The sequence below is a fragment of the Bacteroides sp. MSK.18.37 genome (assembly GCF_019129155.2).
In the GTDB taxonomy this organism is placed as follows: domain Bacteria; phylum Bacteroidota; class Bacteroidia; order Bacteroidales; family Bacteroidaceae; genus Bacteroides; species Bacteroides ovatus.
In genome coordinates this window covers 1,557,130-2,479,875 of sequence record NZ_JAHOIB020000001.1, presented here as the reverse complement: position 1 = coordinate 2,479,875, position 922,746 = coordinate 1,557,130, and the positions used below count along the sequence as shown (strand labels likewise).

Below are 922,746 nucleotides of genomic sequence, written 5' to 3'. Positions count from 1 at the left end.
CGTGAGACCATGCTTATATTATATAAATTCTCTCTCTTTAACATTAATGCAGCTATATCGTAAAAAGTTACGGTGTAGCTGCAACTTTTTTAGAGACTTCCTCCGTCTAATAGAATAGTTGTAACCATTGAAACAGCTGTTGCGATTGAAGATGAATTGAATATTATTGTATGTAAAAAGAAAGGGGAAACGCTGATAACAGCGAATCCCCCTTTTTTATCGATTATTTCCTTCCTTTTTATTCAGCAGTCAGCTCAATTACGCGGCTGAAAGCCTGATTTGTTGTGAAAGCATTGATTCCCACTTTCATCAGATAATCTCCTGAATAAGTTTTCTCATTGGCAGCCAGATTCGATTTGGAATTCGGCATCAGGTTGATTTCTTTCACCTTATACATTTTCTTCGCATCCAGTCCCTGAAGTTTTACCGGGAGCAGTTTCTCACCGAAACGTGGGTGGATATCGTAGGTATAAAGCACAGCTTTGTTCTTATCCGGTGAGGCATACATGAGAGACATGTGATTGCCATCGTAGGGAGAAACCAATCTGTATTGATCGCCGTCCAGAATCACTTTTTTCAGACGCGTCCAGTTGGCAACTGCATTCTGGCAGTAAGTCTGTTCGTCTGCATTCAGTTCCTTCAGTCCAAGGTCAAAGCCCAGTTTGCACATACTTGCCACATCCGTACGGAACTTCACGCTTGTGTTCTTGTTCCAGCTGGTTACGTGTGCACACATGGCTTTTGCCGGGAAGATTTGTGAGAATCCCCACTGGATAAACAGACGTTCTATCGGGTCTGTGTTGTCGCTGCACCAGAATTCTGTGTAATATTTCAGAGCTTCGTAGTCGCAACGGGCGCCACCGCCGGAGCAGAGCATCATTGGCACGTTTGGATATTTGTCTTTGATACGTTTCAATACATTGTATATACCACGTACATGGTCGATATAAAGCTGTCCCTGTTTATTTTTTAAATATGGAGAATAAACATTTGTAATTGGAGAGTTACAGTCCCATTTAAAGAAAGCCACTTCCGGATTCTCTGTCAGGATCTTATCCACTACACCATATACAAAGTCCTGTACTTTCGGATTGCTAAGATCGAGTACCAGCTGATTACGGTAATAATATGTTTCGCGGTTAGGCAGTTGGATAGCCCAGTCGGGATGTTTTTCGAACAACTCACTTTTAGGGTTAACCATTTCCGGTTCAATCCAGATACCAAATTTCACTCCGGCTTCTTTGGCAGACTGTACAAGGGCAGGAATACCGCCCGGCAGTTTGGATCTCATCACTTCCCAGTCACCCAGTCCGGCATTGTCACTGTTGCGTGGGTGCTTGTTGCCAAACCAGCCGTCATCCAGCAGGAACATATCTACACCAAGATGTTTAGCTTCCTTCATCAGTTCGGCAAGCAGTTCCTCATTGAATTTGAAGTAAGTATTTTCCCAGTTGTTTAATAAAGTCATACGGTCGCCTTGTCCGTCTTTCAGCTGATAGTTGCGTGCCCATGCGTGAAGGTTGCGGCTGGCTTCGCCCGTACCGTTGTTGCTGAAAGTAAAGATGAATTCAGGAGTTGTAAACACTTCATTCGGCTTCAGTTCATAATCAGATGCATAAGGATTGATGGCGGGGATTACACGGAGGTTACCTACGTTGTCCACTTCGAAAGTGAACTGGAAGTTTCCTGTCCATCCGATAGTACCTAGCATGGCACGTCCCTGCGCTTCCTGTGCCGGTTGTTCAAAACCAAGCTCAAAGAACGGGTGGGTGTGCATGGCAGCACGGCTTCCCAGTTTGGTGTCGATCACCTTTTTACCGAACAACAGAGGTTGTGTGCTCATTTGTGCTTCTTTTGCCCAATCGCTACTGAATTCTGTCAGGTAATATTCGTTTCCGGAGAAATAAAGCATGGTGGAAGCATAACGCCATAAGGTCACAGGCTTCTTTTCAGCATGTTTGATTTCGCTCCACGTCTTGATGACGTTTTCTTTCGGATAAGCGATGTAATGTAGTGTGACTTCTACCGGATACTGATTATCTTTTAGTTGAATGATCGTTTCCGTTCCGCCCGCCACTGCCTTCTGCTCGGAGGATATATAGCGGAGAATCGTACTTGGGTTTCCATCATTGTGCGTGATAGCTACAGCCGGTTCAAAATAATCTTCGGCGCCGGAGCCCGGATATACTTCCCATCCTCGGGTGGATACGCTACCGTCACTTCCTCCTTTTACGTAAGGAGAAAAGTTGTTGATGTCTTTCTCGTTCAGTAACTTATCGCCCAGATAAGCCTGATAGAGTCGTCCGTTAGGAGCTACTTGGAGAATTAAGTCTGTGTTGTCCGTTGCGATGCGGATAACGTTCTTTTCCTGGGCGTCCACTTGCGCCAGGGTAAACAATGCCATAAGTAATACGAGAAGTTTCTTCATGGTTTTTTAATAATTAATTAGGTATTAGTTAGTTTGTGGGCATAGAATGCCGCAAAGATAATTATAATTCGTCAGGAATGAACTAGAATTTAATGCTTGCGCTAAATTCTACGGTAAATGGGCGTAAATAATTTCCACTCATATAGTTGCCTGCATACTGGGCAGCTTCTTCTTTGGTAATCAGTTCCGAACCGTTGATGGTTCCGCTGGCCCCCTTCTGATTCAGGAAGTTGATGACTGTTGCCCCTAAAGAAAGATGCTTGTTTACATTCCAGTTGATCCCCCCGAAAGTTTCCCAGCGACCGTTGAAATAGAGGGCTTCCTGGAGATTGGCGTAAGTCTTGCCGAAATAGCGGAAACTAAGCCAAAGGCGTAAGTCCTTCGTGATATTATAGCTTGGGTCGAGTTCGACAAGAATCTGCGGAATCTCTTTTACAATCATCCCATTGGCGTTGACAGACATTTCCGAACCATCGTTGAATGTGACGCTTGCGTTATAGTTCTTGTAAACAGGTTTCTGATACGTGAACAGAGCGTGCAGGTGAAAACCTTTGAACGGGTCGATTTCGGCAGATGTGGTCCATCCCAGTGTTTTGATATTATAAATAAGCAATACGGTCTTTCCTTCTTCCGTTCCCGGTTTCGTCAGGTTTTGCTGGTCAATATTATTAGATTTAGAGATATAGGTAACCATAGAGGTGAGGTTGATCCACTTGTTCTTGTAGAACAAACCGCCACGGATTAACGGTATGGTGACACGTTTGTATTGCTCTTCCGTAGGACCTGTTCCGGCATATTCGTTGATACGTGGGAAGCGGGTGGCTACTGTTCCGTCGGCAGTCAGGCCGAATTGCCCGGTTACGTTGTAAGTGGCGCGGAGCGTGGCGGCATAGTTCAGTTTATCCTTTACCACTTTGGCGGGATGAATGCTGCGTTGTGTGGCAATGATATTTCCTGTTTCTTCCTCTTTGCTATAAGTGGTAAAGTCGCCGATGCGGAAACCCGGGAAACGGGAAGCGGATATTTGATCGGCACTCATCCGGTAATATTCCAGGCGTCCGCCATAATAGATATTGAATTGGGGAGTTACTTGCCAGTTGTCTGTAAAGTAAAGGGCGAGTTTGTTCTCATATCCCTTTGTATATTCGGGACTAAGTTCGTTGTACCCGTATGTCTGTACGCGCTGACCGGTCAGAGTAGGGTCCAGGGAACTTGTAGTTGTGGAAGTCAGCAACTGTGGATAGTTCTGTACGGTGGCCATCCATTGCAGAGAAGAGGAATAATAATCAAGATGGTAATACCATTCGTTCACTCCCAGACGCAGATCATGGTTGCCAAAGGTCTTGTTTAGCTCGGAAGTGATTAGGAAGTTTTTCACTTTGCCTACGTGCAACCAGGTGCGGCGACCTTCTGCCAGTCCCTCATACGGATCACCGTTTGATAGCGTAAAACCATCGTTGGCGGTTACTTCGCTGATGGTGCTGCCTCCGAAGTCGACATAGTTGGCACGTGGAGCATCCATATATTTCAGATTGAATTTCCATAGCAGATCGTTCCTGAAACGATAATCGGAGATCAATGCAATCTCATTGGCACGGTTTTCAGAACCATCGCCCAAATTCCATGTTTTCATCTTTCCGTCTCTTACGTCCATGTATGGAAAAGAACCGTTCTGCGGAACATAAGAATTTGTTCCCAGTTTGAAACCGTCTATCTCTTTGACCGAGCCGTCGCCGACATAGATAAAAGGAGCTGCATTGGCATAGCTGGCCGGATTTTCACTGCGGGAGTGTTTGTAGAGCAAAGATATTTTGCCGCGTCCGTTGTTGAAGAGACGGGTCAGGCCGGCATGATAAATCTCTGTGCGGTCTGCATAGTTCGTAAATTCCAGGTCGAAACTTCCCGGGTCGAAGTTCTGGTAAATGCTTGCCGTGTAAAGCCATTGGTTATTGATGGCTCCTGAAACATTGAAGTCGAAGTTCTGCATACCGAAATGATTGGTGCGGTAGTTTAATATACCTTGGAAATCCTTTTGTCCCAGTTTGCTGAATGAGTTGACGGAGTAAGCAATATTACCGGTCGTGATGGCCGATTCGGAAGGAGATAAAAGTCCTACTTCTCCCAGGCTGCTGTCGCTACGCCAATGAGCGGCAAGTTTGTGAACGGTAGAGGAATATACGGCAGGAAGTCCATTCTCATAGACATTAACGTCCTCGCTGGGAAGGCCGATTTGAATTTCGCGGGGTTTGTTGGCGTCAGAAGCATTCAGCATCACATTGCGTTCGCCTTCTTCTGATTCTTTTTTAGTAGAGTTGGCAGGAATCGTATCCTGCTTCATTTCGGTTCGGTTCGTCTTTTTCTTGTTCACCTGAATGTTCGCTGCATTCCCGTTGGAAGGAATCAGTTGCAACAGGGTTGCTAGAGTAAGGCAACTAAAGGTTACTTTTTTCATCACTTGTATTCATTTAAAGATTTGGAAGTTCACATCGGTTGTGTCATTTTGACGAAGGCAAAGATAGGAGGAGGAGAAACAAGTGGCTATACTCTTTTTTGTCAAGATGTGCAAGAGATGTTTCAAGTGTGCGATAGCCCTTTGCAGTGCGACATTTATTGCCATCCGTGCAACAAATGTTTCATCCTTCCTATGCATTTAGCGTAAAAAAAACTATATTTGTCGCTATCTAATATCTGTGTATGAAAAGGAAATTGCTGCTTTTTCTCCTTTCTATTTGTTTTTTCCTTCCGGATTTTGCCGCGACGGGACAGTATAACTTTATCCGTGTAGATGGAGGAAGCGGTCTTTCGAACAGTCATGTCAAGTCCATTATTCAAGATAGTTACGGTTTTATCTGGCTGGGTACGCGCAACGGTCTTAATCGTTATGACGGCGTGTCGATGAAGCTTTATAACTGCTATGACGAAACTTTGCAGCATGGCAATCAGGTCATATCCGCTCTTTTTGAGGATAATCACCGTCAATTATGGGTAGGTACGGATGATGGTGTTTATATTCAAGAGCTTGCTACCGGGAAGTTTTCGTTCTTTGATGCCCGCACAGAGAGCGGAGAGCAAATCAGATACAACTGGATTGAAGATATTCTGGCAGATCATTCAGGAAATATCTGGGTGAATGCACCGAATCAGGGAGTTTTCCGCTATCAGGTGGAGACGGGTAAACTGTTCCGCTATATTCCCTGTCCCAGTAAGGATAAAAGCAAGGACTTTCCGCAGTCTATCTGTGTAGATAAAGAAGGTACGGTCTGGGTGGGTACGTATGGAGCGGGAATTTACCGTTACAGTCCGGAGCAGGATAAGTTTGTGCCCTATGCAACAGAAGCCCTTAAAGGGGATTTCATCTTTACTCTGTGCGATTATGGCGATGAACTGATTGTCGGAGTGCATGAAGAGGAACTGAAACGGTTCAATAAAAAGACTGGAGAAGTGAGTATATTCCCTGCGCCCGAAGTACATCGAAAAATTATTCGCTACGCTGTTTGCTTCGGAGACGAGCTGTGGGTGGGTACGCAGAATGGCGTTTATGTGATTAATGAGAAACACAACAGTGTGCAACATATTCCTGCCGATGCCGGAGGGAAGTATGGGCTTGGAGATGCTATCGTCGATAAGATTTATCGTGATCGTGAAGGGGGAACCTGGATCTGTACGCAATTTGGAGGAGCCAGCTATCTGCCTGTACGTACGCTCGATTTTTCGGTTTATCTTCCGGGAGCGCCCGGTACAGTCAGCGGACGACGCATCAGTGAATTGGCGGAAGGAAAAGACGGAGTGGTGTGGGTTAGTACACAGGATGGCGGTGTTTGCTACTGGAATCCGGGAACACAGACTTTCACTAAAATTCCCCAGTCGCCTGACCGTCAGAATGTATTAAGCCTGTTCGCTTCGGATGATTTGGTTGGCGCAGGTTACTTTAAAGGGGGCATTGACCTGATTGTTCCTCAAGATCAGGTTCAGACGTTCTATCCCGCACAACTTGGTATCAGTGAAGGTTCCGTGTTTGCCCTTTACCGCGATCGTGGGGGAGCAATCTGGTTGGGTGATGGCTGGAACATCTTCCGTTCGGCCGACAAAGGACAGACTTTTGAGAAAATGGAGCAATTCGGGTATGCTTATATGCGTGATATTCTCGAAGATAAATCCGGCAATATATGGGTGGCAACGATGGGCAGTGGAATATTCCGGTATCATCCGCAGACAGATCAGATGGTCAGCTATAAATGTATACCGGAGGATAGCACTTCTATCGGAACAAATGAAGTGACAGGTATTTCGGAGGATAGTAAAGGCTTTATCTGGTTTTCTACAGACCGGGGTGGATTGTTGCGTTTTAACCCCGAAACCGGAAGATTCCGGACATACACCAAAGCGGACGGGCTTCCGGACAACGTAACATATAAAGTCGTGGAAGACCGGCAACATCGTATCTGGTTCGGAACAGACCGTGGGCTGGTTTGTCTTCATCCGGAAACAGACAGCCTGCAAGTTTTCAACCGAAATGACGGGTTACCTGATAACCAGTTTAACTATAAGTCGGCCTTGGCTGCCTCTGATGGTACTATTTGGATGGGAACTATCAATGGATTGGTCTCTTTTAATCCACAAATTGTCCACCCGAATACTTTTGTGCCTCCAGTCTATATCACCGGAATGTACGTGCAGGGACGTGAAACTCCTTTCACGGCGGATGGTGTGCAACTGCCTTACCGTTCTAACGTCAGCTTTGATTTTGTTGCTTTAAGTTATACCTCACCGGGTGCAAATCGCTATGCCTACAAAATGGAAGGGATAGATAATGACTGGAATTATACATCTGATGTGCATACAGCGTCTTATGCCCAGCTCCCGCCGGGAGACTACCTGTTCCGTGTGCGGGGCAGTAATAATAATGGTGTCTGGAATCAGGAAGAAGCTACTTTATCAGTGCGTATTCTTCCACCTTGGTGGCGTACAGTGTGGGCTTACCTTATCTATATCATTGTAGTGTCCGGCAGCTTTGTCTTGACTCTTCGCGCCTATCGCCGCCGGGAAGTACAAAAGATCCGTGAGCAGCAATTATTGGCAGAACTGGCGCGTGAGCGTGAATCCCATCGTACGCATGAGATGTTTATTAATCAGATCACTTACGGAGCTTGTACTCCGCAAGGGGGTGCGATGTCACGGGCTGATGAACAACTGATGTCCCAACTGATAGCCAAAGTGCGTGAGAATCTTTCCGACGCCAATTATAATGTGGAAGCATTGGCTGCAGCCATGAATATGTCCCGCTCCAGCCTGCATCGTAAGATTAAGGCGCTGACCGATCTTTCTTCACTCGACTTTATCCGTATCATCCGATTAAAACGTGCGGCAGAACTATTGCAGGAGGGAGAATTGCGCATCAACGAAATCTCTGACAGAGTAGGTTTCCAGTCGCCTTCTTACTTCGCAAAGATATTTCAGAAGCAATTCGGAGTTACTCCTACAGAGTTTGCCCAACAAAATAAGCAGAGAATGGCAGAGGATTAGTAACTATGGGCTATTATTCGTTATTTTATCATGGGGTGGTGAACAGGTTTTAGCTCCTTTCGGTACTGGAATGAACTAATCTTAGTTCTTCTAAGATTTAATTGGTAATATGCGATGATTTAATATTCATCATATATAGATTTATTCGTCTGACAGTTGTTGAACTTTCGTCTGGCAATTGTTGTTCTTTCGTCTGACAATTGTCAGACGAAAAAGAAACAGCTGTCAGACGAATAAATTCATGTATCATTAGCCATAACCCCATTAGGTATCAAAAATAAATCTGCACAAGCTCGAAATTAGTTCATTTCCGTATAGAAATGAGGGAATGAAGTAAATAACTACAGTGTGCCCATTTTGTTTAAAGAGATTAAAAGATAGAATAATTCAGCTTTATAAATTCTTTCTTTTTTACTTGCTTATTTCATTTGATTTCCATACTTTTAGCCTCCGTAAACCCTTTAAAAATTGCTCCTATGGACAACATTCTTTTCTGGCTGGTTCCAGTCGCTTCCGTGTTAGCCCTCTGCTTTGCTTATTACTTTCATAAGCAAATGATGAAAGAGAGCGAAGGTACACCCCAAATGATAAAGATAGCTGCTGCTGTGCGCAAAGGAGCTATGTCTTATCTGAAACAGCAATACAAAATAGTAGGCTGGGTATTCTTGGGATTGGTTATTTTGTTTTCAATTATGGCCTATGGCTTTCATGTACAGAACGCATGGGTTCCCGTTGCTTTTCTTACAGGCGGATTTTTCTCCGGGCTTTCCGGATTTTTAGGGATGAAGACGGCGACTTATGCGTCGGCTCGTACCGCTAATGCCGCCCGTAATTCTCTGAATGCAGGGTTGAGGATTGCTTTCCGAAGCGGCGCGGTGATGGGATTAGTTGTAGTTGGCCTGGGATTGCTCGATATATCTTTCTGGTATCTGTTGTTGAATGCAGTGATTCCTGCTGATGCGCTGACACCTACTCATAAACTCTGTGTGATTACTACTACCATGCTGACTTTCGGTATGGGTGCTTCTACGCAAGCACTCTTTGCCCGTGTAGGTGGTGGTATCTATACGAAGGCAGCCGATGTTGGAGCCGACTTGGTAGGTAAAGTAGAAGCCGGAATTCCGGAAGATGACCCTCGTAATCCTGCTACTATTGCCGATAATGTAGGTGACAATGTAGGTGACGTGGCCGGTATGGGAGCCGATTTATATGAATCTTACTGTGGCTCGATTCTGGCAACAGCTGCACTGGGTGCTGCTGCTTTTATCCATTCGGCAGATACAGTGATGCAATTCAAGGCAGTTATTGCTCCGATGTTGATTGCAGCTGTTGGTATTATCCTTTCTATTATAGGGATATTCGCTGTCCGTACTAAAGAGAATGCGACCATGAAAGACTTGCTCGGTTCATTGGCTTTCGGTACGAACCTTAGTTCCGTGCTTATTGTTGCAGCTACATTCTTAATCCTGTGGCTCTTGCAACTAGATAACTGGATTTGGATTTCTTGTGCCGTAGTAGTCGGACTGGTAGTAGGTATTATCATCGGACGTTCTACGGAATATTATACTTCTCAATCTTATCGTCCTACCCAGAAACTAAGTGAAAGCGGTAAGACTGGTCCTGCTACCGTCATTATTTCCGGTATTGGTTTGGGTATGCTTTCTACAGCTATTCCTGTAGTTGCAGTAGTGATTGGTATCATTGCCTCCTATCTGTTGGCTTCCGCAGGTGATTTCGGTAATGTAGGCATGGGATTGTATGGCATCGGTATTGCAGCTGTTGGTATGCTTTCTACCTTAGGTATCACATTGGCAACGGATGCTTACGGTCCGATTGCGGATAATGCGGGAGGTAATGCGGAAATGTCCGGTCTGGGTGCTGAAGTTCGCAAACGTACTGATGCGCTCGATTCATTGGGTAACACAACTGCCGCCACGGGAAAAGGTTTTGCAATCGGTTCCGCTGCGCTGACAGGTCTGGCTTTGCTGGCTTCTTATATTGAAGAAATCCGAATCGGTCTGACACGTCTTGGTAATGTAGACCTGACTTTTGCAGATGGAAGTTCTATCAGCATAGCAAATGCCACTTTTATCGACTTCATGGATTATTACGAAGTACACTTGATGAATCCAAAAGTACTTTCGGGCATGTTCCTCGGTTCAATGATGGCTTTCCTGTTTTGTGGTTTGACAATGAATGCAGTAGGACGTGCGGCAGGTCACATGGTTGACGAAGTGCGTCGCCAGTTCCGTGACATAAAGGGTATTCTGACTGGAGAAGCCGAGCCGGATTACGAACGTTGTGTTGAAATATCGACAAAGGGTGCGCAGCGTGAGATGGTTATTCCTTCCTTGATTGCTATTATTGCTCCGATTCTTACAGGATTTATCTTTGGCGTTCCCGGCGTACTCGGCCTACTGATTGGTGGTTTGAGCAGTGGTTTCGTATTAGCTATCTTTATGGCTAACGCCGGAGGTGCATGGGATAACGCAAAGAAATATGTGGAAGAAGGTAACTTTGGTGGAAAAGGCGGTGAAGTGCATAAAGCAACCGTAGTAGGAGATACAGTAGGTGATCCGTTTAAAGATACCTCCGGTCCGAGTTTGAATATTTTGATAAAACTTATGAGTATGGTGGCCATTGTGATGGCAGGACTTACTGTGGCCTGGAGTTTATTCTAAAAAAAGCAGAAGGGAAAGTAAGAAAAAGGAGACAATACAAGTCTCCTTTTTTAATTTGAATTACCTTTGTATCAAAATAGAAGCGATAAATATGTTATTACCTTATTTGAACGAGAATCTGATTGAAGCCGGATGTGATGAGGCCGGTCGTGGATGTTTGGCGGGAGCGGTATATGCTGCTGCGGTTATTCTTCCGAAGGATTTTAAGAATGAACTGTTGAATGACTCCAAACAACTGACCGAAAAGCAACGTTATGCATTGCGTGAGGTAATAGAGAAAGAAGCGATAGCTTGGGCAGTTGGCATTGTGTCACCGGAAGAAATTGATGAAATAAATATCCTGCGGGCTTCTTTTCTGGCGATGCATCGTGCAGTGGATCAGTTGACCACCCGTCCCCAACATTTACTGATCGACGGTAATCGTTTCACTAAATACCCCGGTGTTCCCCATACTACAGTAGTGAAAGGAGACGGGAAATATCTTTCGATAGCAGCAGCTTCAATTTTAGCTAAAACATATCGAGACGATTATATGAACCGTCTTCACGAAGAATTTCCATATTATGACTGGGACCACAATAAAGGTTATCCAACTAAAAAACATCGTGCCGCCATTGCCGAACGTGGCACTACTCCTTACCATCGCATGACGTTCAATCTGTTGGGAGATGGCCAGTTGACTTTGAGCTTCTAAAGTCGCTTTGTTTCATTTTACACACATTTTCTACATTTTTTTGCAGAATAAGCACGATTTTGTTACGGATAACCGTGAAATTGTTCCGTTTAGGCTAAAAAAGTGTTGCTTAGTGCTTTTATTTGTTATTAAAATGCTATATCTTTGCGAACAATAATAAGAATTAAAAAGTTTAAAATCATGGCAACGAACAAGCTATTATGGTCTTCTAAGCTCATTGGGGTATTTTTTATTATGTTGGTTTGCACTCTTTCTGCAAATGCACAGTTTTTACGTACTTCCTATTTCATGGAAGGTACTCACTATCGTCAACAACTGAATCCGGCTTTAACACCGACTAAAGGTTACTTCAATCTTCCGGTGATCGGTGCTGTTAATGCAACGGTTGGTTCTACTTCGTTAGGCTATCAGGATATCATTGATATTATTGATGATGGCGATGATTTCTACACCAAACCGGATTTCATGAATCGTCTGAAAGATAATAATAAATTGAATGTGAACTTCAGTACAGAAATTCTTTCTGCAGGATGGTATAAAGGAAAAAACTTTTGGTCATTCAATATCGGTCTTCGTACAGATATCGGTGCTAACCTGACAAAGAATATGTTTACCTTCTTGAATGAGATGGAAACAGTTGAAGAAAACTGGAGAAATAGTAACTATGATATTAGTGGTCAGCAATTGAACATTAATGCTTATACTGAAATTGGTTTAGGACTTTCACGTCAGATTAATAGCCGTTTGACAGTTGGTGCTAGAGTGAAAGCTTTATTGGGTATTGGTAACATGGAGTTGAAACTTAATAGAGTTGCAATGAGCGCTAATTTACCTAGTGATCAACAAATAAATCAGTGGTCAAGTGAGAGCTATTGGAATTCTATGACCCCTTCACAGGCAGCACAGGCAGCACAAGAATTAAAGGATAAGTTTAATAACTATCATGCAAACTTGACTGTTGGTGCCGAACTGAAAAGTTCTTTCAAAGGCTTGGAATTGCAAGAAGAAGAGGGTAAAGATTATGTAACTGACTTTGATTTCGATAGCGGTAAATTGGGTATAGCTGGGTACGGTTTTGGTATCGATTTAGGAGCTTCTTATAAAATATTGGATAATCTGACTGTATCTGCTTCTGTTCTTGACTTAGGTTTTATCTCTTGGTCAAAATCAAGTACAAAGATTGCATCTGCTAATCCGGATCCGATTGATATTAAAGGAAGTACCTATGCAAATATGGTTGATCCGAATAATCCGAATACTGTTATGAACGCTGTAAATCAGTTGCAGAATGACGCTCAAGGATATATGGACCGTGTAACAAATGGTGATGTACTTGACTATGACATGTTGCAACTCGAAGTAAGCGATGCTAAAGAATCTCGTAAATCTCGTCTTGCTTCTATCCTAGTATTAGGTGCAGAATATGGATTCTTCAATAACAAATTAGCAGTGGGTGTATTGTCAACCACTCGTTTTGTACAGCCTGATGCTCTTACAGAATTAACATTCTCTGCAAACTACCGTCCGAAAAGCTGGTTCAATGTAGCACTTAGTTACTCAGCTATCCAGTCAGCCGGTAAATCTTTCGGTCTGGGTCTGAAATTAGGTCCTCTGTTTGTCGGAACTGACTATATGTTCTTAGGCAAGAACTCTAACTCTGTGAATGGATTCGTTGGAGTTTCTATTCCGTTGGGCGGAAGAAAAGCAAGTAAAGAAGGATAAGATATTTTAATTTCTCTCTCTAAACATTCTCTTTTAATTAATTCTCTATAGAATAAAAAACGTATAATTTACAGCTTACCGTCTTAGAATCCTCTAAAGGATCACAGATGGTAAGCTGTTTTTTGTATTAGAACCATTTTATCTTCCGGAATATCACAAACGCAAGAGTTGACAATCCGATGGAAAATAGTACGATCAAAGAGAAAGCAAAGGGTACCTCTTCCAGATGAATATCCACATTCATACCATAGAAACTGGCAATCAATGTCGGGAGCATCAGGACGATGGACAGACTTGTCATGCGTTTCATGATTGTATTCACGTTATTGGAGATAATGGAGGCAAAAGCATCCATCGTTCCCGTGAGAATGTCACTGTAAATATTCACCGTGTTAAGTGCCTGTTTCAATTCGATAATCACATCTTCCACTAGTTCAGTGTCCAGATAATCCGTATCCTGGAAAATAGTCCTTAATTTTCCTATCATTACTTCATTTCCACGGATGGAAGTATTGAAGTAGACCAATGTTTTCTGCAGTCTCATCAGCCGGAGCAGGTCCTCGTTGCGGATGCTTCGTTCCAGTTCCTTTTCTGCGGCGCTGATGTCTATGTTTATCTGCTTTAGGTATTTCAGGAACCATACGGCAGAAGAATAGATGATCCGAAAAATCAGATCCAGCTTGTTGCGTACAACAATCCCTTTTCGACGGGTATGCTCTATGAAATCCGGTAGCAAATCGGTGTTGTGATAACAGACGGACACAATAATCTCGTTATTGGTGATTATTCCAATCGGTACAGTGTCGAAGGGCAGGCTGCCGTTCTGCTTGTTCTGCACAGGGATACGAAGAATGGTCAATAACCAGTTACCTTCCGTATCCGTACGCGGACGTTCGTCCGTATCGGCTATGTCATTAAGAAATGATTCGGGTACGTTGAGAGTTTGAGTTAGAAATTCAAAGTCATCATTATTTGGGCATACTACATTTACCCAGCTGTTAGGAAGCCATTGAGCTTTTTCCACAAAGCCGGCTTCACAATAAAGATACGTTCTCATCTTATTGCCTCCTTTCGTTTGTTTTACACGAGCAGAGGCATCAGGTTTCAATGACTCTGTTCGCTTTAATTAATACTAGTTGTGCACGTTCGCGGGTTTGAATCGTCCATATTTCTATGATTTTAATTTAAAAGCGATGCAAAGGTACGGAAAAATGAAGAGGGTTCCGCCCTTTGTATCGCTTTTTTTGATATTCTTTTATTTGTGCCCTTTATTTAGAGGCTCCGATCCTATTCTGCTTTTCCTTCGAAATGATTATCCAGATATTTCCTGATATTGTAACTGCTTAAACGCTCTTTGGATATGCTGCCATCTTTTTCAACAAGTTCATAGTGTGGAATACCATTGAACTGGAATAGTTGACGCAGATAATTGAACTCTGCCTCCGAAACATAATAACAGGCTTCTCCTTTTAGATTCTTCCCTATATATTTTTTGTAGTCTTTCTCGGGCGAATCTTTCTGACTTGTGATATAGATGAATTGAAACTCCGGATGATCTTTATATTTTTTGCGTAAATCGGCAGTTGCCTCTATTCCTGCACGACAAGGGCCACAAGTCGTTGCCCAGAAATCGACAAACAGAACCTTACCTGAATGATTCTTTATGATGTTGCGGAATACTTCAGTCGCTTTTCCATCAGGCAACTGATAAGATCTTGCCCTATCTTTCGGGTGTGTCTTTTCCAGCACTCGTTCAGCTTCTGATGCGAGAAACGGTTCGGTGAATATTTGTTTGATGCTATCCACATATTCATGAGCTATTTGGCTGTCTTTGATATTTCCTAAATTAAAATTAAGGCTCCGCACTTTGGCTATTTGCCAGAGCAAAGGGTTGGGAGTAGGATATAATTGTGCAATGATGGAATCTTTCTTGAAATCATATTTCTGGTTCATTTTTATAAAGATTCTATCCTTATCCTGCTGGGATTCTTCCTTTTTCTCGGAATATAATGCCACATATTCTTGTATGAGTTTTTGTTCTTTTTCATAGAGCGATGCCATCTTCTCGTTCTCTGCAATTAGCTGCCTCATTATAATTTTGGCAGTAGTTCCGGCCAACTTCTCCTGTCTAAGTCTTATTGCTTCCTGCTCCTTATTTAGTTTCACACCTTTTTCTTTAAGGAAAGTCAATAGAGGTTTCTTCGGATAAGTATAATCAATGCTGTCTGATGGAGAAAAAGACTGGTCGGAATATGCTTTCCGGAACAGGTCCATATATTCGAAACGGTTGATAAATGTACTTGCGTTTGTGTTTGCAAGTACGGTTACATCATTGAGTGGCATATTTTTCAAGAAACTGTAATAGGAATCGTCTTCCTTTACTTTCAGCGCCTGATTGGTGCTATCTTGCTTTGCGTAATAATCTCTGCTCATCAAGAAATCAAAAAGCATACTTCCGGCTTGCAAATCTACCTTGTTCTTTATCAGATGAACTGCCTTGAGAGAGGGCTGATAGATTTGGCTTACAGAGTCTGCAACCTGTTTCCATTGTGCAATGATAGGCTTCATGTGCTCCTTGTATTGGTCGGGAGTTAATGTCTTTTGTGATTTCGATAAGTCCTCATAGCGATAGGTTATCAGGTTATCAAAGTCTTTCAGCAGGTAGGAGAGAGAGGCGGATGGACCCATATATGCTGTGTTCCTGATAGGGAAGTAATGATCGCGTGCACGGCTGCGTGCCATTACAGCTTCCCAGTCGATATACATGGTGAGAGTTTGTCCGGGTTCAATATAGAATGGAATCCAGTTGTGTCCTAGTACTACCGATGATTCTATCGGATGATTAATGATAAATCGACAGCTAAAACTACCGTTCGGGGCTATCTGGATGACGGTCGGATAATCTTCACGGGTCAGTTCATTTGACAGATAAATAAGACCGGTGTCAAATCCTAAACGAGGATCGTATCCGTTTATATACCCTTGCAGATAAGTTGAATCCTGGCGGAAGAATTGCTTAAAATCAGGTTCTGCAGCAACCTGTGTAATCGGAGTTCTCTCCTTGCTGTACACTAATTCTTCCGCTCCTTTCTGCTGAATCTTACACGTGCCGTCTTTTTGCGGGGTGAATGATAAAGTCATTTCCTCCTGACTCTCTCTATCTTTTAAAGTCATTTCAATCCGCTTTCCCTTTTTTCGGATATTTGCATTGGTGTATATCCGGTTATTCAGAATGCTGATGGAGTCGTAAACTCCATATTCCCATGAACCGGAACCGTCTGTCTTGAACCAATTGCCTTTGATGGTGGCTAGTGGAGAAGAATCTTTCCTCTTTTGCGGGACCAGCGATATGTCATAAATATTGCCTTCGGGGTCAGTAGGATTGAGAAAATGAATGGTCTGTGTTTCTGACGGTAACGGCTCGAAAACCAGCACATAATCCATCGTTCCTGAATCCGGCATATAGACTTCTTTTTTGAGTTCGATACCTTCAGCACTTTTGAACAGATATTTCTTGCCGGTTGCGGCATCTTCCAGATAGGTATCTCCATCCTCCATGATCCACCAGTGCGGGCGGAAGATAGCATGAATATATACTCTTGTGTTCTCGGGAGTGCGCTCTATGCGGGTGATGTTAGAAATACTTCCTGATCGGGCTTTGAAAGGAGGATGGTCGATTGTTTGTGCGGATACTATACCCGATAACAAAAGTAAGATACAAAATAAAGTTGTTTTCATAATAATAGTTTTTCGATCAACATATTGAAAGTAATTTTACAAAGTAAGAAAAATATCCATAGCCTGGTGCACTTCTGCCCTGTAACTTAACATAGATTAAACGTTTACGTAACCATCTTTTTTGTACCTTTGCGCCCGAAAATCAGAGTGATAATTTAAATATTGAAATATTATGAGTAAGAAAGCCCTTTTAATGATCCTCGATGGTTGGGGATTAGGTGACCAAAAGAAAGATGACGTAATCTTCAACACTCCCACTCCTTACTGGGATTATCTGATGACTACTTATCCTCACTCTCAACTTCAGGCAAGCGGTGAAAACGTAGGTTTGCCCGACGGGCAGATGGGTAACTCGGAAGTAGGTCACTTGAATATCGGTGCCGGACGCGTAGTTTATCAGGATTTGGTAAAAATCAATCGTGCATGTGCTGACAATAGCATCCTGAAAAATCCTGAAGTCGTTTCAGCTTTCTCTTATGCAAAAGAAAACGGGAAGAGTGTTCACTTTATGGGGCTGACTTCTAACGGTGGCGTACACAGCTCACTCGTTCATCTCTTCAAACTTTGCGATATCGCTAAAGAATATAACATCGACAATACATTTATCCACTGCTTCATGGATGGTCGTGACACTGACCCGAAGAGCGGTAAAGGCTTTATCGAAGAACTTTCTGCACACTGTGAGAAATCAGCAGGAAAGATTGCTTCTATCATTGGCCGTTATTACGCTATGGACCGTGACAAACGTTGGGAACGTGTAAAAGAAGCTTATGACCTGCTTGTAAACGGTGTAGGTAAGAAAGCTACTGATATGGTTCAGGCAATGCAGGAATCTTACGACGAAGGTGTTACAGATGAATTCATCAAACCGATTGTGAATGCCAACTGCGACGGAACAATCAAAGAAGGTGATGTAGTTATCTTCTTCAACTACCGTAACGACCGTGCCAAAGAGTTGACTGTTGTATTGACTCAACAAGATATGCCGGAAGCTGGCATGCATACCATTCCGGGGCTGCAATATTACTGTATGACTCCGTATGATGCATCTTTCAAGGGCGTTCATATCCTGTTCGACAAAGAAAACGTATCCAACACATTGGGCGAATATCTTGCTTCCAAAGGCTTGAGCCAACTTCATATCGCCGAAACAGAAAAATATGCGCACGTAACATTCTTCTTCAACGGTGGACGTGAAACTCCGTTCGACAAAGAAGATCGTATCCTTGTTCCTTCTCCCAAAGTGGCTACTTACGACTTGAAGCCGGAAATGAGTGCTTTCGAAGTAAAAGACAAATTGGTGGCTGCCATCAATGAGAACAAATATGATTTCATCGTAGTGAACTTTGCTAATGGTGACATGGTAGGTCATACCGGTATTTATGAAGCAATCGAGAAAGCTGTTATTGCTGTAGATGCTTGCGTGAAAGATGTAATCGAAGCTGCCAAAGCACAGGATTACGAAGCAATTATCATTGCCGATCATGGTAATGCTGACCACGCTCTGAACGAAGACGGTACTCCGAACACTGCTCACTCTTTGAACCCTGTTCCTTGTGTTTATGTAACAGAGAACAAAGCTGCGAAAGTAGAAAACGGTCGTCTGGCAGATGTTGCTCCGACTATTCTCAAGATTATGGGTCTGGCTGCTCCGGCTGAAATGGACGGAAACGTTTTGATTAAGTAATTTAAATTTCTATAATTGGGAGGGCGGAGTAGAACTCCGCCCTTTTTGTCTCACATAAGGTTTAAAATGATACAAATAGGTGATGTAGTAGTGTCTCTTGATGTATTTCAGGAGAAGTTTCTTTGCGATCTGGGTGCCTGCAAGGGCGCTTGTTGCATTGAAGGTGATGCCGGTGCTCCGGTAGAGCTGGATGAGGTGATGGAGCTGGAAGAGGTTTTGCCGGTTATCTGGGACGAACTGGCTTCGGAAGCACGTGCGGTGATTGAAAAGCAAGGGGTGGTATATACGGATCAGGAAGGTGATTTGGTGACTTCTATTGTCAATAATAAGGACTGTGTGTTTACTTGTTATGATGAGAATGGTTGCTGCTATTGCGCGATCGAAAAGGCCTATCGAGAGGGAAAGACTGCCTTCTATAAACCGGTGTCCTGCCATCTTTATCCTATCCGGATTGGAGATTACGGACCTTATAAAGCGGTGAATTATAATCGTTGGGACGTATGCAAAGCAGCGGTTTTGCTGGGAAAAAAAGAGAATCTTCCCGTATATCAGTTTTTGAAAGAGCCTTTAATCCGTAAGTTCGGTGAAGAATGGTACAAAGAATTGGTTACTGTTGCCGAAGAACTGAAAAAGCAACAGTACATTTAAATTCTCTTCCGGTTCTTGCGTATGCAATATACCTGATATAGTAAAATACACAATGCGATAATAATTCCGCATGCCGGTATCATCCATACTTCCGGATGAATAATAATCAAGAAAATACAAGTGGCGATTACGCAGGAAGTCAATACAATAAGAAACAACCTGATCTTTGCAAATAACGGATTAGGAGCAGTAGTTTTCATTTTCATAGTTATGTTTTCTTTGCTTTTTATGCAAGATAGTGATTTTGTATGGAAAACGTTTCTGCTGTTAGGTTTTATTAAGAGATGGATGGTTGATCGATTTGAATATGAAAGCCCCTTTGGGCAAAAGAAAAACGCCGATCGAAGGATGTTCCTTCGCCATCGGCGTTTCCTCGTTGTAAGATGTGAGGTTGGTTTATAAAACGTAATTATTTAATTATGTATCGATATTTGCATACGTTGCATTCTCTTCAATAAACTCGCGGCGTGGCCCTACATCTTCACCCATCAACATAGAGAAGATATAATCAGCTTCTGCGGCGTTGTCAATATTTACTTGTTTCAGCATACGGTTTTCGGGGTCCATGGTTGTTTCCCACAATTGCTGGGCGTTCATTTCACCCAAACCTTTGTAGCGCTGTGTATGAATTGCATTTTCCGAACCGCCACCGTAAGTGTCAATAAACTTCTGGCGCTGTGCATCTGTCCAGCAATACTCTTCTACTTTACCTTTTTTGCAGAGGTAGAGCGGGGGAGTAGCGATGTACAAATAGCCATTCTGGATAATCTGTGGCATATAGCGGAAGAAGAATGTCATAATCAGTGTGTCGATGTGAGAACCATCGACGTCGGCATCGGTCATGATGATAATCTTATGATAGCGCAGCTTCTGTATGTTGGCTTCCTTGCTGTCTTCGTCAGTTCCGATAGTTACACCGAGAGCTGTGTAGATATTGCGGATTTCATCACTTTCCAAAGCCTTGTGATACATGGCTTTTTCCACATTCAGAATCTTACCGCGTAATGGGAGGATAGCCTGGAACATACGGTTACGTCCCTGCTTGGCAGTACCACCTGCCGAATCTCCCTCGACAAGGAATAATTCACATTTTGAAGGATCCTTATCCGAACAGTCGGCTAATTTACCCGGCAGACCACCACCCGACATCGGCGATTTGCGTTGTACCATTTCACGGGCTTTTCTTGCTGCGTGACGTGCGGTAGCCGCGAGAATCACCTTGTCTACAATCGTTTTTGCTTCCTTCGGATGTTCTTCCAGATAATATGCCAATACTTCACCCACTGCTTGGTCAACAGCACCCATCACTTCGTTGTTACCCAACTTCGTTTTAGTCTGTCCTTCAAACTGTGGTTCAGCTACTTTTACAGAAATAACGGCAGTCAAACCTTCACGGAAGTCATCTCCCGAGATTTCAACCTTCACCTTTTCCAGCATCTTGCTGTCTTCGGCGTATTTCTTCAACGTACGGGTCAGCGCACGGCGGAAACCTGCCAAGTGTGTACCACCTTCGATAGTGTTGATATTGTTAACGTATGAGTGAACGTTTTCGGAGAATCCGGTATTGTACATGATAGCCACTTCAATAGGAATTCCCTGTTTTTCCGAGTTCAGATAGATAACGTCGTTAATCAAGTGCTCGCGTGAAGACTCGATAAAACGTACAAACTCTCTCAAACCTTCTTCTGAATAAAACTGCTCACCCTTGAAGCTTCCGTCCTCGTTCACAACCCGACGGTCCGTCAGGGTGATGCGGAGACCAGCGTTCAGATAAGCCAATTCGCGCAGACGTGAAGCCAGAATCTTGTAATCGTATACCGTTTCTGTAAAGATGGTATTATCCGGCCAGAATTGTTGGCGGGTTCCAGTGATGTCGGCTGTACCGACTTCTTTTACAGAGTAAAGCGGTTTACCGATCTCATACTCCTGCTGATAGATTTTACCATCGCGGAATACTTGCGTAGTCATGTGGGTAGACAGCGCGTTTACGCAAGACATACCTACACCGTGCAAACCTCCGGATACCTTGTAAGAACCCTTGTCGAATTTACCTCCGGCATGCAGTACGGTCATGGCAACTTCCAGTGCCGACTTCTTTTCTTTCTCGTGATAGTCCACCGGAATACCGCGTCCGTTGTCCTGTACTGTGATTGAATTGTCTTCGTTGATTGTTACTTCGATATGGTCGCAATAACCGGCCAATGCTTCGTCGATAGAGTTGTCAACGATTTCGTATACCAAATGGTGAAGTCCCTTGACGCTGATGTCACCAATGTACATCGCAGGGCGTTTTCTTACTGCTTCAAGACCTTCCAATACCTGGATGCTATCCGCAGAATAAGACCCGTTATTGGGAGTGATTTGTTCTTCGCTCATAATTGCCTTTCTAACTTTAATAACAGAGCAAATATAGTGAAAATTGTCGACTTGGCGAAGAATAATCAGTGAAAAATAAAGAATGCGGGTTGATTCTCCGCTTTCTTGATAAGTTTGATATTCAGTTGGTTATAAACAAGAAAGGCCGAACTTAAAAGTTCAGCCTGGATGCTATATAGAATTGTTAAATTCTTATTATTAAGCGAGCTTGTTGATGTAAAGAGCCAACTTAGATTTCAGATTGCTAGCTTTGTTTTTGTGAATGATGTTCACTTTAGCCAACTTATCCAACATCTTTGTAATGCCTGGGTACATTGCAACTGCTTCTGCTTTATCAGTAGTTGCACGAAGCTTTCTAACAGCATTTCTCATGGTTTTGCCATAATATCTGTTGTGAAGTCTTCTTGTCTCTTCTTGTCTGATTCTTTTCAGTGATGATTTATGATTTGCCATCTCGACTAATCTATTTTTTTAGTTCTTTATTCTTTTAACTTGTAGCCCGTGGGGGAATCGAACCCCCCTTTCAAGAATGAAAATCTTGCGTCCTAACCGATAGACGAACGGGCCATCCTTTGTTGCATTTCTGCATTTTGCTTTCTCGAATCTGTGTTTGTTTCTCGATTGCGGATGCAAAGGTAGGAACTTTTTTGAAACTGGCAAATGATTTATAGGAATTTTTTCATTGAATATGTGTTTTTTTTCAAAGTGACCATTCTTTTATGTTGATATTCAATAAAATAGACGGTTTCAGTTTTTATAAAAAAATCTTATCAGTGAAAAAAAACTGGAAGGTGTTCTCTTCCATATACCTTATTATATTGTAGTGGAATAAAAAGGCTGCTTATTTTTGTGATTTCTCTTGTAACAAAAAAAGTGCATTCTCTCCTCGCTTGGACAGAATGCACTAAACACAAACAAAACAAACAATTTTAATAAAACGATATTTTCTTTGAAAAACCGTTTTATTAAGACGCTACATGTAGTGGGAAACATTACATGAGCAGAGGGCAAAAGAGCCCACTAGGGTACTTCGCAGTAGCCTTTGTAAATACATCTCACCTAAATATTGTTCACATACTATTTCGTCACACGTTTTTAAGACTCCAGTTCGGAGTTGTTCAGGCGTATAATCCATCCGTTAACTTGCATTCTTGGGCATATATGCGGAATTCCGGTATCTGATGGCTGGATAAAGAACAAAAGCGTATATGAGTCCTGACGGTCGAGATACTCCTGGTCACTCATTTCACCTATATCATTGTAGATCTTGGATAACAACAGATATTGAGTGAGTGGGAGACGAAGAATGTTCTGGCCGCTTGGTATATGTTTGATCGATAAGGTTGTCTGATCTCCTTTCATGATACGTAATGTATTTAATCTCGCATGGATGACCGGAGTTTGCTCGGACATTACAGCCACTTCCTTCTGGTATGGAAGATAGTAGACTGGAGTTGTACCGACCGGTGTGTTTGTGTAGTCTATTATTCCGTTGGCAGATTCCAGAGTAAAGGAAAAGTCCTCTTGGCTTAGAGGGGCATTTGCTTCATCTTGAAGAATGCATGAGAAATAATTAGTATCTTTCACTAAATTGGCGGTAATAACCTGATATTTTTGACTAATAGTAATATTTTCAAGGCTACTGTAAAAGAGTGCATTCAGTTTCTTGTTCGACTGATTCTTATTATCGCATGCCAATGATATATTCAGGGACCTTCGTTCCGTTTGTCCAGCTTTGAGATTAGGGAGCTGGTACATGTGGTTGGATGTCCCTCCCCATATAAGCAAACGATAAGTTCCTTCGGGAAACGGTACTCTTACCATACAGTAGCCTTGATGTAATGTAATGCTGTCTACGTCCACTCGATCCACATATTTATCATCCTTGTCGAAAGCAAGGATGGTAATGTCGCTTACTTGTGTGGAGGCAGCGTCCACATCTAGTATATTATAGGTATACGAGATTTTCAGCCAAGTCCCGGAAGGGCAGTCTGACAAGTCGTCGTTCACCCAGTTGCAGGATGAGAACAAGGCGATGGCACTGATAATATAGAGTAAAAATGGACGCATTTATAATAAATTTAGTTCGGGTGGCCAATACTTATTCAAGTTCTACATCTTGATTACGTACGGCCCACGGAAAAACATTGAAATTGATGTCTAGTTCGGCTTTATATTCATCCGGCTGATCCGGGTCGATGAAAGGTTCGCCGCTACCGAGTCCTGCAATTTTGTTGACTGACAATCTGTATATATTGTTGCGTACGATACCGAATTCCATGACACCCATTTCCGGAGAATTATTATCAAGGTGTTTGATCCAGTAATTGTAATAACAAGAGTAGTTTTCCGTTTTCTTGAAACGTTTGATACTATATCGAGCTAGCTCTTCTGTTGTCGAGTTGTCAGTGACATCGTCCGGCAAATTATTAAGGACTAGTTTACGGATTGCATCTACGCTGGTATAAAAGTTGTAATTGAAGTAGAACATATTAGTCGGCCAGTTGGACTGATTGCTAACTACATCGCCATTTTCATTGAAAACGCGGTCGGGGGCAATATCCATGTTGGCTTTGAACATAACTCCCGTGCTGTATGCATTCAGTTGGGCGTCAAGGAACATACAGTTTTCCAGGCAGTAGATATGTGACCAGCTGTTAGCTTGAGCCATGCCTGCCCAGTTGCCGTCGTTGATATCCAACTGTACTAGAGCTTGTGCAAAGAAACCGTCGGCGTTTGTAAAGTCCCCGGCGTTCTCCACTGTTTTCTTGAAGAAATAAGGATCGATAACATAACCATTGTTGTCGTTGATATCACCGAAGTTTTCATCAGTATATGAGTCTGGTTCCTGAAAACTGTTCAGTACTGCTGTATGGCGGAAAGTATAAAACTGGGTTGCCAAGTTCAACATTCTAAAATTGTTCAGTTTGATTGTACAGTAGGTCTTTCCGGATGGGTCTGTTAGTGGGAAAGTTTCTTGTGTTTGAGTCAGTTCAACTTTGGCAACCACGCGTTCAAGACCGATGGATACACTAGTCACTTTATCGGAGTCTGTAGGTTTTTTCACTTCAACGTTCAGATTGGCAGCTCCACGATTGGTCATAACGAAACCGTTTTCGGGTACGCTTGGAATTTTTCCTGCACTGTAAGTTACGGCATCAACTGCATTCAGAAAAGCCTCTTGTGTGCTGATATTTCCTGTGATTGCTTTTCCGTTAGCTATGGCAAAGATGTTATAAGTTCCCGGATTTACAGTGATTTTGTCGGCGGTGTACTGTATGTTTTGACCGCTCGTAACTGTCCGGTTGATGTTCTTCAGTTCCTGCTGATCTTTGAGCGTTTTTGTGGTCGAGTCAAATAGATAAACAGTGAGACTCTTTACTGCATATTCTTCTTTAGAACCTTCGGTGGTAACGCCGGACGATTCGGCACTTCGACTGGTAGCAACGTTTGGAATCTCGAAGAACAAGGCGAGATTGCCATTTGACTCTGAATGAGTATCATCGGCGATGACAACATCTGCATCATTGATGCAACTGTACTGTGTGACTGCTGCGAATAAAAGCAGTGACATTAATTTACTGAATCTTTTCATTTTACATTTGGTTTTAATGAGTGTTTATTTTAGTGCACGGACTAATTGCAGATTATTATCCGCTTGTGATAGTCCTGCTTTTTGAGCTTGTCTGAATAAGTACTCTGCTTCTTCATAGTTGTTTTTAAGAAAGCATAGAACTCCTTTTGCTAATATTGTTTCCGGTACTTTCGGAGCTTTTTCCAAATAAGTGGCAGCTGTTTGGACGTCTCTTTGCATCAAGGCTATGCAGGCGGCATTCAGGTTGGCTGTGGGATTATCGGGAAATAGTTGTGCGGCAGTCATGAAAATCTGATTATAAGTTTCGCTTCCAGATGTACTGGCAAGTGCGAGACGAAACATTTCTTCAAGACTCAAATTTTTAGGGTTTGTAGTAAAGACTTTCCGGGATTCTGCAAGAGTAAACGGGCGTACACGATACTCAATAGTGTAGTCGGAATGTCTAAGTAGAGTAAACCAATGCTTCAGGACAAAATCGTAGAATGCAGGGAAGTGCTTTTTTAGCTTTCTCTCCTTGCTATCGGGGTGAATGTCGCTTGTTATGGTTTTTATTATCGCTTCTTTCTCTTGAAAAGTCGTATCACAGAGAAGAGCTTCAAATCCTTCCCAATCTTCAGGAGTATAGTCTGTCTGGATATGCGCTCCGTCGAATGCATATAGCTGATTTACATACTCTTTCACAGATTGAGTACGTTCACGGGCCAACTTCTCATTGAGTCGGTAAGGTCCGTCGGGTGAAGCGTAGCCGTGAATGCTGATGTGTGTGATGGTAACGTTGGTGTCATTTTTAATGGTGTTGATTGTTTCAATAATTTTATTCAGTTCTACTGTATTGTTGCTGTACGTTTCGTATATAGCAGTCACATTGACAGGAAAATCAATAAACGCGCACCCTTTTTCTTCTCTGATTTTCGAGGTTTCCACTTGGGGAGTCAAGAATACGAGTTGTGGAATAGGGGTTGGCTGTGGGTGTAAACGGGCGATACAAGTGAGATTTTCTTCACCCGGAATCCCACAGCCACAGCTTTTCTCAACGAGTGAGAGAGTGGCATGATTCATCCAACTTTCGAAAAGTACAGATTGCAGATAATGCATTGTCTGCCGACTTCCGTTTTTTCTTTGCAATGCTTCGGCTTCTTTTTCCTTCTTGCCGGCTTCGCGCAAAAATATGATGTGTTGTTTTCGGCTGTTGATATAGATAGCTGGTAATTCCAACCGGTGTTCCAAACTGTCACTGACAACAGGTACCAATGTCATTGATTCATTGGGCAGGAAGTCACGGGTGATTTCTATTTCAATAGAAACCAGTAATTCTTTCCCGGCCTTGTGCAGGCTGGAGGAAGTGGCTCGAACAGTGCCATCATCTCCTGTTACAGGTGTCTGTGCCTGAAGAGAAAGAAATAAGATGGCTGCAATGATAAAAGTTCCTCCTGTTTTCATAATTTTATAACTAAATGACTTCTTATCTGTAACAAAAGCAATCATAACTCACCATGGATAAATTCGTGAGATGATTCCTTGCTGTTGCAATGCTTTCAATATCTTTATGTCCTTTATTGATCTGCTGATGCCTCCATGCCCTAGATAATATACTCTCCATGGGGTAGAATGGCATTGACGTGCTATTCGTATGTAGATACTTCTTCTTCTGGAGAACCAGACTTTCCATAAACTTTTCATCCTGTTTTATTTTAGAATAGATAAACTAAACTTATTGAAGCCTTACTAGGCCCTATGTAATGATAATCACCTTTGTCTCGTAATCCGGCGCATTCCTTGACGCAGTTGTACTGCTTGTAGCGGATAAAATCGTATCCTACTCCCAGACTTGTTTCTATATTCCAATGATTATCCAGCATCCAGTGATATCCGGCACTGATACCTCCACCTGCCAGCCATCCTTCATATCTGTATTTTTTCAACCCGGCGAATATACCGAAAGGCAGTTTTTTCCCTCCGATATTGAATTGTGCCCCATTGAGGTAAGCACCCCAGAAAAAGCCGTTAAACTTCTGGCAAGTCCAATATTTATATTCTGGCTGTATCAGCCAATAGCGGTTCACATATTTCTCTTCCCGTTTCCATGGTCGCAGACTGCCGGTCAGTTCAACTGTACTTTTATTTCTTATGGCATAGGAGACTCCGGCTTCGAAAGCCCCATCTATTGCCGGAAGCGCATTCACGCTGACTGCTACTCTCTGTGAGCGACAGTGGAGCCAACCAACTGATAAGAATAGGAATAAGAGTAAGAAATATTTCATTGTGTCTGTTTGTTAAGGACGTTTATTATTTTCAAAAAATACATTCAGATTGTAAGAAGCTTCTTCGGAACCTTCTGTCTTAGCAGCCTTTAACATGCGAATACCTTCGTATGTGTTTCCAGTCATCAGCTCATATACACCCCGACAATTCTTGTAAGCAAGGCTGTCATGAGGAGCCATCGATAAAAACTTGCTTATTGATTGAGTGTCTCCTTGTTCGATGGCAGCAGCGGCAGCGTTTAGGTTGGCGATGGGGTGTACAGGATACAGTTTGACACTGATGTTAATAATTTGGTAAAACTTAGCTTTGTTATCTGCATACGACAGAGCTACGGTATAGAGTTCGCGGAGCGACAACATTTGTGGATTGACATCAGCCATAATCTTAGCTTCTTCAAGATTAAAATTCAACTCTTTCTGGTTTCGTATATCTACATCATCCGTAGCCGGGGAAACATACGAACCTTTATATTTCATTTTTGTGGTTGTCATATCAGCTGGAGACGTGTTTTCTGCTGTTGACGTAACCTCGTCCGGATTCTTTTGGGAGGATGGGAGTGCAGCAGGTTGAGATGTAATGAGTAAAGTATCTTTCAACGCTTGTTCACCTTCAGGACGGATGATTGTTCTCCGAAGGAGGAGAGTTGCGTGGTTCATCCAATCTTCTGCGGGCAACGAAGTTCGGTAAGCGATGGTGCGGGAATGACTTTCGTCGATACCGGCAACGAGGTAGGTTGCGTTCTCTTCCTTATGCTCGCTTTTTTTTCGTAATATCTGGTTACGCAGATATAATTTTTGTTTTTGTTTGCCGTTTAATAAGATGGAAGGTAGTAAGATTTTTCTTTCCTGTCCGGTTAAGACGGGCGTTAGTCTGACGGCATTTTTAGACTCCATATTTTCTATCTCTACCGATACATCCATGGAGAGAAGTAATCTGCCTGTTCTCAATACCCAGCATTTTCCCATTGTTGAATCCCCAGGGGAGCATTCCTCCAAAATTGAACAAAGCATAGTGTAGCTGAAAGCCGATAAAACTTCCTGTGAATACTTCATTAAACCATTTACGGTATTCTGGCTGCAACAGGAAATGCTTCATCTTTTTGTTCCCTCCGAAGTTCCAGGGGTTGTAATTGAGGGAAAGGCTGATGGTATGCGTATCGTCACATCGCACTTCTCCTCCCATATTGAGAGTAGTGGTTAGATCGTAAAGCAGATTGCTTTTAATGGCTATATTTTGTCCGCAAAGGTTCGAAGCAGGCAGAATACATGCAACAAAGGCAATGATGGCTAGCCCATGTTTAATGTTTGCTGCATGTCTCCACCTGTTGCTGGCAGCAGACCTTTCATTTTTGCTGATATTGGGTTTGTGTGTCATAATTATTTGTTTATGTGTATCTGTTACTTTTTAGGTAACGGAACTCCTGTTTAATGACAGGAACACATGGGGGAAAAGTAAAAAAGACGGTGGTCTTTTATTGATATATGTCTCTGGAAGCTTTCGGACAGAAAAAAGTGGTCCGATGATTGGCAATAGATAGTTGGAACATGAACTAAAAGTGATTCGTGTTCTCATATCTTATTTTATTCTTCGAAAGAAGTTGAATAAAATAATGTATAATTAATTTGGAATGTAATACTCTTTTTATATATCTTTGTGCAGTATTTATATCCGTTACCTAAGAAGTAATGGATAAGGCAGATTGCTGATAGATAGTTGTTTATGTGTTATTGATGACTTGTGTTGTAAGATTCTACGTAAAAACAATTCAATTGATTGGCTTCTGTTCTTTTCTTCAAACCAAAACCTTTCAGATAAGTTTGTGTGGTTTTTATAGATTTATGTCCTAGTGATTCGCTGATCATTTCAATAGGGATTCCCTGGTATTTGGCATTTGTTGCCCAAGAATGCCGGATGGTATATGAACTGACAGGTGATTTTAGGTTTAGTTCTCTTGACAGGCTTTTTAATTGATTGTTGAATCGGCGGAGGGCTGACTGATATTCCTTATATATGCCTTCTTCTTTTCGTCTCTTATCTCCTCTCATTATATTAAATAGGTAGTCTGGGCAATCTTCTCTCGGTGGATTGCTGTTACGCAGCTTGTTTATCTCTTTCTTGGAGGTGTCCAGGATTTCAAGACTTATTGGTGTGCCTGTTTTTATACGATTGTATCTAAGGATTCCGTCTTCCAATGCCGATTTCTCTAAATGTGCGAAATCAGAGAACGGCATACCGCAGAATTGGAACATCAACCGTGCGATAGCTTGCGTACGGATTAAGTGTTGGGATTGAGGGGTTTTGTAGAGAAGTGTATGCAGTTCGCTGACCGGGAGCACCTTTTTCTGTCGTACATCTACGCCAGTGTATACGTCACGAAACAGCCGGGGGATAAAGCGGGCTACCCCTGCTTCTACACCACGATTATAGATGCTGCGCAACATACGCATATAGGTTGAAACTGTGTTTGGCTTCAACCCATGTTCGTGTAGGTGCTGCCCGTATCGTCTCAAACTATCGCGAGTGATCTGCCCGAAAGTTATGCTGGGAGTACCACAGAACCTTGTGAATGACAGAATTGCATTCTTATACACATGTGCTGTCGAATAACGACCTTCTTCCTGTAAATTCCGGATGTATGCTTTGGCGCATCCGGTAAATCCGTTTTTATTACTTTTTCGTTTCATAAGCTTGTTTATCTTTACTTGTTATTCAGGGACTATAACAAAAGTAGTTATCTTTTTTGTTGTTAATGCCTTTAAAATCTCTCCGATTACCTTGTATTTTTTGTAGCTTTGCTTCGGATTTGGAAATGAGGTTATTCAGTTATGCTGCAGAAAACGAAAGGAATAGTTCTTCATACGTTGAAATACAATGATACTTCTATCATTGTAGATATGTATACGGAGTTGTCCGGCAGAGCTTCTTTCCTTGTAACAGTGCCTCGTTCGCGAAAAGCGGCTGTGAAATCCGTACTTTTCCAACCGTTATCTTTTATTGAGTTCGAGGCTGACTATCGGCCTAATGCAACACTTTATCGTGTGAAGGAAGCGAAATCTTTTTATCCATTTTCTTCCATACCTTATGATCCGTATAAGTCTTCGATGGCACTTTTCCTGTCGGAGTTTCTTTACAGGGCTATCCGGGAGGAGGCAGAGAACCGTCCGTTGTTTGCCTATCTGCAACATTCTATCATTTGGCTGGACGAGTGTGGAGAGGGATTTGCCAATTTTCATCTGGTTTTTCTGATGCGTCTTTCGCGTTTTCTGGGGCTTTACCCGAACCTGGAAGATTATCATACCGGCGATTACTTCGATTTATTGAATGCCTGTTTCACTTCCATTCGTCCCCAATTACATTCTTCTTATATCAATCCTGAAGAGGCCGTCCGTCTCCGTCAGTTGATGCGCATGAACTATGAGACCATGCATCTTTTTGGTATGAGCCGTGCGGAGCGTACTCGTTGCCTGACGATTATGAATGATTATTATCGTTTGCATCTGCCTGACTTCCCGGCATTGAAATCACTGGAGGTATTGAAAGAACTGTTTGATTAATTAGTAACTTTTCTCCATTCAACTGTTCTAGCTAGTTTTCATTCTTGAAACACGAGTGCGGTGCTTTTCAATTCTGTCGTTCCCTTGTCGTGTCGAGTCCATTTACTTGCCATATATTGTTTTAGCAGTGTTTTAGCGTCCGCCACTGTATGCGGCAATTAATCAGGTGATAATAACACTTCTTAATGCGGGTTTGTATGCTGTTCCTGAAAATATATGTTACTTTTGTCCGTAGAGAACAAAAGAGAATGAACAAGAGAGAAAACAATATGAAAAGATTCCTATACCTGACGGTCTGTCTTCTCATCCTGGGGGAGTTTTATGGTTGTAACGGAGACGTATTTGTCGACGACTTCCGTCCTTCCGATTCCGAACTGGCGCTGGACGGGAACGGGGATGTTGCCACTATTCAATTTGCAGCTGCCAATTGGGATTGGTTAGCAATGTATACAGCTTCTAGTCTTCCCGTTCAATATAAAGTATATGATGCGGACAATCGCTTGGTAACAAATGACCAAGGTCCATCGCTGAACGGATTGGGAAAGATTGTGTGCACCGGAGAGATGATTGATTTCACCATCGAACGTGTTCATCCCGAAGAAGTGAAGATAACGGTGGGCGAGAATGCCCTTTCCGCTCCTTTTCAATTCCTGCTCACGGCAAGCAACGAATATGAGTGGCAGGAGATACACGTCGAGATTTCTCCGGGAGACAGATATGTGATGGATAGTATCATTTATTCTTTGAATGCATATTCTTACGATCCGGAAAACAAGATAGAGAAAAAAGAAGGCGTCTCCTTTCATAACTTAACAGATGTTTCGTCTACATACACGTTTTTTCCTTTCGAGTCTTTTTACCATTTTATGAGGTTCAAAAGCGATGTGCCCGAAGCTTTTCAATTACTGGGCGAAGCCGGTCTGACAGTGGAAATACCAAGTATGAAAGACGGATATTTAGTGATGAACGGCAAACGGGCGCCATTCATTTCTGAGCAACAAATGTTGCCTTGCCCTAGTACGGAACAGAACAAAGACATAATTCCTCCTCGGACTTCTCGATACTACACCTTATCGATGATGTATGATTGGTTGGAAACGAGATATACCCTCTATGTTTCTCACTCCAAAACCAAGAAACAACGAATCGTAACCGGCACGTTGCATAGCGAAATGCCTGTAAAATATTATATAACACACAAGGATATACCTTTCAACAACTAGCATATCAATGATTAGAAATAGGAACGCCATACGGTTGCTGTGCCTCTTTTGCCTTCTGGTATATCCGGCAATCAACGCAAATCTGGAAGCCCAGACAATCATCGGACAACGGAACGACAGCGTCAGCCATTCCCTGATCCGCCATCAGCTTGGCTTTGACATTCGTCCGGGCTATATCGTCTCCACCCATAGTTTTCTGCAAGGAGACAATATGCAGCAAAAGAAAATCGACCAATCGCTTTCTTTCCATCTCAAGTACGCTTTCAGATTTAGCAAAGAATCCAATCTCGGCAGGCTCTTTCCTCATACCTATCAGGGCATTGGCGTTTCCTACCAGACCTTCTTTAGTCCCGTTGAATTGGGAAATCCGGTGTCGGTATACGCTTTTCAAGGGTCACGTATCGCGCAACTGTCGCCCCGTCTGTCGCTCGATTACGAATGGAACTTCGGAGCTTCTTTTGGCTGGAGGAAATATGACGAACTATCCAATCCGCAAAACGTGTTGATTGGCTCCAAGATCAATGCGTACATCAATCTCGGCTTTTTGCTGAACTGGCAAGTTCACAAGTACTGGAAATTGGCGGCAGGTGTAGATCTCACCCATTTTTCCAATGGAAACACGCATTATCCTAATGGCGGTCTTAATGTTATTGGAGGAAGAATCGGCATCGTACGCACTTTGGACGCGGATGAGGCACCCGGTTCCATCACTCCTAGACGGCTCTTTATAAAGCCTCACGTCAGCTATGACTTGGTGATCTACGGAGCCACCCGCAAAAGAGGACTGATTGGAGACGATGTGTCGAGTATGATTCCTGGTTCGTTCGGTGTGGCGGGCATCAATTTCGCCCCGATGTATAATTTCAACAACTATTTTCGGGCAGGGCTTTCTGCGGATGCGCAATATGATGAGAGTGCCAATCTTAAGGAGTATAGAGTGGGCGAGTTTTACTCAAGCGATTTGAAGTTTCATCGTCCTCCTTTCCGTAAGCAATTTGCCATGGGGTTATCTCTTCGGGCAGAACTGGTGATGCCTGTTTTTTCTATCAATGTCGGTGTCGGTCGGAACCTGATATACAGCGGTGGTGATATGAAAGGGTTCTACCAAATTCTGGCTCTCAAGACTTACATTACACGCCATTTGTTTCTGCATGTAGGGTATCAGTTGAGCAAGTTTAAAGACCCCAACAATTTGATGCTGGGGCTTGGATATAGATTTCATGATAAACGATGAAAGGGTAATCTGTATTTGTATACATTTGTTTCTTATCTATTTGTTTCTTATGTTGGCGATTATCCCAAGATTTACATCTTTATATTTTAATCCATTAAGTTCAAATGTAATTCCTCCGTCATTATTAACTAAGAAATATCCATCAAAATTTGTATTTTTACTAAAGTTGCAATGGAGGTAAGTTGAATTATCTTCATTAATTGCATAACCGTCTACTAGAAAAGCCAGTCTATTTCGATCTCCTACTAAAACAGGATATAGAGAAAGTAACGACTTTTTTACTATATCTAAATTCCAACTCTGATCTTTATCACAAACCAGCCCACATTGAGAAGAATTCAAGGCTGCAGATATTTTATCTGTTGGAGTTTCCATGGCAACAACGGCATTTACAATAGAAGATTGTGGCCATTTGTCATCATAGGCTTTGCCCCATACTGGATATGTTCCAATAGTGTCATATATGTATTTGGATAAAATTCCTGCTAACTCCCACCATTCGGGTACTGTGTCGTTTTTCTCCATAATTAATGTTTCCCAATTAATATACACTCCGTTAATGCTTATATATGGTTGTAGGTAAGCCATTGCTTGAGCAATGCTTATAACCGCTTCTCCTGTATAATAGTTATCATACCATGCTGATCCCGGTCTACTTCCGACTCCTTCAGCATATTGTACCCATGCTTTGGGTAATAAACGATTGTGTGGTGCACTTTGTGACCATTGGGTGCTACAGAAAGGCACAATCATCACACTTACTTCTCCTGGTATAGGGTCAACAGGGTAAGAACGTGTAGACAATGCGTTTTTATAGTTTTGGATTTTATCCAATAAAGTATTCTTCGCCATTTGCATCATAATATTCGGCCCTAAGGAGACTTGATAAAGCGAATCATTGAATGAAGGCATATATGCGAGTACTTCTTGAAATCTTTTATCTCCAGAAACAATAATTCTTCCATTTTCCAGACCATTATTTATCTCTATTTCATAAACCAAGGGGAGTTCTTCACTTGATAAAGCTCTTGTTTTTTCAGAAGCGTGTAGTCTGTATGTGCTTTTTACACCAAATGCGGTATTATTATCCCTAGTTTGTGGTTCGGATGTTACAGATTCGTGAAATGTTTTGGCAATTGTAAGTGCCTCACTTTCTGACAAATCATAAAGACTACTATTAGTTTCTATATTAATCTCTTTGTCTAGTTCCTCTGTACATGCTGAAATTGATACAGCAAAAATGATACATATAAATATGTTTTTTCTCATAATGTTTTTGTTTACTTAATTATTCAATTGCTGATAGAAAACATTGGATTTTTGCACCTCTTACAGATGCATTCGGATATTTTGATTTATACTTTTCAGTAAAGTCTAATACAATGATAATTGCATGGTCGTTCACTACGGCAAATCCGTGTTTAGATATGCTGTTGTTAAAGTTTAAGGTAAGGCTGTCTTTATCCCACTCGTAGGTTCCGGCCTTTTTATTATTGTCATAGTCGGATGAAGAATAATCAATTTCCACAGCTTTAGTATCTTTATCAAAAGAGTATAGTATTCCCGTTTGGTTCTTGGCAATTTCTTTTAATTCGCTCTCTATTATTTCTTGAATGTGCAGGTCACCACCATTTATCCAAGTGCTGGAGGAATCTCCTTTTTCTATGAACTTTCCGGAAAGGTAGTCGGAAACAACTTCAATCTCTACAAAATTATCAGGATTTCTTAAATCACGCAGATATATGGAGGTGTTTCCTACACTGTTTCCTGTGATTAGGATTGCCTTCCTGTCATTTTGCGGTTCAACTGTTGCTATTCGGGGATTCTCTGACTGTAATCCAAACCCCATTGGGAATTTTTCTAAATCAGACAATATATATACAATTCTTTTTTCTCCTGCTAAAATATGTATGGAGTTGCTACTTAATTCAATGGATTCACAATTTAGTTTGTCTTCGTTTGAGCAGCTAATTATAAATACACAGAATATCAGAAATAACAGTTTCACTTGTCTATCTACTTTTTTATCGATCAAAATGTAAGCCCTCCTAATTGAATTATTCCATTATCCTTCCAGATATAATTAACTTTTACTTCTGTGATACCAGCATCAGGATATCGTTGCTGATATTCTGATGTTTTGTCACTCTGTAGGATATATCCGTATCCCACCAATGATATTCCTGTAGCAAATTTAAAACCGAATTTCTCTGTTTTATCGTCATACATTAGGGTTAAAGAGGTAATATTCCATTCGTATGTTCCTTCTCTGAATATTCCCGAATCAGTTTCCATTGTAAACTTTTTGGTTTCCTGATTGAATGTATAAGTAGCACCAATGAATGGTTTCTCTTTTTCTCGTAACTCAACTTCTATCTCTGGGGGAATTCTTAGATCCACTGCTTTTATTATTACTCCCGGATAATCAGGGTTACCTTTTAGCGGAATTCCCCAATTGACAATTTCCGGACTGTTGAAGTATTTGACATATACGGAGATTTCACATGCTATCTTATTATTGTCAGTATCGATAAGTCGTATCATGGTGCTTCCACTTTTGTAGGTAGTGATGCATACGCTCATTTCGTCAAGAATAGCAGTCGCAATTTCTTGATTTTCTGATTCTAACCTATAGTTGTGCTCTGTTAAGTCTGTTTCTATAATGACATGCCATGTGTCTCCTTCCCATATAGAAACTGATTTCTTTTCAACTTCGTATGGTTCCTCTTCAGAGCAACCATACGAAGATGCCAGTAATAATACAATTAGTAAAACTCTACTGATTCTCATAGTCCGGTTATTTTCTAGTTATATTATATAGCATAGTCATTTCCTGCGTGTAATATGCAATATTATTATTATCGTCGTCTGGAAATACAACATCGCAATCCTGCAGGTCATTACTTGTTCTAAAGTAAACTCTAGATCTTTTCCCCCATCCCATATTTACTGACCAGTAATGGTCATATCCGGCTTGGTGCTGACGCTTCGTAATAACAACCCCATCGATTAGCCATGCGTGTCCTCCCCCATTACCTAGAATCTTACCATTGTCGTCTACAATATGTCCGGGACCACAAAGAAAAACAGGTTTTCTTTCAAATAAAGATTGTTTTGCTAGATTGCCATTAAACTTGTTATTTTGGTTCCCGTAGAAATTAACCATACTCTTTAAATAATTTATGGTATTGATTGTAGGAGTTTCTGTTTGAGTAATCACTGATTTTTTATATGTTTTTCCTGTATTGACATCTAATAAGTCCTTTTCTTCATAAGAGGGGTGTGAATCTGTTGCTGTGGCAATCTGTGCAAATAATCCTGTAATCATATTTACCAGATCTTCAGGTGAACTAGCTTCTGGATATCCTTGGGTAAATTTGATGAATTCGACTGATGTTGCATAATCCCAGTCAACCTTTTGACTATTAGCTAAATACATGTCTGGTTTCACTATGCTGAACAATATTCCGATTGCTACATTGGCACATCCTACAGCAAGATGCCCTTCACGCTCACCTCCATATCCGTCGTAGATCATCATTATAGGCCTGCCGTAGTTGTATGGATCATTCTGAGTCCATGAAACTTTAGATAAAGGATTGACAAAACCTACTACATTGGATTGAGGTCTGCTTACGCCTCCAGACTGATTTCCAGGATTATTATTTCTAGTTGATATCTCATCCGTTGTTATAATTCGGTCTTTAAAGTCAGAATAGGAAACATTTTTCTGCGGGATGTTTAATTGTTGGGCTATTTTATGTAAAGTGGAATCCCTTTTTGTAGATCTCATACATTCTATTTGCTGGATATCTAAAAAGACATTTTTTTTAGATAGTTCCAATAGATAACGTGCTTCCGTGGCAATTTCGGAATGCGAAGTATAATTGTCCACATAGTAAAGAACTTCCGGCACTCTCTCGTCTCCACATATGACAGCTAGACTTTTATTTCCCTCATTATTGGATAATTCAACCTCGAATATTGGAACTGTGGGCCCTTTGGATGTTGTCGAGCGGGTATCGGCTATATTTTTAATGATGTTGTTTTCCTCGGCAACATAATACTTCTTTCTTATAGATATTTTTGTTGTTTCAGAGTTTCGTGTAGCTATTTTATCTCCAACTTCTATATTATTTTGGAAATTAGCAACAATATTGCTGATTTCTTCTATAGTCAGTTCTTGCGGATTGTCATACGCAATGCTAGCGAACTCTTCTGGAGTTAAAACTATCTGGTCATTTTCAGCTTTTTCATTATCAAACTTATTGGCAATGTTGCTATCTGTACATGATGAAAAAAGAAAGGAAATGATGAATAGATATATTAAGTATCTGTTATTTAGCATATTGTGTCTATTTAGCATAAATATTATTTAAGTAATCCATCTTATGAGCCCATTCTTGAACGGCATTTGCCTGAAAATATGTGTTGGCATTGCTGTCCAATTGGTAGAATCCAGTACATTCATCTGCCCATCCTAAATTAGCGTGCCAATAAACATCGTTTCTTTTCACTAGTTCGCGAGTCGAAATGGCTTTTTCTGTAACCAGTATACCGGATATGATGAAGGCGTGATCAGAAGTTAACATTAGAACCAAATGCTTATCTCGTAATGCTGCCCACGCCATGTCACCATTAAAAGCTGCCTTAGCTTGGTATTTAAAGTATTTGTTCATTGTCTTTAGCATATTCTGTTCTGAAACTTCACTCGAGATAACAGCATTATCCCAGTCTTTTTTAGATGTGGTTTTGTTTTCGATATAGAGGTCTAGAATTAGGCGCTGGGCATCAATTATGCCTCCTGCGCCTGGGTCATCTAATTTAGGGGTCTTTGTCATTTGATCCCAATTGGGAATGAAAGTCATACCTGTTTGTACTTCATACTTTCCTGTAGGGATTAGAAATGCAACTGGAGGCCTTTTATTACAGTGAGTATATGTCATCATCTGCGCCATAGCAATATTCACACATCCAGCAGGAACTGATGTGAAATTCTTTCCTCCATCTTGTGTTCTTACCCAGTCTCGTAAACCATCTCTATCTATATTAGAGAACCATCCATTATAAGGATCCTCTTGTCCCCAATTTGTTTTTACTAGAGGAAATATAGATTTGTCATGATAGATTTGCATTTCTATATCTCCTATTTGTACAGCAGTTGATCTGGTTGTAGGTTCTGCATCAGTAATAGTTATATAGTTTTTGACTGCCTCATAAGAAACCTCATTTATAGGTATTTCCAGTTCTTTACTAATCTTTTCAAGTGTTGGAAGTCGTAAAGAGTCTACAGCTTCTTTCATCTTTATTGTATTATAGAGATAGCTTGCTTTTGAAGCATGTAATAGTTTACTAGCTCCTGTTTGCTCCATCATTTTTTCACTACTACATTTAGGAATGAAGGCAATGAGGGCAGGAAAATTTGCATTCGCTGAAACTATAGCACGACCGATAGAAGAGCCATTACTAAATTCGATTTCGCAAATTTTCGATGTGATATCGTCATTGTTAATGGCTCTTGTTGCTTGCTCTTGTTTTTTGAATTCTCCCTCTTTATTAATAAAACTCTCTTTTACAATCTTAAAGGAAGTTGCATTGCTTCTTGTCGTTGTTCCGTTTTGCAGATTAGCAAAGGCACTTACCATGTTGAAAAGAGTTTTCTCTTCCAAATCTTTTGTTTCATCATAGGAGATGCTAAAGACTTCATCTTGTGTTAGTTTGACTTTCTTTTGAGAGATAAAATCTTCTGAAACATCATTCGTACACGAATAGATGGTGAATAGGCTGGCTATTGCACATAAAAAATAGAAATGTTTTTTCATATTTTTAATTATTAAGTTGCGTAATGATTGTATGTTTGTTACTTTTATGGCATTGAGTGTTCAATTTCAAACTCTCCAACTAAAGTCATGTCTTCTTCTATATAAAGAAGCTCATAATGACCGGTTTTGTAGCCTGTTAAATTAATTTTATAAGTCTCTTGCCCATTAGGGGGGATTATCACACCTTGGAACATGATGTTTCCTTGCTGATCTTTTACTTGGAAGATGACTTGTTTGTCTACGTTTTCTAAAAAACGAACTTCAATAGTATTTTCGTAGAGAATAGCTTCTATAGGAATAGGAACTGGTACTCCTCTGTGCTGATGCCATCTTTTGATAACTAAACGCTTAGCTCTATGCTCTGATAGAGTATTGGCTTCTATCGTTATAAATGAAATGCCAATTAATAATAGTACAATACTTAGCTTTCTCATATTTTTAATTGTTTTCTGCAAAGTTATAGAGAAATGAAGGGGTGCACAAGCAAAAGATGTTTTTCGGCGTGGACAAAAGACTGTTGATAATCAGTGGCTTATGCAATTTTGCGTGGACAACTTCTTAAACTGTAGTTTATTTCCTACTAAAATGAAGGTATTAGTGCATATTCTCAATCAAGTACTCATATAATGTAGTATTGTCATTCAGCAATGCAATGTTCAGTTTTTCTCTAAGTCTAAACCGTTTCTTTCTTACTGAATCACTTGCAATATTTAGCAACTTTGCTTCTGTGTTAGTATCAAATCCGCACATACATAAACAACAATACAAAAAATCTTGTTCTGGTAAGTTGGGACATAGACTATATAAGTATTTAGATAAATTTGGATAGATATATGTTATTTCATCTGCAATGAGTTCCCATTGCTTATCTGTTATTAATGGCTTATCATTTCTTGGCTTATTTTGTTTGGCTAACCGTACCAACTCTTTAAATGTTGGTGAATTTTCTAGAGACTTATGTTGTAGTTCCTTATAATTGCTAGTTAAAAGAGCTATTTCTTTCTCTATTTTATTATAGTTGTCATCTTTTTCTTTAAATGTGTCTAATAACTTTTTTTTCTCTTCCAATTCTAATGAAACATAGGTTAAATCTGTTTTTATCCGGTTTAATTCATCTTGTTGTCTGTGTATTTTTTCTTTTGCTTGTTTTCTATATAGTAAATACACTATCATTATTAATAATAAGCATGAAATGCAGATAACTGAAAATATAATGTAGCTTTGTTGTTTAATCTTTAATCTATCTACTTCTTGACTGATTTTTAAATGATTATATTTAGATTCTATGTTTAATATCTTAGATTGGCTGTCAGCGTATACGATAGAATCTACCATGTCAACATATTCTTCCAGGTAGGCAAGCGCTTCTTTATAGTCTCTCTCTGCATTATGGATTTGATAATATAAATAATTGATGCTACACGTATATTGGGGGTCATCTTGTGGAATTTTAGATAATAGTTCTTTAGCTTTATCTATAGAATCAGTTGTGGTATATAAGTCAATCAGTGCTACATAATCAGGCATTTTTTCTTTTCCCGTCGATAATGCTTTAAGAAAGTACTTTTCGGCTTTATCATATTCTTCTCGCATTACATAGATATTTCCTAAAGCATTATTTATTGAAGCGGTAACTTCTATATCTTTAGTATTAGCTGCTACGGAATCGGCAATAGTCAGTATTTCTATAGCACATGATAATGAGTCTATACATGCATATTCACGTCCTATGTTTTTTAATGCGCAGGCATAACTATCGGTGTTATTTTCTTTTTTAAAGCATTCGGCAGCAGTCTCGTATTTTTTGATAGCTTCTGTGAACATGAATTTTTCTCGATATAGATCGCCTATATAGTCATAGGTATATCCAATGAGGTTATTGAGCTTGTTTTTTCCTGCAATGTCCAGCGCATTAGTATAAATAGACATTGCTTTATCATAATCTCCATCAGCAAAATAGGAACGACCTAAATAAATCAAAATTTGCACTTGCTCGTCAGGGCTACCATGTGAGGAATACCAGTCATAAGCTCTTTCTAATTGGTAAGTTGGTAGGATACTATTAAAAATTTCGTCTGTAATCTTACCTGATAACATACACCAGCGTGCAAAAGCTTTGTCGTCTAGTTTTTCAGGAGATGATATACTTTTTAGTAGGTTGGATGCGCTGTCAGGATTTATGGCAATGGCTTTTTCTACTTCATTTAGCAGTCTGTCAGATACGGATTGTTGTTTGTTGCATCCTGATAGCACTAATATAGATGTTATAATTATAGCAATACTCTTTCTCATTTGTCTGTCGTGGTTTAGTTTCGTTGTAAAAGTAATCTTTATTTTCTATATTATGCTCTTTTATAGGGAGATTCTTTTAGTTCGGGAAATAATATTAGTACTGTCTATATCATACATCATATTAATTTCAAATGTGCTTTTATTTTATTAAGTTCATGTGATCTAATTTGATTATTTCCCAGCTATTAATAGACTCTTTCTTATTTATAGTGAGAAAAGTTCCTTTCTATTAATACCTAAATTACTTTACTATAATTCTAAACTTGTTTTTCATTAATCGTAATCTATAATTGCAAGTTGTAATTATATAAATGAAGCTTTTGATTTTATAAATGAAAGCTTTGTTTATAAAAACAAAAGCTTCATTTATAGATTACCTTTAATGTAAGTAATCTTTTCTATTAGTGAAAAGGAAGTTTGGCATTAATAGAGAATAAGTTTATATCTAATAGATTGGAATCAGTCTATTAATCAAAATTCGGCAGAAAGGTATAGTGAATCGGGTGAAACCTATGTGAAAGGCAGCTCTTCACCCGAAATCCCTTTATTCATCGATGTTTCAGAGTGGTGAAGGAGGTGAACGTCATGTTTAAAGAAAAGTTGCAGATGTGTGTAAGATAAAACATCTTGCACGCATCTGCAACGGTATCTTGCACAGGTTTATACTGCTATTAATCAAATAGATAAACTCTGGTTAGTGTAGGGTGCAAGATAAAATCAAAATAATAAAATCTTCTGTGGAAGTCGCAGAGGTTATCCCAAAAGCTCTTTCACTTTTGCAGAAATGGCACGTCCTTCTGCAAGACCTGCTAGCTTCTTGGAGGCAACTCCCATTACTTTACCCATATCTTTACCGCTTGTAGCACCTGTTTCAGCGATAATTTCCTTCAATGCAGCTTCCAGTTCTTCGGCAGTCATTTGTTTCGGCAGGTATTTCTCCATAACGGCTACCTGGCCTAATTCTACGTCAGCCAAATCCTGACGACCCTGTCCGATATAGATTTCAGCAGAATCTTTTCCTTGTTTCACAAGTTTCTGGATAATCTTCAGAGCAGCATCATCTGTCAATATATCGTTAGCTCCCGGGGCAGTCTTAGCTTCCAGGAAGAACTTCTTTATATTTCTCAAAGTTTCAAGGGCTACTTTGTCTTTCGCCTTCATTGCGGTTTTAATGTCTTCGCTGACTTGATCGAATAAATCCATACTATTATAATTAAAAATTAAAGATTAAAAATTAGATCTGAAGCCTGATTTTGCGAGTTTATAATTTTCGTTCTTAGTTCTTTGTTTAGAACGTAATCACACAGTTGTCATCTGTAGCTTCTTCCGTGGCTACTTCCTCTTCCAGAGCGGCTTTCGTCCGGATTTTGGTAAGAGTAGTCTTATCACGCATATAAGTGGGAGAATCTTCTACCATGGCGATGATGTCGTCGTTGTCCAGATCTTCCGTATTGAAAAGATAGATGTGTCGGCGTTTGCGGAGGCTCTTGCTTCCGATGTTGCTGGCACTTTCGCCGTATGCCTTGCGGATACGTTCTTTGTTCTTCTCTTTCTCTTCTTCCAGTTGCAGTTGACGTTCTTCCTCTTCCTGGCTGCGTGCAGCATGCAAGCTGTCCATTCCGGGAACGTCTTCCACACCGAATCCGGTTGCCAATACGGTGATTTTTACTCTTGTTTCCAGTGAGTTGTCGATGGCAACACCCCAAATCACTTCCACCCCTTCGCGGAATTTGCTCATGAACTCGTGTATCTCGTTCATTTCCTCCATCATCAGTTCCGACGACGGGCAGAAAGATACGTTCAACATTACTTTCTTGGCATTGAAGATATCATTGTTGTTGAGCAACGGAGAATGCAGGGCATCGTCGATTGCTTTCGTCACACGATTTTCTCCTTCGCCGAATCCGGTACTCATGATTGCTACTCCACCATCTTTCAGGATGGTTTTCACATCGGCAAAGTCAAGATTGACTGTACCCCGCATGGTAATAATCTCGGCAATGCTCTTGGCAGCAATGGAAAGAGTATCATCGGCTTTGCCGAAGGCGTTCATAAAAGTAAGGTCGGCGTATATTTCGCGCAGGCGTTCGTTGTTGATAACCAGCAAGGCATCAACATGCTGGGCGATACGCTCTACGCCGTCCAGTGCCTGGATAATTTTCTTTTCTCCTTCGAAGATAAAGGGGATGGTGACGATACCGACAGTCAGAATATCCATTTCCTTCGCAATGCGGGCGATGACCGGTGCAGCTCCTGTTCCGGTTCCTCCTCCCATTCCGGCGGTGATGAATACCATCTTGGTGCCGTCGTTCAGCTGGTTTCTGATATCTTCTATACTTTCTTCGGCGGCGTCGCGTGCCCGTTCGGGACGGTTGCCGGCTCCAAGCCCTTGCGTGATGCTACGGCCCAGTTGCAGTTTCACCGGGACAGGTGATTCGGCTAATGCCTGGTTGTCCGTGTTACAAAGAACGAACGTTACATCATGGATGCCTTCCCGGTACATGTGGTTTACAGCGTTACCACCACCACCACCTACACCAATCACTTTGATGATCTTCGGTGAATCTGTCGGGAAATCGAATTGTACTATCTCGTCCATATCTTGATTGAATTATGAATTACGAATTATGAATATTGATTAACAAGCTGCTGAAGGTTACTTCATATCGTCGTCGGAAAAGATTTCTTTCGTCAACGAATCGATCTTGCGTTGAATCCAACTCGGACCTGCTTCTCTTTTCCGTCTTTCTTTCTCTTCCTTTTCCTTTTGCTTGCGAAGTTTTTCCGCTTCTTTGGCGGCTAGCTTGGCTTCCCGCTCTTCTTCTTCTTTCTTGAGACGGGCGATGCGGGCCTGTTCTTTCAGTTCCTGATCGTCCTCAAACATATCCACTGTCTTATGCACTTCCGGCTCCGGTTTGGAGACTGATGGTGCAGGAGCAGCTTGCGGAGCAGTTTCCGTCAGGCAGCAGTTCTGGTTACCTTCAAACAGGAGCCCGAACAAAGTGTTCTGCGAACCGTCTTTCTTCAGTATGTTGTTGGGCGCATGAACCGTATTGCGTGGGAGTTTCGCCATCCGTATCTTTTCTATCTTGCTGCGTTTGCGCAAGGTTTCGTCCAGATTCTTCAGGTTGGCGGCCCCTCCTGTCAAGATGATTCCTGCCAGCAATTTGTCCTCGTAGCTCGATAGTTGTATCTGGTTCCATACGTTGGCAACGATTTCCTCGGCACGGGCTTCGATGATATTGTTAAGATCCGCCACTTTGATGATACGGTTGTCATCATCCAGTTTGCAGGTTGCTTCTTCCTGTTCGGGGTCCTCTTCATAGAGGGCGTCACCGTAGGCTTTTTTCAGGCGTTCGGCTTCTTCCTCCTCCATTTGCAGGGTGGTGATGTCATGCGTGATGCTGTTGCCTCCCAAAGGCAATACAGTCAGGAAACGGAGAATGTTATTCTTATATACAGAGATGGTAGTTGTGTCTGCTCCGAAGTCGATCAGTGCACAACCCGAACGGCGTTCGCTTTCTGTCAGTACGGCATTTGCGGTTACTAACGGAGCGATCAGTTGGTCGGCAATATCAATTTTAGCCTGTTGGAAACAGTGCTCCAAGTTCTTACGTACGGAAGCACGGGCAACGATATTGAGGAAACGTCCTTCGATGTGGCTTCCTACCAGACCTACCGGATTGGCTTGCAGGTTATTACCTACCTTATATTCTTGTGGAGCTACGTCCAATATATCCATATCGACCACCGGGATGGCAATGTTCTCATCACCGATAGCGCTTACAAGCTCTTCGGATATGATAGCTTCTTCCTCCAGGTCGCGGCTTACTACATTGCGGACGGTGCGGAGTGATTGTCCGCCGATGCCTACATATACCTTGGCAATTGAGTTTTTCAACTCACCTTCCAGTCTGTTGATGATTGAAGTCAGGCTTTGCGCTGTCTTGTCCAGGTTAAAGATCACTCCTTTACGAATGAACGTAGAAGAGTCTTCCTGGGCATACGCTAATACCTGCATGCTTCCGTCACTGTTCTTTTTTCCGGCCACACCGGTTATCTTCGATGAACCAAGTTCAATAGCGGCGATAAATTCTGTTGTTGCCATAGGGTTATTTTATTTACTATTTTACTATTTACAATTTACTATATAGAGAGACTGTTTACTTATCATCTATCACTTATCAACTACTCTCGTTTTGTACAGATAATCTGGTTGCTGAATTCGAGATTGATACGTGAATATTTGTTCCAGCCTACCCGGTTGAGTCCTTTTTTGTAGAACTCCTTCAAACGTGCCAGTTTATCTTCAAAGTTCTCCAGTTTTCCGAGATAGACCAGATGGTCTCCCACACGCGGCACCAATTCGATGTTCTGGTCGGGCAGCACATGGATCTGCTCTATCTGGGCGTCCCAGAATTTATTATTATGCAAAAATACACCAAACTTATATAAATCCTTCATTGCAAACGACTTTTCTACGTTTCCGGTGACAATTACCCGGTGAGCGACGCATTTTGCTTCCGGTGGCATGATAGTTCCTTTGTTGTCAAGGTAGTAGTTTTGGCCGTTGGCGCTCATGACCCGGAGGATAGGAATACGTTGTGTCACTTCCACGCACACTTTGCCGCTGGGTGTTTTGTAGCATTCGGCTTCGTCAATCAACGGATGTTTGCTTAGTTCCCGTTCCAGTGACTTGGTGGAGATGCGTTCCATTTTCTTCCCGATGGGGTAGATCCCTTTCTGCTGAAGGATACCTTTCAGCTCTTCTTTGGTGATGAAGCCGGCGTATGCGGTATCCTTGATAACCAATTCCATGTCACGGCAGGTCTGGTCGGCAGGCTTGCGGTTGAAAGCGGTGATAGCTACGGCAAGGTAAGCTATGAGCACCAGCATGACGATGGATAGAAGGATTCTTTTAATCATAATCAAAAATTAAAGATTAAAAATTAAAATGCTTGCGCTGTTTCGGACAGGCTGCCGGATGATTATTCATTTATCTTTTTTCTAATAGTTCCTTTATTTCGGGGACATAGTTATCGATGTCTCCGGCTCCTAAAGTAATTAATACTTCAATGTTTTTATCTTTCAGAATGTTCAGTATCTCTTCCTTTTTGCACATACTTTTTTCGATACCCGGACGGAGATTATCATAAATCAGTTTGCTGGTGACGCCCGGAATTGGTGCTTCACGTGCCGGGTAGATGTCTACCAGAATCACTTCGTCGAGTAGCGACAGGCTATCGGCAAAATCCTGATAGAAGTCGCGGGTGCGGGTATAGAGATGAGGCTGGAAGATGGCTGTGATCTTCTTGTCTTTGTAAAGTTCGCGCATAGACAACACGCTCTGTTTGATTTCAGAGGGGTGGTGTGCGTAGTCACTTAGAAAGACAATCCGGTCGTTCTTGAGTTTGAAGTCGAACCGGCGGTCTACTCCTCGGAAACTTGCCATACCTCTTTTAATTTCTTCATCGGTCACCCCGTTGAGGTGTGCCAAGGCCATGGCGGCTACGCCGTTCTCTATGTTGATGCTTACCGGAATTCCCAGTTGGATGTCGTTGATACGGGTGCCCGGAGCAACAAAGTCGATGAATATCTCTCCGTTTCCGATACGGATGTTTTCTGCATGGAAGTCGCCTTCGTCACGTGAGTAAGTGTAGACACGAACGCCCGGCTGCACTTTGGGTTGCAGAGAGATGCCTTTGCGGATAATCAGTGCGCCACCCGGTTGGATTAGCGTGGTGTAATGTTCGAAACTTTCCAGGTAGGCTTGCTCTGTTCCGTAGATGTCCAGATGATCGGGGTCGGTAGACGTGATTACGGTCATATAGGGTGACAGCCAGTGGAAAGAACGGTCAAATTCATCCGCTTCAATCACTGTGTAAGGGCTTGCTTGAGAAAGCAGCAGGTTGGTGCCGTAATTCTTTGAGATTCCTCCGAGAAAAGCGGTACATTCCACGTGCGACTGGTGGAACAGATGAGCTGTCATAGTCGATGTGGTTGTTTTCCCGTGGGTACCTGCCACACACAGACCTTTGCTTGAGTGGGTAATCGTTCCCAATACTTGGGCGCGTTTCTGTATTTCGAATCCGTTGTTATGGAAATAAACGAGTTCTTCGTGTTCCTGCGGAACGGCCGGAGTGTATATGACTAACGTACTTTCCTTGTCTTTGCAGGCTGCGGGAATCAGGTCGACGTTTTCTTCATAATGTATTTGTGCGCCTTCGGAGATTAGCGTTTCAGTCAATGGAGTAGGAGTACGGTCATATCCTGCCACTACCTTTCCTTTGAAAAGGAAGTAGCGTACAAGTGCGCTCATACCGATGCCGCCGGCACCTACGAAATAGACTGATTTTATCGTTTCTATATTCATTTCTTCTGTCTTTTTATTTTAGTGCAGATTACGTTGTTTGATACGGGCATTGTGCCGTTACTTCAATCTGCGTAATCCGATCGTCCATTTATCTGTTCTTTGCTTCCGCCAGCTTAATGACCTCTTGTGCGATGATTCTCGCTGAATCGGGTAAAGCCAGTTTGGCGATATTCTCTGTTAGTTCTTTCAGTTTCTGCTCGTCGTTGACAGTGGACAGGGCTACGTCCATCAAAGTGGTTTCCGCTTCACTGTCTTTGACGTAGATAGCTGCCTGTTTGTTCACCAACGCTAAGGCGTTCTTCGTCTGGTGATCTTCTGCCACGTTGGGCGAGGGCACTAAGATAACAGGTTTGTGCAGCAGGCAGAATTCAGAAATGGAACCTGCTCCCGCACGGGAGATAACCAGATCGGCTGCTGCATAAGCGGCTGCCATATCTTTGATGAAATCCGTTACATATAAATTCGGAAGTGCTCCTGCCGCTTTTACGGCTTCTGTTACTTGCGGGTAATAGTATTTGCCCGTTTGCCAGATAAACTGCACGTCCGTGTTTTCCTTGATGGTTGTCAGACTGGCTGTCAGCGTGTTGTTGATGGTGCGTGCACCCAAGCTGCCACCTACAATCAGGATTGTCTTTTTGCCGGGCTGTAAGTGGAAAGAACCTAGCGCTTCTTCTTTTGACGGCATATCCTTTGTCAGGTTCTGGCGGACGGGATTACCCGTCATGATGATCTTGTCGGCGGGGAAGAACTTTTCCATTCCGTCATAAGCTACACAAATCTTACGAGCTTTCTGTGCCAGGAGTTTATTGGTAACTCCGGCATACGAGTTTTGTTCCTGGATTAATGTGGGGACTCCCATCATTCCGGCAGTCTTTAGTGTCGGCCCGCTTGCATATCCGCCTACACCTACCGCCACTTGCGGGCGGAAGTTTTTGATTACTTTGCGCGCTTTCCATTGGCTGCGCATCAGTTTAATCAATACGGATACATTTTTCCATAAATGTTTGCGGTCGAATCCGGCTATCGGAAGTCCGATAATCCGGTAGCCTGCATCGGGAACCCGTTGCATTTCCATACGTCCTTCAGCGCCTACAAAGAGAATTTCTGCGTCGGGGCGTAGCTCTATTATAGCGTTTGCGATAGAGACGGCAGGAAAGATATGTCCTCCTGTTCCTCCACCGCTGATGATAATTCTAAGTTCTTTTTCCATCATTCTGTTTTCTTCTGTCCTTTCTCAACATTTACCGTTCATTGTTTCTGCTATCATGCTCATCTTCAAATTTGGCGTCGCTGTTCAGAATCTGCGCTGTCGGTTCGGCTGCGGCCTGTGCTTCCGAATTGGCTGCGGCATCCGCCTCTATTTGCAGTTGGATCTGTGCATCGTGCGCTTTCTGTTCTTCCAGATGAGCGGTATATCGGCTTACGCTTAATATCATTCCGATATAAGCGCAGTTGATTAACGTACTTGTACCTCCTTTGCTGACCAGAGGCAGGGGTTGTCCGGTGACGGGGAATAACCCGACGGCAACCATCATATTCAGTATTGCCTGTGATACCAACAACAGCGCAATACCCATGACGAGAAAGGCGGGGAAGGTTCGCTCGCACTTTTGGGCGATTCGTCCGGCTCGCATCAGCAACCATAAATAGAGGAACACCACAAATATTCCTCCTACCAGTCCCATTTCTTCAATCACAATCGCGAAGATAAAATCGGAGAATGCCTGGCTAAGGAAGTCGCGTTGTATCGAGTTTCCCGGACCTTTGCCTACTACATGGCTGGTAGCAATAGCGATTCGCGCGTGTGCAATCTGTGCGTCTTTGTCAATATCAAATTTGGCTGCCGGCACTTCTTCTTTCTCAAAGAAACCGGAAACACGATTCTGCCACGTTTCGAAACGGTGAAGTCCCGGAGTGTTGTGCAGTGTTTTGGCGGGAATAGCCATCAGTATGCCTACGGCAACACCGCCTACAAGCCCCAATATCCCCAACATCCCGAACAGTTTCTTGGAAGATACCCGTCCGATGAACATCATCATACATACCACTCCGAACAGCAGCATTGCTGTCGAAAGGTTTTCCGGTGCGATGAGCAGGAATACCAGTCCGGTGAGGATCATGATATATTTAAAGGCATTCGGATTGGCCCCATATTCGTCCTGCCTTTTGGACAGGATGAATGAGACGGCAATGATTACCGCCATCTTTGCCAATTCCGATGGCTGGAATTGCAATCCCATAAAGGTCATCCAACGGGCGGCCCCGTTGACACGGTCGCCTGTGATGATGCCCATCAGCGTGACAAATGCCAGTAGAACCAGAGATACCGGATATAGAAAGACCGGAAATACCTGGAACCATTTGTAGGGAACATTATGCAGAAATACGACTACCACAGCTCCCACCATCAGGATGATGGAGTGTTGCGTAATCGGCCCCCAATGGTCGCCACTTTTGTAAGTCAGCGTCGACGCTGCCGAAAACACCTCGATGATCGAGATGAGGCAGAGACAGAGGAAGATAATCCAGATTACCTTGTCACCTTTGAATATGTTCTTTAATAAATCCAATCTTGCAGAATTTAAAAATTAATAATTAGAAATTAAAGGGCACGGACACATTCTTTAAATTGGTCGCCACGGTCTTCGTAACTCTTGAAGAGGTCGAAAGAAGCGCAGCAAGGACTTAATAATACCGTTTCACCTTTCTTTGCCAGTTTATAGGCTGCTTCTACGGCATCTTTCATGCCGGTTTGCACATCGGCTACCGGCAGACCGAAACGGTCGAAGAATTCGTGAAGCTTTTCGTTATGAAGTCCCAGATATACCAGTGCTGAACACTTTTCGCGTACCAGGTCTTCAATTTCAGTATAGTCGTTTCCTTTATCTTTACCACCGAGAATCAATACCGTTTTGGTAGTCATGCTTTGCAGGGCATACCAGCAGGAGTTGACATTCGTGGCTTTAGAGTCGTTAATAAAATCAATTCCGCGCACACGTGCCACCTTTTCCAACCGATGTTCCACTCCCTTGAAATCGGAGAGGGCTTTCCGGATGTTTTCTTTGGCGATGCCGGCAAGGTTTGCCGAGATACCGGCGGCTAAAGAGTTGTACAGGTTGTGTTGTCCTGTCAGGGCCAGTTCCTCTTGCTCCATGTTGAAGGCAATCGGTTCGGTGATTTTCACTTCGTGATCTTCTACGTATGCAATCGCTCCATCCTCTTTTACAGCGGCAAAAGGATACAAGTGAGCTTTCAGACCATGTTTTGCCAGTTCCTGTCTGATGATAGGGTCATCGTTCCAGAAGATGAAAGCATCGTCCGGTGTTTGGTTTTGGGTGATGCGGAATTTAGCGTCGATGTAATTCTGCATACAATGGTCGTAGCGATCAAGATGGTCCGGAGTGATGTTCATCAATACGGCGATGTTCGCACGGAAGTTATACATATTATCCAGCTGGAAAGAGCTAAGTTCGATAATATAGTAATCGTGGTAATCTTCGGCTACCTGCAAAGCAAGGCTTTTGCCGATGTTGCCTGCCAAACCTACGTTCAGACCTGCGCTTTTGAAAATATGGTAGATCAGGGAAGTCGTTGTGGTCTTCCCGTTAGAACCTGTAATACAGATCATTTTGGCATCAGTATAGCGTCCGGCAAACTCTATCTCGGAGATCACCGGTGTGCCTTGAGCTTTCAGTTTCAGGATGATCGGGGCATCATTCGGGATACCGGGGCTTTTGATTACCTCGTCGGCATTCAGAATGAGTTCTTCGGTATGGTGTCCTTCTTCCCAGGCAATCTGATGGCTGTCGAGAAGTTCCTTATACTTGTCCTTGATAGCGGACATGTCCGAAACAAACGTCTCAAATCCTTTGACTTTAGCGAGTACGGCTGCACCTGCGCCGCTTTCGCCAGCTCCTAAAATTACTATTCTTTTCATCTACAATAATGTGCCCTTATTTTCTAATTGATTGATTTATCTATTAGCTGTGCACATCTTTAAAAGTTAATAATCGGGTTAATACTCTCTATCTATAAAACTTGTTTCCCGTATGGAAACTTGGCTCCGGCACCTTGCCGGTTATCTTATTTTAAGCGTTATAATCGTTATTGCTGCCAATACAATCGTTACAATCCAGAACCGGACGGTAATCTTTGATTCATGAAACAGTTGGTCGGGTTTGGTGAATTTCACCGTGCATCCCGGTTCAATCAGGCTCATCGAAGTGCGGAAGTGATCGTGAATCGGTGTACGCTTGAACAATCGCTGTTTCACACCTTTTCGTTTTCCCGCCTTATAATAAGCCCGTTGCAGGATTACCGACAGGTTTTCTACCAGGAATACACCGCAAAGAATCGGTATCAGCAACTCTTTGTGGATGATGATGGCAAACACTGCGATAATACCGCCAATAGTAAGACTGCCTGTATCTCCCATAAATACTTGTGCCGGATAGGCGTTGTACCATAAGAAACCTATCAGTGCACCGATAAAGGCGCAGATATAGATTACGAGTTCTTCCGAGCCCGGAATATACATGATGTTCAGGTAGCCTGCAAATTCGATATGCGATGATACATAGGCCAGTACCCCCAACGTTGCACCGATAATTGCCGAGTTCCCGGCTGCCATTCCGTCCATACCGTCATTCAGATTGGCGCCGTTTGATACGGCGGTAACCACAATGATTGTGACAATGACGAACAATATCCATCCGGCTGTTTGCGCATGTTCTCCCATGAACGAAACCAGATCAGCATAATCAAGGTTGTTGCTCTTGAAAAAAGGAATCGTTGTCTGGGTAGATTTCAGATCATTCGTTCCGTGTATCACTTCCATCTCCCGTCCCGGATTATGAACTTCGATATTCTCACGGATCACTACGTCCGGACTTAAATACAAGGTCATTCCGACAATTAAACCTAAACCGACCTGACCGATAATCTTGAACTTGCCATGCAAACCCTCTTTGTCTCTTTTGAAGATTTTGATATAGTCGTCTGCGAATCCGAGCGATCCCAACCATACGGTAGTGATCAGCATCAGTATCATGTATATGTTATGCAGTTTACCTAACAATAAACAAGGGATCAGGATGGCTACAATGATGATGACACCTCCCATGCTCGGCACGCCTACTTTATTGACGCCAAACGGGTCGGTTTTAGCATCACGCTGCGTTTCTGTGATTTGTTTCCTTTTGAGTAGGTTGATGAACTTATCTCCCCAGATACTTGAAATAAGTAATGCGAGGATAACCGCCATCAAAGCACGGAATGAAGTATATCCGAACATTCCCGCTCCTGGAAAATTGAGCTTATGTAGCCATTCAAATAGATAGTATAACATAAATAATTTGCCAATTTATTGATGTGTTGTTATGCCGGTTGCTGTCGGATAGATAACGAAGCCGGTCGGCATATTAGCACAGTCTATTCGTTATTTAAAAATTTCTTTGAGTACTTCTTTGTCATCAAAATGATGTTTCACTCCTTTTATCTCCTGGTAATTCTCATGTCCTTTTCCGGCAACGAGAATTACATCTCCTTTCTCCGCCAGCATGCAAGCCGTGCGAATCGCTTCTTTACGGTCGGCAATGCTTAGTGTTTTCTTCATATCTTCCGCATCCAGTCCGGCAAGCATGTCATTGATGATGTCTTGCGGCTCTTCAAAGCGCGGATTGTCGGAAGTGATGATGACGCGGTCACTCGCTTTGGCAGCTTCCTTTGCCATGATGGGGCGTTTGCCCTTGTCGCGGTTACCGCCGGCGCCTACCACGGTAATCACTTTTCCTTTTCCTTCAAGCACTCCATGAATAGCGTTCAGTACATTAATGAGAGCATCCGGGGTATGTGCATAATCAACAATCGCCGTAATTCCCTGCGGTGAGCGGACCGCATCGAAGCGTCCGGCTACCGGATGAAGTGTGCTAAGAGCTACAAGCACCTCTTCCTCTTTCTTGCCTAACAGAACTGCCGCCCCGAATACCGCCAACAAATTGGAAGCATTGAACTTTCCGATAAACTGAACTGCCAGTTCATGATTGTTGAAGTCGAGCAGCATCCCTTCGAAATGAGACTCTAATACCCGTCCTTTAAAGTCGCTAAGACTTCTCAATGAATAAGTATAGACCTTCGAACGTGTATTCTGCGTCATTACCAGTCCGTTTTTATCGTCCAGATTGGTCAGGCTGAATGCATTTTTCGGCAGATCGTCAAAGAATTTCTTCTTCGCTTTCAGATAGTTCTCTACTGTTTTATGATAGTCGAGATGGTCGCGGGTCAAATTGGTAAAGATCCCTCCTGCAAACTTTAATCCACTGATACGTTTCTGTGCAATCGAGTGGGAGCTGACTTCCATGAACACATATTTGCATCCTTCATCTGCCATCCGTCCCAACAAACAGTTCAACGTGATTGGATCAGGAGTAGTATGTTCTGTCGGAATCGGTTCATCATCGATGTAATTGCAAACGGTAGAAATCAATCCCACCTTATAGCCGAAATAACGGAATGTATTATATAATAAGGTAGCGATCGTTGTTTTTCCGTTCGTTCCGGTAACGCCGACCAGTTCCAACTTGGAAGTCGGGTCTCCGTAGAAGGTAGTGGCAATTTTTCCTACCGCATCTTCGCTGTCTTTTACTCGTACATAGGTGATCCCCGCTACAGGTTCTTCCGGCATATCCTCGCAAAGGATGGCGATTGCTCCTTTTGCGATGGCAGCAGGTATATAAGCATGGCCGTCGGCTTGTGTGCCACGCATTGCCATGAATAGCTGTCCGGCTTCCACTAGACGGGAGTCTATGTTGACACCGGTGATTTCTATGTTTGAATCTCCGGCTACCTCTACCGGTTGGATTGCTTTCAGTAACTCATTTAATAACATCACTCTATTCAATTTTTAATCTTTAATTTTTAATTAAGCGTAAGCGTCACTGTCTGTCCCTTCTTAACAATCGTTCCGTTGGCTATCGACTGGCTTTTTACTTTGCCTACGCCGACCAGATTGACTTTCAATCCTTTGCTTTCCAACAAGTACACAGCGTCTTTCGCTCCCATACCTATCACACTCGGTACAAAATTCTGCATATTGCTCCGGCTCTCAAGAACCACAGCTTGTGGGGCAGAATGGGTATTTCCCCAAACCTCTTTGCCCGAATCAGCGATTTTGCCTTGTACGTTAATCTGCAGCTCTTCCAATACTCGTTGCGCTTCGCGCATCTCTCCGGCTTTTACATTCGGAATGACTACGGAATTAGTATCAATCGCATTGGTCAGCGGTAACCGCAAGTCTTTGGCATACACCCTTTCTGCAATCTTGCTGAACACACTACCTGCCATTAAACCTCCCGAAGCCGGTAATCCCGGTTTCTGGATAGAGACAATCATGCTATATTTAGGTGCTTCTGACGGGAAATACCCGCAGAAACTAACCAGATAATTTGTTCTTCCCGTTTTGTATCCGGCTGCTCCCTGTGAAATCTGCGCCGTTCCTGTTTTTCCTGAAACGTGGAACTGCTTGCTTCCCGCAGGTTTGGCAAGTCCTTCACCAACCACTTTTCGGAGAATCTCACGGATCTGTGCCAAAGTCTTATCCGAACAAATCTTGGGATTGATTACCTCTGTCGGATATTCTTTCACTACTTCCCCGTCCTTCATGGCAGCTTTGACAAACTTCGGACGCACGGTGACTCCGTTGTTGGCTATCCCATTATAGAATGTGAGAATATTGATCGGTGGAACCTGTGTCTCGTAGCCGATACTCATCCACGGCAATGTTGTCTTTGCAAAATAACGTTCTTTCGGGCCGCGTATATTCGGTTTTCCTTCTCCCGCAATCTGCAGGTGTAACGGCTGGTCGATGCTCATCCGTTTCAACCCGTCTACAAATTTCTGCGGGTTGCTGCCGTAGAAATGGTCTATAATATAAGAGGTACCCACATTGGACGAAACCCCTAGAATTTCCGTAACAGTCAGCTTTCCATATCCTCCGCGATGCCAGTTATGGTCTTTCATGACACGTCCATACATCGGCATCTGGCCGTTGCCGGTATCTACCACATAGTCCGGCGTGATCTTTCCGTCTTCAAGAGCTACCATGATAGAGGCCGTTTTGAAAGTAGACCCCGGCTCGAGCATATCACTAATAGCATTGTTGCGCATTTCGTAGTACTCACCGTCTTTGCCTTGCATCATGTTGACGATGGCTTTCACTTCTCCGGTACTTACCTCCATCAATACCACCACACCCACGCTCGCATTCAGCTCTTTCAGCTTATCCACCAACGCCTTCTCGCAAATATCCTGCATACCTACATCGATAGTACTAATCAGATCGCAACCATCAACTGGTGGCACATCGACAATGTTCAGGTATTTGTTCATCACCTTCTGACGGTGTGTCAATCCGTCCCGCCCTTTCAGGATGGTGTCGAAAGCAAGTTCGATACCATTTCTCGCTCCTTTGGCTGTGTCTGCATACACATCTCCCAGTGTACGGGCAGCCAGTGAACCGAACGGTTTCTTACGCTGATTGTAAGCTTGTTCCTTGAATCCGCCTTTATACCGGTTCAAGCAGAATACAGGCAGTCTCTTTACCTCTTTATATTGTATATAGGAGATACGTTTCGGATAAATCAGATAATTGCGGCTTTTTGCCTGGCGTCCTTTCTTGAGGTGTGCCTTGAATTGAGCCGCACTCTTGTCCGGGAATATCTTGTGAAGTCCGATACAGATTGAATCCATATTGGCATTGAGGATGGAATCCCGGCGTGCCTGATCTTTCTGCCTGCGTTTTTCATCCTTTTCACCGGACATAAAGTCCATATATATTCTGTACTCGGGCAGAGAGCTGGCCATCAGTTTACCGTCAGAAGAAATAATGTTTCCACGATTAGGTTTTACCGTCACATTCTCTTTTACGAAACGGTCAGCCACATCCTGCCAGTATTGTCGTTCGGCAAACATGGTGATGCCTGCTTTTACAACAATAGCTACTCCTATCAACGCCATCAACAGGATGACGAAGAAGTAACGGGTCATTATGTTCTTTTTATTAACTGCCACAGTATTTGTCTTTTAAACGCTTAACTATCATTTATCAACTATCCACTATCATCTATTTAATAAGGTAAGGAGGATTGGTTGATGTTTGCAAATCGCTTTCCTTACTCGATATATAATCTTCAATGCGTGACTGGCGGCTCTTTTCCATCAGCTCTGAGCTGCGAGTCAGTGCATCGTATTTAATGTCTGTCAATTCCTTTTTCAGCCGGTCTATTTCGATCTGTTGCTGTTGACTGGCATAACGATTGTGAATGTAGAAGATGATGAATACCATGATAAGTACCAGCAACTTCGTTTGACGGCGGAAAAAATCGGTAGCCAGAATGTCTCCACCCAGAATACTCTTCAGAGAGGTGCGTTTTTTCTTCTTGTCCTCTTCTGCTTTCTTGTTTACTACTTCTTCTTCCATATCTTTTTATTTCTTTTCTGCAATTCGTAATTTGGCGCTTCTCGACCGCGGGTTTCGTTCTATTTCTGCCTCGTCGGGAACGATTACCTTATTGTTGACAAGGCGGAAAGGCGTTTGCAGATTGCCGAAGAAGTCGGTTTCCGCTTTTCCTTCTACATTGCCTGTCTTCATGATGTTTTTCACCATTCGGTCTTCCAGCGAATGATAGGTGATAACTACCAGTCTGCCGCCCGGCTTTAATGCCTCCGTAGCAGCCAGCAACATCTCCTTCAACGCCTCCATCTCTTGGTTTACTTCAATTCGTAGTGCCTGGAACACCTTTGCCAGCTCTTTCTTTTCGCGTTCACGACCGAAAAGCGGTTTGATGACTTCCAAAAACTCACCGATGGTCCGGATATTCTGTCCGCTTCTGGCTTTAACGATGACAGAAGCCAGTTTGCGGCTATTCTTTAGTTCCCCGTACAGGTAGAGGATGTTTGCAAGACGTTCTTCATCATAAGTATTCACGATATCTGCTGCTGTCATACCGGCACGCTTGTTCATACGCATATCCAGTGCCCCGTCAAAACGGAAGGAGAAGCCACGTTCGCTATCATCGAAATGATGGGAAGATACGCCGAGGTCGGCCAGGATCGCGTCTACCTGTTCGATGTTGTGATAACGCAGGAAGTTGTGCAGATAGCGGAAGTTACTGCGCACGAAGATGAAATGAGTATCGTTGACAATGTTCCGTTCAGCATCCTCGTCTTGGTCGAATCCCAGCAGACGTCCGCCTTCTCCGAGCCGTGAAAGGATCTCGCGCGAATGTCCCGCTCCTCCGAATGTAACGTCTACATACGTTCCATCCGGTTGGATATTCATACCGTCAACGCTTTCTTTCAGCAATACAGGTACGTGATATGTCAATTCATCTTTCTCCATCTTGTCTATTATCATCGTTCATAATTTCTTCTAATGCTGCACCGAACTCTTCGGGTGACATGAAAGGCTGTTCTGCCCGTTCTTTCGCCCAGATCTCTATCTTGTTATCGATGCCGATAAAGCGAATATCCCCATGGATACTGCAAATCTGTAAATACCGTTTCGGAATTAATATGCGCCCGTTGCTATCAGGTGTCACTATTTCAACGTCGCTCACGAATTGCCTGAAAATAAGTTGGTGTTTGCTATTCCATTTGTTAAGTCTACTACGTAGCTCGTTCAACTCCTCGTTCCACACGCTCTCGGGGTACAGGGTTAAACAGTCCTGAAATACGTCTTTACGCATAATAAGCCTCTCTTCGGAAGCGGCTTGTAATTGCTTCCTGAAGGTGGCGGGTATGAACACCCTTCCTTTGGCGTCCGCCCTGGCTTCAATATTTCCTAAAAAACGTATCATTACCTTATTATAATAAGCGACCGTAAAAGTATGAAATTCCCCACAATTCCCCACAACTTTCCATAAAAAACTTTCAGAGAAGTTTTCAACAGAATGTTAAATGTCTATTTGCTTGAAAATGATGTGCCTTCGAGAATGCTTTACTGGTGGGGAGCCCGTGGGCGTAGAACGGAAAAAATGTCTGTATAGGTAAAATTTAAATAATGTGGTGGGGGAGATTCTTTTTCATGCAATAGAGGTTTATCTGACACCTGGGTCTCAGTGCACCCGACACCCGGGTGTCGGACAACTAATCTTCGCAATAAAAGAAAAGGCAGAATATACCGGAGTATTTCTGCCTTTTAATCATTATCAAAACTAAAAATCTGCATTAAAGAAATATGTGATTCAAAATCACTAAGTTTTATATAGTTAAGGTTTAGCGGAAGTCTTTCAACTCTTCCTGTAATTTCTGGCGCGTGAAGAAAATACGGCTTTTCACTGTACCCAACGGGAGGTTCAGTTTTTCCGCAATTTCACGGTATTTGAATCCTGAAACGTGCATCGCAAACGGAACTCTGTATTCTTTGGGGAGTTTGTTAACTACACGGTGCATCTCTTTCAGGTCGTATGCTCTTTCTGTATTTTCAGAACTTCCATCCTGTGGCAAATTCAGATGATAAAGATTATCAGTCTGGTCGATGAATGTCTGGTCGCGGACTACCTTGCGGTAGTTGTTTATGAATATATTGCGCATGATGGTATACATCCATCCTTTGAAATTTGTATCAGGGGTATATTTATCTTCATTATCTAATGCTTTTAATGATGTCTCCTGCAACAAATCGTTTGCTTCTTCACGGTCAGTTGTCAGTTTATAAGCGAAGCGTAGTAATTCATCTTGTACTCCTACTAAGTCTTTTCTGAAGCTTAAACTTTTCATAATGTGTTGCTTTTTAAAGGTGAATATTCGTTTGTTATTTTCGATGTTGCAAGTTTACATGAATTTTTGAAACCCGGTAGGGGAAAAACTGACGTTTTTTTATCCGAAAACTATCCGCGGATAGTTTTTAGGTCATTTTTGATAGTTTTTGGGTGGTGTTTTTTTGTGTTCTGAACTTAAATCCTGCATTTTCTACCAAATTATTGCGATTAATAAAAAAGAACCGTTAATTTTGTGCCATCATTTTTATTTGAAAAGAATGACTGATGACTCTTTATTTTTGATCGATGTCGATAAGATACTTCGGACGAAGGCTCCGAAGCATTACAAGTACATCCCTAAGTTCGTGATTTCTTATCTGAAGAAAATTGTTCATCAGGATGAAATTAATGTATTCCTGAATGAGTCGAAGGATAAACTGGGAGTGGACTTTCTGGAGGCATGTATGGGCTTTTTGGATGCGAAAGTGGACGTAAAAGGCATTGAGAATTTGCCAAAGGATGGTCTGTACACTTTTGTTTCCAATCATCCGTTAGGCGGACAGGATGGTGTTGCGCTTGGTTATGTGTTAGGAAAGCACTATGAGGGGAAGGTGAAATACCTGGTGAATGATCTATTGATGAATCTACGCGGGTTGGCTCCCCTTTGCATACCTATTAATAAAACCGGCAAGCAGGCAAAGGACTTTCCGAAGATGGTGGAAGCCGGATTCCAGTCCGACGATCAGCTGATTATGTTTCCTGCCGGACTGTGCTCGCGCCGTCAGAATGGAGTGATTCGCGACCTGGAATGGAAAAAGACATTTGTAGTAAAGAGCATACAAGCAAAACGTGATGTAATACCCGTGCATTTTGGGGGCAGGAATTCTGATTTCTTTTACAACCTGGCAAATATTTGCAAGGCATTGGGTATCAAGTTTAACATTGCTATGTTGTATCTTGCGGATGAAATGTTTAAGAATCGCCACAAAACTTTTACTGTCACTTTTGGCAAACCCATACCCTGGCAGACTTTTGATAAATCGAAAACCCCTGCGCAGTGGGCTGAATACGTAAAGGATATTGTTTATAAACTGTAACTGATAGAACAACTATAACAAGGAATATGGAAGAGATTATTAAACCGGTAAGCAAAGAACTGCTGAAGGCAGAATTGACGGAAGACAAACGCTTACGAATGACGAATAAGAGTAATAATCAGATTTATATTATTACTCATCAGAATGCTCCTAATGTAATGAGAGAGATTGGTCGTTTGCGTGAAATAGCTTTCCGTGCTGCTGGTGGAGGTACAGGCCTGTCAATGGATATTGATGAATACGACACGATGGAACACCCCTACAAGCAGTTGATCGTATGGAATCCGGAAGCGGAAGAAATTCTGGGTGGTTACCGGTATCTGCTTGGTACGGACGTGCGTTTTGATGAAAAAGGCGCGCCAATTCTGGCTACTTCCCACATGTTTCATTTTTCTGATGCTTTTATTAGAGAATACCTGCCGCAGACAATTGAACTGGGGCGTTCGTTTGTTACGCTTGAATATCAGTCTACCCGTGCCGGAAGCAAAGGATTGTTCGCTTTGGATAATCTGTGGGACGGGTTGGGAGCGTTGACCGTGGTTATGCCGAATGTGAAGTATTTCTTTGGCAAGGTGACCATGTATCCTAGCTACCATCGTCGTGGCCGTGATATGATTCTTCATTTCCTCAAGAAACATTTTTATGATAAAGAGAAACTTGTTACTCCGATTGAGCCTCTGCAACTTGAGACTTCCGAAGAAGAGTTGAACGCATTGTTCTGCAAGAGTACTTTTAAAGAGGACTATAAGATATTGAATTGTGAAATCCGTAAATTGGGCTATAATATTCCTCCGTTGGTAAATGCGTATATGAGCTTAAGCCCTACGATGCGTATGTTCGGAACAGCTGTCAATTACGAGTTCGGTGATGTGGAAGAAACCGGTATCCTGATTGCTGTAGACGAAATTCTTGAAGATAAACGAATTCGACACATCCAGACGTTTATTGAAAGCCATCCGGATGCGTTGAGATTGTCTTCTTGTGAAGGGGAAGAGGTTTTTACTCCTAAAGTGGTTACACCGCAGGCAGACTGTTCCCGTTAATTTTACGATAAAGATCAAGAGCAAAGACATCGGTCATTCCCGATATATAGTCAAGTACCGCCTGTATTCTTTCATAGAGTACGGGCGAATTTATATTGTATTGGCTGGATACCCGGTCGATCAGGAGTTTGGAATAAGCCTTCTCGGGTGAGGTTACGGCGTCTATCATCAATTCGAGTAAGGTACTGATGATGCGGAATCCCGCTAGCTCGATATCCAGCACGTCCCGTGAACGGTAGATTTTATTGATAGATACTTCGACGCTGTGTTTGTAGGCTGCTGCCGGACGTTCGGCTATGCGCTTGATTAGTGATCCTTCGAACGTGCCGGACAGTATTTCTTGTTCATGATCTAAAAAGACACGGGTACACTCCCGGATCAATAAACCGATGACGGAAGAGCGCAGGTAGGCGATTTGCTCGTTGACATCATTGACAATCAGGAATGTTTTCCGGAGATGTTCCTGCCGCTCTTCGCTGAAATAGGTCATTAATAGTTCTTTGGTTTCTTCAGTGGTGAGAATCTTCAGTTTATATGCATCCTCAATATCCATCATTTGATAGCAAATATCGTCTGCCGCTTCCACTAAATAGACTAGTGGGTGGCGTGCATACTTCAAAGGATGCTCGTTGAGCAAGGTCAGTCCTAATTCAGTTGCTATTTTTTGGAAACTTTCTTCTTCGCTGATGAAGAATCCAAACTTCGATTTGGTTCCTGCAAGGCTTGATGAAAAGGGATATTTCACGATAGAAGCCAGAGTGGTATATGTCAGGACAAATCCGCCTTTGCGACGTCCTTCAAACTGATGTGTCAGTATTCGGAACGCATTTGCATTTCCTTCAAAATGTGTCAAATCTTCCCATTCCATCGGAGAAAGTTGCTCGCCGTTCGGCTGCTTTTCTTTCAGGCGAACTCCTTTTCCTTCAGAGAAAAAAGTAGAAATAGCCTTTTCACCTGAATGACCGAAGGGCGGATTCCCCAAATCGTGTGCCAGGCAAGCGGCCGAGACGATAGAACCAATCTCCGGCAGGAAAGAATCCTGAAGTTCCGGATGACGTTCCAGAAGTGCTTTGGCAACATCGTCCCCGAGTGAACGGCCAACGCTGGCGACTTCGAGACTGTGCGTAAGTCGGTTGTGTACAAAAACGCTGCCCGGTAGAGGGAATACTTGCGTTTTGTTCTGTAATCTGCGGAAAGGAGCCGAAAAAATAAGACGGTCATAGTCCCGTTGGAATTCGGATCGGTTTTCCTGTCGTTCCTCATGGAATTCTTCCATTCCGAAACGTTTCGCTGATATTAATTGGTTCCAATTCATCATTTTATCTATAATTTTAGTGTTTACCATTCGCAAATTGGCTACAGGTACATTATTTAACTGCAAACTTAACTATTTTTCAGTTCAAAATGTGTATTTTCGCCCGTTAAATAGTAAACATGCATTTATGAATATTCAAGTTATCAATAAATCGAAGCATCCGCTTCCGGCTTATGCCACTGAATTGTCCGCAGGAATGGATATCCGTGCTAATCTTTCTGAACCTATCACATTGGAACCGTTGCAACGTTGTCTGGTGCCGACAGGACTGTATATCGCCTTGCCGAAGGGATTTGAGGCACAGGTTCGTCCACGTAGCGGACTGGCGATCAAGAAAGGGATTACGGTGCTCAATTCTCCGGGTACGATTGATGCGGATTATCGTGGGGAAGTTTGTATCATTTTAGTCAATCTCTCCTCTGAAACGTTTGTGATTGAAGACGGTGAACGTATCGCGCAGATGGTGATAGCGAAGCACGAACAGCCTGCATGGCAGGAAGTAGAGGTGCTGGATGAAACAGAACGGGGAGCCGGTGGTTTCGGACATACCGGAGTATGATGAATGCTTAATGGAGAAAATAGAATGAAGATAAAAATAGGATGGCTGTTCGTGACGGTATTGATGCTCACTTCATGTGGGGGAATCCGGTCTGTGCGTACAGCAAAAACAACAGCGAAAGCAGATGGAGCTTCTTTGATGAAGGAAACATTGCTTTCTGCTGAACAACAGCGTAAATATGACTACTTCTTTTTAGAAGCCATGCGGATGAAAGGAAAGAATGAGTATGATGCGGCATTTGGATTGCTACAGCATTGTCTGGATATCAACCCCACTGCTTCTTCTGCGCTTTATGAAATATCGCAATATTATATGTTCCTTCGCCAGGTGCCGCAAGGTCAGGTTGCTTTGGAGCAGGCAGTGGCTTTTGCGCCTGATAACTATTGGTATAGTCAGGGATTGGTCAGTTTGTACCAGCAACAAAATGAATTGGATAAGGCTGCGGCTTTGCTTGAGAAGATGGTGACCCGTTTCCCGTCGAAACAGGACCCTTTGTTCAGCCTTCTTGATATTTACAGTCGCCAGGAGAAGTATAATGATGTCATTTCTACATTGAATCGTTTAGAGAAACGCTTGGGTAAGAATGAGCAGCTTTCTATGGAGAAATTCCGTATTTATCTTCAGATGAAAGATGATAAGAAGGCATTTCAGGAAATAGAAAGTCTGGTACAGGAATATCCGATGGATATGCGTTATCAGGTGATACTGGGAGATGTATATCTTCAGAACGGGAAAAAGCAGGAAGCTTATGATGCATACCAGAAGGTACTGGCTGTAGAGCCTGATAATCCGATGGCTCTCTTCTCGATGGCTTCTTACTATGAACAGACCGGGCAGAAAGAATTGTATCAACAGCAACTGGATACGTTGTTATTGAACAAAAAGGTGACTTCTGATACTAAAATCAGTGTCATGAGACAGGTGATTGTGGAAAATGAACAGTCGTCTGCCAAAGATAGCACTCAAGTGATTGCCTTGTTCGACCGGATGATGAAGCAGGATATGGATGATCCGCAGATTCCGATGCTTTATTCTCAATACCTGTTGTCGAAGAATATGGAACAAGAGGCTGTGCCGGTATTGGAGCAGGTGGTTGATCTGGATCCTACCAATAAAGCGGCCCGTTTGATGCTGGTTAGTGCGGCGGTGAAGAAGGAAGATTACAAGCAAATTATCAAGGTCTGTGAACCGGGTATTGAAGCCACTCCCGATGCGTTGGAACTTTATTATTATCTGGCTATTGCTTATCATCAGGCAGAACAGACGGATAGTGTATTGAGTGTTTGCAGCAGAGCATTGGAACATGTAACTGCCGATACCAGAAAAGAAGTCATTTCGGATTTCTATTCAATTATGGGAGACATTTATCATACCAAGAAACAGATGGCGGAGGCTTACGCTGCTTACGATTCGTCTTTGGTGTACAATCCTTCCAATATTGGCGCATTGAACAATTATGCTTATTATCTGTCTGTGGAACGTCGTGACTTGGACAAGGCGGAGGAGATGAGTTATAAAACGGTGAAAGCCGAACCTAATAATTCGACCTATCTCGATACTTATGCATGGATTCTTTTTGAAAAGGGAAACTATGCCGAAGCCCGTATCTATATTGACAATGCAATGAAGAACGACGGCGAGAAGAGCGATGTGATTGTGGAGCATTGCGGAGATATTTATTTTATGACCGGTGATGTGGAAGGTGCGTTGAAATATTGGAAGAAGGCACTGGAAATGGGTAGCGAGTCGAAAACGTTGAAACAGAAAATAGAGAAGAAGAAATATATTGCGGAATGAAAAGAATCATTTATCTACTGTTGTTGGTGGTAGTGGTGTTGGCCGGCTGTAAGAGTTCGAAGCACTTGGCAACTTCGGAAACTAAGACTTCAACAAAGGCTCCGACATCCAGTTACCTGGCTTCCAGGCTTCAGTTGACCATTCCCGGCAAGAAGGGAAGTATGTCTGTAGGGGGAACCATGAAGATGAAAACTCATGAGCGGGTACAAATCTCCTTATTGATGCCTATTCTGCGTACGGAAGTGGCACGTATAGAAGTTACTCCCGACGAAGTTTTATTGGTAGACAGGATGAATAAACGCTTTGTTCGTGCCACTAAAGCTGAATTGAAAAATGTATTGTCGAAGAATGTGGAGTTTTCCCGTTTGGAAAAGATATTGATGGATGCCTCTCTTCCTGGTGGAAAGACAGAGCTGACAGGAAAAGATATAGGAATTCCTTCATTAGAAAAGGCTAAAGTCCAACTTTATGAGTTTTCTACACAAGAGTTTTCGATGACTCCGACGGAACTGACGTCCAAATACAACCAGATTCCCTTGGAAGAATTAGTAAAAATGCTGGTAGCTTTATTATGATGAAACGTTTCTTTGTTATTCTAATCAGTTGCCTGTGGTTGGCAGTTCCTCTTTTCGCTCAATCGAACAAGTTGATTCGTGAGCTGGAAAGTAAACGCGGTGCGCTGCAAAAACAGATTGCCGAATCGGAATCTATATTGAAGGATACAAAGAAAGATGTGGGAAGCCAGTTGAATAGTCTGGCTGTGTTGACCGGACAGATTGAAGAGCGGAAACGCTATATCATGGCTATCAACAATGATGTGGAGGCTATCCAGCGTGAGTTGGCTTCATTGGAGCGCCAGTTGCACGGGTTGGAGAAGGATTTGAAAGATAAAAAGAAGAAATATGAAGCTTCTGTCCAGTACTTGTATAAGAATAAGTCGATAGAGGAGAAGCTCATGTTTATTTTTTCGGCAAAGAATCTGGGGCAGACTTATCGGCGTATGCGATATGTCCGTGAATATGCCACTTATCAACGTCTGCAAGGGGAAGAAATCCTAAAGAAACAGGAACAGATACGCAAGAAGAAAGCGGAACGTCAGCAAGTGAAAGCCGCCAAAGAGAACCTGCTGCAAGAACGTGAGAGCGAAAAGGTGAAGTTGGAAGAGCAGGAAAAAGAGAAGCGTACGTTGGTGACTAATCTGCAAAAGAAGCAGAAAGGATTGCAGAATGAGATAAATAAAAAACGCAGGGAAGCCAATCAGCTGAATGCCCGCATCGATAAATTAATTGCGGAAGAAATAGAGCGTGCCCGTAAGCGTGCGCAGGAAGAGGCTCGTCGTGAAGCGGCTGCCCGTAAGAAAGAAGAAAGCAAGGAGGGAAAATCTGTTGCAACGGAAACGACCGCTAAATCGAAACCTCTTGAGGCTTATACCATGAGTAAGGCGGATCGGGAATTGTCGGGTAACTTTGCCGCGAATCGCGGGAAATTGCCAATGCCTATATCCGGCGCTTATATTATCACCAGCCGTTACGGACAATATGCCGTAGAGGGTTTGCGCAACGTGAAATTGGATAACAAGGGTATTGATATTCAGGGAAAACCGGGTGCACAGGCGCGTGCTATTTTTGATGGGAAGGTGGCGGCTGTGTTCCAATTGAACGGATTATTTAATGTCCTCATTCGTCATGGCAATTATATTTCTGTTTATTGCAATCTTTCTTCTGCATCCGTCAAAGCCGGTGATACGGTGAAGACGAAGCAATCCATCGGTCAGGTCTTTTCTGACGGTACGGATAATGGACGGACGGTATTGCACTTCCAGTTGCGTAGGGAGAAAGAAAAGTTGAATCCTGAACCTTGGCTGAACCGATAATTGAATAAAAAACACGTAGAATGAAGTTAACTAAAATACTAATATGCTTGCTGGTCTTCTGGACCGGAACACTATCCGCGTCTCCTTATTTTTCGTTCAAGAAATATCAGGTAGAAGATGGATTGTCTCATAATACCGTGTGGTGCGCCCTTCAAGATAGTTATGGCTTTATCTGGTTGGGTACCAGTGACGGACTGAATCGTTATGACGGGCGGGGCAATAAAGTGTATCGGAATGTTCTCAACGAAAAGTTCTCATTAGAAAACAATTTTGTAGAAGCCTTGATAGAGGTGGACAAGAATCTCTGGGTTGGAACAAACTCCGGACTTTATATTTATGACCGGGATACCGATCGTTTCTCTTACTTTGATAAAACGACACAGTATAATGTGTATATCAGCAGTGAGATTAAAAAGATTATCAAGACGGAAAATGGTCTTATCTGGATTGCGACTTTGGGACAGGGATTTTTTATTTATGATCCGAAAACAGAGGTGTTGACTCAAAATAGTGTTCAGACATCTTTTGTATGGGACCTCTGTCAGAGTGCTGATCGGAAGAGGGTCTATATATCTTCCTTACAGGAAGGACTTTTGTGCTTTGACGAAAACGGCAAGTTTCTCCGGACGTATGAAATCTCATTAGATATAAATGCTTCCGATAGTTATAAAGTGAACTGTATTCAGAATATCGATGGAGATATTTGGATTGGTGCGGGAAGTAATCTATTGAGCCGTTTGGATGAACGAACCGAAGCTATAGACAATTACAGTGGTTCGGCGTTTAATTTCGGAGCTGTTCATTGTTTGTTGAAGTATACGGATAAAGAGCTGTTGGTAGGAACGGATAACGGGCTTTATCTGTTCGATCAAAATACAAACACATTTCAGCGGGCGGATAATCCCGCCGATCCGAGAAGTTTGAGCGACCAGACTATCAATGGAATGATGTGGGATGCCGAAGGGGCTCTTTGGGTGTTGACCAATTTGGGTGGGATTAACTATATGTCCAAGCAGACTAAACGTTTTGATTATTATTCGCCTGCCTATCTGTCCGGAGTGCCGGGAGCGGGGGAGGTCGTTGCTCCTTTCTGTGAGGATAAGGATGGGAATATCTGGATTGGAACTCAAAGCGGTTTGTATTTTTTCAATGCTGCTACTCGGGAGCTTTCTCCTTATGCAATAGGAGGAACTAAAAATCAAAAGTATGACATTCGTTCTCTAATGCTGGATGGCGACTATTTGTGGATCGGTACTTATGCCGGAGGAATACGGGTTATCAATTTACGCACAGGGGCAGTGAAAGCCTATACTCATTCTCGTGGAATCCCCAATACGATTTGTAGCAACGATGTGTTGTGTATTTATAAAGGACGAAAAGGAGAAATTTATGTAGGAACGAGTTGGGGATTGTGTCGTTATGACGCTGCTCGAGATAACTTTATGACCATCACAAGTGTCGGTTCAATGGTTTCTGTTGTCGATATCTATGAGGATATGTACAATCATCTCTGGATTGCGACTTCCAATAGTGGTGTGTTTTCTTACAATACAATGAATGCTCATTGGAAACATTATCAGCATGAACGGGAAGATTCGACTACGATCACCAGTAATTCGGTCATTACTTTATTTGAAGATACGAAAGGAACCATGTGGTTTGGAACGAATGGGGGAGGACTGTGTTCTTTTGATGCTAAAGAGAAAAGATTCATTGAGTTTGACCCGCATAATACTTTATTACCTAACAAGGTTATTTATGCGATTGAGCAAGATCAGGGAGGTGATTTCTGGGTATCCAGCAATGCCGGAATTTTTAAGATTAATCCTGTTACCAAAGATCATTTCCGCCAGTTCACGATTAATGACGGCTTGCAAGGGAATCAATTTATAGCCCGGTCTTCATTGAAATCATCCGAAGGAAAATTGTATTTTGGTGGGATCAATGGCTTTAATGTATTCCAGCCGGAACAGTTTGTAGATAACAAATATATTCCTCCGGTTTATGTGACCGATATTCGGTTACCTTATCAAACCGATGAGCAGGAGGTGAAGAAACTGCTTCAGTTGGATAAACCGCTTTATATGGCTGATAAGGTGACTTTATCTTATGAAAACAATAGCTTCTCTATTCGTTTTGTCGCTCTTAGTTTTGAAGACCCGGGGAAGAACCGGTATTCTTACATACTTCGGGGAGTGGACAAGGAGTGGATTCTGAATACCGATAACAATATGGCTTCTTACACCAATTTGCCTCCCGGTGAGTATTTGTTCGAAGTCAGAGGCTCTAATAATGATCGTCAGTGGAACGAGAATACTACCACTTTAAAGGTGGTGATTACTCCTCCCTGGTGGCGTAGTACCTTTGCTTACTTCGTTTATGTGCTCATGCTGTTGGGATGGATCGGCTGGATGGCTTGGCGATGGAACCTCCGTGTTAAACGCAAATATAAACGGCGGATGGAAAAATACCAGACTGCCAAGGAACAGGAAGTTTATAAGTCGAAGATTAGCTTTTTCATCAATCTGGTACATGAGATACGTACTCCGCTTAGTTTGATACGGCTTCCTTTGGAGAAATTATTAGAGAAAGAGCATGAAGGAAAAGATCTCAAGTATTTGTCTGTGATAGATAAGAATGTAAATTATCTGTTGGGGATTACTAATGAATTGCTTGATTTTCAGAAAATGGAGAGTGGTACGCTACATCTGAATCTGAAAAAGAGTGATATTAAAGAACTTGTCAGTGACGTTTATAATCAGTTTACAAGCCCTGCTGAATTAAAAGGTATTGATTTGCAACTGATCGTGCCCGAACAAGAGCTGGTGTCTACGGTGGATAAGGACAAATTAAGTAAGATTCTTGTCAATCTGATGGGAAATGCCATCAAATACGCGCATGCGCGTATTGACTTGAAGCTGCTTGTCACTGATGGGGGATATGAGATACAAGTGAACGATGATGGTCCCGGAATACCAAATGAACAGAAACAAAAGATATTTGAGGCTTTCTATCAACTGCCTGACGATAAGGTGGCCACAGCAGTAGGCACTGGCATCGGATTGGCTTTTGCGAAATCTTTGGCAGAAGCTCATCAGGGAGATTTGCGTCTGGAAGATAATGTTGGAGGTGGTTCTTCGTTTATACTGTCTCTTCCGTTCAAAGAGTGGGAGACGGAAAAAATGGGCGATATTGTAGAAATATCCCCGGAGCATGCAGATGCTTCTGAAACGATCTCTTCGGAGTATGCTGGAAAGAAGTTCACAGTTCTGTTGGTTGAGGATAATGTTGATTTGCTGAATCTGACTCGTGAGTCATTGGCGGCATGGTTCCGTGTGTTGAGGGCTTCCAACGGTCGTGAAGCACTTGAAGTGCTTGCGAAGGAAAATGTGGATGTGATAGTGAGTGACGTAATGATGCCGGAGATGGATGGGCTGGAACTTTGCAGCAAGGTGAAGTCTGAAATCTCTTATTCACATATTCCGGTTATTTTGTTGACGGCGAAAACCACTTTGGAGTCTAAAGTCGAAGGACTTGAATGTGGAGCGGATGTATATGTTGAGAAACCATTCTCTGTTAAACAGCTCCATATGCAGATCGAGAATCTGTTGAAGTTGAGGCAGTCTTTCCATAAATTGATGGTGAGCTTGGCAGGAGATACGGTTGCTGTTTCGACAACGGATTTTGCGATGTCTCAAAAGGATTGTGAGTTTATAGCTAAGATACAGGGAGTAATAGCCGAACAGTTGGCGGATGAGAACTTCTCGATAGATACTTTGGCGGAACAAATGAATATGAGCCGTTCTAATTTCTATCGGAAGATAAAGGCTTTGTCCGGAATGTCTCCTAATGATTATTTGAAGACACTTCGTATGAATAGAGCTGCTGAACTGATTGTGAGCGGTACCCGGATTTCTGAAGTGGCAGCGCAGGTAGGATTTACTTCTTCTTCTTATTTTGCGAAATGTTTTAAAGCGCAATATGGTGTACTGCCTAAGGAATATACAGGTCAGCCTCCGATTTCAGGTGAGGCCTGATAAAGAATGGATAAAAGCATATAAAAAAACTCCTGTCGTGCAATATCATTGGATATTTTCCGATAGGAGTCAAATATAAAATAATTAATCGAGTGCTCTTTCTAATTAATTGAGTAGGCTTTATTTCTTTTTTTGTCCCGGGTAAGGTTCTACCATGCAACGTTTAGCCCATGCTTCGTAAGCCTTTGTCATTTCAGCTACTTTTTCAGGGTATTGTGCTGCCAGATTATGCATTTCGCTCCGGTCCTCATTCAGGTTGTATAATTCCCATTTAGCGTTTTCTCCCGGACGAACCAGTTTCCAACCGTCATTAGAGAGGAATGCACGTTCATTGTAATGTTCGAATCCAAGGTAGTCATGTCCTTCACGATGTCCGGTCTTGAAGATAGGAACCAGACTCTTGCCTTCCAATGGAATGATGTCATTTCCTTTGTATTTGGTAGGATAAGTGGCGCCTGCCATATCGATACAGGTAGCCATGATGTCCATCACATGTCCGATTTCAGGAGTCGTTTTGCCGACATTCTTCTTGATACCTTTCGGCCAGTGAGCAATCATCGGAGTACAGATACCTCCTTCATAAGATTTGGCTTTCCAAAAACGGAACGGTGTGTTGGCTACGTTTGCCCAGCGTGCTCCCAGTGAAGCATAAGTTGTTTCCGGTCCAGGCAGCACTTCTTTGTTATGAGGATAAACCATTTTCTCCCCTTTACGTGTCATATCAGGACGGTCATTTTCTCCTGGAGAGTAGTTCTGACAATCTTCATTGCTGCATCCATTGTCGGAAAGGAATAAAATCAGTGTATTTTCAAGTTGTCCTGTCTTTTCCAAAGCATCGATTACTTGTCCTATTCCCTGGTCCATACGGTCGATCATGGCAGCATGAACAGCCATGGCACGAGCATCCCATTCAGCATGTGGGTTATCTTCCCATTTATCTTTGAACTGTCTATCAGACAGGAAATTATCCATGTTAGGGAATATACCAAGCTGTTTCTGACGTTCGTAACGTGCATTACGAATGGCTTCCCAACCTACTTTATAGGTATCCTTGTATTTTTCAATATCTTCCGGCAGTGCATGCAACGGCCAGTGTGGTGCTGTGTAAGCCAGGTACATAAAGAATGGTTTATCGTCTTTGGCATACTCTTTCACTTCTTTCACTGCACGGTCTGAAAGCGCCTGTGTGATGTAATATCCGTCGGGTACTTCTTTCACGGGTACTTCACCTTCTACCAGACTGAATGGGTCAAAATAGTCTACTACTCCGTAGATAGTACCATAGTGGGTATCAAATCCGCGATTCACCGGATAATGACAAAGATCAGAATAGGTTTCGTGGTATACGTGATGTGCGAGCCATTCGCGTTGGTCTTTGCGTAGTGGAGTTTCTGCGATGTGCCATTTACCTACCATGCTGGTAGCATATCCTGATTCTTTCAATACCTCTGCGATGGTAACGGCATTGCGTGAGAGTGTTCCCCGGTAACCCGGCAGGTGGTCATCGAAGGTCATACGTCCGATTCCTGCCTGATGTTGATAAAGTCCTGTCAACAGGGAAGCACGCGTCGGACAACTCCGGCCGGTGTTATAGAAATGATTGAAACGTACTCCTTGTTTTGCCAGTTTGTCCAGATTAGGTGTGTGGATTTCACTACCGTAGCATCCCAGGTCGGAATAGCCTAGGTCATCTGCAAGAATTACCAGGATATTGGGTCTTTGATCGGACTTTTTTCCTTTGGCCTCTGCTGCAGAATGTCCAGCAACCATCAAGGCGGTTGGTAATAGTAAAAATTTAGAATTCATAAGTTTAATGTTGGTTTATAATTTGTTTTTCACTGTATTACTCTTTTCCTTTGTCTTTGTTTTCCTCATACCATTTACATACTTTCTTGCTCAACTTGGCAACCAAATCAGGATGCTCATTTGCGATATTATTCTTTTCGAACTTATCCTTTTCCATATCATATAATTGCGCATCGCTTCCGTCACCGTTCACTAATAATTTCCATTTTCCACTGCGTATAGCTAAATGGGGGCTTCTGTCATAAGGGTTCCCTGGAAAGCCAAAATGTTTGTTTCGTCCGAAGTCCCACATTAAATCGGTTTTGCGTTTGGCTTCCGATTTACCGAGAAGAACTTTTGAATAGTTCTGTCCATCGCCTTTGTAACCTTTTTCTGTTTTGATTCCGGCTATAGAACACAAAGTCGGATATAAATCTACTGCGCATAATACAGACTCGTTATTTACCTGTCCGGCTTTAATTTTCTTTGGATATCTAACGATGAACGGCATACGGATCCCACCTTCATAAAGACTATTTTTAGTTCCTCTCAAATAAGCGGAACGTACAGATTTAAAGCTGGGTGCAGGACCATTGTCGCTAGTGAAAATAATGATTGTATTTTCTCCCACTCCCAACTCATCCAGGGTTTTGATGAAACGTCCGAGTTGTTTGTCCATCTCCGCTAGTACAGGAGCAAATGCTTCTTGTGTTTCCCAGCTTTTTCTTTCCTTTTGTTTGAATTCCGGTACCCAAGGGGTATGCATATCATCCGGCCATAGATTCAGGAAAAAAGGTTCGCCTTTATGCTTTTTTACAAACTCAATACTTTTATCTACAAAGTATTCGGTACGTCTCCAGCGTTTCACGCTGTCTTTATCCGACCAGATCCATTTGGTAGCAGTGATTGCTGGTTCCGGATCCGGACTTTCGTAGGTTGATATATATTCGTCAAAACCGTAATTTTTAATAGAAGGAGCGTTATGTACGTCACGTCCGCCTCCCATGTGCCATTTTCCGATGTGTCCTGTTGAGTAACCTGCATTTTGGAAAGCACGCGCCATTGAAGGCAACTTATCATCCAGGAAATTACGTTGTTCGCATCTCTTATTAGCAGCTTTGTCGTTCAGGAAAGTGTTGATTCCCACTTCAAGAGGAAAGAGACCTGTGGTTAATCCACAGCGGGATGGAGAGCTAACCGGCGCAGAAGAGTAATATTGGTTGAATAATAGTCCGTCCTGTGCTAACTTGTCAATATTAGGAGTAGGAACGAATTTACCTCCATAACAACCTATGTCACCGATACCCATATCATCGATATAGATAATTACTACATTAGGTTTGGTTTCTGCTTGTGTGTTAGCAATGGGGAGTAGGGCTCCCAGCCAGGGTAAATGTTTTTTCAGATTCATAATTATTGTGATTTAATTAACTTCAGTTTTTCATGATGACTTTTCGCAAAAGTAGGGAAGATATCAGAGAAGGAAGGAAAAATACTAATCAATAAAGGAAAAAAAATGGTAGAATGATAGATTTCTTCTTTCTTCTAATTGAGAAAACAGGAATAGAGAAGCTCGTAGAAACCAAGAACTTCTCTATTCTTCTAATTATTCTATGATACGATCATTGGAGAAAGTATCTTGAATGGGAGCTTTACTTCGCCACGGTTTTAGTCAGTAATTGTACCCATGAGTATTTAGTGTTTTCTACCCAATTATCCGGTGAGACTTCGATAGTACCAGTTTTTGCTGTTATTTTTTGTATGCAAATCAATCCTTTCTTTCCATTGGCTGTTTTGAACAGGTAAACTTTATTTGCCTGAATAGCTAAGACTTCGGAGGTTGGATCTGCCAGATTTTCTATCGGAGTTGCATCTACTTGGGAGATTGCATTAAATTCTGATTGTGATAAAGAGGTTTCAGCAAATAATGTGTGTTGTAAACCATTAATTGTCATCAAGCCATAATCACTTCTTTTAGCAGGTGAAACAAGAACTGGTACATTTTCGCTTCCTGAAGGCAAGATAATATCTCCGAGTGAGAAATCGACTTCGTTTGTATATTTCATGGCATCAGCGGCCATATAGGTGCGTTCAAGAAGCCATTTTATTGGTATATTTATAGACAAGATCAGAGATTTTTCTTTTCATTTCTTATATACCTTTTTACTTATATTGTTATCATTTTGAGACATGAGAAACCAATATAGTTCCCCATGTCTCAAGTTTTTAGATTACTTCCATGATTCTACTCGTAAATCATTCACAGGATCGCGACGTAACACTAATTGTTCTTTCACTTTATAGCGTTTGCCTGCCAATTCATAGGTGTAATTCAGGTTGACTTCCGGACAAGGTTTGTCTCCACTGTTGAAGGTGTAAGTCGGACTTTGGGCAATGTAGCTGCCATTTCCTTCAATGATTGTAACTCCTCCTTCTATACCTTCTATTTGAACATTGTAGTCTGAACCAGATTCGCCGTTGTTGTCGATTGTCAACTGGAAACGATTGATGTTGCTTTTTGCTAAGTTTGCTACTCCGGGTCTTAACAATTTATTTTTTGCGAGAGTACTTAGTTCCAATGTATTATTATTTATCAAGTCTTTTTCTTTATACACCACAGTGGTACCTTCTATTATATTCCCATTATCATCTACTTCGCTTACTTCACCTTGAAGGTAGTAAACTCCGGAAAAGGAACTGACATACTTTATTGCTACAATAGAATAATCCGCTCCCTCGCGAATAGTGTTCATGGAACTTTCTGTGACTTTGAAAGGGAGGGCATAATGCGTAGTCAGACTTAGTGGATCTCTATAAAAAGCATCTGTAAACTTGATTTCAACATCTGCTACAGGTAAATTAGATTTCCGTACTTTAAATATCTCCGGATCTTCCAATATGTAATATTCTTCGGGGAGAAGTGTAAGAGGAGTACCCTCTAATAAAGAAGCATCCAAGGTGAATTTAGCCCAATCATTCATGTCAACTTCTCGTTTACCTCCTAATGATACTCCTACATATATAGGCATATCACGGTCTGATATTACTGTACGCAATGGGTTTTGTAAAGCAAAACCAACATTTGTTGTTTCATAATCATGCGTATAATCTTCATAGCAAGACGTTAAACAAGTCGTCAAAGCGAGCAATATTATTTTTGCAATTTTCATAATCGTATTTAATATTAGTTATTATTCCACCCCATATTATTTTTGAGGTTTGGGTTCTTTAATAATTCGTCGTTAGGTAACGGCAAATAGTAATAGCGAAGTGCATCCAACGGACGTTGTTCTATTTCTTTTATTTCATAAGAAAGACCGTTATCTGTTCTTGTCACTTGTATTCCTTCAATAGTGGTATCTAGGCGAAGTAAACAGCGGCGTAAATCCCAAAAACGCTGATCTTCGAAAGCAAATTCTATACGACGTTCATTTTGGATTAATTTCCGGAATGCGTCTTTACCTTCAGAAGCTATTTCTGACAAATAGGTAGCATCTGTGATACCACCTGATTTTTCACGTATGATTTTTAAGACATCAAAAGCACTATATTTACAGTCGTCACCTTTACCTTCAGGTCCCCATGCTTCATTAGCGGCTTCTGCATAATTCAGCCAAACTTCTGTTTTACGTAATAATGGGTTAAAGTGCCGAGAATTCAATGTTTGAATCGGATCCAGCATATTTTTTTGTGTAGTAGACAAGAACTTAGATAAATAATATCCCGAACGACTGGCATAAATGTGAAAGCTCTCTGAATCTTTTCCACCTTCGGATACATCAATGTTTGAGTTATAAGCTCCAAATTTTTTTCCTTGATAATATAGATTCATATTGAATCGGTTATCTCTAGCTATTAGATACGGATCTTGCTCGTCATATAATGAACGTGAATCTGTTATTGGATAACCATTTTTGGCAGGAAAGGCGGCAGCTAAATTATGGGAAGGAATTGTTTGTGCATTTCCCAAATAAAAAGGAGGATAGTGTCGGCTTTCCATACCATGTACAAGTCCCATGTAGGTGCGGAAAATAAAATCGGCCGGGGTATCACTGCCAGCGTCAGCCAAATCTTTAGCAGCCATCGCTGTAAAGGTATAGTTTATCCCTGCGTCTTTGAGCACTTCATTGGCAAAAAGAGCAGCACGTTCCCAACCAGCTTGATAAGTAGCTTCATTCAATACAGTAAAATTACCCATGCCATTTATTTGAATTACATCCTTGTCTTGATAAGCTGGACTTGCTGCATAGAGCAAAGTTCTTGCTTTAAGAGCATTTGCCGCTAATCCGCAAGCTCTACCAATTTTAGATTTTCCGACAACTACATCATCTCCTGTGTAAGTTACAGGCAAACGTCTGGCAGCTTCTTCACAGTCGGAAACAATCTGGCTGACGCAATCTTTATACGAGTTACGTTTAAACAGGCTCGGCTTCGCAGATTCCTTATCACCAATGAAATGGTTGGTGATCGTATATCCCAATGCTTCTCCTTCGTCTGTTCGTCCTCCATAAGTTTGTAACAATTTGAAGCTGCACCATGCTCTTAAAAAATAGGCTTCGCCAAGTAAACGAGTCTTTATTGCCTGATCAGTTTCTTTACTTACACGATTGTATATTACATCATCTGTAACTCCTTTTTCCATGAATAGATTGATGCTTTGTATCTTATCATACATATTGTCCCAATTTCCAAGTGGATTTGTTGATCGGCTGAATGCTCCCATGCTAGCCCGGTATACACTCGAACCATAATTTCGGGTTAGTGCATTGTCTGTTGCAGCATCTAAGAAATTATCATCATAATGATCCGGAACAACCATTAAATCTGCATATACTTGCGTCAAAACGGCTTGTGCCATATCGGGATTAGTCCATACGGTCTCACTGGACCATTCATTTGTCAATTTAGGGTCAAGCAGATCTTCACAAGAAACAATACTTCCCCAAACACAGGCTAACAGTATTAATTTGCTTATTTTCATATTTGCATATTTTTTAAGTTTAGAAAGAGACGGATAAACCGCCGGTTACAGTCATATAGGCCGGATAATTTGTGATTCCGGCATTTAATCTTTCCGGGTCCAGATCCTTTATTTTAGAGAAGGTAAGCAAATTTGTACCACGTACGAATAGTTTACATTTGTTTGCAAAGAATCTACCTGCCTTATTTTCAAATGTATAACTAAGTTCTACATTTTTCAAACGGAAAAATGAGCCATTCTCTGTCCAGAAACTGGAATCACGAAAGTTATTGCTTTCTGTCGTTGTTGTTAATCGGGGCATTGTACCTGAAGGATTATTAACCTCATGGTAGCGATTTAATGCTAATTCAGAGTATCCATTCAGACCATTATTCCAATAATAAGCGTTTGTACATAATTGAGTAATACCTGTATGAAGAGTTCCTAACATATAAAGTCCAAACCCTTTGTATTTGAGGTCTACATTGATTCCCCAAGTGGTTACAGGAAAACTTTGCCCTAGGCTCATACGGTCATTATCATCTACAATCCCATTGTTGTTTAAGTCAGCGTATGCAATATCGCCGTTTTGATATATACCGTATGATTGTAATGAGTGACCTTCTAATGGAATGTCTTTTCCAAATAATCCTAGTGCCTGTAAGCCAAAAATAGTACTAGTAGGCCGTCCAATGGCTTTACGATAGCTTTCCACTCCTTCTATTTCGTTCCATTTATCTAATTTATTTTTTGAATAAGTCATATTGGCTCCGACTGTGTATAAAAAGTCCCGTCCGATATTCCCTTTCCAGTTGATTGCAATATCTATACCTTGATTAGTCACCTGACCGATATTTTCATACATGGTATAATTCCCTGCTGTAGCAGCATATTGGGCGTTATTCACTCCGATGATGTCTTTTCTACATTCATGGAAATAATTGAGTTCTGTGCTTAGGCGATTATTAAAGAATAATCCTTCGATACCAATATTAAACTCTTGAGAGTATTCCCATGTTAAATCAGGATTTCCCCAGCGAGCTAAACTAACTTTATGATCTGTTTGATCCTGGAAGAAATTATAGTTGCCATTATTATTCCAACCAGTTTGATACAAGAAGAATCCAGTATTACCTGTATAGCCTAATACACCGAAACTTGCTTTTAGCTTCAGAAAGTTAACAGCCTTTGCTTCTTTCATGAAACTTTCGTTAGAAATTATCCATGAAGCTCCTACAGCCGGAGAAAAGAAAAAACGATCGTTTTTATCAAATTTGTTGGACCCCATAACAGCCAGAGTCAGCTCGGCTAGATAGCGTTTGTCATAACTATAGTTTAAACGCAGAGAGATGTTGGCATCTTTAAAATCTTGTGTCATTCCTGTCATCTCATTCTTTGTATACCGGAATGCGCCAATTGCTGAAAAGTCATGCACTCCTAATGTGCGTTCATATCCTATATCTGCACGCATACCAAAATAGCGGTAGGTATTATTGGAGGCTATCTTTTGCGTTTTGGGCAAATCCAGCTTTTTCATCTGTGTATATCGGGTGATAGTTTCACCGTCTAAATCACTGTAAGTGTCAATGGCATAAGTTGGATAAGTATTCCTTAATTCTTGACGTAAATAACTATAATTGTCAAAAGTTACATAAGCATTAAATGTCAATCCCTTAACGTATTTATTGAAGTCAAAATTTGCTCCAAGGTTTGTCTGGCTATTTACATACCTTTCGGAAGTGTCACCTCCATAAACCATATCTGCATATAAATTGTCTACTATCCGTGTGCTGGCTCCGAAGAATGGCGTGCCATCTTCATTGGGGGTAAACTGTCCCGATAATGTTTCATTAGGAATAATGAAAGGGTACTCATTGGGACGATTAGAAGATAATGTACTGAATATGCCTGCACCATCTTTTGCTCCCCAGTTTTTCAGTTCCACACGAGCTGCAACATCTGCTGTTACTGTAAGAAAATCGGTGATTTTAATATCCAGATTACCACGTGCATTCATACGGTGTAAAGCCGAACGTTCTCCTACTTTTTCTAATCCGGAACCGCCAGTATATCCACCAACTAATGCGTATTTCACACCTTCATTACCTCCATTAAACTCAATTGTACCTTTTCGGTAGATATTTTGGTTCAATAAGAACTCATTGTAATAATCAATATTTGGATACAATACATCATTGACTCCACTACTATTTCTGTATCCTTCTAATTGTTTGTTAGTATAATAAGGATTCATCCCATCGTTTATACGAGCTTCATTAAACAATTTTGAATAGTTGTAGGAATCCAGATATTTAGGTACACGTGTAGAGGGCTGTACACCGTATTCTACCCCGACACGAACAATTCGTTTATGAGCTTCTCCTCTTTTAGTACGTACCAAGACCACTCCGTTTGTGGCAGCTGCTCCATACAGGATTTTGGCTGTAGCATCTTTTAAAACTTCGATGGATTCTATTTCTTCCGGTAGGATATCATCTATCGGACGTTCTATTCCGTCAATAATAACCAAGGCCGTATTTGTTCCATTATTGTGTTGTCCGCGTACATATAATGTTGATGTGTTATAGCCCAAGCCGCCATCACCGGAAATAGCAATTAGTCCGGCAGCCTGTCCTTGTAAGGCATTGGATAATTGTAAATCAGGGTATTTTAATACATTTTCCATAGATAACTTGGATACTGTACCTACCAGGTCCCGCTGATACGTTTTTCCACCGTCTGCACGTTCGTGTATGTTTCTTTCTGAAGCATATAGATCTTCATTTTGTAATTTGATGACAGTGGGCTGTTCTTTTGCGAGGTTTATTACAACATCTTTATAACCGAACGCTTCAATTAATAAGGTTCCATCAGCTTTTGTTTTGAGTGCAAATTTTCCATTTGCATCTGTATAGTTTATAATAGAACCTTCACCGCTCAATACTGTTACTCCGCTTAGCGGTTTACCTGTGTTGTCTGTCACCAGCCCTTTCACTTCAATAAGGGCTGTTTTTTTCTTTTTAGGTTTATTCTGTGCTTCTAGCGAAGTGGCTATGCCGGATAATATAGCAGTGACAAACAGAATAAATATGAATTTATTATATCTTTTCATTTGATTAAGCCATTTTAATTACCAATATGGGTTTTGTTGCAAATTATTCAATGCGTCTACGTCATGTTGAGGCAAAGGATACCAGTAATTCTTCTTTGTAAAAGAACGCACTTCCGGAGTTATATCAATTTGTTCATAATCATAAGTCAATGTAGATTTGTCCGTGATACTTCCATGGTTAGATTCTCGTGGTGTGAATAATGCTCCCTTAATAGGATAAGTATCCTTGAATGTTTCTTCCAAGATCATCCAACGGCGGATATCCCACCAACGATGATTTTCAAACATTAATTCTACGGCACGCTCACGGCGATAAGCTGCACGGAATTTATCAGGATCGGCTACAATATCTGATGGCAGATCTGTTAAGCCAATTCGTCTGCGAAGAATATTAATAGCTTCTGCAGCTGATATAGGACATCCCTCAATAGTTGCCGTAGCACTTCCACAACCCTCAAATAGGGCTTCTGCATAATCTAAATAAATTTGCGAAGCACGGATATATATGGTGAGGAAGCGATAGTCCCACCAACAGTTTGGATTGTTCTTTTCAAGATACTGATTGCATTCCGGCCACATGAACTTTTTACACATAAATCCTGTGAACATTCGTTTATTGCAGTCTTTTTGAGTTAACATGTGCTGATAGGCTGCTCCTCCTTTGTAGGTTGTAATGTAATAGGTACGTCCATCAGCGTAATGTCCCCAAGTTGTTCCAGGTAAAAGGATGTTGTTATAGAAACGGGGATCACGATCCTCAAATGGCTTATGGGCATAGTCAAGTGCATAGCCGCTTCGTGGGTCATCAATCGGGTAATAAATACCGTCTGCTCCCTTCTTGTCAAACATGTTGACGATATTCAAACTTGGGCAGCACATGGAATTTCCATCTGGTCCCGAACCGAATGCAAGATCCTCATATTGCCAGAATGTGCGGATAGTGCGTTTTTGGTTTTGATTAGCAGCATTAGGAAATTGCCGCTTGACCCAAATGTACTCCGGTTGATGTACAGGTGGATATTTAAAATAGAAAACATTCGTATATTCTTCTTTACTAGCCAAACCATAGGGATAAGGGGCAGACTTACTTCCATCCATATAACGTATTACTTCATAAGCGGATTTTGCTGCGGATTTTGCGCGTTCCGTGTCATAGCCTTTGTTTTCTGTAGAATTTAAATCATTCTGCATCAATGGACTTGCATCAAACAACTGTGCCCATTCTTTAAGTGCCATTGCTGCAATTTTTGTGGGTCTTCCATAGTTTGGATCATCCCAACTATCAGGTAACATATAGATTGCTTTTTGTATATCTTCCATCATCCAGTCGTGTGATTCATGGTAGGTCACACGGGGAATATCATCATCCCCACCTTCAAAGACTTTGTCAATAATAGGCATCCCCCCATATCTTTTAATTATCTGAAAGTAGAACCAAGAACGATAGAAATAAGCTTGTCCCAAGATTTCATTTTTTTGTTCAGGTGTCAGGAGCCTTGTCGATATCATTAATTATGCGATTATTGATGCGTAATGCCTTATATGAACGAGATATGGCTGTACTTCCGCCGTTACCAATCTCAAAGGTTGTATTTGACTTGGCATTACTTAACCAGTTTCCGGAATGTAAAGTAAAAACGGCAGATGAATTATCTGTAGTTGCCATTTCGTCTGCAAAGAGACCGACAAATGCGCGTCCATTTTCCCAATTATCCATCACCATAACATTTTCCAATTGGTTGAAAGATTGATCTAAGAAACCTCGTAAGGAATAGTAATCCCTAAAGATATCATCTTCTGTCAATCCTACATCTTCCCTTTTATCTAAGAAGTCTTCACAGCTTGTCATCCCGCCAAGAATGAAAACTGAACAGATATATAATAATACTTTTCTCATCTTTATTTCTTTTGAATATGATTAAAATGAAACTCTTAGTCCTAAAGTGTAAGTACGGACAATCGGATAGCTGCCTACACCTCCTGTTTCAGGGTCCACGCGTTTGTCCCCTTTCCAGAAGGTTAGTAAATTATTCCCGTTCATGTAAACCTGAAGATTAGAGATATGTGCTTCACTCAACCATTTTTTAGGGAATGTATATCCTATCTCCATGTTCTTTAATCGTATATACGAATAGTCGGAATAGCGATAAGTACTTTCCACTTTGTTGTATGTATTGTTCAAGTGTGTAGCAGGTCGCATAACACCCGATGAATTAGCTGTTTCCGGCGTCCATCGTTCCATGGATTTTGGTTGAACACGTATGTTTGAAGCTGGAAAATCCCACAGATATTGATCGAACTGTAACTTATATATATTGCGTGGCGAATAGAGCATTGCACTGAAGTTAAGTCCTTTCCAATTGAACCCGAAAGAAAATCCGATGGTAGTCAATGGGTAATTCAATTCGTCTACAACTACCTTGTCGTTTGAGTTGATTATTCCGTCTCCATTGAAGTCTATATAGATAAGGTCTCCAGGAATTACTTGCGATGCTGTAGTACCATTTATAGCTGTTTGTGCGTAATTGAACACATCGTCTATCGAACCATAATTACCGATCGCAATAAAACGGTTTTGATAATCAATCGGTTTACCTGCAGCTTTCAAGTGCTCATCCGCATTTCTAGGATCATCTTTATAGACAATCCGGTTTTCGCTGGCTGCAAAAGTTAAAGCTCCCCAGTAATTAAAATTACGTCCGATTTTGTCATTCCAGCGTAACTCTAATTCTAAACCATGATTTTTCGTTTCTCCTCGGTTGATAGCGTTAAAAGTAGCTCCTACAATAGAAGACGTAGTTTGTGGGGTCATTAGAATATCTTTACGATTCTCTTTAAATAAATCCAAAGTTAAATCTAACTTATTCCATAAGCCAATTTCTATTCCAAAGTTATGTTTAGTCGCTTTTTCCCATGTTGAAGTCAAGTTAGCAATATCTCCTTCTGTATAGAGCGGGCTATGTGTGACTCCTTGTGTATTTCCTAATTCAATACTTCCTAAAGAATTAAATAATTGGATGTAATTCCAACGTGCAGCAGCTGCATCACTACCGACTTTTCCGTATGAATATCTAAATTTTAGGTTAGTCAGCACATCTCCAACATGTTTTTTTATAAAAGGTTCTTCTGAAGCACGCCATCCCAAAGAATAGGAAGGGAACAGGCCGAAGCGTTGTCCTCGGGCAAATTTTTCCGAACCTGTATAAGAGATATTCATCTCTGCCAAATAACGTTCTTTCCAGTTATAAGTAACACGTCCCACCCATTCTTCACGATAACTTGGGAATTTGATAACTTTATCATCTTTTGAATCAGATACTTGACGGTTCATCAGAGCTAACGCTGTTACATTATGACTCCCGAATGAACGATTATATTCCACAGAGAATTCGTAATATAACTTACGATTATAACCGTCCAAATTGTCATAAGAAACGTTGGGAGGTAGTTCAATATCCTCATCATTTGGCCATCGTTTTTCCAAAATCATGGGGTAAGTGAGAGAACCATCTGCATTGACTGTCGGATTAGAATAATCATATTCGCGATGGTATTTAATAATACTGTTTCTGGATTCAAAATCATTGTTACCCCAAATTTCACCAGTCTTTATACTAGAACGAGTAGTGGAAGCAGAGGTGTATGAAACTTTAGCGGCAGCTTTTAGTCCTTTAGTTAGAAAGTCCAGTTTTTGTTCCAAACGAACATCATACCATCCCTGAAAGGTTTTATACAGTTGTGATCCATTCGTATTCATATTACAAACAGGATTATAGCCGGCAGTAGATCCATCTCCCCAATAGCCATCACTATACTTTATCGGGAAAGAATTGGTTGGTGCCGCAATGATTCTAGTGTACACATCATCAGCAAAGTTGTCATTGCGGTATCCCATTTTCCCTGCAATATTTACTGATAAGGAAGTCGTTTTAGTTAAATTAAAATCTAAATTTGAACGCCAGTTATAACGGCGATAGTAGTTTCTTGGATCAAAATTCTCCTGTTTCTGTAAATCATAAATATCACCGTCATTTTGATAACCGATGGAGGCGAAGTAACGCATGAAATTGGTTCCTCCGCTGATATTCACATTATATTGTTGGGAAAAAACAGGTTTAACCAACTCATCCCACCAGTCTACTTGTGGAAAGACATCATTATAAGGGCCGTAGTTGCCTGTATCAAAAGCATTTGACCAAGCATTGATGACAGATTGTTTAATTTGTTGATTCCAGTTGTTGTCATTAGCTACAGCTTCATTATACATTTTCATAGATGTAACATAATCTGCCCATTCCATATTTGCAGTAGTCTGTTTAATACCAAAGCTTGTAGAAAAATTGATGTTTGGTTTCTTATCTTGTCCGCGTTTGGTTGTTAACAATATTACACCATTTGCACCTCGAACCCCATATACGGCTGTAGCAGAGGCGTCTTTTAGAATAGATATAGACTCGATTTCATTCATGTCAACATCGTTCATATCCCTTTCTATACCATCCACTAATACTAAAGGGTCAGAGTTTTGCCAGGAAGCCTTACCACGAATGTACATTTTGGTATCACTTGCTCCAGGCTTGCCTGACGTATTGATAGCTACCAAACCATTTAGTTTGCCTTGTAAAGCCTCTGATACAGAAGTAATATTACCTCCTTTCAACAATTCTTCTCCTTTAGTTTGGGTAATAGCGCCTACACTTGATACCTTTTTCTGAATACCATAACCTACTACCACTACTTCTTCTAGTTGTTTGCTGTCTTCTTCCAGAGAAATGATAGGCTCTTTTTTCAGATCATCCACTTTGATTTTCTTTTCTTGATAGCCGATATAAGAGATTTTGAGTACAGCATTAGCAGCTACAGATAGCGTAAACCGACCATCTATGTCAGAAATGGTACCATTCGAAGTGCCTTCAACAGTAATATTTACTCCTATTAAAGGTTCATTACTTTTTGCATCTACAATTTGTCCTTTAATGCTATGATTCTGCCCCCAAAGTAGAGGAGGAGAGAGTAGCAGAGCTAGAAAGAGTAGACACATCCACTTAAATTCCAAGTTTTGATGTTTCATAGTAATAACGTTAAAAAGTTGTGTGTATAAAAAACATTCTTATTTCTTTTTTTCTGTTTTGGGTAAGGTTCTACTATACAGCGTTTAGCCCATATTTGGTAAGCCTTTGTCATTTCAACTACTTTTTGCCATAGCATTATTGATGAACAATAATGCTATTGGCAAAATGAGATAATTTGATTTTATAGTAATATTCTTTAAAGATCTCATATGTATAAATTTGAAGTAAACGTCGTGCTAACTTTATTGATTATTCTGAACTTTATCCATTAATACCTTCATCCAGTATCCTCCGATCACCGAACGGGCTCTGAAGCCTACCCATCTACCGCTGTCTGTATGGTGCCAGTCGCTGATAGGTACACGAGATACTGTTTCATTGATATATTTATAGACAGGGTCAGAGAATTTCTGGAAGGTTTCCTTATCTAAAGACATAGCTGCCGTCCACATGATCCAGTCGGATTTTGTGTATTCTTTACGAGAGTCCAGAGGGAGCCCATAAGGATTCTGTTTTGTCAAATAATAGTTAATCTCTTTTCTGATAACATTATTAGGAAATAAATTCAGGTTCCACAACTTATCCCAAACCATGTTATATTTTTGACTCCAAGTGTTCTTTCTGTCAAAAGCCAAACGGTAATGATCACCCTCATTCGCCATTTTTCCCATTTCACTGCCATTTTCTTAGCTATAACAGCATATTTTTCAGCTACATCATTCAATCCGAGCATCCGAGCCATTTCACTGTATCCGGCCACTCCCATGATCGCTTTCACGGAAAGATTGGCATTATGAGCCCAATGTCCGGCGAAGTCATCCGTGCAAAGTTGGTTTTCCGGGTCCTGTCCATACTAATAAACACTACTGTATCTATTTGATTATCTGGATATTATAAATTAGCGTATTGTTACTGTGTTGTGCTTTACATCTTTTTCAAGTAAAATTAAAGTGATTTTTCTCTCAATAAAGTCACTTATTTTCATTATTTTATTATTCTATTTTCTTTCGGATGAACTCTAAAAATGGCGAAAACATCAATAATTAAGTATTGCAAAATTGGCTGTTCTTAATTTATTTCATATTTTTGCAACGACGGTTGACTCAACAGCCGTTGAGAAAAACTTATTGATTATGAAGTTTTATAATAGAGAGAAAGAAATTGCAGAATTGAAGCGTGTACAAGAGCTTGCATTTGGTCAAAATTCCAGAATGATTGTGGTAACAGGCCGTAGGCGTATTGGAAAAACCAGTCTTATAAAACAAGCTCTGAAGGGAACACCTACTGTATATTTTTTCATTGGAAGAAAAGCAGAGAGTATATTAGTCGCAGATTTTATAAAAATAGTACGCGAGACATTATCTATTTTTATTCCGGATGGCATATCTAACTTTACTACTTTGATACAATATCTTTTCGAAATAGGAAAAACACGTTCTTTTAATATTGTTATTGATGAATTTCAGGAGTTTTATAATATCAGACCCGATGTTTTTAGTGATATGCAAAATCTTTGGGATGAATATCGGCAAGAAACTAAAATAAATCTTGTAATTAGCGGCTCTGTATATTCATTGATGCAAAAGATATTCACGGATCATGGAGAACCATTATTCGGACGTGCTGACAATATTTTATGTCTTCGGTCCTTCAATACAAAAGTGCTAAAACAAATTATGGAGGATTTTGCGCCCGGATATAGTAATGATGACCTGTTAGCTTTGTATACACTGACTGGAGGAATCCCTAAATATGTAGAGTTATTCTGTGACAACCAAGCACTTTCTGTTGACCGGATATATGACTTCGTTTTTTCAGAAAATTCCTTGTTTATAGATGAAGGACGTAATTTGTTGATTACTGAATTTGGAAAAAATTATGGCATTTACTTTTCCATCTTATTAGAAATAGCAAATGGGCATTATACACAAGGGGAAATAGAGTCAGTACTAGGGGGGATATCTATCGGAGGTCATTTAAGTAAATTAGAAAATGTGTATAATTTGATAACTCGCGAACGGCCTATTTTTGCGAAACCAGGTACTAAGAAAAATGTACGATATATTATTGGAGATAATTTTCTAAATTTCTGGTTTAAATACATCGAACGGAATCGTTCATATATTGAACTACAGAATTTTGAAGACCTGCGTCAACTAGCAAAGGCTGATTATCAGACTTATTCAGGCAAAGTGTTAGAAAACTATTTTAAACAGAAATTAGCAGAAGAAGGTGGGTTTAAAGAAATTGGTTCCTGGTGGGAAACTAAAAGTTCTACAAACAAAGAACGATTAAACTCTTATGAAATTGATATTGTAGCTCTTAAATCAAGTGGAAAAAAAGCCCTTATAGCAGAAGTTAAACGGATGCCAGAAAATAATTATGTTCATTCAACGTTCATGGAAAAAGTGGAACATTTAAGGCACAAAGAGATGGCAAAATACGATATTGAAACACGAGTCTTAGGATTAGAAGACATGTAACTTTATGTAAATAAGATGACGCGACTATCCCTAAAAATCCCCAGTTACAGCAATTCAATTAGCTTGGATCCCAATACTCGTTCTATCGTCACTGTTTCTACTTTTTTGTTATTTGTAAATTTAATCTTAAAGAATGAATTAATAAGAGATACTCATTCTTCTTAACTTAAAGCCTTTTATTTATATCAAATTCTTTATTATCATATCCGCAGCATACTGTAAGCAATTTAAACAGCCTGTCATTGAACTCGATTTAGACAATGACAGGCTACTTAATTATTTATCTTATATTGAATATTAAATTATTGTCGTGATTCAATCACGTAAGTCGTTTACAGAATCACGCCTAACTTATTCTCTTATTTTATGGTATTTATCTGCTAATCCATAAAATATAATTAGATCATCAGGCTGGTTCTTAATTTTTCATTATTTACCATTCAATCTGCTGATCTTCGTCTGGAATCTGAGTATTGAGATTTCGTTCCAGTAGCATTGTTCCTTTAACTTTATAAAGAACTTCTTGATTCCGAGAAGTTACATCTTTAAAATCATATTCAATAGTAAATGAAACATAGCGATGTTTTAGATAAGGTCGTGTAGCATCCATAGTTTCCGTTACACTGTAAGCAGGAGTACCGTATAGCTTAAATCCAATCTTTTCTTCGTTATCTGCCCACATACTCAATGATTTGTCTTCATTGAAGCGTATATATATTTTATAAAGTTCCCGTTCATCTCTTGATAAATCTTCGCTCATTAAACCGGCATAAAAGAAAATAGTATTATTATCTACCACATATGCTGTACGATTATTGGTTACCATCGGTTTATTATCAGTACTTCCATTTGCATTTCGAATATACACTTCCATTGTACTTGTACTATATGAACCGGAATAATCGTTAAAAGGAATTACACGCAATAATGCTTTTGCATAGTTTTTACGTGGATGACCTTGATAATTATAAGAAGCATCATCAACGATAGTTAGAGGCAACACCCATTTATCTGTCATATTGATTCCTCTCAAATCAAAATCAATATTTAGTTGTTCCACACATGTTCCTGCAGGAATATGAACTATTTCCGGGAATTCATATTTATCTTCCTCCAATAGCGTATACCATAAATCTGTACGCCCGCTGAAACGTTCTCTATTTAATATTTCCAAGGTATCCTCATATAGTGCTACATGGACATCTATATCTTGTTCGTTCGTAGTTGACCCACTAACTATAACCGGTAACTGATAGCGTACTTTTCCATCAGGGTTGTATCTCACATATATTGGAGTTACCCCATTATCTTTATCTTTTATAGGTGCTTTAAAAGAAATATATTGCCGATACTGCTCATCTTTCCACTCATCATTACAAGAAGTGATCAAGAGCAACATACATAATGCAAACCAACAATTATATATAATTTTCATACTTATATCATTTTAAAATTAATCATTGTATGTCCAACCCGGATTTTGTGTCAACAGCTTATTGCGTTTCAACTCCTCATGACTGATAGGCCAGAAATATAATTTGCGAGAAAAAGCAGTTGGAAGTTCATTGACTACAATTGGTGAATGAAACGCTGCTCTATTTTCTTCAGTCATAAGAGCATCACAACCATATATTTCCATTGACTCTTCAATCGGAGCGTCTTTCCATCTGCGGAGATCAAAATAACGATGTCCTTCTCCCATGAGCTCTATCTGTCGCTCATGCTTCAATTTCTTACGGAATACATTCCGGTCTTGATACTCTGGCAATGTATAATCGGGAACCCCTGCACGGCAACGAACAGGACGAATACCTTTTTTCATTTCATTTATGTCACGTTTGACAGAATAACTGGCAGAGCCATCCCAAGATGGAATGTCGTATGAAGAGCCATCTTCCAACTCATTCAAAGCTTCAGCGTAAATCAATAAGATTTCAGCAAAACGAATAGCAGGTTCCGTTTTTAGTTTGACATAGTCCTTATTACCTTTTGCCGCAGAGGTATCGTCCGGATGAACAAATTTCATGATTCCAATACCAGTGCGAAGCCAAAAATTGGAGTTAGTATATCCATTACCATTACCACGATAATAAAATACCTGTTGCTCTACGGGTTTAGGATCTTTAAGCGTTGAATTATTCAATAGAGGCCATACACAACCATTAAAAGCAACTGAAGCATAGAAGCGTGGTTCACGCCATGCATACTCTTTCCATACTCCTTTCTTTAAATAAGGATATGTTCCTGCCTTCCCTTCCTTTTCAGACACAAAACGGTTCTCAACTTGGCAAGTGTCCAAAAATGTCTGTCTGTTAAACTCAGAGCCATTATACATATAGTAAGCATCACACATCTTTTGTGTCATACCATGTGTATTCCAGCCATTGGCACTGGTAGGCAATTGATGTAATACCATATCTGCAAGATTGCGGTCACCCTGATTTTGTCCACGACTAAAAATAAGTTCAGGATTATCAAACATAGACAGGGCTCCATTAAAAACTTGTCGATAGGATTCAAAGGGGTCAATATCCCGATATCCATTTGGCCAATCAGCATTTTCAAAATCATTATCAGAATAAGGAGGAAGTGTCTTCGGATAACCTGCAGCGGCTTCATCTCTTTTCTTCACAGTGTGTAACACATAACGGTGTCCATAATTGCTTCCCGGGAGTTCCATAACGTCTCTTGCTGCTGCAGCGGCTTTGGCCCATTTGTATTCATTATATTCCTGTGCTAACAAACATCTTCCGTCATGATCTACCAAATCTGTAAATCTTTCGGTATCTTCAGGACGAGGGTTATTAATAGGACTTGCCGCGTATAATAGAACTTTTGCGCGTGCTGCTAATGCGGCCCCTCTAGTAGGACGAGAGGTATGATTCGCTCCCCTGTCCAAAGGTAAGTCCTTAGCCGCCAAGCGCATTTCTGATTCGATATATTCTACGCATTCATCATAGGAATTACGTTGACAAGCCAAATCATCATAGCTGGCTGTATAATCGAGTCCTTCCTCCGGCAATAAAGGAACAGGGCCATATTTACGGAGTAATAACCAATAATAGTAAGCGCGTACAAAACGGGCTTGTGCTTTCAGGTCAGCTCTTTCAGCTTCTGTAAACTCCATATTCATGTCGATATTTTGAATGAAAATGGATGCCTGACGAATGCCTTTATAACTGGCTCCCCATGATTGTCGGTCTCCTTCACTATAAGTCCCTGTTTTAAAGGTGTTATAAATATCACGGTCACCAAAATAAATATCATCGGCAAAACACCACAGTATATTATCTTTGATTCCAACATCCATATTCTCTCCTTTAAGATAGGAATAAGCATGAGCTAACCATTCTTCCGAGTATTTTTCATTAGTAAATACATCTTCCAGCGTCATACGGTCTTTAAAATTTTTATCCGAATCCAGCTGGTCTACACACGAAACGGTGATTGTCCCTAACAGGGCACCTATACAAAACTTATATATCTTTTTCATTTCACACATATTGATTAGATATTAACAGTCAATCCTAAAGTCATTACCCTAGACAGTGGGTATTCCGCCCCTGTGGAACTTCCTAATTCCGGATCCCATTCTTTAAATTTAGCGAATGTCAATAAATTGGTACCAATAAAGAATACACGTATATTATTGAACTTAATCTTATTTACAATTGATTTAGGCAATGTATACCCTACTTCTAAAGTCTTCAAACGTAAATATGAACCATTTTTTAGCCAGAAAGTGGACTTTTGTTGATTATTATCATTTCCACCATAGCTAAGACGTGGATAAGAAGCATTCGGATCTTCATTAGCAGGAATTCCAAGTTTAGCTGCTGTGTCTGCATCAACCCAACGATTAGCTACTAAATTTCCCAAAACATTTCCCCACTGACTATCCTTGAAGGCAAATACCGTAGAACCATTAATGAAGAATGAAGACTTTCCTGCTCCTTGAAAATGGACATTGAAATCAAATCCTTTCCATTGTGCAGAGATACCAAATCCGTAAATCAGATTCGGTTTGGTAGTCGCACCGATAGCTACTTTGTCACCATCATTGATTACACCATCTCCATTAACATCTTTATATTTAATATCACCCGGTTGTACTTTTCCCCATGCTGTCTGTTGAGGACTGTTACGAATATCATCATAATCTTTAAAAAGACCTAATGCAATCAAACCTTTAGCTTGGTTTACACGGTAACCCGCTTCTGTCTGGTAAGGATAAACAGTATTTTCTTCATCCTTCTCCAATATCTCATTTTTACTATAAGTAAAATTACCACGAACCGTGAGGTTCACTCTGTTTATTTTCTGTTTATAGGCAAAATGGCCATCAAAACCTTGCGAACGTACACTACCCACATTTGCTTTAGGATTACTTCTCACAATTCCTACTATACCAGGTAGATATTTACGTTCCATATAAATACCATCGCGTTGTTCATGGAAATAGTCTACAGTGGCTGTAAACTTATCATTAAACAAAGAAAGGTCTACACCTATATCGTGCTTTGTTGCAATTTCCCAAGTAACGTTTTCAGAAGCTAATTGAGTATATGCCATACCATCATAAGAATTGCCATAACCATAATCACCCCAATTCCAACCAGGAAAGGTTACGTCCTTATCATTTTCTTTATATGACTTAGCAATTGTATATAGATAAGGAAAACGTTCACCCAATTTATCATTACCTACTTTACCATAAGAGTAACGCAGCTTGAACATATTCATCCATTCCAGATGTTTCTTAATGAATTTCTCTTCTGCAATGTTCCAAGCCAGAGAAAAAGCAGGGAAGAATCCGAATCGATGTCCATCGGCAAAGTTTTCTGATCCGTTATAACCGAAGTTAAAATCTATGAAGTAACGATAATTCCAGTTATAACTAGCACGTCCTGCCAAGCCCATATGACGTTTAGCAATGCCATTCTTTATATCTGTACCAATATCTACAGTAGTCCGATAAGCATCTTGGCTATATTTTAAAGTACCACCTACGTGATGCGCTTTGAATGCACGATTGTAGTGTAAAATTGCTTCTAAAAATTCAGTCCGGTTACCTGTTGAAATAGAGCTTTGAGTCATTTTTTCTTCGGTTCGCTGTTCTTTAAAAGTAATTTCCCCATCAGTATTTCGAAAACGTTCTGCGCGCCATGTTTGAGGCATTTTTTTACGGCTAATTTCGTTTGTGTTGTTAGTGTCGAAACCAAAACGACCTTCAAAACGCAATCCTTTAGTAATAAAATCCAGCTTCTGTTCTAAAGAAATATTAGTCTGAACCTTATTTTCCCAGATTTCAAAATATCCAGTTTGTGTTGCCAATACCCATGGATTGGAACGATCATCTTCTTTTCCAAATGCTGGTACATAACCATTGGAATACATTACTGGAATACTAATCGGACTTTGATTTATTAACGATGCCCATACATTTCCACCTTGTCCAGGAGCATTACGTTTCTTTAAAGAACCGGAAACACCGACTTTCACAAGAGTTGTTTTTGTGATGTCAATATCGGTATTCAAACGATAATTCCATCGTTGACTACCGGGATTGGTATTATAATCTTTACGAACTGCTTCATCTGTCTTATACATACCTTCTTCACTAATATAGCTAAGCGAAACAAAATAACGTGCTGTACTACCACCACCGTTCATATTTACATTAGCACGATAAGTCATTGCTCCATCTTTCAATAATACATCTTTCCAGTCTACATTCGGATATAAATCCGGGTCAAGTCCTAAACGTAGAATTTCCAATTCGTCATTCTGATAGATCGGTTCTTGATTACGAGTAATACGTGCTTCATTCATCATTCTAGCATGAGTGTACCCATCTACAAATTCCGGTGTGATAGTCCGTGTGTTATAAGATGTTTCCACTTTAGCACTGATATTGATTTTACCAGCTTTACCATGTTTTGTTGTAATCAATACTACACCATTAGCACCACGAGGACCGTAAATTGCTGTAGTAGAAGCATCCTTTAAAACAGTAAACGATTCAACATCCTCAATATTAATTTCATCGAGGCTACGCTCAAATCCATCTACTAACACTAAAGCCGAGTTATCAGCTCCGAAAGTAGAAATACCACGAATCCAGAATTCCGAAGTATTTTTTCCAGGCTGACCGGATGTCTGCATAGCTAGAACACCTGCCACATTACCAGCCAAAGCATTTGAAAGATTTGCTGTCGGATTTGCTTTCAGATCATTTACATTAACGGTAGTCACCGCTCCAGTCACAGTTAACTTCTTTTGTGCACCGGTTCCTGTAATAACGACTTCATCAAGCTCACTTGCTTCAGATTCCTTCATAATTACATTGACTACCTGCTGCCTTTTCACTAATACTTCCTGTTTATCAAAACCTATGTACGAGAATACTAGTCTTGAAAACTCTTCAATACTAATTTTATAACGTCCGTTAATATCCGTAATTGCTCCTAAGCCAGCCTGATCTTTTACTGTTACATTGACACCGACCAGTGGCTCTTTATTCGTATCCGTCACTACTCCCGTTACTTCAATTTTTTTCTGCGCAAAAGTGGCAACAGAAACCAGTAACAAACAAATGGTGATAAAATTCTTTATTTTCATGTGTTTTTTCTTTTATTCGGTTATTGTTCTCCCTCTTCCGGTTGACTCTCTTCCGGATGTTCTTCTGTCGCTTCAGGAATCTTTTCTAATGCTATCTTCCGGATACGATGATTGTTCACATCACCCACATAAAAAGTTTCTGTATCTTCATCATAAGCTAAAGCATAAGGATAATTAAAACGTGCTTCATCACGTAAATGGCCATCCACATATCCATTAGCATGTACATTCATTCCTGTGCTTCCTCTTCCAGCAAAAGTAGAGACTACTCCATCCGGAGTCAATTTACGTATACAGTGATTATTACGATCCGTAAAATAGAAGTCATAACAATCCTCTTTATTCGCATCCTCATACTCTTTGTTAAATACGAAGACTCCCTGTCCGGGTTTATTCAAGCGTGCTTTTGTTCCTGCCAAATCTTTATAATCTGCTTGTCCGGGTTGTCCACAAACGATATACGGAGTTGTAAGCCGCTTGTTAACTCTGTCATAATTTGAACGGAGAATATAGTGCTGATTCTGTACCATCATATAAACATAATCACCAGATGGATGAACGATAAAGTTAAATTCCCAGTTGGCATCCTGAATCGTAAACAGTTCTTCTGCATGAGCTTTATTATCATTTGCCCCCCATTGGTAAAAATCATATCTGAGCACAGCCCCTGAACCAAAGAAATTATAGTATAATTCACCATTTTCCGGGTGTATCATTGAGTTCTGACACCCTCTACTTGTGGTCAGACGTTTTACTACAGGATTCTGGAAATCTGTAACATCAACCATATCATTATCTTGGTTACGGATTAACATTATATTACTTGCGGCATTATCAGCTCCTTTTGAGCATGCTATAATCATAGTATCTTTACTTAAAGTCCATGACATGCTACGCAAGCGGTCAGCTCCTTCCGAACTACCGGTTATTCCAGTGTATATTCTTTCATTTTTCAAATCCAATATACGCATCGGCTTACCATTACCATTATTTTCTGCATCCTGAGTTAAATACAGGATATCGTGGTTTTTCGGGTCAAATTCGAACCATGCAGGAAAATCTATTTTACCACAGTCACTAAAAGGACCTTCCTTTATAATTTCTCCATTACCCTTCTCATCTACATATCCACATAAAGTTGATACGACCTTTTGTGGAACATATTTATATTTTGATGATACTATAACATCCTGTTCACCGACTTTTACTTCAATAGTTCCTTCGTAACATTGTTGCGGGGTAATACAGTACAAACTATTACCTTTCGCATTAATTACTTTTGCTTCTTTCCCGCCTATTTTTACAAAGACAATAGAGGAATCAGTACCGAAATTACTACCGTAAATAATCATTCGAGTGTTTGCTCCTCCTGCTTTGGGAGCAAAATCCGTCACAGTCACCGGTTGGCTGGGATCATAAGGTTCCGCAGACGCATCTTTATCATCTTTACAGCTACTGAAGCAAATCGTAAAGAGTAATAATAGAGCCATCCATTGAAATTCAATGATCTCATGTCTCATAGTTTTACATTTCATAATACACTAGATTTAAATTATTGATTATTCTGAACTTTATCTATTAATACCTTCATCCAGTATCCTCCGATTACTGAACGTGCTCTGAATCCTACCCATTTACCGCTGTCTGTATGATGCCAGTCACTGATAGGTACACGTGATACTGTTTCATTGATATATTTATAGACAGGATCAGAGAATTTCTGGAAGGTTTCCTTATCTGATGACATAGCTGCCGTCCACATGATCCAGTCGGATTTTGTGTATTCTTTACGAGAATCCAAAGGGAGTCCATAAGGATTCTGTTTTGTTAGATAATAATTGAGCTCTTTTCCAATTACATTATTAGGAAATAAATTCAGGTTCCACAATTTGTCCCAAACCATATTATACTTCTGGCTCCAGGTATTCTTACGGTCGAAAGCCAAGCGATAGTGGTCGCCCTCATTTGCCATTTCCTCCCATTTCACCGCCATTTTCTTAGCTATTGCTGCATATTTTTCGGCTACATCACTCATTCCAAGCATACGAGCCATCTCGCTGTACCCAGCTACTCCCATGATAGCTTTTACAGAAAGATTGGCATTATGGGCCCAATGGCCTGCAAAATCATCTGTACAAAGTTGGTTCTCTGGGTCCTGTCCAGACTAAACTGCCATTTATCAATTGTTTGAAATACAGATGATTATCTTTGCTCTGTATTGTCTTTGTGTTGTTATGGCTATTAAATAAAGTACAAAATTCTAACTTATGAGCAGACTTTTAATAAATAAAAAGTTAATGGATAAATGTAGTGGTAGTCTAAGATGAGAAATGGACTAATCTGAAAAAATGAATATTTTTCCTCTCTCTCTTTTCATTTATCCATGTAATTTCTTTTATGACATAAAAACTAGCAACATTTTAAGATATTAAAAATCAAATAGATTGAATAATTACTCTTGTTGAATGAATTCGACGTAAATAAAACTTTCTGGAATGATTTATCTATCTTTTTATGCTATTTTGCAGAGAAATGTTATTGTGTGATAGCTTAAGGTAATAAGGAAAGTAGATGTTAGAACCCCATTCAGGAGTCCATAGTGTGGTTTATTTTAAACCAATAAGTAGTTTCTTTTAAAGGTAGGAAATGTTCCTTTTAAACCAACGACTTGTTTCATTATATCAAAACTTGTTTTCGATAGTAGGAAAAAATACATGTTTATAAAGAATTATGCTATATATATTCAATAAAAGGAATATATATAATGTAAATGTGACTTTCTTTTTTCTATTTAGCAATTCAATAGAATCTTAATTCTTCTGCATATATGAAAAATAGAACATGATTTGAAATAACTAAGATGAAATATTTCAATCTTTACCTGGCAAGTTTAGCTCGAAGTTCTTTTAGTCTTTTTGCAGCCTGTAGATTATCAACCTTTATATATCTCATGAATGCAGATGGACTCTTATGCCCGGATATGCGCATAAGTTCTCCGGCAGGAAAGCCGGATAAATACATATTTGTGCAAAACGATCGTCGGCAAGTATGAGAAGAGATCATCTCCCATTTTTCATAGACTCTCTTTTCCCGTTCTTTCCCTTTCTTGCGAACGACTTCGATCTTCTGTTTTAGTTTTGCTCTTCGCCCTAATTCTTTAACCCTTTCGTTGAATATATATCTAGGAATTTTAGGTAAATCATAGTTGTACTTCTTGAGTATTTCCGGTACATAATCGATCATAGGGATTATGACAGCTTTATGCACTTTTCTCTGTTTGAGATTTATAATCTCATTATCTAAGTCAATATGTTCGGGACTTAATGTTGAGAGATCACTATATCGTAGTCCTGTAAAACACCCAGTAATAAAAACATCTCTAATCTCTTCCAATTGCTTATCATCTGACAAGTCTAACTCGTGTATTGTTGAAAGTTCCTTTTCACTTAAATAAATAGCATCAGTTTCTTCTTCTACGACCTTAAAATGCTTCAAGTCAATTGGAGGAATAACTCCTTTATCTATTTGATAATTAACAAATCCCTTTAACAAACGTATAATTTTTCCTGCAGAATTAGTGAGCAAGCCAACACTCCCATCGGGCTTTATAACCTTATAAAATAAATAGTCCATGAATTCATTGTAAAATATAAGATTCAGGTTATGAAAAGTAATTGGCTGCGATGAATGTTCTTTGAAAGCGATCAGATGTTTACGAAGTGTTCGGTAGTCTTTTATTTGGTCTGCAGAAACAACAAGAGCTTTTTCTGTAATATATCTTTCTAATGCGTCAAATATATCTACCCGATTAGGACGTAATTCATATTCTCTATTTTTTTTTAATTCAAGTAAAACAAAATCTACGGTTGGACTTATTCCGTTTATCTTAGCATATGTAAGAATTTCTCCAAGCTTGGACGTTATTCTAATCAGGCAGGCATCAATTTCATCATAGTTTGGACAAGCGCGCTTAATCCATCTCTTTTTAGAATCCCAGTGTTCCGGTTTAATACTGTATCCAGTAGAGATGAGCGTACGCTTAGTTCGATTGTAGTTATATCGAACATAGAGGACAGTAGTCCCCTCTCGAGTGACGTACTTTGGTTTAATATATGGAGTATATTTTGCGATAGTAAATCTGTATTGCTTTCGTATTGCAAAATTACAAAAGCTATTCGATATGAGCAATATCTCATCGTTAAAAGCTAGAACCTCCAAAAACATTGTACTATCTTAATAAAAGTGGATAAATATTGCTCAAAAAGGAAAAAAACTACTCAAAGCACACTGTAAGAGACTTATTTTGCACTTTAAAAACACTCAAAATATGAAAAAAGAATAGATTTTGTCCTTTCTTGAACACAGATTTTCCTAATATTTAGCATTAATTCCATTATTTTGTAGCGTTACAAATAAAATGCTATGGAAAAACAAATGGATTTGTATGAATCCTGGGTCCTACCTGAAACACACAATTCTATATAAACTTTTCCTCTAGCATTTATAAATATTCGACAGTACTGATTTTAATATATTATTTAGGTATAGCGATAAGAAAGGTAAGATTGCATTTAAAAGGTAATAGTAAGAAGGTAAAAAGAGAAATAAAAGAAAACGTAGGGTTTGTTTTTCTTTATAGGTAAACAAGATTGTAGATGGGTAACCTTAAAATTGTAGATTAATTAGAAAATATTTATGAAGAAACTACTAACAGTAATGGCCTTTTCGGTCGGTTTATTCGCAAATGCTCAAACCGGCAACTTATTTAAACCAGTAAAAGAGGTAGCGCTACGTACTCCATCGGTACCTATCGTTGTTTCAGATCCTCACTTCTCTATCTGGTCTCCTTATGATAAATTAATGGAAGGAAGTACAGAACACTGGACTACAGCTAAGAAGCCATTAGTAGGGGCTTTACGCGTAGATGGTAAAGTGTATCGTTTCCTGGGTAAAGATCAAGTAGCTCTAATACCTATTGCTCCCATGACAAATGTGGAACGTTGGGAGGCTGCATATACTAATAGTCAACCAGCAAATGGATGGCAAGAATTCCAGTTTGATGATAGTAGTTGGAAAAAAGGTAAAGCAGCTTTCGGTAGCCGTGATATGCCACGTGTTCGCACAGAATGGAAAGGAGATAATACAGATATTTATATCCGACGTACATTTGAAATAAATGATTTGGATTTAACAGAGAATATTTTTCTTATTTATTCTCATGACGATGTATTCGAATTATATTTAAATGGAGAAAAACTGGTTGCTACAGATCTCGTATGGAAGAATAATGTAAATCTAAAACTTTCAGACGAAGCCAAGAAGAAGCTTCGTAATGGTAAAAATGTGATTGCAGCACATTGTCATAACACGACAGGAGGATCTTATGTGGATTTTGGTTTATATCGTGAAAAGAAAAATGCAGTAACATTTGAAAATGAGGCTGTACAGAAATCGGTAGATGTACTAGCCACTTCCAGTTACTATACATTCACTTGCGGACCAGTCGAATTAGATGTCGTATTTACAGCACCTCAATTGATAGATGACTTGGATTTGTTGTCAACTCCGATTAACTACATCTCCTATCGTGTGCGTCCTCTTGATAAAAAAGAGCATGATGTACAATTCTATATAGAAACGACTCCGGTATTAGCAGTGAATGAGACTACTCAACCTACTATTGCACGTACATTATCGAAAAATGGTATTAGTTATGTAGAAGCTGGCACCATCAACCAGCCGATATGTGATCGTAAAGGTGATTTGATTTGTGCTGACTGGGGATATGTATATCTTGGTAGTGTAAATGGAGCAGGAAAATCTATAAGTTTGGGTGACTATAGCGGAATGAAGGAAGCTTTTGTTAAAAATGGAACTTTAGCTTCAAGTAAAAGCAAATGGATTACTCGTCGGGAAGAAAATACTCCTGCAATGGCTTATGTACATAATTTTGGAACTGTTACCAAAGATGGTAAAGATGGTTTCTTGATGATCGGTTATGATGACATTTATTCCATTGAATATATGTATGAGAAACGTATGGGATATTGGAAGCATGATGGTAAAGTAACGATTTTTGATGCTTTCGAAAAACTAAGAGATAACTATCAATCCATCATGGAGCGTTGTCGTGCACTTGATGAGCTTATTTATAGCGATGCAGAAAAAGCTGGTGGTAAAAAATATGCAGAAATCTGTTCTGCAGCCTATCGTCAAGTTATTTCTGCTCACAAACTATTTACAGACAAAGAAGGCAATCTGATGTGGTTCTCTAAAGAGAATAACAGTAATGGTTGTATCAATACAGTCGACCTGACCTATCCGTCTGCTCCCCTGTTTTTGGTCTATAATCCTGATTTACAAAAGGCAATGATGACTAGTATCTTTGAATATAGTGCTAGCGGTCGCTGGGATAAACCTTTCGCAGCACATGACCTTGGCACTTATCCAATAGCTAATGGACAAGTTTATGGTGGTGACATGCCGATTGAAGAAAGTGGTAATATGGTGATTCTAACTGCAGCTATTTCGAAAATTGAAGGTAATGCAGATTATGCTAAGAAATATTGGGACATTCTAACGACATGGACCAATTATTTAGTAGAGTATGGACAGGACCCGGAAAACCAACTTTGCACGGATGACTTCGCCGGACATTGGGCTCATAATGCCAATCTTTCCGTGAAAGCGATCATGGGAGTGGCCGGATACAGTGAAATGGCTCGGATGCTCGGATTGAATGATGTAGCTGAAAAATATGCTGTTATAGCTAAGAAAATGGCAGTGAAATGGGAAGAAATGGCGAATGAGGGCGACCACTATCGCTTGGCTTTCGACCGTAAGAATACCTGGAGCCAGAAGTATAATATGGTTTGGGACAAATTGTGGAACCTGAATTTATTTCCTAATAATGTAATTGGAAAAGAGCTCAATTATTATCTAACAAAACAGAATCCTTATGGACTCCCTTTGGATTCTCGTAAAGAATACACAAAATCCGACTGGATCATGTGGACGGCAGCTATGTCATCAGATAAGGAAACCTTCCAGAAATTCTCTGATCCTGTCTATAAATATATCAATGAAACAGTATCTCGTGTACCTATCAGTGACTGGCACCACACAGACAGTGGAAAATGGGTGGGCTTCAGAGCCCGTTCGGTGATCGGAGGATACTGGATGAAGGTATTAATGGATAAAGTTCAAAACAATCAATAATTTAAATCTAGTGTATTATGAAATGTAAAACTATGAAACATGGGAACATAGGGCTACAATGCATGATGTTGGTATTCATTTTGGCAGTCTGTTTTAGTAGCTGCAAAGATAGCAAAGACGATACATCAGCGCCTTATGATCCGAATCTGCCAGTAGAAGTGACGGATTTCACACCTAAATCGGGAGGTGGAAAGAAGAAAATGATAATCTATGGTAGCAACTTTGGAATAGATTGTTCTATTATTTCTGCTAAGGTAGGTGGTAAAGAAGCCATTGTCATTAGTTCTAAAGGTACCAGTATCTACTGCTCCACGCCGGAGAGCTGTTTCGAAGGAACTGTAGAAATAAAGATAGGTGAACAAACTGTGATAGCATCTGAAAAATATCAGTACGAACCACAAATGGTAGTAACAGACTTATGTGGTGATGTAGATGAACTGGGAGAGGGAAATATTGTAGACACTGGTCCGTTTGACGATTGTGGAAAGATAGACTATCCTTTTTGGTTTTCTTTTGATCCCCAACATTCTAATATTCTTTATTTGTCTCAAAATAAAGGAAATCTGAGAGTGTTAGATTTGGAAAAGGAAATGATCTATACTAAGGAACTAAATAATATCAACCGTGCAACTACTATTACATGGACTAATGATGGTGATATGATATTGGCTGCTCCCCAGAATGGTGGTGCTAAGAATAGAAACAATATTATTTTAAAGCGTGGAAGCAGTACAGACGGACAAGATTTCAAAGAGTCTAGTTGGGTCGCTTTGGCGCGTGGTAATGCTTGTAACGGGTCTATGGTGCTTCCACAAACGGGAGAACTTTACTTCAATCATCGTGCAACAGGCAATGTGTACAGATATAATTTTGAAGAAAACGGCTATAATAACAATCCGGAAGTTCCTGGTGGAGCAGGGTTGAATGACTTTTTGGCATTTAGTGTACCTAATCAGACGGTTGACTTTAGTATGGTTCCTCATCCAACAGGTAAATATGTTTATATCATCATGCATGAATCGCATTATATACTTCGTTCCAATTATGATGAGGAGACTAAAAAACTGGTAACTCCATATATTGTGTGCGGACAATCCGGTCAGGCTGATTATAAGGATCTTGTAGGTATCAATGCACGCATCAATAAACCAGGTCAAGGTGTTTTCGTATTTAACGAGGAGTATAAGGCTGCTAATAAGGATGATTGGTATGACTTCTATTTCGCAGATAAAGAGAATCATTGTATTCGAATATTGACTCCGGATGGGGTGGTTTCTACGTTTGCCGGACGCGGTTCTGCCTCTGCAAGTAGCTATAAATGGGGTAAGCAAAATGGAGAAGTACGTGAGAGAGCTCGCTTTAATCAACCGGTAGCTTTGGCTTACGATGAGGTAACAAAGACTTTCTATGTGGGTGATTCGGGAAATTATAAGATCCGGAAGATTGCTAAAGAACAGGCATCTGACGATTTAGTTGGAGAAGAATCTAATGACAATCAGGACCAAGAAAATCAATAAAAAGAAGAACACATGAGAATAAAAGAATTTATTACGATTTGTCTGTTATTAGTCTCTGTTTCCCTTTTTGCTCAAGAGAAGACTATTGAGGTAACGGGAGTTGTGACAGATATGAATAAAGAACCATTGGTTGGTGTCAATGTAACAGTGAAAGACAAACCTGGTTTAGGAGCGATAACAGATATCAACGGACGTTACAAGATAAACATAGAGGAATTTTCTCGTTTGGTATTTTCGTATATTGGTTTTGATACACAAGAAATATTGGTGAAGCACCAAAATCTGGTCAATGTGTCAATGAAAGAATCGGAGGCTAGAGAAATTGATGAAGTAGTAATTACGGGAACGGGTGCGCAGAAGAAATTGACTGTGACTGGTGCAGTGACGAATGTAGATGTAGAGGTGCTGAAATCAAATCCTACGGCGAATCTTTCTAATGCATTGGCCGGAAATGTATCAGGTGTCCTTGCCATGCAAACTTCCGGACAACCGGGTGTGAATACTTCTGAATTCTGGATTCGAGGTATATCCACTTTTGGTGCTAATAGCTCCGCATTAGTATTAGTTGATGGTTTTGAACGCGATTTAGATGAAATCAATATTGAGTCTTTTACTGTATTGAAGGATGCTTCTACAACCGCGATTTATGGTTCTCGTGGCGCAAATGGTGTAGTGTTGATTACTACCAAGCATGGTAAAGAAGGTAAGATTAAGATTAATGCTAAAGTGGAGACTTCTTATAATGCGCGTACCATCACACCGGAATTTGCAGATGGTTACAGTTATGCCATGCTGATGAATGAAGCATGTATAACTCGTAATCAAGAGAGAATTTATCAGAATGACGAAATGGAAATTCTGCGATTGGGACTTGACCCGGATTTATATCCGAATGTAGACTGGATGGATGTCCTGTTGAAAGATGGAGCTATGACTTATCGTGCTAATCTGAATATGAGTGGCGGAGGTAGCACGGCGCGTTATTTTGTATCGCTTAGTTATGTGAATGAAGAAGGTATGTACAAAACGGATGATGCCATGCGTAAGGATTATAATACTAATCCTAGTAGTCAACGTTGGAATTACCGTTTGAATACGGATATTGATGTAACGAAGACTACTCTTGTAAAAGTAGGCGTATCCGGTTCATTAAAGAAGCGTAATGCACCGGGGCAGGGCTCTAACGTATGGACTTCATTGATGGGGCAGAGTCCAATCAGTATTCCTGTGATGTATTCTAATGGTTACATTCCTGCACACGGGAAAGAAGATAATCGCAATAATCCTTGGGTACTTGCTACACAGAGTGGTTATAAAGAAATCTGGAATAATAAAATTCAGACCAATATTTCTTTGGAACAAAAGTTGGATTTTATCACTAAAGGCCTGCGTTTTGAAGGACGTTTCGGGTTCGACACGAATAATCAGAGTGAAATAAACCGGATAAGAATGCCGGAAACATGGCGTGCCCAAAGAGATCGCAATGATGAGGGAAAGGTGATCTTCAACCAACAAAGTGCCGAAAAACCGATGGAGCAAACCAGTGCCTCTACTGGTGAACGCCGTGAATTCCTGGAAGCATTTTTACAATATAACCGTGCATTTCACGCGCATCATTTGAGTGGAACATTGAAATATAGTCAGGATGCTTATCGGACAACAGTTGATATTGGAACGGATGTAAAGAATGGGATTGCCAAACGTCACATGGGATTGGCCGGTCGGGTAAGTTACAACTGGAACTATCGCTATTTTGCTGACTTTAACTTTGGCTATAATGGTTCGGAAAATTTTGCTGATGGACATCGTTTCGGCTTTTTCCCTGCGTTTTCTCTCGCTTGGAATATAGCAGAAGAAACGTTTATAAAGAAACATCTGAAATGGATGAATATGTTCAAGTTACGTTATTCCTATGGCAAAGTGGGTAGCGATAAGCTTAAAATAGGTGATACAACATATCGTTTTCCCTATTTGTACACAATCAAGGATGATGGAAATGGCTGGACTTGGAGTGATTACGGTTCTCCGGACAATGTGTATACAGGAATGCAGTATACGCAGCTGGCCTCCAACAATGTCACTTGGGAAATTGCGACCAAGCACGATGCAGGTGTGGATTTATCCTTATTCAATGACAAGTTTACGGCTACTGTAGATTATTTCCATGAACAGCGTGATGGTATCTATATGGAACGTAATTATCTACCTGGCATTGTGGGTGTAAATACTTATCCAAAAGCGAATGTGGGAAGTGTGCGGTCGAAAGGTTTTGACGGTAATTTTGCTTACAAGCAGAAAATAGGTAAAGTCAATCTGACTGTACGTGGTAACTTTACTTACAGTAAGAATGAGATTCTGGAGAAAGACGAAGAAAATGCAGTTTATCCCTATCAAAAGGAGGCTGGTTACAGGGTTAATCAGGCGAAGGGATTAATTGCTTTGGGATTGTTTAAAGATTATGATGATATACGCAATAGCCCGCAGCAAACTAACTGGGGGAAGGTGCAACCGGGTGACATTAAATATAAAGATGTCAATGGAGACGGAATTATTAATGGCAGTGATGAGGTAGCTATTGGTGCAACAACGAAGCCTAACTTGATTTATGGTTTTGGTATTTCTGCACAGTGGAAAGGCTTCGACTTCAATGCACACTTCCAAGGAGCAGGCAAGTCTTCGTTCTTCATTAATGGCCCTACCGTATATGCCTTTAATGGTAGTCAGTGGGGAAATGTCCTGACGAATTTGGTGAAAGACCGCTATGTCGATGCGGAGACAGCTGCCACATTGGGTATTCCGGCTAATGAAAATCCTAATGCTTCGTATCCCCGGCTTAGTTATGGAGGGAACGATAATAACTATAGAGCTTCTACTTACTGGCTCAGGGATGGTTCTTATTTACGCTTGAAAACATTGGAAGTGGGTTATACATTACCGAAATCGATTGTGAACAAGATACGGTTTAACAAGATACGTGTCTTTTTCATTGGTACCAACATCTTGACGTTTGCTAAATTTAAAGAATGGGACCCGGAAATGGGAAGTTCTAACGGAGAAAAATATCCGCTTGCTAAGACATTTACTTTGGGATTAACTGTGAATATCTAATTAAATGCATGAAAAATGAGAAAGATATATAAACTGTATATTGGTATTATATTGAGTGTAATTGCCGTTGCTTGTTCGGATAACCTCGACTCAGATAAATATTTTAAAGACCGCCGGTCTTTGGAGGATGTTTTTACCGACAAGGAATCTACGGAAGAATGGTTAGCACATGCCTATTCCTTTTTAGGCGGATACAATTTGGAAGTGTCTAACATGCTTAATACAATCACTAACTTTGCCGATGACATTTACTTCGGTGGTAATAGTCTCGATGCGTATAAGACGTTCAAGACCGGTACTTATGATGAGAGTTACCGTCATTCGTGGGGCGATAGTTATAAAGGTATTCGTCAAGCATCTATCTTCATCCAAAATATTGATATGAATACGAAGTATACGGAAGAAGAGAGAGCTGATATGAAAGCGCAGGCACGTTTTGTTCGTGCTTACTATTATTGGTTGTTACTTCGCAAATATGGTCCTGTACCTTTATTACCAGATGAGGGGCTTGACTATACTTCCGATTATGATGATTTGGCAATTCAACGTAGTTCGTATGATGAATGTGTGGAATATATTGAATCGGAGATGCGTCTGGCAGCCAAGGATTTGCCTCTGCCCCGAGCCATTAATCAGGTGGCGCGTCCCACACGGGGAGCAGCATTGGCGGCTCGTGCCAGAGCATTGATATATTCAGCGAGTCCTATCAATAATCCCCGTCCGGGAGATCCGGATAAGTTCTCGGATTTGGTAGACTATGAAGGAAATTGTCTGATGTCCCAGGAATACAATGAATATAAGTGGGCAAGAGCAGCAGCTGCGGCAAGAGATGTGATGGAACTTCCCGGTGAGAACAACGGTCATCGTTATGAACTCTACCACAAAAAGGCAACTAACATTGCTGAACCCGGATATCCTGCTACCATTACCCCTTATCAGGATGGTGACTTCTCGACAAAGACATGGAACGAAGGTGGCTATAGCGATATAGATCCTTACGAATCCTACCGGGCAGTTTTCAATGGTTCGTTAGCGATGTATCAGAACCCGGAGTTGATTTTCAGCCGTGGGCGTAATCAAGGGGTCAATAGTATTGCTGAAATGGTGAAACTTCAAATGCCGAAAACTTTGGGTGGAGGAAATAATGCTTATGGTATGACACAAAAGATGTGTGATGCTTATTATATGGCAAACGGAGACGAATTCAGTAGAGAACATTTTAAAGAAGAATATCCTTCCGGTACACGTTTTGTTACCAAAAAGGAAGTTGAGGCAGGCACATATCCTCAAATAAAGGAAGGCGTATATAAGGAATATGCGGATAGAGAACCGCGTTTCTATGCATCCGTTTCGTTCAATGGCTGCGTATGGGCTTTGCTGAAAAATGCAGAGACAACAGATTATAAGAATGACGTTGAGAAACAAGTTAACTATTATTACGGTATCAATACTGACGGTTTCTCTGGTACCGGTGTCTATTTACGATCCGGGATCGGTATCATGAAATATGTGCATCCGGACGATACAAATCGTAAGGAAATCAAAGCGAAAGCAGAACCTGCCATCCGCTTTGCCGAGATTCTGTTGATTTATGCCGAAGCGTTGAATGAACTGGAAGATGGATCTTCGTACGACATTCCATCGTGGGATGGATCTACCAGTTATTCCGTCAAACGTGATGTTGATGAAATGAAAAAAGGCATCAGACAAGTACGTCGCCGTGCGGGTGTACCCGATTATACAATGCCAGAGTACCAGGATCGGGATGTATTCCGCAAGAAACTGAAACGTGAACGTCAGATTGAACTCATGGCCGAAGGGCAGCGTTATTTTGATTTGCGTAGATGGAAAGATGCAGAAGTGGAAGAATCCAAGAAAAATTACGGGTGTAATTTCTATATGTCGGATGTAGAAGAGCAGAGAGAACAATTCTATACTCCGATTGAAATTGCAGACTTACCTACTGCCTTCTCACGTAAACTCTATTTCTGGCCTATCAGCCACGATGAGTTGAAACGTAATAAACGGTTGACGCAGAACCCGGGATGGACATACAATGATTAATCTCCTAATAAGAATATGATATGAAGAATATATATATTTATTTAAGTTTATTGGCTGTCATCGTCTTGGGAACCGCTTGTAATAATGAGTGGGAAGATGAGCAGTATGAACAATACGTATCTTTCAAAGCGCCTATCGCTTCAGGAAGCGATGGTGTTACTACCATCTACGTTAGGTATAAGGACAATGGAAAAGTGACCTATCAGCTACCTATCATTGTCAGTGGCTCTACAGTGAATAGCCAAGACAGAGATATACATATAGCAGTAGATAAGGATACGCTGAAAACACTGAATATCGAACGTTTTAGTCTTTATCGTCCGGAATTATGGTATACGGAAATGGAGGAAGACAAATATGAATTTCCAGAAACAGTACATATTCCTGCCGGTTCGTGCGTAGAACTATTAAATATAGATTTCAATTTGCAAGACATTGATATGTTGGAAAAATGGGTTTTACCGTTGACCATTGTTGATGATGGATCCTATGCTTATCAAAGTCATCCGCGCAAGAACTATGCAAAAGCTTTGTTGAAGGTAGTACCTTTTAATAATTATTCCGGTTCGTACACGGCTTCTTCCATGAAAGTGTACACTTATATAAATGGTAAGCCTGATACGAATGCAAGAACGACGGACAAGCGTACAGGATATGTGGTAGATAACAATTCCATATTCTTTTATGCCGGTTTGATTAATGAGGATATGGATAAGGATATGCGTAAGAAATACAAAATTAATGTGCACTTCAAAGAAGATGGAACATTGGATATGAAGCAGGATGATCCAAGTAACGAAATGGAGTTTGAACTGATTGGGACGCCTACTTATAGTAGTACTTCGGTTATGGACGCGACACGCCCTTATTTGGAACGTCGTTATGTTCAAATTATGTTTGAATACGACTTCCAAGATTTTACTTATGGAGGTAGTGGTACAGAAGTAATTCCTATCAAGTATAGAGTAGCAGGAAGTATGACGCTTCTGCGGAATATCAATACGCAGATTCCGGATGAAGACCAGCAGATTGAATGGTAATAATATAGATAATGAAATAGGGAAGATATGGAAATTATATCTTCCCTATTTACTTGTAATAGATCCTGATTAGTTACTTCCATCTCTGTTTACCTGTTTTTTTCCTTTATTGATTTGTATTTTTCCCTTTCTCTTAAAAAACTTACTTACTTTTGTTCTGTAAGTCAGTCACACGAAACCGACAAAAAGCATAGTTAATTAAATCAGAATAATTATGAACATCAAAAAACATTTGCCTTGGTTGGGAGCTTTATTACCCGTGGCCAGTATGCAGGCAGAGACAAAACCCAATGTGGTCGTCATCTATGTAGATGATATGGGAATCGGAGATATCGGTTGTTATGGAGGTAAGTTTGTTCCTACTCCGAATATTGATAAGATAGCGCAGGACGGATTGTTATTCAATCAGTATTATTCATCCGCACCGGTCAGCTCACCTTCACGTTGCGGATTGACAACAGGCAAATTCCCGATTGAAGTAGGAATTAATACCTTTTTAAATAATAAAGCCAGCAACAAGAAGTGTGAACAGCGTAACTTTTTGAGTGACAAGAATCCTTCCATGGCACGTGCTTTCCAAAGTGCAGGTTATGCCACCGGACACATAGGTAAATGGCACATGGGAGGCGGGCGCGACGTGCACAATGCACCTTCTATTAAAAATTATGGTTTTGACGAATATATATCGACGTATGAAAGTCCGGACCCGGAACCGGCAATCACTGCTACGAACTGGATATGGTCGGCCAAAGACAGCGTAAAACGCTGGAGACGTACCGAGTACTTTGTAAACAAGAGCATCGACTTTGTCAAACGTCATAAAGACCAGCCTTTCTTTTTGAATCTCTGGCCGGATGATATGCATACTCCTTGGGTACCGGAATTTAAGCAAAAGGATAACAAAAGCTGGAATACGGAAGAAGCCTTCATCCCTGTTCTTGCTGAAATGGACAAACAGATCGGACGTTTTATCAAAGCATTGGATGAGTTGGGATTGTCGGAAAATACAATCGTGATTTTCACTAGTGATAATGGACCGGCGCCCAGTTTCCAATCCGCTCGTGCTGCTTATTTAAGAGGAACGAAGAACAGCCTTTATGAAGGTGGAATTCGTATGCCGTTCCTTATAAAATACCCCAAGAAAATAAAGGCTGGACAAGTGAATAATGAGAGTGTACTGTGTGCAGTCGATTTATATCCCTCTTTATGTGCGATAGCTGGAATTGAAACAGAGAAAGGTTATCAGGGAGACGGACAAAATTATGATAAAGTTCTTTTGGGCAAATCGAAAGCTAAACGTAAAACGGATTTGATGTGGGATTTCGGTAGAAACCAATTCTTTAAGAAACCGGGAAATGTAAACGACAGAAGTCCTCATCTGGCTATACGCAGTGGCAACTGGAAACTATTGATAAATAGTGATGGAAGCGATGCACAGCTGTACGATATTGAAAAAGACAAATTCGAGAAAAACGATGTGGCGCAGTCGCATCCGCAAGTCGTAGCTAAGTTGAGCAAAAAAGTATGTAAATGGTTTGCGGAAAACAAAGATAAAGGAAAAGAGTAATACAGTGAAAAACAAATTATAAACCAATATTAAACTTATGAATTCTAAATTATTACTATTACCGACCGCCTTGATGGTTGCTGGCCATTCTGCAGCAGAGGCGAAAGGCAAGAAATCGGACAAACGTCCTAATATCTTGGTAATTCTTGCAGATGACCTTGGCTATTCCGATCTGGGATGCTATGGTAGCGAGATTCATACTCCTAATTTGGATAAACTGGCACAAGAAGGAGTACGCTTTAATCATTTCTATAATGCAAGTCGTAGTTGCCCGACTCGTGCTTCCCTGTTGACGGGACTTTACCAGCACCAAGCCGGAATCGGACGAATGACCTTTGATGCTCACTTGCCGGGCTATCGCGGAACACTCTCACGCAATGCCGTTACCATTGCCGAGGTGTTGAAAGAAGCAGGATATACCACCAGTATGGTTGGAAAATGGCATGTTGCAGAGACTCCACTCCGTAAAGACCAACGCGAATGGTTGGCACACCGTGTCTTCCATGATACATTCTCTGATTTATGTCATTATCCCGTCAATCGTGGGTTTGATTCTCACTATGGAGTGATTTATGGAGTGGTGGATTACTTTGATCCGTTCAGTTTAGTAGAAGGTGAAGTGCCTATAAAGGAAGTACCCAAAGGATATTATATAACCCAAGCTCTTTCTGACCGCGCTGTGCAGGAAGTGGAAGAATATGCAAAGGATGATAAACCATTCTTTATGTACTTGGCTTATACAGCACCGCATTGGCCGCTGCATGCACTTCCTGAAGATATTGGGAAATATAAGGATACTTATAAAGTAGGTTGGGAAGCTATCCGTAATGCCCGTTATGAACGTCAGAAGCAGTTGGGTATTTTCCCGGGAATGGATAACTTCTTGTCCGAACGTCAGTTCCATGACAAATGGGAAGACAATCCACATGCAGAATGGGATGCCCGTGCGATGGCCGTTCACGCTGCAATGATCGACCGTGTAGATCAGGGTATTGGACAAATTATCGAGGCTTTGAAAAAGACCGGACAGCTTGATAATACATTGATTCTTTTCTTGTCTGATAATGGTTGCAGTAATGAAGACTGCCAGAACATGTCTGGTGGAGAGAACGACCGTCCGGATATGACTCGTGATGGAAAGAAAATCATTTACCCGCGTAATAAACAAGTATTGCCTGGACCACAGACTACATACGCTTCATTGGGAGCCCGTTGGTCTAATGTAGCGAATACTCCATTCCGCTTTTGGAAAGCTAAATCTTATGAGGGAGGAATCTGTACTCCGATGATTGCTCATTGGCCGAAAGGAATTAAAAAGAACGTGGGTGGCATGACATCTGAAATAGGGCATGTAATGGACATCATGGCTACTTGTGTCGATTTAGCGGATGCTGAATATCCGGCAACGTATAAAGGACATGATATTCTTCCAATGGAAGGAAAGAGCTTACTTCCTATCTTCAAGACCGGACATCGCAAGGGACACGACTATCTGGGTTTTGAACACTTCAACGAACGTGCTTTTCTTTCCAATGATGGCTGGAAACTGGTTCGCCCGAAAAATAACTCTCAATGGGAATTGTACAATCTGAATGAAGACCGGAGCGAGCAACATGATCTGGCTGCTAAATATCCGGAGAAGGTGGCAGAAATGTCAAAAGCATACGAAGCATGGGCGAAGCGTTGCATGGTAGAACCTTACCCAGGACAAAAAAAGAAATAACTGTCATTCCATTTAAAACGGAATGAATAGAAACATTGAAAGAATAATGGGGATGAAGGATTCCGGATCAGGAATAACTTCATCCCCATTAATAATATCTGCTATGAGGTTATCTACAACAAGAGCTATTGCTCCGCTTGCCCGATTGTAGAATACTTCATACTTCCTATTTGTCCATCCTTACTCATCGTTTCCGCCTGAATAATCACCGGAGTGGAATATTGGTTATTATAACATTCAATCACAGCTTTTCCATTTTCATCTGTCCGTACAGACGGATTCCAGTAGAGCGTCCGTCTTTTATCCACTTTATCCATATACAATTCTTTGGTCGGGTAGGCAGGTGAATAATATTCCAGTGCATGAGTATATCCCTGAATGACTGTTTGCCGGGTACCAAGTACGGCAGTCTGACTTTTGTTCAATACATCGCGTCTGGGTAGGGGAATCAGGTAGAAAACACTGTATTTATCCAGTTTGCTGATATCCACTCCCGTGCTATCGGTTACTTCAGACATTTTTGTATTTTGGATGATGTCGTCATCAATGCCTCCGGTTCCTTTGCTGATGATGATAGAAGCCAATCCATCCACTTCGGTCAACATCATTTGAGTTTCTGTCTCGGATAAAATGTGGTTATCCATAATATAGCAGATCGGTTTCTGCCGATAAGTAAGCTTGTCATTGCTACGATCCCAATCGAATTGCGGACTTAACTTTTCCATTAATTCCGGAATAGTTGTGACAATCTTCCCATTGTCACGTAATAAATCTACAGAGCGGCGTACGTCGTAATAAGCGTCGATGCTTTTCTCATTGATTTTAGTAGCCATATTACTTCCTTGCCGGCGTTTGCTTTTTATTTCCACTTCATCTAATACATAAAGCCCTTCTACTTTCCGGATAGAATCCATGTATAGAGAATCAAAATTCTCGGCTTTTTGTTGCCAGTGGGTCAAGTCCTTCCATTCAGGATGAAGCTCCTTGTAGCCGTAGGCTCGGGGAGCAGGTGAGAAATTACGGTCGATCAGGATGGATGCATCCTTGTTGCGTTCTTTACCGACTTTCCGGGTTTGGATCACCGCTTCCGTGGTTCCTTCAAAGTCTTCTACAGGAATGGTGAAACGACCGTTTTCATCGGTCACGGTTCCTCCGGTGATAAATTGGTCATCTTTCTTCACTATCACACTAAGCGCTATATCTTTCAGTTTATTTTTGAGGATCGTTGATTTAACCTGTCCGTTCAACACTAATTGAGCTTCCGGTAACTGCAACGGAGTGAAAGGAGCAGTAGAAATGGCTTGGCTCATGTCATATTTACGCCATCCATGCACCATTAATAATATATCCAGTTCCGTTTGCTTCCGGGGAGACGGCGATGCAAAATAATAACCGGGCTGATGGATATATCCTTTTAAATCAGATGTTAACAGCAAATCAGTGAAGATGTTGTTATCATACTCCAGATAATCTGACCGGACGGCATCCCGGATACTGACCGATACATCTCCCGATATCGGTTCTCCTTTGGCATTCTTTACCTGTAACTCACAACGAATAGGAGCGTAGGGAGTATACACCTCTTTCAGGCCCTCTGCGGATAGTTGTAGAGGAGCACGTGGATTGGAAAAGACAAAACGCTCGCATAACGTATTACCAGCCCGGTTGATGAGGCTGACTTGCAGTACGCCTGCCGGTAGTTTGCGGGTAGGCAGAATGAACTCTTGTGGAGCGTCCGCCCGGCAACTAATCAATTGATGAACATACGGCCGTCCCTGATGACTGATAAATACAGCCAATGTATCTTGAGGAGTGGCGGCATTGCAGGATACTTTCACCAAAAGGGCACCGGCATTGTTGACAGTACTCAATACATACCCGTTAGGCAACGCCTGTGGAAGGGTAAATTCATATTTCTTTCCTTGAAAATCGACTTTGGCAACAGCCGGTTGTGCAGAAGGTGTATATTCAAAATGCCCCATTCCATCGTGCAAAGTCTCGAAAGAAGTGATTTCTGCTCCTTCTTTGGTATAGATCATTCCTGATAATTCTATATTCCCTTCATCTTTACTCTCCGCCTTGAAAGCCACTTGCGAAGTCACTCCTTCCACTAATTGCCCTCCTTCGGGAAAAAAGCGCACACTTAACTTCTCCTTTGTTTCCGACGGACGGTTCTCCATTGACGAACTAAGTTCGTAAGTTGTGATACTACGTTCCAGCTTATCACTATTCGCAAGTTGATAAATCGGGAAAGTACGTGAGAAATACTGCGGTTCGTTGAAAGCAAGCATCCAGCGGGTATAGGCACGTACCTCATAATAGCCGGATAACATGGAACGGGGAAGAACGAATTGTCCGTTCCCTTCTCCCTGCGTCAGTTTGATGATTTGTTTATCTGCTATATGTCCTGTCTGATCCACCAGTTCTACATACAGAGGGCGGCTGATCTGACTGAAAATCTGTTGTTCGGCAAGAGTGACATAAGCCTTAAACCAGATCGTATCTCCAACATAATAACTGGTATTGTCAAAATGCAAATACGCTTTCTCTCGTGGAAAGTTGTTGGCAAATGTCTGTGCTTGGTTCATGTATTGTTGGAATATAACTTTGGCAGGAGGAATCTCTCCCCATGCTATTGCTAGTGATAAGCAAAAAGAAAGAAGAAAAAGAATTCGTTTGTTTTTCATTTCAATAGGTTTTTAACTAAAATGCAAAGTTAGAATATATTGACCTAAAAATAGAAAACTAATTGTTCAATAAAGGAAAAAAACTATTCAGAGTAGAAATAAAAGTTCATGGACGCAATGTATATCTGTTGGATAGCATATATACCTGATTTTGTTCTTTATTGATTAGCATTTTTCCTTCCTTTTGCATAAACTTCCCTATTTTTGTTTTCCAGATAATTGATAATACTATGGTAAAGAAGAATTTCTTAATGACTGCCCCCTTACTGATGGCATCGTTTTGTTCGGCACAGGAAAAGCCGAACGTCGTACTGATTATGGTAGATGATATGGGTTATTCCGATATCGGCTGCTACGGTGGAGAAATACTGACCCCTAATATTGATGCATTGGCATCCAAAGGAGTACGTTTCACGCAATTCTACAATACTTCACGTTCATGTCCCGCCCGGGCTAGTTTAATGACAGGACTATATCAACATCAGGCAGGTATCGGTCAGATGTCCGAAGACCCGTTTAAAAATCCCGGCCAGAAGAGTCCGAATGATTGGGGAGTGCCGGGATACAAAGGATTCCTCAACCGCAATTGTGTCACAATAGCCGAAGTTCTGAAAGAAGGCGGCTACCATACCTATATGGCAGGTAAATGGCATCTGGGAATGCATGGAGAAGAAAAGTGGCCCTTGCAACGGGGATTTGAACGCTTCTACGGAATTTTGGCAGGAGCTTGCAGTTATCTCCGTCCATCGGGAGGACGCGGCTTGACCCTTGACAATACAAAACTTCCGGAGCCGGAAGCACCCTATTATACAACAGATGCATTTACCGATTACGCAATCCGCTTTGTTGATGAACAGAAAGATGACAAACCTTTCTTCCTATATCTGGCATTCAACGCTCCTCACTGGCCGTTGCAGGCAAAAGAAGAAGATATTCAAAAATTCACGAAGATCTATCGTGAGAAAGGATGGGATGAAATTCGTGAAGCAAGACGCAAACGGATGACTAAGTTGGGAATCATTGATCCGAACACAGAGTTTGCCGAATGGGAAAATCGGAAATGGGACGAACTGACAGAGAAGGAAAAAGATGAAGTAGCCTACCGGATGGCCGTTTATGCAGCGCAGGTGCATTGTGTAGATTATAATGTAGGAAAACTGCTGGACTACCTGAAGAAGAATCATAAACTGGATAACACGCTTGTCATGTTCTTGTCCGACAACGGTGCTTGTGCCGAGCCATACGCTGAATTGGGAGGCGGGAAAGTGTCTGAAATCAACAATCCGGCTTGTAGTGTGTTCCCTTCTTACGGAAGAGCATGGGCACAGGTTTCCAATACTCCGTTCCGTAAATACAAATGCCGTTCTTATGAAGGAGGTATTTCTACCCCTCTCATCGTGTCGTGGAAAAGCAATCTGAAGAATAAGAAAGGTGAATGGTGCCGTGTTCCCGGTTATTTGCCGGACATTATGCCGACAATTCTGGAAGCAACAGGAGCCGCCTATCCGGAAACTTATCACGGCGGAAACAAAATATATCCATTGGTAGGCAGTAGCCTTTTCCCTGCTATTCAAAAGAAAGCAGACTCTATACACGAATATATGTATTGGGAACATCAGAACAATAGAGCGATCCGCTGGGGAAACTGGAAAGCAATCCGCGACGAAAAAGGAAAAGAATGGGAATTGTACGATGTGGTTAAAGACCGTACCGAACGTAACAATCTGGCAGAACAGCACCCTGAAGTGCTTACCAAGTTAGTTGCCGAATGGGAGAAATGGGCGAATGCAAACTTTGTATTACCTAAGCATCCAAAGAAATAAATAAAGGAGGAACACAAAATGAATAAATTACTAGTAAGTGCATCCGTAGCCTTGGGAGCTACTAGCCTGTCTTTTGCCCAGCAAACGGAAAAACCGAACTTTCTGTTGTTCATAGCTGACGACTGTTCTCATTATGATCTGGGCTGTTATGGCAGTGTTGATTCGAAGACTCCGAATATCGACCACTTTGCCACACAGGGAGTACGTTTCACACAAGCCTATCAGGCTGTTCCGATGTCATCGCCTACCCGCCATAATCTATATACAGGTGTATGGCCTGTACGCAGCGGAGCTTACCCTAATCACACTTGTGCCAATGAAGGAACATTGAGCGTTGTACATCATCTGCAACCGTTGGGTTATAAAGTCGCGTTGATCGGGAAATCGCATATTGCCCCGAAATCAGTATTTCCTTTCGACCTTTATGTACCTCCTTTGAAAGGTGGGGACTTGAATTTTGAAGCAATTCAGAAATTTATTTCCGATTGCAAGGCGAAAGGCGAACCTTTCTGTCTGTTTGTAGCCTCCAATCAACCGCATACTCCTTGGAATAAAGGCGATGCCTCTCAATTTAATGCGGACAAACTGACACTGCCTCCTATGTATGTAGATATTCCCCAGACACGTGAGTTGTTTACCCATTATCTGGCAGAGATCAATTATATGGATCAGGAATTCGGCAATGTCCTTTCTATTTTAGATAAGGAAAAGATGACGGATAAATCAGTTGTCGTATATTTGAGCGAACAAGGCAACAGCCTGCCTTTTGCCAAATGGACTTGTTATGATGCGGGGGTACACTCTGCCTGTATCGTTCGTTGGCCGGGAGTGGTTAAGCCGGGAAGCGTAAGTGACGCGTTGGTAGAATACGTAGATATTGTCCCTACTTTTGTCGATATAATAGGAGGAAAGCCGCAGGCGAAAGTGGATGGCGAAAGCTTTAAACCGGTATTGACAGGCAAGAAGAAAGCACACAAGAAATATTCTTTCTCCCTTCAGACCACGAGAGGCATCAATGCCGGATCGCCTTATTATGGCATCCGTTCGGCATACGACGGCCGATACAGATATATTGTCAATCTCACCCCGGAAGCTACTTTCCAGAATGTTGAAACAAAATCTCCTTTGTTTAAAGAGTGGCAAAGTCTGGCAGAAACGGATGCTCATGCAAAAGCGATGACCACTAAATACCAGCATCGCCCTGCTATCGAATTGTATGATGTGAAGAACGACCCGTATTGTATGAAGAATCTGGCGGAGGACGCGAAACAAGCTTCTACCATCAGCCGCTTGGATAAAGAGTTGAAACGCTGGATGAAGGATTGTGGAGACGAAGGACAACCTACCGAGATGCGTGCCTTCGAACACATGCCTGGAAAGAGAAAATAAGCCGTCACACATCAAAACGAATGAAACACAGAATGTAATTTATAAATCGTATATCATGAAAAAAGAATTTTTTGGTTTGCTTTGTGGATGTACTCTGCTTCCGGCATTTCTTCATGCGCAGACAGAGCGTCCTAATATTGTGATTGTATTGGCCGACGATTTGGGTTGGGGTGATGTAGGATTTCATGGTAGTGAAATCAAGACTCCCTGTTTGGATGCTCTGGTAGGCGAAGGAGTGGAACTCGAACGCTTTTACACTTCTCCCATCAGTACGCCTACCCGTGCGGGACTGATGACGGGACGTTACCCGAATCGGTTTGGTGTCCGTTCGGCTGTTATTCCGCCCTGGCGTGAGGACGGACTAGATGAGAATGAAGAAACGATGGCCGATATGCTGGCACGTAACGGATATAAGAACAGAGCTATTATTGGTAAATGGCATTTGGGGCATACCAAGAAAGTGCATTATCCGATGAATAGGGGCTTTTCGCATTTCTATGGTCATCTGAACGGTGCGATAGATTATTTCGACCTGACGCGTGAAGGTGAACTGGACTGGCACAACGACTGGGAAACCTGCCACGACAAAGGATATTCTACCGAATTGATAACCAAAGAAGCCATCCGCTGTATCGATGCATACGAGAAAGAAGGTCCGTTTATGTTGTATGTGGCCTATAATGCACCTCATACACCTTTGCAGGCACAGGAAAAAGATATAAAACTCTATACTAACAATTTCGACAGCCTGACACCGAAAGAACAGAAAAAAGCGACTTACAGTGCAATGGTTTCTTGTATGGACAGGGGAATCGGTGCTATTGTAGATGCCTTGAAGAAGAAAGGAATTATGGACAACACTTTCTTTATCTTCTTTAGTGATAACGGCACTGCCGGTGTTCCGGGATCTTCATCAGGACCTTTGCGTGGACATAAATTCGACGAGTGGGATGGAGGCGTACATGCACCTGCTGTTCTTTATTGGAAGAAGGCAGAGAAACAATATAAGAACTTGAGTTCACAGGTGACAGGTTTTGTTGATCTTGTTCCCACATTGAAAGATTTGGTAGGAGATCACAGCCGTCCGAAACGTGAATATGACGGCATCAGCATCCTCCCTGTATTAAACGGTAAAAAGACCTGTATCGACCGCGATTTTTATCTGGGACACGGAGCAGTAGTCAATAAAGACTATAAACTGATTAGAAAAGGTATGAAACCGAGACTGGATTTGAAACAGGACTTTCTGGTTGATTATAAAACAGATCCTTACGAAAAGAAAAATGCCAGCGCAGGAAACGAGAAAATTGTGAAAGCTTTGTATGAGGTTGCCCTGAAATATGACACGATCACTCCTTGTATACCGGAAGTACCTTACGGTAAAGGTCGTGACGGATTCAAAGCTCCTAAAGAATGGAAAGTAGTACGTTGAATCTGTTAACCCTATGAATTGAAAATAATACAAGATGGAAAAATCAATGATTAGTTTATGCCTCCTAGGCGGATTGGCGATAGGAAACGGGTTTGCCCAAACTCCTTCGAAGCCTAATATATTATTAATCATAGCCGATGACTGCTCCTATTACGATATAGGCTGTTTCGGAGCAGTCAACAACAAGACTCCCCATATAGATGCATTGGCTCGACAGGGGATAAAGTTCAACAGTGCGTATAATTCTGTTTCGATGAGTACGCCTACCCGGCATTGTGTTTATACAGGTATGTATCCGATGCATCATGGCGGTTACGCCAACCATAGCTCGGTCAATGCCGATGTAAAATCTCTTCCCACTTATCTGGGAAATCTGGGTTATCGGGTTGGATTGGCCGGGAAGTGGCATATCAAACCTTTGGCTAACTTCCCGTTCGAAGATGTACCGGGATTCCCCAAAGGATGTACAAGCCCAAACACTGATTATCATACCAAAGGTATCGAGAAGTTTATGGAACGTGATGCTTCCCAACCTTTCTGCCTTGTCTTGGCTTCTATTAATTCGCACGCTCCCTGGACAGGTGGTGACGCTTCCATCTTCGATCGGAAGAAACTTCAGTTGCCGCCACAGTTTATCGACACGGAAGTGACGCGTGAATACTATGCCAGATATTTGGCGGAAGTCGGCTTGCTCGATCAGCAGGTGGGTGACGCTATGCAGATTCTGAAAGAAAAGAATCTGCTGCAGAACACTCTTGTCATTTTCATATCCGAGCAGGGTACGCAATTTGCCGGAGCCAAATGGACCAATTGGAGTGCCGGTGTCAAGTCGGCGATGGTGGCTTCCTGGCCGGGTGTCATTAAACCCGGTACGGAGACTTCCGCTATTGTGCAATATGAAGACCTTCTTCCTACATTTATCGATGTTGCAGGCGGAAAGGTGCCTGACGTAATAGATGGAAAGAGTCTGGTAGATGTATTTCAAGGGAAAACAAAGACACACCATAAGTATGCTTATCATGTTCACAACAATGTTCCGGAAGGTCCGGCATATCCAATCCGTTCTATTTCAGACGGACGCTATCGTCTAATCTGGAACTTGACTCCGGAGGAAACATACGTAGAAAAGCATATTGAAAAGGCAGAATGGTATCTCTCGTGGAAAGCACAGGACACGGATCAGGCACATAAAATCATGAATCGCTATAAGAATCGTCCCGAGTTCGAACTATATGATATCAAGAAAGATCCGTTCGAAATGAATAATCTGGCGGATGTGAAGAAATATAGTAAGAAGAAGGCAGAACTGACGATGGAACTGCAAAAATGGATGAAACAGCAAAATGATACCGGAGCTGATAAAGACCGGCCGCGTGCTCCTAAGAATAAGCAGAAGAAAGCAGCCAATGTATAATATTCGTAATGCTACCGCTTGTTGCTCTCTGAAAGAGATTTATCTTTTTTATTTCTCATTTCTTATAAAATCTAGATAATTAGTTTATAATCAGTAATATATAGTATGAGAAATGCTTTCTATACAGGCATTTCTCATGCTTTTTACAGATATTTTAACGAAAAAACGGCTATTTCTCATTCGTTTTTCAATGATTTCTCATACATCTGCCCTGTATTCATCCTGCATTTCTCATACATTTCTCATGATGATTGCATAGACGATGGTTGCTGATCTTATTTACATTGAAAACAGATGAAAGGTACTTATCATTCAAACAACCCTATGCCGGCATGTTTTTCATTCGTTATCGTCCAGTTATTGATAGAGCATCTCCATCGTTCCACTAGAGTGACGAGGGCTGTTCACTAGGGTGCATAGATTCGTTCACTGGAGTGAAAGGACTTGTCTACTGGAGTGGAACGATTGAGATGTCAGTCAGATAATCCGGGCATGTCGGTTGGAAAACATGAAGAGATAGGTTATATCATACACAAACTATAGCTTTAATACATTCAATATATGAATAAACTAATCACAATCTCCTCTGCACTTCTTACAGTTGCTGCTGTAAAAGCGCAAACGCCCAATATCGTATTTATATTGGCGGATGATTTGGGTTATGGAGACATCTCGGCCTTCAATCCCGAATCTAAAATCCATACTCCTAACATTGACAAACTGGCCGAGCACGGGATTGCCTTTACGGATGCCCATGCTTCTTCCGCTTTATCCACTCCTTCCAGATATTCTCTTCTGACTGGAAGGTATCCGTGGCGAACCAAGCTGAAACGAGGTGGTCTTGATGGCGATTCGCCTGCAATGATTGATCCTGAACGTCGCACAATCGCGCAAATGTTTTCAGCGAATGGCTATAATACCGCTTGTATCGGTAAATGGCACTTAGGCTGGGACTGGGGATATACGAACAATGGCAGAAGCATGAAAGATATAGATTTCTCGCTTCCGATCAAGAACGGACCCACCGACAGGGGATTTGATTACTATTTCGGCATACCGGCGTCATTGGATATTTCTCCCTATGTTTATGTGGAAAATAACAAAGCAACCTCTATCCCCGATCATGTGATAGAACCCCAGAAAAAGAATCTGGCATTACTGATGCACGGAGGAATGGCAGGAGCCGATTTCAAGCCGGAAGAATGTTTTCCCAACATCATTCGTCATAGCCTGAACTATATCAATGAGCAGAAAGACAGCAAGAAACCATTCTTTTTATATTTGCCTATTACTGCTCCTCACACCCCTATATTGCCTTCGAAAGAGTTTCAGGGCAAAACCAGTATCGGTCCTTATGGCGATTTCGTAGTCATGATAGACGACATGGTGCGCCAAATCGTAAAAACATTGAAGAAGAACAAGCAACTGGATAATACCATCATTGTCTTTGCTTCGGATAATGGGTGTGCCAGTTATATCGGCGTGAAAGATATGGAAAAGAAAGGACATTTTCCTAGTTACATCTACAGAGGCTACAAAAGCGATATTTACGAAGGCGGACACAGAATTCCCCTTATTGTCTCCTGGAAAGGAAAATATGGGAAAGAGACAAACAACTCTTTAGTTTCATTGATAGACTTTTATGCCACTTTTGCTCAAATGCTTAACCACAATTTGGAGACAGAAGAAGCTGTTGACAGTTACAGTATGTGGCCGATATTGAGTAAGAAAGGTGCTTCTGCGCGTAAGGACTTGGTGCACGAAGCGGGAGAGGGGTATTTGTCTTTGCGTACTTCCCAACTGAAATTGGTATTCTACGGAGGTTCGGGTGGCTCTTCCTATCCTCTCAAACCTTCTGATGTGGCGAAGTTCCCTCCGATGCAATTGTTTGATATCGTGAAAGATCCTTCGGAAAAAGAAAACATTATCGGTGATAAGCGTTACGAAAATGAGGTGAAAGAAATGAAACGGGCTATGAAGCAATATGTAGAGAATGGCCGTTCTACTCCTGGTGAAAAAGTATCGAATGATACGAAGAATAGTTGGAATCAGGTAAAGATCTTCATGCAGGAAGAATAAGCATTTCTGAAAAAGAATATGAATATAAAAAAACAGCACCCTGAATAGACGTCAGAGGTGCTGTTTTAGTTTCAACAAGGAAAAGAGTTATTCTATTTATTATTTATTCAGAGAGTTACAAATCTGTTGGTTGATTTCTCTGACTTTAGCTTCATTCATCTTGATAACTTTACGGTCATAAGTCATCAGACCGTTGATTTCACCTTCTACGTCTGTTGTCTGGGTATATACGGCAGCAGAGAAGCCTTTCCGGATTAATTCCAACAGATGTCTGCCATATTTAATGTATTCGTTCGTTACTTCGTCCGATGTATTGAACTTCACATAACCCCAGTTTTTCTTGTCATTCACCCAAGTGTTTCCTTCTACTACCAAGCCGATACCTCCATATTCACCCAATACGGTAGCGCGTCTCGGATCGTAAAGGAACATGTTCGGACCCGGATAGTGGTGAAGGTCGAGAATATCGCCACAAGTATAGTGATTACCACCACTGGCAGGATTCACCAGGCGGCTAGGATCGTATTCTTTGGTCCATGCTACGATTTCCGGAGTCTTGAATTGTCCCCATGCTTCATTGAAAGGAACCCATACGGCGATACTCGGATAGGAATACAGACAGTCGATGATTTCTTTCCACTCTTTGCGGTAGTTAGCTTCCGAAGCAGCGGAACGAATCACTTCCGTACCGTTGAAATAATTGCGTGCCTGCCACTGTGGACTAGGACCACCGTTCGGCATATCCTGCCATACGATCAATCCTAATTGGTCGCAATGAGTGTACCAGCGTGCAGGTTCTACTTTGACGTGCTTACGTACCATGTTGTAGCCGAAGTCTTTCGTCTTCTTCAAGTCATAAACCAATGCTTCATCTGTTGGTGCAGTATACAAACCGTCAGGCCACCATCCCTGGTCGAGCGGACCGAACTGGAAATAGTCTTTGTTGTTCAATTGCAGGCGAGTGATGCCATTCTGACCCTTGCGGATAGAATATTTACGCATAGCCGTATAACTCTTTACCTGGTCTATTGCTTTTCCGTCTTTATACAGAGTCACTTCCATATTGTAGAGGAAAGGAGAGTCCGGAGACCACAGTTTAGCATTAGCAGGCATTGCCAGTTCAACGGGTACTCCGTTCAACGCTGCACCTTTGGCTACAAGATTCTTGCCATCGAATACTTTTACTTCCACTTTGTCTGCGGAGGTCGTATTGGCAGCAACTTCTACCTTAACAGAATTATTGTCAATATCAGGAGTCGTTTTCAGATTAGTGATGTATTGTGTTGCAACCGGTTCCAACCACACTGTTTGCCAGATACCTGTAACCGGTGTGTACCAAATGCCATGAGGGTTTGCTATTTGCTTTCCTCTGGGTTGTTCGCCACGATCTGAAGGGTCCCATACTTTTACCACCAGGTCATTATTTCCTTTATTAAGTACAGAAGTAATATCGAAATAGAAAGGAGTAAATCCGCCTGTGTGTTCGCCTACTTTTACATCATTCACCCAAACTTCTGCTTTCCAGTCTACTGCTCCGAAGTGCAACAGGATTTGTTTACCACGCCAGTTGGAAGGAACGTCGAAAGTGCGTTGGTACCACAGTTCTTCTTTTTCGTTTATCATTTTGCCTACGCCTGATAAAGACGATTCTACGGCAAAAGGAACAAGAATATCACCCTGGTAAGCGGCAGGTGCAGGAGTACCTTTGGGAGTGATTGCATATTTCCAAAGCCCGTTCAGGTTTTTCCAGTCGTTGCGCTCCATGATAGGACGCGGATATTCCGGCAATACGTTTTTAGGGTCAAGCTGTTCTCCCCACGATGTTTTGATTTTGTCACCGGCAGGTTTCCATTGAGCAAAAGTCGAACCGCATAAAGCCAATGCAAGCAGCATTGTTAGAAAATTCTTTTTCATGTTCATGGTATAAAAATATAGTTAGTTATTAGATATAAATTCTATTAAAAGGATATTGCAAAGAAAGGGGAATTAAAAGTGAATAAAGGAAAATTACCGTTCAAAAAACAGCAAATTCTCTTCTTTTTTATATAAAATCCCGTATAAAGCGGCTTCGGGTAATAGAGAATGGAAGTGATGGTCAGTTTTTGTCCTTTATGGGTTCATGTTAATTAGCGTTTGACTGCTGAATCGTATGAATCAATGTTTTTGTTATTTTTCAGCTATTTTTGTTCCTGATGGTTTGGGCAATATTGTTCCGGTTTTATCCGGTATTCCCAGTATAGGCATCCCATCTTTGTCCCACTCTATTTTTTGTAAACGGGGAGTACGTGAGTCCATTGCACCCGGAGCATCATTCGGTATCTGACGGGCATGATAAAGCATATAACATTCCTTTCCATCCGGTGAAGAGACGAAAGAACTGCCGCCGGGGCCAAAAACTTCATTCTCCGGTTCCTGCTGAAATACGGGTGTCGGATGTTTCTTCCAGGAAGCAGGGTCCAACAGGTTGGCATTGGCGTCTGCTGTTAGCAATCCTACACAATAATAGGGAGTCCAGCTACCGCTGGCGGAATAAAAAATGCATACTTTATCTTTATTCTTCGGCTGAAAGAAATGAGGGGCTTCGTTCACATGGATCGGATAGGCTGTTTTGCTGCCATCGGGATTCACCCATTGACACTCCCATTCATATTCAGGTTTGGAAATCAGAACTCTGTCGGAAGAAAGAGTCCACGGATTTTCCATCGAAGCGATGTAAATACATTGTGTCTCGCTGTCAATTCTTCGTTTTTGCCATCCGCACCAAATCATGTAACGCTGTCCGTTGTGTTCGAAAGTACTCGCATGAATTGCCCAGTTATTATCTTTGTCGGTCGGTATGCGCCCTTTCATGACAAACTTACCCTCTGTAGGAATATCAGCCTCGTTTTCAATCACATAAATCTGGTGATTGTCCATATTACCATCGTCTGCTGCGAAGTAAATATACCATTTGTTATTGATGCGATGCATTTCGGGGGCCCATAAGTGATGGGAATTGCTTGGATCGGTTGGTATCCATACCGGCTTTCTAAGACTGTCATTCAAATTTGTAATGTCACTGGTCTCCCAGAGCATGATTCTGCTTTCAGAGCCTTGCGTATAATAATATTTTCCTTCATAAAAAACAGCCCATGGCTCTGCTCCTCTTTCACGTAGCGGATTTGTATAAGTAGCTCCTGTTACGGCTTCCTTTTCCGGCTCTGTTTTCTTCTTGGGTTGACAGGATGCACAAATAATGATTAAAAGTACGGCTAGTAATAACAATTTGCTTTTCATGGTATTTTTCATTTAATAATGACACTGCAAAGAAAGCACAAAATCCTGATAAATCATCTTTTTTTTGCAGATTGGTTAGTATTTATCCTTAATTGGTTTGTATTTATTGAATTTCTAGTTGTTTTTTCTCATCTTTGTGGCACGAACTTTAAAATTGATATTGTATGAAACTGAAGCACCTTATTCTTCTTAGTGTTATTTGCTGTTCCCAGTCTGTATTTGGACAAAAAGCCAATCAACAACCGAAGACGAGTGGCAATCCTGTATTTCCGGGATGGTATGCCGATCCGGAAGGAATTGTATTTGGGGATGAATACTGGATTTATCCTACGTATTCGGCGCCTTATGACGAACAGACTTTCATGGATGCCTTCTCATCTAAAGACCTGGTGAACTGGACAAAGCACCCGAAAGTGTTATCAAAAGAGAATATTAGTTGGTTTAAACGTGCTTTGTGGGCACCTGCCGTGATTCATGCGAATGATAAATATTATATATTTTTCGGTGCGAATGATATCCAAAGCAATAATGAACTGGGCGGTATTGGTGTAGCTGTGGCCGACAATCCTGCCGGACCATTTAAAGATGCGTTAGGCAAACCTCTGATTGATAAATTTGTAAATGGTGCGCAACCGATCGATCAGTTTGTTTACAAAGACGATGACGGACAGTATTATATGTATTATGGTGGCTGGGGACATTGTAATATGGTGAAACTGGCCCCGGACTTGTTGAGTATCGTACCGTTTGAAGATGGTACCCTTTATAAGGAAGTAACCCCCGAAAAATATGTAGAGGGACCTTTTATGTTGAAACGTAACGGAAAATACTATTTTATGTGGTCAGAAGGCGGTTGGACCGGACCGGATTATTGTGTTGCTTATGCCATTGCCGACTCACCGTTCGGACCCTTCAAAAGAGAAGCAAAAATATTACAGAGAGATCCCAATATTGGAACAGGTGCCGGCCATCATTCAGTTGTAAAAGGGCCGGGAGAGGACGAATGGTACATCATTTATCATCGCCATCCTTTGGGTGAAACGGATGGAAACGCTCGTGTGACCTGCGTTGACCGTATGTACTTTGATAAAGATGGAAAAATAAAACCCATAAAGATGACTTTCGAGGGAGTAAAGGCAAGCCCATTGAAGTAAAATCTGAAAAGTTCAGCCCATCCGTAATTAATATTTTAATAAAGATGGGCTTTTTTTGATTTATTGTTTTATTTTTGTCCTTGTAAATCAAACATACTTATTATAATGAACCCAGATATACACACTCTTTCCGACTCACTTTTGTGGAAAAGGTTTCTCGAGGGAGATTCGAGTGCGTATACCCAAATCTATAATCGAACGGTGCAAGATCTGTTTCGATTCGGACTATTATATACTTCAGACAAAGAATTAATTAAAGATTGCATACATGATGTGTTTGTGAAAATCCACATGAATCGTGCAAAGTTAGCCCCAACAGATAATATTGCAGCTTATTTGACGGTAGCGTTGAAAAACACTCTTTTTAATGCGCTAAAAAAAACAACAGATTCTCTTTCGTTTGATGAAATAGGTGAGAGAGAAGAGACGGTTGACGAATCCCCTTCCACTCCGGAAACTATATATATTAATAATGAACAGGAAAAACAAGTTCAGGCAACCGTGCATACTATGATGTCTGTATTGACGGACAGACAGCGTGAAATTATTTATTATCGATATATCAAAGAGATGAGTATCGATGAAATCAGTAAGGTGACAGACATGAATAATCAATCTGTTTCTAACTCTATTCAACGGGCTTTGGGACGTATCCGGGACTTATTTAAGAGAAAATAAGAGAGAATAATCAGCCTATTTTTCCTATCAATCAAAAAAAAGTGGAAAAAACTTCGGAAAAGGTGAGTATAAAATGAAAGTACAACTGTTATTCATACGTAAAGACAATGAAAATGATGAACTCTGAACAAAAACATACAGATTTTTCCCTATATACTTTTGAAGAATTCCTTCAGAATGATTTCTTTATTTCTTCCATGAATTATCCTACGGAAGAAACACAGAAGTTCTGGGATGAATTTGAACAGATGAATCCTTCTAATATAGATGAATATATAGCAGCAAAAAGATATTTGGAGTTTTTTTCAAAAGAGAAAGAAGAAGTACTTTCAAACGAGGAAACGGATGATTTATGGACTCGTATTCAGGCAACCAATATAAATAAGGAGAAGGCGAAACGTAAGAACTATTTCTTAATAGGATTGAGCTCGGCGGCTAGTGTTGCTATTCTTGTGGGATGTTTCTTCTTATTAAAGAGTTATTCTTCGGTGCTGGATCCGGATATTGCCACTTTTGCAGTGAATACCAAAGCTGATTTGCCTCTGACGGAAGAAACACTGTTGATTTTGGCGGAAGATAACGTAGTGAGCCTGAAAGAAAAAGAAACGGAGATTACGTATGATTCCGTAGAAATCAAAACAAATCAGGAAAGTATACAAAAGGAAAAATCGGCTGCTTACAATCAATTGGTCATTCCGCGTGGAAAGCGATCGGTATTGACGTTTGCCGATGGATCTAAAGTCTGGGTGAATGCCGGCACGAGAGTGATTTATCCGGTAGAGTTTGAAAAAGATAAACGGGAAATCTATGTGGACGGAGAAATCTACATAGAAGTAGCCAGAGATGAAAACCGCCCTTTCTATGTGCGGACCAAAGATATGAATGTCAGGGTGCTTGGTACTAAATTTAATGTAACGGCGTATGAGTCGGAAGCAATTAGAAGTGTAGTGCTGGCGCAAGGATGTGTTCAGGTAGAGACAGCCCGGACTCCGAAAGCGATTTTGGCTCCTAATCAGATGTTCAGTTCCGCCGATGGAAAGGAAAATATATCACAAGTAGATGTAGAACAGGCAATATCGTGGATAAATGGACTCTATTGTTTCCAAAGTGCCGATTTGGGAATAGTCTTGCAACGCCTGTCTACCTATTATGGTGTGAATGTAGAATTTGACCCAGCGCTAAGTAAAATAAAATGTTCCGGAAAAATCGATTTGAAAGACAACTTTGAAACAGTTATTAATGGATTAACCTTTGTTGCACCAATTTCTTATGCCTATGATGAACAATATAAAACGTATCGAGTAGTAAAGAAATAGATATAAAAAAATAAGATAATAAACTAATCTAACTCCCGTATTTTATGGTAATTATTGAAGAGAGTGGATGATACGAACTATCATCCAGATGGGACTTGTGTGCCTATGAATGTTTATATACAGAAAATAATATTATGAGAAATTTTTAACATGTTTAATATGAAAAATGCAATTAGAGAACGAAAGAGTAAGGTTCTCGGGCTATTCCTGTGCTTTTTACTTCTCGGAATAGACTACTCTTTCGCAAGTTACAACAATTATTCTCAATTTAAGACTCTTTCGGTCAGCATGAGTAACTCGACGTTGAGAGAAGTGCTTAAAACAATAGAGAAAAGTAGTCAATTTGTTTTCTTCTATTTAGATGACGCTGTCAACTTAGAACGTAAGGTATCTATCGATAGTAAGAATAAGAATATAGAAGAAATTCTTTCTGAACTTTTCGAAGGTACTTCGTGTACTTATCGGATCTCTGACAGGCAAATATTTATTTCCGGAAAAGCCCCTGCTTCAACCGAACAGCAACAGAATAAGCGGAAAATATCCGGACGTGTCACTGATATAAAAGGAGAGCCGCTTATTGGGGTCAACGTTACTGTGGATGGAGATGCAAACGGTTCGATTACGAATATGGATGGTTTGTATGAGATATTCGTAACCAAGAAGAGTGTAGTGCTTAAATTTACCTATATCGGGTTTAAAACTTCTGAAATACGAACCAATGCCTCCACCAACATTTATGATGTCACCTTGGAAGAACAGGTCAACGAATTGGAAGAGACTGTTATTGTGGGGTATGGTACCCAGCGTAAAATAAGTAATATCGGTGCACAGTCTTCCATGAAGATGGAAGATATTAAGACGCCTTCTGCCAGTTTAACAACTACATTGGCAGGTCGTTTGGCGGGTGTTGTGGCTGTACAACGTACAGGAGAACCGGGAAAAGATGCTGCTGATATCTGGATTCGTGGAATTTCCACTCCCAACACTTCTTCTCCGCTGGTATTGGTGGATGGAGTGGAACGTTCGTTCAATGACATCGATCCGGAAGATATTGAATCGTTGACAACGTTGAAAGATGCATCAGCAACAGCTGTGTATGGTGTACGTGGTGCCAATGGCGTAATTTTGATTAAAACCAAACCGGGAAAGGTAGGAAAACCGACAGTGAGCGCGGATTATTATGAATCGTTTACCCGTTTCACGAAGATGGTCGATTTGGCAGACGGTATCACTTATATGAATGCAGCCAACGAGGCAATGCGTAATGACGGTATTGCTACGAAATATACAGAAGATCAGATACGTAACACGATTGCCGGTAAGGATCCTTATCTATATCCGAATGTGGATTGGTTGAAAGAAATCTTTAATGATTGGGGACATAATCGCCGTGTGAATGTAAATGTACGCGGTGGTAGCGAGAAAGTCGCTTATTATGCATCAGTCAGCTACTTTAATGAGACAGGTATGACGGTGACTGATAAGAATATCGACACCTATGATTCTAAAATGAAATATAGCCGTTACAACTTTACTACCAATTTGAATATCGACGTAACTCCTACTACTAAGGTCGAGATCGGTGCGCAAGGTTATCTGGGAGAAGGAAACTATCCGGCCATCTCTTCTGCCGATTTGTATAATGCGGCAATGTCTATCTCACCGGTTGAATATCCGAAGATGTTCTTTGTTAACGGAGAAGCCTTTGTGCCGGGAACTTCAACCAATAACAACTTTAATAACCCTTATTCACAGGCTACACGTCGTGGTTATGACAACCTGACGAAAAATCAGATTTACTCTAATTTGCGCGTCACACAGGATTTGGATATGCTCACGAAAGGACTGAAACTGACTGCTATGTATGCATTCGACGTATACAATGAGATACATGTACATCAGGACCGTGCGGAGTCTACCTACAACTTCCTGGACACTAGTGTTCCTTACGATATGAATGGACAACCTATTCTGCAACGTATTTATGAAGGAAGTAACGTGTTAAGTTATAAACAGGAAACGAGTGGTAACAAAAAGACTTATTTGGAGGCTTCCTTGAATTATGACCGGACATTCAACGACGATCATCGTGTTAGTGCGTTATTCCTGTTCAATCAGCAATCCAAACTATTATATCCAAAAGGGACATTGGAAGATGCGATTCCGTATCGTATGATGGGTATTGCCGGTCGTGCCACTTATTCATGGAAAGACCGTTACTTCGCAGAGTTCAACATCGGTTATAACGGTGCCGAGAACTTTTCGCCTAAACATCGTTTCGGAACTTTCCCTGCATTTGGTGTAGGATGGGTTGTTTCAAATGAGAAATTCTGGCAACCTTTGTCGAAGGCAGTTTCTTTCTTGAAGATACGTTATACAGATGGTAAAGTGGGTAATAGCGAAGTTTCCGACCGTCGTTTCATGTATCTGGATCAGATGAAAGAAAATGGAGACTATGGTTATAAATTCGGACCGAATGGAACTAAGTGGTCCGGTTATGAAACAGTGAATATGGCTGTTGACCTGATTTGGGAAGAATCTCGCAAACAAGACCTGGGTATTGACCTGAAGCTATTTAATGACGATCTGTCTATTGTATTCGACTTGTTTAAAGAACGTCGTGAAAACATCTTGTTGAAGCGTGAACATTCTATACCTTCATTCTTGGGATACAACACATCTGCTCCTTACGGAAACATCGGTATCATAGAAAATAAGGGATTTGACGGAACGATCGAGTATAACAAGCGTATCAATAAAGACTGGGTAATTGCGCTTCGTGGTAATGTCACCTTTAATAAGGATAAATGGATTCAGGGAGAATTGCCGGAACAGAAATACGAATGGATGAACCAATATGGGCACAACATCAATGGAGTGAAAGGATATGTTGCCGAGGGACTGTTCACTCAAGCTGAAATAGATGATATGGCACGCTGGGAATCTTTGTCGGATGCCAATAAAGCCATTACTCCCAAACCGTTTGCATCACAGTTTGGAACAGTAAAAGCCGGAGATATCAAATACAAGGATTTAAACAATGACGGTCAGATAGACGCATACGACCAGACTTACATTTCTCGTGGTGATGTGCCGACAACTGTCTATGGTTTCGGATTTACAGTAGGCTGGAAAGACTTGTCTGTGGGGATGATGTTCCAGGGCGTAGCAGGAGCCGAACGTGTTTTGAACGGTAGCAGCGTTAATCCGTTTAATGGCGGTGGTGGTAGTGGTAACCTTTACTCTAACATTGGTGACCGTTGGACAGAGGAAAATCCGGATCAGAATGCCTTTTATCCGCGTTTGTCTTATGGAAGTGAAACAACCAGTAATATTAATAACTTCCAGAAAAGTACCTGGTGGGTGCGTAACATGAACTTCCTGCGTTTGAAGACATTGCAGATCTCTTATAATCTGCCTAAACCCTGGGTGAATAAAGTTCATCTGAAGAATGCGGCTGTATATGTAATGGGAACTAACCTGTTCACTTTGAGTCGTTTCAAATTGTGGGATCCGGAGTTGAATACCGATAATGGTGCTTCTTATCCGAATACGACTTCTTATTCAGTTGGTATTAATTTCACATTCTAAACAAAAAGATAATGAAAAAATATAATTATATAATCGTTAGTTTGCTGGCGTGTTTCTTGACGACATCTTGTAATGACTATTTTGACCAGGTGCCTGATGACCGTTTATCACTCAAGGAGATTTTCACAACCAGAGATGGAGCCTTGCGGTATCTTTCGAACGTATACACATTCTTACCGGATGAATTTAACCAACGTCAGGTGCACGAAACAAGTCTGTACCGTACTCCCGGTCCCTGGACAGGCTCCAGCGACGAAGCAGAGTGGACAAATGACAATAAAGGGAAATTGATAAATAACAATTCAATCGATGCTACCGAAGGAACGATGGTATTGTATCGCTGGAAGAGCTGGTTTTCAGGTATTCATGAAGCGGCAGTATTTACAGAAAATGTAGATCAGGCACCGCTGACTGTTACAGAAAGAAATCAATGGAAAGCGGAAGCAAGAGCTTTGCGGGCGATCTACTATTTTTATTTAGTACGTACTTATGGTCCGGTTCCTTTGCTTGAAAAGGACTTCCCGATGGATACTCCGAGCGATGAGTTGCAACTCCCGCGTAATACGGTAGACGAGTGTTTCGATTTTATCGTATCAGAACTGAAAGGTGCGCAAAACGATGGTTTACTGGATGATGCTTCTACCGACAAAGTGTCCGGATATGGCCGTATTGATAAGGCGATTGCACAGGCGTTTATCATCGAGGCATTGACTTATCGTGCCAGCTGGTTGTTTAATGGAGAGTGCAATTACTATTCAGACTTGGCTAATACGGACGGAACAAAACTGTTCCCTAACAAACCGGACGAAGCTACCAAACGTGCCAATTGGCAGAAAGTGATTAATGAATGTAACACTTTCTTCTCTAATTACGGAAGTCGTTATCATTTGATGTATACCAATAAGGACGGTGTTTCTGTTTCCGGTCCGGACTCGGAAGGCTTCAGCCCGACGGAATCTTATCGCCGTGCAGTAAGAACCCTGTTTTCTGAAATGGGTAACAATAAAGAAATGATTTTCTATCGTTTGGATAATGCTGCCGGAACCATGCAGTACGACCGTATGCCGAATAGATCCGGTAATACGACCAACTATAGAGGTGGTAGCTTGTTGGGAGCAACCCAAGAAATGGTAGATGCCTATTTCATGTCAAACGGAGAATCTCCTATTTCCGGTTATAGTGCTGACGGAGTCACTCCGATTATCAACGAAAAATCCGATTATGTAGAAGAGGGAGTTTCTACAACAGAATACAAAGGAACAGACGGTACCTTATATGCACCGACAGGAACCAGAATGATGTATGTTAATCGTGAACCTCGTTTTTATGTAGACATTACCTTTAGTAATTCAAAATGGTTTGATGGAACAGAAGGCGATTATATAGTAGATTTCACTTATAGCGGAAGTTGTGGTAAAGAACAAGGTAGCAATGACTATACAAGTACAGGTTATTTGGTGCGCAAAGGAATGGATTCCGGCGACCGTAACCAGAACTTGGTTTGTGTGCTCTTGCGTCTGACTAATATTTATTTTGACTATATCGAAGCGCTTGCGCATGTCAGCCCGACTCATGAAGACATCTGGACGTATATGAACATGATCCGTAAGCGTGCGGGTATTCCGGGATACGGTGAAACAGTCAATCTGCCTAAACCGACTACAACGGAAGAAGTCATGGAGCTGATTCGTAAGGAGAAACGCATTGAATTGAGTTTCGAAAACTGCCGTTATTTTGATGTACGTCGCTGGGGATTGGTAAATGAGTATTTCAACAAGGCAATTCACGGTATGAATGTCAATTATGACGGAAATGAATTCTTCAAACGTACGGAGATTGTGAAGCGTATTTTTGACCGTCAGTACTTCTTCCCCATACCACAGGGCGAAATTGATATTGATAAAAACTTGGTTCAGAATACAGGATTCTAAATACTGATTATAAAATAGAAATTATGATGAAACAATATATTTTCTCTGCAGTTTGTCTCATGTCCGGTGTCCTTTGTATGTCCTCTTGCAATGAGGATAAACAGGCAAAGCCATATACTCCGGATTACGAGATTGTACCGGAGTATACCAATGCGGATACCTGGACTGCCTATGAAGCATTTAATGATAACTTGCTGGACCCCGATAAGAACATTTATAAAACAAGTACCGCTTATACTGCTGCTACCGACCGTAATAACGGAGCTGCCGCTATCTGGTGCCAGCCGATCTATTGGGATATGGCCATGAACGCATATAAACGTGCAAAAGCGGAAGGAGATACGGAAAGAGAAAACAAATACAAGCAGTTGTGTGATGATTTGTTTGCCGGAAATAAAGCACATTATGTAAACTTTGATTTCGACGATAATAATGAGAATACCGGCTGGTTTATCTATGATGATATACAGTGGTGGACCATTACTTTGGCACGTGCTTACGAATTATTTAAAGTGGAAGAGTATCGCAGTCTGGCAGAAGCAAGTTTTGCACGTGTATGGTACGGTTCTCCCCGCGTAGGTGATACGGGTTCTTATGCAGATCCTGAAAAGAATTTGGGTGGAGGTATGTTCTGGCAATGGCAGCCTATCGGCAATCCGAATGAAAATGCTGCCGGTGATGGTAAGATGGCTTGTATCAATTTCCCGACTGTGGTAGCTGCATTGACCCTTTATAACAATGTTCCTACCGATCGTGTGGCTGATCCGAATCCGGAAAGCTGGAGTAATAAGTACGGTGATTTTACCCGTCCGCATTATGAAACGAAGGAAGCTTATCTGGCAAAAGGAAAAGAAATCTATGAATGGGCTGTGAAGAATCTGGTAGACAGCAATACCGGAGAGGTTGCCGACAGCAAGCATGGTGAAGGCAATCCGGCATGGTCGGACCATGTATACAATCAGGCCACTTTTATCGGAGCTTCATTATTGCTTTATAAAGCTACCGGTGAGAAAACATATTTGGACAATGCAATTTTAGGAGCTGACTATACAATGAATACCATGTCCGAAACGTACGATTTACTGCCGTTCGAGAGTGGCGTGGAACAGGGTATTTATACCGCTATCTTTGCGGAATACATGGCCATGCTGGTAAATGATTGTGGCCAGACCCAGTACGTACCGTTCTTGAAACGTAACATTAATTACGGCTGGGCTAATCGCGACCAGACACGTAATTTGTGTGGTGGCGAATATCATAAGGCACAGATAGAAGGTGCTACTATTGACAGCTATAGTGCATCCGGAATACCGGCATTGATGTTGTTGTTTCCGGCAGATAAATAATTGTAACCCATAAAAAAGAAGAATAATGAATACGAAATATTCAAATTGGAAAATGTGGTATTATGTGTTATGCATGGTACTGACACTTCAATTGGCGGCTTGTTCTGAAGAAACGCATGACGAGTATACTGCGGCTCCTGAAATAGAAGATACCTATATCGACCAACTGGATGCATTGATTGCTGAAATGACCGATTTGCAGCAAAATTCAGACTACGGAGATAAGAAAGGACAGTACCCCACCGAAAGCCGGGCAATTCTGACAGATGCGATAGATGATGCCAATCGTGCGGTACTTTTAATCAAATATCAGCAACCCTCTCCGTCGGAAAGTGAGAAACAACGCTATGTGGCAGAAGCCAAGGCGTCTATGGAACAGTTCAAGAGTACGATCCGTACAGAAGACGCTGAAACAACACCGGCTGAACTGTTTGTGGACGGACGTGGTGATGGTGGTTCTTATATCGATTTCGGACGTAGCGAAGAATATGTCAATTTCGGAACCGAAGGAAATCAAGCCTTTACTGTTGAGTTTTGGGTGAAAGTAACCAAAGGTGGTGGAAAAGACCAGAATGTGTTCCTGTCAACTTACATGGGCGGTGACGGATGGCGTAACGGCTGGATGATGTACTGGCGTAATGCGGACGGTGGTATTTATCGTGCAACTTGGGGCGAAACAGGAGGAAATATCTGTGAACCGTCACTAAAGGCACCGGAAGATGGAGAATGGCAACATTTCTTGTTTGTGTACAGTGATAAAGGCTTGCCGGGCAGTCCGGAGCTTCGTGCGAAATTGTATGTGAACGGAGAAGTGAAAACAACCGAGGGAAGCGTGGGTAACAGGTTCTATAATTCGAGCAACTATGCCAACTATAATGCACCGATGACCGCTTTCGGACGTTATATGCGTACTAGTGATAATCTGTTTGAAGAAGGCTTTGCCGGTTATATGAAAAAAATCCGTATCTGGAAGAGCGCAAAGGATAACGAATATGTTCAGAATTCTTATAACGGAACGGCTGAAGTGACGGGTAAAGAAGCAGATTTGGCGGCAGCATGGGATTTCATGACCAAACCTTCCGGTTCGGGTAATGAAGTAATAGACCTGACAGGTCGTCATACTGCTAAGATTATCGGTACTTACGAGTGGCAACGTATTGTTGAATAATAATGTAAAAACGATGAAAAACATGAAATGTTTAACTAATAAATGGAGAGAGGGAGCAATGCTCCTCTCTTTCCTCCTGATTTCTAGTCTGGCAGGGATATTTACCGCTTGTGACGATATTGAAGACGAGTATATGACAGATACACAATTAAGTATCTTACAGGAAAGCCGTGCGTCATTGAGCTATTTATTGAAGAATTCAACCTACGGAACTGCTCCCGGGACATATCCTGAAACCGGAAAGGATATATTAAATGCTGCTATTACCGAGTTGGATGCACTGATAACACGGGTAGAAGCTGGTGAGGAACTGGATGAAACAACTTTGGAAACTGCTGTAGCAAAGGTAAATCAAGCGATTGACGAGTTTAAAAATTCAAAATATTACAATCTGTCTCCGGAAGCACAGCAATATATCAATAATTTACTGGCTAAGGCGGATGAAATACTTGCAATCGTTAATGATGAAACGAAGTGGGGAAATCATCAGGGACAATATCCGGTAGAAAATAAGTCGGTTTTGGAGAGTGCAGCTAAAGATTTGGAAAGTCTGGCTGAAAGAATCAAATCCGGTTCCATCACAGATATGACGCAGGAGATTTATGATGAGACTATTGCTGCTGCCGATAAGAAAGTAGAAGAAGTTGAAGATTCTGCATGGCCGGATAACAGTCAGATTACCTGGAATCTGTTTGTAGATGGAAATGCCGGTTCCTATATAGACTTTGGTTATAGTGAGGATTATGTGAAGTTTGGAGAGGATGACAATCAGGCATTTACGATTGAACTTTGGGTGAATATCAAAGAATATTGCAATAAACAGGGAGAAGACAACTGTACTTTCCTTTCTACCATGACCAACGATCCTTATTGGAGCGGATGGCGTGCTCAGGATCGTACAAAGGGATTGTTGAGAACAATGGTTGCTCACTGGCAAGATAATAATCACACAAATCCACAAGAATGGGAACCGGGATGGAAAAAGTCGGACAACTGGACCAAAGATCGTTGGACGCATTATGCATTCCTCTTCAGGGATAAGGGATTGCCGGGATTTGATACTCCGACAGATGTGAAGTGTTATTCCATGATTGACGGTACGAGACAGGGTGAAATCATTCGTGTGGGTGAGTCCTGGAGAACGTATATCAATGAACAATCTATAGCTAATAAGGTCCACATGACCGGATTCTGTATGATGGACAATAATGGAAATCGTAACGAATGGTTCTCCGGTTACATAAAGAAGATCCGTATCTGGAAAACAAATCGGACAGAAAATCAGGTATATGCTTCTTATATGGGTAATGAAGAAGGTGTAAGTGCTGATAATCCGAATTTGGTAGAAGCCTGGGATTTTGAAGTGAAAGGTGATCAGCCTACTCAAAGTGCTACCAGCACAATAACAGGTTTGAAAGGCCATACGGCAACATTAGTTGGTGATAACTGGCAATGGATTGAATCCACAGACATTACAGATAACAAATAATTGTTTACCGGAATGAGTTTTCAATAGGTAGATTAAATATTCCCCTTATCTCTGTCATAAGGACAGAGTGAGGGGGAATTATTCTCCAATAACCCTTTATTAATCCTTTATTTTTATTGTAGAAAAGTGTTTTGGTCTGTATTTGTTCTTTATTGAATAAATATTATCGTTTTTTTTCAGCTATTTCTGCAATCTTTGTAACAGGAAAAATACTATAAACTTATAAACTATCATGAAAGGCAAAATTCTTTTAGCTCTGACACTACTATTGGGAGCATCAACTACTATATGGGCAGTCGGCAATTCAGGAAAAGCAAACCAGAAGAAGCACGCATATACGAACGAAGATGTATGGGCAGCTTATGAAGGATTTAATAATACACTACTAGACTCCAATAAATATATTTACAAGACAAATTCGTCCTATCCAAGTGCTGTTGACCGTGGCAATGGAGCAGCGGCTATCTGGTGTCAACCTATTTATTGGGATATGGCAATGAATGCTTATAAACTGGCAAAGGCACAGAAAGACAAAAAGAAAACGAATTACTATAAAACACTCTGCGAGAAAATATTCGCAGGGAACAAAGCGCAATATTGTCAGTTTGATTTTGATGATAACAATGAAAATACCGGCTGGTTCATCTACGATGACATCATGTGGTGGACTATCAGCCTGGCACGCGGCTACGAACTTTTTGGAGTGGATGAATATCTGAAACTCTCGGAAGCTAGTTTCAAACGGGTATGGTATGGCTCGGAAAAAGTCGGTGATACCGGCTCGTATGACAAAGAAAACGGAGGTATGTTTTGGCAATGGCAACCCATTCAAAATCCGAAACCGAATAAATTCGGTGATGGAAAGATGGCATGTATCAACTTTCCGACAGTTGTTGCAGCATTAACCCTCTACAATAACGTGCCTGAAAATAGAAAAGAATCGACCGACAAACGGCCGGATTATCAGACGAAAGCTCAATATCTTGCCAAAGGTAAAGAAATCTATGAATGGGGAGTGGAAAATCTCTTGGATAAAGCAACAGGAAAGATTGCCGATAGCCGTCATGGAAATGGCAATCCCGCATGGAAAGCACATGTATACAACCAGGCAACCTTTATCGGAGCGTCCATACTGCTTTATAAGGCGACCGGAGAGAAACGTTATCTGGACAATGCTATTCTGGCAGCAGACTATACAGTGAAAGATATGTCTGCAGAACATAAAGTGCTACCTTTCGAAGGTGGTATTGAACAGGGTATCTATACTGCCATCTTTGCGGAATATATGGCATGGTTGGTGTATGATTGCGGACAAACCCAATATCTCCCGTTCCTGAAACGTACCATCAAAACAGGTTGGGCAAACAGAGATAAGACACGGAACGTATGTGGAGGCGAATACTATAAAAAGTTGCCGGAAGGTGCGGAAATCGACAGTTATTCTGCTTCCGGTATACCGGCATTGATGCTTTTGTTTCCGGCTAAGAAATAAATAGAAAACGACGGAATTTGCGTAAAATAGATTAAATAAACAGGTGATTTAAATTATGAAACAACAACTGATGATGCTGTTACTGGGAACAGCTTCTGTATTTTGTAGCTGTGAGACCCAGGTAGAACAGCACGAGAAGAATGAATTACGTGCTCCGGCATATCCGCTGGTGACAATTGATCCTTATACTAGTGCATGGTCTACTACGGACAATCTATACGACAGTCCTGTAAAACATTGGACAGGCAAGGATTTTTCTTTACTTGGTGTTGCAAAAGTAGACGGACAAACCTACCGTTTCATGGGAACGGAAGAACTGGAACTACGTCCTTTGGTAAAGACATCCGAACAAGGTAGCTGGACAGGAAAGTATACCACTCAACAGCCTGCTGACGGATGGCAGAATGCCGGATTCAATGATAAAGCCTGGAAAGAAGGCGAAGCTGCCTTCGGAACCATGGAGAATGAACATACAGCAAAGACTCAATGGGGTGAAGAATTTATCTGGGTACGCCGGGTAGCTGATATTCAGGAAGACTTGACAGGAAAGAATGTATATCTTGAATTCTCTCATGACGATGATGCTATTATTTATATCAACGGCATCAAGGTAGTGGATACAGGCAATGCTTGTAAAAAGAACGAACGGGTGAAACTGTCGGAAGAAGTAGTAGCTTCTTTGAAACCGGGTGAAAATCTGATTGCAGGTTATTGTCATAACCGGGTAGGAAACGGACTGTTGGATTTCGGATTGCTGGTAGAACTGGACGGTTACCGTTCTTTCCATCAAACAGCGCAACAAACTTCTGTAGATGTACAACCCATGCAGACTTATTATACATTTACTTGCGGTCCGGTAGATTTGAAACTGACATTTACTGCTCCTATGTTTATGGATAATCTGGATTTGTTGTCACGTCCGGTCAACTACATTTCTTATGAAGTAGCTTCCAATGACGGTCAGAAACATCAGGTAGAGTTGTATTTCGAAGCATCTCCGCAATGGGCAATCGACCAACCTCACCAGGAATCTGTTGCCGACAGCTTTACTGACGGCGATTTGTTATTCCTTCGTACCGGAAGCCGCAATCAGGATATTCTGAAGAAAAAGGGTGATGATGTTCGTATCGACTGGGGACATTTCTATCTGGCAGCTGAAAAGGAAAACAGTACTTATGCAATCGGTGACGGCAGAGAGCTGCGCAAGAATTTCGTAGCCAATAAACTGGAAGCTCCTACCACAAACGGTTATGATAAACTGGCTTTGGTACGTTCATTGGGCGAAACACAAAAAGCTGATGGCCATCTGCTGATCGGATATGATGATATTTATTCTATCCAATACTTTGGTGATAACCTGCGTCCTTACTGGAACCGTGAGGGTAATGAAACGATTGTTTCCCAATTCCAGAAAGCGGAGAAAGAATACAAGACACAAATGAAGAACAGTGCTGCTTTCGACAAGAAACTGATGGAAGAAGCTACTGCTGCCGGTGGACGTAAATATGCCGAACTTTGTGCATTGGCTTATCGTCAGGCATTGGCTGCACATAAACTGGTACAGGCTCCGAACGGTGACTTGGTATTCCTTTCTAAGGAGAACTTCAGTAATGGTTCCATCGGAACAGTCGACCTGACTTATCCGGGAGCCCCGCTGCTTTTATACTACAATCCGGAATTGGTGAAAGCTACCATGAACCATATCTTCTATTATAGCGAAAGCGGAAAATGGGCGAAACCATTTGCTGCACATGATGTCGGTACTTATCCATTGGCTAACGGCCAGACTTATGGCGGTGATATGCCGGTAGAAGAATCGGGTAATATGGTAGTGTTGGCTGCTGCCATTGCAAAAGTAGAAGGTAATGCAGATTACGCACAGAAACATTGGGAAACCCTGACTACGTGGACAGACTATCTGGTAGAGAACGGACTTGATCCGGCCAACCAACTTTGTACCGATGACTTTGCAGGTCACTTTGCACACAATGCCAACCTTTCTATCAAAGCAATCATGGGTGTTGCTTCATACGGTTATCTGGCAGATATGCTGGGCAAGAAAGACGTGGCTGAAAAGTACACACAGAAAGCGAAAGAAATGGCTGCCGAATGGGTGAAAATGGCGGATGATGGTGACCACTATCGTCTCACATTTGACAAACCGGGAACATGGAGCCAGAAGTATAACTTGGTGTGGGATAAACTGTTGGATCTGCAAATCTTCCCTAAAAATGTTGCAGAAACGGAAATAGCTTACTATCTTTCGAAGCAAAATAAATATGGTCTTCCGTTGGATAACCGTGAAACATACACAAAGACCGACTGGATCATGTGGACAGCTACATTGGCAAATGACAAAGCTACCTTTGAAAAATTTATCGAACCCGTATATCTGTTTATGAACGTGACACCTAACCGTGTTCCGATGTCCGACTGGGTATTTACAGACGAACCGAATCAAAGAGGCTTCCAGGCACGTTCCGTTGTAGGTGGATATTATATCAAAATGCTTGAAGGAAAACTGATTAAATAAAACAAAATACCATGAAGAAACTAGCTCTATTCGCTTTTACGTTACTTAGTGCATGGGCTATGACTGCAAAAACAATTACCGGACCGGTGGACTATGTTAGTCCGCTGGTTGGTACGCAGTCAAAGCACGCATTATCTACCGGAAATACTTACCCTGCCATTGCGCTGCCTTGGGGAATGAACTTTTGGGTTCCGCAGACTGGTAAAATGGGTGATGGATGGGCCTATACGTATGACGCTGACAAGATCAGAGGATTCAAACAAACCCATCAGCCAAGTCCCTGGATCAATGATTACGGTCAATTTGCCATCATGCCGGTAACCGGTAAGGCAGTATTTAATCAGGATGAGCGTGCCAGTTGGTTCTCTCATAAAGCTGAAACGGCTACTCCTTATTATTATAAAGTATATCTTGCCGATCATGATGTAGTGACCGAAATTGCTCCGACAGAGAGAGCAGCTGCTTTCCGTTTCACTTTCCCCGAAAATGACCACTCTTATGTAGTGGTAGACGCCTTTGATAAAGGTTCGTTTGTGAAAGTAATCCCTTCGGAGAACAAGATTATCGGTTATACCACTAAAAACAGCGGTGGTGTTCCTGCCAACTTTAAAAACTACTTTGTACTGGTATTTGACAAACCGTTTACTTATACGGCTGCCGTAGCCAGTGGTGTGATTGACACCAACAAACTGGAAGCGACAGACAATCATGCCGGTGCACTGATCGGTTTCAAAACCCGCAAGGGCGAACAGGTAAATGTGCGTGTAGCTTCCTCTTTTATCAGCCCTGAACAGGCGGAACTGAACCTGAAAGAGCTGGGTACGGACAATGTTGAACAGATTGCAGCGAAAGGCCGCAAGATATGGAACGATGTACTGGGACGTATCGAAGTGAAAGACGATGATATCGACCATTTGCGTACATTCTACTCCTGCCTGTATCGTTCGGTATTGTTCCCCAGAAGTTTCTATGAGATAGATGCCAAAGGAGACGTGATGCACTACAGTCCTTATAATGGCGAAGTGCTTCCGGGCTATATGTTTACCGATACCGGTTTCTGGGATACGTTCCGTTGTCTTTTCCCATTCCTTAACCTGATGTATCCATCCATGAATACGAAGATGCAGGAAGGATTGGTAAACACTTATAAAGAAAGCGGATTCCTGCCGGAATGGGCAAGTCCGGGACACAGAGGTTGTATGGTTGGAAACAACTCCGCTTCCGTAGTTGCCGATGCTTACCTGAAAGGATTGAAAGGATACGATATTGAGACATTGTGGGAAGCCGTGAAACACGGAGCGAATGCAGTGCATCCGAATGTTCGTTCTACCGGACGATTAGGATATGAGTATTATAATAAGTTGGGATATGTGCCTTATAATGTGGGTATTAACGAGAATGCAGCCCGTACACTGGAATATGCATACGATGACTGGTGTATCTATCAATTGGGTAAAGCCTTGAAGAAACCGAAAAAAGAGATTGAAATCTTTGCAAAGCGTGCAATGAATTATAAGAATCTCTACGATCCCGAATACAAACTGATGCGTGGCAAGAATGAAGACGGTACATTCCAGTCTCCGTTCAATCCGTTGAAGTGGGGGGATGCCTTTACGGAAGGTAATAGTTGGCATTATACCTGGTCGGTATTCCATGATCCTCAAGGTCTGATTGACCTGATGGGCGGTAAAGACGGATTCAACCAGATGATGGACTCTGTATTTATTCTTCCTCCGATTTTCGATGAAAGTTATTATAGAGCCGTTATTCATGAAATCCGTGAAATGCAGATTATGAACATGGGCAACTATGCACATGGTAACCAACCGATTCAGCACATGCTTTATATGTACAACTATTCCGGCCAACCCTGGAAAGCGCAACATTGGATTCGTGAAGTGATGGACAAACTTTATACCCCTGCTCCCGACGGTTATTGCGGTGATGAGGACAACGGCCAGACTTCTGCCTGGTATGTATTCTCGGCAATGGGATTCTATCCGGTATGTCCGGGTACGGATGAATATGTTTTGGGTACTCCCTACTTCAAGGAGATGAAGCTGCATCTGGAAAACGGAAAGACGGTGACTATCTCTGCTCCGAATAACGGAGACGATAAACGTTACATTTCGTCGATGAAATTGAACGGTAAAGAATATACCAAAAACTATCTGACTCATCAGGATTTGTTGAATGGCGCTAGCATTTCTTTCAAGATGGATGCGAAACCCAATCAGCAACGTGGTACCAAAGAGACCGATTTCCCTTATTCTTTCTCTAACGAATTTAAAAAGAAGAAGTAATCATGAAGAAACAGATCAAATATATCAGCGCAGGTATGCTGGCAGGTATGCTTCTCTGTGGCGGGGAGCTACAAGCCTTCAACCGTATGACGGAAATGCATGTATGTCTGGCGGATGCTATTCAGAAAGATAACCGCCCGGAAATATCCAATCGTTTGTTCCGTTCCAATGCGGTAGAGAAGGAGATTCTCCGTGTACAGAAACTTTTGAAGAATGCGAAGTTGGCATGGATGTTTACCAACTGTTTCCCGAATACGCTGGACACCACTGTACATTTCCGTAAAGGAAGCGATGGCAAACCGGATACGTTCGTATATACGGGCGATATTCACGCCATGTGGCTACGCGACTCCGGTGCGCAGGTATGGCCTTATGTGCAATTAGCTAATGCAGATCCTGAACTGAAAGAAATGCTGGCAGGTGTTATTCTCCGTCAGTTTAAATGTATCAATATCGATCCGTACGCGAATGCTTTTAATGACGGCGCTATTCCTGACGGTCATTGGATGAGTGACCTTACAGACATGAAACCGGAATTGCACGAACGTAAATGGGAAATAGATTCCTTGTGTTATCCGTTGCGTTTGGCTTATCATTACTGGAAGACTACCGGAGATGCGAGCATATTCGACGAAGAATGGATTCAGGCAATCACTAATGTACTGAAAACATTCAAAGAGCAACAACGCAAAGACGGAGTAGGTCCTTATAAATTCCAACGTAAGACGGAACGTGCACTGGATACTGTGAGCAATGACGGTCTGGGAGCACCGGTGAAACCAGTCGGTTTGATTGTTTCCAGTTTCCGTCCTTCGGACGATGCTACTACGCTTCAATTCCTGATTCCTTCCAATTTCTTTGCCGTATCTTCTTTGCGTAAGGCAGCCGAGATTTTGGAGAAGGTAAACAAGAAGACAGCTTTGTCTAAAGAATGTAAGGACTTGGCGCAGGAGGTGGAAACAGCTTTAAAGAAATATGCGGTGTATAACCATCCTAAATATGGTAAAATCTATGCATTCGAGGTAGATGGTTTTGGAAATCATCATCTGATGGACGATGCCAATGTGCCGAGTTTGCTTGCGATGCCTTATCTGGGTGATGTGAATGTGAACGATCCGATTTATCAGAATACCCGCCGTTTTGTGTGGAGTGAGGACAATCCTTATTTCTTTAAAGGCAAGGCAGGCGAAGGAATCGGCGGACCGCATATCGGTTACGATATGGTGTGGCCTATGAGTATTATGATGAAAGCCTTCACAAGTCAGAATGATGCTGAAATCAAGACTTGCATTAAGATGTTGATGGACACGGATGCTGACACCGGCTTTATGCACGAATCTTTCCATAAGGATAATCCGAAGAAATTTACCCGTGCATGGTTTGCCTGGCAGAATACTCTTTTCGGTGAGTTGATTTTGAAGCTGGTTAATGAAGGAAAGGTAGATTTATTGAATAGTATACAGTAATATGCTGACATAGTAAATTGAACGCGGATAACGCGGATGATGCGGCTCTTTTTCTGATGCAAAATTAGAAAAAACGCGTTATCCGCGTCGTCTGCATCTAAATATGAATAGCTGAAAACTAATATTAAAAAAAAACAATTGTATCATGAAAAAGTTATGTGTATGGGCAGTTGCCGCCCTTTTAATGGCAGCTTGTACTCCGAAAGCTGAAAAGGCTACAGATTCCGGTTTATTGCAGAGTAAATTCCAGACAGAAGTGGATGGAAAGAAGACTGATTTGTTCACTCTGCGTAACAAGAACAACATGGAAGTTTGTATCACGAACTTCGGTGGACGTATTGTTTCAGTGATGGTTCCCGACAAAGACGGACAGATGCGTGACGTTGTTCTCGGTTTCGATTCTATTCAGGACTATATCAGCAAGCCTTCGGATTTCGGTGCGACTATCGGACGTTATGCCAATCGTATCAATCAGGGACAGTTCACCTTGGATGGTGTAGAATATCAGCTTCCCCGCAATAACTACGGTCATTGTTTGCACGGCGGACCGCAAGGATTCCAATACCGGGTGTTTGATGCAGAATTGTTGAATCCGCAGGAATTGCAGTTGACTTACCGTGCAGAAGACGGTGAAGAAGGTTTTCCGGGAAACATCACTTGTAAGGTAGTGATGAAACTGACGGACGATAATGCCATCGATATTCAATACGAAGCGGAAACAGACAAACCGACGATTGTAAATATGACCAACCACTCTTATTTTAACCTTGAAGGCGATGCAGGCAACAATTCCGGTCATCTGTTGATGGTGGATGCGGACTATTATACTCCGGTGGATAGTACTTTCATGACAACTGGCGAGATCGTTCCGGTAGAAGGAACTCCGATGGATTTCCGCACCCCGACTCCGGTAGGCGAACGTATCAACGACTATGATTTCGTACAGCTGAAAAATGGCAATGGCTACGACCACAACTGGGTATTGAACACAAAAGGCGACGTAACCCGTAAATGCGCTTCTTTGAAATCACCGAAGACTGGCATCGTACTCGACGTTTATACTAACGAACCGGGTATTCAGGTATATGCAGGTAATTTCCTCGATGGTTCACTGACAGGAAAGAAAGGCATTACTTACAACCAACGTGCTTCCGTATGTCTCGAAACACAGAAATATCCGGATACTCCGAACAAACCGGAATGGCCGTCGGCTGTACTTCGCCCGGGCGAAAAGTATACAAGCCAATGTATCTTCAAATTCTCTGTTGATAAATAATGGATTTATGAATGAGCTCCCTGCTTTCGGTTGCGAGAGTAGCGGAGCTTGATAAGTCTGTTATCAGACTGCTCTTGTCAGAAGGTGAAAATAGAAATAAATTATGAGATATTGGAAAACATGTTATATCACCTGTTTTATTTTTGTACTAATTCCACTTACATTGTATGGGCAGGAGGATATTGAACAGTTGCAGAAACTGGACAAGTTAATGTTTAGCGGAAGATATTTTGAATCAAAAGAATTGTATAAAAAAATATCAGAGACAACGACGATCCCTTCTGATTTAGAGTTATACTATAAATTTCGAATGGCGCAATTTTTAAACAAGACAGACAGTGTCGCCTACTATTTAGAGCAGTTTATACCTCACCATTATGAAACTTTTGGGGAGGAAACACTTGTTTTTTATTCTAATTTGTTTGATGCGTACATCGAACTAGGGGATACGGATAAGGCATTGGATACTTATCTGCAGATGAAACGAATTTGGAATGAAAGTTTTACAAAGACAACTACAGGCGGAAAAGAATATGAAGAATGGCGAACTGCTACAGAGAATTTCTTATCTTATGCTGAATATGCAGTGACCTTGCCTCCTATAAAAATGAAACGGAACGATACACTTTCTTTTGTTGACATAGAAGAAGGCGACAGACTTGTTTTTCAAGCAAAATATAATGGAATATTACAGCGCACTATCTTTGATACAGGGATAGGACCCTACTGTGTCCTAAGTAGAAAGTTGGCGGATGGGATGGGGGTTAGATATGACAGCATTGACGAGAATAAAGTAACGATCAATGAGGACTTGATTTCTGTCCGGAGTATCATTGATTCTATTGAAGTTGGAAATATAACTTTTTACAATATTCCAGCCTTCATTTACTTGGACACCGCGAGTGTTCCGTTTGTATCCGGTTCATCAATTAAGAGAAGAAAGAAGAGGAAGAAAGCGCAGACTGTTGTAGATTCGGTGCGTACATTGTTTACGGATTGTGTGTCTCTTGGACTGCCGGTAATGAAATTGATAGGGAAAATACAGACAGATTACGAACATAACAAAATGTGTTTCCCCGTCTCTGTGGCCAATGCTCACCTTCCTAAAGCCCCCAATATTTATGCATACAAATACGATTTGTATATGCGTATAAAACTCAATGGAGTTGCTTTTACAGCTAATCTGGATACGGGTTCTAATGAATATGTTACAGTTGATTCTGCATTTTATGAGAAACATCAGAAAGAACTGCCGATTGCTTCTACCTGTAAAAAGAATACATTCGGGGTAGTTATGCTGCATCAGGCCCGGGCGATCACATATAAAACTTTAAAAGATCCTGCAATAATATTTGATGATAAATTAATGCAGCCTCTTGGACCGGAAGCTGTAAAGACATATCCTCTTGGCCAAATCGTTCCCGGTATATTCTTTGATGGAGTTATAGGCAATGGCTTTTATCGGAGAATAGGAAAGAAAGTGCTGCTGGACCTTGATAATATGCGTCTTGAAGCAGTGCAATGAGAGTTGAAATAATCTAAATGAGAATAGAATAGACGAAATGAAAAAAAATAAAACTAAAGGACTTTTTGCATCGATAGTGCTTGGAGTGGCGGTTACAGCTTGTGCGCCTGCTTCTTCTAGTGGTACGGTGACAGTAGTGGACCGACCGGACATACAGTCCGTCAATACCAATTACATCGGGTATCGCGCTCCGCTTCGACCGTTGAATTTTATAAAGTTGCCGGTAGGCAGTATTCAGCCCGAAGGCTGGGTGAAGAAGTATCTCGAATTGCAGCGCGACGGTCTGACCGGACATTTGGGAGAGATCAGCGCTTGGCTGGAAAAGGATAATAATGCCTGGTTGACAACTGGTGGCGATCACGGTTGGGAGGAAGTTCCTTACTGGCTCAAAGGGTATGGCAATTTGGCATATATCCTGAATGACCCGAAGATGATTGAAGAAACCAAATATTGGATTGAAGGTGTATTTGCCAGTCGCCAGCCGGATGGCTATTTCGGTCCGGTCAATGAACGTAACGGCAAACGCGAACTTTGGGCACAGATGATTATGCTCTGGTGTCTGCAATCTTATTATGAGTATTCTCAAGATCAGCGTGTCATTGACCTGATGACGAATTACTTCAAGTGGCAGATGACTGTTCCCGACGACCAGCTTCTGGAAGATTACTGGGAGAACAGCCGTGGAGGTGATAACATCATCAGTATCTACTGGCTTTACAATCATACCGGGGATGCTTTCCTACTCGAATTAGCCGAGAAGATTCACCGTAACACAGCCGACTGGACGAAATCCACCTCCTTACCTAACTGGCACAATGTCAATATCGCCCAATGTTTCCGTGAACCGGCTACTTATTATATGCAGACGGGAGATTCAGCGATGCTGAAAGCCTCTTATAATGTCCATCATCTGATACGGCGTACTTTTGGTCAGGTTCCCGGTGGTATGTTCGGTGCGGACGAAAATGCCCGTCTGGGATATATTGATCCCCGTCAGGGAGTGGAAACCTGCGGACTGGTTGAACAAATGGCTTCTGATGAAATCATGCTTTGCATGACAGGAGATCCCATGTGGGCGGAACACTGTGAAGAAGTAGCGTTCAACTCTTATCCGGCTGCCGTGATGCCGGACTTCAAGGCATTGCGTTATATCACTTGTCCGAACCATGCCATCAGTGATTCGAAGAATCATCATCCGGGCATTGACAATCGTGGACCGTTCCTTTCGATGAATCCTTTCAGCAGTCGTTGCTGCCAACACAACCATGCACAAGGCTGGCCTTACTTCACCGAACATCTGGTATTGGCAACTCCCGACAACGGAGTGGCAACAGCTATTTATGCAGCTTGCAAAGCTACAGTGAAAGTGGGTGACGGCAAGGAAATCACTCTTCACGAAGAGACAAATTATCCTTTTGAAGAAGCTATTGCCTTTACTGTTTCTACCGGTGAAAAGGTCGCTTTTCCGTTCTATCTCCGTATTCCTTCATGGACTCAAAAGGCGGAAGTGCGGGTGAATGGCAAGAAAGTAAGTGCAGCTCCTGTAGCGGGAAAATATCTTTGCATCAATCGTGAGTGGGCGAATGGTGATCGTGTGGAATTGACTCTTCCGATGTCTTTGTCTATGCGTACCTGGCAGGTTAATAAAAACAGTGTAAGCGTAGATTACGGACCTTTGACTTTGTCTCTTAAGATTGCAGAGAAATATGTAGAGAAAGACAGTCGAGAAACAGCTATCGGTGATTCAAAATGGCAGAAAGGTGCTGATTCGAAGAAATGGCCTACTACTGAAATCTATCCGGATAGCCCCTGGAATTATTCATTGGTATTGGATAAGAAAGAACCTTTGAAGAATTTCAAGGTAATCCGTAAATCCTGGCCGGCTGACAACTATCCTTTCACAGCAACCAGTGTACCTTTAGAAGTAAAAGCTATCGGTCGTCCGGTACCTGAATGGAAGATAGACGAAACAGGACTGTGTGGCGTATTGCCGGAAGAAGATGCGGTGAAAGGTGATAAAGAAGAAATAACATTGATCCCCATGGGTGCGGCACGGTTGAGAATCTCTGCGTTCCCGAACACAAAAGAATAAATTAATAACTAGAAAACTTAGAATAAATGAAACGTATTGTTTTTTTAGATTACATCCGTGTGTTTGCATGCTTTCTCGTCATCCTTGTTCATGCCAGTGAAAACTTCTACTGTGCTCCCGGAGCCACTGATATGGCAGGTCCGCAGTCTTTTTTGGCAAATGAAGTAGACCGGTTATGGGTATCAGTGTACGACGGTTTTTCACGTATGGCAGTACCCCTGTTCATGATAGTCTCTGCCTTCCTGCTTGCACCGATGAAGGAAGAGCAGTCTATGTGGCAATTCTATCGCCAGCGCTGTCTTCGCATCCTTCCACCGTTTTTCATATTCATGATACTGTACAGCACTCTACCTATGTTGTGGGGACAGATAGACGGAGAAACATCTATGAAGGACTTGTCGCGGATATTCCTGAATTTCCCGACGCTAGCCGGACACTTGTGGTTTATGTATCCTCTGATAAGTCTTTATTTGTTTATCCCAATTATATCCCCATGGTTGAGAAAAGCCACGGCTAAAGAAGAGCGTTTCTTTATAGGGCTGTTCGTGTTGTCAACCTGTATGCCTTATCTCAATCGTTGGTGCGGTGAAGTGTGGGGACAATGTTTCTGGAATGAATACCACATGTTGTGGTACTTCTCCGGTTATCTGGGCTATCTTGTTCTGGCGCATTACATTCGTGTACACCTTACGTGGAACCGTTCCAAACGTTTCACTATAGGAACTATTTTAATGGTGATCGGTGCTGTATGGACTATTTATTCATTCTATGTGCAGGCTATACCCGGCGAACTCCATTCCACACCTGTAATAGAAATAGGATGGGCTTTCTGTACGATTAACTGTGTGCTTCTCACAACGGGTACATTCCTTATGTTTACATGTATCAAACGTCCGCAAGCTCCCAAGTTGGTGACAGAAACATCGAAACTTAGCTATGGTATGTATCTTATGCACATATTCTGGCTCGGACTGTGGGTGACTGTGTTCAAAGATACATTGGCGCTTCCCACTGTTGCCGCTATACCATGTATCGCAGTGGTTACGTTTATCTGTTGTTTTGTAACAACTAAGATCATTTCGTTTATACCGGGCAGTAAATGGATAGTAGGATAAATATCCGGAAACAATAAGATTTTGAATAGATAATCAAGTTTTTCCTGATTTTCTATTCAAAATCTTATTGTTTATAGCTTATTTCCCTCTTAATATCCTCTTTCTCTTTTCACCTCTTTCACCCCTTTGTAAACAGTTCTTTCCCAGCTTCTTACGGGTGAACCCTCCCTCTGTTTGGAGCTTTATGCCGCTTTCATCGGTTTCACCAAATATATATTCCCATATTTGGTATGTTTACGGGTGACCCCTGCCGCAAGCAAAACTTGCGCGAACGTAGCCGGATTACTTCCACGCATGGCAGCGGGGTTATACATCTTCAGTCTCCTGAATATGTCCGAAGCTGAGAGCCGTTCGCTTCCCTCTTCGTCGTTTTCAGCTATCCGGAAGCAGGCATGAAAGACTTCCTCTGCCGGACACGGATGATAAAAAGCAGCATTGTGGCGTTGCAGTTCCCGTTCCTCTTCTTTTGTGAACCAATAGCGGATGCCGGAGAGCAGTTCAGCTTTCAGTTGGGCATAGATCTGATCGTGCATGATACCTTCGCAGTCGATCAGATGTTCTGCTTCAATGCAGATGAATCGCCGGCTACCGGTGGGATCGGTGAGCAAGTCAAAACGGTTGCTTGTACCGATGAAAGAAGCGATGCGCGGCAAGTTGCGGAAATTCTTTTGATAAGCTTTGCAGATATTCAGGTTTGCCATTTGCATCAGATTCTTCAATAATGGCATTTGCTGCGTTCCGTATTTGTCAAATTCATCCATGTTCAGGAGTCCCATTTCGGCAAGTAACCTTTCCGGTTTTCCTTGTGCAGACAGTTTCAGGTTGTCCATGTAATAACGTGACAGTGCCGGCGGCATCAGTGCCTTGCAAAATGTGGATTTTTGTCGTCCCTGCTCGCTGCTGACAAGTATGGGGGCTACGCTGTTGGCATGTATTCCCGTCATGCCTAACCATTGGGCGGTGAGTCCCAGCATCCAGGTATGGAAGCTTTTTATCCAGAGCTGATTGTCAGAGACACGCTGCGCCAAAGCTTCCAGTCTGTCTGTCCCATCCCAGCCGGGCAGTTCTTCCATGTAAAGCCGGAAAGGATGGTATTCAGGAATACAAGTGGAATAAATGTAACGGCTCAAGTCTTTATCCCAGCAGGATATGCCCTGGTCGTGTGCTTCCATGCAGAAAGTGTTCAGTTCCCGCTTACTTACAGGTTCGAAAGGAACGGCACGTTTGTTGGCAGGACGATATTCCGTTTCTTCCGTCAATAGGTTGTAACGAAAATCATACTGTTTTTGCAGGAATGTACGTACCTCTTGGGTTAATCGGACCGGTTGTTTTCGTTCTGTCTCTTTCTTTTTTCCAGTAGGCGGTGCAGTGTCCGGCAGGGGAGCAGTATATATATCTTCATGACCTTCTGATTCTGGCGTTTTCAGTTGCTCTTCCTCGGTTTTCTCTGCTGCATCTTCTTTGTTCTTCTTCATTTGGAACAATTTTAGTTCCTTCAATACCTGTCTCCATATCAATGTTATTGCATTCATTATTTTTTCTGTTTTAAAGTGATTAAAATCGGTTTATTGTTCAGCGCTGATACTGCGAATGTACTATAGGATGAGGTCGGTTTGCAAGTATTTCTCCGGAAAAAATATTAATTTCTACGTATCTGAAGAAGTCGGCTTCTTATCATCCTTTTCTCTATTTTTTATCGTATCTTTGACGAAGAGTTATTGATGATTCACTTTCGTGGTCCAATCAAATGACAAGAGTGATCTAATTGGATAACGACTGTGATTTGAATGAACTACGATAGTGGTTTAATAATAAACTTAAAGTTTTTACATGAAATATATTCACTATCAAAACGTTAACTACTAATGGCTATACTTTACGATTGGTATGAGAATCCCGGTGAGTCCGATGATTCGGAAGAGAAAGGTTTGCATCCCCGCATTTTTTTGAATGGTAAGGTGGGAACGGATAAACTGTGCCGGATGATTCACGGACGCAGTTCGCTTTCCGTAGGTGATGTAAAAAATGCGTTCGAGATGCTTGCCCAAATTTGTGGTGAAGAACTACGTGAAGGACGCGAGGTACATATCGAGGGGCTAGGCTATTTTGCCCCTATTTTGAGGAGCACGCAAAAGGTGACCCGCAGTACTAAAAACAAATGGTCGAAGATGGAACTGAAAACGATCGGTTTCCGTCCGGATGCTCGCCTGCGGGGTGAATTGGTAGGTGTCAAAGCCAGCCGGAGTAAGTATGCGCGCCATTCGGAGTCTTTGTCGGAGGTGGAGATAGATATGCGGCTGAAGGAATATTTCGCCGATCATGACGTAATGCTTCGTTATGATTTTCAGGAAGTATGCTGTATGACACGGACTACGGCGAATCGTCATCTCCGGCGATTGCTGGAAGAAGGTAAATTGCGAAATATCGGCAAACGTATGCAGCCGATTTATGTGGCTGCAGCGGGTTATTACGGGGTGTCTCGTGATGTGCTTCGGCGGTAAATGGAAACGATTTGAGTAAGCGTCGATTTGAAGTGTGTCGGTGAAAGCGTGATAGAATGGCTTTTGCATGGTCGCTTTCACCCGCTTTCCTGCTCTGGACAGAGGTTTCGGGAAGAAAGTGGAAGCGGTGAAGGCTGTAATCATTTCGTATGATAATATAGGGCTTTTTTGTTTTTCGGTAAAAATATAGAGGTCGATTAATGATGTAAAGATACTTTTTTCTTATATTTGTGATTCAAGAGCACAAGATAAAGAGAATGATGAAACAGTCTATTTATTCTTTTAAACAATTACTGTCGGGAGGCTTGCTTTGTTGCGCGATTCTGTTGGCTGCTTATATATTTCAGGCATTTTTCCCTGAAATGTATGTTGATGCGTTTTCATCTTCCATACATCTTTCAATGTGGCTGACACTCTTTGTGGGAGCATTATTGTGGACATTCCGTGAGAGGGAGGCACATGGTATACCTTCCGAAATAACGGACTGGCAGTGTATCGCTGCTTTTCTTTTAATTACAGCAGATCAGATATATGTCGTTATGCCAAAAGAAATACATCAGGAGGTGGCACCGGCATTGTCTACCTATACAATTCCTACTTTAGTGGTTGTTGGCATATTGATAGCCGGTATAATTAAGTATTCGATTTCGTTATATCAAAAATTGCAGAATGAACGGCAACAATCTATTATTCAATCTCAAAAGTTACAGCAATTGCTAGCTTCTCCTTTATCTACCCAAAGAGGTATTTCTTTAGTTCGTAAATTGATAGAGAATAAATCTATTGCTCAATTGTCTGCCCAAGACTATCTATCATTGGTAGAAGGGTGTAGAACGATAGATCCTGACTTTTTTTGTTGGTTGAAGTCGCAAAACTTTCAGCTTCCTCCACGAGATATTGTGTTATGCGTATTGATCCGAATGTATAAAACAAAAGAAGAGATTTTGTCAGTTCTATGTGTAAGCGACGGATCTTATCGTACTATGCGATCACGTGCCCGGAAACGTTTAGGGATTGTAGATAAAGAATTGGAGGCTTTTTTACTGGAGATTAATTAACTCTTCTCTTATCTTTATGTGTCTAATATTTCTATTAGTTTGACGAAAGACTTAATTGCTGCAAGCATTCCTGACATCGCTGCACAATAAAACCATACTCGTTTATTAGAATATGCTTTTTCTGGCATACATTTGATTGCGCCTATTGTTAGTATGATCCATGAAAGAAAATCGAAGAAATGGATGAGAAACAGTTGAAGAATAGAATTGATGTTATCTATAAAAAGATCTAGATAACACATGGTAATGCAGACAGCGCATGTACTGCAATAAAGTATAATATAGCGAATCATTGTTATTGATTATTTATACAATTCTCATAATCTTTATTTGCTATTCTTATATTTGCTTTATATACTGCTGTTTCTTTCAAGTAACATGGTGAGAGAGGACCCATGCCCTTACAGTTTGTAGCTATGGCATTATCATACTCCGTTTCAGCTTGTTCGTATGCTGCTTGTCTCAATTCTTCACATTTACTGTTTCCATTTCCTTCTTTGCGTGTTTTTAATATCTTTCTTTTTGCTAGCCCACGACTTTTGGCATATTGCCTGAATAATAACAACCGTTCCTCTTCACTCAATCTTAAGAATACCGTACGTTCAAGCAAGCCTTTTTTAGCTTCATCCATTTGTCGGAGTTCTTCTTCCAGATTCGCTTTTTTGATGAAATCTTCCATATACTCATCATCATTCAGACTTTCCATGAGTTTGTCATATTCTTCATTATTTAGTTTGGATGTATAAGCACTAAACTTGTCCGCTAATTGTTCGCTACATCTTTCAAATTCATAAAACTCGTCTGAATTGGCAACGGAATCTATCAATACATTTCCTGTATTCCAAGTTTGAGAGACCAAGCTGCGTGTTTTGGCAATTGAGTTTACTTCTGTTGCTGTCTCATTTGTATAGTTGTATTCATCGGTGCTACAACTATAAATAAGGAATGTGGTCAATAATATTCCAAACAGTGTAATTATGTATATACTACTCTGTTTTTTGTTCTTGCTTTTCATGTCTTGTTTATAATTTAAATTAGGAAAAACAAAGAAAGGGATTTTACAGCAATTAGATGGAATGTTTTGTTCAAAAAATGAAATAATTTGTTCAAATAGCTGTTTGATGACTATAATAACTCATATATTAATGTTACAATTTAGATATAAAATGACTTTTTTAGGGCTCTATATGCCCGATAAATGCCTATATGACAGGGATAGGAGTGTAACGCTCTCTTGAATGGCATTTGTTATGCTCGTATCTTTGTGTAAAAATAATATTATGAAAGCAATGACAAAGCTGATTCCTATTATTTGCCTTTTTGTTATTATAGGCGGTTCTCTTTTATATTCTTGTTCACAAGAGAAGAAAAAGGAGACTGCTATTGTACTTCCGTTGGAGGCAGCTTTGTCACAGGCTGGAGAAAATCGTGTTGAACTTGAGAAGGTTTTACATCGTTATCAATCCAATCCATCGGATAGCTTGAAATATAGGGCAGCTTGTTTTCTGATAGAGAATATGCCATCTTATACCTATTATAAAGGTAAGCTGCTGGAACAATACCTCACTTTCTTTACTCTCTTGCAAGAAGCGCGGAGTAAAAAGGTATATCCACAAGCAATGGTGGATTCTATCAGAAGGATGTATGGACCGTTTTCTTTAGATTCTTTGCAGTATTGCAAAGACGTTTTGACAGTCGATTCTGCTTATTTATGTAGTAACATCGACTGGGCATTTAAAGTTTGGCAGGATCAGCCTTGGGGGAAGAATGTCTTTTTTGCCGATTTTTGCGAGTATATTCTTCCTTATCGTATTGGTGATGAAATATTAAGCTATTGGCGTGAGGATATTTATCGAAAGTATAATCCTTTGCTTGATTCGCTGCGTGCTTCCACAGTTCTTGATATAGAAGATCCGCTTGTTGCCGCCCGTTGTTTGTGCGATTCTCTTCGTAAACGTAGCCGCTTCTTTACAACTACGGTTCCGCAAGGACTTCCTCATGTAGGGCCGGAGATTGCTCAAAGCGTTTCGGGCAGTTGTCGTGAACTTTCCGATTATGTCGTTTATGTTTGTCGTGCGTTGGGAATTCCTTGTGCCATAGATTTTATGCCTCTTCATGGAGGTGGAAATGATGGGCATCAGTGGGTGTCGTTCACAGATAAATATGGTACGCTTTATTTTCAGGAGTATCCGGATAAGATAAAAGAAGTCCGTAAGGATAAGATGTGTGGAGCTTCGAAAATAAAGGTTTATCGGAATACGTTCAGTCTTAATCGTATTATGCAGGCAGAAATGCAACGCTTGGATACGACTGTTGTACCTTTCTTCCGAGATCCGCACATCGTTGACGTAACAGCCGATTACGCAAAGACATACAAAAAGAAACTGGAGATTCCTGCATCTATGCTTTATTCGGGAAAGCCCCGTTCGCGTATCGCTTATCTTTGTGGCAGTAGCCGCATGGATTGGGAGCCTGTGGCATGGGCGGAATTTGATGGTAAACATCTTGCTTTCAGCGATGTCCAGATAGAACCCGTCATGCGGATAGCAACTTATGAACGGGGAAGGCTTCGTTTTTGGACTGATCCTTTTGAAATGACTGTTTCCGGTGAATTTCATGTTTTTACTCCGTCAGATAGTGTTCAGGATGTAACGCTGTTTGCTAAATATCCTTTGTGGCAAGATGAGAAGTATCAGAAACGTATGATAGGAGGTGTTTTTGAAGGAAGTAATGATCCGGATTTTCGTCAGAAAGAGGTGCTTTTCCTGATAGAAAAGCAACCCGAACGGTTGCGGACGATGGCGTATTCCCGTTCTTTGACGCCTTTTCGGTATGTCCGCTATATAGGACCGGAAAAGGGACATTGCAATGTGGCGGAAATAGAGTTTTATGAAGCAGGTGGACTGTTGCCATTAAGCGGTAGAGTTATAGGCACTCCCGGTTGCTATCAACAGGATGGTTCGCACGAATATACAAATGCATTTGACGGTAATACAGAAACGTCTTTTGATTACACGGAACCCTATGGCGGCTGGACAGGGTTAGACCTAGGCACGTCGAAGGTGATAGATAAGATAATTTATACGCCTGCCAACCGGGATAATTATGTTCGGTCGTTGGATGACTATGAGTTGTCATATTGTACAAAGAGAGGGTGGAGGACCTTAGGACAGCAAACGGCGATGTTGGATTCGTTGGTTTACAGGGGTGTTCCTAAAGGGGCGTTGCTGTTGTTGCAGAATCATACACGAGGGAAGCAGGAACGGATTTTGGTGTATGAGGAGGGAAAGCAGGTGTGGAAGTAGTAAGTTGCTTTACATATTTGTTAATTTTAAAAGTACATTGTTATGAAAAAAGTATTGTTAGTTTTAGGTTTTATTTCTTTTATCCTTGTTGGATGTAGTTATGAAGTTGATAGTTTAGAGACTTCGGATTCTGTGAATTCAAATATCATCGGAGAGTATATAGATGTTTCTCCTGATTTAATAGATTTCAGTAATGTACAGAGGTGTAAGGCTGAAATAAATCATTATATGAAAGCTTTTGCAAGATACCATGCTTATGTGGATTCTGATGGAGACAAATTAATATATAAAGGACCAAATTCTACTGATTTGAATATTTCACAGCGATTGTTTACTCATCTAGAACAGGGCTTAAGGCAAACAAATGATGATATTGCGAAAGGAGTTATTTGTTTGATTAAAGAAAACGGACAATATAAATTGGTATCTCCAAAATCGTTAGGTAAGAGAAAGAAAATATCTCGTGTGATGTTGAAAACACGTGGGGTAGAAGCTGATGGAACACCTTTTAAGCCTGGAGATTTAAGTGGTTCGGAGGAGGAAATCGGAGAATCTGTTGTAAATGGATTGAAACAGTTCTTTACCAATGTTAATAGTGAAGAAAGTTATTATGGCTATATAGGAGATTACGTGGATCTAACATCGCGTGATTGGTCGCAAGATGGTTCAATGATTGATGGCTATTTTAGATTTAATGAACAGCCCTGTTATTATTCAGTAGTAAATTTGAATGCTGGAATGAATGATAATATAGGGTATAATGAATTATGTACATCTGAAATTGTCGAAGATAATATAAATAACGTATATCAGATTAAAGCTATAGCTTGTTATCAACAGACTTCTGCTATTGTGATTACAGTTTATGATTATGATACTTTTCAGGCAATGAGGAAGTATTTAGGTTGCTAATTTATTGTTACTAAAATGAAACAAAAGATTTGTTTATTCCTCTTGGGAGTCATATTGTTTGTTTGTCAGACAAAAGCATCTACAATAAACGATGTGTCTGCTATAGAGACAGAAATGATTAACTTTTTCCGTTCTACATTGCAACGTAACTACGGCAGTTCTGACGGAAAAGCAGTAAAGTTGATGATGGATGCTCTTCTGCATTATAAATTTCATTATATTATTGATGTGGATAAAGAGGCTTTGAAAGCTATTAATGACAAACTTTATCCGGATATGTTTGGTAGCTATTTTGTAGAGACTAAAGAGCATCCGATTGATTCACTTCATACGAATTGGAAACGGTACGATCCTTATCATATTATTTGTGGCTATGAATTCAAGAAACAAGTGAATGGAGAAACTTATTATCAGAAGGAACTGTCACAGGCTACATCTCCTTTATTTAAGGAAATATGCAATGCGTATGAAGCAACCGGCAGTTTACCTTTTACTGTCGTTTTGGGAAAGTTCCGAGCCAACAACCATCAATGTTTGGATGCTTTTGAAACGGATAGGGATGTTCAGATGCTTTTCACTTTTTTCTTTTGGCGTTATTTATGTTATTGCGTGAATATTGATTTTATGACAGGGAAGGATAAAACGGAATTGTATATAGATATGAGAAGATAAGAAGCATAAATTTAATTTCATCAATAGACGGTGATAAATCATTTTTTATAATATGAACAGACAGAAGATTTATTTGGCATTAGTCTTGGCATTAATATTCATGTCAAGTTGTGGCTCTTCTGCTAAGTTAGCAAAGAATCATGATGAAATGAAGAGTGATCCAAGAATATGGGATTATCTTAACGTCAGTGATAGAGAACGTACATTGGTTGATTCTATTGTAGCATTGGATGAATATGCTGTATTTCTTGATTCATACAAAAAGTATCGGACAAAGAAAAATGCTATGCGTGAGGGCGAAGATGTGGAACAAACGAAAGAGTTTGCGGAATATGTGGCAGCGTGTTCTAAAATATTCAGGATTATTGATAAGTTGAAATTAAGTAAAGATGCGTCTATCGCTGTGTTTGAGAATCTATATAGAGTTGCTAATAATAAATTGAATTGAATCACTATGGCATCTGTATAAGAGTAGATAGAACAAGTGAGACAATAAAGAATATGATTCAGGAAGATAAAACGTCAACTAAAAAGATGTTGTCGACTAAGAATAACATTTATATAGGACTATGTATCTTATATATATTGTTATCAATGATAAACAGGAAATATCCGATAGGAGATGTAACGCTGCATATCGTTTATCTTTCAACTTGGTTTTTTCTTTTATTATGGGAAATTGTAGATGTACTTATAAATAAAAAGAAAGATTTTGGGTGCATAATTATAATTTCGATGGTGCTGGTTACGTCCATTGCAAATATGTTGAGGTAGATAGAAACAAGATGATAAAAGATATAAATTTAATATATGCGAAAATGAAATATACACGGACATTATTAATTATTGTATTTGCTTCTGTTGTCCAGCTATTTTACGGGCAAGAAAGATACACAATCAGCGGTGAGTTTCCAGATCGTTCTTTGGATGGTGAGTATGTGTTTCTATATGAACATTCGGCTCTTGTTGAAGAACCTGAACGTATGAAGCAAGCATTCAAAGATACCATATTGGTAGTTGGTAATACATTCCATTACGAAGGAACGCTCAACCGGAAACCTTTTTTGGTTTCTCTCTCTTGCAGTAAAGGTAGACAGTTTCGTTATAATACCTCTTTCGTTATAGAACCGGGGGATATTCAACTTCGCATTGTTGATTGGGGAAGTGAGGGGAATGTTTCCGGTGCTCCTATTAATAATGATTATAATGCGTACATTATCGAATGTAAAAAGCAAGTAGACAAGATGCTCTATTTGATGAGAACCAAGCGGGAAGAGGAAGTGATGAAAAGTGATGCACGTCTAAATGCGTCGTTTCGAGATGCGTATATACGTTCCACAGAAGGTTGTTTGCTTTTTGGAGAAAAATATACCCAATATCCCGATGTTATCCGATCTTGGTTGGCTATGTATATAGACCCTATTAATCAAACTGCGGGAGATGAGGCTATTTTATCGCGATTCTTGCATGTTGTCGATTTAATGCCTGAGGCAGAACGCGATATTCTTTTAGCTTGGCGGGAGTATAGAACCGAGTTGCAAGAACATATGGCAAAGGCTAGGGCCTTGAAAGACAGTCTGGATGCTAAAAGGCCTCGCTTTATTGAGGTTGTTCCTAATCATTCATCATCAACAACGGAAAATGAATAGAACTAATATACATTTGAATATGAGAAAAAAACTTAGAAAATCATTTTTCTGTTTGTTGTCTACTATAATTATTTGTTTATGGTTGTTTAGTTGTGACGAGCATATATGTAAAATATACAGTAATCGATCATTTGAAGATATTCGCTCAATTGCATATAACACTAAAGAAGCTTTTTGTATAGTCTTGGTAGATTCCACTCAGGAGTTGTCTCGAGAGTATTGTTTGAAGAATAAAAAAAATATAGATGTCAATAAAACTATTTATAATATTGTAGATATTAATATCTCTTCAAATGAATGGTATATGAAGTGGCTTTGTCCTTTGTCGTTACCTTTGACCTGCGTGTTTTCAGAAGAAGGCACACTCATTGATTTGATTCCAGGTGCAACAAAAGAGACTTTTTTATATACAGCCAAAGCTATTTCTGATAAAAAAATAACTAATTATCATTATCCTAACCGCTTTAAACTTTCTAAATGTACCGCCATCTCTTTATTAAACCAAGTCTTGGAATGTAAGATGGATTTAGATCAGGGAATATATGTTCCAACGGTTCTAAGTAATCCAATTGATTCATTAAAGTATCCATACTCCTTTTATTGGGGAATTGTAGGAGAACTAATGGAAAATGATACTGTTGAATCCAAAATATTGGCAAGGTCAATGCTGGAATTGGAAACCCCTTATTATTTGCAATTGTTTAAAAATGAATTTATTACAGCGAAAAAGGTCCTGAATCCGGATTTTGAAATAAATGATGAACCTAGCATTAGAATAGACAATGATATAGTATCTCTTTCTGATTGTAAAGTTGGTGAGAATGTATCTTTTGTGATTCCCATTTATAATGACGGAAAATATCCTTTAAAGATCTCGAAGATTTTTACAAGTTGTTCTTGTTTGAGTCTAATAGACCATACGAAGGAGTTTGTTGTTTCTCCGAAGGATTCTGTAATGGTTAGATTTAACTTTAGATCAGAAGAATCAGGAGAAGTCACTAGGGACGTTTTTATAACTTCCAATTCGATAAATAGACCTATTCTATATGTGAAAATATTGGCTGATATATATTGATTATTAATTTAAAAACAAAAATGATGAGAAAATTATTATTTGTCGTAATTGGTGTTACTTTTCTTGTACAAGGTTGTTCGCTGAATGATGGTTTTATAGACGAACAAATAGCTTCTGAAAAAGAGATTGTGAGAGAAGATATTGATTTTCCAAAACAGGTTGAGGCTTTCGGGAAAGGAGTGGCCAAAGAAATTGAAGTTACAGTAGGAAAATTGAATGATCTGAATGTGGACTATTCGGAAATTGCAGGCTCTAAGAATTTTCGTGAGAAGTTTTATGATGATTGGTATAATGCGAACCCTACAATAGCCAAAAGCCGTACTGTAGGAACAACTCACCCGCTTGATATGATGAGTGCAATTGAACTAATAGAAAGATACAATTCTTTGACAAATAAGCAGTTGGATTTTATTCGAGAAATCATTAGTGAATGCAAAAAAAGTAAATCCGATCAAGATTTATTGGATAGGTTGATAGACTTGAATGAAGAAATTCATTCGCAAGTTCCGGAAATAGAACAAGAAAGATTGTTGAATATTATTGCAGTTCTATATTATGGACTACAAAAAGTGTCTTATCTTGAAAACCAAGGTCTGATGTTGAAGACTCCATATAATAGTATTAAAATTACAAAGGTTAAAACGAGATCGGGCGATGTGAATGTAGGAAGTATATTGGGATATTGTCGCGATTTGACTGGAACAGTTTGGGGAATTGCTCTTGCTGAACCGACGCCATACGGTGAAGTTGGAGCTACTATTGGAACCGCTTTAATTTATATTGGAGCCGCTGCTACAATAATATATGAAGTAGTTTCATGTGATGAATATGAAGAGGGAGGGACCATAACGGGTACTAACACTCAGTATAATATAGGTGAATGTATAGAATTTTATGATCAATGTCAACGAATGGGTGGGTGGCAGTCGACTATATGGAATGGTTCTTCAGAATGCAAACATTGCTTAGACGATTGTAGGTCAAATGGAACATGGAATTGTCAAGGAAATTAACTAATGTTGTATATGAAAGGCTTTAAAATTATTATTAATGAAGCAGAAGTTGTACTTGCTGCAATTCCTGACGGAATTCTCAATTTCATTCTTGCATTAGATAATTCTGGTGTGCTATTGTTTGTAGGCGGAATCGATCCTGCGACAGAATCGCATGTCTATTGGTATTATGACCGTTGTCTCAACGTCAATGATAACCTGACTCTACAAATAGAGGATTTTGATCAGTGTTCTCCTATTGTACATATCAAACCAAGAAGTAAAGCTTCGCTTATGGCAGAATACAATACACTTAAAGAACAACTTAGTAAACAAGGATTAATATGAAAGGGATACTATTAAAATATAATGATTACACCTATAAAATAAGTGTTGCTTCTGCTGCCTCCATTGTGGTTGGCCTAAATGGAATAAGAAACTTTGAATGTCATTTACAAGCAGGTGCTTTCGACCCGCAAAGAAACAGCTTCATTCAGTGGGTAGGAGAATTTGTACCATTGGATGTTAAATTGTCCATAACGGTTGGTAATATAGATGCCGTTTCGGAACCTATTAGAGTGGATGAACGCACGGAAGATCGTTGCTGTGTCGCTGATGATAAGATTAATGATTCCGAGGACTGGGAAAATAAGTTACGCCGTTTCAGACATCTTGAAGCCATTTTAAAAGAGAAATAGATTATGATAGGATTTAAAATATATATTAATGATGAGAAACCTATAATAATGGCTTCAGATAGCATTATATCTGTGATACTTAGGTATGGTTATCCTTCGGAGGCCATTATTAGTTTGATTGGGAGGGATTGTTCTAACGATCTTACTTGGCTTAAAGGTAAGCCGGAGATTGGTGATAAGATAATAATAAAAGTCGTTGAGACAGATGAGGTATCGCCATGTAAAAAAACGAAAAGTGACAGGGAACGGATGATACGACAGTATGAACGACTCAAAGTTAAACTTCAAGAGAAAGGACTTATATAGGATGAAGGGGCTTATTGTAAAATACAAAGATAAGGTATGTAAGGCTAGTGTTCCTCTCGGTGGAGCACTTCTTACTGCTGATGTTACTTGGCATAGTGGTGCATATTGGAGCGTTGGAGGTTTGAAAATGCCTGAAGAGGTACACTTTATATGGAATAGTGGTATGTTAGAGGTAGGAGATGTAATAGAAGTGGAAGTTGCAGAATTTGATGAAGCCTCAATGCCTGTTGCAGATGAAAAGCACAGTTCTTTGATGAAAAAGATGTCGGAGAGGGTAGAGGATTATTCAAAAGATTTGGAATTTTACTACCGGTTGAAAAAGGTATTGGAGGATGAGAACTTGATTTAATACTAAGATAAAAATGATAAGACTCTTTCATATTTTGTTTGCCGCAGCATGTATAGGCAGTATGTTTGTATATTCCCACCAATTTACAGACGCATATATTGTGCCTAAATGGTGCTGCGTTTTGTTTGTGCTGTTATGGATGCTGGTGTATGCTGCATTTCTGGCATTGCAGCGTAAATCCATAGTGGCGGATATGGCGATATGGGGGAGTATTATAGTTTTCAGTTGTTGGTTGCAGGCTGTTTATGGAATATTGCAATACGTAGGTTTATTTTCTTCTCATGTAACTTTTCGTGTGACCGGTAGTTTTGATAATCCGGCAGGATTTGCAGCTTGCCTTTGTGCCGGATTGCCTTTTGTCGTTTTTTTGATCATACATAGAAATAAGTACATTCGATATGCCGGATGGATTGCAGGGGGAGTGATGGTGTTGGCGATATTTTTATCTCATTCGCGATCCGGTATGGTAAGTGTCATTGCGGTATGTGTCATGTATTTGTGTGGAAGATTCGTTCATGGGAGATTGTGGAGATATTTATTATCGGTATCTATGATAGGATTGTTAATAATCGGCTCCTATTGGTTGAAAAAAGATTCGGCAGATGGTCGGTTGTTGATTTGGCGGTGTGGCTTGGAAATGGTGAAAGATGCTCCTTGGACGGGGCATGGCATCGGAAGTTTCGAGGCTAAATATATGGACTATCAGGCGGACTACTTCAAAGAATATGGTTCGCAAAATCGCTATGCAATGTTAGCGGATAATGTAAAGCAGCCTTTTAATGAATATTTGGGAGTTCTGATTAATTTCGGTATTGTCGGATTGGCTTTGCTTTTGGGTATTGTGGGGGCGCTTGTGTATTGTTATAGGCAAAATCCTACACAGGAAAAGAAAATAGCTCTTTATGCTTTGCTATCAATAGGCGTATTCTCTTTCTTTTCCTATCCGTTTACGTATCCTTTCACGTGGATGGTGACATCTCTTGCCGTTCTCATGTTGACTGCTGATTATTTGAAGCGGATAAAGATAGGTACATGGGGCAGGAATATAATGTATTCCGCAGTGTTGATGGGCTTCTTTTTGGGACAGGTTAGGCTGGGCGCACGTACACAGTCGGAACGCAGTTGGCAGGAGGCTTCAGTGTTAGCTCTTTGTCATTCGTATGATGAGGCTCTTCCGTACTATGTAAGTCTGAAACACCGATTCGAAGATAATCCTTATTTCTTGTATAATTATGCTGCTGTTTTCACGGAAGCCAAAGAATACGAGAAGGCTTTGAAGGTAGCATTGGAGTGTCGCAAGTATTGGGCAGATTATGATCTTGAATTATTATTGGGTGATATCTATAGAGAAAAAAAGGATTATAAACAGGCTGAAGAATACTATATGAGTGCTTCGTATATGTGCCCTAGTCGTTTTTTGCCTCTTTATCAATTGTATGAACTGTATAAATGCATAGGTAACACAGAGAAGGCTTCGGAATTGGCAAAGATACTTTTGGAAAAGCCTGCAAAAGTAAATTCGGCGTTGATAAAGAGAATACGATATATGGTGAAAAAAGATGGTTTAATTAATAGTGTACGAAGATGAAAAAGAATTATAAGATCATACTTCTTTTCTGCTTATTGCTAGGCGGAATGCTCTCTGATGCTTCTGCAAAGAGAAAAAACTCCTTCGTAAGAAAGGATGAAATATTTTCTTATTATTCGAAGTTTGTTTCCGAGGTTTGGGACATCTCGTGGAAGAAACCGAAAGGCTTTACGGATTTGATGAAGAGCGAGACGTGGGCGTTCGGCAAGAAAGACCCTTATTCTTTATTTTATCGGCTGACCGTTGAGTCAGTCGATAAGGATTGTCTCATCATGTATCCCGAACTGAAGATGGTGACGCCTTTCCCTGATATTGCATGGACGGAAAAATGTGGAAAACCGGAATTTCTGAGAAATTATGTTATGATGGAGGTCGGTGATTCTTTGATTGAAGAACGACTGACGGTGTTTTCCGGAACTGAGGCTCCGATGAATGCAGATACGGTGTTCGTGTTCCGCACTGCATTGAAGAACGTTTATAAAGGATATTCATATTGTACAAGCATCTATGCCTACAAGGAAGGTCGACCGCCTATGATATTCCGTTGCTTCTTTACAGAAAAGGGAAAGGCAAAAGAAAAGCGATATCTTTCAAAGTTCTGCAAGTCGGTCAACTACGGAAACAACAAGGAATGGAAAATGGATGCTGATAAAATGCGTGAGGCTTCTTCCCGGATATTCTATTCGTTTACGAACGCAGAGCGGAAGGGGCTTTTTAGTGAGTATCAGGTGGAGTGTGAACGAGACTTTCATATAAAATTGAGTATGCCGGCAGGATTTGAGACTATTGATAAAATGGTCTCATTCAGAGTAAATGAAGGAAGAAACATTGGTGTATTTTATAGTTTGTTGTTGGAATCAAGAGATAAGGACTGCCTGATGCTATATCCGCTTTTTATTGAAAATCAATCTCATGGCATTGCTAAAAATATGACTTATGGTGAAGTAAAGGCTGCATTGAATTTAGCACCGGAAGAGAATGAATGTATGAGAATGAATTTGGTGAATGGCAAGTTTACGCTTGGTAAGAGTAAAGTACCCGACCGTTCAAAGGAAACGGTACAGTTCGACACTGCCCGCTATATGAGAGTGATCGCAGAGGAGAATATGGAGAATTATTGCAATGCCGATACGGTATATGTGTATGAAGTTCCGTTATTGAAACCTTATAAAGGAGTTTATACGAAGTGTATCGGGATAAATATGGTGAAAGAGGGGCATCCGTATGGAATGGCAAAAATCCTTCTGATGGAAGGAGACAATGCGAAAGATAAATACATGAAACAGTTTCTCGAAAGTATACGTTACAGTGATAGTATATTGGGAGAAAATAGTGAAAAAGCTTGCAAAGATAAATTCAATGTTAATCAAGCGGATAAAATATCAACTCAAAAAGGAGTGTGAACCTTTAATATTATGAATATAGTATGTAATTATGCGGCATTCATAATGTTTTTCCTTAATGTATACCTTTATATTTGGAATCCTTTGGGGAAACATTATGATTTAATTAAAATAGTGTTTGGTTGGGTAATTGCTTTGTTTGTATTTAATTATTTGTTTCGGCATAGCAAAATAGAAAGGATAGGATATGTTATATCTATAACGCTTCTTGCCTTAGCTTATTTTGTGATTCCAACATAGGCTCTGTTTGGTTATAATAGTTCTCCTTATGGTTCGTTTAAGGTGCTTTAGTTACTATATGTCGAGATATTTTCTATCAAGAATGAGAAGAATTGAGCAGATATGTATCTCTCTGTATCCATAGCAGTCGTTATTAACTGCAAAACTGTAAATTGAAAGTTAGTTAGGACTAAGTGCCTGACAATATATTATTTGTAATAAAAAACAATTATGAGAAAGTATATCCTTTATTTGTTAGCTATCCTGTTGGCAGCCTGTTCGAAAAGTGTTCCTTATTCTGACGAAACTATTAAAAACGACTTGCGTGTACCTGCTTATCCGCTACTGATGCTCCACCCACATCTGCGTTTATGGTCGACAACAGATCAGCTGACAGAGAAGAATATGATTTTTACTAATGGGAAAAATCTTCCTTTTGTCGGTTTCCTGCGGGTGGACGGAACGATGTATCGCTTTATGGGTAGACGTGAACTACCTATGCAAGCCATTGCAACAATGGCATACGATTATGAAAGCTGGGAAGGAAAGTACACCTCTCTTAGACCGGATGAAGGCTGGGAGCAACCGGATTTTAATGATCAATATTGGCAGGTAAATGAAGGTGCATTCGGTACACGCGACAGACGTGAAACGAGAACGCAGTGGCTTTCAACTGATATATGGGTGCGGAGGGAAATCGTGGATATTGATCCATATTTGCTTGAGAACAAGAAGATTTATTTGCGTTATTCGTATGATGACATAGTTCAATTATATATTAACGGAAAACTAGTCGTAAGTGCGGACCGCGCAGCGGCAAATTTAAAAGTCGAGTTGCCGGATTCTATCTTGAATACAATGAAGGAAGGGAAAGCCCTTATTGCAGCTCATTGTGAGAATAAAAAAGGTAGTGCATTGATTGATTTCGGCTTATTTGCAGAGGAGCCGGGAATATTGGTAGAAGGCATAGCTCCTGTTTCTAATGAGAAGGAATGGATTGGGAAATATACAACAGAACAACCGGAAGAGGGTTGGGAAATGGCTGCTTTCAATGATAGCGCATGGGCACAAGGAAGCGCTGCTTTTGGCACGGAAGGCGGACCGAGTGTTGGTACTCCCTGGAATACCAATAGGCTATGGATTAGAAGGGAAGTCTCATTCGATCCTTCCTTAGTGAAAAACAGACAACTTTTTGTGCGTTATTCGTATAATGACGGTATGCAACTGCTTATTAATGGAAAGGAGCTTGTTCGTACGGGAACGAAGGCACGCAACGATGTGAAAGTGCAGATCCCGGATTCTATCTTAGAAACAATGAAAGATGGAAAAGCCTTGTTTGCGGCCCGTTGTGTGAATTGGGGAGGTACTTCCTTTGCAGATTTCGGGTTGTATGGTGAGCTGAAAGAAGCCGGGCAAAAATCAGTGGATGTGCAGGCTACCCAAACACATTATATTTTTGATTGTGGAGATGTGGAATTGAAACTGACATTTACGGCTCCTTATTTATTGGATGATTTGGAACTGTTAAGTCGTCCGGTTAATTATATTTCTTATCAGGCTAAGGCTTTGGATGGTAAGGAGCATGATGTCGCTATTTATTTTGAAATGGATCCTCATAAAGCCTTTCGTGCCGGACAGTCTACGGAGATGTATGAAAAAGACGGTTGGGTGATGATGAAGACCGGTCGGGAGAATCAGAAGTTATGGGTGGATAAGCTGAAGGATGCTCCGGCCTGGGGATATTTCTATTTAGGAGCGAAAGAGAATGTTACTTGTGCACAAGGGGACGCGGCAGAGATGCGGGCGCATTTTATGAAAGAAGGTGATTTGAAAGAAATGCGTCGGTCGAATGAAAAACGTTATGCGGCGATAGCACAGAAGCTGGAAATGAATAGTGAGTTTCCTCAACATCTGATTGCGGCTTTCGATGGATTGTATACAATGGCTTATTTCGGTGAGGACCTACGACCTTATTGGAATAAGGACGGAGATAAAACGATAGAAGGGTTATATGAAGACGCGGAAAAAGTATATAAAGAAACAATGGCAAGGTGCTATGCTTTTGACAGGCAATTGATGGAAAATGCTTGCCGTGTCGGTGGTAAAGAGTACGCAGAACTGTGTGCTTCGGCATATCGTCAGGCCGTTTCGTCTTTCCAGATGTCTAAGAATTCGAGTGATGAGTTGCTCTATTTTACCACGTTGGTGGGTTCGCTGGATATTTATTATGCTGCTTCACCGCTATTTCTTTGTTACAATCCCAATCTGCTGAAAGCAATGTTGAATCCTTTCTTTTATTATAGTGAGAGTGGTAAATGGAATAAGCCTTTCCCGGCTCATGATTTGGGCGGTTATCCGTTTGTAAACGGACAAGCGAAAGGGGGAGATTTACCAGTTGAACATGCCGGAAATATGCTGATTATGGTGGCTGCTATGGCTAAAGCGGAAAAAGATGCATCTTACGCAAAGGCTCATTGGGAGACTCTCTCCAAATGGGCGGGTTATTTGATGGAGAACGGGGTTGATACCGATAAACAGATTGATACTGACAGCTTTGCTGGCCGCTACTCTCATAATGCTAATTTGTCTGCCAAAGGAATTTTAGGTATTGCATCGTATGCTCTTCTGGCAAAAATGCTAGGTAAACAGGAAGATGCTGAAAAATATTTGGCAGCAGCAAAAAGAATGGCCGAGGAATGGGAGAAGCAGGCTTCTGACGGGGACCATTATCGTTTGGCTTTTGACCAGCCGGATAGCTGGGGGCAAAAGTATAACTTGATTTGGGATAAACTCCTTGACCTTCATGTTTTTCCGGATAGAGTAGTAGAATTGGAAACTGCTTTTTATAGGACTAAATTGAATACTTACGGTTGTCCGTTGCATAGTAAAACTGATTATGCGAAAGCTGATTGGACTGTATGGACGGCTGCATTGCAAAATGACCGGCTTATGTTTCGTGAGTTTATTCTTCCGCTTTACAATTATATGAATGAAAACAAATGGCGTGTACCAATGGCGGACACTTATAATGTTGTGAATCAGAAAACAAGAGTTACATCATGGGGAAGACCGGTAACAGGGGCCTATTTCATAAAGTTATTAGAGTAAAATGTAGGTTGGCTCTATTGTAAGTATAGAGTATTGGATAATTGTTTGAGACATTTTTAATAACTAGTTATTAATTGGCACTTTTATTTTAACATCGAAATTGATAAAGGAAGGGGGTTGTTAGCAAAAATAAAAATGATATTTAAGATTATAGTGGTTCTGTTGCCGTCGAAGTGATAGATGCGACTAAAAGTAGTTTTAATAATTTAATACCTAATTGAATATGAATAGTACTATATTAAAGAACGGAGTAACAATATTTAATATATTTATGGCTTCCACTTTTATTTTCTGGACGATTGGATGTCAGTCTGATGATGAATTGGAATCTGTAAACAATAGTTCCGTGGTGGCATGCACTTCAGAACTAGAAGATTTTATTATTGCTGCAACTGATTTACAGCAATCATTAATAGTTTTTGAAAAAGAACTTATAAAAGTGAATTTTGCAGATCTTGAAACTGAGATCAATGCGGATGGAAATAAGGTTACACATTTACCGGCTATTATTCGTTCGCTTAATATTGAGCAAAAAATATTGTTAATGAATCAGAAAAAGGATGCATTACGCAATAAATACCCACAGTTTGCTTCCATGGATTTCAATGAGATTGCTAAGAATATTGATTATTGTATTGATAACTCAATGAGGATTAGTGAGTTTTTTGATGATAAAAATATCAATATCCATTTGCAAACTACTAGATCATTTTTTAATGAATCATATAACAATATGAATGAATTAGTAGGGCATTTGTATAATTGGGCACTTTCATCCGATTATGTAGAGGTTCATATTCTTACATTTAGTGATGGTACATATACAGTAGTTGAAACTAGTGGAAATACTGCAAATAGTGCTAGCTTATATGGGCTAATGCTTGATACTACCAATAAAAAGTATTATTATAATGGAAATCAAGTTGTAGCTATTGCTCATACGCATCGTAATAGTTCTAATCCAAGTCAAACTGACCTTGATAATAGACTTCCTTATTGTGAAAATGCAATATATTATAATGGATCTTTTAATTCTTTTTAAAAGATAGATTCCTATGAATAAAAGTTTCATTGTATTTGTGTTAATAATGTTTCTTAATGAGAATATATTTTCTCAAGAAGCAGAGCATATAAATGGTGGATCTTTCTCTAAAAAGATTGAATATAACATAATTGTTGCAGGGAATGATCATTGCTATAATCTTGAAGGTAAATCAATATTAGACAGAATATTCTTCGGAATAACTAATTCACCTGTTGAGTTTGTTATCAAAAGCTCTTTTGATGGGGCTTCTGCTTTTCGTATTGTAGATAATTCTTCCGATAGTTCATCTTTGATAGAAATAATGTATTTGCCCGATAGTGAGAAATTGTTTGAGATGGAGCGAATATTATCTGCGCAAGTCAATCGAATACTTATTCCGGGGGAGTTACTGAATTCAACTTCATTAACTATTAGTGACATGGAAAAAATCAAGAAACATAATGATGTAGCTGAACTTTCATTGTATCGTGATGATTTGTATAAACCTTATCGTCCGCAATCTATATCATTCAAGATAAGCACTGATTTATCCCAAAAACTATATAGTAAAATGGTGATGTTGATTAATAATTTTAGGGCCGAAGGTATCCCTCCAATAATTTCTGATGGGCATGCAGTTACATTTCGTTGTGTGGTTAAGGATGAATTATGGACACTGAATATTAGGATCCCTCAGAATAAGGCTCTGCTTTTGTCGGAAATATGCGAGCAAATATTGGTTGACGTAAAAGCAAATGAGTTTAATGAAAGTAAGTATTTTAAATCTCTTGATCAATTAGATTTTTGAATTAATTCCTAGAATGAATATCTCCTGCTTGAAAGAAATACTCAAGTAGGGGATATTCATTATAACTTAAATGAAATCATCAGTTACTATATCATCTATGTGGAGCATGCTACAAAAACATTCTGTTTTAATAATAATGTTAATTGTAATGTTTGGGACTACATTTTGCAATTTCAGTGAGTTTATTGATTATGAATTGAAATCCAAATGGTATTGTCTATATTTGATGATATCCATATTTATACCGTTGTTTTTATTGGCTAGCTATAAAAATAAGATGGCACAACAGATTTGTGTATCTAAATCTTTATTGACGCTATTACTTTTATATTTTTTTATAAGGATTGTTTTTGGACAACTTTCTCTATCAAATGTTGCATTCTGTTTATTATTCATTCTTTTATATTATTTACTTGCTAGTATACAGGTTGGTTGGTCGTTTGTTTACATATCAAGTTCAGTTATTGTAGTTTCTTTGTTTATGTCTTTGTATGGTATAGCTCAATATATCGGTTTGATATCTTCTAGACATCTCTTCATGGTAGTCGGAAGCTTCGATAATCCAGCTGGTTATGCATCTATGTTGTCTATGAGTATTCCATTTGTATGTTATTATATTTATTCTGATAAATGTAATAAAAAAACTCCCCTATGGTTTATTTATTTTGTGATTGTTTTAGCGATTACTTTGTCTGCCTCTAGAACTGGAATATTAATATCAATTATTATAAGTGTTACATATATTATCAAAAGATATAAAATAAATTTTTCTAATGTCACTTTGTGGCTTAAATTTATAATGATGTTGTTGGTAATTGCAATTATATTAGGGTTCTATATATTTAAGAAAGATTCCACAAAAGGCCGTGTAATTATATGGAGATGTACATGGGAAATGATAAAAGAAAAACCTTGGTTTGGGCATGGATATAAAAGTTTTGAAGCAAAATACATGTTATATCAGGCTGATTATTTTGAACAAAATAAAAAAAGCGACTATATCTTATTGTCTGACAATGTAAAACATCCATTTAATGAGTTTATCCTCTTAATTGTAGAGTTTGGTTTCTTTGCTTTTTTTCTGTTCTTGTTGTTTGTGATACAATTAATATTGTTGTACCGAAAAAGGCAAACAGACGAATCGTTTTCTTTGATGTTGTCATTATTGGCTATTGCTATTTTTTCCTTTTTCTCTTACCCTTTTCAGTATCCACATACATGGCTCATATTTTTTATGTGTGTACAATTAATATTATTTGATAATAGAGAAAAACAATGTAAGATATATTGGCCATCAAAATTTATAGTTGTGTTTTCATCTATTTTATTATTTAGTATAACTGTTAAAGAGATGTATTTTGAGAACAAATGGTATTTAATAGAGCATAAAAGAAAATTTGGAAATATTCAGGAAGTTATAGCTACATATGAAACTCTCTATCCTCATTTGAAAAAAAATGCTTATTTCTTATATAATTATGCTGCGAAGCTTAATTATTTCGATTATTATGAAAGAAGTTGTTTCTTAGTTGACAAATGTAGGAATTATTTTAATGATTATGATGTTCAAATGCTTATTGCTGATAATTTATTCCATTTGGAGGAATGGAATAAAGCTAAGAATCATTATAGTAAGGCTTTTTATATGTGTCCCAATCGATTTGTCCCTTTAAACCAGTTACATAAAATAGCTATATTAGAGAATGATAGTAATATGGCACGAAAAATAGCTTGTTTAATCATTGATAAACCAACAAAAGTACCATCTGCTACAGTTTATAAAATAAAACAAAAAATGCAACAATATTTAGAAACTGATATAAACTGTATTGTTAAATAGACATCTTTAGTATATCGGATGCTTACGAATACTTACGGTTGTCCGTTACATAGTAAAACTGATTATGCGAAAGCTGATTGGACTGTATGGACGGCTGCATTGCAAAATGACCGACTTATGTTTCGTGAGTTTCTTCTTCCGCTTTACAATTATATGAATGAAAACAAATGGCGTGTACCAATGGCAGACACTTATAATGTTGTAAATCAGAAAACAAGAGTCACATCGTGGGGAAGACCGGTAACGGGTGCCTATTTCATAAAATTATTAGAGGCGGTTTTGGATGAAAAAGGTAATAATATCGTTTCAAAAGATGAAATGAATTGTTCAAAGTAGCCTTGATAAAATAGGTGCTTGAATGTTATAATTATAGATGAATAGGGGATATTTCGTTTGTCTGTATCTTACAGAGAGCGTGAATGGTAACCTTATGGATTGTAATATACTATTGAATGATGTTGATTTAATGTATATCTTTGTATAGCAATACAAGATGAAACATGGAATCAATATAAATCCCATAAATAAAATCAGATAATTATGAAAAACATTTTCCTTCCCAAAGTAACGATGTGTATAATTGCACTGCTTGCTTTAATTTTACCAGTTTCTGCACAAAATACAAATGTGACAGATGAGTACAAAGAAACGTTGAAGAAAATCATGGATTTTTCTGGTACTTCGACTACTACGGATGACTTTTTCCAGAAATTATCATCTATAATGAAATTAAATGCGCCGAAAAAGGATGAGGCTTATTGGAATGAGTTCTCTAAAAATTGGAAAGAGAAAGTAGAAAATAAGGTGTTTGAAATGTATATGCCTGTTTATGAAAAGCATTTAACATTGGCAGAATTAAAAGCTGTTGCTGCATTTTATGAATCTCCCGTAGGTAAGAAATATAAAGAGGCTTCATTGATGGTTATGCGTGAGACAATGCCGCTGCTAGTGGAGCAACTCCAGACAGAGATGTCCAAAGAGATAATGCCGGAGAAAAGTGAACGAGTAAAAAGAGGTGAACAGCGGTTGAAAGAATATGAGCAAAAGCAGAAGCGTGATAAAGAATTATATGCACAAGCCTATATGCTTCCAAGCGATAGTATAGTGATAGTTCCTGAAGAAGTGTATGAGAAAGCGTATGAGAATGGGAGGTCTACAAGGCCTTCTTTATATTCGATTGAAAGGAGAAAGAATGATACTAAAGTGACATTCATACAACCTATTTATTGGAATTGGCAATGGTTGTATTATAGTCCGGGGTTTAAGATTGTTGATAAGAAAAGTGGCGATGAATATAATGTGAGAGGATATGATGGTGGAGCTCCGATGGGTAGGCTGTTGGCTGTCAAAGGATTTAATCATAAATATATTTATATCAGTCTTTTATTCCCGAAACTGAAGAAGAGTGTGAAAGAAATAGATATTCTTGAGTTGCTACACAAAAAAGATAAAGAACAGTTGCCTTCTAATGATGATGGAAAGTCTAAATCATATTTTAATATAAAGGTGAAAGATTATCAGACCATTTCCGATAAGAAAAATAAGAAGATCTATTATTAGTTTAAATGATTATCAGAATTTGAAATGATAATAGCAGGTATTGAACATGAGTGTTTACTGTTTTTGATATAAATTTATTCTATATGAGAAATCGAATTATGATTTTATGCACGTTTTGTGCTATTGCTATATTTTCTTCTGCCCAAGAGAAATTCTCTATCCAAGGAATTGCTAATGAGGAATTGAATAATCAATTGTTGTATTTATGTCTGATGGGAGATAGAGAGAAAGCCAAAGAAGTCGTTTTGGACAGTACAACAGTGGAAAAAGGTAAGTTCTCTTTTTCTGGTGTACATCAGATGCCGGATATTGCAATCATCAAGGATATGGATGGAGAAACCTATCCGTTGATTTTCGAAAAAGGAGAAATATCAGTAAATATTGCTGCGAATAAGAGAGGGGGAACGCCTTTAAATGATTCATTGAATATAGCTTTAAATCGTATGCAGCTAATAATGGATAATATGTTGAAAACATCGAATGATATTTATAAGTTAATGCTTGGGATGAAACCGGAAGTATTTTCGGATAAGATGAGGAATGATACTGTATTTAAAGCGGAATTTGATCGGAATAATAAATTATTTCTTGCACAAATGGATTCAGTATCACATTGTATAAAGGATTATAAGAATAGTATAGTGGGTGTATATCTTTTCTCCGTTGGAGGTATGATGATGCCTTTTGATGATATGAAGATTCTGATGAAAGAAGCTTCGCCTCTGTTTTCACAAAATAATTTGGTGAGAAATATTGTGGAAAAGAAGAACCAAGCAGAGCTCCGAATGAAGGCGGAACTTGAAAATAAAATGACTCCGGAACAGCGTGAAGAACAAAAGAAACGGCAGGAAATGGATGCCAAGATAAAGATTGGCGAACGTTTCCCGGATGCTAAAGTGAAAGACAATGCTGGCAATATGAAGCTCTTGTCTGATTATGTGGGTAAAGGAAAATATGTCTTGATTGACTTTTGGGCTTCATGGTGTGGACCTTGTCGGCATGAAATGCCCAATGTGAAAGCTGCTTATGAAAAATATGCTTCTAAGGGATTTGAGGTGATTAGCATATCCACAGATCGGAAACTGAAACCTTGGAGGGCTGCTGTTGAAGAACTTGGAATGAATTGGGTACAATTGTTGGATGTGGATGCTTCTGATATATATGGTATCTATGCTATACCCAGAACTTTTCTTGTAGATCCTACGGGAATTGTTATAGACAAAAATTTAAGGGGTGAAAAACTGGAGGAAGCTTTATCGAAGTTGTTTGAATAATCGTTGCTTTGTTTTTATTGTATGGGTGAATTGATAGTTGAGAACTATATAATAGGATAACCACTATCAATTCACCAATGACTTTTATTAAATCAGAAGTCCGTCCAATAGCTCTAAATAAAGTCCGATCGCTTCTTCTATTTCTTTTAACATGATATATTCTTCTGCCGTGTGTGAACGTGACGAACGTCCCGGACCAATTTTTACCGATGGGAAGGACATTAAGGCCTGGTCGGACAATGTTGGAGAACCAAAAGGAACGCGTCCTAACTTCATAGCTTTCTGTACAAATGGGTGCTTTTCGTCAATTCGTGAAGAATTGAGACGGAATGAACGGGCTTGGGGTTCACAGGAAATATGCTTTTTGATTTCAGCAAACAGTTCTTCATTTGAGTAAAGCTCGTTACTCCGGACATCGACGATGAAAGTACATTTGTCGGGAATCACATTGTGTTGTGTACCGGCATTGATGACAGTGACACTCATCTTTACGGGACCCAACAAGGGTGACTCTTTCTCAAAACGATAGTCACGGAACCAGGCAATATCATCTAATACTTTGTAAATAGCATTGTCTCCTTCATTACGCGCTGCGTGTCCCGCCTTACCTGTGGCAGTAACATCCAATACCATTAATCCCTTTTCGGCAATGGCGGGTTGCATCTCTGTCGGTTCGCCCACTATGGCAAATGAGACTGGAGGAAGTCCCGGCAATACGCTCTCAATTCCGTCTTTTCCAGAAACTTCTTCTTCACAAGAGGCCAGATAAATCAGATTATACTTCTGCGAAGTGCGACATAGTTGCAGGAACACCTGTAATAACGAAACAACGCTGGCACCGGCATCGTTACTTCCTAATCCATATAACTTACCGTTTTCTTCACGTGGAGTGAACGGATCTTTCCGCCAACCGTTAACAGGTTTCACTGTGTCTATGTGGGAGTTAAGTAAAATAGTAGGCTTCTTCAAATCAAACATAGGACTAAAGCACCACACATTATTTCCTTTACGTCCCGTCTGCATACCTGCCATTTCAATATAGTTTTGCAGGAAATCAGCAGCTTGGGTTTCTTCCCGGCTGATTGAAGGAATACTAATCAGTGATTTAAGCAGGCTTACAGCCTCTGTTGTCATATACGGAATATCATATTTCATAGTGCAAATCTTTTATCTATACCTTAATATTTGCACAAAGATAGTCGTTTTGAGCAATAGTTTCAAATAAAACTAATACCTTTGTACCATATTTACTAATACAAAGAGTATGACTTATCATCATTTATCTGTCCTGGTCCATCGTCAGGCCGAAAAATATGGCGACAAGGTAGCCTTAAAATACCGTGACTATGAGACAGCTCAATGGATTCCTATTTCATGGAAGCAGTTCTCCGGAACAGTACGGCAAGCAGCTAATGCTTTCGTGGCATTGGGAGTGGAAGAACAAGAGAATATCGGTATATTTTCACAGAATAAACCCGAATGGTTCTATGTAGACTTTGGTGCATTTGCCAACCGGGCGGTTACCATTCCGTTTTATGCAACGAGTTCACCTGCGCAGGCGCAATATATCATTAATGATGCGCAGATTCGTTTTCTTTTTGTCGGTGAGCAATACCAGTATGATGCCGCTTTCAGCATCTTTGGTTTCTGTTCTTCTTTGCAACAACTGATAATCTTTGACCGTTCGGTGGTAAAAGACCCTCGTGACGTATCATCTATCTATTTTGATGAATTTATGGCGACGGGAGAGGGATTGCCTCATAATGATACGGTAGAAGAGCGTACCGAACGGGCTTCTTATGATGACTTGGCAAACATTCTCTATACATCCGGCACAACGGGTGAACCGAAGGGCGTCATGCTTCATCATTCCTGTTATCTGGAACAGTTTCATACACATGATGACCGTTTGACGACGATGTCGGATAAGGATGTATCGATGAACTTCCTTCCATTAACACACGTGTTTGAGAAAGCATGGTGTTATCTCTGTATTCATAAAGGAGTGCAGATTTGTATCAATCTCCGTCCGGCAGATATACAAACAACCATTAAGGAAATTCGCCCGACACTGATGTGCAGTGTTCCCCGTTTTTGGGAGAAGGTGTATGCAGGGGTACAGGAAAAAATAAACGAAACAACCGGGTTGAAGAAGGCACTGATGCTGGATGCTATCCGGGTAGGTAGAATCCATAATCTGGATTATCTGCGTCTGGGAAAGACTCCTCCGGTGATGAATCAACTGAAATATAAGTTTTACGAGAAGACTATCTATTCTTTGCTGAAAAAAACAATCGGTATTGAGAATGGTAACTTTTTCCCGACTGCCGGTGCTGCTGTTCCCGATGAGATTAATGAATTCGTTCATTCGGTAGGAATCAATATGGTGGTAGGATATGGACTGACGGAATCTACGGCTACTGTATCTTGTACACTGCCGGTTGGCTATGATATCGGTTCGGTAGGTGTTGTACTGCCGGGGATTGAAGTGAAAATCGGTGAAGACAATGAAATCCTGCTTCGGGGTAAGACGATCACAAAAGGCTATTACAAAAAAGCGGAAGCCACAGCTGCCGCTATTGAGCCGGATGGCTGGTTCCATACAGGTGATGCCGGTTACTTTAAAAATGGACAGCTTTTCCTGACGGAACGTATTAAAGATTTATTCAAAACATCAAACGGCAAATACGTCGCTCCGCAAGCTTTGGAAACGAAGTTGGTCATTGACCGTTATATCGACCAGATTGCCATTATCGCCGATCAACGTAAGTTTGTCTCGGCTCTGATTGTTCCTGTATATGGATTTGTGAAAGAGTATGCCAAAGAAAAGGGTATTGAATATAAGGATATGACGGAACTGTTGCAGCATCCGAAGATTGTAGGATTGTTCCGTGCGCGGATCGATACACTTCAGCAACAATTTGCGCACTATGAACAAATCAAACGTTTCACTTTACTGCCTGAGCCATTCAGCATGGAACGTGGAGAATTGACTAATACACTGAAACTGAAACGGGCGGTGGTTGCCAAGAATTATAGTGAGCAGATAGAGAAGATGTACGAAGAAAGTGAGAAATAGGCGATAAGCGGTTTATCGTTAAAAATGAAACGATAAACCGTAAATGATAAATCGGAAACAATAAAGAGTGTATTGGAGCTCTCTTTAAAAGTATTACCCCTGTTACAGTTCAATTTGTAACAGGGGTAAACTTTGTGTTTAGGGGGGCTTTTGACACCTGCTAATTATTTATGGCCGGCTCGTTTCTTTTTAGTATCCGAAAATCTGTTCTTGGGTCAATTCTTCAATAGGACCTACAGCTTTCAATTTATCCAGCTCCAAATCTTTCTTATCTCCCAGGATGCAATAAACATACGTACGTCCTTTTACCCATTGCTTTTGGAAATCGACAATATCTTTTAGCGACATGTTCTGTATGTCGTTGTAGAGCTTGATGCGCGGGTCTACGTTTTGCCCTAAATCTTGTGCATTGATATAACTCCAGATAATGTCACCTTTGATGATACGTTCGGTGCGCAGACGGTTGGTTAATCCGTCTTTAGCCAGTTTGAAAGCAGCTTCGGATTCCGGCATATTATTGATGATGTCATTAAATGTAGTGACGGCATCAATCATTTTGTCGTTTTGCGTGGCAATCTGTGTACGTAGTACATAGGGATACTTCAAGTAGCTCGGCGGCATTATGCTAGCCCAGGCGGAATAAGCCAATCCACGTGTTTCACGCATTTCCTGGAAGACGATAGAGTTCATGCCCCCTCCGAAGTATTCATCATATAATGCGCGGATAGGTTCAATGGCAGGATCATACTTCTTATCGAGATTGGATATCTGTGCCATGTATATTTGCTTGGCGTCATAAGGAGCTACTAGAACTTTAGTGACGGGAGTTTCGAGATAAGAATACTCGTTTCCGGCAGGAATATCCTTCAGGGCTGCCGGAACCTGATGATATTGGTTGATGGTAGCCAGTAAATCTTTGCTGCTGCTTGGGCCGTAGTATAAAATACGGTGCTTGTAGCTGTTCTGATTGTGAATCCGGTCTACCAGTTCCTGTGGATTCATATTTGTCAGTTCCGCCTCCGTCAGTAGATTGGTGGCAGGGGATTTGGGACCGTACATGGCAAAGCTCATCAAACGGGAGAAGTTCTGTCCCTGATTCAGTTTGGCGTCCGAACGGGCTTTCAGTATATCGCTGGTCATATTAGTATAGGCTTCCTTATTAACCTGCGCATCTGCCAGTAGCTTTTCGAATAATTGTACGGCAGCAGGCATATTCTCATTCAGTCCGGAAAGTACGACATACGTGCGTTCGTTACCCGGAGAAACATAGAAAGTACAAGCCAGGCGATAGAATTCACTTTTCAGTTCTTCCGGTGTCATGTCCGAAGTACCGAGATATTCGAGATAATCGAATGCTGTTCCCAAAGCTTTGTCATGGTTGTTTCCCATATCAAAGACATAAATCAATTGGAACAGGTCATTGGCTACATTCTGTTTGTAAAGAACCGGAATATCCGATTTTGCCTTTAATTGGCTCATATCCTTTTGATAATCGAGAAACACTGGTTCAATCGGTTTGACTGCGCTTTCCTGTACCTCCACAAGGAACGGGCTGGTTACATCACGATTGGTTATGATAGGAGTAATCTCCGGTTTCGTCATCTTCTTTTCGTTCGGGTCTTTTCCTTGCTTTTTGTAGATAACGGCATAATTATCTTCTTTCAGGTATTTGTTGGCGAACGCTACGATGTCTTCTTTGGTCAGTTTGGCCATGCGGTCGATGGCAGTAACTTCATTTTTCCAGTCTGTGCCGTTGATAAATGAGTTGACAAACATATCGGCACGTCCTTCGTTGCTTTCCATGTTTTGCAGTTCACCGAGCTTGAAATTGTTGATGTTCGCTTCCAGCATTTTCTCGTCGAACTCTCCGGCACGGAGCTTCTTGATTTCGCTGAGTAGCAAGTCTTTTACCTCTTCCAGTGTTTGTCCTTGTTTAGGAAGTCCTCCTAGCAGCAATGCAGAGTAATCTGCCAGTCCCATCGGGTAACCGTAACTATTCAAGACCTTCTGTTGCTGGTTCAGGTCAAGGTCGATAAGTCCTGCCTTTCCATTGTATAATACTTGCGAAACGACTTGCAGGATTTCAAAATCCTTGTCGGATACACCGGGGAATCTCCAAGCCAATGCGACGCTTTCGGCATCCGGACCTAACACCTCTTTTACAACAGGTTGCGTGATTGGCGCCTCTTTCGGAAGGTCCAGTTTCGGGAGTTCCGGATTGGGTTTCAATCCACCAAAATATTTATCGATTAATGCAATTGTTGCATCCGGGTCTAGATCGCCAGACATACAGATTGCCATATTGTTGGGCACATACCATTGTTTATAGTAGTTCTTGATATTCGTGATAGAAGGATTCTTTAAGTTCTCCTGTGTACCTAACACAGTCTGCGTTCCATAAGGATGCTTGGGAAAAAGAGAAGAAAAAATAGCTTCCTGTACTTTGCTGTTGTCACGGGTGAGTGACATATTTTTCTCTTCATATACAGCTTCCAATTCAGTATGGAAACCACGAATTACATTGTTTTCAAAACGATCTGCCTGAATCTTCGCCCAGTTTTCTATCTGGTTGGAAGGAATGTCTTCCTGATAGACCGTCTGGTCATACCAGGTATAAGCATTGCTGCCGGTAGATCCGATGGCTGCCATTAATTTGTCATATTCATTAGGGATAGCATACTTGGAAGCTTCGTAAGAAAGGCTGTCGATGGTGTGGTAGATCGCCTTACGTTCCGCTTCATCCGTAGTCTTACGATAAATCTCGAACTGTTGTTCGATTGCATCCAGTAGAGGCTTTTCGGTCGCGTAGTCTTGTGTGCCAAACTTGTCGGTGCCTTTAAACATCAGATGTTCGAAATAATGGGCAAGTCCCGTCGTTTCTGCCGGGTCATTCTTCCCGCCCACTCTTACTGCGATAAATGTTTGTATGCGCGGAGTTTCCTTGTTTACGGTGAGGTAAACCTTTAGTCCGTTGTCCAGTGTGTAAATGCGGGCTTTTAGCGGGTCATTGGGCACTGTTTCGTAGCTATACTTCTTTTGTGAGCTACAGCTGCAAATCACTAATGCCAGGAAGAGTGACAAGCAAGAAAGTTTCAATCGTTTGTTCATAATATGACAACATTTTAATAACAAAAACAAAGGTAGCAGAATTTTGCTTATCTTTGTCCCCGATATCTGAAATTTGTAAATAATAAAATTGTAAATCAAATGATTACTATTGAACAACTTAAAGACGTGAAAGAGCGCACTGATGCGCTGAGGAGGTATCTTTGACATCGACGGGAAGAAAATTCAAGTCGAAGAAGAGCAATTAAGAACACAAGCTCCGGGATTCTGGGATGACCAGAAGAGAGCCGAAGCTCAAATGAAACTGGTGAAAGACCTGCAAAAGTGGATTGAAGGCTACAACGAACTCAAGACATTGGCAGATGAACTAGAACTGGCATTTGATTTCTATAAAGAAGAACTGGTGACCGAGGAAGATGTGGACGCTGCTTACGCCAAAGCTAGTGAAGCGGTAGAGGCACTCGAACTCAAAAATATGCTTCGTGACGAAGCCGACCAGATGGATTGTGTGTTGAAAATCAATTCAGGTGCCGGTGGTACGGAAAGTCAGGACTGGGCTTCTATGCTGATGCGTATGTATCTGCGTTATGCCGAGACCAACGGTTATAAAGCTACCATTGCCAACCTTCAGGAAGGTGACGAAGCCGGAATCAAGACCTGTACTATCAATATCGAAGGTGACTTTGCTTATGGTTATTTGAAAGGAGAGAACGGTGTGCACCGTTTGGTTCGTGTTTCTCCCTACAATGCGCAGGGTAAACGTATGACCTCTTTTGCTTCTGTGTTTGTTACTCCGTTGGTAGATGACAGTATTGAAGTTAATATTTTGCCTGCCAATATCTCTTGGGATACGTTCCGAAGCGGTGGTGCCGGTGGACAGAATGTGAATAAGGTGGAGTCCGGTGTCCGTTTGCGTTATCAGTATAAAGACCCTTATACCGGTGAGGAAGAAGAAATCCTGATCGAGAATACCGAAACCCGTGACCAACCGAAGAATCGTGAGAATGCAATGCGTCAGTTACGTTCTATCTTATATGATAAGGAATTGCAGCACCGTATGGCAGAACAGGCGAAGGTGGAAGCCGGTAAGAAGAAAATCGAATGGGGTTCTCAAATCCGAAGCTACGTATTTGATGACCGTCGTGTGAAAGACCACCGTACCAACTATCAAACCTCGGATGTGAACGGCGTGATGGATGGCAAAATAGATGGTTTTATCAAAGCTTATTTGATGGAGTTTTCTTCACAAGAATCATAAAAAATAAAATTAGCAAGAATTATTTTTGGAAAGTTAATAGATTTGTACTTACTTTGTTAGCGTTGAACTTTAAAGCTAACTATTATGGGTAAGGTGAAGAAAAAAGTAGCAATTAGTAAGAAAGAAGAAGAACAAGCCCAGAAGGTTGTCAAAATAGTGTTCGTCTCATTAATTATTTTGGCATTGATTATGCTGATCGCATTTTCCTTTTTCGGCTGATAAGTTCGCCACAAATTATACGGTTAACCCAGATTGTTTGGTTATTGATAGGATAAATATCAAATCCGATCTGTGTTAATCTGCGTAATTTGTGGCGAACTCTTTGTTTTGTAATGCATTTGTGTTCTCTGTAATATAAATGTAACTTTTCTGTCATTTTCCCGTAGTTAATTTGTCATCTCCGTGTATCCTCACAGTTGTACTTTTGCCGTGAATTTAGTAGCAGACAACTGAAATGAGTAGAATCAGAACAACCGTCGTTATGCTTTTGCTGGCGACAATGGCCTTTGGACAGGCAAAAGAAGATGCAGGGGATGGTAAGATGCTGGATAAACAGACCATGGAGTTTAAGGATTATCTGCCGGAGATTCACGGAACAATCCGGGGAAAGTACGAATACCAGACAGAAACAAGTGAAAGCCGTTTTGAAGTACGTAATGCACGCTTCAGTGTTTCGGGAAATGTGCATCCGATAGTTGCTTATAAAGCGGAAATCGACCTTTCCGATGAAGGCTCTATCAAGATGCTTGATGCGTATGCACGTGTTTTTCCGGTGAAAGACCTGAATTTTACGATCGGTCAGATGCGCGTTCCTTTCACGATAGATGCTCACCGCTCACCACATCAGCAGTATTTTGCCAACCGTTCATTCATTGCCAAGCAAGTAGGAAATGTGCGTGATGTCGGTTTGACGGCTGGTTATACGAATAAAAAAGGTATCCCATTTATTCTTGAAGGGGGATTGTTTAACGGCTCCGGTCTGACAAATCAGAAAGAATGGCATAAAACGCTGAATTACTCCATAAAAGCGCAGTTATTGCCCAATAAGAACTGGAATCTGACACTTAGCACCCAAATGATAAAACCGGAAAATGTGCGGATTAATATGTACGATGCCGGTATCTATTATCAGAATGACCGTTTTCATATTGAGGCGGAATATTTATATAAAATGTACGGTCACGAAGCATTTAAAGATGTTCATGCAGTGAATAGTTTTATTAATTACGATTTACCATTAAAGAAAGTATTCAATAAAATCTCCTTCCTGGCTCGCTATGATATGATGACCGATCATAGTGATGGCAAGATGGATGAAACGACAAAAGCTCTGATTATAAATGATTATGCCCGACATCGTGTGACGGGTGGAATCACGCTAAGTCTTTCCAAAGCTTTCATTGCCGACCTCCGATTGAACTTCGAGAAATATTTCTATAAGAACTCCGGCGTTCCAAAAGAATCGGAACGGGACAAAATCGTGATTGAGTTTATGACGAGATTCTGAAATAAATTGAGACTTGAAAATTGAGAATTAAGAATTGTAGTTTTCTGATACATGATGTGAGATGTCAAACTATCATTTTTTAATTCTCAATTTTCAATTTTTAATTTATCTTTGTGCCATGGCACAGGAAATAGAACGTAAATTTTTAGTTATCGGTGAATTCAAGTCTTCGGCTTTTGCGCAAAGTCACATTGTGCAGGGGTATATCAGTAGTGCTCGCGGGCGTACTGTCCGGGTTCGTATTCGGGATGATAAAGGTTATCTGACAATAAAGGGAGCTTCTAATGCTTCCGGTACCAGTCGTTATGAATGGGAAAAGGAACTGGCCTTATCAGAAGCAGAAGAATTGATGAGGCTTTGCGAACCGGGGATTATTGACAAGATCCGTTATTTGGTACGTAGTGGCAAACATGTATTTGAAGTCGACGAGTTTTATGGTGAGAATGAAGGACTTATTGTGGCAGAAGTAGAGTTGGAATCGGAAGATGAGGCTTTTGTAAAGCCCGACTTTATCGGTGAGGAGGTAACGGGCGACATACGCTACTATAACTCACAGCTAATGAAAAAACCGTATAAAACGTGGTGAGCGTTAACAAATAAACCGTATATTTGTTCTTATATAAAAAAGAGAGCAGTATATGGATATGGAACAGTTGTACAGTTATGTGCCGCGTGAATTGGTTACTTTTGTTTTAGTAACCTTGTTTTCTTTATTAATCGGACTTTCGCAACGTCGAATCAGTCTGAAGCGTGAGGGGGAAACTACTCTTTTCGGAACCGACCGCACCTTTACCTTTATTGGTATACTGGGTTACTTGCTTTATATCTTAGACCCTACGGATATGCGTCTGTTTATGGGAGGTGGAGCGGTATTGGGATTGCTGTTGGGATTAAACTATTATGTAAAGCAATCACAATTTCATGTTTTTGGTGTAACTACCATCATTATTGCCCTGATTACTTATTGTATGGCTCCTATCGTAGCTACCCAACCTTCCTGGTTTTATGTTATGGTAGTTGTGACTGTGCTCCTGCTGACTGAACTCAAACATACTTTTACGGAGTTTGCGCAACGGATGAAGAATGATGAAATGATTACGTTAGCCAAGTTCTTGGCTATCAGCGGTATCATATTACCGATGCTTCCGCATAAGAATCTGATTCCGGATATTAATCTTACTCCTTATTCTATTTGGTTGGCAACGGTAGTAGTATCCGGCATTTCCTATCTCTCTTATCTATTAAAAAGGTATGTATTCCATGAATCCGGCACGTTAGTTTCTGGTATTATTGGTGGATTATACAGCAGTACGGCTACGATCTCGGTACTTGCCCGTAAAAGCCGAAAAGCATCAGAGCAGGAAGCGACTGATTATGTTGCTGCCATGTTGCTGGCTGTTAGCATGATGTTTCTGCGATTTATGATACTGATACTTATTTTCAGTAGAGAAATCTTCCTGTCTATTTATCCATATCTGTTGACTATGGCTGTAGTCGCGGCTATTGTTGCCTGGTTTATCCATTCCCGGCAAAAACGACCGGAAGACCAGTCTGCTGAAACAGAAGAGGATGATAGTAGCAACCCGTTGGAATTTAAAGTTGCTTTGATTTTTGCCGTACTCTTTGTGATATTCACTTTCTTAACTCACTATACGTTAGTGTATGCGGGCACAGGCGGATTAAATCTCTTGTCTTTTGTTTCCGGTTTTAGTGATATAACTCCTTTCATCTTAAACTTGTTGCAAAATACAGGTAGTGTGGCTGCATTGATAATTACTGCTTGTAGTATGCAGGCTATCATTAGCAATATAATGGTAAATATGTTCTATGCTCTATTCTTTGCAGGGAAGGGAAGTAAACTTCGTCCTTGGATTTTGGGAGGATTCGGTGTGGTAATTGCTTGTAATCTCGTTTTGTTGCTGTTCTTTTATATTTAAGAAATAGAGTAATAGGTTCTTTTTCATAGGCTCAAATTCTAGTAATTTATTATTTTGTCGAATATAATCGATAAAATAGAGATATTTTTATCGATTATATTCGATAAAAATAGTCTATATTTGTCGAATATAATCGATAATGTAAAATGGATAAGGAACTGATAAAAGGATTGATAGCTGAATATCAGCAGTTTGTAAAGAGCGTGTCATTCGTGAAACGTGCGGTGACTCTATCTGATAACTTCAATTATGTCTTTGTAGGTTTACGTCGGGTTGGGAAGTCTTATTTGATGTATCAGCAGATACATCATTTAATAGAGACAGGTATTTCACCGGAAGAGATTCTTTTCTTTAATTTTGAGGATGAGCGAATAGCTGGTATGGATACAGAACATCTTGATATGATAAAGAGATGTTATGAAGAGATGTATTCTCATCGTCCTATATTTTTTTTAGATGAAATACAGATTGTACCGCATTGGGAACAATTTGTCCGACGGCTTGCCGATCAGAAGTACAGGGTTTATGTAACAGGGAGCAATGCTAAGATGTTGAGTAAGGATATAGCTACTACTTTAGGGGGACGTTTTATGATTCAATACGTCTATCCTTTCTCGTTTCGTGAGTATTTGTCATCTAACGGTGTTCAATTAGATAAGCTTTGGATTTATAAGAACCGTTCGGAGGTAGTCCGACATTTCGATACTTACTTTCGTTTTGGTGGTTTACCCGAACTGTTAGTGGCCGAGGGACAAGAGAAACGACAATGGCTGAGTAGTCTTTTTAATAAGATATTCTTCGGTGATTTAGTGGCTCGTTATTCTATTCGAAATGATATGGCGTTAAAGGTACTCATTCGAAAACTGGCTGAAAGCGTGAAGCAGCCTTCTTCTTTCACTCGTCTGGCTAATTTAGTATCTTCCACAGGCAAGAAGATTACCACTGATACTATTATAGACTATTTGAATTATCTGGAAGATACCTGGATCATGTTTTCTTTAGAAAACTACGCTAGTAAGTTAGCCGATAAAGTGTCCAATAAAAAATATTATTTTATGGATAATGGAATACTTAGTCTGTTTTTAATGGATCCGGAAACTTCTTTATTGGAAAATCTCGTGGCAGTTACATTAAAAAAACGGTATGGCGATGATTTATATTTCTATCATCGGAATATAGAAGTAGACTTTTATCTGGATGAAGGGCATAAGGCCATACAAGTATCATATAGTTTAAAAGATCCGGAGACTCGAAAACGAGAAGTGAATGCCTTACTGAAACTTGCAGAAAATGTGGCAGTGGATGATCTGTGTATTATTACCAGAGACGAAGAGGAAATGATCGTAGAAGGAGAGAAGACGATTCGGGTTGTGCCGGTGTGGAGGTGGTTGCTGGATGATGAAGGATGAATAAGCTATTCCTGATTTGTAAAGATGCCTGGATAATAAAAATTCAGGACTAAATATTAAAAGAGGGTATGCCAGATTAATGTGCACCCCTCTTTTTTATTATATTTAAAAATCACATGAAATCTTTTATCTAATGATTGCTAGTAACGTGTCTTGTTTTTTACCACTGCCAATCATTTACATTATAAGTTGCTTCTACTGTATTTTCGATATTGTCGGGTAGATTATGGAAGAAATCTATGCCAGTTTCTTGTTCCAAAGCATCAATCGACATGAGATATTTCTTTGGGTCTTTTTTGTCAGGATCATCTTTAAGATTTTCGTGAGGCATATAAAATCCTATTGCTTTATAATTATCTCCGCTACGGAAAAGTACTGCCATAAAGAAATATTTTGGAATAGCTATCTCATTTTTTATATATCCTTTTATCATGCCTTCTCCAATAGTTCCTCCTTTTACAACATATAGTGTATCTGTTGATCTTGAAATGTTATATCCCCATGCTTGTACTTTGTCTTCTCCCGTATTCCAGGCACTTCCACTTTGATTGAATCCGTTACCAGATTGCGGGCTTATGTTTGACATATAGAATGTTTGTTGATTGGCCTCTTTGGAGTACTGTCTGTCTGATGATGCGCATAAATGCCCTCTAGTATATCCGGAATTTGTATAGTCGTTGTGCTTTGCCGCATATTGTGATGGTAATTCAGGATCGGGTTTGTATGCTTCATTACGTCCAACATTTCCGCCTGTTGTATTGTCGAAACGATAAGCTATCCAATAAGAATGTTTATACTTGTAACTGTATTCCAAACTATAAGTTGGGTAATCTTTGCCATTCCGTTTAGTTGTATGAGTGATAAATTGGTTCATACTTCCACCTTTTAACGCTGGAATCTCAAGCATGCTTGCATATCCCGAAGGTTTTTCCGGATCTGGAACAGGATTTGAACCATTGCCTGCTAATTGTTTGAGTGTGAATTTGGCCTCCTCTTTTCCGGCTGTGATTGTAATAATGACACTTCGTTCAGCTCCGGTATTTGCTTTCATATATCCACTGATAGAGCCATTTCCATTGCCGGATGTTCTACTCAATGTACACCAAGTCTCACTACTTGAAGCCTGCCATGTGCCATCAGCTTTTACACGAATGATAAATCCGCCTCCATTGGCATTGATTTGTGTTTGGTCAATAGAGGCAATTCCTTGATTGGTATTGCCTGAGTTGTCTGGAAGTTCAGGCGAATCCTGTTCACTACATGAGATTGCAGTGCTACAAGTTATGAACAGGATGAATAGTTTAAATAATGCTTTTGTCATTTCACTTCTTTAATTAGATAAATAATAGTAGGCAAGTGATCGCTATATCCGTTTAGCCATACACCACCTGCCTGTGTCCGTTTAGGATATCCTTTATATTTTCCTTCTTTTTGGAACATAAAATCACGGCTGAAGATTTCATGTTTATAGAATTTCAGTGTACTGCGGTCAGTGCCCAACAAATTTCCGGTGAATACAATTTGATCGAACAAATTCCATTTACCTTTGTACATCAGAGTTCCATATCCTTTCTTCAAAGTATCCCACCATGGATTGTACAAGTCTGTAGGACCTGCATCAACAGGTTTCCGTTTAGCTCCAAGTGCTACAGCCATACTTTTATCCATCGGGTCATCGTTCATATCCCCCATGATAACAATTTTGGCTGCGGAGTCTTCCCTTAACAGTGAATCTTTGATAGCTCTAACTTGTTCTCCTGCGCGTTCACGTGCTGGAGAAGCGGCAGCTCTCGAAGGCCAGTGATTGACGATAAAGTGCATTTTCTCATCTGCGATATTGCCGCTGGCAATCAGGAAACCACGTGTCTTATGCACTGTATCATTGATATATACATAAGGTACGAGTTTACTATTTGTCAGTTCAAACAATTTGGGATTATAGAAGAAAGCACAGTCCACACCACGTTGATCTTCTCCTTCGTAGTGAACATATCGGTACCCTCTGTCCGCTAAAGCTGGTTGCTTCAGTATGTCTTCCAATACTCTGTAATTTTCGATTTCAGAAACGCCGATAATGGCGGGACCCATTGGCAACTTGTCGGTACTTAACAGGCTTAATATTTCCGACATGTTTTTCAGCTTAGCCTTATACTTCATCGTATTCCACTGATTAGTACCGTTAGGAAGATACTCGTAGTCATTCTTACCTTCATCGTGAATGGTATCAAACAAATTCTCCATATTGTAGAACGCTACACTGTAGAGGGCAAATTTCTTTTCCTGTCCATAGGCCATGAGGACGAAAAGAGCGAGTACACCTAAAGTCATTAAGCTTTTTTTCATCTTTGAAATTGATTTTAAAAGTGGGTAATTTGTCATTTGTATGACAAATATCTAAAAAGAAAACGAAAAACCCACCCTTGCGAGTTACTTTTTTTGTAAAAAACATTGTTATTTATAAAATTCTTTGTTATTTTGCGTAACAGCTTATTTCATTTGTATTGCAAAGCGAAAGACCAATTAACATTAATATAAATTAAATTATGAAACAACGACTAGGGTTAGCGATCGTGCTATTTTGCTTAATGCCAGCACTTTTTGCTCAGCAAAAGGCAAAGCAAAACGCCCGTGAGGACAATGCTTCTTTCATGTTTACAGAATCACAATTGAATGAGGATGATGATGCAGCACAGAGCACATCTGCATTGGTCACTTCTAACAATGATGTTTATCTGTCAAATGTAGGTTATCTGTTTAGCCCAATGAGATTTCGTGTGAGGGGATATGATTCCCAGTATAGTGACATGTATATCAATGGGGTACAGTTTAATGATGCAGAAACAGGACGTTTCAGTTACGGATTAATAGGAGGATTGAACGATGCTACCCGTAATAAGGAGGGGATCGGTCCTTTTGAAATTAACAACTTTACTTTCGGAGCCATAGGGGGAGCTTCCAATATCAATTTACGTGCCAGCCAATATGCGGCCGGTTCAAAACTAACCTTATCAGGTAGTAACCGCAACTATATCTTGCGTGGAATGTATACTTATTCTACAGGTCTGATGAATAATGGATGGGCCTTTACCGGTTCATTGGGATATCGTTGGGGTAACGAGGGAAATATTGAAGGAATCAAGTACAACTCTTTTTCTTACTTCCTCGGTGCAGAGAAAGTATTCAATGATCGCCATAGTCTTTCTTTGGCAACTTGGGGAACACCTACAGAGAGAGGGCAGCAAATGGCGGCAACTGAAGAAGCCTATTATTTAGCAAACAGTCATTATTATAATCCGAACTGGGGATATCAGAATGGAGAAAAAAGAAATGCGCGTATTGTACGCCAGTTCGAGCCATCAGCCATCGCTTCATGGAATTTCACCATTGATGATAATAAGAAACTGGTGACGAGTGCCGGATTCAAATATTCCAATTATGGTAAAAGTGCTTTAGGCTGGAATGGTAATGCAGCCGATCCGCGTCCGGATTATTATAAAAAATTGCCTAGCTCTATCTTCGACGTGTGGGAATCCGTTCCTACTGCCGATGAACTGCAGCAGTTTAATGAGGTTACTGATAATTGGAAGAATAATAAAGCTTATCGCCAGTTGGATTGGGATGCTCTTTATTTTGCCAATAAACAAGCGAATGCATTAGGTAAAGAGACGCTTTATTATGTGGAAGAACGTCACGACGACCAGTTAGCTTTCAACTTGAGTTCTGTATTCAATCATCAATGGAATGAGCGCAATAGCTATGTTGCTGGAATTGCAGTGAATACAACCAAAGGTATGCATTATAAGAAAATGAAAGACTTGCTGGGTGGACAGCTTTATACGGATGTCGACAAGTTCGCAGTACGTGACCATGGCGCTAGTTCCAGCATGGTGCAGAATGACCTCGATAATCCTAACCGTCGTATTGGTGAAGGTGATAAATTTGGTTATGACTATAACATCTATGTGAATAAGCAGAGCGCATGGGTACGTTACCAGGGTAATAATGGTGGATCATTAAATTATTTTGCTTCCGGTAAAATCGGATCTACACAAATGTTCCGTGATGGCTTGATGAGAAACGGACGTGCGCCATTGAAATCACTAGGTAGTAGCGGTACGGCGAAGTTCCTGGAAGGCGGTATAAAAGCTGGTCTGAATTGGGCTATCAATGGCAATCATTCCTTTACGTTGAATGCCGGATATGAAGAACGTGCACCGCTGGCTTACAACTCTTTCATCGCTCCGCGTATTAAGAACGATTTTGTGAGAGATTTGAAAACAGAGCGTATCATTGGTGGTGATTTGACTTACAACTTCAATACTCCTTGGGTGATGGGACGTTTAACGGGTTATTACACTCGTTTCCAGAATCAAGTAGAAATGGATGCTTTCTATAACGATAGCGAAGCACGTTTCACTTATCTTTCTATGAACGGTATTGAAAAGGAACATTGGGGAATAGAAGCTGCTGCTACCTTTAAATTGACAAGTGAGCTGTCATTAACAGCTATCGGTACTTGGAGCGAAGCTAAGTATACCAATAATCCGGATGCTGTGTTGACGTATGAAAGTGAGAATGAGTCAAACCTCGACCGTGTTTATGCTAAAGGTATGCGTGCCAATGGCACTCCGCTTTCTGCTTATAGTCTTGCTTTGGATTATAACGTAAAAGGTTGGTTCTTCAATTTGACAGGAAATTATTATGATCGTGTATATATCGATTTCTCAAGCTATCGTCGTCTTGGCAGTGTATTGGATAAGAATGGTGCCGGTGTAGATGCTAACGGAAATCCGGTTCTCAATGTACCGGGTCAGGAGAAACTGGATGGCGGATTTATGTTGGATGCTTCTATTGGAAAATATATCCGTTTGCGCAATGGAAAGAGCATTAGTCTCAATTTAAGTTTGACTAATATCCTGAACAATACAGATTTGCGTACAGGTGGTTTCGAACAAAACCGTGATGATAATTACAAAGACGGTGACGCACGTGTTTACAAGTTTTCCAAGAATTCTAAGTATTTCTACGCATTCCCGTTCAATGCTTTCTTGAACATTGGTTATAGATTTTAAGAATGTGTAGTTATCAATCCAAAACAAAAAGAAAGGAAGAAACAATTATGAAGAAATTACTATCTATATTATGTATCGGATTACTGCTATGTGGCGCAGGTCTCACTTCCTGTGAGAACTATGATGATCCGGTGACGGGAAATGCTTATGGCAATAATTCGATCCCGGAAGGACGTACGATTTCAATAGCGGCATTGAAAGAGAAATATAATGATTTCATTGATACGAGCAAAGATACTTATACGACTATTGAAGATGAGACACGTATTGAAGGGGTAATTACCTGCGATGATGAAAGTGGAAACTTGTATAAGAAGCTCGTGGTGGCAGATGAAACAGGAGCGATCGTTATTGGTGTTAATGCAACCGGATTGTATGCATTCTGCCCGGTAGGTCAGAAAGTCGTGATTGACTGTAAGGGTTTGCAGATAGGTAGCTATCGTAAACAGGCACAGATCGGAACTGTTTATAATAATGCAGTAGGCCGTATGCCGGAATATGTATGGAAACAACATGTACGTCTGATTAATGAACCTAAATTATACTATCCAGAACTGACACCGATTGAAATTACTACTCCAGCTGATCTTGCTGCTATAGACTTGAAAGAAGCTCCGGTACTGGTTACTTTCAAAGATATAAAACTTTCCGAAGCAGATGGAACAGCGACTTATGCTCCAGGAGATGAAGGTTCAGTAAAACGTTATTTCACTTATGCTGACGGTACGCAGAGTGGAAGTAATCTATTCCTTTATACCAGTGCTTATGCAAACTTCTCAATGGAAGTAATGCCGCAAGGTAGTGTAAATATTACAGGTATTTTGTTGCGTTACAATAACCAGTGGGAGGTTGTTGTTCGTACTTTAAGCGATATCAAACGAAATAATTAATTCAATTAACACATATAATTATGAAAAAGATTCTAAATGCTTTATTCTTGACACTGCTTACAGTGTTCACATTTAGTTCATGTAGTGATGTACCGGCTCCTTATGATATATTGGGAGAAGGTGATGTTCCGGGACTGACGGGTGATGGTACGAAAGAGAATCCATATAATATAGAAGCTGCACAACAGAAACAAGACGGTTCCATAGCTTGGGTGCAAGGATATATTGTGGGTGCTATAGAAAATGTATATGATGATAAAGGGGAATTTGCAGGCAATAAGGCCAGCTTTACAGCTCCTTTTACTATAACATCTAATGTGCTGATTGCTGAAAGTCCAGATGAAACCAATGAAAGTAAATGCTTGCCGGTTAAAATAAAGAATGGAAGTGAACTGTCTACTGCTTTAAACTTGAAAGACCATCCTGAAAATAAAGGAGGAATCTTGTTGATTCAAGGTGAGTTAAGTGCTGGTTTTGGAAAAGCAGCATTGATAAATACAACAGCTGCAGTATTTAATAATAAAGAGATTGGCGAAGAACAAGGTGGAGAAGATTTAGATCCTGATAATCCTCTGGGATTAGATACTTCAGTAGCTCCATTAGTAGATTTATCTAATAATTTTGACGATGTTCAACATCAGGCAGATTATTCAAAAGCTGGTTGGATTAATAAGGCTGTTAAAGGAAATAGAATTTGGCAAGGTGCTATTTATGATCCTCAAAAATATTTGGCAGCTTCAACTTATGGGGTAAATAGTGGTGAGACAGCAGAATATTGGTTTGTGACTCCTTATTTTACAGTTAATGCCGATAAGCAATTTACTTTTAAAGCTACTGTAAATAAGTATTCTGAAACAATGTCTCTGAAGGTATTCTTCTTGCAGATGAAAGATGGTAAAATGGAACGCCATGAAATATCTGTTACTGGTATCCCTACTTCTGGTACATATCAATGGACAAGTGATTTAAAGGTAGATTTAAGTACTTATGCGGGGCAGAATGGTTTTGTTGGTTTCCAGTATATGGCAATGCGAGGTGAAGAGGTACAGACTTATGGAATTGATGATATTTTGTATGGTGAAGGAGGCGGAGAAGTTCCTGGACCGGGAGAAGGTACTGAATTGTTAACTAATGGAGGTTTTGAAAACTGGGCTGATGGATATCCGACGGGTTGGAAGTCTGTATCTACAGCAAGCAGTGCAACTCTAGAACAGTCTACTGATAAGCGGAGTGGTACATCGTCTGTTTTAGTAAAGGGAGACCCATCAAGCAATAAGCGACTAGGTAGCATAGAAATGACATTGAAGGCTGGTACTTATGTGTTTTCTGCTTATTTTAAGGCTGCTACAGCTGATAAGACTAGTGCTCGTTTGGGGTATGTTCCAATTGATGAAGCTGGTAAACCTGGAAGTTATGTATATGATGAATATGTAAATGAGATCACTAATGCGGATTGGGTTACAAAAAGTTACACATTTTCTTTGACAGAAGAAAAGAAGATATGTTTGGTTGTTATGAATCCTAAAAGTCCGGGAAAAGATTTGTTGATAGATGATGCAAGTTTGAAAACTGAAGATGGAGGTATTGTAGGAGGTGGAGGAGTAGACCCGGAGCCAGAACAAGGTAATTTGGTGATTAATCCAGGATTTGAAAATTGGACTGCGGCTTTACCTACGGCATGGGATAATGCAACTTACAATACAGGTATCACCAAAGAAGCATCAATAGTGCACGGAGGTAACTTTTCCGTGAAACAGGATGCAACAGCTACCAATAAACTTCAACAGGAAATAACAATTGAAGGAGGAAAAACTTATCGAATATCATATTGGTATTTGGATAATACTCCAAATGCAAGAACTCGTCCGTGGATATTCTGGGTAGATGGAACTACTACTTTGAATGATCATGTTAATGATTTACGTCCTAGTACTTATTCTGTTGATAATGTAGAGTGGCAACAGTATTCTAAAACATTGCTAGCACCAGCTACAGCAAATAAATTACGTTTTGAAGTGAGAACTTATAAAGAAGGCGATAATTCTGGATTTATTTATTTTGATGACTTTGAAGTTGTTGAAGTGAAGGAATGACATACATTTTATGACAATAAGTTAATTGCAATCTTTTAATCTAAGTTTAACATCTCTCTTGTTCTATTCTTATCCTGGAAAGAAGAATGAGAGAGATGCTAATTTTATGAGTTTCTCATATTTGTTCGTGAAGCTTGTATGGCTTATTTAAATGAATTTATTTGATAGATATAATTTCGTCCATTTTGTTTGATTATAATAATACAATATATGAATTATAGATTTTTATATTGGGGGTTGAGTCTGTTATGTATAAGTTTCTGTGCTTGTGATAAAGATGATAATAACGACTCCAATAATTTTGCCACTGGCATCGTAGAACTACCTGCACTTCGCAATGGTGCAAACGATGTGTTTGTAACACACTACACCACTTTCAATGGGCAGAAAGTAACCTCTTTCAGTATGGAATACGATAAGAGTAAGAAGCATTCCCGTTGGGTTGCTTTTCGATTCGATAATCAAACTAGACTGCAAGGGGCAACTCGTGGCGATAATTTTATTCCGGACCCTTCTCTTGATACGGAATATCAGCGTACTCAAGTAGATTTTGGGAAAAAAGGTTATGATAGAGGGCATCTTTGTGCTTCTGCCGACAGACTTTATCGACAAGAAGCTAACGACCAAACCTTTTATTACACGAATATGAGTCCGCAACGGAACAATTTTAATACAGGTGTTTGGTTGGCATTGGAAGGGCAAGTACAGTCATGGGGGCGTAGCTGTACAGCTTCAGATACCTTGTATGTAGTAAAAGGCGGAACGATTGATAAGGAAGAACAAGTCAAAGAATATATAGGTGGCGACCGTAGCAAGCCTGTTCCTAAATATTATTATATGGCTTTGTTGTTTAAAAAGGGAGATTCTTTCAAAGCAATTGCTTTCTGGATGGAACATACGGACAGCAAACCGTCAAAAACAATAAAACTTGTTGACTATGCATTATCAATAGATGAACTGGAAGAAAAGACAGGAATTGATTTCTTCCCAAATCTGAATGATAATCTGGAAAATGCACTTGAGGCTACGTATTCAACAAAAGCGTGGCCGGGATTGGAATAAGATCACCACGTTAATAATAACAGTCTCTTTTCAAGGCGGGGTATACTTCAGGATTCTACCACCCATTTTTCGATATTACGGGTTTTCTCACTGAAGTTAATTCCTATCTTGAATAGTTTCCGTCCATCCGCTTCGAAAGGTAGCGCATAGCGTTTGTCATTAATTTGCTGCAAAGCCTCTTCTGCTGTTCCGTTTAGCTTGAATTCCATTATATAAATGAACTTCTCTGTCTGTAGTACGAGATCTATACGCCCGTCATTAGTGTGGTATTCCACCTTGGTATAGAAGCCAACCAGCTTGAAAACGATGAAAAGTACGTTCTCATAATGTAGTTCCTGCTCCCGGATTACTTCGTAAGTCGTATCGGCAAAGAAACTCTGCAGGCGGTGGAAGAAAGAATCATAATCTCCCGTTTCTACTTCACGGACGAATTTTTGAACTTCAAATGGGGATTCCACCTTATTCACATTCGCGTAAAAAGGAAGCAGAAAGCGAATGAATCCTTCTTCTACTTCACGGTTGGGGAAACCTAAACGGTATATGCCAAAACGTTCGTCATATCCTTTAATGGTGAGGTATCCGCTTTGGTAAATCACTGGAATCGGGTTGGTTGATTCGGAGTCGATGCTATTCAGTACTTGTGCATCAGTTTCTTCGTGTGCCATCCGTTCCAGATCATAATGATGCTTTTTTAGTAACTTAACCAGATAGGTAGGTGTGCCCGTTTCAAACCAATAGCTACCGAACTCTTTATATTTGAAAGCATTGAGCAGACTAAACGGATTATATATGCCGATAGAATTATGCGTAAAGTGATAACCGTCATAACAGTCTTTTAATTCTGTACAGAGCCTATCATATGTTATTCCGCGTGCATCTGCGAATTCATGAAGTTCTGTTTCCAGATTTTCGTGAATTTCCTGGTCGCTGACACCGCAGATTTCAACATAATCCTTCCGCATTGATATGTCATCCAGATTATTCAAGTCGCTGAACACGCTGACTTTGCCGAACTTGGTGACACCGGTCAAGAACGCGAACTTTATGCACCCATCCATTGTTTTAAGTGCCCCATAAAAAGGTTTTAAAGTATCCCGGAATTTCTTTTGTAGCTCTTCGTTACCGATGGCTTGCAGCATAGGTTTATCATATTCATCTACCAGAATGACTACGCGCTGTCCTGCCTGCTTGCAGGCGCGTTCAATGATGCCGGCGAAACGCAGGGAAAATGACCGTTCGGATGGCTCGGCTCCATAGAGCTTTTCCCAAGCAGTCAGCGATTTTTCGAGTATATTATCCAGGCTCTCCAGAGTGTCATATTTCTCGATATTAAGGTCCAGATGTAGTATCGGATATTTAATCCAATCCTTTTCCAACCTTTCTACAGCCAGTCCTGCAAACAGTTCTTTTTTTCCTTGAAAATAGGCTTCAAGAGTAGAGATGAGCAGACTCTTTCCGAAGCGGCGCGGGCGGCTTAAGAAATAATAACTACCGGTTTTTACCATTTGATACATCAATGCCGTTTTATCAATATAGAAATAACCGTCATTACGAATCTTTTCGAAATTCTGTATACCAATGGGATAAATTTTAGTGCTCATATACTCCGGTTTTATAAATCAATTACACAAAGGTAATAAATTTCCGGGTACTTCATAGCTTTTAAAAAAAGGAAAGTATAAGTATAGTTGCTTTTAACTGAATGAGGTGTAGAAAACAGTACGTACTGTTTGTGCAGAAATGAGTTAAACGTTGCGCTAATGAATGGGTCAAGGGTGAGGGATGGTGAGGGTAGATTTATAACCTTTTATTTTATTATTTTCTATACTATCTCCTTTTTTATCTATAAAAAAAAATACGAAAGTTATAAATCTACCCTCACCATCCCTCACCTTTGACCCATATCTTATAATAAAAAGATAACGGGGAATCTTAAAAACTCAATCGTCTTTTTCAGATTTATCACAACGTTTTCAGAATACTCCATTATTTTATTCAAAACAGTCTGGAATGAATCAAATTTCAGGGATATGGCTGTCCTGAACCAAATCTCCCAGGAGTTACAATTGGGCCGGTTTGCTGAATATACATAACTTCCAGCATTTATTCCCATATTTCCACCACATAAAAAAAATATGTATATCTTTGTCGTACGCTTTCTGCTCATCAGCGTGATGAAACTAGTAGAAGGCGCTATATATTACTTAATTGAGTATATGTGTATTATCTCTCTCTTCCTAAAATTAGCAACTTTTGTACGGAGAGATGATTCGACAGATACTCCACGTTAACGACTGTATATCAACATATCCGGTAAAGATGTGTTATATATAAACGATTGACGTGGGTGTCTGTTGTTATCATTGTCTAGTACAAGGGTATTGCTAGCCTTAGGAGGTAGATAATGGTGCAACAGCATCCACGTCTTTTTTGTGTCCGGTCGGTTATGATTACCCCCAAAAGTCTAACCTAAACAATTTCCCGTCCGCCCGAAATACAGAAAACGTGAATGCCCGTTGCTCCACATAAACAAAATAATATTCAATCTTTATTGTGGAACACATTAAAACAAAAGCATTATGCCAAAATGGATTAGCGTAGAAGAAGCGGCGGCCAAGTATGGAATCAACAAAGAAGTAATCTGGCTTTGGGCGGATATGAAAAGATTCCCGATGTCGTATGAGAAAGGTATCACCACTGTCGATGAAGAAAGCCTTATCGGATTCCTGCATCAGAATAAGGATCGAGTTACAGCCGAGTATATCGACACATTAGAGGACCTGTGTATTGGAAAGACAAAGATTTGTATTTTATATGCTGAAATCATTGGTTATCAGGATAAAGAACTCCTGAATCAAAGGGAGCAAATCGCTCGAATGAAAGAGATACAAATAGTCATGAAAAGACAAAATAACCGGATTCGGGATTGCGAGAAACTTTTTGCAAAATATGAGAAAAACTTTAGTGTTTGTTGGATGGGAAGGTTGTGTGCTGGCTTGAGGCGCCTGATACGATGACAAAGAATGGAGGCAAGCATCTGATAAAAAGTATATCGGAGTTGTACCGGAAATTTCCAATAACTATTTTTCAGGTACGGATTACACAGTTTTAGCCAATCAAAAGACCGCATAATCCGTATCTGGTAAATGTTTCATGTTTATCTTACCCGGAACTTAAACCATCTGTACGTGGAAGATGATAAATATTATAGGTGTAACTTATCAGATGTTATTTTATTTTGCTTGGAAACTTTTTGTTTGTACATCACGGGAGTTCGGTCCTACCATAACATCAAATTCTCCGGGTTCGTAAACATAATGTAATTCGGAATTATAGAATTTCAAGTCATCTTCCGTAATAACAAACTTAACATCGCGACTTTCCCCGCTCTTCAGGAAGACGCGTTCAAAACCTTTCAGCTCCTTCACCGGACGGGCGATCTCCGCATAAATATCATGAAGATACAGTTGTACAGTTTCGTAACCATCGTAGTTCCCCTTGTTTGTTACAGTGACAGACACAGTCAACTCACCATTTTTAGGCAAGGTTTCCGAGCTAATCTGCAACTCACCATAAACAAAGTCCGTATAACTCAAACCATATCCGAACGGATACAGAGGCTCATTGCTCTCATCCAGATAATTGCTGGCATAGCGGTTGAATATATGACTGTCGGGATCAGGACGACCCGTATTCAAATGATTGTAGAATAACGGCAGCTGTCCCACCGAACGCGGGAAGGTAGTTGTCAGTTTGCCACTTGGAGTGATCTTGCCAAACAATACATCGGCAACCGCGTCCCCTGTTTCGCTACCGCCAAACCAGACATTCAATATGGAATGAACATTCGCATCCTCCCAGTTTAAGACTAAAGGACGTCCCGTGAACAGAAGAAGTACGACAGGTTTGCCCGTCTTCACTAAAGCCTTCAATAAATCCTGTTGTGCATCGGGTATCTCAAGACTGGTGCGTGAAGCCGATTCACCGCTCATTTCCGCACATTCACCCAAAGCGGCAACAATGATGTCTGAACGGGAAGCCATGCGTAAAGCCTCGTCCAACAGTTCCCGGTTGTCTCCACGTTCCAGCGGGCGAATGCCCGTAGCTGCTTTTTCTGTTTCCGCATCATAATATATGTTGCTGCCTTTCGCATATAGAATTTCAGCCTTGTCACCCGCTGCCGCACGAATTCCTTCCAACAATGTTCTGTGACGAGACGGCGTACATGTCATGCTCCACATACCGCACATATTATTACGTGCGTCTGCCATTGGACCGATCAGGGCAATCCTGCCTTTTTGTTCAAGTGGAAGCAGGTTGTTGTCATTCTTCAACAGAACAAATGTTTCAGCTGCAATCGCACGTGCAGCAGAACGGTGTTCAGGCGTATAAAGTTTCTCTTTGGCACGCAGGGCATCGCAATATTTATACGGATTGGAGAACAGTCCCAGTTTATATTTGGCTTCCAATACACGGCGACAAGCCATATTAATCTGCTCTTCCGTTACCTTCGCTTCTTTCAGGGATTCCTCCAATGTATTGAGGAACCCGCATGAAACCATATCCATATCCGTTCCTGCCTGTAAAGCGCGAATGGATGCTTCCTTCAGAGGGGCGACACCATGGGAGGACATTTCGGCTATCGAATTGTAATCTGTTACCAATAGTCCTCCGAAGCCCCATTCATTCCGGAGCAGGTCGGTCAGTAACCATTTGTTGGCTGTGGCTGGAATACCGTCAACGATATTAAACGAGCTCATGATGCTGCCTACACCAGCGTCAACGGCAGCTTTATAAGGAGCCAGATATTCGTTATACATACGTAGTCGGCTCATATCCACTGTATTGTAATCGCGTCCCGATTCGGACGCCCCATAAAGTGCGAAATGTTTCACGCAGGCAAGTATTTCATCGTTGCCTTGCATATTGTTTCCCTGATAACCACGCACATACGCTTTTGCCATTAAAGAACCCAGGTAAGGATCTTCTCCGTTCCCTTCTGCGATACGTCCCCAACGGGCATCACGACAAATATCGACCATCGGGCTGAATGTCCAGTTAATACCGTCTGCGCTGGCCTCAATGGCGGAGATGCGTGCCATACGTTCGACGGCCAGCGTATCCCAACTACAGGACAGTGCCAATGGGATTGGAAAAATAGTTTCGTAACCGTGGATAACGTCTGCACCTACAAGTAGAGGTATTTTCAACCGGCTTTCTTCTACCGCAAGGTGTTGCAGGGCATTAATTTTCTGGATCCCCTTGACATTGAAGAAGCCGCCTATTTCCTGTTTGCGAATCATATCGCTAAGTTCACCGTTTATCACCGAACCTGTCACGAGATCACCGCCCGAAGGCAGGTTTAATTGTCCGAGTTTCTCACGGAGAGTCATCCGGTCCATTAAGTCGGTAATGAAACGGTCCATTTCCCTATCTTTCCCTCCCCCGGATGGTGAGCAGGCAAAGAGAGTAAGCCCGCAAAGGGCGCAAGATATAAGATTTCTTATCTTCATTTTTCTTGTTATTGGGTTATTTATACTTGTTGTCCGATTTTTCTTTCCACACCACTACTCCCGCAGGTTCAAGGCGTGCACTGCCAATCAGTACTTCTGCCTCATCGGGAATGACTATTTCCTGAATGTCCGACGTATAATTCAAGGCGATGTAAAAACCGTCACGCCATTCCTTCACCACTCCGTACAGTAAATCTTCAGTTGGTACGCCGGCTTCCGTATATACACGACGTACTACTTCTTTCTCCAATTTGCCGTCATCGGTATCCGTTCCGATATAGGTGACCGTTCCTTTACCCAGCCTACGGTGTATCACGGAAGCAGCTCCCTTATAAAACTGGTCTGTATAGACAGCCCACACATCTGTTCCGGCAGCCGGGGTTAGTACGTCCGCCCAATTGTTCCAGGCGTATTCCTCACTGCCGAAATCTACTTTTCCGTAGAGACTGTGAGGCAGATGGTCATAGTACAAGCTGTTTATTCCGGCCAGTTGATGAATAGGAGCCGCTAAAGGAGCCTCCCACAATTTGGAGTCACGGTCTTTCTGACCGGTACGGCAGGTCAGAATCAGATGTCCCCCATTCTTCACGTATTCAGTCCAACGTTTTACCAAATTGTTATCAAGCAACTGATAAGCCGGCGCAATCAGGAAGGGATAATCTGAAAAATCCTCCTTCTCCGAGATCACATCGACGGGAGCGGCGAAGGACTTTAGCAGGTTGTAATACTTATGTATGTGCGGCATCGTCCGCCACTGGTCTGTCTGACGCTGGAACTCCATTTCCCAATAGTTGTTCATATCGAAAAGCAGTCCAATGCGTCGGGAAGCCAGCTGTTTGGGCATACGGCTTTTCTTATCGTAGGCGGCACGAAGCTTTTTCATCTCCTGCGTAATACGTACATATTCTTCACCGCCCGGAGAAAGAGTCACCCCATCGGTCATTATCATGCCGTAATGGTATTGCTCACTGCCTTTCAGAGGTTGACGGAAACGGTAATTGCACACAAACTTCCCACCACCTGCAAAAACGTGATACACCCACATACGCACAGCGCCGGGTAAGGGTTGAGGGTTATACACTCCCCAGTTTACTTGACCGGGCTGTAGTTCCATCACTCCGAATGTTTTGCCGACACGGTTACGAAACTGGTCATTTGAAAATCCGAGATCTTCGGGAATCCCCATCCGGAAACCTTGGCTACCTATTCCCTGATTATGTCCAGTCACCAGATAGCGGGTGTAGGTCAGGAAGTCCGTATGATCGATCCGTACCGGATCAACCGGATTGAAAACAGGAATCAGGTTGGTAGTGATCCATTGGTCTTTGTGGATATGCCGCCGGAGGATGTCTGCCTGCATATTAACAAAGCCCGCCAATTCGTCCGCCATAAAACGGTTCAGGTCGAGCATGGCATGAGGATTGGGCTTTTCAGGTACCTCCTGCTGGTTGGGAAGGCGAACCTGCTCGAAGTTCTGATAGGTTTCGCTCCAGAAAGAGGTGCCCCATGTATCATTCAGTTTGTCGATGGTGCCGTATTTCTTCTGTAACCAGACACGGAATTTTATTTGTGCATTTTCACTGTAATCCACTACTCCGTAATGTCCCGGCTCGTTGTCAATCTGCCAGCCGATAACAGCAGGGTGATTGCCATAACGCATTGCCAGACGGGAAACAATGTTTTCTACATAACGATGGTAACGGTCGCTACTCCAGGAAGCATGCTGACGCCGTCCGTGTTGAATAGAAACTCCATTATCCCGCTGAATCAGTATGTCGGGGTACTTTTTTGACAGCCAGACGGGAGGTGTGGGAGTAGGAGTACACATAATTACCTTCAGACCATATTTCTCTGCTAAAGAGACGGCACGATCCAGCCACTCAAAATCATACTTTCCTTCTTCCGGCTCCATCATGGCCCAGGCGAACTCCGCAAAATGGGTGAACTTGATTCCCATCTCCGACATTTTCTTCAAATCACGTTCCCATTGGGAGGAATCCCATTGCTCGGGGTAATAGTAAGATCCTAGAGCAAACAACTCTTCCGGAGGAAAAGATTTATCGGCCGGAGATTGAGCAAAGGATACCAATGAAAACAATAAAGCTAAGACTAATAAGGACTTTTTCATGGATATTATTTTAAGTTTCATCGCTATAATAAATAACAGGTTAGCGCAATGGTCTGGCTTTTATTCCGCCGGAGGTCATTTTTACAGGTTTGATAGTACCGTTTTTATTAAAATACATTCGGTCAATGCAAGTAATGCGGTAGTTCCCATCGGTTTCACCCAAAGGGCGGCGATGATAGACAATATACCATTCATCCTTTCCCGGACCTTTGATAATGGAATGATGTCCGGCACCATTAGCTATTTTAGTGTCCTGCTCCAGAATCTTTCCGACTCTTTTGAACGGACCAAAAGGCGAATCCGCAATGGCATACGCTACACAATAATCGGGTCCTGTCCAGTCGCCTTCTGACCACATGAAATAATATTTGCCATTGTGTTTAAGCATAAAAGGTCCTTCTATATAATTTTCCGGAGTCACTTCTTTATAAGTTGTTCCGTCTTCAAAAGGTACGATACTGATTAGATCAGATCCCATCTTCACCATATTGCAATGTCCCCAACCGCCGTAATACATATAATACTGACCGTCATCGTCCTTGAATACAAACTGGTCAATAGGTTGCGCTCCGTTCACGATCTTGCCAATCAGCGGCTTTCCGAGCGCATCCTTGAAAGGACCTTCCGGACGATCGGCTACAGCCACACCTATACCTCCCACTTCACTCTCATGATATATGTTGTTTGCTCCAAAATAGAAATAATATTTCCCATTTGCTTCTATCACGGCAGGTGCCCATAAAGCATTCCTTAACCAGCTGATATTTTCGACAGAAAGGACTTTCGGGTGTTTTCTCCAGTGTACCAAATCTGGGGAAGAAAAGGCATCCATGTACAATTGTTGTTCGAAAGGAGCTGAATAAGTCGGATAAATCCAGTATTTATCACCGAAAACGACTCCTTCGGGATCTGCATACCAACCGTCAAAAACCGGATTAGTACTTGTCTGTTTTTTGCCCGTATTTGTTTGAGCAAATAAGGTTACTGAACAGCAACACATAATCATGAAAAAGAATACTATTTTGGAATTCATGTCTATAAATATTAAAGTTATGCCACAAAAATGATGAAAAATCAATGAAATAAAGGTTGATTATTTGCCAATAAATAGCGAGAATCAACCAAATTGCCGGAAAAATAATTATTTCATATATTGCTGCTTGTAAAGGGCTGTTTTGATTTGTTTTTTCACTTTCTTTGTTTGCAGGTTCAACACTTTTGTTATATATTGCCGTCCCATTTTCGTTGTATCTGTCTTGAATTTCTTAATTGGTCATTTAACAGGCTATTATTTATATATATTATAAGTATTACTATGCGAATTTTATTGTATTTTCTCCTTATTCTTTTAGTGGGTTGCTCATCCGGTCAGAATAAAAAAACACATGAGCGGGTAGACCTCGATTCCGTACCTGTTTATACGAATCCGCTTTTGTCAAGAGGAGGAGACCCATGGGCGGTATTCCATAACGGAATATATTATTATACCCAAAGTATGAGCGACCGCATCACTTTATGGGCAACAGATGATATAACCCGGTTGGCGGAAGCATCCCAGAAAGATGTGTGGGTACCTCAAAATTCGTCAAACGCATTTCATCTTTGGGGACCTGAAATACATTACATTAATAATAAATGGTATATTTATTGTTGTGCGGATGATGGAAATATTGATAATCGTCAGATTTATGTGCTTGAGAATGAGTCTGCTGACCCGATGAAAGGGGAATTTGTCATGAAGGGAAGAATATCAACTGATGAAGATAATAATTGGGCAATTCATGCCAGTACTTTTGAACATGGAGGAAAGCGTTATTTAATCTGGTGTGGATGGCAGAAACGTAGAGTTTATCAGGAAAATCAATGTATTTATATTGCCGAAATGGAGAACCCATGGACACTGGCTTCTGACCGTATTTTGATTTCCGAACCAGAATATGAATGGGAATGCCAGTGGATCAGTATAGATGGTAATAAAACTGCCTATCCGATTCGTGTCAATGAAGCACCGCAATTCTTCTATTCTTTGAAGAAAGATAAGTTATTGATTTATTATTCGGCAAGTGGTAATTGGACTCCTTACTACTGTGTAGGACTGCTGACTGCCGATACTGACAGCGATCTGCTGAATCCGGCTTCTTGGAAAAAGGCACCGGAGCCTGTGTTTAAGCAAGCACCGGAAAATCATGTATATGGACCCGGTAGTATCTGTTTTATTCCTTCACCTGACGGTAAGGAATGGTATATGCTTTATCACGCCCGCAAGAGTTTGTATGATATGCTTGTTTTGGATAGCCGGACGCCGCGTATGCAGAAAATAGAGTGGGATAAGGAAGGAATCCCTGTTTTAGGAATTCCGCAGAAAGAAGGATTCCCGCTTCGCAAACCGTCAGGCACTCCTGAACGCAAATGAAAATAGGGGGCGTACTTTTTGCAATACGCCCGTTTTATTCAAAAAGAGCCCGTTTCTTTCTTTTCTTATTCAAATGGTCTTCTTTTTCACGAAAAGAAAAATTCTCATCTTTTATTGAATGTTTTTTTTCCTTTTTTTTAGTGCGTATTACTTATGTTTGCAACGTAATCTATTAAATAAATCAACTAATGTAAAACGCGCAATGAGAAATGAAAATCTATTGTCCTTTCTTCTTATAAAGAGAAGAATTTTAAAATTACTGGCTATAAAATATGCATACAGTTTAATTGTTTTATGCGGAATTAGTTTTATGGCATGTTCAGATGATGATCCCGTAAAAAAGAATCCTTATCTGCAAACGAGCACCCGTGCTATGCTGAAAGAGGTAGTGGAAGTGGTGTTTAACAATATCGACAGTAATACTGACGTTACTGTCGACTTTGGTGACGGAACAGTCAAGGAAGGGAAAGCAGCTACGCCTATCACTCATGCTTATACACAAAGTGGTGACTACACGATGTTAGTGACAGCGGGTGAGCATGCAGTACAGAAAAGGATCCGTATTTACGACTTATTGGCACTGACAGAAGCCATGAAGCAATTCAGGGATGCAGATAACAAAATGGTATGGGCTATGACGCATCGCTCTCATACAACAGACAAGACTATTCCCGAAAATTCGGTATCTGCTGTAGAAGCTGCCATCAATGCAGGAGCGGATGTGATTGAATGTGACACTCATCTCACAAGCGATGGAGTAGTTATGGTGTGCCATGACCAGACAATCAATGCTACGACTAACGGCACAGGGGATATTACGAAAATGACTTATGCTGAAATTCAGCAATATAATCTGTTGGACCGGAATGGAAGGGTGACCGATGAGAAGATGCCCACATTGGAAGAGTTTCTGAAAGCAGGGCGTGGAAAAATATATTTCAATCTGGATTATTCTCCACGTACAGCCTCTACCCAAGAAGTGATGAATGTTGTCAAGGAACTGGATATGATGGAACAAGTCTTTTTCTATTGTAACAGTAGCCAGAAAGCAGAAGAAGTGTTGTCTATTTCTAAAAAGGCACACGTGTACACATGGGCACAAAGCGCTTACAAACCTCTGGTTGGGCTTCCGGGCAATTACTTCGTGCAATATTCTTATGCTCCCGACGGGCAAAGTACTCCTATAGGAACTGCCGTCAGTGAGGGAATGATTCCTACAGTCAATATGCTTCATGTATTATCCGGATTGATACCTGAATATGATATAAATACGACTTATCTGGATGAGCTTCTTCAGATTTATCCTGAAGTACGTATGATACAGACAGATGCACCGGAAGTATTAATCTCCGCTTTACAAGCAAGAGGATTGCGTTAACTTTATCATCTAACATAAAATCATTTATTTATGAAGAATATTCATTTCAAAACGTGTACCTGTCTGTTAGGTATGCTGCTGATACTGTTTTCCGGTATACAGGTAAAGGGAGCTTCTTTGGAAGTTCAGCAGGAAAGTAAGATATCAGGTACGGTGACGGACGAAAAGGGCGAACCAGTTATTGGCGCTTCCGTAGTAGTCGTAGAATCGAAACAGGGTACTATTACAGATATAGACGGTAAATTTCTGGTGAACGTACCTAAGAATGGACACCTGAAAGTGTCTTATATCGGTTATGAAACACAAGAAGTGGCTGTTAAAAACCGCCAGTTATTGAAGATCGTATTGAAAGAAGAATCGACCGCTTTGAATGAAGTGGTAGTGGTGGGTTACGGTACGATGAAACGGAAAGAAATGACTTCGGCTATTTCGCATATAGGTGCGAAAGATCTGAATCAGATATCCAGCCTCGATGCCTCCATGCTTTTGCAGGGGAAAGTTTCCAGCGTTTCGGTTTCTAACACAGCTCTGGCCGATCCGAACAATCAAGGAAGTATTCAGATTCGTGGTGTCTCTTCCCGTAATGCAGGTTTAGGACCGTTAATTGTGGTAGACGGAGTGCCGGGAGGTGATATGACGAATATTAACCCTGCCGATATTGAATCGATTGATGTATTGAAAGACGGTGCTGCTTCTGCGATCTATGGTACGCGGGGTAGTAACGGGGTTATCCTGATTAATCTAAAGAAAGGGACCAAAGATGGACAGGTTCATACAACCTATAGTACTTCCGTTACTTTTAATAAAGCTAAAAAAGAACTCGACATAATGAATGCGGAAGAATACCGTGCTTATCGCACAGTGTCTAATCCGCTTTCCGATATGGGAGCTGATTCAGACTGGTTTGATGCCGTTACTCAATTGGGGGTGACTCACATGCATACATTGACATTTTCCGGCGGTAATGCGAGAACCAACTATCGGGTGACCGCCGACTATCGTAATGCCCGTGGTATTGATTTGCGTTCCGACCGTCGTGAATATGGAGCACGTGCCAATATTAACCATACAACCAAAGACGGGCTATTCACGTTCTCTGCTAATATAACTCCTCGTGTTATCGACCGGAACAAATCAGCCAATGTATATAGCAATGCTATTAAAAACAATCCGACAATGCCTATTTATGATTCGGAATCGGCTAATGGGTACTATCGTTTTCCCAGTGGAACGGAAGGTTCTAATATCGTAGAGCAATTGAATGAAGAAGAGAATGGTACGGAAATTAAGTTGCTGGAATGGAATGCTACGGCTGCCGTTAATCTGCTGCCTCTGTTTAATCCGAAGAATCCGGACATGGTATTGAAGTCGCAGGTCACTATTTCTCAATATCAAGTTGATAAATTTAACGGATGGTTTACACCGTCTACTTATGGTTCTAACGTAAATGATGGTGTCACCGGAAAAGCCAGCCGTGACTTCGACAAAAGTACGACTAACAATCTGGAATGGGTAACAAATTTCTCTACACGTATCAAGAATCATCAGATCCGTGCAATGGTGGGGTATAGCTATAATTATGGTGTAAATTCCGGAATGTCTGCTGAAAACTGGAATTTCTCTTCGGATGGATTGACGTATAATAATCTGGGTTCCGGGCTGGAAGCGGCAAAAGATGGAAAAACAATGATGGGCTCCTATAAGAATGACCATAAGTTAATCAGCTTCTTCGGACGTGTTAATTATGATTGGAAAGAGCGCTACCTGTTTACTTTTTCTTTACGCCACGAAGGGTCTTCCCGCTTTGGCGAGAATCATAAATGGGGCAATTTCCCGGCTGTATCTGTCGGTTGGCGTATCTCGGATGAGAAGTTTATGAAAGGACTTTCATGGATTGATGACTTGAAAGTACGTTATGACTATGGGGTGACAGGTAATCAGGAAATAGGAAATTATAATTCTCTGGCTACTTACCGGGCTTTCGGTTGGTATCAATACAATGGTAACCGTTTTCATGTATGGGGACCGAGCAAAAATACGAACTCGGAATTGCGCTGGGAGAAAGGACATAATCAGAATGTGGGTTTGGACTTCTCACTCTTCTCACACAAAGTGACCGGTTCATTTAACTATTTCCATCGTAAACAAAGTGATTTGCTCGGAGATTATTCTGTACCGGTACCACCTAACTTGTTCTCCACCATCTATACCAATGTAGGTACATTGCGTAATACCGGTTTCGAACTTGATGTTACAGTAAATGCTGTCCGGACAAAGGATTTCACTTATAGTTTCACATTAGTGGGGGCTACTAATAACAATAAGTTTGTCAGTTTTTCCAACGATATATATAAAGGACAAAAATATTACTCTACCTGTAGCATGGCGAATCCGAATAATCCGGGATATTTGCAGCGGATTGAAGAGGGGGAACGTATTGGTAACTACTTTACATATCGTTATGCAGGAGTGGATAAAAAAGGTGACTGGCTGATTTATGATAAAAAGGGGAATGTGATTCCTGTAGCCCAAGGTACGGAAGAGGATAAGTCTGTGACCGGAAACGGTTTGCCGAAATTCACCGGCTCTATGACGCATAACTTCACTTATAAGAACTTTGATTTGTCTGTTGCCCTCCGTGGTGCTGCCGGGTTTGACATATTCAACGTGCATGATTTCTATTTCGGATTGCAGAGCATGACTACCAACCAGTTGACGACCGCTTATTCGAAGAATGCACATATCACGACAGGTAAGAATGTGATTACCGACTACTTCATTGAACCGGGTGATTATCTGAAGATAGACAACGTCACTTTAGGATATACCATGAACCTGAATAAGAAATATATTGAAAAGATACGTTTGTTCGGTACGGCCAACAATCTTTATACGTTTACGAAGTTTACCGGTGTAGATCCTTCTACCTACGAAGTGAACGGACTGACACCGGGTACTTTCGGAGGAGGATATAACTATTATCCGTCTGCTTTTCAGTTTATTTTAGGATTACAAGTAAGTTTCTAATAAAAGACGATTATGAAAATAACAAAATATATCATTGGATTAGGGATAATGGCAGGTACAGTCATTAGTTTGCCATCCTGTACAGATCTGTCGGAAACGGTGTATGATCAGGTCATGTCTCAAAACTATTATAATACCAAACAGGATGTTATCAACGCCGTTTTTCGTCCGTTTGAGCATATCTATGAATCCATTGTCAGACGTCATGAACACGAAGAACTGACAGGGGATCAGTTGATAACGCCTACTCGGGGAACTTGGTGGTATGATGGCGGTAAATGGGAAAAATATCATTATCATCAATACGATGACATTAATCAGGAAGACTGGACAAACGAGTGGGAAGGCATGTATGGCGGTATCGGTCAATGCAATCTGGTGTTGGATGATTTGTCTCAATTGAATCCTTCTAAATTTAATTTAAGTGACAGTGAGTTTGATAGTTTTAAAGCGCAACTACGTTGTATGAGAGCTTACTGTTATCTTCGCCTGCTTAATAGTTACCGTAATTGTATCTTAACTACGACTTCTGACCAAGCGGTCAATGAACAGCCGGAAAACCGGAAGCAGGTATCTCCACAGGTTATGTTTGATTTTATCGAAAGTGAGTTGAGAGATGTCTGTCTGGTAGCTTTACCTTCCAAAATCGGACAATCTGGTAATGGCGGTCAACAAGGACAATTTACTAAAGCGGGGGCTGCTGCATTGCTGGTACGTCTTTATTTGAATGCGGAAAAGTGGATTGGACAGCCCAAATGGCAGGAATGTATCGATATGTGTGAGCGTATTACCGGAGGAGAATTCGGCTATTATGCAATCGCTGATAACTGGTACGAACCTTTTGACTGGAATAATGAAATGTGTAATGAAGTAATCCTCGGTTTTCCCGGTTCTTATGGACTGACTAGCTGGCATCTGCAAAATGACAAGAGAACTGTTTACGGACGGGCCCTTCCTTATGGTTGTGAGAAATACCTGAAAATTGAAGGAAATGGCAGCCGAAATCCCAAATATGCACTTTCGCCAAGTTATAATAACCAGCAACCACGTGCATTGTTTGATTATGAATTGGGCATGGTTACGCAGAAATTCGTCAAATATGCAGGCGATAAACGTTATAAACAATATGTAAATACGAGTAATAATACACGGGAAGGTATGTTCTTCATGGAAGGGAAAATAGCTAATTCCAGTATTAGTGGGGGATATGCCAAGAATCCGGATAATCAATATGTCCTTTACCTACTTGATCAAGTGGGACGTTTTGAAGGTAACGCAGAATCCGGTTATATTGCCAACCCGAATTATCAGGAGTCTAAACTGGGAAACGGAGATTTCAACTCGGGGCTTTACTGTGTGAAGTATCCTTTCTATCCGTTTGATGGAGGATATTTTATAGAGTCGGATTATACGGAAATCCGTTTGGCGGAGATTATTTATTCGCAGGCGGAATGCCTTCTTCGTCTCGGACAGGCAGGCGAGGCCGGCAAGCTGTTGAACAGCGTGCGTAAACGCAACTATGAAAACTTTACTGCAGATATCGCTTATCAGCCGGAAGGTAACGTGGTACTTGATCTAAAAGAAATGCTTGATGAATGGGGGCGGGAATTTCTTGCGGAGAGCCGTCGTCGTACGGATTTGATCCGCTTCGGAAGATTTCAGGATGCATGGTGGGACAAGAAACGGGATGCAGATACTCATTATGAATTGTTCCCGTTTTCACAGACCCAATTGGAGCAGAATGAATATCTGAAACAGAATCCCGGTTATCCGGATATTGCCCGTTAAGCGGTGAACTGTAATTATTTCAATTTAGTGTACAAGTTTAAAATGAAGAAAAATGAAAAATAAGTTGCTCACAATATCAAAGATTGGGCTTTTGGCCTTCACTATTTTAGTGAGCCAGGCGTGTCAGGAAGATTATGAGATGGTTGATCCTCCGATGATTACTGATTATGATGATGATCTGGATGAAGAAGTTGTCTTGCAAAAAGGACTGGAAAGTTATTTTGTAACTCAATTCGGTGAAGGGGACATGGATGGTACTTCATGGGATCAGGCAATGGATGTAGCTGGTTTTCGCAAATTATTGAGTGGATCTATCGATCTGTCCAAGAGTACTATTTACATGAGCCAGGGAAAATATGTGATGTCCGAGACCGGAGGACTCGGGGTGATTATCCGCAAAGACATTAAAGCGATCAAAGGAGGATATAGTTTGTTGAGCGAAGGGACAGATCTGACTAATCGTCGTATTGATACGTATAAGACAGTGATCAGCGGAGATGTAAACGGTAATAATCAGGCTGATTCCGGTGATTGCGGACTATTGTTGGTGAAAGGAGGGATTATTGGGATTGAAGGAGTTACTTTTCAATATGGGTACCTTTCTAATAATGATGCCAAGTCTAACGAGTGTGGTAGCGGAATTTATATCAATGGTAACGTCAATAGCACCTCTGTCGAATTAACGGATTGTATTATCAGGGATTGTAAAACGGAAGCTGTCAACGGGCAAGGAGGAGTAGCGGGAGGTACAGCTATTCTTATTGCTTCCGGGAGCTCGAAACTGAACAATGTGAAGTTTCTGGATAATGCGGCGGATAGCCGTGGCGGAGCAATACGGTGTAACAGCAATAAGGCTGTTGTGTTTATGAATAATTGCCTGATAACTGGCAATTCAGTAAGAGAACTTTTTGGGGTCGGTATTCAGATATCATCGGGACATATTTGTATGAATAACACAACCATTGTCGGAAATCCGGGAAAAGGTGCTGCTTTAAACGGGGGAGGTAGTTTCATGCTCGCTAATAGTACGATTGTAGGGCATGATATTGATCAGGAGTATGGCGCCTTTCGATGTGAAACCTCTATTGATGGTGATACTAAGTTTATTAATAACCTGTTGATTTCCGAGAATTCTACCGCTCCAAGCTTCATTTTGAATGGAGCGAATAAAGAAGCTTACTCCATGGGATATAACTTGTATCAGCGAGTTAATAATTTCACAATGGGCGTTTCTGATACTGCTTATCCTACCCTTGTGAATGGCAACCTGACGGAAGAGGGTGTTTATAAGTGGAATATTGACCAGATCGGACAGGTGGGTGGTTATGCTACCAAACAAGCTGTAATCAATGCTGTGAAAAGTTTCAATCCTGCTGCTTCTCCTATGGTTAATTTAGGTGAGGTATTCGTGGAATGGATGGGTGAAGATGCTTTCGGATTGGATCAGCGTGGCGTGACACGCAATCCTGATAAGATGCAAATGGGAGCTTATGATGCTGTATTGTCCAACTGAATCTTTAAAAAGTAATTGTGATATGAAAAACAAATTTTATATAATGACCGCTTTGGTCATTAGTCTGACAGGCTGTTCAAACATTGAAGACGGGACGCAGCCGACCGGCAACTTTCCCGAAGATCATATAATCCGTATTGTGACAGAAGTGAATGCGCCTGTGTCGCGTGCCGGATATGATGCAAGTAATCTGGAGAGTTTTGGACTGATCATTCATAACAGTGAAAACATTGCTTATGATTATAATTCGCAAATGGTAAAATCTAATAATGACTGGAATACGGCGGACGGGCAACAAATGCTTTGGGATAATGCAAGAACTCCGGTAACAGTAGTGGCGTATGCTCCTTACATTTCGGAAGCTAGTTTAGACACTCCGTTAGCTATCAACATACAAAGCAACCAAACTACTGAAGAAAATGTGATTGCTTCTGATTTCCTGTTGACTAAATCAATAGTTGATCCGAAACAGGATCTCACCGCAGATGGTAGATTGAAAGTTACTTTGGATCATGCCATGAGCAAGCTGATTATAAAAGTGACGGTAAATAATGGTATGGAAGATGCGGCGATCAGTAAACTGGGCGATATGGCTGTAAATGGTACAATAGCGGGTGGTATTTGTGATTTGTCAGTGCCGGAACCGGTAGTCATTCCACGGGAAGATGCTGTAGCTACAACTATCGCCCCCTATAAGGGTACGGATGGGTATGAATGCATTCTTCTCCCGCAAACAATAATAGAAGGCTTTTCTGTCAATTTCAGTTATGACGGAAAATTGTATATATGGACTGCCGAAGAGCCCATTGAGTTGCAAAAGGGAGTAGAGCATACGCTGACACTGAATGTAAATGAAACGGCACGGTTGGCTACCATGCAAATGAAATATCGGGCAACCGGTCAGATTATCTATCAGAAATAAAAAGGAGGAGATGAGTTATGAAAATTACTAAACATATATTGGCTGCATGTATATTAACGGGTATGGCAGCTTGTGATACGGATAAAGAGATAGCCGTGTTCAATGAAGACTCCGGTGCAATCAAGATCAATGCTGTTATTGATGCTGCATATACCCGTAGTAATCCTACAGGAACAAATGAACAGCAAATGCAATTTAATAATGGAGACCAGATTCTGTTGAGTTGCGAAGATGGTAGTGTGACTTATATGTTGTCTGGAGGGCAATGGGCTCCTACGGATAACTATTATCTTAGGTGGGGAAATGAACCTGTTACTTATTCTGCCTTTTATCCGGTGACTGAAGGAACAAGCGTAGCCAACTTCTCTCTTCCTATTAATCAGCAGAGTTTGGAAAATCTGGCGAGCGCAGACTACATGACTTGCACAGTAGAAGATGCTATAAATGAGGGATCAGGTGTCCTTCATCTGAATATGAACCGGAGAATGGCGAAAGTTATCATGACATTGGACGATATAGACTCACAAAGTAAAGCTCTAGGAGTTAAAATCGGTTCCTATCAGGGATATACGGACGGAAATGTTTCATCGGGAACTGCACTTGTTTCACCGTATGTCACCATTCCTGAAGGAGGGAAAGCCGGACAAAGCGGATGTAAATATACGGCGATCGTAGCTCCGGGAACTGCAAATCCTAATAGTACTTTCGTTTCTTTAAATTACAAGGGGGAAGATCTGGTATTGCCGGGCATTCCTGCAATAAAGGCCGGATTTTGTTATGAATTTACTTTGAAAGTAGAAGGTTCGGTCATTAGATTGAGTGAACCGATTGTCACTCCATGGGAGACTGGTACAATCAATGGGGGAGATGCAACGGAATTGCAATTGGACGCTTATTATGTGAAAGAGCATGCTACAGGGAATGCTACCGGTATGGATTGGGATAATGCAATGGGAGTAGACGGGTTACGCAATCTATTGAGAACTAACACTAACAGTGCGATCACGACTGCGAATGCTAAGAAATTGGATGGTAAGAATATCTATGTGGCAGGCGGTACCTATTTGATAGCAGATCAGGAAGCCGGTCTGAAAATAGAGTATAGCGGATATAGCAAACAAGTCGAAATAAAGGTTGTGTGTGGATATGATCCTCAAAGTACCCGGAAGGATTTAAGCAAGCGTGATCCTGTCCGGTATCTGACTACTTTCACAGGAGATGCAAATAATAACGGCATTGCGGATGCGGGTGATTATTCCTTGTTTACATTAGGAAACCAGATAGATATTACATTTGAAGGTTGTACGTTCTCTTGCGGTTATCATCCCAATGAGAAAATAAATGGCTATAGTGGTGGATTCCTGATTGCGAATGGTAGCAGTGGCAATGCAACATTACAGTTGAATCATTGTATCATTGAAAAGTGCTATAATGCGGGAGTAAATGGTTCAGGTGAGGCTGGTGGTTCCGGTATATTCATGTATAAGGGGACAGCCAAACTAAATCATGTGCAGTTGAGAAACAACAAGGCATCTTCGCGTGGAGGCGCAATTCGTGTCAATGACAGTGGGAGTATTCTTTTTATGAATAATTGCTCCATTACAGGCAATGAAGGCGGACAGTTCGGTTATGCTATTCAAATGTCAAACGGTCATTTATGTATGAATAATACAACTGTTACCAATAATAGTGGTAGAGATGGAACCATTAACGGCGCGGGGAGTATGTTGATTGTAAACTCTACCATTATCGAGGATGGTGCTCAAAATAGCGGGGCTGTTATTCGTTGTGAATCCTGGCCGGCCCGGCAATCATTCTTGATGAATAATATCATCCTGAATAAAAATGCAGCTAATCCGGTTGTTGAAATGTCCGGTGATGATACTCGCCATTTGACATCCAAAGGGTATAATCTGATGGGCGGTACGATCATGCCTGCATCAACCAACAAGTTTACAACATCAGAGTTTGATAAGTATAACAGTACGATTAGCTCTTTAAATGTCGTATGGGATGCCAATCGTTCTGTCTATACTTGGGACGGGAATGTGAATGAGTTTACCCGGACTGCTGCCGACGCTGTTAAGAATGCGATCACAACCGGCTTTAAACCGGATAGTTGTCCTTTCCAGAATTTAGGTGAGGAGTTTGGAAAATGGTTGGATGAGATGGATGCTTTTTCCACTGACCAGTTGGGGAATCCGCGTGATAAAAATGCGATGTGGCCGGGAGCTTATCAAGAATAATGATACAATTTATTTAAACGAATGACAATGAAAAACTACAAACTGATATGGTTAGGGATATTCTGTTGTTTGCAACCTCTTATATTGTTTGCGCAACGGGGAGAAATGATCCGTAAGGCATTTTTAGATCCGAAGTCCGATCAGGTGTTAGTCGTGGCACACCGGGGGAACTGGCGGAGTGCACCGGAAAATTCCGTAGCGGCAATTGATAGTGCCATACAAATGGGAGTGGATATTGTGGAGATTGATATTCACAAGACTAAAGACGGACAATTAATATTGATGCACGATGACCGTGTAGACCGGACAACCAATGGTAAAGGATTGATTAAGGATTATACATTGGCAGAAATCAAGAAGTTGAAACTGAAAGATAAGGATGGAAATCTGACAGAACATATTGTTCCAACATTGGAAGAGGCATTGCTGGCAGGCAAAGGTCAGATTATGTTTAACTTGGATAAGGCGTATTCTGTGTTTGACGAGGTATACGCTGTGCTCGAGAAAACCGGAACTGCCAGTTTGGTGATAATGAAAGGAGGCCAGCCGGTGGAAACTGTCAAAAGTGAGTTTGGAGATTATCTGGATAAAGTGATTTACATACCGGTGATAGGACTTGACGGAAAGGATGGCGAAAAGAAGGTCAGGGACTATATGACACAGCTGCATCCTGCTGCCTTCGAATTGGTTTATTCGGATTCTTCCAGTCCTTTGCCTCGAAAAGTGAAATCGATTATTCTGGGAAAGAGTCGGATTTGGTACAATACGTTGTGGGCTTCTCTTGCGGGAGGACATGAAGACGATCAGGCTTTAAAAGATCCGGATGGAAACTATGGATATCTGATTGAAGAGCTAGGGGCACGGATTCTCCAGACTGATCGTCCGGGATTCATGCTGGATTATTTGAGAAAAAAGGGATTGCATGATTAATCGTCTGAAGACAATGAGGTAAATGTATTGTTTGGCACACAGATAACGTCGATGAGATCAATAGACGTTATCTGTGTTGTTTTTATCTATTCTCCAAGTGAAAATAATTTTGAGATTTGGCTTGGGTTACTAAAATAGCTATATTTGACTCGCTGAATCGACATGGGTATATAATATGAAAAAAGCAATAATAGCATTTATCAGTCTTATTATTTTTTGTATTGAGCCATTAATGGCATCTGCAGAGTTTTCTTTTAAGAAATATCAAGTAGAAAACGGATTGCCTCATAACACAACCTGGTGTGCAATTCAAGATAGTTATGGCTTTTTATGGATAGGTACGAGTAATGGGTTGAACTGCTATTATGGTAGCGGAAATAAAATTTATCGGAATGTTCTAAATGACAAATATTCTTTAGGGAACAACTTTGTCGGTTCTTTGATGGAAGAGGGTGAAGACCTTTGGATAGGAACAAGTTCCGGGCTATACATTTATGATCGCTCTGACGATCATTTCTTGTATTTTGATAAGACAACCAAATATGGAGTATTCATTAGTTGCGAAGTCAAGAAAATCGTAAAAACTAAAAATGGTTTGATTTGGATAGCTACTTTGGGACAAGGCATCTTTATTTATGATCCGGTAAAAGACGTTCTGACTCAAAATAGTATCCGGACTTTTTTTGCCTGGGATATTTGCCAAGGTACGGATTCTCTTGTCTATGTCTCTTCTATGCAGGAGGGATTATTGTGCTTTGATGAACAAGGAACTTTTCTGCAAAGTTATCCGGTTTCATTCGAATTGAATATTGGCAATCAGAGGATTAACTGTCTCCATAGTATTGATCATGAAATTTGGTGCGGTGTGGGGACGAATTCGTTAGGGTGCTATCAGGAAGGAAGTCAGGAATTAAAAATATATAATACGTCTGCAGAGAGTTTCAGTTCTATTCTTTGTCTGATGGACTATAACGGGAAAGAAATGCTGGTTGGTACAGACAATGGCATTTATTTATTTGACCGTGAGCGTAAGACATTTCGTAGGGGAGACTCTCCGTTTGGTTTATGGGCTTTGAGCGATCCGACTGTACACGCGATGATGCGGGATAATGAAGGTACACTTTGGGTAATGACTAATTCCGGTGGAATAAATTACATGTCTAAACAGTCGAAGCGTTTTTCTACTTATTCTCTGTCTTTGACGGGGATGGAAAAAGCAGATAAGGAGATAGGACCTTTCTGTGAAGATCGGGAGAAGAATGTTTGGGTGGGAACCCGGAATGGATTGTGGTTTTTCAATTCACAAACTCATTCTTTTCATGAGTATTTTTTGAAGAAATCAAATATAAAATACGATATACGTAGTTTGTTGTTGGAGGGCGATAATCTTTGGGTAGGAACTTATGCTGAAGGATTGCATGTGTTAAATCTGAAGACAGGGAATATTAAAAGTTATACTTATTCCCGTGATATTCCGAATACACTTTGCAGTAATGATGTACTAAGCCTTTTTAAAGATCGTAAAGGAGAAATCTTTGTCGGAACAAGCTGGGGATTATGTCGTTATAATCCACAATCGGATAATTTTATAACTGTGATAAATGTCGGTGCTATGGCTTCTGTAACTGACATCTATGAGGATATGTACAATAATCTTTGGATTGCGACTTCAAATCGCGGCGTTTTCTGTTATAATACAGTTGGTGAAGAGTGGAAACATTTTGAACATATCCGGGAGGACCTGACTACTATTACGAGTAACTCCGTGATAACATTATTTGAAGATAGGAAAGGTACGATGTGGTTTGGGACCAATGGTGGAGGATTATGCTCTTTTTCCAAAGAAACAGAAACTTTTGTTGATTTTGATCCGGAAAATATATGGTTACCGGATAAGGTTATTTATTCGATAGAGCAGGATCTGGCCGGCAACTTTTGGATTTCCTGTAATTCCGGGTTATATCAGTTTAATCCTGCAGATAAGAATAAGAACTGTCTTTTTACTATAAATGACGGTTTGCAGGGGAATCAGTTCACAGCGCAATCTTCATTAGCTTCATCGACTGGAAAGATGTATTTTGGAGGAGTGAACGGATTTAATGTTTTTGAACCGAAAGAATTTACAGATAACACCTATCTTCCTCCTGTTTATGTTATAAATATCAGTTTCCCTAATTTGAATAATGAGCGGGAAGTGAGGCGGTTGCTCCGGTTGGATAAGCCTTTTTATACTGTTGATAAAATAAAATTACCTTATGAGAATAACAGTTTTACAATTCGTTTTGCGATACTTAGCTATGAAGATCCTCTTAGAAATCGTTATGCGTATATCTTGAACGGAGTAGATAAGGAATGGATTAACAACTCTTCTAATAATACAGCTTCCTATACCAACCTTCCTCCGGGAGAATATGAGTTTTTGGTTCGTGGTTCAAATAATGACCATTATTGGACTGAAAAGGCAATTTCTTTATGGATTGTGGTTACTCCTCCCTGGTGGCGGACTACTATTGCTTATGTGGTATATGCATTGTTGTTACTTGCTGCTATCGTATTTCTTGGTTGGCGTTGGAATTTGTATGTCAGGCGTAAGTATAAACGTCGGATGGAGGAGTATCAGACTACCAAAGAAAAAGAAATGTATAAATCGAAAATCAATTTCTTTATTAATCTGGTACATGAAATACGAACTCCGCTAAGTTTGATTCGTTTGCCGTTGGAGAAATTGAGAGAAGAGGAAATCAAAGGGAAAGAGAACAAGTATATTTCTGTAATAGAAAAGAATGTAGATTATCTATTGGGAATCATCAATCAGTTACTTGATTTTCAGAAGTTGGAAAGTAGTGCTTTGCAGTTGAATTTGAAGAAATGCAATGTTAATGCATTGGTCAGTGATATTTTTAATCAATTCTGCGGTTCTGCGGAGTTGAGAGGACTGACATTACATCTTTGTTTGCCTCATGAAGAGATTAACATGATGATTGATTCGGAAAAGATGAGTAAGATTCTGGTAAATTTGATAGGGAATGCGATGAAATATGCGAAATCCAGAATTGAATTGAAGGTATTATCAGTAGATGACGAGGTGAGGATAGAGGTCACTGATGATGGTCCCGGTATTCCGGAGGACCAACGCGATAAAATATTTCAAGCTTTTTATCAATTGCCTGATGATCCTGTGGCATCATCTAAGGGTACCGGAATTGGTTTGGCATTTGCAAGGTCTTTGGCAGAAGCCCATCATGGAAGTTTGTTTCTGGAAAATAGTTCCGAGGGCGGTGCTTCATTTGTATTATCTTTACCATTGGGAACTGTAGAAACAGAAGATGTATCTGATGAATTGACTGAAACGGATGCTGTAGATGTTGGAGAAGAGGTGACTTCTGTTTCTGAATTTGCTAATAGGAGATTCACTGTTTTATTGGTGGAGGATAATCTTGAATTGTTAAATCTAACTCGGGAAGCTTTAAGTACTTGGTTTAGGGTGATACGTGCCGGTAATGGAAAAGAAGCATTGGAAATACTCACACGCCAGAGTGTGGATGTTATTGTCAGTGATGTTATGATGCCTGAAATGGATGGACTTGAACTTTGTAATCATGTAAAATCCGATATGGCTTATTCTCATATTCCTGTTATTTTGCTGACTGCAAAAACGACATTGGAATCTAAAGTGGAAGGACTTGAAAGTGGTGCTGATGTATATCTTGAGAAACCGTTTTCTGTTAAGCAGCTCTATAAACAGATCGAGAATTTATTAAAACTGCGATTGGCGTTTCATAAACAGATGACGGACATCACAATTGGTTCATCTTCTTCACTTTCGGATTTTGCTATTTCTCAAAAAGATGTAGAATTTATAGACAAGATCAATGCAATTTTATCGGAGCAGGTTATTAATGAAAATTATTCAATTGATATATTGGCAGATCAAATGAATATGAGTCATTCTAATCTTTACCGGAAGATGAAAGGTTTGTTTGGTATGCCTCCTAATAACTATGTGAAGAACTTCCGCTTAAACAAAGCAGCTGAATTAATTGCAAATGGTGTTCGCATAGCTGAGGCAGCAGAACGGTTAGGCTTTGCTTCTTCTTCCCATTTTGCAAAATGTTTTAAAGAGAAGTTCGGAATGTTGCCAAAAGATTATAAATAACAAGTCTTTTCATGATGGGAAAAATGATGGGAGGGTAGATGAAGTTTAAAAATGCAAGAAGTATACCGTAGTAATATTTTTTATCCATTCGTTTTATATTCTTGACTCCGGGAAAATCGTAATTGCACATAAACCAGTCACTTTCGCCCCTCGAATTTGCAGCGTTTTTGAATCTCCCGCATCTAAACTAACGTGAGTTCGATATAATTTAGAACATTACAAATTGTCCATAGTTCTTTGTATATATTATAGAACAATGATTACTAAAAAGCGTTAAAGGATTCTTTATGATGTCATCTGGTTTATTGATCGTTTGCCCCTCTTGTGCTAAACGCAAGACTGAATCTTTGTCTTTGCTGAGAGCCAAACGCTCATACAGGCTTGAATTATATTGCCGCTGCAATTGACGTACACTCCAATTTTGTTTCTGAGACTCAATTTCGTAAAATCTGCGTTCTTCATCAGATTCAATGCGCATTAATATCAAATAGTGAGACCATGAAAGCGTAAACGGATATTCCCTAGTTGATTTTATGGGGCTTTCGGTGAGTTTTTGAATTTGGTCAACGCTGTTGTTCCAATCTCTTTTGTCGAGTATGTTGAGAAAAATTTGCGACATCTTTTCAATGTTTTGTGTATTGGGTCAAAAAGAAGTTGTATATTTGTTCATCAATATCTAGTCTCAATATAGGTAATCTATGGAATTCATCACATCAACACATTTGAAGCAATGGGCTGACACAAAAGAATGTCAGTCTCTCTTGCCAGAATTGATGAGACGGCTTATCTGTGCTTCCGTGAAGCAGTTGAATAGACTGTCTTTCCCCAGTGGGGATGCTGTGCATATGCCTGAATGGGCCGGAGCAGATACCTGGGTTCTGATTTAAAAAGACCGAACATATAAGAATACCCGATAACTGTTGTAAGAAGCTATCGGGTATTTTTTTATTGTCAGCCCGGTTTCTTGCTTTAGAATTAGAATACAGGCATCTGCCAGATAAATCCTACAGAAATACGGTTAGTACTATAATTCTCCTGTCCCAGCACCTTGGCGCGGGAAGTGAAATCATACGAACGTCCCACGTAGGTAACAAAGAAGTGCAGATTGGTTTCCATCGGGTAATATTCGATACCGCCCAGATATCCCCAGGAAGTACGGTAATTTCCCTTCTCTATTCCCTCGGACGCCTTGCCTACGGAAGCCGTCTCGTACATACCCTTCACAAAAACATTCCATTTCGGAAGAAAGCGGTAATTACATTTGGCAACAACCGAAAGATAGTTAGCATCAAAAGCGTTATGCCCGCCCGGACGGCCTACGATACTGGTAATAATACCTTTGCGGTCAATGTCCTCTTTTGAATACATGAAATCGACAAAAGCATTCCATTTGCCGAGATTCAATTCGTTACCTAAAGCATAATAATACATATTGTGACTTTTGGCCTCGTTCATGACAGAAGCCGACCAACGGGTCTTGAATACGTTATTGAAATTACCATTCCAGTTCAAAGTATAAACCAGCGGCATTTTGCCGGATTTCAGATCGGGAAGATTTCCTTCGGCATCTTCCGTGATTCCGTAAGTGCTGTCGAACGAACTGTTGCGGCTGTTCAGTATTTGCAGGTTAAGTTGCTGTTCGGGAGTAATGTTATAACCAACATTCAATCCGGTCATGAAATTACTCATGTAATCAATCATATCACTGTATTGATAGATGTCAATCGGATTCAGGTCGAACTCGATACCACCGTATGCGGCACATTGCTTTCCTGCAAAAAGACTAAACTGGTCATTCAGCTTGATACCGATTCCGGCATAGTCGATAGAAGTCGGGAGATTATCAATCATGCCGTTTGCATCGTTCGAACGGTTGAGGCGCTGACGATAGCGGTAAGACAGCCAGTTGTTGATATTTCCTTTGGCCTCGATACGAAGCTGGTGCATATTAAAGTCACCCTCCTGAAAACCATTCTGGAAATGAGCGTCAAAGCTCCCTTGCATATTCAGATAAAGATTGAATTTATCTGTTTTCTTTTTCACGTCTGTCAGCTCTTCAAACAGGGGAGTGTTCGGATTGAATTTCTCCTTTTTCTCTGTTTTTTGAGCATATACTCCCTGTATGCTGCCCGCCAGGAGCAGCATGAATATCCATTTTTTCATAAGTAAGTCAGGTTTTTAGTATTCGTTGAAATATTGCTGAATCTGTTTCCAGTCTGTAGTTTTTGTTAGTGCAAGCATTAACAAAACACGAGATTTCTGCGGGTTCAGTTCCTGCGAAGCCACAAACTGATATTTGGCGTCGTCCACCTCTGCATCCAGTGTGGTGGGTCCGGTCGGGACACGGGAAGAACGAACGACAAGAATACCTTTTTGGCGGGCATCCGTCAGTACCGGGAAGATGTTCTGGTGAATATTTCCGTTTCCTACTCCTGCGTGGATGATGCCTTTGTACCCGTTGCTAAGCATCGGAGTTACCATATCGGCCTCAATGTTGGAATAGCTGTACACGATACCCACTTTAGGAAGCGCGTTCAGATGAGTGACATCAAAAACGGACTGGGTAGTATGTTTTTTTAGCGTTACTTGGTTGTAGAACACTTTTCCGTTCAGTACATAACCCAGTGCGCCGGAGTTGGGAGCCTGGAAAGTTTGTACATCGACCGTATTCATTTTAACCGTGCTCTGCGCTCCGAGGATCAGGCCGTTCATGGCAACCAATACCCCTTTGTCTTTCGATTCTTTTGCGGCTGCGGTAACAACGGCATTGTAAAGGTTCAACGGGCCGTCGGCACTTAGAGCGGTAGACGGACGCATGGCGCCTACTAATACCACCGGTTTGTCACTCTTGACAGTCAGATTCAGGAAGTAAGCAGTTTCCTCCATGGTGTCTGTTCCGTGAGTAATCACGATGCCGTCAATGTCCGGGCGTTTCAGTAGTTCATTGATTTTCTTGGCAAGCGTCAACCAAACCTGGTCGTTCATGTCCTGCGAACCGATTTTGACAATCTGTTCTCCGGTTACGTTGGCGATGTCTTTAATTTCAGGCACAGCGTCGAGCAGTGCACCGATGGCAACTTGTCCTGCCGTATAACTGGTTCCGGTAGCCGAGCTTCCCGTACCCGCGATGGTTCCTCCCGTAGCAAGAATATGAATATTCGGTTTTGCGGCGAATGCCATAGTTACGGAAAACAGTAGTGTGACTACTACCAGTCCAAAGCTTTTGAATTGTTTCATAACTGAATGATGTTTAGGTTAATAATATGAATCTATTAGAATATTTGTATAAAAAGCAAACCTAGTGCAATAGCCACAACGGTCGATACCAGACCGGGCATCATGAACGAATGATTCAACACATATTTGCCGATTTTTGTTGTCCCGGTACGGTCGAAATTAATTGCAGCCACCACGGTAGGATAATTCGGAATAAAGAAATATCCGTTCACGGCCGGGAATAAAGCGATCAGCATATAAGGAGAAATCCCCAACGCAATGCCCAGAGGGACGAGTGCCCGTACAGTGGCAGCCTGGCTATATAGCAGGATAGACATCACAAACAGGGCGACACCGAACAACCACGGCATTTGTTGCACAATTCCCTGGATAGAGAGAGTCAACTGTCCCATATTTCCCTGAAGAAAGGTATCTCCCATCCAGGCAATACCGAAGATGGCAATCACCGCCTGCATACCTGCCGGAAATACAGAACCTTGCGTTGCCTTGATCCCGTCCGTCTTCGTTACTAACAGGATAATTGCGGCAGCCGACAACATCACGATTTCGATGATAGAAGACATTCCCAAGGTGACAATTTCCCCATCAATCAGGAAACTGGGGCGCATTCCTTCAAAAGAACCGAAAAGCACGATAAAAGCAGTTGCCAATATAAAGATGATAACGGAAATCATTGCCGAACGTTTGTTCTTGACATTTTTAATCTCCACCTTTTTATTGTTGAATAAACCTTCTTTCAATCTCTTCTGATATTCGGGATCTTCCACCAGTTCCTTACCGATTCTCATGGAAAACAAGGCGCCTACCAACACTCCGATGATGGTGGCGGGAATCGTAATTTTGAGAATGTCGAACAGGGTAATGTCGAATCCGGCTAAAAGTCCGAGAAGTGCCACGGTAGCGGCAGAGATCGGACTTGCTGTAATGGCCTGCTGGGAAGCGATGACGGCAATACCCAACGGACGTTCCGGACGGATTTTTGTTTCGGTGGCAACCTCTGCAATCACCGGCAGTACGGAATAAGCCACGTGTCCGGTTCCGGCTACAAAAGTAAAGAGGTAAGTCACCAGCGGACTAAGCAGAGTGACGTGTGAAGGATTTTTACGAAGCAAATGTTCTGCCAGTTTCACCATATAGTCCAAACCTCCGGCTGCCTGCATACAGGAAGCGGCAGAGATTACGGCGGCAATCATTAACATAACGTCGATGGGAGGCGCAGTGGGTTGTAAACCAAAAACGAACGTGAGTATTGCCAACCCTACGCCTCCCATTACGCCAAGTCCGATACCTCCCAGGCGTGCGCCAATAATAATGGCTGTCAGAACAAATGCTAATTGTAATATCATAGATTGCTGTTTTAAGTTCAAAAACAAAGATAAGTGATTCTTCTCTTTGTATTTTCTTTTTCTTCTATTTACAACAAAAAAGTCTTTGAATAGTTTTTGCATATTTATTAAAACAATAACATCGCTGGTTGGTTATTATAAGAACTAACGAAAACGTTATTACTATAAAACAACCGATATGGAACAAAATTTATCAAAAAAAACTCGTACAGAGAGTGACCTGATAGGTAGTCGTGAAGTGCCGGAAAGTGCACTCTATGGAGTACAGACACTCCGTGGCATTGAAAACTTTCGCATCAGCAAGTTTCATTTGAATGAATATCCTTTATTCATTCAGGCATTGGCCATTACGAAGATGGGAGCCACCATTGCCAACCGTGAACTGGACTTATTAACTGAAGAACAAGCGGATGCTATCTTGAGAGCCTGTAAAGAAATACTCGAAGGAAAGCATCACGAGCAGTTCCCCGTAGATATGATTCAGGGAGGAGCCGGTACGACCACTAACATGAATGCCAATGAAGTGATTGCCAACCGGGCATTGGAACTGATGGGGCATCAGCGGGGAGAATATCAATTCTGTTCGCCTAACGATCACGTCAACCGTTCACAATCTACCAACGATGCTTATCCTACAGCCATTCACATTGGACTGTATTATACTCATTTGAAATTGGTTAAGCATTTGGAGGTTCTGATCGAGTCTTTCCGGAAGAAAGCGAATGAGTTTGCACATGTCATCAAAATGGGGCGTACCCAATTGGAAGATGCCGTACCGATGACTCTTGGGCAAACCTTTAATGGCTTTGCAAGTATTTTGTCACATGAAATAAAGAACCTTGATTTTGCTGCACAGGATTTTCTGGCAGTCAATATGGGAGCAACAGCCATCGGAACAGGAATCACCGCCGAACCGGAATATGCGGAGAAGTGCATTGCCGCTTTGCGCAAGATTACGGGATTGGATATCAAACTGGCAGACGATTTGGTGGGAGCTACTTCGGACACTTCCTGCATGGTAGGTTATTCGGGAGTGATGAGGCGTATTGCTGTTAAAATGAATAAGATATGTAACGACTTGCGGTTGCTGGCTTCCGGTCCGCGTTGTGGATTGGGAGAAATCAATCTGCCGGCAATGCAGCCGGGCTCATCCATCATGCCCGGAAAAGTGAATCCGGTGATTCCTGAAGTGATGAACCAGGTGGCCTACAAGGTAATAGGAAATGACCTTTGTGTGGCCATGAGCGGTGAAGCAGCTCAAATGGAACTGAATGCAATGGAGCCGGTGATGGCACAATGCTGTTTCGAGTCCGCCGATTTACTGATGAATGGTTTTGACACTTTGCGCACCTTATGCATCGACGGCATTACGGCTAATGAAGAAAAATGCCGGAGAGATGTGCATAACAGCATTGGAGTAGTGACAGCCCTGAATCCGGTGATCGGATATAAGAACTCTACCAAAATAGCCAAAGAAGCATTGGAAACCGGGAAGGGAGTTTATGAACTTGTTTTGGAACATAACATTCTTTCCAAAGAAGACTTGGATACTATCTTAAAACCTGAAAATATGATAAAACCGGTGAAGTTGGACATTCACCCGAATCGTTGATTGATATATAGTAAGTGGAGATTGGTTTAAGATGAGAAATCGCCGGGCAGATCATTGATCTGTTCCGGCGATTTTTGATGATGTACTGCTTTTATTCGATATGGAAATAATTGCTAATCTTTTAGAATATTATATTGTCTCGTCCGGATTTAGGTTGACTGTTTTGACTTCTTAATCCTATTAATAAGTAACCTGATTTTTGGTTAACGGCAGTTTCAATTTGTTTCATACGCTTGAAACTCTTTGTTTATAGGTTTGAAACACTTTGTTTCAAAGCTTGAAACTATTGGTTTCACACCGAGAAACTTTTAGTTTCACTATATGAAACTAAAATTCGTACTATTGGACTGGAACTTTCGTATGGAGAAACCTGTTGCATGGTGAGGGTAAAAAGTTACCCTCACCATGCCCTTACCTTTACTCCCACACCTGTAATGCCGATGAATAAAGGGATTGAACCAATGGGCGAGAGTGTGAGAGTAAAAACTGCTATAACTTTTATTTGTGAGAGATATTTCAGTAATCAAGAATGAGAAGTAGAGTCGTCTTTTGTCAGATTCATTTTAATACATAACTTCCAGTATTTATTTCCATATTTCGACTGCGTTTCAAAAAAAACATATATCTTTGCCGTACGCTTTCAGCCCATCAGCGTGATGGAACAGGCAGGAAGCGGTTTTTATTTCCTATATGGAGTAAAAGCGTATTATCTCTCGATTTCAGAAATAGCTAATTCAAACAGAGGGAGATGATACGGTAGATACTCCACGTGAACGGTGTATATCAACATATTCGTAAGAGATGTGTTATATATAAACGATTGACGTGGGTGTCTGCTGTCATCATTGTTCTCTGGAGGGTGTAGCTAGCCTTGAAATCGGATAATGGTACAGCAGCATCTGCGTCTTTCTTGTATTCGGCCAGTAATAAATTGCCCCAATTTTAACCTAGCCAATCGGCGGACTGCAAAAAGCGTGGATGCCCGTTGTACTAATATACATGAATAAAATATTATTCATCCCTTATTTGTATCACACATGAAAAAACAAACGCTATGGCACAATGGATTAGTATAGAAGAGGCAGCTGCAAAGTACGGATTCGAGACAGAATATATCTGGGTCTTGATAGAGATGCGAGAAATCACTGTGGACTACGAAAGGCCGGGCATCGACATCATCAGTGATGACAGTGTTCAGGAGTTTATGAGTCGAAATGAAAGAGGGGCTACTTTGATGTATATCGAAAAACTGGAACGATATTGCATAGATAAATCAAAACTTTGTTCAATATACCTATCACTTTTAGGCAAACAAGACAAAGAAATCACAAGATATAAAGCAGCCGGAATCCTTTATGATACCTTACAAATCAAATGGTTGAAACAATGTGACCGATTGCGGAAGTTGGAAAAAGAACTCGTCTTGGGGCAGACTACTTGCTGTACCTGTTGGCTGAAAAGAATCTGTATGAAAATCAGGAAGTAAAATCGGATTATCTTTTTTCTACTCGTAGTATGTTACTGAATAACCGGGACCGGGAACATCAACAACCGGTGAAGCTACTGTATGGATCGTTGCAATTATACAAAAAATTGCAGGTACTATTATTTTTTTTGTAACTTCATAAAATATTTCTTCATCTCGATTGTCTATAAGAGTAGAGGGCTCTTTTAACTAATAAGAATGATGAATTAAAAAAATGAAGTATAATGGCAACAAAAAGTTTTAATAGAAGATTTCATGGAAGATGTGGCGGTAAGTTTTCTTTTTTCAGAAATCCATTTGTGTTTGTAATTCTTTGGCTGGTTGTAGCTGCGGGAATAGGAGCAATAGTCATGTTATTGTGGAATTGGCTGATGCCCGTGATTTTTGGTCTGCCTGCACTTAGTCTGTGGCAGGCATTGGGCTTGCTCGTCCTGATGCGTATTCTTTTCGGAAGTTTCGGTTTTGGCCGTAGAGGAGGGAGGCCCGGAGGAGGGATGCCTGGAATGCCCGGAAGAGGAATGAATCCGGTTCGTGAGAAATGGATGAAGATGACTCCGGAACAACGCAAGGAGTTTATTAATAAAAGGAAGAAAATGGGATTCGGTCCCTGGGGTAGAGACGACTTCTTTAACAGGGGTGACTTCGGGATGGATAAAGACTTCGAGATGGATGAAAATGTAGACTCTTCGAAAAAAGATGAATAAGCAAAAAGGGCACGAAGGCGATGTGGAGCGGCTGATCGAAGAACATCAGCCGCAACTGAAAGCCTTTATCCACCGGAGGGTTTCCAGTAAGGAAGATGCGGAAGATATTCTACAGGATGTATTTTATCAGTTGGTAAAAGCGGTCAGCAACACTTTGAATCCGATTGAGCAGGTGACGTCGTGGCTTTACAGAGTGACACGAAACACGATTATCAATAAGGGAAAAAAGAAAAGTGAAGAAGAATGGCCTGTTTCTGCCTACGCAGAGGAAGAAAGCGTCTTGAGTGAATTTTCGGAAGTGTTGTTTGCCAATGATGATCTGGCTCCTTCGCCTGAAACGGAATATATGCGTTCGCTGGTATGGCAGGAGTTGGAAGCAGCTCTTGGTGAATTGCCTGCCGAACAGCGGACGGTTTTCGAACTGATGGAGCTGGAAGGACTTTCTGTAAAAGAGGTAGCCGAAGCGACCGGTGCTTCTGCAAATACGGTGCTTTCGCGCAAACATTATGCCGTCAAGCATTTGCGCAAACGATTGGAAGGACTGTATAACGATATTCTTACTTACTGATGATTTCTATTAACTAATTACTTTCTCTTTCCTATCTGCCGTCCGGCGGATAGTTTGGAAAACTCCTGTCTATGCAAATAGTTATATCAATCTCCCTTGCGGGATATTGGTAAGGGGGATTCTATGCCCTACCGGGTACTTACTAATCACTTACATAAACGAAAAGAAAAAATGAAAACAAATTATATTTTACTGTTTGCGCTGATGTTGATGGTGTCTTTAAAATCTTCTGCACAGATATTTAGCGGTCGGGTTATTGGTGAAAATCAGCTTCCTGTGGAGTATGCCACGGTTGCACTATTGTCCGTGCCGGATTCTGCGCTTGTGGGCGGAGCTGTGACGGATAGCAAAGGTGTGTTTAAAATAACGGCACAGGATGCCGGGCCTTATTTGTTGTCTGTGTCTTTTGTGGGCTATAAGAAGTTCGTTCAGAGGGTTGCGTCTTCTGTGGAGGAAAATATCACGCTGATTCCTGATGATTTGATGTTGGATGAGGTGGTGATTACGCAGCGTCTTCCCCAGTTCCGGTTGGATAATGGAGGATTGACTACGAAAGTGGAGAATACAATATTAAGTAAGGCAGGTACTGCCATGAACGTAGTCGGGCTTTTGCCGGGAGTGCTGAAGAAGCAGGATGGCACGTTGGAGGTGTTGGGAAAAGGCGTTCCGCTTATCTATATCAATAACAGGAAAGTCCGCAACTTGGACGAACTCGACCGTTTGAACTCTGAAAATATCAAGCAGGTTGAACTGATAACCAATCCCGGAGCGGAATATGGAGCATCGGTAGGAGCTGTCCTGAAATTGAAAACAACCGGGAATAAAAACGATGGCTTTGGAGTGGGAGTGCGCTCGGTAGTGGATTATGCGCATAAGGTAGGAAACAACGATCAGATCAATATGGAATATCACCGGAAGGGACTGGATGTGTTCGGAGCTTTCCAATATCGTTTGGAGCATCTCAAGGAAACGGGAGAATCGGTACAAGATACGTATGTGGATGCTTCGTGGCAGCAGAAAGCTCAAACAACGGATTTAGGAAGAAATATCAGTTATTTCAGTCAGATAGGATTTAATTATGAAATAAATGAAAAACACTCTCTGGGCGCTACTTATGAATTGACTTCTGCCCCACGCAATAAAATGAACAATGACAACCGGACGGAGGTCTATGACGGGCAAGCATTATACGATGTGTGGAATACGTATACCTTTGCGATTGAGAAAGAATATCCCAGCCATCATTCCAATGTATATTATCATGGAGAGGTGAACAGTCTGGAAATGGATTTGAATGTAGATGTATTGGCTGGCAAGAATAAGGAAGAGGAGCATATTAGCGAATTGAGCCGCAATTATGATGATTTCTACATAACGACTCTTAGCAGAACCGATAATAAGTTGTATGCCGGAAAGTTAGTTTTATCTTATCCGCTGGCAGGTGGAAGAATTTCCGGAGGCAGTGAATATAGTTATACGCATCGCACCAGCGACTTTTCGGGGTTCGGTGATGAAATAGAGGGAACCAGTGATAAAATCAGAGAGAAGAATCTGGCTTTTTTTCTTGATTGTGTTTATCGTTTGGGTGGTGTAAATGCTTCGGCAGGACTTCGTTATGAAGATGTGTATTATGATTTCTATGAAAACAGTCTTTATCAGTCGGATGAGAGCAAACACTATCGCAACCTGTTTCCATCCTTGTCACTGGAAGGGGCGATGGGGCAGGTGCAGTGGGCATTGGGGTATCATATTCAGGTTGCCCGCCCTCATTATGAACAGTTGAAAAATGCCATTCATTACGGGAACCGGTTTACCTATCTGGGAGGAGCTCCTAATTTGCAACCTACCTATATTCATGCGGCAGAGATGCGGGCTATCTATCGGGATCTGCAACTCTCCGTCGGCTACAATCGGTATAATGATGATATCCTGTTTTCTATCGAACAGATCACTTCCGATCCGAAAATCTCTCTTATTAAGTTTCGCAATGTCGACCATCGGGATGAAATGACTGCTTCTCTGGTCTTTGCTCCAAGTATCGGATGCTGGAAACCGGAGTGGACGGCTTCCCTCAACTCTCAATGGTTCAAAATCGGTTATTTGAATGAAATGAAGAATATGAGCGGAACGACATTCGGGATCCGGTGGAATAATTCATTTCAATTGCCTGCCGGATATATATTTCGCTTGAATGGTGAATATACAGGCAAGGGAGTGTATCAGAACTGTTATACAAGGCCCGTTAGTTGCTTGAGCACAAGTATCTATAAATCGTTTTTCAACGGACGTGTGGACTGCTTGCTGGAGGGGAACGACTTGTTTCATTCGATGAGGGATGCTAATACTCAATATGACGACCGGGTTAAAATGTTCCGGGAGACAAAGCGGAATACGCAGGAAGTGAAACTGACTGTTCACTATAAGTTTAATTTGCAGAAAAGTAAATATAAAGGTACGGGAGCAGGATTGGGTGAACAACAACGACTTTGAGCGAACAAAAAACCAATAATTTGTGTTTATTTAATCTAAATATATATCTTTGTCCCGAATTATAAACACGTAAATTTATGAAAAAGATTTTTGGTGCTTTAATGATTGCTATATGTATAGCTATGGCAATGCCTGCTCAGGCGCAGATACACTTTGGTGTAAAGGGAGGTTTGAACTTGTCAAAGGCGAGTTTCTCTAATGTGAGCGAAAACTTTAAAAAGGATAATTTCACAGGTTTCTTTATCGGTCCGATGGCCGAGTTTAATATTCCAATCGTAGGGTTGGGAGTAGATGCATCTTTGCTTTTTGCTCAACGGGGTATCAAAGTTTCAGAAGGGAATGATGATATTACTGTTAAACAAAACGGTATTGATATTCCTGTAAACCTGAAATATACCATTGGCTTGGGAAGTCTGGCTGGTATTTATCTGGCTGCAGGTCCTGACTTTTATTTCGATTTTGAAAAGAAATCGGGAATTGATAAGAAGAAAGCTGAAGTAGGTATCAATGTGGGTGCCGGTTTGAAGTTGCTGAACCATTTGCAGGTGGGTGCTAATTACAATATCCCATTGGGTAATACTGCTGATATTGAAGGAACAAATGCTTCTTATAAGACTAAGACTTGGCAAGTATCTGTGGCCTATATTTTTTAAGTAGTCTATCACTTTACATAGTATATGAAAAAGAGTTTCCGATAACCGGAAACTCTTTTTTGTTTGGGATTGTCCTGTTGCGCTCTTGAATATATTTCTTCCAATTCTCGTATGAAGTAGAGTTTTCTTTTTAAGTGTTCTCTCTCCCTTCTTTTAAATCCCCATTTTTTTATTGTATTTTTGTAGCTGCAATGAAAAAGTATGTAGATGTCATATTACCGCTTCCGCTTCCGAAGAGTTTTACTTACTCTTTGCCGGATGAATGTGCGGAAGATGTGAAGATAGGCTGCCGTGTGGTAGTTCCTTTCGGGCGGAAGAAGTTTTATACGGCTATCGTCCTTAACGTTCATTATTGTGCTCCAACGGAGTACGAAGTGAAAGATATATCTGCATTGCTGGATGCTTCTCCCATTCTGTTACCCGCTCAATTCAAATTTTGGGAGTGGATAGCTGATTATTATCTCTGTACACAAGGCGATGTCTATAAAGCGGCACTTCCCTCCGGCCTGAAACTGGAGAGTGAAACGATCGTTGAATATAATCCTGATTTTGAAGCGGATGCGCCATTGCCGGAACGTGAGCAACGTATTTTGGATTTACTTGCCGTAGATTCGCAACAGTGCGTCACTAAACTGGAGAAGGACAGTGGTATCAAAAATATTCTTACGGTCATCAAGTCTTTGCTCGATAAAGAAGCGATTTTCGTAAAGGAGGAGTTGAGGCGTACTTATAAACCTAAAACAGAGGCACGGGTTCGGCTTGCGGGTACAGCGGATGAAAAGCGGCTTCATATCCTGTTTGATATTCTGTCTCGTGCTCCGAAGCAGTTGGCATTACTCATGAAGTATGTGGAGTGTTCCGGTGTTTTAGGAGCGGGAACTCCGAAAGAAGTCTCCAAGAAAGAACTGTTGCAGCGGACTAATGTGGCCCCTTCTGTATTGAATGGATTGGTAGATAAGAAGATTTTTGAAATCTACTACCATGAAATCGGCCGGTTGGATAAGCAGGAGAAGGAGATTGTCGAATTAAATCCTTTGAATGAGTTTCAACAGCGTGCATTTGATGAAGTCGTACAGTCTTTTCAAGAGAAAAATGTCTGTCTGCTTCATGGGGTAACGTCCAGTGGTAAGACTGAAATTTATATCCATCTGATAGAAGAAGCGATTCGTCAGGGAAAGCAGGTGTTATATTTGTTGCCGGAAATTGCATTGACCACTCAAATCACGGAGCGTTTGCAACGGGTCTTCGGTGCTCGTCTGGGTATCTATCATTCTAAGTTCCCCGATGCTGAACGGGTTGAAATATGGCGGAAGCAACTGGGAGAGAACGGGTATGATATTATTCTGGGTGTTCGTTCTTCTATTTTCCTGCCTTTCCGAAATCTGGGATTGGTGATTGTGGACGAAGAGCACGAAAATACGTATAAGCAACAAGATCCCGCTCCCCGCTATCATGCGCGTAGCGCGGCTATTGTACTGGCCGCCATGTACGGAGCTAAAACCCTGTTGGGTACGGCCACTCCCTCTATCGAGTCATGGCAGAATGCAAGAGAGGGAAAATATGGTTTCGTACAACTGAAAGAACGATATAAAGAAATCCAGTTGCCGGAGATTATTCCGGTGGATATCAAGGAACTGCATCGCAAAAAGCGGATGGTCGGACAATTCTCGCCACTTCTGATACAATATATGAAAGAGGCTTTGGAACAGAAAGAACAAGTGATTCTCTTTCAGAACCGTCGTGGGTTTGCTCCGATGGTGGAGTGTCGTACCTGCGGCTGGGTGCCTAAGTGTAAGAATTGCGACGTAAGCCTTACCTATCATAAAGGAATCAATCAATTAACCTGTCACTACTGCGGTTATACGTATCAACTGCCGAAATCCTGTCCTGCCTGCGAGGGAACAGAACTGGTGAACCGTGGTTTCGGTACGGAAAAGATTGAAGACGACATCAAAATCCTTTTCCCGGAAGCTGCCGTTGCCCGGATGGATTTGGATACTACACGTACCCGTTCCGCCTATGAGAAGATTATTGCAGACTTTGAGCAGGGAAAGACGGACATATTGATCGGTACCCAAATGGTATCAAAAGGGTTGGATTTCGATCATGTCAGTATAGTAGGTATATTGAATGCCGATACCATGTTGAATTATCCCGATTTCCGTTCCTATGAGCGTGCTTTTCAGTTGATGGCACAAGTAGCAGGACGTGCCGGGCGTAAGAATAAACGCGGACGGGTGGTATTGCAAACCAAGAGCATCGATCATCCTATCATTCATCAGGTCATTGCCAATGATTATGAAGATATGGTAGGCGGACAATTGGTGGAACGTCAGATGTTCCATTATCCTCCCTATTACCGGCTGGTATATGTTTATCTGAAAAATCATAATGAAGCGTTGCTGGATCAGATGGCGGCAGTGATGGCGGATAAGTTGCGGGCTGTATTTGGCAATCGGGTATTAGGTCCGGATAAACCTCCTGTTGCCCGTATCCAGACTTTGTTTATCAAGAAGATCGTTGTCAAGATTGAGCAGAATGCCCCAATGGGACGTGCACGGGAATTGTTGCTACGTATTCAGCGCGAGATGTTGGCGGACGAACGCTATAAATCTTTGATTGTCTATTATGATGTAGATCCTATGTGATTTAATAATTTTCCCCCATATAATAACCTTTAATCATTTAATTAACTAACCATGAAACGACTTACTATTTTTTCTCTGACTTGTCTCTTTAGCGTGGGTGCAGTTTTAGCCCAGCAGGGAGTAACTCAATGTGGTGTTCCGACAGGACAACCGAAGTTCCCTTTACTGACTTATCAGGAGTTGCCTGATCCTACTGCACCTTCTGATAAAGAGTGGGTAGCGGTGACTTCCACCCAAGTTTCTTGGGGTACAACAGATGTACGGTATGCAAAACATCAACTCCCGCAGTTGAAGAAACAACAGACTGTTTCCCTGAAAGGCTGGCGTGGCGAACGTGTGAACGCGCAAGCTGTTGTGTGGACAGGCGTAGAACTGAAAGACCTGAATTTCAGCTTTGGTGATTTTAAAGACAAAAAGGGAAATGTTCTTCCCAAAGATGCATTTACAGGTGGTTTTGTCCGTTATGTGATGACGGATGAATTGAATAAGGATGGGAGAGGTGCCTGTGGACATCGGAAGTCTATAGATTATGATTCATTATTGGTGGCCGATCCTATTGATACCAACCTGAAAACGATGGCTTTGCCCGCTCGTACTGTTCAACCGGTTTGGGTGCAGTGTTGGATTCCTCAATCGGCTACTCCCGGAACTTATCAAGGGGAGTTATTAATTAATGATGGCTCGCGTTTATTGCAACGCCTGAATCTCGAAATTACCGTTTCTTCCCGTGAACTTCCTCAACCTTCGGAATGGGCTTATCACTTGGATTTATGGCAAAGTCCTTATGCAGTGGCACGTTATTATCAGGTTCCTTTATGGAGTCAGGAGCATTTTGACGCCATGCGTCCTTTAATGAAAATGTTGGCAGATGCCGGACAGAAGATTATTACGGCTACTTTGACGCACAAGCCTTGGAATGGTCAGACAGAAGATTATTTTGATACAATGGTCACTTGGATAAAACGGGCAGATGGAACATGGGCTTTTGATTATACTATCTTCGACCGTTGGGTGGAATTTATGATGAGTGTAGGCATTGATAAACAGATTAATTGTTACTCAATGGTTCCATGGGAATTGTCATTCCAATACTACGATCAGGCAACCAACTCTCTGCAATTCGTGAAAACTGCACCGGGTGATGCGGCTTATGAAGAAATGTGGGGAGCGATGCTTGCCTCTTTCTCCAAGCATCTGAAAGAAAAAGGATGGTTTGATATTTGTGCTATTGCAATGGACGAACGTCCGATGGAAGTGATGCAGAAGACGTTGAAAGTGATTCGTAAAGCTGATCCGGATTTTAAAGTATCGTTGGCCGGGAACTATCATGAAGAGATTGAGCCCGATCTATATGATTATTGTATTGTTATCGGACAGAACTTCCCGGAAGAAGTGCGTCTGCGTCGTGTAGCCGAGAACAAGCGTACTAATTATTATACCTGCTGTACGGAAGCCCATCCCAACACGTTTACTTTCTCTGATCCTGCAGAAGCAGCCTGGATGAGTTATTATTCATCTAAGAAACATCTGGATGGTTATCTGCGTTGGGCATATAACAGCTGGCCATTGGAGCCGCTGCTTGATTCCCGTTTCCGCAGTTGGGCAGGCGGAGATACTTACCTTGTATATCCGGGTGCTCGTAGCTGTATTCGTTTCGAGCGTTTGATTGAAGGCATACAGGCGCATGAGAAGATCAATATCCTTCGTCAGGAATTTGAGAAAAAAGGAAATAAGGCCGGATTAAAGAAAATAGAAAAAATGCTTGCTCCGTTCAATTTGGGTAGTATGCCGGAAATCCCGGCCGCAATAACCGTGAACCGGGCCAATCAGATACTGAACTCATTTTGAGAAACAATCATGTATATATGAAGAAAATATTATTTGTCTGTTTAGGAAATATTTGCCGTAGCTCTACGGCTGAAGGCGTAATGCTTCATTTAATAGAAGAAGCGGGACTGGAAAAAGAATTTGTGATAGATTCTGCCGGAATCCTGTCTTATCATCAGGGGGAATTGCCGGATAGCCGGATGCGTGCTCATGCAGCCCGTCGCGGTTATCAATTGGTGCATCGTTCTCGCCCCGTCCGTACGGAAGATTTTTATAATTTTGATCTGATAATCGGTATGGACGACCGGAACATAGATGACTTGAAAGACAAAGCTCCTTCTCCCGAAGAATGGAAGAAGATTCATCGCATGACGGAGTATTGCACCCGTATTCCTGCAGATCATGTCCCCGACCCCTATTATGGAGGGGCCGAGGGGTTTGAATATGTACTTGATGTTCTTGAAGATGCTTGCGCAGGTTTGCTTACTTCTTTAACTCAGGATAACTGATCCGGGTGTGATAAGCAATCTTTAGTTTTTCTTTGAACACAGCTTTCACTGTTGCTATATCCTTGAAAGTGATAGGACATTCTTTAAAGTAACCTTCAGTGACCTGGGAATCGATAATCTTATCGACCAGGTTGCTGATTGTTTCTTCTGTATATTCCGGAAGACTGCGTGAGGCAGCTTCTACGGCATCCGCCATCATCAGGATAGCCTGTTCTTTGGTGAACGGATTCGGCCCGGGATAGGTGAACAGTTCTTCATTCGGTTCTTCGTCCGGATGCTCGTTCTTCCAGGAAATATAGAAATATTTTGTTTTTCCCCGTCCATGATGCGTGCTGATAAAGTCCTTGATGGCTTTAGGCAGATTGTGTTTATCGGCTAACTTCAATCCATCCGTCACATGACTGATGACGACCTGCGCACTTTGTTCGTAATTCAGGTTCTTATGCGGGTTAACTCCTCCTGACTGATTTTCTGTGAAAAAAGCAGGGTTTTCCATCTTACCAATATCATGATACAAAGCTCCTGTACGTACTAACTGGCTTTTGGCTCCAATGCGGATGGCTGCTTCTGCAGCAAGATTGGCCACTTGCATGGAATGTTGGAATGTTCCCGGAACCGTCTCGGACATTTGCCGCAAAAGGTCATTATTGATATTCGAAAGTTCTACCAACGTTACATTGGAAGTAAATCCGAAAGTTTTTTCCAATAAAAAGAGTAAAGGATAGGTGAATAATAACAGAATTCCATTGATGATGAAGTAAGTGTACATTCGTATGTTCAACTTTGAAAAGTCGGTGGAAAGACCGTTCTCTGTCATCAACTCGAAGGCGAAATAAATGGCTGCATAAGTCAGTATAACCAATAAAGCCGTTCGGAAAAGTTGGGACCTTTGCGATAGCTCTCTTAGACTGAATATCGCCACTAATCCTGCAGCCAACTGTGTCAGAATGAATTCATGCGGAAAGCGTAAGGATATGGAGCATATCAATATAGTGATGACATGCGTCAGGAAAGCAGTCCTCGAATCAAGAAAGACGCGAATGATAATGGGTAGCATCGCGTACGGGATGATATACACATTAAATAGATTATGTGTTACCATGAAAGCGGTTATGACACTGTAAAATACAATCAACGTGAATAGCAATGACAGACTGCCTTTCCGTTGATAGTAGTCTTTTCGGAACAGGTCGAGATAAAGCATAAAACAAAGCATCAGCATTCCTACAAACAGAATCTGTCCGCCGAGAATCAGGCGGTTTTGTCCCATGGACTCATTCCGTTTGATGGATTCTTTGCGTAATGACTCCAGGATATTATAGGTATGCGGGCTGACGATTTCCCCCCGGTCGATAATCTTTTGCCCGCTGACTACTAATCCGTTTGCCCAGGAATAGTTGTTCAGGATTTCTTCTTTGGCAGCCTGGGTACGTTCCTCGTCAAAGGTAAGGTTGGGGGTGATGTATTCGTTCAGGGAGCATTGCCTTAAAATTTCCCGGTTGAAATGAGTAGAGTCTGCTGACAGCAAGTGCTCATAGGCTTTTTTTACCGTGTAAAGATTCTCGGTAGCCTGTGGATTAGCCAGTTTGTCATCAATCACCATGACAGATGAAGTGCTGTCTTTGTGAAGCAGCTGTATATTCTCTGTCGAAACGATGCCTGCCTGATAGATTTCTTTTAAAGTGCGCTCAATGTACCGCAAATAATCGATGGAAGGGAGAATACCTTTCAGATTCGTATGGTAATTCTCTTTCAGCTTGGCGATTGCGTCTTTTTCTATATTTTTATCCAGTTGATAATAAGGTTGGAAGAAAGCCATCAGGCTATCTTGTTCCCTTTTTACCACTGCATCCTCTTTATAAATAGGAAAGTCGAAAGTAGCGATCAACTGTCCGTATTTCCAGGGCTTGTTGATGTCGAACTGGTAATTGAATTTTCCGTCACGTGGCAGGAAATAAACAATCAGCGCCACAGTGCCTACAAACAGCAGTGATTTATATAGTAAATCTCTCCATGAAAATCTTTTTTTCTTCTTCAAATGTTCCATATCCACTGAAATTTTTGCGAAAAGTACAAAAAAAAACAATAGTGTGGAAAAAAAGGTTTAATTTTGCCACGATTTACCTATACTAACCCAAATTATGGCAGAAAGAAAAGTAAGAGTTCGTTTTGCTCCAAGTCCTACGGGAGCATTGCACATCGGTGGTGTGCGTACAGCTTTGTATAATTATCTATTTGCACGTCAACACGGCGGAGACTTGATATTTCGTATTGAAGACACTGACTCTAACCGGTTCGTTCCGGGAGCGGAAGAGTATATACTCGAATCTTTTAAGTGGTTAGGTATCCACTTTGACGAGGGAGTGAGCTTCGGTGGTGAACAGGGTCCATACCGTCAGTCGGAGCGCCGCGAAATCTACAAGAAATATGTGCAGATTTTGCTGGAAAATGGAAAAGCTTACATCGCTTTTGATACTCCGGAGGAGCTGGACGCTAAGCGTGCTGAAATTGCTAACTTCCAATATGATGCATCTACCCGTGGTATGATGCGCAATTCATTAACTATGCCGAAAGAAGAAGTGGATGCACTGATTGCTGAAGGCAAACAATATGTTGTTCGTTTCAAAATCGAACCGAATGAAGATATACATGTAAATGACCTGATTCGTGGCGAAGTAGTAATCAACTCATCTATTCTGGATGACAAAGTGCTTTATAAATCGGCTGACGAACTGCCTACTTACCATTTGGCAAATATCGTGGATGACCATTTGATGGAAGTTTCCCACGTGATTCGTGGTGAAGAATGGTTGCCTTCCGCTCCTTTGCATGTGTTGTTGTACCGTGCTTTCGGTTGGGAAGATACGATGCCGGAATTTGCTCACCTGCCTTTGTTATTGAAACCGGAAGGTAATGGAAAATTAAGCAAGCGTGACGGTGACCGTCTCGGATTCCCTGTATTTCCATTGGAATGGCACGATCCGAAATCCGGAGAAATCTCTTCTGGTTATCGCGAATCCGGTTATTTACCCGAAGCTGTGATTAATTTCCTGGCTTTATTGGGATGGAATCCGGGCAATGATCAGGAAGTGATGTCGATGGACGAATTGATTAAATTGTTTGATCTTCACCGTTGCAGCAAGTCGGGAGCTAAGTTCGACTATAAAAAAGGAATATGGTTCAATCATCAATATATACAGCAGAAACCTAACGAAGAAATTGCGGAACTGTTCTTGCCTTTCTTGAAAGAACAAGGCGTAGAGGCTCCTTTCGAAAAGGTAGTGACTGTGGTTGGCATGATGAAAGACCGGGTAAGTTTCATTAAAGAACTGTGGGATGTTTGTAGCTTCTTCTTTGTGGCTCCTACCGAATATGATGAAAAGACGGTGAAGAAACGCTGGAAAGAAGATTCTGCAAAATGTATGACCGAATTGGCAGAAGTGATTGCCGGTATTGAAGATTTTAGCATTGAAGGACAGGAAAAAGTCGTTATGGACTGGATTGCAGAGAAAGGTTACCATACCGGTAATATCATGAATGCTTTCCGTCTGACATTGGTGGGTGAAGGAAAAGGCCCGCACATGTTCGATATTTCCTGGGTATTGGGCAAAGAGGAGACGATAGCTCGTATGAAACGAGCGGTAGAGGTTTTGAAGTAATCGATCAGTACTATGCTTTACGACCTGGCAATAGTCATTTATGACTTTATCGTCCATTTGGCTGCTCCGTTTAGCCGCAAGCCCCGGAAGATGATGAAGGGGCATTGGGTGGTGTATGAACTCTTACGCCAACAAGTGGAAAAAGGGGAACAGTATATTTGGTTTCACGCTGCTTCACTGGGGGAGTTTGAACAAGGACGCCCTCTGATAGAAATGATTCGTGAGAAATATCCTAACTATAAGATATTGCTGACATTTTTCTCTCCTTCCGGTTATGAAGTGCGCAAGCATTACCGGGGGGCGGATATTGTCTGCTATCTGCCGTTTGATAAGCCGAGGAATGTGAAGAAGTTCCTGGATATTGCAAATCCTTGCATGGCGTTCTTTATCAAATATGAGTTTTGGAAGAATTATCTGGATGAGCTTCACAAGCGCCGTATTCCGGTATATAGTGTGTCGTCCATCTTCCGTCGCGAACAAATATTCTTTAAATGGTACGGTGGCACTTATCGCAATGTCTTGAAAGATTTCGATCATCTGTTTGTTCAGAATGAGGCATCCAAACGTTATTTGTCGAAAATCGGCATCAGTCGTGTGACAGTGGTGGGGGATACCCGTTTTGACCGTGTACTGCAAATCCGCGAAGAGGCTAAAGAGCTCCCGTTGGTGGAGAAGTTTAAAGGAAACAATTCTTTTACTTTTGTTGCCGGAAGTTCATGGGGACCTGATGAGGATTTATTCCTCGAATATTTCAATAATCATCCGGAAATGAAACTGATTATTGCTCCGCATGTGATCGATGAGAATCACCTGGTTGAGATCATCGGTAAATTGAAACGTCCGTATGTGCGCTATACCCGTGCTGACGAAAGAAATGTATTGAAAGCGGATTGCCTTATAATAGACTGTTTCGGTCTGTTATCCTCTATTTACCGCTATGGTGAAATAGCTTATATCGGCGGTGGTTTCGGGGTCGGAATCCACAACACCTTGGAAGCGGCTGTATATGGTATTCCGGTGATTTTCGGACCGAAGTATCAGAAATTCATGGAGGCTGTTCAATTGCTGGAAGCAAAAGGTGCTTATTCTATCAAAGACTATGATGAACTGAAAACTTTGCTGGATCGTTTCCTGACAGATGAGGTGTTTTTGCGCGAAACCGGAACGAATGCCGGTTATTATGTGACTAGCAATGCCGGTGCGACGGAGAAGATTATGCACATGATTAATTTCTAAATATATATTGTAGATCAATGTGAATTCGATATAAGAGGGCAATACAAAACCTTAATAAACAAAGAATCACCTTTACCACAGATAATTGTGATAAAGGTGATTCTTTGTTTATTAAGGAGCTTTGGCACACTTCTCATTGCTTTCGGCTCTTTGTCAAATTGGGTGGTAAATCCTTTAGAAAAACAGGCATCTACTGAATTATATAAATGAATAGAGGACAACTTTTCACCAGATTTGACGAAGAACCTGTTTCCTGCATTTGTAGCTAGGTACCTTATCTGTTGACTTCTAACTCTAGCAACTTTTTCAACTCTTTGGCTGTTACGTGGGTGAATTGTTTTGCGATATTTCCTTTTTTATCTATTATCAGGTACATCGGTAATCCCGTCATCTGAAAATGATTCCAAAGATAACCCCACTGTTCTTTGTTCAGCCAGTAATGTTCTCCGGCAATGTCTTGTATTAGTATATCCCAAGTCTTTTTTATAGAACTGGGGCCTGTGAGGTAAATGAAAGCAACTTTGTCTTCACCTATTTTTTTCTTTAGTGGTTCATATTCCTTGATGATTTGCCGGCAGCCGCCGCACCAGGTAGCCCAAAAGTCGATAAACTGTACCTTCCCTTTGTGGCGGGCAATGAGAGCAGTCAACAGTTCCTTTTCCGGAACTTGTGGTGCTTCGCAAATAGTGAATTTCTTTGTTATCGTTTGCTGTCGGGGTTGCATCTGGCGGTTCATGTCTTGAATGATACCTAAGAAGATAGGATTGGTAATTTCCGAAGCCATGAGCTCTTGTCGGGGTGTCAGAGGTTGTAAATTGTAAAAACTGGAACGCATATAGATTGCTCGTATGTAGTCAACTATTAAACTTGTGCTGTCTTGTATGATATTACTAAGACGTTCTTTTGCTTTGGAGAATGACTCCCATCTGAATTGGTCATTTTCTTTGAAGTATTTTGCACTAAGTGCCATTAGCTCGCTTTCTTGCTGAAAGGAGATACCTGCTTTGAAAGCCGTTTCATATTGATGGATAAGTGTCTGTTCCTCTTTAGTGAGTGGTGCATTTTTCAATAGATTTTTTTCGTAAGCGAGTGGGTCTTTGTGGGTATCATATAAATCCATGACTACATTGCGGTAATTATAACAATAGAGTGCTAAAGGGTGATTGACTGGGAAATCCTTCAAATAATTGTGGAAATCATCGGGCAAATATACATCAAGAAAAGCAGCAAAAGCTTGTTCCCGCGTAATGTTTTCCTTCTTTTGATAAGCAGTTTGCAGGCAATAGTGGGTGGCCTGTAGATTTTCCAGGCAATCAAATGCGCATGAGAGATTGGCGAGTGTGCGAGTGTCTTCGCTGAATTGTAACTGTGCGCTGTTGTGCGTTACATATCGTTTGTATTGGTTGATACATCGTTTTTTGAATTCATTGGCACTAATGCCTACAATGGAATCCAATAGGTCGCCATCACTATAAACAGGTGGTATCTTTGTTATCAGTTCCGGCTGGCACCATTCATTGTTAATGGTAGCATATTGGCCGCTAAATACAAACTGTTTTCCTGGTGGATTACTTAGATTGATAGCTACATTTGTTTCTTTTTCGGGACTTAGCAGAATGACTAAATCAGCATTTCCTATCATCATCCGTACTTGTGTATGATGGTAGAGAGGAATATTAATAGTAAAGCTTCCGTCTGACTCAACAGTCGGATAAAGAGTTTCGGCTGTTCCCATCACGATATTGGGAGCTCCGATCTTGAATATCAGATTGTCATTCGGATGGTAATTGGCGATTGTACCACTTAAAATGGCCTTTCCTTTCTGATATTCGGGGATGGGTAATTGTGCTTGTACCAGGTTGAATAACAAGGACAAACAAAGACAAGTAAATAGTCTGTTCATGTTCATAGTAGTTCTTTTATTGCATTTATTATTTCTTTATCTGTATTCTCATTACTATAACCTCTGATTACTTTTCGTATGATTCGTTCTTGGTCTACTATGAAAAAGTAAGGTGCGGCACCACCGGTCTGATATTGTTTGATAACCTCATTTGTTGCATTCAGAATGGTATAATTCAATTCCTTTCGCTTTGCGTAATTTCGGATAGCAGATACTTTACGGCTCCAGGATTCTATTGCAATCAGCTCAAACTCTTCACTGGTGAATGAATCTTTTAGCTGTTTCAAGAAGGGGATGGCTGCCTGACAGGCGCCACAACCAATGCCTGTGAAGTTGATTAGTATGATTTTGCTTTTGTAGTCGGCTAATGATACCGGCTGTGCTTCTATATTTTCTAATATCCAGCCGGGAGCTTTTTTTCCTATAAGACTGGATGCTGTTGGTTCTGCTTTTTTCTTGTAGAGGTCGCTGTATTTTACTATCTCATAATCTTTGGGGAAATAATCTGACGCGTTAAAGTCGTAAATTGTGTGTCTATTGATTGCAAGATTTGAGCAAGTTGAAACGGAAATATCATGCGACATCTCTCTTCGTTTTTTATAAGGCAGGTCATTCGACTTGTTGATCCATAACTCATAAATAGAAGTTGTACTGCCGATATCGAATGGAGGAAGTGGCATGTGATAAGCTTTTCCAAAGAACTCAACCTGTTGATTCTCATCAATGACTAATTTAAAATAATAATTATCACCCTCATCTTTCAACTCTGTTACAATATGATCCTTAGTGGTAAGTGCATATCTGATGATATTCTTTGCGTGATTGAAGAATGGAGGACTTACTAGCCTGAAAGGAAGTGGTCTGAATGTGAAATCATCAATTGCTAATTTCTTATTTTCGTGATAAGGTAATGCTCTTATGTTGCCGTCATAACAAAATTCCAGTTTTGTTGTATCATTGGCATCTAGTGAAACATAACTTGCTCCTATGGTTGAGTCCATTGGATTATCGTACTCTTTAATGAAGCTGTGCAAGGTAGATAATGCGGTTGAATCACCAGGTTGCCAGCTTTCGTTGGTGACATAGTAGGTTGCAGATTCAATCTTTTCTAAATTGGTAAGTACTTTCTTTAAATATTCTTTTTCTGCGTTTTGTGCATTGGCGGTTATTGTTTCTGCCAATAAAAGAATTGTAAGTAGTAGTTTAATTTTCATAATGAATAAGTGTTTGTTGGTTCACTGGCCGGATTTAATGTCTTACAAATCTACGAATAATTCGTAATATATCTATTTCCAGATGGTTAAATAATATGAATATAGATTCTAGGAATCAATGATGATTAGTTTTAGTAGTATGAATCTTATGGTAAGTGTTTGTAAATGGTTTGTTTTATTAATGTGGCTATTGAAGTGTCAATGGAGATCTGAAAAAAAAACGTTCCCCCTTTTTCTTAAAAACATAAGAGAAAGGAGGAACGAAGTTTAGTTTTCGGTTTTACTTAATGTTATTCCTTATACCATTGTGAGTACATCAAATAATTGTGAGCAATCTTCTGATTCAGTTCTTTGGCTTGTTCAGGATCTACCTTTTTAATGAATTTCGCGGGTACCCCTCCCCAAATGCTTCCCGGCTCAATGATGGTATTGCTTAATACCAGCGAACCGGCGGCAACGATTGCTCCTTCGCCAACTACGACGTGATCCAGGACGGTTGACCCCATCCCTACCAATGCATAATCTTTGATGGTCGCCCCATGAATGGTAACATTATGCCCTACAGATACATGATCGCCAATTTCAATAGTCGATTTCTGATATAATGTATGCAAGACACTTCCATCTTGGATGTTGACGCTATTGCCAATTCGTATGGAGTTGACGTCACCTCTTAATACCGTATTAAACCAAATGCTACAATCATTTTCTATTTTTACATCTCCTATAATAGTTGCATTATCTGCAAGGAAGCAGTTTTCTCCGATTTCGGGAGTAAAACCCCGTACTGATTTAATTAAAGCCATATAATATTTGTTTCTAATAAAGTTTTTTATTTAATGCAGTTCTATGTTGTACGACACCCGGGTGTCGTGATGTATGAGACCCGGGTCTTGAGCAGTCTGACACCCGGGTCTCAGTATGCTTGACACCCGGGTGTCAGACAAGTTCTGTTTAAAGGGAAGCAGTTGCCTCTTGTAACCAAACTTTTTCTTCTTCGTTAAGATCCGGTGACAACTTCTCGTAGACAGTCTGATGGTAATTGTTTAACCATTCAATTTCTTCATTTGTCAGCATCTCCTTGATGATCCCTTTTTTGCAGATTGGGCATAAAGTGATAGTTTCAAACTTAAGATATTCTCCAAACATTCCCTCTCCATCTTTGCAAACCAACGTCAGGTTCTCCGTACGTATCCCGTGACTGCCTGCTTTATAAACACCAGGCTCATTGGAAGTAACCATGCCGGGCTGCAAAATGACAGGGCTCTCATTCATACGAATGCTTTGCGGCCCTTCGTGTACACTCAGGAAATGTCCGACGCCATGTCCTGTGCCATGAAGAAAATTCATTCTGTGGTTCCAGATAGGCATACGGGCTAGTACATCGAGCTGGGCTCCACGGGTTCCGGCAGGGAATTTGGCCATAGCCAACGCGATGTGTCCTTTTAATATAAGGGTATAATCCGTTTTTTCTTCTTCTGTAAGTTCGCCTAAGGCAATGGTTCGGGTGATGTCAGTGGTTCCGTCCAGATATTGGGCTCCTGAATCTAAGAGTAAGAACCCTCTGGGCTGAAGAGTCACCTCACTTTCCGGGGTAGCTGAATAATGTACGATTGCCCCATGTTCTTTATATCCTGCAATCGTGTCGAAACTTTCCCCCATGTAGAGAGGCTGTGCAGCCCTAAACTCATGCAACTTTTTATCTATACTTAATTCTGTCTCTTTTCCGGTAGATACGGATTCTTCCAGCCATTTGAGGAATTTGACGAGTGCTACTCCATCCCGTTGCATGGCAGCGTGGATGCCGGCGACCTCCTGCTCATTGCGAATCGCTTTCAATAATGCGACGGGCGACTCACCACGAAGAATAGAACATTGCGGATTAATAGATGAATAGATAGAATAATTCGTTTTCCCTGGGTCAATCAGAATGTTTTTTCCCGGAAAAGAATTCAGGAATGTCTCTACCTCATCATACTTCTGTATTCCAATCTGCCGTTCCTTTAGATAAGTCTCTACCTCTGCCGTCACTTTCTCCGGTGAAATAAAATAAGTCACTTCATCCTGTGTGATTAACAGGTAACTTACTATGACCGGATTGCAATGTACATCGTTTCCTCGCAAATTGAGAGTCCATGCGATCTCGTCGAGCGCGGATATGAATAAAGCATAGACACCTTTCTTTTTCAACTCCGTACGGATGGCGGATATTTTCTCTTCACAGCTTTTTCCTGCATATTTGATATCATAAATAAAGGCAGGAGAATCAGGCATGGCGGGCCGGTCTTTCCAAATGCTACTCAATGGATCTCCAAATATGTCGACCTGTAACTGATGTGCCGCCAGTTCTTCTTTCATCTGTTCGACCTGTTGCACAGAAAACATTTTCCCGTCGATACTTACAGATTCTCCAGGTTTTAAGTGTTGGCAGAGAAATTCTGTAATACTGGGAGTCTCCGGCAACATCTCTTTATATAAGGTAATGCCGCTGCCCTCCAATTCCTTCGTAGCTTGCAGAAAATAACGCGAGTCGGTCCATAATCCTGCTTTATCCATCAGGATAACCGCTGTTCCGGCAGAACCAGTAAAACCGGAAATCCACTCCCGTGACATCCAGTGGGGAGCCACATATTCACTAAGATGAGGGTCGGTGCTGGGAATAATGAACGCTTTGATAGAATTGGGATGAAAGGTCATGCGCAGTGCATGCACTCGCTCTTTTATGCTCTGTTTCATACTTTATTATATTATTATAGACATGTAAGTGTTTCAAAGGTACTAACTTTCTGCATTTAATAACTTGTTTATGAATAGTTTTTGAGAAATATTTGCCGAAAGTTTTGTGAATAAAGAAAGTATGTGTAATTTTGCGGCGCAATTTGACTGCAGAATTTTTTAATCATAACATATTAATAGTAACAAAATGATTGTAGTACCTGTAAAAGAAGGCGAAAACATTGAAAAAGCGCTGAAGAAGTTCAAAAGAAAATTTGAAAAGACTGGCATTGTAAAAGAGTTGAGAAGCAGACAACAGTTTGATAAACCGTCTGTAACTAAAAGACTTAAGAAAGAACGCGCAGTTTACGTACAACAACTTCAGCAAGTAGAAGATTAATAATTCGTAATTTCCTTTGAATTATTGAATTCTTTTCATACATTCGTTGCACGATTTTAGATGTAGCGATATTATGTTGATAGAATCTTTTCTTGATTATCTCCAGTATGAGCGGAACTATTCTGAAAAAACCGTTCTTGCGTACGGTGAAGATATAAAGCAACTGCAGGAGTTTGCTCAGGAAGAGTATGGAAAATTTAATCCGTTAGAGGTCGAGGCGGAACTGATTCGTGAATGGATTGTTTCATTGATGGATAAAGGGTATACCTCAACTTCTGTAAATCGTAAGCTAAGTTCGCTCCGAACGTTTTACAAGTATCTCTTGAGGCAGGGAGAAACGACTATAGATCCTTTGCGTAAAATAAAAGGACCTAAAAACAAAAAGCCGTTGCCTGTGTTCTTAAAAGAAAACGAAATGAATCGGTTATTGGATGAAACGGACTTTGGCGAAGGATTTAAAGGCTGTCGGGATCGGTTGATTATTGAAGTGTTTTATGCTACCGGCATGAGACTTTCGGAATTGATAGGTCTGGATAATAAGGATGTGGATTTTTCGGCTTCTCTTCTGAAAGTGACCGGGAAAAGAAACAAGCAACGGCTGATTCCGTTCGGTGACGAACTGCAGGAATTGATGCTTGAATATATTAATGTAAGAAACGAAACGATTCCGGAAAGGTCGGAAGCTTTCTTTATTAGAGAGAATGGTGAACGGCTTTATAAGAATCTAGTCTATAATTTAGTGAAACGGAACCTGTCAAAGGTGGCGACGTTGAAGAAAAAGAGCCCTCACGTGTTGAGGCATACTTTTGCTACCACAATGCTGAATAATGAAGCAGAGCTGGGCGTGGTAAAAGAACTTTTGGGTCACGAGAGCATTACGACTACCGAGATCTATACGCATGCCACATTTGAAGAACTTAAAAAAGTGTATAAACAAGCTCATCCAAGAGCTTAAAAAAAAAAGGAGGTAAGTATGGATGTTAGAATTCAATCAATTCACTTTGATGCGTCAGAGCAATTGCAGGCATTTATTCAGAAGAAAGTGTCCAAGTTGGAAAAATATTACGAAGATATAAAGAAAGTAGAGGTGTCATTAAAGGTAGTAAAACCAGAAGTTGCTGAAAATAAAGAAGCAGGCATTAAAATATTAATCCCCAATGGGGAGTTTTATGCAAGCAAAGTGTGTGATACATTTGAAGAGGCAATTGATTTAGATGTGGAAGCGCTCGTAAAACAACTGGTTAAATACAAGGAAAAGCAACGTAGCAAATAAAAAAATCCCAAATATTTTGCGGGAAAGAAATAAATAACTAAATTTGCAGCCGTTTCGCTCGCGTTAGAACGTGACGGTTGCATTTTTTAGTAAGTTTGCCTCTTTAGCTCAGTTGGCCAGAGCACGTGATTTGTAATCTCGGGGTCGTTGGTTCGAATCCGACAAGAGGCTCAAAAAGAAACCGAAGAACAAAGATAGAACATCTGTCTTTATCATATTGTTTGAAAATAGTTCTTTTATTTCTTGATTTTGAAAAGGGCAAATACCAGAGTGGCCAAATGGGGCAGACTGTAAATCTGCTGGCTTACGCCTTCGGTGGTTCGAATCCATCTTTGCCCACAATCAGAGTGACAACTTTGGCAAGAATGCGGAAGTAGCTCAGTTGATAGAGCATTAGCCTTCCAAGCTGAGGGTCGCGGGTTTGAGCCCCGTCTTCCGCTCTCTTTTCTTGCTGTTATAGCTCAGTGGTAGAGCACTTCCTTGGTAAGGAAGAGGTCCCGGGTTCAAGTCCCGGTAACAGCTCATAAAGGATGTAAATGCTGATTATTAATCAAATAAATAACAAGTAAAGCTATGGCTAAAGAGAAATTTGAACGTACCAAACCGCATGTAAACATTGGTACAATCGGTCACGTAGACCACGGTAAGACAACGTTGACAGCTGCTATCACTACAGTGTTGGCAAAAAAAGGTCTTTCAGAATTGCGTTCTTTCGATTCTATCGACAACGCTCCTGAAGAAAAAGAAAGAGGTATTACTATCAATACTTCTCACGTTGAATATCAAACAGCTAACCGTCACTATGCACACGTAGACTGCCCGGGTCACGCCGACTACGTAAAGAACATGGTTACTGGTGCTGCTCAGATGGACGGTGCTATCATCGTTTGTGCTGCAACTGATGGTCCGATGCCTCAAACTCGCGAACACATTCTGTTAGCTCGTCAGGTAAACGTACCTCGTCTGGTTGTATTCTTGAACAAATGCGATATGGTAGACGACGAAGAAATGTTGGAACTCGTTGAAATGGAAATGAGAGAACTCCTTTCATTCTATGATTTCGATGGTGACAATACTCCTATCATCCGTGGTTCTGCTCTTGGCGCATTGAACGGTGTTGAAAAATGGGAAGACAAAGTTATGGAACTGATGGATGCAGTTGATAACTGGATTCCACTGCCTCCGCGCGATGTTGATAAACCATTCTTGATGCCGGTTGAAGACGTGTTCTCTATCACAGGTCGTGGTACTGTAGCAACAGGTCGTATCGAAACAGGTGTCATCCACGTTGGTGATGAAGTCGAAATTCTTGGTTTAGGTGAAGATAAGAAATCAGTTGTAACTGGTGTTGAAATGTTCCGTAAACTGTTGGATCAAGGTGAAGCTGGTGACAACGTAGGTCTTTTGCTTCGTGGTATTGACAAGAACGAAATCAAACGTGGTATGGTTCTTTGTAAACCAGGTCAGATTAAACCGCACTCTAAATTCAAAGCTGAGGTTTATATCTTGAAGAAAGAAGAAGGTGGTCGTCACACTCCGTTCCACAACAAATACCGTCCTCAGTTCTACTTGCGTACTATGGACTGTACAGGTGAAATCACTTTGCCGGAAGGAACAGAAATGGTAATGCCGGGTGATAACGTAACTATTACAGTTGAGTTGATTTACCCAGTAGCATTGAACCCGGGCCTTCGTTTCGCTATCCGCGAAGGTGGACGCACGGTAGGTGCTGGTCAGATTACTGAAATTATCGACTAATACACAATAATTAATCAGTTCCCGGTTTTCATCGGGAACTGATTATGTACACACGGGAGTAGCTCAGTTGGTAGAGCACCGGTCTCCAAAACCGGGTGTCGGGAGTTCGAGCCTCTCCTCCCGTGCTAATATTATTGAAATGAAAAAGGTAATAGCTTATATTAAAGAATCTTACGACGAACTTGTACATAAAGTATCGTGGCCTACGTATTCTGAACTTGCTAACAGTGCAGTAGTTGTTTTATATGCTTCCCTGCTTATTGCATTGGTAGTATGGGGTATGGATGTCTGTTTCCAGAACTTCATGGAAAAAATCGTTTATCCACATTAAAAATTAGGAATTGAAAATGGCTGAGATTGAAAAGAAATGGTACGTTCTGCGTGCTATTAGTGGAAAAGAAGCTAAGGTAAAGGAATATCTTGAAGCTGATCTTAAGAACAGTGACCTTGGTGAATATGTATCTCAGGTATTGATTCCTACTGAAAAAGTTTACCAGGTTCGCAATGGTAAAAAAATTGTGAAGGAAAGAAGTTATCTTCCTGGTTACGTTTTGGTGGAGGCTGCTTTGGTTGGTGAGGTCGCTCATCACTTGCGCAACACTCCGAATGTGATAGGCTTTTTAGGTGGCTCCGAAAAACCGGTGCCTCTCAGACAATCAGAAGTGAATCGTATACTTGGTACAGTGGACGAACTGCAGGAAACGGGTGAAGAACTCAATATTCCGTACGTGGTGGGTGAAACTGTAAAAGTTACTTTTGGACCTTTTAGCGGATTCAGTGGTATCATTGAAGAAGTGAATAGCGAAAAAAAGAAACTAAAGGTCATGGTAAAGATATTCGGGCGCAAAACGCCGCTTGAATTGGGCTTTATGCAAGTGGAAAAGGAATAACACGGAATTGTTACGCTGTTGTTGTTCTTCGTTTAATGTTTATATATAAATCAATAAAAAAATGGCTAAAGAAGTTGCTGGACTAATCAAGTTACAGATTAAAGGAGGCGCTGCAAATCCATCACCTCCCGTTGGACCTGCTTTGGGTTCTAAGGGTATCAATATCATGGAATTTTGCAAGCAATTCAATGCCAGAACCCAAGACAAAGCAGGTAAAATTTTACCTGTTATCATTACTTACTACGCAGATAAGTCTTTCGATTTTGTAATCAAGACTCCTCCCGTTGCTATTCAATTACTTGAAGTAGCTAAGGTAAAGAGTGGTTCTGCTGAGCCTAACCGTAAGAAAGTTGCCGAGCTTACTTGGGAACAAGTTCGTACGATCGCTCAGGACAAAATGGTTGACTTGAACTGTTTTACTGTGGAAGCTGCCATGAGAATGGTTGCAGGTACAGCTAGAAGTATGGGTATCGCTGTAAAAGGGGAGTTCCCGGTTAATAACTAATAAACTTCAATTGTAATGGGTAAACTGACAAAAAATCAAAAGTTAGCTGCAGAAAAAATTGAAGCAGGGAAAGCATACTCACTGAAAGAAGCTGCATCTTTGGTAAAAGAAATCACTTTTTCCAAATTCGATGCTTCACTGGATATTGATGTACGTTTAGGGGTTGACCCGCGTAAAGCTAACCAGATGGTGAGAGGTGTTGTTTCACTTCCTCATGGTACTGGTAAAGAAGTGCGTGTGTTGGTACTTTGTACACCGGATGCTGAAGCTGCTGCAAAAGAAGCTGGTGCTGACTATGTTGGTCTTGACGAATATATTGAAAAGATCAAAGGTGGATGGACTGATATTGATGTAATCATCACTATGCCATCTATCATGGGTAAAATTGGTGCACTCGGTCGTGTACTCGGTCCTCGTGGATTGATGCCGAACCCTAAGAGTGGTACTGTAACTATGGATGTTGCTAAGGCTGTAAAAGAAGTAAAACAAGGTAAGATTGACTTTAAAGTTGATAAGAGCGGTATCGTTCACACTTCTATCGGTAAGGTATCATTCAGTCCTGATCAGATTCGCGACAACGCGAAAGAGTTCATCTCTACTCTGAACAAGCTGAAACCGACCGCAGCAAAGGGTACATATATTAAGAGTATTTATCTTTCTAGTACAATGAGTGCGGGTATTAAAATCGACCCGAAATCAGTGGATGAAATCTAATAAAACAGAGAAATAATGAGAAAGGAAGATAAAAGTACGATTATAGAGCAAATTGCTGCTACAGTAAAGGAATATGGTCACTTCTACTTGGTAGACGTTACAGCGATGAACGCTGCTGCTACCAGCGCATTGAGAAGAGATTGCTTTAAATCAGACATCAAATTGATGGTGGTTAAAAACACTCTGCTTCACAAAGCACTTGAAAGCCTGGAAGAAGACTTTTCACCTCTTTACGGTTCTTTGAAAGGTACTACTGCTGTTATGTTTACTAACACTGCAAACGTACCTGCTAAGTTAATCAAAGACAAAGCGAAAGACGGTATTCCCGGACTGAAAGCTGCGTATGCAGAAGAAAGCTTCTATGTTGGTGCAGACCAATTGGATGCTCTCGTTGCAATCAAGAGTAAGAATGAAGTTATCGCCGATATCGTTGCACTGTTGCAATCTCCGGCCAAGAATGTTATTTCTGCTCTTCAATCAGGTGGTAACACCCTTCACGGAGTTCTCAAGACTCTTGGTGAACGTACCGAAGCGTAAAAATGGAAAAAGGCGTCACAGCCTTGGGAATAACATCCCGAATAATTTTCAAAAATCAACAAGTATTTAAACATTAAAATCATACAAAAAATGGCAGATTTGAAAGCTTTTGCAGAACAATTAGTTAACTTGACAGTAAAAGAAGTTAATGAACTTGCAACTATCCTTAAAGAAGAATACGGTATTGAACCTGCTGCTGCAGCTGTAGCTGTTGCTGCTGGTCCTGCAGCTGGTGCTGCTGCCGCAGAAGAAAAAACTTCTTTCGACGTAGTATTGAAGAGCGCTGGTGCAGCTAAACTTCAGGTAGTTAAGGCCGTTAAGGAAGCTTGTGGTCTTGGTTTGAAAGAAGCTAAAGACTTGGTAGACGGTGCTCCTAGCACAGTAAAAGAAGGTTTGGCTAAAGACGAAGCAGAATCATTGAAGAAAACATTGGAAGAAGCTGGAGCTGAAGTTGAACTTAAATAACATTGGCCTGGTAATCAGGTAATTCGGTTAGGAATCCTTCACAAGAGGATTCTTAACCTTTTTGTGTATATATTTCAAATTAAGTTCTCCAAATTCATTGACAGATGTCTTCAAATACTGTAAATCAAAGAGTTAATTTTGCTTCGACTAAGAATCCGCTCGAATACCCGGATTTCCTGGAAGTACAATTGAAGTCATTCCAAGACTTTCTACAATTAGATACCCCACCTGAAAAGCGCAAGAATGAGGGATTGTATAAAGTATTTGCTGAAAACTTCCCTATTGCCGATACAAGAAACAATTTTGTTCTTGAGTTTCTGGACTATTATATTGATCCGCCGCGTTATACCATCGATGATTGTATAGAGCGTGGGCTTACTTATAGTGTTCCCTTAAAAGCGAAACTTAAGCTTTACTGTACGGACCCCGATCATGAGGATTTTGATACAGTGATTCAGGACGTATTCCTCGGCCCGATTCCTTATATGACTGATAAGGCTACTTTCGTCATTAACGGTGCCGAACGCGTAGTTGTGTCACAGCTTCACCGTTCTCCGGGTGTGTTCTTCGGTCAGAGTGTACATGCCAATGGTACGAAACTTTATTCGGCTCGTATTATTCCGTTTAAGGGTTCGTGGATTGAGTTTGCTACTGACATCAATAATGTGATGTACGCATACATCGACCGTAAGAAGAAATTGCCGGTAACGACTTTGTTGCGTGCAATTGGCTTCGAGAATGACAAAGATATTCTTGAGATTTTCAACCTTGCAGAAGATGTAAAGGTGAACAAGACAAATCTGAAGAAAGTGCTAGGTCGTAAATTGGCTGCACGTGTCTTGAAAACATGGATTGAAGATTTCGTTGATGAAGATACCGGTGAAGTGGTTTCTATCGAGCGTAACGAAGTTATTATCGATCGTGAAACCGTACTGGAAGAGGTGCATATTGATGAAATTTTGGAGTCGGGAGTTCAGAACATCCTTTTACATAAAGATGAACCGAACCAGTCCGATTTCTCTATCATATATAATACGTTGCAGAAGGACCCGAGTAACTCGGAAAAAGAAGCTGTGTTGTATATCTACCGTCAGTTGCGTAACGCCGATCCGGCTGATGACGCAAGTGCAAGGGAGGTTATCAACAACTTGTTCTTCTCTGAAAAACGATATGATCTTGGTGATGTAGGTCGTTACAGAATCAACAAAAAGTTGAATCTGACGACTGATATGGACGTGCGTGTCCTCACGAAGGAAGATATCATTGAAATCATCAAATATCTGATTGAGCTGATTAACTCAAAAGCAGATGTGGATGATATTGACCACTTGAGTAACCGTCGTGTACGTACAGTAGGTGAGCAGCTTTCTAATCAGTTTGCTGTTGGTCTGGCTCGTATGTCTCGTACGATTCGCGAACGTATGAACGTTCGTGACAATGAAGTGTTTACTCCGATTGATTTGATTAACGCGAAGACAATCTCTTCTGTAATCAACTCATTCTTCGGAACGAACGCATTGTCGCAGTTCATGGACCAGACAAACCCCTTGGCTGAAATCACGCACAAGCGTCGTATGTCTGCCCTTGGTCCTGGTGGTCTTTCCCGTGAACGTGCCGGATTTGAGGTTCGTGATGTTCACTACACACACTATGGTCGTCTTTGTCCGATTGAGACTCCTGAAGGTCCGAACATCGGTTTGATCTCTTCATTGTGTGTATTTGCTAAGATTAATGATCTGGGATTCATTGAAACTCCGTACCGTAAGGTGGAAAACGGAAAAGTGGATCTTTCTGATAACGGTCTGATTTATCTGACTGCTGAAGAAGAGGAAGAAAAGGTTATTGCACAGGGAAATGCTCCGTTGAATGATGACGGTACATTTGTGCGTAACAAAGTTAAATCTCGTCAGGATGCCGACTTCCCGGTTGTTGAACCGACAGAGGTTGATTTGATGGACGTTTCTCCTCAGCAGATTGCATCAATCGCGGCTTCATTGATTCCGTTCCTGGAACATGATGATGCTAACCGTGCATTGATGGGATCAAACATGATGCGCCAGGCGGTTCCTTTGTTGAGGAGTGAAGCGCCGATCGTAGGTACAGGTATCGAACGTCAGTTGGTAAGAGACTCTCGTACGCAGATTACTGCGGAAGGAGATGGTGTTGTTGACTACGTTGATGCTACTACTATCCGTATTTTGTATGACCGTACAGAAGACGAAGAGTTCGTGAGTTTTGAACCTGCTTTGAAAGAATATAGAATACCTAAGTTCCGTAAGACTAACCAGAACATGACGATTGACTTGCGTCCGATTTGCGACAGAGGCCAGCGTGTGAAGAAAGGTGACATCTTGACTGAAGGTTATTCTACTGAAAAGGGTGAATTGGCATTGGGTAAGAACCTGTTGGTAGCTTATATGCCTTGGAAAGGTTACAACTATGAGGATGCTATCGTATTGAACGAACGTGTGGTACGCGAAGACTTATTGACTTCGGTTCACGTAGAGGAATATTCTCTGGAAGTTCGTGAAACAAAACGTGGTATGGAAGAGTTGACTTCTGATATCCCGAATGTAAGTGAAGAAGCTACTAAAGACCTGGATGAAAATGGTATCGTAAGAATCGGTGCTCGTATCGAGCCGGGTGATATCATGATCGGTAAGATTACACCGAAGGGTGAATCTGATCCTTCTCCAGAAGAAAAATTGCTTCGTGCCATCTTTGGTGATAAGGCAGGTGATGTGAAAGATGCTTCATTGAAAGCTTCTCCTTCTTTGAAAGGTGTTGTGATCGATAAGAAACTTTTCTCACGTGTGATTAAGAATCGTAGCTCTAAACTGGCCGATAAAGCATTGTTGCCTAAGATCGATGATGAATTTGAATCTAAGGTAGCTGATCTGAAACGTATCCTGGTTAAGAAACTGATGACTTTGACTGAAGGTAAGGTTTCTCAAGGTGTGAAGGATTATCTGGGTGCGGAAGTAATTGCGAAAGGTTCTAAGTTCAGTGCTTCTGATTTTGATTCACTTGACTTTACTTCTATTCAGTTAAGCAACTGGACTAGTGATGACCATATTAATGGTATGATTCGTGATCTGGTGATGAATTTCATTAAGAAATACAAAGAGCTGGATGCTGAATTGAAACGTAAGAAGTTTGCTATTACAATTGGTGATGAACTTCCAGCTGGTATTATCCAGATGGCAAAAGTATATATTGCTAAGAAGCGTAAGATTGGTGTGGGTGATAAGATGGCAGGTCGCCACGGTAACAAGGGTATTGTATCCCGCGTTGTTCGTCAGGAAGATATGCCGTTCTTGGCTGATGGTACTCCGGTTGACATTGTGTTGAATCCGTTGGGTGTGCCTTCTCGTATGAACATTGGTCAGATTTTTGAAGCTGTACTCGGACGTGCCGGAAAAACGTTGGGCGTGAAATTCGCGACTCCTATTTTCGACGGTGCTACCATGGAAGATCTGGATCAGTGGACAGACAAGGCAGGATTGCCTCGCTACTGTAAGACTTATCTTTGTGATGGTGGCACAGGTGAGCAATTTGACCAGGCAGCTACTGTGGGTGTGACTTACATGTTGAAGTTGGGTCACATGGTTGAAGACAAGATGCATGCTCGTTCTATCGGTCCGTACTCATTGATTACTCAGCAACCTCTTGGTGGTAAAGCACAGTTCGGTGGTCAGCGTTTCGGAGAAATGGAGGTTTGGGCACTCGAAGGTTTTGGTGCTGCTCATATCCTGCAGGAAATCCTTACTATCAAGTCTGATGACGTGGTAGGACGTTCGAAAGCTTATGAAGCAATTGTGAAAGGTGAACCGATGCCGCAACCAGGTATTCCGGAATCCTTGAACGTATTGTTACACGAGTTGAGAGGATTAGGTTTGAGTATCAACCTAGAATAAAATAATAAAGAATACGTGGTGTCAACAAGCCGATGACGGTCTGTTGACATCCGTGTCTTTTCAATTTCCAATGATTCAATTATCAAATCTCAATTATATAGAGTATGGCTTTTAGAAAAGAAAATAAGACGAAAAGTAATTTCTCGAAGATCTCAATTGGTCTGGCTTCTCCGGAAGAAATCCTTGAGAATTCGAGTGGTGAAGTTTTGAAGCCTGAAACCATTAATTACCGTACGTACAAACCCGAACGTGATGGTTTGTTCTGCGAGCGCATTTTTGGTCCTATCAAGGATTATGAATGTCATTGCGGTAAATACAAGCGTATCCGTTATAAAGGTATCGTCTGCGACCGTTGTGGTGTGGAAGTTACTGAAAAGAAAGTACGCCGTGAACGTATGGGACATATCCAGCTGGTTGTGCCGGTGGCTCACATCTGGTATTTCCGTTCGCTCCCTAATAAAATCGGTTATTTGCTCGGACTGCCGACGAAGAAACTGGATTCGATTATATACTACGAACGTTATGTTGTTATTCAGCCGGGTGTAAAAGCTGAAGACGGTGTAGCTGAATATGATTTGCTTTCGGAAGAAGAATATCTGGATATCCTGGATACGCTTCCAAAAGATAATCAATATCTTGAAGATAATGATCCGAACAAGTTTGTTGCAAAGATGGGTGCTGAAGCTATCTATGATTTGCTGGCTCGTCTGGATCTGGATGCTTTGTCTTACGAATTGCGTCACCGTGCAGGTAACGATGCTTCACAGCAACGTAAGAATGAGGCTTTGAAACGTCTTCAGGTAGTAGAATCGTTCCGTGCATCACGTGGACGCAACAAACCGGAATGGATGATTGTACGTATCGTACCGGTTATCCCACCCGAACTTCGTCCGTTGGTTCCGTTGGATGGTGGTCGTTTTGCTACATCTGACTTGAACGACCTTTATCGTCGTGTGATTATCCGTAATAACCGTCTGAAACGACTGATTGAAATCAAGGCTCCGGAAGTGATTTTGCGTAATGAAAAACGTATGCTTCAGGAATCTGTCGATTCTTTGTTTGATAACTCACGTAAGTCAAGTGCTGTGAAGACAGATGCCAACCGCCCGTTGAAGTCATTGTCTGACAGCTTGAAAGGTAAACAAGGACGTTTCCGTCAGAACTTGCTGGGTAAACGTGTTGACTACTCTGCTCGTTCGGTAATCGTCGTAGGTCCGGAATTGAGAATGGGTGAATGCGGTATTCCTAAATTGATGGCTGCCGAATTGTACAAGCCGTTTATTATTCGTAAGCTCATCGAACGTGGTATCGTTAAGACTGTTAAGTCTGCCAAGAAGATCGTTGACCGCAAGGAACCGGTGATCTGGGATATTCTGGAACATGTAATGAAAGGACATCCGGTACTGTTGAACCGTGCTCCGACATTGCACCGTCTGGGTATTCAGGCTTTCCAGCCTAAGATGATCGAAGGTAAAGCTATTCAGTTGCACCCGTTGGCATGTACGGCATTCAATGCCGACTTTGACGGTGACCAGATGGCTGTTCACTTGCCTTTGAGTAATGAAGCAATTCTGGAAGCACAAATGTTGATGCTTCAATCACATAATATCTTGAACCCGGCAAACGGTGCGCCTATTACTGTGCCTGCACAGGATATGGTTCTTGGTTTGTACTATATTACTAAGTTGCGTGCTGGTGCGAAAGGTGAAGGTTTGACATTCTACGGACCGGAAGAGGCGTTGATCGCTTACAATGAAGGTAAGGTCGATATTCATGCTCCGGTGAAAGTTATCGTGAAAGACGTTGATGAAAATGGTAACATTGTAGACGTAATGCGCGAAACTTCGGTAGGACGTGTGATTGTTAATGAAATTGTTCCGCCTGAAGCAGGTTATATCAATACAATTATCTCTAAGAAATCTCTTCGTGATATTATTAGTGATGTAATTAAGGTATGTGGTGTGGCTAAGGCTGCCGACTTCCTGGACGGAATCAAGAACTTAGGTTATCAGATGGCGTTCAAGGGTGGTTTGTCATTCAACTTGGGTGATATTATCATTCCGAAGGAAAAAGAAACGTTGGTACAGAAAGGTTACGACGAAGTAGAACAAGTCGTAAACAACTATAACATGGGTTTCATTACCAACAACGAACGTTACAACCAGGTGATCGATATCTGGACACATGTAAACTCTGAGTTGTCTAATATCCTGATGAAGACAATTTCTTCGGATGATCAGGGATTCAACTCTGTATATATGATGCTTGACTCTGGTGCTCGTGGTTCTAAAGAACAGATTCGTCAGTTGTCAGGTATGCGTGGTTTGATGGCAAAACCGCAGAAAGCAGGTGCTGAAGGTGGTCAGATCATCGAGAACCCGATTTTGTCAAACTTTAAAGAAGGACTTTCGGTGTTGGAGTACTTTATCTCTACCCACGGTGCTCGTAAAGGTTTGGCGGATACCGCTTTGAAGACTGCCGATGCTGGTTATTTGACTCGTCGTCTGGTGGACGTATCACACGATGTGATTATTACAGAAGAAGACTGCGGTACACTCCGCGGATTGGTTTGTACGGACCTTAAGAATAACGATGAGGTTATTGCTACTCTGTACGAACGTATCTTAGGTCGTGTTTCCGTACATGATATTATTCATCCTACCACAGGTGAATTGCTTGTTGCCGGTGGTGAAGAAATCACAGAAGAAGTAGCCAAGAAGATTCAGGAGTCTCCGATCGAGAGTGTTGAAATCCGTTCGGTATTGACTTGTGAAGCTAAGAAGGGGGTTTGTGCTAAATGTTACGGACGTAACCTGGCAACGAGCCGCATGGTTCAGAAGGGTGAAGCTGTCGGTGTAATCGCCGCTCAGTCTATTGGTGAGCCGGGTACACAGTTGACATTGCGTACATTCCACGCCGGTGGTACTGCTGCAAATATTGCAGCTAACGCCAGTATCGTTGCTAAAAATAATGCACGTCTTGAATTTGAAGAGTTGCGTACAGTAGATATCGTTGACGAGATGGGTGAATCTGCAAAAGTGGTAGTAGGTCGTTTGGCCGAAGTACGTTTTGTGGATGTGAATACCGGTATCGTTCTTTCTACTCATAACGTACCTTATGGTTCAACATTGTATGTAAGCGACGGCGACTTGGTAGAAAAAGGCAAACTGATTGCTAAGTGGGACCCGTTCAATGCTGTTATTATCACAGAAGCAACCGGTAAGATCGAATTTGAGGGCGTGATTGAAAACGTTACTTATAAGGTTGAATCGGATGAAGCAACAGGTCTTCGTGAAATTATTATTATTGAATCCAAGGATAAAACCAAAGTTCCTACCGCTCATATCTTAACAGAGGACGGTGATTTGATCCGTACTTATAACTTACCGGTAGGTGGTCACGTTATCATCGAGAACGGTCAGAAGGTAAAAGCCGGTGAAGTAATCGTGAAGATTCCGCGTGCCGTAGGTAAGGCGGGTGATATCACGGGTGGTCTTCCTCGTGTTACTGAATTGTTTGAAGCTCGTAACCCGTCAAATCCGGCTGTCGTTTCTGAAATCGACGGTGAGGTGACAATGGGTAAGATCAAACGTGGTAACCGTGAAATCATCGTAACTTCCAAGACAGGTGAGGTTAAGAAATATCTGGTTGCACTGTCTAAGCAGATTCTGGTACAGGAAAATGACTATGTACGTGCTGGTACTCCGTTGTCTGACGGTGCTACTACTCCGGCAGATATCTTGGCAATCAAGGGTCCTACAGCCGTACAGGAATATATCGTGAATGAAGTTCAGGATGTATACCGCTTGCAGGGTGTGAAGATCAATGATAAGCACTTTGAGATTATCGTTCGTCAGATGATGCGCAAAGTACAAATTGATGAACCGGGAGATACTCGCTTCCTCGAACAGCAAGTCGTAGACAAACTGGAATTCATGGAAGAAAATGATCGTATCTGGGGCAAGAAAGTCGTAGTAGATGCTGGTGATTCTCAAAATATGCAAGCTGGACAGATTGTAACTGCCCGCAAGTTGCGTGATGAGAATAGTATGTTGAAACGTCGTGACTTGAAACCGGTTGAGGTTCGTGACGCTGTTGCTGCTACCTCTACTCAGATCCTTCAAGGTATCACGCGTGCTGCTTTGCAAACATCAAGCTTTATGTCGGCTGCTTCCTTCCAGGAAACAACGAAAGTATTGAATGAAGCTGCTATCAACGGTAAGATTGATAAGCTTGAAGGTATGAAGGAAAATGTGATCTGTGGTCACTTGATTCCTGCCGGTACCGGACAGCGCGAGTTCGAAAAGCTCATCGTTGGATCAAAAGAAGAGTATGACCGTATCTTGGCTAACAAGAAAACAGTACTTGACTACAATGAAGTAGAATAAATACAATTCAATTGGCTATATGAAAAGGAGCAGTTGCCTGATTGGGCAATTGCTCCTTTTTTTATTTCTTTTTTACTCGCGTGTATTACCATTAGTTTCAGGAAAAATGTGTTATTTTGCAGGATAACTTTTTAATCATATTAAATATGGAAGAACAAAATAACAACGGACAATTACAGATTGAATTGAGAGAAGAGGTTGCACAGGGAACTTATGCAAATCTTGCTATTATTACTCATTCGAGTTCTGAATTCATCCTTGACTTCGTGCGCGTAATGCCGGGCATACCGAAGGCTGGTGTGCAATCTCGTATTATTGTGGCTCCGGAGCACGCAAAACGTCTGCTGCGGGCATTAGAAGATAATATAGCAAAGTATGAGCGCGTATTCGGTCCGATTCGTACTTCGGATGAACCCCCTATTTCTCCTTTGACGGGTGTAAAAGGCGAAGCGTGAGGATGATATAAAAACATTAAAAAAGAAAAAAAAGTTGTAGCGCATTGAATATTCAAATATTATTCGTATTTTTGCAGCCCAAAATGTATAGTTACGAAATTAATATAACAATAATATAAATCAAAAAACAATTAAAATGCCTACAATTCAGCAATTAGTAAGAAAAGGACGCGAAGTGCTGGTGGAGAAAAGTAAATCTCCAGCCTTGGATTCATGTCCTCAAAGACGTGGCGTTTGCGTGAGAGTATACACTACTACTCCGAAGAAGCCGAACTCTGCAATGCGTAAAGTAGCTCGTGTACGTTTGACTAACCAAAAAGAGGTGAACTCATACATTCCGGGAGAAGGACACAACTTGCAGGAACACTCAATCGTTTTGGTACGTGGTGGTCGTGTGAAAGACCTTCCGGGTGTGCGTTATCACATTGTACGTGGTACACTTGATACAGCAGGTGTTGCTGGTCGTACTCAAAGACGTTCAAAGTATGGTGCTAAGCGTCCGAAACCAGGACAAGCTGCTGCTCCTGCTAAGGGTAAGAAAAAATAAGGATTAAGACCTAATTAAAATTAAAGTAATAACTTACGTTTTAGTTTGTTGGAAATGCTAAAGGTTGAGTAAATTCTCCGGAGGGAGAGTTGAAGAAGTCAAGAAGTAGACAACCAAGAACAAAAACATTATTTTTCAAACAAATGAGAAAAGCAAAACCAAAAAAACGCCTGATTCTTCCGGATCCCGTGTTTAATGACCAAAAGGTTTCCAAGTTTGTGAACCACTTGATGTATGATGGAAAGAAAAATACATCTTATGAAATCTTTTATGCCGCTTTGGAAACAGTGAAAGCAAAACTTCCTAACGAAGAAAAATCAGCTCTCGAAATCTGGAAAAAGGCTTTGGATAATGTAACTCCGCAAGTGGAAGTAAAGTCTCGCCGTGTAGGTGGTGCAACTTTCCAAGTTCCTACTGAAATCCGTCCGGATCGTAAAGAATCAATCTCTATGAAGAATCTGATTCTGTTTGCTCGCAAAAGAGGTGGTAAATCAATGGCTGACAAGTTGGCTGCTGAAATTATGGATGCCTTCAATGAACAAGGCGGTGCATACAAGCGTAAAGAAGATATGCACAGAATGGCAGAAGCTAACCGTGCATTTGCTCATTTTAGATTCTAATACTGTAAGAAACCAAATATAAACTTAAAGTAAAGGAATTAGAAGATGGCTAAACATGATTTACATTTAACTCGTAATATCGGTATCATGGCTCACATCGATGCCGGAAAAACAACTACTTCTGAACGTATCCTGTTCTACACTGGATTGACTCACAAAATAGGTGAAGTTCATGATGGTGCTGCTACTATGGACTGGATGGAACAGGAGCAAGAACGTGGTATCACTATTACATCTGCTGCTACAACAACAAGATGGAAATATGCTGGTGATACTTATAAAATTAACTTGATTGACACTCCGGGGCACGTTGATTTTACTGCAGAGGTAGAACGTTCATTGCGTATCCTTGATGGAGCTGTGGCTGCTTATTGTGCTGTTGGTGGTGTTGAGCCCCAATCAGAAACTGTATGGCGTCAAGCTGATAAATATAACGTTCCTCGTATTGCTTATGTTAATAAGATGGACCGTTCTGGTGCAGACTTCTTTGAAGTAGTTCGCCAGATGAAGGATGTGCTTGGAGCTAATCCGTGTCCGATTGTTGTTCCTATTGGTGCTGAAGAATCTTTTAAAGGTCTTGTTGATCTTATCAAAATGAAAGCTATTTATTGGCACGATGAAACAATGGGTGCTGACTACAGTGTTGAGGAAATTCCGGCAGAACTTGTCGATGAAGCTAACGAGTGGAGAGACAAGATGCTTGAAAAAGTAGCTGAATTTGATGATGCTTTGATGGAGAAATATTTCGATGATCCTTCTACTATTACTGAAGAAGAAGTGTTGAGAGCTCTTCGCAATGCAACAGTTCAGATGGCCGTAGTCCCCATGCTTTGTGGGTCTTCTTTCAAGAACAAAGGTGTTCAGACATTGCTTGACTATGTTTGTGCTTTTTTGCCTTCTCCGCTTGATACAGAGAATGTAATAGGTACAAATCCTAATACTGGAGCTGAAGAAGATCGTAAACCAAGTGATGATGAAAAAACATCAGCTTTAGCATTTAAGATCGCAACTGACCCATATGTAGGTCGTTTGACTTTCTTCCGTGTTTATTCAGGTAAAATTGAAGCAGGTTCTTATATCTACAACTCTCGCTCTGGTAAGAAAGAACGCGTTTCTCGTCTGTTCCAGATGCACTCTAACAAACAGAATCCGGTTGAAGTAATCGGTGCTGGTGATATCGGTGCAGGTGTAGGTTTTAAGGATATTCACACTGGTGATACTTTGTGTGATGAAAACGCTCCGATCGTACTTGAATCTATGGACTTCCCGGAACCAGTTATCGGTATCGCTGTAGAACCTAAGACGCAGAAGGATATGGATAAGCTGTCTAACGGTTTGGCTAAATTGGCTGAAGAAGATCCGACGTTTACTGTGAAGACAGACGAACAGACAGGTCAGACGGTTATTTCTGGTATGGGTGAGCTTCACTTGGATATCATTATTGATCGTTTGAAACGTGAGTTCAAGGTAGAATGTAACCAGGGTAAGCCGCAGGTTAACTACAAAGAAGCTATCACGAAGACAGTTAATTTGCGTGAAGTATATAAGAAGCAATCTGGTGGGCGTGGTAAGTTTGCTGATATCATCGTGAATATTGGTCCGGCTGATGCAGATTTCACTTTGGGTGGTTTGCAGTTTGTTGACGAAGTGAAAGGTGGTAACATTCCTAAGGAATTTATTCCTGCTGTTCAGAAAGGCTTTACGAATGCCATGAAGAGTGGCGTTTTGGCAGGTTATCCGCTGGATTCATTGAAAGTTACTTTGGTTGATGGTTCATTCCATCCGGTTGACTCTGATCAGTTGTCATTCGAAATCTGTGCAATGCAGGCTTATAAAAATGCATGTGCTAAGGCAGGTCCTGTTTTGATGGAACCTATCATGAAACTGGAAGTTGTAACTCCGGAAGAGAATATGGGTGATGTTATCGGTGACTTGAACAAACGTCGTGGACAGGTTGAAGGTATGGAATCTAGTCGTTCTGGTGCCCGTATCGTGAAGGCGATGGTTCCGCTGGCAGAAATGTTTGGTTATGTAACAGCTTTACGTACTATCACTTCTGGTCGTGCAACTTCATCAATGACTTACTCTCATCACGCTCAACTTTCTTCTTCTATTGCTAAGGCTGTATTGGAAGAAGTAAAAGGACGTGCTGATTTACTCTAAAATATCTAAAGCAGCAGGCTAGCGAATGACTCTTAGCCTGCCGCTTTATCTTATTATAAATGTATTAATTAAAAAAATAATGAGTCAGAAAATTAGAATTAAATTGAAATCTTACGACCACAACTTGGTTGATAAGTCAGCTGAGAAAATTGTAAGAACTGTAAAAGCTACAGGTGCTATTGTTAGCGGTCCGATACCTCTGCCTACGCACAAGCGTATCTTTACTGTGAACCGTTCGACTTTCGTAAACAAAAAGTCTCGTGAGCAATTTGAACTCTCTTCTTATAAGAGATTGATCGACATCTATAGCTCAACAGCTAAGACAGTAGATGCTCTGATGAAGTTGGAATTGCCAAGTGGTGTGGAAGTAGAAATTAAAGTTTGATAATTAAAAATTAGTGAAATGCCAGGATTATTAGGAAAAAAAATCGGAATGACATCCGTTTTCAGTGCCGATGGTAAAAATGTACCATGCACTGTTATCGAAGCAGGTCCTTGTGTTGTTACTCAAGTTAAAACTGTAGAAAAAGATGGCTATGCAGCTGTTCAGTTGGGTTTCCAGGACAAAAAGGAAAAACATACAACTAAACCGTTGATGGGACATTTTAAAAGAGCAGGAGTAACACCGAAGAGACACTTGGCTGAGTTCAAAGAATTTGGAACAGATTTGAATCTGGGTGATACTATTACCGTAGAGATGTTTAACGATGCTAACTTTGTTGACGTTGTTGGAACTTCTAAAGGTAAAGGTTTCCAGGGTGTAGTAAAAAGACATGGTTTTGGTGGTGTGGGTCAGGCTACTCACGGACAGCACAACCGCGCTCGTAAACCGGGTTCTATTGGTGCTTGTTCTTACCCTGCAAAAGTATTCAAGGGAATGCGCATGGGTGGACAACTTGGTGGTGACAGAGTCACTGTACAAAACTTGCAGGTATTAAAAGTAATCGCGGATCATAACCTTCTTTTGATTAAAGGTTCAATCCCGGGTTGCAAAGGTTCAATCGTATTAATTGAGAAATAATGGAAGTTAACGTATATAACATTAAAGGTGAAGACACTGGGAGAAAGGTTACGTTAAACGAATCTATCTTCGGAATTGAGCCCAACGACCACGCTATCTATTTGGACGTAAAACAGTTTATGGCCAATCAGCGTCAGGGTACTCATAAGTCAAAAGAAAGAAGTGAAATCAGTGGTTCAACTCGTAAGATCGGTCGCCAGAAAGGTGGTGGCGGAGCTCGTCGTGGTGATATGAACTCACCGGTTCTTGTAGGTGGTGCCCGCGTTTTCGGTCCGAAACCAAGAGACTACTTCTTCAAGTTGAATAAAAAAGTTAAGACATTGGCTCGTAAGTCAGCTTTGTCTTATAAAGCTCAAAACGATGCAATCGTTGTCGTTGAGGATTTCACATTTGAAGCTCCTAAGACAAAAGATTTCGTTGCAATGACAAAAAATCTTAAAGTTTCCGATAAAAAGCTACTTGTAATTTTACCGGAAGCAAATAAAAACGTATATTTGTCAGCTCGTAACATTGAGGGTGCTAATGTGCAGACTATCTCGGGATTAAATACTTACAGAGTATTGAATGCTGGGGTTGTTGTGCTTACTGAAAACTCTCTGAAGGCTATTGACAATATCTTAATTTAAAAAGGAGGCTTAAATAATGGGAATTATTATTAAACCGTTGGTAACAGAGAAAATGACTGCAATCACAGATAAGCTGAATCGTTTCGGCTTTGTTGTACGTCCTGAAGCTAACAAACTGGAAATTAAGAAGGAAATTGAAGCTCTTTATAATGTTACAGTAGTTGATGTGAATACTGTGAAGTATGCTGGCAAAAATAAGAGCCGTTATACCAAAGCAGGTATCATCAATGGTCGTACGAATGCTTTCAAAAAAGCAATCGTGACATTGAAAGAAGGAGATACTATTGATTTTTATAGCAATATTTAATAAAAATGGCAGTACGTAAATTTAAGCCCACAACACCGGGGCAAAGACATAAAATTATTGGTACTTTCGAAGAAATTACTGCATCAGTACCAGAAAAGTCTCTTGTATATGGTAAGAAATCATCTGGAGGTCGTAACAGCGAAGGTAAGATGACTATGCGCTACATTGGTGGCGGTCATAGAAAGGTGATTAGAATTGTTGATTTCAAGAGAAATAAGGACGGTGTTCCAGCAGTAGTTAAAACAATTGAATACGATCCGAATCGTTCGGCTCGTATCGCTCTGTTATTTTACGCTGATGGAGAAAAAAGATATATTATTGCTCCCAATGGATTGCAAGTTGGTGCGACTCTGATGTCAGGTGAAACAGCAGCGCCAGAGATTGGTAATGCTCTTCCTCTTCAAAACATTCCGGTGGGTACTGTGATTCACAATATCGAATTACGTCCGGGACAGGGTGCTGCTCTGGTTCGTTCAGCTGGTAACTTTGCTCAGTTGACTTCTCGTGAGGGTAAGTATTGTGTAATTAAGTTGCCTTCAGGTGAAGTTAGACAGATTCTTAGCACTTGTAAAGCTACTATCGGTAGTGTAGGTAACTCTGATCATGGATTGGAAAGTTCAGGTAAAGCTGGACGTTCTCGTTGGCAAGGACGTCGTCCTCGTAACCGTGGTGTTGTAATGAACCCGGTTGATCACCCGATGGGTGGTGGTGAAGGACGTGCTTCTGGAGGTCACCCAAGATCACGTAAGGGATTGTACGCTAAGGGACTTAAGACTAGAGCTCCTAAGAAACAGTCGTCTAAGTACATTATTGAGAGAAGAAAAAAGTAATCTGATTAATTGAGTAAACTATGAGTCGTTCATTAAAAAAAGGTCCATATATTAACGTTAAGCTTGAAAAGAGAATTCTTGCCATGAATGAATCAGGTAAGAAAGTCGTAGTAAAGACTTGGGCCAGAGCTTCAATGATTTCGCCTGATTTTGTAGGCCATACAGTTGCAGTTCACAATGGAAATAAATTTATTCCTGTTTATGTTACCGAGAATATGGTAGGACACAAGTTGGGCGAATTTGCTCCAACTCGTACATTCAGAGGACACGCTGGTAACAAGAAAAGATAACAGGATTTATTTGAAATAATAAAGTAATAAATAATAATGGGAGCAAGAAAAAAAATATCGGCTGAAAAGAGAAAAGAAGCCCTTAAGACCATGTATTTTGCAAAATTGCAAAATGTTCCTACTTCTCCGCGTAAGATGCGTCTGGTTGCAGACATGATCCGTGGTATGGAAGTGAACAGAGCACTTGGTGTTTTGAAATTTTCTTCAAAAGAAGCTGCTGCAAGAGTGGAAAAATTGCTTCGCTCTGCAATTGCTAACTGGGAACAGAAAAACGAACGTAAAGCGGAAAGTGGCGAGTTGTTCGTAACACAGATTTTTGTTGATGGTGGAGCTACACTCAAAAGAATGAGACCGGCACCACAGGGTAGAGGTTATAGAATTCGCAAACGTTCAAATCACGTAACATTGTTCGTTGGTGCTAAAAGTAATAACGAAGATCAAAATTAAGGTAGATGGGACAAAAAGTTAATCCAATAAGCAACCGTTTAGGAATTATCAGAGGATGGGATTCTAACTGGTATGGTGGAAATGATTACGGTGATTCTTTGCTGGAAGATAGCAAAATCCGTAAATATCTTAATGCAAGACTTGCAAAAGCAAGTGTATCAAGAATCGTAATTGAACGTACGCTGAAGCTCGTTACTATTACTGTTTGCACTGCTCGCCCGGGTATTATTATCGGTAAAGGTGGCCAAGAAGTTGATAAGTTAAAAGAGGAGTTGAAGAAGGTTACCGACAAAGATATTCAAATCAATATCTTTGAAGTGAAGAGACCGGAACTGGATGCTGTGATTGTTGCTAACAACATCGCTCGCCAGGTTGAAGGTAAAATTGCCTATCGCCGTGCCATCAAGATGGCTATCGCAAACACAATGCGTATGGGTGCTGAAGGTATCAAAATTCAGATTTCAGGACGTTTGAATGGAGCTGAAATGGCCCGTTCTGAAATGTATAAAGAAGGAAGAACTCCGTTGCACACTTTCAGAGCTGATATCGACTACTGTCATGCAGAAGCATTGACTAAAGTAGGTCTTTTAGGTATCAAAGTTTGGATTTGTAGAGGTGAAGTGTTTGGTAAGAAAGAATTGGCTCCGAACTTTACACAAAGCAAAGAAAGTGGTCGTGGAAACAATAGTGGAAACAACGGCGGAAAGAACTTCAAAAGAAAGAAAAATAATCGCTAAACGAATTTGAATTTTAGGAAACTATGTTACAACCGAAAAAGACAAAATTCAGAAGACAACAAAAAGGCCGTCAGAAAGGTAATGCCCAGAGAGGCAACCAGCTGGCCTTTGGTTCTTTTGGCATAAAGGCTTTGGAGACTAAGTGGATTACAGGCCGTCAGATCGAAGCTGCTCGTATTGCAGTAACAAGATATATGCAACGTCAAGGACAGATCTGGATCCGTATATTCCCGGATAAACCGATCACTAGAAAACCTGCCGATGTACGTATGGGTAAAGGTAAAGGTGCTCCAGAGGGATTTGTGGCTCCTGTGACTCCGGGTAGAATCATTATTGAAGCTGAAGGAGTATCTTACGAAATCGCGAAAGAAGCATTGCGCTTAGCTGCTCAAAAGCTTCCTATTACAACGAAGTTTGTCGTAAGACGTGATTATGATATTCAAAATCAAAATGCGTAAGTGTTATGAAAATTGCAGAAATAAAAGAAATGACTACTAATGATTTAGTAGAAAGAGTAGAGGCGGAAACAGCTAATTATAACCAAATGGTTATTAATCATTCTATTTCTCCTTTGGAAAATCCTGCTCAAATCAAACAATTACGCAGGACTATTGCGCGTATGAAAACAGAATTGCGCGAAAGAGAACTTAACAATAAATGATCAGCTTGATGGAAGCAAGAAATTTAAGAAAAGAAAGAACAGGGGTTGTGTTGAGCAATAAGATGGATAAGACCATCACAGTTGCTGCCAAATTTAAGGAAAAACACCCTATATATGGTAAGTTCGTTAGTAAAACGAAGAAGTACCATGCTCACGATGAAAAGAATGAATGCAATATCGGTGATACTGTAAGCATCATGGAAACTCGTCCTTTGAGCAAGACTAAAAGATGGAGATTAGTAGAAATAATTGAAAGAGCTAAGTAATTATGATACAAGTAGAATCCAGACTTACAGTATGTGATAACAGTGGAGCGAAAGAGGCGTTGTGTATCCGCGTTTTGGGTGGTACAGGTCGTCGTTATGCTTCAGTGGGGGATGTCATTGTAGTTTCAGTGAAGAGTGTTATCCCTTCTAGTGATGTTAAAAAAGGTGCAGTATCAAAGGCTTTGATTGTACGTACAAAGAAAGAAATCCGTCGTCCTGATGGTTCTTATATACGTTTTGATGATAATGCTTGCGTGTTGTTGAATAATGCAGGTGAAATTAGAGGTAGTCGTATTTTCGGTCCTGTAGCAAGAGAACTTCGTGCTACAAACATGAAAGTTGTGTCACTTGCGCCTGAGGTACTTTAATTTGTAAAAGATTTAAGTAATGAGTAAATTACATATTAAAAAAGGCGATACAGTTTACGTAAATGCTGGCGAAGATAAGGGCAAAACTGGTCGTGTATTGAAGGTTCTTGTTAAAGAAGGACGTGCATTTGTAGAAGGTATCAATATGGTATCTAAAAGCACAAAACCGAATGCTAAGAATCCGCAAGGTGGTATCGTGAAGCAGGAAGCTTCTATCCACATTTCAAACTTGAACCCGGTTGATCCAAAAACTGGTAAAGCAACGCGTATTGGGAGAAAAAAGAGTTCGGAAGGAACTTTAGTGCGTTATTCTAAAAAATCAGGAGAGGAGATTAAGTAATGAGTAATACTGCTAGTCTTAAGAAAGAATATGCAGAGCGTATAGCACCTGCATTGAAATCACAGTTCCAGTATTCTTCTACAATGCAGGTACCCGTACTTAAGAAGATTGTTATCAATCAAGGGTTAGGTATGGCTGTTGCTGATAAGAAGATTATCGAAGTTGCAATCAATGAAATGACAGCTATCACAGGTCAGAAAGCTGTAGCTACCATTTCTCGTAAAGATATCGCAAACTTTAAGTTGCGTAAAAAAATGCCGATTGGTGTTATGGTAACTTTACGTCGTGAAAGAATGTACGAATTCCTTGAAAAATTGGTTCGTGTAGCTCTTCCTCGTATTCGTGACTTCAAAGGTATCGAAAGTAAGTTTGATGGTAAAGGTAACTATACCCTTGGTATTCAGGAACAAATCATTTTCCCTGAAATAAATATCGATAGTATTACAAGAATTCTCGGAATGAATATTACCTTTGTAACCTCTGCGGAAACAGATGAAGAAGGTTATGCCTTGCTGAAGGAATTCGGTTTACCTTTTAAAAACGCTAAAAAAGACTAATAGATATGGCAAAGGAATCAATGAAAGCACGTGAAGTAAAACGTGCTAAATTAGTAGCCAAATACGCCGAAAGAAGAGCTGCTTTGAAGCAAATCGTAAGAACAGGTGATCCTGCTGATGCTTTTGAAGCTGCACAGAAGTTGCAAGAGTTGCCAAAGAATTCTAATCCGATTCGTATGCACAACCGTTGCAAACTGACTGGACGTCCTAAAGGTTATATTCGTCAATTCGGAATTTCGAGAATTCAATTCCGTGAGATGGCATCTAACGGACTGATCCCAGGCGTAAAAAAAGCAAGCTGGTAATTATTGTTTAAATATTGTCAGGGTAGTCCTGATTAATTTAATTTATTTTTATATGACTGATCCAATAGCAGATTATTTAACGAGGTTGCGGAACGCGATTGGTGCAAAGCACAGAGTTGTTGAAGTTCCCGCTTCGAACTTGAAAAAAGAAATCACTAAGATTCTTTTTGAAAAAGGCTACATTCTTAATTATAAGTTTGTAGAAGATGGTCCTCAAGGAACTATTAAGGTTGCCTTGAAGTATGATTCTGTTAACAAAGTTAACGCAATCAAAAAGTTAGAAAGAATATCTTCTCCGGGTATGCGTAAGTATACTGGTTACAAAGATATGCCGCGTGTTATTAATGGGTTGGGTATTGCTATAATATCTACTTCCAAAGGTGTAATGACTAACAAAGAGGCTGCAGAACTGAAGATCGGTGGTGAAGTCTTGTGTTATGTATATTAATTAGGAGGAATTAGAATGTCAAGAATAGGAAAATTACCCATTAGTATCCCTGCTGGAGTGACAGTCACTCTGAAGGATAATGTGGTTACCGTAAAGGGACCCAAAGGCGAAATGAGCCAATATGTGAATCCTGCTATCAATGTTGCCATTGAAGACGGACACGTAACTTTAACAGAAAACGATAAAGAAATGCTTGATAACCCAAAGCAAAAACATGCTTTCCACGGTTTGTATCGTTCTTTGGTTCACAACATGGTTGTGGGCGTATCTGAAGGATACAAGAAGGAACTGGAACTTGTTGGTGTAGGTTATCGTGCTTCTAACCAAGGTAACATCATTGAGCTTGCTTTAGGTTATACACACAATATTTTCATTCAATTACCTGCTGAGGTAAAAGTTGAAACTAAGTCTGAAAGAAATAAGAATCCTCTTATTATATTGGAATCGTGTGACAAACAATTGCTTGGTCAAGTTTGCTCTAAAATACGTTCTTTCCGTAAGCCTGAACCATACAAGGGTAAAGGTATTAAGTTTGTTGGCGAAGTAATTCGTAGAAAGTCTGGTAAATCAGCCGGCGCTAAGTAATTCATATAAAATTAGATTATTATGACAACAAAAATAGAAAGACGAGTTAAGATCAAATATAGAGTACGCAACAAAATTTCGGGTACTACTGAATGTCCGCGTATGAGTGTATTTAGAAGTAACAAGCAAATTTATGTCCAGATTATCGATGATCTTTCTGGTAAGACACTGGCTGCCGCTTCTTCTTTAGGTTTGACTGATAAAGTTGCTAAAAAAGAACAAGCTGCTAAAGTGGGTGAAATGATTGCTAAAAAGGCTCAGGAAGCAGGTATAACTACTGTTGTTTTCGACCGTAATGGTTACTTGTATCATGGGAGAGTAAAAGAAGTAGCTGATGCTGCTCGTAACGGTGGACTTAAATTTTAATCATTATGGCAGGAGTTAATAATAGAGTTAAGATTACTAACGATATAGAACTGAAAGATAGATTAGTTGCTATTAATCGTGTTACTAAAGTTACCAAAGGTGGTAGAACTTTTAGTTTCTCTGCAATCGTTGTTGTAGGTAACGAAGAAGGTATCATTGGTTGGGGACTTGGTAAAGCAGGTGAAGTAACAGCTGCTATCGCTAAAGGTGTTGAATCAGCTAAAAAGAACCTGGTGAAAGTGCCTATTTTGAAAGGTACTGTTCCTCATGAACAATCAGCTAGATTTGGTGGTGCTGAAGTATTCATCAAACCTGCATCTCACGGAACTGGTGTTGTAGCTGGTGGTGCTATGCGTGCTGTATTGGAAAGTGTTGGTGTTACTGACGTTTTGGCTAAATCTAAAGGTTCTTCAAATCCGCACAACCTTGTTAAAGCTACAATCGAAGCTTTAAGTGAAATGCGTGATGCAAGAATGGTTGCTCAGAACAGAGGTATTAGTGTTGAAAAAGTATTTAGAGGATAAGGAGGAGATATGTCAACTATAAAGATTAAACAAGTTAAAAGTAGAATTGGTGCTCCAGCTGATCAGAAAAGAACTCTCGATGCACTGGGACTTCGTAAACTGAACCGTGTGGTTGAACACGAAAGCACTCCTTCAATTCTTGGGATGGTAGATAAAGTAAAACACTTGGTTGCCATTGTTAAGTAATTATTTGTTGAATAATAAAACGAAATTACAATATGAACTTAAGTAATTTAAAACCTGCAGAGGGATCTACTAAGACAAGAAAAAGAATTGGACGTGGAACTGGTTCTGGCTTAGGCGGTACTTCTACAAGAGGTCATAAGGGAGCTAAATCAAGATCTGGATACTCTAAGAAGATCGGTTTTGAAGGTGGTCAGATGCCTCTTCAACGTCGAGTTCCTAAATTTGGTTTCAAGAATATCAATCGTGTAGAATATAAAGCCATCAATCTGGATACTATCCAGAAACTTGCTGAAGCTAAGAGCTTGGCAAAAATTGGTGTAAACGACTTTATCGAAGCAGGATTTATATCTTCAAATCAGTTGGTAAAAGTATTGGGTAACGGAACTCTGACTAACAAGCTGGAAGTAGAAGCTCATGCATTCTCTAAGACTGCAACTGCTGCTATTGAAGCTGCTGGTGGAACTGTAGTAAAACTCTGATTCAATGAGAAAAGCTATTGAAACATTAAAGAATATATGGAAGATTGAGGATCTGAGACAGCGGATCCTCATCACCATATTGTTTGTGGCAATTTACCGTTTCGGATCATATGTCGTATTACCGGGTATCAATCCGGCAATGCTGGCAAAATTGCACGAACAAACAAGTGAAGGCCTTTTAGCCTTGTTAAATATGTTCTCTGGAGGAGCATTTTCTAATGCCTCTATTTTTGCATTAGGAATCATGCCTTATATCTCTGCATCTATCGTAATCCAGTTGTTGGGAATCGCTGTGCCGTATTTCCAGAAGCTGCAACGCGAAGGTGAGAGCGGCAGAAGAAAAATGAATCAATATACTCGTTATTTGACGATTGCTATATTGTTAGTTCAGGCCCCTTCTTATTTGCTCAATCTTAAAATGCAGGCTGGCCCTTCCTTAAATGCTTCATTAGATTGGACTCTGTTTATGGTTACCTCTACCATTATTTTGGCAGCAGGTAGTATGTTTATTTTGTGGCTTGGTGAAAGAATTACTGATAAAGGTATTGGTAACGGTATTTCATTTATCATCTTGATTGGTATTATCGCTCGTTTCCCTGATGCTTTGTTGCAAGAAGTTGTATCCAGAGTAGCAAATAAGAGTGGTGGTTTGATCATGTTTATAATTGAAATCGTATTCTTGTTATTAGTGATTGGTGCTGCTATTCTTTTGGTACAAGGTACAAGAAAGATTCCTGTACAGTATGCAAAAAGAATTGTTGGTAACAAGCAATATGGTGGTGCTAGACAATACATTCCTTTGAAAGTGAATGCTGCTGGTGTTATGCCTATCATTTTTGCTCAGGCAATCATGTTTATTCCAATTACGTTTATCGGTTTTTCAAATGTAAATGATGCGGGCGGTTTCTTGCATGCGTTTACAGATCATACAAGTTTCTGGTATAATTTTGTTTTTGCGGTAATGATTATATTATTTACATATTTCTATACTGCAATTACAATTAATCCGACTCAGATGGCTGAGGATATGAAGAGAAATAATGGTTTCATCCCTGGTATTAAACCGGGAAAGAAAACAGCAGAGTATATTGATGATATAATGTCTCGTATTACTTTGCCGGGTTCTTTCTTCTTGGCTTTAGTTGCTATTATGCCTGCTTTTGCCGGTATATTCGGAGTGCAAGCAGGATTTGCTCAATTCTTCGGCGGTACATCTTTGTTAATTCTTGTAGGTGTTGTTCTTGATACACTGCAACAGGTTGAAAGTCATTTGTTGATGAGACACTATGATGGTTTGTTGAAGTCTGGTCGTATTAAAGGACGCGCTGGTGTAGCGGCATATTAATTCTTTAGATTAGAAATGATATTTCTTAAAACAGAAGATGAAATAGAATTGCTCCGTCAGAGTAACCTGCTTGTTGGTAAAACTCTTGCAGAGGTTGCCAAACTGGTGAAACCTGGTGTAACTACACGTGAGTTGGATAAGGTTGCTGAAGAGTTCATTAGAGATCATGGGGCAACTCCAACTTTCAAAGGATTTCCGAATCAATATGGAGAACCATTTCCCGCATCTCTTTGTACTTCTGTTAATGAGCAGGTTGTACATGGAATCCCAGGGGATATTGTACTGAAAGATGGCGATATCGTATCAGTGGATTGCGGAACTTACATGAATGGTTTTTGTGGTGATTCTGCTTATACTTTTTGTGTAGGAGAGGTGGACGAAGAAATTCGTAACTTGTTGAAGGTAACTAAAGAAGCGTTATATATTGGCATTCAGAACGCAGTGCAAGGCAAAAGAATCGGAGACATCGGGTATGCTATTCAGCAATATTGTGAGTCTCACTCTTATGGTGTAGTGCGTGAGTTTGTTGGTCATGGCATTGGTAAAGAGATGCACGAAGATCCTCAAGTGCCTAATTATGGTAAAAGAGGATATGGACCTTTGATGAAAAGAGGCCTTTGCATAGCGATAGAGCCGATGATAACATTGGGAGATCGACAAGTGATTATGGAACGTGATGGATGGACTGTGAGGACCAGAGATCGTAAATGTGCTGCACATTTTGAACATACGATAGCTGTTGGAGCTGGTGAAGCTGATATTTTGTCTTCATTCAAATTCATAGAAGAAGTTTTAGGAGATAAAGCAATATAATATGGCAAAGCAATCTGCAATAGAACAAGATGGAGTTATAGTTGAAGCATTGTCAAATGCAATGTTTCGTGTTGAATTAGAAAACGGACATGAGATTACTGCACATATTTCAGGTAAGATGCGGATGCATTACATCAAGATCTTGCCGGGAGATAAAGTGAGAGTCGAAATGTCTCCTTACGACTTATCGAAAGGAAGAATTGTGTTTAGATATAAATAAAATAAGATATGAAAGTAAGAGCATCATTAAAGAAACGCACGCCAGAATGTAAGATCGTTAGACGTAATGGCCGTTTGTATGTTATTAACAAGAAAAATCCTAAGTATAAACAACGTCAAGGATAATTTGTTATTTTTGCAAAAAAAATAATTAAGTATATGGCTATAAGAATAGTTGGTGTAGATTTACCTCAGAACAAAAGAGGTGAAATTGCGTTGACCTATGTATATGGAATAGGTCGCAGTAGTTCAGCAAAAATTTTAGATAAAGCTGGTGTAGATAAAGATCTGAAGGTTAAAGACTGGACAGATGATCAAGCTGCTAAGATTCGTGAGATTATCGGTGCAGAGTATAAAGTGGAAGGTGATCTTCGTTCTGAAATCCAATTGAATATTAAGCGATTAATGGATATTGGTTGCTATCGTGGTGTACGTCACCGTATTGGTCTACCTGTTAGAGGTCAGAGCACTAAGAACAATGCACGTACTCGTAAAGGTAGAAAGAAAACCGTTGCTAATAAGAAAAAAGCTACTAAATAATAATTGTTGATATGGCAAAAAAAACAGTTGCAGCTAAAAAGAGAAATGTGAAAGTAGACGCTAATGGACAGTTGCATGTTCATTCATCTTTCAACAATATTATTGTTTCTCTTGCAAACAGTGAAGGGCAGATTATCTCTTGGTCATCTGCTGGTAAAATGGGATTTAGAGGTTCTAAAAAGAATACTCCTTATGCAGCGCAGATGGCTGCCCAGGATTGTGCAAAGATTGCATTCGATCTTGGCCTGAGAAAGGTAAAAGCATATGTGAAGGGTCCAGGTAACGGACGTGAGTCTGCTATTAGAACTATCCACGGTGCTGGTATCGAAGTTACTGAAATCATTGACGTGACTCCGCTTCCACATAATGGTTGTCGTCCTCCGAAAAGACGTAGAGTTTAATTTACCTTTAACTTACACAATGATCTTGATTTTGTTTTTGGATTACATTTAATTTCTCTCTGTAATCGCGGCTGCAACAAATTAAGTTCATGAATAAACAATTAAATATTTAAAAGAAATGGCTAGATATACTGGACCAAAATCGAGAATCGCCCGTAAATTCGGTGAAGGAATCTTTGGAGCTGACAAAGTTTTGTCAAAGAAGAACTATCCTCCCGGACAACATGGTAATTCAAGAAAAAGAAAAACTTCTGAATATGGTGTGCAACTTCGTGAAAAGCAGAAAGCTAAATACACCTATGGAGTTTTAGAAAAACAATTCCGCAATTTGTTTGAAAAAGCAGCTACTGCTAAAGGTATTACCGGTGAGGTACTCCTTCAATTGTTGGAAGGCCGTCTTGACAACGTAGTATTCCGTTTGGGAATTGCTCCTACACGTGCTGCTGCTCGTCAGTTGGTTAGTCACAAGCACATTACTGTAGATGGTGAAGTGGTAAACATCCCTTCATTTGCAGTAAAACCAGGACAATTGATTGGTGTTCGTGAAAGATCTAAATCTTTGGAAGTAATTGCTAATTCTCTTGCAGGTTTCAATCATAGCAAGTATGCTTGGTTGGAATGGGACGAAGCTTCTAAGGTTGGTAAAATGTTGCACATACCTGAAAGAGCAGACATTCCTGAGAACATTAAAGAACATTTGATCGTTGAATTGTATTCTAAATAATAATTAATTTCATGGCGATATTAGCATTTCAAAAACCTGATAAAGTATTAATGTTGGAGGCGGACTCCAGATTCGGTAAATTCGAATTCCGTCCGTTGGAACCGGGTTTTGGTATTACTGTAGGTAATGCATTACGCCGAATCCTTCTTTCTTCATTAGAGGGTTTTGCTATCACTACTATCAGAATCGATGGTGTGGAGCATGAATTTTCTAGTGTACCTGGAGTAAAAGAGGATGTTACCAACATTATCTTGAATCTGAAACAAGTGAGATTCAAGCAAGTAGTTGAAGAGTTCGAGAGCGAAAAAGTGAGCATCACTGTCGAGAATTCCAGTGAATTTAAAGCAGGTGACATAGGTAAGTATTTGACTGGATTTGAAGTGTTAAATCCGGAATTAGTTATTTGTCATTTAGATTCTAAGTCAACTATGCAGATTGATATTACAATTAACAAAGGCCGTGGTTATGTACCTGCTGATGAGAATCGCGAGTATTGCACGGATGTTAATGTAATTCCAATTGACTCTATTTATACACCGATACGTAATGTCAAGTATGCTGTAGAAAACTTCCGTGTAGAACAGAAGACTGACTACGAAAAGCTAGTACTTGAAATTAGTACCGACGGTTCTATACATCCGAAAGAAGCGCTGAAAGAAGCTGCAAAAATTCTGATTTATCACTTCATGTTGTTCTCTGACGAGAAGATCACGCTTGAAAGTAATGATACTGATGGCAATGAAGAGTTTGATGAAGAAGTATTGCACATGCGTCAGCTGTTGAAAACTAAACTCGTTGATATGGACTTGTCAGTTCGTGCCCTCAATTGCTTGAAGGCTGCTGACGTAGAAACTCTCGGCGACTTGGTACAATTCAACAAAACTGACCTGCTGAAATTCAGAAACTTCGGAAAGAAATCGCTTACCGAGCTTGATGATTTGCTGGAAAGTCTGAATCTGTCGTTTGGAACCGACATTTCTAAATATAAATTAGATAAAGAATAAAAAATGAGACATAATAAAAAATTCAATCATTTAGGTCGTACTGCTTCTCATAGAAGCGCTATGTTATCTAACATGGCTTGCTCTTTGATCAAGCACAAAAGAATCACTACGACTGTTGCAAAGGCGAAAGCTTTGAAAAAGTTTGTTGAGCCTTTGATTACTAAGTCTAAAGAAGATACTACGAACTCTCGTCGTGTTGTATTTAGCAACTTGCAAGATAAGATTGCAGTAACAGAGCTGTTCAAAGAAATCTCTGTTAAGATTGCTGATCGTCCGGGTGGTTATACTCGTATTATCAAGACTGGTAACCGTTTGGGTGATAATGCAGAAATGTGCTTCATCGAGTTGGTTGACTACAATGAAAACATGGCTAAAGAAAAAGTTGCTAAGAAAGCTACTCGTACTCGTCGTTCGAAGAAAGCTGCTGAAGCTACTCCTACTGCTGTTGAAGCTCCTGCAACTGAAGCTCCTAAGGCTGAAGAACCAAAAGCTGAATCAGCTGAATAATTTTACAGTTATTCTTATAGATATAAAAAAGGCTACCCTCAAGGTAGCCTTTTTTGTTTGTCTGCCGTTTACTAATACTAAGATACATTAAAATATATCTTAATAGAACTTTTCATAGAGAGAATCTGTTATATTTGCAGGTGAATATGGCAAAATTTGTAAAGGTAATATTGTTTCTGTTGCTGACTGTTGCTTTTCATAGCATAGCAGGCAATGTTTCTACTGCGAAAGTGGTGGATGAACAGGAGCGTGCTATTACATATGCAATGAGACAGCATGGGGAAATCAGCGCACCGGATCTTCCTGGTAAGCCAGTGGCTGAACTGAACAACTTGCAAAGCCATCAGATATCTGTAACACGTATTCAACGTGTACAACTTGGAGAATATTTCTTTTCTTTAAAAAATGCGCTACAATGTTGTGCTGATCGTGATAACTCACTTTCACAACACTGGGGGCGGATTTATGGTACAACAACTTCCTATTATTGCCAGCCATCAAGTGAATACTATGTATATACTTTGAGGCGTATAATTATTTAGTAGTCTATTTATTGGTATTGTTTATTTTGTGGTTACTGGTATCTTCTGTAATACCGGTGACTATATCCTTTTTATCTTTATATTTTTACTAATAATTTAAACTTTAAATATTATGGCAACTACTCAAACGATTGATGCTACTATCTTCGCATCTTCACACCCCGATATCGCAAAACGTACAAGTGTTTCAGGAGTTTTAATTTCTTCTGTAATGTTATTGGTCGGTATTTTAGCTTTTGTTTCCACTTTCGAATTGGATGATAAGTCTTCTACGGTTAGTATGGCTTTGATGGTTCTGGGAACAGGTTTATTCCTTATGGGGATTTTCCGTCTCTTCTGGAAATCAAAAGAAGTTATTTATTTGCCAACCAAAAGTGTGGCTAAAGAGCATAGTATATTCTTTGATTTGAAACACATGGATGCTTTGAGGAATCTTGTGAATTCGGGTTCATTCTCAGCAGGTTCGCATATAAAGAGTGAGGCTAGTGGTAATATACGTATGGATGTAATACTTTCTGCTGATAAAAAGTTTGCAGCTGTACAGTTATTCCAGTTTATACCTTATACATATCAGCCAATAACGTCAGTGCAGTATTTCACTGATGAACAAGCTTCAGCGGTAATAGCGTTTCTGACAAAAAGTAAAATGCAGTAAAAGTATCTCTACAAAATCTGTTTGACTTAGTTTTTTCCGACACATTAAAACAGGTAGCTTGAAGTTTTATATTCAGTTTGCTGCTACTAAATAAAGCAGGTTTTGGATGTTACTACAATAGAAAACTTTGATTTTTATACAAGGAATGGGGATTAGTCGTTAATGACGGCGATCCCCATTTTCTTCATTAAGAAGCAGGCATTCATATTTTGCGCAACTCCGTTTCTCATTTGGTAAGAGAAGGTGAGTTCGTTGTTCGTAATGTCAGCTTCGAAACAGTAATTCCGGATATTTTGTGGGAAGGAGTCCACTAAAGTTCCTAGCAACAAGTCATGAGTGGCGATGATGCCATTGGTATTCATGTGCATGAATTGTTTGATGAGGGCGAAAGAACCTTTCTGTTTATCCATAGAGTTTGTACCTTTCAATATTTCATCAAGGATGATGAAAAGTTCTTCTCCTGCTTCAAGCTTATCTATGATTAATTTAAGTCGCTTGAGTTCGGCAAAAAAATAAGATTCGTTGTCGGTTAAGGAGTCACTGGTCCGAAGGCTGGTGACGAGGCGAGCCGGATATATTTCCATCCGCTTTGCCCAAACGGGAGCCCCTATACATGCTAGTAGATAGTTCACTCCTACAGTACGTAAATACGTGCTTTTTCCTGCCATATTGGCTCCTGTGATAATAATAAAGAAAGGACGTCTTTCAATGTCTATTCCGTTGCGTACACATTTGTTGCGATCCATTAAAGGATGCCCCAAAGCTTCAGCCTGCAGATGGAAAGATTGAGCAGCAATGGTAGGATAGATGTAATCCGGATGATTATATGCGAATGTTGCCAGAGAACAATAAGCGTCAATTTCTCCGATGGTTTCTATCCAGCGGGGAAGGTCAGATGCGTGGATTTCTTTCCACTTCTCGATTCGCATCACTTGGCGCAGCTCCCAGAATATCAGTCCATTGAGTATCGTGCTTATTAGCAGATTGCTTCGTTGATCGAGCGCGTTCATCAGTTTTGAAAGCTGGCGTACTGCTTGAGAAGCGGTTTGATTCTGACTTGTAAGTTCCGTTTTTAACTTTTGCAGTATATGACTTTGCATTTCTTTCTGTTCAGTGAGAAGAATCTGGTCAGCGTATGTCGAAAGAATTTGTAGCTTTTCTCCGTAGGTCGTTTGTAGTTTAGTGATTCCTTTAGAAAAAATAGTGCTGAATAATACAAAGCCAACAAACACTCCTCCTGCAATACTGGCCGAGATAATACCTAAAATGGCTAGACCTATACATAAGAAATTAATGATCGTTACCGCTGTCGGGAGGATGCGTAGAAGTGTACGCTTCCGATAATAACTTGGACTGTTTGCCCATTCTTTGATTTCGGTGGTATCGGCAGGTTTTCCTTTATAGAGTAAGCCGAGTAAGCGGATTTGTTGGCGATATTCTAAGTCTGTGGACAATTCATGTATAGCTTCCTGGCGATGTTCAATAGCTTCTTTGTTTTCCAGATGTGCATTGAACCAGTTTGCAAGATGCAGTTTGCCAATAGGCGTTGCAGTGCGGTTGATGTATTGGAAAAGAGAATGTTCGCCAAATACGTCTAAATCAAGAGTGTAGAGATGAGATGGATTAACAAATTCTTTTCCATCATCAAAATCAGAAAAGTCATATTGCATGGCACGTAGCTCCTGCTCATTGATTTCTATTTTCTTTTTCAGAAAGTCTTTTCGGTAGAACCAGAAATTATGGCGTTTTACCAGCCAGATGAATAAGATAAAAGGTAAGATAGCGAAAGCAGAGAGACATAGCCACCCATCAGACCAAAAGATAATGGCATTTGCTACAGCTCCTACGAATAAGATCAGGCGGAGAAGACTGATATAATAGATACGTTTCCGTGCATTCTGTAACTCCAGCTCTGTTTTCTGAATGATTTGCTGATATGTAGTAATGATCTGTTCTTGTTTTTCCATGACAAATTTAATTCTTTTCCACAAAGGTAATATAATTCATGACGGTCGGGATAAGAGCTTGTTTTTGTCGAGAGCAGATTTACTGTTTATTAACGGAAGATAGAAAGGAATAACAAGCTCATATTATGACTTGTCTGGATAATGCCTTTACTAGCTGTAAGGAATGGGGTATATAAGTTCTGTTTCCGTTTAATAAGAGTAGGGGGCATTTCCTGGTAGCAGCTTTTTTTCAATATTTCTTTCCTCATTCTTGCATTTATCCGCTAAAATTTATAACTTTCCACTCGAAAAGGCGTTAGACAGGAAAGGAGGATGCTTATGAAGAAAGGATGTATCTTATGTTTGCTGATAAGCGTGATTAGCCTTCCGTTAATTGCGCAGAATATTATTTATTCCAACCTGAAAGAGTTGCTGGCTCAACATGGTGATACAACAGCCGTGTTGCGTGTAGAAAAACGTTCCAGAAATCAGATTGTATTGACAGGAGGGGCTGATTACCGGATAACGGCCGGTGATGACGAGTCGATGTGTCGACGCTTGAAGAAGCGTTGTTTTGCCGTGCGTGACGAAAAAGGAGATTTATATTTGAATTGTCGTAAGTTGCGCTATAAAAAGTTACGCTTTGGAGCATGGTATGCCCCTGCCGTTCAATTGGGTAAAAATATCTATTTTTGTGCCATGCCTCTAGGTTCGGTTATCGGAGGAAACTTTGTAGAAGAGGATGACGTAAAACTGGGAGGGAATATTGGCGATGCTCTTGCCGCTTCAAGTTTGGTTACGAAACGCGTCTGTTATGAGCTAAATGGTGAAACAGGAAAAGTCGATTTTCTAGGAAAAGATAAAATGCTTCAATTATTGAAGAATTATCCGGAACTGAAACAGGCATATTTGAAAGATGATAGTCAGGAGGCGAAGCATACCTTTAAATATTTGTTGGAGTTGCGGAATAAACAAAAAAAGTAATTTTGTCGATCTCTGTTGGTATAGCAGAGAAAGAGTATGTTCATAATACAATTATGGTCATAGTGATATGATTAGGGTGCGGATTATGCAAATAACACAGAACTCATAGCTTTGATTTAATGGAAAAATCCGCTATCCATTTTAATAAAAGCCCTACTAGTCCGTTTGGATAAAAGACCTGCATTTGTATCTGTATAAAAGCATAAGAGACTCCTGACATTGCCTGTATCTTACCATTCTATTAAGCAGTAAATGTAATAATGCCTTTCTGATAATAAATCTGTTATTTCTCTTGTCTTTTATCTTCTTTTTTTCTATATTGCGAAGAGTTATAAGACTGTATTGCTTACAGTTTGTAATCCTTAATTCTGTTTATTATGAGAATAACTCTTGGCAACACGCTACCTCCTTATCCGGATTTTGTAGAAGGTATCCGGAGAGCTCCCGACCGTGGTTATACACTTACCCCGGCGCAGACCATCACAGCTTTAAAAAACGCTTTGCGTTATATTCCCTCCGAGTGGCACGAACAACTGGCTCCTGAATTTATGGAAGAACTACGCACTCGCGGGCGGATTTACGGATACCGTTTCCGTCCTGCCGGAGACTTGAAAGCAAAGCCGATTGATGAATATCAGGGGCAATGTATTGAAGGCAAAGCCTTTCAGGTAATGATTGACAATAACCTTTGCTTCGATATAGCCTTATATCCCTACGAACTTGTTACTTATGGTGAAACCGGGCAAGTTTGCCAAAATTGGATGCAATATCGACTGATTAAGCAATATCTGGAAGAACTTACCCAGGAACAGACACTGGTTATTGAATCCGGACATCCATTGGGGCTTTTCCGCTCCCGTCCCGATGCTCCCCGCGTTATAATTACCAATTCGATGATGATCGGACAATTCGACAATCAACATAATTGGCATATTGCCGCCCAGATGGGAGTTGCCAATTACGGACAGATGACAGCTGGTGGTTGGATGTATATCGGTCCTCAAGGCATTGTGCATGGCACTTTCAACACCCTCCTGAATGCCGGACGATTGAAACTCGGCATTCCACAAGACCAAGATTTGCGGGGACACTTATTTATTTCTTCCGGTTTGGGAGGAATGAGTGGTGCACAACCTAAAGCAGCCGAAATAGCAGGAGCAGTCTCCATCATAGCCGAAGTAGATCGTTCACGCATTGAAACACGTTACCGCCAGGGATGGGTGGGGCATGTGACTGCAGATATCATAGAAGCATACCGGATGGCAGCTGAAGCAATGCGACGCCGTGAACCTTGTTCCATTGCCTATCATGGGAATATAGTAGACCTGCTCGAGTATGCCGAGCGTGAAAAGATTTTGATCGAACTATTATCCGATCAAACCTCCTGTCACGCCGTTTACGAAGGTGGATACTGCCCAGCCGGACTGACTTTCGAGGAACGCACACGCCTTCTTCACGAATCGCCGGAGGAATTCCGTCACTTGGTAGACATATCTTTGCACCGTCATTTCGAGGTCATCAAGAAATTGGTAGCCCGCGGAACTTATTTTTTTGATTATGGAAACTCTTTCATGAAAGCCATATACGATGCCGGAGTAAAAGAAATCTCCTATAATGGTGTTGATGAAAAAGACGGATTTATCTGGCCGAGTTATGTCGAAGATATTATGGGACCCCAACTCTTTGATTACGGCTACGGTCCGTTCAGGTGGGTCTGCTTGAGTGGTAAACACGAAGATCTGATAAAAACAGACCATGCGGCTATGGAGTGTATTGACGTCAATCGGCGCGGTCAGGATCTGGACAACTATAATTGGATACGGGATGCAGAAAAGAATCAACTCGTGGTGGGTACACAGGCACGTATTCTTTATCAGGATGCGGTTGGAAGAATGAAGATAGCCCTCCATTTCAATGAGATGGTTCGCCGGGGTGAAGTAGGCCCTATTATGCTGGGACGAGATCACCACGATGTCAGCGGTACGGATTCTCCTTTCCGGGAGACGTCAAATATCAAAGACGGAAGTAATGTGATGGCAGATATGGCTGTGCAATGCTTTGCCGGAAATTGTGCCCGTGGGATGAGTCTGGTAGCCTTGCATAATGGAGGTGGAGTCGGTATCGGCAAAGCAATCAATGGCGGTTTTGGTATGGTATGCGACGGTAGCGAACGGGTAGATGAAATACTCCGTTCGGCAATGCTTTGGGACGTAATGGGAGGAGTAGCCCGCCGTTCGTGGGCGCGTAATCCGCATGCGATGGAAACGAGTGAAGCATTTAATGAGTCCCATGCTGGAGATTATCAGATAACAATGCCGTATGTGGCGGACGAAGAATTAATAAAGAAGATAGTTCCATCTATTGTGGGAAAGTAGTCTCACAATATAAGAGAAAGCGTTCCCATAATGTGAAGGAATAAATTCCCACAATATATGGAACAGTTTGAACATGCTGTTATTTTGGATAAACCATGTGGCTATTTGATGTAAAACATATAGTTATTCAGTAAAGTATAACCTCTATAATAATAGATATTTGATATGAGTTGGAATAAGATTATTGAATGTGTCCCCAATTTTAGCGAGGGACGTGATTTGGAGAAAGTAGATCAGATAGTAGCCCCTTTCCGTAGTAAAGCCGGAGTAAAACTGCTTGATTACAGTAATGATGAAGATCATAACCGTCTGGTTGTCACACTTGTGGGAGAGCCGGAAGCACTGTGTGAAGCAGTAGTTGAAGCCGTTGGTGTAGCTGTCCGTTTGATCGACCTGAATCAGCACACCGGGCAACATCCTCGTATGGGAGCGGTAGATGTAATTCCTTTCATCCCGATTAAGAACACCAGTATGGAAGAAGCCATCGAACTCTCTAAAAAAGTAGCGGCGAAAGTTGCGGAGCTATATAATCTTCCCGTCTTCCTGTATGAAAAGTCGGCTACTGCGCCACACCGGGAAAATCTCGCCTCCGTTCGTAAAGGCGAGTTTGAAGGAATGGCCGAAAAGATCAAACTACCCGAATGGCAACCTGACTTCGGACCTGCTGAACGACATCCGACCGCAGGTACCGTAGCAATCGGAGCCCGTATGCCACTCGTAGCTTACAATATTAATCTAAGTACAGATAATATGGAGATAGCCACTAAGATAGCGAAAAATATCCGCCATATCAATGGAGGACTTCGTTATGTAAAAGCAATGGGAGTGGAACTGAAAGAGCGAAACATTACCCAAGTATCCATTAACATGACCGACTATACCCGTACCGCACTCTACCGTACCTTCGAATTAGTACGTATCGAAGCCCGTCGTTACGGTGTTACAATTGTAGGTAGTGAAATAATCGGTCTTGTACCGATGGAAGCTCTGATTGATACCGCTTCCTACTATCTCGGACTCGAAAACTTTACCATGCAGCAAGTTCTCGAAGCTCGTATCATGGAATAGTCAATAAGAAAATAGAATGAATCACAATTGCTTTATGGCAAACATCATTCTAAAAGAACGTGCCATTCATATCTCCATTTATTATATGAACTAATTATGATGAACTATTTATGAGTGAAAACCTAATCATATTTAACGCCCGTATCGTAACCCCCATCGGCTTTTCCGCCCGTAAAGGAGAGGAAATGTCCCAACTGCAAATCATAGAAAACGGAACCGTGGAAGTGACCAAAGGAATCATTACCTACGTTGGTGAAAACCGTGGTGAAGATCGGGATGGTTACTACCAGCACTATTGGCATTATAACGCTCGCGGGCATTGCCTTTTACCCGGTTTCGTCGACTCCCATACCCATTTTGTATTTGGCGGAGAACGTTCCGAAGAATTATCCTGGCGTCTGAAAGGCGAAAGCTATATGTCAATCATGGAGCGGGGAGGGGGAATTGTAAGTACCGTCAAAGCCACCCGGCAAATGAACTACCTTAAACTTCGTTCAGCCGCCGAAAGCTTCCTGAAGAAGATGAGCACCATGGGAGTAACCACCGTAGAAGGTAAAAGTGGCTACGGCCTGGATCGGGACACAGAATTACTACAACTAAAAGTAATGCGCAGCCTGAATAACGCCGAGCATAAACGCGTCGATATAGTCTCCACTTTCCTCGGCGCCCACGCCCTTCCCGAAGAATATGCAGGGAGAAGCGACGAATACATCGATTTCCTGATTCGTGAAATGCTTCCCCTTATCCATTCCGGTAAGTGGGCAGAATGTTGTGATGTCTTTTGCGAACAAGGCGTTTTCTCTATCGAACAATCCCGTCGCCTGCTTCAGGCAGCCAAAGAGCACGGTTTCCTGTTGAAACTCCATGCCGACGAAATCGTCTCTCTCGGCGGTGCCGAACTGGCAGCCGAACTCGGAGCACTGTCTGCCGACCATCTCCTGCACGCTTCCGATGCCGGTATCCGTGCAATGGCCGATGCCGGAGTAGTAGCCACCCTGTTGCCTCTGACAGCTTTCGCCTTGAAAGAACCCTACGCGCGAGGTCGTGAAATGATTGACGTCGGTTGTGCTGTGGCACTTGCCACCGACCTGAATCCCGGCAGTTGTTTCTCCGGTTCCATCCCGCTGACCATTGCTCTGGCCTGCATCTATATGCAAATGAGCATCGAAGAAACCATCACTGCTCTCACCCTGAACGGAGCCGCCGCCCTTCAACGAGCCGACCGTATTGGAAGTATCGAAGTAGGTAAACAAGGCGATTTCGTCATTCTCAATTCCGACAACTATCATATTCTACCTTACTATATAGGCATGAATTGCGTAATCATGACTATTAAAGGCGGCATACTTTATCCCGTCGCTTAATAGTTGAAAAACTCTCATTCATTAATCACTTAAAAAACAGAATACCATGTTAGCAGATTTAACCGTAAAAGATTTCTTAGATAAAGTAGCTTGCAGTGACCCTGTGCCCGGTGGCGGTAGTATTGCCGCTTTGAATGGAGCGCTGGCTTCCTCCCTTTCTACGATGGTGGCACGGCTGACCGTAGGAAAAAAAGGATACGAAGTCAGTGAAGAAGTAATGCAGCACGCACAAACCATCACCCTCCGTTTGCTAGACGAATTTATGGCGCTTATTGACAAAGATTCAGCTGCCTACAACGAAGTATTTGCCTGCTTTAAACTACCTAAAACAACCGACGAAGAGAAAGCCGCCCGAAGTGCTGCTATCCAGAAGGCAACCAAACAAGCCGCCCTCGTTCCGTTGGAAGTAGCCCGCAAAGCACTGGATATGATGTCCGTTATAGCAGATGTTGCCCGTCTCGGTAACCGGAATGCTGTCACAGATGCCTGTGTAGCAATGATGTCCGCCCGTACCGCCGTATTGGGAGCCTTACTGAATGTCCGTATCAACCTCGGTTCGCTCAAAGACAGAGATTTTGTCCTCCAGCTGCAAACCGAAGCCGATGCCATCGAGCAAACCGCCTGTCAGAGAGAAAAAGAATTGTTGGATGCCGTAAATCAAGACCTGCGCGTATGAGTAAGAATGTATACCATATCGGTTCCGGAGCACTGACCTTCGAAATCATCGAACGAATTATAAACGAAAACCTGAAACTGGAACTAGCCCCCGAAGCCAAGTTACGCATCCAGAAATGCCGTGACTACCTCGACCAAAAAATAGCTTCTTCCGAAGAACCATTATACGGCATAACAACAGGTTTCGGCTCTCTATGCACTAAAAATATATCTCCCGATGAACTGGGAACCCTCCAGGAGAACTTGATAAAAAGCCATGCTTGCAGCGTAGGCGAAGAAATCCGCCCCGTCATCATCAAACTGATGATGCTTCTCAAAGCCCACGCCCTCTCATTGGGACATAGCGGCGTACAAGTTATCACCGTGCAACGCATCCTCGATTTTTTCAATAATGACGTCATGCCAATTGTCTACGACCGCGGTTCCCTTGGAGCCTCCGGCGACCTGGCACCGCTCGCCAATCTTTTCCTTCCTCTGATAGGTGTCGGTGATGTCTACTATAAAGGAAAAAAGTGCGAAGCCATCAGCGTACTCGACGAGTTTGGCTGGGAACCGGTCAAATTAATGAGCAAAGAAGGACTAGCCCTGCTGAACGGCACCCAATTTATGAGTGCCAACGGTGTGTTTGCTATGCTCAAAGCCTTTCGCCTCTCGAAAAAGGCCGACCTGATAGCCGCCCTTTCCCTCGAAGCCTTTGACGGCCGTATCGACCCGTTTATGGACTGCATCCAGCAAATCCGTCCCCATCAGGGACAGATTGAGACAGGCGAAGCCTTCCGCAAACTACTGGCAGGCAGCGAACTAATCGAACGCCACAAGGAACATGTGCAAGATCCCTATTCCTTCCGCTGCATCCCACAAGTACATGGCGCCACCAAAGATGCCATCCGCTACGTTGCCTCCGTACTGCTGACCGAAATCAATTCCGTCACGGACAACCCCACCATCTTCCCCGATGAAGACCGGATCATCTCCGGCGGAAACTTTCACGGGCAACCGCTTGCCATCTCTTATGACTTCCTCGCCATCGCCCTGGCCGAATTGGGAAATATCTCCGAACGCCGTGTCTCCCAACTGATTATGGGACTCCGTGGACTACCTGAATTTCTCGTAGCTAACCCCGGTCTGAACTCCGGATTCATGATTCCCCAGTATGCCGCCGCCTCCATGGTCAGCCAGAATAAAATGTACTGCTATGCAGCTTCTAGCGATTCCATAGTCTCCTCCAACGGACAGGAAGACCATGTAAGCATGGGTGCCAATGCCGCCACCAAACTCTATAAAGTGATGGACAACCTGGAACATATCCTTGCCATCGAACTGATGAACGCCGCACAAGGCATCGACTTCCGCCGCCCGCAGAAAACCTCTCCCGTTCTTGAGCGTTTCCTCCATGCCTATCGGAAAGAAGTGCCTTTTGTAAAAGATGACATTGTGATGTACAAGGAAATACATAAAACAGTCGCCTTCCTGAAGAGGACACAGATTGAATACTGACAATAAATTGACCCTTTTTCGCTTTTCGTTAATAATGGTGACTGTTATTGCCGGGTAAGTGTCGATTCTTATCGATATTTATCCGGCATTTATTGGCTCCCATCTCTTCTATTAGCGATAAAACTTTACTTCCTATATTCCCTCCTTTTACCTTTCTTTTGTGTTTGTTCCAAATTTCCTATTAACACTTGTTTTCATTTCACTCTATTGAATGATAATAAATCCCAAATGGACTATAAATAGCTGGAAACTTAATTTGTTAATTGAGTTTTCTATATATCTTTGTTCCGTTTTTCCTTTGGAAATGAAGAGAAAACGAAAACTGCATTTTAATAAAATAGAAAAACGGATGATGACAGAGCATGGAAAGGACGCTTCCCAACGGGTAGAGTTAAGAGAACGGATCATAACGGCGGCAACAGAAGCTTTTACTTCAAAAGGCATCAAGAGTATTACAATGGATGACATTGCAGCAGCATTAGGAATTTCCAAACGTACGCTCTACGAAGTCTTTTCGGATAAAGAATCGTTGTTGAAAGAATGCATACTGAAGGCACAGGCAGACAGAGACAAGTATTTGCAGAAAGTCTTTGAACAGTCGCACAATGTGTTGGAAGTGATACTTGCAGTCTTTCAGAAAAGCATTGAGATGTTTCATCAGACGAACAAACGCTTTTTTGAAGACATTAAGAAATATCCCAAAGTATATGAGATGATGAAGAATCGGCAGGACAGCGATTCGATGAAAACCATGTCCTTCTTCAAAACAGGAGTAGAGCAGGGCATCTTTCGTTCGGATGTAAACTTCGCTATTGTCAATTTGCTGGTACGTGAGCAATTTGATGTGCTTTTGAATACGGACATCTGTAATGAATACCCTTTCATTGAAGTGTACGAATCCATCATGTTTACTTATATACGCGGTATCTCCACCGAAAAAGGAGCAAGGGTACTGGAAGACTTTATACAAGAATATCGCAAGAACCGCATCGAAGACTAGAGTAAAAGTGAGGTTCTATTGACAAACAATTAAGATTAAATTAGAAATTCAGTTTATGAACAAGATGAAAAGATTGACAGGTCGGAAGATCCTTCTGGTAGCTGTGGCATTCTGTGCATTTGGTTTTGCAAAGGCGCAGGACACGCAGACGGAGAAGAATACCCTAACCTTAACCTTAGACAAAGCCTTGGAAATTGCATTGGATGAGAATCCGACAATGAAAGTGGCAGCGGAAGAAATCGCCTTAAAGAGAGTTGCCAGCAAGGAAGCCTGGCAAAGTCTGTTGCCGGAGGCCAGCATTGCCGGTTCCTTAGACCATACAATTAAAGCGGCTGAAATGAAATTGAACGATATGTCGTTCAAGATGGGGCAAGACGGTTCGAACACCGCCAATGCCGGGTTGAGTATTAACCTGCCACTCTTTGTGCCGGGTGTTTACCGTGCTATGTCGATGACAAAGACGGATATTGAACTGGCAGTAGAGAAGTCACGTGCTTCCAAACTGGATCTGGTGAATCAGGTAAGCAAGGCTTATTATCAGTTAATGCTTGCACAGGATAGCTATGAAGTGCTTCAAGGCAGCTATAAACTGGCAGAAGATAATTACAATGTAGTGAATGCCAAATATCAGCAGGGAACTGTGAGCGAATATGACAAGATCAGTGCGGAAGTACAGATGCGCAGCATTAAGCCGAACCTGATTGCGGCAGCCAATGCGGTGACTTTGGCTAAATTACAGTTAAAAGTTCTGATGGGCATCACTGCCGATGTGGAGATAAAGATTAATGATAATCTGACCAACTATGAGACGACCATGTTTGCCAATCAGTTGAAAGAAGAGAATGTGAATCTGAACAACAATACCACCATGAAGCAGTTGGACTTGAACATGAAGTTGCTCGAAAAGAATGTAAAGTCTTTAAAGACAAACTTTATGCCGACTCTTTCCATGAGCTTCTCCTATCAATATCAGTCATTGTATAATCCGAATATCAATTTCTTCGATTATAACTGGAGCAACAGTTCCAGCCTGATGTTCAATATCAGCATACCTTTATATAAGGCAAGCAATTTTACGAAAGTGAAATCTGCCCGTATCCAGATGCGCCAGCTCGATTGGAATCGTATCGATACGGAAAGACAGTTGAATATGCAGATTGTCAGTTGTCGCAATAATATGAGTGCCAGCACAGAGCAGGTAGTCAGCAACAAGGAAAATGTGATGCAGGCAAAGAAAGCGGTGGTGATTGCCGAAAAACGTTATGATGTAGGTAAGGGCACGGTGCTCGAACTGAACAGTTCCCAAGTGTCACTGACACAGGCGCAACTCACCTACAATCAGTCCATATACGATTACCTGGTTGCTAAGGCAGACCTCGATCAGGTTCTGGGAAAAGAATAAAGATAGACAACTAAAAAATTACAAGTAAGGAATATGAAAAGAAGTATCCAATTGGTAGCCCTGCTGTTAACTGTGTTTATGGGCTCATGTACAGGTGGAAAAGACAAAGCTGCTGCGGAACATGTGGACGCAAAGCCTATTGTGAAGCTGGCAGACGTAAAAGCCCGCCCCGTAGATCAAATACAGGATTACACAGCAACGGTGGAAGCCGAAGTAAAGAATAATATTGCGCCTTCGTCTCCCGTACGTATCGACCAGATTTTTGTGGAAGTGGGCGACCGCGTATCCAAAGGCCAGAAACTTGTGCAGATGGATGCAGCCAACCTGAAACAGACGAAGCTGCAACTAGATAATCAGGAAATAGAATTCAACCGTATCGACGAATTATATAAAGTGGGCGGTGCGTCCAAATCAGAGTGGGATGCTTCGAAGATGCAACTCGATGTGAAGAAAACCGCTTATAAGAATCTGCTGGAGAATACCTCTTTGCAAAGCCCTATCAATGGTGTAGTCACTGCGCGCAACTATGATAATGGCGATATGTACAGTGGTGGAGAACCGGTTCTGGTAGTAGAACAGATCACTCCCGTGAAACTCCTGATTAACGTGTCTGAAACCTACTTCACGAAAGTGAAAAAAGGTACTCCTGTCGACGTGAAACTCGATGTATATGGTGATGAAGTCTTTACAGGAACCATCAACCTGATTTACCCTACCATAGATGCTACTACCCGTACATTCCAGGTGGAGATCAGACTGGATAATAAAGACCAGCGTGTGCGTCCGGGAATGTTTGCCCGTGCGACATTGAACTTCGGTACAGCAGAAAACGTAGTTGTTCCTGATTTGGCTATCGTTAAGCAGGCAGGTTCCGGCGACCGTTATGTATTCGTTTATAAAGACGGTAAAGTATCTTATAATAAGGTTGAACTGGGTAGACGCATGGGTACGGAGTACGAGTTGAAATCCGGTGTGCCCGATAACTCACAGGTTGTAGTTGCCGGACAGTCACGTTTGGTGAACGGTATGGAAGTAGAGGTGGAAGCCTCTTCCCAACTTTCTTCCAAATGAGAGATGTACAGTACCTTTCTCCCAATGCTTTTATTAATTAACCTGATTTCAAAACGATCTTCCGGCTTCCTCTTCTTGGGAGAGGAGCGGGGAGAGGCTTTTAAATAAAACAACATGAGTTTATACGAAGGTGCGGTTAAGAAACCGATTATGACCTCCCTCTGCTTTCTGGCAGTGGTGATTTTTGGTCTTTTCTCTTTGTCCAAGTTACCTATCGACTTGTATCCGGACATTGACACGAATACAATCATGGTAATGACCGCTTATCCCGGAGCAAGTGCTTCGGATATAGAAAATAATGTGACTCGCCCGCTCGAAAATACGTTGAATGCGGTGAGCAACCTGAAACATATCACCTCCCGTTCTTCCGAGAATATGTCATTAATTACATTGGAGTTCGAGTTTGGTAACGATATTGACGTTCTCACCAATGATGTGCGCGATAAACTCGACATGGTAAGCTCACAGCTTCCCGATGATGTCGAGAATCCGATCATCTTCAAATTTAGTACGGACATGATTCCGATCGTGTTGCTTTCCGTACAGGCCAATGAGAGTCAGTCAGCGCTTTATAAGATATTGGACGACCGTGTGGTAAATCCGCTGGCACGTATTCCGGGAGTCGGAACCGTCTCCATCAGTGGTGCACCGCAACGTGAGATTCAGGTATATTGCGACCCTAACAAACTGGAAGCCTATCACCTGACTATTGAAACAATCAGCTCCATTATCGGAGCCGAGAATAAGAACATTCCCGGTGGTAACTTCGATATTGGTAGCGAAACCTATGCACTGCGTGTAGAAGGTGAGTTTGATGATTCCCGTCAGTTGGCAGATGTAGTGGTGGGTACACACAATGGGGCGAATGTCTTTTTGCGTGATGTAGCCCGTATTGTCGATACCGTGGAAGAACGTGCACAGGAAACCTATAATAATGGTGTGCAAGGTGCTATGATTGTAGTTCAGAAACAGTCGGGAGCCAATTCGGTAGAAATCTCCAAGAAAGTGGCCGACGCGCTGCCGAGGCTTCAAAAGAACCTGCCGAGCGACGTGAAGATTGGTGTCATTGTCGATACCTCGGACAACATTTTGAACACCATCGACAGTTTGACGGAAACCGTTGTTTATGCCTTGCTCTTTGTTGTCATCGTCGTGTTCCTCTTCCTGGGACGTTGGCGTGCGACGCTGATTATCTGTATCACTATTCCGCTTTCGTTGATTGCTTCGTTCATTTACTTGGCGATTAGTGGAAATACGATTAATATTATTTCGCTTTCGTCACTTTCTATTGCTATCGGTATGGTGGTGGATGATGCGATTGTGGTACTTGAAAACGTAACGACCCATATCGAGCGTGGCTCCGATCCGAAACAGGCAGCCGTGCACGGAACAAATGAGGTGGCAATCTCTGTAATTGCTTCTACGTTGACCATGATTGCCGTGTTCTTCCCGTTGACGATGGTAAGCGGTATGTCCGGTGTGCTTTTCAAACAGTTGGGTTGGATGATGTGTGCCATCATGTTTATTTCTACGGTCGCCGCACTATCTTTGACTCCGATGCTCTGTTCTCAGTTACTTCGCTTGCAGAAGAAACCATCGAAAATGTTCAAGCTCTTCTTTACTCCGATTGAGAAAGCGCTCGACGGACTTGATACTTGGTATGCGAAGATGTTGAACTGGGCTGTACGTCATCGTCCGATTGTGATTGTGGGATGTATTGCTTTCTTCGTTGTCAGTTTGCTGTGTGCAAAGGGCATCGGTACGGAGTTCTTCCCGGCACAGGATAATGCCCGTATTGCCGTACAGTTGGAACTTCCAATCGGTACACGAAAAGAGATAGCGCAGGAATTATCTCAGAAGTTAACCAACCAATGGCTGACGAAGTATAAAGACATAATGAAAGTCTGTAACTATACAGTCGGTCAGGCTGATTCTGACAACACTTGGGCATCCATGCAGGACAATGGCTCACATATAATCTCGTTCAACATCAGTTTGGTAGACCCGGGTGATCGTGACATCACTTTGGAAGCAGTCTGTGATGAGATGCGTGAAGATTTGAAAGCCTATCCGGAATTCAGTAAAGCACAGGTAATCCTCGGAGGTAGTAACACGGGTATGTCCGCGCAGGCAAGTGCCGACTTTGAGGTTTACGGATACGATATGACAGTAACCGATAGCGTAGCAGCCCGTCTGAAACGTGAATTATTGAAAGTAAAAGGCGTGACCGAGGTAAATATCAGCCGTAGTGACTACCAACCGGAATACCAGGTAGACTTCGACCGTGAAAAACTGGCGATGCATGGCTTGAATCTTTCAACTGCTGGTAACTATCTGCGTAACCGTGTCAATGGTGCGGTAGCATCTAAATATCGTGAGGACGGAGATGAATATGATATCAAAGTGCGTTACGCACCTGAATACCGTACAAGCCTGGAGAGTCTCGAAAATATCCTCATTTACAATGCACAGGGACAATCCGTTCGTGTGAAAGACGTCGGAAAGGTAGTCGAACGTTTTGCACCTCCTACCATCGAACGTAAAGACCGCGAACGTATCGTGACCGTTTCCGCTGTAATCTCCGGAGCTCCGCTGGGCGACGTAGTGGCTGCCGGAAATAAGGTGATAGATAAAATGGATCTTCCGGGAGAAGTCACCATCCAGATTTCCGGTTCGTACGAAGATCAGCAGGATTCATTCCGCGATTTGGGAACACTTGCCATCCTGATTGTTGTTCTGGTATTTATCGTGATGGCAGCGCAGTTCGAGTCACTGACTTATCCGTTTATCATCATGTTCTCCCTGCCGTTTGCGTTTAGTGGTGTCTTGATGGCACTATTCTTTACGAACAGCACATTGAGTGTCATGAGTTTATTGGGAGGTATCATGTTGATTGGTATTGTGGTGAAGAACGGTATTGTGCTTATTGACTACATTACCCTTTGTCGAGAACGTGGATTGGCTGTTTTGAACTCTGTGGTAACAGCAGGTAAGAGCCGTCTTCGTCCGGTACTGATGACCACCGCTACTACCGTTCTCGGTATGATTCCGATGGCTATCGGTGGCGGTCAAGGTTCGGAAATGTGGAGTCCGATGGCAATTGCCGTAATCGGTGGTTTGACGATATCTACTGTTTTGACATTGATTTTGATTCCTACTCTATATTGTGTATTCGCGGGAACTGGTATCAAGAACCGTCGTCGTAAACTCCGCCGTCAACGTGAATTGGACGTTTATTTCCAGGCGAATAAAGATAACATTATTAAGAAATAACAGAAAAGAAATATGAAATCAGTATTGATAACATTCGACCAGGCTTATTACGAACGAATCATGGCGTTGCTCGACCGTTTGGGTTGTCGTGGCTTTACATACCTTGAAAAAGTACAGGGACGTGGTTCGAAAACAGGCGATCCGCATTTCGGAAGCCATGCCTGGCCAAGTATGTGCTCGGCTATCCTGACAGTGGTAGAAGATAACAAAGTCGATTCATTGCTCGACACCTTGCATAAAATGGATTTGCAGACGGAACAATTAGGTTTGCGTGCATTTGTGTGGAACATTGAACGGACCATTTAAATGTGATCCGGTAGATAGATAAAAAGGAAAGGAGAATCTAATAAATAATGTAGATTCTCCTTTCTTTTTGTGGCTTTTGTCTATCTTTGCGGTCGTTTGGGATTTTAGAAACATTATGGAGATAATAAAGAATTATTTGAAATATTCGTTGTGGTTCGTACTGATTGTATTTGCAGCCTTACTCGGGCTTCATTGCCTTCCGGTACTGACCATTGACGGGCACACGATGAGGCGTGTAGACCTTTTGAGCGACCTTCGTTATCCGGAATCGGAGATTGCCACAGCTGATTCGGACAGTATCCCTTTGCCTCCAGTTGTAAAGCCGGTCTTTGTAGATACTTGTCGTGCAGGTATGACTTGCATTGAAGATTACAGTGATTCCACTCTCCGGGGGATGGCTCCTTTTTATGAAGCACTCAATCGTATCTCTTCCAGTGATTCAGATGACTCTGATGACAAACAGGTACGCATTGCCGTATTCGGAGACTCTTTTATCGAAGCGGATATATTTACAGCCGACTTGCGCGAAATGCTTCAGAAACAATTCGGCGGTTGTGGTGTAGGTTTTGTTACCATCACTTCCATGACAAGCGGTTACCGTCCTACGGTACGGCATACATTTGGCGGATGGTCCAGCCATGCAGTAACAGACAGTATCTATTTCGATAAGAAGAAACAAGGCATTTCCGGACACTATTTTGTCCCCCGGAACGGAGCTTATGTAGAACTACGCGGACAAAATAAATACGCCTCCCTGCTCGATACTTGCCAACGTGCTTCTATCTTCTTCTATAATAAAGATTCCGTTCTTCTTTCTGCCCGTGTGAACAAAGGAGAAAGCAAGAATTACTCTTTAGGCCCTTCTGATGGATTACAACAAGTTCAGGTGGACGGACGCATCGGTTCTATCCGTTGGACAGTAGATCGTGCGGACTCTGCCCTGTTCTATGGCTTGGCAATGGATGGAAAGAAAGGAATCATTCTCGATAACTTCTCGTTGCGTGGCAGTTCCGGTCTTTCCCTGCGCGGTATTCCGGTACAAACGTTGAAGCAGTTTAACCGCCAGCGTCCTTACGACCTGATTATCCTCGAATATGGATTGAATGTAGCTACCGAACGGGGACGCAATTATGATAATTACCAGAAAGGATTGATTACAGCTATCGAGCATCTGAAAGAATGTTTCCCACAAGCCGGAATTCTGTTATTGAGCGTTGGCGACCGTGATTATAAGAACGAAAACGGCGAACTCCGTACCATGCCCGGTGTTAAGAATCTGATTCGTTATCAGCAGAACATTGCTGCTGAAAGCGGTATTGCATTCTGGAATATGTTTGAAGCAATGGGCGGAGAAGGCAGTATGGCAAAACTCGTCCATGCCAAACCCTCTATGGCAAACTACGATTATACGCATATAAACTTCCGTGGCGGTAAGCATTTGGCTGGATTGCTTTATGAAACCATGATCTATGGTAAGGAACAATACGACAGGAGGCGTGCTTATGAGAAAGAGTAACCTGCTGTCCATCTTTATTCTCATTCTCGCCGGTATGTTGAGTGTCCCTTGTTTTCTTACAGAAACAATCGCGCAAGACCGTATGCCTGTATGCTCTCCATTGGGAAAGACTGCAAAGCGGATAAAGCCTTTACGGGAAATGAACTGGGCGAATGATACGATCAACGTACAAGTAGCCTTCCCTGCTGCTTTTCGCGAAACCGGACGGAATGAGATTATTGACAGCATTGCTCTGCTGGCTCCCGTCTTTGAACATCTCCGCCAGGTACGTGCCGGACTCTCCGAAGATACAGTCCGCATCGTTCATATTGGCGATAGCCACGTGCGTGGACATATCTATCCCCAAACCACCGGTGCCCGTTTGGCAGAAACCTTTGGTGCCATTTCTTATATTGATAAAGGCGTCAACGGAGCTACTTGCCTAACATTTACCCATCCGGATCGTATTACCGAAATCGCTGCCTTGAAACCCGAATTGCTGATTCTCTCTTTCGGAACCAATGAAAGCCATAACCGGCGTTATAATATAAATGTGCACTACAATCAGATGGATGAACTTGTGAAACTGTTGCGCGACAGTCTTCCTAACATCCCCATTCTTCTGACTACCCCTCCCGGTTCCTATGAAAGTTTCCGGCAACGGAGGCGTAGGCGCACGTATGCCATCAATCCCCGTACGGCAACAGCAGCGGAAACTATCCGCCGTTATGCCAAAGACCATCGCCTGCTCGTGTGGGATATGTATGATGTAGTCGGAGGGAAGCGTCGTGCCTGCACCAACTGGACGGAGGCAAACCTGATGCGTCCCGATCATGTACATTATTTACCTGAAGGATACATCCTGCAAGGAAATTTATTATACCAAGCACTTATACAAGCATATAATGACTATGTTTCCCATTGATATAGATTTCAGTAGACTAAAAGAGGTACTTACCTACGATCCGCAAGCCCCGATGATATTCAGCAGCGGTATCTTCCTTTGGCTGTTCGCTGCTTTCATGGTAGTGTATGTGTTGTTACAACGTAAATACACTGCCCGCATCTTGTTTGTCACCCTCTTTTCCTATTATTTCTACTACAAGAGTAGCGGCACATACTTCTTTCTGCTTGCTATAGTCACCGTTGCCGACTTCTTTCTTGCACAGCTAATGGATCGTGCAGAAGGGTATTGGAAACGTAAAGGATTAGTAGTTTTGAGTCTGAGTATCAATCTGGGACTTCTTGTCTATTTCAAATATACCAATTTCCTGGGTGGAGTGATAGCGTCATTGATGGGAGGAGAGTTTACCGCCCTTGATATATTCCTGCCGGTCGGTATCTCTTTCTTTACTTTCCAGTCGCTAAGCTACACCATCGACGTTTACCGGAGGGACATAAAGCCATTGACGAATCTTTTGGACTATGCTTTCTACGTATCTTTCTTCCCCCAGTTGGTGGCAGGACCTATCGTGCGTGCCCGCGATTTTATCCCGCAAATCCGGAAACCTCTCTTTGTTTCGCAGGAGATGTTCGGCCGCGGAATCTTCCTGATCGTATCCGGTCTTTTCAAGAAAGCCATTATCTCCGACTATATCAGCATCAACTTTGTAGAACGTATTTTTGATAATCCTACTCTCTATTCGGGTGTTGAGAATCTGATGGGAGTGTATGGTTATGCTTTACAGATTTACTGCGACTTTTCCGGATATAGTGACATGGCTATCGGTATCGCTTTATTGCTGGGCTTTCATTTTAATCTCAACTTTAATTCTCCTTATAAGTCTGCCTCCATTACCGAATTCTGGCGTCGTTGGCACATCTCTTTGTCCAGTTGGCTGCGGGATTATCTGTATATTTCTTTAGGAGGAAACCGAAAAGGTAAGTTCCGGCAATATCTGAATCTTATCATTACCATGTTTCTGGGTGGATTGTGGCATGGCGCATCTTGGAACTTCGTTCTTTGGGGAACCTTCCACGGAGTTGCTTTAGCATTGCATAAAATGTGGATGACCATCACCGGGCGTAAGAAAGGAGAACAAAGTCATGGTTGGCGGCGTGTATTCGGAGTGGTTATTACTTTCCATTTTGTCTGCTTCTGCTGGATTTTCTTCCGTAATGCCGATTTTCAGAACTCAATGGATATGCTGGGACAGATATTCACTACTTTCCGTCCGCAACTGTTCCCACAGTTACTTGAAGGATATTGGAAAGTATTCGCATTAATGTTGCTCGGCTTCCTGCTTCATTTTGCTCCCGATAGCTGGGAAAATGCAGCTTGCCGGGGAGTGATCCGTCTACCGTTCGTAGGAAAAGCAGTGTTGATGATAGCTTTGATTTACCTTGTTATTCAGATGAAGAGTTCGGAGATTCAGCCGTTTATCTATTTCCAGTTCTGATCCGCCTTCTTTTTAATATCCGGTTGAAGCCGTAATTGGAATATTTTTCCTTTCTTTGTGAAAGGAAAATATAAACATTCTGCTTTATGGAAAACTCTTTCAGTTATCAGCCGGCAGCCGATCGTTACGAACAGATGCCTTATACATATTGTGGCAAGAGTGGCTTGCAGTTACCTCTAATCTCTTTGGGATTGTGGCATAATTTCGGTAGTGTGGACAATTTCAATGTAGCAACCGACATGATTAAGTATGCTTTCGATCACGGTGTTACTCATTTTGACTTGGCAAATAATTACGGTCCTGCTCCCGGAAGTGCCGAAGTAAATTTCGGACGAATCTTGAAAGAGAACTTTCAAGGCTACCGGGATGAAATGATTATCTCTTCCAAGGCCGGTCATGACATGTGGGCAGGTCCTTATGGCGGAAATAGCTCTCGAAAAAATCTGATGGCGAGCATTGACCAAAGTCTCTGCCGGACAGGTTTGGAGTATTTTGATATCTTTTATAGTCATCGTTATGACGGAGTCACTCCAGTTGAAGAAACCATTCAGACATTGATTGATATTGTGAAGCAAGGTAAAGCATTGTATATCGGAATTTCTAAATATCCTCCCGAACAAGCCCGTGTTGCCTATGAGATGATGGCAAAAGCCGGTGTTCCCTGTCTTATCAGCCAATATCGATATAGTATGTTCGATCGTGCGGTTGAGGCTGAATCACTTCCTTTAGCAGCGGAGTACGGTTCCGGCTTCATAGCTTTCTCTCCTTTGGCACAAGGATTATTGACCGATAAATATCTGAACGGCATTCCGGAAGGTTCCCGTGCTGCCCGTTCTTCGGGTTTTCTTCAACAATCTCAAGTGACGCATGAAAAGGTAGAAGCTGCCCGTCAATTAAATGAAATAGCCCGCCGCCGTGGGCAAACGCTGGCTGAAATGGCTTTGGCATGGGTGCTGAAAGACGAAAGAATGACATCAGTGATTGTAGGTGCAAGTTCTGTGAATCAGTTAGCCGACAATTTGAAAGCGCTGGAACATTTGGAGTTCACGGCAGACGAGTTGAAAGAAATAGAGCAAATTTTACCCGGATAAATTCAGCCTGATTCATAAGGAGGTGTCGTATTTACAATTTGAATTCAGCAGTCTCCGCTGAATTCAGCTTCTGCAAATGTTTTTTCATATTCATTTCTCATGTTCTCATAAATGATATGATAATAGTTTGTAAATCAATGATATAATACTATGAGAAATGAACTGTGAAATGGCATTTCTCATAGTATTTCCATCATTTACCCCTAAAAAAGATGCATTTCTCATAGGTTTCAAATCATTTCTCATCTTATTCTCATACTCCTTCTTATTTGTTTTGCTCATTTCTCATATATGATGGCTGCAGCTTTTCCCGGACTCTCGCCGGACTTACGATTATTCCTTTCCCTATGTCGTTTATTAATCAACTTCCTATTGTTTACTGCTTTCCTGTGTATCATTCACCTTATATCTTACTGTTTTCCCTTACTCACTGCTATTTCTTCCTGCTACTATCTGTATCATTGCACTCGAGTGAACAGATCGTTCCACTCTAGTGGACGGTTCTTTCTACTCTAGTGCACAGGCCTGTCCACTGGAGTGGAACGATATAGATGCCGGTAGAAAAATATGCGGATACCTGCTCTATATACTTCCAATAAGCACTGATAATATATTGTAAATAGGTGCATGGTCTGGTATTCAACTTGGTCTTTAGCTTAGGATCTAGCTTGAGAATTTATAGGATAAATAGTCAAAATACTATGAGAAATACCTTGATAAGTTATGAGAAATAGGTTGTTTTATGTACAAAATGCGGGTCATACTATGAGAAATACCGTTTTATATTTTTATTCTCATTGTGCTATATTGTTGATTTACAGAAGATTATTGTGCATGTTATGAGAATATGAGAAATGAAAATGAGAAATTGTTTCTAGTAGGATATTGGGTTTGTGTTTTTTATGCGATATAGACTGAATTAATTGATCTATCATGTTTTTCCTGTCAAAATTGTTTGTTTAATAGATATTTATTTCTACTTTTGTGATAACTTACTTTCGAGCGAAGGAAGTAGTTTTTTAATAATTTTATTGAGAACGGTTATTTGTTACATTCATATATAAAATCCGCTAAATTTTAACTTTCGTGAATGGAATGAATGACAGGTCTCACGCACTATTGTCTGTATAACCTTGTTATATATCCAATTGGGCGTGGGGCTATCATTCATGTTCACGAAAGGGGTCTTAGCGGATACCTATATATGGCATGAATAGATAGTTTCCACGTATTCTATGCTAATATCCTAATCTCTTATTCCGTTTAACAATAAATTAACTTCTCGTTCTTTTTCCTTTCTATAACTTCTCGTTCTTCATAATATTTGTATGTATTTTGATCATATGGTACTTTCTTCCTGACTAATGCCACTATGATTCTTATGAGTTTGTTCTTGACATTATTTAAAGCCACTTGAGGCTTCTTTCCCTTACTAATCAGTCTTTGATAGTAATCTCTAATTTCGGGATTATATATTTTGGCTATATGAGCTGCTTGTCCTAATAATGATTTAATAAGTTTATTGGCGAAATGGCTTGTATGAGCAGGTGTATTTACACTCGTTCCGGATTGTTTACCAAAGGGGGCAACTCCATAATAGCATGCAATCTTTCTTGGGTCATATCCGAATTTTTTGAAGTTGTTTGTGTAGACCAACATACAGGTTGCGTTTTGCCTGGCTACGCCTTTTATTGAGGTTATAATAGCATAATTTTCTTTCAGTTCCTCATCCGCCTCTATTATGCTATCAATGGCCTTATCGCATTCGGCAATTGTTTTGTTTATCTCCGCAATAAGGTGTTTGCTCTTGCGGTTGATGAAGGATATTGCTTTTGACTTGTTTGATTGTGATTTGTCCTCTTTTCGTAATTCCATTGCCACTCTTTGCCCAACTAGCTTATGCCTATAGAGGAAAATCTCCCTTAGTTGCGCAAGGGATTCATTCAATGGTTCAAAGGGTACAACCTTGTCCTGTTGCCTCCATGCGTATTCAGCAATGATTGCTGAGTCCGCCTTATCGTTTTTCACACGCTGGATACCACTGCTATGTTTTATGGCGTAAGCGTTCTCAATCCATATGTCATAGCCTTTTCCGTAAAGCCATTTGCTCAGTCCTATACTACATGAACCTGTGTCTTCTCCACAGAATAGCCATTCCTCAGCAATTGTATTCCAAGCGTTTGTTTTAACCCAATTACATAACTTGCGGTAGCCCGTAGTGTTATTTGGGAAACACCCATACTCACGGGAGCCTATTTCGTTCATTCCACATGCGAGAATTATCGTCGCGTCAAGTTTCTCCTTTGAAAAATCAATTCCAATAAATAATTTTTTCATATTTTTGCTGTACTTTTCTAAGACTGGTAAAAGCTGTTTGAACTCTAAACTCTAAATAGGCTCGCAACCTTGATATTCTATCGGAGCTTTGCAGCTTGGCGGAGAGAGGCCGTTACGTGGGCTAGCCTCAAGTGCTTTCTCTTTTATGGTGTCCTCTTCCCGCCTATCAGTCTTTATCTTAATACAACAAAGATAATAAGACTGATATTTTCCTGATAAGATGCGGAGGTAATTATTCGTCTCGCTTGACTTTTTTAAAATAAATTTCCGACCTCTTATCTATTAACTGCAAACTTAGAGCTCTCTTTTTTTATAACCCTCGCACCACCGGGAACTGATGCGGTAATAAACGCAACCTATGTACGGAGACTTTAATCGAATTGTTGTTCAGCTGACTCAGCATCCTGTTATGTACAAACCCCTCTCGGATTTAACCTATACGGAATGTGAACTAGCCTATGCTTTGATACGGGAGTTGATTGATTTGTCAATCGAAGGGAATTATACTTTATTGGACTATATCCAAATGGCCCGGCTGGAATACTATCTGGGTGAACTGTCTTGTAAGATAAGCTGTAGTAGGGAGGAGACTGCCCTTCATTATGCGGGCGCCCTTCATCTGTTAGAAAAAGGCGGCTTTGATTTGGGCATAAAGAAGTGGGTTGAACTTGTCAGCCTGCGAATAGAGAACTCTAAAAAAGAATGACATTCTGATTTTATAGTTAGAATCTGATTAGTACCCACTCTGTATTTATCCGATCTATACCTATGGAATAGTCAACCGTTAGACCGCTTAGAAAAAGTATTCTGACGGTTGATTCTAAATCCTCTTGCTTTTTTCTAATATCTATTTTCTTGTAGTTTTCTTTTTCGTCTTTTTCTTTTCATTCTCTTTTCACGCCTTCACGCGCCCGCGTGTGATATAATAATGTGTATCCCTCTCGTCGTTTCCGCGCACAATTTCCCTATACATAAAAAATATGTTCTCCAACATCGTTATGCGTCAGCACTTTAGCAAATGTATTCAAAAATAATTAGAAAAAATAGTTTGATATATTTGGAGTGTATACCAAAAGGGCGTACTTTTGCACCCGCTTTCCAAGAGAAGAAAGCCTTGACAAATTGACTTAGTGAAAAAGTGGAATCCCACTTAAAGAAAAGAACAAAAAACTTCCGAAAAAGTTTGGATTATAATAAATAAAGTTCTTATCTTTGCAGTCCGATTCGCAAAGAAAATTGGCAAGAGTTATTCTTTCATACCTTCTTTCCCTTTCGCATAGAGAGCCAGAGAAATCGAGTAAAAAGAAAAACTAAAAAACTTCCGAAAAAGTTTGGTAGTTAAAAATAAAGCCCTTACCTTTGCACCCGCTTTTAAAACGAAAGCAACAAGTTCTTTGAAATATTGATAAACAATACAAGTAGTACAAGTAAAAAAATAGAACCGTCAATACTTGTCTTATGAAGTAGTGATACAATTAAGACTAATAGGTATTTGAATAAGGTCAATAAATTTACGGCGTCCTGAACAGAGCAAAAAAGTCATCCTAAGGGATGATAAAAAATACTTTTACAATGAAGAGTTTGATCCTGGCTCAGGATGAACGCTAGCTACAGGCTTAACACATGCAAGTCGAGGGGCAGCATTTTAGTTTGCTTGCAAACTGAAGATGGCGACCGGCGCACGGGTGAGTAACACGTATCCAACCTGCCGATAACTCCGGAATAGCCTTTCGAAAGAAAGATTAATACCGGATGGCATACGAATATCGCATGATATTTTTATTAAAGAATTTCGGTTATCGATGGGGATGCGTTCCATTAGTTTGTTGGCGGGGTAACGGCCCACCAAGACTACGATGGATAGGGGTTCTGAGAGGAAGGTCCCCCACATTGGAACTGAGACACGGTCCAAACTCCTACGGGAGGCAGCAGTGAGGAATATTGGTCAATGGGCGAGAGCCTGAACCAGCCAAGTAGCGTGAAGGATGAAGGCTCTATGGGTCGTAAACTTCTTTTATATGGGAATAAAGTTTTCCACGTGTGGAATTTTGTATGTACCATATGAATAAGGATCGGCTAACTCCGTGCCAGCAGCCGCGGTAATACGGAGGATCCGAGCGTTATCCGGATTTATTGGGTTTAAAGGGAGCGTAGGTGGATTGTTAAGTCAGTTGTGAAAGTTTGCGGCTCAACCGTAAAATTGCAGTTGAAACTGGGAGTCTTGAGTACAGTAGAGGTGGGCGGAATTCGTGGTGTAGCGGTGAAATGCTTAGATATCACGAAGAACTCCGATTGCGAAGGCAGCTCACTAGACTGTCACTGACACTGATGCTCGAAAGTGTGGGTATCAAACAGGATTAGATACCCTGGTAGTCCACACAGTAAACGATGAATACTCGCTGTTTGCGATATACAGTAAGCGGCCAAGCGAAAGCATTAAGTATTCCACCTGGGGAGTACGCCGGCAACGGTGAAACTCAAAGGAATTGACGGGGGCCCGCACAAGCGGAGGAACATGTGGTTTAATTCGATGATACGCGAGGAACCTTACCCGGGCTTAAATTGCAACAGAATATATTGGAAACAGTATAGCCGTAAGGCTGTTGTGAAGGTGCTGCATGGTTGTCGTCAGCTCGTGCCGTGAGGTGTCGGCTTAAGTGCCATAACGAGCGCAACCCTTATCTTTAGTTACTAACAGGTTATGCTGAGGACTCTAGAGAGACTGCCGTCGTAAGATGTGAGGAAGGTGGGGATGACGTCAAATCAGCACGGCCCTTACGTCCGGGGCTACACACGTGTTACAATGGGGGGTACAGAAGGCGGCTACCTGGTGACAGGATGCTAATCCCAAAAACCTCTCTCAGTTCGGATCGAAGTCTGCAACCCGACTTCGTGAAGCTGGATTCGCTAGTAATCGCGCATCAGCCATGGCGCGGTGAATACGTTCCCGGGCCTTGTACACACCGCCCGTCAAGCCATGAAAGCCGGGGGTACCTGAAGTACGTAACCGCAAGGAGCGTCCTAGGGTAAAACTGGTAATTGGGGCTAAGTCGTAACAAGGTAGCCGTACCGGAAGGTGCGGCTGGAACACCTCCTTTCTGGAGCGATGCCGTAACTGTCACAAAACGTGGCAGCCACTTAGAGACTTTAAAGGTTCTGTTTTTTGTACTACTGGTACTTGTTTATTTATAACATATAGATCAACCATCTATAGAAGTATAGATAGAGATAAACAAGAGAAAAAAGAAGCCGAGTCTAACATACAGGTAGACAAGGTTGAACTAGTCCTATAGCTCAGTTGGTTAGAGCGCTACACTGATAATGTAGAGGTCGGCAGTTCAACTCTGCCTGGGACTACCAAGCTCAAGAATGAGGAACAGGGAAAGCTAAAAGCTAAAAAACAAAATTCTTGAATAACCTCTTGGGGGATTAGCTCAGCTGGCTAGAGCATCTGCCTTGCACGCAGAGGGTCAACGGTTCGAATCCGTTATTCTCCACGATCTCTGAAAAAGAGAAACGATCTTTGACATGATGTACAAAAAGTAAAATTTTAGTAAGAGCTAAAAGTATATATCAAACCGTACGTGTTCGAGTACGCAATATTGATAGAAGGAAGCAATTCCACTACCAATACCAGTACGAGAATAAAACGTTTGAAAGAAAGTAAGCAAGGGCGCATGGCGGATGCCTTGGCTCTCGGAGGCGATGAAGGACGTGATAAGCTGCGATAAGCTTCGGGCAGGTGCAAATAACCTTTGATCCGAAGATTTCCGAATGGGACAACCCGTCATTCTGAAGGAATGACATCTTGCATAGCAAGAGGCTAACGCAGGGAACTGAAACATCTTAGTACCTGTAGGAAAAGAAAATAATAATGATTCCCCTAGTAGTGGCGAGCGAACGGGGATTAGCCCAAACCAATGTTGTTACGGCAATATTGGGGTTGTAGGACCACGATGTCGCAAGAAATTTAGTGAGAAGAACCCTTTGGAAAATGGGACCATAGACGGTGATAGTCCGGTATTCGAAGCTAAATGAAGCGTAGTGGTATCCTGAGTAGCGCGGGACACGAGGAATCTTGCGTGAATCTGCCGGGACCATCCGGTAAGGCTAAATACTCCCGAGAGACCGATAGCGAACCAGTACTGTGAAGGAAAGGTGAAAAGCACTTCGAATAGAAGAGTGAAATAGTCCCTGAAACCGTGCGCCTACAAGCGGTCGGAGCTGCTTCAGCAGTGACGGCGTGCCTTTTGCATAATGAACCTACGAGTTACTTTTTCCGGCAAGGTTAAGGATCTTGAGATCCGCAGCCGAAGCGAAAGCGAGTCTTAACAGGGCGATTAGTCGGAAGGAGTAGACGCGAAACCAAGTGATCTACCCTTGGTCAGGTTGAAGGTTAGGTAACACTAACTGGAGGACCGAACCGATAAGCGTTGAAAAGCTTCCGGATGAACTGAGGGTGGGGGTGAAAGGCTAATCAAACTTGGAGATAGCTCGTACTCCCCGAAATGCATTTAGGTGCAGCCTTGGGAATTACTACTGTGAGGTAGAGCGACTGATAAGATGCGAGGGCTTCACCGCCTATCAAGTCTTGATAAACTCCGAATGCGCAGTAGTTCGATCCCAGGAGTGAGGGCATGGGTGCTAAGGTCCATGTCCTAAAGGAGAAGAATCCGGACCATCAGCTAAGGTCCCGAAATAATTGCTAAGTTGAACTAACGAAGTCAGATTGCTAAGACAGCTAGGATGTTGGCTTGGAAGCAGCCATTCATTTAAAGAGTGCGTAACAGCTCACTAGTCGAGGAGTTTGGCGTGGATAATAATCGGGCATCAAGCAATTTACCGAAGCTATGGGATCAGTAATGATCGGTAGGGGAGCATTCCACTCTGCGTCGAAGGTGAAGCGTGAGCTTTGCTGGAGCGTGTGGAAAAGCAAATGTAGGTATAAGTAACGATAAAGGGGGTGAGAAACCCCCTCGCCGAAAGACTAAGGTTTCCTGATCAACGCTAATCGGATCAGGGTTAGTCGGGTCCTAAGGCTCAGCCGAACGGTGAGGCCGATGGCAGAACAGGTTAATATTCCTGTACTACCTTAAGGAGTGACGTGGAGACGGAGGAGTGACAGCGCCGCGGACTGACGGAATAGTCCGTTGAAGGGTGTAGATGTTGATTATCCCAGGCAAATCCGGGATAAGAGTCGAACCTGATAGTATACCAAATTCCTCGGAATAAGGTAATAGTGCGTGTAAGCATACTCCCAAGAAAATCCGCTAAACTTAATCTTTAAGGTACCCGTACCGCAAACGGACACACGTAGTCGGGTTGAATATACTAAGGCGCTTGAGTGATTCACGGTTAAGGAACTAGGCAAATTGACCCTGTAACTTCGGGATAAAGGGTCCCAACGAGAGTTGGGCGCAGAGAATAGGTCCAGGCAACTGTTTAACAAAAACACAGGGCTGTGCCAAATTGAAAGATTACGTATACAGCCTGACACCTGCCCGGTGCTGGAAGGTTAAGAGGAGATGTCATCGCAAGAGAAGCATTGAATTGAAGCCCCAGTAAACGGCGGCCGTAACTATAACGGTCCTAAGGTAGCGAAATTCCTTGTCGGGTAAGTTCCGACCTGCACGAATGGTGTAATGATCTGGACACTGTCTCAACCGTGAGCTCAGTGAAATTGTAGTATCGGTGAAGATGCCGATTACCCGCGATGGGACGAAAAGACCCCGTGAACCTTTACTATAGCTTAACATTGAATTTGGGTAATTGATGTGTAGGATAGGCCGGAGACTTTGAAGCAGGTACGCCAGTATTTGTGGAGTCGCTGTTGAAATACGGCCCTTTGATTATTTGAGTTCTAACTCGTAGATACGAGGACACTGTTTGGTGGGTAGTTTGACTGGGGTGGTCGCCTCCAAAAGTGTAACGGAGGCTTCTAAAGGTGCCCTCAGGACGATTGGTAACCGTCCGTAGAGTGTAATGGCATAAGGGCGCTTGACTGGGAGACAGACAAGTCGATCAGGTAGGAAACTAGAGCATAGTGATCCGGTGTTTCCGTATGGAAGGGACATCGCTCAAAGGATAAAAGGTACTCCGGGGATAACAGGCTGATCCCTCCCAAGAGCTCATATCGACGGAGGGGTTTGGCACCTCGATGTCGGCTCGTCACATCCTGGGGCTGGAGAAGGTCCCAAGGGTTGGGCTGTTCGCCCATTAAAGTGGCACGCGAGCTGGGTTCAGAACGTCGTGAGACAGTTCGGTCTCTATCTATCGTGGGCGTATGAAATTTGCGTGGCTCTGACACTAGTACGAGAGGACCGTGTTGGACTGACCGCTGGTTTACCAGTTGTGCCGCCAGGTGCATTGCTGGGTATCTAAGTCGGGATTGGATAAGTGCTGAAAGCATCTAAGTACGAAGCCAGCCACAAGATTAGATTTCTTAGGGTCGTCAAAGACGATGACGTTGATAGGATGCAGGTGTAAAGGTGGTAACATCAAAGCCGAGCATTACTAATTGCCCGTTCACTTTCTTTCGGACATGTACCGGTTGGGTATATACGTTTAGCTTGCTAGACACTGAAATTTTACTTTTCATCATGTCATAACCTTCTTCAGGTGGTTATAGCACGAGGGTTCCACCTCTTCCCATTCCGAACAGAGAAGTTAAGCCTCGTCACGCCGATGGTACTGCGTAACAGTGGGAGAGTAGGTAGCCGCCGTTTTTAAGAAAAGTCCCCTTCAGTAGGAATATTGGAGGGGATTTTTAATTTCTTAAAACTCTGGATATTCAGAGGAAATGTTTTTTTAACATATTAAGTCGCAAACTCATCGAACAAAACATATTGTAGCTTGTTTTTATAAAAGAGTTAAACTTAAATGTTTAAATGATGTGAACGACGATAAACATATACAATTAATTGCTACATTTGTGGCCGAATCTATTGTAATTGATTAAACAACTAAAAATACAATGAAACTTTCCCCGAAATTCATATTAGCTTTTCTTCTGCTGATGCTATCTTTTAGCGTAAGCGGAAATGCTATGAATTTCTCTACTTGTATTTTTAGTGACTCACCTTGTCAATTATCAGAATTATCTTCTGACAGCAATCAACGCTCTTCTGTGGATGGGCAGTCTGTTAGCTATGATAGCGTCCGTTCTTTGTCTGTTTCTGACGTAGAATTAGGACTTAAACTCGTAACAGAATCAAACTCTAATAATTATCGTCTGCGGAGAATCATTGAAATCAATGACTCCTTGAAAGACGTTATGCAAAAGTTTCTCGTGTTAAGAGAAAACTCTTTAGTATTGGATCAAAGTAAATCATTTTATTCCGATAAGGATCCACATTACTCCATTACGTGTAGCGACTACTACGTGTTCGCTTTAAGACGCATCCTTATTTAGTCTTTTCTCCATTTTTATTCGTTTTTTTTCGTACTCTGTATGAAACCGTGTGACTTTACCTATTAAAAGTTGCAGGGTCTGTAGCGCAGTGTGTCTAATTGAAAAATTTACTTCCTAAATAACTAAAATTAATTTCTTAACAAAAAAACTTATTATGGAAACTACTAAAAAAACTCAAGTTGTAGGTATAAAGAATGCCGGTATCGTAATCATCTGCTGTTTAGTAATAGCTGTATGTATCTTTCAATTCTTATTAGGTAACCCGTCCAACTTTATGAACAATGACCCTAACAATCACCCGTTGAACATGTTGGGTACTATTTACAAAGGTGGTATCATCGTACCTATTATCCAGACATTGTTGTTAACCGTACTTGCTTTGAGCATCGAGCGTTATTTTGCTCTTCGTTCTGCTTTCGGTAAAGGTTCATTGTCTAAGTTTGTAGCTAACATCAAAGACGCTTTAGCTGCAGGTGACATGAAGAAAGCACAGGAAATCTGTGACAAACAACGTGGTTCTGTTGCTAACGTAGTAACTTCTACTTTGCGTAAGTATGAAGAAATGGAAAAGAACACAGCTCTTCCTAAAGAACAGAAGCTGTTGGCTATCCAGAAAGAACTTGAAGAAGCTACTGCTTTGGAAATGCCTATGATGCAACAAAATCTTCCGATCATCGCTACTATCACTACTTTGGGTACATTGATGGGATTGCTTGGTACTGTAATCGGTATGATCCGTTCATTTGCTGCTTTGTCTGCTGGTGGTGGTGCTGACTCTATGGCTTTGTCACAAGGTATCTCTGAAGCTTTGATTAATACTGCTTTCGGTATCTTGACTGGTGCATTGGCTGTTATTTCTTACAACTATTACACTAACAAAATCGATAAATTGACTTACGGACTCGACGAAGTCGGATTCTCTATCGTGCAAACTTTTGCTGCTACTCACTAATTCTGCGAACCCTTATAAAATCTATTATTAATCATGGGTAGAGCGCAAATTAAAAAGAAAAGTACGTTCATAGATATGACAGCTATGAGTGACGTTACTGTATTGCTTCTGACTTTCTTTATGTTGACTTCAACATTTGTGAAGAAAGAACCAGTACAAGTTACCACTCCGGCTTCCGTATCGGAAATCAAGATTCCGGAGACGAATGTACTCCAGATTCTGGTTGATCCGGAAGGAAAAATATTTATGAGCCTCGACAAGCAGCAGGATATGCAGGCTGTATTGGAGAGCATGGGTGAAGAGTATGGCATTAAGTTTACTCCGGAACAGGAGAAGAGATTTATCTTGTCTTCTACTTTTGGAGTACCTATCAGAAGTATGCAGAAATATCTTGATCTCCCGGAAGATCAACGGGATAAGATCCTAAAGAATGAAGGTATTCCATGCGATAGTGTTGACAATCAGTTTAAATCGTGGGTACGTAATGCACGTGCCGCTAACGCTGATCTACGTATTGCTATCAAGGCAGACGCTACAACTCCATACTCAGTGATAAAGAACGTTATGAACTCACTTCAGGATTTGCGGGAAAATCGGTACAATCTGATTACTTCTCTCAAGGCAGAATCTGAAAATTAAAAAGGAGGAAATACAATGAGTGCTGAAGTACAAGAGAGCGGCGGAAAAAGAGGAAAGAGCAAGCAAAAGAAAATGACTGTCCGGGTGGACTTTACACCGATGGTGGACATGAACATGTTGCTGATTACTTTCTTTATGCTTTGTACCACACTGAGCAAACCTCAGACGATGGAGATAAGCATGCCGAGTAATGACAAAGATATAACTGAAAACCAAAAGAGTATGGTGAAGGCTTCACAAGCAATTACGTTATTGCTGGGAGCTGATAACAAACTCTATTATTACGAGGGGGAACCTAACTATAAGGATTATACCTCGTTGAAAGAAACTAGCTACGGTGCAGATGGACTGCGTGCCGTACTTCTTCAGAAGAATGCTGTTGCTGTCAATAAAGTAAGAGAATTGAAGCAGCAAAAACTTGATCTTAAGATCACGGATGACGAATTTAAGAAGCAGGTTTCCGAGATAAAGAGCGGAAAGGATACACCGACCGTAATTATCAAGGCTACGGATGATGCTTCTTATATGAATCTGATTGACGCGCTGGACGAAATGCAGATATGTAATATTGGTAAATATGTGATAACAGACATTGCAGAAGCTGATGAATTCTTGATGAAGAATTACGATGCGAAAGGTGAATTGTCACAGAACTTAGCCGATAATTGATGTAACACCTAAAAAAGAAAAGTAAAATGGCAAAATTAGATTTAGCTTCTTCGGAATGGTGTCAACTGATTTTTGAAGGCAAGAACCAAGCATACGGCGCATATAGAATGCGTGCCAATTCGACAAAGCGACACAATGTTGCAATGTTGATTGTGGTGATTATAGCAGCAGTTGGATTTAGTATCCCTACACTGCTTAAGTTGGCAACTCCGGAGCAGAAAGAAGTGATGACAGAAGTAACTACTCTGTCAAAATTGGAAGAACCTGAAATCAAACAGGAAGAGATGAAACGCGTAGAACCGGTTGCACCTCCTCCCCCTGCTTTGAAGAGTTCTATCAAGTTTACTGCTCCTGTCATCAAGAAAGATGAAGAGGTGCATGAGGATGACGAGATCAAGAGCCAGGAAGATTTGAATGCTACCAAAGTATCCATCTCTATTGCCGACGTAAAAGGTAATGACGAGGCTAATGGTAAAGATATCGCAGACCTTAAGCAGGTGGTAACACAGGCTGCACCGGAACCGGAAAAGGTTTTCGATATGGTAGAACAAATGCCGACTTTCCCTGGTGGACAGACTGAATTGATGGCTTACCTGGGTAAGAATATCAAATATCCGACTATTGCACAGGAGAATGGAACACAAGGTCGCGTTATCATACAGTTCGTTGTAGAACGTGATGGTTCTATTTCTGACGTACATGTGGCTCGTGGTGTAGACCCTTATCTGGATAAGGAAGCTGTTCGTGTGGTAAAAAGCATGCCGAAATGGCTCCCTGGTAAGCAGAATGGAAAAGCGGTACGTGTGAAGTTCACCGTTCCGGTAATGTTTAGATTACAATAAAAGATGATGAAGAGACAATTTAGGCTGATAGGACTCGTAGCGTTGGTGGTCTTGAGTGCTTGTAACTCAAAATCAAAAGGACCGACGGATACTTATTCTTCCGGTGTGGTATCTATCGCAGCGGATGAGAGTTTCGAACCTATCATACAAGAAGAGATAGAGGTGTTTGAGAGCCTGTACCCTTTGGCCGGGATTGTCCCTCGCTACACAACTGAAGTGGAAGCGATAAATTTACTTCTGAAAGACAGTGTCCGGTTGGCTATTGCAACCCGGACACTGACTAAGGAAGAAATGAATTCATTCCACAGCCGTAAGTTTTTCCCTCGCGAGATAAAATTGGCTACGGACGGTCTGGCATTGATTGTGAATCGTGCTAATCCGGATTCTTTGTTGAGTGTACGTGATTTCCGCCGCATCCTTACCGGTGAGGTGAAAAACTGGAAAGAGGTTAATCCGAATTCCCGCTTGAAAGGGATTCAGGTAGTGTTCGATAATAAGAACTCCAGTACCGTACGTTTTGCAATGGACTCAATCTGTGGTGGAAAAGAGTTGGCTGAAGGTAACGTCAGTGCCTTGAAAACCAACCAGCAGGTGATAGATTATGTAGCGAATAATCCCGACGCTATGGGAGTTGTTGGAGTAAACTGGTTGGGGAACCGCAGTGATACAACCAATCTTTCTTTTCGCGAAGAGATCAGAGTGATGTCAGTGAGTGCAGAGGATGTGGCAACTCCTGCTAACAGTTATAAACCTTATCAGGCTTACCTGTTCTATGGTAACTATCCGTTGGCACGATCTATTTATGCATTGCTGAATGATCCTCGCAGTGGGCTGCCTTGGGGATTTGCTTCTTTTATGACATCCGATAAAGGGCAGAGGATTATATTAAAATCCGGACTTGTTCCGGCTACTCAGCCGGTGCGTATTGTCCACGTGAAAGACGAATAATAACTAAAATTAGAGACTATAATGAAAAGAGTACAAATGTTTTTAGCTGGAGCGTTTATAGCAGTAGGGTCGCTCTATGCGCAATCATCTGACGCCGAATGGCAGGCTGGGGTTGCGAAATTGAAAGAAACTATTCAGACGAATCCGGCACAGGCTGCTGAAGAAGCTGAACATCTGATTAAAGGAAAAAATAAGAAAAATGTGGAATTGTTGGTGGCTATTGGAGACGCATATCTGAATGCTGACAAGATTCCCGAAGCGCAGGAGTATGCAGCTCTTGCCAGAAAAGCGAATGGTAAATCGGCTCTTGCTTCTGTATTGGAAGGAAATATTGCCGTAAAACAGAAAAATGCGGGTCTTGCTTCTCAAAAGTATGAGGAGGCAATTTATTTCGATCCGAAATGTACGGAAGCTTATCTGAAATATGCAGATATTTATAAATCAGCCAATGCAAGTCTTGCCATTGAGAAGCTGAACCAATTGAAGGACCTGGAACCGTCCAACACAGCTGTAGATAAAAAATTAGCCGAAATTTACTATTTAAAAAATGATTTTAATAAGGCAGTAGAAGCTTATGCGAATTTTGCAATGGGACCTACTGCTACGGAAGAAGATTTGGTGAAGTATGCTTTTGCTTTATTTTTGAACCATGATTTTGATAAATCACTCGAAGTAGCTAATATGGGATTGCAAAAGAATGCCCGTCATGCTGCGTTCAATCGTTTGGCAATGTATAATTATACTGACCTGAAACGTTTTGATGAAGCGTTGAAGGCTGCCGATGTCTTCTTCAAGGAATGTGATAAAGCCGATTATTCGTATTTGGATTATATGTATTATGGACATCTGTTGGAGAGTCTGAAAAAATATGATGATGCAGTAGTACAATATGAGAAAGCGGTAAAGATGGATCCGACGAAGACGGATTTATTTAAAAATATCTCTTCTGCTTACGAACAGAAGAACGATTATAAAAAAGCAATCAGTGCTTACCAGAAATATTATGCATCTCTTGATAAGGAAAAACAGACTCCGGACTTACAGTTCCAGTTTGGTAGACTTTATTACGGTGCTGGTACGCAACCTGATTCATTAGCAATCACTGTTGAAGAACGTAAGCAGGCGTTAATGTCCGCCGATTCTACTTTCCATGCAATTGCGGAAGCAGCGCCGGACAGCTATTTGGGTAACTTCTGGAGAGCACGTGCCAATTCTGCACTTGACCCTGAAACAACTCAAGGACTTGCGAAACCTTTCTATGAGGAAGTGGCCGCTTTATTGGAAAGCAAAAACGATCCTCATTACAATTCAGCTTTGGTTGAATGCTACAGTTATCTTGGATATTACTATTTGTTAGCTATCGAAAATCCGGCATTGAAAGCCGAAGCAAAGGCTAACAAAGATAAATCCATAGAATACTGGAGTAAAATTCTGGCTATAGACCCCGCTAATGCTACTGCTAAAAGGGCATTGGACGGCATCAAATAGTGAATAATTTTAGTTGTTTGTCGTGACAGGAGGAGTGGAGAGTGATCTTAGCTCCTCCTTTTTTTGCACTTTTTTCTCCTTTTCTATTGGAATATTCAAAAGATTACCTACTTTTGTGGTGTACTATTACACTAATACACCTAAAGATCATTATTCATTAAACAGAAATACTATGATTACAGTAGAAAATCTTTCATTTACTTATCGTAAATCGAAGCGTGCGGTACTACGTGATTTTTCGCTTTCGTTCGAATCCGGCAGGGTATATGGACTGTTGGGAAAGAATGGTGCGGGAAAATCTACTCTTCTCTATCTGATGTCCGGCTTGTTGACTCCTAAAAACGGCAAAGTGATGTTTCACGATACAGATGTACGCCGTCGGTTGCCGGTTACTTTGCAGGATATGTTTTTAGTTCCCGAAGAATTTGAGTTGCCTTCGGTTTCTTTGGTCAGCTATATTGAGTTAAACAGTCCTTTTTATCCTCGTTTCAGTAAGGAAGAGATGATTAAATATCTCCATTATTTTGAGATGGATATAGATATTGATCTCGGATCGCTTTCTATGGGGCAGAAAAAGAAAGTGTTCATGAGTTTTGCGCTTGCTACGAATACCTCTCTTTTGTTGATGGATGAACCGACCAACGGGCTGGATATTCCAGGCAAAAGTCAGTTCCGCAAGTTTATAGCATCGGGTATGTCGGATGATAAGACGATTGTGATTTCCACACATCAGGTTCGTGACATCGACAAAGTGCTCGATCATGTGTTGATAATGGATGACAGTCGTGTGTTGCTCGATGAATCGACAAGTAATATTTGCGACAAACTTTTCTTTGTGGAGAGTGATGATCGGGAATTGGCCAAAAGTGCGCTTTTTGCAATTCCTACTATTCAGGGTAACTACCTGATCCTTCCTAATGAAAAGCAGGACGAGTCGGAACTAAACCTGGAACTTCTTTTTAATGCTACACTGGCTACTCCTGAAGAGATAGCCCGATTGTTTCACACTCAAAAATAAAAGACGATGATAAAAGATACTTTTTTCAGTTTGCCTCGTTTTATGAATCTTTGCCGTAAGGAGATGGTGGAGAATTGGAAATCGAATGTGCTTCGTATGGTGTTGATGTATGGAGTGATGGCAGTGGTAATGGTTTGGAATGGATATTTTAGGTATAGAGGTACTTATAATTATCAGGAAGATCCGGCGTGGATATTTCTTCTTGTCACTTTTATCTGGGCTCTGTGGGGATTCGGTTGTTTGAGTGCTTCGTTTACAATGGAAAAGATGAAAACGAAAACGAGCCGTACTTCCATGTTAATGATTCCGGCAACTCCTTTTGAGAAGTTTTTCTCCAGATGGTTTGTATTTACAGTTGTGTATCTGGTTGTTTTCCTGATATGTTATAAGTTGGCGGATTATACGCGTTTTACTATTTATTCTTTGGCTTATCCGGAGAAGGATTTTATTGCTCCTGTCGACTTGTCGCATTTGGTTGGTGATGAAAAATATTATACTTTATGCAGGCGAGGCTTGGAATTTGGAGCGCTGATATCAGGTTATTTCTTTGTTCAATCCTTATTCGTATTGGGCAGTTCGATTTGGCCTAAAAATTCTTTCCTGAAAACATTTGCGTCGGGAACCATTATTGGTATGGTATATTTTGCTGTCGGTGCTTTGGTAAGCAAAGTGCTGTTGGAAAGCGGCAGGTATTATTCAGGAGGTGTGCTGGAGTCGAAAGAAACCACTCTGTGGATTGTAATTGTTGCCGGCATCTTTTTTGCGTTGGTGAATTGGGTACTGGCTTATTTCCGCTTTAAGGAGTCTGAAATTATTAATAGAATGTAATACCTTAGCCTATGAATTTTAAAGAAAGTAAAGCTATTTATTTACAGATTGCAGATAGAATCTGTGATGAGATATTGCTGGGGCAATATCCGGAAGAGGAGCGGATCCCTTCTGTCAGAGAGTATGCTGCCATTGTGGAGGTGAATGCTAATACGGTGATGCGTTCCTTTGACTATCTTCAGGTACAAAATGTTATTTATAATAAACGTGGCATAGGGTATTTTGTAGCTTCAGGAGCAAAAGAGCTGATTCATTCTCTCCGTAAGGATACCTTTCTGAAAGAAGAATTGGACTATTTCTTTCGTCAGCTGTATACGCTTGATATACCGATAAAAGAAATAGAGACAATGTATCATGAGTTTATAAAAAAGCAGAAATAGAATAAAGACGAAATATTATGAAACGTACTACTTATATATTTATAGGCCTTCTCGTTTCCGGATTGATTGTAATTGTGGCAACTATTATTTTCATATTTATGTCGGGGAAGCCTTACCAGGAAGATGGAGCCTTTTTGGGTAATGAACAGGTGAAAATGGATTTGAATGGCGTACATGTTATAAAGGTGTTTACCAGCCAGGATGGAGTATCTGAAGCGAGACGTGTGTTTATTAGCGGCGAAATGAAAATAGGATCTACTGCTGCTTCGTCAGGGAAAGAACAGGTTTCATATCCGAAAGGAGACTATTTGAATGTTACCCAGAAGAATGATACTTTGTTTATGAAGTTAGATCTTAATGTGAACAATATTCCGGAAAAGTATCGGGACAGAGATTATATCTTTGTGAGTGGTTTTGATGTGAGTTTGGCTGTGGATTCACTGACCGGTATAGTTACCGGTGAAGAAGGTTTGAAATTGAATCTGATAGGTATTGAAACAGATTCATTGTTTGTCCGTGGTAATCGTTATAACATATCATTGGATTCTTGTCGACTTGGTTCGTGTGATATTCAGGGAAATGGGCTGGACTTTCATGCAAAGGATAGTAAAATTGAAAACTTCTATCTGAATTTGGATGGTGTATGGAGATGGACATTTGAGAATACAGAAGTGGGGACGGAATATCTGAGTGGCAGCAATCAGCACTCTAATGATCTGCAGAAAGGAGAATGTAAGCGGGTGGTCTGGACACCTCTGACAGAAGATGCACGTTTGCAGGTGAATGTAAGAGAGAAAGCGGAAATTACGATAACACCGGAATAAACAGGAATAGGTATGAAGAGATAAAATATGATACGAATTACTAGACAGTATCTAAACTAAAAAGGAGCAATAATGGATTTTAAAATGCCTGAGGCATATTTATTCCGTTATTACTCCTTTTAATATATGAGGTTATATAGTCAAATTACAGCGCTTTCTTCAGAGTGAAGCAGTCGATGTCCGGTGCCCAGTTATAACTATTACCCATGCGAATAGTGTTGTATCCGGCTTTTAATTCAACGGGAACTGTGATTTGGTTATGACCGTTATCCTCTCCCAAAGAGTCGATTTTGGTAATGATACCGTTTACGTCCAGTTCTATTTGTCGTCCTTTGCCATATAAATAATGGATGGTCATATCATAGCGTCCGCCATTTTCGCTATATACTTCCCGCCATTCGGCATAGTTTTCAGGTTGTCCGCCAAGGAAACCTACTTTCATTTTGCCGGAGGCTTCCTTATCATGGGCATAAATAATACCTTTAGGATTTTTGCCAAGGTCATTGAAAAGAGGTAGGTAAGCCCATTCCGCTTCGTAGAGGGTCGGTTCCAGACGTGTTTCGCCTTCTATGCGGAGGAACATGGCACTGTGTGCAGGAAGCGTTTGTTCGAAGGTACCGGAGAAGTTTCCTAAATCGCTATGTTTTACCAGATCACGTACTTTTACGTTTCCTCCAAATTCCAGTGAAGAGAACGGCACGGAAAAACTACAGATGGTATCGGAAGGATTGTAAAGAGCTACTGCACGTACATTCCCACGTTTCTGTTCAATATCTTTTACGAGTACATAACCTTCATTTTCATGTTGAGCTACATAAGCCTGTAAGCCCAGCGGGTCTTGGTTGAGGGCGATCAGTTCTTTATTTGTCAGCAGTTCGAGCGAAGAATCCGGCATGTTTTCCAGATTGCATCCGATAAGCAAAGGAGAGCTCATGATACACCACAAACCGAAATGAGCTTCTTCTTCTGTCGGAGTAAGACCTTGTCCACCTACTTTACTGTCGTTGCGGAATCCGATGACCATCATATCCATGTCATTATAATGTCCGTTTCCGGCATAAGCCGACAGGTAGAGATTCTTTCCGACTACATATCTTAATGATCCCCAATGTGCATTAATATCTCCACTGATACGCCAGGAAGTTGCTGCATCTTTAGCCCAAGTGCCCGGGAAGGCCCATCGGCAAATATTGATGGAAACATCTTTGTTTACTTTGTCTATACTGTTCCGGATGGAAGTGTAGCGTTCCTTTTCATTAAGTCCCAGCACATCTCCTCCGCAGTAATCAATTTTGATAAAGTCGAAACCCCAGTCGCCAAAGTATAATTGGGCGTCTTGCGGTTCGTGTCCATAGATACCAGCTCCTACGCCTGCTGCATCATTGTCCCACATGGAGCCACATGTACTGTTGCCCGCATCGGTATAGAGACCGGCTTTCATTCCCAGGCCGTGAACGTAATCCGCAATTGGTTTCATCCCATTCGGGAAACGTTGTTCGTGGGTATGCATAATTCCGTTGTCATCGCGCTTTCCGAAATAGCCGTCATCAACATTGACATAATGATATCCGGCATCTTTCAGACCTTTTTTCACCATCAGGTCGGCTTGATGCTTGATGATGTCTTCGCTGATGTCTACGCGAAATGCATTCCATGAACTCCATCCCATGATGGGAGGATTGACTGTCTTTTCATTCTCGGAAAGGGTAGTTTGAGTTTTTGTGCAGCTGATGCACATAAAAGAAGCTACTGCTACTGTAAAGAGATAAATCCTGTTTTTCATGATATAATAGGTTGTGTTTTATTACATATCCGTCCTGAATTTGTTCAAGTGACTGAATAGAAATAAAGGGCAACTTACTGTACTCCAGAAAGTTACCCTTTATTTTGTCGGAATGAGGCGACTCGAACGCCCGACCCCTACGTCCCGAACGTAGTGCGCTACCAACTGCGCTACATTCCGATTGCTTAAGAAGTGGTGCCACCAGGAATCGAACCGGGGACACAAGGATTTTCAGTCCTTTGCTCTACCAACTGAGCTATGGCACCTTTCTCGTTTGCGGGTGCAAAGATAAGTATATTTTTTAATACCGCAATAACTTAAAGGGAAATTTTTACCAATTTCTGACTCGTGGAAATATAAATGCATTTTTGTTAGAATAAATATGTAGATAAACAGCTATTTATGCGACATATTTTATAAATTTACGCACTGAAACGATCAAAACAATATAAACACTCTATTACTATGTCATCACTGGCGATTATTGTTATAATAGTTTTGTTAGCTGCCTTCATCTATATGTGGGCAAAGTGCCAGTCACTCCAGAAAGAGGTGCATTCGAAGGAAAACAAAGAGAATGAACTTAAAAAGTTGGCTCTGGTTTTGCAGAACATCAATGCTTACTTCTTATTGATTGACAAGGATTTTGTGGTTTGTGACACCAATTATTATTCTTTAAACCGTCTTCCGATTCAGGTAGGTGGAGTTACCAAAAGAGTCGGGGATTTGCTGCATTGTAGAAATGCGATTGCAGCCGGTGAATGTGGCCAGCATGAACAATGCAAACTATGTTGTATCCGTGCGTCTATCGGAAAAGCTTTTTACAAGAAAGCAAGTTTTAAAAATCTGGAAGCTTCCATGAAGCTATTAAGTGAGGATGAAACGAAGGTGACTCCTTGCGATGTATCGGTATCGGGTACTTATTTGAATATTCATGGTGAAGATTATATGGTGTTGACTGTTTATGATGTGACGGAGCTGAAAAATGCGCAAAGGCTGCTGTCTATTGAAAGAGAACATTCCATTTCTGCTGATAAATTGAAATCTGCCTTTATTGCTAATATGAGTCACGAGGTACGTACACCGCTAAATGCAATTGTCGGATTTTCCGGTTTGATGGTATCGGCTTCCAGTGAAGAGGAACGAAAAATGTATGCTGATGTTATTGCAGAGAATAATGAACGCTTGTTGCGCCTGGTGAATGATATTTTCGATCTTTCTCAAATAGAATCGGGAACAGTAGATTTTGTTTATACGGAGTTTGATGCCAATGATTTGCTAAGAGAGTTGGAGGGAATTTTTAAGACGAAATTGAATAACTCGTCGGTGGAATTGGTTTGTGAGGCACACATACAACCTATAATGATGTATTCGGAACGGGAACGTATCATTCAGGTATTGTCTAACCTGTTACATAATGCAATGAAATTCACCGAATCGGGTGAAATTCGTTTGGGTTGCAGCCTGAAAGGAACGGAAGAGGTTTGCTTTGTTGTGTCCGATACAGGCATTGGCATACCGAAAGAGGAACAGAAAAAAATATTCTCACGTTTCATAAAACTTGATCGTGAAATGCAGGGGACAGGACTTGGACTGACTCTTTCGCAAACGATCATCCAAAATCTGGGTGGAAATCTTGAACTTGATTCGGAAATTAACCGGGGATCTACTTTCAGCTTTGTGTTGCCACGGGTGATAAAACCGGAACTAATAAAGTCACAGGCAATAAAGTAATCTCCAATCGCTAGGTATTGTATCTATTAAATGATGATTGGCATACTTCTAAATAAGAGGGCCTGCAAAAATCTCTAAAATAAATTACCCTCACTACAACCGTGAAGTGCATCCCAAAGGTTTTATAACCGACTAAAGGGGAGCACTTCACTGTAGTGAGGGTAATTTTATAAGTTCAAAGCTGTTTGAATAGCCTCTTACTTTTTTGTGAACAGGATGAACACTTATTCTTTACGACTTAGGTGCATCCTTATCTTTGTCTCCGGTTCCCGGAGATGCTTTGCCGGAAGTAGAATTTCCGCCGGATGTAGCAGAACTGCTGCTTGATGGAGTAGCACCGGAAGCGGTTGCACCAGAGGATGCCGCATCAGGAGCTGCTGCATTAGAAACGGTTGCACCAGGCTTAGCTGTATTTGCCCCGGTTGCTCCTCCTGTATGTGCAGAAGTTGCGGTAGGACGGGCAGCATTAGCGTTACTTGCACTGACATTGACAGTGGCAGGTTGAGCCTGAACTTCCCAGTGGAACGGTTCGAAATTGGAGTTTGGATCTACCCAAGACGGTTTCTTGGAAGCATAGATAATAAACGGAGCAATAACAACGATAATGGCACCGATAATCAGTACGGAGAACCAAACGGTGTTGCTACCTGTAGAGATCTGGCTGGGCGGGATGAAGCTGAGGATAAAGGCAAGCAATGATCCGCAGAAACCAAGACCGCCAACAAACCACATCAAACCGTTACCTGACTTACCGATACGGAACGGACGGTTGAGTTTCTTCATCTTATAACGCAATGCGATAGCTCCGGAGAACATCAACAAGTACATAATCAGATAAAGAATAACTGTCAGCTGTGACAGAATCTGATAGAAGCTCTGTACGGACGGCATAACGACGAACAACAGACTTAATACAGTAACAGCGATACCTTGTACGAACAGGATATTCTTCTGTACACCCAGTTTGTTTGTTTTCTGGAAGAACGGAGGCATATACCCCGCTTTACCTACGGCAAATATACCTTTTGACGGACCGGCAACCCATGTTAATACACCTGCCAGTACACCAAATGCAAGAGCGACAGCAATGATTGGTGACAACCAGGAAGCATGAATATATCTGAAATAGTTGTCGAAGCCGACGAGTAGACTTTGAGTCAGGTTGATATCTTTTGCAGGGATAATCACACCTAATGCAAAAGTACCCAAAACGAAGATCAACACTGTGATAAGTGCACCGATGAATACGGCTTTCGGATAGTTTTTGGAAGGGTTCTCTACGTCTTTTACGTGGATACCACCCATTTCCATACCGGCATAAAACAAGAAGATACTGGCAGCAAGAACAACATTATCAAAGTTGGTAAAGTCGGGGAAGAAGCTGCTGTTGAAATCCATATTGGAATGTCCGCCGCTTGCCAGATAAATGATTCCCAAGATAATCAACAGGGCAGCCGGGATAATTGTACCGACCATACCACCGATTTTAGCAACCTTACCTACCCAGCTCATACCTTTCAGGGAAATGAAAGTAGCCAGCCAGTAGATGATAAGCACTACGACGAGCGTATAATACTTATTGTTTGCCAGTGACATGTCATGTACGTCATTCATTCCGATGAAAGCGATAGATACGGCACCAAACGTTAACACTGTCGGATACCAGATCGTACTTTCGATCCATTGTACCCAAATGGCGAGGAATCCCAGTTTTTTGCCGTAGGCTTCGCCTACCCACCGGAACACACCACCCTGCTTATCCTGAAACATCGCCGCCAACTCTGCTGCAACGAGCGATGTAGGGATTAGAAAGACAATAGCTGCAAAAAGATAATAGAAGGCCGAACTCATTCCATATACGGCCTCGGCTGGTAGTCCACGCAAGGATACTACTGCCGTAACATTCATGATAGCCAGGGTAAACACACCCAGCTTCACTGCATTTTTAATATTCGCCATAAGTTAAGGTTTTAAGTGAAAAATATTTTAAAGTCAGTGTTATAACAACATTTTGCGTGAGATGTTTCCGCAATCTCTTTCAAAGTTCGTTAATTAACATCCCCGAAATGGGAGATTGTAACCCCGGATTTACTTCTTCCGAAACAATCGCTTTCTCCAATTGTTTTTAAGCAATCTAAATTATAAATGAATCATTTTATTATAAACTAAGTAGTTATGAAATCAGCGCTTTCAGATTTTATTTCCGGGAAAAAGGGAATCTATGGTATTCTTCACATTATTATATTAGTAATGTCCCTATTCCTGGTTATTAGTATCTCGGTAGATACTTTTAAGGGAATTCCTTTCTATACACAGTCTTCGTATATGAAAGTACAGCTATGTATCTGTCTTTGGTTTCTTTTTGATTTTGTATTGGAGTTCTTTCTGGCAAAACATAAGGGACGTTATTTGCGGACGCATTTTATCTTTTTATTGGTGGCGATTCCTTATCAGAATATTATCGCCTATTATGGGTGGACATTTTCGGATGAGATCACCTATCTTCTCCGTTTCATACCTTTATTGAGAGGAGGATATGCGCTTGCCATTGTGGTCGGCTGGTTGACCTACAATCGTGCTTCGAGTTTGTTTGTCTCTTATCTGACGATGTTGTTGGCAACGGTCTATTTTTCCAGTCTGGCATTTTTTGTGCTTGAGCATCGGGTGAATCCCTTGGTGAATGGTTATGGAGATGCTTTGTGGTGGGCTTTTATGGATGTCACTACCGTCGGTTCGAATATCATAGCGCAGACGGTGACCGGACGTGTACTTTCCGTTTTGTTGGCTGCCCTGGGTATGATGATGTTCCCTATCTTTACAGTTTATATCACAAATCTGATTCAGCAATCTAACAAACGTAGAAAACAATATTACGAAGAGGAGGAACTAGAGAAAAAGGCTTCCGAGAAAAAAGAATTGGCAGAAAAAGCAGCCGTACAGAAAGCAAGCACATCATAATGTGCTTGCGGATAAGATGAAAAAACAGATGAAGTGATGATGACGGTAAAGTGTTGAAAACCAAAGATGAATTACTTTTCTTAATACTATAATTACTTTTCTTTATAAGCGGCGAAGGAAAAGGGGTGGAAAAGAGGTATTACTTTCTATCTTTGTTGAGAAGAGATAAGACACGACGCTGTTATAACCGTAATTGAATGAATCAAACTTTACCTTATCCGGGTTAATAACAGCTATCTCATTTTAATAACTAGAGTTGTTCAGGGGTAAGTTCAATTTGTAGCATTTGAAAAATGATGCCGTTTGTATTGAAACATTGGCGGGAAATCAAGAGGGTAAGGGGAATAGAAAAAGGTTACTATCAATAGATAGTAACCTTTACCTTTCTTATAAAAGAGATTGAGAGAATTTTAGTCAACAACGGTGATATGGTTGTTGCTAAATACATTCAATTCCAGCTTGTTCATGATGTATTGAATAGCTAGCTGCGCTTTCACGGAGTTGCCCGAACCATCCAAAGGAGGAGCAAATGCGGCAATACCGAACTGTCCGGGCAGTACGCCCATCACACCGCCACCTACACCTGTTTTTGCAGGAATACCGGAAGTGTACATCCAGTCGCCGGTATGTTCGTAGAAACCTACGGCGGCAATCATGGCAGTGATTTTAGGAGCCAGGACGGCATCAAAAACTTCTTTTTTAGTCACAGGGTTCACACCACCGTTGGCGATTGTACCGGCTGCGATGGAAAGCTGCAATGCGGTAACTCCCAATGAACACTGGCGGGTGTAAAGGTCTAATGACATATCCGGGTCATCATAAATCCGGTTGTAATTCTTCAATAGCCATGCGATAGAACGGTTGTTGAAGTTGGTGTCCGATTCCGACTTGTACAATTCATCAATCAGTTGCGGGGCACTGCCGCATAGGTCTGTCACATTTCCTACGATGGCATCCCATTTCTTGGCAGAGTCACCAATGGGCTGCACCATACTGCAGGCAGAGATGGCTCCGGCATTTACCAGTGGGGTAGACGGATGATCGTTCTCCAACAAGATAGCGATGATTGAATTGAAGGGCAAGCCTGTTGCGTCGGCTCCAATCTTGTCCAGAATCTCTTTAGCACCGTATTGACGCAGTGCCAGGATAGCCGTATGTACTTTGGATACGGATTCTATACCGAAGCGATAGTCAGTATCTCCCACATGGATGGTCTGCCCGTTGAGCAGGCAGACACTGATTCCAAAGAGATCCTTGTTGACATTTGCCAGATAAGGAATATAGTCGGCATTCTTGCCGCCGGTATTGGCCTTTACCTGATCGTATGCCTCCTGTACCACTTCTTTCAATTGAGCGAGTGTTACTTTTTTATCCATAGATCATTTTATTTTTTTACGGTTTTACGACGACCACCGTGGTTGAACATCTTGGCTTCTACCGGAAGATTCTTTTCTTGAGCCATACGGGTAGGAGTTGGATATTCCAGTTTTTCCAGTTCGGCGATGGCATTGTTGATGTCGCCCAGAAGCATATCTGCCATGTCACGGCTGAATCCCTGACGAACAACGACACGCATCACTACATAATCTTCCAGTTTAGAAGGCAATGTATAAGCAGGAACCATCCAACCATGTTGAGACAGTTTGTCTTGCAAATCATACAAAGTCCATTTGGCGCTCTTTGCATATTCCGGTTTCAGATACCAGATGAATAGCGGGTTCACAACATCTTCTGAGTAGTTAACGAACGGAACCATCTTGGCTATTTCACTATGGATATATTTGGCAATTTGCAGGGAGTTGTACTGCACTTCTTTGTAACCCTGGAATCCTAAGCGGATGAATTGATAATATTGTCCCAGAATTTGTGCGGCCGGACGAGAGAAGTTCAAACCTACCTGTGTAATGTTGGCGCCCAGATAGTTGACGCTGAATGACATTTCTTCGGGCAGATATTCTTTGCCTTTCCAACAAACCCATCCGAGTCCCGGATATACCAAACCAAACTTGTGGCCGGATACGCTGATAGAAAGTACCCATTTCAAACGGAAGTCCCATTTCTTTTCCGGATACAGGAACGGAAGGATGAAACCACCACTGGCGGCATCTACGTGGATAGGAATGTCATAACCGGTCTTGGCATTGTAAGCATCCAGAGCTTTATCCAATGCTTCGACATCATCATTCAGTCCAGTCCATGTAACACCTTGAATCGGTACGATACAGATGGTGTTTTCATCACACATTTTCAAAGCTTCTTCGGGGTCAAGAGTGGTTTTTTCAAGCGTCAAAGGCACTTCACGCATTTCAATCTGCCACAACTGTGCAAACTTTTCCCAAACAACCTGGAAACCTGTAGAAATAACAAAGTTTGGTTTATCAAATGGTTTGCCCTGTGCTTGTCTTTTCTTACGCCAACGCAACCAGGCAGCTACACCACCCAACATACATGCTTCTGAAGAACCGATAGCCAAAGCACCTGTTTTCCAGGTATCTTTTTCAGGAGAGTTCCACAAGTTGGCAACGATGTTGATACATTTACCGTTCATCACAGCGATACGCGGATATTCTGTTTCATCAATGTAGTTGATGTTGATGGCCTCATTCATCAGCTTGGTTGCATATTCGTCCATATAAGTGGTAACGAAAGTAGCCAGATTCAAACGGGGCTGAGTTTGAGCAAATGTTTCATCTTTCACCATTTGATAGGCGACTTCAGGAGTAGTAGGTCCATCAGGTATTTTCTCTACCGGAGAGGGTTGTAACATTCTGTCTGAACCAAATACATCGGTTTTTGCATCACCTTTTCTGAAATTTAAATCTTCCATACTAATTTGTTTTTTTAAAGGTTTAGGGCGATGGGGATTTTCCCCGTCGAATTTCCCACAACAACAGCAGATAGGTTTGAAAGTTTCCCGGTTTTACATTATTTGGCGTTTATTAAGGAGGAGGACGCCCTTATTGAAGCGGAGCTTTTGTGATTTAGTGGAAAAGCTTATGATCGTACTAGTTTTGAACTAATTTCGAGCTTGTGCAGATTTATTTTTGATGCCTAATGGGTTTATGGCTAATGATACATAATTTTATTCGTCTGGCAGTTGTTTCTTTTTCGTCTGACAGTTGTCAGACGAAAGAATAACAGCTGTCAGACGAAAGTTCAACAACTGTCAGACGAATAAATTTATGTATGATGAATATTAAATCATCGCATATTACCAATTAAATTTTAGAAGAACTAAGATTAGTTCATTCCCACACGGTTATGAATCAATTGATATTTTAGCAAATAAGTATTGAAACGCAGATTAACGCAGATTTTCGCAAAGAATAAAAAAGTTCTCAAACATGGCGCAGCCTTCTAATAATCTGCGAAAATCTGCGTTAATCTGCGTTTCAATAAATGTTCATTTGGCTCATTTCGGTGCATATTTGAACTTTATAAAGCAACTATTGTTTTCTTCAAACCTAAACTTTTAACGAATAAGCATTATGAAGATACAGACGGGACGGGGAACAATTCCTCTTATTACTTTAATTGCCATCTGGTCTATTTCGGCATTGACTTCATTGCCGGGACTGGCTGTTTCACCTATATTGGGTGATCTTACGAAGATATTTCCAAAAGCTACGGATCTGGACATACAGATGTTGACTTCGCTGCCATCACTGCTCATTATTCCTTTTATATTGCTGGGTGGTAAACTGACAGAGAAAGTCGATTATGTCCGTGTATTAAAGGTCGGACTCTGGCTTTTTGCCGCGAGCGGTATTTTGTATCTGATTTCCAATCGAATGTGGCAATTAATTGTGGTAAGTGCTTTGCTCGGTATCGGTTCCGGTCTGATTATCCCTTTATCTACCGGGTTGGTTTCCAGATACTTTGTAGGAACCTATCGGGTGAAACAGTTCGGATTAAGCTCCGCTATTACTAATTTCACATTAGTGATAGCAACTGCCGTAACGGGCTATCTTGCAGAAGTCAGCTGGCATCTGCCTTTCCTGGTCTATCTCCTCCCATTGATTTCCATTCTGCTGGTAGGACATTTAAAAGAAGACCGGACGGGAGAAGTCGCTTTTACACCTTCTTCTTCTGCAGATACTACAAAAGACAACGAATCCTCCGAACAATCTACTTCCATAGATATAGGAGGCAGCAAGTACGGTATTCACATCAAACATCTGATAGAGTTGATGCTCTTCTATGGCGTGATAACATATATCGTGGTAGTGGTGATCTTCAATCTACCTTTCTTAATGGAAAAGCATCACTTCTCCAGTGGCAATTCCGGATTGATGATTTCGCTTTTCTTTCTGGCCATCACTGCTCCGGGTTTTTGCCTGGACAAGATTGTAGCCCTGCTGAAAGGACGTACAAAAGCATACAGCCTGCTGTCGATGGCATTGGGATTGTTATTAATCTGGATAGCTCCGATCGAATGGCTGATTATTCCCGGATGTATCCTGGTTGGTTTGGGATATGGCATTATTCAACCTATGCTTTATGATAAGACCACCCAGACCGCACTGCCGCAAAAGACCACATTGGCTTTGGCGTTTGTGATGATGATGAATTATCTGGCTATCTTGCTTTATCCCTTTATTGTCGATTTTTTCCAGTGGATATTCCATACCCAATCACAGGAGTTTCCTTTTATCTTTAATCTTCTGATAACTATTGTTACTCTTTTCTGGGCATATCGGCGCCGTAATACCTTTTTGTTTAACGACCAATTAAAATAGAAAATGAAGAATAAGAAACTGGAAGCCAATCTTAGTATGGCTGTCTCGAAAGTATTTAGCGGTTTAAATATGAATGCCTTAAAGTATCTTCTGCCTTTGTGGATGAGTCCATTGACAGGAGCCACGCTTCGTTGCACATTTGCAGCAGCTGCTTTTTGGGTGATCGGGTGGTTTATGCCTCCGGAGAAATCGTCAACCAGAGATAAATGGCTCCTCTTTCTGTTGGGGGCTTTGGGACTTTACGGTTTTATGTTTCTCTATCTGGCCGGATTGAGTAAAACAACTCCTGTCTCCAGTTCCATATTTACCAGTCTCCAGCCTATTTGGGTTTTTCTTATCATGATATTCTTTTATAAGGAGAAGGCGGGCGCTAAAAAAATAATAGGAATTTCTATCGGTCTGATAGGAGCGTTGGTTTGCATCCTAACCCAGCAAAGCGATGATTTGGCCTCTGATGCTTTTACGGGGAATATGCTTTGTCTTCTAAGTTCTGTGGTGTATGCTGTCTATCTGATTCTTAGTCAGCGCATCCTCACGGCCATTGGAGCGATAACGATGTTGCGATATACCTTTTCCGGTGCTGCCGTGTCTGCCATTATAGTCACGTTTATTACAGGATTTGATGCCCCGGTATTCTCCATGCCGTTCCATTGGACGCCTTTCCTTATTCTGATGTTCGTATTGATTTTCCCGACCACTATCAGTTATATGCTGCTGCCTGTCGGTTTGAAATATCTGAAGACGACGGTAGTCGCTATCTATGGTTATTTGATTCTGATTGTGGCGACCATTGCTTCCCTTGCTCTAGGACAAGATCGTTTTAGCTGGACGCAGACATTTGCAATCATTTTTATCTGTATTGGAGTTTACCTGGTTGAAGTGGCCGAAAGTAAAGAAAAGTAAAGAAAAAAGGCATTCCATCACGGAATGCCTTTCATTATTTCATCATCATGTTTTATAGAGAGGAGTTGATTGCTTGCGCTATGGACTTGAATTCTTCATCCGACAATTTCAGTTTCGGATTCGAAAACAACATATCCGATTCCTTTTGAATAGGAATTAAATGAATATGTGCATGGGGTACTTCCAGTCCGATAACAGCTTCGCCTACCTTTTGGCAAGGGAATGCTTTTTTAATGGCATAGGCTACTTGCTTTGCAAACACGTGCATAGCAGCCAGGTCTTCATCGCTCAAATCGAAAATATAGTCTACTTCCTGTTTGGGCACTACCAATGTATGTCCCTTTACCAATGGATTGATATCGAGAAAAGCAAAAAACTTTTCGTTTTCTGCCACCTTGTAGCAGGGGATTTCTCCTGCGATGATTCTACTGAATATTGTTGCCATAACTTTTATTGATAAATTAAGGCAAGCCTCACATGGAGACCTGCCTTTACGTTAAATTGATATGTTTACTACTTCCAGTGCAATTTTACCTTGTGGAACAGTAATTTCTGCTACATCACCCACCTTCTTGCCAAGCAGACCTTGTGCAATCGGGGTATTAACGGAAATCTTCCCTTCCTTCAGGTTAGCTTCACTTTCTGAAACGATGGTATAAATCATCTTCATGCCATTCTTTACATTCTTCAGTTCCACCTTATTTAAAATCTGTACGGAATCTGTTTTCAATTTAGATTCATCGATGATTTTGGCATCTGCAATGGTAGCTTTCAGTTTGTTGATACGCATTTCGAGCATACCTTGCGCTTCTTTTGCTGCATCGTATTCAGCGTTTTCAGACAAGTCTCCTTTATCTCTGGCTTCGGCTATTGCCGCAGAGATCTTCGGGCGTTCCACTGTTTCCAGTTCCTTCAGTTCCGCCATCAGTTTCTTGTAACCTTCTTCTGACATATAAGCCATGATGTTTTCCTCCTTTAATTGTTTTAAATGGTCATATAAACAAAAAAGAATTCCAACATGAGCCATGTTGGAACCCTCTTTTCATTATTTCTTTGCAAAGATAGCCTTTTAAGTGATACGTGTCAAGTGAAAAAAGATGCTATGTAACATATTTAAATGAAATATGCTAAATTATAACAACTTAGAGCAATGACTTGACAGCTGCTTCCAAATCCTTAATGTCTTCGCCACGAAGCTTCAATTCGTTGTTACGATTAATCAAAAAGATAGATGGAACCTGACGAACATTATATACGGCTACGTTGGTAGAGTAAACTCCGTTTCCATCGCGCACACAGACCCATGGAAGATTATCTGCCGCTGTTTTCCAGTAGTGTTCGTCCGCGTCGAGAGATACTTGGTATATTTCCAGTCCTTGTTTTGCGTATTCATTATATAGTTCGCGAAGCATCAGGTTGTGAGGAGCTCCGGCAGGCGACTGGAATACAGAGAAATCGAGCAAAACGACTTTGCCTTTCAGGTCGGTCAGCTTGCGCACATTTCCTTTCACATCACGCAAGGCAATGTCGATAATACCGGTTTCTACGATTTTGTCCTGTGGAATTTCCAGAGCTTTTGTTTGCGGCTGACGCGTGTTCTTCATTCCTTTGATTACAATATTATAAAGGTTCTTGGAACGTACCGCATGAGGAAACGCATTGTTGAGGCTCGTAGCAACAGCTGCGAAACATTTCACATCGTCTTTATTGTTCAACGGATCGAATATCAGATAATTATTGAGCTTCTGGAACAGGGCAAAGTAAGCTGCAGCCGTGTTGGGAGCAGCAAAAATATAGTTCACTTTGACATCTTCCTTATAGTTGTTGAGCAATGTTGCCAGGCTGTCTTCAAATACATCATGCCCTATTCCGTTGCTGCGCAGGGATGCCAGTAAATTGTCCACCTCTTTTTGAAGGCGAATCTGCTTCAACGTCAGTTCTTTTATCTTATTGCTGTTTTCCGAACCTTCCACCGTATAAGTAGTAGAGAAATCCACATACGGAGCTTTGATTTGAATTGTTTCGATAGAATCTACAGAAAAATTGATGATTTTGTCGTCAATCCGCAAACGGTAAAATTCGGGTGACTCGGGACGAGGCTGCTTGAAACTGAATGTACCTTCCCCTTTCAGCTTCACTGAATCGAGCGGAACAATACCTTCCAGACCGGAAGCTTCGAGATAAAGCATTTTACCGTCGGCTCCTGATACATCCCCGTTCACCTGGAATTTAGGGCCAGAACTACAAGCAGTAATAGTAAGTGCGGCGAGCGCTGCAAAAGTAACCTTTTTCATATAGTGTGTGTTATTAACGAGATGCAAATATACTTCTTTTCGAGATTAGTCAAAGCATTTTGCTGTGTTCTTCATCCTAATTTTGAAAAAAAATCAGTTCGCCACTAACTTTTTACCTCATTTCCACCTAATTACCACGATAAATGTATATCTTTGCAGGAATTTTGAAAGAAAAAGTATAGATAAAACAATTTTTATGATTAACCCAATTGTTAAGACAATCGAGTTACCTGATGGAAGAACCATCACGCTCGAGACGGGAAAGTTGGCAAAACAGGCAGACGGTTCTGTAATGCTCCGCATGGGAAACACCATGTTGTTAGCTACTGTTTGTGCCGCTAAAGATGCAGTTCCCGGAACAGATTTTATGCCTTTACAGGTAGAGTACAAAGAAAAATTTGCGGCATTCGGCCGTTTTCCCGGTGGTTTCACCAAGCGAGAAGGTAGAGCTTCTGATTATGAGATTCTGACTTGCCGTCTTGTCGACCGTGCTCTCCGTCCTTTATTCCCCGATAATTATCACGCAGAGGTATATGTGAACATCATCCTCTTTTCTGCTGATGGTGTGGATATGCCGGATGCATTGGCAGGACTTGCCGCTTCTGCAGCACTTGCCGTTTCAGATATTCCTTTCAACGGACCGATTTCTGAAGTACGTGTAGCACGTATCGATGGTCAGTTCGTTATCAATCCTACTTTTGAACAACTGGAAAAAGCTGATATGGATCTGATGGTGGCCGCTACTTATGAGAACATCATGATGGTAGAAGGTGAAATGCACGAAGTATCCGAAGCTGAATTGCTGGAAGCAATGAAAGTAGCTCATGAAGCTATCAAGGTTCATTGTAAAGCACAGATGGAGTTGACTGAAGAGGTTGGAAAAACAGTGAAACGTGAATACAACCATGAAGTGAACGACGAAGATTTGCGCAAGGCTGTTCGTGAAGCATGCTACGAAAAAGCTTACGCTGTTGCCGCTTCCGGAAACAATAACAAACACGAACGTTTTGCTGCTTTCGAAGCTATCCGTGAAGAATTCAAAGCTCAATTCTCTGAAGAAGAGTTGGACGAAAAGGGTGCGTTGATCGACCGTTACTACCACGATGTAGAAAAAGAAGCCATGCGCCGTTCTATCCTTGACGAAGGTAAGCGTTTGGATGGTCGTAAGACTACTGAAATCCGCCCGATCTGGTGTGAGGTTGGTCCTCTGCCTGGTCCTCACGGATCTGCTATCTTTACTCGTGGTGAAACACAATCACTGACTTCTGTTACTCTGGGTACCAAACTGGATGAGAAGATCATTGACGATGTTTTGGAACACGGAAAAGAACGTTTCTTATTGCATTATAATTTCCCTCCTTTCTCTACAGGTGAAGCAAAAGCACAACGTGGTGTAGGTCGTCGCGAAATCGGTCACGGTCACTTGGCTTGGCGTGCTTTGAAAGGACAGATTCCTGCTGACTATCCGTATGTAGTACGTGTGGTTTCAGATATTCTCGAATCTAACGGCTCTTCTTCTATGGCTACTGTATGTGCCGGAACATTGGCATTGATGGATGCTGGTGTGAAGATCAAGAAACCGGTATCAGGTATCGCTATGGGATTGATTAAGAATCCGGGCGAAGAAAAATATGCTGTATTGTCTGATATTCTGGGTGACGAAGACCACTTGGGTGATATGGACTTCAAAGTAACGGGAACAAAAGATGGTATTACGGCTACCCAGATGGATATCAAGGTAGACGGTCTGTCTTACGAAATTCTGGAACGTGCTTTGAATCAGGCAAAAGAAGGACGTATGCACATTCTGGGTAAGATTACTGAAACAATCGCTGAACCACGTGCTGACCTGAAAGAACATGCTCCACGCATTGAAACGATGACAATTCCTAAAGAATTTATCGGTGCTGTAATCGGCCCTGGTGGAAAAATCATCCAAGGTATGCAGGAAGAAACCGGTGCTGTGATTACTATCGAAGAAATTGATGGTATGGGACGCATCGAAGTTTCCGGAACAAACAAAAAATGTATTGATAATGCAATGCGCATGATTAAAGCAATCGTTGCTGTTCCTGAAGTGGGCGAAGTTTATAAAGGTAAAGTTCGTTCTATTATGCCTTACGGTGCATTCATCGAATTCTTGCCGGGCAAGGATGGTTTGCTGCACATCTCTGAAATTGATTGGAAGCGTCTGGAAACAGTAGAAGAAGCTGGAATTAAGGAAGGTGATGAAATCGAAGTAAAACTGATTGATGTTGACCAGAAAACTGGTAAATTCAAACTTTCAAGAAAAGTGTTGATGCCAAGACCAGAAAAGAAATAAGAACGCGATAGCGTCTATATATAAAGAAGGCTGTTTCAATTTTGAAACAGCCTTCTTTTTTTATTAGTATCATCCGGGGTTGAACTGTTTTATATATAGAGTTAGTATATATTAGATTTATTCAGTTTATTAAAACCTTTAAAAAGATGAAAGACACCTTGTTATATCCTCCCCAAAAAAAGAATCGGAAAGTACCCCCATACTTCCCGATTCGAAACAGTCAAAAATCGACCTTAATCAATTTATTAACTTAACACGTCGCAAAGATATGAGAAAAATTTCTTTGAAAGAGCTTTTTTATTTAAAAAGTTTATGATACAGGCAAATATACCTGTTAATAAGGTCGTTTTTCTTGCTTTAAAACCAAAGCTTCACTCCTTTTAAAGGAACGACCCCTTCCTTTAAAAGGAAGAGGTCGTTGGTTTTAAAGAAACCGGTGGGGTGTTTATATAGAGATTAGGATTAATGATTTTTCGATTATATAGATCCGTTTACAAGTTTGTTTTATACTCCTCTTTTATTCGTTTTATGTGTGCGAAGTTCTTTTCCAGTAATTCATTTAACTCATAATCTGAAAAACAAGCTCCTAAATAGATCGTGCTTTCTGCTTCAAAATCAAATGATTCGTTGTCTTCATTCACCACAATCTCAATTTTCCCTTGCGCATCTGTAGAGATCACCGCATTGTATTTAATCATCAATTCTTTGAGCCCTTTTATGAACCTGTATTCTTTATTTGTCAATATTCTTTTCATGTCCGTAAGCTCTTTTGTTTTGTTGCCCTTTCGTGCGGTAAAGTTCGTGATAATTTAACACATTATGCGCTGTTTGAAGTATTCATTTTATTCTATTTGTCAGGTTGTAATATTCCTTTTATCCATATTATCACATCTATTCGTTTTTTTCGTATATTTGCTTCGAGCGAAACTTTTCATTTGTATATTTGTTGGATTTTAAAAAGAAAGAAAATAAAAATGGAAACAGAAGAATTGACAATTGGGAGAGTCCATCACGGACGCAATATACGTCGTACCCGTATTGAAAAGGATATGAACCAGGAGGGTTTGAGTGAATTAGTACATCTCTCACAACCTGCTGTTTCTAAATATGAGAAGATGAAAGTGATTGATGATGAGATGTTGCAACGTTTTGCACGTGCATTGAATGTCCCTTTCGATTATCTCAAGACTTTGGAGGAGGATGCACAGACGGTGGTGTTTGAAAATAATACGGTGAATAATTCAGAACAAAGTGCAGGTGGGGCAAACATCAGCATGGGTATAGTTAAGTCTGATACCGAAGATAGTATTAATGATAGTCGAGTTAACAACTTCAATCCTATCGACAAAATCACTGAACTCTACGAGCGTCTTTTAAAAGAAAAGGATGAAAAGTATGCTGCGTTAGAACGCCGTTTGCAGAATATTGAAAAAAGTCTGCAGAAATAAGGGACAGATAAATTGAAAGGAATCGCAATATGATGAAACAAATACCTTACGGAATAACTGATTTTAGCCGAATTCAGAAAGAGAATTATTATTATGTAGATAAGACAATGTTCATTGAAAAAATAGAGATGCAACCGCCTTATCTGTTTCTGATACGTCCCCGTAGATTTGGGAAGAGTCTGACTTTGGCTATGTTAGAGGCCTATTATGACGTAAATCATGCTGAACAGTTTGACGAGTTGTTTGGTCAGCTATACATAGGTCAGCATCCGACGAAGCTCCACAATCAGTTTCTCATCATGCGATTTAATTTTTCGGAAGTGAGTTCCAATGTCAATGAAGTAGAACTATCGTTTAAGCTGCATTGTTGTAGCAAACTTAAAGATTTTGTCTTTAAGTATGAAGATTTGTTAGGAAAAGAAATTTGGGATGTTCTTGATGAGAAAATACAAGAAGAACCCGGTGCTTTTCTGTCTGCGATTAATTCCTATGCTACCCGTAAGAAAAATATTCGTATTTATTTACTCATTGATGAATATGATAATTTCACCAATACCATTCTTTCGACTTACGGTACGGAATTTTATAGGAAAGCAACGCATGGCGAAGGTTTTATTCGTGGCTTCTTTAACGTGATAAAATCCGCTACTACCGGAACCGGAGCTGCTCTTGAACGGTTGTTTATTACCGGAGTGAGTCCGGTGACGATGGATGATGTGACTAGTGGCTTTAACATCGGAACCAATATAACGACTGATCCTTGGTTTAATGATTTAGTTGGTTTTAGTGAGAAAGAATTGCGTGAAATGCTGACTTATTATAAAGAACAAGGAGTGTTGATACAATCTGTAGATGAAACTGTTGTCATGATGAAACCTAATTATGACAATTATTGCTTTAGTAGAAGTAGATTGGTGGACTGTATGTTTAACTCTGATATGGTACTTTATTTTATGAAGTCTTTTGTTTTACATGGGGAAAAGCCTGAAGAAATCGTAGATCCCAATATTCGCACTGACTTTAACAAGTTGGCATACTTGATAAAGCTAGATCACGGGTTGGGAGAGAATTTTTCCGTTATAAAGGAAATAGCCGAGCAAGGAGAAATCACTACTGACATCGTTACTCATTTCTCTGCATTGGAGATGACGGACCCCAGTAATTTCAAGTCTTTATTATTCTATTTCGGACTTCTTTCCATCAAAGGTGTGGACATGGTGGGAAGACCCATTTTACATGTACCGAATTTGGTTGTAAGAGAACAACTGTTTAATTTCTTGATACAAGGCTACATCAAGCATGATATCTTTAAAATTGACATGAACAGGATGAGTGCTTTATTTGAGAATATGGCTTTCAGGGGAGACTGGAAACCTTTGTTCGATTTTATCGCCAATGCTGTTCGTGAGCAAAGTCGTATCCGTGAATATATTGAAGGTGAAGCGCACATTAAAGGCTTCTTGCTTGCCTATTTAGGAATGTATCGTTATTATCAGCTCTATCCGGAATACGAATTGAATAAGGGTTTTGCAGATTTCTTCTTCAAACCTAGTCCGTCGGTTCCTGTACTGCCTCCTTTCACCTATCTGCTTGAGGTGAAATATGCAAAAGCCGGTGCTTCGGAAAAAGAAATACGTGCCCTTGCTGATGAGGCGCGCGAACAGTTACTTCGTTATAGTGAAGATGAACTGGTGGCAGAAGCCAGGGCGAAAGGTGAACTGAAGTTAATTACTATTGTTTGGCGTAGTTGGGAGCTTGCTTTATTGGAAGAAGTTACTCTTTCTTAAGAGAAGTAGCATACATGTTGCTATAAGGTGTGTGGCTCCTCTATCTTTTTCTGATTTTTGAAACGTTGATGAATAAGGAGATCACTTTTTCCTTTTAATGAATATCCCTAATAAGTCTTGAAGAATAAAATTTGCCTCTGCTATGGATTCCCATAATAGAGGCAAACTTATCAACATGAGACTTAGTTAAACAGTCTCTTGTTTTTTATGAATTTAACGAATCTTTTTTAGGACTTTAGAGAAGGAGTAAGGAAAGCTTTCCTCTTCCGTTCCTCTGTTTAAATTGGGCTGGCTTCCCATTTGGAAGTTAATGTTTCCTCCTTTTAATAAGTCTTCATGGCGTAGATAGTTCTTTTTATATTCTGTGCCGTTCAGATTCATTGTTTGAATATACATATTCTTCTTGTTGTTATCGGTTGCATGGATGATGAGGCTGTTACCGTTTTCAAGATGTAAGGTTGCTTTTTTAAAAAGAGGAGCTCCAACGACGTATTCGTCGGTTCCCGGACATACGGGGTAAAAACCTAATGCGGAGAAAACATACCATGCCGAAGTCTGCCCATTATCTTCATCTCCACAATATCCGTCAGGGCCCGGTGTGTACATTCTATCCATGACCTGGCGTAGCCAATACTGCGCTTTCCAGGGTTGACCGGCATAGTTGTATAGGTAGATCATGTGTTGGATTGGTTGATTGCCATGCGCGTAATTCCCCATATTCATGATTGTCATTTCACGAATCTCATGAATAACCTGCCCGTAATAACTCTCATCAAAGACAGGAGGTACGGAAAATACAGAATCCAGCATAGTGATAAACATATCTTTTCCTCCCATTAAGTCAATTAATCCTTGTGGATCGTGGAATACAGACCATGAGTAGTGCCAGCTGTTTCCTTCGGTAAATGCATCTCCCCATTTCAATGGTGAGAATGGAGATTGGAATGTTCCATCTTCATTTTTTCCTCGCATGAGCTTGGAGTCTTTATCGAATACATTCTTATAGTTCATCGCCCGTTTGGCAAAGAGCTGTATTTCTTTTTCCGGTCGCTTTAATTCTTTGGCTAATTGATAGATACACCAGTCATTGTAGGCATATTCCAAAGTTCTGGCTGTGTTTTCATTGATTTTTACGTCATAAGGGACATAGCCTAACTTATTATAATATTCGTATCCGCGTCTTCCTGTGGAAGATACGGTGGGATGTACGTTCTTTGTTCCGTGTATTAACCCTTCGTACAAAGTTTTCACATCTTCTACTTTAATACCTTTTAAATAAGCATCTGCCAGTACGGAAGCCGAATTATTTCCTATCATGCAGTCTCTGTGTCCGGGGCTGGCCCATTCGGGGAAGAATCCGCTTTCTTTGTAGGTATTGATGAGCCCTTCCTGCATTTCTTTATTCATCGACGGATACATCAGATTCAGTAATGGGAAAAGACACCGGAAGGTATCCCAAAATCCGGTGTCGGTAAACATATATCCCGGTAGAACTTGCCCGTTATAAGGGCTGTAATGAACAGGTTTTCCGGCTTCGTCCAGTTCGTAGAATTTTCGGGGGAAAAGTAACGAACGGTATAAGCAGGAGTAGAAAGTGCGGTATTGATCGAGGTTTCCTCCTTCCACTTCGATTTTTCCCAGTACTTGGTTCCATGCTTTCTGTCCCTTTTGTTTTATCTGCTCTAGATTGTCATTTCCTAATTCTTTCATATTTCTTGCAGCCTGTTCGAAGCTGATAAAGGAAGAGGCGATGCGTGCATGTACTTGTTCTCCACGTTGAGTTTTAAAACCTATAATGGCTCCTGCATGGTCAGTTGTCTGTTCGGTTGCATTTTCTTGAATATTTCCATTATTTACAGTGGCTTTATAGGTGAAAGGCTTATCGAATTGAATAATAAAATAGTTCTTGAAGTTTTCGGGAACTCCTCCGCTATTGCGTGTACTATAACCGATAATTTTGTTTTCTTCTGGGATAATCTGAATAAAAGAACCTTTGTCAAATGCATCGACTGCAATATACGAATGTGCGTTTTCCGGGAAAGTGAACCGGAAGAGAACAGCACGTTCGGTCGGAGACATCTCCGTGACAATATCGTATTCGGCCAGATACACCTTGTAGTAATAAGGAGTTGCTTCTTCTCCTTTGTGTCCGAACCAGCTAGCCCGCTTTTCTTCGTCGAATTCAGGTTTACCCACCATCGGCATAATGGAGAACTGTCCGTAATCGTTTATCCATGGGCTGGGCTGATGAGTTTGTTTGAATCCACGGATTTTATTGGCTGTATAGACATATTGCCATCCGTCTCCCATTTTTCCGGTCTGTGGGGTCCAGAAATTCATTCCCCAAGGGCGGGCAATGGTGGGGTAGGTGTTACCTGTTGATAATTCAAAAGATGATTGTGTTCCCATTAACGGATTAACGTATTGTGTCCAGTCTTTGGACTGGGCAAGAAGCGTGCAGCTAAGCACTAAAAATAATAACCAACATTTCTTCATAATTTTCTTTTTGAGTTTATAGCTTGCGAAGTAATCACAGCGTTTTCATGTGTTGCCAATGTTGAATGTTCCCACGGGTTGAGACATGGCAAAGGTATAGCTTCGTGGTTAAGGTCGTGGTTAAAATCGTGGTTAATGCGATGGCTAATAGGCGCTTTTTTTATTAACCCCGCTAAAGAAACTATCGCAAAAGTACTTTTTTACTATGTTATTCAACTATCTATGTGAAATAGACAAATATACCTTACTGTTATTATTTGTATTAGTGTTCTTTTTGGTCGAACCATTTATGTGCTCAAGACTTTATATTAGCAGGCATTGTGAATGATGCTGTACAGTTAGCCGTTTCCAATTAGAAACAGAAACTATCAGATTGCTTGGTGATTGGTAACTGAATAGCCTTTTTGTGCGCCCGCCTATTTATAGATTTGTATCGGCAATTCCCCCTTTAGTGCTCCTATGGCATTAAATGCTAGTGACTCCATTTCATTCTCTCCGGGATAAACGTAGATGGGGGCCAGGAAAGAGATTCTTTTTTTCAGTCTTGAAATCACATAGTCCGAATAGGCGATACCTCCTGTCAGAAGGATGGCATCTATCTTCCCGCAAAGTACGGTGGCACTGGCTCCTATCGCTTTTGCAACATTGTAAATCATGGCATCCAGTATCAGTTCCGCTTTCTTATCTCCTTCTTCGATAGATTGTATAATGGCGGGAATATCGGTTGTACCTAGATGGGCGGTCAGTCCAGCGCGTCCGGAGATACGTTTTTTCAATTCGTCTTTGGTGAGTTGACCGCTAAAACATAGGTCGATCAGTTGACCGGCGGGAAGTGTACCGGCACGTTCCGGTGAGAAAGGACCTTCACCGTCCAATGCATTGTTGGCGTCAATGGCTCGTCCGTGGTGATGGACTGCGACAGAGATGCCACCTCCCAGATGGCAGATAATTAAATCCAGATTTTCGTATTGGGTTCCCTGCTCTTTGGCAAAGCGGCGGGCGATTGCTTTCTGGTTTAATGCATGCCAGATGGTGATCTTCGACATTAAGGGAGAACCTGTAATGCGTGCTATATCTTCCAGTTCATCCACCACTCCCGGATCAGCAATGAAAGCCGGACAGTCGGGTAATGTGGAGGCCAGTTCGCTGGCAATCAATCCTCCTAAGTTACAAGCATGGGTACGCATAGCATGCACTGTATCACGTTTCATGGCCTCATTTACTTCATACACTCCGCCCGGTATCGGTTTCACTAAACCGCCGCGTCCGATGATTGCATCAAAAGAAAAAGGTATCTTATTGTTTTCCAATTCTTGTAACACCAGGTTTTTCCGGAATTCAAACTGGTCTATCACCTCGGGAAAAGCGGATAGTTCTTCTACAGAATGTTTTATATTACTGACAAACAGCGGAGTTTCATTTTCGTAAACTGCTATTTTAGTAGAAGTAGAACCGGGGTTGATAACCAGAATTTTCATGAATAGTAGGCTTTTAGTGGTGAATTTAGAATGATGAGCCGGTGACTTGGCTGACTTGTTTTCTGCATTTGCAATCTCCTGACACTTGTAAGCATGCCATTGCAATGCTGTAATATTTGGACAAGCCGGAATCACTACGCGATGGAAGTACTACAGGGCAAATAGGACCTTGCAGCAATCCTGCCATTTCTGCCTGTGCAAACAAAGAGACGGATTTGTAGAATGCATTACCCGATTCAATGTTCGGGAATATCAAGACATCTGCCTGTCCGTTGATAGGAGATACAATCCCTTTAATATCACCACTTGCTTGTTCGCAGGCAGTACGTACATCCAGCGGGCCGTCAATAATCACATTTCCGAATTCTCCCGCTTCGGCAAGTTCTACGATATTCACATAATCTAGTGAATGAGGGAACTTGGCACTCACTTTTTCTGTGCAGTGAATCAATGCGACACGCGGTTGTTCGATACCAAAGTGACGGCAGGTGCAGATAGCATACCAAATCATTTCTATACGTTGCTGTAAAGTAGGACGCGGAATGACGGCGGCATCCGAGAAGAAAAGCAGTTTATGGTAAGTAGGAATTTCCATTACTGCCAGATGCGTGAGGATTTTCCCTTTCGGTAACAAACCTTTTTCTTTGTCGAGTATGGCATGCAGTAAGTTGTCCGTATTGATAATCCCTTTCATCAAAATATCCGCTCCTCCTTCACGCACAATGCGGACAGCTTCGCGCGCCGCTTCATCCGGATTTTCTATGTGGATGGTTTTTACGTATTCAGGATATTGTTTGAGCGTGGGATATTTCTTCAGAATGGTAGAATCTCCAATCATCAGAAATTCTGCAATCCCTTCTTCCAAAGCACGGGAGATGGCATATTCAGTGTTAGGATCGTTCGCACAGACCACGGCAATTCGTTTTCTATGGTTTAGTTTTTTAAGATGAGCCGTTAACTGGGCAAAATTTAGAATAGGTTCCATAACGTTAGATTTTTAGCAAATATCAGAAAAATGATTGAAAAAATAATGATTATAACCCGAAAAATTACATCCATTATGTAACATTTTGCTATATTTTATTTGTTTTGGCTGTTGGATGTGCATGGAACCGTTTTTTCCTGTATTTTTGCAAATAAATCCCCCAATAAAATAAAAGCACCATGAAACAGTTTAAAAATCTATTATTTCTTAGCTTAATTCTCCTTTGTTGGACGCTTGTTTCCTGTAAAAGCAGCAAGACGTCTTCCGGTTGGTCTTTGATCTGGGAAGAGAACTTTAATCAGAAAAAGAGTTTCGATTCACAGGTCTGGAGCAAGATTCCACGAGGTAAGTCAGACTGGAATAACTATATGACAGACTTTGATTCCTGCTATGCCATGCGTAAAGGCAAACTGGTGTTGAGAGGTATTGTCAATCATACCCAACGCAATGACACTGCCCCTTATTTGACAGGCGGTGTGTATACAAAAGGCAAAAAGGCTTTTACGAACGGGCGTATTGAGATTTGTGCCAAGTTGAATGCGGCGGGAGGAGCATGGCCTGCCATCTGGATGTTGCCTGAAGGAGCGGCATGGCCATCCGGCGGTGAGATTGATATCATGGAACGTTTGAATAACGATTCTATTGCTTATCAGACAGTTCATTCCCATTACACTTATACGCTGGGGATCAAGGATCATCCGGTATCACATTCTACGGGAGTGATTCACCCTGACCGCTACAATATTTTTGCAGTCGAAATGTATCCGGATAGTCTTTCATTTTATGTCAATGATGTACATACGTTTACTTACCCCCGCATACAAACGAAAGAAGAAGGACAATTCCCTTTTAATCAGCCCTTTTATCTGCTGATTGATATGCAGTTGGGAGGTTCGTGGGTGGGAGCAGTCTCTCCCGAGGATCTTCCGGTAGAAATGGAAGTGGACTGGGTGCGTTTTTATCAACGAAAGTCAATAAAATAAGAACATATATGGATATTCAATTTCCTCCCTTTTTGCAGAAAGGTGATAAAGTGGTTATTGTATCACCTTCGAGTAAGATAGACCAACAATTCCTAAAAGGAGCCAAGAAACGGATGGAATCATGGGGCTTGAAAGTGGCTATAGGAAAGCATGCCGGAAGTTCATCCGGAAGATATGCCGGGACAATCAAGCAGCGGCTGAAAGATTTGCAGGATGCGATGGACGACCCTAAAGTGAAGGCTATTCTTTGCAGCCGTGGAGGGTACGGGGCGGTACATTTGATCGATAAAATTGATTTTACGGCCTTTTGTGAACATCCGAAATGGTTACTGGGCTTTAGCGATATAACCGCTTTGCACAATCTGTTTCAGAAAAATGGATATGCTTCCCTTCATTCATTGATGGCACGTCATCTTACGGTGGAACCGGAAGACGATCTTTGTGCGAACTATCTGAAGGATATTCTATTGGGAAATATTCCTTCTTACATGTGCGAGAAGCATAAACTGAACAAGCAGGGGACGGCACAAGGCGTTTTGCATGGCGGTAACATGGCGGTAGCCTACGGTTTGCGTGGCACTCCTTATGATATTCCGGCGGAAGGCACTATACTGTTTATTGAAGATGTTAGCGAACGTCCGCATGCCATCGAACGTATGATGTATAATTTGAAACTGGGGGGCGTGTTAGAAAAACTGTCCGGATTGATTATCGGTCAATTTACAGAATATGAAGAAGACTGTTCGTTGGGCAAGGAACTGTATGCTGCTTTGGCAGATTTAGTAAAAGAGTATGATTATCCCGTCTGTTTCAATTTCCCGGTGGGGCATGTGACTCATAATCTCCCGCTTATCAACGGTGCAAAAGTAGAGCTTGTGGTGGGAAAGAAAAATGTGGAACTAAAGTTTATATGTTAATAATCCATTCCATCTGAACGATGCTGTGGTGAAAATGACTAATTTTGAGGCTTTAATAGATAAAAGGACGATGAAAAAGAAAACTATGATAGTATTAATGAGTGCCTTTTTGTTATTATCAGCATTCTCTTGCGGTGGAGGTAACAAGGCAAATAGTACGAGTGAACAAGACGAAAAGACAGTTGTGAATGTACCTCAGTTTGATGCGGATAGTGCTTATTTGTATGTAAAGAATCAGGTAGATTTCGGACCTCGTGTTCCTAACACTAAAGAACATGTTGCCTGTGGCAATTACCTTGCCAGTCAATTAGAGGCTTTCGGTGCTCAAGTGACTAATCAATATGCTGATTTGATTGCTTATGACGGTACGTTGTTGAAAGCGAGAAACATTATCGGTTCTTATAAGCCGGAAAGTAAAAAGAGAATCGCTTTGTTTGCACATTGGGATACACGCCCATGGGCTGATAACGATCCTGACGAGAAGAACCATAAAACTCCGATTCTGGGTGCAAATGATGGTGCCAGTGGGGTAGGAGCTTTGCTCGAAATAGCTCGTCTGGTCAATCAGCAACAACCGGAATTGGGGATTGATATCATTCTGTTGGATGCAGAGGACTACGGTGCGCCACAGTTTTATACAGGAAAGCATAAGGAGGAATTCTGGTGTCTGGGATCGCAGTATTGGGCACGTAATCCTCATGTACAAGGATATAATGCACGTTTTGGTATCCTGCTCGATATGGTAGGAGGTGAAGGCAGTGTGTTTATGAAAGAAGGGTATTCGGAAGAATTTGCTCCGGACATAAATAAGAAGGTTTGGAAAGCGGCAAAGAAAGCGGGTTACGGAAAGACTTTCATGGATGGAAACGGAGGATTTGTAACAGACGACCATCTGTTCATAAATCGTCTGGCACGTATTAAAACGATCGATATCATTCCCTACAATCAGGAAGGTGATTTTACCCCGACATGGCATACTGTCAATGACAATATGGAACATATTGATAAGAATACGTTGAAAGCAGTCGGTCAGACGGTATTGGAAGTGATTTACAATGAGAAATAATAGAATTGAGAAATAATATAATAAGGTGTTGATAGATTGGTATGCCGGTTTTAAATACGGCATCTGCTATTCGCACATTGGTATATTGTCTAATTAAATAATTACTATAATGTCAATTAATGAACTACAAGATGAAGTGATTGCGGAATTCAGTGACTTCGACGATTGGATGGACCGTTATCAATTACTTATTGATCTGGGAAATGAACAGGAACCACTTGAAGAAAAATATAAGACGGAACAAAATCTGATTGAAGGATGCCAGAGCAGGGTATGGCTTCAAGCGGATGATGTGGATGGTAAAATCGTTTTTAAAGCAGAAAGCGATGCTTTGATTGTAAAGGGGATTATTGCCTTGTTGATTAAAGTCTTTTCCGGACATACTCCTGATGAAATCTTAAATGCAGATCTTTATTTTATAGACAAGATCGGACTGAAAGAGCATCTATCGCCAACGCGTAGCAACGGTTTGCTGTCGATGGTAAAACAAATACGAATGTATGCATTAGCATTCAAAGCGAAAGAGGGGAAGTAAAAACTTCCCTTTTTTATTGCTGCTTTTGGGAAGTCAGGTGGTTCATGGTCAGTATGATACCGATAAACAGGAGGATTGACCCGAATAGGACGATGAGATACGGGGTACCGTTAATCAGGTCGTCCATATTTTCTGCTTCGGGGTATTTGATGCTAAGATAGACTGACAATGAATTGTTTAGTACATGCATCAGTATACAAGGTATCAGACTGCCTGTTTTGTAATAAGTCCATGCCAGCAGGATACCGATCAGAAAAGCCGGAAGGATCTGGGCGGGATTTATATGAAAGACACCGAACAGAAGTGCGGAAATCAGAATTGCTTTAGTCGGATTGTATTGCTGAAGTAAAGCGTGGGTGATGGCTCCGCGAAACAATAACTCTTCAAGTACGGGACCTACGATGGCTATTGCAAGAATGCCGCCCCAACCGGATTGGAGAATGTTGAAAGATTGTTCCATGATATTGGGAATCCAATCCAGCAGGCTCATTAGTGAGGAAACTGCAAACCCGCAAGTTAGGATTGCAATGGCACTACAGACCAGATAAGGGGCTGACACAGGTAACCATGTTGCCTTCTTTTTACTGATATAACCGGCTTTCCATAGATAAATACCCATCATAATCTGACCGGCTAGTTGTGCCGGGATCATAATCATTTGCGTCAGAGTGACTTTATCCAGATTTCCCGTGGTGACGAACAAATAGATCGTACAGGGAATCATAATCAGGATTGGAGCAATAATCTGCGCAATGAGAAGGTCTATTAATACTAATTTGATAGCCGTTTTCATGTTTTTTTATTTAGTGGTAAAGAAACTATAGATAAACATAGCTAACATGGATATAGCTATTACCACCAAAGAGATGCTCATAAATGACTTTTGCATAAGAATCTATTTTTTAAGAATTGTTTCTGTCTCTTCAGCATCCTTATGGAGCTGTGTTATTAACTCGTCGATACTGGAGAATTTCAGTTCGGGACGTGTCCGTTTAACAAAAGTAAGCCGGATGAATTTATCATATATGTCAGAATGGAAGTGGAGGATATTCACCTCAATCGTCCGGTTCGGACCATTGTCAATCGTCGGGCGGACACCTATATTCAGCATCCCCATATACGTTTTCCCGTCAAATGTTACCCATACGGCATATACGCCATCGGCAGGAATTAGTTTATCGGGATCATCCACCCGTAAATTGGCCGTTGGGAAACCTATCTTTCTGCCTACCTGATAGCCGCCTACTACGATCCCGTCAAGGAAATATTCATATTTCAGACAATGGGCGGCCAGGCTAACTTCTCCTTCATGAAGAAGTTTGCGGATCAGGGAAGAGCTCACCGGAATGTTGGGTTCGTTCCCTATTTCTATATTGCTGGTATACGCTTTGGCGCGAATTACTTCTATGCCAATTTCTTTTCCATAACGTACATAATCCTCGAAACCTTCGCTGCGGTTATGTCCGAAACGATGGTCATAGCCGATAACCAGATATTTTACCTGATAACGCTCTTTTAGCAACTGTGTCATAAACTCCCGGGCAGTGAGCCGGGAAATTTCCGGAGTGAAATCAAGCATCAGGCAGTAGTCTACCCCGATGTCTGCAAGCAGACTTATTTTTTCTTCGGGGGTAGTCAGAAGTTCCGGACGATACTCCACATTCATCACTTTTCGGGGATGAACGGGAAAAGTAACCAATGCAGAGCGTAGACCTTTGGCGGCGGCTATCTCTTTCACTTGCTGAATCAGATAGCGATGTCCTGCATGTACTCCATCAAAGAAACCGATGGTAGCTACGCAGGGTTCTGGGGTAATTGCCGATGTGTCACGTATAATCTGCATATCTCTAAAATTATTTGAGGTTGAAAAGATGGCTCCAGTCTTCGCCTACTTTCGCTGTATAGGTAGAAATTCCTAAATTTTGGGCTGTCTTACAGTTCATTTCAGAGTCATCAATAAAAAGCGTTTCTTTCGGCTCGATACCGGCATCCTCTATGATTGCCTTGAATATCTCCGGTTCGGGCTTGGCCATTTTCATTTCAAAAGAGAGGTACGTTTTTTCAAAATAATCTTCCACCTTAAAGGTGCGGTAAGGAAACAAATGAGCACATGTCCATTCCCAATGAATTTGGTTGGTATTGCTCAATAAATAGACGACATATTTCTCACGTAATTTTAATAATAAATCCAGTTTCTGTGTGGGTATATCTACCAGAAAACTATTCCAGGCTGCATCTATTTGTTTGTCGCTAACTGCTTTGCCTATCATTTTACGAACTCCGTCACGGAATTCGGCAGGTGTAATCAATCCTTTTTCCTGTTGCATCAGGAGTCCGTCCTGGTTCTGGATATCCAGCAATGCATCTACGTTTTGGAGCCCTAACTTCTGAAAGTGCTCAATGCAACGTTGGCGGTCGAGATTGATAAGTACACCACCTAAATCAATAAGAAGGTTTTTTATTCCTTTACTTTTCATTTCTGTCTTTTTTGTGAATAATACGTTGAACAAGGCGAACAAGTTCTCCAACCCATAACACCGTGGACGAAACGCCTATAATAAGAAGCCAGGTTTGCCAGTCGAGCGGTTCCGTGCGGAATACGGCTCCACCGAATTGTACGATGAGGAATTGTCCGGCAAGAATAGCCAGTACAATAAGCTCCATCCCATACGATTTGGAAAGTCCCTTGAATGCCGAATTGGTAGTACCGAATACACGGGCATTGAACAGATTCCAGAATTGCAGCATGACAAAGAAGGTGAAGAAAATAGTCAGGTTGTGTACATTCATTCCTTGCGTACTGTGGTCGAAATAATAAATCATTCCGAGCAATACGATGAGGAAGATAGAGCCCACACCTATTATATTAGACCGCATTGCCTTACTGATAATAAAATCGGTACTGCGACGAGGTTTCTCAAGCATCACCGTTTCGCTGGGTGGAATAGAGGCAAGAGCCAAAGCGGCAAAAGTATCCATAATCAGGTTCACCCATAACATTTGTGTTACAGTCAGCGGAAGTTCCGTACCGATTACGGAGCCTAGCAGAACGATAAGCAATGCCACAAAGTTGATCGTTAGCTGGAAAACGATGAAACGCTGGATATTCTTATACAGTGAACGTCCCCACATAACAGCGGTTCCGATACTGTTGAAGGAGTCATCGAGCAATGTAATATCACTGGCTTCTTTAGCTACAGAAGTACCTGTACCCATTGACAAACCTACTTGAGCATGATTCAAAGCCGGGGCATCATTCGTTCCGTCTCCGGTTACCGCTACCACTGCTCCTTTTTGTTGAAGCAGTTGTACCAGACGTTGTTTGTCTGTCGGACGGGCGCGAGACATGATTTTTAAGTCCATCACTCTGTCTAGTGCTTCTTCATCGCTCAATTCGGCAAATGCAACACCGGTGATTCGATTTCGTTCCGTATCAGTTTCAGAGTTCCAAAGACCTATCTGGCGTGCGATTTCCGTGGCAGTTCCCGGAGTGTCACCGGTCACGATCTTGATACCGATACCTGCAGACTGGCATTTCGCAACCGCAGCAGGTACATCCGGACGAATCGGGTCGGAGATGGCAACCACTCCCAAGAAATTGAGGTCGTTGGCTGAAACAAGTTCTGTGCAATCGTTCGGCTCATTTTCTCCGACAATCTTGAATGCAAATCCAAGTGTACGCATAGCCATATTCTGATAGCTCAACAGTTGTGCTTCCACTGTAGAACGATACTCTACCGCATCCACTTGCCGTCCATCCAGAACAACTTCTTTACACTTACCCAAAACAATTTCAGGAGCTCCTTTTATATAAAGTATTTTTTTTCCGATCAATGGGGATTCAACAAGAGTCGCCATGAATTTCCGTTCGGTAGAGAAGGTGAGTTGATCGAGAACATGAGCTTGTTCGCGGAGTTGCAGGTAATCTCTTCCCTGTTTGTTAAGCCAGAGCAATAAAGCCACTTCGGTTGGATTTCCTACGCCTTTGGGTTTTTCTCCATTGGTTGATTCTTCAAGAAAAGCTGTTGAATTGGCGCTGATTCCTTCTGCGATAAGTGCGCTAATATCGTCATCAGACAAGTCACTGCCATTTTTTATACCATAGAAATTGGGTTCGTGCACTTGCATCAGATTTTGAGTCAGTGTACCGGTTTTATCCGTACAAATCACGGTGATGGCTCCCATTGTTTCGCAAGCATGCATTTTCCGCACCAGATTGTTGGTAGAAAGCATACGACGCATGTTCAATGCCAGACTAAGCGTAACACTCATTGGCAATCCTTCAGGTACAGCTACTACAATCAGCGTAACTGCCATCATAAAATATTTCAGTGTCCGTTCGAAAACCGGAAGCCACTCATGCCATCCGTTCAGCGAACCGAAATCAAAATATAGCACTACATCCTTCACGAAGAAAATAAGGAAAGCCAGACCGGCAACGGTGAAACCTATCTTTCCGATTAGATTTGCGAGTTTGGTGAGCTGTATGTTCAGCGGGGTGGGTTCGAGGTTATCCTCTGTACTCTGCCGGGCTACTTTTCCGATTTCAGTAGCATCTCCCACATGCAGCACGCGCATGGTACCATGTCCATCCACCACTGTAGTGCCACGCATCACCAGATTGGAGGCATAAGTCGCTTCTTCATCAAAATCAGCTTCTACAATAGTTTTATTAATAACAGGTTCTCCGGTCAGATTGGATTCGTTCACTTGCAGAGAAATAGCTTCCAGCAACTCTCCATCAGCGGGAATTTCTTCACCTGTTTCCAGAATGACGATATCACCTACCACTATGTCTTTACGAGGGATTTCCTGTACGCGTCCGTTTCGGACCACTTTTACCAGGGTTTCTTCATTGACTGCATTCAGCAGATCGAACTTCTTACTGGCATCATATTCGAAGAAGAAACCAATTCCGGTAGCCAATAAGATAGCGGCTATGATTCCGATTGTTTCGGCATATTCGTTTTCGATGATGGAGATAATTAATGAGAAAGCGGCTGCTACTAATAATACACGGACAACCGGGTCTTCAAATTTTTCCAGATAAAGTTTCCAGAGAGAAGGACGCTTGGGGGGCGTTAACAGGTTAATACCATTTTTCTCCCTGCTTTGTAGGACTTCGTCATCAGTAAGTCCTAAATGATAATAGTCATTTTTATTTGTACTCATGCAGATACATGCGTTTAGTTTGAACCGCAAAAATACAACATAAAATTGTGATAGAATGTTTAATTAAAACTTTTTATGAAGTCGAATTTGTTAGCGTGGTTTACCACATGACCGATAAGGAATTGTAAACCAGAATGTAGAGCCTTCACCTTCTACGGAATTCGCTCCGATTTGACCGCCAAGTTTGGCGACAATAGTTTGAGATATGGAGAGTCCCAGTCCGGCTCCTTTTTTATCTTTATTCAGTTTCACGAAGCGCTCGAATACATCCGGTAATTTCTCTGCTGGAATTCCGGTTCCGGTATCCTTGACATAAAAGTAAAGCTCGGTATCTCTAGCTTCATAGCCGAGGCGGATGCTACCTTTATGGGTGAACTTAATGGCGTTGCCGGCAAAGTTTGAAAGCACTTGCGCCACTCGGTTCCGATCTGTTTGAATCATGCAGGAAGAACGGGATGATTCCGCTATAATTTGTATATTTCCTCCGGCGTCATCGACTCTCATTTGAAAAAGTTGTTGTAAATCTGAAAGTAACTGATTGACGTCAACTGTTGTCTGCACAAATTCCAATGTTCCGGCTTCGATTTTTGACATATCGAGAATGTCGTTGACCAGTTGCATCAGGAGGTCGGCATTCATTTTTATGATTTCTTGATATTGGGCCTTTTCCTCTTCTGTAGTTGCACTGCCTAATACCTCTGCAAATCCGGTAATAGCATTGAGAGGGGTACGGATTTCATGGCTCATGTTGGCTAAAAAGGCAGATTTTGAAATATCGGCTTTTTCTGCTTTTTCTTTGGCTAGCCGTAACTCCTTTTCAGCTTGTTTTCGGCGGGTAACATCGTGTACGGTGATTACCATGTTCTCTTCTTCATTCAGAAGGAAGTAAGAACCGGATATTACTGCATCACATTCCACGGTAGTATTATCAGATGTAACTACGGATAAAGTGGCTTCAAGATCCGTGAAGTTTCGCCTCTGTTCGAAAGCTTGTCGTATGGCGGTACGTATCGGGCAAGAACCGCAGAAACTATGTGTGCCGCAACCTCCTTCGGCTGCCAATGCATTGCGACATTGCAACAAGTCGCCCACTCTTTTCTCTTCTGTTCCTTTTCTGGTTCCGGTTTTTTGGTAATAGTTAGTTTTCAGTACCTTGAAATCATTGTCTATTAATAGGATAAAGGCATGCACATTTTTCAAGATGGCGCCGGCAATATGGCTGGTGCGTTCCAACTTTCTGGATTCACGGAACAATCGTTGTTGCATCCGCAGACATTTCCTACGTTCCAATAAAAAACTGATTAGTAGGACTGCGCATAAAACTATTAAGGTAGACAATAGTGCTATAAGCATAGTATAATATTGTTGTTTTAGCTTGATAATATGACTACAAAGATAGTTTTTTTCTTTAGTTTAAAAATAGTGTTGAACAAATATCTTGCTATTTGTGTTATATTATTTAGAAAACCAATTAAAAATACGAACGTTATGAAAAAGTACATTTGCACGGTCTGTGAATATATTTACGACCCCGAACAAGGAGATCCGGAAAGTGGAATTGAACCAGGAACAGCATTTGAAGATATTCCTGATGATTGGACTTGTCCATTATGTGGAGTCGGAAAAGAAGACTTTGAACCGTACGAAGGATAAAACCAAGAGAGAGAATTATTAAGAGGAGAATGACTGGGTGTATAAATATATACCCGGTCATTTTTTATTTTTATGGTTGGAAATTATTCTGCTGATTATAAATGTGATATCTTTGATGCAAAAAACGGAAGTTATGTATAATAGAGCAACCGTCATAACCGATCTAAGGTATCTATCATACCCTGTAATCTTTGTATTATTGATATTCAGCCTTTTGATGGCTGGTTGTAGCGACGATGAGAATGAAGAGCAACCTCCTGCTCCGGATGTTCCGAATTATAGCACGCTTGTAGTAAAAGATATACAGAATATACCTGCGGACTTCACATTTGACCGGGTTGAGGTGAAAGTGACGGGTGTTGATTGGCAAGTGATTGAGACTCTTAGCTTTCCTTATGAGAACGGGCAAATAGTAATGACACTTCCCACTAGTTTTTCTTCGGAAAAGCTTCAGACAGTAGACCAGCGTAATGGTATGGGTGGTTACTGGACCGGAACCTCAGATGATGCGGACGCTCTTGTGGCGACGTTAGGAGATTTCTTTGTTTTTAATGGAGATAAAAGGGTGGGGCGAATTGCTATTTCCAACTGGTCAGGTAAAGGGTCTTCTGCCGGAAAAGCTACATTGGTGAGTTATCAGTATGCCGACCGTTCTTTTACATTGACAGGCAGTGACAAATCATACTATTATAGTAACTGCTCTTTTTATAAGGGATGGAATATTTTTGCCAATATAAATCCGGCCTCGGAAGGCGGGACTGCAAAAGTGCTTCGTACAACTACTGTTCCGGAATCTACATTGTTCTGGCGTTTGGCTGAATCATACGTATATAATTGATTTTATAAAAGATACTATTAGATATAAAAAGGAGAATCAGGTATGTATTGATACTACTGATTCTCCTTTTTTATTCTTTATTTTATCTGTTAAGAAGCTCTTTTCTCTTTCACATCACTGCTGGCTTCCACTACATTCACTACATAGTCACCAAGTTTCTCGCATTCGGCGATAATATCCATGTAGTAAACTCCCATCTGATAATCATATTCTTTGTTGTTCACATCCAGAATATTCTGATTCTTCAGTTGGTTACGATAATTATTAATTTCGTTTTCGATGTTGAAGGATTTGTTGATGTCAATGCTCTGATGCTCCGGTTTTTCTACTACCACAATCATTTGGGCAAGTGCATCGTTAGTCAACTTCATCATGAAATGAATATGCTCATATTGTTTCTCGGTAAAGTCTTGATTAGTCTGACGTTTCCGGTTGATGGTACGTGCCAGATTATAGCAGCTGTCGCCAATACTTTCAATTTCTGTCACTTCACGCAACATGGCGCGTATCTGTAACTTACTTTCAGAACTCAAACGGCCTTCGGACACCTGATTCAGGTAGTTGGCTATTTCAAGTTCCATATTGTCGCTGATATTTTCATATTTCTCTATCCGGCTGAACAGCTTATTGAAATCGTCATCCTTTTCCGTATGCAACAGATCCTGCACCATGCCGAACATCCGGTGGGTACGTTCTGCGAAAAGATGGATTTCCTTACGTGCCTGAAGGATAGAAAGTTCAGCGGTAGAAAGCATACCACCGGTGATAAACCGCAAACGGGGCTCTTCGTCCTCTTCTTTGGGGTGGATAAGAGCACATACGGTACGTTCAATCAGTTTAACTGCCCATATCAAGATACATACGTTACAGATATTGAAGATAGAGTGGAAAGCAGATAGCTTGTAGGAAATAGCAACCTCAGGATTACTGCTTTGAAAGAAGGTGTCTACTACCCAGTTTACTAGATCCATGAAAGGATGGAAGACAATCAATACCCAAATGACCCCAAACACGTTAAAAACAAAATGGGCCAATGCTGCCCGCTTAGCCTGTGTGTTGGCTGTAAGTGCGGCAAGATTGGCCGTGATAGTCGTTCCGATGTTTTCTCCCAATACGAGTGCTGCTCCCAGTTCCAGGCTGATCCAGCCGTTGGCACACATAATTAATGTGATTGCCATGGTAGCTGCAGAGGCTTGCACAATCATGGTCAATATTGTACCGATGAGCAAGAACAGAATAATGGAAAAGAATCCCATATCCGTGTAGTTCTGTACGAAGGCAAGCATTTCCGGATTGGCATTCAGGTCGGGGGCGTTTGCTTTCAGATAAGAGAGCCCCATGAAAAGGAAAGAAAAACCAAAAATGAATTCACCGATGGATTTGCGGTTGCTTTTTCCAGAAAAGATGAGCGGGAGGGCAATGGCTAAGAGGGGAAGAGCGAAAGCAGCCATATCGACCTTAAATCCGAAAATTGAAATGATCCAGGCAGTTACAGTAGTACCGATGTTGGCACCCATAATAACGCTGATGGATTCGGCAAGTGTAAGTAACCCGGCATTCACGAAACTAACGACCATCACCGTCGTTGCTGAAGAAGACTGGATAAGGGCTGTAATCAACACTCCTGTTAGAACTCCCGTTACCCGGTTGGTGGTCATTGCCGTTAGAATACTTCGCAATCTATCACCCGCGACCTTTTGTAAGCCCTCGCTCATGATTTTCATTCCGTAGAGGAAGAGTCCCAATGAGCCTATGAGCTTTAAAAAATCATAAAAAGAATATTCCATCTATAATATTTTTAATGGTTATTTGTTCTCAATCTGATTATAAGTATATTAGTCCCAAATTATTCACCTTTTAACGAACTCGATGAAACAGATGTTACAAATATGTTGCAAAAATAACAATAATTCCAAAGAATTCCCTATCGGAAGCTCACTTTTGGATATTTATTACGGTTTTAATCTTAATTTTCCTTATCAAGTAGTGAGTGCCAAGGTCAATAATCGCTCCGAGGGACTTAATTTCAGAGTATATAATAATAAGGATGTAGAGTTTCTGGATGTGAGAGATCAGTCCGGTATGCGTACTTATGTCCGTTCGCTTTGTTTTGTCTTGTTTAAGGCTGTCACGGAACTCTTTCCCGAGGGAAAATTGTTTGTGGAACATCCTGTTTCAAAAGGTTATTTCTGCAATTTGCGGATTGGACGCCCCATTGAACTCGAAGATGTGACGCGTATCAAGCAACGGATGCAGGAGATCATTGCAGAAAATATTCCTTATCACCGTATTGAATGTCATACGGCGGAAGCGGTACGGGTTTTCAGCGAGCGGGGGATGAATGATAAAGTGAGATTACTTGAAACTTCCGGTTCTCTTTATACCTATTATTATACATTGGGTGATACAATTGATTATTATTATGGTAATCTGCTTCCCAGCACCGGATATCTTAAATTGTTCGATATCGTGAAGTATTATGACGGGTTGCTACTCCGGATTCCGAGTCGTGAAAACCCAAGTATGCTCGAAGAAGTTGTGAAGCAGGAAAAAATGCTGGATGTCTTTAAAGAATATCTGAACTGGAGTTATATCATGGGGCTTAATAATGCCGGAGATTTTAATCTTGCCTGTGAAGAAGGACATGCCACTGACTTGATTAATGTGGCGGAAGCATTGCAGGAGAAAAAGATAGCGCAGATAGCCGATACTATCTTCCATCGTGGTGAAAACGGCAACCGGGTAAAACTGGTATTGATTGCCGGCCCGTCTTCTTCGGGAAAGACAACATTCAGCAAACGGCTTTCTATTCAGCTGATGACAAATGGCTTGAAGCCATTCCCGATCTCTTTGGATAATTATTTCGTAGACCGTGAAGAAACCCCTTTGGATGAAAACGGAAACTATGATTATGAATCACTTTATGCACTCGATCTGGAATTGTTTAATCAACAGCTGCAGGCGCTTCTTCGTGGCGAGGAGGTGGAATTGCCCCGTTTTAATTTCTCTCTTGGCAAAAAGGAATATAAAGGTGATAAACTGAAAATAGAAGATAATACAATTCTGATTCTGGAAGGTATTCATGCCTTGAATCCGGAACTGACACCGCATATACCAGCCGAACGGAAATTCAAGATTTACGTTTCAGCATTGACCACTATTTCGTTGGATGACCATAACTGGATTCCAACTACTGACAACCGTTTGTTGCGCCGCATCATCCGCGACTTTAATTATCGGGGATATTCTGCACGTGAAACCATATCACGCTGGCCTAGTGTACGTGCCGGTGAAGACAAATGGATATTCCCTTATCAGGAAAATGCTGATGTCATGTTTAATTCAGCGCTACTTTTTGAGTTTGCCGTACTTCGTTTGCACGCCGAGCCTATTCTGATGGGTGTTCCGCGTAACTGTCCTGAATATTGTGAAGCCTACCGATTGTTGAAGTTTATCAAATATTTTGTTCCGGTACAGGATAAAGAAATTCCGCCTACTTCTTTGTTGCGTGAATTTTTAGGAGGAAGCAGCTTTAAATATTAAGCAGAAAAATTAGGATATATTCGTGAATTGTGTTTCCTTTGCAGAAAATACAAATAAACCTTTTGTTGTAGTGAAGCAAGGGAACACAAAAATAAACAATATTTGAGTGATATTTAGGGAAAGAATGTTATGGTTGTTATGCAAAACTTTAAAATATTGAACCTTTAATTACTTTTGCTGTTAAGAAGGGACTACATGCAACAAAAAAAATGTGAATATGATTTTTTATAATAGTCTTTTAGCAAAGTGGTTCTTAGGAAAAGGGAAGAAGCACTATTTTATGTTAGGCTGGTTTTTCTTTACCCGCTATAAATATCTGGAAGTCTGGGAAGATATGGAACTCCGAATTCATGCCAGACAGTATTGGGAATGTTTTTCTTTAACCCTGATACCAGCACTTATTTTATCGTTACTGCTTTCATGGTGGTGGATGGTGTTACCATTCGTGACTTATCACATACTTTATTGGTTTGAAAAGATCATCTGTCACCATTCTATCTTTAATTGGGAGGCGATGAAACATTGTGGCGATACGCTTTATCTCAGGAAGAGGAAAGCGTATGCCTGGAAAAAAGGTTACGGGAAAAAAGAATTGCCCGCATCCAGATGGAATGATTAAAACTTCACTTTAAATGCTTCTTTATCCAAAGCAGATGTCCATACTCGGTATCGTTGGAAGTCCAATGCTCATTAATGGGAGTAATCAGTGCTTCTTTCGGACAGTTTAGTACATTGTATACGATGTAGCTGGTTGTCGGAGGACATACATCATCGTTGAATCCCCATGTCATGTAGGTATCTACTTTGATTAATTTCGCAAAGTTCACAACATCATAATAGGCCATTGTCTTTATTTTTTCAGGAGTATCCATATCTACCGAATTCCTGAAGAAATGAGGATATCCGCCGGCACGTCCGGCTTTATAGCCTGCCATATCGCTTAATGCAGGATGATTGGCGACACAAGCTGTCACCCGTTCATCCAGTCCGGCAGCGATTAATGCCAGGGCGCCTCCCTGACTACCTCCTTGTGCGATTACATTTTTGCCATCCCATTCCGGTAGGGAAGTTAGAAAGTCGATACCGCGTACACAGGCCAGATATACTCGTTTCATATAATAATTATCACGACTGTCGAGCCCGTTGGTCAGATAGCCGTTTTCTCTGCCATTGAAAGCGTTGCTGATTTCTTTAAATTCTTCATCAGTCATTTCCGGATTCAGGCCGTGTATCTCGAATTCAAAACGGATGCATCCTTGTTCCGCATAATATTTATGGCGTAGAGGTTCTTTGATGGTTTTGATTCCTGCTCCCGGAGGGCATAAGACAACCGGGAACTTTCCTTCTTTTTTCGGATAGAATAAATATCCGTAGACGCATTGTCTACGTTTGTTCAGTTGCAATTTTACGAGATAACAGTCTATTTTATCAGTGGAATATTTTTCGACATGTTCTTTGGTATACGTTAGGGGAAACTCCTTTTGTTCCGCTTTAGCCTTTTCCCAAAATTCCTTGAAATCGGAAGGCATGGTTGTATATGGGCGAAGTTTCTCCGGTGAAAATCCTACTTTGATATGATGTGAATAGGTCTTTCCATCTACGGTTGCTTTCAGGCGGCAGTCGCGGAATCCCGGCTCTTTCATTGTGCCCACAGGAATCACCCCCCTGCCATTCTTTAAAGTTATACTTCCTTTTGTATCGGCAACAGGCATCATATCACCGCCAATTTCATAAGTGACGGTTACATTATCCCTGGGGATGCCGTATTTATAGAATTGTACTTCTACAGTTACTTTTTCTCCGGTTTTATAAAGCCAGTCGGCATGATTGGGTACGGTGACCCAAAGCACATCGCTTTTATAAGGATAGTTTTCAGCTACGGCGGACAGTAAGGAAAGTGACAATAGCCATACAGATAAAAGTAGTCTCTTCATGGTGTTATTCATTGTTTTTATATCATTAAAAAGTGAATTATTTTAATTCTGTTGCAATATTACGCAAGATTCGGGAAAAGAAGGGTAGAAAAAATGTGATTTTAGATGGACTATTTGGTACTTTGACAAAAATAGCGGAAGTTTTTCATCCGGATGAAAAGCTTCCGCTATTGATTTTGAATAGAAGAAAGGTTCTTCTTTTATTTTGATGAGGCTTTTTATCTTAAAGCTTCCACCTCTTCCGGTGTCAAAGGAATCTTCTTGCCTAATCGGCGGGCACCGGTTTCTGTAATCAGATAATCTTCCTCATTGCGGATACCACCGAAGTCCTTATAAGTCTCCACTATCTCGTAGTTGATAAAATCGGTAAATTTCTTTTCTGCTTTCCACATGTCGATCAGTTCCGGAATAAAATAAATACCCGGTTCTACCGTGTGTACAAAACCCGGTTCCAATGGAATAGCAAGGCGTTGCGATTTGCGACCGAACTGTGTGCTCTTCGGTTGACCGTTGTAACCTACCCATATCTCTCCCAGATTCTCCATATCATGTACATCCAATCCCATCATGTGACCTAGTCCGTGCGGATAGAACAACGCATGGGCACCTTCGCGTACAGCATCCTCGGTATTTCCTTTCATCAATCCGAGCGTCTTCATACCGTCCACCATGACGCGGGCTGACAGTTCGTATACGTCCATATAAGGAATACCCGGACGGAGAGCCTTTACGGATTCCAGATGCATGGCGTTCTGAATCTCGTATACTTCACGCTGACGGGTGGTGAACTTCTTATCGGCAGGAATGGTAGACGACATATCACCCGCATAACCTGACTCTACTTCTGCACCGGCATCGATTAAGAACAAATCACCCGGCTTCACTTTATTTCCGTGATAATGATTGTGCAGAGTCTGCCCGTTGATAGTGGCAATTGTAGCGAATGATAGCTGGCAGTTATTAGATTCGGCCACCCGGTTCATTTCAGCTACCACTTCATATTCGTACATACCCGGACGAAGTACTTTCATAGCTGTAATATGCATATCGGCAGTTACATCGCAAGCCTTTTCTATTTCTACGATTTCTTCTGCAGATTTATAGTTGCGTTGAGCGATCACGGCACGGATGAATGGAACAGAACCTTCCTGATGTGCGGGAGGAATACCCAGCCAGTCCATCAGTTTCAGTTTATGTTCAGGGCGGTAAGGAGGCAGATAGTGAATTGCTTTCCCTTTCTGTACACACTGATGGAGGTAGCTTACAATGTCAGCAGACGGCATCAGATTTTTTACGCCTACACGTTCGCATTTTTCGTGCAACGTCGGCTGTGATCCCATCCATACGATTGCGTCGATAGACAACTCATCACCAAAGATAATTTCTTTGTCTTCATCTATATCGATAATAGCCGAAAGTCCGGCACATGAAAGTCCGAAATAATAAAGGAAAGTGGAATCCTGACGATAACGGAATGTGTTATCTTCGTAATTCAGTCCGCACTCGTCATTTCCGAGAAATAACAACACTCCGGAGCCTAAGTTCTTTTTTAGCAGGGCTCTCCGCTGCATATACGTTTCTTTGGCAAACATATTGTCCTAGTTTTTAAGTTCGTGCAACAAAGATAACGAATTTTGTGTTATAGGATTAAAAATTATCTCCCTAATCTGTGTAATCTCTCGTTAAAAAGTTACTTTTGTAGCGAGAAACAGTAGAAAGCAAAAACGAATATGGCACAAGGTTCCCGTCAAATACAATCTCAGGCGCAACAGCAGGTACAGACGCTCTCGCCCCAGCAGATTCTGGTCGTGAAACTGTTGGAGCTTCCCGCAGTAGAGTTGGAAGACCGTATCCATGCTGAACTGCTTGAAAATCCGGCACTTGAAGAAGGTAAAGAAGAGAATGCTACGGATAATGAATATTCCGATACCGAGAATGCAGAGGATGGCATGGATAGCGATGCCAATGACTATGATTCTTTGAGTGACTATCTGACAGAAGACGATATTCCCGATTATAAATTGCAAGAGAACAACCGTTCGAAAGATGAACAAGCGGAGGATATTCCATTTTCCGACTCCACCTCTTTTTATGAAATCCTGAAAGAACAGTTGCGTGAACGCAACCTGACAGAGCACCAGTGTGACTTGGTGGAATACCTGATCGGTTCATTGGATGATGACGGATTGCTTCGCAAATCTTTGGAAAGTATCTGCGACGAACTGGCGATTTATGCCGGTATCGAATCGACCGAAGAAGAACTGGAAGAAGCATTGAACATCTTACAGGACTTCGATCCGGCAGGTATCGGTGCGCGTAGTCTTCAGGAATGTCTGTTGATACAGATTCGCCGGAAAAAAGAAGAAGAGAAAACTCCCAGTCCTATCTTGAATCTGGAAGAAAGGATTATCAGAGAATGTTACGAAGAATTCACCCGTAAACATTGGGAGAAGATTATAAAGAAACTGGATATTGATGAAGAGACTTTCCAGGAAACCATTACTGAAATAACCAAACTGAATCCACGTCCGGGTGCTTCTTTAGGAGAAGCAATTGGCAGAAATCTCCAACAAATAGTTCCTGACTTTATTGTGGAAACGTATGATGACGGAACCATCAATGTAAGTCTCAATAACCGCAATGTTCCCGAACTCCGTATGAGTCGTGACTTCACGGAAATGGTGGAGGAGCATACAAAAAACAGGGCTAACCAGTCTAAGGAATCTAAAGAAGCGATGATGTTTCTGAAACAGAAAATGGATGCGGCACAAGGATTTATCGATGCTGTCCGTCAGCGTCAGAATACCTTGATGGTTACCATGCAGGCGATTATCGACCTGCAACGTCCTTTCTTCTTGGAAGGAGATGAATCGCTATTGAAACCGATGATTCTGAAAGACGTGGCGGAACGTACGGGATTGGATATTTCGACAATCTCCCGTGTGAGTAACAGTAAATATGTACAGACGAATTACGGTATCTATCCGCTCAAATACTTTTTCAGTGACGGATATACCACAGAAGATGGCGAAGAGATGTCTGTCCGTGAGATTCGTAAGATCCTGAAAGAGTGTATTGAAGGCGAGGACAAGAAGAAACCCCTGACCGATGATGAATTGGCGGATATATTAAAGGAGAAAGGTTATCCCATTGCCCGCAGGACAGTAGCCAAATACCGTCAACAACTGAATATTCCCGTGGCGAGACTGCGGAAATAATGGATAATTGACAATGAAGAATGAGAATTGTAATTTATAATTAGTAACTAGTAATCAAAGAAGAGTGGACAGAGAGAGAGAACATATCATAGCGGATAAGACGATGTTGCAGGTGGCGAGAGTCACTTCGATGGTCTTTACTCCATTTTCTATTCCGTTTTTATCGTTTCTGGTGTTATTCCTGTTTTCTTATCTTCGTATCATGCCGATACAATATAAGTTGATAGTGTTGGGAATCGTTTACTGCTTCACCATACTGACACCTACTATTACAATTTTCTTGTTTCGTAAAATCAATGGGTTTGCCCGTCAGGAGTTGAGTGAACGTAAGAAGCGTTATGTACCTATTCTACTGACCATTATCTCGTATGTGTTCTGCCTGCTGATGATGCGTAGGCTGAATATCCCGTGGTATATGACTGGTATCATTCTTGCTTCCCTGGTAGTGTCTATCATTTGCATTGCAGTAAACCTGAAATGGAAGTTGAGCGAACACATGGCAGGAATGGGCGGGGTGATCGGAGGCTTGATTTCTTTCAGTGCCTTGTTCGGTTACAATCCGGTCGGATGGCTATGCCTGTTTATTTTGATTGCCGGTATATTGGGTTCTGCACGCATTGTTCTGGGACATCACACACTGGGTGAGGTGCTTTCCGGTTTTGCTGTCGGTCTGATATGTGCCCTTTTGGTACTTCATCCGGTGAGTAACATCTTATTTCGAGTATTTTTATTTTAAAACAGTATAAATCCTAAAAACTAATCATTATGAACTTTCCACAGAATTTGAAGTACACGAACGAACACGAATGGATTCGCGTTGACGGAGACATTGCATACGTTGGTATCACCGATTATGCACAGGAACAATTGGGCGATATTGTGTTCGTAGATATCCCGACTGTTGGTGAAACGTTGGAAGCCGGTGAAACTTTCGGAACGATTGAAGTAGTGAAAACTATTTCCGATCTTTTCCTGCCGATAGCAGGTGAGGTGCTCGAACAAAATGAAGCATTGGAAGAAAACCCGGAACTGGTTAATAAAGATCCCTATGGCGAAGGTTGGTTGATTAAAGTGAAGCCGGCGGATGTAAAAGCGGTGGAAGATCTACTGGATGCCGAAGCGTATAAAGCCGTGGTAAACGGATAGTGCAAACAGAAATATAACTAATATAAGTTGAATGTAGCTGAACCCCCTCTCTTCGTGAAAGGGCTGTGAAGAGGCTTTTAATTTTTATTCTATGACTCCAATTGTAAGTATTATCATGGGCAGCACGTCCGACCTTCCTGTTATGGAGAAGGCTGCACAGCTACTGAATGATATGCATGTACCGTTCGAAATGAACGCTCTTTCTGCTCACCGCACGCCCGAAGCTGTGGAAGAGTTTGCGAAGAATGCCCGCAACCGTGGCATTAAAGTAATTATCGCTGCTGCCGGAATGGCTGCCGCCCTTCCCGGTGTAATTGCGGCTAACACTACATTGCCGGTGATCGGAGTACCTGTAAAAGGTTCCGTGCTCGATGGTGTGGACGCACTTTATTCTATCATTCAGATGCCTCCGGGCATTCCTGTAGCAACGGTTGCCATCAACGGAGCGATGAATGCCGCTATCCTTGCCATCCAGATGCTGGCATTGAGCGATGAGAAACTGGCAGAAGCTTTTGCTGCTTACAAGGAAGGACTGAAAAAGAAAATCGTAAAAGCAAACGAAGAACTGAAAGAAGTGAAGTTTGAATATAAAACGAACTAATGGATCTATTCAATTATTTTCGAAGAGAAACCACAGAAGTAAATATTGGGGCTGTGCCGTTGGGCGGCCCCAATTCTATTCGTGTCCAGTCGATGACAAACACGTCTACGCAGGATACACAGGCTTGTGTGGAACAGGCGAAACGTATTGTTGATGCAGGTGGAGAGTATGTACGCCTCACAACCCAGGGCATCAAAGAAGCCGAAAATCTGATGAACATTAATATCGGACTGCGTAGCCAGGGATATATGGTTCCGTTGGTTGCTGATGTGCATTTCAATCCGAAAGTGGCAGACGTGGCTGCTCAATATGCGGAAAAGGTGCGAATCAATCCGGGAAATTATGTAGATGCTGCTCGTACTTTTAAGAAACTGGAATATACAGACGAGGAGTATGCGCAGGAAATACAGAAAATCCATGACCGGTTTGTCCCGTTCCTGAATATCTGTAAAGAGAATCACACGGCTATCCGGATCGGAGTAAATCATGGCTCTCTGTCCGATCGTATCATGTCCCGTTATGGCGATACTCCCGAAGGAATGGTGGAATCCTGTATGGAATTCCTTCGTATCTGTGTAGCGGAGGACTTCACAGATGTAGTGATTTCCATCAAAGCCTCCAATACAGTGGTAATGGTGAAGACTGTTCGTCTGTTGGTGGACGTCATGGAAAAAGAGGGGATGACTTTCCCGCTCCACCTTGGGGTGACAGAAGCCGGAGATGGAGAAGACGGACGTATCAAGTCCGCCCTTGGCATCGGTGCGCTGTTGAGTGACGGATTGGGAGATACCATTCGGGTCTCTTTGAGCGAAGCTCCTGAAGCTGAAATCCCGGTGGCCCGTAAACTGGTGGATTATGTTCTGTTGAGGCAGGATCATCCTTATATCCCGGGATTGGAGGCACCGGAATTCAATTATCTGTCTCCCGAACGTCGCAAGACAAAAGCCGTCCGTAATATCGGAGGTGAACATGTACCTGTGGTTATTGCCGACCGTATGGATGGGAAGACAGAGGTAAACCTGCAATTCACACCGGACTATATTTATGCCGGAAGAACCTTGCCCGATCAACGGGAAGACGGAGTAGAATATATTCTTGATGCGGATGTATGGCAGGGAGAAGACGGAACCTGGCCTGCATTCAATCATGCACAGCTGCCGTTAATGGGAGAATGCAATGCAGAGGTTAAATTCCTGTTTATGCCCTACATGGCACAAACGGACGAAGTGATAGCCTGCCTGAAACATCATCCGGAAGTAGTGATTGTTTCCCAAAGCAATCATCCGAACCGTTTGGGTGAGCACCGTGCACTGGTACATCAACTAATGACGGAAGGTTTGCAAAATCCGGTTGTCTTCTTCCAGCATTATTCGGAAGATGATGCGGAGAATTTGCAGATAAAGTCCGCAGTCGATATGGGAGCCTTGATTTTTGACGGTCTTTGTGATGGCATCTTCCTGTTCAATCAGGGTAACTTGAGCCATGCCGTCGTTGATGCTACTGCTTTCGGAATCTTGCAGGCCGGACGTACCCGTACCTCCAAAACAGAATATATATCTTGTCCCGGTTGCGGCCGTACACTTTACGACTTGGAAAAGACTATTGCCCGTATTAAGGTAGCCACTTCACATTTGAAAGGGCTGAAGATCGGCATCATGGGGTGTATCGTGAATGGTCCCGGTGAGATGGCAGATGCAGACTACGGCTATGTAGGAGCAGGACGGGGGAAAATCAGTCTCTATAAAGGCAAGGTGTGTGTGGAGAAAAATATTCCTGAAGAAGAAGCGGTAGAACGACTTCTGAAGTTTATTCGGATAGACCGAGAAGAAAACCAACAATGATATTGATTAGATATGGATTACACGGATGAATACGGATTTAGTTAAAATCAGGAGTAGGAATCCGCATAGTCCATATCTAAATAAAAGCCATTTTAGAAGGTAATATTTATATCTTTCCCATTCTCTGTGTGATATGTTTTCACGGGCTTTCCATTACGTAGCACATAGGTCTTTATTTTATTTCCTTGTCGTTCAACGATTATATCAAACGGCGAAAATGCAAATGCCGAAACATTATTCAATCTCATCGAATTCCATTTATCAGGTAGTTGTGGACAGAGTGAGAATGAATTAAATCCTGTCGGACGAATACCAAAAATACCTTCGGTTACTATACGGCAATACAAAGCACTTTCGGCTGACAAATGCCGTTGGTTTCCTTCGGGCCAGGCCTCGATAGGATATGGAACATGTTCCCCAAGCAGGCGTTGCTGTGAGTAATATGCCATGTGTTCCATTGCCCTCTCCCTTGCTCCTGCGCTATACACTCCTCGTAGAGCGTAAAGAGTAGATCTGTCCCAGAAAGTATCTGTTCCGGCTTGTGTCAATAAGCCGTCTTTGCTCCACAAACGGGGAGAGAATAATGCTTCGACGGTTCCTGTCTTCTTTTCAAAGATCCCGACTGTCAGAGGGATAGCTATCCATGAACGTAAAATATCATTGCCTTCATAATAGCGGTAACTGTCGAACCCTTCTATACGGCTACCAAAATAATTGTTTATATTATTTTTTAATACTTTCGCCTGCCGGGCATATTCTTTTGAAACAGAAGACTGCTTGCCAAGTTCTTTGGCAAGATAGCTTGCCGATACCAGAGCGTCATAATACAAACTTGATGTACAAAGGTTTGCGTTACCTGCTGGAAAGCGTCCTTCAAGCTCATCAGCATCTGAAGTCACAATTCCGGAAGCATTTATTTTTCTTTTGCAGTATTCCAGACACCACTCAATCAAGGGCCATAACTCTTGTGCTTCCTTTTTATCTGCTTTGGCTAGTGCATAACGGGCGGCCCCATAAGCTATCATCGCTGCATCGCCACGATCGCCAGCCCCGTTCCAGGTATCCTTCCCCTCGGCAATGATAGAGCTGGGTATGGGTTTGTAATCAGAATTCATGAAGCGGGCAAAAAGCCTGAATGAGTTTAATGCGGACGCGTTTCCGATATCATAACCCAAAAAGGGAAAGAAAGGATTGGCATACTCCGCTTGGTCATTCGCCCAAACAGCTGCATAATATGATTCTCCTCCAGGACTGTGCATGAATCCTCCTCCGGTAGCAAAGATACTCTCTGCTGCTCTTACTTTAGCAAAAGCAAATGCTGTATTTACTACCGGATCAGGGGAGACAAAGCTAAGATTGTTCCATATCTTGTCGACAAAGGCCATTCGTTTATGTTCCTCGTCTGCTATATCGACTATCAATTCTTTCTCTCCTTTTTTATAAGCCTGAACAGAAGCGTCGAAAGTCAATGATTCTTTAGGAGCAATAGTGTATAAACAGTCTTCCTTATTTTGTATAGAGGTAACTATAGTGTATGATCCATCCACTCCTTTTACAGGATCGGTTTTGTAAACGGCTTTTTGAAAAGGTACAATAACAGAAATAGGTTTTGATGAGATATTCTTGACCGTATAACGTTCACAAAGCATCGGTTTGTCTGTTGAAGGAAAGAATGATCTCGTAAGTTCGACTACAGGTACTGGCTCTCTATTGCGTGCCGTACCTGTATTCTGGTATCCAATAGCAAAAAGGCTTACTACCGTGAGTCGTCCGTCGATACATATCGATTTCACTTTTTCATTGTTGAGAGCCATACCATTAACTAACAACAAAGAAGCGTAATCAATTGCAAATCGTTGCATCAGGCTTGCATGTGTATTGTTGGGTATCGTCCGCAACATAGGCCATATCATTGAACGTTCCATCACAAATTGCCCATCGCCGTTTACGCCATAACGTAATACCGCTGAAACCTTTAAACCGCTCATTTCAATATGGTCATAATGGGGGAGCCGACCGTCTATCTGCCATTCTATCGCTCCACTATCCAGGATACGCCAGCGAGGTGTAGCATTAGCATTATCTGCAAGGCAGAACAATACAAAAAGCAATAAAACGATTTTCATCTTTCTGGTAAACATACTATTAGTCTATTTCTATGTAATCGAGATAAAACTGTCCGTTATCACCAGCGTCCCGTTGAAAGGCTATTTGATTTATGCCGGCTGCCAACGATACCTGAACTACTTTTTCGCTCCAGTTGGATTGTTCCTGAAATCCAAGTTGCGATTGTTTTTGACCGTTGACATATAAGCTACACGTAGCTGTCCCTTTGGAATAGTTGTAGCCCATGACATGCAATGTATATGTACCGGCGGCATCAACCTCTACATCAAACTCAACACATGCATTTACGTTTTCAAGCCCTTTGACATAAAAGCCTTCGACTTTAACATGCTGGTTGTTATCGTCTTCTGTCTCACCCTCATTGCTACAACCTGTGCAAACCAGTAATAGGGCGAGAACTACAAACCATAAATATTGAGGGTATCCTTTCATAATCATTATCTATTTATAACTGCACCATTTCTGAGTGAGGCAACAGCCGCTTTGTATCTCTTTGAATTGGGTTTGATACGTAAAACCTTACATGAATGTGGTTCAAGTCGCACCGAGTATCGGCCCGACATTGCGCCTAAATCCTGATGCAGCCACAAATCACGTACATTCTTCACCTTTCCACCTTTAATTCCCAGTTCCTTTTCAAAATCAATACCATATTCAAGCACTGTCGATTCTCTATTGAACAGCCCGACAATCCAATCTCCATCAGGAAGTTGTCCTATCCATCTCGAACTGTTTTGTTTATCCCATATACTGGTACTAAGTGGCTTACCTACAAAACCGAGTTTATTCAATTCCAGCATCTCTGTGTTTTTGTAGAATTTGGCGCAATCACCAATCGTATTATATTGATCGGTGATACCAATTGGAGAACCGCTAACCAGCAACATTGAGATATGAAACTCTCTTTCGGCATCGCTTGCCAATGTGTTGAGTTGAACAAAATCGGGATCCATTATAGTTTGTCCTTTCACCCCGATAATATCAGCCCATCCGATTAATCCATCAAAAGCACTTCGGTATTTATCACCTTGTCCGCTTTCGTTAACCTGTCCGCGCTCTTTGTCGCTGATAAACCACCATCCGCCACCGTCACAGTCAGTACTTATGCGAATCATATCCGCATAAATAATCTCGTTGCGGGCATCGTTGCGACAATTAGGAACAGAGTAACTAAGCAACATTTCATCTCCGGCTTCTTCAGCCATCCATTTCAATGCCTTGATGTATCTATTGGTTCCGTAATCCCGTTCATAGTAACCAAGAAAGTCTATCTTCAGCAACTCTATTCCCTGATCTATCATTGTTCTGATACAGCCTTTCACCCACTGTTCCGCTCCTGGTTTGTCAGTATCTATCCAGTACAGGTGATCTTCAAACTTTGTAGTGCCTACCACGTCAGTTATCGGAATGGAAGTTCCTTTGATATTATTATTCTGCACATAGGCAGCTTTAGGTACCCATAATGGGTTGAAATAGAATCCGAATCTCATGCCTTTACTTTTGAGATAATCGCCCCAATACTTCAGTCCGTATGTCCACGAACTGTCATATTTGGTCAGATAACCATATTGATCTATAGAATTGAGGTTAAATAACCAACCGTCAGTAGCTGCCATATCATATCCATAAGGTAAAAACTCCTCGGCAAGCCAGTCGATATTCTTTTTCCAAACATCTTCAGGCATTGATGTTCCATACCGGAAATTGTATTGGTACATATTCCAAAACAATGGTCCGCTGCCTCGCTTTGTGAATTTGCTTTCTCTGGCAAAGATACCTGCTGGTATTGTAAACAATACCAGCAAAAGTGTTAAAAAATTAAATCTGTGTTTCATCTTATTGAATTATTTTTCCAATCATTGTAGAAAGTTGTTTTACTTGCAATTCGGCCATACCGACAACGATGTAATCCACACCATTGAGCCCATAGGGATCGTTGTATGCACTGGAAATTACAATTTTCAGGAATCGTCCCTTTTGTGGCGTTATCGTCTCACTGTCACCGAACCAGATGGTTTCATTCTGTCGTGGAGCGTTCTCTTTAGAAAAGAGAAGCGTCCAGTTATTTAGTGCCACAGCCGAGTAATCAGCAGATGTTCCTCCATCGGCAATCGTTTTGAATAAAAATAGAGGATCGTCCGAAACATAGAAATCTATCTTCTTAATGTTCGCGTTATCTCTTCGTTGAGTCAGTCCGATATCGCTTACTTCTATTGAATTCTTCATATCTATGACAATTGTGATAGGTGTTCTCATTCCATCAAAACAATGATAATCTGTGAAGCCATAGTGGTAGTCATCTTTATTATTGAATCCATTGACATCTTTTCCCCAATAACTCGAATGCTAGTGATTGTCGAAAATTCCATCTATGATGGCTCCGGCTCCGATATTATCCCCATCCGTTGATGAGGGATTCTCCATCTTCTGGTCGCTGTTGCATAGCAATATTTTCCATTCTCTGTTGTCGGGAATGACTTGTGGATCAGCAGGTACCACAACAGTCAGGTAATAAATCTCGTCCGATACCTCTATTTGTGGGGACGAGGGGGCTGCAAACTTCAACGGAAGAAGATAGTGCTTATCTTTTTGCAATGTTGAACTTGCTACTGTCAATGTCGTTGTAGCATCATCATTGCCATTTGCAAAAGAAAAATCATTCACATGGTAGGCTCCTGCGGGAAGCGCTTCATAATTGGTTGAATGAAAATCATTATATGCAGACACCAGTTGCGCGTTTTGTGAGAAATCGAGTCCGCAAGAGAAATTGGATATATTATCTGCAATTTCGGCTTTGAGTTTTACACTCATTGAACTATATGTCGCACTTTCAATCTGTATATCCTTTTTTCCCCATTCCACTTGCTGCCCGTTTATATCAAAAACATATAAGACCCGGTTCATTTCAACATTCACAATACCCTCTTCTGTACTTTCCAACTGGAGTGCCAAAACAAGTTTAGATCCAGGTGCCGATTTGATTAACTGATATATTTTAGCTACATCAAAATTCAGATAAAGATATTTCGACGTCTCGTTAGTTGCAAACGTTAGTTCGTGAACTCCGTCTTTAAATGAATATGCATCAGGCGTTATTGTCTTGTAACTTTGATTTTCGGGCTGGCTATAATTTTCATCGATTTCCTGTTGTGTCAATGCACGCACGTTAACCGTTGCAGTCAAAGACGGGTCACTTCCTGCCTTAATAACCAGAAGAGGCTCTTCGACCGTATTTTCAGAAGCCTGCCAACTAAATATATGCTTGCCCTCGTTCTTGAAATACAATATTTTGTGATATTCTTCAGGGAATAACTTATCATTCGAATATTCGTTGCTACATGAATATACAATCTGACATACACCAAGTATTAAAATTAATTTCAATAATATCGTTTTCATAATTCTGGTAATTCTAAATTAATATTCGGGCGATTGTACTAGTTGGGGATTGCTGTATATCTCCGAGTCATTGATCGGAAGAAGATACATTTTGTTGTTCCACATAAAAGGTTGGTCCACCTTTACTCTTTGGTTAAACTCACGGAACGATGGATCTTTTTTTGCGATGGCATTAAGACCTTCACGGACACCGGCTTTGAATACCTCCGGAGCAATTGTCCAACGCCGGGCATCAAAATAGCGGTGTCCTTCAAACCATAATTCAGCATAACGTTCACTGCGCACCCAATCCATTAAACTCATATCAGAGTTTATGTCAGATAATTCTAAATCGGGAATACCTGCACGATTACGAACAATGTTCAGGTTGTCCAAGACATCTTGTTTGCTGTTCAATGCAGCATGACATTCCGCCAGATTGAGGTATAATTCCGCCAAACGTATGACTGCCAGTGGAGTATGAGCATAATTATTGCCATTATCTTGAGAGCGCCATTGGAAGTTTGGTTGTATTCTCTTTTTGGAGAAATATCCGGTTGCATTATTATCTCTATTATATCTGTCAGGGTTGTACCCATGTTTTTGCGAGTTACGCGCTTCAAGTATCAGTGGTGAGCCATCGGCTATGAACGAACTATATTCACCTCCATCGTAACAAACCCATGCATAGAAACGCGGTTCACGATTGACATTCAGTTTTATGATATCCGGATTAGACAGACCTGCCGATTCAAACCAGTCCGATTTATCGGGAAAAGTATGATCGTATTGGGGCAATTTTCCATTCTTTGTATAAAATCTTTCAACAGAGTTCAAGAAAACAGCAATACCTCCCCATCCTCCTACAGGAGAGCCGTTGTAAGTGGTGACGCCATGAGGTATTTGTGAATAGATGCCATAGTTGTCACCGCTTCCGATGGCAAAGATTACTTCTTTATTGCCATCAGTCTCACGTGTCGTATTGAGGTAACGCATGAGCATTACCGACTCTTTAAACTGGTCATCAACCCCCTCTATATTAGGCAATGGAACTCCTTGGTTTATTCTGATACTGGTGGAAGTGGCAAGGTCGAACAGTTTGCGGTTACCTTGAGTCAGTGCCCAATCAAGAGCCTCGTTGCAAGCTGTCAGGGCGCGTTCCCATTTGTTTTCATCGTATGTTCTGCTGACTAACTCCTTTCCATATCCCGGAGTTTCAAAGTTAGTGTTCTTCCAGTTTGAATAAGGGAATGAGCCATTCCACAGGGGGGAGGCGGCATAAACCAACAATCGCGCTTTTAAGGCTTTGCAAGCTGTTGAAGTAGCACGTCCCAGTTCGCTGTTCTGTACTGTTGGCGGCAATTCGAAGGCAGCCCGGTCAAACCATTCAGCTATGGAGTCTACACATACATCGAAATGCGATCTGCCCGGAAAATCCTTTTTGTCAAGGTTTTGATTGTAATGTTCAGTCACTAATGGTATAGGTCCGTATGACTCTAGTAACATAAAATGATAGAGTGCCCGACAGAACAAAGCTTCGGCTTTCCAGCGTCTTTTATCGCTCTCGGTTACTCCCGTCGGATTGCTCTTGTCAAGCTGATCCATGAATAGATGGCATCGTCCTATTCCATCGTAACAACTATTCCACGGGGCGGTTTGACTGGAAGGAGAAAGCTGGTTCCATGCCGCTTTCTGTCCGTCGTCAGCCCATAGTAAGGGGCGGGCATATTCATCGGTCGAGTTGATGAATGAGTTTTCAACTGTGTAAAACCACTCGAAATAAGTATAACATGAATGAAGGAAACCCAATGTGGAAGCTCTGTCTTTCATTGCGTCGGGCAAGTCGGCTGTTTCATCCGGGACAACGTCCAGATAGTTGCAAGAAGCCATGCAACATGCGGCAGTCACACTTAGTATGAATCGTGATATGATCTTAATGGTTTTCATATTTTATATTTTGGTTATATAGAACTTAGAATTTTAGCTGCACTCCAATATTGATAGTCCGTTGAAGAGGATACGCATTCCATGACAATTCCGGATCCCACTCTTTAAAAGGACTCCACACAGCCAGATTATCCCCATTGATATAAACACGGCAGTACGGAAAACTATATCCGAGTTCAAGGGTTTTAAAGCGGATAAAACGTCCGTTGTGCATCCAGTAGGTGCTGTTGACAGAGTTGTTTGCCACTTGACTGTCAGTAATACCTAATCGTGGAAATTTCGCATCCGGATTCGGATTAGCTTCGCTCCAGTAGTCGTTGGCGATAAACTGCATCACGTTTCGATCACCGGTTGAAGCATCACCGCGAAATGGCATAATGCCTGATACCATGATTGTCCGTTGGGCAGAACCATTGAAAAACATTCCGAAATCGAAAGATTTATATGTCATGTCTAGCCCAATTCCATACTGAATGCGCGGCACATTGCCATATTGCGAAATCATAACCTGATCTTTTGAATTTATTTTGCCATCACCGTTTACATCGCGATATTTGATATCACCTGGCATTACCGTACTTCCCAATTCATCCTGCGAAGGGCTCATTTCTATATCCGCCTGGTCTTTGAATAACCCTTCGGCAATGTATCCTATCGTGTTACTCAAGGGTTTACCAGTTTCCGACTGCCACACGTAAGGGTAATCCGGTTCATCTTTGTAGATGTATTTATTCTTATTATATGTCAAATTGAAACGCAGGTCCATATTTAAATCATTGGTGATTTTCTTTCGCCAATTGACAGCCAGCTCGATACCTCGATTGTCTACTTTACCAATGTTACTCCATGGCACAGCATTAGCGTATCCTAATAGTCTAGGAAAAGAACCTCGTTTGAGAAGGATGCGATCTCGTTTGTCATGAAAATAGTCGAAAACAATATTGAGCTGGTTGAATAGATTCATGTCTATACCGATATCGAACTTTTTCACTCTTTCCCAATGTGCATTTCTGACAGCATAATATGAAACGCTGGGTCCTTTGGCGACAACACTTCCATCAGGTCCGGTTCCATAACCCAAATCGTCGAGCTTTATATCATTTATATAGAGAAAGTGGGCAGCTCCCGCACTTTTTCCCGTATCATCGCTGCCTACCAGTCCATAAGATCCCCGGAGCTTGAGGAAAGATACAATTGAACGCAGTGGAGTCCAGAAATCCTCGTTACTGATAACCCAGCCTAAAGATATGGCGGGAAATAACTCGAACCGTTCTCCTTCTACCAGACGTTCCGTTCCGTTATAACCGCAATTTATTTCGGCCAGATATTTCTGGTTGTAATCGTAGGTGATACGGGCAGATAATCCTTGGTTGCGGTTGGGTAATACGCTGGATCTGTATTCACGCATCATATACATCAACATTCCCGATACGGCATGTCGGCCGAACTGCCTGCTGTAATTGATGCGTCCGTCCATATAAAAGGTATTGTCCTGGTAGCGCTCTATATCCGACTGGGATATATATTCAGATCCCGAAGTCAGTTGCTCCAATGCATAAAGGTCGGGCGAATCGACATTCCAACTGCCATCCTGTACGCGATAGTAATAGGGGGCAAGTGATTTGGTATAAGATGAGTTTGAATAGTTTTTCCAGTTAACCAGAATAGAGGCGGAAAGTCCCTTTGTCACAAAATCAAAGTTCTGATTAATACGAACAGAGGTGTTGATGGTATTATGATTGGATCCTCTGAAATTATTTATCATATATGCATAAGGGTTGTTATACATCGAATTTCCACTAAGCATTGCCCCTCCGAAACGTATATGCTTGTCACCTTCTTCTGCCGGAAAAGATGCCGGAAATGCCACCGGATTGGTATTGTAGGTAAGATAGAACAGGTCGGAAGTTGAAAAAGACGGTCCTTTGGCATATCCTATCTGGTCGTTCATGCGTAGCTCGACAGTGGTTGTCGGAGTCATCTTATAGGATATGTTACTTTGGAAAATGTACTCCCATCTGTTGATGTTCGTGTCAAAAGAGTAACGCTTGGGGGAGTTGAGCATACCGCTATCATGATTTGCTTGCAAACTCATGTAATAGGTAACCTTCGAACTACCTCCCTGTACATTAATGTTTGCCCGTTGGTTCATGGTAGAATTTTTGAAAAGCAGGTCATACCAATCCACGTTCGGATAAACATACGGATTGATTCCGCTCCTTGTATATTCTATGACGTCATCCGAATATTTGGGTGTTGCGCTTGGAGTACGAGTCACCAAGGCTTCATTGTACATATTCATAAACGTAGGGCCATCGACGAACTTCAGCGTGTTTGCCGGTCTTAGAAATGAATTTTCGAACGTGATATTTATCTGTGCCCGCGTGTTTTCCATACCGTCTTTCGTTTTGATAAGCAGCACTCCATTAGCACCGCGAGCGCCATAAATAGCAGTTGCCGATGCATCCTTCAAGATTGAAAAGCTGGCGATCGATTCGGTAGGGATATTATTAAGGTCGCCACTCGAAATTTCGATATCGTCCATCAGAATTAAAGGTGTTGCACGTCCCCCGAATGTTCCGATTCCCCTGATATAGAAATCGGATACGGAACCCGGTTCTCCACTGGTTGTCATCGATACCACACCTGCCAGCTTTCCTGTAAGATTATTGGTCAGTGAAGAACTCGGTGCACGCAATTCTACACCTTTTACAGTGGAAATAGCACCGGTTACGGATACTTTTTTCTGTGTGCCGGCTCCTACCACCACCACTTCATCCAGCACCTCGTTGTCCGATTGCATTTTCACTTTCAAAACTCCCAAATCGCCTACACTCAATACCTGCTGTTTGTATCCGATATAAGAAAATGTTAACTCTGTATTATTTGAAACCTCTATTGAAAACTTACCATCTAAATCTGTAATTGTTCCTGTTCCCGGGGAGTTTTTTACAGAAATACTGACCCCCACCAAAGGATCGCTGGAAGAAGCATCCGTAACGGTTCCTACCAATTTGCGCTTTTGTTGTTTCGAATCCTGCGGACGTTGCTCTGTAGGCAACTCTTCTCTTTTCAGAGAAATCTGCCGGTCTTTAATTTCATACAGGACATCTGTATTCTTAAATAACTGATCGAGAATAACGGTTATCGGTTGGTCCTTTACAGACAAACTGACTATACGTTTCGTATCAATCGCTTTGCTATAATAGAAAAAGATAAATTCACTGTTTTTTTCTATATAATCAAGTACTTCCTTAACTGTTTTGTTCCGCATTTCAATTGTTAAGTTTTTCTGTTGAGCATACGCTCCTATGTTCGCCGCATAAGAGTGTAAAGAAAGAAAACAAACACTAAAAAGAAATAATATGCGAGCCATTCTCACCCTTGTAAGAAATGTGCTACTGGTATTTTTCATATATTTACAACGTTTTTAAGAAATTAAACAATTAAATGTTGTTTGATTTTTCGGCTGGATGATACTGCAATTATCATTCAGCCTTCTTTTTAAGGACTTTTGTTTCTCATAATATTACGTATAAAGGTTTAACAATAAATGATCTATACTTATTTCTTCCTCACATATATTTTATCACCCACTTCTTTATATTCTATGGGTGCAGAATAAGATATAGTATGTAAGACGTCTTCAAGTTTATCTTTTAAATCCAGCTTTCCGGAAACCTGCATTCTCTCCACCTCCGTATCCAATACGAATTCTTTGCCATAGTATAGATTTAATTTTCTAAAGACCTTATCCAAAGAATCGTCTGTGTACATTAGGATATTCTTTATCCAACAGATATAAGGCTCAACATCTACATTTTGAGGAGTGTCCAGTTGGTCGCTATGAATGTTAACCAGCTGTCCCGGAGCGAGTTTGACCTGTTGCTGATTGTGGCTTTTTATATTCACACTTCCTTCCACCAACACCACGGAAGACGTTTTCTCCGATGAATATGCCGATATATTGAATGAAGTACCTAATACCTGTACTTGAAAATCTTTAGTTCTTACTATGAAGGGGGCTTTTTCATTGCGGCGTACATCGAGGAACACTTCTCCTTCAACATAAATTTCACGCTGGTCTCTTTCAAAATGAGTTGGATAAATCACCCGTGTTCCTGAATTCACCCATAGATGAGTTCCGTCTGGTAAAGTCAATTGAGTTCTTTTCCCTTTAGGGGTTATCAGCTGGTTGAATTCGGGCTTCTTCTTTTGTGGCTGAATCTGATTGACTGTATCAGAGTTGACCACCACTAAACCATTCTGCGAATAAATGATATTTGCATCGGTATCACTCACTTCTATATTCTTTTCTCCCGGTATCAACAATAGAATATCTTCTTGTAATGGGGCTGCCTGCATTTTCAATGCGAAATCGACTAATGCGCTGTCATCTGCATGGTAATAAGAGATGAACTGTTTACCCAGCCAAAACATACATAGCAGGATTGCGGCAACTGATGAATAAGTTGCCGCATAAAGTAATCGTTGATGCAACTTTTTCTTTTTGGTTGCATGGATTTGTTTTTCGATAAGTCTCCATGATTCATCCAGTTCGGTCGTTGAGACATTTCTCTCCTGTTTCCGAACATGTAGAATTACTTTGCGTATCACCTGATGTATATTTGCTTTCTTGCCTTCCATTTTTTGCTTTTATATTTAAAACGGGAGAAAAGAAAAAGTCTACTCACTTTTCTTTCATTATTTTGCAGAAAAAGATTTCTTCAGCAAATTGGGTGAACCGGACAAAGGAAATAGTAGCATTTAAGAAAGAAAAAAAGGAAGGAAAAAGAGATATTCTTTCAAGGTCATTTTAGAGCGAAGGCTCGTCAGTGTGCGGGATACTAAATTCATGGCAGATTGAGGATTAATCTCCAGGACAGCTGCAACTTCTCTATAGGATAAGCCTTTAATGTAACGAAGATAAATCGCCATCCGTTGATTCTCGGACAGTTGTTTATAAGCCTCTTGCAGATTTTTAATCATTTGTATATCCTCATCATTATCCTTAAATAAGACTTCCAGTGAGGTGTCTTCTATCGTTAAGTCGAAGGGAAGCGCATTGATATCTTCGGTGGATTTTAAAGATGAAAGTTTATCGAATATAAGGTTTTTCAAAGAAGTCAGCAGATAGGAACGCACATAATCGGTGGGAGACAAACGGGTGCTGCTGCAAAGTTTCACGAAAAGATCCTGAATGCAATCTTTAACAAATTCTTCATCTGAAACATATTTGAGTCCAAAATTCAATAGAAGCTCGTAATGTCTCTTATACAATACCTCTAATGGCTTTGTGTCACCTTTCAACATGATGTTCCATAAGGTGATGTCTTTCATATTATAATAAGATTCCCGTTGCACTGAAATATATTAGTTTGCGGCAAAAGTAACAAAAAAACTTCTCGAAACAAGGTTTATCCGGAGATTTTCCCGTAACCTAACTCTATGATAGTAAAAGAATTGTAAAAGGCTTTTATTGCAGTATGTTTTCTTTGTTACGGTCATGTTTGTTCTGTGAAAAATGATAAAACTTAATCTTTTCTTTTTTATCCTGTCATTAAATTACTTTTATACGTTGCAGATTTATATTGTATATGAAAGATTATTTTGATATATTGTCTTGGGTGGAATATACTCTATTAATATAAATATTTGAATGTTAGATGAATATATGTATGTTGTAAGCTATAGGATGCTTTTGTGTTATTCGGTTCTTCGTTAAATTTGATGGAAAGAGCTTTAGATCGCTGGGTAAATATATTAGTGAGAGGAATAAAACTGTAAGGAGAAGGTCTTTTTTCATTTTAGCTCTTTCAGTTTTTTCAGTTCTTCCTCTCTATTATAAAACCTCATAGTCAGTGAATTATATTAGTAACTGAGGTTACTGTAACCACGGTTACAAAGATGTTTATTCTGAAGGGAACAGCAAACTTTTTCTTTCTTTTTATAAATTCTTTGCTTTTCCCAATTAAAAACTTTATGATCGTTTCTATTGATTTGTACCTGTTTTATTGTCAAACTGTCAGAATAGTATTTAAGTATATGAATATCAATGCTATATCACCTGACAATAGATGCTGATAATAGGCTGATAATAAAATATATCTACTTTTACTGTCAGCCTTATTTTTATCTCTTATGATCCTTTTAATAACCTGATAAACAATAGCTTTATGAACATGTTTCGAAGTAATGCCGCATTTTTATAACAGCTTTCCAAAGTGATATCTTTTCATTAATATACCTATATAGTTCCGTTAACACGCCAGTATAGTTCCTCTAGGGTATCAGTATTGTTCCACTAAAGATACCAGTGCTTTAGTGGAACAATACCTGCTTGGTAAGTGAAAGATACCGGTTATGTAGCATTCATTTAACAGGGGCATACTCATTTTATAAAGCGTATGTGTTTTTTATGTCGATGGTATTGTTACTGTAGACAATGATAGTCTTCAGTAGTTTATAACATGGATCAAGCTGGGAATTAAGTTAGAGTATATCGACATATTGGAATGAATCCCATAACCTTGCCCCAAAGGGATCAAAGAACAGGCTGACAATAAAAGTTCTAATTTTTTTATTGTCAGGCTATTGCCATGGCTTATTGTCAGCATGTAAACCGATGATAATCATTATATTATTTGGGAAAAGCTTTGGTTGACAATAAGAATCATCAAATTTATATGTAGACCTAATATCTGTCTTTCCAATAGTACACATCTTCACAAAAATAGAGGGGAACTCCTGGATGAATCCATTTGTTCCCCTTGCAGGTGTAGCTAGCCTCTGTCTCTTATATTTTCAAAGGCAAGTAGTAACATCTAAATGTTACGTTTTCGACTCTGTAGTCGTTCGGGTGCCGCTCCACCCGAATTGACTTGCCTTTGTGATTATTACTAATTTGTCGTTTGTATCTATTGCAAATTTATAGGCACAAAAAAAGCGGAGAGCATTTGCCTATCCGCCAGAGAGGGAGTCGAAGCCCTAAACACACAAACAGGAAACACTCCCCGCATATTGCAAGGAGCATCTATCTGCTTCTCTGTGTGTTTGGAATTTTCGACTTTTCTCTGGCACAGAAATCAGCTAAACGCTTTTTTTCTTAAAACAAACAATACAGTCGCGCTACGACTGATTGTGCAAAGATAACAATTAATTAAGTTATACAGTCTTTCATTCTTTGTTTTTTCTCTGTACAGAGTGTTTTTGTTCTATATCTCGTAAAATCGTTTGAAATAGTCCGGTTCTCTTGCTATGACTATACCTCATAAGATTCATATCGTTTATTTTTTATATTTTTACTAAATCTCTCGGAGTTATGCGAATTATTGTTATTTTTGCCTCACATAATTTCTAAACAATAATTAAATTATTTATTCGTATGAAAAAGGTCTTGTTATTGTTCGCTTTAGTAGCGATAAGCGTAGTGAGTATCAATGCTCAAGACAACCTGAAATGGGGTGTGATGGCAGGTATGAATGTTAGCAAATACACCATTACAGGGTTTGACAGCAGGATAGGTTTTCACGCAGGAGTTAAAGCAGAGGTCGGATTGTCGCAGGATGCGAATGGCAGTGGCGCATATATGGATTTCGCTGCATTGCTGACATTGAAAGGCGCTAAGATTGACGGAGGATCAGTGGCGAGTCTGACATTCAATCCGTATTATTTGGAAGTACCGGTGCGTGTTGGGTATAAATATGCAGTCAATGATGACTTTGCGCTATTTGGAAGTGTAGGACCTTATGTTGCTGTTGGTTTGTTTGGAAAGATGAAAGCGAAGGTGGATGGTGATATTGCGGATATAGCGGGCTTGGACGGTAATTCAGCCTCCGAAGATATATTTGGAGATGATGGTCTGAAACGGTTCGACTTTGGTCTTGGGTTGAAAGCAGGCGTTGAGTTCAGCAAGAAATATCAGGTGGCCATTAGTTATGATTTTGGACTCGTTGAAGTGGCAAAAGATCTCGGAATGAAGAACAGAAACCTGATGATCTCGTTGGGATATATGTTCTGAAACCGATTTTGCAACTTTGTTGCATGAATCATTTGCTACCTTTGCATCAACTAAATGATGAATGTTATGGGACATTGTAGTTGTGGCGCTCATTCATGCGCAGCAGAAAAAAAGGTTGATGCAAAGGTTTCGGTATTCCATGAATATGGGAAAGTGATATTCTCTCTCCTGCTTCTGACAAGTGGAATAATTATGAATGCTCTCGATTTAGCATTCTTCCGTGAAGGATCTGTTGCCTTGATATGGTATATCGTGGCCTATCTTCCGGTAGGAATTCCAGTGATGAAAGAAGCCTGGGAAAGTATCAGGGAAAAAGACTATTTCAGTGAGTTCACTCTAATGATTATAGCTACTTTGGGAGCTTTCTATATTGGTGAATATCCGGAAGGAGTAGCCGTGATGTTATTCTATACAGTAGGAGAACTGTTTCAGGATAAAGCGGTAGATAAAGCCAAACGTAATATTGGAGCCTTATTGGATGTAAGACCCGAGAAAGCATTAGTGCTCCGGGAAGGCAATCTTGTTATTGAAAGCCCTAAAAAGATAAAAGTCGGTGAAATCATAGAAATAAAGGCAGGCGAACGGGTGCCATTGGATGGAACTATGCAGAATGAAGTGGCTGCCTTCAATACAGCCGCATTAACAGGTGAAAGCGTTCCTCGTAATATTCGGAAAGGTGAAGAAGTACTTGCCGGAATGATTGTAACCGATAAGGTTATCCGGCTCGAGGTAACGAGACCTTTTGATAAGAGTGCACTTGCCCGAATATTGGAACTTGTTCAGAATGCTTCCGAACGTAAGGCTCCGGCTGAATTGTTTATTCGTAAGTTTGCGCGCATTTATACACCTATTGTTATAGCGCTTGCAGTGTTAATTGTTTTGTGTCCATTTGTTTATTCACTTATTAATCCTCCATTTGTATTTGCATTTAATGATTGGCTATACAGAGCTTTGGTCTTTCTGGTGATTTCGTGTCCCTGTGCGTTGGTGGTTAGTATTCCGTTGGGCTACTTTGGGGGAATTGGAGCGGCATCCCGGTTGGGAATTTTATTCAAGGGTGGTAATTATCTGGATGCTATCACTAAGATCAATACAGTGGTATTCGATAAAACTGGAACCCTGACAAAAGGAACCTTTGAAGTACAGGCCTGTAAAAGTGCAGGCGAGGTTTCGGAAGAAGAATTAGTGAAACTGGTTGCTTCGGTAGAAAGTGATAGTACTCATCCGATTGCCAAGGCTGTTGTGAATTATGCGAAAGAACAAAACATTGAATGTGTAGCTGTTACCGGTACAAAAGAATTTGCCGGCTATGGTTTGGAAGCAACGATAGACGGGGCTATGGTTCTGGTCGGTAATTGCCGGTTACTGTCTAAGTTTGATATATCCTATCCAAAAGAACTGCTGGAAATAACGGATACCATCGTGGTCTGTGCTGTTGGAAACCGTTATGCAGGTTATCTGCTGCTGGCTGATGCCCTGAAAGAGGACGCAAAGGTAGCTATTGACAATTTAAAAGCTTTAAATATTGAAAACATCCAGATACTATCCGGTGATAAACAGAGTATTGTTACTAACTTTGCAGAAAAGCTCGGTATATCGAAAGCTTATGGTGACCTGTTGCCGGAAGGAAAAGTGAATCATCTGGAAGAGCTGCGGCAGGATGAGGCAAACCGGATCGCATTTGTCGGTGATGGAATGAACGATGCACCGGTGCTCGCTCTAAGTCATGTTGGCATTGCTATGGGAGGACTGGGTAGTGATGCGGCTATTGAAACAGCCGATGTCGTGATACAGACAGACCAGCCGTCGAAGGTAGCCGAAGCTATCAAAGTAGGAAAACTGACACGAAGAATTATTTGGCAGAATGTATCACTGGCATTTGGAGTGAAATTACTTGTATTGATTTTGGGAGCCGGTGGAATTGCTACTCTTTGGGAAGCTGTCTTTGCAGATGTGGGTGTTGCGCTACTTGCCATTATGAATGCTGTCAGAATACAGAAAATGATAAAATAGGAGAAAGATGGAAGAAGATATTTATTTGGATAAGTTGGATAGAAGAGGTATCAAGCCAACTGCCATAAGGCTTCTGGTGATAAAAGCGATGATGCAGGCAGAGCGTGCGGTGTCATTGCTCGATTTGGAAACACTGCTCGATACAGTCGATAAATCGACTATATCCCGTACCATCGCTCTCTTCTTGTCTCATCACCTCATACATAGCATAGACGATGGGAGCGGCTCGTTGAAGTATGCCGTTTGCGACAACTCCTGCAATTGTGTGGTACAGGATTTACATTCGCATTTTTATTGTGAGAAATGTCATCGTACATTCTGCCTGGAAGGTACACATATCCCGGTGATTGATTTGCCTAAAGGATTTACTTTGCATAGTATAAACTATGTACTAAAAGGAGTTTGTTCCGAATGTACTTCTCAAAAATGACAGATATTTTATAAACTTCGATGCGCAGTTTTATTCCATTCACTAATTTGGATAGGATAATCACTATATTTCGCACTTTGAGTACCTGTAACTTCAGTTTAGGTACTTTCCCCATTTTGTCTATTTTTTTAATTGACGAATTATCCCCAACTTTGCATAGTCATTTGAATTGGAGTCTTGAAAGATTTATAGACTAAGTGGGGGGTATATGTGATATGTAAGTAATTGGAATAAAAGCCGAAAAAGAGATGTATTTTCTCTTTTTCGGCTTTTTGCTAATATTGTTTGATTAGTCAATATTGGGATTCAATGCGTGCCAGTCTTTAATAGCTGGGATGATCCCCATTTCAATCACTTCATCACGAAGTTTGCATAAATGCTCGTAGCTTTTTTCCAATTCTTCCTGTTCGGCAGGAGTTCCGGCTACTTCTTTATAAGTGACGCCGTCTTTAGTTATTGAAGTTTCCATCGCCATCATGATATGGTCGAACTTACTGTTAGAAACATACGTTCCGGCAGGCCAGCGGAAAGGTTGTCCACCCATAGCAGCGGCAATCATTTCGATAGAAAGATAAGCCGGGCTTTGGAAAGAAGAACGACCGCGCAGGTCGATAATATGCTTACCACCCTGGATGACACGTACTTTCAGTGCTTCCCAATCTGCCAATGGAAGACGGGTAGTGCCGATGAAATCGGTCAAAGGCTCTCCTTTTATTTTGGTTGTAGATGCGAATACAGCCATTTGTTCGCCATGACCACCATACGTACGGCAATTCTGAATGTCGGAAGCCGGGATATGGAAGAATTTCACCAGTTCGTTTTGCAGACGGGTGCTGTCCAAGGCAGCCAGTGTAGAAACTTGAGAGGGTTTCAAACCTGAATACAACAAAGTAATCAATCCGGTGATGTCTGCAGGATTAAAGATCACAACGATATGTTTTACGTTCGGGCAATATTGATGAACATCTTTACCGAATTGAGCGGCAATTTCTGCATTTCCCTTCAGCAAATCTTCGCGGGTCATACCTGCTTTACGGGCAGCTCCACCGGAAGAGACAATGTAAGAAGCTCCTGTCAGCGCTTCTTTGATATCGGAAGTAAATGTAAGGTTGACACCTTCAAAACCGCAGTGATACAATTCTTCAGCTACTCCTTCCAGAGCCGGGGCAAATGGATCATACAGGCAAATATTCGGAGTGAGTCTCATCATCATGGCTGTTTGTGCCATATTGGAGCCGATCATTCCGGCAGCTCCTACAATCGTAAGTTTCTCGTTGGTTAGAAATTCCATAAGTTTATATGTTTAAAGGTGAATAATTTACTTTTTCTTTTTGTCGCTACAAAGTTAACATATTAGAAAGCAGATTGTTCATTGCAAATAGTTTTGCCCGATAACGAAAAGTTATGGCTGACTGTTTGAGAGATCTATTCAAAATAGATTATCTTTGTGTCTTATTACAATAAATAGATAAGAATATGAGCATCGAATTAGGAAAGTTCAATCAGCTTGAAGTCGTGAAAGAAGTAGATTTCGGCGTATATCTCGATGGTGGGGAAGAAGGTGAGATTTTGTTGCCTACCCGCTATGTGCCCGAAGACTGTAAGATAGGAGATTTTTTGAACGTGTTTCTTTATCTGGATATGGATGAAAGACTGATTGCTACGACGCTGACTCCGTTGGTGCAGGTAGGTCAGTTCGCCTGTCTGGAAGTCTCCTGGGTGAATCAATACGGAGCTTTCCTGAACTGGGGATTGATGAAAGACCTGTTCGTTCCGTTCAGTGAGCAGAAGATGAAAATGCAGGTTGGGCGGAAATATGTGGTCCATGCGCATTTGGATGAAGAGAGTTATCGTATTGTGGCTTCAGCAAAGGTGGAACGTTATCTGTCGAAAGAAAAGCCGGAATATACTCCGGAAGCAGAAGTGAATATCCTTATCTGGCAGAAGACGGATTTGGGCTTTAAAGCGATTATAGATAATAAGTATAGCGGTTTGCTGTATGAAAATGAAATATTCTGTCCGTTGGAAACAGGAATGGAGATGAAAGCTTTTGTGAAACAGGTGCGTGAAGATGGTAAGGTAGACCTGATTCTTCAGAAACCCGGTTTTGAAAAGATTGACGATTTTTCGAAAACGCTGCTCGACTATATCAAAGCGCATGGAGGACGGATCAACTTGAATGATAAAAGTCCTGCGGAAGATATTTATGACACGTTTGGTGTTAGCAAGAAAACCTTTAAGAAAGGAGTGGGCGACTTGTATAAGAAACGTCTGATTACCTTGCATGAGGATGGCATTGCTTTGGCGGATTCCTAAACAGAATAGGGATTTCCCTACATACGAATAGAGAGAATCATTGGGGTGGGGAGTTTCCTCACCCTATTTTTGTGCTATCAGATTAAAGATATAAATAATTAAAAACTAGATAAGCTATGCGTAAGATTATAATAAGTTTCTGTATCCTGTTCGCTGCCCTCTCCTTACAAGCGCAGTCTGTTAACGGAATCCGTATCGATGGCGGGAATACTCCGATTCTTGTTTACCTGGGAGGGAACCAGATATGTTTACCTACTACTACCTGCTTTATAGCCAATTTAAATCCCGGACATTATACTGTTGAAGTGTTTGCCACCCGCTTTACCCGTGCGGGAGAGCGAGTATGGAAAGGAGAAAAATTATATAAAGATCTCGTTTATTTTGATGGGAGAGGAGTGACAGAAATATGGGTAGACGGACGTGATAACATGCGCCCGGAAAGACCCGGCCGTCCCGAACAGGGAGAACATCGTCCGGGATATGGTTACAACAGGGTGATGAACGATCAGCTCTTCCAAACGTTTTATAAAGAGATGAAGAATGAGCCTTTTAAAGATGACCGTATGAAGTTGCTCAATGCTGCATTGGCTGGTTCTGATTTCACATCTGCCCAATGTCTCCAACTGACCAAACTATATACATTCGATGATGACCGGATGGAGATTATGAAGATCATGTATCCCCGGATTGTAGATAAGGAAGCTTTCTTTACGGTGATTAATACCCTGACATTTAGCTCCAGCAAGGAAAAGATGAAGGATTTTATCATAGGGTACGGTAAACGTTGATACTATTAACTAAAAACGATACGGTTATGAAAAAGATACATATTATGCTGTGTTTGGCGTTGGGAATATTGGTCAGTGGCTGTTTTACCAGCTATGTATCTACCAAACAGATGATGGGTATATATCAGGGAATGACTCAATCTCAGGTAGAGTCCGTTTTAGGAAAACCTGATTTCCGGCGTTTTGACGGTGATATGGAAGAATGGGAATTCCATCGTGATAACGGTACGCCTGTACTTACTTCGGAACCTGTGACGATAATCGTTCAGTTTGTAAATAGAGAGGTGGTTAGTATGGATACGTTCAAAGGTTATGGCAGACCTGCACCAATGCATTCCGTTGTAGTACCGCCTGCTGTGAACACTACCGTTGAAGTCTTTCCTAATCATGAACAGGTGGAAGAAGCTCGTTTGATGACTGATCCGGAGTTTGATGAATTTATCAATAAGCTTAAAATAACGGTTATGAATGAAGACCAGAAGAAGCTTGTCGATCGGATGTTGAGAACGTATGATGTCACTTCAAATCAATGTGTGAAAATAGTGAAGGAGATTTCGTATACTCCTGACCAGGTGGAGATGATGAAGAAGCTGTATCCTTATGTAAGGGATAAAAGAAATTTTAATAAGGTGATCGATATTTTATTTTCTAATGCATATAAAGATGAGATGCGTAAGTTTATTGAGGAATATCATCAGAATAATAAATGATAGGAGATTGAATTATGAAACGAATACTGTTTTTACTCTTTGCTGTCGGTCTGACTGCCAATATGACCGTAATGGCTGGAATGAGCACTAGCAAGGTACGTAAGGAGACGCGTTTTCTTACCGATAAGATGGCATATGAATTGAGCTTGAGTACACAGCAATATAATGATGCGTATGAAATTAATTACGACTTTATTTATTCTGTCCGTAATATCATGGATTACGTAGCACGTGGTTACGAATGGGCATTGGATGATTATTATGAAGCGTTGGATATCCGTAATGACGATCTTCGCTGGATATTGAGTGATGCACAGTATCGCCGGTTCCTCGGTGCCGAGTATTTCTATCGGCCAATCTATGTAACCGGAGGGAAATGGAGTTTCAGGGTTTATGTTAATTACCCGAATCGCAGTTTGTTTTATTTTGGTGTGCCTTACCATTACCGTACTTATTGTGGAGCACATTATCGTCCACACTTTCACCATGTGAGTTATTATCGGGGCAGATATACTAATTTCAACCATTATTCTGCACCGCATCGGGTGAGAGATCAGCGAGTATTCCACTCTTATCGTCGTTCGGATTTCGGTTCTGTCCGGTTCCGTCCGAATACTTCCACTCGTCCGCATAATGCACCGACACGTCCGGGTAATTCTTCCCGTCCGGGTTCATCGACAACGCGTCCTGGTACGTCTCGCCCAAGTACCTCTACTCGTCCTGATACTTCTACTCGTCCCGGAACGACAACAAGACCTGGTACGTCAACACGTCCCCGTCCGGAATCTGGAGGAGATCGGCCTTCGACTTCTGTCAGACCATCTACACCGTCCGGAAGTGGGAGACCTGGTAACAATGTTGCTCCTGATAAAAATGGGAATACGAATAGAGTAGAAAGTGATCGTAATTCTGGTCGTCGTCCGGAAACAGGTTCCGGTTCTTCAAGCTCTAATCGCAGACCAACAAGCGGAAGTTCAACTGGTTCCAGTTCCTCCAATCGTGAAAGTGGAAAAACAAGTAGCAGTTCGAGAGAAAGTTCAAGTAAACGAAACGATAGTGGTTCCTATAATAGAAATAACAGTTCCGAGAGAAATAATAGCTCTTCCGGTTCCAGTCGCGGTAGTTCCAGTCGTAGTAGCTCCAGTCGCAGTAGCGGTAGTACTACTAGTCGTAGCAGCAGTACCACTTCTAACCGGAGTAGCGGTAGCTCGAGCTCTACTCGAAGCGGCGGTAGCTCTACCCGGAGCAATGTTTCTAGTGGACAAACAGAAAGACGCTCTTCTTCCGGAAGTACGAGAAGCAATAGCACTCAAAGTTCTTCCCGTTCCTCTGAAAGAAACAGCAGCAGTTCAAGAAGATAACCTATTCCTTTATTATTTATATCAATCTCATTACTCCTCAGCGGAAGGAGAACTAGACTCCGGGTTTTCACCGGCTAGACTATTCCGGGCAGCGCCCGTAACTTGGATATCGGGGCGGATACTATCCGCCTCGATTTCACTTATTACTCCTTTCTGTGCAAGCCGCTTGGCTATCAACTTATAATAGCCTTCCATATTCTCCTTTAACTGTCCGCCTTCAGCAAAAGAGCTGCGGAAATGCTTGGGCTTCGGGATAATGGAAGCCAGGAAAATACTTTCTTCCGTGTTCAGTTGTGAAGGGCGTTTATTGAAATAATAAGCAGAAGCTTCCTGAATACCATAAACGAGCGGTCCCCATTCAACAATGTTCAGATATACTTCGTACATGCGTTCTTTAGAAGTTAATCTTTCATTTTCTATTAGCCATACAATCAATGCCTCTTCCAATTTACGTGCAAAGTTCTTATTACGGTTCAGGAATACATTCTTTACGAGTTGCATGGTGATCGTGCTTCCTCCACGTGCAAAGCGTTTCACTTGCAGGTCGTAAATCAATGCTTCCCGTAGGGCGTCGGGCAGGAAACCGCGATGGTAAAAGAATGCTCCGTCTTCACTTTGCATAACGGACATTCTTAGGATGGGTGAAATGCTATCCAATGGTGTAAAGTGTTTGCACGAGGGACCAATAGGAAAAGTCCGCACCGGTATTCCATTCTCATAAGCTGTATAAATGAACTCGCCGGACATTTTGGAGAGTGAAGTGGCTCCATAGCTTGTGATGCGGAAGTCTTTCTCTTTCAGTTCGGATTCCAGTTTGAGACTATCTAGTTGTGCAAAATCAATATCTAATAGAAAATGATAGGTCAACTCGCCACTTGTCTTGATGCCTTCCAGATTGCTGAATAATCCTTTGGGGAGAGAGCTGAACAGATCATCTGCCGGAAACCAGGATTTGTTGACCGCAGCAGTGAAATGCCAGTTTCCTTTCTCTTTCTCGGCTCGCAAATAAGGATGAAACTGGAGTTTGTTGAAATCAACAATGGTCGTGCTATCCAGCTCGAGTGAGTGCCCGCTTATGTTCATCTCGTAACAGAGTTGTCCACGATTGAGATGAATTACTTCAGGAGAGAGAGCTTTATGAAATACGTCAAGTCCGTTCACTCTCGCTTTTCCTTTGAGGAGCAGTTGATTGGATGCACGCTTATCTTTAGTCATATTATAAGATAGGGTGTCGAAAGTGACTTCTGCTCCAAAACGGCGGGTAATATAAGGTAGTGAGATTTTTCTTTTTTCCGGGGCAAAGAGAGATGCTTTTAATGTATAGTCTCTTCTGTTTAGTTCGCCGGTCGCTTCCCATAGTTGTTGAGGAAGTGTATCTTCTTTTATCTGAATGGTTGATTGGAAATGATTGTTCTCAATAATAAAAGAAGGAATGTTGACTGCAACGAAATTACTATCTTTACGTTCGGTTATATTGATTTGCCTGAGTTGCCCGTTTTCAGGCAGGAAACCGTAAATGAGGTTTAATATCCGGTCAATACGGTTGGCATAGTCACTTTCTATGACAGGTTGGAGTTCTGCTTCTTGTTGCCGTTTAAAGAACAGGAAATCGTAGTTAGCTATGCTATCATGCTTGATGAAGTTGATTGCAAGGCCATTCATAAGCACATTCCGTACTTCGATTTCTCCTTTTAGCAATTCCCAAAAACTTAGTTTTACATTGACGGATTGTAATGTCAGGAGGGTATCCCGTTGGTTGGGAACAATAGAAAGTCCTTGTAAAGCCACTTCATTGTAGCCTTTCATTCGTAACTCCTGATAATGAATTTGTAGACCGTATGTTTGTTCGGCACGTGTAGCTCGTTTGTCAACGATATGGCATAAAATGACATTGCGGAATGCAAAGAGACAAATAAGGCTGGTAAGCAAGATACTGGTAGCCGATAGAATGATAATTCTTTTTTTGCTGGACGTTTCCATCTTCTTTTTCTTGATATGATAATCGCTGCAAAGGTAGATAATAATTCGGGCAACAAGCGGAGTATTTTCCCATTTTTAGAGTTATATTCATCAGTAGAAAGAAGAAAATGCGAAAAAAATGGTTAGTTGTTCGCTTTTAAGCGTACAACTGTTCGTTTTCGTACACCGTTCTGTTTTATGATTTCCTTGATTATTAGTTAGTTATCGTTTTGGCACGCTCGTTGCATCTCTATAGTCGCAAGCGGACAACGAAGAAAAATGAAAAAAACTTCAGAAGGTTGCAACCGTTTGAGACGCTTGATCCGTCTAATAAACAGAAGAATAAAAACAGAATGTTGAACAAATAAAAAATATACAATTATGAAGACTACAGTATTATTCAGAATGATCGTTTTAGTTGCTATGGTATTTGCAGGAATCGCTAATGCAACAGTGAAGGCACAGGGTAATAACTTCATTACTAATGAAGAAAAAGTAGATGATCTCGTAGTATCGAAAGTGATTTACAGACTCGATGGTTCTCTCTATCGCCACATGAAATATGATTTTACTTATGACGATCAGAAGAGAATATCCTCCAAAGAAGCTTTCAAATGGGATGCTTCTATTGAAAAATGGATACCGTACTTCAAGATTGATTATACTTATTCATCTAATGAAATCACTTTGGTATACGCACGTTGGAATGACTCTCACAGAGCTTACGACGCATCTGTTGAAAAGAGTGTTTATGAACTGAATGACGCTAATATGCCGGTTGCTTATATGAACTACAAATGGAATGATAAATGGATTGAAGAATCCGGTTCCAGCTGGGCTATGAATGTGTCTGTTCCGGCAACTAATGAAGCAACTCTGCTGACTGCCAGCAGATAAAAATAAATCGGAGTTGTGAAACTCCTTCTCTCTCTTTTAATTTAACTACATTAAAAACGGTGGATTTCCTTATGGGATAATCCACCGTTCTGTTTATCTGATGAACAGTTATGATTAGCTTTTGTAACTCTTCAATATTTATTTAACGAGTGGTAGATATTCTCCATAACCTTCCTCTTTCATTTTATCTTTCGGGATAAAACGAAGTGAAGCGCTATTGATGCAATAACGTAATCCACCTTTCTCTTTCGGCCCATCTGTGAATACGTGTCCCAAATGAGCATCTCCGGTTTTACTGCGTACTTCCGTACGTATCATGCCGTGTGAAGTATCTTTCTTTTCTGCGATCAGATCTTTTTGAATTGGTTGGGAAAAGCTTGGCCACCCGCAACCTGAATCGAACTTGTCAGTAGAAACAAACAGAGGTTCTCCGGTAGTAATATCTACATAAATGCCGGGACGATGCTCATTCCAGTATTCATTGTGGAAAGCTGGTTCGGTGGCATTCTTTTGGGTTACGGCATATTGTTCCGCCGAGAGTTTCTTACGAAGGGTTGCATCATCCGCTTTTTGATACACTTTAGCTTTCGGCGCATTCGCTTTGCGTGCCATTTCGAATAAAGCAGGATTGATATGGCAGTATCCACCCGGATTTTTATCCAGATAGTCCTGGTGGTAAGTCTCTGCCGGATAGAAATTAGTCAATGGCTTTACTTCTAGGACAATAGGAGTTTTATATTGTGCGGATAATAATTGAATTGCCTGCTTGATGACAGGGAGATCTTCTTTATCTACATAATAAATTCCGGTTCTATACTGTGTTCCCCGGTCATTACCTTGCCGGTTGAGGCTGGTAGGATCTATTGTCTTGAAATATAGATCGAGCAGTAAATTCAAATCTACCGTTTTCGGATCATAAACCACCTTTACTGTTTCGGCAGCATTGGTTTTTCCGGAACAGACCTGTTCATAACTCGGATTGGCAACATTACTGTTGGCATATCCTACCTGAGTACTTTCTACTCCTCGAATTTGTTTCAGGAAATGTTCTGTTCCCCAGAAACATCCTCCCGCAAAATAGATTTCTGCTTGATTCTTCATTGGTTTAGCAACTCCTAAAAATGTATTACTAATCATTATAATCACTAGGACGATAAAATACTTCATATCCGTTAGTTCTTTCTATAATAACGAATGAACCAACGGATATGTTTTAAGGAACTACTATACTAAACTCAATTTTATTTCTTTTTTATTCAATGACCTGTCCTTTGTAGAAATCCAGAATTTTAGTCCGGAACAGGTAGTCATATTTTGCCTGCAACTTATCCGAAAGAGCTTTCGTCAGATTAAGTTTGGCTTCATTGTATTCCACAAAGGTAGCTTTGCCGTTATTGAATTTCTCACTCATCAGGCGGAAAGATTCTTCGTTGGCTTTTACTGCCACTTCACTGGAGTTGTATTTACTTTCTGCTGCCAGAGCATTGTACCAGGCTTGCTGAATTTCTTTATAGAGTATTTTTTTACTGTTATCCAACTTCAAGGATAAATCTATTTGTTGCAAACGAGCGGTGCGTACCCGGTTTCTTGTGGCAAAACGGTTGAAGATTGGCACGCTCAAATTAAATCCTATATATTTATTCAGATTGTTTTTCATCTGACTGCCGAAGCTGCTCTCTGATCTTCCGCTAACCGTATAATAATTACTTCCCAGACCGGCACTGAAAGAGAGTTGTGGATAAAACGCACTTTGGGCAATACGAATACTATTAAGACTACCTTGTAAACGATATTCTGCAGCCTTAATGCTTGGTTTGTAAGTAAGCGCCTGTGTATATATGTCATCCGGCGGAGTGAGAGATTCGAACTCTAATTCTTCCTTAGGGCTTTCGAGTACAAATCCTTCAGGCGTGGGTAATTCCAAGAGTTGGGTGAGATCCAGTAAGGACAGTTTGTACGTATTGTCTGATTGTACAGCAGTCATTTCATCCTGTGCAACACGGGCTTGTGCTTCGGCCACTTCAGAAGAGGATGCCTTACCCACTCCCTGAAGACCTTGAATACGTTTTAACTGGTCTTTGCTTAAATCGACCTGATTATGAGCAATCTTACTTAATTCTTGATTGAATAAAACCTGTAAATAAGCCGAAGTGACATTGATTGCAATATCCTCTCTGGCTTTATTCAAATCTTCTATAGCAGCTTTTAAATCCAGTTTGGCAAGTGAATATTGGTTGGACAATTGCAAACCGGTAAATATAGGTACGTTTGTTCCCAAGCTGAAACTAGTATTGGCGCTGTTGATGTCACTATACGAGTTGTCTATCGGAGAAGCGGTACGACCCCAACTCCAGTTTTGGCTGGCACTACCGCTCAGATTCGGAAGGCGTGCCCATTTAGTAGTGTTTACACTCACTTTGCCTGCTTCGACATTATTGGCCGATTGACGGATTTCTATATTATGTTCAATGGCATAGTCGATACATTGCCGCAGCGTCCACGCTTGCGAAGAGTTGTTCTGTGCCTGAATGGAGGTGATTCCGACTCCGGCAAGCAGAAGGGCTGATATGGTTTTACGAATTATTTTCATCGGATTCAATTATTTATCTTTTTTCTCTGCACCACGTATTTTGTCCTGAACGGTTACCCCTTTCTTGATTTCTATCTTGATTCCATCACTCATACCGGCAGTCACCTGTGTACGCTGGAACTTTTGTTCGGGCACTGAATCTGTCATGATGTACACAAATGTAGAGTCACCACTAAATTCAACAGTGCTTTCGGGCACTGCCAATACCTGATTGGCTTTTTGTAATACGATTTCCGCATTAGCCGAATATCCGGAACGAATCTGAACAGAATCCGGAATGGTAATCGCAGCCTTGATTTCAAACTGGTTGGCTCCATTGGTTTCCACCCCTTTCGGAGAGATATATTCCAGAATGGCATTGAAAGTCAGATTTTGTAAAGCTCCGATGGTCAGCTTGATTGGCATTTGTTCGTGGATACGTCCCACTTCTGTTTCATCAATATTACCGCGGAAAATCATATCGTTCATGTTGGCTACCGTAGCAATCGTGGTTCCATCATTGAACGTATTACTCATAATCACCGAATTACCAGCTTTTACAGGTACGTCCAGGATTAACCCGTCAATGGTAGAGCGAATCATCGTGCTACTGAAAGAGGCACTGTTTTTGGTAATTCCTTCTTTTACGATTTCCAGATTGTCTTTGGCCGTCTGTCTCTCTTCGCGAGCCTGTTTCAAAGCCACTTCACTTTTCTCGTATTCCTCCCGGCTAATTAACTGACCGTCATACAACTTCTTCACACGGGCGAAATCCGTTTCTGCCTGGGTTGCATTAATTTCTGCCAGGCGCACACGGCTTTCTGCAGAATTCAGTTGTCCGAGTTCAGGGATTACTTTTACTTTGGCAATAACTTCCCCTTTTCTTACAGCTTGTCCGGCTTCTTTATATACTTCGTCGATAATACCCGAAATTTGCGGTTTGATTAAAATTTCGTCTCTCGGTTCCACCTTTCCGGTAGCTACTGTAGTTTTTTGGAGGTCAGTCATTTCCGGTCTAACTGTTTCGTAAGTGATTACCTTAGGCTTGGATTTCTGATAAAGGAATACGAATGTTCCGACAAGAATGATAGCAATGACTACCAATAATGTGATTTTCAGATACTTTTTCATGATTTTATTTATAATTTTATTATTTACGATTGATGATTGAAACTAAACTCCTCACATATCCAGATAACTGTTCCACTTCCTTATTCATCCCGAATCGCCTCAATCGGTTTGATAGCCATGGCCCGGTAAGCAGGTGCCAGACCTGCCAACATTCCCAGTGCGATTAGAAGGGCACAAGTACCGATTGCCAGTCCGAAAGTAACTTGAAAACGGGTGTCCCCTCCGTCAGCGTTGGCTCCCATCTCTACAAGTTGCAACACCATGACGGCAAAGGATATTCCACACATTCCTGCAATGGTGGTAAGTACCATACTCTCTGATAGAATTTGTTGCAGAATATCTTTCGGTCGTGCACCGATCGCCCGGCGGATACCGATTTCAGTGGTACGTTCTTTAACGGTCACCATCATAATATTGGATACTCCGATGGCACCTGCCAGCAAAGTTCCCAATCCTACCATCCAAACAAGTATGTTGATACCGGTAAACAGGTTATCGACCATAGAGAACATAGCTTCGGCATTCAGGCACATAACAGCCTGTTTGTCATCCGGGGAGATATAATGTGCGGCTTTAATGACCTGTTCCATTTTGGGTTGTATTTCAGACACTTTGACTCCATGCTTCGCAGTGAAACAGATCACATCAATTCGTCCTCCCAGATTATATGTTTGCTGCATCGTAGTGAAAGGAAGAGTGACGGCCTCCGAAGCCCGTCCCTGTATATTCATGTCCCCTTCGGAAGAAGACATGCCAATCACTTGATAATAAATGCCATCTACTCTTACATATTTGCCACACGGGTCTTCTCCCGGTTTGAAAAGACTTTCATAAATTCGTTTTCCGATGACACATACTTTGCGTGCTTCCTTTATATCCACCTCATTGATGAACCTGCCGTATGCCATTTCCTGTGATTCAATGTGGAGATAATCCGGATACAATCCTTTCACGCTACAATCATATTTCTTATCTTCGTATACGGCTTTGGAACCCCAACGGGCTACGGACGGAGTAATGATCTCCACCTCTTTCACTTGGGAGCGAAGACGGTCAATGTCGGTAGATTCCAGATTCCACCATCTCCCTTTGCGGAAGCCTTTGTAAGCCTCGCCCGTTCTTTGCGAGACAAGGAAACCAGAATTGGTGGCAAATCCTTCAAAGTTCTTTTTCATCATGTCCTCCAATCCTTGCCCGCCGCCGATAAGGGCTACGAGCATAAAGATTCCCCAGAAAACACCGAATGCAGTCAGCAGGCTTCTCGTTTTATTTCTTGTAATGGTAATGAGGATTTCCTCACAGGTATCCATGTCTATTCTCATAGTCTTAATCTGCTCTAAGTGCTTCGATCGGTCGGATGCTAACTGCTTTTCGGGCAGGGAATAATCCGGCTAACGTACCAGCTATTATTAATGTGAGTGTAGCCTGTATGGCGATTCTTATATCTACTGTCGGATTCAGGAAAACGGTTTCCGTCCACATTCCGGTGTCCATGGTCTGATTGCCGAAAGCGCTGTTCATCCATTCGGTCACTCCGATACCGGCTACCATGCCGATATATCCGAATATGGTGGTGATGGTGACGCTCTCTACGATAATCAACCAGAGAATGGAAAGCGGTTTGGCTCCCAAAGCCTTACGAATACCAAACTCGCGGGTACGTTCTTTGACGGTAATCAGCATGATGTTGGAAACTCCAACGATTCCGCTAAGTAACGTAAAGATGCCGATTACCCAGATGGCGATACGCAGCATGCCCGAACCTTTCTGCTGTTGCAGATAGTTGGTAAACCGGTTCCATATCCAGATAGCACTGTGGTCCGTTGGGTCAAACCGATGGTTGGCTCCCAATACTTTGCGGTAATGGGCTTCAAAAGCCTCATTGGCCTCTACTGTTTCCAGATTTTTGGTAGTCATGACCAGGTTATTCAGTTTGTCTCCTTTATTATAAATCGTTTGCAGAGTGGTAAAAGGAATGTAGGCATCGCTGTCTCCGCTATCTCCTTTATCATTATAAAGACCTACTACCTGATAAACCACATTTCCGGCGTTGACAAACTGTCCGATTGGCTCGGTATGAGTCTTGTTAAAAAGGATTTCTGCTGTTTTCTTATGAAGCACAATAACTTTCCGGCGTTTCTTGATATCGATTTCATTGATAAAACGTCCTTCGAAAAGCTTCACGACTTCTACCTCTGTATGATTGGGATATACGCCGGAAAGGTTCAGGCTGACGTATTCTTGTCCGAAACTAAGATTAACGCCTCCCTGCCACACGGTTGCTCCGGCCTTGATGACATGATTCGGGAAATAATGACTGGTAGCATCCATGTCTTTATTGTCCAGTTGCACCCGTCTTCCTTCTTTCAGTCCGTCGTATGATTTACTGGTCCATCCCGGAAAAATCTTGATGGAGTTCATGGCACGTTCGGAAGCCGATTGCTCGAATGCGTGGATCAGTCCGTTGCCTGCACCTAGTAGGACGATAAGCATAAAGATTCCCCATGCCACGGCAAATCCTGTGAGAAAAGTTCTTAGCTTGTTGCGTTTGATGGTACTATATATTTCTTGCCAGATGTCAATCATGATAATGTTTGTATAGTGGTGGATTTTAGATTATTTCATGATACCGTCTTTTCCGAAAGGAGAAGCGTCATGGTCGATATTATCTTCAATACGTTCGATGATTCCATCTTTGATATGTATAATCTTGTCTGTCTGGTTGGCGACTCCACTTTCGTGGGTGACAACGACAATCGTCATTCCCAGTTTATGAAGATCTTTCAGAATCTGCATCACTTCCACAGAAGTTTTGCTATCTAAAGCTCCTGTTGGTTCATCTGCCAGAATGATTTGTGGTTGGGTGATTAAAGCTCGTGCAATGGCTACACGTTGTTTCTGACCGCCACTCATTTCGTTCGGCATGTGATGTGCCCAGTCTTTTAAACCCAGGCGGTCGAGATATTCCAAGGCAAGCGCATTTCGTTTTTTGCGACTTATTCCCTGGTAAAATAAAGGAAGTGCTACATTCTCTACGGCATCTTTAAAGGAAATCAGATTGAATGACTGGAAGATAAATCCGATCATACGGTTCCGGTATTCGGCAGCTTTGGTTTCGCTCAAGTTCTTGATAAGTACGTTGTTCAGGTAATAATCTCCGGTATCGTAGTTGTCGAGGATTCCCAATATGTTGAGTAAAGTTGATTTCCCAGACCCGGATGCTCCCATGATAGAAACAAATTCTCCCTGTTCAATGTTGAGATTGATACCTTTAAGTACATGGAGAGGCGCTCCGTTGTTGTAGGTCTTGTTGATATTCGTTAGTTGTATCACAATTTTCTTTATTTAGTTTCTGTTTTCTGATAATTTTCTACTATTAGACGTGCGAAAGATACGAAAAGTTGCAAACAGGTTGAACTTTTTTCAAAAAACATTTTGTAGACTCAATCTTCTTTACGTAATTTGTGTGCAGTAAACTTAATGATTAACTAACCCTTTTAAATAAAAGTATCATGAATTCAAACATGGAAAAACCCTACGTAGTAGGTATTGACATAGGCGGAACGAATACCGTCTTTGGAATTGTAGACGCACGCGGAACTATTATTGCCAGCAGTTCAATCAAAACATCTGGTTACCCTACAGTAGAAGAATACGCTGATGAAGTGTGTAAAAGTCTGCTTCCATTGATTATTGCTAATGGTGGTGTTGATAAAATCAGAGGTATTGGTATCGGTGCTCCGAATGGCAACTACTACACGGGAACGATTGAATTTGCTCCGAACCTGCCTTGGAAGGGAATTCTTCCGTTGGCTGCCATGTTTGAAGAAAGACTGGGTATCCCCACTGCTTTGACAAACGACGCAAACGCTGCTGCTATCGGTGAAATGACTTACGGTGCTGCCCGTGGTATGAAAGACTTTATCATGATTACACTGGGTACTGGTGTGGGTAGCGGTATCGTTATCAACGGTCAGATGGTGTATGGTCATGACGGTTTTGCAGGTGAATTGGGACACGTTATCGCCCGTCGCGATGGTCGTCTTTGCGGTTGTGGCCGTAAGGGATGTCTGGAAACTTACTGTTCGGCTACCGGTGTAGCTCGCACAGCTCGCGAATTCCTTGCTGCCCGTACGGATGCTAGCTTGCTTCGTAACATTCCTGCAGAAAACATCACTTCAAAAGATGTGTATGATGCAGCTGTACAAGGTGATAAACTGGCACAGGAAATCTTTAACTTTACAGGTAACATCTTGGGTGAAGCACTGGCAGATGCTATTGCATTCTCCAGCCCTGAAGCAATTGTATTGTTTGGTGGTTTGGCTAAGTCCGGTGACTATATCATGAAACCAATTCAGAAATCAATTGATGATAATATCCTGAATATCTATAAAGGCAAGACTAAACTGCTCGTTTCCGAATTGAAGGATTCTGATGCTGCTGTACTGGGCGCCAGTGCATTGGCTTGGGAACTGAAAGATTTGAAAGAATAACATTTCATTATTATAATAAAGGTAATGAAGCCTCGGGAGTTTATGACTTTCGGGGCTTTGTTTTATTTAGTCCTTTCTGACGTGTACGGCTTATTCAGACAAAGGGTTATTCTCACCGGAGTGAGAAAATATTCTCATAGGCATGAGAATGTTTGAGAAAATATACAATAAAAAAGGGAACCTCATAATGAAGTTCCCTTTTTTATTTCGAATCGAAAAGTTCGGCTTATTAGTTAGCTCTTTTTTCTTTGATTCTAGCTTTCTTACCAGTAAGAGCGCGCAGGTAGTACAATTTAGCGCGACGAACTTTACCTACCTTGTTCACTTCGATGCTATCGATAGCCGGTGATTCGATTGGGAAAATTCTTTCTACGCCTATAGTTCCTGACATTTTACGTACAGTAAAACGTTTCTTGTCTCCGTGACCGGCGATTTTGATAACAACACCACGGTACAACTGTACACGTTCTTTGTTACCCTCGATAATACGATATGCTACTGTTACAGTGTCTCCTGCTTTGAAGCTCGGGTGCTGTTTTCCGGTAGCAAATGCTTCTTCTGCAATTTTAATTAAATCCATTGTTGTTATTATTAAATTGTTTCATCGTTACAACGCAACATACCAAGTATCTCTTCTCTTGACAGCGATTGCGCGAAAGCGGTGCAAAGTAACGAATTATTTGCCAGATAGCCAAATGTTTTTGTATATTTGTAGCATATCTAAAAATAGCGAACATGAAACAGACTTATGCAAAGTATCTGATGGTGGCAGCGTTGGCAGGAGGCTTCCTGTTTACTTCCTGCCGGACCGCACGCGAGACTACGGCTCAGTACGAAATAACTAAAGTAGAGGGCAGCATGATAACGATTGATTCTGTTTGGGACACCCATCCCAACGCGAAAGCTGCCGAAATCTTAAAGCCTTATAAGGAAAAGGTGGATGCGATGATGTATGAAGTCATCGGCACCAGTGCGATGAAAATGGACAAAGGAGGTCCCGAAAGTTTACTTTCCAACCTTGTTGCAGGTGTTTTGCAGCAAGCGGCTGTTCAGGTGTTGGGGAAACCTGCTGATATGGGATTGGTAAATATGGGCGGCTTGCGTAATATCTTGCCCGAAGGAGATATCACGGTAGGCGATGTGTTTGAAATTCTTCCTTTTGAGAATTCTCTTTGCGTACTGACTATGAAAGGAACAGACTTGAGACGTCTTTTTGAAGCGATTGCATCTCTGCACGGAGAAGGAGTGAGCGGTATCCGCCTTGAAATCACCAAAAATGGAAAGTTGCTGAACGCCTTTGTCGGTGAAAAACCACTAAAGGATGACCAGCTTTACACGGTGGCCACTATCGACTATCTGGCAGATGGAAATGGACGGATGGATGCTTTCCTGCAGGCAGAAAAGAGAGTATGCCCCGAAGACGCAACCTTACGCGGACTATTTCTTGATTATGTACGCAAACAGACTGCCGAAGGCAAAGCGATTACCTCCAAACTGGATGGACGTATTAGCATAAAATAAAAAGGAGAATCTAAAAATATTGAATATGAAAAGAATTCAGATATTATTCCTGTTATGTCTTGCATTGAGCTTTACTTTCTCAATTTTTGCGCAGGATAAGGATACCAAAGAAGTGATTATTTTACAAACAAGCGATGTGCATAGTCGTATCGAACCTGTCAATCAGAAGGGGGACGAATACTATAATAAAGGTGGTTTTCTTCGCCGGGCTGTTTTTCTCGAACAGTTCCGCAAGGAGCATAAGAATGTGCTGCTTTTCGACTGCGGAGATATTTCTCAGGGAACACCTTATTATAATATGTTCCGCGGAGAAGTGGAAGTTAAACTAATGAATGAAATGGGTTACGATGCTATGACTATCGGTAACCATGAGTTTGATTTCGATGTGGATAATATGGAACGTATTTTCAAGATGGCTAATTTCCCGGTTGTTTGTGCCAACTATAATCTGGATGCTACGGTATTGAAAGATATAGTTAAACCCTACGTCGTTCTTGAGAAATATGGTTTGAGAATTGGTGTGTTTGGCCTTGGAACCCAACCCGAAGGGATGATTCAGGCTAATAAATGCGAAGGAGTCGTTTATGAAGATCCTGTCCGCGTATCCAACGAAATAGCTGCTTTGTTGAAAGACGAAGAAGGTTGTGATTTGGTAGTATGCCTGTCTCATCTGGGCATTCAAATGGATGAACATCTGGTTGCCGGAACACGCAATATCGACGTGATTCTGGGCGGGCACTCTCATACATTTATGAAAGGGCCCAAAATATACTTGAATATGGACGGAAAAGAGGTGCCTGTTATGCACACGGGAAAAAATGGTGTTCGTGTAGGCCGTCTCGATTTGACTTTAAAACATAAATGAAGATAATCCCCTCAATAGCAACGCTTTTATTCCTTATTGCGGCCGGCACGGTTTCAAGTCCGGCGCAGAATGCTACAACCGTTGAACCTCTGCTGGTGTATAAAGCCCTTCAGGACAAAGACTGCCGGCACTGGGTTGATTCGGTTATGGATAAGCTTTCCTTTAAAGAAAAGGTAGGGCAGTTGTTCATCTATACCATTGCCCCGGTAGATACCAAACGAAACCTGGAACTGTTGCGCGAAGTAATCGACACCTATAAAGTGGGCGGACTTCTCTTTTCCGGTGGGAAGATGCAAAATCAGGTTGAACTGACAAACCGGGCGCAACGGCAGGCAAAAGTCCCTTTGATGATTACCTTTGATGGAGAATGGGGGCTGGCCATGCGTTTGCGTGGTATGCCTGTTTTTCCACGGAATATGGTATTGGGATGTATCCGTGACAACAAGCTGCTCTATGAATACGGGCGTGAAGTTGCTCGTCAATGCCGACAGATTGGAGTACAGGTCAACTTTGCTCCGGTGGCGGACGTGAATATAAATCCTGAAAATCCCGTAATCAATACCCGTTCTTTTGGAGAAGATCCGATACAGGTGGCTGATAAGGTTATCGCTTATGCTTCCGGTTTGGAAAGCGGAGGGGTTTTATCTGTGTGCAAACATTTTCCCGGACATGGAGATACCGATGTTGATTCGCATAAGGCGCTTCCGGTACTTCCTTTCACTCGTGAGCGTCTGGACAGTGTGGAACTTTATCCTTTTAAAGAAGCCATCCGTGCCGGATTGGGCGGTATGATGGTAGGACATTTGCAAGTTCCGGTGATAGAACCGATTGGTGGACTTCCGTCTTCCTTGTCCCGCAATGTCGTATATGATTTGCTGACAGATGAGTTGGCGTTCAAAGGACTCATATTTACGGATGCGCTTGCCATGAAAGGAGTGGCGGGAAATGGAAATGTCAGTTTGCAGGCTTTGAAAGCTGGTAATGACATGGTATTGTCTCCCCGAAACTTGAAGGAAGAGATACCGGCCGTACTGGAAGCCATTGAAAAAGGAGAGTTGACCCGCGAAGATATTGAAAGCAAATGTCGTAAGGTCTTGACTTATAAATATGTGTTGGGACTGAAGAAAAAGTCGTATGTACAATTATCCGGTCTGGAACAACGGATTAACAGTCCGCAAACGCGTGATTTGGTTCGCCGGTTGAATTTAGCGGCAATAACAGTTCTGAACAACAAGAATCATATTCTCCCTTTGCATACAGACAAAGAGCAGACGATTGCATTGCTCGAGGTAGGAGATCCCGGAGAAACTGATGCGTTGGCGAAACAACTTTCCCGCTATACGTCTTTGGCTCGTTTTTCCCTTCGTGCCAATCAGACGGAAGAGGAAAATCAGCGGTTGCGTGATTCTTTGTCTACCTATAAACGGATTATTGTAGCCGTCAGTGAACAGCGGCTGGCTCCTTATCAGCCTTTCTTTGCTAAGTTTGTTCCCGAAAGCCCGGCCATTTATCTGTTTTTTACTCCCGGGAAGATGATGTTGCAGATTCAGCGCGCGGTGGCTCATGCTTCGGCGGTGGTGCTGGGACATAGCTATAGTAGTGACGTGCAGCGCCAGGTGGCAGATGTGCTATTTGCCAAGGCATCTGCAGACGGACAGTTGTCGGCAAGTCTGGGAGAACTGTTCCCAACGGGAGCAGGAGTGACTATTACCCCTAAAACGCCGTTGCATTTCGTTCCGGAAGAATACGGGCTTTCCTCTGCTCATCTAAAACGGATTGATTCCATTGCATTGGATGGTATTCGTCAGGGAGCCTATCCTGGTTGCCAGGTGGTGGTACTGAAAAACGGTCATATTATGTTCGACAAGGCTTTCGGTACTTATACGGGTAAAGGAAGTCCTCGTGTCGAATCTACGAATATCTACGATCTGGCTTCCCTTTCAAAAACGACGGGTACCTTGCTTGCCATTATGAAACTCTACGATAAGGGACGTTTTAATCTGACAGATAAAATTTCGGATCATTTGCCGTTCTTGCAACGTACTGATAAGAAAGATATAACGATTCAGGAAATTCTGTATCATCAGTCCGGTTTACCTTCCTGGATTCCTTTTTATCAGGAAGCCATCGATAAGGATAGCTATGACGGAAGATTGTTCAGCGCACGTAAAGATGTCCACCATCCGGTACAGATTGGTACGACTACGTGGGCGAATCCGAAATTCAAATTCAAGAGTGAATATATTTCTCCGGTCAAGACCGGTGATTATACTGTTCAGATCTGTGACAGTTTGTGGTTAAACCGTTCTTTCCGAAAGGTGATAGAAGAGAAAATTGCAGAAGCTCCGTTAAAGCAGAAGCGCTATGTATATAGTGATGTCGGATTTATACTCTTGGGAATGTTGGTGGAACAACTGGCCGGTATGCCTATGGAAGCCTATTTGCAACGTGAGTTTTATGAGCCGATGGGGTTGGAACATACAGGTTACCTGCCTTTACGCCGCTTTGCCAAATCGGAAATTGTTCCTTCTAATAAAGACCGTTTCTTGCGTAAAGAGACTTTGCTGGGATTTGTACATGATGAGGCTTCCGCTTTCTTTGGCGGATTGGCTGGAAATGCCGGACTTTTCTCTACTGCCCGTGATGTAGCCCGCGTTTATCAGATGTTGCTGAATGGTGGAGAAATAGATAGACAACGTTATCTTAGCAAAGAAACTTGCCAGCTGTTTACTACTGAAACCTCGAAGATCAGCCGGCGTGGCTTAGGCTTTGACAAGCCGGATGCAGACGATTCGAAGAAAGGAAATTGTGCGCCTGCCGCACCTGCCGAAGTGTATGGCCATACCGGATTTACCGGTACATGTGCCTGGGTGGACCCGGTCAATGAACTGGTTTATGTATTCCTTAGCAACCGGATTTATCCGGACGTAACGAACCGCAAATTGAACCAGCTGCACATTCGTGAGCGAATACAGGGAGCTATTTATGATGCGATGAAGAAAAAATAAAAAAAGAAAGGTAAAAGGTATCTATATTAAAAGCTACCTTTTACCTTTTTTATTATTAACGTAATATTCTGATAGTTGCAGTTCTTTTTAGAACGATACACCCAGGCGGAAACCGAAGTTGCTCAATCCATCTACACTGTAATGCAGTACATCAGCTTTGTTGGTACCATAGCTGTAGTACAAAGCAAAGTGCAAGCCCGGTCCGTAAACCCATGGGAATACATTGATACCTACTTCAGGAGAAGCATAGAATCCCCAACTGTTTTCTCTTGCTTCCAACATGCTGAAATTAGAGCGGATTTTAGCATATTCAGCACCTAATTTAGCACTGACATAAGGTTGGAAAGATCCACCGCGATTCCATTGGTAACGTGCAGCGGCACCGAAAGGCAATTGGAAAATGGTATGTTGCTGATCGGTAGTCACTTCACCGGCACCCATCTGGAAGGTTTCGCGACCTACATATTCGTGGTTGCTGTGATAGTTGAGGAAAAGTCCCAAGCCAATGTTAGGAGTCACGAAATAACCACCTTCAAAGTTCATACCCCAACCGCTTGCTTTATCTGCAAAGTGATTACTTAGCGGAGCATTGAACTGCCAGTCGATATTCGCATATCCATTGTCTGATAGCTGTGCCTTAGCCGGCATGGCGAAGGCGATGGCAATAGCCGCCAAGGCTACTACCTTGAAGTATATATTTTTTCTTGTTTTCATAACAGTTGTAGTTGATTATTTGTTAGTAAGATAAGGTGACTGTGTAAATGATTGGTTGACAGCTTCTACTGCAAGAGTACGGTTGATAGCTTTGGAACCAGTTTCAAATCCGGTCAGATAACTTGTCCATACAACAGGTAGTTTTTTACTGTCTCCCTGTTCGGCTTTCAAGTTCACCATTTCTGTCAGGAAGGAGTTGGTGCTATAACTATAAGTTACAGCGTACGGGTAGTACCATCCACCACCCCAGTTGCCACCCCAGTAGCCAGGTCCCCAGTATCCGGGATAACCCCACCACCATTCAGGTTGTGTGTAGCTGGTGAAATAATAAGTACTTGCGATGTAGCTCACTTGGATACCAAGATCTGCACTTTCTTGGTCTGCTGCTGCTTCGTAGCCTCTGGCTACCATATTGTCTGTATAAGCAGCCAGAATTTGTTCTGCGCCTTCACCTTCGAGATATTCCGGTTCTTTACTGTCACTAATCACCAGAATCTGGGGTGCCAGATAGAATGTAGGAACTTTGAAATCGGCTTTCTTGTCATAGTTAGTGTATACCAGATAATTGTCATCCAGCTTACCCATGTCCGGGTCTTTTTCACATGAAGCGAGTGCAAAGACCGCCAATAAAATAGGAATTAATTTCTTCATATCTTTTATAATGTTTAGGTTATATAAAAATCGCGCCCAGGTACCTTGGGCTTTTGATAGAAACAACAAGAAAGGTGGAAAAAGGTTCAGATGGAAATTTCTTTTGCCGGAAAATTAACATATATCTTTTGCCCTGTTTAAAGAAAAACGGTGAGCACTCTGCCCCATTATCAGGGAGTTTGCTCACCGTTCATTATTTACAGATAATTGTTTGAAAATCCGTTTATTTAAACAGGGGTTTAAGTAGATCGGGTATCTCTACCTTATCAAGTTCCAGTTCATTTACTCGTTGCTTGCCCGTATGGGTCAGGTGGAAGTACATCTGTCTCCGGTCTTCACTTCCGAGCGACCGGACGATCAGCCCTTTTTCCTCCAGTATTCGCAGCATTTTGGATGTGTGTGAGGGGCTTAGCTCGGTTTGCTTGGACAGATTGGTAGCCGTCACTTTCTCCGATGCCTCTTTGAGGGCACACAATATCATTGCTTCATTTAGCGTTATCTGGTACATTTTTTCAAATGCTGTTTCAAAGTTTCCCATTGCTTTGAATACATCACGCATTGCACATATTGTTTTCATACCTTATTTGAATATTTTATTAGTTCATTTTTTAAATAAATAGATTAACGTTTGCGTTATCCGCCCGTTCCATATACGTTGCTACGCCGCCAATGGTCACCTCATCCAGAAGTTCTTCTTGTTTTACTCCCATCACATCCATTGACATCTGGCAAGCGATAAATTCCACACCGTTTTCCAAAGCTTGCCGGCGCAAAGATTCCAGTGAATCAATCCCTTTCTTGTTCATGATATACCGCATCATTTTTCCGCCCATTCCGCCCATGCTCATCTTAGAAAGTTTCAGTTTCTTGGAGCTGGAAGGCAGCATCATACCAAACATTTTTCCGAAAATATCCTTTTCGGTTTCCGGTTTGTGCAACTTCTTGATAACGTTCAGTCCCCAGAAAGTAAAGAAGATGGTGACTTTTTGTCCTGTAGCCGCTGCGCCGTTTGCCAGTACAAAAGTAGCCAAGGCTTTATCCAAATCATCACTGAACATGATGAAGGTTTTTCCTTTGCCCTCACATGAAGTAACAATATTGCACGATTTTGGTTCTCCTTTTTCTATGACAACAATAGATTTTCCTCCGGAGGTATCTTTCGAAATCAATTGATTACCCGTCGAACTGCACCATGCGGCGGCGTCGCGCGGAAAACCCGGATCGGTAGAGGTGATTTCCACCCGTTCGCCTGAAACCAGTGTATCCATTGTTTTCTTCATTTTCAGAATCGGACCGGGACACTGTAACCCGCAGGCATCCACCCGGACTGTTTTGGCAGAGGTAGCGGAAGCATCAGCTGCAGCAGTGATGGGAGCTGTAGAAACGTTGGGTTGACTGGTTTGGGAAGCGGTTTCCTTTTGTATGGGTGATTCGTCTATTTCGTTTCCATTTTCTTCCCGTATGATGATGGGAGTAGTGGCAGCCCGATAAGTCTTTAATCCTCCCGAGAGATTACGTACCTTGTCAAATCCGTGTTGTGTCAGTATACGGTAAGCAAGATACCCCCGTAACCCGACTGCACAAAATGTATAAATCATTTTATCTTTCGGTAATTCTGCCAACCGGTCGCGAAGTTCATCCAACGGAATATTCACGGCACCCGGTAAGCTACCCAATGAAAATTCATCCGGGGTGCGGACATCCAATAGGAACTTATTTTCCATTTCAATGTCTCGCAATTCTCTCCAATACACAGGATTGTTTTTGCCTGTGATGATATCTTCAGCTACATATCCTGCCAGTGCTACCGGATCTTTGGCCGAAGAGAACGGAGGAGCATACGCTTGTTCAACTTTCATCAGATCGTAGATTGTTCCCTCGTGCTTGATGACAAGTGCGAGTTCGTCAATCCGTTTGTCCACCCCATCGTAACCAACGATTTGTCCGCCATACAATCTTCCTGTCTTTTTATCGAAAGTGATTTTAATGCTCATCGGCATGGCATCCGGATAGTAACCGGCATGGGAAGCGGGATGAATGGTAGACGACATATAGTCTATCTCTTCCTGACGCAGACGCTTGCCGGGTAAGCCGGTTGAAGCAACGGTCATGTCGAAAACCTTTGCGATTGAAGTACCGATAGAGCCTTCGTAAGGAATCTTTGCTCCGAGGACATTGTCCGCAACGATGCGTCCCTGACGGTTGGCGGGTCCGGCGAGATAGTTGAGCCAGGGTTTGCCCGTGATCGGGTGGCGGAACTCGATCGCGTCACCGATGGCATAAATAGACTCGTCAGAGGTTTGCAGGTAATCGTTTACAGCGATACCTCCTGCAGGACCGATAGTCAGTTCGGCAGCCCGTGCCAGATTGGTTTCCGGACGTACGCCGATAGATAGAATAACGATGTCGGCAGAGATTGACTGGCCATTCTTGAAAGTAACTTTCAATCCTCTTCCATCCCGGCTAAAAGAGGCGACAGCTTGCTCCAAATAGAGGTTTACTCCTTTATCCATCAGATGTTGATGAACAAGTGATGCCATCGAAAAATCAATAGGGGCCATCACTTGATTGCCCATTTCCACAATCGATACTTTCGCTCCCTGTGCATGTAAGTTTTCCGCCATTTCAAGGCCGATAAATCCGGCTCCTACGACAACGGCTTTTCGTGGGGCGTGGCTCTTGATATATTCTTTGATCCGATCTGTGTCGGTGACATTTCTTAGTGTGAAAATTCCACTTAGGTCGATTCCGGGAAGAGGGGGGCGTACCGGAGAGGCTCCGGTAGATATGACTAACTTATCATAGCTCTCTTCATAAGTATCTTCACTGCTTTGCCGGATGGTCACTGTCTTTCTTTTCCGGTCAATGAAAATCGCTTCGTTTTCTGTACGTACATCTACGCGAAAGCGTGTAGAAAAGGCTTCGGGCGTTTGCACGAACAATTTATCCCGTTCCTCTATCACTCCCCCTATATAATAGGGTAGGCCACAATTGGCGTATGATATGTACTTTCCTTTTTCTAAAAGGACAATTTCAGCTGTTTCATCTACTCGTCTGATTCGGGCAGCAGTGGTGGCTCCTCCTGCAACTCCCCCAATAATAATTATTTTCATCTGTTTATAGCGTAAATAGTTTCCTGTGGAAAGAACAAACTGTATGGAAGAAATGTTCATGGATTCAGATAAAAAAACTATATTTGCGCACCCTGTTTTTCATTCTTCTATTTAATGTAGATAAATTGTATGAATAAAATTCTTATTATTGACGATGAAGTCCAGATTCGCAGCCTTTTAGCTCGTATGCTGGAACTTGAGGGCTATGAAGTGTGTCAGGCAGGTGATTGCAAAGCTGCCCTCAAACAACTGGAAATTCAATCGCCCGACGTAGCTTTATGCGATGTTTTTCTTCCTGATGGAAACGGAGTAGATCTGGTGTTGAACATCAAGAAAATAGCTCCCAATGTAGAGGTGATTCTTCTTACTGCTCACGGCAATATTCCCGACGGGGTGCAGGCTATTAAAAACGGTGCATTTGATTATATAACGAAAGGAGATGATAATAACAAGATTATTCCTTTAATCAGCCGTGCCGTGGAGAAAGCAAAGATGAATGTCCGTTTGGAAAAACTGGAAAAGAAAGTCGGGCAGATGTACTCGTTCGATTCTATTCTGGGTGAGTCAAAGGTGTTGAAAGAGGCTGTATCTCTGGCGCAGAAAGTGTCTGTGACAGATGTTCCCGTATTACTGACGGGGGAAACAGGAACAGGAAAGGAAGTCTTTGCGCAAGCTATACATTATAGTAGTAAACGGAGCAAACAGAATTTTGTGGCGGTCAACTGTTCGTCTTTCAGTAAAGAACTGCTCGAAAGCGAGATGTTCGGACATAAGGCTGGCTCGTTTACCGGTGCGCTGAAGGATAAGAAAGGACTTTTTGAAGAAGCTAATAACGGAACGATCTTTCTGGATGAAATCGGAGAGATGGCTTTCGAACTGCAGGCAAAGTTACTGCGTATCCTTGAAACGGGAGAATATATAAAGATCGGTGATACCAAGCCGACAAGAGTCAATGTGCGTATCATTGCTGCTACCAACCGCAACCTGCAGGAGGAGATCAAAGCAGGACATTTCCGTGAAGACTTGTTTTATCGTCTTTCGGTTTTTCAGGTGCATCTTCCTTCGCTTCGTGAACGTACCGGTGATATCAGAATTCTTGCAACTGCTTTTGCCAAAAGTTTCTCCGAAAAACTTTCGTATGCCATCAATGAGATGACTCCCGCTTTTCTGGAAGCGCTGGAACAACAGCCGTGGAAAGGGAACATCCGTGAATTGAGAAATGTGATTGAGCGTAGCCTGATTGTGTGTGAAGGGGGGCGACTGGATATTTGTGATCTTCCTTTGGAAATCCAAAACACTCATTATGAATGTTCGGATGATAGTGTAGGCAGTTTTGAGTTGGCCGCAATGGAACGCAGACATATTGCACGTGTGTTGGAATATACAAAGGGGAATAAAACGGAAGCTGCCCGTTTGTTGAAAATCGGACTTACCACCCTGTACCGGAAGATAGAGGAATATAAAATCTAAGCATATATTTTCTTAAGTCCTTTTATGCTGTCTTTGGGATATATAGCATTTCAAAATAGGCAAAAAGGACTTGAGAAACCATACCATAAGGACTACCGGAAGATTTTTACATCTTCTTCCTCTTTATCAATCAAAGTTGTGGCACTGCTTTTGATGGCTTGAATAATAGAAGAAGTGAAGCCTTTGTGCTCCAGTTCGTTCAATCCTTTTATAGTGGTTCCACCCGGAGTGGTTACTTTCTCTATTTCCAGCAATGGATGAGTGTTATGATTCAGAATCAGTTCTGTCGCTCCTTCCATGCTATACGCTGCCATTTGCATGGCATCCTTGCCGGGAATTCCTAGCTCAATCCCTGCCTGCATAACCGCTTGCATATATTTTAAGGCGAAAGCTATTCCGCTGGAGGTTAATGCGGAAGTGGTATCTAGTTGTTTCTCTTGCAGGAACAGGCATTTTCCTCCTTCTTCAAATATCTGTTTTATTAATTGCTGATATTCTTTATCGGTTCCGCGGGAAGCTATCAAAGTGAGGCTGGAACGTTCTGTAATGGCCATATTGGGAACTGCCCGAAAGATAGGCATCTCGGCTTCTGTCAAATGAGCCAGGTGGGAGATACATACTCCGGACACGAGAGATACGAGGATTTGTGTACGTGAGAAACGTAGAGGAGACAATACTTCATCTACTTTCCAGGGATTGATGGCGAGGACGATTACTTCGGCTTCCGATATGGCTTGTTGGTTATCGGTCGTTATGTGTATTGCAGGGAAATGTTCTTGCAGTCTCTCCAGTTTATCAATGTTTGGATTGGAGACAATAATGTCTTTCTCATTGTAAAGATGTCCTTGCGCCAGACAAGTGACGATTGCACTCCCTATGTGTCCGGCTCCTATAATAGCTATTTTCATCTCTTTATTTTTTTTATTTGGCTTTCAGATGTCTCTTTTTATCCGGCTTTGAATCAGGCTGCGCACTGCCTCTCAAAAAATTGTCTGGATAGCGAACTAATCAGTCTGTTTTTATCTGTGGTATGTACAGATAGTGTGAAACAATGATCGCTTCCTCCATAAGAAATGAGAGATACGGGGATATCTTTGATAGTATCCATAATATGACTTTCTACTTGTGTGCGTTCCCAATGAAGGGAGCCGATGATATGTATTACAGACATATTTTCGTCCATAACCATTTCGGCATATTTATGTAGTTCCCTTTGAATGATTCGCAGGGTGTCCCGGCTGGCTGTCAGCATCATCGAGATGGATACATTGGATGAGGCCATTGAGATGACATTGATTTGATATTTGTTGATAACTTCCAATATCTTACCCATAAACAAATATCCGGGCAATACATTCAATGAGGTAAAACGCACAAAAGTAGCCGAATCCTGTGAGAGGATGGCCTTGACACTGTTGCCTGTGTCATGGGAAGATATATAGAGTCGTTCTGTTGACAGATCGTGTGTATCGGTTAGGCGGATAACTATATTGGAGCGTGCCGCAAGGGTGATACAATCTGCGTAGAGCAGGTGTACTCCGCTGTTAATCAGTTGTTCGGCTTCTATGTAAGTTAGTGAATGTTGTTCTCGCAGGCAATTCCGGTTTGCGTAGATATGATTGATAGGGGTGGATAACAGTATTTCGTCCGCTTTGAATAGGGTGGCAAGCACTGTTGCATAGTAATCATTGCGTTGTTCGCTCATGAAGTCTATTTCACCATACACATTTCTGCAAATGGAAAGTGGGGCGATAAAAATATCTACATTCCGGTTCTCGTCAATGTATTGTTGGATAGATTCTTGAATATATGGGATGTCCGGCTTTCTTTCCAGGTTGATCTGTATAAGTTTGCCGGTATCTAATGTTTGGGCACGAAGACCCTGTTGACGTAAGCAATAAGTGAATAAATCGCTGGATAATCCGTATATTTCCGCTTTTATCATTTTATCAATCAGTAAATCTGCTTTGTCTTCTACAAGTATATGTATTTTCTTTATACACTCCAGAATCCGGTTTTTAATTTCCTGATTTAAGTGCGAATCTGTAATGAGATGATTGGCAAGGGTACAGCAATATGCTTCGATGGCATTGACTGTGGTATGAGAAACTTCATCTTCTTCGTGAAACCAACTGATGGAAATAGCCTGTAACCACTCCTGTAATTGTGCCAATATAGGGACTACAGCTACATAAGGATGTTCTTTCTGAATACAATTGATTACTTGCTTCATTTCATCCTCATCTTTAATTTTCTCGAATTTACAAACTTTCATTGTTATCTGGTTATTTATTGGTTACTACTCTTTTCAAAATGATATGCCTTTTTTCAAAAGAGAAAGATATTTAAGAATCATTCCTTAGCTTTAGAATATGGTATATCTGTATAAATCAATCTGTTAATGTTGCAATCAATGTTTTTAATACATTTCTTTACTATAAGTAATCTGCTAATACCATACCACATTGGGATATGAAAATAAGATTTCTTATCTTTGTTGCGTAATTGATTGATAAACCAGCAATATTCATCCATTTATGAAACTCTGCATATAGCTACGCTCAACGAATAGCATCATTTCTAACAGGGCTATTCAGCTATCCGACAGGCAACTACTCGCCTGCCAAAGAGTTTTATATCCATTTTTATAAATTTACGGAACTGTGTGCTGCTATGATGTGGTATACCGTATCGTGTTATTTTTAAGTTGAGCAATGAATTATACATATAAGCAAATATGGCTCATCAACTTTCCTGTGATGATGAGCATTCTGATGGAACAATTAATCAATATTACCGACGCTATTTTCCTGGGGCATGTGGGAGAAGTCGAACTGGGAGCTTCTGCGCTTGCCGGAATCTATTATTTAGCTGTTTATATGCTGGGCTTCGGATTCAGCATCGGGCTGCAGGTGATGATTGCCCGGAGAAATGGGGAACAACATTATAAAGAGACGGGACGTACATTTTTTCAGGGAGTATATTTCCTGTCGGGGATGGCAGTCATTCTTTGCCTATTGCTCCATTTGGCTTCTCCCTTGATCCTGTGCCGGTTGATAACTTCGGATGAAATTTATCAGGCAGTGATTCATTATCTGGATTGGCGTAGCTTCGGTTTGTTATTCTCATTTCCTTTTTTAGCTTTCCGGTCTTTTCTGGTAGGGATAACAACGACCAAAGCATTGTCCGTGGCAGCTATCATGGCTATCTGTATCAATATTCCTTTTAACTATCTGCTGATATTCAAACTGAATCTGGGTATATCCGGGGCGGCGATGGCTTCTTCTTTGGCAGAGTTCGGAGCTTTTATCGTACTCCTATTATATATGTGGGTGAGGGTAGATAAAGTGAAATATGGGCTGAAGGTCGTTTATGATGGGAAAGTGTTAATAAAGTTGTTGAGGATATCTATATGGAGTATGCTTCACTCTTTTGTCAGCGTTGCTCCCTGGTTTCTGTTCTTCGTTGCTATCGAGCATCTGGGAAGGACAGAGCTTGCTATTTCCAATATTACTCGTAGTGTTTCTACCGTCTTTTTTGTGATTGTCAACTCTTTTGCATCCACTACTGGTTCATTAGTCAGCAATCTAATTGGGGCGGGGCAGGGGAAGGAACTTTTTCCCGTTTGCCATAAAGTTCTTAGGTTGGGTTATGCCGTGGGGGGTCCATTGATAGTTATGGCTCTTTGGGGTAACCAATGGGTTATCGGATTTTATACGAATAACGATAATCTGGTGAGACTAGCTTTCTATCCTTTTATAGTTATGCTGTTGAATTATGCTTTTGCACTGCCCGGATATGTTTATATCAATGCTGTTACCGGTACAGGAAAGACGAAGCTCGCCTTTATCTTCCAGTTAATCACCATTCTTGTATATTTAATTTATCTGTATCTGTTAAGTGAATGTTTTCATGCTTCTCTGACTGTGTATATGACGGCAGAATATCTCTTTGTTATTTTATTAGGGATACAATCCGTCATTTACTTAAAGAGGAAATCCAACTAGAATATGTATTTTTGTACTTTCAATACTTGATACTTTCTCGAAATGACTGAAGATATAAAGAATAAACTTTTAATGTGTGCGGAGATGTATCATCGCGCAGACTTTATACAAAGCGATCCGGTGCAGTTTCCCCATCGTTATACGCTGAAACAGGATATCGAAGTCAGCGGTTTGCTGACGGCGATTATGAGTTTTGGCAATCGCAAACAGATCTTGAAGAAAGCGGACGAATTGCACGGGCTAATGGGAGATTCGCCTTATCAGTATGTATTGTCCTGCCAGTGGGAGAAGGATTTTCCTTCAGGAGCAACCAATAGCTTTTATCGGATGTTGTCGTATGCTGATTTTTATGGATACTTTCGGCGATTATATATAGCTTATACACAGTTTGAAAGTCTGGAGGAAGCTTTGATGTTATATCCCGGAATACCAATGGAAAAGTTATGTGCATTTCTTGAAGTTTCTGCCAAAAGTCCTCAAAAGAAACTGAATATGTTTTTGCGTTGGATGATTCGTCGGGATTCGGAGGTCGATTTGGGGATTTGGGAAAGTTTTGATCGCAGAGATTTGATTGTTCCTTTAGATACACATGTATGCCGGGTAGCACATTATTTCAAGTTGACGGATACGGAAACTTTTTCTTTGAAAAATGCCCGTCAGATAACGGCAGCATTGGCTACAGTCTTTCCGGATGATCCTTGTCTGGGCGATTTTGCTCTGTTCGGCTTGGGGGTGAATGGGGAGATTTAAATAGATAAACTAATAGTACTGATTTTTCCGGCTATTATCGAAAATATAGTGTTTTCTTAAGTTATTTCGATTATAACCGGAAAAGTCGATATTAAACCAACTTTATTCGATTATAATCGAAAAACTGGAGAACTGTTAGAACGTTGTTATCTTGTTTGTGAAATCCCTCCAACCATTTGCGTTCTTATATTTTTCCACAGATTCGGCAGGAACACGAATGACGGTAATATCATCCGGAAATCCGTACCATACTTTTTCAAATACCTGCGGAGGTGTTGTCCCTTCTACCTTTACTTCTTTAATACCTGTATTATTGAAAGCCGAAAAATTAATCTGTGTGACGTTTGCCGGAATGGTTAATTGGGTCACTTTCCTATTACCACCCAGTAATCCCTGTCCCAATATCCGAATACTTTCAGGTATTTCGAAGCGAGCCAATTTCGGACATCCTTCAAGACAATAGGGGTGGATCATAGCTTCGGGGTCATCATTGAAAGTACTCCCGTAGGTGGTCACTTCCGCCAATTCCGGGCAGTAATAAAAGGCTCTTTGCGCCATGGTTGTAACGCCGTTCGGTAACTTCACGGTTGTAACGCTACTTTCCCGGAATGTTTCCAATCCGATTGTTTTTACATTTTCCGGAATCTCAATCGTTTTCAGTTGAGATGTCTTAAGGAATGCCTGTGCTCCGATTTCTTTTAGTGTCGCAGGCAGCAGCACTTCTTCAACGCCCGCATATACAAAAGTGCTGGCGGGAAGTTTGGTGAGTTTCGTTTGGCTTAAATCTGCTTTTTTCAAATTCCGGCAATAGTAGAAAATGTTTTCCTCCATCTGTTCCAAGCTTGATGGAAATACTATTTCCTGAATGGCCGAATTGAAGAAAGCCATATCTCCAATCGATTTTAATCCTTCATTGAGTACTACCTTTGCTGTTTGGCTGTTGCTGAAGGCAGCTTTCGGGATTGATCTCACGCTATTGGGAAGTATGATTTCATTGTATCCTTTCAATATTTCCGTCAATACTCCGTTTTCTATACGGACGGGTGAAACCTGAACAGAAAAGCTTTTCTGTTTTCCTTCCAGTGTGATGGTTACTTCTTGTTTTTCGACAGGCGTGGATGAAGAGAAACCGCTGATCTGTTCCGGGGTAACTTTTACAGGCCGTTGTTTCCCGTCATCATATTTGCCTGTCACGTTAAGGCCGGTTAAGTCTATATTCTCTCCTAATGCATAAATTGTTTTTGAGGGTAGCTGTTCTATGAAGAAATCTTCAAGTGAAGCCTCTATGGGTTCAACAGGATTTGCTGCCGAAGGTGAATCTTTCCTGTATTCGTCATTTTCGGTGCTGCAACTTAGTAATATTGTTCCCAAAAACATTTGCAGGCAAAGTGCTGTAATTATATAAAGTCTAGTTTGCTTCATGTGATAAAGGCTTAGTTAGGGAATTGGGTTAAACGTATTTCTACTTTTACGGCTTTTCCGGCTTCTACGGTTTTGCCGGAAGACCATATCTGATAGTTGTTAGGGCCGCCCCCTTCTTGTACCACGAATGTCAGGAACCGTTGCGACTGCGTTGCAAACCATTCCTCTCGTGGCAGTACAAAGGTGGCCATACCACTTTCATTTGTCTGTATGATTGCAGTTGGCAAAGTTAAATTATCTTTTTCAAAAACCTTATAATCCTTTTCATTATACATTTTTACGGGAACGCCCGTTGCAATTTTTCCATTCTCATCATAAACGGATACCACTACTTTTGCTTCTTTCATTTCTTCGTTTCCTTTTTCGCATGCTACCATGAAAAGCATGGCGCTTAATAGAATAACAATCTTCTTCATAATCTTTTCTTTTTTCTAATTTTTCGAATGCAAAAGTAATAAGATTGCATCAAATTCGGGTCGTGATGCAATCTCGAAAATCTAACACTTTGATTTAAAGTATATTGATATTCAATGGATTATGAAGGATGTATTCTAAGATTTCTAACACAGGTCTAACACCTATCCGAAAAGTGCTAAAAACAACTCTTTATTGGCCGTTTCTGCCGATTTGATACGTGATTTGAGCCGTGACTTGCGAGCATATACATTAGCTACCGTATCTTTCATAAACAAACTGATTACTTGTGGAGAGAAACCTACAAAAATATAACAAAGCAGTCGTATGTCAGCTTTTTTCATTGATGGAAAATCATTCCGCAACTTCTCCATTGCATTATCATGGCAGGTATTTACGATAAGTTCCAGTTCTTGCAACATTGCATTGTTCTCTGCAAAATCGGTGATAATCTGTTTCACTTCGTGGAACATGGCCGCTTGTTGTGATGCGGTATTCTCACGTTCATAGTAAGTCTTTCCCAGTTTGTCAATGATGTCGAATCGTGAAGCTATCAAACCTTTTAAATGGCTTTCTGCATTGCGCTGTCCTTCCATGTGTTCTGTCAGGATTTTGTATTGGGTGTTGGCTTCTTCCGCCAATAGCAGGTAGCGGTCGGTACGTTCGCGTTGCAGGCGCAGACGTTGACGGATGATGTAGTATGCTACCCCTATTATTAGAAAAATTACGCTTGCTATGGTAATCTCCCAGGTAGTACGGTTCTTCATCCGGTATTCGGCAAATTTGGAGCGTTCCTTGAAATAGTCACGTTCCACCATACCGGCGGAGAATTGCATATTTGAACGTGTCAGCGAGTCAGTCAGATAGATATAATGGTGTATCTTCTCTGTCGCTTTCTCGAAGTTTCTGGCCTGCGCTTCAATCCGATAAGCGGTGTATTGCAGGTCTGCCATGTCACGTATATCGGTGGAATGTGTTTCTGCAAGTGCCAGATAGTAGCGTGCGCTGTCTATACGGTTTTTTAGTAGATTCACATCTACTAATGTATGGTATCCGTATAACGTATCTTGCCGGGCAGAGAGTTCGATGCGTTGCAGTAGGTCATGAGGAATTTGTTTCTTGCCTGACACCACATAGAGAGAAGTAAGATTGGTGAGACTGGCTTTGGCTAACTTATTGTACTTGTGCTCATCAGCCAAATCGAGTGCGGCAGAATAGAGTCGCATGGCTTTCTCCATATCTTTTGAATTGAAAGTTGCGGCTGCCATATCGAGAGTTGCCTCTGTTTCTTCACGAGTGTTATCAGTCTGCCGGAAGTTATTGCGAGCTTCACGAAAATAATGATAAGCCCGGCTATAGTTCATTTGGTCATAATACACTTCACCGATTTGACTGTATAAAAGTCCTGCATAATAAGGCTCATTGGTATCTTTCAGTTTCTCTTCAATTTCTAGGAAAAGACGTAACGCTCCCGGTTTGTCTCCTGCGCGCAGTTTAACCCGTCCCCAATAATAGAGAGTTTTGCATTGGCGGCGTAAATCTTTGGGATGATGTTTATAATGGCTCCAAGCCTGGCGAATGAGCGAATCATTGGTTACTTTGATGTGATTTTTGTCTAAAGCCTCTGAATAAAGCAACGCATACCTGGCTTGTTCAGCCTGGCCGCCTTCCGATTTGAGTTGTTGTAATATTGTTAAGGCACTATCCGGCTTATTTTGTAACAGTGCTTCCGCCTCATCAAGCCGGGAAATCTGTTCTCTGTTATAACATCCTGTAAAAAAGAGAATTGCTAATAGTTTGAGTATAATTCTGCATTTCATGCTGTGAATGTAGTGAAAATATCGCGAATTTAGTTAAAGGCGTCCATAAATATTTCGGTGCTTGTTTTGAGAGTATGGGGATTGAAGAGATAATGAGTGCATTCTTTGTGTTTAATATTATAATTCATGGATGATAATTTTTATCTTTGCATTAGGAATCATTTATCTTTTGCATTTAAATTTTATTGAGGTATGGTAGATGTTTTAACAAAAGAGCAACGGCGGAAGTGTATGTCGAATATTCGTAGTAAAAATACGAAGCCGGAGATTCTTGTGCGGAAATATCTATTTTCCCAAGGTATTCGTTTTCGTGTTAATGTGAAAAAGTTGCCAGGAACTCCTGATATTGTGTTAAGAAAGTATAGAACAGTGATCTTTGTAAATGGCTGTTTCTGGCATGGACATGAAGGGTGTAAATATTATGTTTTGCCGAAGACCAATACAGAATTCTGGAAAGAAAAAATAGAAAGGAATAAAGAACGAGATTTGAAAGAACGAATGCAACTCCGAAATATGGGATGGCATGTTATCTTGTTATGGGAATGTCAATTGAAAAGTAAAGTCCGGGAACAAAATTTGAAAGGGTTAGTATATACTTTGAATAAGATAGTATTAGAAAACTATAATGCAAATTATACTTGTCTAGAAACTTTTCTTTGAATGACTATTAGGGGAAGAAAAAGGATATAGTGAAGAGTAAATGCTCTGCGCGAATATAAACTCTTCATTGCAAATTCTTCTCATAGTTTTCTATTTAGGGATATTCCTAAAATAATAAAATTTAAGGCAACTAATTCATTGCGAGTTAGTTGCCTTTTTTGTATCTTTAAGCATTCCCCCCCAAAAACGGTTTGACGGCCAAAACGGGGGGAATTAAAAATAAAAACACATGGTAAAGATACAAAAAATCTCAGAAATCGAACCTTGTTTAGGTTTTACCGAGTTCGATATGCTTAAAAAATATCGTCAAAGTTTTGCAACGAGTGAATTAGGTCGACTCCATTCTCTGTTCCCTTTCTCGGAACTGGCCCGACAAATGCATTTGAAGTCCTCTCCTTTGGGGCGTAAAAGTTATTTTTCTCCCGAAGGTAAAATAGCCTTGATGGTCTTGAAGTCCTATACCAACTTTTCCGATGCACAACTGATTGAGCATTTAAACGGTAATATTCATTACCAGTTATTTTGTGGTATTCAGATTGATCCGCTTCATCCACTGACCAATCCTAAAATCGTCAGTGCAATTCGTCAGGAACTAGCGGATCGCCTTGATATTGAGTCCCTCCAGCTCATTCTTGCCGAGCATTGGAAACCTTATCTTGAGAACCTTCATGTCTGTATGACCGATGCCACCTGTTATGAAAGTCATCTGCGCTTTCCTACTGATACCAAACTCTTATGGGAAGGTATTGTATGGCTTCATCGTCATCTGTGCAAACATTGCCAGACCTTGCACATACAACGTCCCCGTAACAAGTATCTTGATGTACGCCGTGCCTATCTTGCTTATAGCAAACTGCGTAAACGCAAGAAATCACAGACTCGTATGATTACACGAAGGTTACTTCAGTTATTGGAAAAGTTACTTGACCAGCTGGAGCAGCTTCATTCATCCTACAGGAACAGGCTTACACTATCCTCTGATTACCAAAGACGTTTCTCGGTCATACAGACAGTCCTTGAGCAAGGGAAAAATTTATTTGCAGGCAAAAAAGTGTCCAACCGTATCGTGAGTATCGACCGGCATTACCTTCGTCCCATTATCAGAGGCAAGGAAACCAAATCCGTTGAATTCGGAGCCAAAGTCAACAATATACAGATAGACGGAATCTCCTTTATAGAACATATCTCCTTTAAGGCTTTTAACGAAGGAGTACGTTTGAAAGACTGTATTCATCTGCAACAACAACTGACCGGGGTCAGGGTTAAGGCGCTTGCGGCGGATTCAATCTATGCCAATAATGCCAACCGGAAATTTTGTACAAAATATCATATAAGTACTTCCTTTAAGCGTAAGGGCAGAGCTGCCAAAGATGAGCCGCTTCGGAAAATCTTACGGTCGGAACTCAGCCGTGAAAGAGCTACCCGCCTGGAAGGAAGTTTTGGAACGCAGAAACAACATTACTCACTGGCCAGGATAAAAGCTAGAAACAGGAAAACGGAAGTACTTTGGATTTTCTTTGGGATACATACAGCCAATGCGGTATGTATGATAGAAAAGGTCGAAAAGAAAAAAAGAAAGGCAGCATAATCTGACTAAAATAACAGGAAAAACAGGAGAGGTTTTAACTTCCCCTAAAAAAGACATGTACATAATGCAAGGGTGGGAAGGAAAAAACAAGAATATGTAAACAATATTGTACAAAAAAGATAGAAGACTGGGAGAGTTGAACGAAAAAATCAAGAGAAAAGCTCACGTAAAGCAAAGCTTTTCTCTTGATTTTTTAGAAAGAGGAACATTTACTGAATATCCCTATTTACACAAGATTGTGGACAGTGTCTGAAAAATTATTCTTCTGTGAAACCGTGTTGTTTTAATGTTTTGAGATTTTGTTTACATCCCCATGCTAGACGATCATTTAAAGTTTTTTTTCCTGAAATAATTTCATTCATAACATTCCATTGCCAATCTTTAAGAATACGGCGATGTTTATCCCAAGCAACCATTTTTTGTATTAACTCAATGGTTATTCCGTGGTCTGCACTTGTACTGTCTTTTACAGTTGTTGACAGGTCTGTTTTTTGCTCCTCTGTGAGTTCATCAGCTTCTGCAAGCAGCTCAATATTATTCGTACAAACAATTTCGTAAATAGTCATAGCTTTCTTACGATTATTATCTGTAATTTTTCTATTGAATTTTATAGTATTTGCCATATCAAAACCCGCGAAAGATTGTTGACTCGTGGTTAGATAGCCTGTATCTTTTCCCCATTCTTCAATTTTTTTCCAGAGAGCGTATGGAATTGAACGCAATAATGCAGTTTCATATTCTTTTTGAATTGAATCAATATCTAAATTGTCAGCGGCTGACTTACGTTTTTTTAGTTGTTCATCTGTTGCAAAATCAGCCTTAATACTATTAATATCAATATTCCATTGTTGTTGTTTTATAGTTTCCCAACAATCTTCTTTTTTTGCCCATTCAATATAATGGGAACTTGGTGAGTTATGCAAAATGAATTCATTAAGTTGTTTCATTAATGAATAGAGTGCTGCTGACAACTCATCAGAGATCTTTTGATTTTTCCATATTTTTTCTAAATTAAGCTTATAATCAGTGAGGTAACCAAACAGTGAAATAGCATATGGTACAACTGCATTACGCATTTCACCAATGTTATTGGGTTTGATGCCATACAGTTTCTCTGCTTCCCGAAATAATATAAATTTGGCAATGACATCTTCAAAATATATTCCTGTAACTTTTTTAGGCAAGTTGTAGTTTATGAATTGGGCATAATTCTTTTCATTTCCGCGAACAACAATATGTGGACCGATAGTTAGTTTTTTGCCTTCTTGAATTTCCCCATAAGAATTGACGAATTTTGCTAAATCTGTCTTTTTGAACATCTGCTTCTTGGGATATTTTAAATCAAATTGTTTAGCTCGGGAAGGGGTAAATCCATCACGTAAGCGCATGTTTTTATATTGTCCATTAGCTCGTTCAAAAAACCAGATTGTTGGAATATTACGTTGTGGAGTAATGGGCGAGAATGAACGGCGTGATATTTTTTCCAATTCAATAAGTATTGGATTATTGGCCGAAAAATCTGCATTATTAACTTTGTTTTGAGTATTGGCATATTGGGAAATACGCGATACAATCTCACTGTAAGAATCAGCTTTTTTGATGACAGATATTTTCATTTGTACGAAAATATTTGAAATGTCAGCTTTGTCTTTATCCCAAGTATGATAAATGGAGGCGGTTGTTTGCCCACCATTTACAATTTGTAAGTTGCTGATTCTTTTTACATAATGCCCAGTCTCGTCAAGTTCTATGTTGTCAGCTGTTGCAGAGATTCCATTATTATAAGCTAAGAACATATGTGATTCTTCGTTAATGGTTTTTCGTATTCCTCTGTTTATTTTTCCAGTGAATTGTAGAAAGGAACGTACATTTTGTTCTAATAATCGAGCACCAAATTGTTTGTATAGCATTGCTAATCCTTGTCCTGGCATTATAGCAATGTATGATTCATAATCACTATTATCAATAGGAGCTTTCAAACAAGGAATTTTGATTTGCTGTTCATCAAAATCCAGTTCAATAGATATATGAGATTTTTCAGATATCGCGTATAAGCGGTTAATATCAAAGATATTGTAATAAATGTCTTGTCCGGCAACCTTTTCTTGTTTAGGGATATCGCCGTTGTAGGTACCGTTGGTGAGAATTATTGCATTGACCCGTACAAGTGTTTCTCTTATTTCTGGAAGTTTAGCTAAATCATATGCAAATTGAAAAATAGGTGATGATTCATCAATATCTTTAGCATATTCATTGTAAAATGCTTTTCGGAAAAAGTTTGTAATGCGTTTGGCCGCTCTATCTATTTCTTCTTTTGTAATTTTTTGTGGTACTTCTGTATTCTGAAAAATAGAAATAAATAAATCTATCGTTTCATAATTGTCAGACATTGCATAACCATTAATTTTGTGTTGCCCTTTAGTTCCTAGTTCTTTCTCATCATATGCAAATGTGGCATTTTCGGTTTCACCAGCTTCTGCAAGCATTTCTAATGCAATCTGTGTAAATAGCTGCTCTTGGCTTGCTCCATTTTCAGCAGTGTCTTGCATTGTTCGAATCTCTTGTAATAAGGATAAGTAGTATTTATTTATTTCGCTCATAAGATACTTATTTTGTCAAATACAGTATTTTCAGAAATTAAATAATCCATGCATTGTGAAAGTATAATTGAATACTTGATATCACCTATGCCATTACGGATCTCTTGTTCTTTGATACGTGGAAAATCTCCGTCTATTTTGTAGTAGTTTTCATTGCGAATTTGATAACATTTTTCTTCATATAGGTACTTATGTCTATCAAAGTATCCTGCTTCTAGAAGTTTATTGTTAAATAAGTTTTGGGCAGAAATATTGTCTTGCAACACCTTTCTAATAGTATCGATTTTACTATTTAGACTTTCACCGTTCTTTTTGGCTACTTCAACTGATAAGTGAAATAGAAATAAATTTCTTAATAATGTCTCGTCTAATTGTCTTTCATTGCTAATATTAACTTTCTGATGATTGTTGCCAGATGTGGTTTTTACTTCAATCGCCCAGTCATTGTACTGAAAGTCGCGTATTTCCTTATCTGTTCCTACCCAAGCGTTGAGAGCTGCAATAGCGTTTTGCCTGATGATAATCTTTTGTAAAAAATGTAATTCACCATAAAGCCCTTGTTGCTCTGATGATGTTAAACCTTCACCTTTCAACTTTTCGAAAAGTGCTTGCCATTTTTCTAATTGATTAATGATCGTTTTTGCGATTTGTTTTTCAGAATGTAATGATAAAACTGATTGTATCATATTTTCACACATGACTGCGAAAATATCGCGGCTTTGGTAATGTAATAACTTTATGATAAGTAGCTTGTTGCATGGGAATGATTTATCATGCATTAAGACAATTTGTAGATCACGCAAATTAGAGAAAGAGGAAATATCAATATGTGTATGTTCATTGAATGATAAAGCAATTCCACAATGTCTTTCTGGATTTTGAAAAATAGCATAAATAAATAATTCAGAATCATTTGTATATAATCGCTTTAACAATCCGATTTCGTTGGATTGTTCAATATTCTCCCATATTTCCAATATATTATTCATTGTCTTCTAAGTTATCATTGTTATCATCAAAATCAATTTCAGATTGATAATATTCATTTGCTAAAGAGGTATTTATCGCAAATTCTACAGTATGCTGTGTATTACTTTTGGGAAAAACAATAGCAAAACCAATTATTACATCATCGTTTTCCTGAAAAATAGTTATACTATTTTCATCTTTTGGATTTGCACCTAAAGGATCAAGCGGATAGATAATCAATAATGGATTATTTACATCACGGGATAATTCTCGAACAAGTTTAGGTTTTGGATAGTTCTTTTTCCAGTCTTTGTCTTGTTTTGATGCGAGCCAGGCATCAGATAAATCGGCATTATCCAAATCAATGAATTCATCTGTTTGCTTTCCGATAATATGATTCTTCTTAATTATATAAGTCTCGGTGTCTCCTGCTGTGTTTCGAATAAAACAACCTGCACTGACTTTATTTGATACTGTAAAATGTTTTGATGCGTTGGCCTTGTTCATTAAAGCAACACTCCATGCTCCGAGTTCCCCAGCTTGATTGAGTTTGCGAATAAAATTGCTGATTAATGTTAAATCTACTTTAGTAAGTTGTGGGGGGACTGTAAACTCTGAAAAGAATTTTAGAACATCTATGGGAGAGACTTTTAACCAGAGATAGTCATTGCTGCCTTTTATAAGAGGAATTCCCAACTTTGAAAGGAAATCTTGTGTTGCGACTAGGTTCTTGTGGATTACCCCTTTGTCGGTTGGAAGTTGATAAGTTTCAACTAAACGGCCAGACCATGATACTTGTATTCTATCTACATTGCGCATTTTTGTGATTGCTGTAATTTGTAATTGGCCTGGATGAGTACGTACTTTCAAAGCATATTTTTCTGGTGTAGCTTTTGCATTCCACATTGCGTCAAATTCCTCTCGTAAATCTTCACTTGCCATTGTAATGTGTCTGAACCATTCGTTGAGCTCACTGCTTGTGAATAAACGGCATAAATCAACATATCCGGGACGATAGCCAAACCAACGTCCCATTTGCATGAGAGTGTCGTACATTTTTGAGGCGCGTAAAAAGTAGCTTACTGATAGTCCTTCCAAAGTTAATCCTCGAGAAAGTTTGTCACCACCAATGGCTATTACTGAAATTCCTGTTTTTTCATTTTCGTAATACTCCAAGGTGTCAGCAGATTGACCGTTGATTGACATTATTTTGATTTTCTGTACAGCTTTATACAAGTTAGGTTTTATATCTTCCCAACTATGTATTTTTATTTTGCTGTCAATGTCTTTAAACGAAGAGTTTAGTATATTCTGTGTTGTAGTACAATATGAAATATAGTTTTCCGTATCAACTTCAAAAATATCTCGAAATTGTTTTAGGACGCCTTTGTCTTCTTGTTCAATACCTCGTTTGTAGTATAGAAATAAATTATTAATAATTTCTTTAAGTGAATTTTGCCAATTTAAATAACGGGAAACATGAATGAGCATTGAATTGTGTTTGTCTGCTTGTCCTCGTGCAATGCGAATGGCGCAAGTTACAATAAAACACTTTATAGCTGTTTGTAATGATATAGGTAGTGATGTTGGTGGTTCATCATCTTTCTTATGACTATCGGGAAAAAAGCTTTGATAATCATTTATTTTACGAACAATAGGTAATAAATCGTCGTTTGTATCATTTACTTCTAATGAGGTTCCAAAAATCTTTTCAGCGCCTATATAATTACTTGGTGCAGGTAGATTTATAATAAAATCCCGCGGGAATAGGTCATCTTTGTCAAGTGGAATAAAGATGTTGGCAAATGGGGTGGCTGTGTAGCCAACATATCCAAAGCGATAGAAATGTCCGGCGATTTTTCGTATCCATCCATTGATTGCTGTTGGTGCTTCATCTGCTTTTTTGGTGTTGATTGAGGCGTTATCGGCCTCGTCATCGATTATAAGTAAAGATTTATTTGTGATTCTTTTTTCACCGTTAATTTCTTGCGTTTGTGAAAGCAACCAAGTATTAAGACGTTTTAGTACAGTTGTATTTTTCTTTACAACAAGTAACAATGGAGTTTGAATATCAAAACTAATTCCCAAACTGTCAGCCAATGACTTTTTAAAATCAGATTTTATTGTGGTTATGGAAATGGCTGTATTATTATTGTCTAATACACCAACACCAATTCTGTTTGTACCGTTTGTTTGCCATGCTCTTTCGTGTGCTGTATCAAATCCTAAAAAGTCTTCATCTAATCGGTGTTGTGTTTGGCTGCGTAGATTGTTGTGCATACCTGCTAAAACGATGATAAGATTAAAACCTGCATCAGCTGCTTTGCATATCAGTCCTGTGTAATTAGCAGTTTTGCCAGATTGTACTTGTCCGACTACAAGTCCTTTTTTGTCTATACCTTTTACATTATGAATCGTTGGATCGTAAAGCTTGTCCAAAATGTCATCGGTAAGACGATCTATTTCATTAATAACTTTAGGAGCAAAATTTTTACTATTTTGTAGATAGGTAATATATCTGTTCCAAAATTTCCAATCACTATTTTGATGATTTGCTTTAAAATCTAGTAGCCATGGGGTATTTCGTTCATTGTCAAAAAGCATTTTGTATTCTTCTTGTCTGACATTATACAACTTCAATAATTCAATATGCAGTTGCTTTTTATCTATTGTCGGATAACACATAGCACTTCTTTCTATGGCAATGTTAATTTCTTCATCAGTTGCACTTGACTTTTCGCCAATGTTAGCACGGGAGTTTTTAAATGCTTTTTCTTGGCAATATTGATACAAATACTCTTTTAATTGTTGTGTATTTGTTGAAGGGAATTCAATTAAGCACTGTTCGATAATTTTGTTTATTGTTTCTGCATGGATAATAATCTGTTTGCTTAAACAATTCTCACAATATTTTTTTGCACTTTCATTCATATGAGTCTACAATTTCTATGAGTTCAGGAAAATTATTAAATGGTTCCATGCTGGCAAGTATAAGTTTAACTTGCTCAACATTCTTGCCTGTGGCTATTTGAGTTTTATAAATTTGTTTAATCATGAGTTTTACGACTTCTAAATTTGTTTCCTCAAATGGCTCTGTATTTACGCCTTGTTCCGATTCACGAATGAAGACAGATTTGGTCGGTATGGTTTCTTCCACAAAACGTAAAAGATATTCTATAGCTTTATCTGGTTCTATTTTTGCTAATCGTTTGAATTCGGCAATCATTAGATGATCTCGATTGATAATGAATGAGTATTTCTTTCCTTGCTTTTTTTCGAGCCAAAGTGGTTGAAATTCTTGCTGTTTCCTTATTGTAAGAATTTTACCTCTATGCCGAAAAACTTCTACACCACGATTACGGACTTCAAGAGCGTATTTTTTTATTTGTTCTCGGCATGTAAATGGTGGACGCGCTGTCGATTTTTTTATGTCAATTTGCCAATCTGTGTCTAATTTGTTGGGCAGGTCAATTTGAATACGTACTAATTTGTAATGTTCTTCTTTACGGAAAAGTCCTAACCAATCCCCTGCTAATATGAGTCGCTTGCCACGATATACATAAAATCCTTGTTGGTTAGTCCATCCGTTTATACCTTCGGCTGTTTTGTATATTTCTTCTGTAAGGTGACATTTATGTGGTAGAACATATCCTTTCATTTTGGCTTCATTGAAATGCTCTTCAGGAAATGCTTGCGTAGCTTTTTCTGTTAATAGAAAAGGATTCCATGTTAATCTCATGCCCCCAACAAAAGAGTTTTATATTCTTTTCTTCTATGAATCTATGAAAAGTCATAGACAAGTGCTGTCTGACTTTTTCCATTTGCTCTAAAAACTTGCCTTTTGCAATTTCATTAGAATTTAATGTGTTTGTAGGAATGATACGGTCTAAATCTGTCCATATGACAAGGGTGCCGGATTTTAATTCATCAAGTGCGTGTAAAAATATGTCTGGAATTGGATAGCGAATAAGTTCCCATTTATTCGTTTGATTTACATAATTCAAATCCCAAATCCAATAAATAGGAGCAAAACCTGCTTTTTTGCTAAGAACAATTAATTTTTGGCATTGTGAAAATGAAGCTGTTTTCAATCCCAGACCGAAACGTCCTAAGTCTTTTTCTGATCGTTCATCCATTGGATTTTTTGCACCAGGCTTCATTGCTTGTACAAGTTCTTCATGATTCATTCCACAACCATCATCTAATATTGTAATGAAAGAATTACCACCTTGCCATTCGGAATTAAACCATATGTTTTGGGCATTTGCTGAAATGGAATTGTCTATAATATCAGCAACTGCTGCTTCCAAATTGTAGCCGATTGCCCGAAAGGTAAGTATCATTGAGGAGGCACATGGCTCTGCTACTGTAGTATCTGTAATATTATAGTTCATAAGTAAATTGCTCTTTAATTTTATTAGCAATTTTTTCTGCTAAAATTACTGGGACTGCATTGCCTATTTGTTTGAAAGCAGCTGTTCTACTCCCCTCAAAATAATAATCATCAGGAAACGATTGTATTCGTGCAGCTTCCCGAACAGTAATTGAACGTATTTGTTTTAGTGACGGATAAATGTAATAATGTCCGTCCATTGCAATATGTGCAACAACGGTATGACAACACCCCTCATGGTTAACTACTTGAAAGCGATTAAGAAAGGCTTGTTTATTATTATGCTTTTGTAATTCAGGAGGTAAATCAGCATAATTAAGTCGTGCTTTTTTTTCTAACCATAATTTTATTGCTCGTTTGTAAATTTCCAGATCAATAAGATTATGGGGCCTGGCAATATGCTGCGTAGTGAAATCTAAGCTATTACGGACTTTAGATTGTTGTAAATATCCTGTAGCCGGAGCTACATATTGAACGATATCTGTTAAACTACCTTCTCCTTGCTGTCTTTCGGGTAAATCAGAAAATAAATCGGGTAAAATCTTATATGGATTTTCTTCTTTTTCTAATTCTGGATATTTTAAATTTAATTCTTTTCTCCATCCTACAATAATAACTCTTTCACGATTCTGGAGAACTCCGTAATCGGATGCCTTCAATTTTTTCAGTTCTATTTTATATCCTGCTTTGTCTATACCTTTCAAGATGTTTTCTAAATGAATTCCATTTTGTGCAGATAAAATGCCTGGAACATTTTCGAATACAAACATTTTAGGTTCATATCGTTTTAGAAATTGTAAATAGTATTTATATAAGAAGTTTCGTGGATCTTTTTTCATGTTTTTAGGATCACGGGCGCGTCCAACAATTGAATAGGCTTGACAAGGAGGCCCACCAATGATAAAATCTACTTGCTTATTACCTTTTAATTTATCAACCTTTATGAAAATGTCGGCTAATGTTTCGTCCGATATTTCTTCATTGATAACCGAGTCGATAACCTCGTCGGGAACTTTTTCCCAGAGCTTTTGTCCGCTTTCTCCTTCTTGTTTTTCTTTTAGATACTTAATATATTCTTCAAGTCTGTTATGCTGTTTTAGGTAATGGTAAGCCATTCTTGAACGTAGAGTATCACAAGCATATTTATTCATTTCGATATGGGCAATAGGAGTAAACCCGGCCCGGATAAATCCTTCAGACAAGCCACCTGCGCCAGCAAACAAATCTATAAAATTAAAAGTATATGCCATATCTGTTTTTTCTAAGTATAATATTCTATATGCATTTATATTACCTTCTGTATCATATTATATTTGTAGTGATATATAAGGTTGATGATGCGATTCTATAGCATTAGTCATTTAATATTGCAAAGTTATAAGATAATCTTCAAACATGCGAATAAATTTGTCTAAAATGCATAGATGAATTGTTTACCTTAATGAGAGTGTTTTTTTATTATAGAGTTGATGATAGGTTTCGAGTATAGAAGCATGAATTCACTATATGAAGTCATTCATGATAAGGTGGGCTTACGATGATATGTAGTCTGGCTGTCATCTGATCTACGCAAATAATTCTTATAAGTAGCTCCTGTTCTGTTATAGCGCCATTCGTTCCTTGACAAGATTGGGTATATATCTATTTTTTTCATATATATCACCTAATCCGAGTTTGGGGTATATCATTCCACCAACTCCGGGTAATACACTTCCTTGCGCATCTTTGGATGTATCGATAGCAAATGTCAGAAATTCGAATTTATTGCTTATAGATTCAGGAAACTCTTTTTGCAAGTTCTTTTGAGCATCCTTATACATTACTGGAGATAATATATAAATATTAAGCGGGTTCATTTTTTCCACCAATCTGGTTAGTTGTGTTTTTACCACACAGGAACTGCTTATAATTGATTTTACAACAATTAGAGTTTGACACTCTTCAATCGGCTCTATATAAGATTTTACAATCGGACTATATTCCAATTTTGTTGTTTCATCCAAAGTGATTCTCTGATTCCAAAAAACGGCTAATGCAACATTTTTCTGTGAAATAGAGCTTAAAACACCTTGTGCCAACCAGTCAGCATCTTCTGATGCACATGCCAGCATGGTATTTCCATACCTGCTATGTTTCTTTTCATCCAGCAAAGCTCCTAGTGCTTTGCCTAGTTTGTAGAAGGTATTACGATAAATTTCAATTGAGGTATTGGGATTGGATAAGATATGCATCAATTGAATAATATCTCTGTTCTTTTCGTATGTTATATTGGTATAAGTTCTCATATTCATTCTATTTCAACTTAATAATTCCATTAAATCCCAAATATTTGCAGGATTGGCTTTCTGTAACTTTTGTTCAATTTCGCTTGTCCAGACAACCTCTCCATTCATGTTGTGATAGTTCCAGTATACAGTAGTCCCTTTTTCAAGAAAACTGATTCCAAACTGATTTAGGAGAATCTTGCATTCTTCTGATATTTCAACGTTTGGATATGTTTTTATGTTCACATACCCTTTACCTATTGAATGTACAATATCCAAAATCTGTTGTAGAGATACACTTTCTTGTTCAACAGAATTCCATGCTCCTAAAATAGCAGCTGCAATTCCAAATAATTCATCATTTTCTGCTTGTTGTGATACTGTTATTTGCTGGATTGCTTCCTTAAATATAGGATGTGATAGAATTAATTGGTTGATACTAGAACAAGAAGGAAAATATTCTGATGTTGTATACGAACTAATTTCAGAAGGAACAGTAGATACTGAACTATTAGGATTTGAATAAATTAGTTTCAGTTTGAACTTCTCGTTTCTTTCTGACGAAATCTCTGTTTGTCTTTTAAAATCATATTTTAACTTACTAGTTTCCCATGTTAAATCTTTCACATCTTTTAGTTGATGATAGGTTTTATGAGCATTAGGTTCTTCAATAAAAAGATCATCAACAAAGGCGTCATGTAGTTGTGTCGTTAGGTGGACGTTACTTAATTGGGTAATATATTGATTCATAAATGAAACAATTTGGTAAGTTGCGTAGTAGCTTTCATAGATAGCTCCTTTGCTATTATTTTTCCCACCTTTGTGTTTATTCTTCAGATATTTCTTTTCTTTCTGGGTAATAGGCATATATTTCTTTTTCTGTTATTTCTTTAAAACGATCTATTTTAATACCATTTCGTACTATCTTATCAAAAAACATAGTTTTAGGACGGACCCATATTTCATGCTTACCATATAATGCCTGATAAACAACCATCTCCTCAAGTGTCTCACTATGCTGGGCAATACCCAGCATTTTATATAGTCCACCTTTAAAATGAATGAAATATCGTTCTTTTTCCATAATACTACCATTGTTCTTATGCAGGTATAAAAGTAGTAAATTCTTAGATAATAAGAGCCGGTTGTTTCTGATATTTTTTTTTTTAACGTTGTATAACCTGTCGTTGTTAAATGATATCGCTATTAAATAAGGTATGATTTCTTCGTAGCGTCATTTTTTCATTTTCTTTCTCCACCTCTGAAACCCTCTCATCAAACTTTCCTCTTCCACCGACTCCGCCATATCATACTTTACCACAAACTCATGCATCGACTTTATATACATCACCCCATTTTTGAACTTATTCTCCAACAGGAATGAATAAAGCTCTGCTTTCATTTCCACCTCAATTTCCTTTTCAATAATAAAGATACTGTCCTGACTGAAATAATTGTAGATTTCCGGGTTCTTGCCCTGCCTTGGGCTAGGAAGAACAAAAGTGATATTTCCTGTCTCTTTCCAAGAGACGCCTTGCGGATGAGGAACGGATAATTGATGCAGGAAGTGATAAATGGGAGTGAGGTGGGAGAGGTGGATTGGAATGGGGAGCCTTGACGGTGGATTGTTATGCGATAGAAGTTCTAAACTTTGTCCGTACCGGACATACATATACCTCGCCAGATATGGCTTGATGGCAAACGTGACTGTAACCATGGGATTTGAATTTTGAATTGTTGAAATTTGTTGTATACTGATTGCCGCTTCGTGCGGCAGATTCCGTCGTGTTTGTTGGAAAAAATCCCATGGGTTACGGGGACGGAATTCTAATTCAGTAAGAAGTTGAAATTCAAATGGTTACAAATGCCGGTTTTTCCTTTAAAACCAACGGACCGTTCCTTTAAAAGGAACGACCCGTTGCACACCGAGGAATGACCTCTTCCTTTTAAAGGAACGGACGGCTCCCTAAAATCCATAGTGCAAAGCTATGCCTAATATTCTAATTTTTCAAAAGGAAGAATAGCGGTAATCTTTATATTATGTAATGAAATATCATAAATGGTATACATATCTAATTTATGCGTATGTATATTGGAAATATGTAATAAAAATATACTAATTGCTAGAACGTGTATTTTAACTATATTTATCAGATAACTATTCTTAAAGTGGAAAAACTTTTTATTCCATTTCTTGTTTCTTGCGTAACAGGCGGAAAAATAGTTCTGATAAGTAAGGTGAACTTCGTACTTTTACGTCTCAAACAAAAAAAGCAAGATATGATAACATCAGTGAAACTTATGCTGAATAAGAGCAGGATATTGAATAATGGCAGTTATCCTTTAGTATTTCAGGTGATCCACAATCGGAGAAAAAAGTTACTGTATACAGGCTACCGGGTGAAAGAGGAAGTGTTTGACGAGCTGGAAGGGAAGATTATGAATGGCGTAAGTTCTACTTTTACGGCTACAGAGGTCGTGAAAATGAACCGCGAGCTACGGAAGATGCGGAATCGGATTGATACACGGATCAGGCAGCTTGAGCGGACAAGGGAAGAATTTACAGTGGAGGATATTCTGGCTCAAAATGCTTTTGGTACAGGAAAACCACAGTTTTATTTATTGCGATATATCAATGCGCAGATTGAGCGTAAGCAGGAACTGAAGAAAGTGGGGATGGCTGCGGCCTACAAGAGCACCCGTTCGTCGTTGGCAAAATTTATAGGTCGCCCTGATGTGCGGATGTCAGAGGTTGATTTGGCGTTCGTTAGGAGATACGAGGATTTCCTGTATAGTAACGGCTCTTCTGGAAATACGGTAAGCTATTATCTGCGCAATTTGCGCTCTTTGTATAACCAGGCGGTAACGGACGGTTATCATCCTCGTGGCGAATATCCGTTTGCGAAGGCACAGACCCGCCCGGCGAAAACGATGAAACGTGCTTTGTCACGGACGGATATGCAGAATCTGGCGGACTTGAATTTGGAGAATGAACCTGAACTGGAGTTTGCCCGCGATTTGTATCTGTTCAGCTTTTATGCGCAGGGAATGGCTTTTGTTGATATTGTCCTTTTGAGGAAGAGCGATATTTGCAATGGTGTGCTGACTTATTCCCGTCATAAGTCGAAACAGTTGATTCGCATAGCGGTGACTCCCCAGATGCAGGGCTTGATCGATAAATATAAGACGGAGAATGAGTATCTCTTTCCGATCATCAGCGGTGAATATGCTTCGGGATACAAACAATACCGCCTGGCGTTAGGGCGTATCAACCGCCATTTGAAGAAAATCGCTGTTGCAGCTGATATAAAAGTTGCGTTGACGACGTACACCGCCCGCCATACCTGGGCTACCCTTGCCCGTGACTATGGAGCACCAATTTCTGTGATTAGTGCCGGACTAGGGCACACTTCGGAAGAAATGACACGTGTCTATTTGAAAGATTTCGATGTGTCCATGCTCAATCAGGTGAACAGCATAGTTACAAATTTATCCAAGTGAAATGAAAATTTGTAATTTAATCTGTTGAAAATTAGAAGATATAATATTTTTATTTATCTTTGCAGTATTGTAATCTATTCCGTAATAGAGATTATATTAAAATCTCTTTGTTGTTTTGAACTATTTTCACGCTGCAAAGTAAGCTTATTTTTTTATAATATGAATTGTCATAAAGTACATTTTTTTATTCATTTTGTACATGTTGCGTGGTTATCCTCATAAATAGGGTTGTTTTCGGTCTGGCAGCGTTCCATTAACTGTTTGGCGGTACATCCGAAATATAGTTTGCAGTGACGGTTGAAGTTACTCTGCGAATCAAATCCCAATTCTTCAACGGCGTCTTTTATACATACTCCCGGTTCGGTCATTTTTTCGAGTATCCTTTGGTTCTTTTGTTTCAGCATCCATTGTTTGGCAGTCATTCCGAACACCTCGTTGAATTTGGAAAAGAAGCGGCTTCTTCCCAGGTTCGATAGTGAGATGAGCTGTTCTATATTATCCACTTTGGTATGGTTGCGCATGACAAAATCCTTGAAGTTCATTTCTTTTCCGATGATAGGATGAAATAATACTGCAATCTCCTGCTTTTCATAAAATCCGCGCAGGAGAAAGAAAAATTCCCGTTGCATCAGGGTGTGCAGGTGAGCGCAATTCATTCCGTTCTTGATACAGTGGGTCAGCACTTCGAGGAATGGTGTCAGCGGGTAGTGTATTCTAATCGGTGAGAAGTCATATTCAATGTTGTCGCAAAGGTCTGATAAAGATTGCAATATGAGCTTGTCACAGTTTCCTTCGGGCATATCGAAAAACATGGAGAGCAGGCTTGAACCGTTTTCTCCAATTCCCTTCAGCCGGGAAGAACGTGGGATGAGTATCATCTCTCCGGCATGAAACAGTCTGTTGTGGAACTGGTTGCAAGTTATGGTGAAATCACCTTTCAGGAAGAATAGAAGATAATTCTTACTTGTAGTGTCTTCCTCAAATTCTGTGTTCTTATTGAACTCAAGATACTTGAATCCGGTTTCAATCGTTGTCATGTAGTTTTGGCATGACAGGTGTTCTTCGATGTACAGCAATTCGCTTTTCATAAGTTTTGTTTCCATGGCAATAACTGTTTTGATTGTTTGGTCTGTTACCTATCTGTTTGTTTCACAATTGTTTCAGTATCTGTATTTTTAATGAATTATATATCAGAATATTATTTTCTGTTTTGTTTGCTATGATTCATTTTATCATGATACTGAAACGTTATATGGGTGCTTTATGTGATATAAATCATTGGTAATTAGGTTTTTATTGTTTGTATTCTTTTGTTTCATCTCTATTACGGAATAGAGATGAAACAAAAGCAATAATAAATAATAAGACGACATGAAGAAATATCTATGTTTAATCGGAGTCTTGGGAATACTACTTTGTAATACGGGCAACTCTTACGCCCAAAAGGTTGCAGTAAAGACTAATTTGCTTTATGACGCTACTACTACAATGAACTTGGGGCTGGAAATAGGTTTGGGCAAGAAATGGTCTCTCGATTTATCCGGAAATTATAATCCCTGGAAGTTTGATGATGAAACGCGCCTGCGCCACTGGGGCGTACAGCCGGAACTTCGCTACTGGCTTTGTGAGAAATTCAACGGTCATTTTCTGGGTCTGCACGGACACTACGCCAAATACAATGTGGGCGGAATGTCATTTCTAAGTGATAATATGGAACGTCACCGCTATCAGGGGCATTTGTGGGGCGGCGGAATATCCTACGGTTATCAGTGGCTGCTCGGTAACCGCTGGAGCATGGAGGCTGTACTTGGAGTCGGATATGCCCGGTTGGATCACTCCAAATATCCTTGTGCCACATGTGGAACCATTCAGAAAAATGAGAAGAAAAACTACTTCGGCCCGACAAAAGCTGCAGTGAGTATCATATACATTATAAAATAGGTTAATGATGAAAAGAATCTGTATATACGTGACCTTGGGACTGCTAGGCGCAGTTTCCGCCCATGCCCAGGAGATAAATATCGGACAAGCCGTTGCCCGGAAAATAAGCGATGACAAAGTGGAAGTCTCATTTAATATGGATTGCAGCATACTGCGGCTTCCTTCACGCCGACAAATGATAATCACTCCCTTGATAATCAGCCGGTCGGAAAACGATACGCTCGCCCTGCCTTCAGTCTGCATTGCAGGCAGAAACCGTTATCGCATGAACAAGCGGAAAGAAAGTCTGTATGGCAAAGAACCGGCTGCGGGAGAGGGACAGGAAATGATTCGTTTTAACAGGAAACGGGATATGTTGTTAGAATATAACGAAACAGTTCCGGCACAGGAGTGGATGTCCGGAGCACGTGTCGAGATATTCCGTGAATTACAGGGATGCGCAGGTTGCGGAGAAGCACTGGGTAATGCCCCCGTTGCGGAACTTCCTTTATTCAAAGAGGTAGTGGAACGCCCGAATCTGGAAATAATGGTGGCACAGGCAGAGGAGAAACGTCGTTCTTTCACCCGCAGCGCATATCTTAATTTTAAAGTGAACCAGTCGGCATTGCTTGCCGATTATATGAATAATCCTACCGAACTGGCTAAAATCCATTCGTCCATTGATTCTATCCGTGAAGATGATAACTATCGTATTGCCCGGATTAAGATAGTGGGCTACTCATCGCCGGAAGGCAATTATGACGCCAATGCCCGCCTTTCCGAACAACGTGCGAAAGCGTTGGTACAAAACCTGAAACATGCCTATAAGCTGGACGACAGTATGATAGAATGCCGTTCGGTGCCGGAGAATTGGGAGGGACTAGCTGCATGGTTGCGCGAATACTGTCCTTCCTATATGCAGAAAGTGCTTGATATTATCGGGCAGACTCCCGAACCGGATGCACGCGACGCGAAGATAAAAGCTATCGACGGCGGAAAAATCTATAATGCCTTACTGCAAGAGGTATATCCGAAGCTGCGCCTGGTGGAATATACAGTCAGCTATACGGTGGTTCCGTTCTCCGTGGAGCAAGGGCGGGAAATAATCAAGACGCGCCCCGACAAAATGAACCATAACGAAATGTATCAGGTCGCAGTCAGCTACGGCAAAGGTTCGGACGAATACAACAGGATTATCCGGATGATTGCCGACCGCTTTCCGAGTGACAGGATGGCTAACAACAACGCCGCTATCGTAGCATGGGAAATGGGAGATTATGATGCGATGCGGATGTACCTGAAACGTTTGGAAGGTATAAAAACTGAATAATATAATCTGAAACTTATACTTAGTAATTAACATTTTAGTATTCATTAAATTTTAAAACAATGAAATTGGACAAATCTTTTTTAACGCTGTTTGTCGGACTGGCGATGGCAGCATGTAGTAATGATGAAGAGATGGCAACCGGCGGACAAGACCAGTTGCCGGTAGACGGCAGGGAGGCTTATATGTCCGTATCTGTGACAATGCCTAAAAGTACGGGAACACGTGCTCCGGGAAAAGACCATGGCAGTGCGGAAGAACAGAAAGTAAACGAAGTGCTTCTCGCATTGTTTGATGCGTCGAATGTTTGCTTGGAAACAAAGACATTGGGTACAACCGACTATATCTTGAATGTAGGTGGTGCTGATAAGTCAGGATATGCCGGAAAGGCATTCAAAGTACCTTCCGCTACCGCCAAAGTACTGGCAGTGGTCAATCCGAGCGGCAAGTTCAAGGCTGCCTGTGTAGCTTCCGCTCCCTGGTCTGTCATCAATGGTGCTGTGGAGCAGACACTTGATGAAGTGATTGGAGCGTCAAAGGACAACTTTATGATGATTAATGCCGGCGACAATACAAACCCTACTAACGGAGCATTGGCGGAAGCTAAAGTAAAAAAGGTTGGCGACGCGGGTATTTCTGACGTTGCTGACGCGATAGCCGCAGCCGAAACTGACCGTTCAAAGATTTTTGTAGACCGTATAGTTGCTAAAGTTTCTTTAGGAACAAATCCGGCCGGCGTCATAGTTCCTGCCGGAGTGACCTGTACATTCGGTAACTGGGCATTGAATGTAACCAACAAGAGCATGTTCCCATATTCTGAAATAGTAATGCCTGCCGGAGGTTCTGCTGATGCAGATTATAGAATTGACCCGAACTATGAAAAGGCAGGATTCAATGTGTCGCAGTTCAACTACCTGAAAGTATCTGATAAAGGTGTTTTGCCTGCTGACTTCTCTCCCATGACAGACAGCAAATACTGTCTTGAGAACACAATGGAACATGACGCGCAAACCCAGGCGCAGACTACGGCTGCCGTAGCAAGTGCGGTTTACACTCCTAATTCATTTACTGTGGGCGAAAGCTGGTTCCGCCTTTTGGGTGTCACTTACAAGACATTGGCTGATTTGCAGGCAGTATATAATGCTGCGGCTGCTGGTACACCGGATGCGGCACAACAACAGATAATCGATCTTTGTGACCAGTTCTATGCACGTATTGCCAAAGCCGCCACTGCACAAGAAAAGACTGTCGGTGCTGATTTTGCCTCTATTACTATTGCTGAACTGGACGGCCTTAAGAGTGGTGGCGAATACTCCAAACCTGATGCAACAGCCGGCGAAACAGTAGGTGTGGAATACTTCCAGAAAGGCGTATGCTACTATAACATCCTGATTCGTCATGATGACGAAATCACTGCATGGATGGCACATGGTAAATACGGTGTCGTGCGCAACAACTGGTACACATTGACTATCAACAGCGTGAAGCAACCGGGTACTCCCTGGATTCCTGACAAGACAGATCCTACTAAACCTACAAATCCGGGTGAAGACGATGATGACCAAGAAGCATATCTCTCTGTAAATATTACAGTTAACCCATGGACTACTTGGAGTCAGGGAGTGGATTTGTAATGACTGATATATCGGGCTAAAATAACAATTAAAATTATAAGAAGGCGTTATGATACGGCGCAGTTTGTCTTGTGACGCCTTCTTTTTTCTTTCTTTTCATTTTTTATTCAGCCGGCGGAGGCTTATTTCCGTGAATCAAGACCTTGATATGAAAAACTTGATAAAAACAGGTCTTGCCATACAGACAAGTTTTAAGACTTGTCCACTAAAACAGATTATTCCGAGAAAAGCACAAAGGCGCTTTTCCACACCATATATGAAATTAGAAAAATAATAGAACCATAGATGATTATGAGAAAGATAATGAATACAAAAGGTGCCGTCCGGCAGATAAGTTATGGAAGTTGCCTGTTATTACTGCTTGTACTCTTTTCTTGCACATCCATAGATGAGACACTACCGGAATGTCAGTTATATGTTAGTTTCCGGTATGACTATAACATGGAGTTCACCGATGCTTTTGCGGCTCAAGTGAATCGTGTCGATGTGTTTGTATTCGACAAGGATGGCACGTTTATCATGAAGAAGAGTGAACAAGGGAAAACTCTGGGCAGTGGCAGCTACCGTATGCAGTTACAACTGCCAATTGGGGAATACCGGATAGCTACGTGGGCGGGAATGAGCGATGCCTTTGAAATGCCGGAACTGGTTGCCGGAAAATCGACACTGAAAGATTTGACGGTAAAAATGAAACGGGAAGAATCCTTGATACATAATAAAGTTTTGGAGCCTCTCTGGTATGGCGGGATACAGACCGTAAACTTTACCGGCAAACAGGAACAGACGGAAACGGTCCGCCTGATAAAGAATACCAATAAATTCCGCTTTATTCTGCAAAAGTCTGGTCCGGGAGAAGAACTGGATATGAATGATTGCCTGTTCGAAATCCGGGCGGACAACGGATATTACGACTGGAATAATGACTTGCTGGATGACGACATGATTAGTTACCAGCCGTATCATCTGGAAAAAGTGGAAGATGTGGGCATTGTGGCAGAAATGAATACCATGCGCCTGCTCGAACATAAAAAGGTATACCTGACGCTTACACGCAAGTCGGATAGTAAGGAACTGATGAAGGTTGACCTGATACCTTACCTGCTGCTTACTAAAATGGAAGGGCACAATATCCCGGCACAGGAATACCTCGACCGTCAGAGTGAGTATGCGATTGTCTTTTTCTATAACCCGGAATTATTGAATTTCCTTTCTACTAAGATTATGATTAACGGCTGGACTATCTGGCTGAAAGGCGAAGATCTCTGATAAATAAACAAAGATTGATGAATATGAGATATAAAGGCTGTATATGGTGGGCGTGGTTGCTGTTGTTCTTGTTTTCCTGTACGGAAAGTGGACAGACAGTCGATCCGCTAAATCCCGGAGAAGTACGGATGAGCATGAATATCAGCACACGTGTCACGAGTGACCCGGTAGTGTTGAACGCGAATGAAACCCGCATCAGCCGGCTACGCATCTATGTTTTTGACGGCACGTCACTGGATAAGATGTATTACTGGCAAGGGCTTTCCGCTATCGACGGGACTTATACTACTCCGGTTTTTACGGTGAAAGCCGCCACCGGGAAAACATTGTATGCCATTGTAAACGAACCTGTTGACTTTGATACCCGCGCTATATTGGAGTCTGTGGATCATCCCAATGACTTGGTGGACGTACAGTATCAAATGGCGGACTACTTATCCACAAGAACCAATGTGGTGGAATACACTAAAGACTACTGTCTTCCCATGTATGGAGAACTGGCAGGAGTGGATGCGGCGGAGGGAACGACGCAGACAGTCAACATGCGTGTAGACCGTGCTGTGGCGCGTGTGGATGTTTATATGCGGAAGGAGGCAAAGAACTGGGAGGAGGTCTTGATGCCTACCACATTGGTTGTGACTGGAGTTTCCAAGACAGGATTCGTATCCCCAAAAAGAACAGGAAGTTATGCGTCTTCCGTTCTCAATCTGTTATCGAGAAAGAAAGTCAGTGAGATCCCTGAAGAAACTTCTCCTGAAGACAAGGGCGTGCTGGCTTACTCGTTTTATATTCCGGAAATGGAGTGTAAAAACAATAAATTGAATATCGGTTTTGATGATTACGATATGATAGAGTTGGGTGTGGATTCGGATAATTCCGGCAAAGCGCCTTTGGAAAAACTGGAGCGTAATCATGTTTATCAATTACTGTGCCGGTTCATGCAAAAAACAGTCTATTTGGATATAAACTTGACAGTGTGTCCGTGGATAGCGTTAGAACCCCAAGTAGAAGAAGTGAACGATATACGTATAACAAACTGTTATGTGGTATCGCCCGGCGGAAGGGTGCACATTCCCACTGACGGGGTGTACAAGGCATGGGCACAAATGGATGAATTTGAACGTACACCTATTCCCGATGGTGAGGTTACGGCCGAAGTACTTTGGGTAGATAGAATAGGGGTAGTGCCGGCTTCCGGAGTGAAGGTTATGAATGCGGAAAAACGTGATAAAGCTTATATCAGTGTGGAAACGGAAAATCAGTCTGGCAATGCAGTGATAGCGATGAAAGTGAATGGAAAGATTTACTGGAGCTGGCATATCTGGTGCACAGACTATGATCCGAATTTAGAAGAGGGACAACAAGAGTTTAATGGTTATACTTGGATGGATCGTAATTTGGGGGCAACATATAATAACTATGATGAGAAGCAGGGAGGAATTGAGTCTAAGGGATTTCTATATCAATGGGGGCGGAAAGATCCGTTTCCACCAGCTAAGGGTTGGCTTTATACGGAGCCTGAAGAAGAATTGTATAGCGTCACTGGCGAAATTAAGCCTATTACTAAAATTAGTGTATCTACGTCGGATATTAATAATATACCGGGTTCAGTGAATAATCCGATGGCATATTATACAGCACCCTCACAACTCCTCTGGTTTTCGTACTCTACCAAGTATCCTTATTTGTGGAATACGAAATCTGGAAAGAAAACGATTTTTGACCCTTGTCCGGATGGTTGGAGAGTTCCTGCCGGCAAAGATGGCATATCTACTCCATGGGAAGATTCTGGTCTGGAGCAGGTTTTCTATGAAGAAAGATATGGCGGCGGATTTGCTGGTAGGAGTGATATTTATTATCCTGCAGCAGGATATAGACACGGGGGGACTGGGGAGCTGTCAGGATCCTTGGGGCAGGTTGTTATGCTTCGTGCAGGAAACCTTGGTCGAGATATGAAGTGTCGGAACATGTGTCTGTATTGGACAGAGCGTATTCACGGTAAGGGTGAAAGTGTTATTTGGGATGAAGCGACTGCAGGTGCTGTACGTTGTGTGAAAGAGTAAAATGGAGGTTACATCTATGACGAATAAAATGGTAATAGGATATAAGTTTGCTTTTATACTGCTTTTATTATCTTCATGTGTGGAAGATATTAGAAATTGTGATATTGGCAATGTGGACAACATGATACCCGACGGCAAGGAACGGATGGAACTCCGTTTGGTAATACCCGGGGGAAAACAACCGGTTGTCCGAAGCATAGAGAATGGGATGGCCGGTGAGAACAAGGTTGAGCGGCTTTTCATGGATGTTATGAATAGCGGGACTGTGATAGCATCCCGTTCCACAGCAGACGGAGCATTGACATTGACCCCTACGGATGTTGATAGTGTCTATGCGGTTTCTACACTGTTTGATATAGGGACATTGGAGGCGGGTTACACCTTGCGGGTACGTGCCAATGAAGACACTCCCGCAATAATCTCCGGACAGCCGGTTTCCCCTTTCTACATGTCAGGTACGGGAGTGATTGAGGACGGCATAAATAGAAATTTCAAAGCTTCCGTGCATTTGTTACGGGGAGTCGCCAAACTACGGACTACTGTTCGGACAACCTCATTTACTGTTCCGCAGGAATTGATGATAGGAGATGTAAAAATACAGGTGATTCATGCTGCAGATAGGATTCGTAAGTATGCTCCGTTCTCTTCTCATGCCAATGAGGCTGTTGTTGAAAATCTGCCGGCATCTTCATTAAATTATCCGGATTATCCGGAAGTGAGCTTATATGATATACTTGCTCATGAACAAGTGGAGATTAACGGTGAAGCTATTACTTTTTATCCATTATTTGTTTATGAAAATTATCTGGAACAGGAAGAGGAGTATGACCCGGCTATTAACGTGACATCATTGAAACTGACTATTCCTGTGACGGACGGAATAGCTAGTCGGGTGATAGAACGTACGATACCTGTAAAAGCGGAAGATTCTTATCGGATGAAACGTAACCATATTTATTCGGTGGACGTACAAGTGCTAAGTCTTGATGAAGTGAAAGTATTCACAGATATGCTTGATTGGGAAGATGTAGGGGTTACGGGTGATATTGTAGGAGGCGTTGACTTTGATATAGACAGGACAAAAATAACTTTGATTAAAGATATTGTCGACCCGGTGAAACTGCTGAAAGTGGACTGTCATGCTCCGGGACGCTTACAAATCAGAGCTTTGAAGCCTAATAAGACAGATTTAATATCAACAACAGATTTACAGTTATATTGCAATGGAATAACGGAAACGGATAAACTGGCGGATAACAGTGGCATTTATGACCTCACTGCCGCACAAGTAATGAATTTCTATTGTACCACCGGTAGTGTTCCCGCCAATTATGAAGGTGGTTTTATAGAAATTTCTTCCGACAATGTGCATGTGGAATATATTCCTGTCAGTTCATTGGATACTTTTACTCCGTTAGACACGGAAGGGACTGCCAATAGTTATATAGCAGATAGAGGTGCAGGTTCTTATTCTTTCACTGCTACCATAATGGGAAACGGAGTGGACGGTATTATTGACGAAGGGAAGTTTGAAGACGCAAGTGGCAATATCTTGACAAAAGCCGGTGGTGCCAATATTCATCCTTTATCGGCCAAATTGCTTTGGCAGGACACGGATGAACTGGTGGAACAAGTTGCTTTAGTCAATGGCAGGGTTCAGGTGAAAATGGGACGAAGCCGGGGAAATGCAGTGATAGCTGTTTATGATAAGACTAATCCTAATGCGGAGGATGCGAAAGTGTTGTGGAGTTGGCACCTTTGGTGTACGGCTACCCCAAAGATACTGGAATTCGTCACTTCGATATACACGGGCAATAACTATAAAGTGATGGACCGTAATCTTGGTGCTACTGCTACTAAAGCGTATTTAGGCACTGTTCAAGGGCTGCATTATCAATGGGGACGTAAAGACCCGTTTTCGGGTTCATTGACTTATGATGGCATACGTACCATTTTATATGACGTAAGAAGTGGTCAGGGCGTATATAAATATTCCGATGAACGAGTGACTGCCGGTCAAGCTATAAGTACTCCGAGTTCCTTGTATAGTCCAAGGAGAGGATTGGGGGGTGAATCTTGGTGTACGAAAACAACAGAACTGAAATATCTGTGGGGAAATCCGGACGGGGAACAGGATGCTTTCCCTAAAGAAACATTAAAATCGTTGTATGACCCTTGTCCATATGGTTATAAAGTTGCGCCGCATGACGTTTTTAAAATCTTGAGTAAAGGTGAGATCGCCATATTCCCCCCAGCCGGAGCGTCACTTGGGGATATGTATTTCATAAAAAGTTATTTTGCGAATGGATCAACCTTTTATTATGATAATGCAGGGATTGATGAAACGAAGCTAATTTATTTGCCGGAGACTTATAGACCTAATGGTGATGGTATAAAGTTAGGAAAATGGGGAGTTTACTGGTGTTCTTCACCTCATCCTGCTGACAAAGAACATAGTGGGCTCATGTTTAACTTTCATCCATATACTGCTATGGACTTTGAATATAATATATATAATCCGGTGGTTACTTCAGTGCCTGCTTCGATACGCTGTGTAAAGGAATAATTCATTAGAAATCTAAAAAGTATGAATGAAATGAAAATAACAATACAACAATACTTGTTCGGGATATGTCTGTTGGTTTTCTTCGCTTTTAATATGTTGTTGTTAGGTGGTTGTAACGATGACACTGAAATGGAAATGATTGATTCCTCTCAAAAAAATGTCATCAGCTTGTCTATCCCGGATGCGGAATTGGTACAGGTACGTAGCGTGGCGAATGAATCGGAATGTAAGATTAGTGGCATACAGGTGTTTGTATATAATGATTCTCACGCCTCATCCCCTGTATATTATCAGGAGGGTAAAGCTGATTTGTCTTTTTTGTTCGGTAATGACACTGCATCGCCGACTGTGACATTGAAAGAATACATTCCCGCTGACAAAGAACGAATTTATGTAGTTTGTAACCTGACTAATCGTTCTTCTGCATCAGGAGCAGGTGATTTTCTTATAAATAAAATGGCTAGTGAAGAGCAGTTGAGGAATTATACTAGTCAAGGAATGATGAAGGGCTTTTCCGCTCTGCAAAGTGAAGGGCGGACTATTCCGATGTACGGTTGGATGGAATGGAATGAGAACGCTACCTCTAACATTTGTCTGTTGACCCGTTGTTTGGCAAAAGTTACGGTTGATGCAAAGGCGGATTTGTTTTCCGGTAAACAAGTCTATTGGGAATGGAGAAATCTTAATTATTCGGATTTTACATTAGATAGCGAGTATAAGGGGGAAATCTATCAGGGCAGTATTAACGAAAGCGGCGTTTCGGAAAAACATGATTTACTTTCCGCTACAGTTCCTTTGGATGTAACGAAAGGACTGGTGACAAGTTACTATCCTTTGGAATATGAACACTCCATTTACGCTTTAGGAAATAAGGTTGATAAGAAAACATTCTCCAAAGATCGTGCAATGTTGCTTCTTGTAGTCCGGAATCCGGACGGTTCGAATAAAGAGTATTATCGTTTGGATTTCCTGGATAAGGAAACCGGGCAGTATCTGGATATAATACGTAATCATTCTTATCGCTTTACTATTGCCGAGCTAAAGAATAAGGGATATGATACGGAACTGGAAGCCATTCAAAATCCGGGAAGTAATATCGAGTATACGGTGACGGTTTCGGATAATTGGTCGCGGGGATATGCTTCTAACGGCCAGTACTTGGTAAAAACGGATAGGGAAGACCTTAAGTTGATAGAGAATGGCATCACAGATCCGGTAACAATGGTAAAATTTGAATTGCAGGCTGATGATACGGGTAATGTCGATTTTAGTGGTGTTACCACTCGTAATGTTCGCGTTTTAAATTCGGATAAGAAAACTTTGGTACCCTCATCTGACTTATGCCTGTTTTATAGCATAGATAATAATAATTTGGTACAGGTGAAGGGAACAGGAGGACTTTCGGTGAATGAAGTGAACCTTCCGCAAGATAGCGATGTGTATTGGATTTATTGCACTGTACCCGAAAACTCTTCACTAAAGGAAGGATTTTTGGAAATATCCGTAGGTAACATAGTGAAGTATATCCCTTTCAGTATCATATCTCACACAGAAGCGATTGCTGTGGATGAAGACGGTCCGGCAAACTGCTTTATTACTCCGGTGACTTATGGTGTTTATTCGTTTGACGCTACGGTGATAGGAAACGGGGTTGATGGTATAGTGGCGGAAACGAGAGGCAGAGCTGCATGGCGGGAAGAATTAGGTGAAGATATAGAACAATATCATTTTAAAAATGCTTCAGGTGAAGATATATCAGTTTCTAAAAATGTTGAGATAGTTCCTTATTCTGCAAAACTAATTTGGCAGGACAAGCAAAATCTTATATCACAAGTTGCATTTAATTCTACTACTAATCGAGTTGAATTCTTGAGTAGTGGTACGGGAAATGGGGTTATTGCAGTTTATGATAAACAAGATCCAAATGCGGAGGATGCTACAGTACTATGGAGTTGGCATGTTTGGTGTACAGAGCACCCCACTATAATAGAATTAGGCTTACCAACCAATGGAGAAACTTATAGCGGGAAGAATTATAGAATAATGGATCGAGATTTAGGAGCAACAACTAATACTCCTGATGAGTTAACAACACGTGGTTTGGGTTACCAATGGGGGCGTAAAGATCCTTTTTGTATTTCAGCTTCCTTTGAAAGTACCGAAAATTTTATGCATAATGTACGTGGAAGTAAACTAAAGCACAAAGAGGAGGAAAAAAATGAAAGTATAGGAACAATTGAGTATGCGATAAATCATCCTGCCGTATTTATCATAAGTGATGATGCCTATAGTGTTCATGATTGGTTGTATTATACTTCTGAATCCGGTAATAATGATATGACTGGAAATCAATATTTATGGGGAAATAACCCTTATTCGCAATATAAAATGGTTAATGTAGAGACAATGAAGACCCTTTATGATCCATGTCCTGTTGGTTACAAAGTATCTCCGCCGGATGTATATGGTGCATTTTTAAAATATCCAATAATAGATTCCCCTATTGGCAAAAGCGGAACCGAATTTTTGGGACATATGGAGAAGGGAGATTTTTATACTCCTTTATTTACTAAGTATGGGGTATATTTCTATTGTGGTAGTGAAAATAGTACACGGAAAGTCTATTTTATTTCTACTTCGCTTCGCCATGGAAGAACTTATGATAAAGGGGTAGTAAATGGTCCTTTTTATAGTGCTCATCTTTGTGGGACAATGAGATATAATGATGGCAGTGGTATGAATGTGATAATGTCATTTGGATTTGATTTAAAAAATGGTGATGTTGGCTGTGGCTTCGGTGGGGGTAATAATTACTGGTTAGATCGTTCTACGGCAGCACCTGTCCGCTGTATCCGTGACGAATAAACATATATAATTCATTTTTAAATACAAACCTATGAACAAATCAGAACTAATCAAAGAAGTAGCCCTTAAAGGTCAGTTGAGCTTTAACGAAGCTACGAATGCTGTAGACGCAATCATGGAAACCATTGCGGAAACAATGCATAAAGGAGAGAGTGTCACCTTGGTCGGCTTCGGCAGTTTTGTCATTCAAGAACGGAAAGCGCGCAACGGGCATAATCCTGCCACAGGCGGCTCAATGCAGATTCCAGCCAAACGACAAGTGAAATTCCGTCCCGGAAGTAAAATGAAATTAGAGTAAAGAAACAGGTTAAACTAAATGTTGAACATAAAAATTGAAACATGAAAAAGAAAATTATTACAGTTGCATTGGTATTATCATCAGTCTGTGCCATGGCACAGCAAAAGGAAAATCGTGACACGGACGGAAGTATTCTCCGTGGCCCGTATGAAACGAATAGTTTCTGGAGTAACTGGTATATCGGTGTAGGCGGTGGAATCAATATCTATGAAGGTGAACTTGATAACAAGACATCGGTGGGCAACCGTATTGCTCCTGCACTGGATGTGTCGTTGGGCAAGTGGATTACTCCTTCTTACGGAGTCCGCCTACAATATTCGGGTCTGAAAGCCAAGGGGCTGACGGATGCAAGCGGGATGTATGCCAAAGGGGCGCATCGCAGTTATTATAAGGAAGAGTTTAATGTTTCCAATCTCCATGCGGACTTTATGTGGAACTGGTCGAACGGTTTCCTCGGATTCAATGAGAAACGTGTGTGGAATGTGATTCCGTTTGTCGGTTTCGGTTGGGCACGTTCGTGGGGAAACAGCACGCATGATAATGAAATTGCCGCCAACATCGGTATTTTGAATACGTTCCGTCTGGGCAAGCGTCTGGACTTGACTTTGGAAGGACGGCAGATGCTAGTGAAAGAGTGTTTTGACGGAACGGTAGGCGGCAGCAAAGGTGAAGGAATGAGTTCTGTGACACTGGGGCTAAGCGTGAAGTTGGGCAAGACCCGTTTCGACCGCGTCGAGAAAGTGGCTCCGGCAGATTATTCATCTTATAATGAACGTATCAACGCGCTTCGTGCCAAAAATCATGATTTGAGCACCGAAGCACAGCGCCTTGCCGCTGAACTGGAAGTTGCCAGAAATCGGAAACCGGAAGTGGTGAATGAATCGAAAGTGACTGCTTCGCCGGTAGCCCTGTTCTTCCCTATCGGCAAGGCTACTTTGGATAAGAAGGAACTTACCAATCTTGAGTTTTATGTGAACAACGCCATCAAGGCGGATAAGAACAAGACTTTCACGCTGATTGGTTCGGCGGACAGCGCTACGGGCAGCAGGGAACTGAACCAGCGTTTGAGTGAACAACGTATGGAGTATGTGTACAATTTATTAGTCGAAAAGTATAAAATTTCCCCTGAACGTCTCGTGAAGAAAGCGGAGGGCGATACGAACAACCGTTTTAGTGAACCTGAATTGAACCGCGTCGTAATCGTCGAATAATAGTTTTATTTCATTTCAAGGTATTTCAGGCAACATTGCGGGGCTGTCTCGTTTTCTTCTACGTCGGGACTGAAAGTGCTTTGTCGTTACAAGGTGGGCTTGTCGGCCGGTAGTTGGACGGCCCTTTGCAATGTTGCTTTTTTGAATGAAGAGGAGGATATGATAATATATAATAGTCTGTTGGCGAAAACTTTCCTGAACAGGAAGAAAAGGCATTATTTTATGATTTTCGGTTGTTGTTTCACCCGGTTCAAATATTTGGAAGGGTGGGAGGAGATGGAACTTCAGATTCATGCGCGACAGTATACAGAGTGTTTCTTCTTGGCATTATTGCCTGCATTGGTGCTATCCGTCTGGCTTTCGTGGTGGTGGATGTTGCTTGCGTTCATGAGTTATCATCTGCTTTACTGGCTGGAGAGGTGGTTCGGACATCATTCTTCATTTGACTGGGAAGCGTTGGAGCATTGTAGCGATGCGCTTTATTTGAGAAAGCGGAAATCTCGTGCTTGGATGAAATGGTATGGGAAGAAGTCGTTGCCGCCTTCAGAATGGGAGGATGATTAGAGAGAATAGTATATCTTATACGAGTAGAAAAAGTAGATTATGAAAACGAAATTTATAGCTGAAATGGTGGGCACTATGGTGCTTGTCTTAATGGGATGCGGTGCTGCTGTATTGAATGGCGGTGCGACATCGGTAGCCGCTGTGTTGACGATTGCTTTCGCGTTCGGTTTGTCGGTGGTGGCAATGGCGTACACAATCGGTCCTGTTTCGGGCTGTCATATCAATCCGGCCATCACCATCGGCGTTTGGCTGAATGGCGGACTGTCGGTAATGGAAGCCGGTGTGTATATCGTAGCGCAAGTGACGGGCGGAATACTTGGCTCTGCATTGTTGTGGTTGATTACCGACACAATGGGGATAGAAGGTACGGGAGCCAACGGTTTTGAAGAGCCGTATCTGCTGGCTGCATTTGTAGCCGAGGCGGTGTTTACGTTTATCTTCGTGCTGACTGTATTGGGCACTACCGACCGCGATAATGGCAGTCCTCATTTTGCCGGGCTGGCTATCGGATTGACTTTGGTTTTGGTGCATATTGTATGTATTCCCGTTACGGGGACATCGGTTAATCCTGCCCGTAGCATTGGTCCGGCATTGTTTGCCGGTATGGAGGCTATCAGCCAGCTTTGGTTGTTTATTGTGGCTCCGATTGTCGGTGCGGTGGTAGCAGTGCCAGTCTGGAAAACAATAAAAGGAAATTAATTGTTTCATTTCATGTTTTTGTGAGAATAGAAAAAGATGTAGGTTTTCCCCATATAGTATAATAAATGAGTTTAATGGCCTATATCCTTTATGTCGCTGTGAAGCGCCTCATTTCCCCAAGAGAATCCGTGCCCCTGCCATTTTTCTTTTTATAATAGTAGCATAGGAAAAATGGAATCATGGGTTCTACGCTGCCTGTGAAGGTCGCTCTATTGTTTGTTTTGTTTGTGTGGTGCACCTTTTTCCCGGTGGGGGAGAAGGTGCACTCTTTTTGTATAATGTATTAATGGTCGGAAGTATTACATACGTCCATAGGCTTCCCAATATGGCATTAAAGCCTCTTGCAGCCAATGTGCCACCTCGGAGAATGAAAGGCTATTTTTGATAGTTGCCTTTTTTAGAAATGCTGACCATCGTAACTGCATCTGCGGATGGTTGGGAAAGTCTTTCCTGAAGAACATCGTATCTGCATTATAAAGAGTATGACGATTCTCGAAAGTGCGGTTGATAGCCTCCTGCAATATGGTATTGTCATATTTGAATGATGTGAGCAGGTGGTAGATGTCATAATAGTCTTTCATCCGGCTGCTTTGGTCAGCTAAGTCTATGATGGCGTGCATCTTCTCCGCAATCACGGTTTCAGTGGAATAGGCAAGAATGTTTGCTTCTGGCAGTTCCTCTAATAACAATGGGTAATCTAATGATACAGGATGTGGTGTTACCACATCTCCAAAACCAATGTCCATTGTCATCACTTGGGCAATGGTGTCCATTGTCGCCGGAATACTTAGACGGATACCGTGGTAGTCTTTGAACTCGGTGATGTTCTGTGCTGCAATCTTGTCGGCAGCAAACCTTACTCCGTCTTCCTCACACTCTACGGCGCATATTTCACGGAACGCCTCGGCGATGCGTTCGCCATCATTGCTGATATGCGTGCCAAGAAAATCAATATCCAATGTCGGACGTGCAGCAAAGCGTTCGTATGCATACATCAGTGCTCCACCTTTCAGGTAGAAGTTCTCACGGTAATGAGTCTGTGAGATACGGTACAATAGGCGTTCCTGAAAATATCTGGTCAGAATGGTCTGGTAGAACACATCCTTCTGCTTGGCTACATTGAGTAGCTTTGTCCGGATGGACTTTCCAGGATTTTTGATTTCACTCATAGTTTTATTGCAATATACTGTTCAAGGATTCGTCTTACTCTTAGTTTGTCGGCATAATCCATCAGCAGGGATAGATTTCTGTCTGGCTGGGAAATGTAGTTATTCACCACTTCGGAACAAACATCCATGCCTATCTTGTTGCGGTACTTCACTGCATCGCACACGCATCGCTCTTTATTATATATATGTACGTGGTAACCGCTTACAACCAGTTCCTCGACACCTATGTCAAACATCGTGTCTGTGATATGATGGAGCTCTATCTTGGGAAATGTTGGAAGCGTGATTTTGCGACCTCTTTTTACCGCCACATGGTATGCCTGAGGCAATGAGGTGGTGAGCCCATGCACATTCCATGCGGAGAAAAGGCACAGCACACCGCCTGGAATGATGGCTTCCACATCTATCATCGTGTCCGCCAACTGCTCGGCTGTGGCATATACGCCCCGTTTGATGCGTACCGTGTCTCCGTCACGCACACTGTCCAGCAGCTTATAATAGGCTGTCCGACCTTCTTCTTTTACCATACTAGAGGAGGTAAAACTGTTATTATATCTCTTGCTTTTCATGCCTGTACTCTTTATTTTAGGACAAAGCTACTACATTTATTTGTGATTGTAGTGCGTTTGTACCGGGAAATGCTTATTTGCCATGAAATATTAACATATATCAGACAATCTTGCCCGAATCATCTCGCAACAATCTTGGCAATTCTTGGTTTTCATTGCTTTCAATATACTGGTATAATTGCAGTTTGCTCTCTTTCAATATGCGGTATCTGGCTATTGATAGCCTTGAGCACCTAAAACTTTCCATGCTTTTTAGTATGGTATTTATTGGTTTGAATATATTTGTTTGTTTATTATTCTCCCCCGGCTATCGGTTTTGTCGCTTTTTTCTGCTTTTCGTCGTTTTCTTGTCGTTTATTTAGTTCCTCTATGTCAGTTGTATATGTCTGAAATGCTTTTTAGTACTTTTCTGATGAGGTTATTAGGTGTCGTTTCATCTCCGTGGAAGATGCTGCATCTTTGCATCGTTAACGTTAGCGAAGTGATAATTAAAACAGTATTTATTTAAAAAAGAAAAGTAGTATGGCTATTAGATTTAGAAGGGTGTCTCGCCTGTGTGACCCTACAAATAAAGAAGCAGGAAAGAAAGTGTATCCGGTGATTTCTTATCAGTATGATACGAGTGCAACGTTGGATGAGTTTGCAAAGGAGATTGCGTCTGCTTCCGGTGTCAGCGAGGGTGAAACGATTAGTGTATTGAAGGATTTCCGTACGTTATTGAGAAAGACATTGCTGGGTGGCCGTTCGGTGAATATCGCCGGTCTGGGATATTTTTACCTTTCTGCCCAAAGCAAAGGGACGGAGAAGGCGGAAGATTTTACGATCGCTAATATTTCAGGGCTTCGTATCTGTTTTCGTGCTAACTCGGACATTCGTCTGTTTACCGGGACGACTACCCGTTCGGATGGATTGAAGTTCAAGGATTTGGATCATATTAATGATTTGGGTAGTGTTGGTGACGGTTCGGATGATGGGGGTGAAACTCCGGATCCGGATGGTGGTTCGGGTGGTAATGGTGAAGCACCGGATCCGGCTGCTTGATTCATGAGCCGTTGAGAACTGTCTGGTTTGTATGGAATGGGGCTTCGGCCTCATTCTTTCTTTATAACTACGTAAAAATGATTGAATATGCAAATAACTACAATCCTTGCTTTTATTACCGCTATGGGTGGTTTGGAAGCAGTGAAATGGTTAGTGAGGTATCTCACTTGTCGTAAGACGGATGCACGGAAAGAGGAAGCGTCCGTGAACAGTATGGAAGAAGAAAATCGCCGTAAGAAGGTGGACTGGCTGGAAGAACGGCTGACTCAACGTGACGAGAAGATAGACGGGCTTTATATTGAACTTCGCAAGGAGCAGGAAGAGAAGATTGACTGGATACATAAATGTCATGAAGTGGAGTTGATACAGAAGGAGTCGGAAGTGAAGAAGTGTGAGATTAGAGGGTGTGTGAAGCGTATGCCACCTTCGGATTATTAACTGGTGCGTTTGAACTAATAATGAATTATCATGAGAAATATAGATTCTATCATAGTACATTGTTCGGCTACGAAAGCCGGGCAGGATTTTACTGCCACAGATATTGACCGTTGGCACCGGGAACGTGGGTTCAACGGTATCGGGTATCACTATGTGATCCGTTTGGATGGGAAATTGGAAAAGGGGCGGGATGTCGCTTTGGCCGGTGCTCATTGTAAAGGTTGGAATGAGCAGAGTATCGGGATATGTTATATCGGCGGATTGGATGAGAACGGGCGTCCGGCAGATACCCGGACGAATGCTCAAAAACGGGTACTTTATCAGATTATTATCGATTTGCAGCGGGAATATAATATTCTCCAAGTGTTGGGACATCGGGATACTTCACCGGATTTGAATGGTGACGGAGTGATTGAACCTTATGAATATGTGAAGGCTTGTCCCTGTTTTGATGTGAAGGAGTTTTTGAGGAGTGGGAGGGAGTTACTGTTTGTATTGGTGGTGGCTTTGGTTGTGCCTGTATTGCTGTCGGGATGTAGGAGTAAGAAAGAGGTGATAAACAGGGAGAGTGAAGTTAGGGTTGATTCAAGTTTAAATAGTAGCTCCGGGAAAAGTCTTGTTAAAAATAAGGTTGCTTCAGAAAAGGATTCGGAGGTGGTGGGGGAGCATATCGAGCAGGTGTTGTTTGTGTTTCCTGTGGATACGCTTGGGTTGAAGGCTGGGATGGTGGTAAAGACTGTGGTGGATAGGAAAAACGTTAATGAGAAACAACTGCTTCAAGAAGTAGATTTACAGTCTGTGAGCTTGTCGGATATGAGTGCTAAGAAGGAGATTTCTAAAACGGGAGTTGAGAAAACTACTAATAGGACAACCGGAGGTTGGTATTGGTACGGAATTATTTTGCTGGTTCTGGTTATTGTGTGTTGGATTTGCAAAGTGAAGAGGAAGTGAGATGTTGTTTGTCTGGTACAAAGTTAGTTTTGATGAAAAATGGAGTCATGGTAGTGCTGTCTGTGAAACTGTGTACTTTTTTGTGGAGTTTGTATGTGTATTCCCATGGAAATGCGTATCTTTGAATAATCAAAATAGAGGAAAAATCATGGACGGGATATTACGTAAACTTCCTATTGGAATACAGACTTTTGAGAAACTTCGTGAAGGAGATTATCTTTATGTGGATAAGACTGCTCTTGTATGGAGAATTGCTTCAACGGAGACTCCTTATTTTTTGAGCCGCCCTCGCCGTTTCGGCAAGAGTCTTCTTCTTTCTACTTTTGAAGCTTATTTCGAAGGTAAGAAAGAATTATTTGAAGGGTTGGCCATAGCTGATATGGAAAAGGAATGGAAGACATATCCGGTATTTCATTTGGATTTAAACGCGGAAAAATATGATTCTCCCCAGGCTTTAGTTGAAATTCTTAGCAGGCAGTTGACGCAATGGGAACTGAAATATGGCAAAGGGGAGGATGAGGAAACTCTCTCCGGACGTTTTGCGGGTGTAATTCGCCGAGCCTGTGAACAGTCTGGTCGTGGAGTCGTAGTCTTGGTGGATGAATATGATAAACCTTTGTTGCAGGCATTGGGTGATGACGCTTTGCTTGATGACTATCGTAAGACATTGAAGGCCTTCTATGGTGTACTGAAAAGTTCTGACCGTTATCTTCGTTTTGTTTTCCTTACCGGTGTGACTAAGTTTGCGCAAGTCAGTGTGTTCAGTGATTTGAATCAACTGAATGATATCAGTATGAAGCCGCAGTATGCCACGATTTGTGGTATTACACGACAAGAATTGGAGGATACTTTTATTCCTGAACTGAATCGATTGGCAGAAACGAATGAACTGACTTATGAAGAAACATTGAACAAGATGACGGCTTTATATGACGGCTATCATTTTTGTGAGTTTGCGGAAGGAGTATTCAATCCATTCAGTGTGCTTAATGTTTTTGACGGGTATAAGTTTAGCAACTATTGGTTCCAAACCGGTACTCCTACTTTTTTAGTCGAACTGCTTAAAAAGAGTGAGTATGATTTGCGTACGTTGATTGATGGGGTAGAAGCCAATGCTTCTTCGTTTATGGAATACAGGGTAGATGCTAATAATCCGATTCCGTTGATTTATCAGAGTGGCTATTTGACTATAAAGGGGTATGACAAGCGTTTTGGAAACTACCTGCTGAAATTTCCCAATGATGAAGTACGATATGGATTTATGGATTTTTTGGTTCCTTATTACACATCAGTGGTAGATGATGAACGGGGTTTTTATCTTGGTAAATTTGTACGTGAATTGGAGAGTGGTGATGTTGATGCTTTTCTTACCCGCTTGCAGGCTTTCTTCGCAGATTTCCCTTATGAACTGAATGAAAAGACCGAACGACATTATCAGGTTGTATTTTATTTAGTTTTCAAACTGATGGGGCAATTTACCGGAGCAGAGGTTCGTAGTGCCCGCGGACGGGCGGATGCAGTGGTGAAAACTCCGAAGTATATTTATGTATTTGAATTTAAACTGAATGGTACTGCCGAACAGGCTTTGCAGCAGATTGATGAAAAAGGCTATCTGATACCTTATCAGGTAGACGGGCGTGAGTTGGTTAAAGTTGGAGTGGAGTTCAGTGCAGAAAAAAGGAATATAGACCGGTGGTTGTATTAGCTCGATAACCATGTTGTTAAAGGAGTTACGGAGCCGTTTGAGATTGTTCAAGCGGCTCTTGTTTTGCGGGTAGTTCTTTTAATTTTCGATGTTATATTCTATTACAGGAACCGACAACTGGGTGAAGAAACAGAATAAGTCAAAGTTAGCTTGTGCATAGCCCTTGTGGCTGCCACATAAAGCATACTTTTGTCAATATTGGAATGATAGTTCTTATCATCTGTTTGCGGAATGATTACTTCGTCAAATTCCAGTCCTTTCGCCATATGGGCGGAAGTGATGATAATCCCTTTTACATAAGCAGAACTTTGATTGGACAAAAGTGAGATGTCGTTTGCATATATCTGGAACTTTTGAACAAGTTCTTTTGCTTGGGATTCTGTTTTGCAGATAATCCCTAATGAGGTATAATGGGAGTTCCTGAAGGAGTTTACTAAATCCGCAATACCTTGGATCTCTTCTTCTGTATTTTTGAATGGAAGAATCTTGGGGTGTTCCCCATGTCTCATAATCGGTTCTAATTCATTGTTCGGTTGAATTTTTTGTGCAAAACTGGTGATCTCAAAAGTAGAACGATAGCTTTTGCAAAGTTTCATTATTTCTCCTGTTACAAATGCTTTATGAATCATATCGGCAGTGGAAGAACCATAAGGATTGACGGATTGGGAAGCGTCTCCAAGAATTGTTTTTCGACACGGATAAAGTTTTTGAATCACTTTGTATTGTATGGGAGAATAGTCTTGCATTTCGTCTATCAGAAGGTGTTTGACATAAGATTGAGCGTTGTTTCCATTTAATGCGATATGCAGATAAGCCAAAGGAGCTAAGTCCGCATACTCCAGTATGCGGTTTTTGCGTGTCTTGAACATCTCCGGTTTTCCGATCCACTCAAAAAAGTCTTTATAGATTTGGAGAACGTTATTTCCCGCGAACATCTTTTTTATCTCTTTTTTTAGTTGGTTTTTCTCCGGAGTGCTAACTGTGAGATTATATTGTAGTTGCATCATTTCCAGAATGTAATCTGTCATAGTCTCAAATCGTTGACGTATGGGATAGCGGTGGAATCGTTTGAACTGTTCGTTAATAAATTCGGCAGGAATGGTGATGTATTTGGTGAGTTTTACGTCTGTTGCTTTGAAATAGTTGTTTTCCATGTAAAGGATGAATTTGTCAAGTAGTGATATAAACTCGAAGGAGGCTTTGTATTGAATCCGTTCGATAAAGTCGGGTGTCGGGTTTTCTAATAGTTCCGTCACCTGTTCGAAGAAATTCTGGTGTTTATATTTGTTGTCAATTACATCCGACAGAATTTGCTCCATGCTGGTTTCGGGAACGGTTTCTTCGCCAAGTTCCGGAAGTACATTAGAAATGTAATCGGCAAATACTTTATTGGGGGAGATGATTAATATGTCTTTGGAAGAAATCTGTCCTTTCTGTGCATAAAGCAGGTAGGCAATACGATGGAGGGCGATAGAGGTTTTTCCTGAACCGGCAACACCTTGTATAATAAGTACAGAAGCGTTTTCATTACGGATGATCTGATTCTGTTCCCTCTGAATTGTCGTGACGATATTTTTCATTTTATTGTCGGCATTGGAACATAGTTCTTTTTGCAGAATATCGTCATGAACAGTTATGGAACTTTCAATCATGTACTCCATTTTTCCTTTGCGAATACGATATTGGCGTTTGAGTGAGATCGTCCCGTTAATTTTGCCTGCCGGGGAGGAGTAGAACGCCTCGCCTAATTCATGATCGTAGAACATGCTTGAAATAGGAGCTCGCCAATCGTAAATCAGATTCTTTTTTTGATTGAGGTCATAGAAAGTATGTATTCCTATATAGATCGGACTAACTTGGCTTTTGTCTTTCTTTTCCTGGAAGTCGATTCGTCCGAAATAGGGGATATCCAGTATTTTGCTTAGTCGCCTGCGTTTGTCAATTACATTTTCACCTAATGCAAAATGATTTAATATGCTTTCGCGCATGGAACGGATTTCGTGGGGATCAATATCTTTGTTCGACCATAGATAATCCTTGTACTCCTGCAGGGTGTCTATATGCTCTTTGACGGAAGTACTGGTAGTGTTAATCGTATCATGGATAGTGGTTATGACTTGCTGTAAATACTCTTTTTCCTGTTTCTCTGTTTGATTGAATATCATAGTCTCTTTTTAGTTGTATGGTGAAGAATTGAATTTGCGGACAAAGTTAGCTCAACCCATCAAGGGATTAAATAGTTATTTATAGCTATATATGTATCCTTTTTCCTATTTTTGCATACTTACTTAATAAGGAAAAAGATGAATATTCTTGAATTGGCAAAACGTAACCAGCAGAAAGCTTGGGAGATTATAGAGGATACCCGTATTGTTCGGATATGGGAGGGGATGGGTGCCAAAGTGAATCTGGTAGGTTCGTTGCGTACAGGATTATTGATGAAACATCGGGATATTGATTTTCATATTTATACTTCTCCTTTGGATTTGTCTGCCAGCTTTCGGGCGATGGCTGAATTGGCGGAAAATACGTCCGTAAAGAAGATTGAATATACGAATTTATTACATACAGCAGAAGCGTGTATAGAGTGGCATGCATGGTATCAGGATATGGAAGGAGAACTCTGGCAAATGGATATGATTCATATCCAAGAAGGCTCTCGTTATGATGGCTATTTTGAAAGGGTGGCCGAACGCATTTCTGCGGTATTGACAGATGAAATGAGACTGGCTATCCTGAAATTAAAATACGAAACGCCTGATACGGAAAAGATTATGGGAGTGGAGTATTATCAAGCTGTGATTCAGGATGGTGTACGTAGTTATCCGGAATTTGAGGAATGGAGAAGATTGCACCCGGTGGTGGGTGTGGTGGAATGGATGCCTTAGACAGACTGGTAGCTTCGGGAAAAGTGCGTATGGGTTAATTAACTTAGTAGTCCGGTTTCCTGTCCCAAACGAATGGCTTCGATGGAATTTTGCACACCTAATTTGCGTAACAGGTTCTGCCGGTGAATATTGACAGTGTGAATACTGATACATAGCTTGTCTGCAATCTCTTTACTTAACAACCCTTTTTGAATAAGCCGTAATATCTCTATTTCCCGATTAGTGAGGTTGAGCGAAGAAGGCATTAGCAAAGAGGAAGGAGAGAAGAATTCCCCGTTCTTCAGATTTAGGACAGTGCAGTCTACTGTTTCGGAATGTTTTTGGTCGGGTGAAATATCCATATTGCCTATTACGAGCCATGCTTTGCCGTTACGGTCTTGTTCCAAAACTTGATGTCGGCTAGTGACGCGTATATATTGCTGCTTGGCATTGAGTATACGGAAACTGTAAATGTTGGAATAGTCGTTTCGCTGTTCGAGAGGCAGACTGTAAATGAACTGGCTTAACGTGACCTGTAATGCTGCCAGTTGCGCACGGTCGTCCGGATGAATACGTGATTCTAAATAATCTCCCTGCTTTTCCAAAGTTTCTATCTTGTGACTGTCATACCCCAGCAAATCAACGAAATTCGAGGATGCATACGTGTAATTGCATTTGTAAACATCGACAACAAATGTGCAGTTGTGACAGATTTTTGAAAGTTGGTGAAGTATGGATTTATCCCGTTCCCACACGGCGTAATCAATATCGGTAGCAGACAAGCATTGCTTGGCCCACATTTCTTCTCGGGTGATATCGTTTGATTTATTCATGGCGAATGTTTCTGGGTACTGATAGTTTGTTTTGAGAAATCATTTATTTACCAGTCAATTTCTTCTATTCCCTTACTATGCAAGAAAGCATTGGCTTTGCTGAAGTGCTTGCAACCGAAGAAACCATATTCGGCAGAGCGGGGAGAGGGATGAACAGTGGTTAGTACCAGATGTTTGTTGCTATCTATCAAAGATAATTTCTCTTTCGCATAACTTCCCCAAAGCATAAATATCAAATTCTCCCGTTTTTCACTTAGTTTCCTGATAACTGCGTCTGTGAAGATTTCCCAGCCCATATTTCGGTGAGAACCGGTTTCGTGTGCACGTACAGTAAGAACTGAGTTTAGCGGGAATACACCTTGAGCTACCCAACGATCCAAATTACCGGAAGTTGGAACTGGCTTTCCCAAATCTTGGTGTATTTCTTTGAAGATGTTGCTTAGTGAACCAGGGATAGCTACTCCATCAGGTACAGAAAAACAGACTCCATAATATTGTCCGGGATTGGGATAGGGGTCTTGTCCAAGGATAACTACTTTTACTTTTTCGAAGGGACAGGAATTGAATATATGAAAAATCTGATGTCCAAGAGGGAGGACGTGTGCCCGTTTGTATTCATCTTTGACGAATGAAACCAACTTTTCGAAGTATGGTTTGTCAAATTCTTCTTGTAATTGTTGTTTCCAACTTGGTTCTATTCTGACATCCATAAAGTGGGACTTGATAATTTATGTAATGGCAAAAGTAGATATATTACAAGAGAATATCAAGAATGATAGGCAAAATTGTGTATCTCGCCGATTTAGGATGAATTGTGTGCTAATAAATGATAATTATCGTCTTTCTTCCGAAAAAGAACGGGTATAAATGTATTATTCTGATTTATTGTGTTACCTTTGTACCAAGAGTTTGAGTTACGAATCATTATCGTATAGTTCTTCTTTATAATATTTTATTAGCAAGCAGTCCTTGTCTTTAATTATCCTCCTCACTCCAAATTAGTATTTATTTTAATAAAATTTTAAATGAACATTTACATTTCAGGTTTAAGCTATGGCACTAATGATGCTGACTTAACAAATTTATTTGCAGAGTTTGGAGAAGTTTCTTCAGCTAAAGTAATTTTTGACAGAGAAACTGGTAGATCCAGAGGATTTGCTTTCGTAGAAATGCCGAATGATACAGAAGGACAAAAAGCAATTGACGAACTGAATGGAGTTGAATACGACCAGAAAGTTATTTCAGTAAGCGTGGCACGTCCTCGTACTGAAAGACCGTCTAACGGTGGTGGTCGTGGTGGTTATAATAACTCTAGAAGATATTAATATCCGAATAAAAGCAGAAGATAATATCTTCTGCTTTTATTTAATAAGTTATTTCCGTTTCATGATTCAACGGAGGAATCTTCTGATTGACACAGGGGAAGACAAAAAATCATATTACATTTAAGTTCTGCTAATTCTGGCTCTTTTTCTGTGCAATATCAGGAATATCTACTCCTGCACTTTCCATTCTGAAAATAGATTTATTAGACTTTTTTGTAATACACAATACTCTTGAAGAAGTCAGGAGTAAAGGTTTAATAAATTACACCCAACAAGGCAAATAGTCAATGACAGGGCCAATCTTGAGCGCTTGAATAAAGTGTGCTCACACTGTTTATCTTGTTCAATTGCTCTAAAGCAAAATAAAACATATGAAATCATTCTTTATAGGAAATATTGAGATAAAAACACCTGTAATACAAGGTGGAATGGGAGTAGGTATCTCGCTCTCGGGTTTGGCTTCGGCAGTAGCAAACGAAGGAGGAGTAGGCGTTATATCATGCGCAGGTTTAGGTTTGTTATACCCCAAAGGGAAAGGTACTTATCCTGAAAAATGTATTAACGGGCTGAAAGAGGAAATCCGGAAAGCACGTGCGAAAACAAAAGGTATTATTGGCGTAAACGTCATGGTTGCTTTATCGAATTATGCGGATATGGTGCGCACCGCAATCGAGGAAAAGATTGATGTGGTATTTTCCGGTGCCGGGCTTCCACTCGACCTGCCTTCATATCTGACTCCGGAGAGTACAACCAAGCTAGTGCCTATTGTATCTTCTTCACGAGCAGCCAAAATCATCTGCGATAAATGGCAGAAGAACTATAATTATCTGCCCGATGCAATCGTGGTGGAGGGGCCTAAAGCCGGTGGACATTTAGGATTCAAAAAAGAACAATTACAGGATCAGCATTATGCTTTGGAAGCTTTGATTCCGGAAGTGGTAATGATTGCATCCAGCTATAAAGAACAGAAACAGATTCCGGTGATTGCCGCCGGCGGCATTTCGACAGGTGAAGATATTGCACATTTTATGGAACTGGGAGCTGCAGGGGTACAAATGGGAAGTATATTTGTTACCACCCAGGAATGTGACGCGTCCGAGACGTTCAAGGAAGTATATATTCACTCCAAGTCCGAAGATGTTCTTATTATTGAAAGTCCTGTGGGAATGCCAGGACGAGCTATTGACGGGGAATTTATTCACAATGTGAATAGTGGACTGGAGAGGCCTAAGAGTTGCTCATTCCATTGTATCAAAACATGTGATTATACAAAAAGCCCTTATTGCATTATTAAGGCTTTATATAATGCAGCCAAAGGAAATATGAAAAAAGGCTATGCTTTTGCCGGTAGCAATGCTTTTCTCGCTGAAAAAATCAGTAGTGTAAAAGAAGTAATGAGTACACTGGAGCGCGAGTTTTTCTTGGCAACCCATAAACTGGCTTAACCTACGGGATTTTCATTCCCATGATGGAGTTTGTCAGTCCCTTTACAATATAAATTAATAGCTGTTTTGATACAGCAAAAATAACAATTATGACATTTAAAGAATTAAATATAACCGAACCGATTTTAAAAGCTATTGAAGAAAAAGGATATGCAGTGCCCACTCCCATTCAGGGAGAGGCAATTCCGGCTGCATTAGCAAAAAGAGATATATTAGGCTGTGCGCAAACGGGAACAGGTAAAACTGCTTCGTTTGCTATTCCCATTATACAACATTTGCAAATGAATAAAGAGGCAGCCAAGTGCCGGGGGATTAAAGCGTTGATTTTGACGCCCACCCGTGAACTTGCCTTGCAAATAAGTGAATGCATTAATGATTATGCCAAATATACCCAAGTGCGGCATGGGGTTATTTTTGGCGGAGTAAATCAACGTCCTCAAGTTGACATGTTACACAAAGGAATTGATATCCTGGTTGCTACACCGGGACGTTTGCTTGACTTGATGAATCAGGGACATATCCATCTGGATAAGATACAATATTTTGTACTTGATGAAGCAGACCGTATGCTTGATATGGGATTTATTCATGATATCAAGCGGATATTACCAAAACTTCCGAAAGAAAAACAGACTTTATTCTTCTCCGCTACAATGCCTGATACAATTATTTCTTTAACGAATTCTTTGTTGAAGAATCCTGTACGAATCAGCATAACTCCGAAATCATCGACTGTGGATGCTATTGAACAGATGGTTTATTTCGTAGAGAAAAAGGAAAAGAGTCTTTTACTGGTTTCGATTTTGCAAAAATCAGAAGATCAGTCGGTGTTGGTATTTTCACGTACGAAGCATAATGCTGATAAGATCGTAAAGATACTGGGCAAGGCGGGAATTGGTAGCCAGGCGATTCATGGAAATAAAAGTCAGGCAGCGCGGCAGTTGGCTTTGGGCAATTTCAAGTCGGGCAAAACACGTGTGATGGTGGCTACTGATATTGCAGCCAGAGGTATCGATATTAACGAACTTCCTTTAGTTATCAACTATGATCTTCCTGATGTGCCGGAAACGTATGTGCATCGTATCGGACGTACCGGAAGAGCCGGGAATACAGGGACAGCACTGACATTCTGCTCGCAGGAAGAGCGTAAACTCGTTAATGATATTCAGAAACTGACGGGTAAGAAGCTGAATAAAGCCAGTTATACTATTTGAAATCAACAAATAACAATCTCTTTAAAATTAATATAAAACTAAATATAAATTCTATGGCAAAATCCATGACAGTTGGTAAACGTGAAAATGAAAAGAAAAGACTCGCTAAACGAGAAGAAAAACTGAAAAAGAAAGAAAGCAAGAAATTATCGGGCAGCTCAAATAGCTTTGAGGATATGATTGCCTATGTAGATGAGAACGGAATGATAACTTCGACTCCTCCGACAGAGGATATAAAGAAGGAAGAAATTAATCCGGATGAAATAATTATAGCAACTCCTAAAAAGGAAGAAGAGGAGCCGACGATTTTGAGAGGACGGGTTGAGTTTTTTAATGAGTCAAGAGGATTTGGCTTTATTAAAGACCTTTCAGGTGTTGAGAAATACTTTTTTCATGTGAACAATGTCATTGGCAATATTGCAGAAAATAATATCGTAACATTTGACCTTGAGCGTGGAGTGAAAGGCATGAATGCGATCAATATCTCTTTGGAAAACAAATCTACATCGGAAGATTTAGCTCAATCTAAACCTGTATAGGGAAGTGTATATTCTGCTTGTGTGTAAAATAAAAAACAAAATAATTAGAGATATGAAAAAAGGTAATATAATGCGTGATGTTATTTCATCCAGTCAGTTTACTGAAAATGTTATTAAAGAGTATAAAAAGGGTTTGGGAGATATGGTATTGGTAGCAATAACTCCGCGGACTACCATTGAACTTCCTGCGCATTTGACTCAAGCAGAAATAGATGCTCGTGTGGAGATTTATAAAAAACTGCATAGTTCTAAAGTATAGGCGGTTGCAAATTGCAATACGAGGAATAAAAAAATCCCTTGAACTTCAAAAGTTCAAGGGATTTTTTATTACCGAATCATTAGTGGTGCCACCAGGAATCGAACCGGGGACACAAGGATTTTCAGTCCTTTGCTCTACCAACTGAGCTATGGCACCTCATGCTTGTTCGGTCCGGTAATATCTCTTTTGCGGTTGCAAAGGTAGTGAAACTTTTGGATTCTGCAAGTCTTATGGAAATAAAAAACACTGATAAAAAGTTAGTCGGCTAATTATCAGTGTTGTATAAGATGAAAAATATTTCAGGTATGTGATGAAATCTATTGCTTATCTTCTTTTAATGGATTCCATCCCTGTGCTTTTAGTTCGAATTCTTGTCCATCACGGGTAATCAATGCACAGCCAAGTTCGGGTTTGGTAATATGTCCGATGAGACGAACTCCTTCCATTTGTGAAATTTTCTCATGATCGGCGATGGAAACAGTAAAGAGTAGTTCATAATCTTCTCCACCATTCAAGGCACAAGTCGTAAGATTCATGTTAAACTCTTCAGCCATAACAGCAGTCTGATAATCGATTGGGATATGCTCCTCGTAAACGCGGCAACCAGCATTGCTTTGTTTGCAGATATGCATCAGTTCTGATGACAGGCCGTCGGAAATGTCCATCATAGAAGTAGGGACAATATTGGCGGCTGCCAATTTCTCAATGATATCTTTGCGCGCTTCCGGTTTCAATTGGCGTTCTAATAAATACTCTTTGCCGGAGAAATCCGGTTGGACATCTTTATCACCTTGCAATACGACTTTTTCACGTTCCAAGAGTTGTAAACCCATATAGGCTGCCCCCAAGTCGCCGCTGACGCAGATCAGGTCAGTGTCTTTGGCGCCATTACGGTAAACTACTTTATCCTTGTCGGCATCGCCAATACAGGTGATGCTGATAGCAAGGCCTGTCAAGGAAGAAGTGGTATCGCCTCCCACAATGTCGACATTATATTGCTGGCAAGCCAGACGGATACCGGAATAAAGTTCGTCCATATCTTCCACGCTGAAACGCTTGGAAAGACCAAGAGATACCGTAATCTGCCGGGGAGTACCGTTCATGGCATAAATATCGGAGAAATTAACTACTGCTGATTTATATCCCAAATGCTTCAAGGGAACATAAGTCAGGTCAAAATGCACACCTTCCATAAGCAGGTCGGTTGTTACCAGTACTTGCTTTTCTGAAGGGTAGGAGAGAACGGCGGCATCGTCGCCCACTCCATATTTGCTGGATTCGTTTTCCAGTTTGATTCCCTCGGTGAGGCGGTCAATCAGACCAAACTCACCGAGAGATGCTATTTCAGTTCTCATAAATCGGGATGATTGTTTAGGCACGGTTGATAAGTTCGCGCATGATCGTGGTCATTTTCGGTTGAGCAGCGTCAGCGGCTTTCTGAACTTCTTCGTGTGTTACTTCTACGATTTTTCCTTCTACTCCTAAGTCGGTAATGACGGAAATACCAAAAACTTTGATACCACAATGGTTGGCTACGATAACTTCCGGAACGGTAGACATACCAACTGCATCAGCACCAAGGATATGGAATAATTTATATTCGGCAGGAGTTTCGAAAGTAGGACCTTGCGTACCAATATACACTCCGTGTTGTACTTTAATTCCTTTTTCTTTGGCAATCTCGTCAGCCTTACTAATCAATTCCTTGCAGTATGCTTCGCTCATGTCCGGGAAGCGAGGTCCGTAAGGGATATTTTTTCCGCGAAGCGGATGTTCGGGGAAATAGTTGATATGGTCAGTGATAATCATCAGGTCACCGATTTCGAAATCTGCATTTGTACCGCCACTGGCATTGGATACAAACAAGGTTTTGATACCTAATTCACGCATGACACGTACAGGGAAAGTTACTTCTTTCATCGAATAACCCTCGTAATAGTGGAAGCGTCCCTGCATAGCCATGATATCCTTATTGCCTAGTTTGCCGAAAATCAGCTTACCGCTATGACCTTCGACGGTAGATACCGGGAAGTTGGGGATATCCGAATACTTTATTTCATACTTCTCGGTGATTTCGTTTGCCAAACTGCCAAGCCCGGTGCCTAGTATAATAGCAGTTTCCGGACTGGTATGCATCTTACCTTTCAGATAAGCTGCGGTTTCTTGTATTTTCTCTAACATAGTCAATAATATGTTGGTTAAATTTATCTTGTTGATTTTGTAATATTTCAATTTCAATAGGCAAGGCGTAGATAAATGGTTTCAATTCCTTGTCCAAAGCCGGATGGTTAATCAGGCGTGTTGCATCTTTCTCGGTGGTAATAATCAACCGGTGTTCTCCTTTCAGTTTATGAAACCGTTCTTTGATAAGCTGTATATCCCGATGAGTGAAATTGTGGTGATCGTCAAACGATAGTAAATCTATTTGTTTGGTACAACCTTCCAGTCTTTCGAGAATAGGGGCAGGTGAGGCAATTCCCGTCATCAATAATATATCAGTGTTTGTCAGTGAGGACAAAGCAACCTCATGGTTTGTCGAAATTGCATTTGTGTCCGGAGACATGGTAGGGAACACTGGTTGCAGGTTACCATACCGGAACGATGAGAAGAATAACTGTTGATATGGATAAAGGTTCAGCCGTTTCGTGATAATGTTATAATCAATAGGCTTGATGTCTTGCGGGCATTTGGTGACAATAACGATTTGCGCCCGATTCTTGCCGCTAATTGGTTCACGAAGCCGTCCTGCGGGGAGCAAAGTGTCATCACAGAATAATCGGTGATAATCCGTTAACAGAATACTCAATCCCGGTTTGACGTATCGGTGCTGGAAAGCATCGTCCAATAGGATAACATCTATTGAAGGCTTTTGCAGTGCAAGCAACTTTTCTATGCCATGACAACGCTTTTCATCGACAGCTACTGTGACAGACGGGAATTTTTGATGCATCTGGTAAGGTTCGTCGCCAATGCTTCTTGCCGTACTTTCCGGAGTTGCCAATACATAACCTTTCGTGTGCCGTTTATATCCCCGGCTTAATACAGCTACCTTATATTGATTACAAAGAAACTTTATCAGATATTCAGTGTGTGGAGTTTTTCCTGTCCCTCCTACAGCGAGATTACCCACGCTGATGATAGGTATATCAAAACTCTTTGATTGAAGAACTTCCCAGTCAAAGAGTTTATTTCTCATCATTACCACTGCTCCGTAGAGCCAGGAGGCAGGGTAGAGCCACTTATGTATCTTGATAAAGTGTTCGTCCATGTATTACGGTTTATTTTATATTCAGTTCGAACGGAATACGTGCCTGAATCATGGATTGTTCTTGCAGATTTTTCAGTAAGCCGAATTGCTGGTAGTACTCGCCTAATTTACTTTTCAGTAATTGTGATTCTACATAATTCGTCGGTTTCGTATCAAGCAGGGAAGACAGGAAATCTTGTTTCTCAGGATAAGACACAACGGTATAGCCTTCGATACCGGCTTTTGCAACAGCAATATCCAGTGCCTTGTCAATGCCACCTAATTCGTCTACTAATCCCAGTTCTTTAGCAGTTTCCCCAGTCCATACACGGCCTTCGGCAATCTTCTCGATAGCTTCCTTCGTCATGTGACGTCCTTCGGCACAACGAGTTACAAAGGTATCATATCCTTCAGTTATCATCATTTGAAGCAATGATTTCTCATCCTCGTTAAACGGACGCATGATATTTCCGAAATCAGCGTATTTATTCGTTTTTACGACATCATAACTTAAGCCGATTTTGTCAGTCAATCCTTTCACATTAGGAATCATACCGAAGATTCCGATAGAACCGGTCAGGGTAGTAGGCTCTGCAACAATCGTATCGGCAACGCAAGAGATGTAGTAACCTCCTGACGCAGCATAATCACCCATAGAGACAATGACCGGTTTCTTTGTTTTCAGCTCTTTTACAGCATGCCAGATTTGTTCCGAGGCGAAAGCGCTTCCACCTGGAGAGTTGACACGGAGTACAACAGCTTTCACATCATCATTATCTTTCAATTTGCGCAGGTCACGAATGACTTTCGAACCGACAATCCCGTCTTCGGAAGTTGCAGAGCTCGGATAGTCTGTAATCTCACCGGATGCATAATAAACAGCTACGATATTACCGCTTTTATCTTTCGGCACATTTTTCCTTACGTTCATCATGTCGCCCAATCCTAATATAGGAAGATTATCATCTTCATTGATCTCTACCAATTTCTTAAGATAATTGCGCACATCATTGCGATAAATCAGTGTATCAGCCAATCCGCATTTTATACTCTCTTCTGCCGGATAGAACATGAGCATGCGATCTGCATAAACATTCAGTGAGTCTACAGAAATATTGCGTGAAGTAGATACCCCTTCCGTAACCTGCCCCCAGATAGAAGTGATAAATGTGGTAACCTGTTCGCGGTTGGCAGGACTCATTTCCGTAGCAATAAACGGCTCTACGGCAGATTTGTAAGTTCCTACCTTGAACACCTGCATCTCAACTCCTATTTTTTGCAGCAAATCTTTGTAGAACAGGGGAGCAGAGGCGATACCCCGCCATTCAATCATTCCTTTGGGATTGAGCAACACCTTATCGGCTGCACTGGAAAGATAATAAAGTCCCTGCGTATAGGAGTCTGCATAAGCAATAACGAATTTTCCACTTTCTTTGAAGTCGAGCAGTGCGTTGCGGATTTCCTGCAAAGAAGCATAGGAGGTGCCTAATGAGTTTGCCTGTAGATAAATCCCTTTAATATTTTCGTTTTCTTTAGCCTTCTGGATAGAAGAAAGAATATCGTCCAGTCCGTACGTGTTAGATCCGTCACCCAACAACTGTGATAAAATACCCAGCGGATCTTCTTGCGTACGTTCAACCAACGTTCCGTTTAAGTCGAGCATCATTACAGAATTCTTTTTTACGATTGTTTCCGTGTCCGAAGCAGACATGATGCCAAACAACGTTACCATGCTGATTATAAATAATACAATACTTGACAAAATGATACCTGTCACCGTGGCAAGTGTAAATTTCAAGAAATCTTTCATTATACTTATTGTTTTTTGCGCCAGCTTGTTATTAAGCTAACAAAGATAAATAATTGAGTTGATATTTATTCAATAAGTCGTACGAATTTTTGTTTTATCACAGCGAATCCATATAAATAGGAACTTCCTTCATTTAAGATTTAAGTATATTTGTCTGTATCAAATCCTTTTAAATGAGAAGAAATCTCTAATTTTGTGGCACAACTATTAATACATTGAATAATACTATCATGAAAAAACTCACATCTATCTTTTTATTGCTCTTGTTTGTATGGACGGTACAAGCGCAAACTGCTCGTGAAGAGATCCGTGCAAACCGGTATTTATCCGCTAATAATTATTATGCATATCCCACGCCTACTGCCAAGCAGACAGCTGCTCCTAAGGGGTACGAACCTTTTTATATCAGTACATATATGCGTCATGGTTCACGGTATTTGATTGATCCGAATGATTATCGTTTCCCCAAGCAAACTTTATTAAAAGCCGATTCTTTAAACAAACTTACTGCAACAGGTAAAAACACACTGGATATTGTTTTGCGCATGGCTGATATGGCGGAAGGTCGTCTTGGTGAACTGACTTCGGTGGGAGCACGCCAACACAGAGGAATTGCAAAGCGTATGTATACTAATTTCCCACAAATATTTGCGGATGGAACAGAAGTGGATGCCCGTTCCACAGTTGTCATCCGGTGTATATTATCCATGACATCCGAGTGTCTCCAATTGCAGGCGATAAATCCTAATCTATGTATCAAGAATGATGCAAGTTACCATGATATGTATTACATGAATCCTCCTGCTAAGGATTTGAGTAAAATAGCTAGTTCCGATAAAGTGAAAAAGGTTCAGAAAGATTTTGAGGCTACCCATGTACGTCCGGAACGGTTGATGAAAACATTGTTTACAGACGAAGCGTATGTCAAAGCAAACGTTGATGAAGCGCGCCTGATGAGACGTCTTTTTGATTTGGCTTGTAATATGCAGAGTCATGATACAGATATGCAGCTATATTCTCTTTTCACGGATGAAGAGTGTTATGATCTATGGAGCTGTAACAACTTATATTGGTATCTGACACACGCTTGTTCTCCTGTAACGGATGGTTTGATGCCCTATCGGGAAGCCGACTTGTTACGTAATATTTTAGATAGGGCAGATGCTGCTTTGAAAGAAGGTAAAAAGCAGGCCACTTTAAGATTTGGCCATGAGTCTTGTCTGTTACCGTTGGTCGCTTTATTGGAACTGAATCATTATGGTGAATCTTACCCTGATGTAGAAAAGTTATCCGAACAATGGAGAGCGTATGATATTTTCCCGATGGCTAGTAACGTGCAATTCGTCTTTTTTCATAAAAAAGGAAGTAACGATGTATTGGTAAAAGTATTACTTAATGAAAAGGAAACTAAACTACCGGTGAAAACAGACGTAGCTCCTTATTACCACTGGAAAGATGTAGAAAGCTACTATCGTGAAAAATTAGATAAATATCAGCATATATAATGCGGCATTAACTTAACATTATTATATTTACCATGAGAAGAAAAACCCCTTTTATGGCTGCAACTCTGGCAGCAGGCTTGTTTTTTTATTCTTCTTGTACTCCGGCTGAAAAGACGGATACAAAAGATTATACTCAATACGTTAATACCTTTATCGGTGGCGCAGACAACGGGCATACATTTCCCGGCGCATGTTATCCTTTCGGTATGATACAGACCAGTCCTGTGACGGGAGCAGTTGGTTGGCGCTACTGTTCTGAATATGTTTATGAGGATTCTCTGATTTGGGGATTTACTCAAACACATCTGAATGGAACGGGATGTATGGACTTAGGTGATATTTTGGTGATGCCGGTCACTGGCACACGTGCCCGTGCGTGGGATGCTTATCGTAGTCATTTCCCTAAAGATAAAGAAGCGGCTACTCCGGGATATTACACCGCAGAGCTCTCTGATCCACAGGTAAAAGCGGAACTGACTGCCTCTATCCATGCTGCCCTTCACCGCTATACTTATCACAAGGCTGATTCTGCCTCTATATTGATTGACTTGCAACATGGTCCTGCATGGAGAGAAGAACAATATCATTCACAAGTTAATAGTTGTGAAGTGAACTGGGAAGATGCTCAAACACTGACAGGGCATGTCAATAACACGGTATGGGTCAATCAGGATTATTTCTTTGTGATGAAATTCAATCGTCCGGTAGTCGATTCACTTTATCTTCCGATGGGCGAAACAGAAAAAGGAAAACGCATCATAGCCTCTTTTGACATGCAGCCGGGAGACGAGCTGATGATGAAAGTGGCTCTTTCCACCACCAGCATAGACGGGGCTAAAAAGAATCTGGAAGCAGAAATTCCTGCCTGGGATTTTGAAGGAGTGAGAACTGCCGCCCACAATGAATGGAATAACTATTTGAGCCGTATTGAAATAGAGGGTACCGATGATGAAAAGACAAATTTCTATACTTGTTTCTACCACGCATTGATTCAGCCTAATCAAATTTCGGACGTAGACGGTATGTATCGTAATGCTGCCGACTCTATAGTAAAGGCTGGAACGGGTGCTTTCTATTCTACGTTCTCTTTGTGGGATACTTACCGTGCCGCTCATCCGTTTTATACATTAGTGATTCCCGAACGTGTGGACGGTTTTGTGAATTCTCTCATCGAACAGGGTGAAGTGCAAGGCTTCCTGCCTATTTGGGGATTGTGGGGAAAAGAGAATTTCTGTATGATTGGTAATCACGGCGTATCAGTCATTGCCGAGGCTTATCGCAAAGGATTCCGTGGCTTTGACGCTGAACGTGCTTTCAATATAATAAAGAAGACGCAGACTGTATCTCATCCGTTGAAGTCTGATTGGGAGGTTTATACGAAATATGGTTATTTCCCGACAGATCTGATAAAAGCAGAATCTGTATCTTCCACTTTAGAATCTGTATATGATGATTATGCTGCTGCCGATATGGCACGTCGTATGGGTAAAGAGGAAGATGCCGCTTACTTCGCGAAACGTGCTGACTATTATAAGAATCTTTTCGATCCGGAGACGAAGTTCATGCGTCCGCGCAAAGCTGACGGAACTTGGAAAGCTCCGTTTAACCCAAGTGCGTTGGCACATTCTGAAAGTGTCGGTGGAGATTATACGGAAGGAAATGCATGGCAATATACTTGGCATGTACAACATGATGTTCCAGGATTAATCCAGTTGTTTGGGGGAGAAAAACCTTTCTTGAATAAATTAGACTCATTGTTTACGGTTAAGCTAGAAGGTGAAAGTTTAGCAGATGTTACTGGATTAATCGGGCAATATGCTCATGGAAATGAGCCAAGCCATCATGTGACTTATTTGTATGCACTGGCTGGTCGTCCGGAACGTACACAGGAATTGGTTCGTGAAATATTTGATACTCAATACAAAAACAAACCCGACGGACTTTGCGGAAATGATGATTGCGGACAGATGTCTGCCTGGTATATGCTTAGTGCGATGGGATTTTATCCGGTAGATCCGGTAAGTGCGGAATATGTATTCGGTGCTCCACAGTTGCCGAAGATGACCTTGCATCTGGCCGATGGCAAGACTTTCACGATTATTGCGGAGAATTTGTCGAAAGAACATAAATATGTAGATAGTATTACATTGAATGGCGAACCATATACGAAGAAAACAATCTCGCATGAGGATATTGTAAAAGGAGGAACGCTGGTATACAAGATGAAGTAATAAATTCGTTTCTGTACTGTTATGGGACTAATGACTTTAATTAATAGTGGTTGGGATCATAACTTATAGTAGAGAAGAAAAAAAGATACTGCAAGAATAAATTGTACGACACCCGGGTCTCATGCTGCTTGACACCCGGGTGTCAGCATGTTCAACACCCGGGTGTCGGTGTGCATGAGACCCGGGTGTCGTACAACTTAATACTACCAAATGAAATTAATTTGAAGCCATACGATTAAGTTTGTACTAATACAAACTTATTTCCCTACAATCCTACTCACCTCTATACGCTGCTTTTCAAACTTCTCATTATTGCTGTTGCGGTTACTAACCTCTTTACAGCGAATAGGTGCACTCATTTCAAGCAAGCGCAAAATCTCATTTAAAGATTCACCTTCAAAAGTCGCTTTATAGGAATACTTTCCTAATTCGGCGTCTTTCAGAATAAATTCCACGTTATAAGTCTGTCCCAAACGTTTGAATACATATTCCAGCGGGTCATCTCTAAAAATGAGTATTCCATCTTTCCATGAGCACCATTTATAAGTGTTGGTCTTATTGACGTTATATAAAGAAGTGGCTAGATTATAGTCAATTTTCTCTCCCGGTGAAAGGGAAATCGTCTTTTTCTGGTCAAGAGTAACTGCGACCTTTCCTTTTACTAACGTCACTGCTGCTACATGATCCGGAGCGTATGCGTTCACATTGAATGCAGTGCCGGTAGCTTCTACAGTTAGTTGTTTTGTTTTTACGATGAAGGGATGCTCTTTATCGGATTCTACTTCAAAATAGGCTTCACCCTGCATTGAAACAACTCTTTGCTTATCATTGAATTGAGTCGGATACTTTAAAGAACTTCCGGCATTTAGCCAAACCTTAGAACCGTCAGGCAGATTAACTACCGACCAAGTGCCATAAGGAGTGAATAGCTCCTGATAAGTCTCTGCAATTTGAGAAGCGGGTTTAAAATAAAGATAAGCAGATAATATCAGTAAAGGAAGAAGTAAGATAGCTGCCACTTGCTGCCAATAGTGTAGGAAGGACAACTTAGGACGAACGGAAACCGGCTGGTTTGGATGGAGAATCTGCTCCATTACTTTTCTGTGCGCACTGTTCACATCTATCTCTTCCGGATTAAAAGCCGGGTGACTGACTTCCCACACATTCTTTTGTGATAGAAAATTCCTATAGTTTTCGGGAGTAGCCGATATCCAATCATCCAGTACCTTTATTTCTTCTGGTGTAGCCTCTTTCGAGAGATATCTGGAGATTATAATCTCTATGTCTGAATCTTTATTTATCATAATGCATTTTACCTTATATATAATAGACGTTTCAGAAAGAAAATCCCACATTCATTAGTGGAAAAGAAATAAAAAAAGTAGTAAATAAAAATCTTTTAATAAGATGCGGAGCTGCTTCAATGCTTTGCTGATACGTACTTCTACCGTTCTGACAGAGATATTCAGGCGATTGGCTATTTCCTGATATTTAATGTTTTCTAATCGGCTCATCTCGAACACTTCTCTTTCTTGAGGAGGTAATTGTTCCAATGCATTTTTAAGTTGTCGGCATAAATCAGAATACAGTATGTAGTTTTCTGTCGTATCTATATCTATAGAATCCGATTTAAGTTCGTAAGCAATGTGTTCATCTATAATCCTGCGATGGCGTAATTCGTCCAGACAGTAATTTCTGACCGCTTTCAGTAAATATGATTTTAGTGAGTTCTCAATTACCAATGATTTCCGGTCATTCCATAGTTTGAGAAAGATATTTTGCACAATATCTTCACAGGTAGATTTCTCCGGGATGTAAGTACCGCCAAACAATACCAAATCTTTATAATAAATATGGAATAGTCGGGTAAAAGCCTGTTTATCATCCTGTTTTAGTGCTATTACCAGAAAACGGTCGTCGGAAGTCTGTTGTTGGATATTCGGCATAGTATTGTAGTAAAGGTTCTATTGTCGGGGGTAAAAATAGAAAGATTATTTGGGATAAACGATAGTTTGAAGAAAAAATAATGCAGATGAAAAAATAATGCGATATCCAATGTGGCTTTTATTTTTAGAAACGTCTTATTGATAGAAACGAGAGAAAAACACATTTATTAACCTTTAAATAATACAAGCCATGAGAAAGACATAATCAGTGAATTCAGCTTCCGACAACTGATAAAAAAAAAGGAAGGTCTGACTCACCTTCCTTTCCAAAGATTCAGTTATTCGTTAATCAACTTATTTGTAGAACCAATAACCAAACATGTAAAGGTATGAAACTTATTTCAATTAGAAAAATGAAAAAGAGAATTAATGTACCTGCGAATGTAAAAATGGGGAGAATCTGTGCTATATGGTTGTTTTGTATAGCTTTGCAAGCTATCAGTATACCTATCCTGGCACAATCCGCCAAAATTACATTGCGACTGAAAAATGTGACTGTAGAGGAGGTCTTGACTAGTATCGAAAATCAGACAGAATATCGTTTCTTATACAACAAAGATATTGTTGATGTAAGCCGTATCGTAAGTATTTCTGTGAAAAATGAATTGATGACTCTGGTACTGGATAGACTTTTTAAAGGCGAAGGAGTATCTTATACGATTGAAAAACGTCAGATTGTATTAAACAAAGTTTCATCTCGGGCACAGGATAACAAACAGCCGGTCAAGGTGACAGGCAAAGTAGTGGATGAATCCGGCGAAGCTCTTCCGGGAGTGACTGTGATGATAGAAGGGGCTACTCAAGGAACGATTACCGGTATAGATGGCAATTACCAGTTGCAAGTTCCGGAAGGCTCGACACTGAAATTTACTTCAATAGGTTACACTACATATACGCAGAAAATTACCCGACCGATGACGTTGAATGTGACGATGAAAGAGGATTCAAAACAATTGGATGAAGTCGTTGTGGTAGGGTATGGAACGACCACCCGTAAGAATCTGACCACTTCCATTGCAACGGTAAAAACGGAAAAAATATCGCGAGCCGCAACAAGTAATATGTCACAGATGTTGCTTGGGCGGGCTGCCGGACTGGAAGCTACGTTGACAAGCCCGCAACCGGGTGGAGCAGTTGACCTTTCAATTCGTGGGGCAGGTACTCCTATCTTTATAGTGGATGGAGTAATGATGCCTTCCACTTCTTTAGAGGTTGGAAACGGAAATCAGGTTATGCCCAACTCTATCAATCGTTCGGGATTGGCCGGACTTAATCCTGCCGATATTGAATCTATCGAAGTGTTAAAGGATGCATCTGCCTCCATTTATGGAATTGGTGCAGCCAATGGGGTCGTATTGATCACTACAAAGAAAGGTACTGAAACTCGTCCCCAAATCACTTATGAAGGAAATTATTCTATCGTGAAAAACTATCCGTATCTGGAACCTTTGAGTGGGGAAGAATACATGAATGTTGCCAACATTTTCAATAAAGAAAACTATTTATTTACGAACGGTATGTATCCTTATGGTGATAAACCTTTTGATAATAAATGGGTACCTCAATTCTCACCTCAACAGATAGCTGCCGCTCAAACAACAGACTGGCTGGATTGTGTATTAAAGGATGGTAGCATCAATAATCATAATATCACAATTACGGGCGGTTCTAAACTGCTGAAATATTATCTGTCCGGAAATTACTACAAACAGGAAGGTACGGTAGAAAACTCCGCTATGGAACGTTATGCTCTTCGGACAAACATATCTTCACAATTGCTTCCATTTCTTAAGTTGACAGCAATTGTCAATGTAAATGAGAATGAATATACAAACTCAACTTCCGGTGGCGGTGGGGGTGGAAATGGGTATGATGCCATACAATCGGCTTTAACCTATCCTTCTTATTTACCGATCAGAGGTGAGGACGGAAAACCTACCTTATATTCAAATTACCCTAACCCGGCCGAAATGATAAAAGTTAGTGACCGGACTAAAACAAGCGGTTATTATCTAAATTTTGCTGCCGATGTGGATATAATCAAGGATATGTTGTCTTTCCGCTTGATGTATGGTATCAATAAGGAAAATGCTAACCGTAACTTGTATGTTCCTTCTGATATATATTTTATGGACATGTATAAATCAAGAGGGCATTTGGGATATGTTGAACGTAGAAACCAAACTATGGAAGGCACGTTGACTTTCAAAAAGCAGTTTGGAGATTTGTTACGTGTCGATGCCGTAGTCGGTATGGGAAGGTATACGAACGATTCAAATGGTCTTGAACTTGACTACGAACAGATTAACGATCACATTGCTGCTGATAAGGTGGAAGCTGCGGAAGGCGCTTTCTACCCGACTTCTTTCAGAGCAGCCGATGAACGTCGTTCTCAATTTGCCAGGGCAAGTGTGGATGTGCTCGACAGATATGTAGTTGCCGCTACTATTCGCCGCGATGGAACGGATAAGTTTTTCCCGGGAAAGAAATATGCCTATTTCCCTTCAGTATCATTGGCCTGGAAATTATCTAACGAGCCGTTTATGAAGCATATATCATGGATTGACCAGTTGAAGATTCGTGGTAGTTATGGACAGACAGGTAATGATAATCTGGGTAGTTCGCTTTATGGCATTTTCAGTCTGGCAGCCCAATATATCAAGTTTTCCAACAATTCAGTGACTTATGTACCCTATCTGCTTAGCGGTCCTGATTACCCGAATGTTACTTGGGAAAAGACTACCATGAAAAATATAGGTGTAGACTTTTCTGTTTTAAAAGATAGAATCTGGGGAAGTTTTGATATGTTCCGCAATGATGTAACCAACTTGCTGGGATATGACTCTGCCTCTCCGCTTAGTATGACATCTTCCGTCCCGATGAATTATGGACATTATGTACGTTACGGATGGGATGCGACTATTAACTCACTTAACTTTGAAATCCCCCGTGTGTTTAAGTGGACCTCACAATTGACCTTATCACATCATAATGCTGTTTGGAAAGAACGGATGCCCAATTATTATTATGAAGAATATCGAATCCGTAAGAACGAACCGGTGAATGCTTATTATTACTATGAAACGGAAGGCGTTATCAACATAGATAAAAGTAATATGCCCGAATCGCAAAAATCTTTGCCGGTAGATGCGCAACAGCCCGGTTATCCGATTATTAAGGATGCAAATGGGGATAATAAAATAACGATTGATGATGTAAAGATGCGGAATACACTTCCAAAAATTCACATAGGCTTTGGAAATACATTTGTATACAAAGATTTTGATCTGGATGTATTTATGTATGGACAATTCGGACGTACACGCTATAACTATGCATATCGTTGGGCACTTGTCGGAGATGTGTATTACACGAGTCCCAAGAATTCGAACAAATATGTATATACTATCTGGAATTCTCAAACCAATCAGAATGGAAACCGTCGTGGTATCGCTTCAACAAAGGCTGTCGCTTTGCCTGGTAACGTAGGTTTTGAGGAAGATTATCAGAATGCTTCGTTCGTACGTATCAGGAATATCACTTTAGGATACAACCTTTCAGGAAAGAAGCTGGGAAGAGTGGGTGATTATGTGAGTTCTATCAGAGTTTTTATCGACTGTCAGAATCCGTTTACTTTTACCAAGTTTGTAGGTGTCGATCCTGAAATAAAGACGGGGGGTGACGGCTCCAAAGCGGAGTATCCGATGACGAGAACATACTCCTTCGGAGCAAAAATATGTTTCTAAGAAAACCTGTAACGAAAGAAAAGATTGAAAATATGAATAAGAATAAATTATTTAAGGTGTTTGTCATGATTGCATTTATCATGTGCAGTTGTGAGGATAATTTTGATCCGAAGATGTATGGCACGTTGAATGTTTCTAATTATCCGGTGACTGAAGCCGAATACGAATCATTTATGATGACCTGCTATATGCCTTTTACGACAACATGGACCTATTGGATCGGTGCTGGAACAAGTGGTAATCAGCACGGTTGGTATATCCCTGCCGGAGGTGTACTGAAGTTCTTTGATTATCCGACAGATGAAATGGCTGTGTGGAATAATGGTTGGGGAGGCGGATACTACTTTCTTTCCAAAGCCGATTTCAGTCAGTGTGTCTATTATACGAGTGGTACGTTAAGTGATGAAAGGCCGAATCATTTTCCGAAAGTAAGTGAGATTTCCTACTTCACCAATGTGATTGGAACTTTGGAGAAGGCTTCTACCGAAGTGGTCTCCGAAGAGCGTAAAAGGGAGTTTATTGCCGAGGCCCGTCTTTGTCGGGGATTGATGATGTATTATTTATTGCATGTATATGGTCCTGTTCCTTTGATTGTCGATCCGGACGATCTGATTAATCCTTCAAAGCTGGAAAATCTGGTACGTCCGACATTACAGCAAATGACGGAGTGGATTATGGCTGATTTTGATTATGCTTATCAGTATATTGCAGATACACAGCCAGAACAGGGACGTTACAATAAAGACTATGCACGTGTATGCATCATGCGGCATTGCTTGAATGAAGGCTATTATATGTCTGGTTATTATCAGAAAGCAATTGATATGTATAATGAGTTGAAGGGGCGGTATAGTCTTTTCAAGAAAGGGGATAATCCTTATATTGAGCAATTTAAAAATGCCAATAACTTCAATTCGGAAGTGATTATGGCTGTCAGCTGTGATGAAACGGCGGACGGTACGAATAAGTCCGGTAACTTTAACCCGCTGATGATGCTCGCTACTCCCGATAATGCAGCCAGAGTGGACGATCAGGGAAATCCGACTCCTTTCTACTTGCAAGGGCAGGGATGGGGACAAACCTTCAACGTGTCTCCGAAATTTTGGGATACGTATGATCCTTTGGATAAACGTCGTGAAGTGATCCTTACCAAATATTATACGACTGCCGGAACTTGGATTGACCGGAATACAACCACATGGGACGGATTTATAATTAATAAATTCCCGGTTGAAACGGCCACGGCTTTTCAGGGGACTGATATACCGTTAGCCCGTTGGGCAGATGTATTGCTCATGTATGCGGAAGCCGAAGTACGTAAAAACAATGCAGCTCCGTCCGCTGATGCTATTGCTGTGGTCAATGAGGTGCGTAAGCGTGCCGGACTGGGAGATCTTCCGTCATCGGCAACAGCGAATGTTGAAGCCTTCCTAGATGCTTTACTTACGGAAAGAGGACATGAAATGTTGTATGAAGGGATGCGTAAAATAGATCTCATCCGTTTTAATCAGTATGCGCAACGTACAGCGAAGATCAAAGGAGTGGCTCCTACACATCAATATGTGCCTATTCCTAATTACGCGGTTCAACAAGCTTCGGAATCTTATGGAAAAGTGTTGGTACAGACATTTGAACGTGAGGGATGGAAAGCGGATCTTGCGGCAGCTCGCAATTAATGTCATCATTCATTATTGTTAAACTAGAGATCTTTAGAAAAATGAAAAAGATATATGTATTATTCATGTCGTCGTTATTGCTCCTTTCGTGTGCAAAAGATGATGTTAGTAAGCCAAGTGAATGGCCGGAGTGGCCTACACCTTCAAAACCTAAAATAGAAAATGCCGTATTGCGGGGCGTGAATGGTGAAACGGTTGTGGCGGCTGGTGATAAAGTGAAGTTCACCGCACAGATCAGTGATGAATATAATGATTTGGTTTCATTCCAATTATTAGTGACAATGGATGGGGCCGAAATCTTGAATTTGTCTAAAGGATTGAGTGGGCGTTCTACGGTTATTGAAGAGGAAGCTACTTTACCTTTTGTTGCCGGTTTCCAGAATGGACGTCCTGTGGTAACTATAAAGGCTGTAAACGATTTAGGTGGCAATGAATCGACCCTGACTTTGGATGAGGCCGCAAGTGTGGCGGTAACCCGTCCGGAAACACCTTCCAAATTATACCTTGTTGATGATTTGGGAAATGTGTATGAAATGGACAAGGAGAGTCAGAATGAAACGGATTATAGTTTCCGGACGAGTGCGGCGGATTTGGCAGGGATTGGCGACCATTTTAAAGTTGCCGAAAAGATAATAAACAATAAACCTGATTATTCCGGTTTGGTATGGGGATATTCAGACGATAAGATCGCGATTGTGACTGATGATGCAGCTACATCGATTCCGACTCCTAAGGTAGGGAGTTATACATTGGAGAATATCACTTTTGATATGTTGAGTTTTCTGACTGATAAGACTTTGACATACAGCATTGATATTGATAAGTCCCGCTTCTTTGATGTGGGAGGAGGATATGTCCAGTTGGATGTTCAGCTGGTGGAAAGTGCCAAGATTAATTTTATAGGTTTTGGTAGTGATGTCACTAACATGCTCCGGCCGGAATTCTTTAAAGATGTTTCAGGAAGCAAAGCAAAATTCGATGGTCCGTCGGTACTTTATAATTTGAAATATAATACATCAAACGGTTTTATGTATATGGAGCGGCCGCGGGATGTCTTTTATCCGGAAGTGATGTATATTGTTGGTACTGGAGTTGGATTCCCGCGTGAACCTTATGTGGCTACACTTGCTTGGGATTTCGCATATCCTCACCAATGGTTCTTCTTTAAGAAGGTAGGTGCAAGTGCTTTTGAAGCAGTTGTGTATATCGACCAGACTATGGGATTTAAGTTCTTTAGAGGATATGGTTGGGCACAAGAGGAGGACACGAAGAATCTGTATACGGTTGAACCTGCTAACCTGATTACGAGAAGTGCCCCTGGCGATCTGATTCCCGGTCCTGATTTTAAAGCCGGACTTTATACGATACATATTGATAAAGCCAAAGAAGTGATACGATTGACTCCTTATAATTAAGAGGGGGTCAAGATTAATAGTCTTTAATTTAATATTTAATAGAATTATGTATATATCAATGAAAACATATAGTAAGAAATTACTGGTCGCATTCTTTTTTTCAATGTTGCCAATGGTATTGATGTCCTGTTCGATGGACCCGGAGAAAGCCTCTTTTTCTATTTCCGGAAATTTGGAGAAGTTACAGATCGGTAATGACGGTTTTACGGAGGTTTATTCGATAAAGTCTAATACGGAATGGAAATTTGTAAACGAGACGGATCAGTCTTGGGTTACCATCTCACCGGCCAAAGGGAGTGGAAACGGAACTGTGACAATTACTGCAAATGCAAATACAGGAACCGGACGTACAGCTGTATTCCGTGTGGTGCCTAACGGAGTGAAGACACAGGAAATTGAGATCATGCAGGGTAATTCTTATATTCCTACAACTGATGGAGAGTTTCCGATTATAGCATGGACCGGAGTGGAAGCAGATAAGTCGCTGGAGAAATTCCCGGTGATGAAAGCATCCGGCATTAATATTTATCTGGGATGGTATGATGATTTGGAAACAACATTGAAGGTGCTTGACGCCGCACAGAAGACCGGAGTGAAAATGATAACTTCTTGTAAGGACCTCTTGTCTGTTGGTACTGCCGAAGAGGTCGTAAAAGCGATGATGAATCATCCGGCTTTGTATGCCTACCATTTGAAGGATGAACCGGAAGTGAATGATTTGCCGGGCTTGGGCGAATTGGTGAAGAAGATTAAAACCATCGACAGCCATCATCCTTGTTATATAAATTTATACCCCAATTGGGCATGGGGGAAAGAACTTTATTCTGAAAATATAAAGTCGTTTATAGAACAAGTTCCTGTTCCATTTATTTCGTTTGACAATTATCCTATTGTATCTATAAATGGTGCTCCCAGCATTGTCCGTCCGGACTGGTATCGGAATCTGGAAGAAATATCGGCTGCTGCTAAAGAGAATAATAAGCCGTTCTGGGCATTTGCACTTGCACTTTCCCACAAGCTTGATGAAACTCATTTTTATAAGATACCGACATTGCCCGAGTTGAGATTACAAGTCTTCAGTGATTTGGCTTATGGTGCGCAGGCAATCCAGTATTTTACCTATCGCGGACTTCAACATGACGAACCGACCGAAGTTTATAATTTGGTCAAGACTGTTAATCAGGAAGTACAACAACTTGCGGGTATATTCTTGGGAGCACAAGTAATTTCAGTATCTCATACCGGAAGTGAAATACCGGAAGGAACGACAGCTTTGGGAAGTCTGCCGACTCCTATAAAATCATTGACTACGAGTGATACCGGTGCTGTTGTCTCTTTCTTGGAGAAAGGTAGTAACCAATATCTTGTAGTTGTAAATAAAGACTTTCGTAATGTGATGAATCTGGCAATTGATGTGGATGGTTCTGTTAGCAGAGTGCTGAAGGATGGCTCAACTGTAAGTCCGGATGGTTCTACGATAGCGGTTGAACCGGGGGATATGGTTATATTTACATGGAGAAAATGAATAAAGGTTTCTAATTAGATAAAGTAAAATTCGATTATGAAAAAGATATTACTCTCATTTTTTATTAGCATTATGTTAATTGCCTGCAGTCAGAAAACAGTCTCTGTTCGTGAAGTCTGGACGAAAGAGCAGGCTAATGAATGGTATCAGCAATGGGGATGGCTTCGTGGGTGTGATTTTATTCCGAGCACGGCAATCAACCAATTGGAGATGTGGCAGGCTGATACTTTTGATCCGGTGACTATTGACCGTGAACTAGGCTGGGCAGAAGATATCGGAATGAACTGTATGCGTGTATATTTGCACCATCTAGTTTGGAAAACGGATAAGGAAGGTTTTAAGAAACGTATTAATGAATACCTTACTATTGCCGACAAGCATCATATCTCTACCATCTTCGTCTTCCTGGATGATTGCTGGAATCCTGTATATCAGGCTGGTAAACAGCCGGAACCACAGCCGGGAGTACACAATTCGGGATGGGCGCGTGATCCGGGAGATTTGTATTATAAAGGTGATCCGGCAGTGATACTTCCGGTCTTGGAGAATTATGTGAAAGACATTCTTACCACTTTTAAGGATGATAAGAGAATTGTGTTGTGGGATTTATATAATGAGCCCGGTGGTTCGGGCGGATATAGATACGGTGAAAGAAGTCTGCCGTTATTGCAGAATATATTTACGTGGGGACGAACAGTTAACCCGTCGCAACCCTTGTCGGCCGGAGTCTGGGATATGAGTTTGACTAATCTGAATAAGTTTCAGTTGGAAAACTCGGATGTGATAACCTATCATACGTATGAAGGTCTGGATTCGCATCAACGGCTCATTGACACATTGAAGCAATATGGCCGTCCGATGATTTGCACGGAATATATGGCACGTACTCAAAATAGTACTTTCCAAGATATTATGCCAATGCTAAAGAAAGAAAATATCGGTGCAATAAACTGGGGACTTGTAGCCGGAAAAACAAATACGATCTTTGCATGGGATACTCCGTTGCCTGATGTAACTGAACCTTCCTTGTGGTTTCATGATATTTTCCGTAGCGATGGGACACCTTATTCAACAGAAGAAGTGGAATGTATTCGTTCATTAACTAAATAATTCCCTTATGATAACTATGAGGAATATATGGATAATGATGTTGGGGATATGCTTGTTTGGTTGTGGGGCTGGTAAACAGCCCCTTTCCTCACAGCTCTCTTTAACATGGAAACTGGAAAAAGATAGTGTGGAAGCCAGATATTTTAAGAATACATTCTGTTTAACGAATAACGGGAATAAATCCTTGGCTGATAATTGGGTGATCTATTTTAATCAGACACCAATTTATTATCAGCAACCTATTAATGCCCCGTTGGAAATAGAATGTATTGGTTCGACTTATTATAAGATGTATCCTACTGAACACTATCAGGCATTGGCACCGGGTGAAACAATCACTTTTACCATATTGAGCGAAGGAAATGTGATTAATGTATCTTCGGTTCCTGAAGGGGCTTATATTGTAGCTACCGATGAAAATGGGAAAATGTTGCAGCCGCAAAATATTCCGATTGAGATCGGACTGTTTACGCCCAATGCTCAATGGGTTCGTTCGAAGAATAGTTTTCCCTATGCAGGTGGAAATTATTTCTATAAGCAGAATGATGATTTCAGTAAACCGGTAGATTGTGATATGCTTTCTCTTTTTCCTGCTCCTAAAAAAGTGGAAAAGACGGGCGGTGTTTCTTCTTTCTCTCAAAAGGTTTGTTTGAAGTTTGATGATACATTTAAAGAGGAAGCTCTTTTATTGAAAAGTCAATTGACTTCATTATTAAGATGCAGCGTTTCTGATGAGGATGAACAAACAATCATTGAATTGAAGAAAATGGAGGTTCCTGTTCCCAGTCAATATCCTGATGAGTATTACGAAATCGTGATAAAGAATAACCGGTTGACTCTGAAAGCTAATGATGCACATGGCATATTTAATGCTTGTCAAACATTGCTTGCCTTATTAGATAACATGGAACTAACTTCTGCTCCGCTTCCTAATCTTCATATTACCGATTATCCGGACATGGAGCATCGGGGAATTATGTTGGATGTAGCCCGTAACTTTACAAAGAAAGCGGATCTGCTGAAATTGATCGATATATTGTCATTCTATAAGATGAATGTACTACATTTGCATTTGAGTGACGATGAGGCTTGGCGTGTGGAAATACCCGGATTGGAGGAATTGACAGAAATCGCTTCTCGTAGAGGACATACTACAGATGAACAGACATGTCTTTATCCTGCGTATGCTTGGGGATGGAATGAGACAGATACTACTTCATTGGCCAATGGATATTATTCACGAAGTGACTTCATGGATATTCTGAAATATGCGAAAGAAAGACATATCAGAATTATTCCTGAAATAGACATTCCCGGACATTCCCGAGCAGCGATTAAAGCCATGAATGCCCGTTATCAAAAATACATAGATACGGATCGGCCGAAAGCGGAAGAATATCTTTTGATTGATTTTGCGGATACTTCCCAATATCTGTCGGCACAAAATTTCACTGATAATGTTATCAATGTTGCCATGCCTTCCACTTATCATTTTCTTGAAAAAGTGATTGATGAAATTGTACGGATGTATCAGGATGCAGGAGTAGAACTGACAGCTTTCCATGTGGGGGGAGATGAAGTACCGGAAGGTATTTGGGAAGGTTCTTCTATCTGCCGTACTTTTATGCAAGAGAACGAACTGACCAATATACGGGATTTGAAAGATTATTTTCTGGAACAAATATTGGAAATGTTGGACAAACGTAGCATACAGGCAGTCGGATGGCAAGACATAGTTATGAATCCGGATAATACCGTGAACGAACATTTCAGAAACAGTAAGGTGCTAAATTATTGCTGGAATACCATTCCGGAACAGGGTGGAGATGAAGTCCCGTATAAGTTAGCCAATGCGGGCTATCCGATTATACTTTGTAATGTGGGTAACTTTTATCTTGATATGGCATATTGCTATCATGTGGAAGAACCGGGATTACGTTGGGGCGGTTATGTAGATGAATATGTGACGTTTGATATGTTGCCTTTTGATATTTATAAGTCTTTGCGGCGGAATTTGAAAGGTGAATCTGTTGATGTGAAAACAGCCTCAAACGGTAAACAGCCCTTAACGAAGGAAGGCTATCAGAATATCAAAGGTCTGTCCGGGCAAATCTGGTCAGAGACAATCCGCAGTCTTGAACAGATAGAATATTATCTCTTCCCAAAAGTCTTCGGATTGGCAGAACGTGCTTGGAATGCTCAACCATCGTGGGCATTATCGCCGGATGGCAAAATATATATGGATGCTAAGCGTAAGTATAATGCTGGTATTGTAGATTATGAATTGCCACGTTTGGCAAAGCGAGGAATAAATTTCCGTGTGTCTCCTCCCGGTATTATGATAAGGGATGGATTATTACTGGCTAATACTGCCATTCCCAATGCGGTAATCCGGTACACAACCGATGGTAGTGAACCTACGGAAAGTTCTGTAGAATGGCAAACTCCGATAGCATGCAATGCTCCACTGATAAAAGCAAAGGCATTTTATTTAGGAAAGGAAAGTGTAACTACTGTATTGATAAACGAATCATATTAAATGATATGTTAAACCCTCCGGAGAAGAAACTCTTTGGAGGGTTTTCTTATTAATTTTGCTTTTAATTCGAATATTTCTCTAAATTTGTGCCATTAACTCGACTAATACATTCATGGAGCACACTGAAACTTTAATAGTAGAGCAGTTGAAGATAGGCAACGAAGACGCCTATCAATACATCTATGACCGTCACTATGCCCTACTGTGCCATATTGCCAATGGCTATGTAAAAGACCAGTTTCTGGCGGAAACCATTGTCGGAGATACCATTTTTCATTTATGGGAGATTCGTGAAACACTGGAGATTTCCGTTTCTATCCGTAGCTATTTGTTGAGAGCTGTCCGTAATCGTTGTATCAACTATCTTAATTCAGAATGGGAAAAGCGGGAGATCTCATTCTCATGTCTTATGCCCGATGAGATAACAGATGATAAAATCATGGTGTCCGATTCGCATCCGTTAGGTACATTGTTGGAGCGCGAACTGGAAGAAGAAATATATAAAGCCATAGATAAATTGCCGAACGAATGTCGTCGCGTATTCGATAAAAGTCGTTTTGAAGGAAAATCATACGAAGAAATTTCTCAAGAGTTAGGCATCTCTGTCAATACGGTTAAATATCATATAAAGAATGCATTAGCATCTTTACAAACGAATCTAAGTAAATACCTGATTACTCTGCTTTTATTTTTTTTCGGATAAAAACGAAAAAAAGTCATTTTCTGACTACCCTCAATTAAAAATCTACTGTCTCCTTTATAGAACGCAGAAATATGGAAGAAGAAAAGAAACATATGGATGAATTGATCGTCACCTATCTCACAGAAGGTTTGGACAAAAGTGCTTTAGCCGAGCTGAAAGCATGGATCGCTGCATCAACTGAAAATGAAAATTACTTTATTCAGCAGCGGGAAGTCTGGTTTTCTGCCGTGAGCCGTGAAGCTGCGTTGAAATACAATAAAGATAAGGCCTTCCATACATTTAAGAATCGTATCGAAAGTCAGAAAGAAGTGGAGAAAACTTCCCGTCGGGGATTCCGTCTGTCGGCTTTGTGGCGTTATGCAGCGATTGTCACAGTCATACTTGCAGTCGGCTGTTTCTCTTATTGGCAGGGAGGTGTGGATGTAAAAGACACATTTGCCGATATCTCCGTAGAAGCTCCTTTAGGGTCGAGGACGAAACTCTATTTGCCGGACGGTACATTGGTATGGCTGAATGCCGGTTCACGAATGACTTATTCACAAGGTTTCGGGGTAGATAACCGTATGATCGAACTGGAAGGTGAGGGATATTTTGAAGTCCGGAGAAATGAAAAGCTTCCTTTCTTTGTAAAGACTAAAGATTTGCAATTGCAAGTACTGGGAACTAAATTTAATTTCCGTGATTATCCGGAAGATCATGAAGTCGTAGTATCTTTATTGGAAGGAAAAGTAGAACTGAATAATTTACTGAAAAAAGAGAAAGAAGCAGTTCTTGCCCCTGACGAAAGAGCGATATTAAACAAAACGAACGGACTGATGACAGTAGAAACAGTCACAGCCTCCAATGCCTCACAATGGACAGGCGGCTATTTGTTTTTTGATGAAGAACTTTTGCCGGACATCGTGAAAGAATTGGAACGTAGCTACAATGTAACTATCCGCATAGCCAATGATTCTTTAAATACCTTCCGGTTCTACGGTAATTTTGTTCGCCGTGAACAAAGTATTCAGGAAGTACTGGAAGCATTGGCATCTACGGAGAAAATACAATATAAGATTGAAGAACGCAATATAACTATCTATTAACCGGTTACCAGAGATTTATAATACTATGATTGTTTAACCTTAGAAATTGAAGAATATGAAGGAGGAATATAATACAGAATAGCCTTTAGTTTATTAAGGAGAGAAAAAATAAAACCGGAAGATCTCGAACATCTTCCGGCTCCTGATCTCTTCTTTCAACAACCCTCAAGAGTGAACATGTTTTCAAAAGAGATATTGCAAAGTTAGCAAAATACATCTCTTTTAAAACGAGTTATTCAAGTTTTAATTAAATAATTTGTTTATTTTATGAATTACAGGAAGAAGGCCATATTAATGGTCGTGGCTCTCTTTTGCCTTAACATAGCAATGCTAGCCCAGGCCGTTTCATTGAAAATGAATAATGTTTCAGTGAAAGAAGCAATGACGCAACTGAAGAATAAAAGCGGATATTCCTTCGTATATAAAGTGGGAGATCTGGATACAAAGAAAATTGTCAGTGTAAAGGCAGAGCAGTTGAATGAGGCTATCGATCAGATTTTGTACGGACAAAACGTTGTTTATGAAGTGAAAGGAAAGAACATTATTGTTCAAAAAGGACAACCCCGTCCGAAAGTTGTGAAAGGCGATAAGAAGCGGAAAATCACAGGTGTGGTGAATGATCTGAATGGTGAGCCTATTATCGGTGCTACTGTAAAGGAAAAGGGAGATGTGAATGGAACTGCGACCGATTTGGATGCGAATTTTACTTTGGAAGTATCACCGGGAGCAATATTGGAAGTTTCCTATATCGGTTATCAGCCACAAGAAGTGAAAGTAGGCGACCGGACAACTTTAGCGATTACCTTAATCGAAGATCAGCAGGTGCTGGATGAAGTGGTAGTAGTTGGATACGGTACCACCTCCCGCAAAAACCTAACCACAGCTATTGCAACCGTAAAGACTGAAAAAATATCGAAAGCTGCCAATAGCAGTGTAGCCAGTATGTTATTGGGACGTGCGGCAGGATTACAGGCTACGGTAAATAGCACTCAACCCGGAGGTGAAATTAATATTTCTATTCGTGGTGGTGGAAATCCTATTTATGTTGTGGATGGAGTAGTGATGCCAAATTCTTCTTTAGAAGTCGGGAGTGGTGAAACCGGATTGCCGGATGGCGTTAAGCGTGCAGCTTTGGCAGGTCTGAATCCTAGCGATATAGAATCTATTGAAGTACTGAAAGATGCTTCTGCAGCTATTTATGGTATTGGTGCGGCTGATGGTGTTATCCTGATTACAACCAAAAAAGGTGTAGAAGGAAAGCCACGCATTACTTATGAAGGGAGCTATTCTGTTCAGAAGCGTTATTCTTACGGCATGAATCGCTTGAATTCACAAGAATACATGAATATGGTCAATTTATTCGGAAAAGAAAACTATCTGTTTATTAATGAGCAATATCCTTATGGAAATGTGGGATATGACGGTAAATGGACTCCGGTATTCACATCCGAGCAAATAGCGAATGCAACTACAACCGACTGGTTGAGTTATGTGTTGAAGACAGGACAAGTCAATAATCAGAACTTGACTATTAGTGGCGGTTCAAAAACACTCCGTTATTATTTAGGATTAAACTATTACGACGAAGATGGAGTGGTTCGTAATGCCGGGATGCAGCGATACTCTTTGCGGACTAATATTTCCGCACAGTTGTTCAGCTTCTTGAAGTTAACGACCATAGCGAATTTGAATCATAATAAATACAGTAATTCTACAGTAGGAGGAGATACCGGTAATCAAGGAAACTCGGCAGCGGGATCTCTTTATACAGCGATGAATTATGCTCCTTATCTCGCTATATATGATAATATGGGAGAATATACCATATTCGGCAGGGAACCGAACCCACTGGCTGCATTGCAAATCCGTGATGGATCTAAACAAAGTAGCTACTATGTGAACTTTGCTCTTGACATTGATATTATCAAAGATATGTTGTCGGCTAAGTTGTTATATGGCGTGAATAAAGAAAATGGTAAACGCTCTGCCTATATTCCTAAAGACGTTTATTGGGGACTTGTTCGTAAATCAAGAGGGAGTCTTGGATATAATGAACGGCAGTATGAAACAATGGAAGGCACTCTTTCTTTCCGCCATAAGTTCTGGAATATGATAGACGTAAATGCTGTGGCAGGTATGGGACGCTATTTAGACAAGGGAACCGGGATGACCGTCTCTTACCAAAATGCAAATGATATGATTAATGATAGCAATCTGGCTGCTGCGGATGGGCCTTTCTCTCCTACTTCATATAAATATGAAAATGAGAAACGTTCTCAATTCCTTCGTGCCTCTTTTGATGTGTTGGACCGTTATGTATTAACGGGCACTTTACGGCGGGATGGAACAGATAAGTTCTTCCCGGATAAAAAATATTCGCTTTTCCCTTCTGCCTCGGTAGCCTGGAAAATGTCTAATGAATCGTTTATGCAACACCTTTCCTGGTTGAATCTATTAAAAGTTCGTGCCAGTTATGGTGTGACGGGTAGCGACAATCTTGGAACATCCTTATATGGTATTATCGGTATCTCCCGTGAAGACGTTAAGTTCTCCAATAGTGGTGTTACTTATGTACCTTATGCATTGCAAAGTGCCAACTACTCGGATGTGACCTGGCAAAAGACAGCGATGAAAAACATAGGATTGGATTTTTCAATCTTGAAAGATAAAATATGGGGAAGCCTTGATTTCTTTCGGAATGATGTGACTAACCTGTTGGGCACAGCTCCTACCTCTTTATTGAATATGTACGGTTATCGCCCTATAAATGGCGGACATTATAAACGGACAGGTGTGGAATTATCCTTAAACACCTTGAATATCCAGACACCGAATTTTAAATGGACCTCTTCACTGGCATTGTCTCATTATAATGCATATTGGATCGAACGGATGCCGAATTTCGATTATAAGAAATACCAGAAACGGGAGAATGAGCCGATGAGTGCTTACTACTATTACAAGACGGTTGGTGTCATCAATGAGGATAGAAGCAACATGCCCGATTCTCAACGCTCATTGCCTCGTGAAGCACAACTGCCCGGATATCCTATTATTGATGACCGCAATGGAGATGGCAAAATAGATATCGATGATATTTATATGGACAATACGTTGCCTAAAGTCTATTATGGTTTTGGCAATACTTTTACTTATAAGAATTTCGATTTGGACATCTATATGTATGGACAGTTGGGCGTGAAGAAATTTAATTCAACCCACGCCAGTAATTGTTCCGCTGCCAATTTAGCAAGCGGTACATTGGCCAGCAATCCTACAGATTACGCCTATGCTATTTGGAACTCACAGACCAATCCGAATGGCACAGTCCCGGGAATTGCTTCCAGTAAATCCGTAGCACTGCCCGAAAACGCTCCTATCAATACATTTTGGGAAAAAGCCTCGTTTTTGAGAGTTAGAAACATAACGCTGGGATATAACTGGGATACAAGGAAACTAGCTTTCCTGAAGGGAAATGTGCAGACTATTCGTCTCTTTGTCGATTTCCAGAATCCATTCACATTGACCAAGTTCGAAGGCGACGATCCGGAAATTACAACAGCCGCTGGTAATCTTGGTCACGGACAATATCCTCAATTGAGAGTTTATTCTTTTGGTGCGAAAATTTCATTCTAATTGATATAAAATGTAGAAATATGATGAAAAAGAAAATATTATTTCCAATACTGTCTTCCTTATTTCTTCTGTTTGGAAGTTGTGAGAATAATTTCGATGCACATATCTATGGCGATCTCATACAGGGAAAATATCCGTCCACAGAAGATGAATATGTTTCTTATATGATGACTTGTTATATTCCGTTCACATCGGTATTTACCTATCAGATCAACAGTGGCACAGGACAGCATGGTTTCTATATCGCTACCGGGGGCAATATTCGTATGTTCGACTCTACGTCGGATATAATGGCACCGGCCGTAGTGAAATGTAGTGATGAATGGCTCCGCCTTTCTCAGGCTAATTATGAAAATTGTTATTATTATTGGAGAGGTTGGGTAGACGATGCCAATAACCTGAATCATTTTCCTAAAACGGCAGAGGTAACTCGTTTTACAGAGATTATTGGTACGTTGGAAAAAGCTTCTGAAGACGTACTGTCTAAAGAAAAAAAGAATAGTCTGTTGGGAGAAGCCCGTCTGTGCCGGGGGATGATGCTTTACTACTTAATGCATATTTATGGTCCGGTGCCGGTGATAATCAATCCGGAGGATGTGTTTAATGAAGAAGCATTGGGAAATACGGTTCGCCCCACATTGACCGAAATGTGCGAATGGATCACAGACGATTTGGATTTTGCTGCCAATAATGCTCCGGAAACTACGTTGGAGAAGGGACGGTATACTCGTGATTACGCTCGTTTCTGTCTGATGCGTCATTGCCTGAATGAAGGAGGATATATGGATGGTTACTATCAAAAAGCGTTGGATATGTATGAGGCTTTGAAAGGAAAATATTCCTTGTTTAAATCGGGAAGCAATCCATATACAGACCTGTTTAAAAATGCCAATAAATTTAATAACGAAATTATAATGGCAGTGAGTTGTGATCCAAATGCTGATGGAAATCCCAAGAACGGAAATGCGAATGTTCTTTCTTGGCTGGTGGTTCCTAATGAAGCATCTGCAATGGACCCGACAGGAAACCGTACTCCTTTCTATCCACAAAATGGCGGTTGGAATGCTTTTTACAATGTAGCTCCTAAGTTCTATAACACTTTTGAAAAGGACGACTTACGCAAAGAGGCCATCCTTACAGAATACTGGACAAAAGATGGAATAAAGGTGACAAAAAATGATATTGGGGTGAAATGGGATGGGTTTATCTGCAATAAATTTCCAGTGGAAACGCCTGGCACTTTTCAGGGAACGGATATTCCTTTGGCTCGGTGGGCGGATGTGTTGCTGATGTATGCCGAGGCGGAAGTTCGCCTATCGAAAGCAGCACCCACAGCAAGTGCGATATCAGCAGTGAATGAGGTACGTAATCGTGCCGGACTAGGTAATTTATCATCTGACGATATATCATCTGCAGATGCATTTCTGACTGCCATACTGAAAGAGCGTGGACACGAACTATTTTATGAAGGATGTCGTAAGATTGATTTGATTCGTTTCAATCGTTATGCACGTGAGACAGCCGGAATGAAAGGTACTGTACCTACTAAGCAGTATATGCCTCTACCCAATTATGCCGTAGACCAAGCAGCGGAGAATGGCAAGAATCTCGTCCAAAACTATGAAAGACCAGATTGGAAAACAGACAAAAATGCAGCTGGTGGAATCTAAGAAAATGATTTTTATTCAATTAAATAACAAATAACATGAAATATATGAATTGTCTAATATGTATGCTAATGATATTTGCCGGATGGGGATGTTCGGACGATACGATACAAGAAAATAAAGAACCGATGGTAGCTACTGATGGCGGATACTTGTTTGCTCATATGACTGATGAAAATTATGCCCGTTTATTTTATTCAGTGTCACGTGATGCGTTTCATTGGGAAACATTGAATAAAAAGCGAATCGTGTTGCCGGACTATTGCGGCCATCCGGATATTTGCCAGGGGAAAGACGGTGTCTTTTATATGATTGGTGTACAGCCTAACACGGGGATACCTATATTGTGGTCATCTTCTGATCTGGTAATCTGGAAGAGTGATAAATTGAAAAAGTCTATATTTAATAAAATATCAGATTTGGGGTATAAAAATGAAGAAACCTATTACGGAGCTCCAAAAATGTTTTATGACGAGACTAGTGGACAATATATCATTACCTGGCATGCCGGTAAAACAGGCAATGACGGGGAGCCATCAGAATGGAAGACGAAACGTACCTTTTATATTTTGACATCGGATTTCAAGACTTTCACCGACCCGAAACATTTGTTCAATTTTACGGGTAGTGACGAAGACATGGCAACCATTGATGTGATTATTCGTAAAGTGGGTGATGAGTATTGTGCTCTCATCAAAGATGAACGCTGGCCGGAAGATGCTCCAGAAGTAGCTAAAACGATTCGTATGGCAAAGTCGAAGACATTGACAGGACCATACACCAATCCGGGAGCTCCGATTACTTCATTAAGTGTGTGGCACGAGGCCCCTATACTCGTTCCTACAGTAGATGGTGAAGGATTTTTTCTCTATGCAGAGCGCTATCCGAAGCAATATGACATGTTTAAAGCTTCTTCGATAGACGGTCCTTGGACTGAATGTTATTTTCAAGGTCCCGATGCCCGTCACGGATGCATTGTTCGAGTGAATGAGAAGGTTTATCAAGCTATTTTAAAGGCTTACAAGAAATAAAAAGGACAAATATATTATGAAGAACTATTATATTGTAATATTATTACTTATTTCAGTCTTCGTTGTATCCTGTACGGACAGTGTGGAGAAATATGATAACTGGCCTGAATGGAAAACACAAGACCCGGTCACAGTGGCCGGAGAAAAAATGACCGAGACATATTATACTCATTATGTAGGGAAAAAACTTCATTTGACAAAGGCGGCGGAAGTCGATTTTACAGGATTCGACGCGTTAGAGTTTGCTTTACAACCCCAGTTCTGGGAATTTATGTCGGATACGAAAGCACGTTTTAAAGGCGAAACCGGGGAATATGATTTAATCTATGATGCGACTAATGAATTGCTTTATGTAGAACAACCGGAGAAAGAATATCCCGACGCTCTCTACCTGATAGGCGCTAATCTGGGACATCCCGGTGCTGGCAGAGTCATTTCTGCTACATGGAATCTGGATACACCCGATAATGGGATGACTTGCTGCCGTGTGTCAGACAATGTGTTTGAAATATCAATCTATCTGGCAGAGAATTTTGGTTTTAAACTTTTCAGACATCATGGCTGGGGCACTCATCCAGAGATTGAGATTTGGGCTCAAGACCTTACTTTAGATAAGCCGACATTGGTTCAGGGACTATCTTCCGGTGATTTTGTGGCGGGGCCGTTATTCCAATCAGGTATCTATCGTTTGACGATAGATATGGGTACTCGCACCTTCTCCATGCAACCGCAAAGTGGGCAGTCTTCTGACATGAACTTCATTGTTAATGGTCAGGAAATGGGTATTCTGCCCGGAGTCCCTTCTTTTCTGGGAGTGAAGCTGAATTTACAAAAAGGAAATGTACTGAGTTTTGAGAATTTCGGTGATATCAGCGCAATGATTCAACCTGATTTCTTTGAAAATGCTACTGAAGACCAAGCCGTTTTCCGGGGAATGAGTGGAGAATATAATCTATACTATGATCCGGGTAATAGATTGATTTATGTTGAAAATATCCAGTCGGAATTTCCCGATGCTCTGTGGACTTGTGGAAGCGGATACGGCCATCCGGCTGCTGAAAGCGTAACAGCTCATGGTTGGCAATTCAATACAGGTGACTCCTATCAGTGTGTGAAAGTGGGGGATGGTATTTTCGAAACAACCTTATTTCTGGATAATGATTTTCATCTGTTATTCTTTAAGAAGCGTGCGGACTGGGGTACAGGCATTGGAACCCAGATACTCGATCCGTTACCGGCTAATCTGCTGGATAAGCATTATCAGGTTTCAAATTTGAGTAGCATAGGCAATGGACATTTTACTGGTGACCTTATTCCTGGTAAGGATTTTACTCCCGGAGTGTATCGTCTTCGTATCGACATCAATAAAAAGGTTATTGCAGCAGTCAATAAGATGAACGAAGGCGACGTTAAATCACTTGAATTTAAAGTGAATGGTAAACTGATGCAGCCAAACGGAGCCTCTGATTTATTGGAAGTGGAACTCGCTTTGACACAGGGGCAAACAGTTACGTTTGAAGGATTCTCCTATTTGGGATATATGCTTCAGCCGGAGTTCTTCGAACGGGTCGACGGACAATATAAGTTTAGAGCTGTCAGTGGAACTTATCGCATCAGTTATCGCTCGGATAGAGAATTTATTTATGTAGAAAGAACAGACAAGACAAACTATCCGGATGCGATGTGGCTTACCGGAAATGGTTTCGGGCATCCCAAAACAGACGGTAGTATATGGAGTTATCTGAGTGTGGATGATACCGGATGGGGATTTGCTACTCCCGGGCAATATCTTTGTTGTGCTAAAACAGGTGACGGAATCTTTGAAACAACCTTCTATTTTCACGCTAATTGGGGATGTGTGGCTTTCTATCAGGGAAAACATGTGACTGGAGCCTGGTATTATGCTATCAAATCTTCCGAAGTAAATATTATTTCAACAGATGGCTCCTTTGGACGTGCATGGGGATATGATGCTGACGGAGGGAATGATGTTAATTTTGGAGCTACAATTAATAACATAGATAGCCAATATGGAGTATATCATCTGAAGTGGGATATGAATACAAATACGTGTACCGTTACAAAACTATAGAGTAGGAATTTTTATACAGAAATAGAAAGGTCGGAAATGTAGAAGTACCGGCCTTTCTTTATTAAAATGATAATCTTTGACTATTTTTTTATATATTGCGAAATGATTACAGTGAAAAAAGCCAGATTGTGTTATGTCTTGCTTGGCATATTATTAGGGTGCTCATGTTCGGATGTCAGCCGCGATGAGGCGGCAGAGATGGATCGTTTTGTGACGGAGCTTATGGGGAAAATGACTCTCCATGAGAAACTCGGTCAACTGAATCTACCTTCGGGCGGCGACATGGTAACAGGTACGGTAATGAATGGAGAGTTGAGCGATATGATCCGTAAGCAGGAGATCGGCGGCTTCTTCAATGTGAAAGGTGTCCGGAGAATCAACGCTCTGCAACGTCTTGCAGTGGAGGAAAGTCGGTTGAAAATACCTTTGCTTGTGGGTGCGGACGTCATTCACGGTTATGAAACGATTTTCCCGATCCCATTGGCGCTTTCCTGTAGTTGGGACACGCTGGCCATCGAACGCATGGCACGTATCTCTGCCATTGAAGCCAGTGCGGATGGCATCAACTGGACATTCAGTCCGATGGTTGATATCTGTCGGGATGCCCGTTGGGGACGTATTGCGGAAGGGAGTGGAGAAGATCCTTACTTGGGCTCCTTGATGGCCAGAGCATATGTGCGTGGTTATCAGGGAAACAGCCTGCAAGGAAATGATGAAATCCTTGCCTGTGTGAAACACTTCGCACTTTATGGAGCGTCCGAATCAGGACGTGATTACAATACGGTGGATATGAGCCGCCTGCGTATGTATAATGAATACCTGGCTCCTTACAAAGCTGCCGTTGATGCTGGTGTAGGCAGCGTCATGAGTTCTTTTAATATCATTGACGGTATTCCCGCCACAGCCAACAAATGGTTGCTGACCGATCTGCTCCGGGATGAATGGAGCTTCGGTGGATTACTCGTAACAGACTATAATTCAATAGCAGAAATGGCTTCTCATGGCATTGCTCCCTTGAAAGAAGCCTCCGTGCGAGCCTTAAAGGCCGGAACGGATATGGATATGGTTTCTTGTGGTTTCCTGAATACGTTGGAGGAATCGCTGAAAGAAGGGAAAATAATGGAAGATCAGATTAATACAGCCTGTCGCCGTGTGCTGGAAGCCAAATATAAATTGGGACTGTTCTCTAATCCGTATAAATATGGCGATACCTTGCGTGTCAAGGAGCAACTTTATACGGCCGAACATCGTTCTGCTGCACGTGCAATCGCATCTGAAACATTTGTTCTGCTAAAAAATGAAAATCATCTGCTTCCCTTAGGCTTAAAAGGCAAGATTGCCTTAGTCGGTCCGATGGCAGACGCCCGTAACAACATGTGCGGTATGTGGAGCATGGCGTGCACTGCTTCCCGTCACGGAACATTGTTGGAAGGAATCCGTTCGGCAGCGGGTGACAAAGCTGAAATACTATATGCAAAAGGCAGTAACGTGTATGAGGATGCGGAAATGGAAAAAGCGGCTGCGGGTATTCGCCCGCTTGAACACGAAGATAACCGGAAACTGTTGGATGAGGCTTTACGTGTGGCTTCACGTGCAGACGTTATTGTTGCCGCTTTGGGTGAATGTGCGGAAATGAGCGGTGAATCGGCTTCACGTACCAATCTTGAAATCCCCGATGCTCAACAGAATTTGTTGAAAGCTTTGCTAAAGACGGGTAAACCTGTCGTACTGCTTCTGTTCACAGGTCGTCCTCTGGTACTGAATTGGGAAGATGCAAATGTTCATTCCATATTGAATGTCTGGTTTGGCGGTAGTGAAACGGGAGATGCGGTTGCTGATGTATTATTCGGTAAAGTAACTCCAAGCGGCAAACTGACAACTACTTTCCCGCGTTCAGTAGGACAACTGCCGCTATTCTACAATCATCTGAACACAGGTCGTCCTGATCCCGACAATCGTGTATTCAATCGTTATGCCAGCAATTATCTGGACGAGAGTAATGAACCTCTTTATCCGTTCGGCTTCGGTTTGAGTTATACGGATTTTGTTTATGGAGATTTACAAATCAGTTCGGAAACACTGCCTAAGAATGGTGAACTGACGGCATCTGTCACTGTAACCAACAAAGGAAACTACGACGGCTACGAGACGGTTCAACTGTATCTTCGTGATATTTATGCGGAGGTTGCCCGTCCGGTGAAGGAACTGAAGGGGTTTGAACGCATCTTCCTGAAGAGTGGAGAAAGCTGTGATGTGAAGTTTGTCATCACGGAAGACGATCTGAAATTCTATAATTCAGAACTGCACTATATTTATGAACCGGGAGAATTTGAAATAATGATAGGTACAAATAGCCGGGATGTAAAGACGAAATGTTTTATTGCTAAATGATAAATAATTAAAACCATGAAAAAACTGAAGATTTTATTATTCTTATGTGTTGTCGCATGTACGCTTACGGTACAGGCACAAAAGCAGTTTACCTTAAACTCTCCGGATGGGAAACTTCAAACAACCATTACCGTTGGTGATAAGCTGACTTATGACATCTACTGTAGCGGACGGCAGATTCTTGCTCCTTCTCCGATTTCGATGACATTGGATAACGGAGAAGTCTGGGGAGAGAAAGCGAAGTTGTCCGGCACTTCCGGAAAAAAAGTAGATCAGGTGATTCCTTCTCCTTTCTATCGTGCCGGTGAATTAAGAGACCATTATAATGAGTTGACTCTCCGGTTTAAAAAAGACTGGAATGTAGAGTTTCGTGCATACGATGATGGCATTGCTTATCGTTTTGTCAGCCGTTCGAAGAAACCTTTCAACGTGGTGGATGAAACGGTGGATTATCATTTTCCATCCGATATGATAGCTTCTGTGCCATATGTAAAAACAGGAAAGGACGGTGATTATGACTCCCAATATTTCAATTCTTTCGAGAATACTTATACGACCGATCCATTGTCGAAACTGAATAAAAAACGTTTGATGTTTTTGCCATTAGTTGTGGATGCCGGCAAAGGTGTTAAAGTTTGTATCACAGAATCCAATTTGGAGAATTACCCCGGTCTTTATTTGTCTGCTGCTGAAGGAGAAAATCGGTTGACAGGTAGTTTTGCTCCCTATCCCAAGAAGATGGTGCAGGGCGGACACAATCAACTTCAGATGTTGGTGAAAGAGCATGAAGCCTACATTGCCAAAGTAGATAAACCCCGGGATTTCCCGTGGCGTATGAGCATTGTTACCACTTCCGATAAGGATTTGGCAGCAAGTAACTTGAGCTATTTGTTGGCTGCCCCTTCCCGTCTGACGGATCTTTCATGGATCAAACCCGGCAAAGTGGCATGGGATTGGTGGAACGACTGGAATCTGGATGGGGTTGATTTTGTGACCGGAGTAAATAATCCTACTTATAAAGCCTACATTGATTTCGCTTCGGCAAACGGTATAGAATATGTGATACTTGACGAAGGCTGGGCAGTGAACCTGCAAGCGGATTTGATGCAAGTGGTGAAAGAGATTAATCTGAAAGAATTGGTAGATTATGCAGCTTCCAAAAATGTGGGCATCATTCTTTGGGCCGGTTATTATGCTTTTGACCGTGATATGGAGAACGTTTGCCGTCATTATGCCGACATGGGTGTAAAAGGTTTCAAGGTCGATTTTATGGATCGTGACGATCAGCTTATGACTGCCTTCAATTATCGGGCTGCCGAAATGTGTGCTAAATACAAACTGATTCTCGACCTGCACGGAACGCACAAGCCGGCCGGTATGAATCGTACCTATCCGAATGTGTTGAATTTTGAAGGCGTCAATGGTCTGGAACAGATGAAATGGAGTCCGGCTTCAGTCGATCAGGTGAAGTATGACGTGATGCTTCCTTTCACACGTCAAGTATCCGGCCCGATGGATTACACGCAAGGGGCGATGCGCAATGCTTCGAAAGGTAACTATTACCCTTGCAATTCGGAACCGATGAGTCAGGGAACCCGTTGTCGTCAACTTGCTCTGTACGTTGTATTCGAATCTCCTTTTAATATGTTGTGTGATACGCCGAGCAACTATATGCGCGAACCGGAATCAACAGGATTTATTGCTGATGTTCCGACAGTGTGGGATGAAAGTATCGTGCTTGATGGTAAGATGGGAGAGTATATCGTAACAGCACGCCGGAGTGGAAATGTCTGGTATGTAGGTGGAATCACCGATTGGACGGCACGTGACATCGAAGTGGATTGCTCTTTCCTGGGTGGTAAGACGTATGATGCTACATTGTTTAAAGACGGAGCAAATGCTCACCGGATCGGGCGTGATTATAAATGTGAATCCATCCGGATAAAAAATGACAGTAAGTTGAAGATTCATTTGGCACCCGGAGGTGGGTTTGCTTTGAAGATTAAGTAAACAACCACTTTACACACTACATTGTCTATTAAATCTTGAAATAGATTTGATATATTTGCAATAGGTTAGATAAGGGTGCGTGCAAATCTTTATAAACGAAGAATAACCCTCGTTACAACTATCTGTAGCGAGGGCTATTACATTAAAAAGAGAGTTCTGGCACATTCCTGTCAGATTCTTATAAGCAAGTCGATTGGGAGGATCACCCTGTAATGACGATGATAGGCAGGGAGGTGTCAGGATAAAGCCGCAATACCTGTCCCTATCAAATTGGCATTATTCATGCTTTTGATATCAACCTCTACATCTTCCAAACCAAACAAACTGAAAAGCTCCCGTAATTTTTCCATGACAATCATGTTATAGTTCTTGTCTTTTCTGTTCTTGCTCCAAAAAAGGCTGCCTTCTGCAACCAGGCAAATTTTTCGTATATTCTTGTTGTATGACTTCAACAACATGATAAGCCCTGTCAGTGAAGCTGCAACTAACTGTGCTGATCTACTATATATCCACTGTGCTACTTCTACATACACCTCCTTATAAATATCGGGATAGTTCATAATAGAGGTGAGCTTTTGTGCATCAAACTTTTCTTCGAACTCCTCCAATGGGAAAGTTGCTTTTAGAATATCTCCCAGGTACATACCGGATACAGCTTTTTCGAAACGTTGTTTTCCCGGATTCCCGGAGATTCCATCCATTGTATTATCTACTGCAGTGAGGAACGGCGGATGAAAATTGCCGGATTCCAGATTGACGGGAATCAATCCATCTACTTTATGTGACGGATTTAATTTTTTAATTTTGTCAGCCGGAATAAAAGTTGCCATATTGGTGCCTGTTCCTACAATCAGACCTATATACGCATCGTAACTACTGTCGGTAAGTCCGGCAAATAAACTGGCAACAGTGTCATTGAGCACTTTTATGTTCGTAAACTTGATTTTATTTCTTTCATTCAGATAGTCGAGCAAAGGTTTTCCAACAACTTCTCCGATCATCTCTTTTATATCAACTCCTTTGGTCCAACGTAGCAGTTTGGCATCTCCACCTGGGACGGACTCTGTCGGATAAGAAAAACAATATCCAATTGGCATCTCTTTTTCCCGTTTTATTCCGGTTATCATATCTGCCATTTCTTTGAACAACTCCTCTCGGGTATAACCGGGAGTTTTCATAATCGACATGTCCTTTTTCCAACCATTGTTAGGATGAATGGTGGGAGGCATTTTGCTGAAGTCAACGATTGCTACCCGGTAATTCGTTCCTCCCAAGTCGAGTACTAATGATTTGCCATTGATACCACTTGCTTTCGGAGTGATGAAAGTGGGAATGCATTGTATCTCTGCATTTTCAGTGTTCAAACCTTCTTCTACTTTCGCTTTAAATGAGCGAGCAATTTCTTTGAGCTGCTCATTATTTAACTGAAAAATATTTTTCTCCATGATATTATTTTTATTGTATAGAATATGTTTATGTATGAATAACAACTGAAGAGGAATTTTGCTCGTTAGGTATACGGTATATGGATCCAATCGGATTCCTGGATTTATCTCTTTCTTTTTGCTCTTTTCCTTTTTGCTCTTTCTTAAAAAAATGCTGAATTCAGTTTACTTACGCACACTTTCTCCTGTCGCCTATTTTTCACTTGCATTTCTCATATTCTCATTGTTTTTCGATAAACGAAAGATAATCAAATAGATATATTATGAGAAATACTTTTCAAAACGGCATTTCTCATAATATTACCAGCTTTTTATGCTGAAAATAGTGTATTTCTCATAGACTTTTTTCTTATTCTCATATTCCTTTTATACATTTTCTCTATTTCTTGTTTTTTGTGGTCGTCATTCTGTTCCTCCCAGTCTTTTTCCGGACTGATTGTTATTCTTCCTTTTTTATATAAGTAGGGATATTCCTAAAATAATAAAATTTAAGGCAACTAATTCATTGCGAGTTAGTTGCCTTTTTTGTATCTTTAAGCATTCCCCCCCAAAAACGGTTTGACGGCCAAAACGGGGGGAATTAAAAATAAAAACACATGGTAAAGATACAAAAAATCTCAGAAATCGAACCTTGTTTAGGTTTTACCGAGTTCGATATGCTTAAAAAATATCGTCAAAGTTTTGCAACGAGTGAATTAGGTCGACTCCATTCTCTGTTCCCTTTCTCGGAACTGGCCCGACAAATGCATTTGAAGTCCTCTCCTTTGGGGCGTAAAAGTTATTTTTCTCCCGAAGGTAAAATAGCCTTGATGGTCTTGAAGTCCTATACCAACTTTTCCGATGCACAACTGATTGAGCATTTAAACGGTAATATTCATTACCAGTTATTTTGTGGTATTCAGATTGATCCGCTTCATCCACTGACCAATCCTAAAATCGTCAGTGCAATTCGTCAGGAACTAGCGGATCGCCTTGATATTGAGTCCCTCCAGCTCATTCTTGCCGAGCATTGGAAACCTTATCTTGAGAACCTTCATGTCTGTATGACCGATGCCACCTGTTATGAAAGTCATCTGCGCTTTCCTACTGATACCAAACTCTTATGGGAAGGTATTGTATGGCTTCATCGTCATCTGTGCAAACATTGCCAGACCTTGCACATACAACGTCCCCGTAACAAGTATCTTGATGTACGCCGTGCCTATCTTGCTTATAGCAAACTGCGTAAACGCAAGAAATCACAGACTCGTATGATTACACGAAGGTTACTTCAGTTATTGGAAAAGTTACTTGACCAGCTGGAGCAGCTTCATTCATCCTACAGGAACAGGCTTACACTATCCTCTGATTACCAAAGACGTTTCTCGGTCATACAGACAGTCCTTGAGCAAGGGAAAAATTTATTTGCAGGCAAAAAAGTGTCCAACCGTATCGTGAGTATCGACCGGCATTACCTTCGTCCCATTATCAGAGGCAAGGAAACCAAATCCGTTGAATTCGGAGCCAAAGTCAACAATATACAGATAGACGGAATCTCCTTTATAGAACATATCTCCTTTAAGGCTTTTAACGAAGGAGTACGTTTGAAAGACTGTATTCATCTGCAACAACAACTGACCGGGGTCAGGGTTAAGGCGCTTGCGGCGGATTCAATCTATGCCAATAATGCCAACCGGAAATTTTGTACAAAATATCATATAAGTACTTCCTTTAAGCGTAAGGGCAGAGCTGCCAAAGATGAGCCGCTTCGGAAAATCTTACGGTCGGAACTCAGCCGTGAAAGAGCTACCCGCCTGGAAGGAAGTTTTGGAACGCAGAAACAACATTACTCACTGGCCAGGATAAAAGCTAGAAACAGGAAAACGGAAGTACTTTGGATTTTCTTTGGGATACATACAGCCAATGCGGTATGTATGATAGAAAAGGTCGAAAAGAAAAAAAGAAAGGCAGCATAATCTGACTAAAATAACAGGAAAAACAGGAGAGGTTTTAACTTCCCCTAAAAAAGACATGTACATAATGCAAGGGGGGGAAGGAAAAACAAGAATATGTAAACAATATTATACAAAAAAGATAGAAGATTGGGAGAGTTGAACGAAAAAATCAAGAGAAAAGCTCACGTAAAGCAAAGCTTTTCTCTTGATTTTTTAGAAAGAGGAACATTTACTGAATATCCCTAAGTAACTTTTTATAAAGCAATTACCTTGCCTTACTTTACTGCTTTCCTGTATTAAGTTCTCCTTATCCCTTTATATTTTATCCTAATCATTGTTGTGTTTTGCTATAAGTATTTGTATCGTTTCACTGGAGTGGGCAGATCATTGCACTCTAGTGAACGGTACTGTCTACTCTAGTGCACAGACCTTTCCACTCTAGTGGAACGATATGGCTGCTTATACATAAATATGCTAATGTCTACTCTTTATACTCCGCATGTCCATTTTATAATCTATTATTTAAGTATTACCTGATTACATCTCTAGCTTGGCTTGACTTCATAATAGTCTGATGCTTCCTTTGCCTTGTAGTAGACTCTTTTTTTACTGCGTGTTTCGTTGCAGTCCATGCTAACTATTACGGTTTTGTCGAAGAATAACTTGAATACTCTGCAAAACAAGTAAAAAAGTATTTGGAATCGCTTGGAAAATCTATGAGAAATGTTTTTGAAAGTGATGAAAAGCTATGAGAAATACGTTGTTTTATGGGTAAAACGCTGGTAATACTATGAGAAATGCCGTTTTGAATAGTATTTCTCATAGTGTTATGCATTTGATTTATATATAGTTATTGTATTTACTATGAGAATATGAGAAATGAAAATTGAAAATCGTTTGCAGGAACCTGCCCTGAGCGTTTTTATTTTGATACAATCAGGGCAAACGTCCGCCTGAGTTTAATTCATCAATACATTGCTTTAAGTCGTAAGGACAAATTAGTGTGGATTTGAAAGTTGCCAATATATAGCTATAATAATTTTATGTCTCATACCTATTTCTTTGTCAAAATTGTTTGTTTGCTAAATATAAATTGCTACTTTTGTCGTAGTTTACTTTCGAGCGATGAAGGTAACTTTTTAATATTTTTATTGAGAACGGTTATTTGTTACATTCATATATAAAATCCGCTAAATTTTAACTTTCGTGAATGGAATGAGTGACAAGTCTCGCGCACTTTTGTCTGTATAACCTTGTTATATACTCAGTTGGGCGTGGGGCTATCATTCATGTTCACGAAAGGGGTCTTAGCGGATACCTATATATGGCATGAATAGATAGTTTCCACGTATTCTATGCTAATATCCTAATCTCTTATTCCGTTTAACAATAAATTAACTTCTCGTTCTTTTTCCTTTCTATAACTTCTCGTTCTTCATAATATTTGTATGTATTTTGATCATATGGTACTTTCTTCCTGACTAATGCCACTATGATTCTTATGAGTTTGTTCTTGACATTATTTAAAGCCACTTGAGGCTTCTTTCCCTTACTAATCAGTCTTTGATAGTAATCTCTAATTTCGGGATTATATATTTTGGCTATATGAGCTGCTTGTCCTAATAATGATTTAATAAGTTTATTGGCGAAATGGCTTGTATGAGCAGGTGTATTTACACTCGTTCCGGATTGTTTACCAAAGGGGGCAACTCCATAATAGCATGCAATCTTTCTTGGGTCATATCCGAATTTTTTGAAGTTGTTTGTGTAGACCAACATACAGGTTGCGTTTTGCCTGGCTACGCCTTTTATTGAGGTTATAATAGCATAATTTTCTTTCAGTTCCTCATCCGCCTCTATTATGCTATCAATGGCCTTATCGCATTCGGCAATTGTTTTGTTTATCTCCGCAATAAGGTGTTTGCTCTTGCGGTTGATGAAGGATATTGCTTTTGACTTGTTTGATTGTGATTTGTCCTCTTTTCGTAATTCCATTGCCACTCTTTGCCCAACTAGCTTATGCCTATAGAGGAAAATCTCCCTTAGTTGCGCAAGGGATTCATTCAATGGTTCAAAGGGTACAACCTTGTCCTGTTGCCTCCATGCGTATTCAGCAATGATTGCTGAGTCCGCCTTATCGTTTTTCACACGCTGGATACCACTGCTATGTTTTATGGCGTAAGCGTTCTCAATCCATATGTCATAGCCTTTTCCGTAAAGCCATTTGCTCAGTCCTATACTACATGAACCTGTGTCTTCTCCACAGAATAGCCATTCCTCAGCAATTGTATTCCAAGCGTTTGTTTTAACCCAATTACATAACTTGCGGTAGCCCGTAGTGTTATTTGGGAAACACCCATACTCACGGGAGCCTATTTCGTTCATTCCACATGCGAGAATTATCGTCGCGTCAAGTTTCTCCTTTGAAAAATCAATTCCAATAAATAATTTTTTCATATTTTTGCTGTACTTTTCTAAGACTGGTAAAAGCTGTTTGAACTCTAAACTCTAAATAGGCTCGCAACCTTGATATTCTATCGGAGCTTTGCAGCTTGGCGGAGAGAGGCCGTTACGTGGGCTAGCCTCAAGTGCTTTCTCTTTTATGGTGTCCTCTTCCCGCCTATCAGTCTTTATCTTAATACAACAAAGATAATAAGACTGATATTTTCCTGATAAGATGCGGAGGTAATTATTCGTCTCGCTTGACTTTTTTAAAATAAATTTCCGACCTCTTATCTATTAACTGCAAACTTAGAGCTCTTTCTTTTTTATAAACCCTCGCACCATCGGGAACTGATGCGGTAAATAACGCAACCTATGTACGGAGACTTTAATCGCATTGTTGTCCAGCTGGTTCAGCATCCTGTCATGCACAAACCTCTCTCGGATTTAACCTATACAGAATGTGAACTGGCCTATGCTTTGATAAGTGAATTGATTGATTTGTCAACTGAAGGTGATTATACTTTATTGGACTATATCCAAATGGCTCGCCTGGAGTATTATCTGGGTGAGTTGTCTTGTAAGATCAACTGTAGTAGGGAGGAAACTGCCCTTCATTATGCGGGCGCCCTTCATCTATTAGAAAAAGGCGGCTTTGATTTGGGCATAAAGAAGTGGGTTGAACTTGTCAGCCTGCGGATCGAGAATCCTAAAAAAGAATGATATTCTGATTTTGTATATAGAATCTGATCGGTATCCACTCAGTATTTATCCGGCATATCCATATGGAATAGTCAACCGTTAGACTACTTAGAACAAGTATTCTAGCGGTTGACAATAAATCCTCTTGCTTTTTTCTAATATCTTTTTTCTTGTAGCTTTCTTTTTCTTAGCTGTAATTCGACTGTAATTTCTGTTATTTCTTTCTTCTGCATCTTTTTCTCTCTTGCGTGCGCCTACGCGCCCGCGTGTGATATAATAATGTGTCCCATGTGTACCGTTTCCGCCCGCAATCCACTTATGATAAAAAAATATGTTCTACAACATCATTATCCTTCAGCGCTTTAGCAGATTCTTTCAAAAAAACTTCGAAAAAAGAGTTTAATATATTTGGATTGTATACCAAAAGGGTATACTTTTGCACCCGCTTTCCAAGAGAAGAAAGCCTTGCAGAATTGACATAGTGAAAAAGCGAGATTGCGCTTAAAGAAAAGAACAAAAAAACTTCCGAAAAGTTTTGGAGTATAATAAATAAAGTTCTTATCTTTGCAGTCCGATTCGCAAAGAAAACGGTCTTTGTTTTTTTTCTTTTATACATTCTTTCCCTTTCGCATAGAGAGCCAGAGAAATTGAGTAAAAAGAAAGACTGAAAAAAAACTTCCGAAAAAGTTTGGTAGTTAAAAATAAAGCCCTTACCTTTGCACCCGCTTTTAAAACGAAAGCAACAAGTTCTTTGAAATATTGATAAACAATACAAGTAGTACAAGTAAAAAAAATAGAACCGTCAATACTTGTCTTATTCAGTAGCGATACAGTTAAGACTAATAGGTATTTGAATAAGGTCAATAAATTTACGGCGTCCTGAACAGAGCAAAAAGATCATCTTAACTGATGATAAAAAATACTTTTACAATGAAGAGTTTGATCCTGGCTCAGGATGAACGCTAGCTACAGGCTTAACACATGCAAGTCGAGGGGCAGCATTTTAGTTTGCTTGCAAACTGAAGATGGCGACCGGCGCACGGGTGAGTAACACGTATCCAACCTGCCGATAACTCTGGAATAGCCTTTCGAAAGAAAGATTAATACCGGATAGTATACGAATATCGCATGATATTTTTATTAAAGAATTTCGGTTATCGATGGGGATGCGTTCCATTAGTTTGTTGGCGGGGTAACGGCCCACCAAGACTACGATGGATAGGGGTTCTGAGAGGAAGGTCCCCCACATTGGAACTGAGACACGGTCCAAACTCCTACGGGAGGCAGCAGTGAGGAATATTGGTCAATGGGCGAGAGCCTGAACCAGCCAAGTAGCGTGAAGGATGAAGGCTCTATGGGTCGTAAACTTCTTTTATATGGGAATAAAGTTTTCCACGTGTGGAATTTTGTATGTACCATATGAATAAGGATCGGCTAACTCCGTGCCAGCAGCCGCGGTAATACGGAGGATCCGAGCGTTATCCGGATTTATTGGGTTTAAAGGGAGCGTAGGTGGATTGTTAAGTCAGTTGTGAAAGTTTGCGGCTCAACCGTAAAATTGCAGTTGAAACTGGGAGTCTTGAGTACAGTAGAGGTGGGCGGAATTCGTGGTGTAGCGGTGAAATGCTTAGATATCACGAAGAACTCCGATTGCGAAGGCAGCTCACTAGACTGTCACTGACACTGATGCTCGAAAGTGTGGGTATCAAACAGGATTAGATACCCTGGTAGTCCACACAGTAAACGATGAATACTCGCTGTTTGCGATATACAGTAAGCGGCCAAGCGAAAGCATTAAGTATTCCACCTGGGGAGTACGCCGGCAACGGTGAAACTCAAAGGAATTGACGGGGGCCCGCACAAGCGGAGGAACATGTGGTTTAATTCGATGATACGCGAGGAACCTTACCCGGGCTTAAATTGCAACAGAATATATTGGAAACAGTATAGCCGTAAGGCTGTTGTGAAGGTGCTGCATGGTTGTCGTCAGCTCGTGCCGTGAGGTGTCGGCTTAAGTGCCATAACGAGCGCAACCCTTATCTTTAGTTACTAACAGGTTATGCTGAGGACTCTAGAGAGACTGCCGTCGTAAGATGTGAGGAAGGTGGGGATGACGTCAAATCAGCACGGCCCTTACGTCCGGGGCTACACACGTGTTACAATGGGGGGTACAGAAGGCGGCTACCTGGTGACAGGATGCTAATCCCAAAAACCTCTCTCAGTTCGGATCGAAGTCTGCAACCCGACTTCGTGAAGCTGGATTCGCTAGTAATCGCGCATCAGCCATGGCGCGGTGAATACGTTCCCGGGCCTTGTACACACCGCCCGTCAAGCCATGAAAGCCGGGGGTACCTGAAGTACGTAACCGCAAGGAGCGTCCTAGGGTAAAACTGGTAATTGGGGCTAAGTCGTAACAAGGTAGCCGTACCGGAAGGTGCGGCTGGAACACCTCCTTTCTGGAGCGATGCCGTAACTGTCACAAAACGTGGCAGCCACTTAGAGACTTTAAAGGTTCTGTTTTTTGTACTACTGGTACTTGTTTATTTATAACATATAGATCAACCATCTATAGAAGTATAGATAGAGATAAACAAGAGAAAAAAGAAGCCGAGTCTAACATACAGGTAGACAAGGTTGAACTAGTCCTATAGCTCAGTTGGTTAGAGCGCTACACTGATAATGTAGAGGTCGGCAGTTCAACTCTGCCTGGGACTACCAAGCTCAAGAATGAGGAACAGGGAAAGCTAAAAGCTAAAAAACAAAATTCTTGAATAACCTCTTGGGGGATTAGCTCAGCTGGCTAGAGCATCTGCCTTGCACGCAGAGGGTCAACGGTTCGAATCCGTTATTCTCCACGATCTCTGAAAAAGAGAAACGATCTTTGACATGATGTACAAAAAGTAAAATTTTAGTAAGAGCTAAAAGTATATATCAAACCGTACGTGTTCGAGTACGCAATATTGATAGAAGGAAGCAATTCCACTACCAATACCAGTACGAGAATAAAACGTTTGAAAGAAAGTAAGCAAGGGCGCATGGCGGATGCCTTGGCTCTCGGAGGCGATGAAGGACGTGATAAGCTGCGATAAGCTTCGGGCAGGTGCAAATAACCTTTGATCCGAAGATTTCCGAATGGGACAACCCGTCATTCTGAAGGAATGACATCTTGCATAGCAAGAGGCTAACGCAGGGAACTGAAACATCTTAGTACCTGTAGGAAAAGAAAATAATAATGATTCCCCTAGTAGTGGCGAGCGAACGGGGATTAGCCCAAACCAATGTTGTTACGGCAATATTGGGGTTGTAGGACCACGATGTCGCAAGAAATTTAGTGAGAAGAACCCTTTGGAAAATGGGACCATAGACGGTGATAGTCCGGTATTCGAAGCTAAATGAAGCGTAGTGGTATCCTGAGTAGCGCGGGACACGAGGAATCTTGCGTGAATCTGCCGGGACCATCCGGTAAGGCTAAATACTCCCGAGAGACCGATAGCGAACCAGTACTGTGAAGGAAAGGTGAAAAGCACTTCGAATAGAAGAGTGAAATAGTCCCTGAAACCGTGCGCCTACAAGCGGTCGGAGCTGCTTCAGCAGTGACGGCGTGCCTTTTGCATAATGAACCTACGAGTTACTTTTTCCGGCAAGGTTAAGGATCTTGAGATCCGCAGCCGAAGCGAAAGCGAGTCTTAACAGGGCGATTAGTCGGAAGGAGTAGACGCGAAACCAAGTGATCTACCCTTGGTCAGGTTGAAGGTTAGGTAACACTAACTGGAGGACCGAACCGATAAGCGTTGAAAAGCTTCCGGATGAACTGAGGGTGGGGGTGAAAGGCTAATCAAACTTGGAGATAGCTCGTACTCCCCGAAATGCATTTAGGTGCAGCCTTGGGAATTACTACTGTGAGGTAGAGCGACTGATAAGATGCGAGGGCTTCACCGCCTATCAAGTCTTGATAAACTCCGAATGCGCAGTAGTTCGATCCCAGGAGTGAGGGCATGGGTGCTAAGGTCCATGTCCTAAAGGAGAAGAATCCGGACCATCAGCTAAGGTCCCGAAATAATTGCTAAGTTGAACTAACGAAGTCAGATTGCTAAGACAGCTAGGATGTTGGCTTGGAAGCAGCCATTCATTTAAAGAGTGCGTAACAGCTCACTAGTCGAGGAGTTTGGCGTGGATAATAATCGGGCATCAAGCAATTTACCGAAGCTATGGGATCAGTAATGATCGGTAGGGGAGCATTCCACTCTGCGTCGAAGGTGAAGCGTGAGCTTTGCTGGAGCGTGTGGAAAAGCAAATGTAGGTATAAGTAACGATAAAGGGGGTGAGAAACCCCCTCGCCGAAAGACTAAGGTTTCCTGATCAACGCTAATCGGATCAGGGTTAGTCGGGTCCTAAGGCTCAGCCGAACGGTGAGGCCGATGGCAGAACAGGTTAATATTCCTGTACTACCTTAAGGAGTGACGTGGAGACGGAGGAGTGACAGCGCCGCGGACTGACGGAATAGTCCGTTGAAGGGTGTAGATGTTGATTATCCCAGGCAAATCCGGGATAAGAGTCGAACCTGATAGTATACCAAATTCCTCGGAATAAGGTAATAGTGCGTGTAAGCATACTCCCAAGAAAATCCGCTAAACTTAATCTTTAAGGTACCCGTACCGCAAACGGACACACGTAGTCGGGTTGAATATACTAAGGCGCTTGAGTGATTCACGGTTAAGGAACTAGGCAAATTGACCCTGTAACTTCGGGATAAAGGGTCCCAACGAGAGTTGGGCGCAGAGAATAGGTCCAGGCAACTGTTTAACAAAAACACAGGGCTGTGCCAAATTGAAAGATTACGTATACAGCCTGACACCTGCCCGGTGCTGGAAGGTTAAGAGGAGATGTCATCGCAAGAGAAGCATTGAATTGAAGCCCCAGTAAACGGCGGCCGTAACTATAACGGTCCTAAGGTAGCGAAATTCCTTGTCGGGTAAGTTCCGACCTGCACGAATGGTGTAATGATCTGGACACTGTCTCAACCGTGAGCTCAGTGAAATTGTAGTATCGGTGAAGATGCCGATTACCCGCGATGGGACGAAAAGACCCCGTGAACCTTTACTATAGCTTAACATTGAATTTGGGTAATTGATGTGTAGGATAGGCCGGAGACTTTGAAGCAGGTACGCCAGTATTTGTGGAGTCGCTGTTGAAATACGGCCCTTTGATTATTTGAGTTCTAACTCGTAGATACGAGGACACTGTTTGGTGGGTAGTTTGACTGGGGTGGTCGCCTCCAAAAGTGTAACGGAGGCTTCTAAAGGTGCCCTCAGGACGATTGGTAACCGTCCGTAGAGTGTAATGGCATAAGGGCGCTTGACTGGGAGACAGACAAGTCGATCAGGTAGGAAACTAGAGCATAGTGATCCGGTGTTTCCGTATGGAAGGGACATCGCTCAAAGGATAAAAGGTACTCCGGGGATAACAGGCTGATCCCTCCCAAGAGCTCATATCGACGGAGGGGTTTGGCACCTCGATGTCGGCTCGTCACATCCTGGGGCTGGAGAAGGTCCCAAGGGTTGGGCTGTTCGCCCATTAAAGTGGCACGCGAGCTGGGTTCAGAACGTCGTGAGACAGTTCGGTCTCTATCTATCGTGGGCGTATGAAATTTGCGTGGCTCTGACACTAGTACGAGAGGACCGTGTTGGACTGACCGCTGGTTTACCAGTTGTGCCGCCAGGTGCATTGCTGGGTATCTAAGTCGGGATTGGATAAGTGCTGAAAGCATCTAAGTACGAAGCCAGCCACAAGATTAGATTTCTTAGGGTCGTCAAAGACGATGACGTTGATAGGATGCAGGTGTAAAGGTGGTAACATCAAAGCCGAGCATTACTAATTGCCCGTTCACTTTCTTTCGGACATGTACCGGTTGGGTATATACGTTTAGCTTTCTAGACACTGAAATTTTACTTTTCATCATGTCATAACCTTCTTCAGGTGGTTATAGCACGAGGGTTCCACCTCTTCCCATTCCGAACAGAGAAGTTAAGCCTCGTCACGCTGATGGTACTGCGTAACAGTGGGAGAGTAGGTAGCCGCCGTTTTTAAGAAGCCCCTTGATTCATTTTGAGTCAAGGGGCTTTCTGTTTTTTTATCACTTCTGAATTAGGGCCTTCTCTAAGGTCGGATAAAAGATAACCTCTTCTCTTCTTCTGCAAATAAAATAGCTGTATTTACTAATGCCAGATGTGAATATGCCTGCGGGAAGTTGCCCAACTGTTCTTTGGTTTCGAAATCAATATCTTCACTAAACAATCCGAGGTGATTGGAATATTTCAGAACTTCGTCAAACAGGCAGCGTGCTTCTTCTTTATGGCCGGTTACAAACAATGCCCGTATAAGCCAGAATGTACAAATCGTAAAAGCAGAAGTAGGCAACCCAAAATCGTCTTTGCTGTTATAGCGATACATAAGTCCTTTATGGAAAAGGGCTTTCTTGACTGCTTCCACTGTTTTATGATAGCGTATATCATCTGCTTCTATAAATCCATAGGGTTCCATCAATAGTAATGAGGAATCCATTGCTTGATTATTATATGTCTGTGTGAAGCTTTGAAGTTCCTTATTCCAGCCATATTTCATCACATCTTTCTTTATTTTTTCGGCTTCCAGTTGCCAACGTTCGCTATAATTATATTTGTTAAGCATTTGAGCGATTTTAGCTCCGCGATCTAAAGCTACCCAACACATCACTTTGGAAGAAACAAAGTGTTGTCCTTCTCCCCGGATCTCCCAGATTCCCTTATCGGGCTTTCTCCAGTTTTCTACTACTTTTGCTAAAATGGTCTTTACCATTTCCCACATGTCTTCAATTTCATCCAGTGTGCCGGGCATGAGGCGATAATATTGGTAAATCAGGTCCATCAGGTAACCAAAAGAGTCGTTTTGTTTCTGATGGTATGCATCATTTCCTATTCGTACAGGTTTGGAGTTCTTATAACCGGATAGATGGTCGAGTATCACTTCGGTTAGTTGGTGCTCGCCCCGGATGCCATACATAATTTGATAATCATGTTTGGAAACGAATGTGGATTGGATAAATTTCATAAAGCGTTTGGCTGCACCGGTATGTCCGATTTGAAACATGGTTTCGATGGACATGGAAGCATCCCGAAGCCAGCAGAAACGATAATCCCAGTTGCGCACTTCTCCTACAGCTTCCGGAAGGCTTGTCGTTAGTGCTGCCAGCACAGCTCCGTTGTGGTAGGACATTAGTTTCAGAACCAATAAACTCCGTTCGATTACGTCATTATATAGAGTGTATTTCTTGCTTCTGTCTGTCCAGTTCAGCCAATATACCAGCGTACGGCAATATTCTATTTTCTCCCTTTCTATGTCGATTGGGATCACTTTCTCGTTATAGGAGAGCAGGAGAAATTCGTCTTTCTCAAGAATGATTTCTTTTTTCTCTTTGATGTCCTGAAGAGACAGGGAAGCATATAAATATTGTCTGTCCTTGTTGTCAAAGGAGCAGTAGGATTCGATATACTGTGGAGTGATATTAAGGATCACTTGTCCCTGCGCATAGTTCGGGGCCGGATGATAGTTGATCTTGAAACGCGGTTTCCCTTTTATCCAATGTATGTAGCGGTATAATTCGGCAGGTAAATAATGCCCTGTTTCGTCTTGTGAACGATAGCAGGGCATATAGTCGAGCACTACGAATTCTCCTTCATCGGAGGAGAATTGGGTAGAAAGAATATTGGTGTGGGGGACATAATTTTGTGTGATGCGATAGTCTCCGGAAACTTCGAATCCGAAAGCTCCTCCTTTCTCCCGGTCGAGCATACTGGCAAAAATAGAAGGAGAATCGAAATCGGGAAAACAGAGCCATTCGATATTTCCGTTCTGCGAAATGAGAGCTGCCGTTCGGCAGTTACCTATCACTCCATAATTTAAATTATTCATATTGATTGCTTTTTATTGAGTTTTTAATAGATCTTTGAGAAAGTCGAAAGCGAAAGTCAGGCGATTCTTAATACTTCCTTCTTTTGTGGCAGTTTTTTGTTTGCCTAGTAAAGACCGTAAGAAAGGAAGTACGTCAGATTGGGCAGACAGGTGATAGTTGGCGGCTTCGGATACGCTACCTATTTTAATGGCGATACGCTCATCGGCAATGCCTGAAACATATCTTCATCTGTAGTGTCGTCTCCCATCGCTATAACAAAATCATAACGTCTGTTGGCTAGCAGACGACCCACCTCGGAACCTTTATTGCAATCCGGTGATTTGATTTCGATCACTTTATTTCCTTGTAGAATTTGTAGTTTCTGCCGGGTACAGAGCGAAATCAGTGTGTTGACGAGTTGTTGGGCTCTTAATGTGCCGAGCCATGCGTCACTTTCACGATAATGCCATGCCAGGGCAGTTTCCTTCACTTCCAGATGGGAACGGGGAGTACGGTCTACAAACATTTGAAGAATAGAGAGAATACCTGCTCCCCATTCTTTCTTCTTTATGTTTTTATGCCAAACCCCGTTCTCTTTGTAGAAAGCCCCATGTTCGGCAGCCATAGACACAGGAAGGGAGCCAAGCCATTTTTCTAATGTAAAGTGATCCCGCCCGCTATTGATAACAATATGATTGGCGGGATCGCTAGCCAGTTGTTGTAGAATAGAAATGAGTTCCGGTGTAGGTTGTGCATCCTCGGGACGTGGTTTGAGAGCCGTCAGTGTACCATCATAGTCCAGCAGAATCAGGCGTTGTTTGGCTTGGTTATACTTGAGCTTGATTTGTGCGATGGTGGCAGCTACGATGCGTTTTTTCCGTAACATATCATTTTTCATACATGTCGCGTTCAGTTCATTGACAAAGTCGGCTGCCCATTTGTTGACTGTCTGTACGGACAGAATGCTTTGCATACGTTGCAGGCGTTGTTTTTGTTCCTCTTCGGGCATTTCAAGTGCCTGGCAAATAGCATTTTCTATTTGTTCTGTATCGTTCGGGTTGATTTGGATAGCGTCCGTCAATTCTACGGCGGCACCTGCCATTTCGCTAAGGATAAGTACACCGGGATTGTCGCATTTGGTAGCTACGTATTCTTTGGCTACCAGATTCATTCCGTCCCGAAGTGGAGTGACGAGGGCTATGTCGGCCACATAGTACATGGCAGTCAGTTCTTCCAGTGAAAAGCCATGATAGAAATAACAGACGGGAGTCCAGTTCATTGTGGAGTAACGTCCGTTGATAGAGCCGATTTCTTCGTCAATTTTTGTTTTTAGTTCCGCATAACTGCCTACATGGTCGCGTGAAGGGACAATGACCATTGCCAATGTAACTTTACCGTGATATTCAGCATGATGTTCGAGGAAGGTGGCAAAGCCACGAAGACGGTGCAATATGCCTTTGCTGTAATCCAGTCTGTCTACTGACAGGATCAGTTTATGCTCGCCGAAAAGTTTCCGGGTACGTTCAATAGCTTGGTGCACTTCTTTATTTTCCGAGGCCTTATGATAAGATTCATAGTTGATTCCCATTGGTAATGCCTCTACTCTGGTCACCCGGTTGTTGATCTGTACTTCATCCAATTTAAAATCGAGATGTAATACACGTTCTACAGCACTGATGAAATGACGCATATAGTCGTGGGTGTGGAAAGCAATGAAGTCGGCTCCTAATAAGCCTTTCAGTATCTCGGCGCGCTCCGGCAGAATACGAAAAAGTTCGTAGGAAGGGAACGGGATATGATGGAAATATCCGATACAGAGTTCCGGATATATTTTCCTCAACATTCCCGGAAGTAGCATCAACTGATAATCCTGTATCCATACTTTGTCGCCGGGACGTACCAGTCGGCAAATCTCCTCACAGAAAAGACGGTTGACTTGCTGGTAGGATTGCCAAAAACAGTTCTTATATAAGGTATAAGCATAAAAGTAATGGCATAAAGGCCAGATAGTACTGTTACTGTATCCTTCGTAGTAATTTTCAATTTGCTTTTCCGACAAGAAGACCGGATGAAAATTCATTTCCTGTAGTTTCTCGTTAATCTCCTGTTGGTCCTTTTCTTCATTGGCACATATTCCGGGCCAACCTATCCAGTGCTTCTCATAAGAAGTCTGAAGAGAATCCAAACCTGTTGCCAGTCCGCCTTCGCTACGCGAAAATGCGAATTTACCGTTTGTGCCGGCTACTTTGACAGGTAATCTGTTTGCAATAATATAAAGTTTCATATCTATCTCTTTGCAAAGCATATACCAATAGACCTATATTAGTTGTTAATCTCTTATTATCAGTGTATTATAAGTATTATGTTTCCTTCTCTTGCCTTTTCAAAATGAAAATCCCCCTTTCAAAGTGGTAATTTGCTTATTTTTTCTCTTCTGAAATTCCGGAAAAGTACAAAGCTTTTCAAAATAGAATCCTTTTTTCAAAATGGAAGGGTATGTTGGATGGATAGAAAGTTTCTTGTGATGTGTATTTTGTTGAATATTAGTCTGTTATCTGCTGTGTGTTTTTTGTGGCACGCATTTGGCATGAAGGGTGGCGAGTAAAAAAATAATAGTAATCATTTAAAAGGTAAAAACATGGGAATAACACTATCATTTATTTTCTGCCTGTTAAGCGGTTTCGCTTGTTTCTGGCTATTTTGGAAATGTGTAGACTGGTTTGAAAATATTTAAAGAAAAAGGAGAATTGATTATGTACACAGCATTATTCGTATTAGGTATTGCGATCTTCGGTTATTTGATGTACGTGCTCGTCAAACCCGAAAAGTTTTAAAGTAACACACACAGTTTAAGGTAAAAAGTATATGAATACAGAAATTTTAGGCGTGGTTGTTCAGATAGCCTTGATGGTGATTCTGGCTTATCCACTGGGAAAATACATTGCTAAGGTCTACAGAGGAGAAAAGACCTGGTCTGATTTTATGGCTCCTATCGAAAGAGTCATTTATAAAGTTTGTGGAATCGACCCCAATGAAGAAATGAACTGGAAACAATTCCTGAAAGCATTGTTGATTTTGAATGCTTTCTGGTTTTTCTGGGGAATGGTACTCTTGGTTTCACAAGGATGGTTGCCCTTAAATCCGGACGGCAACGGACCGCAGACTCCGGATCAGGCATTTAATACCTGTATTAGTTTTATGGTGAACTGTAACTTGCAGCACTATAGCGGTGAAAGCGGACTGACTTATTTTACTCAACTGTTCGTCATCATGCTATTCCAGTTTATTACCGCAGCAACAGGTATGGCTGCTATGGCAGGTATTATGAAGAGTATTGCTGCAAAAACAACCAAAACAATTGGTAACTTCTGGCAATTTCTGGTAATAAGCTGTACACGTATTTTATTGCCTCTTTCTCTGATTGTAGGTTTTATCTTGATTCTCCAGGGAACCCCGATGGGATTTGACGGTAAGATGAAGGTAACTACGATGGAAGGCCAGGAACAAATGGTTTCTCAAGGTCCTACGGCTGCGATTGTTCCTATCAAACAATTGGGTACAAATGGTGGTGGTTATTTTGGTGTAAACTCTTCTCATCCATTGGAAAATCCTACTTATCTTACTAACATGGCAGAATGCTGGTCTATTCTGATTATTCCGATGGCAATGGTATTTGCATTGGGATTCTATACCCGTAGGAAGAAATTGGCTTACAGTATTTATGGGGTAATGCTTTTCGCTTTTCTGGTCGGTGTGTGTATTAATGTCAATCAGGAAATGGGTGGTAATCCGCGCATCGATGAGCTGGGAATTGCACAGGATAATGGTGCGATGGAAGGTAAGGAAGTACGTCTGGGAGCTGGAGCAACCGCGTTGTGGAGTATTGTAACGACCGTAACTTCCAATGGTTCTGTGAATGGTATGCATGATTCTACTATGCCTCTGTCCGGTATGATGGAAATGCTGAATATGCAGATTAATACTTGGTTTGGCGGTGTAGGTGTAGGGTGGATGAACTACTATACATTCATTATCATTGCAGTGTTTATCAGCGGTTTGATGGTGGGACGTACACCGGAATTCCTCGGTAAGAAAGTGGAAGCCCGCGAAATGAAAATCGCGACGATTGTAGCTTTGCTTCATCCGTTTGTAATCTTGGTGTTTACGGCTATCTCAAGTTATATTTATGCACATCATCCGGATTTTGTGGAAAGTGAAGGCGGTTGGTTGAATAATTTAGGATTCCATGGCTTGAGCGAGCAACTTTATGAGTACACCTCTTGTGCGGCCAATAATGGTTCCGGTTTCGAAGGTTTGGGCGATAATACTTATTTCTGGAACTGGACATGTGGTATTGTTTTGATTCTTAGCCGTTTTATCCCTATTGTGGGACAGGTTGCCATTGCAGGACTATTAGCACAGAAAAAGTTTATACCGGAAAGTGCCGGAACATTGAAAACAGATACGGTCACTTTTGGAGTGATGACATTTGCTGTAATCTTTATTGTTGCCGCTCTGTCATTCTTCCCGGTACATGCGTTGAGTACAATTGCTGAACATTTGAGTTTGTAATACTGAATTAGAGAAGATATGAAAAATAATACGTCAGCTTCTTTGTTTCCTAAGGAGCAAGTAATAGAAAGTTTGAAACAGTCATTCGTGAAATTGAATCCTCGGATGATGATCAAGAATCCGATAATGTTTACGGTGGAAGTGGCGACAGCGGTTATGTTTCTCGTAACACTTTACTCTATTGTAAATTCTTCGCAGGGTTCGTTTGCTTACAATATTGCCGTGTTTATTATTCTGTTTATAACCTTGTTGTTTGCCAATTTTGCTGAAGCTATTGCGGAGGCACGTGGTAAAGCACAGGCTGATAGCTTACGTAAGACTCGTGAAGAGACACCGGCAAAGAAAGTAGAAGGTAATAAAATTGTTACTATCAGTTCTTCACAGTTGAAAAAAGGAGATGTATTTGTGTGTGATGCCGGAGATGTGATTCCGTCTGATGGTGAGATTATTGAAGGTCTGGCTTCTATTGATGAAAGTGCTATTACCGGTGAATCTGCTCCGGTGATTCGTGAAGCAGGTGGAGACAAGAGTTCGGTAACTGGTGGTACGAAAGTGTTGTCTGATCATATAAAGGTGATGGTGACTACCCAACCGGGAGAAAGTTTTCTTGATAAGATGATCGCATTGGTGGAAGGTGCTTCCCGTCAGAAAACCCCGAATGAGATTGCATTGACTATTTTGCTGGCAGGTTTTACGCTTGTTTTCGTCATTGTGTGTGTGACTTTGAAACCATTTGCCGATTATAGCAACACGGTTATCACCATTGCTTCATTAATTTCTTTGTTTGTGTGCCTGATTCCTACAACTATTGGCGGACTTCTTTCGGCTATTGGTATTGCTGGTATGGATCGTGCACTTCGTGCTAACGTAATTACTAAATCAGGTAAAGCAGTAGAAACTGCTGGTGATATTGATACGTTACTGTTGGATAAAACAGGTACTATTACCATTGGTAACCGTAAAGCAACTCACTTCCATACGGCTCCGGGCGTTGATTTACATGATTTTGTAGAAACTTGCCTGTTGTCTTCTTTGTCTGATGAAACTCCGGAAGGTAAATCAATTGTAGAGTTAGGACGTGAATCTGGTATTCGTATGCGTAGTTTGAATACGACTGGTGCTCATATGATAAAATTTACAGCTGAAACTAAATGTTCCGGTGTTAACTTGGCTGATGGTACACAGATTCGTAAAGGAGCTTTTGATGCTATCCGTAAAATTGTAGAAAGTGCCGGAAACAAATTTCCGAAAGAAGTGGAAGAGGTAATTTCTACTATTTCAAGTAATGGTGGTACTCCATTAGTAGTATGTGTAAACCAAAATGTTGTAGGAGTTATTGAATTGCAGGATATTATCAAACCGGGTATTCAGGAGCGTTTTGAACGTCTGCGTAAAATGGGTGTAAAAACGGTTATGGTAACAGGTGATAACCCGTTGACTGCTAAATATATTGCAGAAAAAGCCGGTGTGGATGATTTCATCGCTGAAGCTAAACCGGAGGATAAGATGGAATATATCAAGAAAGAGCAACAGGCTGGTAAGTTGGTTGCGATGATGGGTGATGGTACAAATGATGCTCCTGCTCTGGCGCAAGCGAATGTAGGTGTGGCTATGAATAGTGGTACACAGGCTGCAAAGGAAGCCGGTAATATGGTTGACTTGGATAATGATCCGACAAAATTGATTGAGATTGTGGAGATCGGTAAACAATTGCTGATGACTCGTGGTACACTGACTACTTTCTCTATCGCCAATGATGTTGCGAAATATTTCGCTATTGTCCCGGCATTGTTTATGGTTGCTATTCCTGAACTGGCCGCATTAAATATCATGCATCTGCATAGTCCTGAAAGTGCTATTCTTTCAGCGGTAATCTTTAATGCGATTATTATTCCGATTCTGATTCCGTTGGCTTTACGTGGTGTGCAATACAAACCGATAGGTGCAAGTGCTTTACTTCGTCGTAATTTGCTAATTTATGGTGTAGGTGGTGTGATTGTTCCTTTTGTCGGAATTAAGTTGATTGATTTATTAGTAGGTTTATTCTTTTAATTAAATAACAATAGCAATGAAAACTTTATTGAAATCATTAAAAATAACACTTGCTTTTTGTGTTTTTTTCTCTATATTCTATATCCTCATCCTGTGGTTATTTGCACAGGTTGCAGGACCTAATAAGGGAAATGCTGAAGTAGCTACACTGGACGGGAAGGTAGTGGGAGCAGCTAATATAGGGCAGATGTTTACAAAAGATATTTATTTCTGGGGACGTCCTTCTTCTGCTGGAGATGGATATGATGCAAGTAGTTCTTCCGGTAGCAACAAAGGCCCTACGAACCAGGAATATCTGGATGAGGTGAAAACTCGTATCGATACATTTCTTGTACATCATCCTTATTTGAGCCGTGCGGATGTACCTGCAGAGATGGTTACGGCCAGTGGTTCAGGACTTGATCCTAACATTACTCCTCAATGTGCCTATGTGCAAGTGAAAAGAGTGGCACAGGCACGCGGATTAACAGAAGAACAAGTTAGAGCAATCGTGGATAAAAGTATAGAAAAACCATTTTTGGGATTTCTGGGAACCGAAAAGGTAAACGTCTTGAAATTGAATATCGCTTTAGAGGAAAGCAATAAGTAGATGAAGATTGAGCAGCGTTCCTGTCCGGGCCGTTTGGGTTATACCACGGTTCAAATTAACAGGGTTGGATGGGGCGCTGCTTTTTTACGGAAACATAAAATAGAAAATAAGATAAGAAGTATGAAAAGTTTTTTTAGTAAAAAGAGTTTTTTAGGCACAATGGCTGTAGCAGCCGTTTGTATGTTAGGAACAACTAATGCACAAGCACAAGAGTTTACTATACAAGGTGATTTGGTAAGTTCGTATGTATGGCGTGGTATTTATCAGGGGGGAGCCGCTTCTTTTCAGCCGACTTTGGGATTTAGCGTAGGTAATTTCTCGCTTACTGCATGGGGATCAACTAGTTTGAGTGAGAGCAATAAAGAAATTGACCTGACTGCAGCTTATAAGTTCGGTGAAGCAGGACCGACACTTTCTGTAGCCACTCTTTGGTGGGACGGACAGGCTGATGTTGCTAATGGAGAATATACAAACAACTATTTCCATTTTAAGAGCGGAGAAACCGGACATCATTTTGAAGCAGGATTAGCTTATACACTTCCCATTGAGAAGTTTCCATTGTCTATTGCATGGTATACTATGTTTGCCGGAGCTGACAGAAAGATTAATGATAAAGGTGAAGATAAGCAGGCATATTCTTCCTATGTAGAACTGAACTATCCGTTCAGCGTGAAAGGGGTTGATCTGAATGCTACGTGTGGTATGGTTCCTTATGAGACACCACAGTACTATGTGAATGGTTTTGCCGTGACTAACCTCGCTTTGAAAGCAACGAAAGCAATAAATTTTAATGATAAGTTTTCATTGCCTATATTTGTACAGGCTATATGGAATCCACGTTTGGAGGATGCTCATTTAGTATTTGGCGTAACTTTAAGGCCATAAAATAAACTCATGAATTTTTGTGAAACCCGTAGTGATCGTGATGATTACTACGGGTTGGAATGTTTAAAATAACAGATAAAATATGGATGATAGAGAACAAAGTGTACAGCATTTTCTGGATCTGATAAAGAGATCCCAGCGGGGTAAATTTAAAGTTTACATTGGTATGATAGCCGGAGTGGGAAAATCATATCGTATGCTTCAGGAGGCGCATGAACTGCTGGAAAATGGTGTGGACGTGAAAATCGGCTATATCGAGACTCATGGACGCGCCGGGACGGAAGCGATGCTACAAGGACTTCCTGTCATTCCGCGACGTAAGATCTTCTACAAGGGAAAGGAGTTGGAAGAAATGGATTTGGATGCCATTATCCGTCTTCATCCCGAAATTGTGATAGTGGATGAACTAGCACACACCAATGTGGAAGGGAGTCTGAATGAGAAACGTTGGCAAGATGTAATGACATTGCTGGATGAAGGAATCAATGTGATTTCGGCAATTAATATTCAGCACATTGAAAGTGTGAATGAAGAAGTACAGGAGATTACGGGTATTGAAGTAAAAGAACGGGTCCCCGATAGTGTGATTCAGGAAGCGGATGAGGTGGTGAATATTGATTTGACAGCAGAAGAACTAATCACTCGGTTAAAAGCGGGAAAGATTTATCGTCCGGAAAAGATTCAGACTGCGCTCGATAATTTTTTCCGTGCAGAGAATATATTACAATTGCGTGAGTTGGCTCTGAAGGAAGTAGCTCTTAGGGTAGAGAAGAAGGTGGAGAATGAAGTGGTGATGGGAGTAGCTGTCGGGTTGAGGCATGAAAAATTTTTGGCATGTATCAGTAGTCATGAGAAAACACCGCGACGAATTATCCGAAAGGCAGCGCGATTGGCAACGCGATATAATACGACTTTCATTGCTTTGTATGTGCAAACTCCGAAAGAGAGTATGGATAGGATTGATTTGGCCAGGCAGCGTTATCTGTTGAACCATTTTAAATTGGTAACGGAATTGGGGGGAGAAGTGTTGCAGGTACAGTCTAGAGATATCTTGGAGAGTATTGTAAAGGCATGTAAAGACAAGCAGATTTCAACAGTTTGTATGGGATCACCTGACTTGAGATTACCGGGAGCCATCTGTTCCGTATTGAAATATAGAAGATTTTTAAATAATTTGTCGCAAGCTAATATAGATTTGATTATACTTGCATAATATTAATCCGTATGAAAGTTATGAATATTAAAACGAAACTGGTGCTAGGCATTGGGATGCTGGCAGGAATGATAATTTTGCTGGTAACACTTTCTGTAGTTAACCTTCAGATTTTGACAGCAACGGAACCTGATAGTCCTGCTGCTATGCCTGGGTTAGAGCGAGCTTTATTGTGGATTTCTATCACTGGGGGTATTTGTATATTTACTGGATTGGGTTTGTTGTACTGGCTACCACGTAGTATTAGCAAACCTGTGAAGGAATTGAAAGATGGTATTCTTGAAATAGCCAATCATAATTATGAGAAACGTCTCGACATGAGTGACAATGAAGAGTTCCGTGAAGTGGCTGACAGTTTCAACCGGATGGCGGAACGTTTGACAGAATATCGTGCAAGTACTTTGTCGGATATTCTTTCAGCTAAAAAGTTTATAGAGGCTATTGTTAATAGTATTGACGATCCGATTATCGGTCTGAATACGGAACGTGAGATTTTGTTTATCAATGATGAAGCATTAAGTATCCTGAATATGAAACGGGAAAATGTGATTCGTAAATCGGCAGAGGAACTTTCTTTGAAGAATGACTTGCTCCGCCGGCTAATTCGTGAGTTGGTGACGCCAAGTGATCAGAAAGAGCCTTTAAAGATTTATGCAGATAATAAGGAAAGTTATTTCAAGGCTTCCTACATTCCGATTAACAATACAGATGCGAAGAAGGATGAATCAAAAAAGTTAGGAGATGTGATTTTATTGAAGAATATAACCGAGTTTAAAGAGCTTGATTCGGCAAAAACTACTTTTATCTCTACGATTTCACATGAACTGAAAACTCCGATCGCTGCTATCATGATGAGTCTTAACCTATTGGAAGATAAACGGGTAGGAGCCTTGAATGATGAGCAGGAGCAACTGTCCAGAAGTATTAAAGAGAATAGTGAGCGTCTACTTAGCATTACGGGGGAACTGCTGAATATGACTCAGGTAGAAGCCGGTAAGCTCCAATTGATGCCAAAGATTACGAAACCGATTGAATTGATTGAATATGCAATTAAGGCTAATCAGGTGCAAGCTGACAAATTCAATATTCAAATTGAAGTGGAATATCCGGAAGAAAAAATCGGCAAACTGTTTGTTGACAGTGAAAAAATAGCATGGGTATTGACAAACTTATTGAGTAACGCCATACGTTATTCAAAAGAGAACGGTCGTGTGATTATCGGTGCCAGACAGGACGGAAATATAATCGAATTGTATGTGCAGGATTTTGGAAAAGGCATTGATCCGCGTTATCATCAAAGTATATTCGATCGTTACTTCCGTGTTCCGGGTACGAAAGTACAAGGTAGTGGTCTGGGATTATCTATTTCCAAGGATTTTGTGGAAGCTCATGGTGGTACGTTGACAGTAGAGAGTGAATTGGGTAAGGGTAGCCGGTTTGTGATGCGGTTGAAAGCGTAGATTTTAAAAGGTTGTATGGAAGAATCAGGTTATTGCTATCCGGCTGCGTACTATGTTGTTTCAGTTCTTTTTGGAATACTATAGTTGTAAGAAAAACGCTACTCTGTTCTGAAACTTTAGAGAATCAATGCATTATAGTCTCTCTAAAAATCTTTATATTTGCAGACCGTTTGGAAAATGATAGTGAATAATAACAATACAATAACTTAAAAACAACCAAAATCAGATGAAGCAGGATATGATTGTTATCCTTGACTTGGGTAGTCATGAGAATACGGTATTGGCTCGCGCCATCCGTGCATTAGGAGTTTATAGTGAGATTTATCCTCACGATATCACAGTAGAAGAACTGAAAGCATTGCCCAATGTAAAGGGTATTATTATCAATGGTGGCCCGAATAATGTAATCGATGGCGTTGCTATTGATATAAATCCGGCTATCTATACTTTGGGAATTCCTGTCATGGCTGCAGGGCATGATAAAGCAACTTGTGAAGTGAAGTTGGCAGAATTTACAGATGATATCGAGGCTATAAAGGCTGCAGTAAAGTCTTTTGTTTTCGATACTTGTAAAGCTGAAGCTAACTGGAACATGAAGAACTTTGTCAATGACCAGATAGAATTGATTAAGCGTCAGGTGGGCGATAAGAAAGTATTGTTGGCCCTGTCGGGTGGAGTTGATAGCTCTGTGGTAGCTGCTTTACTTCTGAAAGCTATTGGTAACAATCTGGTATGTGTACATGTTAATCATGGTTTGATGCGTAAGGGAGAGTCTGAAGATGTGGTTGAGGTATTCAGCAACCAGTTGAAGGCAAATCTTGTGTATGTAGATGTAACCGATCGTTTTCTGAATAAGTTGGCTGGTGTAGAAGATCCGGAGCAGAAACGTAAAATTATTGGTGGCGAGTTTATTCGTGTGTTCGAAGAAGAAGCGCGTAAGCTGAACGGTATTGATTTCTTAGGTCAAGGTACTATTTATCCGGATATTGTGGAAAGTGGAACGAAAACTGCTAAAATGGTGAAATCTCACCATAATGTAGGTGGTTTGCCCGAAGATTTAAAATTCCAACTTGTAGAACCATTGCGCCAATTATTTAAAGATGAAGTTCGTGCTTGTGGCTTGGAGTTAGGTTTACCTTATGAAATGGTTTACCGTCAACCGTTCCCTGGACCTGGTTTGGGTGTACGTTGTTTAGGTGCTATTACACGTGATCGTTTGGAGGCAGTGCGTGAATCCGATGCCATTCTGCGTGAGGAGTTCCAACTTGCCGGACTGGATAAAAAAGTATGGCAATACTTTACAGTAGTGCCTGATTTTAAATCTGTGGGTGTACGTGATAATGCTCGTTCTTTTGATTGGCCGGTTATTATTCGCGCTGTCAATACGGTGGATGCTATGACGGCTACTATTGAGCCGATTGATTGGCCTATCCTGATGAAGATAACAGACCGTATTCTGAAAGAAGTGAAGAATGTAAATCGCGTTTGTTATGATATGTCGCCGAAACCTAATGCGACTATAGAATGGGAATAGAAAAACTTTTTAAATGATATTTCGATAGCCTCAATTTTTTGTAAGTTGAGGCTATTTTTATTGTTCAACGTTGGCTTCTGGTAGAAATGTAATTGAAGATTTCACAATGATTTCGCGAAGAGATAAAAAGAAAAAGGCACCCAGAAGTGGAAGCCTCCCAAATGCCTTATTCTTATCAAGTAGCGGGACCCGCTACAAAACCCAATAAACAAAAGAAAATAAAAGATAGTATATAGCTGATAATCAATGTAAAATGTTTTTTTGAGTTTTCCTTTGTTGCCCTTATTTTTCATCTATTTTCGCTCTTTTGGCTACCCTTTGGCTACCCGGATAGAAAATAATATGTATCTTTGCAAATAAAGGAAACTAAAAGCAACTTGAATACTTATAAAACATGGCAGCAAAGAAAGTGGTAAGGTCTGATAATACTTATATGATAAGCACGGACGATACGGATAATCCGAAATTGGGGGCAAAGATACTCTCTGACGGTCGAGAAAGCTTGTTTCTTGATTATTATTTGGGATATATAATGGTATATGATGAGTCGAAAGATAAGACGGTAGCCAAGAAAGACAGAAAGAGAGAGGCTTTAAAACTTTATCTTTGGCAAGCTCCAAGAACCCCGCTTGAAAGACAGCAAAATAAAGAAACATTAGAACTGGCAAAAAAGATTCGGTTTGAACGCAGTCAAGAATTGTTAGAAAACATTACCGGATACAGGTTGAGGAAAGAGCGAAAGGTTAATTTTCTTGATTATTTTCAAGCATATAACGACCGATACACAAAGAAAGATGTTCGAATGATGAAAGGTGTATTAACCCGTTTTATTGACTTCCTGAAAATAGAATACCCACAATATAGTACATACATTAAGCCCGAACAAATTACAAAAGACATGGTGTCTCTTTTCGTAGAATACTTGCAGAGTAGGAGCAAGGGCGAGGGCGCATTAGATTATTATAGCAAGTTTAAAAAGGTTATCAATTACGCAGTAGATAACGATGTAATAGCAAAGAACCCGTGCAAAGGTGTTGTTTGTAAGTGCGATAAACAAGTCTTAAGAAAGGATGTTCTTTCATTAGAGGAAATGCAAGCTTTGATAAGTACGCATTATGATAACGAGAATCCCGAAATAAGGCGGGCGTTTATATTCTGTTTATATACGGGTATTCGTTTTTGTGATGTGCAGGATTTGAAATACTCGAATGTGGACTACTCAAATAAAATACTTAGTTTCGAGCAGAATAAAACAAAGGGACATAGTGCAAATAGTGGGGTTGTGATTCCTTTAAATGATGATTTGCTACAGTTGATCGGAGAACCTCATACGGAACAATACGAGCAAGAAACTATTTTCAGATTGCCAAGTGCTACAATGTGCCTTAAAGCGCTAAGGCGTTGGACTAAGCGGGCGGGGATAACCAAACATATAACTTGGCATTGTGCCCGCCATTCCTTTGCGGTGAATATCCTGAATAATGGGGCTAATATTAAAACCGTTGCAAGCTTGTTAGGGCATAGCGGATTAAAACACACGGAGAAATACACGCGCGCCGTTGACAGCTTGAAAGAAGCTGCTATAAATAGTTTACCGAAACTTAAATTGTAATGTTATGCTAGATTCCTATATTAAAATAGATGATATAAAGAAGCTGTTAGATGAAACTGTCTCTATAAACGGACTGATTAAGAAAAGCGACTTTCAAAAGGCTATAACTATGATTGAAGAATTTAGAAAGCCGGAAATTAAGCCTAAGAATAGAATAAAGAATAGGTTACATCTTATAAGTATGATCGATAGTTATAAAAAAAATATACTAGACAAAAAAGTAAAACCGGAGATAATTATATATATGGAACGCCTTACTAATATGAATTTTAGTAATAGAAGAATAGAATTATTTAAGACTGACCATTGGGGCGAAGGAGATGAAAATGAAAGAATAGACATTAGCGATATTGTGTTAGACGGAAAAGAAATAATGAAAATGCTTAATATATCAAAGCCGACCTATCTTAGATTTGAGAAATTAGGTTTATTCAAGAAATACAATTTTACGGTAAAACTTTATGTAAGCGGAACGGTTCGCCTATATCGTCATTCTCTTACTTTCTATAAATTAAGTGATATAGCCTCGAATTTATTATCTTTATAATAAGGAACTTACGAAAATAAAATCCCTCAAATCTTTACGGGAATCCCAGATTTGAGACGTTTTTAATGGTTATTGTCTCAAATTTGGGATCATAGTAAAGATTTACACGAAATACACAAAATAGTATCTAACACATTATTTCATTTGTTTTCCTTCCTCTATCTTTGTCATGTAATTACAGCCAAATATAAGGCGTGCACGCCTATTAATGAACCAAAATAAAACATTAGTAGGACATGACGACAGAAGAAAGATTATCAAAATTAGAACAGGCTATTTTATTAGCCGGATTAGGAACAAAGGAAATATTAACCTTTGATGAGGCATGCGTATTTATGGGCGTAACGCGTTCACATCTTTATAAATTAACGTCTGGCGGGAAAGTAATACACTATAAACCAAACGGGAAAATGATTTATTTCAAACGTGATGAGCTATCCGCGTGGCTTTTACAGAATCGCGTGTCTACATCGGAAGAAATCGCGATGAAGGCGACTACCTACACAATGAATCACCGGGCGAGAGTATAACAACCACACGTATTTTATTCAATGGTCGACGGCTTTAAAACAAGTAGTCTAGCCCTTGATGTGCACCAATTAGCCAATAAACTAGGTGTTGATATAAGCCCTAAAGCGGTTTATATCAACATTGAGGGGCTGATATTTGGTTTCACTGACAGAGTAGACGTAACTACGGGAGAAATCCGCAAATTATGTAATTTACACGGTAGCCTACATAAGTACGCTAACGGCGGTTTGCATAATGCCGATTCTTTCCGGCTGTCTGACTTGTGCCGTGTATTTACTGAATTGCAAAAAGTCTACGGGATTAATTCCGATATTACGCGGCTTTATAGCGTCGAATTTGGCATAAATTTAAAACTACCCTATGATCCGCAACGAATATTGAAAGCGATAAGAATGTACAAGGGTTATACATTTACTCCGATAGGAAAGATAGGGTTTATCTATGAAGCCGATTCGTATAAGCTAAAAATATACGATAAGGGAAAACAGTGCGGCGTATCGGGCTTTGATAGTATTCTACGTATTGAGATAAGCGCAACAAATACATATTTAAAGAAAAAGCACATCTATACGCCAATGTTGGGATACTTGCTTAGTGTCGATGTTTGGGAAAGGTTTGAGGCTCTTTTGCTCGATACGTTGGAAGATGTTGTAATTGTTGAGGCTGTACCATTGGAAGGATTAAGCAAGAAAGAACGAGATTTATTTGCGTTATTTCTTGGTGATGATTGGCAAGCACTTGACAAGGTTAAACGATGCAGGATGAAAAAGAAGTTTATTGCATTAGCCGAACGGATCGGAGCTACACAGATAAAAGAGAATTTAAAAAATCTCATTTCAATAGAATGTAAGTATCTGCGAGACATGGATAACGAAAAGTGCAACCAAAACGGAGTTTTTGCAAAGGAAAATTTCGATGATAAAGTAAATGAAAGCAACAATATCCAACAGGAACGAAATGCCAAAAGTGCAACCGAAACGGCGTTTTTGTATGCCTCATCAAATAGTGAAAAGTGCAACCAAAACGGAATTAAGATAAAGGGCGTTTTGGTTGCATTTTCATCACCGGAAAACGAACCACCGCCAAACGCCAACAACCCGCCGTTATTCAATGCGAAAAAGTACGACATCAATTCAAACACCGGAAAATGTAGAGGAAAACCGCCCGATCCGGAAGGATTCGATACAGGATGAGACAACCAAAGATTAATCAAAACGATATATTCACTCAATAAAACACGTTAAAACTATGGATGCAATAAAGAAAGCCGAACGGCGCAAAGCGATGGGAGAAACAAAGAAAGTTCCGGTACGTATCGACCCCAAGCAATGGGAACGACTCGACGAAATCCGCAAAAAGTTCAAGTTTAAAAGCAATTACGAAATCATGCAGTACATTTTATCCTGCTTTCTTCGTGTTGCCGATCCGGACAATGATACGGAGATTGAACCAGTGCCGGAAGAAATCGAAATGATGTTTAGTGATTTGTCCGACTCTGAAAGGCATTTCGAGTATGTGAAGCCGAAACGCTCCATGAATCACGATTCTTTAAACAGCAGTAAACACAATTTAAAATCAAATTAAGATGAACGAGATCACTATTTTCAAAAATGAGAGATTCGGAGAAGTAAGAACCGCAACAAGTGAAAGCGGAGAACCTTTATTTGCGGCTGTAGATGTGGCGCGAGCATTGGGATACGCAAATACTAGGGATGCGATTAGTAAGCATTGCAAGCGAGTGACAAAGCGCGACGGGGTCTCTCGCACAACCAATCAACACGGCGTAGTAACGAATCAGGTAGTAGAAATGTCATTTATCAATGAGGGCGATGTTATTAGATTAATAATGCGATCCAAATTACCGCAAGCGGAAGCCTTTCAAGATTGGGTATGTGAAGAGATATTGCCAAGTATTCGCAAACATGGCGCGTATATGACGCCCGAAACTGTTGTGCAGATGTTCCAGAATCCGGACGCCCTGATACAGTTACTCACCACCCTAAAGAGCGAGCAGGAACAAAACGCCTTGCTCCGTGCACAAAGAGAGGCTAACGCAAAAGCTATCGAAGCGATGCAGCCAAAAGCGGAGTATTTCGATACTGTGTTATCTTCGTCGTCTCTGATTACTACCAACACGATAGCCGCAAAGTTGGGAATAAGTGCCCAAAGGTTAAATAAATTCCTGTGTGAATCAGGAATACAGTATAAACAAAGCGGTTTGTATTTTCTATACTCCGACCTTCGCGGAAAGGGATTAGAAGGTTATCAAACATTTGCCCGCACCGATTCAAGAACAGGTGAAATTAAAACGATAGAGCACATGTATTGGACGGAAAAAGGCGTATATTTTATTATTAATTTATATCAGGAAACGACATCTAAACTACTGAATTAAAGATGAGTAATGATAAATTTCACTACCCCCAACGGTCACCCCCACCCGAAAAAAATATCCCGCGTGTAAAAAGATGGGGTGAAGTGGGTTTCACAGAGTCGCGTCAAAAAATAAAAATCATGCCCCCTTGCCATAACTCGAAGCATCCGCACCCGCTTTGTATCGTTCATCACCGAATACGAAGCCATGAGACAACCGAACGCCTCGCCATCTATCGAGTTATCACACAAAGAAAGATAATTCCGCTACGGGCTTGTATTTGCGTAGCAACATGAAGCGAACCGAACCAAACAAGCGAGACAAAGAAAAGTGTATCAGGTCGAAACGTTTTGTTATTTTCCGGCGTGCCCTGATTAAATCCAAAGCAAACCGGGACAAAGCGAGGGACAGCAAGCGGGACAGGTTGCAGCCGTTTTATCCTGCTATTTATCAACATGTTTCCGCTTTAAGATGGAACGTTCCGGGACAGGTCGAGGGACAGGATAAGAGACAGACAGACACGCAAATCAATCAACTAAGCAAGCAACGGGCGACCGGATAGCTTGCACCAAAGTAGCTTACTACGATTTTTTCGTACTTCGCTACTGACTACCGCAACAACTACCGTAAATTTTACGGTAGATAGTACGCCCGTAATAGTTGCAGCGTCTACTACTGTAAAATTTACAGCCAATCAGATAGCCAATCAGATAGCCAATGTGACAGCCAATCAGACAGCCCAAATTATCCCTTCTTCTTCAATGTTTCATTTATATTTTTGAGGTGATATACAACACTGTTTTTATAGTCATTAGGAGGACTTGAATAATTTTGAGCATCCATTTCCTTAAATGAAAGTTTAAACCTAGAGCGTATTTCTGTTCCTAATATATCCTCGCAGATTATATCAAATTCGACATAGGCATCTTCACGCGAAAAGTCAAAACTTCCGCAACTAGTTAAGATGTAATACTGCAATTTGTATTGTGGAGGAAACACATTTATTCCTGACTTAAAAATTCCCCTATTACAAAGTGGATCACCTTTAATCCATTCGAAATCTTTATATATTTCACACTTTACGTTTCTCGCCACTCCTTCACCTATATTAGTAATATAAAGAATTAGTGTTCCGCTTCCGTGAATTTCTGTTGTAGACAAATACGCCACAATATTAGGAGTTATTTTTTGCAATCGTGTAGCCTTGCTTTCTTTAAGCATTTTATAATTTATCACTGTATAGACCGCCGTACAAATCAACAACATTAAAGGAAGGATTATACTAGCTATGAATTGAGTGTGTGTAGTATCCATGGTATTATAAAAAATTATAGTTCTATTTTGATATTGATATTCTTTCCGCAGTGCGGGCACGTGATTCCGGTTGTGTTGTTCTTTGGTTGGTCGAATAACTCTGTAATGTTCACGCCTAAAGCGGTGGCAATCTTTTCGAGGGTTTCAAGAGTGGGGTTTCCATTAATAGCACGGCTTAAACTCTCCCTTTTCATTTCCATATTATCGGCAAGCTCTTGAATGGTAATTCCTTTCTCCTTGCAAATTTCTTTAACTCTTAGATTCATATTAATGTGATATTAAATGTTACTGGCACAAATATACAACAATGTGTCGTATGTTATCACGAATATCTATATTAAGTAACGTTAAATATCAATTGTTTTCTTTCCTATACTTTGTAGATGTGATATTAAACGTTACTTTTGCAATATCAAAGTAACATTAAATATCACACAACATGAAAGTCTACAATTTAAGCGAAATAATGAAATCAGCTCACACGATGAGAAAGTTTAGACCGGAAAAGTATCCGACCTTCTCGGAAGCATTGAAAAAGGCTTGGAAAGTTGCGAAGTTCAACAAAGAAATAGCAGACCGTAGAGCCGAAACAATCGCTTATCACGAAGCGAAGAAACAAGAAGCGCAGGAACTAGCCGCCCGTATCGCCCGTATCGAATCAGAGACAGCCGCCCGTATCGCAATGGAAGTAGAAGCTGCAAAGCGTGAACGTGAAGAACGTGCCGCAAAGGTCGAGGCTGAATGTCTAGCATACGGTTACGGTCGCGGCGAGCATTATTCATCTTTTAGCGGATGGGGAAATTATTGCGGTGATTGATTATTAACGAACTAAATACATATTCAAATGAAAGAACTAGAGATCAGTATTAAACAGGATTCGGGTATGTGGCGAATAACAGTTAGTTGCGAGGCGAATCTAGCAAATGCGGGAATTATAAAGAATCTATTCGGGTGCCTACGGGAAGATAACGGCGTAATTCGTTCCGGTCTGCTTACTCCCAATGTAATGAAGTTAATTAGTATACAAGCCGAACTATTAAGTTACTCAATATGAAAGCGATTTATTTACTCGGACTAATAGCGGGCGCGGTCCTGCTATTTGCCACGGAAGCGGAGACAGCCGCACCGAATATAACGGGGCTTACGTTGTGTGTAGCCTCATCTTATAAACTCGATTTATTCACATCTAACAAAATATAAAATCATGGAAGAAGTAGTAATTTTGGACGCGGACGGTCGCCCAGTGAAAGGTATGCAACTTGATAGAAACACAATTCATCTAGGCGAAGCAAACGGCGGCTATATGGGTTGTACTAAGGAGAGTGTAATCGAATTACAACAGGAGCGGTTAGAACGTTTCACGAAGAACCGGAAAGCACACCAAAAAGAGTGCATGAGTGCGGCGTGTGACATTACCCCTATTATGTTGGCGGGGTTTGATAATCCATACGACGAAATACACAATCTAATATTACAGGGATATAATAACGTTATAGAGGCGCAAGGTTTGTTTTATCGGGTGGTTAATCAAGATGCAGAGATGAGGCGTTTACGTAGGCGAGTAATCGAGGAAATGACAGCGAAGGAACTTGCGACAGAGTTTATTCTATCATCTGGGAATGTCGAAGCGTTTAGAAAGTTCTGTGAGGAAAGAACCGGAAATACGCCGGGTGATAGAGAGGAAGCGGGAAAGGTTCGGTTATTTGTTCGGTAATATAATAAGGTGGTATATCAAAGTAAGGATAAATTAGTAAGAGGCAACCGGATCGGTGAGCCTCTTTTTTTGCGTCTGTTGGTTGTTCTACAAATAAAAAACCGCCCAAGAGTGGAAGCCTCCCAAACGGTTATTCTTATATACCAAAAGTAGTAGTTATGTTGTTTTTGGCTACCCTTTGGCTACCTGTTTAAATGAAAAAACCTCTGTATCAGAGGCTTAACGGGTATCTTTGGTAGCGGGACCCGGGATTGAACCGGGGACCTCATGATTATGAATCATGCGCTCTAACCAGCTGAGCTATCCCGCCATCGTTTCTCGATTGCGGGTGCAAAGATAGATGATTTTTTATAATCTCCAAAACAATTCATAACTTTTTTGTGTTTTTTCTTTAATACGGGCCTTGATTTTCCCTATAAATAGGGAGTTTGATGCCCGATAATGAAAGAATAATTAATAAAGTGTCTGATTTATGCAGCGTATTTAGAAAAAAGTATTTATCTTGGCACACGTAAAAACAATTCGAAATTGCTATGAAAAAGGAAAAGATTCATTTGGAGTATTTGTTGAATGCAACATCTAAAAATATTCTTTGGGGAGCTATTAGTACACCGACCGGGTTGGAGGACTGGTTTGCAGACAAAGTTATTTCTGACGATAAAATAGTAGAGTTTCATTGGGGGAAGACAGAACAGAGGAAAGCAGAGATTATTGCTATTCGCTCTTTCTCTTTTATCCGCTTCCGTTGGCAGGATGATGAAAACGAACGCGATTATTTTGAAATCAAGATGACTTATAATGAGCTGACTAGTGACTATGTGCTGGAAATTACCGATTTCGCAGAGCCGGATGAAGTAGATGATATGAAAGAATTGTGGGAGTCGCAAGTAGCTAAATTAAGAAGAACTTGTGGTTTTTAGTTAACTTTCAACTAAAAATTTTCGATGCTCCTTTTTTTGTGCTAATTTTGCATCCTAATTGCACGAACCTATTAAGATGCTACGCATAAAGAAATTAGATATATTCATCGTAAAGAGTTTTTTGATGCTCTTTATTGGTACATTCTTCATCTGTCTGTTCATATTCATGATGCAGTTCCTGTGGAGATATGTAGACGAATTGGTCGGAAAAGGGTTGGAGATGAGCGTTATGGCTCAATTCTTCTTTTATTCCGCATTAACATTAGTGCCAGTATCGTTGCCATTGGCAGTGTTACTGGCTTCTTTGATTACTTTCGGTAACTTTGGCGAGCGTTATGAATTACTTGCAATGAAAGCTGCGGGTATTTCTCTACTTAAAATCATGCGTCCGCTCGCTTTCTTTGTTTGCGGACTTGTCGGTGTCTCATTCTATTTCCAAAATGTTGTTGGTCCTATCGCCCAGGCTAAGCTGGGAACCCTGATTCTTTCGATGAAACAGAAATCTCCGGAGTTGGACATTCCGGAAGGAGTTTTCTATTCTGAAATCAAGGACTATAATTTAAAGGTAGCTAAGAAGAACCGGAAGACCGGTATGCTATATGATGTGCTGATTTATAGTATGAAAGATGGCTTTGAGAAAGCACGTATTATATATGCTGATTCCGGGCGTTTGGAGATGACCGCGGATAAACAGCATCTTTGGCTGCATTTGTATAGCGGAGATTTATTTGAGAATCTGAAAGCTCAAAGTATGAAATCGGAGAATGTACCTTATCGACGCGAGGAATTCAGGGAAAAACATTCCATTATTGAGTTTAATTCCGATTTCAATATGGTTGACGGTGAGATTATGGGTAAGCAGTCCAGTGCTAAGGATATGGCGCAGTTGCAAAGCTCTATCGACTCAATGACGGTAGTGGGAGATAGTATCGGACGACAGTATTACAGGGAAGTGGCAGAAGGAAATTTCCGTCCTTCTTATGGATTGACAAAAGAAGATACGGTCAAAATAGAAAAGGCGGATATCCATGAATATAATGTGGACAGCCTTTACGAAGTAGCCTCTTTAACGCAGAAACAGAAGGTGCTTTCTTCTGCTGTCAGTCGGGCGGAGAATGTGGCCAACGATCTTGGGTTCAAGAAATTCACGATGGAGAACAACGATTATAGTATTCGCAAACATAAGACGGAATGGCATAAGAAGATAACGATTTCACTCTCTTGTCTGCTGTTCTTCTTTATCGGAGCTCCATTGGGTGGAATCATCCGCAAAGGAGGGTTGGGAATGCCGGTAATTGTATCCGTGTTGGTATTTATTATTTACTATATCATTGATAATACAGGATATAAAATGGCCCGTGACGGTAAGTGGATAGTATGGATGGGAATGTGGACAAGTAGTGCGGTCCTTGCCCCATTAGGAGTTTTCCTTACCTATAAATCGAATAAGGATTCTGTTGTGCTTAATGCAGATGCCTATATCAACTGGTTCAAGAAGATTATGGGAATCCGTAGTGTACGCCATATATTTAAGAAAGAAGTGATTATCCATGATCCTGATTATCCACGTCTGACTGGTGATTTGGAACAACTCACAGCAGAGTGCAGAGCGTATGCTGCCAAGAAACGATTGGAAAAAGCACCCAATTACTTTAAATTGTGGATGTCAAGCGAAGATGACAACGAAGTAATGGCTATCAATGAGAAGCTGGAAGCGTTGGTTGAAGAAATGTCCAATACGAAATCTGCCACTTTGATCGGTGCATTAAACAATTATCCGGTTATTTCCGTTTCTGCCCATGTGCGCCCGTTCCATATATATTGGTTGAATTTGGTAGCCGGAGTCATTTTCCCTATCGGTTTATTTTTCTATTTCCGCATCTGGGCGTTCCGCGTTCGTCTGGCTAAGGATATGGAACGGATTATAAAGAACAATGAACAAATTCAATTCATCATACAGAAAATCAATAAATAAGTGTTATGAAAGAGACTATTAAAATGGATAGAATAGAGGATGCGATTGCCGACTTCAAAGAAGGCAAGTTTGTCATAGTAGTGGATGATGAGGACCGCGAAAATGAAGGCGACTTGATTATTGCCGCTGAAAAGATAACTCCCGAGAAAGTGAATTTCATGTTGAAGCATGCGCGTGGGGTGCTTTGTGCACCTGTCACAGTGTCTCGTTGCAAGGAGTTGGATTTGCCGCATCAGGTAAGTGACAATACTTCCGTGTTGGGAACTCCTTTTACGGTTACCATTGACAAACTGGAAGGCTGTACAACAGGTGTTTCTGCTTCCGACCGTGCCGCTACTATTCAGGCGTTGGCCGATCCTACTTCTACACCGGCAACCTTCGGTCGTCCCGGACACATCAATCCGTTATATGCACAAGAAAAAGGAGTGCTTCGTCGTGCCGGACATACGGAAGCTACGATTGACATGGCTCGTCTGGCAGGACTTTACCCTGCAGGTGCCTTGATGGAAATCATGAGTGAAGATGGAACAATGGCACGTTTGCCCGAACTCCGTCAGATGGCAGATGAACATGGACTGAAACTGATCTCTATCCATGACCTGATTGTCTATCGTTTGAAACAGGAATCCATTGTGGAAAAAGGAGTGGAAGTAAATATGCCTACTGAACACGGGATGTTCCGTCTGATTCCTTTCCGCCAGAAATCAAACGGATTGGAGCACATGGCTATATTTAAAGGTACGTGGAGTGAAGACGAACCTATCCTGGTACGTGTTCACTCATCTTGTGCTACAGGAGATATCCTTGGTTCGCAGCGTTGTGACTGTGGCGAACAGTTGCATAAAGCGATGGAAATGATCGAAAAAGAAGGAAAAGGTGTAGTGGTTTATCTCAATCAGGAAGGACGCGGCATCGGTCTGATGGAAAAAATGAAAGCATACAAGCTCCAGGAAGACGGTATGGATACCGTTGATGCGAATATTTGCTTAGGACATCTTGCTGACGAACGTGATTATGGAGTAGGCGCACAAATCCTTCGTGAACTGGGAGTACACAAAATGAGACTTTTGACAAATAATCCGGTGAAACGTGTTGGTTTGGAAGCATACGGATTGGAGATAGTAGAAAATGTACCTGTTGAAACAGTTCCTAATCCGTATAATGAACGATACTTGAGAACAAAGAAAGAAAGAATGGGGCATACTTTACATTTTAATAAGTAAATTGCTAATTTGTTTTCATATATCAAATATTATCGCTTATTTTGCAACGATTTTCACTCAACAACAATAAAATAGATACAAAATGAATCAATTATCAGATCGTTTGAACAGCTTGTCGCCATCGGCGACGCTTGCCATGTCGCAAAAGAGCAACGAACTCAAGGCACAGGGTGTTGATGTTATTAACTTAAGTGTAGGAGAACCGGATTTTAATACTCCTGACCACATCAAAGAAGCTGCGAAAAAAGCCATAGATGATAACTTTTCTCGTTACTCTCCGGTACCGGGTTATCCGGCTTTGCGCAATGCTATTGTTGAGAAACTGAAAAAAGAAAACGGTCTGGAATATACAGCCGCTCAAATTTCGTGTGCCAATGGTGCCAAACAATCTGTTTGTAATACCATCCTTGTATTGGTAAATCCGGGTGACGAAGTCATCGTGCCGGCTCCTTACTGGGTAAGTTACCCGGAAATGGTGAAAATGGCAGAAGGTACTCCCGTAATTGTTTCGGCAGGTATCGAACAAGATTTCAAGATTACTCCTGAACAGCTGGAAGCAGCCATCACTCCGAAAACGAAAGCGTTGATTCTTTGTTCCCCGTCCAACCCGACAGGTTCTGTATATACAAAAGAAGAATTGGCCGGACTGTCTGCTGTATTGGCTAAACATCCGCAGGTAATCGTAATCGCTGACGAGATTTACGAACATATCAATTATATCGGCGCACATCAAAGTATCGCTCAATTCCCTGAAATGAAGGAACGTACAGTGATTGTAAACGGTGTATCCAAAGCGTATGCTATGACAGGATGGAGAATCGGTTTTATTGCCGGTCCGGAATGGATTGTAAAAGCTTGCAACAAGTTGCAAGGTCAGTACACTTCAGGTCCTTGCTCTGTTTCTCAAAAAGCTGCTGAAGCTGCATATACAGGAACACAAGAACCGGTAAAAGAGATGCAGAAAGCATTCGAACGTCGTCGTGACCTGATTGTGAAGTTGGCTAAAGAAGTTCCGGGATTTGAAGTAAACGTTCCGCAAGGTGCTTTCTACTTGTTCCCGAAATGCGATACTTTCTTTGGAAAGAGCAACGGCGAACGTAAGATTGCAGATTCGGATGATTTGGCAATGTACTTACTTGAAGAAGCTCACGTGGCTTGTGTAGGTGGTACCTCTTTTGGTGCTCCTGAATGTATCCGCATGAGTTATGCTACAAGCGATGAAAATATCGTAGAGGCTATCCGTCGTATCAAGGAAGCATTAGCTAAATTGAAATAAGAGTTCACCACAGATTACACGGATGAACACAGATTAAAAGATTTTTTTATTGTTCAATATATGTTTAAATTGTAATTCCCTTGCTGCAATATGTTGTAGTGAGGGAATTACAATTTAGTTGAATATAAATAACCTGTGTCCATCTGTGTAATCTGTGGTGAAGACAAGAAATAAAAAAAGCTGCCTTCCGTAGAAAGCAGCCTGTACATTTTTTGTAGCTTGTATTATTCAGCCGGGTGAATTGCTTCAGACGGACAAACGTCTGCGCAAGTACCACAGTCAGTACATACATCTGGGTTGATAGAATAGATATCACCTTCAGAGATAGCTTCTACCGGACACTCGTCAATGCAAGTTCCGCAAGCAATACAATCGTCACTAATTACGTAAGCCATTTTTCTAAGATTTAAATTATTAGTACTAATTTCTTCGGCAAAAATAAGGCTTTTATTGATTAGTTGTTATGCTTCGATGATTAAATTGACTTAATTTGTACGTCTTCTAAATAAGCAACCTCCCTATAATCTGCTATATTTTTCGTATTTTTGCACTCAAATTACTAATATATAGCGATTATGCCTTTAAATTTACCCGATAAACTACCTGCGATAGAGCTTTTGAAGGAAGAAAATATTTTTGTGATCGACACTTCCCGCGCTACGCAGCAAGATATTCGTCCGCTACGGATTGTGATTCTGAACCTGATGCCGTTGAAGATTACAACGGAAACAGACTTGGTGCGCTTACTTTCGAATACACCTCTTCAGGTGGAGATTTCGTTTATGAAGATCAAGAGCCACACGTCGAAGAATACACCGATAGAACACATGAAAACGTTCTATACGGATTTCGATCAGATGCGTCATGAGAAGTATGATGGTATGATTATCACCGGAGCTCCTGTAGAACAGATGGACTTCGAAGAAGTGACCTATTGGGATGAGATTACGGAAATCTTTGATTGGGCACGTACGCATGTCACTTCTACCTTATATATATGTTGGGCAGCGCAGGCCGGATTGTATCATCATTATGGAATTCCTAAATATCCGTTGGAAGAGAAAATGTTCGGCATCTTTGAGCATCGTGTACTGGAACCTTTCCATTCCATCTTCCGTGGTTTTGACGATTGTTTCTATGTGCCGCATAGCCGTCATACGGAAGTGCGCAGGGAAGATATTTTGAAAGTTCCGGAACTGACGTTGCTTTCCGAATCGAAAGAGGCCGGTGTCTATATGGCGATGGCACGGGGCGGACGTGAGTTCTTTGTCACGGGGCACTCTGAATATTCTCCGCTGACACTGGATACGGAATACCGCCGTGACTTGGATAAAGGCCTGCCAATAGAGATTCCCCGCAATTATTATATAGACGATGATCCTGAAAAAGGCCCGTTGGTACGTTGGCGTGCTCATGCCAATTTGTTGTTCTCCAACTGGTTGAACTACTTTGTTTATCAGGAAACACCTTACAACATCAATGATATTAAATGATAAAGCAGCGTAAAATAGAACTTCTCGCTCCGGCGAAAAACCTGGAATGTGGTATTGAAGCTATCAACCATGGTGCAGATGCTGTATATATCGGTGCTCCGAAATTCGGTGCCCGTGCGGCAGCTGTGAACTCATTGGAAGATATTGAAGCATTGGTGCAGCATGCTCATTTGTATAATGCACGTATTTATGTCACGGTCAATACGATTCTGAAAGAAGAAGAGTTGAAAGAGACGGAGGAGATGATTCATGCACTTTATCGGATTGGTGTCGATGCACTGATTGTACAGGATATGGGAATCACGAAACTGAATCTTCCTCCGATACCACTTCATGCCAGTACGCAGATGGACAATCGTACGCCGGAAAAAGTGAAGTTCCTTTGGGAAGCAGGTTTCCGTCAAGTGGTGTTGGCGCGGGAGTTATCGTTGCGTGAAATAAAGAAGATTTATGAAAGCTGTCCGGAAGTACCTTTGGAAGTATTTGTACATGGTGCTCTTTGTGTCAGTTATAGCGGGCAATGCTATGTTAGTCAAGCCTGTTTCGGTCGTAGTGCCAATCGTGGAGAGTGTGCACAATTCTGCCGTCTACCTTTTAGTCTGGTAGATGCAGACGGGAAAGTGATTGTCAAAGACAAACATCTGCTTTCCCTGAAAGATATGAATCAAAACGACGAATTGGAGCAACTACTGGATGCCGGAGCTTCTTCATTTAAAATAGAGGGACGACTGAAAGACGTATCTTATGTGAAGAATGTGACGGCTGCTTATCGCCAGAAACTGGATGCAATCTTTGCCCGTCGTCCGGAATATGTACGTGCTTCTTCGGGTACGTGTAGTTTCGAATTTAAACCACAACTCGATAAGAGTTTCAGTCGTGGATTCACGCATTATTTCCTGAATGGACGTGATAAAGAGATTTTCTCTTTCGATACTCCTAAGTCGCTGGGTGAAGAGATGGGAACCATGAAAGAGGCCCGGGGCAACTATCTGACAGTTGCCGGACTTAAATCCTTTAACAATGGAGACGGTGTTTGCTATATCGACGAACAGGGACGTTTGCAGGGTTTCCGTATCAACCGGGTGGACAGTAACAAACTCTATCCGCAGGAAATGCCCCGTATTAAGCCGCGTACTACACTCTATCGTAATTTCGACCAGGAATTTGAACGAATCCTTTCCCGCAAATCTGCCGAAAGGAAAATCGCAGTGAAAATCTTGCTTGCCGACAATAATTTTGGTTTCTCCCTGACATTGACTGATGAAGATGATAATAGCGTCACAATCACCCTCCCTCGTGAGAAAGAACTTGCCCGCACTCCACAGACGGACAATCTGAAAACGCAACTGTCCAAACTGGGGAATACACCTTTTGAAGCAAAAGAAATAGAAATATCCTTTACCGGAAATTGGTTTTTGCCAGCTTCGGTGTTAGCCGATTTCCGCAGACAGGCAATCGACCAATTGATAACTGCCCGTCGAATCAATTATCGTCAGGAATTGGCAGTATGGAAGCCAACGAGTCATGCTTTCCCGCAAACTACATTAACCTATCTGGGGAATGTAATGAACACCCGTGCAGCTTCTTTCTATCAGGAGCATGGGGTACAACAGGTAGCGGCAGCATACGAAAAAGAAGCAGTGGAAGATGCGGTACTGATGTTCTGCAAACATTGTTTGCGCTACAGTATGGGCTGGTGTCCTATCCATCAACGGGTCCGTTCGCCTTATAAAGAACCCTATTATTTGGTGTCGAATGACGGCAAACGTTTTCGTCTGGAATTTGATTGTAAGAATTGTCAAATGAAAGTAAAGGCGGCACAATGAGGGTAATTAATCACGGAATCATTCGTCACAGAGGACGTAGAGGAGACAATGTTTCAACTCATCCTTCCGGAACCGCTCGTTTGAACGGTTTGTGGAAGAGAGATGGAAAATTCTTCTTCATGTTCTCTGTGTCTTCTATGTCGTCCGTGTCTTATAGTAACTTTGTGTTCTCTGCATTCTCTATGGTGAAGTCTGTCATGGGCTTGCTATTGTGTCTGTTTTTGCTTTCGTCTTGTTATTATAAAACGCCTGCTTTGGATTCGGAGGAGCTGTCGAAGAAAACAAAAGATTCGCTGACTTACCTGTATGAACGCCATTATACATGGAATACAAACTTGGAAGTAGTCGATGATTCCATCTCTTTGGAATGTCTCCCGATAAAAGATACTTTTATTCAGTTGAATAGGGGGGATAGGGTAGTGGTTGCAGAGTTTGCGGTTCATCCTGCCGATAGTGTAGACAGCATTTGGGTGAAACTGGCACATACACAAGATGAACAGGGTTGGATACGTGAGAAAGAACTCAAGAAGTCATTTGCACCGACTGATAGTATTTCGCAGGCTATTCATCTTTTCAGTGATACGCATGCCTCTTATTTTGTGGTTATTTTCGCTTTGTTCGTAGGAGCTTATTTGTTTCGCGCTTTCCGTCGGAAGCAGTTGCAGATGGTTTATTTTAATGATATTGACAGTGTTTATCCCCTGTTTCTTTGTTTATTGATGGCTTTCAGTGCAACGATTTACGAATCAATGCAGGTCTTTGTGCCGGAAACGTGGGAACATTTTTATTTCAATCCAACTTTGTCACCGTTCAAAGTTCCTTTCATTCTCTCTGTTTTTCTGTTGAGTATTTGGTTGTTTCTGATAGTAGCTTTGGCGGTGTTGGATGATTTGTTCCGACAATTGACTCCCGCTGCGGCTATCTTTTATCTGCTGGGACTGATGTCCTGCTGTATTTTCTGTTATTTCTTCTTTATCCTGATGACACATATCTATATCGGTTATCTATTCCTGGCCTTTTTTATTTTGGTTTTTGCGAAGAAGGTCTATCGAAACATTGGGTATAAGTATCGTTGCGGACATTGCGGGGAGAAACTAAAAGAGAAAGGTATATGCCCCCATTGTGGAGCGATTAACGAGTAATTTTATTATCTGTTTTATTTCTGAATAACTTTTCAAATGATGGAAATCAGACCTACCGAAATAAAAGATCTCCCTTTAGTGATGGAGATTTATGACTATGCCCGTGCCTTTATGCGTGCAACCGGGAACACGACCCAATGGATTGACGGCTATCCGTCGGAAGCATTGATTCGTCGGGAAATTGAAGAGAGTCATAGCTTTGCCTGCATAGATGAACAAGGAGAAATTCTGGGAACTTTTTGTTTCATCTTGGGAGAAGATCCTACTTATCAACAGATTTATGAAGGTGCATGGCTCAATGACGAACCTTATGGAGTGATTCACCGGTTGGCAACGAACGGAAAGCAGAAAGGGATGTCGGAAGCTTGTCTGGACTGGTGTTTCGAACGTTGGCCTAATGTCCGGGTAGATACTCACCGGGATAATAAGGTCATGCAACATATACTGACGAAGTATGGCTTTCAACGTTGCGGTATCATTTATGTAAAGAATGGGACGGAGCGTATCGCTTATCAGATGGAGCGTTTGCATGGTGGGGTGGAGGAATCTGATCGTACTGAAGTATAGGTCAGGCACGTTGGATTATGAACGAAGCAGTCTTAGGTATAAGCAAACTGATAGCAAGCAGTAGGTAAACTAATGCCGAAGCATTGATAAAGTTCCGGTAAGGTGCCGGTATAGTTGTGTGAGGGTACCGCTATCTTTACCTTCCCACGGCCGTGGTAACTTCTTCCCACAGTTGTGACGAGATCCTCCCATGGCCGTGAAGAGATGCTACCACGGCCGTGGAGAGTTAAGAATAGCGTAGCTCTGACAGAACAATACCGATTGGGTAAATCAAGTATAACGGCTTTATAATGCAAACTTCATAGGGACATACGTTCTTCTATCCCGTATTCTATGCTGTTAATCTACAAAGAGACAGGCTGACAATAAAAGTCCGAATCTTTTATTGTCAGCCTGTTTTGGGTTATTGTCAGCACTTATTGTCAGCTGTTAATACGTTGAAAATCATTATTCTATATGGATGAAATCTTTAGCTGACAATAAAAAGACTAAATAATATCCTTATGAGTAAAAATGATTAGAAGCGGCAGCGAAGATCTACCCCAAATTGCATTGGGCGTCCTTTCTGCATGAAACCTTTGTTCATTGTTTCGAAATAGAAGGCGGCATAGTCTTTATTCAGGAAGTTGCGTGCCCAGAAACTAATCATTGCATCACCGATTTCCAGATTCGTTCTCCAGTTGAGTGTGCCGTAGAAGGATTGGCTGACGTCGTTTTGTTCAGTCCAGTAGATACGTCCGGCAGCGTTATAGTTCGCTTGGAATACAACCCGGTCGAAGATAGAACGTGGGCTGCAGGTGATGGCATATTCTCCACCGATATTTAATGTATGCTTGGGAACAAAGGGAACATATTTGCCATTGTAATCCGTAATTATGGGAGTGCCATCTTTTTTCTCTTCGGTGATTACATAATCAGTAAAGGTGGCATACGTATATCCATAACTGGCATTCAGGCTAAGTTCTTTAGTCACACTGGCACGAAGAGCTGCTTCTGCACCATAGCTGCGACTTTTTCCTGCATTAATCGTGATACGTCCCAAACCACTTTCTGCAAATTGGGAGAGTTGTTGGTCGCGGGTATCCATGTAGAATGCTGCGACGTCGGCCCAAAGTCTGCCTTCCCATAAAGTAAGGTGGCTACCTACTTCGTAGTTCCACGAATATTCGGGCTTGTAAGTAGTAGAAGTTTTTACGTCGATCTCTTTTGCTGGTACCATTTGGTCCATCATTTTTATAATGGTTGCCCCCCATGTGGCATCTTGCCCTATTGTCGGACTTTCTTTGATGGCATTCATCATCGAATTTTTCAATTCAGTTTGTGATAAATCAGAGAACATCTGGATGTTATATCCTCCCGAACGATATCCCCGGGTAACGGTGGCATAAACATTATTTTGATTCTTCCATTCATATTGAATAGCAAATTTGGGTAGAAGTTGTACGTAATCAGTCGAGAGCTTACCTACGAAAGAGGCCGGAGCTTTCATATTCTGATCGGACAGATTTATTTGCGTGGGCCCCATTGCCATGTGGAAGTCGAAACCAAAGTCAATAGGAGTGCTAAGAGAATTATACTTCATACTGATTTTTTCGTAATCGAGTCGGAGTCCGGCTGTAACGGACAACCCTTCGATGAACAGATTGTTGAAAGTGGACTGATGATAAAGTGCACCGCTAAGGGTTGGGGTATCGAAGGTTCCTCCTACGCTTAATGTCGGGTTGTGCACGGTCATTCCCATGGTGGGAGCTCCGGGTTTGGCAGAGACTTCTTCAAAAGCGGAATTGGCGTTGTTTTCAATGACTGACTTCACTCCTTCTTCTTTGAACAGAACAGGACCTGTAGTATGTAGCCATTGATAGAATCCGAAAGCACCCGTAGCCCACTGCCATCTTTTTCCAGGTTTGGCTTTCAAGACAATTTCTTCGGAAATGGTGTTCGCTCTCTGCTTTTGTTCGATGTTGAAAATATCCCTCTCTGTGAAGTCCTGATCGAGGAACATACGGTCATTCAGGTTCTGATAACCTGTCACGGCACTTAATATAAAGTTACAGGCTTGGTATTCGATGTTAACACCAGAGTTGAGCAATCCACGGCGGTAACTACTACGATCGTTATATGAAATCTTACCGATGTAGTCTGCCCGGTCTTCTGTCATTTCTTTACCGTCTTTTTGAGCTTTGGCTATGGCACTGGGAGTAATACCGGTATAATAATACGGATACCCACCTTGATCGCTATATTCATAGCTAAGGGCCATATCTATTTTCAGGTTCGAAGTAGGCAGGTAAATTCCACGAAATCGTCCGCCACCGGCATTGTTCTTATCTACTTTTTCGTTATTTCTTGCCGAATTTTCAAAGAAGCCACCTGTGTGTTCGTAGAAACCTCCGGTAGAAAAAGCGAAGCGGTCGGATGTGCGGTGATAGTGGGTGAGTGAAACATTATAATTATTGTAAGTTGCTGCTCCCATGCGAATATCGGTACCTTGATAAGTGAAAGGAGATTTAGTATGTACCTTGATAAGCCCTCCCATCGTGTTACGCCCGTAGAGAGTACCTTGTGGCCCGCGAAGAATATCAATACGTTCGATATCAGCATAGTTGAAGTCGAAAGCGGATTTGTCGATATAAGGGATATTGTCTACATAAAGTCCTACGGACGGAGTATTGATGCGTGAACCGATTCCACGGATATAAATCGAAGTAGTCAGTTTGGAGCCATAGTCAGGGATAAACAGGTTGGGAACAATACCTGTCAGGTTCTTCACGGAATTTACCTGATTGGCGCGCATATTGTCTTGCGATAAAACGGTGGCGGCTACCGGCAGATCACGTAGTTTACGGTTCTCTTTTGGAGTAGCAATCACTACCACCTCTTCGATGTCTACTATTTTTAGTGAGTCTTTGGGGAAATCTTCAGCCCATGCTGTCCCTGTCGTCAGGAGCATGAGGGCAATCATAATCTTCTTTGTCTTCATCTGCTGTTAATTTATCTGGTGCAAAGTAACGGCAAATATAGATGACGGTCAATCCTCATTTATTAGGATTATGACTTATTTTTTAAGAAGTCAGATTCGGTCAGCTTCGATATATCCGTTCATTACAGCATAAATAGTCAGCCCGGAGACGGACTTAATGCCTAATTTCTCCGTGATATTTTTTCGGTGAGTGATAACGGTAGTCAGGCTGATATTCAGTTTATCTGCTATTTCTTTGTTGATTAATCCTTTGGTTATCAGTACGAGCACTTCTATTTCACGGGCGGATAGAATTTCCTGATGAGGCTGCATCGGAGGCATGGGTGACATATCTTTTACCGGATAACCGTCATGGTGAGCATGTTGGTGAAGTTTCAATATGTTTTTCACCAACTCTTCTTCGGATTCATGAATGTTGAGTACGGGTACGCCGGACAGTTGGAATTGCGGACTGTCGCTTGCCAATACAATCGTTTTTCGTTTCCGGGGGAGAAAGAAAGCATTGTGCTCCACGTAAATCTGTGCGGAAATGAAATAGTGGGCATACATATCGGGAGTATCGTCCATCAGTTCGCTGAAGTGATGAAAAGTCCGTATGGTTGCCATAGGAATCATTTCCTCCAGGATTCCTTTCAGACCGAGACAGGTCAATGTATTGGCTTCTACAATTGCTATTTCGGGTTGATAATTCATTTTAGTGTAAGTTTAATTAATGATTGAAATAGTTGGCTACTGCTTCTGCACATCGTTCGCCGTCCACTCCGGCAGACACAATTCCTCCGGCATAGCCTGCCCCTTCTCCGCACGGAAATAATCCACGAACGGTGACATGTTGCAGAGTATCCTTATCGCGTATGATACGAACGGGAGAAGAAGTTCGTGTTTCCACACCAATCATTACTGCCTCATTAGTCAGGAATCCGTGACTGCTGCGTCCGAATTGTTGGAAACCAAGAGATAACCTTTTGCTAATAAATGATGGCATCCAGAAATGAAGTGGAGACGAAATCAATCCCGGACTATAGGATGACTCGGGCAAATTGTAACTCAATTTCTTGCGGGTAAAATCCAGCATGCGTTGCGCCGGAGCGGTCTGTCGTCTGCCTCCCTGCAACCAGCATTGACGTTCCAATTCCTCTTGAAAGTGAAGAACAGATAGTAACTGTGAATTAATCTCTGAAAGTTGTGAACTTTTCAAATTTGGATTCAGTGCCATCAGCTGTTCATCTTGTTGGGCAGCCAATTCTTCATTCCTCATTTTTAATTCTTCATTTCCCAAATCCTCCGGTTGAATTTCCACTACCATTCCCGAATTACTCCACCGTGACCCACGGTTGGCAGGAGACATGCCGTTTACTACCACTTGTTCCGGTCCGCTGGCAGCAGGAACGATAAAGCCGCCGGGACACATACAGAAACTATATACTCCTCTGCCTTCTGCCTGTGTTACAAAGCTGTATTCTGCAGCGGGCAGGTATTTGCCCCGTCCATTCTTATTATGGTATTGTATTTGATCGATCAACATTGCCGGATGTTCGAGACGTACCCCGACAGCGATTCCTTTCGCTTCAATCGTCACATTATTGGCAGCCAGCCAACGATATACATCTCTTGCAGAATGTCCGGTTGCCAGTATCACAGGTCCGAGAAAGGTCTTTCCTGTATTTGTTTCGATACCTTTGACTTCATCGTTCTCAATAATCAATGCATCCATTCGTGTCTGGAAATGTACTTCTCCGCCACATTCGATAATGGTGTTCCGCATATTTTCAATGACACGTGGCAATTTGTCTGTTCCGATATGCGGATGCGCATCCACCAATATCGAAGTTGAAGCTCCATGCTGGCAAAATACGTTCAAGATTTTATCCACATTTCCTCTCTTCTTGCTACGGGTATAGAGTTTCCCATCCGAGTAAGCTCCTGCACCTCCTTCTCCGAAACTGTAATTCGATTCCGGATCAACAGTGTGTTCCCTGTTGATTTGTGCCAGGTCTTTTTTACGTTCGCGCACGTCTTTTCCACGTTCGATGACGATAGGGCGTAACCCAAGTTCAACAAGGCGTAAAGCAGCGAATAATCCGCCGGGACCTGCGCCAACGACAATCACTTGCAGTTTTCCTTCTACATTATTATATATAGTACGTTCGTACTCATCTTCTTGCGGCATTTCCTTGATGTATGCCCTTACCTTCAGATTGACGAAGATAGTCCGCTGGCGTGCATCAATACTCCGTTTCAAGATTCGGGTAGCGGTGATGTCACGTAAATTCAGACCTTTTTCTTTAGAAAGATATTCCTTTAATTTCTGTTCGTTTGCTGCGATTTCGGGAAGTATACGGAGTTGGTATTCTTGTGTCATTTAGTTATTATTGATATTGTTTTCGATTATCCAATTAGAAAAACGGGCTATTTATGCATCAGTGTCTTATCCGAATAAAGCCCTGAACGCCTCTTCTACTTTTCTCACCGGTACTAATTCTATCTTCAGTTTTTGGGTATCGATCCCTTGCAGATTATATTTTGGCAACAAGAACCGTTTAAAACCCAATTTCTCGGCTTCACCGATACGTTGTTCTATTCGATTCACAGGACGTATCTCTCCCGACAATCCGATTTCTCCCGCCATGCAAACTTCCGGCTCAATGGCTGCATCCATATTGGAAGAAAGGATTGCACTGATAACCGGCAGATCGATAGCCGGATCATTCACTTTCAATCCTCCGGCAATATTCAGGAACACATCTTTCTGTGCCAACTTAAATCCCACCCGCTTTTCGAGAACAGCCAGCAGCATATTCATTCTTCTCAAATCGAAACCGGTTGCCGAACGTTGCGGATTTCCGTAGACTGCAGAGCTTACCAAAGCCTGTGTCTCAATCAAAAATGGGCGAATCCCCTCAATGGCGGAGGCAATGGCTACCCCGCTCATCCCTTCATGATCCTGACTTAGCAAAAGTTCGGAAGGATTACTCACTTGGCGCAACCCGTCCTGACGCATTTCATAAATACCTAATTCTGCCGTACTACCGAAACGATTCTTGATACTGCGTAGAATACGATACATATAATGTTGGTCGCCCTCAAATTGAAGAACAGTATCTACGATATGTTCCAGCACTTTAGGTCCTGCAATACTTCCTTCCTTATTAATATGTCCGATCAGCAATACAGGCGTATGTGTTTCTTTCGCAAAACGAAGAATAGACGCCGAACACTCTCTGACTTGCGCTATACTTCCGGGAGACGATTCGATACTTTCGGTGGAAATAGTCTGTATAGAGTCGATAATCACTAAATCGGGATTCGTATTCTTGATATGCACATAAATCTGTTCGAGTGAAGTCTCGCAAACGATCAGGCAATCGCTGGAAGTGTCAGAGAGACGGTCGGCACGAAGTTTCAGCTGTCGTGCACTCTCTTCACCGGATACATAAAGAATCTTCTTTTCCGGCATGTGCAGTACGGTCTGCATGACGAGCGTCGATTTACCGATTCCCGGCTCGCCGCCTATCAGGACAAGAGACCCCTGTATAAGTCCGCCTCCCAATACACGATTCAGTTCATCATCGTGCATATTGATGCGTGGCTCGTCGTCTGCCTCTATATCGCTAAGTGCCAGTGGCTTGGGCTTCTGTGTTTCAATGCCCGACACCGGACGGCGGTTAGTGGGTTCTTTCCGTACGATTTCTTCAACATACGTATTCCATTCTCCACACGACGGACATTTACCCACCCATTTCGGTGAATCCTGTCCGCAATTACTGCATACATATACGGTTTTCTCTTTTGCCATCGAAATTCCTTTCTTCTTGTAGGGTACAAAAATAGGGATAATTTATTAGAAATAAGTTATCCCTGCCTAATAGAAATAGATGAAGCCTACAGAGTTATCTCTCCCGCTATCGAACGGTTCATCCGGTCGCGTACCTCATCCGGAGTATATCCATGTCCCAGTAAGAACATTAATTTAGTGACTGCCGATTCCGTTGTACTGTCATATCCGGAGACAACGCCTGCCTGCAACAACTGGTATCCCGTTTCGTAACGTTCCATTTCTACCATTCCTGCGCTGCATTGTGTTACGTTGACAATCACAATTCCACGTTCACTGGCCTGACAGAGCCGGCGTATAAACCATTCCTTTCGGGGAGCATTCCCCGAACCGTATGTTTCGAGCACAACCGCCTTTAAACCTTCAATCCTCAGAATGGTGGCAATTACATTTTCCTGAATGCCCGGAAAGAGCTTCAGTACCACTACATTGGTATCCAGCAAATAGTGCGGTTTCAATTCCCGCTTTTCACCATTTCCGTGAATTTGTACATTATTATATTTAATATGGATTCCCGCTTCCGCCAATACCGGATAATTGAAAGAACGGAATGCATTGAAGTTTTCTGCATTCATCTTTGTCGTACGGTTTCCCCGCATCAGGTGATTTTCAAAGAAGATGCATACTTCGGGCACCAGTGCCCTTCCTTCCTTGTTTTGTGCAATGGCAATCTCGATACTGGTCATCAGATTTTCCTTTCCGTCCGTGCGGAGTACGCCGATGGGAAGCTGTGAGCCTGTGAGGATAACAGGTTTGTCCAGTCCTTCCAGCATAAAACTTAGTGCGGAAGCGGTATAAGCCATCGTGTCCGTTCCGTGCAGGATGACGAAGCCGTGGTAACGATTGTAGTTGTCATGAATAATGCGTACCAGCTTCCGCCACATATCCGGTTCCATGTCCGACGAATCCATCGGAGGATCAAACTGATAGGTGTCAATTGGAAAATTGAACTTTTGCAGTTCGGGGATATACTTTTGCAGTTGCTCGAAGTTAAAGTTCTCCAGAGCACCTGTCGCGGCATTCTCAATCATACCAATTGTTCCACCGGTGTATATTAACAATACGGAAGTATTTAATGGGTTCATAAGCTGATTTTGTGCGATTGTTTTCGCAAATATAATAATAGATTTGATAAATAAGTAACAAAATGTCATAAAAGTGAAGGCGAATGACCGGATAAAGCGCAGGCGAAAGATTCTTTTTATCAGAAAAAAACCGAAAAAAGTGATAGATTGAACGTTTTTATTATTACTTTTGCGACACTTATCAAAAACAAGAGTAGAAACAAGGACTATGATGAAGTACTATCCACATACAGTCACATCCATGTGTACCATGACCCTTAGGGGTTAATGGATAGTTTTTGTGTATCTACGTGATTCACGCTTGTATAAGCAGGCAAAATTCAAATTCAATTTTATTCGTAAACAACCAATCGTTCTGTAAAAAGCAAACTGCAGGACATTGCATTTAAATAAGTATCTTCATGAAAGTAATGAAATTCGGCGGAACATCCGTAGGTTCCGTGAACAGCATTTTAAGCGTAAAGAGAATTGTAGAGTCGGCAAATGAGCCGGTAATTGTAGTTGTTTCCGCATTGGGAGGCATCACTGACAAATTGATAAATACATCGAAGATGGCGGCAGTGGGAGATTCAGCCTATGAGGGTGAGTTTCGCGAAATCGTTTACCGTCATGTGGAGATGATTAAGGAGGTGATTCCTGCCGGAGAAAAGCAAGTATCGTTGCAACGTCAGATTGGCGAGCTGCTGAACGAATTGAAGGATATCTTTCAGGGAATTTACCTGATTAAAGACCTTTCCCCGAAAACTTCGGATACAATCGTCAGCTATGGTGAACGCCTTTCATCGATCATCGTCACCGCACTGATTGAGGGAGCAAAATGGTTCGATTCGCGCACTTTTATCAAGACGGAAAGAAAGCATAGCAAGCACACGCTGGATACAGAATTGACTAATAAACTGGTGAAAGAGGCTTTCCAGTCTATTCCTAAAGTAGCGCTGGTGCCGGGATTCATCTCTTCGGATAAAACGACAGGGGATGTAACAAACCTCGGACGCGGTGGCTCGGACTATACGGCTGCCATTATTGCTGCGGCGCTGGATGCGGCAAGTCTGGAAATCTGGACGGACGTAGACGGATTTATGACGGCTGATCCGCGTGTCATTTCGACTGCTTATACGATTACGGAATTGAGTTACGTAGAAGCGACCGAACTTTGTAACTTCGGCGCAAAGGTGGTTTATCCGCCGACTATCTATCCCGTATGTCACAAGAATATTCCTATTATAATAAAGAATACATTCAACCCGGATGGAGTGGGAACGGTTATCAAACAAGAAGTTTCCAACCCGCAGAGCAAGGCTATCAAGGGGATTTCCTCCATCAACGACACAAGTCTGATTACTGTTCAGGGTCTTGGTATGGTAGGTGTGATCGGTGTAAACTACCGCATTTTTAAAGCATTGGCAAAGAATGGAATCAGCGTGTTCCTCGTCTCACAGGCTTCATCGGAAAACAGTACTTCTATCGGTGTGCGTAATGCCGATGCCGACCTGGCTTGTGAAGTGCTGAACGAGGAATTTGCGAAAGAGATAGAGATGGGCGAGATTTCTCCGATTCTGGCAGAAAGAAATCTGGCAACAGTGGCTATCGTAGGTGAGAATATGAAACATACACCGGGTATCGCAGGTAAACTTTTCGGTACACTGGGACGTAATGGTATCAACGTTATCGCTTGCGCACAGGGAGCTTCGGAAACTAATATCTCTTTTGTTGTCGATTCCAAATCCTTGCGTAAATCATTGAACGTAATCCACGACTCTTTCTTCCTCTCCGAATATCAGGTATTGAACCTCTTTATCTGTGGTGTCGGTACGGTAGGGGGTAGTCTGGTAGAACAGATTCGTTGCCAGCAACAAAAGCTGATGATGGAAAACGGACTGAAACTCCATGTAGTAGGCATCATTGATGCAGCCAAGGCAATGTTCAGCCGTGAAGGTTTCGACCTCGCCAACTTCCGTGAAGAACTGCTGGAAAAGGGCAAGGACAGCAGCTTGCAAACCATCCGCGACGAGATTATCGGAATGAATATCTTTAATTCTGTATTTGTAGACTGTACGGCCAGCGCTGACATCGCATCGCTTTACAAAGATTTCCTGCAACACAATATCTCTGTGGTAGCAGCCAATAAGATTGCGGCTTCTTCCGCTTATGAAAACTATCGTGAATTGAAAACGATTGCCCGCCAACGGGGTGTGAAGTATCTGTTCGAAACAAACGTAGGTGCAGGTCTTCCGATCATCAATACAATTAATGACCTGATTCATAGCGGTGACAAGATTCTGAAGATTGAAGCGGTGCTTTCCGGTACACTGAACTATATATTTAATAAAATCAGCGCCGATATTCCTTTCAGCCGTACCATCAAAATGGCACAGGAAGAACGCTACTCTGAACCGGACCCACGTATTGACTTGAGTGGAAAAGATGTGATCCGTAAACTGGTGATTCTGGCACGTGAAGCCGGATACCGTCTAGAACAGGAAGATGTTGAAAAGAACCTCTTTGTTCCGAATGACTTCTTCGAAGGTTCTCTGGAAGATTTCTGGAAACGTGTTCCAAGTCTCGACGCAGACTTTGAAGCCCGTCGCCAGGTATTGGAAAAAGAAAACAAGCACTGGCGTTTCGTCGCCAAACTGGAGAATGGAAAAGCCTCCGTCGGCCTGCAGGAAGTAGGAGCCAACCATCCGTTCTACGGCTTGGAAGGCAGCAACAATATTATCCTGCTCACTACGGAACGCTATAAAGAATATCCGATGATGATTCAAGGATACGGTGCCGGTGCCGGCGTAACGGCTGCCGGAGTATTTGCCGACATCATGAGTATCGCAAATGTTTAAACGCCTTATGAAACATATTATCATATTGGGAGACGGAATGGCCGATTGGCCAGTAAAGTCATTAGGGGACAAGACGCTCCTGCAATATGCAAAGACGCCTTATATGGATAAGCTAGCTCGCATGGGACGTAACGGCCGCCTGATTACTGTGGCGGAAGGTTTCCATCCGGGTAGTGAAGTTGCCAATATGTCCGTGTTGGGATATAATTTGCCAAAGGTATATGAAGGTCGCGGACCGCTGGAAGCTGCCAGTATTGGTGTGGATCTGAAACCGGGCGAGATGGCAATGCGCTGTAATTTGATTTGTGTGGAAGGAGAAATTCTGAAGAATCACTCCTCCGGACATATATCTACAGAAGAAGCAGATGTATTGATTCAATATCTGCAAGAAAAGCTGGGCAATGACCGCGTACGCTTTCATACAGGAGTTCAGTACCGCCATCTATTGGTTATCAAGGGAGGTAATAAAGAACTGGATTGTACACCTCCGCATGATGTACCTTTGAAACCTTTCCGTCCATTGATGGTGAAACCATTGGTTCTGGAAGCGCAAGAAACGGCAGATCTGATTAACGACCTGATTCTGAAATCACAGGAATTGCTGAAAGATCATCCATTGAATCTGAAACGTATGGCAGAAGGTAAAGATCCTGCGAACAGTATTTGGCCCTGGAGTCCCGGTTACCGTCCGCAGATGCCTACTTTCTCCGAGACTTTCCCACAGGTAAAGAAAGGAACAGTCATCTCGGCTGTCGATCTGATAAACGGAATCGGTTATTATGCTGATTTACGTCGCATCGCAGTAGAGGGAGCAACCGGACTTTATAATACGAACTATGAAAACAAAGTGACCGCTGCCTTGGAAGCATTGAAGACGGATGATTTTGTTTATCTGCATATCGAAGCCAGTGATGAGGCCGGACACGAAGGAGACATCGACTTGAAACTTCTCACTATCGAGAATCTTGATAAACGTGCCGTAGGTCCTATTTATGAAGCAGTGAAAGATTGGGACGAACCGGTAGCCATTGCTGTATTGCCCGATCATCCTACTCCCTGTGAGCTTCGTACTCATACATCTGATCCCATTCCGTTTCTTATCTGGTATCCGGGTATCGAGCCGGACGAAGTGCAGACGTATGATGAAATAGCCGCTTGCAACGGTAGTTACGGACTTCTGAAAGAAGACGAGTTTATAAAAGAATTCATGAAATAAGTCACCACAGATTATGAAATATTATAGTACGAATAAACAAGCACCTGTTGCCTCACTGCAAGAAGCGGTGGTAAAAGGGCTTGCTGCCGACAAAGGGCTGTTTATGCCTATGTCTATCAAACCTCTTCCACAGGACTTTTACGATACGATTGATAGTTTATCCTTTCAGGAAATTGCTTATCGCGTAGCCGATGCTTTCTTCGGTGAGGATATTCCTGCCGATACGCTGAAACAGATTGTATATGATACATTAAGTTTCGATGTACCTTTGGTTAAGGTGGCAGATAACATCTATTCACTTGAACTTTTCCACGGACCGACGTTAGCATTTAAAGATGTAGGCGGTCGTTTCATGGCGCGTCTTTTGGGATACTTCATTAAAAAAGAAGGACAAAAGAATGTCAATGTATTGGTAGCTACTTCCGGTGATACGGGAAGTGCTGTTGCCAACGGCTTTCTGGGTGTGGAAGGTATTCATGTGTATGTGCTTTATCCGAAAGGAAAAGTGAGCGAAATACAGGAGAAGCAATTCACTACGCTCGGACAGAATATTACTGCGCTTGAAGTGGACGGAACATTTGATGATTGTCAGGCATTGGTGAAATCTGCTTTCATGGATAAAGAATTGAATGAACACCTTTCGTTGACTTCTGCCAACTCCATCAATGTAGCCCGTTTCTTGCCGCAGGCATTCTATTATTTCTATGCTTATGCACAATTGAAACGTGCCGGAAAAGCTGATAATGCTGTAATCTGTGTACCTAGTGGAAACTTCGGAAATATCACCGCCGGATTGTTTGGCAAGAAGATGGGTTTACCCGTGAAGCGTTTCATTGCTGCCAATAACCGCAACGATATTTTCTATCAATATCTGCAGACAGGTAAATATAATCCCCGTCCGTCTATCGCAACGATTGCTAATGCTATGGACGTAGGCGATCCGAGTAACTTTGCCCGCGTACTCGATTTATATAGTGGTTCACATGCTGATATCTCTGCCGAGATTTCAGGAACAACTTATACCGATGAGCAAATCCGCGAAACGGTGAAGGAAACCTGGAAAGAACATCATTATCTCCTTGATCCTCATGGTGCTTGTGGATATCGTGCGTTGGTAGAAGGCTTGAAAGAGGGAGAAACAGGTGTATTCCTTGAAACGGCTCATCCTGCCAAGTTCCTCGAAACAGTGGAAAGCATTATTGGAGAAGCGGTAGAAATCCCTGCCAAATTGCAGGAATTTATGAAAGGCGAGAAAAAAAGCCTTCAAATGACAAAAGACTTTGCGGACTTCAAGAAGTATTTGTTGACGCTTTAATCCTCTTCTTCCTATGAATGAATTTGTGCCACCTTGTTGGCACGGTTGTGCCATCGAAGTGTCACGGTCGTGCCAACAAGGTGGCACAATTGTGACAATAGGGTGGCATAAACCGGATAATTGCAATATAGTTTATATAGAAGCTAAGAATACTAAATATTCTCCCGTACAATGAACAGTAAACTCATTTGCTGTTGCTTCATTAAGCGTTCCTTGCCACCAATTAGTAAAATCACTAAGAGGATAAACTAATCCCTCTCCTTGCAATCCTTTCGCTCCGAAATTGAAAATAGAAACTTGTTGCCCCGGATGAGAGGCGAAAGCTTGCGTGTCTTTGGCGGGGATAAACATACCATAATCGGTAATGGTACGTACCTCGATACCATCTTTCATGTAGTCGATCAGCAGACTGATGTTTCCTAATGTATGATCTTCCCGTTTGCCGGTGGCTCCGACAATGGCAATTCTTCGGAATCCTTTCTTTTGCAGGAAATGAACAGCTTTGGTTTGGTCGTTCGTTTCTTGATCCGCTATCTGATGTACAATAGGGGAGAAAAGTTCTTTATATTCCGGGGAAAGAGAATCCCCGTCACCGATAATTACATCGGGGGTATGCCCACGCAGGATATATTCATTGGCAGCCCCGTCACAGCAAACTACAAATTCTGCATTTTCCAGCATTTGCAGGGGAAGAGGATGGCTGGGATATTCGCCATTGGCAAGTATCACGGCTTCGGGAGTATAGTGTTCGTATTTCATTGTATGCTCATTAATTTTTTCCACTTAAAATAGCCAAAGATAGCTATAATGGAGTAAAGTCCGTATAAAGCGGAAGTAAAATAAAGGTCTTTGTAGATATAAAGTCCGCAGCAGACAATATCCACAAGAATCCAGGCAAACCATTGCTCGACGTATTTGCGTGCCAGCATCCACATACCGACAATGCTCAATGCGGTAGTAAAGCTATCTAGCCAGGGAACATTGCTATCCGTATATTCTATCAGTATCCATGCAATACCGAGGAAAGAAACGACGAATACCAGAAAAAGAGGCAAGTAATATTTTCCCGGAGTATGTACGATAGGAAGATCTTTAGGGGTGTCACCGGTTGAAGCATCTGCTGTCGTCAGTTGACCTTTCTTTTTCCTGTGTCCCCACATCCAGAAGAACCAGCCGTAGATGGCAGCTATCAGGTAGTAGATATTGATGCCAAAGTCAGCATACAATCCGGCTTTGTAATATACGAAGATGTAGATGGCAGGCATCACAATGCCCGCTATCCAAAGGTAGATATTTGCCCGGTACTCTAACCAAAGGTAGATCAGCCCGACAATCGTACCGAATATTTCCAGAAAATTCAATTCCATAACTTTGTGTGATTAAAAGCGGAAAGAAACATGTCCCATAACGTTTGTTCCTGCTTGTGCAGCATATCCGGCATAGTTTCCCCGATTTTCCAGCGTATCGGTGTAGTCACTTGATGCCCAGCCGTTGTTTTCATATTTTTCATTAAACAGATTGTATACAGTAAATCCTACGGTGACTTCTTTCAGTACTTTCTTGGGACGGAAGCTGTACGCCAGATTGAGGTTGCTGACAAAATACTTATCAAGAGTCAGTTCTTCAACTTCTGCGTTTGTCATATACTGTTTGCTCACGAACTGTGATTGCAGGGCAGCTTCGAATCCCTTATAATTGAATGAGAAACGATTGTTGAGTAAGAAGTCCGGTGAGAAAGCAATGTGAGTGTCTTTATGCTTTATCTGAATAGTCGGGAGAGAAGTAGAGCTACCGTCGTCATTATAGTGGTAGCCCGGCAGGCTCTCTACGAAATCCTGAATACGGTTTTTGCTCCATGTAGCGTTGATATCCCATTGAAACCATTTGCACGGTTTGATTCCCAGCATGATTTCGATTCCCATGCGATAACTGTCCGGCACGTTTTCGGTCAGTGCTTCACCTATATCGTTTAAGGCTCCGGTCAGAACCAGTTGGTCGGTATAGTCCATGTAGTAGAAGTTTGCACCTGCTGTCAGCCATTGGTTGGCAAAGGTATATCCCGCTTCATAGTCGAGCAGCTTTTCTGCTTTGGGGTACGAGTCCGGATCACCATCCGTATAATTGTTTCTTGTTGGCTCTTTTTGAGCAACCGAGAAAGAGGCATAGACACGATGGTTGGAAGTGATGTTCCAGTTTAATCCTACTTTCGGATTAAAGAAATCGAACTTTTTATCTACTGCCAGTGGACGCAGCGCATTCTTACTCCAGTCATATTTATCATTGTTTCCGTCGATGGTATAGTTGATGTGGCGATACTGGAGATCGGCATAAGCACTTAGTCCTCTAGTAAGATCGTAGTTCGCTTTCAGATAAATATTTCCATCGGTCTTCTTGGATTTGTTGCGGTAATATTCATGGTCGGGAGATAGAGAACCTACGTAGTTTTTCACCCAGGGAACTCTTCCGAAGTTATTGCCCCGGTATTGATTCAAACCACCTCCCAGAGACGCATTCAGCCTGTTAGCCGTGTAATTGAGAGAAAAAACGCCGCCGCCGAATTTGTTGTCCATCTTCTTTTGACGGACTAAATCGCTTTTAGATACTTCGGTTCCATCTATTGTAAATGGTTTTAAACCATATTCTATCAGGTATCTGCCGTCTTTGTACTCTTCGTAATAACCGTCACCTTTGGTATAATGTAAGGCAACGTTCAGATTCCAGGCTGTCGAGAAAGTATGATTGAAGAGAAGCTGATAATTCTTTTGCAGATAATTATCTGTTTGGTCGTCGTAATAATATTTTTTGCCGTTGGCATCAGTGTACATTTCCCCGCAAGGATTGTAGCGTCTGCCGAATTTTTCCATTTGATCTTTTGTTGCGTATCCCCAAGCATGATATGTTTTTTCTTTTCCGGCAAATGCAATGAGCTTCACAGATGTGTTTTCTGCAAAATAACCTCCTTGCAGGTAGTAAGAGTTCAAGTCCACCGAAGCACGGTCTATGTATCCGTCCGTACCGATATTGGAAAGGCGGGCGTCAAACGTCCAGTGGTTATTGAGTAGGCCGGTTCCCACTTTCACTGTTTCCTTGTGCGTGTTGAACGAACCGTATGAACCATTGAATTCGGCGTATGGTTTCATAGATGCACCTTCGGTTTGCATATTGACACTGGCTCCGAAAGCACCTGCTCCGTTCGTCGATGTACCTGCTCCGCGCTGCACCTGCATATCTTTTACGGAAGAAGAAAAGTCGGGCATATTCACCCAGAACAGGTTATGGCTTTCGGCATCGTTCATCGGTATGCCGTTTACCGTGATGTTGATTCGTGTGCCATCGGTTCCACGTACGCGAAGTGTCGTATAGCCGATACCAGCTCCTGCATCCGATGTGGTCAGTGTGGAAGGAGTCATACTTAGCAAATAGGGGATATCCTGTCCGAAGTTTACCTTTTTGAGTTCTGCTTTGCCTATATTGGTGAATGCCACGGGAGTTTTGGCTGTGGCACGTGTGGACACTACCTGCACCTCTTGCAGGTTTACTACTCTCATACTATCCTTTGCACTCGTCTGTGCATGAACAGTGATACCTGCGCCCAATAAGGCGACGGCCATCCATACAATTCTTTTCATTTTTGCTTACTAATTAGTTCTCTACGCCGGCATTACCCGGATCAGATTCTATGGGTATGTTCTCAGCCCGTCATGTTAAGGCACCCCTACCAGTGAATCGGTTACAAAAATACTGCTTTTGCAGGAGGAAAGCAAAAAAAACTTTTAGATTCACTAAAAACAATATAACTTTGTAAATTGTTGAAATAACAAAACTGCATTTATTCACTTAATATATACTTAATTATGCTACTATTATTGCAAGCAACACAAGCTGCGGACTCTGTGCAAGTGGCTGCAGACGAATTAATGAAAGAGGCGATTGCCAATGCTGACGGATTGGATAAGCTTTCGCTGATTACTCAACAATTGATAGACTTCGGTATTCGTGCCGGAGAACGTATATTGATTGCGGTCCTTGTCTTTGTCGTCGGACGTTTCCTCATCTCGCTGCTCAACAAATTCATCAGGCGTCTGATGGATAAACGAAAAGTAGATGTAAGTATCAAAACTTTCGTTAGAAGTCTGGTCAATATTCTGTTGACAATCCTGTTAATCATTTCTGTTGTCGGTGCCTTGGGAGTTGAGACAACTTCATTTGCGGCTTTATTGGCTTCCGCCGGTGTCGCTGTCGGTATGGCTTTATCCGGTAATCTGCAAAACTTTGCCGGCGGACTGGTTATTCTTTTGTTCAAACCTTATAAAGTTGGCGATTGGATAGAAACACAGCAGGGATCAGCCGGTACAGTAAAAGAAATTCAGATATTCCATACCATCCTTACTACTGGGGATAATAAACTGATTTATATACCGAATGGTTCATTAAGTAGTGGAGTAGTGATTAATTACAGTCACCAGGAAACCCGCCGTGTAGAATGGATTATTGGTATAGATTATGGAGAAGATTACAATAAGGTTCAGCAGATAGTTCGTGATATTCTGGCTGAAGATAAACGTATCTTGAATGAACCTGCTCCGTTTATAGCTCTTCATGCGCTGGATGCCAGCAGTGTGAATGTGGTGGTACGTGTATGGGTAAATAGCGGAGATTATTGGGGTGTTTATTTCGATACCAATAAAGCTATTTACGAAACCTTCAATGAAAAAGGTATCAACTTCCCTTTCCCACAGCTTACTGTGCATCAGGGAAATTGATTGTTATACTCTGATAATTCAAAAAATAAGGGAGTTGCACGTTAAGTACAACTCCCTTATTTTTTGGAAAACTTGTCTGGTGTGATTGAATAAATCTCTTTTTTATTTTATACCGAAATCTTCGGCTAGTTCATATCTATCTTCTTTGATTCCCAGTACATGATTAATTTTTCTCCTTTTCTCGAGATCTTTAAAGTAGTTTTCCACAACCTGATAGAGATCGAAGTTAGTGGTTGATCCTGCGGCTAAATCGAGTGATTCCACCATCTTTTCTACGGCTTGATGGATTTTCTCTGCGTCTATCAGATGCAGTTCGTTGCTGTGTATTAAATATTTTTCCATGACTGCAATGTTTTTAATGTTATATAGGTATAACATCTTGCAGTCATGGAAAGTTCAATGATTGAATGTTAGATTTTGGCAAGCGCCTGATCCAAATCCGCAATCAGGTCATCAATATGTTCCGTTCCAATTGATAAACGTACGGTGCCCGGATAAATCTCCTGTTCGGCGAGTTCCTGTGCATTGAGCTGTGAATGGGTAGTGCTTGCCGGGTGGATCACCAATGATTTCACATCGGCAACATTGGCAAGCAGGGAGAAAATCTCCAGGCTGTCGATGAAGCGGTGTGCTTCCTCTTGTCCGCCTTTTACCTCGAAAGTAAAAATGGAACCGGCACCATTCGGGAAGTAACGTTGATACAGTGCATGGTCAGGATGATTGGATAATGACGGATGGTTCACTTTCTTCACTTTCGGATGATTGTTTAAGAAATTCACTACCTTCAATGCATTTTCTACATGGCGTTCTACGCGCAAGGAAAGAGTTTCCAAGCCTTGCAACAGGATAAAAGCGTTGAATGGACTGATGGTGGCACCTGTGTCGCGCAGCAGAATAGCACGGATACGGATGGCATAGGCAGCCGGACCGGCTGCATCAACGAAGCGTACGCCATGATAGCATGGATCAGGTTCGGTTAGTTGTGGAAATTTGCCGGAAGCTACCCAGTCGAATTTGCCCGAATCTACAATGACTCCTCCTAATGACGAACCGTGTCCGCCAATGAATTTTGTTGCGGAATGTACTACGATATCTGCTCCGTGTTCGATAGGGCGGATTAAATACGGGGTACCAAATGTGTTGTCAATAATCAAAGGTATTTTGTGGCGGTGGGCTATTTCAGCTACTGCCTCTATATCAATGATATTTGAGTTCGGATTTCCCAATGTCTCGATAAATACGGCTTTCGTATTTTCCTGAATGGCTTTTTCAAAGTTCGATAAATCACTTGGATCAACGAATGTTGTTGTGATGCCATAACTGGGTAAGGTATGAGCCAGTAAGTTATAGCTTCCTCCATAAATAGTTTTGGCTGCCACAATATGGTCGCCTGCACGAGTGATGTTCTCGAAAGCATAAGTGATAGCAGCGGCACCCGAAGCAACTGCCAGCCCTGCTACTCCTCCTTCAAGAGCGGCTACGCGTTGTTCAAAAACTCCTTGAGTGGAGTTGGTCAGACGACCGTAGATGTTTCCCGGGTCCTGCAGGCCGAAACGTGCGGCTGCGTGAGCGGAGTTGTGAAATACATAAGAAGTAGTCTGATAAATAGGTACTGCACGGGCATCTGTTGCCGGATCTGCTTGTTCTTGTCCTACATGAACTTGTAAAGTCTCGAAATGTAAATTCTTTGTTGCCATAATCGTATATTTTTTAAGTTTAATATTCTTTCTTTATTTTCTTGCAAAGTTATTGGATGAAGATATATCGAACAATATATATCTGAAATATAGAAAATAATACTATTTTTGTGCCATTATATGGAATAATATAACTGTGCTATTCCTAGAAATCACCTTTTAGAAGAATATTTTTCTTATGGATACTTTTGATAAACTGGATAGAGTCGATTTGCAAATACTCCGTACTTTGCAAGAAAACGCCCGATTGACGACAAAAGAGTTGGCTGCACGGGTGAGCCTTTCTTCAACTCCTGTTTTTGAACGTCTTAAACGGTTGGAGAGTGGAGGATATATAAAGAAGTATATTGCCGTATTGGATGCGGAAAAGCTGAATCAGGGATTTGTCGTATTCTGCAGTGTGAAGCTTAGACGTCTGAACAGGGATATAGCAGCCGAGTTTACACGGATTATACAGGATATTCCTGAAGTAACCGAATGTTATAACATATCAGGAAGTTATGATTACCTGTTGAAGATTCATGCTCCCAATATGAAATACTATCAGGAGTTTATTCTGAATGTGTTGGGGACGATTGATAGCTTAGGATCACTGGAAAGCACGTTTGTAATGGCTGAAGTGAAGCATCAATATGGGATACATATTTAGTTCGTTGTGTGATAGTCTGAAATTTATCTTGTATATTTGCTATGTAATATAAATCCTCTTCTGCTGACACAATGAATTCAAAAACATATCCTCGCACCAATGATTTCCAGACTGTTTATCTGAATACAGTGATTAAGAATCCTGCCATTATGGTAGGTGATTATACAATATACAATGACTTTGTAAATGATCCTGTTCTTTTTGAGAAGAACAATGTATTATATCATTATCCGATTAATAAAGACCGATTGATAATTGGCAAATTCTGTTCCATTGCTTGTGGAGCCAAATTTCTTTTTAACAGCGCAAACCACACATTGGGTTCTTTATCCAATTATACGTTTCCTATCTTTTTTGAGGAATGGAATTTAGATAAAGGAGATGTAACTTCTGCTTGGGATAATAAAGGGGATATAGTAATAGGTAATGATGTCTGGATTGGATATGAAGCTGTTATCATGGCAGGAGTTCATATCGGAGATGGAGCGGTTATTGCGTCGCGGGCAGTGGTTACTAAAGATGTTCCTCCTTATACGATAGTAGGTGGGACACCAGCTAAAGAAATTCGGAAGCGTTTTGATGAGAATACGATTGTTCAATTGCAGAAATTGCAATGGTGGGATTGGAGTATTGAGAAGATATCCGAATGTATACCTTATATTACAGGTGGAAAGATTGAAGAACTGATAAAAAGATAAACAGTGTGTATATATGAAATTTACAATAGAGCCCGGAACTTCTGCTGATATAGATGAACTGGAAAAGCTGTATGATGAACTGAATGATTATCTGGCTGCTACGACTAATTATCCCGGGTGGATAAAAGGTGTTTATCCTGTTCGGGAAGATGCGGTTGCCGGTGTAAATGATGAAACGCTTTACGTAGCAAGATATGATGGAAGAATTGTCGGTTCAGTCATTTTAAATCATCAACCGGAAAAGGCTTATGAGAATGTCAAATGGAAAATAGAACTGGACCATAGCCATATCTTTGTGATACATACTTTTGTTGTATATCCTTCTTTTTTGAAAATAGGAGTAGGGCATGCATTAATGGATTATTCATTGGAATTGGCTCAAAGTTCGGGGATAAAGTCTGTGCGGTTAGATGTTTACGAGAAAAATCTTCCGGCTATTTCATTGTACGAAAAGTGTGGGTTCGAATACATTGATACCGTAGATTTAGGATTGGGTCATTACGGTTTAGAGTGGTTCAAACTTTATGAGAAAATCATTTTATAATCCCTTCCTTACATTATGCATTCATTGTTATAATTCAGTTGCTCTTAGATTTATAGAATAATAAATATCACATCATAGACATGAAGAAACTAATTATTGTATTTGTTCTTTTATTATCAGCACTCTCTTGTTTCTCACAAATAGAGTTTTCGACTTGCCTTTTTGATGCTTCGAGAAACAGAGTGATACCGCTAGCCGTCTATCAGCCGCACAAAGTGAATTCGAAAACAAAAGTCATTATATTTAGCCACGGCTACGATGGAAATAAAAATAATAAGTCCAATCAGACTTATGCCTATCTAACACGATTCCTTTCCCAGAAAGGCTTTTACGTAATAAGCATACAACATGAATTGGCAGATGATCCTCTTTTGGCCATGGAAGGTAATTTCATGGAAACACGCATGCCAAATTGGGAAAGGGGAGTGGCAAATATTCTTTTTACTATTCAGGAATTTAAGAAATTGAAGCCACAATTAAATTGGAATGACTTTATATTGATAGGACATTCCAATGGCGGAGATATGACCATGTTATTTGCTACCCGATATCCGCAGTTGATAAATAAAGCCATATCTATGGATCATCGCAGAATGATAATGCCTAGAACACGGAATCCTCGACTTTATACGTTAAGAGGATGCGATTATGATGCGGATTCAGGAGTATTACCCACTGAAAAGGAGCAGGAACAATTCCGGATGAAGGTTGTGAAATTGGACGGAATAACGCATAGTAATATGGGGGAGAATGGAACGGAAGAACAACACAACCTTATCAATCAGTATATCTATGGATTTCTTACACGGAGATAACTGATGTATTATATTTATTTTATCCAATGGTTTTAAATCGGAAGCCTGTTTTTCTTATAACTTTGCAACTGATTTTAGAAAAAGAAGTTTGGGATGATAAATAAATATGAAGAACGACTGGGGACAGAGCGCATGTTACCGCTTGTTTTTAAGATGGCACTTCCGGCTGTGGCAGCGCAATTTGTTAATTTGCTTTATAGCATGGTCGACCGTATTTATATTGGTCATATCCCTGGGATTGGTACGGATGCATTGGCGGGTGTAGGAGTAACGACTTCTCTTGTTATACTGATTTCTTCTTTTTCAGCGATAGTAGGAGGTGGGGGTGCGCCGTTAGCGGCTATCGCACTCGGACAGGGGGATCGTTCACGTGCCGGAAAAATTCTGGGTAATGGCTTTATCCTGTTAATACTATTTACCTTGTTTACTTCTCTCATCGCATATACCTTTATGGAGCCGATTCTACTCTTTACAGGAGCTTCAGAAAATACATTGGAGTATGCAGTCAACTATCTTTCTATCTATTTATTAGGAACTATCTTCGTAGAAATATCCACAGGATTAAATTCTTTTATCAATGCACAAGGGCGTCCTGCTATCGCCATGTACTCGGTATTAATAGGAGCACTGTTGAATATCGTCCTCGACCCGATTTTCATTTTTTGGCTCGATATGGGAGTAAAAGGTGCAGCTCTGGCTACAGTGCTTTCACAGGCATGTAGTGCAGTGTGGGTTTTAACTTTCCTTTTCTCCCGGCACGCCTCTCTCCCTTTAGAAAAACGTTATATGGCGTTGAACCGGGAAATAATACTTTCTATATTTGCTTTGGGCGTATCACCGTTTATTATGGCAAGTACCGAAAGCCTGGTCGGCTTTGTTCTGAACAGCAGCCTGAAAGATTTTGGAGATATTTATGTCAGCGCATTGACCATCTTGCAAAGTGCGATGCAATTTGCAAGTGTCCCATTAACAGGATTTGCGCAAGGGTTCGTTCCTATTGTGAGTTATAATTATGGGCACGGCGACAAACAACGTGTCAAAGACTGTTTCCGTGTCGCATTGATAACCATGTTCTCATTCAACTTACTGCTGATGTTGTTTATGATTCTTTTCCCCTCAACAGTAGCTTCCGCCTTTACGAGTGATGAAAGATTGATAGAAACAGTCCGCTGGGCAATGCCTGTTTTCTTGGGTGGTATGACTATTTTCGGATTGCAACGAGCCTGCCAAAATATGTTTGTAGCCTTGGGACAAGCAAAAATTTCTATTTTCATAGCCTTGTTGCGCAAAGCAATCCTATTGATCCCATTGGCATTAATATTGCCACATTTTATGGGAGTAGCCGGTGTATATGCGGCTGAAGCAATATCCGATGCGACAGCAGCAATTTGTTGTACTTTGTTGTTCTTCTGGCAGTTCCCCAAAATATTGGGAAAAATCCAAAGGAGCACTTTGCACATAAGCTAAATTTCCTGATGTTTATCCATAAATAGAACTAATTATGTAACGGCTTACGTATTTTTGCGAAAAATGTTTGTTCATATTATAAAAAGCTAATATATTTGCGTAATCAATTACGTATTTAGTGACGCAACTAATAAAAACATGGACTTTTTTAATCAGACAGGCAAATTAGCCATCGGTAGCAGATTACGCATGTTGACCGATAAAATAACAGTAGATGCAGCCGCCATCTATAAAATGTTTGGAGTAGACCTCAAACCGAAATGGTTTCCTGTATTTTTTGTATTATCACGTGGGGAGGCAAAAACCATTACGTCCATAGCCAAAGAGATTGGTCATTCTCATCCTTCCGTGAGTAATATTATTAAAGAAATGGTAGCTAAAGGATTAGTGAAGGAGACAAAGGACAAATCCGACGGGAGAAGAAACATGGTCATGTTATCTGCCAAAGGAAAAAGAATGTCCGACTCTTTTTCGGAACAGTGTATAGATGTTACGGCAGCTATTGAGCAAATCACGCAGCAAACCCGGAATGACCTTTGGGAGGCTATCGAAGAATGGGAGAATCTTTTGTTGGATAAATCCCTGTTGGAGCGGGTGAAGGAAGCGAAAAAGGAACGAGAGAGTAAGGACATCAAAATAGTTCCTTATGAACCTTGCTATCAATCTGCCTTCCGGACCCTTAACGAAGAGTGGATAACTGCTTATTTTCGGATGGAAGAGGCCGATTACAAGGCTTTGGATCATCCAAAGGAATATATTCTGGATAAGGGAGGAGCTATTTTGGTGGCTCTTTATAAAGATGAGCCGGTCGGTGTATGTGCTTTGTGTAAGATGGATCATCCGCTTTATGATTATGAGTTGGCCAAACTGGCTGTCAGCCCTAAGGTTCAGGGCAAAGGTATTGGAGTACTGCTTTGCGAAGCAGTTGTAAATAAAGCGAAGGAGCTTGGTGGTAAAAGAATCTTTATAGAGAGCAATACGCGTCTGAAACCGGCTATCCATATTTATCATAAGTTGGGCTTCAAGGAACTTCCCGAATATCACACGACTTATGAAAGAGGAGACATACAGATGGAATTAATGATTGAAGAGTGAAAATGAAAAAGGTGGATGGTGAATTTATTAAGGGGCGCATTGCCCCTTCATTCCAGTTCCTGCGCATAAATGTTGATAGCGCGTAATGCCTTTGATATTTCAGTCGGGGTGATTCCCTGACATTCTATTCTCAACACTTTTTCCCAGTCCTCCATATCTACATTCCATTTGTAGATTTGGGGACATAGGGTGAACAGCGCTGCGATATGTTTTATATCCCGTGCATTTCTAACCGAGGTTCGAAAAATGAGTATTTGCTCTTCCATAGTTACTATCAATTACTTTTGTTTTCAGTGCAAAGGTAGGTTTAAACAAGGTTCTGTATAGGATTATTCGACGAATGCCCTGATTACTCATGACGAAATAAGTAATCGGGGAGATTAACTTCATATACTTATCCTTTGAAAAGTCAGTCATCTGTACCTGTTAATATATAAAAAAGTGTATCTGTTCTCGTCTTTCTTTTTTGATTTACTTTGCAGTGTTGTTTTAATCTCCTAATATACTTAAAGGTTATGAAGTTGAATTTTGCTAAAAGAATGTCTTATATAAAGGCTTCGGAAATAAGAGAGATATTAAAAGTCACCGAACAGGAAGATGTGATTTCGTTTGCAGGTGGTCTGCCTGCTCCAGAACTTTTTCCGATAGATGAAATCAATGAGATCAATCAGATCGTATTGAAAGAGGCAGGTACGAAAGCGCTCCAATATACTACAACAGAAGGTTATGCTCCTTTGCGCGAATGGATTGCCAACCGGATGAACGAACGTTTGGGCACGGCTTTCGATAAAGATAATATTCTGATTACCCACGGCTCACAACAGGGATTGGACTTATCCGGAAAAGTTTTTCTGGACCAGGGAGATATCGTACTTTGCGAAAGCCCAACATATTTGGCTGCAATCAGCGCGTTCAAAGCGTATGGATGTAGCTTTATTGAAATTCCCACGGATGAGGACGGTATGATGATGGATGTTTTGGAAGAAATTTTGAGCAATACTCCTCATATAAAGCTGATATATGCAATACCTACTTTTCAGAATCCTACCGGAAAGACGTGGAGCCTGGAAAGACGCAGGAAACTGGCTGAATTATCCGCAAAGTATGGTGTTGCAGTTATTGAAGACAATCCGTACGGCGAGTTAAGGTTTGAAGGAGAGTCTTTGCCATCTATAAAGTCTTTTGATGAGGCTGGAAATATCCTGTGTACAGGTAGTTTCTCTAAAATATTCTGTCCCGGTTTCCGGATTGGCTGGATTGCGGGGGATAAAGAGATTATCCGCAAATACGTATTGGTCAAGCAAGGTACGGATTTACAATGCAACACGATTGCCCAAATGACCATCGCCGAATACCTGAAGCGCTATGATATTGATAAACATATTGCCAAAATAGTAGAAGTATACAGAAAACGCAGAAATGTGGCGATTGAAAGTATAGAACGTTATTTCCCTGATACTATAAAGTTTACTCGTCCCGAAGGCGGATTATTTACATGGATAGAACTTCCCGAAGGGATTTCGGCACGTGATGTTTTAGTCAGAAGCCTGGAGAAAAAGATTGCTTTTGTTCCGGGAGGCTCCTTTTATCCGAACGGAAACAAGGAAAATACGCTTCGGATCAACTACTCTAATATGCCCGAAGACAAAATAGAGAAAGGACTTAAAACCCTCGGCGAAGTGGTAAAGGAGTATATCAGTCAATCAAAATGATTCTTTGATAATGTTTCCCAAAACCTGCAAGCGTTCTTCAATGAAAGCACTCCATTGCTGACCGAAACTCAAGCGCATACAGTTTCTGTACTGGTCGTGCAGAGTAAACATGCGTCCGGGAGCAATGCTGATCTTATGTTGCATCGCTTTGTAATATAGCTCCGTGGTATCAATCTTTTTATTCAGTTCCACCCAAAGCATAAAACCTCCTTGTGGAGTGATGATTTTAGTGTCTTCGGGAAAATAGTCGGTAATAGCTTGTGCCAAATGAAGACTATTGGAATGTAGCTCATGGCGCAACTTGCGTAAATGATTCTCATACCTGCCGTTCTCCATGAAGTTGGCAATGGCTTCTTGGTTGAGGGTAGGAGTGGATATTAAATGAATATGTTTCTGACGAATAATAGCATCCTTAAACTTACCGGGGGCAATCCAGCCTACCCGGTAACCGGGAGCTAACGTCTTTGATACAGAACCACACCATAACACAAGTCCCTTTTCATCGAAAGCTTTGCATGGCTTAGGGCGTGAATGTCCGAAGAATACATCGCCGTATAAATCATCTTCAATCAGAGGAATATTGTGTTCCGCCAACATCTGTACTATCTCTTTCTTATGTTCATCGGGCATGCAACTCCCAAGCGGATTACTGAAATTACTGATAAGCAGGCATAGATTGATCTGCGGCAATACTTTTCTTAAAGCATCGGGTTCGATGCCTGTTACAGGATTGGTCGGCAGTTCCAGCACATGAAGCTCCATACTGTTGGCCAACTGTAATATCCCGAAATAAACAGGACTTTCAACAGCTATCGTGTCTCCTCTTTGAGCAATAACAGATAATGCTAAAGAGATGGAATTGGTTACTCCTGTGGTAGTAACAATATCATCTTCGGTCAGATTTCCATTCCAGCTATACGCAAAACGGGCAATATAGTTTCTCAAACGAATGTTTCCTTGAGGGTCTTCATACCTGGTGCCGTTTCCCGGAAGTGAATACATGGCCTTGGCCAGTTCTTTATTGAGTTTGGCAATAGGCAATAAAACATCTTCCGGTATTCCCAGCGAAAAACGGGTGATAGACGAATCTTCGATGGAATGATATACTTCCATGATTAAGTCTGTTTCTTCCTTTCCCGGAGATTGGGCGGAAGGCTGTGTTGTTGCCGGCGCAGACAAATTTAGTGGCTTATAATTGACAATGTACCCTGATTTGGGGCGGGAAATGATGAATCCTTCCTTTTCCAATTCATAATATACTTGAATGGCTGTGTTTAAACTTACGCCATATTCATTGCTGATAGTACGTAAAGAAGGTAATTTCTCGCCTGCTTTCCATATACCTGTTTTTATTTGCCAGGCGATAGTGCCGGCTATCTTTTGATATAGGATTTCTCTTTTCATGTTTATTCTGTACTTGGCAAAGATACAAAAATGATGTCTGTATCTGTTGTTGTTTGATTGCAAATAATTCATTCAGTCATTTTTTATAATTGCTTGCTATTCAGTTATAAATTTATTCCATATCATTATATTTTAGACATGACAAGATTATCATTGAAATATATTTCAACATATACATTCCTACGATAGAAGCGTCAAAAATAAAAGAGACGAACAATTTTCTTAATTTAAGTTTAGGACTTCAACAGTCGATTCGTTTCTCGGTGAGAAACACTTCGTTTCTCGGTGTCGAAAAGGTTGTTTCTCGGTGAGAAACGGGTCATTGGTTTTAAAGGAAAAGCCCGAATAGTAACCGCCTGGATAACAGTGTTTTACAAAATAACGTTATCTATCAGAAATACATAGGAGTTTTATTGACATTTTTTTGGCAACACCGTTTATTTCTATTGCATCTACTACTGTAATAATATTTACATTAGAACTAAAATATGGCATTTATAAAAGAATCTGTTTCATTCCTTTCCGTACCGTTTTGAATCAAATAACAATAATTGGAGCTTGGGAAGAATCTACATGATGAAGTAGATGAAATCAACATTTATAATAGTGGCATTTCTATTCTCGTCACCTGTTCTTCTTCGGGTACGTTGGGATTGCTGTAATAATATTCGATGGATGTTCCCGAAGGTTTGTAACCGTTGTTTTTTATCCATTCCATCATCTCGTTGTACAGGGCAGCCAGTTCCTTGTAAGTTCCTCTATGTAGGCAGGAAACTATTTTTTTTTCTGGTATCGTTATAGACCGTATATCCCCTTCACCTTGTAACTCTCTGGTTGACTTTAGACCAATAATCATTCTGATATTTTGTTCTGTCACGCTTTCGAAATTAGGATATTCAGCGTAGGGGATGTCGGTAGTGACCTCGCCTTGTTCCTTGAATAAAGAGTCTATTTTTACAAAGTTCTTTCCGATAGCTTCCGACATTCCCTTCAAATCTGTTTGTACTTCAACAGCCAAAGCGGATTGTTTCGGTTGCTTCAATAGCATGATTTCTGAAATTTTTCCCATAATACATTGTTTTTAGAGGGTTGATAATTAATTATTTCTTGATGACCGGAATATAGATGTCGGTAATTAGTTCTGTTCTAAGGGTGGAGGCAGGGCGGTTCATATACATTTCAAAGCTAAAGGTGCTTTGAGGACGATATTTACTTTCCGGGAACCACTCTTCATAAATAGTCCGGTAGAATTTATGCAATAAAGAGTAGTCACCGATATGCCTGAATATAGCATAACGACCACCGGGAACTTCTATCACTCCCGGCTGGAAATCATTTTCTTTGTTATCGATTATGACCCCGAGATAGAAGCGACATTTATCTATTGGGGTGATGGCCGGGTCGTCCATACTAAGGCTGACAAACTTATCATTCGACTTTTCTTCATTGCGCTGTCTAGCATAGTTGGTGAGCCTGTCCCATATTAATTTGTATCGGAGTTCATCCTTATACTTTTCACCCACCTCGATACAAAATACTTTCATCGGCAGAATCGACCGGATTTCAGGAGTGATAACCGCATGCTGTTCGTCATACATCGGCTTATACTTCTCCCTATATTGAGAGGTTGACACTCCAAAATGTTTTTTGAAGGCTTTTGCCAGACTGAATTTAGTCTGATAGTTTGTTTGCTCCGAAATCTGATTTAATGTAAAGTCGGTGGATACTAACAGATGTGCTATATGTTCGAGGCGCAAACGTTGTATGTAGCTTCCAATATTTTCTCCGGCAACAGTTTGAAACACTCTTCTGAAGTGATATTTGGAAAGTCCGCTTATCGTGCTAAGCATGTCTGTATCCAAAGTGTCGAATAAATGATTATTGATATAAACGATTATATCCTGAATCTTCTGATGATGGATATTACAGGTTTCCAACTTTTGTTTCCACCGTTTCAGATTGGGTAACCGTTCGTTTAGTATGTGCCTAAGTTCCTCCGGCGAATAAGCAGTATCTGCATATTCATTGTACTTGTCGGTGTATTTTATCCAGATATTAATCATTTCCGACATCGGAATGTCGACGATATATTTTCCATCTTTCAGGCAGTAGTAGCAATATTCGTCACTTCGGGAACCGTCGGAGTTAGTACCCAGATATTTCTCTATATCAAAGCGGAGAGGCATCCCGCAACTTTGACAATACCTTTTATTTATATCTGATTCAATCATCGATTGGGTTTTCGTTTGATGGATAGCAGTCGCTCCATATCATTAAATAAGCAAGTGTCTTTCAATTCGAACATAAGCCACTTCCCATCGTGGAAAGTAGTCGTCTCATCGTATATCTTTTGAGTCTCATTGGAGAATACTTCTCGCAGAGATTCAAATTTGGCACGCTCATCTTTACCTAAAATGACCAAGAAGCCAATCGTTTGTTCTTTGGCGTATAGGGCACACAGCGTTTTTCCGCCTTTGCGATATTTATATTCGTATATCCATTTTTTTCCTCCATGGTTCCATAGTTGTTCCATATTGTACTTTTGCTCGATAAGCTGGCAAAGTGAAGTCCATATATCATAAAGTTCCTTACCTATCAAGGCTTCCAGTGTTTCGGGAGTGGGAATCTGCAAAGTTTCTTTCATGGTATTCTGTATTTACTTTTGATTATCCATATCACAAAGGTAGGCTGATTTTCTAATAGATCGTTGTCCAATATAGGCATTTTGTGTGTAGCTGGTGAACAATCTGCCCGGAAATTAATTTATTTTGTAAAAGCGAAATATTGGCAGTATAACCTTTATCTTTGCATTAATTTAAAAACAAAGCCCCAATTAAAGAAAATGAAAACAATATTATTAGCAGTAGGTACGCTCTGCCTCATGGCAGGTTGCTCGTCAAAAGTGGCAAGCTCAAAAGGAATCGTTAGTGATGCAACCATGAATACGGTAACGATTGTTACTGATAAGAATGATACCCTTTCGTTCAGTACGATAGATGCAAATAAAGATGAAGTCAACGGTTTGCTTCTGAATGATACGCTGGAAGTGTTCTATACCGGAAAATATACACCGGGAATGCCGGCTTCTAAATTAGTTCAGTATCCGCAATCTCCGATTGTGGGAGGTGATCGGGATGAACATGGCTGTATCGGTTCTGCCGGATATGTATGGTGTGAAGTGCAAAAAGACTGTATCCGCTTGTTTGAGAAAGGAATCCGCACGGAATCGGTGGACGATAGCAATGCTTCTGCCTTTATTGTGTTTAGTCCTGACTCTACGCAACTGGAACTTTTCTTTTCCAATAATCAGCCCAATGAAATATTGGAGAGACGTGGCCTGCCTTCAGGAGGTTATGCATGGAACGTGGAAGATGACGATACGAAAAATGTACGGCTAATAGATGGTTTGTGGACAATCAGCCAAAGAAATAAGTTAATTTATAGCCAAAAGGCCGGAAACTGATTTTAAAAGCTCCGGCTTTCTGACGCTCTGTTTGTAGAGTAATGTTCTAGGTAATTAAATTAATAAGTGGATATCAAAGATGCTGAATATATAAACTTCCATCATAATCTTTGTATTTAGCATCTTTGTATATATCAACCAGTTTGTTACTGTAATCAAGAATGGTATCTTTGGAGATTTGTGATAAATTTGTAGCCAAAATACCACTTCCCAAAATGCCCGGATTACATAATATACTGTCTTTTCTTATTGAATTCATAGTAAGCTCTACACCTATGTAATCCTTGATACCTGCCTTTTCCAGACTGGATACAATATAGTTGTCCAAAGATTCTTTATCATCTTCGGTCATGAATCCATACCATAATAAACACTAATTGAGTAGCCTGTATCAGGATATCGAGATAGGTTACTCCTGAATCTCCTTTCTTGTCTATTTCGTAAGGATCGATATGAATGAAAGAGGATGAAGGAAGTGAAGGCAATAGCTCTATGGTACCTCTCGAAGAGTCGGCATGATGCATCTCTACAGATGCACTTAATCCGACTTGTTTGGCATAGGTACCCACATTTTCCAACGCACTCTTTTCTAAATCAAAGAATACAAACCTTTTTGCTTGCTTCTCTAATACATTCATTGCCAGGGCAGGAGAACCCAGATAATTTCCTTTTGTCATTTCCGGGTTTTCCAGTTGGTAATAAATGGAATCTTTTAGAGATTTGTCATCATCTGCTTTCTCCAGGAAATGATAGATACCATATTGCTGCTCCGGAGTTTGCGTCATGGAGTAGATGGCACATGCGGAATTGGTTTCTACATATACTTGTGGGGCTTCATTTCTAAGAACTTCACAGAGTATCAGATGTTTCAGTACATCGGGTTGTTTTGCGAAATGAGTGTAAGTTGCCATGTGGGTACATCTTAATATTTATAGAATATAAAAGAACTGCAACCGCTATCCTTTTTAGGCATTCATTAATTCATGGATTTCATGAATATGCAGGTGCAAATGACTTAGATAACCTTCTATCATGTCTTGTAGCGTAACCTTTGTTCCTTCAAAATCACACCAGTAGCTATCCAGTTTTGTCTGGTCTACAGATTTTATAACCTGAATGATATGCAGGTTAAAAAACTTCCATAGTTGAATCAGGTTGTTCCAATCTTCATTTTGGTAATCTTGTAATGCTATCCACAGATCATTATCCTGACGGTAATCGGGAAAGAAAAGCAAATCTTTACTGTATTGCAATCTGACCATGCGTTGGTGATTGTTTGATGCCGAATCAATCAAATGTCCGAGAATCTGTTTGATGGTACGATTTTGTTTATTACGTTTCAACGTGATCGTATCATTTTGTAGCCCGGTTAGTATTTTCTCTTCAGTTTCTATCACATGATAGATTCCTTCTGTTATTTTGGAAAAATCGACGTTTGACATACCATTCTTTTCCTTTAGGTGTTTATAGCAAAATTGCTAATGGTACAAATATAGATAAATGTGTCGATATTTATAAATTAAACGGAACTTTTCAATTCTAATTTTATCCCTCTTTCTTAAACCACCTGTAAAACCATTTACCGACCTTTTCGTAATGTCGGGTTTCGGTATCAGTATATAGCTTAGAGAAGAAAGACGTATCCAATGGCTCTCCCGACTGATTGGGATACAACACGATAAAGCTATTGTTGGAGAAATATTTCCCGAGCTGTCTCGGTAACTTCTCAAAAGAACTGTCATACGAAAGAGTTCCTGGTCGTGCACTGATAATAACCAATAAATGATCGTAACTTACCTGTCCTGTCAATACCAGCAGGTCATTCCAGTCTTCTAAGAGAGAGAAATCGGTAAGCGTCTGTTTATGCCTTTTCTTTATCCACGCTTGTAGGCGGATGGTAGTCTTTTCATTGGCAAAGAAGTGTACGCGGCATCCAAGAGTGCTCCCCATGCGACAAAAGTGCTCCATCCAATGAGGAAAACCGGATTCATATTCGGCTTTAGGAGGGATGGCAACGACAATCCGTTTGATTGTATGGACCGGTATCAGAAATTTAGAGATAATTATTTCACAGTTTAATCCGTTCAATAAGTGTTCGGCAAGTATTCCAAAGTATGAATCTGTGATGTTTTTCTTGCGGTGCAGGCCGGTGATAATACTCGTAATCTCATTCTCCTTGACTGAATGGATAATACCGGAAGCTATATTCAAATCATACCGGGTGACCTTTTTGAGTGGTACATTTGCTTCCGTTGCTGTCATTTCGGCTTTTTCCAGATAATGTTTGCTTCGAATTCGTAGATTATCAGAGTTATTATCGTCGTTGATAACATTTAATGCCAGGAGATTGTCTTTCAATTTGGGGTCACGTATGACTAGAGAAAGATTCACCATGTCCTCGATAGTGTCCGGGTTGGCTATGGATATTAAAATCTTCTCTGTTTCTTTTGACGATTCATTTTCAGGTTGTGAATCATCCATCGCCATTTTTCTGGCTGTCCGCTCGGTAATCAGTGAACTCACTACGCAAGTGACCAGGATAAGCAAGACTGTTCCGTTCAGTACATCATCATTCAATAAACGTTCGCCGGTGGGCAGAATAATGTTGTATCCAACTAACACAGCCGCCAATGTGGCTGCCGCCTGTGCATTACTCAAACCATACATCAGATTTCGTTCAAGAACAGACATCTTATATATCTTTTGAGTGAGCCAGCAAGCAATCCATTTGCCTGTCAGCGCCATGATTATCATCACGGCGGCAACTTTTAAGGCATCCCCCTCTCCGAAAATAACACGTAAGTTGATTAACATTCCCACTCCGATAAGGAAATAAGGAATAAAAAGTGCATTACCAACGAACTCTAAATGATCCATCAATGGAGAGACGTGGGGGATGAGCCGGTTAAGTACCAATCCTGCGAGGAAAGCTCCCAAGATACCTTCCATACCAACAAGCTCCATCAACCCTGCTCCTAAAAAGACCATCGCAAGCACGAAAATAAATTGCATCACGTTGTCATTGTACCGGTGAAAGAACCAACGACCGATGCGCGGAAAGAAATAAATGATCAGTGCCCCTAGAAAGATTACTTTTACCACCAGCCAAATCCAAAACAACCCTCCGGTTTCTCCTTTGAACAATCCGCCTATAACAGCCAGTACCAGCAGCGTGAGTGTATCCGTAACGGCCGTTCCTCCTACGGCAATACTTACGCTACGATGGCGTGATATGCCGAAGCGGGTGACTATGGGGTAGGCCACGAGCGTATGGGAAGCATACATGCTGGCTAATAACACAGAGGTGATTATACCATATTTCAGATAAGATACATTTGCCACGAATCCAATCCCGATAGGAACGATAAAAGCCAGTAATCCCAGTACCAATGCTTTGTTTCGCGTCTCTTTGAAATCTCCCATATTCATTTCCAGACCAGCCAGGAACATGATGTAATAGAGTCCGACTTTCCCGAATAACTGAAAGCTGCTGTCTCGTGCCAAGATATTAAATCCATGTTCGCCAATAGCCAGTCCTGCCAGGATCATCCCGATAATATGAGGGATGCGCAGTTTATTCAATAATATCGGAGCAAACAATATAATTAGGAGTACAAGGAGAAATATCCATGTAGGGTCGGTGATAGGGAATGTTAAATCAAGGCCAATCCAATCCATAATTTGACGAGTTCGTGATATTTGTTCCGCAAAATAACCTAAAAAAATGCTTCTAAAAAAGCATTAGTTAATAAAATTCGTCATTTATTTTTTCTCCAGATTCATGATTGCCGGAATGAAGAATGCAAGTGTTCCTGGGACATACATTTTTAAATATAGGATGATTTTATCCGTGTGTGCGTTTTGGGGTGATAGTGATTTTATTCGGCTCTACTTTTAGCAATAATAGTAGTACCGGATATGTCTACTCTTCAAATCCTAAATCATGTTCCTGTATTCCTCTTGTTTTTTCTTGGGTAACTTCTTTATAACTTCCTCTACCGAGTGGCTAATCAGTTCTTTGATGAGCCTATCAGGAACGTCACCTTCTAAATAGACAGTTATCCAATGTTTCTTATCCGAAAAAGGTCCCCAAAAAAGGTCTTCGTATTGTTCTATGAGCTCTTCTGATTTATCAGGATTACATTTCATATCCGCCCAGAATCTTCCGTTTTTAGGACGTAATGTAGCAAAAGTGAACATTTTATCCATAACCTTGAAAACCAAAGTATGTTCATCAAACGGCATACATTCTGTTGCTCCTTTGACTGACAGGCAATATTCTCTATACTCTTCGATATTCATGACTTCTCTTTTTTGATTCATTCAAAACACAAATATATTACTTTCTGTTTGCTTTTGAAAAATATGTTTCTATCTCAAAGTACCCGTTTCAATTTCGCCCTTATCCGGCTTAAACTTACCGGAGTTATTCCCAGATAAGAAGCAAGACACTCCAATGGTATTCTCTGTAATAGCTCCGGATTATTTTGTATCAGCTTCATATACCGTTCGGACGCGGTGGTGAATAAGAGAGAAATAAGTCTTTCCTCTGTTTGCAGGAACTCTGATTCGGCAAACTTGCGCCCCCAGTTGGCAATATGGATATCTTCCTTGAATAATTCGTGTAAGTCTTTGCGCTTTAATAGATACAACACCGAGTTTTCCATCAGTTCCATCGACTCATACCCCTGTTGATTATTTACATAACTTTTCAATGAGACAATGGTTGACCCTTCTTTCCCGATCCAGAACGTTACCTCTTTTCCGTCTATGGGAATGTAAGCTCTAGCAATTCCTTTCTCGATGAAAAAGATATTCGTTTCAGTCTTGCCAGCCTCCAATATATGGTGACCTTTGGGATATGTGACCTTTGACAGATATTTAACCACCCTCTCCACCGAAGTCTCCGGCATCCGATATATCCTGTTTATAATCTCGTGTATATCCATATCGCATTGAATCATTATTCTGCAAAAATACAAAAAGTTATATTAGGAAAAGAAGAATTGATGATACTCTTACACCGTCATTTCTTATCAAATGTAAAGTGAAAGCTCCGGGCGTCTTGTTAATTTTGCAGCCTAATATTAAAATAGAATGATATGAATTGGATTATATTGATTATTGCCGGACTGTTTGAGGTTGGTTTTACCTTTTGTCTAGGCAAGATTAAAGGAGCGACAGGCACCGATTTTTATTTGTGGGGAGCGGGATTTGTAATCTCTGTAATCTTAAGCATGTTCCTACTGGCAAAGGCTGCGCAAACATTGCCTATCGGCACTGCATATCCTGTTTGGACGGGGATAGGAGCGGTGGGAACCGTATTGATCGGTATCCTGTTCTTTCATGAACCGGCAACTCTGGGTCGTTTGTTTTTTATGACGACTCTGATTATTTCAATCGTAGGGTTGAAACTGATATAATCAGACGAATAGGATTTAGTTTTAATAGATAGAAAAGAGTAATAAGGACTTTTTCAGTGTAAGTCATATATTGTTGAAAAGATTCCATCCGGTATAATATTGAGGAAGTTTGGAACTGACGAGGTCGATTATGTAATATCTGCTTTCGTAATTCTGCGATTATTAGGCATTTATAAGAAGTCGTTTTGATGGGAAAAAGTTTGGTTTCTAAAATAAATGTATATATTTGCAGAATGTGGGACGCATCTCGTCCGGATTCGAAACTAAACTAAAATTCTATTTACTGTTATCTATTAAACATGAAATCCACTGATTCTGAACCTCAAGGGAGCGGTATGGAACTGGAACAGTACCGTACCAGCCTCGAACAGATGGTTGAAGAGAAATCTAAAGACCTGATCGCTATTCAGGAGAATCTCGAAGCAACCAACCGGCGGCAGGCATTATTTATCAAGGTACTGCAAATTCTGCAACTGGAACCGGATATACCTACTGCTATGAATATGGCACTGGCCGAAATTGGCCGTTACACTGGTGTCGACCGTTTGGCGACATGGGAAAACCATCTTGACGGAGTTACGTACGGCTGCACCAACGAATGGTGCAACGACGGTATAGAACCCGCTATCGATTACTTGCGGAGTATGACCATTGAAGCGGGAAAACCTTGGTTCGACATGCTGGAAGAAAACCATATCATTTGTACGTCCGATATTTATTCGCTTGATCCCTTTATTACTCAAATGCTCGAAGTGCAAGGTGTAAAAGCTATCGCTGTCTTCCCCTTGTCACAATTGGGAGTACATTTCGGGTTTCTTTCATTTAACTTTTGCTGGAACAAACAATGGGATGAAAAAGATGTGGAACTGATGAGCCAGATATCGCAAATCGTATCTACTGCTACCAAACGTTGGCAAGTTGAAACATCGTTGCAACAGTCACAGCGAACCATGCAAAAGGTATTGGATAATATCAATGCCAATATTTTTGTGAGCGATTACGATACACTGAAAGTGATTTTTGCCAATAAGCCTTTCAGGGAAGAAGCAGGAGAAGTTCCGGAAAATGCGGAATGTTGGAGAATGTTGAATGCAGGATTGGAAAATGGGTGTAAACACTGCCCGAAGCCGCAGCTGCTCGATGCTAACCGTAAGTTTACAGGCGTTCATTTTTGGGAAGACTACAATCCGGTCACCAAACGTTGGTATACCATCCAGAGCATGGCAATAAAATGGCTCGACGGACGTTGGGCAATCATGGAACTGGCTACCGATATCACCACCCGCAAACAGGTGGAACTGGAGCTGATTCAAGCTAAAGAAAAAGCGGAAGAATCGGACAGGCTCAAATCAGCATTCCTTGCCAATATGAGCCATGAGATACGTACTCCTCTGAATGCCATCGTCGGTTTTTCCAGTCTGCTTGCTGAAACCGATGAGGCGGAGCTGCGTCATGTATATATGTCTATAGTGCAGGAGAACAATGAGCTGTTGCTCAACCTTATTTCCGACATTCTGGACATTTCCAAAATCGAAGCCGGTATGATAGATCTTGTTATGGGACGAGTGGATGTACCACAACTTTGCCGGGAAGTGATTGCTACCTTCTCACATAAAAAACGTGACAGTGCGGTCGAACTGCGTTTTGATGAAAATTCACCGCAGATCGTAATTGATGCCGACAAAAACCGGATCATGCAGGTACTCTCTAATTTCCTGACTAATGCCTTGAAGTTTACCACCAAGGGCTCAATCACACTTTCCTATTCATTGGAAGATGAGAGTCAGGTGCGTTTTTGTGTAACGGATACGGGCAAAGGGATTCCCGATGAACAAAAACATGAAATATTTAATCGTTTTGTAAAATTAGACTCATTTGTACAAGGTGCCGGATTGGGATTATCCATCTGTCAAAGCCTGGTCAATAGGATGGGCGGAAAGATTGGAGTCGAATCCCGTGAGGGGGAAGGGTCGTGCTTCTGGTTCACTCATCCGTATGTTCCCGGTGCTTAACCAAAAAAAAGAGATTGCATATTGAAGCAAACTACGTATATTGTTCCGCAAAGTACGGGACGAACAAAAAACAATAGTTTTCTTGAGAGAGGTGTCTGCAAACTAAAATAACCCATATTTTGTTGTCTTTATACAGTATTGAGTTTTTAGCAAATAAATATATAAATAATGATGAAGATGACAAAGAACTTATTGCTAGGGATTGCTGCCGTATGTGGCAGCACTTTTCAGGCTGTAGCTTGTACGGGAATCTCGCTGACATCCCGTGACGGCAGTTATGTGCAGGCCCGTACGATTGAATGGGCGCGCGGTGTGTTGCAAAGCGAGTATGTGATTATTCCACGTGGCCAACAGCTCACGTCATTCACTCCTACAGGTGTCAATGGACTAACGTTTACGGCAAAATATGGAGTGGTTGGTCTGGCTGTTGTACAAAAAGAATTTATTGCCGAAGGAATCAATGAGGCCGGACTTTCGGCCGGACTATTTTTCTTTCCTCATTATGGGGGATATAAAACGTATGATGCTGCACAGAACCAGCGGACACTGGCAGACCTTCAAGTGACGGAGTGGCTGTTGTCGCAGTTTTCCACTATCGACGAGGTGAAGGCAGCCCTTTCTTCTGTACGTGTTGTAGGATTGGAAAAGACAGCGGTAGTACATTGGCGTATCGGTGAACCGTCGGGGCGTCAGGTTGTGTTGGAAATTGTAGGTGGTGTGCCGCATTTTTATGAGAATGAAGTAGGAGTATTGACGAATGCCCCCGGTTTTGAATGGCAACTTACAAATTTGAACAATTACGTCAATCTTCATCCGGGTGACGCTTCCGTGCAAAAATTGAGCGGTATTACGTTGCAACCTACTGGTGGCAACTCCGGTTTTCTCGGCATTCCGGGTGATGCCACGCCTCCTTCGCGGTTTGTGCGTGCGGCCTTTTACCGGGGGACAGCTCCGCAACGTGCCACAGGCTTTGATACCGTGCAGCAATGTTTCCACTTGCTTAATAATTTTGATATTCCTATCGGTATAGAACATTCGCAGGGTGATATTCCGGATATTCCCAGTGCTACGCAATGGACCTCAGCTATCGACCTCACGAACCGGAAGGTTTATTATAAAACAGCTTATAACAATTCGATACGTTGCATTGACTTAAAAGCTATTGATTTCTCAAAGGTAAAATATCAATCACAACCGTTGGATAAGATACAGGAGCAGCCGGTTGAAATGGTTAAGATTCCCCGGTAAAATATGGAACGGTATGGAGGTGCTCTTGTATAATAGTTGCTCGCATTAAGAATGCTCTCAAATAAATGTTGGTGACGTTTTACCCTCACACCCTCACCCTTTGTGCTCAATCCATTTATTCATCGGGGTTACAGGCGTGAGGGTAAAGGTGAGAGTAGGTGAGGGTAACTTTTTACTCTCACTCTGTCTCGTCCTGATTTGAGTTGACCAATTTTATTCCGTTTTCACACTAACTTCTTTATTCTTACCATAATATCCACTTCCCGGCACATAAATCGGCTGCATGGCTCCACCCATATTTTTCAATTTACCCTCGTCGCGCAGACGTCGGATATGTCGCATGGCTGTACTTCTTGCCATTCCGCAAAGATATTGGAAGTCATGTCTTCGCATAAATGGATGAGTACGGAAGTACTGAGTCAGTTGCAGGTCAATTTCTTCGTTTGTCAGTTGGGTGAAATCCAGTCCGCCTTTGAGGCTTTTCACTTTAAGCACACCGAACTCGTTTTTCAATGTCTGGTCGGCACGAAACTGAATGGCCTTTAGCTTCACTTTAGTCACTTTCCGTTTTGTGTCTACCGTTACAGGTTCCGTGGTTGTCAGGCAGGGATGGAAATAACCGATGCCGTCCAGATGAACTTGGCGTCCTTCCGCCAATTCCTGTCCCATGATGTGCGAAAGCGCATCAAGTACGGCTGTGACATCTGTTTCTGTCAGTGAACAACGTTCTTGAATACGTCGGCGCAGTACGTCGGTCCCTGTGGAACCGTTGTATTTGATGCGCGGATGCAGGGTGTTTCCGTTTTCTCCCTGCTGTTTGTTTGAAGGCTTCGGGTCTTCATACCAATCGAATAATATTGCCATAGCTCTATATTTGTTTTAAATGAACTGTTCTTGTTATGTATTCTCTTAGATAGTAATACATTAATGCTTAATGTTTCTTTTGTTAAGCTCTAATGCTTTGCAAGGGCTCACCCATGTGAACAAGGCTGTTTACGTCTGTGGACGTTTTTATTTACAATTGATAGCCTGTTTGTTCACACGGGTGAGCCCTTGACAACTACTAAGCAAAGATACATAAATAATAAGGCAAATGCAAATAATATGCAGGTATTTATCGGATAAAATGCTTGTTTACCGGAAGATAAAAGCGTATCTTTACAGGAATTAAATAGGTAGATGTAATTGTAGAAAAAATAGACAAAAATAGGATGAAAATTACTTTAATCAGACAAGACAACGGGAGCGGAAAAGAGACTCTTAGCGTTTGTGAGGCAGGCACATTATTCGACAAAATGAAAACGGAAACAAAGGCGGGGCATATCACGGCTTTGCGGGGAATCATACCATTGCTGGAAGGTACGTATGCCCGATACGAACATATTGATAAATTGCCATACATCTATTCTGCTGTGGAATATACCCGTACCAAAGAGGGCGAACGGAAGATGAAGCGGTATAACGGATTGGTACAGTTGGAAGTGAGTAGGCTGGCGAGCGGCTCGGAAGTGGAATTTGTGAAGCGACAAGCGGCGCTTTTGCCACAGACTTTTGCTGCTTTTGGTGGTTCGAGCGGGCGTAGTGTGAAGATATGGGTGCGCTTCGCTTTGCCGGATGACGGAGGATTGCCGACCAAGGAAGCGGAGGCGGAATTATTTCATGTTCATGCTTATTGGCTGGCGGTGAAATGTTATCAGCCGATGTTGCCTTTCGATATTGACTTGAAAGAACCGGTTTTGGCACAGAGATGTCGGATGACGTTGGACGAATCTCCTTATTATAATCCGGATGCGGTGCCGTTCTGCCTGGAACAACCGCTTACGATGCCGGGAGAAGAGACTTTCCGTCAGCGGAAACTGGGAGAGAAAAATCCGTTATTACGGTTGCAGCCGGGATATGAGTCGGCGCAAACATTCACGAAGATTTATGAAGCGGCCTTGAACAGGGCACTTCAGGAAATGGAGGATTGGAAACGTGGGGACGACTTGCAGCCTTTATTGGTTCGCCTTGCCGAGCATTGTTTCAAAGCGGGGCTTCCCGAAGAGGAAGCGATACGGCAGACGATGATTCATTATTATCGCGAAGAAGAAGAGCAGGTGATCCGTTCGATATTGCATAATCTTTATCAGGAATGTAAGGGATTCGGCAAGAAAAGCAGTATCAGTAAAGAGCAGGAGACGGCTTTTCTGTTGGAAGAGTTTATGAAACGTCGGTATGAATTCCGTTACAATACGGTGCAGGACGATTTGGAATATCGGCAGCGCGATTCTGTTCACTTTTGCTTTAAGCCGGTGGATAAACGGGTGCGCAACAGTATTGCGATCAATGCTTTGAAGGAAGGCATCAGTGCGTGGGACCGTGATGTGGATCGTTTTCTGAATTCGGAATGTGTTCCTTTGTATAATCCTGTGGAGGAATATCTTTATGAGACAGGTCGCTGGGACGGGAAGGACCGTATCCGTGCATTGGCTGGTCTGTTGCCTTGTGATAATCCGCATTGGCAGGAATTATTTTACCGCTGGTTTCTTAGTATGGTGGCGCATTGGAGGGGAGTTGATCGGCAGCATGGTAATAATACTTCGCCTTTATTGGTCGGTTCGCAGGGGTATCGCAAGTCTACATTTTGTCGCATTATTTTGCCGCCGGAGTTGCGTTTCGGTTATACGGACAGTATTGATTTCAAAAGTAAACAGGAGGCGGAACGCTATTTGGGACGTTTTTTTCTGATCAATATTGATGAGTTCGATCAGATTAATGTCAGTCAGCAGGGGTTCTTGAAGCATTTGTTGCAGAAGCCTGTGGCGAATCTGCGCAAACCATACGGTAATACGATTCGGGAAATGAGGCGTTATGCTTCTTTTATCGGTACCAGCAATCAGAAAGATTTGCTTACCGATCCTAGCGGTAGCCGCCGTTTTATTTGCATTGAGGTGACGGCTCCTATCAATACGAATGTTACGATTAATTACAAGCAGCTTTATGCTCAAGCGATGGAGGCTATTTATAAAGGTGAACGTTATTGGCTGAATGATGAGGATGAAAACATATTAAAACAGACTAACCGTGAGTTTGAACAGGCGAGTCCGCTGGAACAGTTGTTTCATTGCTATCTTAATCCTGTAGAAGAGGAAATGGAAGGCGAATGGCTGACTGCTATGCAGATTTTGAGTTATTTACAGACGAAAACACGGGATAAACTGGCTATTAATAAGGTAGGACAGTTTGGGCGTGCACTTCAAAAACTGAATATTCCTTGTCGTAAGTCTCGTAAAGGGACGCTTTATCATTTGATGAAAGTAGAGTAATTGATAAAGGTGGTGTGAAAGGGGGCTTTGTCAACCAAAATCAGGACGAGACAGGGTGAGGGTAACTTTTTACCCTCACCTACCCTCACTCTTACCCTCATCACTGAAAGGACGATGAATAGGGGAATGCAGGGAAAGTGTGAGGGTGTGAGAGTAAATCATATATAAAAAATAATTGGAGATTGAATTGAGGGATAGGTTTTCCCACTTTCTGCTTTATATCACTTTGTACGAGTATGAAGGCCAATGCTGTTCCTAAGAATTGTGTGGCGATCGGCAGTCCTTGCCGGGTAATAAAGTATATTGAGAACGATTGATTGTATGGAGGAGTGGGAGGGGAGATTGTCTTTTCTATGTAAGAATAGCAATTTTCGGGTCGTTTATCAGTGATGCGTGTAGTAATTTTGCGGCATTGGAAATAAGAGTGCGAGTATAAAAACGAAAATATTATTAGCTGTTATTTCAACTGTAAATATAATAAACGTATCTTTGGAAGTATGGAAGATAAAACGAATGTGATTAAGATACAGCGTTATCATTCTCCTTGTGGTGATTTGATGCTTGGCTCGCTGGAGGATAAGCTTTGTCTTTGTGACTGGGCGGCTGAAAGTCATAGGGATATCGTAGACAGGAGATTGCGGAAAGTGCTGAAAGCTGGTTATGAGGAAAGTACGTCAGATGTGATACAGGAGGCGATGAGCCAGTTAGATGAATATTTCAATGGCGAGCGGACTGTGTTTGAGGTGCCTTTGCTTTTTGTTGGTACGGAGTTTCAGAAGAGTGTATGGTATAAGTTGTTGGAGATTCCATACGGTTCGACTGTGTCATACGGTGAGCTGGCAAAACAACTCGATTTGCCGAAAGCTGTCCGTGCTGTTGCTGCCGCTAATGGGGCGAACGCTATTTCTATTTTTGCTCCGTGCCATCGTGTCATCGGTAGTAACCGCACGCTTGTTGGGTATGGAGGCGGATTGCCTGCCAAAAAGCGGTTGCTGGATTTGGAATTAAATGGCAAACCTCTGTTATGAATGAGCAAAAAACGCTTGACTATGCACGTATTGCGCAGGCAATCGGGTATATAAGGGAGAATTTTAAAAGGCAACCTGGATTGGATGAGATTGCCGGGGAGGTGGCGTTGAGTACAGCGCATTTCCAACGTATGTTTACGGAGTGGGCGGGAATTAGCCCTAAGAAGTTCTTGCAATATACTAGTATTGAATATGCCAAGAGAATCTTGAATGAAACTCATGCGTCTTTATTCGATGCGGCACAGGAAACAGGGCTTTCCGGTACGGGCAGATTGTATGACTTGTTTGTAAATATAGAAGGGATGACGCCGGGCGAATATAAAAACGGAGGTGAAAGTCTTTCTATCAATTATAGTTTTGCCAAAAGTCCTTTCGGTGAAATCTTCATTGCGTCTACCGATAAAGGTATTTGTTGTATGGAGTTTGCAGACGATCATGACGCGGCTTTTAACTCTTTACGGAAGAAGTTTCCTAATGCAAAGTTTACCTCGATTGTAGATGAAGTGCAGCAAAATGCTTTATTTATCTTCACGCAGGACTGGAGTAAACTCAAAGAAATAAAATTGCATCTGAAAGGTACTGACTTTCAACTAAAGGTATGGGAAACCTTACTGAAAATTCCTGTCGGTGGCTTGACTACTTACGGAGATATAGCCGTAGGAATCAATAATCCGAGAGCTTGCCGGGCTGTTGGAACGGCTGTCGGTGAGAATCCCGTAGCTTTCCTTATTCCGTGTCATCGGGTCATTCGTGCTTCCGGTGAGTTGGGAAATTACCATTGGGGAGAGATTCGCAAGACTGCAATGATTGGTTGGGAGGCTGCAAAAGGTGAGGTAAAGAGGGGATTATAGGGAAGAATGAAGGTGATTTTAGCTCATGTTTTTTTTAGGGCAATGCTGTTTCTTATATTATTAATATATAACTAATTTGATTATGAAATTATTGGTATTCCTTGCTAAAGGGTTTGAAACGATTGAGTTTAGTGCTTTTATAGATGTTATGGGATGGGCAAAGACGGATTTTGATTGTAAAATAGATGTTGTGACCTGTGGTTTGAATCAAAAAGTGATTAGTTCTTTCAATGTTCCTGTTTTGGTGGATAAAGTCATGGATGAAGTGTCTGCAGATGGATATGACGCGCTTGCGATACCCGGCGGATTTGAAGAATTCGGATTCTATGAGGAGGCATATAATGAACAACTTCTGGAATTGATACGACTGTTTGACTCACAAAAGAAATGGATCGCAACAGTCTGCGTGGGAGCTTTGCCTGTTGGGAAAAGTGGAGTGTTGAACGGTCGGAAAGCAACAACTTATCATCTTAGAGGTGCTCATAAACAGAAAGTGCTTCAGGGATTTGGAGCAACTATCGTAAATTCTCCCATCGTGGTGGATGATAATATCATAACTTCTTATTGTCCTCAAACATCATACGGGGTTGCATTGCTTTTATTAGAGAAGTTGACCTCTCATAAAGAAATGGTTTTAGTGAAAGATGCTATGGGATTTTAATAAGTTGCATTTAAGCACTGCACTCGGTTTTGAGTTCGCTATGGATGATGCTTCTCACTGCTTTTTCATGTTTGAATAAATAATAATAAGTGCTTGCGGTAAGAAAAGCCAGAAACCGGATATTGGTTCGACTATGCAACCGATTATGGTGAACAGTAGAATGAAGTAACCTAAAAATAAAGGTGCCGGTTTTTGTTCTTTTCTGATATAGTATTGAAGTGTCTCTCCCCAAAGAATAAGTATTATTCCGCAGATTAGGAACCAGAAAGCAAAGCCCAGGTTATGATTTTCTCCAATAGAGTCTATTAATCCATTGTTAAGCATTTCCGTAAAAGCTTCTTTTCCAAGAAATAACGCATAAATGGTATGAATGACTCCTGTTGCTGTTAAAAGTGTTCCACTATATTTCCAAAGTTTCATGTTCTTGCCTTTTTAGTATTTTATTGGGATGTACATTTCTACAGAATTTGAAATTTAATCCGTTTCAACATATCATCCGGTTCTTAATAAATTGCTCAACAACGCAAATATAAGCAATTATGTACGATTCCCAACGTATGATTTCGACATTTGTGTTTGTTTTAGATTCTTTATAATTGGTCATTCGTTTTCTTGTTGTGATACCTGTGGGCATGAGTTGCTTTATAAATATCCTTTAGTTCTTCTTTATTGTATTGAAAATTATATCTTTGTATTTCAAATAGTTGGATTTATGGAGTTTATAAAAGAGGCTGGCGTCTCACCACAAAAAGTATGGATATTAAGAATGATAAGATCACAATAAAGCCTTTGCGTGATAAGGATGTAGACATTTTCAGTAAATGGTTGGCTAAAGAATATATTTATAAATGGTTTTGCCCTGACGGAGAAGAACATAAAATGGCTTGGTTGGATGAGGTAAATAATAGAAATACCCAATATCATTATATGAAACATTTCATTGTTTATTATAATGATAAAGCCATTGGCTTTTGTTTGTATTTGGATTGTTTTTTTGAAAAAGAATATATACCGGAACATTACGGAAAAACTGTCGATGAGAAAGGGACAGTCTTTGAAATAGGTTATCTCATAGGCGAAGAGGAATATTTGGGTAAGGGCATCGGGAAGATTATTGTAAAGAAGCTGATCGGGGAAATTGCCGAAATAGGAGGGAAAGAGATATTGGCTGACCCTGATGAGGCTAATGTTTTATCCATAAGAACATTGTTAAGTAATGGATTCGTAAAAGTAAAAGATTGCGATTACAGGTATTGTCTTAAATAGATAAGAAAACTTCTTTTGAAAGAAGTTTTCTTATACGGCCATTCTATTTTTTATGCATATAGATGCTTTCCCGAAAAGCTTAAATTAATATCTCTTTGGTCATAACATCCATGTGCCTGTTTTGTGCATTTGGTAACTCTTTTCTATCTGCTCGGGCGTGTCGACATCCAAAGCATAGAGAACCTCACGGCTAAATTCAAGGGTATTCAGCCCTCCGGAAGTAACGATATTTCCGTCTCTTACACCTTGTTGATCTATGTAGTTTGCATCTCCGGTATAATTAATACCAGCATATTGTTTCAGATACTCCAGACCGTTACTGGTATGCTTCACATTGTTGAGGAAGCCGTGTGCTCCCAAAAAGACAGAGGCGTTGCAGATGCCTGCCACTACTTTTTGGTTTTCAATGGCAGTTTTGACCAGTGAAACGAGTTGTTCGGCCTCCGGGGTGAACCAGCTCATGCCTCCGATTAAAACTAACCCTGCATAGTCATCGGGAACATCCTGCAAGTCGTAATCAGGCAGTACTCTGAAGCCGCCCATAGACACGATCGGTTCTTTGGTAACTGACAAGGTTTTAACCGTATATTTTGCTTTGCCCGGTTCGAGGCCAAAGTTTAGAAGTGAAGCAATATATGCACTTTCCGTGTCTGCAAACTCGTTGAGCAATACAAATAGAATTTCTTTTTTCATTGTTAGCATAATTTTATATGATTTTTTCTAACCAGTTATTAAGTGAAGCAAGCTCAGTTGGGGTATGGAAATAGTGTCCTGCCTCTTTTGTTATATTCAACTTGCACGAAAATCGTTCGGCAAATTGAAAAACAACATTTGATTCACACAAATCGTCGTTGTCTCCTTTTAAATATAGGTTGGCACACTCCATTTGATGATTGGAGGTTCCTTTACGAAACAATAATAATCCCAATATAGATCTTGCCCTATGGGTGTCGATACGATTTGCTGACGTTCTAATTGCCTTGTTTGACTGATTACCATGAATTGCAATGATGACTCTATCAGAATCATCGCCCCATATGATGGCGGGAATATTATTTATGGTAATAGCTCGTTTCATCATTATGTCTTTTGTTTTTTAGTTTATATGAAATGTGATAGCCTTACTCCACAGTTACCTTGAAACGACATTTTTCTGCGCCACCCAAAACGGTTTCGATAATTTCCACGCTGATATTTTTATCGGGCAACAAATTCCCGATAATATACAATACGCTTTGGCGTGAACATTCGCAATGTGATGCGTCTTTTACTTTTCCGCTTGCTACCTCCGGACAGACACACGCCGGGTAGCCAATTTCATAAATATGTCCTTCTTCAATTGTCTTTGCGGAGAGCCATTCTGTATTCCCGTATCGTTTGTACTGTTCGTCTAAACAGCGGCCACATTCTTCAAATTGCTCTCTTTGCATTGGCAATATCGTATCCTTGACACAATGTATTGCCTTGTCTCTATAATTCATTTTATTTTCTTATTTAGATTCGCTTTCTAGTTCTTGATTCAAGTATTTCGCTTTTTTGTTATAGGCATATAAATATCTGTTTGAAAAACCATATAGCTAAACGCCATTTTTCAGGCAGTAGTCGCCATATTCTTCATTTCGACCTTCCTTAAGATTAGCATAATCTATGTCTAAAGGTATACTATAAGTTTGGTAATATTTTATTTTAGTATTAATTTCCATAAACTTCCTATTATTTGAATACAAAGTTGCTCAATAGATTACTCAGGAAGTTACCATAAATGATTATCTTTTATCTGAGTTGTAAACTCATTTATAGCATCATATCTCAGCTTCGAAACGGAAGAATTTACTTTCGCTATTTTCTTCGTCAAAAATCTTTCGATGAAATTCATTTTGTCAAACTGAAACTCGCCACCTAAAATGGCTTTGGGAATCGATAATCTCTGCAAGAACTCCGGGAAAGCCTTATTCATTTCTTCCGCTTCTTGCTCTTCGTTCATACAACAGATGAATAACCCTATTACTTTTTGCTCTAATAATAGTTGATTATTGTGACAGAATTGAGTAATTTTTCGGTTTGGAGAGCCCGCATAAATGGCTGTTCCGAGAATTATTCGATCGTAAGTTCGAATATCAGGTCTCGGACACTCTTTTAATGAGATGTAGTCAACTTTATTGGTCAACTTATCTCCGATAAGGCGTGTTACTCGCTCGGTAGTTCCATATTTTGAATAATATATTATAGCTGTTTTCATTCTTTTTCTATTAAATTTGCAGTGCAGCCTATTTCTGAATTTCCTCCAAGTAGATAAATCACACTTTTGCATAACACGTTCATCAACCTTTGTGGATCAATGTCCTTAATCGCAGAAATAGGATGTGTTTCAACCTGACAACTTTGAGTCAATATCAAATCACGTTCGATGCCGTCAGTAGATACTGCTGTAAATGCGAACATATTCTCAACAGGCATAAGCGGTTTAAAATAGCCGCTAATAAGTGGCATGGTTATCCTTTGTAAAGGTAGAGACTTTATTCTGACTAGCAAACAGTTTTCGATATAATTAATCTATATCTTGTTTTTCTCATATTTGAAAAGTATGTTCCCCATCTCAAAACGAGACAAAGAGCATTTCTTAATTTATAATAATGTACAGGTGCCAAGATTGATTCCATAATACCTGTACATATTGAAATTCCTACTTAAGATCCCGGATTTTGATACTCGCTGCCATTGGTGATTGTTGCAGTAAATGTAGTTGAAATGGGACGTAATACATAATTCGGGTGAAAGAATTGTGCTAAGTCTGGATGAGTATTGGCTTTTAAGCAAGACTGAAACAATAAAAAAAGTTCTACAATACGTTAATATTGTAGGACTTGTCTCTTTTTTGTCACCGTTTGGCTTTGTTCTTATGTGATCCGCCTGGTATCTGATTTTAGCCCTTTTTTATCGCTAAATATCAAGCGTTATCTTTTCATTATCAGAGTCTTCTGATGTTCAATCGTAGCGTTCAATTTGAGTGAGTAACACAGTGTGGTAACACAGATTTATTAACTCACGTGACGGACTCTCTATGTCCATCTACCTTGCAAAGATAATGTTATTTCTTTATATGTAGTTCTTTTTGCGGGGCTATTTCTTTATTTCAAAGTGCAATTTCCACTATCTTCTTGTCTTTTTTATAGAAACTTTCACAAAAGTAGTAATATATAGATGCTATTTTGTATTTTTGCAATTAAATAGTAATATCCTACCATGTATGAGTAATGCTGACTATATTACCAACCAAGATATTATGCTGCTTTTAGCGAAACGCATAAAGGAGTACAGGCTTGCTGCGCGGATGAGTCAAAAGGAAATGGCGGAGAAATCCGGAGTGAGTCTTGCAACAATAAGCCATTTTGAACAGGGTGTCAATCAGAACATGACCCTGAACAATTTCATATCCCTGTTACGGATAGTCGGCATGGAGCAACGTGTCAGTGATTTGCTTCCCGAATTGCCCATGCCGCCCATGGCATTGAAAAAGATAAACAAATTGATTCCCAAAAGAGTAAGGAGAAACAGTGATGATACAAAATCTTGATGTGTTTTTGTGGAACCGAAAAGTGGGCACATTGGTAGCCTATAAGGAGAAATACGCAGAAAAGGTCTGTTTCTATTTCGACAGTGACTTCCTAAAAGACGGTTATGACATTGCTCCGCTGAAAGCCCCGATACATGGTGTGTCCGTCCAGCGTGGGCTGCCTGTCTATGCCGAGGATGATAAAATTTTCGGTGGCCTGCCCTCTTTCATAGCCGATTCACTGCCGGACCATTGGGGGAATAGAGTCTTCAATGAGTGGGCGAAAGTGCATCATATAAAATCGCGTGACCTGTCATCACTTGACCGCCTGGCATACATAGGCAGGCGGGGAATGGGAGCATTAGAGTTTGTGCCTCCTGCCGCTGAAGAGATGGAGCAGCCGTTTAAGGTGGAGATTGCCGACCTGTACAAGCTTGCCCGTGCCGCGTTAAGCGAAGCTAAAGATTTCAAGGCGGAGATATAACCCGACCTGATGATTGAAAGCCTATTCAAGGTGGGAACATCTGCCGGTGGCCGCAGAGCCAAAGCGATCATCAACGTGAATAGGGAAACCAATGAATGTTATTCGGGACAGGTAAGTGCCCCCGCACCTGGTTTTACCCCGATGATTATCAAATTTGACGAACATCTTGATCTGCCCACCACACGTATCGAATACAGCTATTATCTGATGGCTCGGGATGCAGGGATGGAAATGATGCCTTCGATGCTTGTCGAGGGGGAAAAGGAAGCGCATTTCCTTACCGAGCGGTTTGACCGCAAGGGAAACGAGAAAATTCACGTCCAGACTTTGGCGGCAATGAACCCGATGGCAGCCAGTTATGAAGGTCTGTTTGATACGGCCTGCCGTATCGGTATTGTACCGGCGGAAATGCAGCGGTTGTTCCTGGTCATGACCATGAATGTGTTGGGTGGGAATGTGGATGACCACAATAAGAATTTCAGCTTTATGATGGGGAAAGACGGAGTATGGCACATCACCCCCACGTATGATTTCACATTTTCAGTCGATCCGTCGGCACCGGGCTATGTAAACCGTCACAGCCTGACCATAAACAACAAGAACTCTGCCATTGAACGTGGAGATTTGCTTGAAGTGGCTAAGAAGTACAATATAAAAGGGGCCGATTCCCTGATAGAAAAGGCAATCGGTGCTGTCAGCGACTACCTGCGATATGCACAAATGGCAGGGGTTGACAGCTATTGGAGCCACCAGATAAAAGAGGAAATAACTTATCGTATTGAGATACTTTCAGAAATGTCGAGACATGGAGGATTCCATCGATAATGGGTATAAACGGTCTGGACAACTATTTTTTGAATACAGACTTTTTGTCCTTGTCTATTGGCAAAAGAGTCATGTGAATATGCGGATTGGTTTCATCGAGATGGACAATGAAAGCGACAATATTTTCTTCGCCCCATTTGTCACTTGCAGATCTGTACACATCCTGTACCTAACGTTCAATATCCGGACCTCGTTTTATGCGGGAGTTGTCAGCACCCTGTATAAGATCCACCTTTTGATTTCCGAAAGTTATTTCAAGCATACGCTCACGGTTACCGCCAAAAATGAAGTTGACAACCGTTCGATACTTGGGAATCTCCCCATCTTCATTAGGGGCTTTGATGCCACGTCCTGCCAAACACTTAAGTATGCTTATAAATTTAACAGGCACCAGGTATAGGATGCATCTTCATCCGAATTGGCAATCATCTCTCTATAAGCAGTTTGATCCGTCTTTTTCAAAAGACCTACATTCAGACGTATCTGTTTCTTCCCGGTAATGAAAACTGCATCCATAGGAATGGCTATTTCCCAAAAATAGGTCTCGTGTTCAGCTTTTCTAGCAGTGAATGATACCTTATGCAATTCCGTATCCTTCCATTCTCCCTCTGCACCAGCACGTGCTTTATACGTTCCATTTAACATACATTCTATTTTATAGACACCGCTATTTGGTTTTTTATAGCAATAGTTAGCAGCATCAATACAAATAATCACCCCGTTTTGGGAGATGTCCATCTCCGGTGTAACTCCTTTCACAACTCCACCAATGAATAAAGTCTGGTCATCCCGAGCTATAGAAGTCCTCAGATTCGTTAAACTCTTATGTCCGACGAAGACAGGATATTCTCCTCCCCATTCATTCTGATCGTGAATGCCGTCAATCCGGATAGAGCGTTTAAGGGCTTTCAGATCAGTAATTATATATCCGTTAATTATCCACGGAGCACATATACTATCTGTCGTTGCTGATGCAACAGCCGCAATGGTGTGTTCATTCAATAGTGTTAACGAATTCCATAATGCATTCCTGCACCAGGTCGATCCGAATGGATAGCTTATTTTAGAGAACTTTTTAGCACTTTTATCTCCTATGGCTACTTCCATTTGAGCATCCCCCATGCTATTCGAACGGCTATATCGGGTCGATTGATAAGACAGTACTGATTCTCCGGTCGAAGTTTTTATTAGATAAGGTGCTCCGGCATATATCTCGTCGTCCAATGGATTTGTTAAAGCCGGATTTCGGTCTATAGAATTACCTGACACCGGTTGTTTCCAACTATTTGATAGGACAGAACGCACGGTATAGGGTTTAAACTGGCTTCCTTTATTGTCTTCGATGGCAACAACAATCTCGTTTTCAAAAATGGCAGGCGCCGGCATGCCGTCTCTTTTACCTTTTCGAAAGGAAACGCAAACAGCGTCTGTCCAGGTTTTTCCATTATCAGCCGAAGAGATCATCGATATATTCTGTTCATCAGAACTCCGATACGGGCTTTCATTAGCAAAATACAGTTGTATGGTTCCATCTGGCAATTGCAAGAAGACAGGTTCCCAACACCCATTCTCGAAAAAGCAGTCTGCTTCGTATAAGACTTTGGGTTCCGACCATGTCATTCCAAAATCCGAACTTCTCTTGATGGCGATTGCCCAAGGCGCAATTCCTTCTTTTTCAGGTCTGTAATTTACAGCATATAGCAAATCGCCATTCATAAGTTGAATCAATTCCGGATTTGCCATTTTGATTTTTACTTGCGTTCCGGAGACGTTCACAGTTGTATTTGGGAAAACGTGAGAAAATGCACTCCAGGTATTCCCTCCATCGGTACTTGTCGAATAAACGCATCCGTCTTGTTCATATACAGCTGCCAATGTATGATTGGTAAGTTTTTTAACCCTTGCATACCTACCTCGGGATGCTATTTGCCTTTTTGATCCCAAGTCCCAGGCAATACGCATACCCTCAATGCCAGGAGCTTTTTCATTTGTCCGTACGATCCCTTTATGAGTATCACTACCCTGTGTTTTCCCGGCAGGTTCATTCCATTCCGTTAGCTCTGTAATATACTCCGGGTGTAACACTGCTTCATGGGCTGCTTTCTGTGCTACTTCCCGTTGTTCATGGCTCATACCTTTCGGATAATATGGATTTCCCAGAACATTGCGTTTAAATATCTTTTCAAACCAAGTGCAGGCTGCTGTATAACGTCCGATTGTCAGATCAAGATGATAACCGTCACGAGTCATGTTGACACCGATAAAAGAAGTGCGGGCATTCTGAATGGCTGTTCCTGACGGAATAATTATGGGTATTTTTGTCAGTTTCGAGGCTTTCTTTACAGCATCCACAATGGAATGATACATGGTCAGTTGATCACAGTTATAGTTCTTAAACCCGGGATTCGTAGCATTGGCGTCATATGCCCATGTCTGGTGAAGCATCAGTTGTGTCCTCTTTGGAAGCCGTGCCTTTACATATTTCACCAACTCCGGCAAGGAAGCCTTAAAAGTTTCGTACATACCAGAGGAAGAGCTCACTTGTTGTAGACTGACATAGTCCCATTCTTCATCTGCCAGCGCCATTCCCATAGTTACTTTTTTTGTTTCTACCTTTTTACCATTCAGGCCAATCTTATGATACCTATACACAGAATCATTTGTGCGGGCGTTTCTCAAATGGCGTTCCAAAGAACATCCGCCTATAGTTATATTGCCGATAATCGTAGGAATGTCTTCGGCATCCGCTAACTCATGTAAATATTGTTCTACAGCATCCTGCGAAAAGCTATTGCCGATAGCCAGGATCCTCACAGGCTTTTGCTGTGCATACACTTCGCCTACAAGAAACGAAAGCAAGAAAAGCAGGCATACAATTGGGTATTTATTTTGTTTCATTAGTTTTCAATATTATAGTGATTACTGATTCTTGTAAATTATTTAAGCCACTTGTCTGCATAATTTATGTACACGTACCAATCAAATGCCGTCACTTCATGCTTGCCATCTCTGATGTGATAACCAGTACGATAAAACAGGGGATAATTTAAGGACGGCGGCGTACTGTCAGGCAATTTATCATACCCATATAATTGATACACTTCGCCCGCATGATAGGCTGACAAATATTCGCCTTTTGGGTCTGCCCATAAATCTTCGGCTGCACTGGCAACATACACCGGACGTGGAGCAATTAATGATACTAATTCATGTTGATCAACCGGCAATTTCTCTTCTTGATTTTTATATATGCGATAATTTTTACAAAACCAATGGGGAAAAGCCGTAGTTATGATATCTACTGTTTCACCAAATTTGCGCCGGGACAATGCGGCCCCGCTACAACCGGAATTATTTGAATAAACAATTTTAAACCGTTGATCGATAGCCCCGGCCCATAAAGCAGCTTTTCCGAGTCGCGAATGTCCCATAATCATCACTTTCTCTTTATCAATCTGCCGGTCCTGTTCAAAATAATCCATAACACGCCCCATTCCCCAAGCCCAAGCAGCTATAGCGCCGGCCGCATCATCATCCCGTTTGTCTCGGTCATTAATTCCCATTAAGGCTAACACACTGTCTTCGAAACCATTTATATGATCAGGAAATACATCGTTATAGCACATGGTAGCTATGGCATACCCTCTGGAAAGAATCATTTCCAAAGGCCACCGTCCTTGCCGGCATCCTCGTATGGCTTCAGAACTTTTATTGTGCTTAACGCCTATTATATCCAGGTTTCCGCACCAGCAATCCGAAGGAATGATATCGGGGTCATTGTATATAGTGTGATTCCCTGCAAAGTTATAAACGAAAAAGGCTGGATATGCTTTTTGCTTCTGTTGAGGGATATATAACAAGAGTAGAAGTTTTCGGGTCTCTTTACCATTACTCAGCGTCATTTCAATCTGCTTGCGCATAGCCAATCCCCCAAACACACCAGTAGTTTTCGATAAAACTTTGTAGCTGGCAGAAATGTCTACCTGGGGAAGAAATCCATAAACTTGTTTCGAAAATAGTTGCAGGACTTCAGGTCGTCTCACCTTTTCCCAATCCTTTGATGAAGTCACATTCTCTCCTTTCGATGTAACCAACACATCAGGCAACACATACTCTGGCACCTTTCCTTCATCATACGAATATTTATACTGAGCAAAAGAACACAAGGAATATATTCCTAATAAAACAACTAATGTAAACCTTCTCATACTATTTTTTTCCTTTATAACAGTTCTACTTTCATTTATACTTTAGCCGGATGATGCCAGACCCCACGGTAGCCAGATGTATAGATTGCTCCTTGGCATCTATAACGATATCCACCCATTTCATGGCTCCCAGAGCCGGATCATATATATTGGTCCATTTTTCATCTCCTTCCCGTATGAAAATTGCGGTCGGGTGATTGGCTAATAAATGATTGGCACAAGCTAAAACCGTAACATATTCTCCTTCCCGATTACAATCTATATGCATGGCAGTTGCATTTATATTCTTCATACCCGGCATCGTTACTTTCTTCCAATGTTTGCCAAAATCACAACTTTCCCACAGACCTCCATTCCAGAAGCCTGCATATAGCCTCCCTTCCATAAATGGATGCGGATAGACAAAATTCAATATCGAATTATTTTTTTTGTCAAATGGCAGCCCGTGCGATATATCTTCCCAATGCATGCCCTCATTATCCGTTCGGAAAAGCCCTGTACACCATTCACCGACATACAGCGAGTTCCTCTGGCAATCCATTGCCATCAGCTTATTAGTACCACAGCCGTTTTTTGTTTGGTAAGTCACTATGGCCATAAAATTATTGTCGATGTACTCCTTAAACACAGGTATTGTTTTTGCCTGATCGAAAAAAGGCGTATGGACCTTGTCCCAGGTATCCCCATTATTTGCCGACATATAAATACCTGCTCTACCTCCTTTGCCAAATTCTCCTTCCGTTTCTCCTTCCATCATCATCCATAGTTTGCCTTTGCATGTATTATCTTCTATCAGGCACTGCACAAAATTATCTTTTGTACCGATCCTTTTCCTTTTTCCCGTTTTTCCCAAATCAGTGGAATACAGAAAATCACAGTATTCGCCTTTTCTTTGCGCTACCCAATACACAAAAGGGCTCCACTTGGAACAACAGACAATTCTTGCAGGTCCGTCTAATAAATCAACCGAACGATAGGAAACTCCATCATCGTCCGAATAGTACAAAGGGTGGTCACAAATTCCGGCAAAAAGATACTCTTTACAATAGGGGTGACGGGTTAACTGCTCCATGCAAAGCGTTTCCAACCCTCTGAAATGATTTCCTGTATAATTATGTCCTCCATCACTTGTCTGAGTTACTCCCCAAAAATTGCTGAAATAGAGCCTGTTCCTATCCCGGCAGTCGGGAAGGATATGAGAGATAGAACCACCCAGCATTTTAGGTTCCTTTCCGTGAAACTTAGGGAATTCCTGCAAATTTTCTTTCTTCAAACCGGGTGATAGTAAGTACCAGGATGCGCCGAAATCGTCTGATTTATAGATAGGCAGTGCTGCACTTCTTGCATATTTCTCGGCTGTATACACCACGTTTGAATCTACTGGAGAAACTGTGACAGTTTGATACCTGCTGGTTCGGGGAAGATACTCATCCTCTATCCAATAAAAATGTTTACCGCCGTCCACTGAACGATATACCCCTTTATCTGATATGAACAGCAAAACATTTCCCTCGTTCATAATCTCCATTTCCAGTATGCCGACATTCTCTATTTGATACAGCACATTCCAATGTTTCCCATAATCTTCAGATACATAGATACAGCCAAACGTCTTGTGCCGCAAGCGATCTTGCGTCAGTAACATATCTTTAGCTATTTGTTCCTTGGAATAACCTGTTTTCCCGGGGAGGGCACTGTCAGGTATGGTACCTACATACATCTTCCCCTTATAAAACCTTACAAAAGATATTCTTTCATCTTTCAACCCGGAATAAGACCAATGCTCCCCATTATCATTACTGATATATACCCCTTTGGAATAAGTGCCGACAGCAATTCTTCCTTTCTGCAGAGGGTCAAAGGCTATCAACTCGCCTAACATTCTTGTATCTCCATTCCCCCAAAAATCAAGTTTATCCTTCACTAATTTCCAATGATTGCCGCCATCGGTACTTTTATGAATTCTTCCCGTAAATTTGAAAGAACGGACATCTCCCGAGGCTCTTAACAACATCTTCGAATCAAAAGGATTGATTGCTAAAGAATGGCAATAATGATCGGACACAAGATTCATACCTGAGTTAATTGCATCCCAACTCTTGCCGCCATTGGTGGTTTTAAATACTCCTGCAACATCGGAACGCGCGTATAATATGTCCGGGTTATGATAGTCCTGAACAATTCCGGTAATATACCCTCCGCCTCCCATATCCGAGCGGGAATAACTCACCTCATATCGTCCCTTCTTTTTATCCCCCTGTTCAGTAGTAGCCTGACCACTCAAAGAGAAAGACATGAATAGTATTAATAACCGAGAGATTCTGCCCATATTCATATTCTGCATATTTTAGCTTATTATTCTAGTTTCAACTCGGATAAACTTGCATTTCCTTTCGAAACAAGTACCCTGATATCACTGATAGGTCTATGGTCAATAGTATAGTAATACATTTTATTGTTTGCCCGTACTTTATCAGTTATTACAGTCAGGAATTGCCCGCCTCCACTCGATACTTGTATTTCGAATGTGGAATTATCAGAGCCCTCTTTCCATGCAATCCCTATCTTGTTCGAATACATTTCGTCTTTTATTGCTATCGTCACATAATCTCCTTGCAAAGCTTTCCATGCGGTAGTGAAGTCACCATCAGTAATCAAACGGATAGCAGAGGTGTTGCTATCAGTATTATCTCCCTCAATACAGTCCTGCACAGTAGCCTGTTTAGAAGGATCATCAAGGACTTTAAAGCTGGCTTTAAGGCGGATATCTTCAGATGAGGCCCCTATCATTACGTTGAAAACTCCAGGTTCTACCACCCAATTATAGTCCTCATTCAAATATAAAGTATATTGATAATCAGTTAGTTACTGTTATCAAGATACAAATGATATGCAAATGTAAGTATAAAACCATATAGAAAAAGTACAAATGGACATTACTTTGTATGATAACATCCTTTTCTACAGATTAAGGGTTAACACAATGTTATACTACTGATATTCAGCATATTGAAGCTGTTCTTCCTTGCATTCAACAAAGAGTGTTAAATTATATTAAATCCTACAGGGCAATTATGATTCGTGCAAAGATAATATTTTGCAGTCAAAGGAAGAAAGACTTCTTGAACCACTTCTATGGTTCTATACTTCTGTTTCTGACGTAAGCTGACCCGTACGGTTTTCGGGTTTTAGACGGACATATATACAGTTTACTTTAGGTTAGCATATATATAAGAGCTAACCAAGGTAAACTAAAGTGTTTTTGTCCTGTAGATACTGCACTTTGTGGACTCTTTTCTCCTTTGACTGCAAAAACCTCTTATAGCCTTATCTCCACCTATAACGTCACTTCACACTGCTGTACCATGCAGTCTGCCATGTACCACCCCATCGGGCTTTGATAAGAATTGTGTTGCAAAGGTACCTGTCATGGCGTTCATCCTGCAAGGTCGGTGCCTGTGGTTTGTCCGTGAAATCTCCACGCTCTGATTGTGGCAGAGGTAGTATTTGACGGCAAAACCTTGCATTGATGAGCCATAACACCTTTTGGGGCAACATAATTCTTTAATCAATCCCGATGGTAGTTGGTTCTACATAAGGGAAGAAAATAAAAATTTTATCTTATGGCTAACATTTGCGACACTCAGTACAAGGTGACAGGCTCACGCAAAGCCGTGGCAGACCTTTGGAACACACTCCAAGAGTTGGAGGTGAACAGTAATAATGTGTATCTGTATCTCTTGGCAGAACACTATGGCATTGACTACGAGAAGAAAGGCATCTCGGTGAGAGGACACATCTATTGGGCAGAGTATGAGGAGAACGTGGAAGACGATTATGCCCTCTTGTCCTTTGACACCGAAAGTGCTTGGTCTTCATGCGACTTGTTCTTTGAGGAGGTGAACAAGGCACTTGGCGATGAACTTTCAATCAGTTGGCGAGAGGTTGAGCCAGGTTGCGACATCTTCTATACGCACGATGAGAACGACTTCTTCCCCGAAGAGTGCTACGTCACTGCATACGGAGAACTCTTTGAGGATTGTGAGGGTGCTTACTCCACCTTTGGTGATGCTATCAAGTTGTGGTGTGAGAAGACTGGTGTCTCACAGGACGGAAGAAGCGAACAGAAGATGATTGACTTCATCAATGAATACGAGTATGAGGCAGAGGACACGAATTTCTGCATCAATCCAATCACATTCGGCTAACAAGGAGGAACGGATATGGCAACGATAGACATGGAGCAGTTGGACGGCGTTGTAGGGTGTTTCTGCACCTTGCTTTATCCCCGAAGAGGTCAGACAGAGGGAACGATTGTCGAGGACTTGGGTTGTGAGGTCATTGTCCAGCTCATCAACGGCAAGGAAGTGACGGAGTACAAGGATGATGTTGTCATCTGTGAATAATCAGGAGAGAGTCTGTTGGCTATGTGGCTTGCAGACTCTTTCTTCCTTTGACTGCAAAAACTCTTTTAGGACAATCCTCCAATGAGGTTATGGCTGTTGTAACTGAAATACCTTGGGAGCAAGTTGTGCGGTTTGCTCACTTGCTCCAGTCCTGTTATAGAAGCGATGCTTCGACACCTGTATAGCGATACGTCGCCAAAGTCCCTTCGCCGTTTTAAGCGTCTCTGTACCTTGTTATAGGAATGGTCATTTCGCCTTTTGGTTTTACTCGTCTGTCTTTTGCGACTCTTCCTTGTCGGACACAGAACTTGGTCTTAGCATGATGACAGTGCTATCGCCAATCCTCTGATGTCTGTCCTCTTTTGGCTTGATGCCTCTATTGCTAAGCTGACCCTTAGGCTTGTCGTTCATCGTGCATCAGTGTTCATGCTCCTCACTCTTCTGATGATACAGCTGTAAGGTCGGATTTCCCGCTTCGTTTCTCCAGGCATACAGCCATAGCAGTGCCCCTGTCTGTTGCATACGGATTGCCTCCTTGCTTACAACCTTTGTTCCATTGTTTGGCCCCGTCTTTTTCTGAATTGAGCTATTTGAAAGCCACTTATTTTTACCATGCAAAGGTAGCGTGATGCTGCGAAGGACTTCCTCCTTCTTGTGTGGCCGCTATCGCTGTGACCAATAAAATAGTGCGTAATCTTCCTTTTTCTCCCTTACCGCCAACGACAAAAAGAGTATTGCGAACGATTTTCATGGTGCTTCCCACATGGTGCCACATCCCTGCTTTTGAATGCATGTAAAAATTAAGTTTCACTTTTAAATTCAATTCAAAATGAAAAAGATCGAGAACAACTTCACAGTTTCAGGTTTCGTAGGTAAGGATGCAGAAATCCGTCAGTTCGCAAACGCCAGCGTAGCACGCTTCTCATTGGCAGTAGGCCGTCAGGAGAAGAACGGCGAGGAAACCAACCGCGTATCGGCTTTCATGAATATGGAGGCATGGCGCAAGAACGAGCACACCGAATCATTCGACAAGCTCACCAAGGGCACGTTGCTCACCGTCGAGGGTTTCTTCAAGCCAGAGGAGTGGACAGACAAGGATGGCGTGAAGCACTCCAGAATCATCATGGTTGCAACCAAGTTCTACGAGTGTCCCGACAAGGAGGAGACTCCTGCGGAAGAGCCGGCCAAGCCAGCAACCAAGAAAGGCAAGAAATAGCCTTTCCTCTCCATAACAAGGCGACCTTCGGGTCGCTTTTGTTTTGCTCAGGGACATCAATCTGCTGTTATAGCGTGTGATAATCTTCTCTAATAACAACCATGTGCATTTATTAACCATAACGGCAACGCCGTCTTCCTTTATTCTAACCACTTCGTCCCTCACCATTTGCGAAACGTCACCAAGATGGTTGGCATACAGATATTCCCGGCTGATGGCGACAAAGTCGCTATTAGCCAAGAAAGACAGTATGCCAAGGTCTGAACGCGAGAGGACTGCCATCTATGCCACAAGATGCCGAAGCCGAGGCTTCTGATAATTGTGTCCTTTACTGGCTATCCACTCGCCTTGATATTCAGACCGTCAATCTTGCGACAGCTTCACTACCCACCCACACCTGCTTTACTATTCTTCTTCTCTTTGACTGCAAAATATTTTCTGTTATAAGCGGTGGTTTCGTCCAAGTGCGTTGTATCGCTTCGCCCCACACCTTCAGAACGGCATTACTGTACGGACACCGCACGAATCCCATGTGACAGGCAGCCAACAATGTCACTATCAGAAACTGACACTTCTGATAACTGCCTTTATTGCTGTCTGGCTGTCCCATTATCGGGCTTCGGCAATGTCCGTGTAATGCCATTCTGCCCACCCATACCACCTTTACCACTAATCAACTGTTTTACAATTTCTCTTCTGCTATACAAGAGGCAGTTCTTGTCCACTCAGGCATATTGAATGTGGCAGACATGTCTGCTACGTCCAATCTGCCTCAGTGTCCTGCGGCAAGGACAAGGCACATTTGTCATGCTGACAGGAGTGCCCGATTTGTCCGTTGCGCAACTGTCTCTTCTTGCCTGATATACGTTACTATCTACTTCTAAATTATACTGCTTTGCCCCACGCCTTTGCGAAGCGTTACATGGTCTGTCGTCATACAGACATCCTTGGCTGATGGCAACACGTTGCTATTAGCCAAAGCTGACAGTATGCCGAAGTACCGACGCGAGAGAATTGTCTGTCCGTGCTACAAGCTATCAAGGCTGAAGCTTTGATGACTTGCATCCCGGTCAGCCAACACACTCGCTTTATGTCGGTACAGCAGACCTGCAAACACTTCACTGCCCACCCTTACTGTTTCAATCTTTCTTCTTACCTCTTTATATATAACACATCATTCCTCTTGCAGCCAATATCAATAATCTTCTTCCAATCAGCGCAGTGGTAGGCATATTTCCTGCAAAGTTAGCCGCGTCTGAGACAATCGTCAAATTCTGCTTGAGGTCTTGTGACTGTGAACAATCTTCCTTTTCCTCGGAAAAGAGTATTCTTCACACATAATTTGTCTTTATGTCTTTTCTTGCGGCTTGTGGGAGCAGAAAATATCCCTCCACAGGCTGAAAGGTCTCGAAAGGAGGGAAGAGAAAGAAACGGTTAAGCGAACGCAGAGGGAATTTATTCACTATGCTGAGCGTAAGTTTCTTCAACGTAGTTAAACAAGTCCAGCGACATGGGCGACAAACTTATTTGTATCACTAAAAATAGAAAGGCAATGAAGATTATCATCCTGCATGATGCTGACGCACGCATCGAGTATCTTGACGTAGCCGACCACCTTCTCGGCTCAGACATCGAGGAGTTCCTCACCAGACAGGGCTTCTCAGTGAACAACATCACATGGCTTGTCACATCGGCAGACCATATCCCAGTGGTTTACCACAAGTATGACATCGACTGCAAGACCGGCGAGGCAACCCACACCAAACGAGAGGCAGAACTGCAAGACCTCACTATCCACGGACAACTCCAGGCATTGCAGCACCGGGAGCAGGACGAGCTGAAAGCGGCTCTTCGCAAGTACGGCACGGAGGTGGACGGAGGCTTTGAGGTGCATTTCGAGGGAGAGCAGCCCATCGTGGCAGGTTATCTCTTTGACGAGCCTCGTGACATCGTCATAGACGCAGCACGTTTGGATGCCGACGGAAACTTGTCGCTTCTTGGAGAGGACAAGGAAGTGAGGGATGGACAATACGACATAGAGCCAAGCGACATATTTGGCGGTCAGTTGGACTATGTCACGTCGAGTATAGGTGCATGGATGAAGTAGGAGCATGTATGACCCAGTGCATCGTATATGACGAGACGACCAAGGAGAGCGAGACCTTTTGCTCATTGACCGCAGCCAAGAAGTGGATGCGAGAGCGCATCAAACAGAAGCATGAGGTAAGCGGACAGAAGTACAGAGTCTATTCCGACGGAGAGTTTGTTAATTGCGGCTCTATCAGTCTCACAGGCAGCAACAAGTCTTTTGTCGCCAATACAAGGCAGACGAAGAAAGGATATTAATAACAAGGTAACGGCAAGCCTAACCAACTTGCCACACATATATTGATATGGAAAAGCAAATATTGAGTTTTAATGACTTGCCATCAGCATTGTCATTAGTAATAAACAAGCTGGAGATTTTAGAAGAAAAGTTTTCCACACTAATGACTCAAATTCAGCCCGATAAGGGATTGGAATGGCTTAGTGTTTCCGAATTGAGTGAGTATCTCCCTACCCATCCAGTTGAACACACAATCTATTGTTGGACAAGCAATAAACAAATACCATTCCATAAGAAGGGGAAACGTATCATGTTCCTCAAATCTGAAATTGATGAGTGGATGCAAGATAACAAGAGTAGGTCACGAGCAGAAATTATGAATGAAGCAATAGCTTATGTTCAATCAACAAGAAAAGTCATTTAAATAACAAGGTAACGGCAAGTCTAACCAACTTGCCACTATAACATTTTCACATTATGATTTACACTCACACTATCGGACGCATCGGAGCAAAGGATTGCCGCGTCATCACAGGTACACACGGAACATTCATGGCTGTTGACATCGCAGTGGACGACTACAGTAAGGGCAAGCAAATCACCACTTGGGTAAGGGTGAAGAGCAGCAAGGAGAACCATATCCGTTTGGCTGAATACCTCACCAAGGGTCGTATGGTGCTTGTGGAAGGCACACTGACTTCTTCCATTTGGACAGACCGCAACGGAGAGAACCACATACAGCATAGCATCATAGCTGACTCCATCGCCTTTGTCAATGCAGGGAAGAAGGATGCAACCGACACACCTGCAACAAAGGCACGCAAGGCAGCCAAGGCAGAGGGCGAGGCTCCCGTACCGCCAGCCGATGCACCGCAGGACAAGAGCGAAGACCTTCCCTTCTGAGGGTAGTATCAACTGAGAGTAGTACGTACTAATCGTAGTAAATCCGCTTTTACTATGGTTAGTATGTACTATCAGTAGTAGAATAGTAAAGTAGTATTCACTAATAGTAGTATCATGTTATGACACAGATAATTGCAGTATTAAATCACAAGGGTGGTGTAGGGAAAAGTACGACCGCAGTAAGCCTTGCGGCAGCTCTGCAACTGAGTAAGAAGAACGTCTTGGCTATTGACATGGATGGACAAGCCAACCTCACGGAAGCCTTGGGATTGTCCATCGAGGAAGAACAGACAGTCTATGGCGCAATGTGTGGACAGTACACCTTGCCGTTGGTCAAGTTGCACAACGGCATCACCGTCTCACCCTCATGCCTTGACCTGTCTGCGGCTGAGTTAGAGCTTATCAGCGAGCCGGGACGGGAGCTTATCTTGAAGGGACTTATCACCAAAGCCATCGCCAAAGAGCATTTCGACTACATCATCATCGACTGTCCACCGTCATTGGGCTTGCTGACCTTGAATGCCCTCACCGCAGCCGACTACATCATCATCCCTGTTCAAGCGCAATACCTTGCCATGAGAGGTATGGCAAAGTTGATGGACATCATCCGCATCGTTCAGGAGCGGCTCAACTCCAACCTTAAAGTGGGCGGCATCGTCATCACCCAGTTCGATCGCCGCAAGACGTTGAACCGAAGCGTGAGGGAAATCGTCAATGACAGTTTTCACGAGAAGGTTTTCAAGACCGTCATCCGTGATAATGTGGCTTTGGCAGAAGCACCCATCAACGGCAAGACTATCTTTGAGTATAATCCCAAATCCAATGGTGCCAGTGATTATATGTCTTTGGCAAAAGAAGTGTTAAACTTAAAATAGCATAGCCATGAGCAAGAGCAGTATGTTGAAAGAGGGAATGAAAGGCGGTCTCAACGGACTCCTTTCTTCCACAAAGAAGCCGAGTAAGGAGCAGATAGTCACAGAAACTACACCAGCACCACCTGTGTCTGTTTCTGAGACTACCGAAGTGCCGGTGCATTGCAATTTCCTTATCAACAAGAGCATCCACACGAGGATGAAGTACCTCGCCATCAAGAAAGGGATGTCCTTGCGTGATATTGTCAATGAGGCAATGACAGAATACCTAAAGCGGCATGACACATGAGTGCCGCGCGGTATCATCGCCGAACAGACGATGATACCGCTATCTCTTCTATAAACAGACTTTACTATCCGTAGTATGGTAGTAAAAACTATTCGACTATTATACTATTCGTAGTCGATACTACTTTTAGAAAATACTATCCAACTCATTTTTAGGGCAATAGTTTTCTCTGCTTGTAGGACTGTCTCCATGCTGATAAAAGGCAATGTCGTTCCCTATTACAAGATTTTCTCTTTTTCCCTCATATCAACTATCGTCCTTCCCCATATACAGCTTCGCCCCACGCCATCCCGCCCGTTTCCTCTTTTACATAACAGATTTCTTTTCGCCTGCCTTGCCGCTGCGGATATTGTTTTGCAAAGGTAATGCTGGCGATTGTTCAAACACCAAATCGTCCATTGCATTTGACCGAAAAATCTTCCTCTGCGTGCAGAGCGTATTTTTCGCTCCCGATTTGGCTTTTTGATCGCCATCACTCTTGGAAAGCAAAAAATATCCCTTGGGCAGGCAGGAAAAGCCTCCGAAATAAGGGAAGAAAAAACATAAGAGCAATGGCACACAAGAATGACTATCAAATCCAAAAGCAGTTAGACAAGCCTCAGACTTGGTTCTGCAAATACTATCCCGCACGCATCCGCAATGTGGGTGAGAAGGAGATTGCCGACAGACAATTAGTGTTTGACTTCAAGGACGGAAGAGCCTACGAGGAAGTGGCGCAGCGCACCGCAGAGAATATGCTGACACTCTACGGCAAGGGTTGCGTGAACATCGTCTTCGCCCCCGTTCCAGCATCCACAAGCGAGAGCAACGAACTCCGCTACAAGGCTTTCTGCCACAGGGTGTGTGAATTGACAGGAGCGGAAAACGGCTACGAGCACGTGAGGGTATGCGGAGAGCGTAAGACCATCCACGATAACCGCAAGAACGAGGATGAAGTCCGCAAGGCGAATGTCGTTGAGTTTGATGAGCCGTTCTTCGACAACAAAATGGTGTTGGTCTTTGACGATGTGATAACCAAGGGTCTCAGCTATGCCAAGTATGCCAACCAACTCGAAAGGCTCGGGGCATGTGTTATTGGCGGTATGTTCCTCGCACGCACACATTATAAAGTAAGGTAAAGTATGACAAAGTACGACAAGGCAGTGTCCGTATGCTTCAGCGGACACCGCAGCGTACCTTTCGCCAAGCGGAGGGAGTTGAAGCAATGTCTCAAATCGGAGATAGCCAAGGCGTATGCCGACGGCTACCGGTATTTCTATTGTGGCATGGCAATGGGATTTGACCTGCTGGCGGCAGAAGCCGCCCTTTCGTTGCAATGCGAGTTGAAGGACTTGCAGGTGATAGCCGTTGTGCCGTTCCGTGGTCAGTCTGACCGGTGGAGCAAGGAAGAGCAAGCCAAGTATGATGCCATCCTGCGCATCGTGGATGACGTGGTCGTATTGAGCGAGCAATACTACAATGGCTGCCTTCTGAGGCGCAACGACTATATGGTCAACCGCAGTTCACGTCTCATAGCCTACTTCGATGGCAATCCCAAGGGCGGCACGTTCTACACCGTCAGAGAAGCCAAGAGGCAGGGATTGGACATAGTGAATCTTCATAATAGTGTATAACCCATAAAACAGAAAATGCTTATGGACGATATTGTTGCAATCATCGTTTGCTACTTCGTGTTCGGAGCTTTGGGCAATGTGCTCAGAGCTTTGTTCGGCGGAGAGAGACGAAACGACTTCCGCCGTGACCGCTAAGCGTCTTTAAACCAAGATACGCTGACAGCCATACGTCTGCACCTTACCCCAAAAAGATGCAGCGGATAATTGTGTCCGTAGGCAAGGATATTCAGATTCCTCACCTTAACATTTTGATAAAAATAAAGATACTGCTGCCTATATTTCAAGACAGCAGTATAAACCTTACTCTGCAGGTGCCCATTTGCAACGCACAGGAGAGACGATTGCACCCTCTGCTTTCAGCTGCTTCATGGCTGCATCTACCTCTTTGCGGTCGAGACCGCTGAGTTCTGCGATTTTACCTGCGTTGAGAGGCTGACCAGCCTCTTTCATTGTTGCCAATACTTTTTCTTTTGCGTCCATTGTTTTGATGATTTGATGTTTTGTTTATAATCTTGTTATTAACTCTTGTATTTTGTCTTCCCTTATAATCTTCGGTTGTGCCTTACCTGCCAGAACGAGAATTTTCTTCCCGTTTCTGTAGATGTGCAGCTGTCTGCTTCGTACCACTGCTGTCAAGGTCTCATCATCCTGCATGGCTTGCCATATAGGATAATACACACCTTCTGGTTCAAACAACTTCTTCTGAAGGTGTGAGCACATGTTGGTTGTATCTATTGTCATATCGTTACGTCATATCATTAACATGATTCTGCCAGCTTCTTTTGTGAACATTTCAGGGAAACGGCAGATTGTTGCATACACCTGCTTGCTTGTCACAGGCTGACCGTCCTTTCTCAGGTGCAGCCTATGACGATTGATGGCATCGGCAATCTGGTCGGTTGTCATGCCGCCATTTCGCTTTACCATCACATATACTATGGCTTCTTCTATCTTCATCCTTTATTCATCTGTTTTTCAATCCATGCCATCAATACGGCAACAGCATATTCCTGTTCTTCCTTGGTCAGTGCCCTGCCTGCTGAGATGTGATGCCACTTGAAGAAGCATCCCCGGCAACAACAGCCAGTGGCATGTTGAGCCAGGAAAACAGGATGCCCACGCATGGGAGTCTGCTTGCCGTCGTTCGGTATGACAGCCGGAGCAAGTCTTTTTGCCACAAAGTCCTCTGCGTGTTTTCGTATCGTCGGCAATCCCTTTTCCATTACATACTCCCTGTCTTGCTTGGACAGATGGAACCGGCTGCGAAAATCAGACTTTGCCAATCTCTCAAAGAGATTCGTCAGGTCATACTCTTTCTTATCACCAGGAACGCTTTCTTGCGGCTCTTCCTCTTGGAACAACGATGGATATATGTATTTCTGTGACATCATTATCTGTTGCTTCTGATTTCTAATGTTATATCCATATATGACCGCTTGCCGTCTATATAGTCTGCATAGAGTATTTCTTCGCTTCTGCCTTTCAGAATATGGCACTTACCGCACAGCTCACAGTTGTGCAGACATCTCCATTCATTCAGAACGTAATCCAAACGTTCCTCTCGTGTAGATGATTCAATAGAGGGTGTGCTCATAATCAGTGTCTCCCACAGCGTGGTCAATCAGTGCCTGAAACTCTTCTTCCGTATAGTCTTCTTCCCAACCATACGTTACGTCCTTTATGCCCAAAGTAAACCCTAATGCCTCAGAATAGGATATGCCAATTTCAGCTGCAAGGTCTCTTGCCGCTTGAAAAATCTGCTCTTCTTTGCTTAAGGGCAGTTGTTTCGCTTTCTTATGTTTTTTCTTTGGTTTCCCCATTTGAGTATATTCGTTTAATAATCAGCGTTGATGGGCATCTTGAAATTCCTGTATTTCTTTCGGAGTTCCTCATTTTGCGCCTTCATTTCCTCATACATATCATTCAGTGCGTCAGGAAATCCCCATCCACAAGGGCTTGCCCAACGAAGGCATTGCTTGATTCGGGAATCATACTTGTCCCAAAGGTCATAAAGCACGATGTGGCGCAATGTCTTGTCGAAATTACTCTCAACAGAATCATAGAATTGCTCCCACATGTCTCCATAGTCATAAGTGAACTGACAGGCATTCTCCATATAGAACACCATCAATTCTGCGACTGAATCTTCCGAAGGCTTCAGTTTCTTGAAGTCGGACAATGCCTTGCGGCACACTGAGAAGCGTGTCTTTGGCTCTCTGTTTCTGCTCGGATAGAACTCTTCCCGTATGATGTGCTTATACTCTTCCAGCTTCTGGCCCTCATTCGGCTCTGCATAGAAGTCAAGATATTCCTTTGCCTCTTTCCGTGCAGAATAAAGTTCCAATACCATTTTTATTATTTCACTCTTGTCCATGGACATGAGGACAGACTTTAATTTAGATTTTGACATTTCTGCTCTTTTATCTTAAAAACGGGTCAATCGTTGCCAGCAACTCTGATTTCTGCATCACACCGCTCGTCCTCCACAACACTTCGCCGCGTCTGAACAGCATCAATGTGGGCACAGACTGTATGCCATACTGACTTGCAGTCACCCCATACTTGTCCACATCTACCTTGATGATGCGGATTCTGTCACCCAACACTTCCTTCACCTGCTCAAGGATGGGGTGCATCATCTTGCATGGCTGGCACCAGGTGGCGAAGAAATCGACCAAGACAAGTTGGTCACTTGATATAACGTCTTTGAATGTTTCCATTACGATTTTCTGTAAAATTATGCTATTTTCTTTCCTGTTATCTTACAATACTGCCCTGCAAATGTTAAAATCGAGAAGAATTCAATGAAAAACCTTCGTTATTTCAAAGAATATTCGTACCTTTGCAGCGCTCATCTATAGATAGAAGGAGTTTCGAGACCCGGTTGCCTTTGATGCAATTCGGGTCTTGCGTTTTATAGTGGTGTCTGCAATCTCTTTTTCATCTTCTTTTCCAAAGCCTTTAGTCCATACTCTTTGTTAAGATGGTATGCTGTCAACAGATAGAATCCGTTGCTACGTTGTTGTTCCAAGACAATAACATACTTTTCCACTTTATCATAGATGTATGTTTTCTTGACCTTACGCTTTTTGCCGTCCCTCTCTTCTATGGTAAATACATCCAGATTGTCTGGTGTCAATTCTCTCACATGGTGATTTATCCAATGAAGCCTTTGTGAACGAGCCATCTCGAATACTCGCTTTGGATAAGTCGTACCGTCTTCGTTCTCAACCATGATTTCTTCACAGGTAAGATGCTTGAACAATCTTGCCATGTCAATCTCGCCATCTGTCTTTATAGGATAGATGCGCCACCCTCTGAATGAGAATTGACAGTTATCTTCTATATCACGCTTGAATATTGCATGAAGATCATGCTCTCTTTCTCGTTCACTGAGATATGCCAGTTCCAGCAGCTCAGGGTATTTCTTGATAATATTCAAACTGCTCATTGGCTATTTCAGTGCGATAAAAAACAAATTAAACTTCTTTCTAAATTTGGGAGTTGTGGTGTTGAGACTGATATTACTGTGTTTTTTTATCTTTTCAATCAGCTTCATTTTGGCTCTCACCCTTCCTTCAACTTCTCCCTTTTCATATCTAAGGTTGTAGTTGATGGCTCCCATTAGAACATCTGCCAATTGGATGAAGACACTTTCGTGTGAACGTATAAACTGAAACCTGCCAATGGAAGAGTTGTATTCCATTATTTTTCTGAGCCTCTCCAGCTTATCGCTACTGCATGTGTCCTTGATATCCATATATATGTTATATGTATAATCCATGTCCATCTTGTGATGCAGCAATTGGTAGTACATGCGAAAGTAGAAATCATTAAACGTATAGTCTTCTCGTTTCTCGTCAATCTGACTCTTGTCAACAACCACAGCCCTAAATTCCATGTCATTCATAAAGAACCAGTCTATAAGCTCTGCATAGACTTTATACGTGGCCTCGTGGACATTTGTCCATTTCAGCTCATCACTATAGCCGTGCTTCTTCTTAATATCTTTTATGGCATCTTTTGCCATGCGGATTTGTGTGTATGCTATACTTGTACATCCCAAAAGCATGTAGGGATGACCGTCATGCACCATGTGGGTGCTTTCATCACAGTAGATGTTGAATGTCTTATTCATTGTATCTGTTTTTTGTTTATTCTTTATTCCTTTTCTTCAGCGGTCCACTATGAGGTCCACGGTTCAGCGTCACACCATGCTTGTTGAGTATGCGGAACACGGAACTTCGGCTTGTGAAGCCGCTGATGGCAAAGATGTCATCTATGCTGTGCCCCTCGTTGTACATGTTCACGATATTCTTCTCACGCTCCAGTTTCGACAGTGCCCTTTCCGACTTCTTGGGCGGCCGGATATTCTGTTGCAGATGGATGATGTGTGCCGATGCCTTGCGCAGCACGGCACACTCCTCAGAGAGTGACCCGAACATACGGATGACCTGTGAGGGCTTGGTGTCGGGGAAAAGTTCGTCAAACGTATCGATGCGGTCTTGGATGGAGATGATGCGAACCACCTTCACACGGCAGTATTCTATGAATGTAGCCAGTTCACGGGTGCCACGCAGTGCGTTACTGAACCTCGACACCACCAGCTCGTCGCCGCGCTCCAGACTCGATATGAGCTGCTTCCACATCGGGCGCAGCCTCTCGTGTTCGGACAGTTCCTCTATCACCTGAACACAGCCGTATTGCTGCATCCAAGCCTTGTCTTCTGCATACTCTTCGCCATTGGTGGCGATAAAGATGTAACCTACTTTTGCCATACTGTTGTACGCTATTAAATGAAATCAAGTGCAAAGGTACACTATTTTTCCGAGAAACAATCATACTTGAACGAAAAATCATACTTAAACACGATAATTTGCCATTTTCTTTTCACTTGATTTCATTGAAAATCATACTCGCAAGTATGATACACAAATAAGATTAAACTTACTGTCATTCTTGCAAATATATCGCTGAAACGCATTAACTTTGCACCGTCAATTTCAAAATCAGACTCAAAATAATGACAACAATGAAATATGAAACCCAACTTTTCGGAGGACAAACCAACCTCCATTGCATGAAGCAAATATTGCATAATGCAAAATCAAACTCGCATGGCTGTATCAGACTTGCCATTTGTATTGCCACTGCGTTTGCCGTAGTCATGCTGACAGCATGTTCAGACGGAAACGGCACGAAGTCGTTCCATTCGAGCGATGAAGCCATCAGAGAGTATCATGGCTTTCTGACCACTCTTCGACAGAACGGCAAGGTCTCAATTCAGACATTAGTTAAGATTGTCAACGAATGGCGCGTGTTGGACGATTCCGTGACATCGTGCATCTCACGTGACACTGTCAGGAAAGCCCACTCATACCCGTTCACGGTATATCATGAGTTGAACGACTCCATCCACATCGAGCTGTGCCGTATGGCGATGTCTAAGCAACGCACCTTTCACGACCTGCTCTATCTCAGAGAACAGACCTCTTCCCATGTTGGTGATGAGGAACTACAGCAAGCCGTGAAGGAAGCACAGCCATTCTTCGCTTCCTTGGATAGCCTGCCTATATATAATAAAGGTGGTAAACAGGCGGTACTGAAGCGTTACCTGCTGTTCCTGCAAAAATCCGCCAAGCAAGGCATTCACGGCAAGGAAGACCTGCTCGCTTTCATCAAGGAAGAGCATTTGTATTTCAAATCCTTCCTGCAATACCTGCCGGATTTTGCTGACGATGACATCGGTGACATCAGACGAAACACCGAACACTGCTGTCGGGAGATACTCCGTGCCGCCGACCGCAAGGATTTGTCCCACAAGGATGCAATGATATACCTCTCCATGCGCACCAACCACCGTCTGCTGCGCAACGCACAAGCGGCTATCGAGGATCTGAATAGTGGCAGGGTAAAGGACGAGCACACCATGCACGCCTACCTCCTGATGATGATGCAGCCGTTCATGACGATGGATGACCTTTCCGTGAGCGTGCTCTCCGACAAGGACAAGGCAGACCTCTACAAAATAGCCGATGCGCTCCCCAAGGAGATGGACGGTCTGGCCAAGAAACTGCACCTCGACAAGCAACGCCTGTCGGATATGCCCATGCTCATGATGAAGATTTATGTCACAAGATTATAAACACCCCAAACAGAGAATACGATTATGTTAGAACAGTTTTGCGATGATTTCCTTGCCGTCGTGCCTTTGCAGTTGCCAGAACTGCTGGACAAGCGCAAGATGGAGAAGCCTGTCAAGTATGACGATTACGTGCTTCTTACTTTCCAGTTGAACACCCCTTTCACGATAGAGGAGGTGATGGATATGCTCGAAGACGAGATGGAAATGATAATCCTCTATCACCACATTCCAAGCCGTCATACGGAGTTCGGACACAGCTGCTGTGCCTATTCCAACCCTTCTTTCGGACGGATGTTCAAGGTCAACGGCTCCACAGATGAGCGTGGCATGGTCAGCCAGATAAAAGTGACCATCTATGACTCGCTGGAGCACATGTCGGCAGATGTATGCCTCGACCTCAGTCTGCATTGCAAGAACGGGTTCTTCAAATACATGAAGCCCAAGGAGGAAGTCCTGCTCGACTTCATTTGAAAGTTACATTTGCCAGATGACAGTCCTGTTCTACCGCAACAACGCTCCATTCTGTTGTCCACAACAAAGGCCAAAGTCATGCCACAAGCTCCCGACCATCTGATGAAGGAAACGCTTTACATGAAGATTATCCATCTTCTCGACCGTCACCGCACATGGCTGGAGATTGAGAGCATCGCCACTGTCCGCAACCACACGATAGTCAGGAACGGCAGAATGACCGACATCCTCAGCCGTGTGCTTGTGGTCAAGGCCATCCACCATCATTTCCCCTACACGAGAGGGCAAGTGTGGCAGATAGCCGAGTACGACTTGGAACAGGCTATCAAGAGCCTTCGGACAACCGACGGAGCTTTCCGTCAGAGAATAATCAAGGGAGAACTGACACTGGAGGATGTGGAGCGTATCATATCCACTGCCACACACGGTGTCGTCCAGCCCGACCTGAGTCCACTTCCATTATTCACATGCTATACATATTATGACAAGTAAGATACTGTTTCTCATCCTGATGTCAGCGTTCTTCTTTGTGACGATGATTCTGCACAGAAGCCGCAGACAGTTTATGACACGGTTCTATCTGCGCATGACCGCGCTTGTGACAGCAAGGAAGCTCTACCGGTTGATGCTGCTCATCCTGCTGTACGTGTTCCACTTCCTCTACCTCTGTGTACACTATAACGACATAGGCGTAGTGGCTTCCACCATAGCGTTTGCCATATTCTTTGTCTTTATGGATGTGGAGAGGTGGCTACAGCGTCTGCACGAGGAGCGGACACCCTTCTGCATCGCCGCGTTGGCGGCAGTGGTGTTTGTCTTCACTCCTCATCTGTTCACGCTTGCTGTCACCATCTCCTTTGTCCTTCTGGCATCACTGTTCTATCCCTCGCGCATAGTCATATCGCTGTGGAAGAACAAGGCTGACCGCAAGATGCTCCTCGAAGACACAGAAATGCTCATCATATACTACTATTAAGTATCACCTGTATCATGCCGTTCCTTTTGTATAATGGAGCTGGCGACAAACAACAGTATTCACCAAACAGATTATTGAAATGAAGAAACAGAAACATAGAACGAGTTCCGGCAAGATGTCTGAACGGATGTCCCTGTTGGAGTTCTTGAAAGAGAGGTCCGGGATAAGGCTGTCGAAGCTCGAAGCCTACCTTGACCTTGTAGACAAGGCTTCTGTACAGTACATCCCCAAGGATCTGTGCAAGCAGGAGTTCAGCCTGTCCAACGGGCAGTTTGTAATCACCATTACCGAACTGGCAGGATGCTGGCATTGGCACCGCGCCACTGTCCGCACCTTCATCGAGCAGTTGGAGAAGATGAACCAGATTTCCGTCACCCGTCTCACGAAGAGCCAAATCATCACCATCCCGATGTTGGCTGAGACACCTGCCGTTTCTCCGATTGACGCAGCCTTGGATGTGTTCCGCCAGAAGATGTGTACCGCATTGGACGAATGGCGAAGCGGCAAGATGTCCGCATCGGCTTGCGCCTCGGAATGTGAACAACTCTACGAAGATGCAACAGAGGAAGTAGCCATTATCTTGCAGAAAGCCGACAATGGCAATTCAATTGGCAAGGTGCCATGCGGAAGAAACATTCCCGAATCTGTAGGACACGCCTTTTGTATGACTGCACTCACAGCTGTCTGCGAAGCCACCTTCCATCAGGTGCTTTCGCAGGAAACAGATAACGCCCTCGTTACCTCCCTTCTTCCCTTCTTTTACAAAGACCTGGGAGGAGACTGGCTCTCATTCATCGAGGCGGCAAAGGCAATATCAGAATTGGCATTGGATGGCAGCTCACCAGCCTTGCATCAGGAAAGCGCAGCCATCAAGTCACAGTTTCAGTCACTCTGCCGACCGTTCCTTGCCATTGTAGCCAACCAAGAGGGCTCCTGTCCATCAAAAGGCTGTATTAACCTCTAATAATCACCGTACAACGCTTCTTCTTTTCTACTGGCACAGTGTTTACACGTCTGCCATTGCTGTAAAATAATCGGGCTTGCCCGTTGGTCGGAAATGAGGGAATTTGGGTAGCCTAATACCCCTCTTGGTCTCCGACCATCGGGAGGCTGTCCTTACAAGCAGCAAGCTGGAGACAGGAGAGTTGTACACACATAAAAGGAAATAGGTTATGGCAACACCAAAACAGGTTATGGATTTCCGACCATCTAAGGGAATCACCACAGCACAGAGCAACGAGCACCAACGCCGTTGGACGGAAAAGGGTTGGGGATCCGCTGAATCAACAGGCAACTACGACCGCAGCCGTGAGCGGCTCAACTTCGAGGTTCGGGGCGGCAAGGTTTGTCCTATAGACAAGAGCCGAAGCATCCCGGAGCGCATGGCAGACATCCTGCGGAGCCGTGGAATCAAAGACCCCAACGAGGGACTGGCAGAGCCACGCTTCCGCACAGTGGTCAATTTCATCTTCGGAGGCTCACGAGAACGTATGACAGAATTGGCATTCGGTGACCAGAAGGTGAATCTCACTCACGGAGCGGACAATTCGCATCTAACCCGATGCAAGGACATTGAGGAATGGGCAAAGGATGTTTACCGCTTTGTTGCGGACAAATACGGTGAGGAGAACATCGTCGCTTTCATCTTACACTTGGACGAAACCAATCCGCACGTTCACTGCACCCTCTTGCCAATCAAGGACGGCAAGTTTGCATACAAACAGATATTCGCCGGAAAGGACAAGTACGAGTTTTCTGCCAGGATGAAAGCCCTGCACAGCGAATTTGCCGATGTCAACAAGCGTTGGGGCATGGAGCGCGGAACTTCCGTCTCAGAGACGGGAGCACGCCACCGCACCACCGAAGAATACCGCCGCCAGCTGTCAGAACAGTGCACCACCATTGAGCAGTCCGTCGCCACCCATCAGCGGACACTCGCCTCGCTCCAATCGGACATCCGTCTGGCAGAGCGGAGAGTAAAAGGACTCACCTCAATGGTCAACAACCTCTTGCAGGAGAAGGCTGAGAAGGAGGCGGCACTTGCTGAATTGCATCGGCAGATTCTTGCAGGTCACGACAATCCTGATGCTCTCCGTCAGCAAGTCCAAGAGCTGGAGCAGGAACTGTCCGCTATCCAGTCGAAACTGGACGACAAGCAGGAGAAGCTCTCAGAGGCTGACCGCAAGCTCGATGCCCTGCGTGAGGAGATGACCGCCATGAAGGAGCGCACGGAGGAGTTGCGGCAGGAGGCACACAGATATTCCGATACTATCCGACAAGGTGCGGACACCGTTCTCAGAAATGCCCTTCTCGAAAACATGGTCAGCGAGTTCTCCGAACGTGTGGCACGGCTTTCCAATGAGGGCAAGGACGTGTTTGACGGTTCCCTGCTTCAGGCCTTTGCGGAGAATGGAACGGAGGTGATGTACTGTGCCACGCTTCTATTCCTCGGCTACGTCGATGATGCCACCACCTTTGCCGAAGGTCATGGCGGTGGCGGCAGTTCGTCCGACCTCAAATGGGGACGTGACGATGACGAGGATGAACGCGCTTGGGCACGCCGTTGCATGATGAAAGCTGCACGCATGATGCGCCCCTCTTCCGGCAAAAGGAAGAAACGATAAGCGGCACTGTCACGTATCACCTGTTATAGTATTCACCAGATTAAATTGAACAACATGAGAAAAATACTTATTCTATCCCTTGGCTTCGCCCTTTCATTGGGTGCGCAAGCCAAAGACTATCACCGCACGGCGGACACCACCACCGTTGTATGCAGACTTTCGGCAGACGGTATGCTTCGTCCGCTTAAACCTTCCTACATGAAAGGGGCATTGGTAGCTTCGCCATGGACGGACAACTGGTTTGTCCAAGCGGCAGGAGGAACTACGGTCTTCCTCGGCAAACCGCTCGGATGCAACGACCTATTCGGTCGCATGAAACCGGCATTCTCCGTGTCGATCGGCAAATGGTTCACACCTTCCGTCGGCGGTCGTCTGAACTATGGCGGTATGCAGTTCAACGACTGCAACAACTCCTCGCAGGACTACCAGTACCTGCGTGCTGATTTCATGTGGAATGTCCTCGGCAACCTCTACAAGGACGATGTACACACTCTTGCCAGATGGAGTGTCATTCCATACGTGGGCGTGGGTATGCTGCACAACAAGGTGAATGCCCACAAGCCCTTTGCCATTTCCTACGGCATACAGGGGCAGTATCATCTCTCCCCACGCATTGCTGTTACGGCAGAGATAGGCAACATGACCACCATGCAGGATTTTGACGGCTATGGCAAGGCACACCGCCTTGGCGACCATCTGCTGTCCGCATCCCTCGGCCTCTCTGTCCGCATCGGCAAGACTGGCTGGAAGCGAGTGATAGACGCTCGCCCGTACATCGCACAGAACGAATGGCTTTCGGCATACGCCTCATCCCTTTCTGACAGCAACAGCCGCTATCACGCCCAGCACGATCGAGATTGTCAGACTCTGGAGCAGCTGCGCAAGATTCTTGCCATCGAGGGACTTCTGGACAAGTACGGCCACCTCTTTTCTGACGATGCCGCTTCTTCCGTCACAAATGGCTATCCTCGAAACGACTACAGCGGTCTCAACTCGCTGCGTGCAAGAATGAGAGACAAGTATGGTAATGGTCAAAAGACAAAGGTCATGGAGTCCGCCTCTTGTACAGAAGAATATGGCAATGCTGAAGGTGAGCCGGAAGACGATTACCTATCGCTCATCCACTCAGGAAAGGCTTGCATAGGTGCGCCCATCTATTTCTTCTTTGAACTTGGCACTGACAGGTTGCTCAACAGGTCACAGCTCGTCAATCTCGACGAAGTAGCACGCATCGCCAAGAAATATGGCTTGAAAGTTAAGGTCATCGGCGCTGCCGACAGTGCCACAGGCAGTGAAGCCATCAATGATAACCTCAGCCGTTCCCGTGCCAGATTCATTGCAGAGGAACTGATGAAACGTGGTATGGAAAATGGCACCATCTCTCAGATTTTCGATGGCGGCATTGACGATTACTCGCCCAATGAGGCGAACCGCCATACCAGAATCCTGCTGTATCTATAGCCAGACATACAGCTCCGAACAAGAGCACTAAAACTTTTTTTTCATTGATAAATTTTAGAAAGGGAGGGCTTGTCCGTGATGGATAGGCCCTCCCTTAATCATATATGTATTAACGCATATTCTATGCGCATATCTTTTTTTTATCCGTGTTTCTCAGTACTTGACCAGTCAAGCAGGAAGTCATATATACTCATTATCTGTATGCCGTTTTCGTCGCTCCACTGCTTGGTATGTTCTCCCACGATCAGCAGTTTGCGGAAAGAGTCATCTACAAGACGCAACGACCGTTTCTCCTGTTCCATCTTTTCTGCATCGGGCATACGCCACGCCGACTGGATGTAGATCCGCTCGCTCCCTTTGTTGCAGACAAAATCCACTTCCAATGTCACCCTCTGCTGCTTTCCTTCCGTATTCCTCACTCGATGATAGACGTTACCCACATCCACGAGCCATCCTCGCATACGCATCTCATTGTAGATGACGTTCTCCATGATATGTGTCGGCTCGCTCTGACGGAACGACAGAATAGCATTCCTCAGACCTACGTCCTGATAATAATACTTGGACAACGAACCTATGTATTTCCGTCCTTTGATGTCGAACCTTTCGGATTTTTCGATAAGGAAAGCATCCTGCATATATTCCAGATAAGCCGACACTGTCTTGTCGGTTATGCTCTGCACATTGCTTACGGACTTGAACGTATTGGCTATATTCAGTGCATTGACAGGTGCTCCTATACTGGATGCTACGGTCTTCGACAATTCTTCAAATTCAGGTCTCAGTTCTATGTTGTTCCGCTCGTAGATGTCACGTAGATATACCGTGCGATAAAGGCGACGCAGGAAATCAGCCTTCTTCTCATCCCCAACCTGTGTAAGTAGTTGCGGCAAACCTCCGTACAGTCTGTATTCAGCCCAACCGTCTTCTTTCGAACCATCATACACCGTCATGAACTCCTTGAAGGATAGTGGCCACACATGTATCTCGTCACCTCTGCCTCGGAATTCCGTCACCAGGTCAGAGGACAGGAAACGCGAGTTGGAGCCTGTGACATACACATCCGCCCCTTCGGTAACTGACAAGGAAGAGAGCACCTCTACAAAGTCTTCCACCTCCTGCACCTCGTCGATGATGATATAATAAGTCTCATAGTCAATCATCATCTTTTCCACCCAGTCCAACAGGTAGTCCGGGTTCTTGAACTCTCTGTTCTTCCTACTCTCCATGTCGATGACGAGAATATGGTCTTCTCTCACGCCCTCATCCAATAGATGCTGATGAAAGAGTTTCTTCAGAAGGAACGACTTGCCTGAACGTCGCAATCCTGTGATTATCTTTATGAGCCCGTTGTTCTTTGAACGGCTCAACTGTTCTATGTATCTATATCTGTTTACTATCATATTTTACGAAAAACTGTCACTTGTGACACTTTTTCGGAGGCAAAGTTATATATTTTATCCTAAATCAAAGAAAGAAATAAAGAAAAATGCACTAAAAATCAATGATTTTCCTGTTTTGTAGTGTCTATTCCACTTGCCGATGCCCATTTTTCTTTGCAAAGTTACTGCCCGGGCGAATGGTCAAGTACCGCCATGCTAACAGGCAGAGGACTGAACGACAGCTTTCCGCAAATCAAAGATTTGGGTATTTCATTAACTCCTCCGTCTGTTTTCTTGCCTTATCGCCCTCATTCCGCAGTCTTTTGATGCACGAAAAATCAGTTCCCGACAAGAGGAGCCGAAAGGCTTCAAAAGGAGGGAAGAAAAACAAGTTGAACAAATAATTTCTTTGCGTATGGAATTACACAGATTATCAGAAAACGAGCAGGCATTTGTCGAGTGCTTCTCACGGTTCGTAAACGGTCAGATGGGGTCAGCCGCCAAGGTAGGCAATGCCCTTGCAGATGACCATCGCTATCTTATCAACGAAAAGGGCAAGGTGGTGTTTGCCTTCTTGGAACGCCTTGCCAACGACTATCAAAAAGGTCGTTATGACCAGCGTGACGAGTGGGTGTGCCGATTGGCAGCAGAGGCCATCGAACACCTTGTAGAGAACAGAATGTATTACAGAACACTTAACAACGATTGACTATGGCAAGCAGATTGATTACACCCGTATTGGAGGAGATACTGAAATCCTATCCTCTGTATTCACAGGACGGCAAAGGCAAGGATGCCGTTTGTGTGGCAATATTCTTCATCGGACACGTCCGTTGGTTCGTACTTGAAGGACAGCCGGAAGGTAACGACACCACGTTGTTCACCATCGTATGCGGTCTGCATGAAACGGAGTATGGCTATACCTCCGTCAATGAAATGGAGAGCGTAAAGGTGGATGGCTCCAAATATGGAGTGGACGAGATATTTCAAGTGGAGCAGTTGGACGGCTTCAAGCCGGTGAAACTGAAGAGCATTCCAGACGAGGATTTACAAGCATTCCTTCATAATATGGAATGACCCCAAATTAAATCAGCCGCAGGGACATTACTCCTTGCGGCTGACTATTGTTAGTACCTACTATGAGTAGTAAAGCCTACGATTAGTATATACTACGATACTACTCTCATCTTCGGAAAGCGGACTTGGCAACGTGCTCCTCTTGTACCTCTTCCTTCTGGTACTCCTCCATGTCAAGCAGTTGCTCATACGCAGAGCTGATGTTTGCGTCCATAGAATGGTTGTGGCTGAAAGGGAAGGTATGCTTCACAGAGAGTCCTGCATTGGTCACAGTCCCCACATCCAGGCTATCCTTATCCTTGTTATATTGCAGGTTCAGCAAACCACCATTCGGCATTTGGAATATCGGCATTTTTCGCTGCGCCAATTCCGAAAACTCTTCGGCGGTCATCTCCCTCGCCACAGCCTTCACGTCCTCACTGGCACGTCCTATGCCATAGCGAGTGATATGGTCACGCACTTCTTGCTCCGTATGCTTCAGGAACACCTCATACGTACCGCCGACACTCCCGTTATAGACCACTGCAAAGTCCTTGTCCTCTATTAGCAGGTCATCGCCTCTGTTCTGGCACGGCTTCCTGTAGGTCTGCTCCTCGTCCATGCCGTTCCCGTCATAGTATTCCTTGGCAAGCGTCAGCAGTCCTTGATAGTCACCTTTCTCCTTTAGCTTATCCAGTTCCGATGTGTCATCCGTTGATTGGAGATAGGCGATGGAGGCATAATAGACGTTTTCTTTCGATTGTGAAGGCTCTGTCAGGCTTTTGTACTGGGCAAAAGCCTCCTGATAATTGGTGTCAAGGTCTTTGCCGTGGTCGTAAGGAACAGAGAGTTTCACTTCCAGACCGTTACTCGTCGGCACAGCAATCTTTACAGAGTCCTCCTTCTCATGATGCTGGATATATACAGCAGAACCATTATATGCCAAGACTGCATGGTCGCCGTCATCTATGGATAGATAACTTTTCCCTTGCCCGTTTTCCTGCTCAGCCTTTTTCTCCTGGTCTATCTCCATAGCAATCTTGTCGATATGCTGCGTGAGCATTGAGGTAGCTTTTTTCACATCGAGTAGCGTGGTCTTGATGAACTGCGGCGACTCCTTCAGCGAATCCAGCCAAGACTTCAAATAGGCAGCCGAATCTCCTTTCAGATGCTTTGTCATGCCATACCGCTGAGCGGTCAGCGCAGCCGTCAGTTCTGCCACCAGTTCCTCGCGTGCATACTCTGCCGAGCCGAAGGTAGCGGGCTTGATGCGGTCTAACTGTCCCTCCGCACCCGTGGAGTGTCCCATCTCGTGGAAAAGGTTCGAGTAGAAAGACTCCCCATCCTTGAACTGCCTTTTCTCAGGCATCACAATCTCATTCTTGCTGATGGAGAAATAGGCGGAATCACCGAACATCGGTTTGATGGGACATATCCAACGGTTGTCCGCTATCATCCTATCCACGGGTTCAAAGGCAAACTGCTCGTCCTTCTCTACCTTGGGCATCGAGTATTCCTGTTCCAGTTTCTCCCAAAACTCTGGTCTGACCTCCTTCAGGTTGGTCTGCGCCACATTGAAGACATGGTAAGTCTGAAGCTTTGGATATACATTGTACTTTTCGCGCTCTTCCTGAGAGAGCAGTTTGTAGTCCTCCCACTTGATGTGTTCCTTTGTTTCCTTATTGACCACCGTAAACGTGGTGAGCATCACGGGGAAAGAATGCTCACCTTTCAGTACTGACACACGGGGCTTCTGTTCCTCGTCTTTCTTGCCAGTTTTGTTAAACTGCTGTATGCGGTCGAAGGTACAGAAGCGAGGAATCTTGTAACCCTCCTTCTCGCAATGCAGGAGCAACATCATAGCGTTCATGCCATTATATTCTCGTCCGTTCAGGTTTTTCGGCCATTGCAACGCACCTTCAGTAAACCAGGGCTTTTTCCATCCGTCTTTGCCCGACAGCGACTGAATACGCTCAATCATTAATGTTGCCCATTTGTTTATGTCAGTTTCTTTCATATTTATTTGATAATTAGAGTTCTTATCGAATTTTGTACAACATAATTTTGGATGCTCGTTTATATTATATAGTATTACTCATATAATTATAAGAGCATGTTAGAACAAATCATTATCCGCAAGTCATTCCTTAAAAAACATTTGGCTGCACCATTATTAAAGGAGCGAGAATACTTTCTAACTATGAAAAGTAAGGAAGGATTGTCCCGGCTAACACTATTGGGGTGGGCTGGGTATTCGCTCAAGTTTATCCAATATTTCGATCTTCATGATGGCGAAAAGAGAATTGTGTCACTTGATGATGTCGTTGAAGCTGCACGTCAATGGTCTTCACCCATTCCTGATCATTATCATTCTCGGAAACGTCATGATTGCCCTTCCTCAAGAATCAAATTCATTGAGATGGCTGTTGAATTCTTACTATACGTAGGTCTTTTAGATTCTCGTTACCAAGACGACATCATCAATTATCTCGCAGAGCGCAAATGGCACAGAGTCAGACTGATTGCCGCTCCCTTTTATAAAGAGAGAATGTCTTTCTTGATGGATTGCAAATCAAAAGGTTTTAAAAGACAGACACTTCAGCTTTATGCACAGTATCAACTTCATCTAATAGAGTATCTTGATTTAAAGAACTTCCGTATTGTTACCAATGAGGAAATCTCAAATGCAGCAAAAAAATGGCAAAACCTGGAAGACAAAGGTTCTCACAAGAAGAAAGGCACCAAGTCTAATTATAGTTTCTTCATCTATTTTGCAAATATGTGGCTTAAAGAGCTACATATGCTACCAGAATCAGGATCTCCTTCAATATCAGATATACGCATAAATGAATACCTTAATCACTTGGCATACAGGAGATATTCTCATGCCTATATTAAGGGAAGGAGATATATACTCACCTACTTTTACAAGATAATAGAAAAGGAGAACCAGGAACACCCTTTAACATTGGAAGATATAGATAAATACATTGAATACTACACGATTAACAAGGTTCAACGTAACACGCTGAAAGAGTACCTGTGTTGTATTCGTGTATATCTTCGTTATGCAGTCGAAAAGGGGTGGTGTATTACCGACCTAGATAAGGCGTTAATCACTCCCAAAGTATATAGTGAAGAAAATCTCCCTTCTTTCTTGCCGTGGAATAAAGTTCAAAAACTGTTACAAACAGTCAAAGAACAAACTGGTAAATCCGCATCGCGCGACTATGCTATTTTTATGTTACTTGCTATGTACGGTTTACGTTGTAGTGAGGTGGCAAACTTGAAGATTAGCGACATCGATTGGCGTAAAGAACAAGTCTATATTAAGCGTGCGAAGAATTGTCGACCACAAGTGTTACCACTTCTACATAATGTAGGAGAAGCTATTATCGCTTACCTAAAACAGGGAAGGCCAAATGACATAGGAAGCGATAGCTTGTTCTTTTGTACACCAGCCCCGATACGTCCTATATCTTGTACAGCCATAGCTTCCGTCGTATATAGGTATTTGAAATCCAGCGAAATGGACGTTAGGCACAAAGGTCCCCATTGTTTACGCCATAGCCATGCAACTTTCTTGATAAACGAAGGACAAACCTTAAAGGATGTCGGTGATTTACTGGGTCACAAAAGTATGGAAGCGACAAGAATATATGCAAAAGTGGATCTCAATTCACTTAGAGATGTTTCAAATATTAACTGGGGGGAGCTTCTATGAGTATAAAAGAAACTGTTGAGTCATTTATCAAGTTTCGTAGGTCTATTGGTCGTAAGGATCAGAGTACAACTTACTCTTTGAGATTATTTGCTAAGTTCATTGGAGAAACAACAGAATTAACTTCAATAACGGAAAGCGATTGTAATGCCTTCCTTTACAGAAAAGGAAATGTCATCACCAGATATTGGCATTCTCAGCACTGCATTCTGAAAAAACTTTTTGAGTGGGCTTTTTCTAGAGGACTCATTCAAAACATACCTATTCCCGTTTTTCTGCCTAAAGCTCCAGAGTATTATCCCGCTTACATATATACGGATGACGAACTGAAGAGACTGTTTGATTGTGCGCTTACATATCGCAAATATAGATCATTTGTTAATGAGCCAATATGTATACGATATATCTTGATGATCACGTATATGCTTGGACTCAGAATAAGTGAGACCTTATCCTTAAAAATAAAGGATATTGATATGGATAATATGTACGTGCATATACATTGTAGTAAGTTCTACAAGTCTCGCTTGGTTACTTTCAACGAACAAATATCAAAATTGATGCAAGAGATATTACAATGGCGAAGTACTCAAATGTCCCCAATGGTAGAGGATGCATATGTTTTCATTAATCAGAAGGGGAAACCTGTTAATTTTGTATCTTTACATCAGATATTTGCGACCATTCGTAAGAATGCAGGTCTTTATTTCCCTGATAGAGGACGTCATCAGCCTAGAATACATGATCTTCGCCATACTTTTGCGGTCGACGTCCTTACTAACTGGTATAAATCAGGAAAGAACGTACAGGATTTACTGCCGAAGTTGTCTATCTATTTGGGACATCTTAACGTGTCCTTCACTTCCGTCTATCTAACAAAGACGCCAACTTTGTTGCAGGAAGCAAACAAATTGTTTTATGCTTATAAAAACACGAACAATGAAGAACAGAAGAATTACTGAAACAGAATATCTTGGCTATTGGCTAAGACCATTCCTCATAGAGTACTTAATTGTCACTCGAAACCTTAGTCGTAACACTCAGATGAGTTATCGTGATACATTCCGTATGTTGGTATCGTATGTCTCTACATTAATAAGTATTGCAATAGACAATCTCAAAATCTCGGATATTACGACTGACGTTATTACGAAATTTCTTGATTATCTGGAAATTGAGAGAAAAGTTTCCGTATCTTCAAGAAACAATCGTTTAGCTGCAATAAAGGCTTTCGCAAAGTTTCTGGCGTGGAAATCTCCTGAACATATAGATTGGTGTCACCATGTCACTCTTATCCCTTCAAAGAAAACGGAAAAACGCATGATAACCTATATGGACAAATCTGAGATCGAAGCCTTGGCTGATGCACCATTGAAAACATGCAAATATCAAGGGATAAGAAGTCGAGATCATGTCATTATCCTATTCATGTATAATACTGGCGCCCGAGTGTCTGAAGTTATTGGTGTTAAAGTGAAGGATGTTGCGATGCCTTCAAAACGTGGAATGCCAATGGTGACATTACATGGCAAGGGGCGTAAAGAGAGAATATGTCCTTTATGGGAGGATTTCTGGGATTTACTCAAACAATTTATAGACAACAAGTTGCCTGACGATTACCTTTTCCTTAACCGATACAATCAGCCTATGAGCCGATTCTGTATTTATGAAATGATAAAGAAATACTCACAAGATGTAATCTTAAATCATCCCTCTCTTGCTAATAAACGCCCATCTCCTCACGTTATACGCCATACAACCGCCACTCATCTACTTAATTCTGGAGCGGATATTGATATGGTTAGAAATTGGATGGGACATAGCTCGATTGATACAACAAACATCTACGCCGAAATTAGCATGGAAAGGAAATTAGAAGTTCTCAAAAAATGTGAGCAGTCCGTTTCCGATACACCATCACGAAAATGGTCTGAGGATAAGGAGTTAATTACATTCTTAGATAGCCTCTAATTCCTCCAAAGATAGAATTATGTTGTGCAAAATGTCAAAGAACGATTGATTATTAATTGTTTAGACTAATGCCCAACATAATTCTATGTCAGACATAAATGATTTTATGTTGAGGTCAACATAAAATCATCATATCGGCAAACAGGTCGAGTGCCTTGTCTTCGGCACTCGGACCTTCCTTAGCATAAGGCTTTCCCATAGTCAATTAACCATTATAGGGCTGCGGAACATATTCGCTCATTTCAGACACTCGGCAGGAGAAGTCCAGTTTGTCATTGAAGACACTGACAGACAATGCCCCTTTGATGTTCGCTTTCACGCCTGGTTGCAGCCATGCCTCGCATTTGCCATCGAATAGGAAGAAACTTACCCAGATGTATTCAAATCCGTCCTGTACTTTCTCTGCGCTGAAAGCGGAGAACTGGCAGTACGGCACACCATTCTTGTCCGTCTTGTCCTCAATGCTCTTGCCCACCTTGCCGCGGAACTCCATCACGCCCTTGATGCAGTCCTCTGCCTCGTCAGGCTGGTGGCTGATGCTGCTTGCCGACAGGTTGAAATAAAGGACATCGCCCCATTTTCTTGGTACCAATACACCGGCTACCTCAATGCGTTCGCCGATGTTGCAGCTGCCCACCTCCGTCAGTGTCCCATCTTTGATGACCGACACCTCGATGGTCTTGTTAATCCCGCTCTTCGCTGGAATGACTACGTTCATGGCAAAGCTCACGAATGCCTTGCCCTCCTTGTTCGTGCGGCAGGTCGCAGCCTTGCTGACCGTTCCGCACACTGTTACATTACATTTGATCATTGCTCGATACTATTTGAATTATACATATCCATCGTCCAAGTGAAATGTCTTAGCAATGACAATAATCTCTTTTCAATCATCATATACTAGCGCACGTATCAGTTCATAGACTATCCACGCTGCTATGATAAGTTGGAAGCCGAGATAGATGATGGCCACGGTCTGACCGAAAAGCCATTGGGTAAGCATGAAGTGTCCTGCCACAGCTACCATACCCACCAGCAATGTACACAGATGACTTGCTATCCTTTTCATTTCCTTTGCAGATTTTGTTGTTGACTCTCAGCCTCCATCCCTTGCTCGAAGTTCTGCGAAGCCTGCTGTGTCGCCACGATGCCTGTCACCATTCCCGCAATCTTCGTCCGTTTGCTTTCTTCCGACAGATTGGCATTGCCCAAAATGAGCGACAGGCGGTTCATCTCCGAGGAGGTCAGTTCACGGTCAATCTTCACCGTACCGCTCTCTGCATGAAGCACAGTCTTGCCGTTCTCACCCACAGTAATGGTGCATTGCCTCATGCCTGGAACAAGCGAGGTCAAATCTACGAGCCGGTTGGCTGCCATGGCAGAGATAAGTCCTTTTTGTCGTTCCTCATCATTGCTGTCAATCTGCGCTGCCAACATCATCAGCGACATGAAGGTGGTCATCGCCATGTCGAGTATAGGGTCATTCGTTCCCGAAATGCCCACGCCGCTGTCCTCCGAGGAAAGGATTTTCTTCATCCAGTCCTCCGACGAAACCTTCTGCTCCTGTGGCGCATTGCTCTTGTATTTTGCCAACAGGTCATTGCCGTTATGCAGGGCCTGTAGCTTGATGTTGCCTTTCTGTCCGATTTCTGCCAGATAAGCGGCTGGATCCATATCCCTTTTTGAGCCGTCAGCCGATACACTCTTCACTCCGAAATGCAGATGCTCGCCAGTGGTTCTGGTGCCGGTATTTCCCGACACCCCCAACTTCTGACTGGCATTAACCACGTCACCTACCTTTACTGCTATGTCAGACAGATGCAGGTAGGAGCATTGCACCTTGCTGCCATCCTCACGGCTGTATTCCACGGTGACGGATTTCCCTCCTGCCGTGTTCGCATTATGGTTCACCGCCACCACCTTGCCGCCGTTCTCCGTGGCCAACACCGCCTCATGGTTCGTCTTGATGTCAATGCCCTTGTGCATCTGCTGCTTGGTGGCATCCATCGGATCCTGGCGATTGCCGAAAGGCGAGGTGATGAAGAGAAACTCCTCTCGCTCCACAGGAAAGGAATACCCGGCAGACTGCGGTACATGGGCAGCAGGCATTTCTCTACGAGGATTATTCTCCACCCCGAACGACCGACCTTCTGCCCGCATCTCAGCCATCACCTCACTGTCATACTTGTCCAGTCCGTTGGCTTCAATGATGCGCTGCAGACTTGCAGCATAACCGCCGCCCGTGGCATAGCCGGCACGCTCAATGCCCTTCGTCCATCCCTTGTAGTCGTCAGGCGACAGCGTGAAGCACTGCGCATAACGCTTGTTCTGCTTCAGGAACTGCGAGTGATGCTCATAACTGTCACCCACGCTTTTGTACTTACAGAATTTCTCGTTGGGCCTATCATCCGTATAGACTCCATACTCTCCGCCATTCTTCAACCACGATGCCGTAGCCTTGATGCCAAAGTGGTTGTTGCATTCGCGCGACAGTTGGCTCTGTCCGTTGCTGCTCTCCAGTATGGCTTGCGCCAAGATGACGGAGGCAGGAATCCCATACATCCGCATCTGTTCTTTGGCTTCCTCCGCATATTGTGCGGCATACGCTGCGTTCTTTCCCATAAGCCTATCTCCTTAGACTGGTGTGTTGTTCTGTTTCTTGACTTTCCTGTGCCATCTGCTTTCCTGTCTCTTTTCCAGGTGACACCATCTCCGTAATTCCACGCTTCGATGATGTTGTCTGCTTCGGCATTTCCAACTGGTCACAGATGGCCACCCGTTCACCAGCACGAATGAGCTTCGGCAGATAGGTGTCGAGGGCATGATATGGGAATCCTGCCATTGCCAACGGCTTGCCTTCATCATCCTTGCGCCCATTGCTCTTTGTCAGCGTAATACCCAATATTTTGGATGCCTTCACCGCATCATCCTTGTAGGTCTCATAGAAGTCACCGCAGCGAAACAAAAGAATGGCATCAGGATGCTTCTTCTTCAAGTCAAGATATTGTTGGACAAGGGGAGAGACAGCAGCCTTGACAGCCTTTTCATCCTTCTTTTCTTCTTTCTTTTCCTCTTGTTTCTTCTCTTCCCTTTGTTCAGAGCTTTTATCTTCCTTAAGTACCACTTCCTTCTGTTCATCATGCTTATCGACAATTGCCGTCTCCGCTTGCTTCACCTCCGTCGCTTCTTCCTGCTTCTCTTGTGTACTTTGCTCGACATTGTTGTCTTTCTGCAATACATCAGCAAACAGCGAGGCGGCAAGGTTCTGCTTGTAGGAATCCCTGTCAGGAGCCACCCACAATCGTTGCCATTGTGACGGACTGACACTTCTCGGCTGCAACTTCTTGCCGTCAATAGTGGCTGCACACAGGCATTCGCCCGATTTGGCACGGAATACTGCCACACGCTGGATGCGGTTCAAATCAACCTCCTGCTCATTACCTCCGAAGATGTCCACCTTCAGGTCGGGTTTCGCCTCTGCCATAGCATAATACTTCTGTGCCAGTTCCTCACGCACACGCTCGATGTTGTCCATCGACTGCTTCAAGGTGGTGAAGAAATGATTGAGGTCTCCTTTGTCGGGATAGACGGCAAAGCCCTCCTTACCTTCGGGCTTGATGTACAATGCCCACCGCTCCTTGTCATCCTTTACCAACTGCACATTGTCGAAACCGATGTCACGGCTGTGGGTTACGGCCTCAGAAGCATCCAACGAGGATAGGTCTTCGATAGACCAGTTGCGCAGTCTTGATACCGTGATTTTCTTGTCGGCGAAATAACTGTCGTCGGGACGGAAGCCCAAGGCTCCGTCGGGATTGTAGAAACGCACGTTGTCATAACCCTCTTTCTGCAAGGCATTGGTGAAGCGTTGCTTGTTCATGCCCTTGATCTCGTTGTTCACCTCCAACGATGCACCCTGTGGCAGCACCACATCGGCGGTCTTGCTGGCATCATCACGCACGATGACCACAGTACGCTGCTCCTCGTTGGGATGCTGCTTGATTTCGTCTGCTACGAAGTAGTGGTTGGGCAACTGCACCTGTATCTGCGCCGTCTCTCGCTGATGCTGGTCGGTGGCATACTCCACCTTTTCACCCAGTTCGGCTTTCTTCAACACCTTCAGCGCACCGTTCACCTCACTCTCGATGGCATCAATCAGACAAGGGTCTTCCTTCAGTTCCCTCGTCCAATAGTCCACCATGCTAAGGCTGTCCTTTGACAGACGGGCAGGCAGTCCCAGTTCGAGCATCTTCACGCCCGAAGCTATCTCAGTGATGAGTCGTTCCTTCTTCACGGCATCCTCCGACGGGGCTTTGCCGTTCTTCATGACCATGCCCTCACGTGCCAACCGCTGCTGATGACCGGTGGCAGACACCAACTGACGCATCATCTCCTGTACATAGTCATTGTAGTGCTCGAAGTCACGCTGCCGTGGCAGGTAGATGACATCCTTCTCGGTGTCGTAGTGCGCCACACCCGTGCCGTCCTGACGTACATTCACGAGGTTGTCCTTCATCTTCTGAAGGAATCCGTTGACGCACCCATGCAGCTGCTTGTCCTCCTTGTCGCCATAACCTCTATCCTCCACCGTGCCATCCTTCTTCAATGCCGTAGTGTAGGCTGTTTCGTTAGCCATAGGCAGTAGCGTCTGGTCGATATTGAACAGCACACGGATCTCACGGTTTTTCACTCCCTTGTACTGCTGTTTGTCCTGTTCCGACAGTTCTGCGTATGCCTCCTTGGTGATGACATCGTCGGGATTGTTGCGGTTGACGTACTTATTCCAATTGTAATACAGGAACGGCACACCTTTCTCATGCTCCCTCACGCTCTCACCCCGTGCCTTCGCTTCGGAGAACTGCGTAAACAGATTGCTCTTGCAACCCTTGGCATCGGAGTCAAGGGCAAGGACAAGGGCATTGAACGGACTGACCGAAAAGCCCTTGGGATAGAGCTTCGGATAGAGTTTGCCGCTTGCATTCAACCAATGTCCCTTGGCATCCACCGCACTCGTCAGTGCCTCAGTGAGCAGCGACACCTGCTTCTCCGCCGTCCGCTTCTCAAATTCTGATTTCTCTTTCATGCTTTTATCTTTTTGTTTATCTCAATCACATTCTATAATTGGCTTACCAAGCCACCGTTCCCGACAATTTTGTTGTCGGGCTTCACTGTATTCCCCTCGGTCGCACCACGCTCTCCCGTGCCTGCTCTTCGTACTGCATTGCTGCCATCTGTCGCATCTGGTCGTTCTTGGCAAGTATGGCGTTAGCCAATGTATTCAGCGGCAATGCCCCCGACTGATGCGCCCCAATCACACTGTCAGGCAGTTGAATGGTACAAGGCACATGGTCAATGTTGGCAACGAGACACCGCCCTTGCAGCATCGGGTTGCTGATACGAGGATTGAGTGGTTCATCAGGATATTGGCGGTACTGAATGCGAGATGCAGCAGGACTAACTGTAGGTGCAATGCCTTCCTGCTGTTTCCTGCCCAGCACCTCATGTCCCGCTTTGTTGAGCAGATTGGCACCTCCCATACCCATCAACAGCATCTTCAGTATAGGATTCTTCACGAACATTCCAGCCACGATAGAGGCCAAAGGAAGGAGGCTATTGTCCATATTCAGCGATTTTGTCTTGCCAGTGAACAGTCCCACCAGTACATCGGGCAGCATCGCCAACACATAACCAAGGTTCTTGCCGATGTCTGAAAAGCCGTTCAGTCCAAAACTCTGCAACAGCCCGTCCCATCCATTTTCGTTTGTTTGTAAGGCTGTTTCCTCCTGCTGGACTACAGATGGTGTTGCCTCTTCAGTCGATGAATCAGGAGTTTCTTTCGGTTCTGCCTTCTTCTCCTTCTCAGCCTCTGCATCCAGTCTCGCCTTAACCTCCAGATACTCGTCTTCCTGTCCAGGCGCAACTATCAAGGGCACATCCTTGTACTTGCCTGTACGTTTGGTTGCTTCGTTTCTCTGAGGGTCAAGGAACGTACCTTTGTTCCAAGGAAAAGAGGTCTGCTCGGTTTGTTTCGTCCAATCCATAAAAGTGATATTGCTCGTGGAAATCTTGTTCTTGAAATGGCTGTTGGTAGCCTTGATATAGCTGTTCTCGTGGTTCTTGATGACTTTTGCCTGTTTGCGGAATGAGGCGAAGACGTTGGTGCCCGTACCGAAAACTCCCTTGCTGATACACTCCTCGACACAGACCTCTTGGCTGCTACCTTTCTTGCTTAGGTGCTCCATGCCGACATTCATCACCATATCGATACCGACAAACTTGGCGAAGGTTGCCCATGAGCCAATCCCTCCCATGGCCACGACATCGGCACCCGCTCCGGCTGCCCATCCCGCTGCCTTCTCTGTTCGAGAGGGCTTATAGGCTGCCTCTCCTTTGGCTTCTATCTCTGCGGCAAGGGGTGACTTGTTCAGTTCGTAGGGCAGACCGAACAGACTGCTTTGTGCCGCCTTGCGGATGATATAGTCGGCAGAAGATGTTGGCATACGGTCTTTCACCATTTTTTCTATCATCAGCTGCTCCATGCGGTGATCGATATAGGCGTATGCCAAATCACAACCGAGTTGTTTAGAGAGTGCATCGTACCGCTCTCGTCCTATCTCCGTCACCACCGCCTTGCGCCATTCCTCAGCCATCACGGCAAGGTCACGCTGCATATCCTTGTTGCCGACAATAGCCTCCTTGCACATCGCCAGATAGTCTTCGGTGGTCTTGCTGTTCCACTTGCCTGTAATCTTCAGCGTGGCGTATGGGTCATCACCAGGCATATTGGCAGTGGCCAATGAGCGTAGGATGCCAGCCGTACTGTTGGAGTAGGCTCGCATCTCGTCTGCCTGTCTGTTGGACAAGTCCCGTTGCACCCTGCCCATCACGGGGGCAAGGTGACACCCGAAGTAGTCGCCCATCAGACGCTCTATCTCTGCGAATCGCTGACTGTTCTTAACTGCCATATACCTTGTTTATATATTATACTGCTGTAATATCTGTTCCTTTGTCTGCTCGATGGCATTGTGATATATCTCCATCTGCTTAGGATAGTGTTCCTCCAACCATGCGTCCTTGTCCACTTGGCAGTGGATGAACTGCACGGCCATACGTTCCTCAATCTCCACGGAGGGTTCCCCCTCTTCCTTACCATTGAACCATGCCTTTGTCCACCATCTCACGCCAGCCCGGTCGGGATAGACGCTCACTATCCTCGGAATGTCGAAGCTCTGGATATCCACGTCCAAGTCGGCAAGAGGGTCGATGATGCCGTCATGCGTCAGGGCTTGCTCTTGGAGTTTTTTTTTAACACCTCGTCCATCGTGGAGAGATATACCTGATGTCGCATGGCAAGATAGTTGAGAAAGTCGGCAATGAGCAGGTTCTGCACCTTAGTCGCCAAAGGCATACAGCGGTTGCCGATGCCCAAGGGATTAGCCATGCTCGGCATGGTCTCGTAGAAATAATGCTTGCTCGCTCCCAACGAGAAGATGTTTCTCAACGACTGCTCCGTATGTTCGGGCAGAGAGTATGCTCCTTGTTGAAGGTCCTCGAAGTAGGAGGGAAGGAAGCGGAGCATCAATGCCTCTATCTCCTGACGGTCGGTGTCGTAGGGTGAAGGGATGTTCATGTCCAGTTCATTGATGCCCATTTGGGAATTGTGCTCCAATGCCTTGATATTGCCGTAGAGCATGGTGAGGAACTCCAACGGATTGATTTCCTCTCCGTCAAACCTCACCTCCATGTGCAGCAGGTCGCCACTGATGGCGATGGTCTGACCGGCCTTGACGCTTTGGGAGAAGTTGGCGAAGACATTGGAGAGATGCCTGTAAGTCACTTCGTATTTGCCGTAGCGGATGGTCTGGTAGATGCCATGCTCCGCGTCCGACCCAATGGCAGAGACGGTTCCCGTTGCCACCGCCGACAGCAGGTAATGGTTCACTGAGAAGTCTATGCCGTGATGGAAGAATGTTTCTCCCGTCACGGGATTTTTCTGCTCTCCGTAACCCAAGGACATCTGCACGTCCTGCTTTATAGGCTCCTCAAACGGCATACAGTAGCCGCTCGATGAGCGCAGTATCATTTCTTCTGTATATCTCATATCACTGTATATTGGTTATCGTTTCATCCCTCTGCTTTGGGTCTCTGCTTCTTTCATGTTCTGCCCATGTGAAGACGTACCGCCTCTGTTAGGCAGAGTTTGCGCCACCTTAGAATTGTTCCCGATGATCATCGCTCCAAGCAGGGCACCCGCAATCTTGCTCATCCAACCAAAGCGTCCGAATACCATGAAGGCGGCAGCCACCAGTCCGACGATGCTCATACCCGACACGTTGCCCTTGCCGATATTGCCAAAGAGATTGCCTATCATGTCGCATCCTACGCCTCCGAACATATTCCTAAAGAAATCACTGATGCCGCTGAACTGGGTGTCCATCTTTCCGGCTACAGTGTTCACCGCATCAACGGCTTCACCAGCCTTGCCCGTCAGACGTTGCACATCGTTGGCGGTTTGTGCCACCGCTTCCGTGGCATTCTCGCCGATGACAGCATCACCTACGATGCGTGCCACGCTCTTGTCTGTGGTCAGCTTCTCCCATGTCACATAGCCTGCGGCACTACCCACTGCGGCCGTCTGCATAGCCTTGCCGGCTCCCATAAGGGTGCGTTGCGGGTGGAGTGCCGCACTGCCTAAGGTCTTTCCAGTTACTCCGATGACATGGCCAGTACCTCGTGCCGCCTTGCCACCATATTTCAATAATGAACTCCAAAATCCCATATCTTATCGTTTTTTAATCACGGTTTGACTTCGTCTTCTTCTGTCACGACTCGGCATAGCTCGAACAAGTTCGGCTCTGCTCTCGCTGCTCCATCAGTTTACGTTCTTGCCCACCTGCTTCCACCGCCTCTTGGCAGCCGCTGCTATCTCGGCTTTGTTCGCTTTGGTGGGTCTTGCCCCTTCGTCTATCTCCATCCAAACATCGCCCATGGTGGTGTATTTCACCGCCCTCGTCAGTCGCTTCAACTGCTTGTTCATCTTCTTCAGTTTGGGTCGGATGCCGAAGACTATCTCCACACGCTCCTTCTCGGTCATCTTGTTGCCCGACAGGCATACCGTGCGTATGTCATTAACTATCTCGATGCTGTTCATAATCAGCTCGCGGTATATCTTGTTGCGCTTGGCTGACAGGGCTACGGCAAGTCCGTTGGCAGGATGGGCATCCAACTGCGCCACCAATCCACCCATATTGTCCACCAACTGACCTATCTCGTGATAGAAACCATATATCTGTGCGGCATAGCTGACGATGGAACGGAAGGAGTCCAGATAGTTGTTGAACTCCCGCTGCAGGTCGGTAGTGGCTTCCACTTCCTCCTTGGTCCAGATATGGCCGGTGGATTGTAGCAGCATCACTTTCTCCTGATTCTTCAGTTCTTTCTCCGCCTTGTTGGTGTACATCAGAATCATCCCCGCAAGAGTCGGGTCGTTCTGCGCCCGCACTCCTGCAAAAGATGATATAAACATAAAAATGGCAATTGATATGAAATACTTCATGACTGATTCCTTTATCGTTAATCACTGATGGTCATACGTCCTGCTCTGCGCCATCTGCTAAGGGCTTGGGTGGCTATCTCTCCATTGCTTCGGTCTATCATCCCTGCCGTCACGCCGTTCCACACATCGGTCATGGTGTAATATCGTATAGACAGATAAAGACGATGCAGCTTCTTGCTGAAGGCACTCAGCTTGTCGTTCAGTGCCCACAGCGTCTTGCTCCTTTCCGCACCAGTCAGCATGTTCTCTTTGCCTCCTTTGGCGACTGCATCTTTCAGCAGTGTGAAGACGGACACCAATTCCGTGGCGGTCTCCATATACAGGTTGTTCATCGAGAGGGTGGCAACGATGCCTTGCGGATTATTGTTGATGGCCTTGCGCATCTTACACAAGGTGATGAATATCTTCACTCCATCGTCGTACAGATAGGTACAGGCTTTGAGGGAAGAGGCATAACCACTGGCGGTTTTCAGATAACTGTTGTACTTCTTCTCCCATTCGTGTATCTTGGTGAACTCTGCGGCGATGGTATTCTGCAACAGGGCAGTCTTGGTCTGACCTTTGATTTCCTTCTCTATCTCACCGTTGATGGCTTCGTTGCCCTCTGCTAATGCCATCCATTCCAAAGGGTTGGCAGTCACAATCTGTGCATGGGCTGACGGCACGCTCAGTACCAATGCCACGACAATGAACCAAATCTTATCTATTCGTAATCTCATATACGCCCTTTCTTCGTTTGTTCGTTTCTACTCTTGTTCGTATCACACTCACCACGTCATAGCTGTTGCTGATGCCGGTCATTTCCAGTTTCGGTGTCGTTCTATCCATCGACAACACGGTCACGCTTTTCAGTCCGCATAACTGTTGTATCAATGTCTGATGCTCGGCAAAGTCCACCACTCGGTACAACTCCATGTAGTTCACGCTCCGCTGAAACACTCCGTGCTCACAGATGAGTTGCTCGCTCCCGATATGGTAGCGGATACTCCTCAGATAGATGAATCGGTAGAGTAAACAGAGGGAGAACAGGAGGCTGAAGACAAGCAACAGGGTACTATATGCACAACCGGGCAATCCTCCGATTAGGAGCATTGCCACGCACAACAGCAACAGAGGCAGTTCGTTGATGAAAAACTGTCCGATGCTGGGGCACAAGGTGATGATGCTATTATCTTCTTGTCTCATACGCTTCTATGATATGTGTTCTTTTCTTCTTTTTCCCTTTGTTTCTCTGCCTTGCCGGCTGCGATAAACTCGGCATAGTCGAAGGTATCTGGTTCGCCCTTGGCAATCAGTTCTGCTGATTTCTTGTTGAGCAGCGCATCGTTCCAGTCCTTGTAGCAACCCAATGGATGATAGGCTTGCACATGCTCGTGACGGAAGCCCATCTCTGCTGCCACCTTCCTGAAGTTTGCAACAAACTGCCGCCCTGCATCGTCCTTGTCAAAACCCAAATAGTGCCGTGCGTTGGGAGTAACGGACAGAAGTCCTCGCATCTGTCCCTCGGTGGGTGTGCCGCCCGTAGATACATACACCATCTTTACAGGATTTATCTGATACTCTGCCATGGCATCGTAGGCACTCTCAAACCATACAATTTCGCTTGCTTTATCCAACGGCTCGCCCGTGAGGTTGGCAATCCACAGTCCTTCACTGCTGTTGCTTCCTTCTGCCTTGCCCTTGTAACCGCCGCTACCGTCCATCTTCGGTCGTCCTCGTTCCTCAAAGCCCACAGTCTTGTCGGGTGTCTTGGGCAGTACAAGCGGAAAGGCAAGGTTGGCAAAGGTAAGTCCATCCGTCCGATGCTTAGTAGCCAGACAGAAATGCCGATGAAAAGCATACTGCGTATAGAGGTCGATGCCTCGGAACTTAAAATAGGGATAAAACCTTTTCTGCGTTTCCCTGTCCTGCGGATTGAACTTGTGGATGTCGTAGTCATTCAGGTTGAATGGCTTTCCGTCCTTTCTTGGTTCTGTAATCTTCGATGGTCTGTCCTCTATGGGTTGGTTGAGCAGTCGGTTGCAGACGAGGTTGACGAGTCGGTCAGGAGACATTCCCACCTTGTTCTCTGAAAACATTTCTGGATGCTCCTTGATGAACGAAATGACATTATACACCTTCTGCTGCGGTGGTTGGAAGCAACATTTCCCATTCTGCGTGACAATGAACTTATCACCACGCACCCGTCTGCCCTCACTGTCAGTACGCACATACGACGGATAACGCAAGCCATCTCTCTTGTTCAGATGATACCCTGCGTCCACCAGTACTTCCTGTATGCTCAACCTGTCCAGAAAGTCATCGTATGTCAGTTCACTACTCATTATAAATTATAAATTGTAAATTATACATTGTTAATATCCTCTCCTTATCTCCGTGGCAACATGATTTGCTTCTGCCTCAAAGTACCTTGCCGCAATCTCCTGTGGCGAATCCACTCCCGGTTTGAAGTAAGGACGTGGACCGCCATGATGCTCTGCATAGAACTCCGGGGCTGGATGGTGATGATGGTGGCTTATGTCATGCGCCACCTCTGCTGTAACGACTGCTCCTGCCGTCAGAGCCGCCAATATCTTCGTGCCCAGTCCGGCGTTGGTTTCGGGGCGTGTCTTCATATCCACTTCACTGAAAACCTTGGAGAAGAGTTTCATGCGATGGTAGTCATCCACCGCCAAGAACTTGTCGTAGTCCTTCTGCTTGATTTCGTGCGTGATGGCTTCTCCATTGATAATGGCGGTCATGCGATACTTATCTTCGCCTTTCTTATCTCCCTCCATCGGAGGCACTTTCTCCACCATGATGTCACCGACTTTCACTTCACGCCCATGCGCTCCCTCACGATACCAACCCTTGTTCTCATTAATCAAGGCAAGGTCTTCACCTCTCACCATGGCATCGCCTTGCAACACGTCACGTCTGACAGTCTCGTCCTCTTCCAACGGAAGCAACCGTTCCTCGTCTTGTTGCTGACGCTGCTGCAACTCCTGTTCAAGTTCGGGATGCAGATGCAGGTCGATGCGCTCCTTGCTATTCAGTGTGTCCATCAGGATTTTGTCAGCAAAGTCGTCCTTGATGATGCCATTCAGCAGTTCCAAGCGTTGAACGACGGGCACTTCCTTGATGGAGTTGGAGGTGAGTTTCTTCAGTTCCTCATCTGTCAGGTCATACACCATGTCGGCATTGACGCTGTTCGACTGAATGGTCAGCGTCTTCGCATTCTCATCAATGATGATGCCATGCGATGCCAGACACTCCTGCCACTTCTCATTGGTGAAATAGACAGGCGAGGTAATCAGTTCCTTATAAGGCTTGGCTGGCTCCGTGCTTCTCGTGCGGCTGATGGAAGGCATTATGATTCCCTCCAAATCTTTCAGCACATCCTGTTGCTGAGGGCTATAACTCTGTTGCTGTCCCTTATAATAGAACCCATAACCGCCGCTCTGCAATTCGCCAGGCTTCATTCTGCCGTCCCAACGTTCAGGCACAATCGGGGCTTCGGGGAAGAACAATCGTCCTCCAACTCTGCGAAGATGGAATCCCTCCTGACTGCGTGGTGTCCAACCTAAAAAGGGTGGTGGCATATCGATGCGCCCCATCCGTCCATACTCGCCGATACCAACACGATAGCCGTGCAGCCCCATAGCTACACGACCGTTGGCATTGCGTGCATGAACGAAGTTCTTGGGCATATAGAAGTCGTTGCCCACAATGCCCGTAAAGGTATTGTAGGCTAACTTGTTGGCATGATTCGTACCCCAGTCGGTCAGAGCCAACATCTGCTTCTCGGTGATGTTATAGGTAAGCAGCGGACTGTCATGCCCTTGCACCACAAGCTGATAGCCGCTGCCATTACTCACCACATGAGCCTGCATACCATTGCGCATGAGCAAGTCACGCATCTCTGGTTGCAGGTCCATCTGTTGGGGATTCGTATTCTTTCTTATCGCCATACTTATTCTTCACTCTTCATTCTTCACTCTTCATTTATCATGCTTCACCGTTCTCTATTGCCTTCTCCAGTTCCTCATCTTTGTGATGGACAAACTGCTCCGCACTCTCTTCACAAATGCAGAGTCCGTTGTTCAGACAATAGCTCTCATATTCTTCCTGCCATTCAGCAGAATGATGGTTGACATACTCCAACCAACCGTACTCGCCGCTCTGTATCTTCTCGACGAGCACATCCTCTGGATAATATTTATTTGATGCCATATACTTATTATATTATGTGTAGATTATTTGTGCATGGAAAAAGAGGCGCGGTTGCGCTCTCCATTCTTCTTCTGCTCATTCCAAAGTTCTTCCGTGTATTCCTCTTCAGGCACATAGTCAAGATTACCGTCATCGCCCATTACCCAACAGCCATAGCACCCGAAGGTGTATTTGTCCCACTCTCGCTTGGTGTTCTCCTTCCACTTCTGACTGTCGCCTTGATTAATCCTTATGCCGGTCTTATCGTTCAGGTCAATACCCACCGTCACCTGTTCGTCCTCCATGATGAGCGTGAGCGGCTCACCCTTCTGCATCACGGTCAGTTCTGCCGAACTCAGTTTCAGTTCATCCTTCAGCACCTCCAAGTTGCGCCCGATGACAGGCGTAGGTACCGACATCACCTGATTGGTCTCCGTGTCAATCTGCACGAAAGCCTTGCTGCTCCTGCCATCAGCATCCTTAACATCGGCAAGGATAGCCTTTCCAGCCAGCAAGTCCTCCTGCTGTTCCTGAGTAAAAGCCTCCAATGGTGATTTCTCCAACTGCGGATAGAAGACCACATCCACCTTGCCGTCCTCCATACGGACCAACGCAAATCGGGTGCGGCTCTTCAATGTCTCGCCCTCATCATTATTCACCTGAATGGGCAGCAACGGTGAACGTCGTCCCTGACCAATATCTTCCAACGCCCACATGGGCAGGTCTTCAATCTTCTCTTGTGTGAGACCAAAACGAGCCAGTGTCTGATAAGGCACCTCGCTCTCTTCAAATCGTACTTGCTTCATACTTTAACTTTGAATTTGAAATTAAACTCATGCAAAGTTATATACCTATTCAGAGACAAGCAGAATTGCATAAGATAATGCGTGTTATTTTTGACGATTATTATTATTTGAGTTTGATTTCTGCTCAAAAATCAAACTCGATTGCTATATTATGTTACAATCTTCTTGTCTTCCCTTTGTTCTTTATGCCAGTCAAAGAATTGCTTGTTACTTTTGCACCATGAAACGATTTCTACTCATCACAATAGCAGCAATATTCTGTTCATCAGCAACAGTATGCGCTCAGTTCAATACCGTCACACAGACTAAGGTACACCGCAAGGCTGTGCCAAAAACGACGCAGTCCGCAACATCCGAACAACTGCCTCCGTGCTCGCCGCATCAGCGGCGAGACTCTCTTGCCTTTGCCCCATTACAAACCCAAACGGAGCAGACCGACCGCCACACGGCACTTGTCAGTCCACTCCGTCATATCTCTGTCACCAGCCCTTTCGGCTACCGCAGAGACCCATTTACAAAAAGAAAAGCCCTACACAACGGGCTTGATTTGAAGGCAAATTACGAACCCACATACGCCATGATGCACGGCGAGGTCATCAAGGTAGGCAAGGACAAACGTTCAGGCCTCTATGTCACCCTCCGTCACGGCGACTTCACCGTCAGCTATTGCCACCTCTCCCAAACTCTCGTCACCAAAGGCACCCACGTCCGTCCCGGCATCATCATCGCGCTGACAGGCAACAGTGGTCGCAGTACTGGTCCCCACCTGCACCTCACACTCAAAGACACAAAAAAAGGACGAGCCATCGACCCGTCCATTCTTCTCAATCTTATCAAGCATCCACTCTAATAGAACGCCTTGTCTTTTGTCGTTCACATCACCCCTTCCGCATTGCAATAATGTCTTAAATATCTAATCCTCAACAATTTCTATTCTTGAAAAACAAGTGTTTTATTCACGAATATAATATGATTTCGTGAAAGATGTCATAAGATGATACTAATATCTATGCTATTTGTCAATAAAGAACCCGTTTCTATGCAGATATTCTGAAACGGTTAGTGTTCCAATCCCTATCTGCTCACACAACAAAGGAAGTTTCTTGAACAACTTACCGTCATTCTGCTGCCTTGTTTCCTCCGTCATTACTTGCATCTCTTCCAGATGGATAGCGTCCGAGTGTCGTACATTCAGTGCATAAATGATAATCTTAGCATCACCTGTTTTAAGGTATTCTTCCTTTTGCTCTATGTATTCTTCTTCAGTCAGTTCCTGCTTCTTCAGTCTTACACAGAAATTGTTGTCTATCATGTTGCTGAATCTCTCTGGGGCACATGGAAATAGATCCTTTGTCGGAATGACCAATTTCTTGTCTTTGAGGAAAGGCATCTTTTCAACTGCAATTCCTTTGGAGGTGCGTTTTGATTCATCCAGAATCACATCAAGTAGCATCAAATCCTTGCGGGAGAACGCCTCTTCCAGGAATGAGTACAACTGTCCGTCCTTATCCAAGGGAAGATAATTCTTGGCAATCATCACCAATGAGCATGTATCAACAACTATCGCCATAACTCCCTCTCAAAATTTGCTGGTTTGACATTGAGTCTCGAACAGAAAGTGGTCTCGTTGACCACTCCATTGAAATAGGCATATTGCATGGTTTTCAAGAATAGCGGAGAAATGATGGGCTTTGGTGTTCGCCCGCCTCTCTTCTCAGAGTTTTTCAACTTTTCCTGTTCCTCTCTTCTTCTGTATTCCTCTGCCAATTCACTCTTGACATTGCTGTAGCTCGAATAGCTGATTTTCCTGTCGATATACATCCTTGTATATAAGGCAAGACGGCTAATGTGCGTCCGTGCACTGATAGCCTTGAAGAGGTCAATGCAGTAGTCGTTACGGGAATCTACACATGCTATGTTAGCAAGTGTTTCTGCTTCTTGTCCCATAATGAACTGATATGCAAAATCATTGCACCATCTTTCGACATCACTGTATGAAGTCTGTGCCGAGATGTCCATCATGTCCACCGACTCCACTTCTTCAATCCCCAATAGACAATGCCCCAATTCATGCGCCAGAGTGAATATTTCTCGCTTGTAATGCTTATGATGCTTAAGCACTATCACATTGGGCTTAAGGTAAAAACCGTCAATGTTGGTTTTCTCTTTCTTGTTCCATGTCTCTATGTATTCAAAGACAAAAATGCCATGATCGGCGATTTTTTCTATCATCTTCACAAGAAACTGCCTATGATTGACAGTTTCCCCGGGATAAAAAAAATCTCTTGCACGTACGGCTACTGTCTTAGGGTCATCTTGTAGGGTGTAGTGTTCTATGTCAAACTTCACATCCAGTTGCGACAGTTTGTTGTATGCATCCAAAGCGTTTTTCAGACTCTCGAATCGGTTTACAGTACGGATCGACTCCAAGTTCAGCTCTGTTCCGAATGAGGTCTTGCGGAAGAAGATACTGCTGCTTGCATTGGTTGACAACTTAGAATAGTCTTGAAAGAAACTGACTTCTTTGTCGAATATCTCACCTATACGCTTCAACACCCCCAAATCAATAGAATCTCCACTGATGTCTGCGGCTCCTGTTATCCGTTTCCTGCCTTTGTTCAGAAGAGACAACAAGTCATCCACCGACATCTTGTATAATGCCAGCAGGTATTCTAAACGTTTCTTGTTAATCTCTACTTTCATATCAGCCTCGATTGAACTATTGTTGTTTTGATGCAAATGCTTAGGCACAATTTTGCGTTGCAAAATTACACATTTTCACTTAAATGGGCGAATTTTCATGCTGAATATCACTGGAATTTATGTTTATTTTGCTAAATCGCTACATTTTGCCACCAAAAAGACACAAAAATAGGACGAATCATCGACCCGTCCTTTTGTTTTTAGCCTTTTTCGTTCTAACCACAGCCTGCAATGTTATTCATCAACTGGTTCATCACTCGCATGTCTCATTTCGTAAACTGTCCATAAGGCTAACACACATTCAATGGCTATCACGGTAATGGCCGCAGTCATGCCCCACCAGTGGGCAATAAGCATAAAGATGCCAGCCTCAATGCACAACGCAAAGAGGATGGTAACAATAAGTGATAATATTCTATTCATTCTACGGTAACTGATTTAGCAAGGTTTCTTGGCTGGTCAACATTCCTATCCTTGTTGATGGCGATGTAATAGGCCAGCAACTGCAATGGGACGGAAACAACGAGAGGTGTAAGGCATTCGGGTACGTCGGGCACTTCAAGGCAATGGTCGGCGATGTCCTTCATTGCGTCATTGCCCTTGGTAATGATGGCGACAACCGTACCGCCACGCGCCTTCACCTGCCTTACATTACTGATTATCTTGTCATACAGCGAGTCCGTTGGAGCAATGACCACCGTGGGCATCTCGCTATCTACAAGTGCAATCGGTCCATGCTTCATTTCCGCAGCAGGATAACCCTCCGCATGGATATAGGATATTTCTTTCAGCTTCAACGCACCTTCAAGGGCGGTGGGGTAGTTGTACCCACGACCGAGATAAAGGAAGTTGCGGGCATAGGTGTATATCTTCGACAAGTTCTTGATTTTGTCAGCAAGTCCCAACACATCTTTTATATATAGGGGCATGTTCTTCAACTCCCGGACAATCCTCTCTACGGTTGCATCATCCACAGTACCACGCATCTGTCCCACGCAGAGGGCAAGCAGCATCAGCACCGTTACCTGTCCTGTAAAAGCCTTGGTAGAAGCCACACCTATCTCAGGTCCTACATGGATGTATGTCCCGGAATCCGTATTTCTTGGGATAGAGGCACCCACGACGTTGCAGATGCCATACACAAAAGCCCCCTTGCTCCGTGCCAACTGTATGGCGGCAACGGTTCCGAGCGGTCATACTTCCTTTGTAACTCCATACACTTCTCAAAGGAGAAGTCGGATGCCTCAAAAAGAGGCTGGATAAGGTGGGCGCATTCGTTCAGCAGTCCCTTGACGATGTGGATGTTCATCTCGTGGCAGTTTCGGCAAATTGCACTGTTGCAGTTGATATACCGATGACTGTTGATGAAGTCATCCACATAGCGGTCATACCGCTTGCCATTCAAAATCACATCCTGAAGATAGAGTTCTCTCGCTTCTAAGAGTAACTCAAACAATTCTTCTGCTACATCCTGTTCGGTAGCGAAGTGGGTCAGGTGTTGCTTCTCTTCAAAAAAAGAGAAGACTTTTTAATTTGTTTTTGCATACTAAATTACTTATTTATAAGTTTATGACGACTGAAATATAAAAATTACACAACATGGTTCAGTATTAGGTTATAATTCTTGTAAAGTTACATTCCTCCTCCCAACGCATGGTAAAGTTTAATTATACTTTGTATGCGTTCAAAACGAGTTTGTAACTGTTGCACTTCCGCTTCGAGAAGAGACTGTTTGGCGGTCAGCACTTCCAGATAGGTGGTATTGGAATGACGCATCAGCGATTCTGTCTTTCGCACAGCGTCGCATAATGTTTCAACCTGCCGAGCATTGATTTCAATTTGCGATTTTGCCGTCTGCCATGCGGTCAGAGCATCGTTCACTTCCTTTCCTGCGTTCAGTAATGATTGCCGGAACAACAGTTTGGCTTCTTCCTGACGGCTTTTGGCTATCTTCAAGTTGGCGATGTTTACGCCCCGGTTGAATAACGGCTGTGTCAGGGAACCGATGGCATTAAGTAACCATTGTCCGGGATTTACGATTACGCCACCGCCGTTATTAGTCCATCCAAGAATTCCCGAGAGGGTAATATTGGGATAGAAGGCGGCACGGGCCGCATTGGTGGCGTAGAATGCTTGCGCCAGTTCCATTTCAGCCTGACGCACGTCGGGACGGTTGGAAAGCAGTTGCAAAGGGACTCCGATCGAGACAGTATCGGGGAAAGCAGCCTCGGCCAGATCACTTCGTCCAATCGAGTGTGACGGCATGGCAAGTATCGCAGACAGGGCGTTTTCTGTTTCGGAAATACTCTTGCGTATGGATAACAGGGATGCTTCGAGTCGCATCACGTTCGCCTTTGCCTGCAATACGCCAGCCTCGTTTGATTTCCCCACTTTTTTCAACGCTTCAAGAGTGCGTACGGTAGTCCGCCAGTTCTCCAAAGTCCGGTTACTTATTGTCATTTGTGCGTCAAGCATGGCAAGGGTGTAGTAACTGTCTGCAATAGTGGCGACAAGCTGTGTCTGTACGGCCTGCCGGTAGGCACGGCTTCCTTGTAATGCGGCGGCTGCGCCACGCTTTGCCGCCGTAAGTTTGCCGAAGATGTCCAGTTCCCAGCTTGCCGACGCTCCCACATTATATGTCTTTGCCGTTGCTCCGTCATGTTTATTGGCATTACCTTCGGCAGTCAGTCCCAGTGATGGAAGATATGATAGTCTGGCAGTCATCAGGACGGCTTCTGCCGCTTCCACGCGTAACCGTGCCACATTGAGGTCTGCGTTCCGTTCAAGTCCGGTTTCAATCAAGGACTGGAGTTTCGGGTCGGTAAACATTTCCCGCCACGACAGGGACGCGATGGTCATTGTATCAATGTCCGCCGGCATGTCCCGATACAGATTCTCCGTTGAGAGGTCAGGGCGATGATACCGGCTGTATGTGCCACAGCCGGCAAGCATCCATCCCGACAATATGATATATATTACTGTCTTCTTCATTTAATTATGCTTAACACGTTCTTGGATATATTGGAATACAATAAACAATGACGGCACAAGGAACAACAGAGCCAAAGTACCTACAATCATTCCACCGATTACACCTGTGGCAAGCGAACGGCTGCCGTTGGCACCCACTCCGTGCGCCATCATCAGCGGGACAAGACCGAACACCATGGACAACACAGTCATCAATATGGGGCGCAGGCGGACTTTTGCCGCACTGTATGCCGCCTGTGCCAGCGTCATGCCTTCCGACCGCCGTTTACCGGCGTATTCGGTAAGCAGGATCGCTGTCTTGGCAAGCAGGCCTATAATCATGATAAGTCCGGTCTGCATGTAGATGTTGTTCTCCAGACCGAAGAGCCACGCAAACAGGAAACTGCCCATCAGTCCGCAAGGCACCGACAACAGAACCGCGAAGGGTATGAACACGCTCTCATACAAGGCGCACAGAATCAGATAGACCAGAACCATGCAGAGCAGGAATATAAGCGTGGCATTGTTGGTCGTCTTGCTTTCCTCACGCGAAATGCCGCCAAACTCGTATGTGTAATTTGACGGAAGCACTTCACGTGCCGTCTCGCCGATGGCTTCGAGCACCTGCCCCGAACTGTAGCCCTGAGCCGGAGACCCGCTAATCGAGATGGCGTTGAACAGGTTGAAACGGGTGAGGTCTGACGGGCCGTTGGTCTTGGTCAGGCGCACGAACCGGCTCAAAGGCGACATGCCGCCATCGGTGGCACGCACATACATGTGGTGCAGGGATTCCGCATTCACACGATATTCCGCCGGAGCCTGCATGGTCACATGGTAGAGCTTGGAGAACCGGTTGAAGTCGGAAACATATTGTCCGGTATAATAGCCCGACAATGTGGAAAGCACATCTGCGGGCGACACACCCGACTGTTCGCATTTGGCGGCATCGATATCCACCCAGTATTGCGGATAATCCGTGGCAAAGGAGGAATAGACTTCGCCGATTTCGGGTCGCTGCGACAAGGCTTCGACAAACTTGTCTGCCTCTTCCTTGAAGGCGGCGATGTTTCCGCCCGCCTTGTCCTGCAAATAAAGCTCGAAACCGTTTCCCATGCCGTACCCGGCAATCATCGGAGGCGACATGGCGAACACCGTGGCATCGGGAATATCCGAAGTGGCGGCATAAATCTTTCCGATGACATCATTGACCGACTGCCCCTCTCCCTTACGCTGCTCCCAGTCTTTGAGTGTCACGAAATACATCGCCTGCGAGGGACCGGAACCGCTGAAAGAGAAACCGGCGACCGCACCGCTGTATTCAATCTCGCCGATGCTGTCGAGACGGCTGTTGATACGCTCCATCACCTTACTTGTCTGAGCCATGGATGTGCCGGGCTTCGTGTTCATGCTCACCATGACCGTCCCGGTGTCCTCTTCGGGAATAAGTCCCGTCTTTGTGACATTGACCAGCAGCACCAGCAACCCGAAAGAAATGCCTATGATGCTCCACAACAGCCATCGGCGATGGATAATGAACATCACTCCACGTACATAGCGTCGGCTCAGACGGTCGAAGACGGCATTGAACGCTTTACGGAAACGGGCTGCAAAATTGTTCTTGGTGTTGCCCTGCTCATCGATATAGGGTTTCAGCAGCAGCGCGCAAAGTGCCGGTGAGAGTGTGAAGGCATTGACTGCCGAGATTCCCACGGCAACAGCCATCGTGATACCGAACTGCGTGTAGAACGCTCCCGAAGTCCCGCCCATCATGGCAACGGGGAAAAACACTGCCATAAAGATGATGGTAGAGGTCAGGATAGCCGACGAAACGCCTTTCATGGCATCATCAGCCGCGAGAACCGCAGACTGATAGCCCTCGTCGAACTTCGCCTGCACCGCTTCCACCACCACAATGGCATCATCGACCACAGTTCCGATGGCAAGCACAAGCGCGAACAGGGTGAGCAGGTTGACGGAGAAGCCGATCATGGACATCACGGCGAACGTACCGATAATGGAGACGAAAATGGATATCGTAGGAATAAGCGTGGACTTAATATCTTGCAAAAATACATATACCACCACGATAACCAGAAGTATCGCTTCAATAAGTGTCCGGATAACAGAATTGATGGAAGCATACAGGAACTTGTTGGTATCGGTAAGCACCACGAATTCCGTCCCTTCGGGCAAGTCCCGGCTGAGGTCGTCAAGCACTTCGTGAATCTCCTTGATGGTGCTTGAAGCATTGGACCCGGCTTTCTGGTTGATGAGCATCATGGCTGCCGGATGCCCGTTCACTTCGGAGGAATAGTTGTAGTATTCATCGCCCAGTTCCACATCGGCAACCTCCTTCAGCCGAAGCACATTGCCGCCCGGCAGTGACTTGATGACCAACTCACCGAACTCTTCCGCGCCGGACAAGCGTCCGCGGTATTTCATCGTGTATTCATTGGCGGTAGGATGATTGGCACCGAAGGAGCCGGTGGCGGCCTCGATGTTCTGTCGTGCGAGTACGGTGGATATGTCATCGGGGATAAGCCCGTATTGCGCCATCTTGTCGGGACGCAGCCAAAGTCGCATGCTGTAGTTGGAACCGAACAACTGTGCCTTTCCCACGCCGCTGATACGTTTCAGCCTCGGCTCGACATTGATTTTCACGTAATTGTTCAGGAAGGTCTGGTCGAAGCGGTCATCGGGCGAATAGAGCGCGAAAGTCATCAGTTCGGCATTCTGCTGCTTTTCAGTGGTGACACCGGTCTTGGTGGCTTCCGCCGGAAGTTGGCTCAGTGCGCCGTTCACGCGGTTCTGCACGTTTACCGCCGCCATGTCCGCGTTGGTTCCCTGTTTGAAATAGATGTTGATGGAAGCATCTCCCGTATTCGATGCCGTGGAAGTCATATAGGTCATGTCTTCCACTCCGTTGATGGCTTCTTCCAGAGGGGTTATCACTGCCTTCTGCACGGTTTCAGCGTTTGCTCCCGGATAAGTTGCGAATACGTTGATGGTCGGAGGTGCGATGTCGGGGTATTGTTCCACCGGCAAGGAAAACATGGAAATCATGCCCAACAGTACAATCACCACCGAGATAACGCCCGAAAACACCGGGCGGTCTATAAAAAATCGCAGGTTCATTTCGTTTCGTTTTTAGGGGTTATGCTCATGCCTTCTCTCACCAGTCCCACGCCTTCGGCGACAATGGTGTCACCGACCGAAAGACCTTCTTTTACGATAAACCGGTTGCCGTCGTTCAGGCGGTCCACCGTGAGATAGGCGGCTTCCGCCTGTCCGTTTTTCAGACGGTAAGCGATAATCTTGTCCTGCAGTTCCACGGTGGCGGTCATGGGAATGGTTACGGCCTCCGTTTTCGGGTTTTGAAGGATGACATTGCCGATGCTGCCACTCAACAGTTCGCGGTCGGGATTGGGGAACAGGGCTTTGATTTGTACCGTTCCGGTAACAGGATCCACCACGCCGCTTACGGTTTCAATACGTCCTTTCGCCTTGTACAGGCTGCCGTCGTTGAGTTGCAGGCCCACTTCCGGCGTCCCGGCTATCATGCTGTCAATCGAGCCATAGCGAGCCGAATATCGCCGTAGCATATTCTCCGAAATGGAGAAATAGGCATACATCTCCGCATTGTCGGACACGACCGTGAAAGGCTGTGCCATATTGGGACCGACAAGCGCACCGATGCGATAGGGCAATGTGCCTACTACTCCGTTGCTCGGGCTTTTGATTTCCGTATAGGAGAGATTGTTGCGTGCATCCGATTCTTGTGCCTTTGCCTGTTCGAGTTCAGCACACGCCACTGCCAGTTGGTTCCGGGCGAGAGAAAGCTCGTAGTCGGATATGACCTTCTCGTCAAACAATGCCTGCTTGCCCCGCAGCTCGATTCTTGCCGTTTCCACTTTTGCCTGTGCCGCGCTGACATTGGCCTGCGCCGTGCGTAATGCCGCCCGATAGGGCACTTGGTCAATTACAGCCAATACTTGACCGGTCTTCACCCGTTCACCCTCTTTCACTTTCAGACGGATAATGCGCCCGGATATTTGCGGCAGGATGTCCACATCCTGCCGTCCGCGTATGGCGGCGGAATAGGACTCGGAGATTTCCACCGGACTTGCCGCGACCTTTATGACCCGATAACTCTGCACCGCATCCTGCTTGCCGTCCGCCTGCCTGCATCCGGTCGGCAGGAACAGCATGAGAGCAAATGCGGCGAAATTCGTGATAATGAATTGCTTGTTCATATTTTCTTCTTGTTTTGTATTAATTCATAATAGGTTTGGTGTGTCACCACTGACGGATGGTATTCCACTCTTTTTCGAGAACCTTAATTCCGCAACACTTTGATTTAAATTAATTTATAAGTTCCTGAGCAACAAAAAGTTGCCCAGGAACTTAAAAAGTTATATTTATAATAGTGTTGCGGAATTAAGGTATATAAGGCAAAGAGGATAATTTTTCTGTCACTGATTGAATAATATTATCTATCATACGAACACGCCCTTTATTTTATTTTGCATCCAATTTTCTAATCTCAGTTATCATTGGGCAAACTATTGCAATGCAAATAATTAAAATACCTGATAGTAAAAACCAATGATTTACATCGATTCTATCAGCAAAGAATCCAGAAAGAATTAACCCAATTGGCATAGCAAGAGACATGATACTTCCAGTTAAAGAAAATACACGTCCTAAATATTCAGGCTTAATTTTCTCCTGAAAAAGAGCTGTTTGCAAACCGCTGTAAAACGGAACCGAAAGCCCCATTATTGCACAGCAGACTACAAATATGAAAAATCCACTTTGAGGAAGTAATCCTGAAATGGTTAAGCTTATCCCCATCATAAAAATTGATGCCGTTATTAATAAGATTCGCTTTTGGTAATTCCCAAATAACCCTAATAATAGACCCCCTATCAACATACCAGAGGCATAAGCAATCTCCGTAATAGAAATATGCATCGGTGTACCATTAAAATATTCCATAGTGATTAAAGGATATAATGCATTTATGGGCATATAAACAAACATATATAATGTTCCAACGAGTAATAAAGCAAATAATCCTTTATTTTGCCGTAGTACAGCCATTCCTTCTTTCATTTCTCTTATGAAATTTGGTTTCAAACTTTGCACTTGATCACCTAGCTTAGGAATACGTACAATTGCTACCGTAATAGATGCAATCACAGCACCCAATACATCGATGGCAATAATAGCATTTAGTTCCCAAACGGAGTATAAGAGTGCTGCAACCGCCGGACTAACAATATAGCTTATAGACTGCAAAGACTGACTATAGCCTGCACATTTCGTAAGCTGTTCTTCTGGTACTAAAAGTGGAGTAACCGCATTGAGAGCCGGGGTATGAAAAGCTGTTCCAATGCTACGGATGAACAATACTACCATAACCATCCAGATAGGTAACTCCATATACAATGCAACAATAGCTAGCACGGCCCCAGCTGCTGCGATAATTAAATCAGCACCAATCATTATCTTCTTCCTATCATGACGATCCACTAATACACCAATGGCTGGTCCAAAGACCGCATAGGGTAAAAAACCTACAAGTGAAGCCATAGACAAGACCATCGCAGATCCTGTTTTTTCTGTAAGGTAAAAAATAATCGCCATTTGCAGGATGGCACTAGTGATTAATGATACTGCCTGCCCTGCCCATATTGTATAAAACTTAAGTTTCCAATTGTTGTATTTTTCCATTTATATTATCTCCTAAATTCTTATTTGTATCAGCGTATATTTTAACACAACAAGTCGTTTTAAGCAACTTTAAAATTAAAAAAATCCAATATTAACCGCCAAAGGGTGCTAGCCCCTAATTGGCGGAGAATGGCATAAAACACAGGTATCTTCATATTTTGGGGAGCCGTCAGGATTGTTTACGAATGTCACAAACTCTTTGAAACATCCTTCGCGGCGCATACCAAGACGTTCGCATAAGCGTTTGGAGCGGATATTGTCATCTTCCACAAATCCATAGATACGCCGTGCGCCCGCCTCCCGGAAAAGATAATCCAACAATCCGGCTGCCGCTTCACAAGCGAATCCTTTGCCTTCAAAACGTTTGTTGAAATGCCACCCCACATTATAAGTGTCCTCATTCTCACGCAAAGCAAACACGTCACCGATAATAAAGTCATCTTTTTTCAGACTCACCGCATAGCGCAGCATGTCTTTCGGGGAATACTGCATATATGCCCATGCCGCCTCTTCGGAACAAAGGCGGTCTCCGGCAAAGCAATTCACACGAGGATTAGAAAGATACTCCAACAATCCTTCGGCATCCTTCTGCTTGAAATTTCGAATGATAATTCGTTCGGTTTCGATATATATTTCCTTGTAATAATAAAATGGTATGAGTACGCCCAAAGTAGCGAAGGCAAGCATGGCATAGAGATACTGGTGGAACCAGATGAAGGTCATCCCGTAGAACAGGAAGGCAATGCTGCACAGCCCAGAGGCCAGTCCGTCGATGCCGTCGATGAGGTTGATGGCATTGATGATGAAAACCGTAACGAAAACGGTGAGAGGGATGCTAATCCACGACGGCATGGAATGGATGAACAGCATTCCGTGAAGGTCGGACAGTTCCACTCCGCCAGCCACCAGCATGATGCCGCAGACTATCTGGATAAAGAACTTGGCACGGTAGCGCACACCGATAAGGTCATCGGCAATGCCGACAAGGTACAACATGATGATGGCGCAGAAGGCGTATGCCAATGGCAACGCTTCTGCGCCTATTTCCTTAAGCAGCTCATCATGTCCGGTTGAGACATTGACCGCCAAAAGCAGGACAAAGGAGAAGAACACTACGGGCTTGAAGGCCATACCGCCAAGGCGAGGCACTACACACTGATGTATCTTCCGCTCGTCCGGCTCGTCGAACAGTCGCCTGCGGAAGGCGATGAGCAGAATCTGCGGTATCACGATTCCTGCGAAAAACACGCACAGGAAGAATACCGACAGGATGTTGACAATCCAAATTAAACTCATTCTCTATCTAACTTTAATAGGCCGTTTGTGTCGGTCTGTCCTGTACTAATCCCTCTGTATCAATCAATTCGGGGGGGGGGTAATTCGTGTTTCCATAATCTCAGTCTATGATTTGAATATATTCCGGCTTCACCTCAGCTGAAACCGCCAGTAGGTCGGGAATAATGACGACAAGCTGCCGACCTCTCTTTTTTGCCACTTTTATGAAGTAGCCCTCCACCTGGTCGAACGGTCCGCCATGTACCCTTACTCTTTTACCTTTTTCAATGTTGATTTTATCTTTTTCCTTGTTGATTTCGCTGATTTTGTAGAAGTGTACCTCTTCATCTGCCTGCTTGCACACCTTGATGAAGTTGGTCATGTCTTCATCAGGTACAGTCAGATAGACAAGTTCTCCGCCACTTTTCCATGTGACAAACTGTAGGTCGTAATAATAATTGTGTTTGAAATCAACAATCTTCTGATGACTTGCATGCACAAACACCAGACTATGGATGACGGGTACCATGAAAAAGACTTTCTTGCCCTTGACAGTGCGAAGGACTTTCTGCTTGGGTATGAAATACTCTAAGCCATACGTTTCATTAGAGAGCCGATCTTCGGCAGTATTCTCGTTCTTGTAGGCCCGCATGACATACCACAGTATCTTATCCTTGTCCAATACATTCACCATACTGTTTTGACATGTGTTTTTTGAGAAAAGAACGTACTCATGGTTCATCCCGATATGCGTATCGGTCTGTATATCAGCAACTTTCTATGTGTTTCAACTACAATAGTCATCTATTCTCATCTTTCTGAGTCCACCCCCTGCAAAGCCCCTCTTTACGACATAAAAATTCGGTCGGAAAAGGTATGCAAAAGATGTTTCTCTCTTTAAGAGAAATATCGTTTTGCTAAACAGTTGATATTGAGGTATCATTTTATCGTAAAAGACATATTTGCTCAACAATTGCTTGACGGAAATCAACAAATTTTAGCATTTTTGTAAAAAAGTCGCTATATAATTTGGTGAATTGGAGCTATTTTCATATTTTTGCATCCCGAAGAGTTTCTCTTAAAGAGAGAAACACCTTTTTGCTCAACAATCCCCGACTTTTTTATTATAGTTGCGGTATCACACCGCAATACAATAGTTATAAATATTGAAATAAAGGTGCAGTGAGACGCTGCACCTCCTAAAGAGAATTGATGATGAGATTGTTGGCGTTGTCAACGACAGAGGTGTCCAATGAGGAGAGGTATATCTGTGTGGTTTTCTCGGAGTCATGCCCCAATGCCTCGCTGATAGTAGATACGGGCACGTTCTTGCTCTTGGCTATGCTTGCCCAGGAGTGGCGGGCTACGTAGGTGGTCAGGGGTACGGACAGGCCTATCATTTCTCCGATTTTCTTCAACTGCTTGGTGATACGGCTATAGGCATTCTTGTACTGTCTCCAGAATATGGCTCCCTCTCCTTTTGCTATAGGGAGCAGGTAGGGAGAATCATCTGTTTTGTACTTCGCCACTATCTCCTGCATGGCAGGTTCCCATTTGATGTGCAACTGTTGTGAGGTCTTCTGACGGCGGTAAATGAGCGTACTGCCATGCAGATTGCTTGGTGTAAGTTGTGCCATATCGATGAACGACATCCCACGGGTATAGAAACTGAACAGGAACATATCCCTTGCAAGCTCCAAACGGGGGTTCAGACTCAAGTCCAGCTCTTTCAGTTGCTTGATGATTTCCAAGGGGAGTGCCCGCTTGACGGTCTTGTCGATGCCGGTATATACATGCTTGAACGGTGAGGAAGAGATGACCAGTCCGTCATCTACGGCATGATTGTAGATGGTGCGCAGGTTGCGGATGTAGAAAGAGGTGGTGTTGCGGCACAGTCCGCTGTCTTTCAGCCACTGTTCATAGCCTTGTATCGTTGTCCCATCGACTTCCTCCAATGGCACATCGCCTCCTTTCAGGTAACGCTGGAGGCTGTTGAGGGTGGTTTTGTACCTTGCTACCATCCGCTTCTTGCCGATGCGTCTCAGTTTTTCGTTCAACTCCAGCGTATAGCCGATAATGCCATGTAATTCTTTTCCCTCATGGAAGTTGTCAACGACGGTGTCTGCTGTATATGACTGCCCTTCCTTGTCCAACCGTGCAATGACCAACAGCAGTTTCTTCCTGTCAGCATCCAATGTATCTTTCAAGGAAAGAAGATAGGCTTGACGTTGTGGAGTGACGGAAGTTGGCAAAATGATGTTTGAATGGTCCGCATCCCACTCTGAGGAATAGATTCTGTACTCTGTATGGATCTGACGTGCCACACGATTGTGTATCACCTGATAATACAGGCGACCCTCTTTCTCTTGAACAGATGATGTTCTGAACTTTAATTTGATGGATGCCATAATGCTCTGACTTTAACATTGAAATTGCAATTATTACCTTTATATATAATATAAGTGACAGACAAACAGGTATAGGAGGGATGGTGCCTCACCGCTCGGCATACAACAGCTGATATTCCACCCACCTCCGTTTCCTAATGGATGCCACTGCTTTTCCCCTCCATTTGCAATAGCTCAGATAGAGTGGCAGGATGTCCCTGTCGCCACGTTCCAATCGGGTGAGCAGGGACGCTTTCGGGTATCGTCCATTGCCTAACAACTTGGCTGGTCCAATCTGGTACGAGAGGGTGGCAAGCAGATAAGCATCCCTGCCATAACGGGCATATAGGCGCAGGTGCCGGAGGAGGTCTGTCCGTAACAGCAAATCTGCACGCTGACGTGTCAGTGTTTTCGGGAAACGCTCTCCCTTCTGTAGCTGGTGACCATAGCCCACATAGCCCGGTGTGGTCTTTGGGTCGTGCCAACCCTCGAAGTGTTTGGTAATGGCTACCATCCGTTCAAACAGTGCCCTGTCAATGGTTTGGCTTTGACAGGGCACGCTACAGATGGCCAACATGCTCAATAGTACGATGATGTATCTTCTCATTACATTATTTTATATAGGAGGTGCGATGTCTCACCGCACTCTAATCAATATCACTACATCATAGTGCGGAACTGCTGAATCTCTTTAATCATGGCTTTCACGTCCTCCCCAACCTGAACGAAGTTCTTGTAGAGGATGCGCTCTCGCTCTTCTTTCGACTTGAACTTATAGAACTTAGGGAGAGGGACATACTCCGATTCCTCCTTCTTTATTTCCGTCATATCGAAGTCGGTCTTGCAGTAGAACTTGGATGTCTTGAACTCCTCGCTCTCCTGGATGTTCATGCTTCCGTTCATCCCGGTCTTGGTGACTACGAAGTCACGGGCGGTCTGTCCACATATCCAACCTGTGGGCATATCGGAGATTTTGCTTGCAGGCACCAGGCTGTCCATATTCTCATTGAGGTTGATGGAGGTCTTGTCACGGTCGATGGTCACGCCCTTTTTGAGTTGCACTACTTTACCGAAGATGTCACTCGACAGCCATTCGAGGGTTTCCTTGGCTCTTGCCGAACCGCTCACCACATTGCCCACGGTGGTGATGATTTTCTGCATACCCACCTTGCCATAATCGGCTTCCAACTGCGGAAGTTCCTGAAAGCCAAGTGCCACGCTCACCTTGTTGCTTCGGGCTGTGCCTATCAGTCGGTCTATCTTGTGGAAATACAAGGTCGGCAACTCATCGACGATGATGCTGACAGGAACGTTCTTGCCCTGTCCTGTATTCACCCTCGTTACAAGGCGGTTGAGAATCAAGGCATTCAGTGCACCGATGATGCTCTCCATCTCGGGGTCGTTGGCAATGAGCAGATAACTTGGATTCTTCGGGTCACTGACCTTCAGGTCGAAGTCATCGCCGTCCTTGTGGAATATCCAGTAAGATTCCTTGGTGGCGAGACGGGAGGTATAGACACGTAGCGTGCCAATCATACCTTCCAACTGCTCCATGGCTTTGTTGGCAAAGGCAGTCTGGAACGGGCCAAGCAAGGGGGCTACCTCGTTGTCGGTCTGAAGTACCTCGAAGATGGTCTGATAACTCTCATTGAGGAACGATAGGATATGTGGCATGTCGCTGTACTTGCCCAACCAATAAGCGGGCTGCACCTCCGCGCCCGAATGGTCGAACACCCGTCCTGTGGGTATCAGCCTTTTCGTCTTTGGGTCTTCACGCCGCTCGGCAATCAGCATCTTTCCGTCCTTGTCGTAGGGCTCCTTGCCGTAGTTGCAGAAGAAATAGATGCAGGCGGCAAGGAAGTTGACGGCAGAGGTCTGGAAGAACTGGTCGCTGCCACCGCCGCCTTCCTTCTTGCCTTTTTGCAGGGATTCAAGCAGGGTCTCGGCGGTCTCGCTCGCTGCGGCAAGGTTGTTGATGTACTTCAACTGGATGGGGTTCACACGGCGCGAATACTCCACATCCACAAAGTTGATGATGTTGAACTTCATGCCATGGGGCATCTTGCTGTCCTTGGCATTCTTGTTCTTCAAGTAATGATAGTAGAGTTTGGTGGCGAGAGTGGGAAACTTATAGTCGTACACCACCATGGCAAAGCCCTTCTCGCTGTGCTGCCTGATAAACGGCTCGATGATGGAGAAGGTCTTACCAGAACCAGGAGTACCCACAACCCATGTGCCACGGAACGGATTGACGATGTTCACCCATCCCTTGCGGAACTTGCCCTTGTAATAATAGCGCATAGGGATGTTCACGCTGTACTTGTTCTCCTGCAACTCCCTGCATTGCTCAAAGCTCTCATTCTCGAAGTTGAAGCGGTCTTTCAGCAGCCCTTCCTTCAGGAACTTAGAGATATTGTCGAGGGCGATATGCACCAATACGACACCGACGATGGAAGTGAGCATATAGAGCCAAGTGTTCAAACGGAGGGTATAGAAACAGGGCATTATCGAATGACCGAACAGCCATACGGACTGCACAATCAGCAGCACTCCCGACAGCAGCGGATAGAGCACCTGCCTGCGAGCGTCAAACTCCAGATGCTTCTTGTTGCGCGTTCCCACACAGGTGATACATATCAGCAGGAACGTAGCCACCTTGCTATACACGAGGTTGCCGTCATGGTAAATCATCCACCGCTTGATGCGAGTGTGGATATCCGTCACTACGCCGCCCAAGAAGTCCAACTGCTCCGGCTCCAGTGCGTAGGCGAAGAACTCCATCAGGATGGAGACATAAATCACCGCCCTGAATATCTTGTAAAAACCCTGTAACTCTTTGCTTTCTTCCATTTACTTTACGATGATGTTGGGTGATAATGAGAAAAGATGAAGGATGCCACGGTGGACACCCTCCAATCCTCTTATGAGTTTTATTCGTAGCCGTTGATGGTCTTCTCAGACTCTACTGTCCACGGAGAAATAGTTGCAGATATGACCTCCAAGGTGTTGCGTACAGGCTTCAATGAATAGCTGTAGGAATGACCCGCTTTCCACGTGTCGTTTGTGAGGAATACGAAGTTCTCCCCATTGCTGAGTTGCAATGTCATGTCTGGCATAACCTGTGCAGGAACATAAAGCGTATATTCCATGTGGTCACTTTGTGGGTCGCCGAAATAATAGGTCGTCACCGACTCGTCACTGCATTCTACCTTTCCGGTCTTGATGTTGAAAGTACCGCTGTCAAAATAACCGACGAACGTGAGTAGGCTTCCTGCAAAATCATTGGTGGTGAAACCGTATTCTGGTGAGGTATAGACCTTGATGATGACACGCACCATCTGATGGGTGAAGTTCAATGTAAGGCTCGGATTGGCGTATGATGCCGCTCCACTGGCAAACAGAAAATCATTGACCTTCTGCTCACTCTGTACAGCTGCCTCCGGCACTTGGAACTCTATGAGGTCGTTGGTAGGATTTGCCGTATAGGGATAGTAGGCATTGAAGGTGTGAGTGTCTGTGTCCGTGAAAAACACCTTGTTGGCTGACACAAACTGATTCGTGCCGCCGCTTCGGGTGAACTTCATATTGTTGATCATCCCTGTGGAAGAGATGCCAATCATATCATTGAGTTCCCACTGGTTGTCAACGGCTCGTGTGGAAACGGCAGGTTGCAGCATCTCCAGATTGGTGAATACCTGAAGCTGCTTGGTTGATGTGCTGTCGGTCACGACCACAGAACCTCCGCCACCGGGCAGGTAAATCTCATTGACGATGTCTTGGTCACAGGACGTGAGGAGCATGGCTCCAAGTCCCAACATTAGAAACAAATTCTTTTTCATGCTTTTTCTTTTTTAATTGTTGTACTTTGATGATGATACGGGTGATACTCGATGTCTGTATATGGGCTAATCCATAATCGTGATGATGGGTCTCGCCTTATGCGGCTGCCACTTGGGAGTCTCCTGTATGGCACCGCTTCCCAGTGAGTAAAGCCATGCCTTGGCGGTCGCTTGTCCTTCTACCTCCGTTGAAGTCCAATACCAACAGTCATCATCCTCATCGGGGATAGGTGTGCCGCCGCATTTCAGGATGTATGGGTTGATGATGTCCTTGGCATGATAGAGCAGACGCATCTGTGCCACACTGGGGATATAGGCACTTTGCCCGTAACGCCACATGTCGAAGACACGCTCAGCCAAAGGCGACTTCACATCGGTCGTGCCATAAAGGGCAAAAGTGTTCTTGTTGCCGTCGTAGGCGGTGAGGTCACAGGATGTGTCCTGTTCCACACCGATACTGTCAGCAAAGGCTTCGGGAGCGATGTCCCACAGATAGACGGCATATCCGTTTCCCTCCATTTCTTCCCTCTGATTGACGTTGAACACCACTGCAATGGCTTGCTTGCACGATTGCTCGTAGGTTTCGTAGGGCATCACCTTGCCGTCAGTGGTCAAGATATGGGTGACCTTCATGGCTGTGTCGGGAAAGTCCTGATGCTCGTCACAGGCAGTCAGCAACACCGTTGCCGCAACTGCCAAGATTGAAAACAGTTTCTTCATACGCATAGTCATTTTACAGGAAGTTTCACACCCAGGACAATACCCGTTCTGAACAGGTCCTCACCCTTGATCATCACATCGGTCTTCACCTGCCAGAAGAGCTTCCAGCCGTGTCTGAGTGTATAGTTTTGCTCATAGCCGAGGTGGATGCCACCCAAGAACCTGTCAGTATCGCTACCTGCCGATGCTCCTATGCGCATGTTGCCATGGTGGTTGCGTCCTCTTGCCACACAGGGCTTATAGGCAAAGCCGAAACCATAACTGCGGTAGTTGTTCCAAAAACTCTCAGGACAGACATGACCGCACGATGCGCACTCGTTCCACTTGATATATCCGTTTGCAAAATACTCCCACGCATTGTGGTACTTCGTCTCATACTCGTAGGACAGCGTCACGTCCAGTCCTCGCTCATACAGGCATCCGAACCCCAAGGATATGCGGTCGCTATTCTGCTGCGCCATTGCCGGAGTCATGCTTGCCATAAAACAGATGACAACGAGTAAGGTATGCACAAGCCAATTCCTCACTCCTAATTCCTCATTCCTAATTCTCATTATTCCTCCTCCAACAGTATATGGTTAAACGAATCGGCAGACAGCACATCCTCATAGTCGATGCTGAGCGAGATGGTGCGTCCACTTATCTGTTTTTCCGACAGCTCGATGGTCAGCACCTTGTCGTTGGGGAAGGTCATCTTCTTCACCACAATCACGTTGCGATAGCCATACTTGAAGGTCTTCGCATCGTCCAACACAAGAGATGGGGTCAGTTCCACTATCTGCGCATTGGTAGCCTTGCTCTGCTTCTTGTCCGATAGTTTGATGCGCATCTCGTCGATGTCGAAGCGGATGTTGGTCTTGTTCTCCACGGAGAAGTCGATGAAGAAATATTCGCCCACGCTGTAGATGTTGTTCAGGCGCATTACCATGCGGTGCATCTTCGTCGCCACGTTGCGGTATTTGGCAGACGATGACCATATCTGACGTGCATACTTGGTCATGTCGGCAGTGGACAGGCTTACAGCGGGATTGTTGTAGGCATTGCGCTCCGAGCATTCTATTTCCTTATCGGTTACTGCCTCCTGCATCCTCGTGGTATAGAGCAGTGCATACTGCGTGCGGTAGCGTTCCGTCACGATTGTCACTATCGCCAACACCTCACCGTCGGCATACACGTTGTCCTTCGGCTTCAGGCGGATGGTGTTGTTGATGGGTTGGTCGCCCACCACCTTGTCTGTGGATATATCGACAAAGCGGATGGGTTCGGAGGCGGTGATGACGGTGGTCACTTGGTCGTTGACCGTCAGCTGCTCCATCTCCATGTAGGTGGTCTGCGCCTTGGCTGAAAGCACGCTCAGCGAAAGCAATGCACAGACATTCATTTTCTGAAAACAATTCATATTAGTTGATTTTTTGATGTTTATACTCTATGAGCCACCGTTCCCGACAATTCCGTTGTCGGGCAGTGTCTATTTCCTTTTCTCTTTCCCATTTACAAGGTAAACAAACGTCCCATACTTCAGCTTCACTTTGTTCTTCTTGATAGCCTTGCTGATGGCATTGCTTGTCTTCTGGTAGGCATTGGTCACGGCTTGCATTCCCCATTGCGAGAAACTGTTGTTCGCTCCACTCTGGTCGATGTTCATGTTGCTCTGCATAGCACCGCTCGCCACATCTTTCGTGGTCTCACGGAACTGGCTGCCGGGGACATACAGTCCCTCCAGTCCGTCCGTGTCATAAAGCGAAAGCGAAACCTTTATCAGCTCGTCATCCACAAGGATGGAGTTGATGCTACCCTTCACTCGCTGCGAACCGAAACCGCTCATGGTGGCATAGAGGTACGACCCTTTCTTCACCACGGTCTCACCAATCTCAATATCGTCCAACAGTCTCAGCCGCACCCTCGACCCGTCCGTAGCCTTCACGTCCTCGTCAATGATGGCCTTGATGAGCTTTGGCTCATGCTCGTTCTGCGTCAGGGTGTTGAAATAGTCCGAAGTCACCTTCACCTTCTTCACCACCTCCTGTGCCTTGTCCTCCTCGTCCAGTGCCTTCACCGCCTTGCTGTCCTCGGCAATCTGACCTTTCACCTCAATCTGCTCCTTGGGAGGCCCAGCCTGTGTGGTATCCTGGGCCACGGGGGCAACTGCCGCCTGTCCTCTCAGCCTCGCTTCGGCGAGTGCCTTGTTGAGTGCTTCGAGTGCTTCCGCTTCTCGCGCCTTGGCATCGGCCACTTCGGCTGCATCGTCCTTCTCTTCTGCCTGACGGACGAGTTCCGCAAGGTCTTCTTCTGTGTACTTGGATTCATACGCTTCTTTCTCTTCTTCGTTGTCACGCTCAATGTTATCAACAGCCGAATAGTCTGCTATGCGACCATACGACTTCGCCATGTTCTCATACTTGCCACCGATGCCGTCACCATTCTTAATCTGCGCTCCGGGCAGGTTGGGGTTCAGAAACTCGGTGGTCTGCAGGTTCTTGTCCTGCGTTTCCGCCACCTCCGTATTGAACATGTCAAAGACAAAATAGCCTGTGGCAATCAACGGGATGTACACGATGGCTGGCAGCATGTACTTCGGCTGACGGAAGTTTATCTTATCTGTTATTCTCATCGCTGTCTGATTTTGATGTTACTGACTTGTCTCGATTCTCCTCGTTGGTTCGATGCGTCACGGGAGGAGTGATGCAATGGGCTGCATTCATCATCTGCTTCATGCGCCCTTCCTGCCGCTCGATGGCACTTGCAGCCTCCGTCCGATGACCGTAATACCGCACCATCCTGTAGATGTTGATGCCGAAGCACGTGGCGACAAAGCCGAAGACGATGACGAGAAACAGCGTCTTGTGGGCATTGGCAAAGCCTTGCACCTTAGCCGCCGCACGGTCTATCCTCGCGGTCTTGGCAAACTTGCGCCCTGCCGCCACCTCCTTCTCATACCGCTTCTTGTACTTGGGGTCGTTCTTGTCGGGCATATCCTCGCCCACAAGCATCCGTCTGATTCCTTTTACACTCATACCGCTAGGATATTAGAAGTTTGACTTCGACTTCTGCTCAATATCCTTGTTGAGCAAGGTTCTCCAGTTCGTGATGAGCAGTCCATGAGGATTGTTCTCCGTCCTCGGCACGCGCTTCACCTGTCCCGCCGTCACCAATTCACGCATCAGAATATTGCTCCTTCGCTCTATCCTTTGCCTACCGTAGTAGGTGAACTCCATCTTCTCCTTGTTGAACTTGATGCTGTCGCAAAAGATGCTGAACACGGCACTCGTACCCATGATATTGTTGTAAAAGCCCTTTTCCTTCAGCGTATTGTACTGCGCCAAACCAGTTTCATCGACCAAATACATCGCCTTCTCCATCGAATAGCGGATGTACTTGTCATCGGGAGCAAGCGTAAAGAAGTAATGGTGGAACATCTCGATATGGCTCTTTGCCTCCACATCCAGCGTTTCCTCCATCGTGGTGCGGTTCACCAGTATGGGCACGTTGCCGTCCAATACATACACCTTTTGCTGCGCGTCCGTCACCATGCAGCGCGCCGTCCAGATGCTCGACACCGAGATGATGATGCAGCCCATGAGGAACGCAGAGCAGATGATGCCCACCAGCTTGATTTTGTTTTCTAAGTTCTTGATTACCATACGTTACTGCTTGTTTGAGGTCTGATTTCTCTTCATTCTCACATATTCACGGTGCAGGATGGTGTATATGTCCTTCTCAACTTCTTCCACCAGTTTGGCGTAATACTTGATGCAAGCCTCTACGTAGATGCCTTCGTATTTCAGTTGGATCCACACCCACCAGATGTCACGTTCACGTCTCCGTCGATTTCTGTAGATTTTGGCACGATGCAAGCGATAACTCAGGTAATCTACCATAGGCACTACATACTCGTCGTTATCCTCAAAGCCTTCTGCCATCTCCTCATACTGTGGGTCGATGTAGTTGTTTTCGGAATTGAAAAACTCTTCCTTTGCACGCTTGTTGGCAAACGCCATGAATTTCTCATCTTTGAGCCAACGCTCAATTTCATTTTTTGCTTTCATTTTTCTTGATGGTTACTTTTATTTGTTTCAATAGGAGGTGCGGTGACTCACCGCACACTCACATGTTATCTCATCACGGTCGCCATGGTTCCCGTAGCCGTCATCTTGGCTTGTTGTGCCACGCCCTCGCCGAAGTTTCGGGTTGAGAAGGCGGTGTCGCCCTCTGGTATCATCCATGCCGCAAGGTCGGGCACGAGGTTCAGGCATTTCAACGCCACGATGCTCGCTGCCATCAGATAGCCTGCCGAGAAGAACGAGTTTTGCAGATAGGCTGCCATCGTCTGCTCACTGGCGGTGATGGCCGTCAGGTTCTCTACCTGTATGCAGAGCACAATATCAAACAGCAACAGGACGTAGAAACCGACGAAGTAGAGCATGGCTCCGTAGAAATGAACTGTCAAATAACGGGTTAGCCACTTCGCCCACGCTCCTTCCCACTTGGGCAGCAACGAAAATGCCCATTGTATTGGACCGAATATAGTGAGCATTCCGAGCAATATCTGCTGACAGTATATCGTCGCCCACCAACCGATGCGGAACACGATCAGGGCTATCAGCATCACTATCTTGTCGATGCCCACCACGGCCCCTGCCGTCAGTGAGGTGAACCACAGTTTGCTGGCATCCTTCTCCATGTTGGTCACTTCGTCCACGCCCGTCTGCTCCATCGTCGCCTCTATCAGGTTGGGGTCTGATGTGCCCTTATGCGCCACGTCTGCCTGTGCCTGGAGGTCAGTGTACATCGAGTCCCTGACATATACCAACTGCTGCACCTCCTCAAACTTGTCGGAAATTTGGGTCGCCTCTGCCTCATAGAGGTCGTGGGTGTAACTGCCGATGCAATTGGGAATATAGGATAGAAAATCCAATACGCACCAGCTGCTGCCGCTGTTGGTCATGCCTGTGTCAGCAGGTGGGTACCACCAACAGAGGATGATGCTCACCACCAAGGGCTTGAACAGTTTCATCACGTCCAACGGTTCGTTCTTCACCATCATCTTGTAGGCCATGCTTGCCGCCACGATGATAGAGAACAGTGCCGCCAATGCCATACACATTTGGAGGATCCACCAGAACGGCCCTTGTGAGCCTGTGAAGGTGGCATCGGTCAGGAACTCGTTGGTCTGGAATATCACATCGTCAATCTCCTCTTCGAGGATGTTGATGCCGAAATCGCTGAGTATGTTGTCTGCCATCAGTGCCTGGTTCTATTGTTGATAATCTCTTTGATAAACTCTATGCCTTTCGGTGTCCATGACAGATAGAAGTGGTAGAAGCAGCGCATCCTGCCTGTGACATATACCGCAATGCCCTTGTCCTGAAGGTCTTCACGCAGTTTCCACATTCCATATTCCTTGGTGATGATGCCTTCCTCTTTGAGGGTCTTCACAATCTTGCCGTAGTAACTTCCGACATATTTGTGAAGCTTTGACATTGAAACTACCTCTAAATCAGATGGCATATAATGCTCATCAACGATGGGTGTCCTGCCGATAACGCTGATTCGCTTCGGCATCCTTGACATCTCCAACTGCCACTTGCCGTTTTTCCTCTTGGCGGCATAGAGACGTAACTGTATTTTTGATATTGATTCCATAGCTATTTCTTTATTTTATGTTCTTTCGATAACAGGAATGACTCCCACGCTCTTCAGTTTCTCATAGAGGAAGCGGCGACCTTTCTGTGTCCATTTGGTGTTCATGCGCACATCCTCCGTACCGTCCTTGTGTTTAATGAGGTAGGTCTCGCTGGTCACATAACCGCAGTCCTTGTAGTCGGCATACAGAATCCACTGCTTGCCACGCTGATACTGGATGTTCATCTCCTTCAGACGTCGGTTGAAGCGGATGGACGACTCGCCATAGTCCTGTGCTATCTGTGTGACCAGGACACTGCTCTTCGTGGCAAGGATGATGTCAAGGTAACTCACCTTGTCCTTCATCTCCGTCACCTCCTGTTGCAGGTCATCCACCTTGGATCCCAACTCAACGATGCGTGTCCTTTGGTGTTCACACTCCTGTTCGACAAGCAGACGCTTTTGTCGTTCTTCCTTCAGATTGACTGCTAACCGTATCAGGAAGTCTGGCTCTGCCAATGCCTTCTCGATGGTCTGCTGTGTCATATAGGCACCATGCTTGCGGATAGAGGGGAGCACCTCCGATGTCACCCACTTGCGGAAACGTTTGGCTTCGGGTTTGCGACTGTCAAGGATGACATCATACAGTCCGTCTTCATTGATAAAGTTTGTAACCTGTTCTCTTCCAAGACTATCCGAGATGGGGTACTTTGAAAGTACATCATCCGAAAGTCGTTGTACCAACTTGCTGGTTTTTAGTCCAAGAACTCTTGCCACATCAGCCAAACAGAACAAGGGTTGCTCTGGTGTTCCTGTGGTTCGGACTGCTCCAAATTCCTCGTTGTTGAAAATCTGAATATCGTTCATATCTCTATGCTGTTTTGTGATTATTTCTTCTCTTCCCTTATTTCTATCTGTTCACACTTTCTTCACCCTCACCGCTGTTGGCATCATCGCCGTCAGTGCCTGTCGAGCTCCTCACGCCCTTCATGTTTTCCTGCCAACGGCTCTTGGCATCGCTGATGATGCTGCCTTTATGTACTACACGGTCGTTGGTGGCTGCCAAGAGGGCGGTAGTCTGGCTTTGGGTGTTGAGCTGCACAAGGTATTTCAGTAGTGTCTCGTTCTGTGTCGTCAGGTCGGCATAGATGCTAAGATACTGCCGCTTTCTCTGTGCATTGGGCATATAGGCATCCTTGGTGGCTTTCACGGCACACTGGTACATATTGTACAGTTCCTCCCACCGACGCTTGTCGTTGATGGTGCCTCCTGTAGGGATGATATGGTCTATGTTCGCCTTCATCTTGTCCAACTGACCGTTGATCTTGCTGCTTTCGGCAAGCCAGGCGAGGTCTATCTGTCGGTCGGCTACGTTCAAGGCTTCCACCTCAGCACGCTTGGTGAGGGCAGAGTCTATCTTCTCCGCATCATCTACTTGGTTGTAGAGGTTGATGCCGGCAAGAGTGCGGAAACCTAACTTGTTCTTCTCTGCCGCTGTCTTCTTATAGTTGTTATGTAACAGCCAATAATAGAACTCAGGGGTGAGAGAACCGCCACCTGTCTCCATCACCGTTATCTGGTTCTGCTTGGAGGAGTCGTGGTTGTAGGTCACGCTCTGGGCTGTGGCTTTGATGGTGGTTGCTACCGCCATGATGAGTGTCATTGTCTTCTTCATGTCCGTTCTTCTTTTGTTTACAATCCGTCAATAGTCAAGTTTTCCTGCCACTTTCCATCGGCTGAAGGCATCTTCCAGTATCTCTTCCTTCGTCCTCGTCCGATACACCTTCTCCTTCCAATAGCCCATGCGCAGCTGCACATACCGCCATGTCTGGAAGTAGGCTTGGTTCAGATGTTTTTCTATCAGGTCCAACGAATTGTTGATATTGTCCAACACCATCAGCAGGTCGGAAGTTGAACAGGCTGCCGCTCCTGTGGCATACAACACGAGGTCGTTGACGCTATGGTAGAGTTGGCTTCCTTCGTTGTATATGTTGTCGATGGCTTTCTTGTTGATGCTGATGAGCATCGTGTCAGCCAGTTCGATGTGTTTCCGCTTGATGACCTTATCATTGAAGTCCTCCAACAGGTTCTTGTAGTCACTGATGCGGTCGCTCACCGTCTGGTAGGTGCTCTTCACGTTCAGCACCGTGCGCAACGACTGGTACATCACATCGATGATGTCGAAGGCCCGGGTGTATTTGTCCAAATCCACATTCAGTTCCTTGTATTTGCCCACCTCTTCACTGCTGTATTCATGCAGCAGTTGATTGCTGTACTCCAAAGTGCTGCGTGCCAGCAAGAGGCTGCGCTGCTTCTTGTGGTCGTTGATGTATGCTTCCACCGATACCGCATCGAATCCCCATTGCGCCAAGGCTGTATTGGGGAAGAGGGTAATCAGCAGGAGAGCTATGATGATGGTATGTCTCATTCTCCGTTCCTCCCTCAGTTTTCGTTCTCGTTATCTTCACCATTCCCTCTGTTAGGGTCTGCATTCTCTCTCCATCGCTCGTAGCACTCTTCAATGAGTGTCCTTCTGCGACCTTGGTCTGCGTCGATTGAAGGAAGAATGTCCTTCAGCACGTCAATGATGCTGCGCTTGTAGTGCATCATTTTTTCTAATGATACCAAGTCGGCGTAAATCTTGGTGATACGGCTATCTACTTCACGGGCTATCTCCAGACGGTCGCTCGACCAGAGCAGGTGTATTACATCGTCATTGTCGGCGGTCTGGGTTGCCTCGCTCTTGGCATATTCTGTGGTGATGCTGCACGACGGGAACTCCTGGGCTATCTCCGAGATACGGCTGTTCACCTGCCTCGTCTTCTCCTCGTCAGAGGCATTCGGGTCAAGGGTCAGCACATCCACCACCTGTGTGTCGGTGTATTCCGAGGTCAGCTCCCACGATATTTGCAGTATCGCACGGTGTATCTTGATGCCAAGGAAGTACTTGGGCTTCCTTGCAATGGACAGTGTCGCCTTGAAGGTGATAATGCCGTTGATGTTGGGCATGGTGGCAGTTCGGACGTAGGTGTAGCCGTTCCACGAACCGGCACCTTGCCACGTGAGATTGTAGGCTGACTTCACATCCTGCATGATGGCAGGGATGCGGTAGTAGTCATCGGTGGAGGTGGCATTGTCGTTAGCCGCCTCGCTCTTGGCATTCTGTATGTCTGCCAACTGCTGCTGCCATGTCGCCAATTCCTTCTTCAGGTTGTCTATCTTCGTCTTGTTGACATTATGTTGCTGCCGCAAGGCAGGGGCTTCCTCCACAGAGGCATTGGCTATCTGCGTGAGCAGGTTCCTGTTCTCTGTCTCCAACTGGCTTATCTGCGCCTCCAACAGGGCTATCTTGCTATTCGCCTCACGTTCCTTCTCGTCCAGTTCCGATAGGTCGAGATTATTTTCTGATACGCTTGTCCTCATGGCGCATTCCTTGCTGTGGGCATTGAGCGAACCGCCGCACTCACGGCACTTGTACTGCGTGCTGCCCTGTCCGAGGGTGACACCGTCCGAACAGGTGACGCTGATGGTCACGCTCTCCACGCCCTTCAGTTTGGCGGCATCGGTGGCTTGATAGTAACGGCGTGCGTCACTGCCGATGTAATAGACATAGCCCTCCTCGTTGTCGTTATACTCCGAGAGACGTGCCTGCAACTGACGCTTGAAGGTATTCAAGTCCATGCTGTAGGAGTCGAAGACATCCTCATACACCTCTTCCACGTTGTTCCAGCTCTTGGTAACGTGTATCTCGTAGGCGTAGGCCTTCTTGGTCTGCTTGCCGCCACGGCTGATGATGTACGACGACATCCAATAGTTCATCGTATAGGTGAAGCCGTCGCTCTGGGCGTTGAGCTGCTGCACACGGCTGCGGCTCCATCCGGCATGGTTCTCCGAGTTGGCCAGTATCTGCTCTCGCTGCGTGCTGTTAGGGTAGAAGTTGGGGTCGGAGGTGTTGATACGATACCAATGGTCACCGTTCAGAATACTGTTGTCATCGGTCGGCGGATAGTAGTCACAGAGGCTTACGCTGCCTTGGTCTCGTCGGGCAATGTACCAACGCTGTGTATAGTAGTTGCCCTGCGTCTCGCTCAGATAGTCTGTCATCCACGAGGTGATGTTGTAGTTGGAGAGGTCGAAGAGGGCTGCCACGTTGTCCTCGCCACCCACCAGACTAAGGAGTGTGCTGCCGATGCCGTTCTCTGCCTGTTCATAGAGGTCATGGTAGTTGTCATAGATGTCGATGATTTTACTCACCTTGCCATTGAAAAGGTCGTTGAAGGCACTCTGCTGCAAGAGTGCGCCTGATGCCCCGTTGATACCTGCCGTCGCCAACGATGCTCCCATATTGTAAAGCGTCTCGATGTCGGCGGTGAGGTTCTCCACGGTGAAGTTGCCGGGCACACTGGCGATGTCATCCAACAGCTGCTGCCAATCTACATTGCCTATCTCCGAGAGTTTGAGGATGGCGGCTATCTCTTGGTTGATTTCCAAGAACTGAATGTCGGCAAAGGTCAAGCTACTGTTGGTCACGACACTCTCAAACTGCATACACAGCGACTTTGTGTCGGCGCATATCTTCATCAGGTAACTGCCCCAGTAGAGGGCGGTCTGCGGACTTTTCAGCATCATTCCTGCCACCGTCCATATCTTGGGCATAATCTTGTTCGCCACCATATTGTGGATGCGGCGGTAATAGTAGTTCTCCGTGCTACTGCTCCAAATGCCGAGGTCGGTGAATGCCTTGCGCTCCAAGAACTTGGCAGCGAAGATGCCGGCAGTGGCAACCTCTGCGGCATTGTAGTGCTTCAAGATTTCGCCCACCTGCTCGTTATAATAGCTCTCTGCCATAGCTCCAGCACCGAATGCGGCAGCCATGGCGGCAACGATCTGCTTGTCGTAGTTCACGCTGTAATACTGCGCATGAACCCTTCCCACGACAAGTGTAAGACACATATATATTATAATAAGGTATAAACGTCTCATTGCTTCACTACTTTACGTTTTTACTACTTTCAGTTTCTACTATTCCACTACTTTACTACTTGTAGTATTTACTATTGGTAGTATTCACTACTAATCGTATTTACTACTAATCGTAAATACTACCCAGCCACCGTTCCCGAAAGTTTTGCTTTCGGGCATCTGGGCTTTACGTCTATTCCGGGATTTCCGTTTCCATCAATCAGCCCCCGTGCTCGCCGTGTCAGCGGCGAGTGGCTCCATCGTCCGTCAAATTGAGCACATGCCCCGCCTCATTGACCTTCTGCGCAAATGCCAACGACTTCCCGATGCCACTGGCATCCCAATCTCTGCAATACCGCTCGATAGCCTCCTGATGTCTGCACTTCAGTTCATGCTTATAGAGTTTCAATGCCTCCTTCTCAGCTCGCTCGGTGGTGTAGGTCATATAGCACTCGTGCGGCTCCTCCACACCATACACTCCGCTCGTCGATCCACGTCGGATAAACACCTCACGGAAGAAACTTCTTCCCTCCTTGTTATCCAAGCGGTTGACAGTGAATATCTTCTTGCAATCCACATCCGTCAATCCTAATATCGCCTTGATCTCGTCGAATCGCTCACGAAATTTGCTTTGGTCGAGCAGCATCACCACGTCGGAGTTGTTGATGATGGCTTCCTTCACGATGGGACTGCCGATGATGTCCTGTATCTCCTGTGTCACTACGCCCACGCTCGCCCAGAACTTTCGGGCTGTCTTGTATAGGTACTTGATGTACTCGGCCATCAGCGGCGAGGCGATGGCTTTCCATGCCTCCTCGATGACAAGGCACTTGCGGTTCTTCTTCAGGCGCATCTTCTGCAGGAACACGTCCATGATGATGAGCGTCACGATGGGGAAGAGCTGCTTGTTCTCCTTGATGGCATCCACCTCGAAGACGATGAAGGTCTCGTCGAACAAGGTGCTATCCACGTTCTCGTTGAGAATCTTGTCGTACTTGCCGCCACGGTAGAAGTTTTGGAGCATATAGGCGAAGTTGTCGCAGTCGATGGTGGTGATGTTGTTCTCGATGCAGATCTGGTCGAGACGCTCACAGGCGAACTCATAGAATGAGTCGAAGGAGAGGGTCTTCACGCTCAATGCCATGCGCCGTTCCTCCAGTCCCTTGATGAGTTTCTCCACCTTGTCGTGTATCTGCGTCAGCTCCGTGCCGCGCCGCTTCTCCATGGTGGAGAGGTTTTTTCTCAGTGTCTCCTTCTGTGAGGAAGGATAGGGCTGCACACCGTTGAAATAGAAATCGTAATACTCCGTCACCAACTGCTCCACGACACGGAACTCCAGTTCGGGTATCTGCGTCTCCGAGCCTTTCCATATCAGCAGTATCAGGTTCTTCAGGAAGTCTATCTTCTCAATGTTCAGCTCCCGCTTGCTGATGTTGAAGGGGTTCATGGTGATGGGCTTGTCCTCCGTATAGGCGATGTACTTGCCGCCCACATACTCGCAGAGTCCCTCATACGAGTTACCCGTATCGACCATGACGATGTCGGTGTTCTGCTCCCACAACTGACGCACCACGCTGTTCATGTGGAACGACTTGCCGCTGCCCGAAGGACCCAAACAAAAAAAGTTCGAGTTGTCGGTCAGCTTCTCCTTTCCCTCCTTTCCTGTGATGTCGATGGCTACGGGCACACCTTGGCGGTCGGTATAGTATATCTTCAGCGGGGTGTCCTCATTATGCACGATGCGCTCCTTGTACATCAGACAGGTGGCGGCATCGCCGAGGGTGAGGAATCGGTCGTAGTCGGCATTCATGCCATAGCAGTTGCCGGGGAAAGAGTTGACGAACAGCTCCAACTGGTTGTAGGCCCGCTTGCTGATGTGGATGCCCATGCGCGAGAAGGAGTTTTCGAGATGGTTGGTGCATTTCTGTATGTCGGTGTCGCCGCTCACTGCCACCACGAGGTTGTAGTGGGTATAGACGAGCTGCTTGCTCTCACGGGCTATCACCTCCTGCACACGCTTGATGTCCTCTACAGCCATCAGGTTGCTGGGGTTGGGCATGGAGGCATGGCGGTTTTTCTTCTTGTCGAGTAGGGCAAGCTCACGCTTCTGGTTGGGCACGAACACCATCTGGTTGAACACCACGCAGTCGGCTCCGGGCACGCTATCGACGATGCTCACGAGATCAACGGGCATACTGGTGTTGTTCACCTCGATATTTGCGTAGGGACGGATGACCGACGGCAAGTTGGCATAATCCACATCCACAAGGCTATACACCTTGCAGCTACGGTCCCCCATGCCGATGGTCTCGTCATCGACCTTGAAGTTGGTCATCGACACCACCTTGTCACGGAAGTTCATGGAGAAGAAACGGTCCACATACTCGCAGGCTTCCGTTTTGCCGAGGAATCGGGACTTCACGCCGGCATCCCTCAGCTGGTCGTGCACCTTGCGTATCTTCACCAAGAAGTCACGCCATTTCTTGTTGTCGAACGACATCAGACGGCTCTTCTTGTTCTCCTGTGTGATGGTGAGGTAGCAGACGCTGTCGGTAAAGGGTCTGCCGTTGAAATAGCGGAAGTAACTCTCGCTCAGGAACTCATGATTTCCACCGTTCTCTTCCTTGAATGCCTTCCTCACAAACACGTCCTGCTTGTGCAGCGCATAGCCTTCGCCCAAGGTCTGGGCAAGGGCGGCGAAGAGGTGGGTGAACTCATAGTAGGCCTCGATGTTGGCGGAATACTTCTGCACAGGGTTCTCCATCTTCAGAACAGCGGAGTATTCGCCCGTCTTGGTATAGAGCACGCCGATGCCATCCACTTCCTCGATGGAGAAGTAGATGTCCTGGAAGATGCGCTTGCGCTTCCCTCCCGTGCCGAATGCCTTGACACTGATGGCCATGCCCACGCAGATGGCTGAGAATATGAGTATGATGTATAGGGTCATTGTTCTTTTTCTTTTTTAATCGCAAAAAGGCGGGCGCACCCTCATGCGTGATGCCCCCACCTCCATTCACTTACAATCATTGATAGCTTTCCACTTGGACATAATGGATTCTCTTTTTTGTTTTACACTTTCTTTGAATAGGCATAGATGAATATGCCGTTGTCACTCTTCTTGCTGTGCAAGCCCTTGCGCTGCTTCATGACGATGAGAACGCCACCGACAGCTACGGCGAGGACTAGCAGCACGAGTCCTGCCACGAAACCGAAGATGCAGTAGCCGAGGATGAAACCCGCAACGGCTCCTCCTGCGGTGGCTGCCGCCCAGTAGATGTAGCGTCCCTGCAACCCGAAGAACTCCAATGGACGTTGCAGTCCCTTGAAAATGGGATAATCCGGAAAACGCTCTTGCTTTGTATCTGCCATAACTGTCAGTGTTTTAACGTTCTACATACTCACAATCTCACGCTGCGTTTAACCTCCAATGCCGAAGAACAGAGGCAGTGCCTGGGCTGCTGCAATGAGGAAAATACATGCGCCGACGACCATCATGATCTTCTTTTTCACGTCCTGTTCCTCGTTGTTCATGGCGATGTAAACGCTTATGGCTCCGACAATTGCAACGACACCTGCAATGGCATAGCAGAGCTTCACCACGATAGGTACATACTTGGCAATCTCCTCCGTCACTGTGGTAAGCGCGGTCGTTCCTGCCGAGTAGTCGCCGGCTGCGTTCTGTGCCATTGCTGCGGTGGTGCCGACAAGCAACATCAGGGCGAGCGTTTTCATGCGCTGTGAAGAGAAGAATCCCTTCACCTTCTTGTTAATCCTTTCAAACATTCTTTTTACCTTTTAATTTGTTACACTTTGAGTTATCTTATCTCGTATCACCTGTATCTCAAATCTGATAACCGAAGAAAGCGGGGAAGACGATGGTCGCTCCTATGAGGAACAGGCAGGCTCCCACCAGCATCATGATGTTCTTCTTCACTCCTTCTTCGCCCGTATTCATCTTTATATATATCTGCAAGGCGCTGACTATGACCACGATGCCCGCCACTGCATAGCACAGATAAACGATATAGAGCATCATCGTCACGGCATAGTCATGGGCACTCGCAAGTGCGTCCGCTCCCCAGCTGTAGTCCACGTTGCCACACTTAGCACTGGCCAGAGCTGGGGTTAAAGCGGCATATAATGATAGAAATGCACTTCTTGTTTTTGACATCATATCTCATTATTGAGTGATTCCACCTTGACCATGTCACGTCCATTGTGACGAAGACCGCGGGCGATGATGGTGTTGTTCAATTCTTCCGAATACATGGGGTCGGAATAGGTGGTATTCACTTCCTCCATCTTCTTCTCGATTGCGCTTTGTATCTTTTCAAGCACATGAGGCTTGCTCTCTTCCGCAGTGGCGGCTGCCTCCTCTGTAGGCTCTGCAAGCTGCTTCTCCTCGTAGGCTGTCTCATATTGGTTGTCGCCTACGCTGAAACCACCGTCGCTCTCGCTGACCGCTATCGACTCTTCCTCGTCGGTCATGTCACTGACATCAAACGACTCGCCCTGTGACTTCTCGTCCTTGGGCTTTCCGTACAGATCCTGCACGATGATGACCGTATAGTAGATGACATAGATTATGGTCACGACAATGGCGAATATTACAAATGACTTCATATTTTCAAGTTTGATTTTACTATGGTTTGGCTTATTGCCGATGCAAAGGAACTACCTTTTCTTCAATCTTAAACCGAAATGACTTTCCGCGGAGCCAAATCTTAACTCTAATTTTGATTACACTCGCAATCATACTCAAAAATCAAACTCGAAAGGCACAAAAAAAGCCCTTCCGATAGGGAAGAGCTTGTAAAGAGGGTGGATGAAAAAAATGTGGATGGCTATATGGTCAGGTACTTGCCATGGGAGAAGTCCTGATGTTCGTTAGAGAAAACATAGCCCAACTGGTTGGACAAGCATTGGGTGTTGCCTATCCTGGCATCGATGTTGGTGTGCGAATGTCCGTATATCCAATAGTCTATGCCGCTATCGGTGATATAGTCCTCCAACTCTACGGTGAACGCCACGTTTGCCTTGCTGCCTTGAAACTTTGGGTGGAGCATACGGAACGATGGTACATGATGGGTGACAACAATCTTATGGGCTGCTTGCGAATATGCCACTGCATCCTTGATAAAGGTGAGGCAACGTTCATGCTCAGCATTGAATTGGGCATGGGTCATCAGCTCACCTTTATATAATATACGGCGGAAGTCGCTTATCACTTGCTCGGTGAAGTAAGCGTCCTCCAAAGGAATCCTCGACCAAAGGGTGGAGAGGATGATGTCGGTGTCGCCAATCCTCGCAATACCGTTGTAGTGGCTGAATACATTGGGACGTACCTCCAAGAGATAGCCGTCGGGCAGTGTCGCCACATCATAATATTTGTAGAACTCATGGTTGCCCATGCAGCAATGCACCTCCTTGTAGTTCTCCGATGCCCAGTCCCAAAAGGGATGCTTGGAGTAGTTGTCATCGCCGAGATAGCCGATGTCGCCGGCAAGCAGCAGTATGTCGCCCGTCACCTCCAAGGGGTGGGCTTTCAGATACCGCCAATTGTCGGCAAACTCCAGATGCAGGTCGGATGCGTATTGTATCTTCATATTGGTCATGCTTCTATAAACAATTCATCCAGTTGATCTAACAGTCCGGTCACAAATGCCTCGTCTTGACCGAGTGACTTTGACAATGGTTCTGCGAGAGTTGACCAGTCGGCTCTGATGGAGGCGACAAACTCCCTTATACATGCCACTATTGAAGCAGGAGCCTCAATGTTGTCCTCAGTCATTATGACCACATTTTTCAGGATGTCCGAACGGTGCTTCTTGATGTCTTTGGTGTTCACATGCTTGCCGTCCCGCTTGTCTGCCATGAGATTTAGGTAGGCTCTTGCCTTCAGTGCTATCAAGGCAGCGGAATTGGCATGGCGTATGCCATCAGTCAGTTGGCTGTGTGCGATAGTAAAGTGATAGTAATCATCGTCCATGATGATGGCACTAAGACTCGACACATCTTCATCGGTCGGGATAGGTTCTATGACAAATCCCTTTGGCTCTCCAAGCACGTCGGGGTGGCGTGACAGCAGTTCTATCATCTCGGGATAGCCGTCTTTACCATCAAGGAAACGATACATTTCATACCTTGGTGGCTCACCAGCCTCCTGTTTCCTCTTTTCAGGTCGATAGCCAGCCTCCCGCACAAACTGCCAGAAGCGATTGGCGAAAGCCTCGGTCATGTTCTCTACGATGACTATCATGTCGATGTCGTGTGTGGCGCGTGGACGCACCACGGTATTGGTCATGGTGATGTCACAGGCTGCTCCGCCTATCACCACATAGTTTTCTGAGTATTCCGCAAATGCTTCACGGAACTTGACTAATCCTTCCATTTCTGTTCACTGATTATTCGTTCTACTTCTTTTTCTACTCTCGGATCATCATCATCTCTCAACGAAAGGACAAGGGAAAGGCGATCAACCCACTGGCTTTTGTCGCCCATTTTGCTGACAACAGGGTATTTCCATACCTCTATGATATAGTTGCCGTCATAGATGTTGGGATTCTCCATGACATCAGCCGACTTGACGGCACGATATTCCTTGCTTGTCATCATTATCATCTCTTCCCGGTCACGATTAAGCATGGAATAATGTGCCAGGGCATTGATGCCGCATACGGGGTATTCCGCATCCAAGCGTATGTCATCGCAAAAGATGCGGTTCTCCACAGGTGACAGCAAGACGTTCTGAGCCTTGTCCCACAGTTCCTTGCCCTTCAACTCGAAGTGTACCACCTTGCTGCGCTGTCCGTTCTGAATCTTTTGACACAGTCCTACATCTTCAAGACAGGTGACACCCAACGTGACGCTTTCGTAAGAATATGGAAGCAACGGTGCAATATCCCTTGGCGACATTCCTTCAATACTGCCCACCTGTAGGTGATAGAGTAGTATGTATTGCGCCACAGGGGTCAATACTTCGGCAATCTTCCTGTTGCTTGTCTTCTCCAATGCTATGATGCCTGGCAGATGGGCATATTCCTCGGACATGACAAAGAAGACTCCTTTGTCTGCCAGTCTGTGTCGCTCGTAGGTGGGTCCGGGCGCAAGGATAAACACCGCAGGCAGTCCCAGGGCTTCGGTCAACCGCTTGCCCGTGATGGCGCAAGTCCGTGGAGAGGGATTGCCCTTCTTGGGCTCAACGAACAGCAGGGGCGTGCCTTGGTATGTGCCATCATAGAAACGGTATGAGAGTTTCTCGCCAACCGTGATGCCTTTCAGGCTTTCCTTGGCACGAGGTTCCACCTCAAAGCGTCTGCCCAATATCCTTATTTCTTTTTTCAATTCCATTCTGCTACATTTTAATAATGTATTAAAACGATGCAAAAATAAGGATAATAATTGAGAATCAAGCATGTTTGGGCGAAAAAGTGCAGATTTGATATGTAATTTCAATGCATTTGAGCCATTTTTGCATCAAATGATGGTGTTTTCGTCTTTATAATGTCATTCAGATGCCGTTCGTTTCTTCCTCATCAGATAGTCGTTGACATCCTTGTAGTCGGCATATCTGAAGGACTCGTCCGTCACCCTGTACTCGAATACATTGCTGATGCTCTCAACCGTCTTGCGTCCTGCCTGGTCGTTGTCGAGGAAGCAATGGATGTGGGTGTAACGGTCAAGGTAATGCAATGCCTGTTTGAGGTTGGCGACTGAGTTCAGTATCATATAGTCGCAAGGGCTTTCAACGACAAACCATCGGTCTTGCTGTTTAACGAGGGTCATATAAGCAAGGAAGTCCATGAAGCCCTCAAAGACCAGACAACCGTTTTGCCACTCGTTGAACGTATGGGCAAGCAGGGTGATGTCCTTATGCCCGATGCAGCCCTTGAAATAGGGATTGCGCACCTCATGTCCTTCACTCAGATTGCCAAAGGCAATGCCATAGTAATGTTTTTGCTCAACCTTGTAGTGTATCTCCCTGCAATACATCCTGCCAATGGTGATGTCTATCCGTCGGCTACTGAAATAGGACAGCAGAGAATGGTTGCTCAGTGGGAGCAGCTTCACATCGTTCATCTTGGTTGTCGTGTATTCCTTGGCTGCGATAGCGGTCTCGATTGCCTTATCCACAGTGGCAATACTCTTGGACGCAAGGTAGGCAAGGGCATCGGAAACGGATTGTTTGTTATACATACGCTTTACCAGCTCCACAAGGTCACCGCCCTCCTTAATGGCGTAGTCGTACCACAGGTTCTCCTTCTTGCTGACCTTGAACGATGCGGTCTTCTCGTCCCTGAAGGGTGACAGATACCAGTAGGCATTGCCCTTCTTCTTTTTCAGCGTTACATTCTCCTTGTCTAAGAAGTCTATAATGCTCAGTTTCTTCGATTGTTCAATATTCATTGTACTTTCATTTGTTCGGTTTTACTTTGTCCATGGAAACAGTTTACTTTACCCTTTCTCCTATATAGGCACACCCGTAAACTAAACCATTTGCTAAACTACTTTTCCGCTTCCCAATTCAGCCTCCGATTTCGGTTTACTTTGGCCTTATTTCTTATATATAGGTACGGACGTAAACTAAACTGGTTTCTGAACTGTTTTTATTCCTCTTCATGGAACAGGTCAATCTCGGCAGGTGTATATCCGAAATAGTAATGATTATCCCGCTTCACTATGAGCTTTTGCTCGTTAATCAGGTATTTCAGCATTTTGATGATGACGCTTCTGCCACGCTTAAAGCCAATGTCTGCATAGGCTTGCGTTAATTCCTCCACCATGCGATCGAATCCTTTGATAGGTTTCTCCTTGAATGCAGCCGTCAGCGCCTCGTTATGCTGTTCGGATGTCAAGTCTTGGTAAGTAAACCTTGACGGTTGCTTGTCACCTTCTTCCTTCTCCGGCGTGTGCTCGACAATCTCTGGCAACCCTTCCTCATTGACTGTAAAGGCAAACGGCTTGAACTCCTTCTCACGGATGTGCATCGCCTTCACCTCGCTGATGTCGGGATTGGTGGTGCTCTTGGTGATGACAAGCACCGTCTCTGCCTTGTTGTTCATCTCCGTACCGATATGCCCGCGCACGTTATTGTCGCCCTTGTTCTGATGCAATACGCAATGGATGTGCAGGTCATACTTTGATGACCATTCCATCATCTTGTTGATGACCTCGACCGATTCTCCCGCATTGTTGATGTCGAGAAGCAGGTCTCTGATTCCGTCGATGATGACCAGTCCATAGCTTTGGTCTTGGGCAAGCGCATAGTCTATGACCTCTATCCTGACGGAGGGCGTGTACTCTCTCAGACAGATAAAGTCAAGGTTCTCGTTGTCGATGCTTGTAGGTAGACCAGCGAGCTTCAGGATGCGCTCCAGCACATTATGGCAGTGATAGCGGCTCTGCTCCGTATCTACATACAGTATCTTGCGTTTCCCCTCTGGCAGACTGGCGCGATAGTTCAGTACCTTGCCGTTGGCGAGGGAAGCGGCTACCAAGGCAGACACGTTGAAGGTCTTTTTCGCCTTTGCCTTACCAGTAGAAGCACTGAAGTTGCCCAATGTGGCTATGCTGGAATTATCAACCCATATAATCTGAGGAGGTGTTTTATAAGTATCTGTTGCCTTTATCAACGATTCGCTCAATATGCGATTGAGACGCTGTACTCCTTCCTCTTTTGAGTTAGGCTGTACATGTTTGTTATTTTCTTCCATTTTCATTCTTTCGGATTATCAATTTCTATTTTCGTTACCATTCCAATGACCTCTTGTTTGTTTTGGAGCAGCCACTTGTCGATTTCTTCTCTATTAAAATACAGCATTTTTCCCCTTGGCTTATAGTGTGGAACTTCTTTTGCGGCTGTAAGTTTGTATAGCAGGCTTTCAGAAACACCAATATACTTACATGCTTCGTCAAACCCCAAGACGGTTTTGGTCTGCTTGACCATCTTCTCCAATTCCTCGATTCGCTCTATTAGTTTGTCAATAGGTCCCAAAGCCTCCAAACTGTCTTCTATTGCGACAATTCGCTCATAGAGTCTAAAATGTCTTTCATTCATGTGTCACGTACCTTAATTAAATTGTTTACAGACAGTAGCACGGTTATATTAGCCGTCTATTCTTTCTTTGTGTAGATAGTACATATTCCTCTGCTTCTCTTTGAATCTCGTTCTTCGATTTGCCCTTGGTTCCTTGAAGCCATTCATCTATCTCAGATTTGAGGAACATGATGCGTTTGCCTCTCTTGTGAAACGGTATTTCCCGATTGCTTGTCCAGCAATATATGGTATGCTCTACCGGATGTGTTGGGAGATAAGCACATAATTCAGCAACCGTAAACCATGTTTCTTCTTTTTCTGATTGAACAAGTTCATATATACCATCAATCTTGTCTTCTAATGATGACAGCTTTTTCAGTACCCCCGTTATAGCGTTGGGAATATCTTCAAATCTTATACTATTTTCTTCCATGCTAATTATTTTTTATGATTTTTGATGCAAAGTTATGGGGAGACTGTCACTAAATAGAAAAAGTAACGTGATAGTAAGGCAGTATCAACCAAACTATCACGTTTTTACTTTCATTTAGCAGAATTATTGTGATTTATTCCTCTCTTAATATCTGTTCGATGGATTTGCAGATGGCATATTGACTTGCTGTCATGGAAACGTTTCTTCTTATCCTTGAAAGAGAAGAGGAAAGACAACTTGAAGTTATGAATTTCTCTGTTCCATCCTTTTTGATACTGGTTAAGAAGCGACCTTCTCCCATGACATATTGCCAATTATTGTTTATCAAATGGTATTGAGCCATAGCGTCAAACAGTACGGCTACATTACGTACATTCTTTACACGGATAGATGCGTCCAAGTCGCACTTGAATAGGCGACACAACTCGCTACGCACATCACTGTTGTCGGCAAAATCAAATATGTCGTGACTTTGGACAAGTTCTACCAACAAATCCATCTGTCTGTCTGACAATTGGCATCCCAAAGTGAGGATGGACGATTTCTTTCGGGTAAGGATTGGCAGACCAGTACCCACATGTTGAAGAAACAACTCAATAAGTTCCTGCTTGGAATAATCTTCTTTTTTCTTGATTATTGACACACACTTAGAGTCTCTAAACAAAGTACCAATAATGCCAATTGCCATCTGTCGCGAGTTCTTACAACGTGCACAATCACAGTCAATATATTGGTGACTGCGCTCAAATAGTTCTATGAAGTACTCTGTCTTCATATGATTCTTTTCAGCTTGAAGATACCAACTTCTTGCGATCTCAAACAACTCATACAGTTCTCTGTAGAAGTCTTCTGTACACTCCACATGTTTGTGGACACGCTTGCTCTCTTCAAAAAGAGAGAAGCCAAAAAAGGCTGTCTTTTTTCATTTTTATCTGTTTATTGTTATAAATGTTTGGTTTCCACGAAAGGTTAAAGTGCCAAAACAATAGCATCATTACATAGAATGTTGAAAATGAAAGGCACTAAAAACCACCTGTACAATAAAGGACTTATTGATACAAGTGGTCTTCTATACTAAGTGCTTACAAATGATAATCACTATTCATCTATGTCCAACTTAAAAGCTTCTGTAGCTTCATCTTTCTTCTTGTCAATTACTTTTGCGTAGATTTGCGTGGTTTTTACATTGGTATGCCCTAACATTTTGCTTACGGTATATATGTCTGTACCGTTAGCCAATTGTAACGTTGCATAGGTGTGGCGGAAGCAATGAAAGGTGATGTGCTTGGTAATCCCTGATGCTTTTACCCACCGTTCCAAAGGCCTAGATATCCATGAAGGGTCAGGCAGTCCGGCAAACACCAACAGTTCTCCGTCTTTCTTGCGCTCACCGCAAAGCTTGTATGCCTGTGGCGATATAGGCATGTATTCAACGCCCTTAGTCTTCTGCTGAGTGAAATTGAGACGGTACCCACCATTGTATTCTTCAACCTCTGACCATTTAAGCTTTTGAATATCGCTATGTCGCATTCCTGTCAGTGCAGAGAACAAGGCTGCCCGTTTTAGTATATCATCACACGGAGTCTTTGCCAATATATTAAGTTCTTCCAGTGACAGATACTCTCTTCGAGCACTCTGAAACATGATATTTTTAGCCTTGGCAGCAATATCACAATTCAGATAGCCATCCACGAAAGCTTGTTTGAGTGCCGCCTTGAAGATAGAGAAGTACGTCGATGCCGTATTCCTTGAAATAGTTCCTTTCTTAGAACCACCCTGCGGTGCCTTTATCAAGAAGGAACGGAATGCCTCAATATACTTCATGTCAATCTGCGAGAACTGTATGTAGTCACACTTGGCAAACATTGACAACAGTGTGTGCAATCTGCGCCAGTTGACAACTATCGATTCTGACGCAGTTTCCTCTCTTTCTTTGATTAACTTCTCAATATACTCCAGAACATTGCATTTTGAGCGTTCGCTTTGTTCTGCCATTTCCATTTGCTGGTCAGTAAAGAGAGCCATGTTGTCGTACTCTTTTTGACGCAGGACTCGAACGCCATCCGCATAAAGGCAAGTTTCCATATCTTGCTTGGATTTACACTGAATAACGCCATTGTCATCTCGCTTGGGCTTGTACTTTATTCTACCAGCAACGGCTCGCTCGCTTCGTCGTTTATCCCATATAGGGGTAGTAATAGACCTCCTGAGATATTCACGCACTCGTTTGGGTTTGTCATTTCCCGTCTCATAAACAGGATAAGCTTCAAGATAGATGAACCACTCATCTCTCCACTCACTTTTCTTTAATTTGACGGAGACTTTAGTATAATCTAATCTTTTCATAATGGTTTTATATCTTTATAAAGTTTGTCTATTGATTCCTTGTGAGCATACACATAATTACCGATTTGCCGGGTCGGTATTGAGTATTTTCGTATATGAGCATACACGGTGCTGTCATCCAGATGAAATTTCTTGGAAATCTCACCTATTGTATAGCAATCCTCTGGTTCCATGCGGTACATGGTAACTGGTTTCCTTGGCTTGGTGTCAAGCGGAGACTGTCTTAACGGAAACAGATTCATTAGTTCTCCTTTGCATACAAGTCGTATTCCTTTCTCTGGCTCAATGAAGGAAATCTTTTTCATGTAGATGAGCCTATAAATGGTTGAGCGGCTTGCACCAAACATAGCATACGCTTCCGTTATGCTGATATACTCTTTAGACTTGGGCATATTGCTTACAATCTTGTCCAGTTCAAGTTGGCGTTTTTCTTCATCATGCTTACGCTTCCACGCCACCTTGGAGCATTTGGGTGAACAATACCAGGACTCCAAAGTCCTTGCGAAGAACTCTTCTCCGCACACAGGACATTTCCGTACTATCTTATACTTTGCTACTGCCATAATTCATTCATTTTGTAGTTCTTAATATCTATTCTTCTCATCATATCTACTTTTTCTTACAGGTACAAATAAGGTACAGATGTTTATAATAATAACGCAAAGATAGCAATATTATTGTGTACGGCCAAAAACAAGAAAAGCGTGTAACTCATTGAGCTACACGCTTTCCATTTGATATTGTATTCTTATTTCTCTATGTGCTTATTTCACTTCCTCAAAAGCTGCAGATCCCGCGGGTAAAGCACAAACTCCACTTCACAGATTTCTCCGGGTTTAAGATGGATGCGTTTAAATCCCCTCAGCATCTTTTCATACGTAGTTATTGAGCTCAAAACATCGCGAAGATACAATTGTACCACCTCGTCGCCTGCATATTCGCCGGTATTTTTAACTTTACACCAGACTTTGACAGGCTCTTTAGCAGGTATTTCAGAAGAAGACAAACGAATATCGGAATACTTAAATGTCGTATAACTCAGTCCATAACCAAAAGGATAAAGAGCCCCGTTCACTCGCGTCATATTCCCCGTTACTCCTTTTTGGGTACCTCCATCTACCTGTGATGCAGGTTTGGCAGGAAAATTAAAAGGTATCTGTCCTACTGATTTCGGAAAGGTAACTGTGAGCTTACCTCCCGGATTATAATCTCCAAACAAAACGTCTGCCACAGCAATGCCTCCCTGAGCGCCGGGGTACCAGGCTTCCAGAATAGCCGGAACAAATTTGTCTGCCCAATTAATAGATAAAGGTCTTCCATTTATCAAAATAAGTACAATAGGTTTGCCAGTATTCACCAAAGCCTTTAATAAATGTAACTGCCGACCTGGTAAATCAAGGCTTGAACGAGACTTGTTTTCCCCACATGTTCGCACTCCGCCTCCCAATACCACAATGCCCACATCGCTCATTTCCACATTTTGAACAGCCTCGTTAATGGTTTTCTGTTCCTCTGCCGTTAAAGGATAATCAATAATCTCTGATTCCGGCCAGTTTGCATCCACCAAATCACATCCCTGGCTATAGACTACCTCGATTTTCTTCCCGACTTTATCCTTTATTCCCTGCAAAACGGTAGTGACATCTACTGCCAGCGGTCCATAATGACTTAATGCATACGATTTTTCATCTGCATTGGGGCCGCACACTGCTATCCGTTTGATCCGTGAAATATCCAAGGGGAGCAGGCTGTTCTGATTCTTTAATAACACAAGTGACTCACGTGACGCTTGTAAAGCCCACTTTTGGTGCTGATTGCTGTTGACACATTCATCAGCAAGTTCCGGATGCTCCTGGTAGGGGCGATCAAACAAACCAAGCATAAACTTTACCCGTAGAATATCCCTCACTCTGTTATCAATCACAGTCTCTCTTATACGCCCTTCCTTGACTAATTCCCGTAAAGGCAATACAAACGAGTCGGGAGACCGGAATGTACACCGTACATTTAATCCGGCCTCCACACTCTGACGGACAGCTTCTTTCATGCCACTTGCCGTGCCATGTTTCATGTACAAATATTCTACTGCGTCACTATCTGAAACAACATACCCCTGAAAACCAAACTCATCACGCAAACGCGTGGTCAACCAATAAAAACTACCCTGAATAGGAATACCGTCATAATCATTATACGAACTCATAACGCCCAGTAATCCTGCTTCCTGAATAACCCTTTTGAACGGATATACATGAATATTCTCTACTTCACGCCGCGACATTTGAGGGTCCACCCTTGACAACCCCTCTCTGGCTCCCTTATTATTGCTATAGGCAACATAATGTTTGGCTGTTGCTGCCACCTGATAATTTTTCTGCAATCCTTTTACCATATTGATTCCTAATTCCGCAACCAAGTAAGGACTCTCTCCATATACTTCTTCATAACGCCCCCAACGTTGATCACGCCCCACATCTAATATCGGTGCATATATATTGGTATATCCTAATAACCTGGCTTCTTTACCTGTTATTTCTCCTATTTTGTAAACTAACTCTCTATTCCAAGTGTGCCCTAATCCCAACTGAGTAGGGAAATTTGTCGCTTTATAACTCTCCACCCCTCTGATACCTTCATTTGTAAAATCCACCGGAATACCCAATCTCGTTTTTTCAATAAAAAAACGTTGTACCTCATTCAACGCCCAGGCGTGGCGAGAGGCCGGCCATACGTACTGGTTCTTTGAGGGGGGCATTCCCCATTGTTGAAATCCATTGAGATGCTCATCAATCGCACCTATCCCATCTTTCCATAGTTTCTGGCTCCACTCATCAGTAGGTAATTCATCCATTAATATTCTTTTATATCCATAAAGAGTAACCATCTGGCAGGTTTTCTCTTCCAATGTCATCTGCTTCAGCAAATCTTCAATCCGTTCATTGATAGCTGCCTGTGGATTTTCGTACAAATCCATTTTCCCGTTTTTATTCAGGTCTATCCAGCCTTTATGATAGATAGAATTATGTTGTGCGAATCCACAGGTTGCTACACTCAGTACTATACTAACTACTATTTTCTTCTTTGTCATACTCTTCATGAATATTCAATGTTACGATTCAGGTTTTGCAGGCATTTACTCATTGTATTATGGAAAATGCCTGCAACCCCCAATCTATATTCTATAACTTAGTTGTAATAAGGATTCTGTACTAAGTTAGGATTCTTATTAATTTCATTAATATCAATAGGCATTAGATATTGCCCTTTATGGAATGCCCGCGTCAGGTTCAATTCTTTCACCTGAAAGAACTCTTGATCGGTGTTGCCTAACGTGTTCAATCCTTTCTCCGGGATACCTAAATATTGTTCTGCAATTTTCCATCGGCGGATATCAAAGAATTTATGCCCTTCCAGATACAATTCGAGATTTCGTTCGGTCCGTACGATTTCTCTCATGCCCTCTTTGGTTTTATAAAAATCCGGGGTGCTGGCATAATTTTCCCATGCATCTTTTACCGTAGGTATACCTGCTCTTAGGCGTACTTTGTCAACATACTCCCGGGCCTGATCCAGTTTGTCCAGTTCAACCAAAGCCTCAGCATAATTCAAATACAATTCAGCTAAGCGGAACAATACCAAGGGGTAATTAACCGGACCATCACTGTATGCAGGATGACACCACTTTTTATTATTATACCCTGTTACGGAATAATTGGACGATTTATTTTTCCGACCCCCGAAATCATTGTTTCTTAGTTTTAGCAAAATGGCTTTCTTGGCATGGTCGGCACTCACGATAGCCCCATTGTATTTGGTTATTTCGTGATACCCATTATGAAAGCCTATCCATGCATAGAAACGGGGCTCCCTTTCTGCATGCAACTTCATACTGGTTCCTGTACTCTGCGAGTAATAATTATTCCCATCGTTATCAGGTGGAAGTTGAACAATCGAATAACGGTCTTCATAATCAAACGTTTTATCATATTCCATCGGAAGCCCGTTCTTAGTATAAAAAGACTCTACTGTTTGCAAAGTGGGACAAATACATCCTTGTACATCCTTTATATATGATTTTGTTTGTACAGGCATACTTCGCTGTTGCCACCCATAAACTCCCTCCTTCCGGGTATCCGCCCAGATAACTTCCGGGTTGTTTTCATAATCAAGTGTTGCATAACGAATTCTTCTTTGTGCTTTATTGGAAATGCTTGGCTTGGAAGCACTGGGTGTCCCGGCCTCCGTATCCCCATACAAATGAAATCCATACTTTTCTAATTGTTGAATAGCGTCCAAAGTTACATCTGCACATTTTTGCCATTTATCACGGCTATATTGTTGTGCTATCAAGTGGCGTCCATCTAATTTGCTCACAAAATCAGCGTACATATCACTATTCCCATTATATAACGGTGAAGCAGCATATAAGTACATTCGAGACCGCAAAGCCAAAGCTGTATATTTTGTTATTCTCCCAAAATCAGTCGATATATGTTCTTCCGCTAATCCAGGAAGTGCCTCATCAATCTTCTTGTCAATAAATGCAACAACCTCATCAAAACTGCTCCGCTCAGGAAATTCCGTAATCGGGATATTTTCATTAGTCAGTTTATCTATTATTACCGTAGGCCCATAACTACGCAAAGAAATGAAATGATAATAAGCTATCAGGAAGTTCACTTCCGCCTTATATCGTATAATTTCTTCGGGATTCATATTCTTGGTTTTATCAACTATAGCTAAAAACATATAACACTGCCTGATTCCTCTCCAAACATTTGACCAGGTTGTAGAAGTCATTTGTAAGCTGGTAGGGCTATAGTTCCCTTCATTGAAATAAGAAAAAGCCTCCTTTTTGAAATAAGTAGTTTCCTCGCCTTGAGTCCACCAATACGATTGATCAAGAATAGCCCGGTTGCTGGGCAAAAAGCCATAGCATGAAAAGAAGAAACCTTTCAATCTGTCTGGAGTTGAATACGTATCTTCATTGGATACTCTTTCATCTGGAACGATATCCAAATAATTGCAGGAACTAAATAATAGTACTGCAAGTAATGTATACATATAAAAAATCTTTTTCATAGCAATAAAATTATTTGTTGTTAAACGTCATTTGGAATCCTATATTGAAAACTCTCTGAGTGGGATATTTTAAACCATTTCCTCCTCCCATTTCAGGATCCCAATGTTTAAATGGAGAAAAAGTCAACAGATTAGAACCGCTAAGATATAGTCTCATGTTCTTATACGTATAGCCAACCTCCGCGTTTTTTAACTTCAGGAATGATCCGTCTCTCAACCAGAAGCTGGAAGCTCTATCGTTATTTGTGTTATTCTCAATTGTCAAACGGGGATATTTGGCATTTACATTTTGGTTTTCTTCGGTCCATCTGTCCTCGGCAATAAACTTGGCAAGTCCATATAAAGTGGTAGATCCAAACGGGTGAAAGTTGCTCATCATCAATGAAGTACGTGCTACACCCTGAAAGAAGAAGGATAAATCCCAATTTTTCCATTTCATAGAAGAACCGAAACCATATACAATTTCAGGATCGGCAGGGAATCCCATATAAACTCTATCATTATTATCTATGACATTGTCATATTCTCCTAAATAATTAGGTTGATCTACATACCATATATCACCAGGCATGGGCGCATAGCCTAATTTTTGTACTGGAGAATTTTTAATAGTTTCTTCATCCGGGAATAAGCCTTTAGCTACCAAACACAGATTTTGTCCCATCGAGTGCCCAACTGATGACAAATTGGGATATTCTCTAAACGGAGGTTCATCTCTCTCTAAAATTGTATTATGCGCATAGGTGAAAGTCCCCTTAAATGAAAGGTAAAAGTCTTTATTGATTTGCTTGTTGTAATCCACAGAAGCGTCAATACCCTCATTTCGCATCTTCCCTAAATTACTGGAAAGGGTAGTGCCGACCATTCCTAATATATTGGGTACAGTAGTACGATTTATAAAAATATTACGCCGTGTTTCTTTAAAAATATCCACCGTCAGATCAAGTGCTTTAAACAGTTGCAAGTCTATTCCCAAATTAATCTTTTCTCCAACTTCCCATGTCAAATCTTCATTAAGCAATCTGGACCATTGAGGACCACTCAGAGTGACATTCTGATCGATCCCCATGGTATAGGAACCTACAGCCCCTAACGATAGGTTTTCTAAATAAGCAAACCGGCCCATACCTGTATTATCATTGCCGACTAATCCCCACGAGGCCCTTATTTTCAACTTCGAAACATAAGGAGATAGTGGAGCCCAATATTTCTCTTCCGATAGATTATAACCAATAGCAAATGAAGGGAAGAAACCGAAACGATGCCCTTTGGCAAAATTTTCTGATCCGTTATAACCAAAGTTTGCTTCTGCTAAATAGCGACCTCCATACGAGTAAGACATACGCCCGGCGATACCTTGCTTTCTTTGGGGAAGTGAATTCAAAAAATTGTCAGGATTACTATTATCGGATTGCTGCTGATTGTACAAAAGCATCATGTTGACATCATGCACACCACTAAAAATACGGTTGTATTCAAACATTGCTTGCAGATATTGTCTGCGGTCTCCATTATAAGTCCTGCTATACTGTAACTCCGTTGAATTTTCCGTACCGATTCTTCTTAAAGTATAATCCATCGTAGCAGGATCATAAGACTCTACTTCGAAACGATTGTATTTACCCTTTCTGTTAATATTTGTAATGCTTGAGTTTTTAAATGAGAATAGTCCGGAGAAACGCAAACCTTTTATAAACATACCCAGATCTTGTTCAAGCTTAAAATTAGCGGTAATGGTACTCTCGAACTGCGAGCGATATCCTGTTACATATTCGGCAATCGGGTTGCGATATCCGTTATCATAAGGTCCTCCACTCTTGTCACCCCACAGAATGGTGTCATAATTGGCTGCTCCGGCAGGAAAAGTTATGGGGAAATCGACTGGATTTGCCACCCTTGCCAAACCAAATATATCATTCGTGTTCATGTCCGGACGATCCCAGTCTTGAATAGAAAAATTCAAACCTAAAGAGACTTTGGTTGAAGAAGTTGCATGTACATTCAGGTTGTTCACAAACTCATAGTTATAATATTTTATACTATTGTCATAAGAGAAATATTTCTTACTCAACGGGCGTAGATTCCCATCGCTATGCCTGAAACTTCCACTCATGAAATAATCGACGCGTTTACTACCCCCGCGAATATTAAAATTGGCTCTTTGCGTGTATGAGTTTTTCTTGAACATTTCATTATACCAGTCTACATTGGGATAAAGATAGGGATTAAGTCCTTTCATTGTACCCTGGATCTTATCTTCACTATAAGGTAATGCTCCAGATCCCGGGCGCGATGCCGCTTCATTATAAAGTTGCATATATTCAACTCCTCCGACCATTTCCGCCACATTGGTCATCTGATTAACAGAACCTTCCACGCGGATATTAATAATAGGTTTTTCAAGATTCTGTCCGCTTTTGGTTGTCACAATCATTACACCATTGGCACCTCTGGTACCATACAATGCAGTGGCGGTGGCATCTTTTAAGATAGAAAAACTTTCAATGGCTTCAGGATCCAACCGGTTCAGCTGATATTGTGAGATCTCTACACCGTCCAGGATAATAAGGACATCCGTCGCTCCACTAAAAGTCGATTTACCACGAATCCAAAAGTTAGCGCCATCAGCGCCTGGTTCGCCACTTCGTTGCACGGCTATAACACCCGCTAACCTACCTGCAAAAGAGGATGATAGAGAGGAAGAAGGTACTTTAAGTTCTGTGGGTTTGACCTGGGATATGGAACCTACTAATGAGGCCTTCTTTTGTCCCGTCCCATATGCAGTAATAACAACATCCTCTAGCATTTCTGTGGATTCAAAGAGTTCTATCACATAAATTCTCTGTTCAGAAACTGTCAGCTTCTTTGTTTCATAGCCTATATAGGATATTATCAATACATCACCTGTTTTGCAGGCTATATTGAACTCGCCGTCTGCATTCGTGATTGTTCCAGATACTGCAGATACTTTCTCTAATTTGACAGAGGCGCCAATAATAGGTTCATTTGTTTTTGAATCCAGCACCACACCCCGTATTCGATTCGCGTTGTCTGGTTGCTGTTCAGTTTCCGAATGGCTCTCGTCCGGTTTTTCCCCCAATGCATATCCGATAGTCGGATAGCCAAATACTAAAGCTATACATATGAATGCTTTAATGAATGATTTGAACTTCAGTGTTTTCATAAGCTTTGATTAAATAATTTTATAATTAGTAATAAAAGTCTGACTCACTTTCCCACTGGGCATTCTAACAACACATTTCAATGTCTTCTCACCTTTCTTCAGGTTCATTGAAACGGACTCCTTTTCATATCGTTTTCCATATAATAATGGATCTCTTCCATCAATCGTGTAGTATATTTCTGCTCCATCTACAAAATACTTCATCCGAAAATTCAATACGTTTGAGCCATCTGTGCTTTCCTCTTTCAGTATAACTGGTTCGGGAACCCGGTAATTTACACGGTTGCGATCCAGATAATCAAATTGTTTAAATGCTCGTTTGCAGAACCCTTCGTATGTATCCTTTGATTCACTCCAGGCTATTTCTGCCAGAGCAAACAGTCTTGGAAATATCATATACTCTAATTTCTGTTCCGAGTGTATAAACTCGCACCAGAAATTACCTTGTACACCCAAAATGTATTTATGAAATTCGGTTTGAATATTTTCATTAACCGGATTGTAGGAATAAACTTTTTCAAGGGGGATAATGCATCTGTCAGAAATACCGATCGGTTCAGTGGCGGGATTGCCTTGATAATAATCAAAATACATAAATGAAGTCGGACTCATCAGCACATGATGTCCAATATTGGCCGCTTTTATTCCTCCTTGCTCGCCTCTCCAGCTTTGTATAATGACATCTTTACCTACATTACATTCCAATACTTCGTCCCATCCCATCATTCTGCGATTCTTTGAAGCCAGGAATTTACCAATTCTCCTGACGAAGTATCCCTGCAATTCATGTTCACGGGTTAACCCTTCTTTTTTTAACAGCGATTGGCATTTCGCACACTGTTTCCATCTTTCTACCGGTACCTCATCTCCTCCTATATGAATGATTTTGGAAGGAAATAATTCTAAAACTTCGCTTAAGATGTCTTCTACTAAACCATACAGTTTTTCGTTACCTATACACATAACGTCTTTCTGAACGCCCCATTCTTCCAAAACATGGAAAGGGCCTCCGGTACACGAGAGCTCCGGGAAAGCAGTTAGTAAGGCAAGAGTATGACCTGGCATATTGATTTCCGGTATAATGGTAACATTACGTAATGCTGCATAGGCTACTATTTCTTTAATTTCTTTCTGCGTATAGTAGCCTCCGTTAGGCAAGTTATCGAACGACCCTGGGTTTCTATGAATCTTAGTACCTCTACGCCACGCTCCTAATTGTGTTAATTGGGGATATTTTTTTATCTCAATTCTCCAACCGGCATCTTCTGTAAGGTGCCAATGAAACGTATTTAACTTGTAAGCAGAAATGAAATCGATGAATTTCTTAATAAATTCCGGTGAATAAAAATACCGGCCCACATCCAACATCGCTCCTCTATACTCAAATTTAGGTTTATCACGTATAAGCAATGGAGGTATTTGGATGTTTTCCTGTGCGGTGGCTGGAATAAGTTGCAAAAGGGTTTGCATTCCATAGAACAGGCCTGCCGAGTTCCCCTTAACGAGAATCTGATCCTCTTTTATTTCAAGTTCATATCCTTCTTTAGCGTACTGTTTGTCATACAAAAAACAGATGCTATTCTTCTTCAATGACTTACTTTTAGACATTGTCAGGTCGTAAGAATTCCGTAGGGTGGTACAGAACATATCTGCAATCTTCTCTGATGGTTCACCATTAAAAACAACTTTTGTATGATTGTTTAAAACGAAATTATCTCCACCATATTTTTCGATAAAATCAGGGCGTGGGACAATATTTACCGGCTGCGCAAAGCAACAAATACACGCAATACTTAGTAGTATAAAAAGAGTCTTTCTCATAATAAATATAATTAGATAAAAATGGATGTATGACAAAGGAAACCATTTAGCAGCACTTTCGATAGAAGAATATTTCCTATTAATAGAAGAAAAGAGCCATTTTACTATGAATTGAAGCATGCCCTTCATCTGCTAAAAAAAAGAGAGTCATTTTACAAAATCTTTCGGTAGAATGCCAAACTGTTTCTGAAAACACTTCGTGAAATAAGAGGGTGTATTAAATCCAACCATATAGCAGATCTCATTAATCATGCAGTCACCTTCCTGCATAAGTTGCGCTGCTTTCTTCAAACGCTCCAGGCGTATATAATCGTTGGGGGTCATATCCAACACACCCTTAATTTTGCGATTGAGACTCGAACGGCTCATATTCAGAAGACTGGCCATATTGTCTAAACAAAAATCCGGATTCTGCATATTAGCCACAACTATCTCATTCAGTTTCTTCAGGAAAGTCTCATCTGCCTTCGTCATGGCCATTGTATTGGCTTGCACAAAAGGAGAATTGGCAAAAGAGGCACGCAATTTTTCCCGATTGCTCAACAGGTTGGATATACAAACTTTCAGGTATTCTACAGAAAACGGTTTCTCGATATAAGCATCGGCTCCCGATTTCATTCCTTCAATCTTCGCTTGAAGAGTGGTCTTGGCCGTTAATAAAATAATAGGGATGTGGCTATAGTCCAACTCTGATTTTAAATAATCGCATAACTCCAGCCCATCCATTTCAGGCATCATAATGTCTGATACCACCAGATTAACCGTGTTTTCTTTCAGGACATTCAATGCTTCTTTCCCATTGGAGGCAGTCAGGACCCCATAGTCCGAATACAATTGCTTCATTACAAAGGCTAGCATTTCGGGATTATCTTCAACCAACAGCAAGGTGTGGTGATGTTGTCCGGGCAATTCCTCTTCCGGAAGAGGGAGTGCTTCTGGTATCACTGCCACATCCGGAACCGTTTTTTCTTTATTAACGGATTTGACTGGCAGTGTCAACACAAAGCAGTTGCAATCTTCGGAGTTGTCCATACTCAATTTCCCTCCATGCAATTCTGCCAGCGAACGCGCTAAAGCCAGACCGATGCCTGTTCCTGAGACCGAGCGTAATGCTCCACTCTGATATTGGATAAACGGTTTGAATATTTCTTCGCGCATATTCAGGGGAATCACTGGTCCGTCGTTACATACCGACAACTGTAACGAATCAGGGGATAGGAGCATCCGGACCCGAATATAAGTAGCTGCATATTTAACCGCATTTGTCAAGAGATTACTGATGATTTTGGTAATCTCCTCACGATCAACAGAGGTGTAGGCTACTTCCGGGCAATCCAACGTGAAATCCAATTCTTTCTGGCGGGCCAGCAAGGTAAATCGCTTATAGGTACTTTGCAGGATATCGACTACGTCGCAGTCTGCAAGATTTAATTGGAAACCCTGCCTTTCTGTCTTCCGGAAATCCAACAACTGATTAACCAGGTCGAGCAGCCGGTTTGTATTCAGGTTCATTATTTCCAGGTCGTCCTTCACTTTGTTAGAAAGATTGGCCGAGTTGAGTACATTCTCAAGCGGGCTTTTGATCAATGTCAGCGGTGTACGTATCTCATGCGCTACATTGGTGAAGAAGTCGATTTTGGCTCCATACAATTCGCGCTCTTTTTCCTGTTCGAACCTTTCCATTTCGCGTGCATGCTTCCTGTTGGTCCTTTCCCTGAGCTTGTAGAAAATGCTGATAATAGATAAAATGATCAACGCCACATAGATAATGTATGCCCAGGGAGACAAGTAAAAAGGTGGGTTAATACGAATCTTCAGAACGCGTCCTGCCTCGTTCCATTTGCCATCGCTATTGGAGCCCTTCAAACGAAACAAATAGTCGCCATAAGGCAAATTGGAGTAATTGATCACCCCAGTGCGTCCTACGGGATACCACTCGGCATCAAACCCCTCCAATTTATAGAGTAGCTGATTCATTTCCGGGGCTAAATAACTCAATGCCGCCACATGGAAAGAGAATGAGTTCTGTTCAGCGTCCAGTTCCAACACATCCGCATACGTGATGCTTTGTTTCAGGGGAGAACCTTGTGAACCTACAGAATACCGTTTGTTAAATAGGAAAAAATCGGTAATAACAACGGGAGGAATAAACGTGTTTTCTGAAAAGCTTTTCGGATCGAAGGCAATGAATCCATTGATGCTGCCAAAGTAAATTCGTCCTTTGGGATCCCGATAACCGGATTGATAATTGAACTGATTGCTCAATAAACCATTGGCTGTAGTATACAGATGTTTGTTGTTTGTTTTCGGATTGAAACATACAAGTCCATTGCTGGTTGTAATCCATAAATTATGCTCACTGTCTTCTATCATTTTAAAAATGACATTACTGGGAAAACCGTGCGACATATCATAGCGTACAAATGTCTCTGTTTGCAGATCAAAACGGCAAAAACCCGCTCCTTGTGTCATAAACCACAAACGTTTCTGGCTATCTTCGTAAATGCTTATAACCTTATTGCCGGGCAAGGATGTGGAATCATTTGCCTGCCACACAAAATTCTTCCAGGTCTTGGAAGTGGCATCATAACGAAAAACCCCATTCGAGTAAGTTGCGATCCATATGTTTCCGTTAAAATCTTCAAGTATATGATAGATAAAAATATTCTCGAATTGTGGAATCCGGGTGAAATTGTCGGTAGACTGATTATAGGATAATAAGCCCGAAGTGGTTCCCACCAACAGTTTGCCGGTGGTTGTTTTATAAATATCAAACACGTCATTCGCGCTTAACGAAGTCGTATCTTCTCCTTTTTGATAATGAGTTACCTGTTTGGTGTGTAAGTTTATCTTATTCAAACCTCCGGAGAAGGTTCCCACCCACAAATAATCTCCATCATGACACAATCCATGGATATTTTTATAGATAAGAGGATGCTCAAAGGGAGCTATCTTACCGGATTCAGGATCAAAATGAAAGAGCCCTTTATCTTCTGTTCCAATCCAAAGCGTACCATCATCGACCGCGCAAAACTCGCGTACGCGCTTGCCGAAATTACGAATATCATCTCTGGAATAGAATTTTTCGAAATAAGTCCACTGATAAGGGTAGTAATTAACTCCTCCAAAATAGGAACCAATCCACATAGTTTGTTCTTTATCTTTGCAGAGTGCGTAAATGGCATTGTCAGACAAAGCGTAAGGATCATCCTGGTAGGGCATTGTTACATGTCTTTTTTTATCTTTTGCCAGGTCATAGATATATACACCCGTTTCTGTTCCTGCCCACAATTCCATATCTGAATTGAACTGTAAAGTACGTACATATGCATCGAGCAGGTGGCGGGTTTTACGAGTAGTGAGATTGATCTCGGTCAGCCCTTTCAAAGAACCAACATACACACAGTTATGCGGACCTTGTACTTGTGCATAGATGATACAATCTTTAAAAACCTCGTTGCCATTGATGTCCTTAAATGGAACCAACGGTGATTTGAAATCGATATCAGTCTGATAAAGATTATCACCATATAAACTTAACCAACACGTTTTACCTTCGAACCAGAAGTAAGTAACATTTTCCAGCTCCTTATCCGGCAGATAATTATGCAAGCTTTTTTGTTGCCGGTTGTATTTGAAAAATCCTTCATCATTCGATGCAATCCATACATTGCCATTCTCATCACTATCTATCATCGAGATATTCCGGCTGATGGAATCGCCGGTGTCACTTATCATATCAAAGGCGGTAATACTCTCCAATACCGGGTTATAAATGTAAACCCCTGCTCCCGTTCCTATCCAAATATATCCTTCTTCATCTTCATGCAGTACTGTAATGAAGTTGTTTCCCAACCCGCAACCGTCTTCACGCTTGAAAATACGAAACGATAAACCATCATAACGGTTTAATGCATCTTGAGTACCAAACCACATGAAGCCTTGCTTGTCTTGCAGAATAGTATTAACGGTATTTTGCGAAAGCCCATTTTGAATATCCAGCGTCTTGAAATAATAATGAGTGTTGTCTCCGGCATAGCACGGAAGACTTGACAAAATGCACAGATATATAAGAACTTGAATGTTTTTTTTCATAATACTCTACCTGGAGCTAATGTTCCAATGCCTTACAAATACGTTTATTTATCTCTCTTACCCTGTTTTCGTCTATTTTAATTATTTTCCGATCATAGGTAATAAGTCCGTTGACCTCCACTTCAACGTCGGTGGTCTGTGTATAGACGGCTGCCGAAAACCCTTTGCCGATCATTTGATACAGCATGTCGGCATACTTGCTGTATTCGTCCGTAACTTCTTTTGAAGAATTGAACTGAATATATCCCCAATTACGATCGGGCTCCCAAAGATGTCCTTTCAAGGCTAGTCCAATACCGCCGTATTCTCCTAATACCGTAGCACGCTGCGCATCATACAGATACATCTTTGGTTCAGGATAATTGTGCAGATCGAGCATGTCTCCACAAGCATAATGATTACCACCACTAGCAGGATTGACTAACCGGGTAGGATCATATTGCTTTGTCCATTCTGCAATTTCAGGTGTTTTAAATTGTCCCCAGGCTTCGTTAAAAGGCACCCATGTTCCAATACACGGATACGAATAGAGGTAATCTATAATCTCTTTCCACTCTTTCCGGTAACAAGCTTCTGACTCGGCAGAACGTTTGAACTCGGTCCCATCAAAATAACGCTGATTCTGCCATTCGGGATTACGGTCACCACTTGGCATATCTTGCCACACAATAATTCCTACCTTGTCGCAATGTGTATACCAGCGTGCAGGTTCCACCTTGATGTGTTTACGTATCATATTGAATCCCAAATCTTTTGTTTTCCGGATATCATACAGTAATGCTTCATCGGTAGGAGCCGTGTACAGTCCATCGGGCCACCAGCCTTGGTCCAACGGGCCAAACTGAAACAGTGCTTTGTTATTCAGTTCCAGCCGAACAATCCCGTCGGCATCTCTACGCATGGAATATTTGCGCATAGCGGCATAACTGTTCACCTTGTCAATTGTTGTACCATTCTGTTTTAAGGTTACCCGAAGCGTATATAAAAAAGGCGACTCAGGACTCCACAATTTCATGTCTTCGGGCATCATTACCTCTACCAATTCGTTGTTGATACTCTTACCGACACCCACTAACCGTTCCTTGTCATACACGCTTACCTCTACCATGTCGCCTGGCTCAGTTTCGCTTAGTTCGGCTTTTACCGTAAGTAGTCGCCTGTCTATGTCAGGGGTAATGCGAAGGTTCTCTATATATTTCTTAGAAACCGGCTCTAACCATACTGTTTGCCATATTCCCGTTACAGGAGTATACCATATTGCCTCCGGTTTATTAACTTGCTTTCCTCTTGGCTGATATCCTTTATCTGTCGGGTCCCAAACCTTTACCAGGAGTTGATTTTCTCCCTTTGGTAGTAATGCACTCGTAATATTGAAAGAGAATGGAGTAAAGCCTCCTGTATGTGAACCGACTTTCACGCCATTTACCCATACATCTGTCTTCCAATCTACTGCGCCAAAATGCAACAAAACCTGTTTCCCTTTCCAATCAGGGAGGATTTTAAAGTTCCGGCGGTAAACTAATTCTTGCTTTTCGCTGACTCTTTTACCAACTCCCGACAAGGCGGACTCGATGGCAAACGGAACTAGAATCTGCTCGTCAAAGACTTCTGGAAGGGCGGCACCTTTATTAATTATAGCATATTCCCACAAACCATTGAGGCTTTCCCAATTCGTACGTTCCATGATCGGACGCGGATATTCGGGCAACACTTCATTGGGATTCACTTGTTCTGACCATGTTGTCTTGATTTTATCGCCGGCAGGTTCCCATTGTGCAAAACCGGCAAAAAGAGTGCACGCGGATAATAACATAGAGAGTAAAATCTTTTTCATAATAGCATGACTTGAAATGTTTCAAATGCAAATATAGATAAATTTTCAGATGCACAATAGAATTATAGAATCAATAAATAGAATGATACAGTCAAGGACGTATGCCTCTACCACTATAGGTGGCTTTTCTGTTAATACAGAAAAAGAAGTTGCAGTAAAACCGCATAAAAATACAGGGGTTTCAATAAAAAAATGTAGTTTTACACCACTAAACTACCCTGTAACCTATTGACTCTTTCATGAACTCAACCAAACGTTGGCGTGTAAGAACATATCGAGTATAGCCCAACTTTCACTCTAAAAAATATTTTTCATAAAAATCGGGCTTGGTTTGGATGACCCAGTAAAGGTAACTCACAGAAAGTCAAGCATGCTATTTCCCCCAATTATCCAAACATCGAATTGTAGGACACTTTTGGTAAGAAAACTTGTTGTATTTTTGTGGCATGCACGTGAATGTACAGCTTCGTTTCAATCCCGACACCGGGCAGGAGTCTCCTTATTATCGACTGAAGGAGTCTTATCGTGATGTGCGCGGCAATGTGCATTCCCTCATTGTACTGAATATCGGATTTGAACCCTCTCTGAAACCTCTTCAAGTCAAGCGCATCGCACAAGCTTTAACCTTGCGCTTTCAAAATCGCAACAACTTATCTCTTTTTCAAGAAAAGCAGGATGTGCTGTCCGCTGAGGAGCGTGCTTTTGCCGAACAATACTGGCAACGCATGATTAGCGAAGGGGGTGTTGACCGCTTCAACCACCAAGAAAACCAATCCCGAAAGGAGTCTGAAAAATATATCGACCTTGATACAGTAGAACATACAGATGCCCGTAACGTGGGGGCGGAATGGCTTTGCAAACAGACCATTGACCGCCTCGGAGTAGAAGAGTTTCTGCGACAGTGGGGTTGGAACGACAACCCCATTCACACAGCCCTCTCGCACCTGATTGTACGCACCGTTTATTCTCCTTCGGAATGGGCCACACACCGGATCATGAAGGAAAACTCTGCGGCTTGCGAGCTTTATTCGGGCAATCCGGACTGGACTCCGGGAATCAATGCGCTCTATCAGATGCCGGACCGTCTTTTTGAACTCAAAGAGCCATTGGAACGTCATCTTTGCAACACAACCGACCACCTCTTTAACATCGACAACCGCATTGCACTTTTCGACTTGACCAATTTCTATTTTGAAGGTCGGAAAGCAGGAAGCCACAAGGCCCGTTTCGGGCGGAGCAAAGAGAAACGCTCCGATTGCAAGCTGCTTGTATTGGCTTTGTGCATAAACAGAGAAGGATTTATTCGTTATTCCTCTATTCTTGAAGGCAATGCCTCCGACCCCAAATCACTCCCCGACATGATCGATAAACTGGCAGAGAAGAGTCCTGCAACCAATGAAAAGACACTGGTGGTGATTGATGCCGGTATCTCCACGGAAGATAACCTGCAGCGCATCAAAGAGAAGGGATACAACTACCTTTGCGTGTCACGCACCCGGTTGAAAGACTATACACTCTCCCCTGATCATCGGACAGTTACAGTGCGGGATGCCAGAAAACAGGCAATCACTCTGAGAGAAGTGCAAACGGTACCGGAAGAGGACTACTATCTTGAGATAACCTCTCCTTCGAAAGCCATGACAGAGGCCTCCATGAATCGCCAATGGAAAGAACGCTTTGAACAAGAGATGGAGAAAATCAATGAGTCCATAGCCAAGAAGGGAGGCACGAAACGCTACGAGAAAGTGGTGGAACGGGTGGGAAGGGCCATGGAACGCTATCCCTCCATCGCACGCCATTATCAGATATCATATCTGCGAAATGAAGATAAGCCGGCCGAAATGCGCCAGGTAAATTGGGACATCAAAGAGATTACTGCAATGGACATGAACACAGGCGTTTATTTCCTGCGAACCAATGTGCGGACTTTTGGCGAACAAACCACCTGGGAATATTATAACGATACGTGAAATTGAGTGTACCAACCGGCAACTGAAGACTGATCTGAACCTGCATCCCATTTACCACCAGAAGGATGAACGGAGTGATGCCCATTTGTTTTTTGGGCTGCTTTCATACTGGATTGTCAACACGATACGCCTTCAGCTCAAGCAATCGGGTGAGAATTGTTACTGGACTGAAATCGTCAGACGCATGTCAACTCAGAAATTGGTTACCACGGAAGCCATCAATGCACTGGGGGATAAAGTGGAACTACGACAATGTAGCAAACCAACCAAACAAGCCGAACAGATATATTCTATGCTAAAACTAAAACCGGCTCCCTTCAAAAAAATAAAAATTTGTAGGACACAGCCGCCTCCGGAATAATGCACTCATCCCGCTATGGAAAGAAAATGGGGCTTATAGAGTGAAAGTTGGGATAGGTTTTATGGGTGGCCAATGCTCCCACTTTCAGTTTGTATTGCTCGATGAATTTGTCAAAATACGAAATGATGGTTTTTTCCTGTTCCTCTTTGCCAAGAAGTATATTCCTTAGCCGTTCAGAAGTCACATATCCGTCAATCTCCATCAACTTATTTCGGTTGGTTGTGATCTTTGCACGGATATTATCAATAGCCCGGTTCAGATTTCTTGCCTCTGCGGTGTAACCCTTTACACGCTCCAGTTTATTATCTCACTGGTCGGGTTGCACAAGTAACTTACTACTGAATTGGGAACGTACTCCATTAATGGTTATACGTACCATGATTACTACAGAGCCGTCTTTTTTTGGCTCATTTTTCTTGATGTAGAAAAGAATGTTGAATGTATCACGCATACCGTTACTTTTTTGATGTTACAAAATTACGTTGACTAACTCGTAATAGTGCAGGTCTGCGAAAGACAAAGTGCGAAATTTCAAGGACTTATGACGGAAATCGGTACGATTTTCAGGCTTTGATTTTCCGTACCGATTTAGTATCGGTTTCTCTGTTTAGAATGTCATTTTTTTACTTCTGCAAAGGTAAAAATTTCATCTCACATACACAGGTTTATTACCATGCGCCGTTTTTTTGTCTTTCAGGCAAGACTGAAACAATAAAAAAAGTCCTACAATACGTTGATATTGTAGGACTTGTCTCTTTTTTGTCGCCGTTTGGCTTTGTTCTTATGTGATCCGCCTGGGGCTCGAACCCAGGACCCCAACATTAAAAGTGTTGTGCTCTACCTGCTGAGCTAGCGAATCAATCCTTATTTGCGAATCAGTTATTTCCTGATTGCGGGTGCAAAGGTAGTTACTTTTATTTAATTTGCAAGCATTCCGTAGAAAAAAGTTTCAATTATTTTTCCTAGTTATGGCTTGTTTCTTGATTATCAGTAGTTTCGGCTTCATCATATTTTATCTTTTCTTTGTTGATAATAAAGCGTTGGTAGTAGGAGAGCATTAAAGTTGTTAGTGGTAAGGCGATGATCATACCGAGCATTCCCATTAATGAACCCCAGATGGAAAGAGATAAAAGGATGATGGCAGGATTCAGTCCGGTAATCTTTCCCATGATTTTGGGGACAAGGAAGGTATCCTGTATGATTTGTACGATTGCAAAGACTGCTAATGCACATGCAATGATAATCCAGAAGTTCTGTCCGGTGTCGGCAGCTTTGAGGATTGCTAATAAAATAGTGGGAAGGAAGCCGATGATTTGCAAGTAGGGAACCATATTCAATGCTCCGATGAAAAGTCCCAAAGCGATAGCCATGGGGAAATCGATAATCAGGAAACCAATGCTGAAAAGAATACCTACGCAGAAAGCAACCAAAGCCTGTCCACGGAAATATCTGTTCATACCATCCTGTACGTCGTGAACCAGATTGGAGGCAAACGTACGGTATTTATTGGGTAGCAGATGCAACCATCCTTCAGCTATCGCTTCGTAATCCAATAATATAAAGATTACATATAATAATATAATGAAGGAGGCAAGAATGCTGAATAGAATGTTGAGAGATTCTGCAAGCAAAGTCCACACTCTGGGGACGGTATCCTTGATTGCCGCCAGGATATTCTCTTCACTTAATACACGGTTCAGTGCTTGAAGATCGATATTTTCGTGGATAAATTCAGAAAGACTCTTAGGCACATTGTTTCCGGCTCCATTGGTGAGGTAAGTCACCAGCAAGTCGTTCATTCTGCCTATTTCCGAAATCATCGGCGGCACTAATAGGTAGAATAAAGTGACTCCGATAACCGTAATAAGGAATAAGGAACAGAAGATGGAAATAATGCGGCTTTTCAATCGTAGCTTATACTGGAAGAATTTGACTAATGGATAGACCATATAAGCTATCAGCCACGCAATAAAGAAAGGTAATAACACTCCGCTAAGGCGTTCTACAAGCATTAATATTCCTACAACTAACACACATCCGATAGAACCGCGTATAAAACTGTCGAATGTTATCTTTTTCCTTTCCATAATCTTTTTCTTTTATAGAGTTTATACTTTCTGCTCATCTTCCCCTCGTGCACGGAGATAACATTCCCTGCACAGAGGCTCGTATTCGGCTGTTTCGCCTAAAAGAACCTGTTTCTCATTCTTGACAGTACGATGTGAGAAAGAAGCCAGCTGGCCACATTTCACACAGATTGCATGAACTTTGGAGACTTCATCGGCAATGGCGCACAATTGCGGCATTGGTCCGAATGGATTTCCTTTGAAGTCCATATCCAACCCTGCAATGATAACACGGATTCCATTATTGGCGAGCTGGTTGCATACATCAATCAAACCACTGTCGAAGAACTGTGCTTCGTCAATGCCTACTACATCTATCTCGGAAGTAAAGAGTAGGATACTGGCTGACGAATCGATGGGAGTGGAGGCGATAGAATGGCTGTCGTGAGAGACTACATCTTCTTCTGAATAACGGGTGTCGATAGCTGGTTTGAATATCTCTACACGTTGTTTCGCAAATTTCGCTCTCTTCATTCTACGAATCAATTCCTCTGTTTTTCCGGAGAACATGGAACCGCAGATTACTTCGATCCGGCCTCTTCTTCTAGTCTCCTGTATGTGGTCTTCTGAAAATAATACCATGAGATTTTGTGTTTTCTTGATTAAGTAAATATGTGGACAAAGGTAAGCAATTCAATGTGCAAGAACTGTTAAATTATCCATTATTTTAAGTTATTGCATAAATTATTCCTACATTCGCACCGTATAAACAATGGACTGACATGAAACAGAAGCTATTAACAGATATTGAGTTGGATGTTCATGAGTTGAAGTATCTCATGGATTCATTTACCAAGGAGCCGACTCCGACTTTGTCTGAACTGTTGAAGCGGAGCATTACACGGATGCAGGGACGTTTGGACGAACTGCAACAGGAGGTGGATGCTGTTCAGGTAATTTCTCCGTCAGCTGTGGAAGAGACAGCGGGAGAGGAGGATGAAGTTGCCGGGTCTGAAGTAGATTCACCTAGTATTATACAATCTCTTGAATCTGTTGTTGTGAAAGAAGATGAGGAAGAAGAGATTATTGTTGCGGAAGAGACCCCTGTAGTAATAGCAGAAGAGGAACCGGCAATTGTTGCGGAACCTGTCGTTGAAACTGTTGTGAAAGAGGAAGAACCTAAATCGGCTGTGTTGGGAGAAAGTCTCAAACTGTCTGCTGGCTTGCGACATGCTATCAGCTTGAATGATTCTTTCCGTTTTTCTCGTGAACTGTTCGGAGGCGACACTGATTTGATGAATCGGGTTATCGAACAGATATCAGTAATGAGTTCCTACAAGACTGCAGTCGCATTTCTGTCCTCGAAAGTCGAATTGAATGAAGAAAAGGAGGCGGTGAACGACTTTCTGGAACTACTAAAGAAATTTTTTAATCAATCAGCATAAAACAAAAACAAGATGGGAAAGCTATATGTGGTGCCTACGCCGGTAGGGAATCTGGAGGACATGACTTTTCGGGCTATCAAAGTCCTGAAAGAGGTCGATCTGATTTTGGCGGAGGATACACGTACTTCCGGTATTTTGCTGAAACACTTTGAAATAAAGAATGCAATGCAATCTCACCACAAATTTAATGAACATAAAACGGTGGAAAGTGTTGTTAATAGAATAAAGGCAGGTGAAACGGTGGCACTAATTTCGGATGCCGGAACGCCTGGAATTTCCGATCCCGGATTTCTGGTTGTTCGTGAGTGTGTACGCAACGGCATTGAAGTGCAGTGCTTGCCGGGAGCAACCGCTTTTGTTCCGGCACTCGTTGCATCGGGATTGCCGAACGAGAAGTTCTGCTTCGAGGGGTTTCTCCCCCAGAAGAAAGGACGGCAGACACGACTGAAGACATTGGCGGAAGAACACCGTACGATGGTGTTTTATGAATCACCCCACCGTCTGTTGAAGACGTTAACACAGTTTGCCGAATATTTCGGTGCTGAACGTCAGGCAACCGTGTCGCGTGAAATATCCAAGCTCCACGAAGAAACAGTTCGGGGCAGTTTGGCTGAATTGATAGAACACTTTACCGCTACCGAACCCCGGGGCGAGATTGTGATAGTATTAGCAGGAATAGATGATTAAATAATTTCATTAAAAAACGTAAAACGTAAACGTATGAAAAAGTTAGCTGTTTTATTTGTATGCGTAGCCATGTTAGCTTCGTGTGATAGCTTTAAAGGTGGAAGTAAAGACCTGAAAGCTGAAAATGATTCTCTTTTGATGGAACTGAACCAGCGCAATGCTGAACTGGATGATATGATGGGTACTTTCAATGAAGTTCAGGAAGGTTTCCGTAAGATCAATGCTGCCGAAAGTCGTGTTGACTTGCAACGTGGAACCATCACTGAAAACTCTGCCAGCGCCAAGCAACAGATTGCTTCTGACATCGAATTCATCTCTAAACAGATGGAAGAAAACAAAGCGCAGATTGCAAAGTTGCAGGCACAGTTGAAGAACAGCAATTACAATTCTGCACAGATGAAAAAAGCTGTTGCTGCTTTGACTGCTGAATTGAACGCTAAACAACAACGTATCGAAGAACTTCAAACAGAACTGGCTTCCAAGAATATCCGTATCCAGGAATTGGATGCTGCTGTCAGCGACTTGTCTGCTGCTAAAGAAACGTTGGCTGCAGAAAACGAAGCGAAAGCTAAAACCGTTGCTGAACAGGAAAAGAGCTTGAATGCTGCCTGGTTCGTATTCGGTACTAAATCTGAATTGAAAGCTCAAAAGATTCTTCAGAGCGGAGATGTATTGAAGAGCGCTGATTTCAATAAGGATTATTTCACTCAAATCGATATCCGTACAACCAAAGAAATCAAGTTGTACTCTAAACGTGCTGAGTTACTGACTACTCATCCGTCCGGTTCTTATGAATTGGTAAAAGATGACAAAGGCCAGTTGACATTGAAGATTACTAATCCTACTGAATTCTGGAGTGTATCCAGATACTTGGTTATTCAAGTAAAATAAGGTAGACATCCCTTTTTGAATTGCCAATGTGCTGATTCCTGGATTCAAGAAATTAGCACATTGGCTTTTTTGTTTCTTATTATACGCATAACTACTGATGAAATATAAAAATCTTTTTTTTGATCTTGATGATACCATCTGGGCTTTCTCTCAAAATGCCCGTGATACTTTTGAAGAAGTATATCAGAAATATTCATTCGACCGTTATTTTGATTCGTTCGATCATTATTATACCCTTTATCAGCAAAGAAATACCGAACTTTGGATTGAGTACGGCGAAGGAAAAATAACGAAAGATGAATTGAACCGTCAACGTTTCTTTTATCCTTTACAGGCTGTGGGAGTGGAAGATGAAGCGCTTGCCGAACAGTTCTCGAAAGATTTTTTCGCGATTATTCCCACTAAAAGTACTTTGATGCCTCATGCAAAGGAGGTATTGGAATATCTTGCTCCTAAATATAACCTCTATATCCTTTCCAATGGATTCCGTGAATTGCAATCATGCAAGATGCGGTCGGCAGGAGTGGACGGGTATTTCAAAAAAGTGATTCTTTCGGAAGATCTCGGAGTGTTGAAGCCTTGGCCGGCAATATTTAATTTTGCCTTGTCTGCCACTCAATCCGAATTGCGCGAATCCTTGATGATTGGTGACAGTTGGGAAGCGGATATAACCGGAGCGCACGGAGTAGGGATGCATCAGGCTTTTTACAATGTGACGGAACGGACTACTTTCCCTTTTCTTCCCACTTATCACATACATTCCTTGAAAGAATTAATGGATTTATTATAGGTTTTCTGGATTAAGTCGTATTTTTGTTGCGTTTTAATTTTGCATAAAATACGATATAATCATGGATAGTACGCTTCTGCCTTTTGCCTTACTTTGTTTCACTTCATTCTTTACATTGACCAACCCATTGGGAACGATGCCTGTCTTCCTTACCATGACTCATGGTATGACGGATAAGGAACGTCAGTCTATCGTACGTCGCGCCACCATTGTGTCGTTTATTACAATAATGGTATTTGTCTTTGCCGGGCAGTTTCTTTTTAAGTTTTTCGGTATTTCTACCAATGGCTTCCGTATTGCCGGTGGGGTGATTATCTTCAAGATCGGCTTTGATATGCTTCAAGCCCGTTATACACCAATGAAACTGAAAGATGAAGAAATCAAAACGTATGCGGATGATATCTCCATTACTCCTCTCGGCATTCCTATGTTATGCGGTCCCGGAGCGATTGCCAATGCTATTGTCTTGATGCAGGATGCACATTCTTATGAAATGAAGGGAATTTTGATCGGCACTATTGCCCTGATTTATCTGCTGACTTTCTTTATTCTTCGTGCTTCTACGAAATTGGTAAACGTATTGGGCGAGACGGGAAACAATGTAATGATGCGCCTCATGGGATTGATTCTGATGGTAATTGCGGTGGAATGTTTCGTCAGCGGATTGAAACCGATTTTGGTGGATATTGTGAGAGAGGGGATGCTTCCTTGATGATAAAAGATAGAAGGGTTGAAGAGTCCTTAAAATGAAATTTATCTTTGCTGTAAAAAATGAACTACCCTTATAGAAGTTAATAAGATATATATAAATAAAGCCGTAAATGGATGACAACTATCAGGAATATTTTATTTTAAATTACTTTTGTAAAAAATAGATTCCCGAGTTTTTTTATAACCCCCTTAATAGAAATGAGACTAAAACTCCAAGGCTTGCCAAAGAGTTTAGTCTCATTTTTACCTTTATAAATCAGTATCTTTTTTATATCTTGGAATTGGATATATTGTATCTACTCTTTTTTATTTCATTAAAAAGAAGTGAATTGTTTATGGATTCTGATCAGTGGCAATATTTAAGCTTTCATTACCGTCGAACTCTGTCATTGGAATCATCATCGTCATTTCCCAGTCTTCCGGATCAATATAACGTCTGTAGTCTAATAGACGTGCTCCTTCTCCCCATTATTCGATACGATGTTGAAGTAAATGTTTCTTACGTAAAACTATTTATGTATATATTTATAAATAATAAGACCTGCAATTTCGATTAATTCTAAAATTGCAGGTCTCATCTACTTATTTAAAACTTATCCTTATATGGAGGCAATATTAAAAAATGTTTTATCGAGGTAGATTATCACTCCATCCCTCTGTTTGTATAACTCCAAAACCTGAATTAACTTCAAAAGAAGGTATTGGGTACACAAATTTGGCAATGTTGAAATTAGTATACGCTCCATCTGCCACACTAATAATTTTGCCTAATCTTCTTGCATCAAAGAAGCGATGTCCTTCTTGAACCAGTTCTAATTTTCTTTCTTTGTCAATCACATCAATAATCGTCTGATCCTCTGCAATTTCACTATCATCCAAATCCGGGTTTCTTTTTGCCGCTACTTCCAACAGTTTTTCTTTAGCTTTACCATAATCAGGAGTTGATTGTTTTGCATATGCTTCTGCCTGTATTAAATACATTTCAGGCAGTCTGAAAACCGGCAAGTTAGAAATCTGATTATTGGTTGTGATACCACGCATTTTTCCACCAGTCCACGTACCGCCAAGAAGTGCCAGACGAATATCATTAGATGAATATTCTGCTATTGTTGCGCTGTTAATAGACAAACCGTATTTATTCCATAAAGTATTCAGAGCATTAGCAGATAAATAATCATCTTCGGCTTTTGCTATAAAGAAAATGTCTTCTGTCGAAACAGCCAATGTCGTGTACATATTCTTATAGTCTTCTTTGGTTGATACAATTGTACCACCACTTAGGGTTATTGCCTCTTGAGCCGCCGTAATAGCCCCTTCGTAATTTTTCATATAGAGTTTTACGCGAGCTTCAAGTGCAGCAACTGCAGCCGTATTCATATACTGTTTACCTACATTTTCAACACCTTCTTTAGCATAATATTCTTTAGCCTTCGTTATATCATCAAGAATCAGGCTATAATTTTGTTCTACACTAACTCTTGACACCTGTGAATAGGCAGGGACGGGCTCAGTAACGTTTACGATACCTAATGTCGTTTTGTTGGCTTCCGAATATGGCAAACCAAACATGTTAGTCAAATAGAAAGAACAGAGGGCTTTAATTGCATAGGCTTGAGCGATGCATCCTTCCACTTCTGTCAGATCCCCCTTTGTTACTTCTTTAAATGAAGCACCTTCTTTAATGATACGTGCACAACGGTCGATAGCCCAATATCCGTATGCCCATATTTCTTCTATGTATGAATTAGTATCCAGTATCTGATAGCGGAAGATGTCATAGAAATGGGACGTTGCAACGGAATGTGAAGTGATATCCGTTGGCGCATCTCCAATTGCTAATACATCACGTCCCAGAAAACGATATGAACCTAATGTGTAATATACACCATTTAAAGCATTCTGAAAATCTTGGGTAGTAACCAAGGCTTCTTCTGTCGGAACAGAAGTTGATGGCGTTTCTGTCAAGAAGTCATCGCATGCGGTGAATGAAATTGCCATCCAACCGGTTAATAAAGCAAATAATATTTTCTTCATTGTCATAAATTTCTAAAGTTATTTTTTAGAAGCTAAGATTAAGACCGAACATGATATTTCTAGGTACAGGATATGCCCAAGACTGCATACCGGTAGATCTAGTTTGTGGATCAAATCCTATAAAATCTTTAGCAGTGATAGTGAACAAATTGTCAGCAGAGATATAAACTCTTAAATTGTCAATAGCCACTTTATTCATAAGGTTCTTCGGAAGAGTATATCCTAAAACCATGGATTTCATTCTCAAATAAGAACCGTTCATTAAGAAACGGCTGGAATTAGTTTCTGCTCCCGAGTTGTCTCCAGCTACAAATTTGGGTACGTCGGTTATATCTCCCGGCTTTTGCCAGCGGTTGTCATAAACATAGTTAGATACCGGACCTAAGAAATAATGTCCAACCTGCATATCAAATGCAAATCCGGAGTTATATACTTTATTTCCCAAGGTGAAACTGGTATCAAAAGAGAAGTCAAAACCTTTGTATTTGAAATTCATTCCAAAGCCACCATAAAATTTAGGATCGGCAGAACCTACAATTCGCTGACCGGCCTCATTTACATTTTTTGTTTTCTCATCCCCTTCTTGTCCTTTATACCACATTGCTTCTCCTGTTTCAGGATCCACTCCTGCATATTCCGGCATATAGAATGTATTATACGCCTCGCCAACTTTTCTGATAGTTAGAGTATTCTCAATTGGTTTTTCTGTGGCAAGTTTTATGATTTTATTTTTATTTGCCGTACCAGTGAAACGAACATCCCAACTGAAATCCTTATTTCTAAGTACGTTAGCGTTAATCAAGAATTCTATACCTTTGTTTTCCATCTCACCTACATTTTTTAGGATAGACCCGAATCCAGTTGTGTAAGAAAGTGGTACATCAAATATCATATCTTTTGTCCGTTGGTTATAATAATCTACTTCGAGTGTCAGTCTTTCAAAGAAAACAGCATGGATACCGATATCGGCTTTTGCAACAGTCTCCCATTTTAGATCCGGATTGGCTATTTGGTAAGGAATAGCTCCTGGTTTACCATTATAAGAATATCCATAATTATATAATCCCATTGCTGCATAATAACCAATATCCTGATTACCTACAGTTCCATAACTACCTCTGATAGTCAAATCTGTCAACCAACTTTTGGTATTTTCCATAAAGCTTTCGTTAGAGATGCGGTATTTTGCTCCTATAGACCAGAAAGGAGCCCATTTGTTGTTTACACCAAATCTTGACGAGCCGTCATAACGGAAACTGCCTGACAGATAATATTTATCATTCAAGTTATATTCTGCATTCATAAAGAACGAAGAAAGAGTGCTTGCTTTGGTTGAAGATCCCGCCCCTGTTGGCTTGGAAGCATTGTCCAATTCAAAAACAGCATCACTAGGATATCCACTGGCAGCTGCATAAATTGTTCTATAAGATATTTTCTGTGCTTCTTGTCCCAACAATACATTCAAATGATGCATGTCTTTGAAAGTGCGGTTGAAGTTTACGGTATTGGTAATGGTCAAGGTTGTTGCCCTTTCCTGATTTCTTTGACCAAGCATACCGCTACCGGAATATTGAGGATTATAAATTGAACTGTAAAAGAACTCGTCCAAGTCAATTAAGCTCAATCCTGCATTTGTCTTCCATGTTAAGCCATCAATAATATTATAAGTAAAATATGGATTCACAACCAATGTAATCTGCTTTTGATTACGTTTATCACCTTTTTCTTTATCGTTAATGGCTACAGGATTATAATTAACATTTGTATTATATGTTCCATCTTCATTGCGCACCTGTTCAAACGGACGGATGTCATATACTGCTACAATAGGATTAGTATATTGGCTTTCAGTCATAGTATTGTTTATATCGGAGAGTGCTCCATTCACAGAAAGTCCATATCCTATCCGCCCGCTTTTTCCATCTAAACTAATACGTCCGCTATAGCGTTTCATTCCAGTTCCGATGACGATACCTGTATTCTGAAAATATCCTCCACTAATATAATAGCGCAAATTTTCATTCCCACCTTGAGCACTGATATCATATTCTTGTGAAAAACCATTTTGCAGAATCTCCTTCAGCCAATCCACACTCTTGATATTTTGCGTCAAGTCCACATTATACCAATCCATAACATAGGCATTCAGCCATTCAGCAGAAGTCATGCCATCCTCACCGTCATATCCTGCATTTGTTAGTCCTTCGGTCCAGATCTCTTTGTATTTATCCAGATTTGTCGTACGATAATTATGATCTATCTTACCTACAAAACTAGTTCCGACTTTTGCATTCACATTAAAACGCGCTTTTCCCAGACTACCTTTTTTAGTAGTAACTACAATTACTCCATTCGCTGCACGAGCTCCATAAATAGCTGTAGCTGTAGCATCTTTCAAAACTGTGATGGACTCAATGTCGTTAGGATTGATATTAGCCATCGGACTTGCCGCCATATCCCCTGTCCCGGCTTTGTTATAAGCCCCCATTTTGTCTGTGTAAATGGCAATACCATCAATTACGTATAAAGGTTCGGTTCCAGAATTCATTGAACCAACTCCACGAATAGTAGTAGAAGCGTATGCACCAGGTTGTCCAGTCAAGCTATTTACTTGTAAACCAGCTACTGATCCTTCCAAAGACTTCATAAAGTTTGCATCTGTTTTTTTCATCAAGTCCTTATTATCCACCGTTTGGGCAGATCCCGTAAATGCCGCTTTTTTAGTTACCCCATATCCGGTTACCACAACCTCATCTATTAGCTGTGCATCAGATTTGAGAACCACTCGCAAATTGGGCTTTATCGCCACTTCCTGCGTCTGCATACCGATGTACGAAATCTGCAAAGTCTTTGCAGAACTAAATACAACTATAATATGTTGATTACTAACAATATATATGATGTTTGCTTTCCTTTGGAAATATTTTTCTGTTGTAGTTATTATACAGATTATCAATATATTAAGCACCTACCAAACATATTAGTTTACTGATTTATGATACCAGATTTCTATCAAAAATAGGGCATAACCATCTATTAATTAATTATTTAAGTTCTTATCTTATATGATATAAGCTAAAACTTATTTCCATCTTAACTGTTGAAGATGGTTTTCTTGTTCTAAATTATATCCAATAATTATTGACTATAATAATATATTCATTAGCAAACGGTAATCTAAGAAAAAGAAAAACTCCAGATGAAAAAATGCATATTTTATTACTGTATATTTTAAAATATGCAGGGGTGGATTCAAATATCCTCCAAAATCGCAGAGAATATGATTGATGAATATTTATATTGGATGGTTATATGCTTTTTCTGTATCAAAGAGATTGTGTAATTACATCTAATTATGCAAAAAGAGGTATTTATCATTTATCTGATGCTAAAATGAAAGAACCCCAAATGCCGGATTTTAATAGCTATTAGAGGCTGTCAAGTTTATAAATTAGCTTTTAATCCTTTCCTTTTAAAGAAAGCAAGGGCTTCTCTACGACCAATGACTCGTTCCTTTTAAAGGAACGCTTTATTCCTTTAAATGGGACGAGTGATAATATTCGTAATTATGATGTATCTTTAGATTATATATATGCGTTTTCGGAACTTATATTGCATATTCTTTCATTTAATTATACACACTTTCTTCTATTAGAGAAAATTATACCTTCCATTTCTATAACCAAATCTTAAAAACAGAACACTTTCGTTTAGTTTTTGTGCTTATTATTATTTTTTTGATGAGGCAGTTTTCTCAAGATCACGCACCACTGTAATATCCATTATATTCGCATATACCTGCGTGGTCTTTACACTTTTATGTCCTAACAGTTTTTGTACAGTAGTTATATTGGCACCATTATATAATAATAAGGTAGCATTTGTATGACGGGCGGTGTGAAACGATACACGTTTATCAATTTTAGCCAAGCCTGCCAATATGTTTAATTCCTTATTAATATTAGAATTGTCTTTCAACTTGAAAAAACTATTGAAGTCATCTTTATAGCGTTGCAATATCTGGATTCCTTTACCCTCAAATAATAAATATAAAGGAAGGCGTACCTCCATACCTGTTTTGACAGATTTGTATATTATCCAAGTCTCCTGATGGAACTCAACAATATTTGCAGAGGTCAGATTAGTGAAATCAGAATATCGTAATCCAGCATAACAGCAAAATAAAAAAGCATCTTTTGTTTTTTGCAGTCTCGTATATCTTCCAGTCAGCTGCAAATTCTCAAATTTGTGTAACTCTTCCGGAGCTAAGTGTGTATGGCTTCCTTCTATACTTTTAATTTTATATTTTCTAAAGGCATACTTCTGTATATCCATATACTCCTTATTTATTGCAACATTAATATATCGTTTCAGATGCTTCATGTGCTTGGCAATAGTATTAAGGTGATAACCTTTAGATTGCAGATAATTATCAAATGAAGACACAAACTCAAATGTCAAATCGGTAAATAATACCTCTTTCTTGAACTCCTGAAGTAATTCAAGCGTGGAAAGGTGATTTTGACGGGTACTTTCTTTCAAAGAAGAATTGGCTATCTCCTCTTTAAAAAAAGTCAAAAACGACCTTCCATTGCTTAGAGGTTTATCAATAGAATTTTTTAATAAATCTAACGATATGGACTTTCCCTGTTGCCATAGTCCAAGTTCTGTTTGCTCAATAGCTGCTATATTTTCATATAACATACGATTCAAAACATTCGCATTAGGATGATTCTTCACCATTTTTCGTTTGGCATCCCACTGTTCCGGTTTGAGATATATTTTGGTGGAGAAATACATCTTTTTCCTGTTCAGATAGGCTTCTACCTGAACTAATGCCATTCCTCTTTTATTCAATCTCTTCTTTCTGTTAAACACAAGGTTGTAACTGATCTTTTCCATACTTTCATTTTTTAATTAATAATAGAACAAATTAGACGTAATTCTGTGCTATATCAGAGGCGAATAAGCATTAATATCTCTAAAAAATAAATCTTCAAATCACTTGGTATTCACAAAACTTTAAATTAAATGCCACTTTTTTATTCGCTTTTTCACGAAAAAAGCAAAAAGAATGGCTTTTAAAGGTGTTTTATGACTAAAAACGAGTAAAAGAAATATTAAAAGAGGCATTTTGCTTATGCAAAGTGTCAATTGCTGTTTTAGCAATCAAAGCTTTTGGTTGAAAAAAATATGCTTATCGGCATAAATACAGCTTGTAAAATAACAAAATGTTATATTTGCAACCTTTTTTTATTAATATAATTGCTAGTTTCAGTTTTATTAATATATTTGCAAATTGTTAGAGTAAAGATACAAATAATGTAAAGTTAAACTTTAAGAGAGAATTTATGAAAAGAAAATTAATGCTGTTATTGGCATGCCTTTTTGTGGGCATAGGCCTAGTAACTGCCCAGACTCAAAAGGTCACAGGCGTTGTGATTTCTGAAGAAGACGGGCAGCCAGTTGTTGGCGCTTCTGTGTTGGTAAAAGGTACCACTCTGGGTACAATCACAGATGTAGATGGTAATTTTAATTTGTCGAATGTACCAAGTTCTGCAAAGACTTTGCAGATTTCGTATATTGGTATGCAGACACAAGAAGTGGTGATCAAACCAACTTTAAAAGTTGTGCTAAAGTCTGATTCCCAAAATCTAGATGAGGTTGTAGTGACAGCTATGGGGATTAAGCGATCGGAAAAATCCCTAGGTTATGCCGTATCTAGTGTGAAGGGAGATGAAATAACTAAAGCACGTGAAAGTAATGTACTTAATTCATTGTCTGGTAAGATTGCGGGACTGCAAATAGCCCAATCATCTGGTACGGTAGGTGGTAGTTCAAGTATACAGATTCGTGGAGCTTCGTCTATTGGTACCGTTTCTTCTCCTTTATTTATTATTGACGGGCTTCCAATTGACAATGGTTCCTATAACCCTGACAGAACTAATGGTATAGTTGATGTCGGTAATCGTGCAGGGGATATTAATTCAGATGATATTGAATCTATCAATGTATTGAAGGGAGCAGCTGCAACAGCATTGTATGGAGCGCGTGCAAAGGATGGTGCTATCGTTATTACTACTAAGAAGGGAAAGAAGAACTCACCGGTGTTTGTAACAGTAAACTCTTCTACACGATTTGAAAATGTACTAAAGTTACCTGACTTTCAAAATGAATATGCACAAGGCAGTTATGGTGTATATAATGTGAAAATGTTGAATGGTTGGGGACCGAAGATCTCATCGGTACAAGATCAGCAGTTTACAGATTACAAAGGTGATAAAGTGACTTTGAAGGCAAATCCTGATAATGTAAAGGATTTCTATGAAACGGGAATGAGTTATATTAATAATGTATCAGTTGCGGGGGGTGGTGAAAAGGCGGACTTCCGTTTGAGCTTTACTTCTACTAATCAGACTGGTGTTGTACCTGGATCTGACTATAATAAATACGCTTTTTCTGTCAATGCGGGTATGAATTTTACTAAGAACTTCACAGGTCGTATTTCTGCTCAATATATACGTTCCGACTCTGAAGGTCGTCCAGCGCAAGGTGCAAATGATAGTAACCTACTGATTCCATTGATTAATGGATTGCCGAGAACTATTGATATACATGATATTCAAAAGAATTGGGTGGATGAGAATGGAAAGCAAATCACATTAGATCCGGAAGGTAAAAGTAATAATCCATATTGGATTATTAATAAGAATAAGTTTACCAATAATTTAGATCGTATGATTGGTAATATCACATTGACTTATAAACCGATTGAAGGACTGACTATCACCAATAATGCCGGAACAGATTTTTACACAGAAGGAAGGCGTAAGGTATATGCAAAAGGTACTGTAGGAGCCTTGAACGGAAAGTTCCAGACTTGGAATTTGTATAAAAGAATTATAAATAATGACTTAATGGTTTCTTACGAGAAGACTTTTGCAAATGACTATCATTTTAAGGTAATGATGGGGCATAATCTCTATCAGGAGGAATGGAAGAATGAAAATGTGCAGGCGCAGAATCTGGTTGTTGATGGGCTATACACATATACTAATGCGAAGTCTACTACTCCGGTAAATTATTATGAAAAGAAACGTCTTGTTGGTTTATATGGAGATATTAGTTTGGGATACAAAGATATGCTTTTCGTAAATGTAACAGGACGTAATGACTGGTCGTCTACTCTACCGATCAATAATCGTTCCTATTTCTATCCTTCCATAAGTGGTAGTTTTATTTTTACGGAGTTGATGGAAAACAAAGATATTCTGAATTTTGGTAAGGTTCGTTTGAGTTATGCTAATGTGGGTAGTGATGAAGATCCGTACAATTTGGCATTTAAATATACTCCCGCTAGTACTTACTTTTTGCAATATCTGGGTAATGTTAACACTTTCCCCCATATGGGATTAGTTGGCTTTACGGGACCTCGTGTCTTACCAAATGAGAATTTGAAGCCGCAAAATCAAAGTTCTTTTGAAGTTGGAGCTGATTTGCGTTTCTTCGGTGGAAAAATTAGGTTAGATATGACTTATTATAGCAATATTACAAAGAATCAGATTGTAAGTATTGATGTCCCATTGTCAACAGGCTACTTTGCCAATAATATTAATGCCGGGAAGATTGCCAATAAAGGTGTTGAAGTAACTTTGGGGTTGACTCCTGTGGAAACACGTGATTTTAAATGGGACCTGGATGCAACATTTGCTTCAAATAAGCAGACAGTGGAGGAGTTAGCTGAAGGACTTGATGAATATACGTTAACGAGTGGACTGAGCGGTTTACAAATTAAGGCTGCTAAAGGAGATTCGTTTGGCTTGTATGGCACGGGTTGGAAACGTGATGACCAAGGAAATTATGTGATTAATTCTAAAACAGGTTTGAGAGAAACTGTTAATAACGTGCGTTTAGGAGATGTATATCCTGATTTTACGATGGGAATCAACAATACATTTACTTATAAGGGAGTTACCTTGAGTTTCTTGATTGATATCCGTCATGGAGGTTCTTTGTATTCAGAGACTGTAGCTAATTTAAGAAGTAGCGGTTTGGCTGCTGAAACAATAGCTCACCGTGAAGATGCTTCCTTTATTGAGCCGGGTGTAATCCTTCAGGATGATGGAACATATAGACCTAATGATGTTCCTGTGAAAAGTATGCAGGATTATTGGCAGCATATATCCAATTCTAGTAATAATGAAGGGAATATCTATAATGCATCATTTGTAAAACTCAGAGAGGTACAGTTGTCTTATAGCTTCCCACGCAAATGGTTCAAGAGCTTTTTTGTTAAATCATTGGATTTAGGTTTTGAGGCACGTAACTTATGGATTATTAAAGATCATGTGCCACATATTGATCCGGAAGCTAACTTCTTCGGTCCTTCTCAGATTGGGGGTGGTGTAGAGTTTAACAGCATACCTTCTACCAGAAGTTTTGGATTTAATGTCAGATTAACATTGTAAGATTTAAACGAATATGATAATGAAAAAGAAAATATTAACATACGCATTGAGCGCTTTGGCATGTTTAACTTCATGTAGCGATTGGCTCGATATTAACCATGATCCCAATACTGCCGAGAAAGTTGATCCCGGGTATTTGTTTAACTATGTAGCTGTAAACTGGGCTGGAACACGCACTGGTGGTGACTTTTATATTCCTTTATCTATGAGTTCGCAGTGTCAAGTTGATGGTGGACTTGATTACGGTGGCTGGGATGAATCTGTATATACTATTTCTCCTTATAGTACAGGGAATGTCTGGAAACATTATTATTCTGTAGGTGGCAATAATTTGATGTTAGCTATTAAAAATGCAGAAGAGTCAGAACCGGTGAATCACAATGCTATTGCGCAGTGTAAGATTCTTTTGGCTGAGCATATGTATGAGGCAACGATGTTGTGGGGAGATATTCCTTTCACAGAATCCTGGAACGGAACAATTAAATATCCGAAATTTGATTCTCAGGAAAGTGTATTGAATGGTGTTTTGTCATTACTTGATGAGGCATTACAGCTTATAGATCTGAATGATGCTAATGCAATTGATGAGTACGATATCTATTACAAAGGTGATATGAACAAATGGATGACTTTGGCAAAGTCTTTAAAATTCAGAACATTGATGGTTATGGTAGATAAAGACCCTTCTAAGGCTGCTGCTATTGGTACGTTGCTGCAGGCTGGAGGAATGGTTGCATCAGCAGCGGACAATTTGGTATTTCCTTACTCTACAGATCCGGGTAACCAGAACCCTAAATATGAACTTATAGAATTGGTTGGGGGGACACAAATATTGTTCTTTGCCAGCAATTATATGTTGAAACCGATGCAAGAACGTAATGATCCCCGTATTCCCTGTTATTTTGAACCGGGTGCGGATGGTGTATACCGGGGGTTGGGTAATAGAGAGGCTGCAAAGACGGATGATGAAGAAAATCTACTGTCATCTGTTGTAAGCAACTACCTTTTCAGAAGAGACGCTCCGGAATTGATTTATTCTTGTCAAGAACAGCTACTTTTGGAAGCAGAAGCTTATGCGCGCGGATTAGGAGTTGCTCAAAATCTGTCGAAAGCTAATGAACTGTACCTGAAAGGAATTCGTGAAGCATGTGCTTTTTATGGAGTTGCGGAATCCGATATTGATACATATGTTACAGGTTTACCGGAATTGACAACGATGACCCAGGAAAAAGCTCTGTATGAGATTCATATGCAGCAATGGATTGATTTGATGGATCGTCCGTTTGAGGAGTTTGTACAATGGAGGCGATCTGGTACTGCCGGAAACGAGGTCCCGACATTGCAAGTCCCGGAAGATGCAACTTCAAAAGAATTGATCAGAAGATGGGAATATAGTCCTGAAGAAATGACAGCTAATATTAATGCACCGAAAGAATCTCCGAAAATCTGGGAAAAACTATGGTTTGATTTATAATTGAATTACCATAAATGATACGAAAAAGAGGACAATAAAACATTGTCCTCTTTTTTTTTGTTATATTTGCGCCCACATTATTATATATAATAGAAGTAAAGAATGAAAGAATTTGTAATATCCGAAGCCAAAGTAGAAACAGCAGTGCTTGTAGGACTCATCACACAGACGCAGGATGAGCGTAAAACAAACGAGTATCTGGATGAACTGGCTTTCCTTGCCGAGACGGCTGGGGCGGAAGTTGTGAAACGATTTACACAGAAGTTGCCGACGGCTAACTCTGTGACTTATGTTGGAAAAGGAAAGTTGGAAGAAATCAGACAATATATCCATGACGAAGAGGAAGCAGAACGTGAAGTAGGAATGGTCATCTTTGATGATGAGCTTTCTGCGAAACAGATTCGTAATATTGAAGCTGAACTGAAAGTGAAGATACTGGACCGTACTTCACTGATTCTTGATATATTTGCCATGCGTGCGCAGACAGCCAATGCGAAGACACAGGTAGAACTGGCACAGTATAAATATATGTTGCCGCGTTTGCAGCGGCTTTGGACTCACTTGGAACGCCAGGGAGGTGGTTCCGGTGCCGGTGGTGGCAAAGGTTCCGTGGGACTTCGTGGTCCGGGTGAAACACAGCTTGAGATGGACCGCCGTATCATCCTGAACCGTATGTCATTGCTGAAAGAACGTCTGGCGGAGATTGACAAGCAGAAAGCTACCCAACGCAAGAATCGCGGACGCATGATACGTGTTGCACTGGTTGGTTATACCAATGTGGGAAAATCAACCATGATGAATCTTCTCTCCAAGAGTGAAGTGTTTGCGGAAAACAAACTGTTCGCTACTTTAGACACTACTGTGCGCAAAGTGATTATCGATAATCTACCGTTCCTGTTGTCAGATACAGTAGGGTTTATTCGCAAGTTACCTACCGACTTGGTAGAATCTTTTAAATCTACCCTGGATGAGGTACGTGAAGCAGATTTGCTTGTGCACGTAGTCGATATTTCCCACCCCGGATTTGAGGAACAGATTGAGGTGGTGAACAAGACCCTGGCAGAGATTGGAGGCAGTGGCAAACCTATGATACTTGTATTTAATAAAATAGACGCTTACACCTACGTGGAGAAAGCGCCGGACGACCTTACCCCCCGAACAAAGGAAAACTTAACACTCGAAGAACTGATGAAGACGTGGATGGCAAAAATGGAGGATAACTGCCTCTTTATTTCCGCCCGCGAACGAATCAATATAGACGAACTGAAAAATGTAGTTTATCAGCGAGTGAAAGAATTACACGTTCAGAAATATCCCTATAACGATTTTCTTTATCAGACCTACGAAGAAGAGGAAGAATAATCAATATGCTAATGTGCTGATGTGCCAATTGGTTGCGCATACTGCATCAGAATTGGCACATTGGCATATGGGCACATTAACACATTATTAAGATGAAAGACTATCGTAGATTGACTGAAGATGAGATACTTCAGTTGAAGAGCCAGTCATGTCTGGCCGATGATTGGGGAAATGTATCAGTGGCAGAGGGTTTTAATTGTGAGTACGTCCATCATACCCGTTTCTCGGGTGAAGTAAAACTGGGGGTATTCGAAGCTGAATTTACATTGCCGGGGGGAATCAAGAAACATTCGGGATTACGTCATGTGACGTTGCACAATGTGTCGGTGGGCGATAACTGCTGTATTGAGAATATACAGAACTATATTGCTAATTATGAGATTGGCAGTGACACCTTCATTGAGAATGTAGATATTATTTTAGTGGATAGGTTAAGCACTTTTGGTAATGGGGTAGAAGTGGCTGTCTTGAATGAAACAGGAGGCCGTGAGGTGTTGATGAACGATAAATTGTCTGCGCACCAGGCATATATTCTTGCACTGTACCGCCATCGTCCCGAGCTGATAAACCGTATGAAATCTATTGCGGATTATTATTCCAATAAACATGCTTCTGCTGTCGGCAGTATTGGCAATCATGTGATGATTCTCAATACGGGCTCGATCAAGAATGTCCGGATTGGTGATTACTGCCATATCTGTGGGACCTGCCGCTTATCCAATGGCAGCGTCAATAGTAATGTGACGGCACCTGTACATATCGGACATGGTGTAATCTGTGATGACTTTATCATCTCTTCCGGCTCTAAAGTGGATGACGGCACGATGTTGACTCGTTGTTTCGTCGGACAATCCTGTAAACTGGGACACAATTATTCCGCTTCCGATTCTTTATTCTTCAGTAATTGTCAGGGAGAGAACGGTGAGGCATGTGCTATTTTTGCAGGTCCTTTCACTGTGACACACCATAAATCTACTTTATTGATTGCCGGTATGTTCTCGTTTATGAATGCGGGTTCGGGGTCCAATCAGAGTAATCACATGTATAAGTTAGGTCCTATCCATCAGGGAACGATGGAGAGAGGAGCGAAGACCACTTCCGATTCATATATCCTGTGGCCGGCACGTGTCGGGGCTTTCTCTTTGGTAATGGGACGTCATGTTAATCATGCCGATACTTCCAATCTTCCTTTCTCTTACCTGATAGAGCAGCGGAATACCACTTATCTGGTTCCGGGAGTTAATTTGAGAAGTGTAGGTACTATCCGTGACGCACAGAAATGGCCAAAGCGTGATAAGCGAAAAGATCCGAACCGGCTGGATTATATCAATTATAACCTGCTGAGTCCTTATACCATTCAGAAGATGTTTAAAGGACGTTCCATTTTGAAAGAATTGAAACGTGTATCCGGTGAAACTTCAGAGATCTACTCCTACCAGAGTGCTAAAATCAAGAACTCTTCTCTGAATAACGGAATTCGTTTTTATGAAATCGCCATTCACAAGTTCTTGGGAAACTCCATCATAAAACGATTGGAGGGTATTAATTTCCAGACCAATGAAGAAATCCGTCAGCGACTGAAACCTGACACGGAAATCGGACTTGGCGAATGGGTGGATGTTTCCGGACTGATTGCTCCCAAGAGTGAAATCGACCGATTGTTGGATGGTATTGAGAATGGAACAGTCAATCGTTTGAAATCCATCAATGCAAGCTTTGCAGAAATGCACGAGAATTATTATACCTATGAATGGACATGGGCTTATCATAAGATTCAGGAATTCTACGGCCTGAATCCGGAAACGATTACAGCACAAGATATCATCGGTATCGTGAAAGCGTGGCAGCAAGCTGTTGTCGGATTGGATAAGATGGTATATGAGGATGCCAAGAAAGAATTTTCGTTGTCTTCCATGACCGGATTTGGTGCTGACGGCTCCCACGACGAAATGAAGCAGGATTTTGAGCAAGTACGCGGTGATTTCGAAAGTAATACCTTTGTGACTGCCGTCTTGAAACATATTGAAGATAAAACAGCTCTTGGAAACGAGTTAATCAAACGGATTGAAGCAATCGAATCATAATAGGAGTGGCAGATGGCGAACTGTGGATGATAAACAGGATATGATAAATAGCAAACTGTAAATAAAATAGTGAGCGGTGAACGGCAGATGTCAATGAATGGCATAGCTTGTTTACCGCTCGTTGTTTATTGTTTATGATTGTCTTTTGCTGTTCCTGCTTTTCTCCGTTATTCATTCTTAATTCTTCATTCATCATTCGCCATTCTTCATTCTTAATTACTACCTTTGCCACACTAACTAACATTACGTAATAAAATAAGAAACTTATGGCAACACCTCCGTTTAAGTATCAGCCCATGTTTGAAAAGGGAAAAGATACAACTGAGTATTATCTGCTTACAAAAGACTATGTATCAGTAAGCGAGTTTGAAGGAAATCCTATCCTGAAAATTGAGAAAGAAGGTTTGACTGCGATGGCTAATGCAGCTTTTCGTGATGTATCATTCATGCTTCGTCGTTCGCACAACGAACAAGTTGCTAAGATTCTGAGTGATCCGGAAGCAAGTGAAAACGATAAGTATGTGGCATTGACTTTCCTGCGTAACGCGGAAGTTGCTTCAAAAGGTGTACTTCCTTTCTGTCAGGACACTGGTACTGCTATTATCCATGGTGAAAAAGGACAGCAGGTATGGACTGGATATTCTGATGAAGAAGCGCTTTCACTGGGCGTATATAAAACATACACTGAAGAGAACCTGCGTTATTCACAGAATGCGCCTTTGAATATGTATGATGAGGTAAATACAAAATGTAACCTCCCTGCACAGATTGACATCGAAGCTACCGAAGGTATGGAATACGAATTCCTTTGCGTAACAAAAGGTGGTGGTTCTGCCAACAAGACATATTTGTATCAGGAAACAAAAGCGATCCTGAATCCCGGTACACTGGTTCCATTCCTGGTTGAAAAAATGAAAACATTGGGAACAGCCGCTTGCCCTCCTTATCATATCGCTTTCGTGATCGGTGGAACTTCTGCTGAAAAGAACTTATTGACAGTGAAGCTGGCTTCTACTCATTTCTATGATAACTTGCCGACTACTGGAAACGAATATGGCCGTGCATTCCGCGACATCGAACTGGAAAAAGAAGTTTTGGCAGAAGCTCACAAAATTGGATTGGGCGCGCAATTCGGAGGTAAATATCTTGCTCATGACGTACGCATCATCCGTTTGCCTCGTCACGGTGCTTCTTGTCCGGTAGGCTTGGGAGTATCTTGCTCTGCCGACCGTAACATCAAATGTAAAATCAATAAGGAAGGTATCTGGATTGAGAAACTGGATTCAAATCCGGGCGAACTTATTCCTGTAGAACTGCGTCAAGCAGGTGAAGGTGATGTTGTAAAGATCGACCTGAACCGTCCGATGCCTGAAATCCTGAAAGAGCTGACTAAATATCCGGTAGCTACTCGTCTGTCATTGAACGGAACGATCATCGTAGGTCGTGACATCGCCCATGCTAAACTGAAAGAACGTTTGGATCGCGGCGAAGACTTGCCACAATATATTAAGGATCATCCTATTTATTATGCAGGTCCGGCAAAAACTCCGGAAGGCATGGCTTGTGGTTCTATGGGTCCTACTACAGCAGGACGTATGGACTCTTATGTAGAACTGTTCCAAAGTCATGGCGGCAGCATGGTCATGTTGGCAAAAGGTAACCGTAGCCAGCAAGTGACAGATGCTTGTAAGAAATATGGTGGTTTCTATCTTGGCTCTATCGGAGGTCCGGCAGCTATCCTTGCACAGAATAACATCAAGAGCATCGAATGTGTGGAATATCCGGAATTGGGTATGGAAGCCATCTGGAAAATTGAAGTAGAAAACTTCCCTGCATTTATCTTGGTGGATGATAAGGGTAATGACTTCTTCAAACAGTTGAAACCGTGGAATTGCACAAAATAACCGGTTTTAACCTGTTGGGATAAAACTTTAAGAAGAGGCTAAATGCCCTGAATTTATAAAATCCCCTCACTCTGCAATGTAGTGAGGGGATTTCATCTTTTGAGGACTTAAAGACTTTCCGGATATTTATTTTTGTAGTGTAGATATCAGCCTTTCATCATTTGTGATTACTTGTTCTGTTCTTTTTTCCATTTTTCATATCTCTTCAATACCTTACTACCATCTTTGTTATACCAACTATAACCATTCCGGCGCTCATGCCCGATTTCCGATATATCATATTTTTTAATGCCGTCACGGTCGCAGAAAAAAGGCCGATTCGTTTCCAGTTCATAAAAACGTGCCCAGAGAGTTGGACAGTCTTCACAGGGAACCATACGATAGTCTTTTTTACCTTCACCGTTAGTGAAATATTCCTTCTGTATTCCTTTTATTTTAGACTTTTGGAACCATTTGATTGCTCCTTCTATGGATTTTACAATGTCTGTGGATGGATTAGGAAGTGACATCAACAGCAATACAATATTGTCCGACTCTTGTCCGCTTAGTGACGGAAGTTCATAAGCACGTGCTTTGCAGGGTTCCAAAGTGACACGGTCGTGTTGGGCGCACCATACTGTTAATTCACCATTTTGGCACACCTGCGTTTTGAGTATACACTCTATACCTTTGTTGAATGCATTGCGTGCTTGTTCGCAGATATTGTCAGGAAGAAAAGTATATGGAGCTTTCTTTTCGTATATGCTCCGAAGTTGATTCATGACTCTTACCATTGCATTGTCATTGTAGGTGATTTGTACATAATAACCTTTGGGACGTGGATAAAATTGAGGCCATCCTCCGTTTTCATACTGCGATTTGAGCAGATATTGAATACCGTTCAGCACTCCTTCTTTATATTTCTCTTTCTGTGTAGCCAGATAAAGTCGTGCCAGATATTCTATTTCTGTCGTGGTGGCATTGTTGTCGATTGTGCTTTGGTTGATATCCTCTTTGGCTTTTAGTGCCGCTTTATATTCCTGTTCTGTCAGTTCTGCCGGCATATAGATATTTTTTGGCCATCCTCCGGTGATTTGCTGATACAGTAACACGTTGTCACCAATGCGTTGGGCTTCTTCCGTCTTGAAGAAATCGTCGTCAAATTTAGGAGCGATGTGTACCCATTCTTTGTAATTTTGTTGTTTTCTGTAGTCTGTTGCTTTTTGGGCTGAGGCGTTTGTCAGGATAAAAAGTAGCAGTAAGAAAAAACCTGGTTTTCTCATGGCTTTATTATTTAATGTTTTTATAGTATGCAAATGTATGAAGAAAGAAAAATACTGATATGTAATAACTGTTTTTTATAGAGTAAAAATTGGGTTAACCCTCCCGATAAGAAGATTAACCCAATCAAAAAATAAATGGAAACTACTTCCTTATTCCAGATATTTCGTAATCTTTCCGCTGATTTGTAACAGGGATATTTCGCAAAGTTTCGTATTATATTCAGCAGAGAGGATGCGTTCCTCTGCATCTAACAAACTTTTTTGTGTTTCACGCACTTCAAAACCGGAGAGGTCTCCCTGTATATAACGGTCCATGGCAATATCGTGATTATCTTTGGCGGTTATCAGGTTTTGACGTTCCAGATTCAGCAATTGAAGATTGTTGCGATAGGCTTGCCATAGGTTACTGAGATCAGAGCGAAGTGCTAATTCCAAGTCCTGTCGTTCCAGGCGACGATTCTTGAAAGCCAGACTTGCATTTCTCTTTTCGCGGCGACGATTACCGTCGAAGATATTAAAACCGACAGTTATTCCGGCATTGAAGCCCAGTTCACCTCTTCTGCTGTTTGCATTGATGTCATACTTGTTGAACGTATATCCATATCCGGTATTTAATTTGAGATATGGATAGTTGCGTGAGTTTATTTTCTTGTAGTCCAATTGGGCAAGTACTGTGTTTTGATCGGCCTTGAGCAAAGAAGCATTGGTTGCTAACGTAGAATTCCACAAATCATCAAATTGCAAGTCGCTGTGTACGTCGATAGTGGAGTCTTTGATAATAATGTTTTGATTGACATTGTTGTTAGCCATCAGTTCATTCAACTGGATGCGTGAAGAATGTAGCAATTCCTGTTGTTTGATGTATTGGGCACTGTCTGCATTGAAATCCACCTTTGCCTGCTGATAATCCAGCCCTGAAAACTTACCGACCAGGTGACTAGCCTCGGCTATGCGCAAGCGCTCTTTGGAAAGTGACATTGCATAATGAAAGTTTTTCAGACGAATCTTCTGCTGGATAAAATTATAGTATTCGGAAGTCAGGGCAGCGATAAAATCTTCAATGGCAATACGCGTGTTGGTTTCCCCCTGACGTTCCAGCTCTTTCAACTGTTTGTAGGTGGTACTGATATTGAATCCGTCGAAAATAGTCCAGTTGAGGTTAAGACCGACATTAACTGTCTGATCGTAGACTCCGTTGTTCTTTGTTATTTCTCCGGTAGCACGCGCCTTGGTCTCAATATTGTCCAGGTTTCCGGTATATCCGGCAGAGAAGTCCAGTGTAGGCAGGTAACCTGCATTTCCCAACGTTGCGTTGTTTTTGCTGATCTGCTCTTCGTTATGGATGATACGTAAAGAGTAATTGTTTTGCAATCCTTCTTCCAGACACTCCTTGAGAGTGAGAACTTGTGCCTTTGCAAAAGAGACTGATAAGAAGGCACATGCAATGGTGATATAAATGATGCGTTTCATGCAAATTCCTTTCTGTTTCATTCTTGTAGTTTTTTGATTCGGTTAGTCGAAATGTAACTGTAAATAGCCGGTACAATGTACATCGTAAGCAGAGTGGATACGACCATACCACCCACTACCGCCGTACCCATGGCAATACGCTGGTTACAACCTTCTCCGGTGGCAAATGCCAGCGGGATAAGTCCCAAAACCGTAGAGGCACTTGTCATCAGAATCGGACGGAGGCGTTGAAGGGCAGCATCTTTGATGGCGCTCATTTTATCCTCTCCGGCTTCCTGTTTCTGATTGGCAAATTCTACAATAAGAATACCGTTCTTCGCCACCAGACCGATCAGCATGATAATACCGATCTGACTGAAAATATTCATCGTAATATCTCCGAAATACATGAAGACCAAAGCTCCGGCAATAGCCAGCGGCACTGTCAACATGATAATCAATGGATCTTTGAAACTTTCAAACTGGGCTGCCAGAATCAGGTAAATCAAAAGGATAGCCAGGATAAAGGCGAACATCAGACTGGAAGAACTTTCACGATATTCCTTCGAGTCTCCCGACAGGGCAGTACGGAAAGTGTCATCCAATGTTTCTTTGGCAATCTTATCCATTTCATCCAAGCCTTGCCCGATTGTTTTGCCGTCTGCCAATCCCGCAGAGATGGTAGCTGACACAAAACGATTATAACGATACAACTTTGGAGGTGCAATACCGCTTTCCAATTCAATCAAGTTGTCCAGCTGAATCATATCCCCGCTACTGCTACGGACGTAAATAGCTTTCAGGTCGGCCGGTTTATTTCGTTGCTGGCGGTTGATTTCACCAAGAATTTCGTATTGTTTACCGTTCATATAGAAATATCCCATACGCTGTCCACTTAATCCATATTGCAGCGTTTGAGCAATGTTTTTGGTACTTACCCCCATAATACTGGCCTTGTCACGGTTGATCTGAATACGAGCTTCCGGTTTACTGAACTTCAAATCAACGTCCGCCATCTGGAAAACAGGATTCTCATATACTTTAGCCATAAACTTGGGCAACACTTCTTCCAGCTTTTCCAAATTGGTAGCCTGAAGTACATATTGTACAGGCATGCTTCCACGACGTCCGCCGAAAGAAGACTGCTGCTGTACGAATGAACGCGCCATTGTTTTCTTCTGTACCGCTTTTGATATTTTCTCTGCCACATCCATCTGGGTATAATTACGTTCATTCATATCCTTCAGCGTGATGCGCACGTTTCCGCTACCGCTGGATACACGGGCAGTTACAGCCTCTGCATCAGGCAGAATGGAGTCTACCAGTTGATTGATGTCTTCTGTGTAATCCCTGATATATTCATAGGTGACGCCTTCCGCTCCTCGTGTATTGATACTGATTTGCGAACGGTCTTCAAGTGGGGCCATTTCCGCAGGAACTGCATTCCATAGAATACCAATCAGGCAAATGGTGATGAAAGTAAATGGAAGAGCGATCCAGCGTTTGCTAAGAAAAGCGGCAAGCGAACGGCTGTATAGCCGATTCATTCCTTCAAAGAACGGTTCTGTTTTTGCATAGAACCAACTTTGTTTTTCTCGTTTAATGAGTAACTTCGTTGCCAACATCGGAGTGAAAGTCAATGCGGCAAATGAGGATATAATCACCGAACCCGAAATTACGATACTGAACTCACGGAATAATCGTCCCGTCATTCCATCCATAAAGACGATAGGGAAGAATACCGCTACCAGCGTAATAGTGGTGGAAATAACGGCAAAGAAAATTTCTTTGGCTCCTTCTATTCCCGCTTCTTTCGGGGCCATTCCTTTCTCTATACGGATGTAGATATTCTCTGTCATAACGATGGCGTCATCTACCACCAGTCCCACCGATAGTACGATGGCGAGCATGGAAAGCACATTGATGGAGAATCCTGCCAGATACATGACGAAGAATGCACCGATGAGGGAGACAGGAATTACGATACAAGGCACCAATGTAACGCGCCAGTCACGCAGGAAGAGGAAGATAATGATGATTACGAGTACAAAAGCCTCATACACTGTTGACTTTACCTCATTGATAGACGCACGGATAAACTTGGTATTATCAAAACCGTAGTTATAGTGTACGTCTTCCGGCAAGTCCTTTTTCATCTGCTCCATACGCTGGTATACCGCATCCGCAATCTCAATATGGTTGGCTCCCGGCTGTGGAATGACTACGACACCCACCATAGGAACGCCGTTCATCTTCATATAACTCTTAATATCAGCCGGCCCCAGTTCAGCACGTCCGATATCACTGAATCGTACAATACGGTTATTCTCTTCTTTGACAATCAAGTCATTGAATTCATCTGCGGTATGCATCAATCCTAGTGTACGGATCGTCAACTCGGTGGTATTTCCTTCGATACTACCTGAAGGAAGTTCCACATTTTCGTTATCTACAGCGTTTTTAACATCGACGGGAGTGATACCGTAACCTGCCATCTTTACCGGGTCGAGCCAAAGGCGCATGGAGTAACGCTTCTCTCCCCAGATAGATACACTACTTACATCAGAAATAGTCTGTAATTGTTCTTTCACAGTCAGATCCGCTATTTCACTTAATTCCAACAGAGAACGTTTGTCACTCTGAAGAGCAACCATCAAGATAGGCATGGCATCGGCATCTGCTTTTGAAACTGTCGGTGGGTCACAGTCGCGAGGCAGATAACGTTGGGCACGTGAAACCTTGTCACGTACGTCGTTGGCCGCTGTTTCCAGATCGACGGACAATTCAAATTCTACTGTAATACGGCTTTGCCCCTGTTGGCTCACACTGGACAAAGAACGGATACCGGGAATACCGTTGATATTCTGTTCCAACGGTTCAGTTATCTGGTTTTCGATAACGTCGGCATTAGCTCCCGGATAAGAGCAGCTGACAGAAATAATCGGATTATCTACCGACGGATATTCGCGGACACCCAAATAGTTGTATCCGATGAATCCGAAAAGGAGGATAATAATCGTTAATACTGTGGCTAATACCGGGCGACGTATACTTAATTCGGAGATGTTCATTGATTTATGATTTCTGATTTCTGAATTATGATTTCTGAGTTATGGATTGAAGATTTCTGATTTTTGAATTATGATTTCTGATTTCTGAATGTTTGCTGTATTTTGCTGACTTATAAATCATAAATTATTTGGCTTATAAATCATAAATCAGAATTCATAAATCATAAATTCTCATTCTTCAATATTGTCAAGTGTTACGGCGAGTCCGGTACGGAGTTGCAATGTTCCTGAAGTGATGATTGTGTCTCCTACGTGCAATCCTCTAATCACTTGCACTTCAGATGCGGTGCGGATACCAGTAATGATATCCACCGGTTCGGCCTTTCCTGATTTATACAGATAGACTTTATCTTTACCCATTTCCGGCACAATTGCTTCCGTTGGGATGGCTATTGCATTAGGTATTTCATCCTTTTTCAACAGTACACTGGCATAACGGCCGGGAAGTAGGGTGCGATTGACATTCGGGTATAATGCACGGGCGGTAAATTGATGCAGATTCGGATCGATGGCAGATTCTACAGCGTATACCTGTGCGCCAAAAGCATCCAATGTTCCTTCAACGCTGAAATTGAGATTGGTACCCTTTTTGATTTGCTTGGCATAACGTTCCGGAACGGAAAATTCAACCTTCAGTGGAGCGATTTTTGTCAGCTTGGCAACGACTGTGGTCGGAGACGCATACGTACCGATACTGACTTGGCGAAGTCCGATCACTCCGTCAAACGGAGCACGTAGCTCTGTCAGTTCAATATTAGCTTTGATAATTTCTATATCGGCATTCAGAGTTGCTAAATCCGTTTTCACCTGTTCGTAGGCTTCTTTACTGACAGCATCCCGTTTCAATAAAGCATCCTGGCGGAATACACGGTCTTCTGCCAGTTTCAATTGCGAAATCAACCTTTGCAATTGTGCCTGCAACTGTCTGTCATTCACTTTGGCTAGTAATTGGCCTTTCTTTACGGCTGTTCCTTCTTCAAAGTTGATTTCTACAATCTTTCCCGACGTTTCGAAAGACAAATCCACTTCTTCATCGGGCAGAAGTACACCGGTAGTGGTGAATTCATCTGTCAGAGATTGCGGTTTTATGACCTTGGCATTTACATTTAAAACTTGTTTCCCTCTTTTTTTATTACCGCCCATCACTTTGTCGGCGGCTGCTAGTTCGTCGTTTTTTTTCGGTAATTGTGAGTAGATTCCTCCACCGATAATCCCGGCACCAACAAGAATAATGATGCCCCATTTAGTCTTCTTATTCATGGTTTAGTATTGTATATGGCAATTATAATATAATCTTTGAAGATTAGACTTTCCCTGACTGGAAAGGTTTAATCTGTAAATGATAGAAAAAAAGTTAATGCATCTTTTTCAATTTAATAAGCTCATACACTTAAGGGAACTATTCTTTTATGGCATATAGAAGGGTGGTTGATATGACTTTCCCTTTTTTAGTGATAGTTTCTGATTTTACCAGCCCAATATTTTTGGCATACCAATCTATTGAATATTCGGTTTCTGAAATGAACATGACTTTTCCTTTTTGTTCCGTGTAGATTTTAATGCAATCAAAATCTCCCGCAGGAGTATGTATGGTTTCACGTCCTTTATATTTTCCTTTTAGAGAAGCTTTCATAGTCATTGGTCCTGATTTTTGCAAGAAATTACACTGTGGTATATCATCTCCATTCTGAACATGATCCTTTAAAGGTATGCTAATTCGTCCTTCTGCATATATGTTCTTAGAATATTTCTGATATTCATATTCTGATTTACCATCCAAAAGGATAACTTCGGTCATATCTTGACTCTTATGATAAATATAGAATAACCTGTTGATACCACTTTTTATACTTAGAGAATCATAGTGCTCTCCGAAAGCATCTTCTCTTATGATTAAGCGATCACCTTTATCAACCACGTCTGCGATGCACATAGTATCTTTCAGTGTTTTTCCTTCCTTTACTTCGGTTGTTACATAGTAAGCAGTTCTTCCTTTTTTAATACTGCAATATTGTGCATGTGCGGAAATTATGTATAAAATGAAACATAATAAAACTAAGATTTTTTTCATATTGTTTTTTTGTGTGTACTATTATAACTATAAGTGTGAACAGCATTGGTTTTATAAGCACGCTGCTCGCATTTTTTCTAATAAGCAGCCCGATATTTTCCTTCCTCTTTATCTTCCAACATATTGAGATAAGAGGTATAACGGGATTCGCTGATGAGGTGCTCTTCCACTGCTTTGCGTACGGCACATCCCGGTTCATGACGATGTGTACAGTTGCCATATTTGCAGTCGGCGGAGGTTTTGAATATTTCGGGAAAATAATGTCCGATCTCTTCTTCTTCCATATCGAATGTGCCGAAGCCCTTGATACCCGGAGTATCGATGATATAGCCATCTCCTTCCACAGGGAACATTTCGGAGAAAGTAGTAGTATGCATTCCTTTGTTGTGGTAAGAAGAAATTTCGCCGGTCTTGGCTGCTATGCCCGGCAGTATGGAATTGATAAGAGTCGATTTGCCGACTCCCGAATGTCCGGAAAATAAAGTAATCTTGCCTTCCAGTGCTTTTTTGATTTCAGCCACTCCAGTGCCGCTCTTTGCGGAAACTTTGAAGCAAGGGTAGCCGATTTGTGTGTATAAGTTGATAAGTGCGTCCAGATAGCGGAGTTCATCTTCGTCGTAAGCATCTACCTTATTAAATACCAGTTTTACAGGGACGCGATAGGCCTCTGCGGATGCAAGAAAGCGATCAATAAAAATAGTGGAAGTTTCCGGATAATTGATGGTTACCACCAGCATACACTGGTCGAGATTGGCAGCAAGGATATGAGATTGTTTGGAAAGATTGGACGAGCGGCGGATGATGTAGTTCTTTCTATCTTCTATTTCACTGATAAAAGCAGTGCCTTCCTGATTAAGTATAATCCGGACACGATCACCCACTGCAACAGGATTAGTACTGCGAATCCCCTTCAACCGGAAATTCCCTTTGATTTTACATTCAATAGATTGTCCGTCATCGGTTTTCACCTGATACCAACTACCCGTGTTTTTGATTACTAATCCTTTCATATAAATTATAAATTAAAAATGAAGAATGAAGAATTCAGGCTGTGTTTCAACTGAATAATACAGCATTATAATTCCTCATTCTTCATTCTTAATTCTTCATTATTTTTTAGACGGTCATAATTTCTTTATCCTTTTCAGCCAGCATATCATCGATTTGTTTGATATACTTATCATGGATTTTTTGCAGTTTGGCTTCCGCATTCTTCTGCTCGTCTTCTGCCAATCCGTCTTTTACGGCCTTTTTCAGTGCGTCGATGCCGTCACGACGCGCGTTGCGTACGCTTACTTTAGCCGTTTCGCCTTCTCCTTTACACTGTTTTGCCAGTTGTTTACGACGTTCTTCCGTCAGGGGAGGGATGCCGATACGGATCATTTCTCCATTGTTTTCGGGCATGATACCGAGGTCAGAGTCGATGATTGCTTTTTCGATGACACGGAACATGCTTTTATCCCAAGGCTTGATTACGATACTGCGGGCGTCCGGAGTAGTAATTGCTGCTACATTGCTGATAGGTACCATACTTCCGTAAGAATCTACGCGGATACCATCTAATAAGCGTGCACTCGCTTTTCCGGCGCGGATATGTGCCAGTGCTTCTTCCAGATACATGATGGCCATATCCATCTTTTCTTGTGCATTGTCAAGGCAAGTCTTTACGTCTACCATATTTTTTGAGATTTAAAATTGCATTTTGATTGATTAAGTAGCAAAAGTATATTATTTTTTGTTCATCTGCAACAGCATACCCATCTTTTTTATGAGTGACTTGCCAATGATAATCAGGGTAACGGCGGTGATAATCATTAAAATACCCATCATTAAGCGGGGAGTCAGTTTTTCGTGAAACAGGAGAACACCGAAGAATAAAGCTGTCACTGGTTCCAGAGCACCCAATATTGCCGTTGGTGTAGAGCCTATATAATGGATGGCCAGTGCGGTACAGACCAGTGATACGGCAGTTGGCAGGATGGCGAGTGATAGTACATCGGCCCAGAGCCAGGCAGACGGTATTACTTGCAGTTCCGTACAGAAATTTAAACGGACGATATAAACCGATAGTCCGAACAAAATGGCATAGAAGGTAAGTTTCGTGGTCGGCAGGTTTTTCAATGTCGAACGGTTTACACCTACTATATATATAGCATAAGAGAGAGAAGACAACAGAACAAAGATAATTCCCAAAGTCGATAGCGGTTTGTTGCCGTCTCCCTGATAAAGCAAGGCAATGCCTGAAAGTGCCAGCAGGATGGAGAAAACGGTAATGGCGGAAATCTTTTCCTTGAAGAATATTCCCATAATGACAGCTACCATCACCGGATAAACAAACAGAATCGTTGAAGCAATTCCGGCATCCATATAATTATAGCTCATAAACAAAAGCAGTGATGAAAAAGAGAATAACAGCCCCATAATGACTAAGGGCAAAACGTCTGCCTTATGAAGTGCAAAAGACTGATGCTGCATTTTCATTAGAATACCCAATACGATTGTCGCAAAGAAGTACCGGTAGAATAAAACGGTATCGACACTCATTCCGGCTGCATAGAGCGGAAGTGCAAAAAGAGGATTCATACCGTAGCTCGCAGCGGCAATCGCTCCATAGATAAAACCTTTGGTTTTGTTAGTCATTGTTTTGCTTTTTTTAATGGCGTGCAAAAGTACGCAGTTCACCAATGATAAACAAGTGTTTAGGCGGTTGATAGTATAATTTAATCTTTCGTATGCAAAAAACTATTTCTTGGTAAAGAGATAACTAATCTTGTTTATGCATAAAATTAATCGTCTGACTATAGTCAAACTTGCGTCTGACTACTGTTAAACTTACGTCTAACTATAGTTGAACTTTCGTCTGACTATAGTCAGACGAAAAAGAATTAACCGTTAGATGATTAATTTTATTCGGTAGGGAGATTAGTTATACGCCTCCCGAGTAATAGTCTGCAGGCAATAGGCAATCAGGTTTTTGAATAAACGCTTGCATATATCTTGGATTTTCCCGAATATTGCATCTGAATTATCGAAAAACACAGATGGCCAAAGCTAAATTTCTTGTTGTTTATTGCCTGTTCATATCGGGACTTTGTTGCATGGCAAATGTGACGAAGGATATCAATATGCGCTTTAAGGACGTAAGGCAGGGACTTTCTCATCAAACGGTCAATTGTTTCTATCAGGATGAATTCGGATTTTTGTGGATCGGGACTCAAGACGGGCTGAATCGATTTGACGGACGTAAGTTTGAAGTATTCAAACCGGATAACGCTAATCCTTATTCCATCAATATCAATAATATCAGGCAGGTTTGCGGAAATAAAGCCGGATTGCTCTTTATCCGCAGTTTGCAGAGCGTGACTCTTTATGATATGCGTTTGAATCGTTTTAGGGTGTTGCGTGAAGGAGAAGTTGCGGGAATCTGTTATGCGCACGATGCATTATGGATAGCTACCGGAAAGGAAATCTACCGTTATCGCAACCTCGACCAGGCGCCCGAGTTATTCTTTTCATTTCCTTCAGATGAGGAGGATGTATTGATGAACAGTCTCATGGTTCGTCAGAATCAGACAGTGGTGGTGGGTACTTCTTCGAAAGGTGTATACTGCATCGACCAGTCTGCACATATCACCCGGCGTATGGATGTGGGAGCTGTCAATTCAATAACGGAAGACAGAAACGGGAGTATCTGGATAGCTACCAGAAACAGAGGGCTCATACGGTTGGATGAAGATGGAAAATTTACTCATTTCAAGCATAATAAGGTAGCTGAAAATACGATTAACCATAATAATGTGCGTCATGTGACGCAAGCTAATGATAGTCTCCTGTATATCGGAACCTATGCCGGTTTGCAGACTTTAAACCTGTTTACCGGAGAGTTTACAGATTATGAATATGACTTGAATGTGGAGGCGGCCGATATACGTTCTATTATTTCGATGCATTACGACGCTTCGGGGACTTTATGGTTGGGGACTTTCTATCAGGGAATCCAATATTATAATGTAGCGAATGATGCTTTCCATTTTTACCGCTCGTCTACGGCTGTTGGCGGTCATTTGAATTCTTATATTATCAGTTCCATTGCCGAAGACCGTTCCGGCCGGATCTGGTTTGCAAGTGAAGGAAGTGGGTTGAACTATTATGATAAACATACCAAACGCTTTTTCCCTTTAAAAAAGGTCTATTCTCAAGAGCTTTCTTTTAAGATAGTGAAGTCTCTTTATTATGAGAGAGAGCCGGATTATCTTTGGGTAGCTTCTCTTTATCAGGGAATCAACCGGATTAATCTGTCGACCGGACATATAGAATCTATCCCGGAAAACATCTATACTCCGGAAGGAAAAACAGTTGTTGACAGAGCTTATAATCTGGTGAAAATGATAGAGTTTGCCGGCCACGATTCTTTATTGATAGCTGCCAAGGGAGGATTGCTTGTATTGGATAAGAAACACCTTCGACTTCATCATTTCGAACACCCTTCGTTGGCTGCCAAACATCTGTCGCAGGTTTGGGATATGACGTTTGACAAAGACGGGGATTTATGGCTGACTACCTCTTTTGATCTGATACGAGTCAACCTCAAAGCGGGCACTGCCCATAGTTATCCTTTCTCCCAAATAGCGCAGAGCACAGCGCAGCATCACATCAACCACATTTTATGTGATAAGAAAGGACGTATATGGCTGGGATCGACAGGCTCGGGAATTTATCTATTTGATAAGAAGACAGATTCTTTTGTGGGATACGGAGCGAAACAGGGATTGGAAAATGGATTTATAACCGGATTGGTGGAGAGTCCTTTGGATGGTTCTATCTATGTGGCAACCAATGGTGGTTTCTCTAAATTCAATCTGGCAACGACTACATTCGAGAACTATAACAGACAGAGTGATTTTCCCTTGAATAATGTAAATGACGGAGGGTTGTATATTGCGTCCGACCACGATATTTACGTGTGTGGTCTGGCGGGTATTGTCTCTATCGCCCAGGAAAAGCTGAACAAACAGTCTGTTGACTATGATGTGTTTGTAAAACGGGTGCTTGTGGATAATACGGAAATACAACCACTTGATTCGTTGGGGCTTATCAAAGAAACCGTACTGTATGAACATCGGTTAGTATTGCCGCCCAGATATTCTTCCGTCACTTTTGAGATAGCAAGTAACACCCTGAATAATATTTCTAATATCGGCCTGGAATATAAACTTGAAGGCTTTGACAACGAATATATGAAGGCGGGCGATAATACGATGATTACCTATACCAATCTTCATCCGGGGCATTATACTTTCCATGTCCGTGGCGACCAGGTGGGCGTTCACGGTCAGGAAGCACCTTCCGTTAGTTTTGAGCTGATAGTGGAGGCTCCGGTTTATCAGCGGGCATGGTTTATTTTGCTGATGGTGCTGGCAGCTATCCTCATTGCCGGCTATATTATCCGTATGTTCTGGATACGAAAAACCTTGCGGCACTCTTTATTGGCCGAGAAACGGGAAAAAGAGTATATCGAAAGTGTGAACCAGTCCAAACTGCGTTTCTTTACCAATGTATCGCATGAATTCCGTACCCCGTTAACACTTATATCCAGCCAGCTCGAAATGCTCCTGATGCATAAGGACATTATTCCTGAAGTATATAATAAGATTCTGGATATTTATAAAAATTCCCGTCGGATGAATAACCTCGTGGATGAAGTCATTGATATCCGCAAGCAGGATCAGGGATACTTGAAACTAAAGATTTCTAAAGAGAATATTGTGGCGGTGATAGAGGAAATTTGTGGTTCTTTCTATAGTTATGCCCAACTGAATAAGATAGATCTCCGCTTTTCTTCCACTCTGAAAGAAGCTGATTTGTATATTGATAAAACACAGATAGAGAAAGTATTCTATAATTTATTGTCCAACGCTTTTAAGTATACGAAGCCTGGTGACTGGATTTCTGTTGAGCTGTCAGCGGAAGGAGATAATGACATTGTGATTTCAGTCAACAACCTGGGGGTAGGCATTGATAAATCCAAGATCAAACATGTATTTGAACGGTTTTGGCAGGATGATTCGGCAACAACCACACGAACTGTCAAAGGGTCGGGCATTGGATTGGCGATGGCGAAAGGAATTGTAGAGTTGCATCAGGGAACCATCGGAGTGGAAAGCGAACCGAATAGAGTTACCTCTTTTACCGTTACTCTCCACCGGGATGCGAATATGAATATGGAAGTCTCTTCCTCCGCAGACGAGCACGTTGCCGAACATTATATAATAGAGCCTCAAGAAATCTCGGAAATGGTGAAGCCGGATAAAACGGTGAAAATACTGATTGTAGAAGATAACCCGGAAATGCGTAAAGTATTGACGCAGATTTTTGAACAGATATATGAGGTATATACGGCTGCCGACGGGCAGGAAGGATTGGAACGGGCTTCTTCGCTCCAACCGCAGATGATTGTAAGTGACATCATGATGCCTGTCATGTCCGGACTGGAAATGTGCGAGAAGTTGAAAAGTAATTTGCAGACCAGCCATATACCTGTTGTCTTGCTGACAGCCCGCAACCGGGAAGAACATACTTTGGAAGGCTTGCAGACAGGTGCGGATGATTATATCTCCAAACCTTTTAATATCAAGATATTGGTAGCCCGGTGCAACAATATCATCCAGACTCGTAAACTACTTCAACAACGGTTTGTTCGAAACGACGAACCTAAAGTGGAAGACCTTCCGTTTAATCCGATCGATAAAAAGATGTTGATGGATGCTACGGCGATTGTGGAATCTTATATTGATAACCCAGACTTTGACGTAGCTACTTTTGCACGAGAAATGTGTATGAGCAGAACGTTGCTTTTCACCAAATTGAAAGCATTGACCGGACAGACCCCGAATGACTTTATTTTATCTTTGAGACTGAAAAAAGCAACAGAAAAATTGCGGAATGACCCCAATGCCCTGATTGCTGATATAGCATTTGATTACGGTTTTTCTAATCCAAGTTATTTTATCCGGTGTTTTAAAAATGCTTATGATATTACTCCGGCTGCTTATAGACGGAAATATGCAAACTCTTAATTTATAGTGTTTTATATACTTTCTGCCTGACGAGATTTGTACTATTTGAACTTTTATACGGACGATTCTATTATTCGAAATCATTAATAATTGGGATTTTTGCGCTGTAATCATTCAAATTATTACATAGTATGAAAAACATCGTAATTAAATGGGCTGTGTTCCTGACAGCCTTTCTTATCTCTTTAGAGGTTAGTGCTCAAAACGTCAGAGTTTCTGGAGTGGTGACAGACGCACTTGGACCGATCCCCGGAGTTAATATCATGGAGGAGGGGACTACTAATGGTACAGTGACGGATGTAAATGGAAAATATTCAATCAGTGTATCGGCTAAATCTACCCTTGTTTTTTCTTGTATAGGATATAAGGAACAAAAAATACGTGTCGGTACGAAAACGGTGCTGAATGTGAATATGGTGGAAGAGTCGAAAATGCTCGATGAATTGGTGGTTGTCGGTTATGGAGTTCAGCGTAAGAGTGATGTGGCCACTTCGGTAGCTTCGGTCAAAGCGGATGAAATGAGAACATTTCCCGCCGGAAATGTGGCTGACATGTTACGTGGACGTGCCGCAGGTGTGAATGTAACGAGTAGTTCCGGACGGCCGGGATCGACTCCTTCGATTACCATTCGTGGTTCCCGTTCTATCAGTGCGGACAATGCACCTTTATATATTATAGATGGTTCTCCTTCCAGTGCAACAGAGTTCAGTACGTTGAGTGCGGATGATATTGAATCGGTTGAAATCCTGAAAGATGCTGCGTCACAGGCTATTTATGGTGCACGCGCCAGTGACGGTGTGGTACTGGTGACTACCAAACGTGGTAAAGCCGGAAAAGTGGAAGTCAACTATAATGGTTATCTGGGTATTCAATCTCTCTGGAGAAATTTCGATTTCTACTCTCCCGAAGAATATATGCAGCTTCGTCGTGAAGCAAAGGCGCATGATAAAGGAATAATTGATGCGCGTGAGATTTCTATAGCCGAAGCGTTGGAAGACGAGGTGATGCAGCGGGTATGGGCCAGTGGAAAGTTTATCGACTGGGAAAAAGAAATGTTCAGAAATGCAATCTATCATAATCACGACGTCAGTGTACGTGGAGGAACAGAAAAAATCAAAGTATCGGCAGGTGCCAATTACTTTGACCAACAAGGAATGGTGGTTACCGGATCGGGGTATCAGAAGTTTTCTTTAAGACTGAATCTGGACTTTGAAATAGCCAAATGGATTAGTTTCGGTATCAATTCTTCTTATGCGATGACAAAACAAGATCGTGAGGATGGTAACTTTAATGATTTTATTACCAGTTCTCCATTGGCGGAGATATATGATGCGGATGGCAAGTATACAAAATATATCAACTCGGAAGGAAATTATAATCCTTTGTACCGTGCCGAACATTATGGACGTGAAGTAACCCGTGATAATTACCGCCTGAACTTTTTTATGGATGTGAAACCTTTCAAGGGATTCAATTATCGTCTGAATACTTCTGTTTATAATCAGACGTCTGAAGACGGTTCTTATAAAGATTCCCAATATCCGGGAGGCGGAGGAACGGCCGTTCTTGACGAATCGCGTACACAGAACTGGCTGGTTGAGAACATTGTGACCTATAAAGTGCCTATCCGGAACAAGAAACACCAGTTGACATTGACCGGCGTTCAGTCTGTCGACCATAATGGGTCGAAGTCTATCGGGTACTCGGTTGAGAATCTTCCGGTGGATAAAGACTGGAACTTCATTTCTCAAGGTGAGTTTACAGGCAAGCCTCGTCGTCAGTTTAATGAAAATAACCTGGTGTCTTTCATGGCTCGGGCGCAATATTCGCTTTTAGATCGTTATTTGTTGAACGTGGCTGTCCGCCGTGACGGTTCCAGCCGTTTCGGAAAAGAAAATAAATGGGGAACTTTCCCGTCGGCAGCTTTTGCCTGGCGTGTCAATCAGGAGAGTTTCCTAAGAGATGTGTCGTGGATTGATAACCTGAAACTGCGTGTAAGTTATGGTATTGTAGGTAATCAGAACGGTATCGGCAATTATACTACTTTGGGACTGGCTGATAATAAAGGATATGAGTTTGGAAATGTTTTTCAAATGGGATATTTGCCGAGCAAGGAACTGTCTAATCCAAACCTGAAATGGGAACAGTCTGCAACAGCTAACTTTGGTGTTGACTTTAGTTTCTTCAATGGGCGTCTGAATGGTACGGTTGAGTATTATAATACACATACGAAGGATTTGTTGGTGAAACGTTCCCTGAATGCGTCACTCGGATATACTACCATGCTAGATAATCTGGGAAAGACGAAATCCAGTGGTATCGATCTTTCTTTAAATGGTGACGTGGTACGTACAAAGGAGTTTACCTGGACACTCGGAACTAATTTCAGCATGTATAAGAATGAAATTGTCCGTATTGACGATACTCTCGATGAGAACGGGAAACCGGCAAGTCAGGTAGCCCAGGGGTGGATTATCGGAGAACCGATCAATGTATACTATGATTATCTGATAGATGGAATTTTTCAGTATGATGATTTTGATATCACTCGTGATGGTACGGGAAATCTGGTCTATACCCTGAAAAACACCTATGATAGTGATAATGACGGTGTGGCCGACAGTCCGATTAATTACGGTGGCGCTATTGAACCGGGAATGGTCAAGGTGCGTGATAACAACGGGGATGGAAAGATTACAGCTGATGACAGGGTACCTATCCGTAAAGATCCGAAGTTTACACTCTCCCTTTCTTCTACATGGAACTGGAAAGGATTTGACCTGTTCATGGACTGGTATGGAGTTTCCGGCAGAAAGATTAAGAACGGTTATTTGTACGAGTATAATTCCGGTGGTTCTTTACGTGGAAAATTGAATGGGGTGAAGGTGGATTATTGGACTCCGTTCAATCCTTCGAACAAATTCCCACGTCCTTCTTATAGTGCGGACCCTGCATATTTGAGTGCCATTGCCATTCAGGATGCTTCTTATATCCGTTTACGCACCTTACAACTGGGATATACTTTCCCCACCCGACTATTGAAGAATACTCCGATTCATAAATTACGCTTGTATGCAACAGCTACTAACTTGCTGACATTTACGGAGTTTAAATCTTATAGTCCCGAACTGACTCCAGGGTCTTATCCGGAGTCCAGACAATATGTGTTTGGTGTCAATGTTTCATTCTAAAATAAAGAATCCTTATGAAAAAGTTAATATATACAGCCTTTGTCATTTGCGGAATGTTGACCGCTTCCTGCTCGGATTTATTAAATCTGGAATCAAAAACAGACGTGACGAATAATTATCTGTTCACTACTCCCGAAGGGTTGAATACTGTCGTTACAGGATTGTATTCCCTGGCACGTGAATTGCCGGGTGGAGCGGATAATAACGAATCTAATCTGTACATCGTTACCATGTGTGACTTTAATACGGATATTGCCATACTTAGAGCAGGTGTTTCTACCTCAATCGGACGTTTGAATACAAGTTTTACTCCAAGTACCGGAGATGTCAATAAGTTCTGGAAACATCACTATGGGATTATCGGAAAAGCAAATGAAATTATTGTAGCGGCAGAAGCCTTGGGACTGGATGACAGCGATGTATTGCACGCATGGAGTGAAGCGAAATTCTTCAGAGGACGGAGCTATTTTGAACTTTGGAAACGCTTTGACCGCCTTTATCTGAACATCACTCCAACCACTGTAGATAATCTGAAACGGGAGTATAAACCGGCTTCTCATGAAGAACTGATGACACTGATGACAACTGACTTGGATGATGCGATGAAAGGTCTGGACTGGTCACTTCCTCAAAATAACGGAAATGTATTGTATGGACGGGTAACGAAAGCGACTGCCAAACATGTCCGTGCACAGGTTGCCATGTGGGAATCGGATTGGGATACAGCCATTGAGGAATGTGAAGACATCTTTAAACAGGAGGGCATTTACTCAATGGAAAAGAAGGCCGAGAATGTATTTAATAGCGCAGATTTGAAATCCCCGGAAGTGTTGTGGAGTTTCCAATATTCACAAAACTTGGGTGGAGGAGGTTCCGGAACTCCGGTTGCCGGACATCGTATCTCTATTCAGACCACTACCCGAATCAATAAAATTGCAGGTTGTATCAATACGGCCGATCAGGGTGGATATGGTTGGGGACGTATTTATCCGAATACCTATTTATTGAGTTTGTATGACCAGGCTAAAGATACACGATACAATGAATTGTTCGTACACCGTTTCAAATACAATGATCCTACTTCTCCTAAATATGGCGAATTGATTCCCCTTGCGAAAAGTTCCAGTTATTGTGAGACGCTGCATTTCATGTCGAAAAAATACTTTGATCAGTGGACTATGGCCGATAATCCGGACCGGACAACGGGATTCAAGGATTTGATTGTCTATCGACTGGCTGAAACTTACTTAATGGCGGCAGAAGCGTATATGCGCCGTGACGGAGGAATGAGCACGGATGCTCTGCGCTGCTACAATAAAACATGGGAACGTGCCGGGAATGACAAATTTGCGGGACCTCTGACGCAAGATATTCTTTTGGATGAATATGCCCGTGAACTGAACTTCGAGGGAGTCCGTTGGCCTTTACTAAAACGTTTGGGTCTTTTGGGTGAAAGGGTGAAAGCGCATTATGGCGAGACAAAAGCTGAAAATCCTTATTTAGATAAAGATTATGCGGAATGTCGTACCAGTTTTGTAGTTGGAAAGCACGAATGTTGGCCTATTCCACAGGAGCAGATTGACTTGATGGGGAAAGAGAATTTTCCACAGAATGAGAATTGGTATTAAGCGATTGATTATCTGTAAAACATGAATGAGTATGAAAAAAATAATATATCTGTTATTGATTTTAAATCTGGGGCTGCTTTCCTGTGTCGATGATGCGTCGGTACGTGTGATGCCTGAATTTAATTGTAAAGATACAAAAGTAAACCTGGCAAAAGCGGCGGGTTCTTCCGTCACATCGCTATTATATACTAATGTCGGTCAGGTTGTTGCTCAATATCAAGCGGAGTGGCTTTCTGTAGATGTAAACGCTAAAAGTGTAATATACACTGCCTTGACGCAGAATGACGGTGAGGATGCAAGGAGTACTGTCGTGAAACTGACTTGCGGTTCATATACAGTGGAAGTGACGGTTACACAGGATTCCAAAGAACCGGACCTTTCTTTGAAGGTAGGACAAAGTGTAGATGATGGTATCGGTATGATTTTCTGGGTGGATCCTTCGGACAAGATGGTAGGAAAAGCTGTATCTGTAAAACGTCAGGGAGGAAATCCTTTTGAGGCTTCTGTGATGTCTCATAATGCGCTTTCTACAGTGAATGGATATGCCAACACGGCTTTGTTTACTGCTCCTGCTGCAAATGATGCAGTGGCATACTGTCAGTCGTTGGGTGAGGGATGGTATCTGCCTGCACGTGATGAGTTATGGGAGTTGTTTGATGTTTACAACGGTATTGGACATGCTGATCCGGATTTTGCTTCGGTTGTACCTGATAAGTTGACGGAAGTTGAGAAAGCGGCCCGTGCGGCATTTGATAAGATGTTGACCGATTTGCAGGGTGATGTGATAAACGAGGCTGCCGGTTCGGGCAATGGGGAAAGCTATTGGTCGAGTACGGAAAATGCAGCAGGGGATAAGGCTTATTGGGTACGTTTCGGAAAGTCTGGTGCTGATGCAGGAAATAAAACAGCTACCAACCGTTTTGTGAGATGTATGCGCACAATTGGTGATTATACTTATCCTGAAGAGCCGGCAACTCTGACGGTTGCTCCCAATCCTGTGACATTGGAAGGTGCTAACGAAGCGGAAGCAAATGTTACGTTGACATCCAATAAGAGTGTATTCAGCGTGGTGTTGGCAGATGATTCCTGGCTTTCATATACTATTTCAGGCACAACAGTTACGTTCAAGGCAAAATCAAAAAATACCACTGGTAATATTCGTACGACAATTGCTACAATAACAGCCGGTACTGGCGCAGCCGCAAAAGCAGTGGAGGTAACAGTGAATCAAAATGTAGCTGCCGAGGGAGACGCTTCCCTCGAATTGAGTACCAATACGGTGACTATTACGCCTGATGCGGTAGCAAAATCAGAGGTAATCACAATGATTTCTGATGAGACGGAATTTGCAATAAATATCACTGATGAATCTTGGGTGAAAGCGTATGTTGATGTAACAAATAAAACTCTTTATTTTTGGACATTATCTCCCAATCTGAATAGTTCTAACCGGGTAACGACTGCTACGGTAACAGCCGGAAGCGGAGCGAATGCACCTAAACAAGAGGTTACGATTACACAGAGAGGATTTTTAAGTTCCGAGTTTGCGGTGGGACAGGTAATTGCGGATAATGGTTCGTTAAAAGGAGGCATTGTGTTCTGGGTAGATGGAACTAATCGTGGTAAAGCGAAAATCATGTCGTTGGACAGAGAGAATTTGGCATGGTCTACAGCAGGCTCTCCGGCTTCTACCGGAGTGGATTTATCCGGAGATGATGGATATACTAATACTATGGCGTTGGCTGCATTACCAAATGCATCGGAAATGCCTGCCATTAAGTTCTGTATGGACAAGGGGACAGGTTGGTATTGGTCGGGGAGAAAAGACTTGGAACAAATGTTTGAAACATATAATGGAACCACTGTAGCAAATGCAACAAATGATAATCCGAATGCGATTACTGATTTTGAAAAAGCCAATCGTGCAGCATGGGATCGGGTTGTCAGCAATGCGGGAGGAACTATTATGAATGAGGCTGCGTCATCTTCTACAGGAGATACATATTGGGCTTGTCGTGAGGCTTCGAATGGTGTGAATGGATTTTATGTACGTTTTGGAAAGCCTATATCTTGGAGCAGTGCAACCTCTAAAAAGAGTTCTTTAAGATATATTCGTGCAGTTCGTTCAATCTCGAAATAATGGTATTAGGTATGTATAAGGTATATAGAAAAATAATCTTAGCCTGCTTGTTATTGATTGTTGCCGGCACGGTCTGCGGTCAGCGTGTGACGCAAACGATCAACGATGGTTGGAAGTTCTCCCTCTTTGAGGGAGACGCGTCCACTGCTGACTTTGATGTGTCCGGTTGGACTGACGTTTCCATTCCTCATACTTGGAATGCAAAAGATGCAGAAGATGAAATCCCCGGTTATTTCCGGGGAAAAGGCTGGTACAGGAAAGCCGTGACAGTGGAGGAACTGATTGTCGGTCAAAGAGTTTATCTTTGTTTTGAAGGAGCCAATCAGGAAACAAATGTATTTGTGAATGGAAAGTTGGTAGGGAATCATAAAGGTGGTTATTCTGCTTTTACGTTTGATGTGACTGACTATGTTCATACCGGACGCAATCTGGTAGCAGTGAGTGTTGACAACTCTTATAATCCGGATATTGCTCCTCTTTCGGCAGACTTTACTTTCTTCGGCGGACTTTATCGGGATGTTTATCTGGTGTATACTTCGCCCGTGCAACTGTCTACCACCCATTATGCTTCCAGTGGAGTATATCTCAAAACTGTTGGAATAACAGACGCTCAAGCGGAAGTGTGTGCAAAAACATTCTTGTCCAATGCTTTGAAAAGTAATCAGGCATTGATTCTTGAAACGGAGATTTTGGATACAGACGGCAATAGAGTGGCACTTTCCGCAAAGAAAGTGAATGTGAAGGCAGGGGAGAAGAATGTAGCCTTTGAAGCGTTGATGACTATTGCGCAACCCAAACGGTGGGATGTTGATTCTCCTTATTTATATAAGGTGTATAGCCGTTTGAAGAATAAAAAGGGAGAAGTTCTCGATTGCGTTGTTAATCCGCTGGGAATCCGTGAATATCATTTTGATGCGGAAAAAGGTTTTTTCCTGAACGGGAAATATCGGAAATTGATTGGTACCAGCCGGCATCAGGATTACAAAGGAATGGGGAATGCCTTGCGGGATGAAATGCATATCCGGGATATACAGTTGAGTAAGGATATGGGAAGTAATTTCCTGCGAGTGGCTCATTATCCGCAAGATCCGGTTGTGATGCAGATGTGTGATAAATTGGGGCTGTTGACTTCGGTTGAAATTCCGATTGTAAATGCCATTACTCAAAGTAGGGCGTTTATGGACAACTGTGTGGAACAGGCTACGGAAATGGTTTATCAGAACCATAATTATCCGTCTGTCATCATTTGGGCTTACATGAATGAAGTGCTTTTGCGTCCTCCCTTTAATCCTGACAACAAGAAAGAACGGGCGGAATATATGAAGTCTCTTCATCAAATAGCTTCGGCTGTTGAGGCGCAGATCAGAAGTCTGAACTCGGAACGCTATACCATGTTGCCTTGTCATTCTGCTTCCCAAATCTATCAGGAAGCAGGGATTACTGAATTGCCGATGTTATTGGGATTTAATCTTTATAATGGATGGTATGGTGGTAATTTGGACGGATTTGAAGAGAAACTGGAAGAACTTCACAAGGAGTTTCCTCATAAACCGTTGCTTATTACCGAATATGGGGCGGATGTAGATACTCGTATTCATTCTTTTTCGCCTGTGCGGTTTGATTTTAGTTGTGAGTTTGGCTCTGTCTATCATGAACATTATTTGCCTGAAATTCTAAAGAGGGATTATATCGTGGGGGCTATGGTCTGGAATTTGAATGATTTTTATTCCGAAGCCAGAAGAAATGCCATGCCTCATGTGAACAATAAAGGGTTGGTAAGTACGGATAGAGAACGTAAGGACGGATATTTTCTTTATCAGGCTTATCTGAAAGAGTCACCTGTTCTGCATATTGCTTCTAAATCTTGGAAGAATAGGGCAGGAGCCAGTCGGGATGGAAAGAGTTGTACGCAACCGCTGAAAGTTTATACTAACGCGGATAAGGTGGAGGTCTTTTTGAATGGAAAAAGTTTGGGAGTATATCCGGTAGCAGATAAGGTGGTTTCCGTGGACATTCCTTTTGTAAACGGAAAGAATGTGGTGGATGCTGTGATTGAAAAGGAGGGACGTGAATATCGTGACCAGTATGTTTGTGATTTTAAATGTGTCAATGTGAAGAATGGCTTTACGGAAATCAATGTACTACTGGGTGCTCGACGCTATTTTGAGGACCGGATAGCAGAGATGTGCTGGATACCCGAACAGGCTTATGCAGAAGGTTCATGGGGATATATTGGTGGGGAAGTGGCTCCGAACAAAACTCGTTACGGTTCTTTGCCGGCCAGCGATAAAGATATACTGGGGACGGATCAGGATCCTATCTTCCAGACACAGCGAGTAGGCATTGAAGCTTTTAAGGCAGATGTACCGGATGGTGTTTATGCTGTATATTTGTATTGGACAGAACTTACTTCTGAAAATAAAAGAGAGGCTTTGGTGTATAATTTAGGAAATGATGTGGTGAGGGAGGACTATATTAACCGGGTATTTTCTGTGGATATAAATGGAGTATCTGTTGCCAAACAACTGAATATTGCAGAAGAATACGGTTCCGAACGTGCGGTTATTAAGAAATATATTGTTCCGGTTTCACAAGGAAAGGGGCTTGTCGTTCGTTTTGGAGCGGTGGAGTCTGTGCCCATTTTAAATGCAATACGAATCGTAAAAGAATATTAGATGATGAAAAATAGTATAGTTATATTGTTTTTACTGCTGTTATCCCAGTTTGGTTATGCCCAGGGACGTACATTTAAGGTCACTGCCCGTCCGTGGGTGAAAGGACAGAAAAATCTGCCTTGGAAAGAGTATGATACCCGTACTATTGCTCAATTGGATGGGTTCAAACCTACTGGTAAAGTACGTGTGAATAAGTATGGAAGTGATTTGGATGCTCCCAGGCATCGGGCTACAGGATTTTTCAGGGTAGAACGTATTGGAAATCGATGGTGGATGATTGATCCCGATGGGTATCGGCATTTGCAGAAAGTGGTGGTAGGAGTACGTTTAGGTACTTCCGAACGCAATAAACAAGCAATGCTGGACAAATTCGGTACGGAGGAAAAATGGATCGAAGGAACGGCACGGATGATTCATTCGCTGGGCTTTTCCGGGACCGGCTCCTGGAGTAATGAAGAAGCTATTGCCTCTTACAATGCCTCTCATAAGGAGGTACTGACTCGCTCAATCATTCTGAACCTGATGAGTGGATATGGGAAGAAACGAGGAGGAACTTATCAGTTACCTGGTAATACGGGATATCCTAATCAGTGTATTTTCGTTTTTGACCCGGAGTTCGAAACCTATTGCGATGAGATGGCACAAAAACTGGTCGCAAATAAAACGGATAAAAATATCATCGGCTATTTTTCGGATAATGAACTGCCGTTCGGGCCGAAGAATCTGGAGGGGTATCTGACTTTGAAGAATCCCAATGATCCGGGAAGATTGTATGCAGAATCCTGGTTGAAACAGCAGGGTATTACTTTGCAGCAAATTACGGACGAACATCGGGAAGAGTTTGCGGGGGTAGTAGCGGAACGATACTATAAAGTGGTGTCGGAAGCGATTCGGAAGTATGATCCCAATCACCTTTATTTAGGTAGTCGTCTACATGGAAAACCTAAGTTTATCCGCCAGATTGTGGAAGCGGCAGGCAGGTATTGTGATGTCGTTGCTATTAACTACTATGGTGCATGGACACCGAGTGAGAAGACCATGAAGCATTGGGGCGAATGGGCTCAAAAACCTTTCATCATCACGGAATTTTATACGAAAGGAATGGATTCAGGGCTGGCAAACACAACAGGGGCAGGTTTCACCGTTCAAACCCAGCAGGAACGTGGATATGCCTACCAGCATTTTGTTTTGGGATTATTGGAAAGTGGGAATTGTGTCGGATGGCATTGGTTCCGTTATCAGGATAATGATCCGACAGCAAAAGGGGCAGATCCTTCGAATCTGGACTCTAACAAAGGGCTGGTAGATAATGAATACAATCTTTATAAACCGTTGGCTGATGCTATGAAAGAATTGAATATCAACGCTTATCGTTTGGCTGACTGGTTCGACCAACAATCAACTAATAATAAATAAAATACATACCATGAAAAAACTATTTATATTGGGAACTTTTCTGTTTATAAGTTCTATTCCTATGGTGTCTTGTACGGATGATGATGATAAAGATCCTAATTTTATGCCTCCTGACATAGTGATGGGAGGGGGAGATGTAGAGTCGGAATATCCGGAAGATTTGCCTGCTCCCGGAGCTTCTGTGATGTATACTCCGTCATTAAATGCCAATATGTATCGTCCTATCAGTGTTAAGTATTCCAGTGCTTATCCGCCTATATCTAGTTGGAAAACAGAGAATACACGTATTATTGCGTATATGGACGGGTATAAGCCGGCTATTAAAACGTTGAAAGCGTATCAGGAGTCGGTTAATAAATACGGAAGTTCGACTACACTTCCGAAACAGGCGGCTACGGGAAGATTTTATACGAAGAAAATAGACGGACGTTGGTGGTTGGTTGATCCGGAAGGTTGTCTGCATCTGGAGCGTAGTGCGACTTCTTTGCGTAAGGGAACTTCTAGTCGTAATAAAACGGCCTGGAATAGCAGGTTTGGAGCTGATGAGAAATGGTTATCTACTACTCAACGTGAATTGAGTGAGATCGGCTTTCACGGTACAGGTGCTTTCTGCACAGGAACTTATTCACTGATTCAGACTCATAATGTTTCCAATCCGAGCAGTCCGTTAACTTTGGCGCCTTCATTTGCTTTTTTAAGCCAGTTCAAGAGTGCGAAGTCTTATAATTATCCCGGAGGAAGCGATGATAACGCGGCAGGTCTTGTGTTTTATAATGGATGGGCTGAATGGTGTGAATCATATTTGGCAGGTAGTGCTTTCGCAGATTATTTGCGGGATCCTAATGTGTTAGGTTTCTTTTCAGATAATGAGATAAACTTCTCTTCAAACAGTTCCCGGATTTTGGATCGTTTTCTGGCTATCAGTAACTCAAGTGATCCGGCTTATGTTGCGGCGAAAGCTTTTATGGATTCTAAAGGTACGCAAAGTGTGACGGATGACTTGAATAATGAGTTTGCCGGGATTGTAGCAGAGAAATATTATAAAGCAGTGAAAGAGGCAGTGAAGAAAGTAGATGATAAGTTGCTTTATCTGGGAACTAGATTACATGGAACTCCTAAATACATGGAAGGAGTAGTGAGAGCTGCCGGAAAATATTGTGATGTTATTTCTATCAATTATTATAGTCGTTGGAGTCCTGAACTGACAACAGCGATTGCTGATTGGGCTAATTGGGCGGACAAACCGTTTCTTGTAAGTGAGTTTTATACGAAAGGGGTGGAGGACTCTGATCTGAATAACCAGTCGGGAGCCGGATATTCTGTCCCTACACAAAACGAGAGAGCTTATGCTTATCAGCATTTTACATTAGGATTGCTTGAAGCTAAGAATTGTGTTGGCTGGCATTGGTTCAAATACCAGGATGATGATGGTACGGACAATTCGTCGAAACCTGCTAATAAAGGTCTTTATGATAATTCTTATCAACTCTTTCCTTATCTATCTTTCTTTGCCCGCGAATTGAATTTTAATGCGTATGATTTGATTCAGTATTTTGATAAATAGGTGTTGTTTGTTTCTATATAATATTTGAGAGGAAAAACAAAGTGCGAATTTTACAGGATTAGTTTTGGTTAAAGCTATACTGCAAAATTCGCACTTCTTATTTCTAAATGAATAATCAATGTCTTATCAGAGTAGAGTATCATCTGATAGACAAATGAATATCGGTAGTGAAAAATTAGTTATGTACTAACGTACCTATCTCTTCTCCACTGATAACCTTCTTTAAGTTGCCTACTGTGTCCATATCAAATACGACGATTGGCAGATTGTTTTCTTTACACATACAAGTCGCTGTCAAATCCATGACTTTCAAACCACGTTTCAGTACTTCATCGTATGTAATATCGTCGAATTTGGTAGCGGTAGGATCTTTTTCGGGATCAGCCGTGTAAATGCCATCTACACGAGTACCTTTCAGCATAACGTCTGCTTCGATTTCTATGCCTCTAAGTGAAGAACCGGTGTCAGTAGTAAAGAAAGGATTTCCCGTTCCAGCGGACATAATGACCACTTCGCCGTTCTCCATACATTCGATAGCTTTCCATTTACTGTAGAATTCACCGATAGGTTCCATCCGGACTGCTGTCAACACACGTGCCTTTACACCGGTAGCCACAAGAGCAGAACTTAGAGCGAGACTGTTGATTACAGTAGCCAACATTCCCATTTGGTCTCCTTTCACGCGGTCGAAACCTTTATTGGCTCCGCTTAGTCCGCGAAATATATTGCCTCCTCCGATAACGATACCAATCTGTACCCCTTGCTGGTGGATTTCTTTGATTTGTTCAGCATATTCTGCCAGTCTTTTTTCATCAATGCCATATTGCTTTTCGCCCATTAAGCTCTCTCCACTAAGCTTTAGTAAGATTCTTTTATACTTTGCCATACCTTTTGCTTTTTATTGTTTGCCGCAAATATAGAGATAATTTATCGGATAGCCTCACCGGGATACGATTACTTTTTTCATTATTTGTCTTCCCAAAAGGGTTTGTACAATTCCCCGCAATGAAAGATAAATGAGAAAGGCTAGCCACAGGGCGTGATTTCCTAAAAGGGGATGGAAAGCGTAATAGACTCCAAAGAAGCTGGCAGAGGCAACTAACATGGAGTAAAGCATCTGCCGGGTAGCAGTGGCACCGATAAAAATGCCATCCCATAAGAAAGCGGAGAAACCGGCTAACGGAATAATGAGTGCCCAGTAAAAATAAGTGTCTGAAGCGCTGATTACTGAAGTGTCATTGGTTAGTAATCCTAGGAATTCTTTTCCGCCAGCTGCATAGAGAATCGTGAATACCAGTGAAAGACCGAATCCCCAATAGAAAAGGTGATGTATTGTGTTACGTAAGCCTGTTTGGTTTTTGGCACCAATGTAACGGCCGGTCAGTGCTTCACCGGCATAAGCAAATCCGTCCATAATGTACGAAAACAAAGTAAATAATTGCATGAGCAAGGTGTTCACGGCTAATACGATTTCTCCTTGGGCGGCCCCTGCAGAAGTAAAAAACATAGTGACTATAACAAGGCAGAGGGTACGGAAGAATATGTCCCGGTTGACTTGAAAGAAACGGTACATGGCTTGTTTCTGTATGATTTCTTTCCATACGATTCGTTTTTTAAGCGCACTATAGTAACGCATGTATAGCAGAATAGCCATAAAGAAACCTGCATATTGGGCAATTAAAGTCCCTGTTGCCACTCCTGCCACTTTCATGTCCAATAAGTAGACAAAACATAGACTGGCTACAATGTTGACAATATTTTGAGTAATAGCGATATACATGGGAAAACGTGAATTCTGCATCCCGATAAACCAGCCGGCGAATCCATAAAGCCCTAATGTGGCTGGGGCTCCCCAGATACAAATATAAAAATAGGCTGTTGCCAGTTGCTTGACCTCCGGTGTGGTTTGTATCAGTGTAAATGCCAGTTTCAAGATAGGGTATTGGAGTATCAACAGGCAAAGTGCTATAAATAATCCTACTCCAACAGAACGTAGTAGTAACCGGGTGATTTCGTTTAAATCATGCTGACCGTACGCTTGTGAAGTCATTCCGCTTGTTCCCATGCGTAGGAATCCAAAAATCCAGTAGATAATATTGAATAACATTCCCCCTACTGCAATGGCTCCAATGTACGCCGGAGAACCGAGATGTCCTACAATCGTGACATCGATAAGTCCCAGTAGCGGAACGGTAATATTCGATATAATCGATGGGATGGCTATCTGTAATATTCGTCTGTTTACGGAGGATTTTTTTTTATCTGTCATTGTATAAAAACACTTTTATCAATTTGATTGTTCTTTTCGCGAACAAAGGTACATTTTTTATTTTTTTATTGTATCTTTGTGTGTCACGAACTAAATAGCAATCAGATGGATTATGAGGACCTTAACTATTTTTCTTATCTCTTTATTTTTATTGCCGCTGGTGCTGAATGCGCAGTCGGTTGATGAGATGTTACAAAAAGTGTCTGCTGCCATTGAGGCAGGGCAGAATGGGCAGGCTGTGAGCTATTTCCGGCAGACTATCGCTCTGAATATAGACCGTACGGAAATGTATTATTGGACGAATGTAGACAAGAACAGTGAAATTAGCTCCAAACTGGCTACAGAATTAGCGCTTGCCTATAAAAAGAATCGGAATTACGACAAAGCCTATTTATTTTACAAGGAATTACTGCAAAAGGCTCCTAATAATGTAGATTGTTTGGAAGCTTGCGCAGAAATGCAGGTATGTCGCGGGCAGGAGAAAGATGCTTTGCGTATGTACGAAAAAATATTGCAACTTGAGGCGGATAATCTGGCGGCTAATATCTTTTTAGGAAACTATTATTATTTGACAGCAGAACAGGAGAAAAAAAAGTTAGAGACGGATTATAAAAAACTTTCTTCTCCCACTAAAATGCAGTATGCCCGCTACCGGGATGGATTATCGAAGTTATTTACTACCCGGTATGAGAAAGCGCGTAACTCTTTGCAGAAAGTGATTCTGCGTTTCCCATCAACAGAAGCTCAAAAGACATTGGATAAGATATTGAGGATAGAAAAAGAGGTGAATCGCTAAGCGGTTCACCTCTTTTCAATTATATTCAATTTGTTATTTTATAGTGCGTATTGGTAAATCCAAAGGTCCTTCATTAAGCGCTCGGGTATCAATGTCTCCTTTCTTCGGTCCGGGTATCAGAGGACTATAGGATAAGACATGTCTGATACGTTCACGTTGATTTTGAGTGAATTGGTTTGAATAACTAATAGCATAATCCATGATATTATAAGAGATAAACTCTATACCATCACATCCTGTTCGTTTTACCAAATTTTTAAATGTGTATTTTTCTCTCTCATTCTCATATATGTAATCACAATTGCTATCATACTCTTGTTTATTATAGCTTTTGGTATCTTTGCAATAATCCGTATCTTCACACGTGCCATTATCGGTTTCGGCAAAGACATGATGTAGTCCCAGGTAATGTCCTAATTCATGAGCTAGCGTGACAACAATGTCTGCTGTACTATATTCTGTTGGAGTAGACTCTTCATTAATATATAGGCTATTAATGGAGACACATAGTGGGAATTGTAAATTTGCTAATGTTAGATGAGAGTAGTCTGTTTCACCAAGCCCTTCTAAATAATGCTTGCCTGTAGTAGAAAAAGGAATATGAGAGATACCTAATGTTACTGAATTTGAATTCGGTTCAGTTGTAAAATTATAAACCATAATGTTGATATATGAGTTCGGATCCCATAAGTATTTTACATATTTTCCCGAATTATCCTTCATAAAAGCTTCACAATCGATAGGGTATGACTCTGACCATTGGATATATTCTACGCCAGGATTGGGTAATGTTTCTCCATTTTTATCTGTTGTTGCCAATGTAAAAGTAAGATTCATGTCTACACTGTTATTCTTGCTTTTATACAGACTGTTCACTTTGTCTAGTATATGGGATAAACGGCTTGAATTTACTTTTTGTAGAGAATTCTCATCTTCATACAATACATGAAAGATTACAGGGAGTTCATAATGGTATTCTTCAGCCGTATTGGTAGAGCCATTTTGAATGATTTGAACAGTTTTGCTAACCTTATGACTTATGATAGTGACAGTTGCTGTTCTGGAATTGGATTCCAGATTTGCATTAATAGATAAGATTAACTTTCCATCGTTTTCTCCTTTTTGTGTATTGGGAATGCACCATTGTTTATTACTTGTAACAGTCCATGAGGAACTACAAGTAATATCTATCGTTAATGATTCACCGCTTGCGCTGATGTTATCAAACTTCGATTCTGATATATTCAATGTTGCAGAATCTGAATCATCGCATCCTATTAATATCCATAACAATGGAAGGAGGAAAATTAATTTTGTTTTCATAAATGAAAGAGTTTTATATAAAAACGCATGTTTCAAAGATAATGTTTTGATCTGAAATAGAATAGCTTATTTCAGTAAATATTCTACTTCCTTAAACATGTACCCTCTTTTAGTCAGCTTCTCATCTTCTAATATTAATCTTCCTTCAGGTTCTACACAAACGATTCGTGCAAGAAATTCTCCATTAGCATCTTTATATTGATGCATTCCTTCCCTTCTGAAAAGAGATTCTCCATATTGACAGGCTATTGATGTTGTATCACCTTTTTTGAGCAAGCTATAATAAGATTGGATACGCAGCATGATATTTTTCAGTATTTTGAATAGATCATGCTCTTCTCCTGTGATTTGTAGTAGTGAAACGGGGTTAGGAGCAGAACTGTGAAATATCTCCTGATTAATATTAATTCCGATGCCTGCAATACTTTGATTGATGTTCCGCCCCATCAGATCGTTTTCTATCAACATCCCACATATTTTCTTTTCTTTCCAATAAATATCATTCGGCCATTTGATAGAAATATCGGAGGTATAAGTATCCAATTCTTCTTTAATAGCTAAAGATATAATCTGTGAAATAAGAAACTGACGTCGTGCTTCCAAAAACTCGGGGAAGATAACGGTGCTGAAAAGAAGATTCTTGCCAGGATCTGATTCCCACGAATTTCCACGCTGTCCCCGACCGGAAGTTTGAAAATCGGCGACAATGACAGTTAGTTCCTCCACTTTCTGTTCAGAACAGAGAGATTGCAGATAATTGTTGGTAGAGTTCGTCTCGTTGATATGAATCAATGGAACCGGGAATGTATCAAGGGAGGGCATCATATTCTGCGCGTAACTTTTTAGTAAATTTTTTGATTACCTCATCATAAGAGTGGTCAATAAGCTCTTTCATCAATTTATCATCTACGTCACTGTCAAAGCGGACACTATTCCAGTACTTTTTATTAAAATGATAAGCCCCTTCAATTCCCGAATAATGTTCACGCAATTCGATTGCTTTTTCCGGATCACATTTTAGTGCGATGTGATTAGCTTCTTCCAGGTCAATGAGAGCAAACATCTTGTTCATTACCTTTATAACCAGTGATACATCATCGAAAGGGAAAGATTCGGTGACTCCTCTCTTGCTTAAGCAGTATTCTCTGATAGTTTCTACATTCATAATGAATTAATAATTATAGTATGTTTTCATAATTGGTTATATCATAATTTTAAGCGCAGATTGCACGCATTTCACGGCTCTTATAATGATGAATATGTAAAGCCAAAGCATTCTTTAATATAAAGGAGGATAAAACGCTTCCTCTATGTGTTCAACCTTGAAATGCCCGTCGTTGCCTACTACAGTAATGATATCAAAGCGTACAGGAGAGTCAATCTGAAACAATCTGATATAGGTATCCGCTGCGCGTACCGTACGTCTTATTTTAGGTAAATCAACAGCATCTTCCGGCTCTGCAAATAGGGTATTACTGCGAGTTTTCACTTCTACTACAATCAGTTCATTATCCTTTGCTGCTACAATGTCCAGTTCGAAATGTCCTTTTCTCCAGTTCCGGTCACGGATGAGATACCCCTTCTGTTCAAGATAAGCTACGGCGGCATTTTCTCCGGCTTTTCCTAAATCATTATGTTTAGCCATCTTTTTTTGCAAATTTACTGCTTTTATTCTTTGTATTTACAGAAGTAAAAGTAATTTTGCAGAAGATATGAGAAAAAGGAGTAAGAAGTGCCTGAAAATGCATGTCGAGTGTACCAAAAGGGAACGACGGATGAGCATTTTATTGAGCGACGAAGAACAGCTGATTGTAGATCGTTATCTTGAGAAATATAAGATAACGAACAAGTCACGTTGGCTTCGTGAAACGATTCTCATGTTTATTCATAAGAATATGGAAGAAGATTATCCAACCCTTTTTGGTGAACACGACATGAGACGATAGGGGGATAATAAAAATAATAGATTCAAAATTAAAGGGTGGAATGCTGGACGATATTTACTTCATGAAACAAGCTTTGATAGAGGCAGGAAAGGCTGCCGAGCGGGGGGAAGTTCCCGTTGGAGCTGTCGTGGTTTGTAAGGAGCGGATTATCGCACGTGCCCATAATCTCACAGAAACATTGAATGATGTAACGGCTCATGCCGAGATGCAGGCTATTACAGCTGCTGCCAATGTGCTTGGTGGCAAGTACTTGAACGAATGTACCCTGTATGTCACGGTTGAACCTTGCGTAATGTGTGCCGGAGCTATTGCTTGGGCACAGACTGGTAAACTTGTATTTGGCGCTGAAGATGAAAAACGCGGCTATCAGAAATATGCCGGTTCGGCTCTACATCCTAAAACGGTGGTTGTAAAAGGGGTAATGGCTGACGAATGCGCTACATTAATGAAAGAGTTCTTTGCTGCGAAACGAAAATAAAAGCAGTATCCTGTTTTATTTGATTTCCTCAAAATCTACATATTCACCATCGTCCTGGGTGAATATTTTTTTATGTCTTTTCTCCGGAACATTCTCGGAATATATTTCCTCTTCATCATCATTTGAACGGCGATCTCTTTGGCTATAGTCCTGTTGGCTTGTACGTCCCGATTCCGTTTGTTTCGGGCGTGATGAAGAAGAACCACGTCCTAATCCGAAAATCGTTCTTAGTATGAAGCCGATAATAGAAAGGCCAAATACGAAAATGGCAATAATAAAAATGAGTATGAATAAAAGTATATGCATCGGGCTATGATTTTTATGTTGTTACTTCGATAAAACTCATAGTACAACAAACGTGCCAAGAGATTGTTTATTTACTTTTTCTTGTAAAAAGTGAAAGTAAAATATACCATACAATGATGGCGGCAAAGCTACTGATTCCAAGAAATATAAGAAGAGGAATGCAGATAATCAGGAATATAAAACTGATTTTGTTGTCATTCCATGACAGATTTTTAAATTTCAGCGAAAACATCGGTATTTCTGATACCAGCAGTCCGGAAAACAGACAGACAAGTATAAGAAGGTAGACAGGATGGCAGTTGTCTGATATCAGGAAGTCATGTGCACCCGCCACTAAAGAACCCCAGAACAGAGCGTTGGCGGGAACCGGAAGTCCCACAAAAGAACTGGTCTGTCGCGTGTCATTATTGAATTTAGCCAGGCGCAATGCTGAAAAAACAGAAATCAAGAATGCTAAATAGGGTAGGTAAGGAGCGATGAACTCCATACTTGCCGGATAATACATTTCTTTGAACAGAGAGAATACGATCAGTGAAGGAGCAACTCCAAAACTGACATCATCTGCCAATGAGTCCAAGTCTTTTCCGATAATGGAATGTGCATTGAGCATACGAGCCAACAATCCGTCGAAGAAGTCGAAAATGGAACTTAAAGCAATGAAAAGTAGTGCCAGCTCATAGTTGGCTTCAAAAGCCATGACGCAGGCAATACAACCGGAGAAAAGGTTCAGGCAGGTTACGGTATTCGGAATACTGTTTTTAATAACGTTTGTCATTGTGACAGAATTATTTAAGTTTGGCGATAACCGTTTGGTTACCGGTCGTTAATTGTCCCATGCTGACACATACTTCTGTGCCAATGGGTAAATACACATCCACACGGGAACCGAATTTGATAAATCCCATGTGTTCGTCAATATAACATTCTTCTCCTACTTCAGCGTAGGTGACAATACGGCGTGCCACTGCTCCGGCAATTTGCCGGGTGAGTACTTCCACTCCTTCCGGAGTTTCGATTACTACCGTAGAACGTTCGTTTTCTGTGCTGGCTTTCGGCAGCCATGCTTTCATGAAGTTTCCATTATGATGTGCTACCTTTTTAATGGTACCGTCCACCGGATACCAGTTGGCATGTACATTCACAATGCTCATGAAGATGGATATCATTAACCGGCGGTCATGGAAATATTCGTTTTCATCGACTTCCTCGATAACGACGATTTTTCCATCGGCGGGTGCTACGACAATCTTTTCAGTGTCCTGTCCGAAGAGACGGATCGGACATCGAAAGAAATTCACCATCAGCAGATAGACTGCTATACTCGCTACTGCTACCACATAAAATGGTATTTTGCAATCGATCCCCCAATAAAGAGCCGCATTAATCAATAGCAATAGCAAGAAGCTAGCCCATAATATATGTGTTCCTTCGCGGTGAATACGTATTTTCTTCAATTTCTTTAGTCGGCCCATGAATGCTGTTTAATGATATTGTCTGCAAAAATATACTTAATTTAAAAATTCAGCAAGTAAATGAGCATAGAAATGCGAATGTTGATAACTTTTTGAGGATTATTTTTGTTTATAACCCGGGAGGTAGTAATTTTATGCCTTCAAATTAACTACTTATCATTATGCAGGATTTCGTTCATTTACATGTCCATACTCAATATTCTTTGTTGGATGGTCAGGCTAGCGTAGCTCGTCTGGTTGATAAAGCCATGAAGAATGGGATGAAGGGTATAGCCGTGACCGATCATGGAAATATGTTCGGTATCAAGGAATTTACGAACTACGTCAATAAGAAGAACAGCGGTCCGAAAGGTGAAGTCAAGGACCTGAAGAAGCGAATTGCAGGAATTGAGGCCGGCACGATAGAGTGCGAGGATAAAGAGGCGGAGATTGCTGCTTGCAAAGCTAAGATCGTGGAAGCGGAAAACAAACTATTCAAACCGATCATCGGTTGTGAAATGTATGTGGCACGCCGTACCATGGACCTGAAAGAAGGCAAGCCCGACCAGAGTGGTTATCACCTGATCGTATTGGCTAAGAATGAAACAGGTTATCACAACCTTATTAAATTAGTATCGCACGCGTGGACGCGCGGTTATTATATGCGTCCGCGTACTGACCGTAGCGAACTCGAAAAATATCACGAAGGACTTATTATTTGTTCAGCCTGTCTCGGTGGTGAGGTGCCGAAGCGGATTACTGCCGGGCAATTTGCCGAAGCGGAGGAAGCAATACAATGGTATAAGAATTTGTTTGGCGATGACTACTATCTGGAGTTACAACGCCATAAAGCGACTGTTCCCCGTGCCAATCATGAGTGTTATCCGTTGCAGGTGAATGTGAACAAACATTTGATAGAATATGCTAAGAAATTCAATGTCAAACTGATTTGTACGAATGATGTTCACTTTGTAGATGAAGAGAATGCGGAAGCGCACGACCGTTTGATCTGTTTGAGTACCGGTAAGGATTTGGATGATCCTACCCGTATGCTTTACACCAAACAAGAATGGATGAAGACACGCGAAGAGATGAACGAACTCTTTGCCGACGTGCCCGAAGCATTGAGCAATACACTGGAGATTCTTGATAAGGTAGAATACTACTCGATCGACCATGCACCTATCATGCCGACTTTCGCCATTCCCGAAGATTTCGGAACAGAGGAGGGGTATCGGGCGAAGTTTACAGAAAAAGACTTGTTCGACGAGTTTACTCAAGATGAACATGGTAATGTGGTATTAAGTGAAGAGGATGCGAAAGCAAAAATTAAACGCTTGGGTGGTTATGATAAACTTTATCGTATAAAACTTGAAGGAGATTATTTGGCAAAACTGGCTTTTGACGGAGCTAAAAGAATTTATGGTGAACCTCTAACGGAAGAAGTCAAAGAACGAATGAACTTCGAATTGTACATCATGAAAACGATGGGTTTCCCCGGATACTTCTTGATTGTACAGGACTTTATCAATGCGGCACGTAAGGAACTGGGTGTGTCGGTAGGTCCGGGACGTGGTTCGGCAGCAGGTTCAGCAGTGGCTTATTGTTTGGGTATTACGAAGATAGACCCTATCCAATATGATTTGCTGTTTGAACGTTTCTTGAATCCAGACCGTATTTCCTTGCCCGATATTGATGTGGACTTTGATGATGACGGTCGTGGTGAGGTACTTCGTTGGGTGACAAATAAATATGGTCAGGAAAAAGTTGCTCATATTATTACGTATGGTACTATGGCGACAAAGATGGCTATCAAGGATGTCGCGCGTGTACAAAAGCTACCTTTGTCAGAATCCGATCGTTTGTGTAAACTGGTTCCTGACAAGATTCCTGACAAGAAACTTAATTTGCCGAATGCCATTGCTTATGTTCCCGAATTGCAAGCAGCGGAAGCGTCATCTGATCCTCTATTGCGGGATACGATCAAGTATGCCAAAATGCTTGAAGGCAACGTGCGTGGTACAGGTGTACATGCTTGCGGTACGATTATTTGCCGTGATGATATTACTGACTGGGTACCTGTCAGCACTGCTGATGATAAGGAAACGGGCGAAAAGATGCTTGTTACCCAGTATGAAGGCTCGGTGATTGAAGATACTGGGTTGATTAAGATGGACTTCCTCGGTCTGAAAACTTTGTCTATCATCAAAGAAGCTGTTGAAAATATCCGTTTAAGTCGTAATGTTGAAGTAGATGTCGATGCGATAGATATTTCTGATCCGGCTACTTATAAATTATATAGTGACGGACGTACGATTGGTACATTCCAGTTTGAATCTGCTGGTATGCAGAAGTACCTGCGCGAATTGCAGCCTTCTACATTCGAAGATTTGATTGCCATGAATGCCCTTTATCGTCCGGGACCGATGGATTATATCCCTGATTTTATTGATCGTAAACATGGACGCAAGCCGATTGAGTATGATATTCCGATAATGGAGAAATACTTGAAGGATACGTATGGTATTACGGTCTATCAGGAACAGGTGATGCTTTTGTCACGCTTATTGGCCGACTTTACCCGTGGTGAGTCCGATGCCCTTCGTAAAGCGATGGGTAAGAAGTTGCGTGACAAGCTGGATCACATGAAACCTAAATTTGTTGAAGGCGGACGAAAGAATGGACATGACCCGAAAGTGCTTGAGAAGATTTGGACAGACTGGGAAAAATTCGCGTCTTATGCTTTCAATAAATCACATGCTACTTGTTATTCGTGGGTGGCTTACCAAACAGCCTATCTGAAAGCCAATTACCCTCCTGAATATATGGCAGCTGTCATGAGCCGAAGTTTGTCGAACATTACCGATATCACGAAACTTATGGACGAATGTAAGGCAATGGGTATTCAGACACTGGGACCAGATGTAAATGAGAGTAACCTGAAGTTTACCGTAAACCATGACGGTGATATTCGTTTCGGACTTGGGGCCGTCAAAGGTGTAGGTGAAGCTGCTGTACAAAGCATTATGGAGGAACGGCGTAAAAATGGTCCTTTCCTCGGAATCTTTGATTTTGTGCAACGTGTCAATCTCAATGCCTGCAACAAGAAGAATATGGAATGTCTGGCATTAGCCGGAGGATTTGATAGTTTCCCGGAACTGAAACGGGAACAATATTTTGCTGTAAACTCTAAGGGAGAAGTTTTCCTGGAAACATTGATGCGTTATGGTAACCGTTATCAGGCAGATAAGGCGGCTGCCGTCAATTCTCTGTTCGGTGGTGAAAACGTTATTGATGTTGCAACTCCTGAAATTCCTCAAGGGGTAGAACGTTGGAGTGATCTCGACCGTCTGAACCGTGAGCGTGATTTGGTTGGTATCTATCTTTCCGCTCACCCGTTGGATGAATTCTCTATCGTATTGGAACATGTTTGCAATACACGTATGGCAGATTTGGAAGATAAAGCTGCCCTTGTCGGTCGTGAAATAACGATGGGAGGAATTGTGACCAGTGTTCGTCGTGGAGTCAGCAAGAACGGAAATCCGTATGGTATCGCCAAGATTGAGGACTATTCCGGTTCTACCGAGATTCCATTCTGGGGAAACGACTGGGTGACTTATCAGGGATATCTCAATGAAGGAACGTTCTTGTATATCAAGGCACGCTGTCAGGCCAAGCAATGGCGGCAGGATGAACTGGAAGTGAAAATCACCTCTATGGAACTTCTTCCCGACGTGAAAGAAGAACTGGTGCAGAAGATCACAATCGTCATTCCCCTGTCTGTCTTGAATTCGGCTTTGGTCACTGAACTTGCTACTCTGACGAAGGAACATCCGGGAAATACGGAACTATACTTCAAGGTGACAGATGATGCTGATGTAACTCATATGTCGGTTGATTTGATTTCCCGTCCGGTTAGACTTTCAGTAGGCCGGGATTTAATAACATATTTAAAGGAACGTCCCGAACTGGGATTTCATATAAATTGATTAAGTGTTCATTTATTTTCTTTATAATAAGTAAAATCGCTTATAAACATAAATTATAAGCGATTTTACTTATTATAGTGGATACTTCCAAATTACTGAAAGTCCCCACCCGCACAGCAATGCAACGCCTAAGCTCAACATACGTACCGACCAAAGCATATTCAGTTGCTGAATGTCATAATCGCTGACATGGTTTAATACCTTAAGAATTCCCTGTTTTAATAAGTGATGCTTTCAATAACGACAGGTTCTATCAGTCCGGACTTCTGTAAAGGAGATGATGAATTCCAGGGATTGTTAGGAGTCCAGGTCGGACGTTCTTCAACAGGTAATTTGCTATCTCCGATGAGTCGGTTCACCCATGTATTTACCACTTCAATTTCTACTTTGTTTGTTCCCTGCTTGATGGCTTCCGAAATATTGAGTCGGTAAGGGGGCGTCCATACACCACCGATGTATTGTCCATTGACTTTCACTTTTGCCATAACGGCTACCTCATTGAGGTTGATAAATAATGGACTGTTGGGTACTATATCTTTTAGCGTAAATTCAGTCCGATAGACGGCTGTTCCTGAATAATACCTGATGGCGTCTTCTTTACTTGTACTCCAGTCGTACAGGCTTTGGAAGACAACCGGGGCTTGAGGACCTTTTTGACTCTTATCGAAAGAGACTGTCCACGGACCGGCCAGTGTGGCGATTGTCTGTGGTTCCGGGTAATTGGTGTCCGTATCGTTGACTAACGAAGATGAGGAAACTTCTTTGGCAAATACGACGAAGATACTCTCCAAAGGTTCCAGTTCGAGAGGAATTACTGTCGCATTTGCGTTGCGTTCGTACTTCTTTAAAAGGCGGATAGCACCAGTTGTCGGTTCCCAAAGTTCAGGTTGCTTATTGGTTACACGAAATTCCGGTGAGAATACGACTTTTTCTGAAGATTGGTTGGACAGGAAGTAAACATCCATATCACCGATGCTGCGATGACCGTATACTACAGGAATGTCTTTAGTCAATGCACAGTCGGGAATGCAATGCACTAATTCTAATGCTTCGTGCATATTCATACCGCTTAATATCATGCCATTGCCATAATTGCCGCTTTTCACCTTGATACCGTCTACATTTCCCCACAAGGCATTTGCCATTTCCTGAACTTTCTTATCTGCTTCGGGGAAGTCTTGCAAGCTTGGCGAACGGTTAGGCTTCGGACCGAGAATGACACCTCCGTCTTTCACAAGTTGAGTGATTTTGGTTAATAGTTCGGGACGCATTGTTTCCAATTCCGGTAATACCATGATTCGGTAACTTGTGCCGTGGGGTAGAGTCAATAGACCGTCTTTGACAGTCATATCGCGGAGTATCACTTCTGCATTGATGTAATCGAACTGGTATCCTTTCGGCAAGGGAGGATTCGTGACACCGGTCATTTTGGGAGTATCTTCTCCTATGAAATAGCAAATATCAGCTACGTTGAGTCCCTGTTGGAGCATGAAGTTACAACGTTTCAGGTAGTCGGTGAATAGGTCCAACTGGGAATACCAAGTGTTGAAACGGTTAAATTCGTTGCTGTAAGGTGCATTCAGTCCGGGCAGTTTGCCTTCCGCTTTCTGTGAAATATAGACGTGCAGCAGTGTGTTGTTGATTCCTTCGGAGAAGAAAAGGTCACCACGTTGTTTCATGGTAGCCGGATAACGGCTGTAAGCCATACCGCCACAGGTGAAAGACTCGGAAGAGATTTTTTGTTTACCGTAGATATGACCACACGAAGAAGCAGCCCTGTTTTCTATATTGCCTAGTTCTCCCTCGCTCCAGAATTCTCCTGCCACTTCATCTGCTTGCCCGCCGTATTGCAAAAACTCTCCGGAGAATCCCCAGTGACCGTAGTTTTCCAACCAGGTAGTCATTCCGTATTGGTGGCTTAGACGGGTTAGTTCACCAATATGATCGTATGATAACCGTTCGGCCACCATCTTTCTCATATCCCACAAAAAGCGGTCGGAGGCATCTTCGCTTTCCACAACCACTCCATTGTAGACAGGGAGAAAAGGTAGTGCGCTATAACCGTACTTCTTCTCAAATGATTCAAGGAAATCGTCCGTGAAGTTTTGACCTCCCTTTTCATAACTGTCCGCTACAACTACTTTCCAAGTCTTACGGTCGGCTTCAGGGATTCTCTTGTAAATCTCGCCGATAAAGGCGTCGAAATGGCTTCGGAGGTGCTCCTTACTCATTTTGTCCACTTCAAGACCTATCCCGTCTTTTAATGCAGGACCGTTTTCTACATAAGTGGGTACCATTCCCATTCGCACAATTTCCCATTCTCCGTCGGGAGCGTCCCAGGAAAGTTTGTTTCCTTTCATACAGGCGGTGATGTCTTTCACTTGTTCGGGCTGAACGATCAATGCAGGGTCGTCCACCACTGCTTGCACCGGCCATTGATATTCATTCCAGTAAGGAAGTGGAGTCTGATACATTTTGGCGAATGTTTTCTCCGAATAACTTTCTACTACCGGAGCAGAAGACAATGTTATTTCCCGGATGCCACTATTGGGATTCAGACCGGAGAGTGACAACCGGAAGTCTTTACCGCTGGCTGTGGGGAAAGAGATGGCAATAGGAGCATAAGGATCGAATCCTACAGCCAGATTATCGTTGTATCTTTCTATACTGAACTGCTTGATTTCTTTGTATTCACCGTTATCATTCATTTGCAGAACCGCCTGGCAACGTATAGGTGCGGCGGAGGTAAGCAGGCGGAGGCTTCGCAATGCTACTGTATCGTGGCTCTTAAAGTCTATTACGACTTCGGATTGGTTGCCAAACCGTATTTCTGTCGCCGTTTCTCCATCTATCAGATGATGGATAGCAGTGATGGCGGGGGAAGAGCTAACAGTGCAGTTGGCCGGATTAAGGATCGTAGCTTTGCTTTTCACAGACGGATAAGCCAGTACTTTTACATCTTGAAAATTAGGATTGGTTTTGGGTAACATAACTTCTATTGCCTGTCCGCCTTTGACTTGCGTGCCGACAGATGCCAGATACCGCATGGACTGCTCCGGCTTGATCCACGGACCTCCTGCCTGACTCCATCCCGGAGAGTTGAAGATACCGATTTCTATATTCAGCTCGGTTGCCTTTTTTAAAGCGGCATGCAGTATCTCCCACCATTCGTCGGAGAAAATCTGCACATCTCCGGTGGGTGCTTCCGCTGCACTTAGTCCGATATTCGCTATAAATGCACGGTTGATGCCAGCCTGTTTCATTGATTCCAGATCTTTGATGACTCCCTCTTTGGAAATATTTCCAGAAATCCAGTGCCAGTAGACACTTGTCTGAATGGAATCCGGGAGGTTGGTAAACCCTCCGCGAAGTTGCTCATAACTGACTTCCCGAATTTCTTGGCAGGCGGACAGACAAAGGATGAAACCTATGACTGAAATGAGTTTGGTTATTTTCTTCATTTATAGTTAATTATATGAATCTATATTGGACCTATTTTACAATAAGAAAAAATACAGAGATTACTTTTCAACTTAAGAATTAAAAGCTGGAAAGTAATCTCTGTAGCTTGTTTATTCTGATTACCTATGAAAAATGATTCATCTGCGGAGTGTTTTATTCTTCCAATGTATCATATAATAGTTTAACCTCTTCGGCTGTCAAAGCACGGTCATATATACGAGCTACGGCAATTTGACCTTTATAGGCTCTGTCTGCTTCATTTGCAGCACCAGCGTCTCCACCAATTACGAACCATTTATTTCCTGGAAATTGGAATGAATTACCCTTAGCAGGGGCTCTTTCTGCCTTGATTTCTCCATCTAGATACAATTTAATGGCACCTGCACTTCCTGTACCATCCCAGACACCCACTACATGGTACCATGTTTCTTCTGGCACTTCACCCAGTGGAGGCGTATTACAAGCTGAATAATTACCTATATAGGGTTCAAAAGTCCAATAGTTATCTTTATCTTGCCAAGTAATGGCAACACCGCCACCACCATGACACCCCATCGGAATCGGACCGCTTTCTCCGTAATCTTTAGCAGTTACATATAATTCCATTGAGAATCCATCGGCAATTGCATTTTGGAAAATTAAGTTTTGGGTGAAATCAACAATATAGAAACCACTGGTAATTTTATTCGCATTTATTGTTACCGGGTCGAATTTTGCAATATAACCAAAAGTTTCATTTTCAATCATGCTCAAAGTAGAACCGGCAAATGCTTTAATAGGCATTTTCATCGCAGAAAGATCTTCTGCAGTACCATCTGCATTGAACTTAACATCGAGTAACTCTGCCATATCCACAGCACCCGCTTGCCTGATTTCTATGCTTTTTGTTGTAGGATAAGCGGCCGACTCAGAAGTAATTTCCACCGTTGCAGTACGTATTTTTGCGATATCACTTGCTGCTACTGTAAGAATTAACTGTTTGTTTGTTAATGATTTTTGAGTAATCCATTTAACATTTTCAGGTATGATACATTTCAATGAAGGTAAATTAGTGTTAATTGCAATGGTGACATCTTTCCCTTCTTTTTCGACAGAAGTATTCTCAGGAGTCACTATTAATCTTGGTCCACCTGGCTGAATACAATTCAATACGAAATCTTGAACAGATGAATTCTGGGTGGTCGATAATATCACTGTAGCTTTTCTTTCTTCCAATCCTTCATTTTCGGCTACTGTAAATGAAATCTCTTTTGAACCGCTTCCTTTTGTGATGTCGGCTTTAAACCATTCGTTGCCTTCGGAAATAGTTATTTCCCAGTCTAAATCGGACATCACTCTCAGCGTCAGGTTTTCAGCGCTACCAGTCAAATTACAGTCTCCACCACTGATACCGCCAATTGGATTTCCACTTTTATCAACTAAACGTAATACTTGATGTCCTTTTGTGCCGTCTTCGTCGTTGTCTGAACAAGAAGAAATACCTACACATGTGAATAATGCAAGCATTATCCATACATTCATTAATAATTTCTTTTTCATTTGTTTACTCCTTCTAATTTATACATTACGGCAGTGTAAACTACCTTCTAATTGTTTTATAAAACTCATTATCTATTTGATGACTGATACTCCCTTAGGGGCTTTCACCTCTGATATTACATTGCCATTTGCTTGCTTCTCATGGTAAATTTGTAGTTCGCCATAAGGAGTTGGAAATGTACCTTTCACCCACTGTAAATCGCCTAAATGAGGAGTTATACGTACTTGACGACATCCTGGTTCTATTACTTCCACACCTAAAATGTGACGGCTCAACCAAGAAGTTGGTCCTGAAGCCCAACCGTGACACAAACTATGACGGAAGCCTACATAGCAATAAGCGCCACAGTCACCATGAATATCTTTTTTCCCTTCCGGTACTAGTTCGTCGATGGGGGCTGCATTCGGAATCCAATTGATATCGAAATCTTCCCAAAAACTAGTGGCTCCCAAGTCGATCATTGCTCCCCAATATTCACGAATCACGTCTAATGCTCCTTGATAATTGCCGGCCATAGCCATTGCTTCCAACATATAATAGCCATAAAAAGTAGAGAAGCCCTGTGCACCATTTATTGAGAGGAACTCTTTATCAGCTTTTGGGGCATCAATTAATCCTGTAATCGTCATTAATGCAGTCACTTGCTTGGAGCCGGGCGCATCGGGAGCCGGACAGGAAGCTAAAAACTTTTTATAAACTTTGGATGCAGCTTTTACCAACTTCTTCTCGGCAGCTTTACAGTCATTAGACAATTGTCTGTCTTCAAATAGTTCTGCAAATTCAACTCCGACTCGCATTCCCCAAACCATTAAGGCTTGGAGCCCTGCCGCAATTGCGTCTTTGTTGCTATTCGATGGCCAATCCAAAAAACGAGTGCCATCCAGACATTCCTGCCCATCGGGGGCTATTTGAGTCATTAATTGTCTCAATAAAGCTGTAATATAATCACGTGATTGTTCCAGATAGGCTTTATTTCCATGATAGCGATACCATTCATAATGACACAACAGCCACCAGATAGAATAAGAGGAGAATCCTGCATTCATCCAATGTGGCAATGGCGTGATATCACGCATTAAATCCAAACTTTTAGGTACCACTTCATTGTAACCGAACACGGAGTTTACAGTCATCACCTCTGGATAGGAATCACCTATCCAGACCAAACGGTCTCGTTTAATTCCATCCCAGAGATGATTCTGCATATTCAGGTGAACGGTATAAGCTCCCGTCCGCCATATTGTGTTAAGTTTCTCATCATTACATTGGAAAGAACCGCGATACGGAATATCGCGCATGATAGAGATTGCACGGACCTCCTTAAGCTCAAGTATTGCGTCTGTATCCAATAGATCAATGCGCACAAAACGAAAACCGGAGTTTCCTGTTTCATATACTCCGAGCCATGGAAGGATAAGCTCTTGATCTCTAATAGCATGGTCGTTTGTCGCTCCTCCTTTGCCGTCTATGTCGGACATTGCTTCACTGACCGATTCGCCATAACGAAGACGGATTTTTACCGGCTTATGGCTTGGCCAGGCACCAGTGACTAATTGTACTCCGCCATGAAGTTCTTTCCCGAAATCAAGCAGAATAGCTGGACGAGCCCCATCGGTAGAAGATAGTCGGCAATATGTGGCGGCTTTGACCGTTTTCTCTTTCTTGCCTTGTAAACCGGTATCTATTGATTCGTAATCGTAATACGCTCCCCAATAAGCCTGACCATCTCCCTGGTTTAACAGAAAATTACAATTAGTGATGTGATCACTGTCTTGTTGCCAAACAATCCGGGTGGGAGTAATGTAGGTACGCACACGCGTATCACGCTCTTGGGCAGGCACCAAACATACATTCAACAGCGACAATATAATTATCAGTTGTGTTCTCATGATTATTTATCATTGGTTAATTAATGGTTGTATATTGGTTTTATTTGTTTGCCTGAAGCATCATGCATCTTTAACGACAAACATCCACCATTGAAATCGAAGTAACGAACTTCTAACGGATGCCATCCTTTTGCCAATGCACGTTGACTTGAAACTTCATTCCTCAAATGTCGGCCTCCGTTGTCTATAATCATTTCTTCATCTACTTTTAATGTACTTCCTTCATCAGATGAAAGGCTGAATGAATAGATACCGTCAACCGATACGTAAAAATAACCGGTAAAAATTAAACCTACTTTACTGTTGCCTACTTCTGAAGGAATATATATATCGTCGATGGTTCTCTTTTCTTTTAAATGGTAATTTTCTATTACTTGGCAAGAAGGAATGTCGCCTTCATACCATGTAAGCATTAATCCCTTTTTTTTCGGAGCTTTAATATCTACCGCTGGAATATATCCATTCTGCTTTTTATAAGAAGCATGGAAAACTTTACTTGATTTTCCATTGGGGCGATATGCGCGGAACGCAAAACTTGCAGAATCGCGGATGGATATAGGAGTGGTGTATACTGCCGATTTTTCGGTTGGCTCTGTGCCATCGTCAGTATAATGGATAACAACGTCTGGATCAGGGGAAATGACATTTACTTTAGTTTCACCGATAAAAGTATTTGTGTTGCAAAATCCTTCCAAATCAGCCATGCGGTAATCTATTCCCAATGCATCTAAACGATTGAATTGTCCGGTCATGCGTCTCTGGAAGCTTTTCCAATTGTAATTTGCAGCTTGTGACCAACCTGTCTCTGCGATGGCGAGTAACCGAGGAAATGCCATATAATGCATTCGTTCACGGGAAGGAATGAACTCACCCCAAATGTTTCCTTGTACTCCTAATATTTGTTTGGATTGAGATTCGTTCAATGAGTCCAATAAAGATACTGATTCACAAATCAGACGAGTGGACTGTCCTATTTCGGAATAATCCAAATAGAAATCGTAGTTCGGGCAAAGAATGACCGAATTACCTTGGGCTATGGATTTTTTTACAACCTCTTTTTCATAGCTTTGCCACCACATCACTGTAGCCGTAGGCGACACTCCACCTTGCAATATTTCATCCCAGCCAATCAAACGTTTTCCATTTTCATTGAAATATTGTTCCATTTGATGAATGAACCATGATTGCAGTTCTTCTTCTGTCTTTAAGTTGTTTACTTTCATACGTTTCTGACAGTCTGAACACTTTTCCCAATTCTTTTTTGAAACTTCATCCGCTCCTAAGTGTACATATTCAGAAGGGAATAGTCGGAAAATCTCGTCATACACGTTCTTGCAAAACTCTAAGGCACTCTCTTTACCCGGACAAACAGGAGAAGAAATATTCATCGGTGCTTCTTTTTGTGGAAAACAAGATACATTCGCATAAAGGCTAACTGCTGTTTGCATATGTCCCGGCATGTCTATCTCTGGAATTACGTCGATGCCACGTACTGCTGCATACCTTATAATTTCACGTATATCTTCCTGTGTATAGAACCCCCCATATAGAGTATCCCCTTCTATAATTCGTAATTTATCAGAAGGAATGGCAAGAGAGGGATTTTGTTCTCTTTTTGAACGACTCATGCAAATACGATCTTGGTCATTAAATGTACGCCATGCCCCTTTCTCTGTCAGTAGGGGATATTTCTTGATTTCAATGCGCCACCCCTGATCATCAGTCAGATGCCAATGAAACTTATTCATCTTATAAAGTGCCATAACATCTAACAACTCTTTCACTTCTTCTTTACTGAAAAAATGGCGAGCTACATCAAGTAGTATGCCTCTCCATGCAAAACGTGGTTCATCTATGATAGAAACAGTTGGTATTGACCAAACTGTATCCCAAACAACGGTTGATGCTTCTATTTCAACAGGAAACATTTGACGGATTGTTGATATAGCGGCTATTACACCGGCATAATTCGCCGAAGATATGTGTATTTGGTTCGAGGTAACCTTTAATGTGTAATTGCCTTCTTTGTGAGGTAATTTTTCATCTATACATAGTTGAATATGCCCTCTTCCCTCTTCTGTAACAACAAACTTATAACCAGTGGCACGTTGCAAGATGGTAACTAAATAATCTGCTGCCGATTTTAAAGAGGGGGCATTGATGCTGATAATCATATCGTCCTGTAGAATGAATGCTTCTTTTCCTACTGTTAACTGGGCAGGTTCAGGAAGTAATTTTAATGTCCTTTCCGAATGGTCAACAGAGTTTGTGCATGAAGTATGGACTAACAATAGAACAACCAGCCAACTCCCCAATATTAATATTTTATTAATAATATGCATAAATACTTTTTTAATTTTATGATTATTCATAGATAACTGGACGAACCTTATACAGATTGATGCTGTCTATAGTTAACGTTTTCTTTGGATTCTCCAGATAAATATTGTGAGTCCACCATTCGATTTCGGCTTGTGTATAACTCAAAATTCCATTTTCCTTGTTATAATTAAATGACTTGATGAATTTTTTCCCTTCTAAAGGTTGAAATGAAACAATTTTTTCCGTGTCCAAATCAATTACATAAGTTCCGGACGATGTTGTAAATCCCAATTCATTTTCTGAAATGCGAATCAAATCGTGTCCGTCGTCTGTTGGCAGTTTCCATACTTTTTCCATCTGTAATGTTGGTTGTTCACTTTTCCAATTCTTTAGGGAATAAGCTTTTAATTCATTAAAGCCGAGTGCGTATAACAATTGACGGTTTTCCATCCAGATTACTCCATGCCCCCAAAAAAGACTATCCTGAAAAAGAACTTGGTTAGGGTGGTTGATGTCAAATAATTGTATACAGTCTCCTTCTTCATTATGTGATAATGCTACCACTACCCGATTATCAGGAAGTAGCTCTATGGAATGTGCGGCTGGAACTCTTGCATAAAACAAGCATTTTTCAGATGAACGCTCAATAATTGCTGCTCCTCCAGCCGAAGAAGATGTAAGTAACCAGTCACCATTTTTTGCAGTTTTGCATTCATCCATTCCTTGAAAGTATTTTTTGAAATCGTCAGGGATATTAGACTCTTGTGCATTCCATTTCCATACGATATCTAAATTTTTTCCCTCTGAGTTATCTACATTGACAATCCATACTTTGTCGTCACCACAGACAACAATTTCGTTCTTTTTTTGTCCGGTAGCACATGCGCACAAGACAAAAAAAAGTATAAATATTGCATATATCTTTTTCATATTTTTTTTCTTATATCCATTTTACGAACTATTTAGAAAGCTATTTTTTACAAATTTGTAATCGCTTCTTTCTGTTTATTTATTCCCTTTCAGGTACTGTTCTCACTTTATAAAGATTTACATTACTGATGGTGATTGTTTTGTTGGGATTTTGGATGTGAATATTATGTGTCCACCACTCAATATCTGCATAAGTATAAACTAAGTATCCGCTTTCTTTATCGTAATTGAAGGATTTGATAAATTTGCGACCTTTCATAGGTTCGAATTCAGAGATAGTTCCTGTATTTGTATCGAGTACATATACGTTATAAGCTGTTGTGAATCCTAATTCATGATCTGAAATGCGAATTAAATCATGTCCATCCGGTATTTGCTCTGTCCCACCTAAAGGTAGATTCCATTCTTGCTTCTTCACAAATGAGGGCGTTGATGTATTCCAATCTTTTAGTTCATAAGCGAGTAATTTATCATATCCTAATGCATATAAAAGTTGCTGATTTTCCATCCAAATGACACCATGTCCGCCTTTTTGATCTTCTTTAAAGATAACTTTGTTAGAAGCGTCCCTGTCATATACCTGAAAGCCGCCTGCGTCACCAGAGAGGGCCACTACGACTCGATTGTTGGGCAGCAATTCAATAGAGTGTGCTCCTGGAGCATCCACAGCAGTGAATAAACATTTTTTGGTTTTACGAGAAAGAATAAGAGCTGCTCCTCCCGAAGATGTTAGCAAGACAAGTTGGTCGTTTCCTTCATTTACGACTTTGCATTCATCCATTCCCAATAAACGTCCTTTCAATGTTGCAGAAAGGTCATCGGCTGTTTTCGAATCCCATTCCCACTCATATGGTACTGTGGTCATAGAGGCTTTGCCTATATTGACAATCATGACTTTTGAGTCTCCACATGTAATGATTTCTTTATCTACTTTAGAAGATGAGCCGGAGGTAGTGCCATAAAGCTCATCTAAATTGACATCGTATTCATCTTTACATGCAACAAAAAGTAAAGCCAATACAAGTAATAAATTCCATTTTTTCATATTTTCGATAATTTATAATTTGTAATTAGTAACAGGGGATTCCGTATGAGCTTTTTTCATCTTTTTCTCTATTTCCTTCACTACATTCGGATAAATAGATGAAAGATTGTACTGTTCTTGCGGATCTGTTTCCAGATCATACAACTCTACACAACGGTTTCCGTTTTTAATATTAGAAAGATATCCTTTCCATTTTCCCATGCGGATAGCTTTCGAACCTTTCCCTTCCGGAAGCTCCCAATAAAGATATTCATGCACTCCTTGACGGTTGCCTTTCAAAGTAGGAAAAAAACTGATGCCATCTGTTTTTTTGTAGGAATAGCCGCTAATTTCGCCTAATGTAGGCAACACATCCCAAAAGGCGCAAATATGATCGCTGACAGATCCGGCGGTGATCTGATCGTGCCAATGAACAATCATTGGCACTCGGATACCACCTTCACGTAAACTGCCTTTTCCCCAGCCCTTTTCCGATTTGAAGGGTCCTGCACTATCAAACCAAGGAGCATTCACTCCTCCGTTGTGAGTCGGTCCGTCATCACTGCTGAATAGGATTAATGTGTTTTCATAAATCCCGCATTCTTTTAATAATTCAACCAGACAGCCGACTTGCTCATCCATATAACTAACCATGGCAGCGTATGTAGCTTTTGGATAGCGACAAGGGAAGTATCCTTTGTCACCCAAATAAGGGGACTCGTCACCGAATTTTTTTACATAATAATCAATCCAGCGTTGAGGTGCTTGCAATGGTACATGTGCAATGGGAGTAGGCCAATATAGAAAGAAAGGACGTTCTTTGTGTCGTTTTACAAATGAAAGGACCTCATGAAGCATTAACTCCGGTGCGTAAGATTTGGAGACAAGGAATTCATAACTTTCTTTCTTATTAGGGTCGGCTGTTGCATCGAATTTCTGATTTGGTGAAAGAAGGCGATTAGGCAGATATTCCCGATGTTCGTTTCGCCACAGAAAAGGTGGATAATAATCATGTGCCTGTCGTTGACAATGATACCCATAGAAAAAATCGAAGCCCATTTTGCGGGGAGTAGAACTTGATCCTGGATAGCCTAAACACCATGTACCAACGCAACCGGTTGTATAACCTGCTTGCTTTAATAAGGATGCCACCGTTATCGTACCTTCAGGCATCGGACGTTGCCCCTCTAAAGTAGAATCTGCCAATACAGCCAAATAATTCTCAATATCACCTCGTTCAGGTAATTCGTCATTTCCACGGATATAGGCATGTCCCGTATGTAATCCTGTCATTAATGAACAACGAGAAGGAGAAGAAACCGCAGAACCGGAATAATGTTGGGTAAACCGCATACCTTTTGCAGCTAACTGATCTAGATTCGGCGTTTCTATCTTTTGCTGCCCATAGCACCCTAGATCCCCATAACCGATATCATCCGCCAAAATATAAATAATGTTTGGTCGTTGATCCGGATTCTGAGCTTTTGTTCCTGATGGACACATTACAGGCAAAAAGAACATATATAATAATGGATACTTATTGTTCATTTTAATAAGAAATTTATTTTTACCAACCGGGATTATTGGGTAATAGATTCGGATTATCATTCACTTCTTGCTGTGGAAGTGGAAATAAATAATTCTTATCGTTAAATATACGTCTTTCAATAATGGAACCATCATACTTTTGTACGGTACTACCGTTCATTAGTTCCTTTGCGATTTTCCAGCGGCGTATATCATTGTAATACCAACCTTCACCTGCAAATTCGATGCGGCGTTCATGACGTATTCTTTCACGCATCTGCTCTTTTGTAAAATTATCTTTTGTTTTATCAAATAAAGGCATCTTTACGCTAGGACGATTACGTACCTCGTTTATGCCATCGTATATAGGTTGATCTGGTTTATCTAAACGTTCATTTCGTGCTTCCGCATATATCATAAGTATATCAGCATAGCGCATAAGAATAATATTGATATCATTCTTATCGTCTATGGTGGCGGCAGCTGTGTCATAACGTGAATATTTCTTGAACGTATAACCGGTATTTATGAATTTATCGTTTGTTACAATCTGTCCCATATAAGTGGCACCGGGATGAACGATAGTTGCATAGAAACGAGGATCTCTATCTATATATAAATCTTTTCCATCGGTGTACGATGAACCATCTTTCATATCGTAAGCTTTTACCAAATCTAAGGTTGGAGCAATTGAGTTGAATTGGCGAAGTACGACATCCAACCCGTTACCCGAATGAACAAAAGTTGGGTACAGGTATTGTACATCAAAGATCACTTCTTGATTGTTTTCATGATCTCTTGAAAAGAGATTACGGTAGTCTGAAAAGAGGGAATACTTTTTGGAGTTTATCACTTCTTCAGCTGCTTTTTCTGCCTCTTCCCACATCTCATTGTATAGATAGACACGTGCTAGTAATGCTTTTGCGGCCCATTTATTGGCTCTTCCTGTTTGGGAAGAAGTTGCTGGCAATGCAGAAAAAGCATCTTTCAGATCTTGAATAACCTGAGCTATAATTTTAGCTTTCGGATCTCTAGGCAGAAATGACTGTGTATTTACATCCGGTTTATCTAAAATTAATGGAGCATCACCATACATGTTAGTAAGATCAAAATAAAACAACGCACGCAGGAATTTTGCTTCTCCTACCATCTCCTTTTTATCTTCTTCTGAAATAACAAAAGAAGGAGCACCGGCTATAAATGTATTGCAACGTCCGATACCTTGGTAACAAGCTCCCCATTTACCATTGACAATATCTGAATTTATAGAATTTACTGAGCCATCGCCAATTACTCGCCATCCATAAGTTCCATTATAATTGTAGGCGTTAGGGGTTCCGGTTTCACTAAAAATTAAATTACTTCCGTACATATATACATTATACATCGTACTATAACAGGCTACCAAACCTGCCTCAATTTGTTCAGGGGTTTTCCAAAAATTATCTTCTACATACTGGCTTGTGGGAATCGTGTCTAGAGAACAGCTTGTTATAGAAAGACAAAAAACAAATCCAGTTAATATTTTCTTCATAATTGGCATAATTTAGAATGTAACATTGATTCCACCTGTAAATGATTTTACAGAAGGATATGACCATATATAGTCTGAGGTTAACGATCTTTCCGGATCAAATATGTCAAAGTCCGAGAATGTCAAGAGATTTTCTGCATTCACAAATACTTTTAACGATGCAATTTTTAATGGAGCGATCCATTTTTGGGGAAAATCATAACTTAGTTGAATGTTTTTTAAACGTAAATAGGAGGCATCTCTTAACCAAAATGTGCTGGATTTTGTATAATTATCATGTTGACTGTTAGTAGTCAGTAAACGGGGGAATCCACCACCGGTATTTTCTGGTGTCCATGCTCTTTTCAGCCATTCGTAGGTAACACCTGCTCCATTAGCATAGGGGTACACCAAATTATGAGTAGGGTAAGTGCTAATTCCTGATACTCCTTGAAAAAATACATTCAGTCCTATTCCTTTATAATCTAGATTTAAGCCAAACGAATAGGTGAAATCTGGTACAGAACTGCCTGTTACTACACGATCATCTTCTGTAATTTGTCCGTCAGGTACTCCTTCAGGGCCGGATACATCCCTGAAAATTAAGTCACCGGCATGTGTGTTAGCACTTTGGTAAGCATGGTGTTTTACTTCATCTTCTGATTGGAAAATCCCGTCACAGATATAAAGATAATAAGCGTCAATTGGATATCCTTCTCTCGTAATTCTTTTGCCATTAATCATATCGTCACCACCAATGTGTACTACTTCGTTTTTAACATAAGTCACGTTACCAAATACATGATAGTTGAAGGCTCCTATATTATTGCGATAAGCTAAATTGGCTTCTAAACCGGTATTATCTACTGTGCCGATATTACGCATGGCTCCAGTTAGATTTCCTACCTGTGATGGTTGGTTGACAGAACGGAGAATGTCTTTTGTCCTTTTTTTGAAGAATTCAATTGAACCGCTCAGTGAGTTATTGAAAATTCCGAAGTCCAATGCTAAGTTGGTAATAGTTGTTGTTTCCCAAGAAATTTCCGGGTCGACAGCTTGGGTCATTGCATATCCCGTTGCAGGTGTATTCCCAAATATATAATTTACACCAGAACTCATAACTGGAGTGTATTGGAATAAGCCAATAGATTGATTTCCTAATTGCCCCCATGATACTCTCAACTTCAAGTTTGATAACCAATTTTGAGTATTTTCCATGAAAGTTTCTTGATCGATACGCCATCCGGCAGAGAATGATGGGAAAAGTCCCCAACGATGTCCTTTTGCAAAACGGGAAGAACCATCGTAGCGGAGATTTGCCTCAAAGAGATAGCGATCTGCGTAATCATAATTTATTCTGCCGAAATAGGAAAGTAACCGAACTTTACTGCTTGAACTGCTTGGCTTAAGAAATGTTGTAGCCAGTCCTACTTCTGTCAGTTCATTATCCAGATATCCGTCTTGTCCTTTTGCGCTGAATGACCACGCATTGAATTCTTCGTAGTTCATACCCAACAAGGCAGCAATGTTATGTTTACCGTTAAAACTACGATTCCAATTGACGGTCTGGCTTATTGATGGATTAATATCGTCATTCGCTGCATTCATTGCTGTTGTATTTGCAATCATTTTTTGCGGTTCCAATGTCTTTGGATTGTAAGTGTAGGTTGTTGGTTGGAAGTATCTTCTAGTTAAATCTACTTTTCTGACTCCCAATGTAATGTTGTATTTGATATCATAAGGGAAAATATATTCGGCGAATGCACTGCCGACAATACGAGTCTGTTTGTAATTATTCTCTCCATCCTTGCAAGACAGCAAGTTGTTGAATGTATTCTGTCCGGGAGTTACCACCCAACTACGGCCATAACTGCCATCAGCCAGATAAGGAGTCATTACTGGTAGAGCACGCATTCCCAATTGCATGTAATCGGAGATTCCAGTATGCGGCTCATTGTAATTTCTATAATTAGCCGACACATTGATTCCTGCTTTGAATTGACCGTATTTAATAGTACTATTGAAATTAATAGAAACTTTTTTAGCGTCTGTAAAATTAACAACCCCTTCTTGGTCTAAGTATCCGACAGATAAACCAGTTTGTATATGGTCATTTCCACCGGAGATACGTATATTATGTTCTTGCATAAAAGCATCACGAAAGTAAAGATCGAACCAATCTGTTGCCGGATAGGTATAAGGATCTACTTTCATTCCTTCTTTATATTCTTCTATGATATCTGCATAAAGAGGTGCTCTTCCTTCGTTCTCGTAAGCTTTATCAAAACCTTTCATATAAAGGATCGGATCCCATACGGCATCTGGCAGATAAGTGATTTGCTGTAATCCGAAAGAGTTGTTATATGAAACAGAAAATTTTCCGGCTTCCGCTTTTTTTGTTGTCACCAATACCACTCCATTTGCTGCACGCGATCCATAGATAGAAGCTGAAGCTGCATCTTTCAATACGGAAATGCTGGCAATATCGCTTGGATTCACATCGGTCAATGTTCCAGGAACTCCGTCAATTAGAAATAATGGGTCATTACCTGCACTGGAAAATGTTCCCATACCACGGATACGAATAGTAGCTGCGTCGTTTCCAGGCTGAGCGCCGGCTGCAGAGTTTACATAGACTCCTTGTGCACCTTGTAACGCTTGGGTTGCATTTGTAATCGGACGATTCTGAATTGTTTTGGCATCTACTACGGAAACGGCTCCTGTCAGATTTACCTTTTTTTGTATTCCATAGCCAACTACAACCACTTCATCAAGAAGTTCTGTATCTTCTTTTAAGGTAATGAACATACTTTTTCCAAAAACGGTTTTTATCCGTTGCTCTTGATATCCTATATAGGAGATTTCAATCATTGTGTTGGGAGAAACCATAAAACTAAAGTTACCATCCATATCCGTAATTGTACCGTTCGTTGTTCCCTGTTCCTTGATGGTAGCGCCAACTATAGGCTCGCCATTTGTGTCAACCACTTTCCCTGTTACTTTATTAGACTTGTCAGAGGACTGGTTATCTGTAGCAGGAGTCACAATTATTTTGTTACCTTGTACTATATGAGAGAGGTGATGTTTAGGTAGTTCTTGAATAAGCAGATCCTTAAGTTTAGCATTCTTTACAGAAATGGTAACCCCTTTTTTATTCTCTACTTCTACGCTACGGTATGAGAAACGATAGGGCGTTTGGGATTCAATTGCATTAAATAACTCTTTTACTGATGCATTTTTTAAATTAATGCTGACTTTTCCTGTCTGTGCATTAGCACTTGTGAATGTTAAGAAACAAAAAAATAACAATAAGGAATACAACTTGATTGTATTTTTATTATCTTTCTGCACTAAACTGATTAATTGTTTTTTATTTTTCATAAATACACAACTATTTGGTTTATTTTCTTTTTTATTAAGAGTTGGTATGAGCGGAAACTCATACAAGACTCATTCCTAACTTCGGATAATGGGCAAATTATCCGAAGTTTTTTTGTTTTTCATTCATGTTTTCATATCATTTCATTTTAAGATTAATAATTATTTGTTCATTCGAATATTTATCTTTCCATCCTTAACTGTGTAATTGAATCCATAATGTATTTTCAATACTTCCAATATATCTTCGATTTTCTCATCATCGAATGCACCAGTGTATACATCATCTACGGATATTGAACTATCTATTGAGAATTTCACACGAAATTTCCTTGATAAACATTGGAATACATTCTCCAATTTTTCTTCCCGGAATACTAATTCTTTGTTCAACCAAGCTGTTTCTATTTTAGTAGTGGTCTTTTCTATATTAAGTTTATTATCATATTTGTTATAAGTAACTTTTTCATTGGGTTTAACGCAAATAGTCTGATAGGGAGGCTGCGATGTAGATACATTAACATGTCCTTCTACCAAAGCCATCTCTATAATATCCTTATCCTCATAGGCATAAAGATTGAACTTTGTTCCTAAAACTGTGACATCTATATATCCGGTATTGACAATAAACTTTTTCTCTGTGTTTTTCTTAACTTCAAAATATCCTTCACCCGATAATTTCACCTTGCGATTATCCTGTCCGAAATTTTGTTGATATGTAAGGGATGAGTTTGCATTTAGACGAACCAATGTACCATCAGGAAGAGTCACTTGAGAAGTGCCGGAATCTCCTGAACGTACTATTACATCTTGTTCAGCCAATGTTTGCAACTCTTGGTGTTGTATGTAGTACAGTATGGTTAATCCACTTGCAAAAAGGAAAAGAATTGAGGCTGCAATTTGTCCCCAGTGCCGTGTTATTTTGTAAAAAGGTGAGATCTTCATCTTTTTATGTAGGTGAGAGTACAAGGAGTCAATCTTTTCTTGAGATAAAGAAGGATATGTATCAAATTTATTCCATTCTTCGAAAAGAACGTCCTCCAACTCTTGGTCAGACGAGTCGTTAACTGTTGATACCAATTCTTTAAAATCCGATAGTGAAAGATTACCGGACTGAAACTTCTTTAATAAGTCTTTTGCTTTATTTACTATGTGCATATTTATAACATTTTATATGTTATATCCACAAGTAAGCTAAATGTAACATCAAAAGTATTATGTTATAAAACACATAAACAAGAGAACTTTCAAATATCTTTCAGGAAGAGAAGAAGAAGAGGATAATATTGACGCAATTCTACACGGAGAATTTTTAGAGCCATACATAATTGATTTCTCACGACTTGGTTAGTTATCGACAATTTTTCAGAAATTTCAGAAATTGACATACCATATTCTTTATTCATTTCGAATATGATACGTTGACGAGGAGATAGGTGTTGTTTTCCTTTTTCTAATGCATTTACAAATTGGTCATAGCACATCAATGATTCAGCTTCAGCTGTTTCTGTAGACGACCGATTAAGATATTCAACGTAATCTTCCATCAAGGGGTTATTTAACTGACGGCGCATTTCTTTTAGGAGAAAATGATATGCAATCGTAAATAAGTATGATTTAAACGAAACGTCTGGATTAAGATTGGCACGATTAGACCATATACGTAAAAAAGTTTCCTGAACAACATCATCGGTTGCATCTTTCGACTTTAGGTATTGAAACACGAATCCATATAGCCGAGATACCCATTGCTCATAAAGTTCTTGATAGGCTTTCTCGGAGCCATTCCGAACAGATAATAATATTTTTCTTTGTTTTTCTATAGTTTCACAATGCATCACTTTGGATAATATTTTAATAAACAATTAGGACTGTTGATTGTCAACCTCAAAACGTCTTTATTGTTTTTGGATAGCACTCTTATATCGAACTAATTTATACAGATAGAATATTTGTATAAAATATTGATTGATATTGCAATTTATGTATTTTTTTTAAGAATCGTGTATAAAAACATAAAAATATATTAGGCATGTCCTATTTCTATGTAGACAGCTAATGGAAACATCATGATTGTTGTACTTTGGGTAAGTTTTTAATATGTGATCCGGAAATGGCATAATATAGCATAACTAGTTCACATATAAGTGCAATTATCCATGTCCATTGCCAGCTTCCCCATGTGTCGGCAAGGATGCCTTGAAGTACAGGGAATATGGCACCGCCGAATACTCCCATCATAAGAATGCCGGAAGCTTTGGAAGTGTATTGCTGCAATCCTTTAATAGCTAAAGTGAATATGCAACCCCACATTACAGAATGGCATAGTCCTACAGATACCAATATCCATAAATTGTTGGTAAGAATAGCCACCAATATAAGTATTGTAGCAATAATGGTGGTTACAGTGAGTAATATGCGTGGAGAAACATTGTTGAAAAAACTAAATATAAGCCTTCCTACCATCAAACCTCCCCAATAGAGAGTGGCGAGTAATGCGGGGATACCTAGATCTAACCCCCAGACTACTATATGACTTTTTCCAAAGCAAAAAAATCTGTGCCCATTTTCTATTAGTTCCATTGCATGCAAATTGATATTTACTCCAATTGATACTTCTGCCCCTACATAAAAAAATAGGGCGATGACTCCTAAACTTAAATGTTGATAAGACCAAATACTGTGTTTGGGCTTATTGTTATTGTCAACTCTGGTTCCTTGAATATCAGGCAGGTTTAGTCGGGAGGTGATTAATGTAGTGATAATGATACATAAGGTGATCATTAAAAAGGGAAACATTAATTGGTCGGCCGTAACACTTTCAAGCGTAACACCGGCAAAGATAATTCCTGTAACAAAGAAAGGAGCGATCGTAGTACCAAACGAATTGATAGCACATACGATATTGATACGCTGTACCGGTTGCGTATTTGGCAGTTCATAGGCGGCAATATAAGGGTTGATTACAACTTGTAGTAAGGCTGCTGATGTTCCCATTAAATAGGAGCCCAATAGAAAAATAAAGTAGCCATAAGGAACTTGGTCTTTAAAAATTAGGATGCGAGCATCTCCGTAATGTACTACAAGCCAGGACGAGAGAGAATACATTAATAGACCGATAACCATGATTGACAGTGCGCGTAGTAATGTTTTCTTGTAACCGTGCACGTTTATCCATTTTCCTCCTAATGAACTATTCAGTAAATATCCGAGGAAGAAAAAGAAAGATATAAAAGTCGTTAATGTATTTCTCAATTCATCTGTATGCGAAAGAAACGCAATTTTTAAAGGACCTTGAAACTGCCCGTTCACAGTTGTTAGGAAACCTACTATGAAATATATGAAAGTCAGGACAATGAATGGACCGAGACTGTTATTTTTTTGTGTATTCATAATATTAGGGTGCAAAAAAGAGTTTTGTTATAATATACTTTCCAGTGTTGACATTGTTCCTTTTTCTTTGATTGCATTCACCATTTGCAGATATAATTCAACAAATTCGTCGGCAGCTTTCAGTTCTGTACTTTGGAAAGGTGATAGTGAGAGGAAATCTATTGGGGAATTACTGGCTATAAGGATGTCATCTGTTGCTGTCAGCCATGGCTCTGCAATCTCAAATTTAGTTCCGTTATCATCAGTCTTATATTTCAAGTAATGACGATAAGCAGCAAAAAGATACGCTTGGCGAGTAAGATTTGCACGGTCACGGATCATCTGGATCAGATTTGGCATGATATATACGGGAAATTTGGATGCACCGTCAAAACATAAACGCGCTACTTGGTCGCTAACGGTATGATTACCGAAACGTTCTATTAAAGTTTGTTTGTACAAATCCAGATCCATGTTTCCCGGTGCAGGAACATACGGAGTAATATCAATATCCATGAAGCCACGTACGAACTTTTTAATTCGTTCATCGGATATGGCGACGTCTACTTTACGATATCCGCTCAGGAAAGCAGGATATGAAAGTAAGGTATGAGAGGCATTCAGTAGGCTGAGTTTCATATTTTCATAGGTAGTCACATCCTGCGTAAATTCTACGCCGACCTTTTCCCATGCAGGACGACCGGCGATAAATTTATCCTCCACTACCCATTGGATGAAGTCTTCGCAATATACAGGTGCTCCGTCTTGAGTTCCATTTTGGGTGTTCAGCCGGATAATGTCTTCAGGTTGGGTCGAGGGGGTTATACGGTCTACCATACTGTTAGGGAAAGTGATATTTACTGTTGCCCATTCTGCTAGTTCTGGATCTTGGGCTTGGAAAAAGGAGAGAAATGCTTTGCGTGCGGTGTTACCATTATGTTGTAAGTTGTCACAAGATAAAATTGTGATAGGTCCATTCCCGACAGCTTTTCTTTTCCGTAATCCTTCGGCTACAAAGCCAAAGGTCGTTTTCGGGCTTTGTGGGTGTGCTAAGTCATATTTGATATTTTCATTATCCAGCATAAATTCATTGGTAGCTTTCGCTATATTATATCCGCCTTCGGTGATAGTTAGTGTAATGATATGGATATTTTTATCGGCAATTTTATTAATAATGGCTGCTGGATTCTCGATTCCCCAAATCAACTCGATTAATGAGCCTATCTGATAAGTTTGGTCTTTACCATCTCGTCCGCAAATAGTTAGTGTATATTCCTTTTTTTGCTTTTCTAGTATTCTGTACAAGCGCTCATCTCCAGGCAATAGCATAGCACCGCAAATACCCCAATCCTGTTGGGTAGGATCTTCTAATAATAAATTAGTATAAAATTCTTCATGTGCACGATGGAAGTTACCGACACCAATATGTAAGATACCTGGTTTGATATGTTCGCGGTTGTAATTGTAAGAAAGTACTTGTGTTTTCATGTTTTCTTTATTTTTTAATTCTATATTATTGTTAATGAAGCAAAGATAAGTTTGGTGAATAATAAAAAGCTGTTTTTTGAGGACGTTTTACCTGCAAACGATTGCGGGAACGTTCCCAAAATCTGCAAACGTTCCCAATGATTAGGATTTGTCATTGTAAATGCATATTTTTGCCCTAAGTTAAAATACAAAAGTAGCTATGAAGCACATTACCATTAAAGATATAGCCCGACATTTGTCTTTGTCTGTTTCAACAGTATCTCGTGCGTTGATAAATGATAAGAACATCCGTCAAGAGACTAAGGAAAGGGTGCTGGAAACAGCAAAAATGTTAGGGTATAAGCCTAATCCGGTAGCTACCAATTTGAAATATGGACATACGAATACTGTTGGGGTTATCGTTCCGGAAATGCTCACTCCGTTTGCTTCACAAGTGATAAGCGGTATACAAAGTGTACTTTATGCTAATGGGATAAAGGTTATTATTGCAGAATCAGATGAAGATCCAAATAAGGAAAGAGAGAATCTGCAAACAATGGAAAGGTTTATGGTAGATGGAATTATTATCTGTCTTTGTAGTTATAAGGAGAATTTGGATCAGTATATACGTCTGCAGCAGGCGGAAATGCCCATGGTTTTTTATGATCGTATACCGTATGGAATGAATGTTTCCCAGGTTATTGTAGACGATTATATAAAGGCTTTTTTTTTGGTTGAGCATTTGATCCGGGAAGGTTATAGGCATATTGTTCATTTACAGGGACCTGATGATGTGTATAATTCAGTAGAGAGGGCGAGAGGATATAAAGACGCATTGGCTAAATTTAACATTCCGTTTAATAAAGATAGGATGTTAAAGGCGGGGTTGACTTTCAAGGATGGAGCAAATGCGGCAGATATGTTAATAGAAAAGGGAATTTCCTTTGATGCAATTTTTGCTTTCACAGACACATTGGCTATTGGTGCAATGAATAGACTGCGGGATTTAGGTAAGAAGATTCCGGAGGAGATTGCTATTGCTAGTTTTTCTGGTACGGTGTTATCTACAATTGTTTATCCACAATTAACTACGGTTGAGCCTCCTTTACAACAAATGGGTAAGGTGGTGGCTGAATTGATTATTGAGAAGATTAAGGAGCCGTTGTCTCCAAATCGTTCGATAGTGTTGGATGCTGAGATTAAGTTGCGTGCTTCTTCTAAAAAGGAAAAAAAATAAAAAGGAGAGTAACCGACGAGTAGCTTTTGTATAAAGTGATTTGATAATACTATAAAACAATAAATAGGTATAATCAATTGGATTTAATTTTCTATATTTGTAGCGAGAATAAGCTAACGAGATAATATTTAATCATTAATACTTAAAGAAAATGGCTTTAGAAATTACAGACAGCAACTATAAGGAGATCCTTGCAGAAGGAAAACCGGTTGTGGTAGATTTTTGGGCTCCTTGGTGTGGCCCTTGCAAAATGGTAGCTCCTATTATTGAAGAATTGGCGGCAGAGTTTGAAGGACAGGTAATCATCGGCAAGTGTGATGTGGATGAAAATAGCGATTTGCCTGCTGAATATGGTATCCGTAATATCCCTACCGTATTGTTTTTCAAGAATGGTGAGATTGTAGACAAGCAAGTAGGCGCTGTCGGCAAACCTGTATTTGTAGAGAAAGTAAAGAAACTGTTATAAGCAGCCTACTTAATATCTATCACTTAATACTTAAATTATCATGGGACTGGAAGAAGATTTTTTATTAGCAGATGCCGATGATGAAAAGACCATCGAGTTTATCAAAAACTATCTGCCTCAAGAACTGAAGGAAAAGTTCTCGGACGACGAATTGTATTATTTTCTCGATTTAATCGACGAGTACTACTCTGAAAGTGGCATTCTCGACGCTCAACCCGATGAAGATGGTTATGTCAACATCGATTTGGAAGAGGTTGTGGCTTACATTGTAAAAGAAGCCAAAAAGGATGAAGTAGGAGAATATGATCCTGAAGAAGTCCTCTTTGTGGTTCAGGGAGAGATGGAATACGGAAACTCTCTGGGACAAGTGGACTAAACGACGTCCGGTCTCATTGCAGATAAAATTAAGATAAGGGGTGTGCTCTGTGAGTATACCCCTTTTTTGTGCGGTGTTTTTTCTCAAACATTCTTATGCCTATGAGAAAAAGTTCTCACTGCGATGAGAAAAAATACTCATTGCAATGAGAATTAATTCTCACTATGGTGAGAATAATCCCTTGCCTGAATAGCCTGAAACAGCGTATTCTGGTTATATTTCCTCCAATGCATAATACTGATAATCGCGAAGTACAGTCTGAAGAAATTTTTCCTGATTACCGTCACGAGGAGTAACGGAAAGCAATTCCTGTACTTTCTTAGCAAGTGCCGTGACACGTCTTGCCCGGTCTTTCTCGCTGGATTCCAGTGTTCGGGTAATTACATTCACTTGTTCGAGTGATAAATCAGCCGATTGTGGATATACCGGATGATAATTCTGGGTAAGATAATCGAATTCATCCAAGCTAACATGAATCTTACGGTAGTTTTTCTCTTTAATCACCATCGTACCGGCAGCAAGATCTCCTAGCCGTTGATTATTTTTATTCAATAAAATGACCAGAAGTCCCAGACCGCTTGTGATAGGACCATCAATTGGGAAAAGAATCCATCGTAACAGATAAGATCCTATGCTGGGAGTGGAACCGTCCACTTTTACAACACGGATATTGATGAGTTTCTTTCCAAAACTCTGTCCGTGATTGAACATCTCGCAAAGAAAAGAATAACCGAGAATAGGCAAATAAACGATGCACAGAAAAAAGAATAAACTGAATCCTGACGGTATACTTAATTTAGACAAGAGTGTAATAGTAGACAAGATGTAAAGCCCGATCAGAAAATAATCGATGATTAAAGCCATCAGTCGTTCGCCGATACTGGCGGGCGTTTGGCTGATACGAACGAATTGTCCGGTTATTATCGTAGATTCTGCCATTTCAGGTTAAACATTTTTAGGATTCCGTTGCAAATATATCATAATTCTCTTATTTTTGCTTCCGGTTTCGGACAAAACTTATCCGAAATCTATTGAAAAGCATGAAAGAAGTAACGTTTATTCGTCGGAACATTGAAAAATGGAAGGAGACAGAGAAGGTTGTGGAGCAGGCGGCAAGTCTGTCTCCCGATCAACTGGCCGATGCATATACGGACTTGACAGCTGACCTGGCATTTGCTCAAACACATTTCCCGACTTCCCGTATTACTATTTATTTGAATAATCTGGTTTCAGCGTTACATAACGAGATTTATCGGAATAAACGAGAGAAGTGGACACGCATTATAACCTTTTGGACACAGGAAGTGGCACGAACCATGCACGATGCACGCCGCGAATTACTGACTTCCTTTCTGATTTTTGTAGCCAGTGCATTAATCGGTGTATTATCAGCAGCGAATGATCCGGATTTTGTCCGGCTGATATTAGGAAACGGTTATGTAGATATGACACTCGACAATATAGCCAATGGTGAGCCGATGGCCGTGTATAACGGCTCTTCTGAAGTACCGATGTTTCTAGGCATTACGCTTAATAACGTGATGGTATCTTTCAACTGTTTTGCCATGGGATTGCTGACCAGTTTCGGTACAGGATATATGCTTCTTTCCAATGGCATCATGGTGGGAGCTTTTCAAACATTCTTTTATCAGCACGATTTGTTATGGGAGTCCAGTCTTGCTATCTGGCTACACGGGACGCTTGAGATTTGGGCGATCATCGTGGCCGGCGCCGCCGGATTAGCTTTAGGCAACGGTTGGTTGTTTCCCGGCACGTATTCACGATTGGAATCTTTCAGAAGAGGAGCGAAGCGAGGCTTGAAAATAGTGATCGGCACTGTTCCGGTATTTATTATGGCAGGCTTTATAGAAGGTTTTATTACCCGTCACACAGAACTTCCCGATATGTTGAGGCTCGGTGTGATACTCACTTCTCTGGCATTTATTATATTCTACTATATTTATTTACCAAATAGAAAAAAACATGGAATCACAGAAACCTAAGATTGCGATGTATGTGAAACGTCCTTTCGGTGAGAAGTTGAACGCTTCTTTTGATTTTATAAAAGAGAATTGGAAACAATTGTTTAAGTATTCAACTTATCTGATACTCCCTATATGCTTAATTCAGGCTGCTAACTTTAGTGGTTTAATGGGAAGTATGACAGATCTTAGTGCCATGCAGACTTCAGGAGGAATAGGTGAGAATCCGTTAGCTGCCCTGGGACCCTCATTTGCATTGAATTATGCGGGAGTAATCTTCTTCTTATGCTTGGGAGGTTTGCTGTTGACTTCCCTGATTTATGCGATGGTGCGATTGTACAATGAACGGGAAGAACGCCTGAACGGAATTGTATTTGGCGATATAAAACCGTTGCTGCTCCGTAATGTCAAGAGGCTGTTTCTGATGGGGATTGCTTGTGGCTTCTTGTTCCTCTTTGCGGTGATCCTTGTTGTTCTATTGGCTGTGTTAACACCTTTCACACTCATTCTGACCATTCCGCTTTTATTCGCATTTATGATACCTTTGGTATTAATGTCTCCCATCTACTTATTTGAAGACATTTCGTTGAGCGAGGCATTTGCAAAGACATTCCGGTTGGGATTCGCAACCTGGGGTGGAATTTTTCTGATATTAATTGTAATGGGACTCATTGCCAGCGTATTGCAGACAATTGTTTCTATACCATGGTATGTAATCTATATTGTGAAAATGATCTTTACTATGAGTGACGGAGGTGCAACCTCTTCATCGGTCGGACTGAACTTCGCACAATATTTGTTCTCTATCCTAATGTTGTATGGTTCTTACTTGTCGGCTATATTTAGTATTGTCGGTCTGGTTTATCAGTACGGTCATGCATCGGAAGTGGTAGACAGCATAACGGTAGAAAGTGATATTGATAATTTTGACAAACTCTAAAACAGACCTCAACTAAATGAATCTCACTTCCCCGGCTGATACATTAGTCTGTGATACGGCGCAGATTGCCCTCTGGCAGTCTGATCCGGCATACAACTATAACCGTGAACTGATTACTCCGGAGATGAATATCTTTGAGTGGATCAGCAGACAGTTTGGGGAATTGATGCGTAAGATATTCGGCAGTCGTTTTGCTGAAGAGTATTCAGGGCTTATCCTGGTATGTATTGCCATCCTTCTTTTGTTGCTGATTGTTTGGTTCGTCTATCGGAAACGTCCGGAATTGTTTATGGTCTCGCATAAAAATGCGTTGCCTTATACAGTTGAAGAAGACACCATTTACGGAGTAGATTTTCCGGGAGGGATTGCGGAAGCGCTTTCCCGTCAGAATTACCGGGAAGCAGTACGTTTGCTCTATCTGCAAACTTTGAAACAACTTAGTGACGCTGAACGTATTGACTGGCAACTTTATAAAACGCCTACCCAGTATATCAATGAAGTCCGGCTACCGGCTTTCAGGCAACTGACCAATCATTTCCTGCGGGTACGTTATGGCAACTTTGAGGCAACGGAAGAACTCTTCCGGGTAATGCAGGCCTTGCAGGAAGAAATAGGGAAAGGAGGCGTTTCATGAAAGGAAGTCGCTGGTTCATTGTCTTTATTGTCGCTTTTCTATTCATCATGTTTGCAATAGAATATCATTTGCCGAAGAATTTTGTGTGGAAGCCCACTTTCGGACATCATGACGAGCAACCTTTCGGATGTGCAGTGTTCGATAGTGTGTTGTCTTCTTCTTTGCCACAGGGGTACACTTTTTCGAGGAAGAGTCTCTATCAATTGGAGCAGGAAGATACGACGCAACGCAAAGGTATATTGGTTATCTCTGATAATTTGCGATTGTCGGACGTCGATGTAAACGCTCTGTTGAAAATGGCGGAACGCGGAGATAAGATCATGTTGGTGAGTACCTTGTTCGGCAGATATTTGGAAGATACCTTGCAGTTCAGGTCTTACTATTCTTACTTCAGTCCGATGGCTTTGAAGAAATATGCAACTTCATTTTTGAAAAAAGATAGCTTGCATTGGATAGGAGATTCGACGGTTTATCCCCGTCAGACTTTCTATTTTTATCCCCAGTTGTGCTCCTCTTATTTTTGGGGAGATTCACTTCCGGAAAGGGTGTTGGCGCAAAGAGTTTTTGAGTCGAATGAGTTCCGGTATGAAACAGAGGTGGACTCGTTGACAACGGATAGTCTTGTTTATATGCCTGTAGCGATGTCCCGTCGGTGGGGGAAAGGAGAAGTTATTTTAGTTTCCACTCCTTTGATTTTTACCAATTACGGAATGTTGGACGGCAAAAATGCAACCTATATCTTCCGTTTGTTGTCGCAGATGGGGAAGCTTCCTATCGTTCGCATGGAGGGGTACATGAAAGAAACTGCACAGGTGCAGCAATCACCTTTCCGTTATTTTCTTGCACATGAACCGCTTCGTTCGGCTTTGTATCTGACGATGATTACCATCCTGCTCTTTATGATATTCACAGCGAAGAGGCGGCAACGGGTGATCCCTGTTATTCACGAGCCGGCCAATAAATCTCTTGAATTTACCGAACTGATAGGTACGCTTTACTTTCAGAAGAAAGACCATGCGGATTTAGTTCGCAAGAAGTTTTCCTATTTAGCCGAAGAACTGCGGAGAGAGATTCAAGTGGATATTGAAGAAGTGGCCGACGATGAACGCTCTTTCCACCGGATTGCCCGAAAAACCGGAATGGATGCCGGAGAGATTGCTAAATTTATCCGCGAAGTCAGACCCGTGATTTACGGAGGACGTGTTATTGATGCGGAGCAGATGAAGGTATATATCGATAAAATGAATGAAATAATCAATCATATCTAAAGAAGAAATTTATGGAAGAGAATACAGAACAGCGAGTAGATTTAACTCTCTTTTCCGAGAAGATACAAGAGTTGAAAGACCGGATTGCTTCCGTCATAGTAGGGCAGGAGCAGACAGTGGATTTGGTACTGACGGCAATTTTGGCGAATGGACACGTATTGATAGAAGGTGTTCCGGGAGTTGCGAAGACACTGTTGGCCCGTCTGACAGCTCGTCTGATTGATGCAGACTTCAGTCGTGTTCAGTTCACTCCGGATTTAATGCCGAGTGACGTATTAGGTACGACTGTGTTTAATATGAAAACGAATGGTTTTGATTTTCATCAGGGACCGATTTTTGCGGATATTGTATTGGTCGATGAAATCAACCGTGCTCCTGCCAAGACACAGGCTGCCTTGTTTGAGGTAATGGGAGAGCGCCAGATCAGTATTGATGGAACGACTCACCGGATGGGAGATCTTTATACGATTTTGGCTACCCAGAATCCGGTAGAGCAGGAGGGAACATACAAACTTCCCGAAGCACAACTCGACCGTTTTCTGATGAAGATAACGATGGATTATCCTTCATTGGAAGAGGAAGTGAATATCTTGGAACGTCATCATACCAATGCCGCATTGGTGAAGTTGGACGACATTACTCCCGCTATTACCAAAGAAGAACTGTTGTCGCTCCGTGCTTTTATGAATCAGGTATTTGTAGACCGCACGTTGCTCCAATATATCGCATTGATTGTGCAGCAGACCCGTACCAGTAAAGCTGTATATTTGGGAGCTTCTCCACGTGCATCTGTAGCCATGCTGCAATCGTCGAAAGCGTATGCTCTTTTGCAGGGACGTGATTTTGTGACACCGGAAGATATCAAGTTTGTAGCTCCTTATGTACTTCAGCACCGTCTGATCCTGACTGCGGAAGCTGAAATGGAAGGCTATTCACCGGTGAAAGTGACACAACGCTTAATTGATAAAGTGGAAGTCCCGAAATGAAAAGATTTATGATTTATGAATTCTGATTTATGATTTGGGCTGCGCGTTGGATGTCTGACCCTATTCATAACATAAATCGAAGAAATCATAAATCGTAAATTATAAACTGTACGTAAATTGTAAATTGTAAGTTGAAGAAATTATAAATCATAAATTATAATTCATAAATCATTTGTTTCTAACTCGTCGTTTCTATATTGCCCTTGTCCTGGTTATCCTGTTGTTGGGTAGCGGATATGTTTTTGCTCCGTTCTTTGTTATCGGGCAGTGGGCACTCTTTGTCTTGCTTTTGGTGGTACTGGCAGACGTATATTCTCTTTATCGTATTCGTGGAATCCGTGCTTTCCGTCAGTGTGCCGACCGTTTCTCTAATGGCGACGAAAATGAAGTAAGTATTCGAGTAGAAAGTAGTTATCCGCATCCTGTATCTTTAGAAATCATAGATGAGATCCCTTTTATCTTTCAGAAACGTGATGTCGACTTTCAGGTGAAGCTTGGAGCAAACGAGGGAAAAACAGTTACCTATCGTCTTCGACCTACTCATCGTGGCGTTTACTCTTTCGGTCATATCAGAGTTTTTGTGACCGGAAAAATCGGCTTTATATCCCGGCGCTATACTTGTGCAGAACCTTTGGATATCAAAGTGTACCCGTCATATCTGATGCTCCATCAATATGAATTGCTGGCAATAAGTGATAATCTGACAGAATTGGGAATAAAACGTATTCGCCGGGTTGGGCATCATACGGAGTTTGAGCAGATTAAAGAGTATGTAAAGGGGGATGATTACCGTACGATTAACTGGAAAGCAAGTGCCCGCCGGCATGAACTTATGGTGAATGTGTACCAAGACGAACGTTCACAGCAGATTTATAATGTGATCGATAAAGGTAGAGTGATGCAGCAAGCTTTCCGTGGAATGACCTTGCTGGATTATGCAATTAATGCTTCGCTGGTGCTTTCGTATGTTGCCATGCGGAAAGAAGATAAAGCCGGATTAGTGACTTTCGATGAACACTTCGATACTTTCGTGCCTGCTTCCAAGCAACCGGGATATATGCAGACATTGCTGGAAAGTCTTTATAGCCAGCAGACCACTTTCGGGGAGACGGACTTCTCGGCTCTTTGCGTTCATTTGAACAAACATGTCAGTAAGCGTAGCCTGCTGGTACTATATACTAACTTCTCGAGCATAGGAGGAATGAACCGTCAATTATCTTACCTGAAACAACTAAACCGCCAACACCGTTTGCTCGTAGTCTTTTTTGAAGATGTCGATTTGAAGGAATATATCGCCCAACCGGCAAAAGATACGGAAAGCTACTATCGTCACGTGATTGCAGAAAAGTTCGCTTACGAGAAGCGGCTGATTGTATCTACTTTGAAACAACATGGAATCTATTCTTTATTAACTACACCGGAGAATCTTTCGATTGATGTGATTAATAAGTATCTGGAGATGAAGTCACGACAACTACTATGATAAGTCTTTTATAATTTGTTCAACTGTCTCTTTTAAAGGAGGAAGATGTTTTTGTATGACTACCCAGATAATCTCGTAGTCAATGTTAGCATATTCATGAGAAATGATATTTCTTAGGGATATTCCTAAAATAATAAAATTTAAGGCAACTAATTCATTGCGAGTTAGTTGCCTTTTTTGTATCTTTAAGCATTCCCCCCCAAAAACGGTTTGACGGCCAAAACGGGGGGAATTAAAAATAAAAACACATGGTAAAGATACAAAAAATCTCAGAAATCGAACCTTGTTTAGGTTTTACCGAGTTCGATATGCTTAAAAAATATCGTCAAAGTTTTGCAACGAGTGAATTAGGTCGACTCCATTCTCTGTTCCCTTTCTCGGAACTGGCCCGACAAATGCATTTGAAGTCCTCTCCTTTGGGGCGTAAAAGTTATTTTTCTCCCGAAGGTAAAATAGCCTTGATGGTCTTGAAGTCCTATACCAACTTTTCCGATGCACAACTGATTGAGCATTTAAACGGTAATATTCATTACCAGTTATTTTGTGGTATTCAGATTGATCCGCTTCATCCACTGACCAATCCTAAAATCGTCAGTGCAATTCGTCAGGAACTAGCGGATCGCCTTGATATTGAGTCCCTCCAGCTCATTCTTGCCGAGCATTGGAAACCTTATCTTGAGAACCTTCATGTCTGTATGACCGATGCCACCTGTTATGAAAGTCATCTGCGCTTTCCTACTGATACCAAACTCTTATGGGAAGGTATTGTATGGCTTCATCGTCATCTGTGCAAACATTGCCAGACCTTGCACATACAACGTCCCCGTAACAAGTATCTTGATGTACGCCGTGCCTATCTTGCTTATAGCAAACTGCGTAAACGCAAGAAATCACAGACTCGTATGATTACACGAAGGTTACTTCAGTTATTGGAAAAGTTACTTGACCAGCTGGAGCAGCTTCATTCATCCTACAGGAACAGGCTTACACTATCCTCTGATTACCAAAGACGTTTCTCGGTCATACAGACAGTCCTTGAGCAAGGGAAAAATTTATTTGCAGGCAAAAAAGTGTCCAACCGTATCGTGAGTATCGACCGGCATTACCTTCGTCCCATTATCAGAGGCAAGGAAACCAAATCCGTTGAATTCGGAGCCAAAGTCAACAATATACAGATAGACGGAATCTCCTTTATAGAACATATCTCCTTTAAGGCTTTTAACGAAGGAGTACGTTTGAAAGACTGTATTCATCTGCAACAACAACTGACCGGGGTCAGGGTTAAGGCGCTTGCGGCGGATTCAATCTATGCCAATAATGCCAACCGGAAATTTTGTACAAAATATCATATAAGTACTTCCTTTAAGCGTAAGGGCAGAGCTGCCAAAGATGAGCCGCTTCGGAAAATCTTACGGTCGGAACTCAGCCGTGAAAGAGCTACCCGCCTGGAAGGAAGTTTTGGAACGCAGAAACAACATTACTCACTGGCCAGGATAAAAGCTAGAAACAGGAAAACGGAAGTACTTTGGATTTTCTTTGGGATACATACAGCCAATGCGGTATGTATGATAGAAAAGGTCGAAAAGAAAAAAAGAAAGGCAGCATAATCTGACTAAAATAACAGGAAAAACAGGAGAGGTTTTAACTTCCCCTAAAAAAGACATGTACATAATGCAAGGGTGGGAAGGAAAAAACAAGAATATGTAAACAATATTGTACAAAAAAGATAGAAGACTGGGAGAGTTGAACGAAAAAATCAAGAGAAAAGCTCACGTAAAGCAAAGCTTTTCTCTTGATTTTTTAGAAAGAGGAACATTTACTGAATATCCCTTCTTAATCCAATAACCTTTGCCCATGGAATTTGGGGATAATCTTTAAGAAAGTTCTTTTGTGTTTTGTCGTCAACAGCCTTAATCGTTTCTCCTATTACTTGGATTCGCATGATGCATGCGTCTAAGATGGTCATTCCCCAAGGTGATAACAAAAAATCATCTACGTTCTGAATGTTCTTACACCTTTCTTCAATGATAGATATTGATTCTGATATTTGGAGAAACTTGTCTTGGATTTCTTCTTTAAGCGTATATTCCATCTCTTGCTATTCTTTGGGAAATAAGTGAACGGAGGTTTTTACGCAAACGAAGGAGGTCTATTTTGCAGTTACATATACGTTCCAGTTCTTCTTTAATATCAAACATAATAAAAGGGTCCGGATCCTTTAGTTCAACAAAAACATCCAAATCACTCTCTTCATGTTGCTCTCCACGGGCAACAGAACCAAAAATACCAATAGAAATAATTCCATATTTCTCGGCAAACTGTTGTTTGAATTGGCGAATTTTTGTAAGATATTCATTGGTTGTTTTCACTTTTCTATCCTCCTTTCATACAAAAATAGTAAAAAATGGGAAGAAAACAAAAGGATTCTCTTAAAAACATATTATCCTCCTATGGCTTTCCGTGTTTCCACAAAGAAGAATACAGCCATTCCAATGATGATAATTCCCAGTATTCCATAGAAGAGCCTTGCCCGGTTGCGTCCTACATTCCGGACAATGGTTTGTGCGTTGCGCGTTGTAAAGAACCAGTCCCAGTTCAGCAATGACGCCAACAGGGAGACGATTCCTGCTAGCGCAAAGATTCCTTGTACGATATATTGTCCGGTCATAGTTTGATTACTCTATTTCCGTCTTCCAGTTCTTCAATCGTTACTTTTACGGCATTTCCCGGAAGTAATTCTTCTACCAGTTCCGGCCATTCGATAAAGCAGAGAGCGCCACTGTAGAAATAGTCTTCGTAGCCCATGTCATACACTTCGCTTAGTTTCTTGATGCGGTAAAAATCGAAGTGATAGATTAACTCTCCGGTTTCGTCCGAACGGTATTCGTTGACAATAGCAAAAGTAGGAGAAGTGATAACATCCGTTACGCCCAATTCTTCGCAGAGTGCTTTGACAAATGTCGTTTTGCCGGCACCCATCTTTCCGTATAAAGCAAATACAGTGTTGTCGCCCATAGCAGCGATAAATTCACGGGCTGCTTCATGGATACTTTCCAGTGATTGAATTTTGATTTCCATATACTATCTATTATTATGACTTTTTCCTGCAACAACTCTTTCCGATTTTACAAACAGCGTAAATCAGGATAGAGAAGAATATGATGGAAGCTCCCGAAGGGACTTTCCAGTGATAAGAAATAAATAATCCACCCAGGCAGCCCAAGAAACCGATGCCAATTGATAACCAGATAATCTTCTTGAAACTATAAGTGAACAAGTTGGCTGTCATCTGTGGAATGGTGAGAAGAGAAATGGCCAGTACGATGCCTACCATACGCAGGCAGGCTACAATTGTCAGCGCAATGAACATCATCAACACATATTCGAATATCTCTACCGGAATCTTTTGCGAACGTGCAAACTCACGGTCAAAAGCAATATATACGATAGGGCGGATAAACAGATAAAAGAATCCGGTCAGTATCAGTGCCAATATGCCGAGCATCCATAAGTCAATTTGGTTGATAGTCAGGATATTGCCGAAGAGGTAAGCTGATAAGTCAGGCGCAAATCCCGGCGACAGGAAGCTGAACATAATTCCGAGTGCCATCCCTAACGTCCAGAATACTGCAATGGCAGAATCTTCGCGCATATCTTTCCGTCTGCTAAGCCATTCGACGCCAAAAGCAGATAATACCGAGAATACGGCTGCCGAGAGTATCGGAGAAATTCCGGCAAACAATCCTAACCCGATCCCTCCGAAAGAAGCATGAGTGATTCCTCCGCTGATAAATACCAGGCGGCGGGTTACAATATATGTACCGATAATCCCACAGGCAATGCTTGCCAGCAGACTTCCCAATAGGGCGTGTTGAAAGAATGTATATTGTAGTAAATCCATCACATCACCTGTCATCTGCCTTTTTTACTTCTATGTTTCTTCTTTCTCCGATAATCAGAAAAACTTCGTCTTTGAGATCATCCGGTAGTTCAATGCCACGGAGCTGAAGGCTACGTACCCATCCGGCCACTTCTACATCCAGTGTCGTATACAATACATCCCGAAACATTTCTGTTTCTTCTTCTGTATACGCATCTCCTGCCTTGCCAATGAACTGGTCCAGTTCTTCGTCATCGTAATATTCTATCTTTTTGCTGACAGCTGCCAGCAGGCTATCCCGTTCGCATACTTCGTGTTGTCCGCAGCATTCCACATCTACTTCCTTCACTTCCGGCATACGGTCCAGTTCGCCCTTTTCTATTTTCTTTTGCAGTCTTTTGTTGCGGATAATTCCGGCTATCAGCGCAATGACACCCAGCAACACCAGACTTATAATAAGTATCCACATGACAATATAACAGTTACGAATCAAATTTGTGCAAAGTTACTTATAAATTTGTATTCTATCGTGTATGCTATCTATTTCTTTCGTACTTTTGTATGTTACTAACTCAAATATAAGATGAAAAGACAGAGTATATTATTCGTTCGGAGTATGTGGGTGGTTATCTTATTCACTACCCTTGCTGCCTGTAAAGATACGGATAACAGAGTGTTTGGAGATGATTTTGAATTTCCGGCATTGACAGATGAAAACACGATTCGCTTTACAGTGAATGTTGTAGGAGACTGGCGGCAGTTGGACATTGTAGCAAGTGGGGGACGAATGGTGATAGATTGGGGAAACGGTCGTATACAGAAAATAGAAGATCCTTCTTCAATGAGTGGCGGAGTGGTATATAGATATGGAAATAAAGGATTATATGAAGTGAGGATTTGGGCTGAAGAGCTGCAGCTTATCGATATAAGTGGTTTGCTTCTTCCTTTGAGTCATCTTTATTTGGGAAATATGCCGCGAATGAAATCACTGGCTTTGAATAGCATTTCTGATACTCGCGAATTGGACTTGAATACCTTCTGTCCTAATGTGGAAAGTATTAATATCGGTAGTTTCGCTGATTTGGAGCATTTGGAGATTGAGGATTGTTTCCGATTGCGATCTATACAAGTTTATTCTAATCCCAAATTGACTTCAATAGAGTTTGGTAGTCATCCGGAAGCGGAAAGTTTATATTGTTCTTATAATGGTTTTTCTTCCCTTTCCCTTAAAAGCTTGCCGGCATTGCGCGATATTGATTTGAGTTCTAATGAAGTATTGTCACATCTGGAATTGAACGAGAAGACTTCAATTTCTGCGATATTGATACAAGGATGTGCTTTCCAATCAATTACTGATATATTGAAATGTTGCCCTTCTTTAAGGGAATTAAGTTGCTCATACAACAAATTGACCGAACTTGATCTGTCCGATAACTCTAATATTAGTGAATTGCGTTGTGAACATAATCAGCTAACTCGTTTAATGGTACCGCAAGGAAGTCTGTTAGAACATCTTTATTGTCACTCGAATCAATTGGATGAGGATGCCTTGAATACACTGTTTGATTCCTTGGGGCAAGTGCTGGAACCTGCTATTTATTATCCGACTCCTCCCCGGCAATATCGGATTTCTTTTAATGATAATCCGGGAGCAGATGATTGTAATAGAAATATCTTGAATGATAAAAACTGGATAGTTGAAAATAAGTAAAGTATGGACGATTGTTTCTTAAATCTTATATACATCATGAAGAAAAACATTCTGCTTCTCTCTTTTTTGTGTAATTTTTCATTGTTGTTATCTGCCCAAACTAACGTAGAAAAAGGGTTGCAGAGTATCAACCGTTCCTCTGCCGAAGCTACTATCAACTTTTTGGCTAGTGATGAATTGCAAGGGCGTGAGGCAGGTTTTCATGGTTCACGTGTGACCTCGGAGTATATTGTTTCCTTACTTCAATGGATGGGAGTATCACCTTTGGCTGACTGCTATTTCCAGCCTTTTGATGCTTACCGTAAAGAACGTCAGAAAAAAGGACGTCTGGAAGTGCATCCTGATTCCATAGTTAAACTGAAACAGGAAGTTCATCAGAAGCTTTCCATGAGGAATGTATTGGGAATGATTCCTGGTAAAAATACCAAAGAATATGTGATTGTGGGGGCGCATTTCGACCATTTAGGTATTGATCCTGCACTCGATGGCGACCAAATATACAATGGTGCTGACGATAATGCTTCCGGTGTATCGGCAGTGCTGCAAATTGCAAGAGCCTTTTTAGCCAGTGGACAGCAACCCGAAAGAAATGTAATCTTTGCTTTTTGGGATGGAGAAGAAAAAGGACTGCTAGGCTCTAAATATTTTGTACAAACTTGTCCTTTCCTATCTCAAATCAAAGGCTATCTGAACTTTGACATGATTGGTCGTAACAACAAACCTCAACAACCCGAACAAGTCGTTTATTTCTACACAGCCGCCCATCCGGTCTTTGGGGATTGGTTGAAAGAGGATATCAGAAAATACGGTTTGCAATTGGAACCGGATTACCGCGCCTGGGAAAATCCGATAGGAGGAAGTGATAACGGTTCGTTTGCCAAAGTAGGTATTCCGATCATCTGGTATCATACGGACGGGCATCCTGATTATCACCAGCCTTCCGATCATGCCGACCGATTGAATTGGGATAAGGTCGTAGAAATCACCAAAGCCTCTTTTCTCAATATGTGGAAGATGGCAAATGAGAAGTCTTTTTAATGAAGCAGATAAAATACAATCCTGATAATTAGCGGGAAAAGTCAGGATTGTATTTCTTATTTTTTGAGTATTCTTTTTAAATAGTCGATAGGTGGCAAATTCACAGTCTCAAAACTTCCTTTATAAAATACAGCAAAATTATTAAAAACACACGGTAACTCTTTTGCTTTCTGTAGCGTATCTACTTGAATAAAAGAAACAGGGACATCATTTGTTTCACAATATTGTTTGATCATTTCAATGTATTTATAGATATAGGGGCATTGCATATCATAATAAATCGTCAGTTCCTCACTTTCTATTTTCAGATTCTTGGCATTTGGCGCGAACTTCGGTACTGTTCCGTCAAAAGAAAGAGCAAGCAATTCATATCCGTTATCGGTAGTGTCAACCACTTCAAAACCAAATTTCTTTGCAAATGATTGGTCGGAAAGCCAGCTCTTCTGTTTTTTTGCCCCGAGCATACAAATGCCGGATCTACCTTTTTCTTTGGCATCAGTTATACAGTACTCTATTAATGCTTTCCCATATCCGTTTCCTCGGGGACTACCTAACACCCATAAACAATACAGATAATAATAGTTGTCGCCGATGATGGGAACCCAAGCTGTTTCAAGAGGGGCATATTCAATAAAAACCGTAGCTTTGGCGTTTAACTTTCTAAAGACATGGCCTTCATTCAGCCGGTCGGAAAGCCATTGCCGTTTTGCTTCAATACCAGGATGAGACTTTTTGCTGCGGATGATGCAGCATAAATGCTCATTAGAAAGATTTTCTGTTGTTAAGTTTGTAAAGTCAGTATTCATATACACCTTTGTTTCAAGTTAGATATTATCAATCGGATAGTGTAGTAATTGTAATACTTGATTAGCCCGGTTGACAGATAAGCAAATACAAATGTAGTGAATTTTGCGGATAATCTCTGTTGGGTGACTATGGAAATCACAAAGACTTTTTATACATCTGCAGAGGATGTTGAACGAGAACTCATGCGAATGTAAAACTTCATTGCCTAACTTAGGATTAGATTGACCGCAGTTCTACCTAATCTGGAGCGAGACAATGAAGTTTATAAAAATAAAAAGATAACAGATATATAATATTAAGGTCGATATATTTGTAAACTCAAAGAGTTGTTCTTTTATCTTTTTATTATTCTACAGGTTGTGCGCCAGTGTCGCCTTCAATCTTCCATCCCGGGTTCTGATAAACGACTGAACTTGTAAAATCATTCTTATCCGAGGCTGTCTGACGAAATACAGCCATACCTATCGGATTCAGATAATGAGCAGGTGTAAAGAGGAATCCCTTCTGCCCGGCAATCAGATTATTCTTCGTGATTTTTTCGTATGGAAGAATATATTTACTTAAATCAGGTGAGGACATATTACCTTCTGCCGGATCTACTTTACATAAATCTGCCAGTTGCGTTTCATAGTTGCTTCCCCAGTATAGCATACCTTCTACACGGTAAGGTTTGGATATCAACTGGTCGCATGCACGCCAGCGTTTCAAGTCTTCCCAGCGCAAAGCTTCTGCACAAAGTTCGTTACGGCGTTCACGGCGGATATTATATAACGTCGCGTCTATCAATTGGCCATGAGAATAAGCACCGAAATCGCCTTTAGCCTCTTCGCTCATCTGTGTTGCAGCGATTGTCTTATTATAGTCTTCGTCCACTTTGGCGCGTCGGCGTAAAGCTTTCCAATATCCGTCGGCTGTTCCGTCGATTCTACCATTTTTTTCATACGAAGCTTCCATGTAAATCAACATGGCTTCTGCCGCACGGAAAACAATACCACCTGATGTTCCCGCACTATGGTCATTTGCCATGTGACTGGAGTAGTGTTTGCCTTTTTTGATGATGAATCCGGTTGTTGCCAAACTTCCTTTATCGCCATAAATGAAACGGATTGAGCAATAACTGGGAGTTCCGTCATCACCGTAATAATTCACATCACCTTTATTTTCAGTGTTGGCATCACCCGGCTTTTTGGTAAAGATAACAATGCGTGAATCACGATTCTGTAAAGTGGAATTTACTCCTTCTCTCTCCCAATCGGGATTATAACCGGAACCGGCTGCATAGATGGGAAGCCCATTGCGCATCAGGAACGAATTGACCATGCCACGAGTCCATCCGGAACCACCGCCATTGCGTGCCAACTCCATTTGCAAGTTGTTGGTTACCAATCCTTCCTTGAACTGTTTCCACATCAGTATTTCATCATATCCTTCCATGTTTTCATCGCAGAACATGGTGTAGTAAGGATTGATGGAAACCAGACTGGCGTTCATACCTTCGGGGGTATCGGTATTGTCTGCCAGTTTTCCGACGATATAGTCGCCTACCACTTTTGATGACTTCATTGCTTCATCAAGAAAATAAGCCACTTCTGTATCACTATTAAAACCGCTTACATCTGCGGGATTACCCGGCCATCCTTTTCCACCGGGTACAAAAGCTGTTCCTTTGTGATACTTTTCCCAAGTTGCTTCGAAGAGGGCAACGCGTGCACGTAGCAAGTGAGCTACGTTTTTGCTGATGCGATTCTTGCCACCGGGACTTTTATCAAGCAACAATTCTGTTGCTTTTTGCAAATCGTCCAGAATGAAGCGTGCCACCTTATTACGCGGCTGGCGCTTGCTGGATTCCACCAAAGTCTCTTCTATGTCGGGCAATGCAGTAGTGATAATAGGTAGATCTCCTAAAGAAACCAATAATTTATAATAATTGTATGCCCGGATCACGTACATTTCTCCGATATAATGCTTCACATTATCCTGATTGCCGGTAATAGTGCCTGCTTCGAATTTCGGTAAAGTATTATCAAAGAAATAGTTGCAGGTTCGTATTTTGCTCCAGTCCCATTCGCCTTCACCAGACGGCACCTTCTTTTGCCCGGGTATCCAGAAGGCCGGTGAGTCACCACTGGCTTGGTTATCAGTATCATTATCTTTGCCGAAGAAATTGATGCCATACGCATCGGTCACTGTTTCAAATGGGTAAGCATTGATTGTGTATGCAGCCAGATCACTTTCGGATGCAAAATATTTTTCGGGAATTACTTTATCCAGTGGTTCCCTGTCGAGAAAATCATTGCAACCGGTCAGTCCGCCCAATAGCAATGTTCCTATTGTCAAAAGTTTAATATGTTTTTTCATAATCGTTTATCATTTAAAATGTTGCACTTAAACCGAATGATACAGTCTTGGATAGCGGATAGGTACATCCGTCCCAGTTGCCGATGCCAACAGTTTCGGGGTCAAACGTATCGGTCAGACTGGTAATAGTAAATAAATTCTCTGCTGAAACAAAGAATCGCAGATTGTTGACGCAGAATTTTTCTGTCAAAGATTTAGGTAATGTATAACCTAAAGTAACATTTTTCAGACGGCAGTAAGCCGCATTTTGTAAATATCGGGTCTGTGGATTACGGTTTCTATCATTCTCGAGAGGACGCGGATAATAACCACTCAGGTTAGCTCCTAGCGGATTAGTCGTATCTTCTCCGCGGAAATAGTCCAGATGAGGTTTGAAAAAGTTGGTTTGCCAGTAGCCTACTGCTCCCCAGAACATTGTAGAACCACTCCCCGGCATATAATCACGTTTCATCGTTCCTTGGAAAAATAATTTAAGGTCGAACCCTTTCCAGGTGGCATCCAGATTCAAACCAAAGTTGTAGCGTGGTGTACTGTTGCCTATTTTCTTCAAATCACCATGATCAGCCAGTGTTTTGTTACCTCTGCTGATCTGGCCGTCACCGTTCAAATCCGCATACATGATGTCACCTGCTCCCCAGCCGGAACCGAGTACATCCTGTGCGCCATTGGGCATACCGGCCAAATGATCTTTCATCTCTTGATCGGTCTTTGCGATGCCGATTGTTTGGAATCCCCATATATCACCTACGTGAGCGCCTGCATAATACGTATTATTATTGTCTTTATCTAAAATTGTGTTTGACGGATTGGGGTATTTATCAATAACCACTTGATTGTCTGACAAAGATAAGGTAACTCCATACTTAAAGTCGCGTATCTGGTCGCGCCAGTTCACCTGTATTTCCCAACCTTTGGAAGTCATATCGAGGTTGTTTACTTTGGGAACGGCAATGCCTAAGAGGTTGGGTAGTTCGGGGGCGGGGCCTACCATGTTTTTAGATTTACGCTGGAAATAGTCGAATGTTACATTCAAACGATTGTTGAGCATAGATAAGTCGAAACCTAAATCCAGTGTTTGCGTCTTTTCCCATGTCAGTAAGGAAGATACCAGCGCAGATTCTTTGGAAATATTTGGTTTTACGCCATTTACCAGCCAACTGCCTAGTGCGTAATTGCCCCATTGGTCTTTGTTAATATCAATAGTTCGATAGAATGGATACCAGTTATCTGTGTTTTGGTTGCCCAATTCACCCCATGAACCACGTATCTTGAATGTGCTGATTAAATCGGTCAGATCTTCAAAAAATGCTTCACGGACCATGTTCCATCCTAAGGAGAATGATGGGAATAGATTCCAGCGGTTATCTCGAAGGAAACGTGAAGTGCCGTCATATCTCATATTTACTTCAGCCAGATAACGTCCTTTGTAGTCGTAATTAACACGTCCGAAGAAGCCGGCTGTAGCCCATTCGGAGTACCCTCCTCTGTTTTGTGCATTTGTCTGCGTGGTGTTCAAGGTAGCCACTTCCGACATGATACCGTCTTGGGAAGCGGTAATATCACGTTGTTTGAATAGTTCGCTCTGAAAACCCAGCATCACTTTAAAGTTGTGCCCGCTTTCTAATGATTTGCCGTATTCGGTAAAGATGTTCGGATTGAAGAAATTACTCTTATAAGCATATTCTGTAACGCTGGAAGTTTGATTGGCAATAATGTAGGGATTTTTACTCACATCATAACCATAAACGGTTTGATAATCGGTATGGTTGAAATTATAGTTGGAACGGTAGTTCAATTCTACGTTAATTTTCCAGTCTTTGATGGGTTCCACGATGAAAGCAAGCTGGTGTGCCACCACGTCTTTTTGTGATTTATATCGGCCTCCTTCTGTTAATTGGTAAATCTTGGATTCGACAGTATAGAATCCGTTTGGGTCTACTACCGGAATGACAGGCCAGTAGCGACATACATCGAAATAGAATACATTACTTTTGATATCGCCTCCGGCAAATGAAGGAGCTTCATAATCCGTCCGGTTAAAACGCATACTATAACTTATTTTCAACCATTTGGTTAAGTCCGCATTGATTTTTGCAGTAAAGGAGTAGCGTTGTTTGTTATCATCTCCAAACTTCAAGAGACCTCCTTGGTCCAGATAATTCGCAGAAAGATAATATTGTATTTTATCCGTTCCACCATTTACGCTCAATGAATGCTCGTGGGTAAAGCTATTACCAAATAACGTTTTTAACCAGTCGGTATTGCCGGTAGGCATCACGTCTTGCCGTTGGGGATCATCGAATGAATTCCATCTTCCCGCATCGGTCGGCCACATATATTGTGTGCTTTTTCCTGCTTGAAAATCCAGAATTTGTTGAAGTTTGGTGGCGCTATACATGGGAGTCTGTCCACCATTAGTTAACTGGTCATTGACTGCCAGAGCAAAATTGTATGAATCTGCCATTTCAGGCATATTCAAGGGAGATACAAAACGGAAGTTGTTATTATAGTTAACTACCGTTTTTCCCGACTTACCTTTCTTTGTTGTAATCAGGATGACTCCACCTGGTGCCCGCGAGCCATAAATGGAGGAAGCGGCTGCATCTTTCAGTACAGAAATATTCTCAATGTCCTGTGGATTGATAGCGTTCATGTCTCCCTCCATACCGTCAATGAGCACCAATGGTTCTACCTTTGAACCAGCTCCAATTGTTCCAACACCACGAATATTGAATTTTTTGTCTGAACCTAAGGAGCCACCACCATCACCAGTAGAGATATTCATCCCCGGAACCATACCTTGCAAAGCTTCTATGGTAGAGTTAACGGGACGTGCCGAAATTTCTTTTGCTCCTACCGTAGATACAGATCCTGTTACATTCACTTTCTTTTGTGTACCAAAAGCAACCACAACAACTTCATCCAATGTTTGTGTATTGTCTTTAAGGATGATATTCAATGATTGTCCTGTGAATTTGATTTCTTGAGTCTGATAACCAACAAAAGAGACTACAATAATATCTCCGGTTTTTACATTGTTTAAAGAGAAGTCACCGTTGATTCCGGTGATTGTACCGTTCGTCGTACCTTTGGCTACGACGGATGCACCGATGATGGTTTCACCTGCTGCATCTTTTACTACACCCTTACAAGTAGTACCCTGTTGTACAACGGAAACTTTTAGAGTGCTTTCACCAGTTTCCGGATAAGCTGCTTCTACTGACATTGTCAGTAGGAACAACAACATACTAACTGACTTTAGTTGTTTTAACATAGCATTGAATTTAGAGTTTTTCCTAGAATCCGGAATTACTTTTAATAAGTTCTTTCAGAACTTATTCCGTGCGTAAAACGTTGGATTCAAAGCCTTAAATTCAAAAAAAGAGTCTTCTTTTAAGCGATCTTTTCTACTTGTTTTATACCCATTTTATATCTATTTCGTACCTGTTTGTGTTAGATGAAATAACAAGGATGATGAAATAAACAAGTAGTTTCATTTCAATATGAAGATAAAATACGGCTTTGGGTATTCTTAAAAAGAAAAAATGAATGAGAATTTGATATTATTTTTGAAAATACATGCTATGTATTAAAATATATTATATATTTGTGCCGTTAATTCTAATTTTATAAACCATCCTAGTTCTGAAAGAACTTATTTTTTCATCATTGATTACTGAACCCTAAAAGTGTCCTCCAATTGTAAGAGAGCTGTTTATTTGTGAGTTAGCTATTATCATTAATATGATTCCCGTACAGACTTATATACATAACTAGAATTTGGTAGATACCAATATCTGTATAAACAGTTGGGGCAGGTGTTTTTTATTAGATTTACTTAGACAAATATGTGTTGGCTATGGAGTATCTATCATTACATCCGGCAATAAATAGCAGATGGCAACAGACGAAACAGGATAGTTACATATCTCCATCTTTGGGAAATGAAAGCTACTTTTTTCTTTTTAGAAATAGCCTTTTTAATTTGTTTCACAGCTTTATCAACGGGAGTAACCCAAAACAATCCTTCTCCTTTTGCCATAGCGGTGTCTACAAATCCGGGACGAATATCGGTAGTGTAAATAGAATAAGGAGATTTAGTTGCTTTTTGTCGTAATCCTTCCATATAGTTGATTTGATAGGCTTTCGACGCATTGTAGGCGGGAGCGATGCCACTGCCGCGCGTACCTCCAACAGAGGAAATAGTAACCAGATGCCCGCTTTTTTGCTGTTCGAAATATCGGAAACCCCAGTCTGCGATGTTGGTGAATCCTATCACGTTCGTTAGTAAGGTAGGTTCTTCCAATTGGTAGGAGAGTTCGGGGTTTAGTTCTCCGGTCCCGGCACAGATAATCAATATATCCATTCCACCCATTTTTCGAGTGAGAGTTTCGAGGGATGAAATGGTAGCTTGTGTATCGGTGATGTCGCACACTTGATAGAATAGTTTGTCTTTGTCCCGGGCGCATACCTCTTCTAATAGATTTTCTCTGCGACCGGTAATGCCGATAAGATAATCTTCTTGAGAATAGACTTCTGCCAATCCGCGACCGATGCCGGAAGTTGCACCTATAATTATAATTTTTTTCATGAAATACAATATACTTTGTTTGCCCGCAAAAGTAAGGGTAGGGAATAAATAAACTCTTGATTGAAATCAAGAATTTATTTTTGTACGACTTTTCTTCGGATACGACTTAATGTTTCGGGACGAATCAGAAGATAGGAAGCCAGTTCTTTTAAAGTTATCAGTTTCAGTAAGTCGGGACAACGGTTGATAATTTCAAGATAGCGTTCTTCCGGTGTCAGGCTGTACATTGAAATCATCCGGTCGTAGACTTCCCACAATAACGTTTCTGCGATGCGGCGTCCTAACTTTTGGTGAGCGTCGTTGGTATCGTAGAAGTCTGCCATTTGCTGATAATTGATTACGTATACCGAGCAGTCACACAAGGCTTGTATATCTACATTTGATTTGTCCTGTAACTGAAAAGCCGGATAGTTGCCAACAAAAGAATGATCGAAAGTATAGCCTACAATGCTGTTTTCGCCTACACTGTTGGTGCAACAGTACCGGAAAGAACCGGAACTGACGAACCCCATTGTTTTGCATACTTCTCCTTGGCGGGAAAAGTAGTCTCCTTTCTTATAATAGGTCTGCTTCCCCTGTCGTAATACAAAATCTACAATAGGGGAGTAGTTGATGTGGGAAGTATATTTGTTGAAATCTTCCACAGCGTATGAAAATTAGCCTTCGTTTATAACCTGAAATCCGGCCTGTTTCAAATCTTCCCAATATCCGGGATATGATTTGGTAACGACTTGCGGATTGGCAATAAGTAAATTGGGATGGCGGATAATTGCCGGTGCAAATGCCATTGCCATCCGATGGTCTTCGTAGGTTTCAATCACCGGAGTTTCTTCCGGTTCACATCGTTCGCCATTCCACATTAATATACTGTCATTTTCTTCCTTGATCATATATCCCAGCTTTTTAAGCTCGGCTCGCAGGGCGGCAATACGGTCAGTCTCTTTTATTTTCAGGCTTTGTAATCCGGTGAAACGGAAAGGGATATTCAGCAAGGCACAGGTAACAACGAATGTCTGTGCCAAATCCGGAATGTCGATAAAGTCTTCTTCCAGTCTTTCCGGCGCTTTGCCTGTTTTTTTCAGTTTCACACCTTGCGATGTAAATTCGGTAGTTATACCTAAGCGTGAGAAAACTTCTGCTCCCCGGCTATCTCCCTGATAACTGTTATGAAACAACCCCAATAATTCAATTTCTGCTTTGGGAGATAAGGCGGCAATCTGATACCAATAGGAAGCTGCGCTCCAGTCATTTTCCACTTTGAAAGGAATGCTCTGATAGAGTTGTGGAGCAACGGAAATGCTACTGGGAGAAGTCCATGCAGCTTTGGCTCCAAAGTCCTGCATCAGTTGCAATGTAAGATTGATATAAGGACGGGAAATTATCTCACCGCTTAAATGCAAAGTCAAACCGTCTTTGAGTGCCGGACCTATCATCAATAGAGCAGATATATATTGGGAACTGACATTTCCTTTCAGTGTTATTTCGTTTCCTTTCAATTCTGCACCTTTGATGCGGAGGGGAGGATATCCTTCATTGCGGGTATACTCTATTTCAGCTCCTAACTCACGAAGCGCATTGACTAATATCTGTATCGGGCGTTGCTGCATACGGGCTGTTCCTGTGATTGTCCGTTCCCCCGGGGTCACACTTAAATAGGCGGTAAGGAAACGCATAGCAGTGCCCGCAGCCATGATGTCAATCGTCTCTTTCTCTTCGGTGAGAGCTTTTATCATCACCTGTGTATCGTCACAATCGGACAGGTTTTCAGGAGGATAAATACCTTTGCCCAGCGCATTGATGATTAATGCACGATTACTGATACTTTTAGAAGCCGGCAACTGGATAGTTGCTGTTACTACTGAAGGAGGGATGAGTTTATAGAGCATCATTTCTATTTTCTTTGGTTTGAGATGACAAAAATAGACATAAATTGGTATATATGCAGTTATAAAGTCAGAAAAACAATAGAAAATTTAGAATGGGAAAATTACAATCGTATTTGAAGTAGAGGATAAAATCTCAAGAAATTACAATTGTATTTAAAATAAATGCTATATTTGTGATGTATTGCAATCGTATTTAAAAAGAAGTAGAATGAAAATACCTCGCATAATTAAACAAAGAAACACTTATGTTGACCGCATAAGACCTTTCATGAGGAAAACATTGGTAAAAGTGATGGTCGGTCATCGTCGTGTCGGTAAAAGCTTTATTTTGTATCAACTCATGGAGTTGATACGGAAAGAAGAGAGTGATGCGAATATTATCTATATAAATAAGGAAGATGTCAATTTCATAGATATAAAGACTTATAAAGAACTGAATGATTATATTCTTTCAAAATCGGTAGATGATAGAATGAACTATATTTTTGTCGATGAAATACAGGAAATACAAGATTTCAGGTTGGCTATCCGTTCGTTGGCATTGGATGATAATAATGATATATATGTGACAGGCAGTAATTCAGAGATATTTTCCAGTGATTTAGCGAATGAATTGGGAGGTCGGTATGTTGAATTTGTGGTTTATAGTTTGTCGTATATTGAATTTCTGGATTTCCATGAACTGGAGAATACGGATGCGTCATTGGAGAAATATATTCATTATGGAGGATTGCCTTATCTGATACATTTGCCGATGGAAGAACCTGTTGTTATGGAGTATTTGAGGAGCATTTACTCTACCATTATATTAAAAGATGTGATTCAGAGAAAGAATATAAGGAATACGGTCTTTTTGGAACAACTAGTTTCGTTCTTGGCAGGTAACATTGGCAACTTATTTTCCAGCAAGAGTATTAGTGATTTTCTGAAAAGTCAGAAAGTGGATATTTCTCCTTATGTTGTGAGTGAGTATGCGATGGCATTATCGGATGCTTTTATTGTACATAGGGTAGGAAGGTATGATATTGCCGGAAAGAAATTATTCGAAAGAGGGGAGAAGTATTATTTTGAGAATATGGGGATTCGTAATGTGATTACGGGGTACAAGCCACAGGACAGAGCGATGCGTTTGGAGAACTTGGTTTATAATCATTTGGTATATAGTGGATATGATGTAAAAATCGGGACATTGGGTACGGAAGAAATAGATTTTGTCTGTAAACGGAATGGAGAGATTCTCTATGTGCAAGTCTCTCTTGAACTTTCTAAACAGGAAACTATTGAAAGAGAATTCGGGAATTTATTGAAGATTAAAGATAATTATCCGAAAGTGGTAGTGTCCGGAGAAAAAATGTTTGAAAATACTTATGAAGGGATAGAACATATTTATATTAGAGACTTCTTGTCTTCTGTTTTGTTACATTCCATTACTCGTGTCATTTAATCAAAGAACAACTGTTTTTTCTTTTATAAATAAGTATGATGAAAATACCGAATATACGTTTACTCAACCAACAGTTATTAAGTCCTCTTTTCTTTCAACCCAAGGAACTTGTGTCCTGGATGGGAGCTATGCAGGCACAGAATTATTCCATGGTGAAATGGGCAGTAGGAATGCGTTTGAAGTCAGCAACGATTCAAACTGTGGAAAAAGCGCTCCGTGATGGTGAAATCCTGCGGACTCATGTAATGCGTCCGACATGGCATCTCGTAGCAGCAGAAGATATCCGGTGGATGTTGAAACTTTCCGCCGGGCGTATTATATCTGCTAATGAGTCTTATGCGAAGGGGCATGACTTGGAAATTTCTGAAGAGCTCTATACGAAAAGTCATAATCTGTTGGAGAAAATTCTTTGTGGGAAGAAAAGCCTGACGAGGCAGGAGATTGCCGAGCATTTTAACCGTTCGGGGATTGTAGCGGATAATCATCGTATGACCCGCTTTATGGCTCGTGCGGAGCAGGTGGGGATTGTATGTAGTGGGGAAGATAAAGGAAGTAAATGTACGTATGCGCTTTTGGAAGAGCGTGTTCCGCCGATGCCGGAATTGACCAAAGATGAATCTTTGGCTCGTTTGGCTAGAAGCTATTTTCGTAGTCATGCTCCTGCTGTTTTGCAAGATTTTGTCTGGTGGTCGGGGCTGCCTATTACAGATGCACGTCAAGCTATTTATTTGATTGATTCGGAATTAACGGCAGAAGAATGGAATGGACAGACATGGTATATTCATGAAGATTGCCGGACTCGTGGAAAAGTTACCGGCAGTTTGCATCTTCTTCCTTCTTATGATGAATATTTGCTTGGTTATAAAGACCGGACAGACGTTTTGCCTAAAGAGCATTACTCGAAAGCATTTACCAATAATGGTCTGTTTTATCCGATTGTTCTTCATGAAGGACAAGTGATAGGAAACTGGGATAAGTCTGTTAAAAAGAGAGGCTCATTGATAGAACATTCATGGTTCCGGTTGGGTGATTGTGTCGATGAAGGTGCGTTGGATCGTGAGAAAGATAAGTATATACGGTTTTGGCGATAATATATGAAAAAACGTATATTTTATCGTTGTATAATTCTATATATGCAGGATATATTTAGGCATGAGTTGAAAATGAGACGGATTTGCTGTTTTCGAATTTAGAAAAGAAATAAATCGATTGTGTTTTGGAATAATTTGTTTTAGTCTGCGTCTTTTATAGAATAGATGTATAGAACTTGCCTTTGTTTTGTCTCAAATTGATATGTGGAGTGTTGGCTGTTTCAGGTGTAGGTTAGCTCTGGGATAGCACTTAAAATAAAGTTTTATATGCTCCTTTTAAAGGAATAAAGTGTTTCTCACCGATCAATGAATCGTTCCTTTAAAAGGAACTGGTTACTCCTTTTAAAGAAACGATTGTCAATAAGTTTATTATAGTGTATCTTTTGACTGTTTTTATGTAAAAAACTCCTCGGGAACTGTATATTCTTGCATTATTTTATACAACAGAACTGCTGGAAGAGGAAATCCGTGTGATGCTATTTATACTCATCATATTAAAAATAGAACATTTAAAGTAAGATATACTACCGCATTTATATTATAATAGAGCTTTCTCTCTATTTAAATAAATAGCATCAGGACTGATTTTTATTTGTTCATTTGCCTTTTTGCCCATTCCAGTCTTCGTTGATCGGCTAATGGAGTCACTTTAAATTCTTCGAATGTAGCGGTGAAACCTTTGCCGTCCGGACAAGCTCCCATTAATCCTACCATGACAGGACAATTATCTTGCAACCAACACGTGCGCATCATAATATATTCTTTATCATCACGTGAGAAAAATATTTCTACTGCATCCAGGCGACGGACTGCTTTTATCCATATCGAACGGGGAGCATCCGGCAATTGTACTACACTCCAGTCGCTAGTCCGATGCGTAACTACGGCACTTACATTCTGTTTGCCATCAACGTATTCCACACCTGCTTTTATCCAGTTTTCATGGTCGATGCGCAGCATTAATCCCATTTGGTCAAAGGTGGTGACATAGTTGCCGGTTATCTTTACTTTGGCTTCAAATTCTCCACCATAAGTCGCATAATAGAAAGGTCCGTCGTCCACTGTGAACCCATAATGAGAAATCCTCCAAAAGTCTGTTTTTGCAGGAACATCCATCACTAAGGTTTTGCCATCTTTTATTTCCCATTGTTGAGGCTCGTTCAGCCAATTCATTTTATTCAAACTTTGTGCCATAGAAGAAGTTGTTACTGCCATAAAGGCTATTGACATCATTTTGATTTTTAAATGTTTCATGATCATTTCTTATTTGATTATCTTTATCTTTGTGGTGCAAAGATAGGTCATACCTCCGTGTGCAACAATACTGAATAATAACCATTTTATAAGATGGACGTATTACAAAAGGAAATAGATGAAGTTTATGCGACACAACTGATAGCCGATGAAATATTGGACAATGGAGTTGTAGAGCAACATCAACGCTTTATTCATTCATTGACGGAGATTAATGGTGGATGTGCTGTTATTTCAGATCTTTCGAATAGGAAAAGTTACATTGCCGTTCATCCTTGGGCGCATTTTCTAGGCTTAACTCCCGAAGAAGCTGCTTTGAGTGTGATTGATTCTATGGATGAAGATTGTATTTATCGGCGTATTCATCCTGAAGACTTGGTAGAAAAGCGGTTATTGGAGTATCAGTTTTTTCAGAAGACCTTTTCGATGTCTTCCGAAGAACGGTTGAAGTACCGGGGAAGATGCAGAATACGTATGATGAATGAGAAAGGAGTCTATCAGTATATTGATAACCTAGTGCAGATAATGGAAAATACTCCTTCCGGAAGTGTATGGTTGATTTTTTGTCTTTATACCTTGTCTGCAGATCAACGAACGGAGCAGGGGATATGTCCCACTATTACCCATATGGGACGTGGAGAGGTCGAAACGCTCTTTTTTTCGGAAGAACATCGCAATATCCTATCCGAACGCGAAAAGGAAATACTTCGCTGTATACGTAAAGGACTATCTAGTAAAGAAATAGCAGCTGCCCTTTATATTAGTGTGAATACAGTCAATCGACACCGGCAGAATATTTTGGAGAAATTCTCTGTCAGTAATTCGATAGAAGCGTGTCGGGCTGCTGAATTGATGAAACTGTTGGATTTGTAATCCAATAAGATAGTATTGTTTACTGATTTCTTTCTTCAGATTCGAAGCTTATCTGAAGAAAGAACAGAACTTATTTAAAACAAAAGCAGCAACTCATCAAATCTTTTCACCTGTTTCAGATGGTCATGTGTGAATGTGTCTACTACTTCGTGTTTCCACATCACTTCAAAAGGAATATGTATGCCATATCCTCCCAGCGATAGAACAGGTTGAATGTCCGATTTCAGAGAATTGCCAATCATGACAAATTCGGAAGGAGCAATCTGTAAGATATTCAACATTCGTTGATATTCTTTCTCTGTTTTATCGGACATCACTTCAATGTGATCGAAATAAGAGGCTAATCCGGAACGTTCCAGCTTATTCTCTTGATCGAGCAAATCTCCTTTAGTGGCAACTACTAATTTGTATTTTCCTTTTTCTTTCAATACTTTAAGCGTTTCTTTTACTCCCGGCGATAGTTCAATTGGCATTTTCAGTAATGATTTGCCTAATTCAATAATATGTTGGATGTCTGTTCCTGAAATCTTTTGTCCACTCACATGCAAAGCTGTCTCTACCATAGAAATGGTGAAAGCTTTGGCTCCATATCCGAGATATTTCAGATTATTCATTTCTGTTTGAAATAAAGCAGCTGAAATATGTTCAGAAGTGCCATAAGGCTTTAATAGGTCTGTATATTGTTTCTCTATTTCCTGGAAAAAAGGTTCATTGCTCCACAAGGTATCGTCTGCATCAAAAGCAATGACTTTAATAAGTTCTTTCATCGGTTTCGTCGTTAATGGTAAATTTTAGATCATCTGTTTGATATTTCGTATGCAAAGTTACAATAAAAAGAGGAATAAAGGCAGACGGTTTGTTTTTAGAACCGAATCTCCATTTAATTTCATAGAAATCTCTATCTTTGTTACTCGTTTTTTTGAGTTTGAATTTTAATTGGATATACAATAATGAAAATAGGAGATAAAGTACGCTTTCTTAGTGAGGTAGGCGGTGGAATCGTAACTGGATTCCAGGGAAAGGATTTTGTGTTGGTGGAAGATGCAGATGGGTTTGATATTCCAATGCCGATACGCGAGTGTGTCGTGATTGAAACAGATGACTATAATATGAGGCGTAAACCCGGTTCGTCTGCGTCGAAACCGGAAGAACCTGTTAAACCGGTAAAACCGGAGATGCCTGTTATTCAACGTCAGCCGGAGGTGCGTGGAGGAGATACTTTGAATGTATTTCTGGCTTATGTGCCCGAAGACGCAAAAGCGATGATGACTACTCCTTTTGAAACTTATCTGGTAAATGATAGCAATTATTATTTGTATTACACTTATTTGAGTGCAGAAGGAAAAGCATGGAAGAACCGTTCGCATGGTTTGGTGGAGCCTAATACAAAATTGCTGTTGGAAGAGTTCACCAAAGATGTATTGAATGATATGGAGCGGGTGGCTGTTCAGTTGATCGCTTTCAAGGACGGTAAGCCTGCGGCTATCAAACCTGCTGTTAGTGTGGAGATACGGATCGATACCGTGAAGTTCTATAAACTTCATACCTTTAGCGATTCTGATTTCTTTGAAGAACCGGCTTTGATTTATGACATTGTGAAAGATGATATGCCTGCCAAACAAGTATATGTTTCGGCGGAGGAGATTCAAAAGGCTTTGTTGCAGAAGAAGTCTGTAGATAAACCGAAGTCACAACCTATTGTGAAACCAAGCCATACTACTCATGGTGGAAAGAGCGGAATTATTGAAATAGATCTTCATATCGATTCTTTGCTGGATGATACTCAAGGGATGGGCAATGCTGAAATACTGAATTATCAATTGGATAAGTTTCGCGAAGTGATGGAAACTTATAAGAATAAGCGTGAACAGAAGATTGTCTTTATTCACGGCAAGGGAGATGGGGTACTTCGAAAGGCTGTCATTGATGAATTGAAACGGAAATATAATAATTGCCGTTATCAGGATGCTTCTTTCCAAGAATATGGGTTTGGGGCTACGATGGTGACTATTAAATAACAGTATAAAAAAAGTGGAAGCCAACCGGCTTCCACCCTCTCTCTCTTTTACATATTAATCATTTTACTTATTCAGTTCAATACCTTTATTCTGTAAAGTGATGTTCATCAATGCGGCATACTTGGCGTACTGTTCAGCACTAAGAGTCTTTCTCATCAGTTTCAAGTTACCATAAACAGCGTTGCGCAATTTTGCTTCTTTATCTTTCTTCGCTGTTGTGGCTCTTGACATCTGTGTGGAGAAATAATCGCAAATATTGGCTACTTCTTCACTCTGAACTGAATTCAAGTTCAAATATTTACCTAATTTACTAACATTGATGTTACCTTCCCATTTTGCAGTTGTAGGTTGATTTCCGGCTGCAAATGTTGTAGCAGCAAGGCAGAGCGCTGCCACTAATGTTAATCCTAAACGTTTCATAATACCTACTTTTTTAATTGTTATACCTAAAAACTATTCCTAAAAACAAATCTAATACCTATTGAAAATTAGTCTAAGCGCTTAGTTTTTTCTTTTTACCTATGCAAATATAAGAATATGTTTTATAGCATAAAAATAAAGAAAAGGAAAAGATTCTATTTAGCCTCATTTCTTGATGTAAGTCAAGAGATGATATGCTTTTTGATACAAAAACGGTTCTTTATGAAACATATTTGTAATACGTGTGCGAAAACGATAGTGGAAATAATCTGCTTTTTAGGATTTATTCCTATTAAAATGATATTGAGCAAAGGAACGTGACTAGGAAAGGAACACTGAAATCAACAACAAAACCATGGAAAATGGAAATGATTACAAATTCTTTTCCCGAATATCGGGTAATAATAGGAAGAGTGGTATCCATTGTAGTGGCTCCACCAACAGAAATAGGGGCTAGCTTTCCGAAATACTTCACTAATAATGGCGCACACAGCAAAGCGATGATTTCACGCATGATATTGGAAAGTAACGCAATAGTTCCCAATTCGGGACCTTTGTATTCGGTAATGAAAATGCTGGAAAGTGAATAATAGCCAAATCCGGCTCCGACTGCCATACAGTCTAAAGGACCTCGTTGGCTCATAAAGGCTCCTGCTACGGCGCAACCTGCTAATGTGCCAATGATCGTCATGATGGGAAGGAATACAAGCCGCGGATTCAGGGAGCGAAAACTCTTCAAAGTATTCGGATCGTTGCCGATACTGATGCCTACGCAGAACATGAGTCCGCAGAGGGCATAGTAACTGAGCTTGCTGTCGGTGAAGTCGTATGGAATAAGATGATAAACTCCACAAAGAGTACCGATAATGAAGAAAGAGACGATAATCAAACTACCTTTCATGCTTTTGTCTCCTTTCCTCCATTCCATTTATATAATAGGTACCATAATCCCCAGGCGCATAACGTACTTCCTGCAACGGCAGCTACCGTGATGATAATAGCTTCCAGTCCGAGAGTATGCAAACCTTTGATAATAGATTCGTTACCTCCTACATCTATTCCGAGAAGAAAGAGGAGAATCCATATAAGAAGAGTAATTATCCTGTGTATCCATGATAGTCTTTTACTGCGCAACAAGTAGCCAAGAAGCATGCCTGTCAGCATAATTCCAATAATGATAAACATAGTTAGTGTCTGCTTTTTGGCTGCAAAGATAGTATTAAATGTATATCCCGACTAATCTCCTCCACGATTTCTTTCGTAGCCATTGACAAACATTCGGTCATATCATCCAGGCAAGCGGCATTGGCGGACGGTGAATCTTCGAATCTTTGCGCTTTGGTAGTTTGCTGATATTCTGTAGAGTAAGTTTTATCAAGCAGGCAATCTTCCTTTTGAGTGAGGCGGATAGAAATGGCAAGACTGGAAGCTGCCGGGCGAATTTTGTTATTGACAACCTCCAACATTTCTCCCTCAAACCAAGGGATACTTGACTGGTTGAGTTTGATTCTGGCACACGTCTCATTCTTTCTGATTTTTACTTCCAGCCGATAGGCGGAATCGGGAATCATTTTTCCTTTCTGATTATCTATCAGATGACAGCAGGTGCTACTGTTACATTCGGTAAGCAGTGCCTCCGTCAGAAATCATATCCATGGCTTTTCTATATGAATGATTTTGCTTGTCTCCGTACTGATCCCGACAATCCCGACCCCTCCGTGCACATTGCCGGGATATTTGATTGGTTCGTTTATTGTCTCATCATAAGCGTCGGAATCTGCCAGGTTGAGTGCTTTCAGATAGTAATATTCGGTTTCTGTAATGCTTAACAGACGCACAATAATATCCATCTTTACATTCGTTCCATATTTGGAAAGCCCCTCAACATTTGTCTGGTTGTAAACTGTCATGGTATAAGATGTATTTTTGAATCGTGAGTCGTCAAACACCCCATATATATTCTTTACAGTGTCGAACATGCCATTATCTTCGTCATCGCTGTTGGTAGGCTGTCCGTCCGTCAACACAACATCTTCGCGAGATATAAAATGATAACGGTGTGTGGTTTGAGTGACATATTCGCCTATTTCATTATTATAGTCTTTCACTGTCATTTGCTTATCCATGATAAGTCGATAGAAATTATTTTCGTTGGGGCGATCTTTGATGTTGATTTTATATCGGAGATAATTCTGTGTATAATAATACTGTGTCAGTGGAACAGTGACCGTATCGATATCAGTTATTTCGTGGGGACGCTGTGGAACGGTAACTTCAGCCCATGCGTGATACTGTCCGTCGTCAGTGAGAGCGTCGATACGTACTACATCTCCGGGAGAGAACTTGCCGGAAATGTTGAAGCGGCATTGCATATCTCCTTCCGCCTGGGGTGGGAGCGGACGTAAACTTTCTGACAACTGTCCGTTAACACGTACTTCCACGGTGGCTTTTTCTGCATGAGTGGCGTATCCTCTTCCCGTGAAATTGAGGTAAAGAACATTGGTCAGACTATCTGCATTGATTAGTGCGTTCATCACTAGTTTGGGGGGATTGTCCTTTACACTAAACGGGAGTTCGTTTTCGCAAGATACTGTTGTCAGTAATGCTATTAACAGGATAAATGGATAATATATACGAGTTCTCATAATGGGTTTAGAATCTATAAGTGTAAGTGAATGATGGAATTAATGGAAGTATAGTATACTTCTTGATAATCGGTTTGTAGGGATCGTTTTTGCTGGTGCTGCGATATACGAAGGTAGGATTCATCGCATTATATGCATTATACAGACTGATATTCCAGGTACGCATACCATGTTTGGTCTTTTTGTTGAAATTGACTCCCACATTCAACCGGTGACTGGCTGGTAACCGGTAATTATTACGATGCTCCACATACGAAGCTTCTCCGATGGTGGGTGAAGTTATGCCTGAATCAAAATAATCTCCATATCCATATCCTCCTCCAAATCCGTTGTTTGTGCCATCGCTAGGACGGATGACAGCGGTTTTCTCTTCAGGGATTGTACTTGTTCCACCTGTATAAAACACCCAGGAAGCACCGATGTCGATACGTTCGTTGAACTTATGGTTGATTGTCAGGTTGATATTGTGTCTTCGGTCATATTTATATGGAAACCGTTCACCGTTGTTGATACCGCCTTTGGCAAACTGACGATCACTTTTGGACAAAGTGTAGGACAGCCATCCCGTCGTTCTTCCAAGTGTCTTCTGTGCCATAAACTCAATACCTGCCGAACGTCCCTTGCCCATTTCCACTTTATTTTCCCAACCGGCAGAAGAACCGAAGAAGCTGACTCCCTCCTTATACTCCAATACATTATACATATCTTTATAATAGCCTTCTACCGAGAATTCCCATCCCTCGATTCCCGTATAGTATCCGCCTAATGAATATTGGTGAGAGCGCATCGGTTTGATTTTTTTAGTCACGGGAACCCATAAGTCCGTAGGCATTGCGATTGGCATGGATGATAACAGATGTACGTATTGGCTCATTTGTGTATAAGAGGCTTTCAGAGTTACGTCTTTCCCTAGTTGATAACGGGCGGAAACTCGTGGCTGCAAAGAAAAATAACTCTGCTTCTGTACCTGAAACAAGGAGAAGTGTAATCCGAGATTCAGACGCAGACGGTCATTTACCTTGATGTTGTCTTCCAGATAAGCCGATAGCTCATGCCCGTAAATCCGGCTGTTGGCGATGCTGTGGTAAGTGGTGTCGCGATCTACTTTGTCTCCTGTTTTCTCGGAGATTTTGGATGTCATGACCTCCGGACGAAACCGATGATAGATATATCCTGTACCAAATTTAATGTGGTGTGTGGGAGACGGGTTATAATCGAAATCAATCTGATAGCTCCAGTCATTGATCCCAGAACGATAATCGGCTGAATATCGGTTGATTATCGAAGCTCCCATACTGTTAGCATATTTATTGTTGTTGTATGAGTTGACGTCGAATAAATAGTTGTTGTAAGAGACGGTTGTGTTGCTGAACAGACGGTTGTTGAATATATAGTTCCATCTGGCGGAAACAATGGTATTTCCCCAATTCATTGTGCTTCCATCCTTGGAGTCGGTATCTCCATCATAATTGGCGGCAAAATGATCTTTTCCATTGTAAACGCTTAGATAGATACGGCTCCGGTCGGAGAATTTATGATTGATTTTGGCATTGATGTCATAAAAGTAATAACCATATTCTTCATCATTCGGCATAAATGGCTTGGCGATGAGATCGACATACGAACGTCTGGCGGAAATGTTGAAAGAGGTTTTTCCTTTCACAATCGGGCCTTCCAGATTGATTTTGCTGGTTAGTAATCCGATACTAAGCGTACCGTGGTATTTCTGCATGTCTCCGTCATTGGTGCGGACATCAATGACGGAAGAAAGACGTCCGCCGAAACGTGCCGGAAAGGAGCTTTTGAATAGTGTTACCTTTTTGACGGCCTCCGGAGTAAAAACCGAAAAGAATCCGAACATGTGGTCTACGTTGTATACAGGAGTTCCATCCAGTAGAATAAGATTCTGGTCCGGACTGCCGCCGCGTATATACAGTCCGGCTGAACCGTCTACTCCTGCCTGTACGCCAGGCATCAGCTGGATGGCTTTCATGACATCTGCTTCTCCCAGTATGCTCGGCGTATTTTTAATCTGTGTCATCGGAATTTCGATAGAGCCCATCTGGGTAGCTACGGTGCCCGTTTCAGTTTTATCGGAAACGATCACTACCTCTTGCAACTGCGTGTTTCCCTGCATACGGATATTCAGCAATGTATCTTGTGAGAGCGTAAAATGATGCGCTTCTGTGGCATAACCCAGATAGGAGAAACGCAGTTCGGTTTCTCCTTCGGGCAAAGTGATGCTGTAAAAACCGTAAGGATTGGTGGTTGTTCCTTGATTCTGATGACTCTCAATGATATTGGTTCCAATCAACGTCTCGGAAGACGTTCCATCCGTGACATATCCGCTGATAGTGAACTTACGGCCTACGGTTTTTGATTCTTTTTTCTTTTGCAGTAGAATATGGCGGCCGGTGAACTGATAACTGATCTGCTCATTCTTGAATACGAGGTCAAGTATTTCACGCAATGGTTTATCCTTTACCTGCAAATTGATTTTATGTTTGATGATAATTTCCTCGCCATAGATAAAAGAATATCCGGTTGAGTTTTCAATCCGCTTGACGAATTCTTTTAGTGTGGCGTTTCGTAGTGTCAGCGAAAGCCGGGCCTCCGCATTTTGTGCATATATTTGAGTGGTGATAAGGAGTGCCACCCCTATCAGAACAATGGTTCTGACAGGGAAGCGACCTTGGAATATTATATTCATCTTAGTCTGGTTTAGCAGTGATAATAATCTGTTTATTGTTTTGTGAGTAGTTGAAATAACCGGCATTATGTAATACAGATAAAATAGTTGCCAGATCTTCTCCATCGCGGAATCGTGCTGTGATCCGGTAATTTTGCAAAGTTGTATCGGCTATCTGGATCGTCGCTCCGAATGAGTTGGACAGTTCGCGGGCAATCTCTTGTAAAGGCAGGTCGTCGAATATAAACTCTCCTTGTCGCCAGGAAATTTCATCTTCTGCATTCTTTAAAACCTTGCGGGTGAGTTTTTCTTCTACCTTATTATATATAGCAATCTCGTTAGGCTTCAAAACCATACGAACAGATTTACTTTTATTGCTGACTGCTACCGAGCCGGACAATAACGTTGTCTTTATATCCGGATTGTCATGATATGCATCTACATTGAAATGGGTTCCCAGCACCTGAACGTCAATCGTTTCAGTCTGCACGATAAACGGATGCTTTGGGTCCTTGCTTACTTCAAAATAGGCTTCTCCATTTAGCTCCACTTCCCGTTTGTCCGATTGGAACTTTTCCGGATAAGAAAGCGAAGAATAATGGTTGAGCGTGACGGAACTACCATCAGGGAGGCGGACAGAACGTGTCTCTGCCAGAGTGGAAATCGTTTGTATTGCAGCAGGTTGCATATATAAATAAGCTGTCCATACCGATAGGCAAAGTAGAACTACTGCCGCTGCTGCCGAGAAGGTGCGTATCAAAGTCAGATGCCGGGTATGCGACTTCAGTCTTTTTTCTAGTTCCGGGTAACTGGCTGCTGCTGAAAAACGCCCTCGCGGTGAACGCGTGGAAGCAATGAGCTGATTCAGTATTTCTTCTAATTCCGTATCGGTGTGTTTCATATTTTTTCTGTATTACTCTTGATCCATTATTTTCGTTTCAACAGAATGGTCAGTTTGCTGATTCCTCCTTCTTTCCATTGGGGAGTGCAGGATAAAGTGACATTCTGTTTATTCAATACCATCTGTTTGGGATAGATTTTAATGATAGTCGTAGCCGACTTCTTACCCGCTTTGATGATTACTTTCTTTTCCGTCAGTTGTATGACTGCTGCTTGCCCTGTTACCGGAGGAGGTGCGGCAAGTACTACCGTCCGGTCTTCTTTCGCTTTCTCCATCGCCACAATTTTAATTTCCAATTCACACTCTGATTTGTTTCCTTCACATTCTACTGTTTCCTTCGAATGTTCGAACCCTGCATAGTCTTTGGGCAAATTGTCGTTGTCATTGTTGCATGAGAACAGGCACAGGCAAGTTGATAGAAGAACAAGGATTCCAATGTTTGCGTCATTTAGCTTTTTCATTTTTCTGTCTTTTTTAGTGATTGATTTATTTGTTGATAAAGACCGGAGGTTGACAGAAACTCCCTACGCTCTTTTTCTAAATAATTGTTAATCTATTTCTGCCCGGCAAATCATCTCTTTGAGTCGTGTGATTGCTTTCTGAAGTTGTGCGTCCACTGTATTCATGCTGATACCTAATTCTTCCGCTACTTGTGTATAACTTTGTTTTTCTTCGCGGATGCGAATGAATACTTCCCTACAACGTTCCGGAAGCCGGTCGAGTGCCTTTACGTAAAGAGCAAATAATTCTTCACTGATGAGTGATTCTTCCGGTGAATAGCTCTGTTCCTGTGGCTCCGGCAGAGAATCGGGATGAATGTAAGTGTGTTTTGATTCTTTTTCCAGATAATTGAGCGAAGCATTCTTGACGAGAATGAAACAATAATCTTCAATGTTTCTCACATCAAGTAAATTGCTACGCTGTTTCCATAGTTTCAGAAATACGTCGAGAACGATTTCCTGCGACCATTCTTCCTGCTTCACATAGTAGTAGGCTATGCGGAAGAGGCGATCGTAAGTCATGTTGTAAAAGTCCCGGAAAGCAGTTTGCGAATCCAGTTCTTTCATTTGCCGCAATAACTTTCTAACTTCTGATTCGGTCATCGGCTTGCTGTTTGTTTTGTTAATCTACCCAAAGTAAATCACTCATTATACTGTCAGAAATAAAAATACCTTCACGCGTTAGGCGCAAAGCTCCGTTGTATTCCTCCAGTTTACCATTTTTCAGATAAGGTGCAGCCATTTTTTGACAATACTTCCACATTTCATTGCCGAACATCTGTTTCAGTTTCTCTATAGGTGTTCCCCATACGGTACGGATGGTAGTGATAATAAACTCGTTGTAGCGGATGGTTGGGTTCAGATACTCTGTCTCGAAAGCACGGCAGCCTTCTTCTATACCTTTTATATAAGTGTCGATTGAAGACACATTCCATTCCCGTGTCATTCCGTCAAAAGAATGTGCTGATGGTCCGCATCCCAGATAAGCTATTCCTTTCCAATAGGAAGTGTTGTGGTGGGAATATTTTCCGGGGCGGCAGAAATTGGAAATTTCATAGTGTTCAAATCCTGCTTTCTGCAAATGCTCTATCAGTAATGTGAAAAATTCTAAACTGGAGTCTTCGTCTACCTCGGATATTTGGTGCTGTTTTAACATATTATATATAGGTGTATCTTCCTCATAAATCAAGTGATAGGCGGAGATATGTTCTACATTCAGACTGATAGCTTGACGGAGATCGTTTTCCCATCGTTCTTTTGTTTCTCCGGGCAATCCGTAAATTAGGTCGATACTGATGTTCTGGAAATCGGCTTTCCGGCATCTGTCAATTGCTTCGATGGCTGTACGGGCATTGTGGCGGCGTCTCAATAGTTTGAGCGTAGCGTCATCAAAAGTCTGTATTCCCATGCTGAGGCGGTTGAAAGGAAGTGAGGAAAGCATTTCCAGATATTCCTGCGATAAATCATCCGGATTAGCTTCCAGAGTGATTTCCTGACAATGATTCAATCCGTAGTGCTCGCGGATGGTATCAAATATTTGTTCAAAATCCTCTTTTTCCAGTTGAGACGGGGTTCCGCCACCGAAATAAATAGTTTCTATATCTTCTCCTTTCAGGTATTCTTTACGCATCGTCAACTCCCGGCAGAGAGCCTGTACATAACGGGGTTTGAGTTCGCTGCGAGTGGTTGAGTAGAAGTCGCAGTAGATGCAGCGCGTTTTGCAAAAAGGAATATGAAGATAGATACCTGCCATAGCTATGCTGTTTGGGTTTGTGGGTGTAAAAGTAAGACTATTATTAGATATATCAAAAAAGCAGTTGACGGAAATTATTTATAGTGGGGTAGGAATACGCTAAATAGATAATTCCCCATCGATTAGTAGAAGATAATTTCCTGCAATGCTGAATTTAAGATCTTTTCTTTTATAAATAAGATTCGAACTTGTAGCCGGGTTTTCGTTTGACTTAAGTCAAACGATAGAATGACTTAAGTTAAACTATCGCTTGACTTAAGTCAAACGAAAACTGATTAGGCAACGGGGAAACTATTGTATGAAAGGAAAACAACTAAAAATAACATCGTGCCGGATTACTCGTTGCAACTATGAAATTAGTTTATAGCCATGCGAAAATAATTTTTAACCCGTTTCGAAAATGTTCATGTTAAAGATGTGTTACATAACATTGTTTAGTAACACTGCCATAAGTGTTGCTTTTCCCCCAATTAATCCCTAATTTGCGCATCACAAAATTAATGGTATGTGAGAAACATACTGAGTAATTACTAAAATCTTATATATTATGAAAGTATATCAGACTAATGAAATCAAGAACATTGCCTTGTTGGGAAGTTCTGGCTCTGGGAAAACCACTCTCGTGGAAGCGATGCTTTTCGAGAGTGGTGTTATAAAACGTCGCGGATCTGTTGCCGCAAAAAACACAGTTAGCGATTATTTTCCTGTTGAACAAGAGTATGGTTACTCCGTTTTCTCCACCGTTCTCCATGTAGAATGGAATAACAAAAAACTTAATATTATTGACTGTCCGGGATCGGACGACTTCGTAGGCAGCACAGTGACTGCACTAAATGTGACCGACACAGCAATTATCCTTCTTAATGGCCAATACGGTGTCGAAGTCGGTACACAAAATCACTTCCGTTATACAGAAAAGCTGAATAAACCTGTTATTTTTCTAGTCAACCAGCTTGATAATGAAAAATGCGATTATGATAATATCCTCGAACAGCTGAAAGAGGCATACGGCTCTAAGGTTGTTCCCATCCAATATCCGATAGCTACCGGTCCGGGCTTTAATGCGCTGATCGACGTATTGTTGATGAAGAAATACTCATGGAAACCCGAAGGAGGGGCTCCGACAATCGAAGATATTCCGGCAGAAGAAATGGATAAGGCCATGGAAATGCACAAAGCGTTGGTAGAAGCTGCTGCCGAGAATGATGAAAATCTGATGGAGAAATTCTTCGAACAAGATTCCCTGTCAGAAGACGAAATGCGTGAAGGTATCCGTAAGGGATTGATCGCCAGAGGTATGTTCCCTGTATTCTGTGTTTGCGGAGGTAAGGATATGGGCGTTCGCCGTTTGATGGAATTCTTGGGAAACGTTGTTCCTTTTGTATCTGAAATGCCAAAGGTACAGAATACGGAAGGTAAAGAAGTGGCTCCTGACTCCAATGGACCGGAATCTCTTTATTTCTTCAAGACAAGTGTGGAACCGCATATCGGTGAAGTTTCCTATTTTAAAGTAATGAGCGGTAAAGTTCATGAGGGAGACGATTTGCTGAATGCCGACCGTGGTTCGAAGGAACGTATCGCGCAAATCTATGTGGTAGCCGGTGGTAACCGTGTCAAGGTGGAAGAATTGCAGGCCGGTGATATCGGTGCTGCCGTGAAACTGAAAGACGTGAAAACCGGTAATACGCTGAACGGTAAGGATTGTGACTACAAATTCAATTTTATCAAATATCCGAACTCTAAATATACACGTGCCATTAAGCCGGTGAATGAAGCGGATGTGGAAAAGATGATGAGTATCCTGAACCGTATGCGCGAAGAAGATCCTACCTGGGTGATTGAGCAATCAAAAGAACTGAAACAGACTTTGGTACACGGTCAGGGAGAATTCCATCTTCGTACCTTGAAATGGCGTTTGGAAAACAACGAAAAACTTCAGGTAAAATATGAAGAACCGAAGATTCCATATCGTGAAACGATTACAAAGGCTGCCCGTGCCGACTATCGTCATAAGAAACAGTCCGGTGGTGCCGGTCAATTTGGTGAAGTTCACCTGATCGTAGAACCTTATAAAGAAGGTATGCCTGTGCCTGAAACGTATAAGTTCAATGGACAGGAATTTAAGATTACCGTGAGAGGTACGGAAGAGATACCATTGGAATGGGGTGGTAAACTGGTGTTTGTTAACAGTATCGTCGGTGGTTCTATCGATGCCCGCTTCTTGCCTGCTATTATGAAAGGTATTATGTCTCGTATGGAGCAAGGACCGTTGACGGGTTCGTATGCTCGTGACGTGCGCGTTATTGTTTACGATGGTAAGATGCACCCGGTAGATTCGAATGAAATCTCCTTTATGCTTGCCGGACGTAATGCCTTTAGTGAAGCCTTCAAGAATGCCGGTCCGAAAATTCTGGAACCGATTTATGATGTAGAAGTGTTCGTTCCGTCTGATAGGATGGGAGATGTGATGGGAGATCTGCAGGGACGTCGTGCCATGATTATGGGTATGAGTAGTGAAAAAGGTTTTGAGAAACTGGTTGCGAAAGTACCTTTGAAAGAAATGTCATCTTATTCTACGGCGCTTAGCTCTCTCACGGGTGGACGTGCTTCGTTCATTATGAAATTCTCTAGTTATGAGCTTGTGCCGACGGATGTTCAAGATAAGTTAATGAAGGACTTTGAAGCTAAACAAACTGAAGAATAAGTATAAATGATAGGTGATAATTGATTGAATATTCACTATAATATTCGGTATTTATCATCTGTTAGGCATAAAGAATCAACTAAAACGTTAAAACCGCCGCCTTTTTTAAGTAAAAGGGGGCGGTTTTTGTTTAACTATGATTAATAAAGATGGAAAAACACAAGGAGAAGATTTAATTTTTTATTAAATTTGCAAACCAAAGGAGGGGTTTTATTGTTGTAGTAATCAGAATACAACCTAAATAGCTCCTTACGGTTAATTTCCGGGAAGTTCCGGTTAAATCAAGTTAATGCATTAGGAGTGTTAATTAGGGAGTGTTAATTTTGTTGCTATGAAGAAGTCAACAATTTGGATATTAGGTATTGTAATGGGGCTTTCCTTCCTTAGCTTGCTGTATTTGCAGGTAAGTTATATAGAGGAAATGATGAAAACCCGTAAGGAACAGTTTGATTCGGCTGTACGCAATAGCCTGGATCAGGTTTCCAAGGATGTGGAATATGCAGAGACCAGACGTTGGTTGATCGAAGATATTTCAGAAGCAGAAAGAAAAGCGCTGATTGCGAATAATGCTTCCATACAACAAGACAACTTGATTCAGCAAACGCAGCGGTTTACAGTGAAGTCTAAGGATGGAAAAGTATATTCGGATTTTGAGCTGAAAGTGATGACCACTAAGCCCTCCGAGCTTCCGAAGGCTATGATTTCTCCTTACAGGGGGACAAAGACCATTCCGGAAACTTCGCGTTCATTAGTGGAAGCCATCAAGAATCGGTATATGTATCAACGGGCATTACTCGATGAAGTGGCCTGGCAGATGATTTACCGGGGAAGTGACAAGTCGATTGGAGACAGAGTACGGTTTAAAGAACTGGATGACTATCTGAAATCGAGCTTATATAATAATAGTATAGATTTGCCTTATCACTTTACGGTGATCGACAAAGACGGAAGGGAAGTCTACCGTTGTGCGGATTATGAGGCAAAGGGAAGTGAAGACGCTTATCAGCAGGCATTGTTCAAGAATGACCCGCCTGCCAAAATGAGTATCTTGAAAGTGCACTTTCCGGGGAAGAAAGATTATATCTTTGACTCCATCAGTTTCATGATTCCGTCGCTGATATTTACACTGGTATTGTTAGTGACATTCATCTTTACGATTTATATCGTATTCCGGCAAAAGAAACTGACGGAAATGAAGAATGACTTTATCAATAATATGACGCACGAATTTAAAACACCGATATCTACCATTTCATTAGCAGCCCAGATGTTGAAAGATCCCGCGGTGGGAAAATCTCCACAGATGTTCCAGCATATATCGGGAGTGATTAATGATGAAACCAAGCGCTTGCGCTTCCAGGTGGAAAAGGTGCTCCAGATGTCGATGTTCGAACGTCAGAAGGCCACTTTGAAGATGAAGGAGATTGATGCGAATGAATTAATAGCAGGAGTTGTCAATACCTTTGCGCTGAAAGTGGAACGGTATAATGGTAAGATAACATCGAACCTTGAGGCCACCGATCCTGTTATATTTGCAGACGAGATGCATATCACGAATGTAATCTTTAATCTGATGGATAACGCGGTGAAATATAAGAAACCGGAAGAGGATCTGGAACTGAAAGTGAGAACGTGGAATGAGTCGGGTAAACTGATGATTTCGATACAGGATAATGGTATCGGTATCAAAAAAGAGAACCTGAAAAAGATATTTGAAAAGTTCTATCGTGTACATACGGGTAATCTGCACGATGTGAAGGGCTTTGGACTGGGATTGGCTTATGTGAGAAAAATTATATTGGATCATAAGGGAACCATCCGGGCGGAAAGCGACCTGAACGTGGGAACTAAATTTATTATTGCATTACCTTTATTAAAAAATAATTGATATGGACGAGAAACTGCGTATTTTATTGTGCGAGGATGACGAAAATCTTGGCATGCTTTTAAGAGAATATCTACAGGCAAAAGGTTATTCTGCTGAGTTATATCCTGATGGAGAAGCCGGTTATAAGGCTTTCTTGAAGAATAAATATGACTTGTGCGTGTTTGACGTGATGATGCCTAAAAAAGACGGCTTCACACTGGCACAGGATGTCCGTGCAGCAAATGCTGAAATTCCTATTATCTTCCTGACGGCCAAAACGCTGAAAGAAGATATCCTGGAAGGCTTTAAAATCGGTGCGGATGATTATATCACCAAACCGTTTAGTATGGAAGAATTGACATTCAGAATTGAAGCAATCTTGAGACGTGTTCGTGGAAAGAAGAACAAAGAAAGCAATATCTATAAGATTGGTAAGTTTACTTTCGACACACAGAAACAAATTCTGTCGTCAGAAGGCAAACAAACTAAGCTGACTACCAAAGAGTCTGAACTGCTCGGATTGCTTTGCGCACATGCCAATGAGATTTTGCAACGTGACTTCGCTCTGAAAACAATCTGGATTGACGATAACTATTTCAATGCCCGTAGTATGGACGTGTATATCACGAAATTGCGTAAGCACCTGAAAGAAGACGATTCAATCGAAATTATCAATATTCACGGAAAAGGCTATAAGCTGATTACTCCGGAAGTTGAATCTTAATGATTGCGTTTGAGATAACTCCAAATAAAAAATCCCGGGAACATTCGTTTCCGGGATTTTTTATTGATTTTGCGAAATTAATCAGCGATCTTCTTATTAATAACAATATAAGAAATGAGTCCCAGTACTACAAGTACTACTGAAGTACCCAGGATGGCGTTGTTGTTTACATTTCCTGTAAAGGAACAAGCCAGCAGGATGACTACTCCGACCAAGATTAATATCAATCCTAAGTTCTTTAATAAACCTTTCATGTGTGTGTATTTTAATAGATTATAATATTCCAGTCACAAATTAAAGCATAATTCTTTAACGGGCGAAATTATTTGGATAAAAATTCCATTATAAATGCACGATTTAGTGGATTTTATGATTTGGAGAGAAGTTCTTCTATCTAATCTTTTGTATTGTAGAACACCTTTTTCAGTACCTCCTGTCCAATGCTCAATTCGTCGAGAGTGATACCGTGAAGAGCCTCTTTCAGAGTCTGTCCGGCAATGACACGTGCTTTTTCCTCCAGTTCTTTTCCGTCTTTGGTCAGATGGATCAGGTTGGTGCGGCGGTCTTTTTTATCGGAAATGCGCACAACAAGATGTTGCCGTTCCATATTATCTATCAAACGGGTCATGCTGGGCTTGTCTTTAAAAGTTGCATTACACAACTCTTGTTGCGTCACGCCGTCTTTTTCCCACAGGAAAATGAGTACCGTCCATTGTTCGGGACTGATTTCCAATCCGTTCTGACGAAAGTTACGGTACAGTTTCCGGTTGATTGCCGCAGAAACTTTGCCATTTAATATGGCAAATATAAGTCGAATGTCGAAATTAAATTGCTCTATCATGAAATTATTGTTTAAACAACTTTGCAAAGGTAAGTCTCTTCCCGGATAAATCCTATCTTCGGATACAAAAAAAGATTAAATATTTGTAGTTCAAAATAAAATGTCTAACTTTGCACCCGCATTTAAAATCAAATAATTTATTTATTTAATTAAACGAAGTATGAATCAATACGAAACCGTTTTCATTTTAACTCCCGTTTTATCTGATGTTCAGATGAAGGAAGCGGTAGAAAAATTCAAAGGCGTTCTTCAAGCTGAAGGTGCTGAGATTATTAATGAAGAAAACTGGGGACTGAAGAAATTGGCTTACCCAATTCAGAAGAAGTCTACAGGTTTTTATCAACTGATTGAGTTCAATGCAGATCCTACTGTAATTGACAAGCTGGAAATTAATTTCCGTCGTGATGAACGCGTAATCCGTTTCTTGACTTTCAAGATGGATAAGTATGCTGCTGAATACGCTGCAAAAAGAAGAAGTGTTAAATCAAACAAAAAGGAGGATTAATCATGGCACAACAAGTTCAATCAGAAATCAGATATTTGACTCCGCCGTCAGTAGATGTTAAGAAGAAAAAATACTGCCGTTTCAAAAAGAGTGGTATTAGGTATATCGATTACAAAGATCCTGAATTCTTGAAGAAATTCTTGAATGAACAAGGAAAAATTCTTCCGCGTCGTATTACAGGTACTTCTTTGAAGTTCCAACGTCGTATCGCGCAGGCTGTGAAGAGAGCTCGTCACTTGGCATTGCTGCCTTATGTAACTGACATGATGAAATAAGAAGGAGGAAAAGTATGGAAATTATATTGAAAGAAGACGTAGTAAACTTGGGTTATAAGAACGATATCGTAAACGTGAAATCCGGATACGGTCGTAATTATCTGATCCCGACTGGAAAAGCTGTCATCGCTTCTCCTTCTGCAAAGAAAATGTTGGCTGAAGAACTGAAACAGCGCGCTCACAAACTTGAGAAAATCAAGAAAGATGCTGAGGCTATGGCGGCTAAGCTGGAAGGCGTTTCTTTGACTATTGCAACTAAAGTTAGCTCAACCGGTACTATCTTCGGTTCTGTTGGTAACATCCAGATCGCTGAGGCTTTGTCTAAGCTGGGTCATGAAGTTGACAGAAAGATCATCGTTGTAAAAGACGCTGTAAAAGAAGTTGGTAGTTACAAGGCTATCGTTAAGCTTCACAAGGAAGTTTCAGTAGAGATTCCTTTCGAGGTAGTTGCTGAATAAGAGCAAATTTACTTCATATACAAAAAGCGATTTGTTCTGAATGGATGAATCGCTTTTTTTGTTATCTTTGCTATTACTATTATGAAATTCAACTGTTGTTTGCTAAAGAAGAGGTTTTTGCTTCTGCTGATTGCTTTGGGAATTGGCAGTGCTCTTTATGCGAATGATGAGTTGAAACTATTGACTGATTCTTTACGTAGAGTGATAGATGAAAAGCATGTCTTTGTTAAAGAGAAAGAGGATCGGATAAACCGGATAAAATGTATGTTGAAAAGTCCTGGTTTGACTCTTGAAGGAGAATATAGAATCAATCTACGGTTATATAACGAATATAAAAAATTTCATATTGATTCCGCTATTCATTATGTTGATCGCAATATTGAGATTTCCCGTCAGTTGAATAGACCTTATTTCACCAACCAGTCGTCTTTACATCTTAGTCTTTTATATTCGATGTGTGGCAGGTTCCGTGAAGCGGAGATTATTTTGAAAAGTATAAAGACTTCAGAACTTCCCAGAGATTTATTAATAAACTATTATCAAACTTATTCCAGTTTTTGGGGACACTATTCGATTTCTGTCGCCAACAATCTGTATGGTAAGCAGCAGGCTGCATATCAGGATTCGCTTTTTGCCCTCATTGACCACACTTCTTGGGATTATCGAATGTCCCAGGCTTCTTATTATATTTGGCGTGATACGTTGAAATCGAAAGAGATTTTTAAAGAACTACTGGAAATAGAAGAAGTGGGGACGCCTAATTATGCCATGATAACTCATTCGTATTCCAGGTTATGCCACCATCAGAAAAAGTATGATGAGGAAAAAAAATATCTGATGTTGTCAGCAATAGCCGATACACGGAATGCTACGCGGGAAAATGCATCCCTGCAATCTCTTGCATTGATAGCCTATGATGAACAGAATTTAGCCGATGCCTTTAAATTTACGCAGTCCGCTATCGATGACGTTATTTCTTCTGGTATTCATTTCCGGGCCATCGAAATTTATAAATTCAATTCTATTATTAATACTGCTTATCAGGCAGAGCAGGCCAGATCACGGTCGCATTTGACTACTTTCCTTATTTCTACGAGTATTATCCTTTTTCTTTTACTCTTGTTGGTGCTTTTCATCTATATTCAGATGAAAAAGACGTTGAAAATAAAACAGGCATTAGCGCAGAGTAATGAGGAGCTTTTGCGATTGAACAATAAGCTGAATAGCATGAACAGCCAGCTGAATGATACAAATAATCAGTTGTGCGAAATTAATAGTATAAAGGAGTATTATATAGCCGAATTCTTTGATGTATGCTTTAGCTATATCCATAAAATGGAGAAATATCAGAATATGCTGTATAAAATAGCTATTAATAAATACTATGATGAACTGATTAAGAAGCTAAAATCATCCGCGCTTATCGACGAAGAGCTTAGCGCTTTATACACTCGTTTTGATAAGGTCTTCTTGGGGTTGTATCCCACTTTTGTTTCTGATTTTAACGCCCTGTTGAAAGATGAAGAGAAAATTATTTTAAAACCGGATGCTTTATTGAACAGAGAACTTCGTATTTATGCTTTATTACGCTTGGGTATTACGGATAGTGGGAAGATAGCGAACTTCCTCCGTTGCTCTACAAGTACGGTTTATAATTATCGCACGAAGATGAGAAATAAGGCAGCTGTCGACAGAGATGAATTTGAGAATGAAATTATGAAAATTAGTTCAACACAAGAGACATAAGTGCTATTTTAGTGTTGGAGACTGTTCCAAATCATCTACATTTTTTGGATGCTTTGAAAGTATTAATTGCTTGATTAATAGTGTAAAAGAATGAATTTCTATCTACATAAAGTTGTGTAAGTCAAATAAGCCGTTATTTATTTGGCTAGTTTTGCATTATCGGTTTTCTACTCATCTGCTGAGGGTGAAAATCGATACTTTACCTATTATTTGTACTTAAATTCACTATGCTTAATTATGAACACGCAATCTTCAGTAGACACGAGAATTAAAGTTGGAATTATCGGTTTCGGTAGGATGGGAAGATTCTATTGGGAAGCGATGACAAAAAGTGATCGGTGGAATATTGCTTATATTTGTGATACCGATCCGGAATCACGTCAATTAGCCAAGGAGTTAGCTCCTGGATCTCTTATAGTAGAAGATAATCAAAAGATTTTCGAGGATGAAAGTGTGCAGGTAGTCGGGCTTTTTACTTTAGCTGACTCGAGGATGGGACAAATAGAAAAAGCTATTCGTTACGGCAAACACATTATTTCAGAGAAACCAATTGCAGATACAATGGAAAATGAGTGGAAGGTTGTAGAAATGACGGAAAACACAAACCTCATTTCTACAGTAAACTTGTATCTGCGGAATTCCTGGTATCATAATTTGATGAAAGAATATATCCAGCAAGGGGAGATTGGAGAGCTGGCTATTATCCGTATTTGTCATATGACTCCCGGCTTGGCACCGGGTGAAGGTCATGAGTATGAGGGACCTGCTTTCCATGATTGTGGAATGCATTATGTAGATATTACCCGTTGGTATGCAGGTTGTGATTACAGAACATGGAATGCCCAGGGGGTGAATATGTGGAACTACAAAGATCCTTGGTGGGTACAATGTCACGGAACTTTTCAAAATGGTGTAGTTTTTGATATTACCCAAGGGTTTGTTTATGGGCAATTATCTAAAGACCAGACACATAATTCGTATGTAGATATTATAGGTACAAAAGGAGTTGTGCGTATGACGCATGACTTCAATACTGCTGTTGTCGACCTGCACGGTGTCAATCAGACCATCCGTGTAGAGAAGCCTTTCGGTGGCAAGAATATAGACGTATTGTGTGACCTGTTTGCTGATTCGGTAGAAACCGGAAAGCGCAGTTCTCGCTTACCGTCCATGCGCGATTCGGCCATTGCATCCGAATATGCGTGGACATTCTTAAAAGATACCCGCAAACACGATTTGCCTGCTATTGGTAATTTGCGCACTTTGGAGCAAATACGCGAGCGAAGAAAAAACATGAAAAATGGATATGGATTGTTGCATGGCAACCTTCCAAAGATTATTAACCCTTAAACAAATAAAATCATGTCAAACATTTCGAGGAGAAAGTTTCTCAAAACGGGAGCCGCTGCTTTAGCAGGTATAACCATTGCTCCCAGTACAATTTTAGGTATGAGTCACGGGCATGTTTCGCCTACTGACAAATTAAATCTTGCAGCTGTGGGTATTGGCGGTATGGGACATGCCAACATTAATCACGTAAAGGGCACTGAAAATATTGTGGCTCTTTGTGATGTGGATTGGAAGTATGCAAAAGGTGTGTTCGACGAATTCCCCAAGGCTAAAAAATACTGGGATTATCGTAAAATGTATGATGAAATGGGTAAATCTATTGACGGTGTAATTGTTGCAACTGCCGACCATACTCATGCTATCATCACTGCTGATGCAATGACAATGGGAAAACACGTGTACTGTCAGAAGCCGTTGACCCACTCTGTTTATGAATCTCGTTTATTGACAAAATTAGCTGCCTCAACAGGTGTTGTTACTCAGATGGGTAATCAGGGTTCATCGGATGAAGGTACGGATTTGGTATGCGAATGGATTTGGAATGGTGAAATCGGTGATATAACTAAGGTGGAATGTGCGACAGACCGTCCTATTTGGCCGCAAGGATTGAATGTTCCTGAAAAGGTTGATAAAATTCCTAGCACATTGAATTGGGATTTGTTTACAGGTCCTGCTAAAATGAATCCTTACAATGCTATTTATCATCCTTGGAACTGGCGTGGATGGTGGGATTATGGAACAGGTGCATTAGGCGATATGGCTTGCCATATTTTGCATCAGCCGTTTAGAGCATTGAAATTGCAATATCCAACTAAAGTGGAAGGGTCATCTACTTTATTGTTGAATGCTTGTGCTCCGCAGGCACAGCATGTGAAAATGATTTTCCCTGCTCGTGAAAATATGCCGAAAGTAGCTATGCCTGAAGTGGAAGTACATTGGTATGATGGCGGTATGATGCCTGAACGTCCGAAAGGATTCCCGGAAGGAAAACAACTGATGCAGAGTGGTGGTGGTTTGACTATTTTCCACGGAACGAAAGATACTTTGATTTGCGGATGTTATGGACAGAATCCTTGGTTGCTTTCTGGTCGTAAACCAAATGCGCCAAAGGTTTGTCGTCGTGTTCCCAATGCTATGAACGGTGGTCACGAGATGGACTGGGTACGTGCATGTAAAGAAAATAAATCTAACCGTATCATGACTAAGTCTGATTTCTCAGAAGCCGGACCAATGAATGAAATGGTGGCAATGGGTGTATTGGCTATTCGTTTGCAAGCGCTGAATAAGACTCTTGAATGGGATGGAGCTAACATGTGCTTTACGAATATCGGTGATAACGAAACGATCCGTACCGTTATCAAAGACGGATTCAAGATTCATGATGGTCATCCGACATTTGACAAGACATGGACTGATCCGATTAATGCGAAACAGTTTGCTGCTGAATTAGTGAAACATACTTATCGTGACGGCTGGAGACTGCCTGATATGCCGAGATAAATTAGAAATTAAAGATAAAAAATTAAATCGTTATTATCATGAAAAAAGTATTTTATCCATTAGCTTGTTGTTGTCTTGCTGCAGGAGTTTTTGCTTCTTGCGGTGGTCAGAAAAAAGCAAATGCTCAGGAAGAACCGAGCAAAGTTGCATTGTCTTACTCTAAATCATTGAAAGCACCGGAAACTGATAGTTTGAATCTGCCTGTTGACGAAAATGGTTATATCACAATCTTTGATGGTGAAACATTTAACGGGTGGCGTGGTTATGGAAAAGACCGTGTTCCTACTAAATGGACAATCGAAGATGGCTGTATCAAATTCAACGGTTCTGGCGGCGGTGAAGCTCAAGACGGTGATGGTGGTGACTTGATCTTTGCTCACAAATTTAAAAACTTCGAGTTGGAATTGGAATGGAAGGTTGCTAAAGGTAGCAATTCAGGTATTCTGTATTTAGCTCAGGAAGTTACTTCTAAAGACAAAGATGGTAATGATGTGCTTGAACCTATTTATATTTCCGCACCTGAATATCAGATCTTGGATAATGCCAATCATCCGGATGCTAAATTGGGTAAAGATAACAATCGTCAGTCGGCTTCTTTGTATGACATGATTCCGGCAGTTCCTCAAAACTCTAAACCGTTTGGCGAATGGAACAAGGCTAAGATTATGGTTTATAAAGGTACAGTGGTTCATGGACAAAACGATGAAAACGTACTTGAATATCATTTGTGGACAAAACAATGGACTGATATGTTGCAGGCAAGTAAGTTCAGCGAAGATAAATGGCCTTTGGCATTTGAATTGCTGAATAACTGTGGTGGCGAAAATCACGAAGGTTTCATCGGTTTGCAAGATCACGGTGATGATGTTTGGTTCCGCAACATCCGCGTGAAGGTTTTGGACTAATCAAATAGTAATAAGAAGGCACGGGTTACACGTATTTCACGTTTTTTTGAATGGCGATTGCCATAGAGTAACCGTGAGGTCTGTGTAATCCGTGCCTGTTTTTTCTATATAAATCTAATAATTGTAATCCCCTGATATCTATTATATGAAAACAAAAATTTATTTATGTGCGTTGGCTGCTCTTTTCATGATTCCACAGGCAATGACGGCACAAACTAAGAAGAAAGCTAAAAAAGAAGTAGCTATTCAACTCTATTCTGTCAGAGATATATTGAATAAGGTAGACAATAAAAATGGTAAGTGTGACCCCACTTATACTGCTCTTCTGAAGAAATTGGCAAACATGGGATATACCGGTGTTGAAGCTGCCAATTATAACAACGGTAAATTTTATGACCGGACTCCCCAACAGTTTAAGAAAGATGTCGAATCGGCAGGATTAAAAGTTTTGTCTTCACATTGTACCAGACAATTGTCCAAAGAAGAATTGGCTTCCGGTGACTTGTCAGAGTCTCTTCAATGGTGGGATCAGTGTATTGCCGATCATAAAGCTGCAGGAATGAAGTACATCGTAGCTCCTTGGATGGATGTTCCAAAAACGCTTAAAGATTTGAATACATATTGCACTTATTTTAATGAGATAGGCAAACGTTGCAAACAACAAGGTTTGTCATTTGGATATCATAATCACGCTCATGAATTTCAGAAAGTAGAAGATAAAGTAATGTATGATTATATGCTGGAACATACGAATCCTGAATATGTCTTCTTCCAGATGGACCTTTATTGGGTAGTTCGCGGACAAAACAGTCCTGTTGATTATTTTAATAAATATCCCGGCCGCTTCAAGATATTCCATGTTAAGGATCACAGAGAGATCGGACAAAGCGGAATGGTAGGTTTTGACGCTATCTTTAAGAATGCAAAAACTGCAGGTGTTAACTATCTCGTTGCTGAAATCGAGGGTTATAGTATGCCGGTAGAAGAGAGTGTGGAAGTGAGCTTGGATTATTTGTTGGACGCTCCTTTTGTGAAGAGTTCATACGCTAAATAGCGTGTGAATTGCTAAAATTGAAGCATAAAAAAAGTCTGTGCATGCTTTTGCATGGCAGACTTTCAATTCTCTCTAAGCTGTTTCTGAATTATTCAGCTACAGTTTCAGTTGCAGTGCTATCAGCATTCAAAGAATCTGCTGCTGCGGCTGCTGCTTGTTCAGCTTCAAGAGCTGCTGCTTCTACTGCTGCGATTGAGTCAGCGATACGGATAGAATCCTGAGTTGCTTTTGCTGCGTCAGCTGCTTTGTTACCACATGATGCGAATGATACTGCTACGATAGCTACGGCCATCAAAACTAATTTTTTCATTTTCTTTGCTTTTTAAAAACGTAATACAATCAATTGCTTTATTAAAACGATGCAAAGGTATGTACTTTTTCAATATGTTGTTCTCGAAACGCCAACTTTTTTTATATTTTTTTTTTGTAACTAGCCGCTTTTCTCCCCTTTTTATATGTTTTAGAACATGCTAATCGACAGCAATACTGTTATATAAGTATCTTTTTATGCTTCTTTTGGGCGTTTTTTCAAATTCAGTAGGATAAAGTTGGATTCTGCTGATTTTTTCATAAGCGGCTACATTGCTGTTCAGATTCTTAAGATTTTCATCCATGATTGTTTTCAGGTTATTCGGATTGTTTAATCCGAGAGAATCCAACGCTTCATAATCGGCATAAACGAGTGCTACTAATTTTTTGTTGCGTTCGATAACGAGACTTTCAAGAATGAAAGGCAGGTTATTCAGTTTTGTTTCCAACTCTTCGGGGAAGATGTTCTGTCCGCTTGAACTTAAGATCATGGTCTTGAGGCGTCCCCGGATGAAAATATTTCCGTTGCTGTCCATGGAACCGAGATCACCGGTGCGTAGCCAGCCGTCCTGCGTGAATACTTCCTGCGTTGCTTCCTGATTCTTGTAATAGCCCACCATCACATTCTCTCCCCGAACCTGGATTTCTCCGGTTTCTGCTTCAGGGTTTTCTTTATAGATACGTGCTTCCATTATATCCAGAATCTTTCCGGAAGAGCCTAGTACAAACTCATCCCAAGGGGCATAGCTGATTAGTGGCCCACATTCCGTCATACCGTAACCTATAGTAAAAGGGAATTTAATTTTGTAGAAGAATTCTTCTACTTCCTTGTCCATAGCGGCGCCGCCGATAATGATTTCCTTAAACCGACCTCCCAGTGCATCAATCAGTCTTTTGCGTATCTGGTTGTAGATCTGTGTGTCGAGCAGCGGAATATTGAGTGCCCACTTCATACCTTTTTTATTAATGAGTGGCTGGATGATATTCTTATATATCTTTTCGATCACTAGCGGGACAGTAATAATAAGGTTGGGTTTCACTTCCTCAAAAGCCTTCATTATAATCTTCGGAGAAGGAGTTTTACCAAGCAGAGTGACGTGAGTGCCGACAGCGGTCGCTGTCAGAAAGTCAAATGCACAACCGTATGCGTGAGCGAGGGGAAGGAAAGACAGCACTTTATCCCCCTTTTTAAGGAGTTCGGTACGAATACCAAAAGTGACGTTACCGGCAAGATTGTTTCCTGTCAGCATTACACCTTTACTGAAACCAGTGGTTCCGGAAGTGTAGTTTAACAGCATCACTTTATCATTGGATAAAGTGGTATACTGAACATCTTCACGGGTAAATCCTTTCGGATACAAAGAATGCATCTCTTTATCGGTATTTTTCAGAAACTTCTGTATGGTTTCTCCGTCACGCTGATAAAGACACCGGAAATCGGTCAGTGAGAATACGCCTCGTAATCCGGCTAATTTTTCCTCTTCCAGATTGTCCCAAATGCTGTCGCTGGTGAACAGAAATACAGATTCGGAATGATTGACGATATGATGAACATCGTTGGGGGTAAAGTCTTGAAGGATGGGAACAATGATTGCTCCATACGTGATGGTTGCCATATAGGCGATGCACCAGTGAGCGTTGTTTTTGCCGATAACTGAAATCTTATCCCCTCTGCGGAGGCTACAATGTTTGAATAACAGATGTAAACGGGCGATTTTTTCAGCTACCTCCCCATAAGTATATTGGGTATCTTCTCCATAATCTGTGTAACAAGGTAGATCCCAATTTTCACGAAAACTATTTTCGTATAGTTTAATGAAATTCTCTTTAATCATTGCACGTTTTTTAGTGAATTGTGCAAAAATAGGAATAAACTTTCGTATCCAAAAGCGTTTTACTAATAATAATGTGTAACTTTGCAAAGTTAATGTGTTTATAACAGCTTATGATAGATACCACTGTATTTCAAAATAAGACAGCCGTTTATTATACTTTAGGCTGCAAATTAAATTTTTCAGAGACTTCAACTATTGGTAAAATTCTGCGTGAGGCAGGAGTTCGGACTGCGCGTAAAGGAGAGAAAGCTGATATCTGTGTGGTAAATACCTGTTCGGTGACGGAGATGGCGGATAAGAAATGCCGGCAAGCGATTCATCGTCTGGTAAAACAACACCCTGGTGCTTTTGTGGTAGTGACCGGATGTTATGCGCAATTGAAGCCCGGTGATGTGGCAAAGATAGATGGAGTGGACGTAGTGTTGGGAGCGGAACAGAAAGGAGAATTGCTTCAATATCTGGGCGACCTCCAAAAGCATGAAAAAGGAGAAGCTATCACTACGACGACCAAAGATATCCGTTCATTCTCTCCCTCGTGTTCACGGGGAGACCGTACCCGTTTCTTTTTGAAGGTGCAGGATGGATGCGATTACTTTTGTTCTTATTGCACGATTCCTTTTGCCCGGGGACGAAGTCGTAACGGGACTATTGCTTCCATGGTTGAACAGGCCCGTCAAGCGGCTGCCGAGGGAGGAAAAGAAATTGTTCTGACCGGAGTGAATATCGGAGACTTTGGCAAAACAACAGGAGAGAGTTTCTTTGATTTAGTAAAAGCATTGGATCAGGTTGAAGGAATCGAACGTTATCGTATCTCTTCCATAGAACCCAATCTGTTGACTGATGCGATTATTGAGTTTGTGTCTCACTCCCGCAGTTTTATGCCTCATTTTCATATCCCTTTGCAATCCGGTTGTGATGAGGTTTTGCAGCTAATGCGCCGTCGTTATGACACTGCTCTTTTTGCTTCGAAAGTAAGGAAGATAAAAGAGGTGATGCCGGATGCTTTTATCGGAGTGGACGTGATTGTGGGAACCCGTGGAGAAACGCCCGAATACTTTGAACAGGCTTATCAGTTTATTGATGGACTGGATGTGACGCAGTTGCATGTGTTTAGCTATTCCGAACGTCCTGGAACGCAAGCCTTAAAAATAGAATATGTGGTTTCTCCGGAAGAGAAGCATCAGCGTAGTCAACGTCTGTTGACACTATCGGACCAAAAGACACAGGCTTTTTACGCGCGTCATATCGGGCAGGTAATGCCGGTGCTGATGGAAAAATCGAAGACAGGTGTTCCGATGCATGGATTTACGGAGAATTATATCCGTGTAGAGGTGGAAAATGATGATTCACTGGATAATCGGGTGGTTGATGTACGCCTGGGAGACTTTAATGAAGAGAGGACGGCACTTAAAAGTACAATTTTGATATAAGTATGAGATCCAAACTTATCTATTGGCTGGTATATAGTGGAATGTGGTTGTTTTCGGCACTTCCGTTCCGGGTTTTGTATATGCTCTCGGATCTTAATTGTCTGTTGATGTATCGTATTGGGAAATATCGCCGGAGAGTGGTTCGGGGAAACTTGCTTAGATCGTTCCCGGAAAAAACAGATGCGGAGAGATTGCAGATAGAGCGTAAATTTTATCGCTATCTGTCGGATTATATGCTTGAGGATTTGAAATTGTTGCATATGTCTGCCGAAGAGCTTTGTGCAAGAATGACTTATAAGAATACGGAGCAATATCTGGAACTGACTGAAAAGTATGGAGGTATTATAGTAATGATTCCTCATTACGCCAATTATGAGTGGTTAATAGGTATGGGATCAATCATGAAACCGGAAGATGTCCCTGTGCAAGTTTATAAACCATTGAGAGATAAATATCTGGACGAATTATTTAAACGTATTCGTTCTCGTTTCGGGGGATATAATATCCCGAAACATTCTACAGCACGTGAAATTATTAAGTTGAAACGTGATGGGAAAAAGATGGTAGTTGGGCTGATTACCGATCAATGGCCCAGTGGGTATGATAAATACTGGACTACTTTTTTGGGGCAGGAGACGGCTTTCCTGGATGGTGCGGAGCGTATTGCTAAAATGATGAACTTTCCTGTTTTTTATTGTGAGCTTAGTAAGAAGCGTAGAGGGTATTGTGAAGCGGAGTTCAAGTTAATGACGGAAACACCGAAAGAAACAAGAGAAGGAGAAATCACAGAAATGTTTGCCCATAGGTTGGAGCAAACGATTCGCAGGGAACCGGCATACTGGTTATGGTCTCATAAACGCTGGAAATTAACCAAAGAAGAGGCTGATCAGCTGGAACAGGAGGAATTGAATAAGAAGAAAGAATAGTGATGAAGGTTTCAGTTGTAATCTTGAATTGGAACGGGTGCGATATGCTTCGTACTTTTCTTCCGTCCGTCGTCCGCTATTCAGAGGGGGAGGGGGTTGAGGTCTGTGTAGCTGACAATGGCTCTACGGACACTTCTGTGAGTTTGCTTCAACAGGAATTTCCTTCTGTCAGAACGATTGTGCTCGACCAAAATTATGGCTTTGCCGATGGATATAATTGGGCATTGCAGCAGGTCGACGCAGAATATGTAGTTCTTTTGAATTCAGATGTCGAGGTGACGGAGCATTGGCTGGAACCAATGATTGCTTATTTGGATGCTCATCCGGAGGTGGCTGCTTGTCAGCCGAAGATACGAAGTCAACGACAAAAAGAATATTTTGAATATGCCGGAGCGGCTGGTGGCTTTATTGATAAATATGGTTATCCTTTTTGCAGGGGGCGTATAATGGGAGTTGTGGAGAAGGATGAAGGCCAATATGATACGGTGATTCCTGTTTTTTGGGCAACGGGGGCAGCGTTGTTTATCCGGCACACTGATTATGTGAATGTAGGAGGATTGGATGGACGTTTTTTTGCTCACATGGAAGAAATAGATTTGTGCTGGCGACTTCGTTCGCGGAATCGTGAGATTGTCTGTGTACCTCAAAGTATTGTCTATCATGTAGGAGGAGCTACTCTTAAAAAAGAGAATCCTCATAAGACTTTTCTTAATTTCCGTAATAATCTTGTCATGCTCTATAAGAATCTTCCACAGGAGGAGTTAAATAAAGTGATGCGTATCCGGACTTGTCTCGATTATCTGGCGGCGTTCAATTTCTTGTTGCAAGGGCACTGGGATAATGCTAGTGCTGTGATGCGTGCGCGTAAAGAGTATAAACGATTATGTCCGTCGTTTTCTTTATCCCGTGAAGAGAATATGAGAAAAAAAACTTTGAATCCGATACCTGAACGGACAAAAAGTAGTATCTTGTGGCAGTTTTATGCGAGGGGATGCAAACGATTCTCTCAATTGTCGGATTTAAAAGGATAGCAAATGAAATCAAAGGTTAGAAGAGGCATCGGGCTGGTAGCGCATGATGCAATGAAAAAAGACCTCATCGAATGGGTACTGTGGAACTCGGAACTGTTGATGGGTAATAAATTCTATTGTACAGGTACTACGGGTACTTTGATATTGGAAGCATTGAAGGAGAAACATCCTGATGAAGAGTGGGATTTTACGATTTTAAAATCAGGTCCGTTAGGTGGTGACCAACAGATGGGATCACGTATTGTGGATGGGCAGATTGATTATCTCTTTTTCTTCACGGACCCCATGACATTGCAACCGCATGATACGGATGTAAAAGCATTAACCCGTTTGGCCGGTGTAGAAAATATTGTTTTCTGTTGTAACCGTTCTACGGCGGATCATATTATTTCCAGTCCGTTATTTATGGATCCTGATTACGAACGCATTCATCCGGACTATTCCAGCTATACAAAACGTTTCCAGGATAAACCCGTGGTGACGGAGGCTGTAGAATCGGTAAATAGAAGAAAAAAGAAGAGAAAATAAGCGGTAGTTTACGGCTGTGAAAATAGAAGCAGATCTTGCTTAAAAAGGAATGCAGATGATACGGATTACTTTATTAATATCGTATTATCTGCATTTCGTCATTTATGTTTCATTTCCAGCTGTGATTATCTTATTTCCTGCTGCAGTGTAGCTCAATTCCTGCAGACTCTATATCTGCTCCCATCGGTGGGTTTCGTTTGGAAAGCCGGAGTTCGATTTCTTCAATACAGGGGAATTGGTCAAAGAGTTTTTGTATAATCCGTCCGCTAACGTGTTCCAGCAATTTTGAGGGAACAGCCATTTCATTTTCTATCACCTGATGTACTTCAGCATAGTTGACGGTGTCGGTAACTTCATCTGTCCGGGCAGCTTTGCTGATATCTACTTTCAGTTTCAGGTCAATGAGATATTCATTCCCAATCAGATTTTCTTGCGGTGCAACTCCATGATAGGCGTAACAACGAATTTCTTTCAAAAGGATATAGCTACTGTTTATCTTCATATACTGTCTTTTTAGTGTGATCTTGTTTGACTTTTAACAGGTCTTTCTGTGCAACCATTTGTGGAATCACTTTAAGAAAGACGGGTGTGAGCAGAAGGCAGATGCTTAATGTTATAAGCAGAAGTGCGCTTGCCTGTGCCCAACTATTGTGAATATAACGGCTGACTAATGGACCTAAAAAATGAAGTATCGGTCCATGAATACTCAAGGTGATGATTGAATATCGTCCCAAGTAAGAAACAACCTTTATCTTCTTCACTTTTTTGCAAAGTAACATAATCATAAATATTCCTGCAAACGCAGCGATATATACTTGAAAAATATTTCCCGTATAATTGTTAGTACGCATACCCAATGTGGTAGCGGTAAAGTACATTACCACCAGTGCCAATACAACAAAAACCGGTATCAGTTTGTCGAAACGATGGCTGGGATATAGAAAGAAATTATACCGTCGGATCCAGAAACCGGCTACATAGAAGGGGAGGGCAGTCATGGAAACATCTATATACAGGGGTAATTCTATCTGTAATTTTCCGAGATAAAATCCTGCGCAACCAATCAGGATTGTCACAGCGAACATGACAAGCAGATGCTTTTCGCGCAGAAAGTGAATTAGATAAAACAGGATGTTGCAATTGAATAATGCGAGTAGAAACCAGATCGGTGGATTGAACTTGATAAGGTCGTGTCCATGAAATACAACCAAGAGTTCATTCCACGACACAGGCAGTTGAAATACCCTCGGAGCAATCTTCCAAACAATGTATTTCATTAGAAATGCACTTAGATAGAAGAAAAGAAAAGGAATAATCAATTTGTTTATTTTTCGTAGGATGAATCCGAACAGGCCTTCGTATGATTTGAAAAACACTCCCGAGATAAAGAAGTAAAGCGGCATGCGGAAACAGGATAACATCGAATTCGTATCCAGTTGTTCGAAGGCCCCTCCAACGTGTGCCATTACCACAAGGATAATGCAGACTCCTTTGGTTAAGTCCACAAAATCAATACGTCTGCTCTGGTTGCCTTCCATTATCTCTTTTAATTTCTCTTTTTCGGCGCAAAGATACTTTATAAATCGGAATAAAAAGAGGAACATTGAAAAAATAAACGAATGATGCGAAAAGCGAAAAAGTATGATATATAGTAATGATATTATTGCGAAAAAAATGGTTGACTATGTTTTGAAACTCCTTATTTTACCTCTGTTATCAATATATCCTTGAAAAACGAATGACGCGGATCACATAGATTTTTAGCGTTCTTAATCTAGTGTTATCCGCGTCGGTAGTGTCCGGAAAATATCCTTTTAGAAAGTTACTTGTATCTTTTATTCTATTTATTCGGATCTCTTCCTGTGTATTTAATCAATTCGCTAATCTTATCATTAAGTGTTTTTGCTTTCATCAACTGCTCCAGAGTGAGATGCATCCGGTATCTCCAGTAGTTTCGTGGATTGGATGGAACATTAATTCGCTCTTCCGCCACATTCGGATTTCTCCATTTCCCGTCTATCGATAACCAATCCTGGAAAGACAAGATACAGAGAATGGAATTACTGTTGAGATGGTTGCGTACGATTTCCTCGCACAACTCCGGGGTGGCAGTTGTCGGTGCAACTCCATAATGTCCTAACGTTGCATTATAGTAACGTTGGGTCTGTTGATAATCTTCTTCCCACCAGCCACGCAACGTAGACATATCGTGAGTGGAGATTGTGCAGACAGACCGGTACGGATACTCATTTAAATGCCCGAATTCATGCATCGGATTCTTAGGCATCCGCTGAATTTCCAGACTAAGAATCCGGAGCTCATTCATCACCGACGACACACAAGCAGGAATCATCCCCAAATCTTCTCCACAAACCAACATGCGGGTTGATTGTGTCAGTTGAGGTAACTTCTTCATAGCCTGTTGATACCAGAACTCGTTGTGCCGATGGTAATAATACTGGTCGTATAGTCTGTTAAACGCATTTTTCTCTTCTTCGTTCAGCGACCGGAATACGAAATCTCGTTGCACACCGATACGCGGGTGGTATTTACCTTCCTCTTTCTTATCCGCAACAAATAAGACGTTACTGATTAATGAATAAAGCCCTTCCCGAATCCAGATACTATCTTCATCATTTCTACCAGCAAAGAATTGTTCTACCTCCCGTTGTGTTTCGAATCCCGGTTTCATCCGATAAAGTCCGGAGTCATCAATCAATTGAAGAAAGTCCTGTTTGACTAAATGGGTATGCGGTCCGAACAACTGTCCGAGGAAAGATTCATGGATGAATGGTAGCAGATATTCATCCCGGAACGTTAGACCATAACTTTCGATTTCTTCCCGGCTCATCGGTAAAGAAGGATCAAACTGACCTAACAATCCGTGTACAGCGTGCATTGGTATTTCCCAAATACGGAAGAACCCGAGGATATGATCGATCCGGTAAGCATCGAAGTATTCTGCCATTTTCTGAAAACGCTTCATCCACCAGCGGTATCCGTCTTTTTCCATGACATCCCAGTTGTATGTGGGGAATCCCCAGTTTTGCCCGTTGATCGAGAAATCATCGGGCGGAGCACCCGCTTGTCCGTTTAGATTGAAGTAATGAGGTTCTGTCCAGGCTTCCACGCTGTTGCGGCTGATACCAATCGGAATATCCCCCTTTAATACAACACCGTGTTGGCGGGCATATTCGGTTGCAGACAACAGCTGTAGATGCAGATGATACTGGATATAATAATACAACGAGATGTGCGGATAATCTGCCGTTCCCGGTTGGCACATTTTTTCTATATCTTCCGCTTGGTAAACAGAGTGTCGCGGCCATTTGCGGAAATTGGGCGTTTTGTAGGCATCGCGCAGATAACTAAAGACTGCATAAGGTTGCAGCCATTCCTTGTTCGTTTCAAAGAAATCTTTGAAACCTTTGGAAGCCAATACCTTTTCTCCTTCCTGTCGGAACAGTAAGTTGAAAAACTCCCATTTTGTTTGGTTGACCGCTTCGTAGTCAATAGCAGGGAGGCTGTTCAGTTCCTTTTGCTTCTTGCTGAATTTTGATGCCGCTTCTTTATCTTTCAGAGTTCCCATTTGCCTGATATCCGCATACATCGGATGGAAAGCATAAATAGAAATGCTGTTATAAGGATAAGAGTCCGTCCATGCATGAGTCATGGTGGTGTCGTTGACCGGTAAAATCTGAATAACTTTCTGGCGAGTATTTACTGCCCAGTCTACCATACGTTTCAAGTCGCCGAAATCACCTACTCCGAAACTTTTCTCTGATTTTAAAGAAAATACGGGTATAGCGATTCCTGCCCCTTTCCATGCGGGAATGTCGAAATAAGCATATCGGTCGGAAATCACGAGCGTTTCGTTGGTCTTCAGTTCCGGGTCTGCCAGATAGCGGTTAGGGTTTTTCTCCCAGCAGTCTGCTTTCTTTTCCTGTTTGTTGTAGAGGATGAATTTATATTCCAGCGGATATTTAAGTTTGCTGGCGTCCAGCTCTATCTGCCATTCCGGGAAATTGGTATCACTCATCAATACCGCTTTCTCCGGGTCCCAGTGACCTAATGATTTCTGGTTGCCACAAATTGCCAGGCAATAATCTTTGTTGATACGTGGGGCGTAGGCCTTGATAACCAGTCCCTTCTTATATCTTTGCGGGATATTCTCTTTTTCAGGATGTGCCAGTAAGGCTTCTGTAAAAGCAGAACTATAAAGATACAGTTGTTCCGGAATATTTTTCCAGCAATCATTGATTCTGTATATCTTCCTGGAACTGCCTGATAAGAAAATAGATCTCGAAAAACTGTCCCATTCCTTGCGGATAACTATTCCGTTTTGCTCTATCTGATAGCTATAATTGATGGTCATCCCTTCTTGAGGGACTTCAAGCTCAAGTTCTGCCGTCCAATAGATACCATCGGTGGTGTGTAAAGGAATTGATTCCGGAAATAAGCCGGAAATCCTTACTTCTTCTCCCCAATTGGTGCGGTATTCAATATTAAATGATAGAATCATATATATTAGATTTTGATTGTATATGTAAGACACTGCAAGTATAAGACATTTTTTTGAATAAAAAATAAAAGGAGCCGCACCGGACTCCTTTTAATCTTTTGTTTATATATTAATTAACATACGTAGGACTATTATCCACATCTGGAAGCGCCGCAAGTAGTACAAATCAGACAGCCTTCCTGATAAACCAATGTCTCGTTGCCACAGTTCGGGCACTTCTTACCTTTGGCTTCCGTTCCATCCTGAATATACTTCTTCAATGCACGTTCTACACCGTTTTTCCAAGTGTTGATACTTTCACTGTTCAATTGCAGAGAGCCAACCAGTTTGATAACCTGTTCAATCGGCATCCGGTAGCGAAGCACGCCGGAAATCAATTTTGCATAGTTCCAGTATTCCTTGTTGAACTTCTCTGACAATCCTTCAATGGTCGTCTTATATCCGCGTTTGTTCTCGAATTGGAAGTCGTAACGTTTGGTACCGTCTTCATCCACATTTTTGATGATACGTCCGCAAGTTACGCTCTTAGGCAGCAAGATACCTTCGTCGTCATCTTGCAAACCAGTGAATATTTCATAGGGGTGTCCGTCCAATAATCCGACAAAAGCTACCCATTTTTCCTTGTTGTTCTGGAAACGGACAACGTCTGCTTCCAATATTCTCGGACGTACCTCTACAACCGTAGGCGGTTTGCAAGGAGGAAGTCCTTCTTTCTTGTCCTTATCCGATTTCGTAGAGATCAGTACTCCGGAGCGTGAACCGTCACGATATACGGTACAACCTTTACAGCCGGATTTCCATGCCTCTACATACAGGCGGTTTACTAAATCCTCGTCCACATCGTTCGGCAGATTGATGGTTACGCTGATAGAGTGGTCTACCCATTTCTGGATTCTTCCCTGCATTTTCACCTTCATCAACCAGTCGACATCGTTAGAAGTCGCTTTGTAATAAGGAGATTTGGCAACCAGTTCGTCAATCTCTTCTTGGGTGTAACGTCTGGCCGGATCGTATCCGTTAGCTTCCATCCAGGTAACAAATTTATGATGGAATACGATGTATTCTTCAAATGCGTCCCCTGTTTCGTCTACAAAGTCTACATGCACATTCGTATCGTTCGGGTTTACCTTTCTTCTACGTTTGTAAACAGGCAGGAATACAGGCTCGATACCCGAAGTGGTCTGCGTCATCAAACTGGTCGTTCCGGTTGGAGCAATCGTCAGACAGGCAATGTTGCGGCGACCGTATTTCTTCATGTCCTCATACAGTTTCGGGTCGGCTGCTGCCAAGCGTTGGATGAACGGATTGTTCTGTTCACGTTCGCTATTGTATATTTCGAAGGCACCGCGTTCTTTGGCCATTTCCACTGAAGAACGATAGGCACCGAGAGCTACTGTCTTGTGTACTTTTTCAGAGAATTCCGTTGCTTCTTCCGTTCCGTAACGTAATCCTAAAGCAGCAAGCATATCACCTTCTGCAGTGATACCTACGCCGGTACGACGACCTTGTCCGCTCTTCTTGTAGATTTTCTCCCAAAGTGCACGTTCCGCATGTTTCACTTCTTCGTTTTCCGGATCTTCGTCAATCTTGGTCATGATACGTTCGATCTTCTCTAGTTCGAGATCGATAATATCGTCCATGATCCGTTGAGCGAGAGCCACGTGTTTTTGGAACAAGTCGAAATCAAAATAAGCATCCGGTTTGAACGGATTTACCACATAAGAATATAGATTGATAGCCAATAAGCGGCAAGAATCGTAAGGACATAGAGGAATTTCTCCGCATGGGTTGGTAGATACCGTTCTATACCCCAGGTCTGCATAACAATCAGGCACAGATTCACGGATAATCGTATCCCAGAACAAAACGCCCGGTTCTGCCGATTTCCATGCATTGTGAACGATTTTCTTCCACAAGGTAGAAGCGTCGATTTCCTTGGTGAATGTAGGTTGGGCAGAGTCGATAGGATATTGCTGTACATACGGCTTTTCGTCTACGGCAGCCTGCATGAAAGCGTCGTCCAACTTGACAGAAACGTTTGCTCCGGTCACTTTACCTTCGGTCATCTTGGCATCAATGAATGCTTCCGAATCCGGATGCTTGATAGACACGCTCAACATCAATGCACCGCGACGTCCGTCTTGAGCTACTTCACGAGTGGAATTCGAATATCGTTCCATGAACGGAACAAGACCGGTAGAAGTCAACGCCGAGTTTTTAACGGGAGAACCTTTCGGACGGATGTGTGATAAGTCATGACCTACACCACCGCGTCTTTTCATTAGTTGTACCTGTTCTTCGTCGATTTTGATGATAGCGCCATAAGAGTCGGCTGCACCGTCCACTCCGATAACGAAGCAGTTGGATAGTGAAGCAACCTGGTAGTCGTTACCGATTCCTGTCATCGGGCTACCTTGGGGGACGATGTACTTGAAGTGATCCAGTAAATCATACAGTTCTTTTGCTGTCAACGCATTCGGATACTTCGATTCTACGCGTGCCACTTCATTTGCAATTCTCCAATGCATGTCTTCCGGGGATTTTTCATAGATATTACCGAAAGAATCCTTTACTGCGTATTTGTTTACCCAAACCCTTGCAGCAAGCTCGTCGCCTTGAAAATATCGTAAAGATTCTTCATAGGCTTCGTCGTAAGAATAAATCTGTTTTTCCACGATTCAATTTGTGTTAAATCTCGTTTTTAATAAGTAATATGTAGAAGTTTACTTATCGTTAACAAATGTAGGCGCAAAGCTAAGAATGTTTTTTCATCTATCAAAATAAAAATGAATTAATTTATTAACAGGTTGCAAGTTTTCCATTTGTTTATGCTAAGTATTTGATAAACAGTTAGAATTGAATTTTGTTCAAAGGTTAAAGTTCTCCAAAAAGAAAACTATTCTATTCCACTAGTGTGGTGGATTATTTTTTTCTTTTTATATCTTTGCAAAAAAAAGATATGTTTGAAACCGTAAAGAACAGAAGAACTATCCGGAAATATCTGCCTAAAGATATAAATCCGAGTTTGTTAAATGATTTGCTTGAAACCTCTTTCCGTGCTTCTACGATGGGTGGGATGCAACTTTATAGTGTGATTGTGACTCGCGATGCGGAAATGAAGGAGAAACTTTCGCCTGCTCATTTCAATCAGCCGATGGTAAAAAATGCTCCAGTCGTATTGACTTTTTGTGCTGATTTCCGTCGTTTCAGCAAATGGTGTGAACAGCGGAAAGCAGTGCCGGGCTACGATAATTTAATGTCTTTTATGAATGCGTCTATGGATACTTTGCTTGTTGCGCAGACTTTTTGTACGCTGGCGGAAGAAGCAGGACTCGGCATTTGTTATTTAGGAACTACCACTTATAATCCTCAAATGATTATTGATACCCTCCAACTCCCCGAACTGGTATTTCCTCTCACCACAATAACGGTAGGCTATCCGGACGGTATTCCCGCACAAGTAGACCGTTTGCCTTTGGAAGCTGCCGTGCACGATGAAAAATATCACGACTATACACCGGAAGGAATAGATAAACTCTATGCCTACAAAGAATCATTGCCGGAAAACAAGCAGTTTATCGAAGAAAATAAAAAAGAAACATTGGCTCAAGTCTTTACAGACGTGCGTTACACAAAGAAAGATAACGAATTTATGTCCGAAAATCTATTGAAAGTACTTCGCCAGCAAGGATTCTTGAAATAAGTATTAAGTATCAAGTATTAAGTATTATCCATGCGGATGGACTTTATCATGCGATATTGTATAGCAACGGTAATGCTTAATACTTGATACTTGATTTCAGTTTCTCTTTTTCAGTAACGATTCTATTTCCTGTACTTCTGCACTAAAGCTTTTGTCCACCTCCAATTGTCCTTTTACGGTTTTGCAGGCGTGAAGTACCGTTGCATGGTCTTTGTTACCGATAAACTTACCTATCTTAGAAGTTGAAAAGTCTGTGTGGTTTTTAGCTAGATACATGGCGATCTGTCGTGCTTGAACGACTTCCCTTTTTCTGGATTTTGTATGTATGGCAGACGGTTCCAGATCAAAATGCTTGCATACCACTTTGAGGATATCATCGATGGTAACCGCTTTAGTTTCGTTATGAACCACGCCATGTACAATGTGTTGTGCCAAATCCAAATCTATTTCTTTGTTGAAAATAGTGGAACGAGCCATGATAGCAATGACGATACCTTCCAGATCGCGTACACTTTCATTCACATTTTCGGCAATATAATCGATCACTTCCGGCGGGAATTGTAACCCGTCGCGGTGTATCTTGTTGCGTAGAATGTTTTTGCGAAGTTCTACCGTCGGCTTTTCAAGCTCGGCTACCATACCCCATTTGAAACGGGTCAGGAGGCGTTCTTCAATACCTTGCAACAATACAGGAGCACGGTCTGAAGTTAATATGAGCTGTTTGCCGTTCTGGTGTAAATGATTGAAGATATGGAAGAAGTTGTTTTGAGTCTTGGTGACACCGGCAAACTCCTGAATATCATCAATGATTAATACATCAATCGTCTGGTAAAAGTTAATAAAGTCGTTAGTCGTGTTATTGCGTACAGAATCCGTATATTGTACCTGGAACAAATGTGCCGAAACGTACAATACTCTTTTCTCTGGATAAATTTCTTTGATTTTCGTGCCTATTGCGTTTGCCAGGTGCGTCTTTCCTACTCCGGATGCTCCATAAAGGAATAACGGGTTGAAAGCAGTCCCTCCCGGTTTTTGCGCTACGGCTTCCGCCACACTTCTTGAAAGTTTATTGCTGTATCCTTCAATGAAGTTCTCAAAATTATAATTGGGATTCAAATGCGGGTCCAAATCCTGAACGGCAGGAGCCTGTAGGAAGCTGGGAGCTTTGTTTCCTCCGATTATGCTTTTGGGAGTAACAGCCGTAGAACGATTGCTTGCTTCGAGATTCACGGTTTGATTCGGAATCGAAGTCTTGTCCACCATGACATTGTACATCAACTTGGTTCCTTCGCCAATGACCTTATATAATGTCTTACGTATAAGATCTACGAATCTCTCTTCCAGTATTTCATAGAAAAACTGGCTCGGGATCTGTAAGATCAACGTTTTGTCCTCATATTTCAACGGAACAATAGGGGCAAACCAAGTATTATATGTCGTCTCGGGAACATTGTCTTTAATAACGTCGAGACAGCGGTTCCAAAGTACGACATGATTTGATTCAATCATAGTAACTTTTAATACATTTATTAATTAAGCAAAACTTCTACATTTGCAAAATTGGGAATCTTATTCGGAAAAAACAAATCTATTTTTTCTTGTTTTTTTCATGCTAACAATAATGTGTTTACTTTCAATGACTTATGCGTTTGTTGTCGGACACACTCTGTTTACCCTCTCTTGCAGTTTTATAAGTATCTGTATGTTAATGTCTTATATATATAATTTTAGCCTTTTTTCTCACTTTTGTACGTTTGTACGGGAATATTATTTCGGTTTGTAGATAGACATTTGAAGAGCAATCTACTTTCTTTTGAAAGCCCTTCGTTATTTAGATAAAATCTATATAACGATAATTTGCTACTTGTCTTTCTTGCCGAATAATGAGAAGTGAACGTACCGTTTCGGATGCTCTTTCAGGTCTTCTAATAAGCTGGCTGCATTTTCAGTTGTTGCATTCAGATTATTGTATAAAGTCGGGTCGTTGAAGAGCAGTCCGATTGTGTTATCTTTGCTGTTTAATTTTTCTGTAAGTATTTTTACGTTAGCCAGCGTTTCGTCTATTTTTTTGAAAGTGGCTGCATAGTCTACTTCTTTCAAATTTCCGCTGATAACAACGAAGTTGTCTCCGATGGTGTTCAGTTTACTGGTGAGTTGAGGTATGTCATTACTCATCAGCCCTTTTACCTGCGAACTGACTACTGCCAGGTTGGCGGTTGTCTTCTCTATCGAGTGCAGGGTGGCAGGGATGCTCTTGTCTCCTAATATATTGTTCAGAGAGATGAGGATAGAATCCAGTTTCGGAAGCATTTCTTCTACCTTGGGGATCAGTTTTGCCGCGCTTTCCATCATTCCGTTGTTCAGTGTGCCGGGGATCGTATCTCCTACGGCATATTTTTCGCGCGGGTTGTTTGCCAGAAGAATATTCATGCGTACGCCTCCCATAAGTTCGGATACAAGCTCGGCGCTACTTCCTTTGGGAATCCGCAGTTCCGTGTCCAGTTCCACTTCGACAATTACATTTCCGGGTTTGGCATAATCATAATAGATGTCACGCACGATACCTACACGAACACCGTCGGCAAATACCGGGCTTGATTTGGTGAGTCCGTTTACGTTTTCAAATTTGGCATAGAAATAGCTGGAAGGTTGAAACATGTGTATACCTTTCAGCCAGTTAATTCCGTATATAAGCACACATAGTGCAACGATACCTGCAATACCTATTCTGACTTCTTTTGTAATGTACTTCATTTTATCTTTTTATTTATTTCTTCTTTTTTTGAATTCGGCAATCGCTTCATTGACGTTCATTTTCTCGCCGTTCCGGAAAGCGATGATAAAGGCGTCTTTGAATTGTGCCGTAATGGTGCGCTTCGTACGCAACACCTTGTTATAATCGGAGGAGGCTCCATACGTATATTTGTATATTCCCCCTTCCTTATAATAATCTACCTCTTTCAGTCCTTTCAGCCGTTTGTCGTTTTTGGCGAGAGGTTTGGAAGAAGTAAGTATCTGTATCTTAAACGTAATTTCACTGTCATTGGTTGCACTCTCTACTACAATTGGGCGTTTCGGTGCTGTTTTTGCTGTCGCGGCAGGTTTTGTTTTTGCTTCGGCCAATAGCTTTTCCTGTTGGGGAGCTGTGTTCACGCTTTCGGTATCCTTTTGGGCAATTGCCGGGGCATTGTCTTCTTCCTGTTCGGTTGGGACGATCGTTTTGCTGACTCCTGTTAGGCGCAGTTCATGTTCTCTCTTATAATTTAAGAAAGCACGGTAGATGCCTTTTGCCATGGTGCCGGCCCCTTCTTCAGAATTCAGATAGCGCTCCTCTTCGGGCGTAGAGATAAATCCTAGTTCTATCAGAATGCTCGGCATGGCACTCGCTTTTAAGACAAGGAATCCGGCTTGATGCACTCCACGGTCTGCCCTTCTACAAGTTTGGCGAAATTGTTTCTGCATCAGAGAAGCCAGGTGTACACTCTGTTCCATGTATTTATCTTGCATGAATTCAAATATAATATATGACTCGGCAGAGTTCGGGTTGAAACCGGCATATCTTGTTTTGTAGTCACTTTCGTAGAGGATTACGGAGTTCTCTCGCTTGGCAACTTCCAGATTAGCGTCTGATTTGGCTAAACCCAGTGTCCAGGTTGAAGCACCTTTTGCGGTACGGTTGTTAGCCAGTGCGTTGGTGTGAATGGAAATGAAGAGATCAGCCTTCGCGTTGTTCGCGATTTCTGCGCGTCGGTCTAAAGGGATGAATACATCTTTGCTACGAGTGTAAATCACTTTGACGTCGTCGCAATTCCTTTTAATCAGATTTCCCACTTTCAGGGCAACGTTCAGATTGATATTTTTCTCTTTCGAGATTTTGCCGATGGCGCCCGGATCATGTCCGCCATGTCCTGCGTCGATAACTACTACAAAATCCTTCCCCCATAAGTGGTTAGTACATGAGGGTAGAAAAAGTAGCCAGAGGCAAATGAATATGTATAATATGTACGGTCTATTCAGTTTCATATCTATAATACGGTGCAAATGTAGTAGAAATTTGTAGAAAACTCATTATTTGCCATTAAGTTTTGTGTTTTTTTCGGTTTAATGGTAGCTTTTTTCCTGAAATCTCCGTTACTTTGTGCTTCGAAGTTAAAATGTACGACGATGCTTAAGTTTTTGAAGAATTGGACGTTACCTATTGCTATGCTGGTAGGTGCTATAGGTTATCCGCTGTTTATCAGCCTTTCTTTTCTGACTCCCTATCTTATTTTTACGATGTTGCTATTGACCTTCTGTAAGGTATCTCCTCGTGATTTGAAGCCTAAACCTCTCCATTTGTGGTTGTTATTGATTCAGATTGGCGGAGCGTTGGCTGCTTATTTGTTGCTTTATCGCTTTGATAAAATAGTAGCAGAGGGAGTGATGGTTTGTATTATTTGTCCTACGGCTACGGCTGCTGCGGTGATTACTTCCAAGTTGGGTGGGAGTGCAGCCAGTCTGACTACTTATACATTGATAGCAAATATCGGTGCGGCTATTGCTGTGCCTATTCTTTTTCCTTTGGTGGAGGTGCATCCTGATGTCACTTTTTGGGAGGCGTTTCTTGTTATTTTAGGTAAGGTATTTCCGTTGTTGATTTGTCCTTTTTTGGCTGCCTGGTTGTTGAGTAAGTGTTTGCCAAAAGTGCATCAGAAGTTATTGGGCTATCATGAACTTGCTTTTTATTTGTGGGCTGTGTCTTTAGCTATCGTAACAGCGCAGACATTGTATTCCTTGCTCAATGACCCAGCGGATGGTTTTACGGAAATCATGATTGCTGTCGGAGCACTGATTGCCTGCTGTTTGCAGTTCTTTTTGGGGAAGACAATCGGCTCAATTTATAATGACCGTATCAGTGGCGGGCAGGCGTTGGGACAAAAGAATACGATTCTGGCTATTTGGATGGCACATACTTATTTGAATCCATTGTCTTCTGTGGCTCCCGGTTCGTATGTGTTGTGGCAGAATATTATTAATTCGTGGCAGTTGTGGAAAAAGAGAAAGAATGAATTGAAAAATCAAGCGTAAGACATTAGACAAAGAATCGTAATGGATATAAATCAGAATTCGGATTATGAAAAGACATAAGTGTATATTTATTGTAATAGCATTGTTGTTTCTATCTTGTTCTAGGACAAACAAATTATTTGATGAAGCAGTAAGTCTTGATAATCAGAAGAAGTATCATGAAGCAATTGTAGTCTGGAATAAATTAATTCAAAATGACCCGACTTATCTACCTGCCTATATAAACAGAGGAGCCGATAAGTTTGCGTTAAAACAATATTCTGAAGCTATAAAAGACTATTGTTATGTTATAAGACAAGACTCTACATATATAATGGCTTGGCTTAACAGAGGAAACGCAAATTTAGAATTGAACAATTACCAAAGTGCAATTGACGACTTTAATGCAGCAGAAAGAATAAAGCAGGAAGTGTATGGATGCGCCCAAGTGATATTTTATGATAAAATAGATCCTAAAGATGTTGCGCTGGAAGAAATTTGTTTGCAAAGAGGTATTGCTTATTGGTATGTGGATAGCATTAATAAAGCATATAGTGATTTGAATTATTGTATTGATCAGAAATATGAAGTAGTATGCAGTTACTTCTGGCGTGCTTATGTCTATTGGAAAGCCGGCAAAGAGAAAGAGGCATATAATGACTTCATGACCGTGATTTTGCAAGGGCGAGCCGATGACGATTATGTAATTCAGGCACAACAAAATCTAAAGTTGTTGGACAAACATAGTATTCTCTTAAAATAGACTATAAATAAGGAATATGAAGAATATAGTAAAGTTATTATTAGTTGCTGTGTGCATAATATCTTGCTCTATACAATCTAAGCAGGAAACGCCTAAAAAAGTTTATGAAACAACGTGGATGGAATTGACAAAGACGGATAGCGGATATGTCGTTTATAATTATCCTGATTTAGAAGATGATAATTTTAAAACTCCTCAAAAAATAGTCCTCAAAGGAGATTCTATAATCTGGATTACTTATAGTGAAATGCCGATTATTGATACATGTAATAGTGTTCAAGAATTGGCTGATGAAGAATATTTCTTCCCAGTCGGGAATCATTATAAATTTGAATGGTCGGATAAGGAAAAACATATTGCCAAGTGGACAATATATTATGGAGATGAAAGAATTTTATCGAATCGTCTCTATATAGATAGTGTTTATAATACATATCCGGTTATAGACTACAAATGGTTTGATGATAAGGTAAACAACAATTGATAACAGTTTACTATAAATTCGTATTATGAAAATGCGAGTTGTTTGACGGTATGCAAATCCCAGAACATCAATGCAGCTTGATTGTTGCCGAATCGTTACTCCTAAGAACTTATAAATGTATCGGATTGGTAGGGGAGTTAAAGTTGTTGACAATACCTGTGCTAACGAATAGCGGTGAGCTACAAACCATAAACGAACTATAATGCGTATTTTTTATGAGGAGTGGGATAAGGTTTTAAATCATCAGCCAACGGCTGATGACTTGGTGTTGAATGAAAAATTGCTTCTTGTAGAAATTCATCAGCCAGTGGCTGATGAATTTAACTGGTCTGACTTTCTTTCAATCGGCTTTAGTCATCATACCGAAATCATATCCAAAGCTAAGACTTTGGAAGCAAGGCTATTTTATATACATGAATGCGCCATTCACTATTGGAGTAAATATACCTTAAGGGATTACTTAAAAGCAGACCTGTAAAGCCATCGGGGAACTTTGCCTAACAATTTCGCACAAACCTTGCCTGATCCACACTCTGGCTTCTCTTATTATCATTTAATGGTAGACAACGAAAGTGGCGATCCGAAAGATTGGACGGAGTACAAACCCGATAATCAGTCATTGGAACTATGCTTTGATGATATTATAATAACACGAAAGTAATCTTTTACGTCAGTTATATTTTAGAACTGGTTCTGTTTTGTTATCTTTGCGTCGAAACATTGTAACACACAAAGAAAACATGAAAAATAAAGCCGTTGTAGTCGTTGTTATTTTAGGAAGTTTGATTATATCGATATTTGCAGGTTGCCGACAATCTCCTTTGAAATACATTCTCCCGACAATAGATTCTGTCAATAATGACAAAAGCAGGATGGGGTTGAACGGAAAAGTCAAAACGTTGGATATCTATTATTATCGTCCGGAAAATACATCGTCTTTCTTTTCGACGAAATTCAAAAAAGGCGAGAAATGGGAAGAGGACGGAATACATCACTACCATTTTCATTTCAATATCGACGGCAATCTTGCTCAATGCAACGAGTACGACAAACAAGAAAATATTATCCGAAAGACCGATTATACCTATGAGACTTGGGGACATACATCTACACTTAGCTTTCCGAAAACTAACAGTACGATTGTCAGTAAGTATAATACTGACGGGAAACTGCTGGAAATTGTGTATAGTGATTCCCATGGGGAGATAAATACTTATGACGACAGGGGAAATCTTATCCGAACCAAACAGATTGACGGCACGATTGACAAACCGGCTATGACCGAATATGATTATAACGAACATGATTTGTTGGTAGAGAAGAGGGAATATTATAATATAGGGGAATTATCGGGAAAAACAGTCTATGAGTATGATACAAATGGCTTGTTGGCGCAGACCCAAGTGTATGATTTGTTGAGTCGTGATAGGCCGGAAACGCATTTCATCTATGAATACAGTGATAGTAACCGCGTTGTGAAAAAATATAGGATTGGCGATGAAGGTAATAAAGAGTTAGAGTCCTGGTGTAAACGTGAATATTATCCGAACGGTAAACTGAAAACCGTTGTTCGTAATAGTATCGTGCAAGAGAAATACGATGAACAAGGACGGCCGATTGACGAGCGGCCAGGATTTGAAATACTCTACAAAGACTTCCAAGACTACGGCTGTGATGCGAATGGCAACTGGATTGAAACAAAGAATTTCAAAGATTATGTTGATTTTGGCACGGGGCTCGGTCGTATATTAAAACCTTATGTCGAGCGTATCTTTACTTATTACAAAGAATAAAAGCTTAAAATTGAACAATATGCACACAAACACACCCACATAGCAAGCGGTAAGATTCCAGAAATCATAGTAACATTGTTAGTGCATACTAAAAAAAAGAAAACGATGGGAAAAGTAATGAAAGTATTCAAGACACTGATAAACGAGTTGTTTGGAACTAAGAGAGAGTATAAAGTGGAAGGTTTGGGCATCTTTACCTGTAAGGTTTGTGATTGGTGGCGAGATAAATGCTGCCTTTGGAGTGGTGCAGTGCAATTGCCCTTTTACTCGGTAGAAACTCTTGTTTTGATAGAAGGGGACGCTTCTGCTCCGTTCTCCAGGCAATTATTGGAATTACAGGTGCTATTGCAGAACTGGGTACCTATGGCAGAACAACTAGATAGCATGCTGTCCAGCAAAAGTCAGCAGAAACATAAAGAAAAAATATACGGATCCTGGCAGAATGATTTTTATCCCTATACGATCGTGCCGGCTGTACTATATAGTGACAGTTGGGAGATTGTGTTTTACAGGAATAGTGGTGTAAATTATAATTTCACTGTTTTTTGGAAAGACAACAGAGTACAGGATTTACGTTTAGGAGGTTCTTGAATCCTCCCTTTATTTATAGCATTTCCCGTTCTTTCTTTGTCAAACTTTTAACTACAATATCGTAGGAGTTGCTTACAAGCTCTTTAATTTTCTCATCAGGTACATCTTGGTTGAAATAGACACTGATCCAATATTTCTTGTTCATGTGCCATCCTGGCCTTATGCCGGTATATTCAGTTTGCAGTTCTCCGGATTCGTCAGGGTTGCATTTGATACAACAAAAATCGAAAATCTCAATGTTAACGAAACAGAACCATTTGTCCGCTACATAAAAGCATAGAACGTCACGGCTATATTTGTCGGGCACATTGGGAAACGGCATCTTCTCATGGACTCCCTCAAAAGACAGGCAATATTCTCTAAATTCTTCGATATTCATTTAGTTTTTATTTTGGTATATTTACTAGGTTAGTCGACTGCTTCAGATGAATAGCCGATATTTCTGTAATCGTTCACTAAACCATATACCATTTCTTTAAAATTCGGCAGGTTATAGTAATCATTCTTTATTATCTCTTTTAGAAACTTGGAGTCCTCTCCTTCATCATCCCTTTGGTTTCCTTCTTTATCTTCTAGTGCCCCAATTATTCGAAACAACATATCATTGATTATAAGATACTCGTCACTACCTGAACGTTTGTCGTTTTCTAAATCTATCAGTTTCAGATAATAAGTAATATATGCGGCAATCTTAAAACTTTCATCTCTTGTAAATTTGCAATCCGTTTTTTCTCCTAAACAATAATTCCCATATATATCAAGCATTTTGACATAATCATTGGTCGGATTTTCTTGTATAAACTTTAGTAAATTCTCATGAATCTGTAACTTGCCGTTTAAATCTCTTCCTGCAAAGACCTGCTCCAGACTTTCAATGGAATACCTGTCATTTGCATTATTGGAGATGCTGTCCAGTATCAGTTTATTCAGCTTAGCGTCCTTATCATAGCCAAAGCAGAATAGCAAATCTTTCACTTCCATTTCTTTTCCATTGCTTACCAACCAGGCTAGGCTGGCCTTATTGTCATTTAATATATAATTATTCCAATGATAATCAAAAGCGCTTTTATAAACGTTAATATGATCTTTGTCTGTATTTTTATCTATCTCCAGTAATAGGGCAGAAGGCATTTGCATAACACATATATTGAACTTTTTGAAAAAATACAGATGATTTCTATATGGATAGAATTCTTTATCTTGTATGTTATCTTTGCTGTCCATATCAGGGTTTGGATTTAGGGCTACAATGTAGTTCTCATGACTTTTTAATTTTTTCTTGTCTAAAGCATCAGGGGCGTTCAGGTCAATCCCGAAAACATATTTAATGCGTTCCGCATACTCATTGTCCGGTAAAAAACGATAGTTTTGCTCTTTTAATTTATAATATACAATCATTCCTCCCAAAGAAACATCATCAGGCGTTGCTATTCCGGATAAGTTTATATACAGACTACCTTCGTAATACTCTCCATCCATGATTTCATTTTGAGCCTTAGTTAATTTGTCATACCCGGACTTTATCTCCTGCCATTTTTTATCCGTCAATTTCATTGTAGTAAGCCTTAACGTTTCATTGTTTGTTTCTACGGCTTCTTGTGTTTCTTCGTTTGAAGAACCTGCATCAGTTGTCGTGTTTTTTGTTGTTGTATTATGGCAACCCACAATAGTGCTTGCTATGAACAATAAACTTAAAAGGTTCAGTTTTTTCATTGTCATGTTTTTTATTTCTGTTTTTCGTTGACTAATTGGGATAAGCTATATATTGATATTGTGGCAGTATCTGTAATAAGAACTTTATAATTTTTGCCAAAGAAATTTGCGCAGACCGTATCTCCTGTAATTCGCCATTCAACTGCCAAAATCTGTTTGTCCCTATGATCGAATATGATATCCGAGCCATTTGGCTCTTCCCGATAGTATTTATCAAGAACGGTGCTCCTTTTGAAAAAGCTACGGCAATAGCCGTCTGGATATTTTTTTATCGAATCCAATCGGATTGTCCGGTCATGGAAAGCAATGATGCTGTCAATGAGTGTTTGCTTGCTTTTGAATAAATGATTATAGACTACAAAGTTTTCCTCTTTTTGTGTGGAAGTAGGCCCCGACCAAATCTGACGTTCCCATGCATTTATCGGCATTAAGTAAATCTTGATGGGTGCAAAGTATAATCCTAAACAAATAATTGTTCCTATAGCCAATACATAAATCAATATACGCTCTACTTTCTTCATAATTCAGTATGATTGATTATTTGCAAATCCGATTGTGCGTTCTCCAATTCATTATGTGATAAATCTTTTATTTGTATCAATACAAAAGTAGTGATTAATTTGGAACAATGAAGAGCTATCTCGATAAATAAAAGCTTACCTTAAAACAACTATTATCACTTTTATAACTCTCATTTTTTTATTAATATGCTAATTTACTGATGAATAAGTATGATAGACGCTTTTAAAATCCGGTATCTATCATACTTTCTTTATGAAATATGGGTATCTATCATTCCCGTTTCACTGTTTTTTTGCTGTTTACTCCTTCTTTGTGTTGGCTCGCACATAAATTTTATGACTGCCACTTCCAATGGTGTCAAGTACTCCTTCCTTTACCCAACCGTTCAATTCATTCAGCGCTTTGTTCTTTAGTAGTCCCGTCAGTTGCGTATATTCCTTGCGTCGTATCATCGGTCGTTCATCCAGAAACTTCTCCAGCCTGCGCCGACGTTCTTCCACCGGAACTTCGGCGGAATGTGCAAATCCTGACTTCGCTTTTTCCACAAATCCGCGAACCTTCTTTCGGAAAGAAGATGATGGACGAAAATTTACATTATCGAAATAAATGGACTGTGCATGTATCTCTTTGGCATCCATCACCGGACGTGCTTTTAACTTGGCTGAAAAATATCCAAGGTTCCCCAACTGAACGTGATGTCCGCTGACTAAATATTCGGATATTTTATTTTCAATAGCCAGTTGAACTCCTTCAATATCTGCCGGCGTAAAGCTGGAAGCTTGAGCGATCTCTTTTACAATTTGTTGAAAGTCGATGGTTCCGTTCGATACGATGCGGGGATACAACGGCTGTTCGTCTTCGTCTTCTTTCGAAGACGGCTTTTTGCGAAAATCATACTTTGCGTACATGTCTTTTCTATTATGGGTTAATGTGGATAAAACGCCTTTTAAAAGGCATTTTAATGATTGTCTTGCAGTAAGATAACCTACAATTGTAGCCTGGATAATCAACTGGAATCAGTGGCTTTTCTTGGGCACACATTTGTGGGCTCTACAGCCCACGAATGTAAACTATACAGCCCGCATAGGTGGGCTGTACGGCACACTTATGCGGGCTGAAGTCTTACTGCCTGCAAAGATACATTATCCTGCCTTTATTCGCAAATTTAGTAAGCATTATTTCTATAAAATAAAGTCGTGTGGCGTAGCAAATAAAAGCAGTGAAATTTGTTTGGGCGAAGAGCATGTTGTATCTTTGTATGGCTGTAGTGCAGCTTTCCTTTTATTGGAAATAATAATAAAAAAAGATGAGAATAACATTAGTCAGAGACGATGGCAAGGTAAAAACCTTACGGACGTTGAAAATGGAGCTCCTTTTGGAGCAGATGAAAACGGAAGTCAAGGCGCAGCCCGTCTCAAAGATGAGGGAAGTCTTGCGGTATACTCTTCCGGGAAATTCGATTGAAGAGGTGCGTAAAGTTCCCAAAGTGATGCCTGCCGCAGCTTTTGTCCGTAAAGAAGGGGTAATGACCCTGAATGAATATAACGGCATAGTGATGATGGAAGTCAATAACCTTTCGGGGAGGGCGGAAGCCGACGAAATAAAGGAACTGGTTAAAGAGCTTCCGCAAACATACCTTGCTTTTACCGGATCTTCCGGCAAATCAGTAAAGATATGGGTACGGTTCACCTATTCGGATGACCGCTTGCCGACTTTACGCGAGCAAGCGGAACTTTTTCACGCGCATGCTTATCAGACGGCTGTGAAATATTATCAGCCACAACTGCCTTTTGATATCGAACTGAAAGAACCGTCACTCGAACAATATTGCCGGCTGACGTATGATCCTGAACTTTATTTCAATCCGAAAGCAATGCCCATTTATATGAAGCAGCCCGTCAGTTTTCCGTCCGAAACGACTTTTATCAAACGAACGCGGGAAACTGATTCTCCTTTGCAGCGAATGGCGCCCGGATATGAAAATTATGAAGCATTGTCGGTGCTTTTCTCCGCTGCATTCAACAGGGCGCTCGAAGAACTGGACGGATACCGGGAAGGAGACGATCTGCAACCGCTACTAGTGTGTTTGGCGGAGCATTGCTTTCGGGCAGGTATCCCCGAAGAAGATACTGTGCGGTGGACAAAGGCGCACTACCGGCTCCCTTCGGACGAGTTACTGATTCGCGAAACTGTGAAAAGTGTCTACCGTTCCGCCAAGGGATTCGGCAAGAAGAGCAGTCTGACGGCCGAACAGCTTTTCGCCATGCAGATGGACGAATTTATGAAGCGCCGTTATGAATTTCGATACAATACGCTGACCACGGAAGTGGAATATCGCGAACGGAATAGTTTTAATTTCTATTTTCGTCCGGTGGACAAGCGGGTGCTGGCGAGTATCACGATGAATGCCATGTATGAAGGGGTGAAAATGTGGGATAGGGACGTAATCCGCTATTTGGATTCTGATCATGTGCCTGTTTATCAGCCTGTGGAGAATTTTTTGTATCATCTGCCTCACTGGGATGGTAAAGACCGGATTTTGGAACTGGCCAACCGTGTTCCCTGTGATAATCCACATTGGGCGCCGTTGTTCCGTCGGTGGTTTTTGAATATGGTTGCCCATTGGAGGGGAATGGATAAGAAACACGCCAACAGTACGTCACCTTTGCTGATTGGTCCACAGGCATATCGGAAATCGACTTTTTGCAGAATGCTTCTTCCTCCTGCTTTACAGGCGTACTATACGGATAGCATTGATTTCAGTCGGAAACGGGACGCGGAGTTGTATCTGAATCGCTTTCTGCTTATCAATATGGATGAATTCGATCAGATTAGTCCTACCCAGCAGGCTTTTCTGAAACATATTCTGCAAAAGCCGGTGGTGAACACACGTCGTCCGAATGCTTCGGCAGTGGAAGAGCTTCGCCGGTATGCATCGTTCATTGCCACGAGCAATCATCGGGATTTGTTGACGGATACTTCCGGTAGCCGTCGTTTCATCGGTATTTACATGACGGGAGCTATAGATGTGTCGCGTCCTATTGATTATGAACAGCTTTATGCACAGGCGTTGGAGTTGCTTTATCACAACGAACGTTATTGGTTTGACTCCGAAGAAGAGGCCATCATGACGGAAAACAACCGGGAGTTTGAACAATCTCCTGCCATCGAACAGTTATTTATGGTTTATTATCGTAGGGCAGAAGAAGAGGAAGAAGGAGAATGGCTACTGGCTATTGATATTTTGCGCCGGATTCAGAAAGCAAGTAAAATGACGTTTTCCGCCAGGCAGGCTTCTTATTTCGGGCGTATCTTGCAGCGGCTCGGAGTGAAATCTAAACGGAAAACGTATGGTACGTATTATCATGTTGTACGTTTGGAGGTAGAATAGAATTTGTTATATATTAATTATTTACATCATATATATAATGCTATGACTAAAAAAGATGCTATAAAAGTGTTTGAAGATAAAAAGATCCGTGCTGTTTGGGATGACCAAAAGGAGGAATGGTATTTTTCCATTGTGGATGTGATTGAAGTATTAACAGACAGTGAGCGTCCTCGTAAGTATTGGGGGGATTTAAAAAAGAAGTTGAAAACAGAAGGAAGTCAGTTGTCCGAAGAAATCGGACAACTGAAATTACCCTCTTCCGACGGCAAATTGTATAAGACAGATGTAGCTACAACCCAACAGCTTTTCCGTCTAATTCAGTCTATTCCCTCGCCCAAAGCGGAACCCTTTAAGATGTGGATGGCTCAAGTCGCCAAAGAGCGTCTGGATGAAATGCAGGACCCTGAACTGACTATAAATCGGGCGATGATGGAATATAAATCTTTAGGTTACTCGGATAATTGGATTAATCAACGATTGAAATCAATTGAAGTACGGAAGGAACTAACTGACGAATGGAAAAGAAATGGGATGCAAGAGGGCGTTCAGTTTGCTGCATTAACGGATATAATTTATCAGACATGGGCTGAAAAGTCGGCAAAAGAGTATAAGCAGTTTAAAGGATTGAAGAAAGAAAATCTCCGTGACAATATGACGAACACTGAACTGATCCTTAATATGCTTGCTGAAACGGCTACTACGGATTTGTCCAAAGAGAGAAACCCATCCGGTTTTGCTGAAAATGCCGAAGTGGCAAAAGATGGAGGAAATGTGGCAAGAGTTGCTCGCAAGCAATTGGAAAGTCAGCTAAAACGCCCTGTTATATCTCCACTTAATGCAAAAAGTGCATTGCAAGTTGGTGATGAACGGGAAAAAAATGAAACTTCAGGAGAGAGCGTGGATTGATCAAGTATGATAGATACCTCGTTTTTGATGGTCTAAGTATGATAGATACCGGAAATAATAGTTCTCTATCATACTTATTCTTTTAATTATAAGTGGTTTATGAAAATGAATGAGAGTATGATACTAGTTTTTTGACTCATAGAGAAGATATTTTTTTCTGATCTCCTTGTAATCCTGTAATTCCTTTTGCCAACTATTCCGGATAGCCTCTTCCGATTCTCCTTTGAGGATAGCTTTGCGTACGCTGTCAGTTCCCATCAGCAAATCAAACCATCGGGCACGGGAGAAGAAAGCTGCGTTTTCACCGGATAAGCGATAAAAGTTCAAGAAGTAGCGAAGCGTAAATCCATTTACATCGGTTATATTCCGGAGGTCTTCCCCATAACAGGTGATACCTTTGTGCATCGGATTTTTGTCAAAACCGGGTAAGGAGCGGGGAGTAAAAGTGAAACTTCCGTATTTCTTATTAGGTGCGCCCAATACTTGGAAAGGAAAAGTTGTCCCCCGTCCCACGCTGACGCGGGTGGCTTCAAAAGGACAAAGTGAGGCATACAATCGGATAGACTGGTCGTTCGGGAGGTTGGGCGACGGTTTGATGGGAAGTGAATAAGGTGCTCCGTGTTTCCATCCGGTCATTGGAATTACCTTTAATGAACAAGGATTTTTCTTGTTGGCAATCCATCCTTCCCCGTTTATCATCTGTGCCAGTTCGCCGATGGTACATCCGTGGAGTACCGGAAGAGGTAACATGCCGACAAAACTCCGGTAGGCAGGTTTGAGTATCGTACCATCCACATAATCGCACGGATTGGGGCGATCTAGTACAACCATTTCTTTCTTGTTCTCTGCGCAAGCTTCCATCACATAATACATCGTGCTTATATAGGTATAAAAGCGTGCCCCTACATCCTGAATGTCGAATACAATCACATCGACATCTTTTAGTTGGGCGGCAGACGGCTTTTTGTTGTCACCATAAAGCGATACGATAGGAATGCCGGTGCGGGAATCTTTTCCGTCTTTCACCGTTTCACCCGCATCTGCGTTACCACGGAAACCATGCTCGGGAGCAAATACTTTGACTACCCGGACCTCTCTCTTTAATAAGGTATCGAGAAGATGAACCTGCTTTCTTCCCACAACAGAAGTGTGATTGACCACCATTCCGATGCGTTTTCCTTTCAGCAACGGCAGATATTGATCCATCTGTTCTGCTCCCGTGACAATTTGACTGTTTACACGCATTGGCAACAACATAATGAACAAAAATATAAGAATGAAGGAAACTCTAGTTTGCATATCGGTAATTTTTTTGTAATATTGCACAAAAATATTAATTTCTCATCAAGAGAGCAAAAAATAAAGCACATGAATCCATACGAAATCATTGATAAGTATTATCCGGAGAATACCCAGCAGAGACAAATATTAGTAATACATAGTTTGGCCGTGTCCGGAAAAGCAATGAAAATGCTGGATGCTCATCCCGAATTGCGTTTAAACCGGAGTTTTGTAAAAGAAGCCGCTCTGTTGCATGATATTGGTATTTTTCAGACCGACGCTCCAACTATTCAGTGCTTTGGCACTCATCCTTATATCGCTCACGGATATTTGGGAGCCGAAATCTTGCGGGCGGAAGGTTTTCCCCAACACGCATTGGTGTGCGAACGCCATACGGGAGCCGGACTTTCGTTGGAAGATATCATTGCCCAGCAACTTCCTGTTCCTCATCGCGAGATGCTGCCCATCACCCTGGAAGAACAATTGATTTGCTTTGCGGATAAATTCTTTTCTAAAACCCATCTGGATGAAGAGAAAACAGTGGAGAAAGCACGGCAAAGTATTGCAAAATATGGTGAAGAAGGTCTAAGCCGCTTTGATAGATGGTGTTCTCTCTTTTTATAGCACTAAAAAATAATTAAATAACGAAGATTCTAACTCATATTTGGTGAAGATTGTGTACTTTTGCCACTTCAAGCGTAAACTATTAGTTAATGGCGCCATTGAAAGCAAAAATACTTATATCATTCATACTGCTGATTGTCTTACTGATGCTTCCCGATGAGGCTACGTCTCAACGTCGAAGAAGAGGAATGATTGCCTCCAATACCGCGAAAACGGATTCCCTTCAGGGAAATGATTCGTTGAAAGCAGATACGGTAACGGTACGCATTGATTCTATCGCACCGGTAAAGAAGAAACAACCACTCGATGCACCGGTTGTTTATGAATCTAACGACTCCACTGTCTTTACTTTGGGAGGAGCCGCTACACTTTATGGTAGCGGAAAAGTGAATTATCAGAACATCGAACTGGCTGCGGAAGTTATTTCGATGAATCTGGATAGTACTACTGTGCATGCTTATGGTATCAAGGATACTACCGGAGTGGAAAAAGGTAAACCGGTATTTAAAGAAGGTGATACCTCGTATGATACGGAAACAATCCGATATAACTTCAAAACCAAGAAAGCGGGAATTACTGATATCGTCACCCAGCAGGGAGAAGGATATGTGACCGGAAGCAAGGCGAAGAAAGGGGCCAATGATGAAATTTTCATGGAGCATGGGCGTTATACAACCTGCGATCATCACGATCATCCCCACTTCTATATGCAGCTGACGAGAGCTAAGGTGCGCCCTAAAAAGAATGTAGTGACAGGACCTGCCTATCTGGTTGTGGAAGATGTGCCTCTGCCGTTGGCTGTGCCGTTCTTCTTCTTCCCATTCTCCAGCAGTTACTCTTCCGGTTTCATTATGCCGACTTATATGGACGACTCCAGCCGTGGTTTCGGTTTGGCAGAAGGAGGATATTACTTTGCCATGAGTGATATCATGGACTTGAAAATAACGGGAGATATCTTCACGAAAGGTTCATGGAGATTGTCCGGATTGACAAACTATAATAAACGCTATAAATATTCCGGTACACTGCAAGCGGATTATCAGGTCACCAAGACAGGAGATAAAGGGATGCCGGACTATACAGTTGCTAAGGACTTTAAGGTGGTATGGAACCATCGGCAGGATGCCAAGGCTAGTCCGAACAGTACATTCTCCGCCAGTGTTAACTTCGCAACTAGTAGTTACGAACGTTCCAATATCAACAACCTTTATAATTCGCAGTTGTTGACTCAAAATACCAAAACATCAAGTATCAGTTATTCTCGTAGTTTCCCTGATATCGGTCTGACCTTATCCGGAACTACCAATATCGCACAGACAATGCGTGACTCTTCTATTGCGGTCACTTTGCCTGACTTGAATATTACATTAAGCCGTCTGTTCCCCTTCAAACGCAAGAAGGCAGCGGGAGCTGAACGCTGGTACGAAAAGATTTCCATTAGTTATACGGGACGTTTGACAAACAGTATTCGTACCAAAGACGACCGTCTGTTTAAAGCCGGACTAAGTGAATGGGAGAATGCAATGAATCACAATATTCCTATCAGTGCTACTTTTACACTGTTCAAATATTTGCAGGTTTCTCCTTCGGTCAATTATACAGAGCGTTGGTATACTCGTAAGGTTAATCAGCAATATAATGAGGTAGACCATAAATTGGAAGCATTGCCGGGTGATACATTGAATGGTTTCTACCGGGTTTCCAATTATTCGGCAAGTTTGAGTTTGAGTACGAAACTGTATGGTATGTACAAACCTCTTTTTGCTAAGAAGAAAGAGATACAGATTCGTCATGTATTCACGCCGCAGGTAAGTCTTAGCGGTGCTCCGGGATTCAGCAAGTACTGGGAAGAATATACAGATTATAATGGCAATACGCAATATTATTCTCCTTTCACGGGGCAACCTTATGGAGTACCTTCGCGCGAAGGGTCGGGAACAGTCAGCTTCTCTATTTCAAATAACCTGGAGATGAAGTATTACGACGCCAAAAAAGATACGCTTAAAAAAGTCAGTCTGATTGATGAATTGGGAGCGAGCATGTCCTATAATATGGCTGCCAAAGAGAGACCGTGGAGTGATTTAAGCATGAACCTCCGTTTGAAACTGACGAAGAATTATACTTTCAATATGAATGCATCGTTTGCTACGTATGCTTATACATTCGATAAAAGCGGTAATGTAGTGACTAGTAATCGTACAGAATGGTCGTATGGTCGTTTTGGGCGTTTCCAAGGATATGGCTCTTCTTTCAACTATACCTTTAATAATGACACATGGAAGAAATGGTTCGGTCCGAAAGAGGAGGATGAAAAAGGAAAAGATAAGAAGTCGGAGGATAGTGATGATGAAGAATCCGACGGAACGGAAGGAGATGGTACTACACCTAAGAAAGTAGAGAAAGCACAGGCAGACCCGGATGGTTATCAGGTGTTTAAGATGCCTTGGTCGTTGAGCCTTAGCTATTCGTTTAATATCCGTGAAGATAGGTCTAAGCCTATTAACCGTTATTCCATGCGATATCCTTATACGTATACGCATAACATCAATGCAAACGGAAATATAAAGATTTCTAATAACTGGTCGCTCTCGTTCAACTCGGGCTATGATTTTCAGGCAAAAGAGATTACGCAAACTTCTTGTACAATCTCCCGTGACTTGCACTGTTTCAACCTGTCCGCCAGTCTTTCTCCTTTCGGACGCTGGAAATATTACAATGTTACCATCCGTGCGAATGCAAGCATCCTGCAAGACTTGAAGTATGAGCAGAGAAGCCAAACACAAAGTAACATTCAGTGGTACTAGGATAAGTTGAGAGTTGAGAGTTGAGAGTTGAGAGTGGAAATTCGGACGTGTAATTGTTTTGCTACAATATAGAAAAAGAAAAATGGCTGCGCTATCATTCGACGAATAGTGCAGCCATTTTTTTACTTTTTATTCTTAACTCTCAACTCTCCATTCTCCAACTTCTCCAACTACCATGCGATTTCTGTTTTTCCATGGGTTTTCAGGTAATCGTTTGTACGGCTGAAATGTTTGTTTCCGAAGAAGCCGTTGTAAGCTGAAAGAGGAGAGGGGTGGGCAGAGGTGAGCACCAGATGCTTGTTGCGGTCGATAAACGCTCCTTTCTTTTGAGCGTATGATCCCCATAAGATAAATACCAGGTTTTCTTTTTCTTCTGCCAGGGCACGGATTGCAGCATCGGTAAATGTTTCCCAGCCACGATTCTGATGTGAACCTGCTTGGTGGGCACGTACGGTCAGGGTTGCGTTGAGTAATAATACTCCTTGTTCTGCCCAGCGAGTCAGGTTTCCCGTGGTTGGGGCGTCTGAACCGATGTCGGCTTTGATTTCTTTGAATATGTTCACTAATGAAGGGGGAAAAGGCACTCCGTCGTTTACAGAGAAACAGAGACCATGTGCTTGTCCCGGTCCATGGTAAGGATCTTGTCCTATAATTACAACTTTCACTTTGTCGAAAGGACAAAGGTTGAAAGCATTGAAGATCAGTTTTCCCGGAGGGAAGATCTGATACTGGCTATATTCGCTTTTGACGAAATCGGTCAGTGTGCGAAAGTAGTCTTTGTCGAATTCGGGTTTTAAATGTGCTTTCCAGCTTTCTTCAATTTGTACGTTCATAGTTTGTTATATAAGGTGTATATCAAGTTCTTCACATTCTTTGCGCATATCTTCGGGCCAGATGCTGGCTTGTATCTCTCCAATGTGAGCTTTGCGAAGGTAGAACATACACAAGCGGGATTGTCCGATACCTCCTCCGATGGATAGTGGAAGGGTGTCATTCATCAATCGCTTGTGGAAATAAAGTTCCAGTCTTTTTTCTTCTTTTTCTTCTTTCAACTGACGTTGCAAGGCTTCTTTGTCAACACGGATTCCCATAGATGATAATTCGATGGAGCGTTGCAGTACATTGTCCCACAGAAGGAGGTCGCCGTTTAGTCCGGGCAAGTCGTTCAATCCTTTGGTTGTGTAGTCGTCATAGTCCGGTGCGCGTCCGTCGTGTTTCTTGCCGTCGCTAAGTTTACAGCCTATGCCTATGATAAACACAGCTCCGTATTTCTGACAGATGGCATGTTCGCGACATTTGGGTTCCAGATCCGGATAAAGTTGGCGCAATTCTTCTGAATGGATGAAATGTAGCTTTTGTGGCAGGCACGGCTTGATTTGCGGATACATTTCGTATACCATATATTCTGTACGGATCATAGCTGCATAAATACGGTTGACGATCTCTTTCAGGAAGTTTACGTTCCGGTCTTCATTGGTGATGACACGTTCCCAGTCCCACTGGTCTACGTAGAGAGAATGCAGGTTGCCCAGTTCTTCGTCTGAACGGATTGCGTTCATATCCGTATAAATACCATATCCGGGTTCGATATGATAGTCAGCTAAGGTCAACCTTTTCCATTTAGCCAATGAATGAACCACTTCGGCTTGTGCATCGCCCAGATCTTTAATAGGGAAAGAAACGGCTCGTTCTATTCCGTTCAAATCGTCATTGATACCCATTCCTTTCAATACGAAAAGGGGGGCAGTCACACGTCTAAGGCGTAGCTCGGATGACAAGTTTAATTGGAAGAACTCTTTTATTTGCTTGATTCCCAGCTCGGTCTGTTTGAGGTCGAGTAGCGGATTATAGTTCTTAGGTTTTATCAAGTAACTCATAGGTTTGTTAAATGTTAATTGTCGGCAAAGATAGGAATAAAATTGATATATGTAATGGATATTCTCTAAAAGATTGTCAATTTGATAAAGTAAATGCTCTAAAGCATTTCAAAATAACAATGTCTTAACATGGGGAAGTGCCTTAAGAACTATAAAAAAAGAAGAATCATTAGGAAGATGAGAAGATTTTTTATACTTTTGTCCTCGCATTTAGAAAGAATGGCTTCTTTATTTAAGCGGATGAAGCGTTTTTTTAGCCTGATAAATTTGTATAAGCACCTGTAGTTCAATGGATAGAATGGAGGTTTCCGGTACCTCAGATAAGGGTTCGATTCCCTTCGGGTGTACTTTAAAGCCGTACTTGCAGAGAGTACGGCTTTTTATTATTGTATTTTCAGCCCATGTATGGTATATGATGTTACAGCACAGAGCTTTTTATCTTCGAATATTTTTATAGCATCCTTTTTAGTCATGACCTTTTGTGTTTTGATTCTTTTCCTTGTTCAATCAAAATTGTCGATTATGCAAATGTACAACTTTACATGATATAAAAGCAGTAATAGATAAAATCTTGTGTTCCATATTATTATCTGTAGTTGCATAATTTAGTCTAAATAGAATAAAAAAGTTGTTTTAGATGATTGTTTTCTCATAGAAAATGCTAACTTTGTAACGATGAAGAAGTAAAAAAATGATGTTGATATAGTGTATTTATAGCTTTCCGGAAGTAGATATCTGACGATAAATTATATTAATCCCATAAATATAAATTAGAATGGAAGAAGCTAGAAAAAAGAAATGGGCTAGTGTGGCGCTGATTATCGGAGCTATTGGTTTTATCATTATTATGATTTACTTTACAGTTATTTCAAGTCTCAACATGTAAAACAGATCATTATGGCATTGAAAAATTGAAGCTTGGACATTTCGTTTGAATCTGTCCAAGCTTGTTTTTTGTGGTTCCGGATGAGATTGACCGGTAGTCTGGCAATGCCTCTTCTTTAGCTTCTTGAAACCTGAAGTCCCTTGTCAGAAAGCGTCATTTCTACAAAACGAGCGCGTGGGTTGGGAGCTTGTTCTGTCAATATCCGTCGGATTTGTCCGGCTGCTTGCGGATCTTTGGCTACCATATATAAATAACCGCCACCACCTGCGCCGGGGAGTTTGTATCCTAGGGTATAATCTTTGATTTTCTCGATAATGGCTGCTACTGCCGGCGGATTGGTTCCGCAATCTAATGCCTGGTTTTGTATCCAGGTTTTGCCGACCAATCGACCGAAACTATCGAAGTTGCTGCGCAGGATAGCTTCACTCATATCCATTGCATGGGCTTTCATCTCGGGCAGCAAACTTAGATGTGGACCGGAATTGAGGAACATGGAACTGACAATTTCCGCCAGAATACTTTTGGCAGTACGGGTAATTCCTGTATAATATAACAGATGACAGTCGCGGTAGTCGGGATGAATAAAGAGTTGGTCGGGCAACCAGCGCACTAATGGATGCTGTTCGAAACCTGCTTCGGATTGTAGCAATTTAATGCCGGAGAAGACACCGCCATATTGATCCTGCCAACCTCCTCCTGTGGTCAGTAGTTGTTCCAATACTAATGTGTAACTACATATATCATTCTTGTCCCAAGCCAGTCCGCAGAAATCATTGATTGCTCCGAGCACGGTGGATGCCAGGATAGAACTGGTGCCCAAACCCGAGCCAGCAGGAATAGCAGCCAACAGGGTAATTTCAATTCCCGAGCCGAAAGCTTCCAGCTGTTTGGCTAAAGAAGGGTAGGATTCTGTTGAGAATGCCGGCGCGAAACCTGCCAACGTAAGGGCGGCTTTGGGGATGGAAAATGGAGAACCCACCTTTTTGTAATCTTGCAGTTCCTCATAATTTCGTATCACTTCCATTGCACCCATGTCGATGGAACGAAGGGTAATATGATATTCCTTGCAAGGTTTAACGTATACTTGCAGCGGCGGTTGGCCGTTCAGTTCGATGGCAAGATTGACAACGCTTCCTCCTGAATAAAGAGAGTAGGGAGGAGTGTCCGTCCATCCTCCTGCCACATCAATGCGTACAGGGCTGCGGCTCCATACAATCTGATCGGAATAAACGTTGAGTGTGGGATGACTTTTACGTTCGTTCATCACTCCCAATAAACCGTCGCGGAGCAGTTGGAAGGCTGCCTGTTCTTCTTTTGCGCAATCTTTGTCTTCACGTAGTTTCATGATGCGTGCGCGAAGCATCCGGTTGTGTATCCGTAGCATGGGTGCGGCATCTTCTTGCAGGACATCGGGAGTATCCAGATTGAAACGTACAAATTCGTTTGCGGCATCCAGTAAGTCAAGTTGATAGAATACGCTTTTTTCATAATTAGCCGCCAGTCCTTTCCAGTTCTCTTTACGGAAAGCATTGCGCTGTTCATAAAGACGCTTGAGGTTGGCGCCTGCCGAGATTTCGTCGGCAGAAACTTTCTCTGCTTTGAGCCAACATTTTTTCCCTTCTTCCAGTTGGGGCTCCGATGTCATCCAGCGCACTAATATGCCTAAATCTTCAACAGAAGTTACTTTGGGGAAGATAGATGCTGATTGTAAATCATCGGTGCGTCCTTTTATATCCTCCCAGGTAATTCCTCTTTCTTCCATCCAGCGGGTGAAAGGGATATTAAGATAGGTAGTCGTTGATTTGTCTAACGCTCCTTTGAACACATCATCCAAGCCATACGGACGTGCAACAAAGTCATTGTCGCCGATAGGGATAATGTCGATGCAGACTCCATCCGGCAAGTTGATGTTCCATTGGTTTTCGGGAACTCCTGTTATTATTTGGCGGGACCCCAGTTTCCAGCCTTTTCCCACATGGCTATTCTCAATCCATAAGTTGGCATTGTCTGCAGAAAGGGAAACTTGTGTGATAGAGTTCTGGATAAAGATAGCCGGATTCGGTTTTACTTTCCGGTGCATGATCCTTCTTTGATCGCGTACCTTGTCTTGTATGGCTAAAGTAGAAGAAATCAGTTCATGGCTTGTGCCATAATGATAGAATTCTCCACCGGGCAAAGGCAATATGGCTACGGATAACTGATTGATTTCTTCATCTTTCGTTTTGGGATGCTCTCCCAAAGCCAAGCCGTAGTCCGAGTATAAGTCATAATAATTAATATCATTGGTTCCTTCTTTTAATGACCGTTTCATCAATACTTCGATGGCGCGGTCACTCAAAATCCAGATACCGATGTCCATCAGGAAAAGATGAGTTTTCGATAATCCTTCCAACTCTTCAAGAGAAGGTTTCTGTAACATGAAGTCGAGAACCTCCGGCTTTTTCCGGTCGGAAACAAATACACCATGATGGGTTGCCAAGGAAGGATTTACCCATAAGCCGTAGCACACTACGTCTGCATTCGGAATATCCTGGAGTGGCTTTTCCGAACGGATATATACATCTCCGCTTGCGATCAGCGTATTCAGACCGGCTGGAGCCTGATTCATAATCCTTTCATAGAGCGGGAGCTGCAATGATAATAGATTCTGTCCGAGTTTTTGTCCTCTTTCCCAACTGAAGATCGGGATCGGAGTCAATATTTTGCCGGAAGGTCCGTAGCTGGGCAGGCGACGGCTTTGTCCGCCTGCATGGAGCAATATTCTTTTTTCATCTCCTATCCAGTTGCCGAAAGATTTTTGTGGCGCGAATGCCTGATGGCAGGCCTGCAATAACCATGTCGTTCCGCCGCCGGAGCCTAGTTTGCTCCCAATGGGGTCTGATGTACAAAACCAATCGGTATGGTTGACTTCTTCCAGTTCGTGGAAGCAATGGATCAAATTGGGTGGTAAGGATAATAACTTTTGCATAGTAGAATCTGCGTTGGCTTAGATGGAATCTAAGTGAATTAAACTCCTGTAAAAATACGATTTATATTCCTTCTTTTCAATGTTTTTCTCCTGTTTTGAAGAATAAATTATCTTTTCAGCTTTTAGGTGTTCTTTTCAAACAGCGTATCCCAATGGTCGCTTAGTGCTTGCATGGATGGCAGTAGCAGATCGGCTCCGGCATCCAGCAATACTTGTCCGTCCAAAGGACCTGTATTTACAGCTATTGTAAAGATGCCCGCATTGTGTCCGGCTTCCACTCCTAACGGAGCGTTCTCTACTACGATGGCTTCATCAGCTTTAAGTCCGCCTTTTTTCAATGCCATCAGATACGGTTCGGGATTGGGCTTACCATATTTTACATCGAACGCTGTAACCATCAATTCTTTACGAAACATTCCCGGATAGTTGTGTTCCAACCGTTCGAGCAGGGATAGTTGGCCGGAACCAGTGACCACCATCGGAATCAGTCCATCCTTTTTTACTTTTTGTAGCAACTCCCATGCACCGGGCATACGTTTTGCTTCGGGATACGAATTGAACAAAACACTTTTCTCCTGATAGATACTTTCTATTTCTTCTTGGGTAGCTTCTCTGCCCAGTTCACGTTGGAAAACAATATTAATAGTGGAGGCTCCTGTCCGTCCTTCGTGCATATATGCTTCTTCGCGACTAAGAGTGAGTCCGTGAGATTTCATTACTGTATGCCAGGCTTCCGAATGATAGGGCATAGAGTCAAAAAGTACGCCGTCCATGTCAAACAGGACGGCTTTCAGTTTCTTTTTCATACTTTGGTACGTTGCAGAATCTTTTTAAGATGATATTTTATTTTTTTATGAACATTTTCTTCAGATCAGACACGGGAATAACCACATCGTGTTGCTTGCCGGATTCCTTGCCAATATATCTGTACATTATGTTTTTGTTATTATTCACGCAAGTTTTGATGAATAACTGGGTGGCCGGATCAGTCTGACTTGCCAGCATTGATACAATACCCTCTTTCACTTCTGCTGCGTTTTCTTCAATCTGGCTGATGGGACACAATTCTTCGTCCACACTGCATATATAAACAACCGATTCGCCTATGACCTCGATCTTTTCGACAATGACTTCTTCGCTGGCTTGCATCGGGAATTGCAGGTTCGCCATTTTCAGTTGTGCTTCAAGCTTTGTTTGTCCGCTTTGTGCCGGGTCGGCATTTGTATTAATCACTTCTTTCAGTTCTTCGGCGGTAAGTTCGCAAACTGCTTGTTCGCCCGACTTATTCCCTACAAATATCATGTGTAATCCGGAATTACATTTTGCCATCAACTTGAGCATCTCTTTTACATCTGCTGCCGGATTTTGAAACATCATTGTGATAGATGATTTCATGCTTTCCGGATTGTCTTTCAATATCTTTATATTGGTAATCTCTTCGTTCATGTTCAGCGTGTACACTACATTATTCCCGTCGTAGATGATGCTGGTGATCGTACCGACTGCTCCCATGTCTATTGGACACTGTTTGTTGGCTACCGCGATCACTGTCTTGAGTTTGGCTTCCTGGCAACCGGTCATTACGAGCATTAGCAATGATATGCTACATAATAATATGAATCCACTGGATTTCTTTAATAAATTTCCTGTCATTCTATTTGTTTTTTTAGTTTGATTCGCTTAATCTACAACTGTATACGAGGCAAAGATAACGATAAAAAACGAGAGATAAGTTAGAACGGGGAGATAGTTTAGTGATTAGTTGTCATGTAGTATGTACTATCAACTCTTATCGCGTAGACTGCTCGCCACTACTAAATTGTGGCGTATTACTTGTATAATTATTTGTTGTTTAGAAGAATATGTGTATTTTTGTAACGTTATAAACTCGACGATAGCATGAAAAAGAGAGTATTATTGTTGCTACCATTGTTTTTAGGCGCCTGCTCTGATAGCGGGGAAAGTCCTGTTATCAAGATAGAAAAGCTTTATGCAAAGGTTGAATCGGATGATGAAAATTCCGGTTCCGGTGAAAAAGACTATGCAAATCAGAGGGACGAACTGCCGGCCTTGAAGGTGGGAGATGAAGTGAAAGCTCTTCTGCTTTTGGATGGAAATGGAGCTGAACTGAAAACCTTTAGACTTCAGAATGATGATGAAGTGGATACTAAACTTATCTTTGAGAAAACAGAAGTATCTACAGAGGGAAATCTGACAGATGTGGAAAAGGGGCAGCTTCGTTTTAAGGATGGTGTGTCAAAAGCCAAAATTATGGTGATTGCGACCATCAAACAAGTAGATAAGAACGGCGATGTAAAATTAGAGTTCTATCTTTCTTCCAAAGCCGAATGTGAAGGAGCACAGGAAGAAATCGGCTTAAAGACGAAAGCGGAGGATGATAAGTGAAAATTGACGAGTGGTAGCAACTAACAAAGTAAGTCGGTAAATTGTAACTAAATAGCGACATTTAGGAATGTCTCCATTTTGGATTTCAATGAATAATGAACGGTGAACAAATCCATGCATATAGCATAGTTGTTCACCGTTCATTGTTTATAGTTCACCGTTTATAAAAACGTTCTTGATTACAGTTTTGCACGGATTGCTTTAGATTCTTCTTCATACCCCGGTTTGTCAAGCAACGCAAACATATTCTTTTTGTATGCTTCCACACCCGGTTGGTTGAATGGATTCACGCCTAACAAGTAACCGCTGATACCGCAAGCCTTTTCGAAGAAATAGAGCAGACCACCGATGTTGTATTCGCTCAATTCCGGAAGTACGATACGCATATTAGGTACACCACCGTCTACGTGAGCCAACTGTGTTCCCAATTCGGCCATCTTGTTCACTTCGTCCACACGTTTGCCGGCTAAGAAATTCAAGCCGTCCAGATTTGCTTCATCAGAAGGAACTTCCAGTTTGTGGTTAACCTTCTCTACTGAAATCACCGTTTCAAAGATAGAACGTTCGCCTTCCTGAATCCATTGACCCATAGAGTGGAGGTCTGTTGAGAAATCTACCGATGCAGGGAAGATACCTTTATTGTCTTTTCCTTCAGATTCTCCGTAAAGCTGTTTCCACCATTCGCTTACATAGTGCAGTTTTGGGCAGAAGTTAACGAGGATTTCGATCTTCTTACCATTTCTGTACAACTCATTGCGGGTAGCAGCGTAGATAGCAGCAGGGTTTTCAGCAAATGCAACGTCCGAACCACATACTTTTTCCATGTCGGCAGCACCGGCAACCAGTTTGTCGATATCGAATCCGGCCACTGCAATAGGCAACAAACCAACCGGAGTCAGGACAGAGAAACGTCCGCCTACGTTATCGGGGATGATGAATGTTTTGTATCCTTCTTTATCGGCTGTTACACGGGCAGCACCTTTCTTGGCATCTGTCACGGCAACGATTACTTTCTTTGCAGTTTCTTTGCCGCGCTGATCTTCACACTGCTTTTTCAGCAAGCGGAAAGCAAGAGCTGTTTCAGTAGTAGTTCCTGATTTGGAGATATTGATGACACCGAATTTCTTGTCTTTCAGATATTCAGTCAGTTCGTACAGATAATCTTCGCTGATATTGTGTCCTGCATAGATCATGACAGGAGCTGTTTTCTTTTCCTGCAACCAAGTGAAGCTGTTAGACAAAGCTTCGATGACGGCACGGGCACCCAGATAGCTACCACCGATACCGGCTACGATTACTACTTCACAATTGTCTCTTAATACTTTTGCAGTAGCGTTCAGGTCGGCCAGGTGTTCTTTAGTGATAGAAGAAGGCAAATGCAACCATCCTAAAAAGTCGTTACCTTTGCCTGTACCTTTTTCAAGCATTTCCTGTGCGGCTTTTACTTCAGCTTCGTAAGCAAAAACCTTTTCTTTGGAGATGAATCCAAATGTTTTTTCAATGTTTAAACTAATCATATTTTTTAAGTATTAAGTTTTAAGTATTAAGTATTAGTCATCAAGTATGGATTGTCAAGTATGAGTACCTGCGGGTAATACTTAATGCCTAATACTTAATACTTAATATTTTTTTATCTAAAAGAGTCAGTCAACAGTTTAATCTCGATCATTGGTGAGATACGTTCGTACAGAATGTTGTACACTGCGTCCAGTATCGGCATATTGACATGATGATGTTTATTGATTTCTTTGATACATTTCGTACCATAGTAACCTTCCGCAATCATTTCCATTTCAATTTGCGCACTCTTAACGGAATACCCTTTACCTATCATCGTTCCGAAAGTTCGGTTGCGGCTGAAGTTGGAGTAACCGGTCACCAATAAATCCCCTAGATAAACAGATTCATCCACGTTTCTGTTCAACGGATGCACCGTATTCAAGAAACGGTTCATCTCCTGAATGGCGTTGGAGATCAAAACAGCCTGGAAGTTGTCGCCATATTTCAGACCGCTACAGATACCGGCAGCGATGGCATATACGTTTTTAAGTACCGAACTGTATTCGATACCCGCTACGTCATCACTGACAGATGTTTTGATGAAGCTGCTTCCCAGACGACGTGCGAAGATACGTGCTTTGTCTTTGTCAGGGCAGGCGATAGTCAGGTAGGAGAGGCGTTCCAAGGCTACTTCTTCTGCGTGGCAGGGACCTGCAAGGACTGCTATATTTTCTGGTGGTACACCATATTCTTTTGTGAAGTATTCCGATACAATAACGTTGTCATCGGGTACGATTCCTTTGATAGCGGTGATGATAAACTTATCTTTTATCTTGGTTTTCAGTTTTTTCAGATGCGCCTTCAGATAAGGAGAGGGAGTGACGAAAATCAGTGTATCCGATTCTTTCACCACATCGTTGATGTTGGAACTGAACGTGATGCGTCTTGTATCGAATTTCACTCCTGTCAGATAAGCCGGATTGTGCCCTAATCGTTTAAAATCGGCAATGCGGTCGTCTCGCCGCATATACCAATTGATAGAGTCTTCCTGGGCCAGACACATCTTTGCGATGGCTGTAGCCCAACTTCCTCCGCCCATTATCGCTATCTTGCCGGGTAATTTCATTTGTATGGATTTGGATGAAGAACTTATTAAATTTTCTGTATCCACTCAGTTACGTCGTTTACCGACGGATTGGTCAGTTCTAATTTATATTTCTTGTTAATGCCACAGATGTCCTGGTGCAACTTCTGCGGATTGACATCTTTCATGTCAGCTACAGTGTTGTAACCGGCTTTTTGGATCACCGGAACCCAGTCTTCTGCGATTCCCAATTCCATATATTTAGCGGCAGCGTCTTTTTTCACTACTTTTTCCGGACGCATTTGCGGGAAGAATAATACTTCCTGAATAGTGGTCTGTCCGGTCATTAACATTACCAGGCGGTCGATACCGATACCGATACCCGATGTAGGAGGCATACCATATTGTAAAGCGCGCAAGAAGTCCTGATCGATAATCATCGCTTCATCGTCTCCCTTGTCGGCCAAACGCATCTGCTCTTTGAAACGTTCTTCCTGATCCAGCGGGTCATTCAATTCCGAGTAAGCATTAGCCAGCTCTTTACCGTTCACCATTAATTCGAAACGTTCGGTCAGTCCCGGTTTAGAACGATGCATCTTGGTCAGCGGAGACATTTCAACCGGATAATCGGTGATGAAAGTCGGCTGGATATACGTACCTTCGCAGAATTCTCCGAAGATTTCATCAATCAGCTTGCCTTTACCCATTGTCTCGTCGATTTCTTCCATTTTCAGTTCCTTGCAAACTTGGCGGATTTCTTCTTCGCTCTTGCCGTTCAAGTCGTATCCTGTCTTTTCTTTGATAGCGTCCAGGATAGGCAGGCGGCGGTAAGGAGCTTTGAAACTGATCGTTTTTCCGTCAACAACGCTTTCCGTACAGCCGTTTACAGCGATACAGATACGTTCCAGCAGTTTTTCGGTGAAATTCATCATCCAGTTGTAATCCTTGTACTGAACATAAAGTTCCATACAGGTAAATTCCGGATTGTGAGTTTTATCCATGCCCTCGTTACGGAAGTTCTTACCTATTTCATATACACCTTCAAAACCACCTACGATCAGTCGTTTCAGATAAAGCTCTGTTGCGATACGCAGGTAAAGGTCTATATCCAGTGAGTTATGGTGAGTGATGAACGGGCGTGCACTGGCTCCACCAGCAATAGATTGCAGGATAGGAGTTTCCACTTCCGTGTAACCAGCCTCATCCAAAACGTTGCGCAATGTTTTCACTACAGTGGCGCGTTTCAGGAATGTTTCTTTGATACCGTCGTTTACTACCAGGTCCACATAGCGTTGGCGATAACGGAGTTCGGGATCTTCAAAAGAGTCATAAGCTACTCCGTCTTTGTATTTAACGATTGGCAACGGTTTGATAGACTTTGCAAGTACAGTCAGTTTCTTTGCATGGATACTAATTTCACCCATTTGTGTGCGGAACACGAAACCTTCGATACCTATAAAGTCACCTAAGTCGAGCAGGCGTTTAAATACAGCGTTGTACAGTTCCTTGTCTTCTCCCGGACAGATATCATCGCGGGTGATGTACACCTGGATGCGACCTTTAGAGTCCTGCAATTCGATGAAAGATGCTTTACCCATCACGCGGCGGCTCATGATACGGCCGGCTACGGAAACCTGGCGTGGCTCTTCGTCGTCTTTAAATTCAGCTTTAATATCTGTAGAGAAAGCATTGGTTACATACTCTGCTGCAGGGTATGGATCAATACCCATTGCACGAAGCTCATTCAGACTGTTACGTCGAATAATTTCCTGTTCACTTAGTTCTAATATATTCATTTCGTTACGTATTAACTCAATTTTGTGGGCAAAAATACGAAACTTTTCTCATATATCCTGTAATCCGTCTCTTTTTTGTATCTTTGCACCCTCAAACTAATAGGTATGACAGGACAAAAGACACCCACTGCGTTGGGTACGGAAAAGATTGGAAAGCTTTTAATGCAGTATGCCATTCCGGCAATTATCGCCATGACGGCGTCTTCTCTTTATAATATGGTAGATAGTATTTTCATCGGTCATGGAGTAGGGGCGATGGCTATCTCCGGATTAGCATTAACCTTTCCGCTAATGAATCTTGCCGCGGCTTTTGGCTCTTTGGTAGGGGTAGGTGCGGCTACATTGATTTCTGTGAAGTTGGGCCAGAAAGATTATGATACCGCACAGCGGGTTTTGGGAAATGTGTTTGTATTAAACCTTATTATAGGTATCTCTTTTACGCTGGTCGTTCTGCCTTTTCTTGATCCGATACTTTATTTTTTCGGCGGAAGTGATGAGACTGTCAAATATGCCCGCGAATTTATGCAGGTTATTCTGCTGGGAAATGTGGTAACTCATTTATATTTGGGGCTGAATGCAGTGCTTCGTGCCTCGGGACATCCGCAGAAAGCGATGGTGGCAACCATCACGACCGTGTTAATCAATGTATTACTTGCACCTTTGTTTATTTTTGTATTCGACTGGGGAATTCGCGGGGCGGCCACAGCTACGGTTTGTGCGCAGTTGATCGCCTTGGTCTGGCAGCTTCATCTGTTCTGTCGCAAAGACGAACTGATACGATTGAAAAAAGGTATTTTCCGTTTGAAACGGAAGATCGTGTTGGATTCATTGGCTATCGGTATGTCTCCCTTCCTGATGAATATGGCGTCTTGCTTTATTGTGATTCTGATTAATCAGGGATTAAAAGAGCATGGAGGTGATTTGGCGATCGGTGCATTCGGTATTGTTAATCGTATTGTTTTTGTCTTTATTATGATTGTATTGGGACTGAACCAGGGGATGCAGCCCATTGCGGGATATAATTTTGGTGCGAAGCTCTATCCTCGTGTGACGGAAGTACTGAAAGTAACCATTTATTGTGCAACTGTAGTGACAACGATAGGTTTCCTGATAGGTATGTTCATTCCGGAAATCGTATCTTCCATTTTTACTTCGGACGCAGAATTAATCAGTATTGCGTCTAAGGGATTTCGTGTAGTGGTGTTCTTCTATCCGATTGTAGGTTTTCAGATGGTAGCTTCCAACTTCTTCCAGAGTATCGGAATGGCAAGTAAAGCCATTTTCTTGTCGCTGACCCGACAGATGTTATTCTTAGTGCCCTGTTTATTGATTCTACCTCATTATTATGGACAAATGGGTGTTTGGGCCAGTATGCCTGTGGCAGATTTGGCGGCTAGTCTTATATCCGGAGGTATGTTGTGGTGGCAGTTCCGGCAGTTTAAGAAAGTTACTGTTTGATAAGTTTGTTCCGATATTCTTTAGGAGATATGCCGACATACTGCTTGAAATATTTCCCGAAGAATGATTGTGTGGGGAAGTTGAGCTTGGTCGCTATTTCCTTAATACTTAAATCGGTATTATCGAGCAGATATTTGGCTTCTGTAATGACATTCTGTATAATCCACTGCAAAGCACTACTCCCTGATTTCTCCTTGATGACAGAAGAAAAATATCGGGCGGACAGACATTGCTTGTTTGCATAGAAAGTAACATCCCGTTCCTGATGATAATATCGATAGAGGGTAATCATGAAATTTTGGAAAATCTTATCCTTTTTGTCCTGTGGTAGTGGTGTTTGCGGTTCGTTGTTGAAATAGATGTTTAATAACTCATAGCATATCACTTGTCCCCAGGATTTGATTAATTCAGAAATTAAATGTTGTTTCTGTCGGGAACTGTTACAGATATTCTCCCTGTTAATTCGTTTTTCTACAGATTTGAGCAAGTTCTCTACAAATGTATATTGCTCTTCGGAAAGCGACAGACAGGGATTTTCCCGCAAATAAAGCAAGTTTTCCGAGTTGGCTACTTTGTTTACTATCGGTATGATATAATCCAGATCGACCTCTATCATGATTCCTTCCAGGTCTGCGCTTCTTTGGCGTATCTGTAGAAGGTTGGCTGCAGTATATATGAAAAGATTCCTTTTGTTAATCTGATATGGTCTACCTCCCAGCAGGATTTCCGCCTGTCCTTTCTGGCAGAGGAAAAGTCCGCATTGGTTGAATTCGGAAATAATGCATCCTTCTTTCATGGAAGTATCTTCCGGAGATATTATAACATACTTGAATGGCATCAGTGGTTCCATATTCCTTTTCGTTGAAATGAATTTCTTTACAAAGTAATAAACAAATAAATACAAATAGCAAACTATTTCGGCTTTTTATCTTAGGTAACGTACAAATAGAACAATGTTTCGTCTAAATCAACCTTTCTCCTCATGTTTGCTTGGGATACTTTTGTGGCAACTAACTAATAAGTGAAAATATGAGACGATTAGACTTCTTATTAACAGGATTTTTAGCAGTTCTGTTGACTTCGTGTGGGCAACGTGTACAAAACACAGACAGTAAGCCGGCAGTGAAGATTGATACCGTACTTTCTGCCGACAGACAAATAGCTTTGCAGTTTCCGGGACGGGTGAAAGCGGCACAGGACATAAGTCTGTCTTTCCGGGTGAGTGGTACTATTCAGTATATGCATGTAAATGACGGTGCCTATGTGCGTAAAGGGCAATTACTGGCAGAATTAGATCCGACAGACTATCAGATTCAGCTGGATGCGGCAGAAGCAGAATATCAAAGTGTGAAAGCGGAGGCGGAACGGGTGATGGCACTTTATAAGGAAAATGTGACAACACCGGATGCTAACGATAAGGCCGTGTACGGATTGAGACAGATTACCGCCAAATATAACCATGCTAAAGACCAGTTGGCATACACCCGTTTGTATGCTCCTTTTAGCGGATATGTGCAGAAACGTCTTTTTGATTCCCATGAGACGGTAGCTGCCGGTATGCCCGTCGTTTCCATCATCAGTGAGGGAAGCCCGGAGGTGGAGATTAATCTTCCGGCAGTGGAATATATTCGTCGACAGCAGTTTACCCGCTACTATTGTACATTCGATATTTATCCTCATCAAAGATATGCTTTGGAACTGATTAGTGTCACCCCTAAGGCAAATGCCAATCAGTTGTACACCATGCGGCTTCAACTGAAAAAAGAGGATAAACAGGTAGTTCCATCGCCCGGCATGAATACAATGGTAACTATCGAATGTAGTGAAGGAGATGTGCGTAACCTGTCGGTTCCCGGTGGAGCGATTCTTCGTGAGAACGGGCGTACGAGTATCTTTCTTTATGATGCTTCCAGTCACGCTATTCGCCGTTGTGATGTGACAGTAACCCGTCTGCTTAGTGACGGCAGATGTCTGATTACTTCAGGAGAAGTGAATCCCGGTGACTTGGTTGTCGCTTCGGGGGTACATCATGTAAAAGAGGGAGAACAGGTGGAGCCGCTTCTTCCGGCTACTGAAACCAATGTGGGAGGACTGCTATGATTGATATTAGTAAATGGGCATTTGAGAACAAGAAGTTGATCTACTTCCTGATTGCCGTACTGATTGTAGGAGGAGCTTATTCCAGTTATGAAATGAGTAAACTGGAGGATCCCGAAATAACGGTAAAGCTCGCTATGGTAGTCACTACCTATCCCGGTGCGTCTGCACATCAGGTAGAGTTGGAAGTGACGGATGTGCTGGAGAAAAATATCCGCTCCATGGGGAATATAGATAATGTGGAAAGTTATTCCTACAATGATCTCTCTTTGATTCAGGTAGAACTGAAAACGACTGTCAAAGAGACGGACGTAGAGCAATGCTGGGATTTGTTGCGTCGTAAGGTGGCGAACGCACAGGCAGAACTTCCCGAAGGTGCCAGTCCTTCTATTGTAAAAGATGATTTTGGAAATGTTTACGGAATGTTTTTCGCTTTGACGGGTGACGGACTTTCCGACAGGGAACTGTCTGATTATTCAGAACTGGTGAAACGTGAAGTCAGTGAATTGGATGGGGTGGAGCGCGTTGACTTATACGGTAAACGTCCCGAATGTATTAACATCTCTCTCCTGCAAGACCGGATGGCCAACTTGGGTGTGAAACCCGCCGAAGTGCTAGCTACATTGAACGGACAGAACCAAACTACTTATACTGGTTATTATGATAATGGCGATAATCGTATCCGGGTGACAGTCAGTGATAAGTTTAAGACGGTGGAGGACATCGGTCGTATGCTGATTCAGGGACATGATGCCGATCAGTTGCGGTTGAGTGACATTGCCCGTATTGAGAAAGATTATGAAGACCCTACCCGCAACGAACTGTTTTATGACCGCCAGCGTGCGATAGGAATCATGGTGGCTGCTTCTCCGGATGCCGACATTATTAAAGTGGGGCATCGAGTGGAAAAGAAACTGGAGCAACTAAAGGCTGAACGCCTTCCGGCAGGAGTAGAGTGTCATAAGGTTTTCTATCAGCCGGAACGCGTAGGCACTTCGTTAGGGACGTTCATTCTTAATCTGATAGAATCTGTGATTATCGTAGTCGTTATCCTGATGATTGCTATGGGATTCAAGAGCGGGGTGATTATCGGTATCAGCCTGGTAGTGACGGTATTCGGTTCCTTCCTGTTCCTTTATTTTATGGATGGTACGATGCAGCGTGTTTCATTGGCCTCGTTCGTGCTTGCGATGGGGATGCTGGTGGATAACGCAATTGTTATCATTGACGGTATTTTGGTAGATTTGAAAGCCGGGAAGAGCCGGATGGAAGCAATGACTGCTATCGGACGGCAGACAGCAATGCCTTTGCTGGGAGCTACTCTGATTGCCATCATTGCTTTTCTTCCTATCTTTATGTCGCCTGATACGGCAGGCGTCTATACGCGCGATTTGTTTATCGTACTCGCTGTTTCCCTGTTGCTTAGCTGGGTGCTGGCCTTAGTGCACGTTCCGTTGATGGCCGACCGGATTTTGCGTCCGGAAATCTCTGCGACAACTGCTGCCGGAAAGCGTGTGTATGAAGGAAAGATTTATGCCGTGCTTCGTTCATTGTTGACATTCAGTCTGGCGCATCGTTGGAGCTTTGTGTTTACAATGATCGCTTTGGTATTACTTTCAGCTTTCAGTTACCGTTTCATGAAGCAGGGCTTTTTCCCGGATATGGTCTACGACCAGCTTTATATGGAATATAAATTGCCGGAAGGAACTAACTCCACTCGCGTGGCGCGTGACTTGGAGGAAATCGAAGCTTACTTGAAAAAGCGTCCGGAAGTCACACACGTCACTGCTTCTATTGGTGGTACTCCTGCCCGTTATAACTTGGTGCGTAACGTAGCCAATCCCTCCTTATCTTACGGTGAACTGATTATTGACTTCACCTCTCCGGATGATTTGGTGGATAACATGGCGGAAATTCAACAATATCTTTCGCAACATTATCCGGATGCTTACGTAAAGATGAACCGCTACAACCTGATGTTCAAAAAATACCCTATTGAAGCGCAGTTTACCGGTCCTGACCCTGCTGTTTTGCATCAGTTGGCGGATAGTGCCCGCAAGATTATGGAGAATTGTCCGGATGTTTACCTGATTACTACGGACTGGGAACCACAGATCCCGGTGCTGACTATTGAGTATGACCAGCCTACGGCACGTGCTATCGGATTGAGCCGGAACGATGTAAGCCTTTCTTTATTGACAGCTACCAGCGGCATCCCTATCGGGTCTTTCTATGAAGGTATTCACAAAGATAATATCTACTTGCGTTGCCTGGACGAACACGGAAATCCGATTGAGAACCTGGACAATACGCAGATATTCTCGTCTCTTCCTTCTCTGAACGGTTTGCTGACACAGGAAATGATGATGAAACTGAAGACAGGAACACTATCAAAAGAAGAACTGGTGGAAACGTTGATGGGAACAACTCCGTTAAAACAAATCAGTAAGCGGATTGATGTGAAGTGGGAAGATCCGGTGGTTCCCCGTTATAACGGGCAGCGTAGCCAACGGGTGCAATGTTCTCCTGTTCCGGGGGTAGAAACGGAGAAGGCGCGGCAATCCATTGCCACGCAGATTGAACAGATTCCGCTGCCTGACGGATATCGGCTTCAATGGCAAGGCGAGAGGAACGCCAGCACAAAGTCTATGCAATATCTGTTCAAGAATTTCCCGTTTGCTATCATTCTGATGATATCCATTCTAATCATGCTGTTCAAAGATTACCGGAAACCGGTTATCATCTTCTGTACTATTCCGCTGGTATTTGTCGGTGTTGTTGCTGTAATGCTGCTTACCGGGAAGACATTCAACTTTGTGGCTATCGTCGGTACATTGGGGTTGATCGGTATGATTATTAAGAACGGTATTGTATTGATGGATGAGATCACTTTGCAGATTAATCAGGGAGTAGAACCTGTGACGGCATTGATAGACAGTTCGCAAAGTCGTCTCCGTCCTGTGATGATGGCTTCGCTGACTACGATTTTGGGAATGATTCCATTGTTGCCGGATGCCATGTTCGGTTCGTTGGCGGCTTCTATTATGGGTGGGTTGCTGTTCGGCACGTTGATAACGTTGCTTTTTATCCCGATTTTGTATGCATTATTCTTTCATATAAAAAAGACAGACAAATGAAAAAAGAAATTCTTGTAGCCATTAGTGTAGCGGGTGTATTGTTCGGCCTGTCGGTTTCGCTTGCCGCGCAAGAAAAACTAAGTCTGGCACAATGCCGTGAAATGGCACTGAAATATAATAAGGATATGGCTGCCGCTAATAAGCAGACGGAAGCAGCCCGATTGATGTCTCTTAGTTATAAAGCCAATTTCTTCCCTAATTTTACAGCCAACGGAACGGGTATTTATAGCACAGCGGATGGAAGTCTCGGAGTTCCGGGAGGAAACCTTCCGGTTTTCCTGCCCAATCCTGCTACCGGAGAACTGGTATCGAGCGGTTTCGCTTATTTTCCCGGATTGAATCTGGATTATAAGGTCGGAACTGTTTACTCGGGCGGTATACAAGTGGAGCAACCTCTTTATATGGGAGGAAAAATCCGTGCCGCCTATAAAATGTCACTACTAGGAAAAGAAATGGCACACTTGAACGAAGCCTTAACTACTTCGGAAGTTATTCTGAATACAGATAAAGCATACGTGCAGTTAGTGAAAGCCAAGGAAATGAGAAAAGTGGCGGAAAAATATCATAACTTACTAACGGAACTTTTCAAAAATGTGAAGAGTGCTCACCGACATGGCATGAAACCGCAAAATGATGTACTGAAAGTGCAGGTGAAGCTCAACGAGAGTGAACTTTCTTTGCGAAAGGCTGATAACGCCCTCCGTCTTGCGGGTATGAATCTCTGTCATTACATCGGACGCCCTTTGACAGCACAGATTGATATATCTGATGATTTTCCGGAAGTGGAGCAGGAATGGAAAGTGCAGGTTTCTGATATTACCGCCCGTCCCGAATATGGAATCTTGAACAAACAAATAGCCATTGCCGAGCAGGAAGTAAAGCTGAATCGTAGTGAACTATTGCCGCGTATCGGCGTCAGAGGTAGTTATGATTATCTTCACGGATTGGAAGTCAATGATGAAACTTTGATGAAAAAGGGTGCTTTTTCCGTATTCCTGAATGTCTCTGTCCCTCTGTTTCATTTTGGCGAACGTACCAATAAAGTAAAGTCTGCCAAAGTGAAGTTGGAACAAGCTCGTCTTGAACAGGAAAATGTCAATGAAAAGATGTTGCTGGAGTTGATGCAAGCTGCCAATAATCTGGATGAGGCCCGGTTGGAAACGGAGCTTTCCGAACGTTCGCTGGAACAGGCAGAGGAGAATATGAAAGTCAGTGGTAAGCAATATGAAGTGGGACTGGAAACTCTTTCGGATTATCTGGAAGCACAAGTGCTTTGGCAGCAGGCTTATCAGACGAAAGTGGATGCCCATTTCCAATTGTATGTGAATTATGTGGCTTATTTGAAAGCGGCGGGACAACTGCAATGATAAAACCAGTATTCTGGCATCCTTATGGAATGTCCAGAATACTGGTGATGATTTGTACCTGCCGGGGAGTAAACGTTCGTGTACGCGGATGATAACCTGTGGCAGTCAATAACCGGAGCAGTTCTTTATTTATTTTAATCCATTTGGTGAATATGCGTATGGCGCAACGGGGTGTAATGTTCGGATTGTACATACAAGCCAATTCCTT

At 41.8% G+C, this 922,746-nt stretch carries 733 protein-coding genes, 16 tRNA genes, 6 rRNA genes, 15 pseudogenes and 1 riboswitch (1 of these 771 only partly in view); of the genes and pseudogenes, 410 read left to right on the top strand and 360 right to left on the bottom strand.

What is annotated here, in order from left to right:
• Positions 1-238: 238 nt before the first annotated feature.
• The gene (locus tag KSX81_RS10355) at positions 239-2,428 is read right to left on the bottom strand and encodes an alpha-galactosidase (RefSeq protein ID WP_004298248.1); all 2,190 of its coding nucleotides are present in this window, start codon (positions 2,426-2,428) and stop codon (positions 239-241) included.
• An 82-nt stretch (positions 2,429-2,510) separates the two neighbouring features.
• Complete coding sequence (locus tag KSX81_RS10350) at positions 2,511-4,880, bottom strand: TonB-dependent receptor (RefSeq protein ID WP_004298247.1); 2,370 nt, start codon at positions 4,878-4,880, stop codon at positions 2,511-2,513.
• A gap of 242 nt (positions 4,881-5,122) precedes the next feature.
• On the opposite strand from KSX81_RS10350, the gene KSX81_RS10345 reads away from it, so the two are divergent.
• The 4 genes from KSX81_RS10345 (at position 5,123) to KSX81_RS10330 (ending at position 13,048) form a co-directional block, all read left to right on the top strand.
• Positions 5,123-7,951, top strand: coding sequence for a two-component regulator propeller domain-containing protein (locus KSX81_RS10345; protein WP_004298246.1), 2,829 nt, complete (start codon positions 5,123-5,125; stop codon positions 7,949-7,951).
• A gap of 476 nt (positions 7,952-8,427) precedes the next feature.
• Entirely contained in the window at positions 8,428-10,632 is a 2,205-nt protein-coding gene (locus tag KSX81_RS10340; RefSeq protein ID WP_004298245.1) for a sodium-translocating pyrophosphatase, read from the top strand.
• 91 nt (positions 10,633-10,723) lie between these two features.
• Positions 10,724-11,326 carry a ribonuclease HII gene (locus KSX81_RS10335; protein ID WP_004298244.1) on the top strand — a complete coding sequence of 201 codons (603 nt, stop codon included), beginning with the start codon at positions 10,724-10,726 and terminating at the stop codon, positions 11,324-11,326.
• 180 nt (positions 11,327-11,506) lie between these two features.
• Positions 11,507-13,048, top strand: a complete 1,542-nt coding sequence (locus tag KSX81_RS10330; RefSeq protein ID WP_004298243.1) for a DUF5723 family protein — start codon at positions 11,507-11,509, stop codon at positions 13,046-13,048.
• A gap of 127 nt (positions 13,049-13,175) precedes the next feature.
• On the opposite strand, the gene KSX81_RS10325 is transcribed toward KSX81_RS10330, so the two are convergent.
• Both KSX81_RS10325 and KSX81_RS10320 read right to left on the bottom strand, forming a co-directional pair.
• Entirely contained in the window at positions 13,176-14,105 is a 930-nt protein-coding gene (locus KSX81_RS10325; RefSeq protein ID WP_008776058.1) for a magnesium transporter CorA family protein, read from the bottom strand.
• 230 nt (positions 14,106-14,335) lie between these two features.
• Entirely contained in the window at positions 14,336-16,786 is a 2,451-nt protein-coding gene (locus tag KSX81_RS10320) for a TlpA family protein disulfide reductase (RefSeq protein WP_004322479.1), read from the bottom strand.
• Between the two features lie 172 nt (positions 16,787-16,958).
• On the opposite strand from KSX81_RS10320, the gene gpmI reads away from it, so the two are divergent.
• Together gpmI and KSX81_RS10310 are read left to right on the top strand one after the other, a co-directional pair.
• Entirely contained in the window at positions 16,959-18,473 is a 1,515-nt protein-coding gene (gpmI, locus tag KSX81_RS10315) for a 2,3-bisphosphoglycerate-independent phosphoglycerate mutase (protein WP_004298240.1), read from the top strand.
• Positions 18,474-18,539: 66 nt separating this feature from the next.
• The gene (locus KSX81_RS10310) at positions 18,540-19,121 is read left to right on the top strand and encodes a DUF3109 family protein (protein ID WP_004298239.1); all 582 of its coding nucleotides are present in this window, start codon (positions 18,540-18,542) and stop codon (positions 19,119-19,121) included.
• On the opposite strand, the gene KSX81_RS10305 is transcribed toward KSX81_RS10310, so the two are convergent.
• The 11 genes and pseudogenes from KSX81_RS10305 to KSX81_RS10255 form a co-directional block, all read right to left on the bottom strand.
• Entirely contained in the window at positions 19,118-19,327 is a 210-nt protein-coding gene (locus KSX81_RS10305; RefSeq protein WP_004298238.1) for a hypothetical protein, read from the bottom strand. The two genes, KSX81_RS10310 and KSX81_RS10305, sit on opposite strands and share 4 nt — an antisense overlap.
• 211 nt (positions 19,328-19,538) lie before the next feature.
• The gene (gene gyrB, locus KSX81_RS10300) at positions 19,539-21,497 is read right to left on the bottom strand and encodes a DNA topoisomerase (ATP-hydrolyzing) subunit B (protein ID WP_004298236.1); all 1,959 of its coding nucleotides are present in this window, start codon (positions 21,495-21,497) and stop codon (positions 19,539-19,541) included.
• A 198-nt stretch (positions 21,498-21,695) separates the two neighbouring features.
• Complete coding sequence (gene rpsT, locus KSX81_RS10295; RefSeq protein ID WP_004298235.1) at positions 21,696-21,950, bottom strand: 30S ribosomal protein S20; 255 nt, start codon at positions 21,948-21,950, stop codon at positions 21,696-21,698.
• Between the two features lie 42 nt (positions 21,951-21,992).
• A tRNA-Glu gene (locus tag KSX81_RS10290) sits at positions 21,993-22,064 on the bottom strand.
• A 528-nt stretch (positions 22,065-22,592) separates the two neighbouring features.
• Positions 22,593-23,567, bottom strand: a complete 975-nt coding sequence (locus KSX81_RS10285; RefSeq protein WP_004298233.1) for a FimB/Mfa2 family fimbrial subunit — start codon at positions 23,565-23,567, stop codon at positions 22,593-22,595.
• A 31-nt stretch (positions 23,568-23,598) separates the two neighbouring features.
• The gene (locus KSX81_RS10280; protein ID WP_004307388.1) at positions 23,599-25,092 is read right to left on the bottom strand and encodes an Mfa1 family fimbria major subunit; all 1,494 of its coding nucleotides are present in this window, start codon (positions 25,090-25,092) and stop codon (positions 23,599-23,601) included.
• 24 nt (positions 25,093-25,116) lie between these two features.
• Entirely contained in the window at positions 25,117-26,532 is a 1,416-nt protein-coding gene (locus KSX81_RS10275) for a DUF3868 domain-containing protein (RefSeq protein ID WP_217725622.1), read from the bottom strand.
• 251 nt (positions 26,533-26,783) lie between these two features.
• Positions 26,784-27,353: a DUF3575 domain-containing protein gene (locus tag KSX81_RS10270; RefSeq protein ID WP_217725623.1), complete on the bottom strand. Its 570-nt coding sequence runs from the start codon at positions 27,351-27,353 to the stop codon at positions 26,784-26,786.
• Between the two features lie 12 nt (positions 27,354-27,365).
• On the bottom strand, positions 27,366-28,319 hold the full coding sequence (locus KSX81_RS10265) for a DUF3868 domain-containing protein (protein WP_410492456.1): 954 nt from the start codon (positions 28,317-28,319) through the stop codon (positions 27,366-27,368).
• Positions 28,285-28,728: pseudogene (locus tag KSX81_RS10260) on the bottom strand (DUF3575 domain-containing protein); the annotation flags it as partial. The pseudogene KSX81_RS10260 and the gene KSX81_RS10265, both read right to left, overlap by 35 nt.
• Positions 28,729-29,078: 350 nt before the next feature.
• Positions 29,079-30,038: a tyrosine-type recombinase/integrase gene (locus KSX81_RS10255; protein WP_217725624.1), complete on the bottom strand. Its 960-nt coding sequence runs from the start codon at positions 30,036-30,038 to the stop codon at positions 29,079-29,081.
• Between the two features lie 141 nt (positions 30,039-30,179).
• On the opposite strand from KSX81_RS10255, the gene recO reads away from it, so the two are divergent.
• From recO to KSX81_RS10240, 3 genes are all read left to right on the top strand, one after another.
• On the top strand, positions 30,180-30,908 hold the full coding sequence (recO, locus tag KSX81_RS10250) for a DNA repair protein RecO (RefSeq protein ID WP_022200135.1): 729 nt from the start codon (positions 30,180-30,182) through the stop codon (positions 30,906-30,908).
• 269 nt (positions 30,909-31,177) lie between these two features.
• Positions 31,178-32,131 (top strand): hypothetical protein, encoded by a 954-nt coding sequence (locus KSX81_RS10245; protein ID WP_117513792.1) that lies wholly within the window; start codon positions 31,178-31,180, stop codon positions 32,129-32,131.
• A gap of 7 nt (positions 32,132-32,138) precedes the next feature.
• Positions 32,139-33,365, top strand: coding sequence for an acyloxyacyl hydrolase (locus tag KSX81_RS10240; protein WP_217725625.1), 1,227 nt, complete (start codon positions 32,139-32,141; stop codon positions 33,363-33,365).
• 36 nt (positions 33,366-33,401) lie between these two features.
• On the opposite strand, the gene KSX81_RS10235 is transcribed toward KSX81_RS10240, so the two are convergent.
• The 22 genes from KSX81_RS10235 to KSX81_RS10130 all read right to left on the bottom strand — a co-directional run bounded on the left by KSX81_RS10235 (position 33,402) and on the right by KSX81_RS10130 (position 59,627).
• On the bottom strand, positions 33,402-34,634 hold the full coding sequence (locus KSX81_RS10235; RefSeq protein WP_195442641.1) for a C10 family peptidase: 1,233 nt from the start codon (positions 34,632-34,634) through the stop codon (positions 33,402-33,404).
• Positions 34,635-34,653: 19 nt separating this feature from the next.
• Positions 34,654-35,373 (bottom strand): hypothetical protein, encoded by a 720-nt coding sequence (locus KSX81_RS10230; protein ID WP_217725626.1) that lies wholly within the window; start codon positions 35,371-35,373, stop codon positions 34,654-34,656.
• A 23-nt stretch (positions 35,374-35,396) separates the two neighbouring features.
• Positions 35,397-36,155, bottom strand: a complete 759-nt coding sequence (locus KSX81_RS10225; RefSeq protein ID WP_217725627.1) for a hypothetical protein — start codon at positions 36,153-36,155, stop codon at positions 35,397-35,399.
• Between the two features lie 7 nt (positions 36,156-36,162).
• A complete protein-coding gene (locus KSX81_RS10220) occupies positions 36,163-37,713 on the bottom strand; it encodes a C10 family peptidase (RefSeq protein ID WP_004322468.1) in 1,551 nt (516 codons plus the stop codon).
• A gap of 7 nt (positions 37,714-37,720) precedes the next feature.
• Positions 37,721-39,187, bottom strand: a complete 1,467-nt coding sequence (locus tag KSX81_RS10215) for a C10 family peptidase (protein WP_004298218.1) — start codon at positions 39,185-39,187, stop codon at positions 37,721-37,723.
• A 44-nt stretch (positions 39,188-39,231) separates the two neighbouring features.
• Positions 39,232-39,621, bottom strand: a complete 390-nt coding sequence (locus KSX81_RS10210; RefSeq protein ID WP_004298217.1) for a DUF3244 domain-containing protein — start codon at positions 39,619-39,621, stop codon at positions 39,232-39,234.
• Positions 39,622-39,781: 160 nt separating this feature from the next.
• Positions 39,782-41,479: a tetratricopeptide repeat protein gene (locus KSX81_RS10205; RefSeq protein WP_004298216.1), complete on the bottom strand. Its 1,698-nt coding sequence runs from the start codon at positions 41,477-41,479 to the stop codon at positions 39,782-39,784.
• A gap of 753 nt (positions 41,480-42,232) precedes the next feature.
• Positions 42,233-42,682 (bottom strand): GatB/YqeY domain-containing protein, encoded by a 450-nt coding sequence (locus KSX81_RS10200; protein ID WP_004298215.1) that lies wholly within the window; start codon positions 42,680-42,682, stop codon positions 42,233-42,235.
• 85 nt (positions 42,683-42,767) lie between these two features.
• Positions 42,768-44,078: a cell division protein FtsZ gene (gene ftsZ / locus KSX81_RS10195; protein ID WP_004298214.1), complete on the bottom strand. Its 1,311-nt coding sequence runs from the start codon at positions 44,076-44,078 to the stop codon at positions 42,768-42,770.
• 57 nt (positions 44,079-44,135) lie between these two features.
• A complete protein-coding gene (ftsA, locus tag KSX81_RS10190; protein ID WP_004298213.1) occupies positions 44,136-45,587 on the bottom strand; it encodes a cell division protein FtsA in 1,452 nt (483 codons plus the stop codon).
• Between the two features lie 80 nt (positions 45,588-45,667).
• Positions 45,668-46,405, bottom strand: coding sequence for a cell division protein FtsQ/DivIB (locus KSX81_RS10185; RefSeq protein ID WP_004298212.1), 738 nt, complete (start codon positions 46,403-46,405; stop codon positions 45,668-45,670).
• 70 nt (positions 46,406-46,475) lie between these two features.
• Complete coding sequence (gene murC / locus KSX81_RS10180) at positions 46,476-47,852, bottom strand: UDP-N-acetylmuramate--L-alanine ligase (RefSeq protein ID WP_004298211.1); 1,377 nt, start codon at positions 47,850-47,852, stop codon at positions 46,476-46,478.
• Between the two features lie 88 nt (positions 47,853-47,940).
• Complete coding sequence (gene murG / locus KSX81_RS10175) at positions 47,941-49,062, bottom strand: undecaprenyldiphospho-muramoylpentapeptide beta-N-acetylglucosaminyltransferase (protein ID WP_004307349.1); 1,122 nt, start codon at positions 49,060-49,062, stop codon at positions 47,941-47,943.
• A 31-nt stretch (positions 49,063-49,093) separates the two neighbouring features.
• Entirely contained in the window at positions 49,094-50,422 is a 1,329-nt protein-coding gene (locus KSX81_RS10170; RefSeq protein ID WP_004298209.1) for an FtsW/RodA/SpoVE family cell cycle protein, read from the bottom strand.
• A gap of 32 nt (positions 50,423-50,454) precedes the next feature.
• A complete protein-coding gene (gene murD / locus KSX81_RS10165) occupies positions 50,455-51,789 on the bottom strand; it encodes a UDP-N-acetylmuramoyl-L-alanine--D-glutamate ligase (RefSeq protein WP_004298208.1) in 1,335 nt (444 codons plus the stop codon).
• A gap of 141 nt (positions 51,790-51,930) precedes the next feature.
• Positions 51,931-53,199, bottom strand: a complete 1,269-nt coding sequence (locus KSX81_RS10160) for a phospho-N-acetylmuramoyl-pentapeptide-transferase (protein ID WP_004298207.1) — start codon at positions 53,197-53,199, stop codon at positions 51,931-51,933.
• A 90-nt stretch (positions 53,200-53,289) separates the two neighbouring features.
• Entirely contained in the window at positions 53,290-54,738 is a 1,449-nt protein-coding gene (locus KSX81_RS10155; RefSeq protein ID WP_004298206.1) for a UDP-N-acetylmuramoyl-L-alanyl-D-glutamate--2,6-diaminopimelate ligase, read from the bottom strand.
• A 29-nt stretch (positions 54,739-54,767) separates the two neighbouring features.
• Complete coding sequence (locus tag KSX81_RS10150) at positions 54,768-56,894, bottom strand: penicillin-binding protein (protein WP_004307341.1); 2,127 nt, start codon at positions 56,892-56,894, stop codon at positions 54,768-54,770.
• Between the two features lie 76 nt (positions 56,895-56,970).
• A complete protein-coding gene (locus KSX81_RS10145; protein WP_004298204.1) occupies positions 56,971-57,327 on the bottom strand; it encodes an FtsL-like putative cell division protein in 357 nt (118 codons plus the stop codon).
• A gap of 6 nt (positions 57,328-57,333) precedes the next feature.
• A complete protein-coding gene (rsmH, locus tag KSX81_RS10140) occupies positions 57,334-58,248 on the bottom strand; it encodes a 16S rRNA (cytosine(1402)-N(4))-methyltransferase RsmH (protein ID WP_044919145.1) in 915 nt (304 codons plus the stop codon).
• A complete protein-coding gene (gene mraZ, locus KSX81_RS10135) occupies positions 58,235-58,705 on the bottom strand; it encodes a division/cell wall cluster transcriptional repressor MraZ (protein ID WP_004307337.1) in 471 nt (156 codons plus the stop codon). The genes rsmH and mraZ overlap by 14 nt, the downstream gene beginning before the upstream one ends.
• A 418-nt stretch (positions 58,706-59,123) precedes the next feature.
• Complete coding sequence (locus KSX81_RS10130; RefSeq protein WP_004298201.1) at positions 59,124-59,627, bottom strand: RNA polymerase sigma factor; 504 nt, start codon at positions 59,625-59,627, stop codon at positions 59,124-59,126.
• A gap of 259 nt (positions 59,628-59,886) precedes the next feature.
• On the opposite strand from KSX81_RS10130, the gene KSX81_RS10125 reads away from it, so the two are divergent.
• Both KSX81_RS10125 and KSX81_RS10120 read left to right on the top strand, forming a co-directional pair.
• The gene (locus KSX81_RS10125) at positions 59,887-60,705 is read left to right on the top strand and encodes a 1-acyl-sn-glycerol-3-phosphate acyltransferase (RefSeq protein WP_004298200.1); all 819 of its coding nucleotides are present in this window, start codon (positions 59,887-59,889) and stop codon (positions 60,703-60,705) included.
• 26 nt (positions 60,706-60,731) lie between these two features.
• Positions 60,732-61,748 (top strand): GNAT family N-acetyltransferase, encoded by a 1,017-nt coding sequence (locus KSX81_RS10120; protein WP_004298199.1) that lies wholly within the window; start codon positions 60,732-60,734, stop codon positions 61,746-61,748.
• Here the strand turns inward: KSX81_RS10120 and KSX81_RS10115 are convergent.
• Complete coding sequence (locus KSX81_RS10115) at positions 61,720-63,066, bottom strand: deoxyguanosinetriphosphate triphosphohydrolase (RefSeq protein ID WP_004322452.1); 1,347 nt, start codon at positions 63,064-63,066, stop codon at positions 61,720-61,722. The two genes, KSX81_RS10120 and KSX81_RS10115, sit on opposite strands and share 29 nt — an antisense overlap.
• A 124-nt stretch (positions 63,067-63,190) precedes the next feature.
• Here KSX81_RS10115 and dut point away from each other — a divergent pair, with 124 nt between their 5' ends.
• From dut to KSX81_RS10090, 5 genes are read left to right on the top strand one after another with little or no spacing between them, the layout of a single operon-like run.
• Positions 63,191-63,622, top strand: a complete 432-nt coding sequence (gene dut / locus KSX81_RS10110) for a dUTP diphosphatase (RefSeq protein ID WP_004307331.1) — start codon at positions 63,191-63,193, stop codon at positions 63,620-63,622.
• 24 nt (positions 63,623-63,646) lie between these two features.
• The gene (locus KSX81_RS10105; protein ID WP_004322451.1) at positions 63,647-65,419 is read left to right on the top strand and encodes a tetratricopeptide repeat protein; all 1,773 of its coding nucleotides are present in this window, start codon (positions 63,647-63,649) and stop codon (positions 65,417-65,419) included.
• Positions 65,416-65,994 carry a DUF4292 domain-containing protein gene (locus KSX81_RS10100; protein ID WP_004322450.1) on the top strand — a complete coding sequence of 193 codons (579 nt, stop codon included), beginning with the start codon at positions 65,416-65,418 and terminating at the stop codon, positions 65,992-65,994. Before KSX81_RS10105 ends, KSX81_RS10100 begins: the two co-directional genes overlap by 4 nt.
• Positions 65,991-67,292, top strand: coding sequence for a murein hydrolase activator EnvC family protein (locus KSX81_RS10095; protein WP_004322449.1), 1,302 nt, complete (start codon positions 65,991-65,993; stop codon positions 67,290-67,292). Before KSX81_RS10100 ends, KSX81_RS10095 begins: the two co-directional genes overlap by 4 nt.
• A 20-nt stretch (positions 67,293-67,312) precedes the next feature.
• A complete protein-coding gene (locus tag KSX81_RS10090) occupies positions 67,313-71,329 on the top strand; it encodes a two-component regulator propeller domain-containing protein (protein ID WP_004322448.1) in 4,017 nt (1,338 codons plus the stop codon).
• A gap of 120 nt (positions 71,330-71,449) precedes the next feature.
• Here KSX81_RS10090 and KSX81_RS10085 read toward each other — a convergent pair whose 3' ends face one another.
• The 10 genes and pseudogenes from KSX81_RS10085 to KSX81_RS10040 all read right to left on the bottom strand — a co-directional run.
• Positions 71,450-73,135: an arylsulfatase gene (locus KSX81_RS10085; RefSeq protein ID WP_217725628.1), complete on the bottom strand. Its 1,686-nt coding sequence runs from the start codon at positions 73,133-73,135 to the stop codon at positions 71,450-71,452.
• Between the two features lie 37 nt (positions 73,136-73,172).
• Positions 73,173-74,525: a sulfatase-like hydrolase/transferase gene (locus KSX81_RS10080; RefSeq protein WP_004322446.1), complete on the bottom strand. Its 1,353-nt coding sequence runs from the start codon at positions 74,523-74,525 to the stop codon at positions 73,173-73,175.
• A gap of 241 nt (positions 74,526-74,766) precedes the next feature.
• Positions 74,767-75,195, bottom strand: a complete 429-nt coding sequence (locus KSX81_RS10075) for a hypothetical protein (RefSeq protein WP_044919143.1) — start codon at positions 75,193-75,195, stop codon at positions 74,767-74,769.
• Between the two features lie 150 nt (positions 75,196-75,345).
• Positions 75,346-76,284 (bottom strand): DUF1735 domain-containing protein, encoded by a 939-nt coding sequence (locus KSX81_RS10070; RefSeq protein ID WP_004322444.1) that lies wholly within the window; start codon positions 76,282-76,284, stop codon positions 75,346-75,348.
• A gap of 14 nt (positions 76,285-76,298) precedes the next feature.
• Complete coding sequence (locus tag KSX81_RS10065) at positions 76,299-78,095, bottom strand: RagB/SusD family nutrient uptake outer membrane protein (protein WP_004322443.1); 1,797 nt, start codon at positions 78,093-78,095, stop codon at positions 76,299-76,301.
• Between the two features lie 19 nt (positions 78,096-78,114).
• A complete protein-coding gene (locus KSX81_RS10060) occupies positions 78,115-81,186 on the bottom strand; it encodes a SusC/RagA family TonB-linked outer membrane protein (RefSeq protein ID WP_004322442.1) in 3,072 nt (1,023 codons plus the stop codon).
• 18 nt (positions 81,187-81,204) lie between these two features.
• The gene (locus KSX81_RS10055; RefSeq protein WP_004322441.1) at positions 81,205-82,695 is read right to left on the bottom strand and encodes a RagB/SusD family nutrient uptake outer membrane protein; all 1,491 of its coding nucleotides are present in this window, start codon (positions 82,693-82,695) and stop codon (positions 81,205-81,207) included.
• The gene (locus KSX81_RS10050; RefSeq protein WP_004322440.1) at positions 82,667-83,083 is read right to left on the bottom strand and encodes a hypothetical protein; all 417 of its coding nucleotides are present in this window, start codon (positions 83,081-83,083) and stop codon (positions 82,667-82,669) included. The genes KSX81_RS10055 and KSX81_RS10050 overlap by 29 nt, the downstream gene beginning before the upstream one ends.
• 21 nt (positions 83,084-83,104) lie before the next feature.
• Positions 83,105-86,257: a SusC/RagA family TonB-linked outer membrane protein gene (locus KSX81_RS10045; RefSeq protein WP_217725629.1), complete on the bottom strand. Its 3,153-nt coding sequence runs from the start codon at positions 86,255-86,257 to the stop codon at positions 83,105-83,107.
• 243 nt (positions 86,258-86,500) lie between these two features.
• Positions 86,501-87,111: pseudogene (locus KSX81_RS10040) on the bottom strand (glutaminase domain-containing protein); the annotation flags it as partial.
• A 280-nt stretch (positions 87,112-87,391) separates the two neighbouring features.
• On the opposite strand from KSX81_RS10040, the gene KSX81_RS10035 reads away from it, so the two are divergent.
• Positions 87,392-88,741, top strand: a complete 1,350-nt coding sequence (locus KSX81_RS10035; protein ID WP_032852256.1) for an ATP-binding protein — start codon at positions 87,392-87,394, stop codon at positions 88,739-88,741.
• A 433-nt stretch (positions 88,742-89,174) separates the two neighbouring features.
• On the opposite strand, the gene KSX81_RS10030 is transcribed toward KSX81_RS10035, so the two are convergent.
• The 6 genes and pseudogenes from KSX81_RS10030 to KSX81_RS10005 form a co-directional block, all read right to left on the bottom strand.
• Positions 89,175-90,176, bottom strand: a complete 1,002-nt coding sequence (locus KSX81_RS10030) for a DUF4973 domain-containing protein (RefSeq protein ID WP_004322433.1) — start codon at positions 90,174-90,176, stop codon at positions 89,175-89,177.
• Between the two features lie 18 nt (positions 90,177-90,194).
• A complete protein-coding gene (locus KSX81_RS10025) occupies positions 90,195-92,234 on the bottom strand; it encodes a RagB/SusD family nutrient uptake outer membrane protein (protein WP_044919141.1) in 2,040 nt (679 codons plus the stop codon).
• A gap of 14 nt (positions 92,235-92,248) precedes the next feature.
• Positions 92,249-95,362, bottom strand: coding sequence for a SusC/RagA family TonB-linked outer membrane protein (locus tag KSX81_RS10020; protein ID WP_004322435.1), 3,114 nt, complete (start codon positions 95,360-95,362; stop codon positions 92,249-92,251).
• Between the two features lie 20 nt (positions 95,363-95,382).
• A complete protein-coding gene (locus tag KSX81_RS10015) occupies positions 95,383-96,897 on the bottom strand; it encodes an IPT/TIG domain-containing protein (protein WP_004322436.1) in 1,515 nt (504 codons plus the stop codon).
• 17 nt (positions 96,898-96,914) lie between these two features.
• A pseudogene (locus KSX81_RS10010) lies at positions 96,915-97,523 on the bottom strand (glutaminase domain-containing protein); the annotation flags it as partial.
• Between the two features lie 716 nt (positions 97,524-98,239).
• Positions 98,240-99,586 carry a site-specific integrase gene (locus KSX81_RS10005; RefSeq protein WP_004307639.1) on the bottom strand — a complete coding sequence of 449 codons (1,347 nt, stop codon included), beginning with the start codon at positions 99,584-99,586 and terminating at the stop codon, positions 98,240-98,242.
• 471 nt (positions 99,587-100,057) lie between these two features.
• On the opposite strand from KSX81_RS10005, the gene KSX81_RS10000 reads away from it, so the two are divergent.
• The 7 genes from KSX81_RS10000 (at position 100,058) to KSX81_RS09970 (ending at position 113,599) form a co-directional block, all read left to right on the top strand.
• Positions 100,058-102,580, top strand: coding sequence for a glutaminase family protein (locus KSX81_RS10000; protein ID WP_149941527.1), 2,523 nt, complete (start codon positions 100,058-100,060; stop codon positions 102,578-102,580).
• Between the two features lie 17 nt (positions 102,581-102,597).
• Positions 102,598-104,097 carry an IPT/TIG domain-containing protein gene (locus tag KSX81_RS09995; RefSeq protein ID WP_217725868.1) on the top strand — a complete coding sequence of 500 codons (1,500 nt, stop codon included), beginning with the start codon at positions 102,598-102,600 and terminating at the stop codon, positions 104,095-104,097.
• Between the two features lie 12 nt (positions 104,098-104,109).
• A complete protein-coding gene (locus KSX81_RS09990) occupies positions 104,110-107,205 on the top strand; it encodes a SusC/RagA family TonB-linked outer membrane protein (RefSeq protein WP_004299512.1) in 3,096 nt (1,031 codons plus the stop codon).
• 15 nt (positions 107,206-107,220) lie between these two features.
• Positions 107,221-109,269, top strand: coding sequence for a RagB/SusD family nutrient uptake outer membrane protein (locus KSX81_RS09985; protein WP_004299513.1), 2,049 nt, complete (start codon positions 107,221-107,223; stop codon positions 109,267-109,269).
• Between the two features lie 20 nt (positions 109,270-109,289).
• Entirely contained in the window at positions 109,290-110,309 is a 1,020-nt protein-coding gene (locus tag KSX81_RS09980; protein WP_004299514.1) for a DUF4973 domain-containing protein, read from the top strand.
• Between the two features lie 214 nt (positions 110,310-110,523).
• The gene (locus KSX81_RS09975; RefSeq protein WP_004299515.1) at positions 110,524-111,876 is read left to right on the top strand and encodes a sulfatase; all 1,353 of its coding nucleotides are present in this window, start codon (positions 110,524-110,526) and stop codon (positions 111,874-111,876) included.
• A gap of 37 nt (positions 111,877-111,913) precedes the next feature.
• A complete protein-coding gene (locus KSX81_RS09970) occupies positions 111,914-113,599 on the top strand; it encodes an arylsulfatase (protein WP_052587960.1) in 1,686 nt (561 codons plus the stop codon).
• Positions 113,600-113,724: 125 nt separating this feature from the next.
• On the opposite strand, the gene KSX81_RS09965 is transcribed toward KSX81_RS09970, so the two are convergent.
• Complete coding sequence (locus KSX81_RS09965) at positions 113,725-116,286, bottom strand: hypothetical protein (protein ID WP_004299518.1); 2,562 nt, start codon at positions 116,284-116,286, stop codon at positions 113,725-113,727.
• 230 nt (positions 116,287-116,516) lie between these two features.
• Here KSX81_RS09965 and KSX81_RS09960 point away from each other — a divergent pair, with 230 nt between their 5' ends.
• From KSX81_RS09960 to KSX81_RS09940, 5 genes are all read left to right on the top strand, one after another.
• Positions 116,517-118,109 (top strand): arylsulfatase, encoded by a 1,593-nt coding sequence (locus tag KSX81_RS09960; protein ID WP_004299519.1) that lies wholly within the window; start codon positions 116,517-116,519, stop codon positions 118,107-118,109.
• 18 nt (positions 118,110-118,127) lie between these two features.
• Positions 118,128-119,498, top strand: a complete 1,371-nt coding sequence (locus tag KSX81_RS09955; protein ID WP_004299520.1) for a sulfatase — start codon at positions 118,128-118,130, stop codon at positions 119,496-119,498.
• Between the two features lie 55 nt (positions 119,499-119,553).
• Positions 119,554-120,930: an arylsulfatase B gene (locus KSX81_RS09950; RefSeq protein ID WP_004299521.1), complete on the top strand. Its 1,377-nt coding sequence runs from the start codon at positions 119,554-119,556 to the stop codon at positions 120,928-120,930.
• Between the two features lie 34 nt (positions 120,931-120,964).
• The gene (locus KSX81_RS09945; protein WP_004299522.1) at positions 120,965-122,344 is read left to right on the top strand and encodes a sulfatase; all 1,380 of its coding nucleotides are present in this window, start codon (positions 120,965-120,967) and stop codon (positions 122,342-122,344) included.
• Between the two features lie 561 nt (positions 122,345-122,905).
• Positions 122,906-124,423 carry a sulfatase-like hydrolase/transferase gene (locus tag KSX81_RS09940; protein ID WP_004299524.1) on the top strand — a complete coding sequence of 506 codons (1,518 nt, stop codon included), beginning with the start codon at positions 122,906-122,908 and terminating at the stop codon, positions 124,421-124,423.
• A gap of 99 nt (positions 124,424-124,522) precedes the next feature.
• Here the strand turns inward: KSX81_RS09940 and KSX81_RS09935 are convergent, their stop codons facing one another.
• The gene (locus tag KSX81_RS09935; protein WP_052587972.1) at positions 124,523-126,337 is read right to left on the bottom strand and encodes a glycoside hydrolase family 2 protein; all 1,815 of its coding nucleotides are present in this window, start codon (positions 126,335-126,337) and stop codon (positions 124,523-124,525) included.
• Between the two features lie 252 nt (positions 126,338-126,589).
• Positions 126,590-127,699, bottom strand: a complete 1,110-nt coding sequence (locus KSX81_RS09930) for a family 43 glycosylhydrolase (RefSeq protein ID WP_052587961.1) — start codon at positions 127,697-127,699, stop codon at positions 126,590-126,592.
• 164 nt (positions 127,700-127,863) lie between these two features.
• Between KSX81_RS09930 and KSX81_RS09925 the strand changes: the two genes are divergently transcribed.
• The 16 genes from KSX81_RS09925 (at position 127,864) to KSX81_RS09850 (ending at position 154,174) form a co-directional block, all read left to right on the top strand.
• Positions 127,864-128,853: a glycoside hydrolase family 43 protein gene (locus KSX81_RS09925; protein ID WP_004299528.1), complete on the top strand. Its 990-nt coding sequence runs from the start codon at positions 127,864-127,866 to the stop codon at positions 128,851-128,853.
• 105 nt (positions 128,854-128,958) lie between these two features.
• Positions 128,959-129,531 carry an RNA polymerase sigma factor gene (locus KSX81_RS09920; RefSeq protein WP_004299529.1) on the top strand — a complete coding sequence of 191 codons (573 nt, stop codon included), beginning with the start codon at positions 128,959-128,961 and terminating at the stop codon, positions 129,529-129,531.
• 113 nt (positions 129,532-129,644) lie between these two features.
• A complete protein-coding gene (locus KSX81_RS09915) occupies positions 129,645-130,847 on the top strand; it encodes a FecR family protein (protein ID WP_149940354.1) in 1,203 nt (400 codons plus the stop codon).
• Between the two features lie 159 nt (positions 130,848-131,006).
• Positions 131,007-134,438, top strand: coding sequence for a TonB-dependent receptor (locus KSX81_RS09910; RefSeq protein WP_149952607.1), 3,432 nt, complete (start codon positions 131,007-131,009; stop codon positions 134,436-134,438).
• 11 nt (positions 134,439-134,449) lie between these two features.
• Positions 134,450-136,369, top strand: coding sequence for a RagB/SusD family nutrient uptake outer membrane protein (locus KSX81_RS09905; protein WP_195402004.1), 1,920 nt, complete (start codon positions 134,450-134,452; stop codon positions 136,367-136,369).
• Positions 136,370-136,392: 23 nt separating this feature from the next.
• Positions 136,393-137,715 carry a glycoside hydrolase family 76 protein gene (locus KSX81_RS09900; RefSeq protein ID WP_004299533.1) on the top strand — a complete coding sequence of 441 codons (1,323 nt, stop codon included), beginning with the start codon at positions 136,393-136,395 and terminating at the stop codon, positions 137,713-137,715.
• 25 nt (positions 137,716-137,740) lie between these two features.
• Complete coding sequence (locus tag KSX81_RS09895; protein ID WP_052587962.1) at positions 137,741-138,883, top strand: DUF4972 domain-containing protein; 1,143 nt, start codon at positions 137,741-137,743, stop codon at positions 138,881-138,883.
• Between the two features lie 22 nt (positions 138,884-138,905).
• Complete coding sequence (locus KSX81_RS09890) at positions 138,906-140,372, top strand: DUF4972 domain-containing protein (protein ID WP_052587974.1); 1,467 nt, start codon at positions 138,906-138,908, stop codon at positions 140,370-140,372.
• A 232-nt stretch (positions 140,373-140,604) separates the two neighbouring features.
• Entirely contained in the window at positions 140,605-141,864 is a 1,260-nt protein-coding gene (locus KSX81_RS09885; protein WP_004299536.1) for a glycoside hydrolase family 76 protein, read from the top strand.
• A 55-nt stretch (positions 141,865-141,919) separates the two neighbouring features.
• The gene (locus KSX81_RS09880; RefSeq protein WP_004299537.1) at positions 141,920-144,397 is read left to right on the top strand and encodes a glutaminase domain-containing protein; all 2,478 of its coding nucleotides are present in this window, start codon (positions 141,920-141,922) and stop codon (positions 144,395-144,397) included.
• 11 nt (positions 144,398-144,408) lie between these two features.
• Positions 144,409-146,700, top strand: a complete 2,292-nt coding sequence (locus KSX81_RS09875; protein WP_149940364.1) for a GH92 family glycosyl hydrolase — start codon at positions 144,409-144,411, stop codon at positions 146,698-146,700.
• 47 nt (positions 146,701-146,747) lie between these two features.
• On the top strand, positions 146,748-148,166 hold the full coding sequence (locus tag KSX81_RS09870; RefSeq protein ID WP_229128410.1) for a glycoside hydrolase family 125 protein: 1,419 nt from the start codon (positions 146,748-146,750) through the stop codon (positions 148,164-148,166).
• A 145-nt stretch (positions 148,167-148,311) separates the two neighbouring features.
• On the top strand, positions 148,312-149,442 hold the full coding sequence (locus KSX81_RS09865) for an aldose epimerase family protein (protein ID WP_004299540.1): 1,131 nt from the start codon (positions 148,312-148,314) through the stop codon (positions 149,440-149,442).
• 103 nt (positions 149,443-149,545) lie between these two features.
• Positions 149,546-150,967 carry a retropepsin-like aspartic protease gene (locus tag KSX81_RS09860; protein ID WP_217725867.1) on the top strand — a complete coding sequence of 474 codons (1,422 nt, stop codon included), beginning with the start codon at positions 149,546-149,548 and terminating at the stop codon, positions 150,965-150,967.
• 37 nt (positions 150,968-151,004) lie between these two features.
• On the top strand, positions 151,005-153,059 hold the full coding sequence (locus KSX81_RS09855; protein ID WP_118419079.1) for a beta-L-arabinofuranosidase domain-containing protein: 2,055 nt from the start codon (positions 151,005-151,007) through the stop codon (positions 153,057-153,059).
• A 26-nt stretch (positions 153,060-153,085) separates the two neighbouring features.
• A complete protein-coding gene (locus KSX81_RS09850) occupies positions 153,086-154,174 on the top strand; it encodes an acyltransferase (RefSeq protein ID WP_118419078.1) in 1,089 nt (362 codons plus the stop codon).
• A gap of 182 nt (positions 154,175-154,356) precedes the next feature.
• Here the strand turns inward: KSX81_RS09850 and KSX81_RS09845 are convergent, their stop codons facing one another.
• Complete coding sequence (locus KSX81_RS09845) at positions 154,357-155,706, bottom strand: VapE domain-containing protein (RefSeq protein ID WP_217725866.1); 1,350 nt, start codon at positions 155,704-155,706, stop codon at positions 154,357-154,359.
• Between the two features lie 333 nt (positions 155,707-156,039).
• On the opposite strand from KSX81_RS09845, the gene KSX81_RS09840 reads away from it, so the two are divergent.
• Together KSX81_RS09840 and KSX81_RS09835 are read left to right on the top strand one after the other, a co-directional pair.
• Positions 156,040-156,675 carry an HU family DNA-binding protein gene (locus KSX81_RS09840; protein ID WP_049701691.1) on the top strand — a complete coding sequence of 212 codons (636 nt, stop codon included), beginning with the start codon at positions 156,040-156,042 and terminating at the stop codon, positions 156,673-156,675.
• 257 nt (positions 156,676-156,932) lie between these two features.
• Positions 156,933-157,733, top strand: coding sequence for a helix-turn-helix transcriptional regulator (locus tag KSX81_RS09835; RefSeq protein WP_229119720.1), 801 nt, complete (start codon positions 156,933-156,935; stop codon positions 157,731-157,733).
• Positions 157,734-158,028: 295 nt separating this feature from the next.
• Here the strand turns inward: KSX81_RS09835 and KSX81_RS09830 are convergent, their stop codons facing one another.
• A complete protein-coding gene (locus tag KSX81_RS09830) occupies positions 158,029-158,748 on the bottom strand; it encodes a hypothetical protein (protein ID WP_195636889.1) in 720 nt (239 codons plus the stop codon).
• Positions 158,749-159,013: 265 nt separating this feature from the next.
• Between KSX81_RS09830 and KSX81_RS09825 the strand changes: the two genes are divergently transcribed.
• From KSX81_RS09825 to KSX81_RS09735, 19 genes are all read left to right on the top strand, one after another.
• Positions 159,014-161,038, top strand: a complete 2,025-nt coding sequence (locus tag KSX81_RS09825) for a discoidin domain-containing protein (protein WP_195402091.1) — start codon at positions 159,014-159,016, stop codon at positions 161,036-161,038.
• Between the two features lie 42 nt (positions 161,039-161,080).
• Positions 161,081-161,950, top strand: a complete 870-nt coding sequence (locus KSX81_RS09820; protein WP_004322367.1) for a hypothetical protein — start codon at positions 161,081-161,083, stop codon at positions 161,948-161,950.
• 15 nt (positions 161,951-161,965) lie between these two features.
• Positions 161,966-162,622 carry a hypothetical protein gene (locus KSX81_RS09815; RefSeq protein WP_004322366.1) on the top strand — a complete coding sequence of 219 codons (657 nt, stop codon included), beginning with the start codon at positions 161,966-161,968 and terminating at the stop codon, positions 162,620-162,622.
• Positions 162,623-162,674: 52 nt separating this feature from the next.
• Entirely contained in the window at positions 162,675-163,070 is a 396-nt protein-coding gene (locus KSX81_RS09810) for a hypothetical protein (RefSeq protein WP_004322365.1), read from the top strand.
• Between the two features lie 337 nt (positions 163,071-163,407).
• Positions 163,408-164,271 (top strand): DUF4369 domain-containing protein, encoded by an 864-nt coding sequence (locus KSX81_RS09805; RefSeq protein WP_049942670.1) that lies wholly within the window; start codon positions 163,408-163,410, stop codon positions 164,269-164,271.
• 19 nt (positions 164,272-164,290) lie between these two features.
• A complete protein-coding gene (locus tag KSX81_RS09800; protein WP_004322362.1) occupies positions 164,291-165,346 on the top strand; it encodes a DUF1573 domain-containing protein in 1,056 nt (351 codons plus the stop codon).
• Positions 165,347-165,366: 20 nt separating this feature from the next.
• Positions 165,367-166,359 (top strand): hypothetical protein, encoded by a 993-nt coding sequence (locus tag KSX81_RS09795; protein ID WP_004322361.1) that lies wholly within the window; start codon positions 165,367-165,369, stop codon positions 166,357-166,359.
• Positions 166,360-166,371: 12 nt separating this feature from the next.
• Positions 166,372-166,686, top strand: coding sequence for a hypothetical protein (locus tag KSX81_RS09790; RefSeq protein WP_004322360.1), 315 nt, complete (start codon positions 166,372-166,374; stop codon positions 166,684-166,686).
• Positions 166,683-167,036, top strand: coding sequence for a hypothetical protein (locus KSX81_RS09785; RefSeq protein ID WP_004322359.1), 354 nt, complete (start codon positions 166,683-166,685; stop codon positions 167,034-167,036). Before KSX81_RS09790 ends, KSX81_RS09785 begins: the two co-directional genes overlap by 4 nt.
• Positions 167,037-167,298: 262 nt before the next feature.
• Positions 167,299-167,691 (top strand): hypothetical protein, encoded by a 393-nt coding sequence (locus tag KSX81_RS09780; protein ID WP_229070480.1) that lies wholly within the window; start codon positions 167,299-167,301, stop codon positions 167,689-167,691.
• A 13-nt stretch (positions 167,692-167,704) separates the two neighbouring features.
• Complete coding sequence (locus KSX81_RS09775) at positions 167,705-169,279, top strand: O-antigen ligase family protein (protein WP_004322356.1); 1,575 nt, start codon at positions 167,705-167,707, stop codon at positions 169,277-169,279.
• On the top strand, positions 169,276-170,682 hold the full coding sequence (locus KSX81_RS09770; protein ID WP_004322355.1) for a hypothetical protein: 1,407 nt from the start codon (positions 169,276-169,278) through the stop codon (positions 170,680-170,682). The genes KSX81_RS09775 and KSX81_RS09770 overlap by 4 nt, the downstream gene beginning before the upstream one ends.
• Before the next feature lie 450 nt (positions 170,683-171,132).
• Positions 171,133-174,009: a glutaminase family protein gene (locus tag KSX81_RS09765; RefSeq protein ID WP_004322351.1), complete on the top strand. Its 2,877-nt coding sequence runs from the start codon at positions 171,133-171,135 to the stop codon at positions 174,007-174,009.
• A gap of 223 nt (positions 174,010-174,232) precedes the next feature.
• The gene (locus KSX81_RS09760) at positions 174,233-175,051 is read left to right on the top strand and encodes a hypothetical protein (protein WP_004322349.1); all 819 of its coding nucleotides are present in this window, start codon (positions 174,233-174,235) and stop codon (positions 175,049-175,051) included.
• 13 nt (positions 175,052-175,064) lie between these two features.
• Positions 175,065-175,841, top strand: a complete 777-nt coding sequence (locus KSX81_RS09755) for a hypothetical protein (protein ID WP_004322347.1) — start codon at positions 175,065-175,067, stop codon at positions 175,839-175,841.
• 277 nt (positions 175,842-176,118) lie between these two features.
• Entirely contained in the window at positions 176,119-177,681 is a 1,563-nt protein-coding gene (locus tag KSX81_RS09750; RefSeq protein WP_217731684.1) for an O-antigen ligase family protein, read from the top strand.
• Between the two features lie 18 nt (positions 177,682-177,699).
• Positions 177,700-178,017, top strand: a complete 318-nt coding sequence (locus KSX81_RS09745) for a glutaminase domain-containing protein (RefSeq protein ID WP_004322343.1) — start codon at positions 177,700-177,702, stop codon at positions 178,015-178,017.
• Positions 178,018-178,221: 204 nt separating this feature from the next.
• On the top strand, positions 178,222-179,241 hold the full coding sequence (locus KSX81_RS09740; protein WP_004322340.1) for a DUF2059 domain-containing protein: 1,020 nt from the start codon (positions 178,222-178,224) through the stop codon (positions 179,239-179,241).
• Positions 179,242-179,324: 83 nt separating this feature from the next.
• On the top strand, positions 179,325-180,515 hold the full coding sequence (locus KSX81_RS09735) for a TlpA disulfide reductase family protein (protein ID WP_004322338.1): 1,191 nt from the start codon (positions 179,325-179,327) through the stop codon (positions 180,513-180,515).
• An 87-nt stretch (positions 180,516-180,602) separates the two neighbouring features.
• Here the strand turns inward: KSX81_RS09735 and KSX81_RS09730 are convergent, their stop codons facing one another.
• Entirely contained in the window at positions 180,603-181,670 is a 1,068-nt protein-coding gene (locus KSX81_RS09730; protein WP_004322336.1) for a M20 family metallo-hydrolase, read from the bottom strand.
• Positions 181,671-181,779: 109 nt separating this feature from the next.
• Between KSX81_RS09730 and KSX81_RS09725 the strand changes: the two genes are divergently transcribed.
• The gene (locus tag KSX81_RS09725) at positions 181,780-183,594 is read left to right on the top strand and encodes an AMP-dependent synthetase/ligase (protein ID WP_004305211.1); all 1,815 of its coding nucleotides are present in this window, start codon (positions 181,780-181,782) and stop codon (positions 183,592-183,594) included.
• 189 nt (positions 183,595-183,783) lie between these two features.
• Here KSX81_RS09725 and KSX81_RS09720 read toward each other — a convergent pair whose 3' ends face one another.
• Positions 183,784-186,702, bottom strand: a complete 2,919-nt coding sequence (locus tag KSX81_RS09720) for a M16 family metallopeptidase (RefSeq protein ID WP_004322333.1) — start codon at positions 186,700-186,702, stop codon at positions 183,784-183,786.
• A gap of 99 nt (positions 186,703-186,801) precedes the next feature.
• On the opposite strand from KSX81_RS09720, the gene prfB reads away from it, so the two are divergent.
• The 6 genes from prfB to KSX81_RS09690 all read left to right on the top strand — a co-directional run bounded on the left by prfB (position 186,802) and on the right by KSX81_RS09690 (position 192,771).
• A protein-coding gene (gene prfB, locus KSX81_RS09715) for a peptide chain release factor 2 (protein WP_143256892.1) occupies positions 186,802-187,918 on the top strand; the annotation gives its coding sequence in 2 pieces (ribosomal slippage) (positions 186,802-186,864 and positions 186,866-187,918; 1,116 coding nt in all).
• Between the two features lie 84 nt (positions 187,919-188,002).
• A complete protein-coding gene (locus tag KSX81_RS09710; RefSeq protein WP_004299554.1) occupies positions 188,003-188,137 on the top strand; it encodes a hypothetical protein in 135 nt (44 codons plus the stop codon).
• A gap of 235 nt (positions 188,138-188,372) precedes the next feature.
• Positions 188,373-189,425 carry a porin gene (locus KSX81_RS09705; RefSeq protein WP_044919045.1) on the top strand — a complete coding sequence of 351 codons (1,053 nt, stop codon included), beginning with the start codon at positions 188,373-188,375 and terminating at the stop codon, positions 189,423-189,425.
• Positions 189,426-189,543: 118 nt separating this feature from the next.
• Complete coding sequence (locus tag KSX81_RS09700) at positions 189,544-190,011, top strand: CYTH domain-containing protein (RefSeq protein ID WP_004322328.1); 468 nt, start codon at positions 189,544-189,546, stop codon at positions 190,009-190,011.
• Positions 190,012-190,069: 58 nt separating this feature from the next.
• On the top strand, positions 190,070-191,362 hold the full coding sequence (locus KSX81_RS09695; protein ID WP_032852763.1) for an MgtC/SapB family protein: 1,293 nt from the start codon (positions 190,070-190,072) through the stop codon (positions 191,360-191,362).
• 146 nt (positions 191,363-191,508) lie between these two features.
• Entirely contained in the window at positions 191,509-192,771 is a 1,263-nt protein-coding gene (locus KSX81_RS09690) for an ATP-binding protein (protein WP_004299558.1), read from the top strand.
• Positions 192,772-192,931: 160 nt separating this feature from the next.
• On the opposite strand, the gene KSX81_RS09685 is transcribed toward KSX81_RS09690, so the two are convergent.
• Together KSX81_RS09685 and KSX81_RS09680 are read right to left on the bottom strand one after the other, a co-directional pair.
• Entirely contained in the window at positions 192,932-194,092 is a 1,161-nt protein-coding gene (locus KSX81_RS09685; RefSeq protein WP_004299559.1) for a DNA/RNA non-specific endonuclease, read from the bottom strand.
• A complete protein-coding gene (locus KSX81_RS09680; RefSeq protein WP_004299560.1) occupies positions 194,089-195,114 on the bottom strand; it encodes an endonuclease/exonuclease/phosphatase family protein in 1,026 nt (341 codons plus the stop codon). Before KSX81_RS09680 ends, KSX81_RS09685 begins: the two co-directional genes overlap by 4 nt.
• Positions 195,115-195,314: 200 nt before the next feature.
• Here KSX81_RS09680 and KSX81_RS09675 point away from each other — a divergent pair, with 200 nt between their 5' ends.
• The 4 genes from KSX81_RS09675 (at position 195,315) to KSX81_RS09660 (ending at position 201,888) form a co-directional block, all read left to right on the top strand.
• Entirely contained in the window at positions 195,315-197,843 is a 2,529-nt protein-coding gene (locus KSX81_RS09675) for a TonB-dependent receptor (protein WP_004299561.1), read from the top strand.
• A gap of 47 nt (positions 197,844-197,890) precedes the next feature.
• Complete coding sequence (locus tag KSX81_RS09670; protein ID WP_004322324.1) at positions 197,891-198,733, top strand: DUF5689 domain-containing protein; 843 nt, start codon at positions 197,891-197,893, stop codon at positions 198,731-198,733.
• Between the two features lie 20 nt (positions 198,734-198,753).
• Positions 198,754-200,826, top strand: coding sequence for a DUF6359 domain-containing protein (locus KSX81_RS09665; protein ID WP_004322322.1), 2,073 nt, complete (start codon positions 198,754-198,756; stop codon positions 200,824-200,826).
• A 210-nt stretch (positions 200,827-201,036) separates the two neighbouring features.
• Positions 201,037-201,888: a DNA/RNA non-specific endonuclease gene (locus KSX81_RS09660; RefSeq protein WP_004299565.1), complete on the top strand. Its 852-nt coding sequence runs from the start codon at positions 201,037-201,039 to the stop codon at positions 201,886-201,888.
• Positions 201,889-201,935: 47 nt separating this feature from the next.
• Here the strand turns inward: KSX81_RS09660 and KSX81_RS09655 are convergent, their stop codons facing one another.
• On the bottom strand, positions 201,936-203,489 hold the full coding sequence (locus KSX81_RS09655) for an ATP-binding protein (protein WP_004322320.1): 1,554 nt from the start codon (positions 203,487-203,489) through the stop codon (positions 201,936-201,938).
• A gap of 978 nt (positions 203,490-204,467) precedes the next feature.
• Here KSX81_RS09655 and KSX81_RS09650 point away from each other — a divergent pair.
• Positions 204,468-204,905: a hypothetical protein gene (locus KSX81_RS09650; RefSeq protein WP_004322315.1), complete on the top strand. Its 438-nt coding sequence runs from the start codon at positions 204,468-204,470 to the stop codon at positions 204,903-204,905.
• Between the two features lie 216 nt (positions 204,906-205,121).
• On the opposite strand, the gene bglX (KSX81_RS09645) is transcribed toward KSX81_RS09650, so the two are convergent.
• From bglX (KSX81_RS09645) to KSX81_RS09635, 3 genes are read right to left on the bottom strand one after another with little or no spacing between them, the layout of a single operon-like run.
• Positions 205,122-207,401 carry a beta-glucosidase BglX gene (gene bglX / locus KSX81_RS09645; protein ID WP_004322313.1) on the bottom strand — a complete coding sequence of 760 codons (2,280 nt, stop codon included), beginning with the start codon at positions 207,399-207,401 and terminating at the stop codon, positions 205,122-205,124.
• A 16-nt stretch (positions 207,402-207,417) separates the two neighbouring features.
• Positions 207,418-209,529: a beta-galactosidase gene (locus tag KSX81_RS09640; protein ID WP_004322310.1), complete on the bottom strand. Its 2,112-nt coding sequence runs from the start codon at positions 209,527-209,529 to the stop codon at positions 207,418-207,420.
• Between the two features lie 40 nt (positions 209,530-209,569).
• Positions 209,570-210,562: a glycoside hydrolase family 43 protein gene (locus KSX81_RS09635; RefSeq protein WP_004322309.1), complete on the bottom strand. Its 993-nt coding sequence runs from the start codon at positions 210,560-210,562 to the stop codon at positions 209,570-209,572.
• Between the two features lie 282 nt (positions 210,563-210,844).
• Here KSX81_RS09635 and KSX81_RS09630 point away from each other — a divergent pair, with 282 nt between their 5' ends.
• The 9 genes from KSX81_RS09630 to KSX81_RS09590 all read left to right on the top strand — a co-directional run bounded on the left by KSX81_RS09630 (position 210,845) and on the right by KSX81_RS09590 (position 227,902).
• The gene (locus KSX81_RS09630; protein WP_004316154.1) at positions 210,845-211,942 is read left to right on the top strand and encodes a family 43 glycosylhydrolase; all 1,098 of its coding nucleotides are present in this window, start codon (positions 210,845-210,847) and stop codon (positions 211,940-211,942) included.
• A gap of 202 nt (positions 211,943-212,144) precedes the next feature.
• Positions 212,145-213,320 (top strand): glycerophosphodiester phosphodiesterase family protein, encoded by a 1,176-nt coding sequence (locus KSX81_RS09625; protein ID WP_004322308.1) that lies wholly within the window; start codon positions 212,145-212,147, stop codon positions 213,318-213,320.
• Positions 213,321-213,350: 30 nt separating this feature from the next.
• A complete protein-coding gene (locus KSX81_RS09620) occupies positions 213,351-216,347 on the top strand; it encodes a SusC/RagA family TonB-linked outer membrane protein (protein ID WP_004322307.1) in 2,997 nt (998 codons plus the stop codon).
• Positions 216,348-216,359: 12 nt separating this feature from the next.
• The gene (locus KSX81_RS09615) at positions 216,360-218,135 is read left to right on the top strand and encodes a RagB/SusD family nutrient uptake outer membrane protein (protein ID WP_217732866.1); all 1,776 of its coding nucleotides are present in this window, start codon (positions 216,360-216,362) and stop codon (positions 218,133-218,135) included.
• A gap of 52 nt (positions 218,136-218,187) precedes the next feature.
• Positions 218,188-219,648, top strand: a complete 1,461-nt coding sequence (locus tag KSX81_RS09610) for a right-handed parallel beta-helix repeat-containing protein (protein ID WP_004322305.1) — start codon at positions 218,188-218,190, stop codon at positions 219,646-219,648.
• Positions 219,649-219,670: 22 nt separating this feature from the next.
• A complete protein-coding gene (locus KSX81_RS09605) occupies positions 219,671-220,570 on the top strand; it encodes a fimbrillin family protein (RefSeq protein ID WP_217731696.1) in 900 nt (299 codons plus the stop codon).
• Positions 220,571-220,587: 17 nt separating this feature from the next.
• Positions 220,588-222,816, top strand: coding sequence for a fimbrillin family protein (locus KSX81_RS09600; RefSeq protein WP_015531731.1), 2,229 nt, complete (start codon positions 220,588-220,590; stop codon positions 222,814-222,816).
• Positions 222,817-222,843: 27 nt separating this feature from the next.
• Positions 222,844-223,746 (top strand): glycerophosphodiester phosphodiesterase family protein, encoded by a 903-nt coding sequence (locus KSX81_RS09595; RefSeq protein WP_008019709.1) that lies wholly within the window; start codon positions 222,844-222,846, stop codon positions 223,744-223,746.
• Positions 223,747-223,921: 175 nt separating this feature from the next.
• Entirely contained in the window at positions 223,922-227,902 is a 3,981-nt protein-coding gene (locus KSX81_RS09590; RefSeq protein WP_254029196.1) for a two-component regulator propeller domain-containing protein, read from the top strand.
• A gap of 268 nt (positions 227,903-228,170) precedes the next feature.
• Here the strand turns inward: KSX81_RS09590 and KSX81_RS09585 are convergent.
• Positions 228,171-228,521, bottom strand: a pseudogene (locus KSX81_RS09585) (DUF1016 N-terminal domain-containing protein); the annotation flags it as partial.
• A gap of 79 nt (positions 228,522-228,600) precedes the next feature.
• Between KSX81_RS09585 and KSX81_RS09580 the strand changes: the two are divergent.
• Positions 228,601-228,789, top strand: a complete 189-nt coding sequence (locus tag KSX81_RS09580) for a hypothetical protein (RefSeq protein ID WP_008645720.1) — start codon at positions 228,601-228,603, stop codon at positions 228,787-228,789.
• An 88-nt stretch (positions 228,790-228,877) separates the two neighbouring features.
• Here the strand turns inward: KSX81_RS09580 and KSX81_RS09575 are convergent, their stop codons facing one another.
• The 3 genes from KSX81_RS09575 to KSX81_RS09565 are packed head-to-tail and all read right to left on the bottom strand — an operon-like array spanning position 228,878 to position 232,485.
• Positions 228,878-230,065 (bottom strand): porin, encoded by a 1,188-nt coding sequence (locus tag KSX81_RS09575; protein ID WP_148365538.1) that lies wholly within the window; start codon positions 230,063-230,065, stop codon positions 228,878-228,880.
• A gap of 15 nt (positions 230,066-230,080) precedes the next feature.
• On the bottom strand, positions 230,081-231,139 hold the full coding sequence (gene ansB, locus KSX81_RS09570) for an L-asparaginase 2 (RefSeq protein ID WP_004296386.1): 1,059 nt from the start codon (positions 231,137-231,139) through the stop codon (positions 230,081-230,083).
• 35 nt (positions 231,140-231,174) lie between these two features.
• Positions 231,175-232,485: an anaerobic C4-dicarboxylate transporter family protein gene (locus KSX81_RS09565; protein ID WP_004323663.1), complete on the bottom strand. Its 1,311-nt coding sequence runs from the start codon at positions 232,483-232,485 to the stop codon at positions 231,175-231,177.
• Positions 232,486-232,663: 178 nt separating this feature from the next.
• On the opposite strand from KSX81_RS09565, the gene aspA reads away from it, so the two are divergent.
• From aspA to KSX81_RS09520, 9 genes are all read left to right on the top strand, one after another.
• A complete protein-coding gene (gene aspA / locus KSX81_RS09560; protein WP_004296384.1) occupies positions 232,664-234,097 on the top strand; it encodes an aspartate ammonia-lyase in 1,434 nt (477 codons plus the stop codon).
• A gap of 1,054 nt (positions 234,098-235,151) precedes the next feature.
• A complete protein-coding gene (locus KSX81_RS09555) occupies positions 235,152-235,583 on the top strand; it encodes a hypothetical protein (protein ID WP_004296383.1) in 432 nt (143 codons plus the stop codon).
• A 224-nt stretch (positions 235,584-235,807) separates the two neighbouring features.
• The gene (locus KSX81_RS09550) at positions 235,808-236,287 is read left to right on the top strand and encodes a hypothetical protein (RefSeq protein ID WP_004296382.1); all 480 of its coding nucleotides are present in this window, start codon (positions 235,808-235,810) and stop codon (positions 236,285-236,287) included.
• Positions 236,280-236,855 carry an RNA polymerase sigma factor gene (locus KSX81_RS09545; RefSeq protein WP_004296381.1) on the top strand — a complete coding sequence of 192 codons (576 nt, stop codon included), beginning with the start codon at positions 236,280-236,282 and terminating at the stop codon, positions 236,853-236,855. The genes KSX81_RS09550 and KSX81_RS09545 overlap by 8 nt, the downstream gene beginning before the upstream one ends.
• A gap of 171 nt (positions 236,856-237,026) precedes the next feature.
• Positions 237,027-239,345, top strand: coding sequence for an outer membrane beta-barrel protein (locus KSX81_RS09540; RefSeq protein WP_008997815.1), 2,319 nt, complete (start codon positions 237,027-237,029; stop codon positions 239,343-239,345).
• Between the two features lie 77 nt (positions 239,346-239,422).
• A complete protein-coding gene (locus KSX81_RS09535) occupies positions 239,423-239,998 on the top strand; it encodes a porin family protein (RefSeq protein ID WP_004296378.1) in 576 nt (191 codons plus the stop codon).
• Positions 239,999-240,189: 191 nt separating this feature from the next.
• Positions 240,190-242,646 carry a primosomal protein N' gene (gene priA, locus KSX81_RS09530; RefSeq protein ID WP_004296377.1) on the top strand — a complete coding sequence of 819 codons (2,457 nt, stop codon included), beginning with the start codon at positions 240,190-240,192 and terminating at the stop codon, positions 242,644-242,646.
• A 51-nt stretch (positions 242,647-242,697) separates the two neighbouring features.
• Complete coding sequence (locus KSX81_RS09525; RefSeq protein ID WP_004296376.1) at positions 242,698-244,494, top strand: DUF4091 domain-containing protein; 1,797 nt, start codon at positions 242,698-242,700, stop codon at positions 244,492-244,494.
• Between the two features lie 17 nt (positions 244,495-244,511).
• Complete coding sequence (locus KSX81_RS09520; protein ID WP_004296375.1) at positions 244,512-244,982, top strand: low molecular weight protein-tyrosine-phosphatase; 471 nt, start codon at positions 244,512-244,514, stop codon at positions 244,980-244,982.
• Here KSX81_RS09520 and KSX81_RS09515 read toward each other — a convergent pair.
• Positions 244,957-247,029, bottom strand: a complete 2,073-nt coding sequence (locus KSX81_RS09515) for an HD family phosphohydrolase (RefSeq protein WP_004296374.1) — start codon at positions 247,027-247,029, stop codon at positions 244,957-244,959. The two genes, KSX81_RS09520 and KSX81_RS09515, sit on opposite strands and share 26 nt — an antisense overlap.
• Positions 247,030-247,123: 94 nt before the next feature.
• Between KSX81_RS09515 and gltX the strand changes: the two genes are divergently transcribed.
• Positions 247,124-248,641, top strand: coding sequence for a glutamate--tRNA ligase (gltX, locus tag KSX81_RS09510; protein WP_004296373.1), 1,518 nt, complete (start codon positions 247,124-247,126; stop codon positions 248,639-248,641).
• Between the two features lie 12 nt (positions 248,642-248,653).
• Positions 248,654-249,877 (top strand): 3-deoxy-D-manno-octulosonic acid transferase, encoded by a 1,224-nt coding sequence (locus KSX81_RS09505; RefSeq protein ID WP_004296372.1) that lies wholly within the window; start codon positions 248,654-248,656, stop codon positions 249,875-249,877.
• A 274-nt stretch (positions 249,878-250,151) separates the two neighbouring features.
• Here KSX81_RS09505 and KSX81_RS09500 read toward each other — a convergent pair whose 3' ends face one another.
• The 4 genes from KSX81_RS09500 to KSX81_RS09485 all read right to left on the bottom strand — a co-directional run bounded on the left by KSX81_RS09500 (position 250,152) and on the right by KSX81_RS09485 (position 255,730).
• Positions 250,152-251,786 (bottom strand): TlpA family protein disulfide reductase, encoded by a 1,635-nt coding sequence (locus tag KSX81_RS09500; RefSeq protein ID WP_004296370.1) that lies wholly within the window; start codon positions 251,784-251,786, stop codon positions 250,152-250,154.
• The gene (locus KSX81_RS09495; RefSeq protein ID WP_004296369.1) at positions 251,783-252,994 is read right to left on the bottom strand and encodes a peroxiredoxin family protein; all 1,212 of its coding nucleotides are present in this window, start codon (positions 252,992-252,994) and stop codon (positions 251,783-251,785) included. The genes KSX81_RS09500 and KSX81_RS09495 overlap by 4 nt, the downstream gene beginning before the upstream one ends.
• A 290-nt stretch (positions 252,995-253,284) precedes the next feature.
• Positions 253,285-253,800 carry a gamma carbonic anhydrase family protein gene (locus KSX81_RS09490; RefSeq protein WP_004296368.1) on the bottom strand — a complete coding sequence of 172 codons (516 nt, stop codon included), beginning with the start codon at positions 253,798-253,800 and terminating at the stop codon, positions 253,285-253,287.
• 148 nt (positions 253,801-253,948) lie between these two features.
• Positions 253,949-255,730, bottom strand: a complete 1,782-nt coding sequence (locus KSX81_RS09485) for an aminopeptidase P family protein (protein ID WP_004296367.1) — start codon at positions 255,728-255,730, stop codon at positions 253,949-253,951.
• A gap of 187 nt (positions 255,731-255,917) precedes the next feature.
• On the opposite strand from KSX81_RS09485, the gene rpsU reads away from it, so the two are divergent.
• The 53 genes from rpsU to KSX81_RS09220 all read left to right on the top strand — a co-directional run bounded on the left by rpsU (position 255,918) and on the right by KSX81_RS09220 (position 290,434).
• Positions 255,918-256,109 (top strand): 30S ribosomal protein S21, encoded by a 192-nt coding sequence (rpsU, locus tag KSX81_RS09480; RefSeq protein WP_002558090.1) that lies wholly within the window; start codon positions 255,918-255,920, stop codon positions 256,107-256,109.
• Between the two features lie 73 nt (positions 256,110-256,182).
• Positions 256,183-257,064, top strand: a complete 882-nt coding sequence (gene xerC, locus KSX81_RS09475; RefSeq protein ID WP_004296366.1) for a tyrosine recombinase XerC — start codon at positions 256,183-256,185, stop codon at positions 257,062-257,064.
• Between the two features lie 18 nt (positions 257,065-257,082).
• On the top strand, positions 257,083-257,382 hold the full coding sequence (gene hpf, locus KSX81_RS09470) for a ribosome hibernation-promoting factor, HPF/YfiA family (protein ID WP_004296365.1): 300 nt from the start codon (positions 257,083-257,085) through the stop codon (positions 257,380-257,382).
• Between the two features lie 97 nt (positions 257,383-257,479).
• A tRNA-Thr gene (locus KSX81_RS09465) sits at positions 257,480-257,553 on the top strand.
• Positions 257,554-257,638: 85 nt separating this feature from the next.
• A tRNA-Tyr gene (locus tag KSX81_RS09460) sits at positions 257,639-257,721 on the top strand.
• Positions 257,722-257,749: 28 nt separating this feature from the next.
• Positions 257,750-257,822 (top strand) — tRNA-Gly (locus KSX81_RS09455).
• Between the two features lie 10 nt (positions 257,823-257,832).
• Positions 257,833-257,904: transfer RNA gene (locus tag KSX81_RS09450), tRNA-Thr, on the top strand.
• A gap of 51 nt (positions 257,905-257,955) precedes the next feature.
• Complete coding sequence (gene tuf / locus KSX81_RS09445; RefSeq protein ID WP_004296364.1) at positions 257,956-259,140, top strand: elongation factor Tu; 1,185 nt, start codon at positions 257,956-257,958, stop codon at positions 259,138-259,140.
• Between the two features lie 52 nt (positions 259,141-259,192).
• Positions 259,193-259,265: transfer RNA gene (locus KSX81_RS09440), tRNA-Trp, on the top strand.
• 14 nt (positions 259,266-259,279) lie between these two features.
• Positions 259,280-259,471: a preprotein translocase subunit SecE gene (secE, locus tag KSX81_RS09435; protein WP_004296363.1), complete on the top strand. Its 192-nt coding sequence runs from the start codon at positions 259,280-259,282 to the stop codon at positions 259,469-259,471.
• Between the two features lie 16 nt (positions 259,472-259,487).
• Positions 259,488-260,030: a transcription termination/antitermination protein NusG gene (nusG, locus tag KSX81_RS09430; RefSeq protein WP_004296362.1), complete on the top strand. Its 543-nt coding sequence runs from the start codon at positions 259,488-259,490 to the stop codon at positions 260,028-260,030.
• A 61-nt stretch (positions 260,031-260,091) separates the two neighbouring features.
• Positions 260,092-260,535 carry a 50S ribosomal protein L11 gene (gene rplK, locus KSX81_RS09425; RefSeq protein WP_004296361.1) on the top strand — a complete coding sequence of 148 codons (444 nt, stop codon included), beginning with the start codon at positions 260,092-260,094 and terminating at the stop codon, positions 260,533-260,535.
• A gap of 15 nt (positions 260,536-260,550) precedes the next feature.
• Positions 260,551-261,249, top strand: a complete 699-nt coding sequence (gene rplA, locus KSX81_RS09420; protein WP_004296360.1) for a 50S ribosomal protein L1 — start codon at positions 260,551-260,553, stop codon at positions 261,247-261,249.
• Positions 261,250-261,264: 15 nt separating this feature from the next.
• A complete protein-coding gene (gene rplJ / locus KSX81_RS09415; RefSeq protein WP_004296359.1) occupies positions 261,265-261,786 on the top strand; it encodes a 50S ribosomal protein L10 in 522 nt (173 codons plus the stop codon).
• Between the two features lie 90 nt (positions 261,787-261,876).
• On the top strand, positions 261,877-262,251 hold the full coding sequence (gene rplL / locus KSX81_RS09410; RefSeq protein ID WP_004296358.1) for a 50S ribosomal protein L7/L12: 375 nt from the start codon (positions 261,877-261,879) through the stop codon (positions 262,249-262,251).
• Positions 262,252-262,355: 104 nt separating this feature from the next.
• Positions 262,356-266,168 carry a DNA-directed RNA polymerase subunit beta gene (gene rpoB / locus KSX81_RS09405; protein ID WP_004296357.1) on the top strand — a complete coding sequence of 1,271 codons (3,813 nt, stop codon included), beginning with the start codon at positions 262,356-262,358 and terminating at the stop codon, positions 266,166-266,168.
• A 104-nt stretch (positions 266,169-266,272) separates the two neighbouring features.
• The gene (rpoC, locus tag KSX81_RS09400; protein ID WP_004296356.1) at positions 266,273-270,556 is read left to right on the top strand and encodes a DNA-directed RNA polymerase subunit beta'; all 4,284 of its coding nucleotides are present in this window, start codon (positions 266,273-266,275) and stop codon (positions 270,554-270,556) included.
• 146 nt (positions 270,557-270,702) lie between these two features.
• A complete protein-coding gene (locus KSX81_RS09395; RefSeq protein ID WP_004296354.1) occupies positions 270,703-271,011 on the top strand; it encodes a DUF3467 domain-containing protein in 309 nt (102 codons plus the stop codon).
• A 136-nt stretch (positions 271,012-271,147) separates the two neighbouring features.
• On the top strand, positions 271,148-271,558 hold the full coding sequence (gene rpsL / locus KSX81_RS09390) for a 30S ribosomal protein S12 (RefSeq protein ID WP_002558078.1): 411 nt from the start codon (positions 271,148-271,150) through the stop codon (positions 271,556-271,558).
• A gap of 143 nt (positions 271,559-271,701) precedes the next feature.
• Positions 271,702-272,178 (top strand): 30S ribosomal protein S7, encoded by a 477-nt coding sequence (rpsG, locus tag KSX81_RS09385; protein ID WP_004296352.1) that lies wholly within the window; start codon positions 271,702-271,704, stop codon positions 272,176-272,178.
• Between the two features lie 45 nt (positions 272,179-272,223).
• Positions 272,224-274,341: an elongation factor G gene (fusA, locus tag KSX81_RS09380; RefSeq protein WP_004307538.1), complete on the top strand. Its 2,118-nt coding sequence runs from the start codon at positions 272,224-272,226 to the stop codon at positions 274,339-274,341.
• 79 nt (positions 274,342-274,420) lie between these two features.
• A complete protein-coding gene (gene rpsJ, locus KSX81_RS09375; RefSeq protein ID WP_002558075.1) occupies positions 274,421-274,726 on the top strand; it encodes a 30S ribosomal protein S10 in 306 nt (101 codons plus the stop codon).
• Between the two features lie 18 nt (positions 274,727-274,744).
• On the top strand, positions 274,745-275,362 hold the full coding sequence (rplC, locus tag KSX81_RS09370; RefSeq protein WP_004296349.1) for a 50S ribosomal protein L3: 618 nt from the start codon (positions 274,745-274,747) through the stop codon (positions 275,360-275,362).
• On the top strand, positions 275,362-275,988 hold the full coding sequence (gene rplD, locus KSX81_RS09365; protein WP_004296348.1) for a 50S ribosomal protein L4: 627 nt from the start codon (positions 275,362-275,364) through the stop codon (positions 275,986-275,988). The genes rplC and rplD overlap by 1 nt, the downstream gene beginning before the upstream one ends.
• Before the next feature lie 16 nt (positions 275,989-276,004).
• Entirely contained in the window at positions 276,005-276,295 is a 291-nt protein-coding gene (gene rplW / locus KSX81_RS09360) for a 50S ribosomal protein L23 (RefSeq protein ID WP_004296347.1), read from the top strand.
• Positions 276,296-276,300: 5 nt separating this feature from the next.
• The gene (gene rplB / locus KSX81_RS09355; RefSeq protein WP_004296346.1) at positions 276,301-277,125 is read left to right on the top strand and encodes a 50S ribosomal protein L2; all 825 of its coding nucleotides are present in this window, start codon (positions 276,301-276,303) and stop codon (positions 277,123-277,125) included.
• Positions 277,126-277,145: 20 nt separating this feature from the next.
• Positions 277,146-277,415 carry a 30S ribosomal protein S19 gene (rpsS, locus tag KSX81_RS09350; protein ID WP_004296345.1) on the top strand — a complete coding sequence of 90 codons (270 nt, stop codon included), beginning with the start codon at positions 277,146-277,148 and terminating at the stop codon, positions 277,413-277,415.
• A gap of 36 nt (positions 277,416-277,451) precedes the next feature.
• Positions 277,452-277,862 (top strand): 50S ribosomal protein L22, encoded by a 411-nt coding sequence (gene rplV, locus KSX81_RS09345; RefSeq protein ID WP_004296344.1) that lies wholly within the window; start codon positions 277,452-277,454, stop codon positions 277,860-277,862.
• A gap of 5 nt (positions 277,863-277,867) precedes the next feature.
• Complete coding sequence (gene rpsC, locus KSX81_RS09340; protein ID WP_004296343.1) at positions 277,868-278,599, top strand: 30S ribosomal protein S3; 732 nt, start codon at positions 277,868-277,870, stop codon at positions 278,597-278,599.
• A gap of 23 nt (positions 278,600-278,622) precedes the next feature.
• Entirely contained in the window at positions 278,623-279,057 is a 435-nt protein-coding gene (gene rplP / locus KSX81_RS09335) for a 50S ribosomal protein L16 (RefSeq protein ID WP_004291234.1), read from the top strand.
• Positions 279,058-279,062: 5 nt separating this feature from the next.
• Entirely contained in the window at positions 279,063-279,260 is a 198-nt protein-coding gene (gene rpmC, locus KSX81_RS09330; protein ID WP_004296342.1) for a 50S ribosomal protein L29, read from the top strand.
• A complete protein-coding gene (gene rpsQ, locus KSX81_RS09325) occupies positions 279,257-279,526 on the top strand; it encodes a 30S ribosomal protein S17 (protein WP_004296341.1) in 270 nt (89 codons plus the stop codon). The genes rpmC and rpsQ overlap by 4 nt, the downstream gene beginning before the upstream one ends.
• A 2-nt stretch (positions 279,527-279,528) precedes the next feature.
• Positions 279,529-279,894, top strand: coding sequence for a 50S ribosomal protein L14 (gene rplN / locus KSX81_RS09320; protein ID WP_004296340.1), 366 nt, complete (start codon positions 279,529-279,531; stop codon positions 279,892-279,894).
• Positions 279,895-279,913: 19 nt separating this feature from the next.
• Positions 279,914-280,234: a 50S ribosomal protein L24 gene (gene rplX, locus KSX81_RS09315; protein WP_004296339.1), complete on the top strand. Its 321-nt coding sequence runs from the start codon at positions 279,914-279,916 to the stop codon at positions 280,232-280,234.
• On the top strand, positions 280,234-280,791 hold the full coding sequence (gene rplE, locus KSX81_RS09310; RefSeq protein WP_004296338.1) for a 50S ribosomal protein L5: 558 nt from the start codon (positions 280,234-280,236) through the stop codon (positions 280,789-280,791). The genes rplX and rplE overlap by 1 nt, the downstream gene beginning before the upstream one ends.
• A gap of 5 nt (positions 280,792-280,796) precedes the next feature.
• The gene (gene rpsN, locus KSX81_RS09305) at positions 280,797-281,096 is read left to right on the top strand and encodes a 30S ribosomal protein S14 (protein WP_004296337.1); all 300 of its coding nucleotides are present in this window, start codon (positions 280,797-280,799) and stop codon (positions 281,094-281,096) included.
• A 52-nt stretch (positions 281,097-281,148) separates the two neighbouring features.
• Positions 281,149-281,544 (top strand): 30S ribosomal protein S8, encoded by a 396-nt coding sequence (rpsH, locus tag KSX81_RS09300; RefSeq protein ID WP_004296336.1) that lies wholly within the window; start codon positions 281,149-281,151, stop codon positions 281,542-281,544.
• A 15-nt stretch (positions 281,545-281,559) separates the two neighbouring features.
• Positions 281,560-282,129: a 50S ribosomal protein L6 gene (gene rplF, locus KSX81_RS09295; protein ID WP_004296335.1), complete on the top strand. Its 570-nt coding sequence runs from the start codon at positions 281,560-281,562 to the stop codon at positions 282,127-282,129.
• Positions 282,130-282,150: 21 nt separating this feature from the next.
• Entirely contained in the window at positions 282,151-282,495 is a 345-nt protein-coding gene (gene rplR / locus KSX81_RS09290) for a 50S ribosomal protein L18 (protein ID WP_004296334.1), read from the top strand.
• Positions 282,496-282,500: 5 nt separating this feature from the next.
• Positions 282,501-283,019 carry a 30S ribosomal protein S5 gene (rpsE, locus tag KSX81_RS09285; RefSeq protein WP_004296333.1) on the top strand — a complete coding sequence of 173 codons (519 nt, stop codon included), beginning with the start codon at positions 282,501-282,503 and terminating at the stop codon, positions 283,017-283,019.
• A gap of 9 nt (positions 283,020-283,028) precedes the next feature.
• Positions 283,029-283,205 carry a 50S ribosomal protein L30 gene (rpmD, locus tag KSX81_RS09280; protein WP_004296332.1) on the top strand — a complete coding sequence of 59 codons (177 nt, stop codon included), beginning with the start codon at positions 283,029-283,031 and terminating at the stop codon, positions 283,203-283,205.
• Positions 283,206-283,237: 32 nt separating this feature from the next.
• The gene (gene rplO, locus KSX81_RS09275; RefSeq protein WP_004296331.1) at positions 283,238-283,684 is read left to right on the top strand and encodes a 50S ribosomal protein L15; all 447 of its coding nucleotides are present in this window, start codon (positions 283,238-283,240) and stop codon (positions 283,682-283,684) included.
• A 4-nt stretch (positions 283,685-283,688) separates the two neighbouring features.
• Entirely contained in the window at positions 283,689-285,029 is a 1,341-nt protein-coding gene (gene secY, locus KSX81_RS09270) for a preprotein translocase subunit SecY (RefSeq protein WP_004296330.1), read from the top strand.
• A 15-nt stretch (positions 285,030-285,044) separates the two neighbouring features.
• On the top strand, positions 285,045-285,842 hold the full coding sequence (gene map / locus KSX81_RS09265) for a type I methionyl aminopeptidase (RefSeq protein WP_004296329.1): 798 nt from the start codon (positions 285,045-285,047) through the stop codon (positions 285,840-285,842).
• A gap of 1 nt (position 285,843) precedes the next feature.
• Positions 285,844-286,062: a translation initiation factor IF-1 gene (gene infA / locus KSX81_RS09260; protein ID WP_002558052.1), complete on the top strand. Its 219-nt coding sequence runs from the start codon at positions 285,844-285,846 to the stop codon at positions 286,060-286,062.
• Positions 286,063-286,070: 8 nt separating this feature from the next.
• Positions 286,071-286,187, top strand: a complete 117-nt coding sequence (ykgO, locus tag KSX81_RS09255; RefSeq protein ID WP_002558051.1) for a type B 50S ribosomal protein L36 — start codon at positions 286,071-286,073, stop codon at positions 286,185-286,187.
• Between the two features lie 33 nt (positions 286,188-286,220).
• Complete coding sequence (gene rpsM, locus KSX81_RS09250; RefSeq protein ID WP_004296328.1) at positions 286,221-286,601, top strand: 30S ribosomal protein S13; 381 nt, start codon at positions 286,221-286,223, stop codon at positions 286,599-286,601.
• Between the two features lie 11 nt (positions 286,602-286,612).
• Positions 286,613-287,002 carry a 30S ribosomal protein S11 gene (gene rpsK / locus KSX81_RS09245; protein WP_004296327.1) on the top strand — a complete coding sequence of 130 codons (390 nt, stop codon included), beginning with the start codon at positions 286,613-286,615 and terminating at the stop codon, positions 287,000-287,002.
• 118 nt (positions 287,003-287,120) lie between these two features.
• Positions 287,121-287,726 (top strand): 30S ribosomal protein S4, encoded by a 606-nt coding sequence (gene rpsD, locus KSX81_RS09240; RefSeq protein ID WP_004296326.1) that lies wholly within the window; start codon positions 287,121-287,123, stop codon positions 287,724-287,726.
• Between the two features lie 11 nt (positions 287,727-287,737).
• Positions 287,738-288,730: a DNA-directed RNA polymerase subunit alpha gene (locus tag KSX81_RS09235; RefSeq protein WP_004296325.1), complete on the top strand. Its 993-nt coding sequence runs from the start codon at positions 287,738-287,740 to the stop codon at positions 288,728-288,730.
• A gap of 3 nt (positions 288,731-288,733) precedes the next feature.
• The gene (rplQ, locus tag KSX81_RS09230) at positions 288,734-289,237 is read left to right on the top strand and encodes a 50S ribosomal protein L17 (RefSeq protein WP_217725773.1); all 504 of its coding nucleotides are present in this window, start codon (positions 288,734-288,736) and stop codon (positions 289,235-289,237) included.
• 146 nt (positions 289,238-289,383) lie between these two features.
• Complete coding sequence (locus KSX81_RS09225; protein ID WP_004296323.1) at positions 289,384-289,779, top strand: hypothetical protein; 396 nt, start codon at positions 289,384-289,386, stop codon at positions 289,777-289,779.
• Between the two features lie 112 nt (positions 289,780-289,891).
• Positions 289,892-290,434: a hypothetical protein gene (locus KSX81_RS09220; protein ID WP_004296322.1), complete on the top strand. Its 543-nt coding sequence runs from the start codon at positions 289,892-289,894 to the stop codon at positions 290,432-290,434.
• A 152-nt stretch (positions 290,435-290,586) separates the two neighbouring features.
• Here the strand turns inward: KSX81_RS09220 and KSX81_RS09215 are convergent, their stop codons facing one another.
• The gene (locus tag KSX81_RS09215) at positions 290,587-292,401 is read right to left on the bottom strand and encodes a MutS family DNA mismatch repair protein (RefSeq protein ID WP_004296321.1); all 1,815 of its coding nucleotides are present in this window, start codon (positions 292,399-292,401) and stop codon (positions 290,587-290,589) included.
• Positions 292,402-292,719: 318 nt separating this feature from the next.
• On the opposite strand from KSX81_RS09215, the gene KSX81_RS09210 reads away from it, so the two are divergent.
• The 15 genes from KSX81_RS09210 (at position 292,720) to KSX81_RS09140 (ending at position 312,380) form a co-directional block, all read left to right on the top strand.
• Entirely contained in the window at positions 292,720-293,364 is a 645-nt protein-coding gene (locus KSX81_RS09210) for a DUF6563 family protein (RefSeq protein WP_004307524.1), read from the top strand.
• Between the two features lie 377 nt (positions 293,365-293,741).
• Complete coding sequence (locus KSX81_RS09205) at positions 293,742-295,739, top strand: urocanate hydratase (RefSeq protein WP_217725772.1); 1,998 nt, start codon at positions 293,742-293,744, stop codon at positions 295,737-295,739.
• A 165-nt stretch (positions 295,740-295,904) separates the two neighbouring features.
• Positions 295,905-296,807 (top strand): glutamate formimidoyltransferase, encoded by a 903-nt coding sequence (gene ftcD, locus KSX81_RS09200; RefSeq protein ID WP_195355573.1) that lies wholly within the window; start codon positions 295,905-295,907, stop codon positions 296,805-296,807.
• 110 nt (positions 296,808-296,917) lie between these two features.
• Complete coding sequence (gene hutI, locus KSX81_RS09195) at positions 296,918-298,171, top strand: imidazolonepropionase (protein WP_217725771.1); 1,254 nt, start codon at positions 296,918-296,920, stop codon at positions 298,169-298,171.
• Positions 298,172-298,217: 46 nt separating this feature from the next.
• Positions 298,218-298,847: a cyclodeaminase/cyclohydrolase family protein gene (locus tag KSX81_RS09190; protein WP_004296316.1), complete on the top strand. Its 630-nt coding sequence runs from the start codon at positions 298,218-298,220 to the stop codon at positions 298,845-298,847.
• Positions 298,844-300,343 carry a histidine ammonia-lyase gene (gene hutH / locus KSX81_RS09185; protein ID WP_004296315.1) on the top strand — a complete coding sequence of 500 codons (1,500 nt, stop codon included), beginning with the start codon at positions 298,844-298,846 and terminating at the stop codon, positions 300,341-300,343. The genes KSX81_RS09190 and hutH overlap by 4 nt, the downstream gene beginning before the upstream one ends.
• A gap of 349 nt (positions 300,344-300,692) precedes the next feature.
• Positions 300,693-301,343 carry a TetR/AcrR family transcriptional regulator gene (locus KSX81_RS09180; protein ID WP_004323670.1) on the top strand — a complete coding sequence of 217 codons (651 nt, stop codon included), beginning with the start codon at positions 300,693-300,695 and terminating at the stop codon, positions 301,341-301,343.
• A 55-nt stretch (positions 301,344-301,398) separates the two neighbouring features.
• Complete coding sequence (locus tag KSX81_RS09175) at positions 301,399-302,745, top strand: TolC family protein (protein WP_004310868.1); 1,347 nt, start codon at positions 301,399-301,401, stop codon at positions 302,743-302,745.
• Between the two features lie 33 nt (positions 302,746-302,778).
• Entirely contained in the window at positions 302,779-303,816 is a 1,038-nt protein-coding gene (locus KSX81_RS09170) for an efflux RND transporter periplasmic adaptor subunit (RefSeq protein WP_004307515.1), read from the top strand.
• A gap of 114 nt (positions 303,817-303,930) precedes the next feature.
• A complete protein-coding gene (locus KSX81_RS09165; protein ID WP_004310863.1) occupies positions 303,931-307,089 on the top strand; it encodes an efflux RND transporter permease subunit in 3,159 nt (1,052 codons plus the stop codon).
• 12 nt (positions 307,090-307,101) lie between these two features.
• On the top strand, positions 307,102-307,395 hold the full coding sequence (locus KSX81_RS09160; protein WP_004307513.1) for a PG0541 family transporter-associated protein: 294 nt from the start codon (positions 307,102-307,104) through the stop codon (positions 307,393-307,395).
• A 115-nt stretch (positions 307,396-307,510) separates the two neighbouring features.
• A complete protein-coding gene (locus tag KSX81_RS09155; RefSeq protein ID WP_217725770.1) occupies positions 307,511-308,911 on the top strand; it encodes an SGNH/GDSL hydrolase family protein in 1,401 nt (466 codons plus the stop codon).
• Positions 308,898-309,815: an SGNH/GDSL hydrolase family protein gene (locus KSX81_RS09150; protein WP_008646306.1), complete on the top strand. Its 918-nt coding sequence runs from the start codon at positions 308,898-308,900 to the stop codon at positions 309,813-309,815. The genes KSX81_RS09155 and KSX81_RS09150 overlap by 14 nt, the downstream gene beginning before the upstream one ends.
• On the top strand, positions 309,802-311,289 hold the full coding sequence (locus KSX81_RS09145; RefSeq protein ID WP_004307510.1) for an MBOAT family O-acyltransferase: 1,488 nt from the start codon (positions 309,802-309,804) through the stop codon (positions 311,287-311,289). The genes KSX81_RS09150 and KSX81_RS09145 overlap by 14 nt, the downstream gene beginning before the upstream one ends.
• Positions 311,290-311,375: 86 nt before the next feature.
• The gene (locus KSX81_RS09140) at positions 311,376-312,380 is read left to right on the top strand and encodes an aldo/keto reductase (protein WP_004307509.1); all 1,005 of its coding nucleotides are present in this window, start codon (positions 311,376-311,378) and stop codon (positions 312,378-312,380) included.
• Between the two features lie 1,263 nt (positions 312,381-313,643).
• Here KSX81_RS09140 and KSX81_RS09135 read toward each other — a convergent pair.
• On the bottom strand, positions 313,644-314,717 hold the full coding sequence (locus tag KSX81_RS09135) for an IS110 family transposase (RefSeq protein ID WP_008645115.1): 1,074 nt from the start codon (positions 314,715-314,717) through the stop codon (positions 313,644-313,646).
• A gap of 358 nt (positions 314,718-315,075) precedes the next feature.
• Between KSX81_RS09135 and KSX81_RS09130 the strand changes: the two genes are divergently transcribed.
• The 17 genes from KSX81_RS09130 (at position 315,076) to KSX81_RS09050 (ending at position 330,716) form a co-directional block, all read left to right on the top strand.
• Complete coding sequence (locus KSX81_RS09130; protein ID WP_115485096.1) at positions 315,076-315,423, top strand: hypothetical protein; 348 nt, start codon at positions 315,076-315,078, stop codon at positions 315,421-315,423.
• An 863-nt stretch (positions 315,424-316,286) separates the two neighbouring features.
• A 16S ribosomal RNA gene (locus KSX81_RS09125) occupies positions 316,287-317,815 on the top strand.
• Between the two features lie 185 nt (positions 317,816-318,000).
• Positions 318,001-318,077 (top strand) — tRNA-Ile (locus tag KSX81_RS09120).
• A gap of 63 nt (positions 318,078-318,140) precedes the next feature.
• Positions 318,141-318,214: transfer RNA gene (locus tag KSX81_RS09115), tRNA-Ala, on the top strand.
• A gap of 160 nt (positions 318,215-318,374) precedes the next feature.
• Positions 318,375-321,254: ribosomal RNA gene (locus tag KSX81_RS09110) — 23S ribosomal RNA — on the top strand.
• Between the two features lie 77 nt (positions 321,255-321,331).
• A 5S ribosomal RNA gene (gene rrf / locus KSX81_RS09105) occupies positions 321,332-321,442 on the top strand.
• Together the 16S, 23S and 5S rRNA genes with 2 tRNA genes alongside form the textbook arrangement of a ribosomal RNA operon.
• Positions 321,443-321,690: 248 nt before the next feature.
• A complete protein-coding gene (locus tag KSX81_RS09100; RefSeq protein ID WP_004327118.1) occupies positions 321,691-322,128 on the top strand; it encodes a hypothetical protein in 438 nt (145 codons plus the stop codon).
• Between the two features lie 154 nt (positions 322,129-322,282).
• Positions 322,283-323,080, top strand: coding sequence for a MotA/TolQ/ExbB proton channel family protein (locus tag KSX81_RS09095; protein ID WP_004311923.1), 798 nt, complete (start codon positions 322,283-322,285; stop codon positions 323,078-323,080).
• Between the two features lie 33 nt (positions 323,081-323,113).
• A complete protein-coding gene (locus KSX81_RS09090) occupies positions 323,114-323,719 on the top strand; it encodes an ExbD/TolR family protein (RefSeq protein WP_004311924.1) in 606 nt (201 codons plus the stop codon).
• Positions 323,720-323,734: 15 nt separating this feature from the next.
• The gene (locus KSX81_RS09085) at positions 323,735-324,388 is read left to right on the top strand and encodes an ExbD/TolR family protein (protein ID WP_004327119.1); all 654 of its coding nucleotides are present in this window, start codon (positions 323,735-323,737) and stop codon (positions 324,386-324,388) included.
• Between the two features lie 26 nt (positions 324,389-324,414).
• Entirely contained in the window at positions 324,415-325,230 is an 816-nt protein-coding gene (locus KSX81_RS09080) for an energy transducer TonB (RefSeq protein ID WP_032844179.1), read from the top strand.
• A 3-nt stretch (positions 325,231-325,233) separates the two neighbouring features.
• Positions 325,234-326,178, top strand: a complete 945-nt coding sequence (locus tag KSX81_RS09075) for a PstS family phosphate ABC transporter substrate-binding protein (protein WP_004296284.1) — start codon at positions 325,234-325,236, stop codon at positions 326,176-326,178.
• Between the two features lie 21 nt (positions 326,179-326,199).
• Positions 326,200-327,666, top strand: a complete 1,467-nt coding sequence (locus tag KSX81_RS09070) for a tetratricopeptide repeat protein (protein WP_004296283.1) — start codon at positions 326,200-326,202, stop codon at positions 327,664-327,666.
• Between the two features lie 172 nt (positions 327,667-327,838).
• Positions 327,839-328,684: an ATP-binding cassette domain-containing protein gene (locus KSX81_RS09065; protein WP_004306914.1), complete on the top strand. Its 846-nt coding sequence runs from the start codon at positions 327,839-327,841 to the stop codon at positions 328,682-328,684.
• Positions 328,685-328,690: 6 nt separating this feature from the next.
• Positions 328,691-329,512, top strand: coding sequence for a hypothetical protein (locus KSX81_RS09060; RefSeq protein WP_032844180.1), 822 nt, complete (start codon positions 328,691-328,693; stop codon positions 329,510-329,512).
• Positions 329,513-329,523: 11 nt separating this feature from the next.
• Complete coding sequence (locus tag KSX81_RS09055; RefSeq protein ID WP_032844181.1) at positions 329,524-329,892, top strand: GntR family transcriptional regulator; 369 nt, start codon at positions 329,524-329,526, stop codon at positions 329,890-329,892.
• Between the two features lie 17 nt (positions 329,893-329,909).
• A complete protein-coding gene (locus KSX81_RS09050) occupies positions 329,910-330,716 on the top strand; it encodes a hypothetical protein (protein WP_032844182.1) in 807 nt (268 codons plus the stop codon).
• Between the two features lie 145 nt (positions 330,717-330,861).
• Here the strand turns inward: KSX81_RS09050 and KSX81_RS09045 are convergent, their stop codons facing one another.
• The 3 genes from KSX81_RS09045 to KSX81_RS09035 form a co-directional block, all read right to left on the bottom strand.
• Positions 330,862-332,499, bottom strand: a complete 1,638-nt coding sequence (locus KSX81_RS09045) for an alpha-galactosidase D (RefSeq protein ID WP_217725824.1) — start codon at positions 332,497-332,499, stop codon at positions 330,862-330,864.
• A gap of 107 nt (positions 332,500-332,606) precedes the next feature.
• Positions 332,607-332,679 (bottom strand) — tRNA-Pro (locus KSX81_RS09040).
• Between the two features lie 13 nt (positions 332,680-332,692).
• Positions 332,693-332,765, bottom strand: a tRNA-Phe gene (locus KSX81_RS09035).
• A 199-nt stretch (positions 332,766-332,964) separates the two neighbouring features.
• On the opposite strand from KSX81_RS09035, the gene KSX81_RS09030 reads away from it, so the two are divergent.
• Positions 332,965-334,233, top strand: a complete 1,269-nt coding sequence (locus KSX81_RS09030) for a sensor histidine kinase (RefSeq protein ID WP_149965499.1) — start codon at positions 332,965-332,967, stop codon at positions 334,231-334,233.
• Between the two features lie 231 nt (positions 334,234-334,464).
• Here the strand turns inward: KSX81_RS09030 and gadC are convergent, their stop codons facing one another.
• A complete protein-coding gene (gene gadC, locus KSX81_RS09025) occupies positions 334,465-336,192 on the bottom strand; it encodes a putative glutamine/gamma-aminobutyrate antiporter GadC (protein WP_217725823.1) in 1,728 nt (575 codons plus the stop codon).
• 216 nt (positions 336,193-336,408) lie between these two features.
• Between gadC and KSX81_RS09020 the strand changes: the two genes are divergently transcribed.
• Complete coding sequence (locus KSX81_RS09020; protein WP_004311932.1) at positions 336,409-337,191, top strand: potassium channel family protein; 783 nt, start codon at positions 336,409-336,411, stop codon at positions 337,189-337,191.
• Between the two features lie 410 nt (positions 337,192-337,601).
• Here the strand turns inward: KSX81_RS09020 and glsA are convergent, their stop codons facing one another.
• Positions 337,602-338,567, bottom strand: coding sequence for a glutaminase A (gene glsA / locus KSX81_RS09015; protein WP_004311933.1), 966 nt, complete (start codon positions 338,565-338,567; stop codon positions 337,602-337,604).
• Between the two features lie 8 nt (positions 338,568-338,575).
• Positions 338,576-340,018, bottom strand: a complete 1,443-nt coding sequence (locus tag KSX81_RS09010; RefSeq protein ID WP_004311934.1) for a glutamate decarboxylase — start codon at positions 340,016-340,018, stop codon at positions 338,576-338,578.
• A gap of 661 nt (positions 340,019-340,679) precedes the next feature.
• Here KSX81_RS09010 and KSX81_RS09005 point away from each other — a divergent pair.
• Together KSX81_RS09005 and KSX81_RS09000 are read left to right on the top strand one after the other, a co-directional pair.
• The gene (locus KSX81_RS09005; RefSeq protein WP_004323288.1) at positions 340,680-341,930 is read left to right on the top strand and encodes an MFS transporter; all 1,251 of its coding nucleotides are present in this window, start codon (positions 340,680-340,682) and stop codon (positions 341,928-341,930) included.
• 3 nt (positions 341,931-341,933) lie between these two features.
• Positions 341,934-342,833, top strand: coding sequence for a DMT family transporter (locus KSX81_RS09000; RefSeq protein ID WP_004296266.1), 900 nt, complete (start codon positions 341,934-341,936; stop codon positions 342,831-342,833).
• Between the two features lie 52 nt (positions 342,834-342,885).
• On the opposite strand, the gene KSX81_RS08995 is transcribed toward KSX81_RS09000, so the two are convergent.
• The 3 genes from KSX81_RS08995 to KSX81_RS08985 all read right to left on the bottom strand — a co-directional run bounded on the left by KSX81_RS08995 (position 342,886) and on the right by KSX81_RS08985 (position 345,127).
• A complete protein-coding gene (locus tag KSX81_RS08995; RefSeq protein ID WP_004323286.1) occupies positions 342,886-343,278 on the bottom strand; it encodes an HIT family protein in 393 nt (130 codons plus the stop codon).
• A 51-nt stretch (positions 343,279-343,329) separates the two neighbouring features.
• Entirely contained in the window at positions 343,330-343,794 is a 465-nt protein-coding gene (gene greA, locus KSX81_RS08990; protein WP_032844195.1) for a transcription elongation factor GreA, read from the bottom strand.
• Between the two features lie 181 nt (positions 343,795-343,975).
• Complete coding sequence (locus tag KSX81_RS08985; RefSeq protein WP_004306934.1) at positions 343,976-345,127, bottom strand: TlpA disulfide reductase family protein; 1,152 nt, start codon at positions 345,125-345,127, stop codon at positions 343,976-343,978.
• A 196-nt stretch (positions 345,128-345,323) separates the two neighbouring features.
• Between KSX81_RS08985 and pnp the strand changes: the two genes are divergently transcribed.
• Positions 345,324-347,450, top strand: coding sequence for a polyribonucleotide nucleotidyltransferase (pnp, locus tag KSX81_RS08980; RefSeq protein ID WP_004323285.1), 2,127 nt, complete (start codon positions 345,324-345,326; stop codon positions 347,448-347,450).
• Positions 347,451-347,941: 491 nt separating this feature from the next.
• Here pnp and KSX81_RS08975 read toward each other — a convergent pair whose 3' ends face one another.
• Positions 347,942-348,205 carry a hypothetical protein gene (locus tag KSX81_RS08975; protein ID WP_004296257.1) on the bottom strand — a complete coding sequence of 88 codons (264 nt, stop codon included), beginning with the start codon at positions 348,203-348,205 and terminating at the stop codon, positions 347,942-347,944.
• Positions 348,206-348,424: 219 nt separating this feature from the next.
• On the opposite strand from KSX81_RS08975, the gene KSX81_RS08970 reads away from it, so the two are divergent.
• The gene (locus KSX81_RS08970; RefSeq protein ID WP_004296256.1) at positions 348,425-348,898 is read left to right on the top strand and encodes a helix-turn-helix domain-containing protein; all 474 of its coding nucleotides are present in this window, start codon (positions 348,425-348,427) and stop codon (positions 348,896-348,898) included.
• A 29-nt stretch (positions 348,899-348,927) separates the two neighbouring features.
• Positions 348,928-350,685 carry an ATP-binding protein gene (locus KSX81_RS08965; protein ID WP_004296255.1) on the top strand — a complete coding sequence of 586 codons (1,758 nt, stop codon included), beginning with the start codon at positions 348,928-348,930 and terminating at the stop codon, positions 350,683-350,685.
• Positions 350,686-350,898: 213 nt separating this feature from the next.
• On the opposite strand, the gene KSX81_RS08960 is transcribed toward KSX81_RS08965, so the two are convergent.
• The 3 genes from KSX81_RS08960 to KSX81_RS08950 form a co-directional block, all read right to left on the bottom strand.
• Positions 350,899-353,181: a GH92 family glycosyl hydrolase gene (locus KSX81_RS08960; protein ID WP_004296254.1), complete on the bottom strand. Its 2,283-nt coding sequence runs from the start codon at positions 353,179-353,181 to the stop codon at positions 350,899-350,901.
• A 416-nt stretch (positions 353,182-353,597) separates the two neighbouring features.
• Positions 353,598-354,659, bottom strand: a complete 1,062-nt coding sequence (gene buk, locus KSX81_RS08955; RefSeq protein ID WP_004296253.1) for a butyrate kinase — start codon at positions 354,657-354,659, stop codon at positions 353,598-353,600.
• Between the two features lie 25 nt (positions 354,660-354,684).
• Positions 354,685-355,644 (bottom strand): phosphate acyltransferase, encoded by a 960-nt coding sequence (locus KSX81_RS08950; RefSeq protein WP_004296252.1) that lies wholly within the window; start codon positions 355,642-355,644, stop codon positions 354,685-354,687.
• Positions 355,645-355,823: 179 nt separating this feature from the next.
• On the opposite strand from KSX81_RS08950, the gene KSX81_RS08945 reads away from it, so the two are divergent.
• The 4 genes from KSX81_RS08945 (at position 355,824) to KSX81_RS08930 (ending at position 359,145) form a co-directional block, all read left to right on the top strand.
• Positions 355,824-356,627, top strand: a complete 804-nt coding sequence (locus KSX81_RS08945; protein ID WP_004296251.1) for a glycoside hydrolase family 16 protein — start codon at positions 355,824-355,826, stop codon at positions 356,625-356,627.
• 8 nt (positions 356,628-356,635) lie between these two features.
• Entirely contained in the window at positions 356,636-357,544 is a 909-nt protein-coding gene (locus tag KSX81_RS08940; protein ID WP_004296250.1) for an LD-carboxypeptidase, read from the top strand.
• Positions 357,545-357,614: 70 nt separating this feature from the next.
• The gene (locus KSX81_RS08935) at positions 357,615-358,610 is read left to right on the top strand and encodes a M20 family metallopeptidase (protein ID WP_004311944.1); all 996 of its coding nucleotides are present in this window, start codon (positions 357,615-357,617) and stop codon (positions 358,608-358,610) included.
• A gap of 109 nt (positions 358,611-358,719) precedes the next feature.
• Complete coding sequence (locus tag KSX81_RS08930; protein ID WP_004296248.1) at positions 358,720-359,145, top strand: SufE family protein; 426 nt, start codon at positions 358,720-358,722, stop codon at positions 359,143-359,145.
• Positions 359,146-359,158: 13 nt separating this feature from the next.
• Here KSX81_RS08930 and KSX81_RS08925 read toward each other — a convergent pair whose 3' ends face one another.
• The 5 genes from KSX81_RS08925 to KSX81_RS08905 form a co-directional block, all read right to left on the bottom strand.
• Complete coding sequence (locus KSX81_RS08925) at positions 359,159-359,938, bottom strand: CPBP family intramembrane glutamic endopeptidase (protein WP_004296247.1); 780 nt, start codon at positions 359,936-359,938, stop codon at positions 359,159-359,161.
• 102 nt (positions 359,939-360,040) lie between these two features.
• The gene (locus KSX81_RS08920; protein WP_004296246.1) at positions 360,041-360,988 is read right to left on the bottom strand and encodes a bifunctional riboflavin kinase/FAD synthetase; all 948 of its coding nucleotides are present in this window, start codon (positions 360,986-360,988) and stop codon (positions 360,041-360,043) included.
• Between the two features lie 10 nt (positions 360,989-360,998).
• Positions 360,999-361,622 carry an HAD family hydrolase gene (locus KSX81_RS08915; RefSeq protein WP_004296245.1) on the bottom strand — a complete coding sequence of 208 codons (624 nt, stop codon included), beginning with the start codon at positions 361,620-361,622 and terminating at the stop codon, positions 360,999-361,001.
• Positions 361,612-364,317 carry a calcium-translocating P-type ATPase, PMCA-type gene (locus KSX81_RS08910; protein ID WP_004296244.1) on the bottom strand — a complete coding sequence of 902 codons (2,706 nt, stop codon included), beginning with the start codon at positions 364,315-364,317 and terminating at the stop codon, positions 361,612-361,614. The genes KSX81_RS08915 and KSX81_RS08910 overlap by 11 nt, the downstream gene beginning before the upstream one ends.
• A gap of 90 nt (positions 364,318-364,407) precedes the next feature.
• On the bottom strand, positions 364,408-365,583 hold the full coding sequence (locus KSX81_RS08905) for a sensor histidine kinase (RefSeq protein WP_004296243.1): 1,176 nt from the start codon (positions 365,581-365,583) through the stop codon (positions 364,408-364,410).
• Positions 365,584-365,805: 222 nt separating this feature from the next.
• Between KSX81_RS08905 and rd the strand changes: the two genes are divergently transcribed.
• Together rd and KSX81_RS08895 are read left to right on the top strand one after the other, a co-directional pair.
• Positions 365,806-365,970 carry a rubredoxin gene (gene rd, locus KSX81_RS08900; RefSeq protein ID WP_004306971.1) on the top strand — a complete coding sequence of 55 codons (165 nt, stop codon included), beginning with the start codon at positions 365,806-365,808 and terminating at the stop codon, positions 365,968-365,970.
• A gap of 115 nt (positions 365,971-366,085) precedes the next feature.
• Positions 366,086-366,808: a hypothetical protein gene (locus KSX81_RS08895; RefSeq protein WP_032844196.1), complete on the top strand. Its 723-nt coding sequence runs from the start codon at positions 366,086-366,088 to the stop codon at positions 366,806-366,808.
• A gap of 89 nt (positions 366,809-366,897) precedes the next feature.
• On the opposite strand, the gene KSX81_RS08890 is transcribed toward KSX81_RS08895, so the two are convergent.
• A complete protein-coding gene (locus KSX81_RS08890) occupies positions 366,898-368,595 on the bottom strand; it encodes a Na/Pi cotransporter family protein (RefSeq protein WP_004296240.1) in 1,698 nt (565 codons plus the stop codon).
• Between the two features lie 82 nt (positions 368,596-368,677).
• On the opposite strand from KSX81_RS08890, the gene KSX81_RS08885 reads away from it, so the two are divergent.
• Positions 368,678-370,351, top strand: coding sequence for a nucleoside kinase (locus KSX81_RS08885; protein ID WP_004296239.1), 1,674 nt, complete (start codon positions 368,678-368,680; stop codon positions 370,349-370,351).
• Between the two features lie 217 nt (positions 370,352-370,568).
• Positions 370,569-370,970 carry a hypothetical protein gene (locus KSX81_RS08880; RefSeq protein WP_004296238.1) on the top strand — a complete coding sequence of 134 codons (402 nt, stop codon included), beginning with the start codon at positions 370,569-370,571 and terminating at the stop codon, positions 370,968-370,970.
• Between the two features lie 4 nt (positions 370,971-370,974).
• Here KSX81_RS08880 and KSX81_RS08875 read toward each other — a convergent pair whose 3' ends face one another.
• The gene (locus KSX81_RS08875; protein WP_004323281.1) at positions 370,975-372,285 is read right to left on the bottom strand and encodes an acetylxylan esterase; all 1,311 of its coding nucleotides are present in this window, start codon (positions 372,283-372,285) and stop codon (positions 370,975-370,977) included.
• Between the two features lie 218 nt (positions 372,286-372,503).
• A complete protein-coding gene (locus KSX81_RS08870) occupies positions 372,504-373,877 on the bottom strand; it encodes an aminopeptidase P family protein (protein WP_004296235.1) in 1,374 nt (457 codons plus the stop codon).
• A gap of 138 nt (positions 373,878-374,015) precedes the next feature.
• Between KSX81_RS08870 and rpoN the strand changes: the two genes are divergently transcribed.
• From rpoN to KSX81_RS08845, 5 genes are all read left to right on the top strand, one after another.
• Entirely contained in the window at positions 374,016-375,503 is a 1,488-nt protein-coding gene (gene rpoN / locus KSX81_RS08865; protein ID WP_004296234.1) for an RNA polymerase factor sigma-54, read from the top strand.
• 64 nt (positions 375,504-375,567) lie between these two features.
• Positions 375,568-376,239: a phosphatase PAP2 family protein gene (locus tag KSX81_RS08860; RefSeq protein WP_004296233.1), complete on the top strand. Its 672-nt coding sequence runs from the start codon at positions 375,568-375,570 to the stop codon at positions 376,237-376,239.
• Between the two features lie 29 nt (positions 376,240-376,268).
• On the top strand, positions 376,269-376,649 hold the full coding sequence (gene gcvH / locus KSX81_RS08855) for a glycine cleavage system protein GcvH (RefSeq protein WP_004296232.1): 381 nt from the start codon (positions 376,269-376,271) through the stop codon (positions 376,647-376,649).
• 91 nt (positions 376,650-376,740) lie between these two features.
• Entirely contained in the window at positions 376,741-377,250 is a 510-nt protein-coding gene (gene purE, locus KSX81_RS08850) for a 5-(carboxyamino)imidazole ribonucleotide mutase (RefSeq protein ID WP_004296231.1), read from the top strand.
• Positions 377,250-379,091 carry a 4-hydroxy-3-methylbut-2-en-1-yl diphosphate synthase gene (locus tag KSX81_RS08845; RefSeq protein ID WP_004296230.1) on the top strand — a complete coding sequence of 614 codons (1,842 nt, stop codon included), beginning with the start codon at positions 377,250-377,252 and terminating at the stop codon, positions 379,089-379,091. Before purE ends, KSX81_RS08845 begins: the two co-directional genes overlap by 1 nt.
• Positions 379,092-379,183: 92 nt before the next feature.
• Here KSX81_RS08845 and KSX81_RS08840 read toward each other — a convergent pair whose 3' ends face one another.
• The 9 genes from KSX81_RS08840 to KSX81_RS08800 form a co-directional block, all read right to left on the bottom strand.
• Entirely contained in the window at positions 379,184-381,232 is a 2,049-nt protein-coding gene (locus tag KSX81_RS08840) for a hypothetical protein (protein ID WP_004296229.1), read from the bottom strand.
• A gap of 4 nt (positions 381,233-381,236) precedes the next feature.
• Positions 381,237-381,650, bottom strand: coding sequence for a CBM35 domain-containing protein (locus KSX81_RS08835; protein ID WP_004323277.1), 414 nt, complete (start codon positions 381,648-381,650; stop codon positions 381,237-381,239).
• A 5-nt stretch (positions 381,651-381,655) separates the two neighbouring features.
• On the bottom strand, positions 381,656-383,053 hold the full coding sequence (locus KSX81_RS08830; RefSeq protein ID WP_004296227.1) for an alpha-galactosidase: 1,398 nt from the start codon (positions 383,051-383,053) through the stop codon (positions 381,656-381,658).
• 1 nt (position 383,054) lies between these two features.
• Entirely contained in the window at positions 383,055-383,444 is a 390-nt protein-coding gene (locus tag KSX81_RS08825; RefSeq protein WP_254884202.1) for a hypothetical protein, read from the bottom strand.
• A 120-nt stretch (positions 383,445-383,564) separates the two neighbouring features.
• A complete protein-coding gene (locus KSX81_RS08820) occupies positions 383,565-384,617 on the bottom strand; it encodes a DUF1735 domain-containing protein (RefSeq protein WP_254884201.1) in 1,053 nt (350 codons plus the stop codon).
• Positions 384,618-384,635: 18 nt separating this feature from the next.
• Complete coding sequence (locus KSX81_RS08815) at positions 384,636-386,543, bottom strand: RagB/SusD family nutrient uptake outer membrane protein (RefSeq protein WP_004323275.1); 1,908 nt, start codon at positions 386,541-386,543, stop codon at positions 384,636-384,638.
• Between the two features lie 25 nt (positions 386,544-386,568).
• Positions 386,569-389,958 (bottom strand): TonB-dependent receptor, encoded by a 3,390-nt coding sequence (locus KSX81_RS08810; protein ID WP_004323272.1) that lies wholly within the window; start codon positions 389,956-389,958, stop codon positions 386,569-386,571.
• A 149-nt stretch (positions 389,959-390,107) separates the two neighbouring features.
• The gene (locus KSX81_RS08805) at positions 390,108-391,190 is read right to left on the bottom strand and encodes a FecR family protein (protein WP_004296223.1); all 1,083 of its coding nucleotides are present in this window, start codon (positions 391,188-391,190) and stop codon (positions 390,108-390,110) included.
• 120 nt (positions 391,191-391,310) lie between these two features.
• On the bottom strand, positions 391,311-391,883 hold the full coding sequence (locus KSX81_RS08800) for an RNA polymerase sigma factor (RefSeq protein ID WP_004296222.1): 573 nt from the start codon (positions 391,881-391,883) through the stop codon (positions 391,311-391,313).
• 2,044 nt (positions 391,884-393,927) lie between these two features.
• Between KSX81_RS08800 and KSX81_RS08795 the strand changes: the two genes are divergently transcribed.
• The 3 genes from KSX81_RS08795 (at position 393,928) to KSX81_RS08785 (ending at position 397,006) form a co-directional block, all read left to right on the top strand.
• Entirely contained in the window at positions 393,928-394,563 is a 636-nt protein-coding gene (locus KSX81_RS08795) for a porin family protein (RefSeq protein ID WP_004296220.1), read from the top strand.
• A 66-nt stretch (positions 394,564-394,629) separates the two neighbouring features.
• Entirely contained in the window at positions 394,630-396,576 is a 1,947-nt protein-coding gene (locus tag KSX81_RS08790; protein WP_004311956.1) for a heavy metal translocating P-type ATPase, read from the top strand.
• A gap of 7 nt (positions 396,577-396,583) precedes the next feature.
• The gene (locus KSX81_RS08785) at positions 396,584-397,006 is read left to right on the top strand and encodes a Fur family transcriptional regulator (RefSeq protein WP_004296218.1); all 423 of its coding nucleotides are present in this window, start codon (positions 396,584-396,586) and stop codon (positions 397,004-397,006) included.
• 289 nt (positions 397,007-397,295) lie between these two features.
• Here the strand turns inward: KSX81_RS08785 and KSX81_RS08780 are convergent, their stop codons facing one another.
• Positions 397,296-398,297, bottom strand: a complete 1,002-nt coding sequence (locus KSX81_RS08780; RefSeq protein WP_004296217.1) for a malate dehydrogenase — start codon at positions 398,295-398,297, stop codon at positions 397,296-397,298.
• A gap of 185 nt (positions 398,298-398,482) precedes the next feature.
• Here KSX81_RS08780 and KSX81_RS08775 point away from each other — a divergent pair, with 185 nt between their 5' ends.
• From KSX81_RS08775 to KSX81_RS08760, 4 genes are all read left to right on the top strand, one after another.
• A complete protein-coding gene (locus KSX81_RS08775) occupies positions 398,483-399,322 on the top strand; it encodes a S1 RNA-binding domain-containing protein (RefSeq protein ID WP_004296216.1) in 840 nt (279 codons plus the stop codon).
• Positions 399,323-399,438: 116 nt separating this feature from the next.
• Positions 399,439-400,110, top strand: a complete 672-nt coding sequence (locus KSX81_RS08770; RefSeq protein ID WP_004296215.1) for a DUF4476 domain-containing protein — start codon at positions 399,439-399,441, stop codon at positions 400,108-400,110.
• Between the two features lie 26 nt (positions 400,111-400,136).
• The gene (locus tag KSX81_RS08765) at positions 400,137-400,820 is read left to right on the top strand and encodes a DUF4476 domain-containing protein (RefSeq protein ID WP_004306992.1); all 684 of its coding nucleotides are present in this window, start codon (positions 400,137-400,139) and stop codon (positions 400,818-400,820) included.
• Positions 400,821-400,834: 14 nt separating this feature from the next.
• On the top strand, positions 400,835-402,181 hold the full coding sequence (locus KSX81_RS08760; protein WP_004323269.1) for a hypothetical protein: 1,347 nt from the start codon (positions 400,835-400,837) through the stop codon (positions 402,179-402,181).
• A gap of 30 nt (positions 402,182-402,211) precedes the next feature.
• Here the strand turns inward: KSX81_RS08760 and KSX81_RS08755 are convergent, their stop codons facing one another.
• Entirely contained in the window at positions 402,212-404,161 is a 1,950-nt protein-coding gene (locus KSX81_RS08755; protein ID WP_004296211.1) for a transglycosylase domain-containing protein, read from the bottom strand.
• Positions 404,162-404,521: 360 nt separating this feature from the next.
• On the opposite strand from KSX81_RS08755, the gene KSX81_RS08750 reads away from it, so the two are divergent.
• Positions 404,522-405,037: a DUF3836 domain-containing protein gene (locus KSX81_RS08750; protein WP_004296208.1), complete on the top strand. Its 516-nt coding sequence runs from the start codon at positions 404,522-404,524 to the stop codon at positions 405,035-405,037.
• Between the two features lie 138 nt (positions 405,038-405,175).
• Here the strand turns inward: KSX81_RS08750 and msrB are convergent, their stop codons facing one another.
• The 6 genes from msrB to KSX81_RS08720 all read right to left on the bottom strand — a co-directional run bounded on the left by msrB (position 405,176) and on the right by KSX81_RS08720 (position 412,070).
• On the bottom strand, positions 405,176-406,204 hold the full coding sequence (gene msrB, locus KSX81_RS08745; protein ID WP_004296207.1) for a peptide-methionine (R)-S-oxide reductase MsrB: 1,029 nt from the start codon (positions 406,202-406,204) through the stop codon (positions 405,176-405,178).
• Positions 406,205-406,289: 85 nt separating this feature from the next.
• Positions 406,290-407,627 (bottom strand): TolC family protein, encoded by a 1,338-nt coding sequence (locus KSX81_RS08740; RefSeq protein ID WP_004296206.1) that lies wholly within the window; start codon positions 407,625-407,627, stop codon positions 406,290-406,292.
• A 9-nt stretch (positions 407,628-407,636) separates the two neighbouring features.
• The gene (locus KSX81_RS08735) at positions 407,637-408,737 is read right to left on the bottom strand and encodes an efflux RND transporter periplasmic adaptor subunit (RefSeq protein WP_004296205.1); all 1,101 of its coding nucleotides are present in this window, start codon (positions 408,735-408,737) and stop codon (positions 407,637-407,639) included.
• Positions 408,738-408,817: 80 nt separating this feature from the next.
• A complete protein-coding gene (locus KSX81_RS08730; protein WP_004296204.1) occupies positions 408,818-410,059 on the bottom strand; it encodes an ABC transporter permease in 1,242 nt (413 codons plus the stop codon).
• A gap of 4 nt (positions 410,060-410,063) precedes the next feature.
• Positions 410,064-411,323, bottom strand: coding sequence for an ABC transporter permease (locus KSX81_RS08725; RefSeq protein WP_004296203.1), 1,260 nt, complete (start codon positions 411,321-411,323; stop codon positions 410,064-410,066).
• Positions 411,324-411,353: 30 nt separating this feature from the next.
• Positions 411,354-412,070, bottom strand: a complete 717-nt coding sequence (locus KSX81_RS08720; RefSeq protein ID WP_004296202.1) for an ABC transporter ATP-binding protein — start codon at positions 412,068-412,070, stop codon at positions 411,354-411,356.
• A 179-nt stretch (positions 412,071-412,249) separates the two neighbouring features.
• On the opposite strand from KSX81_RS08720, the gene KSX81_RS08715 reads away from it, so the two are divergent.
• Complete coding sequence (locus KSX81_RS08715) at positions 412,250-413,230, top strand: ROK family protein (RefSeq protein ID WP_004307000.1); 981 nt, start codon at positions 412,250-412,252, stop codon at positions 413,228-413,230.
• A 229-nt stretch (positions 413,231-413,459) separates the two neighbouring features.
• On the opposite strand, the gene rplS is transcribed toward KSX81_RS08715, so the two are convergent.
• Positions 413,460-413,810, bottom strand: a complete 351-nt coding sequence (rplS, locus tag KSX81_RS08710; RefSeq protein ID WP_004296199.1) for a 50S ribosomal protein L19 — start codon at positions 413,808-413,810, stop codon at positions 413,460-413,462.
• A 155-nt stretch (positions 413,811-413,965) separates the two neighbouring features.
• Between rplS and KSX81_RS08705 the strand changes: the two genes are divergently transcribed.
• The 3 genes from KSX81_RS08705 to KSX81_RS08695 are packed head-to-tail and all read left to right on the top strand — an operon-like array spanning position 413,966 to position 418,624.
• Positions 413,966-414,751, top strand: a complete 786-nt coding sequence (locus tag KSX81_RS08705; protein ID WP_004296197.1) for a 5'-nucleotidase C-terminal domain-containing protein — start codon at positions 413,966-413,968, stop codon at positions 414,749-414,751.
• A gap of 25 nt (positions 414,752-414,776) precedes the next feature.
• A complete protein-coding gene (locus KSX81_RS08700) occupies positions 414,777-415,616 on the top strand; it encodes a bifunctional metallophosphatase/5'-nucleotidase (RefSeq protein WP_004296196.1) in 840 nt (279 codons plus the stop codon).
• Entirely contained in the window at positions 415,613-418,624 is a 3,012-nt protein-coding gene (locus tag KSX81_RS08695; protein WP_217725980.1) for a glycoside hydrolase family 3 N-terminal domain-containing protein, read from the top strand. Before KSX81_RS08700 ends, KSX81_RS08695 begins: the two co-directional genes overlap by 4 nt.
• Positions 418,625-418,711: 87 nt before the next feature.
• On the opposite strand, the gene KSX81_RS08690 is transcribed toward KSX81_RS08695, so the two are convergent.
• From KSX81_RS08690 to KSX81_RS08675, 5 genes and pseudogenes are all read right to left on the bottom strand, one after another.
• Positions 418,712-419,338: a porin family protein gene (locus KSX81_RS08690; protein ID WP_004296194.1), complete on the bottom strand. Its 627-nt coding sequence runs from the start codon at positions 419,336-419,338 to the stop codon at positions 418,712-418,714.
• A 15-nt stretch (positions 419,339-419,353) separates the two neighbouring features.
• Positions 419,354-419,989, bottom strand: coding sequence for a DUF4136 domain-containing protein (locus KSX81_RS08685; protein ID WP_004307006.1), 636 nt, complete (start codon positions 419,987-419,989; stop codon positions 419,354-419,356).
• Positions 419,990-420,212: 223 nt separating this feature from the next.
• On the bottom strand, positions 420,213-420,566 hold the full coding sequence (locus tag KSX81_RS08680) for a MarR family winged helix-turn-helix transcriptional regulator (RefSeq protein ID WP_004296191.1): 354 nt from the start codon (positions 420,564-420,566) through the stop codon (positions 420,213-420,215).
• Positions 420,567-420,597: 31 nt separating this feature from the next.
• A pseudogene (locus KSX81_RS29105) lies at positions 420,598-421,326 on the bottom strand (DsrE/DsrF/DrsH-like family protein); the annotation flags it as partial.
• 117 nt (positions 421,327-421,443) lie between these two features.
• Positions 421,444-423,102: pseudogene (locus tag KSX81_RS08675) on the bottom strand (FAD-dependent oxidoreductase); the annotation flags it as partial.
• A gap of 129 nt (positions 423,103-423,231) precedes the next feature.
• Here KSX81_RS08675 and KSX81_RS08670 point away from each other — a divergent pair.
• Positions 423,232-424,572 carry a sigma-54-dependent transcriptional regulator gene (locus KSX81_RS08670; protein ID WP_004296189.1) on the top strand — a complete coding sequence of 447 codons (1,341 nt, stop codon included), beginning with the start codon at positions 423,232-423,234 and terminating at the stop codon, positions 424,570-424,572.
• A gap of 92 nt (positions 424,573-424,664) precedes the next feature.
• On the opposite strand, the gene proC is transcribed toward KSX81_RS08670, so the two are convergent.
• Complete coding sequence (proC, locus tag KSX81_RS08665; RefSeq protein ID WP_004296188.1) at positions 424,665-425,480, bottom strand: pyrroline-5-carboxylate reductase; 816 nt, start codon at positions 425,478-425,480, stop codon at positions 424,665-424,667.
• A 53-nt stretch (positions 425,481-425,533) separates the two neighbouring features.
• The gene (locus KSX81_RS08660; protein WP_004296187.1) at positions 425,534-426,847 is read right to left on the bottom strand and encodes a hypothetical protein; all 1,314 of its coding nucleotides are present in this window, start codon (positions 426,845-426,847) and stop codon (positions 425,534-425,536) included.
• 439 nt (positions 426,848-427,286) lie between these two features.
• On the opposite strand from KSX81_RS08660, the gene KSX81_RS08655 reads away from it, so the two are divergent.
• Both KSX81_RS08655 and KSX81_RS08650 read left to right on the top strand, forming a co-directional pair.
• Positions 427,287-428,579 carry an MATE family efflux transporter gene (locus KSX81_RS08655; protein WP_004296185.1) on the top strand — a complete coding sequence of 431 codons (1,293 nt, stop codon included), beginning with the start codon at positions 427,287-427,289 and terminating at the stop codon, positions 428,577-428,579.
• A gap of 42 nt (positions 428,580-428,621) precedes the next feature.
• Positions 428,622-429,329, top strand: coding sequence for a TIGR02757 family protein (locus tag KSX81_RS08650; protein ID WP_008774575.1), 708 nt, complete (start codon positions 428,622-428,624; stop codon positions 429,327-429,329).
• Between the two features lie 135 nt (positions 429,330-429,464).
• Here the strand turns inward: KSX81_RS08650 and KSX81_RS08645 are convergent, their stop codons facing one another.
• The 3 genes from KSX81_RS08645 to KSX81_RS08635 form a co-directional block, all read right to left on the bottom strand.
• Positions 429,465-430,751, bottom strand: coding sequence for a leucine-rich repeat protein (locus tag KSX81_RS08645; protein WP_008774574.1), 1,287 nt, complete (start codon positions 430,749-430,751; stop codon positions 429,465-429,467).
• Positions 430,752-430,762: 11 nt separating this feature from the next.
• The gene (locus tag KSX81_RS08640; RefSeq protein WP_008649835.1) at positions 430,763-431,167 is read right to left on the bottom strand and encodes a hypothetical protein; all 405 of its coding nucleotides are present in this window, start codon (positions 431,165-431,167) and stop codon (positions 430,763-430,765) included.
• A 162-nt stretch (positions 431,168-431,329) separates the two neighbouring features.
• A complete protein-coding gene (locus tag KSX81_RS08635; protein WP_217725979.1) occupies positions 431,330-432,985 on the bottom strand; it encodes a tetratricopeptide repeat protein in 1,656 nt (551 codons plus the stop codon).
• A gap of 192 nt (positions 432,986-433,177) precedes the next feature.
• Here KSX81_RS08635 and KSX81_RS08630 point away from each other — a divergent pair, with 192 nt between their 5' ends.
• A complete protein-coding gene (locus KSX81_RS08630; RefSeq protein WP_008645002.1) occupies positions 433,178-433,645 on the top strand; it encodes a very short patch repair endonuclease in 468 nt (155 codons plus the stop codon).
• Between the two features lie 229 nt (positions 433,646-433,874).
• Complete coding sequence (locus KSX81_RS08625) at positions 433,875-435,233, top strand: transposase (RefSeq protein ID WP_217726205.1); 1,359 nt, start codon at positions 433,875-433,877, stop codon at positions 435,231-435,233.
• A gap of 257 nt (positions 435,234-435,490) precedes the next feature.
• On the opposite strand, the gene KSX81_RS08620 is transcribed toward KSX81_RS08625, so the two are convergent.
• The 10 genes from KSX81_RS08620 to KSX81_RS08575 all read right to left on the bottom strand — a co-directional run bounded on the left by KSX81_RS08620 (position 435,491) and on the right by KSX81_RS08575 (position 447,176).
• Positions 435,491-437,833, bottom strand: coding sequence for an AIPR family protein (locus KSX81_RS08620; protein WP_032845194.1), 2,343 nt, complete (start codon positions 437,831-437,833; stop codon positions 435,491-435,493).
• The gene (locus tag KSX81_RS08615; protein ID WP_032854843.1) at positions 437,830-438,822 is read right to left on the bottom strand and encodes a PD-(D/E)XK motif protein; all 993 of its coding nucleotides are present in this window, start codon (positions 438,820-438,822) and stop codon (positions 437,830-437,832) included. Before KSX81_RS08615 ends, KSX81_RS08620 begins: the two co-directional genes overlap by 4 nt.
• Complete coding sequence (locus tag KSX81_RS08610; RefSeq protein WP_032854844.1) at positions 438,815-441,733, bottom strand: Z1 domain-containing protein; 2,919 nt, start codon at positions 441,731-441,733, stop codon at positions 438,815-438,817. The genes KSX81_RS08615 and KSX81_RS08610 overlap by 8 nt, the downstream gene beginning before the upstream one ends.
• On the bottom strand, positions 441,726-442,541 hold the full coding sequence (locus KSX81_RS08605; protein ID WP_254884275.1) for a hypothetical protein: 816 nt from the start codon (positions 442,539-442,541) through the stop codon (positions 441,726-441,728). Before KSX81_RS08605 ends, KSX81_RS08610 begins: the two co-directional genes overlap by 8 nt.
• Positions 442,483-443,196, bottom strand: a complete 714-nt coding sequence (locus tag KSX81_RS08600; protein WP_254884276.1) for an ATP-binding protein — start codon at positions 443,194-443,196, stop codon at positions 442,483-442,485. The genes KSX81_RS08605 and KSX81_RS08600 overlap by 59 nt, the downstream gene beginning before the upstream one ends.
• Complete coding sequence (locus KSX81_RS08595; protein ID WP_032846858.1) at positions 443,186-444,445, bottom strand: DNA cytosine methyltransferase; 1,260 nt, start codon at positions 444,443-444,445, stop codon at positions 443,186-443,188. The genes KSX81_RS08600 and KSX81_RS08595 overlap by 11 nt, the downstream gene beginning before the upstream one ends.
• Before the next feature lie 351 nt (positions 444,446-444,796).
• The gene (locus KSX81_RS08590; protein ID WP_050486515.1) at positions 444,797-445,486 is read right to left on the bottom strand and encodes a hypothetical protein; all 690 of its coding nucleotides are present in this window, start codon (positions 445,484-445,486) and stop codon (positions 444,797-444,799) included.
• 6 nt (positions 445,487-445,492) lie between these two features.
• A complete protein-coding gene (locus KSX81_RS08585) occupies positions 445,493-446,326 on the bottom strand; it encodes a hypothetical protein (RefSeq protein WP_032854845.1) in 834 nt (277 codons plus the stop codon).
• Positions 446,286-446,543 carry a DUF1653 domain-containing protein gene (locus tag KSX81_RS08580; RefSeq protein WP_009000142.1) on the bottom strand — a complete coding sequence of 86 codons (258 nt, stop codon included), beginning with the start codon at positions 446,541-446,543 and terminating at the stop codon, positions 446,286-446,288. The genes KSX81_RS08585 and KSX81_RS08580 overlap by 41 nt, the downstream gene beginning before the upstream one ends.
• Positions 446,544-446,693: 150 nt before the next feature.
• A complete protein-coding gene (locus KSX81_RS08575) occupies positions 446,694-447,176 on the bottom strand; it encodes a hypothetical protein (protein ID WP_032844695.1) in 483 nt (160 codons plus the stop codon).
• A 563-nt stretch (positions 447,177-447,739) separates the two neighbouring features.
• Here KSX81_RS08575 and KSX81_RS08570 point away from each other — a divergent pair.
• Entirely contained in the window at positions 447,740-448,960 is a 1,221-nt protein-coding gene (locus KSX81_RS08570) for a site-specific integrase (protein ID WP_211480826.1), read from the top strand.
• Positions 448,961-449,148: 188 nt separating this feature from the next.
• On the opposite strand, the gene KSX81_RS08565 is transcribed toward KSX81_RS08570, so the two are convergent.
• Positions 449,149-450,063 (bottom strand): helix-turn-helix domain-containing protein, encoded by a 915-nt coding sequence (locus KSX81_RS08565; RefSeq protein ID WP_032847479.1) that lies wholly within the window; start codon positions 450,061-450,063, stop codon positions 449,149-449,151.
• A 268-nt stretch (positions 450,064-450,331) separates the two neighbouring features.
• On the opposite strand from KSX81_RS08565, the gene KSX81_RS08560 reads away from it, so the two are divergent.
• From KSX81_RS08560 to KSX81_RS08510, 11 genes are all read left to right on the top strand, one after another.
• On the top strand, positions 450,332-450,901 hold the full coding sequence (locus KSX81_RS08560; protein WP_032844486.1) for a DUF3575 domain-containing protein: 570 nt from the start codon (positions 450,332-450,334) through the stop codon (positions 450,899-450,901).
• Positions 450,902-450,905: 4 nt separating this feature from the next.
• Positions 450,906-452,210 carry a DUF3868 domain-containing protein gene (locus tag KSX81_RS08555; RefSeq protein WP_070782660.1) on the top strand — a complete coding sequence of 435 codons (1,305 nt, stop codon included), beginning with the start codon at positions 450,906-450,908 and terminating at the stop codon, positions 452,208-452,210.
• Between the two features lie 59 nt (positions 452,211-452,269).
• A complete protein-coding gene (locus tag KSX81_RS08550; RefSeq protein ID WP_032844481.1) occupies positions 452,270-453,841 on the top strand; it encodes an Mfa1 family fimbria major subunit in 1,572 nt (523 codons plus the stop codon).
• 291 nt (positions 453,842-454,132) lie between these two features.
• On the top strand, positions 454,133-455,107 hold the full coding sequence (locus KSX81_RS08545; RefSeq protein ID WP_050486406.1) for a FimB/Mfa2 family fimbrial subunit: 975 nt from the start codon (positions 454,133-454,135) through the stop codon (positions 455,105-455,107).
• Positions 455,108-455,124: 17 nt separating this feature from the next.
• A complete protein-coding gene (locus tag KSX81_RS08540; RefSeq protein ID WP_032844479.1) occupies positions 455,125-457,170 on the top strand; it encodes a hypothetical protein in 2,046 nt (681 codons plus the stop codon).
• A gap of 16 nt (positions 457,171-457,186) precedes the next feature.
• Positions 457,187-459,736 carry a hypothetical protein gene (locus tag KSX81_RS08535; protein ID WP_004323253.1) on the top strand — a complete coding sequence of 850 codons (2,550 nt, stop codon included), beginning with the start codon at positions 457,187-457,189 and terminating at the stop codon, positions 459,734-459,736.
• A 30-nt stretch (positions 459,737-459,766) separates the two neighbouring features.
• Positions 459,767-462,601: a hypothetical protein gene (locus KSX81_RS08530; RefSeq protein WP_217725810.1), complete on the top strand. Its 2,835-nt coding sequence runs from the start codon at positions 459,767-459,769 to the stop codon at positions 462,599-462,601.
• Positions 462,602-462,614: 13 nt separating this feature from the next.
• Positions 462,615-462,899, top strand: coding sequence for an HU family DNA-binding protein (locus tag KSX81_RS08525; protein WP_317197071.1), 285 nt, complete (start codon positions 462,615-462,617; stop codon positions 462,897-462,899).
• A 41-nt stretch (positions 462,900-462,940) separates the two neighbouring features.
• The gene (locus tag KSX81_RS08520; RefSeq protein WP_217725812.1) at positions 462,941-464,110 is read left to right on the top strand and encodes an OmpA family protein; all 1,170 of its coding nucleotides are present in this window, start codon (positions 462,941-462,943) and stop codon (positions 464,108-464,110) included.
• Positions 464,111-464,269: 159 nt separating this feature from the next.
• Complete coding sequence (locus KSX81_RS08515) at positions 464,270-464,674, top strand: hypothetical protein (protein ID WP_008649874.1); 405 nt, start codon at positions 464,270-464,272, stop codon at positions 464,672-464,674.
• A gap of 39 nt (positions 464,675-464,713) precedes the next feature.
• Positions 464,714-465,373 carry an MIP family channel protein gene (locus KSX81_RS08510; protein ID WP_004306123.1) on the top strand — a complete coding sequence of 220 codons (660 nt, stop codon included), beginning with the start codon at positions 464,714-464,716 and terminating at the stop codon, positions 465,371-465,373.
• Positions 465,374-465,672: 299 nt separating this feature from the next.
• Here the strand turns inward: KSX81_RS08510 and KSX81_RS08505 are convergent, their stop codons facing one another.
• Together KSX81_RS08505 and KSX81_RS08500 are read right to left on the bottom strand one after the other, a co-directional pair.
• On the bottom strand, positions 465,673-466,542 hold the full coding sequence (locus KSX81_RS08505) for a nucleotidyl transferase AbiEii/AbiGii toxin family protein (RefSeq protein WP_217725813.1): 870 nt from the start codon (positions 466,540-466,542) through the stop codon (positions 465,673-465,675).
• A complete protein-coding gene (locus tag KSX81_RS08500; protein ID WP_217725814.1) occupies positions 466,539-467,111 on the bottom strand; it encodes a hypothetical protein in 573 nt (190 codons plus the stop codon). The genes KSX81_RS08505 and KSX81_RS08500 overlap by 4 nt, the downstream gene beginning before the upstream one ends.
• A gap of 522 nt (positions 467,112-467,633) precedes the next feature.
• Here KSX81_RS08500 and KSX81_RS08495 point away from each other — a divergent pair.
• From KSX81_RS08495 to KSX81_RS08480, 4 genes are all read left to right on the top strand, one after another.
• Positions 467,634-468,152, top strand: coding sequence for an HU family DNA-binding protein (locus KSX81_RS08495; protein ID WP_004296149.1), 519 nt, complete (start codon positions 467,634-467,636; stop codon positions 468,150-468,152).
• An 87-nt stretch (positions 468,153-468,239) separates the two neighbouring features.
• Entirely contained in the window at positions 468,240-468,590 is a 351-nt protein-coding gene (locus KSX81_RS08490; protein ID WP_008649883.1) for a hypothetical protein, read from the top strand.
• A 30-nt stretch (positions 468,591-468,620) separates the two neighbouring features.
• Positions 468,621-469,541, top strand: a complete 921-nt coding sequence (locus KSX81_RS08485) for an N-acetylmuramoyl-L-alanine amidase (RefSeq protein ID WP_217725815.1) — start codon at positions 468,621-468,623, stop codon at positions 469,539-469,541.
• A 148-nt stretch (positions 469,542-469,689) separates the two neighbouring features.
• Positions 469,690-471,246: an ATP-binding protein gene (locus KSX81_RS08480; RefSeq protein WP_217725816.1), complete on the top strand. Its 1,557-nt coding sequence runs from the start codon at positions 469,690-469,692 to the stop codon at positions 471,244-471,246.
• Positions 471,247-471,347: 101 nt separating this feature from the next.
• Here KSX81_RS08480 and KSX81_RS08475 read toward each other — a convergent pair whose 3' ends face one another.
• Entirely contained in the window at positions 471,348-473,411 is a 2,064-nt protein-coding gene (locus KSX81_RS08475; RefSeq protein WP_217725817.1) for a HelD family protein, read from the bottom strand.
• 138 nt (positions 473,412-473,549) lie between these two features.
• Here KSX81_RS08475 and KSX81_RS08470 point away from each other — a divergent pair, with 138 nt between their 5' ends.
• A complete protein-coding gene (locus tag KSX81_RS08470) occupies positions 473,550-474,134 on the top strand; it encodes a phosphoglycerate mutase family protein (protein ID WP_149965246.1) in 585 nt (194 codons plus the stop codon).
• Between the two features lie 38 nt (positions 474,135-474,172).
• Here the strand turns inward: KSX81_RS08470 and KSX81_RS08465 are convergent, their stop codons facing one another.
• Complete coding sequence (locus tag KSX81_RS08465; RefSeq protein WP_008649894.1) at positions 474,173-474,946, bottom strand: LuxR C-terminal-related transcriptional regulator; 774 nt, start codon at positions 474,944-474,946, stop codon at positions 474,173-474,175.
• 47 nt (positions 474,947-474,993) lie between these two features.
• Positions 474,994-475,656: a uracil-DNA glycosylase gene (gene ung, locus KSX81_RS08460; protein ID WP_217725818.1), complete on the bottom strand. Its 663-nt coding sequence runs from the start codon at positions 475,654-475,656 to the stop codon at positions 474,994-474,996.
• 315 nt (positions 475,657-475,971) lie between these two features.
• Between ung (KSX81_RS08460) and KSX81_RS08455 the strand changes: the two genes are divergently transcribed.
• The 5 genes from KSX81_RS08455 to KSX81_RS08435 all read left to right on the top strand — a co-directional run bounded on the left by KSX81_RS08455 (position 475,972) and on the right by KSX81_RS08435 (position 479,728).
• On the top strand, positions 475,972-476,271 hold the full coding sequence (locus tag KSX81_RS08455; protein ID WP_004296140.1) for an RNA recognition motif domain-containing protein: 300 nt from the start codon (positions 475,972-475,974) through the stop codon (positions 476,269-476,271).
• A 371-nt stretch (positions 476,272-476,642) separates the two neighbouring features.
• Positions 476,643-477,716, top strand: a complete 1,074-nt coding sequence (locus KSX81_RS08450; protein WP_004296139.1) for an NAD(P)H-dependent flavin oxidoreductase — start codon at positions 476,643-476,645, stop codon at positions 477,714-477,716.
• A gap of 89 nt (positions 477,717-477,805) precedes the next feature.
• On the top strand, positions 477,806-478,930 hold the full coding sequence (locus tag KSX81_RS08445; RefSeq protein WP_004296138.1) for a DEAD/DEAH box helicase: 1,125 nt from the start codon (positions 477,806-477,808) through the stop codon (positions 478,928-478,930).
• A 53-nt stretch (positions 478,931-478,983) separates the two neighbouring features.
• Positions 478,984-479,469: a cold shock domain-containing protein gene (locus KSX81_RS08440; protein ID WP_004307024.1), complete on the top strand. Its 486-nt coding sequence runs from the start codon at positions 478,984-478,986 to the stop codon at positions 479,467-479,469.
• 52 nt (positions 479,470-479,521) lie between these two features.
• Positions 479,522-479,728, top strand: a complete 207-nt coding sequence (locus tag KSX81_RS08435) for a hypothetical protein (protein WP_004307025.1) — start codon at positions 479,522-479,524, stop codon at positions 479,726-479,728.
• Positions 479,729-479,811: 83 nt separating this feature from the next.
• Here KSX81_RS08435 and KSX81_RS08430 read toward each other — a convergent pair.
• The 5 genes from KSX81_RS08430 to sppA form a co-directional block, all read right to left on the bottom strand.
• Positions 479,812-479,884 (bottom strand) — tRNA-Phe (locus tag KSX81_RS08430).
• A 161-nt stretch (positions 479,885-480,045) separates the two neighbouring features.
• Positions 480,046-481,083 carry a thiamine-phosphate kinase gene (gene thiL / locus KSX81_RS08425; RefSeq protein WP_004298938.1) on the bottom strand — a complete coding sequence of 346 codons (1,038 nt, stop codon included), beginning with the start codon at positions 481,081-481,083 and terminating at the stop codon, positions 480,046-480,048.
• A gap of 16 nt (positions 481,084-481,099) precedes the next feature.
• On the bottom strand, positions 481,100-481,909 hold the full coding sequence (locus KSX81_RS08420) for a purine-nucleoside phosphorylase (protein WP_004298940.1): 810 nt from the start codon (positions 481,907-481,909) through the stop codon (positions 481,100-481,102).
• Complete coding sequence (lpxK, locus tag KSX81_RS08415; RefSeq protein ID WP_004298941.1) at positions 481,866-482,996, bottom strand: tetraacyldisaccharide 4'-kinase; 1,131 nt, start codon at positions 482,994-482,996, stop codon at positions 481,866-481,868. Before lpxK ends, KSX81_RS08420 begins: the two co-directional genes overlap by 44 nt.
• 10 nt (positions 482,997-483,006) lie before the next feature.
• A complete protein-coding gene (gene sppA / locus KSX81_RS08410; protein WP_004298943.1) occupies positions 483,007-484,785 on the bottom strand; it encodes a signal peptide peptidase SppA in 1,779 nt (592 codons plus the stop codon).
• Positions 484,786-485,015: 230 nt separating this feature from the next.
• Here sppA and KSX81_RS08405 point away from each other — a divergent pair, with 230 nt between their 5' ends.
• Together KSX81_RS08405 and KSX81_RS08400 are read left to right on the top strand one after the other, a co-directional pair.
• Complete coding sequence (locus KSX81_RS08405; protein ID WP_004298945.1) at positions 485,016-486,290, top strand: histidine-type phosphatase; 1,275 nt, start codon at positions 485,016-485,018, stop codon at positions 486,288-486,290.
• 32 nt (positions 486,291-486,322) lie between these two features.
• Positions 486,323-488,521: a GH92 family glycosyl hydrolase gene (locus KSX81_RS08400; RefSeq protein ID WP_044919636.1), complete on the top strand. Its 2,199-nt coding sequence runs from the start codon at positions 486,323-486,325 to the stop codon at positions 488,519-488,521.
• A gap of 257 nt (positions 488,522-488,778) precedes the next feature.
• On the opposite strand, the gene KSX81_RS08395 is transcribed toward KSX81_RS08400, so the two are convergent.
• Together KSX81_RS08395 and KSX81_RS08390 are read right to left on the bottom strand one after the other, a co-directional pair.
• On the bottom strand, positions 488,779-489,825 hold the full coding sequence (locus KSX81_RS08395; RefSeq protein ID WP_217725819.1) for a FecR family protein: 1,047 nt from the start codon (positions 489,823-489,825) through the stop codon (positions 488,779-488,781).
• 54 nt (positions 489,826-489,879) lie between these two features.
• Positions 489,880-490,467: an RNA polymerase sigma-70 factor gene (locus KSX81_RS08390; protein ID WP_004298951.1), complete on the bottom strand. Its 588-nt coding sequence runs from the start codon at positions 490,465-490,467 to the stop codon at positions 489,880-489,882.
• 329 nt (positions 490,468-490,796) lie between these two features.
• Here KSX81_RS08390 and KSX81_RS08385 point away from each other — a divergent pair, with 329 nt between their 5' ends.
• From KSX81_RS08385 to KSX81_RS08320, 14 genes are all read left to right on the top strand, one after another.
• The gene (locus tag KSX81_RS08385; protein ID WP_217725820.1) at positions 490,797-494,213 is read left to right on the top strand and encodes a SusC/RagA family TonB-linked outer membrane protein; all 3,417 of its coding nucleotides are present in this window, start codon (positions 490,797-490,799) and stop codon (positions 494,211-494,213) included.
• 32 nt (positions 494,214-494,245) lie between these two features.
• Positions 494,246-495,889 (top strand): RagB/SusD family nutrient uptake outer membrane protein, encoded by a 1,644-nt coding sequence (locus KSX81_RS08380; RefSeq protein ID WP_254884199.1) that lies wholly within the window; start codon positions 494,246-494,248, stop codon positions 495,887-495,889.
• Complete coding sequence (locus KSX81_RS08375; protein ID WP_004298958.1) at positions 495,889-497,304, top strand: DUF5125 domain-containing protein; 1,416 nt, start codon at positions 495,889-495,891, stop codon at positions 497,302-497,304. Before KSX81_RS08380 ends, KSX81_RS08375 begins: the two co-directional genes overlap by 1 nt.
• 46 nt (positions 497,305-497,350) lie before the next feature.
• Entirely contained in the window at positions 497,351-498,829 is a 1,479-nt protein-coding gene (locus KSX81_RS08370) for a BACON domain-containing protein (protein WP_004323724.1), read from the top strand.
• A 36-nt stretch (positions 498,830-498,865) separates the two neighbouring features.
• Positions 498,866-499,939 carry a cellulase family glycosylhydrolase gene (locus tag KSX81_RS08365; RefSeq protein WP_004323725.1) on the top strand — a complete coding sequence of 358 codons (1,074 nt, stop codon included), beginning with the start codon at positions 498,866-498,868 and terminating at the stop codon, positions 499,937-499,939.
• 7 nt (positions 499,940-499,946) lie between these two features.
• Positions 499,947-502,478, top strand: a complete 2,532-nt coding sequence (locus tag KSX81_RS08360; protein WP_004298963.1) for a family 20 glycosylhydrolase — start codon at positions 499,947-499,949, stop codon at positions 502,476-502,478.
• A gap of 112 nt (positions 502,479-502,590) precedes the next feature.
• Positions 502,591-503,181 (top strand): RNA polymerase sigma-70 factor, encoded by a 591-nt coding sequence (locus KSX81_RS08355; RefSeq protein WP_004298965.1) that lies wholly within the window; start codon positions 502,591-502,593, stop codon positions 503,179-503,181.
• A gap of 71 nt (positions 503,182-503,252) precedes the next feature.
• Positions 503,253-504,266, top strand: a complete 1,014-nt coding sequence (locus KSX81_RS08350; RefSeq protein WP_004298967.1) for a FecR family protein — start codon at positions 503,253-503,255, stop codon at positions 504,264-504,266.
• Positions 504,267-504,533: 267 nt separating this feature from the next.
• Complete coding sequence (locus tag KSX81_RS08345; RefSeq protein WP_004298971.1) at positions 504,534-507,902, top strand: SusC/RagA family TonB-linked outer membrane protein; 3,369 nt, start codon at positions 504,534-504,536, stop codon at positions 507,900-507,902.
• Positions 507,903-507,925: 23 nt separating this feature from the next.
• Entirely contained in the window at positions 507,926-509,572 is a 1,647-nt protein-coding gene (locus KSX81_RS08340; RefSeq protein WP_004323726.1) for a RagB/SusD family nutrient uptake outer membrane protein, read from the top strand.
• 35 nt (positions 509,573-509,607) lie between these two features.
• Complete coding sequence (locus tag KSX81_RS08335; RefSeq protein WP_004323727.1) at positions 509,608-510,600, top strand: hypothetical protein; 993 nt, start codon at positions 509,608-509,610, stop codon at positions 510,598-510,600.
• A gap of 16 nt (positions 510,601-510,616) precedes the next feature.
• Positions 510,617-512,692, top strand: a complete 2,076-nt coding sequence (locus tag KSX81_RS08330; protein ID WP_004298977.1) for a DUF5125 domain-containing protein — start codon at positions 510,617-510,619, stop codon at positions 512,690-512,692.
• Positions 512,693-512,794: 102 nt separating this feature from the next.
• Positions 512,795-515,083, top strand: a complete 2,289-nt coding sequence (bglX, locus tag KSX81_RS08325; RefSeq protein WP_004323730.1) for a beta-glucosidase BglX — start codon at positions 512,795-512,797, stop codon at positions 515,081-515,083.
• Between the two features lie 15 nt (positions 515,084-515,098).
• Positions 515,099-517,093 carry a glycoside hydrolase family 97 protein gene (locus tag KSX81_RS08320; RefSeq protein ID WP_004298980.1) on the top strand — a complete coding sequence of 665 codons (1,995 nt, stop codon included), beginning with the start codon at positions 515,099-515,101 and terminating at the stop codon, positions 517,091-517,093.
• A gap of 236 nt (positions 517,094-517,329) precedes the next feature.
• On the opposite strand, the gene KSX81_RS08315 is transcribed toward KSX81_RS08320, so the two are convergent.
• Positions 517,330-518,538: a hexokinase gene (locus KSX81_RS08315; protein ID WP_004298983.1), complete on the bottom strand. Its 1,209-nt coding sequence runs from the start codon at positions 518,536-518,538 to the stop codon at positions 517,330-517,332.
• A 596-nt stretch (positions 518,539-519,134) separates the two neighbouring features.
• Between KSX81_RS08315 and KSX81_RS08310 the strand changes: the two genes are divergently transcribed.
• A complete protein-coding gene (locus tag KSX81_RS08310) occupies positions 519,135-520,493 on the top strand; it encodes a transposase (protein ID WP_217726205.1) in 1,359 nt (452 codons plus the stop codon).
• A gap of 1,362 nt (positions 520,494-521,855) precedes the next feature.
• Here KSX81_RS08310 and KSX81_RS08305 read toward each other — a convergent pair.
• Complete coding sequence (locus KSX81_RS08305; RefSeq protein WP_008645115.1) at positions 521,856-522,929, bottom strand: IS110 family transposase; 1,074 nt, start codon at positions 522,927-522,929, stop codon at positions 521,856-521,858.
• Positions 522,930-523,289: 360 nt separating this feature from the next.
• Here KSX81_RS08305 and KSX81_RS08300 point away from each other — a divergent pair, with 360 nt between their 5' ends.
• From KSX81_RS08300 to rrf (KSX81_RS08275), 6 genes are all read left to right on the top strand, one after another.
• Positions 523,290-523,637 (top strand): hypothetical protein, encoded by a 348-nt coding sequence (locus KSX81_RS08300; RefSeq protein WP_004298987.1) that lies wholly within the window; start codon positions 523,290-523,292, stop codon positions 523,635-523,637.
• Between the two features lie 906 nt (positions 523,638-524,543).
• A 16S ribosomal RNA gene (locus KSX81_RS08295) occupies positions 524,544-526,072 on the top strand.
• A gap of 185 nt (positions 526,073-526,257) precedes the next feature.
• Positions 526,258-526,334: transfer RNA gene (locus KSX81_RS08290), tRNA-Ile, on the top strand.
• 63 nt (positions 526,335-526,397) lie between these two features.
• Positions 526,398-526,471, top strand: a tRNA-Ala gene (locus tag KSX81_RS08285).
• Between the two features lie 160 nt (positions 526,472-526,631).
• Positions 526,632-529,511 (top strand): 23S ribosomal RNA (locus KSX81_RS08280).
• 77 nt (positions 529,512-529,588) lie between these two features.
• Positions 529,589-529,699: ribosomal RNA gene (gene rrf, locus KSX81_RS08275) — 5S ribosomal RNA — on the top strand.
• 73 nt (positions 529,700-529,772) lie between these two features.
• Here the strand turns inward: rrf (KSX81_RS08275) and KSX81_RS08270 are convergent.
• Entirely contained in the window at positions 529,773-531,563 is a 1,791-nt protein-coding gene (locus tag KSX81_RS08270) for a glycoside hydrolase family 15 protein (protein ID WP_004323567.1), read from the bottom strand.
• Positions 531,564-531,575: 12 nt separating this feature from the next.
• Positions 531,576-533,827, bottom strand: a pseudogene (locus tag KSX81_RS08265) (bifunctional alpha,alpha-trehalose-phosphate synthase (UDP-forming)/trehalose-phosphatase).
• A 469-nt stretch (positions 533,828-534,296) separates the two neighbouring features.
• Between KSX81_RS08265 and KSX81_RS29100 the strand changes: the two are divergent.
• The 15 genes from KSX81_RS29100 to KSX81_RS08195 all read left to right on the top strand — a co-directional run bounded on the left by KSX81_RS29100 (position 534,297) and on the right by KSX81_RS08195 (position 549,474).
• Positions 534,297-534,377, top strand: a complete 81-nt coding sequence (locus KSX81_RS29100) for a potassium-transporting ATPase subunit F (RefSeq protein WP_073343870.1) — start codon at positions 534,297-534,299, stop codon at positions 534,375-534,377.
• Positions 534,378-534,408: 31 nt separating this feature from the next.
• A complete protein-coding gene (gene kdpA, locus KSX81_RS08260) occupies positions 534,409-536,115 on the top strand; it encodes a potassium-transporting ATPase subunit KdpA (protein WP_004299017.1) in 1,707 nt (568 codons plus the stop codon).
• An 18-nt stretch (positions 536,116-536,133) separates the two neighbouring features.
• Positions 536,134-538,167 (top strand): potassium-transporting ATPase subunit KdpB, encoded by a 2,034-nt coding sequence (kdpB, locus tag KSX81_RS08255; protein WP_004299020.1) that lies wholly within the window; start codon positions 536,134-536,136, stop codon positions 538,165-538,167.
• A gap of 16 nt (positions 538,168-538,183) precedes the next feature.
• Positions 538,184-538,756, top strand: coding sequence for a K(+)-transporting ATPase subunit C (locus tag KSX81_RS08250; protein WP_004323566.1), 573 nt, complete (start codon positions 538,184-538,186; stop codon positions 538,754-538,756).
• A gap of 120 nt (positions 538,757-538,876) precedes the next feature.
• Positions 538,877-539,641: a hypothetical protein gene (locus tag KSX81_RS08245; protein ID WP_044919531.1), complete on the top strand. Its 765-nt coding sequence runs from the start codon at positions 538,877-538,879 to the stop codon at positions 539,639-539,641.
• Between the two features lie 82 nt (positions 539,642-539,723).
• Positions 539,724-540,854 carry a sensor protein KdpD gene (locus tag KSX81_RS08240; protein WP_004299029.1) on the top strand — a complete coding sequence of 377 codons (1,131 nt, stop codon included), beginning with the start codon at positions 539,724-539,726 and terminating at the stop codon, positions 540,852-540,854.
• 20 nt (positions 540,855-540,874) lie between these two features.
• On the top strand, positions 540,875-542,314 hold the full coding sequence (locus KSX81_RS08235; RefSeq protein WP_032852173.1) for a sensor histidine kinase: 1,440 nt from the start codon (positions 540,875-540,877) through the stop codon (positions 542,312-542,314).
• 226 nt (positions 542,315-542,540) lie between these two features.
• Positions 542,541-543,848 (top strand): glutamine-hydrolyzing GMP synthase, encoded by a 1,308-nt coding sequence (gene guaA, locus KSX81_RS08230; protein WP_004299035.1) that lies wholly within the window; start codon positions 542,541-542,543, stop codon positions 543,846-543,848.
• Positions 543,849-544,242: 394 nt separating this feature from the next.
• A complete protein-coding gene (locus KSX81_RS08225) occupies positions 544,243-545,460 on the top strand; it encodes a tyrosine-type recombinase/integrase (RefSeq protein ID WP_004299040.1) in 1,218 nt (405 codons plus the stop codon).
• Positions 545,461-545,464: 4 nt separating this feature from the next.
• Complete coding sequence (locus tag KSX81_RS08220; RefSeq protein ID WP_004299044.1) at positions 545,465-546,007, top strand: hypothetical protein; 543 nt, start codon at positions 545,465-545,467, stop codon at positions 546,005-546,007.
• Positions 546,008-546,243: 236 nt separating this feature from the next.
• Positions 546,244-546,537, top strand: a complete 294-nt coding sequence (locus KSX81_RS08215) for a helix-turn-helix domain-containing protein (protein WP_004299045.1) — start codon at positions 546,244-546,246, stop codon at positions 546,535-546,537.
• A 21-nt stretch (positions 546,538-546,558) separates the two neighbouring features.
• On the top strand, positions 546,559-547,731 hold the full coding sequence (locus tag KSX81_RS08210) for a hypothetical protein (protein WP_004299048.1): 1,173 nt from the start codon (positions 546,559-546,561) through the stop codon (positions 547,729-547,731).
• A gap of 55 nt (positions 547,732-547,786) precedes the next feature.
• Positions 547,787-548,122, top strand: coding sequence for a hypothetical protein (locus KSX81_RS08205; RefSeq protein ID WP_004299051.1), 336 nt, complete (start codon positions 547,787-547,789; stop codon positions 548,120-548,122).
• Position 548,123: 1 nt separating this feature from the next.
• On the top strand, positions 548,124-548,933 hold the full coding sequence (locus KSX81_RS08200) for a phage antirepressor (protein ID WP_004299054.1): 810 nt from the start codon (positions 548,124-548,126) through the stop codon (positions 548,931-548,933).
• Positions 548,934-549,204: 271 nt separating this feature from the next.
• Positions 549,205-549,474: a hypothetical protein gene (locus tag KSX81_RS08195; RefSeq protein WP_004299060.1), complete on the top strand. Its 270-nt coding sequence runs from the start codon at positions 549,205-549,207 to the stop codon at positions 549,472-549,474.
• A 182-nt stretch (positions 549,475-549,656) separates the two neighbouring features.
• Here KSX81_RS08195 and KSX81_RS08190 read toward each other — a convergent pair whose 3' ends face one another.
• Together KSX81_RS08190 and KSX81_RS08185 are read right to left on the bottom strand one after the other, a co-directional pair.
• Positions 549,657-550,226 carry a hypothetical protein gene (locus KSX81_RS08190; RefSeq protein ID WP_004299062.1) on the bottom strand — a complete coding sequence of 190 codons (570 nt, stop codon included), beginning with the start codon at positions 550,224-550,226 and terminating at the stop codon, positions 549,657-549,659.
• A 14-nt stretch (positions 550,227-550,240) separates the two neighbouring features.
• Complete coding sequence (locus KSX81_RS08185; RefSeq protein WP_004299064.1) at positions 550,241-550,492, bottom strand: helix-turn-helix domain-containing protein; 252 nt, start codon at positions 550,490-550,492, stop codon at positions 550,241-550,243.
• Between the two features lie 218 nt (positions 550,493-550,710).
• Here KSX81_RS08185 and KSX81_RS08180 point away from each other — a divergent pair, with 218 nt between their 5' ends.
• From KSX81_RS08180 to KSX81_RS08170, 3 genes are all read left to right on the top strand, one after another.
• Positions 550,711-551,043, top strand: a complete 333-nt coding sequence (locus KSX81_RS08180; RefSeq protein WP_224440853.1) for a hypothetical protein — start codon at positions 550,711-550,713, stop codon at positions 551,041-551,043.
• A gap of 27 nt (positions 551,044-551,070) precedes the next feature.
• Complete coding sequence (locus KSX81_RS08175; RefSeq protein ID WP_004299070.1) at positions 551,071-551,280, top strand: hypothetical protein; 210 nt, start codon at positions 551,071-551,073, stop codon at positions 551,278-551,280.
• A gap of 150 nt (positions 551,281-551,430) precedes the next feature.
• On the top strand, positions 551,431-551,940 hold the full coding sequence (locus KSX81_RS08170) for a hypothetical protein (RefSeq protein ID WP_004299075.1): 510 nt from the start codon (positions 551,431-551,433) through the stop codon (positions 551,938-551,940).
• 233 nt (positions 551,941-552,173) lie between these two features.
• On the opposite strand, the gene KSX81_RS08165 is transcribed toward KSX81_RS08170, so the two are convergent.
• Positions 552,174-552,250, bottom strand: a tRNA-Met gene (locus KSX81_RS08165).
• A gap of 223 nt (positions 552,251-552,473) precedes the next feature.
• Here KSX81_RS08165 and KSX81_RS08160 point away from each other — a divergent pair.
• The 4 genes from KSX81_RS08160 (at position 552,474) to KSX81_RS08145 (ending at position 557,334) form a co-directional block, all read left to right on the top strand.
• The gene (locus KSX81_RS08160) at positions 552,474-552,860 is read left to right on the top strand and encodes an START-like domain-containing protein (protein ID WP_004299081.1); all 387 of its coding nucleotides are present in this window, start codon (positions 552,474-552,476) and stop codon (positions 552,858-552,860) included.
• A 76-nt stretch (positions 552,861-552,936) separates the two neighbouring features.
• Positions 552,937-554,835 carry an LptF/LptG family permease gene (locus tag KSX81_RS08155; protein WP_004299083.1) on the top strand — a complete coding sequence of 633 codons (1,899 nt, stop codon included), beginning with the start codon at positions 552,937-552,939 and terminating at the stop codon, positions 554,833-554,835.
• A 5-nt stretch (positions 554,836-554,840) separates the two neighbouring features.
• Positions 554,841-556,058, top strand: a complete 1,218-nt coding sequence (locus tag KSX81_RS08150) for a bifunctional 3,4-dihydroxy-2-butanone-4-phosphate synthase/GTP cyclohydrolase II (RefSeq protein ID WP_004299085.1) — start codon at positions 554,841-554,843, stop codon at positions 556,056-556,058.
• An 82-nt stretch (positions 556,059-556,140) separates the two neighbouring features.
• Positions 556,141-557,334, top strand: coding sequence for a pyridoxal phosphate-dependent aminotransferase (locus tag KSX81_RS08145; RefSeq protein ID WP_004323563.1), 1,194 nt, complete (start codon positions 556,141-556,143; stop codon positions 557,332-557,334).
• A gap of 224 nt (positions 557,335-557,558) precedes the next feature.
• On the opposite strand, the gene KSX81_RS08140 is transcribed toward KSX81_RS08145, so the two are convergent.
• A complete protein-coding gene (locus tag KSX81_RS08140; RefSeq protein WP_002559159.1) occupies positions 557,559-557,729 on the bottom strand; it encodes a DUF362 domain-containing protein in 171 nt (56 codons plus the stop codon).
• A 180-nt stretch (positions 557,730-557,909) separates the two neighbouring features.
• Here KSX81_RS08140 and metA point away from each other — a divergent pair, with 180 nt between their 5' ends.
• Genes metA through KSX81_RS08120 form a run of 4 tightly spaced genes read left to right on the top strand, consistent with a single transcriptional unit; the run spans position 557,910 to position 562,362 of the window.
• Positions 557,910-558,827, top strand: a complete 918-nt coding sequence (gene metA / locus KSX81_RS08135) for a homoserine O-succinyltransferase (protein ID WP_004299113.1) — start codon at positions 557,910-557,912, stop codon at positions 558,825-558,827.
• Positions 558,824-560,653: a peptidase U32 family protein gene (locus tag KSX81_RS08130; protein WP_115485261.1), complete on the top strand. Its 1,830-nt coding sequence runs from the start codon at positions 558,824-558,826 to the stop codon at positions 560,651-560,653. Before metA ends, KSX81_RS08130 begins: the two co-directional genes overlap by 4 nt.
• Positions 560,650-561,795: a zinc ribbon domain-containing protein gene (locus KSX81_RS08125; RefSeq protein ID WP_004326444.1), complete on the top strand. Its 1,146-nt coding sequence runs from the start codon at positions 560,650-560,652 to the stop codon at positions 561,793-561,795. The genes KSX81_RS08130 and KSX81_RS08125 overlap by 4 nt, the downstream gene beginning before the upstream one ends.
• A 39-nt stretch (positions 561,796-561,834) precedes the next feature.
• Complete coding sequence (locus KSX81_RS08120) at positions 561,835-562,362, top strand: GNAT family N-acetyltransferase (protein WP_175353473.1); 528 nt, start codon at positions 561,835-561,837, stop codon at positions 562,360-562,362.
• Between the two features lie 517 nt (positions 562,363-562,879).
• Here the strand turns inward: KSX81_RS08120 and KSX81_RS08115 are convergent.
• The 5 genes from KSX81_RS08115 to KSX81_RS08095 form a co-directional block, all read right to left on the bottom strand.
• Positions 562,880-565,342 carry a TonB-dependent receptor gene (locus tag KSX81_RS08115; protein ID WP_195646765.1) on the bottom strand — a complete coding sequence of 821 codons (2,463 nt, stop codon included), beginning with the start codon at positions 565,340-565,342 and terminating at the stop codon, positions 562,880-562,882.
• A gap of 90 nt (positions 565,343-565,432) precedes the next feature.
• Positions 565,433-566,035: a response regulator transcription factor gene (locus tag KSX81_RS08110; protein ID WP_004299122.1), complete on the bottom strand. Its 603-nt coding sequence runs from the start codon at positions 566,033-566,035 to the stop codon at positions 565,433-565,435.
• A gap of 16 nt (positions 566,036-566,051) precedes the next feature.
• Positions 566,052-567,704 carry an NAD(P)/FAD-dependent oxidoreductase gene (locus KSX81_RS08105; RefSeq protein WP_004299123.1) on the bottom strand — a complete coding sequence of 551 codons (1,653 nt, stop codon included), beginning with the start codon at positions 567,702-567,704 and terminating at the stop codon, positions 566,052-566,054.
• A gap of 66 nt (positions 567,705-567,770) precedes the next feature.
• Positions 567,771-569,138: a DNA repair protein RadA gene (radA, locus tag KSX81_RS08100; RefSeq protein WP_004299124.1), complete on the bottom strand. Its 1,368-nt coding sequence runs from the start codon at positions 569,136-569,138 to the stop codon at positions 567,771-567,773.
• 86 nt (positions 569,139-569,224) lie between these two features.
• The gene (locus KSX81_RS08095; protein WP_004323559.1) at positions 569,225-570,262 is read right to left on the bottom strand and encodes an asparaginase; all 1,038 of its coding nucleotides are present in this window, start codon (positions 570,260-570,262) and stop codon (positions 569,225-569,227) included.
• A 401-nt stretch (positions 570,263-570,663) separates the two neighbouring features.
• Here KSX81_RS08095 and thrA point away from each other — a divergent pair, with 401 nt between their 5' ends.
• From thrA to thrC, 3 genes are read left to right on the top strand one after another with little or no spacing between them, the layout of a single operon-like run.
• Positions 570,664-573,099 carry a bifunctional aspartate kinase/homoserine dehydrogenase I gene (gene thrA / locus KSX81_RS08090; RefSeq protein WP_004299126.1) on the top strand — a complete coding sequence of 812 codons (2,436 nt, stop codon included), beginning with the start codon at positions 570,664-570,666 and terminating at the stop codon, positions 573,097-573,099.
• Between the two features lie 7 nt (positions 573,100-573,106).
• Positions 573,107-574,315: a cofactor-independent phosphoglycerate mutase gene (locus KSX81_RS08085; RefSeq protein ID WP_217725759.1), complete on the top strand. Its 1,209-nt coding sequence runs from the start codon at positions 573,107-573,109 to the stop codon at positions 574,313-574,315.
• A 13-nt stretch (positions 574,316-574,328) separates the two neighbouring features.
• Positions 574,329-575,630 carry a threonine synthase gene (gene thrC, locus KSX81_RS08080; RefSeq protein ID WP_004309069.1) on the top strand — a complete coding sequence of 434 codons (1,302 nt, stop codon included), beginning with the start codon at positions 574,329-574,331 and terminating at the stop codon, positions 575,628-575,630.
• A gap of 132 nt (positions 575,631-575,762) precedes the next feature.
• Here thrC and KSX81_RS08075 read toward each other — a convergent pair whose 3' ends face one another.
• The 3 genes from KSX81_RS08075 to KSX81_RS08065 are packed head-to-tail and all read right to left on the bottom strand — an operon-like array spanning position 575,763 to position 579,259.
• Complete coding sequence (locus tag KSX81_RS08075) at positions 575,763-576,389, bottom strand: thiamine diphosphokinase (protein WP_117515530.1); 627 nt, start codon at positions 576,387-576,389, stop codon at positions 575,763-575,765.
• The gene (gene pnuC / locus KSX81_RS08070; RefSeq protein ID WP_217725758.1) at positions 576,386-576,997 is read right to left on the bottom strand and encodes a nicotinamide riboside transporter PnuC; all 612 of its coding nucleotides are present in this window, start codon (positions 576,995-576,997) and stop codon (positions 576,386-576,388) included. The genes KSX81_RS08075 and pnuC overlap by 4 nt, the downstream gene beginning before the upstream one ends.
• A gap of 12 nt (positions 576,998-577,009) precedes the next feature.
• Positions 577,010-579,259: a TonB-dependent receptor gene (locus KSX81_RS08065; RefSeq protein ID WP_118419177.1), complete on the bottom strand. Its 2,250-nt coding sequence runs from the start codon at positions 579,257-579,259 to the stop codon at positions 577,010-577,012.
• 1 nt (position 579,260) lies between these two features.
• A riboswitch (TPP riboswitch) is annotated at positions 579,261-579,357 on the bottom strand.
• A 127-nt stretch (positions 579,358-579,484) separates the two neighbouring features.
• Between KSX81_RS08065 and KSX81_RS08060 the strand changes: the two genes are divergently transcribed.
• Entirely contained in the window at positions 579,485-580,393 is a 909-nt protein-coding gene (locus KSX81_RS08060; protein ID WP_004299133.1) for a mechanosensitive ion channel family protein, read from the top strand.
• A gap of 102 nt (positions 580,394-580,495) precedes the next feature.
• Here the strand turns inward: KSX81_RS08060 and KSX81_RS08055 are convergent, their stop codons facing one another.
• Together KSX81_RS08055 and KSX81_RS08050 are read right to left on the bottom strand one after the other, a co-directional pair.
• The gene (locus KSX81_RS08055; protein WP_004306417.1) at positions 580,496-580,735 is read right to left on the bottom strand and encodes a hypothetical protein; all 240 of its coding nucleotides are present in this window, start codon (positions 580,733-580,735) and stop codon (positions 580,496-580,498) included.
• A gap of 68 nt (positions 580,736-580,803) precedes the next feature.
• Positions 580,804-582,090: an O-acetylhomoserine aminocarboxypropyltransferase/cysteine synthase family protein gene (locus KSX81_RS08050; protein WP_004299135.1), complete on the bottom strand. Its 1,287-nt coding sequence runs from the start codon at positions 582,088-582,090 to the stop codon at positions 580,804-580,806.
• A 178-nt stretch (positions 582,091-582,268) separates the two neighbouring features.
• Between KSX81_RS08050 and KSX81_RS08045 the strand changes: the two genes are divergently transcribed.
• From KSX81_RS08045 to KSX81_RS08020, 6 genes are all read left to right on the top strand, one after another.
• The gene (locus KSX81_RS08045; RefSeq protein WP_004299136.1) at positions 582,269-582,739 is read left to right on the top strand and encodes an Lrp/AsnC family transcriptional regulator; all 471 of its coding nucleotides are present in this window, start codon (positions 582,269-582,271) and stop codon (positions 582,737-582,739) included.
• 71 nt (positions 582,740-582,810) lie between these two features.
• The gene (locus tag KSX81_RS08040; protein ID WP_004306418.1) at positions 582,811-583,437 is read left to right on the top strand and encodes a CatB-related O-acetyltransferase; all 627 of its coding nucleotides are present in this window, start codon (positions 582,811-582,813) and stop codon (positions 583,435-583,437) included.
• A 13-nt stretch (positions 583,438-583,450) separates the two neighbouring features.
• A complete protein-coding gene (locus tag KSX81_RS08035) occupies positions 583,451-583,981 on the top strand; it encodes a GNAT family N-acetyltransferase (RefSeq protein ID WP_004326437.1) in 531 nt (176 codons plus the stop codon).
• Between the two features lie 80 nt (positions 583,982-584,061).
• Complete coding sequence (locus KSX81_RS08030) at positions 584,062-584,796, top strand: alpha/beta hydrolase (protein WP_004299138.1); 735 nt, start codon at positions 584,062-584,064, stop codon at positions 584,794-584,796.
• Positions 584,797-584,889: 93 nt separating this feature from the next.
• A complete protein-coding gene (locus KSX81_RS08025) occupies positions 584,890-586,263 on the top strand; it encodes an MATE family efflux transporter (RefSeq protein WP_004299139.1) in 1,374 nt (457 codons plus the stop codon).
• A gap of 138 nt (positions 586,264-586,401) precedes the next feature.
• Positions 586,402-587,358, top strand: a complete 957-nt coding sequence (locus KSX81_RS08020; RefSeq protein WP_004299140.1) for a GNAT family N-acetyltransferase — start codon at positions 586,402-586,404, stop codon at positions 587,356-587,358.
• 47 nt (positions 587,359-587,405) lie between these two features.
• Here KSX81_RS08020 and KSX81_RS08015 read toward each other — a convergent pair whose 3' ends face one another.
• A complete protein-coding gene (locus KSX81_RS08015; RefSeq protein ID WP_004299141.1) occupies positions 587,406-587,624 on the bottom strand; it encodes a hypothetical protein in 219 nt (72 codons plus the stop codon).
• A gap of 249 nt (positions 587,625-587,873) precedes the next feature.
• Between KSX81_RS08015 and KSX81_RS08010 the strand changes: the two genes are divergently transcribed.
• Positions 587,874-589,070 (top strand): PLP-dependent aminotransferase family protein, encoded by a 1,197-nt coding sequence (locus KSX81_RS08010; protein ID WP_004299142.1) that lies wholly within the window; start codon positions 587,874-587,876, stop codon positions 589,068-589,070.
• Here KSX81_RS08010 and KSX81_RS08005 read toward each other — a convergent pair.
• The 4 genes from KSX81_RS08005 to KSX81_RS07990 form a co-directional block, all read right to left on the bottom strand.
• Positions 589,062-590,474: a PLP-dependent aminotransferase family protein gene (locus tag KSX81_RS08005; protein ID WP_004299143.1), complete on the bottom strand. Its 1,413-nt coding sequence runs from the start codon at positions 590,472-590,474 to the stop codon at positions 589,062-589,064. The two genes, KSX81_RS08010 and KSX81_RS08005, sit on opposite strands and share 9 nt — an antisense overlap.
• Positions 590,475-591,072: 598 nt before the next feature.
• The gene (locus KSX81_RS08000) at positions 591,073-591,543 is read right to left on the bottom strand and encodes a GyrI-like domain-containing protein (RefSeq protein ID WP_004299147.1); all 471 of its coding nucleotides are present in this window, start codon (positions 591,541-591,543) and stop codon (positions 591,073-591,075) included.
• A 31-nt stretch (positions 591,544-591,574) separates the two neighbouring features.
• Positions 591,575-592,705 carry a GyrI-like domain-containing protein gene (locus KSX81_RS07995; protein ID WP_004299148.1) on the bottom strand — a complete coding sequence of 377 codons (1,131 nt, stop codon included), beginning with the start codon at positions 592,703-592,705 and terminating at the stop codon, positions 591,575-591,577.
• Complete coding sequence (locus KSX81_RS07990; RefSeq protein ID WP_004299149.1) at positions 592,702-593,118, bottom strand: DUF3788 domain-containing protein; 417 nt, start codon at positions 593,116-593,118, stop codon at positions 592,702-592,704. The genes KSX81_RS07995 and KSX81_RS07990 overlap by 4 nt, the downstream gene beginning before the upstream one ends.
• 198 nt (positions 593,119-593,316) lie before the next feature.
• Between KSX81_RS07990 and KSX81_RS07985 the strand changes: the two genes are divergently transcribed.
• Positions 593,317-593,937 (top strand): hypothetical protein, encoded by a 621-nt coding sequence (locus KSX81_RS07985; protein ID WP_004306429.1) that lies wholly within the window; start codon positions 593,317-593,319, stop codon positions 593,935-593,937.
• Positions 593,938-594,010: 73 nt separating this feature from the next.
• Here KSX81_RS07985 and KSX81_RS07980 read toward each other — a convergent pair.
• From KSX81_RS07980 to KSX81_RS07960, 5 genes and pseudogenes are all read right to left on the bottom strand, one after another.
• Positions 594,011-594,848: pseudogene (locus KSX81_RS07980) on the bottom strand (hypothetical protein).
• A 54-nt stretch (positions 594,849-594,902) separates the two neighbouring features.
• Positions 594,903-595,379, bottom strand: a complete 477-nt coding sequence (locus tag KSX81_RS07975; protein ID WP_004299152.1) for a DinB family protein — start codon at positions 595,377-595,379, stop codon at positions 594,903-594,905.
• A gap of 103 nt (positions 595,380-595,482) precedes the next feature.
• Entirely contained in the window at positions 595,483-597,615 is a 2,133-nt protein-coding gene (locus KSX81_RS07970) for a cation:proton antiporter (protein ID WP_217725757.1), read from the bottom strand.
• Between the two features lie 258 nt (positions 597,616-597,873).
• Positions 597,874-598,239, bottom strand: coding sequence for an MmcQ/YjbR family DNA-binding protein (locus KSX81_RS07965; RefSeq protein WP_052587954.1), 366 nt, complete (start codon positions 598,237-598,239; stop codon positions 597,874-597,876).
• Between the two features lie 74 nt (positions 598,240-598,313).
• On the bottom strand, positions 598,314-598,886 hold the full coding sequence (locus KSX81_RS07960) for a Crp/Fnr family transcriptional regulator (protein WP_118419181.1): 573 nt from the start codon (positions 598,884-598,886) through the stop codon (positions 598,314-598,316).
• Positions 598,887-599,039: 153 nt separating this feature from the next.
• On the opposite strand from KSX81_RS07960, the gene KSX81_RS07955 reads away from it, so the two are divergent.
• The 3 genes from KSX81_RS07955 to KSX81_RS07945 all read left to right on the top strand — a co-directional run bounded on the left by KSX81_RS07955 (position 599,040) and on the right by KSX81_RS07945 (position 602,620).
• Positions 599,040-599,360: a DMT family transporter gene (locus KSX81_RS07955; RefSeq protein WP_004299159.1), complete on the top strand. Its 321-nt coding sequence runs from the start codon at positions 599,040-599,042 to the stop codon at positions 599,358-599,360.
• Between the two features lie 299 nt (positions 599,361-599,659).
• Complete coding sequence (locus KSX81_RS07950) at positions 599,660-601,372, top strand: GAF domain-containing sensor histidine kinase (protein WP_217725756.1); 1,713 nt, start codon at positions 599,660-599,662, stop codon at positions 601,370-601,372.
• 168 nt (positions 601,373-601,540) lie between these two features.
• The gene (locus tag KSX81_RS07945) at positions 601,541-602,620 is read left to right on the top strand and encodes a linear amide C-N hydrolase (protein ID WP_004299162.1); all 1,080 of its coding nucleotides are present in this window, start codon (positions 601,541-601,543) and stop codon (positions 602,618-602,620) included.
• Between the two features lie 213 nt (positions 602,621-602,833).
• Here the strand turns inward: KSX81_RS07945 and KSX81_RS07940 are convergent, their stop codons facing one another.
• Complete coding sequence (locus KSX81_RS07940) at positions 602,834-603,484, bottom strand: HU family DNA-binding protein (protein ID WP_004309082.1); 651 nt, start codon at positions 603,482-603,484, stop codon at positions 602,834-602,836.
• A gap of 347 nt (positions 603,485-603,831) precedes the next feature.
• Between KSX81_RS07940 and KSX81_RS07935 the strand changes: the two genes are divergently transcribed.
• The 4 genes from KSX81_RS07935 to KSX81_RS07920 all read left to right on the top strand — a co-directional run bounded on the left by KSX81_RS07935 (position 603,832) and on the right by KSX81_RS07920 (position 608,465).
• Positions 603,832-605,925 (top strand): BT4734/BF3469 family protein, encoded by a 2,094-nt coding sequence (locus tag KSX81_RS07935; RefSeq protein WP_074705888.1) that lies wholly within the window; start codon positions 603,832-603,834, stop codon positions 605,923-605,925.
• Between the two features lie 497 nt (positions 605,926-606,422).
• Positions 606,423-606,953 (top strand): methylated-DNA--[protein]-cysteine S-methyltransferase, encoded by a 531-nt coding sequence (locus KSX81_RS07930; RefSeq protein ID WP_015531337.1) that lies wholly within the window; start codon positions 606,423-606,425, stop codon positions 606,951-606,953.
• Positions 606,950-607,804, top strand: a complete 855-nt coding sequence (locus KSX81_RS07925; protein ID WP_008777385.1) for a methylated-DNA--[protein]-cysteine S-methyltransferase — start codon at positions 606,950-606,952, stop codon at positions 607,802-607,804. The genes KSX81_RS07930 and KSX81_RS07925 overlap by 4 nt, the downstream gene beginning before the upstream one ends.
• Before the next feature lie 82 nt (positions 607,805-607,886).
• Positions 607,887-608,465: a DJ-1/PfpI family protein gene (locus tag KSX81_RS07920; protein WP_008777386.1), complete on the top strand. Its 579-nt coding sequence runs from the start codon at positions 607,887-607,889 to the stop codon at positions 608,463-608,465.
• Positions 608,466-608,519: 54 nt separating this feature from the next.
• Here the strand turns inward: KSX81_RS07920 and KSX81_RS07915 are convergent, their stop codons facing one another.
• The gene (locus tag KSX81_RS07915) at positions 608,520-608,885 is read right to left on the bottom strand and encodes a DUF6463 family protein (protein ID WP_004309084.1); all 366 of its coding nucleotides are present in this window, start codon (positions 608,883-608,885) and stop codon (positions 608,520-608,522) included.
• Between the two features lie 333 nt (positions 608,886-609,218).
• Here KSX81_RS07915 and KSX81_RS07910 point away from each other — a divergent pair, with 333 nt between their 5' ends.
• Positions 609,219-609,731: a GNAT family N-acetyltransferase gene (locus KSX81_RS07910; protein ID WP_118419174.1), complete on the top strand. Its 513-nt coding sequence runs from the start codon at positions 609,219-609,221 to the stop codon at positions 609,729-609,731.
• Between the two features lie 99 nt (positions 609,732-609,830).
• Here KSX81_RS07910 and KSX81_RS07905 read toward each other — a convergent pair whose 3' ends face one another.
• The 5 genes from KSX81_RS07905 to KSX81_RS07880 form a co-directional block, all read right to left on the bottom strand.
• Complete coding sequence (locus tag KSX81_RS07905; protein WP_022199144.1) at positions 609,831-610,424, bottom strand: type 1 glutamine amidotransferase family protein; 594 nt, start codon at positions 610,422-610,424, stop codon at positions 609,831-609,833.
• A gap of 13 nt (positions 610,425-610,437) precedes the next feature.
• Entirely contained in the window at positions 610,438-610,812 is a 375-nt protein-coding gene (locus KSX81_RS07900) for a hypothetical protein (protein ID WP_022199145.1), read from the bottom strand.
• A 40-nt stretch (positions 610,813-610,852) separates the two neighbouring features.
• Positions 610,853-611,212: a hypothetical protein gene (locus KSX81_RS07895; RefSeq protein WP_022199146.1), complete on the bottom strand. Its 360-nt coding sequence runs from the start codon at positions 611,210-611,212 to the stop codon at positions 610,853-610,855.
• A 272-nt stretch (positions 611,213-611,484) separates the two neighbouring features.
• Positions 611,485-611,970 carry a flavodoxin domain-containing protein gene (locus KSX81_RS07885; RefSeq protein WP_022199148.1) on the bottom strand — a complete coding sequence of 162 codons (486 nt, stop codon included), beginning with the start codon at positions 611,968-611,970 and terminating at the stop codon, positions 611,485-611,487.
• The gene (locus tag KSX81_RS07880) at positions 611,967-612,221 is read right to left on the bottom strand and encodes a hypothetical protein (RefSeq protein WP_134978752.1); all 255 of its coding nucleotides are present in this window, start codon (positions 612,219-612,221) and stop codon (positions 611,967-611,969) included. The genes KSX81_RS07885 and KSX81_RS07880 overlap by 4 nt, the downstream gene beginning before the upstream one ends.
• Positions 612,222-612,978: 757 nt before the next feature.
• Between KSX81_RS07880 and KSX81_RS07875 the strand changes: the two genes are divergently transcribed.
• The 3 genes from KSX81_RS07875 to KSX81_RS07865 are packed head-to-tail and all read left to right on the top strand — an operon-like array spanning position 612,979 to position 614,593.
• Positions 612,979-613,305, top strand: coding sequence for a helix-turn-helix domain-containing protein (locus tag KSX81_RS07875; protein WP_181990089.1), 327 nt, complete (start codon positions 612,979-612,981; stop codon positions 613,303-613,305).
• Positions 613,289-613,768, top strand: coding sequence for a HipA N-terminal domain-containing protein (locus KSX81_RS07870; RefSeq protein WP_229096186.1), 480 nt, complete (start codon positions 613,289-613,291; stop codon positions 613,766-613,768). The genes KSX81_RS07875 and KSX81_RS07870 overlap by 17 nt, the downstream gene beginning before the upstream one ends.
• 9 nt (positions 613,769-613,777) lie before the next feature.
• Positions 613,778-614,593 (top strand): type II toxin-antitoxin system HipA family toxin, encoded by an 816-nt coding sequence (locus KSX81_RS07865; RefSeq protein ID WP_229096187.1) that lies wholly within the window; start codon positions 613,778-613,780, stop codon positions 614,591-614,593.
• Between the two features lie 25 nt (positions 614,594-614,618).
• Here KSX81_RS07865 and KSX81_RS07860 read toward each other — a convergent pair.
• The 6 genes and pseudogenes from KSX81_RS07860 to KSX81_RS07835 all read right to left on the bottom strand — a co-directional run.
• Positions 614,619-614,951: pseudogene (locus KSX81_RS07860) on the bottom strand (plasmid recombination protein); the annotation flags it as partial.
• Between the two features lie 1,685 nt (positions 614,952-616,636).
• Positions 616,637-617,491 (bottom strand): annotated as a pseudogene (locus KSX81_RS07855) (DUF4886 domain-containing protein); the annotation flags it as partial.
• A 38-nt stretch (positions 617,492-617,529) separates the two neighbouring features.
• A complete protein-coding gene (locus KSX81_RS07850; protein WP_217725755.1) occupies positions 617,530-618,801 on the bottom strand; it encodes an acetylxylan esterase in 1,272 nt (423 codons plus the stop codon).
• Positions 618,802-618,832: 31 nt separating this feature from the next.
• Positions 618,833-621,136: a sialidase family protein gene (locus tag KSX81_RS07845; RefSeq protein WP_147343582.1), complete on the bottom strand. Its 2,304-nt coding sequence runs from the start codon at positions 621,134-621,136 to the stop codon at positions 618,833-618,835.
• A 20-nt stretch (positions 621,137-621,156) separates the two neighbouring features.
• Positions 621,157-621,639, bottom strand: coding sequence for a hypothetical protein (locus KSX81_RS07840; protein ID WP_217731677.1), 483 nt, complete (start codon positions 621,637-621,639; stop codon positions 621,157-621,159).
• 507 nt (positions 621,640-622,146) lie between these two features.
• Positions 622,147-622,359, bottom strand: coding sequence for a hypothetical protein (locus tag KSX81_RS07835; RefSeq protein ID WP_007837487.1), 213 nt, complete (start codon positions 622,357-622,359; stop codon positions 622,147-622,149).
• 65 nt (positions 622,360-622,424) lie between these two features.
• Between KSX81_RS07835 and KSX81_RS07830 the strand changes: the two genes are divergently transcribed.
• Entirely contained in the window at positions 622,425-623,009 is a 585-nt protein-coding gene (locus tag KSX81_RS07830) for a hypothetical protein (protein ID WP_005816332.1), read from the top strand.
• A gap of 15 nt (positions 623,010-623,024) precedes the next feature.
• Positions 623,025-623,207: a hypothetical protein gene (locus KSX81_RS07825; protein ID WP_004319908.1), complete on the top strand. Its 183-nt coding sequence runs from the start codon at positions 623,025-623,027 to the stop codon at positions 623,205-623,207.
• Between the two features lie 607 nt (positions 623,208-623,814).
• Here the strand turns inward: KSX81_RS07825 and KSX81_RS07820 are convergent.
• Positions 623,815-623,958, bottom strand: coding sequence for a hypothetical protein (locus tag KSX81_RS07820; RefSeq protein ID WP_007897403.1), 144 nt, complete (start codon positions 623,956-623,958; stop codon positions 623,815-623,817).
• Positions 623,959-624,036: 78 nt separating this feature from the next.
• Here KSX81_RS07820 and KSX81_RS07815 point away from each other — a divergent pair, with 78 nt between their 5' ends.
• Positions 624,037-624,423: a single-stranded DNA-binding protein gene (locus tag KSX81_RS07815; RefSeq protein WP_004319910.1), complete on the top strand. Its 387-nt coding sequence runs from the start codon at positions 624,037-624,039 to the stop codon at positions 624,421-624,423.
• A 355-nt stretch (positions 624,424-624,778) separates the two neighbouring features.
• Here the strand turns inward: KSX81_RS07815 and KSX81_RS07810 are convergent, their stop codons facing one another.
• A complete protein-coding gene (locus KSX81_RS07810) occupies positions 624,779-625,093 on the bottom strand; it encodes a hypothetical protein (protein WP_224204806.1) in 315 nt (104 codons plus the stop codon).
• A 1,038-nt stretch (positions 625,094-626,131) separates the two neighbouring features.
• Here KSX81_RS07810 and KSX81_RS07805 point away from each other — a divergent pair.
• The 6 genes from KSX81_RS07805 (at position 626,132) to KSX81_RS07780 (ending at position 628,813) form a co-directional block, all read left to right on the top strand.
• Positions 626,132-626,530: a hypothetical protein gene (locus KSX81_RS07805; RefSeq protein WP_225651439.1), complete on the top strand. Its 399-nt coding sequence runs from the start codon at positions 626,132-626,134 to the stop codon at positions 626,528-626,530.
• Positions 626,518-626,769, top strand: a complete 252-nt coding sequence (locus KSX81_RS07800; protein ID WP_007837480.1) for a hypothetical protein — start codon at positions 626,518-626,520, stop codon at positions 626,767-626,769. The genes KSX81_RS07805 and KSX81_RS07800 overlap by 13 nt, the downstream gene beginning before the upstream one ends.
• Positions 626,770-626,816: 47 nt before the next feature.
• The gene (locus KSX81_RS07795) at positions 626,817-627,173 is read left to right on the top strand and encodes a helix-turn-helix domain-containing protein (protein WP_007837478.1); all 357 of its coding nucleotides are present in this window, start codon (positions 626,817-626,819) and stop codon (positions 627,171-627,173) included.
• Between the two features lie 53 nt (positions 627,174-627,226).
• Positions 627,227-627,652 (top strand): single-stranded DNA-binding protein, encoded by a 426-nt coding sequence (locus tag KSX81_RS07790; protein ID WP_005816321.1) that lies wholly within the window; start codon positions 627,227-627,229, stop codon positions 627,650-627,652.
• Positions 627,653-627,771: 119 nt separating this feature from the next.
• The gene (locus KSX81_RS07785) at positions 627,772-628,527 is read left to right on the top strand and encodes a ParA family protein (protein ID WP_005816319.1); all 756 of its coding nucleotides are present in this window, start codon (positions 627,772-627,774) and stop codon (positions 628,525-628,527) included.
• A 7-nt stretch (positions 628,528-628,534) separates the two neighbouring features.
• The gene (locus KSX81_RS07780) at positions 628,535-628,813 is read left to right on the top strand and encodes a plasmid partition protein ParG (RefSeq protein ID WP_005816317.1); all 279 of its coding nucleotides are present in this window, start codon (positions 628,535-628,537) and stop codon (positions 628,811-628,813) included.
• 306 nt (positions 628,814-629,119) lie between these two features.
• Here the strand turns inward: KSX81_RS07780 and KSX81_RS07775 are convergent, their stop codons facing one another.
• Positions 629,120-629,371, bottom strand: coding sequence for a hypothetical protein (locus KSX81_RS07775; RefSeq protein ID WP_225494525.1), 252 nt, complete (start codon positions 629,369-629,371; stop codon positions 629,120-629,122).
• On the opposite strand from KSX81_RS07775, the gene KSX81_RS07770 reads away from it, so the two are divergent.
• Both KSX81_RS07770 and KSX81_RS07765 read left to right on the top strand, forming a co-directional pair.
• Positions 629,365-629,931, top strand: coding sequence for a hypothetical protein (locus KSX81_RS07770; RefSeq protein ID WP_005816315.1), 567 nt, complete (start codon positions 629,365-629,367; stop codon positions 629,929-629,931). The genes KSX81_RS07775 and KSX81_RS07770 overlap by 7 nt on opposite strands.
• 3 nt (positions 629,932-629,934) lie before the next feature.
• The gene (locus tag KSX81_RS07765) at positions 629,935-630,426 is read left to right on the top strand and encodes an SLOG family protein (RefSeq protein ID WP_005816313.1); all 492 of its coding nucleotides are present in this window, start codon (positions 629,935-629,937) and stop codon (positions 630,424-630,426) included.
• A gap of 300 nt (positions 630,427-630,726) precedes the next feature.
• Here the strand turns inward: KSX81_RS07765 and KSX81_RS07760 are convergent, their stop codons facing one another.
• The 10 genes from KSX81_RS07760 to KSX81_RS07715 all read right to left on the bottom strand — a co-directional run bounded on the left by KSX81_RS07760 (position 630,727) and on the right by KSX81_RS07715 (position 635,204).
• A complete protein-coding gene (locus tag KSX81_RS07760) occupies positions 630,727-630,906 on the bottom strand; it encodes a transcriptional regulator (RefSeq protein ID WP_005816310.1) in 180 nt (59 codons plus the stop codon).
• A gap of 24 nt (positions 630,907-630,930) precedes the next feature.
• Positions 630,931-631,167: a hypothetical protein gene (locus KSX81_RS07755; RefSeq protein WP_005816304.1), complete on the bottom strand. Its 237-nt coding sequence runs from the start codon at positions 631,165-631,167 to the stop codon at positions 630,931-630,933.
• Positions 631,168-631,176: 9 nt separating this feature from the next.
• Positions 631,177-631,383, bottom strand: a complete 207-nt coding sequence (locus KSX81_RS07750; RefSeq protein WP_005816302.1) for a hypothetical protein — start codon at positions 631,381-631,383, stop codon at positions 631,177-631,179.
• Positions 631,380-631,817, bottom strand: coding sequence for a DUF4186 domain-containing protein (locus KSX81_RS07745; protein WP_005816300.1), 438 nt, complete (start codon positions 631,815-631,817; stop codon positions 631,380-631,382). The genes KSX81_RS07750 and KSX81_RS07745 overlap by 4 nt, the downstream gene beginning before the upstream one ends.
• 183 nt (positions 631,818-632,000) lie before the next feature.
• Positions 632,001-632,246: a hypothetical protein gene (locus KSX81_RS07740; RefSeq protein ID WP_005816298.1), complete on the bottom strand. Its 246-nt coding sequence runs from the start codon at positions 632,244-632,246 to the stop codon at positions 632,001-632,003.
• 14 nt (positions 632,247-632,260) lie between these two features.
• Positions 632,261-632,836 carry a DUF6155 family protein gene (locus KSX81_RS07735; protein ID WP_007837469.1) on the bottom strand — a complete coding sequence of 192 codons (576 nt, stop codon included), beginning with the start codon at positions 632,834-632,836 and terminating at the stop codon, positions 632,261-632,263.
• A 10-nt stretch (positions 632,837-632,846) separates the two neighbouring features.
• Positions 632,847-633,146: a thioredoxin gene (gene trxA / locus KSX81_RS07730; RefSeq protein WP_005816294.1), complete on the bottom strand. Its 300-nt coding sequence runs from the start codon at positions 633,144-633,146 to the stop codon at positions 632,847-632,849.
• A 194-nt stretch (positions 633,147-633,340) separates the two neighbouring features.
• A complete protein-coding gene (locus tag KSX81_RS07725; RefSeq protein WP_005816292.1) occupies positions 633,341-633,877 on the bottom strand; it encodes a hypothetical protein in 537 nt (178 codons plus the stop codon).
• A gap of 3 nt (positions 633,878-633,880) precedes the next feature.
• Positions 633,881-634,564, bottom strand: coding sequence for a DUF3800 domain-containing protein (locus tag KSX81_RS07720; RefSeq protein WP_005816290.1), 684 nt, complete (start codon positions 634,562-634,564; stop codon positions 633,881-633,883).
• A gap of 16 nt (positions 634,565-634,580) precedes the next feature.
• Positions 634,581-635,204, bottom strand: coding sequence for a recombinase family protein (locus tag KSX81_RS07715; RefSeq protein ID WP_005816288.1), 624 nt, complete (start codon positions 635,202-635,204; stop codon positions 634,581-634,583).
• 254 nt (positions 635,205-635,458) lie between these two features.
• Between KSX81_RS07715 and KSX81_RS07710 the strand changes: the two genes are divergently transcribed.
• From KSX81_RS07710 to KSX81_RS07680, 7 genes are all read left to right on the top strand, one after another.
• Positions 635,459-636,571, top strand: coding sequence for a hypothetical protein (locus tag KSX81_RS07710; RefSeq protein ID WP_005816286.1), 1,113 nt, complete (start codon positions 635,459-635,461; stop codon positions 636,569-636,571).
• Positions 636,572-636,595: 24 nt separating this feature from the next.
• Positions 636,596-637,042 carry a hypothetical protein gene (locus KSX81_RS07705; protein WP_004319947.1) on the top strand — a complete coding sequence of 149 codons (447 nt, stop codon included), beginning with the start codon at positions 636,596-636,598 and terminating at the stop codon, positions 637,040-637,042.
• 78 nt (positions 637,043-637,120) lie between these two features.
• The gene (locus KSX81_RS07700; protein WP_005816283.1) at positions 637,121-637,534 is read left to right on the top strand and encodes a hypothetical protein; all 414 of its coding nucleotides are present in this window, start codon (positions 637,121-637,123) and stop codon (positions 637,532-637,534) included.
• A 73-nt stretch (positions 637,535-637,607) separates the two neighbouring features.
• Entirely contained in the window at positions 637,608-638,018 is a 411-nt protein-coding gene (locus KSX81_RS07695; protein ID WP_008766906.1) for a hypothetical protein, read from the top strand.
• A 79-nt stretch (positions 638,019-638,097) separates the two neighbouring features.
• Entirely contained in the window at positions 638,098-638,982 is an 885-nt protein-coding gene (locus tag KSX81_RS07690) for a hypothetical protein (protein WP_005816280.1), read from the top strand.
• 208 nt (positions 638,983-639,190) lie between these two features.
• Entirely contained in the window at positions 639,191-640,642 is a 1,452-nt protein-coding gene (mobV, locus tag KSX81_RS07685; protein ID WP_005816278.1) for a MobV family relaxase, read from the top strand.
• Between the two features lie 54 nt (positions 640,643-640,696).
• A complete protein-coding gene (locus KSX81_RS07680) occupies positions 640,697-642,103 on the top strand; it encodes an OmpA family protein (protein ID WP_005816276.1) in 1,407 nt (468 codons plus the stop codon).
• Positions 642,104-642,243: 140 nt separating this feature from the next.
• Here the strand turns inward: KSX81_RS07680 and KSX81_RS07675 are convergent, their stop codons facing one another.
• Positions 642,244-643,506 (bottom strand): ATP-binding protein, encoded by a 1,263-nt coding sequence (locus KSX81_RS07675; protein ID WP_005816273.1) that lies wholly within the window; start codon positions 643,504-643,506, stop codon positions 642,244-642,246.
• A 394-nt stretch (positions 643,507-643,900) separates the two neighbouring features.
• Here KSX81_RS07675 and KSX81_RS07670 point away from each other — a divergent pair, with 394 nt between their 5' ends.
• Together KSX81_RS07670 and KSX81_RS07665 are read left to right on the top strand one after the other, a co-directional pair.
• Entirely contained in the window at positions 643,901-644,194 is a 294-nt protein-coding gene (locus KSX81_RS07670; protein WP_005816271.1) for a hypothetical protein, read from the top strand.
• 2 nt (positions 644,195-644,196) lie between these two features.
• Positions 644,197-644,562 carry a DUF2958 domain-containing protein gene (locus KSX81_RS07665; protein ID WP_005816269.1) on the top strand — a complete coding sequence of 122 codons (366 nt, stop codon included), beginning with the start codon at positions 644,197-644,199 and terminating at the stop codon, positions 644,560-644,562.
• A gap of 106 nt (positions 644,563-644,668) precedes the next feature.
• On the opposite strand, the gene KSX81_RS07660 is transcribed toward KSX81_RS07665, so the two are convergent.
• Positions 644,669-646,558, bottom strand: a complete 1,890-nt coding sequence (locus KSX81_RS07660) for a zincin-like metallopeptidase domain-containing protein (RefSeq protein ID WP_149192661.1) — start codon at positions 646,556-646,558, stop codon at positions 644,669-644,671.
• Between the two features lie 96 nt (positions 646,559-646,654).
• Here KSX81_RS07660 and KSX81_RS07655 point away from each other — a divergent pair, with 96 nt between their 5' ends.
• From KSX81_RS07655 to KSX81_RS07645, 3 genes are read left to right on the top strand one after another with little or no spacing between them, the layout of a single operon-like run.
• The gene (locus tag KSX81_RS07655; protein ID WP_007750048.1) at positions 646,655-648,265 is read left to right on the top strand and encodes a site-specific integrase; all 1,611 of its coding nucleotides are present in this window, start codon (positions 646,655-646,657) and stop codon (positions 648,263-648,265) included.
• Positions 648,262-649,224 carry a tyrosine-type recombinase/integrase gene (locus KSX81_RS07650; protein WP_117921377.1) on the top strand — a complete coding sequence of 321 codons (963 nt, stop codon included), beginning with the start codon at positions 648,262-648,264 and terminating at the stop codon, positions 649,222-649,224. The genes KSX81_RS07655 and KSX81_RS07650 overlap by 4 nt, the downstream gene beginning before the upstream one ends.
• The gene (locus tag KSX81_RS07645; RefSeq protein ID WP_007750053.1) at positions 649,202-650,233 is read left to right on the top strand and encodes a tyrosine-type recombinase/integrase; all 1,032 of its coding nucleotides are present in this window, start codon (positions 649,202-649,204) and stop codon (positions 650,231-650,233) included. Before KSX81_RS07650 ends, KSX81_RS07645 begins: the two co-directional genes overlap by 23 nt.
• Positions 650,234-650,438: 205 nt before the next feature.
• On the opposite strand, the gene KSX81_RS07640 is transcribed toward KSX81_RS07645, so the two are convergent.
• The 15 genes from KSX81_RS07640 to KSX81_RS07570 all read right to left on the bottom strand — a co-directional run bounded on the left by KSX81_RS07640 (position 650,439) and on the right by KSX81_RS07570 (position 664,783).
• Complete coding sequence (locus KSX81_RS07640) at positions 650,439-651,044, bottom strand: hypothetical protein (RefSeq protein WP_005816265.1); 606 nt, start codon at positions 651,042-651,044, stop codon at positions 650,439-650,441.
• A gap of 72 nt (positions 651,045-651,116) precedes the next feature.
• Positions 651,117-651,299 carry a hypothetical protein gene (locus tag KSX81_RS07635; protein WP_005816263.1) on the bottom strand — a complete coding sequence of 61 codons (183 nt, stop codon included), beginning with the start codon at positions 651,297-651,299 and terminating at the stop codon, positions 651,117-651,119.
• Complete coding sequence (locus KSX81_RS07630) at positions 651,296-652,852, bottom strand: glucosaminidase domain-containing protein (protein WP_005816260.1); 1,557 nt, start codon at positions 652,850-652,852, stop codon at positions 651,296-651,298. Before KSX81_RS07630 ends, KSX81_RS07635 begins: the two co-directional genes overlap by 4 nt.
• Positions 652,853-652,856: 4 nt before the next feature.
• Complete coding sequence (locus KSX81_RS07625; RefSeq protein WP_005816257.1) at positions 652,857-655,313, bottom strand: zincin-like metallopeptidase domain-containing protein; 2,457 nt, start codon at positions 655,311-655,313, stop codon at positions 652,857-652,859.
• Between the two features lie 82 nt (positions 655,314-655,395).
• Entirely contained in the window at positions 655,396-657,195 is a 1,800-nt protein-coding gene (locus KSX81_RS07620) for a hypothetical protein (protein WP_217719280.1), read from the bottom strand.
• Positions 657,196-657,204: 9 nt separating this feature from the next.
• On the bottom strand, positions 657,205-657,477 hold the full coding sequence (locus KSX81_RS07615) for a hypothetical protein (RefSeq protein WP_007897422.1): 273 nt from the start codon (positions 657,475-657,477) through the stop codon (positions 657,205-657,207).
• A gap of 32 nt (positions 657,478-657,509) precedes the next feature.
• A complete protein-coding gene (locus KSX81_RS07610; RefSeq protein ID WP_005816253.1) occupies positions 657,510-658,331 on the bottom strand; it encodes a M23 family metallopeptidase in 822 nt (273 codons plus the stop codon).
• A gap of 15 nt (positions 658,332-658,346) precedes the next feature.
• On the bottom strand, positions 658,347-659,009 hold the full coding sequence (locus KSX81_RS07605; RefSeq protein WP_005816251.1) for a hypothetical protein: 663 nt from the start codon (positions 659,007-659,009) through the stop codon (positions 658,347-658,349).
• 93 nt (positions 659,010-659,102) lie between these two features.
• On the bottom strand, positions 659,103-659,786 hold the full coding sequence (locus KSX81_RS07600; RefSeq protein ID WP_005816248.1) for a hypothetical protein: 684 nt from the start codon (positions 659,784-659,786) through the stop codon (positions 659,103-659,105).
• Positions 659,787-659,803: 17 nt separating this feature from the next.
• Complete coding sequence (locus KSX81_RS07595; RefSeq protein WP_005816246.1) at positions 659,804-660,505, bottom strand: hypothetical protein; 702 nt, start codon at positions 660,503-660,505, stop codon at positions 659,804-659,806.
• Positions 660,486-660,971: a PH domain-containing protein gene (locus tag KSX81_RS07590; protein ID WP_005816244.1), complete on the bottom strand. Its 486-nt coding sequence runs from the start codon at positions 660,969-660,971 to the stop codon at positions 660,486-660,488. The genes KSX81_RS07595 and KSX81_RS07590 overlap by 20 nt, the downstream gene beginning before the upstream one ends.
• Positions 660,968-662,110: a toprim domain-containing protein gene (locus KSX81_RS07585; RefSeq protein ID WP_005816242.1), complete on the bottom strand. Its 1,143-nt coding sequence runs from the start codon at positions 662,108-662,110 to the stop codon at positions 660,968-660,970. The genes KSX81_RS07590 and KSX81_RS07585 overlap by 4 nt, the downstream gene beginning before the upstream one ends.
• A gap of 30 nt (positions 662,111-662,140) precedes the next feature.
• Positions 662,141-663,736 carry a hypothetical protein gene (locus KSX81_RS07580; protein ID WP_005816239.1) on the bottom strand — a complete coding sequence of 532 codons (1,596 nt, stop codon included), beginning with the start codon at positions 663,734-663,736 and terminating at the stop codon, positions 662,141-662,143.
• Between the two features lie 37 nt (positions 663,737-663,773).
• Positions 663,774-663,998 carry a hypothetical protein gene (locus KSX81_RS07575; protein ID WP_005816237.1) on the bottom strand — a complete coding sequence of 75 codons (225 nt, stop codon included), beginning with the start codon at positions 663,996-663,998 and terminating at the stop codon, positions 663,774-663,776.
• 23 nt (positions 663,999-664,021) lie between these two features.
• A complete protein-coding gene (locus tag KSX81_RS07570) occupies positions 664,022-664,783 on the bottom strand; it encodes a DUF4099 domain-containing protein (RefSeq protein ID WP_005816235.1) in 762 nt (253 codons plus the stop codon).
• Between the two features lie 220 nt (positions 664,784-665,003).
• Here KSX81_RS07570 and KSX81_RS07565 point away from each other — a divergent pair, with 220 nt between their 5' ends.
• Positions 665,004-665,633, top strand: a complete 630-nt coding sequence (locus KSX81_RS07565; RefSeq protein WP_007837448.1) for a M23 family metallopeptidase — start codon at positions 665,004-665,006, stop codon at positions 665,631-665,633.
• A 162-nt stretch (positions 665,634-665,795) separates the two neighbouring features.
• Here KSX81_RS07565 and KSX81_RS07560 read toward each other — a convergent pair whose 3' ends face one another.
• From KSX81_RS07560 to KSX81_RS07320, 49 genes and pseudogenes are all read right to left on the bottom strand, one after another.
• Positions 665,796-666,353: a DUF4411 family protein gene (locus KSX81_RS07560; protein ID WP_005816230.1), complete on the bottom strand. Its 558-nt coding sequence runs from the start codon at positions 666,351-666,353 to the stop codon at positions 665,796-665,798.
• The gene (locus KSX81_RS07555; RefSeq protein WP_007897423.1) at positions 666,344-667,486 is read right to left on the bottom strand and encodes an ImmA/IrrE family metallo-endopeptidase; all 1,143 of its coding nucleotides are present in this window, start codon (positions 667,484-667,486) and stop codon (positions 666,344-666,346) included. Before KSX81_RS07555 ends, KSX81_RS07560 begins: the two co-directional genes overlap by 10 nt.
• A gap of 234 nt (positions 667,487-667,720) precedes the next feature.
• The gene (locus KSX81_RS07550; RefSeq protein ID WP_005816226.1) at positions 667,721-667,909 is read right to left on the bottom strand and encodes a hypothetical protein; all 189 of its coding nucleotides are present in this window, start codon (positions 667,907-667,909) and stop codon (positions 667,721-667,723) included.
• Positions 667,906-668,670, bottom strand: a pseudogene (locus KSX81_RS07545) (SIS domain-containing protein); the annotation flags it as partial. The gene KSX81_RS07550 and the pseudogene KSX81_RS07545, both read right to left, overlap by 4 nt.
• Positions 668,667-668,981, bottom strand: a pseudogene (locus KSX81_RS07540) (hypothetical protein); the annotation flags it as partial. The pseudogenes KSX81_RS07545 and KSX81_RS07540, both read right to left, overlap by 4 nt.
• Before the next feature lie 137 nt (positions 668,982-669,118).
• Positions 669,119-670,477, bottom strand: a complete 1,359-nt coding sequence (locus KSX81_RS07535) for an efflux transporter outer membrane subunit (RefSeq protein WP_005816221.1) — start codon at positions 670,475-670,477, stop codon at positions 669,119-669,121.
• Positions 670,478-673,591 carry an efflux RND transporter permease subunit gene (locus KSX81_RS07530; protein WP_007837417.1) on the bottom strand — a complete coding sequence of 1,038 codons (3,114 nt, stop codon included), beginning with the start codon at positions 673,589-673,591 and terminating at the stop codon, positions 670,478-670,480.
• The gene (locus KSX81_RS07525) at positions 673,588-674,709 is read right to left on the bottom strand and encodes an efflux RND transporter periplasmic adaptor subunit (protein ID WP_005809248.1); all 1,122 of its coding nucleotides are present in this window, start codon (positions 674,707-674,709) and stop codon (positions 673,588-673,590) included. Before KSX81_RS07525 ends, KSX81_RS07530 begins: the two co-directional genes overlap by 4 nt.
• 265 nt (positions 674,710-674,974) lie before the next feature.
• Positions 674,975-676,192, bottom strand: a complete 1,218-nt coding sequence (mef(A), locus tag KSX81_RS07520) for a macrolide efflux MFS transporter Mef(A) (RefSeq protein WP_055167363.1) — start codon at positions 676,190-676,192, stop codon at positions 674,975-674,977.
• A gap of 108 nt (positions 676,193-676,300) precedes the next feature.
• The gene (locus KSX81_RS07515) at positions 676,301-677,488 is read right to left on the bottom strand and encodes a GNAT family N-acetyltransferase (RefSeq protein ID WP_227191526.1); all 1,188 of its coding nucleotides are present in this window, start codon (positions 677,486-677,488) and stop codon (positions 676,301-676,303) included.
• Between the two features lie 100 nt (positions 677,489-677,588).
• On the bottom strand, positions 677,589-678,161 hold the full coding sequence (locus tag KSX81_RS07510; RefSeq protein WP_008021340.1) for a UpxY family transcription antiterminator: 573 nt from the start codon (positions 678,159-678,161) through the stop codon (positions 677,589-677,591).
• Positions 678,162-678,666: 505 nt separating this feature from the next.
• Positions 678,667-679,875 (bottom strand): putative resistance-associated DNA invertase, encoded by a 1,209-nt coding sequence (locus KSX81_RS07505; protein WP_005816149.1) that lies wholly within the window; start codon positions 679,873-679,875, stop codon positions 678,667-678,669.
• 88 nt (positions 679,876-679,963) lie between these two features.
• Positions 679,964-680,461: a hypothetical protein gene (locus tag KSX81_RS07500; protein ID WP_005816141.1), complete on the bottom strand. Its 498-nt coding sequence runs from the start codon at positions 680,459-680,461 to the stop codon at positions 679,964-679,966.
• Positions 680,462-680,514: 53 nt separating this feature from the next.
• Positions 680,515-682,704: a type IV secretory system conjugative DNA transfer family protein gene (locus KSX81_RS07495; protein WP_005816140.1), complete on the bottom strand. Its 2,190-nt coding sequence runs from the start codon at positions 682,702-682,704 to the stop codon at positions 680,515-680,517.
• Positions 682,705-682,784: 80 nt separating this feature from the next.
• Positions 682,785-683,693, bottom strand: coding sequence for a fimbrillin family protein (locus KSX81_RS07490; protein WP_005816138.1), 909 nt, complete (start codon positions 683,691-683,693; stop codon positions 682,785-682,787).
• Positions 683,694-683,759: 66 nt separating this feature from the next.
• Positions 683,760-684,413 carry a hypothetical protein gene (locus KSX81_RS07485; RefSeq protein WP_005816136.1) on the bottom strand — a complete coding sequence of 218 codons (654 nt, stop codon included), beginning with the start codon at positions 684,411-684,413 and terminating at the stop codon, positions 683,760-683,762.
• 8 nt (positions 684,414-684,421) lie between these two features.
• The gene (locus KSX81_RS07480) at positions 684,422-684,967 is read right to left on the bottom strand and encodes a hypothetical protein (RefSeq protein ID WP_005816135.1); all 546 of its coding nucleotides are present in this window, start codon (positions 684,965-684,967) and stop codon (positions 684,422-684,424) included.
• Positions 684,967-685,812, bottom strand: coding sequence for a conjugative transposon protein TraN (gene traN, locus KSX81_RS07475; protein ID WP_005816133.1), 846 nt, complete (start codon positions 685,810-685,812; stop codon positions 684,967-684,969). Before traN ends, KSX81_RS07480 begins: the two co-directional genes overlap by 1 nt.
• 69 nt (positions 685,813-685,881) lie before the next feature.
• A complete protein-coding gene (traM, locus tag KSX81_RS07470; RefSeq protein ID WP_005816128.1) occupies positions 685,882-687,024 on the bottom strand; it encodes a conjugative transposon protein TraM in 1,143 nt (380 codons plus the stop codon).
• Positions 687,008-687,427, bottom strand: coding sequence for a hypothetical protein (locus tag KSX81_RS07465; protein WP_005816127.1), 420 nt, complete (start codon positions 687,425-687,427; stop codon positions 687,008-687,010). Before KSX81_RS07465 ends, traM begins: the two co-directional genes overlap by 17 nt.
• Before the next feature lie 12 nt (positions 687,428-687,439).
• On the bottom strand, positions 687,440-688,054 hold the full coding sequence (gene traK / locus KSX81_RS07460; RefSeq protein WP_005816126.1) for a conjugative transposon protein TraK: 615 nt from the start codon (positions 688,052-688,054) through the stop codon (positions 687,440-687,442).
• A 3-nt stretch (positions 688,055-688,057) separates the two neighbouring features.
• On the bottom strand, positions 688,058-688,459 hold the full coding sequence (locus KSX81_RS07455; RefSeq protein ID WP_005816123.1) for a hypothetical protein: 402 nt from the start codon (positions 688,457-688,459) through the stop codon (positions 688,058-688,060).
• Between the two features lie 65 nt (positions 688,460-688,524).
• Positions 688,525-689,655: a hypothetical protein gene (locus KSX81_RS07450; protein WP_005816122.1), complete on the bottom strand. Its 1,131-nt coding sequence runs from the start codon at positions 689,653-689,655 to the stop codon at positions 688,525-688,527.
• Positions 689,655-690,056, bottom strand: coding sequence for a hypothetical protein (locus KSX81_RS07445; RefSeq protein WP_005816121.1), 402 nt, complete (start codon positions 690,054-690,056; stop codon positions 689,655-689,657). Before KSX81_RS07445 ends, KSX81_RS07450 begins: the two co-directional genes overlap by 1 nt.
• A 15-nt stretch (positions 690,057-690,071) precedes the next feature.
• Entirely contained in the window at positions 690,072-690,902 is an 831-nt protein-coding gene (locus tag KSX81_RS07440) for a phage antirepressor (protein ID WP_005816120.1), read from the bottom strand.
• 43 nt (positions 690,903-690,945) lie between these two features.
• Positions 690,946-691,710, bottom strand: a complete 765-nt coding sequence (locus KSX81_RS07435; RefSeq protein ID WP_217719281.1) for a DUF5045 domain-containing protein — start codon at positions 691,708-691,710, stop codon at positions 690,946-690,948.
• Between the two features lie 27 nt (positions 691,711-691,737).
• On the bottom strand, positions 691,738-692,463 hold the full coding sequence (locus KSX81_RS07430; RefSeq protein ID WP_005816118.1) for a hypothetical protein: 726 nt from the start codon (positions 692,461-692,463) through the stop codon (positions 691,738-691,740).
• 14 nt (positions 692,464-692,477) lie between these two features.
• Positions 692,478-695,018: a hypothetical protein gene (locus KSX81_RS07425; RefSeq protein ID WP_005816117.1), complete on the bottom strand. Its 2,541-nt coding sequence runs from the start codon at positions 695,016-695,018 to the stop codon at positions 692,478-692,480.
• 220 nt (positions 695,019-695,238) lie between these two features.
• On the bottom strand, positions 695,239-697,944 hold the full coding sequence (locus KSX81_RS07420; RefSeq protein ID WP_008021336.1) for a TraG family conjugative transposon ATPase: 2,706 nt from the start codon (positions 697,942-697,944) through the stop codon (positions 695,239-695,241).
• A 122-nt stretch (positions 697,945-698,066) separates the two neighbouring features.
• A complete protein-coding gene (locus KSX81_RS07415; protein WP_005816074.1) occupies positions 698,067-698,366 on the bottom strand; it encodes a DUF4133 domain-containing protein in 300 nt (99 codons plus the stop codon).
• Between the two features lie 48 nt (positions 698,367-698,414).
• Entirely contained in the window at positions 698,415-698,780 is a 366-nt protein-coding gene (locus tag KSX81_RS07410) for a DUF4134 domain-containing protein (protein ID WP_007837354.1), read from the bottom strand.
• 58 nt (positions 698,781-698,838) lie between these two features.
• On the bottom strand, positions 698,839-699,171 hold the full coding sequence (locus KSX81_RS07405; RefSeq protein WP_005812854.1) for a DUF4134 domain-containing protein: 333 nt from the start codon (positions 699,169-699,171) through the stop codon (positions 698,839-698,841).
• Positions 699,168-699,620, bottom strand: coding sequence for a hypothetical protein (locus KSX81_RS07400; protein ID WP_005812857.1), 453 nt, complete (start codon positions 699,618-699,620; stop codon positions 699,168-699,170). The genes KSX81_RS07405 and KSX81_RS07400 overlap by 4 nt, the downstream gene beginning before the upstream one ends.
• Before the next feature lie 221 nt (positions 699,621-699,841).
• The gene (locus tag KSX81_RS07395; protein WP_007837351.1) at positions 699,842-700,612 is read right to left on the bottom strand and encodes a metallophosphoesterase; all 771 of its coding nucleotides are present in this window, start codon (positions 700,610-700,612) and stop codon (positions 699,842-699,844) included.
• Entirely contained in the window at positions 700,609-701,388 is a 780-nt protein-coding gene (locus KSX81_RS07390) for a hypothetical protein (RefSeq protein ID WP_005812861.1), read from the bottom strand. Before KSX81_RS07390 ends, KSX81_RS07395 begins: the two co-directional genes overlap by 4 nt.
• A complete protein-coding gene (locus tag KSX81_RS07385) occupies positions 701,376-702,347 on the bottom strand; it encodes a hypothetical protein (RefSeq protein ID WP_005812863.1) in 972 nt (323 codons plus the stop codon). The genes KSX81_RS07390 and KSX81_RS07385 overlap by 13 nt, the downstream gene beginning before the upstream one ends.
• Positions 702,348-702,503: 156 nt before the next feature.
• Complete coding sequence (locus KSX81_RS07380) at positions 702,504-703,403, bottom strand: toprim domain-containing protein (RefSeq protein ID WP_005812865.1); 900 nt, start codon at positions 703,401-703,403, stop codon at positions 702,504-702,506.
• Between the two features lie 200 nt (positions 703,404-703,603).
• Positions 703,604-704,710: an AAA family ATPase gene (locus tag KSX81_RS07375; protein WP_005812867.1), complete on the bottom strand. Its 1,107-nt coding sequence runs from the start codon at positions 704,708-704,710 to the stop codon at positions 703,604-703,606.
• A 2-nt stretch (positions 704,711-704,712) separates the two neighbouring features.
• The gene (locus KSX81_RS07370) at positions 704,713-705,054 is read right to left on the bottom strand and encodes a helix-turn-helix transcriptional regulator (protein ID WP_005812869.1); all 342 of its coding nucleotides are present in this window, start codon (positions 705,052-705,054) and stop codon (positions 704,713-704,715) included.
• Between the two features lie 43 nt (positions 705,055-705,097).
• Complete coding sequence (locus KSX81_RS07365) at positions 705,098-705,466, bottom strand: helix-turn-helix domain-containing protein (RefSeq protein WP_004320284.1); 369 nt, start codon at positions 705,464-705,466, stop codon at positions 705,098-705,100.
• Positions 705,467-705,599: 133 nt separating this feature from the next.
• Positions 705,600-706,154 (bottom strand): hypothetical protein, encoded by a 555-nt coding sequence (locus tag KSX81_RS07360; protein ID WP_021935591.1) that lies wholly within the window; start codon positions 706,152-706,154, stop codon positions 705,600-705,602.
• Positions 706,155-706,564: 410 nt separating this feature from the next.
• Entirely contained in the window at positions 706,565-707,812 is a 1,248-nt protein-coding gene (locus KSX81_RS07355) for a site-specific integrase (RefSeq protein ID WP_005812874.1), read from the bottom strand.
• The gene (locus KSX81_RS07350) at positions 707,809-708,375 is read right to left on the bottom strand and encodes a hypothetical protein (protein WP_005812876.1); all 567 of its coding nucleotides are present in this window, start codon (positions 708,373-708,375) and stop codon (positions 707,809-707,811) included. The genes KSX81_RS07355 and KSX81_RS07350 overlap by 4 nt, the downstream gene beginning before the upstream one ends.
• Positions 708,376-708,590: 215 nt before the next feature.
• Positions 708,591-710,900 (bottom strand): annotated as a pseudogene (locus KSX81_RS07345) (glycoside hydrolase family 3 N-terminal domain-containing protein); the annotation flags it as partial.
• Positions 710,901-710,998: 98 nt separating this feature from the next.
• Positions 710,999-712,894, bottom strand: coding sequence for a RagB/SusD family nutrient uptake outer membrane protein (locus KSX81_RS07340; protein ID WP_217726021.1), 1,896 nt, complete (start codon positions 712,892-712,894; stop codon positions 710,999-711,001).
• Positions 712,895-712,904: 10 nt separating this feature from the next.
• Entirely contained in the window at positions 712,905-716,078 is a 3,174-nt protein-coding gene (locus KSX81_RS07335; protein WP_217726020.1) for a SusC/RagA family TonB-linked outer membrane protein, read from the bottom strand.
• A 9-nt stretch (positions 716,079-716,087) separates the two neighbouring features.
• The gene (locus KSX81_RS07330) at positions 716,088-717,899 is read right to left on the bottom strand and encodes a family 20 glycosylhydrolase (RefSeq protein WP_217726019.1); all 1,812 of its coding nucleotides are present in this window, start codon (positions 717,897-717,899) and stop codon (positions 716,088-716,090) included.
• 147 nt (positions 717,900-718,046) lie between these two features.
• Positions 718,047-721,994: a hybrid sensor histidine kinase/response regulator transcription factor gene (locus KSX81_RS07325; protein ID WP_217726018.1), complete on the bottom strand. Its 3,948-nt coding sequence runs from the start codon at positions 721,992-721,994 to the stop codon at positions 718,047-718,049.
• Positions 721,995-722,010: 16 nt separating this feature from the next.
• Complete coding sequence (locus KSX81_RS07320; RefSeq protein WP_118419167.1) at positions 722,011-723,828, bottom strand: glycoside hydrolase family 2 protein; 1,818 nt, start codon at positions 723,826-723,828, stop codon at positions 722,011-722,013.
• 446 nt (positions 723,829-724,274) lie between these two features.
• Here KSX81_RS07320 and KSX81_RS07315 point away from each other — a divergent pair, with 446 nt between their 5' ends.
• Both KSX81_RS07315 and KSX81_RS07310 read left to right on the top strand, forming a co-directional pair.
• Entirely contained in the window at positions 724,275-725,798 is a 1,524-nt protein-coding gene (locus KSX81_RS07315) for a transposase (RefSeq protein WP_254884255.1), read from the top strand.
• A complete protein-coding gene (locus KSX81_RS07310) occupies positions 725,758-726,159 on the top strand; it encodes a transposase (protein WP_229096123.1) in 402 nt (133 codons plus the stop codon). Before KSX81_RS07315 ends, KSX81_RS07310 begins: the two co-directional genes overlap by 41 nt.
• Before the next feature lie 307 nt (positions 726,160-726,466).
• Here the strand turns inward: KSX81_RS07310 and KSX81_RS07305 are convergent, their stop codons facing one another.
• The 4 genes from KSX81_RS07305 to KSX81_RS07290 all read right to left on the bottom strand — a co-directional run bounded on the left by KSX81_RS07305 (position 726,467) and on the right by KSX81_RS07290 (position 728,867).
• A complete protein-coding gene (locus KSX81_RS07305; protein ID WP_118419165.1) occupies positions 726,467-726,610 on the bottom strand; it encodes an Arm DNA-binding domain-containing protein in 144 nt (47 codons plus the stop codon).
• Between the two features lie 335 nt (positions 726,611-726,945).
• A tRNA-Lys gene (locus KSX81_RS07300) sits at positions 726,946-727,018 on the bottom strand.
• Between the two features lie 103 nt (positions 727,019-727,121).
• Complete coding sequence (locus tag KSX81_RS07295; RefSeq protein ID WP_074705872.1) at positions 727,122-728,246, bottom strand: AI-2E family transporter; 1,125 nt, start codon at positions 728,244-728,246, stop codon at positions 727,122-727,124.
• A 21-nt stretch (positions 728,247-728,267) separates the two neighbouring features.
• Positions 728,268-728,867 (bottom strand): thymidine kinase, encoded by a 600-nt coding sequence (locus KSX81_RS07290; RefSeq protein ID WP_004299175.1) that lies wholly within the window; start codon positions 728,865-728,867, stop codon positions 728,268-728,270.
• Positions 728,868-729,007: 140 nt separating this feature from the next.
• Here KSX81_RS07290 and KSX81_RS07285 point away from each other — a divergent pair, with 140 nt between their 5' ends.
• The 5 genes from KSX81_RS07285 (at position 729,008) to KSX81_RS07265 (ending at position 732,750) form a co-directional block, all read left to right on the top strand.
• The gene (locus KSX81_RS07285) at positions 729,008-729,670 is read left to right on the top strand and encodes a hypothetical protein (protein ID WP_004315220.1); all 663 of its coding nucleotides are present in this window, start codon (positions 729,008-729,010) and stop codon (positions 729,668-729,670) included.
• A 12-nt stretch (positions 729,671-729,682) separates the two neighbouring features.
• Positions 729,683-730,357: a 16S rRNA (cytidine(1402)-2'-O)-methyltransferase gene (gene rsmI, locus KSX81_RS07280; RefSeq protein ID WP_004299177.1), complete on the top strand. Its 675-nt coding sequence runs from the start codon at positions 729,683-729,685 to the stop codon at positions 730,355-730,357.
• A 33-nt stretch (positions 730,358-730,390) separates the two neighbouring features.
• Positions 730,391-731,248, top strand: coding sequence for a hypothetical protein (locus KSX81_RS07275; protein ID WP_004299178.1), 858 nt, complete (start codon positions 730,391-730,393; stop codon positions 731,246-731,248).
• A gap of 97 nt (positions 731,249-731,345) precedes the next feature.
• A complete protein-coding gene (locus tag KSX81_RS07270; RefSeq protein WP_004299179.1) occupies positions 731,346-732,038 on the top strand; it encodes a YjjG family noncanonical pyrimidine nucleotidase in 693 nt (230 codons plus the stop codon).
• Positions 732,039-732,099: 61 nt separating this feature from the next.
• Positions 732,100-732,750: a MarC family protein gene (locus KSX81_RS07265; protein ID WP_004323496.1), complete on the top strand. Its 651-nt coding sequence runs from the start codon at positions 732,100-732,102 to the stop codon at positions 732,748-732,750.
• 626 nt (positions 732,751-733,376) lie between these two features.
• Here the strand turns inward: KSX81_RS07265 and KSX81_RS07260 are convergent.
• The 3 genes from KSX81_RS07260 to KSX81_RS07250 form a co-directional block, all read right to left on the bottom strand.
• A complete protein-coding gene (locus tag KSX81_RS07260; protein WP_004299182.1) occupies positions 733,377-734,789 on the bottom strand; it encodes a RagB/SusD family nutrient uptake outer membrane protein in 1,413 nt (470 codons plus the stop codon).
• Between the two features lie 19 nt (positions 734,790-734,808).
• The gene (locus KSX81_RS07255; RefSeq protein ID WP_230328191.1) at positions 734,809-737,607 is read right to left on the bottom strand and encodes a SusC/RagA family TonB-linked outer membrane protein; all 2,799 of its coding nucleotides are present in this window, start codon (positions 737,605-737,607) and stop codon (positions 734,809-734,811) included.
• A 905-nt stretch (positions 737,608-738,512) separates the two neighbouring features.
• Positions 738,513-739,685 carry a site-specific integrase gene (locus KSX81_RS07250; RefSeq protein ID WP_004299185.1) on the bottom strand — a complete coding sequence of 391 codons (1,173 nt, stop codon included), beginning with the start codon at positions 739,683-739,685 and terminating at the stop codon, positions 738,513-738,515.
• Between the two features lie 449 nt (positions 739,686-740,134).
• On the opposite strand from KSX81_RS07250, the gene KSX81_RS07245 reads away from it, so the two are divergent.
• The 4 genes from KSX81_RS07245 (at position 740,135) to KSX81_RS07230 (ending at position 748,171) form a co-directional block, all read left to right on the top strand.
• Positions 740,135-743,251, top strand: a complete 3,117-nt coding sequence (locus tag KSX81_RS07245; protein WP_004299186.1) for a SusC/RagA family TonB-linked outer membrane protein — start codon at positions 740,135-740,137, stop codon at positions 743,249-743,251.
• A 13-nt stretch (positions 743,252-743,264) separates the two neighbouring features.
• Positions 743,265-744,725, top strand: a complete 1,461-nt coding sequence (locus KSX81_RS07240) for a SusD/RagB family nutrient-binding outer membrane lipoprotein (RefSeq protein WP_004299187.1) — start codon at positions 743,265-743,267, stop codon at positions 744,723-744,725.
• A gap of 102 nt (positions 744,726-744,827) precedes the next feature.
• Positions 744,828-746,087: a GTPase HflX gene (gene hflX / locus KSX81_RS07235; RefSeq protein WP_004299188.1), complete on the top strand. Its 1,260-nt coding sequence runs from the start codon at positions 744,828-744,830 to the stop codon at positions 746,085-746,087.
• A 92-nt stretch (positions 746,088-746,179) separates the two neighbouring features.
• A complete protein-coding gene (locus KSX81_RS07230; RefSeq protein ID WP_004299189.1) occupies positions 746,180-748,171 on the top strand; it encodes a DUF4954 family protein in 1,992 nt (663 codons plus the stop codon).
• On the opposite strand, the gene KSX81_RS07225 is transcribed toward KSX81_RS07230, so the two are convergent.
• The gene (locus tag KSX81_RS07225) at positions 748,143-748,403 is read right to left on the bottom strand and encodes a hypothetical protein (protein ID WP_224262987.1); all 261 of its coding nucleotides are present in this window, start codon (positions 748,401-748,403) and stop codon (positions 748,143-748,145) included. The two genes, KSX81_RS07230 and KSX81_RS07225, sit on opposite strands and share 29 nt — an antisense overlap.
• A 34-nt stretch (positions 748,404-748,437) precedes the next feature.
• Between KSX81_RS07225 and KSX81_RS07220 the strand changes: the two genes are divergently transcribed.
• Entirely contained in the window at positions 748,438-750,075 is a 1,638-nt protein-coding gene (locus tag KSX81_RS07220; RefSeq protein ID WP_004299191.1) for a fumarate hydratase, read from the top strand.
• 167 nt (positions 750,076-750,242) lie between these two features.
• Here the strand turns inward: KSX81_RS07220 and pelA are convergent, their stop codons facing one another.
• The 8 genes from pelA to KSX81_RS07180 all read right to left on the bottom strand — a co-directional run bounded on the left by pelA (position 750,243) and on the right by KSX81_RS07180 (position 760,568).
• A complete protein-coding gene (pelA, locus tag KSX81_RS07215; protein WP_004299192.1) occupies positions 750,243-751,337 on the bottom strand; it encodes a pectate lyase in 1,095 nt (364 codons plus the stop codon).
• A 150-nt stretch (positions 751,338-751,487) separates the two neighbouring features.
• Positions 751,488-752,828: a TolC family protein gene (locus tag KSX81_RS07210; protein WP_004299193.1), complete on the bottom strand. Its 1,341-nt coding sequence runs from the start codon at positions 752,826-752,828 to the stop codon at positions 751,488-751,490.
• Positions 752,825-755,857: an efflux RND transporter permease subunit gene (locus KSX81_RS07205; RefSeq protein ID WP_004299194.1), complete on the bottom strand. Its 3,033-nt coding sequence runs from the start codon at positions 755,855-755,857 to the stop codon at positions 752,825-752,827. The genes KSX81_RS07210 and KSX81_RS07205 overlap by 4 nt, the downstream gene beginning before the upstream one ends.
• Positions 755,858-756,028: 171 nt before the next feature.
• The gene (locus KSX81_RS07200; RefSeq protein WP_004299195.1) at positions 756,029-757,117 is read right to left on the bottom strand and encodes an efflux RND transporter periplasmic adaptor subunit; all 1,089 of its coding nucleotides are present in this window, start codon (positions 757,115-757,117) and stop codon (positions 756,029-756,031) included.
• Positions 757,118-757,256: 139 nt separating this feature from the next.
• Positions 757,257-757,928 (bottom strand): hypothetical protein, encoded by a 672-nt coding sequence (locus KSX81_RS07195; RefSeq protein ID WP_004299196.1) that lies wholly within the window; start codon positions 757,926-757,928, stop codon positions 757,257-757,259.
• 77 nt (positions 757,929-758,005) lie between these two features.
• Complete coding sequence (gene rsgA, locus KSX81_RS07190; protein WP_004299197.1) at positions 758,006-758,938, bottom strand: ribosome small subunit-dependent GTPase A; 933 nt, start codon at positions 758,936-758,938, stop codon at positions 758,006-758,008.
• 106 nt (positions 758,939-759,044) lie between these two features.
• Positions 759,045-759,605, bottom strand: a complete 561-nt coding sequence (gene frr / locus KSX81_RS07185; RefSeq protein WP_004299198.1) for a ribosome recycling factor — start codon at positions 759,603-759,605, stop codon at positions 759,045-759,047.
• A gap of 51 nt (positions 759,606-759,656) precedes the next feature.
• Positions 759,657-760,568 carry an EamA family transporter gene (locus KSX81_RS07180; RefSeq protein WP_004299199.1) on the bottom strand — a complete coding sequence of 304 codons (912 nt, stop codon included), beginning with the start codon at positions 760,566-760,568 and terminating at the stop codon, positions 759,657-759,659.
• Between the two features lie 401 nt (positions 760,569-760,969).
• On the opposite strand from KSX81_RS07180, the gene KSX81_RS07175 reads away from it, so the two are divergent.
• The 7 genes from KSX81_RS07175 (at position 760,970) to KSX81_RS07145 (ending at position 777,618) form a co-directional block, all read left to right on the top strand.
• Positions 760,970-765,004, top strand: a complete 4,035-nt coding sequence (locus KSX81_RS07175; protein WP_004323491.1) for a response regulator — start codon at positions 760,970-760,972, stop codon at positions 765,002-765,004.
• A 131-nt stretch (positions 765,005-765,135) separates the two neighbouring features.
• The gene (locus tag KSX81_RS07170; RefSeq protein ID WP_004323490.1) at positions 765,136-768,195 is read left to right on the top strand and encodes a SusC/RagA family TonB-linked outer membrane protein; all 3,060 of its coding nucleotides are present in this window, start codon (positions 765,136-765,138) and stop codon (positions 768,193-768,195) included.
• Between the two features lie 14 nt (positions 768,196-768,209).
• On the top strand, positions 768,210-769,823 hold the full coding sequence (locus tag KSX81_RS07165; RefSeq protein WP_004299202.1) for a RagB/SusD family nutrient uptake outer membrane protein: 1,614 nt from the start codon (positions 768,210-768,212) through the stop codon (positions 769,821-769,823).
• 25 nt (positions 769,824-769,848) lie between these two features.
• Entirely contained in the window at positions 769,849-771,963 is a 2,115-nt protein-coding gene (locus KSX81_RS07160) for a BACON domain-containing protein (protein ID WP_004299203.1), read from the top strand.
• A gap of 11 nt (positions 771,964-771,974) precedes the next feature.
• Positions 771,975-774,638, top strand: coding sequence for a glycoside hydrolase family 2 TIM barrel-domain containing protein (locus tag KSX81_RS07155; RefSeq protein ID WP_004323488.1), 2,664 nt, complete (start codon positions 771,975-771,977; stop codon positions 774,636-774,638).
• Between the two features lie 3 nt (positions 774,639-774,641).
• Positions 774,642-776,054 carry a hypothetical protein gene (locus tag KSX81_RS07150; protein ID WP_004323487.1) on the top strand — a complete coding sequence of 471 codons (1,413 nt, stop codon included), beginning with the start codon at positions 774,642-774,644 and terminating at the stop codon, positions 776,052-776,054.
• Between the two features lie 10 nt (positions 776,055-776,064).
• A complete protein-coding gene (locus KSX81_RS07145; protein ID WP_004323486.1) occupies positions 776,065-777,618 on the top strand; it encodes a hypothetical protein in 1,554 nt (517 codons plus the stop codon).
• Positions 777,619-777,793: 175 nt separating this feature from the next.
• On the opposite strand, the gene pyrH is transcribed toward KSX81_RS07145, so the two are convergent.
• Both pyrH and KSX81_RS07135 read right to left on the bottom strand, forming a co-directional pair.
• Entirely contained in the window at positions 777,794-778,504 is a 711-nt protein-coding gene (gene pyrH / locus KSX81_RS07140) for a UMP kinase (protein ID WP_004299207.1), read from the bottom strand.
• A 54-nt stretch (positions 778,505-778,558) separates the two neighbouring features.
• Positions 778,559-779,887 (bottom strand): MATE family efflux transporter, encoded by a 1,329-nt coding sequence (locus tag KSX81_RS07135; protein ID WP_004299208.1) that lies wholly within the window; start codon positions 779,885-779,887, stop codon positions 778,559-778,561.
• A gap of 112 nt (positions 779,888-779,999) precedes the next feature.
• On the opposite strand from KSX81_RS07135, the gene KSX81_RS07130 reads away from it, so the two are divergent.
• Positions 780,000-780,683 (top strand): tetratricopeptide repeat protein, encoded by a 684-nt coding sequence (locus tag KSX81_RS07130; RefSeq protein WP_004299209.1) that lies wholly within the window; start codon positions 780,000-780,002, stop codon positions 780,681-780,683.
• A 33-nt stretch (positions 780,684-780,716) separates the two neighbouring features.
• Here KSX81_RS07130 and KSX81_RS07125 read toward each other — a convergent pair whose 3' ends face one another.
• The 4 genes from KSX81_RS07125 to KSX81_RS07110 all read right to left on the bottom strand — a co-directional run bounded on the left by KSX81_RS07125 (position 780,717) and on the right by KSX81_RS07110 (position 783,651).
• The gene (locus KSX81_RS07125) at positions 780,717-782,006 is read right to left on the bottom strand and encodes a zinc-dependent metalloproteinase lipoprotein (protein WP_004299210.1); all 1,290 of its coding nucleotides are present in this window, start codon (positions 782,004-782,006) and stop codon (positions 780,717-780,719) included.
• A gap of 66 nt (positions 782,007-782,072) precedes the next feature.
• Positions 782,073-782,831 (bottom strand): biotin--[acetyl-CoA-carboxylase] ligase, encoded by a 759-nt coding sequence (locus KSX81_RS07120; protein WP_004299211.1) that lies wholly within the window; start codon positions 782,829-782,831, stop codon positions 782,073-782,075.
• Positions 782,815-783,171 (bottom strand): MmcQ/YjbR family DNA-binding protein, encoded by a 357-nt coding sequence (locus tag KSX81_RS07115; RefSeq protein ID WP_004299212.1) that lies wholly within the window; start codon positions 783,169-783,171, stop codon positions 782,815-782,817. Before KSX81_RS07115 ends, KSX81_RS07120 begins: the two co-directional genes overlap by 17 nt.
• A 114-nt stretch (positions 783,172-783,285) precedes the next feature.
• A complete protein-coding gene (locus KSX81_RS07110) occupies positions 783,286-783,651 on the bottom strand; it encodes a YraN family protein (RefSeq protein WP_004299213.1) in 366 nt (121 codons plus the stop codon).
• Positions 783,652-783,718: 67 nt separating this feature from the next.
• Here KSX81_RS07110 and KSX81_RS07105 point away from each other — a divergent pair, with 67 nt between their 5' ends.
• Entirely contained in the window at positions 783,719-783,952 is a 234-nt protein-coding gene (locus tag KSX81_RS07105; RefSeq protein WP_004299215.1) for a hypothetical protein, read from the top strand.
• 40 nt (positions 783,953-783,992) lie between these two features.
• On the top strand, positions 783,993-784,430 hold the full coding sequence (locus tag KSX81_RS07100; protein ID WP_004299216.1) for a nucleoside deaminase: 438 nt from the start codon (positions 783,993-783,995) through the stop codon (positions 784,428-784,430).
• Positions 784,431-784,445: 15 nt separating this feature from the next.
• Here the strand turns inward: KSX81_RS07100 and KSX81_RS07095 are convergent, their stop codons facing one another.
• The 3 genes from KSX81_RS07095 to KSX81_RS07085 all read right to left on the bottom strand — a co-directional run bounded on the left by KSX81_RS07095 (position 784,446) and on the right by KSX81_RS07085 (position 786,208).
• The gene (locus KSX81_RS07095) at positions 784,446-784,736 is read right to left on the bottom strand and encodes a DUF4834 family protein (RefSeq protein ID WP_004299217.1); all 291 of its coding nucleotides are present in this window, start codon (positions 784,734-784,736) and stop codon (positions 784,446-784,448) included.
• A gap of 67 nt (positions 784,737-784,803) precedes the next feature.
• Positions 784,804-785,511, bottom strand: coding sequence for a CDP-diacylglycerol--serine O-phosphatidyltransferase (pssA, locus tag KSX81_RS07090; protein ID WP_004323485.1), 708 nt, complete (start codon positions 785,509-785,511; stop codon positions 784,804-784,806).
• A gap of 10 nt (positions 785,512-785,521) precedes the next feature.
• Positions 785,522-786,208: a phosphatidylserine decarboxylase family protein gene (locus KSX81_RS07085; RefSeq protein ID WP_004299219.1), complete on the bottom strand. Its 687-nt coding sequence runs from the start codon at positions 786,206-786,208 to the stop codon at positions 785,522-785,524.
• A 161-nt stretch (positions 786,209-786,369) separates the two neighbouring features.
• On the opposite strand from KSX81_RS07085, the gene dnaE reads away from it, so the two are divergent.
• Positions 786,370-790,176 (top strand): DNA polymerase III subunit alpha, encoded by a 3,807-nt coding sequence (dnaE, locus tag KSX81_RS07080; RefSeq protein WP_004299221.1) that lies wholly within the window; start codon positions 786,370-786,372, stop codon positions 790,174-790,176.
• Between the two features lie 218 nt (positions 790,177-790,394).
• On the opposite strand, the gene KSX81_RS07075 is transcribed toward dnaE, so the two are convergent.
• From KSX81_RS07075 to KSX81_RS07015, 13 genes are all read right to left on the bottom strand, one after another.
• On the bottom strand, positions 790,395-793,637 hold the full coding sequence (locus KSX81_RS07075) for a glycosyl hydrolase (protein ID WP_004299222.1): 3,243 nt from the start codon (positions 793,635-793,637) through the stop codon (positions 790,395-790,397).
• A gap of 154 nt (positions 793,638-793,791) precedes the next feature.
• The gene (locus KSX81_RS07070; RefSeq protein ID WP_004299223.1) at positions 793,792-795,177 is read right to left on the bottom strand and encodes a LamG-like jellyroll fold domain-containing protein; all 1,386 of its coding nucleotides are present in this window, start codon (positions 795,175-795,177) and stop codon (positions 793,792-793,794) included.
• Positions 795,178-795,249: 72 nt separating this feature from the next.
• Positions 795,250-797,067 carry an alpha-L-rhamnosidase C-terminal domain-containing protein gene (locus KSX81_RS07065; RefSeq protein ID WP_004299224.1) on the bottom strand — a complete coding sequence of 606 codons (1,818 nt, stop codon included), beginning with the start codon at positions 797,065-797,067 and terminating at the stop codon, positions 795,250-795,252.
• Positions 797,068-797,087: 20 nt separating this feature from the next.
• The gene (locus KSX81_RS07060) at positions 797,088-799,409 is read right to left on the bottom strand and encodes a family 20 glycosylhydrolase (protein WP_004323482.1); all 2,322 of its coding nucleotides are present in this window, start codon (positions 799,407-799,409) and stop codon (positions 797,088-797,090) included.
• Positions 799,410-799,431: 22 nt separating this feature from the next.
• Complete coding sequence (locus tag KSX81_RS07055) at positions 799,432-800,319, bottom strand: DUF6528 family protein (RefSeq protein WP_004299226.1); 888 nt, start codon at positions 800,317-800,319, stop codon at positions 799,432-799,434.
• Between the two features lie 79 nt (positions 800,320-800,398).
• Positions 800,399-801,364 (bottom strand): DUF6528 family protein, encoded by a 966-nt coding sequence (locus KSX81_RS07050; protein ID WP_004299227.1) that lies wholly within the window; start codon positions 801,362-801,364, stop codon positions 800,399-800,401.
• A 12-nt stretch (positions 801,365-801,376) separates the two neighbouring features.
• The gene (locus KSX81_RS07045) at positions 801,377-802,864 is read right to left on the bottom strand and encodes an arylsulfatase (protein ID WP_044919523.1); all 1,488 of its coding nucleotides are present in this window, start codon (positions 802,862-802,864) and stop codon (positions 801,377-801,379) included.
• Between the two features lie 46 nt (positions 802,865-802,910).
• On the bottom strand, positions 802,911-804,404 hold the full coding sequence (locus KSX81_RS07040; RefSeq protein ID WP_004323480.1) for a RagB/SusD family nutrient uptake outer membrane protein: 1,494 nt from the start codon (positions 804,402-804,404) through the stop codon (positions 802,911-802,913).
• A gap of 12 nt (positions 804,405-804,416) precedes the next feature.
• On the bottom strand, positions 804,417-807,764 hold the full coding sequence (locus KSX81_RS07035) for a SusC/RagA family TonB-linked outer membrane protein (RefSeq protein ID WP_004299232.1): 3,348 nt from the start codon (positions 807,762-807,764) through the stop codon (positions 804,417-804,419).
• Between the two features lie 159 nt (positions 807,765-807,923).
• Complete coding sequence (locus tag KSX81_RS07030; protein WP_004299235.1) at positions 807,924-808,919, bottom strand: FecR family protein; 996 nt, start codon at positions 808,917-808,919, stop codon at positions 807,924-807,926.
• 89 nt (positions 808,920-809,008) lie between these two features.
• Complete coding sequence (locus KSX81_RS07025; protein ID WP_004299237.1) at positions 809,009-809,599, bottom strand: RNA polymerase sigma factor; 591 nt, start codon at positions 809,597-809,599, stop codon at positions 809,009-809,011.
• A 229-nt stretch (positions 809,600-809,828) separates the two neighbouring features.
• Complete coding sequence (locus KSX81_RS07020; protein ID WP_004299239.1) at positions 809,829-811,154, bottom strand: MFS transporter; 1,326 nt, start codon at positions 811,152-811,154, stop codon at positions 809,829-809,831.
• A gap of 27 nt (positions 811,155-811,181) precedes the next feature.
• Entirely contained in the window at positions 811,182-812,621 is a 1,440-nt protein-coding gene (locus tag KSX81_RS07015) for a mannitol dehydrogenase family protein (protein WP_004299241.1), read from the bottom strand.
• Positions 812,622-812,820: 199 nt separating this feature from the next.
• On the opposite strand from KSX81_RS07015, the gene KSX81_RS07010 reads away from it, so the two are divergent.
• The 3 genes from KSX81_RS07010 to KSX81_RS07000 all read left to right on the top strand — a co-directional run bounded on the left by KSX81_RS07010 (position 812,821) and on the right by KSX81_RS07000 (position 814,679).
• Positions 812,821-813,837, top strand: a complete 1,017-nt coding sequence (locus KSX81_RS07010; protein WP_004299245.1) for a LacI family DNA-binding transcriptional regulator — start codon at positions 812,821-812,823, stop codon at positions 813,835-813,837.
• A 151-nt stretch (positions 813,838-813,988) separates the two neighbouring features.
• Positions 813,989-814,303, top strand: coding sequence for a thioredoxin (gene trxA, locus KSX81_RS07005; protein WP_004299247.1), 315 nt, complete (start codon positions 813,989-813,991; stop codon positions 814,301-814,303).
• A 40-nt stretch (positions 814,304-814,343) separates the two neighbouring features.
• Positions 814,344-814,679: a hypothetical protein gene (locus KSX81_RS07000; protein ID WP_004299249.1), complete on the top strand. Its 336-nt coding sequence runs from the start codon at positions 814,344-814,346 to the stop codon at positions 814,677-814,679.
• Between the two features lie 213 nt (positions 814,680-814,892).
• On the opposite strand, the gene KSX81_RS06995 is transcribed toward KSX81_RS07000, so the two are convergent.
• The gene (locus KSX81_RS06995) at positions 814,893-815,618 is read right to left on the bottom strand and encodes an RDD family protein (protein ID WP_004299251.1); all 726 of its coding nucleotides are present in this window, start codon (positions 815,616-815,618) and stop codon (positions 814,893-814,895) included.
• A 101-nt stretch (positions 815,619-815,719) separates the two neighbouring features.
• Between KSX81_RS06995 and KSX81_RS06990 the strand changes: the two genes are divergently transcribed.
• From KSX81_RS06990 to KSX81_RS06965, 6 genes are all read left to right on the top strand, one after another.
• The gene (locus tag KSX81_RS06990) at positions 815,720-816,682 is read left to right on the top strand and encodes a stage II sporulation protein M (protein WP_217725783.1); all 963 of its coding nucleotides are present in this window, start codon (positions 815,720-815,722) and stop codon (positions 816,680-816,682) included.
• Complete coding sequence (locus tag KSX81_RS06985) at positions 816,663-817,601, top strand: hypothetical protein (RefSeq protein ID WP_004299254.1); 939 nt, start codon at positions 816,663-816,665, stop codon at positions 817,599-817,601. Before KSX81_RS06990 ends, KSX81_RS06985 begins: the two co-directional genes overlap by 20 nt.
• A 16-nt stretch (positions 817,602-817,617) precedes the next feature.
• The gene (locus KSX81_RS06980; RefSeq protein ID WP_004299255.1) at positions 817,618-818,235 is read left to right on the top strand and encodes a DUF4129 domain-containing protein; all 618 of its coding nucleotides are present in this window, start codon (positions 817,618-817,620) and stop codon (positions 818,233-818,235) included.
• Positions 818,232-819,503 (top strand): DUF4350 domain-containing protein, encoded by a 1,272-nt coding sequence (locus KSX81_RS06975; RefSeq protein ID WP_004299257.1) that lies wholly within the window; start codon positions 818,232-818,234, stop codon positions 819,501-819,503. Before KSX81_RS06980 ends, KSX81_RS06975 begins: the two co-directional genes overlap by 4 nt.
• Before the next feature lie 11 nt (positions 819,504-819,514).
• Entirely contained in the window at positions 819,515-820,489 is a 975-nt protein-coding gene (locus tag KSX81_RS06970) for an AAA family ATPase (protein WP_004299258.1), read from the top strand.
• Between the two features lie 172 nt (positions 820,490-820,661).
• Entirely contained in the window at positions 820,662-821,972 is a 1,311-nt protein-coding gene (locus KSX81_RS06965; RefSeq protein WP_004299260.1) for a DUF58 domain-containing protein, read from the top strand.
• Here KSX81_RS06965 and KSX81_RS29095 read toward each other — a convergent pair.
• Entirely contained in the window at positions 821,967-822,044 is a 78-nt protein-coding gene (locus KSX81_RS29095; protein WP_254888186.1) for a hypothetical protein, read from the bottom strand. The genes KSX81_RS06965 and KSX81_RS29095 overlap by 6 nt on opposite strands.
• A 176-nt stretch (positions 822,045-822,220) precedes the next feature.
• On the opposite strand from KSX81_RS29095, the gene KSX81_RS06955 reads away from it, so the two are divergent.
• The gene (locus tag KSX81_RS06955) at positions 822,221-823,579 is read left to right on the top strand and encodes a transposase (RefSeq protein WP_217726205.1); all 1,359 of its coding nucleotides are present in this window, start codon (positions 822,221-822,223) and stop codon (positions 823,577-823,579) included.
• 209 nt (positions 823,580-823,788) lie between these two features.
• Here KSX81_RS06955 and KSX81_RS06950 read toward each other — a convergent pair whose 3' ends face one another.
• From KSX81_RS06950 to KSX81_RS06925, 6 genes are all read right to left on the bottom strand, one after another.
• Positions 823,789-824,064, bottom strand: coding sequence for a HepT-like ribonuclease domain-containing protein (locus KSX81_RS06950; RefSeq protein ID WP_254884279.1), 276 nt, complete (start codon positions 824,062-824,064; stop codon positions 823,789-823,791).
• The gene (locus KSX81_RS06945; RefSeq protein WP_004299263.1) at positions 824,048-824,341 is read right to left on the bottom strand and encodes a nucleotidyltransferase family protein; all 294 of its coding nucleotides are present in this window, start codon (positions 824,339-824,341) and stop codon (positions 824,048-824,050) included. The genes KSX81_RS06950 and KSX81_RS06945 overlap by 17 nt, the downstream gene beginning before the upstream one ends.
• 71 nt (positions 824,342-824,412) lie before the next feature.
• Positions 824,413-824,640 (bottom strand): immunity 17 family protein, encoded by a 228-nt coding sequence (locus tag KSX81_RS06940; protein ID WP_004299265.1) that lies wholly within the window; start codon positions 824,638-824,640, stop codon positions 824,413-824,415.
• On the bottom strand, positions 824,637-825,050 hold the full coding sequence (tsaE, locus tag KSX81_RS06935; RefSeq protein WP_004299267.1) for a tRNA (adenosine(37)-N6)-threonylcarbamoyltransferase complex ATPase subunit type 1 TsaE: 414 nt from the start codon (positions 825,048-825,050) through the stop codon (positions 824,637-824,639). Before tsaE ends, KSX81_RS06940 begins: the two co-directional genes overlap by 4 nt.
• Before the next feature lie 13 nt (positions 825,051-825,063).
• Positions 825,064-825,873 (bottom strand): metal ABC transporter permease, encoded by an 810-nt coding sequence (locus KSX81_RS06930; RefSeq protein WP_004307944.1) that lies wholly within the window; start codon positions 825,871-825,873, stop codon positions 825,064-825,066.
• 4 nt (positions 825,874-825,877) lie between these two features.
• Entirely contained in the window at positions 825,878-826,321 is a 444-nt protein-coding gene (locus KSX81_RS06925) for a hypothetical protein (protein ID WP_004299271.1), read from the bottom strand.
• 114 nt (positions 826,322-826,435) lie between these two features.
• On the opposite strand from KSX81_RS06925, the gene KSX81_RS06920 reads away from it, so the two are divergent.
• Complete coding sequence (locus KSX81_RS06920; RefSeq protein WP_004323465.1) at positions 826,436-827,563, top strand: leucine-rich repeat domain-containing protein; 1,128 nt, start codon at positions 826,436-826,438, stop codon at positions 827,561-827,563.
• A gap of 36 nt (positions 827,564-827,599) precedes the next feature.
• Positions 827,600-828,601: a M28 family metallopeptidase gene (locus KSX81_RS06915; protein WP_217726140.1), complete on the top strand. Its 1,002-nt coding sequence runs from the start codon at positions 827,600-827,602 to the stop codon at positions 828,599-828,601.
• Positions 828,602-828,657: 56 nt separating this feature from the next.
• Here KSX81_RS06915 and KSX81_RS06910 read toward each other — a convergent pair whose 3' ends face one another.
• From KSX81_RS06910 to aroA, 6 genes are all read right to left on the bottom strand, one after another.
• The gene (locus KSX81_RS06910; protein ID WP_217726139.1) at positions 828,658-829,407 is read right to left on the bottom strand and encodes an N-acetyltransferase; all 750 of its coding nucleotides are present in this window, start codon (positions 829,405-829,407) and stop codon (positions 828,658-828,660) included.
• A gap of 346 nt (positions 829,408-829,753) precedes the next feature.
• Positions 829,754-831,766, bottom strand: a complete 2,013-nt coding sequence (locus KSX81_RS06905; RefSeq protein ID WP_217726138.1) for a RagB/SusD family nutrient uptake outer membrane protein — start codon at positions 831,764-831,766, stop codon at positions 829,754-829,756.
• 13 nt (positions 831,767-831,779) lie between these two features.
• Complete coding sequence (locus tag KSX81_RS06900) at positions 831,780-835,013, bottom strand: SusC/RagA family TonB-linked outer membrane protein (RefSeq protein ID WP_217726141.1); 3,234 nt, start codon at positions 835,011-835,013, stop codon at positions 831,780-831,782.
• Between the two features lie 627 nt (positions 835,014-835,640).
• Positions 835,641-836,357, bottom strand: coding sequence for an SDR family NAD(P)-dependent oxidoreductase (locus KSX81_RS06895; protein ID WP_009040867.1), 717 nt, complete (start codon positions 836,355-836,357; stop codon positions 835,641-835,643).
• Between the two features lie 74 nt (positions 836,358-836,431).
• Positions 836,432-837,001: a Crp/Fnr family transcriptional regulator gene (locus tag KSX81_RS06890; RefSeq protein ID WP_009040866.1), complete on the bottom strand. Its 570-nt coding sequence runs from the start codon at positions 836,999-837,001 to the stop codon at positions 836,432-836,434.
• 12 nt (positions 837,002-837,013) lie between these two features.
• Positions 837,014-838,243 (bottom strand): 3-phosphoshikimate 1-carboxyvinyltransferase, encoded by a 1,230-nt coding sequence (gene aroA, locus KSX81_RS06885; protein WP_373186765.1) that lies wholly within the window; start codon positions 838,241-838,243, stop codon positions 837,014-837,016.
• A 208-nt stretch (positions 838,244-838,451) separates the two neighbouring features.
• Between aroA and KSX81_RS06880 the strand changes: the two genes are divergently transcribed.
• Both KSX81_RS06880 and KSX81_RS06875 read left to right on the top strand, forming a co-directional pair.
• Positions 838,452-839,687, top strand: a complete 1,236-nt coding sequence (locus KSX81_RS06880; RefSeq protein WP_004299291.1) for an ATP-binding protein — start codon at positions 838,452-838,454, stop codon at positions 839,685-839,687.
• Positions 839,688-839,725: 38 nt separating this feature from the next.
• Complete coding sequence (locus KSX81_RS06875; protein ID WP_052587956.1) at positions 839,726-840,778, top strand: winged helix DNA-binding domain-containing protein; 1,053 nt, start codon at positions 839,726-839,728, stop codon at positions 840,776-840,778.
• Positions 840,779-841,366: 588 nt separating this feature from the next.
• Here KSX81_RS06875 and KSX81_RS06870 read toward each other — a convergent pair.
• Entirely contained in the window at positions 841,367-842,038 is a 672-nt protein-coding gene (locus KSX81_RS06870) for a DUF1349 domain-containing protein (protein ID WP_225472708.1), read from the bottom strand.
• An 87-nt stretch (positions 842,039-842,125) separates the two neighbouring features.
• Between KSX81_RS06870 and KSX81_RS06865 the strand changes: the two genes are divergently transcribed.
• The gene (locus tag KSX81_RS06865; RefSeq protein ID WP_217725552.1) at positions 842,126-842,905 is read left to right on the top strand and encodes a response regulator transcription factor; all 780 of its coding nucleotides are present in this window, start codon (positions 842,126-842,128) and stop codon (positions 842,903-842,905) included.
• A 74-nt stretch (positions 842,906-842,979) separates the two neighbouring features.
• On the opposite strand, the gene KSX81_RS06860 is transcribed toward KSX81_RS06865, so the two are convergent.
• Positions 842,980-843,672 carry an HAD family hydrolase gene (locus tag KSX81_RS06860; RefSeq protein WP_117512097.1) on the bottom strand — a complete coding sequence of 231 codons (693 nt, stop codon included), beginning with the start codon at positions 843,670-843,672 and terminating at the stop codon, positions 842,980-842,982.
• Between the two features lie 183 nt (positions 843,673-843,855).
• Between KSX81_RS06860 and KSX81_RS06855 the strand changes: the two genes are divergently transcribed.
• Entirely contained in the window at positions 843,856-844,923 is a 1,068-nt protein-coding gene (locus KSX81_RS06855; protein ID WP_004326226.1) for a DUF2027 domain-containing protein, read from the top strand.
• Between the two features lie 63 nt (positions 844,924-844,986).
• On the opposite strand, the gene KSX81_RS06850 is transcribed toward KSX81_RS06855, so the two are convergent.
• The 10 genes from KSX81_RS06850 to hemW form a co-directional block, all read right to left on the bottom strand.
• Positions 844,987-845,343 carry a hypothetical protein gene (locus KSX81_RS06850; protein WP_004326225.1) on the bottom strand — a complete coding sequence of 119 codons (357 nt, stop codon included), beginning with the start codon at positions 845,341-845,343 and terminating at the stop codon, positions 844,987-844,989.
• A 292-nt stretch (positions 845,344-845,635) separates the two neighbouring features.
• Positions 845,636-846,244, bottom strand: a complete 609-nt coding sequence (locus KSX81_RS06845) for a lysine exporter LysO family protein (protein WP_004326224.1) — start codon at positions 846,242-846,244, stop codon at positions 845,636-845,638.
• On the bottom strand, positions 846,241-846,528 hold the full coding sequence (locus KSX81_RS06840) for a LysO family transporter (RefSeq protein ID WP_004299315.1): 288 nt from the start codon (positions 846,526-846,528) through the stop codon (positions 846,241-846,243). Before KSX81_RS06840 ends, KSX81_RS06845 begins: the two co-directional genes overlap by 4 nt.
• A gap of 2 nt (positions 846,529-846,530) precedes the next feature.
• A complete protein-coding gene (locus KSX81_RS06835; protein WP_004299316.1) occupies positions 846,531-846,914 on the bottom strand; it encodes a hypothetical protein in 384 nt (127 codons plus the stop codon).
• A gap of 75 nt (positions 846,915-846,989) precedes the next feature.
• Complete coding sequence (locus KSX81_RS06830; protein WP_004299317.1) at positions 846,990-847,988, bottom strand: DUF4249 domain-containing protein; 999 nt, start codon at positions 847,986-847,988, stop codon at positions 846,990-846,992.
• Positions 847,989-847,995: 7 nt separating this feature from the next.
• Positions 847,996-850,698 (bottom strand): TonB-dependent receptor, encoded by a 2,703-nt coding sequence (locus KSX81_RS06825; RefSeq protein WP_004299318.1) that lies wholly within the window; start codon positions 850,696-850,698, stop codon positions 847,996-847,998.
• Between the two features lies 1 nt (position 850,699).
• Positions 850,700-851,578, bottom strand: coding sequence for a FecR family protein (locus tag KSX81_RS06820; RefSeq protein ID WP_004299319.1), 879 nt, complete (start codon positions 851,576-851,578; stop codon positions 850,700-850,702).
• 26 nt (positions 851,579-851,604) lie between these two features.
• Complete coding sequence (locus tag KSX81_RS06815) at positions 851,605-852,039, bottom strand: hypothetical protein (RefSeq protein ID WP_004299320.1); 435 nt, start codon at positions 852,037-852,039, stop codon at positions 851,605-851,607.
• A gap of 87 nt (positions 852,040-852,126) precedes the next feature.
• On the bottom strand, positions 852,127-852,681 hold the full coding sequence (locus KSX81_RS06810; protein ID WP_004299322.1) for an RNA polymerase sigma-70 factor: 555 nt from the start codon (positions 852,679-852,681) through the stop codon (positions 852,127-852,129).
• A 19-nt stretch (positions 852,682-852,700) separates the two neighbouring features.
• Positions 852,701-853,831: a radical SAM family heme chaperone HemW gene (gene hemW / locus KSX81_RS06805; protein WP_052587947.1), complete on the bottom strand. Its 1,131-nt coding sequence runs from the start codon at positions 853,829-853,831 to the stop codon at positions 852,701-852,703.
• 547 nt (positions 853,832-854,378) lie between these two features.
• On the opposite strand from hemW, the gene KSX81_RS06800 reads away from it, so the two are divergent.
• The 3 genes from KSX81_RS06800 to KSX81_RS06790 all read left to right on the top strand — a co-directional run bounded on the left by KSX81_RS06800 (position 854,379) and on the right by KSX81_RS06790 (position 859,126).
• Positions 854,379-856,535: an elongation factor G gene (locus tag KSX81_RS06800; protein WP_004299324.1), complete on the top strand. Its 2,157-nt coding sequence runs from the start codon at positions 854,379-854,381 to the stop codon at positions 856,533-856,535.
• A gap of 331 nt (positions 856,536-856,866) precedes the next feature.
• The gene (locus KSX81_RS06795) at positions 856,867-858,423 is read left to right on the top strand and encodes a sensor histidine kinase (RefSeq protein WP_004299325.1); all 1,557 of its coding nucleotides are present in this window, start codon (positions 856,867-856,869) and stop codon (positions 858,421-858,423) included.
• Position 858,424: 1 nt separating this feature from the next.
• Positions 858,425-859,126: a response regulator transcription factor gene (locus KSX81_RS06790; RefSeq protein WP_004299326.1), complete on the top strand. Its 702-nt coding sequence runs from the start codon at positions 858,425-858,427 to the stop codon at positions 859,124-859,126.
• 77 nt (positions 859,127-859,203) lie between these two features.
• On the opposite strand, the gene KSX81_RS06785 is transcribed toward KSX81_RS06790, so the two are convergent.
• Together KSX81_RS06785 and KSX81_RS06780 are read right to left on the bottom strand one after the other, a co-directional pair.
• A complete protein-coding gene (locus KSX81_RS06785; protein WP_004299327.1) occupies positions 859,204-859,380 on the bottom strand; it encodes a hypothetical protein in 177 nt (58 codons plus the stop codon).
• A gap of 140 nt (positions 859,381-859,520) precedes the next feature.
• Positions 859,521-859,967, bottom strand: coding sequence for a MarR family winged helix-turn-helix transcriptional regulator (locus tag KSX81_RS06780; RefSeq protein WP_004299328.1), 447 nt, complete (start codon positions 859,965-859,967; stop codon positions 859,521-859,523).
• A gap of 160 nt (positions 859,968-860,127) precedes the next feature.
• Here KSX81_RS06780 and rpsF point away from each other — a divergent pair, with 160 nt between their 5' ends.
• The 8 genes from rpsF to KSX81_RS06740 all read left to right on the top strand — a co-directional run bounded on the left by rpsF (position 860,128) and on the right by KSX81_RS06740 (position 867,760).
• Positions 860,128-860,472, top strand: a complete 345-nt coding sequence (rpsF, locus tag KSX81_RS06775; protein WP_004299329.1) for a 30S ribosomal protein S6 — start codon at positions 860,128-860,130, stop codon at positions 860,470-860,472.
• 2 nt (positions 860,473-860,474) lie between these two features.
• Positions 860,475-860,747 carry a 30S ribosomal protein S18 gene (rpsR, locus tag KSX81_RS06770; protein ID WP_002562536.1) on the top strand — a complete coding sequence of 91 codons (273 nt, stop codon included), beginning with the start codon at positions 860,475-860,477 and terminating at the stop codon, positions 860,745-860,747.
• Positions 860,748-860,761: 14 nt separating this feature from the next.
• Entirely contained in the window at positions 860,762-861,205 is a 444-nt protein-coding gene (gene rplI / locus KSX81_RS06765; protein WP_004299330.1) for a 50S ribosomal protein L9, read from the top strand.
• A gap of 81 nt (positions 861,206-861,286) precedes the next feature.
• A complete protein-coding gene (locus tag KSX81_RS06760; RefSeq protein WP_044918830.1) occupies positions 861,287-862,951 on the top strand; it encodes a DUF6377 domain-containing protein in 1,665 nt (554 codons plus the stop codon).
• Between the two features lie 237 nt (positions 862,952-863,188).
• Positions 863,189-864,301 (top strand): Gfo/Idh/MocA family protein, encoded by a 1,113-nt coding sequence (locus KSX81_RS06755; RefSeq protein WP_032841836.1) that lies wholly within the window; start codon positions 863,189-863,191, stop codon positions 864,299-864,301.
• Positions 864,302-864,313: 12 nt separating this feature from the next.
• Positions 864,314-865,801: a Gfo/Idh/MocA family oxidoreductase gene (locus tag KSX81_RS06750; RefSeq protein WP_004299333.1), complete on the top strand. Its 1,488-nt coding sequence runs from the start codon at positions 864,314-864,316 to the stop codon at positions 865,799-865,801.
• Between the two features lie 38 nt (positions 865,802-865,839).
• Positions 865,840-866,706, top strand: coding sequence for a DUF1080 domain-containing protein (locus KSX81_RS06745; protein ID WP_004299334.1), 867 nt, complete (start codon positions 865,840-865,842; stop codon positions 866,704-866,706).
• Positions 866,707-866,851: 145 nt separating this feature from the next.
• Positions 866,852-867,760 carry a sugar phosphate isomerase/epimerase family protein gene (locus KSX81_RS06740; RefSeq protein WP_004299335.1) on the top strand — a complete coding sequence of 303 codons (909 nt, stop codon included), beginning with the start codon at positions 866,852-866,854 and terminating at the stop codon, positions 867,758-867,760.
• Positions 867,761-867,848: 88 nt separating this feature from the next.
• Here the strand turns inward: KSX81_RS06740 and KSX81_RS06735 are convergent, their stop codons facing one another.
• Together KSX81_RS06735 and KSX81_RS06730 are read right to left on the bottom strand one after the other, a co-directional pair.
• Positions 867,849-868,070, bottom strand: coding sequence for a hypothetical protein (locus KSX81_RS06735; RefSeq protein WP_004299336.1), 222 nt, complete (start codon positions 868,068-868,070; stop codon positions 867,849-867,851).
• Between the two features lie 160 nt (positions 868,071-868,230).
• The gene (locus tag KSX81_RS06730) at positions 868,231-869,904 is read right to left on the bottom strand and encodes a long-chain fatty acid--CoA ligase (protein ID WP_004306616.1); all 1,674 of its coding nucleotides are present in this window, start codon (positions 869,902-869,904) and stop codon (positions 868,231-868,233) included.
• Positions 869,905-870,014: 110 nt separating this feature from the next.
• On the opposite strand from KSX81_RS06730, the gene mtaB reads away from it, so the two are divergent.
• Genes mtaB through KSX81_RS06710 form a run of 4 tightly spaced genes read left to right on the top strand, consistent with a single transcriptional unit; the run spans position 870,015 to position 873,819 of the window.
• The gene (mtaB, locus tag KSX81_RS06725) at positions 870,015-871,334 is read left to right on the top strand and encodes a tRNA (N(6)-L-threonylcarbamoyladenosine(37)-C(2))-methylthiotransferase MtaB (RefSeq protein ID WP_118418361.1); all 1,320 of its coding nucleotides are present in this window, start codon (positions 870,015-870,017) and stop codon (positions 871,332-871,334) included.
• Between the two features lie 2 nt (positions 871,335-871,336).
• Entirely contained in the window at positions 871,337-872,260 is a 924-nt protein-coding gene (locus tag KSX81_RS06720; protein ID WP_004306618.1) for a lysophospholipid acyltransferase family protein, read from the top strand.
• Positions 872,261-872,262: 2 nt separating this feature from the next.
• Complete coding sequence (locus tag KSX81_RS06715) at positions 872,263-873,291, top strand: glycosyltransferase family 2 protein (RefSeq protein ID WP_004299340.1); 1,029 nt, start codon at positions 872,263-872,265, stop codon at positions 873,289-873,291.
• A 3-nt stretch (positions 873,292-873,294) separates the two neighbouring features.
• The gene (locus KSX81_RS06710; protein WP_004299341.1) at positions 873,295-873,819 is read left to right on the top strand and encodes a methylglyoxal synthase; all 525 of its coding nucleotides are present in this window, start codon (positions 873,295-873,297) and stop codon (positions 873,817-873,819) included.
• A gap of 130 nt (positions 873,820-873,949) precedes the next feature.
• Here KSX81_RS06710 and folB read toward each other — a convergent pair whose 3' ends face one another.
• From folB to KSX81_RS06690, 4 genes are all read right to left on the bottom strand, one after another.
• Entirely contained in the window at positions 873,950-874,321 is a 372-nt protein-coding gene (folB, locus tag KSX81_RS06705; protein ID WP_004299342.1) for a dihydroneopterin aldolase, read from the bottom strand.
• A complete protein-coding gene (locus KSX81_RS06700) occupies positions 874,305-875,357 on the bottom strand; it encodes an acyltransferase family protein (protein WP_008998905.1) in 1,053 nt (350 codons plus the stop codon). Before KSX81_RS06700 ends, folB begins: the two co-directional genes overlap by 17 nt.
• A gap of 302 nt (positions 875,358-875,659) precedes the next feature.
• The gene (locus KSX81_RS06695) at positions 875,660-878,341 is read right to left on the bottom strand and encodes a 4-alpha-glucanotransferase (RefSeq protein WP_004299344.1); all 2,682 of its coding nucleotides are present in this window, start codon (positions 878,339-878,341) and stop codon (positions 875,660-875,662) included.
• A 131-nt stretch (positions 878,342-878,472) separates the two neighbouring features.
• On the bottom strand, positions 878,473-881,016 hold the full coding sequence (locus KSX81_RS06690) for an adenosylcobalamin-dependent ribonucleoside-diphosphate reductase (protein WP_004299345.1): 2,544 nt from the start codon (positions 881,014-881,016) through the stop codon (positions 878,473-878,475).
• 284 nt (positions 881,017-881,300) lie between these two features.
• Here KSX81_RS06690 and KSX81_RS06685 point away from each other — a divergent pair, with 284 nt between their 5' ends.
• Positions 881,301-882,044 carry an NADPH-dependent oxidoreductase gene (locus tag KSX81_RS06685; RefSeq protein WP_004321972.1) on the top strand — a complete coding sequence of 248 codons (744 nt, stop codon included), beginning with the start codon at positions 881,301-881,303 and terminating at the stop codon, positions 882,042-882,044.
• Between the two features lie 96 nt (positions 882,045-882,140).
• Here KSX81_RS06685 and dnaA read toward each other — a convergent pair whose 3' ends face one another.
• The 3 genes from dnaA to KSX81_RS06670 form a co-directional block, all read right to left on the bottom strand.
• Complete coding sequence (gene dnaA, locus KSX81_RS06680) at positions 882,141-883,553, bottom strand: chromosomal replication initiator protein DnaA (protein ID WP_004299347.1); 1,413 nt, start codon at positions 883,551-883,553, stop codon at positions 882,141-882,143.
• Positions 883,554-883,904: 351 nt separating this feature from the next.
• Entirely contained in the window at positions 883,905-884,798 is an 894-nt protein-coding gene (locus KSX81_RS06675; protein ID WP_004299349.1) for an MlaD family protein, read from the bottom strand.
• 9 nt (positions 884,799-884,807) lie between these two features.
• Complete coding sequence (locus KSX81_RS06670) at positions 884,808-886,067, bottom strand: N-acetylmuramoyl-L-alanine amidase (RefSeq protein ID WP_004299350.1); 1,260 nt, start codon at positions 886,065-886,067, stop codon at positions 884,808-884,810.
• Positions 886,068-886,148: 81 nt separating this feature from the next.
• Between KSX81_RS06670 and KSX81_RS06665 the strand changes: the two genes are divergently transcribed.
• The 6 genes and pseudogenes from KSX81_RS06665 (at position 886,149) to KSX81_RS06640 (ending at position 890,721) form a co-directional block, all read left to right on the top strand.
• Positions 886,149-887,111: a bile acid:sodium symporter family protein gene (locus KSX81_RS06665; protein ID WP_004299351.1), complete on the top strand. Its 963-nt coding sequence runs from the start codon at positions 886,149-886,151 to the stop codon at positions 887,109-887,111.
• 46 nt (positions 887,112-887,157) lie between these two features.
• A complete protein-coding gene (locus KSX81_RS06660) occupies positions 887,158-887,853 on the top strand; it encodes a tetratricopeptide repeat protein (RefSeq protein WP_004299352.1) in 696 nt (231 codons plus the stop codon).
• A 16-nt stretch (positions 887,854-887,869) separates the two neighbouring features.
• Positions 887,870-888,337 carry a hypothetical protein gene (locus KSX81_RS06655; protein WP_004299353.1) on the top strand — a complete coding sequence of 156 codons (468 nt, stop codon included), beginning with the start codon at positions 887,870-887,872 and terminating at the stop codon, positions 888,335-888,337.
• A 202-nt stretch (positions 888,338-888,539) separates the two neighbouring features.
• Positions 888,540-888,812 (top strand): annotated as a pseudogene (locus KSX81_RS06650) (DUF1016 N-terminal domain-containing protein); the annotation flags it as partial.
• A gap of 265 nt (positions 888,813-889,077) precedes the next feature.
• Positions 889,078-890,130, top strand: coding sequence for a hypothetical protein (locus KSX81_RS06645; protein WP_004299356.1), 1,053 nt, complete (start codon positions 889,078-889,080; stop codon positions 890,128-890,130).
• A 105-nt stretch (positions 890,131-890,235) separates the two neighbouring features.
• Positions 890,236-890,721, top strand: coding sequence for a hypothetical protein (locus KSX81_RS06640; RefSeq protein WP_052587949.1), 486 nt, complete (start codon positions 890,236-890,238; stop codon positions 890,719-890,721).
• Between the two features lie 13 nt (positions 890,722-890,734).
• Here KSX81_RS06640 and KSX81_RS06635 read toward each other — a convergent pair whose 3' ends face one another.
• The 4 genes from KSX81_RS06635 to KSX81_RS06620 form a co-directional block, all read right to left on the bottom strand.
• Positions 890,735-891,100: an MmcQ/YjbR family DNA-binding protein gene (locus KSX81_RS06635; RefSeq protein WP_004299358.1), complete on the bottom strand. Its 366-nt coding sequence runs from the start codon at positions 891,098-891,100 to the stop codon at positions 890,735-890,737.
• A gap of 29 nt (positions 891,101-891,129) precedes the next feature.
• Positions 891,130-892,434, bottom strand: a complete 1,305-nt coding sequence (locus tag KSX81_RS06630) for a hypothetical protein (protein ID WP_004321965.1) — start codon at positions 892,432-892,434, stop codon at positions 891,130-891,132.
• Positions 892,435-892,445: 11 nt separating this feature from the next.
• The gene (locus KSX81_RS06625; RefSeq protein ID WP_004299360.1) at positions 892,446-892,955 is read right to left on the bottom strand and encodes a hypothetical protein; all 510 of its coding nucleotides are present in this window, start codon (positions 892,953-892,955) and stop codon (positions 892,446-892,448) included.
• A 300-nt stretch (positions 892,956-893,255) separates the two neighbouring features.
• Positions 893,256-893,864, bottom strand: coding sequence for an HU family DNA-binding protein (locus tag KSX81_RS06620; protein ID WP_004299362.1), 609 nt, complete (start codon positions 893,862-893,864; stop codon positions 893,256-893,258).
• A 398-nt stretch (positions 893,865-894,262) separates the two neighbouring features.
• Here KSX81_RS06620 and KSX81_RS06615 point away from each other — a divergent pair, with 398 nt between their 5' ends.
• On the top strand, positions 894,263-896,347 hold the full coding sequence (locus KSX81_RS06615; RefSeq protein WP_052587950.1) for a BT4734/BF3469 family protein: 2,085 nt from the start codon (positions 894,263-894,265) through the stop codon (positions 896,345-896,347).
• 42 nt (positions 896,348-896,389) lie between these two features.
• A complete protein-coding gene (locus KSX81_RS06610; protein WP_004299365.1) occupies positions 896,390-897,253 on the top strand; it encodes a Bro-N domain-containing protein in 864 nt (287 codons plus the stop codon).
• Positions 897,254-897,376: 123 nt separating this feature from the next.
• Here KSX81_RS06610 and KSX81_RS06605 read toward each other — a convergent pair whose 3' ends face one another.
• Entirely contained in the window at positions 897,377-898,552 is a 1,176-nt protein-coding gene (locus KSX81_RS06605) for an exo-beta-N-acetylmuramidase NamZ domain-containing protein (RefSeq protein ID WP_052587951.1), read from the bottom strand.
• A gap of 69 nt (positions 898,553-898,621) precedes the next feature.
• Between KSX81_RS06605 and KSX81_RS06600 the strand changes: the two genes are divergently transcribed.
• Both KSX81_RS06600 and KSX81_RS06595 read left to right on the top strand, forming a co-directional pair.
• On the top strand, positions 898,622-899,158 hold the full coding sequence (locus KSX81_RS06600; protein ID WP_004312347.1) for an HDIG domain-containing metalloprotein: 537 nt from the start codon (positions 898,622-898,624) through the stop codon (positions 899,156-899,158).
• Between the two features lie 89 nt (positions 899,159-899,247).
• A complete protein-coding gene (locus tag KSX81_RS06595; protein ID WP_004299368.1) occupies positions 899,248-901,962 on the top strand; it encodes a putative LPS assembly protein LptD in 2,715 nt (904 codons plus the stop codon).
• Between the two features lie 170 nt (positions 901,963-902,132).
• Here KSX81_RS06595 and ung (KSX81_RS06590) read toward each other — a convergent pair whose 3' ends face one another.
• Positions 902,133-902,795 (bottom strand): uracil-DNA glycosylase, encoded by a 663-nt coding sequence (gene ung / locus KSX81_RS06590; RefSeq protein WP_004299369.1) that lies wholly within the window; start codon positions 902,793-902,795, stop codon positions 902,133-902,135.
• Positions 902,796-902,801: 6 nt separating this feature from the next.
• Positions 902,802-903,839 (bottom strand): aspartate--ammonia ligase, encoded by a 1,038-nt coding sequence (gene asnA, locus KSX81_RS06585; protein ID WP_217725551.1) that lies wholly within the window; start codon positions 903,837-903,839, stop codon positions 902,802-902,804.
• Between the two features lie 275 nt (positions 903,840-904,114).
• Here asnA and KSX81_RS06580 point away from each other — a divergent pair.
• Positions 904,115-904,186, top strand: a tRNA-Arg gene (locus KSX81_RS06580).
• Between the two features lie 654 nt (positions 904,187-904,840).
• Here the strand turns inward: KSX81_RS06580 and KSX81_RS06575 are convergent.
• The 3 genes and pseudogenes from KSX81_RS06575 to KSX81_RS06565 all read right to left on the bottom strand — a co-directional run.
• Positions 904,841-907,696, bottom strand: a pseudogene (locus KSX81_RS06575) (bifunctional fucokinase/fucose-1-phosphate guanylyltransferase); the annotation flags it as partial.
• 119 nt (positions 907,697-907,815) lie between these two features.
• Positions 907,816-908,499 (bottom strand): HAD family hydrolase, encoded by a 684-nt coding sequence (locus tag KSX81_RS06570; protein WP_004299374.1) that lies wholly within the window; start codon positions 908,497-908,499, stop codon positions 907,816-907,818.
• A 37-nt stretch (positions 908,500-908,536) separates the two neighbouring features.
• Positions 908,537-909,346 carry a hypothetical protein gene (locus tag KSX81_RS06565; protein ID WP_004321920.1) on the bottom strand — a complete coding sequence of 270 codons (810 nt, stop codon included), beginning with the start codon at positions 909,344-909,346 and terminating at the stop codon, positions 908,537-908,539.
• 246 nt (positions 909,347-909,592) lie between these two features.
• On the opposite strand from KSX81_RS06565, the gene KSX81_RS06560 reads away from it, so the two are divergent.
• Positions 909,593-910,099: a DUF5035 domain-containing protein gene (locus KSX81_RS06560; RefSeq protein ID WP_004299376.1), complete on the top strand. Its 507-nt coding sequence runs from the start codon at positions 909,593-909,595 to the stop codon at positions 910,097-910,099.
• A 179-nt stretch (positions 910,100-910,278) separates the two neighbouring features.
• Here KSX81_RS06560 and KSX81_RS06555 read toward each other — a convergent pair whose 3' ends face one another.
• From KSX81_RS06555 to lysS, 3 genes are all read right to left on the bottom strand, one after another.
• Positions 910,279-911,616, bottom strand: a complete 1,338-nt coding sequence (locus KSX81_RS06555; RefSeq protein ID WP_004299377.1) for a glucose-6-phosphate isomerase — start codon at positions 911,614-911,616, stop codon at positions 910,279-910,281.
• A 113-nt stretch (positions 911,617-911,729) separates the two neighbouring features.
• Complete coding sequence (locus KSX81_RS06550; RefSeq protein WP_004299378.1) at positions 911,730-912,725, bottom strand: NAD(P)H-dependent glycerol-3-phosphate dehydrogenase; 996 nt, start codon at positions 912,723-912,725, stop codon at positions 911,730-911,732.
• A 26-nt stretch (positions 912,726-912,751) separates the two neighbouring features.
• Positions 912,752-914,479, bottom strand: a complete 1,728-nt coding sequence (gene lysS, locus KSX81_RS06545) for a lysine--tRNA ligase (RefSeq protein ID WP_004299379.1) — start codon at positions 914,477-914,479, stop codon at positions 912,752-912,754.
• A gap of 105 nt (positions 914,480-914,584) precedes the next feature.
• Between lysS and KSX81_RS06540 the strand changes: the two genes are divergently transcribed.
• Entirely contained in the window at positions 914,585-915,937 is a 1,353-nt protein-coding gene (locus KSX81_RS06540; protein WP_004299380.1) for an MATE family efflux transporter, read from the top strand.
• Here the strand turns inward: KSX81_RS06540 and KSX81_RS06535 are convergent.
• On the bottom strand, positions 915,927-916,787 hold the full coding sequence (locus KSX81_RS06535; RefSeq protein ID WP_004299381.1) for an AraC family transcriptional regulator: 861 nt from the start codon (positions 916,785-916,787) through the stop codon (positions 915,927-915,929). The two genes, KSX81_RS06540 and KSX81_RS06535, sit on opposite strands and share 11 nt — an antisense overlap.
• A 179-nt stretch (positions 916,788-916,966) precedes the next feature.
• Between KSX81_RS06535 and KSX81_RS06530 the strand changes: the two genes are divergently transcribed.
• The 3 genes from KSX81_RS06530 to KSX81_RS06520 are packed head-to-tail and all read left to right on the top strand — an operon-like array spanning position 916,967 to position 922,538.
• Entirely contained in the window at positions 916,967-918,037 is a 1,071-nt protein-coding gene (locus tag KSX81_RS06530) for an efflux RND transporter periplasmic adaptor subunit (RefSeq protein ID WP_004299382.1), read from the top strand.
• On the top strand, positions 918,034-921,171 hold the full coding sequence (locus KSX81_RS06525; protein ID WP_004299383.1) for an efflux RND transporter permease subunit: 3,138 nt from the start codon (positions 918,034-918,036) through the stop codon (positions 921,169-921,171). Before KSX81_RS06530 ends, KSX81_RS06525 begins: the two co-directional genes overlap by 4 nt.
• Complete coding sequence (locus KSX81_RS06520; protein WP_004299384.1) at positions 921,168-922,538, top strand: TolC family protein; 1,371 nt, start codon at positions 921,168-921,170, stop codon at positions 922,536-922,538. Before KSX81_RS06525 ends, KSX81_RS06520 begins: the two co-directional genes overlap by 4 nt.
• Positions 922,539-922,560: 22 nt before the next feature.
• On the opposite strand, the gene KSX81_RS06515 is transcribed toward KSX81_RS06520, so the two are convergent.
• Positions 922,561-922,746: the 3' portion of a DUF4248 domain-containing protein gene (locus KSX81_RS06515; protein ID WP_004299385.1), read on the bottom strand. Its footprint extends 60 nt past the window's final position; only the last 186 of its 246 coding nucleotides appear in the window; its start codon lies beyond the right edge, outside the window; it ends in the stop codon at positions 922,561-922,563.

Bases quoted from the DNA above. Each gene is read 5' to 3' on its own strand.
- KSX81_RS10355 (WP_004298248.1), bottom strand. From the start codon at position 2,428: ATGAAGAAACTTCTCGTATTACTTATGGCATTGTTTACCCTGGCGCAA.
- KSX81_RS10350 (WP_004298247.1), bottom strand. From the start codon at position 4,880: ATGAAAAAAGTAACCTTTAGTTGCCTTACTCTAGCAACCCTGTTGCAA.
- KSX81_RS10345 (WP_004298246.1), top strand. From the start codon at position 5,123: ATGAAAAGGAAATTGCTGCTTTTTCTCCTTTCTATTTGTTTTTTCCTT.
- KSX81_RS10340 (WP_004298245.1), top strand. From the start codon at position 8,428: ATGGACAACATTCTTTTCTGGCTGGTTCCAGTCGCTTCCGTGTTAGCC.
- KSX81_RS10335 (WP_004298244.1), top strand. From the start codon at position 10,724: ATGTTATTACCTTATTTGAACGAGAATCTGATTGAAGCCGGATGTGAT.
- KSX81_RS10330 (WP_004298243.1), top strand. From the start codon at position 11,507: ATGGCAACGAACAAGCTATTATGGTCTTCTAAGCTCATTGGGGTATTT.
- KSX81_RS10325 (WP_008776058.1), bottom strand. From the start codon at position 14,105: ATGAGAACGTATCTTTATTGTGAAGCCGGCTTTGTGGAAAAAGCTCAA.
- KSX81_RS10320 (WP_004322479.1), bottom strand. From the start codon at position 16,786: ATGAAAACAACTTTATTTTGTATCTTACTTTTGTTATCGGGTATAGTA.
- gpmI (WP_004298240.1), top strand. From the start codon at position 16,959: ATGAGTAAGAAAGCCCTTTTAATGATCCTCGATGGTTGGGGATTAGGT.
- KSX81_RS10310 (WP_004298239.1), top strand. From the start codon at position 18,540: ATGATACAAATAGGTGATGTAGTAGTGTCTCTTGATGTATTTCAGGAG.
- KSX81_RS10305 (WP_004298238.1), bottom strand. From the start codon at position 19,327: ATGAAAATGAAAACTACTGCTCCTAATCCGTTATTTGCAAAGATCAGG.
- gyrB (WP_004298236.1), bottom strand. From the start codon at position 21,497: ATGAGCGAAGAACAAATCACTCCCAATAACGGGTCTTATTCTGCGGAT.
- rpsT (WP_004298235.1), bottom strand. From the start codon at position 21,950: ATGGCAAATCATAAATCATCACTGAAAAGAATCAGACAAGAAGAGACA.
- KSX81_RS10285 (WP_004298233.1), bottom strand. From the start codon at position 23,567: ATGCGTCCATTTTTACTCTATATTATCAGTGCCATCGCCTTGTTCTCA.
- KSX81_RS10280 (WP_004307388.1), bottom strand. From the start codon at position 25,092: ATGAAAAGATTCAGTAAATTAATGTCACTGCTTTTATTCGCAGCAGTC.
- KSX81_RS10275 (WP_217725622.1), bottom strand. From the start codon at position 26,532: ATGAAAACAGGAGGAACTTTTATCATTGCAGCCATCTTATTTCTTTCT.
- KSX81_RS10270 (WP_217725623.1), bottom strand. From the start codon at position 27,353: ATGAAATATTTCTTACTCTTATTCCTATTCTTATCAGTTGGTTGGCTC.
- KSX81_RS10265 (WP_410492456.1), bottom strand. From the start codon at position 28,319: ATGGGAAAATGCTGGGTATTGAGAACAGGCAGATTACTTCTCTCCATG.
- KSX81_RS10255 (WP_217725624.1), bottom strand. From the start codon at position 30,038: ATGAAACGAAAAAGTAATAAAAACGGATTTACCGGATGCGCCAAAGCA.
- recO (WP_022200135.1), top strand. From the start codon at position 30,180: ATGCTGCAGAAAACGAAAGGAATAGTTCTTCATACGTTGAAATACAAT.
- KSX81_RS10245 (WP_117513792.1), top strand. From the start codon at position 31,178: ATGAAAAGATTCCTATACCTGACGGTCTGTCTTCTCATCCTGGGGGAG.
- KSX81_RS10240 (WP_217725625.1), top strand. From the start codon at position 32,139: ATGATTAGAAATAGGAACGCCATACGGTTGCTGTGCCTCTTTTGCCTT.
- KSX81_RS10235 (WP_195442641.1), bottom strand. From the start codon at position 34,634: ATGAGAAAAAACATATTTATATGTATCATTTTTGCTGTATCAATTTCA.
- KSX81_RS10225 (WP_217725627.1), bottom strand. From the start codon at position 36,155: ATGAGAATCAGTAGAGTTTTACTAATTGTATTATTACTGGCATCTTCG.
- KSX81_RS10220 (WP_004322468.1), bottom strand. From the start codon at position 37,713: ATGCTAAATAACAGATACTTAATATATCTATTCATCATTTCCTTTCTT.
- KSX81_RS10215 (WP_004298218.1), bottom strand. From the start codon at position 39,187: ATGAAAAAACATTTCTATTTTTTATGTGCAATAGCCAGCCTATTCACC.
- KSX81_RS10210 (WP_004298217.1), bottom strand. From the start codon at position 39,621: ATGAGAAAGCTAAGTATTGTACTATTATTAATTGGCATTTCATTTATA.
- KSX81_RS10205 (WP_004298216.1), bottom strand. From the start codon at position 41,479: ATGAGAAAGAGTATTGCTATAATTATAACATCTATATTAGTGCTATCA.
- KSX81_RS10200 (WP_004298215.1), bottom strand. From the start codon at position 42,682: ATGGATTTATTCGATCAAGTCAGCGAAGACATTAAAACCGCAATGAAG.
- ftsZ (WP_004298214.1), bottom strand. From the start codon at position 44,078: ATGGACGAGATAGTACAATTCGATTTCCCGACAGATTCACCGAAGATC.
- ftsA (WP_004298213.1), bottom strand. From the start codon at position 45,587: ATGGCAACAACAGAATTTATCGCCGCTATTGAACTTGGTTCATCGAAG.
- KSX81_RS10185 (WP_004298212.1), bottom strand. From the start codon at position 46,405: ATGATTAAAAGAATCCTTCTATCCATCGTCATGCTGGTGCTCATAGCT.
- murC (WP_004298211.1), bottom strand. From the start codon at position 47,852: ATGAATATAGAAACGATAAAATCAGTCTATTTCGTAGGTGCCGGCGGC.
- murG (WP_004307349.1), bottom strand. From the start codon at position 49,062: ATGGAAAAAGAACTTAGAATTATCATCAGCGGTGGAGGAACAGGAGGA.
- murD (WP_004298208.1), bottom strand. From the start codon at position 51,789: ATGAAAAGAATAGTAATTTTAGGAGCTGGCGAAAGCGGCGCAGGTGCA.
- KSX81_RS10160 (WP_004298207.1), bottom strand. From the start codon at position 53,199: ATGTTATACTATCTATTTGAATGGCTACATAAGCTCAATTTTCCAGGA.
- KSX81_RS10155 (WP_004298206.1), bottom strand. From the start codon at position 54,738: ATGTTATTAAATGAGTTACTGAAAGCAATCCAACCGGTAGAGGTAGCC.
- KSX81_RS10150 (WP_004307341.1), bottom strand. From the start codon at position 56,894: ATGACCCGTTACTTCTTCGTCATCCTGTTGATGGCGTTGATAGGAGTA.
- KSX81_RS10145 (WP_004298204.1), bottom strand. From the start codon at position 57,327: ATGGAAGAAGAAGTAGTAAACAAGAAAGCAGAAGAGGACAAGAAGAAA.
- rsmH (WP_044919145.1), bottom strand. From the start codon at position 58,248: ATGGAGAAAGATGAATTGACATATCACGTACCTGTATTGCTGAAAGAA.
- mraZ (WP_004307337.1), bottom strand. From the start codon at position 58,705: ATGATACGTTTTTTAGGAAATATTGAAGCCAGGGCGGACGCCAAAGGA.
- KSX81_RS10130 (WP_004298201.1), bottom strand. From the start codon at position 59,627: ATGAAAAGTTTAAGCTTCAGAAAAGACTTAGTAGGAGTACAAGATGAA.
- KSX81_RS10125 (WP_004298200.1), top strand. From the start codon at position 59,887: ATGACTGATGACTCTTTATTTTTGATCGATGTCGATAAGATACTTCGG.
- KSX81_RS10120 (WP_004298199.1), top strand. From the start codon at position 60,732: ATGGAAGAGATTATTAAACCGGTAAGCAAAGAACTGCTGAAGGCAGAA.
- KSX81_RS10115 (WP_004322452.1), bottom strand. From the start codon at position 63,066: ATGATGAATTGGAACCAATTAATATCAGCGAAACGTTTCGGAATGGAA.
- dut (WP_004307331.1), top strand. From the start codon at position 63,191: ATGAATATTCAAGTTATCAATAAATCGAAGCATCCGCTTCCGGCTTAT.
- KSX81_RS10105 (WP_004322451.1), top strand. From the start codon at position 63,647: ATGAAGATAAAAATAGGATGGCTGTTCGTGACGGTATTGATGCTCACT.
- KSX81_RS10100 (WP_004322450.1), top strand. From the start codon at position 65,416: ATGAAAAGAATCATTTATCTACTGTTGTTGGTGGTAGTGGTGTTGGCC.
- KSX81_RS10095 (WP_004322449.1), top strand. From the start codon at position 65,991: ATGATGAAACGTTTCTTTGTTATTCTAATCAGTTGCCTGTGGTTGGCA.
- KSX81_RS10090 (WP_004322448.1), top strand. From the start codon at position 67,313: ATGAAGTTAACTAAAATACTAATATGCTTGCTGGTCTTCTGGACCGGA.
- KSX81_RS10085 (WP_217725628.1), bottom strand. From the start codon at position 73,135: ATGAATTCTAAATTTTTACTATTACCAACCGCCTTGATGGTTGCTGGA.
- KSX81_RS10080 (WP_004322446.1), bottom strand. From the start codon at position 74,525: ATGAATCTGAAAAAACATTTACCCTGGCTGGGAGCCCTACTCCCCATT.
- KSX81_RS10075 (WP_044919143.1), bottom strand. From the start codon at position 75,195: ATGGCCGCTGATGCCATGAAATATACAAACGAAGTCGATTTCTCACTC.
- KSX81_RS10070 (WP_004322444.1), bottom strand. From the start codon at position 76,284: ATGAAAATTGCAAAAATAATATTGCTCGCTTTGACGACTTGTTTAACG.
- KSX81_RS10065 (WP_004322443.1), bottom strand. From the start codon at position 78,095: ATGAAAATAAGCAAATTAATACTGTTAGCCTGTGTTTGGGGAAGTATT.
- KSX81_RS10060 (WP_004322442.1), bottom strand. From the start codon at position 81,186: ATGAAAAGATATAATAAATTCATATTTATTCTGTTTGTCACTGCTATA.
- KSX81_RS10055 (WP_004322441.1), bottom strand. From the start codon at position 82,695: ATGATATCGACAAGGCTCCTGACACCTGAACAAAAAAATGAAATCTTG.
- KSX81_RS10050 (WP_004322440.1), bottom strand. From the start codon at position 83,083: ATGAGAAAAGTATTATTATATATCTGTTCAGTTTTCATTCTTGGCGGG.
- KSX81_RS10045 (WP_217725629.1), bottom strand. From the start codon at position 86,257: ATGAAACATCAAAACTTGGAATTTAAGTGGATGTGTCTACTCTTTCTA.
- KSX81_RS10035 (WP_032852256.1), top strand. From the start codon at position 87,392: ATGAAGTTTTATAATAGAGAGAAAGAAATTGCAGAATTGAAGCGTGTA.
- KSX81_RS10030 (WP_004322433.1), bottom strand. From the start codon at position 90,176: ATGAAAATTATATATAATTGTTGGTTTGCATTATGTATGTTGCTCTTG.
- KSX81_RS10025 (WP_044919141.1), bottom strand. From the start codon at position 92,234: ATGAAAAAGATATATAAGTTTTGTATAGGTGCCCTGTTAGGGACAATC.
- KSX81_RS10020 (WP_004322435.1), bottom strand. From the start codon at position 95,362: ATGAAAATAAAGAATTTTATCACCATTTGTTTGTTACTGGTTTCTGTT.
- KSX81_RS10015 (WP_004322436.1), bottom strand. From the start codon at position 96,897: ATGAAATGTAAAACTATGAGACATGAGATCATTGAATTTCAATGGATG.
- KSX81_RS10005 (WP_004307639.1), bottom strand. From the start codon at position 99,586: ATGTTTTTGGAGGTTCTAGCTTTTAACGATGAGATATTGCTCATATCG.
- KSX81_RS10000 (WP_149941527.1), top strand. From the start codon at position 100,058: ATGAAGAAACTACTAACAGTAATGGCCTTTTCGGTCGGTTTATTCGCA.
- KSX81_RS09995 (WP_217725868.1), top strand. From the start codon at position 102,598: ATGAAATGTAAAACTATGAAACATGGGAACATAGGGCTACAATGCATG.
- KSX81_RS09990 (WP_004299512.1), top strand. From the start codon at position 104,110: ATGAGAATAAAAGAATTTATTACGATTTGTCTGTTATTAGTCTCTGTT.
- KSX81_RS09985 (WP_004299513.1), top strand. From the start codon at position 107,221: ATGAGAAAGATATATAAACTGTATATTGGTATTATATTGAGTGTAATT.
- KSX81_RS09980 (WP_004299514.1), top strand. From the start codon at position 109,290: ATGAAGAATATATATATTTATTTAAGTTTATTGGCTGTCATCGTCTTG.
- KSX81_RS09975 (WP_004299515.1), top strand. From the start codon at position 110,524: ATGAACATCAAAAAACATTTGCCTTGGTTGGGAGCTTTATTACCCGTG.
- KSX81_RS09970 (WP_052587960.1), top strand. From the start codon at position 111,914: ATGAATTCTAAATTATTACTATTACCGACCGCCTTGATGGTTGCTGGC.
- KSX81_RS09965 (WP_004299518.1), bottom strand. From the start codon at position 116,286: ATGAAAAACAAACGAATTCTTTTTCTTCTTTCTTTTTGCTTATCACTA.
- KSX81_RS09960 (WP_004299519.1), top strand. From the start codon at position 116,517: ATGGTAAAGAAGAATTTCTTAATGACTGCCCCCTTACTGATGGCATCG.
- KSX81_RS09955 (WP_004299520.1), top strand. From the start codon at position 118,128: ATGAATAAATTACTAGTAAGTGCATCCGTAGCCTTGGGAGCTACTAGC.
- KSX81_RS09950 (WP_004299521.1), top strand. From the start codon at position 119,554: ATGAAAAAAGAATTTTTTGGTTTGCTTTGTGGATGTACTCTGCTTCCG.
- KSX81_RS09945 (WP_004299522.1), top strand. From the start codon at position 120,965: ATGGAAAAATCAATGATTAGTTTATGCCTCCTAGGCGGATTGGCGATA.
- KSX81_RS09940 (WP_004299524.1), top strand. From the start codon at position 122,906: ATGAATAAACTAATCACAATCTCCTCTGCACTTCTTACAGTTGCTGCT.
- KSX81_RS09935 (WP_052587972.1), bottom strand. From the start codon at position 126,337: ATGAAAAAGAATTTTCTAACAATGCTGCTTGCATTGGCTTTATGCGGT.
- KSX81_RS09930 (WP_052587961.1), bottom strand. From the start codon at position 127,699: ATGAAAAGCAAATTGTTATTACTAGCCGTACTTTTAATCATTATTTGT.
- KSX81_RS09925 (WP_004299528.1), top strand. From the start codon at position 127,864: ATGAAACTGAAGCACCTTATTCTTCTTAGTGTTATTTGCTGTTCCCAG.
- KSX81_RS09920 (WP_004299529.1), top strand. From the start codon at position 128,959: ATGAACCCAGATATACACACTCTTTCCGACTCACTTTTGTGGAAAAGG.
- KSX81_RS09915 (WP_149940354.1), top strand. From the start codon at position 129,645: ATGATGAACTCTGAACAAAAACATACAGATTTTTCCCTATATACTTTT.
- KSX81_RS09910 (WP_149952607.1), top strand. From the start codon at position 131,007: ATGAAAAATGCAATTAGAGAACGAAAGAGTAAGGTTCTCGGGCTATTC.
- KSX81_RS09905 (WP_195402004.1), top strand. From the start codon at position 134,450: ATGAAAAAATATAATTATATAATCGTTAGTTTGCTGGCGTGTTTCTTG.
- KSX81_RS09900 (WP_004299533.1), top strand. From the start codon at position 136,393: ATGATGAAACAATATATTTTCTCTGCAGTTTGTCTCATGTCCGGTGTC.
- KSX81_RS09895 (WP_052587962.1), top strand. From the start codon at position 137,741: ATGAATACGAAATATTCAAATTGGAAAATGTGGTATTATGTGTTATGC.
- KSX81_RS09890 (WP_052587974.1), top strand. From the start codon at position 138,906: ATGAAATGTTTAACTAATAAATGGAGAGAGGGAGCAATGCTCCTCTCT.
- KSX81_RS09885 (WP_004299536.1), top strand. From the start codon at position 140,605: ATGAAAGGCAAAATTCTTTTAGCTCTGACACTACTATTGGGAGCATCA.
- KSX81_RS09880 (WP_004299537.1), top strand. From the start codon at position 141,920: ATGAAACAACAACTGATGATGCTGTTACTGGGAACAGCTTCTGTATTT.
- KSX81_RS09875 (WP_149940364.1), top strand. From the start codon at position 144,409: ATGAAGAAACTAGCTCTATTCGCTTTTACGTTACTTAGTGCATGGGCT.
- KSX81_RS09870 (WP_229128410.1), top strand. From the start codon at position 146,748: ATGCTTCTCTGTGGCGGGGAGCTACAAGCCTTCAACCGTATGACGGAA.
- KSX81_RS09865 (WP_004299540.1), top strand. From the start codon at position 148,312: ATGAAAAAGTTATGTGTATGGGCAGTTGCCGCCCTTTTAATGGCAGCT.
- KSX81_RS09860 (WP_217725867.1), top strand. From the start codon at position 149,546: ATGAGATATTGGAAAACATGTTATATCACCTGTTTTATTTTTGTACTA.
- KSX81_RS09855 (WP_118419079.1), top strand. From the start codon at position 151,005: ATGAAAAAAAATAAAACTAAAGGACTTTTTGCATCGATAGTGCTTGGA.
- KSX81_RS09850 (WP_118419078.1), top strand. From the start codon at position 153,086: ATGAAACGTATTGTTTTTTTAGATTACATCCGTGTGTTTGCATGCTTT.
- KSX81_RS09845 (WP_217725866.1), bottom strand. From the start codon at position 155,706: ATGAATGCAATAACATTGATATGGAGACAGGTATTGAAGGAACTAAAA.
- KSX81_RS09840 (WP_049701691.1), top strand. From the start codon at position 156,040: ATGGCTATACTTTACGATTGGTATGAGAATCCCGGTGAGTCCGATGAT.
- KSX81_RS09835 (WP_229119720.1), top strand. From the start codon at position 156,933: ATGATGAAACAGTCTATTTATTCTTTTAAACAATTACTGTCGGGAGGC.
- KSX81_RS09830 (WP_195636889.1), bottom strand. From the start codon at position 158,748: ATGAAAAGCAAGAACAAAAAACAGAGTAGTATATACATAATTACACTG.
- KSX81_RS09825 (WP_195402091.1), top strand. From the start codon at position 159,014: ATGAAAGCAATGACAAAGCTGATTCCTATTATTTGCCTTTTTGTTATT.
- KSX81_RS09820 (WP_004322367.1), top strand. From the start codon at position 161,081: ATGAAAAAAGTATTGTTAGTTTTAGGTTTTATTTCTTTTATCCTTGTT.
- KSX81_RS09815 (WP_004322366.1), top strand. From the start codon at position 161,966: ATGAAACAAAAGATTTGTTTATTCCTCTTGGGAGTCATATTGTTTGTT.
- KSX81_RS09810 (WP_004322365.1), top strand. From the start codon at position 162,675: ATGAACAGACAGAAGATTTATTTGGCATTAGTCTTGGCATTAATATTC.
- KSX81_RS09805 (WP_049942670.1), top strand. From the start codon at position 163,408: ATGATAAAAGATATAAATTTAATATATGCGAAAATGAAATATACACGG.
- KSX81_RS09800 (WP_004322362.1), top strand. From the start codon at position 164,291: ATGAGAAAAAAACTTAGAAAATCATTTTTCTGTTTGTTGTCTACTATA.
- KSX81_RS09795 (WP_004322361.1), top strand. From the start codon at position 165,367: ATGATGAGAAAATTATTATTTGTCGTAATTGGTGTTACTTTTCTTGTA.
- KSX81_RS09790 (WP_004322360.1), top strand. From the start codon at position 166,372: ATGAAAGGCTTTAAAATTATTATTAATGAAGCAGAAGTTGTACTTGCT.
- KSX81_RS09785 (WP_004322359.1), top strand. From the start codon at position 166,683: ATGAAAGGGATACTATTAAAATATAATGATTACACCTATAAAATAAGT.
- KSX81_RS09780 (WP_229070480.1), top strand. From the start codon at position 167,299: ATGAACGACTCAAAGTTAAACTTCAAGAGAAAGGACTTATATAGGATG.
- KSX81_RS09775 (WP_004322356.1), top strand. From the start codon at position 167,705: ATGATAAGACTCTTTCATATTTTGTTTGCCGCAGCATGTATAGGCAGT.
- KSX81_RS09770 (WP_004322355.1), top strand. From the start codon at position 169,276: ATGAAAAAGAATTATAAGATCATACTTCTTTTCTGCTTATTGCTAGGC.
- KSX81_RS09765 (WP_004322351.1), top strand. From the start codon at position 171,133: ATGAGAAAGTATATCCTTTATTTGTTAGCTATCCTGTTGGCAGCCTGT.
- KSX81_RS09760 (WP_004322349.1), top strand. From the start codon at position 174,233: ATGAATAGTACTATATTAAAGAACGGAGTAACAATATTTAATATATTT.
- KSX81_RS09755 (WP_004322347.1), top strand. From the start codon at position 175,065: ATGAATAAAAGTTTCATTGTATTTGTGTTAATAATGTTTCTTAATGAG.
- KSX81_RS09750 (WP_217731684.1), top strand. From the start codon at position 176,119: ATGGCACAACAGATTTGTGTATCTAAATCTTTATTGACGCTATTACTT.
- KSX81_RS09745 (WP_004322343.1), top strand. From the start codon at position 177,700: ATGCTTACGAATACTTACGGTTGTCCGTTACATAGTAAAACTGATTAT.
- KSX81_RS09740 (WP_004322340.1), top strand. From the start codon at position 178,222: ATGAAAAACATTTTCCTTCCCAAAGTAACGATGTGTATAATTGCACTG.
- KSX81_RS09735 (WP_004322338.1), top strand. From the start codon at position 179,325: ATGAGAAATCGAATTATGATTTTATGCACGTTTTGTGCTATTGCTATA.
- KSX81_RS09730 (WP_004322336.1), bottom strand. From the start codon at position 181,670: ATGAAATATGATATTCCGTATATGACAACAGAGGCTGTAAGCCTGCTT.
- KSX81_RS09725 (WP_004305211.1), top strand. From the start codon at position 181,780: ATGACTTATCATCATTTATCTGTCCTGGTCCATCGTCAGGCCGAAAAA.
- KSX81_RS09720 (WP_004322333.1), bottom strand. From the start codon at position 186,702: ATGAACAAACGATTGAAACTTTCTTGCTTGTCACTCTTCCTGGCATTA.
- KSX81_RS09710 (WP_004299554.1), top strand. From the start codon at position 188,003: ATGGGTAAGGTGAAGAAAAAAGTAGCAATTAGTAAGAAAGAAGAAGAA.
- KSX81_RS09705 (WP_044919045.1), top strand. From the start codon at position 188,373: ATGAGTAGAATCAGAACAACCGTCGTTATGCTTTTGCTGGCGACAATG.
- KSX81_RS09700 (WP_004322328.1), top strand. From the start codon at position 189,544: ATGGCACAGGAAATAGAACGTAAATTTTTAGTTATCGGTGAATTCAAG.
- KSX81_RS09695 (WP_032852763.1), top strand. From the start codon at position 190,070: ATGGAACAGTTGTACAGTTATGTGCCGCGTGAATTGGTTACTTTTGTT.
- KSX81_RS09690 (WP_004299558.1), top strand. From the start codon at position 191,509: ATGGATAAGGAACTGATAAAAGGATTGATAGCTGAATATCAGCAGTTT.
- KSX81_RS09685 (WP_004299559.1), bottom strand. From the start codon at position 194,092: ATGACAAAAGCATTATTTAAACTATTCATCCTGTTCATAACTTGTAGC.
- KSX81_RS09680 (WP_004299560.1), bottom strand. From the start codon at position 195,114: ATGAAAAAAAGCTTAATGACTTTAGGTGTACTCGCTCTTTTCGTCCTC.
- KSX81_RS09675 (WP_004299561.1), top strand. From the start codon at position 195,315: ATGAAACAACGACTAGGGTTAGCGATCGTGCTATTTTGCTTAATGCCA.
- KSX81_RS09670 (WP_004322324.1), top strand. From the start codon at position 197,891: ATGAAGAAATTACTATCTATATTATGTATCGGATTACTGCTATGTGGC.
- KSX81_RS09665 (WP_004322322.1), top strand. From the start codon at position 198,754: ATGAAAAAGATTCTAAATGCTTTATTCTTGACACTGCTTACAGTGTTC.
- KSX81_RS09660 (WP_004299565.1), top strand. From the start codon at position 201,037: ATGAATTATAGATTTTTATATTGGGGGTTGAGTCTGTTATGTATAAGT.
- KSX81_RS09655 (WP_004322320.1), bottom strand. From the start codon at position 203,489: ATGAGCACTAAAATTTATCCCATTGGTATACAGAATTTCGAAAAGATT.
- KSX81_RS09650 (WP_004322315.1), top strand. From the start codon at position 204,468: ATGCCAAAATGGATTAGCGTAGAAGAAGCGGCGGCCAAGTATGGAATC.
- bglX (WP_004322313.1), bottom strand. From the start codon at position 207,401: ATGAAGATAAGAAATCTTATATCTTGCGCCCTTTGCGGGCTTACTCTC.
- KSX81_RS09640 (WP_004322310.1), bottom strand. From the start codon at position 209,529: ATGAAAAAGTCCTTATTAGTCTTAGCTTTATTGTTTTCATTGGTATCC.
- KSX81_RS09635 (WP_004322309.1), bottom strand. From the start codon at position 210,562: ATGAATTCCAAAATAGTATTCTTTTTCATGATTATGTGTTGCTGTTCA.
- KSX81_RS09630 (WP_004316154.1), top strand. From the start codon at position 210,845: ATGCGAATTTTATTGTATTTTCTCCTTATTCTTTTAGTGGGTTGCTCA.
- KSX81_RS09625 (WP_004322308.1), top strand. From the start codon at position 212,145: ATGAGAAATGAAAATCTATTGTCCTTTCTTCTTATAAAGAGAAGAATT.
- KSX81_RS09620 (WP_004322307.1), top strand. From the start codon at position 213,351: ATGAAGAATATTCATTTCAAAACGTGTACCTGTCTGTTAGGTATGCTG.
- KSX81_RS09615 (WP_217732866.1), top strand. From the start codon at position 216,360: ATGAAAATAACAAAATATATCATTGGATTAGGGATAATGGCAGGTACA.
- KSX81_RS09610 (WP_004322305.1), top strand. From the start codon at position 218,188: ATGAAAAATAAGTTGCTCACAATATCAAAGATTGGGCTTTTGGCCTTC.
- KSX81_RS09605 (WP_217731696.1), top strand. From the start codon at position 219,671: ATGAAAAACAAATTTTATATAATGACCGCTTTGGTCATTAGTCTGACA.
- KSX81_RS09600 (WP_015531731.1), top strand. From the start codon at position 220,588: ATGAAAATTACTAAACATATATTGGCTGCATGTATATTAACGGGTATG.
- KSX81_RS09595 (WP_008019709.1), top strand. From the start codon at position 222,844: ATGAAAAACTACAAACTGATATGGTTAGGGATATTCTGTTGTTTGCAA.
- KSX81_RS09590 (WP_254029196.1), top strand. From the start codon at position 223,922: ATGAAAAAAGCAATAATAGCATTTATCAGTCTTATTATTTTTTGTATT.
- KSX81_RS09580 (WP_008645720.1), top strand. From the start codon at position 228,601: ATGGAATTCATCACATCAACACATTTGAAGCAATGGGCTGACACAAAA.
- KSX81_RS09575 (WP_148365538.1), bottom strand. From the start codon at position 230,065: ATGAAAAAATGGATATTCATGCTGCTCCTGGCGGGCAGCATACAGGGA.
- ansB (WP_004296386.1), bottom strand. From the start codon at position 231,139: ATGAAACAATTCAAAAGCTTTGGACTGGTAGTAGTCACACTACTGTTT.
- KSX81_RS09565 (WP_004323663.1), bottom strand. From the start codon at position 232,485: ATGATATTACAATTAGCATTTGTTCTGACAGCCATTATTATTGGCGCA.
- aspA (WP_004296384.1), top strand. From the start codon at position 232,664: ATGGAACAAAATTTATCAAAAAAAACTCGTACAGAGAGTGACCTGATA.
- KSX81_RS09555 (WP_004296383.1), top strand. From the start codon at position 235,152: ATGGCACAATGGATTAGTATAGAAGAGGCAGCTGCAAAGTACGGATTC.
- KSX81_RS09550 (WP_004296382.1), top strand. From the start codon at position 235,808: ATGGCAACAAAAAGTTTTAATAGAAGATTTCATGGAAGATGTGGCGGT.
- KSX81_RS09545 (WP_004296381.1), top strand. From the start codon at position 236,280: ATGAATAAGCAAAAAGGGCACGAAGGCGATGTGGAGCGGCTGATCGAA.
- KSX81_RS09540 (WP_008997815.1), top strand. From the start codon at position 237,027: ATGAAAACAAATTATATTTTACTGTTTGCGCTGATGTTGATGGTGTCT.
- KSX81_RS09535 (WP_004296378.1), top strand. From the start codon at position 239,423: ATGAAAAAGATTTTTGGTGCTTTAATGATTGCTATATGTATAGCTATG.
- priA (WP_004296377.1), top strand. From the start codon at position 240,190: ATGAAAAAGTATGTAGATGTCATATTACCGCTTCCGCTTCCGAAGAGT.
- KSX81_RS09525 (WP_004296376.1), top strand. From the start codon at position 242,698: ATGAAACGACTTACTATTTTTTCTCTGACTTGTCTCTTTAGCGTGGGT.
- KSX81_RS09520 (WP_004296375.1), top strand. From the start codon at position 244,512: ATGAAGAAAATATTATTTGTCTGTTTAGGAAATATTTGCCGTAGCTCT.
- KSX81_RS09515 (WP_004296374.1), bottom strand. From the start codon at position 247,029: ATGGAACATTTGAAGAAGAAAAAAAGATTTTCATGGAGAGATTTACTA.
- gltX (WP_004296373.1), top strand. From the start codon at position 247,124: ATGGCAGAAAGAAAAGTAAGAGTTCGTTTTGCTCCAAGTCCTACGGGA.
- KSX81_RS09505 (WP_004296372.1), top strand. From the start codon at position 248,654: ATGCTTTACGACCTGGCAATAGTCATTTATGACTTTATCGTCCATTTG.
- KSX81_RS09500 (WP_004296370.1), bottom strand. From the start codon at position 251,786: ATGAACATGAACAGACTATTTACTTGTCTTTGTTTGTCCTTGTTATTC.
- KSX81_RS09495 (WP_004296369.1), bottom strand. From the start codon at position 252,994: ATGAAAATTAAACTACTACTTACAATTCTTTTATTGGCAGAAACAATA.
- KSX81_RS09490 (WP_004296368.1), bottom strand. From the start codon at position 253,800: ATGGCTTTAATTAAATCAGTACGGGGTTTTACTCCCGAAATCGGAGAA.
- KSX81_RS09485 (WP_004296367.1), bottom strand. From the start codon at position 255,730: ATGAAACAGAGCATAAAAGAGCGAGTGCATGCACTGCGCATGACCTTT.
- rpsU (WP_002558090.1), top strand. From the start codon at position 255,918: ATGATTGTAGTACCTGTAAAAGAAGGCGAAAACATTGAAAAAGCGCTG.
- xerC (WP_004296366.1), top strand. From the start codon at position 256,183: ATGTTGATAGAATCTTTTCTTGATTATCTCCAGTATGAGCGGAACTAT.
- hpf (WP_004296365.1), top strand. From the start codon at position 257,083: ATGGATGTTAGAATTCAATCAATTCACTTTGATGCGTCAGAGCAATTG.
- tuf (WP_004296364.1), top strand. From the start codon at position 257,956: ATGGCTAAAGAGAAATTTGAACGTACCAAACCGCATGTAAACATTGGT.
- secE (WP_004296363.1), top strand. From the start codon at position 259,280: ATGAAAAAGGTAATAGCTTATATTAAAGAATCTTACGACGAACTTGTA.
- nusG (WP_004296362.1), top strand. From the start codon at position 259,488: ATGGCTGAGATTGAAAAGAAATGGTACGTTCTGCGTGCTATTAGTGGA.
- rplK (WP_004296361.1), top strand. From the start codon at position 260,092: ATGGCTAAAGAAGTTGCTGGACTAATCAAGTTACAGATTAAAGGAGGC.
- rplA (WP_004296360.1), top strand. From the start codon at position 260,551: ATGGGTAAACTGACAAAAAATCAAAAGTTAGCTGCAGAAAAAATTGAA.
- rplJ (WP_004296359.1), top strand. From the start codon at position 261,265: ATGAGAAAGGAAGATAAAAGTACGATTATAGAGCAAATTGCTGCTACA.
- rplL (WP_004296358.1), top strand. From the start codon at position 261,877: ATGGCAGATTTGAAAGCTTTTGCAGAACAATTAGTTAACTTGACAGTA.
- rpoB (WP_004296357.1), top strand. From the start codon at position 262,356: ATGTCTTCAAATACTGTAAATCAAAGAGTTAATTTTGCTTCGACTAAG.
- rpoC (WP_004296356.1), top strand. From the start codon at position 266,273: ATGGCTTTTAGAAAAGAAAATAAGACGAAAAGTAATTTCTCGAAGATC.
- KSX81_RS09395 (WP_004296354.1), top strand. From the start codon at position 270,703: ATGGAAGAACAAAATAACAACGGACAATTACAGATTGAATTGAGAGAA.
- rpsL (WP_002558078.1), top strand. From the start codon at position 271,148: ATGCCTACAATTCAGCAATTAGTAAGAAAAGGACGCGAAGTGCTGGTG.
- rpsG (WP_004296352.1), top strand. From the start codon at position 271,702: ATGAGAAAAGCAAAACCAAAAAAACGCCTGATTCTTCCGGATCCCGTG.
- fusA (WP_004307538.1), top strand. From the start codon at position 272,224: ATGGCTAAACATGATTTACATTTAACTCGTAATATCGGTATCATGGCT.
- rpsJ (WP_002558075.1), top strand. From the start codon at position 274,421: ATGAGTCAGAAAATTAGAATTAAATTGAAATCTTACGACCACAACTTG.
- rplC (WP_004296349.1), top strand. From the start codon at position 274,745: ATGCCAGGATTATTAGGAAAAAAAATCGGAATGACATCCGTTTTCAGT.
- rplD (WP_004296348.1), top strand. From the start codon at position 275,362: ATGGAAGTTAACGTATATAACATTAAAGGTGAAGACACTGGGAGAAAG.
- rplW (WP_004296347.1), top strand. From the start codon at position 276,005: ATGGGAATTATTATTAAACCGTTGGTAACAGAGAAAATGACTGCAATC.
- rplB (WP_004296346.1), top strand. From the start codon at position 276,301: ATGGCAGTACGTAAATTTAAGCCCACAACACCGGGGCAAAGACATAAA.
- rpsS (WP_004296345.1), top strand. From the start codon at position 277,146: ATGAGTCGTTCATTAAAAAAAGGTCCATATATTAACGTTAAGCTTGAA.
- rplV (WP_004296344.1), top strand. From the start codon at position 277,452: ATGGGAGCAAGAAAAAAAATATCGGCTGAAAAGAGAAAAGAAGCCCTT.
- rpsC (WP_004296343.1), top strand. From the start codon at position 277,868: ATGGGACAAAAAGTTAATCCAATAAGCAACCGTTTAGGAATTATCAGA.
- rplP (WP_004291234.1), top strand. From the start codon at position 278,623: ATGTTACAACCGAAAAAGACAAAATTCAGAAGACAACAAAAAGGCCGT.
- rpmC (WP_004296342.1), top strand. From the start codon at position 279,063: ATGAAAATTGCAGAAATAAAAGAAATGACTACTAATGATTTAGTAGAA.
- rpsQ (WP_004296341.1), top strand. From the start codon at position 279,257: ATGATCAGCTTGATGGAAGCAAGAAATTTAAGAAAAGAAAGAACAGGG.
- rplN (WP_004296340.1), top strand. From the start codon at position 279,529: ATGATACAAGTAGAATCCAGACTTACAGTATGTGATAACAGTGGAGCG.
- rplX (WP_004296339.1), top strand. From the start codon at position 279,914: ATGAGTAAATTACATATTAAAAAAGGCGATACAGTTTACGTAAATGCT.
- rplE (WP_004296338.1), top strand. From the start codon at position 280,234: ATGAGTAATACTGCTAGTCTTAAGAAAGAATATGCAGAGCGTATAGCA.
- rpsN (WP_004296337.1), top strand. From the start codon at position 280,797: ATGGCAAAGGAATCAATGAAAGCACGTGAAGTAAAACGTGCTAAATTA.
- rpsH (WP_004296336.1), top strand. From the start codon at position 281,149: ATGACTGATCCAATAGCAGATTATTTAACGAGGTTGCGGAACGCGATT.
- rplF (WP_004296335.1), top strand. From the start codon at position 281,560: ATGTCAAGAATAGGAAAATTACCCATTAGTATCCCTGCTGGAGTGACA.
- rplR (WP_004296334.1), top strand. From the start codon at position 282,151: ATGACAACAAAAATAGAAAGACGAGTTAAGATCAAATATAGAGTACGC.
- rpsE (WP_004296333.1), top strand. From the start codon at position 282,501: ATGGCAGGAGTTAATAATAGAGTTAAGATTACTAACGATATAGAACTG.
- rpmD (WP_004296332.1), top strand. From the start codon at position 283,029: ATGTCAACTATAAAGATTAAACAAGTTAAAAGTAGAATTGGTGCTCCA.
- rplO (WP_004296331.1), top strand. From the start codon at position 283,238: ATGAACTTAAGTAATTTAAAACCTGCAGAGGGATCTACTAAGACAAGA.
- secY (WP_004296330.1), top strand. From the start codon at position 283,689: ATGAGAAAAGCTATTGAAACATTAAAGAATATATGGAAGATTGAGGAT.
- map (WP_004296329.1), top strand. From the start codon at position 285,045: ATGATATTTCTTAAAACAGAAGATGAAATAGAATTGCTCCGTCAGAGT.
- infA (WP_002558052.1), top strand. From the start codon at position 285,844: ATGGCAAAGCAATCTGCAATAGAACAAGATGGAGTTATAGTTGAAGCA.
- ykgO (WP_002558051.1), top strand. From the start codon at position 286,071: ATGAAAGTAAGAGCATCATTAAAGAAACGCACGCCAGAATGTAAGATC.
- rpsM (WP_004296328.1), top strand. From the start codon at position 286,221: ATGGCTATAAGAATAGTTGGTGTAGATTTACCTCAGAACAAAAGAGGT.
- rpsK (WP_004296327.1), top strand. From the start codon at position 286,613: ATGGCAAAAAAAACAGTTGCAGCTAAAAAGAGAAATGTGAAAGTAGAC.
- rpsD (WP_004296326.1), top strand. From the start codon at position 287,121: ATGGCTAGATATACTGGACCAAAATCGAGAATCGCCCGTAAATTCGGT.
- KSX81_RS09235 (WP_004296325.1), top strand. From the start codon at position 287,738: ATGGCGATATTAGCATTTCAAAAACCTGATAAAGTATTAATGTTGGAG.
- rplQ (WP_217725773.1), top strand. From the start codon at position 288,734: ATGAGACATAATAAAAAATTCAATCATTTAGGTCGTACTGCTTCTCAT.
- KSX81_RS09225 (WP_004296323.1), top strand. From the start codon at position 289,384: ATGGCAAAATTTGTAAAGGTAATATTGTTTCTGTTGCTGACTGTTGCT.
- KSX81_RS09220 (WP_004296322.1), top strand. From the start codon at position 289,892: ATGGCAACTACTCAAACGATTGATGCTACTATCTTCGCATCTTCACAC.
- KSX81_RS09215 (WP_004296321.1), bottom strand. From the start codon at position 292,401: ATGGAAAAACAAGAACAGATCATTACTACATATCAGCAAATCATTCAG.
- KSX81_RS09210 (WP_004307524.1), top strand. From the start codon at position 292,720: ATGAAGAAAGGATGTATCTTATGTTTGCTGATAAGCGTGATTAGCCTT.
- KSX81_RS09205 (WP_217725772.1), top strand. From the start codon at position 293,742: ATGAGAATAACTCTTGGCAACACGCTACCTCCTTATCCGGATTTTGTA.
- ftcD (WP_195355573.1), top strand. From the start codon at position 295,905: ATGAGTTGGAATAAGATTATTGAATGTGTCCCCAATTTTAGCGAGGGA.
- hutI (WP_217725771.1), top strand. From the start codon at position 296,918: ATGAGTGAAAACCTAATCATATTTAACGCCCGTATCGTAACCCCCATC.
- KSX81_RS09190 (WP_004296316.1), top strand. From the start codon at position 298,218: ATGTTAGCAGATTTAACCGTAAAAGATTTCTTAGATAAAGTAGCTTGC.
- hutH (WP_004296315.1), top strand. From the start codon at position 298,844: ATGAGTAAGAATGTATACCATATCGGTTCCGGAGCACTGACCTTCGAA.
- KSX81_RS09180 (WP_004323670.1), top strand. From the start codon at position 300,693: ATGATGACAGAGCATGGAAAGGACGCTTCCCAACGGGTAGAGTTAAGA.
- KSX81_RS09175 (WP_004310868.1), top strand. From the start codon at position 301,399: ATGAACAAGATGAAAAGATTGACAGGTCGGAAGATCCTTCTGGTAGCT.
- KSX81_RS09170 (WP_004307515.1), top strand. From the start codon at position 302,779: ATGAAAAGAAGTATCCAATTGGTAGCCCTGCTGTTAACTGTGTTTATG.
- KSX81_RS09165 (WP_004310863.1), top strand. From the start codon at position 303,931: ATGAGTTTATACGAAGGTGCGGTTAAGAAACCGATTATGACCTCCCTC.
- KSX81_RS09160 (WP_004307513.1), top strand. From the start codon at position 307,102: ATGAAATCAGTATTGATAACATTCGACCAGGCTTATTACGAACGAATC.
- KSX81_RS09155 (WP_217725770.1), top strand. From the start codon at position 307,511: ATGGAGATAATAAAGAATTATTTGAAATATTCGTTGTGGTTCGTACTG.
- KSX81_RS09150 (WP_008646306.1), top strand. From the start codon at position 308,898: ATGAGAAAGAGTAACCTGCTGTCCATCTTTATTCTCATTCTCGCCGGT.
- KSX81_RS09145 (WP_004307510.1), top strand. From the start codon at position 309,802: ATGTTTCCCATTGATATAGATTTCAGTAGACTAAAAGAGGTACTTACC.
- KSX81_RS09140 (WP_004307509.1), top strand. From the start codon at position 311,376: ATGGAAAACTCTTTCAGTTATCAGCCGGCAGCCGATCGTTACGAACAG.
- KSX81_RS09135 (WP_008645115.1), bottom strand. From the start codon at position 314,717: ATGAAAAAATTATTTATTGGAATTGATTTTTCAAAGGAGAAACTTGAC.
- KSX81_RS09130 (WP_115485096.1), top strand. From the start codon at position 315,076: ATGTACGGAGACTTTAATCGAATTGTTGTTCAGCTGACTCAGCATCCT.
- KSX81_RS09100 (WP_004327118.1), top strand. From the start codon at position 321,691: ATGAAACTTTCCCCGAAATTCATATTAGCTTTTCTTCTGCTGATGCTA.
- KSX81_RS09095 (WP_004311923.1), top strand. From the start codon at position 322,283: ATGGAAACTACTAAAAAAACTCAAGTTGTAGGTATAAAGAATGCCGGT.
- KSX81_RS09090 (WP_004311924.1), top strand. From the start codon at position 323,114: ATGGGTAGAGCGCAAATTAAAAAGAAAAGTACGTTCATAGATATGACA.
- KSX81_RS09085 (WP_004327119.1), top strand. From the start codon at position 323,735: ATGAGTGCTGAAGTACAAGAGAGCGGCGGAAAAAGAGGAAAGAGCAAG.
- KSX81_RS09080 (WP_032844179.1), top strand. From the start codon at position 324,415: ATGGCAAAATTAGATTTAGCTTCTTCGGAATGGTGTCAACTGATTTTT.
- KSX81_RS09075 (WP_004296284.1), top strand. From the start codon at position 325,234: ATGATGAAGAGACAATTTAGGCTGATAGGACTCGTAGCGTTGGTGGTC.
- KSX81_RS09070 (WP_004296283.1), top strand. From the start codon at position 326,200: ATGAAAAGAGTACAAATGTTTTTAGCTGGAGCGTTTATAGCAGTAGGG.
- KSX81_RS09065 (WP_004306914.1), top strand. From the start codon at position 327,839: ATGATTACAGTAGAAAATCTTTCATTTACTTATCGTAAATCGAAGCGT.
- KSX81_RS09060 (WP_032844180.1), top strand. From the start codon at position 328,691: ATGATAAAAGATACTTTTTTCAGTTTGCCTCGTTTTATGAATCTTTGC.
- KSX81_RS09055 (WP_032844181.1), top strand. From the start codon at position 329,524: ATGAATTTTAAAGAAAGTAAAGCTATTTATTTACAGATTGCAGATAGA.
- KSX81_RS09050 (WP_032844182.1), top strand. From the start codon at position 329,910: ATGAAACGTACTACTTATATATTTATAGGCCTTCTCGTTTCCGGATTG.
- KSX81_RS09045 (WP_217725824.1), bottom strand. From the start codon at position 332,499: ATGAAAAACAGGATTTATCTCTTTACAGTAGCAGTAGCTTCTTTTATG.
- KSX81_RS09030 (WP_149965499.1), top strand. From the start codon at position 332,965: ATGTCATCACTGGCGATTATTGTTATAATAGTTTTGTTAGCTGCCTTC.
- gadC (WP_217725823.1), bottom strand. From the start codon at position 336,192: ATGGCGAATATTAAAAATGCAGTGAAGCTGGGTGTGTTTACCCTGGCT.
- KSX81_RS09020 (WP_004311932.1), top strand. From the start codon at position 336,409: ATGAAATCAGCGCTTTCAGATTTTATTTCCGGGAAAAAGGGAATCTAT.
- glsA (WP_004311933.1), bottom strand. From the start codon at position 338,567: ATGGATAAAAAAGTAACACTCGCTCAATTGAAAGAAGTGGTACAGGAG.
- KSX81_RS09010 (WP_004311934.1), bottom strand. From the start codon at position 340,018: ATGGAAGATTTAAATTTCAGAAAAGGTGATGCAAAAACCGATGTATTT.
- KSX81_RS09005 (WP_004323288.1), top strand. From the start codon at position 340,680: ATGAAGATACAGACGGGACGGGGAACAATTCCTCTTATTACTTTAATT.
- KSX81_RS09000 (WP_004296266.1), top strand. From the start codon at position 341,934: ATGAAGAATAAGAAACTGGAAGCCAATCTTAGTATGGCTGTCTCGAAA.
- KSX81_RS08995 (WP_004323286.1), bottom strand. From the start codon at position 343,278: ATGGCAACAATATTCAGTAGAATCATCGCAGGAGAAATCCCCTGCTAC.
- greA (WP_032844195.1), bottom strand. From the start codon at position 343,794: ATGGCTTATATGTCAGAAGAAGGTTACAAGAAACTGATGGCGGAACTG.
- KSX81_RS08985 (WP_004306934.1), bottom strand. From the start codon at position 345,127: ATGAAAAAGGTTACTTTTGCAGCGCTCGCCGCACTTACTATTACTGCT.
- pnp (WP_004323285.1), top strand. From the start codon at position 345,324: ATGATTAACCCAATTGTTAAGACAATCGAGTTACCTGATGGAAGAACC.
- KSX81_RS08975 (WP_004296257.1), bottom strand. From the start codon at position 348,205: ATGAAAAGAATATTGACAAATAAAGAATACAGGTTCATAAAAGGGCTC.
- KSX81_RS08970 (WP_004296256.1), top strand. From the start codon at position 348,425: ATGGAAACAGAAGAATTGACAATTGGGAGAGTCCATCACGGACGCAAT.
- KSX81_RS08965 (WP_004296255.1), top strand. From the start codon at position 348,928: ATGATGAAACAAATACCTTACGGAATAACTGATTTTAGCCGAATTCAG.
- KSX81_RS08960 (WP_004296254.1), bottom strand. From the start codon at position 353,181: ATGAAGAAATGTTGGTTATTATTTTTAGTGCTTAGCTGCACGCTTCTT.
- buk (WP_004296253.1), bottom strand. From the start codon at position 354,659: ATGAAAATTCTGGTTATCAACCCCGGTTCTACTTCTACTAAAATAGCA.
- KSX81_RS08950 (WP_004296252.1), bottom strand. From the start codon at position 355,644: ATGGAACCTATTCTAAATTTTGCCCAGTTAACGGCTCATCTTAAAAAA.
- KSX81_RS08945 (WP_004296251.1), top strand. From the start codon at position 355,824: ATGAAACAGTTTAAAAATCTATTATTTCTTAGCTTAATTCTCCTTTGT.
- KSX81_RS08940 (WP_004296250.1), top strand. From the start codon at position 356,636: ATGGATATTCAATTTCCTCCCTTTTTGCAGAAAGGTGATAAAGTGGTT.
- KSX81_RS08935 (WP_004311944.1), top strand. From the start codon at position 357,615: ATGAAAAAGAAAACTATGATAGTATTAATGAGTGCCTTTTTGTTATTA.
- KSX81_RS08930 (WP_004296248.1), top strand. From the start codon at position 358,720: ATGTCAATTAATGAACTACAAGATGAAGTGATTGCGGAATTCAGTGAC.
- KSX81_RS08925 (WP_004296247.1), bottom strand. From the start codon at position 359,938: ATGAAAACGGCTATCAAATTAGTATTAATAGACCTTCTCATTGCGCAG.
- KSX81_RS08920 (WP_004296246.1), bottom strand. From the start codon at position 360,988: ATGCAGATTATACGTGACACATCGGCAATTACCCCAGAACCCTGCGTA.
- KSX81_RS08915 (WP_004296245.1), bottom strand. From the start codon at position 361,622: ATGAAAAGTAAAGGAATAAAAAACCTTCTTATTGATTTAGGTGGTGTA.
- KSX81_RS08910 (WP_004296244.1), bottom strand. From the start codon at position 364,317: ATGAGTACAAATAAAAATGACTATTATCATTTAGGACTTACTGATGAC.
- KSX81_RS08905 (WP_004296243.1), bottom strand. From the start codon at position 365,583: ATGCAACAACGATTGTTCCGTGAATCCAGAAAGTTGGAACGCACCAGC.
- rd (WP_004306971.1), top strand. From the start codon at position 365,806: ATGAAAAAGTACATTTGCACGGTCTGTGAATATATTTACGACCCCGAA.
- KSX81_RS08895 (WP_032844196.1), top strand. From the start codon at position 366,086: ATGCAAAAAACGGAAGTTATGTATAATAGAGCAACCGTCATAACCGAT.
- KSX81_RS08890 (WP_004296240.1), bottom strand. From the start codon at position 368,595: ATGGAATATTCTTTTTATGATTTTTTAAAGCTCATAGGCTCATTGGGA.
- KSX81_RS08885 (WP_004296239.1), top strand. From the start codon at position 368,678: ATGAAACAGATGTTACAAATATGTTGCAAAAATAACAATAATTCCAAA.
- KSX81_RS08880 (WP_004296238.1), top strand. From the start codon at position 370,569: ATGATTTTTTATAATAGTCTTTTAGCAAAGTGGTTCTTAGGAAAAGGG.
- KSX81_RS08875 (WP_004323281.1), bottom strand. From the start codon at position 372,285: ATGAAGAGACTACTTTTATCTGTATGGCTATTGTCACTTTCCTTACTG.
- KSX81_RS08870 (WP_004296235.1), bottom strand. From the start codon at position 373,877: ATGTTTGCCAAAGAAACGTATATGCAGCGGAGAGCCCTGCTAAAAAAG.
- rpoN (WP_004296234.1), top strand. From the start codon at position 374,016: ATGGCACAAGGTTCCCGTCAAATACAATCTCAGGCGCAACAGCAGGTA.
- gcvH (WP_004296232.1), top strand. From the start codon at position 376,269: ATGAACTTTCCACAGAATTTGAAGTACACGAACGAACACGAATGGATT.
- purE (WP_004296231.1), top strand. From the start codon at position 376,741: ATGACTCCAATTGTAAGTATTATCATGGGCAGCACGTCCGACCTTCCT.
- KSX81_RS08845 (WP_004296230.1), top strand. From the start codon at position 377,250: ATGGATCTATTCAATTATTTTCGAAGAGAAACCACAGAAGTAAATATT.
- KSX81_RS08840 (WP_004296229.1), bottom strand. From the start codon at position 381,232: ATGTTTACCAGAAAGATGAAAATCGTTTTATTGCTTTTTGTATTGTTC.
- KSX81_RS08835 (WP_004323277.1), bottom strand. From the start codon at position 381,650: ATGAAAGGATACCCTCAATATTTATGGTTTGTAGTTCTCGCCCTATTA.
- KSX81_RS08830 (WP_004296227.1), bottom strand. From the start codon at position 383,053: ATGAAACACAGATTTAATTTTTTAACACTTTTGCTGGTATTGTTTACA.
- KSX81_RS08825 (WP_254884202.1), bottom strand. From the start codon at position 383,444: ATGAAGAATTCAATAGAAGTAAGCGATATCGGACTGACTCAACGAAGA.
- KSX81_RS08820 (WP_254884201.1), bottom strand. From the start codon at position 384,617: ATGAAAACGATATTATTGAAATTAATTTTAATACTTGGTGTATGTCAG.
- KSX81_RS08815 (WP_004323275.1), bottom strand. From the start codon at position 386,543: ATGAAAACCATTAAGATCATATCACGATTCATACTAAGTGTGACTGCC.
- KSX81_RS08810 (WP_004323272.1), bottom strand. From the start codon at position 389,958: ATGAAAAATACCAGTAGCACATTTCTTACAAGGGTGAGAATGGCTCGC.
- KSX81_RS08805 (WP_004296223.1), bottom strand. From the start codon at position 391,190: ATGGAAGGCAAGAAAGCAAATATACATCAGGTGATACGCAAAGTAATT.
- KSX81_RS08800 (WP_004296222.1), bottom strand. From the start codon at position 391,883: ATGAAAGACATCACCTTATGGAACATCATGTTGAAAGGTGACACAAAG.
- KSX81_RS08795 (WP_004296220.1), top strand. From the start codon at position 393,928: ATGAAAAAGGTCTTGTTATTGTTCGCTTTAGTAGCGATAAGCGTAGTG.
- KSX81_RS08790 (WP_004311956.1), top strand. From the start codon at position 394,630: ATGGGACATTGTAGTTGTGGCGCTCATTCATGCGCAGCAGAAAAAAAG.
- KSX81_RS08785 (WP_004296218.1), top strand. From the start codon at position 396,584: ATGGAAGAAGATATTTATTTGGATAAGTTGGATAGAAGAGGTATCAAG.
- KSX81_RS08780 (WP_004296217.1), bottom strand. From the start codon at position 398,297: ATGGAATTTCTAACCAACGAGAAACTTACGATTGTAGGAGCTGCCGGA.
- KSX81_RS08775 (WP_004296216.1), top strand. From the start codon at position 398,483: ATGAGCATCGAATTAGGAAAGTTCAATCAGCTTGAAGTCGTGAAAGAA.
- KSX81_RS08770 (WP_004296215.1), top strand. From the start codon at position 399,439: ATGCGTAAGATTATAATAAGTTTCTGTATCCTGTTCGCTGCCCTCTCC.
- KSX81_RS08765 (WP_004306992.1), top strand. From the start codon at position 400,137: ATGAAAAAGATACATATTATGCTGTGTTTGGCGTTGGGAATATTGGTC.
- KSX81_RS08760 (WP_004323269.1), top strand. From the start codon at position 400,835: ATGAAACGAATACTGTTTTTACTCTTTGCTGTCGGTCTGACTGCCAAT.
- KSX81_RS08755 (WP_004296211.1), bottom strand. From the start codon at position 404,161: ATGGAAACGTCCAGCAAAAAAAGAATTATCATTCTATCGGCTACCAGT.
- KSX81_RS08750 (WP_004296208.1), top strand. From the start codon at position 404,522: ATGAAGACTACAGTATTATTCAGAATGATCGTTTTAGTTGCTATGGTA.
- msrB (WP_004296207.1), bottom strand. From the start codon at position 406,204: ATGAAGTATTTTATCGTCCTAGTGATTATAATGATTAGTAATACATTT.
- KSX81_RS08740 (WP_004296206.1), bottom strand. From the start codon at position 407,627: ATGAAAATAATTCGTAAAACCATATCAGCCCTTCTGCTTGCCGGAGTC.
- KSX81_RS08735 (WP_004296205.1), bottom strand. From the start codon at position 408,737: ATGAAAAAGTATCTGAAAATCACATTATTGGTAGTCATTGCTATCATT.
- KSX81_RS08730 (WP_004296204.1), bottom strand. From the start codon at position 410,059: ATGAGAATAGACATGGATACCTGTGAGGAAATCCTCATTACCATTACA.
- KSX81_RS08725 (WP_004296203.1), bottom strand. From the start codon at position 411,323: ATGATTGACATCTGGCAAGAAATATATAGTACCATCAAACGCAACAAG.
- KSX81_RS08715 (WP_004307000.1), top strand. From the start codon at position 412,250: ATGAATTCAAACATGGAAAAACCCTACGTAGTAGGTATTGACATAGGC.
- rplS (WP_004296199.1), bottom strand. From the start codon at position 413,810: ATGGATTTAATTAAAATTGCAGAAGAAGCATTTGCTACCGGAAAACAG.
- KSX81_RS08705 (WP_004296197.1), top strand. From the start codon at position 413,966: ATGAAACAGACTTATGCAAAGTATCTGATGGTGGCAGCGTTGGCAGGA.
- KSX81_RS08700 (WP_004296196.1), top strand. From the start codon at position 414,777: ATGAAAAGAATTCAGATATTATTCCTGTTATGTCTTGCATTGAGCTTT.
- KSX81_RS08695 (WP_217725980.1), top strand. From the start codon at position 415,613: ATGAAGATAATCCCCTCAATAGCAACGCTTTTATTCCTTATTGCGGCC.
- KSX81_RS08690 (WP_004296194.1), bottom strand. From the start codon at position 419,338: ATGAAAACAAGAAAAAATATATACTTCAAGGTAGTAGCCTTGGCGGCT.
- KSX81_RS08685 (WP_004307006.1), bottom strand. From the start codon at position 419,989: ATGAAGAAATTAATTCCTATTTTATTGGCGGTCTTTGCACTCGCTTCA.
- KSX81_RS08680 (WP_004296191.1), bottom strand. From the start codon at position 420,566: ATGAAAACAATATGTGCAATGCGTGATGTATTCAAAGCAATGGGAAAC.
- KSX81_RS08670 (WP_004296189.1), top strand. From the start codon at position 423,232: ATGAATAAAATTCTTATTATTGACGATGAAGTCCAGATTCGCAGCCTT.
- proC (WP_004296188.1), bottom strand. From the start codon at position 425,480: ATGAAAATAGCTATTATAGGAGCCGGACACATAGGGAGTGCAATCGTC.
- KSX81_RS08660 (WP_004296187.1), bottom strand. From the start codon at position 426,847: ATGAAAGTTTGTAAATTCGAGAAAATTAAAGATGAGGATGAAATGAAG.
- KSX81_RS08655 (WP_004296185.1), top strand. From the start codon at position 427,287: ATGAATTATACATATAAGCAAATATGGCTCATCAACTTTCCTGTGATG.
- KSX81_RS08650 (WP_008774575.1), top strand. From the start codon at position 428,622: ATGACTGAAGATATAAAGAATAAACTTTTAATGTGTGCGGAGATGTAT.
- KSX81_RS08645 (WP_008774574.1), bottom strand. From the start codon at position 430,751: ATGAAGCAAACTAGACTTTATATAATTACAGCACTTTGCCTGCAAATG.
- KSX81_RS08640 (WP_008649835.1), bottom strand. From the start codon at position 431,167: ATGAAGAAGATTGTTATTCTATTAAGCGCCATGCTTTTCATGGTAGCA.
- KSX81_RS08635 (WP_217725979.1), bottom strand. From the start codon at position 432,985: ATGAAATGCAGAATTATACTCAAACTATTAGCAATTCTCTTTTTTACA.
- KSX81_RS08630 (WP_008645002.1), top strand. From the start codon at position 433,178: ATGGTAGATGTTTTAACAAAAGAGCAACGGCGGAAGTGTATGTCGAAT.
- KSX81_RS08625 (WP_217726205.1), top strand. From the start codon at position 433,875: ATGGTAAAGATACAAAAAATCTCAGAAATCGAACCTTGTTTAGGTTTT.
- KSX81_RS08620 (WP_032845194.1), bottom strand. From the start codon at position 437,833: ATGAGCGAAATAAATAAATACTACTTATCCTTATTACAAGAGATTCGA.
- KSX81_RS08615 (WP_032854843.1), bottom strand. From the start codon at position 438,822: ATGAATAATATATTGGAAATATGGGAGAATATTGAACAATCCAACGAA.
- KSX81_RS08610 (WP_032854844.1), bottom strand. From the start codon at position 441,733: ATGAATGAAAGTGCAAAAAAATATTGTGAGAATTGTTTAAGCAAACAG.
- KSX81_RS08605 (WP_254884275.1), bottom strand. From the start codon at position 442,541: ATGAGATTAACATGGAATCCTTTTCTATTAACAGAAAAAGCTACGCAA.
- KSX81_RS08600 (WP_254884276.1), bottom strand. From the start codon at position 443,196: ATGAACTATAATATTACAGATACTACAGTAGCAGAGCCATGTGCCTCC.
- KSX81_RS08595 (WP_032846858.1), bottom strand. From the start codon at position 444,445: ATGGCATATACTTTTAATTTTATAGATTTGTTTGCTGGCGCAGGTGGC.
- KSX81_RS08590 (WP_050486515.1), bottom strand. From the start codon at position 445,486: ATGAATATGAGAACTTATACCAATATAACATACGAAAAGAACAGAGAT.
- KSX81_RS08585 (WP_032854845.1), bottom strand. From the start codon at position 446,326: ATGCCTATTACCCAGAAAGAAAAGAAATATCTGAAGAATAAACACAAA.
- KSX81_RS08580 (WP_009000142.1), bottom strand. From the start codon at position 446,543: ATGGAAAAAGAACGATATTTCATTCATTTTAAAGGTGGACTATATAAA.
- KSX81_RS08575 (WP_032844695.1), bottom strand. From the start codon at position 447,176: ATGGTTACAGTCACGTTTGCCATCAAGCCATATCTGGCGAGGTATATG.
- KSX81_RS08570 (WP_211480826.1), top strand. From the start codon at position 447,740: ATGATAACATCAGTGAAACTTATGCTGAATAAGAGCAGGATATTGAAT.
- KSX81_RS08565 (WP_032847479.1), bottom strand. From the start codon at position 450,063: ATGGAAACAAAACTTATGAAAAGCGAATTGCTGTACATCGAAGAACAC.
- KSX81_RS08560 (WP_032844486.1), top strand. From the start codon at position 450,332: ATGAAGAAATATCTATGTTTAATCGGAGTCTTGGGAATACTACTTTGT.
- KSX81_RS08555 (WP_070782660.1), top strand. From the start codon at position 450,906: ATGATGAAAAGAATCTGTATATACGTGACCTTGGGACTGCTAGGCGCA.
- KSX81_RS08550 (WP_032844481.1), top strand. From the start codon at position 452,270: ATGAAATTGGACAAATCTTTTTTAACGCTGTTTGTCGGACTGGCGATG.
- KSX81_RS08545 (WP_050486406.1), top strand. From the start codon at position 454,133: ATGAGAAAGATAATGAATACAAAAGGTGCCGTCCGGCAGATAAGTTAT.
- KSX81_RS08540 (WP_032844479.1), top strand. From the start codon at position 455,125: ATGAATATGAGATATAAAGGCTGTATATGGTGGGCGTGGTTGCTGTTG.
- KSX81_RS08535 (WP_004323253.1), top strand. From the start codon at position 457,187: ATGACGAATAAAATGGTAATAGGATATAAGTTTGCTTTTATACTGCTT.
- KSX81_RS08530 (WP_217725810.1), top strand. From the start codon at position 459,767: ATGAAAATAACAATACAACAATACTTGTTCGGGATATGTCTGTTGGTT.
- KSX81_RS08520 (WP_217725812.1), top strand. From the start codon at position 462,941: ATGAAAAAGAAAATTATTACAGTTGCATTGGTATTATCATCAGTCTGT.
- KSX81_RS08515 (WP_008649874.1), top strand. From the start codon at position 464,270: ATGATAATATATAATAGTCTGTTGGCGAAAACTTTCCTGAACAGGAAG.
- KSX81_RS08510 (WP_004306123.1), top strand. From the start codon at position 464,714: ATGAAAACGAAATTTATAGCTGAAATGGTGGGCACTATGGTGCTTGTC.
- KSX81_RS08505 (WP_217725813.1), bottom strand. From the start codon at position 466,542: ATGAGTGAAATCAAAAATCCTGGAAAGTCCATCCGGACAAAGCTACTC.
- KSX81_RS08500 (WP_217725814.1), bottom strand. From the start codon at position 467,111: ATGAAAAGCAAGAGATATAATAACAGTTTTACCTCCTCTAGTATGGTA.
- KSX81_RS08495 (WP_004296149.1), top strand. From the start codon at position 467,634: ATGGCTATTAGATTTAGAAGGGTGTCTCGCCTGTGTGACCCTACAAAT.
- KSX81_RS08490 (WP_008649883.1), top strand. From the start codon at position 468,240: ATGCAAATAACTACAATCCTTGCTTTTATTACCGCTATGGGTGGTTTG.
- KSX81_RS08485 (WP_217725815.1), top strand. From the start codon at position 468,621: ATGAGAAATATAGATTCTATCATAGTACATTGTTCGGCTACGAAAGCC.
- KSX81_RS08480 (WP_217725816.1), top strand. From the start codon at position 469,690: ATGGACGGGATATTACGTAAACTTCCTATTGGAATACAGACTTTTGAG.
- KSX81_RS08475 (WP_217725817.1), bottom strand. From the start codon at position 473,411: ATGATATTCAATCAAACAGAGAAACAGGAAAAAGAGTATTTACAGCAA.
- KSX81_RS08470 (WP_149965246.1), top strand. From the start codon at position 473,550: ATGAATATTCTTGAATTGGCAAAACGTAACCAGCAGAAAGCTTGGGAG.
- KSX81_RS08465 (WP_008649894.1), bottom strand. From the start codon at position 474,946: ATGAATAAATCAAACGATATCACCCGAGAAGAAATGTGGGCCAAGCAA.
- ung (WP_217725818.1), bottom strand. From the start codon at position 475,656: ATGGATGTCAGAATAGAACCAAGTTGGAAACAACAATTACAAGAAGAA.
- KSX81_RS08455 (WP_004296140.1), top strand. From the start codon at position 475,972: ATGAACATTTACATTTCAGGTTTAAGCTATGGCACTAATGATGCTGAC.
- KSX81_RS08450 (WP_004296139.1), top strand. From the start codon at position 476,643: ATGAAATCATTCTTTATAGGAAATATTGAGATAAAAACACCTGTAATA.
- KSX81_RS08445 (WP_004296138.1), top strand. From the start codon at position 477,806: ATGACATTTAAAGAATTAAATATAACCGAACCGATTTTAAAAGCTATT.
- KSX81_RS08440 (WP_004307024.1), top strand. From the start codon at position 478,984: ATGGCAAAATCCATGACAGTTGGTAAACGTGAAAATGAAAAGAAAAGA.
- KSX81_RS08435 (WP_004307025.1), top strand. From the start codon at position 479,522: ATGAAAAAAGGTAATATAATGCGTGATGTTATTTCATCCAGTCAGTTT.
- thiL (WP_004298938.1), bottom strand. From the start codon at position 481,083: ATGAGAACTGAAATAGCATCTCTCGGTGAGTTTGGTCTGATTGACCGC.
- KSX81_RS08420 (WP_004298940.1), bottom strand. From the start codon at position 481,909: ATGTTAGAGAAAATACAAGAAACCGCAGCTTATCTGAAAGGTAAGATG.
- lpxK (WP_004298941.1), bottom strand. From the start codon at position 482,996: ATGGACGAACACTTTATCAAGATACATAAGTGGCTCTACCCTGCCTCC.
- sppA (WP_004298943.1), bottom strand. From the start codon at position 484,785: ATGAAAGATTTCTTGAAATTTACACTTGCCACGGTGACAGGTATCATT.
- KSX81_RS08405 (WP_004298945.1), top strand. From the start codon at position 485,016: ATGAAAAAACTCACATCTATCTTTTTATTGCTCTTGTTTGTATGGACG.
- KSX81_RS08400 (WP_044919636.1), top strand. From the start codon at position 486,323: ATGAGAAGAAAAACCCCTTTTATGGCTGCAACTCTGGCAGCAGGCTTG.
- KSX81_RS08395 (WP_217725819.1), bottom strand. From the start codon at position 489,825: ATGATAAATAAAGATTCAGACATAGAGATTATAATCTCCAGATATCTC.
- KSX81_RS08390 (WP_004298951.1), bottom strand. From the start codon at position 490,467: ATGCCGAATATCCAACAACAGACTTCCGACGACCGTTTTCTGGTAATA.
- KSX81_RS08385 (WP_217725820.1), top strand. From the start codon at position 490,797: ATGAAACTTATTTCAATTAGAAAAATGAAAAAGAGAATTAATGTACCT.
- KSX81_RS08380 (WP_254884199.1), top strand. From the start codon at position 494,246: ATGAATAAGAATAAATTATTTAAGGTGTTTGTCATGATTGCATTTATC.
- KSX81_RS08375 (WP_004298958.1), top strand. From the start codon at position 495,889: ATGTCATCATTCATTATTGTTAAACTAGAGATCTTTAGAAAAATGAAA.
- KSX81_RS08370 (WP_004323724.1), top strand. From the start codon at position 497,351: ATGTATATATCAATGAAAACATATAGTAAGAAATTACTGGTCGCATTC.
- KSX81_RS08365 (WP_004323725.1), top strand. From the start codon at position 498,866: ATGAAAAAGATATTACTCTCATTTTTTATTAGCATTATGTTAATTGCC.
- KSX81_RS08360 (WP_004298963.1), top strand. From the start codon at position 499,947: ATGATAACTATGAGGAATATATGGATAATGATGTTGGGGATATGCTTG.
- KSX81_RS08355 (WP_004298965.1), top strand. From the start codon at position 502,591: ATGGAGCACACTGAAACTTTAATAGTAGAGCAGTTGAAGATAGGCAAC.
- KSX81_RS08350 (WP_004298967.1), top strand. From the start codon at position 503,253: ATGGAAGAAGAAAAGAAACATATGGATGAATTGATCGTCACCTATCTC.
- KSX81_RS08345 (WP_004298971.1), top strand. From the start codon at position 504,534: ATGAATTACAGGAAGAAGGCCATATTAATGGTCGTGGCTCTCTTTTGC.
- KSX81_RS08340 (WP_004323726.1), top strand. From the start codon at position 507,926: ATGAAAAAGAAAATATTATTTCCAATACTGTCTTCCTTATTTCTTCTG.
- KSX81_RS08335 (WP_004323727.1), top strand. From the start codon at position 509,608: ATGAAATATATGAATTGTCTAATATGTATGCTAATGATATTTGCCGGA.
- KSX81_RS08330 (WP_004298977.1), top strand. From the start codon at position 510,617: ATGAAGAACTATTATATTGTAATATTATTACTTATTTCAGTCTTCGTT.
- bglX (WP_004323730.1), top strand. From the start codon at position 512,795: ATGATTACAGTGAAAAAAGCCAGATTGTGTTATGTCTTGCTTGGCATA.
- KSX81_RS08320 (WP_004298980.1), top strand. From the start codon at position 515,099: ATGAAAAAACTGAAGATTTTATTATTCTTATGTGTTGTCGCATGTACG.
- KSX81_RS08315 (WP_004298983.1), bottom strand. From the start codon at position 518,538: ATGGAGAAAAATATTTTTCAGTTAAATAATGAGCAGCTCAAAGAAATT.
- KSX81_RS08310 (WP_217726205.1), top strand. From the start codon at position 519,135: ATGGTAAAGATACAAAAAATCTCAGAAATCGAACCTTGTTTAGGTTTT.
- KSX81_RS08305 (WP_008645115.1), bottom strand. From the start codon at position 522,929: ATGAAAAAATTATTTATTGGAATTGATTTTTCAAAGGAGAAACTTGAC.
- KSX81_RS08300 (WP_004298987.1), top strand. From the start codon at position 523,290: ATGTACGGAGACTTTAATCGCATTGTTGTCCAGCTGGTTCAGCATCCT.
- KSX81_RS08270 (WP_004323567.1), bottom strand. From the start codon at position 531,563: ATGAATAATTTAAATTATGGAGTGATAGGTAACTGCCGAACGGCAGCT.
- KSX81_RS29100 (WP_073343870.1), top strand. From the start codon at position 534,297: ATGTACACAGCATTATTCGTATTAGGTATTGCGATCTTCGGTTATTTG.
- kdpA (WP_004299017.1), top strand. From the start codon at position 534,409: ATGAATACAGAAATTTTAGGCGTGGTTGTTCAGATAGCCTTGATGGTG.
- kdpB (WP_004299020.1), top strand. From the start codon at position 536,134: ATGAAAAATAATACGTCAGCTTCTTTGTTTCCTAAGGAGCAAGTAATA.
- KSX81_RS08250 (WP_004323566.1), top strand. From the start codon at position 538,184: ATGAAAACTTTATTGAAATCATTAAAAATAACACTTGCTTTTTGTGTT.
- KSX81_RS08245 (WP_044919531.1), top strand. From the start codon at position 538,877: ATGAAAAGTTTTTTTAGTAAAAAGAGTTTTTTAGGCACAATGGCTGTA.
- KSX81_RS08240 (WP_004299029.1), top strand. From the start codon at position 539,724: ATGGATGATAGAGAACAAAGTGTACAGCATTTTCTGGATCTGATAAAG.
- KSX81_RS08235 (WP_032852173.1), top strand. From the start codon at position 540,875: ATGAATATTAAAACGAAACTGGTGCTAGGCATTGGGATGCTGGCAGGA.
- guaA (WP_004299035.1), top strand. From the start codon at position 542,541: ATGAAGCAGGATATGATTGTTATCCTTGACTTGGGTAGTCATGAGAAT.
- KSX81_RS08225 (WP_004299040.1), top strand. From the start codon at position 544,243: ATGGCAGCAAAGAAAGTGGTAAGGTCTGATAATACTTATATGATAAGC.
- KSX81_RS08220 (WP_004299044.1), top strand. From the start codon at position 545,465: ATGCTAGATTCCTATATTAAAATAGATGATATAAAGAAGCTGTTAGAT.
- KSX81_RS08215 (WP_004299045.1), top strand. From the start codon at position 546,244: ATGACGACAGAAGAAAGATTATCAAAATTAGAACAGGCTATTTTATTA.
- KSX81_RS08210 (WP_004299048.1), top strand. From the start codon at position 546,559: ATGGTCGACGGCTTTAAAACAAGTAGTCTAGCCCTTGATGTGCACCAA.
- KSX81_RS08205 (WP_004299051.1), top strand. From the start codon at position 547,787: ATGGATGCAATAAAGAAAGCCGAACGGCGCAAAGCGATGGGAGAAACA.
- KSX81_RS08200 (WP_004299054.1), top strand. From the start codon at position 548,124: ATGAACGAGATCACTATTTTCAAAAATGAGAGATTCGGAGAAGTAAGA.
- KSX81_RS08195 (WP_004299060.1), top strand. From the start codon at position 549,205: ATGAAGCGAACCGAACCAAACAAGCGAGACAAAGAAAAGTGTATCAGG.
- KSX81_RS08190 (WP_004299062.1), bottom strand. From the start codon at position 550,226: ATGGATACTACACACACTCAATTCATAGCTAGTATAATCCTTCCTTTA.
- KSX81_RS08185 (WP_004299064.1), bottom strand. From the start codon at position 550,492: ATGAATCTAAGAGTTAAAGAAATTTGCAAGGAGAAAGGAATTACCATT.
- KSX81_RS08180 (WP_224440853.1), top strand. From the start codon at position 550,711: ATGAGAAAGTTTAGACCGGAAAAGTATCCGACCTTCTCGGAAGCATTG.
- KSX81_RS08175 (WP_004299070.1), top strand. From the start codon at position 551,071: ATGAAAGAACTAGAGATCAGTATTAAACAGGATTCGGGTATGTGGCGA.
- KSX81_RS08170 (WP_004299075.1), top strand. From the start codon at position 551,431: ATGGAAGAAGTAGTAATTTTGGACGCGGACGGTCGCCCAGTGAAAGGT.
- KSX81_RS08160 (WP_004299081.1), top strand. From the start codon at position 552,474: ATGAAAAAGGAAAAGATTCATTTGGAGTATTTGTTGAATGCAACATCT.
- KSX81_RS08155 (WP_004299083.1), top strand. From the start codon at position 552,937: ATGCTACGCATAAAGAAATTAGATATATTCATCGTAAAGAGTTTTTTG.
- KSX81_RS08150 (WP_004299085.1), top strand. From the start codon at position 554,841: ATGAAAGAGACTATTAAAATGGATAGAATAGAGGATGCGATTGCCGAC.
- KSX81_RS08145 (WP_004323563.1), top strand. From the start codon at position 556,141: ATGAATCAATTATCAGATCGTTTGAACAGCTTGTCGCCATCGGCGACG.
- KSX81_RS08140 (WP_002559159.1), bottom strand. From the start codon at position 557,729: ATGGCTTACGTAATTAGTGACGATTGTATTGCTTGCGGAACTTGCATT.
- metA (WP_004299113.1), top strand. From the start codon at position 557,910: ATGCCTTTAAATTTACCCGATAAACTACCTGCGATAGAGCTTTTGAAG.
- KSX81_RS08130 (WP_115485261.1), top strand. From the start codon at position 558,824: ATGATAAAGCAGCGTAAAATAGAACTTCTCGCTCCGGCGAAAAACCTG.
- KSX81_RS08125 (WP_004326444.1), top strand. From the start codon at position 560,650: ATGAGGGTAATTAATCACGGAATCATTCGTCACAGAGGACGTAGAGGA.
- KSX81_RS08120 (WP_175353473.1), top strand. From the start codon at position 561,835: ATGGAAATCAGACCTACCGAAATAAAAGATCTCCCTTTAGTGATGGAG.
- KSX81_RS08115 (WP_195646765.1), bottom strand. From the start codon at position 565,342: ATGAAGACAAAGAAGATTATGATTGCCCTCATGCTCCTGACGACAGGG.
- KSX81_RS08110 (WP_004299122.1), bottom strand. From the start codon at position 566,035: ATGAATTATCAACCCGAAATAGCAATTGTAGAAGCCAATACATTGACC.
- KSX81_RS08105 (WP_004299123.1), bottom strand. From the start codon at position 567,704: ATGACACAAGAATACCAACTCCGTATACTTCCCGAAATCGCAGCAAAC.
- radA (WP_004299124.1), bottom strand. From the start codon at position 569,138: ATGGCAAAAGAGAAAACCGTATATGTATGCAGTAATTGCGGACAGGAT.
- KSX81_RS08095 (WP_004323559.1), bottom strand. From the start codon at position 570,262: ATGAACCCATTAAATACTTCCGTATTGTTAATATACACCGGTGGAACA.
- thrA (WP_004299126.1), top strand. From the start codon at position 570,664: ATGAAAGTAATGAAATTCGGCGGAACATCCGTAGGTTCCGTGAACAGC.
- KSX81_RS08085 (WP_217725759.1), top strand. From the start codon at position 573,107: ATGAAACATATTATCATATTGGGAGACGGAATGGCCGATTGGCCAGTA.
- thrC (WP_004309069.1), top strand. From the start codon at position 574,329: ATGAAATATTATAGTACGAATAAACAAGCACCTGTTGCCTCACTGCAA.
- KSX81_RS08075 (WP_117515530.1), bottom strand. From the start codon at position 576,389: ATGAAATACGAACACTATACTCCCGAAGCCGTGATACTTGCCAATGGC.
- pnuC (WP_217725758.1), bottom strand. From the start codon at position 576,997: ATGGAATTGAATTTTCTGGAAATATTCGGTACGATTGTCGGGCTGATC.
- KSX81_RS08065 (WP_118419177.1), bottom strand. From the start codon at position 579,259: ATGAAAAGAATTGTATGGATGGCCGTCGCCTTATTGGGCGCAGGTATC.
- KSX81_RS08060 (WP_004299133.1), top strand. From the start codon at position 579,485: ATGCTACTATTATTGCAAGCAACACAAGCTGCGGACTCTGTGCAAGTG.
- KSX81_RS08055 (WP_004306417.1), bottom strand. From the start codon at position 580,735: ATGGAAAAATATTTAATACACAGCAACGAACTGCATCTGATAGACGCA.
- KSX81_RS08050 (WP_004299135.1), bottom strand. From the start codon at position 582,090: ATGGCAACAAAGAATTTACATTTCGAGACTTTACAAGTTCATGTAGGA.
- KSX81_RS08045 (WP_004299136.1), top strand. From the start codon at position 582,269: ATGGATACTTTTGATAAACTGGATAGAGTCGATTTGCAAATACTCCGT.
- KSX81_RS08040 (WP_004306418.1), top strand. From the start codon at position 582,811: ATGAATTCAAAAACATATCCTCGCACCAATGATTTCCAGACTGTTTAT.
- KSX81_RS08035 (WP_004326437.1), top strand. From the start codon at position 583,451: ATGAAATTTACAATAGAGCCCGGAACTTCTGCTGATATAGATGAACTG.
- KSX81_RS08030 (WP_004299138.1), top strand. From the start codon at position 584,062: ATGAAGAAACTAATTATTGTATTTGTTCTTTTATTATCAGCACTCTCT.
- KSX81_RS08025 (WP_004299139.1), top strand. From the start codon at position 584,890: ATGATAAATAAATATGAAGAACGACTGGGGACAGAGCGCATGTTACCG.
- KSX81_RS08020 (WP_004299140.1), top strand. From the start codon at position 586,402: ATGGACTTTTTTAATCAGACAGGCAAATTAGCCATCGGTAGCAGATTA.
- KSX81_RS08015 (WP_004299141.1), bottom strand. From the start codon at position 587,624: ATGGAAGAGCAAATACTCATTTTTCGAACCTCGGTTAGAAATGCACGG.
- KSX81_RS08010 (WP_004299142.1), top strand. From the start codon at position 587,874: ATGAAGTTGAATTTTGCTAAAAGAATGTCTTATATAAAGGCTTCGGAA.
- KSX81_RS08005 (WP_004299143.1), bottom strand. From the start codon at position 590,474: ATGAAAAGAGAAATCCTATATCAAAAGATAGCCGGCACTATCGCCTGG.
- KSX81_RS08000 (WP_004299147.1), bottom strand. From the start codon at position 591,543: ATGGGAAAAATTTCAGAAATCATGCTATTGAAGCAACCGAAACAATCC.
- KSX81_RS07995 (WP_004299148.1), bottom strand. From the start codon at position 592,705: ATGATTGAATCAGATATAAATAAAAGGTATTGTCAAAGTTGCGGGATG.
- KSX81_RS07990 (WP_004299149.1), bottom strand. From the start codon at position 593,118: ATGAAAGAAACTTTGCAGATTCCCACTCCCGAAACACTGGAAGCCTTG.
- KSX81_RS07985 (WP_004306429.1), top strand. From the start codon at position 593,317: ATGAAAACAATATTATTAGCAGTAGGTACGCTCTGCCTCATGGCAGGT.
- KSX81_RS07975 (WP_004299152.1), bottom strand. From the start codon at position 595,379: ATGTCAAACGTCGATTTTTCCAAAATAACAGAAGGAATCTATCATGTG.
- KSX81_RS07970 (WP_217725757.1), bottom strand. From the start codon at position 597,615: ATGGATTGGATTGGCCTTGATTTAACATTCCCTATCACCGACCCTACA.
- KSX81_RS07965 (WP_052587954.1), bottom strand. From the start codon at position 598,239: ATGAATATCGAAGAGTATAGAGAATATTGCCTGTCAGTCAAAGGAGCA.
- KSX81_RS07960 (WP_118419181.1), bottom strand. From the start codon at position 598,886: ATGGATATACACGAGATTATAAACAGGATATATCGGATGCCGGAGACT.
- KSX81_RS07955 (WP_004299159.1), top strand. From the start codon at position 599,040: ATGAATTGGATTATATTGATTATTGCCGGACTGTTTGAGGTTGGTTTT.
- KSX81_RS07950 (WP_217725756.1), top strand. From the start codon at position 599,660: ATGAAATCCACTGATTCTGAACCTCAAGGGAGCGGTATGGAACTGGAA.
- KSX81_RS07945 (WP_004299162.1), top strand. From the start codon at position 601,541: ATGATGAAGATGACAAAGAACTTATTGCTAGGGATTGCTGCCGTATGT.
- KSX81_RS07940 (WP_004309082.1), bottom strand. From the start codon at position 603,484: ATGGCAATATTATTCGATTGGTATGAAGACCCGAAGCCTTCAAACAAA.
- KSX81_RS07935 (WP_074705888.1), top strand. From the start codon at position 603,832: ATGAAAATTACTTTAATCAGACAAGACAACGGGAGCGGAAAAGAGACT.
- KSX81_RS07930 (WP_015531337.1), top strand. From the start codon at position 606,423: ATGGAAGATAAAACGAATGTGATTAAGATACAGCGTTATCATTCTCCT.
- KSX81_RS07925 (WP_008777385.1), top strand. From the start codon at position 606,950: ATGAATGAGCAAAAAACGCTTGACTATGCACGTATTGCGCAGGCAATC.
- KSX81_RS07920 (WP_008777386.1), top strand. From the start codon at position 607,887: ATGAAATTATTGGTATTCCTTGCTAAAGGGTTTGAAACGATTGAGTTT.
- KSX81_RS07915 (WP_004309084.1), bottom strand. From the start codon at position 608,885: ATGAAACTTTGGAAATATAGTGGAACACTTTTAACAGCAACAGGAGTC.
- KSX81_RS07910 (WP_118419174.1), top strand. From the start codon at position 609,219: ATGGATATTAAGAATGATAAGATCACAATAAAGCCTTTGCGTGATAAG.
- KSX81_RS07905 (WP_022199144.1), bottom strand. From the start codon at position 610,424: ATGAAAAAAGAAATTCTATTTGTATTGCTCAACGAGTTTGCAGACACG.
- KSX81_RS07900 (WP_022199145.1), bottom strand. From the start codon at position 610,812: ATGATGAAACGAGCTATTACCATAAATAATATTCCCGCCATCATATGG.
- KSX81_RS07895 (WP_022199146.1), bottom strand. From the start codon at position 611,212: ATGAATTATAGAGACAAGGCAATACATTGTGTCAAGGATACGATATTG.
- KSX81_RS07885 (WP_022199148.1), bottom strand. From the start codon at position 611,970: ATGAAAACAGCTATAATATATTATTCAAAATATGGAACTACCGAGCGA.
- KSX81_RS07880 (WP_134978752.1), bottom strand. From the start codon at position 612,221: ATGCCACTTATTAGCGGCTATTTTAAACCGCTTATGCCTGTTGAGAAT.
- KSX81_RS07875 (WP_181990089.1), top strand. From the start codon at position 612,979: ATGAGTAATGCTGACTATATTACCAACCAAGATATTATGCTGCTTTTA.
- KSX81_RS07870 (WP_229096186.1), top strand. From the start codon at position 613,289: ATGATACAAAATCTTGATGTGTTTTTGTGGAACCGAAAAGTGGGCACA.
- KSX81_RS07865 (WP_229096187.1), top strand. From the start codon at position 613,778: ATGATTGAAAGCCTATTCAAGGTGGGAACATCTGCCGGTGGCCGCAGA.
- KSX81_RS07850 (WP_217725755.1), bottom strand. From the start codon at position 618,801: ATGAGAAGGTTTACATTAGTTGTTTTATTAGGAATATATTCCTTGTGT.
- KSX81_RS07845 (WP_147343582.1), bottom strand. From the start codon at position 621,136: ATGAATATGGGCAGAATCTCTCGGTTATTAATACTATTCATGTCTTTC.
- KSX81_RS07835 (WP_007837487.1), bottom strand. From the start codon at position 622,359: ATGTTGCCCCAAAAGGTGTTATGGCTCATCAATGCAAGGTTTTGCCGT.
- KSX81_RS07830 (WP_005816332.1), top strand. From the start codon at position 622,425: ATGGCTAACATTTGCGACACTCAGTACAAGGTGACAGGCTCACGCAAA.
- KSX81_RS07825 (WP_004319908.1), top strand. From the start codon at position 623,025: ATGGCAACGATAGACATGGAGCAGTTGGACGGCGTTGTAGGGTGTTTC.
- KSX81_RS07820 (WP_007897403.1), bottom strand. From the start codon at position 623,958: ATGAAAATCGTTCGCAATACTCTTTTTGTCGTTGGCGGTAAGGGAGAA.
- KSX81_RS07815 (WP_004319910.1), top strand. From the start codon at position 624,037: ATGAAAAAGATCGAGAACAACTTCACAGTTTCAGGTTTCGTAGGTAAG.
- KSX81_RS07800 (WP_007837480.1), top strand. From the start codon at position 626,518: ATGGATGAAGTAGGAGCATGTATGACCCAGTGCATCGTATATGACGAG.
- KSX81_RS07795 (WP_007837478.1), top strand. From the start codon at position 626,817: ATGGAAAAGCAAATATTGAGTTTTAATGACTTGCCATCAGCATTGTCA.
- KSX81_RS07790 (WP_005816321.1), top strand. From the start codon at position 627,227: ATGATTTACACTCACACTATCGGACGCATCGGAGCAAAGGATTGCCGC.
- KSX81_RS07785 (WP_005816319.1), top strand. From the start codon at position 627,772: ATGACACAGATAATTGCAGTATTAAATCACAAGGGTGGTGTAGGGAAA.
- KSX81_RS07780 (WP_005816317.1), top strand. From the start codon at position 628,535: ATGAGCAAGAGCAGTATGTTGAAAGAGGGAATGAAAGGCGGTCTCAAC.
- KSX81_RS07770 (WP_005816315.1), top strand. From the start codon at position 629,365: ATGGCACACAAGAATGACTATCAAATCCAAAAGCAGTTAGACAAGCCT.
- KSX81_RS07765 (WP_005816313.1), top strand. From the start codon at position 629,935: ATGACAAAGTACGACAAGGCAGTGTCCGTATGCTTCAGCGGACACCGC.
- KSX81_RS07760 (WP_005816310.1), bottom strand. From the start codon at position 630,906: ATGGACGCAAAAGAAAAAGTATTGGCAACAATGAAAGAGGCTGGTCAG.
- KSX81_RS07755 (WP_005816304.1), bottom strand. From the start codon at position 631,167: ATGACAATAGATACAACCAACATGTGCTCACACCTTCAGAAGAAGTTG.
- KSX81_RS07750 (WP_005816302.1), bottom strand. From the start codon at position 631,383: ATGAAGATAGAAGAAGCCATAGTATATGTGATGGTAAAGCGAAATGGC.
- KSX81_RS07745 (WP_005816300.1), bottom strand. From the start codon at position 631,817: ATGATGTCACAGAAATACATATATCCATCGTTGTTCCAAGAGGAAGAG.
- KSX81_RS07740 (WP_005816298.1), bottom strand. From the start codon at position 632,246: ATGGGGAAACCAAAGAAAAAACATAAGAAAGCGAAACAACTGCCCTTA.
- KSX81_RS07735 (WP_007837469.1), bottom strand. From the start codon at position 632,836: ATGTCAAAATCTAAATTAAAGTCTGTCCTCATGTCCATGGACAAGAGT.
- trxA (WP_005816294.1), bottom strand. From the start codon at position 633,146: ATGGAAACATTCAAAGACGTTATATCAAGTGACCAACTTGTCTTGGTC.
- KSX81_RS07725 (WP_005816292.1), bottom strand. From the start codon at position 633,877: ATGAGCAGTTTGAATATTATCAAGAAATACCCTGAGCTGCTGGAACTG.
- KSX81_RS07720 (WP_005816290.1), bottom strand. From the start codon at position 634,564: ATGAATAAGACATTCAACATCTACTGTGATGAAAGCACCCACATGGTG.
- KSX81_RS07715 (WP_005816288.1), bottom strand. From the start codon at position 635,204: ATGGCAAAAGTAGGTTACATCTTTATCGCCACCAATGGCGAAGAGTAT.
- KSX81_RS07710 (WP_005816286.1), top strand. From the start codon at position 635,459: ATGAAATATGAAACCCAACTTTTCGGAGGACAAACCAACCTCCATTGC.
- KSX81_RS07705 (WP_004319947.1), top strand. From the start codon at position 636,596: ATGTTAGAACAGTTTTGCGATGATTTCCTTGCCGTCGTGCCTTTGCAG.
- KSX81_RS07700 (WP_005816283.1), top strand. From the start codon at position 637,121: ATGCCACAAGCTCCCGACCATCTGATGAAGGAAACGCTTTACATGAAG.
- KSX81_RS07695 (WP_008766906.1), top strand. From the start codon at position 637,608: ATGACACGGTTCTATCTGCGCATGACCGCGCTTGTGACAGCAAGGAAG.
- KSX81_RS07690 (WP_005816280.1), top strand. From the start codon at position 638,098: ATGAAGAAACAGAAACATAGAACGAGTTCCGGCAAGATGTCTGAACGG.
- mobV (WP_005816278.1), top strand. From the start codon at position 639,191: ATGGCAACACCAAAACAGGTTATGGATTTCCGACCATCTAAGGGAATC.
- KSX81_RS07680 (WP_005816276.1), top strand. From the start codon at position 640,697: ATGAGAAAAATACTTATTCTATCCCTTGGCTTCGCCCTTTCATTGGGT.
- KSX81_RS07675 (WP_005816273.1), bottom strand. From the start codon at position 643,506: ATGATAGTAAACAGATATAGATACATAGAACAGTTGAGCCGTTCAAAG.
- KSX81_RS07670 (WP_005816271.1), top strand. From the start codon at position 643,901: ATGGAATTACACAGATTATCAGAAAACGAGCAGGCATTTGTCGAGTGC.
- KSX81_RS07665 (WP_005816269.1), top strand. From the start codon at position 644,197: ATGGCAAGCAGATTGATTACACCCGTATTGGAGGAGATACTGAAATCC.
- KSX81_RS07660 (WP_149192661.1), bottom strand. From the start codon at position 646,558: ATGAAAGAAACTGACATAAACAAATGGGCAACATTAATGATTGAGCGT.
- KSX81_RS07655 (WP_007750048.1), top strand. From the start codon at position 646,655: ATGTTAGAACAAATCATTATCCGCAAGTCATTCCTTAAAAAACATTTG.
- KSX81_RS07650 (WP_117921377.1), top strand. From the start codon at position 648,262: ATGAGTATAAAAGAAACTGTTGAGTCATTTATCAAGTTTCGTAGGTCT.
- KSX81_RS07645 (WP_007750053.1), top strand. From the start codon at position 649,202: ATGAAGAACAGAAGAATTACTGAAACAGAATATCTTGGCTATTGGCTA.
- KSX81_RS07640 (WP_005816265.1), bottom strand. From the start codon at position 651,044: ATGATCAAATGTAATGTAACAGTGTGCGGAACGGTCAGCAAGGCTGCG.
- KSX81_RS07635 (WP_005816263.1), bottom strand. From the start codon at position 651,299: ATGAAAAGGATAGCAAGTCATCTGTGTACATTGCTGGTGGGTATGGTA.
- KSX81_RS07630 (WP_005816260.1), bottom strand. From the start codon at position 652,852: ATGGGAAAGAACGCAGCGTATGCCGCACAATATGCGGAGGAAGCCAAA.
- KSX81_RS07625 (WP_005816257.1), bottom strand. From the start codon at position 655,313: ATGAAAGAGAAATCAGAATTTGAGAAGCGGACGGCGGAGAAGCAGGTG.
- KSX81_RS07620 (WP_217719280.1), bottom strand. From the start codon at position 657,195: ATGGCAGTTAAGAACAGTCAGCGATTCGCAGAGATAGAGCGTCTGATG.
- KSX81_RS07610 (WP_005816253.1), bottom strand. From the start codon at position 658,331: ATGAGATATACAGAAGAAATGATACTGCGCTCATCGAGCGGCTACTGT.
- KSX81_RS07605 (WP_005816251.1), bottom strand. From the start codon at position 659,009: ATGGGATTTTGGAGTTCATTATTGAAATATGGTGGCAAGGCGGCACGA.
- KSX81_RS07600 (WP_005816248.1), bottom strand. From the start codon at position 659,786: ATGAAGTATTTCATATCAATTGCCATTTTTATGTTTATATCATCTTTT.
- KSX81_RS07595 (WP_005816246.1), bottom strand. From the start codon at position 660,505: ATGAGATTACGAATAGATAAGATTTGGTTCATTGTCGTGGCATTGGTA.
- KSX81_RS07590 (WP_005816244.1), bottom strand. From the start codon at position 660,971: ATGAGACAAGAAGATAATAGCATCATCACCTTGTGCCCCAGCATCGGA.
- KSX81_RS07585 (WP_005816242.1), bottom strand. From the start codon at position 662,110: ATGAGTAGTGAACTGACATACGATGACTTTCTGGACAGGTTGAGCATA.
- KSX81_RS07580 (WP_005816239.1), bottom strand. From the start codon at position 663,736: ATGGCGATAAGAAAGAATACGAATCCCCAACAGATGGACCTGCAACCA.
- KSX81_RS07575 (WP_005816237.1), bottom strand. From the start codon at position 663,998: ATGGCATCAAATAAATATTATCCAGAGGATGTGCTCGTCGAGAAGATA.
- KSX81_RS07570 (WP_005816235.1), bottom strand. From the start codon at position 664,783: ATGAAGCAAGTACGATTTGAAGAGAGCGAGGTGCCTTATCAGACACTG.
- KSX81_RS07565 (WP_007837448.1), top strand. From the start codon at position 665,004: ATGAAACGATTTCTACTCATCACAATAGCAGCAATATTCTGTTCATCA.
- KSX81_RS07560 (WP_005816230.1), bottom strand. From the start codon at position 666,353: ATGGCGATAGTTGTTGATACATGCTCATTGGTGATGATTGCCAAGAAT.
- KSX81_RS07555 (WP_007897423.1), bottom strand. From the start codon at position 667,486: ATGAAAGTAGAGATTAACAAGAAACGTTTAGAATACCTGCTGGCATTA.
- KSX81_RS07550 (WP_005816226.1), bottom strand. From the start codon at position 667,909: ATGAATAGAATATTATCACTTATTGTTACCATCCTCTTTGCGTTGTGC.
- KSX81_RS07535 (WP_005816221.1), bottom strand. From the start codon at position 670,477: ATGAAGAAGACAGTAATATATATCATATTGTCGGGATGGATGCTTGCC.
- KSX81_RS07530 (WP_007837417.1), bottom strand. From the start codon at position 673,591: ATGAACCTGCGATTTTTTATAGACCGCCCGGTGTTTTCGGGCGTTATC.
- KSX81_RS07525 (WP_005809248.1), bottom strand. From the start codon at position 674,709: ATGAACAAGCAATTCATTATCACGAATTTCGCCGCATTTGCTCTCATG.
- KSX81_RS07515 (WP_227191526.1), bottom strand. From the start codon at position 677,488: ATGAGTTTAATTTGGATTGTCAACATCCTGTCGGTATTCTTCCTGTGC.
- KSX81_RS07510 (WP_008021340.1), bottom strand. From the start codon at position 678,161: ATGGTGAATGTATTGGACAAGGATAAGATACTGTGGTATGTCATGCGG.
- KSX81_RS07505 (WP_005816149.1), bottom strand. From the start codon at position 679,875: ATGGCATCCATCAAATTAAAGTTCAGAACATCATCTGTTCAAGAGAAA.
- KSX81_RS07500 (WP_005816141.1), bottom strand. From the start codon at position 680,461: ATGAGAAGATACATCATCGTACTATTGAGCATGTTGGCCATCTGTAGC.
- KSX81_RS07495 (WP_005816140.1), bottom strand. From the start codon at position 682,704: ATGGAAGAAAGCAAAGAGTTACAGGGTTTTTACAAGATATTCAGGGCG.
- KSX81_RS07490 (WP_005816138.1), bottom strand. From the start codon at position 683,693: ATGAAAAAGAATTTGTTTCTAATGTTGGGACTTGGAGCCATGCTCCTC.
- KSX81_RS07485 (WP_005816136.1), bottom strand. From the start codon at position 684,413: ATGAAGAAACTGTTTTCAATCTTGGCAGTTGCGGCAACGGTGTTGCTG.
- KSX81_RS07480 (WP_005816135.1), bottom strand. From the start codon at position 684,967: ATGAGAATTAGGAATGAGGAATTAGGAGTGAGGAATTGGCTTGTGCAT.
- traN (WP_005816133.1), bottom strand. From the start codon at position 685,812: ATGAATTGTTTTCAGAAAATGAATGTCTGTGCATTGCTTTCGCTGAGC.
- traM (WP_005816128.1), bottom strand. From the start codon at position 687,024: ATGAGAATAACAGATAAGATAAACTTCCGTCAGCCGAAGTACATGCTG.
- KSX81_RS07465 (WP_005816127.1), bottom strand. From the start codon at position 687,427: ATGAGTGTAAAAGGAATCAGACGGATGCTTGTGGGCGAGGATATGCCC.
- traK (WP_005816126.1), bottom strand. From the start codon at position 688,054: ATGGTAATCAAGAACTTAGAAAACAAAATCAAGCTGGTGGGCATCATC.
- KSX81_RS07455 (WP_005816123.1), bottom strand. From the start codon at position 688,459: ATGAAAGCAAAAAATGAAATTGAGCGTTGGCTCAAAGATGAGAAATTC.
- KSX81_RS07450 (WP_005816122.1), bottom strand. From the start codon at position 689,655: ATGGCAGACAACATACTCAGCGATTTCGGCATCAACATCCTCGAAGAG.
- KSX81_RS07445 (WP_005816121.1), bottom strand. From the start codon at position 690,056: ATGGAATCAATATCAAAAATACAGTTACGTCTCTATGCCGCCAAGAGG.
- KSX81_RS07440 (WP_005816120.1), bottom strand. From the start codon at position 690,902: ATGAACGATATTCAGATTTTCAACAACGAGGAATTTGGAGCAGTCCGA.
- KSX81_RS07435 (WP_217719281.1), bottom strand. From the start codon at position 691,710: ATGAAGAAGACAATGACACTCATCATGGCGGTAGCAACCACCATCAAA.
- KSX81_RS07430 (WP_005816118.1), bottom strand. From the start codon at position 692,463: ATGAGACATACCATCATCATAGCTCTCCTGCTGATTACCCTCTTCCCC.
- KSX81_RS07425 (WP_005816117.1), bottom strand. From the start codon at position 695,018: ATGAGACGTTTATACCTTATTATAATATATATGTGTCTTACACTTGTC.
- KSX81_RS07420 (WP_008021336.1), bottom strand. From the start codon at position 697,944: ATGACCCTATACATCATACTCATATTCTCAGCCATCTGCGTGGGCATG.
- KSX81_RS07415 (WP_005816074.1), bottom strand. From the start codon at position 698,366: ATGGCAGATACAAAGCAAGAGCGTTTTCCGGATTATCCCATTTTCAAG.
- KSX81_RS07410 (WP_007837354.1), bottom strand. From the start codon at position 698,780: ATGTTTGAAAGGATTAACAAGAAGGTGAAGGGATTCTTCTCTTCACAG.
- KSX81_RS07405 (WP_005812854.1), bottom strand. From the start codon at position 699,171: ATGATGTCAAAAACAAGAAGTGCATTTCTATCATTATATGCCGCTTTA.
- KSX81_RS07400 (WP_005812857.1), bottom strand. From the start codon at position 699,620: ATGAAGTCATTTGTAATATTCGCCATTGTCGTGACCATAATCTATGTC.
- KSX81_RS07395 (WP_007837351.1), bottom strand. From the start codon at position 700,612: ATGACCAATATGAAGATACAATACGCATCCGACCTGCATCTGGAGTTT.
- KSX81_RS07390 (WP_005812861.1), bottom strand. From the start codon at position 701,388: ATGGAAGGATTAGTCAAGTTCCGTGAAGCATTTGCGGAATACTCAGAA.
- KSX81_RS07385 (WP_005812863.1), bottom strand. From the start codon at position 702,347: ATGGAATTGAAAAAAGAAATAAGGATATTGGGCAGACGCTTTGAGGTG.
- KSX81_RS07380 (WP_005812865.1), bottom strand. From the start codon at position 703,403: ATGAATATTGAACAATCGAAGAAACTGAGCATTATAGACTTCTTAGAC.
- KSX81_RS07375 (WP_005812867.1), bottom strand. From the start codon at position 704,710: ATGGAAGAAAATAACAAACATGTACAGCCTAACTCAAAAGAGGAAGGA.
- KSX81_RS07370 (WP_005812869.1), bottom strand. From the start codon at position 705,054: ATGAATGAAAGACATTTTAGACTCTATGAGCGAATTGTCGCAATAGAA.
- KSX81_RS07365 (WP_004320284.1), bottom strand. From the start codon at position 705,466: ATGGAAGAAAATAGTATAAGATTTGAAGATATTCCCAACGCTATAACG.
- KSX81_RS07360 (WP_021935591.1), bottom strand. From the start codon at position 706,154: ATGGCAATTGGCATTATTGGTACTTTGTTTAGAGACTCTAAGTGTGTG.
- KSX81_RS07355 (WP_005812874.1), bottom strand. From the start codon at position 707,812: ATGAAAAGATTAGATTATACTAAAGTCTCCGTCAAATTAAAGAAAAGT.
- KSX81_RS07350 (WP_005812876.1), bottom strand. From the start codon at position 708,375: ATGGCAGTAGCAAAGTATAAGATAGTACGGAAATGTCCTGTGTGCGGA.
- KSX81_RS07340 (WP_217726021.1), bottom strand. From the start codon at position 712,894: ATGAAAAAGATTTTTTATATGTATACATTACTTGCAGTACTATTATTT.
- KSX81_RS07335 (WP_217726020.1), bottom strand. From the start codon at position 716,078: ATGAAAACACTGAAGTTCAAATCATTCATTAAAGCATTCATATGTATA.
- KSX81_RS07330 (WP_217726019.1), bottom strand. From the start codon at position 717,899: ATGAGAAAGACTCTTTTTATACTACTAAGTATTGCGTGTATTTGTTGC.
- KSX81_RS07325 (WP_217726018.1), bottom strand. From the start codon at position 721,994: ATGAAAAAAAACATTCAAGTTCTTATATATCTGTGCATTTTGTCAAGT.
- KSX81_RS07320 (WP_118419167.1), bottom strand. From the start codon at position 723,828: ATGAAAAAGATTTTACTCTCTATGTTATTATCCGCGTGCACTCTTTTT.
- KSX81_RS07315 (WP_254884255.1), top strand. From the start codon at position 724,275: ATGCACGTGAATGTACAGCTTCGTTTCAATCCCGACACCGGGCAGGAG.
- KSX81_RS07305 (WP_118419165.1), bottom strand. From the start codon at position 726,610: ATGCGTGATACATTCAACATTCTTTTCTACATCAAGAAAAATGAGCCA.
- KSX81_RS07295 (WP_074705872.1), bottom strand. From the start codon at position 728,246: ATGGAAAGGAAAAAGATAACATTCGACAGTTTTATACGCGGTTCTATC.
- KSX81_RS07290 (WP_004299175.1), bottom strand. From the start codon at position 728,867: ATGGTATTATTTTCAGAAGACCACATACAGGAGACTAGAAGAAGAGGC.
- KSX81_RS07285 (WP_004315220.1), top strand. From the start codon at position 729,008: ATGAAACAGAAGCTATTAACAGATATTGAGTTGGATGTTCATGAGTTG.
- rsmI (WP_004299177.1), top strand. From the start codon at position 729,683: ATGGGAAAGCTATATGTGGTGCCTACGCCGGTAGGGAATCTGGAGGAC.
- KSX81_RS07275 (WP_004299178.1), top strand. From the start codon at position 730,391: ATGAAAAAGTTAGCTGTTTTATTTGTATGCGTAGCCATGTTAGCTTCG.
- KSX81_RS07270 (WP_004299179.1), top strand. From the start codon at position 731,346: ATGAAATATAAAAATCTTTTTTTTGATCTTGATGATACCATCTGGGCT.
- KSX81_RS07265 (WP_004323496.1), top strand. From the start codon at position 732,100: ATGGATAGTACGCTTCTGCCTTTTGCCTTACTTTGTTTCACTTCATTC.
- KSX81_RS07260 (WP_004299182.1), bottom strand. From the start codon at position 734,789: ATGACAATGAAGAAAATATTATTTGCTTTATTAACCGGTTGGATGGCA.
- KSX81_RS07255 (WP_230328191.1), bottom strand. From the start codon at position 737,607: ATGCAGACGCAGGAAGTGGCGATAAAGCCCAATTTGCGAGTGGTTCTC.
- KSX81_RS07250 (WP_004299185.1), bottom strand. From the start codon at position 739,685: ATGGAAAAGATCAGTTACAACCTTGTGTTTAACAGAAAGAAGAGATTG.
- KSX81_RS07245 (WP_004299186.1), top strand. From the start codon at position 740,135: ATGAAAAGAAAATTAATGCTGTTATTGGCATGCCTTTTTGTGGGCATA.
- KSX81_RS07240 (WP_004299187.1), top strand. From the start codon at position 743,265: ATGATAATGAAAAAGAAAATATTAACATACGCATTGAGCGCTTTGGCA.
- hflX (WP_004299188.1), top strand. From the start codon at position 744,828: ATGAAAGAATTTGTAATATCCGAAGCCAAAGTAGAAACAGCAGTGCTT.
- KSX81_RS07230 (WP_004299189.1), top strand. From the start codon at position 746,180: ATGAAAGACTATCGTAGATTGACTGAAGATGAGATACTTCAGTTGAAG.
- KSX81_RS07220 (WP_004299191.1), top strand. From the start codon at position 748,438: ATGGCAACACCTCCGTTTAAGTATCAGCCCATGTTTGAAAAGGGAAAA.
- pelA (WP_004299192.1), bottom strand. From the start codon at position 751,337: ATGAGAAAACCAGGTTTTTTCTTACTGCTACTTTTTATCCTGACAAAC.
- KSX81_RS07210 (WP_004299193.1), bottom strand. From the start codon at position 752,828: ATGAAACAGAAAGGAATTTGCATGAAACGCATCATTTATATCACCATT.
- KSX81_RS07205 (WP_004299194.1), bottom strand. From the start codon at position 755,857: ATGAACATCTCCGAATTAAGTATACGTCGCCCGGTATTAGCCACAGTA.
- KSX81_RS07200 (WP_004299195.1), bottom strand. From the start codon at position 757,117: ATGAATAAGAAGACTAAATGGGGCATCATTATTCTTGTTGGTGCCGGG.
- KSX81_RS07195 (WP_004299196.1), bottom strand. From the start codon at position 757,928: ATGAAAAAAATCTTAGTTTTATTATGTTTCATTTTATACATAATTTCC.
- rsgA (WP_004299197.1), bottom strand. From the start codon at position 758,938: ATGAAAGGATTAGTAATCAAAAACACGGGTAGTTGGTATCAGGTGAAA.
- frr (WP_004299198.1), bottom strand. From the start codon at position 759,605: ATGGTAGACGTAAAGACTTGCCTTGACAATGCACAAGAAAAGATGGAT.
- KSX81_RS07180 (WP_004299199.1), bottom strand. From the start codon at position 760,568: ATGACTAACAAAACCAAAGGTTTTATCTATGGAGCGATTGCCGCTGCG.
- KSX81_RS07175 (WP_004323491.1), top strand. From the start codon at position 760,970: ATGGCCAAAGCTAAATTTCTTGTTGTTTATTGCCTGTTCATATCGGGA.
- KSX81_RS07170 (WP_004323490.1), top strand. From the start codon at position 765,136: ATGAAAAACATCGTAATTAAATGGGCTGTGTTCCTGACAGCCTTTCTT.
- KSX81_RS07165 (WP_004299202.1), top strand. From the start codon at position 768,210: ATGAAAAAGTTAATATATACAGCCTTTGTCATTTGCGGAATGTTGACC.
- KSX81_RS07160 (WP_004299203.1), top strand. From the start codon at position 769,849: ATGAGTATGAAAAAAATAATATATCTGTTATTGATTTTAAATCTGGGG.
- KSX81_RS07155 (WP_004323488.1), top strand. From the start codon at position 771,975: ATGTATAAGGTATATAGAAAAATAATCTTAGCCTGCTTGTTATTGATT.
- KSX81_RS07150 (WP_004323487.1), top strand. From the start codon at position 774,642: ATGAAAAATAGTATAGTTATATTGTTTTTACTGCTGTTATCCCAGTTT.
- KSX81_RS07145 (WP_004323486.1), top strand. From the start codon at position 776,065: ATGAAAAAACTATTTATATTGGGAACTTTTCTGTTTATAAGTTCTATT.
- pyrH (WP_004299207.1), bottom strand. From the start codon at position 778,504: ATGGCAAAGTATAAAAGAATCTTACTAAAGCTTAGTGGAGAGAGCTTA.
- KSX81_RS07135 (WP_004299208.1), bottom strand. From the start codon at position 779,887: ATGACAGATAAAAAAAAATCCTCCGTAAACAGACGAATATTACAGATA.
- KSX81_RS07130 (WP_004299209.1), top strand. From the start codon at position 780,000: ATGAGGACCTTAACTATTTTTCTTATCTCTTTATTTTTATTGCCGCTG.
- KSX81_RS07125 (WP_004299210.1), bottom strand. From the start codon at position 782,006: ATGAAAACAAAATTAATTTTCCTCCTTCCATTGTTATGGATATTAATA.
- KSX81_RS07120 (WP_004299211.1), bottom strand. From the start codon at position 782,831: ATGATGCCCTCCCTTGATACATTCCCGGTTCCATTGATTCATATCAAC.
- KSX81_RS07115 (WP_004299212.1), bottom strand. From the start codon at position 783,171: ATGAATGTAGAAACTATCAGAGAATACTGCTTAAGCAAGAGAGGAGTC.
- KSX81_RS07110 (WP_004299213.1), bottom strand. From the start codon at position 783,651: ATGGCTAAACATAATGATTTAGGAAAAGCCGGAGAAAATGCCGCCGTA.
- KSX81_RS07105 (WP_004299215.1), top strand. From the start codon at position 783,719: ATGAGAAAAAGGAGTAAGAAGTGCCTGAAAATGCATGTCGAGTGTACC.
- KSX81_RS07100 (WP_004299216.1), top strand. From the start codon at position 783,993: ATGCTGGACGATATTTACTTCATGAAACAAGCTTTGATAGAGGCAGGA.
- KSX81_RS07095 (WP_004299217.1), bottom strand. From the start codon at position 784,736: ATGCATATACTTTTATTCATACTCATTTTTATTATTGCCATTTTCGTA.
- pssA (WP_004323485.1), bottom strand. From the start codon at position 785,511: ATGACAAACGTTATTAAAAACAGTATTCCGAATACCGTAACCTGCCTG.
- KSX81_RS07085 (WP_004299219.1), bottom strand. From the start codon at position 786,208: ATGGGCCGACTAAAGAAATTGAAGAAAATACGTATTCACCGCGAAGGA.
- dnaE (WP_004299221.1), top strand. From the start codon at position 786,370: ATGCAGGATTTCGTTCATTTACATGTCCATACTCAATATTCTTTGTTG.
- KSX81_RS07075 (WP_004299222.1), bottom strand. From the start codon at position 793,637: ATGAAGAAAATAACCAAACTCATTTCAGTCATAGGTTTCATCCTTTGT.
- KSX81_RS07070 (WP_004299223.1), bottom strand. From the start codon at position 795,177: ATGAAAAAGAAATTATTAATGAATGTATGGATAATGCTTGCATTATTC.
- KSX81_RS07065 (WP_004299224.1), bottom strand. From the start codon at position 797,067: ATGAGAACACAACTGATAATTATATTGTCGCTGTTGAATGTATGTTTG.
- KSX81_RS07060 (WP_004323482.1), bottom strand. From the start codon at position 799,409: ATGCATATTATTAATAAAATATTAATATTGGGGAGTTGGCTGGTTGTT.
- KSX81_RS07055 (WP_004299226.1), bottom strand. From the start codon at position 800,319: ATGAAAAAGATATATGCAATATTTATACTTTTTTTTGTCTTGTGCGCA.
- KSX81_RS07050 (WP_004299227.1), bottom strand. From the start codon at position 801,364: ATGAAAAAATGGAATTTATTACTTGTATTGGCTTTACTTTTTGTTGCA.
- KSX81_RS07045 (WP_044919523.1), bottom strand. From the start codon at position 802,864: ATGTTCTTTTTGCCTGTAATGTGTCCATCAGGAACAAAAGCTCAGAAT.
- KSX81_RS07040 (WP_004323480.1), bottom strand. From the start codon at position 804,404: ATGAAGAAAATATTAACTGGATTTGTTTTTTGTCTTTCTATAACAAGC.
- KSX81_RS07035 (WP_004299232.1), bottom strand. From the start codon at position 807,764: ATGAAAAATAAAAAACAATTAATCAGTTTAGTGCAGAAAGATAATAAA.
- KSX81_RS07030 (WP_004299235.1), bottom strand. From the start codon at position 808,919: ATGCACATAGTAAATAAAGCAAAAGACTTATTAAAGAAGTTTCAGTCC.
- KSX81_RS07025 (WP_004299237.1), bottom strand. From the start codon at position 809,599: ATGCATTGTGAAACTATAGAAAAACAAAGAAAAATATTATTATCTGTT.
- KSX81_RS07020 (WP_004299239.1), bottom strand. From the start codon at position 811,154: ATGAATACACAAAAAAATAACAGTCTCGGTCCATTCATTGTCCTGACT.
- KSX81_RS07015 (WP_004299241.1), bottom strand. From the start codon at position 812,621: ATGAAAACACAAGTACTTTCTTACAATTACAACCGCGAACATATCAAA.
- KSX81_RS07010 (WP_004299245.1), top strand. From the start codon at position 812,821: ATGAAGCACATTACCATTAAAGATATAGCCCGACATTTGTCTTTGTCT.
- trxA (WP_004299247.1), top strand. From the start codon at position 813,989: ATGGCTTTAGAAATTACAGACAGCAACTATAAGGAGATCCTTGCAGAA.
- KSX81_RS07000 (WP_004299249.1), top strand. From the start codon at position 814,344: ATGGGACTGGAAGAAGATTTTTTATTAGCAGATGCCGATGATGAAAAG.
- KSX81_RS06995 (WP_004299251.1), bottom strand. From the start codon at position 815,618: ATGGCAGAATCTACGATAATAACCGGACAATTCGTTCGTATCAGCCAA.
- KSX81_RS06990 (WP_217725783.1), top strand. From the start codon at position 815,720: ATGAAAGAAGTAACGTTTATTCGTCGGAACATTGAAAAATGGAAGGAG.
- KSX81_RS06985 (WP_004299254.1), top strand. From the start codon at position 816,663: ATGGAATCACAGAAACCTAAGATTGCGATGTATGTGAAACGTCCTTTC.
- KSX81_RS06980 (WP_004299255.1), top strand. From the start codon at position 817,618: ATGAATCTCACTTCCCCGGCTGATACATTAGTCTGTGATACGGCGCAG.
- KSX81_RS06975 (WP_004299257.1), top strand. From the start codon at position 818,232: ATGAAAGGAAGTCGCTGGTTCATTGTCTTTATTGTCGCTTTTCTATTC.
- KSX81_RS06970 (WP_004299258.1), top strand. From the start codon at position 819,515: ATGGAAGAGAATACAGAACAGCGAGTAGATTTAACTCTCTTTTCCGAG.
- KSX81_RS06955 (WP_217726205.1), top strand. From the start codon at position 822,221: ATGGTAAAGATACAAAAAATCTCAGAAATCGAACCTTGTTTAGGTTTT.
- KSX81_RS06950 (WP_254884279.1), bottom strand. From the start codon at position 824,064: ATGGAATATACGCTTAAAGAAGAAATCCAAGACAAGTTTCTCCAAATA.
- KSX81_RS06940 (WP_004299265.1), bottom strand. From the start codon at position 824,640: ATGACCGGACAATATATCGTACAAGGAATCTTTGCGCTAGCAGGAATC.
- tsaE (WP_004299267.1), bottom strand. From the start codon at position 825,050: ATGGAAATCAAAATTCAATCACTGGAAAGTATCCATGAAGCAGCCCGT.
- KSX81_RS06930 (WP_004307944.1), bottom strand. From the start codon at position 825,873: ATGGATTTACTACAATATACATTCTTTCAACACGCCCTATTGGGAAGT.
- KSX81_RS06925 (WP_004299271.1), bottom strand. From the start codon at position 826,321: ATGTGGATACTTATTATAAGTCTGGTGTTGCTGGGTGTCATTGCGCTG.
- KSX81_RS06920 (WP_004323465.1), top strand. From the start codon at position 826,436: ATGAAAAGACAGAGTATATTATTCGTTCGGAGTATGTGGGTGGTTATC.
- KSX81_RS06915 (WP_217726140.1), top strand. From the start codon at position 827,600: ATGAAGAAAAACATTCTGCTTCTCTCTTTTTTGTGTAATTTTTCATTG.
- KSX81_RS06910 (WP_217726139.1), bottom strand. From the start codon at position 829,407: ATGAATACTGACTTTACAAACTTAACAACAGAAAATCTTTCTAATGAG.
- KSX81_RS06905 (WP_217726138.1), bottom strand. From the start codon at position 831,766: ATGAAAAAACATATTAAACTTTTGACAATAGGAACATTGCTATTGGGC.
- KSX81_RS06900 (WP_217726141.1), bottom strand. From the start codon at position 835,013: ATGTTGTTGTTCCTACTGACAATGTCAGTAGAAGCAGCTTATCCGGAA.
- KSX81_RS06895 (WP_009040867.1), bottom strand. From the start codon at position 836,357: ATGAAAAAAATTATAATTATAGGTGCAACTTCCGGCATCGGTCGCGGA.
- aroA (WP_373186765.1), bottom strand. From the start codon at position 838,243: ATGCTCTATAAACTCATCCCTCCTTCAGTAGTAACAGCAACTATCCAG.
- KSX81_RS06880 (WP_004299291.1), top strand. From the start codon at position 838,452: ATGAAAATACCTCGCATAATTAAACAAAGAAACACTTATGTTGACCGC.
- KSX81_RS06875 (WP_052587956.1), top strand. From the start codon at position 839,726: ATGAAAATACCGAATATACGTTTACTCAACCAACAGTTATTAAGTCCT.
- KSX81_RS06870 (WP_225472708.1), bottom strand. From the start codon at position 842,038: ATGATCATGAAACATTTAAAAATCAAAATGATGTCAATAGCCTTTATG.
- KSX81_RS06865 (WP_217725552.1), top strand. From the start codon at position 842,126: ATGGACGTATTACAAAAGGAAATAGATGAAGTTTATGCGACACAACTG.
- KSX81_RS06860 (WP_117512097.1), bottom strand. From the start codon at position 843,672: ATGAAAGAACTTATTAAAGTCATTGCTTTTGATGCAGACGATACCTTG.
- KSX81_RS06855 (WP_004326226.1), top strand. From the start codon at position 843,856: ATGAAAATAGGAGATAAAGTACGCTTTCTTAGTGAGGTAGGCGGTGGA.
- KSX81_RS06850 (WP_004326225.1), bottom strand. From the start codon at position 845,343: ATGAAACGTTTAGGATTAACATTAGTGGCAGCGCTCTGCCTTGCTGCT.
- KSX81_RS06845 (WP_004326224.1), bottom strand. From the start codon at position 846,244: ATGAAAGGTAGTTTGATTATCGTCTCTTTCTTCATTATCGGTACTCTT.
- KSX81_RS06840 (WP_004299315.1), bottom strand. From the start codon at position 846,528: ATGTTTATCATTATTGGAATTATGCTGACAGGCATGCTTCTTGGCTAC.
- KSX81_RS06835 (WP_004299316.1), bottom strand. From the start codon at position 846,914: ATGATTCCCGATTCCGCCTATCGGCTGGAAGTAAAAATCAGAAAGAAT.
- KSX81_RS06830 (WP_004299317.1), bottom strand. From the start codon at position 847,988: ATGAGAACTCGTATATATTATCCATTTATCCTGTTAATAGCATTACTG.
- KSX81_RS06825 (WP_004299318.1), bottom strand. From the start codon at position 850,698: ATGAATATAATATTCCAAGGTCGCTTCCCTGTCAGAACCATTGTTCTG.
- KSX81_RS06820 (WP_004299319.1), bottom strand. From the start codon at position 851,578: ATGAAACACACCGATACGGAATTAGAAGAAATACTGAATCAGCTCATT.
- KSX81_RS06815 (WP_004299320.1), bottom strand. From the start codon at position 852,039: ATGAAAAAGCTAAATGACGCAAACATTGGAATCCTTGTTCTTCTATCA.
- KSX81_RS06810 (WP_004299322.1), bottom strand. From the start codon at position 852,681: ATGACCGAATCAGAAGTTAGAAAGTTATTGCGGCAAATGAAAGAACTG.
- hemW (WP_052587947.1), bottom strand. From the start codon at position 853,831: ATGGCAGGTATCTATCTTCATATTCCTTTTTGCAAAACGCGCTGCATC.
- KSX81_RS06800 (WP_004299324.1), top strand. From the start codon at position 854,379: ATGAAAGTATATCAGACTAATGAAATCAAGAACATTGCCTTGTTGGGA.
- KSX81_RS06795 (WP_004299325.1), top strand. From the start codon at position 856,867: ATGAAGAAGTCAACAATTTGGATATTAGGTATTGTAATGGGGCTTTCC.
- KSX81_RS06790 (WP_004299326.1), top strand. From the start codon at position 858,425: ATGGACGAGAAACTGCGTATTTTATTGTGCGAGGATGACGAAAATCTT.
- KSX81_RS06785 (WP_004299327.1), bottom strand. From the start codon at position 859,380: ATGAAAGGTTTATTAAAGAACTTAGGATTGATATTAATCTTGGTCGGA.
- KSX81_RS06780 (WP_004299328.1), bottom strand. From the start codon at position 859,967: ATGATAGAGCAATTTAATTTCGACATTCGACTTATATTTGCCATATTA.
- rpsF (WP_004299329.1), top strand. From the start codon at position 860,128: ATGAATCAATACGAAACCGTTTTCATTTTAACTCCCGTTTTATCTGAT.
- rpsR (WP_002562536.1), top strand. From the start codon at position 860,475: ATGGCACAACAAGTTCAATCAGAAATCAGATATTTGACTCCGCCGTCA.
- rplI (WP_004299330.1), top strand. From the start codon at position 860,762: ATGGAAATTATATTGAAAGAAGACGTAGTAAACTTGGGTTATAAGAAC.
- KSX81_RS06760 (WP_044918830.1), top strand. From the start codon at position 861,287: ATGAAATTCAACTGTTGTTTGCTAAAGAAGAGGTTTTTGCTTCTGCTG.
- KSX81_RS06755 (WP_032841836.1), top strand. From the start codon at position 863,189: ATGAACACGCAATCTTCAGTAGACACGAGAATTAAAGTTGGAATTATC.
- KSX81_RS06750 (WP_004299333.1), top strand. From the start codon at position 864,314: ATGTCAAACATTTCGAGGAGAAAGTTTCTCAAAACGGGAGCCGCTGCT.
- KSX81_RS06745 (WP_004299334.1), top strand. From the start codon at position 865,840: ATGAAAAAAGTATTTTATCCATTAGCTTGTTGTTGTCTTGCTGCAGGA.
- KSX81_RS06740 (WP_004299335.1), top strand. From the start codon at position 866,852: ATGAAAACAAAAATTTATTTATGTGCGTTGGCTGCTCTTTTCATGATT.
- KSX81_RS06735 (WP_004299336.1), bottom strand. From the start codon at position 868,070: ATGAAAAAATTAGTTTTGATGGCCGTAGCTATCGTAGCAGTATCATTC.
- KSX81_RS06730 (WP_004306616.1), bottom strand. From the start codon at position 869,904: ATGATTAAAGAGAATTTCATTAAACTATACGAAAATAGTTTTCGTGAA.
- mtaB (WP_118418361.1), top strand. From the start codon at position 870,015: ATGATAGATACCACTGTATTTCAAAATAAGACAGCCGTTTATTATACT.
- KSX81_RS06720 (WP_004306618.1), top strand. From the start codon at position 871,337: ATGAGATCCAAACTTATCTATTGGCTGGTATATAGTGGAATGTGGTTG.
- KSX81_RS06715 (WP_004299340.1), top strand. From the start codon at position 872,263: ATGAAGGTTTCAGTTGTAATCTTGAATTGGAACGGGTGCGATATGCTT.
- KSX81_RS06710 (WP_004299341.1), top strand. From the start codon at position 873,295: ATGAAATCAAAGGTTAGAAGAGGCATCGGGCTGGTAGCGCATGATGCA.
- folB (WP_004299342.1), bottom strand. From the start codon at position 874,321: ATGAAGATAAACAGTAGCTATATCCTTTTGAAAGAAATTCGTTGTTAC.
- KSX81_RS06700 (WP_008998905.1), bottom strand. From the start codon at position 875,357: ATGGAAGGCAACCAGAGCAGACGTATTGATTTTGTGGACTTAACCAAA.
- KSX81_RS06695 (WP_004299344.1), bottom strand. From the start codon at position 878,341: ATGATTCTATCATTTAATATTGAATACCGCACCAATTGGGGAGAAGAA.
- KSX81_RS06685 (WP_004321972.1), top strand. From the start codon at position 881,301: ATGTTTGAAACCGTAAAGAACAGAAGAACTATCCGGAAATATCTGCCT.
- dnaA (WP_004299347.1), bottom strand. From the start codon at position 883,553: ATGATTGAATCAAATCATGTCGTACTTTGGAACCGCTGTCTCGACGTT.
- KSX81_RS06675 (WP_004299349.1), bottom strand. From the start codon at position 884,798: ATGAAGTACATTACAAAAGAAGTCAGAATAGGTATTGCAGGTATCGTT.
- KSX81_RS06670 (WP_004299350.1), bottom strand. From the start codon at position 886,067: ATGAAACTGAATAGACCGTACATATTATACATATTCATTTGCCTCTGG.
- KSX81_RS06665 (WP_004299351.1), top strand. From the start codon at position 886,149: ATGGTAGCTTTTTTCCTGAAATCTCCGTTACTTTGTGCTTCGAAGTTA.
- KSX81_RS06660 (WP_004299352.1), top strand. From the start codon at position 887,158: ATGAAAAGACATAAGTGTATATTTATTGTAATAGCATTGTTGTTTCTA.
- KSX81_RS06655 (WP_004299353.1), top strand. From the start codon at position 887,870: ATGAAGAATATAGTAAAGTTATTATTAGTTGCTGTGTGCATAATATCT.
- KSX81_RS06645 (WP_004299356.1), top strand. From the start codon at position 889,078: ATGAAAAATAAAGCCGTTGTAGTCGTTGTTATTTTAGGAAGTTTGATT.
- KSX81_RS06640 (WP_052587949.1), top strand. From the start codon at position 890,236: ATGGGAAAAGTAATGAAAGTATTCAAGACACTGATAAACGAGTTGTTT.
- KSX81_RS06635 (WP_004299358.1), bottom strand. From the start codon at position 891,100: ATGAATATCGAAGAATTTAGAGAATATTGCCTGTCTTTTGAGGGAGTC.
- KSX81_RS06630 (WP_004321965.1), bottom strand. From the start codon at position 892,434: ATGAAAAAACTGAACCTTTTAAGTTTATTGTTCATAGCAAGCACTATT.
- KSX81_RS06625 (WP_004299360.1), bottom strand. From the start codon at position 892,955: ATGAAGAAAGTAGAGCGTATATTGATTTATGTATTGGCTATAGGAACA.
- KSX81_RS06620 (WP_004299362.1), bottom strand. From the start codon at position 893,864: ATGTACGCAAAGTATGATTTTCGCAAAAAGCCGTCTTCGAAAGAAGAC.
- KSX81_RS06615 (WP_052587950.1), top strand. From the start codon at position 894,263: ATGAGAATAACATTAGTCAGAGACGATGGCAAGGTAAAAACCTTACGG.
- KSX81_RS06610 (WP_004299365.1), top strand. From the start codon at position 896,390: ATGACTAAAAAAGATGCTATAAAAGTGTTTGAAGATAAAAAGATCCGT.
- KSX81_RS06605 (WP_052587951.1), bottom strand. From the start codon at position 898,552: ATGCAAACTAGAGTTTCCTTCATTCTTATATTTTTGTTCATTATGTTG.
- KSX81_RS06600 (WP_004312347.1), top strand. From the start codon at position 898,622: ATGAATCCATACGAAATCATTGATAAGTATTATCCGGAGAATACCCAG.
- KSX81_RS06595 (WP_004299368.1), top strand. From the start codon at position 899,248: ATGGCGCCATTGAAAGCAAAAATACTTATATCATTCATACTGCTGATT.
- ung (WP_004299369.1), bottom strand. From the start codon at position 902,795: ATGAACGTACAAATTGAAGAAAGCTGGAAAGCACATTTAAAACCCGAA.
- asnA (WP_217725551.1), bottom strand. From the start codon at position 903,839: ATGAGTTACTTGATAAAACCTAAGAACTATAATCCGCTACTCGACCTC.
- KSX81_RS06570 (WP_004299374.1), bottom strand. From the start codon at position 908,499: ATGAAAAAGAAACTGAAAGCCGTCCTGTTTGACATGGACGGCGTACTT.
- KSX81_RS06565 (WP_004321920.1), bottom strand. From the start codon at position 909,346: ATGACAGGAAATTTATTAAAGAAATCCAGTGGATTCATATTATTATGT.
- KSX81_RS06560 (WP_004299376.1), top strand. From the start codon at position 909,593: ATGAAAAAGAGAGTATTATTGTTGCTACCATTGTTTTTAGGCGCCTGC.
- KSX81_RS06555 (WP_004299377.1), bottom strand. From the start codon at position 911,616: ATGATTAGTTTAAACATTGAAAAAACATTTGGATTCATCTCCAAAGAA.
- KSX81_RS06550 (WP_004299378.1), bottom strand. From the start codon at position 912,725: ATGAAATTACCCGGCAAGATAGCGATAATGGGCGGAGGAAGTTGGGCT.
- lysS (WP_004299379.1), bottom strand. From the start codon at position 914,479: ATGAATATATTAGAACTAAGTGAACAGGAAATTATTCGACGTAACAGT.
- KSX81_RS06540 (WP_004299380.1), top strand. From the start codon at position 914,585: ATGACAGGACAAAAGACACCCACTGCGTTGGGTACGGAAAAGATTGGA.
- KSX81_RS06535 (WP_004299381.1), bottom strand. From the start codon at position 916,787: ATGGAACCACTGATGCCATTCAAGTATGTTATAATATCTCCGGAAGAT.
- KSX81_RS06530 (WP_004299382.1), top strand. From the start codon at position 916,967: ATGAGACGATTAGACTTCTTATTAACAGGATTTTTAGCAGTTCTGTTG.
- KSX81_RS06525 (WP_004299383.1), top strand. From the start codon at position 918,034: ATGATTGATATTAGTAAATGGGCATTTGAGAACAAGAAGTTGATCTAC.
- KSX81_RS06520 (WP_004299384.1), top strand. From the start codon at position 921,168: ATGAAAAAAGAAATTCTTGTAGCCATTAGTGTAGCGGGTGTATTGTTC.